Annotated in this window: 875 protein-coding genes, 20 tRNA genes, 3 rRNA genes, 2 other RNA genes, 4 pseudogenes and 1 riboswitch (2 of these 905 cut by a window edge); of the genes and pseudogenes, 407 read left to right on the plus strand and 497 right to left on the minus strand. The window is 69.1% G+C overall.

Translation table 11 applies throughout. The features are described 5' to 3' along the window. The 5 genes from hisB to BM349_RS07520 all read left to right on the plus strand — a co-directional run. Positions 1-57, plus strand: the end of a protein-coding gene (hisB, locus tag BM349_RS07500) for an imidazoleglycerol-phosphate dehydratase HisB (protein WP_091705715.1). Its footprint begins 558 nt before the window's first position; the window shows 57 of its 615 coding nt (coding positions 559-615); the start codon falls outside the window, past its left edge; its stop codon occupies positions 55-57. Positions 58-134: 77 nt separating this feature from the next. Continuing rightward, positions 135-800, plus strand: coding sequence for an imidazole glycerol phosphate synthase subunit HisH (gene hisH / locus BM349_RS07505; RefSeq protein ID WP_091707187.1), 666 nt, complete (start codon positions 135-137; stop codon positions 798-800). A 55-nt stretch (positions 801-855) separates the two neighbouring features. Next, the gene (priA, locus tag BM349_RS07510) at positions 856-1,602 is read left to right on the plus strand and encodes a bifunctional 1-(5-phosphoribosyl)-5-((5-phosphoribosylamino)methylideneamino)imidazole-4-carboxamide isomerase/phosphoribosylanthranilate isomerase PriA (RefSeq protein ID WP_091705717.1); all 747 of its coding nucleotides are present in this window, start codon (positions 856-858) and stop codon (positions 1,600-1,602) included. Further along, on the plus strand, positions 1,586-2,365 hold the full coding sequence (locus BM349_RS07515; RefSeq protein WP_091705720.1) for an SseB family protein: 780 nt from the start codon (positions 1,586-1,588) through the stop codon (positions 2,363-2,365). Before priA ends, BM349_RS07515 begins: the two co-directional genes overlap by 17 nt. A gap of 66 nt (positions 2,366-2,431) precedes the next feature. Continuing rightward, positions 2,432-3,865: a pyridoxal phosphate-dependent decarboxylase family protein gene (locus tag BM349_RS07520; RefSeq protein ID WP_091705722.1), complete on the plus strand. Its 1,434-nt coding sequence runs from the start codon at positions 2,432-2,434 to the stop codon at positions 3,863-3,865. Here the strand turns inward: BM349_RS07520 and BM349_RS07525 are convergent. Continuing rightward, a complete protein-coding gene (locus tag BM349_RS07525) occupies positions 3,858-4,232 on the minus strand; it encodes a DUF1844 domain-containing protein (protein WP_091707188.1) in 375 nt (124 codons plus the stop codon). The genes BM349_RS07520 and BM349_RS07525 overlap by 8 nt on opposite strands. A gap of 265 nt (positions 4,233-4,497) precedes the next feature. On the opposite strand from BM349_RS07525, the gene infC reads away from it, so the two are divergent. From infC to argH, 18 genes are all read left to right on the plus strand, one after another. Continuing rightward, a complete protein-coding gene (gene infC / locus BM349_RS07530) occupies positions 4,498-5,166 on the plus strand; it encodes a translation initiation factor IF-3 (RefSeq protein ID WP_368086676.1) in 669 nt (222 codons plus the stop codon). 70 nt (positions 5,167-5,236) lie between these two features. After that, positions 5,237-5,431 carry a 50S ribosomal protein L35 gene (gene rpmI / locus BM349_RS07535; protein ID WP_091491544.1) on the plus strand — a complete coding sequence of 65 codons (195 nt, stop codon included), beginning with the start codon at positions 5,237-5,239 and terminating at the stop codon, positions 5,429-5,431. Between the two features lie 32 nt (positions 5,432-5,463). Next, positions 5,464-5,847: a 50S ribosomal protein L20 gene (rplT, locus tag BM349_RS07540; RefSeq protein WP_091705725.1), complete on the plus strand. Its 384-nt coding sequence runs from the start codon at positions 5,464-5,466 to the stop codon at positions 5,845-5,847. Between the two features lie 61 nt (positions 5,848-5,908). After that, complete coding sequence (locus BM349_RS07545; RefSeq protein WP_091705727.1) at positions 5,909-6,715, plus strand: TrmH family RNA methyltransferase; 807 nt, start codon at positions 5,909-5,911, stop codon at positions 6,713-6,715. Positions 6,716-6,796: 81 nt separating this feature from the next. Beyond that, a complete protein-coding gene (locus BM349_RS07550; RefSeq protein ID WP_091705729.1) occupies positions 6,797-7,594 on the plus strand; it encodes an amino acid ABC transporter ATP-binding protein in 798 nt (265 codons plus the stop codon). Between the two features lie 84 nt (positions 7,595-7,678). Beyond that, positions 7,679-8,545, plus strand: coding sequence for a glutamate ABC transporter substrate-binding protein (locus BM349_RS07555; RefSeq protein WP_091705732.1), 867 nt, complete (start codon positions 7,679-7,681; stop codon positions 8,543-8,545). Between the two features lie 83 nt (positions 8,546-8,628). Continuing rightward, positions 8,629-9,276: an amino acid ABC transporter permease gene (locus tag BM349_RS07560; protein ID WP_091705735.1), complete on the plus strand. Its 648-nt coding sequence runs from the start codon at positions 8,629-8,631 to the stop codon at positions 9,274-9,276. Continuing rightward, positions 9,273-10,211 (plus strand): amino acid ABC transporter permease, encoded by a 939-nt coding sequence (locus BM349_RS07565; RefSeq protein WP_091705737.1) that lies wholly within the window; start codon positions 9,273-9,275, stop codon positions 10,209-10,211. The genes BM349_RS07560 and BM349_RS07565 overlap by 4 nt, the downstream gene beginning before the upstream one ends. Before the next feature lie 42 nt (positions 10,212-10,253). Continuing rightward, on the plus strand, positions 10,254-11,294 hold the full coding sequence (gene pheS / locus BM349_RS07570; RefSeq protein ID WP_091705740.1) for a phenylalanine--tRNA ligase subunit alpha: 1,041 nt from the start codon (positions 10,254-10,256) through the stop codon (positions 11,292-11,294). Then, on the plus strand, positions 11,294-13,819 hold the full coding sequence (pheT, locus tag BM349_RS07575) for a phenylalanine--tRNA ligase subunit beta (protein WP_091705743.1): 2,526 nt from the start codon (positions 11,294-11,296) through the stop codon (positions 13,817-13,819). The genes pheS and pheT overlap by 1 nt, the downstream gene beginning before the upstream one ends. A 71-nt stretch (positions 13,820-13,890) precedes the next feature. After that, positions 13,891-14,871: an NAD-dependent epimerase/dehydratase family protein gene (locus tag BM349_RS07580; RefSeq protein ID WP_091705746.1), complete on the plus strand. Its 981-nt coding sequence runs from the start codon at positions 13,891-13,893 to the stop codon at positions 14,869-14,871. A 216-nt stretch (positions 14,872-15,087) separates the two neighbouring features. Then, complete coding sequence (argC, locus tag BM349_RS07585; RefSeq protein ID WP_091705748.1) at positions 15,088-16,152, plus strand: N-acetyl-gamma-glutamyl-phosphate reductase; 1,065 nt, start codon at positions 15,088-15,090, stop codon at positions 16,150-16,152. Further along, a complete protein-coding gene (gene argJ / locus BM349_RS07590; protein ID WP_091705750.1) occupies positions 16,149-17,306 on the plus strand; it encodes a bifunctional glutamate N-acetyltransferase/amino-acid acetyltransferase ArgJ in 1,158 nt (385 codons plus the stop codon). Before argC ends, argJ begins: the two co-directional genes overlap by 4 nt. Continuing rightward, positions 17,303-18,208: an acetylglutamate kinase gene (gene argB, locus BM349_RS07595; protein WP_091705752.1), complete on the plus strand. Its 906-nt coding sequence runs from the start codon at positions 17,303-17,305 to the stop codon at positions 18,206-18,208. The genes argJ and argB overlap by 4 nt, the downstream gene beginning before the upstream one ends. Beyond that, a complete protein-coding gene (locus tag BM349_RS07600) occupies positions 18,205-19,422 on the plus strand; it encodes an acetylornithine transaminase (RefSeq protein ID WP_091705754.1) in 1,218 nt (405 codons plus the stop codon). The genes argB and BM349_RS07600 overlap by 4 nt, the downstream gene beginning before the upstream one ends. Next, a complete protein-coding gene (gene argF, locus BM349_RS07605; RefSeq protein ID WP_091705756.1) occupies positions 19,419-20,342 on the plus strand; it encodes an ornithine carbamoyltransferase in 924 nt (307 codons plus the stop codon). Before BM349_RS07600 ends, argF begins: the two co-directional genes overlap by 4 nt. Next, positions 20,321-21,448, plus strand: coding sequence for a heparan-alpha-glucosaminide N-acetyltransferase domain-containing protein (locus tag BM349_RS07610; RefSeq protein ID WP_254773783.1), 1,128 nt, complete (start codon positions 20,321-20,323; stop codon positions 21,446-21,448). The genes argF and BM349_RS07610 overlap by 22 nt, the downstream gene beginning before the upstream one ends. 9 nt (positions 21,449-21,457) lie before the next feature. Next, positions 21,458-22,888 (plus strand): argininosuccinate lyase, encoded by a 1,431-nt coding sequence (argH, locus tag BM349_RS07615; RefSeq protein WP_091705758.1) that lies wholly within the window; start codon positions 21,458-21,460, stop codon positions 22,886-22,888. A gap of 17 nt (positions 22,889-22,905) precedes the next feature. On the opposite strand, the gene BM349_RS07620 is transcribed toward argH, so the two are convergent. Genes BM349_RS07620 through BM349_RS07630 form a run of 3 tightly spaced genes read right to left on the minus strand, consistent with a single transcriptional unit; the run spans position 22,906 to position 24,969 of the window. Beyond that, on the minus strand, positions 22,906-23,742 hold the full coding sequence (locus BM349_RS07620) for a CHAD domain-containing protein (RefSeq protein ID WP_091705760.1): 837 nt from the start codon (positions 23,740-23,742) through the stop codon (positions 22,906-22,908). Beyond that, positions 23,739-24,347: a hypothetical protein gene (locus BM349_RS07625; protein ID WP_175525237.1), complete on the minus strand. Its 609-nt coding sequence runs from the start codon at positions 24,345-24,347 to the stop codon at positions 23,739-23,741. The genes BM349_RS07620 and BM349_RS07625 overlap by 4 nt, the downstream gene beginning before the upstream one ends. Positions 24,348-24,378: 31 nt before the next feature. Then, positions 24,379-24,969 carry a hypothetical protein gene (locus tag BM349_RS07630; RefSeq protein ID WP_091705763.1) on the minus strand — a complete coding sequence of 197 codons (591 nt, stop codon included), beginning with the start codon at positions 24,967-24,969 and terminating at the stop codon, positions 24,379-24,381. Positions 24,970-25,142: 173 nt separating this feature from the next. On the opposite strand from BM349_RS07630, the gene BM349_RS07635 reads away from it, so the two are divergent. The 3 genes from BM349_RS07635 to BM349_RS07645 are packed head-to-tail and all read left to right on the plus strand — an operon-like array spanning position 25,143 to position 27,696. After that, complete coding sequence (locus BM349_RS07635; protein WP_091705766.1) at positions 25,143-25,493, plus strand: VOC family protein; 351 nt, start codon at positions 25,143-25,145, stop codon at positions 25,491-25,493. Between the two features lie 39 nt (positions 25,494-25,532). Next, on the plus strand, positions 25,533-26,837 hold the full coding sequence (gene tyrS, locus BM349_RS07640) for a tyrosine--tRNA ligase (RefSeq protein WP_091705769.1): 1,305 nt from the start codon (positions 25,533-25,535) through the stop codon (positions 26,835-26,837). Positions 26,838-26,889: 52 nt separating this feature from the next. Then, on the plus strand, positions 26,890-27,696 hold the full coding sequence (locus BM349_RS07645; protein WP_091705772.1) for a DUF4184 family protein: 807 nt from the start codon (positions 26,890-26,892) through the stop codon (positions 27,694-27,696). On the opposite strand, the gene BM349_RS07650 is transcribed toward BM349_RS07645, so the two are convergent. Together BM349_RS07650 and BM349_RS07655 are read right to left on the minus strand one after the other, a co-directional pair. Beyond that, on the minus strand, positions 27,693-28,823 hold the full coding sequence (locus BM349_RS07650) for a flavin-containing monooxygenase (RefSeq protein ID WP_091705774.1): 1,131 nt from the start codon (positions 28,821-28,823) through the stop codon (positions 27,693-27,695). The genes BM349_RS07645 and BM349_RS07650 overlap by 4 nt on opposite strands. A gap of 60 nt (positions 28,824-28,883) precedes the next feature. Next, a complete protein-coding gene (locus BM349_RS07655; RefSeq protein WP_091705777.1) occupies positions 28,884-29,324 on the minus strand; it encodes a HEAT repeat domain-containing protein in 441 nt (146 codons plus the stop codon). Between the two features lie 581 nt (positions 29,325-29,905). On the opposite strand from BM349_RS07655, the gene BM349_RS07660 reads away from it, so the two are divergent. The 19 genes from BM349_RS07660 to der all read left to right on the plus strand — a co-directional run bounded on the left by BM349_RS07660 (position 29,906) and on the right by der (position 51,314). After that, positions 29,906-31,427, plus strand: a 16S ribosomal RNA gene (locus BM349_RS07660). Positions 31,428-31,843: 416 nt separating this feature from the next. Further along, a 23S ribosomal RNA gene (locus BM349_RS07665) occupies positions 31,844-34,947 on the plus strand. A 101-nt stretch (positions 34,948-35,048) separates the two neighbouring features. Further along, a 5S ribosomal RNA gene (rrf, locus tag BM349_RS07670) occupies positions 35,049-35,165 on the plus strand. Together the 16S, 23S and 5S rRNA genes form the textbook arrangement of a ribosomal RNA operon. Before the next feature lie 82 nt (positions 35,166-35,247). Continuing rightward, positions 35,248-36,777 (plus strand): primosomal protein, encoded by a 1,530-nt coding sequence (locus tag BM349_RS18930; RefSeq protein WP_175525238.1) that lies wholly within the window; start codon positions 35,248-35,250, stop codon positions 36,775-36,777. Beyond that, complete coding sequence (locus BM349_RS07680) at positions 36,777-37,814, plus strand: HAD-IIA family hydrolase (protein ID WP_091705780.1); 1,038 nt, start codon at positions 36,777-36,779, stop codon at positions 37,812-37,814. The genes BM349_RS18930 and BM349_RS07680 overlap by 1 nt, the downstream gene beginning before the upstream one ends. A gap of 41 nt (positions 37,815-37,855) precedes the next feature. After that, on the plus strand, positions 37,856-38,017 hold the full coding sequence (locus BM349_RS18735; protein WP_175525239.1) for a hypothetical protein: 162 nt from the start codon (positions 37,856-37,858) through the stop codon (positions 38,015-38,017). 10 nt (positions 38,018-38,027) lie between these two features. Then, the gene (locus BM349_RS07685) at positions 38,028-38,843 is read left to right on the plus strand and encodes a TlyA family RNA methyltransferase (protein WP_091705783.1); all 816 of its coding nucleotides are present in this window, start codon (positions 38,028-38,030) and stop codon (positions 38,841-38,843) included. After that, positions 38,840-39,784, plus strand: coding sequence for an NAD kinase (locus BM349_RS07690; RefSeq protein ID WP_091705786.1), 945 nt, complete (start codon positions 38,840-38,842; stop codon positions 39,782-39,784). The genes BM349_RS07685 and BM349_RS07690 overlap by 4 nt, the downstream gene beginning before the upstream one ends. Further along, complete coding sequence (gene recN / locus BM349_RS07695; RefSeq protein ID WP_091705788.1) at positions 39,781-41,472, plus strand: DNA repair protein RecN; 1,692 nt, start codon at positions 39,781-39,783, stop codon at positions 41,470-41,472. The genes BM349_RS07690 and recN overlap by 4 nt, the downstream gene beginning before the upstream one ends. 14 nt (positions 41,473-41,486) lie before the next feature. After that, a complete protein-coding gene (locus BM349_RS07700) occupies positions 41,487-43,193 on the plus strand; it encodes a CTP synthase (RefSeq protein ID WP_091705791.1) in 1,707 nt (568 codons plus the stop codon). Positions 43,194-43,200: 7 nt separating this feature from the next. Beyond that, positions 43,201-43,812: an NUDIX domain-containing protein gene (locus tag BM349_RS07705; RefSeq protein ID WP_091705793.1), complete on the plus strand. Its 612-nt coding sequence runs from the start codon at positions 43,201-43,203 to the stop codon at positions 43,810-43,812. Between the two features lie 2 nt (positions 43,813-43,814). Next, entirely contained in the window at positions 43,815-44,723 is a 909-nt protein-coding gene (gene xerD / locus BM349_RS07710; protein WP_091705795.1) for a site-specific tyrosine recombinase XerD, read from the plus strand. Between the two features lie 137 nt (positions 44,724-44,860). Next, positions 44,861-45,694: a ParA family protein gene (locus BM349_RS07715; RefSeq protein WP_091707192.1), complete on the plus strand. Its 834-nt coding sequence runs from the start codon at positions 44,861-44,863 to the stop codon at positions 45,692-45,694. After that, a complete protein-coding gene (locus tag BM349_RS07720) occupies positions 45,678-46,502 on the plus strand; it encodes a segregation and condensation protein A (protein WP_091705798.1) in 825 nt (274 codons plus the stop codon). Before BM349_RS07715 ends, BM349_RS07720 begins: the two co-directional genes overlap by 17 nt. Beyond that, positions 46,492-47,073, plus strand: a complete 582-nt coding sequence (gene scpB, locus BM349_RS07725; protein ID WP_091705800.1) for an SMC-Scp complex subunit ScpB — start codon at positions 46,492-46,494, stop codon at positions 47,071-47,073. The genes BM349_RS07720 and scpB overlap by 11 nt, the downstream gene beginning before the upstream one ends. Beyond that, positions 47,070-47,888 (plus strand): pseudouridine synthase, encoded by an 819-nt coding sequence (locus BM349_RS07730; RefSeq protein WP_091705803.1) that lies wholly within the window; start codon positions 47,070-47,072, stop codon positions 47,886-47,888. The genes scpB and BM349_RS07730 overlap by 4 nt, the downstream gene beginning before the upstream one ends. A gap of 52 nt (positions 47,889-47,940) precedes the next feature. Beyond that, positions 47,941-49,074 (plus strand): prephenate dehydrogenase, encoded by a 1,134-nt coding sequence (locus BM349_RS07735; protein ID WP_091705806.1) that lies wholly within the window; start codon positions 47,941-47,943, stop codon positions 49,072-49,074. Then, on the plus strand, positions 49,067-49,801 hold the full coding sequence (gene cmk / locus BM349_RS07740) for a (d)CMP kinase (protein WP_091705808.1): 735 nt from the start codon (positions 49,067-49,069) through the stop codon (positions 49,799-49,801). The genes BM349_RS07735 and cmk overlap by 8 nt, the downstream gene beginning before the upstream one ends. Further along, entirely contained in the window at positions 49,791-51,314 is a 1,524-nt protein-coding gene (gene der / locus BM349_RS07745; RefSeq protein ID WP_091705811.1) for a ribosome biogenesis GTPase Der, read from the plus strand. Before cmk ends, der begins: the two co-directional genes overlap by 11 nt. Here der and BM349_RS07750 read toward each other — a convergent pair. Then, positions 51,311-51,739: a GNAT family N-acetyltransferase gene (locus tag BM349_RS07750; RefSeq protein ID WP_091705813.1), complete on the minus strand. Its 429-nt coding sequence runs from the start codon at positions 51,737-51,739 to the stop codon at positions 51,311-51,313. The genes der and BM349_RS07750 overlap by 4 nt on opposite strands. A 92-nt stretch (positions 51,740-51,831) precedes the next feature. On the opposite strand from BM349_RS07750, the gene BM349_RS07755 reads away from it, so the two are divergent. Continuing rightward, positions 51,832-52,731: an NUDIX domain-containing protein gene (locus tag BM349_RS07755; RefSeq protein ID WP_091705815.1), complete on the plus strand. Its 900-nt coding sequence runs from the start codon at positions 51,832-51,834 to the stop codon at positions 52,729-52,731. Here BM349_RS07755 and BM349_RS07760 read toward each other — a convergent pair. Beyond that, positions 52,719-53,117 carry an RNA-binding S4 domain-containing protein gene (locus BM349_RS07760; protein ID WP_091705818.1) on the minus strand — a complete coding sequence of 133 codons (399 nt, stop codon included), beginning with the start codon at positions 53,115-53,117 and terminating at the stop codon, positions 52,719-52,721. The two genes, BM349_RS07755 and BM349_RS07760, sit on opposite strands and share 13 nt — an antisense overlap. Continuing rightward, positions 53,114-53,800 (minus strand): lysoplasmalogenase, encoded by a 687-nt coding sequence (locus BM349_RS07765; protein ID WP_091705821.1) that lies wholly within the window; start codon positions 53,798-53,800, stop codon positions 53,114-53,116. The genes BM349_RS07760 and BM349_RS07765 overlap by 4 nt, the downstream gene beginning before the upstream one ends. A 39-nt stretch (positions 53,801-53,839) precedes the next feature. Here BM349_RS07765 and BM349_RS07770 point away from each other — a divergent pair, with 39 nt between their 5' ends. Beyond that, positions 53,840-55,030 (plus strand): low temperature requirement protein A, encoded by a 1,191-nt coding sequence (locus BM349_RS07770; RefSeq protein WP_091705823.1) that lies wholly within the window; start codon positions 53,840-53,842, stop codon positions 55,028-55,030. Here the strand turns inward: BM349_RS07770 and BM349_RS07775 are convergent. Next, a complete protein-coding gene (locus BM349_RS07775; protein WP_091705826.1) occupies positions 55,027-55,626 on the minus strand; it encodes a GNAT family N-acetyltransferase in 600 nt (199 codons plus the stop codon). The genes BM349_RS07770 and BM349_RS07775 overlap by 4 nt on opposite strands. Before the next feature lie 121 nt (positions 55,627-55,747). Here BM349_RS07775 and BM349_RS07780 point away from each other — a divergent pair. Further along, a tRNA-Pro gene (locus BM349_RS07780) sits at positions 55,748-55,821 on the plus strand. 103 nt (positions 55,822-55,924) lie between these two features. Here the strand turns inward: BM349_RS07780 and BM349_RS07785 are convergent. Both BM349_RS07785 and BM349_RS07790 read right to left on the minus strand, forming a co-directional pair. Continuing rightward, positions 55,925-56,896 carry an HAAS signaling domain-containing protein gene (locus BM349_RS07785; RefSeq protein WP_091705829.1) on the minus strand — a complete coding sequence of 324 codons (972 nt, stop codon included), beginning with the start codon at positions 56,894-56,896 and terminating at the stop codon, positions 55,925-55,927. A 1-nt stretch (position 56,897) separates the two neighbouring features. Continuing rightward, on the minus strand, positions 56,898-57,239 hold the full coding sequence (locus tag BM349_RS07790) for a PadR family transcriptional regulator (protein WP_091705832.1): 342 nt from the start codon (positions 57,237-57,239) through the stop codon (positions 56,898-56,900). A gap of 56 nt (positions 57,240-57,295) precedes the next feature. On the opposite strand from BM349_RS07790, the pseudogene BM349_RS07795 reads away from it, so the two are divergent. Then, a pseudogene (locus tag BM349_RS07795) lies at positions 57,296-57,430 on the plus strand (signal peptidase II); the annotation flags it as partial. Between the two features lie 308 nt (positions 57,431-57,738). On the opposite strand, the gene BM349_RS07800 reads toward BM349_RS07795, so the two are convergent. The 3 genes from BM349_RS07800 to BM349_RS07810 are packed head-to-tail and all read right to left on the minus strand — an operon-like array spanning position 57,739 to position 59,965. Next, positions 57,739-58,227 (minus strand): GNAT family N-acetyltransferase, encoded by a 489-nt coding sequence (locus BM349_RS07800; RefSeq protein ID WP_091705834.1) that lies wholly within the window; start codon positions 58,225-58,227, stop codon positions 57,739-57,741. 10 nt (positions 58,228-58,237) lie between these two features. After that, positions 58,238-58,618 carry a RidA family protein gene (locus BM349_RS07805; protein ID WP_091705837.1) on the minus strand — a complete coding sequence of 127 codons (381 nt, stop codon included), beginning with the start codon at positions 58,616-58,618 and terminating at the stop codon, positions 58,238-58,240. A 51-nt stretch (positions 58,619-58,669) separates the two neighbouring features. Further along, entirely contained in the window at positions 58,670-59,965 is a 1,296-nt protein-coding gene (locus tag BM349_RS07810) for a type I glutamate--ammonia ligase (RefSeq protein WP_175525240.1), read from the minus strand. A gap of 188 nt (positions 59,966-60,153) precedes the next feature. On the opposite strand from BM349_RS07810, the gene BM349_RS07815 reads away from it, so the two are divergent. Then, a complete protein-coding gene (locus BM349_RS07815; RefSeq protein WP_091705842.1) occupies positions 60,154-61,146 on the plus strand; it encodes an aldo/keto reductase in 993 nt (330 codons plus the stop codon). A gap of 221 nt (positions 61,147-61,367) precedes the next feature. After that, complete coding sequence (locus tag BM349_RS07820) at positions 61,368-61,850, plus strand: hypothetical protein (RefSeq protein ID WP_091705844.1); 483 nt, start codon at positions 61,368-61,370, stop codon at positions 61,848-61,850. A gap of 85 nt (positions 61,851-61,935) precedes the next feature. On the opposite strand, the gene BM349_RS07825 is transcribed toward BM349_RS07820, so the two are convergent. The 4 genes from BM349_RS07825 to BM349_RS07840 form a co-directional block, all read right to left on the minus strand. Further along, a complete protein-coding gene (locus BM349_RS07825) occupies positions 61,936-63,825 on the minus strand; it encodes a pectate lyase family protein (protein WP_091705846.1) in 1,890 nt (629 codons plus the stop codon). Positions 63,826-64,267: 442 nt separating this feature from the next. Beyond that, positions 64,268-65,671, minus strand: coding sequence for an HNH endonuclease signature motif containing protein (locus tag BM349_RS07830; protein WP_091705848.1), 1,404 nt, complete (start codon positions 65,669-65,671; stop codon positions 64,268-64,270). Between the two features lie 104 nt (positions 65,672-65,775). Next, positions 65,776-66,189, minus strand: coding sequence for a DUF1294 domain-containing protein (locus BM349_RS07835; RefSeq protein WP_091705850.1), 414 nt, complete (start codon positions 66,187-66,189; stop codon positions 65,776-65,778). 167 nt (positions 66,190-66,356) lie between these two features. Then, a complete protein-coding gene (locus BM349_RS07840) occupies positions 66,357-66,959 on the minus strand; it encodes a GNAT family N-acetyltransferase (RefSeq protein WP_091705852.1) in 603 nt (200 codons plus the stop codon). 151 nt (positions 66,960-67,110) lie between these two features. Between BM349_RS07840 and BM349_RS07845 the strand changes: the two genes are divergently transcribed. The 5 genes from BM349_RS07845 (at position 67,111) to BM349_RS07865 (ending at position 71,867) form a co-directional block, all read left to right on the plus strand. Further along, positions 67,111-67,920, plus strand: a complete 810-nt coding sequence (locus BM349_RS07845; protein WP_254773784.1) for a glycosyltransferase family 2 protein — start codon at positions 67,111-67,113, stop codon at positions 67,918-67,920. Positions 67,921-67,939: 19 nt separating this feature from the next. Next, positions 67,940-68,350, plus strand: a complete 411-nt coding sequence (locus BM349_RS07850; RefSeq protein WP_091705854.1) for an SRPBCC family protein — start codon at positions 67,940-67,942, stop codon at positions 68,348-68,350. Positions 68,351-68,552: 202 nt separating this feature from the next. Next, positions 68,553-70,220, plus strand: coding sequence for a PxKF domain-containing protein (locus tag BM349_RS07855; RefSeq protein WP_091705856.1), 1,668 nt, complete (start codon positions 68,553-68,555; stop codon positions 70,218-70,220). Between the two features lie 245 nt (positions 70,221-70,465). Then, positions 70,466-71,503 carry a DUF2510 domain-containing protein gene (locus BM349_RS18510; protein ID WP_175525241.1) on the plus strand — a complete coding sequence of 346 codons (1,038 nt, stop codon included), beginning with the start codon at positions 70,466-70,468 and terminating at the stop codon, positions 71,501-71,503. Between the two features lie 40 nt (positions 71,504-71,543). Then, a complete protein-coding gene (locus tag BM349_RS07865; protein ID WP_091705859.1) occupies positions 71,544-71,867 on the plus strand; it encodes a hypothetical protein in 324 nt (107 codons plus the stop codon). Between the two features lie 46 nt (positions 71,868-71,913). On the opposite strand, the gene BM349_RS07870 is transcribed toward BM349_RS07865, so the two are convergent. Next, on the minus strand, positions 71,914-72,180 hold the full coding sequence (locus BM349_RS07870; RefSeq protein ID WP_139230897.1) for a hypothetical protein: 267 nt from the start codon (positions 72,178-72,180) through the stop codon (positions 71,914-71,916). 333 nt (positions 72,181-72,513) lie between these two features. Here BM349_RS07870 and BM349_RS07875 point away from each other — a divergent pair, with 333 nt between their 5' ends. The 11 genes from BM349_RS07875 (at position 72,514) to BM349_RS07930 (ending at position 81,697) form a co-directional block, all read left to right on the plus strand. Continuing rightward, on the plus strand, positions 72,514-72,810 hold the full coding sequence (locus BM349_RS07875) for a DUF1905 domain-containing protein (RefSeq protein WP_091707194.1): 297 nt from the start codon (positions 72,514-72,516) through the stop codon (positions 72,808-72,810). Positions 72,811-73,210: 400 nt separating this feature from the next. After that, a complete protein-coding gene (locus tag BM349_RS19035; protein WP_302848249.1) occupies positions 73,211-73,576 on the plus strand; it encodes a type IV pilin protein in 366 nt (121 codons plus the stop codon). A gap of 72 nt (positions 73,577-73,648) precedes the next feature. Next, entirely contained in the window at positions 73,649-74,032 is a 384-nt protein-coding gene (locus BM349_RS07885) for a type IV pilus modification PilV family protein (RefSeq protein ID WP_175525242.1), read from the plus strand. Between the two features lie 5 nt (positions 74,033-74,037). Beyond that, complete coding sequence (locus tag BM349_RS18515) at positions 74,038-74,556, plus strand: type IV pilus modification PilV family protein (RefSeq protein WP_175525243.1); 519 nt, start codon at positions 74,038-74,040, stop codon at positions 74,554-74,556. A gap of 491 nt (positions 74,557-75,047) precedes the next feature. Beyond that, a complete protein-coding gene (locus tag BM349_RS18520) occupies positions 75,048-76,118 on the plus strand; it encodes a bactofilin family protein (RefSeq protein ID WP_139230899.1) in 1,071 nt (356 codons plus the stop codon). A gap of 3 nt (positions 76,119-76,121) precedes the next feature. Continuing rightward, positions 76,122-76,955, plus strand: a complete 834-nt coding sequence (locus tag BM349_RS07905) for a prepilin peptidase (protein WP_091705874.1) — start codon at positions 76,122-76,124, stop codon at positions 76,953-76,955. A gap of 13 nt (positions 76,956-76,968) precedes the next feature. Beyond that, positions 76,969-77,985 (plus strand): pilus assembly protein PilM, encoded by a 1,017-nt coding sequence (gene pilM, locus BM349_RS07910; protein WP_091705877.1) that lies wholly within the window; start codon positions 76,969-76,971, stop codon positions 77,983-77,985. Further along, positions 77,982-78,635 carry a hypothetical protein gene (locus BM349_RS07915; protein ID WP_139230900.1) on the plus strand — a complete coding sequence of 218 codons (654 nt, stop codon included), beginning with the start codon at positions 77,982-77,984 and terminating at the stop codon, positions 78,633-78,635. Before pilM ends, BM349_RS07915 begins: the two co-directional genes overlap by 4 nt. Further along, positions 78,635-79,318, plus strand: coding sequence for a hypothetical protein (locus tag BM349_RS07920; RefSeq protein WP_091705882.1), 684 nt, complete (start codon positions 78,635-78,637; stop codon positions 79,316-79,318). Before BM349_RS07915 ends, BM349_RS07920 begins: the two co-directional genes overlap by 1 nt. Positions 79,319-79,320: 2 nt before the next feature. Further along, the gene (locus BM349_RS07925; protein ID WP_302848250.1) at positions 79,321-80,460 is read left to right on the plus strand and encodes a type IV pilus twitching motility protein PilT; all 1,140 of its coding nucleotides are present in this window, start codon (positions 79,321-79,323) and stop codon (positions 80,458-80,460) included. Position 80,461: 1 nt separating this feature from the next. After that, positions 80,462-81,697 carry a type II secretion system F family protein gene (locus tag BM349_RS07930; protein WP_091705886.1) on the plus strand — a complete coding sequence of 412 codons (1,236 nt, stop codon included), beginning with the start codon at positions 80,462-80,464 and terminating at the stop codon, positions 81,695-81,697. 20 nt (positions 81,698-81,717) lie between these two features. Here BM349_RS07930 and BM349_RS07935 read toward each other — a convergent pair whose 3' ends face one another. Continuing rightward, positions 81,718-83,331: a GspE/PulE family protein gene (locus tag BM349_RS07935; RefSeq protein WP_254773785.1), complete on the minus strand. Its 1,614-nt coding sequence runs from the start codon at positions 83,329-83,331 to the stop codon at positions 81,718-81,720. Positions 83,332-83,482: 151 nt separating this feature from the next. Between BM349_RS07935 and BM349_RS07940 the strand changes: the two genes are divergently transcribed. Both BM349_RS07940 and BM349_RS07945 read left to right on the plus strand, forming a co-directional pair. Then, on the plus strand, positions 83,483-84,505 hold the full coding sequence (locus BM349_RS07940) for a YihY/virulence factor BrkB family protein (protein ID WP_254773786.1): 1,023 nt from the start codon (positions 83,483-83,485) through the stop codon (positions 84,503-84,505). Then, on the plus strand, positions 84,502-85,290 hold the full coding sequence (locus BM349_RS07945; protein WP_091705891.1) for an NAD(P)H-hydrate epimerase: 789 nt from the start codon (positions 84,502-84,504) through the stop codon (positions 85,288-85,290). Before BM349_RS07940 ends, BM349_RS07945 begins: the two co-directional genes overlap by 4 nt. Here BM349_RS07945 and BM349_RS07950 read toward each other — a convergent pair. Further along, the gene (locus BM349_RS07950) at positions 85,287-85,736 is read right to left on the minus strand and encodes a hypothetical protein (protein WP_091705894.1); all 450 of its coding nucleotides are present in this window, start codon (positions 85,734-85,736) and stop codon (positions 85,287-85,289) included. The two genes, BM349_RS07945 and BM349_RS07950, sit on opposite strands and share 4 nt — an antisense overlap. Before the next feature lie 647 nt (positions 85,737-86,383). Here BM349_RS07950 and BM349_RS07955 point away from each other — a divergent pair. Continuing rightward, positions 86,384-88,909: a glycogen/starch/alpha-glucan phosphorylase gene (locus BM349_RS07955; RefSeq protein ID WP_091705897.1), complete on the plus strand. Its 2,526-nt coding sequence runs from the start codon at positions 86,384-86,386 to the stop codon at positions 88,907-88,909. 187 nt (positions 88,910-89,096) lie between these two features. After that, positions 89,097-89,741, plus strand: coding sequence for a TetR/AcrR family transcriptional regulator (locus tag BM349_RS07960; protein WP_175525244.1), 645 nt, complete (start codon positions 89,097-89,099; stop codon positions 89,739-89,741). Between the two features lie 42 nt (positions 89,742-89,783). On the opposite strand, the gene BM349_RS07965 is transcribed toward BM349_RS07960, so the two are convergent. Both BM349_RS07965 and BM349_RS07970 read right to left on the minus strand, forming a co-directional pair. Continuing rightward, positions 89,784-91,466, minus strand: a complete 1,683-nt coding sequence (locus tag BM349_RS07965) for a cell wall-binding repeat-containing protein (RefSeq protein ID WP_175525245.1) — start codon at positions 91,464-91,466, stop codon at positions 89,784-89,786. Between the two features lie 200 nt (positions 91,467-91,666). Next, positions 91,667-92,404 carry a glutamine amidotransferase gene (locus BM349_RS07970; protein ID WP_091705905.1) on the minus strand — a complete coding sequence of 246 codons (738 nt, stop codon included), beginning with the start codon at positions 92,402-92,404 and terminating at the stop codon, positions 91,667-91,669. A 121-nt stretch (positions 92,405-92,525) separates the two neighbouring features. On the opposite strand from BM349_RS07970, the gene BM349_RS07975 reads away from it, so the two are divergent. The 3 genes from BM349_RS07975 to BM349_RS07985 are packed head-to-tail and all read left to right on the plus strand — an operon-like array spanning position 92,526 to position 93,941. After that, complete coding sequence (locus BM349_RS07975; protein WP_091707197.1) at positions 92,526-93,026, plus strand: PaaI family thioesterase; 501 nt, start codon at positions 92,526-92,528, stop codon at positions 93,024-93,026. A gap of 53 nt (positions 93,027-93,079) precedes the next feature. Next, complete coding sequence (locus BM349_RS07980; protein WP_091707198.1) at positions 93,080-93,313, plus strand: response regulator; 234 nt, start codon at positions 93,080-93,082, stop codon at positions 93,311-93,313. Beyond that, a complete protein-coding gene (locus tag BM349_RS07985) occupies positions 93,300-93,941 on the plus strand; it encodes a CYTH domain-containing protein (protein ID WP_254773787.1) in 642 nt (213 codons plus the stop codon). Before BM349_RS07980 ends, BM349_RS07985 begins: the two co-directional genes overlap by 14 nt. 6 nt (positions 93,942-93,947) lie before the next feature. On the opposite strand, the gene BM349_RS07990 is transcribed toward BM349_RS07985, so the two are convergent. From BM349_RS07990 to BM349_RS08000, 3 genes are all read right to left on the minus strand, one after another. Further along, a complete protein-coding gene (locus tag BM349_RS07990; RefSeq protein ID WP_139230901.1) occupies positions 93,948-94,790 on the minus strand; it encodes an alpha/beta fold hydrolase in 843 nt (280 codons plus the stop codon). A gap of 122 nt (positions 94,791-94,912) precedes the next feature. Next, positions 94,913-96,310 (minus strand): dihydrolipoyl dehydrogenase, encoded by a 1,398-nt coding sequence (gene lpdA / locus BM349_RS07995; RefSeq protein ID WP_091705912.1) that lies wholly within the window; start codon positions 96,308-96,310, stop codon positions 94,913-94,915. A gap of 9 nt (positions 96,311-96,319) precedes the next feature. Further along, on the minus strand, positions 96,320-97,012 hold the full coding sequence (locus BM349_RS08000; RefSeq protein ID WP_091705915.1) for a copper resistance CopC family protein: 693 nt from the start codon (positions 97,010-97,012) through the stop codon (positions 96,320-96,322). 203 nt (positions 97,013-97,215) lie between these two features. Between BM349_RS08000 and BM349_RS08005 the strand changes: the two genes are divergently transcribed. Then, positions 97,216-97,605, plus strand: coding sequence for a four-helix bundle copper-binding protein (locus BM349_RS08005; protein WP_254773857.1), 390 nt, complete (start codon positions 97,216-97,218; stop codon positions 97,603-97,605). Between the two features lie 30 nt (positions 97,606-97,635). On the opposite strand, the gene BM349_RS08010 is transcribed toward BM349_RS08005, so the two are convergent. Then, positions 97,636-97,986 carry a hypothetical protein gene (locus tag BM349_RS08010; RefSeq protein ID WP_175525246.1) on the minus strand — a complete coding sequence of 117 codons (351 nt, stop codon included), beginning with the start codon at positions 97,984-97,986 and terminating at the stop codon, positions 97,636-97,638. Between the two features lie 170 nt (positions 97,987-98,156). Here BM349_RS08010 and BM349_RS08015 point away from each other — a divergent pair, with 170 nt between their 5' ends. From BM349_RS08015 to BM349_RS08030, 4 genes are all read left to right on the plus strand, one after another. After that, positions 98,157-98,666 (plus strand): FHA domain-containing protein, encoded by a 510-nt coding sequence (locus tag BM349_RS08015; protein WP_254773788.1) that lies wholly within the window; start codon positions 98,157-98,159, stop codon positions 98,664-98,666. Further along, positions 98,666-99,355: a transcriptional regulator FtsR gene (locus BM349_RS08020; RefSeq protein WP_091705921.1), complete on the plus strand. Its 690-nt coding sequence runs from the start codon at positions 98,666-98,668 to the stop codon at positions 99,353-99,355. The genes BM349_RS08015 and BM349_RS08020 overlap by 1 nt, the downstream gene beginning before the upstream one ends. A gap of 100 nt (positions 99,356-99,455) precedes the next feature. Further along, positions 99,456-99,998, plus strand: a complete 543-nt coding sequence (locus tag BM349_RS08025; RefSeq protein WP_091705923.1) for a MerR family transcriptional regulator — start codon at positions 99,456-99,458, stop codon at positions 99,996-99,998. 364 nt (positions 99,999-100,362) lie between these two features. Further along, a complete protein-coding gene (locus tag BM349_RS08030; protein WP_175525247.1) occupies positions 100,363-101,307 on the plus strand; it encodes an endonuclease domain-containing protein in 945 nt (314 codons plus the stop codon). A 332-nt stretch (positions 101,308-101,639) separates the two neighbouring features. Here BM349_RS08030 and BM349_RS08035 read toward each other — a convergent pair whose 3' ends face one another. Further along, positions 101,640-102,446 carry a ParA family protein gene (locus tag BM349_RS08035; RefSeq protein ID WP_091705928.1) on the minus strand — a complete coding sequence of 269 codons (807 nt, stop codon included), beginning with the start codon at positions 102,444-102,446 and terminating at the stop codon, positions 101,640-101,642. Between the two features lie 73 nt (positions 102,447-102,519). On the opposite strand from BM349_RS08035, the gene BM349_RS08040 reads away from it, so the two are divergent. Genes BM349_RS08040 through BM349_RS08050 form a run of 3 tightly spaced genes read left to right on the plus strand, consistent with a single transcriptional unit; the run spans position 102,520 to position 108,032 of the window. Continuing rightward, positions 102,520-105,927 carry a pyruvate carboxylase gene (locus BM349_RS08040; protein WP_091705931.1) on the plus strand — a complete coding sequence of 1,136 codons (3,408 nt, stop codon included), beginning with the start codon at positions 102,520-102,522 and terminating at the stop codon, positions 105,925-105,927. Between the two features lie 56 nt (positions 105,928-105,983). After that, on the plus strand, positions 105,984-107,534 hold the full coding sequence (locus tag BM349_RS08045) for a MinD/ParA family ATP-binding protein (protein ID WP_091705934.1): 1,551 nt from the start codon (positions 105,984-105,986) through the stop codon (positions 107,532-107,534). Positions 107,535-107,540: 6 nt separating this feature from the next. Next, positions 107,541-108,032: a peptide deformylase gene (locus BM349_RS08050; RefSeq protein ID WP_091705936.1), complete on the plus strand. Its 492-nt coding sequence runs from the start codon at positions 107,541-107,543 to the stop codon at positions 108,030-108,032. A 123-nt stretch (positions 108,033-108,155) separates the two neighbouring features. Here BM349_RS08050 and BM349_RS08055 read toward each other — a convergent pair whose 3' ends face one another. After that, positions 108,156-109,982, minus strand: coding sequence for an AMP-dependent synthetase/ligase (locus BM349_RS08055; protein ID WP_091705939.1), 1,827 nt, complete (start codon positions 109,980-109,982; stop codon positions 108,156-108,158). Positions 109,983-110,154: 172 nt separating this feature from the next. On the opposite strand from BM349_RS08055, the gene BM349_RS08060 reads away from it, so the two are divergent. The 3 genes from BM349_RS08060 (at position 110,155) to BM349_RS08070 (ending at position 113,269) form a co-directional block, all read left to right on the plus strand. Next, positions 110,155-111,108, plus strand: a complete 954-nt coding sequence (locus BM349_RS08060; RefSeq protein ID WP_091705942.1) for an ROK family glucokinase — start codon at positions 110,155-110,157, stop codon at positions 111,106-111,108. 2 nt (positions 111,109-111,110) lie between these two features. Continuing rightward, the gene (locus BM349_RS08065; RefSeq protein ID WP_091705944.1) at positions 111,111-111,803 is read left to right on the plus strand and encodes a lysophospholipid acyltransferase family protein; all 693 of its coding nucleotides are present in this window, start codon (positions 111,111-111,113) and stop codon (positions 111,801-111,803) included. Positions 111,804-111,931: 128 nt separating this feature from the next. Continuing rightward, a complete protein-coding gene (locus BM349_RS08070) occupies positions 111,932-113,269 on the plus strand; it encodes a class II 3-deoxy-7-phosphoheptulonate synthase (RefSeq protein ID WP_091705946.1) in 1,338 nt (445 codons plus the stop codon). Between the two features lie 36 nt (positions 113,270-113,305). Here BM349_RS08070 and pknB read toward each other — a convergent pair whose 3' ends face one another. Both pknB and BM349_RS08080 read right to left on the minus strand, forming a co-directional pair. Beyond that, on the minus strand, positions 113,306-115,243 hold the full coding sequence (gene pknB / locus BM349_RS08075) for a Stk1 family PASTA domain-containing Ser/Thr kinase (RefSeq protein ID WP_091705949.1): 1,938 nt from the start codon (positions 115,241-115,243) through the stop codon (positions 113,306-113,308). An 81-nt stretch (positions 115,244-115,324) separates the two neighbouring features. Next, positions 115,325-116,488, minus strand: a complete 1,164-nt coding sequence (locus BM349_RS08080) for a LysM peptidoglycan-binding domain-containing protein (protein WP_254773789.1) — start codon at positions 116,486-116,488, stop codon at positions 115,325-115,327. Between the two features lie 217 nt (positions 116,489-116,705). Here BM349_RS08080 and BM349_RS08085 point away from each other — a divergent pair, with 217 nt between their 5' ends. Then, a complete protein-coding gene (locus BM349_RS08085) occupies positions 116,706-117,056 on the plus strand; it encodes an Rv2175c family DNA-binding protein (protein WP_254773790.1) in 351 nt (116 codons plus the stop codon). Positions 117,057-117,071: 15 nt separating this feature from the next. Here BM349_RS08085 and BM349_RS08090 read toward each other — a convergent pair whose 3' ends face one another. Beyond that, positions 117,072-118,166: a polyprenyl synthetase family protein gene (locus BM349_RS08090; protein WP_091705953.1), complete on the minus strand. Its 1,095-nt coding sequence runs from the start codon at positions 118,164-118,166 to the stop codon at positions 117,072-117,074. A gap of 65 nt (positions 118,167-118,231) precedes the next feature. Here BM349_RS08090 and BM349_RS08095 point away from each other — a divergent pair, with 65 nt between their 5' ends. The 11 genes from BM349_RS08095 (at position 118,232) to BM349_RS08145 (ending at position 129,565) form a co-directional block, all read left to right on the plus strand. Then, entirely contained in the window at positions 118,232-118,600 is a 369-nt protein-coding gene (locus BM349_RS08095) for a DUF3040 domain-containing protein (RefSeq protein ID WP_091705956.1), read from the plus strand. A gap of 194 nt (positions 118,601-118,794) precedes the next feature. Then, complete coding sequence (mraZ, locus tag BM349_RS08100) at positions 118,795-119,226, plus strand: division/cell wall cluster transcriptional repressor MraZ (protein WP_091705959.1); 432 nt, start codon at positions 118,795-118,797, stop codon at positions 119,224-119,226. A gap of 104 nt (positions 119,227-119,330) precedes the next feature. Next, positions 119,331-120,284, plus strand: a complete 954-nt coding sequence (gene rsmH, locus BM349_RS08105; RefSeq protein ID WP_091705962.1) for a 16S rRNA (cytosine(1402)-N(4))-methyltransferase RsmH — start codon at positions 119,331-119,333, stop codon at positions 120,282-120,284. Next, positions 120,281-120,877, plus strand: coding sequence for a cell division protein FtsL (locus BM349_RS08110; RefSeq protein ID WP_091705965.1), 597 nt, complete (start codon positions 120,281-120,283; stop codon positions 120,875-120,877). Before rsmH ends, BM349_RS08110 begins: the two co-directional genes overlap by 4 nt. Before the next feature lie 4 nt (positions 120,878-120,881). Beyond that, positions 120,882-122,666 carry a peptidoglycan D,D-transpeptidase FtsI family protein gene (locus BM349_RS08115; RefSeq protein ID WP_091705967.1) on the plus strand — a complete coding sequence of 595 codons (1,785 nt, stop codon included), beginning with the start codon at positions 120,882-120,884 and terminating at the stop codon, positions 122,664-122,666. Positions 122,667-122,710: 44 nt separating this feature from the next. Then, positions 122,711-124,138, plus strand: a complete 1,428-nt coding sequence (gene murF / locus BM349_RS08120) for a UDP-N-acetylmuramoyl-tripeptide--D-alanyl-D-alanine ligase (protein ID WP_091705970.1) — start codon at positions 122,711-122,713, stop codon at positions 124,136-124,138. Continuing rightward, positions 124,135-125,247 (plus strand): phospho-N-acetylmuramoyl-pentapeptide-transferase, encoded by a 1,113-nt coding sequence (mraY, locus tag BM349_RS08125; protein ID WP_091705973.1) that lies wholly within the window; start codon positions 124,135-124,137, stop codon positions 125,245-125,247. The genes murF and mraY overlap by 4 nt, the downstream gene beginning before the upstream one ends. After that, positions 125,244-126,800, plus strand: a complete 1,557-nt coding sequence (gene murD, locus BM349_RS08130; RefSeq protein WP_175525248.1) for a UDP-N-acetylmuramoyl-L-alanine--D-glutamate ligase — start codon at positions 125,244-125,246, stop codon at positions 126,798-126,800. The genes mraY and murD overlap by 4 nt, the downstream gene beginning before the upstream one ends. Further along, positions 126,790-128,031: a putative lipid II flippase FtsW gene (ftsW, locus tag BM349_RS08135; protein WP_091707201.1), complete on the plus strand. Its 1,242-nt coding sequence runs from the start codon at positions 126,790-126,792 to the stop codon at positions 128,029-128,031. Before murD ends, ftsW begins: the two co-directional genes overlap by 11 nt. Before the next feature lie 41 nt (positions 128,032-128,072). After that, positions 128,073-129,152: a UDP-N-acetylglucosamine--N-acetylmuramyl-(pentapeptide) pyrophosphoryl-undecaprenol N-acetylglucosamine transferase gene (locus BM349_RS08140; protein WP_091705979.1), complete on the plus strand. Its 1,080-nt coding sequence runs from the start codon at positions 128,073-128,075 to the stop codon at positions 129,150-129,152. Next, positions 129,149-129,565: a hypothetical protein gene (locus BM349_RS08145; RefSeq protein WP_091705981.1), complete on the plus strand. Its 417-nt coding sequence runs from the start codon at positions 129,149-129,151 to the stop codon at positions 129,563-129,565. Before BM349_RS08140 ends, BM349_RS08145 begins: the two co-directional genes overlap by 4 nt. A 21-nt stretch (positions 129,566-129,586) precedes the next feature. On the opposite strand, the gene BM349_RS08150 is transcribed toward BM349_RS08145, so the two are convergent. After that, complete coding sequence (locus tag BM349_RS08150; RefSeq protein WP_139230902.1) at positions 129,587-131,170, minus strand: alpha/beta hydrolase; 1,584 nt, start codon at positions 131,168-131,170, stop codon at positions 129,587-129,589. Between the two features lie 113 nt (positions 131,171-131,283). Between BM349_RS08150 and murC the strand changes: the two genes are divergently transcribed. From murC to BM349_RS08205, 11 genes are all read left to right on the plus strand, one after another. Beyond that, on the plus strand, positions 131,284-132,705 hold the full coding sequence (gene murC, locus BM349_RS08155) for a UDP-N-acetylmuramate--L-alanine ligase (protein ID WP_091705985.1): 1,422 nt from the start codon (positions 131,284-131,286) through the stop codon (positions 132,703-132,705). Positions 132,706-132,711: 6 nt separating this feature from the next. Next, positions 132,712-133,737 (plus strand): cell division protein FtsQ/DivIB, encoded by a 1,026-nt coding sequence (locus BM349_RS08160; RefSeq protein ID WP_091705988.1) that lies wholly within the window; start codon positions 132,712-132,714, stop codon positions 133,735-133,737. 180 nt (positions 133,738-133,917) lie between these two features. Further along, a complete protein-coding gene (ftsZ, locus tag BM349_RS08165; RefSeq protein WP_091705991.1) occupies positions 133,918-135,063 on the plus strand; it encodes a cell division protein FtsZ in 1,146 nt (381 codons plus the stop codon). Between the two features lie 15 nt (positions 135,064-135,078). Then, entirely contained in the window at positions 135,079-135,762 is a 684-nt protein-coding gene (locus BM349_RS08170) for a YggS family pyridoxal phosphate-dependent enzyme (RefSeq protein ID WP_091705994.1), read from the plus strand. Positions 135,763-135,799: 37 nt separating this feature from the next. Further along, positions 135,800-136,255, plus strand: coding sequence for a cell division protein SepF (locus BM349_RS08175; RefSeq protein ID WP_091707202.1), 456 nt, complete (start codon positions 135,800-135,802; stop codon positions 136,253-136,255). Positions 136,256-136,322: 67 nt separating this feature from the next. Next, positions 136,323-136,622: a YggT family protein gene (locus tag BM349_RS08180; RefSeq protein ID WP_091705997.1), complete on the plus strand. Its 300-nt coding sequence runs from the start codon at positions 136,323-136,325 to the stop codon at positions 136,620-136,622. A 138-nt stretch (positions 136,623-136,760) separates the two neighbouring features. Continuing rightward, the gene (locus tag BM349_RS08185) at positions 136,761-137,360 is read left to right on the plus strand and encodes a DivIVA domain-containing protein (protein WP_091706000.1); all 600 of its coding nucleotides are present in this window, start codon (positions 136,761-136,763) and stop codon (positions 137,358-137,360) included. An 8-nt stretch (positions 137,361-137,368) separates the two neighbouring features. Continuing rightward, entirely contained in the window at positions 137,369-138,031 is a 663-nt protein-coding gene (lspA, locus tag BM349_RS08190) for a signal peptidase II (protein WP_091706003.1), read from the plus strand. A 1-nt stretch (position 138,032) separates the two neighbouring features. Then, complete coding sequence (locus tag BM349_RS08195; protein ID WP_091707203.1) at positions 138,033-138,953, plus strand: RluA family pseudouridine synthase; 921 nt, start codon at positions 138,033-138,035, stop codon at positions 138,951-138,953. 69 nt (positions 138,954-139,022) lie between these two features. Then, the gene (locus tag BM349_RS08200) at positions 139,023-139,226 is read left to right on the plus strand and encodes a hypothetical protein (protein WP_139230903.1); all 204 of its coding nucleotides are present in this window, start codon (positions 139,023-139,025) and stop codon (positions 139,224-139,226) included. Between the two features lie 77 nt (positions 139,227-139,303). After that, positions 139,304-139,873 (plus strand): GNAT family N-acetyltransferase, encoded by a 570-nt coding sequence (locus BM349_RS08205; protein ID WP_091706008.1) that lies wholly within the window; start codon positions 139,304-139,306, stop codon positions 139,871-139,873. On the opposite strand, the gene BM349_RS08210 is transcribed toward BM349_RS08205, so the two are convergent. Continuing rightward, entirely contained in the window at positions 139,830-140,363 is a 534-nt protein-coding gene (locus BM349_RS08210; protein WP_091706011.1) for an NUDIX hydrolase, read from the minus strand. The genes BM349_RS08205 and BM349_RS08210 overlap by 44 nt on opposite strands. 81 nt (positions 140,364-140,444) lie before the next feature. Here BM349_RS08210 and dnaE point away from each other — a divergent pair, with 81 nt between their 5' ends. The 5 genes from dnaE to BM349_RS08235 all read left to right on the plus strand — a co-directional run bounded on the left by dnaE (position 140,445) and on the right by BM349_RS08235 (position 147,952). Further along, positions 140,445-143,963 (plus strand): DNA polymerase III subunit alpha, encoded by a 3,519-nt coding sequence (dnaE, locus tag BM349_RS08215; protein ID WP_091706013.1) that lies wholly within the window; start codon positions 140,445-140,447, stop codon positions 143,961-143,963. A gap of 119 nt (positions 143,964-144,082) precedes the next feature. Then, positions 144,083-145,051, plus strand: coding sequence for a hypothetical protein (locus tag BM349_RS08220; RefSeq protein ID WP_091706015.1), 969 nt, complete (start codon positions 144,083-144,085; stop codon positions 145,049-145,051). 31 nt (positions 145,052-145,082) lie between these two features. After that, positions 145,083-146,393 carry a histidinol dehydrogenase gene (hisD, locus tag BM349_RS08225; protein WP_091706018.1) on the plus strand — a complete coding sequence of 437 codons (1,311 nt, stop codon included), beginning with the start codon at positions 145,083-145,085 and terminating at the stop codon, positions 146,391-146,393. Positions 146,394-146,421: 28 nt separating this feature from the next. Beyond that, the gene (gene nrdR, locus BM349_RS08230; RefSeq protein ID WP_091706021.1) at positions 146,422-146,898 is read left to right on the plus strand and encodes a transcriptional regulator NrdR; all 477 of its coding nucleotides are present in this window, start codon (positions 146,422-146,424) and stop codon (positions 146,896-146,898) included. A 31-nt stretch (positions 146,899-146,929) separates the two neighbouring features. Further along, positions 146,930-147,952 (plus strand): quinone-dependent dihydroorotate dehydrogenase, encoded by a 1,023-nt coding sequence (locus BM349_RS08235; protein WP_091706024.1) that lies wholly within the window; start codon positions 146,930-146,932, stop codon positions 147,950-147,952. 2 nt (positions 147,953-147,954) lie between these two features. Here the strand turns inward: BM349_RS08235 and BM349_RS08240 are convergent, their stop codons facing one another. Continuing rightward, positions 147,955-148,521, minus strand: a complete 567-nt coding sequence (locus BM349_RS08240) for a DUF3043 domain-containing protein (RefSeq protein WP_091706026.1) — start codon at positions 148,519-148,521, stop codon at positions 147,955-147,957. A 47-nt stretch (positions 148,522-148,568) separates the two neighbouring features. Between BM349_RS08240 and BM349_RS08245 the strand changes: the two genes are divergently transcribed. The 6 genes from BM349_RS08245 to BM349_RS08270 all read left to right on the plus strand — a co-directional run bounded on the left by BM349_RS08245 (position 148,569) and on the right by BM349_RS08270 (position 154,519). Next, positions 148,569-149,969 (plus strand): dipeptidase, encoded by a 1,401-nt coding sequence (locus tag BM349_RS08245; RefSeq protein WP_091706029.1) that lies wholly within the window; start codon positions 148,569-148,571, stop codon positions 149,967-149,969. A gap of 104 nt (positions 149,970-150,073) precedes the next feature. Beyond that, positions 150,074-150,439: a HesB/IscA family protein gene (locus BM349_RS08250; protein WP_091706031.1), complete on the plus strand. Its 366-nt coding sequence runs from the start codon at positions 150,074-150,076 to the stop codon at positions 150,437-150,439. A 168-nt stretch (positions 150,440-150,607) separates the two neighbouring features. After that, positions 150,608-151,510 (plus strand): aa3-type cytochrome oxidase subunit II, encoded by a 903-nt coding sequence (gene coxB, locus BM349_RS08255; protein ID WP_091706033.1) that lies wholly within the window; start codon positions 150,608-150,610, stop codon positions 151,508-151,510. Positions 151,511-151,512: 2 nt separating this feature from the next. Beyond that, positions 151,513-153,276, plus strand: coding sequence for an aa3-type cytochrome oxidase subunit I (gene ctaD, locus BM349_RS08260; RefSeq protein WP_091706035.1), 1,764 nt, complete (start codon positions 151,513-151,515; stop codon positions 153,274-153,276). Continuing rightward, positions 153,277-153,711 carry a cytochrome c oxidase subunit 4 gene (locus BM349_RS08265; protein WP_091706038.1) on the plus strand — a complete coding sequence of 145 codons (435 nt, stop codon included), beginning with the start codon at positions 153,277-153,279 and terminating at the stop codon, positions 153,709-153,711. It abuts the gene before it with no gap. 13 nt (positions 153,712-153,724) lie between these two features. Further along, positions 153,725-154,519 carry a PP2C family protein-serine/threonine phosphatase gene (locus tag BM349_RS08270; RefSeq protein ID WP_091706040.1) on the plus strand — a complete coding sequence of 265 codons (795 nt, stop codon included), beginning with the start codon at positions 153,725-153,727 and terminating at the stop codon, positions 154,517-154,519. On the opposite strand, the gene BM349_RS08275 is transcribed toward BM349_RS08270, so the two are convergent. The 5 genes from BM349_RS08275 to BM349_RS08295 all read right to left on the minus strand — a co-directional run bounded on the left by BM349_RS08275 (position 154,516) and on the right by BM349_RS08295 (position 159,430). Then, positions 154,516-154,935: a rhodanese-like domain-containing protein gene (locus BM349_RS08275; RefSeq protein ID WP_091706043.1), complete on the minus strand. Its 420-nt coding sequence runs from the start codon at positions 154,933-154,935 to the stop codon at positions 154,516-154,518. The two genes, BM349_RS08270 and BM349_RS08275, sit on opposite strands and share 4 nt — an antisense overlap. A gap of 158 nt (positions 154,936-155,093) precedes the next feature. Continuing rightward, on the minus strand, positions 155,094-156,923 hold the full coding sequence (locus tag BM349_RS08280; RefSeq protein WP_091706045.1) for a cytochrome bc1 complex cytochrome b subunit: 1,830 nt from the start codon (positions 156,921-156,923) through the stop codon (positions 155,094-155,096). Continuing rightward, on the minus strand, positions 156,920-157,978 hold the full coding sequence (locus BM349_RS08285) for a cytochrome bc1 complex Rieske iron-sulfur subunit (RefSeq protein ID WP_091706048.1): 1,059 nt from the start codon (positions 157,976-157,978) through the stop codon (positions 156,920-156,922). Before BM349_RS08285 ends, BM349_RS08280 begins: the two co-directional genes overlap by 4 nt. A gap of 32 nt (positions 157,979-158,010) precedes the next feature. Next, a complete protein-coding gene (locus tag BM349_RS08290; protein WP_091706050.1) occupies positions 158,011-158,811 on the minus strand; it encodes a cytochrome bc1 complex diheme cytochrome c subunit in 801 nt (266 codons plus the stop codon). 19 nt (positions 158,812-158,830) lie between these two features. Continuing rightward, entirely contained in the window at positions 158,831-159,430 is a 600-nt protein-coding gene (locus BM349_RS08295; protein WP_091707204.1) for an aa3-type cytochrome oxidase subunit III, read from the minus strand. A gap of 241 nt (positions 159,431-159,671) precedes the next feature. Between BM349_RS08295 and trpD the strand changes: the two genes are divergently transcribed. From trpD to BM349_RS08315, 4 genes are read left to right on the plus strand one after another with little or no spacing between them, the layout of a single operon-like run. Continuing rightward, positions 159,672-160,733, plus strand: coding sequence for an anthranilate phosphoribosyltransferase (gene trpD, locus BM349_RS08300; protein WP_091706052.1), 1,062 nt, complete (start codon positions 159,672-159,674; stop codon positions 160,731-160,733). Between the two features lie 29 nt (positions 160,734-160,762). After that, complete coding sequence (locus BM349_RS08305) at positions 160,763-161,758, plus strand: PHP domain-containing protein (protein ID WP_091706054.1); 996 nt, start codon at positions 160,763-160,765, stop codon at positions 161,756-161,758. A 39-nt stretch (positions 161,759-161,797) separates the two neighbouring features. Further along, positions 161,798-162,292 carry a ClbS/DfsB family four-helix bundle protein gene (locus BM349_RS08310; RefSeq protein ID WP_175525250.1) on the plus strand — a complete coding sequence of 165 codons (495 nt, stop codon included), beginning with the start codon at positions 161,798-161,800 and terminating at the stop codon, positions 162,290-162,292. Beyond that, entirely contained in the window at positions 162,289-163,572 is a 1,284-nt protein-coding gene (locus BM349_RS08315; protein WP_254773792.1) for an MFS transporter, read from the plus strand. The genes BM349_RS08310 and BM349_RS08315 overlap by 4 nt, the downstream gene beginning before the upstream one ends. A gap of 52 nt (positions 163,573-163,624) precedes the next feature. On the opposite strand, the gene BM349_RS08320 is transcribed toward BM349_RS08315, so the two are convergent. The 7 genes from BM349_RS08320 to BM349_RS08350 all read right to left on the minus strand — a co-directional run bounded on the left by BM349_RS08320 (position 163,625) and on the right by BM349_RS08350 (position 168,952). Further along, the gene (locus BM349_RS08320; protein ID WP_091707206.1) at positions 163,625-163,945 is read right to left on the minus strand and encodes an SHOCT domain-containing protein; all 321 of its coding nucleotides are present in this window, start codon (positions 163,943-163,945) and stop codon (positions 163,625-163,627) included. A gap of 137 nt (positions 163,946-164,082) precedes the next feature. After that, the gene (locus tag BM349_RS08325; protein WP_091706058.1) at positions 164,083-164,745 is read right to left on the minus strand and encodes a response regulator; all 663 of its coding nucleotides are present in this window, start codon (positions 164,743-164,745) and stop codon (positions 164,083-164,085) included. Next, on the minus strand, positions 164,742-165,935 hold the full coding sequence (locus BM349_RS08330; RefSeq protein WP_091706060.1) for a sensor histidine kinase: 1,194 nt from the start codon (positions 165,933-165,935) through the stop codon (positions 164,742-164,744). The genes BM349_RS08325 and BM349_RS08330 overlap by 4 nt, the downstream gene beginning before the upstream one ends. 88 nt (positions 165,936-166,023) lie before the next feature. Continuing rightward, on the minus strand, positions 166,024-166,956 hold the full coding sequence (locus BM349_RS08335) for a 5'-3' exonuclease (RefSeq protein WP_091706062.1): 933 nt from the start codon (positions 166,954-166,956) through the stop codon (positions 166,024-166,026). Positions 166,957-166,990: 34 nt separating this feature from the next. After that, positions 166,991-167,602 carry a dihydrofolate reductase family protein gene (locus tag BM349_RS08340; protein ID WP_091706065.1) on the minus strand — a complete coding sequence of 204 codons (612 nt, stop codon included), beginning with the start codon at positions 167,600-167,602 and terminating at the stop codon, positions 166,991-166,993. Between the two features lie 70 nt (positions 167,603-167,672). Continuing rightward, complete coding sequence (locus BM349_RS18525; RefSeq protein ID WP_139230904.1) at positions 167,673-168,413, minus strand: hypothetical protein; 741 nt, start codon at positions 168,411-168,413, stop codon at positions 167,673-167,675. A 20-nt stretch (positions 168,414-168,433) separates the two neighbouring features. Then, positions 168,434-168,952 (minus strand): hypothetical protein, encoded by a 519-nt coding sequence (locus BM349_RS08350; RefSeq protein ID WP_091706071.1) that lies wholly within the window; start codon positions 168,950-168,952, stop codon positions 168,434-168,436. A gap of 105 nt (positions 168,953-169,057) precedes the next feature. Between BM349_RS08350 and BM349_RS08355 the strand changes: the two genes are divergently transcribed. Both BM349_RS08355 and BM349_RS08360 read left to right on the plus strand, forming a co-directional pair. Further along, positions 169,058-169,426 (plus strand): hypothetical protein, encoded by a 369-nt coding sequence (locus BM349_RS08355; protein WP_091706073.1) that lies wholly within the window; start codon positions 169,058-169,060, stop codon positions 169,424-169,426. Positions 169,427-169,503: 77 nt separating this feature from the next. Continuing rightward, on the plus strand, positions 169,504-170,280 hold the full coding sequence (locus BM349_RS08360; RefSeq protein WP_091706076.1) for an isocitrate lyase/PEP mutase family protein: 777 nt from the start codon (positions 169,504-169,506) through the stop codon (positions 170,278-170,280). 27 nt (positions 170,281-170,307) lie between these two features. Here BM349_RS08360 and BM349_RS08365 read toward each other — a convergent pair whose 3' ends face one another. Further along, positions 170,308-171,237, minus strand: coding sequence for an alpha/beta fold hydrolase (locus tag BM349_RS08365; RefSeq protein ID WP_175525251.1), 930 nt, complete (start codon positions 171,235-171,237; stop codon positions 170,308-170,310). Between the two features lie 58 nt (positions 171,238-171,295). On the opposite strand from BM349_RS08365, the gene BM349_RS08370 reads away from it, so the two are divergent. From BM349_RS08370 to BM349_RS08380, 3 genes are all read left to right on the plus strand, one after another. Further along, entirely contained in the window at positions 171,296-172,447 is a 1,152-nt protein-coding gene (locus BM349_RS08370; protein WP_091706080.1) for an NAD(P)-binding domain-containing protein, read from the plus strand. A 60-nt stretch (positions 172,448-172,507) separates the two neighbouring features. Next, positions 172,508-172,948 carry a YchJ family protein gene (locus BM349_RS08375; protein WP_091706082.1) on the plus strand — a complete coding sequence of 147 codons (441 nt, stop codon included), beginning with the start codon at positions 172,508-172,510 and terminating at the stop codon, positions 172,946-172,948. A gap of 68 nt (positions 172,949-173,016) precedes the next feature. Beyond that, positions 173,017-173,514, plus strand: a complete 498-nt coding sequence (locus BM349_RS08380; RefSeq protein ID WP_091706085.1) for a DUF427 domain-containing protein — start codon at positions 173,017-173,019, stop codon at positions 173,512-173,514. 10 nt (positions 173,515-173,524) lie between these two features. On the opposite strand, the gene BM349_RS08385 is transcribed toward BM349_RS08380, so the two are convergent. Next, positions 173,525-174,265, minus strand: coding sequence for an LON peptidase substrate-binding domain-containing protein (locus BM349_RS08385; protein WP_091706088.1), 741 nt, complete (start codon positions 174,263-174,265; stop codon positions 173,525-173,527). A gap of 121 nt (positions 174,266-174,386) precedes the next feature. Between BM349_RS08385 and BM349_RS08390 the strand changes: the two genes are divergently transcribed. Continuing rightward, positions 174,387-175,067, plus strand: a complete 681-nt coding sequence (locus tag BM349_RS08390) for a response regulator transcription factor (RefSeq protein WP_302848251.1) — start codon at positions 174,387-174,389, stop codon at positions 175,065-175,067. Next, a complete protein-coding gene (locus BM349_RS08395; protein WP_091706091.1) occupies positions 175,064-176,044 on the plus strand; it encodes a sensor histidine kinase in 981 nt (326 codons plus the stop codon). The genes BM349_RS08390 and BM349_RS08395 overlap by 4 nt, the downstream gene beginning before the upstream one ends. Positions 176,045-176,046: 2 nt before the next feature. Here the strand turns inward: BM349_RS08395 and BM349_RS08400 are convergent, their stop codons facing one another. Genes BM349_RS08400 through BM349_RS08410 form a run of 3 tightly spaced genes read right to left on the minus strand, consistent with a single transcriptional unit; the run spans position 176,047 to position 178,876 of the window. Beyond that, entirely contained in the window at positions 176,047-176,880 is an 834-nt protein-coding gene (locus BM349_RS08400) for an FAD:protein FMN transferase (protein WP_091706095.1), read from the minus strand. Continuing rightward, positions 176,880-177,416 (minus strand): FMN-binding protein, encoded by a 537-nt coding sequence (locus BM349_RS08405; protein ID WP_091706098.1) that lies wholly within the window; start codon positions 177,414-177,416, stop codon positions 176,880-176,882. Before BM349_RS08405 ends, BM349_RS08400 begins: the two co-directional genes overlap by 1 nt. Positions 177,417-177,445: 29 nt before the next feature. Further along, positions 177,446-178,876 carry a ferredoxin reductase family protein gene (locus BM349_RS08410; RefSeq protein ID WP_091706100.1) on the minus strand — a complete coding sequence of 477 codons (1,431 nt, stop codon included), beginning with the start codon at positions 178,874-178,876 and terminating at the stop codon, positions 177,446-177,448. A gap of 124 nt (positions 178,877-179,000) precedes the next feature. Here BM349_RS08410 and BM349_RS08415 point away from each other — a divergent pair, with 124 nt between their 5' ends. From BM349_RS08415 to BM349_RS08425, 3 genes are read left to right on the plus strand one after another with little or no spacing between them, the layout of a single operon-like run. Then, positions 179,001-179,414 carry an EVE domain-containing protein gene (locus tag BM349_RS08415; protein WP_091706102.1) on the plus strand — a complete coding sequence of 138 codons (414 nt, stop codon included), beginning with the start codon at positions 179,001-179,003 and terminating at the stop codon, positions 179,412-179,414. 55 nt (positions 179,415-179,469) lie between these two features. After that, positions 179,470-180,111 (plus strand): NAD(P)H-binding protein, encoded by a 642-nt coding sequence (locus BM349_RS08420; protein ID WP_091707208.1) that lies wholly within the window; start codon positions 179,470-179,472, stop codon positions 180,109-180,111. Beyond that, complete coding sequence (locus BM349_RS08425) at positions 180,108-180,452, plus strand: TraR/DksA family transcriptional regulator (RefSeq protein ID WP_254773793.1); 345 nt, start codon at positions 180,108-180,110, stop codon at positions 180,450-180,452. Before BM349_RS08420 ends, BM349_RS08425 begins: the two co-directional genes overlap by 4 nt. Before the next feature lie 4 nt (positions 180,453-180,456). On the opposite strand, the gene BM349_RS08430 is transcribed toward BM349_RS08425, so the two are convergent. Genes BM349_RS08430 through BM349_RS08440 form a run of 3 tightly spaced genes read right to left on the minus strand, consistent with a single transcriptional unit; the run spans position 180,457 to position 182,132 of the window. After that, positions 180,457-180,684, minus strand: coding sequence for a DUF1653 domain-containing protein (locus BM349_RS08430; protein WP_091706104.1), 228 nt, complete (start codon positions 180,682-180,684; stop codon positions 180,457-180,459). Further along, the gene (locus BM349_RS08435; RefSeq protein ID WP_091706107.1) at positions 180,681-181,073 is read right to left on the minus strand and encodes a DUF1801 domain-containing protein; all 393 of its coding nucleotides are present in this window, start codon (positions 181,071-181,073) and stop codon (positions 180,681-180,683) included. The genes BM349_RS08430 and BM349_RS08435 overlap by 4 nt, the downstream gene beginning before the upstream one ends. A 48-nt stretch (positions 181,074-181,121) precedes the next feature. Then, a complete protein-coding gene (locus tag BM349_RS08440) occupies positions 181,122-182,132 on the minus strand; it encodes an SGNH/GDSL hydrolase family protein (protein WP_091706109.1) in 1,011 nt (336 codons plus the stop codon). A 179-nt stretch (positions 182,133-182,311) separates the two neighbouring features. Between BM349_RS08440 and BM349_RS08445 the strand changes: the two genes are divergently transcribed. Continuing rightward, on the plus strand, positions 182,312-183,052 hold the full coding sequence (locus tag BM349_RS08445; protein ID WP_091706111.1) for a sulfurtransferase: 741 nt from the start codon (positions 182,312-182,314) through the stop codon (positions 183,050-183,052). Then, entirely contained in the window at positions 183,049-183,441 is a 393-nt protein-coding gene (locus tag BM349_RS08450) for a DUF3054 domain-containing protein (RefSeq protein ID WP_091706113.1), read from the plus strand. The genes BM349_RS08445 and BM349_RS08450 overlap by 4 nt, the downstream gene beginning before the upstream one ends. Before the next feature lie 14 nt (positions 183,442-183,455). Here the strand turns inward: BM349_RS08450 and BM349_RS08455 are convergent, their stop codons facing one another. Together BM349_RS08455 and BM349_RS08460 are read right to left on the minus strand one after the other, a co-directional pair. Then, a complete protein-coding gene (locus tag BM349_RS08455; protein ID WP_091707210.1) occupies positions 183,456-184,112 on the minus strand; it encodes a class I SAM-dependent methyltransferase in 657 nt (218 codons plus the stop codon). A 35-nt stretch (positions 184,113-184,147) separates the two neighbouring features. Continuing rightward, the gene (locus tag BM349_RS08460; RefSeq protein WP_091706115.1) at positions 184,148-184,699 is read right to left on the minus strand and encodes an AAA family ATPase; all 552 of its coding nucleotides are present in this window, start codon (positions 184,697-184,699) and stop codon (positions 184,148-184,150) included. A gap of 33 nt (positions 184,700-184,732) precedes the next feature. Here BM349_RS08460 and BM349_RS08465 point away from each other — a divergent pair, with 33 nt between their 5' ends. Next, a complete protein-coding gene (locus BM349_RS08465) occupies positions 184,733-185,332 on the plus strand; it encodes a GyrI-like domain-containing protein (protein ID WP_091706117.1) in 600 nt (199 codons plus the stop codon). A gap of 10 nt (positions 185,333-185,342) precedes the next feature. On the opposite strand, the gene BM349_RS18940 is transcribed toward BM349_RS08465, so the two are convergent. Further along, positions 185,343-185,918 (minus strand): DUF2510 domain-containing protein, encoded by a 576-nt coding sequence (locus BM349_RS18940; protein WP_091706119.1) that lies wholly within the window; start codon positions 185,916-185,918, stop codon positions 185,343-185,345. Between the two features lie 230 nt (positions 185,919-186,148). Here BM349_RS18940 and BM349_RS08475 point away from each other — a divergent pair, with 230 nt between their 5' ends. Then, a complete protein-coding gene (locus BM349_RS08475) occupies positions 186,149-186,733 on the plus strand; it encodes a PadR family transcriptional regulator (RefSeq protein WP_091706122.1) in 585 nt (194 codons plus the stop codon). A 37-nt stretch (positions 186,734-186,770) separates the two neighbouring features. Next, positions 186,771-188,477, plus strand: a complete 1,707-nt coding sequence (locus BM349_RS08480) for an ABC1 kinase family protein (protein ID WP_091706124.1) — start codon at positions 186,771-186,773, stop codon at positions 188,475-188,477. 83 nt (positions 188,478-188,560) lie between these two features. Here the strand turns inward: BM349_RS08480 and BM349_RS08485 are convergent, their stop codons facing one another. The 7 genes from BM349_RS08485 to BM349_RS08515 form a co-directional block, all read right to left on the minus strand. After that, positions 188,561-189,109 carry a hypothetical protein gene (locus tag BM349_RS08485; protein WP_091706127.1) on the minus strand — a complete coding sequence of 183 codons (549 nt, stop codon included), beginning with the start codon at positions 189,107-189,109 and terminating at the stop codon, positions 188,561-188,563. A 152-nt stretch (positions 189,110-189,261) separates the two neighbouring features. Further along, positions 189,262-190,263: an aggregation-promoting factor C-terminal-like domain-containing protein gene (locus tag BM349_RS18740; RefSeq protein ID WP_091706130.1), complete on the minus strand. Its 1,002-nt coding sequence runs from the start codon at positions 190,261-190,263 to the stop codon at positions 189,262-189,264. A 279-nt stretch (positions 190,264-190,542) separates the two neighbouring features. Beyond that, on the minus strand, positions 190,543-190,746 hold the full coding sequence (locus tag BM349_RS08495; protein ID WP_091707211.1) for a cold-shock protein: 204 nt from the start codon (positions 190,744-190,746) through the stop codon (positions 190,543-190,545). Positions 190,747-191,278: 532 nt separating this feature from the next. Beyond that, complete coding sequence (locus BM349_RS08500; protein ID WP_091706132.1) at positions 191,279-192,223, minus strand: hypothetical protein; 945 nt, start codon at positions 192,221-192,223, stop codon at positions 191,279-191,281. Positions 192,224-192,261: 38 nt separating this feature from the next. Then, a complete protein-coding gene (locus BM349_RS08505) occupies positions 192,262-193,467 on the minus strand; it encodes an MFS transporter (protein WP_091706134.1) in 1,206 nt (401 codons plus the stop codon). Between the two features lie 7 nt (positions 193,468-193,474). Then, complete coding sequence (locus BM349_RS08510) at positions 193,475-194,185, minus strand: TIGR00266 family protein (protein WP_091706136.1); 711 nt, start codon at positions 194,183-194,185, stop codon at positions 193,475-193,477. A 56-nt stretch (positions 194,186-194,241) separates the two neighbouring features. Further along, entirely contained in the window at positions 194,242-194,763 is a 522-nt protein-coding gene (locus BM349_RS08515; protein WP_091706139.1) for a DUF1697 domain-containing protein, read from the minus strand. A gap of 64 nt (positions 194,764-194,827) precedes the next feature. Here BM349_RS08515 and BM349_RS08520 point away from each other — a divergent pair, with 64 nt between their 5' ends. The 4 genes from BM349_RS08520 (at position 194,828) to BM349_RS08535 (ending at position 197,631) form a co-directional block, all read left to right on the plus strand. Further along, complete coding sequence (locus tag BM349_RS08520; protein WP_091706142.1) at positions 194,828-195,622, plus strand: class I SAM-dependent methyltransferase; 795 nt, start codon at positions 194,828-194,830, stop codon at positions 195,620-195,622. A 9-nt stretch (positions 195,623-195,631) separates the two neighbouring features. Continuing rightward, a complete protein-coding gene (locus BM349_RS08525) occupies positions 195,632-196,393 on the plus strand; it encodes an NUDIX hydrolase (RefSeq protein WP_091706145.1) in 762 nt (253 codons plus the stop codon). 27 nt (positions 196,394-196,420) lie between these two features. Beyond that, positions 196,421-196,798 (plus strand): A1S_2505 family phage non-structural protein, encoded by a 378-nt coding sequence (locus tag BM349_RS08530; protein ID WP_091706148.1) that lies wholly within the window; start codon positions 196,421-196,423, stop codon positions 196,796-196,798. Between the two features lie 173 nt (positions 196,799-196,971). Continuing rightward, positions 196,972-197,631, plus strand: a complete 660-nt coding sequence (locus BM349_RS08535) for a uracil-DNA glycosylase family protein (RefSeq protein WP_139230905.1) — start codon at positions 196,972-196,974, stop codon at positions 197,629-197,631. A gap of 9 nt (positions 197,632-197,640) precedes the next feature. Here the strand turns inward: BM349_RS08535 and BM349_RS08540 are convergent, their stop codons facing one another. Then, entirely contained in the window at positions 197,641-198,741 is a 1,101-nt protein-coding gene (locus tag BM349_RS08540; RefSeq protein WP_091706153.1) for a phage tail sheath family protein, read from the minus strand. Between the two features lie 135 nt (positions 198,742-198,876). Here BM349_RS08540 and BM349_RS08545 point away from each other — a divergent pair, with 135 nt between their 5' ends. After that, positions 198,877-199,392 (plus strand): bifunctional nuclease family protein, encoded by a 516-nt coding sequence (locus tag BM349_RS08545; RefSeq protein ID WP_091706156.1) that lies wholly within the window; start codon positions 198,877-198,879, stop codon positions 199,390-199,392. Between the two features lie 3 nt (positions 199,393-199,395). Here BM349_RS08545 and BM349_RS08550 read toward each other — a convergent pair whose 3' ends face one another. Continuing rightward, positions 199,396-200,109, minus strand: a complete 714-nt coding sequence (locus BM349_RS08550; protein ID WP_091706158.1) for an MBL fold metallo-hydrolase — start codon at positions 200,107-200,109, stop codon at positions 199,396-199,398. A 103-nt stretch (positions 200,110-200,212) separates the two neighbouring features. Here BM349_RS08550 and BM349_RS08555 point away from each other — a divergent pair, with 103 nt between their 5' ends. Further along, positions 200,213-200,740: a TetR/AcrR family transcriptional regulator gene (locus tag BM349_RS08555; protein ID WP_091706161.1), complete on the plus strand. Its 528-nt coding sequence runs from the start codon at positions 200,213-200,215 to the stop codon at positions 200,738-200,740. Here BM349_RS08555 and BM349_RS18745 read toward each other — a convergent pair. Further along, positions 200,737-204,243: a hypothetical protein gene (locus tag BM349_RS18745; RefSeq protein WP_091706163.1), complete on the minus strand. Its 3,507-nt coding sequence runs from the start codon at positions 204,241-204,243 to the stop codon at positions 200,737-200,739. The genes BM349_RS08555 and BM349_RS18745 overlap by 4 nt on opposite strands. 113 nt (positions 204,244-204,356) lie before the next feature. Then, positions 204,357-205,172 carry a phytanoyl-CoA dioxygenase family protein gene (locus tag BM349_RS08565; protein ID WP_091706165.1) on the minus strand — a complete coding sequence of 272 codons (816 nt, stop codon included), beginning with the start codon at positions 205,170-205,172 and terminating at the stop codon, positions 204,357-204,359. Positions 205,173-205,243: 71 nt separating this feature from the next. On the opposite strand from BM349_RS08565, the gene BM349_RS08570 reads away from it, so the two are divergent. Further along, a complete protein-coding gene (locus tag BM349_RS08570) occupies positions 205,244-206,077 on the plus strand; it encodes a helix-turn-helix domain-containing protein (RefSeq protein ID WP_217645659.1) in 834 nt (277 codons plus the stop codon). 195 nt (positions 206,078-206,272) lie between these two features. Continuing rightward, on the plus strand, positions 206,273-207,727 hold the full coding sequence (gene rpsA / locus BM349_RS08575; protein ID WP_091706168.1) for a 30S ribosomal protein S1: 1,455 nt from the start codon (positions 206,273-206,275) through the stop codon (positions 207,725-207,727). A 70-nt stretch (positions 207,728-207,797) separates the two neighbouring features. Here the strand turns inward: rpsA and BM349_RS08580 are convergent, their stop codons facing one another. Further along, complete coding sequence (locus BM349_RS08580) at positions 207,798-208,535, minus strand: hypothetical protein (RefSeq protein ID WP_091706171.1); 738 nt, start codon at positions 208,533-208,535, stop codon at positions 207,798-207,800. 123 nt (positions 208,536-208,658) lie between these two features. Between BM349_RS08580 and BM349_RS08585 the strand changes: the two genes are divergently transcribed. The 3 genes from BM349_RS08585 to BM349_RS08595 all read left to right on the plus strand — a co-directional run bounded on the left by BM349_RS08585 (position 208,659) and on the right by BM349_RS08595 (position 212,254). Further along, positions 208,659-209,225 carry a GIY-YIG nuclease family protein gene (locus tag BM349_RS08585; protein ID WP_091706173.1) on the plus strand — a complete coding sequence of 189 codons (567 nt, stop codon included), beginning with the start codon at positions 208,659-208,661 and terminating at the stop codon, positions 209,223-209,225. Between the two features lie 126 nt (positions 209,226-209,351). Then, positions 209,352-211,064, plus strand: coding sequence for an ATP-binding protein (locus BM349_RS08590; protein WP_091706176.1), 1,713 nt, complete (start codon positions 209,352-209,354; stop codon positions 211,062-211,064). Next, entirely contained in the window at positions 211,061-212,254 is a 1,194-nt protein-coding gene (locus tag BM349_RS08595; RefSeq protein ID WP_254773794.1) for a hypothetical protein, read from the plus strand. Before BM349_RS08590 ends, BM349_RS08595 begins: the two co-directional genes overlap by 4 nt. 27 nt (positions 212,255-212,281) lie before the next feature. Here the strand turns inward: BM349_RS08595 and BM349_RS08600 are convergent, their stop codons facing one another. Further along, the gene (locus tag BM349_RS08600) at positions 212,282-213,127 is read right to left on the minus strand and encodes a response regulator transcription factor (RefSeq protein ID WP_175525252.1); all 846 of its coding nucleotides are present in this window, start codon (positions 213,125-213,127) and stop codon (positions 212,282-212,284) included. Between the two features lie 394 nt (positions 213,128-213,521). Here BM349_RS08600 and coaE point away from each other — a divergent pair, with 394 nt between their 5' ends. From coaE to uvrB, 3 genes are read left to right on the plus strand one after another with little or no spacing between them, the layout of a single operon-like run. Next, positions 213,522-214,154, plus strand: a complete 633-nt coding sequence (gene coaE / locus BM349_RS08605; RefSeq protein ID WP_091706178.1) for a dephospho-CoA kinase — start codon at positions 213,522-213,524, stop codon at positions 214,152-214,154. 24 nt (positions 214,155-214,178) lie between these two features. Next, positions 214,179-214,832, plus strand: a complete 654-nt coding sequence (locus BM349_RS18750) for a hypothetical protein (RefSeq protein WP_091706181.1) — start codon at positions 214,179-214,181, stop codon at positions 214,830-214,832. A gap of 47 nt (positions 214,833-214,879) precedes the next feature. After that, a complete protein-coding gene (gene uvrB / locus BM349_RS08615) occupies positions 214,880-216,961 on the plus strand; it encodes an excinuclease ABC subunit UvrB (protein ID WP_091706183.1) in 2,082 nt (693 codons plus the stop codon). Between the two features lie 190 nt (positions 216,962-217,151). On the opposite strand, the gene BM349_RS08620 is transcribed toward uvrB, so the two are convergent. Beyond that, entirely contained in the window at positions 217,152-217,388 is a 237-nt protein-coding gene (locus BM349_RS08620) for a hypothetical protein (protein WP_091706184.1), read from the minus strand. A 42-nt stretch (positions 217,389-217,430) separates the two neighbouring features. On the opposite strand from BM349_RS08620, the gene BM349_RS08625 reads away from it, so the two are divergent. The 6 genes from BM349_RS08625 (at position 217,431) to whiA (ending at position 227,292) form a co-directional block, all read left to right on the plus strand. Further along, positions 217,431-217,874 (plus strand): MarR family winged helix-turn-helix transcriptional regulator, encoded by a 444-nt coding sequence (locus BM349_RS08625; RefSeq protein ID WP_091706186.1) that lies wholly within the window; start codon positions 217,431-217,433, stop codon positions 217,872-217,874. A gap of 183 nt (positions 217,875-218,057) precedes the next feature. Then, positions 218,058-220,370 (plus strand): bifunctional metallophosphatase/5'-nucleotidase, encoded by a 2,313-nt coding sequence (locus BM349_RS08630; protein ID WP_175525253.1) that lies wholly within the window; start codon positions 218,058-218,060, stop codon positions 220,368-220,370. A gap of 134 nt (positions 220,371-220,504) precedes the next feature. Continuing rightward, on the plus strand, positions 220,505-223,402 hold the full coding sequence (gene uvrA, locus BM349_RS08635; protein WP_091706188.1) for an excinuclease ABC subunit UvrA: 2,898 nt from the start codon (positions 220,505-220,507) through the stop codon (positions 223,400-223,402). 20 nt (positions 223,403-223,422) lie between these two features. Next, a complete protein-coding gene (uvrC, locus tag BM349_RS08640; RefSeq protein WP_091706190.1) occupies positions 223,423-225,324 on the plus strand; it encodes an excinuclease ABC subunit UvrC in 1,902 nt (633 codons plus the stop codon). A gap of 25 nt (positions 225,325-225,349) precedes the next feature. Further along, positions 225,350-226,246, plus strand: coding sequence for an RNase adapter RapZ (gene rapZ / locus BM349_RS08645; RefSeq protein ID WP_091706192.1), 897 nt, complete (start codon positions 225,350-225,352; stop codon positions 226,244-226,246). A gap of 68 nt (positions 226,247-226,314) precedes the next feature. Continuing rightward, the gene (whiA, locus tag BM349_RS08650; RefSeq protein WP_091706195.1) at positions 226,315-227,292 is read left to right on the plus strand and encodes a DNA-binding protein WhiA; all 978 of its coding nucleotides are present in this window, start codon (positions 226,315-226,317) and stop codon (positions 227,290-227,292) included. 6 nt (positions 227,293-227,298) lie between these two features. Here whiA and BM349_RS08655 read toward each other — a convergent pair whose 3' ends face one another. Next, positions 227,299-228,147 (minus strand): PhzF family phenazine biosynthesis protein, encoded by an 849-nt coding sequence (locus BM349_RS08655; protein ID WP_254773795.1) that lies wholly within the window; start codon positions 228,145-228,147, stop codon positions 227,299-227,301. Between the two features lie 138 nt (positions 228,148-228,285). On the opposite strand from BM349_RS08655, the gene BM349_RS08660 reads away from it, so the two are divergent. From BM349_RS08660 to BM349_RS08685, 6 genes are all read left to right on the plus strand, one after another. After that, on the plus strand, positions 228,286-228,912 hold the full coding sequence (locus BM349_RS08660) for a superoxide dismutase (protein WP_091706197.1): 627 nt from the start codon (positions 228,286-228,288) through the stop codon (positions 228,910-228,912). A 106-nt stretch (positions 228,913-229,018) separates the two neighbouring features. Further along, positions 229,019-230,029, plus strand: a complete 1,011-nt coding sequence (gene gap, locus BM349_RS08665; protein WP_091706198.1) for a type I glyceraldehyde-3-phosphate dehydrogenase — start codon at positions 229,019-229,021, stop codon at positions 230,027-230,029. A 21-nt stretch (positions 230,030-230,050) separates the two neighbouring features. After that, positions 230,051-231,265, plus strand: a complete 1,215-nt coding sequence (gene pgk, locus BM349_RS08670) for a phosphoglycerate kinase (RefSeq protein WP_091706201.1) — start codon at positions 230,051-230,053, stop codon at positions 231,263-231,265. Beyond that, on the plus strand, positions 231,256-232,044 hold the full coding sequence (gene tpiA, locus BM349_RS08675; RefSeq protein WP_091706203.1) for a triose-phosphate isomerase: 789 nt from the start codon (positions 231,256-231,258) through the stop codon (positions 232,042-232,044). Before pgk ends, tpiA begins: the two co-directional genes overlap by 10 nt. 59 nt (positions 232,045-232,103) lie before the next feature. After that, on the plus strand, positions 232,104-232,352 hold the full coding sequence (gene secG, locus BM349_RS08680; protein WP_091706206.1) for a preprotein translocase subunit SecG: 249 nt from the start codon (positions 232,104-232,106) through the stop codon (positions 232,350-232,352). Continuing rightward, entirely contained in the window at positions 232,352-232,708 is a 357-nt protein-coding gene (locus BM349_RS08685) for an RNA polymerase-binding protein RbpA (protein WP_091706209.1), read from the plus strand. Before secG ends, BM349_RS08685 begins: the two co-directional genes overlap by 1 nt. Positions 232,709-232,717: 9 nt before the next feature. Here the strand turns inward: BM349_RS08685 and pgl are convergent, their stop codons facing one another. From pgl to tkt, 6 genes are read right to left on the minus strand one after another with little or no spacing between them, the layout of a single operon-like run. Further along, the gene (gene pgl / locus BM349_RS08690) at positions 232,718-233,500 is read right to left on the minus strand and encodes a 6-phosphogluconolactonase (RefSeq protein ID WP_091706212.1); all 783 of its coding nucleotides are present in this window, start codon (positions 233,498-233,500) and stop codon (positions 232,718-232,720) included. Beyond that, positions 233,493-234,446 (minus strand): glucose-6-phosphate dehydrogenase assembly protein OpcA, encoded by a 954-nt coding sequence (locus BM349_RS08695; RefSeq protein WP_091706214.1) that lies wholly within the window; start codon positions 234,444-234,446, stop codon positions 233,493-233,495. Before BM349_RS08695 ends, pgl begins: the two co-directional genes overlap by 8 nt. Continuing rightward, positions 234,443-235,993, minus strand: coding sequence for a glucose-6-phosphate dehydrogenase (gene zwf, locus BM349_RS08700; protein WP_091706216.1), 1,551 nt, complete (start codon positions 235,991-235,993; stop codon positions 234,443-234,445). Before zwf (BM349_RS08700) ends, BM349_RS08695 begins: the two co-directional genes overlap by 4 nt. 30 nt (positions 235,994-236,023) lie before the next feature. Then, complete coding sequence (locus BM349_RS08705) at positions 236,024-237,646, minus strand: glucose-6-phosphate isomerase (RefSeq protein WP_091706218.1); 1,623 nt, start codon at positions 237,644-237,646, stop codon at positions 236,024-236,026. Then, positions 237,646-238,767: a transaldolase gene (tal, locus tag BM349_RS08710; protein ID WP_091706221.1), complete on the minus strand. Its 1,122-nt coding sequence runs from the start codon at positions 238,765-238,767 to the stop codon at positions 237,646-237,648. Before tal ends, BM349_RS08705 begins: the two co-directional genes overlap by 1 nt. After that, positions 238,764-240,893 (minus strand): transketolase, encoded by a 2,130-nt coding sequence (gene tkt, locus BM349_RS08715; protein ID WP_091706224.1) that lies wholly within the window; start codon positions 240,891-240,893, stop codon positions 238,764-238,766. The genes tal and tkt overlap by 4 nt, the downstream gene beginning before the upstream one ends. Before the next feature lie 320 nt (positions 240,894-241,213). Between tkt and BM349_RS08720 the strand changes: the two genes are divergently transcribed. From BM349_RS08720 to BM349_RS08730, 3 genes are read left to right on the plus strand one after another with little or no spacing between them, the layout of a single operon-like run. Continuing rightward, positions 241,214-242,134 (plus strand): heme o synthase, encoded by a 921-nt coding sequence (locus BM349_RS08720; RefSeq protein ID WP_254773858.1) that lies wholly within the window; start codon positions 241,214-241,216, stop codon positions 242,132-242,134. A gap of 3 nt (positions 242,135-242,137) precedes the next feature. After that, entirely contained in the window at positions 242,138-242,857 is a 720-nt protein-coding gene (locus BM349_RS08725; protein WP_091706229.1) for an ABC transporter substrate-binding protein, read from the plus strand. Beyond that, positions 242,854-243,222: a cupin domain-containing protein gene (locus tag BM349_RS08730; RefSeq protein ID WP_091706231.1), complete on the plus strand. Its 369-nt coding sequence runs from the start codon at positions 242,854-242,856 to the stop codon at positions 243,220-243,222. Before BM349_RS08725 ends, BM349_RS08730 begins: the two co-directional genes overlap by 4 nt. A gap of 19 nt (positions 243,223-243,241) precedes the next feature. On the opposite strand, the gene BM349_RS08735 is transcribed toward BM349_RS08730, so the two are convergent. The 3 genes from BM349_RS08735 to BM349_RS08745 all read right to left on the minus strand — a co-directional run bounded on the left by BM349_RS08735 (position 243,242) and on the right by BM349_RS08745 (position 246,379). Beyond that, complete coding sequence (locus BM349_RS08735) at positions 243,242-244,816, minus strand: cation:proton antiporter (protein ID WP_091706233.1); 1,575 nt, start codon at positions 244,814-244,816, stop codon at positions 243,242-243,244. Between the two features lie 89 nt (positions 244,817-244,905). Then, positions 244,906-245,313 (minus strand): dinucleotide-utilizing enzyme, encoded by a 408-nt coding sequence (locus BM349_RS08740; protein ID WP_175525254.1) that lies wholly within the window; start codon positions 245,311-245,313, stop codon positions 244,906-244,908. Between the two features lie 109 nt (positions 245,314-245,422). Further along, positions 245,423-246,379 carry a COX15/CtaA family protein gene (locus BM349_RS08745; protein ID WP_254773860.1) on the minus strand — a complete coding sequence of 319 codons (957 nt, stop codon included), beginning with the start codon at positions 246,377-246,379 and terminating at the stop codon, positions 245,423-245,425. Positions 246,380-246,716: 337 nt separating this feature from the next. Between BM349_RS08745 and sufB the strand changes: the two genes are divergently transcribed. Genes sufB through BM349_RS08780 form a run of 7 tightly spaced genes read left to right on the plus strand, consistent with a single transcriptional unit; the run spans position 246,717 to position 253,403 of the window. Then, the gene (gene sufB, locus BM349_RS08750; RefSeq protein ID WP_091707216.1) at positions 246,717-248,135 is read left to right on the plus strand and encodes a Fe-S cluster assembly protein SufB; all 1,419 of its coding nucleotides are present in this window, start codon (positions 246,717-246,719) and stop codon (positions 248,133-248,135) included. Next, the gene (sufD, locus tag BM349_RS08755; protein WP_091706237.1) at positions 248,136-249,341 is read left to right on the plus strand and encodes a Fe-S cluster assembly protein SufD; all 1,206 of its coding nucleotides are present in this window, start codon (positions 248,136-248,138) and stop codon (positions 249,339-249,341) included. It abuts the gene before it with no gap. Then, on the plus strand, positions 249,338-249,664 hold the full coding sequence (locus BM349_RS08760; protein WP_091706240.1) for a non-heme iron oxygenase ferredoxin subunit: 327 nt from the start codon (positions 249,338-249,340) through the stop codon (positions 249,662-249,664). Before sufD ends, BM349_RS08760 begins: the two co-directional genes overlap by 4 nt. Beyond that, a complete protein-coding gene (sufC, locus tag BM349_RS08765) occupies positions 249,665-250,447 on the plus strand; it encodes a Fe-S cluster assembly ATPase SufC (protein WP_091706242.1) in 783 nt (260 codons plus the stop codon). A gap of 9 nt (positions 250,448-250,456) precedes the next feature. Further along, positions 250,457-250,786 carry a metal-sulfur cluster assembly factor gene (locus BM349_RS08770; RefSeq protein ID WP_091706245.1) on the plus strand — a complete coding sequence of 110 codons (330 nt, stop codon included), beginning with the start codon at positions 250,457-250,459 and terminating at the stop codon, positions 250,784-250,786. Positions 250,787-250,842: 56 nt separating this feature from the next. Next, positions 250,843-252,003 carry a MalY/PatB family protein gene (locus BM349_RS08775; protein WP_091706247.1) on the plus strand — a complete coding sequence of 387 codons (1,161 nt, stop codon included), beginning with the start codon at positions 250,843-250,845 and terminating at the stop codon, positions 252,001-252,003. Continuing rightward, the gene (locus tag BM349_RS08780; RefSeq protein WP_254773796.1) at positions 252,000-253,403 is read left to right on the plus strand and encodes an MFS transporter; all 1,404 of its coding nucleotides are present in this window, start codon (positions 252,000-252,002) and stop codon (positions 253,401-253,403) included. Before BM349_RS08775 ends, BM349_RS08780 begins: the two co-directional genes overlap by 4 nt. Before the next feature lie 12 nt (positions 253,404-253,415). Here the strand turns inward: BM349_RS08780 and BM349_RS08785 are convergent, their stop codons facing one another. From BM349_RS08785 to BM349_RS08810, 6 genes are all read right to left on the minus strand, one after another. Then, entirely contained in the window at positions 253,416-254,324 is a 909-nt protein-coding gene (locus tag BM349_RS08785; RefSeq protein ID WP_091706250.1) for a siderophore-interacting protein, read from the minus strand. Continuing rightward, the gene (locus tag BM349_RS08790) at positions 254,308-255,210 is read right to left on the minus strand and encodes an ABC transporter ATP-binding protein (protein ID WP_091706252.1); all 903 of its coding nucleotides are present in this window, start codon (positions 255,208-255,210) and stop codon (positions 254,308-254,310) included. The genes BM349_RS08785 and BM349_RS08790 overlap by 17 nt, the downstream gene beginning before the upstream one ends. Further along, a complete protein-coding gene (locus BM349_RS08795) occupies positions 255,207-256,232 on the minus strand; it encodes a FecCD family ABC transporter permease (protein ID WP_254773797.1) in 1,026 nt (341 codons plus the stop codon). The genes BM349_RS08790 and BM349_RS08795 overlap by 4 nt, the downstream gene beginning before the upstream one ends. Beyond that, positions 256,229-257,275 carry a FecCD family ABC transporter permease gene (locus tag BM349_RS08800; RefSeq protein ID WP_091706254.1) on the minus strand — a complete coding sequence of 349 codons (1,047 nt, stop codon included), beginning with the start codon at positions 257,273-257,275 and terminating at the stop codon, positions 256,229-256,231. Before BM349_RS08800 ends, BM349_RS08795 begins: the two co-directional genes overlap by 4 nt. Before the next feature lie 5 nt (positions 257,276-257,280). Next, entirely contained in the window at positions 257,281-258,318 is a 1,038-nt protein-coding gene (locus tag BM349_RS08805; protein WP_091706257.1) for an iron-siderophore ABC transporter substrate-binding protein, read from the minus strand. 145 nt (positions 258,319-258,463) lie between these two features. Then, complete coding sequence (locus BM349_RS08810; protein WP_091706259.1) at positions 258,464-259,117, minus strand: biotin transporter BioY; 654 nt, start codon at positions 259,115-259,117, stop codon at positions 258,464-258,466. Positions 259,118-259,370: 253 nt separating this feature from the next. On the opposite strand from BM349_RS08810, the gene abc-f reads away from it, so the two are divergent. Next, entirely contained in the window at positions 259,371-260,969 is a 1,599-nt protein-coding gene (abc-f, locus tag BM349_RS08815; protein ID WP_091706261.1) for a ribosomal protection-like ABC-F family protein, read from the plus strand. Between the two features lie 7 nt (positions 260,970-260,976). Here the strand turns inward: abc-f and BM349_RS08820 are convergent, their stop codons facing one another. Genes BM349_RS08820 through BM349_RS08835 form a run of 4 tightly spaced genes read right to left on the minus strand, consistent with a single transcriptional unit; the run spans position 260,977 to position 262,991 of the window. Beyond that, positions 260,977-261,843, minus strand: a complete 867-nt coding sequence (locus BM349_RS08820) for an SURF1 family cytochrome oxidase biogenesis protein (RefSeq protein WP_091706263.1) — start codon at positions 261,841-261,843, stop codon at positions 260,977-260,979. After that, entirely contained in the window at positions 261,840-262,088 is a 249-nt protein-coding gene (locus BM349_RS08825; protein ID WP_254773798.1) for a hypothetical protein, read from the minus strand. Before BM349_RS08825 ends, BM349_RS08820 begins: the two co-directional genes overlap by 4 nt. Then, positions 262,085-262,459 (minus strand): DUF3099 domain-containing protein, encoded by a 375-nt coding sequence (locus tag BM349_RS08830; RefSeq protein ID WP_091706265.1) that lies wholly within the window; start codon positions 262,457-262,459, stop codon positions 262,085-262,087. Before BM349_RS08830 ends, BM349_RS08825 begins: the two co-directional genes overlap by 4 nt. 40 nt (positions 262,460-262,499) lie before the next feature. Beyond that, on the minus strand, positions 262,500-262,991 hold the full coding sequence (locus BM349_RS08835) for a DUF4190 domain-containing protein (protein WP_254773799.1): 492 nt from the start codon (positions 262,989-262,991) through the stop codon (positions 262,500-262,502). 111 nt (positions 262,992-263,102) lie between these two features. Between BM349_RS08835 and fabG the strand changes: the two genes are divergently transcribed. Next, entirely contained in the window at positions 263,103-263,813 is a 711-nt protein-coding gene (gene fabG / locus BM349_RS08840; RefSeq protein ID WP_091706270.1) for a 3-oxoacyl-ACP reductase FabG, read from the plus strand. A gap of 10 nt (positions 263,814-263,823) precedes the next feature. Here the strand turns inward: fabG and BM349_RS08845 are convergent, their stop codons facing one another. From BM349_RS08845 to glgC, 3 genes are read right to left on the minus strand one after another with little or no spacing between them, the layout of a single operon-like run. Next, positions 263,824-264,522 carry an alpha/beta fold hydrolase gene (locus tag BM349_RS08845; protein WP_091706272.1) on the minus strand — a complete coding sequence of 233 codons (699 nt, stop codon included), beginning with the start codon at positions 264,520-264,522 and terminating at the stop codon, positions 263,824-263,826. Between the two features lie 56 nt (positions 264,523-264,578). Further along, the gene (gene serB / locus BM349_RS08850; RefSeq protein WP_091706274.1) at positions 264,579-265,220 is read right to left on the minus strand and encodes a phosphoserine phosphatase SerB; all 642 of its coding nucleotides are present in this window, start codon (positions 265,218-265,220) and stop codon (positions 264,579-264,581) included. Between the two features lie 47 nt (positions 265,221-265,267). Further along, a complete protein-coding gene (gene glgC, locus BM349_RS08855; protein ID WP_091706277.1) occupies positions 265,268-266,509 on the minus strand; it encodes a glucose-1-phosphate adenylyltransferase in 1,242 nt (413 codons plus the stop codon). 46 nt (positions 266,510-266,555) lie between these two features. On the opposite strand from glgC, the gene glgA reads away from it, so the two are divergent. From glgA to BM349_RS08870, 3 genes are all read left to right on the plus strand, one after another. Continuing rightward, complete coding sequence (glgA, locus tag BM349_RS08860; protein ID WP_091706279.1) at positions 266,556-267,749, plus strand: glycogen synthase; 1,194 nt, start codon at positions 266,556-266,558, stop codon at positions 267,747-267,749. A 9-nt stretch (positions 267,750-267,758) separates the two neighbouring features. Next, complete coding sequence (locus tag BM349_RS08865) at positions 267,759-268,556, plus strand: ABC transporter ATP-binding protein (RefSeq protein ID WP_091706282.1); 798 nt, start codon at positions 267,759-267,761, stop codon at positions 268,554-268,556. A gap of 123 nt (positions 268,557-268,679) precedes the next feature. Continuing rightward, positions 268,680-268,940, plus strand: coding sequence for a type B 50S ribosomal protein L31 (locus BM349_RS08870; protein ID WP_091706285.1), 261 nt, complete (start codon positions 268,680-268,682; stop codon positions 268,938-268,940). 79 nt (positions 268,941-269,019) lie between these two features. Here BM349_RS08870 and BM349_RS08875 read toward each other — a convergent pair whose 3' ends face one another. Then, the gene (locus BM349_RS08875) at positions 269,020-269,760 is read right to left on the minus strand and encodes a 3'-5' exonuclease (RefSeq protein ID WP_254773800.1); all 741 of its coding nucleotides are present in this window, start codon (positions 269,758-269,760) and stop codon (positions 269,020-269,022) included. Positions 269,761-269,833: 73 nt separating this feature from the next. On the opposite strand from BM349_RS08875, the gene BM349_RS08880 reads away from it, so the two are divergent. Next, positions 269,834-270,733: an alpha/beta fold hydrolase gene (locus BM349_RS08880; protein ID WP_091706290.1), complete on the plus strand. Its 900-nt coding sequence runs from the start codon at positions 269,834-269,836 to the stop codon at positions 270,731-270,733. On the opposite strand, the gene BM349_RS08885 is transcribed toward BM349_RS08880, so the two are convergent. Further along, positions 270,693-271,247 (minus strand): CGNR zinc finger domain-containing protein, encoded by a 555-nt coding sequence (locus tag BM349_RS08885; protein ID WP_091706292.1) that lies wholly within the window; start codon positions 271,245-271,247, stop codon positions 270,693-270,695. The two genes, BM349_RS08880 and BM349_RS08885, sit on opposite strands and share 41 nt — an antisense overlap. 87 nt (positions 271,248-271,334) lie before the next feature. On the opposite strand from BM349_RS08885, the gene BM349_RS08890 reads away from it, so the two are divergent. Beyond that, a complete protein-coding gene (locus tag BM349_RS08890; RefSeq protein WP_091706295.1) occupies positions 271,335-272,318 on the plus strand; it encodes an EamA family transporter in 984 nt (327 codons plus the stop codon). Positions 272,319-272,375: 57 nt separating this feature from the next. On the opposite strand, the gene BM349_RS08895 is transcribed toward BM349_RS08890, so the two are convergent. Further along, complete coding sequence (locus BM349_RS08895; RefSeq protein ID WP_091706298.1) at positions 272,376-272,846, minus strand: Lrp/AsnC family transcriptional regulator; 471 nt, start codon at positions 272,844-272,846, stop codon at positions 272,376-272,378. A gap of 171 nt (positions 272,847-273,017) precedes the next feature. Between BM349_RS08895 and pdhA the strand changes: the two genes are divergently transcribed. From pdhA to BM349_RS08910, 3 genes are read left to right on the plus strand one after another with little or no spacing between them, the layout of a single operon-like run. Further along, positions 273,018-274,142, plus strand: a complete 1,125-nt coding sequence (gene pdhA, locus BM349_RS08900; protein WP_254773801.1) for a pyruvate dehydrogenase (acetyl-transferring) E1 component subunit alpha — start codon at positions 273,018-273,020, stop codon at positions 274,140-274,142. After that, positions 274,139-275,200, plus strand: coding sequence for an alpha-ketoacid dehydrogenase subunit beta (locus BM349_RS08905; protein WP_091706304.1), 1,062 nt, complete (start codon positions 274,139-274,141; stop codon positions 275,198-275,200). The genes pdhA and BM349_RS08905 overlap by 4 nt, the downstream gene beginning before the upstream one ends. Next, positions 275,197-276,549 carry a dihydrolipoamide acetyltransferase family protein gene (locus BM349_RS08910; protein WP_091706307.1) on the plus strand — a complete coding sequence of 451 codons (1,353 nt, stop codon included), beginning with the start codon at positions 275,197-275,199 and terminating at the stop codon, positions 276,547-276,549. The genes BM349_RS08905 and BM349_RS08910 overlap by 4 nt, the downstream gene beginning before the upstream one ends. 16 nt (positions 276,550-276,565) lie before the next feature. On the opposite strand, the gene BM349_RS08915 is transcribed toward BM349_RS08910, so the two are convergent. Next, positions 276,566-277,162 (minus strand): SACE_7040 family transcriptional regulator, encoded by a 597-nt coding sequence (locus BM349_RS08915; RefSeq protein ID WP_091706309.1) that lies wholly within the window; start codon positions 277,160-277,162, stop codon positions 276,566-276,568. A 105-nt stretch (positions 277,163-277,267) separates the two neighbouring features. Between BM349_RS08915 and BM349_RS08920 the strand changes: the two genes are divergently transcribed. Genes BM349_RS08920 through BM349_RS08940 form a run of 5 tightly spaced genes read left to right on the plus strand, consistent with a single transcriptional unit; the run spans position 277,268 to position 283,401 of the window. After that, positions 277,268-278,884, plus strand: a complete 1,617-nt coding sequence (locus BM349_RS08920; RefSeq protein WP_091706311.1) for a carboxyl transferase domain-containing protein — start codon at positions 277,268-277,270, stop codon at positions 278,882-278,884. A gap of 5 nt (positions 278,885-278,889) precedes the next feature. Then, positions 278,890-280,872 (plus strand): acetyl/propionyl/methylcrotonyl-CoA carboxylase subunit alpha, encoded by a 1,983-nt coding sequence (locus tag BM349_RS08925; protein ID WP_091706313.1) that lies wholly within the window; start codon positions 278,890-278,892, stop codon positions 280,870-280,872. A 17-nt stretch (positions 280,873-280,889) separates the two neighbouring features. Further along, positions 280,890-282,038, plus strand: coding sequence for an acyl-CoA dehydrogenase family protein (locus tag BM349_RS08930; protein WP_091706315.1), 1,149 nt, complete (start codon positions 280,890-280,892; stop codon positions 282,036-282,038). A gap of 17 nt (positions 282,039-282,055) precedes the next feature. Continuing rightward, positions 282,056-282,583 (plus strand): MaoC family dehydratase, encoded by a 528-nt coding sequence (locus BM349_RS08935; protein ID WP_091706317.1) that lies wholly within the window; start codon positions 282,056-282,058, stop codon positions 282,581-282,583. Further along, positions 282,580-283,401: an HpcH/HpaI aldolase/citrate lyase family protein gene (locus tag BM349_RS08940; protein WP_091706319.1), complete on the plus strand. Its 822-nt coding sequence runs from the start codon at positions 282,580-282,582 to the stop codon at positions 283,399-283,401. The genes BM349_RS08935 and BM349_RS08940 overlap by 4 nt, the downstream gene beginning before the upstream one ends. On the opposite strand, the gene BM349_RS08945 is transcribed toward BM349_RS08940, so the two are convergent. The 3 genes from BM349_RS08945 to BM349_RS08955 are packed head-to-tail and all read right to left on the minus strand — an operon-like array spanning position 283,383 to position 285,276. Further along, positions 283,383-283,754, minus strand: coding sequence for an iron chaperone (locus tag BM349_RS08945; protein ID WP_091706321.1), 372 nt, complete (start codon positions 283,752-283,754; stop codon positions 283,383-283,385). The genes BM349_RS08940 and BM349_RS08945 overlap by 19 nt on opposite strands. Positions 283,755-283,763: 9 nt before the next feature. Next, positions 283,764-284,378, minus strand: a complete 615-nt coding sequence (locus BM349_RS08950; protein ID WP_091706323.1) for a histidine phosphatase family protein — start codon at positions 284,376-284,378, stop codon at positions 283,764-283,766. 46 nt (positions 284,379-284,424) lie between these two features. Beyond that, positions 284,425-285,276: a Sir2 family NAD-dependent protein deacetylase gene (locus BM349_RS08955; protein WP_091706326.1), complete on the minus strand. Its 852-nt coding sequence runs from the start codon at positions 285,274-285,276 to the stop codon at positions 284,425-284,427. Between the two features lie 146 nt (positions 285,277-285,422). On the opposite strand from BM349_RS08955, the gene BM349_RS08960 reads away from it, so the two are divergent. Continuing rightward, positions 285,423-286,241: a TrmH family RNA methyltransferase gene (locus BM349_RS08960; RefSeq protein ID WP_254773802.1), complete on the plus strand. Its 819-nt coding sequence runs from the start codon at positions 285,423-285,425 to the stop codon at positions 286,239-286,241. Between the two features lie 2 nt (positions 286,242-286,243). On the opposite strand, the gene BM349_RS08965 is transcribed toward BM349_RS08960, so the two are convergent. Beyond that, complete coding sequence (locus BM349_RS08965; RefSeq protein WP_091706328.1) at positions 286,244-287,101, minus strand: SGNH/GDSL hydrolase family protein; 858 nt, start codon at positions 287,099-287,101, stop codon at positions 286,244-286,246. 125 nt (positions 287,102-287,226) lie between these two features. Between BM349_RS08965 and BM349_RS08970 the strand changes: the two genes are divergently transcribed. From BM349_RS08970 to BM349_RS08990, 5 genes are all read left to right on the plus strand, one after another. After that, a complete protein-coding gene (locus BM349_RS08970; protein WP_091707221.1) occupies positions 287,227-289,056 on the plus strand; it encodes a DEAD/DEAH box helicase in 1,830 nt (609 codons plus the stop codon). 115 nt (positions 289,057-289,171) lie between these two features. Continuing rightward, positions 289,172-290,254 carry a VIT1/CCC1 transporter family protein gene (locus BM349_RS08975; RefSeq protein WP_091706330.1) on the plus strand — a complete coding sequence of 361 codons (1,083 nt, stop codon included), beginning with the start codon at positions 289,172-289,174 and terminating at the stop codon, positions 290,252-290,254. A gap of 69 nt (positions 290,255-290,323) precedes the next feature. Continuing rightward, positions 290,324-290,408, plus strand: a tRNA-Leu gene (locus BM349_RS08980). Positions 290,409-290,536: 128 nt separating this feature from the next. Then, positions 290,537-291,838: a M20/M25/M40 family metallo-hydrolase gene (locus BM349_RS08985; protein ID WP_091706332.1), complete on the plus strand. Its 1,302-nt coding sequence runs from the start codon at positions 290,537-290,539 to the stop codon at positions 291,836-291,838. 63 nt (positions 291,839-291,901) lie between these two features. Continuing rightward, a complete protein-coding gene (locus BM349_RS08990; RefSeq protein WP_091706335.1) occupies positions 291,902-292,726 on the plus strand; it encodes an undecaprenyl-diphosphate phosphatase in 825 nt (274 codons plus the stop codon). A gap of 27 nt (positions 292,727-292,753) precedes the next feature. Here the strand turns inward: BM349_RS08990 and BM349_RS08995 are convergent, their stop codons facing one another. Beyond that, entirely contained in the window at positions 292,754-293,635 is an 882-nt protein-coding gene (locus tag BM349_RS08995) for a PAC2 family protein (RefSeq protein ID WP_091706337.1), read from the minus strand. Between the two features lie 70 nt (positions 293,636-293,705). Between BM349_RS08995 and BM349_RS09000 the strand changes: the two genes are divergently transcribed. The 9 genes from BM349_RS09000 (at position 293,706) to lnt (ending at position 303,895) form a co-directional block, all read left to right on the plus strand. Continuing rightward, entirely contained in the window at positions 293,706-294,407 is a 702-nt protein-coding gene (locus tag BM349_RS09000; RefSeq protein WP_254773803.1) for an HAD family hydrolase, read from the plus strand. After that, positions 294,404-295,420 (plus strand): tRNA (adenine-N1)-methyltransferase, encoded by a 1,017-nt coding sequence (locus tag BM349_RS09005; RefSeq protein ID WP_091706340.1) that lies wholly within the window; start codon positions 294,404-294,406, stop codon positions 295,418-295,420. The genes BM349_RS09000 and BM349_RS09005 overlap by 4 nt, the downstream gene beginning before the upstream one ends. A gap of 103 nt (positions 295,421-295,523) precedes the next feature. Beyond that, positions 295,524-296,498 (plus strand): FKBP-type peptidyl-prolyl cis-trans isomerase, encoded by a 975-nt coding sequence (locus tag BM349_RS09010; protein WP_091706343.1) that lies wholly within the window; start codon positions 295,524-295,526, stop codon positions 296,496-296,498. Positions 296,499-296,574: 76 nt separating this feature from the next. Continuing rightward, entirely contained in the window at positions 296,575-297,570 is a 996-nt protein-coding gene (locus BM349_RS09015; protein ID WP_091706345.1) for a helix-turn-helix transcriptional regulator, read from the plus strand. Next, positions 297,567-298,529 carry a helix-turn-helix transcriptional regulator gene (locus BM349_RS09020; protein ID WP_175525255.1) on the plus strand — a complete coding sequence of 321 codons (963 nt, stop codon included), beginning with the start codon at positions 297,567-297,569 and terminating at the stop codon, positions 298,527-298,529. Before BM349_RS09015 ends, BM349_RS09020 begins: the two co-directional genes overlap by 4 nt. 84 nt (positions 298,530-298,613) lie before the next feature. Further along, positions 298,614-298,868, plus strand: a complete 255-nt coding sequence (tatA, locus tag BM349_RS09025; RefSeq protein ID WP_091706347.1) for a twin-arginine translocase TatA/TatE family subunit — start codon at positions 298,614-298,616, stop codon at positions 298,866-298,868. 67 nt (positions 298,869-298,935) lie between these two features. Continuing rightward, positions 298,936-299,697: a twin-arginine translocase subunit TatC gene (tatC, locus tag BM349_RS09030; protein WP_091707224.1), complete on the plus strand. Its 762-nt coding sequence runs from the start codon at positions 298,936-298,938 to the stop codon at positions 299,695-299,697. Continuing rightward, positions 299,694-302,234 (plus strand): DEAD/DEAH box helicase, encoded by a 2,541-nt coding sequence (locus BM349_RS09035; protein WP_091706350.1) that lies wholly within the window; start codon positions 299,694-299,696, stop codon positions 302,232-302,234. Before tatC ends, BM349_RS09035 begins: the two co-directional genes overlap by 4 nt. A 59-nt stretch (positions 302,235-302,293) precedes the next feature. Next, complete coding sequence (gene lnt, locus BM349_RS09040; protein ID WP_091706352.1) at positions 302,294-303,895, plus strand: apolipoprotein N-acyltransferase; 1,602 nt, start codon at positions 302,294-302,296, stop codon at positions 303,893-303,895. Between the two features lie 3 nt (positions 303,896-303,898). On the opposite strand, the gene BM349_RS09045 is transcribed toward lnt, so the two are convergent. The 4 genes from BM349_RS09045 to BM349_RS09060 all read right to left on the minus strand — a co-directional run bounded on the left by BM349_RS09045 (position 303,899) and on the right by BM349_RS09060 (position 306,625). Continuing rightward, positions 303,899-304,282: an RNA polymerase-binding protein RbpA gene (locus BM349_RS09045; RefSeq protein WP_091706354.1), complete on the minus strand. Its 384-nt coding sequence runs from the start codon at positions 304,280-304,282 to the stop codon at positions 303,899-303,901. Between the two features lie 131 nt (positions 304,283-304,413). After that, on the minus strand, positions 304,414-305,193 hold the full coding sequence (locus tag BM349_RS09050) for a glycerophosphodiester phosphodiesterase family protein (protein ID WP_091706356.1): 780 nt from the start codon (positions 305,191-305,193) through the stop codon (positions 304,414-304,416). Beyond that, positions 305,190-306,155 carry an SPFH domain-containing protein gene (locus BM349_RS09055; protein ID WP_091706358.1) on the minus strand — a complete coding sequence of 322 codons (966 nt, stop codon included), beginning with the start codon at positions 306,153-306,155 and terminating at the stop codon, positions 305,190-305,192. The genes BM349_RS09050 and BM349_RS09055 overlap by 4 nt, the downstream gene beginning before the upstream one ends. Further along, entirely contained in the window at positions 306,152-306,625 is a 474-nt protein-coding gene (locus tag BM349_RS09060) for an NfeD family protein (RefSeq protein WP_091706360.1), read from the minus strand. Before BM349_RS09060 ends, BM349_RS09055 begins: the two co-directional genes overlap by 4 nt. A 157-nt stretch (positions 306,626-306,782) precedes the next feature. Between BM349_RS09060 and BM349_RS09065 the strand changes: the two genes are divergently transcribed. Together BM349_RS09065 and BM349_RS09070 are read left to right on the plus strand one after the other, a co-directional pair. Further along, positions 306,783-307,553: an SDR family oxidoreductase gene (locus BM349_RS09065; RefSeq protein WP_254773804.1), complete on the plus strand. Its 771-nt coding sequence runs from the start codon at positions 306,783-306,785 to the stop codon at positions 307,551-307,553. A 4-nt stretch (positions 307,554-307,557) separates the two neighbouring features. After that, complete coding sequence (locus BM349_RS09070) at positions 307,558-309,531, plus strand: S9 family peptidase (RefSeq protein ID WP_091706364.1); 1,974 nt, start codon at positions 307,558-307,560, stop codon at positions 309,529-309,531. A gap of 57 nt (positions 309,532-309,588) precedes the next feature. Here BM349_RS09070 and BM349_RS09075 read toward each other — a convergent pair whose 3' ends face one another. Together BM349_RS09075 and BM349_RS09080 are read right to left on the minus strand one after the other, a co-directional pair. After that, positions 309,589-310,146 carry an HdeD family acid-resistance protein gene (locus tag BM349_RS09075; RefSeq protein ID WP_091706366.1) on the minus strand — a complete coding sequence of 186 codons (558 nt, stop codon included), beginning with the start codon at positions 310,144-310,146 and terminating at the stop codon, positions 309,589-309,591. 142 nt (positions 310,147-310,288) lie between these two features. Continuing rightward, complete coding sequence (locus tag BM349_RS09080) at positions 310,289-311,209, minus strand: AEC family transporter (RefSeq protein WP_091706371.1); 921 nt, start codon at positions 311,207-311,209, stop codon at positions 310,289-310,291. A 152-nt stretch (positions 311,210-311,361) separates the two neighbouring features. Here BM349_RS09080 and BM349_RS09085 point away from each other — a divergent pair, with 152 nt between their 5' ends. Then, the gene (locus BM349_RS09085; protein WP_091706374.1) at positions 311,362-313,068 is read left to right on the plus strand and encodes a SulP family inorganic anion transporter; all 1,707 of its coding nucleotides are present in this window, start codon (positions 311,362-311,364) and stop codon (positions 313,066-313,068) included. A 132-nt stretch (positions 313,069-313,200) separates the two neighbouring features. On the opposite strand, the gene BM349_RS09090 is transcribed toward BM349_RS09085, so the two are convergent. The 3 genes from BM349_RS09090 to BM349_RS09100 form a co-directional block, all read right to left on the minus strand. Then, positions 313,201-313,458, minus strand: coding sequence for a DUF6458 family protein (locus BM349_RS09090; RefSeq protein WP_091706377.1), 258 nt, complete (start codon positions 313,456-313,458; stop codon positions 313,201-313,203). A 99-nt stretch (positions 313,459-313,557) separates the two neighbouring features. Further along, on the minus strand, positions 313,558-313,995 hold the full coding sequence (locus tag BM349_RS09095; RefSeq protein WP_091706379.1) for an SRPBCC family protein: 438 nt from the start codon (positions 313,993-313,995) through the stop codon (positions 313,558-313,560). Next, positions 313,988-314,374, minus strand: coding sequence for an ArsR/SmtB family transcription factor (locus tag BM349_RS09100; protein ID WP_091706382.1), 387 nt, complete (start codon positions 314,372-314,374; stop codon positions 313,988-313,990). The genes BM349_RS09095 and BM349_RS09100 overlap by 8 nt, the downstream gene beginning before the upstream one ends. Positions 314,375-314,464: 90 nt before the next feature. Here BM349_RS09100 and BM349_RS09105 point away from each other — a divergent pair, with 90 nt between their 5' ends. Beyond that, positions 314,465-315,031, plus strand: coding sequence for a dihydrofolate reductase family protein (locus tag BM349_RS09105; RefSeq protein WP_091706384.1), 567 nt, complete (start codon positions 314,465-314,467; stop codon positions 315,029-315,031). Here BM349_RS09105 and BM349_RS09110 read toward each other — a convergent pair. The 3 genes from BM349_RS09110 to BM349_RS09120 all read right to left on the minus strand — a co-directional run bounded on the left by BM349_RS09110 (position 315,020) and on the right by BM349_RS09120 (position 318,298). Next, positions 315,020-315,784, minus strand: coding sequence for an SGNH/GDSL hydrolase family protein (locus BM349_RS09110; protein ID WP_091706386.1), 765 nt, complete (start codon positions 315,782-315,784; stop codon positions 315,020-315,022). The two genes, BM349_RS09105 and BM349_RS09110, sit on opposite strands and share 12 nt — an antisense overlap. A 48-nt stretch (positions 315,785-315,832) precedes the next feature. Further along, a complete protein-coding gene (locus BM349_RS09115) occupies positions 315,833-317,185 on the minus strand; it encodes an MFS transporter (protein ID WP_091706389.1) in 1,353 nt (450 codons plus the stop codon). Positions 317,186-317,254: 69 nt separating this feature from the next. After that, complete coding sequence (locus BM349_RS09120; protein ID WP_091706391.1) at positions 317,255-318,298, minus strand: LLM class flavin-dependent oxidoreductase; 1,044 nt, start codon at positions 318,296-318,298, stop codon at positions 317,255-317,257. Between the two features lie 96 nt (positions 318,299-318,394). Between BM349_RS09120 and BM349_RS09125 the strand changes: the two genes are divergently transcribed. Beyond that, the gene (locus tag BM349_RS09125) at positions 318,395-319,048 is read left to right on the plus strand and encodes a phosphoribosyltransferase (protein WP_091707225.1); all 654 of its coding nucleotides are present in this window, start codon (positions 318,395-318,397) and stop codon (positions 319,046-319,048) included. A 14-nt stretch (positions 319,049-319,062) separates the two neighbouring features. Here BM349_RS09125 and BM349_RS09130 read toward each other — a convergent pair whose 3' ends face one another. Together BM349_RS09130 and polA are read right to left on the minus strand one after the other, a co-directional pair. Then, on the minus strand, positions 319,063-320,736 hold the full coding sequence (locus BM349_RS09130; protein ID WP_091706393.1) for a DUF885 domain-containing protein: 1,674 nt from the start codon (positions 320,734-320,736) through the stop codon (positions 319,063-319,065). A 42-nt stretch (positions 320,737-320,778) separates the two neighbouring features. Continuing rightward, on the minus strand, positions 320,779-323,418 hold the full coding sequence (gene polA / locus BM349_RS09135; RefSeq protein ID WP_091706395.1) for a DNA polymerase I: 2,640 nt from the start codon (positions 323,416-323,418) through the stop codon (positions 320,779-320,781). Positions 323,419-323,472: 54 nt separating this feature from the next. Here polA and BM349_RS09140 point away from each other — a divergent pair, with 54 nt between their 5' ends. Beyond that, positions 323,473-323,904, plus strand: a complete 432-nt coding sequence (locus tag BM349_RS09140; RefSeq protein ID WP_091706398.1) for a hotdog fold thioesterase — start codon at positions 323,473-323,475, stop codon at positions 323,902-323,904. Between the two features lie 6 nt (positions 323,905-323,910). On the opposite strand, the gene BM349_RS09145 is transcribed toward BM349_RS09140, so the two are convergent. Continuing rightward, the gene (locus tag BM349_RS09145) at positions 323,911-324,531 is read right to left on the minus strand and encodes an ANTAR domain-containing response regulator (protein ID WP_091706400.1); all 621 of its coding nucleotides are present in this window, start codon (positions 324,529-324,531) and stop codon (positions 323,911-323,913) included. 41 nt (positions 324,532-324,572) lie between these two features. Between BM349_RS09145 and BM349_RS09150 the strand changes: the two genes are divergently transcribed. Continuing rightward, positions 324,573-324,655, plus strand: a tRNA-Leu gene (locus BM349_RS09150). 43 nt (positions 324,656-324,698) lie between these two features. Here the strand turns inward: BM349_RS09150 and BM349_RS09155 are convergent. From BM349_RS09155 to rpe, 18 genes are all read right to left on the minus strand, one after another. Next, complete coding sequence (locus tag BM349_RS09155) at positions 324,699-325,898, minus strand: low temperature requirement protein A (protein WP_091706403.1); 1,200 nt, start codon at positions 325,896-325,898, stop codon at positions 324,699-324,701. Between the two features lie 4 nt (positions 325,899-325,902). Continuing rightward, positions 325,903-326,292, minus strand: a complete 390-nt coding sequence (locus BM349_RS09160; RefSeq protein ID WP_091706406.1) for an SHOCT domain-containing protein — start codon at positions 326,290-326,292, stop codon at positions 325,903-325,905. Between the two features lie 74 nt (positions 326,293-326,366). After that, positions 326,367-327,815 (minus strand): pyruvate kinase, encoded by a 1,449-nt coding sequence (gene pyk, locus BM349_RS09165; RefSeq protein ID WP_091706409.1) that lies wholly within the window; start codon positions 327,813-327,815, stop codon positions 326,367-326,369. A 56-nt stretch (positions 327,816-327,871) separates the two neighbouring features. Beyond that, positions 327,872-329,338: a glutamate synthase subunit beta gene (locus tag BM349_RS09170; RefSeq protein WP_091706412.1), complete on the minus strand. Its 1,467-nt coding sequence runs from the start codon at positions 329,336-329,338 to the stop codon at positions 327,872-327,874. Continuing rightward, positions 329,331-333,851 (minus strand): glutamate synthase large subunit, encoded by a 4,521-nt coding sequence (gltB, locus tag BM349_RS09175; RefSeq protein WP_091706414.1) that lies wholly within the window; start codon positions 333,849-333,851, stop codon positions 329,331-329,333. Before gltB ends, BM349_RS09170 begins: the two co-directional genes overlap by 8 nt. 181 nt (positions 333,852-334,032) lie before the next feature. Next, entirely contained in the window at positions 334,033-335,016 is a 984-nt protein-coding gene (gene lgt, locus BM349_RS09180; RefSeq protein ID WP_091706416.1) for a prolipoprotein diacylglyceryl transferase, read from the minus strand. Positions 335,017-335,026: 10 nt separating this feature from the next. Continuing rightward, positions 335,027-335,836 carry a tryptophan synthase subunit alpha gene (gene trpA, locus BM349_RS09185; protein ID WP_091706418.1) on the minus strand — a complete coding sequence of 270 codons (810 nt, stop codon included), beginning with the start codon at positions 335,834-335,836 and terminating at the stop codon, positions 335,027-335,029. After that, positions 335,833-337,095, minus strand: coding sequence for a tryptophan synthase subunit beta (gene trpB, locus BM349_RS09190; protein ID WP_091706421.1), 1,263 nt, complete (start codon positions 337,093-337,095; stop codon positions 335,833-335,835). Before trpB ends, trpA begins: the two co-directional genes overlap by 4 nt. Next, positions 337,092-337,934: an indole-3-glycerol phosphate synthase TrpC gene (trpC, locus tag BM349_RS09195; protein ID WP_091706424.1), complete on the minus strand. Its 843-nt coding sequence runs from the start codon at positions 337,932-337,934 to the stop codon at positions 337,092-337,094. Before trpC ends, trpB begins: the two co-directional genes overlap by 4 nt. A 35-nt stretch (positions 337,935-337,969) precedes the next feature. Next, positions 337,970-338,200, minus strand: coding sequence for a DUF6704 family protein (locus BM349_RS09200; RefSeq protein ID WP_091706427.1), 231 nt, complete (start codon positions 338,198-338,200; stop codon positions 337,970-337,972). A gap of 35 nt (positions 338,201-338,235) precedes the next feature. Continuing rightward, positions 338,236-338,862, minus strand: coding sequence for a Trp biosynthesis-associated membrane protein (locus BM349_RS09205; RefSeq protein ID WP_254773805.1), 627 nt, complete (start codon positions 338,860-338,862; stop codon positions 338,236-338,238). Positions 338,863-338,876: 14 nt separating this feature from the next. Continuing rightward, positions 338,877-340,754: a cell wall-binding repeat-containing protein gene (locus BM349_RS09210; protein WP_091706431.1), complete on the minus strand. Its 1,878-nt coding sequence runs from the start codon at positions 340,752-340,754 to the stop codon at positions 338,877-338,879. Then, positions 340,751-341,122, minus strand: coding sequence for a phosphoribosyl-AMP cyclohydrolase (hisI, locus tag BM349_RS09215; protein WP_091706433.1), 372 nt, complete (start codon positions 341,120-341,122; stop codon positions 340,751-340,753). Before hisI ends, BM349_RS09210 begins: the two co-directional genes overlap by 4 nt. Before the next feature lie 31 nt (positions 341,123-341,153). Beyond that, a complete protein-coding gene (gene hisF, locus BM349_RS09220) occupies positions 341,154-341,915 on the minus strand; it encodes an imidazole glycerol phosphate synthase subunit HisF (RefSeq protein ID WP_091706436.1) in 762 nt (253 codons plus the stop codon). A 2-nt stretch (positions 341,916-341,917) separates the two neighbouring features. Next, positions 341,918-342,760, minus strand: a complete 843-nt coding sequence (gene hisG, locus BM349_RS09225; protein ID WP_091706438.1) for an ATP phosphoribosyltransferase — start codon at positions 342,758-342,760, stop codon at positions 341,918-341,920. Between the two features lie 40 nt (positions 342,761-342,800). Then, complete coding sequence (locus BM349_RS09230; RefSeq protein WP_091706441.1) at positions 342,801-343,064, minus strand: phosphoribosyl-ATP diphosphatase; 264 nt, start codon at positions 343,062-343,064, stop codon at positions 342,801-342,803. A gap of 71 nt (positions 343,065-343,135) precedes the next feature. Then, positions 343,136-343,702, minus strand: coding sequence for a hypothetical protein (locus BM349_RS09235; RefSeq protein WP_091706444.1), 567 nt, complete (start codon positions 343,700-343,702; stop codon positions 343,136-343,138). Positions 343,703-343,730: 28 nt separating this feature from the next. Then, complete coding sequence (gene rpe, locus BM349_RS09240; RefSeq protein WP_091707226.1) at positions 343,731-344,390, minus strand: ribulose-phosphate 3-epimerase; 660 nt, start codon at positions 344,388-344,390, stop codon at positions 343,731-343,733. Positions 344,391-344,464: 74 nt separating this feature from the next. Between rpe and glsA the strand changes: the two genes are divergently transcribed. After that, positions 344,465-345,637 carry a glutaminase A gene (gene glsA / locus BM349_RS09245; protein WP_091706446.1) on the plus strand — a complete coding sequence of 391 codons (1,173 nt, stop codon included), beginning with the start codon at positions 344,465-344,467 and terminating at the stop codon, positions 345,635-345,637. Positions 345,638-345,658: 21 nt separating this feature from the next. Here the strand turns inward: glsA and BM349_RS09250 are convergent, their stop codons facing one another. The 13 genes from BM349_RS09250 to pyrR form a co-directional block, all read right to left on the minus strand. Then, the gene (locus tag BM349_RS09250) at positions 345,659-347,023 is read right to left on the minus strand and encodes an RsmB/NOP family class I SAM-dependent RNA methyltransferase (RefSeq protein ID WP_091706449.1); all 1,365 of its coding nucleotides are present in this window, start codon (positions 347,021-347,023) and stop codon (positions 345,659-345,661) included. Beyond that, positions 347,020-347,946 (minus strand): methionyl-tRNA formyltransferase, encoded by a 927-nt coding sequence (fmt, locus tag BM349_RS09255; RefSeq protein WP_091706452.1) that lies wholly within the window; start codon positions 347,944-347,946, stop codon positions 347,020-347,022. The genes BM349_RS09250 and fmt overlap by 4 nt, the downstream gene beginning before the upstream one ends. A gap of 8 nt (positions 347,947-347,954) precedes the next feature. Next, positions 347,955-349,967 carry a primosomal protein N' family DNA-binding protein gene (locus tag BM349_RS09260; RefSeq protein WP_091706454.1) on the minus strand — a complete coding sequence of 671 codons (2,013 nt, stop codon included), beginning with the start codon at positions 349,965-349,967 and terminating at the stop codon, positions 347,955-347,957. A gap of 1 nt (position 349,968) precedes the next feature. Beyond that, positions 349,969-351,162 carry a methionine adenosyltransferase gene (gene metK, locus BM349_RS09265; protein WP_091706456.1) on the minus strand — a complete coding sequence of 398 codons (1,194 nt, stop codon included), beginning with the start codon at positions 351,160-351,162 and terminating at the stop codon, positions 349,969-349,971. Between the two features lie 105 nt (positions 351,163-351,267). Continuing rightward, positions 351,268-351,522: a DNA-directed RNA polymerase subunit omega gene (rpoZ, locus tag BM349_RS09270; RefSeq protein ID WP_091706458.1), complete on the minus strand. Its 255-nt coding sequence runs from the start codon at positions 351,520-351,522 to the stop codon at positions 351,268-351,270. 60 nt (positions 351,523-351,582) lie between these two features. Beyond that, the gene (gene gmk, locus BM349_RS09275; RefSeq protein WP_091706461.1) at positions 351,583-352,542 is read right to left on the minus strand and encodes a guanylate kinase; all 960 of its coding nucleotides are present in this window, start codon (positions 352,540-352,542) and stop codon (positions 351,583-351,585) included. Beyond that, a complete protein-coding gene (gene pyrF / locus BM349_RS09280; RefSeq protein ID WP_175525256.1) occupies positions 352,535-353,383 on the minus strand; it encodes an orotidine-5'-phosphate decarboxylase in 849 nt (282 codons plus the stop codon). The genes gmk and pyrF overlap by 8 nt, the downstream gene beginning before the upstream one ends. Beyond that, positions 353,380-356,667 (minus strand): carbamoyl-phosphate synthase large subunit, encoded by a 3,288-nt coding sequence (gene carB / locus BM349_RS09285; RefSeq protein ID WP_091706463.1) that lies wholly within the window; start codon positions 356,665-356,667, stop codon positions 353,380-353,382. The genes pyrF and carB overlap by 4 nt, the downstream gene beginning before the upstream one ends. Then, on the minus strand, positions 356,654-357,817 hold the full coding sequence (carA, locus tag BM349_RS09290) for a glutamine-hydrolyzing carbamoyl-phosphate synthase small subunit (protein WP_091706465.1): 1,164 nt from the start codon (positions 357,815-357,817) through the stop codon (positions 356,654-356,656). The genes carB and carA overlap by 14 nt, the downstream gene beginning before the upstream one ends. After that, positions 357,814-358,317 carry a PH-like domain-containing protein gene (locus tag BM349_RS09295; RefSeq protein ID WP_091706467.1) on the minus strand — a complete coding sequence of 168 codons (504 nt, stop codon included), beginning with the start codon at positions 358,315-358,317 and terminating at the stop codon, positions 357,814-357,816. Before BM349_RS09295 ends, carA begins: the two co-directional genes overlap by 4 nt. After that, positions 358,314-359,624 carry a dihydroorotase gene (locus BM349_RS09300; protein ID WP_091706470.1) on the minus strand — a complete coding sequence of 437 codons (1,311 nt, stop codon included), beginning with the start codon at positions 359,622-359,624 and terminating at the stop codon, positions 358,314-358,316. Before BM349_RS09300 ends, BM349_RS09295 begins: the two co-directional genes overlap by 4 nt. Beyond that, entirely contained in the window at positions 359,621-360,601 is a 981-nt protein-coding gene (locus BM349_RS09305; protein WP_091706473.1) for an aspartate carbamoyltransferase catalytic subunit, read from the minus strand. Before BM349_RS09305 ends, BM349_RS09300 begins: the two co-directional genes overlap by 4 nt. Further along, positions 360,598-361,137: a bifunctional pyr operon transcriptional regulator/uracil phosphoribosyltransferase PyrR gene (gene pyrR, locus BM349_RS09310; RefSeq protein ID WP_091706476.1), complete on the minus strand. Its 540-nt coding sequence runs from the start codon at positions 361,135-361,137 to the stop codon at positions 360,598-360,600. The genes BM349_RS09305 and pyrR overlap by 4 nt, the downstream gene beginning before the upstream one ends. 119 nt (positions 361,138-361,256) lie before the next feature. Between pyrR and BM349_RS09315 the strand changes: the two genes are divergently transcribed. Further along, on the plus strand, positions 361,257-361,958 hold the full coding sequence (locus BM349_RS09315; RefSeq protein ID WP_217645660.1) for a TMEM175 family protein: 702 nt from the start codon (positions 361,257-361,259) through the stop codon (positions 361,956-361,958). A 25-nt stretch (positions 361,959-361,983) separates the two neighbouring features. On the opposite strand, the gene BM349_RS09320 is transcribed toward BM349_RS09315, so the two are convergent. After that, positions 361,984-363,561 (minus strand): Rieske 2Fe-2S domain-containing protein, encoded by a 1,578-nt coding sequence (locus BM349_RS09320; RefSeq protein ID WP_091706478.1) that lies wholly within the window; start codon positions 363,559-363,561, stop codon positions 361,984-361,986. 206 nt (positions 363,562-363,767) lie between these two features. Here BM349_RS09320 and BM349_RS09325 point away from each other — a divergent pair, with 206 nt between their 5' ends. Then, entirely contained in the window at positions 363,768-364,700 is a 933-nt protein-coding gene (locus BM349_RS09325; protein WP_091706480.1) for a hypothetical protein, read from the plus strand. Here the strand turns inward: BM349_RS09325 and nusB are convergent. The 13 genes from nusB to BM349_RS09390 all read right to left on the minus strand — a co-directional run bounded on the left by nusB (position 364,664) and on the right by BM349_RS09390 (position 377,205). After that, positions 364,664-365,074 carry a transcription antitermination factor NusB gene (gene nusB, locus BM349_RS09330; RefSeq protein WP_091706482.1) on the minus strand — a complete coding sequence of 137 codons (411 nt, stop codon included), beginning with the start codon at positions 365,072-365,074 and terminating at the stop codon, positions 364,664-364,666. The genes BM349_RS09325 and nusB overlap by 37 nt on opposite strands. Before the next feature lie 2 nt (positions 365,075-365,076). Beyond that, the gene (efp, locus tag BM349_RS09335; protein ID WP_091706484.1) at positions 365,077-365,637 is read right to left on the minus strand and encodes an elongation factor P; all 561 of its coding nucleotides are present in this window, start codon (positions 365,635-365,637) and stop codon (positions 365,077-365,079) included. Between the two features lie 90 nt (positions 365,638-365,727). Then, positions 365,728-366,186, minus strand: coding sequence for a type II 3-dehydroquinate dehydratase (aroQ, locus tag BM349_RS09340; RefSeq protein ID WP_091706487.1), 459 nt, complete (start codon positions 366,184-366,186; stop codon positions 365,728-365,730). Positions 366,187-366,258: 72 nt separating this feature from the next. Beyond that, positions 366,259-367,341 carry a 3-dehydroquinate synthase gene (gene aroB, locus BM349_RS09345; protein WP_091706489.1) on the minus strand — a complete coding sequence of 361 codons (1,083 nt, stop codon included), beginning with the start codon at positions 367,339-367,341 and terminating at the stop codon, positions 366,259-366,261. After that, positions 367,338-367,862 (minus strand): shikimate kinase, encoded by a 525-nt coding sequence (locus tag BM349_RS09350; RefSeq protein WP_091706492.1) that lies wholly within the window; start codon positions 367,860-367,862, stop codon positions 367,338-367,340. Before BM349_RS09350 ends, aroB begins: the two co-directional genes overlap by 4 nt. Next, on the minus strand, positions 367,846-369,075 hold the full coding sequence (gene aroC, locus BM349_RS09355; RefSeq protein WP_091706495.1) for a chorismate synthase: 1,230 nt from the start codon (positions 369,073-369,075) through the stop codon (positions 367,846-367,848). The genes BM349_RS09350 and aroC overlap by 17 nt, the downstream gene beginning before the upstream one ends. 4 nt (positions 369,076-369,079) lie before the next feature. Then, on the minus strand, positions 369,080-369,922 hold the full coding sequence (locus BM349_RS09360; protein ID WP_091706497.1) for a shikimate dehydrogenase family protein: 843 nt from the start codon (positions 369,920-369,922) through the stop codon (positions 369,080-369,082). Further along, the gene (mltG, locus tag BM349_RS09365) at positions 369,916-371,475 is read right to left on the minus strand and encodes an endolytic transglycosylase MltG (protein ID WP_091706499.1); all 1,560 of its coding nucleotides are present in this window, start codon (positions 371,473-371,475) and stop codon (positions 369,916-369,918) included. The genes BM349_RS09360 and mltG overlap by 7 nt, the downstream gene beginning before the upstream one ends. Position 371,476: 1 nt before the next feature. Then, positions 371,477-371,950 carry a Holliday junction resolvase RuvX gene (gene ruvX / locus BM349_RS09370; protein WP_091706501.1) on the minus strand — a complete coding sequence of 158 codons (474 nt, stop codon included), beginning with the start codon at positions 371,948-371,950 and terminating at the stop codon, positions 371,477-371,479. Continuing rightward, complete coding sequence (alaS, locus tag BM349_RS09375; RefSeq protein ID WP_091706503.1) at positions 371,947-374,607, minus strand: alanine--tRNA ligase; 2,661 nt, start codon at positions 374,605-374,607, stop codon at positions 371,947-371,949. Before alaS ends, ruvX begins: the two co-directional genes overlap by 4 nt. Positions 374,608-374,661: 54 nt before the next feature. Then, positions 374,662-374,979 (minus strand): YtxH domain-containing protein, encoded by a 318-nt coding sequence (locus BM349_RS09380; RefSeq protein ID WP_091706505.1) that lies wholly within the window; start codon positions 374,977-374,979, stop codon positions 374,662-374,664. A gap of 129 nt (positions 374,980-375,108) precedes the next feature. Next, on the minus strand, positions 375,109-375,738 hold the full coding sequence (rpsD, locus tag BM349_RS09385) for a 30S ribosomal protein S4 (RefSeq protein WP_091706508.1): 630 nt from the start codon (positions 375,736-375,738) through the stop codon (positions 375,109-375,111). A gap of 156 nt (positions 375,739-375,894) precedes the next feature. After that, positions 375,895-377,205 carry a replication-associated recombination protein A gene (locus tag BM349_RS09390; protein WP_091707229.1) on the minus strand — a complete coding sequence of 437 codons (1,311 nt, stop codon included), beginning with the start codon at positions 377,203-377,205 and terminating at the stop codon, positions 375,895-375,897. 160 nt (positions 377,206-377,365) lie between these two features. Between BM349_RS09390 and BM349_RS09395 the strand changes: the two genes are divergently transcribed. The 3 genes from BM349_RS09395 (at position 377,366) to BM349_RS09405 (ending at position 380,123) form a co-directional block, all read left to right on the plus strand. After that, the gene (locus BM349_RS09395; protein WP_091706510.1) at positions 377,366-377,683 is read left to right on the plus strand and encodes a dioxygenase; all 318 of its coding nucleotides are present in this window, start codon (positions 377,366-377,368) and stop codon (positions 377,681-377,683) included. 107 nt (positions 377,684-377,790) lie between these two features. Further along, a complete protein-coding gene (locus tag BM349_RS09400) occupies positions 377,791-379,461 on the plus strand; it encodes a DUF349 domain-containing protein (RefSeq protein ID WP_091706512.1) in 1,671 nt (556 codons plus the stop codon). Between the two features lie 98 nt (positions 379,462-379,559). Next, positions 379,560-380,123, plus strand: coding sequence for a hypothetical protein (locus BM349_RS09405; RefSeq protein ID WP_091706514.1), 564 nt, complete (start codon positions 379,560-379,562; stop codon positions 380,121-380,123). On the opposite strand, the gene BM349_RS09410 is transcribed toward BM349_RS09405, so the two are convergent. From BM349_RS09410 to BM349_RS09500, 19 genes are all read right to left on the minus strand, one after another. Continuing rightward, on the minus strand, positions 380,110-382,359 hold the full coding sequence (locus BM349_RS09410) for a RelA/SpoT family protein (RefSeq protein ID WP_091706516.1): 2,250 nt from the start codon (positions 382,357-382,359) through the stop codon (positions 380,110-380,112). The genes BM349_RS09405 and BM349_RS09410 overlap by 14 nt on opposite strands. A gap of 74 nt (positions 382,360-382,433) precedes the next feature. Continuing rightward, positions 382,434-383,423: a protein translocase subunit SecF gene (gene secF / locus BM349_RS09415; RefSeq protein WP_091706518.1), complete on the minus strand. Its 990-nt coding sequence runs from the start codon at positions 383,421-383,423 to the stop codon at positions 382,434-382,436. Beyond that, positions 383,423-385,156: a protein translocase subunit SecD gene (gene secD / locus BM349_RS09420; RefSeq protein ID WP_091706520.1), complete on the minus strand. Its 1,734-nt coding sequence runs from the start codon at positions 385,154-385,156 to the stop codon at positions 383,423-383,425. The genes secF and secD overlap by 1 nt, the downstream gene beginning before the upstream one ends. 41 nt (positions 385,157-385,197) lie before the next feature. Continuing rightward, a complete protein-coding gene (gene yajC / locus BM349_RS09425; protein WP_091706522.1) occupies positions 385,198-385,662 on the minus strand; it encodes a preprotein translocase subunit YajC in 465 nt (154 codons plus the stop codon). An 83-nt stretch (positions 385,663-385,745) separates the two neighbouring features. Next, positions 385,746-386,768, minus strand: a complete 1,023-nt coding sequence (ruvB, locus tag BM349_RS09430) for a Holliday junction branch migration DNA helicase RuvB (RefSeq protein ID WP_254773806.1) — start codon at positions 386,766-386,768, stop codon at positions 385,746-385,748. Further along, positions 386,761-387,381, minus strand: coding sequence for a Holliday junction branch migration protein RuvA (gene ruvA / locus BM349_RS09435; RefSeq protein ID WP_091706526.1), 621 nt, complete (start codon positions 387,379-387,381; stop codon positions 386,761-386,763). The genes ruvB and ruvA overlap by 8 nt, the downstream gene beginning before the upstream one ends. Positions 387,382-387,427: 46 nt before the next feature. After that, a complete protein-coding gene (ruvC, locus tag BM349_RS09440) occupies positions 387,428-387,988 on the minus strand; it encodes a crossover junction endodeoxyribonuclease RuvC (protein WP_175525257.1) in 561 nt (186 codons plus the stop codon). 46 nt (positions 387,989-388,034) lie between these two features. Beyond that, on the minus strand, positions 388,035-388,793 hold the full coding sequence (locus BM349_RS09445; protein ID WP_091706531.1) for a YebC/PmpR family DNA-binding transcriptional regulator: 759 nt from the start codon (positions 388,791-388,793) through the stop codon (positions 388,035-388,037). 41 nt (positions 388,794-388,834) lie between these two features. Continuing rightward, the gene (locus tag BM349_RS09450; RefSeq protein ID WP_091706533.1) at positions 388,835-389,374 is read right to left on the minus strand and encodes a DUF1697 domain-containing protein; all 540 of its coding nucleotides are present in this window, start codon (positions 389,372-389,374) and stop codon (positions 388,835-388,837) included. A 4-nt stretch (positions 389,375-389,378) separates the two neighbouring features. Next, positions 389,379-389,900, minus strand: coding sequence for a hypothetical protein (locus BM349_RS09455; RefSeq protein WP_091706535.1), 522 nt, complete (start codon positions 389,898-389,900; stop codon positions 389,379-389,381). A gap of 31 nt (positions 389,901-389,931) precedes the next feature. Then, entirely contained in the window at positions 389,932-390,525 is a 594-nt protein-coding gene (pdxT, locus tag BM349_RS09460; protein ID WP_091706537.1) for a pyridoxal 5'-phosphate synthase glutaminase subunit PdxT, read from the minus strand. Positions 390,526-390,538: 13 nt separating this feature from the next. Then, a complete protein-coding gene (gene pdxS / locus BM349_RS09465) occupies positions 390,539-391,453 on the minus strand; it encodes a pyridoxal 5'-phosphate synthase lyase subunit PdxS (RefSeq protein WP_091706539.1) in 915 nt (304 codons plus the stop codon). Positions 391,454-391,543: 90 nt separating this feature from the next. Further along, positions 391,544-392,119, minus strand: a complete 576-nt coding sequence (locus BM349_RS09470) for an HIT family protein (protein WP_254773865.1) — start codon at positions 392,117-392,119, stop codon at positions 391,544-391,546. 5 nt (positions 392,120-392,124) lie between these two features. Further along, positions 392,125-394,071 carry a threonine--tRNA ligase gene (gene thrS, locus BM349_RS09475; protein WP_254773867.1) on the minus strand — a complete coding sequence of 649 codons (1,947 nt, stop codon included), beginning with the start codon at positions 394,069-394,071 and terminating at the stop codon, positions 392,125-392,127. Between the two features lie 290 nt (positions 394,072-394,361). After that, positions 394,362-396,191 (minus strand): peroxidase family protein, encoded by a 1,830-nt coding sequence (locus BM349_RS09480; RefSeq protein ID WP_217645661.1) that lies wholly within the window; start codon positions 396,189-396,191, stop codon positions 394,362-394,364. A 123-nt stretch (positions 396,192-396,314) separates the two neighbouring features. Continuing rightward, a complete protein-coding gene (locus BM349_RS09485) occupies positions 396,315-397,004 on the minus strand; it encodes a DNA alkylation repair protein (protein ID WP_091706543.1) in 690 nt (229 codons plus the stop codon). A 60-nt stretch (positions 397,005-397,064) separates the two neighbouring features. Continuing rightward, positions 397,065-397,136, minus strand: a tRNA-Val gene (locus BM349_RS09490). A gap of 24 nt (positions 397,137-397,160) precedes the next feature. Next, a tRNA-Cys gene (locus BM349_RS09495) sits at positions 397,161-397,234 on the minus strand. A 54-nt stretch (positions 397,235-397,288) separates the two neighbouring features. Further along, positions 397,289-397,361, minus strand: a tRNA-Gly gene (locus tag BM349_RS09500). Positions 397,362-397,510: 149 nt separating this feature from the next. Between BM349_RS09500 and BM349_RS09505 the strand changes: the two genes are divergently transcribed. Beyond that, positions 397,511-397,586 (plus strand) — tRNA-Val (locus tag BM349_RS09505). A 2-nt stretch (positions 397,587-397,588) separates the two neighbouring features. Here the strand turns inward: BM349_RS09505 and BM349_RS09510 are convergent. From BM349_RS09510 to zapE, 3 genes are all read right to left on the minus strand, one after another. Beyond that, positions 397,589-398,131: a type II toxin-antitoxin system PemK/MazF family toxin gene (locus tag BM349_RS09510; RefSeq protein ID WP_091706545.1), complete on the minus strand. Its 543-nt coding sequence runs from the start codon at positions 398,129-398,131 to the stop codon at positions 397,589-397,591. Between the two features lie 84 nt (positions 398,132-398,215). Further along, positions 398,216-399,490: an ammonium transporter gene (locus tag BM349_RS09515; RefSeq protein WP_091706547.1), complete on the minus strand. Its 1,275-nt coding sequence runs from the start codon at positions 399,488-399,490 to the stop codon at positions 398,216-398,218. Positions 399,491-399,677: 187 nt separating this feature from the next. Then, positions 399,678-400,712, minus strand: coding sequence for a cell division protein ZapE (zapE, locus tag BM349_RS09520; protein WP_091706549.1), 1,035 nt, complete (start codon positions 400,710-400,712; stop codon positions 399,678-399,680). A gap of 122 nt (positions 400,713-400,834) precedes the next feature. Here zapE and BM349_RS09525 point away from each other — a divergent pair, with 122 nt between their 5' ends. Beyond that, entirely contained in the window at positions 400,835-401,734 is a 900-nt protein-coding gene (locus BM349_RS09525; RefSeq protein WP_091706552.1) for a sulfurtransferase, read from the plus strand. 82 nt (positions 401,735-401,816) lie between these two features. After that, entirely contained in the window at positions 401,817-402,257 is a 441-nt protein-coding gene (locus BM349_RS09530; protein WP_091706554.1) for a SufE family protein, read from the plus strand. A gap of 2 nt (positions 402,258-402,259) precedes the next feature. Here the strand turns inward: BM349_RS09530 and BM349_RS09535 are convergent, their stop codons facing one another. Beyond that, positions 402,260-403,459 (minus strand): alpha/beta hydrolase, encoded by a 1,200-nt coding sequence (locus BM349_RS09535; protein WP_091706556.1) that lies wholly within the window; start codon positions 403,457-403,459, stop codon positions 402,260-402,262. Positions 403,460-403,505: 46 nt separating this feature from the next. On the opposite strand from BM349_RS09535, the gene BM349_RS09540 reads away from it, so the two are divergent. From BM349_RS09540 to BM349_RS09555, 4 genes are all read left to right on the plus strand, one after another. Next, positions 403,506-404,075: a DUF3000 domain-containing protein gene (locus BM349_RS09540; RefSeq protein WP_091706559.1), complete on the plus strand. Its 570-nt coding sequence runs from the start codon at positions 403,506-403,508 to the stop codon at positions 404,073-404,075. Further along, complete coding sequence (locus tag BM349_RS09545; protein ID WP_091706562.1) at positions 404,068-405,267, plus strand: ribonuclease D; 1,200 nt, start codon at positions 404,068-404,070, stop codon at positions 405,265-405,267. Before BM349_RS09540 ends, BM349_RS09545 begins: the two co-directional genes overlap by 8 nt. Before the next feature lie 72 nt (positions 405,268-405,339). Beyond that, a complete protein-coding gene (locus tag BM349_RS09550; RefSeq protein WP_091706565.1) occupies positions 405,340-406,548 on the plus strand; it encodes a thiolase family protein in 1,209 nt (402 codons plus the stop codon). 17 nt (positions 406,549-406,565) lie between these two features. Then, positions 406,566-408,710, plus strand: a complete 2,145-nt coding sequence (locus BM349_RS09555) for a 3-hydroxyacyl-CoA dehydrogenase NAD-binding domain-containing protein (RefSeq protein WP_091706566.1) — start codon at positions 406,566-406,568, stop codon at positions 408,708-408,710. 69 nt (positions 408,711-408,779) lie between these two features. On the opposite strand, the gene dxs is transcribed toward BM349_RS09555, so the two are convergent. The 5 genes from dxs to dut all read right to left on the minus strand — a co-directional run bounded on the left by dxs (position 408,780) and on the right by dut (position 415,676). Next, complete coding sequence (gene dxs / locus BM349_RS09560) at positions 408,780-410,741, minus strand: 1-deoxy-D-xylulose-5-phosphate synthase (RefSeq protein ID WP_091706569.1); 1,962 nt, start codon at positions 410,739-410,741, stop codon at positions 408,780-408,782. A 99-nt stretch (positions 410,742-410,840) separates the two neighbouring features. Further along, positions 410,841-413,651, minus strand: a complete 2,811-nt coding sequence (gene acnA, locus BM349_RS09565) for an aconitate hydratase AcnA (protein WP_091706571.1) — start codon at positions 413,649-413,651, stop codon at positions 410,841-410,843. 135 nt (positions 413,652-413,786) lie between these two features. Next, positions 413,787-414,557, minus strand: a complete 771-nt coding sequence (locus tag BM349_RS09570; protein WP_091706573.1) for a DUF3159 domain-containing protein — start codon at positions 414,555-414,557, stop codon at positions 413,787-413,789. Beyond that, positions 414,554-415,153 carry a DUF3710 domain-containing protein gene (locus BM349_RS09575; RefSeq protein WP_091707232.1) on the minus strand — a complete coding sequence of 200 codons (600 nt, stop codon included), beginning with the start codon at positions 415,151-415,153 and terminating at the stop codon, positions 414,554-414,556. Before BM349_RS09575 ends, BM349_RS09570 begins: the two co-directional genes overlap by 4 nt. Positions 415,154-415,229: 76 nt before the next feature. Then, positions 415,230-415,676 (minus strand): dUTP diphosphatase, encoded by a 447-nt coding sequence (dut, locus tag BM349_RS09580; RefSeq protein WP_175525259.1) that lies wholly within the window; start codon positions 415,674-415,676, stop codon positions 415,230-415,232. 12 nt (positions 415,677-415,688) lie between these two features. On the opposite strand from dut, the gene BM349_RS09585 reads away from it, so the two are divergent. Next, the gene (locus BM349_RS09585) at positions 415,689-416,186 is read left to right on the plus strand and encodes a DUF3093 domain-containing protein (protein WP_091706577.1); all 498 of its coding nucleotides are present in this window, start codon (positions 415,689-415,691) and stop codon (positions 416,184-416,186) included. On the opposite strand, the gene BM349_RS09590 is transcribed toward BM349_RS09585, so the two are convergent. Beyond that, entirely contained in the window at positions 416,161-416,454 is a 294-nt protein-coding gene (locus tag BM349_RS09590; protein ID WP_091706579.1) for a DUF4193 domain-containing protein, read from the minus strand. The two genes, BM349_RS09585 and BM349_RS09590, sit on opposite strands and share 26 nt — an antisense overlap. A gap of 210 nt (positions 416,455-416,664) precedes the next feature. Here BM349_RS09590 and sepH point away from each other — a divergent pair, with 210 nt between their 5' ends. Next, complete coding sequence (sepH, locus tag BM349_RS09595) at positions 416,665-417,708, plus strand: septation protein SepH (protein ID WP_091706582.1); 1,044 nt, start codon at positions 416,665-416,667, stop codon at positions 417,706-417,708. Here the strand turns inward: sepH and BM349_RS09600 are convergent. After that, entirely contained in the window at positions 417,705-418,829 is a 1,125-nt protein-coding gene (locus BM349_RS09600; RefSeq protein ID WP_091706584.1) for an alkaline phosphatase family protein, read from the minus strand. The genes sepH and BM349_RS09600 overlap by 4 nt on opposite strands. A gap of 77 nt (positions 418,830-418,906) precedes the next feature. On the opposite strand from BM349_RS09600, the gene BM349_RS09605 reads away from it, so the two are divergent. Beyond that, positions 418,907-421,357 (plus strand): DNA gyrase/topoisomerase IV subunit A, encoded by a 2,451-nt coding sequence (locus tag BM349_RS09605; RefSeq protein WP_091706586.1) that lies wholly within the window; start codon positions 418,907-418,909, stop codon positions 421,355-421,357. A 16-nt stretch (positions 421,358-421,373) separates the two neighbouring features. Here BM349_RS09605 and BM349_RS09610 read toward each other — a convergent pair whose 3' ends face one another. Next, a complete protein-coding gene (locus BM349_RS09610; protein WP_091706588.1) occupies positions 421,374-422,219 on the minus strand; it encodes an SAM-dependent methyltransferase in 846 nt (281 codons plus the stop codon). Beyond that, entirely contained in the window at positions 422,219-424,300 is a 2,082-nt protein-coding gene (locus BM349_RS09615; RefSeq protein ID WP_091707233.1) for a DNA gyrase/topoisomerase IV subunit B, read from the minus strand. Before BM349_RS09615 ends, BM349_RS09610 begins: the two co-directional genes overlap by 1 nt. Positions 424,301-424,478: 178 nt before the next feature. On the opposite strand from BM349_RS09615, the gene BM349_RS09620 reads away from it, so the two are divergent. After that, the gene (locus BM349_RS09620) at positions 424,479-424,700 is read left to right on the plus strand and encodes a DUF7455 domain-containing protein (protein WP_091706590.1); all 222 of its coding nucleotides are present in this window, start codon (positions 424,479-424,481) and stop codon (positions 424,698-424,700) included. Positions 424,701-424,718: 18 nt separating this feature from the next. On the opposite strand, the gene BM349_RS09625 is transcribed toward BM349_RS09620, so the two are convergent. Continuing rightward, positions 424,719-425,762: an alanine racemase gene (locus BM349_RS09625; RefSeq protein WP_091706592.1), complete on the minus strand. Its 1,044-nt coding sequence runs from the start codon at positions 425,760-425,762 to the stop codon at positions 424,719-424,721. Further along, entirely contained in the window at positions 425,759-426,487 is a 729-nt protein-coding gene (locus BM349_RS09630; protein WP_254773807.1) for an alanine racemase C-terminal domain-containing protein, read from the minus strand. Before BM349_RS09630 ends, BM349_RS09625 begins: the two co-directional genes overlap by 4 nt. Before the next feature lie 70 nt (positions 426,488-426,557). Between BM349_RS09630 and BM349_RS09635 the strand changes: the two genes are divergently transcribed. Further along, entirely contained in the window at positions 426,558-427,580 is a 1,023-nt protein-coding gene (locus BM349_RS09635; protein WP_091706598.1) for a sugar-transfer associated ATP-grasp domain-containing protein, read from the plus strand. A 10-nt stretch (positions 427,581-427,590) separates the two neighbouring features. Here BM349_RS09635 and BM349_RS09640 read toward each other — a convergent pair whose 3' ends face one another. The 3 genes from BM349_RS09640 to BM349_RS09650 all read right to left on the minus strand — a co-directional run bounded on the left by BM349_RS09640 (position 427,591) and on the right by BM349_RS09650 (position 430,882). Beyond that, the gene (locus tag BM349_RS09640; RefSeq protein ID WP_091706600.1) at positions 427,591-428,286 is read right to left on the minus strand and encodes a coenzyme F420-0:L-glutamate ligase; all 696 of its coding nucleotides are present in this window, start codon (positions 428,284-428,286) and stop codon (positions 427,591-427,593) included. Beyond that, the gene (locus BM349_RS09645; protein ID WP_091706603.1) at positions 428,286-429,740 is read right to left on the minus strand and encodes an RNA polymerase sigma factor; all 1,455 of its coding nucleotides are present in this window, start codon (positions 429,738-429,740) and stop codon (positions 428,286-428,288) included. The genes BM349_RS09640 and BM349_RS09645 overlap by 1 nt, the downstream gene beginning before the upstream one ends. Positions 429,741-429,958: 218 nt before the next feature. Beyond that, the gene (locus BM349_RS09650) at positions 429,959-430,882 is read right to left on the minus strand and encodes a proteasome assembly chaperone family protein (RefSeq protein WP_091706605.1); all 924 of its coding nucleotides are present in this window, start codon (positions 430,880-430,882) and stop codon (positions 429,959-429,961) included. A gap of 93 nt (positions 430,883-430,975) precedes the next feature. On the opposite strand from BM349_RS09650, the gene BM349_RS09655 reads away from it, so the two are divergent. The 3 genes from BM349_RS09655 (at position 430,976) to sucB (ending at position 435,695) form a co-directional block, all read left to right on the plus strand. Beyond that, positions 430,976-432,451, plus strand: a complete 1,476-nt coding sequence (locus tag BM349_RS09655; RefSeq protein WP_091706608.1) for a leucyl aminopeptidase — start codon at positions 430,976-430,978, stop codon at positions 432,449-432,451. Continuing rightward, positions 432,451-433,824 (plus strand): dihydrolipoyl dehydrogenase, encoded by a 1,374-nt coding sequence (gene lpdA / locus BM349_RS09660; protein WP_091706610.1) that lies wholly within the window; start codon positions 432,451-432,453, stop codon positions 433,822-433,824. The genes BM349_RS09655 and lpdA (BM349_RS09660) overlap by 1 nt, the downstream gene beginning before the upstream one ends. Before the next feature lie 77 nt (positions 433,825-433,901). Next, the gene (gene sucB / locus BM349_RS09665; protein WP_091707234.1) at positions 433,902-435,695 is read left to right on the plus strand and encodes a 2-oxoglutarate dehydrogenase, E2 component, dihydrolipoamide succinyltransferase; all 1,794 of its coding nucleotides are present in this window, start codon (positions 433,902-433,904) and stop codon (positions 435,693-435,695) included. Positions 435,696-435,701: 6 nt separating this feature from the next. On the opposite strand, the gene BM349_RS09670 is transcribed toward sucB, so the two are convergent. Then, on the minus strand, positions 435,702-437,015 hold the full coding sequence (locus BM349_RS09670; protein WP_091706613.1) for a hypothetical protein: 1,314 nt from the start codon (positions 437,013-437,015) through the stop codon (positions 435,702-435,704). Between the two features lie 122 nt (positions 437,016-437,137). On the opposite strand from BM349_RS09670, the gene BM349_RS09675 reads away from it, so the two are divergent. Beyond that, a complete protein-coding gene (locus BM349_RS09675; RefSeq protein WP_091706615.1) occupies positions 437,138-437,848 on the plus strand; it encodes a DUF4191 family protein in 711 nt (236 codons plus the stop codon). A 16-nt stretch (positions 437,849-437,864) separates the two neighbouring features. Here BM349_RS09675 and BM349_RS09680 read toward each other — a convergent pair whose 3' ends face one another. Next, a complete protein-coding gene (locus BM349_RS09680) occupies positions 437,865-438,257 on the minus strand; it encodes an RDD family protein (protein WP_254773808.1) in 393 nt (130 codons plus the stop codon). 132 nt (positions 438,258-438,389) lie between these two features. Here BM349_RS09680 and glnA (BM349_RS09685) point away from each other — a divergent pair, with 132 nt between their 5' ends. Continuing rightward, complete coding sequence (gene glnA, locus BM349_RS09685; protein WP_091706619.1) at positions 438,390-439,814, plus strand: type I glutamate--ammonia ligase; 1,425 nt, start codon at positions 438,390-438,392, stop codon at positions 439,812-439,814. 81 nt (positions 439,815-439,895) lie between these two features. Here glnA (BM349_RS09685) and BM349_RS09690 read toward each other — a convergent pair whose 3' ends face one another. Genes BM349_RS09690 through BM349_RS09700 form a run of 3 tightly spaced genes read right to left on the minus strand, consistent with a single transcriptional unit; the run spans position 439,896 to position 444,516 of the window. After that, the gene (locus tag BM349_RS09690; protein WP_091706621.1) at positions 439,896-442,898 is read right to left on the minus strand and encodes a bifunctional [glutamine synthetase] adenylyltransferase/[glutamine synthetase]-adenylyl-L-tyrosine phosphorylase; all 3,003 of its coding nucleotides are present in this window, start codon (positions 442,896-442,898) and stop codon (positions 439,896-439,898) included. A gap of 16 nt (positions 442,899-442,914) precedes the next feature. Then, a complete protein-coding gene (gene glnA, locus BM349_RS09695; RefSeq protein ID WP_091706623.1) occupies positions 442,915-444,252 on the minus strand; it encodes a type I glutamate--ammonia ligase in 1,338 nt (445 codons plus the stop codon). 33 nt (positions 444,253-444,285) lie between these two features. Continuing rightward, complete coding sequence (locus tag BM349_RS09700) at positions 444,286-444,516, minus strand: hypothetical protein (protein ID WP_091706626.1); 231 nt, start codon at positions 444,514-444,516, stop codon at positions 444,286-444,288. A gap of 91 nt (positions 444,517-444,607) precedes the next feature. On the opposite strand from BM349_RS09700, the gene ppgK reads away from it, so the two are divergent. Then, the gene (ppgK, locus tag BM349_RS09705; RefSeq protein WP_091706629.1) at positions 444,608-445,369 is read left to right on the plus strand and encodes a polyphosphate--glucose phosphotransferase; all 762 of its coding nucleotides are present in this window, start codon (positions 444,608-444,610) and stop codon (positions 445,367-445,369) included. A 91-nt stretch (positions 445,370-445,460) separates the two neighbouring features. On the opposite strand, the gene rnpB is transcribed toward ppgK, so the two are convergent. From rnpB to BM349_RS09730, 5 genes are all read right to left on the minus strand, one after another. Next, positions 445,461-445,830: RNase P RNA component class A (gene rnpB, locus BM349_RS09710), an RNA gene on the minus strand. A gap of 56 nt (positions 445,831-445,886) precedes the next feature. Next, positions 445,887-447,620 (minus strand): bifunctional 3'-5' exonuclease/DNA polymerase, encoded by a 1,734-nt coding sequence (locus BM349_RS09715; protein WP_254773809.1) that lies wholly within the window; start codon positions 447,618-447,620, stop codon positions 445,887-445,889. Then, positions 447,607-448,050 carry a reverse transcriptase-like protein gene (locus BM349_RS09720; RefSeq protein WP_254773810.1) on the minus strand — a complete coding sequence of 148 codons (444 nt, stop codon included), beginning with the start codon at positions 448,048-448,050 and terminating at the stop codon, positions 447,607-447,609. The genes BM349_RS09715 and BM349_RS09720 overlap by 14 nt, the downstream gene beginning before the upstream one ends. Then, positions 448,047-448,778 carry a zinc ribbon domain-containing protein gene (locus BM349_RS09725; protein ID WP_091706637.1) on the minus strand — a complete coding sequence of 244 codons (732 nt, stop codon included), beginning with the start codon at positions 448,776-448,778 and terminating at the stop codon, positions 448,047-448,049. The genes BM349_RS09720 and BM349_RS09725 overlap by 4 nt, the downstream gene beginning before the upstream one ends. A 41-nt stretch (positions 448,779-448,819) precedes the next feature. Then, a tRNA-Val gene (locus BM349_RS09730) sits at positions 448,820-448,892 on the minus strand. 151 nt (positions 448,893-449,043) lie between these two features. Here BM349_RS09730 and aceE point away from each other — a divergent pair. The 6 genes from aceE to BM349_RS09760 all read left to right on the plus strand — a co-directional run bounded on the left by aceE (position 449,044) and on the right by BM349_RS09760 (position 456,644). Beyond that, positions 449,044-451,770, plus strand: a complete 2,727-nt coding sequence (aceE, locus tag BM349_RS09735; protein ID WP_091706639.1) for a pyruvate dehydrogenase (acetyl-transferring), homodimeric type — start codon at positions 449,044-449,046, stop codon at positions 451,768-451,770. Positions 451,771-451,799: 29 nt separating this feature from the next. After that, complete coding sequence (locus tag BM349_RS09740; protein ID WP_254773811.1) at positions 451,800-452,996, plus strand: PucR family transcriptional regulator; 1,197 nt, start codon at positions 451,800-451,802, stop codon at positions 452,994-452,996. Between the two features lie 85 nt (positions 452,997-453,081). Next, positions 453,082-453,996, plus strand: a complete 915-nt coding sequence (locus tag BM349_RS09745) for an ACP S-malonyltransferase (protein ID WP_091706644.1) — start codon at positions 453,082-453,084, stop codon at positions 453,994-453,996. 13 nt (positions 453,997-454,009) lie between these two features. Further along, positions 454,010-455,011 (plus strand): beta-ketoacyl-ACP synthase III, encoded by a 1,002-nt coding sequence (locus tag BM349_RS09750; RefSeq protein ID WP_091706646.1) that lies wholly within the window; start codon positions 454,010-454,012, stop codon positions 455,009-455,011. Between the two features lie 67 nt (positions 455,012-455,078). Continuing rightward, the gene (locus tag BM349_RS09755; RefSeq protein WP_091706648.1) at positions 455,079-455,327 is read left to right on the plus strand and encodes an acyl carrier protein; all 249 of its coding nucleotides are present in this window, start codon (positions 455,079-455,081) and stop codon (positions 455,325-455,327) included. A 78-nt stretch (positions 455,328-455,405) separates the two neighbouring features. Continuing rightward, positions 455,406-456,644 (plus strand): beta-ketoacyl-[acyl-carrier-protein] synthase family protein, encoded by a 1,239-nt coding sequence (locus tag BM349_RS09760; RefSeq protein ID WP_091706650.1) that lies wholly within the window; start codon positions 455,406-455,408, stop codon positions 456,642-456,644. 185 nt (positions 456,645-456,829) lie between these two features. Here the strand turns inward: BM349_RS09760 and BM349_RS09765 are convergent, their stop codons facing one another. Together BM349_RS09765 and BM349_RS09770 are read right to left on the minus strand one after the other, a co-directional pair. Further along, on the minus strand, positions 456,830-457,333 hold the full coding sequence (locus BM349_RS09765) for a DUF3145 domain-containing protein (RefSeq protein WP_091706652.1): 504 nt from the start codon (positions 457,331-457,333) through the stop codon (positions 456,830-456,832). Between the two features lie 205 nt (positions 457,334-457,538). Next, positions 457,539-458,312: a hypothetical protein gene (locus BM349_RS09770; protein ID WP_091706654.1), complete on the minus strand. Its 774-nt coding sequence runs from the start codon at positions 458,310-458,312 to the stop codon at positions 457,539-457,541. Positions 458,313-458,451: 139 nt separating this feature from the next. Between BM349_RS09770 and BM349_RS09775 the strand changes: the two genes are divergently transcribed. Beyond that, a complete protein-coding gene (locus tag BM349_RS09775) occupies positions 458,452-460,461 on the plus strand; it encodes a DUF262 domain-containing protein (RefSeq protein WP_091706656.1) in 2,010 nt (669 codons plus the stop codon). Between the two features lie 156 nt (positions 460,462-460,617). Here BM349_RS09775 and BM349_RS09780 read toward each other — a convergent pair. Then, a tRNA-Ile gene (locus BM349_RS09780) sits at positions 460,618-460,691 on the minus strand. A gap of 59 nt (positions 460,692-460,750) precedes the next feature. Here BM349_RS09780 and BM349_RS09785 point away from each other — a divergent pair. Continuing rightward, positions 460,751-461,035, plus strand: coding sequence for a hypothetical protein (locus BM349_RS09785; protein ID WP_139230906.1), 285 nt, complete (start codon positions 460,751-460,753; stop codon positions 461,033-461,035). 9 nt (positions 461,036-461,044) lie between these two features. Here BM349_RS09785 and BM349_RS09790 read toward each other — a convergent pair whose 3' ends face one another. Continuing rightward, the gene (locus BM349_RS09790; RefSeq protein WP_091707235.1) at positions 461,045-462,124 is read right to left on the minus strand and encodes a DMT family transporter; all 1,080 of its coding nucleotides are present in this window, start codon (positions 462,122-462,124) and stop codon (positions 461,045-461,047) included. A 51-nt stretch (positions 462,125-462,175) separates the two neighbouring features. On the opposite strand from BM349_RS09790, the gene def reads away from it, so the two are divergent. Beyond that, positions 462,176-462,742 (plus strand): peptide deformylase, encoded by a 567-nt coding sequence (gene def / locus BM349_RS09795; RefSeq protein WP_091706660.1) that lies wholly within the window; start codon positions 462,176-462,178, stop codon positions 462,740-462,742. Positions 462,743-462,800: 58 nt separating this feature from the next. Here the strand turns inward: def and BM349_RS09800 are convergent. The 5 genes from BM349_RS09800 to dusB form a co-directional block, all read right to left on the minus strand. Continuing rightward, positions 462,801-462,873, minus strand: a tRNA-Asn gene (locus BM349_RS09800). A gap of 61 nt (positions 462,874-462,934) precedes the next feature. After that, the gene (locus BM349_RS09805) at positions 462,935-463,723 is read right to left on the minus strand and encodes an ATP-binding cassette domain-containing protein (protein WP_091706662.1); all 789 of its coding nucleotides are present in this window, start codon (positions 463,721-463,723) and stop codon (positions 462,935-462,937) included. A 42-nt stretch (positions 463,724-463,765) separates the two neighbouring features. Next, a complete protein-coding gene (gene dnaG / locus BM349_RS09810; protein ID WP_091707236.1) occupies positions 463,766-465,616 on the minus strand; it encodes a DNA primase in 1,851 nt (616 codons plus the stop codon). After that, positions 465,616-466,965 carry a deoxyguanosinetriphosphate triphosphohydrolase gene (locus BM349_RS09815; protein WP_091706663.1) on the minus strand — a complete coding sequence of 450 codons (1,350 nt, stop codon included), beginning with the start codon at positions 466,963-466,965 and terminating at the stop codon, positions 465,616-465,618. The genes dnaG and BM349_RS09815 overlap by 1 nt, the downstream gene beginning before the upstream one ends. Further along, on the minus strand, positions 466,955-468,121 hold the full coding sequence (dusB, locus tag BM349_RS09820; RefSeq protein WP_091706664.1) for a tRNA dihydrouridine synthase DusB: 1,167 nt from the start codon (positions 468,119-468,121) through the stop codon (positions 466,955-466,957). Before dusB ends, BM349_RS09815 begins: the two co-directional genes overlap by 11 nt. Positions 468,122-468,179: 58 nt before the next feature. On the opposite strand from dusB, the gene BM349_RS09825 reads away from it, so the two are divergent. Further along, complete coding sequence (locus BM349_RS09825) at positions 468,180-468,680, plus strand: glutathione peroxidase (protein WP_091706666.1); 501 nt, start codon at positions 468,180-468,182, stop codon at positions 468,678-468,680. Between the two features lie 10 nt (positions 468,681-468,690). Here the strand turns inward: BM349_RS09825 and BM349_RS09830 are convergent, their stop codons facing one another. Then, positions 468,691-469,371, minus strand: a complete 681-nt coding sequence (locus tag BM349_RS09830; RefSeq protein ID WP_091706668.1) for a DsbA family oxidoreductase — start codon at positions 469,369-469,371, stop codon at positions 468,691-468,693. A gap of 138 nt (positions 469,372-469,509) precedes the next feature. Between BM349_RS09830 and BM349_RS09835 the strand changes: the two genes are divergently transcribed. Further along, positions 469,510-470,625 (plus strand): PIG-L deacetylase family protein, encoded by a 1,116-nt coding sequence (locus BM349_RS09835; protein ID WP_139230907.1) that lies wholly within the window; start codon positions 469,510-469,512, stop codon positions 470,623-470,625. A 34-nt stretch (positions 470,626-470,659) separates the two neighbouring features. On the opposite strand, the gene BM349_RS09840 is transcribed toward BM349_RS09835, so the two are convergent. Both BM349_RS09840 and recO read right to left on the minus strand, forming a co-directional pair. Then, positions 470,660-471,472, minus strand: a complete 813-nt coding sequence (locus BM349_RS09840) for an isoprenyl transferase (RefSeq protein ID WP_091706672.1) — start codon at positions 471,470-471,472, stop codon at positions 470,660-470,662. Further along, positions 471,469-472,197 (minus strand): DNA repair protein RecO, encoded by a 729-nt coding sequence (recO, locus tag BM349_RS09845; RefSeq protein WP_091706674.1) that lies wholly within the window; start codon positions 472,195-472,197, stop codon positions 471,469-471,471. Before recO ends, BM349_RS09840 begins: the two co-directional genes overlap by 4 nt. Before the next feature lie 120 nt (positions 472,198-472,317). On the opposite strand from recO, the gene BM349_RS09850 reads away from it, so the two are divergent. After that, positions 472,318-473,004: a trimeric intracellular cation channel family protein gene (locus tag BM349_RS09850; RefSeq protein WP_091706677.1), complete on the plus strand. Its 687-nt coding sequence runs from the start codon at positions 472,318-472,320 to the stop codon at positions 473,002-473,004. Between the two features lie 3 nt (positions 473,005-473,007). On the opposite strand, the gene BM349_RS09855 is transcribed toward BM349_RS09850, so the two are convergent. After that, entirely contained in the window at positions 473,008-474,432 is a 1,425-nt protein-coding gene (locus BM349_RS09855; RefSeq protein WP_091706680.1) for a glutamate decarboxylase, read from the minus strand. An 87-nt stretch (positions 474,433-474,519) separates the two neighbouring features. On the opposite strand from BM349_RS09855, the gene BM349_RS09860 reads away from it, so the two are divergent. After that, complete coding sequence (locus tag BM349_RS09860; RefSeq protein WP_139230908.1) at positions 474,520-475,170, plus strand: YrhK family protein; 651 nt, start codon at positions 474,520-474,522, stop codon at positions 475,168-475,170. On the opposite strand, the gene leuA is transcribed toward BM349_RS09860, so the two are convergent. The 12 genes from leuA to lepA form a co-directional block, all read right to left on the minus strand. After that, positions 475,167-476,927, minus strand: coding sequence for a 2-isopropylmalate synthase (gene leuA, locus BM349_RS09865; protein WP_091706683.1), 1,761 nt, complete (start codon positions 476,925-476,927; stop codon positions 475,167-475,169). The genes BM349_RS09860 and leuA overlap by 4 nt on opposite strands. Before the next feature lie 176 nt (positions 476,928-477,103). Further along, positions 477,104-478,009 (minus strand): GTPase Era, encoded by a 906-nt coding sequence (gene era / locus BM349_RS09870; protein ID WP_091706686.1) that lies wholly within the window; start codon positions 478,007-478,009, stop codon positions 477,104-477,106. Then, entirely contained in the window at positions 478,009-479,352 is a 1,344-nt protein-coding gene (locus tag BM349_RS09875; RefSeq protein WP_091706688.1) for a hemolysin family protein, read from the minus strand. Before BM349_RS09875 ends, era begins: the two co-directional genes overlap by 1 nt. Continuing rightward, positions 479,349-479,819: an rRNA maturation RNase YbeY gene (ybeY, locus tag BM349_RS09880; RefSeq protein ID WP_091706690.1), complete on the minus strand. Its 471-nt coding sequence runs from the start codon at positions 479,817-479,819 to the stop codon at positions 479,349-479,351. The genes BM349_RS09875 and ybeY overlap by 4 nt, the downstream gene beginning before the upstream one ends. After that, on the minus strand, positions 479,816-480,847 hold the full coding sequence (locus BM349_RS09885) for a PhoH family protein (RefSeq protein WP_254773868.1): 1,032 nt from the start codon (positions 480,845-480,847) through the stop codon (positions 479,816-479,818). The genes ybeY and BM349_RS09885 overlap by 4 nt, the downstream gene beginning before the upstream one ends. A 49-nt stretch (positions 480,848-480,896) precedes the next feature. Next, a complete protein-coding gene (locus BM349_RS09890) occupies positions 480,897-481,244 on the minus strand; it encodes an HIT domain-containing protein (RefSeq protein ID WP_091706694.1) in 348 nt (115 codons plus the stop codon). 40 nt (positions 481,245-481,284) lie between these two features. After that, positions 481,285-482,022, minus strand: coding sequence for a 16S rRNA (uracil(1498)-N(3))-methyltransferase (locus BM349_RS09895; RefSeq protein ID WP_091706696.1), 738 nt, complete (start codon positions 482,020-482,022; stop codon positions 481,285-481,287). A 3-nt stretch (positions 482,023-482,025) separates the two neighbouring features. Further along, positions 482,026-483,141 carry a molecular chaperone DnaJ gene (gene dnaJ / locus BM349_RS09900; RefSeq protein WP_091706697.1) on the minus strand — a complete coding sequence of 372 codons (1,116 nt, stop codon included), beginning with the start codon at positions 483,139-483,141 and terminating at the stop codon, positions 482,026-482,028. A 53-nt stretch (positions 483,142-483,194) separates the two neighbouring features. Further along, on the minus strand, positions 483,195-484,232 hold the full coding sequence (hrcA, locus tag BM349_RS09905; protein ID WP_091706698.1) for a heat-inducible transcriptional repressor HrcA: 1,038 nt from the start codon (positions 484,230-484,232) through the stop codon (positions 483,195-483,197). A gap of 91 nt (positions 484,233-484,323) precedes the next feature. Beyond that, a complete protein-coding gene (gene hemW, locus BM349_RS09910) occupies positions 484,324-485,535 on the minus strand; it encodes a radical SAM family heme chaperone HemW (RefSeq protein ID WP_091706699.1) in 1,212 nt (403 codons plus the stop codon). Beyond that, positions 485,535-486,182, minus strand: a complete 648-nt coding sequence (locus BM349_RS09915; protein ID WP_091706700.1) for a DUF1990 family protein — start codon at positions 486,180-486,182, stop codon at positions 485,535-485,537. The genes hemW and BM349_RS09915 overlap by 1 nt, the downstream gene beginning before the upstream one ends. 51 nt (positions 486,183-486,233) lie before the next feature. After that, complete coding sequence (lepA, locus tag BM349_RS09920) at positions 486,234-488,087, minus strand: translation elongation factor 4 (protein WP_091706701.1); 1,854 nt, start codon at positions 488,085-488,087, stop codon at positions 486,234-486,236. A 71-nt stretch (positions 488,088-488,158) separates the two neighbouring features. Here lepA and BM349_RS09925 point away from each other — a divergent pair, with 71 nt between their 5' ends. Together BM349_RS09925 and rpsT are read left to right on the plus strand one after the other, a co-directional pair. Next, positions 488,159-488,902: an alpha/beta fold hydrolase gene (locus BM349_RS09925; RefSeq protein ID WP_091706702.1), complete on the plus strand. Its 744-nt coding sequence runs from the start codon at positions 488,159-488,161 to the stop codon at positions 488,900-488,902. 117 nt (positions 488,903-489,019) lie between these two features. Further along, on the plus strand, positions 489,020-489,280 hold the full coding sequence (gene rpsT / locus BM349_RS09930) for a 30S ribosomal protein S20 (RefSeq protein ID WP_091706703.1): 261 nt from the start codon (positions 489,020-489,022) through the stop codon (positions 489,278-489,280). Between the two features lie 108 nt (positions 489,281-489,388). Here rpsT and holA read toward each other — a convergent pair whose 3' ends face one another. Genes holA through BM349_RS09945 form a run of 3 tightly spaced genes read right to left on the minus strand, consistent with a single transcriptional unit; the run spans position 489,389 to position 493,509 of the window. After that, a complete protein-coding gene (holA, locus tag BM349_RS09935) occupies positions 489,389-490,426 on the minus strand; it encodes a DNA polymerase III subunit delta (RefSeq protein WP_091706704.1) in 1,038 nt (345 codons plus the stop codon). Between the two features lie 46 nt (positions 490,427-490,472). Continuing rightward, complete coding sequence (locus BM349_RS09940; RefSeq protein WP_091706705.1) at positions 490,473-492,896, minus strand: ComEC/Rec2 family competence protein; 2,424 nt, start codon at positions 492,894-492,896, stop codon at positions 490,473-490,475. A 13-nt stretch (positions 492,897-492,909) separates the two neighbouring features. After that, entirely contained in the window at positions 492,910-493,509 is a 600-nt protein-coding gene (locus BM349_RS09945; RefSeq protein ID WP_091706706.1) for a ComEA family DNA-binding protein, read from the minus strand. A 184-nt stretch (positions 493,510-493,693) separates the two neighbouring features. On the opposite strand from BM349_RS09945, the gene BM349_RS09950 reads away from it, so the two are divergent. Further along, positions 493,694-494,137 carry a hypothetical protein gene (locus BM349_RS09950; RefSeq protein WP_091706707.1) on the plus strand — a complete coding sequence of 148 codons (444 nt, stop codon included), beginning with the start codon at positions 493,694-493,696 and terminating at the stop codon, positions 494,135-494,137. 14 nt (positions 494,138-494,151) lie between these two features. On the opposite strand, the gene leuS is transcribed toward BM349_RS09950, so the two are convergent. Continuing rightward, entirely contained in the window at positions 494,152-496,743 is a 2,592-nt protein-coding gene (leuS, locus tag BM349_RS09955; RefSeq protein WP_091707237.1) for a leucine--tRNA ligase, read from the minus strand. Positions 496,744-496,813: 70 nt separating this feature from the next. After that, positions 496,814-498,118: an aminodeoxychorismate synthase component I gene (gene pabB, locus BM349_RS09960; protein WP_091706708.1), complete on the minus strand. Its 1,305-nt coding sequence runs from the start codon at positions 498,116-498,118 to the stop codon at positions 496,814-496,816. Between the two features lie 36 nt (positions 498,119-498,154). On the opposite strand from pabB, the gene BM349_RS09965 reads away from it, so the two are divergent. The 3 genes from BM349_RS09965 to BM349_RS09975 are packed head-to-tail and all read left to right on the plus strand — an operon-like array spanning position 498,155 to position 500,652. Further along, positions 498,155-498,853 (plus strand): DedA family protein, encoded by a 699-nt coding sequence (locus tag BM349_RS09965; protein ID WP_091706709.1) that lies wholly within the window; start codon positions 498,155-498,157, stop codon positions 498,851-498,853. Positions 498,854-498,857: 4 nt separating this feature from the next. After that, entirely contained in the window at positions 498,858-499,895 is a 1,038-nt protein-coding gene (locus BM349_RS09970) for an App1 family protein (RefSeq protein WP_091706710.1), read from the plus strand. A gap of 40 nt (positions 499,896-499,935) precedes the next feature. Then, positions 499,936-500,652: an SOS response-associated peptidase gene (locus BM349_RS09975; protein ID WP_091706711.1), complete on the plus strand. Its 717-nt coding sequence runs from the start codon at positions 499,936-499,938 to the stop codon at positions 500,650-500,652. Positions 500,653-500,662: 10 nt separating this feature from the next. Here the strand turns inward: BM349_RS09975 and BM349_RS09980 are convergent, their stop codons facing one another. The 5 genes from BM349_RS09980 to BM349_RS10000 form a co-directional block, all read right to left on the minus strand. Then, positions 500,663-501,874 carry a glycoside hydrolase family 3 N-terminal domain-containing protein gene (locus BM349_RS09980; protein WP_091706712.1) on the minus strand — a complete coding sequence of 404 codons (1,212 nt, stop codon included), beginning with the start codon at positions 501,872-501,874 and terminating at the stop codon, positions 500,663-500,665. 47 nt (positions 501,875-501,921) lie between these two features. After that, positions 501,922-503,601, minus strand: coding sequence for an acyl-CoA dehydrogenase family protein (locus tag BM349_RS09985; protein ID WP_091706713.1), 1,680 nt, complete (start codon positions 503,599-503,601; stop codon positions 501,922-501,924). Next, a complete protein-coding gene (locus tag BM349_RS09990) occupies positions 503,598-504,683 on the minus strand; it encodes a zinc-binding metallopeptidase family protein (RefSeq protein ID WP_254773812.1) in 1,086 nt (361 codons plus the stop codon). Before BM349_RS09990 ends, BM349_RS09985 begins: the two co-directional genes overlap by 4 nt. A 61-nt stretch (positions 504,684-504,744) precedes the next feature. Then, positions 504,745-505,887 carry a PQQ-dependent sugar dehydrogenase gene (locus BM349_RS09995; RefSeq protein WP_368086671.1) on the minus strand — a complete coding sequence of 381 codons (1,143 nt, stop codon included), beginning with the start codon at positions 505,885-505,887 and terminating at the stop codon, positions 504,745-504,747. Beyond that, positions 505,884-506,360, minus strand: a complete 477-nt coding sequence (locus BM349_RS10000) for a VOC family protein (RefSeq protein ID WP_091706715.1) — start codon at positions 506,358-506,360, stop codon at positions 505,884-505,886. Before BM349_RS10000 ends, BM349_RS09995 begins: the two co-directional genes overlap by 4 nt. A 277-nt stretch (positions 506,361-506,637) precedes the next feature. Here BM349_RS10000 and BM349_RS10005 point away from each other — a divergent pair, with 277 nt between their 5' ends. After that, positions 506,638-507,162: a hypothetical protein gene (locus BM349_RS10005; RefSeq protein ID WP_091706716.1), complete on the plus strand. Its 525-nt coding sequence runs from the start codon at positions 506,638-506,640 to the stop codon at positions 507,160-507,162. A 129-nt stretch (positions 507,163-507,291) separates the two neighbouring features. Here BM349_RS10005 and BM349_RS10010 read toward each other — a convergent pair. After that, positions 507,292-507,364, minus strand: a tRNA-Ala gene (locus BM349_RS10010). A 117-nt stretch (positions 507,365-507,481) separates the two neighbouring features. On the opposite strand from BM349_RS10010, the gene BM349_RS10015 reads away from it, so the two are divergent. Beyond that, complete coding sequence (locus tag BM349_RS10015; RefSeq protein WP_091706717.1) at positions 507,482-507,907, plus strand: VOC family protein; 426 nt, start codon at positions 507,482-507,484, stop codon at positions 507,905-507,907. A 4-nt stretch (positions 507,908-507,911) separates the two neighbouring features. On the opposite strand, the gene rsfS is transcribed toward BM349_RS10015, so the two are convergent. From rsfS to rplU, 9 genes are all read right to left on the minus strand, one after another. Next, entirely contained in the window at positions 507,912-508,289 is a 378-nt protein-coding gene (gene rsfS / locus BM349_RS10020; RefSeq protein WP_091706718.1) for a ribosome silencing factor, read from the minus strand. Beyond that, the gene (locus BM349_RS10025) at positions 508,289-509,455 is read right to left on the minus strand and encodes a hypothetical protein (RefSeq protein ID WP_091706719.1); all 1,167 of its coding nucleotides are present in this window, start codon (positions 509,453-509,455) and stop codon (positions 508,289-508,291) included. Before BM349_RS10025 ends, rsfS begins: the two co-directional genes overlap by 1 nt. Beyond that, a complete protein-coding gene (gene nadD, locus BM349_RS10030; protein ID WP_091706720.1) occupies positions 509,452-510,048 on the minus strand; it encodes a nicotinate-nucleotide adenylyltransferase in 597 nt (198 codons plus the stop codon). Before nadD ends, BM349_RS10025 begins: the two co-directional genes overlap by 4 nt. A gap of 9 nt (positions 510,049-510,057) precedes the next feature. After that, positions 510,058-510,282, minus strand: a complete 225-nt coding sequence (locus BM349_RS10035; protein ID WP_091706721.1) for a hypothetical protein — start codon at positions 510,280-510,282, stop codon at positions 510,058-510,060. A 52-nt stretch (positions 510,283-510,334) separates the two neighbouring features. Then, on the minus strand, positions 510,335-511,594 hold the full coding sequence (locus tag BM349_RS10040) for a glutamate-5-semialdehyde dehydrogenase (RefSeq protein ID WP_091706722.1): 1,260 nt from the start codon (positions 511,592-511,594) through the stop codon (positions 510,335-510,337). After that, a complete protein-coding gene (gene proB / locus BM349_RS10045) occupies positions 511,591-512,448 on the minus strand; it encodes a glutamate 5-kinase (RefSeq protein WP_091706723.1) in 858 nt (285 codons plus the stop codon). Before proB ends, BM349_RS10040 begins: the two co-directional genes overlap by 4 nt. Further along, positions 512,445-513,965: a GTPase ObgE gene (obgE, locus tag BM349_RS10050; protein ID WP_091706724.1), complete on the minus strand. Its 1,521-nt coding sequence runs from the start codon at positions 513,963-513,965 to the stop codon at positions 512,445-512,447. Before obgE ends, proB begins: the two co-directional genes overlap by 4 nt. A gap of 106 nt (positions 513,966-514,071) precedes the next feature. Continuing rightward, a complete protein-coding gene (rpmA, locus tag BM349_RS10055; RefSeq protein WP_091706725.1) occupies positions 514,072-514,329 on the minus strand; it encodes a 50S ribosomal protein L27 in 258 nt (85 codons plus the stop codon). A gap of 19 nt (positions 514,330-514,348) precedes the next feature. Next, positions 514,349-514,657, minus strand: a complete 309-nt coding sequence (gene rplU / locus BM349_RS10060) for a 50S ribosomal protein L21 (RefSeq protein WP_175525261.1) — start codon at positions 514,655-514,657, stop codon at positions 514,349-514,351. A gap of 179 nt (positions 514,658-514,836) precedes the next feature. Between rplU and BM349_RS10065 the strand changes: the two genes are divergently transcribed. After that, positions 514,837-515,109, plus strand: coding sequence for a DUF4031 domain-containing protein (locus BM349_RS10065; protein WP_091706727.1), 273 nt, complete (start codon positions 514,837-514,839; stop codon positions 515,107-515,109). 9 nt (positions 515,110-515,118) lie between these two features. Here BM349_RS10065 and BM349_RS10070 read toward each other — a convergent pair whose 3' ends face one another. Then, entirely contained in the window at positions 515,119-517,521 is a 2,403-nt protein-coding gene (locus tag BM349_RS10070; protein WP_091706728.1) for an Rne/Rng family ribonuclease, read from the minus strand. A gap of 286 nt (positions 517,522-517,807) precedes the next feature. Between BM349_RS10070 and BM349_RS10075 the strand changes: the two genes are divergently transcribed. Continuing rightward, positions 517,808-518,410, plus strand: a complete 603-nt coding sequence (locus BM349_RS10075) for a vitamin K epoxide reductase family protein (RefSeq protein WP_091706729.1) — start codon at positions 517,808-517,810, stop codon at positions 518,408-518,410. An 18-nt stretch (positions 518,411-518,428) separates the two neighbouring features. Here BM349_RS10075 and ndk read toward each other — a convergent pair whose 3' ends face one another. The 4 genes from ndk to ileS are packed head-to-tail and all read right to left on the minus strand — an operon-like array spanning position 518,429 to position 523,979. Beyond that, a complete protein-coding gene (ndk, locus tag BM349_RS10080) occupies positions 518,429-518,845 on the minus strand; it encodes a nucleoside-diphosphate kinase (RefSeq protein WP_091706730.1) in 417 nt (138 codons plus the stop codon). A gap of 3 nt (positions 518,846-518,848) precedes the next feature. After that, positions 518,849-519,259 (minus strand): DUF4233 domain-containing protein, encoded by a 411-nt coding sequence (locus tag BM349_RS10085; protein WP_091707239.1) that lies wholly within the window; start codon positions 519,257-519,259, stop codon positions 518,849-518,851. Continuing rightward, positions 519,256-520,608: a bifunctional folylpolyglutamate synthase/dihydrofolate synthase gene (locus tag BM349_RS10090; protein ID WP_091706731.1), complete on the minus strand. Its 1,353-nt coding sequence runs from the start codon at positions 520,606-520,608 to the stop codon at positions 519,256-519,258. Before BM349_RS10090 ends, BM349_RS10085 begins: the two co-directional genes overlap by 4 nt. Further along, entirely contained in the window at positions 520,605-523,979 is a 3,375-nt protein-coding gene (gene ileS / locus BM349_RS10095) for an isoleucine--tRNA ligase (RefSeq protein ID WP_091706732.1), read from the minus strand. The genes BM349_RS10090 and ileS overlap by 4 nt, the downstream gene beginning before the upstream one ends. Positions 523,980-524,253: 274 nt before the next feature. Between ileS and BM349_RS10100 the strand changes: the two genes are divergently transcribed. Then, the gene (locus tag BM349_RS10100; RefSeq protein ID WP_091706733.1) at positions 524,254-524,910 is read left to right on the plus strand and encodes a pentapeptide repeat-containing protein; all 657 of its coding nucleotides are present in this window, start codon (positions 524,254-524,256) and stop codon (positions 524,908-524,910) included. Between the two features lie 8 nt (positions 524,911-524,918). Here the strand turns inward: BM349_RS10100 and BM349_RS10105 are convergent, their stop codons facing one another. Continuing rightward, positions 524,919-525,386 (minus strand): hypothetical protein, encoded by a 468-nt coding sequence (locus tag BM349_RS10105; RefSeq protein WP_139230911.1) that lies wholly within the window; start codon positions 525,384-525,386, stop codon positions 524,919-524,921. A 123-nt stretch (positions 525,387-525,509) separates the two neighbouring features. Here BM349_RS10105 and valS point away from each other — a divergent pair, with 123 nt between their 5' ends. Then, positions 525,510-528,089 (plus strand): valine--tRNA ligase, encoded by a 2,580-nt coding sequence (gene valS / locus BM349_RS10110; protein WP_091706735.1) that lies wholly within the window; start codon positions 525,510-525,512, stop codon positions 528,087-528,089. A 1-nt stretch (position 528,090) separates the two neighbouring features. Next, the gene (locus tag BM349_RS10115) at positions 528,091-528,339 is read left to right on the plus strand and encodes a hypothetical protein (RefSeq protein WP_091706736.1); all 249 of its coding nucleotides are present in this window, start codon (positions 528,091-528,093) and stop codon (positions 528,337-528,339) included. A 9-nt stretch (positions 528,340-528,348) separates the two neighbouring features. Here BM349_RS10115 and BM349_RS10120 read toward each other — a convergent pair whose 3' ends face one another. The 3 genes from BM349_RS10120 to BM349_RS10130 are packed head-to-tail and all read right to left on the minus strand — an operon-like array spanning position 528,349 to position 530,569. Next, entirely contained in the window at positions 528,349-529,725 is a 1,377-nt protein-coding gene (locus BM349_RS10120; RefSeq protein WP_091706737.1) for an MFS transporter, read from the minus strand. Beyond that, on the minus strand, positions 529,722-529,937 hold the full coding sequence (locus tag BM349_RS10125; RefSeq protein ID WP_091706738.1) for a hypothetical protein: 216 nt from the start codon (positions 529,935-529,937) through the stop codon (positions 529,722-529,724). Before BM349_RS10125 ends, BM349_RS10120 begins: the two co-directional genes overlap by 4 nt. Beyond that, positions 529,934-530,569, minus strand: coding sequence for a winged helix-turn-helix domain-containing protein (locus BM349_RS10130; RefSeq protein ID WP_091706739.1), 636 nt, complete (start codon positions 530,567-530,569; stop codon positions 529,934-529,936). The genes BM349_RS10125 and BM349_RS10130 overlap by 4 nt, the downstream gene beginning before the upstream one ends. A 107-nt stretch (positions 530,570-530,676) precedes the next feature. Between BM349_RS10130 and BM349_RS10135 the strand changes: the two genes are divergently transcribed. Next, on the plus strand, positions 530,677-532,728 hold the full coding sequence (locus BM349_RS10135) for a M3 family metallopeptidase (protein WP_091706740.1): 2,052 nt from the start codon (positions 530,677-530,679) through the stop codon (positions 532,726-532,728). Positions 532,729-532,734: 6 nt separating this feature from the next. Here the strand turns inward: BM349_RS10135 and BM349_RS10140 are convergent, their stop codons facing one another. From BM349_RS10140 to BM349_RS10170, 7 genes are all read right to left on the minus strand, one after another. Next, positions 532,735-533,844: an epoxide hydrolase family protein gene (locus BM349_RS10140; RefSeq protein WP_091706741.1), complete on the minus strand. Its 1,110-nt coding sequence runs from the start codon at positions 533,842-533,844 to the stop codon at positions 532,735-532,737. A 36-nt stretch (positions 533,845-533,880) separates the two neighbouring features. Continuing rightward, complete coding sequence (gene clpX, locus BM349_RS10145; RefSeq protein ID WP_091706742.1) at positions 533,881-535,149, minus strand: ATP-dependent Clp protease ATP-binding subunit ClpX; 1,269 nt, start codon at positions 535,147-535,149, stop codon at positions 533,881-533,883. 215 nt (positions 535,150-535,364) lie between these two features. Beyond that, a complete protein-coding gene (locus BM349_RS10150) occupies positions 535,365-536,036 on the minus strand; it encodes an ATP-dependent Clp protease proteolytic subunit (RefSeq protein ID WP_091706743.1) in 672 nt (223 codons plus the stop codon). Between the two features lie 31 nt (positions 536,037-536,067). Continuing rightward, the gene (locus BM349_RS10155) at positions 536,068-536,655 is read right to left on the minus strand and encodes an ATP-dependent Clp protease proteolytic subunit (protein WP_091706744.1); all 588 of its coding nucleotides are present in this window, start codon (positions 536,653-536,655) and stop codon (positions 536,068-536,070) included. A 116-nt stretch (positions 536,656-536,771) separates the two neighbouring features. Then, positions 536,772-537,257, minus strand: coding sequence for a tetratricopeptide repeat protein (locus BM349_RS10160; RefSeq protein WP_091706745.1), 486 nt, complete (start codon positions 537,255-537,257; stop codon positions 536,772-536,774). A 67-nt stretch (positions 537,258-537,324) separates the two neighbouring features. Beyond that, positions 537,325-538,761, minus strand: coding sequence for a trigger factor (gene tig / locus BM349_RS10165; protein WP_091706746.1), 1,437 nt, complete (start codon positions 538,759-538,761; stop codon positions 537,325-537,327). Between the two features lie 74 nt (positions 538,762-538,835). Beyond that, positions 538,836-538,909, minus strand: a tRNA-Pro gene (locus BM349_RS10170). Between the two features lie 122 nt (positions 538,910-539,031). Between BM349_RS10170 and BM349_RS10175 the strand changes: the two genes are divergently transcribed. Together BM349_RS10175 and BM349_RS10180 are read left to right on the plus strand one after the other, a co-directional pair. Then, a tRNA-Gly gene (locus BM349_RS10175) sits at positions 539,032-539,105 on the plus strand. A 127-nt stretch (positions 539,106-539,232) separates the two neighbouring features. Next, entirely contained in the window at positions 539,233-540,135 is a 903-nt protein-coding gene (locus tag BM349_RS10180) for an alpha/beta fold hydrolase (RefSeq protein ID WP_254773813.1), read from the plus strand. A gap of 10 nt (positions 540,136-540,145) precedes the next feature. Here the strand turns inward: BM349_RS10180 and BM349_RS10185 are convergent, their stop codons facing one another. The 3 genes from BM349_RS10185 to BM349_RS10195 all read right to left on the minus strand — a co-directional run bounded on the left by BM349_RS10185 (position 540,146) and on the right by BM349_RS10195 (position 543,592). Further along, entirely contained in the window at positions 540,146-540,712 is a 567-nt protein-coding gene (locus BM349_RS10185) for a Pr6Pr family membrane protein (protein WP_091706747.1), read from the minus strand. A gap of 119 nt (positions 540,713-540,831) precedes the next feature. Beyond that, positions 540,832-541,368, minus strand: a complete 537-nt coding sequence (locus BM349_RS10190; protein ID WP_091706748.1) for a gamma carbonic anhydrase family protein — start codon at positions 541,366-541,368, stop codon at positions 540,832-540,834. Positions 541,369-541,447: 79 nt separating this feature from the next. Beyond that, on the minus strand, positions 541,448-543,592 hold the full coding sequence (locus BM349_RS10195) for an acyltransferase family protein (protein ID WP_091706749.1): 2,145 nt from the start codon (positions 543,590-543,592) through the stop codon (positions 541,448-541,450). 177 nt (positions 543,593-543,769) lie between these two features. Between BM349_RS10195 and BM349_RS10200 the strand changes: the two genes are divergently transcribed. After that, positions 543,770-544,255, plus strand: a complete 486-nt coding sequence (locus tag BM349_RS10200) for a Dps family protein (RefSeq protein ID WP_091706750.1) — start codon at positions 543,770-543,772, stop codon at positions 544,253-544,255. Positions 544,256-544,313: 58 nt separating this feature from the next. Here BM349_RS10200 and BM349_RS10205 read toward each other — a convergent pair whose 3' ends face one another. The 7 genes from BM349_RS10205 to BM349_RS10235 all read right to left on the minus strand — a co-directional run bounded on the left by BM349_RS10205 (position 544,314) and on the right by BM349_RS10235 (position 551,701). Next, the gene (locus BM349_RS10205; protein ID WP_091707241.1) at positions 544,314-544,970 is read right to left on the minus strand and encodes a response regulator transcription factor; all 657 of its coding nucleotides are present in this window, start codon (positions 544,968-544,970) and stop codon (positions 544,314-544,316) included. A gap of 20 nt (positions 544,971-544,990) precedes the next feature. Continuing rightward, positions 544,991-546,379, minus strand: a complete 1,389-nt coding sequence (locus BM349_RS10210) for a sensor histidine kinase (RefSeq protein ID WP_254773814.1) — start codon at positions 546,377-546,379, stop codon at positions 544,991-544,993. Continuing rightward, positions 546,369-547,925 carry a multicopper oxidase family protein gene (locus BM349_RS10215; RefSeq protein WP_091706752.1) on the minus strand — a complete coding sequence of 519 codons (1,557 nt, stop codon included), beginning with the start codon at positions 547,923-547,925 and terminating at the stop codon, positions 546,369-546,371. Before BM349_RS10215 ends, BM349_RS10210 begins: the two co-directional genes overlap by 11 nt. 77 nt (positions 547,926-548,002) lie before the next feature. Further along, positions 548,003-549,475 (minus strand): amidohydrolase, encoded by a 1,473-nt coding sequence (locus BM349_RS10220; protein ID WP_254773869.1) that lies wholly within the window; start codon positions 549,473-549,475, stop codon positions 548,003-548,005. A gap of 26 nt (positions 549,476-549,501) precedes the next feature. Then, positions 549,502-550,137 carry an FMN-binding negative transcriptional regulator gene (locus BM349_RS10225; protein ID WP_091706754.1) on the minus strand — a complete coding sequence of 212 codons (636 nt, stop codon included), beginning with the start codon at positions 550,135-550,137 and terminating at the stop codon, positions 549,502-549,504. 20 nt (positions 550,138-550,157) lie between these two features. After that, positions 550,158-551,156 carry an Fpg/Nei family DNA glycosylase gene (locus tag BM349_RS10230; RefSeq protein ID WP_091706755.1) on the minus strand — a complete coding sequence of 333 codons (999 nt, stop codon included), beginning with the start codon at positions 551,154-551,156 and terminating at the stop codon, positions 550,158-550,160. Further along, complete coding sequence (locus tag BM349_RS10235) at positions 551,156-551,701, minus strand: ribose-5-phosphate isomerase (RefSeq protein WP_091706756.1); 546 nt, start codon at positions 551,699-551,701, stop codon at positions 551,156-551,158. The genes BM349_RS10230 and BM349_RS10235 overlap by 1 nt, the downstream gene beginning before the upstream one ends. Positions 551,702-551,842: 141 nt before the next feature. Here BM349_RS10235 and pepN point away from each other — a divergent pair, with 141 nt between their 5' ends. The 4 genes from pepN (at position 551,843) to BM349_RS10255 (ending at position 557,685) form a co-directional block, all read left to right on the plus strand. Beyond that, a complete protein-coding gene (pepN, locus tag BM349_RS10240) occupies positions 551,843-554,386 on the plus strand; it encodes an aminopeptidase N (protein ID WP_091706757.1) in 2,544 nt (847 codons plus the stop codon). A 63-nt stretch (positions 554,387-554,449) separates the two neighbouring features. Continuing rightward, positions 554,450-555,541 (plus strand): mechanosensitive ion channel family protein, encoded by a 1,092-nt coding sequence (locus BM349_RS10245; protein WP_091706758.1) that lies wholly within the window; start codon positions 554,450-554,452, stop codon positions 555,539-555,541. Then, positions 555,532-555,987, plus strand: coding sequence for a globin (locus BM349_RS10250; RefSeq protein WP_091706759.1), 456 nt, complete (start codon positions 555,532-555,534; stop codon positions 555,985-555,987). The genes BM349_RS10245 and BM349_RS10250 overlap by 10 nt, the downstream gene beginning before the upstream one ends. Before the next feature lie 27 nt (positions 555,988-556,014). After that, positions 556,015-557,685, plus strand: coding sequence for an FAD-binding dehydrogenase (locus BM349_RS10255; RefSeq protein WP_091706760.1), 1,671 nt, complete (start codon positions 556,015-556,017; stop codon positions 557,683-557,685). Here BM349_RS10255 and BM349_RS10260 read toward each other — a convergent pair. Beyond that, positions 557,682-558,362, minus strand: a complete 681-nt coding sequence (locus BM349_RS10260; RefSeq protein ID WP_091706761.1) for a DUF8185 domain-containing protein — start codon at positions 558,360-558,362, stop codon at positions 557,682-557,684. The two genes, BM349_RS10255 and BM349_RS10260, sit on opposite strands and share 4 nt — an antisense overlap. Before the next feature lie 116 nt (positions 558,363-558,478). Between BM349_RS10260 and BM349_RS10265 the strand changes: the two genes are divergently transcribed. Then, a complete protein-coding gene (locus BM349_RS10265; RefSeq protein WP_091707242.1) occupies positions 558,479-559,339 on the plus strand; it encodes an acyl-CoA thioesterase in 861 nt (286 codons plus the stop codon). A gap of 9 nt (positions 559,340-559,348) precedes the next feature. Here the strand turns inward: BM349_RS10265 and BM349_RS10270 are convergent, their stop codons facing one another. From BM349_RS10270 to BM349_RS10285, 4 genes are all read right to left on the minus strand, one after another. After that, complete coding sequence (locus BM349_RS10270; protein WP_175525263.1) at positions 559,349-559,861, minus strand: acyl-CoA thioesterase; 513 nt, start codon at positions 559,859-559,861, stop codon at positions 559,349-559,351. Further along, positions 559,854-561,536: an energy-dependent translational throttle protein EttA gene (ettA, locus tag BM349_RS10275; protein WP_091706762.1), complete on the minus strand. Its 1,683-nt coding sequence runs from the start codon at positions 561,534-561,536 to the stop codon at positions 559,854-559,856. Before ettA ends, BM349_RS10270 begins: the two co-directional genes overlap by 8 nt. 66 nt (positions 561,537-561,602) lie before the next feature. Beyond that, entirely contained in the window at positions 561,603-562,115 is a 513-nt protein-coding gene (locus BM349_RS18755; RefSeq protein WP_175525264.1) for a DUF6993 domain-containing protein, read from the minus strand. A 44-nt stretch (positions 562,116-562,159) separates the two neighbouring features. Beyond that, complete coding sequence (locus tag BM349_RS10285; protein ID WP_091706763.1) at positions 562,160-562,717, minus strand: single-stranded DNA-binding protein; 558 nt, start codon at positions 562,715-562,717, stop codon at positions 562,160-562,162. A 221-nt stretch (positions 562,718-562,938) separates the two neighbouring features. On the opposite strand from BM349_RS10285, the gene BM349_RS10290 reads away from it, so the two are divergent. Next, complete coding sequence (locus BM349_RS10290; protein WP_091706764.1) at positions 562,939-563,199, plus strand: hypothetical protein; 261 nt, start codon at positions 562,939-562,941, stop codon at positions 563,197-563,199. 9 nt (positions 563,200-563,208) lie between these two features. On the opposite strand, the gene BM349_RS10295 is transcribed toward BM349_RS10290, so the two are convergent. Further along, complete coding sequence (locus BM349_RS10295) at positions 563,209-564,633, minus strand: MocR-like transcription factor YczR (RefSeq protein ID WP_091706765.1); 1,425 nt, start codon at positions 564,631-564,633, stop codon at positions 563,209-563,211. Between the two features lie 62 nt (positions 564,634-564,695). Here BM349_RS10295 and BM349_RS10300 point away from each other — a divergent pair, with 62 nt between their 5' ends. Further along, a complete protein-coding gene (locus BM349_RS10300) occupies positions 564,696-565,325 on the plus strand; it encodes a membrane protein YczE (protein ID WP_091706766.1) in 630 nt (209 codons plus the stop codon). A 6-nt stretch (positions 565,326-565,331) separates the two neighbouring features. Here BM349_RS10300 and BM349_RS10305 read toward each other — a convergent pair whose 3' ends face one another. Further along, positions 565,332-565,544 carry a methyltransferase gene (locus tag BM349_RS10305; protein WP_091706767.1) on the minus strand — a complete coding sequence of 71 codons (213 nt, stop codon included), beginning with the start codon at positions 565,542-565,544 and terminating at the stop codon, positions 565,332-565,334. Positions 565,545-565,651: 107 nt separating this feature from the next. Further along, positions 565,652-565,724: transfer RNA gene (locus BM349_RS10310), tRNA-Arg, on the minus strand. Positions 565,725-565,815: 91 nt separating this feature from the next. On the opposite strand from BM349_RS10310, the gene orn reads away from it, so the two are divergent. From orn to BM349_RS10335, 5 genes are all read left to right on the plus strand, one after another. Then, positions 565,816-566,442: an oligoribonuclease gene (gene orn, locus BM349_RS10315; protein WP_091706768.1), complete on the plus strand. Its 627-nt coding sequence runs from the start codon at positions 565,816-565,818 to the stop codon at positions 566,440-566,442. Between the two features lie 38 nt (positions 566,443-566,480). Next, positions 566,481-566,556, plus strand: a tRNA-His gene (locus BM349_RS10320). A 1-nt stretch (position 566,557) separates the two neighbouring features. Next, positions 566,558-566,920, plus strand: a complete 363-nt coding sequence (locus tag BM349_RS10325) for a metallopeptidase family protein (protein ID WP_139230912.1) — start codon at positions 566,558-566,560, stop codon at positions 566,918-566,920. Continuing rightward, positions 566,911-567,219: an ATP-dependent Clp protease adapter ClpS gene (gene clpS, locus BM349_RS10330; protein WP_254773815.1), complete on the plus strand. Its 309-nt coding sequence runs from the start codon at positions 566,911-566,913 to the stop codon at positions 567,217-567,219. The genes BM349_RS10325 and clpS overlap by 10 nt, the downstream gene beginning before the upstream one ends. Continuing rightward, positions 567,216-567,716 (plus strand): DUF2017 family protein, encoded by a 501-nt coding sequence (locus BM349_RS10335; RefSeq protein WP_091706770.1) that lies wholly within the window; start codon positions 567,216-567,218, stop codon positions 567,714-567,716. The genes clpS and BM349_RS10335 overlap by 4 nt, the downstream gene beginning before the upstream one ends. A 6-nt stretch (positions 567,717-567,722) precedes the next feature. Here BM349_RS10335 and BM349_RS10340 read toward each other — a convergent pair whose 3' ends face one another. From BM349_RS10340 to gatC, 6 genes are read right to left on the minus strand one after another with little or no spacing between them, the layout of a single operon-like run. Then, positions 567,723-568,316: a nucleoside/nucleotide kinase family protein gene (locus BM349_RS10340; protein WP_254773816.1), complete on the minus strand. Its 594-nt coding sequence runs from the start codon at positions 568,314-568,316 to the stop codon at positions 567,723-567,725. Then, entirely contained in the window at positions 568,291-568,611 is a 321-nt protein-coding gene (locus BM349_RS10345; protein ID WP_091706771.1) for a hypothetical protein, read from the minus strand. Before BM349_RS10345 ends, BM349_RS10340 begins: the two co-directional genes overlap by 26 nt. Before the next feature lie 55 nt (positions 568,612-568,666). Next, positions 568,667-569,926: a DNA polymerase IV gene (gene dinB, locus BM349_RS10350; RefSeq protein WP_091706772.1), complete on the minus strand. Its 1,260-nt coding sequence runs from the start codon at positions 569,924-569,926 to the stop codon at positions 568,667-568,669. A 39-nt stretch (positions 569,927-569,965) separates the two neighbouring features. Further along, positions 569,966-571,465, minus strand: a complete 1,500-nt coding sequence (gene gatB, locus BM349_RS10355) for an Asp-tRNA(Asn)/Glu-tRNA(Gln) amidotransferase subunit GatB (protein ID WP_091706773.1) — start codon at positions 571,463-571,465, stop codon at positions 569,966-569,968. Between the two features lies 1 nt (position 571,466). Continuing rightward, the gene (gene gatA, locus BM349_RS10360; protein ID WP_091706774.1) at positions 571,467-573,002 is read right to left on the minus strand and encodes an Asp-tRNA(Asn)/Glu-tRNA(Gln) amidotransferase subunit GatA; all 1,536 of its coding nucleotides are present in this window, start codon (positions 573,000-573,002) and stop codon (positions 571,467-571,469) included. Then, entirely contained in the window at positions 572,999-573,298 is a 300-nt protein-coding gene (gene gatC / locus BM349_RS10365) for an Asp-tRNA(Asn)/Glu-tRNA(Gln) amidotransferase subunit GatC (protein ID WP_091706775.1), read from the minus strand. Before gatC ends, gatA begins: the two co-directional genes overlap by 4 nt. 57 nt (positions 573,299-573,355) lie before the next feature. On the opposite strand from gatC, the gene BM349_RS10370 reads away from it, so the two are divergent. Then, positions 573,356-575,071 carry a long-chain-fatty-acid--CoA ligase gene (locus tag BM349_RS10370; protein ID WP_091706776.1) on the plus strand — a complete coding sequence of 572 codons (1,716 nt, stop codon included), beginning with the start codon at positions 573,356-573,358 and terminating at the stop codon, positions 575,069-575,071. Between the two features lie 15 nt (positions 575,072-575,086). Here the strand turns inward: BM349_RS10370 and BM349_RS10375 are convergent, their stop codons facing one another. The 4 genes from BM349_RS10375 to BM349_RS10390 are packed head-to-tail and all read right to left on the minus strand — an operon-like array spanning position 575,087 to position 580,076. Continuing rightward, positions 575,087-575,395, minus strand: coding sequence for a YciI family protein (locus tag BM349_RS10375; RefSeq protein ID WP_091706777.1), 309 nt, complete (start codon positions 575,393-575,395; stop codon positions 575,087-575,089). Between the two features lie 7 nt (positions 575,396-575,402). Then, the gene (ligA, locus tag BM349_RS10380) at positions 575,403-577,685 is read right to left on the minus strand and encodes an NAD-dependent DNA ligase LigA (RefSeq protein WP_091706778.1); all 2,283 of its coding nucleotides are present in this window, start codon (positions 577,683-577,685) and stop codon (positions 575,403-575,405) included. Between the two features lie 52 nt (positions 577,686-577,737). Continuing rightward, complete coding sequence (gene mnmA, locus BM349_RS10385) at positions 577,738-578,838, minus strand: tRNA 2-thiouridine(34) synthase MnmA (protein ID WP_091706779.1); 1,101 nt, start codon at positions 578,836-578,838, stop codon at positions 577,738-577,740. A 23-nt stretch (positions 578,839-578,861) separates the two neighbouring features. Further along, positions 578,862-580,076, minus strand: a complete 1,215-nt coding sequence (locus tag BM349_RS10390) for a cysteine desulfurase family protein (protein ID WP_091706780.1) — start codon at positions 580,074-580,076, stop codon at positions 578,862-578,864. A 57-nt stretch (positions 580,077-580,133) separates the two neighbouring features. On the opposite strand from BM349_RS10390, the gene glgX (BM349_RS10395) reads away from it, so the two are divergent. The 3 genes from glgX (BM349_RS10395) to glgB all read left to right on the plus strand — a co-directional run bounded on the left by glgX (BM349_RS10395) (position 580,134) and on the right by glgB (position 586,561). Further along, on the plus strand, positions 580,134-582,221 hold the full coding sequence (gene glgX / locus BM349_RS10395; RefSeq protein ID WP_091706781.1) for a glycogen debranching protein GlgX: 2,088 nt from the start codon (positions 580,134-580,136) through the stop codon (positions 582,219-582,221). Between the two features lie 177 nt (positions 582,222-582,398). Further along, on the plus strand, positions 582,399-584,366 hold the full coding sequence (locus BM349_RS10400) for an alpha-1,4-glucan--maltose-1-phosphate maltosyltransferase (RefSeq protein ID WP_091707247.1): 1,968 nt from the start codon (positions 582,399-582,401) through the stop codon (positions 584,364-584,366). Further along, positions 584,363-586,561, plus strand: coding sequence for a 1,4-alpha-glucan branching protein GlgB (glgB, locus tag BM349_RS10405; RefSeq protein WP_091706782.1), 2,199 nt, complete (start codon positions 584,363-584,365; stop codon positions 586,559-586,561). The genes BM349_RS10400 and glgB overlap by 4 nt, the downstream gene beginning before the upstream one ends. A gap of 27 nt (positions 586,562-586,588) precedes the next feature. Here glgB and BM349_RS10410 read toward each other — a convergent pair whose 3' ends face one another. Together BM349_RS10410 and BM349_RS10415 are read right to left on the minus strand one after the other, a co-directional pair. Next, positions 586,589-587,524, minus strand: a complete 936-nt coding sequence (locus tag BM349_RS10410; RefSeq protein ID WP_091706783.1) for a tetratricopeptide repeat protein — start codon at positions 587,522-587,524, stop codon at positions 586,589-586,591. Beyond that, entirely contained in the window at positions 587,521-589,374 is a 1,854-nt protein-coding gene (locus BM349_RS10415; protein ID WP_175525266.1) for a DUF8094 domain-containing protein, read from the minus strand. Before BM349_RS10415 ends, BM349_RS10410 begins: the two co-directional genes overlap by 4 nt. 176 nt (positions 589,375-589,550) lie before the next feature. Here BM349_RS10415 and BM349_RS10420 point away from each other — a divergent pair, with 176 nt between their 5' ends. Beyond that, a complete protein-coding gene (locus tag BM349_RS10420; protein WP_091706785.1) occupies positions 589,551-590,600 on the plus strand; it encodes an AI-2E family transporter in 1,050 nt (349 codons plus the stop codon). Here the strand turns inward: BM349_RS10420 and BM349_RS10425 are convergent, their stop codons facing one another. The 9 genes from BM349_RS10425 to rpsB form a co-directional block, all read right to left on the minus strand. Then, on the minus strand, positions 590,601-591,326 hold the full coding sequence (locus BM349_RS10425; RefSeq protein ID WP_091706786.1) for an alpha/beta hydrolase: 726 nt from the start codon (positions 591,324-591,326) through the stop codon (positions 590,601-590,603). Between the two features lies 1 nt (position 591,327). Continuing rightward, a complete protein-coding gene (locus BM349_RS10430) occupies positions 591,328-591,612 on the minus strand; it encodes a hypothetical protein (RefSeq protein WP_091706787.1) in 285 nt (94 codons plus the stop codon). 4 nt (positions 591,613-591,616) lie between these two features. Then, the gene (locus BM349_RS10435) at positions 591,617-592,342 is read right to left on the minus strand and encodes an aggregation-promoting factor C-terminal-like domain-containing protein (RefSeq protein WP_091706788.1); all 726 of its coding nucleotides are present in this window, start codon (positions 592,340-592,342) and stop codon (positions 591,617-591,619) included. 78 nt (positions 592,343-592,420) lie between these two features. Continuing rightward, a complete protein-coding gene (locus tag BM349_RS10440) occupies positions 592,421-592,981 on the minus strand; it encodes a DivIVA domain-containing protein (protein WP_091706789.1) in 561 nt (186 codons plus the stop codon). Next, the gene (locus BM349_RS10445) at positions 592,981-594,027 is read right to left on the minus strand and encodes a phosphatidate cytidylyltransferase (RefSeq protein WP_091706790.1); all 1,047 of its coding nucleotides are present in this window, start codon (positions 594,025-594,027) and stop codon (positions 592,981-592,983) included. Before BM349_RS10445 ends, BM349_RS10440 begins: the two co-directional genes overlap by 1 nt. Positions 594,028-594,031: 4 nt before the next feature. Next, positions 594,032-594,586 carry a ribosome recycling factor gene (gene frr, locus BM349_RS10450; protein WP_091707248.1) on the minus strand — a complete coding sequence of 185 codons (555 nt, stop codon included), beginning with the start codon at positions 594,584-594,586 and terminating at the stop codon, positions 594,032-594,034. Between the two features lie 98 nt (positions 594,587-594,684). Next, complete coding sequence (gene pyrH / locus BM349_RS10455; protein ID WP_091706791.1) at positions 594,685-595,404, minus strand: UMP kinase; 720 nt, start codon at positions 595,402-595,404, stop codon at positions 594,685-594,687. A gap of 107 nt (positions 595,405-595,511) precedes the next feature. After that, the gene (gene tsf / locus BM349_RS10460) at positions 595,512-596,339 is read right to left on the minus strand and encodes a translation elongation factor Ts (protein ID WP_091706792.1); all 828 of its coding nucleotides are present in this window, start codon (positions 596,337-596,339) and stop codon (positions 595,512-595,514) included. 94 nt (positions 596,340-596,433) lie between these two features. Then, positions 596,434-597,474, minus strand: a complete 1,041-nt coding sequence (gene rpsB / locus BM349_RS10465) for a 30S ribosomal protein S2 (protein WP_091706793.1) — start codon at positions 597,472-597,474, stop codon at positions 596,434-596,436. A gap of 317 nt (positions 597,475-597,791) precedes the next feature. Here rpsB and BM349_RS10470 point away from each other — a divergent pair, with 317 nt between their 5' ends. Then, on the plus strand, positions 597,792-598,358 hold the full coding sequence (locus BM349_RS10470) for a murein hydrolase activator EnvC family protein (RefSeq protein WP_254773817.1): 567 nt from the start codon (positions 597,792-597,794) through the stop codon (positions 598,356-598,358). 34 nt (positions 598,359-598,392) lie between these two features. On the opposite strand, the gene BM349_RS10475 is transcribed toward BM349_RS10470, so the two are convergent. The 4 genes from BM349_RS10475 to BM349_RS10490 are packed head-to-tail and all read right to left on the minus strand — an operon-like array spanning position 598,393 to position 602,478. Then, complete coding sequence (locus BM349_RS10475; RefSeq protein ID WP_091706794.1) at positions 598,393-599,298, minus strand: tyrosine recombinase XerC; 906 nt, start codon at positions 599,296-599,298, stop codon at positions 598,393-598,395. A gap of 51 nt (positions 599,299-599,349) precedes the next feature. Further along, the gene (gene dprA, locus BM349_RS10480; protein ID WP_091706795.1) at positions 599,350-600,576 is read right to left on the minus strand and encodes a DNA-processing protein DprA; all 1,227 of its coding nucleotides are present in this window, start codon (positions 600,574-600,576) and stop codon (positions 599,350-599,352) included. Further along, positions 600,573-602,102: a YifB family Mg chelatase-like AAA ATPase gene (locus BM349_RS10485; protein ID WP_091706796.1), complete on the minus strand. Its 1,530-nt coding sequence runs from the start codon at positions 602,100-602,102 to the stop codon at positions 600,573-600,575. Before BM349_RS10485 ends, dprA begins: the two co-directional genes overlap by 4 nt. 13 nt (positions 602,103-602,115) lie before the next feature. Then, the gene (locus tag BM349_RS10490; RefSeq protein WP_091706797.1) at positions 602,116-602,478 is read right to left on the minus strand and encodes a YraN family protein; all 363 of its coding nucleotides are present in this window, start codon (positions 602,476-602,478) and stop codon (positions 602,116-602,118) included. A gap of 134 nt (positions 602,479-602,612) precedes the next feature. Between BM349_RS10490 and BM349_RS10495 the strand changes: the two genes are divergently transcribed. After that, positions 602,613-602,936 carry a DUF2469 family protein gene (locus BM349_RS10495; RefSeq protein WP_091706798.1) on the plus strand — a complete coding sequence of 108 codons (324 nt, stop codon included), beginning with the start codon at positions 602,613-602,615 and terminating at the stop codon, positions 602,934-602,936. Positions 602,937-602,960: 24 nt separating this feature from the next. Here BM349_RS10495 and BM349_RS10500 read toward each other — a convergent pair whose 3' ends face one another. The 4 genes from BM349_RS10500 to BM349_RS10515 all read right to left on the minus strand — a co-directional run bounded on the left by BM349_RS10500 (position 602,961) and on the right by BM349_RS10515 (position 605,524). Beyond that, complete coding sequence (locus tag BM349_RS10500; protein WP_091706799.1) at positions 602,961-603,620, minus strand: ribonuclease HII; 660 nt, start codon at positions 603,618-603,620, stop codon at positions 602,961-602,963. Further along, positions 603,617-604,396, minus strand: coding sequence for a signal peptidase I (lepB, locus tag BM349_RS10505; RefSeq protein ID WP_091706800.1), 780 nt, complete (start codon positions 604,394-604,396; stop codon positions 603,617-603,619). The genes BM349_RS10500 and lepB overlap by 4 nt, the downstream gene beginning before the upstream one ends. Before the next feature lie 122 nt (positions 604,397-604,518). Continuing rightward, the gene (rplS, locus tag BM349_RS10510) at positions 604,519-604,866 is read right to left on the minus strand and encodes a 50S ribosomal protein L19 (protein ID WP_091707250.1); all 348 of its coding nucleotides are present in this window, start codon (positions 604,864-604,866) and stop codon (positions 604,519-604,521) included. A gap of 169 nt (positions 604,867-605,035) precedes the next feature. Next, complete coding sequence (locus BM349_RS10515; RefSeq protein WP_091706801.1) at positions 605,036-605,524, minus strand: MFS transporter permease; 489 nt, start codon at positions 605,522-605,524, stop codon at positions 605,036-605,038. Positions 605,525-605,636: 112 nt separating this feature from the next. On the opposite strand from BM349_RS10515, the gene map reads away from it, so the two are divergent. Further along, entirely contained in the window at positions 605,637-606,419 is a 783-nt protein-coding gene (map, locus tag BM349_RS10520; RefSeq protein ID WP_091706802.1) for a type I methionyl aminopeptidase, read from the plus strand. 11 nt (positions 606,420-606,430) lie between these two features. Here the strand turns inward: map and pyk (BM349_RS10525) are convergent, their stop codons facing one another. Beyond that, positions 606,431-607,852, minus strand: a complete 1,422-nt coding sequence (pyk, locus tag BM349_RS10525) for a pyruvate kinase (protein ID WP_091706803.1) — start codon at positions 607,850-607,852, stop codon at positions 606,431-606,433. A gap of 242 nt (positions 607,853-608,094) precedes the next feature. Between pyk (BM349_RS10525) and BM349_RS10530 the strand changes: the two genes are divergently transcribed. The 7 genes and pseudogenes from BM349_RS10530 to BM349_RS10560 all read left to right on the plus strand — a co-directional run bounded on the left by BM349_RS10530 (position 608,095) and on the right by BM349_RS10560 (position 618,805). Next, the gene (locus BM349_RS10530) at positions 608,095-609,519 is read left to right on the plus strand and encodes an MFS transporter (protein ID WP_091706804.1); all 1,425 of its coding nucleotides are present in this window, start codon (positions 608,095-608,097) and stop codon (positions 609,517-609,519) included. 5 nt (positions 609,520-609,524) lie between these two features. Then, positions 609,525-611,654 carry a molybdopterin oxidoreductase family protein gene (locus tag BM349_RS10535; RefSeq protein WP_091706805.1) on the plus strand — a complete coding sequence of 710 codons (2,130 nt, stop codon included), beginning with the start codon at positions 609,525-609,527 and terminating at the stop codon, positions 611,652-611,654. Continuing rightward, positions 611,651-613,204 (plus strand): FAD-dependent oxidoreductase, encoded by a 1,554-nt coding sequence (locus BM349_RS10540; protein WP_091706806.1) that lies wholly within the window; start codon positions 611,651-611,653, stop codon positions 613,202-613,204. The genes BM349_RS10535 and BM349_RS10540 overlap by 4 nt, the downstream gene beginning before the upstream one ends. A 166-nt stretch (positions 613,205-613,370) precedes the next feature. Further along, positions 613,371-615,983, plus strand: a complete 2,613-nt coding sequence (gene nirB, locus BM349_RS10545) for a nitrite reductase large subunit NirB (RefSeq protein WP_302848252.1) — start codon at positions 613,371-613,373, stop codon at positions 615,981-615,983. Positions 615,984-616,003: 20 nt separating this feature from the next. Continuing rightward, positions 616,004-616,399, plus strand: a complete 396-nt coding sequence (gene nirD / locus BM349_RS10550; protein WP_254773818.1) for a nitrite reductase small subunit NirD — start codon at positions 616,004-616,006, stop codon at positions 616,397-616,399. Between the two features lie 41 nt (positions 616,400-616,440). Beyond that, positions 616,441-617,421 (plus strand): annotated as a pseudogene (gene cobA / locus BM349_RS10555) (uroporphyrinogen-III C-methyltransferase); the annotation flags it as partial. A 208-nt stretch (positions 617,422-617,629) separates the two neighbouring features. Continuing rightward, a complete protein-coding gene (locus BM349_RS10560; protein WP_254773819.1) occupies positions 617,630-618,805 on the plus strand; it encodes a uroporphyrinogen-III synthase in 1,176 nt (391 codons plus the stop codon). 20 nt (positions 618,806-618,825) lie between these two features. Here the strand turns inward: BM349_RS10560 and treZ are convergent, their stop codons facing one another. From treZ to rpsP, 7 genes are read right to left on the minus strand one after another with little or no spacing between them, the layout of a single operon-like run. Further along, positions 618,826-620,550 carry a malto-oligosyltrehalose trehalohydrolase gene (treZ, locus tag BM349_RS10565; protein ID WP_254773820.1) on the minus strand — a complete coding sequence of 575 codons (1,725 nt, stop codon included), beginning with the start codon at positions 620,548-620,550 and terminating at the stop codon, positions 618,826-618,828. Then, positions 620,547-622,919 (minus strand): malto-oligosyltrehalose synthase, encoded by a 2,373-nt coding sequence (gene treY, locus BM349_RS10570; protein ID WP_254773821.1) that lies wholly within the window; start codon positions 622,917-622,919, stop codon positions 620,547-620,549. The genes treZ and treY overlap by 4 nt, the downstream gene beginning before the upstream one ends. Before the next feature lie 2 nt (positions 622,920-622,921). Further along, positions 622,922-625,126, minus strand: a complete 2,205-nt coding sequence (glgX, locus tag BM349_RS10575) for a glycogen debranching protein GlgX (protein ID WP_091706809.1) — start codon at positions 625,124-625,126, stop codon at positions 622,922-622,924. 22 nt (positions 625,127-625,148) lie between these two features. Then, a complete protein-coding gene (trmD, locus tag BM349_RS10580) occupies positions 625,149-625,859 on the minus strand; it encodes a tRNA (guanosine(37)-N1)-methyltransferase TrmD (protein WP_091706810.1) in 711 nt (236 codons plus the stop codon). Between the two features lies 1 nt (position 625,860). Next, the gene (gene rimM / locus BM349_RS10585; RefSeq protein ID WP_091706811.1) at positions 625,861-626,529 is read right to left on the minus strand and encodes a ribosome maturation factor RimM; all 669 of its coding nucleotides are present in this window, start codon (positions 626,527-626,529) and stop codon (positions 625,861-625,863) included. Between the two features lies 1 nt (position 626,530). After that, the gene (locus tag BM349_RS10590; RefSeq protein ID WP_091707253.1) at positions 626,531-626,761 is read right to left on the minus strand and encodes an RNA-binding protein; all 231 of its coding nucleotides are present in this window, start codon (positions 626,759-626,761) and stop codon (positions 626,531-626,533) included. A 5-nt stretch (positions 626,762-626,766) separates the two neighbouring features. Beyond that, positions 626,767-627,189: a 30S ribosomal protein S16 gene (gene rpsP / locus BM349_RS10595; RefSeq protein WP_091706812.1), complete on the minus strand. Its 423-nt coding sequence runs from the start codon at positions 627,187-627,189 to the stop codon at positions 626,767-626,769. Between the two features lie 238 nt (positions 627,190-627,427). Here rpsP and BM349_RS10600 point away from each other — a divergent pair, with 238 nt between their 5' ends. After that, entirely contained in the window at positions 627,428-628,591 is a 1,164-nt protein-coding gene (locus tag BM349_RS10600) for a glutamate--cysteine ligase (protein WP_091706813.1), read from the plus strand. Positions 628,592-628,626: 35 nt separating this feature from the next. Here BM349_RS10600 and ffh read toward each other — a convergent pair whose 3' ends face one another. Both ffh and BM349_RS10610 read right to left on the minus strand, forming a co-directional pair. Next, positions 628,627-630,192: a signal recognition particle protein gene (gene ffh / locus BM349_RS10605; protein ID WP_091706814.1), complete on the minus strand. Its 1,566-nt coding sequence runs from the start codon at positions 630,190-630,192 to the stop codon at positions 628,627-628,629. 37 nt (positions 630,193-630,229) lie between these two features. Next, a complete protein-coding gene (locus BM349_RS10610) occupies positions 630,230-631,216 on the minus strand; it encodes a TetR family transcriptional regulator (protein ID WP_091706815.1) in 987 nt (328 codons plus the stop codon). Positions 631,217-631,317: 101 nt separating this feature from the next. Here BM349_RS10610 and lipB point away from each other — a divergent pair, with 101 nt between their 5' ends. Further along, positions 631,318-631,956, plus strand: a complete 639-nt coding sequence (gene lipB, locus BM349_RS10615; protein ID WP_091706816.1) for a lipoyl(octanoyl) transferase LipB — start codon at positions 631,318-631,320, stop codon at positions 631,954-631,956. Then, on the plus strand, positions 631,953-632,987 hold the full coding sequence (gene lipA / locus BM349_RS10620; RefSeq protein ID WP_091706817.1) for a lipoyl synthase: 1,035 nt from the start codon (positions 631,953-631,955) through the stop codon (positions 632,985-632,987). Before lipB ends, lipA begins: the two co-directional genes overlap by 4 nt. 26 nt (positions 632,988-633,013) lie before the next feature. On the opposite strand, the gene BM349_RS10625 is transcribed toward lipA, so the two are convergent. Further along, positions 633,014-633,514 (minus strand): DUF2004 domain-containing protein, encoded by a 501-nt coding sequence (locus BM349_RS10625; RefSeq protein ID WP_091706818.1) that lies wholly within the window; start codon positions 633,512-633,514, stop codon positions 633,014-633,016. An 84-nt stretch (positions 633,515-633,598) separates the two neighbouring features. After that, entirely contained in the window at positions 633,599-634,471 is an 873-nt protein-coding gene (gene ftsY, locus BM349_RS10630; protein ID WP_091706819.1) for a signal recognition particle-docking protein FtsY, read from the minus strand. Positions 634,472-634,522: 51 nt separating this feature from the next. Between ftsY and BM349_RS10635 the strand changes: the two genes are divergently transcribed. Continuing rightward, positions 634,523-637,129: a DUF4062 domain-containing protein gene (locus BM349_RS10635; protein ID WP_091706820.1), complete on the plus strand. Its 2,607-nt coding sequence runs from the start codon at positions 634,523-634,525 to the stop codon at positions 637,127-637,129. Between the two features lie 21 nt (positions 637,130-637,150). Here the strand turns inward: BM349_RS10635 and smc are convergent, their stop codons facing one another. After that, positions 637,151-640,663: a chromosome segregation protein SMC gene (gene smc / locus BM349_RS10640; RefSeq protein ID WP_091706821.1), complete on the minus strand. Its 3,513-nt coding sequence runs from the start codon at positions 640,661-640,663 to the stop codon at positions 637,151-637,153. Positions 640,664-641,160: 497 nt separating this feature from the next. Here smc and BM349_RS10645 point away from each other — a divergent pair, with 497 nt between their 5' ends. The 4 genes from BM349_RS10645 (at position 641,161) to BM349_RS10660 (ending at position 644,771) form a co-directional block, all read left to right on the plus strand. Further along, the gene (locus BM349_RS10645) at positions 641,161-641,424 is read left to right on the plus strand and encodes a hypothetical protein (protein WP_091706822.1); all 264 of its coding nucleotides are present in this window, start codon (positions 641,161-641,163) and stop codon (positions 641,422-641,424) included. Positions 641,425-641,489: 65 nt separating this feature from the next. Continuing rightward, complete coding sequence (locus tag BM349_RS10650) at positions 641,490-642,575, plus strand: GNAT family N-acetyltransferase (RefSeq protein WP_091706823.1); 1,086 nt, start codon at positions 641,490-641,492, stop codon at positions 642,573-642,575. Next, positions 642,568-643,665 (plus strand): GNAT family N-acetyltransferase, encoded by a 1,098-nt coding sequence (locus tag BM349_RS10655; RefSeq protein WP_091706824.1) that lies wholly within the window; start codon positions 642,568-642,570, stop codon positions 643,663-643,665. The genes BM349_RS10650 and BM349_RS10655 overlap by 8 nt, the downstream gene beginning before the upstream one ends. Continuing rightward, positions 643,662-644,771: a GNAT family N-acetyltransferase gene (locus tag BM349_RS10660; protein ID WP_254773822.1), complete on the plus strand. Its 1,110-nt coding sequence runs from the start codon at positions 643,662-643,664 to the stop codon at positions 644,769-644,771. The genes BM349_RS10655 and BM349_RS10660 overlap by 4 nt, the downstream gene beginning before the upstream one ends. Here BM349_RS10660 and mutM read toward each other — a convergent pair. The 7 genes from mutM to BM349_RS18760 all read right to left on the minus strand — a co-directional run bounded on the left by mutM (position 644,758) and on the right by BM349_RS18760 (position 650,514). Beyond that, on the minus strand, positions 644,758-645,684 hold the full coding sequence (gene mutM / locus BM349_RS10665; protein WP_091706825.1) for a bifunctional DNA-formamidopyrimidine glycosylase/DNA-(apurinic or apyrimidinic site) lyase: 927 nt from the start codon (positions 645,682-645,684) through the stop codon (positions 644,758-644,760). The two genes, BM349_RS10660 and mutM, sit on opposite strands and share 14 nt — an antisense overlap. Continuing rightward, positions 645,677-646,360, minus strand: a complete 684-nt coding sequence (rnc, locus tag BM349_RS10670; RefSeq protein ID WP_091706826.1) for a ribonuclease III — start codon at positions 646,358-646,360, stop codon at positions 645,677-645,679. Before rnc ends, mutM begins: the two co-directional genes overlap by 8 nt. Further along, entirely contained in the window at positions 646,350-646,559 is a 210-nt protein-coding gene (rpmF, locus tag BM349_RS10675; protein ID WP_091706827.1) for a 50S ribosomal protein L32, read from the minus strand. The genes rnc and rpmF overlap by 11 nt, the downstream gene beginning before the upstream one ends. Positions 646,560-646,598: 39 nt before the next feature. After that, the gene (locus tag BM349_RS10680; protein ID WP_091707255.1) at positions 646,599-647,075 is read right to left on the minus strand and encodes a YceD family protein; all 477 of its coding nucleotides are present in this window, start codon (positions 647,073-647,075) and stop codon (positions 646,599-646,601) included. 110 nt (positions 647,076-647,185) lie between these two features. Then, positions 647,186-647,683, minus strand: coding sequence for a pantetheine-phosphate adenylyltransferase (gene coaD, locus BM349_RS10685; protein ID WP_091706828.1), 498 nt, complete (start codon positions 647,681-647,683; stop codon positions 647,186-647,188). Positions 647,684-647,701: 18 nt separating this feature from the next. Beyond that, on the minus strand, positions 647,702-649,864 hold the full coding sequence (locus tag BM349_RS10690; protein WP_091706829.1) for an ATP-dependent DNA helicase RecG: 2,163 nt from the start codon (positions 649,862-649,864) through the stop codon (positions 647,702-647,704). Between the two features lie 53 nt (positions 649,865-649,917). Then, on the minus strand, positions 649,918-650,514 hold the full coding sequence (locus BM349_RS18760) for a hypothetical protein (RefSeq protein ID WP_091706830.1): 597 nt from the start codon (positions 650,512-650,514) through the stop codon (positions 649,918-649,920). Between the two features lie 52 nt (positions 650,515-650,566). On the opposite strand from BM349_RS18760, the gene rsmD reads away from it, so the two are divergent. After that, entirely contained in the window at positions 650,567-651,133 is a 567-nt protein-coding gene (rsmD, locus tag BM349_RS10700) for a 16S rRNA (guanine(966)-N(2))-methyltransferase RsmD (protein WP_091706831.1), read from the plus strand. 3 nt (positions 651,134-651,136) lie between these two features. Here rsmD and thiL read toward each other — a convergent pair whose 3' ends face one another. After that, a complete protein-coding gene (thiL, locus tag BM349_RS10705; protein WP_091706832.1) occupies positions 651,137-652,132 on the minus strand; it encodes a thiamine-phosphate kinase in 996 nt (331 codons plus the stop codon). A gap of 48 nt (positions 652,133-652,180) precedes the next feature. On the opposite strand from thiL, the gene BM349_RS10710 reads away from it, so the two are divergent. Beyond that, the gene (locus tag BM349_RS10710) at positions 652,181-652,657 is read left to right on the plus strand and encodes a DUF3515 family protein (protein ID WP_091706833.1); all 477 of its coding nucleotides are present in this window, start codon (positions 652,181-652,183) and stop codon (positions 652,655-652,657) included. Here BM349_RS10710 and BM349_RS10715 read toward each other — a convergent pair. The 8 genes from BM349_RS10715 to BM349_RS10750 form a co-directional block, all read right to left on the minus strand. Next, positions 652,654-653,748 (minus strand): D-alanine--D-alanine ligase family protein, encoded by a 1,095-nt coding sequence (locus BM349_RS10715; protein WP_091706834.1) that lies wholly within the window; start codon positions 653,746-653,748, stop codon positions 652,654-652,656. The two genes, BM349_RS10710 and BM349_RS10715, sit on opposite strands and share 4 nt — an antisense overlap. After that, a complete protein-coding gene (locus BM349_RS10720; RefSeq protein ID WP_091706835.1) occupies positions 653,648-654,781 on the minus strand; it encodes an NAD(P)H-dependent glycerol-3-phosphate dehydrogenase in 1,134 nt (377 codons plus the stop codon). Before BM349_RS10720 ends, BM349_RS10715 begins: the two co-directional genes overlap by 101 nt. Then, on the minus strand, positions 654,771-655,556 hold the full coding sequence (locus tag BM349_RS10725; protein WP_091706836.1) for a lysophospholipid acyltransferase family protein: 786 nt from the start codon (positions 655,554-655,556) through the stop codon (positions 654,771-654,773). The genes BM349_RS10720 and BM349_RS10725 overlap by 11 nt, the downstream gene beginning before the upstream one ends. Positions 655,557-655,561: 5 nt before the next feature. Further along, positions 655,562-656,950 carry a UDP-N-acetylglucosamine 1-carboxyvinyltransferase gene (gene murA, locus BM349_RS10730; RefSeq protein WP_091706837.1) on the minus strand — a complete coding sequence of 463 codons (1,389 nt, stop codon included), beginning with the start codon at positions 656,948-656,950 and terminating at the stop codon, positions 655,562-655,564. Between the two features lie 91 nt (positions 656,951-657,041). Then, complete coding sequence (leuD, locus tag BM349_RS10735; RefSeq protein ID WP_091706838.1) at positions 657,042-657,638, minus strand: 3-isopropylmalate dehydratase small subunit; 597 nt, start codon at positions 657,636-657,638, stop codon at positions 657,042-657,044. Between the two features lie 2 nt (positions 657,639-657,640). After that, positions 657,641-659,086: a 3-isopropylmalate dehydratase large subunit gene (gene leuC / locus BM349_RS10740; protein WP_091706839.1), complete on the minus strand. Its 1,446-nt coding sequence runs from the start codon at positions 659,084-659,086 to the stop codon at positions 657,641-657,643. Positions 659,087-659,242: 156 nt separating this feature from the next. Beyond that, entirely contained in the window at positions 659,243-660,325 is a 1,083-nt protein-coding gene (locus tag BM349_RS10745) for a fatty acid desaturase family protein (RefSeq protein WP_091706840.1), read from the minus strand. A gap of 81 nt (positions 660,326-660,406) precedes the next feature. Then, positions 660,407-661,414, minus strand: coding sequence for a TerC family protein (locus BM349_RS10750; RefSeq protein ID WP_091707256.1), 1,008 nt, complete (start codon positions 661,412-661,414; stop codon positions 660,407-660,409). Between the two features lie 263 nt (positions 661,415-661,677). On the opposite strand from BM349_RS10750, the gene BM349_RS10755 reads away from it, so the two are divergent. Beyond that, positions 661,678-662,235, plus strand: a complete 558-nt coding sequence (locus BM349_RS10755) for an RNA polymerase sigma factor (protein WP_091706841.1) — start codon at positions 661,678-661,680, stop codon at positions 662,233-662,235. Next, a complete protein-coding gene (locus BM349_RS10760) occupies positions 662,232-663,389 on the plus strand; it encodes a DUF4349 domain-containing protein (RefSeq protein ID WP_091706842.1) in 1,158 nt (385 codons plus the stop codon). Before BM349_RS10755 ends, BM349_RS10760 begins: the two co-directional genes overlap by 4 nt. A 27-nt stretch (positions 663,390-663,416) precedes the next feature. Here BM349_RS10760 and BM349_RS10765 read toward each other — a convergent pair whose 3' ends face one another. After that, complete coding sequence (locus tag BM349_RS10765; protein ID WP_254773823.1) at positions 663,417-663,995, minus strand: DnaJ family domain-containing protein; 579 nt, start codon at positions 663,993-663,995, stop codon at positions 663,417-663,419. Positions 663,996-664,055: 60 nt separating this feature from the next. On the opposite strand from BM349_RS10765, the gene BM349_RS10770 reads away from it, so the two are divergent. Further along, positions 664,056-664,976: an aminoglycoside phosphotransferase family protein gene (locus BM349_RS10770; protein WP_254773824.1), complete on the plus strand. Its 921-nt coding sequence runs from the start codon at positions 664,056-664,058 to the stop codon at positions 664,974-664,976. Here the strand turns inward: BM349_RS10770 and BM349_RS10775 are convergent. Both BM349_RS10775 and BM349_RS10780 read right to left on the minus strand, forming a co-directional pair. Further along, positions 664,877-665,530 carry a hypothetical protein gene (locus tag BM349_RS10775; protein ID WP_175525267.1) on the minus strand — a complete coding sequence of 218 codons (654 nt, stop codon included), beginning with the start codon at positions 665,528-665,530 and terminating at the stop codon, positions 664,877-664,879. The genes BM349_RS10770 and BM349_RS10775 overlap by 100 nt on opposite strands. 19 nt (positions 665,531-665,549) lie before the next feature. Beyond that, positions 665,550-666,401, minus strand: coding sequence for a hypothetical protein (locus BM349_RS10780; protein WP_139230913.1), 852 nt, complete (start codon positions 666,399-666,401; stop codon positions 665,550-665,552). A 106-nt stretch (positions 666,402-666,507) separates the two neighbouring features. Between BM349_RS10780 and BM349_RS10785 the strand changes: the two genes are divergently transcribed. After that, on the plus strand, positions 666,508-667,536 hold the full coding sequence (locus BM349_RS10785; RefSeq protein WP_091706845.1) for an LLM class flavin-dependent oxidoreductase: 1,029 nt from the start codon (positions 666,508-666,510) through the stop codon (positions 667,534-667,536). Positions 667,537-667,552: 16 nt separating this feature from the next. Here the strand turns inward: BM349_RS10785 and BM349_RS10790 are convergent, their stop codons facing one another. From BM349_RS10790 to BM349_RS10805, 5 genes are all read right to left on the minus strand, one after another. After that, positions 667,553-668,311, minus strand: a complete 759-nt coding sequence (locus tag BM349_RS10790) for a hypothetical protein (RefSeq protein ID WP_139230914.1) — start codon at positions 668,309-668,311, stop codon at positions 667,553-667,555. A 58-nt stretch (positions 668,312-668,369) separates the two neighbouring features. After that, positions 668,370-669,032 (minus strand): SGNH/GDSL hydrolase family protein, encoded by a 663-nt coding sequence (locus tag BM349_RS10795; RefSeq protein WP_254773825.1) that lies wholly within the window; start codon positions 669,030-669,032, stop codon positions 668,370-668,372. After that, entirely contained in the window at positions 669,029-669,427 is a 399-nt protein-coding gene (locus BM349_RS18945) for a PNPOx family protein (protein WP_254773826.1), read from the minus strand. The genes BM349_RS10795 and BM349_RS18945 overlap by 4 nt, the downstream gene beginning before the upstream one ends. A gap of 48 nt (positions 669,428-669,475) precedes the next feature. Beyond that, positions 669,476-669,985 carry a bleomycin resistance protein gene (locus tag BM349_RS10800; protein WP_254773827.1) on the minus strand — a complete coding sequence of 170 codons (510 nt, stop codon included), beginning with the start codon at positions 669,983-669,985 and terminating at the stop codon, positions 669,476-669,478. Between the two features lie 131 nt (positions 669,986-670,116). Beyond that, positions 670,117-670,192 (minus strand) — tRNA-Glu (locus BM349_RS10805). Positions 670,193-670,377: 185 nt separating this feature from the next. On the opposite strand from BM349_RS10805, the gene BM349_RS10810 reads away from it, so the two are divergent. Then, positions 670,378-670,851, plus strand: coding sequence for a hypothetical protein (locus BM349_RS10810; protein WP_091706848.1), 474 nt, complete (start codon positions 670,378-670,380; stop codon positions 670,849-670,851). Positions 670,852-670,910: 59 nt separating this feature from the next. Further along, positions 670,911-671,549, plus strand: coding sequence for an MBL fold metallo-hydrolase (locus BM349_RS10815; protein WP_091706849.1), 639 nt, complete (start codon positions 670,911-670,913; stop codon positions 671,547-671,549). Between the two features lie 53 nt (positions 671,550-671,602). Here the strand turns inward: BM349_RS10815 and BM349_RS10820 are convergent, their stop codons facing one another. The 4 genes from BM349_RS10820 to BM349_RS10835 form a co-directional block, all read right to left on the minus strand. Then, positions 671,603-671,875, minus strand: a complete 273-nt coding sequence (locus BM349_RS10820) for an HPr family phosphocarrier protein (protein WP_091706850.1) — start codon at positions 671,873-671,875, stop codon at positions 671,603-671,605. Positions 671,876-671,941: 66 nt separating this feature from the next. After that, positions 671,942-674,008: a PTS fructose transporter subunit IIABC gene (locus tag BM349_RS10825; RefSeq protein ID WP_091707259.1), complete on the minus strand. Its 2,067-nt coding sequence runs from the start codon at positions 674,006-674,008 to the stop codon at positions 671,942-671,944. A 47-nt stretch (positions 674,009-674,055) separates the two neighbouring features. After that, complete coding sequence (gene pfkB / locus BM349_RS10830; RefSeq protein ID WP_091706851.1) at positions 674,056-675,033, minus strand: 1-phosphofructokinase; 978 nt, start codon at positions 675,031-675,033, stop codon at positions 674,056-674,058. Further along, on the minus strand, positions 675,030-675,815 hold the full coding sequence (locus BM349_RS10835; RefSeq protein WP_091706852.1) for a DeoR/GlpR family DNA-binding transcription regulator: 786 nt from the start codon (positions 675,813-675,815) through the stop codon (positions 675,030-675,032). Before BM349_RS10835 ends, pfkB begins: the two co-directional genes overlap by 4 nt. A 120-nt stretch (positions 675,816-675,935) precedes the next feature. On the opposite strand from BM349_RS10835, the gene BM349_RS10840 reads away from it, so the two are divergent. Continuing rightward, on the plus strand, positions 675,936-676,841 hold the full coding sequence (locus BM349_RS10840) for an aminoglycoside phosphotransferase family protein (protein WP_091706853.1): 906 nt from the start codon (positions 675,936-675,938) through the stop codon (positions 676,839-676,841). On the opposite strand, the gene BM349_RS10845 is transcribed toward BM349_RS10840, so the two are convergent. From BM349_RS10845 to BM349_RS10870, 6 genes are all read right to left on the minus strand, one after another. Next, the gene (locus BM349_RS10845) at positions 676,831-677,559 is read right to left on the minus strand and encodes a hypothetical protein (RefSeq protein ID WP_139230915.1); all 729 of its coding nucleotides are present in this window, start codon (positions 677,557-677,559) and stop codon (positions 676,831-676,833) included. The two genes, BM349_RS10840 and BM349_RS10845, sit on opposite strands and share 11 nt — an antisense overlap. Further along, a complete protein-coding gene (locus BM349_RS10850) occupies positions 677,556-678,278 on the minus strand; it encodes a hypothetical protein (RefSeq protein ID WP_091706855.1) in 723 nt (240 codons plus the stop codon). The genes BM349_RS10845 and BM349_RS10850 overlap by 4 nt, the downstream gene beginning before the upstream one ends. A 121-nt stretch (positions 678,279-678,399) precedes the next feature. Beyond that, positions 678,400-678,471, minus strand: a tRNA-Gln gene (locus BM349_RS10855). A gap of 95 nt (positions 678,472-678,566) precedes the next feature. Further along, positions 678,567-680,081 (minus strand): glutamate--tRNA ligase, encoded by a 1,515-nt coding sequence (gltX, locus tag BM349_RS10860; RefSeq protein WP_091706856.1) that lies wholly within the window; start codon positions 680,079-680,081, stop codon positions 678,567-678,569. A 46-nt stretch (positions 680,082-680,127) separates the two neighbouring features. Further along, positions 680,128-681,696 (minus strand): hypothetical protein, encoded by a 1,569-nt coding sequence (locus tag BM349_RS10865; protein WP_091706857.1) that lies wholly within the window; start codon positions 681,694-681,696, stop codon positions 680,128-680,130. Between the two features lie 115 nt (positions 681,697-681,811). After that, on the minus strand, positions 681,812-682,768 hold the full coding sequence (locus BM349_RS10870) for a LysR family transcriptional regulator (protein ID WP_091706858.1): 957 nt from the start codon (positions 682,766-682,768) through the stop codon (positions 681,812-681,814). A gap of 57 nt (positions 682,769-682,825) precedes the next feature. Here BM349_RS10870 and BM349_RS10875 point away from each other — a divergent pair, with 57 nt between their 5' ends. Beyond that, a complete protein-coding gene (locus tag BM349_RS10875; protein WP_091706859.1) occupies positions 682,826-683,890 on the plus strand; it encodes an aminotransferase class V-fold PLP-dependent enzyme in 1,065 nt (354 codons plus the stop codon). An 11-nt stretch (positions 683,891-683,901) separates the two neighbouring features. Here BM349_RS10875 and BM349_RS10880 read toward each other — a convergent pair whose 3' ends face one another. Genes BM349_RS10880 through BM349_RS10900 form a run of 5 tightly spaced genes read right to left on the minus strand, consistent with a single transcriptional unit; the run spans position 683,902 to position 689,772 of the window. Next, the gene (locus BM349_RS10880) at positions 683,902-685,164 is read right to left on the minus strand and encodes an MFS transporter (RefSeq protein ID WP_091706860.1); all 1,263 of its coding nucleotides are present in this window, start codon (positions 685,162-685,164) and stop codon (positions 683,902-683,904) included. Continuing rightward, on the minus strand, positions 685,164-685,928 hold the full coding sequence (locus BM349_RS10885) for a fumarylacetoacetate hydrolase family protein (RefSeq protein WP_091706861.1): 765 nt from the start codon (positions 685,926-685,928) through the stop codon (positions 685,164-685,166). Before BM349_RS10885 ends, BM349_RS10880 begins: the two co-directional genes overlap by 1 nt. Before the next feature lie 13 nt (positions 685,929-685,941). Next, a complete protein-coding gene (locus BM349_RS10890; RefSeq protein ID WP_091706862.1) occupies positions 685,942-687,048 on the minus strand; it encodes a branched-chain amino acid aminotransferase in 1,107 nt (368 codons plus the stop codon). A gap of 48 nt (positions 687,049-687,096) precedes the next feature. Beyond that, on the minus strand, positions 687,097-688,164 hold the full coding sequence (locus tag BM349_RS10895; protein WP_091706863.1) for a 3-isopropylmalate dehydrogenase: 1,068 nt from the start codon (positions 688,162-688,164) through the stop codon (positions 687,097-687,099). A 57-nt stretch (positions 688,165-688,221) separates the two neighbouring features. Next, positions 688,222-689,772, minus strand: coding sequence for an MFS transporter (locus BM349_RS10900; protein WP_091706864.1), 1,551 nt, complete (start codon positions 689,770-689,772; stop codon positions 688,222-688,224). Positions 689,773-689,861: 89 nt separating this feature from the next. Here BM349_RS10900 and BM349_RS10905 point away from each other — a divergent pair, with 89 nt between their 5' ends. After that, positions 689,862-690,407 carry a TetR/AcrR family transcriptional regulator gene (locus tag BM349_RS10905; RefSeq protein WP_091706865.1) on the plus strand — a complete coding sequence of 182 codons (546 nt, stop codon included), beginning with the start codon at positions 689,862-689,864 and terminating at the stop codon, positions 690,405-690,407. A 1-nt stretch (position 690,408) separates the two neighbouring features. Here BM349_RS10905 and BM349_RS10910 read toward each other — a convergent pair whose 3' ends face one another. Further along, positions 690,409-691,044, minus strand: coding sequence for a hypothetical protein (locus BM349_RS10910; protein ID WP_091706866.1), 636 nt, complete (start codon positions 691,042-691,044; stop codon positions 690,409-690,411). A 35-nt stretch (positions 691,045-691,079) separates the two neighbouring features. Further along, positions 691,080-692,684 (minus strand): phosphoglycerate dehydrogenase, encoded by a 1,605-nt coding sequence (serA, locus tag BM349_RS10915; protein WP_091706867.1) that lies wholly within the window; start codon positions 692,682-692,684, stop codon positions 691,080-691,082. A gap of 269 nt (positions 692,685-692,953) precedes the next feature. On the opposite strand from serA, the gene BM349_RS10920 reads away from it, so the two are divergent. Together BM349_RS10920 and BM349_RS10925 are read left to right on the plus strand one after the other, a co-directional pair. Then, positions 692,954-693,223 carry a DUF4242 domain-containing protein gene (locus tag BM349_RS10920; RefSeq protein WP_139230916.1) on the plus strand — a complete coding sequence of 90 codons (270 nt, stop codon included), beginning with the start codon at positions 692,954-692,956 and terminating at the stop codon, positions 693,221-693,223. 45 nt (positions 693,224-693,268) lie between these two features. Continuing rightward, on the plus strand, positions 693,269-696,217 hold the full coding sequence (locus BM349_RS10925) for a helix-turn-helix transcriptional regulator (RefSeq protein WP_091706868.1): 2,949 nt from the start codon (positions 693,269-693,271) through the stop codon (positions 696,215-696,217). Between the two features lie 5 nt (positions 696,218-696,222). On the opposite strand, the gene BM349_RS10930 is transcribed toward BM349_RS10925, so the two are convergent. From BM349_RS10930 to BM349_RS10980, 11 genes are all read right to left on the minus strand, one after another. After that, positions 696,223-696,579 carry a hypothetical protein gene (locus tag BM349_RS10930; RefSeq protein WP_091706869.1) on the minus strand — a complete coding sequence of 119 codons (357 nt, stop codon included), beginning with the start codon at positions 696,577-696,579 and terminating at the stop codon, positions 696,223-696,225. Further along, positions 696,576-697,133 (minus strand): DNA polymerase III subunit gamma/tau, encoded by a 558-nt coding sequence (locus tag BM349_RS10935; protein WP_091706870.1) that lies wholly within the window; start codon positions 697,131-697,133, stop codon positions 696,576-696,578. The genes BM349_RS10930 and BM349_RS10935 overlap by 4 nt, the downstream gene beginning before the upstream one ends. Positions 697,134-697,186: 53 nt before the next feature. Further along, on the minus strand, positions 697,187-698,029 hold the full coding sequence (locus tag BM349_RS10940) for a peptidoglycan-binding domain-containing protein (RefSeq protein WP_091706871.1): 843 nt from the start codon (positions 698,027-698,029) through the stop codon (positions 697,187-697,189). A gap of 94 nt (positions 698,030-698,123) precedes the next feature. Next, on the minus strand, positions 698,124-698,531 hold the full coding sequence (locus BM349_RS10945; protein ID WP_091706872.1) for a DUF6855 family protein: 408 nt from the start codon (positions 698,529-698,531) through the stop codon (positions 698,124-698,126). Positions 698,532-698,657: 126 nt separating this feature from the next. Next, a complete protein-coding gene (locus tag BM349_RS10950) occupies positions 698,658-699,131 on the minus strand; it encodes a hypothetical protein (protein ID WP_091706873.1) in 474 nt (157 codons plus the stop codon). A gap of 227 nt (positions 699,132-699,358) precedes the next feature. After that, positions 699,359-700,384 carry a ketol-acid reductoisomerase gene (gene ilvC / locus BM349_RS10955; protein ID WP_091706874.1) on the minus strand — a complete coding sequence of 342 codons (1,026 nt, stop codon included), beginning with the start codon at positions 700,382-700,384 and terminating at the stop codon, positions 699,359-699,361. 42 nt (positions 700,385-700,426) lie between these two features. Next, positions 700,427-700,936 carry an acetolactate synthase small subunit gene (gene ilvN, locus BM349_RS10960; RefSeq protein WP_091706875.1) on the minus strand — a complete coding sequence of 170 codons (510 nt, stop codon included), beginning with the start codon at positions 700,934-700,936 and terminating at the stop codon, positions 700,427-700,429. 3 nt (positions 700,937-700,939) lie between these two features. After that, complete coding sequence (locus tag BM349_RS10965; RefSeq protein ID WP_091706876.1) at positions 700,940-702,742, minus strand: acetolactate synthase large subunit; 1,803 nt, start codon at positions 702,740-702,742, stop codon at positions 700,940-700,942. Positions 702,743-702,786: 44 nt separating this feature from the next. Next, positions 702,787-704,493 (minus strand): dihydroxy-acid dehydratase, encoded by a 1,707-nt coding sequence (ilvD, locus tag BM349_RS10970; protein ID WP_091706877.1) that lies wholly within the window; start codon positions 704,491-704,493, stop codon positions 702,787-702,789. Between the two features lie 44 nt (positions 704,494-704,537). Beyond that, on the minus strand, positions 704,538-705,335 hold the full coding sequence (otsB, locus tag BM349_RS10975; protein ID WP_091706878.1) for a trehalose-phosphatase: 798 nt from the start codon (positions 705,333-705,335) through the stop codon (positions 704,538-704,540). Continuing rightward, positions 705,332-706,750, minus strand: a complete 1,419-nt coding sequence (locus tag BM349_RS10980) for an alpha,alpha-trehalose-phosphate synthase (UDP-forming) (protein WP_091706879.1) — start codon at positions 706,748-706,750, stop codon at positions 705,332-705,334. The genes otsB and BM349_RS10980 overlap by 4 nt, the downstream gene beginning before the upstream one ends. 80 nt (positions 706,751-706,830) lie before the next feature. Here BM349_RS10980 and BM349_RS10985 point away from each other — a divergent pair, with 80 nt between their 5' ends. Then, positions 706,831-707,085 (plus strand): hypothetical protein, encoded by a 255-nt coding sequence (locus BM349_RS10985; RefSeq protein WP_091706880.1) that lies wholly within the window; start codon positions 706,831-706,833, stop codon positions 707,083-707,085. On the opposite strand, the gene BM349_RS10990 is transcribed toward BM349_RS10985, so the two are convergent. Genes BM349_RS10990 through BM349_RS11005 form a run of 4 tightly spaced genes read right to left on the minus strand, consistent with a single transcriptional unit; the run spans position 707,063 to position 710,191 of the window. Next, entirely contained in the window at positions 707,063-707,530 is a 468-nt protein-coding gene (locus BM349_RS10990) for a GNAT family N-acetyltransferase (protein ID WP_091706881.1), read from the minus strand. The two genes, BM349_RS10985 and BM349_RS10990, sit on opposite strands and share 23 nt — an antisense overlap. A 47-nt stretch (positions 707,531-707,577) precedes the next feature. Beyond that, positions 707,578-708,762: an acetyl-CoA C-acetyltransferase gene (locus tag BM349_RS10995; RefSeq protein WP_091706882.1), complete on the minus strand. Its 1,185-nt coding sequence runs from the start codon at positions 708,760-708,762 to the stop codon at positions 707,578-707,580. Further along, positions 708,759-709,412, minus strand: coding sequence for a 3-oxoacid CoA-transferase subunit B (locus BM349_RS11000; protein WP_175525268.1), 654 nt, complete (start codon positions 709,410-709,412; stop codon positions 708,759-708,761). The genes BM349_RS10995 and BM349_RS11000 overlap by 4 nt, the downstream gene beginning before the upstream one ends. Further along, positions 709,409-710,191: a CoA transferase subunit A gene (locus BM349_RS11005; RefSeq protein ID WP_091706883.1), complete on the minus strand. Its 783-nt coding sequence runs from the start codon at positions 710,189-710,191 to the stop codon at positions 709,409-709,411. Before BM349_RS11005 ends, BM349_RS11000 begins: the two co-directional genes overlap by 4 nt. A gap of 110 nt (positions 710,192-710,301) precedes the next feature. Here BM349_RS11005 and BM349_RS11010 point away from each other — a divergent pair, with 110 nt between their 5' ends. Further along, positions 710,302-711,093: an IclR family transcriptional regulator gene (locus tag BM349_RS11010; protein ID WP_091706884.1), complete on the plus strand. Its 792-nt coding sequence runs from the start codon at positions 710,302-710,304 to the stop codon at positions 711,091-711,093. Between the two features lie 3 nt (positions 711,094-711,096). Here the strand turns inward: BM349_RS11010 and BM349_RS11015 are convergent, their stop codons facing one another. The 4 genes from BM349_RS11015 to BM349_RS11030 all read right to left on the minus strand — a co-directional run bounded on the left by BM349_RS11015 (position 711,097) and on the right by BM349_RS11030 (position 713,425). Next, complete coding sequence (locus BM349_RS11015; RefSeq protein WP_091707262.1) at positions 711,097-711,999, minus strand: alpha/beta hydrolase; 903 nt, start codon at positions 711,997-711,999, stop codon at positions 711,097-711,099. After that, complete coding sequence (locus BM349_RS11020) at positions 711,996-712,748, minus strand: 3-hydroxybutyrate dehydrogenase (protein ID WP_091706885.1); 753 nt, start codon at positions 712,746-712,748, stop codon at positions 711,996-711,998. The genes BM349_RS11015 and BM349_RS11020 overlap by 4 nt, the downstream gene beginning before the upstream one ends. Before the next feature lie 38 nt (positions 712,749-712,786). After that, entirely contained in the window at positions 712,787-713,350 is a 564-nt protein-coding gene (locus BM349_RS11025; protein ID WP_091706886.1) for a ribonuclease H family protein, read from the minus strand. Next, positions 713,350-713,425 (minus strand) — tRNA-Lys (locus BM349_RS11030). The genes BM349_RS11025 and BM349_RS11030 overlap by 1 nt, the downstream gene beginning before the upstream one ends. Before the next feature lie 93 nt (positions 713,426-713,518). Here BM349_RS11030 and BM349_RS11035 point away from each other — a divergent pair. Together BM349_RS11035 and BM349_RS11040 are read left to right on the plus strand one after the other, a co-directional pair. Next, complete coding sequence (locus BM349_RS11035; RefSeq protein WP_091706887.1) at positions 713,519-714,367, plus strand: inositol monophosphatase family protein; 849 nt, start codon at positions 713,519-713,521, stop codon at positions 714,365-714,367. Next, positions 714,364-714,936 carry a hypothetical protein gene (locus BM349_RS11040; protein ID WP_091706888.1) on the plus strand — a complete coding sequence of 191 codons (573 nt, stop codon included), beginning with the start codon at positions 714,364-714,366 and terminating at the stop codon, positions 714,934-714,936. Before BM349_RS11035 ends, BM349_RS11040 begins: the two co-directional genes overlap by 4 nt. A 15-nt stretch (positions 714,937-714,951) precedes the next feature. Here the strand turns inward: BM349_RS11040 and BM349_RS11045 are convergent, their stop codons facing one another. The 5 genes from BM349_RS11045 to BM349_RS11065 all read right to left on the minus strand — a co-directional run bounded on the left by BM349_RS11045 (position 714,952) and on the right by BM349_RS11065 (position 718,921). Next, entirely contained in the window at positions 714,952-715,647 is a 696-nt protein-coding gene (locus BM349_RS11045) for an anti-sigma factor (RefSeq protein WP_091706889.1), read from the minus strand. Then, entirely contained in the window at positions 715,634-716,215 is a 582-nt protein-coding gene (locus tag BM349_RS11050) for an RNA polymerase sigma factor (protein ID WP_091706890.1), read from the minus strand. The genes BM349_RS11045 and BM349_RS11050 overlap by 14 nt, the downstream gene beginning before the upstream one ends. 12 nt (positions 716,216-716,227) lie before the next feature. Then, positions 716,228-716,866, minus strand: coding sequence for a class F sortase (locus tag BM349_RS11055; protein WP_254773828.1), 639 nt, complete (start codon positions 716,864-716,866; stop codon positions 716,228-716,230). Positions 716,867-716,902: 36 nt separating this feature from the next. Then, positions 716,903-717,739, minus strand: a complete 837-nt coding sequence (locus tag BM349_RS11060) for a DUF4397 domain-containing protein (protein WP_091706892.1) — start codon at positions 717,737-717,739, stop codon at positions 716,903-716,905. Between the two features lie 99 nt (positions 717,740-717,838). Further along, on the minus strand, positions 717,839-718,921 hold the full coding sequence (locus tag BM349_RS11065; protein ID WP_254773829.1) for a DNA glycosylase AlkZ-like family protein: 1,083 nt from the start codon (positions 718,919-718,921) through the stop codon (positions 717,839-717,841). 52 nt (positions 718,922-718,973) lie between these two features. On the opposite strand from BM349_RS11065, the gene BM349_RS11070 reads away from it, so the two are divergent. Next, positions 718,974-719,348, plus strand: a complete 375-nt coding sequence (locus BM349_RS11070) for a nuclear transport factor 2 family protein (RefSeq protein ID WP_091706894.1) — start codon at positions 718,974-718,976, stop codon at positions 719,346-719,348. A 41-nt stretch (positions 719,349-719,389) separates the two neighbouring features. On the opposite strand, the gene BM349_RS11075 is transcribed toward BM349_RS11070, so the two are convergent. Further along, on the minus strand, positions 719,390-720,364 hold the full coding sequence (locus BM349_RS11075) for a zinc-binding dehydrogenase (protein ID WP_091706895.1): 975 nt from the start codon (positions 720,362-720,364) through the stop codon (positions 719,390-719,392). Between the two features lie 159 nt (positions 720,365-720,523). Here BM349_RS11075 and BM349_RS11080 point away from each other — a divergent pair, with 159 nt between their 5' ends. Both BM349_RS11080 and BM349_RS11085 read left to right on the plus strand, forming a co-directional pair. Continuing rightward, a complete protein-coding gene (locus BM349_RS11080; RefSeq protein ID WP_091706896.1) occupies positions 720,524-721,462 on the plus strand; it encodes an SDR family oxidoreductase in 939 nt (312 codons plus the stop codon). Between the two features lie 78 nt (positions 721,463-721,540). Beyond that, positions 721,541-722,395: a helix-turn-helix transcriptional regulator gene (locus BM349_RS11085; RefSeq protein ID WP_091706897.1), complete on the plus strand. Its 855-nt coding sequence runs from the start codon at positions 721,541-721,543 to the stop codon at positions 722,393-722,395. Here the strand turns inward: BM349_RS11085 and rox are convergent. Then, positions 722,385-723,839, minus strand: a complete 1,455-nt coding sequence (gene rox, locus BM349_RS11090; RefSeq protein WP_091706898.1) for a rifampin monooxygenase — start codon at positions 723,837-723,839, stop codon at positions 722,385-722,387. The genes BM349_RS11085 and rox overlap by 11 nt on opposite strands. Then, complete coding sequence (locus BM349_RS11095; protein WP_091706899.1) at positions 723,839-724,180, minus strand: YciI family protein; 342 nt, start codon at positions 724,178-724,180, stop codon at positions 723,839-723,841. Before BM349_RS11095 ends, rox begins: the two co-directional genes overlap by 1 nt. Positions 724,181-724,389: 209 nt before the next feature. On the opposite strand from BM349_RS11095, the gene BM349_RS18765 reads away from it, so the two are divergent. The 5 genes from BM349_RS18765 to BM349_RS11115 are packed head-to-tail and all read left to right on the plus strand — an operon-like array spanning position 724,390 to position 731,166. Further along, the gene (locus BM349_RS18765; protein WP_175525270.1) at positions 724,390-724,554 is read left to right on the plus strand and encodes a hypothetical protein; all 165 of its coding nucleotides are present in this window, start codon (positions 724,390-724,392) and stop codon (positions 724,552-724,554) included. Then, on the plus strand, positions 724,551-725,375 hold the full coding sequence (locus BM349_RS11100; protein WP_175525271.1) for a DUF2118 domain-containing protein: 825 nt from the start codon (positions 724,551-724,553) through the stop codon (positions 725,373-725,375). Before BM349_RS18765 ends, BM349_RS11100 begins: the two co-directional genes overlap by 4 nt. After that, positions 725,372-727,582, plus strand: coding sequence for an NHLP family bacteriocin export ABC transporter peptidase/permease/ATPase subunit (locus tag BM349_RS11105; protein WP_091706901.1), 2,211 nt, complete (start codon positions 725,372-725,374; stop codon positions 727,580-727,582). Before BM349_RS11100 ends, BM349_RS11105 begins: the two co-directional genes overlap by 4 nt. Beyond that, entirely contained in the window at positions 727,579-730,224 is a 2,646-nt protein-coding gene (locus BM349_RS11110) for an NHLP bacteriocin export ABC transporter permease/ATPase subunit (RefSeq protein WP_091706902.1), read from the plus strand. The genes BM349_RS11105 and BM349_RS11110 overlap by 4 nt, the downstream gene beginning before the upstream one ends. Before the next feature lie 60 nt (positions 730,225-730,284). After that, a complete protein-coding gene (locus BM349_RS11115) occupies positions 730,285-731,166 on the plus strand; it encodes an LLM class flavin-dependent oxidoreductase (RefSeq protein WP_091706903.1) in 882 nt (293 codons plus the stop codon). 12 nt (positions 731,167-731,178) lie between these two features. Here the strand turns inward: BM349_RS11115 and BM349_RS11120 are convergent, their stop codons facing one another. Beyond that, entirely contained in the window at positions 731,179-732,471 is a 1,293-nt protein-coding gene (locus tag BM349_RS11120; protein ID WP_254773830.1) for an HNH endonuclease signature motif containing protein, read from the minus strand. Between the two features lie 170 nt (positions 732,472-732,641). Here BM349_RS11120 and BM349_RS11125 point away from each other — a divergent pair, with 170 nt between their 5' ends. After that, positions 732,642-733,967 (plus strand): flavin monoamine oxidase family protein, encoded by a 1,326-nt coding sequence (locus tag BM349_RS11125; protein ID WP_091706905.1) that lies wholly within the window; start codon positions 732,642-732,644, stop codon positions 733,965-733,967. Positions 733,968-733,970: 3 nt separating this feature from the next. Here the strand turns inward: BM349_RS11125 and BM349_RS11130 are convergent, their stop codons facing one another. The 3 genes from BM349_RS11130 to ssrA form a co-directional block, all read right to left on the minus strand. After that, complete coding sequence (locus BM349_RS11130) at positions 733,971-734,804, minus strand: PrsW family glutamic-type intramembrane protease (protein WP_091706906.1); 834 nt, start codon at positions 734,802-734,804, stop codon at positions 733,971-733,973. 123 nt (positions 734,805-734,927) lie between these two features. Then, complete coding sequence (locus BM349_RS18770) at positions 734,928-736,943, minus strand: cell wall-binding repeat-containing protein (RefSeq protein WP_175525272.1); 2,016 nt, start codon at positions 736,941-736,943, stop codon at positions 734,928-734,930. A gap of 201 nt (positions 736,944-737,144) precedes the next feature. Then, positions 737,145-737,513, minus strand: a transfer-messenger RNA (tmRNA) gene (gene ssrA / locus BM349_RS11140). Positions 737,514-737,692: 179 nt separating this feature from the next. Here ssrA and BM349_RS11145 point away from each other — a divergent pair. Further along, on the plus strand, positions 737,693-738,328 hold the full coding sequence (locus BM349_RS11145) for a hypothetical protein (RefSeq protein ID WP_091706908.1): 636 nt from the start codon (positions 737,693-737,695) through the stop codon (positions 738,326-738,328). Positions 738,329-738,351: 23 nt separating this feature from the next. Here the strand turns inward: BM349_RS11145 and BM349_RS11150 are convergent, their stop codons facing one another. Then, positions 738,352-739,683: a serine hydrolase domain-containing protein gene (locus BM349_RS11150; RefSeq protein ID WP_091706909.1), complete on the minus strand. Its 1,332-nt coding sequence runs from the start codon at positions 739,681-739,683 to the stop codon at positions 738,352-738,354. An 84-nt stretch (positions 739,684-739,767) separates the two neighbouring features. Here BM349_RS11150 and BM349_RS11155 point away from each other — a divergent pair, with 84 nt between their 5' ends. The 3 genes from BM349_RS11155 (at position 739,768) to BM349_RS11165 (ending at position 743,311) form a co-directional block, all read left to right on the plus strand. Then, a complete protein-coding gene (locus tag BM349_RS11155; RefSeq protein WP_091706910.1) occupies positions 739,768-740,439 on the plus strand; it encodes an SIMPL domain-containing protein in 672 nt (223 codons plus the stop codon). A gap of 96 nt (positions 740,440-740,535) precedes the next feature. Continuing rightward, entirely contained in the window at positions 740,536-741,807 is a 1,272-nt protein-coding gene (locus BM349_RS11160; RefSeq protein WP_254773831.1) for a M20/M25/M40 family metallo-hydrolase, read from the plus strand. 37 nt (positions 741,808-741,844) lie between these two features. After that, complete coding sequence (locus BM349_RS11165; protein WP_091706912.1) at positions 741,845-743,311, plus strand: MFS transporter; 1,467 nt, start codon at positions 741,845-741,847, stop codon at positions 743,309-743,311. Positions 743,312-743,475: 164 nt separating this feature from the next. Here the strand turns inward: BM349_RS11165 and BM349_RS11170 are convergent, their stop codons facing one another. Beyond that, positions 743,476-743,769: a hypothetical protein gene (locus BM349_RS11170; RefSeq protein ID WP_091706913.1), complete on the minus strand. Its 294-nt coding sequence runs from the start codon at positions 743,767-743,769 to the stop codon at positions 743,476-743,478. Between the two features lie 107 nt (positions 743,770-743,876). Between BM349_RS11170 and BM349_RS11175 the strand changes: the two genes are divergently transcribed. After that, positions 743,877-744,944 (plus strand): helix-turn-helix transcriptional regulator, encoded by a 1,068-nt coding sequence (locus BM349_RS11175; RefSeq protein WP_091706914.1) that lies wholly within the window; start codon positions 743,877-743,879, stop codon positions 744,942-744,944. Here BM349_RS11175 and smpB read toward each other — a convergent pair. The 5 genes from smpB to prfB all read right to left on the minus strand — a co-directional run bounded on the left by smpB (position 744,941) and on the right by prfB (position 750,892). Next, positions 744,941-745,417 carry an SsrA-binding protein SmpB gene (gene smpB, locus BM349_RS11180; RefSeq protein ID WP_091706915.1) on the minus strand — a complete coding sequence of 159 codons (477 nt, stop codon included), beginning with the start codon at positions 745,415-745,417 and terminating at the stop codon, positions 744,941-744,943. The genes BM349_RS11175 and smpB overlap by 4 nt on opposite strands. A gap of 107 nt (positions 745,418-745,524) precedes the next feature. Next, on the minus strand, positions 745,525-746,439 hold the full coding sequence (gene ftsX, locus BM349_RS11185; protein WP_091706916.1) for a permease-like cell division protein FtsX: 915 nt from the start codon (positions 746,437-746,439) through the stop codon (positions 745,525-745,527). Next, the gene (gene ftsE, locus BM349_RS11190; RefSeq protein ID WP_091707263.1) at positions 746,436-747,551 is read right to left on the minus strand and encodes a cell division ATP-binding protein FtsE; all 1,116 of its coding nucleotides are present in this window, start codon (positions 747,549-747,551) and stop codon (positions 746,436-746,438) included. Before ftsE ends, ftsX begins: the two co-directional genes overlap by 4 nt. Before the next feature lie 121 nt (positions 747,552-747,672). After that, positions 747,673-749,592, minus strand: a complete 1,920-nt coding sequence (locus BM349_RS11195) for a hemagglutinin (RefSeq protein WP_254773832.1) — start codon at positions 749,590-749,592, stop codon at positions 747,673-747,675. 190 nt (positions 749,593-749,782) lie between these two features. Continuing rightward, entirely contained in the window at positions 749,783-750,892 is a 1,110-nt protein-coding gene (gene prfB, locus BM349_RS11200; RefSeq protein ID WP_091706917.1) for a peptide chain release factor 2, read from the minus strand. A 120-nt stretch (positions 750,893-751,012) separates the two neighbouring features. Here prfB and BM349_RS11205 point away from each other — a divergent pair, with 120 nt between their 5' ends. The 3 genes from BM349_RS11205 to BM349_RS11215 all read left to right on the plus strand — a co-directional run bounded on the left by BM349_RS11205 (position 751,013) and on the right by BM349_RS11215 (position 753,453). Then, a complete protein-coding gene (locus tag BM349_RS11205; RefSeq protein WP_091707265.1) occupies positions 751,013-752,269 on the plus strand; it encodes an MFS transporter in 1,257 nt (418 codons plus the stop codon). Between the two features lie 36 nt (positions 752,270-752,305). Then, a complete protein-coding gene (locus BM349_RS11210) occupies positions 752,306-752,680 on the plus strand; it encodes a hypothetical protein (RefSeq protein WP_091706918.1) in 375 nt (124 codons plus the stop codon). A 140-nt stretch (positions 752,681-752,820) separates the two neighbouring features. Then, positions 752,821-753,453 (plus strand): response regulator transcription factor, encoded by a 633-nt coding sequence (locus BM349_RS11215; protein WP_091706919.1) that lies wholly within the window; start codon positions 752,821-752,823, stop codon positions 753,451-753,453. Between the two features lie 10 nt (positions 753,454-753,463). Here BM349_RS11215 and zwf (BM349_RS11220) read toward each other — a convergent pair whose 3' ends face one another. The 4 genes from zwf (BM349_RS11220) to BM349_RS19040 all read right to left on the minus strand — a co-directional run bounded on the left by zwf (BM349_RS11220) (position 753,464) and on the right by BM349_RS19040 (position 757,402). After that, a complete protein-coding gene (zwf, locus tag BM349_RS11220; protein WP_091706920.1) occupies positions 753,464-754,861 on the minus strand; it encodes a glucose-6-phosphate dehydrogenase in 1,398 nt (465 codons plus the stop codon). After that, the gene (locus BM349_RS11225) at positions 754,858-756,741 is read right to left on the minus strand and encodes a glycoside hydrolase family 15 protein (RefSeq protein WP_091706921.1); all 1,884 of its coding nucleotides are present in this window, start codon (positions 756,739-756,741) and stop codon (positions 754,858-754,860) included. Before BM349_RS11225 ends, zwf (BM349_RS11220) begins: the two co-directional genes overlap by 4 nt. A gap of 92 nt (positions 756,742-756,833) precedes the next feature. Beyond that, positions 756,834-757,280, minus strand: coding sequence for a pilus assembly protein TadG-related protein (locus tag BM349_RS11230; protein WP_368086672.1), 447 nt, complete (start codon positions 757,278-757,280; stop codon positions 756,834-756,836). Beyond that, positions 757,277-757,402, minus strand: a complete 126-nt coding sequence (locus BM349_RS19040; protein WP_302848253.1) for a hypothetical protein — start codon at positions 757,400-757,402, stop codon at positions 757,277-757,279. Before BM349_RS19040 ends, BM349_RS11230 begins: the two co-directional genes overlap by 4 nt. Positions 757,403-757,465: 63 nt before the next feature. Between BM349_RS19040 and BM349_RS11235 the strand changes: the two genes are divergently transcribed. Next, positions 757,466-757,741: a terminase small subunit gene (locus tag BM349_RS11235; protein ID WP_139230917.1), complete on the plus strand. Its 276-nt coding sequence runs from the start codon at positions 757,466-757,468 to the stop codon at positions 757,739-757,741. Between the two features lie 210 nt (positions 757,742-757,951). Here the strand turns inward: BM349_RS11235 and BM349_RS11240 are convergent, their stop codons facing one another. Beyond that, positions 757,952-758,752 carry a hypothetical protein gene (locus BM349_RS11240; protein WP_091706923.1) on the minus strand — a complete coding sequence of 267 codons (801 nt, stop codon included), beginning with the start codon at positions 758,750-758,752 and terminating at the stop codon, positions 757,952-757,954. Positions 758,753-758,865: 113 nt separating this feature from the next. Between BM349_RS11240 and BM349_RS11245 the strand changes: the two genes are divergently transcribed. Both BM349_RS11245 and BM349_RS11250 read left to right on the plus strand, forming a co-directional pair. Further along, the gene (locus BM349_RS11245) at positions 758,866-759,174 is read left to right on the plus strand and encodes a hypothetical protein (RefSeq protein WP_091706924.1); all 309 of its coding nucleotides are present in this window, start codon (positions 758,866-758,868) and stop codon (positions 759,172-759,174) included. A gap of 19 nt (positions 759,175-759,193) precedes the next feature. After that, a complete protein-coding gene (locus BM349_RS11250; protein WP_091706925.1) occupies positions 759,194-759,532 on the plus strand; it encodes a hypothetical protein in 339 nt (112 codons plus the stop codon). Here BM349_RS11250 and BM349_RS11255 read toward each other — a convergent pair. Next, positions 759,529-759,843, minus strand: coding sequence for a hypothetical protein (locus BM349_RS11255; protein WP_139230918.1), 315 nt, complete (start codon positions 759,841-759,843; stop codon positions 759,529-759,531). The two genes, BM349_RS11250 and BM349_RS11255, sit on opposite strands and share 4 nt — an antisense overlap. Before the next feature lie 111 nt (positions 759,844-759,954). On the opposite strand from BM349_RS11255, the gene BM349_RS18570 reads away from it, so the two are divergent. The 3 genes from BM349_RS18570 to BM349_RS18775 are packed head-to-tail and all read left to right on the plus strand — an operon-like array spanning position 759,955 to position 760,597. Then, entirely contained in the window at positions 759,955-760,173 is a 219-nt protein-coding gene (locus tag BM349_RS18570; protein WP_139230919.1) for a hypothetical protein, read from the plus strand. Continuing rightward, a complete protein-coding gene (locus BM349_RS11260; protein WP_139230920.1) occupies positions 760,170-760,436 on the plus strand; it encodes a hypothetical protein in 267 nt (88 codons plus the stop codon). Before BM349_RS18570 ends, BM349_RS11260 begins: the two co-directional genes overlap by 4 nt. Positions 760,437-760,450: 14 nt before the next feature. Beyond that, positions 760,451-760,597, plus strand: a complete 147-nt coding sequence (locus tag BM349_RS18775) for a hypothetical protein (protein WP_175525273.1) — start codon at positions 760,451-760,453, stop codon at positions 760,595-760,597. A 258-nt stretch (positions 760,598-760,855) separates the two neighbouring features. On the opposite strand, the gene BM349_RS11270 is transcribed toward BM349_RS18775, so the two are convergent. The 3 genes and pseudogenes from BM349_RS11270 to BM349_RS11280 form a co-directional block, all read right to left on the minus strand. Continuing rightward, positions 760,856-761,719: a type II secretion system F family protein gene (locus tag BM349_RS11270; RefSeq protein WP_091707267.1), complete on the minus strand. Its 864-nt coding sequence runs from the start codon at positions 761,717-761,719 to the stop codon at positions 760,856-760,858. Next, a complete protein-coding gene (locus BM349_RS11275; RefSeq protein ID WP_091706928.1) occupies positions 761,719-762,576 on the minus strand; it encodes a type II secretion system F family protein in 858 nt (285 codons plus the stop codon). Before BM349_RS11275 ends, BM349_RS11270 begins: the two co-directional genes overlap by 1 nt. Further along, positions 762,573-763,097, minus strand: a pseudogene (locus tag BM349_RS11280) (ATPase, T2SS/T4P/T4SS family); the annotation flags it as partial. The pseudogene BM349_RS11280 and the gene BM349_RS11275, both read right to left, overlap by 4 nt. Before the next feature lie 16 nt (positions 763,098-763,113). Between BM349_RS11280 and BM349_RS11285 the strand changes: the two are divergent. Further along, positions 763,114-764,514 (plus strand): recombinase family protein, encoded by a 1,401-nt coding sequence (locus BM349_RS11285; protein ID WP_091706930.1) that lies wholly within the window; start codon positions 763,114-763,116, stop codon positions 764,512-764,514. Positions 764,515-764,546: 32 nt separating this feature from the next. Further along, entirely contained in the window at positions 764,547-764,699 is a 153-nt protein-coding gene (locus tag BM349_RS18780; RefSeq protein WP_175525274.1) for a hypothetical protein, read from the plus strand. Positions 764,700-764,865: 166 nt separating this feature from the next. On the opposite strand, the gene BM349_RS11290 is transcribed toward BM349_RS18780, so the two are convergent. Continuing rightward, positions 764,866-765,102 (minus strand): hypothetical protein, encoded by a 237-nt coding sequence (locus tag BM349_RS11290; RefSeq protein WP_091706931.1) that lies wholly within the window; start codon positions 765,100-765,102, stop codon positions 764,866-764,868. 220 nt (positions 765,103-765,322) lie between these two features. Continuing rightward, positions 765,323-765,640 carry a hypothetical protein gene (locus BM349_RS18950; protein WP_254773833.1) on the minus strand — a complete coding sequence of 106 codons (318 nt, stop codon included), beginning with the start codon at positions 765,638-765,640 and terminating at the stop codon, positions 765,323-765,325. A gap of 793 nt (positions 765,641-766,433) precedes the next feature. Between BM349_RS18950 and BM349_RS11305 the strand changes: the two genes are divergently transcribed. Next, positions 766,434-767,552, plus strand: coding sequence for a hypothetical protein (locus BM349_RS11305; protein WP_139230921.1), 1,119 nt, complete (start codon positions 766,434-766,436; stop codon positions 767,550-767,552). Positions 767,553-767,606: 54 nt separating this feature from the next. Next, positions 767,607-768,677: a DUF4062 domain-containing protein gene (locus BM349_RS11310; RefSeq protein ID WP_091706934.1), complete on the plus strand. Its 1,071-nt coding sequence runs from the start codon at positions 767,607-767,609 to the stop codon at positions 768,675-768,677. Positions 768,678-768,783: 106 nt separating this feature from the next. Here the strand turns inward: BM349_RS11310 and BM349_RS18955 are convergent, their stop codons facing one another. After that, positions 768,784-769,290 carry a hypothetical protein gene (locus BM349_RS18955; protein WP_254773834.1) on the minus strand — a complete coding sequence of 169 codons (507 nt, stop codon included), beginning with the start codon at positions 769,288-769,290 and terminating at the stop codon, positions 768,784-768,786. A 158-nt stretch (positions 769,291-769,448) separates the two neighbouring features. Next, positions 769,449-770,045: a hypothetical protein gene (locus BM349_RS18960; protein ID WP_254773835.1), complete on the minus strand. Its 597-nt coding sequence runs from the start codon at positions 770,043-770,045 to the stop codon at positions 769,449-769,451. Positions 770,046-770,147: 102 nt separating this feature from the next. On the opposite strand from BM349_RS18960, the gene BM349_RS11320 reads away from it, so the two are divergent. Then, positions 770,148-770,360, plus strand: a complete 213-nt coding sequence (locus BM349_RS11320; RefSeq protein ID WP_091706935.1) for a PLDc N-terminal domain-containing protein — start codon at positions 770,148-770,150, stop codon at positions 770,358-770,360. Between the two features lie 16 nt (positions 770,361-770,376). Here BM349_RS11320 and BM349_RS11325 read toward each other — a convergent pair whose 3' ends face one another. Further along, complete coding sequence (locus BM349_RS11325; protein ID WP_091706936.1) at positions 770,377-771,663, minus strand: alpha/beta hydrolase; 1,287 nt, start codon at positions 771,661-771,663, stop codon at positions 770,377-770,379. Positions 771,664-771,797: 134 nt separating this feature from the next. Between BM349_RS11325 and BM349_RS11330 the strand changes: the two genes are divergently transcribed. Together BM349_RS11330 and BM349_RS11335 are read left to right on the plus strand one after the other, a co-directional pair. Further along, a tRNA-Leu gene (locus BM349_RS11330) sits at positions 771,798-771,879 on the plus strand. A gap of 79 nt (positions 771,880-771,958) precedes the next feature. Further along, positions 771,959-772,729: a DedA family protein gene (locus BM349_RS11335; RefSeq protein ID WP_091706937.1), complete on the plus strand. Its 771-nt coding sequence runs from the start codon at positions 771,959-771,961 to the stop codon at positions 772,727-772,729. 4 nt (positions 772,730-772,733) lie between these two features. Here BM349_RS11335 and BM349_RS11340 read toward each other — a convergent pair whose 3' ends face one another. Next, positions 772,734-773,672, minus strand: a complete 939-nt coding sequence (locus BM349_RS11340; RefSeq protein ID WP_091707269.1) for a non-homologous end joining protein Ku — start codon at positions 773,670-773,672, stop codon at positions 772,734-772,736. A 117-nt stretch (positions 773,673-773,789) separates the two neighbouring features. On the opposite strand from BM349_RS11340, the gene BM349_RS11345 reads away from it, so the two are divergent. Next, positions 773,790-775,052, plus strand: a complete 1,263-nt coding sequence (locus tag BM349_RS11345; protein WP_091706938.1) for an APC family permease — start codon at positions 773,790-773,792, stop codon at positions 775,050-775,052. A gap of 15 nt (positions 775,053-775,067) precedes the next feature. After that, the gene (locus BM349_RS11350; protein WP_091706939.1) at positions 775,068-777,635 is read left to right on the plus strand and encodes an ATP-dependent DNA ligase; all 2,568 of its coding nucleotides are present in this window, start codon (positions 775,068-775,070) and stop codon (positions 777,633-777,635) included. A gap of 3 nt (positions 777,636-777,638) precedes the next feature. On the opposite strand, the gene BM349_RS11355 is transcribed toward BM349_RS11350, so the two are convergent. The 6 genes from BM349_RS11355 to murI all read right to left on the minus strand — a co-directional run bounded on the left by BM349_RS11355 (position 777,639) and on the right by murI (position 782,282). Then, positions 777,639-778,547: a cation diffusion facilitator family transporter gene (locus BM349_RS11355; RefSeq protein ID WP_091706940.1), complete on the minus strand. Its 909-nt coding sequence runs from the start codon at positions 778,545-778,547 to the stop codon at positions 777,639-777,641. Between the two features lie 82 nt (positions 778,548-778,629). Further along, positions 778,630-779,316, minus strand: a complete 687-nt coding sequence (locus BM349_RS11360; RefSeq protein ID WP_091706941.1) for a DUF4386 family protein — start codon at positions 779,314-779,316, stop codon at positions 778,630-778,632. A 5-nt stretch (positions 779,317-779,321) separates the two neighbouring features. After that, complete coding sequence (locus BM349_RS11365) at positions 779,322-779,891, minus strand: hypothetical protein (protein ID WP_091706942.1); 570 nt, start codon at positions 779,889-779,891, stop codon at positions 779,322-779,324. A gap of 108 nt (positions 779,892-779,999) precedes the next feature. Continuing rightward, entirely contained in the window at positions 780,000-780,623 is a 624-nt protein-coding gene (gene rdgB / locus BM349_RS11370) for an RdgB/HAM1 family non-canonical purine NTP pyrophosphatase (protein ID WP_091706943.1), read from the minus strand. Further along, entirely contained in the window at positions 780,623-781,360 is a 738-nt protein-coding gene (rph, locus tag BM349_RS11375; RefSeq protein WP_091706944.1) for a ribonuclease PH, read from the minus strand. Before rph ends, rdgB begins: the two co-directional genes overlap by 1 nt. Before the next feature lie 97 nt (positions 781,361-781,457). Then, the gene (gene murI, locus BM349_RS11380; RefSeq protein ID WP_091706945.1) at positions 781,458-782,282 is read right to left on the minus strand and encodes a glutamate racemase; all 825 of its coding nucleotides are present in this window, start codon (positions 782,280-782,282) and stop codon (positions 781,458-781,460) included. A gap of 57 nt (positions 782,283-782,339) precedes the next feature. Between murI and BM349_RS11385 the strand changes: the two genes are divergently transcribed. Beyond that, positions 782,340-783,671 (plus strand): nicotinate phosphoribosyltransferase, encoded by a 1,332-nt coding sequence (locus BM349_RS11385; RefSeq protein WP_091706946.1) that lies wholly within the window; start codon positions 782,340-782,342, stop codon positions 783,669-783,671. A gap of 33 nt (positions 783,672-783,704) precedes the next feature. Here the strand turns inward: BM349_RS11385 and BM349_RS11390 are convergent, their stop codons facing one another. The 3 genes from BM349_RS11390 to BM349_RS18965 form a co-directional block, all read right to left on the minus strand. Further along, on the minus strand, positions 783,705-783,971 hold the full coding sequence (locus BM349_RS11390; protein WP_091706947.1) for a DUF3039 domain-containing protein: 267 nt from the start codon (positions 783,969-783,971) through the stop codon (positions 783,705-783,707). Positions 783,972-784,040: 69 nt separating this feature from the next. After that, positions 784,041-785,612: a hypothetical protein gene (locus tag BM349_RS11395; protein WP_091706948.1), complete on the minus strand. Its 1,572-nt coding sequence runs from the start codon at positions 785,610-785,612 to the stop codon at positions 784,041-784,043. Further along, entirely contained in the window at positions 785,588-787,153 is a 1,566-nt protein-coding gene (locus BM349_RS18965; protein WP_254773836.1) for an ABC transporter ATP-binding protein, read from the minus strand. Before BM349_RS18965 ends, BM349_RS11395 begins: the two co-directional genes overlap by 25 nt. A 196-nt stretch (positions 787,154-787,349) precedes the next feature. Here BM349_RS18965 and BM349_RS11405 point away from each other — a divergent pair, with 196 nt between their 5' ends. The 3 genes from BM349_RS11405 (at position 787,350) to BM349_RS11415 (ending at position 789,387) form a co-directional block, all read left to right on the plus strand. Then, complete coding sequence (locus tag BM349_RS11405) at positions 787,350-788,042, plus strand: phosphocholine cytidylyltransferase family protein (protein ID WP_091706949.1); 693 nt, start codon at positions 787,350-787,352, stop codon at positions 788,040-788,042. Positions 788,043-788,107: 65 nt separating this feature from the next. Further along, positions 788,108-789,082, plus strand: a complete 975-nt coding sequence (locus BM349_RS11410; protein ID WP_091706950.1) for a hypothetical protein — start codon at positions 788,108-788,110, stop codon at positions 789,080-789,082. A 65-nt stretch (positions 789,083-789,147) separates the two neighbouring features. Next, a complete protein-coding gene (locus tag BM349_RS11415; protein ID WP_091706951.1) occupies positions 789,148-789,387 on the plus strand; it encodes a hypothetical protein in 240 nt (79 codons plus the stop codon). Between the two features lie 12 nt (positions 789,388-789,399). Here BM349_RS11415 and BM349_RS11420 read toward each other — a convergent pair whose 3' ends face one another. After that, entirely contained in the window at positions 789,400-790,365 is a 966-nt protein-coding gene (locus BM349_RS11420) for a dienelactone hydrolase family protein (RefSeq protein ID WP_091706952.1), read from the minus strand. Between the two features lie 118 nt (positions 790,366-790,483). On the opposite strand from BM349_RS11420, the gene BM349_RS11425 reads away from it, so the two are divergent. Beyond that, positions 790,484-791,890, plus strand: coding sequence for a maltokinase N-terminal cap-like domain-containing protein (locus tag BM349_RS11425; RefSeq protein ID WP_091706953.1), 1,407 nt, complete (start codon positions 790,484-790,486; stop codon positions 791,888-791,890). 3 nt (positions 791,891-791,893) lie between these two features. Here BM349_RS11425 and BM349_RS11430 read toward each other — a convergent pair whose 3' ends face one another. Further along, positions 791,894-793,168 carry a CDP-glycerol glycerophosphotransferase family protein gene (locus tag BM349_RS11430; RefSeq protein WP_091706954.1) on the minus strand — a complete coding sequence of 425 codons (1,275 nt, stop codon included), beginning with the start codon at positions 793,166-793,168 and terminating at the stop codon, positions 791,894-791,896. Positions 793,169-793,209: 41 nt separating this feature from the next. On the opposite strand from BM349_RS11430, the gene BM349_RS11435 reads away from it, so the two are divergent. Then, on the plus strand, positions 793,210-794,301 hold the full coding sequence (locus tag BM349_RS11435) for a glycosyltransferase (protein WP_254773837.1): 1,092 nt from the start codon (positions 793,210-793,212) through the stop codon (positions 794,299-794,301). A gap of 21 nt (positions 794,302-794,322) precedes the next feature. Here the strand turns inward: BM349_RS11435 and BM349_RS11440 are convergent, their stop codons facing one another. The 3 genes from BM349_RS11440 to BM349_RS11450 are packed head-to-tail and all read right to left on the minus strand — an operon-like array spanning position 794,323 to position 798,715. After that, on the minus strand, positions 794,323-795,777 hold the full coding sequence (locus tag BM349_RS11440; RefSeq protein WP_091706955.1) for a CDP-glycerol glycerophosphotransferase family protein: 1,455 nt from the start codon (positions 795,775-795,777) through the stop codon (positions 794,323-794,325). After that, positions 795,774-797,057: a CDP-glycerol glycerophosphotransferase family protein gene (locus tag BM349_RS11445; RefSeq protein WP_091706956.1), complete on the minus strand. Its 1,284-nt coding sequence runs from the start codon at positions 797,055-797,057 to the stop codon at positions 795,774-795,776. The genes BM349_RS11440 and BM349_RS11445 overlap by 4 nt, the downstream gene beginning before the upstream one ends. 44 nt (positions 797,058-797,101) lie before the next feature. Beyond that, positions 797,102-798,715 (minus strand): S1C family serine protease, encoded by a 1,614-nt coding sequence (locus tag BM349_RS11450; RefSeq protein ID WP_091706957.1) that lies wholly within the window; start codon positions 798,713-798,715, stop codon positions 797,102-797,104. A gap of 98 nt (positions 798,716-798,813) precedes the next feature. Here BM349_RS11450 and BM349_RS11455 point away from each other — a divergent pair, with 98 nt between their 5' ends. Next, on the plus strand, positions 798,814-800,016 hold the full coding sequence (locus BM349_RS11455; protein WP_091706958.1) for an aminotransferase class I/II-fold pyridoxal phosphate-dependent enzyme: 1,203 nt from the start codon (positions 798,814-798,816) through the stop codon (positions 800,014-800,016). An 18-nt stretch (positions 800,017-800,034) separates the two neighbouring features. On the opposite strand, the gene BM349_RS11460 is transcribed toward BM349_RS11455, so the two are convergent. After that, positions 800,035-800,853, minus strand: a complete 819-nt coding sequence (locus BM349_RS11460; RefSeq protein ID WP_091706959.1) for a carbon-nitrogen hydrolase family protein — start codon at positions 800,851-800,853, stop codon at positions 800,035-800,037. Further along, entirely contained in the window at positions 800,850-801,365 is a 516-nt protein-coding gene (locus BM349_RS11465) for a DUF6328 family protein (protein WP_091706960.1), read from the minus strand. Before BM349_RS11465 ends, BM349_RS11460 begins: the two co-directional genes overlap by 4 nt. A 91-nt stretch (positions 801,366-801,456) precedes the next feature. Between BM349_RS11465 and BM349_RS11470 the strand changes: the two genes are divergently transcribed. Beyond that, positions 801,457-801,530, plus strand: a tRNA-Met gene (locus BM349_RS11470). A 91-nt stretch (positions 801,531-801,621) separates the two neighbouring features. Here the strand turns inward: BM349_RS11470 and BM349_RS11475 are convergent. Next, on the minus strand, positions 801,622-802,092 hold the full coding sequence (locus BM349_RS11475; protein WP_091706961.1) for a MarR family winged helix-turn-helix transcriptional regulator: 471 nt from the start codon (positions 802,090-802,092) through the stop codon (positions 801,622-801,624). Between the two features lie 77 nt (positions 802,093-802,169). Between BM349_RS11475 and idi the strand changes: the two genes are divergently transcribed. Genes idi through BM349_RS11510 form a run of 7 tightly spaced genes read left to right on the plus strand, consistent with a single transcriptional unit; the run spans position 802,170 to position 807,826 of the window. Next, positions 802,170-802,727: an isopentenyl-diphosphate Delta-isomerase gene (gene idi, locus BM349_RS11480; protein ID WP_091706962.1), complete on the plus strand. Its 558-nt coding sequence runs from the start codon at positions 802,170-802,172 to the stop codon at positions 802,725-802,727. Continuing rightward, a complete protein-coding gene (locus BM349_RS11485; protein WP_091706963.1) occupies positions 802,724-803,779 on the plus strand; it encodes a polyprenyl synthetase family protein in 1,056 nt (351 codons plus the stop codon). The genes idi and BM349_RS11485 overlap by 4 nt, the downstream gene beginning before the upstream one ends. Continuing rightward, positions 803,776-804,660, plus strand: coding sequence for a phytoene/squalene synthase family protein (locus tag BM349_RS11490; RefSeq protein ID WP_091706964.1), 885 nt, complete (start codon positions 803,776-803,778; stop codon positions 804,658-804,660). The genes BM349_RS11485 and BM349_RS11490 overlap by 4 nt, the downstream gene beginning before the upstream one ends. Positions 804,661-804,692: 32 nt before the next feature. After that, positions 804,693-806,261: a phytoene desaturase family protein gene (gene crtI, locus BM349_RS11495; protein WP_091706965.1), complete on the plus strand. Its 1,569-nt coding sequence runs from the start codon at positions 804,693-804,695 to the stop codon at positions 806,259-806,261. A gap of 1 nt (position 806,262) precedes the next feature. Then, positions 806,263-806,622 carry a lycopene cyclase domain-containing protein gene (locus BM349_RS11500; RefSeq protein WP_091706966.1) on the plus strand — a complete coding sequence of 120 codons (360 nt, stop codon included), beginning with the start codon at positions 806,263-806,265 and terminating at the stop codon, positions 806,620-806,622. Next, positions 806,619-806,936, plus strand: coding sequence for a lycopene cyclase domain-containing protein (locus BM349_RS11505; RefSeq protein WP_091706967.1), 318 nt, complete (start codon positions 806,619-806,621; stop codon positions 806,934-806,936). The genes BM349_RS11500 and BM349_RS11505 overlap by 4 nt, the downstream gene beginning before the upstream one ends. Further along, complete coding sequence (locus BM349_RS11510) at positions 806,933-807,826, plus strand: prenyltransferase (RefSeq protein ID WP_175525275.1); 894 nt, start codon at positions 806,933-806,935, stop codon at positions 807,824-807,826. Before BM349_RS11505 ends, BM349_RS11510 begins: the two co-directional genes overlap by 4 nt. Positions 807,827-807,887: 61 nt before the next feature. On the opposite strand, the gene BM349_RS11515 is transcribed toward BM349_RS11510, so the two are convergent. Further along, positions 807,888-810,797, minus strand: coding sequence for a UPF0182 family membrane protein (locus tag BM349_RS11515; RefSeq protein ID WP_091706968.1), 2,910 nt, complete (start codon positions 810,795-810,797; stop codon positions 807,888-807,890). A 122-nt stretch (positions 810,798-810,919) separates the two neighbouring features. Further along, positions 810,920-812,053, minus strand: coding sequence for a YlbL family protein (locus BM349_RS11520; protein WP_091706969.1), 1,134 nt, complete (start codon positions 812,051-812,053; stop codon positions 810,920-810,922). Between the two features lie 127 nt (positions 812,054-812,180). Here BM349_RS11520 and BM349_RS11525 point away from each other — a divergent pair, with 127 nt between their 5' ends. Beyond that, positions 812,181-813,602, plus strand: coding sequence for a zinc-dependent metalloprotease (locus BM349_RS11525; RefSeq protein WP_091706970.1), 1,422 nt, complete (start codon positions 812,181-812,183; stop codon positions 813,600-813,602). Between the two features lie 777 nt (positions 813,603-814,379). Here the strand turns inward: BM349_RS11525 and BM349_RS11530 are convergent. Both BM349_RS11530 and nudC read right to left on the minus strand, forming a co-directional pair. Next, entirely contained in the window at positions 814,380-816,155 is a 1,776-nt protein-coding gene (locus tag BM349_RS11530) for an ATP-dependent helicase (RefSeq protein WP_091706971.1), read from the minus strand. Beyond that, complete coding sequence (gene nudC, locus BM349_RS11535; RefSeq protein ID WP_091706972.1) at positions 816,152-817,066, minus strand: NAD(+) diphosphatase; 915 nt, start codon at positions 817,064-817,066, stop codon at positions 816,152-816,154. The genes BM349_RS11530 and nudC overlap by 4 nt, the downstream gene beginning before the upstream one ends. 78 nt (positions 817,067-817,144) lie before the next feature. Between nudC and BM349_RS11540 the strand changes: the two genes are divergently transcribed. After that, on the plus strand, positions 817,145-818,446 hold the full coding sequence (locus BM349_RS11540) for a phosphotransferase (protein WP_091706973.1): 1,302 nt from the start codon (positions 817,145-817,147) through the stop codon (positions 818,444-818,446). A 24-nt stretch (positions 818,447-818,470) separates the two neighbouring features. On the opposite strand, the gene BM349_RS11545 is transcribed toward BM349_RS11540, so the two are convergent. Both BM349_RS11545 and BM349_RS11550 read right to left on the minus strand, forming a co-directional pair. Next, a complete protein-coding gene (locus tag BM349_RS11545) occupies positions 818,471-821,809 on the minus strand; it encodes an ATP-dependent DNA helicase (protein WP_254773838.1) in 3,339 nt (1,112 codons plus the stop codon). Beyond that, positions 821,806-824,946, minus strand: a complete 3,141-nt coding sequence (locus BM349_RS11550) for an ATP-dependent helicase (protein WP_091706974.1) — start codon at positions 824,944-824,946, stop codon at positions 821,806-821,808. The genes BM349_RS11545 and BM349_RS11550 overlap by 4 nt, the downstream gene beginning before the upstream one ends. Positions 824,947-825,127: 181 nt before the next feature. On the opposite strand from BM349_RS11550, the gene BM349_RS11555 reads away from it, so the two are divergent. Then, positions 825,128-825,352 (plus strand): DUF3107 domain-containing protein, encoded by a 225-nt coding sequence (locus BM349_RS11555; RefSeq protein ID WP_091706975.1) that lies wholly within the window; start codon positions 825,128-825,130, stop codon positions 825,350-825,352. 13 nt (positions 825,353-825,365) lie between these two features. Then, on the plus strand, positions 825,366-825,656 hold the full coding sequence (locus tag BM349_RS11560) for a hypothetical protein (RefSeq protein WP_091706976.1): 291 nt from the start codon (positions 825,366-825,368) through the stop codon (positions 825,654-825,656). 43 nt (positions 825,657-825,699) lie between these two features. On the opposite strand, the gene BM349_RS11565 is transcribed toward BM349_RS11560, so the two are convergent. Further along, positions 825,700-826,413 carry a ferritin-like fold-containing protein gene (locus BM349_RS11565; RefSeq protein WP_091706977.1) on the minus strand — a complete coding sequence of 238 codons (714 nt, stop codon included), beginning with the start codon at positions 826,411-826,413 and terminating at the stop codon, positions 825,700-825,702. Positions 826,414-826,640: 227 nt separating this feature from the next. Here BM349_RS11565 and BM349_RS11570 point away from each other — a divergent pair, with 227 nt between their 5' ends. Beyond that, positions 826,641-828,131, plus strand: coding sequence for a DEAD/DEAH box helicase (locus tag BM349_RS11570; protein WP_091706978.1), 1,491 nt, complete (start codon positions 826,641-826,643; stop codon positions 828,129-828,131). A gap of 72 nt (positions 828,132-828,203) precedes the next feature. Here the strand turns inward: BM349_RS11570 and BM349_RS11575 are convergent, their stop codons facing one another. Continuing rightward, on the minus strand, positions 828,204-829,094 hold the full coding sequence (locus BM349_RS11575; RefSeq protein ID WP_091706979.1) for a DUF817 domain-containing protein: 891 nt from the start codon (positions 829,092-829,094) through the stop codon (positions 828,204-828,206). A gap of 119 nt (positions 829,095-829,213) precedes the next feature. Here BM349_RS11575 and BM349_RS11580 point away from each other — a divergent pair, with 119 nt between their 5' ends. After that, complete coding sequence (locus tag BM349_RS11580) at positions 829,214-829,627, plus strand: SHOCT domain-containing protein (RefSeq protein WP_091706980.1); 414 nt, start codon at positions 829,214-829,216, stop codon at positions 829,625-829,627. 51 nt (positions 829,628-829,678) lie between these two features. On the opposite strand, the gene BM349_RS11585 is transcribed toward BM349_RS11580, so the two are convergent. Next, on the minus strand, positions 829,679-830,542 hold the full coding sequence (locus tag BM349_RS11585) for a PHP domain-containing protein (RefSeq protein ID WP_091706981.1): 864 nt from the start codon (positions 830,540-830,542) through the stop codon (positions 829,679-829,681). 99 nt (positions 830,543-830,641) lie between these two features. Between BM349_RS11585 and BM349_RS11590 the strand changes: the two genes are divergently transcribed. From BM349_RS11590 to BM349_RS11600, 3 genes are read left to right on the plus strand one after another with little or no spacing between them, the layout of a single operon-like run. Beyond that, positions 830,642-831,661, plus strand: coding sequence for an endonuclease/exonuclease/phosphatase family protein (locus tag BM349_RS11590; RefSeq protein ID WP_091706982.1), 1,020 nt, complete (start codon positions 830,642-830,644; stop codon positions 831,659-831,661). Positions 831,662-831,688: 27 nt separating this feature from the next. Continuing rightward, positions 831,689-833,131: an aminopeptidase P family protein gene (locus BM349_RS11595; protein ID WP_091706983.1), complete on the plus strand. Its 1,443-nt coding sequence runs from the start codon at positions 831,689-831,691 to the stop codon at positions 833,129-833,131. Beyond that, entirely contained in the window at positions 833,128-834,933 is a 1,806-nt protein-coding gene (locus BM349_RS11600) for a gamma-glutamyltransferase family protein (RefSeq protein WP_091706984.1), read from the plus strand. The genes BM349_RS11595 and BM349_RS11600 overlap by 4 nt, the downstream gene beginning before the upstream one ends. Before the next feature lie 76 nt (positions 834,934-835,009). Here BM349_RS11600 and BM349_RS11605 read toward each other — a convergent pair whose 3' ends face one another. Further along, positions 835,010-835,690: an alpha/beta hydrolase family protein gene (locus tag BM349_RS11605; protein WP_254773840.1), complete on the minus strand. Its 681-nt coding sequence runs from the start codon at positions 835,688-835,690 to the stop codon at positions 835,010-835,012. Next, a complete protein-coding gene (locus tag BM349_RS11610) occupies positions 835,687-836,400 on the minus strand; it encodes a YflT domain-containing protein (RefSeq protein ID WP_091706985.1) in 714 nt (237 codons plus the stop codon). The genes BM349_RS11605 and BM349_RS11610 overlap by 4 nt, the downstream gene beginning before the upstream one ends. A gap of 87 nt (positions 836,401-836,487) precedes the next feature. On the opposite strand from BM349_RS11610, the gene BM349_RS11615 reads away from it, so the two are divergent. From BM349_RS11615 to BM349_RS11625, 3 genes are read left to right on the plus strand one after another with little or no spacing between them, the layout of a single operon-like run. Then, positions 836,488-837,810 carry a magnesium transporter MgtE N-terminal domain-containing protein gene (locus BM349_RS11615; RefSeq protein ID WP_091706986.1) on the plus strand — a complete coding sequence of 441 codons (1,323 nt, stop codon included), beginning with the start codon at positions 836,488-836,490 and terminating at the stop codon, positions 837,808-837,810. A gap of 2 nt (positions 837,811-837,812) precedes the next feature. Continuing rightward, positions 837,813-838,358 carry a DUF1003 domain-containing protein gene (locus tag BM349_RS11620; RefSeq protein WP_091707275.1) on the plus strand — a complete coding sequence of 182 codons (546 nt, stop codon included), beginning with the start codon at positions 837,813-837,815 and terminating at the stop codon, positions 838,356-838,358. Continuing rightward, the gene (locus tag BM349_RS11625; protein WP_091706987.1) at positions 838,355-839,524 is read left to right on the plus strand and encodes an Mrp/NBP35 family ATP-binding protein; all 1,170 of its coding nucleotides are present in this window, start codon (positions 838,355-838,357) and stop codon (positions 839,522-839,524) included. Before BM349_RS11620 ends, BM349_RS11625 begins: the two co-directional genes overlap by 4 nt. Here BM349_RS11625 and BM349_RS11630 read toward each other — a convergent pair. Beyond that, positions 839,521-839,910, minus strand: a complete 390-nt coding sequence (locus BM349_RS11630) for a twin-arginine translocase TatA/TatE family subunit (RefSeq protein ID WP_091706988.1) — start codon at positions 839,908-839,910, stop codon at positions 839,521-839,523. The two genes, BM349_RS11625 and BM349_RS11630, sit on opposite strands and share 4 nt — an antisense overlap. A gap of 72 nt (positions 839,911-839,982) precedes the next feature. On the opposite strand from BM349_RS11630, the gene BM349_RS11635 reads away from it, so the two are divergent. After that, complete coding sequence (locus BM349_RS11635) at positions 839,983-840,618, plus strand: O-methyltransferase (RefSeq protein ID WP_091706989.1); 636 nt, start codon at positions 839,983-839,985, stop codon at positions 840,616-840,618. Positions 840,619-840,691: 73 nt separating this feature from the next. Here BM349_RS11635 and BM349_RS11640 read toward each other — a convergent pair whose 3' ends face one another. From BM349_RS11640 to dapE, 3 genes are all read right to left on the minus strand, one after another. Continuing rightward, positions 840,692-840,865 carry a DUF3117 domain-containing protein gene (locus BM349_RS11640; RefSeq protein ID WP_019179788.1) on the minus strand — a complete coding sequence of 58 codons (174 nt, stop codon included), beginning with the start codon at positions 840,863-840,865 and terminating at the stop codon, positions 840,692-840,694. 101 nt (positions 840,866-840,966) lie between these two features. Further along, positions 840,967-842,214 carry a hypothetical protein gene (locus BM349_RS11645; RefSeq protein ID WP_091706990.1) on the minus strand — a complete coding sequence of 416 codons (1,248 nt, stop codon included), beginning with the start codon at positions 842,212-842,214 and terminating at the stop codon, positions 840,967-840,969. Next, on the minus strand, positions 842,196-843,272 hold the full coding sequence (gene dapE, locus BM349_RS11650; protein WP_091706991.1) for a succinyl-diaminopimelate desuccinylase: 1,077 nt from the start codon (positions 843,270-843,272) through the stop codon (positions 842,196-842,198). Before dapE ends, BM349_RS11645 begins: the two co-directional genes overlap by 19 nt. Before the next feature lie 62 nt (positions 843,273-843,334). Here dapE and dapD point away from each other — a divergent pair, with 62 nt between their 5' ends. The 4 genes from dapD to BM349_RS11670 all read left to right on the plus strand — a co-directional run bounded on the left by dapD (position 843,335) and on the right by BM349_RS11670 (position 848,802). Beyond that, positions 843,335-844,291, plus strand: coding sequence for a 2,3,4,5-tetrahydropyridine-2,6-dicarboxylate N-succinyltransferase (dapD, locus tag BM349_RS11655; protein WP_091706992.1), 957 nt, complete (start codon positions 843,335-843,337; stop codon positions 844,289-844,291). 51 nt (positions 844,292-844,342) lie between these two features. Next, positions 844,343-845,239, plus strand: a complete 897-nt coding sequence (gene ppk2, locus BM349_RS11660) for a polyphosphate kinase 2 (protein WP_254773841.1) — start codon at positions 844,343-844,345, stop codon at positions 845,237-845,239. A gap of 85 nt (positions 845,240-845,324) precedes the next feature. Continuing rightward, positions 845,325-847,724: a GMC family oxidoreductase gene (locus BM349_RS11665; RefSeq protein ID WP_091706994.1), complete on the plus strand. Its 2,400-nt coding sequence runs from the start codon at positions 845,325-845,327 to the stop codon at positions 847,722-847,724. 4 nt (positions 847,725-847,728) lie between these two features. After that, on the plus strand, positions 847,729-848,802 hold the full coding sequence (locus BM349_RS11670) for an alpha/beta hydrolase (protein ID WP_254773842.1): 1,074 nt from the start codon (positions 847,729-847,731) through the stop codon (positions 848,800-848,802). A 12-nt stretch (positions 848,803-848,814) separates the two neighbouring features. On the opposite strand, the gene BM349_RS11675 is transcribed toward BM349_RS11670, so the two are convergent. The 8 genes from BM349_RS11675 to BM349_RS11710 all read right to left on the minus strand — a co-directional run bounded on the left by BM349_RS11675 (position 848,815) and on the right by BM349_RS11710 (position 857,178). Next, positions 848,815-850,113 (minus strand): citrate synthase, encoded by a 1,299-nt coding sequence (locus tag BM349_RS11675; protein ID WP_091706995.1) that lies wholly within the window; start codon positions 850,111-850,113, stop codon positions 848,815-848,817. Between the two features lie 194 nt (positions 850,114-850,307). Then, positions 850,308-851,414: a succinyldiaminopimelate transaminase gene (dapC, locus tag BM349_RS11680; protein ID WP_091706996.1), complete on the minus strand. Its 1,107-nt coding sequence runs from the start codon at positions 851,412-851,414 to the stop codon at positions 850,308-850,310. A 7-nt stretch (positions 851,415-851,421) separates the two neighbouring features. Beyond that, positions 851,422-851,742 (minus strand): ferredoxin, encoded by a 321-nt coding sequence (fdxA, locus tag BM349_RS11685; RefSeq protein ID WP_091706997.1) that lies wholly within the window; start codon positions 851,740-851,742, stop codon positions 851,422-851,424. A gap of 4 nt (positions 851,743-851,746) precedes the next feature. Next, on the minus strand, positions 851,747-852,190 hold the full coding sequence (locus BM349_RS11690) for a DUF6113 family protein (protein ID WP_368086673.1): 444 nt from the start codon (positions 852,188-852,190) through the stop codon (positions 851,747-851,749). A gap of 21 nt (positions 852,191-852,211) precedes the next feature. Continuing rightward, positions 852,212-852,526: an AzlD domain-containing protein gene (locus BM349_RS11695; protein WP_091706998.1), complete on the minus strand. Its 315-nt coding sequence runs from the start codon at positions 852,524-852,526 to the stop codon at positions 852,212-852,214. Continuing rightward, positions 852,523-853,272 (minus strand): AzlC family ABC transporter permease, encoded by a 750-nt coding sequence (locus BM349_RS11700; RefSeq protein WP_091706999.1) that lies wholly within the window; start codon positions 853,270-853,272, stop codon positions 852,523-852,525. Before BM349_RS11700 ends, BM349_RS11695 begins: the two co-directional genes overlap by 4 nt. Before the next feature lie 84 nt (positions 853,273-853,356). Further along, the gene (typA, locus tag BM349_RS11705; protein ID WP_091707000.1) at positions 853,357-855,270 is read right to left on the minus strand and encodes a translational GTPase TypA; all 1,914 of its coding nucleotides are present in this window, start codon (positions 855,268-855,270) and stop codon (positions 853,357-853,359) included. A 105-nt stretch (positions 855,271-855,375) separates the two neighbouring features. Then, positions 855,376-857,178: a dipeptide ABC transporter ATP-binding protein gene (locus BM349_RS11710; protein WP_091707001.1), complete on the minus strand. Its 1,803-nt coding sequence runs from the start codon at positions 857,176-857,178 to the stop codon at positions 855,376-855,378. 31 nt (positions 857,179-857,209) lie between these two features. On the opposite strand from BM349_RS11710, the gene BM349_RS11715 reads away from it, so the two are divergent. Further along, positions 857,210-857,818: a PH domain-containing protein gene (locus tag BM349_RS11715; protein WP_091707002.1), complete on the plus strand. Its 609-nt coding sequence runs from the start codon at positions 857,210-857,212 to the stop codon at positions 857,816-857,818. A gap of 11 nt (positions 857,819-857,829) precedes the next feature. On the opposite strand, the gene BM349_RS11720 is transcribed toward BM349_RS11715, so the two are convergent. The 3 genes from BM349_RS11720 to BM349_RS11730 all read right to left on the minus strand — a co-directional run bounded on the left by BM349_RS11720 (position 857,830) and on the right by BM349_RS11730 (position 862,543). Further along, positions 857,830-859,014, minus strand: a complete 1,185-nt coding sequence (locus BM349_RS11720; RefSeq protein WP_091707003.1) for an ABC transporter permease — start codon at positions 859,012-859,014, stop codon at positions 857,830-857,832. Next, a complete protein-coding gene (locus tag BM349_RS11725; protein ID WP_091707004.1) occupies positions 859,014-860,531 on the minus strand; it encodes an ABC transporter permease in 1,518 nt (505 codons plus the stop codon). Before BM349_RS11725 ends, BM349_RS11720 begins: the two co-directional genes overlap by 1 nt. Positions 860,532-860,710: 179 nt before the next feature. Next, positions 860,711-862,543 carry an ABC transporter family substrate-binding protein gene (locus BM349_RS11730; protein ID WP_091707005.1) on the minus strand — a complete coding sequence of 611 codons (1,833 nt, stop codon included), beginning with the start codon at positions 862,541-862,543 and terminating at the stop codon, positions 860,711-860,713. A 165-nt stretch (positions 862,544-862,708) separates the two neighbouring features. Between BM349_RS11730 and BM349_RS11735 the strand changes: the two genes are divergently transcribed. Both BM349_RS11735 and BM349_RS11740 read left to right on the plus strand, forming a co-directional pair. Further along, a complete protein-coding gene (locus BM349_RS11735; protein ID WP_254773843.1) occupies positions 862,709-863,557 on the plus strand; it encodes a CPBP family intramembrane glutamic endopeptidase in 849 nt (282 codons plus the stop codon). Between the two features lie 208 nt (positions 863,558-863,765). After that, a complete protein-coding gene (locus BM349_RS11740) occupies positions 863,766-864,779 on the plus strand; it encodes a hypothetical protein (protein ID WP_091707007.1) in 1,014 nt (337 codons plus the stop codon). Between the two features lie 99 nt (positions 864,780-864,878). Here BM349_RS11740 and gcvP read toward each other — a convergent pair whose 3' ends face one another. The 4 genes from gcvP to BM349_RS11760 all read right to left on the minus strand — a co-directional run bounded on the left by gcvP (position 864,879) and on the right by BM349_RS11760 (position 870,852). After that, positions 864,879-867,785: an aminomethyl-transferring glycine dehydrogenase gene (gene gcvP / locus BM349_RS11745; RefSeq protein WP_091707008.1), complete on the minus strand. Its 2,907-nt coding sequence runs from the start codon at positions 867,783-867,785 to the stop codon at positions 864,879-864,881. Then, on the minus strand, positions 867,782-868,165 hold the full coding sequence (gene gcvH, locus BM349_RS11750; protein ID WP_091707009.1) for a glycine cleavage system protein GcvH: 384 nt from the start codon (positions 868,163-868,165) through the stop codon (positions 867,782-867,784). The genes gcvP and gcvH overlap by 4 nt, the downstream gene beginning before the upstream one ends. Positions 868,166-868,205: 40 nt before the next feature. Next, entirely contained in the window at positions 868,206-869,357 is a 1,152-nt protein-coding gene (gcvT, locus tag BM349_RS11755; RefSeq protein ID WP_091707010.1) for a glycine cleavage system aminomethyltransferase GcvT, read from the minus strand. A gap of 159 nt (positions 869,358-869,516) precedes the next feature. Next, positions 869,517-869,623, minus strand: a riboswitch (glycine riboswitch). Between the two features lie 53 nt (positions 869,624-869,676). Continuing rightward, positions 869,677-870,852 carry a MarP family serine protease gene (locus BM349_RS11760; protein WP_091707011.1) on the minus strand — a complete coding sequence of 392 codons (1,176 nt, stop codon included), beginning with the start codon at positions 870,850-870,852 and terminating at the stop codon, positions 869,677-869,679. Between the two features lie 147 nt (positions 870,853-870,999). On the opposite strand from BM349_RS11760, the gene BM349_RS11765 reads away from it, so the two are divergent. From BM349_RS11765 to BM349_RS11795, 7 genes are all read left to right on the plus strand, one after another. Next, positions 871,000-871,722, plus strand: coding sequence for an NUDIX hydrolase (locus tag BM349_RS11765; RefSeq protein WP_091707278.1), 723 nt, complete (start codon positions 871,000-871,002; stop codon positions 871,720-871,722). 28 nt (positions 871,723-871,750) lie between these two features. Continuing rightward, positions 871,751-873,100, plus strand: a complete 1,350-nt coding sequence (gene nadA / locus BM349_RS11770) for a quinolinate synthase NadA (protein ID WP_091707012.1) — start codon at positions 871,751-871,753, stop codon at positions 873,098-873,100. Beyond that, positions 873,097-874,725, plus strand: a complete 1,629-nt coding sequence (nadB, locus tag BM349_RS11775; RefSeq protein WP_091707013.1) for an L-aspartate oxidase — start codon at positions 873,097-873,099, stop codon at positions 874,723-874,725. Before nadA ends, nadB begins: the two co-directional genes overlap by 4 nt. Then, positions 874,725-875,576: a carboxylating nicotinate-nucleotide diphosphorylase gene (nadC, locus tag BM349_RS11780; RefSeq protein WP_091707014.1), complete on the plus strand. Its 852-nt coding sequence runs from the start codon at positions 874,725-874,727 to the stop codon at positions 875,574-875,576. The genes nadB and nadC overlap by 1 nt, the downstream gene beginning before the upstream one ends. Before the next feature lie 17 nt (positions 875,577-875,593). Next, positions 875,594-876,757: a cysteine desulfurase family protein gene (locus BM349_RS11785; RefSeq protein WP_091707279.1), complete on the plus strand. Its 1,164-nt coding sequence runs from the start codon at positions 875,594-875,596 to the stop codon at positions 876,755-876,757. After that, positions 876,754-877,719: a glycosyltransferase family 2 protein gene (locus BM349_RS11790; RefSeq protein WP_091707015.1), complete on the plus strand. Its 966-nt coding sequence runs from the start codon at positions 876,754-876,756 to the stop codon at positions 877,717-877,719. The genes BM349_RS11785 and BM349_RS11790 overlap by 4 nt, the downstream gene beginning before the upstream one ends. A 251-nt stretch (positions 877,720-877,970) precedes the next feature. After that, positions 877,971-878,801 carry a hypothetical protein gene (locus BM349_RS11795; protein ID WP_091707016.1) on the plus strand — a complete coding sequence of 277 codons (831 nt, stop codon included), beginning with the start codon at positions 877,971-877,973 and terminating at the stop codon, positions 878,799-878,801. 49 nt (positions 878,802-878,850) lie between these two features. On the opposite strand, the gene BM349_RS11800 is transcribed toward BM349_RS11795, so the two are convergent. Together BM349_RS11800 and BM349_RS11805 are read right to left on the minus strand one after the other, a co-directional pair. Next, positions 878,851-880,905 (minus strand): ABC transporter ATP-binding protein, encoded by a 2,055-nt coding sequence (locus BM349_RS11800; RefSeq protein ID WP_091707017.1) that lies wholly within the window; start codon positions 880,903-880,905, stop codon positions 878,851-878,853. Positions 880,906-880,954: 49 nt separating this feature from the next. Beyond that, a complete protein-coding gene (locus tag BM349_RS11805; protein WP_091707018.1) occupies positions 880,955-881,596 on the minus strand; it encodes a DUF1345 domain-containing protein in 642 nt (213 codons plus the stop codon). Between the two features lie 130 nt (positions 881,597-881,726). On the opposite strand from BM349_RS11805, the gene BM349_RS11810 reads away from it, so the two are divergent. Continuing rightward, a complete protein-coding gene (locus BM349_RS11810) occupies positions 881,727-883,250 on the plus strand; it encodes an MDR family MFS transporter (protein WP_091707019.1) in 1,524 nt (507 codons plus the stop codon). 106 nt (positions 883,251-883,356) lie between these two features. Beyond that, positions 883,357-883,935 carry a carboxymuconolactone decarboxylase family protein gene (locus BM349_RS11815; RefSeq protein WP_091707280.1) on the plus strand — a complete coding sequence of 193 codons (579 nt, stop codon included), beginning with the start codon at positions 883,357-883,359 and terminating at the stop codon, positions 883,933-883,935. Between the two features lie 7 nt (positions 883,936-883,942). Here the strand turns inward: BM349_RS11815 and BM349_RS11820 are convergent, their stop codons facing one another. From BM349_RS11820 to BM349_RS11835, 4 genes are all read right to left on the minus strand, one after another. Continuing rightward, entirely contained in the window at positions 883,943-884,455 is a 513-nt protein-coding gene (locus BM349_RS11820; protein ID WP_091707020.1) for a hypothetical protein, read from the minus strand. 236 nt (positions 884,456-884,691) lie between these two features. After that, positions 884,692-885,540 carry an Fpg/Nei family DNA glycosylase gene (locus tag BM349_RS11825; RefSeq protein ID WP_091707021.1) on the minus strand — a complete coding sequence of 283 codons (849 nt, stop codon included), beginning with the start codon at positions 885,538-885,540 and terminating at the stop codon, positions 884,692-884,694. 252 nt (positions 885,541-885,792) lie between these two features. Continuing rightward, complete coding sequence (locus BM349_RS11830) at positions 885,793-886,503, minus strand: GAF and ANTAR domain-containing protein (protein WP_217645662.1); 711 nt, start codon at positions 886,501-886,503, stop codon at positions 885,793-885,795. Next, on the minus strand, positions 886,500-887,183 hold the full coding sequence (locus BM349_RS11835) for a GAF and ANTAR domain-containing protein (protein ID WP_254773844.1): 684 nt from the start codon (positions 887,181-887,183) through the stop codon (positions 886,500-886,502). Before BM349_RS11835 ends, BM349_RS11830 begins: the two co-directional genes overlap by 4 nt. Before the next feature lie 136 nt (positions 887,184-887,319). Between BM349_RS11835 and BM349_RS11840 the strand changes: the two genes are divergently transcribed. Then, positions 887,320-887,964 carry a hypothetical protein gene (locus BM349_RS11840; protein WP_139230922.1) on the plus strand — a complete coding sequence of 215 codons (645 nt, stop codon included), beginning with the start codon at positions 887,320-887,322 and terminating at the stop codon, positions 887,962-887,964. Positions 887,965-887,978: 14 nt separating this feature from the next. Here the strand turns inward: BM349_RS11840 and BM349_RS11845 are convergent. Beyond that, positions 887,979-888,232: pseudogene (locus tag BM349_RS11845) on the minus strand (metallophosphoesterase). Between the two features lie 69 nt (positions 888,233-888,301). On the opposite strand from BM349_RS11845, the gene BM349_RS11850 reads away from it, so the two are divergent. Further along, entirely contained in the window at positions 888,302-888,652 is a 351-nt protein-coding gene (locus tag BM349_RS11850; RefSeq protein WP_091707024.1) for a LysR family transcriptional regulator, read from the plus strand. A gap of 21 nt (positions 888,653-888,673) precedes the next feature. Here the strand turns inward: BM349_RS11850 and BM349_RS11855 are convergent, their stop codons facing one another. The 3 genes from BM349_RS11855 to BM349_RS11865 are packed head-to-tail and all read right to left on the minus strand — an operon-like array spanning position 888,674 to position 891,161. Further along, entirely contained in the window at positions 888,674-889,255 is a 582-nt protein-coding gene (locus tag BM349_RS11855; RefSeq protein ID WP_091707025.1) for an alpha/beta fold hydrolase, read from the minus strand. A gap of 37 nt (positions 889,256-889,292) precedes the next feature. After that, positions 889,293-890,366, minus strand: coding sequence for a redox-regulated ATPase YchF (gene ychF, locus BM349_RS11860; RefSeq protein ID WP_091707026.1), 1,074 nt, complete (start codon positions 890,364-890,366; stop codon positions 889,293-889,295). A 45-nt stretch (positions 890,367-890,411) separates the two neighbouring features. After that, positions 890,412-891,161 (minus strand): class I SAM-dependent methyltransferase, encoded by a 750-nt coding sequence (locus tag BM349_RS11865; protein WP_091707027.1) that lies wholly within the window; start codon positions 891,159-891,161, stop codon positions 890,412-890,414. Between the two features lie 73 nt (positions 891,162-891,234). Here BM349_RS11865 and BM349_RS11870 point away from each other — a divergent pair, with 73 nt between their 5' ends. Together BM349_RS11870 and BM349_RS11875 are read left to right on the plus strand one after the other, a co-directional pair. Then, a complete protein-coding gene (locus BM349_RS11870) occupies positions 891,235-891,858 on the plus strand; it encodes a 3'-5' exonuclease (protein WP_091707028.1) in 624 nt (207 codons plus the stop codon). Positions 891,859-891,916: 58 nt separating this feature from the next. Further along, positions 891,917-893,851: a cell wall-binding repeat-containing protein gene (locus BM349_RS11875; protein ID WP_175525276.1), complete on the plus strand. Its 1,935-nt coding sequence runs from the start codon at positions 891,917-891,919 to the stop codon at positions 893,849-893,851. A gap of 57 nt (positions 893,852-893,908) precedes the next feature. Here BM349_RS11875 and BM349_RS11880 read toward each other — a convergent pair whose 3' ends face one another. Further along, entirely contained in the window at positions 893,909-894,319 is a 411-nt protein-coding gene (locus tag BM349_RS11880) for a VOC family protein (RefSeq protein WP_091707030.1), read from the minus strand. A gap of 10 nt (positions 894,320-894,329) precedes the next feature. Then, on the minus strand, positions 894,330-894,785 hold the full coding sequence (locus BM349_RS11885; RefSeq protein ID WP_091707031.1) for a helix-turn-helix transcriptional regulator: 456 nt from the start codon (positions 894,783-894,785) through the stop codon (positions 894,330-894,332). A 52-nt stretch (positions 894,786-894,837) separates the two neighbouring features. On the opposite strand from BM349_RS11885, the gene BM349_RS11890 reads away from it, so the two are divergent. Beyond that, positions 894,838-896,181 (plus strand): DNA recombination protein RmuC, encoded by a 1,344-nt coding sequence (locus BM349_RS11890; RefSeq protein ID WP_091707032.1) that lies wholly within the window; start codon positions 894,838-894,840, stop codon positions 896,179-896,181. A gap of 8 nt (positions 896,182-896,189) precedes the next feature. On the opposite strand, the gene BM349_RS11895 is transcribed toward BM349_RS11890, so the two are convergent. Together BM349_RS11895 and glpX are read right to left on the minus strand one after the other, a co-directional pair. Then, positions 896,190-896,393, minus strand: coding sequence for a UDP-N-acetylmuramyl pentapeptide phosphotransferase (locus tag BM349_RS11895; RefSeq protein ID WP_091707033.1), 204 nt, complete (start codon positions 896,391-896,393; stop codon positions 896,190-896,192). Positions 896,394-896,560: 167 nt separating this feature from the next. Beyond that, positions 896,561-897,550 (minus strand): class II fructose-bisphosphatase, encoded by a 990-nt coding sequence (glpX, locus tag BM349_RS11900; protein ID WP_091707034.1) that lies wholly within the window; start codon positions 897,548-897,550, stop codon positions 896,561-896,563. Positions 897,551-897,738: 188 nt separating this feature from the next. Here glpX and fbaA point away from each other — a divergent pair, with 188 nt between their 5' ends. Beyond that, complete coding sequence (gene fbaA / locus BM349_RS11905) at positions 897,739-898,767, plus strand: class II fructose-bisphosphate aldolase (protein WP_091707035.1); 1,029 nt, start codon at positions 897,739-897,741, stop codon at positions 898,765-898,767. Positions 898,768-898,779: 12 nt separating this feature from the next. On the opposite strand, the gene BM349_RS11910 is transcribed toward fbaA, so the two are convergent. The 3 genes from BM349_RS11910 to BM349_RS11920 are packed head-to-tail and all read right to left on the minus strand — an operon-like array spanning position 898,780 to position 900,593. Next, complete coding sequence (locus BM349_RS11910; protein WP_091707036.1) at positions 898,780-899,337, minus strand: MOSC domain-containing protein; 558 nt, start codon at positions 899,335-899,337, stop codon at positions 898,780-898,782. Positions 899,338-899,382: 45 nt separating this feature from the next. Then, positions 899,383-900,090, minus strand: coding sequence for a zf-HC2 domain-containing protein (locus tag BM349_RS11915; protein WP_091707037.1), 708 nt, complete (start codon positions 900,088-900,090; stop codon positions 899,383-899,385). Further along, positions 900,087-900,593, minus strand: coding sequence for a sigma-70 family RNA polymerase sigma factor (locus BM349_RS11920; protein ID WP_091707038.1), 507 nt, complete (start codon positions 900,591-900,593; stop codon positions 900,087-900,089). Before BM349_RS11920 ends, BM349_RS11915 begins: the two co-directional genes overlap by 4 nt. Before the next feature lie 197 nt (positions 900,594-900,790). Here BM349_RS11920 and BM349_RS11925 point away from each other — a divergent pair, with 197 nt between their 5' ends. Next, complete coding sequence (locus tag BM349_RS11925; RefSeq protein ID WP_091707039.1) at positions 900,791-901,300, plus strand: SRPBCC family protein; 510 nt, start codon at positions 900,791-900,793, stop codon at positions 901,298-901,300. Positions 901,301-901,309: 9 nt separating this feature from the next. Here BM349_RS11925 and BM349_RS11930 read toward each other — a convergent pair whose 3' ends face one another. Beyond that, a complete protein-coding gene (locus BM349_RS11930) occupies positions 901,310-901,888 on the minus strand; it encodes a DUF6264 family protein (protein WP_091707040.1) in 579 nt (192 codons plus the stop codon). After that, positions 901,885-902,925, minus strand: a complete 1,041-nt coding sequence (locus BM349_RS11935) for a 4-hydroxy-3-methylbut-2-enyl diphosphate reductase (protein WP_091707041.1) — start codon at positions 902,923-902,925, stop codon at positions 901,885-901,887. The genes BM349_RS11930 and BM349_RS11935 overlap by 4 nt, the downstream gene beginning before the upstream one ends. Before the next feature lie 120 nt (positions 902,926-903,045). On the opposite strand from BM349_RS11935, the gene xseA reads away from it, so the two are divergent. From xseA to BM349_RS11970, 7 genes are read left to right on the plus strand one after another with little or no spacing between them, the layout of a single operon-like run. After that, positions 903,046-904,362 (plus strand): exodeoxyribonuclease VII large subunit, encoded by a 1,317-nt coding sequence (gene xseA, locus BM349_RS11940; protein WP_091707042.1) that lies wholly within the window; start codon positions 903,046-903,048, stop codon positions 904,360-904,362. 9 nt (positions 904,363-904,371) lie between these two features. Next, positions 904,372-904,611 carry an exodeoxyribonuclease VII small subunit gene (locus BM349_RS11945; RefSeq protein WP_091707043.1) on the plus strand — a complete coding sequence of 80 codons (240 nt, stop codon included), beginning with the start codon at positions 904,372-904,374 and terminating at the stop codon, positions 904,609-904,611. After that, positions 904,611-905,264, plus strand: coding sequence for a DUF4245 domain-containing protein (locus BM349_RS11950; protein ID WP_091707044.1), 654 nt, complete (start codon positions 904,611-904,613; stop codon positions 905,262-905,264). The genes BM349_RS11945 and BM349_RS11950 overlap by 1 nt, the downstream gene beginning before the upstream one ends. 32 nt (positions 905,265-905,296) lie before the next feature. Then, entirely contained in the window at positions 905,297-905,911 is a 615-nt protein-coding gene (locus BM349_RS11955; RefSeq protein ID WP_091707282.1) for a carbonic anhydrase, read from the plus strand. Positions 905,912-905,943: 32 nt separating this feature from the next. Next, a complete protein-coding gene (locus tag BM349_RS11960; protein ID WP_091707045.1) occupies positions 905,944-907,338 on the plus strand; it encodes a class II fumarate hydratase in 1,395 nt (464 codons plus the stop codon). Positions 907,339-907,383: 45 nt separating this feature from the next. Next, positions 907,384-908,898, plus strand: coding sequence for a sensor histidine kinase (locus tag BM349_RS11965; RefSeq protein ID WP_175525277.1), 1,515 nt, complete (start codon positions 907,384-907,386; stop codon positions 908,896-908,898). Further along, positions 908,895-909,548, plus strand: a complete 654-nt coding sequence (locus tag BM349_RS11970; RefSeq protein ID WP_091707047.1) for a response regulator transcription factor — start codon at positions 908,895-908,897, stop codon at positions 909,546-909,548. Before BM349_RS11965 ends, BM349_RS11970 begins: the two co-directional genes overlap by 4 nt. 88 nt (positions 909,549-909,636) lie before the next feature. Here BM349_RS11970 and BM349_RS11975 read toward each other — a convergent pair whose 3' ends face one another. The 4 genes from BM349_RS11975 to BM349_RS11990 all read right to left on the minus strand — a co-directional run. Then, on the minus strand, positions 909,637-910,257 hold the full coding sequence (locus tag BM349_RS11975) for a hypothetical protein (protein WP_091707048.1): 621 nt from the start codon (positions 910,255-910,257) through the stop codon (positions 909,637-909,639). A gap of 157 nt (positions 910,258-910,414) precedes the next feature. Then, complete coding sequence (locus tag BM349_RS11980; protein WP_091707049.1) at positions 910,415-911,770, minus strand: PhoH family protein; 1,356 nt, start codon at positions 911,768-911,770, stop codon at positions 910,415-910,417. A 193-nt stretch (positions 911,771-911,963) separates the two neighbouring features. Next, positions 911,964-913,082, minus strand: coding sequence for an aminotransferase class V-fold PLP-dependent enzyme (locus BM349_RS11985; protein WP_091707050.1), 1,119 nt, complete (start codon positions 913,080-913,082; stop codon positions 911,964-911,966). A gap of 110 nt (positions 913,083-913,192) precedes the next feature. Continuing rightward, positions 913,193-913,288: the 3' end of an isoprenyl transferase gene (locus tag BM349_RS11990; RefSeq protein WP_091707051.1), read on the minus strand. 684 nt of this gene lie beyond the right edge of the window; the window shows 96 of its 780 coding nt (coding positions 685-780); the start codon falls outside the window, past its right edge; its stop codon occupies positions 913,193-913,195.

Genomic DNA, 913,288 nt, shown 5'->3' on the forward strand with positions numbered 1-913,288 from the left:
GCGAAGGCGCTCGACCCCCTCGTGGAGGGCGTGCCGAGCACCAAGGGCGCCCTGTGACCGAAGGGCACGAAGACGACGCTGTGACCGAAGGGCACGAAGACGACGCTGTGACCGAAGGGCACGAAGACGACGCTGTGACCGAGAGGCCACGTGGGGACAGGCCGCTCGTGGCGGTTCTGGACTACGGGTCCGGCAACGTCCACTCTGCCGTCAAGGCGCTGGCTGCCGCGGGTGCGGATGCCCGGCTCACTGCAGACCGCGGCCTCATCGACGAGGCGCACGGCCTCGTCGTTCCCGGCGTCGGTGCGTTCCGCGCGGTGATGGACGCGCTGCGCGCGAGCCGTGGTGACGAGATCATCGACCGCCGGCTCGCCGGCGGTCGCCCCGTGCTGGGCATCTGCGTCGGCATGCAGGTGCTGTTCGAGCGCGGCGTCGAGCGCGGCGTCGACACGGAGGGCCTGGGGGAGTGGCCGGGCGTCGTCACCGAACTGGACGCACCGGTGCTGCCGCACATGGGCTGGAACACGGTCGAGGCGGGCGAAGGCTCGCGGCTCTTCCGCGGCATCGAGCACGAGCGGTTCTATTTCGTGCACTCCTTCGCCGCGCAGCAGTGGCTGCTCGATGTGCAGCCTCCGTTCCCGCAGCCCGCCCTCACCTGGTGCACCTACGGCCGCCCCTTCCTCGCGGCGGTCGAGAACGGACCGCTCGCGGCGACGCAGTTCCACCCCGAGAAGTCGGGGGATGCCGGCATCCGCCTGCTCGCCAATTGGATCGACGGGCTCGGCGGGGCTACCCTCTGAACTCGTGCCATCTGCGAGAGCGCACCGCTCTCGAGTCGTCCCCGCACGAGGAGCTATGAACGATTTCGCGTCTACGCCTGAATTGATCCTGCTGCCGGCCGTCGATGTCGCCGACGGCAAGGCCGTTCGCCTGACGCAGGGCGAGGCGGGCACCGAGACGAACTACGGCGACCCGGTGGATGCTGCGCTCGAATGGGCGCGGCAGGGGGCGGACTGGATCCACCTCGTCGACCTCGATGCGGCGTTCGGGCGCGGCAGCAATGCGGTCGTGATCCGGAAGGTGATCAAGCAGGTCCGCGGCGTCCAGGTCGAGGTGTCCGGCGGCATCCGCGACGATCGCAGCCTCGAAGCGGCGCTGGAGAGCGGCGCCTCGCGCATCAACCTCGGCACCGCGGCGTTGGAGAACCCCGAGTGGGCTGCGGACGTCATCGGACGCTACGGCGACGTGATCGCAGTGGGGCTCGATGTGCGCGGGACGACGCTCGCGGCGCGCGGCTGGACGCAGGAGGGCGGTGACCTCTGGACGGTGCTCGAGCGGCTCGAGGCGGCCGGATGCAGCCGCTACGTCGTCACCGACGTGACGAAGGACGGCACCCTGAAAGGCCCGAATCTCGAACTGCTGCAGGAGATCACCTCGCGCACGACCAAGCCGGTCGTCGCCTCGGGCGGGGTCTCGAGCCTCGACGACATCATCGCGCTGCGCGACCTCGTGCCGCTCGGCGTCGAGGGCGCGATCGTCGGCAAGGCCCTCTACACGGGCGCCTTCACGCTCGCCGAGGCGCTGGATGTCGCGGGGCACTGATCCGCACGACCACCACGGCGGCGACTCCGCCGGCGTGCCCTGGGAAGGGCGCCGCTTCGAATCCAATGCGCACTCGGCAGACGACGGATCGGCCGATCCGGCGCTGCTCGCGGCACTGATCGCATTCCGCGCCTGCGACGGCGACCAGGTCGCCGTGATCGACGCCTACCGCGCGGCGCGCCTGCTCATCCCGCTCGTCGCGGAGAAGGGCGAGGTCGGCGTCGGTGTGAACGGGCTGGCCGTCGACAAGACGCAGGAGCTGTCGATCGTCACGGTGGCGGCCCCAGACGGGCGCCGCGTGCTGCCCGTGTTCACGTCGGTCGCCGCGATGGCGACATGGGATGCCGGCGCCCGCCCCGTGCCCGCGGACGGGGTGCGCACCGCGCTGTCCGCATCCGCCGACGACACCGACCTCATCGTCATCGATCCGGGCTCCGACACCGAGTTCGTGATCCGTCGCCCAGCGGTGTGGGCGATCGCGCAGGCGATCGCGTGGGAGCCGAGCTTCGCATCGCCCGAGGTCTTCGCAGGGCTCCAGGAGAGCGTCGGCGGCGAGCTCGCCGTGATCGACCTGTCCGTGGAGCCCGGGGACCCCACCGGCCGGCTGCGCGGCCCGGAGCTGATCGTGCGGCTCGAGCTGATCCACGGTCTCGAGCAGTCCGAGCTCGATGCGGTGCTGGGGCGCCTCGCGAAGCGCTGGGCGGCCGATCACCGGATCGCAGTGCTCGTCGACTCCCTCACCGTCAAGCTCGTCCGCGCCTGACGCATCCGGCGGCCCCTTGCGGTCGCCGCCGAGCCGGGCGCATGATCGCCTGGCGGGGGTGAGCTCATGGACGAAGGTGAAGCGGTGCCGGGCGCTGTCGCGGACGGCGAGTACCGCGCGGCGCTGGACTCGGCCCACCGGCACGCGCTCGAGTGGCTGGACTCCCTGGCCGAGCGACCGATCCGGCCGGACGCGGACGTCGACGGCATCCTCGCACGCCTGGACTCGGGCCTCCCGGCCGAAGGGATGTCGCCGGAGGCTGTGGTCGAGGAACTCGCCGAGGTGGCAGCCCCTGGCCTGATGGCGATGGGCTCGCCGCGCTTCTACGGCTTCGTGATCGGCGGCGTCTACCCGGCGGCCATGGCGGCCGACTGGCTCGTGTCGGCGTGGGATCAGAACACGGGTTCCCGCCAGCCGACGCCGGCCACGGCGGCCCTCGAGGAGACCGCGGCGAAATGGCTGCTGGACCTTCTGGGCCTTCCGGCCGAGAGCGGCGTCGGATTCGTGACCGGAGCGACCAGCGCCAACCTGTCCGCGCTGATCGTGGCCCGCGACGCCGTCCTTCGCGACCGCGGCTACGACCCCGAGCGCGGCATCCAGTCCGCGCCGCCCATCCGGTTCCTGGCCGGCGGTGCTGTGCACACGTCGGTCGTGCTCGCCGGGCGGATCGCCGGATTGGGTGCGCCGATCACCGTAGGAGCGGATGAGCAGGGCCGGATCGACGTCGCAGCGCTCTCGGCGGCGCTCGCCGAGTACGACGGCCCGACGATCGTGGCCCTTCAGGCCGGGGACGTGCATTCCGGCGCGTTCGACGACTTCGGCGCGGCGATCGATGCGGCCCACCTGCACGGCGCGTGGGTGCACGTCGACGGCGCGTTCGGACTGTGGGCGGCGGCGTCGCCCCTGCTCCGGCATCTGTTCGCGGGCGCGGAGCGGGCCGACTCCTGGGCGACGGACGCGCACAAGACGCTCAACGTGCCGTACGACTGCGGTGTGGCGATCGTCCGCGACGAGGCTGCCATGATCGCGTCCCTCGGCGCGCACGCTGCCTACCTGCCCGCGGTGGCGAGCATCGCCGATCCGTACGATCGCGTGCCGGAGCTGTCGCGACGCGCTCGCGGGGTGCCGGTCTGGGCGGCCCTGCGATCGCTCGGCAGGAGCGGTGTCGTCGACCTCGTGGACGGACTCGTGGATGCCGCGCTCGGCCTGGCCGAGGGGTTCCGCGGGATTCCGGGGCTCGAGGTGCTCAACGACGTCGTGTTCACCCAGGTGTGCCTGGCCTCGCAGCACGACGCCGACACGATCGCACTGGGGGAGTGGCTTCGCGCCGAGGGGACGGTGTGGGCCTCGTCGTCGACGTGGCGCGGGCGCGCTGTGGTGCGCTTCGCCGTCAGCAATCGCGGCACGGATGCGGAGGCCGTGCGCCGCACGGTCGACGCGGTCGCACGCGGTGCCGCCGCCGTCGGGATCGGCGCTCAGGCGCCTGAGACGGTCAGTTGACCGGTCCGGTCCACTTCTCGCCCGGGCCCTTGCCGATCGGGTCGGGGATGACCGACGCCTCACGGAACGCAAGCTGAAGCGACCGCAGACCGTCGCGCAGCGACCGCGCGTGCATGTCGCTGATCTCGGGAGCGCCCGCCGTGATGAGTCCGGCCAGCGCGTTGATGAGCTTGCGGGCCTCGTCCAGGTCGGTCTGCGCACCGGGGTCGTCCGCGAGGCCGACCTTGACGGCGGCCGCGCTCATCAGATGGACCGCGGCCGTCGTGATGACCTCGACCGCCGGCACGTCCGCGATGTCCCGCGTGGCGGCCGAGGCGGCCCGCTCCTGCGCTTCCCAGCGGGCCTGGCGCTCGGCATCCCGCGCCACCCGCCCGGAGTCGATGTCGTCGTCGGCGTCCCGAATCGTGTCCACGTGCCACTCTCTGGTAGACTTCAGCGGGCTCCGGAGCGTCATGCTTCGGAACGAAAGAGGATCACATCCCACCCGCGCTTGCCGTTCCAGGCTACCGGGTCACGCACTCCGCCCCGTCCGCTTGCGGCCGGGGTAGAACCCACGCAGTGGATATCGGGTGCAGAAGCTGGCGCTCACGCGCCGTGCGGGTGGAATCGAGTCTCTCTTCCGCCCGCGATGCATCCCGCTTCGCGGTGGCCGAAACCCGCATGAAGAGGAGTTCCGCATCAGCGATCCCCGCACCAATGACCGCATCCGCGTGCCCGAGGTTCGCCTCGTGGGCCCGAACGGAGAGCAGGTCGGCGTCGTACGCATCGAGGTTGCCTTGCGTCTGGCGCAGGATGCCGATCTCGACCTTGTCGAGGTGGCTCCCAACTCGAAGCCGCCCGTCGTCAAGATCATGGACTACGGGAAGTTCAAGTACGAAGCAGCGCAGAAGGCCAAGGAGGCCCGCCGCAATCAGGCGAACACGATCCTCAAAGAGGTCCGATTCCGCCTGAAGATCGAGGCGCACGACTACACGACCAAGCTCAAGCGCGCCGAGGGCTTCCTCAAGGCGGGCGACAAGGTCAAGGCGATGATCCTGTTCCGTGGACGAGAGCAGTCCCGTCCCGAGCAGGGTGTGCGCCTGCTCCGCAAGTTCGCGGAGGACGTGGCCGAGTTCGGAACCGTCGAGTCCAACCCGACGATCGACGGACGCAACATGGTCATGGTGGTCGCACCGCACAAGAACAAGTCCGAAGTGAAGACCGAGCAGAACGCACAGCGCGCTGCGAACAAGGAGGCCGCCCGCTCGGCGGCCCACGGCGGTCCCGCCACCGAAGAACCGGCCCCGGCACCCGCCGAGTAGGCCCCACTGACTCCCGCCGGCGCGGGAAACACCACGAAGCCCGCGAGGGCGACACACGAAGGAACAAGAGATGCCGAAGCAGAAGACCCACTCGGGTGCCAAGAAGCGGTTCAAGATCACCGGCAGCGGAAAGCTGATGAAGCAGCAGGCCGGCATGCGCCACAACCTGGAGGGCAAGGCCAGCAAGCGCACGCGTCGCCTGAACCAGGACCAGGTTCTGTCCAAGGCCGACACCAAGCAGGCGAAGAAGCTTCTCGGCCGCTGAGCGCGCGTCGAATCACGTTAGGAAACTGAGAAATGGCTAGAGTCAAGCGGGCCGTCAACGCCCACAAGAAGCGTCGCGTCATCCTTGAGCGCGCGTCCGGATACCGCGGACAGCGTTCGCGCCTGTACCGCAAGGCGAAGGAGCAGGTCACCCACTCGCTCGTCTACGCGTACCGTGACCGTCGCAAGCGCAAGGGCGATTTCCGCCGTCTGTGGATCCAGCGCATCAACGCTGCGAGCCGCCAGAACGGCCTCACGTACAACCGCTTCATCCAGGGCCTCGGCCTCGCGGGCGTCCAGGTCGACCGTCGCATGCTCGCCGAGCTCGCGGTCAACGAGCCGGCGACGTTCGCCTCGCTCGTCGAGACCGCCAAGGGCGCGCTGCCCAGCGACGTCAACGCGCCGAAGACCGCCTAGCAGCCGCACCGGTTCAGGGCGCCCTCCTTCGGGAGGGCGCCCTTCCTCGTATGCTGAGCACGTGCTCGAAAACCCGCGCTCGCCCCGCGTTCGCGCCGTCGCGAAGCTGACCAAGCGCAGTGCGCGCCAGGAGACCGGGCTGTTCCTGCTCGAGGGGCCGCAGGCGGCCCGCGAGGCCCTCGCCTACCGTCCCGACACGGTCATGGAGATGTTCGCGACCCCGTCGGCGCTCGAGCGCCACGCGGACCTCCGCGACGCCGCCCGCGACGCCGGAATCGAGGTCGTCTTCACGACCGAGGCCGTGCTGGATGCGATGGCCGACACGGTCACACCTCAGGGCATCGTGGCCGTCGCACGGCAGACTCCGACCTCGGTGCGCGAGGTGTTCGCGGCATCCCCCCGGCTCGTCGCGATCTGCGAAGAGGTGCGCGATCCCGGCAACCTCGGCACGATCATCCGGGCGGCGGACGCGGCGGGCGCGGACGCGGTGATCCTCACCGGCCGCACCGTGGACCCGTACAACCCCAAGGTGGTCCGCGCCACCACCGGATCGCTGTTCCACCTGCCGATCGCGGTCGGCGTCGACCTCGCCAACGCAGTGGACCGCGCGCACGCCGCCGGCGTGCGGGTCGTCGCCGCGGACGTCGGAGGCGGCGACTTCCTGGCAGCGCGGGCGCTGCTGGCGGAACCGACTGCATGGCTGTTCGGCAACGAGGCGCGCGGGCTGGACGAGGAGTCGCTCGCGCTCGCGGACCTTTCGCTCCGGCTTCCCATCTACGGCAGCGCGGAGTCGCTGAACCTCGCGACGGCCGCAAGCGTCTGTCTCTACGAGACCGCGTTCGCTCAGCGTTCGGGCGATTCGCCCTGACCGATTCCGGTCCGGTTACAGTCCGGTAAAGCTCGGGGCAATGACTCGCGACGCCGCATAGCGTGCCCATAGGGTGGGCGCATGGCCTCCCCGGACCAACCTGCAGCTGTGCCCCAGACCTCGAACATCAACGTTCGTCGTGGCGAGCCTCTCGTGGTCGTGGAGCACGTCGACAAGCACTTCGGCGAACTTCACGTGCTCCGGGACATCAATACCGTCGTCAACCGGGGCGAGGTCGTCGTCGTGATCGGCCCGTCGGGTTCGGGCAAGTCGACGCTGTGCCGGGCGATCAACCGCCTCGAGACGATCGACTCGGGGGCGATCTCGATCGACGGCGTGCCGCTGCCCGAGGAGGGGCGTGCGCTCGCAACGCTGCGCGCCGACGTGGGCATGGTGTTCCAGTCCTTCAACCTCTTCGCGCACAAGACCGTCCTCGAGAACGTCACGCTCGGCCCCATCAAGGTGCGCAAGATGTCGCGGAAGGATGCCGAGGCGAAGGCGATGGCCCTGCTGGACCGGGTCGGGGTCGCGAACCAGGCGAAGAAGATGCCCGCACAGCTCTCCGGTGGTCAGCAGCAGCGCGTCGCGATCGCGCGATCACTCGCGATGGACCCCAAGCTGATCCTGATGGACGAGCCGACCAGCGCCCTCGACCCGGAGATGATCAACGAGGTGCTCGATGTCATGATCGGCCTCGCAGGCGACGGCATGACCATGATCGTCGTCACCCACGAGATGGGGTTCGCGCGCAAAGCCGCCGACCGTGTCCTGTTCATGGCCGACGGGGCGATCGTCGAAGAGGCGACACCCGAAGAGTTCTTCACCAACCCCCAGAGCGAGAGGGCGCAAGACTTCCTGTCGAAGATCCTCGAGCACTGACGCACCTCGACCGTTCACGCGGTCAGGACCCACGAAACGAGGGGCCGCTCCGAGCGGCCCGATACAGCAAAGGACTGGTAGGACATGAAGAGAACACGACTCGCGCTGGTCGCCTTCGCGGCGGCTGGTGCGCTCGCGCTCGGCGGCTGCGCCTCGGGCGGCACGGACGCCGGCGGCGAGACCGCGACACCGGAGCCGGCCCCCACATTCGCAGAGGGCAGCACGATGGCGGCGCTCGCCGAGGCGGGCACGATCACGATCGGCACGAAGTTCGACCAGCCTCTCTTCGGCCTCAACGGACCGAACGGACCGGAGGGCTTCGACGTCGAGATCGGCAAGATCATCGCGTCCGAGCTGGGCATCTCGGAAGACAACATCGAGTGGAAGGAAGCGGTCTCGGCGAACCGCGAGCCGTTCATCCAGAACGGCGAGGTCGACATCGTCATCGCGACCTACACGATCAACGACAAGCGCAAGGAAGTCGTCTCGTTCGCGGGTCCGTACTACCTCGCGGGGCAGTCGATCCTCGTGCTCGCAGACAACGACGACATCACCAGCGAGGACGACCTCGTCGGTGAACCGGTCTGCTCCGTGACCGGGTCCACCCCGGCCGCGAACCTCGAGGCCCTCGGCGCCGAGGTGCTGCTGACCGACACGTACTCGAACTGCCTCGAGCCGCTGCGCAACGGCAGCGTCGTGGCAGTCTCGACCGACAACGTGATCCTCGCCGGCCTCGCCGCGCAGAACGAGGGCGAGTTCAAGGTGGTCGGGGAGCCGTTCACCGAGGAGCCGTACGGCATCGGACTCGCGCTGGATGACACCGACTTCCGCATGTGGATCAACGACGTGCTCGAAGCCGCTGCCGAGGACGGCCGCTACGAGGATGCGTGGAACGCGACGGCCGGTACGGTCCTGCCGTTCGTGCCCGCACCCGCCGTCGACAGGTACTGATCGAACGGATGCCTCGGGCCGGCCGTTTCGCCGGCCCGAGGCATCCTTCCCCCGACACCCGCTGAGCAGACGAGAGGAGCCCGATGGAACAGCTGTGGTCGTTGATGCCCGAGTTCTGGGAGGGCTTCAAAGTCACGCTTCTGCTGCTGGTGGTCTCGGGGGTGTCCGCATTGATCCTCGGCACCTTGATCGCCGCGATGCGCATCTCGCCGGTGGCATCGCTGCGCGGGTTCGCGGCCTTCTGGGTCGAGATCGCGCGCAACACGCCGCTCACGCTCGTGTTCATCTTCACCGCGTTCGTGCTGCCGATGCTCGGCGTGCGGGCGCCGTACATCATCCTGGCGTTCCTCGCGCTGACCTACTACACCTCGCCGTTCGTCGCGGAGGCCCTGCGCTCCGGCATCAACGGCGTGCCGATCGGCCAGGCCGAAGCCGCTCGCAGCATCGGGCTCGGGTTCGGGCAGACGGTGAGCCTCGTGGTGCTGCCGCAGGCGTTCCGCATGACGGTGCCGCCGCTGATCAACGTCTTCATCGCGCTGACGAAGAACACCTCGGTCGCTGGCGGATTCTTCGTCGTCGAGCTCTTCGCCACGACGAGGCAGCTTGCGAACGACAACGGCAACATCGTCCTGCAGATCCTGTTCACGGCGGCTGCGCTGTACCTGGTCATCACGGTTCCCCTGGGCTTCTTCGCAGGGCGCCTCGAGAAGCGCTGGGTGGTGAAGCGATGAGCGGCACGAGCGTCCTGTTCGACGTGCCCGGGCCTCGCGCACGGCGGATCTCGCTGATCCTGTCCATCGTCGCCCTGCTGCTGATCCTGGGCGGCGCGTTCTGGCTCTTCACCCTGCTGGCCGCTCCCCGCGACTCGGGCGGCATCACGCTGCCCGGCATGTTCGACGGCACGCGGTGGAACATCTTCATCGACCCGCAGGTGTGGCAGTTCATCAGCGAGGGCATCATCGCCACGCTCCAGGCCGCGCTGATCGCGGGCATCGGCGCGATCGCGCTCGGGATCGTGCTGTCGCTGATGCGCAGCTCGACGTTCGCCTGGCTGCGGATTCCGACGGCGTGGCTCATCGAGTTCCTGCGCGGCATGCCCGTGCTGCTGATGATGCTGTTCATCCTGCTGATCGCATCGACTGGCGCGTTCTGGGCGGTCGTGATCGCGCTGATCCTCTACAACGGCACCCTCATCGGCGAGATCCTGCGCGCCGGGCTGGTCGCTCTGCCGCGAGGTCAGCGGGAGGCCGCGCTCAGCGTCGGCATGCGCGAATTCCAGTCCAAGATGCTGGTGGAATTCCCGCAGGCGTTCCGGCAGATGCTGCCGATCATCATCGCCCAGCTCGTCGTCCTGCTGAAGGACACCTCGCTCGGCTACATCGTCGGCTACAACGAGATCATCCGGAACAACATCAACAACCTGGGCAGCTACTACGGCAACCGGTACCTGTTCTCGCTGTTCGTGGTGACCCTCGCCATCTATCTCGCGATCAACCTGACCCTCTCGTGGTTCGCCCGCTGGCTCTCGCGCCGCACCGCCAGCGGCGGCTCGCGCGGCCGCAGGGCGAAGGGTCCGCAGCAGCCGCTCGATCCCACTCAGGCGATCCTGGTGGCCGAGGCAACCGCTGCGGCGAAGCAGTCCAACCCCCGGTCCGGCAGCGCCTGAGCGGCCCGAGGGGTCCACGCGCCCCCGGTAGACTCGCTACTCGTGTCTGACGATCCCGAAATCACGCCGGAGGCGGTGGATGCCGCCGTCGAGGCGGCTCTGCACGCCATCGCTGCGGCATCCGATACCGCCGCGCTGAAGGCAGCCCGATCCGCGCACACCGCGGAAGGCTCGCCGCTCGCGAAGCTCAACGCGCGCCTGCGCGTGGTCGCCCCCGAGCGCAAGGCGGAGTTCGGCAAGCTGGTCGGTCAGGCCCGCGGCCGCGTCACGCAGGCGCTCGTCGCCCGCGAAGAGGTGGTCGCCCTCGCCGAGACGGCCGCACGGCTCGAGTCCGAGCGGATCGACGTGACCGCGCTCGCCTCCCGCGCGCGCGTCGGGGCGCGGCATCCGATCTCGCTCCTGCAGGAGCAGGTCGCCGACATCTTCGTGGGCATGGGGTGGGAGATCGCCGAGGGGCCCGAGCTCGAGCACGAGTGGTACAACTTCGACGCCCTCAACTTCGACGCCGACCACCCGGCACGTCAGATGCAGGACACGTTCTTCGTCGACCCGGTGCAGCGCCACCTCGTGATGCGCACGCACACCAGCCCGGTGCAGGTGCGCTCGATGCTGGACCGCGAGATTCCGATCTACGTGCTGTGCCCGGGCCGGGTGTACCGCACCGATGAGTTCGACGCCACGCACCTTCCGGTGTTCACCCAGTTCGAGGGCCTGGTCGTCGACAAGGGCATCACGATGGCCCACCTCAAGGGCACCCTGGACCACGCCGCGCGCGTGCTGTTCGGACCGGAGGCCAAGACCCGCTTCCGCGCCAACTTCTTCCCCTTCACCGAGCCGTCCGCGGAACTTGACCTTTGGCACCCGACCTTCAAGGGCGGCGCGCGCTGGATCGAGTGGGGCGGCTGCGGCATGATCAACCCCAACGTGCTCCGCGCGGCCGGAATCGACCCCGAGGAGTACTCGGGCTTCGCGTTCGGCATGGGAATCGAGCGGACCCTGATGTTCCGCAGCGACGTGCAGGACATGCGCGACATGGCCGAGGGCGATGTGCGCTTCAGCGAGCAGTTCGGGATGGTGGTCTGATGCGCGTCCCCCTCTCGTGGCTGCGCGAGTACGTCGATGTGCCCGCGGACGCCACTCCCGAAGACGTGCTCGAAGCGCTCGTGCGCGTCGGGTTCGAGGAGGAGGACGTCCACACGTTCGAGCTCTCCGGACCGATCGTCGTCGGCGAGGTGCTCGAGTTCGTCGAGGAGCCGCAGTCCAACGGCAAGACCATCCGGTGGTGCCAGGTGCGGGTGGCGCCCGACGGCCGGCTCGCCGCCGACGGCGGCCCGGCGGTGCACGGCATCGTCTGCGGTGCGCGCAACTTCTTCGTCGGCGACAAGGTCGCCGTCACATTGCCCGGCGCCGTCCTTCCCGGCCCGTTCCCGATCGCGGCCCGCAAGACCTACGGGCATGTGTCCGACGGCATGATCGCCTCGGCGCGCGAACTCGGTCTCGGCGACGAGCACGACGGCATCCTGCGCCTGGCGACGCTCGGCATCGACGCGCCGGTCGGCACCGACGCGATCGCGCTGCTGGGCCTGGACGATGTCGCCGTGGAGATCAACGTCACCCCCGACCGCGGCTACGCGCTCTCGGTGCGCGGGGTCGCGCGCGAGTACGCCCACGCGACGGGTGCGGCGTTCCGCGACCCGGGGCTCCGGCCGCCGCACGAGGTCGAACCCGGCACCGGATTCGCGCTCGCCGTGCAGGACGAGGCTCCGATCCGCGGCCGCGTCGGCGCCTCCGAGTTCGTGGTGCGGGTGGTCCGCGGGGTGGATGCCGCCGCGCCGACCCCGGCGTGGATGATCGCACGCCTGACCCTGGCCGGCATCCGGTCGCTGGGCGTGCTCATCGACATCACCAACTACGTGATGCTCGAGCTCGGCAACCCGATCCACGGCTACGACCTCGACAAGCTCGCCGGCGGGATCACCGTGCGCCGCGCGGCCGCGGGGGAGCAGCTCGAGACCCTCGACGGCAGGGTGCGTGCACTGGACGCCGAGGACCTCCTGATCACCGACGATTCCGGCCCGATCGGCCTCGCCGGGGTCATGGGCGGCGGCACGACCGAGATGGGTCCCGGCACCCGGAACGTGCTGATCGAGGCGGCGGTCTTCGACACGATCTCGATCGCGCGCACGGCACGACGACACAAGCTTCCGTCCGAGGCATCGCGGCGCTTCGAGCGCGGCGTGGACCCGCAGATCCCGTTCGTCGCCGCGCAGCGCGTCGCAGATCTGATGGTCGAACTCGCCGGCGGCACGATCGACGAGCTCGGCGGCGCGCTGTTCGCCGAGTGGCAGCGTCCGCAGCTCACACTGCCGACGGGGTTCGTCCAGGGGCTGATCGGCGTGGACTACCCCGCCTCCGAGGTGATCGGGGCGCTCCGGCTCATCGGCTGCGACGTCGACGACGCCGGTGGCGAACTGCTCGTGTCACCGCCCTCATGGCGGCCCGACCTCACCGACAAGTGGACGCTCGCCGAGGAAGTGGCGCGCATCGAAGGATACGACCGCATCCCGTCGATCCTGCCGACACCTCCCTCCGGCCGGGGACTGACCTCCGCCCAGCAGGGGCGTCGCCGCGTCGCCAACGCGCTGGCCGCCGCGGGGTACGTCGAGACGCCGTCGTTCCCGTTCACGACGGAGGATCAGAACGACCTGCACGGCTCCGCATCCGGCGGGCACCTGCCGAGCGTGAAGCTCGCCAATCCGCTGGACGGCCAGGCGCCCTTCCTGCGTCGCAGCCTGATCCCCGCGCTGCTGCGCGTCGCGCACCGCAACGTCGCGCGCGGTTTCACCGATCTCTCGCTGTTCGAGACCGGCACGGTGTTCCTCCCGGAGCCGGGCGTCGCGTACGGCACGGACTTCGTCCCGCCGCTGGCCGTGCGACCGGATGCCGAGACCCTGGCCGCCCTCGACGCGTCGATCCCGCCGCAGCATCGTCATGTGGCAGTGCTGCTCACCGGCTGGCTCGCGCCGAAGCAGCCGGGCCTGGCCGCAGAGGCGGCCGGGATCGGCGATGCGCTCGACGCCGTCCGCACCATCGCCTCCGCCGCAGGGGTGACGGTCGACATCGCGCAGGGCGAGCGCGCGGCGCTGCACCCCGGCCGCACCGGAGTGCTGTCGGTCGGCGCGGTCGAGGTCGGCTACGTCGGCGAACTGCTCCCGGCCGTCGCCGAGGCGGCCGACCTGCCCGGTCGCGTCATCGTCGCCGAGCTCGATCTCGATCTCGTGCTCTCGCTCGCGGGGGAGAAGGTCGTCGCCGCGTCGCTGTCGGGTTACCCGGCGGCCACGCAGGACGTGTCCCTGGTCGTGGGGGCCGACGTGCCCGCGGCCGAGGTGCGCGCCGCGCTCGTGGCGGGTGCGGGCGAGCTGCTCGAATCGCTGCGCCTGGTCGACGACTACCGCGGCAGCGGCGTGCCGGACGGTGCGAAGAGCCTCACGTTCGCGCTCCGCTTCCGCGCATCCGACCGCACGCTGACGGCGGCGGACGCGACCGATGCCAAGCTCGCCGGTGTGGCCATGGCAGCCGAGCGGTTCGGCGCGACCCTGCGCGAGTAGCCGCCCGACTGTCCGTTCCGCCGAGGGCGGAACGGATGCGGCACCCCCGCGCCGTCTGATGGGATGTCGACATGACGAACGTACTGATCCTCGGCGGCACCGGCTGGCTGAGCGGGCGCGTGGCACGCGCGTGGACGGATGCCGGCGCATCCGTGACCTGCCTGGCACGAGGCGGCCGTTCCGCACCCGAAGGCGCCGAGCTCGTGATCGCCGACCGTGCGGACGCGGACGCCTACGACGCCGTGGCGACGCGCGAGTGGGACGAGATCGTCGAGATCTCCTCGATTCCGGAGCATGTCGAGCCTGCTGTCAAAGCGCTGTCCGGCCGGACGAAGCACTGGACGTATGTCTCGTCGCTGTCCGTGTACGCGACCAACGACGAGGTCGGCGCCGATGAGAGCGCCCCGCTGAGCGAGCCGGCCGAGCCAGGGGACGAGTACGACTACTCACGCGCGAAGGCCGCGGCCGAAGCATCCGTCCGCTCGGCGTTCGGCGAACGCGCCGCGATCGTGCGGCCGGGACTCATCGTCGGGCCGGGCGATCCGACCGACCGGTTCGGCTACTGGGTCTCACGCCTCGCGCTCGCCGGCGACCAGGACGTGCTCGCCCCGGCGCTCGCGGGACTGCACGCGCAGGTGATCGACGTGGACGACCTGGCTGAGTTCATCGTCGCGGGCGGGGCGCAGCAGTGGCACGGGGTCGCGAATGCGATCGGCGAGACAATGCCGCTCGCCGATCTCCTGGCGCACGCTCGCGCGATCGCGGCGCACACCGGCAGGATCGTAGAGGCCGACGACGACTGGCTCATCGCCCATGACGTGGAGTACTGGATGGGGCCGCGCTCGCTGCCGCTGTGGCTGCCGCGCGACATGGCGGGCTTCTCGACCCGCTCGAACGCGGCGTATCGCACGGCGGGCGGTCAGCTGCGCGACGTGGCCGACACACTCGACCGCACGCTCGCCGACGAACGTGCCCGCGGTCTCGGCCGCGACCGCCGGTCCGGCCTCACACGTGCCGAAGAGGAGGAGCTGCTCGCCGAGCTCGCGGGGTGACCGAGGGGCGCCGATTTGCGGATGCCGCGACCTGGCGGCTATCGTCGCCACATGCCTTCGGCAGCGCCCTTCTCCGCCACGCTCGTTCCGAGCGTCGCTCCCGCGCGCCGACGTCTGGACGGACGCCGACTCTAGGCGACCCTGCGCACCTCCGAGGAGGGGAGCCGTGGGCGTCGCCGTCTGAAGCCCACGACCCCAGACTCTAAGGTGGAATCCATGACATATTCGGTCGCCGTCTCCGGCGCATCCGGCTATGCGGGCGGCGAGATCCTCCGGATCCTCGCCGCACATCCCGACGTCGAGATCCGCACCGTCACGGCGCACTCGAACGCGGGACAGCCGCTCATCCAGCACCAGCCGCACCTCCGCTCGCTCGCCCACCTGACCCTGCACGACACGACGTCCGATGTGCTCGCCGGACACGACATCGTCTTCCTCGCCCTTCCCCACGGCCAGTCCGGGCAGTACACCGACGCCCTCGCCGACACCCCGCTCGTGATCGACGCCGGCGCGGATCACCGGCTCGAATCGATCGCGGACTGGGATCGGTTCTACGGCGGCGACTTCCACGACCCCTGGACCTACGGGGTGCCGGAGCTGGTCGTCGGGGGCGCCAAGCAGCGCCGGCGGCTCGTGGGCGCGTCGCGCATCGCCGCCCCGGGCTGCAACGCGAGCACCGTCAGCCTGAGCCTGGCCCCGGGTGTCGCGGCCGGAGTCATCGATCCGGGCGACATCGTGAGCGTCCTCGCGGTCGGGCCGAGCGGGGCGGGCAAGAGCCTGAAGACCAATCTGCTCGCGAGCGAGATCCTCGGCAGTGCGAACCCCTATGCCGTGGGCGGCACGCACCGCCACATCCCCGAGATCCGTCAGGCGCTCGCCGCCGCACGGGGCACCGAGGACGACTCCGCCGACGAGGGCATCCGCATCTCCTTCACGCCCGTGATCGTGCCCATGGCACGCGGCATCCTGGCGACGAGCACCGCACAGATCGCGGCCGACGCGACCGATGCCGACATCCGCGGCGCCTGGGAAGCCGCCTACGGCGACGAGACCTTCGTGCAGCTGCTGCCCGAAGGCGAGTTCCCCCGGACCGCGGACGTGCTCGGCGCCAACACCGCCCTGATCGGCCTGGCGATCGACCGCGCCGCGAACCGCGTCGTGGTGGTGGCGGCAGTCGACAACCTGGTCAAGGGCACTGCCGGGGCCGCCGTCCAGTCCATGAACATCGCGCTCGGGCTGCCCGAGGCACGCGCGCTCCCAGTGAACGGAATCGCGCCGTGAGCGTCACCGCAGCAGGGGGATTCGAAGCGGCAGGCGTCGCGGTCGGACTCAAATCGAGCGGCAGCGCCGACGTCGCCGTCGTGGTCAACCGCGGTCCGCTGAAGGTCGCCGCCGCCGTCTTCACGTCCAACCGCGCCAAGGCGAACCCGATCATCTGGTCGCAGCAGGTCATCCAGGACGGCGTGGTGGAGGCGATCGTGCTCAATTCCGGCGGAGCCAACTGCTTCACCGGCTCCTTCGGGTTCCAGACGACGCACCAGACGGCCGAAAGGGCCGCGGAGCTGCTCGGCGTGAGCGCCGGGGACGTGCTGATCTGCTCGACCGGGCTGATCGGCACGGGCGACGAGGTGTTCCGCGCGAAGGTGCTCGCCGGCACGGAGAAGGGCATCGCCGAGCTCTCCGCGGACGGAGGCGAGGCGGCATCCCTCGCGATCATGACGACGGACTCGAAGCCGAAGCGCTCCGTCGTCCGCCGGGACGGCTGGTCGATCGGCGGCATGGCGAAGGGCGCCGGGATGCTGGCACCGGGGCTCGCGACGATGCTGGTGGTCATCACGACCGACGCCGTGCTCGACGCCGCGGGGGCGGATGCGTCGCTGCGCCGCGCGACGAGCACGACCTTCGACCGCCTCGATTCGGACGGGTGCATGTCCACGAACGACCAGGTCACCCTCATGGTCAACGGAGCGAGCGGCATCCGCCCCTCGCTCGATGACTTCGCCGCCGCACTCGCAGAGGTCTGCCTCGACCTCGCCCGGCAGCTGCAGGGCGACGCCGAAGGGGCCAGTCACGACATCACGATCGAGGTCGTGCACGCGGCATCCGAGGCGGACGCGGTCGAGGTCGGCCGCTCCGTCGCCCGCAACAACCTCTTCAAAGCCGCGATCTTCGGCAACGACCCGAACTGGGGCCGCGTGCTCGCCGCGATCGGAACGACCGCTGCCGAGTTCGATCCCTACGATGTCGACGTGTGGATGAACGGTGTCCGCGTGTGCAGCCAGGGCGGTCCGGACGCGCCGCGCGACGACGTCGATCTGGCCCCGCGCGCCACGCACCTGCTGATCGACCTGAAGGTCGGCCAGGCCACCGCCACGATCCTCACGAACGACCTCACCCACGACTACGTCCACGAGAACAGCGCGTACGCGACATGACAGAGATCGATCTGCAGGACACCGATCCGGCCGAGGCGAGCGGCAAGGCCGCGACCCTGATCGAGTCGCTGCCGTGGCTCCGGCGCTTCAGCGACCAGGTGATCGTCATCAAGTACGGCGGCAACGCGATGGTCAGCGAAGAGCTGCAGGACGCCTTCGCCGCGGACATCGCGTACCTGCGCTACGTCGGGGTCAAGCCGGTCGTGGTGCACGGCGGCGGACCGCAGATCTCGTCGATGCTCGACCGCCTCGCGATCCCGAGCGAGTTCAAGGGCGGCTACCGCGTCACCAGCACCGAGGCGATCAGCGTGGTGCGCATGGTGCTCACCGGGCAGATCAATCCGCAGCTCGTCGCGAAGATCAACGCGCACGGACCGCACGCGACCGGGCTGTCCGGCGAGGACGCGGGTCTGTTCGGCGGACGTCGCAGGGGAGTGGTCGTCGATGGCATCCACCATGACCTCGGCCGGGTCGGCGATGTCGTCGAGGTCGACCCGAAGCCGGTGCACGACCAGCTGGCGGCGGGCCGCATCCCCGTCGTCTCCAGCATCGCGCCCGACCTGGATCATCCCGGCCACTCGCTCAACGTCAACGCGGATGCCGCGGCCGCGGCTCTCGCGATTGCGCTGGGCGCCGCGAAGCTCGTCGTGCTGACCGACGTGGCGGGACTCTACGCCGACTGGCCGAACCGCGACTCGCTGGTCTCGCATCTGACCGCGGCGGAGCTGCGCGCGATGCTGCCGTCGCTCGAGTCGGGCATGATCCCGAAGATGCGGGCATGCCTGGACGCGGTCGAGGGCGGCGTCGAGACCGCGGCGATCATCGACGGCCGGGTCCCGCACTCGGTCCTCGCGGAGATCTTCACCAGCAAGGGAATCGGAACGGAAGTGGTGCTCGGATGAGTTGGCAGGATGACGCAGGGCGCGACCTGGTTCGCAGCTTCGGGCCGCGGATGGAGATGTTCGTCCGCGGCGAGGGCGCCTACCTGTGGGATGCCGACGGTCGACGCTACCTCGACTTCCTCGCCGGCATCGCGGTCAACTCGCTCGGGCACGCCCACCCCGTCTTCGTCGAGGCGATCGCCGCGCAGGCGGCGACCCTCGCCCACGTGTCGAACTACTTCGCCACGCCGCCGCAGCTCGAGCTCGCTGCGCGGCTGAAGCGGATAGCCGGAACCGGCGAGTCCGGCCGCGTGTACTTCGGGAACTCCGGGGCCGAGGCCAATGAGGCCGCCTTCAAGCTCGCCCGCCTGCACGGCGGCGTCGAGCGTCCCCGCATCCTCGCGCTGACCGATGCGTTCCACGGACGCACGATGGGCACGCTGGCCCTGACCGGCAAGCCGTACATGCAGGAGCCGTTCCTGCCCATGACACCCGGAGTGGAGTTCATCGACTCGACGATCGAGGCGCTGGAGGCTGCGCTCGACGACCGTGTCGCCGCGCTGTTCGTCGAGCCGATCAAGGGCGAGGCGGGGGTCATCGACCTGCCGGACGGCTACCTCCGCGCCGCGCGTGCGCTGACCGCGGAGCACGGTGCGCTGCTGATCATCGACGAAATCCAGACCGGCGCGGGACGCACCGGCGAGTGGTTCGCGTTCCAGCACGCCGGCATCACCCCCGATGCGATCACCGTCGCGAAGGGCATCGGCGGCGGGTTCCCGATCGGCGCGCTCATCACGTTCGGCGCCGCGAGCGAGCTCTTCTACCCGGGCACCCACGGATCCACGTTCGGTGGCAACGCGCTCGGGACGGCGGTCTCGTCCGCGGTCCTCGGCGAGATCGAAGACGAGGGACTTGTGCAGAACTCCGCCGACCGCGGACGGCAGCTGCGCGCCGCGATCGCCGCGATCGACTCGCCCCTCATCGACGGATGCCGCGGCCAGGGCCTGCTCATCGGCATCGCGCTGCGGCTCCCGGTCGCCAAGGCGATCGTCTCGGCTGCTCAGGAGCACGGGCTGATCGTCAACGCGCCGAACGACGAGACCATCCGCCTCGTGCCCGCCCTCAACGTCGGCGATGTCGAGATCGACGAGTTCATCGCGCTGTTCACCGCGTCCTTGCGGACCGTGCAGGACGCGCTCGTGCTCGATGTGGACGCCGAAGGGGTCACCGCATGACCCGCCATCTGCTGCGCGATGACGATCTCACCGCATCGGAGCAGGCCGAGATCCTCGATCTCGCCGTCGCCCTGAAGAAGGATCGCTGGAAGCTCACGCCGCTGGCCGGCCCGCAGACGGTCGCGGTGATCTTCGACAAGTCATCGACCCGGACGCGGGTGTCGTTCGCCGTCGGCATCGCCGACCTGGGCGGCTCGCCCCTGATCATCTCCACCGCGAACAGCCAGCTCGGCGGCAAGGAGACTCCGTCCGACACCGCACGGGTGCTGGAGCGCCAGGTCGCGGCGATCGTCTGGCGCACGTACGCGCAGGCAGGACTCGAGGAGATGGCCGCCGGGACGCGTGTGCCCGTCATCAACGCGCTGAGCGACGACTTCCACCCGTGCCAGCTGCTCGCCGACCTGCTCACGATCCAGGAGCACAAGGGCGAGCTGCGCGGTCTCACGCTCGCGTTCTTCGGCGACGGGCGCTCGAACATGGCCCACTCCTACATGCTCGCCGGCGTCACGGCCGGGATGCACGTCAGGGTCGCCTCTCCCGAGTCCTACGCGCCGCGCGCCGACGTCGTCGACGCGGCCGACCGTCGCGCCGCGCAGACCGGCGCCTCGCTCACGCTCTACACCGACGCGAACGAGGCGGCCGCCGGCGCCGATGTGATCGTGACCGACACCTGGGTCTCGATGGGCAAGGAGGAGGAGAAGCTCGCGCGCCTGCGCGACCTCGGCGAGTACAAGGTCACCCGCGAACTCATGTCGCTGGCCACGCCCGACGCGATCTTCATCCACTGCCTCCCGGCCGATCGCGGCTACGAGGTCGAGGCCGAGGTGATCGACGGCCCGCAGAGCGTCGTGTGGGACGAGGCCGAGAACCGACTGCACGCCCAGAAGGCGCTGCTGGTGTGGCTGCTTCGCCAGGAGTGACGGGCACGCCGCAGGCGCGACCGGCCGGCTGGCTCCCGACCCGCTGGAGCCGGCTCAACGGTCCGCAGCGCATCGCGGGCGTGGACCTCGCGCGCGGTCTCGCCGTCATCGGCATGGTCGCCGCGCACCTGCTGTGGATCGACGACTTCGACTTCGCGGATGCCTCCACCTGGATCGGCGTGGTCGACGGACGGTCATCCATCCTCTTCGCGACGCTCGCGGGCGTCTCGATCGGGCTGGTCACCGGTGGGACGAGCCCGCTCGCTCCGCCCGAGATGCGGGTCGCGCGCGGTCGGCTGGCGGTGCGAGCGGGGATGCTGTGGCTGATCGGCATCTGGCTGATCGCGACCGGCGTGCCGGTGTACGTCATCCTCCCGGCCTACGCCCTGCTCTTCCTCATCGCACTGCCCCTCGTCACGCTCGGGGCCCGCTCCCTGTTCCTCCTGGCGGGCGCGCTCGCGCTCGTCATGCCGTTCGTGCAGGTGCTGCTGGACAGCCTGCCGTTCTGGTCGACCGCCTGGGGCGAGCTCGTCTCGGTCGCGATCGGCTGGCACTACCCGTTCCCGGTCTGGATCGCCTTCGTCCTCGCCGGTCTCGGTGCCGCGCGCGCCGGCATCCTCACCCTCCGCGTCCAGCTCTGGCTGCTGGCAGCGGGCAGCGCGCTCGCGGTCGCCGGCTACGGACTGGATGCGGCCTCCGGGGCCACGGCATCCGAGATCGTCCGGTTCGGGGGAGCGGTCTGGACCGCGGCACCGCACTCGAGCGGGCTCCTGGAGGTGATCGGGTCCGGCGGATTCGCGCTCGCGGTGATCGGCCTGTGTCTGCTGGCCTGCCGCACGATTCTGACCTGGGTCGCACTCCCGGTGCGCGCAGTCGGGGCCATGCCGCTGACCGCATACACCGCGCAGCTCGTGATCTGGGCGATCGCGGCCACCGTCATCCTCGGAAACCCGGGCGATCTTCGCGGATTCCGCGATCTCGAGCCGTTCTGGCCGATCATCCTGTCGCTCGTCATCGGGTGCACCGCATGGGCGCTCCTGATCGGACGCGGTCCGCTCGAGTGGCTGGTCGACCGCGTCGCACGACTGCTGGTGCGGCGTCGATAGGCTGATCCGATGAGCGATTCGAAGGGCGACGGCACGAACGAGGGCGCACTCTGGGGCGCCCGTTTCGCAACGGGGCCCTCGCCGGAGCTGGCGGCCCTCAGCCGCTCGACCCACTTCGACTGGGACCTGGCGCTCTACGACATCGCCGGCTCGCACGCGCATGCGAAGGCCCTCGCGGCGGCAGGGTACCTCGATGCCGATCAGGAGCGTCGCATGCACGAGGGCCTGGACGTGCTGGCCACAGGCATCGTCGAGGGGACTCTCCGACCGGGACCCGACGACGAGGACGTGCACGGCGCGCTCGAATCCGCCCTCATCGATGTCGTCGGCCCCGAGCTCGGCGGCCGCCTGAGGGCGGGGCGCAGCCGCAACGACCAGATCGCGACGCTGGTGCGGATGTACCTGCTCGATCACTCCCGCACGATCGCGCGCGACATCCTGCGGCTGATCGACGCGATCGTGGCGCAGGCCGAGGCCCACCCGACCGCGATCATGCCGGGTCGCACGCACCTCCAGCATGCGCAGCCGATCCTGCTCGCCCACCATCTCCAGGCGCACGCCTGGCCGCTCGTGCGCGACCTCGAGCGCCTTCGGGACTGGTCGGCCCGTGCGGCCGTGTCACCGTACGGCGGCGGCGCACTGGCCGGCTCGTCGCTCGGGCTCGATCCCGCGTTGGTCGCCCGCGAGCTCGGGCTCTCCCGCCCCGCGGAGAACTCGCTGGACGGGACGTCGGCGCGCGATGTGGTGGCGGAATTCGCCTACGTCACCGCTCAGCTCGGGATCGACGTCTCGCGGTTCGCCGAGGACATCATCCTGTGGAACACGCGCGAGTTCGGATTCGTGACCCTCGACGACGGCTTCTCCACCGGCTCCAGCATCATGCCGCAGAAGAAGAACCCCGACATCGCCGAACTCGCCCGCGGCAAGGCGGGGCGGCTCGTCGGCAACCTGACCGGACTGCTGACCACGCTCAAGGGACTGCCGCTGGCCTACAACCGCGACCTCCAGGAGGACAAGGAGCCGGTCTTCGACTCGATCGCAACGCTCGAGGTGCTCCTGCCCGCATTCGCGGGCATGGTCGCGACGCTTCGCTTCGACACCGCACGGATGGCCGATCTTGCGCCGCAGGGATTCTCGCTCGCCACTGACGTCGCCGATTGGCTGGTGCGCCAGGGCGTGCCGTTCCGCGACGCCCACGAGGCATCCGGTGCGCTCGTACGGCTCTGCGAAGAGCGGGGGATCGAGCTCTCGGATGTGACCGACGCGATGTTCGCCTCGGTGTCGCTCGATCTCTCGCGCGACGTGCGCGATGTCCTCACGATCGAAGGGTCCGTCTCCAGCCGCAACGGCGTCGGAGGCACCGCCCCAGACCGCGTCACCGAGCAGCGCGCGGAACTCGTCGCGCGGGCCCAGTCGGTCGGGCACGCACTCGGCCTCTAGGCCTGGGCCCGCCGCGCTCAGCCCCGGAGGTGCTCCGCCTCGCTCAGCACGGCCGCGACATCGTCCGCCTGCGCGCGCGTGCTCGCGATCAGGTCGGTGAGCGCCTCCGATGTCTCGGGGCTGCGCGACCGCCCGTCCATCCGCTCCAGGAAGCCGAGCGCCACGACTGCGTCCTGGTGCTCGCCCAGTGCATCCTGCAGCGCCTTGCTCCGCTCGATGATCTCCTCCGCATCCGCACCGAGGACCGGAGCGGCGAGTTCGACCGCGTAGCGGTGGCGTTTGGCGGCCTTGCGCGCGTCGTGCAGCAGGGCGCGGGCGTCGTCGCCGGATGCCGATGCGTCACGCGCCCTCTGCAGACGTTTCCGCAGCCGCGCTTCGGCCTTGTCGACCCGACGCAGGGCGCGCGCCGCGGCGCGGTCGGCCTCGGCGGTCGTCGGCGGATCGTCCCGCCAGCGTGTCACCGCGACCGCGAGGGCACGGCCGCGGTCGCTGTCCAAAGCCGCGGTGACCGCATTCCAGGCACGCCTCCGGTCGTTCCGGATCCGCCTGCCGATGACGCGTCGCGCGACGGCAGCCGTCGACGCGTCCGGACCCGTGAAGCGCTCGGCGAGCACCTGAAGGTCGCGGACATCGCCGAGCAGGAGCCCCATCCACCGCAGCTCCTGCGCGAAGCCGGAGCGCGATTCGGCGTCGTAGACGGCGCCGTATGTGCGAAGTGTCGCGCGCAGGCGCCGGATAGCGACGCGAGTGGGGTGCACGACGGACTCGTCGCGCGCCATCAGGGCTGCACGAGCGTCGAGGATCACGTCGCACTGCTCGTCGACGTACGCCTGGACGAGCGCCCCGAGTCTCACCAGATCGCCAGTCGCACCAGCGCCCCGACGACGCACGCCCAGAGCAGGCTGGACAGGGTGCCGATGATGAACCGTTCGCGCGACTCGGCCGCGGAAAGCTCCGAGAACCGGCCGACGCCCTTGACGGCCACGACGATCGCGATCGCCTCGGGGTAGCCGGCGATCAGGGCGATGACCACCGAGAGCCGTTCCAGATAGCCGATCGTCGTGCCTCCCCGCAGCACCTCGGTGCCCGTTCCGGCGGGCGCCTCGCCGTCGGCGACGCCCGCGGCCTCGGCATCCAGGATGATCCCGCCGTTGACGCCGTCGCGAACCCGGCCGTGGGTGGCCATCTCCAGGACGCGCCGGGTCACGGGGTTCCCGCCCAGGACGGCGACGGTCGTTCCCAGGAGGGCGACGATCAGGCCCATGATGACCGGGACGTTGACGGGGGAGACGACCACGACGATCAGGGAGAGCACCACGAGCGCGCCGGCGATGATCAGCGGGAGGGTGGTCGGGCGCTTCAGGCTGATGATGATCAGCACGAGAGCGGCGCACATCGCGAGGAACAGGAAGATCGACAGGATGGCGGCGATGATCGCTTCCGGGAAGATCACTGGCATTCGGCCAGTCTTCCACGGGGCTGCCCCACGATCAGCGGTCCAGGCGCTCCAGTGTCCGGGCGAGGGCCGGGATCGCCGCTTCCTCGAGCCTCAGACCACCGGCTTTCGCGCGAAGGCTCACGGCGGTCGGAGTGATGCCGAGCCGAGCGGCGATCTGCTTCTGGCTGAGGCCCTCCGCCAGCAGGTCGGCCACCTCCCAGCCCTGCTCCGACCGGCGGTCACGCAGGTCGACGAGAAGACGCAGATACGCCTCGGCATCCTCGGCGGCGACGCCGTCGGCCGATGCGACGGCGACTCGGCCCGACGCGGACTTCGCGCGCTCGACCGCTTCACGGGCCAGGACGAACACCGAACCCCGCGCGGCGCGGATGTCGGCGGGCAACGGCGTCTCGAATGCGCCCGCGCCCAGCCCGACGCTCCACCGGCCGTCGCGCAGCAGCTCGAGGACGATGTCCAACGCCGCCGGGGCGCTCGCCGTGAGCGCCTGCAGCTCATCGCCCGCGTTGCGCTGAACGGGGAGGGTGAGCCGGTCGGCCCCGACTCGCTCCACGAGCCGGACGCCGTCGGGGACGAGGTCCGCGTTGCTTCTGCTGTCGCGCTGGTCCGCGGTGATGACGAACATGGTTCCTCCCGTCCGTGATGAACAGCGATAAGCGCTGAGGCTTCATCGTAGTGAATGATGCTACAGGACTTCATCACATCGACGCCAGACAGTCCTCATGCTTACTCGCGTCGAATGAAGCCGGAGGGCTTATCTACTGGACGACGCGTCCGAGCGTGTGCCAGCCTCGCACCATGGCGAAAGTTGAGCATTTCGAGATTCCCGTCGACGACATCGCGCGGGCCCAGGCCTTCTACACCGCAGTCCTCGACTTCGACTACGAACCGTGGGGCGACGAGATGGGGATGCTGCGACAGCCGAAGGCGGAGGGAATCAACGGCGATCTCCATCTGCGCGGTGCGACGCCGCATCCCACGGTCGTCTTCACCGTCGATCGCATCGAGGACACGGTCGCGCGCGCGATCGCCGCGGGCGGGGAGCAGATCGGCGAGATCCAGCCGATGAGCGAGACGGCGCGATGGGTCTACATCAAGGATTCCGAAGGCAACATCATCGGCCTGTACGACGAGATCTCGGCGGCCTGAGGTCGGGGGCATCCGGGGCCCGCTGATAACCTCGAACGCGTGTCCTCTCCCGCTCTGACCTCGAGCGCGCCCGCCATCGATCCGACGTTCGAGAACGTCTGGGATGAACTGGTCTGGCGCGGACTCGTGCACGTGTCGACCGACCCGGACGCCCTGCGCGCGCTGCTGGCCGGGCCGCCGATCACGTACTACTGCGGATTCGACCCGACCGCTCCCAGCCTGCACCTGGGCAATCTCGTCCAGCTGCTCGTGATGCGCCGACTGCAGCTCGCGGGGCACAAGCCGCTCGGTCTCGTCGGCGGCTCGACCGGGCTCGTCGGCGACCCCCGGCCCTCGGCCGAGCGCACGCTGAACACCAAGGAGACCGTCGCCGAGTGGGTCGGCTACCTCCGCTCGCAGATCGAGCGGTTCCTGAGCTTCGAGGGCGAGAACGCGGCCCGCATGGTCAACAACCTCGACTGGACCGCGCCGATGAGCGCGATCGACTTCCTCCGCGACATCGGCAAGCATTACCGCGTCGGGACGATGCTCAAGAAGGATGCCGTCAGCGCGCGCCTGAACTCGGACGAGGGCATCAGCTACACCGAGTTCAGCTACCAGATCCTCCAGGGTCTGGACTACCGGGAGCTCTTCCTCCAGTACGGCTGCGTCCTGCAGACCGGCGGCAGCGACCAGTGGGGGAATCTCACGAGCGGTGTCGACCTCATCCATCGTGCCGAGGGAACGAGCGTGCACGCGATCGGCACGCCCCTGATCACGAACAGCGACGGCCGCAAGTTCGGCAAGAGCGAGGGCAACGCGATCTGGCTGGATGCGAAGCTGACCAGCCCCTACGCGATGTACCAGTTCTGGCTCAACACCGACGACGCCGACGTGGCCGACCGGCTGAAGGTCTTCACCTTCCTCACGCGCGCCGAGATCGAGGAGATCGTCGCGGCGCACGACGCCGAGCCGTTCCGTCGCATCGGGCAGAAGCGGATCGCGTTCGAGGTGACGAGCCTCGCGCACGGGCCGGATGCCGCCGCCGCCGCCATCGCCGCGTCGGAAGCGCTCTTCGGCCAGGGCGATCTCACGTCGCTGGATGCCGCGACGCTCGAGAGCGCACTGCGCGAACTGCCGCACGCCGACCTCGCCGCCGGGACGCCGGTGGTCAACGCGCTGGTCGAGACCGGCCTCGTTGCGAGCCTGAGCGAGGCCCGCCGGGCGATCGCCCAGGGTGGCGTCTCGGTCGACGGCGCGAAAGTCGAGGACGACGCCGCCGTGGTCGCAGGATCCCTGCCCGGCGGGGTGTCGGTGCTGCGCCGCGGGAAGAAGACGCTCGCCGGCGTCTTCGTCCGCGGGTGAGCCGACCGGTCCGAACAGCCGGGCGCTGAGCGAGCCCGCGAGTCGACACGCCATGCCGTTCACTCCGAGTCACGCGGTCGTCGCACTGCCCTTCATCCGCACGCCGCTGATCCCGGCGGCGATCGCGATCGGCGCGATGACCCCCGACCTGCCGCTGTTCCTTCGCGGGACACCCGTGCGGTACGCCGTGACACACGACCTCGCATGGATGCCGCTGACGATCGCGCTGGTGCTGCTCGTGATCTGGCGCGCTGTGCTGCGCCCTGCCGCCCGGGAGTTGGTGCCCATGGGGCTGGCCCGACGTCTTCCGGGGGAGTGGGATGCGGGCGCCGCCGCGGCGCTGCGCGAGACCTTCGCGATCGCCGGGACTCCGCCGCGCGCGTCATGGCGCGGCATCCTGCTCCTGCTGGTCTCGCTCGCGATCGGCATCGCGAGCCACGTCGTGTGGGATCTGTTCACGCACGAGGACAGGTGGGGCGTGGAGGTGCTGCCTGTGCTCGATGAGCTCTGGGGCCCGCTTTCCGGGTATCGATGGCTGCAGCACGGCTCGTCGGTGCTCGGGCTGGCGGTGCTCGGGATCTGGGCGGTCCTGTGGGTTCGCCGGCGAGACGCGACCTCCTGCGTGAGGGTGCTGCCGTCGCCGTTGCGCTGGGCGTGGTGGCTGTCGCTGCCGACGATCCTCATCCTGGCGTGGACTGCCGGCCTGGCGATCTCCGGACCGATCACGGCCGAGTGGACGATTCCGCATCTCGCGTACCGGGTGCTGCCGCCCGCATGCGCGCTGTGGGCGGTCCTGACCGCCGGGCTTGCCGTGGCCGTGCAGGTGCTGCGCGCGCGGCGGTCGGTGCCGGCCGGCTAGCGCTGCAGGTCCCGGGCGATCGCCCGCGCGGTCGATCTGGCGTCGAGCTTGATCTGGAACAGCTGACCCTTGAGGGGATTGGTGAGTCCGACGAAGCGCATCCCGCGCGCGTGCGGGAGCTGCCGGCGACCTCGCACGACGGGCCGGCCGTTGTCGTCGAGGACGCCGAGATGTCCGAGCATGGGGTCGAGGCCGGTCGTGTACCCGGTGGCTGCGATCACGGCGTCGGGCGCGAATCGCGTTCCGTCGACGAGCACCACGTCGCGCGCCTCGAATCGGTCCACGGCCGCGACGGGCACGACCCGCCGTGACCGCAGCGCCGCGACGAGCCCGACGTCGATCGTCGGAGTGATGCCGGTGGCCCTTGCCTGCGCCACGACTCCGGCGCCCGCCGCCGGCATGCCGTACCGGGTCAGATCGCCCAGGATCATGCGCTGCAGCAGTCGGTTGAGGGGATCGACCAGCCACGACGGCGAATACTCCATCGCGACCGCCAGCATCGTGGTGGGCACCGGTCCGATCTGGCGCGGCACGATGTTCGGTGGTGTCCGCACCGAGACTCGGATCGTCGCCGCACCCTGCTCGGCCAGATCCGCTGCGATCTCGGCTCCTGTGTTGCCCGCACCCACGACGAGCACGTCCCTCCCGACGAACGGCGCGGCGCTCCGGTACTCGGCCGCATGAAGGACCTCGCCGCGGAACCCATCGAGTCCCGGCCACCTCGGCGGCACGGGGGAGTTGCTGTAGCCGGTCGCGATCACGACCTGGCGCGCGGTCAGCTCGCCCGCGTCCGAGTCCGCTCGCCACCCTCGGCCATCGCGATCCACACGGTGCACCCCGGTTCCGAACAGGGGCGCGATCCCGTGGTACCGGGCGTAGCGCCGCACGTACCCGGCCATGTCGTCCTTGGCGACCCACCGACCCGACGTCTCCGAGATCCGCAGGCCGGGCAGTGCCGATTGGATTCGAGGCGTATGGAGGTGAAGGCGGTCGTACCTGCCCCGCCATGAATCGCCGGCGCCTCGGCTGCGGTCCACCACCAGCGCGTCGACTCCCCAGTCCTTCAGGCACGCCGCGACGGCGAGTCCGGCCGGCCCGGCGCCGACGACCAGAACCTCAGCGTCCATGCGGCCGAACCGGATCGTGTGCGCAGCGCTTGCGAGCGCCCGTAGCGTCGGGCTCCGTCGTCATGCCTGCTGCTCGTGCGGCACCGGCAGTCCCAGCGCCATCCACGCCTGGATGCGAACGCGTTCGGCCGGATCGTCCACCAGGCGATCGACGCGGCCGTCGGGATCGTCCAGTCCGTGCCGGCGGATCACCTTCAGCGACATCTCGCGCACGCGCCATGACTCGTCCTCGAGTGCGCGCAGGACGATGTCCGGCCGCGCCGGGGGCCCGATGTGCAGCAGTCCGCGCGCGCCCCATGTACGAGCCCAGTACGGCAGCCAGCCCACCGTCCCGCCCAGCCATGCGATGTCGGGCCACGCGGGATCAGCATCCGAGACGCGGCCGGCGAGCAGCTCCTCGCACCACTCGATCACGCGGCTGCGGCCGAACACCTCGACGGCGCCCGTCGCGAGATCGCGCGGCAGCGCGCCGGGGGCGATCGGATGCGGGTGCGCGGACATGCTGGGAGGCTACGCCGCGTGCGTCCGAGCCGCCAGGGGAAGGACCGTGCCGGCGTCGCGAGAGCCGCGTGATTCCGGGCTCCCAGGCCGCGACACGCCCGGGATGCGGCCCGGATTTGCCAGCCCCCGGAGGTCCACGTAATGTATTCATTGTTCGCCCCACAGGGAAGCGGAAAGGCCAAGAGCCTCACCCCCCTCAAGCGGAGAACCACCCCCCATCGAAGTCAGTGCCTCGTGTGCTGCAGATCCTCGGATCCACGATGAGGAACCCCACTCCATCGGAGCGGTCTCAGGCTCGCGCCTGGGTCGCGAAGAGACGGGCCAGTCGATTTGACGGCGCCCGAGCGGAGTGGCTAAGATAGAGAAGTTGCCCTGCAGGCCAGCCGAGAGGCGTGCGGCAGGAGCATCCGATCCTTGAGAACTCAACAGCGTGCACTTGTCAAATGCCAAAAAACCTCGCGGTCAGCTTGTCTGACCGATGAGATTCTTTTGAGATTAAACGAGATGTCAGCAATGACATCCGATCGTCAGATCAAACTCGCTCGGGCCGACCCATTCCGGTCAGCTCGCAGCAAAATTCTTTTACGGAGAGTTTGATCCTGGCTCAGGATGAACGCTGGCGGCGTGCTTAACACATGCAAGTCGAACGGTGAAAGAGAGCTTGCTCTCTGGATCAGTGGCGAACGGGTGAGTAACACGTGAGCAATCTGCCCCTGACTCTGGGATAAGCGTTGGAAACGACGTCTAATACCGGATACGAGCTGCGAAGGCATCTTCAGCAGCTGGAAAGAACTTCGGTCAGGGATGAGCTCGCGGCCTATCAGCTAGTTGGTGAGGTAAAGGCTCACCAAGGCGTCGACGGGTAGCCGGCCTGAGAGGGTGACCGGCCACACTGGGACTGAGACACGGCCCAGACTCCTACGGGAGGCAGCAGTGGGGAATATTGCACAATGGGCGCAAGCCTGATGCAGCAACGCCGCGTGAGGGACGACGGCCTTCGGGTTGTAAACCTCTTTTAGCAGGGAAGAAGCGAAAGTGACGGTACCTGCAGAAAAAGCACCGGCTAACTACGTGCCAGCAGCCGCGGTAATACGTAGGGTGCAAGCGTTATCCGGAATTATTGGGCGTAAAGAGCTCGTAGGCGGTTTGTCGCGTCTGCTGTGAAAACTGGGGGCTCAACCCCCAGCCTGCAGTGGGTACGGGCAGACTAGAGTGCGGTAGGGGAGATTGGAATTCCTGGTGTAGCGGTGGAATGCGCAGATATCAGGAGGAACACCGATGGCGAAGGCAGATCTCTGGGCCGTAACTGACGCTGAGGAGCGAAAGGGTGGGGAGCAAACAGGCTTAGATACCCTGGTAGTCCACCCCGTAAACGTTGGGAACTAGTTGTGGGGTCCATTCCACGGATTCCGTGACGCAGCTAACGCATTAAGTTCCCCGCCTGGGGAGTACGGCCGCAAGGCTAAAACTCAAAGGAATTGACGGGGACCCGCACAAGCGGCGGAGCATGCGGATTAATTCGATGCAACGCGAAGAACCTTACCAAGGCTTGACATATACGAGAACGCTGCAGAAATGTAGAACTCTTTGGACACTCGTAAACAGGTGGTGCATGGTTGTCGTCAGCTCGTGTCGTGAGATGTTGGGTTAAGTCCCGCAACGAGCGCAACCCTCGTTCTATGTTGCCAGCACGTAATGGTGGGAACTCATGGGATACTGCCGGGGTCAACTCGGAGGAAGGTGGGGATGACGTCAAATCATCATGCCCCTTATGTCTTGGGCTTCACGCATGCTACAATGGCCGGTACAAAGGGCTGCAATACCGTAAGGTGGAGCGAATCCCAAAAAGCCGGTCCCAGTTCGGATTGAGGTCTGCAACTCGACCTCATGAAGTCGGAGTCGCTAGTAATCGCAGATCAGCAACGCTGCGGTGAATACGTTCCCGGGTCTTGTACACACCGCCCGTCAAGTCATGAAAGTCGGTAACACCTGAAGCCGGTGGCCCAACCCTTGTGGAGGGAGCCGTCGAAGGTGGGATCGGTAATTAGGACTAAGTCGTAACAAGGTAGCCGTACCGGAAGGTGCGGCTGGATCACCTCCTTTCTAAGGAGCACTTGGAGGCCTTCGGGCCTTCCAGAGCCAGACTCGAGACACACGTTCTCGACTGGTAGCTCATGGGTGGAACATTTGACTAGGTGCGAAGGACGAAGTTCTTCACTCAGTACGCTGCTTGCAGCTGGAACCGTGGAGCTCATCTGATCTCGCACATGCACGCTGTTGGGTCCTGAGGGACCGGATGCGCCCGATCCACGGATCGGGCCAGACGAAACTCAGGACCTTTTCCTGTTTGCCGGCATCCGGCACGCGGAGAAGGTACCGCCCGTACTTTGAGAACTACACAGTGGACGCGAGCATCTTTTGAGCTGATCTTCGGATCAGCTCATATTGATGATCTTAAAGATCATTAGTCAATTTCATGTGGACTTCGGTCCACGTCGATTCTGATAAAACTCATGTGATTTCAAGTCTTTAAGAGCAAACGGTGGATGCCTTGGCATCTGGAGCCGAAGAAGGACGTAGCAATCTGCGATAAGCCTCGGGGAGTGGATAAGCACACTTTGATCCGAGGATTTCCGAATGGGGAAACCCCGCTGGGCGGCGTGCCGACCCAGTGACTCCCGCCTGAATATATAGGGCGGGTAGAGGGAACGTGGGGAAGTGAAACATCTCAGTACCCACAGGAAGAGAAAGCAACCGCGATTCCGTTAGTAGTGGCGAGCGAAACCGGAACAGGCTAAACCGAGTACGTGTGATATCCGGCAGGAGTTGCGTATTCGGGGTTGTGGGACTTCTCAGGCTGCTCTGCCGAGCAGCCGGCGTTACAAGAAGGTATAGACGAACGGCATTGAAAGGCCGGTCATAGAGGGTGCGAACCCCGTAGTCGAAATGCCTCCCTTGACGCGAGAAGTATCCCAAGTAGCACGGGGCCCGAGAAATCCCGTGTGAATCTGTCAGGACCACCTGATAAGCCTAAATACTCCCAGATGACCGATAGCGGACAAGTACCGTGAGGGAAAGGTGAAAAGTACCCCGGGAGGGGAGTGAAATAGTACCTGAAACCGTTTGCTTACAAACCGTTGGAGCCTCCTTAGTAGGGGTGACAGCGTGCCTTTTGAAGAATGAGCCTGCGAGTTAGCGATATGTGGCGAGGTTAACCCGAGTGGGGTAGCCGTAGCGAAAGCGAGTCTGAATAGGGCGATTCAGTCGCATGTCCTAGACCCGAAGCGAAGTGATCTATCCATGGCCAGGTTGAAGCGACGGTAAGACGTCGTGGAGGACCGAACCCACTTAGGTTGAAAACTGAGGGGATGAGCTGTGGATAGGGGTGAAAGGCCAATCAAACTTCGTGATAGCTGGTTCTCTCCGAAATGCATTTAGGTGCAGCGTTGCGTGTTTCTTGCCGGAGGTAGAGCTACTGGATGGCCGATGGGCCCTACAAGGTTACTGACGTCAGCCAAACTCCGAATGCCGGTAAGTGAGAGCGCAGCAGTGAGACTGTGGGGGATAAGCTTCATAGTCGAGAGGGAAACAACCCAGACCACCAACTAAGGTCCCAAAGCGCGTGCTAAGTGGGAAAGGATGTGGAGTTGCCTTGACAACCAGGAGGTTGGCTTAGAAGCAGCCACCCTTGAAAGAGTGCGTAATAGCTCACTGGTCAAGTGATTCCGCGCCGACAATGTAACGGGGCTCAAGCACGCCACCGAAGTTGTGGCATTGACATTATTGGTAGGCCTTCGTGGTCCAGCCGTGTTGATGGGTAGGAGAGCGTCGTGTGGCCAGCGAAGCGGCGGTGTGAACCAGCCGTGGAGGCCACACGAGTGAGAATGCAGGCATGAGTAGCGAAAGACGTGTGAGAAACACGTCCTCCGAAAGACCAAGGGTTCCAGGGTCAAGCTAATCTTCCCTGGGTAAGTCGGGACCTAAGGCGAGGCCGACAGGCGTAGTCGATGGACAACGGGTTGATATTCCCGTACCGGCGAAGAACCGCCCAAACCAATCCAGTAATGCTAAGTGTCTGAATCCCTCTGACGGATCCCTTCGGGGTGAAGCGTTGGGCCTAGCACACGACCCTATGCTGAGGCGGTTAGCGTATTAACAGGTGTGACGCAGGAAGGTAGCCCAAGCCAGGCGATGGTTGTCCTGGTGCAAGTGCGTAGGCCGAGTGATAGGCAAATCCGTCACTCATCAAGGCTGAGACACGATGCGGATAAAAAGTGGGTGATCCTATGCTGCCAAGAAAAGCATCGACGCGAGGTTCAAGCCGCCCGTACCCCAAACCGACTCAGGTGGTCAGGTAGAGAATACCAAGGAGATCGAGAGAATCGTGGTTAAGGAACTCGGCAAAATGCCCCCGTAACTTCGGGAGAAGGGGGGCCTTCGACGTATTAGGACTTGCTCCGAAAGCGTTTGGAGGCCGCAGAGACTAGTGGGTAGCGACTGTTTACTAAAAACACAGGTCCGTGCCAAGTCGCAAGACGATGTATACGGACTGACGCCTGCCCGGTGCTGGAAGGTTAAGAGGACCGGTTAGCCGCAAGGCGAAGCTGAGAATTTAAGCCCCAGTAAACGGCGGTGGTAACTATAACCATCCTAAGGTAGCGAAATTCCTTGTCGGGTAAGTTCCGACCTGCACGAATGGCGTAACGACTTCCCAACTGTCTCAACCGCGAACTCGGCGAAATTGCATTACGAGTAAAGATGCTCGTTACGCGCAGCAGGACGGAAAGACCCCGTGACCTTTACTATAGTTTGGTATTGGTGTTCGGTGTGGCTTGTGTAGGATAGGTGGGAGACTTTGAAGCTTGGACGCCAGTTCAGGTGGAGTCATTGTTGAAATACCACTCTGGTCACTCTGGATATCTAACTTAGAACCGTAATCCGGTTCAGGGACAGTGCCTGATGGGTAGTTTAACTGGGGCGGTTGCCTCCCAAAAAGTAACGGAGGCGCCCAAAGGTTCCCTCAACCTGGTTGGCAATCAGGTGTCGAGTGTAAGTGCACAAGGGAGCTTGACTGTGAGACTGACAGGTCGAGCAGGGACGAAAGTCGGGACTAGTGATCCGGCAGTGGCTTGTGGAAGCGCTGTCGCTCAACGGATAAAAGGTACCTCGGGGATAACAGGCTGATCTTGCCCAAGAGTCCATATCGACGGCATGGTTTGGCACCTCGATGTCGGCTCGTCGCATCCTGGGGCTGGAGTAGGTCCCAAGGGTTGGGCTGTTCGCCCATTAAAGCGGTACGCGAGCTGGGTTTAGAACGTCGTGAGACAGTTCGGTCCCTATCCGCTGCGCGCGCAGGAAATTTGAGAGGATCTGACCCTAGTACGAGAGGACCGGGTTGGACGAACCTCTGGTGTGTCAGTTGTTCCGCCAGGAGCACCGCTGATTAGCTACGTTCGGGATGGATAACCGCTGAAAGCATCTAAGCGGGAAGCCGGCCTCAAGATGAGATTTCCATGCCTTCGGGCGAGAGGCTCCCAGCCAGATTACTGGGTTGATAGGCGAGATGTGTAAGCGTGGTAACACGTGCAGCTGACTCGTACTAATAAGCCGATGACTTGATAACACACCGTTTTTGGTGCTTGCGTCCACTGAGTGGTTCTCGATGTACGGTCGAGAACCGCATGACAATGACTTTTGTTGTGCAGACTGAAACATCAATAGTGTTTCGGCGGCCATAGCGTGAGGGAAACGCCCGGTTACATTCCGAACCCGGAAGCTAAGCCTCACAGCGCCGATGGTACTGCAGGGGGGACCCTGTGGGAGAGTAGGACACCGCCGGACTTCTTTCGTGAAATGGCCACCCAAAGCTGGGTGGCCATTTCTCGTTAACAAACCAGAACAGTGACTTCTGAGGGGAACCGACATGGCTGACGAAGAGCAGCGCGACGACAGAGCGCGAGACTCACGTCCGCCACATGACGGCGACCGGAAGACACCTCCGCCGCGCCGCGATGGCGAGCGGAAGTCGTATCCGCCGCGCGACGGTGCGAAGAAGCCGTACGCGAAGCGTGACGGCGAACGGAAGCCCTACGCCGCACGCGACGGTGAACGAAAGTCGTACCCGCCCCGCGACGGTGAGCGAAAGCCGTACGTCAAGCGCGAGGGCGACCGACCTTCGTACCCGAAGCGTGACGGTGAGCGGAAGCCCTACGCTGCACGTGATGGTGAGCGGAAGTCCTACCCGCCCCGCGATGGTGAGCGGAAGTCGTACCCGCCCCGTGACGGCGAGCGGAAGCCGTACGTCAAGCGCGAGGGCGACCGGCCTTCGTACCCGAAGCGTGACGGTGAGCGGAAGCCGTACGCTGCCCGCGATGGTGAGCGGAAGTCGTACCCGCCCCGTGAAGGCGAGCGGAAGCCGTACGTCAAGCGCGAGGGCGACCGGCCTTCGTACCCGAAGCGCGATGGTGAGCGGAAGTCGTACGCACCCCGGGATGGCGAGCGGAAGTCGTACACACCCCGTGAGGGCAGCAGCCGGCCGCCTCGAGGCGGCACCGGCCGCGATGAGCGTCGAGACGATCGCCAGTCGCGGCCAGAGGAGCTGCGGGCGGTCCGGCCGGCGTTCGACGAGCCGATCGTGCCTGACGAGGTCACTGCATCCGACCTGAACGCGGCCGCGCGCAATCAGCTGAAGACCCTGAGCAAGGAGAACGCCGACGCGGTCGCGCGGCACCTGGCGATGGCTGCCGAGGTGATCGACGCCGATCCAGAGCTCGCGCACCGGCACGCGATCGCCGCGACCCGACGCGCGGGGCGCATCGGTGTGGTCCGTGAGACCGCGGCGATCACCGCCTACGCGATCGGCGACTACGCGCTCGCTCTGCGCGAGCTGCGCACATACCGGCGCATCTCGGGCAGCGATGACCAGATCGCGCTCATGGTCGACAGCGAACGCGGTGTCGGCCGGCCTGATCGAGCCCTCGAAGTCGGCCGTGCGGTCGACCGCAGCTCCCTCGCACAGTCCGTCCGGGTCGAGCTCGCGATCGCGATGTCGGGCGCCCGTCTCGACCTCGGTGAGACCGATCGCGCGCTCCAGGAACTCGACATCCCGGAGCTCGACCCCGATCGCGCATTCGAGTGGAGCCCGTCGCTGTTCGCCGCCCGCGCCACGGTGCTCGAAGAGCTCGGACGCGACGAGGAGGCCCAGGAATGGCGACGCCGCGCGGAGATCGCGGAGGCCGCCCTGGATGCCGCGAACGGGTCGGACGGCGATCTCGAGGTCGTCTTCATCGAGGAGATCTTCGAACAGCCCGGTGACGATGACGTGATCCCGACGGACGATCAGGCCGACCCGGACGGTCTGTCCGAGCCGACCGAGGAACTGACCGACGACGAACTGACCGATGCCACAGCGGTCAGCGACGAGGAGGCAGCCGAATCCGAGGGCCAGGACTGATGGCGCTGTTCGGCCGGCGCACGAGTGAGGCGACTCCGCTCGACGGCGTGGACGTCGTGCTCGCCGACCTCGACGGGGTGGTCTACGCCGGCGACGGCGCTCTGCCGTACGCAGTCGAGAGCCTGAATCGGAGTCGAGCCGGCCGCCGCCTCGGCTACATCACGAACAACGCGTCGCGCACAGACGCATCCGTGGCGGGTCACCTGGCGGAGCTCGGCCTCGAGACCGCGCCGGCGGATGTGGTCACGAGCCCGCAGGCCGCGATGCGGCTGCTGATCGAGCGGATCGCTCCCGGCTCGACCGTCCTGGTCGTGGGTGGCGACGGTCTCGTCAGCGAGCTTCAGAAGTCGGGTTTCGTCGTCACTCGCAGCGCCGAGGATTCTCCCGCCGCGGTCGTGCAGGGCTTCGCGCCCGAGGTCGGCTGGGCACAGCTGGCCGAGGCCGCCTATGCGCTGGCGCTCCCCGAGGAGGAGGGCGGCATCCCCTGGATCGCCACGAACACGGACTGGACGATTCCGCAGGCGCGGGGCATCGCGCCGGGCAACGGCACACTGGTCTCCGCCGTGCACACGGCCGTGGGCCGTCTCGCGACCGTCGCAGGCAAGCCCGAGGTGCCGATCTTCGACGAGGCCGTCGCGCGCTTCGCGGCGCGGCATCCGCTCTTCCTCGGCGATCGGCTCGACACCGACATCCTCGGCGCCAACCGGGCCGGCATCCCGTCGGCGCTCGTCCTGACCGGGATCGACCGCCCGAAGCACGTCCTCGCGGCCCCGGCAGGATCGCAGCCGACCTACATCCTGAGCGACCTGCGCGAACTGCACGAGCCCTACCCGCAGGCGAGTGTACGCGACGGCGTCGTGACGGTCCGCGGAGCGAAGGTGCGCATCGACGGTCCCGACGTGCGGATCCTCTCGGAGGGCGACTCGCCGGTCGATCTGCTGCGCGCGGGCGCCAAGGCGATCTGGGACACGGGCCGTGCGATCTACGGCTTCCGCGTGCCCGAGGTGCTGTACGCGGATCCGTTCCATCTCCCGTAAGGCTCGGCGGGATCGGGGGAGCTGCGACGTATCCTGAGGGCATGGATCAGACCGCGCCGCAGGACGACGAGCAGGCCGACCTGCTCTCGACGCTCGAGGTGATCGAGGCTCAGCCGCTCGCGACGCGAGCCGGCGCCTACGAGGGACTGCACGACGCACTCGCACGCCGCCTCGAGTCCGGGCCGGCGAACACGCACGCATGACGACGCGCCGATGACTGCGCGTCTGGACGCGGCGCTGCCGGCACGTGGACTCGCGCGCTCGCGCACGCACGCGGCGACCCTCATCGCGCAGGGGCTGGTGAGCGTCGACGGGCGCCCGGTCGTGAAGGCCTCCACGCAGGTCGGCGAGGACGCGCTGATCGAGGTCGCCGCAAGCGATCACTACGTCAGCCGCGCCGCGCACAAGCTCATCGCCGGCCTCGACGCGTTCGATGTCGGCGTCGCCGGCCGGATCGCCCTGGACATGGGAGCCTCGACCGGCGGATTCACCCAGGTGCTGCGCGAACGGGGCGCCGACCCGGTGATCGCGGTCGACGTCGGGCACGGGCAGCTTGCGCCGTCCGTCGCGTCCGATCCAGGTGTCATCTCGATCGAGGGCTTCAACGTCCGGTACATGACCTCGCAGAGCCTCGCCGAGGCGAGCGGCATCGAGTCGGCGCCGCAGGTGATCACCGGCGACCTCTCCTTCATCTCGCTGTTGCACGTCTTGCCGGCGGTCCGCGAGGTGGCCGCAGCGGATGCCGACCTCGTGCTCCTCGTGAAGCCCCAGTTCGAGGTGGGCCGCACTGCGGTCAAGGGCGGACTCGTGACTGATGCCGGATCCCGAGCCGACGCGGTCGCCGGAGTGCTGTGGGCGGCATGGGATGTCGGTCTCGGAACGTGCCGCGTCGTCGGATCGCCGATCGCCGGGACCCACGGCAACGCGGAGTTCATCGCGCACTTCCGGCGCGCGGATGACGGCCCGGGTTCGGGGAGCAATCCGACAGAATGGTTGAGCACCGTGAACCGACTGACGGGGAGTCCATGACCGACGCCGAACGCAACATCCTCGTGGTCGTGCACGCGCGCCGCGACGACACCGTCGCGGCCGCCCAGCGCGTGGTCTCCGCGCTGCGGGCGGCGGGCGCCCGCCCCGTGCTGTCGGTGGATGACCGCGACGAGCTCGGCGACGCGCTCGCGCTGCTGGGCGAGGTCTCCACGCTCGGTGCCGAAGTCGCGGTCGAGGACGTCGAGCTGGCGATCGTGCTCGGCGGCGACGGGACGATCCTGCGCGCGGCCGAGCTCGTCCGCGAAGGGACCGCGCCGGTCCTCGGGATCAACATGGGACACGTCGGATTCCTCGCCGAGATCGAGCGCGACGACATGGACTACGCGGTCTCGCGCGCGATCGCCCGCGACTACGCGGTCGAGGAGCGCCTCGCCCTGCAGGTGCGGGTCAAGGATGCCGCCGACAGGATCATCTTCGACACGTGGGCGCTGAACGAGGCCACGGTCGAGAAGGCGAGCCGGGAGCGGATGCTCGAGGTCGTCATCGAGATCGACGGCCGGCCCCTGTCCTCCTTCGGCTGCGACGGTGTCGTGGTCTCGACCCCCACCGGGTCGACGGCGTACAACTTCTCCGCCGGCGGTCCGGTGATCTGGCCCACGGTCGAGGCGATCGCGGTCGTCCCGCTCTCGGCGCACGCTCTCTTCGCCAAGCCGCTCGTGGTCGGGCCGGAGCACGCCGTCGCGATCGAGGTGCTCGAGCGCACGAACGGCACCGGAGTGCTGTGGTGCGACGGTCGTCGTTCGCACGATCTGCCGCCAGGTGCGCGCGTCGTGGTGCGCAGGTCGGAGCGCCCGGTGCGGCTCGCCCGCCTGCATCCGGCGGCGTTCACCGATCGGCTCGTCCGCAAGTTCCGCCTGCCCGTCGAAGGCTGGCGCGGGCCTGCGATCCTCACGACGGGTGTGATCGGGCAGGCTCCGTGATCGAGGAGATGCGCCTGCGCGATCTCGGCGTCATCGCGGAGGCCACGCTGCGAATCGGCCCGGGGTTCACGGCGATCACCGGCGAGACCGGGGCAGGCAAGACCATGGTCGTCACCGGGCTCGGCCTGCTGCTCGGTCAGCGCGCCGACTCGGGTGCGGTCCGCGCGGGAGCGGCGCAGGCCTCGGTCGACGGCGTGTGGATCGTGCCCGAGCACGGCACGGTGGCCGACCGAGTGCGTGAGGCGGGCGGCGAGGTCGAGTCGATCGGCGGCGGCCTGTCGGAGCTGCTGGTCGGCCGGTCGCTGTCGAGCGAGGGCCGCAGTCGCGCGAGCGTCGGCGGTCGTGCCGCGCCGGCCGGAGTGCTGGCCGATCTCGCCGACGAGCTGGTGGTCGTGCACGGGCAGTCCGATCAGCTGCGGCTGCGGACGGCGGCTGCCCAGCGCGACGCACTCGACCGGTTCGGCGGTGCGCCGGTCGAAGCCGCGCTGGCCGTGTACCGGGCGAGCTACGAGCACGCGCGAGAGCTCTCCCGAGAGCTCGCGACCCTCACCTCCGACCGCGACGACCGCGCGCGCGAAGCCGAGGAGCTGCGAGCCGCGCTGGCGGAGATCGAGCAGGCCGCCCCGCAGGCGGGGGAGGACACCGAGCTCGCGCTGCGCGCGGAGCGACTCGCCAACGCCGAGGAGCTGCGCGCCGCGGCCGCGGCCGCCCACGACATGCTCTCCGGCGAGGGGGATGTGCCCGATGTCGGCATCCTGCTCGCCGAGGCGCGGCGCGCCCTGGAGCGCGGCCACGATCCCGCGCTCGACGATCTCGCGGCCCAGACGGCGGATCTCGGCTATCGGGCCGCCGATCTCGCTCAGTCGCTCGCGGGATACCTCGCCGATCTGGACGAGACGGGTCCGCACGAGCTCGCCGCGGTCGAGGATCGCCGGGCAGTGCTCGGCGGCCTGATCCGCACGCACGGCTCCGTCGATGCGGCGATCGCGCTCCTGGAGACCGGGTCGGAGCGCCTCGCCGAGCTCGACGACGACGGTGCGCGCATCGAGCGGCTGACGACCGAGCGGGATGCCGCGGCATCCGCCCTCGACGCCGATGCGGCCGCCCTCACATCGGCGCGCACCGCGGCCGCCGCGCGTCTCGGCGTCGCGGTCACCGAAGAGCTGCATGCGCTCGCGATGCCGGATGCGCACGTCGTCGTCGCGGTCACCGCGGGCGCCGAGACCGGCTCCGGCCGCGACGAGGTTGCGATCCTGCTCGCCCCGCACGCCGGAGCCGACCCGCGCCCGGTCGCCAAGAGCGCGTCGGGCGGCGAGCTCAGCCGCGTGATGCTGGCGATCGAGGTGGTGATCGCTGGCGTGGACCCGGTTCCGACGTTCGTGTTCGACGAGGTGGATGCCGGAATCGGCGGCGCCGCGGCGATCGAGGTCGGGCGCCGGCTGGCCCGACTCGCCCTGTCGTCGCAGGTGATCGCGGTGACCCACCTCGCCCAGGTCGCGGCATTCGCGAACAACCACCTGTCGGTCGTCAAGGCCGGAGACGGGTCGGTGACGGCATCCGATGTGCGTCGTCTGGACGGGGTCGATCGCGAGGCCGAGATGGCGCGACTGCTCTCCGGAATGCCCGATTCGGATGCCGCCCTCACCCATGCCCGCGAGCTGCTGAGCCTTCGGGCCCAGTCGGACTGATAGGATAAAAGCCCGTGGCGGAAACTCATACGGCAGGCATTTCGGACGGCAGCTCTTCGAACGGCACCACTCGGCACATCTTCGTGACCGGCGGTGTCGTTTCTTCTTTGGGCAAGGGGCTGACGGCGGCCAGCCTGGGCAATCTGCTCACGGCGCGGGGGCTGCGCGTGGTCATGCAGAAGCTCGACCCGTACCTGAACGTCGACCCCGGGACGATGAACCCGTTCCAGCACGGCGAGGTCTTCGTGACCGACGACGGCGCAGAGACCGACCTCGACATCGGGCACTACGAGCGCTTCCTCGACATCGAGCTGAGCCAGGCTGCGAACGTCACCACCGGGCAGATCTACTCGGAGGTCATCGCGCGCGAGCGCCGCGGCGAATACCTCGGCGACACGGTGCAGGTCATCCCGCACATCACCGACGAGATCAAGCGCCGCATGCGGCTGCAGGCCGACGAGACGCCGCAGCCCGACGTGATCATCACCGAGATCGGCGGCACCGTCGGCGACATCGAGTCGCAGCCGTTCATCGAGTCCGCCCGTCAGATCCGGCACGAGCTCGGCCGCGCGAACGTGTTCTTCGTGCACGTGTCGCTGGTGCCGTTCATGGGCGCGTCGGGCGAGCAGAAGACCAAGCCGACGCAGCACTCGGTCGCCGCTCTCCGCTCGATCGGCATCCAGCCCGACGCACTCGTGCTGCGCAGCGACCGCCCCGTCACCGAGTCGAACAAGCGCAAGATCGCGCTCATGTGCGACGTCGACGAGGCCGCAGTCGTGAACGCGGTCGACGTGCCGAGCATCTACGACATCCCCACGATGCTGCACGAGCAGGGTCTGGACGAGTACATCGTCCGCACCCTGGGCCTGAGCAAGGCGGCGGACGTCGACTGGTCGCGGTGGGATCGCGTGCTCCAGGCCGTGCACAACCCGAAGCACGAGGTCACGATCGGACTCGTCGGCAAGTACATCGACCTGCCGGATGCCTACCTCTCGGTCACCGAGGCGCTCAAGGCCGGCGGCTTCGCGCACGAGACCCACGTGACGATCACCTGGATCCCGTCCGACCTGTGCGAGACGCCGGAGGGCGCCGCGAAGGCACTGGGCGGACTCGACGGGATCGTCGTGCCGGGAGGCTTCGGCATCCGCGGCATCGAGGGGAAGCTCGGCGCGCTCAAGTTCGCCCGCGAGCAGGGCATCCCGACGCTCGGGCTGTGCCTGGGGCTGCAGTGCATGGTGATCGAGTACGCCCGCCACGTCGCCGGAATCGAGGATGCGTCCTCGACCGAATTCGACCCGGACACGACGAACCCGGTGATCGCCACGATGGCCGAGCAGGTCGCGATCATCGCCGGCGGAGACCTCGGCGGCACGATGCGCCTCGGCATGTACCCCGCCGAGCTCGCCGACGGCTCGCTCGCGCGGGAGCTCTACGGCGCCTCGCGAGTTGATGAGCGCCACCGGCACCGCTACGAGGTCAACAACGCGTTCCGCGACACGCTCTCCAGCGCCGGCATGTTCTTCTCCGGCCTGTCGCCCGACCGCAACCTGGTCGAATACGTCGAGCTGCCCCGAGAGGTGCACCCGTACTACATCGCGACGCAGGCCCACCCCGAGCTGCGCTCCCGCCCGACCGACCCGCACCCGCTGTTCCGCGGCCTGGTGGGCGCCGCGCTCGAGCGCCACCGCTCCAGCGAGCTGTTCGACGTCGAGAACGGCTGACGCCTCGATGGATGCCGCACGTACGGCGCCCGCGGGCGAGTCGCTGCGCGACGAGCCGGTCGACCCCGAGATCGTCGCGAGCGACCTGGTGTATTCGGGCCGGGTCTGGGACGTGCGCAGCGACACGGTGCGCTACGGCGACGGCGAGATCGTCCGGCAGTACGTCGATCACCCGGGTGCGTCGGCGATCGTGGCGGTCGACGACGAGCAGCGGGTGCTCCTGATCCAGCAGTACCGCCACCCCATCCGCCATCGCGACTGGGAGATCCCGGCGGGCCTGCTCGATGTGTCAGGCGAGTCGCCGCTGCAGACCGCGCAGCGCGAACTCGTCGAGGAGGCCGACCTCACCGCCGCCGACTGGCAGCCGCTGCTGGATGTCTTCACCACGCCGGGCGGAAACGACGAGGTCGTGCACGTCTTCCTGGCGCGCGATCTGTCCCCGGTCGGCTCGGCCCATGCGCGCGAGGACGAAGAGGCCGACATCCGCGTCGAGTGGATCCCTCTGCAGGATGCCGTCACCGGCGTGCTGGAAGGACGCCTGCGCAACGGCATCCTCGCGGTGGCCGTGCTGGCTGCGGCCGAGGCGATCCGCCGGGCGGCCGGAGCCGCAGGAGGCTGACGGTGCGGCTCGAGCGGGCGGTGGACGCGTACCTGCGGCACATCTCGATCGAGCGCGGCCTCTCCGACCACACCGTCGCCGCATACCGGCGCGACCTAGCCGGGTACGTGCAGTGGCTCGCCGGGCGCGGCATCCACGATTCGTCCGAGGTGACGGCGGCGCTGGTCGCCGAGTTCGCCGCGGAGCGGGCCTCGGCCGAGCCGCCTCCGGCCGCCTCGAGCCTGGCGCGTCTGCAGTCCTCGGTGCGAGGGTTGCACCGATTCCTGGCGCGCGAGGGCATCGAGGCCGAGGACCCCACCGGACGTCTGCGCCCGCCCAAGGCGGCGCGCCGGCTGCCCAAGGCGCTGACGATCGACCAGGTCGAGCGGCTGCTGGACGCGACGGCGACCGGCTCCGATGAGATCATCGGCCTGCGCGACCGCGCACTGCTCGAGCTGCTCTACGCCACCGGCGCCCGCGTCTCCGAAGTCGTGCAGCTGGATGTCGACGACCTGGCGCACGGAGACGTCGTCCGCGTCCGCGGCAAGGGGTCGAAGGAGCGCATCATCCCGGTGGGCTCCTACGCCCGCTCCGCGCTCGAGGCGTACCTGACCCGTTCGCGCCCCGAGCTCTCCCGCCGCGGCCGCGCCACCCCGCGCCTGTTCCTCGGTGCTCGCGGCGCCCCGCTCTCGCGGCAGAGCGCGTGGCTCGTGATCCAGCACGCCGCTGACCGGGCGGAGCTGACCGCGCACGTGTCGCCGCACACGCTGCGCCACTCGTTCGCGACGCATCTGCTGCAGGGCGGTGCCGACGTGCGCGTGGTGCAGGAGCTGCTCGGGCACGCGTCGGTCGCGACGACCCAGATCTACACGCACGTCTCGGTCGACGCGCTGCGCGACGTGTACGCGACCTCCCACCCGCGGGCGCGCTGACCGGTCGTGCGCCGAGGCGGTCGCTACAATCGAGCAAGCACGACGTGAAGGTGGGAGACCGGGTGGCTGGCAGCGCGACGAAGGGCACGGCCCAGAAGAAGGCACCGTCCTCGAAGGTGGATGAGGACGAGGTGACGATGGGTCCGACCGGTCGCCCGTACCACGGGTTCCCGACGCCTCCGAAGCTCAACGGACACGGCCCGGCCCGGATCATCGCGCTGTGCAACCAGAAGGGCGGCGTCGGCAAGACGACGACCACGATCAACCTCGCCGCAGCCCTCGCGCAGTACGGCCGGAAGGTGCTGGCGGTCGACTTCGACCCCCAGGGCGCGCTGTCGGCCGGGCTGGGCATCCAGACCCACGACGTGCCCACGATCTACGACCTGCTGCTGGACACCAAGCGGGACCCGCGCGATGTGATCGTTCCGACCGCGGTCGAGGGCCTCGACATCCTCCCCGCGAACATCGACCTGTCCGCCGCCGAGGTGCATCTGGTCAACGAGGTCGCCCGCGAGACGATCCTGGCCCGCGTGCTTCGCAAGGTCGCCCCCGACTACGACGTCATCCTGATCGACTGCCAGCCGTCGCTGGGACTGCTCACCGTGAACGCGCTGACCGCCAGCCACGGCGTGGTCATCCCGCTCGAGTGCGAGTTCTTCGCCCTGCGCGGCGTCGCACTGCTCATCGAGACGATCGACAAGGTGCGCGATCGGCTCAATCCCACGATCGAGCTCGACGGCGTGCTCGCGACGATGTACGACCCGCGCACGCTCCACTCGCGCGAGGTGCTCGAGCGGGTCGTCGAGGCGTTCGGAGACGACGTCCTGGAGACCGTGATCGGCCGCACGGTGAAGTTCCCGGACGCGTCGGTCTCGGGCATGCCCATCACCGAATTCGCGCCGGAGCACGCGGCCGCCCAGGCGTACCTGCGGCTGGCGCGGGAGCTGGTCGCGCGTGGTGCCGTCGCCTGACGACCCTTCCGTCGCCGAGGCCGCCGAGCCCGGGTTCCGCGTCTCGCTCGGCGTGTTCGACGGGCCGTTCGACCTGCTCCTGAGCCTGCTCTCCAAGCACGAGCTGGACATCACCGAGGTCTCGCTCAGCAGGGTCACGCATGAGTTCATCGCGTACCTGCACGAGCTCGAGGCCGATGAGGAGATGGAGCAGGCCTCCGAGTTCCTCGTCATGGCGGCCACGCTCCTGGACATGAAGGTCGCCGGGCTCCTGCCGCAGGGCGAACTCGTGGATGCCGAGTCGGTGGCGCTGCTGGAGGCGCGTGACATCCTGTTCGCGCGCCTGCTGCAGTACCGGGCGTTCAAGGAGGTGTCCGGCTGGTTCGCGCAGCGACTGCGTGCCGAGGATCTGCGCCACACCCGCGCGGTGCGACTCGAGGAGAAGTACCGCCAGGCCGTGCCCGAGCTCGTCTGGAGCCTGACGCTCGACGATTTCGCGGCGCTCGCGATCCTCGCGATGACGCCGAAGGAGATCCCGCACGTCGGGCTCGACCATCTCCATGCCCCGCTGGTCAGCATCCGCGAGCAGGCCGCGATCGTGGTCACGCTGCTGCGGGATGCCGGATCCCTGAACTTCCGCGACCTCGTCGCCGGTGCCACCCAGCCCGGCGTCGTGGTGGCCCGATTCCTCTCCGTGCTCGAGCTCTACCGGCACGGTGCCCTGTCATTCGAACAGCTCGAGCCGCTCGGCGAGCTGACCCTGCGCTGGACCGCCGAGCGCTGGTCCGACGAGAACCTCGCAAGCTTGGGAGCCGACTATGACCGATGACCCGACCCCACCGCCCACCGACGTCGCGCGCCGCCTCGAGGCGATCCTGCTGATCGTCGAGGAGCCGCAGAGCCTCGTGAGCCTCGCCACCGCCGTCGGCGCTCCGGTCCCGGCGGTTCGGCAGGCGATCGAGGCGCTCGTCGAGGACTACGACGGGCTCACCGGCGGCCCCCGCCGCGGATTCGAGCTGCGCGAGGTCGGCGGCGGATGGCGCCTCTACGTCCGGTCCGAGCACGACGACCTCGTCACCGAGTTCGTGAACACCCAGGCCCCGTCGCGGCTGTCGCAGGCGGCACTGGAGACCCTGGCGGTGATCGCGTACAAGCAGCCCGTCACGCGCGGGCAGGTCGCGTCGATCCGCGCCGTGAACGTCGACTCGGTCGTGCGCACGCTGCTCTCGCGCGGACTCATCACCGAGGAGTTCACGGATGCCGAGACCGGCGCGATCCACTACGGCACGACCGACGCACTCCTCGTGAATCTCGGCATCAACTCGCTCGACGAGCTGCCGCACATCTCCCCGCTGCTCGATGACGGAGCCGACGGATTCGATGAGGTGCTGCGCGCATGAGCGATGATCGCGATGATGCCGCCGAGCCGGCCGAGACCCGCTCGACCGACGGCGTGCGCCTGCAGAAGGTGCTCGCGAACGCGGGCGTCGCCTCCCGCCGGGTCGCCGAGAACCTGATCGTCGAGGGCCGTGTGCGCGTCAACGGCGTCGTGGTCACCGAGCTCGGCTCGCGCATCGACCCCGAGGTCGACCTCGTCGACGTGGACGGCACCGCGATCCAGCTCGACGAGACCAAGCGCTACGTGGTGCTCAACAAGCCGCGCGGGGTCGTCAGCTCGATGCTCGACGACCGCGGCCGGCCCGACCTGCGACAGTTCGTCGAAGACTGGCCGGAGCGGCTCTACAACGTCGGACGACTGGATGCCGACACCAGCGGCCTGCTCGTGCTCACGAACGACGGCGGCCTCGCGCATGTGCTCGCGCACCCGTCGTTCGGCGTGACGAAGGTGTACGTCGCGAAAGTGGAGGGCAAGGTCGCCGCGCAGACGATCGCGACCCTGACGCGGGGGATCGAGCTGGAGGACGGACCGATCGCGGCCGACAAGGCGCGGCTGCTGTCGAGTTCGGCCGAGGGCGGCGGGTCGCTCGTCGAACTGACCCTCCACTCCGGCCGCAACCGGATCGTGCGGCGCATGATGGCGGCGGTGGGGCACCCCGTCGTGGAACTCGTCCGACGGCAGTTCGGGCCGCTGCACCTGGGAACCCTCCCAGTGGGGCGGGCACGCGAGTTGACTAAGGTTGAACGGGGCGCTCTGCTGACACTCGCGCGCGGCGCGGCCGAAGAGCCGCCGCCTGCGGGCGGCGAGGGCGAATAGCTCCGCCACGCGGCACGCAGACAGCCGCGCAGGGACACCACCAGGAGACCGAGTGAGCGAATCGACGGGCACGCCGCCGCGTGCCACGAGTCCTCTTGCTGCGCGCGTGCAGGGCACGGTGCGCATCGTCGGAGCAGGGCTCCTCGGCTCCAGCATCGGCCATGCGCTCACCGCGCGCGGAATCGATGTCGCGCTCGATGACACGTCGCCCTCGCAGCTGCGCCTCGCGATCGACTACGGCGCGGGCAGGCGTCCGCGCGACGACGACGACCCGTCATTGATCGTCGTGGCGGTTCCGCCCGATGTGACCGCCGATGTGATCCAGCGCGAGCTGGAGCGGCATCCGACCGCCGTCGTGACCGACGTCGCGAGCGTCAAGCTCGAGCCGCTGCGCGCGCTGCGCGAGCGCGGCGTCGACCTCACCCACTACATCGGCTCGCACCCGCTGGCCGGCCGCGAGCGCGGCGGTGCGATCTCGGCGCGCGCCGACATCTTCGTCGGCCGCCCATGGGTGGTCTGCCGTGACGAGGAGACCTCCGCCGCCGACCTCGCCCTCGTGGAGGGCCTCGCGCTCGATCTCGGCGCGACACCGCTGGAGATGACCCCCGAAGACCACGACCGCGCCGTCGCGCTGGTCTCGCACGTGCCGCAGCTCGTCGCGAGCCTGCTCGCCGGCCGCTTCGTCGACGCCCCGGACGGCTCGCTCCGCCTCGCCGGGCAGGGCGTGCGCGACACGACGCGGATCGCGGCATCGGCGCCCGAACTGTGGGTGCAGATCCTCGGAGCCAACGCCGAGCCCGTCGTGGACGTGCTCGACGCGCTGGCCGCCGATCTCTCCTCCGTCGCAGATGCACTGCGCGACCCCGACGCACGCGGGTCGCGGCGTGCTGTCGCCGACACGATCCGCCGCGGCAACGACGGTGTCGAGCGCCTTCCCGGCAAGCACGGCCAGAACCGCCGGTTCGAGCAGGTCGTCGTCATGGTCGATGACACGCCGGGTCAGCTCGGGCGCCTGTTCGGCGAGCTCGGTGAACTCGAGGTCAACGTCGAGGACCTGCGCCTCGAGCACTCCCCGGGGGCCCAGTTCGGTCTCGCCGAGATCAGCGTCGTCCCGAGCGCGGTGCGCCGCGCCGTCGAGGGCCTCGAAGCCCGCGGCTGGAAGATTGCGAGCACCACGAATGATTGACCCCACGGCCAGCACAGGCACCGCCGCGGCAGCGGACGACGTGATCGTCGTCGCGATCGACGGACCCGCCGGCAGCGGCAAGTCGAGCGTGTCGAAGCAGGTCGCGCGGCGACTGGGCTTCGGGTACCTCGACACCGGTGCCGCGTACCGTGCGCTCGCATGGCACGCACTCGATCACGGCGCCGACACGTCCGACTCGGCATCCGTCCTCGATGTCGTGGGCGACTTCGACTACGCGATCTCGCTCGACCCCGACGACTACTGGGTGCGGGTGGGCGAGACCGACGTGACCGCGGCGATCCGCGAGCCGCGGGTGACCGAAGCCGTGAGCGGCGTCGCACGCGTGCCTGCGGTCCGCCAGAACGTCAACGCGCTGTTCCGCGGCCTCGTCCGGGGATCCGGGCGTCCCGGTGTCGTGGTCGAGGGCCGCGACATCACGACCGTGGTCGCCCCTGACGCCCCGGTGCGGGTCCTGCTGACCGCTGACCCGGCGGTGCGTGCGGCTCGCCGCAGCGCCGAGCTCACCGGCCACGACTCCACGGCGGTCGCCGACGCGCTGCACCGCCGCGACGCGCAGGATTCCACCGTCGTCGACTTCCTCACCGCCGCACCCGGCGTCGAGGTCGTCGATTCGACGGACCTTGATTTCGAACAGACCGTGGATGCCGTCCTCGACGTCGTCCGCTCGGTCGTCCCCACACAGACAGGAGCGCGAGATGGGCGCTGACGACGAATACGAGGGCGGCGACGACAACATCGCCGAGGCGATGGCCGACCTTGACGAGGACCTTGCCGACGCGCGCGCCGAGACGCTGCGCGCGAGCCTTTCCGACTACGAGCTCGACGACGAGGATGCCGCGCTGCTGTCGGGCGTCACCCTCGGCGAGTACGGCGTCGAGTACTCGCCAGCCCTTCCGGTCGTGGCGATCGTCGGACGCCCGAACGTCGGCAAGTCCGCGCTGGTGAACCGCATCCTGGGCCGGCGTGAAGCCGTCGTCGAGGACACCCCCGGCGTCACGCGCGACCGGGTCACGTACAAGGCCGAGTGGATGGACCGCCGCTTCACGGTGGTCGACACCGGCGGGTGGGAGCCCGACGCCCGCGGCATCGACGCATCGGTCGCCGCGCAGGCGGAGATCGCGATCGACCTGTGCGATGTCGTGCTGTTCGTGGTCGATGCGATGGTCGGCGCGACCTCGACCGACGAGCACGTCGTGAAGCTGCTCCGCAAGAGCGGCAAGCCGGTGTTCCTCGTGGCCAACAAGATCGACGACGCGCGCCACGAGCCCGAAGCGGCCGCACTGTGGGCGCTCGGGCTGGGCGAGCCGTACCCGGTCTCGGCGATCCACGGCCGCGGCGTGGCGGATCTGCTCGACGAGATCATGAAGGTGCTGCCGAGCGTGTCGGCCGTCGCCAAGCAGGAGATCGGCGGTCCGCGCCGGGTCGCGATCCTCGGGCGGCCCAACGTCGGCAAGTCCTCGCTGCTGAACAAGGCCGCGGGGGAGGAGCGCGTGGTCGTCAACGACCTCGCCGGCACCACCCGCGACCCCGTCGACGAGATCGTGGACCTCGGCGGACGGCTGTGGCGGTTCGTCGACACCGCCGGCATCCGTCGTCGTGTGCACCTGCAGCAGGGCGCGGACTTCTACGCCTCGCTGCGCACGTCCGCCGCGCTCGAGAAGGCCGAAGTCGCCGTCGTCGTGCTCGATGTGAGCGAGTCGATCAGCGAGCAGGACGTCCGCATCATCGACCTCGTGCTCGAGTCCGGCCGCGCGCTCGTCCTGGCGTTCAACAAGTGGGATCGCCTGAACGACGACGATCTCGAGAACGCCGACCGCCGTCGCTACCTCGAGCGCGAGATCGAGCAGGACCTCGCGCACGTCGCCTGGGCACCGCGCGTGAACATCTCGGCCCGCACCGGTCGCCACCTCGAGAAGCTCGTACCCGCGCTCGAGACGGCGCTGGACTCGTGGGACACCCGCATCCCGACCGGCAAGTTCAACGCGTTCCTCGCCGAGCTCGTCGCCGAGCACCCGCACCCGCTCCGCGGCGGGAAGCAGCCGCGCATCCTGTTCGGCACACAGGCCACCACCCGCCCGCCGACGTTCGTGCTGTTCACGACCGGATTCCTCGACCCGGGCTACCGCCGGTTCATCCAGCGGCGTCTGCGCGAGATCTGGGGCTTCGAGGGCAGCCCGATCGTGGTGAACATGCGCGTTCGCGAGAAGCGCACCCGCTAGGCGATCGCCGGCTTCGCGGGCGGACGCACCATCGCGGTCGCGTCGGGCGCCGCGAAGCCGAACTGCTCGTACAGGCCGTGCGCGTCGGCCGTGAACAGCGTCCAGCGGAAGTCACGGCCGGGTCCGTCCTCGATCATCGTCTGCATGAGCCGCTTGCCGAGACCGTGCCCCTGGTGCTCCGCGAGGACGTACACGTCGGCGAGGTACGCGAATGCGACCCCGTCGGATGCCGCGCGCGCGAACCCGACGAGCTCGTCGGTGCCGGCGCGATAGGCGCCCACCACCCGCCACGCGCTGTCGAGCTGCGCCTCGATATCGTCGCGCGTGCGCCAGCGCGCCCAGTACGCCTCCGTCGACAGCCACGCCCACACGGCATCGCGCGGGATGCGGGCCGGGTCGTCGTCGAGTTCGTAGTCGTTCGCCATCTCCGTATTCTTCCCCGGCAGCAGTGGCGCCGACGCACGAACGAGCGGTCCGATCGAGGAGCGGTGGCACGTGCGTGTGACAGGGTGGACGGGTGAGCATCGAGCAGCCGCACTTCGAGCATCGCCGCCCGCTCGGGCCGCGCGATCCCGGCGATGCGTGGGTCGTGGCTCCCAGCGGTGAGCGGTACTGGGGCGCCTTCGGCGCGGCCGGGCTGCTCGCGCTGGATGCGGAACGCGGAGTGCTGCTGCAGCACCGGGTCTCGTGGTCGCACTACGGCGACACCTGGGCGCTGCCCGGCGGCGCGCGTCATGAGGGCGAGTCCGCCGGCGACGGCGCGCTTCGGGAGGCCGCCGAGGAGGCGGGCGTGCCCGACGGCGCGGTGCGGCCGCGACTGCTGAGCGTCCTCGACCTGGACTACTGGTCGTACACGACGCTCGTCGGGGACGTCGTGCACCCGTTCGAGCCGACGATCAGCGATCCCGAGAGCCGCGAACTCGCGTGGGTCCCGGTGGCCGCTGTCGTCGACAAGCCGCTGCACCCCGGCTTCGCCGCGTCGTGGGCGCTGCTGCAGCCGCTGCTCGGTGTCCGCCCTGCGGTGGTCGTGGATGCGGCGAACGTAGTGGGGTCCGTGCCCGACGGCTGGTGGCACGACCGGCCGGGCGCGGCGCGGCGGCTCATCGACAGGATCGGCCTGCTCGCGGCCGCCGGCGTCTCGGCGGCATCCCTCGACCTGCCCGAGCACACCTGGTTCCCCGAGTGGACCGTCGTGGTCGAGGGTCAGGCCCGGGCTGCGGGCGACGGCGCCGATCGGGTCGAGGTGGTGCGGGCGGCGGCATCCGGCGACGACTCGATCGTGGCCGAGACCGAGCGGCTGCTCGCCGCGGAGCGCACCGTCACCGTGGTCACGAGCGACCGCGAACTCGCGCGACGGGTGACGGCGGCCGGCGCCGCTGTTCGAGGCACGCGCTGGCTGCTCGATCAGCTGTCGTAGGGATCGGCGCCTTCGGCGTCGCGCCCGCGCAGCCTGTCGATGTCGCGGCGCTCGCGCTTGGTCGGCCGCCCCGCCCCCCTGTCGCGCATCGGCACGAACGCGCGCTCCTCGCGCGGCAGCGGCGGGGGAGTCCTGTCGTCCACCGCAGCGGCCGCCGGGACGGCGCCGACCCGCTTGGAGATCGGCTCCTTCACGACGAGGATCCGGTCGAATCCGGCGATCCTCACCCGCAGCTCGTCACCGGGTCGGACCGGCTGAGCGGCTTTCGCCCGCTCGCCGTTGACGCGTACATGCCCCGCACGGCATGCAGTGGTCGCGGCGGAGCGGGTCTTGTACACGCGGACCGCCCAGAGCCAGGCATCCACCCGTGCCGAGCCCTCCGTCATGCGGCATCGCCCGCCCGTTCGGCCTCGATCGCGGCGGCCTGCAGGCGGTCGGCGACGATCACGCCGGCCGCGATGAGGCCCTGCCCCAGGCAGTACGTGAACATGATGAGCGGGCTGGACCAGTCCGACACGGTCTCCGGCCGGAACAGCTGGAACGCCAGGAGCGCGTCCGAGGCGAAGAAGAACGCGCCGCCGGCCGCGACGAGCGGGTGGCAGCGGGATGCGGCGACCGCGGTGCCGGCCAGGACGAGTCCGTACACGGCGACCGGGATGAACAGGCTGCCGAGGCTCGGGCCGAGCAGCCACAGCAGCAATCCCCACCAGAGGCCGTACACGATCGCCCACTTCGGCACGCGCTGGATCGGGATGCGGCGCCAGAAGATCCAGATGTAGAACAGGTGGGCGAGGCCGAAGAAGATCAGCATCATGGGCACGGTCGGGACCGTCGGGAACAGCGTTCCGGCGGCATCCCCGAGCCAGGACAGTGCGATCGCGAGGAACAGGAGCGTGTAGGTCGTTCCCCAGCGTGAGCTTCGCCCGCCCCAGAACACGGCGAACGCGAGCAGCGGCATCAGCAGCAGCTTCGTCGGCCCGGCGACGGCCTCGGCGCCGACCGCGAGGGCGACGACGTGGACGAGTGACACCACGGCGTACGGGGTGAAGCCGATCAGAAGCCGTCTCATGATTCTCCTCATCGAGCGGGCGGGCACCATAATCGTCGCATGACCGACGTGCTGACCCGGATCGGCCTGCGCCGGATGACCCCGCGGAACCAATCCGAGCCGCACCGGGTGGCCACGCCGCTCGAGCTGCTGTTCGATCTGGTGTTCGTGGTCGCCGTCTCGCAGGCGTCGCAGAACCTGCATCACCTGATCAGCGATGACCACGTCGGTCAGGGCGTGCTGTCGTACCTGATGGTGTTCTTTGCGATCTGGTGGGCGTGGATGAACTTCACGTGGTTCGCGTCCGCATTCGACACCGACGACTGGCTCTACCGGATGATGACGATCATCCAGATGGCCGGCGTGCTCGTGCTCGCCGCCGGCATCCACTCCGCGATGGTCGACTTCGACTTCCTCACGGTGACGTGGGGCTACGTGATCATGCGGCTCGCCATGGTGGCGCAGTGGCTGCGGGCAGCGGCATCCGACCCCGCCGCCCGCCCGACCTCGCTGCGATTCGCGGTCGGGATCAGCATCGTGCAGGTGCTCTGGCTGCTGCGCATCTACCTGCTCGATGAGCAGTGGCAGTTCTGGACCTTCTTCGTGCTCGTGGCGGCGGAGCTCGTCGTGCCGGTGTGGGCGGAATCCCGCGGGCGGACGAGCTGGCACCCGCACCACATCGCAGAGCGGTTCGGCCTGTTCACCCTGCTGCTGCTCGGCGAGAGCCTGCTCGCGTCGGCGAACGCGATGATCGACGCGCTCGGCGCGGGCGAGCACATCCCCGAGCTGCTCGCGCTCGCGGCGTGCGGACTCGTCGTGACCGCCGGCATCTGGTGGCTGTACTTCGCGCGCGAGCAGCACGGCCGCCTGGGAACGCTGCGCTCGGGATTCACGTTCGGCTACCTGCACTACGTGATCTTCGCCGCCGCGGGCGCGGTCTCGGCCGGCGTCGAGGTTGAGATCGACTCGATCACCGGTCACACCGAGATCCCGCATGAGATCGCCGGGCTCGCCCTCACGCTGCCGATCGCGCTGTTCGTGCTGAGCGCGTGGGCGATCCTGCTGCAGCCGACGCTGTCGCGGTGGACATCGGCGGCGGTCGTCTCGGGCGCGGTGCTCATCGCGGCGAGTGGACTGCTCGCGACGGGGGAGTACGTGGTCTCGGCGCTGCTGCTCGTGGCGATCGTCGTCGTGCTCGAGGCGGATGCTGCGAAGCAGGGTCTGATCGCGGAGCCGGTGCGGACGATCTAGGCGCCCTCTGCCGCCGCGAGGTCGAGTGCGACGATCGCGCGGTCGGGCTTGGGCCGGGCGACCTCCGTGAAACCGGCGGCCTCGAACACCGACAGCACCCCGCGGAAGAGCTGGTTGGTCGGCTTCTTTGCAGCCGACGGGTCGAGCGGGTACGCCTCGATCGTGCGGGCGCCGTGATCGCGTGCGTAGTCGATCGCCGCCGCGAGGAGTTTCGCGTTGAGTCCCTGGCCGCGGTGCTCGCGCCGCACCACGAAGCATGTGACGGCCCAGACGCCGGGGTCATCGAGCGCGATGGGAGTGTTCGCGGCGATCTCGCGGGTGCGGGCGATGCGCAGCTGCTCTGCGCGGCGCCCGACGCGTACCCAGCCGGCCGCTTCGCCGTCGACGTAGGCGATCAGCGCGGGCGGCGGAGCGTCGTCCTCGATCTCGGTGCGCAGCAGTTCGCGTCGTTCGTCCAGTGACGCCTGCTGGAATTCGGCGTTCGTGATCGTCCACCATTGGCACTGGCAGGAGTGGCCGTCGCCACCGCCGCTGAGCGCGTGCTCAGCGTCGTCGAAGCGGTCGGCGGTCGCGGGGGCGATGACGATCTCGGCCATCCTCCGACGCTAGTGACCGGCAGCGACAGGGGGAAGTGCGACGACCGGATGCCGCCCTCTCGGTCGTTCGCGGCGCTCGCGGCGACCGGGTAGTATTGGGGAGTTGTCCGCTCGCGGGCAGCGGGATGTGGCGCAGCTTGGTAGCGCACTTGACTGGGGGTCAAGGGGTCGCAGGTTCAAATCCTGTCATCCCGACCGAATACGAGAACGGGTCGGCCGAGAGGCCGGCCCGTTCTCGTCTGTCGATGCACGTGCGCGTGGGGCAAAGAGCACTCCGGCTTCCCAGAGCAGTCGACGTTCACACGAGGCTGGGTGTTCTCCGGGACGTCGACCTGCTGCGGCGAAACGCGACGACCGCGTCGACCGCTGCGTACACGGCGAGCGCGGCGAAGATCAGTCTCGCCGTGGTGTCCGTCACCGGTGAGAGGAACACCGGCCCCGCGAGCGACCACCACAGCAGAAGCACGGCCATCGCCAGCGACAGCACGCTCCGCGCACGCAGAGTGGGCACGGTCCATCGTCCGGCGATGAGCACGAGCGCGTACAGGACGAGGTCCGCCGCCCACAGCAGCAGCACCCACGGGGCCCGCCACTGCAGGAATTCAGGGTCGAGTGCGAGGGCTTCGATCGCGGGTTCCGGGATGGACGCCCACGAAGCGAGCCAGGGGAGAGCGATGACGACGGTGGCGCCGAGCACGCCGGCCGCGATTGCGGCGACCGTGGCAGGGCGACTGACCAGGTCGCGGTCGATCGTGCGTGGCGGAGCAGGCGTCCAGGCCATCGGCCCGGATTCGCGCCGGCGCTCGACCAGCGCCCCGATGAGCGTGTAGGTGATCACTGCGCCGGGCCACCAGAGGGCGCCGATGCCGAAGCTGAGCCACCAGACCGAGAGGCGACCCCACCAGGTGTCGGCGCCGTAGTCCCAGCCCGTGACCGGGATGACGCCCAGCATCATGGCCGGCAGGGTGATCGCCCAGATCAGTGCGACGCCGCCGAAGGCGATCCAGGTGAACCGGGGGGCGTTCGACGGGCGGATGATCGTGAACCCGGCGGGTCGGTAGCGGTCGGCCACCTCCTGCGGTGCACCGAAGGCTGTGAGCAGTTCCATGACGAGCGCGGAGTCGGCGGGGCGACCGGCATCCGCTGCCCGACCGCCGAGCTCGTCGTCGAGCAGCGAACGCAGTTCGAGGGCGACATCGTCGCGCTGACGTCGCGGCAGATGCCGCACGACGTCGGCCACGTAGCTGTCGATGATGGCGGTGGGATCCACGTCAGTCCTCCTCAGTCAGGAGTCGGTTCATCACCGACGCCAGCGACCCCCAGGCGGAGGTCAGGTCTTGATATACGCCGGCGCCGAGGGCGCTGAGCTGGTAGTAGCGGCGGGGAGGCCCGTCCTCCGCCTGCCATTGCGAAGCGAGCAGTCCCTGGCTCTCCAGCCGACGCAGCAACGGGTAGAGCGTTCCCTCCTCGATGGGCATCCCGCGCTGAGCGAGTGCTTGACGCAGGGAGTAGCCGTACTGCGGGGAGCGCAGCTGTGAGAGCACGGCCAGCACGAGGGCGCCCTTTCGGAGGTCCTGCTCGAGCCGTGCGAGCTGTGCCGCGCTATGTACCATGTTCAATACACTACATAGTGCCGCACAGTATCCGCAAGCACCACGTGTTCCCCGGGCCGGGATTCCCTGTTGGACGCGTCGTAGACTTCATCCACACTCCGTGGATGATGTCGGCGATCTCCAACGTCGCCCGCATCTTCATCGTCTCGATGACGATCGGGGTGGCGATGTTGGTCCTGGTGGGAGTGAACATGAGCGGCGAGTGGCACCGTAAGCACCTCGGAGACGACGTACCCGAGCAGGCTCCCGGCGAGGAGACGCTGTTGGGCGCGGCAGGCGACGAGGTTCCCCCAGGAGGAATCGTGGCGGGCTCGTTCAGTCAGGAGTTCCCCGGCGCAGACCCGTACGCCGGCATGCCGGCCGACGAAGTCGGCCTCCCGCCGTTGAGCGAGGCCGAGCAGGAGGCCGTGGCGCGCGAGGCGGACCGGCTCGCGGACGACCCGGACGCACGCCGCAACCTCTGAGATCCCGTCCCCTCGGTTTCGGGATATCGCCCAGCTCAGAGTGCCCGGGTGAACGTGACTCGATGCTGCCCCGGCCCGTCGTAGTCGAGGTAGGCGAGTACGCCGTCGACCTCGGTGTCACCCGCCTGGGTGAACCCGAGCGCACCGTGGAACGATTGCGAGCGCCGGTTGATCGGGCCCGTGATGGCATCGACCCGGGTGCATCCGCGGTCTCGCATCATCGCGAAGAAGCGCTCGTAGAGATCTCGGGCGACGCCGTGCCGTTGCAGCTCCGGCGCGACGCCCACGAAGTGGATGTACGCGGTCTCCGGCCGGGACGCCGAGCGGAAGCCGATCAGGAACGCAGCCAACTGTCCGCTGTCGTCCTCGACGAGAATCGAGGTGTCGGTGAAGTGCTGGAAGAACAGTCGCGGCAGCAGGCCGGTGGGCGCGGCCTCGGGCGGCATCTTCCACCAGAGCGGAATGGCTTCGACGACTCGACGGTGGTCGGACTCCTCCGGCCGGCGGTAGTGAAGAGGAGTCATCGCGGCGGCGTCAGGCGTCCACGACGGCGCTCATGCGGATCGACACGAGCACACCCGGGATGACCGCGCCGAGCTTCGCCACGTATCGGGTCGGCGGGTCTGTCGGGAACCACCGGGCCCATTCCTCATTCATTCCGGCGAAGTCGCTCGGATCGGCGAGCAGGATGCCGACCTCGACGACGTCGGCCATGCCTGCTCCTGCCGCGCTCAGCACGGCCTCGCAGTTGGCCAGCGACTGACGGGTCTGCTCCTGGATCGATGGACCGGCGAGCGCACCGGTCCGGACGTCGATGCCGACGAGTCCCGACACATGGATGTGGCCGTTCGCCTTGATGCCCTGGCTGTACAGCGGAGAGCTCGGAGCATCCGGTGTGCTGATCACTTCTCGCATACCGCCCAGCCTGCAGGAACCGGGTGGCTCCGTCCAGACGTCCGCGGCCGCTCAGGCCCGCGGCGTCCGGACGGCCGTGTACAGGTCGACGAGCTCATCGCCCAGACTCGCGCGGAGCGTATCGGATGCTCCGAGCACGTCGAGTGCTTCGACCAGGGTCGACGGCAGAGAGCGGATGCCGCGCTCGGCGCGCTCGTCGGCGCTCAGGTGCGATGGGCTGATGTCGATCGGAGGCGGCGCGGTCGCGCCGCGGACGATCCCAGCGGTGGCACCGGCGAGGATCGCCGCCATGGCGAGGTAGGGGTTGGCGGTCGAGTCGCCGGGCTTGATCTCGATGTTCGCGCTGGACGCGCCGGCATCCGCCGTTCCCGAGACGTACCGCACGGCCGCCTCCCGGTTGCCGGCGCCCCAGCACAGCGAAGCGCCCGACCACCGCCCGGGCCGCAGCCGCTCATAGCTGGCCTCGCTGCCCGCGAGCAGCGCCGTCGCGGCGGGGAGCACATCGAGCACGCCCGCGATCAACGACATTCCGACCTGACCGGGCAGACCCGTATCGGCCGGGGCAAGGAGGTTGTCAGCGCCCCGGCTGACCGACAGGTGGAGGTGCATTCCGTTGGCCGCCGCGCCGACCGGCGGGATCGGCGCGAAGCTGACCGAGAGACTGTGCCGCATGCTGATCCGTTCGATGATCAGGCGGGCGAGCGCCACGTCGTCGCAGGCATCGAGCGGGTTCCGTGCGGGGAGCGAGACCTCGAACTGGCCGAGGCCGTGCTCGGCGTGCACGTGGATCGGCGACACGCCTGCGGTCTCGAGCGCGTCCAGAAGGTCGCGGATCAGGGCCTCGTTCCGCAGCAGTGGGCGAACGCCGTAGGCCGGCCCGGTGTGTGCCGGCGCCGGGTTGTCGGCGTCGCCGTCGGCGAGCGTGAACTCGATCTCGAATCCGGCGCGGGCGGAGAGCCCCTCCGCCTCGAGGGCCTCGAACGCCCCCCTCACGGCGTGGCGGCCGCACCCGAAGAACGGCGCGCCGTCGAGCCAGCACAGGTCAGCGGGCGCCCATGCCCAGCCGCCTGGCGCGTCGATCATGGCGAGGCGTGCGGCGTCGGGGCGCAGCAGCAGGTCGCCGATCACCGCATCCAGTCCCACCGCGTCCACCGGCTGATCGAGGGGTGTGAACATCGTCGCGCTGCTGATGGAGGCATGCACGCCGTTCGCGAGCGCTGACTCGATACCTGCGCGCGGAATGAGCCGCCCGCGATCGATGCCGGCCGGATCGATGTGCGTCAGCAGGAGCGCGCGCGGCGCGAGGGCCGCGCCCGCTGCCTCGGTGTCATCCGTCTCGGTCGCCACGGCGCCTCCTTCGACAGGTCTGCGATCGTCGGGCCATTGTCTCGTTCCCTCCCGCGGCCGTCCAGGCGTGCACGCGCCAACCGCCTTGAGCCGGCCGTCCATGCGTGAGGGCATGGATTCGCGGAACCGTGGGTCGGCGAGCATGGCATGCTGGACGCGCCTGCGCCCCGCTGGCGAAGGAGGATCCCATGCAGCAGCGCCCCCTCGGTCGCACCGGACGCTCGGTGTCGGCGATCGGCCTCGGAACCTGGCAGCTCGGCGCCGACTGGGGTGCCGTCAGTGAAGACGACGCGCTCGCGGTGCTGGCGGCATCCGTCGACCGCGGCGTGACGCTGTTCGATACCGCCGACGTCTACGGTGACGGCCGCAGCGAGTCGATCATCGGGCGGTTCCTGTCACAGCGGCCCGGGCACGGCATCACCGTCGCCACGAAGATGGGGCGGCGGCTGGCGCAGGAGCCCGAGAACTACACGCCAGCGAACTTCCGCGCCTGGACATCACGTTCGCGCGCGAACCTCGGGGTCGACACGCTCGACCTGGTGCAGCTGCACTGCCCGCCCACCGCTGTGATCGAGGATGCCGCCACCTACGATGCCCTCGACGAGCTCGTCGCCGATAAGGCGATCGCCGCCTACGGGGTGTCGGTCGAGACGTGCGAGCAGGCGCTCGCGGCGATCGCACGGCCGAACGTGACGAACGTGCAGATCATCTTCAACCCCTTCAGGCTCAAGCCGCTCGATGAGGTGCTGCCTGCCGCCGAGGAGGCGGGCGTCGCGATCTTCGCGCGGGTTCCGCTCGCGTCCGGTCTGCTCTCCGGCCGGTACACGTCGGGCACGACGTTCGCCGAGAACGACCACCGCTCCTACAACCGCCACGGCGAGGCGTTCGATCGCGGCGAGACGTTCTCGGGTGTGGACTACGAGGTCGGGTTGGCGGCGGCATCGGAACTGACCGCTGCGCTGCCGCCCGGTGTTTCGCTGCCCGCCGCGTCGCTCGCGTGGATCGCGTCGCGACCGGGCGTGACCAGCGTGATCCCCGGTGCGCGCAATGTCCGACAGGCGCAATCGAACGCGGATGCCGCTGCACTGCTCGACGGGGACTTCGATGTCGACGCGTTCGAGGCGGCTGTCTATGCGGTGTACGACCGGCATCTGCGCGCGACGATCCACCCGCTCTGGTGACTGGATGCCGGCGTTCGCCGGTGTCGCCGAACGTGAGAATCCTGCCATCTGATTCGCGATGCGCCGCAATATTCCGCAGAATGGAAGTGCCAGCGGTAGCACTGTTTCAGTAGTTAAGGGTGTTACTGGAGTCAACTTCTGATAAATATGGTATGTGCTGTGCCCCCCGCGCGGCCGAGAGTGAAGCCCCCATCCACCCCGACTGCGAAAAGGTCCCCACCATGCGCGCACGTACGAAGAGATTCAGTGTCATCGGAGCAGCCCTCGGGCTCGTCCTCGCCGCCGGCGTCGTCGTCGCTCCCCCCGCCGCCCCCACCGCGAGCGCAGCCGTCGGCTGCAGCTACTTCAACGGGCTGAAGGTCACGTCGAATTACGTCGCGATCAACGGGATCGCGTTGAAGGCGGGCGAGTCGATCACCGCGAAGGCTTCACCCGCAGCCACGGGTGACATGATCCTGCTGTCCTACAGCATCGGACTTTCTCCGTACATCAAGGAGGCTCCGGCGAGTACCGGAATCACCTTCACCGCCGGCACGACGAGCAGTTACAACCTCGGCTGGTCGTTCGAGGCCGCGGGAACGCGTCCGTCGAGCATCACCTACTCGTTCACCTCGAAGTGCTCGACGTCGGTGACGCCGACCCCGACTCCCACCCCGACCCCGACGGCCACCACCAAGCCCGGCAAGGGCAAGGGCAAGGGCTGAGGCTGGTCAGAACCCCCTCGAACAAACGGATGCCCCGGCGGTCGCTCATGCGCTGCCGGGGCATCCGTCATTCCTGCCCGGTCACCTACCCGGGGTAGTCCACCAGGTACGACGGGACGCCGACCGCGCTCATGTCGGCGGGGGCGCCGACGCCGTTCACGACGTGCTCGATCGTGCCCGCGCTGAGATTCACCGTCATGATGTGGTGAAGCTGCACGCCGGGTGTCTCGGGCACCGTGAACCCGTTGGCCGTGAGGATCTGCGGGTTGTTCTGGTTGAACACGTACACGCCGGCGCCGTCGAGGCGATGCGTCGTGACGCCGTCAGCGACCTTGTACCCGGGGTAGCCGTCGGTGCCGTCGGGCTGCATCCAGTCGGCCTGCGTGGGCGGGTCGTACGGCAGCTCGTTCTGGTACAGGATGACGCGGCCGTTCTCGCCGTTCCAGAGCGTGTTGTACGTCTGGAAGTGCTCGACGAACATGCCGGTCGCCGTGACGTTGGCGCCGTTGACGATGACGCCGGTCGTGCCGGTGTTGGTCGCCCACCGGTCGGTGTCGCCGTTCACGCCGTTCGTGAAGCCCTCGATGCCGTGGTCTGCGCGCCACACCCAGATGTGGTCGATCAGCACGTTGTCGGAGTTGATCTCGAGCGCCGTCTTGGTCTTGCCGATGTGCGGCCCGCCGACGCGGAAGTACACGTCGCTGAGCGTGATCGGGTTGCTCGGGTCGAGCTTCTTGCCGCCGTTCGGGTTGCCGACCTTCAGCAGGACCGGGGAGAGCGTGGTGCCGGCATCGATGGTGACTCCGGCGATCACGATGCCGGCGGCATCCTTCACCTCGAGCGGCACCGCGCCGCCTACGGACGTGAGCGTCGCGTGGCCCATGCCGAGCACGACCGTGTCTGCGCGCTTGACCTCGATCGTGCGGTCGATGTTGTACACGCCCGGCGTGAGGATCAGGTTCTGACCGCGGGCGAGGGCATTGTTGATGTCCTTCACCGAGTCGTTGGGCGTGGCGATGAAGAAGTCGGTGATCGGGATGCTGCGACCTGCTGTCGCATCCTCATCCCACGACGTGCCGCTCGTGTTGGTGTGCGCTGAGGGCACCCGCACGTTGTAGCGTCCGCTGTCGTCGACGAACAGGTACGGCTTCTCGCGGCTGACCGGGGTCTCGGGGATCGTCGTGTACGGCGGGTTCGGGAACGCGGAGTCGTCGGGCGCGCCCGCGACACCGGAGAAGACCTGGTTCCAGACGCCGTTGCTCCAGCCGTTGAGCTGGCTGTTGCGGACGAGCCACTGCTGCTGCGAGCCGTTGATCGTGAACGACAGGTCGGAGTCGGCGATGAAGCCACCGCTCGCGAACTGGGGTCCGGCGGTGCAGTAGTCCATCAGAGACAGGTTCGCGCCGGTGATGTGGAAGCGTCGCATCGAGACCGCCTGCGAGACCGCCCAGAAGTTGGCGCTCGAGCGGCATCCGTCCTGGCCGAGCTTGTTGACCTGCAGGGACAGATTGGAGATCGTGCGCCAGAAGTTGACGAGGGCGAGGCAATTCGTGCCGCCGTCGCCGAGGCAGCGATTGTAGACCTCGATCGCTCCGTTGACGTTCACATCGTCGGGGGAGGCTCCGAGGCCGGCGACCTCGGTGTAGTAGCCGACTTCGAACTGCAGGGGAGTCTCGGCGGTGCCGTAGTCACCGGGCAGGAAGTAGACGGCGTGGCGGGCGCTGCTCATCTCGGCACCCCGCTGCTCGTTCGCGAGCGTGTCAAGCGCGTCGTTGATCTCGGCCAAGGGCATGTCGGGGCTGAAGATCTGGACGTTCGGTCCGAAATCGGGGTTCAGCGGATCGACTGGGCGCGGTGGCGCCGCGTTCGCCGGAGCGGCGATGAGCGCGCCCGCGACGAGCGCGATACCGGCGGATGCTGCCGCGAGGCGCCGTGCTCTCGTGTGGGGGTGGTGGGGGGTTCCGTGCGGGGACATGCGAAGGTCCTCTCCGTTGAGGGATCACGCGCGGCGGACGCCGCCTTGCCAGCGGCTGTGTGCCGCTTTACTTACAGGACAGTAACCAACTGTGGGAGCGGTTTCAAGGGTCGGATGCGGCGCCATGGGATCATGCGGCGGGCGAGGCTCGGCCGTGTCGGTGTCGCTGGCCCGAACCGCACGGCGTTCGCTGGCGAGACGGCATCCGGTGGGTCGGTGGTCCGACCGGCGCGTGGATGCGAGGCGCCGGCGAATCACGCCGTCAGGCAGCCGGCGTCGGGCCGACGGCGCCCAGCCTCCGGCCGCGAGGCGCCCACCATGAGGCCGCGAGGCGCCCACCATGAGGCCGCGAGGCGCCCGACAGTGCACGCCGGGGTCGTGCCGCGAGACGCCGAGCCTCAGGCCGGGAGTCGCAGGGCGTCAGGCCGCCATGCACCCCAAATCAGGCCGCGAGGTAGTCGAAGCGGGCGCGGCCGCCGAGGCGGGGAGTACGCGCGGGATCGACGTGTCGCGGTGGGATGAACCACACAGTGGCTCTGGTGCCGACGCCATCGACCTGTATGTCCCAGCCGTTGTCGTGGATGCGATGGTGACAGGACTCGCAGAGGAGCACACCATTCGCGAGATCGGTGGGTCCGTGATCTCGTTTCCACCACCGGATGTGGTGGGCGCGGGTCATGCCGGGCGGGAGTCCGCACATCGCGCATCCGCCGTCTCGTTCGACCAGTGCGAGGCGCTGTGCCCTGGTGAAGAGTCGCTTCTCGCGACCCCAGTCGAGGATCTCGCCCTGGGAGTCGAGGACGCACGGAATGATTCCGCCCCCGGCTGCCATCCGCCGTGCGGTGCTGATGCTGACGGGCTGGTTGATCCCGTCGATGAGTGCGTGGCCGGTGCTGTTCGCCGGGTCGTCGTTCTCGAGGTCTTCCAGGCTCATGCGCACTACAAGGGTCGCGCCGGCGAGGGGGAGATCATTGTGATCGCAGCCGAGGACGTGCCGGGCCATCAGCGCGAGCGCGTCGGCCTGCCGCTGCGGGATGGATCGCATGTCGGAGTCGGGGTCGGATCCGCGATTCGGATCGTCGAGCGCGGCCCGCATGTCGGCCGTGACGACTGCCTCGATCGCGGTCTTCACGGGCGCGCCGGACTCGATGTCGAGCTTTCCGTTGAAGTGGATCATCCCGTCACGCTCGAACATGACGAGACTGCGCTTGCCGCGTGCGTCGCGCTCGCGCGGCTCCAGTCCATCGGGGTCGAGGTGGGCCTCGGCCCGGGCGATCAACTTCGCGAGCTGGTCCAACGGCAATCCGGCCGCCTGATCGCAGAGGATTCGTTCGGCCTGATCGAGGTCTTCGCGATCCGCACGCAGAGCCGCGCGGTCGAGCATGGTGATGATCGCCGCCGCGCCGTCCCGACCGATCCGACCGGAGTTGTGTGCTTCGGCCACGTGCGGGTGACGAGCAGGCGCGGACTCGCCGGTGAGGGTGGTCCGCGGTGCGATCGCCTCGCCGACCTTGACGAGCCGCACGGCGTCACCCGTCGAGGTGCCGGTCGTCGCTGCGATCAGCACTGCCGTGTTGCGGTACCCCTGCTTCTTCGCCAGGCCGTCGCTGCCCAACTCGGGTCGAGACTCGCGCGCGATCTCGGCCGCAACCGGTGCGTGCACAGCATCCGTCCGCCGGCGAAGCAGCCCCATCGCCTCGTTCACCGCGATCAGCTGGGAACCCTTCAGTGCGGATACCGGGGGTAGTGACCCCTCTCCACCCACGGCCCACGCCGCCCGGAGAGCCGCAACCGCCTCATCGATACCCGCGAGCGGATCGCTCGTGTCGTCGATGAGGTCGTTCATGAGTCAATGGTACACCGCGGCGGCGCGAGTGTCAAACAAATGTTCTAAGATGCGGACGAAGAAGTCAGTGAAACAGCGATCGGGATGATCGAGAAGGCTGTGAATCATTCGAACAAAGAGACGAATCCATCTCTCACGACACCGACATCCCAACCCGCCCACTCCAGCACGACGATGAGGGCGATCAGCACGACCACGTTGGCCACGACGCTCGTCCAGAACGCACGCCGGAACGATCGCTTGCGCGTCTTGTGCCGGAACACCTGCTGGGCAACGAGCGCGCCCGGCCAGCCGCCCAGCACACCGAGGGTCAGCAGAGTCTGCTCCGACACGCGGTGTGCTCCGCGTCGCGCCGCCGACTTGTCCGCGCCGTACGCGGCGAACGTGATCACGCTCGCGACCGCGTACACGGCGGGCAGCCAGAGAGGGATGCCGAGCACGACGACCGCGACCGCGAAAGCGACGGCGAACGCGAGCAGCACCGTCCAGCTCAGGGCGGCAGGGAGCGGGCGTGACATGTCCCGTTCGGGGCGGAGCGCCCCGGAGGTCGGCCTCGGCCCTGTCGAGCGCGCCGAGCCAGAACCTTGCGTGGGGGTAGGTGCGGATCGCGGACGCGCCGCGGGGCGATTCGACTCGAGGGGCATGGGCTCGATCCTAAGAGCGCCGCAAGGACCCCGACGCCCTACTACAGCTCGAGCCGCATGACGATCCGACGCTTGGTCGGGTGAGACACCTCTTCGAAGCCCGCCGCGACGAATGGGCCGACCGATCCGACGCTCATCTCATCCCAGATGACCTGCGACCCTCCCGTCAGCATCGGGTAGCCCTCGATCGCCTTCGCACCGCGGGCGCGGGCGTGCTCGACCGCCGCTGCGACGAGTGGATACGTCAGCCCCTGGTGACGATGATCCTTCGCGACGACGAGGCATGCGATCGCCCAGACATCCGAGTCGTCCTTGTGTTCGTCGCGGCCCTTCCACGGCACCGGGGAGCCGCGCAATCGCCCGTAGACCCCGCGCACGTCGACCGCGCACCATCCGGCCGGCTCGTCGTCGACGTAGGCGACGATTCCGATCGTCTCGGTCGCGCGCGGATCGCCGCAATGGGTCTCGGACCGCAGGATCGCGCCGCGCTCGGCCTGCGGCATGTGCCACCAGTCGTGGTCGCCGAGGCGCTGCCGCTGACACTGGCAGCGGCCCGCGGTGCCGGTCAGGATCGCCTGCAGGTCGTCCCACGATGCTTCGTTCGCGGGCACGATCCGAAGCCCGTCTGTAACGGCCGCATCCATGGAGCACAGGCTAACGCGCCCCGCCGACGCCCACCCCACCCGAACCTCACCCCGCCAACGCCCACGCCACCCGCACCCCACCCCATCCCACTCCACCCCGCCGCCGACGTGCCGGCACCGTGACTCGAACCGCCGGCGGTAGGGTGATGCGGTGCCCCTCCATCCCCGAGTGACGGTGGTCATTCCGTGCCGAAATGATGCGGAGTTCCTCCGGCAGTGCCTCGCGGCCCTCGCAGCCCAGACGCACCCCGCCGACCGCGTGATCGTCATCGACAACGGCAGCACCGATGCGTCGGCCGAGGTCGCGCGGAGCTTGCATGCCGAGGTTTTCGCAGAGGAGCAGATCGGCATCTGGCCCGCCGCCGCGCGTGGGTACGACGAGGCGCTCGGCGACACCGACATCATCGCGCGGCTGGACGCGGACTCCCGCCCGCACCCCGACTGGATCGCACGACTCGTCCGCGCGTTCGTTGCCGATCCGAACCTCGGGGTGCTCACCGGGGGAGCGGAGTTCTACGGCGCCGGACCGGTCGTCAGCTACCTCGGCGAGCACTGGTACATCGGCGGCGGCCATTTCTGGGTGCGGAAGTGGCTCGGCATCCCGCTGGTCTACGGGTCGAACTTCGCGATGCGGGCGCGCGTCTGGGAGCGCGTGCGCAAGCAGGTCGATCGCACCAACGCGAAGATCCACGACGACCTCGACCTCACGATCCGCCTGCGCAGCACCGACGGCGTGCGATACGACCCCGAGTTGCGGATGCCGGTCTCTGCGCGCCCGCTCGTCACGCAGCGCGGCCTGTGGCGCCGCGTCTGGCGCGTGGTGCCGACGTTCGCGGCGAGCTGGCCGGAGGGCGCCTCGTGGAAGCGTCGAGAGCTCGACGGACGACACGTTCCGGATGCCGCGTCCGCCGACGGCTGGCCGCCGATCGAAGAGGAGTGGGCGCCCGGCTATGGTCAGTGACCCTCGCTAGCGTGGGGGCATGTACGAACTGACCGAAGAGGCGCTGGTGGCGGCATCCGTCGATGTCGTGTGGCGCGATTTCACCGACCCGACCGCTCTCGCCGCGTGGATCTGGCCGCCGAGGTTCGAGACGACCGCGGCGGTCGACCCGCATCCGCAGGGCAGCTGGCAGGTCCGATCAGAGGTCGTGCCGATGGCCGTGCTCGCGACCGTGCTCGAGCTCGACGCTCCGCAGGAGCTGCGGCTCGCGTGGCGATGGGACGGCGAGGAGCAGAGCACCGACGTCGACATCACGCTCGAGCCCGCCGGCGACGACTCGACTCGCGTCGCGGTGCGTCACTCCGGCTTCGAGACCGCAGACGAGCGCGACTCGCACGTGCAGGGCTGGTCCGACTGCCTGCAGCGCCTGGTCCACGCCCACAGCTCCTGACCCCCACCCCCTTCACGCGAAACTTCACAGACGCACGGGTCCGTGCCGCCTCGACCGTGCAGCAGTGAAGTTTCGCGGGCGAGGCAGGGGCTGTTGACAGAGAAGCCCGGGTCTTGGATCATTTCCGCCATCGGTGACGCGGAAGTCGCCGGTTTCGTCGGCTGGGGGGTCGGCGCAACGCGATCATCTGGGGGAACCGCGTATGTCGAAGTCACGTGTCGTCGCGTCAGCCGCGCTCGCCGGAGTGCTCGTCGTCGCCGGGCTGTCGGCCGCGCCGGCATTCGCCGACGATCCGCCGCCCCTGGTGTGGTCGCTCCTGTCCACCGACACCGTGGACGGTGTCACGGTCACGTGGGAGACGGCATCCACGGTGAACTCTCCCTTCGGCGGCGAGACCCTGCGCGACGAGATGCCGGTGCTGCGCATGGATGTCGTCAACAACTCGACCGAGACGAAGGTGCTCGGCCTCGGCACCGACTTCGTGACGAAGGGAGCCGTCGACCACCTCTGGACCGCAGCGGCGTGGGGCGCCTTCGCCGATGACATCTCGGGCATTCAGTCGAGCTTCTGGCTGTCGCTGGATGCAGGGGAGTCCCTTTCTGCGGACGGGGGAGATGCCGCGAACTGGCACAACCCGCTGCCGGCGTGGTCGGGTCACACGCTGCGGGTGTTCGAGCTCAGCGAGGCGCCCTCCGAGACGGTCACGCCGACGGCTGCGCCTCTCTCGAGCCTCGTGGTGCCCGGTCGATTCGTGGGTGCGAACCTCGCAACCACGTCGTTGGACAACGTGTCCGAGATCCTGGGACGCCAGGCCTCGGTCGACGGCGGGGGAGGGTCGCCCGATCTGTTCCCCAGCCTGTCGGCCACGGTGACCGCGACGGGCCTCACCGCCGGTGAAGAGCTCGAGCTGTGGATCGCGCCCGACCTCGACTACTTCTTCTTCGCGCTGCTCGGCGGGGGTCTGCCGGTGAGTGCGGTGAAGATCGGGTCGGATGTGGTGGCCGCGGACGGCAGCCTCTCGGCCACGATGACGCTGCCCACGAACCTCCCGCTCGGCCGGTATCAGCTGGTCGCCGGCGACAGCGCCGAGCGTTACTGGCCCGCCGGCTCGTACGGCGACTTCGAGGTGACGACACCGACCACGACCCAGACCGTCGCCTCCGCCGGTGCCGGCACGGTGCCCGTCACGCTCGGGCCGACGCAGGTGACGCTCACATATCCGGCCGGCACCACGGCCGGATCGACGAGTGTGACGATCAGCGGAACGGGCCCGGCGGTCGACGGATTCCAGCTGATCAGCGACCCGCGGCTGTATTACCACATCAACACCACCGCGACACTGGGCGGCCCTGCGACGGTGTGCATCAGCTTCGACCCCGACATCCTGTCGCCGTATCCGCCGCAGCTGTTCCACTTCGACACCACGCAGAACCAGTGGTTCGACATCACGACGACACGCTCGGTGGGTCAGGTCTGCGGTGTGACCTCGAGCTTCTCGCCGTTCGTGCTCGGCTACGTCGAGCCGACGACCTTCGACTTCTCGGGCTTCTTCAACCCGGTGTCGATGACAGCGGAGAACATCGCGAAGCCGGGTCAGGCGATTCCGGTGAAATTCTCGCTGCACGGCAACCAGGGTCTCGACGTGATCACCTCAGCGCGGTTCGTGACCGAGGGCAGCACGACGAGCCTGGTCGGCGAGGTGATCGACACGACCACCGCGGGCGGGAGCGGACTGTCGTACGACGCGCGATCCGACCAGTACACCTACGTCTGGAAGACGCCGAAGACGCTGTCGCTCAAGACGGGCAGGTTCGAGCTGACCCTGTCGGACGGCACGACTCACTCCTTCAACGTGACCTTCAAGAAGTAGTCGGGCGTTCGGGCTGCCCGCGCCCTGTGATCGGCAGCGCCACCTCCCGGTGCTTGGCGGCCCCGCTCCCGGTGATCAACCCACCTCCTGGTATCGGCGGCCCCGCATTCCGGTGATCGAGTAGCCCGCGCAGCGGGCGTATCGAGATCCCCACCGCGCCAGAACGCCAAGAGAACCCCCCGATGTGCACTCACCCCCGCGGTGCGCGTATCTTCTTAGCCAGCGACTGTGGGTCTTCTGGGGTGATGACCACGGTCGGCAGTGTCTCTTTGGGGGAGATGATGGGTGACAGTCCACCGGCCGCGCCGCCGCCGGGGTGGTACGCCGACTCGCCGAGCAGCACCAGGCTGCGGTGGTGGAACGGCTCGGCGTGGACGGATCACTACCAGGGCGTGACCGGGGCCGTGCCGGTGGTCCCACCGTCGGATGCCGCGCCGCCCCCGGCCACGGCACCCTCGGAGACCCCCCAGACGCGAGCGGGCCGCCGTGCGGGCAACGGACTGAATCGATCGGATGCCGAGCCCTCGGCCCCGCAGCCCGCAGACACTCCGCCACCCACGCGAGCAGAACTGCGAGCTCGCACCGCGGCGCTCGCAGCCGTCGGAGCGGAGGCGGCCGCGCAGGCCGGCCAGCCGCAGGCCGCCGCACCACCGCAGGTCACGGAATCGCCGCAGGCCGCCGTGCCGCCGGCCGCCGCCGATGCACACGCGAGCAGCACGCCGGCCGTGGCTGTAACCGCGCCCCCGGCATCCGTGTCCACCGCATCAGCCGCGGAACTTCACCTCACGGCGGAACCGTCACGACCCGGGCATGGCGCGTGGCCGGTTGCGCCGACGGTGACGGAGCCGTTCCCCGATCAGATCCTCGATCGCAACTATCGCACCTACGATGATCGCCCGCTGCCTCCGGTGGTGTATCAGCCACAGCCGAGCGGCTACGTCTCGACGCCGAAGTCGACTTTCGTGCCGGTGACGTCGCAGAACGGCCCCGCCAAGTCTTCGATGGTGCTGATTCTGATCAGTCTTCTCGGTGGCGCGGTGTCGTACTGGCTCGTCAATCGCGCGAACCCGGCGCTCGCCGGCCTGATCAATCTCGCCGTGATGGCCCTCCTGCTCTCGGCCTTCCTGCTCGCGATCGTCGGTTTGGTTCTGGCGGTGCGTCGCCCCACTCAGAAACGGGAGTCGGTGTTCGCCTTGATCGTCTCGACATTGCTGATCGCGGCGGCGATCGCACTCGTGATGATGCGACTGATCTCCCTCGGGTCGCTGTACAGCGCCGGGTAGGCTCACGGCCATGAGCAGACGCGCACTCGTGGTTGCACCCTTGCTGCTCGTCGTGCTGCTCGGCGGCTGCGCCGGCCCCGCCGACGGCGGCTCGAATCCGATCGAAGACTTCGAGAAGGTCATCGACCTCATTCCGTGGGCGAAGTCCATTGCCGCCGACGCGACCGCCGAGCAGGTGACCGCCCGGATTGCCGAGATCACCGCTGGTCTGCCGTCGCTCGACATCACGGATGCCGAACGCAGCGCCATCGAGACCAAGTTGACGGCCCTGAGCGATGCGGTCGCGGCCAACCCCAGCGACACTGCGGCGCACGCCGCCGAGCTCAACGCGATCGTCGACGAGGTGAAGGCGGCGGTTCAGTAGCCCGCTAGTTGCGTCGTTGCTCGAGTGAAGTGGATGGTTCCGCGATCTAGAAGGCCCGCATGTCGGCAGTCACGATGAGGATGAAGATAATCGCTGGCGACACCGCCGCCAGGAGGCCGCCGGCAACCGCAATGATGAGGGCCGCAACCCCAATTCGCTTGCCACCCTGCCCGCGACTGCCCAAGGCGATGATCGCAAGCACGATGGCTGCGATCAGGACACCGCCCGCCAGGTACTGTGACCACCAAGGCATGTAGAACATCACGACGCCGACAAACGCGGCGAGCGACAGAATCAGCAGGACCACGCCCACGATCGCGCTCCCGAGCGACACGAACGCGAGCGCTCTCGGCCGCTTATCCGGTGCGTCGTTCTGGCCTGCGATCGCCCCGTGAGCTGCATAGGGAATTGCTGGCTGGGGGGGAGCTCCGGGATAGGCCTGCGTGAAAGCTGGGGCGCTCGGGCGCGGTATTGGCACGGGCTGCGAGCTCTCGGAAGGTGTGGAACCTGTACGCCCCTCAGCGGGGAGCTGAGCGTCGTCGCCCGGCGTTGTCGTATCCACCATTGCAACCCCCAATAGACCAAGCCCGCGATGGCAGACCCGCGATTGGAAGTGTATCGACGCGACCAGGTCTACCCTGTGCGGATGATCATCGAGTTCGATGGCGATGTGTTCCGCTGGGATGCCCGCGAAGACTCCGCATGGTTCTTCACGGCGGTGCCGCCCGAACTCAGCGAGGAGATCCGCGAGATTCCGCGCCCGTACCGTGGCTTCGGATCGGTGCGCGTGCGTGCGCAGATCGGCGGTTCGGAGTGGTCGACGTCGATCTTCCCCGGTTCCAGCGGTTCATACGTTCTGCCGCTCAAGAAGAAGGTTCGGGATGCCGAGTCCCTCGTCGAGGGCGGCCCTGTGTCCGTCCGACTCGAGGTGCTCGACGGCTGATCCGCGGTGCCAGTCGCCACCGCTCCAATCGCGGTCGTTCAGCGCGCGCAGCGAGACGAGACGTTACCAACGGTCGTGTCTCAATCGTTAAGCCCATCCTTGGCCAACCCTGAGCTAAACTCCGTTGACAGAACATGAGAGCAATCTCATGCTCGATGGTGGGAGAAGATTCACGCGTGCGTCGATCTCGCGGTCGCCTTTTGGGGAGGCGACTTGAGATTTCAACGTGTAGCTTCGCAGTCCAGGTCTGGGGATGCTGAACTGCGGATTTGCGAGTGTGTGTCATCGCCCGGCACTGACGTAACTGGGAACGCGTAACTGGGGTGTTCGAAACTGGTCCACGACCAGTTGGGTCAGAGCTGTCAACCATCAATCAACACCAAGGGGAGTTGCCACGCATATGCGTACTTTCAAGAACTACATGGAGGCCGAGAAGGCCAAGCGTGAGGAGAGCGGCGAAGGCGGCTTCTCGCTCATCGAGCTCATCATCGTCGTCGTGATCCTCGGCATCTTGGCCGCGATCGCGATCCCGATCTTCCTCAACATCCAGCAGCAGGCGCGTGATAACGCGGCGCAGTCCGTCGCGGCCACCGGCGCCGTTCAGGCAGCAGCCCAGATCGCTCAGGATCAGGAAGTTGACCTCAGCAACCTCGAGACCGGCGACGCGACCTCCGTAACCGCGGCGGGTGACGTGATCGAGGACATCTGCGTCACAGTTGTGTTCACTGGCACCGACGGGGCGACCGCCGGGCCAGGCTGCGACTAGATATCGCATCTTAAGCGGGGTCAAGTGCAAACTTGACCCCGCTTAAGAAAGTTCATCAGGTTGGGGGAACACGTGAAGGGGCAGCTGAACTCGAACGACGGCGGCTTCAGCATCATCGAAGTCATCGTCGCGATGTTCCTGCTCGCGATCGTTGCTGTGTCTCTGCTACCCGCCTTATTTCAGGGCATCCAGTATTCGAGCCAGCAGTCGGCGGTGGCCACGGCGACACGGGAGCTCAACGCGCTAGTGGAAGAGGCGCGCGCCACGCCGTCCTGTGCGACATTGGCTTCGGTCGCTGCGTCCAGAACGTTCACTGACGGTGGAGGTCGCACATTGACGAGCTCCGGCTCGGTCGGAACCTGCACCCTTAAGACCGCCGTCACACTCACCCTGTCCGTCGTGGATAGCAGCGGGACGACGATGGCAACCACGACGGCGCGGGTCTTCATCCAATGATCGCAATGAGCCGCAGTGACCGCGAGGCCGGCGTCTCGCTGATTGAGTTGATCGTCTACGTCCTCGTATCCAGCATCTTGCTCCTGGCGATGTCATCGATCCTCATCAACTCATGGACCACGCAACGCAACGTGACGAGCGTCAGTGACGCGACGAACCGCGGCCAAGTGATTTCATCGACGATTGAGCGGGCGATGCGCAACGCACTGGCCTTTGACGTGTCGGCGGACGGTACGACTCTGCGCGTCCGCACGTCATTGAACGGAATTCTTGCTTGCCAAGGCTTCGTGCTGACACCAGGTCAGTCGCGCATGAGCCTCTCTTCATCCACGCTGACCGACAATTCGACCTGGGCGGAGTGGCAACCGGGAGTGGTCCCGCGTGGATCGGTGCCCTTCTTCTCAGTTACGGCCTCTACCGTCATGTATACGTTCGACATCCAGACAAGTTCGACGCCGGTACGCTTTGGCGGTCAGGCGTTTGCTCGGTCATCAGCGACGGGAGTGACCACGCCATGTTGGTAATCGAACGCATTCGGAGACTCCGTCGATCGGACGACTCAGGTGCGGTGCTGGTCACCGTACTCGTAGTGATGTTGGTCGGATTCGTAATTGCCAGCGTCATCGCAGCATCAGTGCTATTCACAGTGCAGTCGAACGTCGGTAACCGTGGCAGAACCCAGGCATTCATTGCAGCCGAGTCGGGGCGAGACGTCGCACGTGCCGGAATAGTTGCTGGTTGCACCTCGACCAGCTTCACCGGTACTGCGCCGACTTTCACAGCGACCATTTACTATCGCGATGGTACGACACGTCCATCGGCAGCGACAGACGCAGGCGTAGCCGTAGGGTGCCCCTCCGCGACGACGACGACGGGCGGTTTTGTTGTCATCAGATCGATTGGTACGGGACCTGACGGCTCAACGGCGACGGTCGACTCCGTCTATCCGTGGACAGCGCCGATCTCGGGCCCCGGAGGGGTAGTCACCTACTTCGCGGGAGGCTTCACGTCAGGCGTGTCCCACTACACCGGTGACCTCGTCCTTCGCAATGGTGACTTCAGCTGTATCCAGGACAGCGTCCTAGATGGCGACCTCTATGTCTTGACGGGCTCGGTCTCGTTTAGCAATGGCTGTCGCGTCAACGGCGACATCTGGGCGGCCGGTAACGTCACAAACAACAGCCAAAACGTGCACATTACCGGCAGCATCACGACAAACGGACTTGTCAGCATGACCGCGAACGGCGGCACATCAGTCGGTGGGAACATCAGCGCGAAGGGCAACGTGACGCTGACCAATCAGGGCAGCAGCACCGCAACCGTCGGTGGCAACATCACCAGTCGCAACAGCATCAGTGTTGGCACGTCCTGGACGGTGACCGGAGTGAAGACGCCGAACAGCCCAACCGATCCAGTTTTCGATCCGACGCTAGCTTGGCTTCTCGGTGCGACAAAGTGGATCGACCTTGATAACACCGGGTGGGGTACCACCTACAGCGCGACGCCGGTTTGCAACCTGGTCAAGAACAATCCGAACCCCACGATTGCCTCGCTGATCTCAACCGCGGGAACCCGCCTTGTGCTCGACTTCACGAGTTGCACGAACAACTCCATAACGATCGCTCTTCCGAACATGACTGTTCGACGAGACGTCGTGATCATCGTGAAGCCCAGTGCTCGACTCCTCGTCGATCTCAGCACGACGATCCAGGACGATGGCAATAAGCGGCAGTTGTTCTTCGTGCACTCGGACGCGTCGCGTGCATACTCGAGCGGAGCGCCAGTGCCAAACTGCGGAAACGGCAACCAGGCAGACAAGTTCGACATCACCGCGAACGTCGACGCCAACCTGCGCGTGATGTTCTACACGGCCTGCGGATTCACTGGCAACGTGAGTGGCAGCCTCAGCGGCCAGTTCTACACGAGTGAGTCCCCGGACCTTCGGCACGCCAGCTACACCTGCAAGGACATGAGCTGGACTGGGGTCCTGGATCAGCTGGGATGCAAGATCAAGGGCGCTGGTGGCATCTCAACGCCGACCACCCCGCCGCAACTCGCAGCGCTCGTGTATCAGTCGGAGCGCTAGCGGATGGATTTGCTGACGCCTGTATTCGTCACGCTTTCGGGATTGTTCGGGCTTGCCATCGGATCGTTTCTCAACGTAGTCGCCTACCGCGTACCGGCAGGAATATCCCTGCTTCGAGAGAGTCGATGCCCTCATTGCGACGCGCCGATCAAGGCTCGACACAACGTGCCCGTCGTTGGATGGGTTGCGTTGCGTGGCAAGTGCGACTCTTGTGGCGCACCGATCTCGTCGCGATACCCGATTGTTGAGGGATTCACCGGCCTTGTCTTTGGCGGCATCACGTGGTTCTTCCTCACATCGGCCGGTGGAGCGACCTGGGCAAGTTCTTCATTGCCACTCGCACTCGTCTTGATTGCGTACCTCTACTTCGCAGCAGTCAGCATCGTGCTGACACTCATCGATCTCGACACGCACCGATTGCCGAATGTCATCGTCCTCCCGAGCTATGCAGTTGCAGCCCTGCTTTTCACTGGCGCCGCACTGCTGAGTGGCGATTGGAACGCGTTGCTGCGAGCGGGGATTGGAATGGCGGCTCTCTACGCGTTCTACCTCATCCTTCGCCTTGTCCGCCCGAGCGGCATGGGTGGAGGCGACGTCAAACTCGCAGGTGTCGTTGGACTGTATCTCGGATGGATTGGCTGGGGTGCTCTGGCAGTCGGAGCATTCTTCGCGTTTGTATACGGCGGCGTGTTCGGTATCGCGTTGATCCTCGCCCGTCGAGCCGGGCGACGGACTGCAATTCCGTTCGGGCCCTGGATAATTCTCGGTGCGTGGACGGGGGTGTTCGCGGGCGAGACAATCGGTCGCGGCTACCTCAGTCTCTATTCAGGAAGTTAGGGAGGGTCCACACATGGCGAGAACTGTCGTCGCATTGGAAGTGACCGAAGAGAGCGTGCGCGCCGCGGAGGTCACCGTCGCTCGATCGCCACAACTGGTCGGGTACGGAGAGGTTCCGCTGCCGGCGGACGCGGCGAAGGACTCGGAGATCATCGACCCCGGCGCGATTGCAGTCGCATTGCGCCAACTGTGGACTGGAGCACGGTTCAAGGCCAAAGAGGTTACGCTCGGCGTCGCCAGCCGCCGTATTCTCGTACGCGAGTACACAACTCAGGCGATGCGCCCCGACCTGTTGCGAGACGCGTTGCCCTACCAGGTACAAGATTTGCTGCCGGTTCCTGCGAGCCAAGCGGTGCTCGACTTCTTCCCGCTTTCGCAAGAAGGCGACCAAGTTAGCGGCCTTCTCGTTGCCGCAGTGTCCGAGTCCATCGAACAGATCATCTCGACTCTGGACAAAGTGAAGATCCGAACGCGGCACGTTGACTTGACCTCTTTTGGCCTCGCGCGAGCATCCACAGCGGTATCCGGCCCGGGCGAATCAGTGGCTGTTGTGTTTGTAGGGGATCACACGACACAGGTTGTTGTCGCTCGCGGTGGCGTTCCGCAGTTCGTGCGAATCCTGCCCATCGACATGCCGACAGCGGCCGTTGCCCGGCGCTCAGGACAGGTCGAGCATCTCTTGGTCGAGCAACATGCTCCTGAGACCATCCCTGCAGGAGCGATTCGCACTCGAGGAACTCAGCGTGGCATTGCCAACAGCCCTGCCGTGACAGATCTCGCTGGCCGCGTACGCAGCACCCTCTCATTCTTCGCGACTCGGCCTGGCGCGGTACCGCTTAGCACCGTTCTCGTTTCGGGCGCAGGAATTGCCGCCGAGGGCGCTTTGGCCGCCCTGACGAACGCGCTCGACGTACCAATTCGAGTGATCACCGTCGCGGACGTGATTGGAATGAAGGCCGCCCTCCCGACGGGTGATCTGCCCCTCAACCTCGTCAGCACAGTCGGCATCGCGCTAGGAGAAGGACAATGATGGCTCGCGTCGTCACGCCCGCCTTTGCGGGGATGCCCAGGCTCAATCTCATGCCTCGTGTCGAGGTCGAGCGTCGTGAGCGCGAAGCGCTCACCCGAAAATGGGTATGGGGTGTGCTCGGCGCTGTATTGATCACATTGCTCATCATCGGTGCAGCATTCGCATTCAAGTGGCTGGCAGACCAGCGACTCGTCGCTGAGCAGGCCAAGACGAACGACCTTCTTCTCGAGCTGTCGGCGCTTTCGGAGGTCAGCCGGTCACTTGCAGCCGAGGAGGAGTTGACGCAATTTCGGTCGGAGGCCATGGCATCCGACTTCGCTTGGGCTCCGGTCATCGCCAAGGTGGCAAGCGTGCTCCCCGCAGATGTGATCCTCACCGGCTTCGACCTTGCGAGTGGCGGCGCAGGACAGACTGACGAGCCGACATCCGAGATCGGCCTTGAGGGCACCTTCGCACTCGACAGCCCCAACCCAATCGACATCGTGGGAGTCGTTCGTGCTCTGCGGGCCGTCGATGGGGTGCTGTATGCGGACGGACAGGCGGTAACTGCGAGCACGGTCACTGAAGGCCGATTCGCATACCAACTGACAGTGAGCTTCGATCAATCGATCTACTCCAGTGCCTACGTTGCCGAAGAGGAGGCCGACTGATGCCAAAGCAACTCATCACCATCATCGGGTTGATCGTTTCGCTGGGGGTTATCGCCCTCGGCGTTGCTCTGATCGCGGTGCCAATGGTCGTTAGTTCGTTTTCAGTGGATGCGCAGACCGCCTCAGTGGCTGCAACCAACGCCGTGTATCAGTCGCAGGTTGATGTCCTCACAGAGGAGGCGGCTCGCCAGGACGAGATCGATGCATCGGTAGCTCAGCTTCAGGCGCAAATTCCCTCGACGGGGCAGTTGGATGACGTGTTCGAGGTCGTCGGCAATGCGGCCGCTTCGTCGGGAGTTCGTATCGTCAGCGTGACTGCAGGGCAATCTTCACCTTTTGTCGCTCGCACTGGCGTAACGGACGACGCGGATGTCGCGCCCACGGAACCCACCCCAGCGCCAACGCCCGAACCCTCGGAAGGCGCGAGCGACGGCTCCACAGGTGAGGGCACAACTACCGACACCGGTACCGGCACAACCGGTGACGAAGCGCTGAGCGGACGGCAGCAAGTCGACTTCACCATTCTTGTGAACGCGTCCGATATGGGCCGGGTGACGGCATTTCTCGATGCGCTTCGCTCCGGCACTCGCCTCTTCAGCAGCATCAACGCGATGTCCGCAACATCGGGCGACGGAATCGAAGTGCAAGTCGACGGGCTGACCTATGTGGATGTGGAGGGCTGACATTGGACAATCGCGAGCTCGAGATCCTTCTAACCGAGGGCGCGAGGCATCGCGCCTCGGACGTGCACATCACGGCGGATCGCCCACCGCTGATGAGGGTTGACGGCGATCTTGTCGCCGTGCCCGGCTACGAGGCAGCTCTGTCAGAGGCCTGGGTCGAGGCGGCCGCTCTGAGTCTGATGGGCCCAGCCCAACGCGACGAGTTTGCAGAGCGCCACGAAGTCGACCTGGCGCATGCTGCGCCAGGACTTGGCAGATTCCGCGTCAACGCATTCCGCCAACTGGGATCGCTTGCGATCGCGCTGCGGTTCATCCCTGATCGGGTGTACTCACTTGAAGAGCTGGGCGCCCCCGCCATCGCGCGTGATCTTGCGCTGAAGCCCCGAGGCCTTGTGCTGCTCACCGGGCCGACTGGCTCAGGAAAGTCGACGACCTTGACCGCAATGGTCGACATCATCAATGAACTGGTGCCTGCGCACGTGATCACGATCGAGGATCCGATCGAGTTCCACCACGAGAGCAAACTGTCACTGATTCATCAGCGTGAGATCGGCACGGACACAGGCTCCTTCGCGGAGGCCTTGCGTCGCGTTCTCCGCCAGGACCCGGACGTCATCCTGATCGGTGAACTTCGCGATCCGGAGTCGATCAGGGCAGCCCTTTCGGCAGCAGAGACCGGGCATCTCGTCCTGTCCACTCTCCACACACAGGGCGCCGCCAAGAGCATCAACCGAATCGTGGACGTATTTCCGGCCGATCAGCAGGCTCAGATCCGAACGCAGCTCGGCGACACCCTTCAGGGCGTGATCAGCCAGACGCTGATGCCCCTGTCGCAAACTGAGGGCCGCACAATCGCGACTGAGGTGCTCATCAACACGCCCGCGGTCGCGAATATGATCCGCGAGGGGCACGTCGCGCAGCTTTACTCTGCGATGCAAGCGGGCGCCGCGGTCGGCATGCATACGCTCGATCAGGATCTGAAGCGCCTTGTCGAGGAGGGTGTCATCGCACAGCACGTCGCGAAGGCATTCGCCGTCGACCCGAAGAACCTCGACGACGTCCAGATTCGCTCGATGGATCTCGACGCGGAGGCATGGTCAACCCACGCCGGCGAGTGGCATCACCAGACTACGGAGGCATGAGATGGCTGTTGCACAGCAGTTCGTGTATCGAGCAATCGACCCACGCGGGGGCGCGATCGTCAAGGGGACAATCGAGGCTGGCACGGAAGCAGCGGTCACGAGCAAGCTGAAAGCGCAGGGGCTGACACCACTTGAGGTCACGCTCAAGTCGAACACTGGCCTCAATCGCGACCTGAAGATTCCCGGTCTGAGCACCGCGGTCTCCGCAAAGTCGCTTGCTGTCTTCGCGCGTCAGATGTCGGGACTGATCAATGCAGGGTTGCCGCTGATGCGCACCCTCTCGATCCTCATCGAGCAGACGGAGGACAAGAAGCTGCAGCCCGCGCTTGTCGCGGTGCAGGGTGACATCGAAAGTGGCTCCTCCTTTTCTGCGGCGCTCGCGCGGCATCCGCAAACGTTTCCACCCCTGATGCTCAGCATCGTCCGAGTGGGGGAGACGGGCGGTTTCCTCGGGCAGGCATTGGCTTCCATCGCGGATAACTACAAGAGCGAAGCCGAACTGCAGAACAAGATTCGAGCCGCTGTCACGTATCCAATCATTGTCCTGATCATCGCCATGATCGGCGTCACAGTGATGGTGACATTCGTCGTACCGGTGTTCGAGAAGATGTTCGAAGGCATCGGTGGAGCTCTACCTCTCCCTACCCAGATCCTTGTGAATATCTCGCACAACATGTACTGGATTCTCCCGCTTGTGCTGGTGATCATCCTGGCGGTCTGGATCTGGTGGTCGCGCAACAAGAACACCGAACAGATGCGGCGGATCGTCGATCCGATCAAGCTCAAGCTGCCCGTATTCGGCAAGTTGACGACGAAGATCGCGGTCGCCCGCTTTTCGCGCAACTTGTCGATGATGCTGAACGCTGGTGTGCCGATCATTCAGGCGCTGTCGATCGTCGCGCAGGCATCCAATAACTGGAAGATCGAGCAGGCGATCCGCGACGTTCAAGAGTCCATTCGTGAGGGAAAGTCATTTGCTGGCCCGCTCGCGAAGGCCGAAGTATTTCCCACAATGGTGTCGCAGATGGTCTCAGTCGGCGAGGAGTCCGGAACCCTCGTTGAGATGCTCGCCAGCATCGCAGAGTTCTACGAGGACGAAGTCGAGACTGCGACGGGCCAACTCTCCTCCGCGATCGAACCTCTTCTGATCGTCGTTCTCGGCGTGGTGATCGGTGGAATGGTGATCTCGCTTTACCTGCCGATCTTCACGCTCTACGCCGACCTCGCTAACCAGTAGTTCGGAATTTCGCGCCCTGGTCACACTGTGACGCGGAGGACCTCTTCGATCGTTGTCAGGCCCTGGGCAACCTTCGACCAGCCGTCGTCGCGCAGGGAGATCATGCCCTGCTCCAGCGCGACCTGGCGGATCTCGCCGCCGGTGGCACGGGTCACGACGAGCGACTCCAGCTCCTCACTCAGCGACATCACCTCATGCAACGCGACTCGACCGCGATAGCCAGTATTCGAGCAGGCAGCGCAGCCCACCGCTTTGAACAGCTGCGGCAAATCACTTGGGTCGTGTGGGAATCCGAGTGCTACGAGCACATCGGTCGGTTCCGTAACAGCAACCTTGCACTTCACGCAAAGCCTCCGGGCAAGACGCTGAGCAATGACCGCGGTCAGGGCCGTCGCGACGAGGAACGGCTCGCAGCCGATCTCCGTCAATCGGGTGAGTGCGCTCGGCGCATCGTTCGTGTGCAAAGTTGAGAGCACCAGGTGACCCGTCAGCGCAGCCTCGATCGAGATGTTGGCCGTTTCAAAGTCCCGGATCTCACCGACGAGCACTACGTCGGGGTCGGATCGCAGGATCGAGCGCAGCGCGCTCGAGAAGGTGAGGCCAGCACGATTGTTCACCTGCACCTGGTTGATGCCCGCGATGCGGTACTCCACAGGGTCTTCGACCGTGATCACATTGATTGTGGGGTTCGCCACGGCACGAAGCGCGGTATAGAGGCTCGTCGACTTTCCGGACCCGGTCGGGCCGGTCGCCAGGATCATTCCATGCGGCTGCGTGATCGCCGAGCGGAAGCGCTGATCGTTCGTCGGCGAGAACAGCAGGTCGCGCATCGTCATCACCTGGCCGGTGTTGTCGAGGATTCGCATGACGATCTTCTCTCCCCACACGGTCGGCAGTGTCGCAACACGAAGGTCGATCGAGCGGCCCTCGTGAGTGACCGACAGACGACCGTCCTGAGGGCGCCGCTTCTCCGCGATGTCGATCGACGACATGATCTTCAGGCGCGAAATGATGCCATCCTGAATCGCTCGGTCGGCCTTCTGCATCTCGTGCAGCACACCGTCGATGCGGAACCGGACGGTCAGCTGGAACTCACCAGGCTCGACGTGGATGTCACTCGCGCGGTCGTTGATGGCCTGGGCAATCAACAGGTTGACGAACCGGACGATGGGGGCGTCGGCATCCTGCTCTTCGAGAGTCTCGGTGAACGTGTTCTGGGTCGTCTGCGACGTCTCCTCGATGGCGCTCGACAGCTCGCTGAGTTCTTCGTCGGATCGGAGGAAGCGCTCGAACATCTGGGCCAGCGCATCCTGGGCCACGACGACCGGCTCCACGAAGAGATCCGTGACGCTCGCGACGTCATCCAGGGCGACGATGTCATTGGGGTCGAGAATTCCGACAGTGAGCCGCTCGTTTCGGCGGTCGATCGGGATGAGCTGGTACTTGCGGCACAGGGGTCCGGGGACGAGTCCGATGACGCTCGGGTCGAGGGCCATGTTCGAGAGGTCGACGTACCGGTGTCCGGTATGCAGCGCGATCGCCTCGGCGAGCTGGGCTTCAGTGACCTGACCCTGAGAGACCAGATAGCGGCCCAACTCGGTCGTATCGCCATACTGACCGAGCGCGACCGACATCTCGGCCGCGCGCACGGCTCCGGTGAGCACAAGCGTCTGTGCGAGTCCTCGCATGTGAATTCCCCAATCCCCAGTGCCATCTTAGGAGCCTGCCGCGCGCTCGGAGTCAAGTGCCTGAAGACCGATCGAACGGGCGGCTAACCTCGGACGCATGGCCAACCTCATCGGGCGCATGAATGCACTCATCGCGCGGATCACGGCGTGGGCTCTGACCCTCAAACCCGTGCGCGCGTTCCTGCTCTACAGCGAGCACCGCGGCCCGATGCTGGCCGACAGCGTGACCTATCGCACCCTGTTCAGCGTGTTCGCCGGCGTGCTGCTCGGCTTCTCGCTCGCGGGGCTCTTCCTCTCGGGCAACCCGGCCGCGTTCCAGTCGCTCATCGACTCGGTCGACGCCGCGATCCCCGGCCTTGTCGGAGAAGACGGCATCATCGATCCGTCGACGATCCAGGTGCCCGCCGGCCTCACGATCGCGACCGTCCTGTCGATCGTCGGCCTCGTCGGCGCGTCGATCGGGGCGATCGGGTCACTGCGCGCTGCGTTCCACTCGCTGGCCGGCAAGCTCACCGACGACCTGTTCTGGATCTGGGCGATGGTGCGCAACCTCGTGATCGCCATCGGCATCGGGGCTGCGTTCGCAGCATCCGCCGTCATCACGTTCTACGCGAACGCGGGAATCGGCGCGTTCAGCGAGTGGCTGGGGCGCTCGGCCGAAGACCCGCTCTCGCTCATCGGCACACGTGTGGTCTCGCTGCTGGTCGTCTTCGTGCTGGATGCCGCCGCCATCGCCGTGCTCTTCCGCACGCTCTCGGGGGTCAAGCCGTCGATCCGCGCGCTGCTGCCCGGCGCGCTGCTCGGCGCGGTCGGCCTCACGGTGCTGCAGCAGCTGTCGAGCCTGTTCGTCGCGGGCGCGAGCGCGAATCCGCTGCTCGCGTCGTTCGCGTCGCTGATCGCCCTGCTGCTGTGGTTCAACCTCTCGGCGCAGGTGATTCTGATCGCCGGCGCGTACATCATCACGAGCGTCGACGAGGAGCAGGACCGCATCCGCGCCCGCTTCGGTGCGTCGACCTTCGCGCAGCGCCGGGTGAAGCAGGCCGAAGAAGCGGTGCGCGTCGCCGCCGACGAACTGCGGCAGGCGCGGCGGGAGGAGAAGAAGGAACGGGTCGGCAGATGACCGAATGGGTGCCGACCTACACGTCCGCCCAGGTGCGGGCGGCGGAGCGACCCGAGCTCGCGAAGGGCACACCGCTCATGCTGTGGGCGGCGCGCGCCCTCGCGCAGATCGTCGCGGACGAACTGGTCGACCCGGGCGTGACGGGGCGGGATGCCGAGCAGCAGTTTCCGGGTGAACTGGGTGCGCCACTCATGGGACGCCTGCTCGTGCTCGCCGGCAAAGGCGACAACGGAGGAGACGCGCTCTACGCAGCCGCGGCGCTGCTGCAGTGGATGCCGCTGCGCGCAGCGACCGCGGAGGCTCCGGCCGACGCCCTCGGGGTGGACGTGCTCTGCACGTCGGGAACGGCCCACGAGCAGGCGCTTGCGACCGCGCTGGCCGCGGGCGCTCGGCGCGTCGAGCTCGGGGAGGTGAGCGCGCGGGCGGGGGAGTACGACCTGGTGCTCGACGGGGTGCTCGGGATCGGAACGGGCGCTGACCCCGCGCTGCGGGGCTCGGCGCGCGAGGCCGTCGAGGTGCTGCTCCCGCATGTCAGGGCGGGGCGACCCCGGGTGATCGCGGTGGACCTGCCGAGCGGACTGCAGCCCGACGACGGCACCACGGGCGATGACGTGGTGCTGCCGGCATCCGTCACCGTCACGTTCGGCGGCCTGAAGACCGGCCTCGTCACCGGCCGTGGGCCGGAGCTGTGCGGCGCGATCGTGCTGGTCGAGTTCGACCTGCCGTTCGCCTCGCCGCCGGTCGGGTCCGGTCCGGTCGCCTACGCGATGCTCGGGCGCCCCTAGTCGTCGTCGGCGTGCGGGTTGCCGTCCTTGTCGTGACCGAACGCGTTGCCGTTGCCGTGCCTCGGCGTGGGCTCGTTCGAGTCGTCGTCGGACGAGTCGCCCGTGTCCTTGCCGTTGCCCTTGTCTTTCTCGAGCCCGTTGCCCTGGCCGGGGAAGCCCGGTGAGTTCTTGTCGAGCCCGTTGCCCTGCCCCGGGAAGGCCGGTGAGTCCTTGTGCAGTCCCCACCCGTGGCCTTGGCCCGGGAAGTCGGGGGAGTCCTTGTGGTGGCCCCACGCCTTGCCCTCGCCGTCACCGGGGGTGTCGTCCCCTTGGGCGACCACGGCGGGCGTGCCACCGGGCAGCACGGCGCTGATCGGCAGCCCGAACGCGAGCGCGGGAACGAGCAGGGCGGTGGCCGCGACCGCGGCCACGACACCACCTGCGATGAGCAGCTTCTTCGACCCCATCGGGCACCTCGTTCGGGCGGGGGAGCGCCGCTTGCGGCGAGCGTACCACCGGCGGGGTCCCGCGGCACCTGGTGCGGGCAGCGGGGGCCCGCGCCGCGGGTTCGTCCGTCACCTGTGTACGCCGAGCGCGGCGTTCACCGTGCGTTGGTGACGGATGAACATCGTCGGCGCCCTGTGCTCAGGGTTCGTCCGTCACCTGTGTACGCCGAGCGCGGCGTTCACTGTGCGTTGGTGACGGATGAGCGCGGGGGCGCCCTGTGCTCAGGGTTCGTCCGTCACCTGTGTACGCCGAACGCGGCGTTCACCGTGCGTTGGTGACGGATGAACGTCGTCGGCACCCTGTGCTCAGGGTTCGTCCGTCACCTGTGTACGCCGAACGCTGCGTTCACCGTGCGTTGGTGACGGATGAACATCGTCGGCGCCCTGTGCTCAGGGTTCGTCCGTCACCTGTGTACGCCGAACGCGGCGTTCACGGTGCGTTGGTGACGGATGAGCGCAGGGGCGCCGCGACGAACGCAACACGCGCGGGCCGATGAACGCCGGCGGGGACGGGTCGCGCGGCATCCGCACATGAAGACCTTATTAAACCCCGACCGCGACGGCCCCCACGAATCGTGAATATCGGGACTGGTCGGTAGTTTCGTACCATGCCCCTCGAGCCCACCAGCGCGCCCTCCGACGCCACGTCGGTCCACCCGCTCCACGCGACGCACCCCCTGGCGATTGCACCCGTGTCGGCGCCGGCGAGCACGGTCGACGGATTCGTGCGCGAATTCCTGCAGAACCTCAACTTCGACCGCGGCGTGGCCCTGTCGACCTCGAGCGTGACCGACCGCTACTACGCCCTCGCGTATACGGTGCGCGACTACCTCATGGCCCGCTGGCTCGAAGACGGCCGTCGCCAGCGCGAGGTGCAGGCCAAGGGCGTCGCGTACCTCTCGGCCGAGTATCTGCTCGGCAGGCAGCTCGACAACAACCTGCTCGCGAGCGGCCTCACCGACATCGCGACCGAAGCGCTCGCCGCATGCGGCCTCGACCTCGACGAGCTGCGCCAGCAGGAGGTCGAGCCCGGCCTCGGCAACGGAGGCCTCGGGCGCCTGGCCGCATGCTTCATCGACTCCCTGGCCACCATGGGCGTGCCGAACACCGGGTACGGCATCCGGTACGAGTACGGCATCTTCCGCCAGACATTCGTCGACGGCCAGCAGGTCGAGCAGCCCGACGCGTGGCTGGCCTACGGGTCGCCCTGGGAGTTCCCGCACCCCGAGGCCGCGCAGACCATCTCGTTCGGCGGCCGCACCGAGACCTACGACGACGGCGGCGTCACCCGCTCCCGCTGGATCCCCGCGTGGAGCGTGCAGGCGGTGCCCTACAACTACATGGTCCCGGGCTACCAGAACGGGCGTGTGAACACCCTGCGCCTGTGGAGCGCCGTCGCCACCAACTCATTCGACCTGCGCGTGTTCAACTCGGGCGACTACGAGGAGGCCGTGCGCGCGCAGACCTACGCCGAGAACATCTCCAAGGTGCTCTACCCCGAGGACTCCACCCGGCAGGGCAAGGAGCTGCGCCTGCAGCAGCAGTACTTCTTCGTCGCGGCATCCATCAAGGACTTCCTCGAGGTGACCCTGCCGAAGGGCTTCGACCTGACGAAGCTGCCCGAGCGCATCATCTTCCAGTTGAACGACACGCACCCCGTGATCGCGGTGCCCGAGCTCATGCGGGTGCTCGTCGACGAGCGGGGGATGGAGTGGGATGCTGCATGGGCGATCACGCAGCAGTGCTTCGCATACACCTGCCACACGCTGCTGCCCGAGGCGCTCGAGGTGTGGTCGGTCGAGCTGCTCGGCCAGCTGCTGCCGCGCCACCTCGAGATCATCTACCGCATCAACGACGACTTCCTGGATGCCGTGCGCGAGCGTTTCGGCGACGATGAGATGCGCATCCGCGACATGTCGATCATCGGCGAGTTCCCGGTGCGGTCGGTGCGCATGGCGTACCTCGCTACCGTGGCCGGGGCAAAGGTCAACGGCGTCGCCGAGCTGCACTCGCAGCTGCTGCGCGACAAGGTGCTGCCCGATTTCAACGAGTTCTTCCCGGGGAAGTTCACGAACGTCACGAACGGCGTCACCCCTCGCCGGTTCCTGCGTTTGGCGAACCCCGCGCTGTCGGCGCTCATCACTGACGCGCTCGGCTCGGGCTGGGTCACCGATCTCGGCCGCCTCCGTGAGCTGGAGACCCACGCCGAAGATCCGGAGTTCCGCGCTCGGTTCGCCGAGGTCAAGGCGGCCAACAAGCGCCGGCTGAGCGAGGTGCTGCTCGAGCGCGACGGCTTCGAGGTCAGCGACGGGCACATGCTCGATGTGATGGTCAAGCGCCTTCACGAGTACAAGCGGCAGATGCTGAAGGTCCTGCACGTCGTGACGCAGTACGAGAGCATCGTCTCGGGCCGGGTCAAGGCTTCGGACGTACAGCCCCGCACCGCGATCTTCGGCGCGAAGGCCGCACCCGGCTATGCGATGGCGAAGAACATCATCCACCTGATCAACGCCGTGGGTTCCGTCGTGAACGCCGACCCCCGGGTCGAGGGCCGGCTGAAGGTGCTGTTCCCGCCGAACTACAACGTCACGCTCGCCGAGCGGGTCATCCCCGCCGCCGATCTGTCGGAGCAGATCTCGCTCGCCGGCAAGGAGGCCTCGGGCACCGGCAACATGAAGTTCGCCCTCAACGGCGCGCTCACGATCGGCACCGACGACGGCGCGAACGTCGAGATCCGCGAACTCGTCGGCGACGACAACTTCTTCCTGTTCGGCATGAGCGAGCCCGAGGTCGAAGCCCTGTGGGCCCGCGGGTACAAGCCCGCCGAGTTCTATCAGGCCGATGACAACCTGCGCCGCGCACTCGACCTGATCGCGTCGGGCGCCTTCTCGGGCGGCAACCGCTCGACCTTCGAGCCGATCGTGTCGAACCTGCTCTACGACGACCGGTTCATGGTGCTCGCCGACTACTCGTCGTACATCGCGGCGCAGGCGAAGGTGGACGCCGCGTACGCCGATCAGGATGCGTGGACGCGCTCGGCGATCCTCAACGTGGCGCGGTGCGGCTTCTTCTCGTCGGACCGATCGATGCGCGACTACATCGACCGGATCTGGCACACGCCGCCGTCGTTCTGACATTTCCGGTGGGCGTACTGGCCGGTTGCCCTGCCCGCGTTCGGCGCACCCACAAAGGACATCTCCGCAAAGCAGGACGGATGCCGGCCGATCGGTCCTTCCTTCGCTGAATCTCCTCCGCTCGTGTGCGCCCGGCGCACCGAAGCGCACCGGCCCTCGATCGCCGGTGCCCTGTAAGAATGGGCGAGTGCGTGCCGACGCGATGGCGAACCGCGAGAAGCTGCTCGATGCAGCATCCGCGGTCTTCGCCGAGCGCGGGATCGATGCACCGCTCACTCTGCTGCCGGAGCGAGCGAACCTCGGCAAGGGCACGCTGTACCGGCACTTCGCTGATCGGGATGCCGTGATCCTGGGCCTCGCCGCACGCCTGCGAATCAGGTTCGCGGGAATCGTGGAGGCGGCGGATGCAGCCGAGTCGGGCTGGGATGCGATCGTGACATACATCGACGGCGCGACGGCGATGTACCTCGACCTGCCGTGGCTCGGCGCGGTCCGTGCCCGTGCGCGACAACTGGCACCGAGCGACGGGCGGTTCGAGCTCGCGGTGCGGCTGGTCATCGAGCGAGCGCGGGCGGAAGGGTCACTGCGCGCAGACGTCGACCCGACCGATGTCGTGTTCGCGCCGGCAATGCTCGCGGGCTTTGTCGACCTGCCCGAGCCGATGCGCTCGGTGGTGATGGCACGTCAGCGCGACATCATCCTCGACGGTCTGAGGGCACCTGGGGTTCCGCGCCCGCAGCTCGGCGGAAATCCTCTGACGATCGAGCGGCTGCGGGCGTACACAGACGGCGATGCCGACTCGTCGGCTGACGTGACGGCATCGGGGGCGTAGATGTGGGGCCCGCTCCTTGCGAGCGGGCCCCACATGGTCCGCTTACGGCACGGCCGCGAAGTCCCGCCCTGCCATGAACTCCGTACCTCCTGCGCACTCGCAGATCTGGGTTCCGAAGATCATCACGGTGAGCGGGCCGTCCCCGTAGATGGGGAAGGACTGCGATGCGTGACCGGTCCGAACATCGTCCGGCATCAGCAACCACGGGCGGAAGCCATCTCTGAGACCCCAATCCCCCAAGGTCGCCTTGTCTCCGTAGGGGTAGTCCGTCGGTGACCCAGGGTAGATCCCGACATACGCCGGGGTGTACCAGTCGTCGGGATGCGTGTAGTCGAATGACACCGTGACCGAGATGCTGTTGGATGTGATGACCACGTTCGAGATCGCCGGGCCGGCCACCGGGTCTGCAGTGACATAGTCGCCAGCCGCTCGCTCGACGACCGTTTCAGCAAGCACGCCCAGCTCGTTCTTGACCGAGTTGTTGACGACATCCGGCCCGCCGAGCACGACGATCCGCGCTGGATTCAGCCGTTCGAGTTCGGCCTTGACCGCCGGTGAGAGTGCGCCGGGTGCACTGAGCAGGACAGGCCCGCCGAGACTGCCCGCCGCTGCCGCGCCGGAGAGGGCGTCGGGGAAGTTGAAGGCGTTCGCGACGTAGGCGATCGGAACGTTCGGCGAGTCCCCCGGGAAGGTGGCTGCGCTGATCGCGGCAGAGGTCTCGAACCGGCTGGTGCCTGCAAGCCTTTCGACGGTGCCTGAAAACGGGTTCAGCGAATCCTCGACGGCCTCACTCACCACCGATGTGCCGCCCAGGACGATGATCTTCGAGGGAGAGAGCCGAGTGAGTTCGGCCTTGACCGCCTCGGGCAGCGCGTCGGCGCTCGTCAGCAGCACCGGGCCGCCCAGCGTACCCGCCGCTGCCGCGCCCGAAAGCGCGTCGGGGAAGTTGAATCCGTTGGCGAGATAGGCCACCGGTACGCCCGTGGCGAATGTCTTCTCACTGATCGCCGCCGAGGTCTCGAACCGGCTCGCGCCTGCGTAGCGCTCGACCGTTCCTGCGGTATAGCCGGCCAGCTCGGTCATGACGGCATCGTTGACGACGCTCGCGCCTCCGAGGACGACGATCTTGCCGGGGTCCAATCGATCGAGTTGCGTCTTGATCGCGTCCGAAAGAGAACCCGCTGCAGTCAAGAGGACGGGTCCGCCCAGCGCCCCCGCCGCCGCCGCACCCGATAGCGCATCGGGGAAGTTGAAGGCGTTGGCCACGAAAACGACCGGTGTGCTGGCGCCAAAGGACTCGAATGCAATCGCCCCCGATGTCTCGAAGCGGGATGTACCGTAGAGCCTCTCGATCGGTGCCTGTACGTCGTACCAGCCGATGTCGATCTGCTCTTGCGTCTGCCAATTCCAAAGCGCGATGAAGTAGTAGCCACCTTCCGACAGGTGGATCTCGTGATTTTCGCGCTGCCGCAGTGGCTCCTCGAAGTAGTGAACGCCGCTGGAGTCCCACAACTCGACGTTCCATTGGTTCGTGAGGTCGAGGTCGGCATTGACCCAGAGACCCGGCGTCTCATGGAGCACGCCGACTGTCGTCGGACCCTGCGCGGCCAACGCCGAGATCTCTCTTTTCGAGGCGTCACTCTCGTTGGCCGCACCGATTTGATGCGGGGACGGCGCCGATGGTTGGGGCGGTGGCGCTGTCGGCGGTGCGGCTTGAGCCGACACCCCTCCCAGCGTTGCGAGGGTGGCGACCGTGCAGACTGCTACGGCATGGACGAGGGCGCGACGAAGTCGTGTCATTTTGGGGACCCCTAGCTCAGTCTCATGGACCATAACCGGACTTCTCTGTCCGATTGCAGGGGACACTATCACATCGGATTCACGGCGCATACGGCGTTGTCTGGCGGCAAACGAGGACGGCCTGCTCACGATCCTCGCGCATGCAGCGCGACGAATGTACGCAGGATCCGACTCGGGTGCGACACCGGCGCGCGCTGCACCGCGGCGAGCGGCACGTCGAGTTCGTGCGGCGCGAAATAGCCATGGCCGGCGTACGCGTGGATCCGCGTCGTGATGCCGTCCAGGTCGAGCTCGGGGTGGAACTGAGTCGCGTACACATTGCGGCCCACGCGGAACATCTGCACGGGGCAGCCCGGGCTCGATGCGAGCAGGACGGCGGACGGGGGCAGCGAGCTGATCGCCTCCTTGTGGCCCACGTAGGCGCCGAATGTGGCGGGCATGCCCTCGAGGAGGGGATCGTGTGCGCCCGCGTCGGTGAGGGTGACCGGCACGACACTGATCGGCTCGGTGTACGTGCGGTCGATCGTCGCGCCGAGGTACGCGCCGACCGTGCCGACGCCGTAGCACGCGCCGAGGAACGGGAAGTCCCGTGCCACGACCTCGCCCAGCAGCGCCGCGAACTCCGCTTCGACCCGGTGCTGCACCTGAGACTTCTGCTCCGCGGCATCCGATGCATTGAAGGGTCCGCCGCCCACGAAGATGCCCGACAGCTCGTCCAGATCCAGTGGAGGCATCGGACCGGCTTCCAGCCGCACCCGGATCAGCTGGTCCTCGGTCAGCCCCGCGTATCGCAGGAACAGCGCATACTCCTCGTCGGCGGGCAGGTCCTCAGCCCGGGTGGCGAGCAGTACGAACGGTTTCACGGACCAAGCCTAGGGGCCGGTGTCATCCACAATGGTCGCGCGACGTATCCGCGCGGCGGCCGTCGCGCCGGATCCGTCCACGTACATGCCGCGCGCGCCGGTCGTGCGAGAAGATCGGTGCATGACCGACAGCCGCTCTCGCACATTCGACTGGTCCGACCCCGCAGAGGCCCTGACCCAGGCTCGCAACGCCGGCACGGGTCTGGAGGCCCTGCAGGCGATGATCGACGGCCGGATACCGCCGCCGCCGATCGCGCAGCTGATGGGCTTCACGCTCGTCGAGGTGCGCGCCGGGTCCGCGGTGTTCGAGTGCGTGCCGGCCGAGTTCCACTACAACCCGATCGGCGCGGTGCACGGCGGCCTCGCATGCACGCTGCTGGACTCCGCGCTTGGCTGCGCCGGCCACACCACCCTGCCGGCGGGCGTCGGCTACACCTCGGTCGACCTCAACGTGCGCTACCTGCGGCCCATCACGCACGCATCGGGCGTGCTGCGGGCGACGGGCCGGGTGATCAAGCCCGGGCGCCGGGTGATCTTCACAGAGGGGGAGCTGACGGATGCCGGCGGCCGCGTGGTCGCCGCCGCAACGAGTTCGCTGCTCGTGCTGGCGGCGACCGACTAGCCTCCGGTCCGCTCCTGCGGACCTTTCGCGGACCGCAGGACTAGGCTCGCTCCATGGCTATCGCACGACTGCACGGCGGACCCCTCGACGGGCAGCTGCTGCCCCTGGAAGACCCCGAACTCGACAAGCTCATCGTCCCCTACAGCGAGACCCAGGTGGTCTACGAGCGCAAGGGCGACCTCGAGCGCACGGGCGATCACGATGGCCCGACCGAGGCCGAGTTCTGGTTCGTCGAGTCCAACGACGAAATCGACCCGTACAGCGACTCGCCGCGTGAGCGCCGCTGACCCGAGCGCATCCTCATCCGAGCCGTCTCGATCGGTCGAGATAGAGCTCAAGTTCGACGCGGACGACGACACGCCGCTGCCCGACTGGACCGCCCTGCCCGGGGTCGCAGCAGTCGGCGCGCCCGAGCTGCGCGAACTCGACGCCCGCTATTTCGACACCGCCGAGTACGCACTCGCCTCGGCCGGCTATGCGCTCCGTCGCCGCAGCGGCGGCCCCGATGCCGGCTGGCACATCAAGGGCCCGCGGATCGGCGGCGGCCGTGTCGAGCTCGGCTGGCCGCTCGGCGACTTCGACGACGAAGGTGTGCCTGATGCCGTCCGCGCCGCCCTCACCCACGTCACGGATGCCGAGCTTCGCCCCATCGCGCGCATCCTCAACACGCGCACGGCGTATGCGCTGCGCTCCGGGGACGGCGCGCTGGTCGCCGAGTTCGTCGACGACCGCGTCACCGCGACCGACGCGCGCACCGGAGTGGTGCGCACGTGGCGGGAATGGGAGATCGAACTCGGGCCGGCAGCATCCGCCGACCCGCGCGCGTTCTTCTCCGCGGTCGAGACCGCGGTGCTCGCCGCAGGCGGCCGTGCCGCGGCATCCGCTTCGAAGCTCGCGCGGGCGCTCGGGTACTGATCGGATTCAGGGCGTGCGGCACTCGCCGCCGTAGGGGACCCATTCGACGTCGTCGCACGCGGGCAGCTGGTCTCCCGATCGCACGGCGGCGACCACCGAGTCCACCGCCTTCTCCACAAGGGCCTCGGAGTCCCAATGGATCGCGTGGCCAGCGTCGGTCGCGATCACGTGCACCGAGTCGCCGGAGAGCGCTGCCAGGGCATCGTGGAGCTCTGTCCACCACTCGAGGATCGACGCATCGGAGTCATCCTCGGGGTTGCCCTGTGTGAGGACGATCGTCGGGATGTCGGCCAGCTCGAGTCCCTCGACCTCGTCGATGGTCGATTCGAAGTCGATCTGCCGGCCGCCCTCCTGAAGGATCGAAAGATCGAAGCTCTCGTCCTGGAACGCCCCGATCGTCGAAGAGTCCTCGAACACCACACCCGCGAGGGCATCGCGATGGCGAGCGGCGAAGGCCTGGGTCACGAGTCCGCCGTACGACCACCCGAGCATGACGTACGGCCCGGGGATGTCGTTCGCCTCGAGCGTCGCCCGCAGCTGGTCGGCCGCGGTGCCCGCGGTCGGGTCGGGGAGGTCTTCCGGCCAGTCCGGGCTCTGCCCCAGGCCGGCGCGGGAGTAGCTGCACACGAGCGTGTCGGTCGCGATCTGGGTCTGCAGCGACGCGAACGTGTCGGCCGCCGTGTTCAGCCCCGGAACGAGGATCACGGTCGGCGAGCCCTCACCCGCGCAGCTGAGGTCGAGGTCTGCCGGCGCGACGCGCTCCGACGCAGAGGTGCAGGCGGACAGGGCACACACCGCGACGAGCAGAGCGCCGATGACGACGCGATCACGCCCAGGCAGCCTCGCCATGCGCGAAGCGTACACCCGCGTGTTCGGGCGCTGACGATTCGTCTCGCTTCGCTCGCTCAACGATCGGAGGTCGCGGCCGTTGAGCGAGGAGCGCAGCGACGAGACGAAACGCGGAGGCCCTCCTACAAGTTGATCATGTGGCCGGCGAGCCCGTGGAACGCCTCCTGCACGGCCTCGGACAGCGTCGGGTGCGTGTGCACGTTGCGCGCAGCCTCGAGCGCCGTGAGGTCCCACTTCTGCGCGAGTGTGAGCTCGGGCAGCAGCTCCGACACGTCGGGGCCGATCAGGTGGCCGCCCAGCAGCTCGAGGTGTTCGCCGTCGGCGATGAGCTTGACGAAGCCGATCGGCTCACCCAGCCCGTTCGCCTTGCCGTTCGCGCTGAACGGGAACTTCGCGACCTTGACGTCGTAGCCCGCGTCCCGCGCCTGCTGCTCGGTGAGCCCGAACGAGGCGACCTGCGGCGAGCAGAACGTCGCGCGCGGCATCATGCGGTAATCGCCCAGCGTCATGGTCTCGGCCTTGCCGATCGTCTCGGCGGCGACGACGCCCTGCGCCTCGGCGACGTGCGCGAGCTGCAGCTTCGCGGTGACATCGCCGATCGCGTAGATGTGCGGCACGTTCGTGCGCATGTGGTCGTCGATGTCGATCGCGCCGCGATCGGTGAGCTTCACGCCCGTGTTCTCGAGACCGAAGTTCTCGACGTTCGGCGCGAAGCCGATCGACATGAGCACCTTGTCGGCCTCGATCGAGGCCTGCTCGCCGTCCTTGGGCGTGTACGTGACGGTGACCTTGTCGCCGTGGTCGACGACGGACTCCACCTTGGTCGAGGTGAGGATCTCGACGCCGTACTTCTTGTACTGGCGCGCGATCTCCTTCGACACGTCGGCATCCTCATTCGGGAGCGCGCGATCGAGGAACTCGATGATCGTCACCTTGACGCCGTAGTTGACCAGCACGAACGCGAACTCCATGCCGATCGCGCCCGCGCCGACGATGACGATCGACCCGGGCAGGTCACGCGTGAGGATCTGCTCCTCGTAGGTCACGACGTTGTCGCTCAGCTGCACACCGGGCAGGAACCGCACCTTGGATCCGGTCGAGATGATCGCGTTGACGAAGGTCACCCGCTCGGTCGAGCCGTCCGACTTCGCGACGTCGATCGTGTTCGCGTCGACGAACGAACCGCGGCCCTCGTACTCGGTGACCTTGTTCTTCTTCATCAGGAAGTGGATGCCCTTGACGTGCGTGTCGGCGACCTTGCGGCTGCGGTCCCACGCGGTGCCGAAGTCGAAGTGCACATCACCCGAGATGCCGAACTGCTCGGCCTGGTGGTGGAAGACGTGGGCGAGATCCGCGTTGCGCAGGAGCGCCTTCGAGGGGATGCACCCCACGTTGAGGCACACACCGCCCCAGTACTTCTCCTCGATGATCGCAACAGAAAGGCCGAGCTGAGCTGCTCGGACGGCCGCGACATAACCGCCGGGGCCGGCGCCGAGGATGGCGACGTCGTAATGAGGCATGCCTCAAGCCTATCGGTCGGCGGGGGGCGGAGACTGGGGTGCCGAGGGGTCGGCGGGAGCCGCTCCCGGCGCCACCGGGGCCGCCGCTTCGAGCGCCTTCCGGCGGCGCGCGCGGGAGACCAGGAGGTACGTGACCGCGCCGAGGACGGCGACCGCGAGCACCCCGAGGAGGATCCACGGCACCGCCGCCGCGCCGCTGTCGACCGGCGCGATCGTCTCGGTCGGCGTCGGGGTCGGCTCCGGTGTCGGCGTCTCGGTCGGCGTCGTGGTCTCGGTGGGGGTCGGCGTGGGCGTGGGGGGAGCCTCGGCCACGGTGAATCCGAACTCGCCCGAGATCGGGTGCCCGTCGCTGGAGACCACCTTCCACAGCACCGTGACGGCGCCGGATGCTGCGCCGCTGAGCGGCTGCGTCACCGTGGTCCCGTCGACCACGGGTTCGCCGTCAGCGAGCGACGCGCCCGAGGCGTCGGTGACCTGCAGCTCGGTCGCGCCCGGATCGGTCGCGAGTTCGCCGCTGAAGGTCAGGGTGAGCTCCGCGGGCAGGGCGTCCAGCGACGAATCCGCGGCCGGGTCGCTGGAGACGAGCTCGTCGTGCGCGCTCGCGGGGGAGGCGACCAGCAGGCCGGCACCGGCCAGGAGCAGGGCGGCGGCAGCGGCGGTCAGTGCGCGGCCGAGGGAGCGAGGAGGAGTGTTCGTAGGCATCCTGTCCAGGCTACGCCGCCGTCGCGCGTGCCGTGGCGCCGGGCGGATGCGCGCCGCAGCGCCGCGGGTCCATATGACGGGCGTGTGAATTGATGCTGAGCGTGCACGGGACCCGATGACGCGAGCGGCCTCGAGGAGTAGCGTTCCGACCAGACGGCACGTGCCGTCAGGGAGAGAAGCGAAAGGAGCGCGACGTGGACTCGATGATGATGGACATGATGTCCAAGGACATGTCGATGGCGGGGATGAGCGCCATGGACATGCAGCTCATGCAGGCCTGTATGGACGCCTGCTCGGCCTGCGAGCAGGCGTGTACGGTGTGCTCGACTCAGATGATGGACTGCTCACCCGCGTGCATGAACTGCGCGGACATGTGCAACACGATGATGCGGACCATGCTGCGGATGCAGGGCACCACGCCCGCCGTGATGATGTCGATGCTCGACGCGTGCATGGCGATGTGCCAGATGTGCATGGACGAGTGCATGGCGCATGCGGACATGAGCGAGGTCTGCAAGATGTGCGCTCAGTCGTGCAAGGCCTGCATGGACGCCTGCATGGCGCTCAAGGACGCCATGATGAAGATGGCCTGACGGCCACCGACGATCACCCGTCCTGCGGGTTCAGCCCTGCAGGACGTTGAACCGAAGCGGTCCCACGGCCAGCACGTTGTAACGGCCGTGGAGTGCCACCGGCGTGCCCGCGGAGACCTCGTGCACCGCGCCGGAGCCGTTCCACACCTCGATGCGCTCGGCCGCGATGACCGTGCGCAGGACGACGACGCCGTTCTCCGCATCCGTCTGCTCGACGATCGCGTCGACCCACTCGGCCGGCGTGGCTGCCGACAGCCGTGCCTGGATCAGGTGGAGCGCGTGACCCGGCGCGAACGAGGAGCACGACACACCGTGTACGCACATGCACGCCGCACGCTCACGCACCTGGAGGGGCGGAAGGTGGCGGTGCGGGGTCGACACGGAGGTCTCCTTTGAGTAGGTTCGGATACTCGCCAGGCTAGGCGGGACGCCTCCGGCAGTCACCTCGGGTGACACACGACGAAACATTGCGGAACTCCGCTCAGGAGGGTCGAACCGGCCCTTTTGCGATGCGGTCGATCCGATACGCTGGAGTTCAGAGGAGGAACACCGTGGAGGACTACCGCCGCCCCGAACCGGACGACATCCGGAAGGCTTCCGGAGCGAGCGCCAACGCGGGTGATTCGCAGGGCGCCAGCGACACGACGCAGACGTTCGGTCACGATTCCGACCTCTCGTTCGTGCCGTTCGGCAGCGACCTGAGCGACGCAGAGCTCGACGCGATCGAGGCGCTGCCGACCCGCGCCGCGCTCTTCATCGTCCGATCCGGTCCGACCGCGGGTGCCCGGTACCTGCTCGACACGGACGTGACGACCGTGGGGCGGCATCCCGAGGCCGACATCTTCTTCGACGACGTGACCGTCTCGCGCCGTCACGCCGAGATCACCCGCACCGACACGGCCTTCGAGCTCGTCGACCAGCGGTCGCTGAACGGCACCTACGTCAACGGAGAGCGCGTCGACCGCGCAGTCCTCACGAACGGCTCAGAGGTCCGGGTCGGCAAGTTCAGACTCAACTTCTTCGTCTCACCGGCTGATCTTCCCCAGACGACGGGCGGCTGATGCCGGCACCGTCCCCCCGCGAACGATCTTCGTCCGCGGGGCTTCTCAGCATTGGTCAGGTCCTGGCGCGCCTGAATCCGGAGTTCCCGAATCTGACCTCCAGCAAGCTCCGATTCCTCGAGGTCCAGGGCATCGTGACGCCGACTCGAACCGAGTCGGGATACCGCAAGTTCTCGCAGGACGACCTCGAGCGACTGCGTCTCGCGCTCACGCTGCAGCGCGACCACTACCTCCCGCTCGTCGTCATCCGCGAGTACCTCGCCGACGTGGATGCCGGGCGCGACCCGGCGCCGCCGACCGCCGCGCCGCCCTCGATCGTCCCCGCGCCGCGCCGCTACCGCCGCGAGGAGCTGCTGGCCGCGGCGGGCGCCGCGCCCCAGCTGCTGAACGACGCGATCAGCACCGGCGTGCTGACCGCCACCGACGGGTACAACGACCAGGCCGTCGCGATCCTGCGGGCACTGGTCGCACTGGACCGTCACGGCATCGAGCCGCGCCACGTCCGCACCCTCCGCCAGAGCGCGGAACGCGACGTCGCCCTCGTCGAATCGGCGCTCTCACCCCTGCTGCGACGGACGGATGCGGCATCCCGCGCGCGTGCGAGCGAACTCGCACCCGAGCTTGCGAAGCGACTCGACGAGGTGCGAGCGATCTTCGCCCGTGCGGCCCTCGACCGCATGCTCTCCTGACCCGCGACCGCGACACGCCGAACCGCCCGAGGCGGATGTCGTTGCCCGGGGGCCGGGCCTCATCTAGCGTTGACATGTCCGATCATCAAGGAGGAAGCGTATGAACGCTCACGACGCGGACGAACCGAAGTTCGTCGCAGACCTCCTCTTCACCGACGGACTGCCCGAGATGGACGACGAAGTGGGCTACCGGGGGGCCGTCGCCGCCCGCGCAGCCGGGATCACCTACCGTCAGCTCGACTACTGGGCGCGCACCGAACTCGTCGAGCCCACCGTCCGCGGCGCATCGGGATCGGGCTCGCAGCGCCTGTACGGGTTCCGCGACATCCTCGTGCTCAAGCTCGTCAAGCGACTGCTCGACACGGGCATCTCCCTGCAGCAGATCCGCACCGCGGTCGAGCAGCTGCGCGCCTCCGGCATCCGCGATCTCGCCGGCACCACGCTCATGAGCGACGGCGCATCGGTCTACCTGTGCACCTCGAACGACGAGGTCATCGACCTCGTGAGCCGGGGCCAGGGCGTCTTCGGCATCGCGGTCGGCAAGGTGCTGCACGAGGTCGAATCGACCCTGGTCGACTTCGAGGCGCAGGCGCCCGAGGTCGTCGACGAGCTCTCCGTGCGCCGGGCCGCCCGCACCGCCTGAGCGCTGCGGGGCTGCTCCGGCGCTCAGCGGCGGAGCGCTTTGGTGCGGGGTTCATCCGTCACCTGTGCACCGTGGGGAGCGGTTTTCGCGTACCTGGGTGACGGATGAACGGGTGGGCGTGGGGGGAGCGAACCCAAGTTTTGGTTCATCCGTCACCTGTGCACGGTCGGGAGCGGTTTTCGCGTACCTGGGTGACGGATGAACGGGTGGGCGTGGGGGGAGCGAACCCAAGTTTTGGTTCATCCGTCACCTGTGCACGGGTGAACGCGGTTTTCGCGTACCCAGGTGACGGATGAACGGTGAGCGGGACCGTGGGCTGTGGATAACGGCGGCGCGGGCGCGTGGAGCGCGGCACAGTGAAGGAATGAACCCACTCGGCAGCGAATCCGTGTTCCTCGTCGGCGATGCGCGACGGGCCGGTCATCCGCGGCGATGGATCGACGGCGGTCAGTTCGACCGGCCGTACCGAGGTGTCCGTGCTTTGCACGTCGATGACGGCGGGGACCAGCCGCACCTTCAGCAACGGACCGCGATCGTCCGCGCTGCGCTCGTGTTCGCGGCGCACATGCATCCGGCCGAGTACTTCAGCCATACGACAGCAGCGATCATGTGGGAGCTGCCACTCCCGCTTTTGCCCGACGCGCAGCCGCACGTCAGCGTGCCGGGGCGAGCTCCCCGCATCCGCGGGATTCACGGTCACCAGATCGACCCAGCGCTTTCGCGGGTCGTCGAGCATCCGACCTACGGAGTGCGGGTCGCGGATGCGGCGACGACCTGGGCGATGCTGGGAGGGATGCTGCGGCATCCGTACGATCTCGTTGCGCTCGGTGACGCGGTCGTACGAGTTCCGCGGATCCCGGGGCACTCGGCGCGGATAGAGCGCGATGCGTGGGGGACGCTGGCGGACCTCGAAGCGGCCGTGCATGCCGGCCGGCGTCGCGGCGCCTCCCCGTTGAGGGAGGCGCTCGCGCGCATCCGACCGGGAGTGGCGTCACGCATGGAGACCTGGGTGCGGCTCATCGTCATCGATGCCGGCCTGCCCGAACCCGTGACGGACCATGACGTCTTCGACCGCCACGGGGGATTCGTCGGGTGCGTCGACCTCGCGTATCCCGAGTTGCGCATCGCGATCGAGTACGAAGGCGACCAGCACCGTACCGATCAGCGTCAGTGGCATCGAGACATCGAGAAGCACGAGCGGCTCGCCGACCTCGGCTGGCGGGTCATCCGGGTGTCACGGGATCAGGTGTTCCGCGACCCCGCGTCCATTGCGCAGCGCGTTCGGCGTGCGATCGACGCGGCTCGCTGAGCCTCCACCGTGTTCATCCGTCACCCGTGTACGCCGATCGCGCCATGCAGCGTGCATTGGTGACGGATGAACGGAGGGCCGATGGCCCTGCGGGCGCGCCCTGGTCACGGGGACGCGGTCGCGCGGCCTTCATCCGTCACCTGTGTACGCCGATCGCGCCATGCGGCGTGCATTGGTGACGGATGAACGGAGCGCCGATGGCCCCGCGGGCGCCCTGGTCACGGGGACGCGGTCGCGCGGCCTTCATCGGTCACCTGTGTACGCCGAACGCGCCCTGCGGCGTGCGTTGGTGACGGATGAACGAAGGGAGAGGGCGCTCCCAGAGATCCGGGTCAGACCGTGTTGCCGGCGGTCGGGATCCGGCCGGTGCGCATCACGCGGTCCAGCAGCGCGTCGAAGTCCGCCGCGAGCTCCTGCGCGGAGTCGCCGGGCCAGATGTGCAGGGGCTTGGCCGCGCCCTGCGCCTGCTGCAGCGACGTGCGCTCCGGCAGCTGGGGAGACAGCACGAGCGGGCCGAACATGTCGCGGAGCTCCTTGATGCGGAACTGGTGCTCGATCGACTGCGGGCGCACGCGGTTCACGACGATGCCGAGCGGCTGAAGACGGGGGGAGAGGCCGCGGCGGATCTCCTCGATCGCGCGCAGCGCCCGGTCGGCCGCAGCCACGGAGAACAGTCCGGGCTCGGTCACGACGATCACGCGATCGGATGCCGCCCACGCGGTGCGCGTGAGGGCGTTGAGCGACGGGGCGCAGTCGACCAGCACGAGGTCGTAGTCGGACTCGATCGTGGCGAGGGCCTCTTCGAGCTTCCAGACGTCGCGCACCGAAGGGTGCGGCCCGTCGAAGTTGATCGCCGACGGGCTGCCGATCATGACGTCGATCGTGCCCGGGTGCACCTTCGCCCAGCCGCTCGAGGTGATCGCCTGACGGACGACCTTCTCCTTCGGGTTGGCGAGGACGTCGGCGACGTTGAGTCGACCGGCGACCTGGATGTCCATGCCTGTGGAGACATCGGACTGCGGGTCGAGATCCACCACGAGAGTCCGAACTCCCCGCGCAAATGCAGCGGAGGCGAGTCCCAGAGTCACGGTTGTCTTACCGACCCCGCCCTTGAGCGAGCTGACGGAGAGTACGTGCACAAGCGACTACGTTACCGTCCCCTAGGCTGGGAGCACACTCAGCCCGATCCCATGGCCACCCAGCGAGGTGTGAATGTTCCGAAAGATCCTGGTCGCCAACCGAGGTGAGATCGCCATCCGGGCGTTCCGCGCCGCGTATGAACTGGGGGCGCGCACCGTCGCGGTCTTCCCCTACGAAGACCGGGGGTCGCTCCATCGGCAGAAGGCCGACGAGTCGTATGTCATCGGCGAGCCGGGCCATCCGGTCCGGGCATACCTCGATGTCGAGGAGATCATCCGCGTCGCGCTCGAATCAGGTGCGGACGCCATCTACCCCGGCTACGGATTCCTCTCCGAGAATCCGGAACTCGCCGCTCGCGCGGCCGAGAACGGCATCACCTTCATCGGGCCGCCGTCCCAGGCGCTCGAGATGGCAGGCAACAAGGTCACCGCGAAGCAGTACGCGATCGCCGCCGGGGTGCCGGTGCTGCGATCGACCGCGGCATCCGAAGACGTCGACGAACTCGTCGCGCAGGCAGCCGATATCGGGTTCCCGATCTTCGTGAAGGCCGTCGCCGGCGGCGGGGGACGCGGCATGCGCCGCGTCGAGAGCCCCGGCGACCTTCCGCCCGCGATCGCCGAGGCGATGCGCGAGGCCGGGGCCGCGTTCGGAGACTCGCGGGTCTTCCTGGAGCAGGCCGTCGTGCGCCCTCGCCATATAGAGGTGCAGATCCTGGCCGACTCGACCGGGCACACCGTGCACCTGTACGAGCGCGACTGCTCGGTGCAGCGTCGTCACCAGAAGGTGATCGAGATCGCCCCGGCGCCGAACATCTCCGAGGAACTCCGATCCGCGCTGCACCACGACGCGGTCGCCTTCGCGGAGTCGATCGGCTACGTCAACGCGGGAACGGTCGAGTTCCTCGTCGACACCGCGGGGGAGCGCGCCGGTGAGCACGTCTTCATCGAGATGAACCCCCGCATCCAGGTCGAGCACACCGTCACCGAAGAGGTGACCGACGTCGACCTGGTCCAGTCGCAGATCCGCATCGCCGCGGGGGAGACGCTCGAAGATCTGGGACTCAGCCAGGAGAACATCGTGCTTCGCGGCGCGGCCCTTCAGTGCCGCATCACGACGGAGGACCCGTCGCAGGGATTCCGTCCGGACACGGGTCGCATCACCACGTACCGGTCGCCCGGCGGCGCCGGCATCCGCCTCGATGGCGGGACGACGGCTGCCGGGTCCCAGATCAGCCCGCACTTCGACTCGATGCTCGCCAAGCTCACCTGCCGGGGACGCGACTTCCCCGCCGCGGTCGCGCGCGCGAAGCGGGCGCTCGCGGAGTTCCGCATCCGTGGCGTCGCGACCAACATCCCCTTCCTGCGCGCCGTGCTCGATGACCCGGCGTTCGTGGCGGGGGACCTGAGCACGGCGTTCATCGAGGAGCGGCCGACCCTGCTGACCAGTCACCCCTCGCGCGACCGGGCGACCAAGCTGATCAACTGGCTCGCCGATGTGACCGTCAACCGGCCGTACGGCGAGCGTCCCGTGTCGATCTCGCCGGGCAGCAAGCTCCCGGACATCGACCTGACGACACCGCCTCCGCCGGGGACGCTCGACCGCCTGCGGGCTCTCGGCCCGGCAGGCTTCGCGCGCGCGCTGCGCGAGCAGGTGCCGCTGGCCGTCACCGAGACGACGTACCGCGACGCGCACCAGTCGCTGCTGGCCACCCGCGTGCGCACCCGCGACCTCGTGCGCGTCGGGCCGCACGTCGCGCGGATGACGCCGCAGCTGCTCTCGGTCGAGGCCTGGGGCGGCGCGACGTACGACGTCGCACTCCGGTTCCTCGCCGAGGACCCCTGGGAGCGCCTCGCCGCCGTACGGGAGGCGATCCCGAACCTTCCGATCCAGATGCTGCTGCGCGGCCGCAACACCGTGGGCTACACGCCGCGGCCGGTCGAGGTCACCGACGCGTTCGTGCGCGAAGCCGCCGCGACCGGTGTCGACATCTTCCGGATCTTCGACGCACTCAACGACGTCGGCCAGATGCGCCCCGCGATCGAGTCGGTGCTCGCGACGGGCACGGCGGTCGCGGAGGTCGCCGTCTGCTACACGGGGAACCTCCTCGACCCCGACGAGAAGCTCTACACGCTCGACTACTACCTGCGCCTCGCCGACGAGATCGTCGCCACCGGTGCGCACATCCTCGCCATCAAGGACATGGCGGGGCTCCTCCGGCCGGCCGCCGCCGCCCGCCTCGTGACCGCGCTGAGGGACCGGTTCGACCTGCCCGTGCACCTGCACACGCACGACACGGCCGGCGGCCAGCTCGCGACGCTGCTCGCCGCGAGCGCCGCAGGCGTCGACGCGGTGGATGCCGCGGCCGCGCCGCTGTCGGGCACCACGAGTCAGCCCTCGCTGTCGGCCCTGGTCGCCGCGCTCGCGCACACCGAACGCGACACCGGCATCGACCTGGATGCCGTGAGCGACCTCGAGCCGTACTGGGAGGGCGTCCGCCACCTGTACAGCCCGTTCGAGTCGGGGCTTCCGGGTCCGACGGGGCGCGTGTACCACCACGAGATCCCCGGCGGGCAGCTCTCGAACCTGCGCCAGCAGGCGATCGCGCTCGGCATGGCCGATGACTTCGAGCTCATCGAGGACATGTATGCCGCCGCCGACCGCATCCTCGGCCGCATCCCCAAGGTGACGCCGTCGTCGAAGGTCGTCGGCGATCTCGCGCTCGCGCTCGTGGCCGCGAAGGCGGATCCCGCCGACTTCGCCGAGAATCCGCAGAACTACGACATCCCGGACTCGGTCGTGGGCTTCATGGCCGGCGAGCTGGGCGACCTGCCCGGTGGCTGGCCGGAGCCGTTCCGCTCCAAGGTGCTCGCCGGTCGGCAGGTATCGATCGAGATCCCGCCGCTGACCGAGGCGGAGCGGCAGGGCCTCGCCGGCGACACCGCCGCTCGGCGGCGGACGCTGAATCGCCTGCTCTTCCCCGGTCCTGCCAAGGAGTTCGAGGCCAACCGCGAGGCGTACGGCGACCTGTCGAGCCTCGGCACGCCCGACTACCTCTACGGACTCAAGCCCGGCGAAGAGCACATCGCCGAGATCGACCCCGGCGTGCAGCTCTATGTCGGACTCGAGGCGATCGGCGAGGCGGACGCCAAGGGCATGCGCACGGTCATGACGACCCTCAACGGACAGCTGCGGCCGGTGTACGTGCGGGACCGCAGCATCACCGTCGAGTCCCGCCAGGTCGAGAAGGCGGACACCTCCCGACCGGGGCAGGTCGCGGCACCGTTCTCGGGCGTCGTGACCCTGAAGACCTCCGTCGGAGACGCGGTGGTCGCCGGCCAGCCGGTCGCGTCGATCGAGGCGATGAAGATGGAGGCGGCCATCACCGCCCCCGTCGACGGCGTCGTCGAGCGCCTCGCGATCGGTGAGACCCAGCAGGTCGAAGCGGGCGACCTTTTGGTCGTGATCCGCCCCGCCCAGTAGCCTGGAAGGCGCGGCATCCCCCCGCAGCGCACCTTTTTCGTTTTGGAGACACCGCAGTGACGCCCGATCGCAATGACCAGACGCACGACGGCGATGCCGAGCCCGAACAGCACGGCGTGCTGTCCGACACGGGAAGCCTCGAAACGTCGGGCATCGGAATCCTCGGCGGACAGACCGAGCAGGTGAGCGTCGCGCTTCCCGCCGACACCGATGACGACCTCGACGACGACGTGATCGACGACGAGATCTCGGTCGAGGAGCTGGGGTACTCGGCGAGCGATTCCGCACCGGTGGTTGCGGACGAGGACGTGCAGACCGGAGAGGTCGTCGTCGACGAGTGGACGGATGCCGAGAGCGTCTACGACTCCTCGCCCGCGACCGAGGAGGAGGCATCCGTCATCGAGGAGCGGCCCTTCGAGGATGCCGTCGCCCCCGCAGACGCCTTCGTCGATGCTGACTTCCCGGACATCGTCATCGAGGCACCGCCCGCCCCCGTCGCCGTCCCGGTCACGACGACCGGCTCGATCCCGACCACGCGACGGGAGGCGCAGCATCTCGAAGCGGAGGAGCGGCCGGATCATCCGCATGCCGTCGAGCGGGTCATCCCGCGCGCCGACGTCGCGATGACATCCAAGCGCCTGGGCGAGTTCGAAGCGGGTCGTGAGACCGCGGATCTGCTCACCGCCGATCGACTCCTCGACCCGCACCAGGTCGTCCGCCCCGAGCCCGAGGGCGCGTGGCAGCACTTCGTCTACTCGATCTCGGGCCACCGGATCAACCTCGGCGACGGCAAGCGCGCCCGCGCGCGCAAGGAGCTCGATCGCCGCATCGCGGCGCCGCTGAACGGCGGCGCCCGCTTCGTGCCGGTGCTCTCCCGCAAGGGCGGCGTCGGGAAGACGACGGTCACGACGCTGCTCGGCATGGCCCTCGCCGACGCCCGGGACGACCGTATCATCGCGGTGGACGCCAACCCCGACCGGGGCACGCTCGCCGAGCGCGTCTCGCGCTCGAGCGGGAAGACCGTGCGCGACCTGGTGAAGGTGCGCTCGGAGGTCACCGGCTACAACGACATCTCGAACATCGTCGCGCGCGACGAGACGCGCCTGGACGTGCTCGCCTCCGACTCCGACCCCCGGGTGTCCGAAGCGCTGAACGACCGCGACTATCACGACATCGCGAGCCTCGCCGCGCACTACTACTCGATCGTGCTCACCGACACCGGTACCGGCATCGTGCACTCGGTGATGGGTGCGACGCTCGACCTCGCAGATCAGCTCGTCGTGGTCTCCGGTCTCAGCGTCGACGAGGCCCGCCTCGCCTCCGAGACGCTGACCTGGCTCGAGACGAACGGGTACGCCGAGCAGGCGCGCAACGCCGTCGTGGTGCTCAACAACGCCCGGCCGGGAACACCGCTCGTGCGGCAGGACGAGCTCGAGGCCCACTTCCGCACGCGGGTGCGAGCAGTCGTGCGCATCCCGTACGACCCGCACATCGCCGCCGGCAGCGCGATCGCCTTCCGCGACCTGCAGCCGGCGACCCGGCTCGCCGCGCGCGACCTTGCGGCATCGGTCGTCGAGGGGCTGCGCTCCCTCGCCTCCGCGGCGTAGGCATCCGTGGCCGTTCGACCCATCCGCCTCTTCGGCGACCCGGTGCTGCGCTCCGCGAGTGCTCCGATCGACGACATCGATGACGGCATCCGGGCGCTCGTGCGCGACCTCGTCGACACCGTCGAGCTGCCCGGGCGCGCGGGCGTCGCCGCCCCCCAGATCGGTGTCGGCCTGCGCGCGTTCAGCTACAACATCGACGGCGACATCGGCTACGTGATCAATCCCGTGCTGGTCGACGTCTCCGGAGAGCCGGAGCTGGTCGGGGAGGGGTGCCTCTCCGTGCCGGGCCTCTGGCACGAGGCGCTGCGCCACCCGCATGCCACCGTGACCGGAGTCGACCTGGACGGCAACGAGGTCGTCCTGGAAGGCGACGGACTGCTCGCGCAGGCGCTGCAGCACGAGACCGATCACCTCGACGGCAAGCTCTACCTCGACCGCCTCCCGGCCGAGACCCGCCGGATCGCGATGCGGGAGATCCGCGAGTCGGACTGGTTCTGACGCTCATCGGTCGTTGAGCGAGGGAGCGCGGCGACCGAGACGAAACGCCCCGACGTCTCAGGGACAGTCAGGGCGTTTCGTCTCGCTGGGCTCGCTCAACGACCGAGCCGATCGAGGGTCTGATCAGCCGAGCGACACGTTCGTCGTCGTCACCGGCACGTTGTACAGCGCAGAGATCTCGTCGGCGTAGTCGTCCATGATGACGTTGCGCTTGATGCTCATCTTCGGCGTCAAGTGACCACTCGCCTCGCTCCACTCGGTCGTGAGGATCGTGAACTTGCGGATCGACTCGGCACGCGAGACGTTGGCGTTCGCAGCGTCGATCGCGCGCTGCACCTCGGCGCGGACCGCCGGATTGGCCGACGCATCCGTCAGCGACATGTCGGTGGGCAGGTTGTTATTGCCCAGCCAGGTCGGGAGCATCTCGCTGTCGAGCGTGATCAGGGCCGAGATGAACGGCTTCTGATCGCCGACCACGACGACCTGACCGACGATCGGGTTGGCGCGGATCGGGTCCTCGAGCGCGGCCGGCGCGACGTTCTTGCCGCCGGCCGTGACGATGATCTCCTTCTTCCGGCCGGTGATCGTGAGGAAGCCCTCCGAGTCGAACGCGCCGATGTCGCCTGTCTTGAACCAGTCGCCGTCGAACGTCGCGGCGGTCGCCTCGGCGTTGCGCCAGTACTCCTTGAAGACGTTGATGCCGCGCACCTGGATCTCGCCGTCATCGGCCAGCCGGACCCCGACCCCCGGCAGGGCGGGTCCGACGGTGCCGATCTTCGACTTCGTGGCGAGGTTGACCGTCGCCGGCGCTGTCGTCTCGGTGAGGCCGTAGCCCTCGAGGATCGTGACGCCGAGGCTGTGAAAGAAGTGCCCGAGGCGCGGGCCGAGGGGTGCCGAGCCCGACACCGCGTACACCACGTTGCCGCCCATCGCGGTGCGCAGCTTGCTGTAGACGAGCCGGTCGAACAGCGCGAACTTGATCTTCATGCCGAACGGGATCTTCTTGCCGTCCTGCAGCAGCGTGGAGTGCTCGATCGCCGTGTGCGCCGCGGAGCGGAAGATCTTGCCCTTGCCTCCGGCCTCGGCCTTCTGCTCGGCCGAGTTGTAGACCTTCTCGAACACGCGGGGGACCGCGAGCAGGAACGTCGGCTTGAAGGATCCGAGCGCCGGCAGGAGCTGCTTGGTGTCGGGCTGGTGGCCCGTCTTGACGCCCGCGTGGATGTCGAGGATCGAGATGAAGCGCGCGAAGATGTGCGCGGTCGTGATGAACAGCAGCGTCGATGCGCCGGGGGTCTCGACGACCTCGCTCAGCGCCTTGGACGAGTTGCGGATGAGCTCGACGAAGTTGCTGTGCGTCAGCACGCAGCCCTTCGGCCGGCCGGTGGATCCCGACGTGTAGATGAGCGTGGCGATGTCGGAGCCGACCGCGAGGTTGCGGCGCCGCTCGATCTCGGCATCCGTCACGTCCTTGCCCTCGGCGACGAGCTTGTCGAGGTCGCCGCGGTGCATCTCCCATACCGAGCGGATGAGGGGGACCTCGGCGCGGATCTCGTCGATGCGCGCGGCGTGGTCGGGCGACTCGGCGATGCAGGCGATCGCTCCCGAGTCGGTGAGGTTCCACGCGATCTGCGCGGGGGAGCTCGTCTCGTAGATCGGCACCATGACCGCGCCCGCGAAGAACAGCGCGAAATCGACCAGGGTCCAGTCATATGTCGTCCGGGCGATGAACGCGACCTTGTCGCCGGGCTCGATGCCCGCTGCCGCGAGTCCCTTCGCCAGGGCGATGACCTGCGTCTGGAACTCGGCCGCGGTGATGTCGCGCCATCCGTCGCCGTCCGGCACGGCGAACAGCGCCAATTGCGGCGTCGCCTTGACTCGGTCGACCAGGAGGTCGGTGATGTTCGCCTGCGGATCGGCGGGGACGATCGCGGGCACTTCGAATTGAACCACGGCAACTCCTTCGGTACCGGTCGCGTACTCGGGTGGATCTGCTTCGAGTGTATCCGAGGCGCTCGCGCGAAACCCGAGGGTGTGGACGCCGCCCGGCCACTAAACTGCAAAGCGCCGTCGCCCCCCGCGCCGGCGGACGCCCGCGGCACCGCGGGGCCGGAGAGGGAGTGCCGTGCTCAAGGTCGGTATCGACATCGGCGGAACCAAGATCGCCGGGGGAGTCGTCGACCCTGCGGGGCGCATCGTCGAGAAGCTGCGCGTGGAGACGCCGGTCGACACCCGTCACCTGGCCGATGCCGTCGTCGACATGGCACGGCATCTCGGGTCCGCACACGAAGTCTCCGCGGTCGGGGTGGCCGCGGCGGGCTTCATCGACCGCGACCGCGCGAACGTCATCCATGCTCCGAACATCGCCTGGCGCGACGAGCCGCTCAAGGCGATCCTCGAGGCGCGCATCGACGTTCCCGTCACGATCGAGAACGATGCGAACGCCGCCGGCTGGGCGGAGTTCCGATTCGGCGCCGGCCGCGACGTCGACGACATGGTCATGCTGACGATGGGCACGGGCGTGGGCGGTGCGGTGATCGCGAGCGGGGCGCTCTACCGCGGCGGCCACGGCATCGCCGGCGAGCTCGGCCACATCCGCTTCATCCGCGACGGCCTGCCGTGCGGCTGCGGGCAGAACGGATGCCTGGAGCAGTATGCATCGGGTCGTGCGCTCCAGCGCGAGGCGAACTCGATCGCGGATGCCGGTGGCATCGGCGACCGGCTCGCCGAGGCCCGCGCCCAGAAGGGCACCCTGAGCGGCCCCGCCGTCTCGCGCCTCGTGCTCGCGGGCGACCCGGGCGCCGTGGAGGCGCTGCGGCGAGTGGCGACGGCGCTCGGCGAGGCGTGCGGCGGGTTCCAGGCGGTGCTCGACCCCGAGCTGTTCGTGATCGGCGGCGGAGTCGCCCAGCTCGGCGAAGACCTGCTCGGCCCTGTCCGGATCGCGTACGAGACCTCGCTCCCCGGCTACGGCGATCGCCCGATCGCGCAGTTCGCGATCGCCGAGCTCGGCAACGACGCCGGGCTCATCGGCGCGGCGGACCTCGCGATGCCCGCGGCAGCGAGCGCAGGGAGCGGTTAGCGATGTTCTACTGGCTGATGAAGTACATCGTGATCGGGCCGCTCGTGAAGGCGATCTTCCGCCCATGGATCGTGGGTCGCCGGAACGTCCCAGTCGAGGGCGCCGCGATTCTGGCGAGCAACCACCTGTCGGTGTCGGATTCGATCTTCCTGCCGCTCATGATCGACCGGCCGATGTCGTTCCTCGCCAAGAGCGACTACTTCACCGGCAAGGGCCTCAAAGGCTGGGCGACCCGGATGTTCATGAAGGCGACCGGGCAGATCCCGATCGACCGGACCGGTGGCAAGGCCTCCGAGGCGTCGCTGAACACAGGCCTGCAGGTCCTCGGTCGCGGCGACCTGCTCGGCATCTACCCCGAGGGCACCCGCAGCCCGGACGGGAGGCTGTACCGCGGTCGGACCGGCCTCGCGCGCATGGCCCTGGAGGCGCATGTGCCGGTCATCCCCGTGGTGATGGTCGACACCGATGTCGTGATGCCGATCGGGCGCACCGTCCCGCGAGTGGGGCGTGTGGGCGTCGTAATCGGCGAGCCGCTGGACTTCTCCCGCTTCGCCGGCATGGAGGGCGACCGGTACATCCTCCGGTCGGTCACCGACGAGATCATGGTCGCTCTGCAGCGACTCGGCGAGCAGACGTACGACGACGTGTACGCCTCCACGGTCAAGAACCGGCTGCCCGCCTCACCGGCCTCCTAAGAGCGCGGCGCGGGCAGTCGGCGGCTGGAGTCACCGCCGGCCTGGAGGGAACCGCCGCCCCCTGTCATGGCGCCCGTGCCCGCCGTCACGGCGACCGGGGCCTCTCCCCGCGCCGATAGACTGAGCGGATGCTCCAGCAGCTTGACGCACTCGACCACTGGCGGACCCTGCCCATCAAGCAGCAGCCCGTCTGGTATGACGCGGATGCTGTTGCAGCGGTGTCCGCCGAGATCGCGACGCTGCCTCCGCTGGTCTTCGCGGGCGAGGTCGACAACCTCCGCGATCAGCTGGCGCGTGCGGCATCCGGTCGTGCCTTCCTCCTGCAGGGCGGCGACTGCGCCGAGACCTTCGCCGGCGCGACTGCCGAGCAGATCCGCAACCGCATCAAGACGGTGCTGCAGATGGCGGTGGTGCTGACATACGGCGCCTCGATGCCGATCGTGAAGATGGGGCGGATGGCCGGGCAGTTCGCCAAGCCGCGCTCGAGCGACACCGAGACGCGCGGCGATGTCACGCTGCCGGCGTACCGGGGCGACATCGTCAACGGGTTCGACTTCACCGAGGGGTCGCGTCGAGCCGATCCCGCCCGGCTGCTCAAGGGCTACCACACGGCCGCTTCGACGATCAATCTGATCCGCGCGTTCACCCAGGGTGGCTTCGCCGACCTGCGCGAGGTGCACAGCTGGAACAAGGGCTTCGCCGAGAACCCGGCCAATCAGGCGTACGAGCGTCTCGCTCATGACATCGACCGCGCCATCAAGTTCATGGAGGCGGCAGGCGCCGACTTCGACGAGCTGAAGCGCGTCGAGTTCTACACCGGCCATGAGGGCCTGCTGATGGACTACGAGCGCCCGATGACGCGCATCGACTCGCGCACCGGCACGCCGTACAACACGTCGGCGCACTTCCTCTGGATCGGGGAGCGCACGCGCGACCTCGACGGCGCGCACATCGACTACTTCTCGAAGATCCGCAATCCGATCGGCGTGAAGCTCGGACCCACGACCACTCCCGAGGCCGCGCTGCAGCTGATCGACAAGCTCGACCCCGAGCGCGAGCCCGGCCGTCTGACCTTCATCACGCGCATGGGCGCTGGCAAGATCCGCGACGCGCTGCCGCCGCTGCTGGAGGCCGTGCGCGACTCCGGTGCGCTCCCGCTGTGGGTCAGCGACCCGATGCACGGCAACGGGATCACGACCCCGACGGGGTACAAGACGCGGCGCTTCGACGATGTCGTGGACGAGGTGCGCGGGTTCTTCGACGCTCACCGCGCGGTCGGCACGCACCCGGGCGGCATCCACGTGGAGCTGACCGGGGACGACGTCACCGAGTGCCTCGGCGGCTCCGAGATGATCGACGAGGCGACCCTGGCGACCCGCTACGAGAGCCTGTGCGATCCGCGCCTGAACCACATGCAGAGTCTGGAGCTGGCCTTCCTGGTGGCCGAGGAGCTCGACAAGCGCTGATCCGTTGTCTTCTGGGCGCTTCCCGCGCCCTAGGGGTCAGAGGCCGAAGCCGGTCACCGTCACCGTCGAGCCGGGAGCCAGCAGAGTGCCGGCGGCGGGGTCGATGGTCGTGACGCGGTAGATGTCCCAGAACAGCTCGAGCAGGCCGGGGACGCTCACCTCGAAGCCCGCAGCGCGCAGCGCGTCGGCGGCCTCGCCCACGGTCTGGCCCACCACGTCGGGAACCTCGACCGGCTCGGGTCCCTTCGAGACGGACAGCGTGACGCTCTCACCGGGCTGGAAGCTGCCGCCGCCGTCGCGCTCGGCGATGTAGACGACGAGTCCGGCGGCGAGGTCGTCGCGGTACTCCTCGAACGTCCCGGCCACCGAGAGGTCCTTCTCGGCGAGCAGGGCGGTCGCGCCCTCGACACTCTGCCCGAAGACGTCGGGCAGGGGTCCTGCCGAGACCGAGAGGGTCGCAGTGTCGCCCTCGAGCGCGGTGCAGCCCGCGGTGCAGTCGACCGCGTCACCCCCGGCGCGCGGCGCGACCGACACGGAGATGACCGTGCCCTCCGCGGCATCCGTGAAGTACTCCTGATCCGGATCCGCGACCTGGAGGTTCAGGGCGAGCAGGATGCCGCGGGCATCGGCCGCAGTGGTGCCGCCGAGTGCCTGCACCTCGCGGGGCTGGGGGCCCAGCGAGACGAGCACCTGGATCGTCGCGGCCTTGTCGAGGCGGGATCCCGCCGGAGGGTCGGTGCCGACCACGAGGCCCGCGGCCACATCGATGTCGTACACGTCCTGCTGGACGGGCTGCAGCGACTCGCCGGTCAGGATCTGCGAGGCCTCGGCGAAGCTGCGGTTCGACACGTCGGGCACAGCGACGAGTGATCCGGGGCCGGTGCCGAACCACCAGCCGGCGCCTGCAGCCAGCGCGGCGAGCAGGATGACCAGAGCGAACAGCCATGCGCCGCGGGCGGACCGGCGCTTGGTGGCGGCGCGCAGGCGCGTGGCGTTGTCGACGTCGTCCACCGCCGTCGTCGGCCCGGTCATGGTCGTCGGGAGCACCTGCGTCAGGTCGCCGGAATCGCCCTCGATCTCGTCGCGGATGATGCCCGCGGACAGCGTCCGCGCGACCTGCGGAGCGATGCCGAGCTCGCGCTCGATCTCGCGGAGGCGTTCGAGCATCACCTGGGCATCGGTGGGCCGGTCATCGGGGTTCTTCTCGGTCGCCCACAGCACGAGCTCGTCGAGCTGCTCGGGGACGCCCGGGTTCTTCACGCTCGGCCGCGGGACCGAGTCCGTGGCGTGCTGGAAGGCGATCTGCATCGGCTGCTCGCCCTTGTAGGGCTGCTCGCCGACGAGCATCTCGTACAGCATGATCCCGAGCGAGTAGATGTCGCTGCGGGCGTCGGCCAGGCCTCGGGTGACCAGCTCCGGGGCGAGATACGCGATCGTTCCGAGCAGCTGCGCTCCGGTCGCGGTGTTCGCGGTCGTCGCGCGGGCGAGGCCGAAGTCGCCGATCTTGATGCGGCCGTCCTCGGCCAGCAGCACGTTCTCGGGCTTCACGTCGCGGTGCACGATGCCCGCGCGATGGGCGGCGGCGAGCCCGGAGAGCATCGCATCCATGATCGTGACCGTCTGCGGCACCGTCAGGCGGCGCTGCTCGCGAAGGAGTTCGCGCAGCGTGATGCCGGGCAGGTACTCCATGACGAGGTACGCCATGTCGCCGTCCTGACCCTGGTCGAACACGTTGACGACGTGCGGGTCGGCCAATCGCGCCGCGGCGCGGGCCTCCTGCACGAACCTGCTCTGGAACACGGTGTCATCGCTCAGATGGCCGTGCATCACCTTCAGGGCGATCCGTCGCTCGAGGCGGAGGTCGGTGGCCACGTATACAGTCGCCATGCCGCCGCGCGCGATGCGCGCGCGGACCCGGTATCGGCCGTCGACCAGACGTCCGATCAGCGGGTCGGCCTGCTGACTCGTGCTCACGTTTCGAGTCTACGGACGGGTTCCTGCGAGCCTGCGGAGCGGCTCACCCCTGGCTGAGCGCACGGCGGCGCCTCCGGGCGCTCACCCGTGGGCTGCGAGCCACGCGTAGGCGGGCTGCTCCCACTGCGCATAACGGTCGGGGTAGGCCGAGATCTGCACGGCCTGGGCCGCGTCGGCGAACGACAGGCTCTCCCAGCCCGGGATGTCCAGCAGGCCCCTGGTGGTGGAGCCGTTGGGGTCGGATGGGCCGCCGTAGAAGGCCCGCGCGGCGCGCACCGGATCGCTGACCTCCTCCGGCGTACCCCATCCCGTGCTCGGTCGCTGCTGGAAGAGGCCGAGCGAGTCGCGGTCGCCCCAGTCGAGGTTGCGCAGCCACGACTCCTGCATCGCGGTGCCGAGCGCGATCGCGATGCCGCGGTCGGAGACGCCGAGCTCGCGGCCGACGCCGATGATGAGCTGCGCGTTGGCGATCTGCTCCGCATCGAGCGACGTGGATGCGGCCGGTGCAGCGACGGCGACCAGGACGAGGGCCGCCGAAGGGATCGTGATCGTTTGGTCCGGGAAGATGATCGACGAACCCGTGAGTCCGTTCGCGTCGAGGAGCGCCTGCGTGCTCAGTCCGTGCAGGTGGGCGATCGCGCTGATCGTGTCACCGGCCTGCACGACGTACGAACCGGCAGGCGGGACGGATGCCGGTGGTGCAGGCGTCGGCGCCGGCTCGGCGGCGGCGGGCGGGGCGGCGGTGGTCCCACCCGCAATGGCCAGGGTCTGCCCCGGATAGATGATCGAGGACCAGTCGAGGCCGTTGGCCGCGAAGACTGCTGGGATCGAAACGCCGTGGCGGTCCGCGATCGCGCTGATCGTGTCTCCCGCCTGAACGACATACGCACCGGCAGCGGCGGGCGTCTCGGCAGGCGGGGCGGCGGCCGCAGGTGCGGCGGCAAGGCGCAGCACCTGGCCGGGATAGATGATCGAGGACCAGTCCAGGCCGTTGATGGCCAGCACGTCGACCGTGCGCAGCCCGTGCCGCGAGGCGATCGCCGAGATGGTGTCGCCGGCCTGCACGGTGTACGTGTCCGGGGCGGCGGCCGCGGGCACGCGCACGGACGAGGGAGTGCCCCGTGATCCGTCGAGAGCGGCCAGGACGCGGGGCGCCTTGTGCTCGCCGGACCTCGTGGGCTCCGCCGCACCGGCGGGGGAGGCGCTCATCAGGATCGCGAGCGAGCCGACAAGAGCGACGGGCACCCCGGCGCCGGCCGCGCGCCGGGCGGGCTGGCGGAGTGAACAGGTGTCGGGTCGCAAAGGATCCCCCCTCTGTGGACTCAGCAAACCGTGTCACGGAAGTCAATTCGTGTCAACCAGCGTGACAGATGTGACTAACGTGACCAGTGTGACGAATGTGGTTCGTGCCTGATCGAATCGAGGGTGCCGGGGAGTGCGGCCGGGATGAGATAGTGAATTCGTGACCGCTGATGCCACGCCGCAGATCGAGACCGATTGGCTCACGCTTGCCGACCTGACGGAGGTGCTCGGCGAACCGCTGGGCCGGGTCCGTCGGCTGCTGGACGAGTTCCAGCTCGTCGGCTCCCGCCGTGACGGTGTGCTGAAGGTGCCGGCCGTGTTCATCCTCGACGGCGAGCCCATCGGCTCGCTGCGGGGAACGCTCTACGTCCTGCACGACGCCGGGTTCACGGACGATGAGGCGATCGACTGGCTGCTCACCTCGGAGGATTCGATCGGCATCCCTCCGATCGAGGCGCTCCGCGCCGGTCGCAAGAGTGAAGTGCGCCGCGTGGCGCAGTCCCTCGGCTAGATCAGCGCCCTCGACTCACGTCGTGCGTACGGTGGCCGCACGTGCGAGCTCGCGCAGTTCGCTCACCGCCGCGTTGTCCAGCCGCGCGCCGGAGAGCGCGCGCTCGGCCTCGCGGGAGTAATCCGAGATCAGCTGCTCGACTCGCTCGAGTGCGCCGGTCTCGATGATCGTGCGCTGCAGCGAGGCGATCTGCGCGGCATCCAGCTCGGGATCGCCGACGAGCTCGTCGACGATCCGCCGGGCCGGCGCAGCCAGGCGCTCGCGCGCGTACGCGATCAGCACGGTGCGCTTGCCCTCGCGCAGATCGTCCCCGGACGGCTTGCCGGTCGCCGCCTCGTCGCCGAAGACGCCGAGCACGTCGTCGCGCAGTTGGAAGGCCATGCCGACCGGGTGCCCGAATGCCGCCAGCGCAGCCTGCTGGGAATCGTCCGCTCCAGCCAGGGCGGCGCCGATCGCGAGAGGCTGCTGGATGCTGTAGCGCGCGGACTTGAGCGAGGCCACCCGCAGTGCCCGCTCGGCGTGCCTGTCGTCGGGCTCGCTGACGTAGGCGGACTCCTCGGCGATGTCGAGGAACTGGCCGATCGTCACCTCGCGGCGCATCGTCGCGTACTCGGTGCGCGCCACCGACGCGCGGGAGGGGGATGCCGCGGCGAGCCCCTCTTCGATGAGGTCGTCGCTCCATGCCACCAGGAGATCGCCCAGCAGCACCGCGCCCGATCGCCCGAACGCCGCCGCGTCCCCGGCCCATCCGCGATCGCGGTGCATCGCTTCGAGGGCGCGATGGGCGGCGGGGCGTCCGCGCCGGGTGTCGGAGTTGTCGATCACGTCGTCGTGCACCAGCGCGGCGGCATGGAACACCTCGAGCGCGGCGGCCGCGGCGAGCACCTCGGCAGGCGGCGAACCTGCCTTGCGCGAGGCGTCCTCCACTGCCCTCCACCCGGCGATGCAGAACCGTCCGCGAAGCCGCTTTCCGCCGCCGAGCGCGGTCGCTCCGGCCTCCACGAGGAGCTGGGCCTCGGGTCCGAGATCGGCTGCTGCGACCTCCTGAGCCGCGAGGAAGATGTCCAGACGCTGAGAAACCGCTTCAACAGCATCCGGAGAGGGTGACACGGGCCTAGCCTAGTGATCGACGGCACGCGTACAATCGATGCGTCCGAGCAAGCAGAGGGGGATGCATGCCACTCTCCGAACAGGAGCAGCGTCTGCTCGACGAGATGGAACGCCATCTCATGCGCAATGACGCAGATGTGGTCAGCGCGCCCACCGACGGTCGCACGCTGAGCTACCGCAACATCGTCTACGGCACGATCCTCGTGCTCGTCGGCCTCGGCGCCCTCATCGTCGGAGTGTCGACCCAGCTCATCGTCGTCGGCGTCATCGGCTTCGTCGTGATGCTCGGCGGCGTGATCCTCGCGGTCACCCCGACGCGCGGCATCCCGCGTGGTCCTGTGGACGCAGCCCCGCGGGCGGCGAAGCAGCGGACCAACTCCTCATTCATGGATCGGATGAACGACCGTTGGGATCGTCGGCAAGAAGGGCAATGACCCGCCGGCCATACTGACCGCACCACCTCAGCACCGACCTTCGGGTCGGTGCTTTTCTTTTGCCCGCGTGGAGGTCTGTTCGGCGTCCCGGGGAGCGGGATGGGTTCGTCGGGTCACGAATGGGTGACAAAGTGGAGGAAAGTGGAGTAAAGTGGTGAGCATCCCGCGGGGGCCGGACGAAGGGGGTGGTGGCAATGCTTTTGGGCACGCACACTCCCAAGCTCGACGACAAGGGCCGCGTCATCCTCCCCGCGAAATTCCGCGAAGACCTGGGGGCAGGCATCGTCGTCACACGTGGTCAGGAACGCTGCCTGTACGTGTTCAGCTCCGACGAGTTCGAGCGCATCCACGAACGCATCCGTGAGACGCCGCTCTCGAACAAGCAGGCCCGCGACTTCCTGCGCATGTTCCTCTCCGGCGCGAGCGCCGAGAAGCCCGACAGCCAGAACCGCATCACGATCCCGCCCTCCCTGCGCACGTATGCCGGGCTGGAGAAGGACCTCGTCGTCACCGGCGTCGGCGCGCACGCCGAGATCTGGAACGCCGACTCCTGGAACTCCTACGCCGAGGGCAACGAGTCCAGCTACGCCGAGCTCGAGCAGGAGGTGATCCCGGGCCTGTTCTGAGCCCCCGACCCTGACTCCCAGCCGCTCACGCCCCTGACACACTTCCCCGGTGCCAGGTCAGAGCGGATGGGGATCAGGATCTGGGGACCGGGATCCCGCACACCATGGGACTGCGCGACATCCACACTCCCGTGCTGCTCGACCGCTGCATCGAGCTGCTCGCCCCCTCCCTCGAACGCGACGGTGCGGTGTTCGTCGACGCCACGCTCGGCATGGGCGGGCACTCCGAAGCGTTCCTGGAGCGATTCCCCGGCATCCACCTGGTGGGCCTTGACCGCGACAAGGACGCGTTGGAGATCGCGGCCGAGCGCCTCGCCAGATTCGAAGACCGCATCACCCTCGTGCACACCGTCTACGACGGAATCGAGGCGGCCCTCGAGTCGGCCGGCTTCGAGGCAGCAGACGGCATCCTCTTCGACCTGGGCGTCTCCTCTCTGCAGCTCGATGTCGCCGAGCGCGGCTTCGCCTACTCCCAGGACGCGCCGCTGGACATGCGCATGGATCAGACGACCGGCCCGATGGCCTCGTACGTCCTGGCGACCTACAGCGAGGGCGAGCTCCGCCGCATCTTCGAGCGCTACGGCGAGGAGAAGCTGGCGGGGCGGTATGCCCGGGCCATCATCAAGGCGCGCGAGACCGAGCCGATCGAGCGATCGGGGCAGCTGGTCGAGATCCTCGTCGCGGCGACGCCGTACGCGGCGCAGCGCACGGGTCACCCGGCCAAGCGCGTGTTCCAGGCGCTGCGCATCGAGGTCAACGGGGAGCTCGCGGTGCTCGAGCGCGCGATCCCGGCGGCGCTCGAGGTCATCCCCGTCGGTGGTCGCATCGTGGTCATGGCGTACCAGTCGCTCGAAGACCGTCTCGTCAAGCGGGCGCTCGCCGAGGCGTCGGCATCCACATCCCCCGCGGGCCTCCCGGTCGAACTGCCGGAGCATGCGCCTCGGTTCCGTCTTCTGGTGAAGGGCGCCGAGCTCGCCTCCGACGAGGAGCGCGCCCGCAATCCGCGTGCGACGCCGGTGCGCCTGCGCGCAGCCGAGCGACTGAGGTCAGCCGCATGAGCGCCGTCGCGCAGGGCACGTCTGCGGTCGCCGGTGTCGGAGCGGAGCGGAAGGGCGCCCCGGGCAGGCGCCTCCGCGTCGTCGAAGAGCCCTCGCGCCGGCGTCGGCCGAAGCTGATCTACGGCATCGTGGCGCTGGTCGGCGCCCTCACGATCGGCGCCGCGCAGATGGCCCTGTCGATCCTCACGACGCAGAGCTCGTACGAGCTGTCCACGTTGAACCAGGAGGCGCGGCAGCTCACCTGGCAGAAGCAGATCCTGTACGACGACGTCGCCGGGCTGAGCTCGCCGCAGTACCTCGCGGCGAACGCGTCGGCGCTCGGCATGGTGATCGACGAGTCGCCGAGCTATCTGCGCCTGAGCGACGGCGCGCTGCTCGGTGCTGGCCAGGCGGCGCTGGGCGCGTCCTCGGTCGACGCGATCGGCCGTGCGTCGGTGCCTAACGCGCTGATCACCGACACGCCGCTCGTCACCGCGCCGGACGCCACGATCGAGGGGGCGCCGGTCGAGACCGACGTCGCGGTGACCGACGGAGGAGTCGCGAACACACCGCCGCCGCTCACCGACGGACTGCCCACCCCGAGCACACACTGAGTACATGACCACCAGAAGCACGCGCAGCCCTCGCCGTCGCACAGTGGTCGCCCTCGCCGTCGTGCTCGCGGTGCTGGCCGGGTTCATCGTCCGCCTGGTGGACATCCAGATCGTCAACGCCGACGACCACATCGCCGACTCGATGCAGGTCGCCCTCGGCGCCTCGCGGACGCTCTACGGCACGCGGGGAGAGATCGTCGACGAGACCGGGCAGACGCTGGCGGGCAGCATCCTGCTCTACGACGGCGTGCTGGACCCGAAGAACGTCGGTCCGCTCACGCGCGAGGACGAGGACGGCAAGCGCGTCGCGGTGCCGTGGAAGGATGTCGCCGCCGAGATCGGCGCGATCACGGGGCAGACCTCCGACGAGGTGCAGAAGATCGTCGCGGACGCGCTCGCGGACGACCCCGACTCGCAGTTCGCGTACCTCAAGCGCGGCCTCACCACCGAGCAGTACCGCGCGCTCGTCGACATCGGCGCGCCGTTCCTGACGTTCGACGCGCACCCGGCCCGGACCTATCCGGACGGAGCCGTCGCGGGCAACCTCGTCGGATTCATGGGGATGGACGGCGAAGCGCTGGCGGGCATCGAGCAGAGCCAGAACGACTGCCTGCTCGCGACCAACGGCACCCTGTCGTTCCAGAAAGGGAAGGACGGCGTCGTCATCCCCGGAACCGAGGTGCAGCAGCCTGCGGTCAACGGCGGCACCCTGCAGCTCACGATCAACCGCGACCTGCAGTGGTACCTGCAGCAGCTGATCGCCGAGCAGGTACAGGACATGGCGGCACAGCGCGGAACGATCACCGTCGTCGAGGTCGCGACCGGCAAGATCCGTGCGGCGGCCGAATACCCGTCGATGGACCCGAACGACGTGGACGCCTCGGAGCCGTCGAACCGCAACAGCCACATCTTCCTCGACACCTTCGAGCCCGGCTCGACCTTCAAGGCGCTGACCGGCTCGATCGTGCTGGACGCAGGCGGTCAGGATCTCTCCTCGACGGTGATCGCCTCCAGCAGCGAGACCTTCCCGAACGGTGCGCGGGTGCGCGACGCGTTCCAGCACGATGCGTACGCGTACACGCTGGCCGGCGTGCTCATCGACTCGTCCAACGCCGGCATCTCGAAGTTCAGCGAGAAGGTCAGTGCGCAGACGCGCTTCGACTACCTGCAGAAGTTCGGCATCGGCACCGGCAGCGCGGTCGACTTCGAGGGCGAGTCGCAGGGACTGCTGTACCCGGTCGATCAGTGGGACAACCAGCAGCTGTACAACACCTCGTTCGGGCAGGGCGTCACCACGACCGTGCCGGAGCTCATGGGCGCGTACGACGCGATCGCCAACGGAGGACTGCGGATGCCGCTGTCGCTGGTGGAGTCGTGCACGAAGGCGGACGGCACGGTGGTCACTCCGACGCTTCCCGAGCCGACGCAGGTGATCAGCGGCGAGACGTCCGCCGAGATGCGCCAGATCCTCGAGAACGTCGCGATGCAGGCCAGCTACGCGGAGCAGATCCAGATCCCCGGCTACCGGCTGGCGACCAAGACCGGTACCGGTGAGAAGTCCGACGGCCACGGCGGCTACAAGGCGGGGGTCTACTTCACGACCATGATCGGGTTCGCGCCCGCCGAGAACCCGCAGTACCTGGTCGCCGTGACGCTCGACGAGCCCACTAAGGTAACCTCGTCTTCGGCCAACGCACCGGCGTTCCAGAAGGCCATGACCCAGGTGCTCAAGACGTACCGGGTGATGCCCACGACGACGGCGCCGACGCTGCTTCCGAAGTTCGGCTGATCCCTGCCGACGCCGCAGCAGCGTCTGATCCGGCCGGAGAATCGATGATCGCGCTCACCCTCGCTCAGCTCGCCGACGTCCTCGACGGACGCCTGCATCTCGCCCCCGGCGACACCCCCGACACCGTGGTCAGCGGCGGCGTGGACACCGACTCGCGCCTGATGCAGCCCGGCGGGATCTTCGTCGCCAAGCCCGGCGAGGTGACTGACGGGCACCTGTTCGTCGACGCGGCGGTCGCGGGCGGCGCGACCGTGGCGATCGTCGAGCGCGTGGTCGCGGCATCCGTCACGCAGGTCGTCGTCGCGGACGCGATCGCCGCTCTCGCAGATCTGGCCCGCCACGTCGTCGGGCGGGTGCGGGATGCCGGAGACCTCCGGATCGTCGGAATCACCGGGTCCAACGGCAAGACCACCACCAAGAACCTGCTCGCCCGGATCCTGGAGGACGAAGGCGAGACGGTCGCCGCCCGCGCGTCCTTCAACAACGAGGTCGGGGCGCCTCTCACGATGCTCCGTGTCACGGACACCACCCGGTTCCTGGTGAGCGAGTTCGGAGCGAGTGCCCCCGGCGAGATCGCGCGGCTCGCAGGGCTGGTCGAACCCGACGTCGGCGTCGTGCTCATGGTCGGCATGGCGCACGCCGGTGGATTCGGCGGGATCGATGCGACGTTCCAGGCCAAGTCGGAGCTCGTGCGCGCGGTCCGTCCCGGCGGTCTGACGGTGCTCAACCTCGACGATCCCCGTGTCGCCGCGATGGCGCCGATCGCCGCTGAGCGGGGAGTGTCGGTGCGGTGGTTCGGCCGCGGCGCCGGCGCAGACGTCCGCGCGGACGAGGTCGAGGTCACGGCGGACGGGACGCGCTGCGTCGTGACCGTGGCGGAGGGCTCGGGCGATGCCGTCTCGGCGGCACTGCACCTGCGCGTCCTCGGCGAGCACCACGTGATGAACGCGCTCGCGGCGATCGCCACGGCGACGGCTCTGGGCGTGTCGCTCCAGGATTGCGTCGCCCGGCTGGAGACGGTCGAGCTCGCCGAGCGGTGGCGCATGCAGCCCCTCGGGTCGGAGCGGGTGCGGATCATCAACGACGCGTACAACGCGAGCCCCGATTCGATGGCCGCCGCCCTGCGCACCCTCGCCCAGATCACCGGTCCGGGCGAGCGCACCGTAGCGGTGCTGGGCGCCATGAGCGAGCTCGGCGAGTACGCCGACGAGGAGCACGATCGCGTCGGCCTGCTCGCGGTGCGGCTCGGCATCCAGCGCATCGTCATCGTCGGCCCCGCCGCGCGTCGCATGTACCTCGAGGCCGTCGCCCAGGGCTCGTGGGACGCGGAGGCGATCTTCTTCGCGACCGCCGACGAGGCCTACGAATACCTGCTCGGCGAGCTGCGCGACGGTGACCGCGTGCTCGTGAAGTCATCCAACTCGGCGGGTCTGCGGTTCCTGGGCGATCGTCTGGGAGAATCCTTCTCGTGAGATCACTTCTGACGGCGGCGGCGATCTCGCTGGCATTCACGCTCTTCCTCACGCCCGTCTTCCTGCGGCTCTTCCGCAGATGGGGCTGGGGTCAGGTCATCCGCACGCCCGAGAGCGTGCACAACCCGAGCCACGAGGAGAAGCGCGGCACGCCCACGATGGGCGGCACGATCTTCATCGTCGGCACGATCGTCGGATATCTCGCGGGTGCCTTCACGGGGAACAATCCACCGACGATCTCGGGCTGGCTGGTCGTGTGGATGATGGTCGGCTTCGGCGCCGTCGGCTTCATCGACGACTACATGAAGGTGCGAAGCCAGCGCAGCCTCGGGCTCAGCGGGTGGCGCAAGATCGTCGGCCAGATCCTCGTGGCCGTGCCGTTCGGCATCGTGGCCCTGAACTTCCCGAACGCCTGGAGCCAGACCCCGGCCTCGCCCTACATCTCGGTCTTCCGGGATGTGCCGATGCTGTCGTTCATGGCGCTCGGACCCATCATCGGCTGGCTCCTCTACCTGGCGTGGGTCTCCTTCATCGGGGTCGCCTTCTCCAACAGCACGAACGTCACGGACGGCCTCGACGGTCTGGCCGCGGGCGCCGCGATCTTCGTCGTGGGCGCCTACAGCCTCATCGCGTTCTGGCAGTTCAACCAGGCATGCGCGGGGGGTGGCGACCTCGCGCCGGCGCTGCAGCCCGCCTGCTACGACACGAGGGATCCGTTCGACCTGGCGATCGTCTCGGCCGCGTTCATCGGCGCATTGGTGGGCTTCCTCTGGTGGAACGCGCCGAAGGCGCAGGTCTTCATGGGCGATGTGGGCTCGATGGCCATCGGCGGCGTCATCGCCGCGATGGCGATCCTCACGCGCACCGAGCTGCTCGCGGTGCTCGTCGCCGGCGTCTACGTCATCGGCCCCGGCTCGGTGATCCTGCAGCGCCTCTACTTCAAGCTCACCCGCGGCAAACGCCTGTTCCTGATGAGCCCCTTCCACCACCACCTCGAGATGCGCGGCTGGTCGGAGATCACGATCGTCGTGCGCATGTGGATCATCGCCGGACTCCTGGCCGTCTCGGGCATCGGCTTCTTCTACGTCGAATGGCTCTCGCGCACATGAGCGATGCTCGCCTCGACGGGTTGACGAGCTGGCACGCCGACTGGAAAGGGCTGCGTGTCGCCGTGCTCGGGCTCTCCGTCACCGGCTTCGCCGTCGCCGACACCCTCGCCGAACTCGGCGCGGACGTGGTCGTCTACTCCGAGTCGGCGGATCCGGAGTACGAGCGACTCCTGCCGGTGATCGGCGTGCGGTCGTGGATCGGACCGCTCTCGAGCGTGCCGGAGGACCTGGGCGGGTTCGCACCCGAAGTCGTGATCGCCTCGCCCGGCTTCGCGCCGTCTCACGCGGTGATCGTGTGGGCGCAGGATGCCGGCATCGCGGTGTGGGGCGACGTCGAACTCGCCTGGCGGGTGCGCGACAAGGTCGTCCGCGCCGACGGCACCCCGGCGGACTGGGCGCTCATCACCGGAACCAACGGCAAGACAACGACGACCAGGCTGGCGGCGACCATGATGGTCGAGGGCGGCCTTCGTGCCGTGCCGGTCGGCAACATCGGCACGCCGGTGCTCGACGCCGTGCGGGATCCGGAGGGCTTCGACGTCCTCGTCGTGGAGCTGTCGAGTCACCAGCTCTGGTATCTCGGCCTGCAGAGCGGACCCGACCGGCTCTCACCGCTCGCGAGCGTGTGCCTGAACCTCGCCGACGACCACCTCGAGTGGCACGGCTCCTTCGAGGCGTACCGCGATGCGAAGGCGCACGTCTACGACAACACGCGCGTCGCGTGCATCTACAACAAGGCGGATGCCGCGACCCGCGAGATGGTCGAGGACGCCGAGGTCGTCGACGGAGCCCGCGCGATCGGGTTCGATCTGGGAGTGCCGGGGCCGAGCGACCTGGGCGTGGTGGACGGCATCCTGGTCGATCGCGCCTTCCTCGAAGACCGTCGCACGAGCGCGCTCGAGCTGACGACGGTGGCCGAGCTCGCCGCGCAGGGACTCGCGGCGCCGCACATGGTCGCGAACGTCCTCGCCGCGAGCGCGCTGGCTCGCTCCGTCGATGTGACCCCCACGGCGATCCGCGACGCACTGCGCGGGTTCCGTCTCGATCCGCACCGGATCGAGGTGATCGAGATCGCCGGCGGCATCACCTGGGTCGACGACTCGAAGGCAACGAACCCGCACGCGGCGGCCTCGTCGCTGGCCGCGTACCCGGGCGCCGTCTGGGTCGTGGGCGGGCTGCTGAAGGGCGTCGACATCTCCGATCTCGTCGCCTCGCGGGGTGGCAGCGTGAAAGCGGCCATCGTCATCGGCGTCGACCGGGACGCGGTGGTCGCGGCGTTCTCGCGACACGCGCCCGCAGTCCCGGTGTTCGAGGTGGACGCCGATGAGACTGAAGAGGTCATGGCACGGGTTGTCGAGCTGGCGGCCGGGATCGCGCGTGACGGGGACGTGGTACTGCTCGCCCCCGCCGCGGCATCCTTCGACCAGTTCACCTCCTACGCCGATCGCGGCCGGCGATTCGCCGCCGCGGTGCGAGAGCGGATCGGGAGGGGGACCGGTGGCGAACACGACCCAGACCCCGCCGCGGACCCGTCCCCAGGCGATCGCCCCTGACCCCAAGCCACGTCGCGGTCTCGCCGCGCGGGTCTCGCTCGGCCGCGTCTTCGCGCCGGTGCCCAGCGAGTTCCTTTTCATCGCGTCCACCGCGCTCCTGCTGACCGGGTTCGGCCTCGTGATGGTCCTCTCGGCGACGTCGGCCACGGCCACGGCCGCGGGCGAGCCTCCGTACGAGGCGGTCATCAAGCAGGCCGTGTTCGCCGTGATCGGCATCCCGCTGATGTTCGTCGCGAGCCGGCTGCCGATCAGCTTCTGGAAGCGCGCCGCGTGGCCCGCGCTGATCGGCGCGGTGCTGTTCCAGCTGCTCGTCTTCGTCCCCGGCCTCGGGGTCGAGGCGAACGGAAACCGCAACTGGATCATGATCGGCGGGTTCCAGTTCCAGCCCGCCGAGTTCCTGAAGCTCGGCCTGGCGCTGTGGATGGGCTACGTCCTGTTCCGCAAGCAGACGCTGCTGGGTCTGTGGCGGCACGTGTTCATCCCTGTCGTGCCGGTCGGCGCGCTGGTGATCGCGACTGTCCTGGCGGGTCACGACCTCGGCACAGCCATGATCCTCGTGCTGATCCTGCTCGGGGCGCTGTTCTTCTCGGGTGTGAAGCTGCGCATCTTCATCCTGCCGCTGCTGGTCTCGGCCGCGGTGGTCGCAGGCCTCGCGGTGACCAGCCCCGACCGGATGCGGCGCATCATGAGCTTCCTGGACGCCGACTGCCTGGCCGACTACTTCAACAGCTGCTACCAGCCGCTGCACGGCATCTGGGGACTCGCCGGCGGCGGTGTCTTCGGCCTGGGGCTGGGCAACTCCAAGGAGAAGTACGACTGGCTGCCCGCGGCGGCCAACGACTACATCTTCGCGATCGTCGGCGAGGAGCTCGGCCTGATCGGATGCGCCGTGGTGCTCGCGCTGTTCGCCCTGTTCGCGGTCGGCGCGTTCCACGTGATCCGCAAGACCGACGACCCGTTCGTTCGGATCGTCTCGGGAGCCATCACGGTCTGGATCGTCGGTCAGGCGCTCATCAACATCGGCGTCGTGCTGCGCGTGTTCCCCGTGCTGGGCGTGCCGCTGCCGTTCATGTCGCAGGGCGGCACGTCGCTCCTGTCGGTGCTCGTCGCGTCGGGCGTGCTGCTGTCGTTCGCGCGCACGCTCCCCGAGGCCGAAGCGAAGCGGCGCGACGCGATCCAGCGGGCCGCGGTGCGCCGTCAGCGTGCGGCATCCGCCGGGCGCAAAGGCTGACCCGCCCCAGGCCGCGACCGGCGAAAAGGTAAGCTCACACGGTGACGACGTACCTCCTCGCCGGCGGCGGCACCGCCGGACACGTCAACCCGCTGCTGGCCGTCGCCGACGCGCTGCGGGAGCGTGAACCCGACGCGCAGATCCTCGTCCTGGGGACGCGCGAGGGGCTCGAGGCGCGGCTGGTGCCCGAGCGCGGCTACGAGCTGCTGTTCGTGGACAAGGTGCCGTTCCCTCGGCGCCCCGACAAGGCCGCCGCAGCCTTCCCCGCGCGCTTCCGCCGTGCGATCGCGCAGGTCCGAGGCCATATCCGCGAGCGCGGCGTCGACGTGGTGGTCGGCTTCGGCGGCTACGCGGCGGCCCCCGCGTACGTCGCCGCCCGTGGAGCGCGCGTGCCCGTGATCGTGCACGAGGCCAACGCGAAGCCCGGCATGGCCAACGCCCTCGGCGCCCGTCGCGCCGTCGGCGTCGGAGTCGCCTTCGAAGGGACGCCGATCAAGCGCGGACGCCTCGTCGGCATGCCGCTCCGGCGCGAGATCGTCGACCTCGACCGCGCGGCCCTCCGTGACGAGGCGGCCGCGCATTTCGAGCTGGACGCCGCGCGCTCGACCCTGCTCGTCTTCGGCGGCTCGCTCGGAGCACAGCGGCTCAACGAGGCCTTCAGCGGTGCATGGCAGGACGTCCTGGACGCAGGCTGGCAGCTGCTGCACGTGACGGGGGAGCGGTCGGACCTCCCTGACCCGGGAGTCCCGGGGTACGCGATGCGCCGCTATGTGGACCGCATGGACCTCGCCTTCGCCCTGTGCGACCTGATCGTCTCGCGCGCCGGCGCCGCGACGGTGAGCGAGATCAGTGCGCTCGGCATCCCCGCGGTCTACGTCCCGTACGCGGTCGGCAACGGAGAGCAGGCGCTGAACGCTGCGTCCGCCGTGCGCGCCGGTGCGGCGATCCTGATCCCGGATGCGGAGTTCACGGCCGATCGGGTGCGGTCGGAGGTCGTGCCCCTGCTGGCCGACGAGCGCCGACGGGCGGCGATGACGGATGCTGCGGCATCCGTCGGCATCCGCAACGGCACCCAGAACGTCGTCGCGATGATCGACGAGGCGCTGCGAGGACGCGCGTGATCCGCCGCCGGGTCGTCACCGCCGCGCTGATCCTCTGCGCCGCGGGAGCGATGATGGCCGGATGCGCCTCGGGCCCGGTGGAGCCGGGCTCGGTGCCGACGCCGCAGCCGTTCCTCGATCGGACGCCGCTCCCCTCCTGCGGCGCGATCACCCTGGCGCAGGGCGACGAGATACCCGCAGAGAACCTCGACTGCCTGGAATCGGCCGGTGACGAAGGAGCCGAGCTCTCGGTGACGCGTCCGACGACGGAGGGCGACCCCGTCACGGAGTACTACCGCGTGCTGCCCGGCGGCGGCTGGGAGGCCTACCTCGACGGCAGCATGGACCGCCACGGCGGCCAGTGGTGGTTCACCGATTGCCCCGACGCCCGTGGCCTCGAGGATCTCGCCCAGTGCCGGGGGATTCCGCTCTGATCCGCCCGCCGGCCCGGGCCGTCACGGGACGGTGAAGACCGGCGCGGTCACCTCGGCGATGCAGGGCTCGGCCACCGGCGCCTCCGGGTCGGCGAGGAACGAATTGATCACCACCACGGGGCACGGGTTCTGGAGGATCACCTGGTGGCCGAGGCCCGGAAAGTTCACGACCTGCGACGCGCTCAGGAACGGCGTGGCTGCGTCCTGCCAGTACGGAGCGGTCACCGCATCGAACGTTCCCCCGAGGAACAGCACGGGGACATCGCTGACAGTGTCCGCGTGCGCGTGCTCGTCGGCCGGCGCCACATCCCAGATCTCGCAGTCGGCGAAGAAGCGGGGCACCTGCGGCAGCTGACTGAGCACGGTCTCGGGGAATTCAGGCAGCGCCTCGGACGCGAGCGCGACGACCTCGTCCAGGCTGGTCCGGGGGATGTCCTCGCTGCAGAACACACTCCACTGCAGGCCCAGGCCGACCAGGCCCGCCGCCGGAAGGTACTGGATGACGCTCGACGCGATGCCCGTGCCGTCGCCGGACGCGATCTCGTGGATCAGTTCGGGGAGATCGGCCGAGTAGGCGGGTCCGGTTGCAAGTCGAAGGACGGCGACGTTCGCGAGTTTGTAGCCATCCACCACGACCGAGACGGTCTCTCCCGACGCGGTGGTCACGGGCACGACGAGAGGCTCGGCCTCGAGCCGGTTGATCGTGTCGGTGAATTCAGCCTCGAGGTCGGGATACGCGGCCGCGCATGCCGGCTGCGCGGCGCACGCCGCGTACATCTGGTCGAAGGCGGCGGCAGAAGTCGGCCAGAAGTCAGCGGTCCAGCGGGTGTTGGGCGGCACGACGGAATCCAGCACGACGCTGCGGACGCCCTCAGGATGATCGCGGAGCACCGTCAGGGCGAGCGCGGTGCCATAGGAGACCCCGTACAGGTTCCACTCATCGATGCCCATGGCCACGCGCAGGTCCGCGATGTCCGCCGCGTTCTCCGCGGTGTTGAAGGAGTCGAGCAGCACCCCGTCATCGACGAGGCGGTCGCGGCACGCGGCGGTGGCGGCGTCCGACTTCTCCGCCATAGCCGGATCGGAGGCTGCCAGTCCCACTGCCTCGGCGTAGAAGGCATCCTGCTCGGGACAGGAGAGGAACGGATCACTGTGATACGTGCCGCGCTGGTCGACGAACACCACGTCGTGCTCCGCGTTCATGCCGGCCGCCACCGCGTTCGCGGCGCTGACCAGCGCCGGGGCGCCGGGTCCGCCGTCGAGATAGACGATCGGATCAGACGCGGGTGTCGGCGACACCGCGCGGACGGTGGCGACCGCGATGCGCACGGTCGGGCCGTCCGGGTCGCTGCGCGTCTCGGGGACGGTGAGGTATCCGCACGTGTACTCGGGCCCGAGGTCCAGCAAGTGCGTGCCCTCGACGTTCGGAGTCGGACACGGGGCCTCTTCGTACGAGGCCTCGTACGGCGCGACCGGTTCGGGCGTCGCGGACGGCGTCGCCGCCGGCACGCCCCCGAACGTGCAGCCGAGCACCGAAACCCCGATGAGCGCCAGGGCCGCGGCGAGACTGAACATGCGGAACGAGGACCGGCGAGGTTGATGCACGGACCCGAACTTATTCCCACAGACGAACCCGGCGGAAGGGGCATCATGCGACCGCTCACCGGCCAGCGCGCCGGGACCTCCTCCCAGGTCGCCCAATCTAGGATTGACGGGTCATGATCAGACCCGACCTCAGCCTTCCCATTCCCGAGCACATCGCCGCGGCGCACTTCATCGGCATCGGCGGATCCGGCATGTCGGGGCTGGCCCGGATGTTCCTCGACCGCGGCATCCGCGTGTCCGGCTCGGATCGCGCCGACAGTCAGGCGCTGCGTGATCTGGCGGCACGGGGAGCCACCGTGTTCGTCGGTCACGACGCGGCGAACCTGGGCGACGCGGACACGGTGATCCACACCGGGGCGATCTGGCCGGAGAACCCGGAATTCGTCCTGGCGAAGGAACGGGGGATGCCGGTCATCCACCGTTCGCAGGCGCTGTACTGGCTCATCGGCGGGCGCCGCCTGGTGTCCGTCGCAGGCGCGCACGGCAAGACGACCTCGACCGGCATGATCGTGACCGCGCTGCGGGCGCTCGACGAGGATCCGACGTTCGTGAACGGCGGCGTGATCGCCCAGCTGGGCGCCTCGAGCGCGACCGGCTCGGACGACCTGTTCGTGATCGAGGCCGACGAGTCCGACGGGACCTTCCTGCTCTACGACACCTCGATCGCCCTGATCACGAACGTCGACCCCGACCACCTCGATCACTACGGCACCGACGACGCCTTCGTCGACGCGTTCGCGACATTCGCCAATCGCGCTCGCGAGGCTGTCGTGATCTCCTCCGACGACACGGGAGCGCGCGCCGTCGCCGAGCGCCTGACGCACCCGAACGTGGTCACCTTCGGCGAAGCGGATGAGGCGGACGTGCGCGTCTCGGACGTGCGCACCGATGGCCCGGTCTCGTTCACGATCACTCACGGCGGGGTCTCGGCTGCCGCGCGACTGGCAGTCCCGGGAGCGCACAACGCGATCAACGCGGCCGGTGCGGTGGCGGTGCTGCTCACCCTCGGTCACGGCCTGGAGGCGGCCGTGCGGGCCGTCGAGGGCTTCGAGGGCACCGTCCGCAGGTTCGAGCTGCACGGGGTGCAGCGCGGTGTGAGCGTCTTCGACGACTACGCGCACCACCCGACCGAGGTGGAAGCCGCCCTCGTGGCCGCGCGCACGGTCGTCGGCGACGGACGCATCATCGCGATCCAGCAGCCGCACACCTACTCCCGGACGCAGCAGATGTACCGCGAGTTCGCCCACGTGCTCGAGCAGCACGCCGACCACACGGTGATGCTCGACGTGTACGGCGCCCGCGAAGACCCGGTACCGGGCGTGACCGGCGAGCTGGTCTCGGGCGCCTTCGAAGACCCCGGCCACGTGCACTACGTCGCCGACTGGCAGCAGGCCGCGGACTACACCGCCTCGGTCGCCCGCGACGGCGACTACGTGATCACGCTCGGGTGCGGCAACGTGTACCAGATCATCCCGCAGGTGCTCGATGCGCTCTCGCGCACCGACGGCGCGCAGCCCGAGGGCACGGGGGAGTAGCAGCGCATGCGCCGGCCGACGCCTCTTCCGCCGCCGGCGGACGCATCGACGGATGCCGCCGTCACGGCCGCCGAGCGCGGTTCGGCAGTCGCCGTCGACGAGGACACGGGTGCGGTCGCCCTGCCCGAGGCGGACCGCACCGCAGTCACCGGCGAGGATCGTCCAATCGCGCCGGTCATCCCGCTGACCTCTCCCACGCCCATGCAGCGGCCGGCGGATCTGCCCGAGACGGCAGTCCCGCTCGGAGAGCCGCCGGTGGAGGACCCACCGGTGCGGATCCGCGACGTGTGGGCGGCCGCGCGGGCGCGACGGAAGGCGCTGCGCGCGGAGGTGCGCCGGTTCACCGGCCGGCAGCGCCGCAGACGCCTGCTGTTGCTCGGCGGCGCAGCATCCGTGCTCCTGCTCGTGCTCGTGACGCTCGGCGCCGCGTACAGTCCGCTGTTCGCGGTCGAGCAGATCCGCATCGTCGGGTCCGAGAAGCTCGACACGCTCGCGCTGGAGGCGGCGCTGAAGGACCAGCTCGGCACGCCGCTCCCGCTGGTGGACGAGAGCGCAGTGAAGGCCGTCCTCGTGACGTTCCCCCTTGTGGAGTCCTACACGCTCGAGGCGCGGCCGCCGCACGAGCTCGTCGTTCGCATCGTGGAGCGCACGCCGATCGGGCTCATCCAGACCCGGGCCGGCTACACGCTCGTCGACGCGGCAGGGGTCGCGCTGTCCACGTCCGGGACGCCGGCGCCGGGTCAGCCCCTCGTCACGGTCCAGGGCGGCACCGACTCGCCGGCGTTCACCGCGATCGGGCTCGTCATGCGCTCGCTTCCCGACTCGATCCGCAACCAGGTGACCGCGGTCTCGGCATCCACCCCGGATGACGTGACGCTCACCCTGGGCGGCGCGAACGCGCAGGTCGTGTGGGGCAGCGCGGAGGATTCCGCGATGAAGGCACTTGTGCTGGAGAAGGCCATGGCTGCCCGGCCGCCGGCATCCGTCAGCGTCTACGACGTGTCCTCGCCGCGGGCGATCGTCATCCGCTGAGCCGTCGTCGTGCCCCGATCCGGTCGGTTCCGACCGGGATGTCGCGACACGCCCGCGATGCTCCCGGTCGCGCCGGGGCATCCGCATACTTTCGTGTCCAAGGGAATTGCATACCGAGCATTTCTTTAGACCTCTAGTAGAGGTTGAAGGTTAGAACAGGTCCAGGGCACGGAGGCCGGCATGAGCCAGAACCAGAACTACCTCGCGGTGATCAAGGTCGTCGGCGTCGGCGGTGGCGGCGTGAACGCCGTGAACCGCATGATCGACCTCGGCCTGCGGGGTGTCGAGTTCATCGCGATCAACACCGACGCGCAGGCGCTGCTGATGAGCGACGCCGACGTCAAGCTCGACGTCGGTCGCGAGCTCACGCGCGGTCTCGGTGCCGGCGCCGATCCCGAAGTGGGTCGCCGCGCGGCGGAAGACCACGCCGAAGAGATCGAGGAGGCGCTGCGCGGCGCGGACATGGTCTTCGTCACCGCCGGCGAAGGCGGCGGCACGGGCACCGGCGGCGCTCCGGTCGTCGCGAAGATCGCGAAGTCGATCGGCGCCCTCACGATCGGCGTGGTGACCAAGCCGTTCTCGTTCGAGGGTCGTCGGCGCCAGTCTCAGGCCGAGACGGGAGTCGCCAAGCTCAAGGAAGAGGTCGACACCCTCATCGTCGTGCCGAACGACCGGCTGCTGGAGATCAGCGACCGCGGGATCAGCATGATCGAGGCGTTCGCCACCGCCGACCAGGTGCTCCTCGCAGGTGTCCAGGGCATCACCGACCTCATCACGACCCCGGGTCTGATCAACCTCGACTTCGCCGACGTCAAGTCGGTCATGCAGGGCGCGGGCTCCGCACTCATGGGCATCGGCTCCGCTCGCGGCGCCGACCGCGCGATCAAGGCGGCGGAGCTCGCCGTCGAATCGCCGCTCCTCGAGGCGTCGATCGAGGGCGCCCACGGTGTGCTGCTGTCGATCCAGGGCGGGTCGAACCTCGGCATCTTCGAGATCAACGATGCCGCGCAGCTCGTCAAGGAGGCCGCGCACCCCGAGGCGAACATCATCTTCGGCACCGTCATCGACGACACGCTCGGGGACGAGGTCCGCGTCACGGTGATCGCGGCCGGCTTCGACAGCGGCGAGCCGACGCTTCGCCTCGACCCGGTCACCTCGTCCCGCGTCGTCTCCACCCCGGTGATCCCGGCGACGCCCGCGGTCGATGCCGCCAAGGAGCCGGTGCGCGAGAGCGAGACCGTGTCGGTGGGCGCTGTCGTGCCGGACTCGAGCTACGACTCGGCCTTCGGCGACGACGATCTCGACATACCCGACTTCCTGAAGTAGCAGGCTCGGGAACAGGTGAATCTTGCGGAGCGGCTCGCGGAGGTCGACGCCGGGATCGCGGATGCCGCACGCGCGGCAGGCCGGGACCCGGGCGGGATCACGCGCATCGTGGTGACGAAGTTCCACCCCGTCTCGATCGTCGAGGAGCTCTACGCCCTCGGCGTCCGCGACGTCGGCGAGAACAGGCAGCAGGAGTTCAGCGAGAAGGCCGAGGCGGTCGCGGCTCACGAAGATCTGCGCTGGCATTTCATCGGGCAGGCGCAGACCAACAAGGCCAAGGCGATCAGGGCGGCGGCATCCGTCGTGCACTCGGTCGACAGGGCGAAGATCGCGAACGCCCTCGATGCGGCGGGCGGAGGAGACGCAGCGGCGCTCGATGTGCTGCTGCAGGTCAACCTGACCGACGACCCCGGCCGTGGGGGAGTCGCGCCCGTGGACCTCGAGCGGCTCGCCGAGCACGTCGAGGGATGCCGCACCCTGCGGCTGCGGGGCGTGATGGCCGTCGCGCCGCTCGACGAAGCGCCTGCGGAAGCGTTCGCCCGCCTGTCCGGCTACGCCGACCGGGTCCGCGCGATCGTGCCGGATGCCACCTGGATCTCGGCCGGGATGACTGCCGACTACCCCGAAGCGATCGACGCCGGCGCGACACACCTGCGGATCGGGTCCGCAATCACGGGCCCCAGGCCCGAGCACGGTTAACCTCGGAACACGAGCAGTGAGAATGCAGGAGGATGCGATGTCGAACCCGCTCAAGAAGACCATGGTGTACCTGGGACTCGCTGACGAGGAAGAGGTATACGAGGAGCCCGCTCCGCAGCCGACGGGACGCAAGTCCGCCGCTGTCGAGAAGGCCGCTCCGGTCACGCCTCTGCACCGCCCGACCGTCGTGCGCCAGGTCGCCCCGGCCGCGATCAGCGAGATCCTCACGGTGCATCCGAAGCAGTACCGCGATGCGCAGGTCATCGCCGAGAACTTCCGCGAAGGCATCCCCGTCATCATCAACCTCTCGCAGATGAGCGACGCCGACGCCCGCCGTCTCATCGACTTCGCGAGCGGACTCTCGCTCGGCCTGTACGGGCGCATCGAGCGTGTCACGAGCAAGGTGTTCCTGCTCTCGCCCGAGAACGTCGCCGTCTCGGGTGACGGAGCGGTGGCGCAGGCGGACCCGGAGTCGGTGCCGTTCGCGCAGTAGACATGTGGGGCTCCGCCGGCCGGCTCGCTGGCGCGCCTCCGGTCCGCAGCGCTGATACAGTCGTCCTGTGAATATCGTCGGCGCGATCGCCACGATCCTCAACAGCCTCCTCCTGCTCTACGTGATCGTGCTGCTGGGCCGACTCATCCTCGATTGGATACCGTTCTTCAACCGCGAATGGCGGCCGAAGGGTGCCGGACTGGTTGCGGCGGAGATCGTGTACACGGTGACGGACCCGCCGATCAAGCTCTTCCGTCGATTCATCCCGCCGCTTCGCGTCGGCGGAATCGCGATCGACTTCGGCTTCACGCTGACGATGCTCCTGTGCTTCGTCCTGCTCGCCGTGACGCGCGCCTTCATCCGCTGACATCGTCCCGACGCGCGGGGCGCAGGCCTTCGACACGCTCGTGAGGCGCGGCTATGCTTGCCTGGTACGACCGTCGGATATCGGCGGAGCGGCCCCCGACATCGGCCAGCGACCAGAGCGCTCGAAAGAGGAATCACCATGGCATTGACCCCCGATGACGTCGTCACCAAGCAGTTCCAGCACGTCCGGTTCAAGGAAGGCTTCGATCCGGACGAGGTCGATGACTTCCTCGACGAGATCGTCGTGGAGTGGCGCAAGACGATCGCCGAGAACGACGAGCTGAAGGCGAAGGTCGCGGCATACGAGGCCGGTGGCGAGGCTCCGGCCGTCGCTCAGGCCGAGGTCGTCGAAGCGGCTCCGGCAGCTGCTCCGGCTGAGGCCTTCGACGGCGGAGCGGGCGGCGCGGCTCCTGCTGCAGCCAGCGCGGGCATCATCGAGCTGGCCCAGCGTCTGCACGACGAGCACGTCGCAGAGGGCATCGCCCAGCGCGACAAGCTGGTCGCCGACGCCCAGGCGCAGGCCGCATCCATCGTCAGCGATGCCGAGACGAAGGGTCGCGAAGAGATCGCCCGCCTCGACAAGGAGCGCTCGAGTCTCGAGAGCCGCATCACCGAACTGCGCAACTTCGAGCGCGACTACCGCGCCCAGCTGCGCGGGTACATCGAGGGCAAGCTGCGCGACCTCGAGACCACGGGCACGACGTCGGGTGCGACCCCGGTGTCGGCCATCGGCCTCTAGGCCGGCCTTTGCCAGGCCGAGCCCCCCTGCATAAGGCGGCGGCCGGCACCATCGTCGCGATCCTCGCGGCGCTGGTGCTGGCCGCCGACCAGTTCACGAAGTACCTCGCACTGCAGAACCTGCCGCTCGAAGAGCCGGTGAAGATCTTCGGCGACTTCCTGATCTTCTATCTCGTCAAGAACCCCGGAGCTGCCTTCTCGCTCGGCGAAGGCGTCACGTGGATCTTCACGATCGCGCTGACCGCGGTCGCGGTCGTGATCGTCTGGCTGGCGGCGACCCGGATCGGCTCGAGGATCTGGGCGGTCGTGCTCGGGCTGCTGCTCGGCGGCGTGCTGGGCAATCTCACCGACCGGATGCTGCGCGCGCCGGGCTTCCCGGTCGGCCACGTGATCGACTTCATCAACACGCCCTGGATGATGCCGGCGATCTACAACGTCGCCGACATCTTCATCGTGACGATGATGATCTCGGTGGCGCTGCTGGTGCTCGTCGGCGTGCATCTGGACGGGACTCGCGAGAAGCGCGCCGAGGATGAAACCCTGCTCGGCGAAGGCGACGAGGTTCCGCTCGACGGAGGGGTGACCGGCTTCGAGGGCGACGAGTTCCCGGTCGCAAACCCCGATGCCGGTGCGCCGGCCGACCGCGAGCCGCGTCGCGACGCGGACGGCTGACATGGAATCGCGCAGTCTCCCGGTGCCCGACGGGCTCGACGGGACGAGGGTGGATGCCGCCCTCGCGAAGATGCTCGGGTTCTCGCGCACGTTCGCCGCCGACGTCGCCGACGCGGGCGGCGTCGAGATGGACGGTCGCGTGCTGGCCAAGTCGGACCGGCTTCGCGCGGGTTCGTGGCTCGAGGTGTCGTGGGCGCCGAAGAAGGAGCCGCGCATCGTCCCGGTCGCGGTGCCGGGACTCGGGATCGTCTACAACGACGACGAGATCGTCGTCGTCGACAAGCCCGCCGGGGTCGCCGCCCACCCCTCGCTCGGATGGGACGGCCCCACTGTTCTCGGCGCACTCGCCGCCGGCGGCGTCCGCGTCGCCACCACCGGCGCCGCCGAGCGTCAGGGCATCGTGCATCGGCTCGACGTCGGCACGAGCGGCCTCATGGTGGTCGCCAAGACCGAGCGCGCGTACACGGAGCTCAAGCGAGCGTTCAAGGAGCGCGAGGTGGAGAAGATCTACCACGCAGTCGTGCAGGGCCACCCGGACCCGCTCGCCGGAACGATCGACGCGCCGATCGGCCGGCATCCGTCCCATTCGTGGAAGTTCGCGGTCGTTCCGGACGGCAAGGACTCGGTGACCCACTACGAGACCCTCGAGGCGTTCCCCCGCGCGGCGCTGCTGGAGATCCACCTCGAGACCGGGCGAACGCATCAGATCCGCGTGCACATGGCCGCGCACCGGCACCCGTGCGTCGGCGACCCGCTCTACGGCGGCGACCCGACCCTTGCGGCGCGCCTCGGCCTGACCCGGCAGTGGCTGCACGCGCGACAGCTGTCGTTCGCGCACCCCGGGACGGGCGACCAGGTGACGTTCATCTCGGAGTACCCTGCCGACCTCGCACACGCACTCGAGGTGCTGCGCGGGGACTGAACTCGCACGCGCATGTATCGCGCCGGGGGAAGCGCGCTCTTCCTTCATGACACCCGTGAGGAGGGCATCATGAACGACATCACATACACTGCGAGCCGCCTCGCGGTCCACCGAGACCACGAGCTGGCGCTCGCCGTCGAGCAGCGCCGCGTCATCGCCGAGCGCACTGCGGACTGCGTGCCACCGCCGGTGCGCGAGCAGCCCCGCGTCCGGTTCCCGCGCCTTCGGCTCCCGCACGTGCGGTTCCCGCGCGCTGCGCACCCGGCGATCTGACGCTTCGCGACGCACTCCCTCCCACCCATCCGGGTGGGAGGGAGTGCCGCGTCGGATGCCGGTGGCACGATGGCGGTATGACGATCGAGGTTCGCGCGGCGAGCGAATTCGCCGATGTCAAGACGATGCTCGGCCCGAAGCGAGCCGACGCGAACGTGTGCTGGTGCCTGAGCTATCGGCTCCCGTCGAAGGAGAATCAGGCGCTCACCGGAACGGCCCGTGGTCGCAAGGTCTCCGCGCTCATGCGGCAGGGTCCACCGGGCGTGCTCGCCTACGACGGCGACGAGGTCGTCGGCTGGGCCGCTGTGCACCCGCGCGCCGACACCGCCTTCGCCACGAACCGCAGGATCCCGCACGTCGACGACCTCGAGGTGTGGTCGCTCTGGTGCGTCCGCGTGCGGCCGGGCCACCGCGGCGAAGGGATCTCCCACGCCCTGGTGGAGGGGGCGGTGGCCTTCGCGCGGGACGCGGGTGCTCCTGCGATCGAGGCCTATCCGGTCGACAACGGCGGCGCCAAGGTGGATCTGACGATGGGCTACGTCGGCACCAAGCGCCTCTTCGAGAAGGCCGGCTTCTCGAAGGCCGCTGACACCGATTCGGTGCTCAACGGCTTTCCGAGGGTGCTGATGCGTCTGGATCTGCGCTGAGTGATCCGTGCTCGCGCCCGCCCTCGAAGACCGCGGCGGGTCGGTCGGCGACGGCGAGTGCGACCCTCCGTCGCATGTCGTCGTCGAGAAGATCGAGGGTGGCGGGCTCGAGGCGGTACCAGCGCACCGAGGTCATCTCACCGTCGGCCGGGTACGGCTCACCGCTCAGCCACGAGCAGCGGAAGGTCAGATCGAGGTAGTCGGACTGGTCGCCGTTCTCATACGTGATCCGTGGAATCTGGTGGACCCAGACGAGGCGCTCCGCGCGGATGACGACGCCGGCCTCCTCGAGTGCCTCGCGGCACGCGGCATCCGCCGGCTCCTCGCCCGGATCGACGATCCCGGTGACCGGCGTGAGCGCGCCGTTGTCGCTGCGGCGGCCGAGGAGGATCTCGTCGCGGCGCACCACCACCGCGGTGACGCCCGCAAGGGGGATCGGCATGTGCCCGATGTGGCGGCGGAGTTCGACGATGAAGTCGGGGATCGGCATCCGGCCAGCCTATTCGCGCTCGTCCGAGCCTTCCCGGCGTTCCCCGTCCGACGCGTCGTCGGCCGAAGGTAGTCTCGATCCGTGACAGCCGACTCCTTCGTTCACCTTCATGTTCACAGTGAATATTCGATGCTCGACGGGGCCGCGCGGATCAAGCCGCTGATCGAGGAGGCGGCGAGCCAGGGGATGCCGGCGATCGCCGTCACCGACCACGGCAACACCTTCGGGGCGTTCGAGTTCTACAAGACGGCGACCGAGGTCGGGGTCAAGCCGATCATCGGCATGGAGGCCTACGTCACCCCCGGGACGCACCGTGCCGACAAGGCGCGCGTGCGGTGGGGGAGCCCCGACCAGAACGACGACGACGTCGCGGGCTCGGGCGCGTACACCCACATGACCCTCCTCGCAGAGAGCGACGAGGGGCTGCACAACCTGTTCCGGATGTCGTCGTACGCCTCGCTCGAGGGCTACTACTTCAAGCCGCGCATCGACCGCGAACTGCTGCAGACCTACTCGAAGGGCGTCATCGCCACGACGGGGTGCGTCGGCGGCGAGGTGCAGACGCGCCTGCGCCTGGGTCAGTACGACGCGGCGAAGGCGGCGGCCGCGGAGTTCCGCGACATCTTCGGCAAGGACAACTTCTACGCCGAGATCATGGATCACGGCATCGACATCGAGCGGCGCACGATGAACGACCTCCTGCGCCTCGCGAAGGAGCTCGACCTTCCTCTGGTCGCGACCAACGACCTGCACTACACGCACCAGCACGACGCGGGCAGCCACGCCGCCCTCCTGTGCGTGCAGTCGGGGTCGACCCTCGACGATCCGAAGCGCTTCAAGTTCGAGGGCGAGGAGTTCTACCTGAAGTCGCCCGCGCAGATGCGCCACATCTTCCGCGACAATCCCGAAGCGTGCGACAACACCCTCGCGATCGCCGAGCGCGCCGATATCCGCTTCGACACGAGCGCGAACTACATGCCGCGCTATCCCGTGCCGGCGGGAGAGACCGAGCAGAGCTGGTTCGTCAAGGAGATCGAGCGCGGTCTGCATGTCCGATACCCGGCCGGTGTCCCGGCCGAGGTCCGCGCCCGAGCCGACTTCGAGACCGACGTCATCGTGCAGATGGGCTTTCCCGGCTATTTCCTGGTGGTCGCCGACTTCATCAACTGGGCCAAGGAGAACGGCATCCGCGTCGGGCCCGGCCGCGGATCCGGCGCGGGTTCGATGGCCGCCTACGCGATGCGCATCACCGACCTCGACCCGCTGCAGCACGGCCTCCTGTTCGAGCGGTTCCTGAATCCGGACCGCGTATCGATGCCCGACTTCGACATCGACTTCGACGATCGTCGCCGCGGCGAGGTGATCCAGTACGTCACCCAGAAGTACGGCGACGAGCGCGTGGCGCAGATCGTCACGTACGGCACGATCAAGGCCAAGCAGGCGCTGAAGGATGCCGGTCGTGTGCTCGGATTCCCGTTCAGCATGGGCGAGAAGCTCACCAAGGCGATGCCGCCCTCGGTGATGGGCAAGGACATGCCGCTGGAGGGCATGTTCGACAGGGATCACCCGCGGTTCAAGGAGGCCTCCGAGTTCCGGGCCCTCATCGAGACGGATGCCGAGGCCAAGACGGTCTTCGACACCGCGGTGGGGCTGGAGAACCTCAAACGCCAGTGGGGCGTGCACGCCGCCGGCGTGATCATGTCGAGCGAGCCGCTGATCGACATCATCCCGATCATGAAGCGCGAGCAGGACGGCCAGATCGTCACGCAGTTCGACTACCCGGCGTGCGAGTCGCTCGGGTTGATCAAGATGGACTTCCTGGGGCTGCGCAACCTCACGATCATCGACGACGCGCTCGATAACATCATCGCCAACCGCGGAGAGAAGCTCGTGCTCGAAGACCTCGCGCTCGACGATGTCGCCTCGTACGAACTGCTTGCGCGCGGAGACACGCTCGGCGTGTTCCAGTTGGACGGCGGCCCGATGCGGAGCCTCCTGCGGCTGATGAAGCCTGACAACTTCGAGGACATCTCGGCCGTCCTGGCGTTGTACCGGCCCGGTCCGATGGGCGTCAACTCCCACACGAACTACGCGCTCCGCAAGAACGGACTGCAGCAGATCGAGCCGATCCACCCCGAGCTCGAGGAGCCGCTGGCAGATGTGCTCGGGACCACGTACGGGCTCATCGTGTATCAGGAGCAGGTCATGGCCGCGGCGCAGAAGCTCGCCGGCTTCAGCCTCGGCCAGGCCGACATCCTCCGCCGCGCGATGGGCAAGAAGAAGAAGTCCGAGCTCGACAAGCAGCAGGAGGACTTCTTCGGCGGCATGACCGTCAACGGCTACAGTCCTGCCGCGCAGAATGCGCTGTGGAAGGTGCTCGAGTCGTTCGCCGACTATGCGTTCAACAAGGCGCACACGGCGGCGTACGGCCTGATCGCGTACTGGACCGCGTACCTGAAGGCGCACTATCCGGCCGAGTACATGGCGGCGCTGCTGACCAGCGTCGGCGACGCGAAGGACAAGCTGGCGGTGTACCTGAACGAGTGCCGCCGGATGGGCATCAAGGTCCTGCCGCCTGACGTGGGGGAGTCCATCCGGTACTTCGCCGCCGTCGGCGAAGACATCCGATTCGGGTTGGGCGCCGTGCGCAACGTCGGAGCGAACGTCGTCGACTCCATCGTGGCGGCCCGCCAGGACGCGGCATTCGAGTCGTTCCACGACTTCCTCACCAAGGTGCCCGTGCACGTCGCGAACAAGCGCACGGTCGAATCGCTCATCAAGGCTGGCGCGTTCGACTCGCTCGGATCGACGCGGCGTGCGCTCATGGAGATCCACGAGGATGCGACCGAAGCCGCCGTCGAGGTCAAGCGCAAGGCGGCGACGGGTGCGATCGGATTCGACTTCGACAGCCTGTACGACCAGACCGAGGAGCCCCTTCCGGCCAAGGTGCCGGATCGCCCGGAGTGGACGAAGAAGGACAAGCTCGCATTCGAGCGCGAGATGCTCGGCCTCTACGTGTCGGACCACCCGCTCGCCGGGCTCGAGATCCCGCTCGCGAAGCATGCGTCGATCAGCATCCACGACCTGCTCGCATCGGAGGACCTGAGCGACGGCGACCAGGTGACCGTCGCCGGACTCGTCACGAGCGTGCAGCACCGGGTCGCCAAATCCAGCGGCAACCCCTACGGCCTGATCACCGTCGAGGACTTCAACGGCGAGGTCACCGTCATGTTCATGGGCAAGACCTACACCGAGTTCCAATCCGTGCTGCAGGGGGACGCGATCCTGGTCGTCCGCGGCCGGATCTCGCGGCGCGACGACGGACTGAACCTGCACGCGGTCTCGGCGCTCTCGCCCGATCTCGGATCGGTGGACGCCACGGGTCCGCTCGTACTCGTCATGCCCGAGCGGCGGGCGAGCGAGGCGACGATCGAGGAGCTCCTGCAGACGCTGAAGCGCCACGGGGGAGAGACCGAGGTCACCGTGAAGCTGCATTCCGGGTCGACCGCAAAAGTCTTCGAGGTGCCGCATCAGGTGCGCGTGACCGCGGATCTGTACGGCGAGCTGAAGGGTCTGCTCGGCCCGCAGTGCCTCGGCTGACGCACCCCGGCGCAGCCTGTCAAGACCCCCCGCGCATCGCCTCCGTCTCATCGGCATCTCATTCGCCGCCGGTAGTATCGGGACGGTGCGCACCGCGAAAGCGGCAGGAAAGGATCATCGTGACTGACGACCGACTGGACGAGAACCCCGAGATCGGCGAAAGCGTCGAAGAGACTGCTCCGCAGGAGCGACCGCAGTACGGAGTGGGACCCTTCTCGGTGCGGGAGGTGGCGCTGGTCGGCGTCTGGCTCGTCGCATTCGTCGTGTCGTTCTTCTCGATCGCCAGCGAGCAGGCGATGTCGCAGCTGCTGTTCGGCGGCTCGGTCTGGTCGAACGGGCTGGACTGGATCCTCACGATCGGCGCGCCCACAGTCGCGGTCTTCCTGATCATCCTGCGACGCTTCTCACCCGACGGCATCCGCCGGGTCGGCTCGCTCGGCGTCGATCAGTTCGCCTCAGTCGCCTTCTCCGTCTCCGCGGTCGTGTGGCTCACGGTGTTGTGGCGCGACATCGCCGTGGCGATCCAGACCGGGTTGTGGATCTACGGCTGGGTCGTGTGGGTCGAGCTCGTGCTCATGCTCGCCGGCGTCGTCCTGACCGTGGCAGCGCCGTTCATCCCGCCGTTCTCCGAGGACTTCACAGGTCGCCGCGAGATCGTCGCACACCGCAACGCCCGGCCGATCCGCGCCGTTTCGCCGCGCCCCGCCCGTCCGCCGCGCGAGGCCGCCGCCGACGCCGACACCGACACCGCCGCGTTCGCGACCGGCGCGTACGCGCAGAGCGACTACGCCCAGCCCGCCTCGACCGAGTCCGGGTACACCGAGCAGGATGCGTGGGCGCCGGCGCAGACGCGCGACACGTTCGAGCCGGTCGACGCCGAGACCGAGCCTCCGTCCGCCGCGAAGGCGTTCTGGGCGCTCACGCCTGAAGAGCGCGATGTCGTCGACGAGCGGGGCGTGCCGATCTTCCGCGTCGGGCCGACCGCATGGGCGCTCGTGCTCGAAGACCGCGGTGAGGTGTTCGTCGTGCGCAACGAGGACGGCCGGGTCGGCTACTTGCACGATGTGTCCGGTGTGACGCGCGGCTGAGCCGCGCGGCCGCCCGCGATAGCGTAAACCCATGCTCCGCACGATCGACCTGCGCGGTCGCGCCCTCACTCCCGCCGAGCTCCTCGCTGCGGTGCCGCGGGCCACGGCGGCGCGCGAAGAGGCCCTCACCGTGGCGGCCACCCTCGTCGCCGACGTCGCCGAGCGCGGCGAAGACGCGCTGCGGGCGCAGGCAGAGCGGTTCGACGGGGCGACCGGACACGACATCCGGGTCCCGGCCGCGCATCTGGATGAGGCTCTCACCGGTCTGGACCCGCGCGTGCGGGCTGCCCTCGAGGAGGCGATCACCCGGGTCCGGAAGGCCTCCGCCGCGCAGATCCCGCCGGCGACCGCGACCCAGATCGCGCCGGGGGCCCGTGTCGTGCAGCGCTGGCAGCCGGTGCGGCGGGTCGGACTCTACGTTCCGGGCGGCAAGGCCGTGTACCCGTCGAGCGTCGTCATGAACGTCGTGCCCGCGCAGGTCGCCGGCGTCGCCGAGGTCGCACTGGCGTCGCCGCCGCAGCGCGCGCACGACGGGCGGGTGCACCCCGTGATCCTCGCCGCCGCCCGTCTGCTCGGCATCGACGAGGTGTATGCGATGGGAGGCGCGGGAGCCATCGGCGCGTTCGCGTACGGCGTCGCGAGCCTGGGACTCGGTCCGGTGGACGTGGTGACCGGTCCGGGCAACAACTTCGTCGCCGCGGCCAAGCGCGCCGTCGCCGGAGTCGTGGGGACGGATGCCGAGGCCGGTGCGACGGAGATCCTGATCGTCGCCGACGACTCGGCCGACGCGGGCCTGGTCGCCGCGGATCTGATCAGCCAGGCAGAGCACGACGAACAGGCATCGGCCGTCCTGGTGACGGCATCGGCAGCCCTCGCCGAGGCGGTCGTCGCCGAGATCGTGCCGCGCGCCGCGCGCACGCGGCACGCCGAACGCGTCGCGGCCGCGCTCGGCGGGCCGCAGTCGGCGATCGTGCTGGTCGACGACCTCGCCGCAGCGACGGCTTTCAGCAACGCGTATGCGCCCGAGCACCTCGAACTGCACCTCGCCGACCCGGACCCGGAGCCGTTCGTCCACGCGGGCGCGATCTTCGTGGGCCCGGATTCGCCGGTCAGCCTCGGCGACTACCTCGCGGGGAGCAACCACGTACTGCCCACCGGCGGGCAGGCCCGCTATGCCGCAGGCCTGTCCGCGGCGACGTTCCTGCGCCCCCAGCAGATCATCGACTACGATCGCGCGGCGCTCGCGCAGGTGAGGGACGGCGTCGTCACGCTGGCCCAGGCCGAGGACCTTCCGGCGCACGGTGAGGCCGTCGAGGCGCGCTTCGAGGGACCGCCCCGCTGACGGGCGATTGGCGTAGTCTGTCCAGGCCATGCATTGCCCGTTCTGCCGTCATCCCGACTCGCGTGTCATCGATTCGCGGACCAGTGACGACGGCCTCAGCATCCGCCGCCGTCGCCAGTGCCCCGAATGCGGCGGGCGGTTCTCCACGATCGAGACCGCGAGCCTGAATGTCATCAAGCGGTCTGGTGTGATCGAGTCGTTCAGTCGCGAGAAGGTCATGTCGGGCGTGCGGAAGGCCTGCCAGGGCAGGCCCGTCACCGAGGGCGACCTCGCGGTGCTCGCGCAGAAGGTCGAAGAGTCCGTGCGCCAGACCGGGTCCTCGCAGGTCGACACGAACGAGATCGGCCTCGCGATCCTCGGTCCGCTTCGCGAACTGGACGAGGTCGCCTACCTCCGCTTCGCGAGCGTGTACCAGGCGTTCGACTCGCTCGAGGACTTCGAGTCGGCGATCGGGCAGCTCCGAGCGGATCACCGTACGGACGCGTCGGTTCCCGCCGACTCCTGAGGCCCGCACGCGAGCCGATAGCCTGGAGGCGATGTATCCCCTCCTCTTCCGGACCGTCCTCGCGCGCATGGATCCCGAGTCCGCGCACCACATGGCCATGGTCGTCATCCGGCTGCTCGGTGTCCCGCCGTTCTCCTGGGTGACGCGCGCACTCACGCGACCCGCACCGGAGCTGAAGACCACCGCGCTCGGCCTGGAGTTCGAATCGCCGTTCGGCGTCGCCGCCGGCTTCGACAAGGACGTGCGCGCCGCGAAGGGGCTGCACGCCCTCGGATTCGGGCACATCGAGGTCGGCACGATCACCGCGATCCCGCAGTCGGGCAACCCGCGACCGCGGCTGTTCCGGCTCATCCCGGATCGCGCCGTGATCAACCGGATGGGCTTCAACAACCACGGTGCGGAGGCCGCCGCGATCCGCCTCCGGAAGCTCCGGCGCCGGTCCGGGCGCGCGGTGATCGGCGTCAACATCGGCAAGAGCCGGGTGGTCGACGTCGCCGACGCGGCGGCCGACTACGTGCGGAGTGCGGCGCTCCTCGCGCCGCTCGCGGACTACCTCGTCGTGAACGTGTCATCGCCCAACACGCCCGGCCTGCGCGGGCTCCAGGCGGTGGCGACGCTGCGGCCCCTGCTGGAGGCGGTGCGCGACGCCGCAGGCGCAACCCCGCTGCTCGTCAAGATCGCCCCTGACCTGCCCGACGATGAGGTCGAAGAGATCGCGCGTCTCGCGGTCGACCTCGGCTTGTCCGGTCTGATCGCCACCAACACGACCATCTCGCGGCAGGGCCTGCACACGGATCCGGTCATCGTCGAGGCGGCGGGCGACGGCGGCCTGTCCGGTTCACCGCTGAAGGGCCGCGCGCTGGAAGTCCTCCGGCTCGTCCGTGGGGTCGTCCCGGCGGAGTTCGTGGTGATCTCAGCCGGCGGGGTCGAGACAGCCGCAGACGTGCGGGTGCGACTGGATGCCGGTGCCGACCTGGTGCAGGGCTATACGGCGTTCCTGTACCGGGGCCCACTGTGGGGGCGGCAGATCAACAGGGGACTGGCGCGCCGCTAGCCTCAGACCGGGTGCTGACCGCGCTTGACCTGCGGCTTGGGCAGACGCATGAAGCGCATCTGGATGATCCGCATCGCCCCGTACCAGCCGAGGCCCTTCTCCATGCGGTCGCCGAACTTCTTGCGCGCGGCCTGCTTGATCCTGATCGACGCGATGATCATGTCGCCGATCACGAACAGGATGAAGATCCAGAGTCCGATGAACGAGTAGTACTGGATCGCCGGGACCGGGACGAACGTCGCCAGGATCACGAGCACCATCGCGGGCATGACCGCCTCGCCGAGGTGCCATCCCGAGTCGATGAAGTCGCGCACGAAGCGGCGCTGCGGACCCTTGTCGCGGGCCGGGAGGTACCTGTCCTCACCGGCGGCCATGCCGATGCGGGCCTTCTCGCGCTGCGAGGCCATGTCCGCCTTCGCACGCGCCTTGGCCTCCTTCGTGTCGGCCACCAGCGGACGCTTGCGGGCCGCCTCCTGCTCGGCGCGGGTCGGCGTCGCGCGACCCTTGCCGCCGGCCGACGAATCGGCGGGAGCGTCGGCGGGGACGGGGGCAGCGGGTGTCTTGGCCACGATGGAACCTCGGAGTCTCGAAGGGGAAGCACCTTAAGATTACCCGCATGAACACTGAGCTCACCCGACAGGATGCTGTGCGCGAAGCCGCGGCATCCGGCATCCCCGCCGCCCTCGCCGACCTCGGCGCCCTCGTCCGCATTCCGTCGGTCGCGTTCCCCGGGTTCGACACGGCTCAGGTGCAGCGCAGCGCGGAGGCCGTCGCGGCGCTGGTGGAGGGGCTCGGGCTGTTCGAGAACGTCGAGATCCGTCGCGCCGCCATCCCCGATTCCGACGAGATCGGCCAGCCTGCCGTGCTGGCGACCAGGGCCGCCCGCAACGGCCGGCCGACGATCCTGCTGTACGCGCATCACGACGTGCAGCCGGTCGGCGACGAGGCGCTGTGGGAATCCACGCCCTTCGAGCCGACGGTCCGGGACGGCCGCCTGTACGGCCGCGGCGCCGCCGACGACAAGGCCGGCGTGATGGCCCACGTCGGCGCCCTCCGCGCGCTGAAGGAGGCGCTGGGCGAGGACTTCGACCTCGGCGTCGCACTGTTCATCGAAGGCGAGGAGGAGGCCGGCTCGCGCTCATTCGCCCAGTTCCTCTCCGACAACGCAGACGCGCTCCGCGCCGATGTGATCGTCGTCGCCGACTCGGGCAACTGGGACGCGCGCACCCCCGCTCTGACCGTGTCGCTGCGGGGCAACACCCGGTTCACGCTCCGCGTCCGCACGCTCGAGCACGCATCGCACTCGGGCATGTTCGGAGGGGCGGTGCCGGACGCGATGATGGCGACGGTGAAGTTGCTCGCGACCCTGTGGGACGAGGACGGCACGGTCGCCGTTGCGGGTCTCACGGAGCGGGATGCCGAGACCCCGGCCTACAGCGAGGAGACGCTGCGCGACGAGTCGGGTCTGCCGGCGGGTGTCAGCCCGATCGGCAGCGGCACGATCCTCAGCCGTATCTGGAACAAACCGTCCATCACGGTGACCGGGATCGATGCGCCGAGTGTCGTGCACGCGTCCAACACCCTCAGCCCCGAGATCTCGGTCGTGATCAGCGCACGCATCGCTCCGGGTCAGCCCGCGCGCGAGGCGTACGCGGCGATCGAGGCGCACCTGCGCGCACACGCGCCATTCGGGGCCGAGCTCGCGTTCACCGATCAGGATTACGGCGACGCCTTCCTGGTGGACACGAGCGGATGGGCGGTCGACACCGCGCTGAAAGCGATGCACGAGGCGTACGGCGTCGAGCCGGTGCAGATCGGCGTCGGAGGCTCGATCCCGTTCATCGCGGATCTGGTGCGCGAGTTCCCCGCCGCGCAGATCCTCGTGACGGGGGTGGAGGATCCGCATGCCCGGGCGCACAGCCCGAACGAGTCGCTGCATCTCGAGACGTTCCGCAACGCGGTGGTGGCGGAGGCGCTGCTCCTGGAGAAGCTGGACGCGCGCGGCGGCACTGCCTAGACACGCGGCAAGCGGAGCCGGCTGCGCATCGTGAGGCGTAGAATCGAAGCATCTCGCCGCGCACTGCCCATACCGACTCAGGCGAACCCATCAGGAGGAGTGCCATGACCGACACTGCACTGTCGACCGATCAGTCCGTTCGCGAACACGGCGTCGGGCTCACCGAGGCCGCCGCTCTGAAGGTGAAGAGCCTGCTCGAGCAGGAGGGTCGCGACGACCTCCGCCTGCGTGTCGCCGTTCAGCCGGGCGGATGCAGCGGCCTGATCTACCAGCTGTACTTCGACGAGCGCTACCTCGACGGCGACAAGACCGTCGATTTCGGCGGTGTCGAGGTCATCGTCGACGACATGAGCGTTCCGTACCTCGACGGCGCGAAGATCGACTTCAAGGACACGATCTCGGAGCAGGGCTTCACGATCGACAACCCCAATGCAGCCGGCAGCTGCGCGTGCGGCGACAGCTTCCACTGACGCACTTTCCGACATCAGGCCCGTGCCCGCTCTCCAGCGGCCGGGCCTGATTTCGCACCCCACCACACCCACGCAACCTGGGCGGATGGCCTGAATCCGTTGGGAGGTTGCCCTAGACTGGCGATGTCTGAAACACGTCCGGAAAGGTGCATTGTGCCCGTCAGTCGAGTGCCCTCGAAACGCCGCCTCCGGTGGACTGTTCTTCCCATCGGGATCGCCACGGCCGCCATCCTCGCCGGATGCACTCCGACGGAGCTCCACGGATATCTCCCCGGCTTCACCGCAGACGGAACGCCGGCGACGAACCACACGGACATGGTCGCGGGACTCTGGGTCAACTCCTGGATCGTCCTCCTCGCCGTGGGTGTGATCACCTGGGGCCTGATGGGCTGGGCCGCGATCGCGTACCGCCGGCGCAAGGGTCAGGTGGGCCTGCCGGTCCAGCTGCGCTACAACATGCCGATCGAGATCTTCTACACGATCGTGCCGCTGATCCTCGTGATCGGCTTCTTCGCCTTCACGGCTCGTGACCAGACCATCCTCGAGACGCAGACCGAAGACCCGGACGTGTCGATCATCGCGATCGGCAAGCAGTGGGCGTGGGACTTCCAGTACAACGGCGAGGACGAGGACGGCTCCGATGCCGTCTGGAGCATGGGCGTCCAGGCTCAGCCCGCTGCGAACGGCGACGTCGACCAGGAGCGCCTGCCGACCCTGTACCTGCCGGTCGACAAGTCGGTGAAGATCCTGCTGCAGTCGCGCGATGTGATCCACTCGTTCTGGGTCATCGACTTCCTGTACAAGAAGGACATGTACATCGGTCGCGACAACTACTGGTCGTTCACCCCGACCCGCGAGGGCACCTACGCCGGCAAGTGCGCCGAGCTGTGCGGTGAGTACCACTCCGCGATGCTCTTCAACGTGAAGGTGGTCAGCGAAGCCGAGTACGAGGACTACCTCGCCACGCTGCGCGAGGCCGGCCAGACGGGCGACATCAACGACGAGTACGACCGGCTGGCGAATGAGCCCGGCACGGGCGGGACGCCTCAGAACGAAGAGGGAGACAACTGATCATGGCGACCACGCTTCCACTGCAGGAGAACACGCCGGGTCGCCCGACGACGCTCCCTCCCCGGCAGGCCGCACTGCTCAGTCGCTCGCGCGTCGAGCAGAAGGGCAACATCATCGTCAAGTGGATCACCTCCACTGACCACAAGACGATCGGCTACCTGTATCTGATCGCTTCGGTGCTCTTCTTCATGCTCGGCGGTGTGATGGCGCTCATCATGCGCGCCGAGCTGTTCGAGCCGGGGATGCAGATCATCCCGACGAAGGAGCAGTACAACCAGCTCTTCACCATGCACGGCACGATCATGCTGCTCATGTTCGCGACGCCGCTGTTCGCGGGGTTCGCGAACGTGATCATGCCGCTGCAGATCGGCGCTCCCGACGTCGCGTTCCCGCGTCTGAACGCATTCGCCTTCTGGCTGTTCCTCTTCGGCTCCACCCTCGCCGTCGCCGGTTTCCTCACCCCGCAGGGTGCGGCCGCGTTCGGATGGTTCGCCTATCAGCCCCTCGCGAATGCCAGCTTCTCGCCCGGCGTGGGCGGCAACCTCTGGATGCTCGGACTCGGCATGAGCGGTTTCGGCACGATCCTCGGCGCGGTGAACTTCATCACGACGATCATCACGATGCGCGCCCCCGGCATGACGATGTGGCGCATGCCGATCTTCTCGTGGAACACCCTGGTCACCAGCATCCTGGTCCTGATGGCGTTCCCGGTGCTGGCCGCGGCGATCCTGGCGGCTGCCGCAGACCGCGTGCTCGGCGCGCACATCTACGACCCTGCCAACGGCGGCGTGCTGCTCTGGCAGCACCTGTTCTGGTTCTTCGGGCACCCCGAGGTGTACATCATCGCGCTGCCGTTCTTCGGCATCATCTCCGAGGTCCTGCCGGTGTTCAGCCGCAAGCCGATCTTCGGATACAAGACCCTCGTCTACGCGACGATCGCGATCGCCGCGCTCTCCGTGGCGGTCTGGGCGCACCACATGTACGTCACGGGCGCCGTGCTGCTGCCGTTCTTCGCCCTCATGACGATGCTGATCGCGGTGCCCACCGGCGTGAAGATCTTCAACTGGATCGGCACGATGTGGCGAGGCTCGGTGACGTTCGAGACGCCGATGATGTTCTCGCTGGGCTTCCTTGTGTCGTTCGTCTTCGGCGGCCTGACCGGCGTGATCCTGGCGTCCCCGCCGCTGGACTTCCCGCTGTCGGACTCCTACTTCGTCGTCGCGCACTTCCACTACGTCGTGTTCGGCACCGTCGTGTTCGCGATGTTCGCGGGCTTCTACTTCTGGTGGCCGAAGTGGACCGGCAAGATGCTCAACGAGCGTCTCGGCATGGTGCACTTCTGGATGCTGTTCATCGGCTTCCACATGACCTTCCTCATCCAGCACTGGCTGGGTGTCGACGGCATGGCCCGTCGGTACGCGGACTACTCCACCGCCGACAACTGGGCGTGGGAGAACCAGGTGTCGACCATCGGCGCCATGATCCTCGGCGCATCGATGATCCCGTTCCTGTTCAACGTCTGGATCACCGCGCGCAAGGCGCCGAGGGTGACCGTGAACGATCCGTGGGGCTACGGCGCATCGCTCGAATGGGCGACCTCCTGCCCGCCGCCGCGGCACAACTTCACGTCGATCCCGCGCATCCGCAGCGAGCGGCCGGCGTTCGATCTCAATCACCCCGAGGCCGGCATCCCGGTCGGCGTAGGCCCTGCGAAGGATGCCCCCGCCGCCCCGGTCGTCGACGTCGAGACGGAAGAGGTCAAGTAGATGCGCACCAACACCGGCCTGTGGTGGCTGCTGTCCGCCTTCTTCCTGCTGATGGCGGTCACCTACACCGTCTGGAACATCCTCGCCCACCCGCAGCTGCCGGTCGTGAACGCGATCGAGTGGGTCGGCTCCGTCGCGCTGCTGTTCACGTGCCTGATGGGCGCCCTGATCGCCTTCTACGTCGGTCGCGTCCACCACGCTCAGGGCGGCGAGCTGCCCGAGGACGTGCTCACCTCTGACATCGACGACGGCGACCCCGAGCTCGGCGAGTTCAGCCCGTGGTCGTGGTGGCCGATCATCCTCGCCTCCTCGGCGGCGCTCGGCATGATGGGCCTTGCGATCGGAACCTGGCTGTTCCCGATCGGACTCGCCGTTTTCGTCGTCGCCATCGTCGGCTGGGTCTACGAGTACTACCGCGGATACTTCGCGCGCTGAGGCCCGCATCCCCGTGTCGGTCCGACTGACGGCGGCCGCCGTCTCCGACGTCGGCTCGTTCCGCGCGGTGAACCAGGATGCGGCGTTCACAGCGCCGTGGGGGGCGGCGGTGGCCGACGGCGTCGGGGGAGGCCCGTCCGGCGATCTGGCCTCGGCGGCGCTCGTGCACCGGCTGGTGGCCGGACGGATGATCCGGCCGGATGCCGAGACGCTCGCCGTGCGGATCCGCGAGGCAAACTGGGACCTGCGCGCTCACGCCGAGCGTGATGAGTCGCTGCGTGGGATGGCGACGACGTTCACCGGGCTGTTCGTCTCGCAGAGCGGGCGCCTGCTGCTCGCGCACACCGGCGACTCCCGTGCCTACCTGCTGCGAGCGGGAACGCTCACCCGCGAGACGAGAGACGACTCGTTCGTCCAGGCGCTCCTGGACCACGGGCTGATCGCGCCTGAAGCGGCGGCGACCCATCCGCGGCGGAACGTCATCACCGCTTCGCTGCACGGCTCTGAGGGCGACGTGGTGACCGTCGTCGACCGCGAGGCACGCGTCGGCGACCGGTGGCTCCTGTGCAGCGACGGCGTCACGGACGACCTGCCGGATGAGCTGCTCTCGACCGTGCTGCGCACCCCGGCATCACCGGAGGACGCCGCACGGCGGCTCGTCAGGCTCGCTCTGGAGGCGGGCTCGCACGACAACGTCACGGCGGTCGTGTGCGATGTGGATGCCGACGTCGTGGGCTCGGACCGCGTGCCGGCGACCTTCCACGGCGCCGCTGCTGAGCGCTTCTGCGAAGAGCTCGATCCGGACTAGCCGGCGACCGGCGTGCGCACCACCATGACCTGCGCGTCGAAGGTGCGGGGGCGTGCGCCCTCGTCGTTCTCGGTCGGCTGACCTTCGCGTATCCAGTACTCGTAGCCGCCGATCATCTCCTTGACCGAGAACCCCAGCTTCGCGAACTCGAGCGCCCCCTTCGCGCCGCCGTTGCAGCCCGGGCTCCAGCAGTAGACGACCACTGGCACCTGCGGGTCGAGTTCGAGCGGGGCTCGCTCTGCGATCTCCTGGTGGCGGAGGTGGATCGCACCGGAGATGCGACCCTGCGACCACGCTTCGTCACCCCGCACATCGACGAGCACGAACCGCTCGCCGGCCTTCTGTGCGGCGTACACGTCCGAGGCATCCGTCTCGAGGGCGAGCTTGGCGGAGAAGTAGGCGATCGCGTCTGTCATCCCCCCACGCTACGCCGTGGCGGATGCGACACCCTCGCCTTCCGCGGTCACCGGACCGCGGATTCCTGCCGATGTGCACGCACACGCCGCGAGAAGCCGGATGCCCCGGCCACGAACACCGAGGTGTTCATGCCGGGGCATCCGATGGCGTCAGGGCTCTACGAACCCTTTTCCTTCTCGCGGTTCTTCGCCTTCTTCGCGCCGTCGTCGGAGACGATCACGTTCGACGGGCGGACGGCGGTCTCCGAGTGGCGGCCGTCGTCGATCGGGACGTGCGGAGCGTCCGGAACCCCGGCGCGCTCGTGCGCGGCCTGCAGCTCGGCGTCCTCTTCGGTCGCGATGTGCTCGAGCTCGTGATGCTGGTGCGCGACGGCCGCTTCGACCTCGGTCTGCGTGAGCGGAGCGAGGCGGTCCTCGAACAGCCAGCGCGACAGTCCGGCGCGGATGTTCTCGTACCAGGGGATGCGGCCCTTGGCGTTCGGTCGCACGATCAGCGGCTCGTAGCCGTCGTTGTCGACGAGCTTCCAGCGCTCGTACTCATCGACGGGCTGGTGCACCTCGATGTACTCGCCGCCGGGGAGGCGGACGATGCGCCCGGACTCGTAGCCGTGCAGTGCGATCTCGCGATCCTTCTTCTGCAGGGCGATGCAGATCCGCTTGGTGACGAAGTACGCGATCACGGGGCCGACGATCAGCAGCGCCTGCAGCGTGTGGATCACGCCCTCCATCGTCACGTAGAAGTGCGTCGCGATGATGTCGGAGGACGCCGCCGCCCACAGGACCGCGTAGAACGTCACGCCGGCCGCGCCGATCGCGGTGCGGGTCGCGGCATTGCGCGGGCGCTGGGCGATGTGGTGCTCGCGCTTGTCGCCTGTGATCCACGCCTCGATGAACGGGTAGATCGCGACCAGCACGATGAACAGCCCCAGACCCACCAGCGGCACGAGGATGTTGAACGACCATGTGTGGTTGAGGAAGACGATCTCCCAGCCAGGTGGCACGAGACGCAGCGCACCGTCGGCGAAGCCGATGTACCAGTCCGGCTGCGTGCCGGCGGACACGGGGGACGGGTCGTACGGACCGTAGTTCCAGATCGGGTTGATCGTGAACAGCGAGGCGATCAGGACGATCACGCCGAACGTGATGAACAGGAACCCGCCCATCTTCGACATGTACACCGGCATCATCGGGTAGCCGACGACGTTGCTGTTCGTGCGCCCTGGACCGGCGAACTGCGTGTGCTTGTTGATCACCATCAGCATCAGGTGGAGCACGAGCAGGCCGACCAGGATGGCAGGCAGCAGCAGGATGTGCAGCGTGTACAGGCGCCCGACGATCGCGGATCCCGGGAACTCGCCTCCGAACAGCAGGAACGACGTCCACGTGCCGATCAGCGGGATGCCCTTGATCATGCCGTCGATGATGCGCAGGCCGTTGCCGGAGAGCAGGTCGTCGGGAAGCGAGTAGCCCGTGAAGCCCTCGGCCATCGCGAGCACGAAGAGGATGAAGCCGATCACCCAGTTGAGCTCGCGCGGCTTGCGGAACGCGCCCGTGAAGAAGATGCGCAGCATGTGCACGCCGATGCCGGCGACGAACACGAGCGCGGCCCAGTGGTGGATCTGGCGGACCAGGAGTCCGCCGCGCAGATCGAAGGAGATCGTGAGCGATGAGTCCAGGGCTGCCGACATCTCGACGCCCCGCATCGGAAGGAACGCGCCCGTGTAGTGGGTGGGCACCATCGAGGCCTGGAAGAAGAACGTCAGGAAGGTGCCCGAGAGCAGGACGACGACGAAGCTCCAGAGGGCGATCTCGCCGAGCATGAACGACCAGTGGTCGGGGAAGATCTTGCGGCCGAGCTCCTTCACGAAGCCGGAGAGGCTCGTCCGCTCGTCGATGTAGTTCGCGGTCGCGCCGATGAAGCGGCCGCCCAGTGGGGCGTCCCGCTTCTCAGCGTCGGGGGTCTCGGCGGGTGCCGTCGCGGTACTCAATGGCGCTCCCAGAAGCTCGGGCCTACGGGTTCGGTGAAGCCGCTGCGCGCGACGAGGTATCCCTCTTCGTCGATCGTGATCGGAAGCTGCGGCAGGGGACGCGCGGCCGGTCCGAAGATGACGGCGGCGCCGTTGGCCACGTCGAACTGCGACTGGTGGCACGGGCACAGCAGGTGGTGCGTCTGCTGCTCATACAGGGCGACGGGGCAGCCGACGTGGGTGCAGACCTTGGAGTACGCGACGATGCCGTCGTACGACCAGTCCGCCCGCTCGGGCGTCTCGTTGAGGTCCTCGGGGAGGAGCCGCATGAGCAGCACGATCGCCTTCGCCTTCGCCTCGAGGTAGCCCTCGGAGTGATCGAGTTCGGCCAGCGCCTCGGGGATGACGTGCACGGCCGAGCCGAGCGTGACATCCGCGGCGCGGATCGGGGTGCCCTCGGGGTCGTGCGCCAGGCGCATGCCCCCGGTCCACATGGTCTCCTCGAGCAGAGTGACCGGGTCTTCGCCCTCGGGGGCGAGCCCGCGGAACAGCACGATGCCGGGCGCGAGCGAGGCCACGACGGCGGCGATCATCGAGTTGCGGATCATCACGCGACGGCCGAAGCCGGAGTCGTCGTTCGCGTCGGAGAACGCCTGCACCGCTGCGGCACGGGTCGTGTCGCGACCGCGCGTGGCGTGACGGGGCTCGATGAACTCCTTGTCGGACATGATCGCCTTGGACCAGTGGATCGCGGCGATGCCGATCGCCAGCAGCGCGAGTGCGATGCCGAGTCCGACGAAGAGGTTGTTGTTGCGGATGTCGACGATCGCGCCGCTGTCGATCGGGAAGAGCATGTAGGCGGCGATCGCCCAGATGCTGGCCGCGACCGAGAGGTAGAACAGCGTGTACACCGTGCGGACCGCGTGCTTCATGGCCACGGGGTCCTTGTCGGTCACCCGCTCGCGATGGGGCGGGAGAGCCGGGGGCTGCACCGGGTCGGAAACCGCGACGGCGAGCCCGGGCGAGGGCTTCCACGAAGCCCTTTCATGCTCGAGCGGGTCGTCCTCGTGTGCCATGGTGATCCTCGTTCGTTGCTCTGGTCGATCTATCAGTTGGACTTCGCCGTGATCCACACGGTGATGGCGATCAGGCTGCCGATGCCGAAGATCCAGATGAACAGGCCTTCCGACACGGGTCCGAGCGAGCCGAGCGAGAATCCGCCCGGCGACTCGTTCTGCTGCAGGAACAGCAGGGAGGAGATGATGTCGCGCTTGTCCTCGGTCGTGAGCGTCATGTCGTTGAAGACCGGCATGTTCTGCGGACCGGTGACCATCGCGGCGTACATGTGCAGCGCGCTGGTCTTGCCGAGCGCGGGCGCGTACTTGCCTTCGGTGAGTGCGCCGCCGGCGGCCGCGACGTTGTGGCACATCGCGCAGTTGACGCGGAACAGCTCGGCACCACGGGCGACGTCGCCCTGACCGTCGATCGTCTCCTCGGCGGGGAAGACCGGGCCCGGGGCCATGGACTGCACGTAGGCCGCGATCGCGAGGATCTGCTCCTCGGTGAACTGCGGCGGCTTCTGCGGAGCCTGCGGGGCCGATGCCTGCAGCGGCATGCGCCCGGTGGCGACCTGGAACTCCACCGCGAGCTCGCCCACGCCGAACAGCGACGGACCGGTGCTCGATCCCTGCAGATCGAGACCGTGACAGGTCGCGCAGTTCGCCTGGAAGAGCTTCTTCCCGTCCTCGGCGGTGAGCGCCGTGGAGACTGACGTGTCGGCGCTGGATGCCATCGCGGCGGATGCACCGGCGTACACGCCGCCTGTGATCAGGAGGCCGATGCCGATGAGGGCCGCCGCCGCCCAGGGACTGCGGCGACCGTTCGAGCGGCGCTTGGTCTCTCGTGCCATGTTGGGGCTCAGCTCCGCTCTATTTCAGGAAGTAGATGACGAGGAAAAGGGCGATCCAGACCACGTCGACGAAGTGCCAGTAGTACGACACGACGATCGAGGAGGTCATCTCCTTGCGCCCGAAGTTCTTGACCGCGTAGGCGCGGCCGATCACGAGGAGGAAGGCGATGAGGCCGCCCGTCACGTGGAGTGCGTGGAATCCGGTGGTGAGGTAGAACGCCGACGCGTAGGCGTTCGCCTGGATCGGCATGCCCTCGGTGACGAGCTGGGCGTACTCCCACACCTGGCCGGAGACGAAGATCGCGCCGAGCGCGAAGGTCAGCCAGAACCACTCGACCATTCCCCAGCCGAGCCAGCCGCGCTTGCGCAGCGAGTAGGGCTGGAAGCGCTCGGCGGCGAAGACGCCCATCTGGCACGTGACCGACGACAGCACCAGGACGATGGTGTTGACCGTGGCGTACGGGATGTTCAGCAGCTGGGTCTCCTGGGCCCACAGGTCCGGAGACGTGCTGCGGAGGGTGAAGTAGATCGCGAACAGGCCCGCGAAGAACATCACCTCACTGCCGAGCCAGACGATCGTTCCGACAGCGACCGGATCGGGGCGCTTGACGGAACGCATGGCCTGAGAGTAGGTCGCTGTCGTGGTCGTCACTTGTCCATTATGGCCGATCCGGGGCCCGCCGGTTCGCATCCGGCGGGCTGATTTATTCCCATCCCGGCTCCGCACCGACTCAGAGCGCGCCGAGAGTCCGCTGAGAGTCTCGTCGGAGCTCGCCGAGTGCCGCTCGGCGCCGCTTCGCCGGGTCGCCGACCGTCATGGAGCGGTCACGCTCGCCGACGCGCGGCTAGGCTCTTGGCTTATGGCGGAGCTGTACACCTGGCCCGGAATCCTCACCACGCTCCTGGACGATCGGGACCTCAGCGTCTCGGAGTCGACGTGGGCGATGCGGCAGATCATGTCGGGTGCGGCGACGCCCTCGCAGCTTGCCGGATTCCTGGTCGCCCTGCGCGCGAAGGGCGAGACGGTCGACGAGATCGTCGGGTTCCGGGATGCGATCCTCGAAGCCGCGCTCCCGCTTCCCGTTGACCCGAATGTGCTCGACATCGTGGGCACCGGGGGTGATCGCTTCGGCACCGTCAACATCTCCACGATGGCAGCTGTCGTGGCCGCGGCATCCGGCGTCCCGGTCGTCAAGCACGGCAACAAGGCCGCCAGCTCGGCATCCGGTTCGTCGGATGTCCTCTCGGCGCTCGGCATCGACCTGACCCTGACCCCCGAGCAGGTTGCAGAGACGCTGTCGCGGGCCGGGATCACGTTCGCGTTCGCGTCGGCGTTCCACCCCGGATTCCGGCACGCCGGTCCGACCAGGGCCGAGCTCGGCGTGCCCACGGTCTTCAACTTCCTCGGCCCGCTCTGCAACCCGGCGCGCGCCGAGGCGAACGCCGTGGGGGTCGCGCACCTGGATCGCGTGCCGCTGATCACCGGCGTGTTCCGCACGCGGGGCGCGACCGCGCTCGTGTTCCGCGGAGACGACGGGCTCGACGAGCTGACGACGACCGGACACAGTCGTGTCTGGGAGGTCAGCCGCGGCGACATCCACGAGCACGACCTCGACCCGCGCGACCTGGGCATTCCGGTCGCTGAGATCGACGACCTCCTGGGCGGCGATCCGGCCCACAACGCGAAGATCGTGCGGCGCGTGTTCGAGGGCGAGCGGGGTGCGGTCCGCGACATCGTGCTGCTCAACTCGGCAGCCGGCATCGTGGCGTTCCGCCTCTCCCAGGACGCCACCGAAGTGCAGCGCCCGATCCTGGAACGGCTCGCCGAGGCGAAGGACTCCGCTGCCGAGGCGATCGACAGCGGCGCCGCATCGCAGAAGCTCGACGCCTGGGTCGAGGCCACGCGCTCGTTCGCGGCCTGACCGGCGCCCGCAGACGAAGGGAGTCCGGCGTGCATCCCCACGACGCGCTGAGCGAGATCGCGACGCTGCTGGAGCGCGAGCGCTCGTCTCGGTACAAGTCGAAGGCGTTCCGGACCGCGGCGGATGCGATCGAAGGGCTCAGCGATGCGGAACTCCGGGATGCCGCATCCCTCCGGCGCCGCAAGGGCATCGGCGACTCGACGTTCTCGGTGATCCAGGAGGCGCTGGCCGGCGGCGTGCCGGCGTACCTCGCCGACCTGCGCGAGCGCGCCGGAGTGCAACGGGCCTCGACGCTGCGCGGCCTGCTGCGCGGCGATCTGCACAGCCACAGCGACTGGTCGGACGGGCTGACCTCGATCGATCTCATGGTCGATGCGGCGCGTGCGCTGGGTCACGAGTATCTGGCGCTGACCGATCACTCGCCGCGCCTGCGGGTCGCGAACGGGCTCTCGCCGGAGCGCCTGCGTGCGCAGCTCGAGATCGTCCGCGAGATGAGCGGCGACGGGTTCACGCTGCTGTCTGGCATCGAGGTGGACATCCTCGAAGACGGTGGGCTCGATCAGGAGCCGGAGCTGCTCGACGAGCTCGATGTCGTGGTCGCATCGGCGCATTCCAAATTGCGCATGGAGCGCGGGCCGATGACCCGCCGTCTCGTCCGCGCCGTCTCCAGCGGCCGGGTCGACGTGCTCGGGCACGTCACCGGGCGTCTCGTCGAGGGGTCGCGCGGCACTCGTCCGCCGTCCACGCTCGACGCGCGGGCGGTCTTCGAGGCGTGCGCCGAGAACGGCGTCGCGGTCGAGATCAACTCCCGCCCCGAACGTCAGGACCCGCCCGATGAGCTGATCGCGATCGCCCTCGAGATCGGCTGCCTCTTCTCGATCGACTCGGACGCCCACGCGCCGGGGCAGCTGTCGCTCCTCGACTACGGCGCCGAGCGGGCCGAGAACGCCGGAGTGCCGCCCGAGCGGATCGTCACCACCTGGCCGCTCGAGCGCCTGCGGGAGTGGACCGGTCGGGCGCGCTGAGCGGGTGACCGGCTCGAGGTGCGGCGGTACGGTCGAAGGGTGACCTTCACGCACGCAGGGCTCCTGGAGCGGAACGACGCCGAGTTCACGGCGCTGATCGCGCTCATCGACTCGCTCGCCGCCGACCGGCTCGCAGAGGATTTCGCCGGCAGCGGCCGGGATCGCAATGTGCGCGACGTGATCGCCCACCTGCACGCGTGGCACATCCTTCTGGAACGCTGGTACTCCGAAGGACAGTCCGGCGGGTCTCCCCGGATCCCCGCGGAGGGCTACAGTTGGGCGCGACTCGACGACCTCAACGAAGAGCTGCGACAGCAGTGGCAGGACACAACGCTGGCGGAGCTGCTTCCGCTGCTGAAGGCATCGCACGAATCCCTGCAGGCGATGGTCGCGCTGCACACGGATGCCGAGCTGGACGATCCGGGGGCGTACGCGTGGACGCGCGGGACGGCGCTCGGCGAGTTCGCGCTCGAGTGCGGCGGCAATCACTACGCCTGGGGGCGTGACACGATCGCGACCGGCCTGGGGCTGTGACCTCGGGTCTGCCGGGGCGCGCGAGGCCCGGCATCCCGTGGTTCGTCATCGTCGGCGTGCTCGTGGCCGCGCTGAGCATGCGCGGACCGATCGTCGCGCCGACCCCGGTTCTGCGCGACATCGAGGCGGATTTCGGCATCGGCTCCGCCACCGCGGGGCTGCTCACGACGGCTCCGGTGCTCATGTTCGCGCTGCTCACCCCGCTCGCCGCATTCGTGATCCGGCGGGCCGGGGCGGAGGTCGCCCTCATGATCGCGCTGAGCGGGGTGCTGCTGGGCACGTTCATCCGCGCGATTCCCGGCTTCGGGTGGATGCTCGCGGGAATGCTCGTGATCGGCGCGGCAGTGACGATCGGGAATGTCGTGATCCCGGTGATCATCCGTCGCGATGTGCCGTCAGCGCGGGTCGCGCTCGTCACGGCGGCCTATGTGGCCACGCTCAACGTGGGTTCGCTGATCACGTCGCTGCTGACCGCGCCGCTCGCCGAGCTGATCGGCTGGCCCGCGGCGATTCTGGCCTGGTCGGCGATCACAGTCGCAGGCATCGTGTTGTGGGGAGTGCATCTGCGGCGCACCCGCCGCGCGGGAGCGCGATGGGGCGGGCGCTATTCCGGCGACGAGGGCCGGGTCGGCGCTTCCGGCGTCGACACCGACCCGACGACGCTCACCGGCCCCATGCCGGTCGTCGCGCGCGCAGACCGCGAGCGTTCGATCGCGCGGCGCCCGGTCACATGGCTGCTGCTGATCGCCTTCGCGATCCAATGCGCGATCTATTACGGCCTCTCGACCTGGCTTCCGACCCTGACCGCCGAAGAGCTGGGCCTGGACGCCGCCGCGGCAGGCGCATTGGCCTCGCTCTTCCAGGGCGCCGGGATCGTCGGTGCCTTCATGGTGCCGCTCCTGGCGAGATTCACGCCTCCGATCGTGCCCACCCTCACGATCTGCGTGTCATGGCTGATCCTGACGGGCGGGCTGCTCATCGCACCGCAGCTGACGTGGCTGTGGCTCTCGATCGGGGCGATCGGCCACGCCGGCGGGTTCGTGGTGATCTTCACGATCCTCGTGATGGTCTCCCACAGCGACAGCGAGGCCGCGGGGATGTCGGCGCTCGTCCAGGGTGGCGGGTACGCGGTCGGAGCGCTCGGTGCGCCGGTCATGGGCGCACTGCACGAGCTCACCGGCGGCTGGACGGCCGCCCTCGCGCTCCTGGTCGTCCTCGCCGCGGTGTACTGCGCCGCACTGCTGGCAGCGGACGCCCTCGCGACATACCGTCGGCGGTGACGAACGCGCGCCGCCCCCTCAAGAGGGGAACGGCGCGCGATGTCCACCCGCGTCAGACCGGGGGTGCCGCGTTCGCGCGGAGCACCTCGAGCCGGGCCCGGTACTCGACCTCGTCGATGTCGCCCTTCGCGTACCGCTCGGCGAGGGTCACCTCGGCCTGTCGCGGCGGGTTCATCCGGCCGTGCGGCCCGTAGCCGTTCTCCATCGCGCTGCGGTGCCAGCGGCGTCCGAAGATCCCGAAGATCAGGACGAAGACGAGGATCCAGAACAGCGGGATCAGCAGGAACCACCAGCCGAAGCCCGGTCCCCAGCCGACGAAGTGGGTGGCGACGGTGTGGGTGGCCGCATTCGCTGCGGCAAGAGTCGTGGACATGTGCTTCCTCTCGGTCATGATCGGGCCGCGAGGGGCACGATCTCATACGTCGAGTCAACGGCGGATGCGGCATCCGCGAATCTGCCGGGGGGAGTGATCCGGCATGCTCCCGTGGGAGTACGCCGCCGCCGCAGCGCCTACTGCCAGCCGCGCGCGACGAGGCCGGATTCGTAGGCGGTGACGACGAGCTGCACGCGGTCGCGGGCGTGCAGCTTCTGCATGATCCGCGAGACGTGCGTCTTCGCCGTCAGGGGTGAGAGGAACAGACGCTGCGCGATCTCGTCGTTGGTGAGTCCCTGCCCGACGAGGCGCAGCACCTCGGTCTCGCGTTCGGTGAGCCCGCTCAGCTGCGCCGGGTCGGCGCCATCCCTCATTCCGACGGCGGCCCGCTCGAGCAGCCGGCGTGTGACTCCGGGGGAGAGGAGCGCGTCGCCGCCCGCGACCACGCGCACCGCGCGGATCAGGTCGACGGGCTCGGTGTCCTTGACGAGGAACCCGCTCGCCCCGGCGCGGATGGCGCGTGCGACGTACTCATCGAGCTCGAACGTCGTCACGATCACGACGCGCACTCCTGCGAGGGCGGGGTCGGCTGCGATCTGCTCGGTGGTCCACAGTCCGTCGCCGTCGGGCATCCTGATGTCCAGGAGGGCGACGTCGACCGGTGTCTCGCGGAGGAGACGGAGCAGCTGCTCCCCGCCCGATGCCTCGACGACGACCTCGATGTCGGGTTCGGAGTCCAGCAGTGCGCGGAATCCGGCGCGCACGAGCTGGTGATCGTCGGCCAGCGCGACTCGGATCACGATGCGCCCGCCCAGGGAAGGCGTGCGATGACCACGGTGCCGGCGCGCTCGGCAGGCGTCAGCGTCAGCTCGCCGCCCGCGAGCTCGGCCCGCTCGCGCATGCCGCGGATGCCGGCGCCCTCCGACGGAGCCGAGCCGAGACCGGTGCCGTCGTCCTCGATCGTGACCACGAGCTCCTCGCTGTCGGGGCCGACGGCGTGCTCGAGCGTGATCGACGCCGTCGATGCGCCGGAGTGGCGCACCACGTTCGTCAGGGCCTCTTGCGCGATCCGGTACGCGGTCGTCTGAACCGCGCTCGGCGGAAGCGCTCCACCCAGGCGGTCGTCGAGGGTCACGGTGAGGCCGAGTCCGGTGCGCTGCACCACGAGGGGTGCCAGGTCGGCGAGCTGCGGCTGCGGGGTGAGCGGTGCGGTGCGCGGGGAGGCCTCGTCGCCCCGGAGGAACGAGAGCACGCCGCGCACTTCGTCCAGTCCGGTGGCGCTGAGTGTGCGGATGCTGGCGAGCGCCTCCCGGGCGCGCTCGGGCTCCTTGTCGAACAGGTGCAGGCCGACACCGGACTGCACCGCGATCTGACTGAGCGAATGGGCCAGCACGTCGTGCAGCTCGCGCGCGATGCGCGTGCGCTCGTCCTGCTCGGCGGTGCGACGGCGCTCCTGCAGCTGCACGCGCCGTTCGAAACCGCGGTCCAGTCGTCGCCGCATCCCTTCGCCGATCGCGAAGCACGCGGCCAGGCCGAGCGTCGTGAGTGCGATGCGGAAGGGGTGGACGCCGGTGTCGACGAGCCCGATCGCGATGATGCCGATCAGCCAGGCCGTTCCCACCGAGATCAGCGCCCACAGCCGCGCGCGCCGCACCACCGCACCGACGATCGCGAATGCGAGTGCCACGAACGGCGGCGACGCATCCGGCGGGACGAACAGGTCGGCGAGCGTCAGCGCGGCCACGACCGTGACGGTCGCGCCCGGCCAGCGACGTGCGGCCAGCAGTGCGAGGGCGGATGCCGCGGCAAGCGCCGTGCTCAGGGCACCGTACTGCGGCGCGACGTGCAGCCACGCCGAGATCGCGATCGTCGCGGGAACCTGGATGAGGAACGCGAGCACGACGGGGACATAGAGGGTCACGGCCGGCGGCGGGCGGAACCGCGGTCCGGACTCGTCCCACCGCGCATTCGACAGGGACTCACGCGGCATGCGCTCGATCGTACGCCGGGGAGTCTGGGCGTTTCGTCTGCCGCCGGGAGGCTCCGACGTACTCCGTCGGGAGTACTCCCGAGGGGCCTCAGCGTGCGGCGGCGGCGTCGAGCGCGTCGAGGATGCGCGTCATCGCGGTGCCGAGCGCCCACTGATCCGCGAGGGAGGCCGCATCCGACTTCGACCGGTCGTCGAGTGGCCCGAGCCGCGAGCCCGCGTCGTCGAGGTCGAGGTCTTTGACGACCTCCACGACGGTCGGCGCGACCTCGAGATAGGGGAGTCCGGCGAGGAGCTTGCTGCGGATGCCGGCAGACATGCCTTCGCCCGCCTCCGCCGCAGCGATGATGCCGGCAAGGTCGCCATGGGCGGCGAGCAGGGTCGCTGCGGTCTTCTCGCCGATGCCGGCGACGCCGGGCAGGCCGTCGGAGGAGTCGCCTCGCAGCGTCGCGAAATCCGCGTACTGCGTCGGCAGGACCCCGTACTTCTTCACCACGGTCGCATCCGTGACGATCTCGAGGTTGCTCATGCCGCGCGCGGTGTAGATCACGCGCACGTCACTCGCGTCGTCGACGAGCTGGAACAGATCGCGGTCGCCCGTCACGATGTCGACGGGCAGCGTCGCACGCGTCGCGAGGGTGCCGATGACGTCGTCGGCCTCGTGCGCGGCGGCGCCGACGATGACGATGCCGAGCGCATCGAGCACCTGGCGGATGACCGGGACCTGCACTTCGAGCGGATCGGGGACGACCTCGATGTCGGGGCCGACTGCCGTCACCACCGCGACGCGATGGGTCTTGTACGTGGGGATCAGGTCGACCCGCCACTGCGGGCGCCAGTCGTCATCCCAGCAGGCGACCAGGTGCGTCGGCTCGTAGGTCGTGAGGAGCCGCGTGATGATGTCGAGGAAGCCGCGTACCGCGTTGACCGGCGTGCCGTCGGGCGCGCGCACCGTGTCGGGGACGCCGTAGAACGCGCGGAAGTACAGCGAGGCGCTGTCGAGGAGCATGAGGCGGTCGGTCACGCGCTCATCCTGCCACGGCGGTGCGACGCGGTGCTCAGCGCACCCGGTAGGTGATGTGCGTGACTTCGGGCGTGCTGCGCACGGCGACGGTGTCGAGCCGGAGCGGGGGAACGCCATCGAAGACGCGGACGACGTCGCTCCGGTCGGTGAGCCCGAGCGTGAGCGGGACGACGTGCAGGCGCAGCACGTCGAGGAGCCCGGCTGCCAGGAACTGGTTCACGGTCTCGGCGCCGCCGGCGATCGAGATGCCGGAATCGCCTGCGGCATCCCGGGCTCGCGCGAGCGCCGACTCAGGCCCGTCGGTGACGAAGAAGAAGGTCGTGCCGCCTTCCATCTCGACGGGCTCGCGCGGGTGGTGCGTGAGCACGAACACAGGCCCGTGATACGGCGGGTCCGGTCCCCACCAGCCCCGCCAATCGCCGGTCCACTCACCGCGGACCGGACCGAACATGTTGCGCCCCATGATGAAGGCACCGGCATCGACGATCGCGTCGACCTCGGCGCGATTGTCATCGCCGTGCTCGAACATCCAGGTGTGCAGCGCCTCGTCTTCGATGCCGTCGCCGAAGGGCGCCTCCTCCCGCTGGTTGTAGCCGGTGGAGAAACCGTCCGCGGACACGGAGATGTCGGCAGAGACGAGACCCATGGAGCCAGTCTGCCGCGCAGTCGAGGGTTCCTGCCAGATGGCCGGCGCGCCGGTGCGGTCGTCGGATCGGCTAGCAGCCCGGACCGGCGGGGTTCTCGATGCACGTCCTGTCGACGAGCGCGGTGCGAGCCTCGACGACCCGGATGTCGTACCCGGCGCTCGTCGCCGTCACGTAACCCGTGACCGGTCGCCACGTGCCGGATCCGAAATCGACGGATGCGGCGTACTGCACCGTCACGGCCACGGGGTACGTGCCGCGCTCGCGGTAGACATGGCTCGTCGCGGTCGGGGTGAACTGCGGCTGAGCGAGGCTCGCCCAGCTCGCACCGCCGGTGGTGAATCGTGCGGTCGATCCGTCGCCGTAGTCGAACACGAAGCCGGCGGGCACGAAGCGAACCGTGACATCCCAGCCCAGCAGCGTGCCGGTCATCAGCTGCTCGGATGCTGACGCCACGACGTTCGTCGGCGCACCGACGAGTCCGAAACCGGTCGGCTCACCCGTGAGCGAGGGAGTGGCGGGTCGGAACGACGCGAGATCGGCCGCCGTCACATCCGGCGGGGTGACGACGAGGAATCCGCCGCAATCGGCGCGGGTGCAGGTGATGGGCTGCGGCGCGGGCTGAGGCTCGGGTTGCGTCGGGGAGCCGTGGTCGCCCTGGTCGGTGACCGGCGGCGCGGGGTTGGTGATGCTCGCGCCGATGTCGACCTGTTCGCCGGAGTTTGAAACCGTCGTGCACGCGCCGATCGCGGCCAGGTCGGGACTGCACGGCGCGCTGGAGGAAACCCCAAGCCAAGAACCTATTACGAGCAAAGATGCTGCAACCGTTGGGACTAGCATCCGCCAACGATCTTTGTCGTGCTGGACTCGACTAGTAGATCCGGGGCCGCGAAGACGAAGTCGACCGTGAGCAGGGATACGGGTTGCCTATCCGCGGCTGTTACGTCATGGCCTGATTCATCGAGCACTCGGGTGCCAGTCGAGTCCAAGCAGACCTCGAGTCGAACGTCGCCCAGTTCAGGGTCCGCCGATTTAGGGCTTATCGATGTCACATCCGTCGAGCCCACGACTGAAAGTCCGGCCTGGTCGAGCTGTTGCTGCGTTGCGATGTCTACCTCGAGTGCTTGACCGGTCAAGAATTCCTGCGGGTCTGGCTGGGAGGTTGGATCGGAACGTCGCTGATTCAGCGCATCCACGTACGCGCGGTACGTCTCCTCGGCCGCCGCGAATGCCTCGTCTTCGTTCGCGAAGGCCGGAGCCGACGGCGACGGACTCGGTTCGGGCCGGCATCCGGTCGCCACGCCGATGACCAGCGCGAGGGCGAGGGCCGTGGCGGCGAGGCGGGAAATCATCCGACCACGCTAGCCGCGCGAACCGTGGTCCAGCCGGACTTATCCACACCCGCGGGGCACTGAGCGGCCCTTTCCGACGGGAGGGCGCGCTGTCATACTGGCCGCGTGAAGATCTCGAAGCTGATCGGTGCCGCCGCTGTCGTCGCTCTCGCGATAGGTCTCAGTGCCTGCGCGCCTTCCAACACTCCGGTGATCGCGCCGGTCACTGTCGACGTCGGCGATCTGCAGGACGGGACGGTGGAGCTCGTCGTCGGCCAGGTGCTGAACATCAACACGGGCGATCTCGCGGTCGACAGCTACAGCGGCGAGGTGGAGGACACCTCGGTCGCCGAGTTCGTCAAGGGATACGAGCAGGACGGCGCCACCTACAACCCGGGAGTGAAGGCCCTCGCCGAAGGATCCACGCAGGTCGTGCTCTCGAATTCCGACGGCGGCATCGAGGACGTCACCTTCACGGTCGACGTCGGCAAGTAGCGCACCGGACCACGGCAGTCGCTCCGCCCTCGGGGTGGGGGAGCCGGGTCTCTCGCGGGCGCATTAGCGTGGAGTGCGTGACCACTCAGCAGGAGAAAGCACAGACCCTCGCGGCGCTTTACGCCGCCCCCGAGATCTTCCGCGCGGTGAACGTGTGGGACGTGGTGTCGGCCAAGACCGTCGCGGCACTGCCGCAGACCAAGGCGATCGTGACCGCCGGCCACTCGATCGCGGCGACGTTCGGCTACCCGGACGGTGAGAAGATCCCGCTGGAGCTGATGCTCGACATGGTCGGTCGCATCGCGGCCGCGGTCGACCTGCCCGTCTCGGCCGACCTCGATGCCGGCTACGGCGATGCCGGCGAGACCGTGCGCCGCGCGATCGGCGTCGGCGCGGTCGGGGCGAACATCGAGGACCGGCTGCGTCCGCTCGCCGACTCCGTCGCCGCGGTGGAGGCGGTGATCGCCGCCGGCGACGCAGAGGGCGTGCCGTTCGTGCTGAACGCGCGGACCGATGCGTTCGCCCGGGCCGGAGGCCGGCCGGTCGAGGAGTCGGTCGCGGATGCGATCGCCCGCGGTCGCGCGTACATCGATGCGGGAGCCAGCCTCGTCTTCGTGCCGGGTCTGCTCACCGCCGACCTGACACGTCAGCTCGTGGAGGGGATCGGCGAGCGCAGGATCAGTGTGATCGGCATTCCTGGGGCCCTGTCGGCCGCTGAGTACGAGGCGCTCGGAGTCGCCCGCATCTCGTACGGTCCGATGACCCAGCGCGTCGCCCTCACCGCTCTGCAGGACGTGGCGACCGACCTATACGGCGACGGAGTCATCCCCGCGTCGACGAGGAGCCTCAACTAGACCGGCCGCGGCACGGGCGGCGCCCGCTCACTGTGCCGCCCGCACAGCGTCGACCACGTCGAGGACGGCCTGCGTCACCAGCGCGGGCTGCTCGACCGGCAGGCCATGCCCGCTGTCGGTGTCGGTGATGTGCGTCGCATTCAGCGAGAGCGCCAGCTCGGCCTGAGCGACGACCCATCCCGGCCAGGTCGAGTCACCTGGAGTGACCTGGAGGTCCCACGGGTGGTCGGACGACATCACGATCGCCGGCATCGCGGGCAGGGCGGGCGTGGCCTGGAGCTCCGCGATGCTCGGCTCGTAGGCCGGGACCTCCGAACCCGCGGCATCGCCGCTCGCGTCGACCACGCTCATCCAGGCCGACCACTGCTCCGGTGTGAACGCGGTCTTCAGAAACTCGGATGCCGAGTCCAGCAGCACGATGCCCTCGACCTCGTCGGCATACGTGCGCGCGAACTGCTGTGCGATCATCCCGCCCCACGACAGTCCCACGACGACATACGGGCCTGGCTGACCGGTCGCCTCCATGAGCGCATGCAGATCCTCAGCGCCCTGCAGTGCTGTCGTCGGCTGCGGAACGACAGTGGAGGCGGTGGGCTCACCCGAATCCAGCGTCGTGCCGGGGCGGTCGTACGCGCACACGCGAGTGGTGTCGGATACCGCGTCGAATGTCGAGACCGTATCAGCGGCCGCGTCGGGGAGCAGCGTGTCCCACTCATCGGCAGCGCCGCGGGTGCCCGAGATCAGCAGCACGGTCGGTGAGCCGGTTCCTCGGCATTCCATGTACAGGCTCCGACCGTCGCCGATGTCGATGAGCGCCGCGATGTCCGCAGGTGCGGCGGACTGCTGTGTGGGCGATGAGACAGCGGCAGGAGTCGCGCCGCTGCATGCGGTCAGCGCGACCGCGAGCACCACGGTCGTGGTGCAGGCCGCGGTTCGCGTGCTGTGGTGTGAATGCATGGCCCTGCGCGTCCTTCGGGTTGCCCGCCGACCTGGGGGAAATCTACCGCGGGATCGCATGCCGCACGAGGTGCCGTCGGGAATCCCGCTGCGTGACACGGTGTTGGACCAGCTCGTGGAGTACGCAGCGGTCGACGTCGTAGTGATCGGTGCGGGACAAGCGGGGCTGAGCGCCGGCTACCACCTTCGGCGTCGCGGATTCGCGCCCGTCGACGAGGCTCAGTCGGGTGCCGAGACCTTCGTGGTGCTGGATGCGAACGACCAGCCCGGAGGAGCGTGGCAGCATCGGTGGCCTTCGCTGCGGATGGCGACCGTGAACGGCATCCATGAGCTGCCCGGCGCTCCTGTGCCCCCGGTCGACCCGCAGCACTCGAGCCGCGACGTCCTACCCCCGTACTTCCAGGCATACGAGGAGCAGTTCGCGCTGCATGTGCGACGTCCGGTTCGCGTCACCGCGGTGCGGCGCGCGGACGCTTCTGCGAACGGACGACTTCTCGTCGAGACGGATGCCGGCATCTGGGCGGCGCGATACGTGATCAATGCGACGGGCACGTGGACCCGGCCCTTCTGGCCGCACTATCCGGGGCAGCAGTCCTTCCGCGGTCGCCAGCTGCACGTCGCCGACTACGTGTCGGCCGATGAGTTCGCCGGCAATCGGGTCCTGATCGTCGGGGCGGGGGTGTCGGCGGTGCAGCTGCTCGAGGAGATCTCGCACGTCGCCGAGACGTTCTGGATGACACGCCGGGAGCCGGACTGGGCCGAGGAGGCCTTCGACATCCCGGCGCGCGTGGCGGCGATCGCCGGGGTGGAGGACCGCGTGAGGCGCGGACTGCCACCGGGCAGTGTGATCTCGGTCACGGGCATGCATTGGACCCCGTGGGCGCGGGCCGCGCAGGCCCGGGGTGTGCTCGTCCGGCATCCGATGTTCGCCTCGATAGAGCCGGACGGCGTGCGCATGGCGGACGGCTCGTTCATCGCCGCCGACGTCATCCTGTGGGCGACCGGGTTCCGGCCGGCGCTCGAGCACCTCGCGCCCTTTCGACTGCGGACGCCGGAGGGCGGCATCCGTGTCGCCGACACGCGTGCGATCGATGAGCCGCGACTCTTCCTGATCGGGTACGGCCCGTCGCAGTCGACCATCGGCGCGAACCGCGCCGGGCGTGCCGCGGTGCGCGCGATCGTCGAGGATCGCGCGGCAGTCGCGGCATGACCTCGGTGCCCACCGCGGCATAGGCTGACGGTCGGTCATCCGGCCCGGCGAGGAGGCTCCATGTCGTTCGGCAGCGCAGCCTCGCACCGCCGCGTGCCTCGACGTCTCGATGCGTCCGCTGTCTGTCCGTGCGACAGCGGCCTTCCGTTCGGCGAATGCTGCGGTCCGGTGCTCGACGGTGATCCGGCACCGACCGCCGAACGGCTGATGCGCTCGCGGTACACGGCGTTCTTCCTCGGTGACGCACAGCATCTGCTGCGCACCTGGCACCCGGCAACGCGCCCCGACACGATCGACCTCCACGACGACGTCCGTTGGACCGGGCTCGCGATCGAACAGGTCGGGGCCGGCGGCACCGAGGACACCTCCGGCGTCGTGGTCTTCACGGCGTCGTGGGAGCAGGGACGCGGTGCGTCCGCGACCGGCGGTGCCTTGCACGAACGGAGTCGGTTCGTCCGCAGGGGCGCCCGTTGGTCGTACGTCGACGGCGAGGTCGATTGAACGCCCGCGGACGGCTGCGCGTTCGTCTGGGCGGCCCCCGCCCCCGAAATCGTGCGTAGCGTTGAGGGATGCCGCATCCCGCCCCCCATCCCGTCGCAGCCGGTCAGGAATCGGTTTGGGACTACCCCCGTCCGCCCCGCATCGAACAGGTCGACCGTCGCGTGACGATCGACCTCGGCGGAGAGCGCATCGTCGACACCACGGACGTCGTCCGGGTGCTCGAGACCAGCCATCCGCCTGTCTACTACGTTCCCATCTCGGCATTCGCCGACGGCGCTCTCGTGCCCGCACGCGGATCGTCCTTCTGCGAGTTCAAGGGCTACGCACGCTATTTCGACATCGTGGGGGGTCAGGTCACCGTGCCATCGGGCGGCTGGAACTACCCGACGCCCTCGCACGGATACGAGCTGCTGGCAGATCGGGTGGCGGTCTACGCCGGCAAGATGGGGCGGTGCACCCTCGACGGCGAAGAGGTTTCACCCCAGCCGGGCGGGTTCTACGGCGGCTGGGTCACCTCCGACATCGTCGGACCGTTCAAGGGCGAGCCCGGAACGCGAGGCTGGTGACGTGCTCGCGTCAGCCGTTGGGCGGCGGGTCGTCGCCGGTCTCCGCATCCGCTTCGCCGCTGTCGTCGGTCTGATCCTCGGCTGAACCGCCTCGGGCATCGTCGTCCAGCAGGCTCATCAGCGCGTCGTCGAAGGCAGCGTCGTCCGACGTCGCCGTCAGACCGGGCTCGGCCGCCAGCGTGAGGTCGATGAGTTCCCGCAGCAGCCCGCCAACCGTAGTCGAGCGAAGCAGCCGGAACTGGTCGAGCTGACCGAGCGGCGCGATCGCCGCGAGCTGCCAGCTCGATTCGAGCGGGTCGTCGGAGAGTTCGATGTTGGGATCCCACTTCACTTCGGAGTACTCGGCGGCCCGCGACAGGACGCGTCGGACGATGCGCTCCGCCTCCGTCCGCAACGGCGTGAGCGCGTCGTCCCACACGAGTGTGGGCAGTTCGCGCACGGTCGCAGTCGGATAGGGCTCGTCGTCGCGCCACTCGCTGACCTCGACGCGGGTGCCGCCGACGGCGATGAGGTGGATGTCGCTCTCCCCGGCCATGACGTTCGTGATGCGCGCCATGGTGCCGATCCGGAAGCGCTGGTCGCCGCCGCCGGCCTCGCTGCCGCGTTCGATCAGCACCACGCCGAACTGGGGGTCGTCGTCATCGAGGAGCCGGCCGAGCATGACGAGGTAGCGCTCCTCGAAGATGCGCAGCGCCAGCGGCGTGTGCGGGAAGAGCACCGACCCGAGCGGGAACATCGCGACGTCCGCCATGGATCAAGTCAACCAGCGTTCGAGAGGGACCGGCCGAGAAAACACGGTGAAAGCAGGCACACAGCGCGCGCATCGAGTCCGGTCGTAGGCTCTGTCGCAGACGACAGCGGGGGAGGTGCGAGTGCCCGAGAGCAGCCATGCGCGCCGCGGCACGCTGCTGTACGTCGAAGACGACGCGAACATCGCCGCCATGACGGTCGAGGTGCTGTCCGAGACGTACGACATCGACCATGTCGTGACCGGCGAGGAGGGGCTGCGGCTGGCCCTGCACACTCGATACGACGCGATGCTCGTCGACCGACGTCTGCCCGGGATGGACGGCGTCGAGTTCATCCGGGCGGTCCGGACCGCACGGATCACCACACCGATCCTCATGCTCACCGCACTGGGCGCGGTCGATGACCGCGTCTCGGGACTGGACGGAGGGGCGAACGACTACCTCGTCAAACCGTTCGACTACGAAGAGCTGCTCGCTCGCCTCCGATCGCTGCGTCGCGGGTTCGCCGCGGACGCGGGCCGCCGCGAGCTGGGCGACTGGTCCTTCACCCCCGAGTCGCAGGCGATCTACGACCCGAGCGGCTACCGCATCGCCCTGACCACGACCGAAAGCGCGCTGCTCGAACTGCTGAGCGGCAGTCCTGAGCACGTCTTCACCCGCGAGGAGATCCTCACGGCGGTCTTCCGGGAAGGCGAGACGACCGGCTCCGTGGACACCTACGTGCACTATGTGCGACGCAAGTCGACGCGCGACATCATCGAGACGGTCCGCACGCGCGGCTATCGCGCGGGGCACCCGTCGTGAGCGACGCGGACGACCGGCGCCGGGTGCAGCGCGCAGCGGTGTCGATCGGACTCTACGTCGGCATCGCATCCGCGATCGTCATCGCGAGCGGGGTCGGCATCCTGATCACCGTGATCCTGCTCAACCGGCGACCCGAGTCGGCCGAGCACGGTGGCGGATTTCCCGGCGGCCACGGCACGGGCGATGACTTCGTGATCGACGCCGACCGGGTGCTCCCGCTCGTGATCGTGCTGGGGCTCATCGGCGTTGTGCTGCTGGGGCTGGTCGCATGGTTCGCGGCGCGGAGATCGGTTCGGCCGCTCGGCGACGCATTGCGGCTGCAGCGCAATTTCGTCGCGGACGCCTCGCACGAGCTGCGCACACCGCTGACGGCCCTGACGAGCCGCATCCAGGTGCTCCAGCGCAGGCACGACCGGCGCGAGTCGATCGATGACACGATCGTCGCGCTGCGGCAGGATGCGGCCATGATGACCGATGTGCTGAACGACCTGCTGCTCGCGGCCGAGGGCGGGGCCGCAACGGCGGGAGAGCACGCGCGCGTCGCGTCGGCGGTCGGCACCGCGGTCGAATCACTGCGCCCGCTCGCGGACGACGCCGGCGTGTCCCTCGGGGTCGAGATCCGCACGGATGCGCTCGTATCGCTGCCGGAGGTCACCCTCGTGCGTCTTGTGATCGCGCTCGTCGACAACGCGCTCCAGCACTCGCCGCGGGGCGGAGCGGTCACCGTCAGCGTGACCCGTGAGGTCGCGCATGCGGCGATCCGCGTCACCGACCAGGGTTCCGGCATCCGCGGAATCGAGCCCGACGCGGTCTTCGAGAGGTTCGCCCGGTCATCCGAGAGCGGTCGGCGTCGTGGTTTCGGACTGGGACTGTCGCTCGTGCGGGATGTCGCGGTCAGAGCGGGCGGGAGCGTGGCAGTGGAGCGCACTTCAGACGCCGGGACGACGTTCCTGCTTCGCCTGCCGATCTCGCGCTGAGATCACCCGACCGACGACGGCGTGCGGACCACGTCGATCGGCGTGCCGTCGAGCCATCTGGTGACGCGACCGTCTTCCGCGATCACGATTCCGGTGCGAGTGCCCGTCTGCGCGATCCACGAGCGGTTCTCGAAGCCGGCGACGACCGCCGTCGTCGCCCACAGGTCGGCCTGCGCGAGGCTGTCGTGGACGACGGACGCGCTCTGCACGCCGCGCGCGGGTGCACCGGTGCGTGGGTCGATGATGTGCGAGCCGCGCTCTGCGGAGCCGGACGTTGCGACCGCGCCGTCGACGACTTGCACGGTGGCGATCACCTCACCCGGTCGGCGCGGATCGGCGATGCCGACGTTCCACTGCCAGTCCGAGTCCGGTGCGCTGAAGAGCTGCATGTCGCCGCCGGCGTTGATGCCGACCGCCATGATCCCGTTCGCCGGTGCCACCAGCGGCCCGAGGTGCCGGTGTGCGGCGTTCTCGACCGACCATCCTTTCACGAACCCGGTGGGGTCGAACCACCCCGCCCACCACGCGGAGAACAACCCGCGGGTCTCGATCTCGGCGGCACGGCACGCGGCCTCCACCTCGGCGACGCGGGGGTCGGCGTCGCCGAGGTCGAGCTCGCCGCGGGCGATGCGACTGATGTCGGAGTCGCCGAGGTAGGTCGAGAAGACCTGATCGATCTCGCGCAGCTCGGCGAAGCAGGCTGCGACGGCGCGCTCCGACTCCGGGTCGAGTTCGCCCGCTCCGTTCAGCACGTGGATGCTGATCGGCATCCCCATGATCTCCTCGACGCGCACCACGCGCTTCGGAGGGCGAGGAGCCTCCACCACGCCGGCCATCACGCGTTCGCCTGGTCGATCGCGCTCTGGAGCGAAGCGATGTAGCCGTCGCTCGTATAGGTCGCACCCGAGACCATGTCGATCTGGGAACTCTGGGCCTGCGTCGTCTCGGAGACCAGGATGGGGATCGCGCGCTGGTTGATCTCCTGGTCGCGGTGATCGCTGTCTGGATAGTCGATGACCTGCACGTCGGCGATCCGGCCGCCCGACACGGTGATCTGCACCTGCACGGGGCCGTAGCGGGTGTCGGCGGCGGCACCGGTGAACGTGCCGTCGGTGAGGCCCGAGGTCGAGGTCTCGGCGCCCGATGACGTCGCGTCGGACGATCCGCCGGCCGTTCCAGAGGTCGTCCCGGTCGAGGAGTCGGAGCCCGACGACGAGCCTGCGTCGCCTGTGGTCGGAGTCGTCGTGGCTGTTTCGCCGGCGGCGGGCTCGGACGCCGCGATCGGCTCGACGACCTCGAGCGAGGTGCGGTAGCTGAACAGCAGGACGAGCCCGCTGACTGTGGCCAGCACGGCGTAGACGATCTTCTTCACAGTGGCTCCTCCGGGACGAACTGGGCGGCTCAGACGGTGAATGCTTCGGAGTGGATACGGCCGGCGGCGACGCCGGCGGTGCGCAGATCCGCGGTGACGGACTTCATCCAGGGGACCGGACCGCAGAGGTAGACGTCGTAGGCGTCGAGGTCGGGCGCGACGTAGCGGATGAGGTCCGGCCCCCGCCATGCGCCGTGGCTCGCGGAGAGCCAGGGCGACGGGCCGGGAGAGCGGGGGCCGGACAGTGGGGCGTGACGAACACCGCGCTTCGCGACCAGGTCGCGGATCGCGTCCTGGCGCATCGCGTCGCCGTCGGAGTGGTCACGGGTGATGAGCGTGGCGTCGCCGGATGTGTAGGGCTGCTCCTCGAGCAGCGAGACCAGGGGAGCGACTCCGGCGCCGGCGCCGATCATGAGCAGTTTGGTGCCTTGTCGCGCGGCTCCGACCATGTGCCCGTACGGGCCTTCGATCAGCACCCGCGTCCCCGGCCGCAGTCGCGTGAGGCGCTGTGTCCCGTCGCCCACGACGCGGGCCGAGATCGAGAGTCCGTGAGCGGTCGGGGCTTCCGAGAGCGAGAACGGGTGGCCGCGCGTCCACCCGGCACCGTCGACGAATCGCCACACGAAGAACTGCCCGGCATGTGCGCCGAGCCGGTGCAGGCTGCGACCCGACATGCGGACGGTCACACCGGTGTCGCCGTCGCGCTCGACGCGCGAGACCCGGATTCCATGGCGCACGGAGCGCAGCAGGGGCACGCCCAGGCGGAAGACGATGACGGATGCCGCTGCGACCGCCCACAGGGTCCACCAGTAGGTCGTCGCGAGCGGAGAGGACAGGAAGTCCGCACCCGTCCACAGCTGGTGAGGGAGGGCCGGTCCGACGCCGAGGTACGCATACAGATGCAGAAGATGCCATGACTCGTATCGCAGCTTTCTGCGCGCCCTGCGGATCGAGGTCACGACCACGAGCACGATCAGGAGTGTGGCGACCGTCGCGAGCAGCATCCCGGGGTAGTCCCAGACGAAGTCCCAGAGCTGGACGATCGGATTGATGCCCGCGGATGCCGAGTACCCGGCGACCAGCAGAACGATGTGCGCACCGAGCAGCCAGAACGACCAGAAGCCGACGAAGCGGTGCATCCGTGTCATGGCATCACGGCCGAATCCCCGCTCGAAGACCGGGATCCGGGCCATGAGCAGCACCTGGTACAGGAGCAGGTTCGCGGAGACGAGACCCGTCAGGCGTCCGAGTGTCGTCAGCGTCTCGGCGGTGAAGCCGAGTGTCGCACCGATACCGCCACCGGCGACCCAGAGCGCCACGACGAAGAGGCTGGTGAGCCAAATGATCGTCGTCGCAGCGGCGTGCCAGAGCGCCGCGTGCGGGTTGCGGCGCACGACGAGGCGGGTGGGCGGGGCGATCGCCGCCTCGATCTGCCTGGTGCGCGGGGCGAGTGTGGTCATGGCCCCATCGTGGAGGCGCAATTCTGAGGCGGCACTAAGAATCGACTCGTCACAGTGAGCTCATAGGCGATGCCTAGCCGGAGCAGCAGTGGCGCTGTCGGAGCCGGCGCGTACTGTTCGCGGAATGACCGCATGGATCAACACCGTCAGTCGCAGCCATGTCGAGCGAGGAGTCGCCGGCGGCTTCACGCAGGCCAATCACGGCAAGCCGCACATGCTCAAGCGCATGGCACGCGGGGACTGGATCGTGTTCTACTCGCCGCGCACCGAGTTCCCGGACGGCGCCCCCCTGCAGGCGTTCACCGCGATCGGCGAGGTGACCGACGACGAGCCGTACCAGGAGGAGACCTCCGATGACGTCCACCCCTGGCGGCGCAGCGTGGATTTCCTCGATGCGCGGGAGGCGCCGATCCGCGGACTCCTCGATGACCTGGACTTCGTGGAGGACAAGAGCCGGTGGGGCTACCGATTCCGATTCGGCGTGTTCGAGATCTCCGAGCACGACCTCGGGGTCATCCGCGCCGCGATGACCGGATGACCATGTCAGCGCCGCGCGAGCGTAGCGTGGGGTGCGAATCGACCCGGAGGCCCGCATGTCCCGCATCCTCATCATCGGCGGCCACGGCAAGGTGGCACTCCTGCTGGCCCCGTTGCTCGTCGCGCGCGGAGACGACGTCACCAGCGTGATCCGGAACCCGGCGCACGAGGCCGCGGTCGCCGCGACGGGTGCGTCGCCGCTGGTCGCGGACGTCACGGCGCTGTCGGTCGAAGAACTGGGGTCGATCGTGTCCGGGCACGACGCGGTGGTGTGGTCCGCGGGCGCGGGCGGCGGCGACCCGGCGCGCACGTATGCGGTCGATCGCGACGCCGCGATCCGGTCCATGGATGCCGCATCCGCAGTCGGCGTGAAGCGATTCGTGATGGTCTCGTACTTCGGCGCACGCCCAGATCACGGCGTTCCCGCCGACAACCCGTTCTTCGCCTATGCCGAGGCGAAGGCGGCCGCGGATGAGCACCTGCGGGCATCGGATCTGTCGTGGACCGTGCTGGCTCCGAGCTCGCTGACTCTCGAGGAGCCGACGGGCAGGGTCGATGTCGCCGCGACGGAGTCCGATTCGGTGAGCCGCGCCGATGTCGCAGCCGTCGTCGCCGCGACGCTCGCAGAAGACGCGACGGCAGCCCGCACGATCCGCTTCAACTCCGGCGAGGTGCCGATCGCCGAGGCGATCGCGTGACGGCGGAGTTCGTCGAACTGATCGCCGATCACCGAGCGCACCTGGAGCTGCGACTCGCTTCGGTGGCGGCCCAGCTGGACGCGATCCGCGATGCGCGCAGCGGAGCGAACGACGACGACGAGCACGACCCGGAGGGCGCGACCCTCTCGACCGAGTGGTCGCGCGCGGAAGGGCAGCGAACGGACGCGGTGCGTACGCTCGGCGAGCTGGATGCAGCGCTGAGCAGGCTCGCGGCGGGCACGTACGGCACGTGCGCCTCGTGCGGCGACGCGATCCCGCTCGAGCGACTGCGGCTGCTGCCGGCAGCGACGCTGTGCGTGCCGTGCGCGAGTCGCGTTTGAGTCCTCAGCGCTCCGGCGCCCCTCCGGCGCGGACGAATCTCGGTCCTGAATACCCCTCGCGCTCAACCGGCTCATCCCACATCGCTCGCGGTCGCACCCAGAGGCCGCCCTCGCCGTACAGCGCACGGTAGACGACGTACTCGTCGTCGGTCTCGCTGTGTCGAGCCGTCCCGATCACCTCGTACTCCCGGCCCTTGAAGTGCCGGTAGCGTCCGGGCTCGATCCCGGTCATGAGGTCAGCCGCTGCGTCTGAGCGATCCACTCCGACAGGATCGCCCGCAGTGCTTCCTCGTGTGCCCTGACATCCTCGGCGCTTCGGAAAACAGCGACCGCGCGGTCGGCATCCTTCCATTCGAGCAGCCCGTCAGGGTCGTCGATGACGAGCGTCCGCTTCTCGCCTCGCCGCCGCGCCCCGGTGTGCAGGACGAGCCGGATGTCGCCGTCCTTGACCAGCCCGGTGGTCGCGAAATGGTCGTCGATCGTGAAACTGGGCGCGTTCCACTTGATCTCGCCTCGGACCCGCCGGTCGCTGCCGGCGATGATGCGGCACAGTTCGGAGAGCGCGGTGCGCGTGGGTTCGGGCACGCCGTCGAGGTAGACGGCGACAGCGTCTGGAGTCACGCCTGGGAGTGTACGCGGATCGCCCGGCTCATTCGGCGCCGGACGAGCTCATCCGCTGGTCGGATACCGGTTGTACGCCCAGGTGATCGTGGCGAGCACCCGCTGCCCTTCGATGCTCGGATGGAAGTAATCGGACGTGGAGATGTGCGTCGAGGTGAACACGTAGTTCGCCACGGCATTCCCATCGAAGGTGCAGCGGGGCAGCAGGGCGCATTCGGTCTTGAGCGCGACGTTGTACGCGTCGACCCGAGCCTGAACCGCGAGCCGGCGATTCTCATCGGTCGCCGTGGTGCTCGTGGGGTTGGCGAGCATCGACTGGCACACGCCCGCCGACGCCCAGATCAGGCGTGCGCCGAACTTGCTCTTCGAGATCGACCACATGCGGTACAGGCTGGGGATGCTGGCCACGAAGATCCTGTTGTCGGCCTTGGCGTTGTGGAACTGGGTGAGCGCCGCTTTGATGCGGGCCTGGTAGTCGGCGACGGGGGTCATCGCCGCGACCGTCGGCGTGCAGGCGTCGTTCGCGCCGATCTCGACCGTGAGGTAGTCGGCCTGCGCCGAGATCGCAGACGCCACCTGCGTCGCCAAGCTGCTCGAATTCGCCCCGACCTGTGCCACGTTCACCCCCGTGATCGTCGTGCCCGAGGCGACCTGGAGCCGCTGCAGCAGCGAGTTGAGCGTCGAGGCGGTTCCCGTCGACCAGCTGTACTGCGGGAACGACCCGTAGCTCGCCGAGTTGTAGGCCAGCGTGATCGAGTCCCCGGCCGCGGCCATGACGTCCGGGTAGCCGCCGGGCGTCGGAGTCGGTGTCGGCGTGGGCGTGGGAGTCGGCGTGGGCGTGGGAGTCGGCGTGGGCGTGGGAGTCGGCGTGGGCGTGGGAGTCGGCGTGGGCGTGGGAGTCGGCGTGGGCGTGGGAGTCGGTGTCGCGGTCGGGGTGGGCTTGCCCTTCCCCGGCGGCGGCGCGGCGATCGCGGGAGCGCTGACGGCGGCGCCGGCGACGATCGCGAGCAAGGTGAGAGCGATCACCGCGAGCGCGGCACGCGGATGGCGAGACGGCATGACGCCTCCATTCGGGTGGGGACCCCGGCCAGCATTCGGGTGAAGCTGCCGGCGAGACGCTGATTCTGCGCTGAATCCGCGACGTGGCGCTCACGTTAGCCCCGCGCGGGGGCCCGGTCAATGGCCTCGCCGTGGGGCGCCGACGGGCCTCTTGCGACAGTGACACGTACGCTGGTGCGGTGCCCTCCGTGCTCAACATCTCCGCGTACCTGTTCACCCGGATCGCCGACCCGCACTCGTTGCGCCCGTCGCTTCGACAGCACGCCATTGCGGCCGGGCTGAAGGGCACGATCCTGTTGGCCGAGGAGGGAATCAACCTCTTCCTCGCGGGCGGCTCCGATGACCTTCGGGGGTTCGTGGATGCGCTGCGGGAAGACCCGCGCTTCAGCGAGCTCGCGACGAAGGAGAGCTGGTCCAGCTCGCAGCCGTTCCAGCGGCTGCTCGTGAAGGTCAAGCGCGAGATCATCCGCATGGATCGCCCGACCATCCGGCCCGAAGCGGGACGAGCGCCGTCGGTCGCTCCCGCGACCCTTCGGCGCTGGCTCGACCGGGGCCGCGACGATGCAGGTCGTGAAGTCGTGATGCTCGACACCCGGAACGCGTTCGAAGTCGAGTACGGCTCCTTCGCCGGCGCACTGGACTGGCGGATCGAGCGGTTCACGCAATTCCCGGATGCAGCGATCGCGCACCGCTCCGATCTGGTCGGCAAGACCGTCGTCAGTTACTGCACCGGCGGCATCCGGTGCGAGAAGGCCGCGCTGTATCTGCGCGACGAGGGGATCGACGCGTTCCAGCTCGACGGCGGCATCCTCGGCTACTTCGAACAGGTCGGATCCGACCATTGGAACGGCGAGTGCTTCGTCTTCGATGAGCGCGAAGCGCTCAGCCCGGGCCTGGAACCACGGACGGTGCCGGCGTGAGCGCATCGACCCGCTCGGCGAGCAGGTCGCAGCTCGTGATCGCATCCGCTCTGGTGGCGGACATCGCCTTGGTTCTGGCGTTCGCCGCGATCGGCCGCGCAAGCCACGACTCCGACATCTTCGCCGGGCTCTGGATCACCGCCTGGCCGTTCCTCGCCGGACTCGCCGTGGGGTGGATCGTCACGTTCGCTTGGCGGGCTCCGACGGCGCCGGTGCGCACGGGTCTCGGGGTGTGGGCCGCGACCGTCATCGTCGGGATGCTGCTGCGCGCGGCGTCCGGCCAGGGGATCGCGCCGGCATTCATCATCGTCGCGACCCTCACGCTGCTGGTCCTGCTCGTGGGTTGGCGGGCCGTCGCGGCGCTGGTCACCAGAGTCCGCTCCCGCTGACTCCGGACGGAGCCTCAGCGCATTCGACGCAGCAGGACGACCGAGTCGTCGAGGGCGGCCTCGTGCCCGTCCGGCCCGACCGCCTCGCGCGAGCGGACCTCGGCGATCACTGTCGCCCATTCGGTGTCATCGAAATCAAGTCCGGCGAGCTCCTCGGCCGGGGTCGGAAACCCTCCGCCACCATGACCGCCCTCGTGGTGATGGCGCGACCACGGCGGGGCTGCTGCGTGGGAGATGACGAGCAGGTGGCCGCCTTGCGCGATCCGATCGGCGACCGACCGGAGGATCTCCGGTCGTGACAGCGCGACCGGAGACTGCAGGAACGACGCGGTCACCAGGTCGTATGCGTCCTCGCTCTGCCAGGTCGACAGATCTGCAGCGACGAAGCGCGCGCGTGACTCGTCCAGACCCAGATCGGATGCCGCAGCCCGCGCCCTCGCGACCGCGGTCGCGGAGATGTCGACCCCCGTCGCCTTCCAGCCCTGCTGCGCCAGCCAGATCGCGTCGGCGCCCTCTCCGCAGCCGAGATCCAGCGCCCGACCGGGCTCGAGCGAGGACACCACGTCGACCAGCGTGCTGTTCGGCGAACCCGACCAGATGCGCGTCGTGCCCGCGTAGCGCTCCTCCCAGAAGTCCACGGGAGCGCCTTCGGGCCGGGGTTCGGTCTGCATGCGATCCAGCATTCCATTCCAGCGACCGAGAGGGGTCAGCGCGGCGTCAACCTCGCGATCGTCGCTTCCAGCTGTTCCAGACGGTGCTCCGCGTCGCCCGTGATCTCGACCACGGCGGCATTTCCGACCAGATCGGGATCGTCGGCCAGCTCGAGCAGCGCGTCGTTCATCGCATCGCGCAGCTCGAGGTCCTCATCGGCGGAGAGCTCGATTCCCGCAGACGGGGTGAGCGGCAGCAGAACGACCAGGTCGACCCGGGCCATCGCCTCAGCCGTGAGCGACGCGCCGCGGCGCACCAGACCCGGTGCGCGGGTGGGCCGGCGCAGCGCGTCCAGCGCGTCCAGGTAGGCGAGGAAGTCGAGCGGACCGCGCTCGGCGATCACGGCCTCCTCGTCCGACAGCTCGAGCAGACGCGCCGCGGAGGACCGCAGCTGCGCGAAGAACATGCCGGCGTCGGGTTCCTCCGCTGCGGCATCCATCAGCTCGAACGGGTCTGCAAGCACCGCGAACTCGCGGTGGCGCACGGCGAAGTCGCCGATCAGCGTGCTCTTGCCGCTCCCGTGCGTGCCCGAGACGACGATCCGCACGGCGCGAGTTTAGGGTGTGCGGTGGGAGGCGGAATGGTGAAGGTCGACCTCAAGAAGGAGATCCCTTCGTATCGCGCGCGCAGCGGCGCATTCGAGATCATCGACGTGCCGCCACTTCGCTACCTGATGATCGACGGCGAGGGCGACCCGAACGCGCAGCCGTACGCGGACGCGATCGCCACGCTGTTCCCGGTCGCGTACCGGCTCAAGTTCATGAGCAAGCGGGAACTCGATCGCGACTATGTCGTGATGCCGCTCGAGGCGCTCTGGTGGTCCGATGACATGGAGAGCTTCACGAGCCGGCGAGACAAGTCGCACTGGCAGTGGACCGCGATGATCCTCACGCCGGACTGGATCACGCAGGACCAGTTCGATCGAGCGATCGAGTCCACGCGCGGCCCGGCGGTCGACGATCTGCGTCTGACCGCATTGTCGGAAGGCCGGTGCGTCCAGACGCTCCACCTCGGCCCGTTCGACGAAGAGGGGCCCGTGCTCGAGGCGCTGCACCGCGGGTTCATCCCGGCCCACGGCTTGCGGATGACGGGCCGGCACCACGAGATCTACCTCAGCGACCTCCGCCGAACCGACCCGGCCAGGCTGCGGACGATTCTGCGCCAGCCCGTCGAAGGCTGAACCCGCCGGATCAGCGGTACAGATAGTGCTGCGAGACCGTGTTGATCCACGTCGCGAACTGACGGCCCGCCGCGTCATATCCGGGCGGCCCGGCAGCCAGCCAGACCTGACCGGCGACCTCCACGAGCAGGTAGCTGCCTGCGCTGTGCACGGACCGCGGCAGGAGGCGAGGGGTGATCAGCCCGGACGGCCCGTGCAGGACACGTGCGTTGGCGGGACCGCTGAGGCGCCCGCGTCGGACAAGCTCAGCGCCGCTCTCGTACGAAGCCGATGCGCCTGCGACCGGCTGACTCTCGGCACCGAAGTGGATCCACCGACCATCGACGACGATGCCGGCGAATGACTCCTCAGACCCACTGAACCGGGAAGCCGCCGTCCATCTCGCGCCATCCCACCAGCGCCGGCGACCGCGCCCGTCGTCGTACCACCCGGCCGATGCCGGAGCACCGGCCGGCGTCGCTCCGGCATGCAGCGCGATCTCGCGCTCGCCGAGGTCGACGTAGTGCTCGCTCCACCGTGTGCCGTCCCACCAGCGCTGCTTGCCGCTGCCGTCGTCGTACCAGCCCGCCTCCGGTCCTGTGGCCATGCATCGAGGGTACGGCCGAACTCGACCGCTCGCCCGGGTATTCGTCTGCGATGTATCGGGCTTCGGCCCAAGAGCTCGGCTTCCTCACCTGGATCTCTCGGGTCCGGACCTTCCACCGCGGGGGATGGGCCGCCTGAAAGTTTGCCCCACGTCAACCCGAACTCCTATCGAGCGATATATCGTTGGGTATCGCTGAGCTCAGACCGGGCGACGGCGCAGAGGAGGTCATCATGAGCGGTTCGAACATGGGCGATTGGTTCGGCGGCGGCGCCGGCGGCGGCGGTCGGGGTCCTTCCCAGGGCTGGCCGATGACCGGTCTGTGGGAGGCGATGGAGCAGCTGCGCGGGCAGTTCGAGCAGAAGGTCGGCGGAACCCGGATGGGCCGCGGCGACGTCCGTGCGGCGGTGCTCGCGCTCCTGGCGGAGAAGCCGATGCACGGCTACCAGATCATCCAGCAGATCGAGGAGCGCAGCGGCGGCTCCTGGAAGCCGAGCCCCGGATCCGTGTACCCGACGCTGCAACTGCTCGCCGACGAGGGCCTGATCAAGGCTGAGGAGTCGAACGGTCGCAAGACGTACTCCCTCACCGACGAAGGCCAGCAGGTCGCTGACGCCGCAGGCGAGAAGTCGGCACCGTGGGAGTCCTCGGGCGCCCGCGACACGTCCCGATCCGGTGCGCTGCCCAAGGCGGGGATCGACCTCGCCCAGGCCGTCGCGCAGGTCGGGCGCTCGGGAAGCCCTGAGCAGGTGAAGGAAGCGGTCGCCGTCCTCGATGACGCGCGCCGTAAGCTCTTCAGCATCCTCGCTCAGTCCTGACCGCGTGCTCGCCGCACGTCGGCGTCAAGGAGATTCGATGACCGACGCCGGCAACATGCGCGCCCGCTACCGCAGGATCACGCGGTTCGCGGCGCGCTATCTGGTGCAGACGTGGTGGTTCGAGCTCTTCCTGCCCCGCATCGGCCTTGCGGGCCTCGCCGCTCGCAACAGGTCGGCCCGCCTGCAGCGGATCGCACAGCGCTTCCACGCGCTCGCGGTGGACCTCGGCGGGCTCATGATCAAGGTCGGACAGTTCATGTCCTCCCGGCTCGACGTGCTTCCGCCGGAGATCACGAAGGAGCTCGAGGGCCTGCAGGACGAGGTTCCGGCGGTACCGTTCCCCGCGATCCGCGTGCTCGCCGAGGCTGAGCTCGGCATTCCGCTCGAACGCGCCTTCTCCTTCGTCGATCCGATTCCGTTGGCGGCGGCATCCCTCGGGCAGGCCCATCGCGCGCTGCTGTCGGATGCCGATGCCGAGGACACCGGCCTGCGCGAGGTCGTCATCAAGGTCCAGCGGCCGGGCATCGACCAGGTCGTGGAGGTGGATCTGCGCGCGCTGCGCAGAGTGGCGGGCTGGCTGAGCCACATCCGGATCGTCGCCGATCGGGTCGACACGCATTCGCTCGTCGAGGAGTTCGCGCACACGAGTCTCGAGGAGATCGACTACCTCCACGAGGCGGCCGGTGCGGAGCGGTTCGCACACGACTTCGCAGACGATCCGCGGGTCGACGTCCCCGAGATCGTCTGGGAGCGGACGACACGACGTGTGCTGACGCTGGAGGACGTGACGGCGATCAAGATCAACGACGTCGACGGGCTGCGGGCCGCCGGCATCGATCCGGCCGACGTCGCGATCGAGTTCGCGTCGGTCATGTTCGACCAGCTCTTCAAGGACGGCTACTTCCACGCCGACCCGCACCCGGGCAACATCTTCGTCACGCCCACGCCCGACCCGGTCGCCGGATCCGGCGATGGCGCGCGCCCATGGAGATTCACCTTCATCGACTTCGGCATGATGGGCGAGGTCCCCGAAGGTCTGAGACGGGGACTGCGCCGAGTGCTCATCGCGGCCGCATCCCGCGACGGCAAGGGGATGGTCGACGGCATCCGTGAAGTGGGCGTGCTGCTGCCGTCCGCCGACACGGCCGAACTCGAACGGGCGATGACGAAGCTCTTCGCACGCTTCGGCGGGATGGGCTTCGCGGAACTGCAGGAGGTCGATCCTCGGGAGTTCCGCCAGTTCGCGATCGAGTTCGGCGACGTCGTGAGATCTCTGCCGTTCCAATTCCCGGAGAACTTCCTCCTGATCATCAGGGCGATGTCGCTGACCTCGGGGATGTGCAGCTCGCTCGACCCCAAGTTCAACATCTGGGATGCGGTCGAGCCCTATGCCAATCGGCTCATCCGCGAGGAGAGCGGCAACGTGGTGCAGGGCTTCGCGAAGCAGGCCGTGTCGGCCGCGGGGACGTTCGCACGCCTGCCGCAGAGGCTCGACGAGCTGACCACGCGGATCGAGGAGGGGCGGCTGTCGGCGCAGAATCCGCGTCTGGAACGCCGGATCGGCAGCCTCGAGCGCACAGGTCGCCGCGTCATCTCCGCGGTGCTCTTCGCGGCCCTCTTCACCGGAGGCATCGTGCTGCGGTCGGACGAAATCGTCTTCGGCACGGTGCTCGTCGCGCTCTCGGTCGTGCCGCTGCTGCACGCCCTGTTCGCGGGCATCATCGGGCGTCGCGGGCCGAACTGACGCATATCAGAGCGGTGTGCAGCGCATCCGCCCACGGGGCCGCATGCGAGGCGGACCGGCAGCCGCTCTCCGAGCCCAGTGGTTCAGTCCCGAAGCCCCACCCGATCGGGGATCTCGAATGGCAGGTGGGGGAGCCACGACGCGGGGTCCGGCCACGGCCTCGACGACGGCAGATTGCTCAGCAGGCGACGGATCGCGGCATCCCTCGGCGTGGACGGCGCAGGCGAGGTGAGCACGCGCTGCGGAGCGTGGTGGCCCAGCGCGCCGCACCACCAGTGCCGCCAGGTGCCGGGGGCGCCCTCGGGTTCGAGGACGATGTAGTAGTCCGGCATGAGCGCCGAGCCGTCCTTGAACATCGCGAGCGCGGTCTCCACCTCGATTTCGAGCGCACCGAGCGTCGAGCGCTCCTCGAAGAGCTCGACCCACGCTGCGGCGACGTGCTCGAGCGGGTCGGCGTCATGCACGATCCACGGCGTGCTCGCGGCGGCGATCCTGCGAGCGGCGATCGCCGGCTCGCTGCCCTGCAGCGCGAGGACGTCGACTCCGCGGATGCCGTCCAGGCTGGCCAATGCGTCTTCGGACTGCTCGCCGACGATTGCGACGATGGTCCCGGTGTTCATCGTGTGCGCCATGTTCAATCGTACGGCGGCGCCGACGCGCGTGGCGGCAGCTGCACGGGCGGGGCGGAAACGAGCGGATGCCGCGACCCGAGGGTCAGCGGCATCCGTTCATTCGCACCCGGCGGCCGGGTCGAGCAGAATCCTGCGTACTCGCGTCGTGCTGCTCAGTACCAGCCGTTCGCCTCGGAGTGGCTCCATGCACCGCAGGGGTTGCCGTAGCGTCCGGCGATGTATCCGAGGCCCCACGAGATCTGCGTGGCCGCGTTCGTCTGCCAGTCGGCGCCGGCGCTGGCCATCTTGTCGCCGGGGAGCGCCTGCGGAATGCCGTACGCGCCGCTCGAGGAGTTGTAGGCCTGGGAGTTCCAGCCGGATTCGCGATCCCACAGCGCGACGAGGCAGGGGAACTGGTCGTCGCCCCAGCCGTAGCTCGCGAGCATGCCGCGGGCAATGGCCTGCGCCTCACCGGCGCTCGTGCCGGGTCCGGCGAACACCGGGGAAGGGCTGCTCGAAGCCTCAGCGGCTTCCGCTTCCGCAGCCGCTGCGGCGGCGGCGGCCTCGGCGGCGGCTGCAGCAGCAGCGGCCTCGGCCTCGCGCTGAGCCTTGGCTGCAGCCTCCTGCTGGGCCTTGAGCGCGATCGCGGCGTCCAGGCGACCGCGCAGTCCATTGACGTCGGCGTTGACCGACGCGATCTCGGAGGTCACGTCGTCGCTGAACGCGGCCACGAGCATCGCCGGGAGCAGCTCGGCGCGTGCGAGGCGCCTGACGGCCGACTGGAGATCCGAGGTGTCGACCTTCGTGACCGTCACGCCCACATCGAGACCGGAAGCCTGGATGTCGGTGGCGACGGTCGCGGCGTCCTCGATGGCGGTCTTAGCGGCGACGAGCGCCTTGCGCGCATCGGCGGAGGTCTTGTCGCCCGCGACGTCGGCGACGACCGGCTCGAGCGGGATCGAGTACGACGCGAGCGCGAAGCTCTCAGTCGTCTCTGATGCCTGGGCCGCATCGGATGCCTGGGCGACCGAGGTCGGCAGGGCCATGCCGGCACCGGCGGTGGCCGCGACTGCGAGGGCGAGTCCGGCCGCGATGAATGCGGGACGCCGGCGACTGCGGCGAGCGGCGATGCGGAGGGTGCGGCGGGCGGGGGATGGGGTCGTGATCGAGCGCATGAAAACCGGTTCCGTATGGGTGATCCGCGCCCTCGGGCAGGGCGCCGTGCATCCGCGAGGCGGGCACAAGTCCCCGACTCTTCCTGGGTTTTCTGGACAGATCCGGTGCGTTACCTGAACGTTACATGGGAGCGACCGTCGGAAAAGTGCTGATCAGAGGCGCTGGAAATGAGTGGATCGGCGATCAGACGCTCAACGCAGCAGATGCCGCGGACCCGAGGGTCCACGGCATCCGTGCGGTCGTTCAGGGCGGTCAGACCGCCCTGGCAGACGAGAAGATCAGAGCGGCCGAATGTTGGCGGCCTGCATGCCCTTCGGGCCACGCTCCGCCTCGAACTCGACCTTCTGGTTCTCGGTGAGCTCCTTGTATCCGCTCGCGGAGATTGCGGTGTAGTGCGCGAACAGGTCGGCTCCACCGTCGTCGGGGGCGATGAAACCAAAGCCCTTTTCGGAGTTGAACCATTTCACGGTGCCAGTGGCCATCGTGTCATTCCTTTTACTTTTCGGGCCGCGTGAGCGACCAGGGGTGCCGCGCCGCAGTGTGCGGAGCGGACGTGTGAGCCGCGGGGGACCCGCGGGAGTCGGTGCCGTTCGAGTGACGGATGCGGCGACCGCCGCGCGGGCGAGGTCGCGAGTGGCGTGCACGCCGAGATTCTCGCCGCGCGCACTGTGCGCCTCGTAGCCGAGCGGTGTCACCGCGACGAAGCCGGCGTACTCGTCGCCGGCGGTGGCGACGAGGACGTCGACGTCAGCGGGACGCCACGCGAGCGGCGGTCGTGATGAAGCGGTGGGGATGGTGACGTTCGTCAAGAGGACTTTCGAAGATGCGCGGCGATGTCAGACGCACGTGCGCGGAGTGGAAGGGCGGATGTCGTTCGACGATCCTGGCGTCAGGGTGTCTGCTGCTCCATGATCTGCTTCGATACGGAGGCAGTGGCTGACGATGCGAGACCCGATTGGGTGAGCCCACCGTAGCACGTGAGCCTGTGAGCCCCCCGGTGCGGGGTCGCCGCCGTCACCGCTGCCGGTGCCGGCCACGTGTGACCAGCGCGCGGATCACGAGCCCGACAGCCGCGACCACGACGGTCGCGATGATCGGCCGGAGGGCGAGTTCCGGAGTGAGCAGTGCGGCTTGGAACACTCCCAGGCCGTAGTCGATCATGTCTGTGCCCGATCGGATGAGGACCCGACTGCCGAGCGCGTTGAAGATCGCCGTGGTGACGGCGGGTGCCACCCAGATGAGCACGAGCGACGCGAGGGCGGCGAGGACCCGTCCGGCGGTGTTCACACCCGCCCATGCGATCGCCACGCCGGTCAGCACCGGCGCGATCCACGGCAGGATCACGAGCATTCCGGCGAGCGGACCCGCTCCGACGCCAGTCGGATCGATCAGCGCGCCGGTCCACGATGCCATGCCGATCGCCCCGACGGTCAGGCCGAGCAGTGCGCCGGCCCTGGGGGCTCGGGCGACGAGGACCGTGACGAGGATGCCGACGAGGATCGACAGCCCCGTGCCCCCGACCAGCGCGATCAGGTACACCGACGATTCGAGCCGGTCCTGCAGTCCGTCTCGCACGACGTTCGCGGTCTGCACCGTTGCAGTGACCTGCACCAGCAGCACGCCCACGAGGAGCAGGACGAGTCCCCAGCCGCGCACGCGCAGTGCACGCCCGGCGATGCCCGCGACGGCCGCCCCGACGACGAGGAGGGAGAAGATCAGGATCACGAAGTACTGGCTGAACGGCAGCAGGGCGATCGGCATCGCTCCGGGGAGCGTGTCCCGCTCCCACAAGTTCTGCAGCGGGAGCCGGGCGCCACGGAGCAGCCACGGCACGAGTCCGATGATCGCCGCGCCGATGCCGATCGGCAGGGCGAAGGCCCAGGACCACCGCCGCGGTTCGTCGGCGGCAGCCTGATCCCCGGTATCGGGCACCGGTTCGGTCTCGACGGGGTCGGTCACACTGCACTCCTCTGCATCCTTGCGTGGGCCTGGCCAGCCTATGTGCGCGGGGTGCCCATCCGAAGCGACAGCACCGCGATGACCGCCGCCCCGCCGACGAATGCCGCGAGCGTGGCGGCGGTCGCCCACCATCCGGCGGCGGCGAACACCAGACCGGCCGCCCAGCCCAGCACACTGGAGCCGAGGTAGTAGCTGAGGCTGTAGATCGCCGACGCCTCTCCCGCGGCATCCGGTGCCTGCGAGGGCACCCACGCCGCGACGATCGCGTGGGCCGCGAAGAAGCCCGCTGTCGCCAGTGCGATGCCCGCGATGATCACCGGCACCTCGGGGGAGATCGTCAGCAGGATGCCGCCGGCCATGGTCGCGAGGCACGCGAGAAGCGTGGAGATCCTGCCGAACCGGGCGGTCCAGCCTCCCACCTGAGCGGCCGACCACGTGCCCGCCAGATATGCGAAGTACAGCAGCGACACCACCGTCGTGGACAGGGCGAACGGGGGAGCCTCGAGCCGGAAGCCGATGTAGTTGTACAGCGCGACGAAGGCCCCCATGAGCAGGAAGGGGTGCGCATAGAGAGCGAGCAGCGATGGGCGTCGCAGCGCCGAGAGCAGCCGGCGCGCGAACACCGTCAGCGACGTCGGGGCCCGCCCGAGCCGCGGATCCCGCCGCGCGCGCGGGATCAGCACGACGAACGCGATGGCGGATGCCGCGCACACGGCCGCGACCAGCAGCACCCCGATCCGCCAGCTGGTGGCATCGGCGATCGGCCCGGCGACGACGCGGCCCAGCAGGCCTCCGATCGTGGTGCCCGCGACGTAGACGCCGGCGGCGCGCGGCGAGTGGTCGGCGACGATCTCATCGCTCAGGTACGCCATCGCGATCGTCGGGATCGCGCCGAGCGCGACGCCCTCGAAGAACCGCCCGACCAGGAGCACCTCGAAGGTCGGCGCGAACGGCACGAGAACGCCGAGGAGCGCCGCGGCGGCGACCGCGATCGACATCGCGCGGGCGCGTCCGATCCGCTCTGCGACGAACGCCCACGGCAGGACGGACAGCGCGACGCCTGCGGTGGCGACAGAGATCGTCAGCGACGCGGTCGCCGGCGAGACGCCGACATCCTCGGCGATCGCGGGCAGCACGCCCTGCGGGGAGTAGAGCTGCGCGAAGGTCGCGACACCGGCGAAGAAGAGCGCGACGAGGATTCGCCGGTAGGGCGTGGATCCCCGCGCATGGCGGGCGTACGTCACGACTCGGTCAGGAGTTGTCGGATGACGACTTGTCCGGGAGGTAGGGCTCGATCGCGGCCGCGAGCTTGGCCGGGGTCATCGACTGCAGCCAGACATGCCCGGGGCCGTGCAGCTGCGCCAGGAAGAGCGAGTCGCCGAAGAACTTGTTCTTGATCCCCTTGATCGTCGCGAACTCCAGCTGCATCTCTGCTCGATACAGCGCGAGATGTCCGGGGTGGATCAGCAGCGACTGTCCTTCCACGAGGTCGTACTGGACGATCTCGCCGGCCAGCTGCACCCAGGCGGTGCCATTGCCGGCGAGCTTCTGGAACACGACCCCGGCGCCGCCGAAGATGCCCGCGCCGAGCTTCGTCTGCAGGCCGACAGACACCTCGACATCGGCCGTGCTGGCCATGAACGATCCCGCCTGCACCATGAACTGATCGTTCGGGTCGATCGTCAGTTCGCGGATCGTGCCCGGCAGCTGCGCCGCGAAGGCGACGAAGCCTCCCGAACTCGAGGCGGTGTACTGCGTCAGGAACAGCTGCCCGCCGCCTACCATCCGCTTGAGTCCGCTCATGAACCCGCCCTTGCCGCCCGACCCGAAGCCCGTGGACGTCTCGATGTCGAACCCGGGCGTGAGCCATGACACGTCACCGCCTTCCGCGATGACCCGCTCCCCGGCCTCGAGTGTGATCTCGAGAACCGGCATGGTCGTCCCAGCGATGATCGTCTTCATGTCGCTACGGTAGCGGGGCGCGGCACTCGCCCGGAAGGTGTCCGCGTGGAGCAGGCTCAGCGATCGAATCGGTCCAACAGGCGGACCAGGGTCGGCATGCCGCGCGATGTCGCCGGGCCGCCCGTCAGCCGCTCGGCAACCGGCGTGGCATTGCTCTCGCGGTCGCGCTCGTTCACGGAGACGATCCAGCCCGCACCGGCATCCACGATCTCGCAGCGGCGGCCGGCGGCGACCGCGAGGACGGCGGCGTCATCCAGGTCGATCGTGCCCCCGGCATGCAGCGTGAGCTCGCGTCGCTCGGCATCCGGCGCACCGGAGTGCGTGCCGACGATCGCGGCGACCTCCGTGATCGGCATCCAGAAGGCTTCGCGCTCCACTCCCGACCGCACAGCGAGCGCGGCCACCGCGTCCGCCACGACGGCATCGGGTTCCGAGGACTCGAACACGACGGTCCCGTTGCTCTGGAACGTGCGAGCGCCGGCGCTCCCCGCATCGGCGAATGCGCCCACGATGTCGGCCGTGGACGGGTTGCCGCGCTGGCCTTGATTGACGTTGCGGAGGAAGGCGATGTGGCGCACGGCTGAATGCTACGCAGGGGCGCCGACCGTTGGCAGCGGCGGCGGGCCGAGGTAGGTTCGCCGCATGACCGACGGCGGCACTTACACGCTTCCCCACGACCTGCCCGGCGAGGATGAGCGGCTCACGCTGATGTCGGAGATGCTCGACCCCCAGCTCTTCTTCCGCCTGACCCAGGCCGGGGTGGCCGAGGGGTGGCGCTGTCTCGAGGTCGGAGCGGGCAACGGCAGCGTGTCGCGCTGGCTGAGCGGCCAGGTCGGACCCGCCGGGTCGGTGCTCACGAGCGATCTCGACATCGACCTGCTGAAGAAGATCGATCTGCCCAACGTCACCGTCCGGAAGATCGATGTGACGACCGGCGATCTCGGTTCGGGCTACGACCTGGTCGTCGCGCGTGCCCTTCTGCATCACCTGCCGGAGCGGCACGCCGTGGTCGCCCGCCTGGCCGACGCGGTGCGTCCGGGTGGCGTCATCGTGCTGGAGGAACCCGACTTCCATCCCGTGCTCGCCACCGACAGTCCCACGCTGAAGGAGTTCTGGAAGGGGTGGCTCGTCTGGGCGGACCGGCACCAGATCGACTACTTCGTCGGTCGCAAGCTCCCGGCCATGCTCGTGGCGGAGGGCTTCGACGAGGTGCGGGCATACGGCGAGACGATCCTCTACCGAGGCGACTCGCTCACGGCGCGCTACCTCGAGGCGACGATGCGCGAGCTGCATGAATCACTGCAGGCCTCGGGCTTCATCGCCGAGTCGGTGTGGTCCGACGCGATGACGCTCTTCCGAAACGACGGCTTCTGGAGCTGGCAGAACTCGTACGTCACCTCGATCGGGCGCAAGTCCCCTACCCGGCAACCGGCGTAGCCTGATCGGATGCGCGCCGATCACACAACGCAGAACGCGCGGGCGCAGCTGGCCACGCTGGCCGGTGCGGTCGCGTCGGGCAGCGGCGGCCCAGGCTTCGAGGCCTTCGCCGGGCTGCCGATCGCCGCGAACTCGCGCGCGGCGGCGGTGCTCATGCTGTTCGGCGTCCTCGACGGACAGCCGAGCGACCGAGAGGCCCAGGCCGATGCGGTCTCGCGAAACCTCGACGTGCTGCTGCTGAAGCGCGCGTCGACCCTCAGGTCGAATCCGAGCCAGATCGCCTTCCCGGGCGGACGCCTGGACCCGGGAGACGACTCGCCGATCGCCGCGGCGCTGCGCGAGGCCGAGGAGGAGACGGGATTGGATCCCGCCGGCGTCGAGGTCCTCGGCGCCCTCGAGACCGTGCCGCTCGCCTTCACGCAGCATGTCGTCGTGCCGGTCCTGGCGTGGTGGCGGCACCCGTCGCCGGTGCGCGTCGTGGATGAGGCCGAGTCCTCCGATGTGTTCCGCGCTCCGGTCGCGGAGCTGCTCGACCCTGCCAACCGCGGAGTGACCGTCATCCGCCGCGACGATCAGGAATGGCGCGGACCCGGGTTCCTCGTGCGCCGCGTCGACGCGCGCGGCGAGCCCGACGGAGAGCACCTCGTGTGGGGCTTCACCGGGATGCTGCTCGAGGGGCTCTTCGATCGGCTCGGCTGGACAGAGCCATGGGATCGCGCGCGCGAACTGCCGCTCGTGCTGCCGGACCTGGACTCCTCCAGCGCCCGTTGATCGGCAGCCCGGCAGCCAGGATCCCCGATGAACCGCTACACACCCCACGACATCACCGAACTCGCCGCGGATGAGGTGTTCGTCTTCGGCAGCAACGCGAGCGGTCATCACGGCGGCGGGGCCGCCCGCGTCGCGTGGCAGGAGTTCGGCGCCGTGTGGGGAGAGGGCCACGGCCTGCACGGTCGGACGTACGCGATCGACACCATGTCGGGGCCAGCGGCGTTCGCCGTCGACGCGGCTGCCTTCGTGTCCTTCGCCGAGCAGCACCCGGAGCTGACGTTCCTCCTCACTCCGGTCGGGTGCGGGATCGCGGGCTATGCGCCGGACGAGGTCGCACCGATGTTCGCGACGGTGCCGCCGAATGTCGTGCTTCCCGAGGTGTTCGCGCGGCTGCTCGAAGGCTGAACGTCCGGCCGGCGCGACCGCGCCCGTCGAGACCTGGCCGCGGCATCCTGTGCGGAGCGTCGCAGCGGGTGTATCTTCCAGCCAACGATCGCCCGGACCCGACCGCGATCGCCGGCGCTGCATCCACATCTCGCGGCCGCGCCCGACCGACAAGGAACGCTATGGCGCGTCGCATGGCAGACCCGCAGTACCGACGGCTCGCCGAGTCGCGGCTGGACGAGCTGCAGATCCTTCCGGTGAACGACCTGGCGACCCGTCTTCAGCGCGGTCGTCAGCCCGACGAGTGGCCGCCGTACGTCTCGGCCGAGCATGATCTCGAGAAGGCGCGCATCATCACGCTCATCCCGCGCCCGGAGCCGCGGCCGCGGCTCAAAGTGGGATCGGGAATGTTCTCGTTCGAGGACGACCATCCCTCCGCTGAGCGGATGTCGCAGGTCTTCGACGCGGTCGGTCTTGAGGCACGCCACGTCATGCCGTGGCACGCGTATCCGTGGCGTGACGCCGGCCGGCACACGCACGAGCAGCTGGATGCCGGAGCCAAGCCGCTGATCGAGCTGATCGGACTGCTCCCGCGCGTGCGCGCGATCGTCGCGCACGGGGAGGAGTCGATGTACGTCGCCGGCCGCCTGTACTCGCCTGACGTGGCGCGCACGCTGCTGCGAGATCGCGGCATCCACGTGTTCGCCGCCCGGTCGACGAGTCCGTCGGCATGGTCGCTCGACGAGGCCGCGACCGCATCAGCGCTTCGCACGATGCGCGAGGTGTACCGGATCGCGATGGTGCAGGCGCGGCTGAAGCCGCGGGAGGAGGAGCGCAGGTCGCGGCGCCGCTGATCCGCCCCCTCAGACGTCGGCGTCGGCCGTCCAGCAGCCGATCCGGAAAATCACGAACTCGGCGGGCCTGGTCGGCGCGATGCCGATCAGGCAGACCAGACGGCCGTTGTCGAGGTCGTTCTGGGTCATCGTCGTCTGGTCGCACTTGACGAAGAAGGCCTCATCCGGCGTCGCGCCGGCGAAGGCGCCGCTGCGGAAGATCTCGAGCAGGAACTCCGTCACCGAGCGGCGCACACGCTGCCACAGTTCCATGCCGTTCGGCTCGAAGACGACCCACCCGAGCCCGCGGTCGATGCTCTCCTCGAGGAAGAGGAACAGGCGCCGGATGCTGACATACTTCCACTCGCCGTCGCGCGACTGGGTTCGCGAACCCCACACGACCGTTCCGAACTGGGGCAGGGCCCGGATCACGTTCACGCCGAGATCGTTCAAGGCGGTGGCCTCGATGCTCGTCGCCGTCGACGCCGGCTCGATGACGCCCTGGAGCGTCGCGCCCGTGCCCGCGGGAGCCGTCGCGACACCGCGGGTCGCGTCGGTCCGCGCGATCATGCCCGCCACCGGCCCGAGGGGTGAGATCGTCTCGACCACGCCGCCGCGGCCGGTCCGGCGGACGCGGGGCCAGTACACGGCGACGTTCGCAGGGTCGGCTGCGCCGGTCTCGAGCGGTCCGGCCGAGAGTCCGGCGATCGCCGACTGCGCGTCGGCCCATGGCCCCTCGACGAGCAGCATCGCGCGTCGACTTGCGGCAGCATCCGCCGCAGCTGCGACGACGTCCAGCGGCGCGGGCGGATCCGCGACGACGGCGATCAGGGTGACGTCGTGGTCCATGTGCCCGATCGCCCGCCGCACGGCCTTGCGGGAGGGCTTCTTCACAGACGAGACCCGCGCGACGGATCCGCCGTTGCGGAAGAACTCCTCGACGGCGGTGCCGAGGGCGGATTCCCCCGGCCAGCGCTGCGCGAACTCCTGCGCGCTGTAGATGTAGGCCTCGTCGTACGGACCGGATTCGATCGAGCCGACGAACGCCGCGATCGACGTCGCAACGCCCTCGATCGGCCGCGCCTCGAACGGCACCTCTTCGATCCAGACACCCGGATGCTCGTCGCCCATGTGGCACCCCTGCGGCCGAGCATCGCGCGCGCCGGCTCGGCTGTCAATCCCGTCCGCCGTGCATCCGTCTCACCCCACCGCGGCGGGTCGGAAGCCTACGATTGACATGAACCATCCCGCGTGGGAGGAGGGTCGATGATCCAGGTTCGCGTCGCGGGCGTCGCGCTCGACCCGACGGGTCAGCACGTGATCCTGCTCAAGCCGATCGACGAGATTCCGGGTGAGGGGCTCATCCTGCCGATCTGGATCGGTCAGATGGAGGCGACATCCATCCTGGTGGCGGTCGAGGGAGCCGATGTGCCGCGACCTCTCGCGCATGACGTCATGAGATCGCTGCTGGACGTCGTCGGCGCCGCGGTGACCGGTGTCGCGGTCACCCGCATCGAAGAGGGGACCTTCTACGCGGAGATCACCCTGTCGACCACGCTCGGCGAGCGGATCATCGACGCCCGGCCCTCTGACGCCATCGCGCTGGCATCACGGGCGGGCGCGCCCCTCTGGGTCGCCGAAGAGGTCATGGACGACGCCGGCGTGCCCGACACGGTGACGGAGGGCGAGTCGGACGACGTGTCCGACCTCATCGCCCGCGAACGGCTCGACGAGTTCAAGCGCTTCCTCGAGGACGTCGATCCAGAGGACTTCAGCGGCTGAGCGCTACCGCCCGCCCGCCCGCACCGCCTGTGCCACCTCGGCGGGATCGCCGCGCCAGGGCGAGCCGTGCCCGGGCAGCACCCACTCCGCATCGACCGACGCAAGGCGATCGAGTGAGCTGAGCGCCAGCGCAGGTTCGTCCGTGAAGGGCGCGGGCTGCATGCCATGGCGACCCGTGAGCACGTGGCGGGTCGTCAGGGCGTCGCCGACGAACACGGCGCTGACTGCGGGGACGTGCACGGCGATGCTGCCGGGGGAGTGGCCGGGCATGCCGATCACGATGGGAGAGCCGGGCAGCGGCAGCACGTCGCCGTCCGCGACCTCCGTGACCTCGGCGAGGTAGTGCGTGCGCATGCCGCCCTTGCGAAGTGCGTAGGCGAAGAAGCCCGCTGTGGCCCCGATCCGCATCGGACCCATCGCGAGCTTCGGCTTGTCGCCGCCCTTCGCCCGATCGGCATCGGCGGTGTGCACATACGCGGGCACGCCGTGGTCTCTGCGAAGGCGCTCCGCGAAGCCCAGGTGATCGCTGTCGCCGTGGGTGAGCACCACGCCTCGGATGTCGTCGACGCTGCGGCCCATCGCCTTCAGCTCCGTCTGCAGGTCGCGCCAGTGCCCTGGGAGCCCGGCATCGATCACCGTGATGCCCTCCGGCGCATCCACGAGGTAGGCGGCGACGATGTCATTGCCGATCCGGTGCAGGTGCGGTGCGAGTTGCATGGCTTCTCCTCGAAGTATCCGTTGTGATGGCTAAGATACATAGCTATGATGGCTTACGTCAATAGCCATACCCACCTATCCCACCGAGGGCGGAGACCGCGATATGCCGACACCCGATCGAACATCGCTCGCCGAGATCGTCGATGCCGGCCGTGACATCCTCGAGTCCGCCGGTGCATCGAGACTGACCATGCAGGCCGTGGCGGAGCGCGTCGGCGTTCGTGCGCCGTCGCTCTACAAGCGCGTCCGCGACCGGGACGCCCTGCTGATGCTCGTCGCCGCGGCATCCGCCGATGACCTCGCCGCGCGACTCGAAGCCTCCGATGGATCGCTCGCCGAGCTCGCCAGGGTGTACCGCGGTTTCGCGCATGCGCATCCGGAAGGGTTCCGTCTCATGTTCACCGTCGACGGTGCGGCCGAGTCGATGGCGCGCGCGAGCGCGCCGGTGCTGCGCGCCACACGCGACCTGGTCGGGCCGGATGCGGCGCTGGACGCGGCGCGACTGGTCACCGCGTGGGCGACGGGATTCGTGAACATGGAGCTGTCGGGATCGTTCCGCTTCGACGGCGATCTCGACCGGGCGTTCGAGTACGGGCTCGAGCGCCTCGCCGCGGGATTGGGCGCGGACTAGGGATCGGTCATCGACATCGACGGCAGGATCACATCGAGGTCCTGCTGGTAGAACTCGAGATCCGCCGCATCGGCGGTGATGTCGGCGTATGCGACCGTGGTGCCGCGCATCGCGTACATCTCCCAGTCGCGGAGGGGCTCGGTGTAGCCGTCCGGCAGCCACGTGTAGACGAGCAGCTCCGCTGCGTCGGCCCCGGCCACTTCGAGCGGGGTGCGCGACTCCAGTGTGAAGCCCGGCAGCCCTTCGGGCAGAGTCGAATAGGTCCGGATCGACGCATCGATGTACCCACCGAGGTCGCCGTCATACTCCTGCGTGGACAGCACCAGCGTCGCGCCGCCGACGCAATCCTTCGCGGAGAACAGGTTGCCGGTGCTCCCTTCCGGCCGGATGGCGGCGTCCCACCAGGACGGAACCTCGAGCGACACACCATCCGCCTCGAGGACCTCTCCTCGCGGAGGAAGGCCGTCCAGCGGGCGCTCCAGCACGAGTGAGTTGTACAGACGCCACGCCGACGGAGAGTCCTCGGTGCTGGTCGCGCGCACCATGAACAGGGTGCCGCCGCAGCCCCAGTCCGACGCGTACGGGGCCAGGGCCGCGCCCTCGTAGACGTCCGCCTCGCCATCCGCGTCCACGTCCTGGCCTTCCTTCACGACGATGTCGAACAGCGCGAACAGCCATGGGTCCGGTACCGGGACGAGATCCGGGTCCCCCCACGTGGAGCTGAGCTTCTCGTCGAGGTACCCGCCCACATCGACGTACGGGACCATCCCCTCGACTCGCCGCACGGTGAGCCCGGTCGCCTCGTCGGGTCCGAGGTGCCATTCCACGCCGTCGTCCCGCCACTCGTACCAGGTGTCGGGCACGACGACACTCACGCCGAGTCGTTGCGACTCGTAGCGGGCCAGGCTGTCGTCGCTCTCGTAGGTGTCGTAGAACACGACGCGATGGCCCGACACGTAGACATCGGCTCGATACTCGCCGGTCGCAAGCAGCGAGCCCGCCGGGATCGGGCGACCGAGTGGGCCGGTTCCGTCGATGGAGGCGCGCGTCGGTTCGCCGAGCAGACCCCAGGTGAGACTGTCATCGGGGCGGTAATACCAGACGATCTCGGCGTCGTCCGGACCGAATCCCTCGATGAGCGCGACCTGCAGCTCCTGCGGATACACGTCGAAACGCGCCTCATCGAGTCCGGTGCCCGGACCGCGCGAGGCGCGGAGCCCGAGAATCGCCGCGCGGAAATCATCGAGGCCGGCTGCCTCCGGCAGCAGCTCCAGATCGGCGAGGGCCCCGAGGCGGGTTCCGTCGTTCACCTCATCCTCGGACAGCCCCCCGCCGGCGCAGTCTGCCGCCGGGTCGAGACAGTGCTCGGTGTCCTGGTACTCACGGAGCGCCTCGTCGTGCTGCCCGAGCGCAGCGAGGGCGAGTGCCCTGTTGAACCGCCAGGTGTGGATGCCGTTCCCCGTCGAGGCGGAATCCACGCGCAGCGCCTCGATGGCGTCATCCGTGTGCCGCAGTCCCTGCCGCACTGCGCCTTCGTCGCCGGTCTGGATCCCGTCCAGGATGTAATACCAGCCGAGACTTCCCTGCAGCGTCGGCGTCACGGGGCCGACCGCGAGCGCCCGCTCCAGGTCGTCGATGATCGCGGGCACGGCATCGGTCTGCAGCTGCGACGACAGCGCGGGCCACTGGTGCACGGCGGCAGCGCAGTCCCGTGCGAACGCGCGGCTGGAGAAGGCCGGGCCGTAGCCGCTGTAGGCGGCGAGCGCCTCGTCCATGCCTTCGCCGGCCGTGCACGAGTCCGACTCCGCCGCCGCCAGTCGATCACCGAACTCCTGGGCGGCCGCCCCGCGCGGGACATTCGTCCCCATCACGAGTGTGGGCAGCGGAAGGAGCGCCAGGACGATGCCGACGCCGGTTCCGACCGCGCCGATGATCAGCAGCGTGCGCGAGCTGCGCGTCGTCCGCTCCGTGCTCGATGCGAGTGCAAGGAGGAACCCGGCCAGGCCCAGCACCACGAGCGCGACCGTGAAGGTCGATCCGTGCGACGACCAGATCCGCGCGTCCTGACGCGACAGCGACGACATCACATCGCACGCGCGGGAGGGCAGTTGCTGATCCAGCACGTACCAGAGGACCGAGTCGGGGTTCGATCCGAGCTCCTCGAGGAGTTCGCTGGGCAGCGGCGCTTCGCTCGCGGCTTCCGCCTTGCAATCGGGATCAGGGTCGCCCGCCAGCGTGGAGGCGGCTTGCTCTCGCAGATCCTGGTCGGCCGCGCGCAGCCGTTCGTCGACCACCGCCCGCAGCGCGGACACCGCGTCGGGGTCCGCGTCCGAAGGCGCCAGGTCGATCGACGTCTCGCTCGCGGCGAGTTGGCGGGCGGTGACCTCCTCGGCATCCATCTGCGCGATGAACGAGAGCGATGCGAGAGCACGCAGCGCCTGCTGCTGCCCGACGCGCTGGAGGTCCAGCGCGACGGAGCTCTCGCGGTTGGCGCGCGCATTGGAGTCCCGCTCCTGGATCGACACGAGCGACAGGCCGACAGCGGATGCGGTGAAGGCGATCAGCGCGACCGCGCCGATCATCTCCGCCCACCACTGCGGTCTGGCCCCGCGCCGAAGCGGGGGAGCGGATGCCGGGACATCGGACGCGGCCCGCGTCTCGGCATCCGCCGCCCGCTTCCGTCGTAGGAGCGCCCACTCGACGACGAGGACGATGGCGAGCGCCGCGAGCACCGCGACGGTGAGAAGCGGATCGACGGCGAAGACGACCAGCAGCACGAGCCCGAGTGCGAGCGCGACGGCGCCGAGGACCAGCATCGCGTACTGCCACCGGTGTGCGGCGCGCGTGCGCAACCTGCCCGGCCGGGCGCGCCGGGATCCGAGCTGATCGATCGCGATGATCGCAGCGACGACGAATGCGAACAGAAATCCGGCCGTCATCAGGAAGGCCTCGTCGCGGTGGAAGACGGCCGCCTGCGCCTCGAGTTCGGCGCCGTCGGAGGTGTCCGACCCGAAGTCGGCCTGCCAGCTCTGCAGGCGCTCGGCCGCTCGCTGCATGACGTACCCGGTCTCGAGGTCGGAACCGCACTGCGCATCCCGATCTCCGAGCAGGAGAGGCCTCAGGCCGTCGAGTTCGAGGTTCGCGGTCACCAGGGCCGGCAGATCCGGCTCGTAGCTGAGGTACGTGACGCGTGCGACATCGCGCTGCACCTCAGCAGTGCAGTATGTGCGGAGGACGTCGAGATCGTGGTCGACAAGGGTCTGCAGGTATCCGACCTGGCGGGATGCCTCGGTGGAGACGATGCGTGACTGATCGAGCAGGTCGCTCGCCTCGTCCGCCGCCCGCGTGGCCTGGTAGACCGCGACCGCGCTCAGCGACATCGAGACGGCGATGACCGTGATCAGGATCGTGTCGCTTCGCAGGATCCTCTGGCCGAGCAGCACGAGCCGGCGGCCCATCGTGCGCCCGCGCGGTCGGGGCGCCGCCACGGGCGTGTTCGACATGGGAGCCCCCTCCCGACCTCGCATCCGGACGCCCCCCAGCGTCGGAACGGTCGGTCAACCGAGATATCGAAACCTTGGCCTGCCCGAGCGTCCGCCGCAAGTGCTCAGCGGTTTCAGTGGGGCCCGGTGGGTGTCCAGCCCTCGCCGCACGCACCGCCGTCCGCGGTCTCGGCGACCACGATCTCGTCGCCGCCGGGGGTCAGCAGCGGGTTGTAGAACCGCGCGATCTCGGTGCTCGACTGCGGCACGTAGTGGAAGATCAGCGACCGGCGGAAGCGGTCGGTGCTCCGGTTCGGACCCGAGCCGTGCACCATGCTCCCGTGGAAGAAGAGCACATCGCCCGCCTTGAGCACGGTCTGCTCCGCGGCCATTCCCTCGGGGAGCTTGACCTCCGTGTTCGTGAACGACTCGGCGGCGTCCGCCTCGTCGGGGCAGACGATCTCGTATCGGTGCGAGCGCGGCACCATCCGCAGTCCGCCGTTCTCGGCATCGCAGTCATCGATCGCGATCCATGCGGCGATGCAGGTCTCTGGGTGGGCCTGAAGGAACAGGTTGTCCTGATGCAGCGCCTGGCCGCGCGCCGTCGGCGGCTTGAAGTAGAACATGGACTGCGCAGCGAAGACGGGGCCCACGAGCTCCGTCACGATGCTCATGACGCGCGGCTCCAGCATCCATCGCCGCGACAGTCGCCCGATGTCCAGGTCGGTGCGGCGGTGCGGGTGCACGAACCGCGGGTACCTCTTGAGCGGGTCGTCGTCGGGAACATGATCGTCGTGGCCGACCGAGCTGTCACGCGCGACCTGGTCCATGAACGCGGACCGGATCTGTGCGACCTCGTCGGCGTTCAGCAGGGAGCGGACGGTGACGACGCCGAGCCGCTCGTACTCGTCGGCGCGGGCGGTGCGTGTGGGGGAGTCGACATTCAACATACGAGCAAGCCTGCACGCCGCAGTCCCTCGGGGACATGGACATCCTCGCTCGGTACATGGAAGATCCTGCTATGGAACGTGTACGCGCCGAGTCGCCGCATCCTCAGGTGAACCGCATGATCGGCGGATTCTTCCACGAGGGACCGGCGTATTCGGCCTGGCGCGCGTCGGGGACCGCGGACTTCCTCCTGATCCACACGACGGCGGGCGCCGGGCGACTCGGCACTGCGGCGGGGGAGCTTGCGGTGGGTCCGCGGGACGCGGTGCTCCTTCGCCCCGGCATCCGCCACGACTATGCGACAGCGGCGGGTGCGCCGATGTGGGAATTCGCATTCGCGCACTTCCATCCCCGCGCCGAGTGGATGCCGCTCCTGGCCTGGCCGGACGCGGCGGGCGGGATCGGCGTGATCCACTCCGACGCAGAGGCGCATCGTCGGGTGACCGGGGCGCTGCGACGCGCGGCAGGGGTGCGGTACGGCTCGGCGGTGCGCACCGAGCTGTTCGGCATGAACGCCCTCGAAGAGGCGCTGCTGTGGCTAGACGCGCAGAATCCGCTGGCCGGCCGTGTCGACGAACGCGTGGCCCGGGTGCTCGAGCACGTCGGCGCGCACTTGGCCGACCCGCTCGATCTCGCGACGCTGTCTCGGGTGGCGCACCTCTCGCCGTCGCGCCTGACGCACCTCTTCCAGGATCAGGTGGGGATCAGCCCGCGGCGCTACGTCGAACGGGAGCGGATGCTGCTGGCCGGACAGCTGCTCGATCTCACCAATCGCAGTGTGACCGCGATCGCGGGCGAGGTCGGCTGCGACGATCCGCTGTACTTCTCGCAGCGCTTCCGGCGCTTCGCCGGCCTCAGCCCCAGCGCCTACCGGGAGCGCGGGCGCCGGGACGCGTCCGATCGATGAGCGTCGGCGTCGCGGCGAAATAATGCGGGCCGTCCGGGCGTTCTGGTACCCTGAAATGTCACCCGTGTGGCGCTATTGACGTGCGCGCGTGACACCGCACGACTCGCAATCGAAATCCAACCGCTGAAGCTCTCGGCATCCCTATGCCCGTGCGCCCAGGCCCGACACCCCAACCCAACAAGGACAACCCACTACATGACTATCGCAACGACCGCCCCGGCCACCAAGCAGGTCGCCATCAATGACATCGGATCTGCTGAGGACTTCCTGGCCGCGGTCGAACTGACCCTGAAGTTCTTCAACGACGGCGACCTCATCGAAGGAACCGTCGTGAAGATCGACCGCGACGAGGTGCTCCTCGACGTCGGCTACAAGACCGAGGGTGTCATCCCCTCGCGTGAGCTCTCCATCAAGCACGACGTCGACCCCAACGAGGTCGTCAAGGTCGGCGACCAGGTGGAAGCCCTCGTTCTCCAGAAGGAGGACAAGGAAGGCCGCCTCATCCTGTCCAAGAAGCGCGCACAGTACGAGCGCGCCTGGGGTGACGTCGAGAAGATCAAGGAGACCGACGGTGTCGTCACCGGTTCGGTCATCGAGGTCGTCAAGGGCGGACTCATCGTCGACATCGGCCTGCGCGGCTTCCTGCCCGCGTCGCTCATCGAGCTGCGCCGCGTCCGCGACCTCACGCCGTACCTCGGTCAGGAGATCGAGGCCAAGATCCTCGAACTCGACAAGAACCGCAACAACGTGGTCCTGTCGCGCCGCGCGCTGCTCGAGCAGACGCAGTCCGAGTCGCGCACCTCGTTCCTGAACAACCTGCACAAGGGTCAGGTCCGCAAGGGCACCGTCTCCTCGATCGTCAACTTCGGCGCGTTCGTCGACCTGGGCGGTGTGGACGGCCTCGTGCACGTCTCGGAGCTCTCGTGGAAGCACATCGAGCACGCCTCCGAGGTCGTCGAGGTCGGTCAGGAAGTCACTGTGGAGATCCTCGAGGTCGACCTCGACCGTGAGCGCGTGTCGCTCTCGCTCAAGGCGACCCAGGAGGACCCGTGGCAGGTCTTCGCCCGGACCCACGCCATCGGCCAGGTCACCCCGGGCAAGGTCACGAAGCTCGTTCCGTTCGGCGCGTTCGTGCGCGTCGCGGACGGCATCGAGGGCCTCGTGCACATCTCGGAGCTCTCCGGCAAGCACGTCGAGCTCGCCGAGCAGGTCGTGTCGGTCGGCGAAGAGGTCTTCGTCAAGGTCATCGACATCGACCTCGAGCGTCGCCGCATCTCGCTCTCGCTCAAGCAGGCGAACGAGTCGGTCGACCCGTACGGCACCGAGTTCGACCCGGCCCTCTACGGCATGGTCACCGAGTACGACGAGAACGGGGAGTACAAGTACCCCGAGGGCTTCGACTCCGAGACCAACGCGTGGAAGGAAGGCTTCGACGCCGAGCGCGAGAAGTGGGAGCAGGAGTACGCCGCTGCCCAGGCTCGCTGGGAGGCGCACAAGGCTCAGGTCGCCAAGACCCTCGAGGCCGAGGCAGCCGCCCCGGCCGAGAGCAGCTCCGCATCGAGCTCGTTCTCCTCGGACAGCGCCGGCGGCGGCACCCTCGCCGACGACGAGGCGCTCGCCGCGCTTCGCGAGAAGCTCTCGGGTCGCTGATCTGATCTGAGCGCCCATCACCGGGCGACCATCGCAAAGGCCGTCACCTTCGGGTGGCGGCCTTTCGCGTTCAGCCCGCGCGGCCGGACCCGCTTCGGCGCAGCCGAAGCAGCGCGATCCCCAGCGCGAGGGGCCACAGCAGGGTGAGCGGGATGACGGCGACGGCGATGAACCACGTCCAGTCCGGCAACGCCCCGAGCGGACCGAGCAGGAGGATCACGATCCGCACGGCGGGGATGACGGCGAGCACGCACAGCCACACCGGCAGCGTGCGAGTGCGCAGACCGAGGATGCCGATCCCGACCGCCCAGATGCACATGGCGAAGACGGCACCCTGGGCCGCACCGTGCGCGCCGACGACGACCAGCGCCGCTGCGGCGGCGACTCCGGAGGTCGCGTCGATCTCGGCGATGTAGGCGAGCGGCCCCGCGGTCTCGCGGAGCACGCCCATGAAGAAGAACAGCGCGGCGGTGATCACGCCGAGGGCGGCGAGTGACCGGGCACCCAGGTGTGCGCTCGCGCGGTCGGCCGAGCTGAGCGCGTCGGACGCGGCGAGGGATGCGGGGATGAGGGCCAGGGCCATGCCGATGAGTGCGAACCCCGAGATGTTCCAGGGGAGCGGATGCGCCGTGACGAACGCGAGGGTCGCGACGGCATCGTCGGCGTCGATACCGCCGATCGCGGCGACGGAGGCCTCGGTGCCGAACCACACCAGCGCCGCGAGCGAGAAGACGATCGCCGCCCAGCCTCCGAACCGTGACGAGGGCGGTCCCGGGACCCGGTCTGCGGAGGGACCACTGGTGCTCATAGCTCGTCGCCCTCCGGCCGGCTGCGCCCGCGCAGCGTGCTGAGCCGGATGCTAGACCCCCGTCTCCGCGTGCGCAATCACCTGCCGCGCGGGCATGTCGGGATGCCGCCGTAGCATGCCCTCATGCCTGCGCACCCGCCGAGTCTGCCTGGGTGCACCGTCGCCGGCTGCACGGAGCAGGTCGGCCGCGGCGCCCCGCTCGAGCTGTGCGAGCACCATCTGGCGATCGCCGCCGAGTGGGCCGGCCGGCAGTTCGGCGTCAGCGACGTGCTTCCCTCGCCCTGTCGGCTGTGCGGATCCCGACTCGGAGTCCGCTATCCCTCCGGCTGGCTGTGCGCAGTGTGCGAGTGGCGTCACAGCGATCTGATCGACGGCGAGCTGCCCCGGCCGCGGGTGGACGTCGTGTACTACATCCGCTACGACGACCGCGTGAAGATCGGCACGTCGTCGAACCCGCGCAGTCGCCTCAGCGCGCTCTGGCACGACGACCTGCTGGCTTTCGAGCGCGGCGATCGGAGTCTCGAGCATCGTCGGCACGAGCAGTTCGCCGACGAGCGCTTCGACCGCACCGAATGGTTCGCCCTCTCGGAGCGCTTGCGCAACCACATCGAACTCGTGCGCGCGGGTGGCGATGATCCGTGGGACCGCTATCGGCGCTGGGTGAGCGAGGCCGTGGCGCTGCGCGGCTGACTGCCGCTGCGTGCGTGCGGCGCGAGCATCCACTGGAGGCAGGTCTCGGTCGCTTCGACGCGGACTTCGGCGCCGAAGCCGCGCGTGACGGGCGCGTGCGGGTTCGGCATCCGTTACCGTCACGGTATGGCCGTCGACCAAGCAGCGACGCAGCAGGAGCCGCCCGGTGGGTCCGCTCGCACCGCACGCGTGCGAACCGGGTGGCTGCGCGAGGACTTCGCCGATCGCACGCGCGCACGCGCCGCGACCCTCAACCAGCTGCTGCTGGGCTCGGTCGTGTTCGTGCTCGGCATCCTGATCGCCATCGGTCCGTTCACCGGCGATGTCGTGCTGTTCTTCACCGGCGTGGTGGTGATCTTCGTCCTCACCGGCGCGACGCTCGTGATCCCCTGGAACCGGGTCGCGTTCGGGTGGGTCGCGGTCGTGCCGGCGATCGACATCATCGCGATCACCCTGATGCAGCTTGCCGCACCCGGCTCTGCGCTCGGCCTGCTCTGGATCTTCCCGACGACCTGGCTCGCCGCCGGGTTCGGGCTTCTCGGGCTCTTCGCGGTGATCGTCGCGGTCGCGGGGATCGTCAGCGTCCTGACCGCGCTCAACGAGCAGCAGGTCACATACGCGACCGTGCTCCTGCCGCTCGTCCTGATCGCGGTCGCGACCACGAGCCACCTGGCCGCGCGCCGCTCCGACGCGCAGCGGACGCTGCTGGCCAAGCAGGCCCAGCTGCTGCGGCGGGTGCTCGAGCGCACGCGTCGGCAGGAGCAGGAGGTGACCGAGGTCCTGGATGCCGTCGACTTCGGGGTCATCCGGATCGCGCCCGACGGACAGGTCGCGGTCACGAATGAGGCCCACGGCCGCCTGCAGCAGGCGATCCGATCGGACGACGAGGAGTCGGCGGATCCCGTCGGCGCCGCCGACGAGGTGCCGGCCTTCCGCGACGACGGGACCACCCGCCTGCCGCACGAAGAGCTGCCCGTCGAGCGGGCGCTTCGCGGCGAGGCGTTCGATGGACAGGTCGTGTGGTTCGGCCTCGAGCCGGGGCCCCGACAGGCCCTCAGCATCACCGCGCGTCGCCTCACGGACTCCTCGGGGCAGGATGCCGGGGCGGTGGTCATCTCCCGCGATGTGACGACGGAGCTGAATGCTCTTCGCGCGCGCGACGAGCTCGTCGCATCCGTCTCGCACGAGCTGCGCACCCCGCTCACCTCGATCCTCGGCTACCTGGATCTCGCGATCGAGGACCCCGAGCTTCCCGACCACCTGCGCGCCAACCTCGACATCGCCGAGCGCAATGCCGAACGCCTGCTCGGCATCATCGGCGACATCCTCGCGGCATCCAGCTCGTCGACGTCGGTGGAGGCGTCCCTGGTCCCGGTGTCGATCGACGCCCGCGACATCGTGCGGGCTTCGGCGGAGGCCCTCGCACCGCGCGCGGGTGGTCGCGCGATCACGATCGACACGACAGGTCTCGAGGAGGCCTTCCTCTGGGCCGACCCGCTGCGGATCCGTCAGGTCGTCGACAACCTCCTCGCGAACGCGATCACCTACAACCGCGACGGGGGAACGGTCTACCTGGGCACCACGAGCGACGGCAGCTCGAGCTGGATCCTGGTGCGCGACACGGGCATGGGCATGACCGAGGACGAGCGGGCCCGGCTGTTCCAGCGCTTCTACCGGGCAGCGCCGGCGCGGGGCGTCGGCACGGGGCTCGGGCTCGCCATCAGCCGCGACATCGTCCGCGCCCACGGGGGAGAGCTCGGCCTGCACAGCTCGCCCGGCGTCGGCTCGACCTTCGTCGTCAAACTCCCCGCCTCACGCTCGGAACGGAACAGCTCATGATCCTGAACCTCGATCTGGACAGCGTGCTGGTGATGACCGCGCTCGTGGTCAACGTCAGCGGCATCCTGTTCATCGTCGAAACGCTGCTGCGCCGCGACGAGGGCGCCGGTCGCGTCTGGGCGCTCGCGTTCCTCGCGGCGATGCTCACCACGCTCGCCTACATCGTCTGGGCGCAGTCGCCCGACGCCTGGTGGGCGATCGCCGTGGGCAACGGGGCTTTCGTCGCAGGCACGGGATGCATGTGGCTCGGATGCCGCCGGTACAACGCGAGACGGATGGGCTGGTCCTCGGCCGCCGTGGCGGTGGCCGTGGTGGCGGCTGCGACTGCCGTCTTCGTCGCCGGACCCGCCGCGGGGGACTGGGCCGGGGCGCTGTGGATGTTCGTCGCGCTGATCGCATTCGCGGGCGCGGGCGCGGTCGAATGCCTGCGCGGCGAGCTGCGCGAGTCGCGGACGGCGTGGGTGCTGAGCGCGGTGTTCGCATTCCAGTCGCTCTACTACCTCTCGCGGACGACCGCCTTCCTGACCTCCGGTCCGGAAAGCAGCCTGTTCCAGAGCGCGTTCGGCACGATCCCGACCAGCTTCGTCACGGTGACGCTCACGATCGTCGCGGTCGTGGTCACATCCGTGCTGCGCGCATCGCGGGCTCCGATGCGCGGGCATCTGCGACCCGCGGGCTTCGGCACCGCGCGAGACGGCATCCTGGCGCAGGACGTGTTCGACGGCGCGATGACCGACCTGTGCGAGCGGGCCAGATGGCGCTCCGAGCTGGTGGGTGTCATCGCCGTCCGCATCGACGATCTCGAGCAGATCTCCACCGCGTTCGGCAGCGACGTGGCGCGGGCCGTCACCGAGACGTGGCGCACCGGTGTCCGCCGCCATGCGCCGTCGAACTCGTTCGTCGCCGAGGACGGACCGACAGGGCTGCTGGTCGGCGTGCTGGTCGATTCGCCCCGTGACGCACGACGCGAGGCAGCGGCGATCTATCGCGGACTGTTCGACGAGCTCGGCATGGTGGGCGGCGGAATGAGCGGCGACATCGGCGGCGTCATCCCAGTGGTGGGCGTCGGGGTCTCGCTGAGCGACACGACGGGCTACGACGCGGAGACCTTGGCGGCCGTGGCGAGGGACGCCGCCAGCCGCGCGGCGACCAGCGTCGACACCTCGGTGCTGATCGGCGAGGCCGAATAGCGGTATCCGCCGCCGGCGCAGCGGGCCTCAGGCGGTGAGCCGGTATCCCACACCGCGCACGGTCTCGATCCAGCGCGGACTCGCGGGCGACTCGCCGAGCTTTCGGCGGAGGTTCGCGACGTGCACCTCGATCGCGCGCGCGTCGCTGTCGCTGACGAACTCGACGCCCGTGTACTGCTCGCCCCGCAGCATGAGGGCGAGGTCGGATTTCGCGCGGACCCGCCGGCCCGACCCGAGCAGATCGGCCAGGATGTCGAACTCGCTGCGCGTGAGATCCAGGTCGGCGCCGTCGACCGTCACGATGCGGGTGTCGGGGTTGAGGCGAACGCCCTGATGCTCGAGCCACCCCACCGGAGTCTGGTCCGGGCCGGCCGCCACCGGCATGGGCGTCGTCGCGAGGTGGTGGCGCGGGCGACGCAGCATGGCGTCGATGCGTGCGCGCAGCTCACGCGGCCGGAAGGGCTTGGCGACGTAGTCGTCCGCGCCGGCCTCGAGCCCCTGCAGGGCGTCGATCTCCTCGGTGCGGGCGCTCAGCATCACGATGTAGGTCGAGCTGACTGCTCGAATGCGCTTGGCGGTCTCGAAGCCGTCCATCCCCGGCATGTTGACATCGAGCGTCGTGACGAGAGGCTGGTGCTGGCGGATGAGCTCGAGGCCGTCCTCGCCGCTGCCGGCGCCGTACACGGTGAAACCCGCCTGCGCGAGGACGGCCGAAAGGAGCGACCGGATGTCTTCCTCATCCTCGATCACGACCGCGACGCGCGACTCTTCCACCATTGCACCTTCCGGCGCACGAGAGACGATCGCCGGCGCCTGGACGTCGGTCAGGATATCCCAGAATGCGGTCTGGAATCTGCGGTCGGTGTCGCTCATGCCGGCCGGGCCACGGCGCCGGCACGAGCGACACTCCGCGTGAGGCGGGAGGTCGGCCCCATCGCCTCCGCCTCCGCAGAAGCCCGAAGAACGGTATGGGATGGCGATCGCCCCCACGATCGCCATCCCGCCGTACCGAGAGCGGATCCCGTGCGTCGCATCGCGCCCCTGCGGCGCGAACGGACGACCGCGTGATGGGTGGACGCCACACAGTCGCGTCCACCAGTCATCGCACGCCCTCCCCCAGACGCCGTCCGAGGATCCGCTTTCAATCGGGTTGCCACCGACGATACGGCGACGGACTCAAGCCAGGCTCAGGGCGCCCTCAGGACTGGCTGAGGTTCTCGCGGATCCGCTGCGCCGGCACGGGTGCGCGGCATGGCATCCTCGATGCATGCCACTGGTCGCACTCACCGGGGGGATCGCCTCGGGCAAGTCCACGATCGCCCGCCGCCTCGCGGAGCACGGAGCGGTCGTCGTCGACGCCGACCAGGTCGTGCGAGACGTGCAGCAGCCGGGATCCGCGGTGCTGGCCGCGATCGCGGCGGAATTCGGCGAGGAGATGCTGCATCCGGACGGCTCGCTGGACCGTGCGGGCCTGGGCTCGCGGGTGTTCGGCGACGCGGAGGCGGTCACACGGCTCAACGCGATCGTGCACCCCGCCGTGCGGCAGGAATCGAAGCGGCAGTTCGACGAGGCGTTCGCGGCGGACCGTGATGCGGTCGTCGTGTACGACGTGCCGCTCCTCGCCGAAGCCCGGCTCGGCGACCCGTGGGACCTCATCGTCGTGGCGCACGCGCCCGTCGAGGTGCGAGCGCGCCGACTCGTCGAGCTTCGGGGCCTCAGCGCCGCCGACGCGGCGGCCCGGATCGGGTCGCAGGTGTCAGACGAGGAGCGGCTGCGGATCGCCGATGTCGTCATCGACACCGCGGGATCGCTCGAGGAGACTCGCGAGCAGGTCGATGAGCTGTGGGGCTCTCTGTCCAGGCGCATCGAGGACAGGCGGGCCGGGCGCCGCGTAAACTGATCGCACCAGCGATGGAGGTGCGCCATGGGATTCCTCTCGAAGTTCCGCCGCCGCAAGAACCCGTACGCGGCGGTCACCGAGGAAGAGCAGATCGCGCGATACGTCTACCTGCTCAACACGCTGCCGGCGAGCGTCATCGAAAGTGCGCACGCCGCCGCGTTCAAGGATCTCTCCTCGTCCCAGCGGCGCGAGATGCTCGAGCAGCTCCGGCCGTTCATGTCGGATGCCGAGCGCTCCGCGCCCTCCGACGACCCGAATCTGCTCGCGAAGCTCGTCCGCCGCGCAGAGGAGCGCCGGACGGCTCGTGCAGCGGCCGGTGCCGGGCCGGACGCCGAGGCCGAGGCATCCGTCCGCACGACCACGGCGACCGTGGACCCGAACTACGTCGATCCGCGTACGGTCATGGCGCAGACGGGCGTGATGAGCCTCGTCGCGTATCAGTTCCTGCTCACGAGCTCCGTCTCGGCGTACTTCACCGTCGGCGCCGGCTCGCTGGCGATCGGCGATCAGCCGGGATGGGTGGGCGACACGTTCGATCCGGGATCGGCGGGCGGCATCGACGCCGCGGGCGCCGGCGGCTATGACGGCGGCGGAGGCTTCGACGGAGGCGGCTTCGGAGGCGGGTTCGACGGCGGCGGCTTCGGCGGTGGCTTCGACGGCGGCGGTGGCTTCGGCTGAGGGCGAACGCCCGCCGCGATGTCGGGGGCCCCGCATAATCTGGTCTGATGCAGACGACACGATCCGTGCGGCCGTTCGAGGTCGTCAGCGAGTACGTGCCCTCGGGCGATCAGCCGCAGGCGATCGCCGACCTCGCGGCCCGCATCAATGCGGGTGAGACCGATGTCGTGCTGCTCGGCGCGACCGGAACCGGCAAGTCGGCGACCACGGCCTGGCTGATCGAGCAGGTGCAGCGCCCGACACTGGTGCTCGCCCACAACAAGACGCTCGCCGCTCAGCTCGCGAACGAGTTCCGCGACCTGATGCCCCACAACGCCGTCGAGTACTTCGTGTCGTACTACGACTACTACCAGCCCGAGGCATACGTCCCGCAGACCGACACCTTCATCGAAAAGGACTCGTCGGTCAACGCCGAGGTCGAGCGACTGCGCCATTCGACGACGAACTCGCTGCTGAGCCGCCGCGACGTGATCGTCGTCTCGACCGTGTCGTGCATCTACGGCCTCGGGGCTCCCGAGGAGTACATGCGCGCCATGGTGGCGCTGCAGGTGGGGGAGCGGTACGACCGCGACGCCCTGATCCGCAAGTTCATCGCGATGCAGTACAACCGCAACGACGTCGACTTCTCCCGCGGCAACTTCCGCGTCCGTGGCGACACGATCGAGATCATCCCGGTCTACGAGGAGTACGCGATCCGGATCGAGCTGTTCGGAGACGAGATCGAAGCGCTCTACATGCTGCATCCGCTCACCGGCGATGTCGTGCAGCGCCTGGACTCGGTGCCGATCTTCCCGGCATCCCACTACGTCGCCGGGACCGAGACAGTGCAGCGCGCGATCGGCACGATCGAAGCGGAGCTGGAGGTGCGGCTGAAGGAGCTCGAATCGCAGGGGAAGCTCCTCGAGGCGCAGCGCCTCCGCATGCGCACGTCGTTCGATCTCGAGATGCTGCAGCAGCTCGGGTTCTGCTCCGGGATCGAGAACTACTCGCGCCACCTCGACGGCAGGGCGCCGGGAGAGGCGCCCCATTGCCTGCTGGACTTCTTCCCCGATGACTTCCTCGTCGTGATCGACGAGTCGCACGCGACCGTTCCGCAGATCGGCGCGATGTACGAAGGCGACGCCTCGCGCAAGCGCACCCTCGTCGAGCACGGGTTCCGCCTGCCCAGCGCGATGGACAACCGCCCGCTGCGCTGGGACGAGTTCAAGGACCGCGTCGGCCAGACCGTGTACCTCTCGGCCACCCCCGGCCGGTACGAGATGGGCATCGCGGACGGCGTCGTCGAGCAGATCATCCGGCCTACCGGCCTGGTCGATCCGCAGATCATCGTGAAGCCGTCGAAGGGGCAGATCGACGACCTGCTCGAGGAGATCAGGGTGCGGGCGTCGCGTGACGAACGCGTGCTCGTCACCACCCTGACCAAGAAGATGGCCGAAGAGCTCACCGACTTCCTGGGTGAGCACGGGGTGCGCGTCCGGTACCTGCACTCGGATGTCGACACGCTGCGCCGAGTCGAGCTGCTGACCGAGCTGCGGGCAGGGGTCTACGACGTGCTGGTGGGCATCAACCTGCTCCGTGAGGGTCTCGACCTGCCCGAGGTGTCGCTGGTCGCGATCCTGGATGCCGACAAGGAGGGCTTCCTCCGATCGGGGACCTCGCTCATCCAGACGATCGGCCGCGCCGCGCGCAATGTCTCCGGCGAGGTGCACATGTACGCCGACACGGTGACCGACTCCATGCGGGCGGCGATCGGCGAGACGGACCGGCGCCGCGAGAAGCAGGTCGCGTACAACGTCGAGAACGGCATCGATCCGACGCCGCTGCGCAAGAAGATCGCGGACATCACGGATGTGCTCGCCCGCGAGGGCGCCGACACGGCGGCGATGATGTCGAAGCGCAATGCCGCCAAGCTCAAGTCGGGCAAGGGCAGGTCGCCCACGCCGCAGCTCCGGCGCGAGGGGATCGCCGCAGAGGGAGCAGAGCAGCTCGAGGCCACGATCTTCGACCTGTCGAATCAGATGCTCGCGGCCGCCGGCGAGTTGAAGTTCGAGCTCGCGGCACGCCTGCGCGACGAAGTGCAGGACATGAAGAAGGAGCTGCGCGCCATGGAGCGCGCCGGCCACGCCTGAACACGCCGTTCGTCAAGGGGGGAGCGCAGCGTCTCCGATGACGCCTGAACACCCCCGTTCGTTGAGCGAGGAGCGCAGCGTCTCCCACCACGCCTGACACCCCCGTTCGTTGAGCGAGGAGCGCAGCGTCTCCCACCACGCCCGAACACCCCGTTCGTTGAGCGAGAAGCGCAGCGACGAGACGAAACGCCTAGGGGCAGTGCATCAGCGGCTTCGGACCGGTCCGATCGAAGGTGTGCGCCGTCATCGGCGCGCCGCACAGCGGGCATGCGCGCTCTGCACGCTCTGCGACGCTCGGCGGGGGAGTCGTCTCATACGGTCCGACTGCGGCCGGTCCCGCGAGGCGGATGAGCTTGGCGTTGATCCACGCGTACCAGCCACCCGCCTCCTCAACCTGGCGGCGGACCGGGATCCTGTCACTCGTCATGTATTTAGTGTATTAATCATTTGTGCACGATAGGATGAAACTATGACGGACGACATCCTGGCGCTCGAGAATCAACTGTGCTTCGCCGTCGTCACAGCCGCGCGCAACGTGGTGTCGGTGTACCGGCCCGTGCTGGAGCCGCTGGGGCTCACGCATCCCCAGTACCTCGTGATGCTGGCCCTGTGGGAGCGCTCGCCCCGCGCGCTCGGTGAACTCGCGGGGGAGCTGGCGATGGAACCGGCCACGCTCTCCCCGCTCGTCAAGCGGCTCGAGGCGCAGGGCCGGGTCACCCGCTCGCGCCGCGCCGACGACGAACGCGTGCTCGACATCTCGCTCACGGACGACGGCCGGGTGCTCCGCGAGCGGGCGCTCGAGGTTCCAGGGCGGATCATGGAACGGGTCGGGATGGATGCCGCCGAGGTGACACGACTGCGCGATGCGCTCGTGCGTTTCGCCGGGCGCACTCCGATCGGCATCCCCGACTGACCTTCGCGGGTATCGGTTCTGTTGCATACCGATGAACTCTCCGCCACCCCCTTGGAATACTCTCGGCGGCCTCTTAGGCTCGGCAGAGGTGCGGCGCAGCCCGATGCGGTATCCAATCAGGAGACCCTGACGATCGCGCGCTGGACCGTCGTCCCCCATCGGTCCGATCACAGAGGATGCTTCATGCGATCTCGGTCAGAAACTCGGTCGCACAACGACCGTTCCACAACCCCCACCCGCCGGAGGATCGCCGTCGGCGCCGCGGCCACCGTATTCGCACTGGCTGCCGGCGCGATCGCAGCACCGGCGGCGCAGGCCGCAGATCCGGTGCTGATCGACCTCGTCACCGTCAACGACTTCCACGGTCGCATCGAGGCGTCCGCGCCTTCGGGCGGCATCGCCGCACTCGCCACCGCGGTCAACCAGATCCGCGCGACGAACCCGAACACGGTCTTCGCGGCCGCCGGCGACATGATCGGCGCGTCGACGTTCACCTCCTTCATCCAGAACGACGTGCCGACGATCGAGACACTGAACGCTGCCGGCCTCGACGTGAGCGCCGCAGGCAACCACGAGTTCGACAAGGGCTGGGAGGACCTCCGCGACCGCGTGCTCCCGATGGCCGATTGGGAGTACATCTCCGCCAACGTCTGGGACACCGAGACCGACGACTATGCGCTGGCTCCGTACTGGACCGAGACGCTCGGCGGCATCACGATCGGCTTCATCGGCGCCGTCACGGAGGAGCTTCCCGCTCTGGTCAGCCCGGCCGGCATCGCCACCCTCGACGTGAACCCCGTCGTGGAGAGCGTGAACGCCGTCGCCGACCAGCTGTCGGACGGCGACGCAGCAAACGACGAGGCCGACGTGCTCGTCCTGCTCGTCCACGAGGGTGCGACCCAGCCGACGCTCGCGTCGGCGACCGACCTGAACACGCCGTTCGGCAAGATCGTCGCGGGTGTCTCGGACGACGTCGACGCGATCGTCTCGGGGCACACTCACCTCGCGTACAACCTCGTGATCGACGGTCGCCCGGTCATCTCGTCCGGCCAGTACGGCGAGCGCTTCAGCGACATGAAGATCCAGGTGGACCCGGACACCAAAGAGATCCTCTCGATGTCGAACACCACCTACGCGATGTACACCCAGCCGGCAGGGACCCCGCCGCCGCCGCCGGTGCCGAACTACATCCCCGGCCCCGCCGAGCAGCCCATCGTGACGCTCGTCGCCGAGGCCGTCGCGTATGCGAAGGTCGCCGGCGGAGTGAAGGTCGGCGACATCACGGCGAGCTTCCAGCGCGGCCTTCAGCCGCGCACGCCCACGCCGGCCGACCCCTCCACGATCCAGGAGGCGCGCGGCGCCGAGTCGACGCTCGGCAACTTCGTCGCAGACGTGCAGCTCGACCAGACCCAGGTCCGGTTCCCCGACACACAGCTCGCGTTCATGAACCCTGGCGGTCTTCGCGCGGACATGAAGTACCCGAGCAGCGGAGCCGATGACCCCGACGGGAACGTGACGTATGCGGAGGCGGCCGGCGTCCAGCCGTTTGCCAACACGCTGGTGACGCTGACCCTGACCGGCGCACAGGTCAAGTCGGTGCTCGAGGAGCAGTGGCAGCCCTCCGGCGCGTCACGCCCGTTCCTGAAGCTCGGCGTGTCCAAGGGCCTGACCTACGTGACGGACTACGACGCCCCCGCAGGCTCGCGGATCACGAACCTCGAGTTCAACGGTGTGCCTGTCGATCCTGCCGCCCAGTTCCGCGTGGTCGTGAACTCCTTCCTGGCCTCCGGCGGCGACAACTTCGTCACGCTGGCTCAGGGTACGGATCGCGCCGATTCCGGTCTCGTCGACCTCGAGGCGATGGTGAGCTGGTTCGCCACGAACGGTGAGGCCTCTCCCGACCTGGCGCAGCGCTCGATCGGCGTCGAGCTCACCGGAGGCACCACCGGCGTCTACAGCGCCGGACAGACGGTGAAGGTGAACCTGTCGTCGCTCGACTTCACGCAGACCCCGACGCCCGCCGGCACGGTCACTGTGGCCGTCGGCGGCGTGGAGGTCGGCACTGCACCGGTCGACAGCTCGCTGGTTCCACTCACCGACGAGGCCGGACGCGCCTCGCTCGAGATCGTCATCCCCGACGGCACTCCGACCGGAACGGTTCCGCTCACGATCACCACCCCGACCGGTACCTCGTTCGACGTTCCGATCGAGATCGTGCAGGGGATCAAGACGACGATCACCGCGAAGTCGTCGGGTGGCAAGAACGGCGATCCGTTCGTCATCACCGCCACGGTCAAGGCGCGGGGAACTGTCGCGACCGGGGAGGTGGGGATCTACATCGACGGCTTCCCGCCGGCTCTCGGAACGCTGCAGGATGGGCGCGTGACGTTCCAGCTGCCGGACCTCGCACGGGGCAAGGTGCAGGTGCACCTGGTCTACTTCGGCGACGGCGCGTTCGAGGCGTCCGAGACGACGCTGAAGCTCAACGTCAAGTAGGCGATCGCCGTTGAACGGATGCCGCGGGGCTCAGGCTCCGCGGCATCCGTTCTCCGTCGTCTGCGCAGGTACCACACGATGCGCCATCGGCGAACCCCGCGACCCGTGTCGGAGCCCCCGCCTAGACTTGGACAGTGCCCATCGTCCCTGTCGCCGCGCCCGGAAACTCCAGTGGAAGACTCAGCGTCCGTGGCGCTCGCGTCCACAATCTGAAGAACGTCGACCTCGACATTCCGCGCGATTCGCTCGTCGTCTTCACCGGGCTGAGCGGGTCGGGCAAGTCCAGTCTCGCGTTCGACACGATCTTCGCCGAGGGGCAGCGCCGCTACGTCGAATCACTGAGTGCGTACGCCCGCCAGTTCCTCGGTCAGGTCGATCGTCCCGACGTCGACTTCATCGAAGGGCTCAGCCCGGCCGTCAGCATCGACCAGAAATCGACCAACCGCAACCCGCGGTCGACGGTCGGCACGATCACCGAGATCCACGACTACATGCGCCTGCTGTGGGCGCGGATCGGCGTGCCGCACTGCCCCGAATGCGGCGAGGTGATCCAGCGCCAGACCGTGCAGCAGATCGCCGACCAGCTGATGGAGCTGCCGGAGAAGACCCGCTACCAGATCGTCGCTCCGGTCGTCTCGCAGAAGAAGGGCGAGTTCGTCGACCTCTTCAAGGAGCTCTCGGCGAAGGGCTACGCCCGCGCCGTCGTCGACGGAGAGCTCGTCCAGCTGGCCGAGCCGCCCGCACTCAAGAAGAGCTACAAGCATGACATCGCGGTCGTGGTCGACCGTCTGGTCGCGAGCCCCGAGATCCTCAGCCGGGTCACCGATTCGGTCGAGACGGCCATCGGCCTCGCCGGCGGGATCGTCCAGGTCAATTTCGTGGACGAGGAGGGCGATGCCGCCTGGCAGTCGTTCTCCGAGAAGCTCGCGTGCCCGAACGGCCACCCGCTGCAGCTCACCGAGATCGAGCCGCGCACCTTCTCGTTCAATGCGCCGTTCGGCGCCTGCCCGACCTGTTCCGGCCTGGGCACCCGCATGTCGGTGGACGTCGACCTCATGCTCGGCGATGAGGAGGCCTCGATCCGCGAGGGCGTGCTGATCCCGTGGACGACGCAGGGCAAGGGCCTGTTCCAGTACTACGAGCGCCTCCTCGAGGGCCTCGCGGCCGACCTGAACTTCTCGCTGGACACCCCGTGGCGCGACCTGCGACTCGACGTGCAGGAGGCGGTGCTCCGCGGCGAGAACTACAAGGTCACGGTCAAGTGGAAGAACCGCTACGGCCGGGAGATGCGGTATTCGTCCGGGTTCGAGGGCGTCGTCCCGTACATCGAGCGTCAGTACGTGCAAGCCGACTCCGACTCGCAGCGCCAGCGCTGGTCGGAGTATCTGCGCGAAGTGCCGTGCCTCGCCTGCAACGGCGACCGGCTCAAGCCGGAGGTGCTCGCCGTCCTCGTGCACGGCCACTCGATCGCCGACGCCTCGCGCCTGAGCCTTGCCGACGCCCAGGAGTATTTCGCTCAGCTCGAGCTCACCGAGCGCGAGGCGAAGATCGCGGCGCAGGTGCTGCGCGAGATCCGGGCGCGGCTGAACTTCCTGCTCCAGGTGGGCCTGAACTACCTGAGCCTCAGCCGGTCCGCAGGGTCGCTCTCTGGCGGCGAGGCGCAGCGCATCCGGCTCGCGACCCAGATCGGCTCCGGCCTGACCGGTGTGCTGTACGTGCTGGACGAGCCGTCGATCGGCCTGCACCAGCGCGACAACCGCCGATTGATCGAGACCCTCCTCACCCTGCGCGACCTGGGCAACACGCTCATCGTGGTCGAGCACGACGAGGAGACCATCCACGCGGCCGACTGGGTCGTGGACATCGGGCCGCGAGCCGGAGTCGACGGCGGTCACGTCGTGCATTCCGGTCCGCTCTCGGAGCTCCTGAACGACACGCGATCGATCACCGGCGACTATCTGTCCGGCCGCCGCTCGATTCCGACGCCCGCCAAGCGCCGGCGGATCGACAAGAAGCGGATGCTGACCGTCGTCGGCGCCCGCGAGAACAACCTGCGCAACGTCACCGTCGACTTCCCGCTCGGCGTGATGACGGCGGTCACCGGCGTCAGCGGATCGGGCAAGTCGTCGCTCGTGAACGGCATCCTGTACGAAGTCCTGGCCACCCGGCTCAACGGTGCTCGCCGCATCGCGGGCAAGCACACCCGCGTCACCGGCCTCGACAACCTCGACAAGGTGGTGCATGTCGACCAGGCCCCGATCGGACGCACCCCGCGGTCCAACCCGGCGACGTACACCGGCGTGTTCGACCGCGTCCGGACGCTGTTCAGCGAGACCCCTGAGGCCAAGGCCCGCGGATATCAGCCCGGCCGTTTCAGCTTCAACGTCAAGGGCGGGCGCTGCGAGGCCTGCTCCGGCGACGGCACGATCAAGATCGAGATGAACTTCCTGCCAGACGTCTACGTCGACTGCGAGGTGTGCCACGGAAAGCGGTACAACCGCGACACGCTCTCGGTGCACTACAAGGGCAAGAACATCGCCGAGGTGCTCGAGATGCCGATCGAGGAGGCCGCCGAGTTCTTCGAGCCGATCCAGGCGATCCATCGCTACCTGAAGACCCTCGTCGACGTCGGTCTCGGCTACGTGCGACTCGGCCAGTCGGCGACCACCCTGAGCGGCGGGGAGGCGCAGCGTGTCAAGCTCGCGACCGAGCTGCAGCGCCGCAGCAACGGCCGCAGCGTGTACGTGCTGGACGAGCCCACCACCGGCCTGCACTTCGAAGACGTGCAGCGGCTGCTCGAAGTGCTGAACAGCCTCGTCGAGAAGGGCAACACGGTCATCGTCATCGAGCACAACCTCGATGTGATCAAGTCGTCCGACTGGATCATCGACCTCGGCCCCGAGGGCGGCTCCGGCGGCGGTGAGGTCGTCGCGACGGGAACCCCCGAGCAGGTCGCACGAGCGGAGGGCAGCCACACCGGCGCGTTCCTCGCGGAGGTGCTCGGCCTGTCCGCGGTGCGCAAGGCCGGCTGAGCCGTGGTCGAAGACTGAGCATGCCCGCATCACGCCCCACCGTCGCGTACAAGCCGCGCCCGGGCGAGATCCCCACCCATCCCGGTGTCTACCGATTCCGGGATGCCGCGGGACGAGTCCTGTACGTCGGCAAGGCGAAGAACCTGCGTTCCCGCCTGTCGAACTACTTCGCGCCGCTGCACACCCTCCACGAGCGCACCCGGCGCATGGTCACCAGCGCGGCATCCGTGGAATGGACCGTCGTCGCGAGCGACGTCGACTCCCTGCAGCTCGAGTACATGTGGATCAAGGAGTTCGATCCGCCGTTCAACGTGCGCTACAAGGACGACAAGTCGTACCCGTTCATGGCGATCACCCTCGCCGATGAGGCGCCGCGGGTCATCGTCACCCGCAATCGGCGCATTCCCGGGGCGAAGTACTTCGGCCCGTACCCGAAGGTCTGGGCGGTGCACGACACGATCGACCTGATGATCAAGGTGTTCCCCATCCGCACGTGCAGCGACGCGAGCTACAAGAAGGCGATGGCGACCGGGCGGCCCTGCTTCCCCGGGCAGATCGGCCGGTGCGGCGGCCCGTGCTCGATGAAGGTGACGATCGAGGAGCACCGCGCGATCGTCGACGACTTCATCGCGTTCATGTCCGGCGGCGACCAGCGATTCGCCAAGGAGCTGAACGCGCGGATGCGGGAGGCTTCTGCGGCGATGGACTACGAGGCCGCCGCCGTCTACCGCGACCGGCTCGTCTCGATCGACGCCGTGCTTTCCAAGAGCGCGCTCGTGCTGGCGGCCGACACCGACGCCGACCTGTTCGGCATCGCCGAGGACGAGCTGAACGCGACCGTGCAGCAGTTCGTCATCCGCGGCGGCCGGGTCCGCGGTGTGCGCGCGACCACGATCGAGAAGGAGCTCGACATCTCGGGCGGCGACCTCGTCGATCAGGTGCTCCAGCGGGCCTACGGGGACGCCGCACCGGTCGACATCCCGCGCCAGGTGCTCGTCCCGGTCCTGCCCGACGATGCCCCGGACTTGGAGGCATGGCTGCACGAGCGGCGCGGCAAGCTGGTCTCGATCCAAGTGGCGCAGCGCGGCCGGAAGTCCGAGCTGCTCAAGACCGCGACGCTGAACGCGCAGCAGGCGCTCATGATCCACAAGACCCGGCGCACGAGCGACTACGTCGCGCGGACACAGGCCTTGACCGACCTCCAGGAAGCCCTCGGGCTGGCGGAGGCGCCGCTGCGCATCGAGTGCTACGACGTGTCGCACCTGAGCGGGACGAACGTGGTCGCGTCGATGGTGGTGTTCGAGGACGGCCTGCCCCGCAAGGACCAGTACCGCAACTTCGGCGTGCCCGAGACGACCGACGACACCGATTCGCTGTATCAGGTGCTGACCCGGCGGCTCGCCTACCTCGACCGGCCCGACGAGCAGCCCGAGCCGGAGCCGACCGAGGACGGAACAGTCACGACGACCCGCAAGCGCCCGCGCTTCGCCTACCCGCCGCAGCTGCTGGTGGTGGACGGCGGCAAGCCTCAGGTCGAGGCCGCCGCGCGCGCCCTGGCGGATGCCGGACACGAGGAGATCGCGCTGTGCGGCATCGCGAAGCGACTCGAGGAGGTGTGGATGCCGGGGGAGGAGTACCCGGTCATCCTGCCGCGCACGAGCGAGGCCCTGTACCTGCTGCAGCGGCTGCGCGACGAGGCGCACCGGTTCGCGATCACCCATCAGCGGCGCCGGAGGCGGCGCGACATCCAGAGCGTGCTCGCGGAGATCCCCGGTCTCGGAGAGGCTCGGATCAAAGCCCTGCTGCGCCATTTCGGGTCCGTCGCGGCGCTCAGACGCGCCACCCCAGACGAGATCGCCGAACTGCCGGGAGTCGGTCCGAAGCTCGCCGCCGCGATTCATGCCCACCTCACGAATGGGTAGGCTGAAGCCGACGACGGGGGTGGTCATGACGGACGCTGAGGACAGCGCCTCGGTGCGCAGCGACTCGGGTGAGGTGCTGATCGTCACGGGCATGTCCGGTGCCGGCCGGTCGACGGCCGCGGACGCCCTGGAGGACCTCGGCTGGTACGTGGTCGACAATCTTCCGCCGCAGATGCTGCGCCCGCTGCTCGACCTCACGGCGCTCGCGGCGAGCGCCCTTCCGCGCGTCGCCGTCGTCGTCGACGTGCGCGGACGCGACCTGTTCGCGGAGCTGCCCGAGATCACGCGCGCACTGCGGCGCGGCCGACCGGTCCGCGTGATGTTCCTCGACGCCTCCGACGAGGTGCTCGTCCGGCGGTTCGAAGCTGTGCGCCGCCCGCATCCCCTCCAGGGCGACGGCACGATCCTCGACGGCATCCACCTGGAGCGGCAGCGTCTGGCGGCCGTGCGCGAGAGCGCGGATGTGATCATCGACACATCCGGTTTCAACATCCATCAGCTGGCCACCCAGGTGATCGACATGTTCTCCGCCGAGGGCGCTGCGCGCCACACGGTGACGATCGTCAGTTTCGGATTCAAGTACGGTCTGCCTCCGGATGCCGATCTGGTCGCCGACATGAGGTTCCTGCCGAACCCGTTCTGGAACGACGAACTTCGGTCCCTCACGGGTGAGGACGAGGAGGTGCGCGATTTCGTCCTTGCACAGCAGGGCGCGACCGAGTTCCTCGACTCGTACACGGCGGCGCTCGAGCCCGTGCTGGACGGCTATCAGCGCGAGAACAAGGGCCACTCGGTCGTGGCCGTCGGCTGCACCGGCGGGAAGCACCGCTCGGTGGTCATGGCGCGCGAGCTGGCCGCCCGGCTGTCGTCACTGCCCGGCGTCGCGGTGCGTGTCAAGCACCGCGACTTGGGTCGTGAGTGAAACGGGGTCACGAGTAGGCTTGACCCTCGTTCCCACCCACCATCCGCACATCTGTCGCGAGGAGATCCGTGTCGTTGACCGCTGACGTGAAGGCTGAACTGACGGCCGTCCGCGACGCGAGCCCGAGCGCCCGCGTCGCTGAGCTGACGTCTCTGCTGCGCTTCTCGGGCGGCCTGCACTCGATCGCGAACCGGGTCGCAGTCGAGGCCGAGCTCGATTCGGACGTCCTGGCCCGGCGCGTCGCCCGCGACCTCATGGAGATCTACGGTGTCCGGCCCGAACTCGTGAACGTGCAGGGGTCCGGCGCGCGAAACGGCAGTCACTACGCGGTCCGGGTGATCGAGGGGGGCGAGACGCTCGCGCGTCAGACCGGTCTGCTCGACCAGCGGCGCCGGCCCGTCCGCGGACTGCCCAACAAGCTCACGACCGGCTCCCGGGGCGACCTCGCCGCCATCTGGCGTGGGGCCTTCCTCGCGGCCGGCACCCTCAGCGAACCCGGCCGATCGGCCGCGCTCGAGATCACCTGCCCCGCGCCCGAGGCGGCGATGGCCCTCGTCGGTGCGGCGCACCGGCTCGGCATCCCGGCGAAGGCCCGCGAAGTGCGCGGCGTTCCCCGCGTCGTCGTCCGCGAGGGGGAGGCGATCCGCGTCGCCCTCGCCCGGATGGGGGCCGAGCGCGCGGCGAGCGACTGGGACCAGATGCGGCAGCGCCGCGAGGTCCGCGCCGGCGTCAACCGCCTGGTCAACTTCGACGATGCGAATCTGCGCCGATCGGCGCAGGCCGCCGTCGCCGCGTGCGCGCGGGTGGAGCGTGCGCTCGAGATCCTCGGCGAAGAGGTGCCCGAGCATCTGCGCGAGGCGGGCGAGCTGCGCCTCGCGCACCGCGACGCGAGCCTGGACGAGCTCGGCCACCACGCCGACCCGCCCCTCACGAAGGACGCTGTCGCCGGACGCATCCGCCGTCTTCTTGCGATGGCCGACAAGAAGGCCGAGCACGACGGCATCCCGGACACCGAAGCTGCGGTGCCCGTCGGCGTCGAGGACTGACCGGCGTCAGCGGATCGGCACTGCGGTGCCCGAGACCGTGATGCCTCCGGTCGCCGGTACGTCCACGGCGAGCTCGCTCGGACGACCGACGTGCCTGCCCTGCTCGATCACGATCTGCGCGGGCGGGCGCACGGCTCCGGTCGCGCGCAGATACGCACCGGTCGCGGCAGCTGCGGCGCCGGTGGCCGGATCCTCGATGAGGGTCCCGACCGGGAAGATGTTGCGTGCCTCCCAGCGCTGCCCGCCGAGGTCGCGCAGCACGATGATGGTCGCGGGCCAGCCCTCGGTATCCATCAGTGTGCGCGCCGCGGACGGATCGAACGTGAACCCGTCGAAGTCCGCGGCGTCGGCGAGCACGATGATCGGATGCCGATTGCCGGCGAACGCGAGACGCGGCGGGTGTGCGGGGTCGAGATCTGCGCGTTCCGCTCCGATCAGTCCGAGGACGGCGTCGAGCGCACCGTCGTCGATCGGTTCGACGTACGGCTCGACGCTCGTGAACGACGCTGTCCGCACGACCCCGTCGGTGCGCGTCGTGATGGCGACTTCTCCGACCTCGGTCGCGAACGCGAACATGCCGTCGCCCTCCGCCTCGGCGAGTGCGATCGCGGTGGCGACGGTGGCGTGACCGCAGAAGGGGACCTCCGCGACAGGCGAGAAGTACCGGATGCCCCGGCGCCTGCCCGAGCCGGCGACGAACGCCGTCTCCGCGTACCCCACCTCCGCCGCGATCCGCTGCATGTCCGCATCCGGCAGCCCATCGGCATCGAGCACGACACCCGCGGGATTGCCTCCGGCCGGGTCGCTCGAGAACGCCGCCCACCGCTGCACCACCGGCATCATCGGATTCGTCATCGGGCGATCGTAGCGCCGTTAGTCGCTGTCATAGAGGGAAGCAACCCCGGTGCCGCCGCGTTGGCGCTAACTAGGATGGATACGTCATTCTCGCTGCGCCGAGGAGTATCGGCTCAGCGCCGACAGGAAGAAGAGAACATGGCGAACTACACGTTGCCCGACCTCCCCTACGACTACGCAGCCCTCGAGCCGCACATCAGTGCGACGATCATGCAGCTGCACCACGACAAGCACCATCAGGCGTACGTGACCGGCGCCAACACGGCGCTCGAGCAGCTTGCCGAAGCGCGCGACAGCGGCAACCTCGCGAACGTCAACAAACTCGAGAAGGACCTGGCGTTCAACCTCGGCGGGCACACCAACCACTCGATCTTCTGGACCAACCTCTCGCCGGACGGGGGCGACAAGCCCACCGGCGACCTCGCGTCCGCAGTCGATGACCACTTCGGGTCATTCGACAAGTTCACCGCGCACTTCACGGCCGCCGCGCTGGGCGTCCAGGGCTCGGGCTGGGCGGGGCTGTTCTGGGACTCGATCGGCGAGAACCTGATCGTCCAGCAGTTCTTCGACCAGCAGTCCTCGTTCGCTGCCGGGTCCGTGCCCCTGCTGCTTCTCGATGTCTGGGAGCACGCGTACTACCTGGACTACAAGAACGTGCGCGCCGATTACGTCAAGGCGTTCTGGAACATCGCGAACTGGGCGAACGTCCAGCAGCGCTTCGCGGTCGCCCGCGAGCAGACCTCGGGCCTGCTGGTACTGTCATAGCGAGTGTGGGCGTCCCGGCGGGATGACCCCGCCGGGACGCCGTTGTCCATCCTCTGCAACCGCAACAAGCGCGTTCTCGCGCACGACACATCTCAGGAGAACTTCCGTGGCTGTCAAGATCGGAATCAACGGCTTCGGCCGCATCGGACGCAATTACCTCCGCGCGGCACTCGCGCAGGGGGCAGACCTCGACATCGTGGCGGTGAACGACCTCACCGACAACAAGACGCTCGCGCACCTGCTCAAGTACGACTCGGTCAGCGGCCCGCTCGCAGAAGAAGTGACCTACGACGCAGACTCGATCACGGTCGGCGGCAAGAAGATCAAGGTCTTCGAAGAGCGCGACCCGGCGAACCTTCCCTGGGGCGAGCTCGGCGTCGACATCGTCATCGAGTCGACCGGACGCTTCACCAACGCCGAAGACGCCAAGAAGCACATCGCGGGCGGCGCGAAGAAGGTCCTCATCTCGGCGCCGGCCACCGGCGACGACGTGACCGTCGTCATGGGCGTGAACGAGGGCGACTACGACCCGGCGACCGACGTCATCATCTCGAACGCCTCCTGCACGACGAACTGCCTCGCGCCTCTGGCGAAGGTCTTCAACGACGCGTTCGGCATCGAGCGCGGCTTCATGATGACCGCCCACGCCTACACCGCAGACCAGAACCTGCAGGACGGCCCGCACAGCGACCTGCGCCGCGCGCGCGGCGCCGCGATCAACATCGTCCCCGCCTCGACCGGTGCGGCCAAGGCCATCGGCCACGTGCTGCCCGAGCTGAACGGCAAGCTCAGCGGCTCGTCCTACCGCGTGCCGGTGCCCACCGGCTCCATCGTCGACCTGACGATCGTCACGCCCACCGAAGGCCTCACCGTCGACCAGGTCAACGCGGCCTACAAGGCCGCGGCAGCCGACGGCCGGCTGGCGGGCTACCTCGAGTACACCGAGGACCCGATCGTCTCGAGCGACATCCAGGGCAACCCGCACTCGTCGATCTTCGACTCCGAGCTCACGAACGTCAGCGGCAACCTGGTCAAGGTCTCGGCCTGGTACGACAACGAGTGGGGCTACTCCAACCGGCTCGTCGACCTGACCGAGTACGTCGCCGAACGCATCTAAGCCCCTCAGAAGCAAGCGATCATGCCTCTGCGCACCCTCGACTCGCTGGGTTCGCTCGCCGGCAAGCGCGTCATCGTCCGCTGTGATCTCAACGTCCCCCTGAAGGACGGCGCGATCACGGACGATGGCCGCGTGCGGGCGTCGCTGCCCACCCTGAACGCGCTCATCCATCAGGGCGCCCGCGTCGTCGTCTGCTCGCACCTCGGACGCCCGGAGGGCGCCCCCGATGCGCGGTACAGTCTCGCGCCCGTCGCCCAGCGGCTCTCCGAGCTGCTCGGCAAGCCCGTCGCCTTCGCCCTCGACACGGTGGGGGAGTCGGCTCACGACGCCGTCGCCGCCCTCGAGGACGGAGACGTCGCGGTTATCGAGAACCTCCGCTTCAATCCCGGGGAGACGGCGAAGGACGACGCCGAGCGTCGGGCGTTCGCGGAGGAGCTCGCCGAACTCGGCGACGTCCTCGTCTCGGACGGGTTCGGGGTCGTGCACCGCAAGCAGGCAAGCGTCTACGACCTCGCCGAGATCCTGCCGTCCGCGGCCGGACTCCTGATCGCGGCGGAGCTCGACGTGCTCGATCGTCTCACCGAGAACCCCGAGCGGCCGTACACGGTCGTCCTGGGCGGCTCGAAGGTGAGCGACAAGCTCGGCGTCATCTCGCACCTGCTGCCGCGCGTCGATCGGCTGCTCATCGGCGGAGGGATGCTGTTCACGTTCCTCGTCGCGCAGGGCCACAATGTCGGCGCGAGCCTGCTCGAGGCGGATCAGCTCGACATCGTCCGGCAGTACCTCAAGACCGCCCAGGAGTCGGGGGTCGAGATCGTGCTGCCCACCGATGTCGTCGTCGCATCGAAGTTCGGAGCCGACGCGGAGTACGTCGTGACGGCGGCCGACGCCATCGAGGACACCCCGTACGGCGCTTCGGGTCTCGGCCTGGACATCGGGCCCGACACGGCGGCGCGCTTCGCGGAGGTCATCCGTGACAGCCGCACGGTGTTCTGGAACGGCCCGATGGGCGTGTTCGAGCTCGCACCGTTCGCGGCAGGCACGAAGGCGGTCGCGCAGGCCCTGACCGAGGTCGACGGCCTCAGTGTCGTCGGCGGCGGCGACTCGGCTGCCGCGGTGCGGCAGCTCGGCTTCCAGGACGACCAGTTCGGTCACATCTCGACGGGCGGCGGAGCAAGCCTGGAATTCCTCGAGGGCAAGAAGCTCCCCGGACTGGAGGTCCTCGGATGGCAGTAGCGAGAGTCCCGCTCATCGCGGGCAACTGGAAGATGAACCTCGATCACCAGCAGGCGATCGCATTCGTGCAGAAGCTGCACTGGGCGCTGAAGGAGGCCAAGCACCTGGACGGAACCGTCGAGGTGGGGCTCTTCCCCCCGTTCACCGACCTGCGCACCGTGCAGACCCTCCTGGATGCCGACAAGATCCCGTTCGCCCTCGGCGCGCAGGACCTGTCGACGAAGGACTCCGGTGCGTACACGGGCGAGGTCTCGGGTGCGTTCCTCAAGAAGCTCAACTGCACGTACGTGATCATCGGCCACTCCGAACGCCGCGAATACCACGCCGAGACCGACGAGATTGTGGCGGCCAAGGTGCAGGCGGCCCTGCGTCACGGACTCGTCCCGGTCATCTGCGTGGGCGAGACGCTGGAGCAGCGCGAAGAGTCCGGACCCACGGCCATCTCTGTCGGGCAGCTGGAAGTCGCGCTGGAGGGCGTCCCCGCGAGCGCCGAGATCGTCGTGGCGTACGAGCCCGTGTGGGCGATCGGCACCGGTCAGGTCGCCTCGCCCGAGCAGGCGCAGGAGGTCTGCGCTGCACTGCGCGCCGTCATCGCCGCCAAGCTCGGTCAGGATGCCGCCGACCGCACGCGTGTGCTCTACGGCGGATCCGTCAAGTCGGGCAACATCGCGAGCTTCATGCGCGAGCCCGACGTCGACGGCGCGCTCGTGGGTGGCGCGAGCCTCGTCGTGGACGAGTTCGCGGCGATCATCCGGTTCCAGAAGCACGTCGGCGTCTGACCGGCGCTTATACTGGAGAATCGTGCGCCCGACAGGGGCGCGGTGAAAGGCTTAGATCTGTGCAGATCCTCGAGTTCGTCCTGCAGGTGCTCCTGGGCATCACCAGCCTGCTGCTGACCCTTCTCATCCTGCTCCACAAGGGGCGCGGTGGCGGCCTCTCCGACATGTTCGGCGGCGGCATGACCTCGGCACTCGGCTCCTCCGGGCTGGCTGAGCGCAACCTCAACCGGTTCACGGTCATCCTGGCGCTGGCGTGGTTCGTGTCCATCGTGGCCCTCGGCCTCATCACGAAGTTCCAGAGCGTCTGATGGCCACCGGCGGAAATGCGATCCGGGGCACGCGCGTCGGCGCGGGCCCGATGGGCGAACAGGACCACGGCTTCCACGCGGAGCGGATCGCGATCTCCTACTGGGACGCCCTCGGCAACGAGACGGTGCGCTACTTCGCGGCCGGCATCCCCGAAGAGGAGATCCCGGACACGATCGACTCGCCGCACTCCGGTCTTCCCGCCGGGCGCGACAAGGAGAACCCTCCTGCGCTGGCCAAGACCGAGCCGTACAAGACCCACCTGGCATACGTGAAGGAACGCCGCACCGAGGAAGAGGCCGAGCAGCTCCTCGACGACGCGCTCAAGCAGCTGCGGGAGCGTCGCGGTCAGGATTGAGCGGCCTGCTCAATACTCCTGGTCGATGAGCTCCGGCGGCACCTGCGAAGCCGCCGCCTCGTCGACGAAGAAGATCGTCCGCTTGCGCCCTTTCGCGCCCGCGACGGGCACGCTCGCATAGCTGGCTCCCGCGAGCGCGAGGCCCAGGGCTGATGCCTTGTCGGTGCCGGCAAGCACGAGCCACACGCGTCGCGAGCCGTTGATCACCGGACGGGTCAGCGAGACCCGCTCGGGCGGCGGCTTCGGCGAGTCGCGCACGGGCACGGCGACGAGGTCGGTGATCAGGATCTCGGCGCGATCGGGGAACAGCGAGGCGATGTGGCCGTCCGGTCCGACGCCGAGGAAGCAGATGTCGAACGACGGCCACGGCGTGCCGTCCTCCTGCGGAAACCGGGCGAGCTCAGCGGCGTACCGCTCCGCCGCGGCATCCAGGTCGAGACCCTCGTCGCTGGCAGCCATCGTGTGGATGTTCTCCGATGGGATCTCCAGCTCATCCAGCAGCGCGTCCTGGGCCAGCAGGTCGTTCCTGTCGGCGTGGCCGCGGGGGACGAACCGCTCATCGCTCCACCAGAAGTGCACGCGCGACCAGTCGACGCGGTCGCGTCGCGGGTGACGCGCGGCCGCGGCGAGCACCGCCGACCCCATCGACCCTCCGGTGAGCGACACGTGGACCAGGGCTCCGTCGGCGCTGCACTTGGCGAGGCGGTTCACGAACCGTGCGGCGACGGACTCAGCGAGAGCGGTGGGATCAGCGCTGATCACAACCCGCTTCTCGTTGCTGAATTCAGCCATGCGTCTCCTGCGTCGCCGGTTCCAAGAGCTCCCAGCCCTCGGTGATCACTCGACCATACAGGACGTCCGGATCGAGGCGCCGGAGCTCCTCCGCGAGGCACTCGCGAAGCGTGCGGCGAGGCAGCACGAGGTCGTGCTCCGGCTGGCCGGGCTGCGTCAGGCAGGCGATCGCGGGGGATGAGCGCTCGAGCACGACGTCACCGCCGGCGCGGGTCAGTCGCACCGACTTGATCCCGTCGCTCCACTCGTCCTCCGGCAGGTAGCGCCAGTCCACCGGGACGTCGAGCATGAGACGCAGCCAGGCGGCCAGCAGTGCCGTGGACGGCGAGCTGGCGGCGCCGCGCACCTGGACGGCGGTGACCGCATCGTACGGCGGCTGGTCGAGCACGGCGGCGAGCTGTTCGCGCCAGTGCGTCAGTCGCGTCCAGGCGAGATCGGTGTCGCCGGGCGCCTGGTTCTTGCCGAGTGAGGCGACCCACGCTGCGGGATCCGATTTGGTCGCGGCATCCGTGATCCGTCGCTGCGCGATCCGGCCGATCGAGGTCGTCGAGGGTGACTCGGGCGTCTTGTTCGGCCACCACACCACGACCGGCGCGTCGGGCAGGAGCAGACCGGTAACGAGGCTCTCGAGGTTGGAGCTGCCCGCTTCGCCGAAGGCGCGCAGGGTGATGACCTCGCTCGCGCCGGCGTCGCCGCCGACGCGGATCTGGGCGTCCAATCGCGAATCGGTGTCGGTGCTCCCGTCGATCATGACCACGATCACGCGCATGGGGTGCTCGCGCGACGCGTCGTTGGCGGCCTCGACGACCTCCTCGAGCGACCCTTCGCGAGTGAGGATGATCAACGTCAGGACGCGGCCCAACGCGACGGCACCGCCCTCTTCGCGGACGTTGACGAGCGCCCGCGAGATCTTACTGACGGTGGTGTCGGGCAGGTCGACGATCACGGCCGCCTCCAGGTGCGTCCATCGCGGGAGAGCATCTCATCCGCGGATTTCGGTCCCCACGATCCGGGGGCGTACTGCTCGAGCGGTCCGCCCTGGGCAGTCCAGAACTCCTCGATCGGGTCGAGGATCTTCCAGGAGAGCTCGACCTCCTCGTGGCGGGGGAACAGGGGAGGGTCGCCCAGGAGGACGTCGAGGATGAGCCGCTCGTACGCTTCGGGACTCGCTTCGGTGAAGGCGTGCCCGTAGCCGAAGTCCATCGTGACGTCGCGCACCTGCGCACCCGCACCCGGCACCTTCGATCCGAATCGGATCGTCACGCCCTCGTCGGGCTGGACGCGGATCACGAGCGCGTTCTGGCCCTGCCCGGAGGTCTGGCTGCGCGAGAAGAGCTGTTCCGGTGCACGCTTGAACACGACGGCGATCTCGGTGACGCGCCGGCCGAGCCGCTTGCCGGTGCGGAGGTAGAACGGGACTCCGGCCCACCGTCGCGTGTTGACCTCGAGCGTGATGGCCGCGTAGGTCTCGGTCGTGGACTCGGGGTTCATCCCGTCCTCTTCGAGGAATCCGAGGACCTTCTCGCCGCCCTGCCAGCCGCCGGCGTACTGGCCGCGCGCGGTCGAACGGGCCAGATCCTTGGGGAGGGTCACCGCCGCGAGCACCTTCTCCTTCTCGGCACGCAGGTTCTTCGCGTCGAACGAGATCGGCTCCTCCATGGCCGTCAGGGCCATGAGCTGGAGCAGGTGATTCTGGATCACGTCACGCGCCGCGCCGATGCCGTCGTAGTAGCCGGCGCGGCCGCCCACCCCGATGTCCTCGGCCATCGTGATCTGGACGTGGTCGACGTAGTTCGCATTCCAGATCGGCTCGTACAACTCGTTGGCGAAGCGCAGCGCCAGGATGTTCTGGACCGTCTCCTTGCCGAGGTAGTGGTCGATGCGGAAGATCGAATCGGTCGGGAACGCCGAGCGGAGCGCGTCGTTGAGTGACTGCGCCGAGGCGAGATCGTGGCCGAACGGCTTCTCGATCACCACACGGCGCCAGCGCTCGGGCTGGTCTGCGGTGTCATCGACCAGGCCCGATGCCTTCAGCTGCTCCGCGACGAGCGGGAAGTCCTTCGGCGGGATCGAGAGGTAGAACGCGTGGTTTCCCATCGTGCCGCGCTCGACGTCGAGCTTGTCGACCGTCTCACGAAGGCGACGGAACGCGTCCGGGTCGTCGAACTCCCCGGAGACGAAGCGGATGCCCTGCAGCAGCTGCTGCCAGGTCTCCTCGCGGAACTCCGTGCGGGAGTGATCCTTGACCGCTTCCCGCACGACCTGCGCGAAGTCCTGGTCCTCCCAGTCGCGCCGCGCGAAGCCGACGAGTGCGAACCCGGGCGGCAGGAGCCCTCGGTTGGCCAGGTCGTACACCGCGGGCATGAGCTTCTTGCGCGAGAGGTCTCCGGTCACGCCGAAGATCACGAGCGCGCTCGGCCCGGCGATCCGGTTCAGCCGGTGATCCTCCGGGTCGCGCAGCGGATTGTGGCCGCGCGAGATCTCCACGGTCATTGGGCGTGCACCGTCATGTCGGGTGGGCTCCTATTGGGCGGCTTCGAAGAGCGTGAGCACCTCGGCCTGGGGATCGGTGAGGGTGAGCGTGACGACCGGGCGTCCGTGACCGTCGGCGAGGACGCTCGCGTCGCCCGCGGCCTGCGCCTGGATCAGCTGACCGAACGTGAACGGGCGACCGGGGATCTCGAGGTCGACGTCGGTCTGCTCGAGGATCTGCAGGAACACGCCCACGGCGGGGCCGCCCTTGTGGAACTGCCCGGTCGAGTGCAGGAAGCGGGGGCCCCAGCCGAACGTGACGGGTCGATCGGAATCGGCCGCGATGAGTTCGCGCAGGCCCTGCAGCTGCGGCAGGCGAAGCCGGTCGACATATGCCTGGATCGACACGTACCCGTCCTCGGGGATCCGGGCCCACAGCGCGTCGAGCACTCCGGCGACCGTTCCGGATGCCGCGAGCGCGGGATCCGAGACGCGGACCTCGACGCCGTCGACGGCGAACGCCGGTTCCGTGGGCTCGGGCCGTGCATCGAGGAGGCCGCGTGCCGCGATCTTGGCCGACTCGACATCCGGCTGGTCGAAGGGGTTGATCCCCAGCATCCGTCCGGCGATCGCCGTGGCGTACTCCCACACGACGAACTGCGCGGCGAGCGACCCGCTGATGAGGATCTCGCCTTCGTGCCGCTCACGGAAGTGGAATTCGTTGGCTTCGTCGACGATGCGCACGATCTGCATGTCGGCGGGCGGGCTCTCCACTTCGGGGGAGACGGGCAGGAGGACCACGGGCAGGATGCCGGTGCCTTCCTTTCCGGTGGACTCGGCGACGAGCTGCTCGATCCAATCGGGCAGGCCGATGATGTGCGTGCCGTCGGTGACCAGGCCCAGCTTGTCGCGACGCGGATCGCCGCCCGCGATCGCGGCGGCGAGCACGAGGGCGGGGTTGTCGGCGCTGTCGATGGCGACCTCGAGAAGCGTGGCTTCTGCCTCCTCGAGGAGCACGCGCAGATCCACGCCGGCCAGGCCCGTCGGCACGAGGCCGAATGCGGTGAGCGCGGAGTAGCGGCCGCCGACGGTCGGATCCGCGTTGAACACGCGGTATCCCTCGGCGCGGGCGGCCTCATCGAGCGGCGAGCCGGGGTCGGTGACCACGACGATCCGTTCGACGGGATCGATGCCGAGATCGCGGAACGCTGCTTCGAAGGCCCGCTTGGCCGAGTCGGTCTCGACCGTCGAGCCGGACTTCGACGAGACGACCAGCACGGTCTGCTGGAGGCCGCCGGCCTCGGCGTCGCCGTCGAGCGCGGCGAGCACCTGTCCTGGCGCGGTCGAGTCGAGGATGACGAGCGGGACGCCGGAGGTCTGCGCGATCACCTCGGGGGCGAGCGAGGATCCGCCCATTCCCGCCAGGACGACCCGCGTGACCCCCTTCGCGACGAGCTCGGCGCGCAGCGCCTCGATCTCGGGCACCAGGGGCTGCGACACCGACACCGACTGCACCCAGCCGAGCCGCTGGGACGCCTCGGACTCCGCCGCAGGACCCCACAGCGACGAGTCGCCCGCGGTGATGCCGGAGGCGACCAGGTCGGCGATCAGGCCGGGCAGGGTCTCGTGGACGACCGACTTGACATGGCCGGTCAGGTGGATCTCAAAGCTCATCAGACGGCCGCCGCGGCGGGACCCTGGAGCGCCTTCGCGACGGTGTCCTTCAGCTCGTGCCACGAGCCGATGAACTTCTCCACGCCTTCGTCCTCGAGCACCTGCGTGACGTCGGCGAAGTCCACGCCGACCGCGGCGAGCTCGGCGAAGACGCCGTGCGCGTCACCGTAGTTGCCGGTGATCGTGTCGCCGGTGACCACGCCGTGGTCGAACGTCGCCTCGAGCGTCTTCTCGGGCATGGTGTTGACGGTTCCGCGGGCCACGAGCTCGGTGACGTACAGGGTGTCCGGCAGTGCGGGGTCTTTGACGCCCGTCGAAGCCCACAGCGGGCGCTGGACGTGGGCGCCTGCCTCCTTGAGCGCGGTGACGCGGTCGGTCGCGAACCGGTCCTCGAACAGCTCGTAGGCGAGGCGGGCGTTCGCGACGCCGGCCTTGCTCTTGAGCGCCTCGGCCTCAGGGGTGCCGATCGCGGTGAGCCGCTTGTCGACCTCGGTGTCCACGCGAGAGACGAAGAACGATGCGACCGAGTGGATCGTGGACAGGTCGATGCCGGCGGCCTGCGCCTTCTCGAGCCCGGCCAGGTACGCATCGATGACCTCGGCGTAGCGCTCGAGGCTGAAGATCAGCGTGACGTTGACCGAGATGCCGGCGCCGATGACCTCGGTGATCGCGGGCAGGCCCGCCTTGGTCGCGGGGATCTTGATGAGGGCGTTCGGGCGGTCGACCGAGGCCCACAGCTCCTTGGCCTGGGCGACCGTGGCGTCGGTGTCGTGCGCGAGGTCGGGAGAGACCTCGATCGACACGCGACCGTCGAGACCCCCGGTGGCGTCGTAGACCGGCCGGAAGACATCGGATGCGGCGCGGACGTCGTCGGTCGTGATCGTGAAGATCGCGTCGTCGACGCTCGCTCCGGTCCGCGCGAGGTCGGTGATCTGGCCGGCGTAGTCGAAGGAGCCCGATCCGATCGCCCCGGCGAAGATCGTCGGGTTCGTCGTCACCCCGACCACGTTGCGCGTGGCGATGAGGTCGGCGAGGTTGCCGGTCGTGATCCGCGATCGTGAGAGGTCGTCGAGCCAGATGCTCACGCCCTCGTCTGACAGGTGCTTGGTGGGGGTGCTCATGCGCGTTCTCCTCTGTACTCCTCGGCTGCCGCGCCTGCGGCGGCGATGGTCTCGCGTGCCGCCTCCACGACGGCCCCGGCGGTGACGCCGAACTTCTCGAAAAGGGTCTTGTAGTCGGCGGACGCGCCGAAGTGCTCGATCGAGACGCTTCGTCCGTGATCCCCGACGATGCCGCGCCACGGCAGCGCGATACCCGCTTCGACGGAGACGCGGGCCTTGACCGACCGCGGCAGCACGGACTCGCGGTAGGCGGCATCCTGCTCGTCGAACCACTCGAGCGACGGAGCCGAGACGACACGGGCGTTCACGCCCTCCGCGGCGAGGGTCTCGCGGGCGGCGACGGCGAGCTGCACTTCGGAGCCCGTCGCGATCAGGATCACGTCGGGCGTGCCGTTCGGGGCCTCCGCGAGCACGTACGCACCCTTGACCGCGAGGTCGGCGGAGGCGAACGTGTCGCCGGAGGCGGCACCGTCTCCGCGCTCGAACACCGGGATGTTCTGGCGGGTCAGCGCGATGCCCGCCGGCCCCGCGTGCCGGCGCAGCATCTCGAGCCAGACCACCGCGGTCTCGGTGGCATCGCCGGGGCGCACGACCGTGAAGTTCGGGATGGCGCGCAGGGCCGCCAGCTGCTCGATCGGCTGGTGCGTGGGGCCGTCTTCGCCCAGGGCGACGGAGTCGTGGGTCCACACGAAGATGCTCGGGATGTTCATGAGCGCCGAGAGGCGGACCGGGGGGCGCATGTAATCGCTGAAGATCAGGAACGTGCCGCCGAACGGCCGCGTCGGACCGTGCAGCACGATGCCGTTGACGATCGCGCCCATCGCGTGCTCGCGGATGCCGAAATGCAGCACCCGGCCGTACGGGTCGCCGCTCCACTCGTGTGTGGACCACTGCTCGGGGATGAACGATTTCGCGCTCTTGATCGTCGTCAGGTTCGACTCGGCGAGGTCGGCGGAACCGCCCCACAGCTCGGGGAGCTCGGCGGCGAGCGCGTTGATCACCGTGCCGGAGGCGGCGCGCGTCGAGACGTCCTTGCCGGCCTCGAACGCCGGCAGCGCCGACGCGATGCCCGCGGGCAGCTCGCGCGCCTGCACACGATCCCACAGCGCCTTGCGCTCGGGGTTGGCCGCAGCCCACGCGTCGAAGCGCTCCTGCCACGCCGCATGCGCTGCCGCACCACGCTCGCCGAGGCTCCGGGTGTGGGCGAGGACGTCCTCGGCGACCACGAAGGTCTGCTCGGGGTCGAATCCGAGCACCTTCTTCGTCGCGGCGAGCTCGTCCGAACCCAGTGCCGAGCCGTGGATCTTGCCGGTGTTCTGCTTGCCGGGCGAGGGCCAGCCGATGATCGTGCGCAGGATGATGAGGGAGGGCTTGGCAGTCTCTCCCTTGGCGGCCTCTAGGGCGGCGTACAGCTCGGCGGCGTCCTCGAGGTACTGGCCGGTCTTCTTCCAGTCGACGACCTGCACGTGCCAGCCGTACGACTCGTAGCGCTTGGCGACGTCCTCGGTGAACGCGACGTTCGTGTCGTCCTCGATCGAGATCTGGTTCGAGTCGTAGATCGCGATGAGATTGCCGAGCGACTGGTGCCCGGCCAGGCTCGACGCCTCCGATGTGACGCCCTCCTGAAGGTCGCCGTCGCCGGCGATCACGTAGATGAAGTGGTCGAACGGCGACTCGCCGGCCGGCGTCTCGGGGTCGAACAGGCCGCGCTCGTAGCGGGCCGCGTAGGCGAAGCCGACTGCGGATGCGAGGCCCTGGCCGAGCGGACCGGTGGTGATCTCCACGCCGTCGGTGTGGCCGTACTCGGGGTGGCCGGGGGTCTTGGATCCCCATGTGCGCAGCGCCTTCAGGTCGTCGAGTTCGAGCCCGAACCCGCCGAGGTACAGCTGCACGTACTGCGTGAGGGAGGAGTGGCCCGCCGACAGGATGAACCGGTCGCGCCCGGGCCAGTGCACATCGCCCGGGTCGTGGTTCAGCACCCGCTGGTAGAGCAGATACGCCGCGGGGGCGAGGCTCATCGCCGTGCCCGGGTGACCGTTGCCCACCTTCTCGACCGCGTCCGCTGCCAGCACGCGAGCGGTATCCACCGCGCGCCGATCGATTTCATCCCAACGCAGTTCCGACACCGGGCCGCCTTTCTCAGAGGGAGTGCACCCGAATCAGCAGACCGCGTCGCAAATCGGGAGGAGCAGCCGGCGCAGGGCGCGCGTGTTGTTTCAGCATACCGAAGCGGGATTCCGCGGCGGCTATGCGATACGTCGTGTGACGGCAGTGTGGCACGGCCATCCGACCGGCTCGTGTCGGCGTCGTGTCGACGCCGTGTCGGCACGCTCACACCGGGATCCGCCCGACTGTGAGGCGCCGCGCGTCGGTGGGCGCGCCGCGCGGATGCCATAGACTCGACACGCAGTTTCAGGCGGTCGAGCGGGGAGCGATGGACACCACGATGACGGCGGGCGCAGCATCCGCCCGCACGAGTCGACCGCATTCCCTGGGTCGAACGATCCGTGCCTACATCGCGCTGACCAAGCCGCGCGTCCTCGAGCTGCTCCTGGTGACCACGGTGCCCGTGATGATCCTGGCCCAAGGCGGGTTCCCGAGCCTCTGGCTCGTCCTCGCGACCGTGCTGGGCGGCTCCATGAGCGCGGGATCTGCGGCAGCGTTCAACATGTATCTCGATCGCGACATCGACGCGCACATGCAGCGCACCGTGAACCGGCCGCTGGTGACGGGTGAGGTCTCTCCGCGTGGCGCGCTGATCTTCGCGTGGGCGCTGGCGGCGGCATCCACCGTCTGGCTCTGGCTCACCACGAACTGGCTGGCCGCCGCACTCTCGGCCGGGGCGATCTTCTTCTACGTCGTGATCTACACGATGATCCTCAAGCGCCGCACCGAGCAGAACATCGTGTGGGGCGGCATCGCCGGGTGCTTCCCGGTCTTGATCGGCTGGACCGCCGTCACCGGCTCGCTCGCCTGGCCGCCGGTCATCCTGTTCGCCCTCGTCTTCCTGTGGACCCCGCCGCATTACTGGCCCCTGTCGATGAAGTACAAGGAGCAGTACGAGGAAGTCCATGTGCCGATGCTCGGCGCGACCCGCAACGGCTCCCAGGTGGGGCTGCAGGTCATCCTCTACGCCTGGGCCACCGTGGTCTGCTCGCTCCTGCTGATCCCGGTCGCCGGCATGGGACTGGTGTACACGGTCTCGGCCCTGGTGTTCGGCGGCTGGTTCATCTACGAGTCGCACCGCCTTTACAACCGCGCGGTGCGCGGCACCGAGCCACGGCCGATGCGCGTCTTCCACGCGTCGATCACGTATCTCACGCTGCTGTTCGTCGCCATCGCGATCGACCCGCTCCTGCCCTTCTGAGTCATGGCGGAAGGACTCGACGACGCCGCCGTGCTGCGGGTCGGGTCGGCCTTTCCCGACCCCCCGTTCAATGGGGAGGCGGATGCCCCGTCCGGACTCGATGTCGATCTGACGGCCGCCCTCGCCCGCTCCCTCGGATGGGGCATCAGGTTCGTGCCGTATCGCGGTGCGGACTTCGACGGCATCTTCGCGGGCCTCGGGACCGACTACGACTGTGTGGCGTCCGGGACGACGATCACTCCGGCGCGTGAGCGGCTCGCCGCGTTCGGTGAGCCGTACCTGGTCTCGGGCCAGGCGATCGCGGTGGACGTGGGCAGGCACCCGGACGTGCGGGGGGTCGACGACCTCGACGGGCTCGTGATCGGGGTGCAGAACGGGAACACGAGCGAACCGATCGCGCGTCGGCTCGTCGCGGACGGGAAGGCGGCGTCGCTGAAGGTCTACGCGTACGACCGGATCCGCGAGGCGGTGTCCGACCTGACGAGCGGCGCATGCGACGTGCTCATGAAGCTCGATCCCGTCCTGACCGATCTCGTCCGGCCGACACCGGGAGTCGAGGTGGTGGCCCGTGGCCTGTCCGTCGAGCGGGTCGCCGTGGCGACCCGCATCGGCGACCCGCTCGGAGCGCGGCTCGCTCGCGCGCAGGCGCAGCTCGAGGCGGATGGCACCCTCGCCAGGTTCCGCAGGATTCGGCTCGGCCGCGCGGATCTGGAGCAGCCGTGATCAGCTGCGTCCGCCTGTGGTCGGATGCGTCCGGCCGTTCGCGCGTGGAGCGTGGTGTCATCACGGTCGAGGTCGGGGAGCTCAGTTCCGCCGCGCCGGCCTCGGAGGTCCGGTTCGAGGAGTCGGCGCCTGGCGCATCCCTGGATTGGCACGTCGCACCGCATCGGCAGTTCGTGCTGACTCTGGCCGGCCGCCTGGAGTTCCTGACCCGCGACGGCGAGCGATTCACCCTCGACCCGGGCACCGTGCTCCTTGCGGAGGACACCGTCGGCACCGGCCACCGCTGGACCTCGCTCGGCGAATCGGGCTGGCGGCGCGTCTACGTGCGGCTGGGGCCCGGACCGGTCCCGTTCGTCGCGCGATGACGTCGGTGTGCGTGCGGCTTCAACCCTGCCTCGGGAACTGCGCGCGCAGCGCGGTCTCCTCCGCGTCGATGGCCTGCAGCGCGGCGACGATCGCCGGTTCCTGATAGCGGCCCTCCGCACGCGCCTGCAGCACCGCGGCGCGCTCGGCGTCCAACATCGCGGTGCGCAGCCGGAACTTCGCCTCCAGCTGCGGGATGGAGGCATCCGGGCCGTAGGTGTCGAGCGTCTCGCCGAGGAATCCGGCATCCGTTCTGAGCAGGTCCGCGACGCGCTGCTCGTCGCCGGAGACCTCCTGCGAATCGAGCAGATCGATCCCGGCCTGGCGCGCTTCGGCCATCAGCAGGCGGCGCTCGGTGAGCTCCTGGGTGAAGCTCGGCTTGGGCAGCTTGAGGGCCCGGATGATCGCCGGAAGCGCAAGCCCGCCCAGGAGGCTTGCGACCACGACGACGAAGGCCAGGAACTGCAGGTACTCGCGCTGCGGGGTCTCGGGCGGAAGGAGGAACACCGCGGCCAGCGTCACCACGCCGCGCACGCCCGCCGCGGCCACGGCCACACCGCTGCCCCATGCCCACCGGCGCTCGCGCAGCCGTTTCGGCCCCTTCCGGTACAGCAGCGTGGTGCCCATCACCCAGGCGAACCGCGACACCACCAGCGCGAGGAGAAGACCGATGCAGATCACGACGGTCTGCCAGATGCCCGGACCGGTGCGGATCGCGCCCTCGAGGATGCCCTCCAGGTTCAGCCCGATGAAGAGGAACACGGCGTTCTCCAGGAGGAACTGGATCGTCCGCCAATTGAGTCGCTCGGCGACGCGGGCCTCGGCCGAGGAGACGGCCGGGGCACGATAGCCGAGGTACAGTCCCGCGATCACCACCGACAGGACCCCCGACCCGTGCAGCAGCTCGCCGAGCAGGAATGCCGCGAACGGGGTCACGAGCGTGAGACTCGTGTCGAGGACGGCGGAGTGCAGTCGCGATCGCACCCACGAGACGATCCAGCCGACGCCGAACCCCACGCCGGTGCCCACGGCGACGGCGATCACGAAGTCCAGCCCGATCTCCGCCGGGGTGACGACGCTCACGATCGCGGCGATCGATGCGTTCAGCGCGACGAGGGCGGTTGCGTCGTTGAGGAGGCTCTCGCCCTCGAGGATCGTCACGACGCGCCTGGGCAGGCCGAGTCGACCGGCGATCGCTGTCACGGCGATCGCATCGGTTGGCGCGACGACCGCGGCGAACGCGAACGCCGCGGCGAGCGTGATCGCCGGAATCAGGGCGAAGGCGGCGATCCCGACGACGAGCACGGTGAAGGCGACCAGGCCGACCGACAGGAGGAGGATGCTGTCGCGACGGGCGCGCACATCGATCACCGAGGTGCGGATGGCGGCCGCGAACAGGAGCGGCGGCAGGATGCCGTACAGGATCAGCTCGGGCTGCACCTGCACCTGCGGGACAGCGGGGATGAACGACGCGGCACCGCCGACGACGACGAGGGCGACCGGCGCCGACCACCCCAGCCGTCCGACGAACCCCGTGACGGCGACGGTCGTGATCACGAAAAGGACGATCCACGTGATCGTTCCGACAGGGTCCACGCAGTCAGTATCGAGCAGGAAGGGCGGGAGTGCGCGATTCTGCGCGGACTCCCGCCCTTCCGGTGGGCTGTTTCAGCCCGACACGCGGATCAGCGCTGCGGTGGGGCCTCCGGCACCGAGACGAGCTGCTCGTCGGCGACGACAGTCGCGGGAGCGGTCTGCTCGACCGGCGCGTCCGTGAAGGACTCGTCCTCCGGGGTCCAGTCCAGCGCCTCGATGATCTCGACATCGCTGACCGGAACGAACGAGCGGACGGCAGCGACCACGAGGGTCAGGGCGAGTCCGATGATGCCGGTGGCGATCAGGATTCCGCCGACGATCGCCCAGACCTGGCCGACGTACACGTCGACCGGGGTCGCGGTGCCGTCCGTGAGTCCGGTGGACATGACGCCGAGCTTGGTGACAGCGAGCCACGCGCCGAATGCGCTGGTGGCGAGCGATCCGACGAGGAGGATCCAGAACGGGATGCTGCGGAGAAGGCTGGGACGAACGGTCATACGAGAACTCCTTGAGGTTGGGGGTGGCGGCTCAGCCGCGCGGGTCAAGCTTCGCTCGGCCACCCGAGCCGCACGTGTGCGATTCCGATGAGTCCGCTATGAGCGCGGATCAGCGACCGGCGGGTGCGGCGTGAACCGATCCAGCGTACGCGGGGTCTTCCTGGACAACTCCTGCAGACGCAGTCAGATGCATCACCACCGCGGTCATCGCCGCGACCAGGAGGACCGCGAGGACCATGTGGACGTTGACCAGCACGATCGGCAGTCCTGTCCGCGCCTGCCAGAGGCCGACGACGATCTGTGCGGCCTCGACGGCCAGCAGCAGACCGGTCCAGAGGCGGAGGCGGAGCGCGGGGTCCGTGCGCCACGAGGCGGCGACCAGGACGAGCGTGAGGGCCAGCAGGGCGTATGCGGGCCAGGAATGCACGTGCTGCATGAATTCGGGGTCGAGGCCGTTCCGCGCGGCCCCGCCGTCCCCGGCGTGCGGGCCGGACCCCGTCACCAGGATTCCGACGACCACGGTGATCAGTACGAGGGCGCTCGTGAGGTGGGCCAGCAGGGCGAACCAGCGCGGCACGGCGCGCACGCGAGGGCCGGGTGCGGCGTAGACGCGCGCCACCAGCACCGTCGCGAGCGAGACGAGGACGACCGACGCGAAGTAGTGCAGGCCCACGACGTACGGGTTCAGGTTGGTCAGCACGGTGATGCCGCCGATGATCGCCTGCAGCGGCACGTACAGGCCGATCACGAGCGACAGCCAGAACAGATCGCGGCGCCGGCGACGCATCCGCACGACGAACAGGAACATCAGGATGGCGACGACGACGAGCACGAACGTCAGCGTGCGGTTGCCGAATTCGATGACTCCGTGGATCCCCATCTCCGGTGTGGGGACGAACGACCCGTCCGTGCAGCGCGGCCAGGTCGGGCAGCCCAGTCCCGAGCCGGTGAGGCGCACGAGCCCGCCGGTGCCGACGATCCCGACCTGGACCGCAAGGGTCGCCCACGCCGCGGCGATCACGCGGCGGTCGACACGGGCGGGCAGCCACTCCCAGAACCGACGCAGGAATCCCGTCCGGGCGACCTGCGTCGGCGAGCCGTTGGTCTCGTCCGGGGCCCCGCTGGGGGTCCTCGTGGGGTCCGCGGCCATCGGGCCTCGCCTCCTGGGAATGCGCACCGGACGTGGCCGGAGAAGGGTCCGGCCAACCGGTGGGGCGGCGGAACCCTGTAGAATCAAAGGGTCGGATGCGGGCGCGTCGCGCTCTGCATCACTGACAGTGTAGGCGCGCAGGACGGCGCCTCGTGATTGGGCCCACCGAGCGGCATCCCTCTTCGGAACTCCACCGGAGGAGTAGGAATGCCGGGGCGGATGACACCGTTGTGGCCCGGAGGAGAGTGTGACGATGTCGGATGTGCTGATCGACCGACCAGAGCTTGCGAGCCTCGGGCAGTACGAGTTCGGCTGGCACGACGAGGACGCCGCGGGAGCCGCCGCACAGCGCGGGCTCAGCGAGTCGGTCGTGCGCGGGATCTCCACCCTCAAGAACGAACCCGAGTGGATGCTCAAGACCCGTCTGAAGGGCCTGCAGCTGTTCGAGCGCAAGCCGATGCCCACGTGGGGCGCCGATCTCAGCGAGATCGACTTCGACAACATCAAGTACTTCGTGCGCTCGACCGAGAAGCAGGCCGGCACGTGGGAAGAGCTCCCCGAGGAGATCCGGAACACGTACGAGCGCCTGGGCATCCCCGAGGCCGAGCGTCAGCGCCTCGTCGCCGGGGTCGCCGCGCAGTACGAGTCCGAGGTCGTGTACCACCAGATCAACGAGCAGCTCGAGGCCCAGGGCGTCATCTTCATGGACACCGACACCGCGCTGCGTGAGCACCCCGAGTTCTTCGAGGAGTACTTCGGCACCGTGATCCCCGCCGGCGACAACAAGTTCGCGGCGCTGAACACGTCGGTGTGGTCGGGCGGATCGTTCGTATACGTGCCGCCCGGCGTGCACGTCGAGATCCCGCTGCAGGCGTACTTCCGCATCAACACGGAGAACATGGGGCAGTTCGAGCGGACGCTCATCATCGCCGACGAGGGCTCGTACGTGCACTACATCGAGGGCTGCACGGCCCCGATCTACAAGAGCGACTCGCTGCACTCCGCAGTGGTGGAGATCATCGTCAAGAAGAACGCCCGCGTGCGTTACACGACGATCCAGAACTGGTCGAACAACGTCTACAACCTCGTCACCAAGCGCGCGATCGCGCACGAGGGCGCGACGATGGAGTGGATCGACGGCAACATCGGCTCGAAGGTCACGATGAAGTACCCGTCGATCTTCCTCGTGGGCGAGCACGCCAAGGGCGAGACCCTGTCGGTCGCCTTCGCCGGCCCCGGGCAGCACCAGGACGCCGGCGCGAAGATGATCCACATGGCGCCGTACACGCAGTCCTCGATCGTGTCGAAGTCGATCGCCCGCGGCGGCGGACGCGCGGGCTACCGCGGCGAGGTACGGGTGGACGCGAACGCGCACCACTCCGCCAACACGGTCCGCTGCGATGCGCTCCTGGTCGACACGATCTCGCGGTCCGACACGTATCCATCGATCGACATCCGCGTCGACGACGTGCAGCTCGGTCACGAGGCGACGGTCTCGAAGGTCAGCGAAGAGCAGCTGTTCTACCTGATGAGCCGGGGGATGCCGGAGGACGAGGCGATGGCGATGATCGTGCGCGGCTTCATCGAGCCGATCGCCCGCGAACTTCCCATGGAGTACGCCATGGAGCTCAACAAGCTCATCGAGATGGGCATGGAAGGATCGGTCGGCTAGATGACGGCCACGACGCAGGCACCGCCCACGGTGCCGGGTTCCACCGCGCACACCGACGGGGCCTGGGCCCCCATCCAGACCCGCTCCGAGCGCCCGCGCTCGTACGACCCGGCCGACTTCGAACGGCCCACCGGCCGCGAGGTCAACTGGAAGCACTCACCGGTCGACCGCCTCGCGCCGCTCTTCGACGACGTCGAAGGGGTGGCGGGTGCCGTCAGCGTCGCCGTCTCGGCGGCCGACGCGGTCCAGACCGCGACGCTCGCGGTGGGCACCGCCCCTCGCGGTGATGTGTTCGTCCCCGAGGATCTGCCCGCCGCCATCGCGTGGCGGCATGAGGCGGGCGCGCACCTGCTCCGGATCCCGGCGGAGGTCGAGCTCGAGGAGCCGGTCTACGTCGACGTGAACGGCCACGGCGGGCTCGCCCACACGCACCTCGTGCTCGAGGCCATGCCGAACGCACGTGGAACGATCGTGCTGCGCCACACCGGATCGGTGCGGCTGGCCCAGAACGTGGAGATCATCGTCCGCGACGGCGCCCACCTCACGGTGATCAGTTCGCAGCGATGGGACGATGACGCCGTCCACGCGGCATCCCACCAGGCGCGCGTCGATCGCGACGCCACGCTGCGTCACTTCGTGATCAGCTTCGGCGGCGGCGTGGTTCGCATCAACCCGAGCGTCGAACTGGCCGGAGCGGGCTCGCAGGCGCACCTGTACGGCCTCTCGTACTCGGATTCCGGCCAGCACCTGGAGAGCCAGGTTTACCTGTTCCACAAGGGACGCGACACCCGCGGCGACGTGCTGTACAAGGGTGCCCTGCAGGGTGCCGGCGCCCGCAGCGTCTGGATCGGCGACGTCCTCATCGGACCCGACGCGGTCGGCACCGACTCGTACGAGGCCAACCGCAACCTCGTGCTGACCGACGGCGCCCGCGCCGAGTCGATCCCGAACCTCGAGATCGAGACCGGCGACATCCGCGGCGCCGGCCACGCCAGTGCGACCGGCCGCTTCGACGACGAGCAGCTGTTCTACCTGCAGTCACGGGGGATCAGCGAGGACGAGGCGCGTCGCCTCGTCGTCGTCGGCTTCCTGAGCGATATCGTGCAGCGCATCGGCATTCCCGCCCTGGAGGCCGAGCTGCACAGTGCCATCGAGAGCGAATTGAACGCGATCGAGGCAGAACCTCAGGAAGGAGCGGCTCCGTGACCGCTACCCGCGTCTGCACACTCAGCGAACTCGAACAGGACTCGGCGCTGCGCGTCGAGGTCGACGGCGTCGCGATCTGCGTCGTCCGCGACTCGAGCGACGAGGTCCACGCGATCGGCGACGTGTGCACCCACGGCGACATCTCGCTCGCCGAGGGCTTCGTCGACGGCGACACGATCGAGTGCTGGGCACACGGCTCGGCGTTCTCCCTGCGGTCCGGCAAGCCACTCAATCTCCCCGCGTACGAGCCCGTCCCCGTGTTCGCGGTCGTCATCGACGGCGACGACGTGCTCATCGACCCAGCTGTGAAGAAGGAAGTCTGAATGTCAGTCCTCGAGATCCGCGACCTGCATGTGACGGTCGAGACGGATGCCGGAACCACGCCGATCCTCAACGGCGTGACGCTCACGATCCGCAAGGGCCAGACCCACGCGATCATGGGCCCCAACGGCTCGGGCAAGTCCACGCTCGCCTACACGATCGCCGGACACCCCAAGTACACCGTGACGAGCGGCACCATCACGCTCGACGGCGAGGACGTCCTCGCGATGACCGTCGACGAGCGCGCCCGCGCCGGCCTGTTCCTGGCCATGCAGTACCCGGTCGAGATCCCCGGGGTGACGGTCACCAACTTCCTGCGCACCGCGAAGACCGCGATCGACGGCGAGGCGCCGCCGATCCGCACGTGGACCAAGGATGTCAAGCAGTCCATGAAGAACCTCCGCATGGACCCGAAGTTCGCGCAGCGCAACGTCAACGAAGGCTTCTCGGGCGGCGAGAAGAAGCGTCACGAGATCCTGCAGCTCGAGCTGCTGCGCCCGCAGATCGCGGTCCTCGACGAGACCGACTCCGGCCTCGACGTCGACGCGCTCAAGATCGTCTCCGAAGGCGTGAACCGCGCGAAGGAGGAGACCGACCTGGGCGTCCTGCTGATCACGCACTACACGCGCATCCTCCGCTACATCCACCCCGACTTCGTGCACGTCATGATCGCCGGCCGGATCGTCGAGGAGGGCGGCCCCGAGCTCGCCGAACGGCTCGAGGACGAGGGGTACGACCGCTTCATGGAGCCGCTTCTCGAGGCCGCGGCCGAGGGCGAAGCGTAGAATCCTCCTATGACCGCGACGCTCGCACCCGAGAAGTACGACGAGGTCCAAGAAGCCCTCAAGGACGTCATGGACCCCGAATTGGGGATCAACGTCGTCGACCTCGGGCTGATCTACGACCTCGGCTGGGACGACGAGAACGACGCCCTGGTCATCCACATGACCCTCACGAGCGCCGGCTGCCCGCTGACGGACGTGCTCGAGGAGCAGACCGCGCAGGCGCTGGACGAGGTCGTCGACCGGTTCCGGATCAACTGGGTCTGGATGCCGCCGTGGGGTCCTGAGCGGATCACCGACGACGGCCGCGACATGATGCGGGCGCTCGGCTTCGCGATCTGATTTCGCCGTCTGACGCGCGAAGTCGCGGCATCCGCTCGCGTCGATAGGGTCGAAGAGTGAGCGTCACCCCTCTGCAGGCACTGCCCATCGAACAGCTGCGACAGCGCTCCAGCACGAAGTGGCGGAAGTATCCGCCCCACGTCCTGCCGCTCTTCGTGGCCGAGACGGACTTCCCCCCGGCGCCGGCCGTCACCCACGCGCTCTCGCGTGCTGTCGAGCTGGGGGACACGGGATATACGCCTCCCGACCCGGGCATCGCCCAGTCTTACGCGGATTTCGCACAGCGACGCTTCGGATGGACGGTCGACCCCGCCAGGATCCGCACGACGTGCGACGTCATGATGGGCGTCGTCGAGATCCTCCGGCGGGTGACCTCGCCGGGAGACCGGGTGATCGTCACGCCGCCGGTCTACCCGCCGTTCTACGAGTGCGTGCCCGAGGCGGGTGCCGTCGTCGAGCGCGTGCCGCTCGTCGACACCGGCTCGGCGTGGGAACTCGACCTGCTCGGCATCGAGGCGGCGCTCGCCGGAGGCGCACGTGCCGTGCTCCTGTGCAACCCGCACAACCCCACCGGAACTGCCCACTCCCGTGAGACCCTGGCGGCATTGGCCGACCTCGCGGCGGGGTTCGGGGCGACCGTGATCAGCGACGAGATCCACGCTCCGCTCGTGCACTCCGGCCACCGCTTCACGCCGTTCCTGTCCGCTTCGCCCGCGGCTGCCGAGGTGGGCTACGCGGTCACCAGTGCGAGCAAGGCCTTCAATCTCGCGGGCCTGAAGTGCGCACTCATGGTCACCGCCGCCCCGCACACGGCGGATGTCGTGCGCGCCCTGCCGGACGAGATCGAATGGCGGACGGGACTGTTCGGCGCGATCGCCGGGGTCGCGGCGTTCTCGCAGGAGAGCGACGAGTGGCTCGACGCACTTCTGGCCTCGCTCGATTCCAACCGGCGACTGCTCGCGGAGCTGCTCACCGAGCACGTGCCGGCGGCTCGATACCGCATCCCCGACGCGGGCTTCCTGGCATGGGTCGACCTGACCGAACTCGGCTGGGGCGACAATCCTGCGGTCACGATCCGTCGCGAGGCCGGTGTCGCGCTTCACCTCGGGCCGCTGTTCGGGGACGAAGGTCTCGGACACGTGCGCATCAACTTCGGCTGCTCGCCCGAGGTCCTGCGCGAGGCCGTCGAGCGCATCGGCGCGCTGGCATCGTCGTGACGGATCCTCGGGAGGCCGCCACTGCGGATCCTCTCGCCGCGGGTCAGGGGGAGTCGATCTGGGGCGCGGGGTATCGCTGGGTGACGGTGGGCGCCGTCTCGCTCGTGTTCCTCGCGGCGATCCAGGCGCTGGCCGTCACCACCGTCATGCCGATCGTGAGCGCCGATCTGCAGGGCGAGACCCTGTACGCGGTGGCCTTCGCGGGCACGCTCGCCACGAGCGTCATCGGAATGGTCGCGGTCGGCGCATGGAGTGACCGATCGGGGCCGAAGGCGCCCCTGTACGCCGCCGTCGCGCTCTTCGTGATCGGCCTCGTCGTCGCCGGTCTCGCCTCGACGATGCCGTTCCTGGTGGTCGGCCGCCTGATCCAGGGGCTGGGTCTGGGGGGTGAGACGGTCGCGCTGTACGTCGTGGTCGCGCGCATCTACCCGGCCTCCATCCACGGCAGGGTGTTCGCGGCGTTCTCCGCCGCCTGGGTCGTGCCGTCGCTCATCGGTCCGTTCCTGGCCGGCGCGGTCACGGAGTACCTGCACTGGCGATGGGTGTTCCTCGGCGTCGCCGTCCTCACCGTGATCGCATTCACGATGGTCGCGCTCAAACTGCACGGCATCGCGCTGCACACCGACGAGCCGTCGGACCGCGGCCGGGTTCTGGTCCGGCTGGCGTGCGCCGTCGTCGTGGCGGTGGGTGCGCTCGGTCTGAGCCTCGCCGGCGGGTTCGGCGCGTGGTCGGTGCTCGCGGTCGCCGCATCCGTCATCGTGATCGGCCTCGCGGCCAGGCCCCTGCTGCCCCCGCGAACCCTGCGCTCGGCACGGGGTCTGCCCAGCGTGATCCTGATGCGCGGGCTGATCGCGGGCGCGCTGTTCGGCGCGGAGATCTACGTGCCGTACCTGCTGATCGCCGAATTCGACTTCTCGCCGACGTGGGCGGGACTCGGGCTGACGGCAGCCGCGCTCCTGTGGGCTGCCGCGGCGGACGTGCAGGGGCGATTCGGCGACCGGATCGGAAACACCCGGATCACGCTGATCGGCACCGGACTGCTGTTCACGGCGCTCCTGGTTGCGACCGCGACCGCGTTCGCGCACCTGCATCCGGCCGTGCTGATCGCGGGCTGGGCGCTCGCGGGCGCGGGCATGGGCCTGATGTACCCCCGCCTGACCGTGCTCACCCTGGCGTACTCCACACCGCAGAATCAGGGGTTCAATTCATCGGCGCTGTCGATCTCGGATGCAATCGGAGCATCGGCGGCCATCGCGGTGATGGGACTCGTCTTCACCGCACTCCTCGGCACGGAGGCGGGCTTCTGGAGCGTCTTCGCGATCGCCGCCGTGCTCGCCCTGCTCGCTCTCGTGCCGGGCCTGCGACTCGGGCATGCCCACGAAGCGGCGCCGCACCGCTGAGCGGGGCAGCGCTCAGTTCTCGGCTCTGCCGAGCCTCCAGTAGCCCATGAAGGCGACCGCTCGTCGATCCACGCCCTGTTCGGCCACCAGGTGGCGGCGCAGCGACTTGATCGCCCCGGACTCGCCGGCGAGCCACGAGTACAGCCGCGCGCTCTTGAGGGCGGCACCGCCCTTCGCCGTCCGCGGGACCTCCCACAGGATGCCGGTGTCGATGTCGATCTCCTCGACCGCAGCGCCCTCGCCCGCGGGGACGAGCTGCGCGGCGGCCTCCTCGACAGCGGGAACGAGGAGGGCGTGCCGTTCGCGGGCGCCGCGGGCTCGCACCCGGTAGTCGAAGCCCGGATGCCGGGGCAGATAGGCTGCGTCGTCTTCGTGCGGAATCTCCAGGACGACGATCCCGGTGGCCTCGGGCGGAAGCTGCTCAAGGATCACGGCGATGGCCGGCGCCGCCGTCTCGTCGCCGGCCAGCAGCAGATTCTCGGTGTGCGCCGGGGGCACGAAGTCGATGCCGTAGCTGACGCCGGTGTGCGCCGTCGTGGGCGCGAGGATCAGCACCTCGTCGCCCACCGATGCACGCGAGATCCAGGCGGATGCCGGGCCCAGCACGTCGTGGGCGACCATGTCGATGTCCACCTCGTGCTCCGCGTTGCGCACCCGACGCGTCGTGTAGGTGCGGAACGGCGGCCGATCCTCCTCCGGCATGTCACGCCACTGCGTGTACCAGTCGTCGCCGATCGGCATCGCGTCGAGCGGGACCGTCTCGGTCGGGAACACGACCTTCACGCGCTGGTCGTACCCCGGGTCCCCGTAGTCGGCGAGGTCTGCGCCGCCGAACGTGAACCGCCGGAAGCTCGGCGTGAGATCGGTGATGGCGCTCACCCGGGCTCGGAAGAAGCGGATCTGACTAGTGGTGGATGACACGTGACTCCTCGGTCTTGTCGGCGGATCGGAGGAAGGGGCCGTGCTCGGTCACGCCGTGGCCGTGGTCGGCGAGCACGTGGTGACGCCCGCGGGGCAGCACGATGGGCGTGCCGGAGACCGGATCGCCGATCACGAGCGCGTCGAGGTCGAACACGTCGCGGATCAGCCCGCTCGTGACCACGTCGGACGGCGCACCGGCGGCGATGACCTCGCCGTCACGCATCGCGAAGAGGTGATCGGCGTAGCGCGCCGCCAGGTTGATGTCGTGCAGGACCATCACGATCGTGGTGCCGCGATCGCGATTCAGGTCGGTCAGCAGGTCCAGAACCTCCACCTGGTGTGCGACGTCGAGGAATGTGGTCGGTTCGTCCAGCAGGAGGATGTCGGTCTCCTGGGCGAGCGCCATCGCGATCCACACCCGCTGCCGCTGGCCGCCGGACAGCTCGTCGACGGAGCGGTCCGCGAACTCGGAGATGCCGGTCGCGGCGAGCGACTCTGCGACGACCGCGTAGTCGTGGGCGCTGAATCGCGACAGCATCCGCTGATGGGGGTGACGCCCACGCCCGACCAGGTCGGCGACGGCGATGCCCTCCGGCGCGACCGGGCTCTGCGGCAGCAGGCCGAGGACGCGGGCGATCTCCTTGGACGGGCGCGCGTGCATCGGCGTGCCGTCGAGCACGACCCGCCCGGCTCGCGGAGCGATGAGACGCGCGAGCGCGCGCAGGAGGGTCGACTTCCCGCATCCGTTCGCACCGACGATCGCCGTGATGCGCCCGGGCGGCACCCGCAGATCGAGCGCGCGGACGATCTCTCGATCGCCGTATGCGAGCGTCAGGGCCTCGGCCTCCAGCGAGTGATCGGTCGCGGGGCTGTGTGGTTCGGTCATATCGACCCTCCGGAGCGGTTGATCCTGATGAGGAGGTAGACGAGGTACGGCGCGCCGAGCGCCCCGGTGATGACTCCGACGGGGTAGCGACTGTCGAACGCGAACTGGCCGACGAGGTCGGCGACGAGCACGAGGAGCGCTCCGACCAGACCTGCGGGAAGCAGGGGGGAGGCACCGGGCCCGGTCAGGCGCGTGGCGATCGGGCCGGCCATGAACGCGACGAACGCGATCGGGCCGCTCGCCGCGGTCGCGAAGGCGAGCAGGGCGACTGCCGCCAGGATCAGCAGCACGCGGGTCCGCGGCACGTTCACGCCGAGACTCGCCGCCGGATCGTCGCCGAGGCGCAGCATCCCGAGTCCGCGCCCCTGCGCGAGCAGCAGGGGAACGAGTACGCCGCTCGCCACGGCGAGGGGGAGCACGCCTGACCAGGTGGCGCCGTTCAGGCTGCCGGTGAGCCACTGCATCGCCGCCTGGAGATCCCAGACGGCTGCGCCGGACAGGACGTACGTCACCGCGCTGTCGAGCATCGCGGCCACGCCGATGCCGATGAGGATGAGACGTGTGCCCGCGAAACCGCTGCGGTTCGAGAGCAGGGAGATGACGCACGCAGTGGCGAGAGCGCCGATCAGCGCGAGGAAGGACACCGCGGTCTCGTCGAGTGAGAGGACGACGATTCCGAACACCGCCGCGAGGCTCGCGCCGGAGCTGATGCCGATGATGTCGGGCGAGGCGAGCGGATTGCGCAGCATCGTCTGGAAGGTCACGCCGGCGATGCCGAATGCGAACCCTGCGAGCAGCCCCATCACGGCGCGGGGGAGACGCAGCTCGCCCACGGTGAACGACGCACCCGGAACCGTCTCGCCGAGGATCACGCGTGTCACCTGCACCGGATCGTAGAACGTGTTGCCCACCATGAGCGTCACCGCGAACACGGCCAGGATCAGGATGCCGAGCACCACGACGACCGATGAGCGATGACGCAGACGCGCCCTGCGCCCGGCGATGACGGCCTGCACGCTCACAGTTCGCGCACCTTCTGGCGTCGGACGATCCAGATGAAGAGCGGGGCGCCGACGAACGCCGTGACGATGCCGACCTCGATCTCCTCGGGCCGGGCCACGACCCGCCCGATGACGTCGGCGGCGACCAGAAGGGAAGCGCCCGCGATCGCGGAGAACGGCAGGAGCCAGCGATGGTCCGTGCCGACCAGCAGGCGGCAGAAGTGCGGAACCACGAGTCCGACGAACGCGATCGGCCCGGCGACCGCCGTGGCCGCGCCGCACAGGATCACCGCGCCGGCGGCGGCGATCAGCCGCGTGCGGAAGACGTTCTCACCCAGACCCGCCGCGAGGTCGTCACCGAGCGCCAGCGAGTTCATGCCTCGCGCGCACAGCACGCAGATGAGCGCTCCGACGACGAGCACGGGTGTCACGAGGGCGATGCGGTCCCAGGTCGCGCCGCCGACGCCCCCGATCTGCCAGAACCGGAAGGTCTCCATCACATCGACGCGGGGGAGGAGGATCGCGCTCGTGAGGGAGGCGAACGCCGCGGAGATCGCCGCGCCGGCGAGCGTGAGCTTCAGCGGGCTCGCGCCGCCGCGGCCGAGCGAGCCGACCGCGTACACGAAGATCGCTGCGCCGGTCGCCCCGGCGATCGCGACGGCCATGTAGGCCGACGGGCCCGCCAGCCCGAAGAACGCGATGCCGATCACCACCGCGAGCGCCGCGCCGCCGGAGACCCCGAGGATGCCCGGATCGGCGAGCGGATTGCGCGTCACGGCTTGCATGCTCGCCCCGGCCAGCCCGAGTGCGGCGCCGACCAGGATCGCCAGGACGGTGCGCGGTATGCGCGCGAGCACCGCCGCTTCGGACACGCCGTCCACGTCGCCACCGATCGCCGCGACGATCTCGGCGAGCGAGACCTCACGGGCTCCGAACGCGATGGACGCGACGCACAGGAGCGCGAGCAGCGCGACCGCTCCGGCCAGCCACGCCAGGCGCACCGCCGCCGGACGCCGCACGGCGGCGGCATCCGGCAGGGGCGGCCTGATCTGAGTGACGGTCACGGTCTCTACGTGAGCGCGCCTGCGAGCAGCGCGAAGTACTCGTCGATCCCCCAGCCGATCGACAGCGGCGACGGATTCGCGGATGCGGCGAGCGGCGTGGAGTTCTCGAGGATCGCGATGTTGCCGTTCGCGACCGCCGGGATCTGCGACAGGAGCGGGTCGGCCTGCAGCTGCGCAATGATCGCACCGTCGGCCTCACCGTACGTCACGAACACATCCACGTCATCGAAGCGATCCGCCTCCTCGGAACTGACCGTCACGTAGAACAGATCGGTCCCGGCGGACTCGTCGGCCACGACAGCCGGTTCGGGCAGCCCGAGACCGGTGAGGAACCCGGGCCGGGTGTCCAGGCTGGTGTAGAAGCCGACCTGGCTCAGGTCCGTCGGATCGATGTAGGAGAACAGCACCTTCGATTCGGCGAGTTCGGGATGCTCGGCCAGCGCGGTCGCGACCTCGGCGTGCAGGTCCTGGATCAGCTGATCGCCTTCGGTCGCGAGGCCGATCGCTGCAGAGTTGAGGCGGATCATGTCCTCGTAGGAAGTGCCCCACGCGACGTCGGGGTACGCCACGACGGGGGCGATCTTGGACAGCGTGTCGTACTCCTCCTGCGTGAGGCCCGAGTAGGCGGCGAGGATCACGTCCGGCTCGGTGTCGGCGACGGCCTCGAAATCGATCCCATCCGTCTCGTCGAACAGCACAGGGGTCTCGGCACCGAGCTCGTCGAGCTGATCCTCCACCCAGGGGAGCACCCCGTCGCCGTCATCGTCACCCCAGGTCGCCTTGCTCATGCCGACCGGTACGACGCCGAGTGCGAGTGGCACCTCGTGGTTCGCCCACGCCACCGTCGCGATCCGCTCCGGCTGAGCCCCGATCGTGGTCTCGCCGTACGCGTGCTCGATCGTCACCGGGAATCCGCCGTCGCCTGACGCGGCGGTCCCGGTGTCTGCGCCGGGGGCGGTCTGGCCCGCACAGCCGGTGAGCACGAGCGCCGCGGTCGCAACGGCGGCGAGCGCGGTGGTGAGGGCGATAGGGGTTCGATGCACGAGATCCTCCGAGTCGTGAGTTAGGTAACCCTTACCTTACTTACGTCTCGCGATGGAGGTGAAATCGAGCGTCACAATGGCCCGCCCGCACGGCGAGAGGGCTCCGACCGACGACCGGTCGAAGCCCTCTCGGACGACGTCGAGCTCAGCTCTCCTTGGTCTTGCCTGCGTCCACCTTGCGCACGAGCGCCCAGGCACCGGGGATGATCAGGGCGGCGATCCCCGCCTTGATCAGGCCGCCGACGATGAACGGGAACAGCCCCGCTTCGAGGATCTGCCAGAAAGACAGCTCCAGTCCCATGCCGACGTTCAGCACGAACGCGAGGTACGGGATGCCGAACAGGAAGGGCACGATGCTCGCGGCCGCGAAGCCGACGAAGGCCAGCGCCGGGCGCCGGTCCCATGCACGCTCCGCGAACCACCCTGCGACGAACGCGGAGAAGATGAATCCGATCACGAAGCCGAAGCTCGGCTTGGCGAGGGCTGCCAATGAACCGGTGAGTCCGGCGAAGATCGGCAGGCCGGCGAGGCCGAGCACCATGTAGGTCGTCAGGGCGGCGGCTCCGCGCCACGCGCCGAGCGATGCGCCGACGATGATGACGCCGAGCGTCTGGCCGGTGATCGGCACGGGCCACAGCGGAATCTCGACCTGGGCGAGCAGCGCGACCACGGCTGCGCCGGCCAGCACGAGCGCGGCGTCCACCGCGAACGCGCGAGCGCGCGAGGACGGGCGGGCGATGACGTCGGCCAGCACGCGGACTCGGGACGGTGCTGCCGGAACGGCGGCGATCGAGGACATGGTCACTCCTTCGGCGGGCGGCCCGAGGGGCCGAGTAGTGGATTCGAGGGCGTCGCGACTCATCCTAGAGCCGGAGCAGAGGAGGCACTGTGCGCTGTGCGCCAACGAAACGCGGCATCCGCTGTGGCGCTCCGCACAGCGTGCGGCGGCCGGCGAGGTCGCCGCGCGACGGCGGTCATGCGCGGCGACGGTAGACTTGGAGATCGGCCAATCGGTCGCTCCTCACTTTCCCTCTACGAAACGGACCTTCGCTGTGCTCGCCGTGCACGATCTCGAGATCCGCGTAGGTGCCCGCGTGCTCATGGCGGACGTCTCGTTCCGCGTCAGCAACGGCGACAAGGTGGGTCTGGTGGGTCGCAACGGTGCGGGCAAGACGACGCTGACGAAGGTGCTCGCCGGTGACCTGCAGCCGGCCGACGGGCGCGTCGATCGTTCCGGAGAGCTGGGGTACCTGCCGCAGGACCCGCGCACCGGAGACCCGGAGATGCTCGCGCGCACCCGCATCCTCGATGCCCGCGGCCTGGGCACGCTCGCCCTCGGGATGCACGACGCATCCCTGCTGATGGGGGACGACGACCCGGATGTCGCCGCCAAGGCGATGAAGCGATACAGCAGTCTGACCGAGCGCTTCGAGGCGCTGGGCGGCTACACGGCCGAAGCCGAAGCGGCCTCCATCGCCCACAACCTCTCGCTGCCGGATCGCATCCTCGACCAGCCGCTGCGCACGCTCTCAGGAGGTCAGCGCCGCCGGATCGAGCTCGCCCGCATCCTCTTCTCCGACGCCGAGTCGATGATCCTCGATGAGCCGACCAACCACCTCGACGCGGACAGCGTCGTGTGGCTCAGGGAGTTCCTCAAGAACTACAAGGGCGGGCTGATCGTGATCAGCCACGACGTCGAGCTCGTGGGCGAGACCGTCAACCGCGTGTTCTACCTCGACGCGAACCGCCAGGTGATCGACGTCTACAACATGAACTGGAAGAACTACCTGCGTCAGCGGGTCGCCGACGAGGAGCGCCGCAAGAAGGAGCGCGTCAACGTCGAGAAGAAGGCGACGCAGCTGCAGCTGCAGGCCGCGCGCTTCGGCGCGAAGGCCTCGAAGGCAGCGGCCGCGCACCAGATGGTCGCGCGCGCCGAGAAGATGCTCTCGGGACTGGACGAGGTCCGCCAGGTCGAGCGTGTGGCCAAGCTGCGCTTCCCGAAGCCCGCGGCGTGCGGCAAGACCCCGCTCATGGCGTCGGGGCTGTCGAAGTCGTACGGATCGCTGGAGATCTTCACCGACGTCGACCTCGCGATCGATCGCGGGTCCAAGGTGGTCGTGCTGGGTCTGAACGGCGCCGGGAAGACGACGCTGCTGCGCATCCTGGCCGGCGTCGACCAGCCGGACACCGGGCAGCTCGAACCGGGTCACGGGCTGAAGATCGGCTACTACGCGCAGGAGCACGAGAACCTCGACGTGTCGCGGTCCGTGCTCGAGAACATGATGTCGGCCGCGCCCGACATCAGCGCGACCGAAGCGCGCAAGGTGCTCGGCTCGTTCCTGTTCACCGGCGACGACGTGCTCAAGCCCGCCGGAGTGCTCTCGGGCGGAGAGAAGACCCGGCTCTCGCTCGCTACGCTCGTCGTCTCCTCGGCCAACATGCTGCTTCTGGACGAGCCGACCAACAACCTCGACCCGGCCTCGCGAGAGGAGATCCTCGGTGCGCTGGCGCACTATGAGGGCGCGGTGGTGCTGGTCTCGCACGACGAGGGCGCCGTGGAGGCGCTGAACCCCGAGCGCGTGCTGATCCTGCCGGACGGCGTCGAAGACCTCTGGAACCGCGACTACCAGGACCTCATCGCGCTCGCGTAGGACCGCGTCATCGGCCGGCCGCGTCGAGGATCGAGTCCTCATCCTGCATGTCGCGGTCGTTCCGCCGCGCCGGCGTGCGATGCCGCGGGCTCGGATCGATGCCGCGCGCACGGTCCTCCGCATCCTCGCGACGATGACGGCGCTCGGTGCGGATCACATACCCGATGAAGACGAAGCCCATGATCGCGAACAGGATCCACTGCACCGCATAGGACAGATGGGGGCCGGGATCCTCCGACGGAGCGGCGAAGGCCGCGGGCCGCGTCGCGGGCGCCGGATCCTCCGACACCATGGCACCGTAGGCGGTCGGTTCGAGTCCGGCGCCGACGCCCGGGTCCACGAGGTCCGCGACGAGCCCGGGATTGATCGAGGGGACCTGGCCCTCCGGGGCCGAGCGCCCCGAGGCGGGAAGCGGCTCCGCCGGCCGGAGTCGCGCGATCACGGTGACCTGCCCCTCCGGGGGAGCCGGGATCTCATCCGGCAGCGGCTGGTCCTCGCCGGGCGGGACCCAGCCTCGGTCGATGAGCAGGATGCGACCGTCCTCGTCGCGGAACGGAACCAGGACCTCGAAAGCCGCGGTGCCGCCATGGGGTCGATTGCGGACGAGGATCTGGTCGGCCGCCAGATACTCGCCCTCCAGACGCACGGGCTGCCACTCGTCGTCTGCGGCGAGCGATCCGCCGGGCGCGATCACATCGGAGAGCGGCACCGGATCCGCGTCGTAGTTCTGCGCGACCAGCGCCAGCTGCTCCGCTCGGGCGGCATTGCGGCTGAACTGCCAGTTCGACAGGAACGCGCAGGCGATCGCGAAGACGATCGCCACCGCCACGTACGCCGTCCAGCGCACGGCGGGAGGCGCCGTCGCCCGGCTCACGTCGCCCCCTCGACACCGGCGGCGACCTCCAGGCGCTCCACGACGACCGGGAACTCGCGTGCGGCGAGATAGTCGCGCAGGAAGTCCCGGTGCTCGTCGCACGCGACCCACACCTTGCGGCGATCGGGGGAGTGGATCTTCGGATTCCGCCACACGACCGCCCAGACCGCGAGGTTGCGGCATCCCGCGCGTGAGCACTCGGCGTCAGGGCGCGCGTCGGAGGGCACCTGCTGCGGATCGCTCACGCCGCGCCGCTCGACTCGTCGCGAGGCTTCTCGATCGCGTGAGTCTCTTCGATGCGCAGCACCGGTGACCCTGTGCCCGCCGCGGGGGTCCCCGACGGCGCCGCGGGGAGCGCCCGCTCCGGGTTCTCGGGATCCGTCCGCTCGACGTCGGAACTGACGTTCGCCAGAACGACCGCGATGTACGGCAGCACGATCGCGGCGATGCCGAAGACCCACGTGTACCAGCCGTATGGAGTGATCACGACCATGAGGATGAAGCACGCGATCCGGATCCCCATCATCACGAGATAGCGGCTCGAACGCCGATGTTCGTCGTCGCGCGGTGCGCGCGGCAGCGACGTCGCAGATTGGGGCTTCGACGAACTCTTCACGGTCCTTCCAGAGTACGCCTGGGAGGACCGGTGACGGCCGTCAGACGTTGGTGCCCGCGCTGTAGATGATGAGCGGGAGCAGGAACGCGAAGAACACGATCAGCCCGAGCACGATGAACCCCAGGCCGACGTAGCCGAGGATCGTGCCGGCCAGTGCGAGTCCGCGGCCCTGCTCGCCCGTGCGCTTGATCTGCCCGAGCGACATGTGACCGGTGATGATCCCGGCGAGCGACCCGAGGAACGGGATGATGAAGATGCCGACGAGCGACGAGACCAGCGACACGATCGCGAGGGTGTTGGTCTTCGCCGGCGCGTACGCGCCGTACGAAGTGCCGTACGCGGGCGCGGCGCCGTAGGCCGGAGCGGTGCCGTACGCGGGCGGTGCCGGGGTGTATGCGGGCGGTGCCGGGGTGTACGCGGGCGGTGCGGGTGCGGCGGGTGGTGCTGCGGCGTAGTCGGGCGATCCGTACGCGGGAGGTGCGGGTGGTGCGGGCGGGACCGGGGTCGAGCCGTCGGGGTTCGTGTCGCTCACGGGCAGGCCTTTCGTCGAGTGCCGTAACAGCGTCGCAGTGCGCGCCGGGAGTGTCAAACAGGGCACCGATAGGCTGGGGCGGTTCATCGCGTCCAGCCCCGGGAGTGCCAAATGTCCACCGATCGCGTCGTCCTGGTCACAGGAGGCAATCGCGGCATCGGCCGCGCCACCGCCGAGCGCTTCGTCGCGGAAGGGTACCGGGTCGCCGTGACCGTGCGCTCGGGCGAAGGACCGGAGGGCACGCTGACCGTGCGAGCGGATGTCACGGATGCCGCGGCCGTGGATGCGGCCTTCACCGAGGTCGAAGCGAAGCTGGGTCCGGTCGAGATCGTCGTCGCGAACGCGGGCATCACGAAGGACACGCTGCTGCTCAGGATGACCGAGGACGACTTCGACAGCGTGATCTCCACCAACCTCGGAGGAGCGTTCCGCGTGGTCAAGCGGGCGTCGAAGGGGATGCTGCGTGCGAAGTGGGGTCGCGTCATCCTCATCTCCAGCGTCGTAGGCCTGTACGGCGGCGCCGGCCAGATCAATTACGCGGCATCCAAGAGCGCCCTGGTCGGGTTCGCACGTTCGCTCACGCGCGAGCTCGGCAGCCGGGGGATCACCGCGAACGTGGTGGCACCGGGCTTCATCGAGACCGAGATGACGGCTTCGCTCCCGGACGACCTGCAGGCCGAGTACAAGCGGAGCATCCCGGCGGCCCGCTTCGCCACCACCGACGAGGTCGCCGGTGTCATCACCTGGATCGCGTCGGACGACGCCGCCTACATCTCGGGCGCCGTCATCCCGGTCGACGGCGGTCTCGGCATGGGGCACTGACCGCCCTGGATCAGGTGCGATCGACCGCCTTGAGGATCGCGGCGCCGAGCTCGCCGGGCTTGGAGAACTGCGGCCAGTGACCGGAGTGCAGCTCGACGATCTCGAGGTCCTGCAGCGCGGCGAGCTCAGCCGCCCAGTCCGGCGTCGAGGCGATGATGCCTCGTATCTCGTCGGCAGCCACGGTGCCGGTGAGCATCGTGACCGGGAGGCGTCGGCGACGCTCATCCGCCAACCGCAGCGGATCGGTGGGAACGCGGGCCGGAACCGAGCGCGTCCGCGCCGCCGCGTCGGCGCGGGTCGTCTCGTCGAGGTCGGCGATCTCGGGCTCCTCGAAGAAGTCCCAGCCCGGGAAGGGAATGACGCCGTCGACGATGGGGAACTCCCAGATCGAGCCGCCGTCGCCCGGCGGGAACGTGTCGACGAAGACGACGCGCGCGACCTTCTCGGGCCGCGCATCGGCGGCGCCGTAGACGACGTTCCCCCCGCCGCTGTGGCCCACGAGCACGACGAGGCCCGGGGACGCGTCGATCTCGTCCACCACCGCATCGACCCAGTCGGCGATGCCCACTTCCGATGAATCGACGGCCGGCACGCCGACGCCCGGCATGGTGAGCGGGTGCACTGTATGACCTGCGCTCTGCAGCGCAGGTGTCACGTCGTCCCATGAAGACGCGTCGAGCCAGAGTCCGGGTACGAGGATGATGTCCATCCCTCGACGCTACCGAGACTCTCCGACACGCACACGTGCCGAGGCGACGGGGCAGGTCAGGGGAGGAGCGGGATCACTTCCCGCAGATCCACGCGCTCGATGACGAGGTCGGCCTGCGCCCGGACGGTCGGCTTCGCGTTGAAGGCGAGGCCGAGCCCGGCCGCGGCCATCATGCGCAGGTCGTTCGCGCCGTCGCCGATCGCGATCGTGCGCGCGATCGGCACCCCGGACTCGGCTGCCCATTCGCGCAGGGCGGCCTCCTTCGCCCCGGCGTCCACGATCGCTCCGTCAACGGTGCCGGTCAGCGTTTCACTGTCGGTGACCAGCCGATTCGCACGCCAGATGTCGACGCCGAGATCGGTCGCGACCGCGTCGAGGATCTCGTGGAATCCGCCGGAGACGACACCGACCCGCCCGCCGCGCGCGTGCGCGGCCGCGATGAGCTCGCGGACACCGGGCGTCGGCTCGATCCGCGCGAGCACCCGTGCGAACGCACTCGTGGGGACGCCCGCGAGCACGCTCACGCGGGATCGAAGACTGGTCGCGAAGTCGACCTCGCCGCGCATGGCGGCCTCGGTGGCCGCCGCGACCTCCGCGCCGCGCCCCGCCTCATCCGCCAGGAGCTCGATCACCTCGTTGCGGATGAGCGTCGAATCGGCGTCGAGCACCACGAGGAAGCGGGCGGATGGCGCAGGCATGCTCCCACGCTATCGTCGCGGCATCCGTCCCGATGTCGCGCGCGGAGCTAGTCGACGTGCACGCCCTTGCCGACGACCGTGAGTCCGGTCTCGGTGACGGTGAAGCCGCGCGCGATGTCTCGCTCGCGATCGACGCCGACGGTGGCGCCGTCGGCCAGGACGACGTTCTTGTCGAGGATCGCGCGATGGATGCGGGCCCCCTGACCGACGCGGACATGATCGAAGAGCACCGAGTCGGTGATCGTCGAGCCGCCGCCCGCGAGAGTCCAGGGTCCGACGACGCTGCGCTCGAGGTGGGTCCCCGACAGCACGGAGCCGAGCGAGACGATCGAGTCGATCGCATTGCCGATCCGGCCCACCGAGTCGCGGACGAACTTCGCGGGCGGCGAATTCACCGTCTGCGAGTGGATCGGCCACTGCATGTTGTACAGGTTGAAGATCGGCAGGGTGGAGATCAGATCCATGTGCGCGTCGAAGAACGAATCGATCGTTCCGACGTCGCGCCAGTAGTCGCGATCGCGATCCGTCGAGCCGGGCACGTCGTTGCGCTTCATGTCGTAGACGCCGGCCTCACCGCGACCGACGAAGTACGGGATGATGTCGCCGCCCATGTCGTGGTTGGACGTCGGCAGCTCGCCGTCGGATTCGACCGCTTCGATGAGCGCGTCGGTGTCGAAGATGTAGTTGCCCATCGAGGCGAGCACTTCGTGCGGCGCGTCGCTGAGCCCCTTCGCGTCCTGGGGCTTCTCGAGGAATTCGCGGATCTTCGCCGGATCCTTCTCGTCGACGTCGATCACGCCGAACTGGTTCGCCAGCGAGAGCGGCTGACGGATGCCGGCGACCGTGGCGCGCGCGCCGGATTCGATGTGCGAATCCAGCATCTGGCGGAAGTCCATGCGGTACACGTGGTCGGCGCCGATCACCACGACGATGTCGGGCTTCTCGTCGTTGATGAGGTTCAGGCTCTGCAGGATCGCGTCGGCGGAGCCGGAGAACCACCGCTTGCCGAGTCGCTGCTGCGCGGGAACGGACGCGACATACGAGTCCAGCAGCGGCGACATCCGCCATGTCTGCGAGATGTGCCGGTCGAGGCTGTGCGACTTGTACTGCGTGAGCACCACGAGCTGTCTGAGCCCCGAGTTGATGAGGTTCGATATCGCGAAGTCGATCAGACGATACTGCCCGCCGAACGGGACGGCGGGCTTTGCTCGATCTGCGGTGAGGGGCATCAGACGCTTGCCCTCCCCACCGGCGAGGATGATTCCGAACACCTTCGGCGCTGCTGGCATGGCCCCACCCTATGCCGCACTTCGGCCCGGGTACTAGCGTGTTGACATGCGAGTCGACATCATCACCAAGGAGTATCCGCCGGAGATCTACGGCGGGGCCGGAGTGCACGTGACCGAACTCGTGAAGGCCCTCCGCGAGCGGATGGACGTCCAGGTGCGCGCGTTCGGCGCGGCCCGCGATGAGGAGGGCACGACCGCGTACGGCGTGCCCGCGGAGCTCGCCACAGCGAACGGCGCGATCCAGACGCTGGGGACCGATCTGGAGATCGTGACCGATGTCGCCGGCGCCGATGTCGTGCACAGCCACACCTGGTACGCGAACTTCGCCGGCCACCTGGCTTCCCTGCTGCACGGCATCCCGCACGTCGTCACGGCCCACAGCCTCGAGCCGCTCCGGCCGTGGAAGGCGGAGCAGCTGGGCGGCGGGTACGCGGTGTCCAGCTACATCGAGAAGACGGCGTACGAGCGCGCGGCTGCCATCGTCGCGGTGAGCGACGGCATGCGCACCGACATCCTGCGCAGCTACCCGACGCTCGATCCCGACAAGGTGCGCGTGATCTACAACGGCATCGACGTCGATGCGTGGCATCCGGTCGAGGATCCGGCGCTGCTGGCGCAGCTCGGTGTCGATGCGAGCCGGCCATCGGTCGTGTTCGTCGGCAGGATCACCCGCCAGAAGGGCCTGCCCTACTTCCTGCGAGCCGCGGAGCGGCTTCCGGCCGACGTGCAGGTGATCCTGTGCGCCGGCGCGCCGGACACCCCGCAGATCATGGCCGAGGTCGAGGGCCTCGTCCGCCGCCTCCAGGAGACCCGCGACGGCGTGGTCTGGATCGACCGGATGCTCGCCCGCCACGAGCTGTGCACGATCCTCAGCGCAGCGACGACGTTCGTCTGCCCCTCGATCTACGAGCCCCTCGGCATCGTCAACCTCGAGGCGATGGCGTGCGGCGCCGCGGTCGTGGGCACCGCGACCGGCGGCATCCCGGAGGTCGTCGTGGACGGGGTCACCGGTCGGCTGGTGCCGATCGAGCAGGTGCAGGACGGCACCGGAACGCCGCTTCATCCGGAGCAGTACGTCGAGGATCTCGCCCGTGTGCTGACCGAGGTGGTGAGCGATCCCGAGCGCGCAGCGGCGTACGGCGCCGCCGGGCGCGCGCGGGCGACGAACGACTTCAGCTGGTCCTCGATCGCCGATGCGACCGCCGCGCTGTACGCGGAGGTCGCGGGCATCCGCCGATAGGCTGGACGCATGCCGCAGGTGCTCGAGTTCTCCGACGTCGTCGTCCGCAGAAACGCCCGAGACATCGTCGACCACCTCGACTGGTCGGTCGATGACGACCAGCGGTGGGTGATCCTCGGCCCGAACGGCGCGGGCAAGACGACGCTCCTGCAGCTCGCCGACACGCTCGTCCACCCCACCTCGGGTCGCGTCACGATCCTCGGCGAACAGCTGGGTCGAACGGACGTCTTCGAGCTGCGTCCGCGCATCGGATTCGCCTCGACCGCGATGGCCAAGCGCGTGCCGCCCGAGGAGACCGTGCTGAACGTCGTCCTGACCGCCGCGTATTCGGTGCTCGGTCGCTGGAACGAGGCCTACGAGGACATCGACGAGCGCCGCGCACTCCGGGTGCTCGCCGAGTGGCGGCTCGATCAGCTCGCCGATCGCACGTTCGGCACTCTGTCGGACGGCGAGCAGAAGCGCGTGCAGATCGCGCGGGCGATCATGACGGACCCCGAGCTGCTGCTGCTGGACGAGCCCGCCGCGAGCCTGGACCTCGGTGCGCGCGAGGAGCTCCTGACCCTGCTGGGCGGCTACGCCCAGGCGCCCACGACGCCCGCGATGGTGATGGTGACCCACCACGTCGAGGAGATCCCGATCGGCTTCACGCACGTCCTGCTCATGCGCGAAGGCCGTGTCGTCGCCGCGGGTCCGCTGGGGGAGACCCTCACGGCCGAAAACCTGACGGAGGCGTTCGGCGCGCCGATCACGCTTACGGCCGACGGCGGGCGCTATGCGGCGCGGGCGGCCGAGCATCGCGGCTCCTGAGACCGCCACAGGCACGATTCCGCGCAAGCGCCGCGGGCTGATAGAATCGATCCTTGGTGCGTTCGCACCGCAGACTTTGATGCCCTGGCAAAATCCAGGGCACCACATCTCAAAGGACTTCCCATGAAGACTGACATCCACCCCGACTACCAGGCTGTCGTGTTCCGCGACCTCGGCTCGGGCGAGACCTTCCTCACCCGTTCGACGGTGACCTCGGACAAGACGATCGAGCTGGACGGTGTCGAGTATCCCGTCATCGACGTCGAGATCTCGTCGGCGTCGCACCCGTTCTACACGGGTAAGCAGCGCATCATGGACTCGGCCGGTCGTGTCGAGAAGTTCAACCAGCGCTTCAAGAACTTCGGCGGCTCGTCCAGCAACTAGTCGCAGTGCAGAGGCCCCGCTTCGGCGGGGCCTTTCGCGTTCCCGGCTCGTCCCGTCTGACCCGGCCGGGCGTCGAGAATCAGCGGATCGGCCAGCGGCCGTCCAGCTCCGTGTCGGGGTCGAGTCGCCCGATGCTGATGAAGTACTCGGTGAGACTGGCCGCCTGCGCGCGTGCCCACGCGATCTGCCGCGTGTGCAGCTCATCGGCCTCCGGTGGCATCAGCCCGGCGAAGCGCCCCGCGAGGGCCTGCGCGATCCGGCCTGCCGCAACGGCATCCGCGGACGCTTCATGCGCGTCGTCGAGCCGCACCGCGTAGTGCTCGGCGACCACCGCGAGGGTGCGCTTGCCGCGGCGGAACCGGTCGTAGGCCTTGTCGAGCACGAGCGGATCGATCACGGGGGACGGATTGCGCAGCGGCAGGACTCCGTGCCGTGACGCTTCGCGGGCCAGGAGTGAGAAGTCGAACGCGGCGTTGTACGCGACCACGGGGATGCCGGCATCCAGAAGCGACCGGAGCGTGTCGGTGACCTGCTCCACCACATCGCACGCCGGCGCTCCGATCGCACGGGCGTGCTCGGTCGAGATGCCGTGCACCGCAGTCGCGGCCGCCGGGATCTCGACGCCGGGGTCGGCGATCCAGTCGCGGGCGAGGATCGCCGAACCGCTCGCGTCGAGCAGGCCGACGTGGGCGGTGACGATGCGATCCTCGGCCACGTCGACGCCGGTCGTCTCGAGGTCGAACACGCCGATCACACGCGTCCAGGTCGGCGGGCCGCCGTGCCCGTCGACCTCTGGACCCACCCCCTTTGTCGCCTTCATGCCCCTCACGGTATGCGTCGCCTCCGACATCGCCGCTCAGGAACGCCTGATGCCGCGAACGTAGACTCGGAGCGTGCCCGCCCCGAACCCCTACTCCGTCCTCCTCGACGCGATCCCGGTGGAGCGCCACGAGATCGAGGTGCTGGGCGGCACCACGGCGTACTGGGTCTACGGCTCGCCGGAGGCCGAGACGACGATCGTCGCGGTGCACGGCTTCCGCGGCGAGCACCACGGTCTCGAGCCGGTCGTCGCGCACCTCGACGGCGTGCGCATCATCTCGCCGGACCTGCCGGGATTCGGCGAGACGCCGCCGCTGCCGGGGAGGCGCCACGACCTCGCGGCCTACCGCGACTGGCTGCGCGCGTTCGCCCCCGCGGTGGCTCCCGGTGCGGTCATCCTCGGCCACTCGTTCGGGTCGATCGTCGTGGCGGCGGCCGTCGCGGCGGGACTGCAGACCCCTCGGGTGATCCTGGTCAATCCGATCGGCGCCCCGGCACTGGAGGGTCCGCGCGGCATCCTCACCAGACTGGCGGTCTTCTACTACTGGTCAGGCGCCCGACTGCCCAAGCCGGTCGGCGACGGACTTCTGCGCAACGGCGCGATCGTCCGGGTGATGAGCGTCTCGATGGCCAAGACGCGCGATGCGCAGCTGCGCCGGTTCATCCACGATCAGCACGACACGTACTTCTCGCGCTTCGCCGACCGCGACGTCCTCCACGATGCGTTCCTGGCATCGGTGTCGCACGATGTGCGGGAGTTCGCGCCCTCGATCACCCAGCCCACGCTGCTGATCGCCGCCGTGAGGGACGACATCACGCCGATCGAGGCGGAGCGCCACCTCGCCACCCTCTTCCCGGATGCCGAGCTCGTCGAGATCGCCGATGTCGGCCACCTGATCCACTACGAGACGCCGGCCGCCGCGGCGGAGGCCATCAAGCGCTTTCTTGCGCCTTCCGCTCCCGGTACGCGTTGACGTTCATGCGGTTGCCGCAGTTGCCCGTGTCGCAGTAGCGCTTGGACCCGTTGCGCGAATAGTCGATGTAGACCGAGTCGCAGTCATCCGCGGAGCACACGCGCACCCGGTCGTACTCGTCTGAGCGGATGACGTCGACGAACGCCATCGCCGCCTCGACCAGGATGCGGGTGGCCAGCGGCGCGTCGTCGGAGGTCGCGTGGATATGCCAGTCGTAGTCGTCATGGCTCACGAGGCGGGGGAGCGCCTGACCATCGCGGAGCATCTCGTTCACCAACGCGACGGCCCCTTCGCGGTCGACATCCCAGAGGCGCCGCAGGCGGGCGCGGATGCCCCGCACGGCTTCCACCTCGGCCTGATCGCGGCGGATCGTGCCCGTGTAGGGGTTCATCGCGAGGTACGTCTCGAAGTCCTCGACGGTCTGCAGCGTGTCTTCGCCATCGAAGCCGGGGAGCGTGTTGACGAGGTGCACGGCAGCCTTGAGCGACTGTTCCGTGTCACGAATGAAAACCATGTTGACTCCTGACAGGATGGACCTGTATCGTCACCAGTGTAAGTGCTTTTGACTCCTGACAGCTCTTTCTCACGGCCGGATCACACCATGGCAGCTCCCACCGCATCGATCCCGATGATCAGAACCGCCGCCGCGCACCGCGTCAGCACCTCCGGTCTTGTGCTCGCCGTCGCATCCGCCCTCGCATTCTCCTCGAGCGGCCCGTTCATCAAACCGCTGCTCGAGGCGGGCTGGTCGCTCGGTGCAGCACTCCTCGTGCGGATGGGCGTGGCCGGGCTGATCCTCTCGCCGGCGCTGTTCCTGGCCATCCGCCGTCAGCGGGGATTCCTGCGGCGGCACTGGAAGCTCATCGCCGGGTTCGGGCTGATGCCGGTGCTCGGCTGCCAGCTCTTCTTCTTCTCGGCGATGCAGCGGATGCCGGTGGCGGTCGCGCTCCTGATCCAATACCTCGCACCGGTCATGCTGGTCGCCTTCGTGTGGCTGCGCACGCGCAAAGCGCCGTCCGCGCTCGTGCTGTGGGGCTCCGCCGTCGCGATCGTCGGACTCGTCCTGGTCGTGGACATCTCGGGTGCGTCGTTCGACCTGCTCGGGACGCTGTTCGCCCTCGCCGCAGCGGTCTGCGTGTGCGCGTACTTCGTGATCTCGGAGCGCGCGGGGGATGACCTCCCGCCGTTGGCACTGGCCGCCGGGGGGCTGCTGACCGGCGCGACGATCATGGCGATGCTGTGCCTCACGGGCATCATGCCGTTCACCGCTCCGGCCGTGTCGGTCGTGCTCGCGGGCGTCGAGGTGCCGTGGTTCGTGCCGCTGATCTGGGTGGCCGCGATCGCGACGACGCTCGGCTACGCGTTCGGCGTGATGGCGGTGCCGCGGATCGGATCGCGAGTGGCGTCGTTCGTCGGACTGTCCGAAGTGCTCTTCGCGCTGGGGTTCGCATGGATCTTCCTGGCGGAGGTGCCCGCGCCGATCCAGTTCGCCGGCGGTGCGCTCATCCTCGTCGGCGTGATCCTCGTGCGTGCAGACGCGCAGTCCGGCGCCGACCCGCGGGTCGAGGCGCCTGTCCTCACCTGATCGAGCAGCGCGCGGCGGGCGCGCGCGTCCACGCGTTGCGCGAGGCTCGCCGCCCCGTCACTCCCGCCGCGCCAGCTCCATCAGCGGGTTCACGCGATAGCCGATGACCTCGCCCATCACGAGCGAGGTCTCGGTGCGCTCGACCCCCTCGATCGCGAGGATCCGCGCGTCGGTGTCGAACAGGTGCTGCGTGTCGCGGCACGCGACCCGGACCAGCAGATCCACCTGCCCGCTCAGGCCGTGCGCCTGCACGATCTCGGGGACGTGTGCGAGTTCGGCGGTGATTCGCGGCAGGTCGGCCTGGCGGACCATGACGCTGATGAACGCCTCGATCGGGAAGCCGAGCGCGGTCGAGGAGATCGCCCGCTCGTAGGAGAGGAAGACGCCGGAGCGCTCGAGTCGCGCCATGCGCGCCTGCACGGTGTTGCGTGACAGCCCCAGCCGTTCGGCCAGGGCGACGACGGTGGCTCTCGGGTCGGCTGCGAGCGCGGCCAACAGCTCCAGGTCGACGTGATCGAGGGTGCTCATAGTGTGAAACTTTAGCACGTCATCTGTCGTGCTGCTTGGCAACATGCTCAACAGAATTCATCCTGCTTGAGCGAGGTGCAATATCGACGTAGAGTCAGGCCATCCGGCGGAGCTGCCGGTGACCCGCGACGGGCGCCTCACGAGGGCGTTCCGCAACGAGGAGGGATGACGATGACGCACACCCTGACCCCGACGGCCGAACCGGCCGTCGACGTCGACGATGTCGCACGGCTGCTGAACCAGGACGGCGAGCGCATCGCCGACCGCGAGCTCGATCCGTATGTCGCAGACATCGATGCCGAGGCGCTGCGCGGTCTCTACCGCGACATGGCGCTCGTCCGCCGCATCGACACCGAGGGCGTCGCGCTGCAGCGCCAGGGACAGCTCGGACTCTGGGCCCCGTGCCAGGGCCAGGAGGCGACGCAGGTCGGCACCGCCCGCGCGTTCCGTTCCGACGACTTCGTCTTCCCCAGCTATCGCGAGATCGGCGTCAACTTCGTGCGCGGCGCCGTGCCGTCGGACTTCGTCCTGGCATGGCGCGGCGAAGCGCACTCGACGTACAACCCCTACGACATCAACACCGCGACCCCGCAGATCATCATCGGCGCGCAGTCCCTGCACGCGGTCGGGTACGCCATGGGCATCCAGTTCGACGGCACCGATCAGGTCGCCGCGGCGTATTTCGGCGACGGCGCGACGAGCCAGGGCGATGTCAACGAGGCGATGGTGTTCGCCTCCTCGTTCCGGGCGCCGGTGGTCTTCGTCTGCACGAACAACCAGTGGGCGATCTCCGAGCCGGTCACCGTGCAGGCCAAGTTCCCCATCGCCGGCCGCGCGCCGGGCTTCGGCATCCCGAGTCTGCGGGTCGACGGCAACGACGTGCTCGCGTGCCTCGCCGCGATGCGCTGGGCCGTGGATCACGCCCGCCGCGGCAACGGACCGGCCTTCATCGAGGCGGTCACGTACCGCATGGGCCCGCACACGACCTCCGACGACCCGACGCGCTACCGCGACAAGGACGAGGTCGAGCGCTGGCGTCGCCGCGACCCGCTCACCCGCGTCGAAGCGCTCCTGCGCGCGCAGGGCGAGTTCTCCGAGGACTTCGAGCGACAGGTCGCGGCGGATGCCGACCGCTGGGGCGCGGATGTGCGCTCGGCGTGCCTGTCGGCCCGGACCCGGGAGCCCATCGAGGTGTTCGACAACGTCTACGACGAGCCGCATGTCGGTCTCGACGCGCAGCGCGCGCAGTTCGCGGCGTACCTCGACGGCTTCGCCGGTGAGGAGGCCGGACGATGACGCAGCTCACGATGGCCAAGTCCATCAACGAAGGGCTCCGTCGCGCCATGGCCGACGACCCGAAGGTGCTCGTCATGGGCGAGGACATCGGCAAGCTCGGCGGCGTCTTCCGGGTCACGGACGGCCTGCTCGACCAGTTCGGCGCGCAGCGTGTGATCGACACGCCGCTGGCCGAATCGGGGATCATGGGCGCTGCCGTCGGTCTCGCGTTCCGCGGATACCGGCCGGTCGTGGAGATCCAGTTCGACGGCTTCGTGTATCCCGCCTTCGACCAGATCGTGTGCCAGGTGGCCAAGCTCCACTACCGCACCCGCGGAAACGTGAAGATGCCGATCACGATCCGCATCCCGTGGGCCGGGGGAGTGGGAGCCGCCGAGCACCACTCCGAGTCTCCCGAGGCGTATTTCGTGCACACGTCCGGCCTTCGGGTGGTCGCGGTCTCCAACCCGCAGGACGCGTACGTCATGCTCCGCCAGGCGATCGCATCCAACGACCCCGTCGTGTACTTCGAGCCCAAGCGGCTCTACCACCAGAAGGGCGAGGTCGACCTCGACGTCGACCTGGCCGACGCACCGCCGATGGGGCTCGCCCGCGTCGCGCGCGAAGGCTCCGACGTGACGCTGCTCACCTACGGCGCCCAGGTCTCCACAGCGATGGATGCCGCCACCGCCGCCGAGGACGACGGCATCTCGATCGAGGTCATCGACCTGCGCTCGATCTCTCCTGTCGACTACCGCACGGTCGCCGCATCCGTCCGCAAGACCGGTCGGGTCGTCGTCACGCACGAGGCCGCGCGCGAAGCCGGCGTCGGCGCCGAGCTCGTCGCGAGCGTGACCGAGCAGTGCTTCAACTACCTGGAGGCGCCGCCCGTGCGCGTCACCGGACACGACATCCCCTACCCGCCGGCGAAGCTCGAGAAGCACCACCTGCCCGACCTGGATCGGATCCTGGATGCCGTCGACCGGGTGCTGGATCGACCGAACAGCCAGACGGGGCGCGAGGAGTGGGGCTCTCTCGAGTCCGGCCGTGGTGCAGCGGTGGGCGGGAGCCGAGCATGATCACCGATTTCCGTCTGCCCGACCTCGGTGAGGGACTCCCCGAAGCCGAGCTCGTCCAGTGGCTCGTCGCCGAGGGCGACACCGTCGCGCTCAATCAGACCATCGCCGAGGTCGAGACCGCCAAGGCAGTCGTCGAGCTGCCGTCCCCGTACGCCGGCGTCGTGGGCACGCTGCACGCGGCCGCCGGTGACGTCGTCGAGGTCGGATCGGTCCTGATCTCGTTCGACATCGAGGGCGCCGAGCCTGAGTCCGCCGCGCCGGCGGCCGCCGACAGCGAATCAGCCGTCGAGGAGAAGGCGCAGCCCAATCTCGTCGGCTACGGCGCCGCCCCGCGCGGCTCCGGGCGGCCGCAGCGCCGCGCACGCAGCGGCGCGCAGCAGCCGAGCGCTCCCGACACGGCGGTGCTCGAGGCGGCACCGCACGATGTGATCAGCACGCAGGAGCCGTTCGAGCAGCTGCGCGAGCGTCCGCGGTCCACGCCCCCGGTGCGCAAGCTCGCGAAGGAGCTCGGGGTCGACCTCGCACTCGTCGAGGCGAGCGGTGCCACGGGCCTGATCACCCGCGCCGACGTCGAGTCCTACGCGGCCCGTACGGCGTCACCGGATCGCGCAGCCGCCGCAGCGCCGATCGCAGAGCCGGCCGGCGCGGATCGCACGACCCGCATCCCCATTCGCGGCGTCCGCAAGCACACCGCCGATGCGATGGTGCGCAGCGCCTTCACCGCGCCGCACGTCACGACGTTCCTCACCGTGGATGTCACGGCCACGAGCGAGCTGATCGCGTCGCTTCGCGCCGACCGTGCGCTCGAGGGGCACCGCATCGGCGTCATGGCCGTCGCCGCGAAGGCCGTCTGTCTCGCGCTGCTGCGGCAGCCCAGCCTGAACTCGCGCTGGGACGGCGAGAACGCCGAGATCGTGCAGCACCACTACGTGAACCTCGGAATCGCCGCGGCGACGGACCGAGGCCTCGTCGTGCCGAACATCCGCGACGCGGAGGGCCTGACCCTCGTCGAGCTCGCGGATGCGATCGGCCGACTCGCCGAGACGGCGCGGGCGGGCAAGACCGCCCCGGCCGAGATGAGCGGCGGCACGTTCTCGATCACGAACGTCGGAGTGTTCGGCGTGGACGCCGGAACCCCGATCCTCAACCCGGGGGAGGCCGGCATCCTGGCGCTCGGGGCGGTGCGCCGACAGCCGTGGGAGCACAACGGCGAGATCGCGCTCCGCGACGTCATGACGCTCAGCCTGTCGTTCGACCACAGGCTCGTTGACGGCGAGCAGGGCGCGCGCTTCCTGCGCGATGTCGCAGACATCCTGCGCGAGCCCGGTCGGGCGATGCTGATGCGCTGACGCCCGCCGGCGGGGCTCAGGCCGTCAGCGCCGCGGAGGCCATCGACTCCAGGATGCCGCGCACGGTGCTGTCGGCGGGAGCAGTGCGCGCCCGCCGCACACTGTGCGGTGTGGAGTTGATCAGCCCGAAGCACGCGTGGGCCCGTACCCGAAGATCGGGCTCGGAACGCGTCGGGTGGATCTCCGCCAGGACGGCCATCCACAGCTCGACGTACTCGCGCTGCAGCCGCCGAACGGCGTGGCGATCGTCGTCGCTCAGGCTGGCGAGGTCGCGGTCCTGCACGCGGATGACGTCGGCATCGGTCAGCGCGAAGTCGACGTGGAATCCGATCAGGGCGTCCAGTCGCGCCGACGGTGAGTCGTGAGCGGCGATCACCTGCTGTCCGCCGCTGAGGAGCCGCTCGCTCACGCGCACGAGGATCGCACCGAGCAGCGCCTGCTTGTTCGCGAAATGACGATAGACCGCCGGGCCGCTGACGCCGACCGCGGCACCGAGCTCCTCGAGGCTGACACCGCTGAAACCGCGCTCGGCGAACAGCCGCGCAGCTTCATGCAGGATGGCGGCCTGGCGATCGGCCTTGGCCCGGTCGCGCTCGGTGACACCGCTTGTCATTTCAGTTAATCCTCGCTAACCTAGACATTCAGTTAGTGAACCCTAACCACTGGGGTCGCGACGGGACAACCGACGTGATCCGATCGTGACGTCGACGGAGATGACATGACGGCAGCCGGCCCGGCACTGCAGACTGCGGTGGCGCACGACGAGGCGTTCTCGCGCACCCGCGACGCGCAGGCGGCGCTGGCCGAGCGACTGCGCGAGCGTCTGGCCGAGGCATCCGTCGGCGGCCCCGCCGCGTCGCGCGAACGGCATGTCGAGAGAGGCAAGCTCCTTCCACGCGACCGCATCGCCCGGCTGCTGGACGAGGGCAGCCCGTTCGTGGAGATCGCGCCCTTGGCGGCCGAGGGGATGTACCGAGGCGAGGCGCCCGGGGCGGGCGTCATCGCCGGCATCGGACTCGTCCACGGACGCCAGGTCATGGTCGTGTGCAACGACGCGACGGTCAAGGGCGGCACGTACTACCCGCTCACGGTCAAGAAGCACCTCCGCGCGCAGGAGATCGCGCTCGAGAATCTGCTGCCCTGCATCTACCTCGTCGATTCGGGCGGTGCGTTCCTGCCCATGCAGGACGAGGTCTTCCCGGATCGCGACCACTTCGGGCGCATCTTCTTCAACCAGGCGCGGATGTCCGCCGCGGGCGTTCCGCAGATCGCCGCGGTGCTGGGCTCGTGCACCGCAGGCGGCGCATACGTGCCGGCGATGAGCGATGAGACCGTCATCGTCCGCAACCAGGGCACGATCTTCCTCGGCGGACCGCCGCTCGTGAAGGCCGCCATCGGCGAGATCGTCACCGCCGAAGAGCTCGGCGGGGGAGAGCTGCACGCGACCCGGTCCGGGGTCGTGGACCACCTCGCCGAGAACGACGAGCACGCTCTCGAGATCGTCCGCGACATCGTCGCGACCCTGCCCCCGCCGCTCGCCCCCGCGTGGGAGGTGATCGAATCCGTGCCCCCGGCCGTCGATCCCTCCGACCTGTACGGTGTCGTGCCGGTCGACGTCAACCAGCCCTACGACGTGCGGGAGGTCATCGCCCGTCTGGTAGACGGCAGCGCCTTCCACGAGTTCAAGCGGGCATACGGCGAGACCCTGGTCACCGGGTTCGCGCGCATCCACGGGCACCCGGTCGGGATCATCGCCAACAACGGCGTGCTGTTCTCCGAGTCGGCGCAGAAGGGCGCCCACTTCATCGAGCTGTGCGACCAGCGCGGCATCCCCCTGCTGTTCCTGCAGAACATCTCGGGCTTCATGGTCGGTCGGGATGCCGAGGCCGGAGGCATCGCGAAGGACGGCGCCAAGATGGTCACCGCCGTCGCCACGACCCGCGTGCCCAAGCTCACTGTCGTGATCGGCGGGTCGTTCGGCGCCGGCAACTACTCGATGTGCGGCCGCGCCTACTCGCCGCGCTTCCTGTGGACCTGGCCGGCGAGCCGCATCTCGGTGATGGGCGGTCCGCAGGCCGCATCGGTCCTCTCCACGGTCAAGCGTGACCAGATCGAGGGTCGCGGGCACGAATGGTCCGCCGATGAGCAGTCCGAGTTCGAGGCTCCGATCCGCCGTCAGTACGAGGAGCAGGGCAACCCGTACTACGCCACCGCGCGACTCTGGGATGACGGCATCGTCGACCCCGCCGACACCCGCGACCTGCTCGGACTCGCGCTGGACGTCGTCTCGCGAGCTCCACTGCCCGAACCGCGCTTCGGCGTCTTCCGGATGTGAGTGCCATGGCCGACCGCCCCTTCCAGACCGTCCTCGTCGCCAACCGCGGCGAGATCGCGCGTCGCGTGATCCGCACCCTGCGCCGCCTCGGCATCCGCTCGATCGCGGTGTACAGCGACGCTGACGCCGACGCGCCGCACGTGCGCGAAGCGGACGCCGCCTACCGCATCGGTCCGGCCGCGGCTGCGCAGTCCTACCTCGACGGCGCCGCGATCCTTGCGGCGGCGAAGGACTCCGGAGCCCAGGCGATCCACCCCGGGTACGGGTTCCTCTCCGAGAACGCGGAGTTCGCCCGCGCGTGCGCGGACGCCGGGATCGTGTTCATCGGGCCCGGCGAGCGCGCGCTCGACGTGATGGGCGACAAGATCCGCTCGAAGGCGCACGTGACGCTCAGCGGTGTGCCGGTGGTCCCCGGCATCGATGCGACCGGGCTCACCGACGCGGAGATCGCGGATGCCGCGGCACGCGTGGGGTATCCGCTCCTCATCAAGCCGTCGGCGGGCGGCGGCGGCAAGGGGATGCAGGTCGTGCGCGGAGCCGGCGAGCTCCCGGATGCGCTCGCGACCGCGCGTCGGGTGGCATCGGCCGCCTTCGGGGATGACACGCTCCTGCTCGAGCGGCTCATCGAACGCCCCCGCCACATCGAAGTCCAGGTGATGGCAGACGGCCACGGCGCGGTGATCCATCTCGGCGAACGCGAGTGCACCCTTCAGCGCCGGCACCAGAAGGTCATCGAGGAGGCACCCTCGCCCGTGGTCGACCCGGCCACCCGCAAGCGCCTCGGCGAAGCCGCGTGCGCCGCCGCCGCGAGCGTCGAGTACCGAGGTGCCGGAACCGTCGAGTTCCTCGTCGCCGCGGATCGCCCCGACGAGTTCTTCTTCATCGAGATGAACACGCGCCTGCAGGTCGAGCACCCCGTCACGGAACTGGTCACCGGATTCGATCTGGTCGAGCTGCAGCTGCGCGTTGCCGCCGGAGAGCCGCTGGGCATCGGTCAGGCGGACGTGCACCTGAGCGGGCACGCCATTGAAGCCCGCGTCTACGCCGAGACGCCGGCGCGCGGGTTCCTGCCCGCCGCGGGCACGATCCTGGCGTGGCGCGCGGCGGAAGGGGCGCGGACGGACTCCGCTGTCGAGTCGGGTTCGACGGTCACCGCCGACTACGACCCGATGATCGCGAAGGTGATCGCCCACGGGGTCGATCGCGCCGAAGCGCTGGCGCGACTGGACGACGCGCTCGCCGAGACGGTCGTTCTGGGCGTCGACACGAACATCGGCTTCCTGCGGAACCTGCTCGCCGATGATGCGGTGCAGCATGGCGACCTCGACACCGGATTGATCGATCGGCTTCCGCCCTACGAGGATCCGACACCTTCGGCTGCTGCGCTGCGCTCGGCAGCAGCGGTCGTCGACGGGTCCCGACTGGTCCGACCCCAGGGCGGTGCGGCGTCGCCGCTGTGGCGCTCGGGGTCGGGCTGGCGTCTCGGCGCCGCCGTCGCACCGCTCGAGGTGGCGGTCCTCACTCCGGACGGCAGCATCCTGTCCACCCCGCTGCCCCGCCCGCGACCCGCGGTCCACGCCGGATCGGGTGGTTGGGCCGCCGTCGCACCGGGCCGTGCGCTCGCGCCCGGCACCGACGTCGCGATCGACGACGACGGCTGGACATGGGTGCACGCCGAGGGAGCGACCCATCGCCTGCGGGCGCTCGATCGTCGTGAGGCCATGGAGCATGCGCTTGCCGCCCGCGACCAGACGTCGGCCGCCGCACACCCCGAACTGCTCGCACCCATGCCGGGCGCCGTCGTCGCGGTGCACGTGGCCGACGGAGCGCGAGTCGCGGCGGGGGAGCGGATCGTCACGATCGAGGCGATGAAGATGGAGCACCCCGTCATCGCCCCCCACGACGGCATCGCCACCATCGAGATCGCCGTCGGCGATCAGGTGCGCCGTGACCAGATTCTCGCCCGCGTGACCGCGGACCCCGCATAGCCCAGCGAAGGAACACCATGCACAACCACGACCTCACCGACGACGAGCAGGAGCTCGCCGGCCTCGTCCGCGAGTTCGCCGACCAGGTCGTCGCGCCGCGATCGTACGAGGCCGACCGGACGCACACGCTTCCGCTCGATGTCGTCGCCCAGATGGGCGAACTCGGACTGTTCGGCCTCCCGTTCCCCGAGGAGTTCGGCGGGCAGGGCGGCGACTACTTCGCGCTCTGCCTCGCGATCGAGGCGCTGGGGCGCGTCGACCAGTCCCTCGCGATCACGCTGGAGGCCGGTGTCAGCCTGGGCGCGATGCCGATCTTCCGCTTCGGCACCGACGCGCAGAAGGCGGAGCTCCTGCCCGACCTCCTGGCCGGCACTGCGCTGGCCGGTTTCGGCCTGACCGAGCCCGAAGCGGGATCGGATGCCGGCGCCACGCGCACCACCGCCCGGTTGGAGGACGGTGAGTGGGTCATCAACGGCTCGAAGCAGTTCATCACGAACTCCGGCACCGACATCACCCGGTTCGTGACCGTCACGGCGGTCACCGGCGAGACCGATCGGGGCAAGGAGATCTCGACGATCATCGTCCCGAGCGGAACGCCGGGCTTCACGGTCGAGCCGGCCTACGACAAGGTCGGCTGGCACGCATCCGACACCCACCCCCTGACGTTCCAGGACGCCCGCGTGCCCGAGGGCAACCTCCTGGGCGAGCGCGGTCGCGGGTTCGCGAACTTCCTGCACATCCTCGATGAGGGCCGAATCGCGATCGCGGCGCTGTCGACCGGTGCCGCCGAGGGGTGCCTGGAAGCCGCTGTCGACTACGCCAAGAAGCGCACGGTCTTCGGCGAGCAGCTCTCCACGCGGCAGAGCATCCAGTTCATGCTGGCGCGCATGCAGCTGCGCGTCCACAACGCCCGGCTCGCCTGGCACCACGCCGCCCGCCTGCGCGACGCCGGCAAGTCGTTCAAGGTCGAGGCGGCGATCGCCAAGCTCACCGCGAGCGACGCCGCGATGGACAACGCACGGGATGCGACGCAGATCTTCGGCGGCAACGGGTTCATGAACGAGTACCCCGTCGCCCGGCACTACCGCGACTCGAAGATCCTCGAGATCGGCGAGGGCACCAGCGAGGTGCAGCTGCTCGTCATCTCCCGTGCGCTGGGTCTGTGACGAGGCTCTCGGGTAGCGTGTCGAGCGTGGGCGAGACGGAAGCCGGAGCCGGGGGTCGCGAGATCATCCAGCGGGGACTCTATTTCGAGGAGTTCGCGGTCGGGGACCGGTATCGGCACCGACCGGGCCGCACGGCGACCGAGGCGGACAACGTGCTGTTCTCGTCGCTGACCATGAACACCCAGGCGCTCCACCTGGATGCCGCCTACGCCGCGACGCAGCCGTTCGGCCAGCGGCTCATGAACTCCATGTGGACGCTCGCGACCATGGTCGGAGCGTCCGTGACGCAACTCACCCAGGGCACGCTCGTCGCCCAGCTCGGACTGTCGGACATCGCGTTCCCTGCGCCCCTGTTCCACGGTGACACCCTGTACACCGACACCGAGATCCTCGACGTGCGGCCCTCGGCGTCGCGACCCGGTCAGGGGATCGTGACGATGCGGCACACCGGCCGGAATCAGGACGGCGTCGTGGTGGCGACGGCCACGCGCGTCGCCCTGATGTGGCGTCGGGATGCCGCACCCGAAGTATCGGAGGAGTCATGAGCGTCTTCATGCACGGCCCGGCGATCCTGTTCTGCCCGGCCGATCGCCCCGAGCGGTTCGCGAAGGCGCTCGAACGGGCGGATGCCGTGATCCTCGACCTCGAGGATGCCGTCGCCCCGACGGCCAAGGTCGCCGCACGGGGGGCGCTCATCGAGTCGGAACTCGACCCGGATCGCGTGATCGTGCGGGTGAACCCGCCGGGGACCGACGCGTTCATCGCCGACCTCGCGACGCTCTCGCAGACCGACTACCGCACGATCATGGTGGCCAAGGCCGAGAGCGTGAAGCAGTTCAAGGATCTGGATCGCCGGTTCTCCCTCATTCCGCTGTGCGAGACGGCGCGGGGTGTCGCCGCTGCCGAGAAGTTCGCCGCGCACCGTCAGGTCGTAGGGCTCATGTGGGGTGCCGAGGATCTGGTGGCGAGCCTGGGCGGGACCGGGAGCCGCAAGCCCAACGGGCGGTATCGCGATGTCGCCCGCTACGCCCGCGCGCGGGTGCTCCTCGCGGCGGGCGCCCGTGGAAAGGCCGCGATCGACGCAGTGCATCTGGACATCGCCGAGACCAAGCGCCTCGCGATCGAGGCGGCCGACGCGGCGGCATCCGGGTTCGTCGCGACCGCGTGCATCCACCCGAGTCAGGTCGAGATCATCCGGCGGGCGTACCGGCCGGATGAGGCCGCGATCGCGTGGGCGCACGCCGTGCTCGATGCCGCGCGGTCACAGGGCGGCGTCTTCACCTACGAGGGGCGCATGGTCGACGAACCCGTGCTCCGCCACGCGCGCGCGGTGCTCACGCGCAGTCAGTCGCTTCCGGCCTGAGCGGCGGCGCGCCGGGCGACGATCGCCCGGGTGACTTCGCCGATCAGGTCGTACGGGATCGGCGTGGAGTGGGGGAAGGTCACCGAGTCCTTCTCCGCACGGTACGGCGCGATCTGGCTCTCCAGCGGCTCGGCGAGTCTGGGCACGGGGTAGAGCCCGATGTGCTTCTTCCAGCCGGCGTAGTGCAGGGCGTAGCGGCCGCCGAGCATCACTGCGGCGATGCCGTACCGGATCTTCTCCTCGGGAGGCGCTCCGACGTTCGCGATGATCACCTCGCGGATCCGCTGCAGCCGCTCGGCGACCTCAGGCGGGAACCCCGCGATGTACTCGTCGACGGTGGTCGCAGGTGCCATGCGCCGAGCCTACGAGGTCGCTCCGGCGTACGAGAGCAGCGAGAGTCGCTCGCGTTCGTAGAGCATGGAGTACGCCGAGCCGTTGGCCAGGCGCTCGCCCGCGGGAGGCATCTCGCCTGCGGTGGCATGGCGGATCAACTCGCGGATCATCGCGCCGTGGGTGACCACGATGACGGATGCCGCCGTCGGGGCCGTCCTGAGGCGAACGTCGCGCACCACCGTCGCGAGCGCGCGAAGTCCTCGCTCGCGAAGGTGCGGCCACGGCTCGGCGCCCGGGATCTCGGCGGTGTGCCAGTCTCCCCAGCGCCGGATGAAGTCATCCGCATCGAGGCCCTCGGCCTCCCCGTAGGCGCGTTCCCGCAGGCCGGGGTACTCCCGCGGCGCAGGCAGGTCCAGCTCGGCGGCGATGATCCGGGCCGTCTCGCGCGCACGGGCCAGGTCGCTCGATACCACGATCGGCGGGGTGCCCGCGCCGGAGAGGTCGAGCTGGACACGAACGGCGTCCGCGGCATCCCGCGCCTGCGCACGGCCGGTGTCATTCAGGGGGATGTCGGTCGATCCCTGGATGCGGCGGTCGCGGTTCCAGTCCGTCTCGCCATGGCGGACGAGGGTCAGCAGAGTCACCGTTCGAGCCTATGCGCACCGCGGGGCGGTTCGGTCCGGCTCGGCATCAGGCGGGGGCGGGCAGCGCATCGGCGAGCGCCTGGAGCACTTCGCTCGTGCCCGCGTCGATCTTCACGGTGGCCCGGTGGTCGGCGCGGGTCGCACCGCGGTTCACGATCACGATCGGCAGACGGCGACGCCTCGCACGCTCCAGCAGTCTGATGCCGGAGTTGACCACGAGCGAAGACCCCGCGATCACCAGGGCGTCGCTGCCCCGGACCAGCTGTTCGGCCTCACGGAACTTCTCGGCCGGGATGAATTCGCCGAAGAAGACGACGTCGGGTTTGAGCATGCCCTGGCAGACGGTGCACGCGGGGATCCGGAATCCGGTCGTGCTCTCCGGCAGCACATCGCCGTCGGGGCCCAGCGGGACGTTCTCCGGGATCAGGATCCACGGGTTGTCCGCCTCGACGCGCTGGGCGAGGTCACGCCGGTCGAAGACCTGACCGCAGTGCGTGCAGAAGACCCTGCGCATCGTGCCGTGCAGTTCGACGACGCGGCGGCTTCCGGCGCGCACGTGCAGGCCGTCGACGTTCTGGGTGATCACGCCCGACGCGACGCCGTGGGCCTCGAGTGCGGCCAGCGCACGGTGGCCCTGATTGGGCTCTGCCGCCGCGAACGCCTGCCAGCCGAGATGGCTGCCCACCCAGTAGCGCCGACGTGCGTCCGCGCTCGAGAGGAACTGCTCGACCGTCATCGGCGTGCGCACCGGCGCACCCCTGCCGCGGTAGTCGGGGATTCCCGAATCGGTCGAGACGCCCGCACCGGTGAGGATCGCGAGCCGACGGCCCGCCAGGGCGCTGACGGCCTCCGTGATCGCCTGTGCCGCCCGGGCGTCCTGCTCGGCCACGGTCGTCATACGATCACCTCCTCGAACCCATCCCCGTGGTCAGAGTGTAGGCGGCGCGGTTTTCCGGGATGTTACGGATGCGTCGACTCTGCGAGAGTGGAGCACCGGCCGGATGACCGCAGGGGATTCCGAGCGACGGGCGGACGGGAGATCTGGTGCGGGCTATCGAGATCGCCGACCCCGCGGACCCGCGGCTGGCGGACTACCGCGACCTGACCGATGTCGCGCTGCGGCGCATGCTCGAGCCCGAGGGCGGTCTCTACATCGCGGAGTCGGCGAAGGTGATCGGGCGCGCACTCGCCGCCGGCCACCGACCTCGATCGGTCCTCGTCCAGCCGAAGTGGCTGCCGGATGTGGCCGACCTGCTTCCGGCGGAATCCGACGTGCCCGTGTACGTGGTCACCGCCGAGGTCACCGAGTCTGTGACCGGCTACGCCGTGCACCGCGGGGCGCTGGCAGCGATGCACCGACCCGCGCTCGGCACCGTGGCGGATGTCGTGGCCGAGGCCCGCACCGTCGTCGTGCTCGATGACATCGTCGACCACACGAATGTCGGCGCGGCATTCCGCAGCGCTGCCGCGCTCGGCGCGGATGCCGTGCTCATCTCGCCGCGCTGCGCGGATCCGCTGTACCGGCGAAGCGTCCGGGTCAGCATGGGCACGGTGTTCCAGGTGCCCTGGACGCGGCTTCCGGTCTGGCCGGAGGCGCGCGCCATCTTGAGCGGACTCGGATTCCACCTGGCGGCGCTCGCACTCTCCGACGACGCCGTGCCGCTCGACGAGTTCGCCGCGCAACGCCCCGACCGGGTCGCCCTGCTCCTGGGTTCCGAGGGCGACGGGCTGAGTCGCCGCGCGCTGCAGGCGGCCGACACGGTCGTGACGATCCCGATGGCGGGCGGCGTCGACTCGCTCAACGTGGCCGCCGCGAGCGCGGTCGCCCTCTGGGCGCTCCGAGGGCCGCGCCGCCAGGCATGAGCTCAGACGAGCTCGCCGGGTCCGGTGAGCGGATCCTGGGCGGGGGCGAGGGTCCTGACCGGCATCGGGTCGGGACGCTTCGCCGTGAGGTTGTCGCCCGAGGACTCGTGACGGACGCGACGGAGCACCCACGGCACGAAGTGCGTGCGCGCCCAGACGAAGTCCTCCGTGCGCGCTTCGCGCCAGGTGCGCACCGGCAGCGGATCGGGCTGCATCGGCTGCAGGTCGTTGGGCACATTCAGGGCCCGCAGCACCATCCGGGCGACCTCGTGGTGGCCGAGCGGGTTGTAGTGCAGGCGGTCCATGTCGAAGAAGCGCGGGTCCTGCACTTCCTTCAGGCCCCACTGGTCGGCGACGATGCAGTCGTAGCGCTCCGCGATCGCGCGGATGTTCTCGTTGTAGATCGCGACCTTGCCGCGGAATCGGCGGAACACCGGGGTGAAGTCGGTGTCTATGCCCGTGAAGATGACGAGCGTCGCGCCGTCCCGGCTCAGTCGGACGACGGCATCCTCGAACTGCGCCGCGATCTGGTCGGGGTCGGTGCCCGGGCGGATGACGTCGTTGCCGCCCGCGGAGAACGTGATCAGGTCCGGCTTGAGTTCGAGGGCGGCATCCACCTGGCCGGCGACGATCTGCGCGATGAGCTTGCCGCGAACGGCCAGGTTGGCGTACGCGAAGTCGTCCACCTGCTGCGAGAGCACCTCGGCGACCCGGTCGGCCCACCCGCGGTGGCCGTCGGGCGAGGACGGCTCGGGGTCGCCGATGCCCTCGGTGAAGGAGTCGCCGAGGGCGACGAAGCGCCGCCACGGGTGCGGGCCGAGATTGGTGTTCTGCGGTGACTGGTCGTCGCTCGTTGGCATTCGTCTTCCTCGATCGGTGAGCGTATCGAGGCTACCCCGCTCGGTGGCGCCGGCATGTCGTTCGGCTCGTCTATCGTGGTCACTCGTTGTGTGTACCGCCGAGCGGTGATGGGGAGGGGGTGGCCGTGAACGACGACGCCCTCCTCGAAGCCGCAGGTCCGCACATCGGGAGCTTCGCCGCGGAGCACCTCTCGCCCGCGTTCCCGCAGCGAGCCCCGTGGGGGACCGCGGAGCGGCTGCGTGCGTGGCAGGCGGAGGCACTGGACCGCTACTTCGGCATCGAGGGTCCGGACGGCATCGGCGCGGGGCCGCGGGACTTTCTCGCGGCGGCGACGCCCGGCGCAGGCAAGACCACGTTCGCCCTCCGCCTCGCGAGCGAGCTGCTGCGTCGGCGCGTCATCGATCGCATCGTGGTCGTGGCGCCCACCGAGCACCTCAAGACCCAGTGGGCGGATGCCGCCTCCCGCGTCTCGATCCGGCTCGATCCGGCCTTCAGCAACCGGCACTTCGCACCGTCGCGGCACTACCACGGGATCGCCGTGACCTACGCGCAGGTCGCCGTGAAAGCCTCCGTCCACCAGCGGCTGACCGAGGATGCCCGGACTCTGGTGATCCTCGACGAGGTCCACCACGGCGGCGATGCGCTCAGCTGGGGGGACGCCCTTCGCGAGGCGTACGGACGGGCGACGCGGCGGCTGCTGCTGTCCGGGACTCCGTTCCGCAGCGACACCGCGCCGATTCCGTTCGTCGAGTACCACCCCGACGAGCACGGCATCCGGCTCTCGCGCACCGACTACAGCTACGGATACGCACGGGCGCTCGCGGACGGCGTCGTGCGGCCGGTCATCTTCCTCGTCTACGCCGGGCAGATGCGCTGGCGCACCCGTACGGGCGACGAGATGGAGGCCCAGCTCGGCCAGGACAACACGAAGGACATCACCGCGCAGGCATGGCGGACGGCGCTCGACCCCGAGGGGGAGTGGATCCCCGCGGTCCTTCGCTCGGCGGATCGCCGCCTGGCCGAGGTGCGCGAACAGGTTCCGGATGCCGGAGGACTCGTGATCGCGACCGATCAGACGGCCGCGCGCGCGTACGCGACGATCCTGCGGGCCCTGACCGGCGAGGAGCCTGCGCTCGTGCTCTCCGACGAGAGCGAGGCGTCCTCGAGGATCGAGGCGTTCGCCAAGAGCACCAGCCGGTGGATGGTGGCCGTGCGCATGGTCTCCGAGGGCGTCGACGTGCCCCGCCTCGCGGTCGGCGTCTACGCCACCTCCGCCTCCACGCCCCTGTTCTTCGCGCAGGCGGTCGGCCGATTCGTGCGGGCGCGCCGTCGCGGCGAGACCGCGAGCGTCTTCCTGCCGCACGTCCCGCAGCTGATGGCCCTCGCCGGCGAACTGGAGCGGCAGCGCGACCACGCGCTCGATCGCGATGTCGCAGGCGATGACGAGTGGGCGCTGGATGAGGACGCGATGGATGCCGCGCAGCGCGAGGAATCGGCATCCGACGACCTGACGTACGAGTTCACCTACCAGGCGCTCGGTTCGCAGGCGCATTTCGATCGCGTGCTGTACGACGGCCGGGAGTTCGGCCAGCTCGCGGTGCCGGGCTCCGCCGAGGAGGAGGAGTTCCTGGGGCTGCCCGGCCTGCTCGAGCCCGAGCATGTGCACGAGCTGCTGCAGCAGCGCCACGCCCGCCAGAGCAGACATCGGAAGACTCGGGAAGCGCGCGAGGGTGCGAACGAGCCCGCGCCGCCGCAGGCGCTGCACCGCACGCTCAAGGAGCAGCGGCAGCTCCTGAACAGCCTGGTCGGCCTGTACGCCCGTCAGACGGGCGATCCGCACGGCATGGTGCATGCGGAGCTGCGTCGCGTCTGCGGGGGTCCTGCCGTCTCACACGCGACCGTCGCGCAGCTGCAGTCGCGGATCGACGTGCTCCGCTCACGAGTCCGGTCGTAGAGCCCCGCCGCTGTTCGGAACCCCGAAATGCTGGCAATCCGCGGCTCGAGGCGGGTTCGGCCCGCGGCGCTGGCTAGCGTGGAGGAGTCCCCGCACCGCCGCCCCGGAGGCTTGATTGAGCGCGCCCGCAGAACCCACAGCCCGTGACCGTCGCCGCTGGGCGCAGTACCTGGTCGACGAGCGCGCCGAGGCGCGCGTCTACCGGGAGCTCGCGGCCCGCCGCGACGGCGAGGAGAGGGAGATCCTCACCGCGCTGGCGGATGCCGAAGGCCGGCACGAGGCGCACTGGCTGAACCTGCTCGGCGGGGAGCCTGCCCGACTGCCCCGGCCCGCGGCCGGGACCGTCCTGCTCGGATGGATGGCCCGGCGATTCGGCTCGATCTTCGTGCTCGCGCTCGCGCAGAACGCCGAAGCCCGTTCGCCGTACGAGAGCGAGCCGTTCGCGACGCCGACGATGGCCGCCGACGAGAAGATCCATCACGAAGTGGTGCGGGGCCTGGCAGCCCGCGGTCGCCGACGGCTGTCGGGTACCTTCCGGGCCGCGGTGTTCGGCGCGAACGACGGGCTCGTGTCCAACCTCGCCCTCGTCATGGGCATCGGTGCCACCGGCGTGGCACCGCAGTTCGTGCTCTTCAGCGGTATCGCCGGCCTCCTGGCCGGAGCGCTGTCCATGGGTGCCGGCGAGTTCGTGTCGGTGCGCTCGCAGCGCGAGCTGCTCGCAGCGACCGAGCCGAACGATTATGCGGACGAGTCCCTGCCGCATCTGGACCTCGACGCGAACGAGCTCGCGCTCGTCTATCGCACGCGGGGGATGCCGCAGGATCAGGCTCTCGCCCGAGCCCGGCTCGTCGTCACGGCGGCGCAGGAGGGTGGTGCGGCCCATGGTGCACCACTGGACCCGCCGACCGATCACGAGCTCATCGGCGGGGCGTGGAGCGCGGCGCTGTCGAGCTTCCTGTTCTTCGCATCCGGGGCGATCATTCCGGTGCTTCCCTGGATCTTCGGGTTGTCAGGGCCCGTCGCCGTGGTCACGGCCCTGCTCCTGGTCGGCGTCGCGCTCATGGCGACCGGCGCGATGGTGGGACTCCTCTCGGGCGGTCCGCCGCTTCGACGCGCCCTGCGACAGCTCGCGATCGGCTTTGGCGCCGCCGCAGTCACGTACGTCCTCGGGTGGATCTTCGGGGTCTCTGTGGGGTGATCGCGGTTTTCGGCGCAGGGTGCGGACGTGATAATGTCGATCTTCGGTTGGCGACAACCCAACACCCATGCGCGGGTGGCGGAATAGGTAGACGCGCTAGCTTGAGGTGCTAGTGCCCGTATAGGGCGTGGGGGTTCAAGTCCCCCCTCGCGCACAGATGAAGAAGGCCCCCGGATCGGGGGCCTTCTTCATTTTCCGGAGGGTCGGCGCGGATCCGACTGTCTCACACCCGTAACCGCTCCGTTTCCGGAGCGCCTCATCGCCGCAGGTAGGTTAGAGCGCATGTCCACGACCGGTTCCGACCTGCCCGAGGTCGTCCGCATCGCGCGAGATCTCATCCGCATCGACACCACGAACTGGGGTGGCGGCCGCGCCGAGGGCGAGCGGGAGGCCGCCCGATTCGTCGGCGCGTACCTCGAAGGTCTCGGTCTTGAGCCCGAGTACTACGAGCCGATCCCGCGCCGCACGAACGTCATGGCCCGGGTGCGCGGACGCAACCCCGACAAGCCGGCGCTCGTCCTGCACGGCCACCTCGACGTCGTGCCCGCGATCGCGGCCGACTGGTCGGTCGACCCCTTCGCCGGCGAGATCCGCGACGGGATGCTGTGGGGCCGCGGTGCGGTCGACATGAAGGACATGAACGCGATGATCCTGACGTCGGTCGCCGAGATCCTCCGCGCCGGCGAACTGCCGGAGCGCGACCTGATCCTGGTCTTCTTCGCGGACGAGGAGAACGGCGGCATCGAGGGCTCGCACCTCGTCGTGACCGAGCGCGCGGAGTGGTTCGACGGTGCCACGGAGGCGATCAGCGAGGTCGGCGGCTACTCAATCGCCGTCGGCGACCGTCGCGCCTATCTGCTCCAGGTGGGGGAGAAGGCCCTGATCTGGATCCGGCTGCGCGCACGGGGCCGGGCCGGCCACGGCAGCCGCGTGCACCCCGACAACGCCGTCACGCGCCTCGCAGAGGCGGTTGTGGCGCTCGGCCGCACGGAATGGCCGGTGACCCTCACGGCGACGACCGAGACGATGCTGGCGGCCCTGCGGGATCTCGCCGATTCGCAGGAGGCGGATCCCGATACCGTCGCGATCTCGACCGGTGCCGCCGAGGGCTTCATCCGATCGACGCTTCGCACCACGACCAATCCGACCGCACTCACGGCCGGCTACAAGCACAACGTCATCCCCGACGCCGCCGAGGCGCTCATCGACGTGCGGACCCTGCCCGGCTCCGAGGACGAGGCGCTCGCGGACATCCGGCGGATCGTCGGCGACGACATCGACATCGAGATCGTCGTCCGCGACATCGGCCTGGAGGTGCCGTTCGAATGCGACCTCGTCGATGCGATGGTCGCGGCGCTCGGGCGGGCGGATCCCGGCGTTCCGGTCATCCCCTATCTGATGGGCGGCGGCACGGACAACAAGGCTCTCGCGGCGCTCGGAATCGACGGGTACGGCTTCGCCCCGCTGCGGCTGCCCGCGGACATGGACTTCACCGGCATGTTCCACGGCGTCGACGAGCGCGTACCGCTGGACGCGCTCGTGTTCGGGCAGCGCGTGCTGACCGATCTGCTGCGAACCTACTGACCCACCACCCACCGACCACCCGCGACCGACGACGCTCGAACCCCCTCAGCACGAAAGGCTCCCATGCTTCTGGAGGCGATCATCCTCGGCCTGGTCCAGGGACTCACCGAGTTCCTGCCGGTGTCATCCAGCGCGCACCTGCGCATCCTCGGCGAGTTCCTGCCCGGCGCGCAGGATCCCGGCGCCGCGTTCACTGCGATCACCCAGATCGGCACGGAGGCCGCCGTCGTGCTGTTCTTCTGGCGCGACATCGTGCGCATCATCACGCGCTGGTTCCAGGCGCTGATCGGCCGCATCCCGCGCAACGACCCGGACGCTCGCATGGGCTGGCTGATCATCGTGGGCAGCATCCCGATCGTGGTGCTCGGCCTGCTGTTCCAGGACCAGATCGAGACGACCTTCCGCTCGCTCTGGCTGATCGCCGGGATGCTGATCTTCTTCGGCGTGCTGCTCGGGATCGCCGACCTGGTCGGATCGAAGAAACGGGAGCTGAAGGACATCACGATCCCGCACGGCATCATCTACGGCTTCGCCCAGGCGCTCGCGCTCATTCCCGGCGTGTCACGGTCCGGCGGCACGATCACGGCCGGACTGTTCATGGGCTACGAACGCGCCGCCGCGGCCCGCTACGCGTTCCTGCTGGCCATCCCCGCGGTCTTCGGCAGCGGCTTCTACCAGCTCTTCAAGAGCTGGGATGAGCCCGGTGTGTTCACCCTCGGCGAGACGGCCGTCGCGACGGTCGTGGCGTTCCTGGTGGCGCTCGGCGTCATCGCGTTCTTCATGAGCTGGATCTCCAAGCACAGCTTCCTGCCGTTCGTGATCTACCGCGTCGCGCTGGGCACGCTGCTCCTGGTGCTCCTGAGCACCGGCGTGCTGCAGGCCTACTGACCCGGCGGGACTTCGGAGCGGATGCCGCTACCGGCGCGGTTCGTCGCGCCCGGGCTTGGTCGGGCCCTCACCGCTGCCGGGGCCGCCTCCGCCGCGTCGCAGGTACTTCTCGAACTCCTGCGCGATCGCGTCACCCGATGCCTCCGGCGAGTCCCACGTGTCGCGCGTGCGCTCGAGCTGATGGATGTACTCGGTCATCTCCTCGTCGTCGGCCGCGGCCGCGTCGATCGAGGCCTCCCATGCCGCCGATTCCGCGGCGAGCTCGCCGCGAGGCACCGACGCGCCGGTGAGGTCCTCGAGGCGATCCAGGAGCGCGAGCGTCGCCTTCGGCGACGGCGTGTGGCCGGCGACGTAGTGCGGGACGCTCGCCCAGAGGCTCGCTGAGGGGATTCCGGCCGCATCGGCCGCGTTCGAGAGCACGCTCAGGATCCCGACGGGGCCCTCGTACGTGCTGCGCTCGAGGTCGAGTGTGTTGCGGATCTGCTCGCTGTCGCTGCCCGCGAACACCGAGATCGGCCGCGTGTGGGGGACGTCGGACATCATCGAGCCGAGCGCGACGAATCCCGTGATGTCCTCGCGGAGCGCGACGTCGACGAACTCGCTCGCGAACGCCTGCCACGCGCGCGCCGGCTCGACGCCGGTGAGCAGCCACAGCTGGGTGCTTCGGGTGGGCTTCACGGGTTTGAGGATCGTCGCCTCCGGCCACTTCAGCATCCGCCTGCCGTCGCCGTCGATCGCGATCTGGGGTCGCGTGTACTGGTAGTCGAAGTACAGCTCGGGGTCGATCGAGAAGACCGGCTCGTACTCGCCGATCTCCCGCAGGTGCGACACGGCGGCGGATGCCGCTTCACCGGCGTCGTTCCATCCGTCGAACGCGGCCACGAGCACCTTGCGTCCCAGTCCGTCCACACGACCTCCTCCGCCCGCATCTGCGGGGTGCATCCAGAATAGGCTCCACAGCGCTGACTAGCATGGAGCAGTGAACTCGAGCACCTTGACGGCCGTCCTGTGGGACATGGATGGGACGCTCGTGGACACCGAGCCGTATTGGATGGCGGCCGAGACTCCGCTCGTGGAGAGCTTCGGCGGCACGTGGTCCCACGAACAGGCGCTGCGGCTGGTCGGCCTCGGCCTCGAGGACTCGGCGCGGATCTTCCAGGACGCCGGTGTGCGGATGGGGATCCACGACATCGTCGATCACCTGACCGACGACGTCATGATGCAGCTGTCCACCAAGGGCGTGCCGTTCCGGCCCGGCGCGCGCGAACTGCTCGCGAGCCTGCGGGAGGCGGGCATCAAGACCGGGCTGGTCACCATGTCGCTGCGGCGGATGGCCGACACGGTCGTCGACCTGATCGAATTCGAGGCGTTCGACGTGGTCATCGCCGGTGACGATTCGACCCGCCCGAAGCCGTTCCCCGACCCGTACCTGCAGGCGTGCGCGGCTCTGGGCGTCCAGCCGCGCGACACCGTCGCGATCGAGGACTCGCCGAACGGGCTGCGCTCGGCGGTCGCCTCAGGTGCGGCGGTGATCGGCGTTCCCCTGATGGTCTCGATCGCGGGCGCCGGAGCCCACGCGGTCTGGCCCACGCTGGAGGGGCGCACCGCCGCGGACGTGGCGCGGTTCCACTCCGAGCACCGCCGGGCCCTGGATGACAGCACGCGAGGAGAGGTCCGATGACCGTCGAACGCCCCAGTGGTCCGTTCCGGGTCGGAGACCGCGTCCAGCTCACCGGGCCCAAGAACCGTCTGCACACGATCACGCTCCGCGAGGACGGCGAGCTGCATACCCACCACGGCGTGCTCCGGCACACGGCGCTGATCGGCCAGCCAGACGGATCGGTGGTCGTGGGCAGCGGTGGCCACGAGTACCTCGCCCTGCGCCCACTTCTCCGGGACTTCGTCATGTCCATGCCGCGCGGCGCGGCGATCGTGTATCCGAAGGATGCCGCGCAGATCGTGGCCCAGGCGGACGTCTTTCCCGGCAGCGTCGTGGTCGAGGCCGGTGTCGGCTCCGGCGCGCTCTCCCTGTCGCTGCTGCGGGCGATCGGCGCGGATGGGCGCCTGGTGTCGTTCGAGCGCCGCAGCGAGTTCGCCGACGTCGCGCGCGCGAACGTCGAGACGTTCGTCGGCGGCGTGCCCGCCAACTGGGACGTCGTCGTGGGGGATCTGGTCGCCGAGCTTCCCGGCGCCGTGGCCGCGGCATCCGTCGACCGGGTCGTTCTGGACATGCTCGCACCCTGGGAATGCATCGACGTCGTCGCCGACGCGCTGACCCCCGGCGGGGTCGTGCTCTGCTACGTCGCCACCGCGACGCAGCTCAGCCGGGTCGCGGAGTACATCCGCGCGACGGGGCTCTTCACCGAACCCGATGCGAACGAGACGATGGTGCGCGGGTGGCACGTCGAGGGGCTCGCGGTGCGGCCCGACCACCGGATGGTCGCCCACACCGGATTCCTCGTGTGGGCGCGCAGGCTGGCGCCCGGGGCGGTGGCGCCCGAGCAGAAGCGCCGCGCCTCCAAGTCCAGCTACGGCGACGAGGACGTCGAACTGTGGACCCCCGGGGCCGTCGGAGACCGCGAGATCACCGACAAGAACCTGCGCAAGCGCGTGCGTGAGGCTGAGCGGGCCGCGGACGGCGCGCGGCAAGCGGCGCACGGGGCGGACAGCCCGGGGAGCTCCGACGAGGCTTGACGAGGTCTCGATACGGCGCTGCGCGCCTACTCGACCTAGATCCGACCCGCATCAACGCCGGGCTTCGCGCGGCATTGATCCGGCTCGCATCTAGACTGTTCCGGTGCGCAAGATCCCCGCTTCCCTCGCGGTCCTCGGACTCGTCGCCGTCGGACTCGTCGGCTGCTCCCTTCCCGGCTCGAATGCGTGTGCCCGGGCGGATGCCGCAGACCCCGCCGCGCTGGATGCCGTGACGGTGACCGGCTCGACCGACGATGCCCCCGACGTCGAGCTGTACACGCCGTTCCACGTGACCTCGCCAGCCTTCGAGGATCTCGTCGTCGGTGACGGAACGCAGATCACCACCGACACGCAGCTGATCGTGATGGACATCAGCATCACGAGCGGCGAGACGGGCGAGAACCTCGTCGAGACCGACTACGACGGCGACCTGTCGCGCGTCTCGCCCGTCTCGCGGTGGTTCGAGGTCGTTCCCGGCTTCGAAGACGTGCTCCAGTGCGCGACCGAAGGCTCGCGGATCGTCGTGGCGCTTCCGCCGGGCGGTATCGAGGCCCAGACCGCGGAGAGCCTGGAGATGGGCGAGGACGACTCCGCCGTCGCCGTCATCGACATCCGCAAGGTGTATCTGCCGAAGGCCGACGGAGCCAACCAGTACAACGTCGATCGCGGACTGCCCTCGATCGTGCGTGCGCCGGACGGCCGGCCGGGAGTCATCATTCCGGATGCCGAGCCGCCGACGGACCTCGTCGTCCAGACGATCAAGAAGGGCACCGGGCCGGTCGTCACGGCGGACGCGCCCGTCCGCGTCCACTACACGGGCGTGACCTGGGCGGACCGCACCGTGTTCGACACGACGTGGGACGCGGAGCCGAAGTCGATCGAGCTGGACACGATGCTCCCGGGATTCGCCGAGGCGATCACCGGGCAGGCCGTCGGGTCGCAGGTCCTGATCGTCATCCCGCCCGACCAGGCGTACGGCGATCAGGCGCAGGGGCCGATCCCGGCGGATTCGACCCTCGTGTTCGTGGTCGACATCCTCGGGATAGACCAGCCCGTCGCCGCTTCCGACGCCGGCTGACCGTCGCCTCCGCCGCTGCGGTGACGGCGGTCCCGCATCCCGCGATGGGTTCGATCCGCGGCCTAAGATAAGGGTCGTGCCTGCGAACGCTTCTCCGAAGAACCCGCCTGAGGAGCGCCTCGTCAACCTCGTCGTCGCGCTGGTCGCGACCGAGCAGGGTCTGACCAAGGACACCATCCTCAGCTCGGTCTCGGGGTACCGCGAGCAGTCCGAGGCGGGCGCGTCGAAGGACGCGCTGGAGAAGATGTTCGAGCGCGACAAGGAGAGCCTGCGCCGTCTCGGCGTGCCGATCGAGACGATCGGCGACTGGGCGGATCCCGACGACCTGCGCGAAGCGCGGTACCGCGTGCCCACCGCGGAGTACGAGCTCCCGGAAGACATCGTCTTCACCTCGCCCGAGCTCGCGCTGCTGAACCTCGCAGGCGGCGTGTGGAGCGAGAGCTCGATGTCGGCCGATGCGCGCAGCGGCCTGCGCAAGATCCGGGCGCTGGGCATCGCAGTCGATGAGCCGATCATCGGGTACTCGCCGCGGATCAGCCTGCGAGAGCCGTCGTTCGCCCCGCTGCAGCAGGCGATCGAACTGTCACGCGTCGTCATGTTCGCGTATCTGAAGCCGGGCGAGGGCGCGCCGCGCACGCGGCGGGTGCAGCCGCTCGCGCTCGTCGAATACGAGGGGCGATGGCATGTGTTCGGCGTCGACCTCGATGTGGCCGCGGATCGCACGTTCCTGCTCTCACGCATCGTCGAGGACGTCTCGATCACGCGCGACGCGTTCGACCCCGCACTGCGCGAGGGGGCGGGTGAGCGAGCGCTTGCCGGACTCGACGAGGTGGCAGAGCGCAACCGGGCCCTCCTCGAGGTGAATCCGGGCACGGAGGCGGCGCTGCGGCTCAGTCGCCGAGCCCTCCCGGCGGATCAGGGGATCCGCGTGCCGTTCGTCGACATCCACGTCTTCGCCGACGAGCTCGCCTCGTACGGCCCCGAGGTCCGCGTGGTGGAGCCCGCCGAGCTCCGCGAGCAGGTCATCGCGCGGCTGACGGCCGCACGCGTCGCGCACGGGGGTGCCGGATGATCGCGCGCAAGCCGCTGATCGCCACCGACCGGGCGGCGCTGATGCTCCAGCTCGTGCCCTACCTCATCGGCAAGGGCGAGGTGTCGATCGCCGAAGCGGCCGACGAGTTCGATGTGACCCCCGACCAGATGCGCGCCATGGTCGAGACCCTCACCGTCATCGGGCTGCCGGGTGATGCCGGGTACTGGCAGATGTCCAACGATCTGTTCGACATCGACTGGGACCTGCTGGACGAGCGCGACATCATCGTCATCACGAACTCGGTCGGACTCGAACGGGCGCCGAAGCTGACGGCGCGCGAGGCCGCAGCGCTGCTCACCGGCCTCCAGCTCGCCCGGGCGATCCCCGGCGTGGGGGACACCGAGCTGTTCGCCGGACTGCTCGCGAAGCTCGCCCGCGGCGCCTCGAGCACCCCGGCGGATGTCATCCTGGCGCCCGGGCCGGTCGACGCCGTGCGCGACGCGGTCGCCGAGGCGCTGCAGCGCGGGGTGGCGGTCTCGTTCACCTACAAGGCGCCGGATGCCGCGCCGACGACGCGCACGGTGGACCCGGTCAAGGTGCTGATCGCCACGGGCGAGTGGTACCTCCAGGGCTGGTGCCACCTGCGCGAAGCCATGCGGACCTTCCACCTGGACCGGGTCAGCGACCTCGAACTCACCGACATCCCCATCGAGCACGGCGAAGACCCGGTGCCGGGGTGGTTCGAGACCGGCGGCGGCGACATCGTCGCCCGCATCCGCTTCGCGGAGTCGGTGGCTCCGCTGCTGGGCGATTACCTCGATCGAGCGAAGGTCGAAACCGTCGACGGCGTCTCGATCGCGACGATGCGGGTGGCCGACGAGTACAGCCTCCGGCGGCTCGCGGGCCGCCGAGCGGGCCTCGTCGAGATCCTCGAACCCGAGTCCGCACGCAGGGCCGCGGCGGCGTGGGCGGATGCGGGTCTGGCACAGTACCGCTGAGCCGACCTGACTCGCCTGACAGAGGCGACTGCGAAGCGCGACAGCGGGTTACACTGGTAACCGACGAACCCGGAAGGACCCGACATGTTCCAAGGTCTCACAGGATGGCACTTCCTGATCATCCTCGCGGTCATCCTCCTGCTGTTCGGGGCCGCGAAGCTTCCCGCCCTCGCGAAGAGCATGGGTCAGTCCGCCCGCGTCTTCAAGGGCGAGATGAAGGCCATGAAGGAAGAAGAGACGACCGACGGCAAGACCGAGTCGGTCGCAGAGCCTGCAAGCGAAGGATCGGTCACGCAGACCACCGCCGACGCGAGCAGGGCTGCTGATACCAAGTCCTGACCCGCGCGTGGCCACAGCAGGGTCGCCGCGCGTCGCCGATCCCGGCGAACCGAAGCGCGACAAGCGCATGTCGCTCGGCCAGCATCTGGTCGAGCTTCGCAAGCGACTGATGTTCGCGGCGCTCGCGCTGATCGCGGGCATGGTGATCGCGTTCTTCATCACGGACGCCGTCATCTACCTGATCACCGAACCGCTCAGGCAGATCGCCCAGAGCGAGGGTGAAGCCGCCAAGGTCGAGCTGATGTTCAGCACGGTCACGGGGGCTTTCGACCTGCGGCTGCGCATGTCGTTCGCGATCGGCATCCTGATCTCCGCCCCCATCTGGCTGTGGCAGATCTGGGCGTTCATCATGCCCGGACTCACCCGCAAGGAGATCAAGTACACGGTCGGCTTCATCGCGGCAGCGGTGCCGCTGTTCTTCGCCGGCTGCTATGTGGGCCTGATGGTGATGCCGCACATCGTGGAGCTGATGACCGGCTTCGTCCCCGACGGCGGCGCCTCGTTCTTCGAGGCGGGGTATTACTACGACTTCGTCTTCAAGCTCCTGATCGTGGTCGGCATCTCGTTCGTGTTGCCCGTCTTCCTCGTGGCGCTGAACCTGGCGGGCGTGATGAGCGGCAAGGCGATCCTCAAGGGCTGGCGGGTCGCCGTGCTCGTGGCCGTGGTCTTCTCCGCGCTGGCGACACCGGCTGCCGACGTGGTCAGCATGCTCATGCTCGCCGGGATGCTGGTGGTGCTCTTCTTCGCCGCCGCCGCCCTGTCCATGCTGTTCGACAAGCGCCGAGCCAAGCGCGCCGCGACGATCCTCCCGCCCGAGGCCATCGCGTGACGGACCCGAGCCCGGCGCAGCGATACGCCCGGGCTGCGCAGGTCGGCGCTCATCCGATCACCGCGGATTTCGCCGCATCCCAGCGCTTCGAGCTCGATCCGTTCCAGATCGCCGGGTGCCATGCACTCGAAGACGGTCGAAGCGTTCTGGTCGCGGCGCCCACCGGCGCCGGCAAGACGATCGTCGGCGAGTTCGCGATCCACCTCGCCATGCGTGAGGCGCCCGCGGACGCGGGGGGCGACGGGCACCTCGACAAGGCGTTCTACACGACGCCGATCAAGGCCCTGTCCAATCAGAAGTTCCGCGAGCTGCAGGATGTGTACGGTGCGGATCAGGTCGGCCTGCTGACCGGCGACACGAACATCAACGGCAACGCCCGCATCGTCGTGATGACCACCGAGGTGCTGCGCAACATGCTGTACGCGGATTCAGGTGCGCTCCGGGGCCTGCGATACGTGGTCATGGACGAGGTGCACTATCTCGCCGACCGGTTCCGCGGTGCCGTGTGGGAGGAGATCATCATCCATCTCCCACCGGCCGTCCGTCTGATCTCGCTCAGCGCGACCGTCTCGAATGCGGAGGAGTTCGGCGATTGGCTCGACACCGTGCGCGGCGACACCGAGGTGATCGTCTCGGAGATCCGGCCGGTGCCCCTCGAGCAGCACGTCCTGGTGCGCGGCGATCTGCTGCCGCTGTTCGATGACCGCGCCGGCATCGCGACGGCGCAGGTCAACCAGGAGCTCATGCGGATCCGCTCCTTCAAGGGACCGAACTTCGAGAACAACCGGCGCGTGCAGTCGATGCGGAGCGACTCCGCCCGCAACGGCGGACGATACGAGGGCGGCGGGCGATACCAGGGGGCCGCGCGACGGCCGCACAAGGGCGGCCAGCGGCCGGTGCGCTCCGCGAACGTCCAGCGCATCGAGCGGCTGGATCGCCCTGACGTGGTCAAGCTGCTGCAGCGCGCGAACCTCCTGCCTGCGATCTTCTTCATCTTCAGCCGCGTCGGGTGCGACGCGGCCGTGCAGCAGGTGCGGCGCTCCGGCGTGCGGCTGACCTCGCCCGAGGAGCGCACCGAGATCCGCGCGATCGTCGAGGAGCACACCAGGACCCTGCTGGATGAGGACCTCGCGGTGCTCGGCTACTGGGACTGGCTCGACAACCTGGAGCGCGGTGTGGCCTCGCACCACGCCGGGCTGCTCCCGGCGTTCAAAGAGGTCGTCGAGGACCTGTTCCAGCGAAAGCTCGTCAAAGTCGTCTTCGCGACCGAGACCCTCGCACTGGGCATCAACATGCCTGCGCGCACCGTGGTGCTGGAGAAGCTGGAGAAGTTCAACGGCGAAGCTCGTGTGGCGATCACGTCGGGGGAGTACACGCAGCTGACCGGGCGGGCCGGGCGGCGCGGCATCGATGTGGAGGGCCACGCGGTCATCCAGTGGACCGAGGGCCTGGATCCGCAGCAGGTCGCCGCGCTGGCGTCCCGGCGCACCTACCCGCTCAACTCCAGCTTCCGCCCGACGTACAACATGGCCGTCAACCTGATCGACCAGTTCGGTCGCGCGAAGGCGCGCGAGATCCTCGAGTCCTCCTTCGCCCAGTTCCAGGCGGACCGCGCCGTCGTCGGCCTCGCCCGCCAGGTCCGCGAATCCGAGGAGACCCTCGCGGGGTACTCGAAGGCCATGACCTGCGATCGGGGCGACTTCACGGAGTACTCCGGCATCCGGCGTGATCTGAGCGACGCGGAGCGGCTCAACCGCAAGGATGCGAACGCGTCGCGCGGCACACGCGAGGCGCGTCAGCGCGAGATCGGCGGGCTGCGACGACGAATGCAGCGGCATCCGTGTCATCAATGCCCCGACCGCGAGCACCATGCCCGGTGGGCGGAGCGGTACTGGAAGCTCAAGCGCACCGTCGAGAAGATGCGGCAGCAGATCGAGACCCGCACCGGAACTGTCGCGCGCATCTTCGATCGCGTCGTGGACGTGCTGACCGAGCTGGACTACGTCGAGGTCGGCGCCGACGGTGCGACCGCGCTCACGCCGGCGGGTCGCACGATGCGCCGCATCTACGGCGAGCGGGATCTCCTCGTGGCCGAATCCCTCCGCAGCGGCATCTGGCGTGAGCTGGATGCGGCATCCCTTGCGACCCTCGCCTGCTGCTTGGTCTACGAGCCTCGCCGGGACGACGCCGCGCCGGGGGAGCGGGGACTGCCCCGCGGTCCCTTCCGCGCCGCACTGTCGGCCACCCAGGACCTCTGGCAGCGGCTGGACGACCTCGAACGCGACCACCACCTGCCCGGCACCGAGGCGGTCGCCACCGGCCTGGCCCAGGCGATGCACTCCTGGGCGCGCGGCATGCCGCTGGACCGGGTGCTGATCGAGGCCGACATGGCCGCGGGCGACTTCGTGCGGTGGGCCAAGCAGACGATCGATCTGCTCGACCAGCTGTCGCTCGTAGCGGATGCGCCGCTGGCGGCGACCGCGCGCAAAGCGCTCGACGCGGTGCGCCGCGGGATCGTTGCCTACAGCTCGGTCTGACCCGGTCGGCCGGCGCGGACGCGCAGGGGGCGCCGAGCAAGCCGCATTAGGCTCATCCCGTGCCCCACGCCGTCGACCCGCGACCGGTCGCGTCTCCTCGTCCTCTGCTGCCGCTGTGGGCCGCGGTGGCGACCTCGATCGCCGCCGGCGCCCTGCTCACCCTCGCGTTCCCCGCGCTGAGCTGGTGGCCGATGGCCTTCCCCGCGGTCGTGCTCGCGCTGATCGGGCTGATCGGCAGGCGCCTGTGGGCATCCGCGCTGGTCGGATTCGCATTCGGTGCCACCTTCTTCTTCATCAACCTGGTGTTCACGGCGCGCTACCTCGGCCCCGTTCCCTGGATCGCGCTGTCGATGCTCGAGTCGGTCATCACGGCGGCCGGCGCGATCCCGATCACACTGGCGTACCGCTGGATGCCGCGCATGCTGCCCTCCGCGACGGCACGCCTCACCCTGCTGCCGCTGCTCGTCTCCGGCCTCTGGACGCTCCGCGAGCAGATCGTGGGCTCGTGGCCGTACGGCGGCTTTCCGTGGGGGAGGATCGGCATCACCCAGGTGGGCAGCCCGTTGGCCGACGTCGCATCCTGGGTGGGCGTGTCCGGTCTGACATTCCTCGTGGTGCTGCTGTGCGCCGCGGCGATCGAATACTTCAGGCTCGCGCGGTTCCGCGCGGTGCTCACCGGCGTGCCGACCGTGATCGTGGCGCTGCTGCTGCTGGTCATCCCGCAGTTCCCGACCACGCCGGCGGGAAGCCTCCGCGTCGGCGCGGTGCAGGGCAACGGACCGGCGGGCTACTTCGACGAGCGGACCGAGAACGCGGTCCTGCGCGCGCAGCTCGAAGCCACGGTCCCGCTGTTCGGGGAGCAGATGGACGTGCTCCTCTGGCCCGAGGGCGGAGTCGACTCGGATCCGACGACCGATGAGCGCACAGCGGCGGTCCTCGACGAGCTCTCGGATCGGATCGGCGCGCCGCTGATTGTGGCGGCGGTCACCCAGCGAGGGGACGAGTACTTCAACTCCTCGCTCCTGTGGGAGGCAGGCCAAGGGGCCGTGCAGACCTACGACAAGCGGCATCCGGTGCCGTTCGGCGAGTACGTGCCCGATCGCGCCTTCTTCGAGCCGTTCGCCCCGGATCTGATCGGACTCATCCAGCGCGAGTACACCCCCGGGGTGACGCCGCCGTTCTTCGATCTGAACGACATCGGAGTGGGGCTCGCGATCTGCTTCGACGTCATCTATGACGACGTCATCTGGGACGGTGCGCGGGACGGGGCGCAGATCTACATGTTCCAGACCAACAACGCCGACTTCCGCGGCACGGACGAGAACCTGCAGCAGCTCGCCTTCGCACGCATGCGCGCGATCGAGACCGGGCGGTCCGTCGTGAACCTGTCGACGGTGGGCACGAGTCAGGTGATCACGTCCGACGGGGTCACGATCGACGGCCTGCCCGCCGACGAAGCCGGCCACATGCTGACGGATGTGCCGCTGCGCACGGGTCTGACCCCCGCGGTCGTCGCAGGGGAGGGCATCAAGATCGTGATCGGGTGGGGCAGCCTGATCGCTCTGCTCGCGCTCGGAGGGTTCGCCGGTGTTCGAGCGCTGCGCCCCCGGAGCGCGGACGCGAAGACGCCGGCCCCCGAAGGGACCGGCGTCGCGGGATGAGGCTCAGGCGCTGAGCTTGCTCGCCGTCACGTCTTCTCCGGCGCCACGGCGGGCACGGACGTACGCGAGGCGCTCCTCGAGCAGCTCTTCCAGCTCGGGGATCGTGCGCCGTTCGAGCAGCATGTCCCAGTGCGTGCGGGCGACCTTGTCGTCGCTGTGATCGACGGTGGCGGTGCCTTCGCCGATGCGCAGCAGAGATTCGGCGCCGCAGGTGCGGCACTCCCAGGCCTCGGGGACCTCGGCGTCTGCTGCGAATGTCATGGTCGTGTCACGTCCGCAGGACGTGCACTTGTAGATGTGTTGTGCGCGTTCATGGAACACGACGCCCTCTTCGCTCTGTAGGCTCTGGGCGCCGAGTCGAATGCCGCGCAGGCTGCGGTCTGCCATTGTGTGGTCCTCTCGTCGCTGTATAGGTATAGCGCTGAGACCTGGGCGGATCATCCGAACGAAGCGTCCTGCGAGATCATTCACAGACGATGCTCAGGGCCGCGTGCCACGGGACGTGTTCGCGGGGGTCGTCAGTGCCCCGCCAGGTCGAGCGCGACGTCCGCGCGGTCGGTGACCAGCCCGTCGACGCCCATCGCGAGGAGCCGCCGCATGTCCTCCGGATCGTTGACGGTCCACACGTGCACCTCCACGTCGTTGCGGTGGGCGGCGGCCAGCAGGCGCGGCGTCACGATGCGCACCCGCCCCTGTCGCTCCGGCACCTGGAGGGCGTCGACGCCGGCCAGCGACCGCCGCACGAGGCGCGGCGAGCGCAGCGCGAGCGCGGCGAGCAGGCGTGTGATCGTGGCGGTGCCGGCGGACGTCGCCGGACGGATGCCGCGACCGACCCTTTCTGCGGCGGCCAGTGCGGCGCGACGGCGGTCGTCCGAGAAGCTGGTCAGCAGCACGCGGTGCGCATGGGGTGCCACGATCCGGCCGACATCGCGCGCGGCATCCTCCGCTTTCACGTCGAGGTTGAAGCGCACCGTCGGGAACGAGTCGAGCGCCTGGGTGAGCGTGATGAGCCCTCCGCGCGTCGCCATCAGCGCATCGAGTTCGTCGACCGTCACCGAGGCGACCGGTCGCGGATCGCCGGTGACCCGTGACAGGTCGGCGTCGTGGAACAGCACGATGGTGCCGTCGGCGGTGCGGTGGCAGTCCGATTCGACGTACACCGCGCCGGCGGCGTGTGCTGCGGCGACGGCTGCGAAGGAGTTCTCAGCGACCCCGTCCGCGATCGCCTCCGGCGTCAGCAGACCGCGGTGTGCGAGGACACGAGGACGCGAGGCCCCCTCGAACCAGCGATGCGTCACGACACCGGCGGCTCGGCAGGCTCCTGGTCGATGGCCTCACGCTGACCGGCGCGCTCGGACATGTCGACGACGGAGCCGGCGAACGCCGTGCTCATGCCCTTCAGCGCCTCGGTGAACTCGCTCGGGATGATCCACAGCTTGCTCGAGGCGCTGTCGGCGATCTTGGGGAGCGTCTGCAGGTACTGGTAGGCCAGGAGCTTGTCGTCGGGGTTGCCCAGGTGGATGGCGTTGAAGACCGTCTGGATCGCCTCGGCCTCGCCCTGGGCGCGCAGCACGGCTGCCGCCTTGTCTCCCTCGGCGCGGAGGATCTCGGCCTGCCTGGCGCCCTCGGCGGTGAGGATTGCAGACTGCTTCGTGCCCTCGGCCGTGAGGATCAGCGCGCGGCGGTCTCGCTCGGCGCGCATCTGCTTCTCCATCGAATCCTGGATGCTGATGGGCGGGTCGATCGCCTTCAGCTCGACGCGCCCGACGCGGATGCCCCACTTGCCGGTCGCCTCGTCCAGCACGATGCGCAACTGGCCGTTGATCTCGTCGCGGCTGGTGAGCGCCTCTTCGAGGTTGAGGCCGCCGACGACGTTTCGCAGCGTCGTCGTCGTGAGCTGCTCGACTGCACCCAGATAGTTGCGGATCTCATAGGTCGCCGCGCGCGGGTCGGTGACCTGGAAGTAGATCACCGTGTCGATCGAGACCACGAGGTTGTCCTCGGTGATCACCGGCTGCGGCGGGAACGAGACGACCTGCTCGCGCATGTCGATCAGCGGGCGGACGCGATCGATGAACGGGACGAGGATGTTCAATCCCGGCATGAGGGTCTTGTGATAGCGGCCGAGCCGCTCCACCACGCCGGCTGTGGCCTGCGGGATGATGCGGATCGAGCGGACGATCACGACCAGCACGAAGATGAAGACCACAGCGGCGAGCAGCCAGCCGATCGCCGTCGGGATGAAGCTCTCGGGGGTCATTCGCTCGGTTCCTCTTCCTCGGGGCGGACATACGCGGTGGCGCCGTCGATGCGGCTCACCCGGATCACGGTGCCGGGCTCGAGCTCTCCGCGCTGATCCGGGCGAGCGGTCCACGTGTCGCCGTTGGACAGCTTCACCTGACCGCCGTGCGGGGTGACCGTCGACAGCACACGCCCCGACAGTCCGACCAGCGCGGCGACGTTCGTGGGGGTGGGATCTTCGCCGCGTCGCAGCCGCTTGAGCAAGGGCGGACGCAGCACCAGGATGAGGACGGCCGCCACGACCGCCGCGATGATCACCTGCAGCCAGATCGGGGCTCCGATCAGGTCGGCGCCCAGGCCGGCGACGCCACCGATGCTGAGCATCAGGAACGTGAAATCGAGGGTGAGCATCTCGATCACGAGGAAGATCAGGATCAGCACCAGCCACCCGATCCACGCGAATTGTTCGATGGTCTGGATGAGCTCCACTGTGTGCCTCCCGGTCCTTCGAACTTATCACGCAGGGGACGGGTGACCTCCGGCGGAGAGCCGCCGATTGGTAGGCTCTATGGGCGCGATCACGCGCTGTCACGCAACACCCAGGCCCCCACTGCATGTCAGGGCCGCGCAGCAAATGGAGCACCCCTTGAGCACGTCTCTCACACCTCTTGCCGCCCAGTCCCTGGCGGGCAGGACCGCACTCGTCACCGGCTCCTCGCGCGGCATCGGCGCCGACACCGCGCGGTATTTCGCCGAGGCGGGGGCGAACGTCGTCGTCAACTACCGGAACAAGGCGGCCCGCGCAGAGAAGCTCGCGACCGAGCTCCGTGGCCACGGCAGCGAGGTGCTCCTCGTGGGAGCCGACCTGACCGACCGCGAATCGGTCGCGGCGATGTTCGCCGAGGTCGAGCGCACCTTCGGCTCGCTGGACATCCTCGTGCTGAACGCCTCGGGCGGCATGGAGGCCGACATGGGCGAGGACTACGCGCTGCTGCTGAATCGCGATTCGCAGGTGAACGCCCTGAAGACGGCCCTGCCGCTGCTCGGTCGGGGTTCGCGCGTGGTGTTCGTGACCAGCCACCAGGCGCACTTCATCCGGACCAACCCGACGATGCCCTCCTACACGCGCGTCGCGCTCTCCAAGCGCGCCGGTGAGGATGCGCTGAGGGAGCTGATCCCGGACCTGGAGGACCGAGGGATCGAGTTCGTCGTCGTGTCGGGCGACATGATCGAGGGCACCATCACCGCGACCCTGCTGGAACGGGCCAACCCGGGCGAGACCGAGAAGCGGCGCGAGACGGCGGGGCGCCTGTACAACGTCGCCGAGTTCGCGGCCGAGGTCGCCAGAGCGGCGGTCGAGCCCATCCCGGAGGATCACACCCGGCTCATCGGCGACACGACCACGTTCGCGCGGTAGCAGGGTGCGCGCCACCGACATCGAGAAGCTGGTCTCCGTCGGCCGACCGGACATCGCCCCCGACGGCTCTTTCGCGGTCTTCGCGACCTCGCGTCCTGACCTGGCCGCCAACCGAGCGGTGGGTCAGCTGTGGCGCGTGGACCTGCCGGACGGCATCCCGCGGCGCATCACGCGCGGCGTGTCCGATGCCGCGCCGCGCCTGTCGCCCGACGGCTCCACGATCGCCTTCCTCCGCGGTGACGCGAAGGGCAGGACGCAGATCGACGTCGTCGCCGCCTGGGGAGGGGAGCCGGTTCAGGTGACCGACACCCCGCTCGGGGTCGAGAGCTTCGACTGGTCGGATGACGGGGCGTCGCTGGCCTTCACGGCCCGGATCCCGGAGGAGGGCCGCTACGGCAGCGTCGAGGGGCTGGATGCCGCGGCCGAGGCGCCCCGGCGCATCACGGGCATCCGGTGGCACGCGAACGGATTGGGCTACATCGCCGATCGCCCCGCGCAGCTGTTCGTCGTCCCCGCGCCGGCACCGGATTCGGAGCCGTACTACGAGCCCGCGGCATCCGTCGTCGCCGAAGGGGAAAGCCCGGCCAAGAAGCAGGTCGTCGCGCAGGAGGCGACCGCGCTCACGTCGGGCCCGTCATCCCGGTTCGGCGCCGTGTTCCGCGGGGACGAGGTGCTGACGGTCGTCGAGGACATCGAATTCGATCGCCGCGATCTGAGCTCGCGGCTGGTCGCGGTGCGCGTCGACGGGTCCGGTGAGCGCGAGCTGATCGGACCGGCCCTGCACTTGTCGATCTCGGACGTCGCGGTCGCCGACGACGGCGCGATCGCGATCCTCGCTGCCGACGTCGGCGCATCCGGGGTGGACTTCGTTGCACCCGGTGTGGCCCTCTGGCTGCTGGAGGACAGCGGTCCCCGCCGACTGACCGATGCCGAGAGCGTCGACCTCGGCGAGGTGGGGAGCCACATCACGGCGGTCGGCGAGGACTTCCTCGTGCAGGACCGCACGCGCGGGCGGGTGCGGCTTCTCCGTGTCACCCGTTCCGGAGAGGTCGCCGAGCTCATCGCCGGGGATGTCGAGGTCGGCGGTCACGCCGCGGCAGCGGGCCGGGTCATCGCATCCGTCGCCACGGCGGAATCCCTCGGAGAACTCGTGACGCTGGAGGGCGGCGTGCTTCGCACGCTCACCTCGTTCGGCGACGGCATCGAATCGGTCACGCCGCGCGAACTGATGATCGCGGGCAGGGACGGGTACCCGGTGCACGGCTGGGTGGCCCGGCCGGACGGCGACGGACCGTTCCCGGTCCTCCTGCAGATCCACGGCGGGCCGTATGCCACGTACGGCATACATCTCTTCGATGAGACCCAGGTGCTGGTGGACGCGGGGTACGCGGTCGTCTACTGCAACCCGCGCGGCTCGGCGGGGTACGGCGGAGCGCACGGGCGCAGCATCCGCGGCGAGATGGGGACGGTGGACTTCGCGGACGTCATCGACTTCCTCGAGGGGGCAGTCGCATCGGACGAGCGTCTGGACGGATCGCGGGTGGGCGTGATGGGCGGATCGTACGGCGGCTACCTGACCGCCTGGGTCATCGCCCACGACCACCGGTTCGCAGGTGCGATCGTGGAGCGCGGCTTCCTCGATCCGACCAGCTTCCAGGGCACGAGCGACATCGGGTCGTTCTTCGGCGATGAGTACGTCGGCTCCGACCCCGAGGCGATCGCGCGACAGAGCCCGATGGCCGTCGTCGATCGGGTCACCACGCCCACGCTCGTCATCCATTCCGAGCTCGATTTCCGCTGCCCTCTCGAGCAGGCCACCCGGTACTACTCGGCGCTCAAGCGCCAGGGCACCGAGGCCGAGCTGCTCGTGTTCCCGGGCGAGAACCACGAGCTCACCCGCGCAGGGCAGCCGCGGCACCGGGTGGAGCGCTTCGCCGCCGTGCTGGACTGGTGGAAGCGCCGGCTGCCGGTGTCGTAGGCGAAACGAGGAAGCGCCCCCGGTGATCCGGGGGCGCTTCCTCGTGATGCGTGCGACCTAGAGGTCCTTCTTGCCGAAGGTGAAGGCGCGGACGACCTGGATGATTCCGAGGACGATGAGCGCGATGCCCAGCAGCCACCAGAGGAACGCGATGTACAGCGGGGAGAACAGCAGGACGATACCGGCGATGATGCTGATGATCGCGAAGAAGACCGTCCAGCCCTTCGACGCCGCGTCGCCGAGGGTCGACAGTGCGACGATGCCCTCGACGATCCAGAGGATGCCGACGAGGATCCCGATGAAGACCGCGAGCCACGCCGTGGCCGCACCCAGGTTCAGGAACGCGACGATACCGGCGATGATGAACAGGATGCCGAGGACGATGTGGCCGACGCGCGACCAGCCGCCCCTCGTCTTGGAGAAGATGCCGAGGCCGGCGTAGACCAGGCCCGCCGCGATCGCGTAGATCGCGATGATCGCGGTGACGACCATCGCCGTCTTGCCCGGCCAGGCGAGGATGAGGATACCGACGATGACGGACAGGACGCCGCCGATGCCGAGTGCTGTGCGGATGCCGTTGACGGCTGACTTCTCCGCTGCGGATTCGGTAGACATGAGATTCCCTTTCTGGGAGTTACCTGAGAGGTGCGGTCAACAGCATAGACCCCCGCGTCGACGGCCTGAGACCCACATGCCCGTGTGTCGCAGGATGTCGGGAGCGCTCCCGCCGGTGGGTTTGGGGGAGTGGCGGCCCCGGTCAGCCCAGCAGGATCGTCGCGAGCAGCAGCACCGGCACGCATCCGATCGTGGTCAGGAACACCGTGTCCCGGGCGATCGTCTCGCCCACGCCGTAGCGCTGCGAGTAGTTGAACACGTTCTGCGCGGTCGGCAGCGCCGCCAGCACCACGACGATGAGGACATCCTTCTGCGAGAGACCGAAGACGAACTCGGCCACCGCCCACGCGATCAGCGGCATGGCGATGAGTTTCAGTCCGGTCGCCAGGAAGATGTCGCGGCGGCGGCCGGAAGCGCCGAGCACGCGCTGGCCGTGCAGCGAGATGCCGTAGCTGATCAGAAGGATCGGAACGCAGGCGTTCGCGATCAGCAGCGCGGGCTGGAACACGATCGGCGGGAGGTCGAATCCGCTGACCGAGACTGCCGTGCCCAGCACCGAGCCGATCACGATGGGATTGGAGATCGCGCGCCACACTGCGCGTCCGAAGGACGCGCTGCCCGAGGTCGCCGCCTCGAGCACGGCCATCGAGATGGGCGTGAACACCAGCAGCTGCAGCAGGATCACCGGCGCCGGGTACGCAGCGCTCCCGAGAAGATACAGCGAGAGCGGGATGCCGATGTTGTTGGAGTTGACCTGACCGGCCGACAGCGCTCCGATCATCACCTCGCCGAGCCTCCGGTGCCACACGAAGCGGGCGATGAGCACGAAGACGGCGATCACCGCGACCGCCGAGATCGCCGAGACCGGAAGGAGCGCCGAGAAGAGCGTGCGCACGTCGGCCTGCGCCAGCACGACGAACAGCAGGAACGGGGAGAGCACGAAGAAGGTCAGGCGCGCCAGGACGGGACGAGCGTGCTCGCCCAGGAGATCGATCCGGCCGATGACGTAGCCGACCGCGATCGCGAGGCCCACGACGACGAATCCCGTCAGGCTCTCGAGCATGGGTTCGAGCCTAGAACCTCAATCACCCCCATCGAGTGATGTCGCTCGGATGACCGCGGCACTAGCATCCCAGCATCCGTCGTATGCCGCGGCGGGAGGCGCGCATTCGAGCGGGGCTCTTCCGGCTGCGGATGCTGGGGGAGAGGTCCCGGATGTCTGTCGTATCGCGAGTGGTGCCGAAGTGGATCCGCACGTACAAGGTGACGTGGCTGCCGATCGACGTCCTGGCCGGCGTGACCCTCGCCGCGGTCGCCGTGCCGGAGGTCATGGGCTACACGTCGATCGCGCAGACGCCGGTGATCACCGGCCTGTACACGATCATCTTCCCGACCCTCGTGTTCGCACTCCTGGGTTCGTCGCGCCTGCTGGTGGTCGGCGCGGATTCTGCGACCGCCGCGATCCTCGCCGCAGGCCTCGCCGGCATCGGGATCTCGGGACTGTCGCCCAACACGGAGGAGTGGGTGGCCTGGACGAGCCTGGTCGCGCTGGTGTGCGGCGGGCTGCTGATCCTGGCCCGCCTGCTGCGCCTGGGCTTCCTCGGCGACTTCCTCAGCGCCTCCGTGCTCATCGGCTTCCTCACCGGGGTCGGGATATCGGTTCTGACCGGGCAGATTCCGGACATGCTCGGGATTCCGAAAGGCACCGGCAATTGGTTCGAGCAGCAGTGGAGCACGCTCACGCATCTGGGCGATGCCGACCTGTGGACGATGGCGTTCGCAGGGGGAGCGCTCGTGATCATCGTCGGATGCAAGCTGATCAACCGCAAGATCCCGGGCGCGGTGATCGCCGTCGTGCTCTCGATCATCCTCTCCAATGTGCTGGACGCCTCCAGCCATGGCGTCGCCGTGATCGGCCCGGTGCAGGGCGGGATGCCGCCCTTCGGGCTGCCCAGCGGGATCGACCTCGGCGACATCCCGGCGGTGATGGGGGTCGCCCTGTCGTGCTTCTTCCTGATCATCGCGCAGAGTGCGGCGACGTCCCGCAGCTTCGCGATGAAGCACGGCGAGCGGGTCGACATCAACCAGGACATCCTCGGCCTGGCCGGCGCCAACATCGCGGCGGGTCTCACCGGCACGTTCGTGGTCAACGGCTCGCCGACCAAGACCGAGATCCTCGACGAGCAGCGCGGCCGCAGCCAGATGGCGAACATCACGATGTCGCTCGTGGTGATCGTCGTCGTGCTGTTCCTGACCGGGTTCCTCACGAACATGCCGGTCGCTGTGCTGGCCGCGATCGTCTTCATGATCGGCCTCGGCCTGGTCGATCTGAAGGGTCTGCGCCGGATCCGCGCCGCGCGGTTGAGCGAGTTCCTGATCGCCCTCGTCACGGCGATCGTGGTGTTCGCCTGGGGCGTCGAACAGGGCATCATCCTGGCGATCGCCCTGTCGGTGATCGAGCTGGTCCGCCGTGCGTACACGCCGAGCGACTTCCTGGTCGGAGTCGACAAGGCGGGCGTGCCCACGTACACGCCCGCCGAGCCGGGCAGCGAGAGCATGCCCGGCCTGCTGGTCTTCCGCTTCGACTCTCGACTGTTCTACGCGAACGCCAGTCTCTTCGTCGATCGCATCCAGGAGCTCATCGACACTGCGCCGTCACCCGTGCGATGGCTCATCCTGGATTGCTCGTCCATCGGCGACATCGACTACTCGGCCAGCCTCAATCTGGAGGGACTGATCGCCTCGCTGCACACGAACCACCGCATCTTCGCGCTCGCGGACGTCGATCCGGAACTCATGCACGTGCTCACGAAGCTGCAGACGCTGGAGCACTTCGACAACGCGCACATCTATCCGACCGTGGAAGAGGCGGTCGGGGCGTTCCGTGCTGATTCGCCCACGCCCACGGCTCCGACCGCGTGAGAGTCTTCCTCATCGACCACGGTGGGCATTTGCCGATAATGCACATTATGTCAACTCGAGCGACGGAGAGAGCCCGGACCGGCAGCGATACGCTCCCCGATCCGGGCTCTGGTCCGTCTCAGCGCCGCCTGATCAGATCGTGTCGTCCGTCGTGCTGGTCGACTGGCGCGTGACTCGTTCGTTCGCCGCCGGGTCGACGGCGGTGCGTGTGACCGTCTCGCTCTGGCGCTTCCGCATCAGCAGGACGAGTCCGATGATGAAGACCAGCACTCCCGCACCCATCAAGATGTACCCGATGAGGTCGAGGTTGATCCAATCGAGCTGCACGTTCACGGCGAACGCGAGGATCGCTCCGATGACGAACAGGACTACTCCGGCTCCGATGCTCATGGCACTTCCTTTCGATGGACGCGGCGCGTCCCAACCTTTCCACCTTCGGGGCGGCGTGCCTCAGTGGCAAGGGGTTGACAACCGCCGCCCGCCTTCTCGCTACATCCCCGCGACGACCTTCTCGATGTCGTCGATGAATGCGTTGTAACCGGCGATCGTCGCCGCCACCTGCTCGTCCGAGAAGTCGGAGCGGTCCTGGCGGATCGTCAGGCGGGTGCCTCCGTCGACGGGCTCGAGGTCGAAGATCACGGGCAGTCCGGTGTCGTCCCCAGGCTGATCGGTCAGCGTCATCGCGACGTGCGACGGCGGTTCCACCTCGACATACGTGCCCGCCCAGTGGATCAGGTTGCCGTCGGGAAGATGCATGACCGCGCGGAACGCCCCTCCTGGCCGCACGTCCATCGACAGCGTGTCCGCAGGGACGTCCACAGCGGCGGTGCCGAACCAGACCGCGAAGTGCTCGGGTGTGGTCAGTGCCTCGTAGACGAGCTCGCGGGGGGCGGAAATGGTGCGGGTGACGGTGAAGTAGTCAGCCATCGGGGTTCTCCTCTTCTGGTGAGTCGTTCTCATGTGGGGCCGGCGATAGGTCGGCCTTCTGCTGCAGGGCATCGAGGTAGCGATCGAGCGCGCCGAGGCTGTCCTCCCAGAACCGCTCGTAATCCCCGATCCACTCGGATGCCGCGGCCAGGGGTCGTGCCTCGAGTTTCGCCGGCCGGAACTGGGCGTCCCTCCCCCGGCTGACCAGTCCGGCGTTCTCGAGCACGCGCAGGTGCTTCGACACGGCGGCGAACGTCATCTCGAACGGTGCGGCCAGCTCCCCCACCGTGGCCTCCCCCGCGGAGAGCCGCGCGAGGATCGCGCGGCGCGTGGGGTCGGCCAGAGCGGCGAATGTCCGGCTCAGTGCATCGGTCGACATCTGCTCCCCTACGTATTCAACCAATAAGTACTATACATATCGGTTGAATACAGGTCAAGCGTGTCCGGACCGGTCACTACGGTGTGACCCATGTCCCGCGTCATCTACAACACGGCCACCACGCTCAACGGTTTCCTCGCGGACGACGAGGACTCGCTCTCCTGGCTCTTCGTCGTGCCGGGTGCCGATCAGGCGGAGTCGTCGTTCTCGGTCTTCCTCAAAGGGGTGGGCGCGCTGGTGATGGGTTCGACGACGTACGAGTGGATCCTCGCGCATGAGAGCCTGCTCGAGAATCCCGAGAAGTGGTTCTACCAGGACATCGTGAGCTTCGTCCTGTCGTCACGTCCGATGCCCGAGGTTCCCGGCGCCGACATCCGGTTCCGTCGCGGTGACGTCGAGGGGATCTGGCAGGAGCTCGAGAGCGCCGCGGGCGACCGCGACATCTGGCTCGTCGGCGGCGGCGACCTCGTCGGACAGTTCGCGGACGCGGGTCGTCTCGATGAGATCCGGGTGTCGGTCGCCCCGGTGACACTGGAATCGGGCAAGCCGCTGCTCCCCCGACGTCTGGAGTCGGATCGCCTGACGCTGGAATCCGCCCGGCAGGCGGGGCAGTTCGCAGAGCTCGTGTACTCCGTGCGGAGCGACTCAGGCGGCTGACGGGCCGATCGAGACCCAGTCCGGGTGCTTCGGTTCGCGACCGTCTCCCGACGAGGTGCCGGTGAGCCGCCGACGTACCCATGGTCCGAGGTGCTCGCGGTAGTAGGTCGAGCCGCCCATCCGCGCCGCCTCTGGAAGCGGCGGGAGCGACCACCACCCCGCCGGAGGCTCCATGCCCAGGGCGGTGAGCACGCGGGCCGCGACCCGGTGATGGCCGCGCGAATTCATGTGGAGCCGGTCCTCGGACCAGTACGACGTCGAAGACAGTTCGCGATCGGGCCAGTTGAAGGCTCGGATGACATCCGGGCGGTCGGCGATCCGCGCGCCGACCGCGTAAGAGAGGATGTCGCCGCGGCGCTGGATCATGCGACTGAGCGGCAGCTGAGCAGAAGGATTCGCGCCCGAGAGGAGGATCAGCCGCACGCCCTCTTCGTCGCAGCGCTCGATCACGCGGCTGAACGCGGCCACGACGTGCGAGATCGAGGTGCGGGGGCGGATCATGTCGTTGCCGCCGCCGTTGAAGGAGAGATGAGTCGGCTTCAGTGCCAGTGCGGGCTCGAGCTGCTCATCGACGATCGGCCACGCCAGCTTGCCCCGGATCGCGAAGTTGGCGTATCCGATCGGCTCGGCCGCAGCATCCGCCCATCCCTGGGCGACGAGGTCCGCCCAACCGCGCACGCGTCCGTTCGGAAGGTCGTCGCCCACGCCTTCCGTGAAGGAGTCGCCGATCGCGACGTATCGAACGGTTGCCACTCCCCCACCTTAAGGCCCGCCCCGACGACCCGCGGATGCCGGACGGGACTAGCGATCGTCGAGTGCGCGACCGCGTCGGTCCAGCAGTCCCCACGCCGCTGCGGACGCGACACCGAAGAACGCTGCGAACACCACGAACAGCAGGGGCGCGCCGCCGGCCGCGAGCAGCAGCGGGACGGTCAGAGGTGCGACGATCGACGCGATGCGCCCCACACCTGCGGCCCACCCCGAGCCGGTCGCGCGCAGCGACGTCGGATACATCTCGGGTGTCACGGCGTACAGCGCTCCCCAGGCGCCGAGGTTGAAGAACGACAGGGCCATCCCGGTCGCGATCACCACCCACTCTTCAGAAGCCGTGCCGAAGAGGATCGCGGCGACCGCTGATCCGGCCAGGAACACCGACAGCGTGAGCCGGCGGCCCCACACCTCGATCAGCCAGGCGGCGACCGCGTAGCCGGGCAGCTGTGCCAGCGTGATGATCAAAGTGAAGCCGAAGGATCGGACCAGGTCATAGCCCTGCGACACGAGGATCGACGGGATCCAGATGAACGCCCCGTAGTAGGAGAAGTTGACGCAGAACCACACGAGCCAGAGGCATGCGGTGCGCACGCGGAACTCGGCCGACCAGAGTGTCGCAAGGCGCTCGCGCGCAGACAGCGCGGCGGCGGGGCGCTCATCGGCACGCACGTCCGATTCCGCGCGCTCCGCGATGCCCGCGGCGTCCTCGAACGACCGGACGACGGCATCCGCCTCTGCGAACCGCCCGCGCCGGGCGAGCCACCGCGCTGACTCGGGCAGTCCCCAGCGCACGATGAGCGCGTACGCCGCCGGGATCGCGCCGAGTGCGAAAGCCCAGCGCCAGCCGTTCTCCGAGCTGGGAATGACGAGGAACCCGATGAGCGCCGCAGCCGTCCAGCCGATCGCCCAGAACGCCTCGAGGATCACGATCAGGCGGCCGCGCATGCGGGCCGGGGCGAACTCGCTGACGTACGTGGAGGCCACCGGCAGCTCGGCGCCGAGCCCGAGGCCGACGAGGAAGCGCAGGACGAGCAGAGCGGCGAGGCCGCCCACGAGCGCACTCGCCCCCGTGGCGATCCCGTAGATGAGCAGGGTGACCGCGAACACCTGGCGTCTGCCGAAGCGGTCCGCCAGAAGTCCTCCGACGCTAGCTCCGACCGCCATCCCGACGAAGCTGATCGATGCGATCCAGGCGGTCTGGGTCGGCTCGAGGCTCCACTGCGCGGCCAGCGCCGCGATGACGAACGAGATGAGCCCCACGTCCATCGCGTCCAGTGCCCAGCCGATCCCCGAGCCGGTCAGCACCCTCAGGTGACGGCGGGTGAACGGCAGGCGATCGAGCCGCTCCGACAGCGAGGCGGATCGTGGAGGGGCATCCGTCATGACGTCATGCTAGGCCGCCGCCCGTTCGGGCGTCGGGGTGTGGCGCGTCGCGCACGAGAGTGCTAGCGGTCAGGCGAGCATGTCGCGCACGAGGGGCTGCACGCGCGTGCCGTACAGCTCGATCGAGCGCATCATCTTCTCGTGCGAGAGGGTCCCCGTCGAGAACTTCATGTCGAATCGCGTGCTGCCGAGGGTACGGACCGTGTCGGCGATCTTGCGCGCGACGGTCTCGGGAGCTCCGACGTAGAGCGCGCCCTCCGGGCCGACGTCGTGCTGGAAGCGCATCCGGCTGTACGGGGGCCACCCGCGCTCCCTGCCGATCGTGTTGTTCATCGATTCGAAGCCCTCGTACGCCTCGTCCCACGCCTGCTGATCGGTCTCGGCGATGTGGCCTGGCGAATGGATGCCGATCGGCAGGCGATCGCGCCCGAAGGAGTCCAGCGAACGATGGTAGAGATCGACGAACGGGCGGAACCGGGCCGCCGGGCCGCCGATGATCGCGAGCATGAGGCCGTAGCCGTAGCGTGCCGCGCGAACGACCGACTCGGGTGTTCCACCGACTCCGACCCACGCCTTGAGCCCGTTCTCGGTCTTGGGAAACACATCGGCATCGGTCAGCGCAGCGCGCATCGAACCCTGCCATGTGACCGGCTTCTCGGTCAGCAGCTGGGAGAACAGGTCGAGCTTCTCATCGAAGAGCGCTTCGTAATCGCGCAGGTCGTAGCCGAACAGCGGGAACGACTCGATGAACGAGCCGCGGCCGAGGATCACTTCGGCGCGGCCGCGCGAGACGGCATCCAGTGTTGAGAACCGCTCGTACACGCGCACCGGATCGTCTGAGGACAGCACGGTCACCGCGGTTCCGAGGTGGATGTTCGTCGTGCGCGTCGCCGCGGCGGCGAGCACGATCTCGGGGCTCGAGATCGCGAATTCGGGGCGATGGTGCTCCCCCACGCCGAAGAACGCCAGCCCCACTTCGTCGGCGAGGGCCGCTTCGTCGACCACGTTGCGGATCGTCTGCGCGTCGCTGACCCGCTCGCCGGATGCGTCCCTCGTCACATCGCCGAAGGTGTCGAGGCCGAGGTCCAGCTGTGCGGGGTCGGGTGAGGTCATCGCAGTGTCCCATTTCTATGCACATGCATATGAACAGCCCGGGCTGAGCGGGCATTCCCGGTGTCGGAGCGACCTGCCGAGGCGTAGCGTGTGCGCGTGATCATCTTCGCGGATCGGGTCGATGCGGGGCAGCAGCTCGCGCGCGAGCTCGAGTTCGCGCGCGGTTCGGACGCCGTGGTGTTCGGCATCCCCCGCGGCGGAGTGGTCGTGGCGGCGGAAGTGTCGCGCGCACTCGGCCTTCCGCTGTCCGCTGCCGTCGTGCGCAAGCTCGGCGCGCCACATCACGAGGAGTACGCGGTCGGGGCGATCGCCGAGGGCGTGAAGGTGGTCAACGCCGATGCCGTCCGTCGGGGTGGGATCACGGCGGAGGAGCTCGCGGCCGTCGAGGATGTCGAGCGAGTCGAGCTCGCGCGGCGCCAGCGGCTCTTCGCGGCCGAGCAGCCCGCGGCGGCACGCACTGCGATCATCGTCGACGACGGGATCGCGACCGGCGCCACCGCGCTGGCCGCATGCCGGGCGCTTCGAGCGCAGGGGGCTGTCGGCGTCATCCTGGCCGTGCCGGTCGCGCCCGCAGAGTGGGGACCAGAGCCGGGCGTGGTCGACGAATACATCTGCCCGCATCCGATCCGCGACTTCTGGGCGGTCGGGCAGTTCTACGGAGACTTCTCGCAGACCGATGACGAGGTCGTGAGGCGACTGCTGAACGACGCTGCGACGGGCCCAGCGGCCGAGGGTTCCCCCGGACGCTGAGCCCGTCGAACCCGTCAGTTCGTGAGCGCCGAGCGGAGCGTGTCCAGTCCCACGCCGCCGAGGTCCAGCGCGCGCTTGTGGAAGGCCTTGATGTCGAACGCGTCGCCCTGTGCGGCCTTCGCGTCATCGCGGATCTGCTCCCAGATGCGCTGACCGACCTTGTACGACGGTGCCTGGCCCGGCCAGCCGAGATAGCGGTTGACCTCGAACTGCACGAACTCGTCCGACATGTTGACGTTGCGTCGCATGAACGCGAGTGCATAGTCGGCATCCCACGTGCCCTGACCGTCGGGCCGCGGCTTCTCCAGGTGCACGCCGATGTCGAGAACGACGCGGGCGGCGCGCATGCGCTGGCCGTCGAGCATACCGAGCCGGTCGGCGGGATCCTCGAGGTACCCGAGCTGCTCCATCAGCCGTTCGGCGTACAGCGCCCAGCCTTCGGCGTGCCCCGACGTGCCCGCGAGGAGGCGCCGCCACGAGTTCAGCTGCCCGCGGTTGTATACGGCCTGGGCGATCTGCAGGTGGTGGCCGGGGACGCCCTCGTGATACACGGTGGTCAGCTCGCGCCAGGTGTCGAACTCCTCGACGCCCTCGGGCACGGACCACCACATGCGGCCGGGCCGTGAGAAGTCGTCGGTGGGGCCCGTGTAGTAGATCCCGCCCTCCTTGGTGGGCGCGATCATGCACTGCAGGCGTCGGATCGGCTCGGGGATGTCGAAATGCGTCCTGCCCAGCTCGGCGATCGCGCGGTCGCTGGTCTCCTGCATCCACTTCTGCAGGGCGTCAGTGCCGTGCAGCTTGTGCGACGGGTCCTCTTCGAGGAACGCGACGGCCTCTTCGACGCTCGCCCCAGCCTTGATCTGGTCGGCGATCGACTCCTGCTCCGCGACCATGCGCGCGAGCTCTTCGACACCCCAGTCGTAGGTCTCGTCGAGGTCGATCGTGGCGCCGAGGAACCGCTGCGACTGCAGCGCGTACAGCTCACGGCCGACCGCGTCCTTCTCGCCGGCGACCGGCGCGAGCTCGCCGGTGAGGAACTGCGAGAGCGCGTCGTACGAGACGCGTGCCGCGTTGGCGTTGTCGGCCAATTCGCGTGCGAGCGATGCGGGAAGCTGTCCCTCCGCAGGTGCGGCCTCGCTTGCGAAGGTCGCGAAGAACCCCTGATCGCTCGTGTACCGTGCGATCTGCGTCACGACTTCGACGACCTGACGGCGCGCGGGCACGATGCCCTGCGCGATTCCTTCGCGCAAGGTGGTCACATAGCCCTCGAGCGCGCCGGGGATCGCACCGAGTCGGGTGGCGATCACGGACCAGTCGTCGGCGGTGTCGGTGGGCATCAGGTCGAGCACGGACCTGATGTCCTGGACGGGCGACGCGATCACGTTGAGGTCGCGCAGATGCCACTTCGCATCGTGCAGGTCGACCTCCAGCTGGATCTCGCGGCTGAGGTCCTCCTTCGTGACGACATCGATGTCGTCGACGGGGGTGGCGGACTCGAGTGCGCCGAGGGTGCTCCGACCCTCGGCGATGAGCTGATCCCAGCCTTCGGGCGAGTAGTCGCCGTACCGGTCGTTGTATTCGGAGCGGCCGATGTAGGTCGCCACCGTGGGCAGTCGTTCGGCGAGGGTGTCGACCCACGCGTCAGCGATCGTATCGATCGGCGTGGGGGTACGTGTTGCATCTGTCATGTCTTCGAGCCTAGGCAAGGACCCCGGCGCCGCCAACACGATTCAGTGTGCTGCTTCGTTCCAATCCTGACCGCGCCCGATCTGCACATCGAGCGGCACCGCGAGGCTTGCCGCATCGCCCATTCGTCCGCGGACGATGCGCTCGGCGGCGTCCCACTCCCCCGGGGCGACTTCGATGACGAGCTCGTCGTGGATCTGCATGAGCACACGCGAGCGCAGCTGCTCGGCGTCGAACTCGTCATGGATGTGGAACAGGGCGATCTTCATGATGTCCGCTGCGCTCCCCTGGATCGGGGCATTGAGGGCTGCGCGCTCGGCGTTCTCGCGCAGCACCCGGTTCGGGCTGGCAAGGTCCGGGAACGGTCGCCGACGACCGAAGATCGTTGCGGTGTATCCGTCGATCTTCGCCTGTTCGACCGATGAGCGCAGGTAGTCCCGCACGGCCCCGAATCGGTTGAAGTACTCCATCATCAGCTGCTTGGCCTCGGTCTGCTCGATGCGCAGCTGCTTCGAGAGTCCGAATGCCGACAGTCCGTACACGAGCCCGTACGACATCGCCTTGACCTTCGTGCGCATCGCGGAGGTGACCTCCTCCGGAGCGACGCCGAACACGCGGGCGCCGACGAAGCGGTGCAGGTCCTCGCCCGAGTTGAACGCCTCGATCAGACCCGGATCCTCGGAGAGGTGCGCCATGATGCGCATCTCGATCTGCGAGTAGTCCGCGGTCAGCAGCGTCTCGTAGCCCTCGCCGACTTCGAACGCGGAGCGGATGCGGCGGCTCTCCTCGGTGCGTACCGGAATGTTCTGCAGGTTCGGGTCCGTGCTGGAGAGCCGGCCGGTCTGACTGCCGGTCTGGACGTACGTGGTGCGGACCCGGCCGTCGGCTGCGATAGCCGTGTCGAGGGACTCGATGATCTGTCGCAGCTTCGTCGCCTCGCGGTGCTGCAGGAGCAGATCCAGGAACGGGTGCGGGTTGGTGTCCTGCAGATCGGCGAGCACGGCGGCATCCGTCGAGTACCCGGTCTTCGTCTTGCGGGTCTTCGGAAGCTGCAGCTCTTCGAACAGCACTTCCTGCAGCTGCTTGGGCGAGCCGAGGTTGACTTCGCGGCCGATCGCCGCGAACGCCTCCTGCGCGATCGCGTCCGCGCGCTCGCCGAGCTCCTCGGAGAACTCCGAGAGCTTGACGTGCGACACCGACACCCCGGCCAGCTCCATGTCGGCCAGGGTCAGGAGCGTGGGCAGTTCGATGTCGGTGAGCACCGATGCGACGCTGGCGGCCAGCTCACCGCGGAGCGCGTCCGCGACCCGCAGGGTGTACCACGACAGCTGCCCTGGGGTGGCGCCCTCGGTCTCGGGTACGAGCTGGGTGGGGTCCGACTCGGGCAGCTTCTCGTCGAGATATCGGTCGACGAGATCGGCGAGCGTCTTGTCGGGGAAGCTCGGCCGAAGCAGCCATCCGGTCACGATCGTGTCGAATGCGAGACCGCCGATGCGGATGCCGGCACGACGCAGTGCCTTGACCTGCAGCTTCGCGTCGCTGAAGACCTTCGGCGCGTCCGAGGTCAGCCAGGGACCGACGGATGCCGCGACCTCCGCACCCCAGGTCGCCTCGACCGCGGCCTCCCGAGTCGCGAATCCCACCCGGCGCGGCTGATCGCCCTCGATCGTGATCGTCACGCCGATCTCGCCCTGGGCCTGCTCCAGCCACGCGGCGAGCTCTTCGGCGGAAGGCTCGCCGGGCACCGGTGCGGCGACCGCTGCGGCTGCTGTGACTGCGGCCATCTGCTGTTCGATGCCGGCCAGTTCCGCCACGCGCGGGATCAGCGTCTTGAACTCGAGGCGGGCGAAGATGTCGCGCACGCCCTGGGCGTCCATCGGCTGCACCTCGAGGTCGGTGATCGTGACCGGAAGCTCGACGTCGCGCAGCAGGCGGTTCAGCGTGCGGTTGCGCCGCACGTCGTCGAGGTGCTCGCGGAGGTTGCCTCCGACGACTCCGGTGATCTTGTCGGCGTTCTCCAGGAGCGCGTCCAACGACCCGAACTGGCCGAGCCATTTGACCGCGGTCTTCTCGCCGACCTTGGGCACGCCGGGCAGGTTGTCGCTCGTCTCGCCGACGAGGGCGGCGATGTCGGGATACTGCTCGGGCGGGACGCCGTAGCGCTCGATCACTGCCGCCCGGTCGTAGCGCTTGAGCTGCGACACCCCTTGGACGTTCGGGTACAGCAGGGTGATGTCGTCGTTCACGAGCTGGATCGTGTCGCGGTCGCCGGAGCACACCAGTACGTCGAACCCCTGTTCGGCGCCCTGGGTGGCGAGGGTGGCGAGGATGTCGTCGGCCTCGATGTCCTCCTTCTGCAGCACCGTGATGCTCATCGCGGCGAGGCAGTCCTGCAGGAGCGGGATCTGGCCCTTGAACTCGTTCGGCGACTCGGAGCGGTTCGCCTTGTACTCGGCGTATTCGCGGGTGCGGAAGGACTGGCGCGAGGTGTCGAAGGCGACCGCCAGATGCGTCGGCTTCTCCGCCTTGATGAGGTTGATCAGCATCGCGAGGAACCCGTAGATCCCGTTCGTGTGCTGCCCGTCCTTGGTCGTGAAGTTGTCGACCGGAAGGGCGAAGAACGCCCGATACGCGAGCGAATGGCCGTCGACGACCAGAAGGGTAGGCTTTGCGGAGTCCGTCACCCTGCAAGCTTAGTAAGGGCTTCGGACGCCGCTCCCGACGACCGAAGGCGCCACATGACCGACATCCTCCCGCCCGAAGAGAACGGCCTGGTCTGGGCCGCGCGCCGCGGAATGGGCGCTCTCGCCGAGAAGATGGGGATGGAGTTCCTGGAGTTCTCGATCGACCGCTGCGTCGCGACGCTCCCGGTCGAGGGGAACACGCAGCCGGTCGGGCTGATGCACGGCGGTGCGTACGTGGTGCTCGCGGAGTCGCTCGGCTCGATGGCGGCGAATCTGCACGCCGGGCCGGGTCGCCTCGCGGTCGGCGTCGACATCAACGCGACGCACACGCGATCGGCGACCTCCGGCGTCGTGACCGGTGTGTGCACGCCGATCCACCTGGGTCGCAGCATGACCGTGCACGAGATCGCCGTGAGCGACGATCAGGGTCGCCGGCTGTCGACGGTCCGGATCACGAACATGATCAAGGCGATGCCGAAGAACTAGGCCGGCTCAGCCCTTCTTGGGGGCGAGCTGCTCGATGATCGCCTTCGCGACATCCTGCATCGTCAGGCGGCGATCCATCGACGCCTTCTGGATCCAGCGGAACGCCTCGGGCTCGCTGAGCCCCATCTTCTCGTTCAGCAGGCCCTTGGCCCGATCCACGAGCTTGCGGGTCTCGAAGCGCTCGACCATGTCGGCGACCTCGGCTTCGAGCGTGATGATCTGCTCGTAGCGCGCGAGCGCGATCTCGATCGCGGGCAGCAGGTCGTTCGGCGTGAACGGCTTGACGACGTACGCCAGGGCGCCTGCTTCGCTCGCGCGCTCGACGAGCTCCTTCTGACTGAAGGCGGTCAGCAGGACGACGGGTGCGATGTGGTTCTTGCTGAGCTTCTCGGCCGCCGAGATGCCGTCCAGTTGCGGCATCTTCACGTCCATGATGACCAGATCGGGACGCAGTTCGGTGGCCAGCTGCACAGCGGTCTCACCGTCACCCGCCTCGCCGACGACGTCGAAGCCGTTGTCTCGGAGGATCTCGACGATGTCGAGCCGGATCAGCGATTCATCCTCCGCAACGACGACTCGTCGGGGCGCGGATGCCGGAGACCCAGTGGCCTGCTCTTGCTCAGTCACACGCCTCATCCTACGGTATGGTCGTTCGCGGAAGCGCCCGGGCCGGTGTGGCGGAATGGCAGACGCGGAGCACTCAAAATGCTTTGTCCGAAAGGGCATGTGGGTTCGAGTCCCACCACCGGTACGAATTCGAAGGGCGGCCCCGATGGGGTCGCCCTTCGAAGATTTCAGGCCTCGGCCGCCCAGCGCGCCCGCACCCGCCGCACGTTGATCTCGTTGAGCGCCACGAACAGCGCGATCAGCACGACGGATGCCGCGACGACGAGTTCCGCGTCCACCGCCATCGAGAGCGGCACGAGCAGCCACGGCAGGAGCGCTCCCGCGGGTCCCCACAGCACGACGTCCCCCCATGGGGCTCCGTACCGCAGAGACTCGGCGATGCTCGTGATGAAGAACAGGCTCACGCCCGCGCTGATGCAGACGGCCGCGCCGATCGGCAGGGGATGTCCGGCATCCGCCACGGCCGTGCCGATGCCGGAGGCGAACAGCACGATGCCGGCCACGAGCAGGAACGGCAGATACATGACGGTGTCGCGCAGTCCCCCGATGCTCCCGCGCAGCTGCAGCCGACGCAGGCCCCGCTCGACAGCCGCTGTCGCATAGCCGAAGAAGATCCAGGCCAGCATCGACACCGCCGCGAACCCGAGCACAGCGGCGATCCCGGACAGGAGCGTCCAATGCGCGTCGAGCTCCGCGATGATCGCGAGGATGGACTCACCGAAGACGATCACGACCAGCAGCCCGACACGCTCGATGAGATGGTCGACATCCAGCGCCTGACGCAGCCACGTGCGCTGACCGCCGAGGAAGCTCAGCAGGACGATCTCGATGGCAACCGCGAAGCCCCACACCAGGTACTGCCAGGGTGCCGGCACCCACACCGAGATCACCCACAGCGCCGCCGGAACCAGGCAGTACAGCACCGGTCGCCACCACGGCACGCCGGTGAGGCGGCGCTTGGTCAGCCACGGCCAGCCCCAGACGAGCCTGACGACGGCGTTGCCGATGGCGAAGGCGGCCGCGCGGTCGGTGAGCGCCTCCGGCACGGCGGCCGCCATCACGCCGATCGCGATCATCCCGATCGTGACCGCCACCCAGATCGACGGGGTGACCCGTGCGCCGAACAGGTTCATCGTGACCGTCGCGTTCACCCACGCCCACCAGGCGGCCGCCAGCAGGGCGAAGAAGATGAAACCGTCGGCCCAGCCCGGATCTCCGTGCATCGTGTGCGCGATCTGACCGATGTAGGCGACCATCACGAGGTCGAAGAAGAGTTCGAGCCAGTGCACGCGCCGCCCGGGACGGTGCTCGTCCTCGGTCGTGTTCTCCTGCGCGGATGCGCTCCCCTCCGCGGCGGGCGGGGTCATGCGGTCATGCCCCGAAGTACTGGTTCCCGAGCGCCTTGCTCTTCAGGGCGTCGTATTCGCCCTGGCTGATGGTGCCGGCATCCAGGAGTTCCTTCGCCTGCGCGATGTCCTGCGCGGGCGTCGACGAGGCGGAGGGCTTGTAGTCGTCCGCCTCCGGCACACCGCCCCCTCGTGCGGCGGCGTTGCGCTCGGCCATGCCGCGCCCGCGCGCGATGACGTACACGAGCGCGGTGAGGAACGGGGCGAAGATCAGGAAGATGATCCACACCGCCTTCCACCACCCGTTGAGCTTGTGATCGCGGAAGAGGTCCATGATGATCAGGAAGACCATCATTATGTAGACCGTGAAGTAGAAGATCCACAGCAGGTACCAGAAGAAGTCACCGAAACCCATGGCGGGCACCTCCGAAATCAGGAATGGTCGCGCTCAGCATAGCGAGCACGACCATTCCCGGATACGGCGACGCGCTACTCGCGCGACTGGTAGATCGGGGCCTTTCCGTGGACGGCGTCGCCGATCTTGTGGATCCGGATGTCATTGGTCGAGCCGACGATTCCGGGAGGGGATCCCGAGATCACGACGACCTTGTCGCCCACCTTCGCGAGGTCGTTGGCGAGGAAGAAGTCGTCCACCTGGATGAACATGCGGTCCGTGTGGGCGACGTGCTCGACGAGCGCCGACTGCACGCCCCACGTGAGCGCCATGCGGCGCCGGATCGCGGGCTCGGTCGCGAAGCCGATCATGGGGATCTTCGGGCGCAGGCGCGACATGCGGCGCGCGGTGTCACCGGATTCGGTGAAGATGCAGAGGTACTTCGCCTCGACGAAGTCGGCGACCTCCATCGCTGCGAGCGTGATCGCTCCGCCCTGCGTGCGGGGCTTCACCGTCAGGGGCGCGATGCGCTCCAGGCCGTGGTCCTCGGTCGACGCGATGATGCGCGCCATGGTCTCGACCACGACGACCGGGTACTTGCCGACGCTGGTCTCTCCGGAGAGCATGACCGCGTCCGCGCCGTCGAGCACGGCGTTGGCGACGTCGCTGGTCTCGGCGCGGGTGGGCACCGGGTTGTCGATCATCGACTCGAGCATCTGGGTGGCGACGATGACCGGCTTGGCCATGCGGCGGCACAGTTCGACGGCGTGCTTCTGCACGATCGGCACGGCCTCCAGTGGGAGCTCGACGCCGAGGTCGCCGCGGGCGACCATGATGCCGTCGAACGCGTCGATGATCTCCTCGAGGTTGTCGACCGCTTGCGGCTTCTCGATCTTGGCGATGACGGGGACGTGACGTCCTTCCTCGGCCATGATCACGTGCACGCGCTGCACGTCCTTCGCGCTCCGGACGAACGACAGCGCGATCAGGTCGGCGCCGATGCGCAGTCCCCAGCGCAGATCGGCCTCATCCTTCTCTGACAGAGCGGGGACGTTGACGGCGACACCGGGAAGGTTGATGCCCTTGTTGTTGGAGACCGTGCCGGCCACGATGACCTTGGTCGTGACGACGGGTCCCTCGACCTCGACCACCTCGACGCGCACCTTGCCGTCATCGATCAGCAGGTGATCGCCGGCCTTGACGTCGTGCGGAAGGCCCTTGAACGTCGTCGAGACGATCTCCTTGGTTCCGGCGATGTCTTCGGTGGTGATCTTGAAGATGTCGCCGACGGCGAGATCGTGCGGGCCGTCGGCGAACCTGCCGAGCCGGATCTTCGGGCCCTGGAGGTCGACGAGCACGGCGACGGGGCGGCCGGCATCCTCCGCCGCCTTGCGCACGTTCGCGAAGCTGGCTTCATGAACCGTGTAGTCGCCGTGGCTGAGGTTCATTCGCGCGACGTCGACACCCGCCTCGATGATCGCCCGCACCTGCTCATAGGTGGAGGTGGCGGGGCCCAGGGTGGCCACGATCTTGGCGCGTCTCATCGGTGTGTTTGCTCCGGGTGGTTTGTTGGGGGCTTGGCGAAAGGGCCGCGGCCAGCCTACGCGGGCTGCAGGCCGATCGCGACATCGGTCGGACGCACCGGCGCGGGCAGCGCGGTCTCGCCCATCAGGAACTCGTCGACGTGCGCGGCCACGGCACGACCTTCGGCGATCGCCCAGACGATGAGCGACTGACCGCGGCCGGCGTCACCGGCCACGAACACGCCGGGTGCGGTGGTCTGGTAGTCCTCCTCGCGCTCGACGTTGCCGCGGGCCGTGAACTGCGCGCCGAGCTGCTCTTCGAGCAGACTCCGCTCGGGACCGGTGAAGCCCATCGCGATGAGCACCAGGTCGGCCGGGATCTCGCGCTCGGTGCCGCTCTTGGGGACGCGGCGTCCGTCGACGAACTCGGTCTCGGCTACCCGCAGCGCGCGGACCTCGCCCGCGTCGTTGCCGAGGAACTCGACCGTCGAGGCGAGGTAGGAGCGCTCACCGCCCTCCTCGTGCGCGGAGGAGACCTCGAACACGAGCGGGGCCATCGGCCACGGCTGGTTCTCCGGCCGGGTTCCGGGTGGCTGCTTTCCGATCGCGAGGTTGGTCACGCTGAGGGCACCGTGACGGTGCGCGGTGCCGATGCAGTCCGCGCCGGTGTCGCCGCCGCCGATCACCACGACGTGCTTGCCCTCCGCGGTGATCTGGTTGGGCACGGAGTCGCCTGCGAGTGCCCTGTTCGACTCGACCAGGTACTCCATCGCGACGTGCACACCGGCCAGGTCCCGCCCGGGGATCGACAGCTCACGCGGCAGGGTCGCTCCCGTGGCGATCACGACAGCGTCATACCGGGCCCGGAGGTCGTTCCAGGAGATGTCCTTGCCGATCTCCACTCCGGCGCGGAAGCGCGTGCCCTCGTCCTGCATCTGACGGAGCCGGTACTCGAGGTGGCGCTTCTCCATCTTGAAGTCCGGGATGCCGTAGCGCAGGAGGCCGCCGATGCGGTCGTCGCGCTCGAACACGGCCACGGTGTGGCCCGCGCGGGTGAGCTGCTGCGCCGCGGCGAGTCCGGCAGGACCGGAGCCGACGACCGCGACCGTCTTGCCGGTCAGGCGGCCCGGCGGCTCGGGCTCGACCCAGCCGTTCGAGAACGCCTCGTCGATGATCGACACCTCGATCTGCTTGATCGTGACGGCGGGCTGATTGATGCCCAGCACGCACGAGCTCTCGCAGGGTGCCGGGCACAGGCGACCGGTGAACTCCGGGAAGTTGTTGGTCGCATGCAGCCGCTCGATAGCGGATCGACCCTCGCCGCGCCAGGTGAGATCGTTCCACTCCGGGATGAGGTTGCCGAGCGGGCACCCCTTGTGGCAGAACGGGATGCCGCAGTCCATGCAGCGGCCGGCCTGCCGGCGCAGCACCGCGGAGTCGCCCGGCTCATAGACCTCTTTCCAGTCCATGATGCGCACGGGCACGGGGCGACGGGGCGGCAGTTCGCGGTCCGTCACCTTCAGGAAGCCCTTCGGGTCAGCCACCGGTCACCTCCAGGATGCGGGTCCAGACGACGTCGCCGTCGGGGTCCAGCCCCTCGGCCACCGCCTCCTGGCGGGTCAGCAGCACGGCCGCGTAGTCGCGCGGCATCACCCTGACGAAGTTCTCGAGCTCGTCGTCGAAGTTCTCCAGGAGGGATGCCGCGAGCGTGGAGTCCGTCTCGGTCCGGTGCTGCTCGAGGAGATCGCGCAGGATCTCGGCGTCCCCCGAGCCCAGCTCCCCGAGTTCGAGCTCGCCGGTGCTCAGCGCCTCGCGGTTGACCAGCTTCTCGTCGAGCCGGTAGATGTACGCCGTGCCGCCGGACATGCCGGCGCCGAGGTTCCGTCCGGTCGCGCCGAGGATCACGGCAAGCCCCCCGGTCATGTACTCGAGCGCGTGGTCGCCCACTCCTTCGACCACGGCGGTGGCACCGGAGTTGCGCACGAAGAAGCGCTCCCCCACCACGCCGCGGAGGAACATGGTCCCCTGGGTGGCGCCGTAGCCGATCACATTGCCGGCGATCACGTTCTGTGATGCGTCGAAGGTCGCGCCGCGCGGGGGGCGGATGACGATCTGGCCGCCGGAGAGGCCCTTCCCGACGTAGTCGTTCGAGTCGCCCTCGAGTCGCAGTGTGATCCCGGCGGGCATGAATGCGCCGAAGGACTGACCTGCCGAGCCGGTCAGGTTGATCACGATCGAGCCGGACGGCATCCCGTTCTCGCCGTGGGCGAGCGTCACGTGATGTCCGAGCATCGTGCCCACGGCGCGCTCCGTGTTGCGGATCGGCAGATCGAACGTGATGGTGCCGCTGTGCGCGATGACATCGCGGGCCGCCTCGATGATGGGGACGTCGAAGTGCTCGTCGAGCTCGTGCTTCTGCGGGCGCGTGTTGCGCCGGGACTGCTCGTCTCCGAATGCCGGTCCGGTGAGGATCGGCGTCAGGTCGAGCCCGCTCGCCTTCCAGTGCTCGACCGCGCCGTTGATGTCGAGCATCTCGTGATGGCCGATGGCCTCGTCCAGCGAGCGGAATCCGAGCTCGGAGAGGTACTCTCGCACCTCCTCGGCGATGAACTCCATGAAGTTGATCACGAACTCGGGCTTGCCCGCGAAGCGCTCGCGGAGGACGGGGTTCTGCGTCGCGACGCCGACCGGGCAGGTGTCGAGGTGGCAGACGCGCATCATGATGCACCCGGAGACGACGAGGGGCGCGGTCGCGAAGCCGAACTCCTCCGCGCCCAGCAGTGCGCCGATGATGACGTCGCGACCCGTCTTGAGCTGACCGTCGACCTGCACCACGACACGGTCTCGCATGCCGTTGAGCATGAGGGTCTGCTGGGTCTCGGCGAGTCCGAGCTCCCACGGCGTGCCGGCGTGCTTCAGGGAGTTGAGTGGGCTTGCGCCGGTCCCGCCGTCGTGGCCGGACACCAGGATGACGTCGGCGAGTGCCTTCGCGGTTCCCGCTGCGACCGCGCCGATGCCGGACTGGCTCACGAGCTTGACGTGCACCCGAGCGGTCGGGTTCGCGCGCTTCAGGTCGAAGATGAGCTGCTTGAGATCTTCGATCGAGTAGATGTCGTGATGCGGCGGCGGTGAGATCAGGCCGACTCCCGCTGTCGCGTGGCGCGTCCGGGCGACCCACGGGTACACCTTGGTGGGCGGCAGCTGGCCGCCCTCGCCGGGCTTCGCACCCTGCGCGAGCTTGATCTGGATGTCGTCGGCCTTGGTCAGGTAGAGGCTCGTGACTCCGAACCTCCCCGAGGCGACCTGCTTGATCGCGCTGCGGCGCTCCGGGTCGAGCAGCCGGTCGACGTCCTCGCCGCCTTCGCCGGTGTTCGACTTGCCCCCGAGGCGGTTCATCGCGATCGCCAGGGTCTCGTGCGCCTCCTTGGAGATCGAGCCGTAGCTCATCGCCCCGGTGGAGAACCGCTTCACGATCGACGACACCGGCTCGACCTCGTCGATCGGGACGGGTTTGCGCACGCCCGACTTGAGCGCGAACAGTCCACGGAGCGTCTTCAGCTCGGATGCCTGGTCGTCCACGAGCTTCGTGTACTCGCGGAAGATGTCGTACCTCCGCGTGTGCGTGGAATGCTGCAGCCGGAAGACGGTGTCGGGGTTGAACAGGTGCGGCGACCCGTCGCGGCGCCACTGGTACTCGCCGCCGGTCCACAAGCGCTCGTGGGCCCGAACTGCCGCATCCTCGGGGTACGCGTAGGCGTGCCGGGAGGCGTTCTCCGCCGCGATCACGTCGAGCGCGACCCCGCCGAGCTTGGTCTCCGTGCCGGTGAAGTACGAGTCGACGAAGTCCTGCGACAGGCCGATGGCCTCGAACACCTGGGCGCCCGCGTACGAGGACACTGTCGAGATGCCCATCTTCGACATGATCTTCAGCACGCCCTTGCCGAGCGCGTAGATCAGGTTCTTGACGGCCTTCTCGGGCGTGATTCCGGTGATGTAGCCGGCGCGGACCAGATACTCGACCGTCTCCATCGCCAGGTAGGGGTTGACCGCCGATGCGCCGTAGCCGATCAGGGTCGCGACGTGATGCACTTCGCGCACGTCGCCGGCCTCCACGACGAGACCGCACTTCATGCGCGTCTCCTTGCGGATCAGGTGGTGATGCACGGCGGCGAGCATGAGCAGCGATGGGATCGGAGCGAGGTCCTTGTTCGAGTCGCGGTCGCTCAGGACGATGAACTCCGCGCCGTCCTCGATCGCCTCGTCGACTTCCGTGCACATCTGGGCGATGCGCTTCTGCATGCCCTTGTGGCCGGCCTCGACGCGGTACAGGCCACGGATCGTGACCGACGAGCGGCCCGGGAGGGCCGTGTCGATGTGCTGGATCTTGGCCAGCTCGTCGTTGTCGATCACCGGGAAGTCGAGCGTGACCGACCGGGCGTGGTCGGCGCCCCAGCTGAGCAGGTTGCGCTCCGGCCCGAGGCCCAGGGCGAGCGAGGTGACGACCTCTTCGCGGATCGAGTCCAGCGGGGGGTTGGTCACCTGGGCGAACTGCTGCGTGAAGTAGTCGAACAGCAGGCGCGGCCGCTGGCTCAGCACGGCGACGGGTGTGTCGGAGCCCATGGCGCCGAGGGGCTCTGCGCCGTTCTGACCCATCGGGGTCAGCAGGATGCGCACCTCCTCCTCGGTGTAGCCGAACGTGCGTTGGCGCCGCGTGATCGAGGCGATCGGATGCACGATGTGCTCGCGTTCGGGCAGGTCGGCGAGCCGCACGCGGCCCGCGTCCAGCCACTCCTGCCAGGGCTCGAGGTCGGCCAGCTGGGCCTTGATCTCGTCCTCCTCGACGATCCGCCGCTGAGCGGTGTCGACGAGGAACATGCGGCCCGGGCGCAGGCGTCCACGGCGCTTGATGCGCTCAGGGGCGAAATCCAGCACGCCGGTCTCGCTGCCGATGACGACGAGTCCGTCCGTGGTCTCCGTCCAGCGCCCCGGGCGCAGGCCGTTGCGGTCGAGCGTGGCGCCGACCAGGGTGCCGTCCGTGAAGATGAGCGCGGCCGGCCCGTCCCAGGGCTCCATCTGCATCGAGTGGTAGTCGTAGAACGCGCGCAGCTTCGGATCGATGTCCGCCTGCTTCTCGTACGCCTCGGGCACCATCATCATGATCGCGTGCGGCAGGCTGCGCCCGGTCAGGGTGAGCAGCTCGAGCACCTCGTCGAACGAGGCGGAGTCACTGGCACCGGCCGTGCAGATCGGCAGCAGCGGGCGGATGTCGCCGAGCAGCTCCGACTCGAGCTGGGACTGACGTGCCCGCATCCAGTTGCGGTTGCCGTTCACGGTGTTGATCTCGCCGTTGTGCGCCAGCATCCGCAGCGGCTGCGCGAGCGGCCACGACGGGAACGTGTTCGTGGAGTAGCGCGAGTGGACGACGGCGAGCTCCGAGGCGAAGCGCTCATCCTGCAGGTCGGGGTAGAACGGCTCGAGCTGCAGCGTGGTGACCATGCCCTTGTACCCGAGCGTCCGGGAGGACAGCGACACGATGTAGGTGCCGAGCTCGGTCCGCGAGCGCTTGCGCAGACGGAAGACGCGCCGGTCCAGCGCGATCCCCGACAGGGCGGGTGCGTCGCCGACGGCGGGACGCGAGACGAAGAGCTGCTCGAAGACCGGTCGCGCATCGAACGCGAGCTTGCCGAGGTTCTCATCCGCGGTCGGAACGTCGCGCCATCCGAGCAGCACGAGATTCTCGCTCTCGGCGATCTTGGCGATGCCCGCCTTCTGAGCCGCGCGCGCCTCGTCGTCGCGCGGCAGGAAGATCATGCCGGCCGCGTACTCCCCCACCGGCGGGAGCTCGAAGTCCACGACGGCGCGCAGGAAGGCGTCGGGCATCTGCGTGAGGATGCCGGCCCCGTCGCCGGTGCCCGCGTCCGATCCGATCGCCCCGCGGTGCTCGAGATTGCGCAGCGCGGTCAGGGCCAGATCGATGATGTCGTGTCCGGCCTCGCCGCGAAGGGTCGCGACCATGGCGAGGCCGCACGCGTCCTTCTCGAAGGCAGGGTTGTACATCCCCTGCTTCGGGGGGAACGTGCCGAGCGACTGCTCTGCGGCGCCGTGCCTGTGCCTGTCAAGACCAAGGCTCGAAGACATACCTACCGTCCTCACATTGATGCTCAAGATGGGACGACGTCGGCCCTGAACTGCGGAAGCTGAAGGTCCACCGTTCGGAGGAGTGCTACTCCGCGAAGTGCTACTTCAAGACGGCTGTGCTTGTGGCGGTGCCCGCGGTGACTTCGTCCGTCGGTGGTTCGCTGACGTCGACGAAGTCGCCGGTGTCCTGCGATTGTACCGTGCCCGCGGGCTTCCACTCGCGGCCGGGCACGTATGGGGAGGGCTCGTAGCCGGGGTGCCGACGCTTCTGCACGAAGAAGATCACGAGCCCGAGGACGACGCCGAGGATCGCGGCCCAGACATTGCTGCGCAGGCCAAGGATGATCTCGCTCGGATCGATTCGGATCGACTCCCACACGATGCGTCCAGCGCTGTACCAGACCAGGTACAGGCCGAACAGCCGCCCCCACTGCAGCCGGAACCTGTTTCCGACCCAGAGCAGGAACAGCACGCCGAGCGAGTTCCAGATCACTTCGTACAGGAAGGTCGGGTGGAACAGGGTGCCGGGGGCGAGACCGGGAGGGAACGCGGGGTTGTCGGCGTCGATCTCCAGGCCCCAGGGCAGGTCGGTGGGCAGGCCGTAGAGCTCCTGGTTGAACCAGTTGCCGAAGCGCCCCATGGCCTGTGCCAGCAGGAGGCCGGGGGCCAGGGCGTCAGCGAAGGTCCAGAAGCGGATGCCGGTCCACCGGCAGCCGAGCCATGCGCCGATCCCGCCGCCGATGAGGGCGCCGTAGATGGCGATGCCGCCCTCCCAGATGCGGAAGATCGCCCAGATGTCGGTGCCCTCCCCGAAGTAGAAGCCCGGGTGGGTGGCGACGTGGTAGATGCGTGCGCCGATGATCGCGAGCGGAACCGCGATCAGCGAGATGTCGATGACGACCCAGGGCTCGGCCCCCCGCTTGTTCAAGCGCCAGTTCGTGAGCAGCGTGGCCGCGATGATGCCGGCGATGATGCACAGCGCGTAGAAGTGGATGCGCAGCGGGCCGAGGTCGATGTAGCTGACCGACGGGCTGGGAATGCTGGCGAGCACGCCGTTCAGCGCGCTCGAGGGGGCGAACGTCATGCCCACGAGTCTAAGCGGGCCGTCGAGTGCCTGCAGCCAAGGCCCGCGCGGTCTCGGCGAGCCCCTCGATTCCCCCGTCGCGGAGGGCGCGGACCAGCGCGGTGCCCACGATCGCGCCGTCGGCGTACTCCAGCAGACCGGCTACCTGTTCTGCTGTGGAGATCCCGATTCCGACGCACGCGCGAAGGTCGCCCCTGCTGCGGGCACGCATCCGCTCGACGAGGCGCCGGGCGGCGGCATCCAATTCCGTCCGCTCCCCCGTGATGCCCATCGTCGAGACGGTGTACACGAATCCGGTGGAGGCCTCGATGATCATGTCGAGGCGCTCGTCGGTGGAGGTGGGCGCGGCCAGGAACACGCGGTCAAGCCCGGTGCGCTCGCTCGCGGCGATCCAGTCGGCCGCTGCATCCGGCGTGATGTCGGGCGTGATGAGTCCGGCGCCGCCGGCGTCGAGCAGATCGTCGGCATAGCGGTCGACGCCGTACTGCATGACCGGGTTCCAGTACGTCATCACCAGCACGGGCACATCAACGCGTCGCGTGATCTCACGCACGGCGGTGAAGGTGTCGCGCAGGCGGAATCCCCCGGCCAGCGCGGCCTGGGTCGCCTCCTGGATGACCGTGCCGTCCATCACCGGGTCGGAGTACGGCGGGCCGAGTTCGAGGATGTCGCCCCCACTCTCGGCGAGCGCGACGGCGGCGTCGATGCTGGTCTGCAGATCGGGGAAGCCGATGGGCAGATATCCGACGAACGCTCCGCGGCCGTCGGCGTGCGCGGCGTCGATCGCCGCTGCGACGCGGGACGCGGTCCGTGCGCTCACAGCTCCATTCCGTCGCCCTTGGCAGCCTCGGCGGATGCGGCGGCCGCGACGGCCTCCGCCGCGTCGGCGTCGTACAGCTCGAAATAGCGGGCCGCCGTGTCCATGTCCTTGTCGCCCCGCCCCGACAGGCAGATCGCGATGACCGCATCCGGTCCGAGTTCGGGCCCGATTCGCAGAGCGCCGGCCAGCGCATGCGCTGACTCGATCGCGGGGATGATCCCCTCGGTCTCCGACAGCAGGCGCAGGGCCTGCATCGCCTCGTCATCGGTCGCCGGGATGTAGTCGGCACGGCCGATCGATGCGAGCCACGCGTGCTCGGGGCCGACGCCCGGATAGTCCAATCCGGCAGAGATCGAGTGGGACTCGATCGTCTGGCCGTCCTCGTCCTGCAGCACGAAGGTCTTCGCACCGTGCAGCACGCCCGGCCGACCGCGCTCGATGGATGCCGCGTGCCGCGGGGTGTCGACGCCGTCGCCGGCCGCCTCGACGCCGTAGAGCTTGACGCCCTCGTCGTCCAGGAACGCATCGAACATGCCGATCGCGTTCGAGCCTCCGCCGACGCACGCGAACACGGCGTCCGGCAGGCGGCCGATCTCGTCGATGAGCTGCGCGCGGGCCTCTTCGCCGATGATGCGCTGGAAGTCGCGCACCATCGCCGGGAACGGATGCGGACCCGCCGCCGTCCCGAAGATGTAGTTGGTCGTCTCGACACTCGCCACCCAGTCACGGTATGCGTCGTTGATCGCGTCCTTCAATGTCCGTGAACCGGTCGTCACCGGAATGACCTCTGCGCCGAGCAGCCGCATGCGCGCCACATTCAGCGCCTGGCGCTGCGTGTCGACCTCGCCCATGTAGATCGTGCACTCGAAGCCGAACAGCGCCGCCGCCGTGGCGGTGGCCACGCCGTGCTGACCGGCTCCGGTCTCCGCGATCACGCGCGTCTTGCCGAGCCGCTTGGTCAGCAGAGCCTGGCCGAGCACGTTGTTGATCTTGTGCGAGCCGGTGTGGTTGAGGTCCTCGCGCTTGAGGAAGACCCGCCCGCCGCCGGCGTGAGCCGCGAATCGGGGCACTTCGGTGAGCGCAGAGGGGCGTCCGGCGTACGAGTGGAGCAGGCCTCGCAATTCGGCATCGAAGGCGGGATCGGCCATGGCCGCCTCGTACACGGCGGTCAGCTCGTCGATCGCCGCGATGAGCGATTCGGGCATGTAACGACCGCCGAACTCGCCGAAGTACGGCCCAGGGGCCTCGCGCAGGCTCACGCCGAATCTCCGTTCCGTCGCGCCTGCAGCTCGCTCGACGACCGCCGATTGCTCAGCACTTCGCATGATCCGGCCTCCAGGAACGCTGTCAGGGTGGCGACGGGGTCGCCTGTCACCAGGGCTTCGCCGATGAGCACGACATCAGCACCCGCGGCTCGATAGTGCGCGACATCGGCGGGTGTGAGCACGGCGGACTCCGCGATCCTGACCGCGTCATCCGGAATGGCGGCGGCCAGCCGGCCGAACAGGTCGCGATCGAGTTCGAATGTGGACAGATCGCGGGCGTTGACCCCGATGAGCTTCGCGCCGATGTCGGCAGCGCGCGCGACCTCGTCGGCGGAGTGGGTCTCGACGAGGGGTGTCATGCCGAGGTCGAGTGTGAGCGCGTGCAGGCGCGCGAGGAGATCCTGCTCGAGCGCGGCGACGATGAGCAGCACCAGGTCGGCGCCGGAGGCTCGGGCCTCGAGGACCTGGTACTCCGTCGCGATGAAGTCCTTGCGCAGCACCGGGAGGGTCACGGCGGCTCGCACCGCCTCGAGGTCGGCGAGGCTGCCCTTGAATCTGCGACCTTCGGTCAGCACCGAGATCGTGGAGGCGCCGCCCTGCTCGTAGAGCCGCGCCTGCAGCGCCGGGTCGGGGATCGCGGCGAGGTCACCGCGCGACGGGCTCGCGCGCTTGACCTCCGCGATGATCTTCACACGGTCGGCAGGGGCGAGGAAGGCGAGGGCGTCGCGCGGTGCGGGCATCGCGAGCGCCGCCTGTTCGACGGCTGCGAACGGGCGCTCCGAGGCGCGAGTCTCGGCATCCTGCACAGCGCCGGCCGTGAGGTCGGCGAGCATGCTCGGACTCACTGGCGTTCGCTCAGCATGAGTCGTCAATGCTCTTTCGGCGTGTACTTCGAGCCGTTGACGCCGTACCCGGCCCTGGCCATGCCCCACCCCACGAGCGCGCCGACCACGACGAGTCCGACGGAGGCCCACACCAGCCACGGGAGATCGAACCAGTACGCAAGGGTGCCGATCGCGATCGCGGCGAGCATGATGATGACGGCGGTCCAAGCGGCGGGCGAGTGTCCGTGGCCGGGGTCGCCGATGGGGTTGCTCATTGAAATTCCTCCGGGATAGCGCGAGTGCGGCAAGTCTAGCGGGGTCCGGCGGTCGGATCCGCGGTTGGGTCCGCGCCACGCGAGAGGTCATCCCACGAGTCGATCGCATCGTGAGGGCGGGATGCCGGGGCTCCGCCGTGCGGTTCGGCGGAGGCGACGGCATCCGCTTCGTAGCGACGTCCGCTCCTGCGCCACGCGCGGGCCGTGACGAGGATCGCGAGGCCTGCGGCGAGCAGGATGACCGTCGCCGTGAGCGTGACCGCGGGCCACGCGGTCGGGGTGATCGTGGCGACCAGTGCGTCCACGGCTTCGATGCCGGTGATGCCGGTCGACCCGGTGACCGTGGAGGCGACGGCCGAGACCGGCGTGGTGATCGCCACCTGCGCGCTCAGGAAGCCGAGGGTGGCCGCGATCGCGACGGTCAGGACGCCGAAGACATAGCGCAGCACCAGCCCGACGATCGACAGGGCCGCGCCGAGCGCCAGGACGGCGAGGCTGAGCGGTGCGAGAACCGGCACCGCGGCCGCTCCACTGACGGCGAGTTCGTGGCCCGCACCGTCGTCGAGCGTCGCCACCAGCCAGGTCTGGGTCGAGGAGATGATCCCGGTCGCGCCGACGGCCAGGACCGCGACGACCGAGAGCAGACGTGCGCGACGGATCACTCGTCCACCGTATGTCACGGCGCCGTGAGACAGCATGCGGCGCCGCCCTGAGCGGTCAGCACCCGCACCTCGTTCGAGGTCGTCCAGAAGCCCCAGTAATCCTGTCCGGAGCTTCGCACGGTATATCCCCCGAAACGCATGCCCTCCACCGACACCGGGACTCCGGCCCTGCGGATCGTGAGGTGCACGTGATCGAATGTCGCGCCGCCACCGCACGGCACGGTCCGGCCCACATCGCCGAGGTAGGTGCCTGCGGTGACGAACTGTCCCACGAGCTGATCCTGATAGTTGACGAGGTGGTAGTACGTCGACTGCCAGCCGTTCGCGTGGTTGATGCCGAGGTAGGAGGCCGATCCGCACTGCACCCGGTACACCGTGCCGTCCGCGATGGCGAGCACGCGCCGGTCGGCACCGGTCTGAGGGCCGAAGTCCAGCGATCCCCGCGCACCGACCGTGCCCCCGGAGTTCGCGTGCGGCGCCCCGGCCGCCCAGCTCTGGCCGGAGGCGAACGGCAGTCGCCACCGCGGTGCCGTGGCGCTGGACATGCTGGACCAGACGATCGCACCGCCCGGTGCCGTCAGCATCAGGTCCCCGTCGTTCTGCACGAGCAGTTCGCTCGCATCGGTTCCCGCGGTGCTGGACTCCCAGATGACTCGGCCGTCGACGCCGAACAGGACCGCGTTCCCGTCGTCGCGGATGCGCAGCGATCGCACCGTCGCGTCAGCGGCGCCGGAAGTCCACAGCGGCGTCGTGCCGCGGTAGATGCCGAATCGCCCGTCCGTGCCGACACACAGTTGATGGCTCGCGTCCGGCGACGCGAGACACGTCCCGGCGCGCACCTCGGTGGCTCGTGTGAGGCGCCCACCGGATGCCTGCGGGAAGTCGCTGCTGAGGAAGGCCACCTGGTCTCGGACCGTCGCGGAGACGGAGGCCTCGCCCCCGAGGATGACGATCTTGGAGGGCTTCAGCCTGCGGAGTTCATCCGCGACGGGAGTGGGCAGACCGCCCGCCTGAGTGAGGAGCACCGGCCCGCCGAGCGTGCCGGCCGCCGGTGCGCCTGCGAGTGCGTCTGCGAAGATCAGTCCGTTGGCCACGAACGCGATCGGGGCACCGGTCGGGAAGGCCTCGGTGCTGATGGCGATCGCCGTCGAGTACCGATCCGCGCCGGACCAGCGGGAGACCTCTCCGGTCGTCAGCGCCGCGAGCTGCGATCGGACCTGTTCGCTGACCGAAGCCGCGCCGCCCAGGATCACGATCTTCGCCGGAGCGAGCCGGCGCAGTTCCTCCATCGTCGCGCCGGGAAGGGCGTCGGGCTGAGTCAGCAGGACGGGGCCGCCAAGCTGCCCGGCGACGGGTGCGCCGGCGAGCGCGTCGGCGAACACGAGTCCGCTGGCCACGAATGCGACCGGGCTCGCGACGGGGAACGACTCCGCACTGATGACGGCGGAGGTCGCGTATCGATCAGGCCCCGACCATCGCACGATCTCGGTGGAGATCAATGCGCGCACCTCGTCCTCCACGGCGGTGCTCACCGAGGCTTCGCCCCCGAGGATGATCACCTTCGCAGGAGCAAGGCGGCGCAGTTCGTCGGCGACGGGCGTGGGCAGACCGGCGACCTGGGTCAGCAGGACCGGTCCGCCGAGGCGAGTGGCCGCAGGCGCACCCGAGAGCGCATCCGAGAACTCCAGGCCGTTCGTGAGGAATGCGACAGGGGCCCCGCCTGGGAAGGACTGGGCGCTGATCGTCGACGACGTCGCGTATCTGTCGTGACCTGCCCATCGGGTGACTTCCGCGGATGCCGCACGGGCGGGAGAGCCGGACGAGATGAGTCCCGCGACCGCGACCAGGAGGGCGATGACCATGACGGCGATCCTCCTGCGCGCGATCGTCATGCCCGCTCGTCCTCCTGCGTGACGACCGTCGGATCGAGGTCGTCCGCATCGAAGCAGGTCCGCGTGCCGGTGTGGCACGCGGGGCCGATCTGGTCGACTTCCAGCAGGATCGCATCGCCGTCGCAGTCCAGCCGCGCCCCTCGGACGAGTTGGATGTTGCCGGACGTGTCACCCTTGCGCCAGTACTCCTGACGCGATCGGGACCAGAACGTCACCCGGCCGCTGGTGAGCGTGCGCCGAAGTGCCTCGGCATCCATCCAGCCCAGCATGAGCACTTCCCGGGTGTCCCATTGCTGCACGATCGCGGCGACGAGTCCGTCTGCCGTGAAGGTCACGCGAGCGATCCGCTCGTCCACGGTCTCTGTCACTTCGTGCCCTCCGCTCGCTGAGTGCGCGGCATCATCGCACCTCGATCCCTTCGGCGCTCATCGCGGTCTTGACATCGCCGATCGTCAGCTGCCCGGAGTGGAACACGCTCGCTGCGAGCACGGCATCCGCCCCTGCGGCGATCGCCGGGGCGAAGTCCCCGGCGCTGCCTGCGCCGCCCGATGCGATCACGGGGACGCTCGAGACCTCCCGCATGAGAGCCACGAGCTCGAGGTCGAACCCCTCCTTGGTGCCGTCGGCGTCGATCGAGTTGACGAGGAGCTCGCCGGCGCCGCGCTCGATCGCCTCGCGCGCCCACTCGAGGGCATCCAAGGAGGTGAGCGTGCGGCCGCCGTGGGTCGTGACGACGAAGCCCGAGTGCGTCGCGGCCGAGCGTCTCACATCGAGCGAGAGCACCAGCACCTGCGCGCCGAACCGGTCGGCGATGTCGTCGATCAGGTCGGGCCGGGCGATCGCCGCCGAGTTGACGCCGACCTTGTCGGCGCCGACGCCGAGCAGTCGCGCGACGTCCTCCGCCGAACGCACCCCTCCCCCGACCGTGAGCGGGATGAAGACCTCCTCGGCGGTGCGTCGGACGACGTCGTAGGTCGTCGCCCGCTCGTCCACCGTCGCGGTGACATCCAGGAACGTGAGTTCATCCGCGCCCTGCGCGAAGTACTCGCGCGCGAGCTCGACCGGGTCGCCCATGTCGCGGAGGTTCTCGAAGTTGACGCCCTTGACGACGCGCCCGCCGGTGACGTCGAGGCACGGGATCACGCGGCAGACGAGAGCCATGACTACAGCCGTGCGTTGTGGATCGCCGTCACGAGGATCGCTCGCGCGCCGATCGCGTAGAGGGCGTCCATGACCTGATTGACGTCCTTGCGCGGACTCATCACCCGGACGGCGACCCACGCGGGGTCGCGCAGTGGCGAGATCGTCGGAGACTCGATTCCTGGCGCGATCGCCACCGCGGCGTCGATGAGGTTCGCAGGCAGGTCGTAGTCGATCAGCACATAGCGACGGGCCACCATCACGCCGCGCAGCCGCCGCAGCAGGGTCTGCGTCCCGTCGGCAGGCGTGGGGGCCTCGATCAGCACCGCCTCGGACTGCAGGATCACCGGCCCGAAGATCTCGAGGCCTGCCTGCTTGAGCGTCGTGCCTGTCGAGACCACGTCGGCGACCGCGTCGGCCACGCCCAGGCGGACGGCGGACTCGACGGCGCCGTCGAGCGGGACCAGGTCGACCGCCACGCCGCGCTCGTCCAGGAATCCGTCCACCAGGCCCGGGTAGGCGGTCGCGACGCGGACCCCCTCGAGGTCCTCGACCGAGCTGAAGCTCCCGGGGGGCGCCGCGAAGCGGAAGGTCGACTCGCCGAAGCCCAGCGCCTCGATCTCCTTCGCACCGGGCATCCGCGCGTCCAGCAGCAGATCACGCCCGGTGATTCCGACATCGAGTGCGCCGGATCCCACGTAGGTGGCGATGTCCTTCGGACGGAGGTAGAAGAATTCGACCTCGTTCTCGGGGTCGATGACGTGGAGGTCCTTCGGGTCGCGGCGACCGACGTATCCGGCTTCCTGGAGCATCTCGGAGGCGGTGTCGGCGAGCGACCCCTTGTTCGGCACGGCGATTCGCAGCATGGCGGGGTGGCTTTCGGATTCGGGGTTCGGCGGGCGGAGCTCAGAGATGTCGGTAGACGTCTTCGAGGGTGAGACCCTTCGCGAGCATCAGCACCTGCAGGTGGTACAGCAGCTGCGAGATCTCCTCGGCCGCGGCATCCGTCGACTCGTACTCGGCCGCCATCCAGACTTCGGCGGCCTCCTCGACGATCTTCTTGCCGATCGCGTGCACGCCGGCGTCCAGCTGTGCGACGGTACCCGATCCCTCGGGTCGCTCGAGCGCCTTCGCGGAGAGCTCGGCGAACAGCGCATCGAACGTTTTCACTTTGCCAGGGTATCGAACCGCGGACACCCTCCGGCGCCCGCCGTCGCGTCGGTCGTCCGATGTCCTCGCACTCAGTGGACGATGATGCTCAGCACGATCACGAGCATTCCGAGTCCGGTCGTGGCCAGCACGCCGGCGATCCGCCACGGCCAGGGACTGCGGTTGCGGGCGGCGTTCGCGTAGCCGATGGCGGCCAGGAGCACGATTCCGCTGCCCAGGGCGAGATAGTACGCCGTGTACTCCTCGACGACGTCCAGGACGGCGAGCAGGAGCAGTGAGGCGGGGATCAGCATCGCGACGAGCATCCCGTACGTGTGCCGGATGCCGCGCACGAGGGCGGTCCGCAGCACCAGAGGGGTTTCCGTGGCCCTGCTCGCGACGACGGCGGCATAGATGTGCGCAAGCCAGAAGACGAACACGGTGCCCACGACGAACAGCAGCACCTCGAGGTCGGTGTCGTCCTCCCACCCGACCGCGATCAGGGCGGTGACCAGCACGATGCCGTACACGCCGTGCTCGCCGCTGTACGCGTCGAGCACGTGGCGGGCGGGTTTGGCGGTCACCGCGCGCAGACGGTCGGTCGTCGTCGGAGGCTTCTTCACGGCCGGCTCCTCGCCGGGCGATGTGTCGGATTCCATGAGGCTCCTTCCGGGCGCTCCCCGTGGATCAGTGCTGATGGTGGCGGACGGCACTCGCGCGCAGTGCCGAGATCGCTGCATCGGGGTCGGCCGCGCCGAAGACCGCCGAGCCCGCGACGAACGTATCGGCACCCGCCTCGGCGGCCTGCGCGATCGTGGACTCGCTGATCCCGCCGTCGACCTGCAGCCAGATCGACGACCCGCGCGAGCGCGCCTCATCCGCGAGGAGCCGCAGCTTGGGCATCGTCTCCGGCATGAAGGACTGCCCACCGAACCCCGGCTCGACTGTCATCACGAGGATCTGGTCGAACTCGTCGAGGACGTCGAACAGCCCCTCGATCTGCGTCGCCGGCTTGACGGCCAGTCCCGCGCGTGCGCCGATCGCGCGGAGGCGGCGGGCCAGGGCGATCGGCTCCGTCGCCGCTTCCAGGTGGAAGGTGACCGAGGCGGCACCGAGTTCGGCGTATTCGGGCGCCCACCGTTCGGGCTCGTCGATCATGAGGTGCACATCCAGGGGCACCGGGCTCGTCGCCTGGATGCGCCCGACCATCTGCGGTCCGAAGGTGAGATTGGGCACGAAGTGGTTGTCCATCACGTCGACGTGCACGAAGTCCGCGCCGTCGATCCGCGCCAGTTCGCTCTCGACATTCGCGAAATCGGCCGCGAGGATGCTCGGGTTGATGCGCATGCCGGTCACCGTACCGGCACGGCTCTGCTCTCGACTGTCCTCTGGGCTGCGCACGCGTCCATTATGGTCGAGCCGTGGACCCCATCACGGCGTTGCTCGAGAAGGTGCTGATCGAGATCGGACCGCACGATTCTGGCGAGCCGGCTTCCTACATCCCCGAACTCGCCGAATCCGATCCGAACCTGCTCGCGTTCGGAGTGGTCGGTCCCCGCGGCCGGGTCATGACGGTCGGCGATGACGGCGCGGAATTCACGATCCAGTCGATGTCGAAGCCGTTCGTGCTCGCACTGGCGCTGCACACGTTCGGGCGCGAAGCAGTCTTCGCCCGAGTGGGAGCCGAGCCCAGCGGCGAGCCGTTCAACGCGATCAGTCTCGAGGCGGGGACCGGGCGACCCGCCAATCCGATGGTCAACGCCGGCGCGATCGCCACCACCTCGCTGATCCCCGGCGCCGACATCGACGAACGCACCGCCGCGATCGTCGCCATGATGTCGGCATTCGCGGGTCGATCGCTCTGGATCGACGAGTCCGTGTACGCGTCCGAGTCGGCCACAGGCGATCGCAATCGCGCCCTCGCCCATCTGCTGAAGTCGTACGGCATCGTCGAGGGGTCCGTGCACGATGCCGTCGAGACCTACTTCCGGCAGTGCTCGGTGCTCGTCACCGTGCGCGATCTGGCGGTCATGGCAGCGACGCTCGCCTTCGGAGGTCGCAACCCCGTCACGCGCGAGCGGGTCGTCTCCGAACGGGTGGCGCGCGACGTGACCTCGATCATGGCGAGCTGCGGCATGTACGACTTCTCCGGCGAATGGATGCTGCGCGTCGGCCTTCCGGCCAAGAGCGGCGTCAGCGGCGGTGTGATGGCGGTGGCGCCGTCGCAGTTCGGTGTCGCCGCGTTCAGCCCGCGGCTGGACGCCCACGGCAACAGCGTGCGCGCGCAGGCCATCGTCGCGATGCTCTCGGACCGGTTCGGAATGCATCTGCTGGAGCCGCACGAGAGCATCGCAGCGCCGGGCATCTCGGTGCAGGAGTCCGCGGCGGGCCCGGTCGTCCGCCTGGGCGGCGAGCTCGGCTTCGCAGGCGCCGAGCGCGTGCTGTCGATGCTGCGGGAGATCGTCACCGCGGCGCCGAACGCCGCGGTGATCACGGTCGATGCGGCTGAACTCGCCCGCTCGCACCCTGCCGCGGTCATGGTGCTGCAGACGGAGATCGACAGCATGGCGCCGAGGGTGCGTCTGCTGCAGTGACGGCATCGCCCGCGGGACGAGTCAGGGGCGCCGCAGGAGCGTGATCGACATCGCATCCGTGTTGTGACGGTGCGGCCACAGCTGTGCGCGACCGGAGCCATCGTTCTGTGGGGGCAGCCCGGGATCGGCGACGGCGAGGTCTCTGACGACCGCGCGCGCATCGAGCTCCTCGATCGCGCCGCCGAACTCGCGGCGGACCTCGCCGACGACGCCGGCCGTCTCGGCCAGGTGCGGAGAGCAGGTGACATACGCCACGATTCCGCCCGGCCGGAGACCGCCGATCGCCGCGATGAGCAGCTCCCCCTGCAGCTGAGTCAGCTCCGGCACGTCGGCCGGTGATTTGCGCCACCGCGCCTCCGGTCGACGTCGCAGCGCACCGAGCCCCGTGCAGGGCGCATCCACGAGGATCCTGTCGTATCCGCCGGCACCCGCCCGCGTGCGCCCGTCCTCCTCCGAGACCGGCACCTCGAGCGGAACTCCGGCGATCGCCTGCCGGACGAGTCCGGCTCGGGCCGGGGAGACCTCGTTCGCCTCGAGTCGCGCGCCGCCCTGCAGCGCCTCCGCTGCGAGCACCGCAGTCTTGCCTCCGGGGCCGGCGCACAGGTCGAGCCACCGCTCGCCCTCCCGGACGGGAAGTGCGCGGGTGAGCGCGAGTGCTGCCAGCTGCGATCCCTCGTCCTGCACGCGCAGCGTGCCGCCCGACTCCCGGACGAGCCGCTCGGGGTCACCGCCGCCGAGGCGGAACCCCAGCGGCGAGTACGGCGTGTGCCGTGCGTCATCCGGAACGTCGGCCAGCCCGGGAAGGGCGGCCATCGTCACGCGCGGCGACGCGTTGTCGGCGGTCAGCAGCGCCTCCAGCTCATCCGCGCGCCCCTCCGCCGCGAGGGCGCGCCGGAATGCCCGCACGATCCACACCGGGTGCGAGAACACCAGACCGAGGCGCTCGTCATCCGACCGCGCGCTCGCCGCGACCCGCGCCATCCACTCCCCCGGCGTGTCGCGGGAGATCCGCCGCAGCACGGCGTTCGCGAACCCGGCCGCTCCGCGGCTGCCGGCGCTCCGCGCCAATTCGACCGACTCGTTGACGGCCGCGTGCGAGGCGACGCGCGTGGACAGCAGCTGATGGGCGCCCAGGCGAAGCGCATCGAGGACGGCCGAATCGATCTCGTGGACGGGGCGGTCGGCGGCGATCTCGATCACGGCGTCGTAGGTGCCCTGGCGGCGCAGCGTGCCGTAGGTCAGCTCGGTGGCCAGACCGGCATCGGCGGTGTCCAGTCCTGCGCGGGCGATCGCTCTCGGCAGCAGCAGGTTCGCGTAGGCGTCCGACTCGTTGACCGCACGGATCGTCTCGAACGCGACGCGACGGGAGGTGTTCGCGGAGCTCATGGCTCGAACCTCGTGGGCGCTCCCTCGCGGCGACCGCGCCACCAGTCCGCGGCCTGCATGGGCCCCTTGCCTGCCGGCTGCACGCGGTCCAGGACGACGGCGTCGGTCGCCGTGCCGACGATCACGTCGCGACCGAGGGCGGACAGCGCACCGGGCTCGAGGCGCGGTGCATCGGCGGGTGCGGCCCGCGCGGTCAGCACCTTGACCCGGGAGCCGTCCAGCGTCGTGTGCGCGCCGGGCTCAGGGGTCACCCCGCGCACCCGCGCCAGCACCGCCTCCCGCGACTCGGCCCATCGGATGCGCCCGTCGTCGTCGCCGAGCTTCAGCGCGGGCGTCGGCTCACCTGCCTGGGGCACGGCGACGGCCGTTCCCCGGGCGATCGCGTCGACCACCTCCTCCAGCAGCTCGGCGCCGTCGACCGACAGCGCCGAGAGCACGTCTCCGGCGGTGGCGCCGTCGGGAACCGGGTACTCGCGCTCCGCGAAGACGTCGCCCGCGTCGAGCGCAGGAACGAGCTGGAACACCGACGCACCGGTCACGGGGTCACCCGCGATGAGTGCATGCTGCACGGGCGCCGCGCCGCGCCATCGGGGAAGCAGCGAGAAGTGCAGGTTGATCCACCCGTGCGCGGGCGTGGACAGCAGCGGCTCGCGCACCAGGCCGCCGTACGCGACGATGACTCCGAGGTCCGGGCGGAGGGCTCCGATGCGCGCGGTCGCGTCCGCATCCATTCGATCCGTCCGGATCGTCTCGATGCCGAGTTCGTCCGCCGCGACGGCGACCGGCGACGGGGTGATCACCCGTTTGCGGCCGACCGGCGCGTCGCGGCGGGTGATCGCCGCGATGACGTCGTGATCGGATGCCGCGAGCAGGCGCAACGACGGAACCGCGGCATCGGGTGTGCCGGCGAAAACGAGGCGCATGGCGTTCCTCACAGGTCGAGGTCGGGCACGTCGACCCGGACTCTGAGTGTATTGCGCGCGCCCGGGGTACGAGACTTGGGATTCCTCCGCACGCGCAGGGCGTCGGCCACCAGGGAGCCTCGGAGGCTCCCCGCCACGGCCGCTCCGTGGGCGTAGTCGAAGCGCACCAGCGCGCGCACCGCGTCGCCGTCGGTGGTGACGCCAGGCTGTCGCGTCGCAGGCGAGACGGCGACGGGCCCGAGCACGGCTTCGTCGTCGAGCGTCGGGACCGCATCGCGGAGGGCGCTCAACGCGGTCTCCAGCGCACGTCGACTGCCCTCGAGCGCTGCGACGCGCACCGTCGGCGGCATGCGCAGCGGGGCGCGGTCCGCCAGCTCGGCGCGGGCATAGGCGGGTTGGGTCCAGGTCGCCAAGGCTCGGGCGACGGGCCCGGTCACCCCGACCAGATGCACGGGCGACCCGGGCGCCGCGAGCGCGGCGGCGTTCGACCACCACCGCAGGCAGGACTCGCCGATCCGCAGGTCTTCGGACTGCAGCATCCGATCGCCGTCGAGCAGGACGACCGCCCGGTATCCCCCGTCGGCGATCGGCTCCGCGCCGCGGGTCGCGACCACGAGCGCGGGACGGTCTTCGACATGCAGCACCGGATGCTCGCCGTCCGCGACGATGATCCGGGTGTCGGGGAATGCGCGTCCGAGCTCATCGGCAGTGCGCTCGCTGCCGGATGACGCCATCCTCACTCGCACCGACGCGCATTTCGGGCAGACCCACGCCGTCGCGACACGTCCGCACCATGCGCATTCGGGCGCGGCGCCGCGGCGGGCGGCATGCAGCGGTCCGCCGCAGTGCGCGCAGCGGGCCGGGGTGCGGCAGTCCGCGCACACGAGCACCGGCGCGTAGCCGGGCCGCGCCACCTGGACCAGCACCGGGCCGGTCTTGAGTGCCTCGCGCGCCGCCGCGAATGCCGCCGATGGCACTCGCGCGCCGCGCGACTCGCCCTCCTTGGTGGCGCTCAGCACGACGCGTGGTGAAGCCCGCCGCGCTGCTGATACGTCACGCACGAATCCGAGCCCGACCAGACGTTCGATGTCGGTCGTCCGGGTGTGCCCGGCGAAGATCAGTGCGCAGTCGTCGAGCTCCTGCCGGATCAGGGCGGCGTCCCGCGCGTGCACCCCGGGGCTGAGCGGTTCGGCCAGGAGCGGATCGCCGTCGTCCCAGAGCGCGATGAGCCCGAGGCGGTGCACCGGCGCGTACACCGAGGAGCGGTTGCCCACGACGATGCACGGCGACGACGCCAGCATGCGCAGGAAGGCCGAGTAGCGGGCAGGCGAGGTCTGCCGTGCGTCGTTGCGGATGATCGCATCGGCCGGCGCGCGCCCGGCGAGCGCCGCCTCGAGCTGCGCCTGATCGCGATGATCGGGCACGACGAGGATCGCACTCCGACCCGCCGCGAGCGTCCGCACGGCGGCGGCCGCGATGAGGACGGCCCACGCGCCGACGGTGGCGCGGGTCTCGAGCCGAGCAGGCTCGGGTGGCGCGTCGAATGCCCCACGTCCGCGGTGATCGAGGCAGTCGATCAGCGCGGGATACGGCGCGAGGCGCGAATCCGCCCAGCCGCGCGACTGCGCGTCGACGTCGGGGGCAGCGGGCGGCTCCGCGGCCATCCACGCCTTCTCGGCGCGCACCATGCGCTTGGGGATCGCGAGCCTCAGGATGTCCGTGGCCGATCCGGCGGCGCGATCCGCGGCTCGCCTGGCCAGCGCGTACAGTCCGGGCGTGAGGACCTCGGTCGGCGAGACGACCGCCTCCACATCCGAGAGCGGCCGGTCTGCGGCGTCCGCCTCCCCCACCTCGACGACGAGCGCGTCGATGACCCGCCCTGCGCTGCGCAGCGGGACGCGCACTCGAACCCCGGGCCGGACGGCCGAGCGCAGTTCGTCGGGAATCGCGTAGTCGAACAGGCGGTCCAGCTGAGGGAGGGGCGAATCGACCAGGACGCGCGCGACGTGCCGCGCGGTCATCTCAGAGCCCGGAGGCCGCGCGCAGATCGTCGACGCGGTCGGTGCGCTCCCAGGTGAAGTCGGGCAGCTCTCTGCCGAAGTGGCCGTACGCGGCGGTCTGCGCGTAGATCGGACGCAGCAGGTCGAGCCGGTCGATGATGGCCTTCGGTCGCAGGTCGAAGACGTCGAGGATCGCCCGTGTGATGACCGCGTCATCGACATGACCGGTGCCGAACGACTCGACGTACAGCCCGACCGGGTTCGCCTTGCCGATGGCATAGGCGATCTGCACCTCGAGCCGATCGGCGAGGCCCGCCGCGACCGCGTTCTTGGCGACCCAGCGCATCGCGTAGGCGGCGGAACGGTCGACCTTGGACGGATCCTTGCCGCTGAACGCGCCGCCGCCGTGCCGGGACGCTCCACCGTAGGTGTCGATGATGATCTTGCGCCCGGTCAGCCCCGCGTCGCCCTTGGGGCCGCCGGTGACGAACGGCCCGGCCGGGTTGATGTAGAACTTGACGTCCGGCACGTCGAGGCCGGTCGCCTCGAGCACGGGATCGATCACCTCGGCGCGCACCGCCGCGCGCAGCGCCTTCTGCGAGATGTCGGGGTGGTGCTGTGTCGAGAGCACGACGGATTCGACGGTCTTCGGCGTCTGCCCGTCGTAGCCGAGAGTCACCTGCGTCTTGCCGTCCGGACGCAGGAACGGCAGCGCACCGGAACGGCGCACCTCTGCGAGTCGCTCGGCCATGCGGTGCGCGGTCCAGATGGCCATCGGCATCAGTTCGGGCGTCTCGGTCGTCGCATAGCCGAACATGATGCCCTGGTCGCCGGCGCCCTGCTCGTCGCGCGGATCGGTCGAGCCGTCCTCGCGGCGCTCGAACGCCTTGTCGACGCCCGCCGCGATGTCGGAGGACTGAGCGCCGATCGACACGCTCACGCCGCACGAGTCACCGTCGAAGCCGGTGTCGCTCGAGGTGTAGCCGATGCGATTGACGACACCGCGGACGATGGCCGGGATCTCGACGTAGGCGCTCGTGGACACCTCGCCTGCGACGTGGACGAGGCCGGTCGTGACCAGCGTCTCCACGGCGACCCGTCCGTTCGGGTCCTCCGCGAGGATCGCGTCGAGGATGCTGTCCGAGATCTGGTCGCAGATCTTGTCGGGGTGGCCCTCGGTCACGGACTCGGACGTGAACAGGCGCAGCTGTGTCATCGATGCTCCAGATGGATGGCGGAGTCGGGTGCGGGTAGGCACAAGTATGCCCACCTCGGCCGACACGGCCGAGGTGGGTGCCTCAGGGAGTCATACCCCGGCCGGTCACTCCGCCGAGCGGAGGCGCAGCTTGTCTTCGTGGATCTCGTGCAGCGCGATCGTGAGGGGCTTGTCCTCGACGGTCGAGTCGACCAGCGGACCCACGTTGTCGAAGAGGTTGCCCTCGTGCAGGTCGGAGTAGTAGTCGTTGATCTGGCGCGCGCGCTTGGACGCGTAGATGACGAGCTGGTACTTCGAGTCGACCTTCTCGAGCAGGCTGTCGATGGGGGGATCGATGATCCCCTGGTTCGTTCCGGCCATGGCGAAACCTCCTGGGTTCGTGCGGATGTCGGTGGAAGGGTGACGGCGCCGAACGGCGCGCTAAACAGAACGCGCGGGCGCCTGAACCAATTCTACGACCTCCCGGGCGGCCGAGGCGACGTCGTCGTTCACGACCCGGAAGTCGAACTCGTTCTGCGCGGCCAGCTCGCCCTTCGCCGTGCGCAGGCGACGGGCGCGTTCCGCCTCCCCCTCCGTCCCGCGGCCGACGAGCCGCTGGACGAGTTCGTCCCAGCTCGGGGGCAGCAGGAACACGAGCGTCGCACTCGGCTCGGCGGCGCGGACCTGCCGTGCGCCCTGGAGGTCGATCTCGAGCAGCACCGTGCGACCCTCCTGGAGGGCCTCCTCGATCGGACGGCGCGGAGTCCCGTATCGGTGCGTGTTGTGCACCGTCGCGTGCTCGAGCAGCTCGCCGTCGGCGATGAGCCTGTCGAACTCGGCGTCGTCGACGAAGAAGTAATGCGCTCCGTCGACCTCGTTCGGGCGCGCGGGCCGGGTCGTCGCCGACACCGACAGGAGGATCTCGGGGTGCTGCTCGCTGATCTGCGCGGCCACGGTCCCTTTCCCCACGGCGGTCGGGCCGGCGAGGACGACGAGTCTGCTGCGGCCGCCGCGCGCTCCGTGCTCGGGCCAGCGCGAATCGAGGAATCCGCGCATCGCGCGGCGCTGCCGTGCCCCGAGGCCGCCGAGTCGCTTGACCGGCGAGATCTCCAGCTCGGCGAGGATCCGGTCCCGCTTGCCCTCGCCGATGGCGGGGAGGCTGGTGAGGAACTCCGTCACCCGCATCGTGCCCGCCGGGGATGCCGGGTCCTCGAACGCCCTGCGCAGCAGGTCCTGCGGAGTGATGACCCGGGTCGCGACATCTCGCTTGAGTGAAGCGCGCGCACGTCGTGCCGCGACGGCACGGCGGGATGCCGCCACACGGTCGACTTCGGGAGGTCGTGGGTGCGAGTCGGGCGTTCGGGGCGAGGCCCCACTGGGATCCCTGGGCTGATCAGGCATGGAAGCTCCTGTATTCCTGGATGCGGGAATCGATCGCGTCGGCGAGGCGGTTCGGGCCGCTCGCGAGCAGGCTGCGGCTCTCCGAGGCGATCACCATGGGCGCGGCGGCGCCGAAGCGCGTGACGAGGTCTTGGGGCCCGGCGCCCTGGTGACCGAATCCCGGTCCGAGGATCGGCGCGGGCGGGGCGAACGGGCTCAACCCGGCCTCGGCCCAGTCGACTGTGGCGCCGATCACGAAGCCGATACTCCCCCACGAACCCGCTTCCGTCGTGCCCGCGTTGCGGGCCGACACCTCGGCGACGATGCCGGCGGACACGGTCGAGCCGCTCGGCAGGGTCGCACGCTGGGCGGTGAAGGCGTCCGGGTTGCTGGTGGCGGCCAGCACGAAGACGCCCTTGCCGGCCCGCTCGGCCAGGCGGAAGGTGCCCTCGAGCGTGCCGATGCCGAGGAACGGATTGGCGGTGATCGCGTCCGCCTCCAGCGGCGCTCCCGGGGTGAGCCACGCTTCCGCGTATGCGTCCATGGTCGTCCCGATGTCGCCGCGCTTCGCATCGGCGATGACGAGGAGCCCGGCGACGCGGGCGGCGGCCATCACCTCTTCGAGGACCATGAAGCCCGCGGGGCCGTGGCGCTCGAAGAACGAGACCTGGGGCTTGACGATGCCGACCCGTCCGGCCGCGGCATCCACCGCCGCCAGTGCGAGCTCGCGGGCGCCGGCCGCCGTGTCCTCCAGGCCCCAGTCTGCGAGAAGTCGCGCGTGCGGATCGATGCCCAGGCAGAGCGGCCCGAACTCGGCGAGGGCGTCGCGGACCCGGTCGCCGAACCCGATCGTCGCGGTCACAGGCGGGCCGCCCGATCGGTGGCGTACTCCTGCAGGCTCTTGACGTCGTAGCCCGCACGCACCGCGTCGAACGAGCTCACCGCGGCACCGAGGACGGCCATCGTGGTGAACAGCGCCTTGTCGGCCGCCACTGCGGCCGCCCGGATCTCGTAGCCGTCGGCTCGCGCGGAGCGACCGCTCGGCGTGTTCACGACGATGTCGATCTTCCCGGCGTTGATGAGGTCGACGACATTCACCTCGCCGGACTCCTGGGTCGCGCTGAACTTGTTGACCACCTGCACATCGATGCCGTTGCGCGCGAGGATCTCGGCTGTGCCCTCGGTCGCGACGAGGGTGAAGCCGAGTTCCTGCAGACGGTGGGCGGGAAGGATGACCGCGCGCTTGTCACTGTCGGCGACCGAGATGAACACCGTGCCCGAGAGCGGCATCCCGCCGTACGCGGCCTCCTGGCTCTTCGCGAACGCCCGCGGGAAGTCCCGGTCGATGCCCATCACCTCGCCGGTGGAGCGCATCTCGGGGCCGAGCACGGAGTCGACCGTCTGGCCGTCCTTCGTGCGGAAGCGCTTGAAGGGCAGGACCGCCTCCTTCACGGAGACCGGCGAGTCCAGCGGGACGCGGGACCCGTCGATCAGGGGCAGGAGGCCCTCGGCCTTCAGCTCGGCGATCGTCGAGCCGGTCATGATCCGGGCGGCTGCCTTGGCGAGCGGGATGCCGAGTGCTTTCGAGACGAACGGCACCGTGCGGCTCGCGCGCGGGTTGGCCTCGATCACGTAGAGCACTCCCGCGCTGATCGCGAACTGCACGTTGATGAGCCCCTGGACCCCGACGCCCTTGGCGATCGCGAGCGTCGCCGTTCGCACGCGGTCGACCTCAGTCCGGCCGAGCGAGATCGGAGGCAGCGTGCAGCTCGAGTCGCCCGAGTGGATGCCGGCCTCCTCGAGGTGCTCCATCACGCCGCCGATGTACAGCTCGGTGCCGTCGAACAGCGCATCCACGTCGAGTTCGATCGCGTCATCGAGGAAGCGATCGACCAGGAGCGGCATCCCCGGTCCGATGATGGCCTGGTCGGCGATCCGATCGAAGTAGTCGTGCAGACTCGCGGTGTCGTAGATGATCTCCATCCCGCGGCCGCCCAGCACGAAGCTCGGGCGCACGAGCACCGGGTACCCGATCTCCTCCGCGATCGCGACCGCGCCGTCGGCGTCGATCGCGGTGCCGTGACGGGGGGCGATCAGACCGGCGTCGTCGAGCAGCCGCGAGAACAGCTCGCGCTCCTCGGCCATGTCGATCGCCTCCGGGCTGGTGCCCAAAATCCGGTAGCCGGCATCCTGGATGCCCTTCGCGAGACCCAGCGGGGTCTGACCGCCGAGCTGGCAGATCACGCCGAGGATCTGGCCGGACTGCGCCTCGGCGTGCAGCACCTCGAGCACATCCTCGAGGGTGAGGGGCTCGAAGTAGAGCCGGTCGCTGGTGTCGTAGTCGGTCGAGACCGTCTCGGGGTTGCAGTTGACCATCACGGTCTCGTAGCCGGCCGCAGACAGCGCGAACGACGCGTGCACGCAGGAGTAGTCGAACTCGACGCCCTGGCCGATGCGGTTGGGGCCCGAACCGATGATGACGACCTTCGTTCGTTCCGAGGGCGCCACCTCGGTCTCGAAGTCGTAGCTCGAGTAGTGGTACGGCGTGAGCGCCGGGAACTCGCCCGCGCACGTGTCCACGGTCTTGTAGACGGGACGCAGCCCGAGCGCGTGACGGATGCCGCGCACCGCGGTCTCCGAGTCGCCCCGCAGCTGCGCGACCTGCGCGTCGCTGAAGCCGTGCTCCTTCGCCAGCCGGAGGGTGTCCACGTCCAGCTCCGGGGCCGCGTGGACGAGCGCGGCGACCTCGTTGATCAGCACGATCTGGTCCAGGAACCACGGATCGATGCCGGTCGCGTCGAACATGTGGGCGACCGTGGCGCCCTTGCGCAGCGCCTGCTGCACGACCACGATGCGGCCGTCCGTCGGCACCGCGGCGATCTCGAGGAGCTCGTCGAGCGACCGCGGCTCGTCGCCCCAGTGGAAGCTCGATCCGCGCTTCTCGAGCGAGCGCAGTGCCTTCTGCAGGGCGGTGGAGTAGTTGCGGCCGATCGCCATCGCCTCGCCGACCGACTTCATGGTCGTGGTCAGGGTGGTGTCGGCGGCAGGGAACTTCTCGAAGTTGAACCGCGGCACCTTGACCACGACATAGTCGAGCGTGGGCTCGAAGCTCGCCGGGGTCACCTTCGTGATGTCGTTCGGGATCTCGTCGAGGCGGTAGCCGATCGCGAGCTTCGCGGCGATCTTCGCGATCGGGAAGCCGGTGGCCTTGGAGGCGAGCGCCGAGGACCGCGACACGCGGGGGTTCATCTCGATCACGATGATCCGGCCGTCGCTCGGATCGACCGCGAACTGGATGTTGCAGCCGCCGGTGTCCACGCCCACCGCGCGGATGATGTCGATGCCGATGTCGCGCAGCTTCTGGTACTCGCGGTCGGTGAGTGTGAGCGCCGGAGCGACCGTGATCGAGTCGCCGGTGTGGACGCCGACCGGGTCGACGTTCTCGATCGAGCAGACCACGACCGTGTTGTCGGCCGTGTCCCGCATGAGCTCGAGCTCGTACTCCTTCCACCCGAGGATGGACTCCTCCAGCAGCACCTCGTGAGTCGGCGAGTCGTGCAGCCCCGCTCCGGCGATGCGGCGCAGGTCGGCCTCGTCGTACGCGAAGCCGGATCCGAGCCCGCCCATCGTGAAGCTCGGGCGCACCACGAGCGGGTAGCCGAGCTCTTCAGCGGCTGACAGACAGTCCTCGATCGAGTGCGCGATGCGGGATGCGGCCACGTCGGCTCCGGCATCCAGCACGAGCTGCTTGAAGATCTGCCGGTCCTCGCCCTTGTTGATCGCCTCGAAGCTCGCGCCGATCAGTTCGACGTCGTACTTGGCGAGGATCCCGTGGTTGTGCAGGTCGATCGCGGCGTTGAGCGCCGTCTGGCCGCCGAGCGTGGGCAGGATCGCGTCAGGACGCTCCTTCGCGATGATCGTCTCGATGACCTGCCAGGTGATCGGCTCGATGTACGTGGCGTCGGCGAAGTCCGGGTCGGTCATGATCGTGGCTGGATTCGAGTTGACCAGGATGACGCGCACGCCCTCCTCGCGCAGCACGCGGCACGCCTGCGTTCCGGAGTAGTCGAACTCGCAGGCCTGGCCGATCACGATCGGGCCGGAGCCGATCACCAGGACGGAGCGGATGTCATCACGCTTGGGCATTCGCGTCTTTCTTGCCGAGGTGGTCGCGGACCAGGTCGGCGAACCGGTCGAACAGATAGTTGGCGTCGTGCGGTCCGGCAGCTGCCTCAGGGTGGTACTGCACCGAGAAGGCCGGGATGTCCAGCGCCCGCAGACCCTCCACCACATTGTCGTTGAGCCCGACATGGCTCACTTCGACGCGGCCGTAGCCGTTGGGGCTGTCGAAGGCGCCCTCGAGCGGAGCGTCGACCGCGAAGCCGTGGTTGTGGGCAGTGATCTCGACGCGCCCGGTGGTCTTGTCCAGCACCGGCTGGTTGATGCCGCGGTGGCCGAAGGGGAGCTTGTAGGTGCCCAGGCCGAGCGCGCGGCCCAGCAGCTGGTTGCCGAAGCAGATTCCGAAGAACGGCAGCCCGTCATCGAGCACCCCGCGAAGCAGCTCGACGTGATCCCCGGATGCCGCGGGGTCGCCGGGCCCGTTCGAGTAGAAGACCGCGACCGGGTCGATCGCCCGGATCTGGTCGATCGTGACGTCCTGCGGCAGGACGTGCACCTCGAACCCGCGGGCGGCGAGGTTGTCGATCGTCGCCTGCTTCACCCCGAGGTCGAGCACCGCGAGGTTGCCGATCCGCTCGGCGGTGGCCGCAGTCACCTCGGCACTGCCGACCGACACGGCGGCCGAGAGATTCTGCCCGGACATCTCGGGGGCGGCCTGCACGATGCGAAGCTGCTCGGCGGGGCTGAGGCTCGCGGCATCCCCGGAGAAGATCCCCCCGCGCATGCTGCCCGCGGAGCGGATGTGCCGTGTCACCGAGCGCGTGTCGATGCCGCTGATGCCGACGATGCCGTCCGTGATCAGCGCGTCGTCGAGTGACTCATCGGCGCGCCAGTTGGACACGACGCGCGACGGGTCGCGGACGATGTAGCCCGAGACCCAGATGCGGCGCGACTCGGGGTCTTCGGCGTTCATGCCGGTGTTGCCGATGTGAGGAGCGGTCTGCAGCACGATCTGGCCGGCGTACGACGGGTCGGTCAGCGTCTCCTGATACCCGGTCATGCCGGTCGCGAAGACCACTTCGCCGAGCGTGGTTCCGCGCGCTCCATAGGCACGACCGGGGTGGCGGGTGCCGTCCTCGAGCACGAGGACCGCGGGGTCGGTGGTGAGGAGCGTCATTCGTCCGTTCCTGTCGGGGTGAGAAGGGCGCCGATCTCCGCGGAGACCGCACGGGCGGAGGCATCCTGCGGTCGGATGTAGGAGTCGACGAGGGTGTCGGGGTCGATGCGCCACGCGATGCGGACCAGACCGTCCTTCTCGACGACGCGGTCGATCGCCACGGTCGCCTGAGCAACCTCGACGATCCGCTCGGTCGGCAGGAAGAATCGCGGCTGACCGGTCAGATCGAGCGCGACCCCGGCGCTCGTGACGGTCAGGTCGGCGCGTGAGCGGAAGCCGAGCCCGCGGATCGCGAGCCGCTCGAGCGGCTCGCCGTGGCGGGTCGTGGCCACGTACAGTGCTTCATGCGTGCTGCGGATCTCGGCATCCGCCGGCGCTTCGCCCACTGGCGCGATAAGCCCGGCGTCGCGCCGGGTGCGTCGCCACCACGCCCACGCGAGGATCGCGACCAGCACGACCGCGACCGCGATCATCACGGCCAGCGCGCCCTCGCGGGTCATGCGCGCGCTCCGGGCGCATCCAGCAGCCGCCCGTCCGCCACCGTCGCGATGCCGTCGCGGAGCGTCCAGCGCACCTCGCCGGGCAGCTCGCGGCCGAGATACGGCGAGTTGACGCTGCGTCCGTGCAGGTCCGCCTTGGAGAAGGTGCGGGAGGCGGCGGGGTCGTAGAGCGTGAGGGATGCCGGCTCCCCCGCGGTCAGCGGAGTGCCGTGCCCGGCGAGCCTGCCGATTCGTGCGGGCGTGCGCGACATCACGCGGGCGACATCGGACCAGGTCAGCATGCCGGTGTCGACCATGGCGAGCTGCACGACGTGAACGGCGCTCTCCAGACCCACCATGCCGTTGGCCGCGGCCTGCCATTCGCACGCCTTGGCCTCCGCGGGGTGCGGAGCGTGGTCGGTCGCGACGATGTCGATCGTGCCGTCCGCGAGGCCCTCCCGAACGGCCCGCACATCCTCCTCGCGCCGCAGCGGCGGATTGACCTTGAAGTGCGCGTCATAACCGCGCGCGAGCTCGTCGGTGAGGAGCAGGTGATGCGGTGTGACCTCCGCAGTGACGTTCACCCCGCGACGCTTCGCCCAGCGGATGATCTCGACCGAACCGGCGGTGGACAGGTGGCAGACGTGCAGCCGAGAGCCCACGTGCTCGGCCAGCAGCACATCGCGCGCGATGATCGACTCCTCGGCGACGGCCGGCCAGCCGGCGAGTCCGAGCTCCGCCGACACGGCGCCCTCGTTCATCTGCGCGCCCTCGGTGAGGCGCGGATCCTGCGCGTGCTGCGCGATCACCCCGTCGAACGCCTTCACGTACTCGAGGGCGCGGCGCATGATGAGCGGATCCCAGACGCAGAACCCGTCGTCGCTGAAGACGCGCACGCGGGCGCGCGAATCGGCCATCGCACCGAGTTCGGCGAGGCGCTCGCCCTTCTGCCCGACCGTCACGGCGCCGATCGGCTGCACGGTCACGAATCCGGCGGCCTCGCCGAGTGCGAGCTCCTGCTCGACGACGCCCGCGGTGTCGGCGACCGGGGATGTGTTCGGCATCGCGAAGACGGCGGTGTAGCCCCCCGCCGCGGCCGCGCGCGATCCGCTCAGCACGGTTTCAGAGGCTTCGTAGCCCGGTTCGCGCAGATGCGTGTGCAGGTCGACGAGTCCGGGCAAGGCGATGAGCCCGTCCGCGTCGATGACGGTCGCTCCGGCGCGGCTGAGGGAGATGCCGGATTCGGAGATCACGCCGTCCTGCACGACCAGGTCTGCGGCTCCCCCGCCGTCGAGCTTCGCACCGCGGATCAGAAGGGTCTCGGTCATCGCACCACCACCTCCTCCTCGTTCGTCTGTCGTGCGCCGCGCTCGCCTGCCAGCAGCAGGTACAGCACCGCCATCCGCACCGAGACGCCGTTCGTCACCTGGTCGAGCACGGTCGACCGGGCCGAATCGGCTGCGTCGGCGGAGATCTCCAGGCCGCGGTTCATGGGCCCCGGATGCATCACCATGCTATCGGGGCGCAGCAGCTCGAATCTGCGCGCGTCGAGTCCCCATCGACGGGAATACTCCCGTTCAGTGGGGAAATACGCGGCATGCATGCGTTCCAGCTGGATCCGCAGCATCATGAGGGCGTCGGGTTCGGCCGCTATCGCCTCGTCGAGGTCGTAGACCACGCGCACGGGCCACGCAGACACATCGTGCGGCATGAGGGTCGGGGGCGCGACGAGCGTGACCTCGGCGCCCAGGGCATCGAGCAGCCACACGTTGGACCGCGCCACGCGCGAGTGCAGGATGTCGCCGACGATCGTGACGGAGATTCCGCTCAGGTCGCGACCGCGGCTCTCGCCGGCGAAGCGGCGCTTGCGGATCGTGAAGGCATCCAGCAGCGCCTGCGTGGGGTGCTCGTGCGTGCCGTCGCCGGCGTTGACGACGCCCGCGGTGATCCACCCGCTCGTGGCGAGCGTACGGGGAGCGCCGGAGGCCCCGTGGCGGATGACGACGGCATCCGCCCCCATCGCCTGCAGGGTCTGGGCCGTGTCCTGCAGCGACTCGCCCTTCGAGACGCTCGACCCCTTCGCCGAGAAGTTGATGACATCCGCGCTCAGGCGCTTGGCGGCGGCCTCGAACGAGATGCGCGTGCGCGTCGAGTCCTCGAAGAACAGGTTCACGACCGTCTTGCCGCGCAGCGTCGGCAGCTTCTTGACCTCGCGCAGCTGGGTGTCCGCCATGTCTTCGGCGACATCGAGGATCTCGAGGGCGTCGTCGCGGGACAGCGTCTTCGTATCGAGCAGGTGCCTCACGTGTCGGCCCCCTCGATCGTCACGAACTCCTCGCCGTCGACCTCGGCGAGACGCACGTTCACGCGCTCGTCGGAGGCGCTCGGCAGGTTCTTCCCGACGAAGTCCGGCCGGATCGGCAGTTCGCGGTGGCCGCGATCGACAAGTGTGGCGAGTCGGACCGATGCCGGACGGCCGATGTCCTGCAGGGCGTCGAGGGCCGAGCGGATGCTGCGTCCGGAGAACAGCACGTCATCCACGAGCACGACGACCTTGCCGTCGATTCCCCCCGGCGGGATCGAGGTGGGCTGGGGCGCGCGGGTCGGGTTGCGGTGCAGATCGTCGCGGTACATCGTCACGTCGAGCGCGCCGACGGGGACGGCTGCGCCGCTGAAGTCGGCGATCAGCGTTGCGATCCGATGAGCGAGTGCGACGCCGCGAGTCGGGATCCCGAGGATCACCAGACCATCCGGCCCCTTGTTGGACTCGAGGATCTCGTGGGAGATCCGAGTCAGCGCTCGGGCGATGTCGGCCTCATGCAGCACGGTTCTCGTGCTCATCCGCCGCTCCCTTCTCCGCCTCACAGGACGGGGTTAAAGGTTGCTTCGATCGATCCTACCCGACGCGCCTTGCGGTGCGCCTCCGCCTCGGTCCGGCCGCAGGCTGGCACGCTGACACCGTGGCGGAGCGAGTGCCGACGGATCCCGAGGGTCGGAGCCGCGAACTGCCGCGGTCCGGTTCCGAGTCGTTCGCCTCGCAGGATTCGAACGAGTTCGGGCGCGGCATCTCATTCCTGGATGCGATCTACGGGTTCGCCGCGACGCTCCTGATCGCGAACGTGGACGCGCCGCCCGCAGCGGCCTGGGAGAGCATGGATGCCCTCGCCGCTTCGAGCGTTCCGGCGCAGGCGCTCGGCTTCGCGCTGAGCTTCACGGTCATCGCAGTGTTCTGGCGGGTCAATGTGCGCCTGACTCGGCGCCTCCGGGGGCTGGATGCCGTCACGACCTTCATCAACATGGTCGGCGCGGGCCTGGTGATCCTCATCGCGTACACGACACAGGGCATCAGCGATCCTTCGACCGCTGATCTGGCCCTGCCGACCGCGTTCTACGCCGCGAACATCGCGGCCGTCGCCCTGTGCCAGACCGCGATGTTCCAGGTCGCCCGGGCCCGCGGCCTCGAGCGGACGCCTTCATCGTCGCGCGACAACCTCCTGGACGCCGCGGGGGCGTTGGTGACCCCCGTCGTATTCCTGGTATCGATCCCGATCGCGCTGACGTGGGGCGCGTCTGCAGGCAAGTGGACCTGGGCCGCGGCGATCGTGCTGGGTCCGCTGGTCGGGGTGCTGGTCGCGCGAGCCGGCCGCAGAGTCAAGGTGTGACGCGGCTTCCCAGACTTCTCTCGTCTCAGGCGACCGCCGGCGCATTCGCCGAGCGTGAGACGGCGTCCTCGACGTTGTGCGAGCGGATGGGGTGCCCCTGGGTCGTGAGGCACTTGCCGCTTGCGAGGTCCCACTTCCAGTCGTGCAGGCTGCAGGTGAGCACGCCTGCCTCGATCTTGCCGGTCTTGGACAGATCGGCCCGCAGGTGCGGGCACCGGCGCTGCACGACCCACTCCTCCAGCTGCACGTCCTCGGAGACGTCGGACTGCTCGGCGTACCAGTTCTCGACGTATTCGATGCGATCGCGCGACAGGCACTTCATGAACGTGTAGATGAACTCGTTGAATTTGCCGACGCGTCCGGCCTGGAACTGCATGGACAGGAAGATCGAGTTCGACCAGTCGATCTCGTGGTCGCGGATGTTCGTCGAGACCAGGTCGGCGGGGATCGTGAACCAGTAGCTCGTCTCCTCCCCCGCGTACTCGCGCAACTTCGCCTTGGGGAAGTCGACGACCATGTCGAGGTCGCCGATCGTGTAGCGCACCGGTCCCCCTACCCCCTCGCGGAAGATGCGTCCGCGCCGCAGGAGAGGCTCCCACCATTCTTTGAGCGCGGCGAGCATCTCGTCGGGCGGAAGCACCGCGGCGCGTGATGCCTCTTCGGCGACGATCTCGTCCTGCCGGGAGTCGCGCTGCTCTGCCAGATAGTCCCACTTGCTCCCGAAGATGTGCTCGATCTCGTCGTCGGAGTAGAGCGACTGCGTGACCGAGATCTCACCGTCGTTGAGGTCGACCACGGTGCCGGGGAGGTACAGGTAGCCCTTCTGCTGCGGCCGGAGCTCCTTCATGTGATCGAGGAACTCGCGCTGATCGGTGAAGATCGCGTCGTTGTCGAGTCCCAGGCCGTTGTATCGGAACAGCTCCTCGCGGAGGAACATCGGCGGCCCCGCCATCGGGAAGACGTGCTCGGCATCCACTTTCTCGATGTAGTACATGGCGCGCTTGTTCTGCGCGTCGCGCTTGAGACGCGCGAAGTTCTGCTTAGCGTCCTGCGGCAGGTCGTAGACCATCGGCCACCAGATCGCCCCGGACACCTGGGTGAAGTACGCCTGCGGGTGGCTGAAGCCGAGCAGCTTCTCCAGATCGAGCGGATGGGAGTCGTTCTGGTTGAGGATGCTCGCGGTGCCGTCGTCGACGGAGAGGCTCGAGTCGCCGATCGGCCCGTCGCTGGGCGCGCGCAGCGGCGTCACCATCACCTTGAGATCGCCGAACTCCAAGGGGACTCCGGCCTGCGTGTGGATGATGTTCTCGTAGCCGAGGGAGCGCAGGTCGTTCTCGAGGTCTTCGGTCGGGTACTCCGGCAGGAGGACCTTGATGTCCTTCGGGACATACCGATGCATCAGGGCAGGATCGAAATGGTCGCGGTGCCGGTGCGACACATACAGGAAGTCGGCATCGCCGAACTTCTCCCAGTCGAGGCCGCGGTTGTCGGGGAACGGGAACCACGACCCGAAGAACGTCGGGCCGATCACCGGATCGCACAGGATGCTGCCGCCCCGGGTTTCGATGAACATGCCCGCGTGCCCGAGACCCGTGATCCTCATGTCGCTGCCCACTCCTCAGATGCCGACGTCTTGTGAACTCACCGATTCTACGGCGCGGCCGTGCGCAGCTCCTGCGGGCGGGCCGTGGATATCCGCCGGTATCTTCGGTTCCACACCCGGCGCGCGGGCGTATCACCCGAGCGCGAACCGGCCTCTTCGAGCGAGCCGGCGTGTCCGGTGACGGAGTTCGGCGCGAAAGGAGCACGATGCGCGGATTGCGCGATCTCATCGGGCGGCTGAATGCGCCTCGGGCGAGCCGTTGGCTCATCGGCACGTCGATGCTCCTGCTGACGCTGTGGCTGCAGGCCCATCTCGCTCTGGCCGCATTGCACGACGACGGGACGACGGTGCGCAACGCGATCACCGTCTACAACAGCGGCGACGTGCGCGGACAGCTCTCCGGCGCCGTCGACTGGGTGTTCGACCGGGGTGCCGAGCTCAGCTCCGCGGACGCAGAGCTCGCATCGGTCAACGCGGCGCTTGCTGCCGCGCTGCAATCAGGAACGATCACCGCTCCGGTCTCGAGCGCGCTCGTCGACTCGCTGACCTCCGCGCGTGACGATCTGCTGGCGCAGTTCGACGGCGAGGCGCCGGTGCGGGGTCTCGCGATCGGGATCGGCCCGCTCCTGTCGGCGCTGGAGATCCCGGTGACCCCCGAGCTCGTCCAGTCCCTCGGGCTTCCGGCATCGGCGGTGCTGGCCGTCCCCGTCGCGGACGCCCAGACCGTGGAGGTCCTGCGCCAGCGCTACGGCTGGGCCGTGCTGATCGACCGGTGGGGACTCCTGGTCGGAATGATCGCCGGCGCCGCCGGAGTGATCCTCTCCGAACGCCCGCTGCGCACCCTCGCCATCGTCCTCGGCATCGGCGGAGCACTCTGCCTGCTCGCGATCCCGCTGTTCGGCGTGCTCAACGATTGGCTGGTCGGCGGCGGTGCAGGAGGGTGGTCGCCGCTGGTCGCACCGCTGGTGACCTCGGCGGTCGACCAGATCCGGCCGTGGCTGCTGCCGGTCGGTGTCGGCGCGATGATCGTCGGCGCGGCGAGCTTCGTCGGGCTGCTCCTGCTCGAGCGGCGGCGCAGTGCGCCGCGGGCACCCGAGGACGATCAGGAGGAGCGGGCGATCCGCGCGAGCACTCCGTGAACGAAGGCCCCCGAGTCGTCGGTCGAGAACTCCTTGGCGAGTTCGACCGCCTCGTCGATCGCGACCGCCGTGGGCACCTCGTCGTTGTAGAGGATCTCCCACACCGCCATCCGCAGCAGCGCGCGGTCGACGGCGGGCATCCGCGCGAGCGACCAGTCCTTCGCGAACGTCGTGATCTGCTCGTCGATCTCGTCGTGGTTGTCGATCACGCCGTCGACGATCTCACGCGCATAAAGCCATGAGGCCTCACGGGACGGCTCGTTCGCGGCGCGCTTGGCCTCCGTCGCGAGGGTGACCGCGAGGTCGTCGCCGCGGATGTCGGACTGGAAGAGGATGTCGAGGGCGCGCTTGCGCGCCTTGGTACGGGCGCTCAACGTCAGTTGACGCGGCCGAGGTAGTCACCCGTGCGGGTGTCCACCTTGACCTTGGTGCCGGTCTCGAGGAACAGCGGCACCTGGATCTCGTAGCCCGTCTCGACGGTCGCAGGCTTCGTCCCGGCCGAGGAACGGTCCCCCTGCAGCCCGGGCTCGGTGTAGGTGATCTCCAGGACGACGGATGCCGGAAGCTCGACGTACAGCGGATTGCCGTTGTTCAGCGCGATCTGGACCTGCTGGTTCTCCAGGAGGAAGTTCGCAGCATCCCCCACGACGGTGGCCGGCACGGTGAGCTGGTCGTAATCGGCGACGTCCATGAAGACGAAGCCTTCGCCGTCGTTGAAGAGGTATGTGAAGTCACGACGGTCGACGTTCTCGATCTCGATCTTCGCGCCCGCGTTGTACGTGCGGTCGACGGTCTTGCCCGACACGACGTTCTTGAGCTTGGTGCGCACGAACGCGCCGCCCTTGCCCGGCTTGACGTGCTGGAACTCGATGACGTTCCACAGCTGACCGTCGATGCTGAGGACGACGCCGTTGCGGATGTCTGCGGTGGATGCCATGGCTGAAGGAGTCCGTTTCGTGAGGAAGACTGTGGGTGAGATGCGACCCGACGTTCGATTCTACGGGATGCCCCGCCTCCGGCCCTGAACTCAGCCCTCGGACTGACCTGCGATGACCTGGATGAGCCGATCGGTCGCGGTGGCGTAGCCGGCCACTCCCTCGCCGATCACGTGGACCAGAGCGACGTCGGCGACATAGGAGTGATGGCGGAACGCCTCGCGCTCCAGGACGTTGCTGATGTGCACCTCGGCGACCGGGAGGGCGACGCCGGAGAGCGCGTCCCGCAGCACGATCGACGTGTGCGTGAGCCCCCCGGGGTTGATCACGATCCCCGAGCACGTCTCTCGCGCCGCGTGGATCGCATCGATCAGCACGCCCTCGTGGTTGCTCTGGACCGCCTCGACCTCGAAGCCGTGGGCTGCGGCCGTCTCCCGCACGAGGGCCTCGACGTCCGCAAGGGTCTGCGAGCCGTAGATCGCCGGTTCACGCGTGCCGAGCAGGTTCAGGTTGGGACCGTTGACGAGCAGAAGGCGGCGGGGGGCGGTCACGTCGGAACGATACCAGCGGTCGGCGGCTCCCCGGGTTGCATGTCGTTCCGGAGGCTTCACGTCCCGTCGGGGTCAGCCGGCGACTTCCTGGTAGGCCGCGAACAGCAGCGACTCGTCCGGTGCCTGCAGCACCGTCGGGCGGGCGATGTCATCGAGCACGATGAAGCGCAGCATCCCTGCCCGGCTCTTCTTGTCGCGCTGCATCGTCGCGAGCAGCTGCGGCCACGCACCGGCGCGGTAGGTGGTGGGCAGGCCGAGAAGCTCGAGGACGTCTCGGTGACGCTGTGCGGCGGCATCCGTTAGGCGGCCGGCCAGCCGCGAGAGCTCGGCGGCGTACATCATGCCCACCGAGATGGCTGCGCCGTGGCGCCAGCGGTAGCGCTCGGCGTGCTCGATCGCGTGTCCGAGGGTGTGGCCGTAGTTGAGCACCTCGCGCAGGCCGCCTTCGCGGAAGTCCTCCCCCACGACGTGCGCCTTCATCGTGATGGCGAGCTCGATGCAGCGGCGGAAGGACTCGCTGGACGGGTCGACGACGGCGGTGTGGTCGGCCTCGATGAGATCCAGGATCTCCGGGTACCAGATGAACCCGGCCTTCACGACCTCGGCGAATCCGGCGACGGACTCGTTCGGCGAGAGCGTGCCCAGCATGTCGAGATCGCACACGACGGCGCGCGGCGCCCAGAACGCGCCCACGAGGTTCTTGCCCTCGGCGGTGTTGATCCCGGTCTTCCCGCCGACCGCGGCGTCGACCATGCCGAGCACCGTCGTCGGCACCTGCACGACCTGAACCCCGCGCAGCCAGGTCGCCGCGACGAACCCGGCAAGATCCGTCACGGCTCCCCCGCCGAATCCGACGACGGCGTCGGTGCGGGTGAAGTCCGCCTGGCCCATGACCTGCCAGCAGAACGCCGCCACCTCGACGCGCTTGCCCGCCTCCGCGTCGGGGATCTCGGCGAGCAGCACCTCCCGGGTGCCGTCGGCCATGAGCTGCTCCCGCAGCAGGGCTGCGGCCGAGCCCAGCGTCGGCGGGTGGACGACGAGCACCTTTCGCACCGTCGGCGCGAGCGCCTCGCTGACGCGATCCAGAATGCCGCGCCCGACGACGATGTCGTAGCCGGCGTCACCGGATACGGAGATCGCTGTCGTCTCGGTCATGCGTGCTCCTCGGTCCTCTGCTGCGCCCACGTCACGATCTCGGCGACCACACCCCCGAGCGGTCCGGACGATGTGTCGAAGGTGATGTCCGCGGCCTCCTCGTACAGCCCGCGGCGCTCGGCGAAGATCCGCTGCCAGCGCGCGACCGGATCCGCGTCGGCGAGCAGCGGCCGGTCGGTGCCGTGGATCCGATGCGCCACGACGTTCGGGGACACCGTGAGGAAGACGACGCGGTGGCCTTTCAGCTCGGCGCGCGTGTCCGAGTCCAGAATCGCCCCTCCGCCCAGCGCGACGACGCCGCCGTGGCTGAGGGCTTCCGATACGGCGCCGCGCTCGATTTCGCGGAAGCGCGCCTCGCCGTATCGGACGAACAGCTCCGGGATAGGACCGTTGTCGCGCACGATCAGCTTGTCGGTGTCGCTGAAGGTCACACCGAGTGCGCGCGCGACACGGCGTCCGATGCTCGTCTTGCCGGCACCCATGGGTCCGATCAGGACGATCGCGCTACCGGGCGAGGTCATGCTCGATGAGGGCCGGATCGCTCTCGCTGGTCGTCCGGAGTCCCTCGGGGATCGCCGCGAGGTAGCCCTCGAGGTTGCGGCGCGTCTCGGCGACGCTGTCGCCACCGAACTTCTCCAGCACGACTTCGGCCAGGACGACCGCGACCATCGCCTCGGCCACGACACCGGCCGCAGGCACCGCGCAGACGTCGGATCGCTGGTGATGGGCGGACGCGGTCTCCCCGGTCGCGACGTCGATCGTGCGAAGCGAATGCGGAACGGTCGCGATGGGCTTCATGCCTGCGCGGACGCGCAGCACGGTGCCGGTCGACATCCCGCCCTCGGTTCCCCCGGCGCGATCGCTCGAGCGGGCGATGCCATCATCGGTCGCGAACAGCTCGTCGTGCGCCGCAGAGCCGCGGCGCGTGGTCGTGAGGAATCCGTCGCCGACCTCGACGCCTTTGATGGCCTGGATGCTCATGATCGCCTGGGCCAGCTTCGAGTCCAGGCGCCGATCCCAGTGGACGTGCGAGCCCAGCCCGGGCGGGAGACCGTAGGCGAGCACCTCGACGATGCCGCCGAGCGTGTCGCCCTCCCTGCGCGCGTCGTCGACCTCAGCGACCATGCGGGCGGATGTGGCGGGGTCGAAGCAGCGCAGCGGATCGGCATCGAGGGAATCGACGTCGTCGGGTGTCGGCAGGGCGGCGTCTTCGGGCACGCGTACAGGCCCGATCGAGAGGGTGTGGCTGACCAGCCGGATGCCGAGCTCCGAGAGGAATCCCCGCGCGATCGCACCGAGCGCGACGCGGGCCGCCGTCTCGCGGGCGCTCGCACGCTCCAGGATCGGCCGTGCTTCGTCGAATCCGTACTTCTGCATGCCGACCAGGTCGGCGTGGCCGGGTCGCGGCCGCGTCAGGGCGGCGCTGCGACCACGCGACATGTCGGTCAGATCGACCGGCTCCGGGCTCATCACCTCGACCCACTTCGGCCACTCGGTGTTGCCGATGCGCACCGCGATCGGGCTGCCCAGGCTGAGCCCGTGGCGCACGCCACCCGAGATCGTGAGCTCATCCTCTTCGAACTTCATGCGGGAGCCGCGGCCGTAGCCGAGCTTCCGGCGGGCGAGGTCGGCCTGGATGGCGGCGCGCGAGACGGGGACGCCGGCGGGCAGGCCCTCCATGATGGCGACGAGTTCGGGGCCGTGCGATTCGCCGGCCGTGAGCACGCGGAGCATTCGTCTAGTCTCCCACGACCGCCAGTCGCATTTCGGCGAGCACGGCATCCTCGTGATCCAGTGCGGTGTCGGGATCGCCGGTGACGAAGACCCTCACCTGCAGCAGGGCCTGGTGCAGCAGCATCCCGAGTCCCGATGTCGCCCTGCCGCCGGCACGGTCCCACGCCAGCGCCAGGGCGGTCGGCCAGTGCCCGTAGACGACGTCGAGCAGAAGTCCCCCGCCGTCCGCGAGCGAGTCGGCGACGGAGTCGTCGAGCGGTGCGTCGCCGGGGAGCGTCGCGATGGTGACGGGGGCTCCGGTGCCGGCAGCGGCCTCGAAGGGCACCCCGGTCACGTGCACGCCGAGAGATTCTCCGAGCTCGGCGAGCGGCGCGATGGCGATCGCACGACGGGCGATGACATCGACGCGCTCGGCACCGAGCTCGCTCAGCGCGACGAGTGCAGACATCGCGGTTGCGCCCGCGCCGACGATCCGCGCACGATCGATCGCATCCACGCCCTCCTCCTGGAGGGCCAGCACGATGCCGCCGACGTCGGTGTTGAACCCGCGGGGACCATGGCTCGCCAGCAGCAGGGTGTTGACCGCGCCGGTCAGCTCGGCGCGCCGGTCGCAGGCGACCGCGGCCTGGAACGCGGCACCCTTGAGGGGCATCGTGAGCGAGAGGCCACGGTGATCGCGCGACAGTCCGGCCAGCTCGGCGTCGAACGACGCCTCGGCCACGCGCCGGCGTTCGTACGTCCAGTCCAGGCCGAGCACGCGGTACGCCGCGGAGTGCAGCTGCGGTGAGCGGCTGTGCGCGACCGGGTCGCCCCACACCTCCAGTCGCGTGCCGTTCGGGTTCAGCATCCCGAGTCGGGATTGTCGCTGCACCACGCCTGCCACTGCGCGACCGCGCGATTGTGATCGGTCAGATTCGACGTGAAGACCGTCTCGCCGGTGTCGAGGTTGACCGTCACGAAGTAGAGCCAGTTCCCGTCCGCGGGGTGCATCGCGGCGTCGATCGCCGTGTCGCCGGGGTTCGCGATCGGCCCGATCGGGAGCCCGGGATGCACGTAGGTGTTCCACGGGTTGTCGTCCGTGAGGGCCTCGCCCGAGGAGCTGACCGTGCCGTCGTGCAGCTCGCCGTAGCCGTACTGCGCGGTCGAGTCCATCTGCAGCAGGCCGAACGTCTCCTGGTTGCTCGGATCCATGCGGTTCTCGATGACCCGGGAGACCTTGTAGAAGTCCGCCTCGAACCGCGCCTCGCGCTGGATGATCGACGCGATCGTGAGGATCCGCTGACGGTCCTCAACCGGGACGCCGGCCGCATCGAGCGACTGCACGGCGCGGTCGACCAGCGTCGCGATGACATCGGTCGCGGTGACGCCGGGATCGAACGTGTAGGTCGCCGGGAACAGCCAGCCCTCGAGCGTGTCGGCCGAGACGCCGTATGCGGAAGGATCGGCCACGGCCGCCTGATAGTCCTCCAGCGGGATGCCGGTTCCGTCGGCGAGGATCGGCAGGGACTGCTCGACGGTGAGCCCCTCACGCAGCTGCGCGCTGTTCTCCATCTTGTTCGCCGGATCGAGCAGGGCGGCCAGCGCAGCCTCAGAAGTCATCTGCTTCTGCAGCTTGAAGACACCGGGGACGAACGGCGGGTTCTGCGCAGTCTCGATCAGATAGTCGTAGAACGCCTCGGGGGTCTTGGTCACGCCGGCGTCGTACAGGCTCTGGGAGATCGGCGCGCCCGTGTCGCCCGAGGCGATCGTGACCAGGGCCTCGCCGTTGGCCAGACCCGGATCGTAGTCCTTGGGCTCCTCCCAGCCCATGACCTCGCGGATCTTGTCCTCGTACGTGTTCCACACGTAGAGGCCGCCCGCTGCGATCCCCCCGAGCAGCAGGAGCACGACTCCGAGGGCGATCCAGCCACCGATGCGGCGCTTGCGCTTGTCCTTCGGTGGCGGCACCTCACCGAGGCTATCGGTCGTGTGATCGCCGCTGAACAGATCCTCGAGCGTCGCGGTCGCGCCGGGGCGTGCCGTTGCGGTCTCGCCCCGCCGGCTGTACGAGGACGCGCCGGCGGCCGACCCGCCTCCGGTGAACGGCCACTCGTCGTCGTCCACGTCGGCCACGGTGGGAGTCGAGGGTGCCGGGGCTGCCGGTGCCGCCGCCGAGGGCCTAGGAGCGGATGCTGATTCGCCTGCCGATCCGGCCGCGGCCTGGCGCGCGGCGGCCTCGCGGGCTTCCCGTCTCGACATCGGCGCGGCAGGGGTTGCGGCACCGTCGGCGCGAGACGGCGTCGACCCCTCGGACGCGCCTCGAGGGGCATCCTCGCTCGTCGACCGCCGTTCACGCGGATCGGGGAGCTTGCCGAACAGATCCGCGAACGGATCGTCGAACGGCGACGGGGCATCGGGCATGTCAGGCGGGCTCCTGGGCCGGGGGAACGGGTGATCCGGCGGGCCGTCCGGTGCTCTTCTCGACATCGAGAGCTTGCTGGAGCAGAACCACGGCCGCGACCTGGTCAACAATGCTACGAGATGATCGCTGTGATCTGCCCGAATCGCGCAGCGCCGCGTGTGCGGACACGGTGCTGAGCCGCTCGTCGACGAGCCGGACGGGCCGACCGGATGCCGTGGCCAGCCCCTCGGCGAACTCGCGTGCGTCGGTCGTCGAGGCCGTGTCTTCGCCGCGCATGTTCAGCGGCAGCCCGACCAGGAGCTCACTCGCGTCGTACTCCGTGGCCAGTTCGATGATGCGTCCGATCGAGCCCTCGCCACGCGCCACGGTCTCCAGTGGCGTCGCGAGCAGCCCGTCGGGATCGCAGCGCGCGACCCCGATGCGGGCCCTGCCGACATCGATACCGAGGCGCACCCCTCGCCGGAAGCCGGTCACAGCGAGCCGAGCGCATCCTTCACGGCGCTGAGTGCGGCCGGCAGCGCCGCGGCGTCCGCGCCACCGCCCTGCGCGACGTCATCGCGCCCGCCGCCACCGCCGCCGAGCGTGGTCGCTGCGATCTTCGCGAGCGCCCCGGCACGGGCGCCGGACGCGCGTGCGGCGTCGTTCGTGGCGACGATCACGACCGGCCGACCGCCGACCTCGGCGCCGATGGCCACGACGGCCGCATCCGAACCGAGGCGGTCTCTCACGCCGAGCGCGAGAGCGCGCACATCGTCGGCGGATGACGCCGTGCCGACTGCCTCCGCGACGACGCGGTGCACGCCGACGGTCACTGCGTTCGCGGCCAGGGCAGGCACCCGATCGGTCAGCGCGCGGGATTCGAACGCCGCGATCTTCTTCTCGGCCGCCTTCAGGCTGGCCGCGAGCTCGGCGATCCTGGCGGGCAGCTGGTCACGCGGGGTCTTCAGCGTCGAGGTGAGCTGGGAGACGATCGCGCGCTCCGCGGCAAGGTCGCGGAACGCGTCCAGTCCGACGAGCGCCTCCACGCGGCGGTTCGACGCGCCCACGGAGGACTCGCCGACGAGGTTCACGAGTCCGATCTCCGCACTGGATGAGACGTGTGTTCCGGCGCAGAGCTCGCGGGACCACGGACCACCGATGTCGACCATCCGCACGGTGTCCCCGTACTTCTCGCCGAACAGCGCCATGGCGCCGAGCGACTTCGCATCGTCGAGCGACATCACGCGCGTGGTGACCTCGAGGTTGTCGCGCACCGCGTTGTTCGCGATCTCCTCGATCTCGGTGCGCGTCTCGGGCGAGAGAGCCTGCCCCCAGGTGAAGTCCAGGCGCATGTAGCCGGCGCGGTTGAGCGAACCGGCCTGTGTCGCGCTCTTGCCCAGTGTGTCGCGCAGCGCGGCGTGCACGAGGTGGGTCGCCGAGTGCGCCTGTCGGGCTGCCCTGCGGTTCACGGCGTCCACGACGGAAGTGGCGGGCTGGCCGACGCCGACATCTCCCGAAGTGACCTCCACGGTGTGGCTGATCAGTCCTGGGACGGGCTTCTGGACATCGAGCACCTCGAGCTCGTAGCCGGGTCCGACGATGATGCCCTTGTCGGCGACCTGGCCGCCGGACTCGGCGTACAGGGCGGTGTCGGCGAGGATGACCTCTGCGACCTGACCCGTCGTCGCGCGGTCCACCGAGACCCCGTCGACGAGGACGCCGAGGATCCTCGACTCGGTCTCCAGGTCGGTGTAGCCCGTGAAGACCGTCTCGCCCAGCGCACGGAACTCGCGATACACGCTGTTGTCGGCGAGTTGGCGCTTGCGCGAACGGGCGTCCGCCTTGGCCCGGGTGCGCTGCTCGAGCATGAGCGCGTCGAATGCCTGGCGATCGACGCTCAGCCCGGCCTCCTCTGCGATCTCCAGGGTCAGATCGATCGGGAAGCCGTATGTGTCGTGCAGCAGGAAGGCCTCGGAGCCGGCGATCGTCGTGCCGCCGGCCTGCTTGGTCTGCGCGACCGAGAGGTCGAGCGTGGTCGTGCCCGCGGCCAGGGTTCGCAGGAACGTCTCCTCCTCGGCGATCGCGTAGGCCGACAGGCGCGGATATTCGGTCTCGAGTTCGGGATAGGCCGCCTTCATCGCATCGCGGGACGCGGCGAACAGCTCCGGGAACGTCGGGCCGTCCACTCCGAGGAGGCGCATCGAGCGGATGCCGCGCCGCATGAGGCGCCGCAGGATGTACCCGCGCCCCTCGTTGGAAGGCGTTACGCCGTCGGAGAGGAGCATGAGCGACGAGCGCACATGGTCCGCGATGATCCGCATCCGCACGTCGTCGCCGTGGTCCGCGCCGTAGCGACGGCCGCTCAGCGCAGCGGCGAGGTCCAGGACCGGGCGCACCTGATCGGTCTCGTACATGTTCTGGACGCCCTGTTTGATGAACGCGATGCGCTCCAGGCCCATGCCGGTGTCGATGTTCTTCTGCGGCAGCTCCCCGACGATGCGGAAGTCGTACTTCGACGCCACGTCGTCGATCGCGTACTGCATGAACACGAGGTTCCAGATCTCGACGTAGCGATCGTCGTCGGTGGCCGGGCCGCCGTCGACGCCGTACGCGGGGCCCTGGTCGAAGAAGATCTCCGAGCACGGACCTGCGGGCCCGGGAAGTCCGGTGCTCCAGTAGTTCGTGTCCTTATCGAGCCGCTGGATGCGCTCTTCGGGCAGCCCGGCGATCTTCCGCCACAGGCTCGCAGCCTCGTCATCGTCCTTGTAGACGGTGACCCACAGGTCCTTGGGGTCGAAGCCGAGGCCCCCGTCGGCCTCCGACGTGGTCAGCAGCTCCCACGCGTAGGTGATCGCACCCTCTTTGAAGTAGTCGCCGAACGACCAGTTGCCGAGCATCTGGAAGAAGGTGCCGTGACGCGGCGTCTTGCCGACCTCTTCGATGTCGTTCGTGCGGATGCACTTCTGGACATCGGCAGCGCGGGGGTATGGCGCGGGCACGACGCCGCTCAGGTATGGGATGAACGGCACCATTCCCGCGACCGTGAACAGCAGGGCCGGGTCGTCGGTGACCAGCGACGCCGACGGCACGATCGTGTGGTCGCGCTCCTCGAAGTAGCGCAGGAATCGGTCGGCAAGCTCGGCGGTCTGCAATGTGAATCCTCGAAAAAGGGCGGCGTCCACTCGGGACACCGCCTGACGGGTGGGTCAGTCGGTGAGCTTCTTGGCGGCGTTCTTGGCCGTGCCGATCGCGTCGGTCGCGGCATCCGCTGCCGTGTCGACGGCGTCCGACGCCGTGCTCTTGAGCGCGTCCACCGCGTCGCTCGCGGTGCTCTTGGCCGAGTCCACCAGGCCGGACATGCGCGCTTCCTGCTCGCGATACGCGTCGCCGATCCGATCGGTGAACTCCGAGATCCGCGCATCGACGTCGGCCAGCACCTCGTGGCCGCGAGGGTCCTTGTTCATGAGGTGCGCGGCGACGAAACCGCCGATCACACCGAGCAGGAACCACAGGAGGTTTCTCATGTCACCACTTCCTCATCCGCAGGGCGCGGCATCCCTCCATCGTAGGCGAGAACGCCGAAGGGCGCCGGGTTGCCCCGACGCCCTTCCTCTCCGCTCGCTGAGCGAGCGGAGCGAGACGAAACGCTGGCGCTAGCGCGCCGCGTAATACTCGACCACGAGCTGGACGTCACCGGTGACGGGGACCTCAGCGCGCTTCGGGCGACGCACGAGACGCGCGTGCAGCTTGTCGAGCTCGACCTCGAGGTAGCCCGGAACCGGGGGCAGGACGTCGGCGTGACCGCCGGCGGCTGCAACCTGGAAGGGCTCGGTGCCCTCGCTCTTGGCCTTGACGTGGATGAGCTGACCCGGCTTCACGCGGAACGACGGGCGGTCGACGGTCTGGCCGTCGACGAGGATGTGGCGGTGCACGACCAGCTGGCGAGCCTGCGCGGTGGTGCGGGCGAAGCCGGCGCGGAGCACGAGGGCGTCCAGGCGCATCTCGAGGAGCTCGACCAGGTTCTCACCGGTCAGGCCCTGGGTGCGACGGGCCTCGTTGAACGTGTTGCGCATCTGCTTCTCGCGGATGCCGTACTGCTCGCGCAGACGCTGCTTCTCGCGGAGGCGGACGGCGTAGTCGCTGTCCTGCTTGCGCTTGGTGCGGCCGTGCTCACCCGGAGCGTACGGACGCTTCTCGAGGTACTTGGCGGCCTTGGGCGTCAGCGGGATGCCGAGCGCGCGGGAGAGACGGACCTTGCGGCGGTCCTGGGACTTCGTGGGCACGGATGTGTCCTTCCAAAACGACATGGCCGCGTCTTTCGCGGCTCATGGACGTATCTCCCGCCGGTCCTGATCGGCGCGCACGTCGGGGCGCACCGGAGGTGTGTGGGGGAAGGAGATACCCGAAAACCATGTTTCGAGCCGGTCTAGCCTATCAGTTCAGGACCCCGACCCCAGAATCCTGCGGATCTTCTCCAGCCGGGCCTGCACATCCCGCTCCTGACCGTGCCCGGTCGGCTCGTAGTAGCGCTTCGAGGACAGCTCGTCGGGCAGATACTGCTGGGCGACCACGCCGACCTCCGAGTCATGCGGGTAGCGGTAGCCCTTGCCGTGGCCCAGGCGCTTGGCACCGGGGTAGTGCGCGTCGCGGAGGTGTGCGGGAACCCGTCCGAACCCGCCTGCTCGCACATCGGCGATAGCCTTGTCGATCGCGAGATACGCGGCGTTCGACTTCGCCGTCGTCGCCAGGTAGGCGGTGGCCTCGGCGAGCGGGATGCGGCCCTCCGGCATCCCGATGAAGGCGACCGCGTCGGCGGCCGCGACCGCGATCACGAGCGCCTGCGGATCGGCGAGCCCGATGTCCTCCGACGCCGAGATCACGAGTCGTCGCGCGATGAATCGAGGGTCCTCCCCCGCTTCGACCATCCGCGCGAGGTAGTGCATCGCGGCATCCACGTCGGACCCGCGGATCGACTTGATGAAGGCGCTGATGACGTCGTAGTGCTCGTCGCCCTGACGGTCGTAGCGCAGGAGCGCGCGGTCCACGGCGTTGGCGACGTGGTCTGCGCTGATCTCGAGCGGCCGGGTGTCGGTGGCCGTGTCGGGATCGGCGTCGTCGTCCGGCGCCGGCTCGGCGAGGGACGCTGCCGCCTCGAGCGCGGTGAGGGCACGGCGGGCGTCCCCCGAGGAGAGGCGCACCAGCGCCTCGCGCGCCTCGGGCAGCAGCGTGACTCCACCGCCGAATCCGCGCGGGTCTGCGATCGCACGGTCGATCAGCATCCCCAGGTCGTCATCGGTGAGGGGCTGAAGGGTCAGCAGGAGCGACCGCGACAGCAGTGGCGAGATCACGGAGAACGAGGGGTTCTCGGTCGTCGCCGCGATCAGCACGACCCAGCCGTTCTCGACGCCCGGAAGCAGGGCGTCCTGCTGCGCCTTCGTGAACCGGTGGATCTCGTCGAGGAAGAGGATGGTGGACTGGCCGTACAGATCGCGCTGGTTCAGCGCCTCCTGCATGACTTCGCGCACATCGCGCACACCGGCGGTGACCGCCGAGAGCTCGACGAAGCGCCTCCCCGACGATCGCGCGATCGCCTGCGCGAGCGTCGTCTTGCCGGTTCCGGGTGGGCCCCAGAGGATCACCGATGCGGCCGCGCCGGTGGAGACATCCGGTCGTGCCAGAAGCACGAGCGGCGAGCCGGATCGGAGCAGATGGGACTGCCCCGCGACCTCGTCGAGCGATGTGGGTCGCATCCGCACCGCGAGGGGCGTCTGCCCCTGGAAGAGTGCGGCGGAGGTCACGGATCAAGGCTAACGGCCGGGTCCGACCATCGGCGCCGGCCCGGGTTTGGCCGCCGACTCGGCGGCCCGTAGGATCAAGCCGCCCGGGTGACCGGGGAGCGAGGGAGGTCCCGTGGCGACGGGTGGAAAGCAGCGCGATTCGCGCGACGGCCGCGAGCGAGCGCGGGTGTACCAGGCCCGTCGGGCGTTCCATGAGAGCCAGGCGAAGCGCCGCACGCGTGACAACGTCATCGCCGGCGTCGGTGGCGGGCTGCTGATCCTCGCTGTCATCGCCGGTCAGGTCGCGTACTTCGTGGCCGGTCCCGGCGCTCCTGCTCCGACTCCCTCGGCGACGCCGTCGTCCACGACCACGCCCGGCCCCAGCGCGACCCCCTCCGCATCCCCGGCTCCGAGTGAGACGCCGGCGGCCACACCGACGCCCACGCCCTGATCGCAACGCGGTGGGGGGCCTCCGCCCTCCGGGGAACCGCTCCGCCCGTACTAGGCTGGGGCCGTCCATCCCCCACAGGCGGCGAGAGCCGCGATGAGGTGCATCCCGTGACTGCTGCAGCAGAGTCCACTCCCGAATCCGCCACTGAATCCGCACCGGAGAACGTGCCCGACGAACCGGGCACGGCCGAGGTCGCTCCCTCCGTCGAGGCGGCCGCGCAACCCGTCGCCGAAGACGAGTCGCCGACGGACGCCCTCGACGAGGTCGTGAGCGAACCCGAAGCGGATGCCGAGCCCGTCGCGGCCGCCGAACCCGCCGCGGATGCCGAGGCCGCGAGCGAACCCGAAGCCGCCGCCGACCCCGCCGGTGATGTTGAGCCCGAAGGCGCGAGCGAACCCGAAGCCGCTGAACCCGCGGCAGACGCTGAGAGCACGCGTCCCGCGCCGCCGGTCCCGACGCCCGTCGCGATTCCCCATGCGCCCTCCCCCGGGCGTCGCCCGGTCGTGCCAACTCCTCCGGTGGATTCGGCGCCCACGGCGTCCGAGCCGGCGGACGCCGAGCCGTGGGGCCGGGTCGATGAGGACGGCACCGTATCGGTGCGCGAGGCGGACGGATGGCGCGTCGTCGGAGAGTACCCCGACGGGACGGCCGACGAGGCGCTCGCCTACTACCAGCGGAAGTTCGCAGACCTCGCCGGCGAGGTCGCCCTGCTCGAGACGCGCTATCGCAGCGGCGGAGCCTCGCCTGCCGACCTGCGCACGACCGCCCGGGCCCTCCACGAGAAGCTCCAGGGCGCGGCAGCAGTAGGCAACCTGGCGGCGCTCGATGCGCGCGTGCTGGCGCTCACCGGAGTCCTGACCGCCGCATCCGAGACGGAGGCGGCCGCCTCGCGGCAGGCCGTCGACGAAGCGGTCAAGGCCCGCACCGAGCTCGTCGAGAAGGCCGAAGCGCTCGCAGCGCGCGATCCGAGAAGCGTGCAGTGGAAGCAGGCATCGGCCGAGCTCGCATCCCTGTTCGACCAGTGGCAGTCGCAGCAGCAGAACGGTCCGAGGCTGCCGAAGTCGACGGGTCAGCAGCTGTGGAAGCGGTTCCGCGACGCCCGCGCGACCGTCGACAAGCACCGCCGCGAGTTCTACGCCGAGCTGGATGAGGCACACAAGGGCGTCCGCGATCAGAAGGCACGCCTGGTGGAGAAGGCCGAAGCGCTCGCCCCGAAGGGCGAGGACGGCATCGCCGCCTACCGCGAACTGCTCGACCAGTGGAAGACCGCGGGACGCGCGGGCAAGAAGGCCGACGACGCGCTCTGGGCGCGATTCAAGGCCGCCGGCGATGCGCTCTACGGGGCGCGCGGCGAACGAGAGGCCGCGGACGCCGAGGCGTCGCGCGAGAAGATCGAGGCCAAGCGTGCCCTCCTCGAGGAAGCCCGCGGGATCCCCGACGAACGCGATCTGGCCAAGGCGCGCAGCGCCCTCACCGCCATCCAGCGGCAGTGGGACGACATCGGCCGCATCTTCCCGCGGGAGAAGGAGCGCGTGCTCGACGACGACCTCCGCCGCATCGAGACCGCCATCCGCAGCCGGGAAGAGACCGACTGGAAGCGCAACAACCCCGAGACGAAGGCACGCGCGAACGACATGACGCGCCAGCTCACCGAAGCGATCGAGAAGCTCGAGGACGAACTGGCGGCCGCGAAGAAGTCGGGCGACAAGGCGGCGATCGCCAACGCGTCCGAGGCGCTCGATGCCCGCCGTGCCTGGTTGAACGCGCTCGGCGGCTGATCCCCACCCGCCTCGCGCTCGGCGAGTTCCGCCGAAGGTTCTCCACAGACCGTCGACGTGCGACCGACCACCACTGTGCATCGGGCACAGTGGCTGTCATGCCCTCACCGTTCCTGTACTTCGCAGACGAGCGGCTCTCCCCCGCAGAGCTGTCCGCCGCGCGGCTCGACGGGCACCTCGTCGAGCTCGGCGACGCGTACATCCCGGCCGACGCGGTCGAGACGCGGGAGCTGCGGGCAGGCTCCCTGCAGGCGCTGCTCGGAGAAACCCTGGCCGCCACCCATCTGAGCGCCGCGTGGGTGCACGGAGCGCTCCCCGAGCCGCCTGCCAGGCACACGGTTCAACGCGCAGTCGCTCGGCGCCTGCACCAGGTGATCGGCCGGCGGCTGCACTATCGCGACCTCTGCGTCGACCCGTCGGATCTGCTCTCGATCAGCCGGGTGTGGATCACCGCACCGGTGCGAACCCTCGCCGACCTCGCACGGGTCGACGACGCGGAGCACGCACGCGCCGCTCGCCTGCTGATGGATGCCGAACCAGGGCTCGCCGAAGAGGCGATCGAATGGCTCGAGACCCACGGGGCGCTCCCCCACAAACGGGCCGCCCTCGCGTTCCTGCGCGCGGTGACCGGCCGGACGGCCGGCGACGTCAGGACGACGTGACGCGGTAGACGTCGTAGACGGCGTCGATCCGCCGCACCGCGTTGAGCACGCGCTCGAGGTGGACGATGTCGCCCATCTCGAAGACGAAGCGGCTCAGAGCCAGGCGGTCGTTCGTGGTCGAGACGGTTGCCGACAGGATGTTGACGTGGTGCTCGCTCAGCACGCGGGTCACATCGCTGAGCAGTCCGGATCGGTCCAGCGCCTCGATCTGGATCTGCACCAGGAACACGCTCTTGGTCGTCGGCGCCCACTCGACCTCGATGATCCGTGCCGGATCCTCCATGAGCGAACTGACGTTCGTGCAGTCCGACCGGTGCACCGAGACGCCGCTGCCGCGCGTGACGAATCCGACGACCTCGTCACCGGGAACGGGCGTGCAGCACTTCGCGAGCTTGACCAGGATGTCGGGAGCGCCGCGGACCAGCACACCGGAATCGCCCCCGCGCGGCTGACGGGAGCGGCCGACGTGCGGGATGTCGATCGGACCCGTCGAAGTGTCGCTGGCGCTCACGAGCGCTGTGACCTTCTCGATCACGGACTGCGTCGAGACATGCCCTTCGCCGACTGCTGCATAGAGCGCCGAGACGTCCTCGTATTTCAGCTGCTGCGCGACCTCGGTGAACGAGTCCTGGCTCATCAGCCGCTGGAGGGGCAGGTTCTGCCGGCGCATCGCCCGCGCGATCGCCTCCTTGCCCTGCTCGACGGCCTCCTCGCGGCGCTCCTTCGTGAACCATCCGCGGATCTTGCTGCGGGCGCGAGTGCTCCTGACGAAGGTCAGCCAGTCCTGGCTGGGTCCGGCATCCGGATTCTTCGAGGTGAAGACCTCGACCACATCGCCGCTCTGCAGCTCGGATTCCAGCGGCACGAGACGACCGTTGACCTTCGCGCCCATCGTGCGATGGCCCACCTCGGTGTGCACGGCGTAGGCGAAGTCGACGGGTGTCGCACCGGTCGGCAGCCCGATCACCCTGCCTTTCGGCGTGAAGACGTAGACCTCCTTCGCGCCGATCTCGAATCGCAGCGAGTCGAGGAATTCGCCCGGGTCGGCGGTCTCGGCCTGCCAGTCCGAGATGTGCGCGAGCCACGCCATGTCGGCATCGACCGACTTCGCGTCGGGCTTGCCGCCGGTGAGGCGCTCCTTGTACTTCCAGTGCGCGGCCACGCCGTACTCGGCCTGCTGGTGCATCTCGTTCGTGCGGATCTGGATCTCGACCGTGCGCCCGCCCGGTCCGATGACCGTCGTGTGCAGCGACTGGTACAGGTTGAACTTTGGGGTGGCGATGTAGTCCTTGAACCGGCCGGGCAGCGGGGTCCACCGGGCGTGGATCGCCCCGAGCACCGCGTAGCAGTCGCGGACGCTCCCGACCAGGATGCGGATGCCGATCAGGTCGTAGATGTCGTCGAACTCGCGACCGCGGACGACCATCTTCTGGTACACGGAGTACAGCTGCTTGGGACGGCCCATCACGCGTCCCCGGATGCGCAGGTCGCGCAGGTCTCCGTCGACTGCTTCGATCACGTTGTGCACGTACTGCTCGCGCTGCGGCGTCCGCTGCTTGACGAGGCTCTCGATCTCGGCGTACAGCTTCGGGTGCAGCACCGCGAAGGACAGGTCCTCGAGCTCGGATTTGATCGTCTGGATGCCGAGCCGGTGCGCCAGGGGCGCGTAGATCTCGAGGGTCTCGGTGGCCTTCCGCTGCGCCTTCTCCGGTGGGACGAACCCCCATGTCCGCGCGTTGTGCAGCCGGTCGGCCAGCTTGATCAGCAGCACCCTGATGTCGCGCGACATCGCGACGATCATCTTGCGGACCGTCTCGGCCTGCGCGCTCTCGCCGTACTTGACCTTGTCGAGCTTCGTGACCCCGTCCACGAGCATCGCGACTTCGTCGCCGAACTCCGCCTTCAGCGTCTCCAGCGCGTAGCCGGTGTCTTCGACCGTGTCGTGCAGGAGTGCTGCGGCGATCGCCTTGGGCCCGAGCCCGAGGTCGGCGAGGATCTGCGCGACGGCGAGCGGGTGGGTGATGTAGGGCTCACCGCTCTGGCGGGTCTGCCCCTTGTGCGCCTCATCGGCGACTGTGTAGGCGCGCTCGATGATCGACAGATCGCCCTTGGGATGGTGCGTGCGCACCGTCCGCAGGAGCTGCTCGACATCGTCGCGCCGGGCGGACCGCGAGAAGATCCGCGGAACCAGGCGGCGCAGCGACGAGGACTGGGCGGGAGGAACGGTCTCGGTCATCCGATTCCTCCCATCCGCAGGAGTTCAATCCTATGCCTGCGGCGCACGGCCCCTCGCGTCGGCGGGTCCCGGTCTCAGACGGGCACTCCCGCCCGCTCGCGTGCGGACAGCGCGCGAGCGTCGCGCGCCTTGACGGCGGGTTCGCGCTCTCGCAGCAGCGAGTACAGCGGCGATGCGACGAACAGCGTCGAGTACGCCGCGACGATCGTGCCGACGAAGATCGCGAGCGAGATGTCGGTGAGGGTCTGGGCGCCCAGCCAGAGCGCGCCGATGAAGAGGATCGCACCGGTCGGCAGGATCGCCACGACCGTGGTGTTGATCGATCGGATCAGCGTCTGGTTGACCGCGAGGTTGACGGACTCGCCGAACGTGCGCCCCGACACCTCTCCGTCCTCGGTCGTGTTCTCCCTGATCTTGTCGAAGACGACGGTCGTGTCGTACAGCGCGTACGACAGGATCGTCAGGAAGCCGATCACGGCCGCCGGCGAGATCTCGAAGCCGCACAGCGCGTAGACGCCGATCGTGATGATGAGGACGTCGAGCAGGCCGATGATCGAGGTGACCGACATCTTCCAGGTGCGGAAGTACAGCGCGAGGATCAGGAAGGTGAGCGCGAGGAAGATCGCAAGTCCCCAGAGCGACTGCCGGGTCACATCGGCGCCCCAGCTCGGCCCGATGAAGGATGCGGTCACTTCGCTGACGGGGACGTCGTACGCCTCGGCGAGCGCGCTCGTGACCTGCAGCGACTCGTCGGGTGTCAGCTGGTCGGTCTGGACTCGGACCGTGCTGTCGCCGACCGTGGTCACCTTGGTGACGGCATCCGGAACGACGGATTGCACGGCCTCGGTGGCGACCGCCTGGTCCGGCGAGGACACGCCCGAGACGGTGAACTGCGATCCGCCGGTGAACTCGATCGAGAACTGGATCGGCCGGAACAGCGGCACCAGCGCGGAGCCGATCACCAGGATCGCCGCGATGATGAACCACAGACGCCGGCGTCCGACGAACGGGAACGAGGTCTTGCCGGTGTAGAGGTCGTTGCCGAACTGGCTCATGGAGCGCATCAGAGCTCTCCCTCCTTGTCGGGCGTGGACGGTTTGCCGGTGTCGGGGACCTTCGTCAGCTCGGCCTGCTTCCGCTCGGCGATCGTCTGACGCCTCTCGGCCTCACCGCGCGACCGTGAGGCGCGACGCTCGGCCTGCGTCTTGGTGGACTGCGCGACCGGCGCCCGGAACTGCGCGCGACCTCGGTAGACCGCGCCGAGCGCGGCCGGATCCATGCCGGAGAGCGGATGCCCGGATCCGAAGAATCTCGTGCGCGCGAGCAGCTGCATGACGGGGTGCGTGAACAGGATGAAGATCATGACGTCGATGACCGTGGTGAGTCCGAGCGTGAACGCGAAGCCCTTCACGGTCGCATCGGCCAGGATGTACAGCACCACGGCAGCCAGGATGTTGATCGACTTCGAGATGTAGATCGTGCGCTTGGCGCGATCCCAGCCGTCCTCGACGGCGCCGGTGATGGACTTGCCGTCGCGCAGCTCGTCTCGGATTCGCTCGAAGTACACGATGAACGAGTCGGCGGTGAATCCGATCGACACGATCAGACCCGCGACACCGGCCAGCGACAGGCGGAAGCCCATGCGCCAGGCCAGGATGCAGATCGTGATGTACGTGAGCACACCCATGACCGCGAGCGACGCGATGATCACCAGTCCGAGCGCGCGGTAGACGATCAAAACGTAGACGGCCACGAGCGCGAGGCCGATGAGTCCGGCGATGAGGCCGATCTGCAGCTGCTGCGATCCGAGCGTGGCCGAGATCGTGTCGGAGCTGACGACTTCGAAGCTCAGCGGCAGCGCGCCGTACTTGAGCTGGTCGGCGAGCACCTTGGCGGTCTCCTGCGTGAAGCTGCCGGTGATGCTCGGGTCGCCGCCCAGGATGATCGCGTTCATCGAAGGCGCCGACAGCACGTACCCGTCGAGCACGAACGCGAACTGGTTCAGCGGCGGGTCGGCGCCGTAGAGGCGCTGGCTGATCTCACCGAACGTCTTGGTGCCGGCATCGTCGAACTTCAGGTTGACCGACCACTGGCCGTTGGTCTGCTGCAGGCCGTAGGTCGCATCGGTGATCGAGGAGCCGTCGAGTTCGACCGGGCCGAGGATGTACTTGACGCTGCCGTCGGCCTCGCACGTGATGAGCGGCTCGTCCTTCGGCGCGTTGGCCGGGTCGTTGGCGGGATCGTCGCAGTCGTACGAGAGGAACTCCGCGTACAGCGCTTCGGTCACCCAGGCCGGGTCGCTTCCGTTGGTCGGCTCCGCGGTGGGTGTGGAGTTGAGCGTCGGATCCGGGGTCGGGTACGGCGTCTCCTTGCCGTCGTCGCCCACGAAGGTGGTGGCCGGCTCGCCGGCGTAGAGCACGGCGCGCAGCTGCAGCTGCGCGGACGCCTCGATCCGCTGCCGCGTCTGCTCGTCGGCCTGTCCGGGGATCTGGACGACGATGTTCTTGCCGCCCTCGGTCGTCACATCGGCCTCGCCGACGCCGGAGGCGTCGACGCGCTGGCGGATGATCGTGACCGCCTGGTTCATCTGGTCTTCGGTCGGCGCGCTGCCGTCGACGGTCTGCGCCTCGAGGATGATCTGCGTGCCGCCCTGGAGGTCGAGCGCGAGCTCAGGGGTCCAGGAGCTCGCCTTGAACACGTAGACGCCGAGTGCGTTGATGCCGAACAGCAGTGCGGTGATGATCAGAAGACCGGTCAGCGCACGCCAGGCATGCCGGACAGGGGTGGATGTCGCCACGGAGGGTCAGCTTTCTGAGAGCCCGGGAAGGGGCGAGCGGGTCAGGCCTTGGGCTTGGTTTCCGGGTCGGTGTCGGGCTCCGCCGTCGGCTCGGTCTCGGTCGCGCGCGACTGGTCGTCGCTGATGGAGCTGATCGAACCGCTGGCGACACCGGCGACGTAGCCGGCCTCGCTGGCTTCCGACTCGATGAATTCGTCCTCGGTCACGGCGCCCTGCGCGGGGTCGACGACGCGGAGGATGGCCTGGCTGTGGACCTTGATCTCGACTCCGGGAGCGATCTGGACGAGCGCGGGCTGGTCGAGGTTGTCGGGGTCGTAGGCGACGATCGTGCCGTACAGGCCGCCCTGCAGCAGGACCTCGGCGCCGGGGACCGTCTGGCGGGCCTTGGCCTCCTGCTCGGTTTTCTGCTTCGCCATGCGGCGGCGCGAGCTCCAGAACATGAAGCCGAGGAGGACGACCAGCAGGATGATGAGGCCGTAGTTGCCGAAGAACGTGGCGATGTCCATGGAGGCGAGAGCACCTTTCGAATCAGGCGCGCGCCGTGGCGGCACTGCCTTGCAGGGAGGGGGTAGGCGAGAGCCTCCAGCGATTATAGATCATCGAATCTGAGCGCCGAGTCGAGGTGGGATGCGCCGAGGTGCGCGAAGGCGGCAGGCATGGCGATCCTCCCCCGCGGCGTCCGACCCATGAAACCGATGCGCACGAGGTACGGCTCGACGACCGACTCGATCGTCTCCGCCTCCTCGCCGACGGCGACCGCCAGTGTGCTCAGGCCGACAGGCCCGCCGCGGAAGCGCCGTACGAGCGCGTCGAGCACGGCTCGGTCCAGGCGATCGAGGCCGATGGAGTCCACGTCGTAGAGGTCGAGGGCCGCGTCGACGGTGGCGGTGTCGCCGCCGCCCCCTCGGACGATCATGAAGTCGCGCACCCGGCGCAGGAGCCTGTTCGCGATCCGCGGGGTGCCCCGCGAGCGCCGCGCGATCTCGGCCCGCGACGGTGCCGGCAGATCGACGGCGAGCATCGCGGCAGACCGCTCGATGACGCGTTCGAGCTCTTCGGGCTCGTAGTACTCGAGATGCGCCGTGAAGCCGAAGCGATCCCGCAGCGGATTGGGCAGGAGCCCCGACCGCGTCGTCGCGCCGACCAGGGTGAACGGCGACAGGTCCAGCGGGATGCTGGTCGCGCCGGCGCCCTTGCCGACCATGATGTCGATGCGGAAGTCCTCCATCGCGAGGTAGAGCATCTCCTCCGCGGATCGCGCCATGCGATGCACTTCGTCGATGAAGAGCACCTCTCCCGGCGTCAGACTCGACAGGAGTGCGGCCAGGTCGCCCGCGTGCTGGATCGCCGGCCCGCTCGACATGCGAAGCGGTCTGCCGCTCTCGTGCGCGACGATCATCGCCAGCGTCGTCTTGCCCAGGCCCGGCGGCCCGGACAGCAGGATGTGGTCGGCGGGACGCTGCTGGATCCGCGCGGCATCCAGGAGCAGCTGAAGCTGACCGCGCACCTTCTGCTGGCCGACGAACTCGGCCAGAGATGTGGGCCTCAGCGCGCCCTCGATCGCGAGCTCGGTCTCGTCGACCGGCTCGTCGGCATCGCGCAGCTCATCCACCGGCATGCTCCTTCCGCGCCGGGCCCAGCGTCGCGAGCGTGAGGCGCAGCAGCGACGGTACGGCTGCGCTCTCGGCGGGAGTCGCGCTCTCGACCGCACTCGTCACGGCCTCCACGGCGGCGCGTTCGCTCCACCCCAGGCCGACGAGCGCCTGCGTGACCTGTGCGGCGACGCCGGGAGCGGCATCCGATCTCGGCGCGCCCGCCGCCCTCGGAGCCACGACCTTGCCGGCGAGCTGCACGGCGATCAGCTTCGCGGTCTTGGGACCGATGCCCGACACGCGCCGGAACGGCGCATCGTCGTCGGCGCCGACCGCCTCGGCGATCTGCGCGACGCTCAGTGCCGCGAGGACGCCCAGGGCGGACTTCGGCCCCACGCCGGTGACTCCGAGCAGTTGGGTGAAGACGATCAGTTCGTCGCGGCTCTCGAACCCGAAGAGCGAGAGGGCGTCCTCGCGCACGATCAGGCTGGTGTGCAGATGAACCTCATCCCCGACGTTCGTCGCATGGGCGACGTGCGGCGTGACTGCGACCGTCAGCCCGACTCCCCCGACCTCGATGACGAGCGAGTCCGAATCGACGTGGGCGGCACGACCGCGCAGCGAGGAGATCATGCGACGAGCCTAGAACGCGGTTCGCAGTTTTGTTCGACCGACACACTCATCGACGGGCGAGACGTTCGGCATCCGCCCAGGCGCGCTGCGCCGGCGTCAGCGCCCCGCCCGCGGGTGCCTGAGCGCCCCCACCGCGCCACGCGTGGCAGAGCGCCAACGCGAGCGCATCGGCCGCGTCGGCCGGCTGCGGAACCTCGTCCAGTCGCAGGATTCGCGCGATCATCGCCTGGACCTGCCGCTTGTCCGCCGCGCCGTACCCCGTCACGGCCGCCTTGACCTCGGTCGGGGTATGCGTCGTGGCGAGCAGGCCCCGCTCGCCGGCGATGAGGAGCGCGATCCCGCTCGCCTGCGCGGTACCCATCACGGACTGGCGATTGTGCTGGGAGAAGACGCGCTCGACGGCCACGACCGAGGGGTGATGCTCGTCGATCACCGCGCGGATCCCGGCCGCGATCGTGGCCAGCCGGCGCTCGATGGGCTCACCAGGATCGGAACGGATCACACCGACGTGCACGAGGGTCGCGGACCGGTCGCGCGCGACATCGACCACGCCGACACCGCAGCGGGTCAGGCCGGGGTCGATGCCGAGTACGCGCAGGGCTGCCATCACTCCACGCTAGGCGGGGGGCGGTGGCACTCGGGTGCGGCGCGCCCTACTCGTCGGTCTCGAGCTCCGCCTGGACGTCTGCGGACAGATCGAAGTTGCTGTACACGTTCTGCACGTCGTCGCTGTCTTCGAGCGCATCGATGAGGCGGAAGACCTTGCGGGCCGTGTCGGCGTCGACCTCCACCTTGAGAGACGGCACGAATTCGACGTCCGCCGACTCGTAGTCGATGCCCGCGTCCTGGAGTGCAGAGCGGACCGCGACCAGCTCGGAGGCATCCGTGATCACGCCGAACCCGTCGCCGTGCGGCTCGATCTCCTCCGCGCCGGCATCGAGCACCGCCAGCATCAGGTCGTCCTCGGACGCGTTCTCGGATGCCACGACGATGACGCCCTTGCGGTGGAAGTTGTAGGCGACGCTGCCCGGGTCGGCCATGGTGCCGCCGTTGCGCGTCATGGCGGTTCGCACCTCCGCGGCGGCGCGGTTGCGGTTGTCCGTCAGGCACTCGATGAGCAGTGCGACGCCGTTCGGCCCGTAACCCTCGTAGAGGATCGTCTGGTAGTCGACGGACTCGCCGGTCAGGCCCGCACCGCGCTTGATGGCCCGGTCGATGTTGTCGTTGGGGACCGAGGTCTTCTTCGCCTTCTGGACGGCATCCACCAGCGTGGGGTTGCCCGAGAGGTCGGCACCGCCGATCTTGGCTGCGACTTCGATGTTCTTGATGAGCTTGGCGAACGACTTGGCACGGCGCGAATCGATGATCGCCTTCTTGTGCTTCGTGGTCGCCCACTTGGAGTGGCCGGACATGCCTTCAGTTTACGTGCCGTGCCCGACGCCGCACGCCGGGATCAGCCGTCGGCGATCTTGTGCAGCGTGCGCAGATTGCGGTTCGTCGTCGACGAGCGGTACGCCTTGCGCGCGAGCAGCTTGCCGAACGCCGTGTCGACGGTCGTGCCCTTGACCGGATTCCAGTAGATGACGCCGTCGCCGCGGGAGACCGGGTCGGCGTCGCCGTCGAAGGATGCCGCCGCCTCGATCAGCTCGTCCAGCACCGCGTCGTCCGAGCCGAAGATCACCCAGGGCTGACGCTCGGAGTCGGCCGCATCGAACGGGAAGGCTTCGATGGCCTTCTCGACCTCTGCGCGCGTGACCAGGACGATCCATGCGTCGTAGCCGAATCGCTCCCAGAGCGCCGTCTCGATCGAGCGCTTGAGCGTCGCGCGCGCTGACGGGGCGGCATCCGTCTCGAAGGAGACGTTCCCGCTGGCGAGCACGGTTCGGACCGCGCTGAAGCCCAGCGCGCCGGTCATCAGCGCGGCCAGGTCCGCATTGCGGATCGTCACTCCCCCGACATTGACTCCGCGCAGCAGCGCGACCCACGCGGTCATCGGCTCAGAGGGCGAATTCGAAGCCGAACCGCGACGACAGCAGCGCGACGAGGTCGCGCGGCACCTTGCTCAGATACGCCGGCGCCGGCACCAGGCTCTCGGCCGCGCCGATGAACGGGAAGTACACGGGGCCCTCGGTGGACGCTTCGATCGAGTCGCGGATCGCGACGATGTCCCCGCCGATCCGACGCAGACCGGTCAGGGTGATCGGGGAGGCCAGCCGGAGGGTGTCGCTGACCGGCATGCGCCAATGGGGCATCAGCTCACCGTGGCGAGCCGTCGTCGACTCGCCCATCGGGCCGAGCACGCGTCCCCATGCGGCGATGCCGGGCATGGTGAGCGTCCGATCCCAGACGAAGAGGGTGTCGCCCGGTTCGGTGCAGCCGACCAGTTCGTGCGACCACTCGAACCGGCGGTCCGGCGACGCCTTCGGCGCGCTGAGCGCGTCGCCCACGATGCCGCGAGAAGGGGCGATCATCCAGTACCGCTCTTCTGGGCGGTCGTGCCACCACTCGTTGATGGTCATGTCAGAAATCTAGCCGCTGAGCCCACGAGCGTCAGGCGGCGCGCACCGTGTCGAGGAACAGCTCGTGAAAACGACGCTCACCGGTGACCTCGGGGTGGAACGAGGTGCCGAGAAGCGTCGGCGTGCGCACCGCGACGATGCGACCGTCCGCGAGGCGCGCGACCGTCTCGACCCCCGACCCGGCGTCCAGCACGAGCGGCGCGCGGATGAACACCGCGTGGACCGGCGGCTCTCCGAGCACAGGGACATCGAGGTCGGTCTCGAACGAATCGAGCTGGTTCCCGAAGGCGTTGCGCTGCACGGTCACATCGAGTCCGCCGAAGGTCTGCTGTCCGTCGATCCCGTCGGTGATGCGGTCGGCGAGCAGGATGAGTCCTGCGCACGTGCCGTAGATCGGCATCCCCCCGGCGATCGCGTCGCGGAGGGGCTGCTGCATGCCGAACGCGCGCGACAGCTTGTCGATCACGCTCGACTCGCCCCCCGGGATCACCAGGCCGTCCACCGCCGAGAGCTCGGACGGGCGTCGCACGAGGTCCACGTCGGCCCCCAGGTCGGAGAGGACGCGCGCGTGCTCGCGGACGTCGCCCTGCAGCGCGAGGACGCCGACGCGGGGGCGCTTGGACACGCTCAGCGGCCGGCTACCAGCCGCGCTCGGCGAGCCGGTGCGGGGCTGCGAGGTCGGTCACGTTGATGCCGACCATCGCCTCGCCGAGACCGCGGGAGACATCGGCGATGACCTTCGCGTCGTCGTAGAACGTGGTGGCCTTCACGATCGCGGCGGCGCGCTCCGCGGGGTTGCCCGACTTGAAGATGCCGGACCCGACGAAGACGCCGTCGGCGCCGAGCTGCATCATCATCGCGGCGTCGGCCGGGGTGGCCACACCGCCGGCGACGAACAGCACGACCGGCAGCTTGCCGGTCTCGGCGATCTCGGCGACGAGCTCGTACGGAGCCTGCAGCTCCTTGGCCGCGACGTACAGCTCGTCCTTGGTCAGGGAGCGGAGGACGTTGATCTCGCCGGAGATCTTGCGGATGTGCTTCGTGGCCTCGGACACGTCGCCCGTGCCGGCCTCGCCCTTGGAGCGGATCATCGCCGCGCCCTCGTTGATTCGACGCAGCGCCTCGCCGAGGTTGGTCGCACCGCACACGAACGGGACGGTGAACTTCCACTTGTCGATGTGGTTGACGTAGTCGGCGGGCGAGAGGACCTCGGACTCGTCGATGTAGTCCACGCCGAGCTCCTGCAGCACCTGCGCCTCGACGAAGTGGCCGATCCGGGCCTTGGCCATCACCGGGATCGACACGGACGAGATGATGCTCTCGATCATGTCGGGGTCGCTCATCCGCGACACCCCGCCCTGCGCGCGGATGTCGGCGGGGACGCGCTCGAGCGCCATCACCGCGACTGCTCCGGCATCCTCCGCGATCTTGGCCTGCTCGGCGGTGACGACGTCCATGATGACGCCGCCCTTGAGCATCTCGGCGAGTCCGCGCTTGACGCGACTCGAACCGTGCTGGGCGGCCTGGGGCGAGGAGGTGGTGCTGTCAGTCATAATGATCGATTCTACTGGGGCTCGGATGCCGCTCCTGCCGCGGCGGCGAGCCACCCGCGGTCCGCTGGACCGGGGTGTCGAGCGATGCGGTCAGGAGTTCCAGGCGTCGGCCACGGTGCGGCGCACATCGCCCAGAAGCTGCGGCAGCGCCTTGGTCTTCGCGATGATCGGGAAGAAGTTCGCGTCGGCCCGCCAGCGCGGAACGATGTGCTGGTGGAGATGCCCGTCGATCCCGGCGCCCGCGATGTGACCCTGGTTCATGCCGATGTTGAACCCGTCGCATCGGGACACGGAGCGGAGTACGCGCATGCCCTGCTGCGTGAGCGCCGCGATCTCGGCGACCTCCTCGGCGGTCGCCTCGTCGTAGTGCGAGATATGCCGATAGGGGCACACGAGCAGATGGCCGGAGTTGTACGGGAACAGGTTCAGCAGCACGAACGCCGTCGTGCCGCGAGCGACGATCAGCGCATCCTCGTCGGACATCCCGGGCGCCGCGCAGAACGGGCACGCGTCGCGCAGCGGCTCCGGCCCGGCCTGGATGTACGCCATCCGGTGCGGCGTCCACAGCCGCTGGAACTCGTCGGGGACGCCTGCCAGGGTGGCGGCGTCGATGAGCTCATCGCTCACAAGCCCCTCGACGCGCTCCGCTCGCTCAGGGACCGGGATCTCGCTCACGCGAGATCCTCTGCGGTGTTCACCAGCGCCCGCGTCGCGATCGCTCCGGTGATCCGGCGGACTGCGTCCTCGATGGGCACGCCGTTCTCCTGCGTGCCGTCACGGAAGCGGAAGGAGACCGTGCCACCCGCGCGATCCTGCTCCCCCGCGATGAGCTGCAGGGGCACCTTGTGGGTCGTGTGGGTGCGGATCTTCTTCTGCATCCGGTCGTCGCTGTGATCGACCTCGGCGCGGACGCCGGCGCGGGTGAGCTTGACGATGACCTCATCGAGGTAGTCGTAGTACTCCTCCGCAACGGGGATGCCGACGACCTGCACGGGCGCCAGCCACACCGGGAAGGCTCCCGCGTAGTGCTCGAGCAGGATCGCGAAGAAGCGCTCGATCGAGCCCATCAGGGCGCGGTGGATCATCACCGGGCGCTTCTTGATCCCGTCCCGGTCGGTGAACTCGAGATGGAACCGCTCGGGCAGGTTGAAATCGAGCTGCACGGTCGACAGCTGCCAGGTGCGCCCGATCGCGTCCTTGACCTTCAAGTCGATCTTGGGGCCGTAGAACGCGGCCTCGCCCGCGACCTCGGTCAGTTTGAGCCCGCTGGCCAGGGCGACGCGGCGCAGCGCGTCGGTGGCCTCTGCCCAGTGCGCCTCGTCGCCGATCCACTTCGACTTCTCGTCGTCGCGCATCGACAGCTCGAGCTCGAAGTCGCTCAAGCCGAAGTCGCGCAGGAGCGACAGGACGAATTCGAGCACCTCGGCGACTTCGCCCTCGAGCTGCTCGGGTGTGACGAACAGGTGCGCATCGTCCTGTGTGAAGCCGCGCACGCGGGTGAGCCCATGCAGTGCCCCGGAGAGCTCGTTGCGGTACACGGTGCCGTTCTCGGCGAGGCGCATGGGCAGATCGCGGTAGCTGCGGGCGCGCTCGCGATAGATCAGGATGTGCATCGGGCAGTTCATCGGCTTCAGGTAGTAGTCGACGCCCTGCTTGGTGATCGCGCCGTTCTCGTCGCGCTCCTCATCCATGCGGATCGGCGGGAACATGCCCTCCGCATACGTCACGAGGTGGTTGGACTCGATGAACAGGTCCTTCTTGGTGATGTGCGGGGTGTACACGTAGGTATAGCCGGCAGCGCGGTGACGATGCAGCGCGTGCTGCTCCATCTCCTGACGGACGATGCCGCCGCGGGGGTGCCACACCGACAGTCCCGAGCCGATCTCGTCGGGGAACGAGAACAGGTCCAGCTCCTTGCCGAGGCGCCGGTGGTCGCGCTTGGCCGCTTCCTCGAGCCGCTGCTGGTGGGCCCGCAGGTCTTCCTTGGTCGGCCAGGCGGTGCCGTAGATGCGCTGCAGCTGCGGGTTCTTCTCGCTTCCGCGCCAGTATGCGGCGGCGATGCGGGTCAGCGCCCAGCCGTTGCCGATCATCCGCGTGTTCGGGAGGTGAGGGCCGCGGCACAGGTCCTTCCAGACGACCTCGCCGTCCCGGTTGACGTTGTCGTAGATCGTGAGCTCGCCGGCACCGACCTCGACGTTCGCGCCGTCCGCGTACTCGCCGGCCGCCGACCCTGTCGAGGAGGCACCCTTGAGCCCGATGAGCTCGAGCTTGAACGGCTCGGCGGCGAGCTCGACACGCGCCTCATCATCGGTCACGACGCGACGGACGAATCGCTGGCCCTCCCTGATGATGCGCTGCATCTCCTTGTCGATGGCCTTCAGGTCCTCCGGTGTGAAGGGCTGCTCCACCCCGAAGTCGTAATAGAACCCGTCGGTGATCGGCGGTCCGATCCCGAGGTTCGCCTGCGGATCGATGCGCTGCACCGCCTGTGCGAGCACGTGCGCGGCCGAGTGGCGCAGGATCGCGAGACCGTCGGCGCTGTCGATCGTCACCGGCTCGACGGCATCCGTCTCCGCGACGACCGTCGCGAGATCCTTCAGTTCGCCGCCGACGCGCATTGCGACGACGGAGCGATCGGGGAAGAGGGCGAATCCGTCGGCGGGATAGGTCACGTCCGACGGAGGGATGACGTCAGTCACGGAACACTCCAGTGGGTGGCTCGGATCAGGGTGGCTCAGCTTCGGACGCGCAGGGCGTCCCGCCCGCTCAGGCGCCGAGCGTTCGCGTGCCGACGGAAGCGACGACGGTCGCATTCGGCAGCTGGCGCAATCCCATGCAGCACAGTCTAACCGCCGGGCGCGACCGCGCCGCTGGGACCTGGGGAGCCCTGCGGCGGATCATGCAGGCATCAAGAAGCGGTGGTGGTGCCGGACGCGGGGCTCACATTCCAGGGTACGAACGCGTTCGGCACGCCCTCGAGCGACTTGGCGAGCTCGGGGAAGTGCCGCAGTAGGACCGTGATCATCGTGTTGTCGGCGATCCACTGCAATCCCGTCCTGGTGTAGTACTCCTCCGTGTAGCAGTCGGTGAGGAAGCGGTCGCTCTTGAGCCGGCGGCTGGCCATCAGGATGAACACGCGGAAGGCGGTGTCGCTGAACCCGAAGCCCTTCGGCGGCGTCTCGGCGTGCATGCCGATCTGCAGGTCGACCTGCTCGACGTCCCCGCCGTACATCTCCGCGAGCTCTGCGGCCCACACCGGATCGTCGGTCAGCTCCTCGAACGTCTCGGCGGGCTTGAGGTGCAGACGCCGCCGGAACTGGTTGTAGCGGGGCACCCCGCGCTCGCGGTCGCGCATGATGTCGAGCGCGGCGAGGTCGAGCCGAAGGCCGTCCTGGAGTGTGAGGTCCTGCATCCATCGGGGGAAGTTGTGCAGCACCACCGCACCCGGATGCTGGATGCCGAACGAGTACCAGAGGTCGGAGACCTTCGCTCCGCTGGTGAGCACACGATGCGCGTTGAGCAGGATGATCTCCTCGAAGTCCATCGAGTCGACCAGGGCGTCGTCGGCGAGGGCGTGCACCTCGAGTGTGTCGGGCAGCAGGTTGTGCAGCCGGTACACCGCGGCGAACTCCTCGGTCAGCTGGTACGGCGCGCCGTGGTGGTCGAAGTGCGACCCGGGGATGCCGCTGATCACGTCGCTGGAGCTGATCCGCCCCCACCGGCGGTGCACCTTCTCCCCCGCCATGCCCCACCAGTTCGCGCGCATCGCGACCTTCAGCACGGGGTGGGCGATGATCGCGGGCGTCCACTCGACCGTGTGGATCTTCGCCAGGAGCGCAGAGTTGATCAGCTGCGCCGTGCCGAACAGCTCGTCTTCGCTCATCGCGGGGTGGTCGCGCTTGAGCCGGTCGCAGATCGCGTTGTGCTCGAGCGTGAACAGGGTGTGCAGCAGTCCCAGGCCGACCCACCAGTTCTCGCTGAATCCGGTGAGGGCGACGCCGGTGGCCGGATCGAGCGGCAGCTGGCCGTCCTTGAGGACGAGCTTGCCGTCCACGCCCGTCCGGATCTCCGCTCGCCGCTCGGGAGTGATCCCGTAGATCGAGGATGCGTCCCACCAGTGCGTCTGGCTGTTGATGTACGTCGCCGGCAATCCGTCGTCCGCGGCGACCCTTGTCGTGTCCTGTTTGGTCAGCGGGATGCGCATCGGGGTCTCGAACCAGTCATCCCCCTCCTCGAGCGGGATCTCGACCGCCGCTTCGGTTTCGCGGCCGTGCGCGAACCAGTCGTGGGTCTGGAATTGGATCCACGCCGCGGCGAGGAGGTTCAGCGATGTCGCGGGCGTGAACTCCTCGCGGCGCATGAGCTTCCTGCTGATCTCACGCGGACTCGGCGTCATGATCGCAGGGGCTTCGGCGGGCCACGCATCGGCCAGCGGCACGTTCCGGGCGAAGCGGGTGCCCGCGCGCCCCATGTCGGGATCGCCCAGGTCGTTGTAGGAGCCGTCGGCGGTGCGGAATCGCCGCACCCCGTCGGCCAGGGTGTCGGGGGTCGCCGCCGGTGACCGGTGCGGGTCACCGGGGGTCCGCGTGTCGATCAGATTGGACTCGCGCAGCTGTTCGCGCAGTGCGATGAGGTTGAGCAGGCCGAGGACGAACGGCAGCCTGTGCCACGGCCGAGTGCGGTTCACCCGCGCGAAGTACGCGGTCGATGCCCGATCGAACAGTGAAGGCTTGCTCACGTCGTCTCCCGCTCGATGGGTGGCGCAACCATTGGGACCTGCCCGAATACTAGTGATGCACCCCGGGCGCGGGCCATCACGGCGACGAGGCCGCGCGCCGGTGCTCTGATACGTCGATGCTGCTCAGAAGTGCTTGAGCGCCTCCCGGCGACTCAGCGGGCTGAGCTCGTGCGTCCCTGCGTACTGGCGGACCCAGTCCGGATCGACGCGCGCGAACTCCCGCAGGGCCCAGCCGATCGCCTTGCGGATGAAGAATTCCCGGTCGGCGAGGTTCGGGTCGATCACGTCGGCGAGCAGATCGCGGTCGACGCGTTCTCGTCTGCCGAGCTGCGAGATGATCGCGATGCGCCGGATCCACAGGTCCTCATCCGTGCTCCACCGCCGCACGAGGGCGGCCGTGGCGACCGGTTCGCGGTCGTGCAGCGCGGCGAGACGATGCGCGAGCTCATCCGTGTAATCCCACCACCGGCCGGTGCGCACCATGTGCTCGATCAGGGGCACGATGCGAGAATCCGCGGATGCCGCAGGCAGGGCGAGCAGCGCCATCGCGGCGTACCGCTCCTCCCGGTGTGCCGCAGCGTCCCAGAGTGAGCGCGCAGCATCCTGCAGCACGGCGGAGTCGGTCGCTCCCGCGGATTTCGCGGCGGTGCGGGCGATGCGGCGTGCCTCGGGGACAGGCACGCCGTAGAACGGCATCGCCGACTTCATGTACGCCTGCTGGCCCCGAGCCCGCTCGGGGTCCGCCTGGACGGCGAGAGCGTCGCGGATCCGGGCCGTCAGCGCGGCCGCATCACCGTCTGGGCGGGTCGGCATACGTCTCACGCTAGCGGTCACGGAACGCAGAAAACCCCCGGAATTCCGGGGGTTCTGCTGTGCGCGATACTGGGATCGAACCAGTGACCTCTTCCGTGTCAGGGAAGCGCGCTACCGCTGCGCCAATCGCGCCCGTACGGGCTATTGAGTTGAGAGTGGAGGTGGCGACGGGATTCGAACCCGTGTAAACGGCTTTGCAGGCCGGTGCCTAGCCGCTCGGCCACGCCACCGTGTGGATTGACCCCACGTGCCGTGATCTCCCTGAGAGGAGATCCCTGCACTCGAGCGGATGACGAGACTCGAACTCGCGACCCCAACCTTGGCAAGGTTGTGCGCTACCAACTGCGCTACATCCGCGTTCCCCGGATTGCTCCAGGCGCGTGAACGACTTTAGCCGATGAATTCTGACTCGCCAAACCAGTGCAGACCCTCGCGTGTCACACTCGCACCGGTTCGCTCGGGCCGGAGCCATCCGGTAAGATCGAGACTCGGCCCCGCAGGGCCACGGGCGATTGGCGCAGTTGGTAGCGCGCTTCCTTCACACGGAAGAGGTCATCAGTTCGAGTCTGGTATCGCCCACCACCTCAGTTGCCGACAGCCCAGCCGTATCTCCGGTGCAGCGCGTCTGCGACCCGCACGAACCGTTCCAGATCCAGGGCCGAAGCCTCACGCCGCATCCCGGACGCGTGCACGCTGTACAGCTGCTCGATGTCCACCCATGAGGGTCGTCCCTGTGAGTCCCACGCGCCTGCGCCGATGCTCAGGAAGTCGCGGTCGCCGTCATGCGACTTGCTCGTCAACCGCACCGCGAAGACCCGCTCCGCATCTTGGCGGCCGATCACCAGCACCGGACGGTCCTTGCCCCGTCCGTCGTTCTCTGCGTACGGAACCCACGTCCAGACGATCTCGCCGGCATCGGGGTCGCCGTCGTGCAGTGGCGCGTAGGTGATCCGCAGCGCGTCCGGTCCAGGCGGGGCGACCTCGGTCGTCGCGGCCGATCCGGCGCGCCCGGTGTGGTCGGCACGCGTCGGATCGCTCGCGTCTCCTGCACTGACCGATGCCGGTGCCGATCGGGCCGAGCCGAACAGGCGCGAGAGCGCTCCGATGATTCCCTTGCCCTCCGCCACAACATGACCCTACCGAGGCCGCGGAGACGGCAGGAGGCCCCGCGACCGAAGTCGCGGGGCCTCCTGTGCTGTGTGCTGCGGGACCTACGCCTTCGCGTCGGCGAGGACGTAGCCCTCTTCGCCGTGCACGATGGTGTCGATGCCGGCGATCTCGTCCTCGTTCTTGACGCGGAAGCCGATCGTCTTCTGGATGATCCAGCCGATCACATACGCGAGTACGAACGAGTAGATCAGGACCGAGAAGGCCGCGATCGCCTGAACGAGCAGCTGCGTGGCGCTGCCGCTGTAGATGAGGCCGGTGCCGTTGGCGAAGAAGCCCAGGTACAGCGTTCCGATGAGACCGCCGACGAGGTGGATGCCCACGACATCGAGCGAGTCATCGAAGCCCCACTTGAACTTCAGCTCGATCGCCAGCGCGCAGACCGCACCGGCGATGAGGCCGAGCACGATCGCCCAGATGGGCGTCAGGAACGCACATGCGGGAGTGATCGCGACGAGACCCGCGACGGCACCCGAGGCGGCGCCCACCGAGGTCGGCTTGCCGTCCTTGAGCTTCTCGACGACCAGCCACGCGAGCAGCGCCGCCGCGGGAGCGGCGAGCGTGTTCACGAAGGCGAGCGACGCGGCGTTGTCCGCTGCGAGCTCGGAACCGGCGTTGAAGCCGAACCAGCCGAACCACAGGAGGCCGGCGCCGAGGAGGACGAAGGGCGGGTTGTGCGGGACGTGCACGCCCTTCTGGAAGCCGACGCGCTTTCCGAGGACGAGGGCGAGCGCGAGGGCCGCAGCACCCGCGTTGATGTGGACCGCGGTGCCACCGGCGAAGTCGAGCGCGCCGACGCCGAACCACGTCTGCATGCCGTACGTGATCCAGCCGCCGTAGGCGAAGCTGCCGTCCTCGGCCAGGCCGAAGTTGAACACCCAGCTCGCGACCGGGAAGTACACGACCGTCGCCCAGATCGCGGCGAAGATGATCCACGCCCCGAACTTGGCACGATCGGCGATGGCGCCCGAGATGAGCGCGACCGTGATGATCGCGAAGGTCGCCTGGAACGCGACGAACGCGAGCGGTGGGTACGCGGCGCCCTCGGGGGTGACGAGCAGGCTCGACAGGCCGAACTCGGCCGGGTCGATCGTCCAGGGGAACTGGATGGTGCCGGCCGCAGTGGTCGGGAAGGCGATCGCGTAGCCGTAGAGGACCCAGAGGACCCCGATCAGGCCCATCGCGCCGAAGCTGAGCATCATCATGCTGATGACGCTCTTTGCCTTGACGAGACCGCCGTAGAAGAAAGCGAGTCCTGGAGTCATCAACAGGACAAGTGCTGCTGCTATCAGGATGAATGCTGTATTGCCTTGATCCATCTCGAAATGAACCTCTCTGCAGGGACGCAGGGTAAGAGCGTCGGGTCGTCCCAGTGTCGAGGGTGCGGGTTTCCTCCGGCGGCGAGAGTGTGTTTCGCGTGTGTTACACGACCCCCGCTGAGGTAAACATCACGTTTCCGGATGCCGAGAGCATCACGCGGATCCCGCCGCGCTCGGGTGATCGGAGCTAGTCGAGCGTCGATGCGACGAGACGGGAAACGGCCCGCAGGTACTTCTTGCGGTAGCCACCCGCGAGCATCTCATCGGGGAAGACCAGATCGAGGGTCTCGCCGGTCGCGCGGATCGGCAGCTGCGCGTCGTACACCCTGTCGATGAACGCCACGAAGCGCAGCGCGGCGGACTGATCGGTCAGGGGTGCGACCTCGCGCAGCCCGACCATCGCCAGGCCATCGATGAGCCGGATGTAGCGCGACGGGTGAACGGTCGCGAGGTGGGCCACCAGCTCGGAGAACCCGTCGTCCGAGACCAGACCGCGGGTCGCGGCATCCGCGATCGTCGCTTCGTAGTCGGCCTGACTCAGCACCGCGGCATGGCCGTCCAGCGCGCGATGGCGGTAGTCGGTGCCGTCGATGCGCAGCGTCTCGAAGCTCGCCGCCATCGCATGGATCTCGCGCAGGAAGTCCTGCGCGGCGAACCTGCCTTCGCCGAGGGCGTTCGGCGGCGTGTTCGATGTCGCGGCCAGACGTGTTCCGGAAGAGACGAGCTCGCCGAGCAGCCGGGTCATGACCATGGTGTCGCCGGGATCGTCGAGTTCGAACTCGTCGATGCAGAGCAGATCGGCGCCGCGGAACAGCTCGACCGTGTTCTGGTAGCCGAGTGCTCCGACGAGCGCGGTGTATTCGATGAAGGAGCCGAAGTACTTCCGCCGGACCGGCATCGCGTGGTAGATCGCCGCGAGCAGGTGGGTCTTCCCGACTCCGAACCCGCCGTCGAGGTAGACACCCGGCTTGAGCTCCGGTCCCTTCTTGGCACGGCGGAAGAAGCCGCTCTTTACCTCGGTGCCCGCCAGCCCGGCGAACGCCATCAGCGTGGCCTTGGCCTCCTGCTGCGACGGGAAGGCCGGGTCGGCGCGGTAGGACTCGAAGGTCGCGTCCGCGAACTGCGGCGGAGGCACGAGGGATGCGACCATCTCGGCCCCCGAGATCTGCGGTGCGCCCTCAGTGAGGTGGACGATCCCGGTACGGGTCGCGGTGGGTGTCATCCTGCTGATCCTGTGTCGCCGTCTTACAGAGTGGGTGCGCTCCCCCACCCGGGAATCTAGGGTCGAAGGGACGGTCCAACCCTACGCCGTCGCTTCCGCCATCCTGACCCGAGGAGCAGCCGGTGTCCGTCGATCTCGACACGTCATCCCCCAAGTTCGCCGAATACTCCGAGCCGGGGCGTCTCGTCACCACGGACTGGCTCGAGGCACGCCTCGGGCAGCCCGGGCTCGTCGTCGTCGAGTCCGACGAGGATGTGCTGCTGTACGAGACCGGGCACATCCCCGGCGCGGTGAAGGTCGACTGGCACACCGAGCTGAACGATCCGGTGGTGCGCGACTACGTCGACGGCGAGGGCTTCTCGGCCCTGCTGAGCCGCAAGGGCATCGCGCGCGATGACACCGTCGTGATCTACGGCGACAAGAACAACTGGTGGGCGGCGTACGCTCTGTGGGTCTTCTCGCTGTTCGGTCACGAGGACGTCCGGCTCCTCGACGGCGGCCGCGACAAGTGGATCGCCGAGGGCCGCGCGCTGACGACCGACCCGACGACGCGCGAGGCCACGCGATACCCGGTGATCGAGCGCGACGACAGCACCATCCGCGCCTACAAGGACGACGTGCTCGCCCACCTCGGCAACCCCCTGATCGATGTGCGCTCGCCCGAGGAGTACGACGGTTCGCGCACCTCCGCGCCTGCCTATCCCGAGGAGGGCGCGCTCCGCGCCGGGCACATCCCCTCGGCGAAGAGCGTGCCGTGGGCGCGCGCGGTCGCCGCCGACGGCGGATTCAAGCCGCGTGCCGAGCTCGACGCGATCTACCGGGGCGAGGTCGGACTCCAGGACGGCGACGAGATCGTCGCGTACTGCCGCATCGGCGAGCGCTCCAGCCACACCTGGTTCGTGCTGCAGCACCTTCTCGGCTTCGAGAACGTCCGCAACTACGACGGCTCGTGGACCGAGTGGGGCAGCGCCGTGCGCGTCCCGATCGTGACGGGCGCGGAGCCCGGCGCCGTACCGGCCTGATCGCCGCCGAAGCGCCGCGGCTCCCTGCCCACCGGCCGGCAAGGCGGGTCCGCGGAGCCTTCGGCGTGGGAGGATTGATGCGATGACCACCCACGTGCTGCCCGATTCCCTCGCCGAGATCCGCGACGAGTTCCTCGAGCTTCCCGAGGCGGACCGGCTGCTGCTGCTGCTCGACTTCGCCAACGAGCTCCCGCCTGTTCCGGCGCGCTACGACGGGCACCCGGAGCTGTGCGAACGGGTCGTCGAATGCCAGTCCCCCGTGTACATCGTCGTCGATGTGGATGAGGACGGCCTGGTCGCGATGCATGCGACCGCGCCGAAGGAAGCGCCCACCACCCGTGGCTTCGCGAGCATCCTCGTGCAGGGGCTCACCGGACTCACGCCTGATGAGGTCCTCGCGATCCCCGAGGACTTCCCGCAGAGCATCGGGTTGACGCGCGCCGTCTCGCCCCTGCGGATCAGCGGGATGACGGGCATGCTGATGCGGGCGAAGCGCCAGGTCGCGGCCAAGCGCGCAGCCTGATCTCAGCTCGCCAGACCCTGCCGCTCCAGCCAGCGGCGGATGCTGTCGCTCCAGCGCTCCTGGTCGTAATTCCACAGCTTGGTGTGTCGTGCGACTTCGAACACCTGCATCTCCACGAGATCGGGGCGCGCGACCACGAGGTCGTGGGATGCGTCGGACGGCACGAATCCGTCGTCGTCGGAGTGCAGGATCAGGATCGGATGCCGCAGCTCGCCCGACCGCGAGACCGCATCGAGCCGGTCGAACGGGATCGCGGCACCGGCACCGGTCATCGGGGTCGCCCACTCCGTCTGCAGCGCCCCGATCGCGAGCCCCGTCACGGCGGCGGGCAGGCGCATGAGCTTCGCCTGGTAGCCCAGTACGACGCGCCAGTCCACGACGGGCGACTCCAGGATCAACCCGGCGATCGCATCGCGATGCGCCGAGTTGAGCTCGAGCTGCAGTGCGATCGCACCGCCCATCGACCAGCCCATCAGCACGATCCGGCGTGCTCCACGGCGGCGGGCGAACCCGACGGCGGCATCCACGTCGCGCCACTCGGTCGCCCCGAGGGCGTACGTGCCCGCCCGGCTGCGCGGGGCTTCGCCGTCGTTGCGGTACGACACGACGAGGGATGTGATCCCGAGCGCGTGGAAGACCGGCACGGCCCGCAGGCATTCCGCGCGCGTCGTTCCGCGCCCGTGCACCTGGACGACCCACACCTCGCCGTCGCCGGCCGGAAAGAGCCACGCAGGGCAGGGGCCGACGGCCGAGCCGATCAGCTCGGGCGTGAACGGCAGATGAAGCTCTTCGGGGTGGTCGTAGTACCAGCCGCTGAAGGCGGCATCGGGCGAGATGCGCGTCTGCGCGCCGATGTGCGTGAGGAGCTTGCGCTTGACGCTCGTTGCATCTTCGGCCAGCACCGAGCCCAGCTTGACGTAGCTCTCGGTTCCGCTGGTGAACAGTCCGTACCTGCCGGGGAGCTGGGTATCCGGCGTCCGGGCCAGGGTGATCGTCTGCGCGGACGTGTCCAGCGAGAGGATCCGGGTGTCGGCGACGCGGACCGCGGGTGTGACGACCCGGCGTGCGACGCGCAGCGACACGAAGGCGAGCGCACCGAGCGCGGCGGCCAGGGCTGCGCTCAGAACCGTGAGCGCAGCCTTCACTCCGGCCAGGAGTGCGGGAGAGGGGGCGCGCATCGCGGCGCGCCTGGAGACGACCATCGAGGCCCCACTCTAGTCTTTCGGCGTGGCTGACCTTCGTCCCCCGATGACGCCGCCGTCGTTCGAGAGTGCGGCGGCGGACGTGCGAGCGACGGTGTTCCGCGACGATCTGTCCGTGCGGGAGATCCCCGCTCCCTCGGGACTCGCGCCGGAGTGCCTCGCGCTCGCCGGAGATGTGCGGCCGGAGCGCGCCGGCGCGGACTCGCTGCTCGGAACGGGGCGCTTCATCCTGCTGCACGATCCCGCGGAGCCCGATCCGTGGAACGGCCCGTGGCGGATCGTCTGCTTCGCCCAGGCTCCGGTCGAGCCCGACATCGGAACCGACCCGCTCCTTGCCGACGTCGCGTGGTCGTGGCTCATGGACGCGCTCGATTCGCGTCATGCCCAGTACCACTCCGCGTCCGGCACGGCGACCAAGACGCTCTCGAAGGGATTCGGCTCGCTCGCCGCGGACGGCGACGGGGCGCAGATCGAGCTGCGTGCATCCTGGTCGCCGATCGGCGCGATGACGCCCCACGTCCAGGCCTGGTCCGAGCTGGTGTGCATGCTCGCGGGTCTTCCGCCGGGGTCCGAGGACATCGCCGTGCTCGGCTCACGCAGGGCCGCGCGTGACTGAATACACCGTCATCACGGATGCCGCGGGGTTGGCCGACGCCGTGGGGAAGCTCTCCGAAGGATCGGGTCCGGTCGCCGTCGACGTCGAGCGCGCATCGGGATTCCGCTACTCCCAGCGTGCCTACCTCGTGCAGGTCTTCCGCAGGGGCTCGGGCGTGTTCCTCTTCGATCCGCCGGCGGTTGGCGAGTTCGCCACCCTGCAGGCGGCGATCGGAGACGAGGAGTGGGTGCTGCACGCCGCGAGCCAGGATCTTCCGTCGCTGCGCGAGCTCGGCCTCGAACCCGTGACGATGTTCGACACCGAGCTGGCCGCACGACTGCTCGGCCACGCCCGTGTGGGCCTGGGCGCCGTCGTCGAGGACACGCTCGGCATCACCCTGGCCAAGGCGCACTCTGCGTCGGACTGGTCGACCCGCCCGCTCCCCCAGTCCTGGCTCGAATACGCCGCACTCGATGTCGAGCATCTCGTCGACGTCCGCGACGCGCTCGTCGCGGAGCTGGCAGAGCAGGGCAAGACGGAGTACGCCGCCGAGGAGTTCCGCGCGGTGCTGGAGCGCACGCCGAAGCCGCCGCGCGAAGACCCCTGGCGTCGCCTCAGCGGCCTGCACACCGTTCGCGGCCGCAAGGCGCTCGCGGTCGCGCGGGAGCTGTGGACGGCTCGCGAGGACTATGCCCGGGAGCAGGATGTCGCGCCGGGACGGCTGGTGCCCGATCGCGCCCTCGTGGCCGCGCTGATCGCGGATCCGAAGACCAAGCAGGAGCTCGCGCAGGTGCGCGAGTTCACGGGTCGCGCCAGCCGGAGTCAGCTGGACCGCTGGTGGGCGGCATTCGAGGCCGGGCGCGCCGCGACCGACCTGCCGCTCGAGCGCGCCCCCGGCGGCGAGAGCATCCCGCCTGCGCGCGCCTGGCCCGACCGCAACCCCGAGGCGGATGCGCGGCTCAAGCTCGCGCGGCCCGCAGTCGAGGCCCTTGCCGAGGAGCTGAACATCCCGACCGAGAACCTGCTCACCCCCGACCTCCTCCGACGTGTCGCATGGAACCCGCCCGAGCCCGTGAGCGCAGCATCCGTCGGCGAATCCCTCGCCGAACTCGGTGCCCGACCGTGGCAGATTGCGCAGACTGCACAGTTGATTGCGGATGCCTTTGTGCAATCCGTGCAAAGCGAGGTTCCCGCCCCGGAGAGCCCTTCGTAGGTTCGATCCAACCGATTCCAGCCGCCTCAGACCGGCTCATAGGCTGAACTCATCCCTACTTACGGAGGCAGAGTGGCCGAGATCTCGGACGTCTTTTTCGTCGATGGAATGCGCACGCCGTTCGGGCGCGCCGGCGAGAAGGGCATGTACTGGAACACCCGAGCCGATGACCTCGCGGTCAAGGCCATGATCGGGCTCATGGAGCGCAACCCGGACGTGCCCGCCGACCGGATCGACGACGTCGCCCTGGCGGCGACGTCGCAGACGGGCGACCAGGGCCTGACGCTCGGTCGCTCCGCCGCGATCCTCGCCGGGCTTCCGATGACGGTGCCCGGCTTCGCGATCGACCGCATGTGCGCGGGCGCCATGACGAGCGTCTCGACGATGGCGGGCTCGATCGGCGTCGGCATGTACGACCTGGCCCTCGCGGGCGGTGTCGAGCACATGGGCCACCACCCGATCGGCCGCAACGCCGATCCGAACCCGCGGTTCGTCGCGGAGAAGATGGTCGACCCGGGCGCACTGAACATGGGCGTCACCGCCGAGCGCATCTTCGACCGGTTCCCGCATCTGACCAAGGAGCGGTCCGACCGCTACGGCATGCTCAGCCAGCACAAGGCGCAGGCCGCGTACGACGCCGGCAAGATCCAGCCGGACCTCGTCTCGGTCGCGATCAAGGATGCCGACGGCGCCTGGGGTCTCGCCACCGAGGACGAGGGCCGCCGCCCGCAGACCACGATGGAGGACCTCGCGGGCCTGAAGACGCCGTTCCGGCCGCATGGGCGCGTCACGGCAGGAACGTCCTCGCCCCTGACCGACGGCGCGACGATGTCGCTGCTGGCCGGCGGCGCGGCCGTCAAGGAACTCGGGCTCGCCCCCAAGATGCGGCTGGTGTCGTTCGCCTTCGCCGGCGTCCAGCCCGAGATCATGGGCATCGGCCCGATCCCGTCGACCGAGAAGGCGCTGGCGAAGGCCGGCCTGACCATCGGCGACATCGGCCTGTTCGAGCTGAACGAGGCGTTTGCGATCCAGGTCATCTCACTGCTCGATCACTTCGGGATCGCCGACGACGACCCGCGGGTGAACCAGTGGGGCGGCGCGATCGCCCTCGGTCACCCGCTTGCGGCATCCGGAGTGCGTCTCATGATCCAGCTCGCCGCGCAGTTCGCCGAGCGCCCCGACGTCCGCTACGGCCTGACGGCCATGTGCGTCGGGCTCGGACAGGGTGGCTCGGTCATCTGGGAGAACCCGCACTACGACGGCAAGAAGCGCAAGAACTGAGCGGGCGGAACAGACGAATGACGAACTACACCGAGATCGACTTCGCCCCCATCCTCGCGATGACCGACGGCGAGGTGATCACGCACTCCCCCGTCCGTGACATCCGCCTGCCCTCCGGCAAGGTGATCGCGCTGATCACCCTCGACAACGGACGCGACCACAACCGTCCGAACACGCTCGGGCCGGCGACCCTGGCCGAGCTGGACAAGACGCTCGAGGCGCTGAAGGCCCGTGCCGCGTCGGGCGAGATCGACGCGGTCGGAATCACCGGCAAGCAGTACATCCTCGCCGCGGGCGCGGACCTGTCCGACATCTCGAAAGTCGGCTCGAAGGAGAACGCGAAGCTCGTCGCCCAGTTCGGGCACATGGTGCTGGGCAAGCTGTCCGAGCTCGGCGTGCCGTCCTTCGCGTTCGTGAACGGTCTCGCGCTCGGCGGAGGCCTCGAGATCGCCCTGAACTCGTCGTATCGCACCGTGGACGCGTCGGCGGCCGCGATCGCCCTTCCCGAGGTCTTCCTCGGCATCATCCCCGGGTGGGGCGGCGCCTACCTGCTGCCGAACCTCATCGGGATCGAGAACGCGCTCGAGGTCGTGATCTCGAATCCCCTCAAGCAGAACCGGATGCTGAAGCCGCAGCAGGCATTCGACTATGGGATCGTCGACGCGATCTTCCCCGCGTCGAACTACCTCGAGGACTCCCTGAAATGGGCGGATCGGGTGATGACCGGTGCCGTCAAGGTCGACCGCAGGCACGAGCCAGGCAAGATCGAGCGGCTCACGAAGTGGCCGATCGCGATCAAGATGGCGCGCGGAATGCTCGAGAGCCGGATCGGCACCGTTCCGCGGTCGCCCTACGCCGCGCTGGAGCTGCTCGAGAAGGCGAAGGGCGGCACGAAGGCGGAGGGCTTCGCCCGTGAGGACGACGCACTCGCCGAACTCGTCACCGGCGACCAGTTCGCCGCCTCCATGTACGCGTTCGATCTGGTGCAGAAGCGCGCGAAGCGTCCCGTCGGGGCGCCCGACAAGGAGCTCGCCAAGAAGGTGACCAAGGTCGGGATCATCGGCGCCGGCCTGATGGCCAGCCAGTTCGCGCTGCTGTTCCTGCGGAAGCTCCAGGTGCCGGTCCTGATCACCGACCTCGATCAGGCACGAGTCGACAAAGGCCTCGCGTACATCGACGGGGAGATCGGCAAGCTCGAGGCGAAGGGCCGCCTTGACGGCGATGCCGCAAACCGGCTCCGGGCGCTCGTCCACGGCACCACCGACAAGTCCGAATACGCGGACTGCGACTTCGTGATCGAGGCCGTCTTCGAAGAGGTCGGGGTGAAGCAGCAGGTCTTCGGCGAGATCGAGAAGATCATCGCGGACGACGCGATCCTCGCCACCAACACCTCGTCGCTGTCCGTCGAGGAGATCGGCGCGAAGCTCGCGCACCCGGAGCGCCTGGTCGGATTCCACTTCTTCAACCCGGTCGCCGTCATGCCGCTCATCGAGATCGTCAAGACCCCTCAGACGACGGATGCCGCGCTCTCGACGGCCTTCGTGGTCGCTCGCGGTCTGGGCAAGAACGCCGTCCTGACCGCCGACGCTCCCGGGTTCGTCGTGAACCGCCTGCTCGCGAAGGTCATGGGCGAGGCGGCACGAGCCGTCTACGAGGGCACGCCGCTCCTGACCGTCGAGAAGGCGTTCGCGCCGATCGGGCTGCCGATGACGCCGTTCCAGCTGATCGACCTGGTCGGCTGGAAGGTCGCGGCGCACGTCCAGGACACCATGGCGCACGCATTCCCCGAGCGGTTCTTCGCCTCGGAGAACTTCCACGAGCTCGCAGAACTGCCCGAGGTCGTCGAGAAGGACAGGAACGGCAAGGTCACCGGGTGGACCAAGGCAGCGGAGAAGGTGCTCAAGGGCGCCGTCGGCTCCTCACCCGCGAGCGAGGCCGAGATCCTGCAGCGCGTGCAGGACGGGCTCGCTCAGGAGATCAAGCTCATGCTCGACGAGGGCGTCGTCCCCGAGGTCGAGGACATCGATCTGTGTCTGATCCTCGGGGCCGCCTGGCCCTTCATCGACGGTGGGGCCTCGCCGTACCTCGATCGAGAGGGCGCGTCCGAGCGCGTCTTCGGCGACTCGTTCCACCACCCGCTCATCAAGGGCGTCGCGAGCTGACGCACCGAGCATCGAAAAGCGCCTGTCCTCTCCGTGAGGGCAGGCGCTTTCGCGTTGCTGTGGCGCGATCTACGCGTCGCGGACCTCATCGTGGGGCGACCCCACTCCGGTCAGCCATTCCGGTTGCCGCTCCGTCTGCCGGGCGACCGGGATGCGGGTGCCGAGGACCTGCGACACCACATCCTGAGCGATCTTGGCCGGCGTGAGGCCGGCATCCTCGAGGATCTGCTCCCGTGTCGCGTGGTCGATGAATTCGTCGGGCAGACCGAGCTCGTCGACGGCCGTGTCCACGCCGGCCTCGCGCAGCACCTGGCGCACCCGTGTGCCGATGCCGCCAACGCGGATGCCGTCCTCGATCGTGATGACCAGGCGATGGGATGCTGCGAGTTCGACGATCGACGGCTGGACGGGCACGACCCATCGCGGGTCGACGACCGTGGATCCGATGCCCTGAGCACGCAGGCGCTCGGCGACGTCGACCGCAATGTGGGCCATCGGCCCGATGCCGATGATCAGGACGTCCTGCGCGTCGGAGCGGACCAGGACATCGACGCCGTCGGGCAGGCGCTCCAGCGCCGGCAGTGTCGCGCTCACCGAGCCCTTGGGGAACCGGATGACCGTCGGCGCGTCGTCCACCGCCACCGCCTCGCGCAGCACTTCCTGCAGCCGGTCGGCGTCGCGGGGCACCGCGATCCGGATGTGGGGCACGATCTGCAGCATCGCGAGATCCCAGATGCCGTGGTGGCTGGGACCGTCGGGCCCGGTGACGCCGGCGCGGTCGAGCACGAAGGTGACGCCGGCGCGGTGCAGGGCCACATCCATCATGACCTGGTCGAAGGCGCGGTTCATGAAGGTGGCGTAGATCGCTACCACGGGGTGCAGGCCGCCGAAGGCGAGACCCGCAGCGGATGCCACTGCGTGCTGCTCGGCGATTCCGACGTCGTACACGCGATCGGGGAACCGCTGGGCGAACGGCAGCAGTCCGGTGGGGCGCAGCATCGCCGCCGTGATGCCGATGACCTCCGGTCGGTCCTCCCCCACGGCGACCAGCTCGTCGGCGAACACGTCGGTCCAGGCTCGTGCCGTCGAGCTGCCGACCGGCTCACCGGAGGCCGGATCGATGCGACCCACGGCGTGGAACTGATCGGCTTCGTCGTCGCGGGCAGGCTGATAGCCGCGCCCCTTCTCGGTGATCGCATGGACGATCACCGGCGCCCCGAAATCCTTCGCCAGTTGCAGGGTCTCGATCAGAGACCGCAGATCGTGGCCGTCGACGGGCCCCAGATATTTGATGTCGAGATTCGAATACAGCTCGGCGTTGTTCCAGAAGCGGGACAGGAAGCCGTGCGTCCCACCGCGGACTCCGCGGTAGAAGGCTCGCGCGGCGGGTCCGAGGCGGCGCGCGAACGAGGCGGAGCTGCGGTGCAGGGTGTTGTAGGTGTCGGCCGTGCGCACACGGTTCAGATACCGCGCCATGCCGCCGATCGTCGGCGCGTAAGACCGCCCGTTGTCGTTGACGATGATGACCAGGTTGCGGTCGTTGTCGTCGGAGATGTTGTTGAGCGCCTCCCAGGTCATCCCGCCCGTCAGCGCGCCGTCGCCGACGACTGCGACGACGTGCCGGTCTTTCCGGCCGGTGCGCGTGAGCGCGCGCGAGACGCCGTCCGCCCAGCTGAGCGAGCTCGATGCGTGCGAGGACTCGACCACGTCGTGCGGGCTCTCCGAACGCTGCGGATAGCCGGCGAGGCCGCCGCGCGATCGGAGACCGGTGAAGTCCTGCCGACCGGTGAGCAGCTTGTGGACATAGGACTGGTGGCCCGTGTCGAAGATCATCGGGTCATCGGGTGAGTCGAACACCTTGTGCATCGCGAGCGTCAGCTCGACCACCCCGAGGTTCGGGCCGAGGTGACCGCCGGTGCGCGAGACGTTCTCGATCAGGAATGCGCGGATCTCCGCGGCCAGCTGCTCGAGCTGATCGACGCTCAGCGCGTTGAGGTCGCGAGGGCTCGAAATCGACGACAGCAACGACATCCGAGCTCCTTTCGCACGCTCACGGTCAGCCTGGCAAGTCTACCTGCGGTGCAAACGACGGAGGGGTCCGGCGCTCTGGCCGGACCCCTCCTGTCGATCTCAGACGAGGGATCGCAGCACGTACTGCAGGATGCCGCCGTTGCGGTAGTAGTCAGCCTCGCCCGGTGTGTCGATGCGCACCACGGCGTCGAATTCGACCGTCGGCTTGCCCGGCGCCGAGAACTCGCTGGGGACCGCGGTGACGTGGACCGTCTTGGGGGTCACGCCCTCGTTCAGCTGCTCGAGTCCGGAGATCGAGACGATCTCGGTGCCGTCCAGGCCCAGCGAGGACCATGTCTGACCCGCCGGGAACTGCAGCGGGACGACGCCCATGCCGATCAGGTTCGAGCGGTGGATGCGCTCGAAGCTCTCGGTGATGACCGCCTTCACGCCCAGCAGACTCGTGCCCTTGGCCGCCCAGTCGCGCGACGAGCCGGAGCCGTACTCCTTGCCGCCGAAGATGACGAGCGGGGTGCCGCCCGACTGGTAGTTCTGGCTCGCGTCGTAGATGAACGACTGGGGACCGCCCTCCTGCGTGAAGTCGCGGGTGTAGCCGCCCTCGACCCCGTCCAGGAGCTGGTTGCGCAGCCGGATGTTCGCGAACGTGCCGCGGATCATCACTTCGTGGTTGCCGCGGCGGGAACCGTAGGAGTTGTAGTCCTTCCGGGTCACACCGTGCGCCTCGAGGTACTGACCCGCGGGACTGTCGGCCTTGATGTTGCCCGCCGGGCTGATGTGGTCGGTGGTCACCGAGTCGCCGAGCGTGGCGAGCACGCGGGCACCGGTGATGTCGGTCACCGGGGTGAGCTCCATCGTCATTCCGTCGAAGTACGGGGGCTTGCGCACGTAGGTCGATTCGGCATCCCACTCGAACACGTCGCCGGTCGGAGTCGGCAGCGTCTTCCAGCGCTCGTCGCCCTCGAACACGCTGGCGTACTGGTGCGTGAACATGTCCTTGTTGATGGACGAGTCGATCGTCGACTGCACCTCCGCGGCATCCGGCCAGATGTCCTTGAGGAACACGTCGTTGCCGTCCTGGTCCTTGCCCAGGGCGTCCGTCTCGAAGTCGAAGTTCATCGAGCCGGCCAGCGAGTACGCGATCACCAGCGGCGGGCTGGCGAGGTAGTTCATCTTCACGTCGGGATTGATGCGTCCCTCGAAGTTGCGGTTGCCCGACAGCACCGCGGTGACGGCCAGGTCGTTCTCCTGCACGGCGCTGGAGACCTCTTCGATGAGCGGTCCGGAGTTGCCGATGCACGTCGTGCAGCCGTAGCCGACGGTGTAGAAGCCGAGGTCCTCGAGATCCTGGGTCAGTCCGGCCTTCTCGTAGTAGTCGGTGACGACCTTCGACCCCGGCGCGAGCGTCGTCTTGACCCACGGCTTCGCCTTGAGGCCCTTCCTGACCGCGTTGCGGGCGAGCAGGCCCGCCGCGAGCATGACCGACGGGTTCGACGTGTTCGTGCAGGACGTGATCGCCGCGATGGTCACGGCTCCGTGGTCGAGCGTGAACCGCTCGCCGTCCGCGAGGACGACCGGGGTGGGCTTGGAGCCCTTCAACGGCGCGTGACTGTGGTGGTGGTGCGTGTGCTCGCTGTACTCGTCATCGGGCGAGTTGCCAGGAGGGTCGGATGCCGGGAACGACTCGGATCCCTCCAGGTCGACCAGATCGTGCTCCACATCCGCGTAGTTGGTCAGATCGCTCGCGAACTGCGTCTTGGCGTTCGCGAGGATGATCCGGTCCTGGGGTCGCTTGGGCCCGGCGATGGAGGGGACCACGGTGGCCAGGTCCAGCTCGAGGTACTCGCTGTAGACCGGCTCCGTGTCGGGGTCGTGCCAGAGCGTCTGCAGCTTCGAGTACTGCTCCACGAGGGCCACCTGCTGCTCGCTGCGACCGGTGAGCCGCAGATAGTCGAGCGTCACCTCGTCGATCGGGAACATGGCCGCCGTCGAGCCGAACTCCGGGCTCATGTTGCCGATCGTGGCGCGGTTCGCCAGCGGAACTGACGCGACGCCCGAACCGTAGAACTCGACGAACTTGCCGACCACACCGTGCTTGCGGAGCATCTCGGTGATCGTGAGCACGACGTCGGTCGCGGTGACGCCGGTCGGGATGGCGCCGGACAGTTTGAAGCCGACGACCTTCGGGATGAGCATCGACACCGGCTGGCCGAGCATCGCGGCCTCCGCTTCGATGCCGCCGACGCCCCAGCCCAGCACGCCGAGGCCGTTGACCATCGTCGTGTGCGAGTCGGTGCCCACGCACGTGTCGGGGTAGGCGCGCAGGACGCCGCCGACGTGGCGGTCGTAGATGACCTTGGCGAGATGCTCGATGTTCACCTGATGCACGATGCCGGTGCCGGGCGGGACGACCTTGAAGTCGTCGAACGCCGTCTGCCCCCACCGGAGGAACTGGTACCGCTCGCCGTTGCGCTCGTACTCGATCTCGACGTTGCGCTCGAGCGCGTTCTCGGTGCCGAACAGGTCGGCGATGACGGAGTGGTCGATCACCATCTCGGCGGGAGAGAGCGGGTTGATCCGCTTCGGATCTCCCCCGAGTGCTTCGACGGCCTCGCGCATGGTGGCGAGGTCGACGATGCACGGGACGCCGGTGAAGTCCTGCATCACGACACGAGCGGGCGTGAACTGGATCTCGGTGTCGGGCTCGGCCGCGGCATCCCACGATCCCAGCGCCTCGATCTGCGCCTTCGTGACGTTGGCGCCGTCCTCGGTGCGCAGCAGGTTCTCCAGCAGCACCTTCAGCGAGAAGGGAAGCTTCTCGTAGCCGGCGACGGCGTCGAGGCGGAAGATCTCGTAGTCGGTGCTGCCGACCGTCAGGGTGCTCTTGGCACCGAAGCTGTCAACCGTGGACACGCGTGTCTCCTTCGTCGGCGGCGGAGCGGGCGCAGGGCCCGACCTCCCCATCTTCCCCGTCCCCGGCCGCAGTGGCTAGTGAGGCTGGCCTTACTGACGAAAGAACGGATTTATCTTGATGTCAAGATAAATGTATCACTTCGGCGACGGTGGATAGAGTGCCCGGACGGCGAGCCAGGTCACCGCGACGAGCGGTGCGAACAGCGGCAGACCCATGATCAGCTTGAGCGTTCCGAGGGCCGTCACGTCGCCGGCGAAGTACAGGGGCAGCTGCACCGCGAGCCGGAATGCGAACAGCCCTGCCCAGGCGATCGCGAGCCAGAAGAACACACGACGCTTGCGCTTGTCCGCGCGCCATCTCGTGCCCTCGTTCATGAGGAAGCCCACCGCGAGGCCGATCAGCGACCAGCCGATCAGCGCTGAGACCAGGAACGCCGTCCCGTACGCGGCGTTCGTGATGAACCCGAAGACGAAGTTGTCCTGCCCTCGCCCGGTCCACAGTGCGAGTGCCGCGGCTCCCGCGGTCGCGATGAGACCGCCGATAGCGGCCGCAGGCGGGGATTTCGTGGCGAGCCGGATGATCGTGAACACGGCGGCGAGCCCGACCGACAGTCCGAGCGACAGCCACAGATTGCCGGTCTGGGTGGTGCGGTCGTAGGTGACGGTGAAGAGCACGACGAACACGAGGCTCGGCAGGACGGACTCCAGGATGCCGCGCCAGCCGCCCATCGCACGCCAGACGACATGGCCGGTGGCCGCACCCTCCGCGGGGTCGAGCCCTGCTCGCTTGGCCGCTTCACCGAGCGCCGCTCCCACGAGCTCCGAGGCCGACGCGGACGCGGCGGGGGGCGCGGACGGCTCGCCGTCGGGGGACGGGTCCGAGGCCGGGGGCGGTGGCTGGGTCACGCGGCGCCCGGAGTCGCCGGCATCTTCAGCGGAATGAGATCCCGCGGGGGCATCGGCGTTCCCCCGCGCACGACGACGATCGAGCGGAACAGGTCTTCGACCTGCGCCGCGGCCTCGACATCCGCCGTGGCCGCGCCGCCGATCACGCCGCGCAGGAACCAGCGCGGGCCGTCGACGCCCACGAAGCGAGCCAGGCGCTTGCCTGCGGCACCCTCCGGTCCGGCCGCCACGGGGACCTCGGCGAGCAGCTCGGGCCCGAGCGGTCCCTCCCGCTCCTCCACACGACCGCCCTGCTGGCGGATCTGCGCGCGGATCTGCTCGCGCGTCTCCTCCCACAGCCCGGTCGTGCGCGGAGCCGCGAACGGCTGCACCTGGAGCGTCGAACCCGCGTAGTCCAGACCCACCGCGACGATCCGCTTGGTCTGCTCTTCGACCTCGAGACGCAGGTTCAGACCTTCTCGGGGGAGGATCTTGATCCCGCCGAGGTCGATGTAGGGCCGTACCGGGTTGGCCTCCGACTCGTCGAAGGGTCCGGCGACCGCCCGATCCCCGAGGGGGTCCGGCTGGGCGGCATCGGTGGGTGTCGCGTCGCTCATGGACTGCGCTCCGTTCATCTGTCTCTTCGGTCGCGGGGAGCTCCCCGCGAAAAAACTCGCCGACGCTCGTCGGCGGCTACGCCGTGCTCCCCTGATAGCCGGTCGATCCGAAGCCGCCGTCACCGCGGACGCTCTCGGGAAGCACGTCGACCGGGATGAAATTGGCCCGGGAGACCGGCATCACGATGAGTTGCGCGATGCGGTCGCCGACTCCGATGTCGTACGCCTGCTCGGCGTCGGTGTTCAAGAGTGTGGCCTTGATCTCGCCTCGGTAGCCTGCATCCACCGTGCCGGGGCTGTTCACGATCGTGATCCCGTGCTTGGTGGCGAGGCCGCTTCGCGGAACCACGAACGCGACGTAGCCGTCGGGCAGCGCGATCCGCACGCCGGTGCCGACGAGGGCGCGTTGGCCGGGTTCGAGCCGGAGGGCCTCCGTGGAGACCAAGTCGGCCCCGGCGTCGCCGGGGTGCGCGTACGCCGGAACGTCGGGGGCGATAATGAGGACGTCCACAGTTTCAGCCACGCAATGAGGGTAATGCAGAAGACAGAGAGCGGTGTCCGCGGCAGTGCTGCGGTCCACTACCGCGAGCGACTGAGTCCATCGCTGTGGACCGTGGTCAGCGCTGCGGTCGCCGCGCCGATGGCGGCGCTCGTGTTCGCCCCGATCGACACCACGCTCGCCCTCGTGGCGGGCGCCCTGGTCGGCGTCGCGATCGTGGTGCTCATGGTCGCCGCATCCCCCGTCGTGGAAGTCCGCGAGGGCGTGCTGCACGCCGGGCGCGCGCACATCGACGTCGACTTCACCGGTGAGACCGCGGTGCTGACGGGCGGTGACGCCCAGAACGCCCGCGGCCCGGGGCTGCATCCGCGGTCCTGGCACATGTTCCGCGGCGGAATCGAAGGTCTCGTGATCGTCGCGATCACGGATCCTGACGACCCCGCCCCGTCATGGGTGATCTCCAGCAGAACGCCGGATCGACTGGCGGCGGCGGTGCGTCGAGCGCAGGCTACGCGGCGCACTCCGAGCAGATAGGGCCTGCAGCGTCCTCATGGTCGAGCTGCGAGCGGTGCTTGACCAGGAAGCAGTTCACGCACGTGAACTCGTCCTCCTGAGCCGGCAGCACGACGACGTCCAGCTCGAGATCGGAAAGATCCGCTCCCGGCAGTTCGAAGCCTGAGGGGTTGTCGGCGTCCTCCACATCGACGGATCCCGAGAGCTTGTCGGGAACGCGCTCCTTCAGAGCCTCGATCGACTCGCTGTCGTCTTCGGTCTTGCGGGGGGCGTCGTAATCCGTGGCCATGCGTAAACGTCTCAACTTCCGGGGAATAACAGTGGTGCACCGACCCTGTCGGGCGGCGATAGTTTGCACGACCCGAACCCATTTCGCAAATGCGCGAACGGATCCTGGTCTGCGTTGCCGTGAAACTCGCGGCGCGCGCCGGATATTCCCGACCCGGGGCACCCCCTGTGTCAGCATGGGCGCAACCGCTGGATCGGAGGGGCGTTTCGCATGGAACAGCTCAAAGTGATCGGAACCGAGGACGACCTGCTCGTCCTGGCGACCGAGTCGGGTGAACGGTTCGCGCTCGCCCTCGATGACGTGCTGCGACGCGAGCTTCGCAAGGCGCGGAAAGAGCGCGACGACGACGCACAGGTCGTCAGGCCGAGCCCTCGCGAGATCCAATCGCACATCCGCGCAGGACTGTCCGCAGACGAGGTCGCCGTCCTGCTCGGCGCTCGGGTCGAGGACATCGCACGTTTCGAGGGTCCGGTGCTCGCCGAACGCGAGCACGTCGTGAGCCAGGCCCTGGCCGTTCCGGTGCTCCTCGGCGCCGAACTCGACCCGGATGTCCACCCCACGTTCGGCGGAGCGGTGCGCGCCAAGCTGACTGAGGCCGGCGCGTCCGGCGAGCGATGGACGAGCTGGAAGGACCAGACCGGGTGGGTGGTCAAGCTCGAGTTCGCGGCCAATGAGGTCGACCACGACGCCAGGTGGGGATTCGATCCGCGCCGCAGCACCCTCTCGCCCCTGAACGCCGACGCCATCCAGCTCTCGCGGCAGGGGTCGCTGCCGGAGGGTCTGATCCCGCGGCTGCGGGCGCTGGATGCGACTCCTCAGAAGGACGACACCCGCTTCGACAGCGGAGCGTTCGGACCGCGCCGCATGCCGGATGCCGATCTCGAGTCGCCGGACCTCCGCGAGCCGGTCGCTCCCGCCGTGCAGGAGGCCGCGATGAAACGCGCGACCGCCCCGGATGTGACCTCGTCGGAGACCGCGGACCTCCTGGAGGCACTGCGGCGTCGGCGCGGTCAGCGCGAGCCGCTGCCGGGAGCGGAGGAGCTGGCCTCGGCCCGAACGCACGCGCCGGTGGCACTGTTCGATGCGCTGGAGCCCGGCTACGACGAGTCGCCGCGCGACGACTACGACGACCCTCGCACCGATGATGTCGGTCAGGCCACGGTCGTGGAGGCGGCCGGTCGGCGGAAGGGCCGCACGTCCATGCCGTCCTGGGACGAGATCGTCTTCGGAGCCCGCACCGAGGATCAGCCCTAGGCGAAGGCCCCGAGCCGCAGCAGTGGAACTGTGCGCTCCTCGTTCGTGAGCGAGCCGTGCTGGCCGACCATGCGCTGCGCACCCTTGTCCTCGAGCCGGTCGTCGTAATAGGCGATCCCCGACCGCGCTGCCACGAGGACGTCGCCGATGCGGGGCGACACCTCCGGGTCGATGTTCCCGAACAGGCCGGCCGCCGTCGCCTCTTCGCGCGAGAACACCCACGAGCGCGCCGATTCAGCATCCCGCCAGCGCGCGAGCACGCCATCCGCGGCGCCGGGCTCGGCGTAGAGGTGCAGCATCCGCGGTTCTCCCCCGATGTGCCGGACGCCCGCGACCAGGTCGTCGCCGTGGTCGAGGAGGACATGGCGATGGCGTGGGACATCGACCATCCCGTGATCGGCGGTGACGACCGCGCCCACGCCCGGGGCCAGCGCATCGGAGAGCTTCCGGGCGGCGCCGTCGACGTGTTCGAGGGCGGCAAGCCACTCGTCCGAGTTCCAGCCCCGCTTGTGGCCGATCGCGTCGAGGTCGGGTGCATAGACGTACACGAAGGCGCCCGGATGCGAAGCGGCGAGGTCCGCCGCGATCGCGACTCGCTCGGCGACGTCGTTCGAGGGCACGAACTGCGCGCCGCGCATCGTCGCGTGGGTGAAGCCGGTGCCCGCGTATTCGGACTTGGATACGACGAAGCACGGGCGACCCTCGGCGGCGAAGCGCTCCGTGAACGGCACGGCCCGCTGCCAGCCGGGATCGAGCCCATCGGTGTCCCAGCCGCGCAGCTGGTTGACGACGTCGTCCATCTCGGGGACGAGGGCGCGATATCCGACGATGCCGTGCTCGCCCGGCGGGACGCCGGTGAGCAGACTCGTCAGCGCCGAGGCGGTGGTCGACGGGAACACCGTGCGGGCGACATCCTTCTTCGATCCTGCCGAGGAGAGGAATCGCGCATGGCCGGAGCGCGCGCTCAGGTTGTGCGCACCGAGCCCGTCCACCACGAAGACGATCGCACTCGTCGCCGGCGCGAACCACGTGGCGGTGCCCTCCAGAGCCGCCATCATCTGCGGCACGACACCGGTGAGGCTCCGGGCTCGCGGCGGGTCCGCGGGTAGGCTGAGGGACATCGGGGTCAGTCTCGCACACCGGCGGGCGCCCCTCTCCGACCAGCCCCACAGCCGCCGTCACCCGAGGCCAGATCGCCATGCCCGCAGCGCCCACCGACTCCGCTCCCGCCGACGAGGAGCGCATCGAAGACGTCGACGTCTCGACCGAGATGCAGGGCTCGTTCCTCGAGTACGCGTACTCGGTCATCTACTCCCGCGCCCTGCCCGATGCCCGCGACGGGCTCAAGCCGGTGCAGCGCCGCATCCTGTATCAGATGGCCGACATGGGCCTTCGCCCCGACCGCGGTCACGTCAAGAGCGCCCGTGTCGTGGGCGAGGTGATGGGCAAGCTCCACCCGCACGGCGACGCGCCGATCTACGACGCGCTCGTTCGGCTCGCGCAGTCCTTCTCGCTGCGCGTGCCGCTCGTGGACGGTCACGGCAATTTCGGCTCCCTCGACGACGGTCCGGCCGCACCGCGCTACACGGAGGCTCGCCTCGCTCCGGCGGCGCTGGCGCTCACCGAGAACCTCGACGAGGACGTCGTCGACTTCATTCCGAACTACGACGGACAGTTCCAGCAGCCTGCGGTGCTGCCGGCGGCCTACCCGAATCTGCTCGTCAACGGCGCGACCGGCATCGCCGTCGGCATGGCCACGAACATGGCTCCGCACAACCTCATCGAGGTCGTCTCGGCGGCGATCCACCTGCTCGACAATCCCGAGGCCACGGTGGAGGAGCTGATGGACTTCGTCCCGGGCCCCGACTTCCCGTCCGGTGGGATCGTGATGGGCCTCGAGGGCGTCAAGGATGCGTATACGAAGGGCCGTGGCGCCTTCAAGGTGCGCGGCAAGGTATCGGTCGAGTCGCTCGGACCAAGGCGCACCGGACTCGTCGTGACGGAGCTGCCGTATCAGGTCGGCCCCGAGCGCGTGATCGAGAAGATCAAGGATGCGGTCCAGGGCAAGAGGCTGACCGGAATCGCCGATGTCACCGATCTGACCGACCGCAACCACGGGCTTCGGCTCGTGATCGGGATAAAGACGGGGTTCGATCCGCAGGCCGTGCTGGATCAGCTGTACCGGCTGACCCCGCTCGAGGACTCATTCAGCATCAACAACGTCGCGCTCGTGGACGGCCAGCCGCAGACGCTCGGGCTGAAGGAGTTGCTGCGCGTCTACCTCGATCACCGCATCCAGGTCGTCACGCGGCGCAGCAGATTCCGCCTGGCGCGTCGCGAGGAGCGGCTGCATCTGGTGGAGGGTCTTCTCATCGCGATCCTCGACATCGACGAGGTCATCCAGGTCATCCGCACCTCCGACGACAGCGAGCAGGCACGGGCGCGCCTCCGCGATGTGTTCGATCTGAGCGAGGTCCAGGCCGAGTACATCCTCGAGCTCCGGCTCCGGCGGCTGACGAAGTTCTCCCGCATCGAGCTCGAAACCGAACGCGATGCGCTCAAGGCGGAGATCGCGCAGCTCCAGCTGCTGCTCGGCAGCGAGGCTCTGATCCGCGCGCAGGTGGCTCGCGAACTCGAGGCCGCATCGGACGCGTACGGGACTCCACGGCGCACGCTGCTCATGAACGCGAAGCCGGCGGCGCCGCGCCCGGCGCGCGGTGCCCCCGCGCCCGATCTGCAGATCGCGGATGCGCCCACCGTCGTCGTGCTCTCCACGACAGGGCGCGCCGTGCGCGTCGATCTGGGGGACGGGCAGGAGCTGTCGGCCCCGGCCCGGCGCAGCAAGCACGACGCGATCCTGGACACTGCGACGTCGACGACCCGAGGAGAGCTCGGCGCCGTCACCACGGCGGGCCGCGTCGTGCGCTTCTCCCCTGTCGACCTGCCGTCCGTGCCGCCTGCGTCGGTCCAGCTCGCGGCCGGCGTCGTGCTGCGCGATTATCTGGGCATCACCGACAAGAACGAACGCGTGCTCGCGCTGATCCGCTTCGACGATGAAGCGCCGCTCGCCCTCGGCACGCGTGAGGGAGTCGTCAAGCGCGTCATCCCCAGCACCCTCCCGCCGCGACCCGAAGTCGAGATCATCGCCCTGAAGCCCGGTGACGCGGTGGTGGGCGCCGCCCCGGCGCCGGACGGGGCCGAAGTCGTCTTCGTGACGAGCGACGCCCAGCTCCTGCATTTCCCGGCATCCGCGGTGCGTCCGCAAGGTGCGCCGGCCGGGGGGATGGCGGGCGTGAACCTCTCCGCGCAGGCGAGCGTCGTCTTCTTCGGCGCGGTCGTGGGCGACGAGGTCATCGCCGTCACCGTGTCCGGAGCGGCCGGCGTCCTGCCCGGCACCGACCCGGGACGCATCAAGGCCTCTCGGTTCGAAGAGTTCCCGGCGAAAGGCCGGGCGACCGGCGGAGTGCGCGCGCACGCGTTCCTGAAGGGCGAGGACCGTCTCACCCTGGCGTGGGTCGGCCCCGCGTCAGCGCGGGCGGTCGGTCCTGACGGCTCGGTGCGGACGCTGCCCGATGCGACGGCGAAGCGCGATGCGTCGGGTCAGCCGCTGGATGCCGTGCTCGGATCGGTCGGCCGGACGCTGATCTAGCAAGCGCGGCCCTCGATCACTCGCGGCGGAAGACCGTCAGGTCGTACTCCACCCATCCGTTCGCGAGGCAGGTCTGCAGCGCGGTGCCCCCGACGAGCGGATCGAGCCGTGCCCAGTGCAACGGCAGGAGCGCCAGCGGGGCCGTGAGCACGGCGATCGCGCGGTCCCGGGGGCGTCGCAGCTCCAGGTAGGGCGTCAGACGCTCGGTGGACTCGTGACGGAAGCCCGCATCCTCGGCGAGTGATCTCAGGTCGGCGGGCCGCAGCAGCGCGTTGACGTGCCAGCCGCGCACGAAGCGCGTGAGCGTGCGCTGCGCCGCGGCGCCGCCGGCATCGCCCCGCATGTCGTCGCAGATGATCAGCGCGCCACCCGGGCGCACCAGCCGGCCCGCCTCCGCGAAGAAGCGCGCCGGATCGGGCGCGTGGATGAACGACTCGATGGCGAACGCGACATCCGCCGGGGCGATCCCCTCCGGCAGGTCGGTGTAGTCGCCTTCGAGACAGGTCACGCGGTCGTCCAGGCCCAAGTCGGCGACGCGCTGTCTGCCGATCGCCGCCTGCGTGGGGCTGAGTGTGATGCCCGTGCCGCGAACGGGCAGGCGCTGCGCGAGATAGCAGAGGCTCGCGCCGATCCCGCAGCCGAGGTCGACGACGTGGGCGGGCGCCGCGTCCGACGATCGGCCCCGGATGACGTCGGCGATGCGCTCCTCGACGAAATGGAACGCCGAGCTGCGATCGTGCGTCCCCGGCCCCCACACCGCGCGATGGATCGCTCCCTCGCTGCCGCCCTGCCCATGAGCGACGAACGCCGCCGTGTTTCGGTCGTAGTAGCGGCGGACACGCGAGGTGTCGAACTCGGGCACTACGCGTCGATCGCCTCTCGGGACAGCCGATCCGACGACTCGACGATGAACTCGCGGCGCGGGGCGACCTCGTTTCCCATCAGCAGTTCGAACACGCCGCCGGCGATCTCCGCGTCCTGGAGGCGAACGCGGCGCAGCATCCGGCCGGAACGATCCATCGTCGTGGTCGCGAGCTGGTCGGCATCCATCTCCCCCAGGCCCTTGTACCGCTGAACGGGCTCGTGCCAGCGACGACCCGACTTCGTGACCTTCGTCAGGAGCGCGTGAAGCTCGTTCTCGCTGTAGGTGTAGATCGTCTCGTTCGGCTTCGTGCCGGGGTTCATCACGATCACGCGGTGCAGCGGCGGCACTGCCGCGAACACGCGGCCGTCTTCGATCAGCGGCCGCATGTACCGGAAGAAGAGAGTGAGCAGCAGCGTCCGGATGTGCGCGCCGTCGACGTCTGCGTCGCTCATCAGGATGACCTTGCCGTAGCGCGCGGCGCTGAGATCGAACGTGCGGCCCGAACCGGCGCCGATCACCTGGATGATCGAGGCGCACTCGGCGTTGTTCAGCATGTCGCTGACCGAGGCCTTCTGCACATTGAGGATCTTGCCGCGGATCGGAAGCAGCGCCTGGAATTCGCTGTTGCGCGCGAGCTTCGCCGTGCCCAGAGCCGAATCACCCTCGACGATGAACAGCTCGGACTGGCCGACATCGGATGATCGGCAGTCCACGAGCTTCGCCGGGAGCGACGAGGACTCGAGGGCGTTCTTGCGTCGCTGCGTCTCCTTGTGGGCGCGTGCCGAGATGCGCGCCTTCATCTCGGCGACGACCTTGTCCAGCAGCAGCGCGGTCTGATTCTTGTCGTCGCGCTTGGGCGAGGAGAATCTCGCTGCGAGCTCCTTGCGGACCACCTGCGTGACGATCTGGCGCACCGCCGGCGTGCCGAGCACCTCTTTGGTCTGACCCTCGAACTGGGGCTCGGGCAGCCGAACCGTCAGGACGGTCGTCAGGCCGGCCATCACGTCGTCCTTCTCGAGCTTGTCGCTTCCGACCTTGAGTCTTCGGGCATTCTGCTCGACCTGCGTGCGCAGGACACGGAGGAGCTCCTGATCGAAGCCCTGCTGGTGCGTGCCGCCCTTGGGGGTCGCGATGATGTTGACGAACGAGCGGCTCACCGTGTCGTACCCGGTCCCCCACCGCACCGCGATGTCGACGTGGCACTCCCGCTCGACCTCGGTCGGCACCATCGCACCGGTCGGCTGCAGCACGGGAACCGTCTCGGTGAACGTGCCGCTGCCGGTCAGCCGCCACGTGTCGGTGATGGGGGCGTCCGTCGCGAGGTACTCCGCGAACTCGGAGATCCCGCCGTCGAACCGGAAGGACGTCTCGTTGTGCTCCTGGTGGCGCTGGTCCTTGACCACGATCTCGAGCCCAGGGACGAGGAAGGCTGTCTGCCGAGCGCGAGTTGCGAGCTCCTCGAGCTGGAACGCCGCGTCCTTCGTGAAGATCTGGCGATCCGCCCAGTACCGGATGCGGGTGCCGGTGACCCCGCGAGGGGCGCGGCCCTTGACGCGAAGCTCGCTGCGCACCTCGAACGGCGTGAACGGCGAGTCGGGCGAGGGCTCGCCCTTGTCTGCGAACACGCCGGGCTCGCCGCGGTGGAAGGACATCGCCCACGTCTTGCCGCCGCGATCGACCTCGACATCGAGGCGCTCCGACAGCGCGTTCACGACGGACGCGCCGACGCCGTGCAGGCCGCCGGATGCCGCGTACGATCCGCCGCCGAACTTGCCGCCGGCATGGAGCTTCGTGAAGACCACCTCGACGCCCGACAGTCCCGTGCGCGGCTCGATGTCGACGGGGATGCCGCGACCGGTGTCGTGAACCTCGACGCTCCCGTCGGGATGCAGCGCGATGTCGATGCGGGTGCCGTTGCCCGCCAGCGCCTCGTCGACCGCGTTGTCGACGATCTCCCAGACGCAGTGCATGAGGCCGCGCGAATCGGTCGAGCCGATGTACATGCCCGGGCGCTTGCGAACCGCTTCGAGCCCCTCGAGCACCTGCAGGTGATGGGCGGAGTACTCGGAGGTCACAATCCTCAAGATTATCGGCGGGAGCCGACAGAGGCATGCACAGACACGGGGCGCCGGGTCCGCGTACGCGCTGAGCGAAATGTCACCGGTTCGCGGCATTCTCGAAACAATCGCATGGTTGTATGTGATGACCCGCACAGGGTGGACGAGACACGAGCGACGCTTACGAGGAGGACCCGAGATGACCACGCTATCGACACCGACCGAGCCCGCCGTTCTCGAGTACCGCCTCACGGCACTGGATCGCTGCGACTCCTGCGGTGCCCAGGCCTACATCGCCGCCGAGGTGAACGGAAGCGAGCTGCTGTTCTGCGCCCACCACGGCCGCAAGTACGAGGAGAAGCTCCGTTCGCTTGCCACCAGCTGGCACGACGAGACCGCCCGCCTGCTCGAGTCCGTCTAGCGCCCGAGTGGCGCAGGGTCACTCCCCGGAGTAGGTCCGAGGCACCAGAGGCGAGATCCGCACGAGGATCTCCTCGCCGACCGTTCCGATCTTCTCGGCCAGATCCGTCGCCGATGCTCCGTCCGGTCCGAAGAAGGCGACGTCGTCGCCGACCGATGCGGGCCCGAACGACGCGACGAGCGTGTGCTGCTCCCCCACGCTGGTGATCTGCACGCTCTTGCGGTCGACGCGCAGTGCTCCGTGCCTCCCGAGGCTCGACGGCACTCCGTGCAGGAATCCGACGCCGAGTGTCACCGCGTGGTCGCCGACGTGCGTCACCGGCGCCTGGAGCGAGGCGATCGCGCGGATGCCGAGCTCGGCCTCCGGCACCCCACCTGCCGACCTGATCCCGTAGCAGAATGCCCCGACGCGAACGAGGTCGTACCGGAACTCGGCGCGCGCGAAGGATGCCGCGCTTGCGGACAGGTGCCTCACCTCGAGGTCGAACCCTGCGGCCTCGGCGAGGACCACCGCGTCCTCGAACACAGCGCGGGCGTCGTCGTCGTCTTGGTCGCTCGCCTCGGCGATGTGACTCCAGGCGCCGACCACCAGGATGAGTCCTTCGTCCTGCAGCTCGCGGGCCCGGCCGACCACAGTCGCCCAATCCTCAGGTCGGATTCCGTTGCGATGCAGGCCGGTGTCGATCTTCAGATGCACTCGCGCGGGTCGGCCCGCAGCTCTGGCGCCGGCGCCGATGTCCTCGAGGAACCCGGCGTCGCCGACGCCCAGATCGATGTCGGCGTCGATCGCCGCCCGGATCTCCTCCGCCCCGACGGTGAGCCAGGAGAACACGCGCGACCCGGGGCCGGCGGCTGCGCGGGTGCGCAGCGCCTCTGCGACGTCGAACGCCCCGAACCAGTCGACCCCCTCACGCGTCGCCCTGCGGACGATCCGATCGAGCCCGTGGCCGTACGCGTCGTCCTTCACGACCAGCATCAGCCCGGCCGGGGCGACCCGGGCGCGGACGACATCGAGGTTCGACGCGAACTCGTCGAGATCGATGTGCAGCCGCGGCCCGTTCATGGCGCGTACTCCCGTGCATTGCGCAGCCCCACAGCGGTCACGAGCTCGCCGCCGGTCAGCCCGGTCGCCGCCGACCACTCCGCGATCGCAGGGGAGCCCGTGCTCGGGTCGCCGAAGAAGACGACATCGTCGCCTCGGGTGACCGGCCCATCCGGACCCACGTCGACTACGCACACGTCCATCGCGACGCGACCGACGATCGGATGCCGCCTCCCGGCGATCGTCACCGAGGCGGAATCCCCCAGCGCCCGCACGACTCCCTGCGCGTAGCCGCCTGTAACGAGGGCGACGAATGTGTCGCGAGACGCACGGTGGGCGTACCCGTACGAGACGCCCTCACCCTCCCGCAGGCGCTTTGTGCTCAGCACCCGGCCCTGCAGGCTCATCACCGGCTCGAAGCCGGGGGTCAGCCCGTAGACCGCGTCCGCGATCGAACCGGTCGCCTGCAGCGTGCATCGTGCGGAGTCGACGATTCCTTCGAGCGCGAGGGCTCCCGCCTCATCGATGAGGAGCCCGCCCGCCCCGGCGGCGATCGCGCGGGGCGCGACGGCATCCACGCCGTGACCCCAGGCGTCGGCGCGCACGTCGATGAGCGGGGCATGGGATCCGCCGACCACGGCGCGCAGATTCAGCTCGAGCGCGGAGAGGGAGATCCGGGCCGTGGGAGCGGTGCGACCGGTCGCGCCCGGGTCGGGTGCTGCACGCCCAGGGTTGCCGAAGGTCACGGCATCTAGACTATCCGGGGCCCTCCGACTGTCCCCCGCCAGTCGCCCACCCATCCACCCCGGAGAACGCATGCCTCAGAAAGGCCTCGGCCTCGCGCCCCGCCTTCGCTATCTCGCCGGCCGTGCTCGCCGCATCGACGTCGGATCCGTCGTCGAGCGCGCGAAGGAGTCCTCCGCACAGCACGACAAGTGGACACCGGCGATCGTGGTGGACATGCTCTGGCAGGCGGGGTTCCGCAACGTCGGCTTTCAGGATTACATCGACTACGACTTCGCGATCCTGAGCCGCGACGAGCGAGCCACCTACATGACCCACCCGGTGTCGAATCAGCTCTCGCAGAAGTACGACCACCCCGACTTCCGACACATCTTCCAGGACAAGGTCGAGTTCGACCGGGTCTTCAGCGAGCACCTGCATCGCGAGTGGATGGTCGTGGACGAGGGAAATGCGGATGCCGTCCGCGTATTCACCGAGCGACTCGGAACCATTGTGACGAAGGAGCCGGTCGGTCAGGCCGGCACCGGAGTGCACCGCTACCACGCGAGCGAGGTCGATGACTGGGACGACTTCCACCGCGGCCTCCTCGAGCGCGGCGAGCTGCTCATCGAGGCCGTCATCGTCCAGCACGCGGCTCTTGCCGCGGTGTGCCCCGGCACCGTCAACACGACTCGCGTCACGGCGTTCTTCGACGGCGAGCAGACGCACATCCTGGCCATGGCGCAGAAGTTCGGGCGTGGTGCGGTCAGCGACCAGATGACCTTCGGCGGGTTCTACACGATGCTCGACGACGACGGCCACGCCGTCGGGCCGGGATACGACTCGCACGGGCACGTGCACGTGCGGCATCCCGATTCCGGATTCGTGATCGGGGACTTCCAGCTGCCGATGATCGACGAGGTGCGGGACTTCATCGATCACGTCGCCCGTGTCGTCCCCCAGGTGCAGTACGTGGGGTGGGACATCGTCGTGACACCGGACGGACCGGTCCTTGTCGAGGGCAACTGGGGCGCAGGCGTGTACGAGAACAAGCCGAGCGTCACCGGCATCCGCACCGGCCACAAGGCGCGGTACCGCGAGGCGATCGGCTTCTAGGCCGGCGTCGTCACGCGCGGCGCACCACGCCCAGCGGGGTGGACTCGTGACCCTGTCCGAGGGGATTGTCCTTCAGGATCGCGACCAGCCGCTTCTCGCTCGCCTTGTCGAGCGTCGAGCCGAGGATGTTGCCGCCGAGGTCGTTGATGTCGACGACGGCGACCTCCGCGCTCCCGCCGAGAAGGGTCTTCAGATGCTGAGCGACCTCTCGCGGACGCTCCGGACCCAGCACGACCGCCTTGTTGTACGGCGGGATGGTTCCACTGGTCGGGCCGTCGATCGCGCGTGCCTTGTCGCCGGCGACGCGATAGAAGTCGCCCTTGCGTCCGAACGCCTTCGTCACCGCCGAGACGCCGGCGGCGAACAGGATGCGGAGCGTGCCGCATTCGCGCAGCGCCATCTCCATCGTCTCGGGCATGCCCAGTCCGATCCCGTACGGCGTGCGGGTGACGTACTTCGAGAGGAACAGCGCCAGCCTGCGGGGGTGGATCTCCTCGACGAGGTACGAGCGCCCCTGGGTGATCGCGACGATCTTCTCGGTGACGAAGAAGATGTCGCCGGGCGCGACGACGTCCGTCGCGTACTCGCGGATGAACGCATCGAGGTCGTCACCCGGCAACACGACGCGCGTGCGGATCGGGATGCGGGAGTAGGTCGTGCCTTCGACCTCGACGGCGAGCGCCTTGCCGGCGTTGGCCTCGGCCATCACTCGAGGTAGTCGCGCAGGGACTGCGAGCGGGACGGGTGGCGGAGCTTGGCCATCGTCTTCGACTCGATCTGGCGGATGCGCTCGCGCGTGACGCCGAACGTGTCGCCGATCTGGTCGAGCGTCTTGGGCTGGCCGTCGCCGAGTCCGAAGCGCATCCGGATCACTCCGGCCTCGCGCTCGGAGAGCGAATCCAGGAGCGACTCCAACTGTCGCTGGAGCATCGTGAAGCCCACTGCGTCCGCAGGGACCACGGCCTCGGTGTCCTCGATGAGGTCCCCGAATTCGCTGTCGCCGTCCTCGCCGAGCGGCGTGTGCAGCGAGATCGGCTCGCGGCCGTACTTCTGCACCTCGATGACCTTCTCCGGGGTCATGTCGAGCTCGCGGCTGAGCTCCTCGGGCGTCGGCTCGCGACCGAGGTCCTGCAGCATCTGGCGCTGGACGCGCGCGAGCTTGTTGATGACCTCGACCATGTGGACGGGGATGCGGATCGTGCGGGCCTGGTCGGCCATGGCGCGGGTGATCGCCTGGCGGATCCACCACGTCGCGTAGGTCGAGAACTTGAACCCCTTCGTGTAGTCGAACTTCTCGACCGCACGGATCAGGCCCAGGTTGCCCTCCTGGATCAGATCCAGGAACTGCATCCCGCGACCGGTGTAGCGCTTCGCGAGCGAGACGACCAGACGGAGGTTCGCCCCGAGCAGGTGCGACTTCGCGCGCTGACCGTCGCGAGCGACCCATTGGAGGTCGAGACCGGTCTGGTTCGACTTCTCCGCGGAGGTCATGTGGGAGAGCTTCTCTTCGGCGAACAAGCCGGCCTCGATGCGCATCGCGAGCTCGACCTCTTCGGCCGCGTTCAGCAGCGGGACCTTGCCGATCTGCTTGAGGTAGTCCTTGACCGGGTCGGCGGTGGCGCCGGTGATCATGGTCGAGTAGACCGGGACATCGTCCTCATCGGTGGAGGAGATGACGATCGCGCCGGTGGGAAGCGGCTCGGAGAACGCGGGCTTCGTGTCCTCTTCGTCGTCGTCCTCCTCTTCGGCTTCAGACGCTTCGGCCTCGGGCTCGGCGACGGCCGCGGCCTTCGCCCTGCCTCGGGCAGGAGCGGGGGTCTTCTCCTCGTCGTCGCTGTCGTCGATGTCCACGACCTCTTCGAGGTCGACGACGTCGTCGATCTCGACGTCGTCCGGGAGGTCGTCGGTCTCGGTGTCGTCTGCGGTCTTCGTCGCTCGCGCCTTCGTGGCCTTCGCCGCGGGCTTCGCGGCTGCCTTCGCAGCCGGCGCCTTTGCAGCCGGCGCCTTCGCAGCGGCCGTCTTCGCGGCGGTGGTCCTCGCCGCAGCGGGCTTCGTCGCGGTCTTCTTCGCGACTGCCGCCGCTGACTCCTCCGCGGGAGAAACCGCCGCGGTGTCCTTCGCGCTGCTCGCGCGGGTCGTGGTCTTCGTGCCTGAGGTCACGGTTCGCCTTTCACCAGCGGACGGGTGTCGTACGTCCCCCGGTAGATTTCGGACACTAGTAAGACCCTTGTCAAGTCCCCGCTCTGCTGAGAATGCCTCACAGAGCCGGTTGACAACGGGTCAGGTCATCTATTGTCGCACATTCGCCGCGCACATCCGACGTGCACGGTCGACACCTGTGTTACAACGCCGACGGCGTGTCGGGCATTCCGCCTCGGTCAGGCTCCGCGCTTCTCGTCGTCGCCAGTGGGCCGGTTGGCCAGGAACCGCTCCAGCTCGGCGGCGAGCTCGTCAGCGCTGGGCAGATCGCCGGTGTGGATGATGGGAGAAGCGAGCGTCGAGCCGGCCATGTAGGCGTCGTACCGCTCCTCGAGACCCTGCACCATCCGCGACAGCTCATCGCTCCCGGCGACCTGCTCCTCGACCTTCGCGAGGTATTCGCGGTTCTCCTCGCGCAGCTCGTCACCGGCGAAGACGAGCCCAGTCGCAACGGTGAGGCTGTCGAGTCCCGCAAGTGCCGCGGCCGGATACTCGGTGTCGCCCAGATAGTGCGGCACCAGGAGCACGAAGCCGGCCACGAGGGCGCCGGCTTCGGCGAACCGGTATTCGAGCAGATGCCCTGCGGTGGCCGGAACCTGAGTGTGGGGCTGCCAGACCGAATGCGCCTCGGTCAACTCGCTTCGGGTGCCGCTCACGGTCGTACCGATCGGGCGCGTGTGCGGCACGGGCATCGGTATCGCGTGCACCCAGGTCACGGCCTGCACGTCGTAGGCGGCCGCGAAGTCCAGGACCGCGTCGGTGAAGGCGTCCCAGGCGAAGTCGGGCTCGTATCCGGCCAGGAGAAGGAAGGGCTGACCGAGCGAGTCGTGCGCGAACGAGAGTTCCAGTCGCGGCGGCCGGTAGTCGGTGAGGTGGTCCTGCTCGAAGGAGATGAGCGGACGGCGGGCGCGGTAGTCGAGCAGCACGTCATTGGAGAAGACAGCCACCGGGGTCGGTGCGAGAGCGTCACGGAAGTAGTCGACCAGTCGGCTGACCGCGCTGCCCGCGTCCGTGAATCCGGTCAGCGCGATCACGAGCGGGAGCCCCCGCGGGATCGGCGGCGCGGAAGCCACACGCTCGTACAGCGGAGCGGAATGAGCCATGCCCCCATGGTACGAGCAGGGCCCGCCGCCGCGGGTCGCACACGTCCCGCTCACAGCGAACAGACCCGGGGGGACATACCTAGGATGGAGTCCATGTCGTTTCCCGACCTCGTCTTCAGCACCACGCCCGTTCGAGAGTCCGATGCCGACGCCATTCTCCTGGCGCTGCCTTCCCTCGATTCGGAGGACCCACCCGCGCTCGACGATTGGCCGGGTCTTCGAGAGGCGCTCGCCGCGACCGGATTCACGGGTGCGGCATCCTCCTATCAGCGCGTGTATGCGCCGGAGAGCACCGCACTGCCGCTCGCCGTGGTCGGGATCGGAGCGAAATCGGATGCCGCCGCCGTACGCGACGCAGTCGGCACCGGCATCCGTCTGCTGACGGGCTTCGCCCGGGTCAGCGTCGCGGTCATCGCGGAGGAGGCGGGTCTCTGGCGCGCTGCCGCGGAGGGCGCGAGCCTCGGCGGCTATCGCTTCGACGGCTACAAGTCGGAGGCGCCGAAAGCACGAGCCGGCGAGGTCATCGTGCACGGCGAGACGGCGCCCGCGGACGACGAGATCGCCGCTGTCCTCGCGGCAGCGGACGCCGTCGCGCTCGTGAAGGATCTCGTCGCGATCCCCGCGGAGTGGCTCGGCCCCGCCGACTTCGCCGAGCGCGCGGCGGCCTCGGTCGCCGATCTGCCGGTCACGGTCGAGATCCTCGACGAATCCGACCTCCGAGAGGGCGGTTACGGAGGCATCCTCGGTGTCGGGCAGGGCTCGGATCGGCCGCCGCGACTCGTGCGCCTTGACTACGCGCCGGAAGGCGCGGCCCGACACGTCGCACTCGTCGGAAAGGGCATCACGTTCGACACCGGCGGACTTTCGCTGAAGCCTGCCAGCTCGATGGTGGGCATGAAGTACGACATGTGCGGTGCGGCGACTGCTCTGAGTGTCGTGCGCGCCGTCGCGACGCTCGGCCTGCCGGTTCGCGTCACAGCCTGGCTGTGCATCGCCGACAACATGCCGTCCGGCCGCGCCATCCGGCCCGGCGACGTGCTGCGGATGCTCGACGGTTCGACGGTCGAGGTCCTCAACACGGACGCCGAGGGACGGCTGGTGCTCGCCGACGGTCTCGTAGCCGCGAGCCGGGAGAATCCGGACGTCATCGTCGACGTGGCCACCCTCACCGGGGCGATCACGATCGCCCTCGGCACGCGTCACACCGGAGTCATGGGTGAGGATGCCGCGGTGGCCGCGTATCTGGCCGCATCCGAAGAGTCGGGTGAGCTCGCGTGGCAGCTGCCCCTGCCCGCGCACATGGTCGACGAGCTGGACTCCCCCATCGCCGACCTCCAGAACGCGAAGATCGGCGACCCCGCCGGCGGATCGCTGTTCGCCGGCCTCTTCCTCCGTCACTTCGTGGGGCGCGTGTCGGCGGACGCCGATGCGCCCCGCATCCCTTGGGTGCATCTGGACATCGCCGGTGTCGGGATGAACAAGGGCGGAGCCTTTGGATTCACGGACAAGGGTCCGACCGGAGCGACGGTCCGCTCGCTCATCCGTTTCGTCGCAGATCAGGAGTCCTGATGACCGAGCACGCATTCGACCTCGTGATCCTGGGCGGCGGCAGCGGCGGCTACGCCGCCGCGCTGCGCGCCGCGGAGCTGGGCAAGACCGTGGCCCTGATCGAGAAGGACAAGGTCGGCGGGACCTGCCTGCACCGGGGCTGCATCCCGACCAAGGCGCTCCTGCACGCGGCCGAAGTCGCCGACGTGGCTCGCGACGCATCCAGCATCGGCATCCGCGCGACGCTCGACGGCATCGACCCGGAAGGCGTCCGCGCATACCGGGAGGGCATCGTCGCGAAGAAGTACAAGGGCCTCGAGGGGCTGATCAAGGCCCGGGGCATCACGGTCGTCGCCGGATCGGGTGTGCTCGAGGCAGGTCCGGCGGTCCGGGTCGGCGACGACCTGTACCGAGGCATCGACGTCATCCTTGCGACGGGTTCGTACAGCCGGTCGCTGCCCGGTCTGGAGATCGGCGGACGGATCCTCACGAGTGAGCACGCGCTGGAGCTCTCCGAGGTCCCCGATCGGGTGGTGATCCTCGGCGGCGGAGTCATCGGGGTCGAGTTCGCGAGCGTGTGGCGCTCGTTCGGTGCCGACGTGACGATCGTCGAGGCACTCGATCACCTCGTGCCGAACGAGGACGTCTCGATGAGCAAGGCGCTCGAGCGTGCGTTCCGCAGGCGTGGGATCGCCTACTCGCTGGGCGTGAGATTCGCCGCTGCCAGCCAGACCTCGGATGCCGTCACGGTGACGCTCGAGAACGGCACGGCGTTCGAAGCCGACTATCTGCTGGTGGCCGTCGGCCGCGGCCCCTCCACGACCGGGCTCGGCTACGAGGAGAACGGCGTGGTGCTCGACCGCGGATTCGTCACGACCGACGATCGCCTGCGCACGGCCGCGGACCATGTGTGGGCGGTCGGCGACATCGTCCCCGGACTCCAACTCGCGCATCGCGGGTTCCAGCAGGGCATCTTCGTGGCAGAGGAGATCGCCGGCCTGCATCCCGTGCTCGTCCCGGACACGCAGATTCCCAAGGTCACCTACAGCCACCCCGAGGTCGCCTCCGTGGGTCTCACCGAGGTGCAGGCCGTCGAGATGCACGGCGTGGACTCCGTGGTCTCGTACGAGTACAACCTCGCCGGCAACGGGAAGAGCGAGATCATCGGCACCTCCGGCCTCGTCAAGGTCGTGCGGGTCAAGGAGGGTCCGGTGCTCGGCGTCCATCTCGTGGGCGATCGCGTCGGCGAGCTCATCACCGAGGGGCAGCTCGCGGTGGGGTGGGAAGCGCACCCGGAGGACATCGCTCCGTTCGTGCACGCGCACCCGACGCAGAGCGAGGCGCTCGGCGAGGCGTTCCTCGCCCTGGCCGGGAAGCCGCTGCACGCGCTCTGACACCGCGCCGCGGCACGCGACCACGACTGCATCACTAAGCTAGAAAACGACATCGGCATTCTGAAGGAGTCATGCACATGAGCACTTCTGTGGTCCTCCCCGCGCTCGGCGAGAGCGTCACCGAGGGAACGGTCACCCGCTGGCTCAAGAAGGTCGGCGACACCGTACAGGCGGACGAAGGACTGCTGGAGATCTCGACCGACAAGGTCGACACCGAGATCCCTTCGCCGGTCAGCGGCGTGATCGAGGAGATCCTGGTTCAGGAGGATGAGACCGTCGAAGTCGGCGCCGTCCTCGCCAAGATCGGCGAGCCCGGCGCGGCACCCGCGTCGGATGACGCTCCCTCGGATGCCGAACACCCCGCCGCAGAGGAATCGCCCGCTCCTGACGCTGCGGCCGCTCCCGAGACTGCCGCTCCTGAGGCTGCCGCTGCCGAAGCGCCCGCCGAGACGGAGGCGCCCGCGCCCGCCGCCGGGTCGGCGGAAGGAAAGGACGTCGTCCTGCCCGAACTCGGTGAGAGCGTGACCGAAGGCACAGTCACCCGCTGGCTCAAGAAGGTCGGCGACAGCGTCGAGGTCGACGAGGCACTCCTGGAGATCTCGACCGACAAGGTCGACACCGAGATCCCATCGCCGTTCAGCGGCGTGCTCCAGGAGATCCTGGTGGGCGAAGACGAGACCGTGGCCGTCGGCTCGCCGCTCGCGCGGATCGGCGACAGCGCTACAGCTCCCGCCGCCTCCGAAGCGCCCGCGGAGTCCCAAGCCCCGGCTGCTGCCGAACCGGAGCCCGCCGCGCCCGCTCCCGCCGCTGCTCCCGCGCAACCCGCACCGGCACCTGCCGCCGCAGCTCCTGCGCCGACTGCCGCGGCTCCTGCGCCCGCTGCCGCGGCTCCTGCGCCCGCTGCCGCGGCCCCGGCACCCGCTGCCGCAGCTCCTGCTCCGGCAGCGGCAGACGACTCCGACGTCTCCGCGTACGTGACGCCCCTCGTGCGCCGCCTCGCCCAGCAGCAGGGCGTCGATCTCGCGACCGTGTCGGGCACCGGGGTGGGCGGCCGGATCCGCAAGGAGGACGTCCTCAAGGCCGCCGAGGCCGCATCCGCGCCTGCTGCGGCTGCGCCATCAGCCGCGCCCGCACCCGCTGCGGTCGAGGTGTCTCCGCTGCGAGGGACGACCCAGCCGATGTCGCGCCTGCGCAAGGTGCTCGCGGAGCGCGCGGTCGCCTCGATGCAGGCCACCGCTCAGCTCACGACGGTCGTCGAGGTCGACGTCACCAAGCTCGCGAACTACCGCGACACCGTGAAGGCCGAGTTCCTGACGAAGACGGGCGACAAGCTGTCGTTCCTGCCCTTCTTCGCGCTGGCGGCGGCCGAGGCGCTCCAGGCGAACCCCGTGATCAACGCGACCGTGGACGGCGATCAGATCGTCTACCCCGCCACGGAGAACCTCTCGATCGCGGTCGACACGGAGCGCGGGCTCCTGACTCCGGTGCTCCGCGATGCGGCGTCCAAGAACCTGGCGCAGATCGCGCACGAGATCGCCGACCTCGCCGCGCGCACCCGCAACAACAAGCTGAAGCCCGACGAGCTCGGGGGCGGCACGTTCACGCTCACCAACACCGGATCGCGCGGCGCGCTGTTCGACACGCCGGTCGTCTTCCTCCCGCAGTCGGCGATCCTCGGAACCGGGGTGGTCGTCAAGCGCCCGGGTCTGGTCTCGGTCGACGGCAAGGACGCGATCGCGATCCGCTCGTACGTGTACCTCGCCCTCTCCTACGACCACCGCATCGTCGACGGCGCGGACGCCGCGCGCTTCCTCGGCGCGGTCAAGAAGCGCCTCGAGGATGCCTCGTTCGACGGGAACCTCGGCATCTGAGTGACGTCACTGCTCCGCGACGTCGTACACGTCGCGGAGCAGCCAACGGTCGTCGTCCTGAACGATGACGACCAGTTGAGACGTAATCGCAGAGGCAACTGCATCCACTCGCGCCACGGCGACTCCCCCGAACTCGTCCAGCAGGGTCAATGAGCGCTCGTCCGGAGCGAGGTCGACGACTCCGGGCGGAAACCGACCGGCGCCTGCTTCGATCACGGCCTCCAGGCACGTCGGGTCCCCCGCGCAGTCGATCCGCGCGGTGAGGAGCGTCCCGGTGATCGAAATGAGGTCGACCGCCTCCTCCGCAGACGGGGAGGTCGCCGAGGCGTCCATGCCCGTCGGCGTCGATGTCGGCGACGAGGCCGGGTCCGCGGCCGCGCTCGATTCGGGTGAGGCGATCGCCGAATCCGCTCCGGCGGTCGCGGGGCCTCCGGCGCCGGCGGGCCAGACCAGACCGCCGACGAGGATCGCACCCGCGACTCCTCCGGCGACCAGCCACGGTCGGCGACCGCCGCTTCGCCGCGTCCGCATCGCGCGCCACACGCCCGTGGTGGTCCGGGACACCAGATCCGCCCAGTCCGCGTCCAGATGACGCGAGAGCGTGAGTGGCCACGGCGACTCCGCGGGCTCGAGCGGTTCGGCGTCGGGCTCCGTCGCCATCGGCAGGCGATGGCGCGCTCGTCGCGGCCCGAACGTCGTCGTTGCGAGCGGAAGCGGATCGGCTGCCGCGAAGAGCATCTCCTCGCGTCGACCCAGCTCGCGTGAGCGCCTGCGAGGGTCGGTGACCGCGTCCGGTGCGTCGCGCAGAGCGTCCGCGAGCATAGGGACATCGGTCGCGATGCGATCGAGCAGCACGAAGGTGTGGGACTCGAGGCTCATAGCGCCCCGGTCAGTCGCGAGCACGGGCCTGCCGGCCTCGGTGAGCCACCACTCCCCGCGGACATCGTCGGCCAGCCCCGGCAGCTCGCCGAGTCCGCGCATGAGGCTCACCGCCAGGGTGACCCCCTCGCCCGGCGTCAGGTCGGACCCGCCCGATGCGCGTCGTGTCAGGAACTCCTCGACGCGCTCGGTGCACACCGGCAGGAGCACGTCGTGTCCGTCGGTCCGGCGAAGCACATCCACTGGGGTGAGCACATGCCCCGAGGACGCTGCATCCCACCCTGTCCATTCAGGTCCGAGCAGCGCGGCGTCCACAGCCAGGACCGTCTCACCGGTCGGACCGCTGATGAGTGCACCCGCCCACGGGGCCTCCGATCCGGCAGTGATCAGACGGACGACGCGGTATCCGCGCCGCAGCCGATCCTCCGCGCTGTTGGTCACACCTCGAGCGTGGTCGCGTGCGCCGCGATCGAACGGGCACCCCGGCGACCTGTGGAGCGACGTCGCGGGTCGCCCGCTGGGGAGGAGCGGTTCGACCGCACGCGGAAAGGTAGGCTGGTGCCATGGCAGCACGCAGTACCGCGCCCGAGAAGCGGCCCGGGTTCTTCTCTCAGATCCGCACCCTGTTCACCTTCACCCAGAAGGCGTATCCGTGGCTGCCGTGGCTTCTGGCGGGAATCCTGCTCGCGGGCATCGGTCTGGGCGTCGCCGTCGGCTTCCTCCTTCCTCCCGTCGCGCTGTGGAGCATCATCCTGTGGGGCGTCACGGGTCTCATGCTCGGCATCCTCGGCTCGCTCATGGTGATGACGCGGCTGTCGACGACCGCGATGTACAAGCAGATCGACGGGATGCCGGGCGCTGCGGGTCATGTCATGTCGACGTCACTGGGCCGCAACTGGCAATCCAGCGACATGCCCGTCGGCGTGAACCCGAAGACGCAGGAAGCCGTCTATCGCGCGGTGGGTCGAGGCGGCGTGGTCATCGTGGGCGAGGGTGCGCGAGGACGACTCACGCGCCTCGTGAACGATGAGCGCTCCAAGGCGCAGCGCGTCGCCACCGGCGTTCCGGTGCACGTCTTCTACGTCGGCCACGGCCAGGACGAAGTGCCGATCGCGAAGCTGTCCTCCACGATCAAGTCGCTTCCGAAGAAGATCGACCGGGCCACGATGGCCGCCGTGATCAAGCGGCTGAGCTCGGTGTCGCAGTCGCTGGCCTCGCTGCCGATCCCGAAGGGCATCGACCCGACGAAGGCGCGCGCGCCGCGACCGCGCTGATCGCTCTGACTGCGCGTCAGGCGCGGACGAGCACGGTGCCCGCGGCCCTGTCGTGGAGTCCTCGCTGATCCGCATCCCAGATCACGGCGGGGATCACGATGATCAGCAGTGCCGTGCGGATGATCGGTCGCCACAGCCCCACCCACGATCCGTCCACCCGAATGACCCGCATCCCGAGGATGCGATGCCCCGGGCTGCCCTGCAGGGTCGGGATGAAGACGATCTGGATCAGCGCGAAGATCGCCAGGATCGCGAGCGGGTCCCAGCCGAAGAAGCCGGAGATCAGGTAGGCCGCTCCGTAGTCGATGAACAGCGCGGCGACGCGTCGTCCGAGGCGCGCGATGGAGCCGGCTCCGGTCTGCGGAAGGCCCAGTCGTTCACCGGGAAAGCTCTGCGCGTCGGCGGTCACCGATCCAGCGTAACCAGGTGCGCGTAACATGCCGGAAACAATGGTGTCACTGCCGGGCAATGCCCTCCGGGTACGGTTCGAGGAAGCCCGCGCGCGGGCGGCAGTTCCCGATGCCCTAACTCTGGAGCCTTCATGTTCAAAGATTCATCCGAGGTGCTCAAGTACATCAAGGACGAGGACGTCAAGTTCCTCGACATCCGTTTCACGGATCTTCCCGGTGTGCAGCAGCACTTCAACATTCCGGCCTCGACCGTCGACGAGGAGTTCTTCACCGTCGGCCAGCTGTTCGACGGCTCCTCGATCCGTGGATTCGCGAACATCCACGAGTCCGACATGCAGCTCATCCCTGACGTGTCGACCGCCTACCTCGACCAGTTCCGTGAGGCGAAGACCCTCATCATGGTCTTCGACATCTACAACCCCCGCACCGGTGAGATCTACTCGAAGGATCCGCGTCAGGTCGCCAAGAAGGCCGAGAAGTACCTCGCGTCGACCGGAATCGCAGACACGGCGTTCTTCGCCCCCGAGGCGGAGTTCTACATCTTCGACGACGTGCGCTTCGAGGTGAAGCAGAACGCGAGCTACTACTACGTCGATTCCGAAGAGGGTGCGTGGAACAGCGGTCGTGAGGAAGAAGGCGGAAACCTCGCCAACAAGACCCCGTACAAGGGCGGCTACTTCCCGGTCAGCCCGGTCGACAAGCAGGCCGACCTGCGCGATGACATCAGCCTCAAGCTGATCGAGGCCGGCCTCATCCTGGAGCGCGCGCACCACGAGGTGGGCACCGGCGGCCAGGCCGAGATCAACTACCGCTTCGACACGATGGTCCACGCGGCCGACGACATCCTGAAGTTCAAGTACATCGTCAAGAACACGGCAGAGCAGTGGGGCAAGACGGCGACCTTCATGCCGAAGCCGCTGTTCGGCGATAACGGCTCGGGCATGCACACGCATCAGTCGCTGTGGCTCGAGGGCAAGCCCCTCTTCTACGATGAGGCCGGCTACGGCGGTCTGTCCGACCTCGCCCGGTGGTACATCGGCGGTCTGCTCGCGCACGCTCCCGCCGTGCTCGCGTTCACGAATCCGACGATGAACAGTTACAAGCGCCTGGTCAAGGGCTACGAGGCCCCCGTCAACCTGGTCTACTCGGCGGGCAACCGCTCGGCGGCCATCCGCATCCCGATCACGGGCTCCAACCCGAAGGCCAAGCGCATCGAGTTCCGCGCGCCGGACGCCTCGGGCAACCCCTACCTGGCCTTCGCGGCGCAGATGATGGCGGGCCTCGACGGCATCAAGAACCGTATCGAGCCGCACGAGCCCGTCGACAAGGACCTGTACGAGCTTCCGCCCGAGGAGGCCAAGAACATCCCGCAGGTGCCGAACTCGCTGCTGGACTCGCTCGACGCCCTCGCAGCCGACCACGAGTTCCTGCTCGCGGGCGGCGTGTTCACGCCCGAGCTCATCGAGACGTGGATCGAGTACAAGATCGAGAACGAGATCAAGCCCATCGCGGCTCGCCCTCACCCGTTCGAGTACGAGCTGTACTACGGCGTCTGAGAATCGTCATCGAGAAGGGGTCCCGCCACGGCGGGGCCCCTTCTTCGTGCTCGCGCTCCGACGACTCGGGGTTCTCGGCGCTCAGCCGTAGAACAGGCGCTCGAAGACCCGCCGCGCACGGCGGGTGGTCCCGAGATAGTCCTCTTCGACCTGCGTCGCCGACCGGGGCGGGTAGCCGAGCAGGCGGCCGATGCCGTCCAGCCGCTTGCGGTCGGTCGGCAGCACATCGCTGGTCTGGCCCGACAGGAGCGTGTTGGCCGACCGCAGGCGGCTCGCCAGGCGCCACGCCTCGGCGAGCCGGTCGGCCGATGACTCGGCGACCAATCCGGCGTCCTGGGCAGCGCGAAGCGCACCGAGGGTCGATGTCGTGCGCATGCCCGGGACCCGATGCGCATGCTCGAGCTGCAGCAGCTGCACGAGCCACTCCACATCACTGAGCGATCCGGGTCCGAGTTTGAGGTGACGGCTGGGATCGGCGCCCTGCGGCAGTCGCTCGTTCTCGACGCGCGCCTTGATCCGCTTGATCTCGCGCAGTCCCTGCGGGTCGACGGATGCCGGATACCGGACGTCGTCGGCCAATGACGTGAACGCGCGGACGAGCTTCACGCTGCCTGCGACGCCACGAGCACGCAGCAGCGCCTGCGCCTCCCACGAGAGCGACCAGCGGTGGTAGTACTCGCCGTACGCGGCGAGCGACCGGGCGACCGGACCGTTCCGGCCCTCCGGCCTCAGACCTGCGTCGAGGTCGAGCGGGACGCGCTGGTCCTCGGAGTGCTTCCGCAGGCCGGCGACGATCTGCAGCGAGAGCTCATGCGCCCGCTGGGCGTCGACCCCGTTCGGCTGATACACGTACATCACGTCGGCATCCGACCCGAAGCCGAGCTCCGCGCCGCCGAACCGTCCCATCGCGATGACCGAGAAGTCCAGCGCGGCATCCTCCGCGGGCACGATCTCGCGCCGCACGGCGCGAAGCGTCGCCTGGATCGTGACTTCGGTGACGGTCGTCAGTGCGGTCGCGACCTCCTCGATCGTCGACATGCCGAGGATCGCGGACATCGCTATCCGCAGCAGCTCGCGCCTGCGCAGTGCGCGGACGGAGCGCATCGCGTCATCGATCGTCTCGTGACGGGACTGGATCGCGCGCGCCTCCTCCTGCAGGGCGACTCCCGTACGGGGCCGGAGCAGTTCGGGGTCGTCCAGCCACGCGGCGGATTCGGGGATCCACTCCATGAGCTCACCGACGTAGCGCGAACTGGACAGCACACGCGTGAGGCTCTCCGCCGCCCCGGATGAGTCGCGCAGCATGCGCAGGAACCACGGTGTGCTGCCGAGCCGCTCGCTGATGCGACGGAACGCGAGCAGGCCGTAGTCGGGATCGACGCCGTCGGCGAACCAGCGGATCATGACGGGCATGAGGTGGCGCTGGATGGTCGCGCCTCGGCTCAGCCCGTTCGTGAGCGCGGCGATGTGGCGGAGCGCCCCCACGGGGTCCATGAACCCGATCGCCGCGAGACGGTCGTGCGCCTGCGCGGGCGAGAGCGAGCGCTCCTCCGCCGGAAGCGCGGCGACCGCGGAGAGCAGGGGGCGGTAGAAGAGGCGGACGTGGATGTCACGGACCTCGCGCTTGACCTTCTCCCACGTCTCCCACACCTTCTCGCCCGACTCCGCGATCCCCGATGCGCGCGCCAGAACGCGCAGTTCGTCGGGGCGCGCGGGCATGAGGTGCGTGCGGCGCAGGTGCCGCAGCTGGACCCGGTGCTCCAGCAGCCGCAGCACGCGATAGTCGTGCGAGAAGGTCCCCGCCTCCGCCCGGCCGATGTAGCCCTGCTCGACGAGCGCGTCGAGCGCCTCGAGGGTGCCGCGCTGACGGATCCGGTCATCCGACAGCCCGTGCACGAGCTGGAGCAGCTGCACGGTGAACTCGATGTCGCGGATGCCGCCGGGTCCGAGCTTCAGCTGGTAGGGCACCTCGCCCGCCGGGATGTGCTCGGTCACACGTTCGCGCATCCGCTGCACGCTGTCCACGAAGTTCTCGCGAGCGGCACTCGTCCAGATCTTGGGCTGCACGGCCCGCACGTACGCGTCGCCGAGCTCGGCGTCTCCGGCGATCGGGCGCGCCTTCAGCAGCGCCTGGAACTCCCAGCTCTTGGCCCAGCGGTCGTAGTACGACAGATGGGACTCGAGCGTGCGCACGAGCGCTCCCTGCTTGCCCTCGGGCCTGAGGTTCGCGTCGACCTCCCAGAGCGGAGGCTCGATCTCGACCCCCGATATGCCTCGCATCGTCTGGACCGCGAGGCGCGTCGCGATGTCGACGATCCGGCTCTCGCCGATCTCGTCGACCAGCCCGTCATCTGATCCGGCGACGAAGATGACGTCCACATCGCTCACGTAGTTCAGCTCGCGCGCACCGGTCTTCCCCATCCCGATCACCGCGAGCCGCGTCGCCGCGACGTGCGCTCGGTCGAACAGTCCGACCCCGGCTCCCCCGGACGAGACCCTGGTCCGTGCGACGCACAGCGACGCCTCCAGGGCCGCTCCAGCAGCATCCGCCAAGCTCGCCGCGACGGCCGCGAGCCCCTCCACGGGCGCGTCGCTCAGCAGATCGTATGCCGCGATGGCCGCGAGGAGCCGGCGGTATCGCACCCGGAGGGCGACCCACGACGCGTCGCTCGCGTCGGCGGAGAACCCGTCCTCCGCGCCGACCGAGGCGAGCAGGGTCGCGCGCATCTCCTCGCCCGTCGGAAGGGATGGGCCGGCGCCGCCGAGATGGGTGAGCTCCTCGGGATGACGGAGGTAGAAATCGGCGAACCCCGTCGACGCGCCGAGCAGGGCCCACAGGGCCCGCCAACCGCCGGGCTCATCATGAAGCGAGCGGAGGGATGCCGCGTCCCGGCGCGCGATCCGGGTCAGCGCCGACACGGCGGAATCCGGATCCGCGGCTCGAGAGGCGGGAGCGATCAGCGAGTCCCTGGCGACCCCGAGGAGGTCTTCGAGTTCGACGAGCTCGGCCTCGGCCTCGGCGAGGCGACTGAACCCGATCCGTGCGAGGTGGGTGAGTGACTGCGACCGTTCGCTCGTGGACATCGTCTCGCGCGCGAGCTCAGAGCATCTCGAGGTTGCTCTTCAGCTCGAAGTGGGTGACCTGCGACCGGTACTCCTGCCACTCCTTGCGCTTGTTCAGCAGCACGTAGTTGAAGACCTGCTCGCCGAGCGTCTCGGCGACCAGTTCGGACTCCTCCATGTACTCCAGCGCGTGGTCGAGGCTCGCAGGCAGCGGTGCGTAGCCGAGCGCGCGACGCTCGGCATCCGTGAGCGACCACACGTTGTCCTCGGCCTCGGGCGGCAGTTCGTAGCCCTCTTCGATCCCCTTGAGCCCGGCAGCCAGCATGAGCGCGAACGCCAGGTACGGATTCGCGGCGGAATCCAGGGCACGGTACTCGACGCGCGAGGACTGCCCCTTGTTGGGCTTGTACATCGGGACGCGCACCAGCGCCGAGCGGTTGTTGTGGCCCCACGTGATGAAGCTCGGCGCCTCGTCTCCGCCCCAGAGGCGCTTGTAGGAGTTGACGAACTGATTGGTCACGGCCGAGATCTCGCCGGCATGACGCAGCAGCCCGGCGATGAAGTGGCGTCCCGTCTTGGAGAGCTGGTAGGTCGCACCTTCCTCGTAGAACGCGTTGACGTCGCCCTCGAAGAGCGACATGTGCGTGTGCATGCCGCTGCCGGGCTTGCCGCCCAGCGGCTTCGGCATGAACGTCGCGTACACGCCCTGCTCGATCGCGACCTCTTTGATCACGGTGCGGAAGGTCATGATGTTGTCGGCCGTCGCCAGGGCGTCGGCGTACCGCAGGTCGATCTCGTTCTGACCGGGTCCGCCCTCGTGGTGGCTGAATTCGACGGAGATGCCGAGGTCCTCGAGCATCCGCACCGAGCGTCGACGGAAGTCGTGCGCCGTGCCGCCGGGCACGTTGTCGAAGTAGCCTGCCGAATCGACCGGCTCAGGGCCGTCCGGTCCGAACGACGACGACTTCAGCAGGTAGAACTCGATCTCGGGGTGCGTGTAGAACGTGAAGCCGGCATCGGCGGCCTTCGCGAGCGATCGCTTGAGCACATGGCGCGGGTCCGCGACGGCGGGCTGGCCGTCGGGTGTGGTGATGTCGCAGAACATGCGCGCCGTGGGATCGATCTCACCGCGCCACGGGAGGATCTGGAACGTCGTCGGGTCGGGGTGCGCGAGCAGGTCCGACTCGTAGGAGCGCGTCAGGCCTTCGATCGCAGAGCCGTCGAAGCCCAGACCTTCGCTGAATGCGCCTTCGACCTCGGCCGGGGCGATCGCCACCGACTTGAGCGTGCCGATCACATCGGTGAACCAGAGCCGCACGAACTTGACGCCCCGCTCCTCGATCGTGCGCAGAACGAAGTCACGCTGCTTGTCCATCGAATCCCCTTCGGTCCCGGCGCGCGGCCGGGGTCAGTTCTCGTCGTTTTCGAGCGGCTCGGCCGGCGGCGCGGAGCTCGGCGCGTCGTCGCGCCGGTCCTCCTCGGCCCAGGCGCGCGAACGCTCGCGAATGATCTCGGGGGCGCGGGCAGCCTCTTCGGCAGTGTCGAAGGGGCCCGCACGATCGACGTGCGGAGACACATAGCCGTGCTCCACCTCACCCGTCGTGAGGTTGTACCAGTACTTCTCGGCGTCCCCGCTCACGTCCCGCTCCTCTCGTGATCCCCGAATCCGTCGAAGGGTTCACTCGCTCGATCCTACTGACCGGCCGCGCGCTCCTGGATAGGCTGGCCCCATGGCAACGGACAAGACCCGCGCAGTCGGTGTGGACATCGGCGGAACCGGCATCAAGGCAGCGATCGTCGACCTCGAGGCTGGGACGCTCCTGAGCGATCGGATCAAGGTCGCCACGCCGGCCGGGGCCGAGCCGAAGGACGTGCTCGCGGCGGTCCTGAAGGTCCTCGAGACGCTCGGCGTCCTCGACGATGCGATCCCCCTCGGTGTCGCGTTCCCCGCAATCGTCAAGTCCGGCCGCACCCTGTCTGCCGCCAACGTCTCGCAGAAGTGGATCGGATTCGAAGCCGAGAGGTTCTTCGAAGAGGGCCTGGGGCGTGACATCCATTTCGCGAACGACGCCGACGTCGCCGGGGTCGCCGAGATGCGCTACGGAGCCGCCCGGGGTGTCGGGGGCCTGACGATCCTCACCACGCTGGGCACCGGCATCGGCTCCGCGATGATCTACAACGGGGTTCTGGTGCCCAACTCGGAGCTCGGTCACCTGCAGCGCGCGAAGCACGGCAAGGACTTCGAGGCGTTCGCGGCATACTCCGCGATGGAGCGTGACGCCCTGGATTGGAACGAGTGGGCCAAGCGCCTGCAGGTCTATTACAGCCACGTCGAGTTCCTCTTCACGCCCGACCTGTTCATCGTCGGCGGCGGCGTCTCCAAGCACGCCGACTCGTTCCTGCCGCTGCTGAAGCTGAACACGCCGATCGTGCCGGCCGTGCACCGGAACAACGCCGGAATCATCGGGGCCGCCGCGCTGGCTCTCGACTGACCGGCGACCACGAGACCTCAACCGGCGCCCGAGACTGCGGGTGTCCGCCACGCTCTCGGGGCGCGGATGCAGTCTCGGTGGCACGAGAGGGCGAATGGGCCGGCCTGTACGCCGGGTTCTGTCCGGGGGCCGAAGCCCCGTGGACGGTCATCTCTCTCGGCGACACGTTGCCGTGCCGCTCCAGCGGCCTACCCGAGGACTCGGCGAGCCGCGTCAACATCCTCTGTCTGGCCTTGCTCCGGGCGAGGTTTACCTTGCGGGTCGTGTCACCACGACCCCGGTGGTCTCTTACACCGCCGTTTCACCCTTACCCCGGCCGAAGCCGAGGCGGTCTGTTCTCTGTGGCACTGTCTCGCGGATCGCTCCGGGTGGGTGTTACCCACCGCCCTGCCCTGTGGAGCCCGGACGTTCCTCGGCGCTGCGCGGCGAACCGCGAGCGACGCGACCGTCCAGCCGACCCATTCGCGGAGCCGAGTCTAGTCTCGCGGCCTGAACGCGGCCGGCGCGATGAGCCCGGTCAGTCCTTCTCCGCGCTCTCGGAGATGCGCAGCTCCAGCGGGAAGTCGATCGGGAAGTCGCCGAACAGAAGGCGCCCGGCCGCGGCCGCCGCCTCGCGCACCGCGCTTGCGGCCGCCTCCGCGTGCTCCTCGGGGGCATGGACGATCACCTCGTCGTGAAGGAAGAACGCCAGGTGCGGACGCGTCGAGAAGATCGGACCGGAGCGCGGCGCGGCATCCGCGTCGCCGACCGGCGCGATGGCGGCCAGTCGGCCGCGCAGATCGGCCATCCAGGCGAGCGCCCATTCCGCCGCCGTGCCCTGCACGACGAAGTTCCGCGTGAATCTGCCCCGATCGCGCGCCCATCGGCGGGCCCGGGTCTCGTCGACCCCGGATGCGTCCACATCGCTCGCGCGCGACTGCGCCTCGTGCCACGTGGAGGACGGCGGGGGCGAGCTGCGGCCCAGCCAGGTCGAGACGACACCGCCGTTCTCGCCGGTCCGCGCGGCGTCGTCCACGAGCGCCATCGCGCGGGGGAAGGTGCGCCGAAGCCCGGGAACGAGCCGTCCGCTGTCACCGGTGGTCGCGCCGTACATCGCGCCGAGCATCGCGATCTTGGCCTCGGAGCGCAGCGCGACCGCGCCCGTCTCGACGATCCCGGCGTAGAGATCCTTTCCCCGGGCCGCATCGGCCAAGGCCTCGTCGCGAGCCATCGCGGCGAGCACTCGCGGCTCCAGCTGCGCCACATCGGCGATCACCAGCCGCCAGCCGGGGTCGGCCCGCACTGCCGCGCGCAGCTGACGAGGAAGCTGCAGCGCGCCGCCGCCGGACGAGGCCCACCTTCCCGTCACGACGCCACCGGGGACGTACACGGGCCGGAATCGACCCTCGTGCACCCATTCGGCCAGCCATGCCCACCCGTTCGCAGACACCAGTCGCGACAGCTTCTTGTACTCGAGAAGGGGTTCGATGACGGGATGCCGATATTCGGCGAGCTCCCACCTGCTGGTGGATTCGACCAGGATGCCCGCTCGATGCAGCGAGCGCAGCAGCTTGGGCTGGGAATCCAGGCTTGCGACCGGGTCGCCGAGCGCGGCCCGCACCCTGGCTGCCGCGTCTTCGAGCTTCTCGGGCGTGCCGCCTCCCACGGGTCGCCGGCCCAGCACGTCGGTGAGGATCGCATCGTGGGTCGGTGCATCCCACGGCAGCCCGGCGGCGCGCAGCTCCACCGCGATGAGGGCGCCGGCCGATTCGGCGGCCGCGAGCAGGCGGAGCCGCCCGGGATCCTCCGATCCGTCGATCGCCTCGCGCTGGCGCGCGAACTCGGCGACGGCTTCATCGACATCCTCGGGTGGGCCGCTCGGCTCATCCTCGGATGAGCCGAGCTCGAACAGGGCGGGTGCGGACTCGGCGCCTGCGACGAAGGGTGCCGCGTCCCAGGCGGAGGCGACCCGCACCGGCGCATGCGCGGCGACCAGCTCGGAGTCGCGGAGGATCGCGTGACACAGGCGCAGGTCATGGCATCGACCGATGCGCACGCCGGCGGCGAGCAGGTCGGCGTACCACCGCGGAGCGTCACTCCACACCCAGCGCACCGCTGCCGCGGTCTCGAGCGCTCCGACCCAGGCGGGCAGATCAGGGACGGGAAGGGTCATCCGGTCGAGTTCGGCACCGTCTGCGCCGAGCGTGACGGCCGTGACGCGCCCCTCGACCCGGCCGAGGACGACCCAGCTCGCGCCGTCAGTCCTGTCCACCGTCGAGGTCCCGGCGGAAGCTCTCTCGTCGATCCATGGACTCGTTGGCGGCAGCATCCGCGCGCTTGTTCTCGAGTCTCGGCACCCACTCGAACGAGACATCACGGCCTTCGATGAGCGTTCTCGCCTTCGCCGCCAGCTGCTGCATGTCGGGGTGTTTGATCTTCCACCGCCCGGTCATCTGCTCGACGATGAGCTTCGAGTCCAGCCGTACGTGGACGGATGCCGCCGGGTCGAGCTGGACCGCGGCATCGAGTCCCGCGATCAGGCCGCTGTACTCCGCGACGTTGTTGCTGGCGACGCCGACGTACACGCCGATCTCGCTGAGCACGGCACCGGACGCATCGTCGATCACGACCGCTCCCCCGGCGGCGATCCCGGGATTGCCGCGCGAGCCCCCGTCCGCTTCGACGACCAGGCGCCGGGTCACAGACCGGATTCCTCCGTGCGGACCAGGATGCAGCCGCATTCGGGGCAGGTGACGACGGCGTCCTCGGCAGCGAGGCGGACGGTCTGCATGTCGGTGCCGGCGAGCACCATCCGGCATCCCTCGCACGTGCCACGGCGCAGCAGGGCGGCTCCTGAGCTGCGCGCAGCGACGCGTTCGTAGTACGCGAGCAGATCCGCTGCGATGATGCCGGCCACGGCCGACCTGTCCCGTGTCGCGCCCTCGAACGCTGTGGTCGCCTCGGCGACGACGCGCTTGGCTTCGGCGCTGAGCGCAGCCCCCTCGGCATTGGTCTCCGCGATCAGCGCCTCCTGCTCGGCGACGGCGGAATCGGCCGCTTCGAGACGCTCCATGATCTCGAGCTCGGCATCCTCGAGGTCGCTCTTGCGACGCGCGAGCGATCCCAGCTCGCTCTCCAGACCCTGGGCCTCCTTCACGTTGCTCGTCGATGCGAGCCGCTCGGTGTCCCGGGTGCGGCGTGCGTCGACCAGGGCCACATCGGACTCGACGCGCGACAGGTCCGCGCGCAGATCATCGCGCACTCCGAGGCGTGTGGTGAGCTCCTGCGCGAGCTCATGGCGGCGCGCGATCAGCGCCTGGACGCGCTCGGCCTGCGGGGGGTTGCGGCGCGCGGCGTCCGCCTTGCGGATGCGGGTGTCCAGGTCGGCGACCTCGAGGAGTCGGCGCTGATCCGAGGGGGTGGCGTTCACGCGTCCCAACCTACCTCGCGTGATCCGGTGGCCGGATGCGGTGGGCCCTGCCGGGATCGAACCGACGACATCCACGGTGTAAACGTGGCGCTCTACCAGCTGAGCTAAAGGCCCCTCGGGTCCGAGTCTAGAGCCACCGCATCGGCGTCGCGCGGGCCGGGGACTCGCTAGGCTGAGTGACGGTGCATTGTGCATGGCGAACAAAGCCTGCGCCGCATCGCATGCGATTACCTGGCACGATCTGCCAGACGACGAAAGGTCTTCCGTGACTGTCCACGACCAGGATCCGTACTCTCAGGGCACCCTCGACAGCGATCCCGACGAGACGGCCGAGTGGCAGGAATCCCTCGAGCAGCTCGTCGCCGCGAAAGGCCACGGCCGCGGGCGCGAGATCATGCTCAGCCTGCTGAGGCGCTCCAAGGATCTGCACCTCGGTGTGCCGATGGTGCCGACGACCGATTACATCAACACGATCGCCCCGGAGAACGAGCCGGACTTCCCCGGCGACGAGGAGATCGAGCGCCGCTACCGGGCGTGGATCCGCTGGAACGCCGCCGTCACCGTCCACCGGGCGCAGCGCCCGGGAATCGGCGTCGGCGGACACATCTCGACGTACGCCTCCTCCGCCGCCTTGTACGAGGTCGGCTTCAACCACTTCTTCCGCGGCGCGGACCACGCTTCCGGCGGCGACCAGATCTTCGTCCAGGGGCACGCCTCCCCCGGCACCTACGCGCGCGCGTTCCTCGAGGGACGGCTCACCGAGGCGCAGCTCGACGGGTTCCGCCAGGAGAAGTCTGCGGCGCCGAACGGCATTCCCTCCTACCCGCATCCGCGCCTCATGCCGGACTTCTGGCAGTTCCCGACCGTGTCGATGGGCCTCGGCCCGATCAACGCGATCTATCAGGCGATGACCAACAAGTACCTCACCAACCGCGGCATCAAGGACGTCTCGGACTCCCACGTCTGGGCGTTCCTCGGCGATGGGGAGATGGACGAGGTCGAGAGCCGCGGTCAGCTCCAGGTCGCGGCGAACGAGGGTCTGGACAACCTCACGTTCGTGGTCAACGCGAACCTGCAGCGACTGGACGGTCCGGTCCGAGGCAACGGCAAGATCATCCAGGAGCTGGAGAGCTTCTTCCGCGGCGCCGGCTGGAACGTGATCAAGGTCGTGTGGGGCCGCGAATGGGACGAGCTCCTCGCCCGCGACACCGACGGTGCGCTGCTGAACCTCATGAACGTCACGCCCGACGGCGACTACCAGACGTACAAGACGGAGAGCGGCGCGTACGTCCGTGAGAACTTCTTCGGGCGCGACGAGCGCGCCCTCGCGCTGGTGAAGGACTACACCGACGACCAGATCTGGGGCCTCAAGCGCGGCGGACACGACTACCGCAAGGTGTATGCGGCCTACAAGGCGGCCGTCGAGCACAAGGGCCAGCCCACCGTGATCATCGCGAAGACGATCAAGGGATACGGTCTCGGCAAGCACTTCGAGGGTCGCAACGCCACTCACCAGATGAAGAAGATGACCCTCGAGGACCTCAAGCACTTCCGCGACGAGATGCACATCCCGATCTCGGACGGTCAGCTCGAGGAGAACCCGTACCTGCCCCCGTACTTCAACCCGGGCCAGCAGGACGAGACCATCCAGTACCTGATGGAGCGCCGGCGTGCGCTGGGAGGGTTCGTCCCCTCCCGCCGCTCGACGCACGTCGGCCTGACGCTCCCTGACGACTCCGCGTACTCGCAGCCGAAGAAGGGCTCGGGCACTCAGGAGATCGCCACCACCATGGCGTTCGTCCGGCTGCTGAAGGACCTGCTGCGCTCGAAGGACTTCGGCCACCGCATCGTGCCGATCATCCCCGATGAGGCGCGGACGTTCGGCATGGACGCCTTCTTCCCGACGGCGAAGATCTACAACCCGAACGGGCAGCACTACACGTCCGTCGACCGCGAGCTCCTCCTGGCGTACAAGGAGAGCCCGCAGGGGCAGATCCTGCACGTCGGCATCAACGAGGCGGGCGCCCTGGCCGCGTTCACCGGTGTCGGGACGTCGTATTCCACGCACGGCGAGCCGCTCATCCCGGTCTACATCTTCTATTCGATGTTCGGGTTCCAGCGCACCGGCGACGCCCAGTGGGCAGCCGGCGATCAGATGGCGCGCGGCTTCATCATCGGCGCGACCGCCGGTCGCACCACGCTGACCGGTGAAGGACTGCAGCACGCGGATGGGCACTCGCACCTGCTGGCGGCGACCAATCCCGCGACGATCTCCTACGATCCGGCGTACGGCTACGAGATCGCGCACATCGTGCGCGCCGGTCTCGACCGCATGTACGGCGGGCAGCACCCCGACCCGAACGTCATGTACTACCTCACGGTCTACAACGAGCCGCTCGTGCACCCCGCCGAGCCGGCCGATGTCGACGTCGACGGCATCGTGCGTGGCATCCACCGCATCTCCGTCGGGGAGGGCGATGGTCCGCGCGCGCAGCTGATGGCATCCGGTGTCGGCGTGCCGTGGGCGCTGGAGGCGCAGCAGCTGCTGAAGGACGACTGGGGTGTGATCGCGGACGTCTGGTCGGTCACGTCATGGACCGAGCTGCGCCGCGACGGCCTCGCCGCCGACCAGCACAACTTCCTGCACCCCGACGACGAGCCGCGCACCGCGTACATCTCCGACAAGCTCCGGGATGCCGAGGGTCCGGTCGTCGCCGTCAGTGACTTCATGCACGCAGTGCAGGACCAGATCCGCCCGTGGGTGCCGAACCGCTTCGCGACGCTCGGAGCCGACGGCTTCGGCTTCTCCGACACGCGCCCGGCCGCCCGACGCTTCTTCAAGATCGACGGTCCGTCCGTCGTGGTCCGCACCCTGCAGTCGCTCGCGGAGGACGGCGTGGTCGACCGGTCGCTCGCCGCACAGGCGATCGAGAAGTACCGCCTGCACGATGTGACCGCCGGCACCAGCGGAAACGCGGGCGGCGAGAGCTGACCGCAGGAATGGTCTCCCGTCCCGCTCAGATGGACAAGCCCGAAACGCTCGCCTGGCTGCGGCGGATCTCGGGCGATCTGGCGAGCGCGACGATCAAGCGTCTCGAGGACACCCTCCCCTGGTACGCGGAGATGCCGCCGGCCAGGCGTTCGGCGGTCGGACTGGTCGCCCAGGCCGGCATCTCGTCGTTCATCCAGTGGTACGACGACCCGACGTCGACGCCCTGGATCGCCGCCGACATTTTCGCCGCCGCGCCCCGTGAGCTGTTGCGCAGCGTCAGCCTGACGCAGACCCTCCAGCTCATCCGCGTCACGGTCGAAGTCACCGAGGAGCGGCTCGTCGGCAAGGGCGACGACCTCCGCGAAGGCATCCTGCTCTACTCCCGAGATGTCGCCTTCGCCGCCGCGGATGTGTATGCCCGGGCCGCCGAGGCGAGGGGCCTGTGGGACGCGCGTCTCGAGGCCCTGGTGGTTGATTCGATCCTGACCGGAGAGGCCGACGAGGAGTTGCCGAGCCGCATCGCCGCCCTCGGATGGCACGGCCACGGCGAGGTCGCGGTCCTGGTCGGGACGACTCCCCCGCTGTTCGACGTCGATCAGCTGCGCCGGAGCGCCCGCAAGCTCGGCGTCGACGTGCTGATCGGAGTGCAGGGTTCCCGTCTCGTCCTCGTTCTCGGCCGTGCTGAGCTGCCCGGCCGGACCGACGACGAACCCGAGCTGCCGTTCCCCGAGATCGCCAAGCGCCTCGAGCCCGGCTTCGGGCCCGGCTATCTCGTGCTCGGTCCGGCTGTGCCGGCCCTGGTCGATGCGAGTCAGAGCGCCCGCGCCTCCCTCGCGGGCTTCGCCGTCGCGCGCGCCTGGCGCAACGCGCCACGACCCGTCGAGGCAGACGACCTCCTTCCGGAGCGGGCACTGGCCGGCGACCCGCTCGCGAAGCAGACCCTCGTCGAGCGCATCTACCGTCCACTCCAGTCGCACAGCGCCGACCTGGTCACCACGCTGTGGAGCTATCTCGACAACGGACGATCCCTCGAGGCAACGGCGCGCGAGCTGTTCGTGCATCCGAACACCGTCCGCTACCGCCTCAAGCGCGTCTCGGACGTCATCGGATGGGACGCGACCGGCCCGCGCGAAGCACTCATCCTTCAGACTGCGCTCATCCTCGGCTCCATCGGCACCGACTCGACGCGCAGGAGACTCCCGTCCGCGCGACGCGCGACGCCGTGATCATGTACGGCGCGCACAAAGGCTGTGACGATTCTTGTGACGAGATCGCCAGAAGCCGTCGACTGATCCTTGGCAGGATGGGAAGGTGATCATCGCCGTCTTCCCCGGGCAGGGTTCGCAGACCCCTGGGTTCCTCGCCCCCTGGCTGCAGCTCGACGGCGCAGCCGACCGTCTTGCGGCCTACTCCGAATGGTCGGGTGTGGACCTGATCGCGGCCGGAACGGAGTGGGACGCGGACCGGATTCGGGACACCCAGGTCGCGCAGCCGCTGATCGTGGCCGCGAGCCTGCTCTCGTGGGGAGCGCTCGGCGATCGCAGCCGCATCGCCGGGGTGGCGGGTCATTCCGTCGGAGAGTTCGCCGCGGCCGCCGCAGCGGGCGTGCTCACCGAGGAGGACGCGCTTCGACTCGTCGGCATCCGCGGCCGCGCGATGGCGCAGGCGGCGGCAGCCGAGCGGACCGGAATGAGCGCAATCATCGGCGGGGATGAGGCGGCCAACGTCGCCCGACTGGACGAGCTCGGCCTCACTCCCGCGAACTACAACGGCGGCGGCCAGCTCGTCGCCGCGGGCGCCCTGGACGCCCTTCAGACGCTTGCTGCCGAGCCGCCTGCCGGGACCCGGGTGATCCCCCTGCAGGTCGCCGGCGCCTTCCACACCCGATACATGGGCTCCGCCGTGGACGCCCTCCGGCAGGCTGCCGCGACCGTCGCCCCCGCCGATCCAGCCGTGACGATCTGGTCGAACTCGGACGGTTCCGGCGTCGCCGCAGGCGCCGAGTTCCTCGACCTGCTCGTGGACCAGGTGGCCTCGCCGGTGCGATGGGACCTCTGCATGGCGTCCTTCGGGGCGGACGGCGTCACCGGCATCGTCGAGCTCTCCCCCGCAGGCACGCTCGTCGGCCTCGCCAAGCGCGCGCTTCGCGGCGTGCCGAGCGTCGCGGTCAAGACGCCCGATGATCTTCCTGCCGCACAGTCGCTCCTGAGCGGCGTCGACGCATGACCGGAGACACCGAATGACTCGCATGCTGATCCAGCCGACCGGGCCCGCCCACACGCGCATCTACTCCTATGGCGCCGCGCGAGGTGAGGTGTTCGTCCCCAACGACGACCTCATCGGTCCGATCGACTCGAGCGACGAGTGGATCCGGCAGCGGACGGGCATCGTCACACGCACACGCGCACTTCCTGAGACCACGGCCATCGAACTGGCGACGGATGCGGCCGCCGAGGCGATCGCACGTTCGGGCATCGAGCCGCAGCAGGTCGACGCGGTGATCGTCGCGACGATCAGCAACCCCAAGCAGACGCCCTCGGTCTCGGCGATCGTGGCCGACCGCATCGGCGCCAATCCCGCCGCGGCATACGACCTCAATGCCGCCTGCGCCGGCTTCGCCTACGGCGTGACGCAGGCGGACGCCCTGATCCGCGCCGGCGCCGCGAACTACGTCGTGGTGGTCGGCGCCGAGAAGCTCAGCGACGTCGTGGACCCCGCAGACCGGAGCATCTCGTTCCTGCTCGGCGACGGCGCCGGCGCCGTGGTGATCGGTCCCAGCGACACGCCCGGCATCGGGCCGACGGTATGGGGTTCGGACGGATCCAAGGCCGACGCGGTCGGCATGAACCACACGCTCAACGAGTTCCGCTACGGCCAGGCGCCGTGGCCGACCCTGCGGCAGGAGGGCCCGACCGTTTTCCGCTGGGCCGTCTGGGAGATGGTCAAGGTCGCACGTCAGGCGCTCGAAGCCGCGGGCGTCGAGGCATCCGACCTGGCCGCGTTCGTCCCGCACCAGGCGAACATGCGGATCATCGACGAGTTCGCCAAGCAGCTCGGCCTGCCCGAAACGGTCGTGATCGGCCGCGACATCGAGACCACCGGCAACACGTCTGCGGCATCCATCCCCCTCGCGACGCACCGATTGCTCGAGGAGCACCCGGAGCTGAGCGGCGGACTCGCGCTGCAGATCGGCTTCGGTGCCGGGCTGGTGTTCGGCGCGCAGGTCGTCGTCCTGCCCTGAAGCAGACGACCCCCGACTCTAGACTGAACAGGGCCCGACGGGCCACCCCCGAAGAACAGGAGAAACCATGGCATTCAGCAACGACGAGGTCCTCGCGGGACTCGCCGAGCTCATCACGGACGAGACCGGGATCTCGGCCGACGAGGTCGCCCTCGAGAAGTCGTTCACCGATGACCTCGACATCGACTCGATCTCGATGATGACGATCGTCGTCAATGCCGAGGAGAAGTTCGGCGTCACGATCCCCGACGACGAGGTCAAGAACCTCAAGACCGTCGGCGACGCCGTCACCTTCATCACGTCGAACCAGGCGTGAGCGCACTCCGGTGGGGGCCGGTCGGCCCCCACCGGCACACCGCGTAACCGTCGGCATCAGACACAAGGACTCCCGCATATGAGCACGTCTCGCATCGTCGTCACCGGGATCGGTGCCTCGTCGCCGATCGGCGGCACAGCCCCCGAGAGCTGGTCGGCACTGCTCGCCGGCACATCCGGCGCCAGCACTCTGGAGTACGACTGGGTCGAACAGTACGACCTGCCCGTGACCTTCGCCGCGGAGGCCGTCGTACGCCCTGACACCGTCCTCGAGCGCCCCGAGGCCAAGCGCCTCGATCCGGCTTCGCAGTTCGCGCTGGTCGCGGCACGCGAGGCATGGGCGGATGCCGGCGCCCCCGATGTCGAACCCGAACGGTTCGGCGTCGATTTCGCGACCGGAATCGGCGGCGTCTGGACGCTGCTGGACGCGTGGGACACGCTGCGGGAGAAGGGTCCTCGGCGCGTCATGCCGATGACGGTCCCGATGCTGATGCCGAACGCTGCGGCCGCCGCGGTTTCGATGCACCTCGGCGCCCGCGCCTACGCGCGCACCGTCGCATCGGCCTGTGCGTCGAGCACGGAGTCCATCGTGAACGCCCTCGAGCACCTGCGCCTGGGTCTTGCCGACGTCGTGATCGCCGGTGGCACCGAGTCGGCCATCCATCCGATCACCGTCGCATCGTTCGCGTCTATGCAGGCCCTGTCCAAGCGGAACGACGACCCGTCGCACGCGTCCCGGCCGTACAGCGTCGACCGGGACGGATTCGTCATGGGCGAGGGCGCGGCCGCGCTGGTGCTGGAGACCGAGGAGCACGCCCGTGCCCGTGGCGCCAAGATCTACGCCGCGGTCGTCGGCGGCGGCGTGACCGCCGATTCGTACCACATCACCGCGCCCGAGCCAGAGGGCCTCGGCGCGTCTCGGGCCGTGCGCCTCGCGCTGGAGGCGGCCGACGCGTCGGTCGATGACGTCACGCACATCAACGCGCACGCCACCTCGACGCCGACGGGCGACATCGCCGAGTACAAGGCGCTGCTGAGTGTCTTCGGCGACCGGCTGCACGAGATCCCGGTCTCGGCCACGAAGGCATCGACCGGGCATCTGCTCGGTGGAACCGGTGCGCTCGAGGCGATCTTCACGATCCTCGCCCTGCGCGAAGGCCAGGCGCCGCCGACGATCAACCTCACCACGCAGGACCCTGCGATCCCGCTTCGGATCTCCGGTTCGCCGATCCCCCTCGGCGATGCCCCGCAGCTCGCCATCAGCAACTCGTTCGGGTTCGGCGGTCACAACGCCGTGGTGGCGTTCTCCTCGGTCTGATCCGGCCCCATCCACGCACGAAGACGCCCCCGCTGTAAGCCTCAGCAGGGGCGTCTTCCGTCTCAGACGGTGATACGCGGTCTCGGCATCCGGGATTGTCGGCCTCCGACTGCCGGTAGTGACGCCTCAGCCATCTGTGTCCGGGAGTGCGCAAGTCTTGCGGCGCACGAGTTGGTCGCTGTTCATCAGCCGACCTTGTGGAGCCAGACGACCGATGCGTCGTCGCTCGCGTGGCGGAATGGCTCGAGCTCGTCGTCCCATGCGGCGCCGAGGGCCACCTGCAGCTCATGGTGCAGCTCGATCGGGTCGCCTGCCGCCACCTCCATCGCATAGCGGATCCGGTCCTCGCCGATCACGATGTTGCCGGCAGTGTCGGTCTGGGCGTAGTGGATGCCGAGGCCGGGCGTGTGCAGCCACCGACCGCCGTCGCTGCGGGGCGTGGGGTCCTCGCTCACTTCGAAGCGGAGGTGCTCCCAGCCGCGGATCGCCGTGGCCAGCGCCGCGCCCGTTCCGGCAGGACCCTCCCAGTAGAACTCAGCCCGACGGCTGCCTGTCAGCACGGGCTGGTCGGCCCAGTCGAAGCTCGTCGCGTGACCGAGGGCACGTCCGACCGCCCACTCCAGGTGGGGGCACAACGCGCGTGGCGCAGAGTGAATGTAGATCACTCCACGCGCCTGTGGTGCAGCCATGATCTCTCCGTTTCGTCAGGTGCGTCTTCCCCTACGACCTGAACTGGAGCTGCCTCATGGCTATGCGGTTGTGCTGTTCATTATCCCCACCCGGCGCGCGAATCACAAGCGTGTGATTCGGCGTTTCAGGCACCGACAGGCGAAGGGCGCACGACAGTGGTCCCGGTCTCATCGGACCGGGACCACTGACGTGCTGGTGCGGGGATCAGGCCTCGCTCATCGCGGTGACCGCCGCCTGGCCCTTCGCCGCGTAGAACGCCGCGCGGGCGGCATCCTTGCGGGCCTGCTCGATGTAGCCGGCCTCGAGGATCTCCTGGTCGACCGGGAAGTTCTCGACGTGGTTCACGCCGTGGTACTTCTCGATGTACGCGTCCAGCTCCGGACCGGAGGTCCACGAGGTGATCAGGTTGTACCGCGGCTCGCTGCCGACGTGCGTGGTCGCGTGCCAGAGGCGCTGCGTGTCGATGATGAGCTGAGCGCCGGCGGGCAGGGCGATCCGCACCTCGCCCGCGGGGTCGGTCCGGTTCTCGCGCAGGACGAAGAAGCTGTCCTTGTCATCCGTGAGGTTGAAGAAGCCGCGGACCACCCATCCGGTGCCGTCGGGGTTCAGGCGGTTGTTGTCATCCTGGTGGAGGTTGTAGAGCGTGTCGCCGTACGGAGTGGGCTGAAGTTCGATGACCCGGCAGCGGCCGACGTTGGCGCCGGGCTCCTGAGCGCGACGGGCGAGGTTCGGGGCCTTCGCGACCTGCGACTCGATCCAGACGCCGTCCTTGTCGGTGCGCGGCGGCTTGTGGTTCCAGAAGCCGTTGCACTCGATCTCTCCGAACGCGCTGGCGAGCGGGGCGAAGCGGGTGTCGCCGGAGGACTTCCAGTCGTTGTACTCGATGTCCAGCCATTCCTTGGGATCGAGATCCTGGTTGTACGGGTCGAGGACGACGTATCCGGTCTCTTCGAGCGCGGCGGATTTGATGTAACCCATGACGAATCATGCCTTTCGTAGAGGGCCAGCACGTTTTAACAGGCCCGACTTAGGCAAGCCTACATCGGGCCCCTGAGGGCATTCCGGAGCCGGCGCCGTGGAAAACAGGGCGTCTCGAGGACGTGCCTAAGCTAGTGGGATGGCCACTGCGACCAACATCGATGCCACCGCGGTCAACACAGTGGCATGGCTCTCCGCCGCAGACACGACCATCGTGGTCCCGGTGTACCAGCGCCAGTACCGATGGGACATCGGCTCGTGCGAGCAGCTGCTCGGAGACATCCGGGCGGTGGCCGATTCGGATGACCGGCACATGCACTTCATCGGCTCCGTCCTGTCCTCGCTCAGCCTCGACGGCGATGTCGCGGAGCTCGTGCTGATCGACGGACAGCAGCGCCTGACGACCCTGATGCTCCTGGTCGCCGCGCTCCACCACACCGTGAAGGCGGACGATCCGGTGCTCGCGGGCGACCTCGAGCGGGTGCTCGTGCGCGCCACCGATCGCACCCGGACCAAACTGCGCCCGCACCGCGCGTGGGCGGACGTCTTCGAGAGCCTCGTGCTGGATCGGCGCGCGACCGGTGCCGAGCCGCGCGAGTCGCGCTTCGACGACAACTACGCCTTCTTCCGCAGCCAGATCAGCCCGCAGGAGGCACCGCGCATCTGGGCCGGTCTGCAGAAGCTCGAGCACGTCGCCATCACGCTCGGAACGGGCGCGAACGCCCAGCAGATCTTCGAGAGCCTCAACTCCACGGGTGAGCCGCTGCGCGATCATGAGCTGATCCACAACTACGTCCTGATGGGTCTCTCGCACGCCGAGCAGAGCGAGATAGAGGACTCCTTCTGGGTGCCGATCGAGCAGAACACCGGCGACCAGATCGGCGGTTTCTGGCGGCACTACCTCGTCATGCGGACGGGGCGGGAAGTCGCCGTCGCAGGCGAGCGAGGGGTGTACGACGCGTTCCGCCACGAGTTCCCGCGGCTGGACCTCGCGAGTCTGCGCGCGCATGCCGCCGAGTGGAAGGAGTACTCCGAGATCTATCGGGTGCTCCTTGATCCGGCCCACGCACCGGACGGCGACGTCGCGCGCCAGCTCGCGTTCGTCAACACCTTCGGCCGGGCGATGTACCCGCTCGTGATGCGTTCGTACCGCGACAGTGCACGCGGCACGATCGAGCAGAGCACACTCATCCGCACCCTCGAGCTCGTGCAGTCGCTGCTGCTGCGCCGCACCGTCGTGGGGGTGAGCACCGATCGGCTCGTCGCGCGCCTCTGTCGTGCGCGCGGACACGGGCAGGAGCAGCTGGAGGCGGCGTTCAGCCGCATCACGCCGTCGGACGAGCGGGTGCGGGTCGCGCTGAAGTACGGGGATCTCCCCCACGCCGCGTACGTCCTGGGTCGCCTCTCCGGCGTCGACGCCCTTGCCGATCTCGCTGTCGAGCACGTCTTCCCACTCGCCCCCGGCGACGCCTGGAGCGGTGACGGCGTGCGGGAGTGGGCCGACTACACCGAGGACGAGCAGAACAGCCACCGCGCGCTTGCACGGACCCTCGGCAACCTCGCGCTTCTGGAAGATCCGCTCGCGGAGCGAGTGGGCGACAGGTCGTTCGACGCCAAGCGCACCGCCTACGGGAAGAGCCGGATCGGTCTCACGAACGAGCTTGCCGCCCTGCCCGCATGGGGCACGGCCCAGATCGCAGCGCGCGGTGCGGACCTCGGCGCGCGATTCGTCCGGATCTGGGAGCGCCCCACCGCGGTCGACATCGACGACGACGGCCTGACGCCGATCCTGGATGCTCAGCGCCGACGCGGATGGCCACCCGGGTGGCAGCGGGAATTCGAGTACGTCGAGTACCGCGGCGAGCACTGGGAGGTGTACGACGTCAAATACCTCTTCAACCGGGTGTACAAGAGACTGTGGGCCGACTCGCGCGCGGACGTCGTCGCATTCAGCGCCCGCCGAGGCGGGCCGATCTATCCCGCGCAGTCCTGGAACGGTCAGTGGGATGCGCTCGACGAGGCCAACTTCCTCTACATGGGCTGGGACTCGAAGTACATGCTCACCGCGCTGCAGGGCGTGCTGGAAGAAGCCGGCCTCGCTTCCGAGGTGTTCGTGAAGTACTCCTACATCGGCGCAGCGATGAAATAGCAGTCGTGGTGGGGCGGGTGGGACTTGTCCCCACCGCAACTCCACTCGCCGCTTCGCGGCGCGCGGAGCCTCCGGCGGCGTGGGCCCGCCTTCGGTTCAAGGGCTCCTCGGGTCGAACGCGGAGAAGGGCCACCATTCGGGCGGCCCTTCTGCGCGTGGGGCGGGTGGGACTTGAACCCACGATCGTCGGGTTATGAGCCCGCTGCCTTGACCAGCTTGGCCACCGCCCCCTCGGGGATCGAGCCTACCGAACCGGATGCTCACATCCCGTGCATGGCAGAATGCCGGTGTGGACCCGATCGCCTGGCTCGTACTCGGCGCGCTCGTCGTGCTCGGAGTCGTCGCGATCTTCATGGCGCCCCGGTTCAAGCGCGACAACCTGCGTCGACAGCTCGAGGGGGGCGGAGGCGCGTTCGGGGGCATCGGGGCCGGCTTCGACGTCGTGTGGCGTCCCTCGGCGGAAGAGGCGCGCGCCGACTGGGAAGCGCAGGTCGAGATGCCCGCCCCGGCACCCACGCCCGGTGACAAGGGTCACGTGGACGACGGCCGGATCGTCATCGACCTCGCCGACTGAGCGATCGAGTCAGCGACCGTCCCGAAGATCGTCGTCGCGGAGCGGGGGCTCCGGCCACACCTTCGATACGGCATCCGTGATCCGCGTCGACCCGGACTTCGCCGCGGTCTGGTCGGCGGGGACGCTCCCGCGCACGATCGGCAGTTCTCGGCTGTCGCTGACCACCTGGGGATGGTTGCGGGCGAGGTCCCATACGCCGATCACGGCGATGACGCCGGCGACACCGAAGCCGATGTAAGCCCAGAGCGGGGCGTTGGCTGCTTCACCCAGCACGGTCAGGCCGATGATGATCGCGACGATCGGGTCGATGACGGTCAGTCCGGCGATCACGAGGTCCGGCGGACCCGACGAGTACGCCGTCTGGACGAAGTACGCGCCCACCGCCGCGGCCAGCAGCAGGCTCACGAGACACACCAGGGTGAGCCACTCGAAGTCACCCGACTGGATGCGGCTGATGACGACCTTCGCCAACGTCGCGACGAAGCCGTACATCACACCCGCACCGATGATGTAGAACAGGGCGGTCATCCGCTGCCGCAGCCACAGGAACAGCGCACCGAAGACCACCGTCACCACTGCCAGGATGATGAGGATCGTGATCAGCTGGCGGGTCGTGACCGGTTCGTCGGTCGCGACGAGTGCCGCGATGGTCACGAAGATGAAGATGCCGCCGACGCACTCGATGATCGCGCGCACAGACTGCTTCGTAGGCCGATGGCCGCTGATCCGCGCGTTGAGCAGGGTGGTGATGACCAGCGCGATGGCCCCCAGCGGCTGGACCACGATCAGCGGAGCGAACGCGAGGGCGCCGAGCTGGCAGACGATCGCCAAGCCGAGCATGAGGGATCCGAGTATCCACGACGGCCGAGTGAGCAGTCGGCCCAACTGGGTGAGGGTCAGGCCGCCGGACGCGGCGCCGCCCGAGAGCAGTTCGACCTTCGTCACACCGCGGTGCTGATATTGGGCTCCGAACGACATGAAGACCGCACCGAGGAGCGCAAGCGGGATGCCGATCAGGAGCGCAGGATTGTCGAACACTCCGACCAGGGCGTCCCCGACGTCCTGGATGTTGTCGATGTCCCCGCTCAGCCACAGCACGAATCGACACTAACCGCCCGGGTCGGTCGATAGGCTCAAGGCGTGGCCGTTCTGCCGATTCGCATCATGGGTGACCCGGTGCTTCACGCTCCCGCCGCAGCCGTCGAAACCGTCACGGAGGACGTGCGGCGGCTCGTCTCGGACATGTTCGAGACGATGGATGCCGCGCCCGGAGTCGGTCTTGCGGCGCCGCAGGTCGGAGTCGCGCTGCGCATCTTCACGTACTCCTATCAGGACGACGACGGGGCGCCCTGGCGCGGCGTGCTGATCAATCCGGAGCTGTGGATGGCGCCCCTCGAGCCGGGCGATCCCGATCCGGACGAGGAGTCCGAAGGGTGCCTTTCGTTTCCCGGCGAGCGGTTCCCGCTGCGGCGCTCCGACCGCGTGCTCGTCACCGGGACGGATCTGGATGGCGGTCCGGTTCGGATCGAAGTCGACGGCTGGCGGGCGAGGATCCTGCAGCACGAGTTCGATCATCTCGACGGAGTGCTGTACGTGGATCGGCTGAACGACGGCGACTGGAAGACGGTGCAGAAGATCGCCCGCAAGCGCGGGTGGGGCAGGGCCGGCCAGTCCTGGATGCCGGGCGTCGACGACATCGAAGCCTGATCGCGGCCGTTCCCGAGGAAACGAAGAACGGCCCCAGAGTGGAGTCCGGGGCCGTCCGCTCCCCGGCTTGGACTCGAACCAAGAACCTATCGGTTAACAGCCGATTGCTCTGCCAATTGAGCTACCGAGGAAAATGCCCGCCGGAGCAGGCAACCCGAATAGCTTAGCAAATCGTCGACCGTGCTCGTGACGTCAGGACGCGATCAGACGGTGGTCTGCTTCGGCGCTCGGCGTCCACAGCAGATCGTCGGTTCCATGCCCATAGGCGATGGCGTGCCCGCTGCGCAGGACGAGGACATCCGCGGAGAGCTCCTTGACCACATTGGACTCGTTCGTGGCGATGATCGCCGACATCCCGTAGTCGTGGCGCCTGCGCAGAATCGCCTCGCGGGCGGCGCCACGCACCTCCACGTCCATGTTCGCGAACGGCTCATCCGCGATCAGCACCCGGGGCTGCAGCACGAGCGCCCGAGCGAAAACCACCCTCTGCCGCATCCCCGCGCTCAGCTCGTACGGATACTTCGCGGCCGCACCCAGCGGGAGCATCATCTCATCCAGCAGTGTGGCTACACGAACGGCGAGAGCCCTCTGGTTGACGCGGCGGTCGCGGCTGGTGATCGGCTCGCCGATCACTTCGGCGACGGTCATCCGGGCGGGCAGCCGCACGGCGGCGGACTGCGACATGTAGCCGGTCAGGTAGGTGAGCGTCCGATGCGCCCGGCCGGGCCGACGCACCGCAATGCCCTCGACGTGGGCGCTGCCGCCCACGACGCCGAGCCCGGGCTCGTCCGCGCCGGCGAGGACCGCGAGCAGGCTGGACTTGCCCGAACCGGTGGGGCCCATGACAGCGAGTGCGCCAGCGTGCGCAAGCACGAACGAGACGCCGTCGACGACCCGCACATCCGGAGCGCCGCGCGTCGGGCGCGCGATCGAGAGATCACTCGAGCGGATCGCGACATCGGCTTCAGGACGGCGTGCCATGTGCTCATCCTGCCCTGACGGCGAGGTCTGCGCCAGCGGCTTCTATTGGTCGCCGAGCAGCCGTCGTCGTTCGGTCTCCAGATCCCGCATCCGCACGCTCAGCGCGCGCCCCTCCTCGGAGTCGGGAGCGACGCGCTGGATCGCACCCCGGAGTTCGACCTTCTCCCTGTCGAGGTCTCGCGTGACGATGCGCCGTGCCAGATCCGTGGCGGATGCGATCGCGTGCTCGTCGTCACGTGCCGGGAACGCGGCGGTGAGCAGCTCGGCGCCCAGCGAGCGATACGGCTCGCGGACCGAGGTGACGGCATCCATCGCCCATCCCGGGCGCGACATGTCCGCACCCACGATGCTCTGGCGGACCGCATCGAGGGCGGGATGCTGGAACGGGATCCGCACCGCTCGTTCCACGAGCTCCGGATCGAGGCGGTGGCCGAACTGCAGGAAGCCCATCAGGACCTGCCGCTCGATGTCGGCCGAGCGCGGCAGCGATGCGATCGTCACGCGAACGAGAGGGTCCGTTCCGACCTGGTCGGCAGTCGGCGTCGTCGCAGGATCATCCGCCGACCGGGACGTCGAGGCTCGCGAAGCGCGGTCCACCGCTGCGCGCACCTCGCTCATCTCCAAGCCGAGTCGTCGTGCCAGGACACGGACGTATCCCGGTCGCAGCGAGGGGTCGCGGATCTCCGCGACGATCGGCGCCGCGGCCCGAAGTGCACCCGCCCGGCCTTCCACCGTCGACAGTGCGAAGCCGGAGAGACGCTGATCGATGACGAATTCGAACATCGGCACCTTCGTCTCCATCAGGGCCCGCACCGCGGCATCCCCGCGCGTGAGCCGGAGGTCGCATGGATCGAGCCCCTCCGGCGCGACGGCCACGTACGTCTGGGCCGCGAAGCGCTTCTCGTCGCCGAACGCGCGCAGCGCCGCCTTCTGGCCGGCCGCATCGGGGTCGAACGTGAAGACCACCTCACCAGACGCCGAGTCATCCCCCATCACCCGTCGCAGCACCGAGATGTGATCGGAGCCGAACGCGGTTCCGCAGCTCGCTATCGCGGTGGTGATGCCCGCGAGGTGACAGGCCATGACGTCGGTGTAGCCCTCGACGACGACGACGCGATGGTCGCGGGAGATGTCACGCTTGGCCAGATCCAGCCCGTAGAGCACCTGCGACTTGCGGTACACCGGCGTCTCGGGCGTATTGAGGTACTTGGGGCCCTGGTCGTCGTCGTAGAGCTTGCGTGCTCCGAAGCCGATCACCTGGCTGGTCACATCCCGGATGGGCCAGATCGCGCGACCGCGGAACCGGTCGTACACGCCGCGCTGGCCCTGCGAGACGAGTCCCGCCGCCGAGAGCTCCTCGTCGCTGAAACCCTGCGCGTGCAGCGCGTCCCGCAGGTTCGACCAGCCCTTGGGCGCGTAGCCGACGCCGAAGTGCGCTGCCGCGCCGGCGTCGAACCCGCGCTCGCCCAGGAACCGTCGAGCCGACTCCGCTTCGGCCGTGGCGAGCTGAGCCCGGAAGAACTCCGCTGCCGCTCCGTTGGCGGCATACATGCGCGCCCGGCCGGTGGTCTCGGGTGCCGCTCCCCCGTCCTCATAGTGCAGGGTGTACCCGATGCGCCCGGCGAGCCGCTCGACGGCTTCGGTGAACGACACGTGATCCATCGCGCGAAGGAACGAGTACACATCGCCGGATTCGTTGCAGCCGAAGCAGTGGTAGAAGCCGGCCTGGGGCCGCACATTGAAGCTCGGACTGCGCTCGTCGTGGAACGGGCACAGCCCCTTCATCGCGCCGATCCCGGCGGACTTGAGCGCGACCCGCTCGCCGATGATGTCGGCGATGTTGGTGCGCGCCTTCACCTCGTCGACATCCGCCTGCAGGATGCGGCCCGGCATCAGGTCGCAACTCCCGCGCGCTGGGCCCTGACGCGCGCGCCCGGTGCCCACACGCCGAGCGCCGCCGCATCCACTTCGCCGACGAGCCGGCCGTGCCACGCGATCGCGTGCTGATCGGTCAGGCTCGCGACCTGATCGACGATCACCCGCCGGCGCGCAGCATCGCCGTCGGCGCCCGCGAAGTCCTCGGCGTACATCGCGTCGAGCTCGTCGGGTCGCTCCCAGAGGGCGGTCGCCAAACGCTTGAGCACTCGTCGCTGCTCCTTGTAGACGCTCTTGCGCCCTTCGATCGAGACCACCACCGCTCCGATGATGCCCTTGAGCACCGCCATCTCGGCTTCGACGACCCGCGGAACCACCACGTGCGCCCGGTATCGCGTCAGCACGGTCGTGGCATACGCCTCCCGTGTCGCCGTCGTCGCGGCGCGTGCGAATCGGCCGATGAGATCGGATGTGAGGTTCTTCAGCCGTGCATGCGACGCACGCGTGCCGTCGAACGATCCGATCCATTCCGGCAGCCGCATGAGCCGGTAGAGGGCGTCCTCGAGCTCATCGCGCGAGAAGTCGAAGCCGACCCACGACTGGATCGCGTCCAGCAGCGCGGCATGCTCGGCTCCGGCGGCCAGACGCGCGGGATCGAGGTAGCCGTTCACGATCGCATCCTCGAAGTCGTGCACCGAGTACGCGATGTCGTCGGAGAGGTCCATCACCTCGGCCTCGATGCAGCGGACGCGCCCCGGAGCGCCGGCACGAAGCCAGCGGAACACGTCCTCGTCGTCGGGGTACACCCCGAACTTCAGGCGGCCACCCGGATCAGGGAGCGGGTGATCAGCCGTCCACGGATATTTGCAGGTCGCATCCAGGCTCGCGCGGGTGAGATTCAGGCCGAGGCTGCGCCCCGTCTCGTCGATCACCTTCGGCTCGAGCCGGATCAGGATCCGCAGGGTCTGGGCGTTCCCTTCGAAGCCCCCGAAGTCCTCCGCCCAGTCGTTGAGCGCGCGTTCGCCGTTGTGGCCGAACGGCGGGTGCCCGAGGTCGTGGCTGAGACACGCGGTGTCGACGACGTCGGGCGAGAGCCGCAGCGCCGTGGCCAGTTCGCGGCCGACTTGAGCGACCTCGAGGGAGTGGGTGAGCCGGTTCCTCGCGAAATCGGCGGGGCTGGCGGGGCTGAGCACCTGTGTCTTGGCCGCGAGCCGTCGCAGCGCGGCTGAGTGCAGCACACGCGCGCGGTCTCGGGCGAAGTCGTCCCGCTGAGACCGATGGTGCTCGCGATGGAAGCGTTCGGCATCCGCTTCGTCGTAGCCTTCGGGGCGCTCCGAGGTGACGCGCACTGCGCCGTCAGCCGCCACTGTGGTCCAGCTCGGCGTCGGCGAGCGAGCGGGAGGCCTCGAGGCCGAGGTCGCGCGAATCGAGCCAGCCGTCCGGGAGGGCCGGGCGCTTGGGAGTGCCTGCGCGTCCGCGCTGCCCTTCGGCGGCGGCGCCGGGGTACGGAGCGTCCGGATCGAGTGTCTGCAGGAGGTCGTCGATCTCCGCCAGGCTCGATGCGGTGGCCAACGCCGCACGAGTGTCACCGCCGACGGGGTACCCCTTGAAGTACCACGCGACGTGCTTGCGGATGTCCCGGCATCCGCGCTCCTCGTCGTCGAGGAATTCCACCAGGAGCTGTGCGTGGCGCCGGAACGCCTCGGCCACGAAGCCGAGGGTCGCATCGACCGGCTCGGCGGGTGCCGAGCCCGGAGCGCCGAGGGCGCGGGCCAGGTCGCCGAAGAGCCACGGACGTCCGAGGCATCCGCGCCCGACGACGACGCCGTCGCAGCCGGTCTCGTCCATCATCCGCACGGCGTCGGCGGCGGACCAGATGTCTCCGTTGCCGAGGACGGGCACGCTCGTGACCGCCTCCTTGAGCGCGGCGATGGCGGACCAGTCGGCCTGTCCGGAATAGAACTCGGCAGCGGTCCGTGCGTGCAGCGCGACTGCGGCGACACCGGCATCCTCGGCGATGCGCCCCGCATCGAGGAACGTGAGGTGGTCGTAGTCGATGCCCTTGCGCATCTTGACCGTGAGCGGGATGTCGCCCGCGGCGCGAGCGGCACGCGTGACGATGTCGCGGAACAGCTCGAGCTTCCACGGGAGAGCCGCTCCGCCGCCCTTGCGGGTGACCTTGGGAACGGGACAGCCGAAGTTCAGGTCGATGTGGTCTGCTCGGTCCTCGTCGACGAGCACGCGAACCGCACCCTCGACCGTCGCCGGATCCACTCCGTAGAGCTGGATGGAGCGGGGCGTCTCGGACTCGTGATGCGTGATCAGGCGCATGGTGGTGGCGTTGCGCTCGACGAGCGCGCGAGAGGTGATCATCTCGCTGACATACAGTCCCGCGCCGTATTCGCGGCACAGACGCCGGAACGCGGTGTTGGTGATGCCCGCCATCGGCGCGAGGACCACCGGCGCGTCCAGCGCGATGGGGCCGATGCGCAGCGTTCGCGCGGGAGCGAGGGTCGGGGTCACCTCCCCATTCTCCCAGACGTGGAGCCCGGGGTTCGGAATCGGACCTAACCTGGTGGATATGACCGAGTCCACAGCCATCGACATCCGGAACATCCCCTTCACGACTGCGGACGGGCAGGAGGTGTCGCTCGCGGAATACGAGGGTCAGGTGCTCCTGATCGTCAACGTCGCGTCCCGGTGCGGACTGACTCCCCAGTACGAGCAGCTCGAACAGCTGAAGAAGACGTACGGACCGCGCGGATTCGATGTGCTCGCTTTCCCGAGCAATCAATTCCTCCAGGAGCTGTCCAGCATGGACGACATCCTCGAGTACTGCTCCACCACCTGGGGCGTGACGTTCCCGGTGTTCGAGAAGGTGCGGGTGAACGGCAAGAAGGCCGCGCCGCTCTTCAAGGAGCTCACCAAGACCGAGGACGCCGACGGCAGATCGGGGCGGGTGGAGTGGAACTTCGAGAAGTTCCTCGTCCTGCCCGATGGCCGGGTCAAGCGCTTCCGCCCGAAGATGAGGCCCGACGATCCGCAGATCGTCGAACTCATCGAGGCCAACCTCCCGAACTGACCGGAGCGTCTCAGGCGAGCGTCTCGGCGCCCTCGCGATGCTCGGACCACACCTGTCGCACGATCTGAGCGAAGGCTTCGGCCGGCTGCGCCCCCGACACCCCGTACTTGCCGTCGATCACGAAGAACGGGACGCCGTTGATGCCGTAGGCGGTCGCCTGAGCTTGATCGGCCCGCACGGCCGGGAGGTACCGGCCGCTTCGCAGAGCGTCGCGCGCGGCATCCGCATCCAGACCGGCATCGACCGCGAGGGCGACGAGCTCGTCCTCACGGCCGAGATGACGACCTTCGGTGAAGTACGCCGACATGAGCCGCTCGGCGGTCTCGGCCTGGCGACCCTGCTCCTTGGCGAAGTGGAGCAGCTCGTGCGCCTTCACCGTGTTGGTGTGCTTGAGGAGGTCGAACCGGTACTCGAGTCCTGACCCGGCTGCCACATCCGTCACCCGTGCGAGCATCTGCGAGGCCTGGTCGGCCGAGATGCCCTTGTGCCGGGCGAGGTACTCGCCCTCGCCGCCCTCGAAGTCCACCGGAGTGTCCGGTGAGAGCTCGAACGAGTGGAAGGTCACCTCGACCGCAGGGGCGTCTTCGTCTGTGGAGGCTTCAGCGAGTCCCGTTTCGAGATTGCGCTTGCCGATATAGCACCACGGGCAGGCGATGTCGCTCCACACGTCGATCTTGATGGCATCCGTCATGCCGTGTGCAACCTGCGGCGCCGGATCTGAATTCCCCGTGACTCGGGTGTGGTCGTTCGGGTCGGATGAGAGACGTATGAGAAAATTGCACGCGCACCTCGCCACCGGAGTGTGCGCGTTCGATTCGACGAGGAAACCGTGCGGGCAAGAGGAGGCCGTCGCGCTGCCGGCGCGACGCGGAGATCGCGGCGTCTGGGCGCTGCGCTGGGCTGGGTCACCGGCATCATCGCCGTGGCCCTCTTCGGCGTCGCCGGGGCCGCGGTCGCCAGCGGACAGTTCGGACAGCTGGTCGGCTTCGCTGCTGAGCCGTCGGCGAGTGCGAGCAGCGACCCCTCGACCACCACGACGCCCATCCCGACGGCGACTCCCACACCGACACCGACCCCCACGCCTCCTCCTCCGCCGCCCGCCCCGGTGTCGCCCGCCGACACTCCATGCTCCACCGCGGTCACGATGTCGATCTGGGCGCACTACGACGACGACCTGATCTTCGCGAACCCCGCCCTGCAGGACGCGATGGCCGCCGGCGACTGCATCAGGACGGTGTTCATCACGGCATCCGATGCCGGTCGCGGGTGGGACTACTCGCAGGGACGCGAGCTCGGCATCCTGCGCGCATACAACGCGATGCGCGGGCAGGAGGGATTCTGGTCCGAAAAGGCGGTCACGCTGCTCTCCGGCGCCGAGCTGCATCAGTGGTCTCCGGACGGCGAGCCCGACATCACCGTGTCGTTCCTGCGTCTTCCGGACGGCAACCTGACCGGCTCCGGGTTCCCGGCGACGGGCAACGTCTCCCTGCCGATGCTGCTGGACGGCTCGATCACCGCCATGGACCCGATCGACGGCTCTCCCCCGATCTCGGCAGAGATGCTCATCGCGTCGCTTGCCGAGACGATCCAGGCGTACCACGCGACGCACCTCGTGACACACGTGCCCTCGACGGCGGTCAAATTCGCATCGGGCGATCACCCCGATCACGGGGCCGCCGGGGACTTCGCGCGCCTTGCGTGGCAGCGGGCCGGATTCCCCTCGCTCGAGGTGCGCTATGCGGTCGGCTATCCGTCGGCATCCTTTCCCGTGAACGTGTCGGGCGACGCGCTCACCCGCAAGCTGGCGCCCTACCGCGCATACGCGGCGCAGGACTCGGTCATCGCGTGCGCGACGGATGCGGCCTGCCTTGCGAACCCGAAATTCGGCGCGTGGCTGCAGCGAAGCTACCTCGCGAAGGACTCGGACCTCTTCCCCGCCGGCTGAGCGCTGCGATGCTCGACCCCGCGGAGGGGCCGGTTCACAGCGCGGGGATCTCCGGGGTGTCCACGGCGCCGCCGAACCGCCGGTCGCGATCGAGATAGATCCCGATGGCCCGCCACAGATCCTCCCGGGAGAAGTCCGGCCAGAGCGTGTCGAGGAAGACGAACTCGGCGTAGGCGGACTCCCAGAGCAGGAAGTTCGAGGTCCGCTGCTCGCCGCTCGAGCGCACGAAGAGGTCGACGTCCGGCATGTCGGGCTGGTAGAGGCGGCGCTGGATGAGCTTCTCGGTCACGGCGGACGCTCTGAGGCGTCCGGCAGCGATGTCCTCGCCGATCGTCCGCATCGCATCGACCAGTTCGACGCGCCCACCGTAGTTGACGCACATGGTCAGCGTCAGGACGTCATTGCCCGCCGTGAGCCGCTCGGCATACTGCAGCTCCTTGATCACCGAGCCCCAGAGGCGCGGCTTCCGGCCCGACCAGCGGACGCGGACACCCCACTCGTTCAGCTGATCGCGCCGGCGGTGGAGGACATCTCGGTTGAAGCCCATGAGAAACCGGACCTCTTCGGGTGAGCGGGTCCAGTTCTCCGTCGAGAACGCGTACACGCTCAGATGCCGCACGCCGGCCTGGATCGCACCTGCGACCACATCCAGCAGAGCGGCCTCGCCTGCTCGATGACCTTCGATGCGGGTCAGCCCTCGCTTGTTCGCCCAGCGGCCGTTGCCGTCCATCACGATCGCGACGTGCGACGGCACCCGGCCCTTCGGGAACACCGGCGGATACAGGCCGGTCCAGTCGATCGGCTTGTACGGCACCGCGTCGCGATGGGTGAACGGCTTCGGGCTCACGTCGCAGCCTCGACGTGCTCCAGGGAGCGGATGCCGCGCTCGAGGTGCCACTGCGCGTAGGCGGCGATCAGGCCGGATGCCGAGCCCCGGGTCGGTGCGGAGGCGGCGTCTGCGACGTCCCAATCCCCCTCCATGAGCGCCGACAGGAGCGCTGCGGTCGGCACATCCACACGCGCAGCGCCCACCGGCGCGCAGTCACGGCAGATCATCCCGCCGAGCTGAGCCACGAACGTGTCATGCGGCCCCGGCGCGCCGCAGCGGGCGCAGTCGGCCAGCCCGGGCGCCCAGCCCGAGAGGGCCATCGCCCGGAGCAAGTACGAGTCCAGGATGCTGCGCGGCACATGCTCGCCGCGTGCGAGGGCGCGGAGGCCGCCGACGAGCAGGAGATACTGCTGCGGCGTCGCCTCGGCCTCGTTGAGCCGATCCGCGGCCTCGACCATCGCATTGGCCGACGTGTACCGGTCGTAGTGCACGGCGATGTCGGCGCCGTACGAGCCGAGCGACTCGGCCTGCTGGACGATGTCGAGCGAGCGCCCCTGGTACAGCAGCACGTCGGCCACCATGAAGGGCTCGAGCCGGGCACCGAAGCGCGACGACGTGCGACGGACCCCTTTCGCGACCGCTCGAAGCTTCCCGTGCCGGCGACTGAGCATCGTGACGATGCGGTCCGCTTCACCCAGCTTGTGGGTGCGCAGGATCACGACCTCGTCGCGGTAGGTGGGCACCTCCCAATTATGGTCGCAGTGTCCCCCACCGGGCCCGCGCCTGGCCGGGTGGGGCGCGGCCCGGCCATCGGTCCGGCGATGCGCGCGGGTTTCGACCGGGCGGCATCCGAGAATGGACGGGTGGATGCACCCGTCTTCATGATCCCCCTCTGGGCCGACCTCACGGCAGTGGGGCTCGGCGGCATCCAAGGCGCTCTGTTCGCGTCAGGATTCCGCGGCCAGCGCCGGCTCGACCTGCTCGGAGTGGCCATCATCGGCATCGTGATGGGAATGGGCGGAGGCATCATCCGCGACATGCTGCTCGATCAGCCGCTGAGCACCCTGCAGAGCAACTGGTATCTGGTCACCGCGACGGCCGCGGCGCTGCTCGGGATGCTGCTGGCCGCGCCGCTGCGGAGGCTCAACGGCATCATCGTGGGCCTGGACGCGATCGTGATCGGCATGTTCGGCGCGTTCGGCACCAGCAAAGCGCTGGCGCTCGGCCTGCCGCTGATCCCCGCGGTCTTCGTCGGCGTCTGCTCGGCAGTCGGAGGCGGCATCCTGCGGGACGTGTTCATGGGACTGCCGGTCGCCATCATGCACGTCGGATCGCTCTATGCGGTCGCCGCTGCCGCCGGATGCCTCGTCCTGGCCGTTTCGAACGCGTTCGGGGTGCCGCTGGTCGGCGCAGCGATCGCCGGCATCATCGTGACGGCCGTCATCCGCGTCCTGGCCGTGGTGTTCGATCTCTCGCTGCCCGAGCAGCGCATGCTCTATCGCCGCAAGGTCGCCGCCGAGACGGGTGCCCTCCCGATCGTCAAGCCCTGAGCGTCAGTGCGTGAAGGTCGTGACGAGTCCTTCGGTCGGCATCGGCGTCTCGAGCGCGTCGAGATAGGCCACCGCCTCCTGGATGTCCACCACCAGGCTCTCGGCGAGATTGCGGCTGAGTCCGTTGCGCACCACGATCCGCTGCACCACGACATCGGCGAGGTCGTCAGGCATCGGATAGGCGGGGATGAGCCAGCCCTTCAGCCGGAGCCGCTCCGACAGGTGGTACAGGTTCCACTTGTCGGTGTAGCCCTTCGTCAGCTGCCACGCGAAGACCGGGATGTCGGTGCCGTCGTTCCACAGATCGAACGCGGGCATCTTCGCGATCTCTCCCGCGAGGTACACAGCGACGTCCTGGGACGCCTTCTGCACCTTGTAGTAGCCGTCCCAGCCGAGGCGGAGGAACAGGTAGTACTGCAGCAGGACCTGCGCGCCCGGGCGTGAGAAGTTCAGGGCGAAGCTCGGCATGTGGCCGCCGAGGTACGTGACGTCGAAGACGAGCTCTTTCGGGAGGTCCTCGACGGTGCGCCAGACGACCCAGCCCAGACCTGGGTAGACCAGCCCGTACTTGTGCGCCGATGTGCTGATCGACGCGACCCGCTCGACGCGGAAATCCCAGGCCAGGTCCGGTTGCAGGAACGGCGCGATCATTCCGCCGGATGCGCCGTCGACGTGGATCGGGATGTCCAGGCCCGTATCGGCCTGGATGCGGTCCAGCGCCTCCGCGATCTTCGCGACCGGCTCGTAGACGCCCGTGTACGTCACGCCCATGATCGCGACCACGCCGATCGTGTTCTCGTCGACGTACTTCTCCAGGTCGTGCCCGTCGAGGCACTGGTGCTCGGCACTGATCGGCACGTACCGCGGCTCGACGTCCCAGTAGTTGCAGAACTTCTCCCAGCACACCTGGACGGCGCTCGAGAGGATCAGGTTCGGCTTGTCGGTGGACCTGCCAGCCGCTCGCCGCGCGAGCTGCCAGCGGCGCTTGAGCGCCAGGCCACCGAGCATGCACGCCTCGGACGAGCCGATGGTCGACGTGCCGATCGCGTTCTCGGCATCGGGTGCGTTCCACAGGGTCGCGATCATCTTCCAGCAGCGGGTCTCGATCGCCGCGGTCTGCGGGTACTCGTCCTTGTCGACCATGTTCTTGTCGGCCGTCTCGGAATAGAGGCGGTCGGCGTGCGGATCCATCCAGGTGCCGACGAAGGTCGCGAGGTTCAGCCGGGAATTGCCGTCCAGCATCGCCTCGTCATGGACGACCTGGTAGGCGGTCTCGGGCAGGGACTCGCCCGGTGGCAGCATGTTCAGCGGGAAGTCCGTCGCTTCACCGGCCCTCGCGAAGAGCGGATTGAGCTGGTTCTGATCGCTGATACCGGTGAAGGCGTGCGAGGGCTCGCCGCGGCGCGAAGATTCGGATGCAGTCGTCATGGGGCTCATGCTATTGGGACCGCGCCGTGGCGTGCCTCATGCTTTGAAGGTGACGTTCCGAGCCTCCGGCGGCCCTACTCTCGGACCATGACAGCCGACAGCCGCGTCCGTCTCCGTCGTGAAGCGTGGGGGTTCGCCATCGGATCGGTGTTCTTCACCGTCGGGGCGGTGCCCTTCTACGCTGAAGCTGTCGGTCCTGTGCTCACGAATGTGACATTCTTCATCGGCGCGATCTTCTTCACCCTGGCGGCGTTCATCCAGCTCGCCCTGAGCGGACGGCGACCACCCCGCCGAGGGTCGAATCGTCCCGATCGCGCCGACTGGTGGGCATCGGCCGTCCAGTTCGGCGGGACGCTGTTCTTCAACTTGAGCACGACCACCGCGCTGATCACGGTGATCAACGACGACGCCCTGGTCGGGACGGGCTGGGTGCCGGACGCGCTCGGATCGATCTGCTTCCTCGTTGCCAGTGCCTTCGCCGTTGTTGCGACGACCGATCGCGAGGGGCTGTGGGATCCAAAGGCGCGCAGCTGGCGCTGCACGTGGCTGAACATGGCGGGGTCGGTGTTCTTCGGACTGTCTGCGGTGGGCGCGTTCGTGATCCCCGCGACGTCCGATCTGGTCAGCCTGCTCTGGGCGAACCTCGGGACGTTCCTGGGCGGCCTGTGCTTCCTGGTTGCGGCGCTGCTGAGCCGGCGCGACATCCCGGTGGACGCCGCGCCGGCCGCGGCGGTCTAGACGCCCGCGAACTCGATCGCGGACTCGCGCGTGCGGATCGCGCGGTTCACGCACGACACGATCGCCTTGAGCGAGGCGGTCGAGATGTCGCCGTCGATGCCGACACCCCACAGACGCTCGCCCTCGACCTGGAGCTCGACGTACGCGGCCGCCTGTGCGTCGCCGCCCGCGCTGAGGGTGTGCTCGACGTAGTCGTACAGCGCGATGTCGAAGCCCCGGTCGCGCATGATCTCGAGGAAGGCGGCGATCGGTCCGTTCCCGTGGCCGGAGGCGTCCACGCGCTCGTCGCCGTCGCGGAGCGAGACCTCGAGCGAGACGTCGCCCTCGAGATCGCTCTGGGTTCGCGTGGCGTGCAGCTCGAATCTCCCCCAGCGGTCCTCCGCGACCTGCGAGGGCAGATACTCGTCGGTGAAGATGCGCCAGATCTGGTCGCTGGTCACCTCGCCGCCGTCGGCATCCGTCTTGGCCTGCACGACCCCGGAGAACTCGATCTGCAGCCGGCGCGGTAGGTCGAGCGCATGATCGCTCTTGAGCAGGTAGGCCACGCCGCCCTTGCCGGACTGCGAGTTGACGCGGATGACCGCCTCGTAGGAGCGACCCAGATCCTTGGGGTCGATCGGCAGATAGGGAACGGCCCATTCGAGTTCGTCGACCGACACGCCCTCTTCGGCGGCCCGGGCCTCCATGGCCTCGAACCCCTTCTTGATGGCGTCCTGGTGCGAGCCGCTGAAGGCGGTGAAGACGAGATCGCCCGCCCACGGGCTGCGCTCGTGCACCGGAAGCTGGTTGCAGTACTCGGCCGTGCGCTTGACCTGATCGACGTCGCTGAAATCGATCATCGGATCGATCCCCTGCGTCAGCAGATTGATCCCGAGTGCGACGAGGTCGACGTTGCCCGTGCGCTCGCCGTTTCCGAACAGGCATCCCTCGATGCGATCGGCGCCGGCCATGTAGCCGAGCTCTGCGGCCGCGATGGCCGTCCCCCGATCGTTGTGCGGGTGCAGCGACAGGATCACGTTCTCGCGGTGCGCGAGGCGGCGGCTCATCCACTCGATCGAGTCGGCGTACACGTTCGGCGTGGCCATCTCGACGGTCGCGGGCAGATTGATGATGACCTTGCGGTCGGGGGTCGGCTCGAACACCTCGATGACCTGGTTGCACACGTCCACTGCGAATTCGAGCTCGGTGCCGGTGTAGCTCTCGGGCGAGTACTCGTAGTAGACCTTCGTCTCGGGGATGCGCTTCTCGAACTGCCGGCACAGACGCGCGCCGTCCAGCGCGATGTCGACGATGCCCTGCTTGTCGGTGCGGAACACCACGTCGCGCTGTAGGACGCTCGTCGAGTTGTACAGATGCACGATCGCCTGCTTGGCGCCGGCGATCGACTCGTACGTGCGCTCGATGAGGTGCTCGCGCGCCTGGGTGAGCACCTGGATCGTGACGTCGTCGGGGATCACGTCCTCTTCGATGAGGTGACGCACGAAGTCGAAATCGGTCTGGCTGGCCGAGGGGAAGCCGACCTCGATCTCCTTGTAGCCCATCCCGACGAGCAGATCGAACATGATCCGCTTGCGCTCGGGGCTCATCGGGTCGATGAGCGCCTGGTTGCCGTCCCGCAGGTCGACCGCGCACCACCGCGGCGCCTTCGTGATGCGGGCGTCCGGCCATGTGCGGTCGGGCACGTGGACCGCGATCTGCTCGTGGTACGGCCGGTACTTGTGGATCGGCATGCCCGAGGGCTTCTGGGAATTGTCCATGATGTCGCTTGCTCTCTCGTCAGATGAGGCGGGCCGACAGCAAGCTCCGCGACGAGGAGGGCCCTAGAACGAGGACTCGTCGCGGCGACTAAGAAGGAGCCGGCCGAAGCGCATGCCGCCAGGTTACACCCGTCCTCCGGCGGTCGCGAAATTCGCGGGCGACGGCGCGGGCGTTCTCAGAAGCCCAGTCGGCCGAGCTGCTTGGGGTCGCGCTGCCACTCCTTGGCGACCCTGACGTGGAGCGAGAGGTAGATCCGCGAGCCGATGAGCGGCTCGATGCCCGCGCGTGCCCTGGCTCCGACGCTGGCCAGCCGCGACCCCTTGTGGCCGATGATGATCGATTTCTGACTGTCCCGCTCCACCACGATGTCGGCCCAGACATCGGTCAGATCCGAGTCCTCACGCTTGGCGATGTCCTGGACCACGACGGCGATCGAGTGCGGCAGTTCGTCGCGGACGCCCTCGAGTGCCGCTTCGCGGATGATCTCCGCGATGCGGTCGTCGACCGACTCGTCGGTCGCGATCCCCTCGGGATACAGCGCCGGGCCCGCGGGCATGAGCGCGAGCACTTCGCCGGTGAGCACGTCGAGCTGCTCGTTCGTGAGCGCGGAGAGCGGGATGACGGCGGCCCAGTCATCGCGCAGAGCGTCGACCTCGAGCAGGCGCTCGGTGATCTGCTCGCGGGAGGCGGCATCCGTCTTCGTGACGATCGCGATCTTCTTCGCCCGCCGGTACCCGTCGAGCGACTCCGCGATGCGCCGGTCGCCCGGTCCCACCTTCTCGGTGGCGGGCACGCAGAATCCGATCACATCGACGTCGCCGAGCACCTGTTCGACGAGGTGGTTGAGCCGTTCGCCCAGCAGCGTGCGCGGGCGATGGATGCCGGGGGTGTCGACGATCACGAGCTGGCCGTCGACACGGTTCAGGATGCCGCGGATCGCGCGCCGTGTGGTCTGCGGCTTGTCGCTCGTGATGGCGACCTTCTCGCCGACCAGGGCGTTCGTCAGCGTCGACTTGCCGACGTTCGGGCGTCCGACGAACGTCACGAATCCGGAACGGAACGGTGCGGGCTCGCTGGGCATCAGTCGCCTCTCCTGGCGCCGCTCTTGGCGACGCCGATCTCGCCGGTGCGCGGTGCGCGGGCGCCGTTCGCGTCGTCCGTCGAGGCGTGTGCGGTTCCCCGCTCCACGAATACCGTGGCAAGGCCCCGGCCGCGGCCGCGCGAGGCGCCGCCCGTCATCAGGAGTCCTTCGTACTCGGCGGTCGCGCCGGGCTGGGGCACACGGCCGAGCGCCTTTCCGAGCAGGCCGCCGACGGAGTCGACGTCCTCGTCCTCGAGCTCGATCCCGAACAGGTCGCCGACCTCGTCGAGCCCGAGCCGCGCGCTGACCCGGTATCGGCCGGGCCCGAGTTCGACGACCTCGTCGCTGCGGGGGTCGTACTCGTCTGCGATCTCTCCGACGAGCTCCTCGATCAGGTCCTCGAGCGTCACCAGGCCAGAGACTCCCCCGTACTCGTCGACGACCAGGCAGACGTGCACCGCGTCGCGCTTCATCTGCTGCAGCAGCGTCTCGGCCTTCATCGACTCCGGCACGAAGACCGCCGGCCTCGCGATGCGACTGATCGGGGCGTCGCGCCAGCCCGCCTCGTCGCGGAAGCCGAACTGCACGAGATCCTTCAGGTACAGCACCCCGACGACATCGTCGGCGTCGTCGTCGACGATCGGGATGCGCGAGACGCCCTTCTCGAGGAAGATCGCCATCGCATCGCGCGTCGAGCCGGACGCATCCACGGTCACCATGTCGGTGCGCGGCACCATGACGGCGCGCACGAACGTGTCGGTGAAGTCGAAGACGGAGTGGATCAGCTCGCGGTCGTCCTGCTCGATGAGCTCGTTCTCGGCAGCCTCGTCGATGATGCTGAGCAGCTGCTCCTCGGACGCGAACGAGGATCCGCGGGCAGCGCCGGGGGTGACCCGGTTGCCGAGCGCGACGAGGCCGTGCGCGAGCGGGCCGAGGAAGATCCGAACCCCGCGGATGACCGGCGCGGCACCGCGGAGCAGGCCCTTCGCATGCAGGCGCCCGACGGTGCGGGGGCTGGCGCCGACCACCACGAACGAGATTCCGGTCATGAGCACTGCGGCGGCGAGCATCGCCCACCAGATGCTGTCGAAGAGGATGGTGAACGCGACAGTGACCAGCACCGCGGCTGCCGTCTCGGCGAGGATGCGGATGAAGACGACGGCGTTCGCGTGGGCTTCCGGGTCGATCGCGATCTTCCGCAGTGACGCCGCGTTGCGCCCGCCCGCCCCGAGCTCGGCGAGGTCCGCACGGGAGGTCACGCCCAGCGCCGCATCGATCGCAGCCATGAGGCCGCCGAAGGCGACCAGGAGGACGGCGGCGACCAGGAGCAGCGCAGCGGTCATGCGCGGTGTCGTCGTCGCTCGGCGACGTGGAAGCTCATGATCAGGTCGTTCTGCAGACCGAACATCTCGCGCTTCTCCTCCGGCTCCGCGTGGTCGAAGCCGAGCAGGTGGAGGAGGCCGTGCGTGGTGAGCAGGATCAGCTCGTCCATGGTGGAGTGCTTCGCCGCCGCGGCCTGGGTCTCGGCGACCTGCGGGCACAGCACGATGTCGCCGAGCAGTCCCGCGGGAGTCGGCATGTCCTCCGTGCCCGGGCGCAGCTCGTCCATCGGGAAGCTCAGGACATCGGTCGGTCCCGGCTCGTCCATCCACTGGACGTGGAGCGCCTCCATCGCGCCCTCGTCCACGAGCAGGATCGCGACGTCGGCGTCGGCGCTGACGTGCAGCTCGGCGAGGTCGTGCTCCATCAGTCGCAGCAGCACCGTCTCATCCACTGCGTGGCCGGACTCGTTGCTGATCTCGATGGTCATGAGCGGCCTCGCTTGGGAAGGTGGTCGTGCGGGCCCGGGGCGCGGGAGAGCCCGGCGCGCCGTTCCGCGCGGTTCGCGAACTCGGATGCCTCGTCCCGTTCGCGTCGGCCGGCCAGCCGCCGCTCGTCGTATTCGGTGTACGCGTCGACGATCCGCCCGACCAGGGAGTGACGGACGACGTCGTCGCTGGTGAGGTAGGCGAAGTGGATGTCATCGATGCTGCCGAGCACGCGGGTCACCAGGCGCAGGCCGGATGCGCCCTGAGGCAGGTCGATCTGCGTGATGTCCCCGGTCACCACCATCCGCGTGCCGAAGCCGAGGCGCGTGAGGAACATCTTCATCTGCTCGGGAGTCGTGTTCTGCGCCTCGTCGAGCACGACGAAGGAGTCGTTGAGCGTGCGACCGCGCATGTACGCGAGCGGCGCGACCTCGATCGTGCCGCTGGCCATGAGCTTGGGCACGAGTTCCGGATCCATCATCTCGTTCAGCGCGTCGTAGAGCGGGCGCAGATACGGGTCGATCTTGTCGTTCAAAGTGCCCGGCAGGAATCCGAGCCTCTCTCCGGCCTCGACCGCGGGACGGGTCAGGATGATGCGACTGACTTCCTTCCGCTGCAGAGCCTGGACGGCCTTGGCCATGGCGAGGTAGGTCTTGCCGGTACCGGCAGGCCCGATTCCGAACACGATCGTGTTCTCGTCGATCCCATCGACATACGCCTTCTGGCCGAGGGTCTTGGGGCGGATGATGCGTCCCCGGGTCGAGAGGATCGCCTCTCCGAGCACCTCGGACGGACGGGGACCGCCCTCCGACTGCAGGATGCGGTTCGACGAGGAGACATCCGAAGGACCGAGGGCGTGCCCCGCCTTCGTCATCGCCAGCAGCTCATCCACCAGCCCGCGTGCCGCTGCGACGGCTTCGGCATCCCCGGTGAGCGTGATCTCGTTGCCGCGCACGTGCACATCGACGTCCGGATGCTCGCGTTCGACGACGCGCAGCAGGCGGTCCTGCGGGCCGAGCAGCTGGACCATCGCGACCCCATCGGCGTAGACGCGCTCCACGACATTCTCCTCGGGCGCGTCAGCCACCGAGGCTCGATTCGTCCAGCTCACCGGCGAGGACGTGCGCGTGCACGTGGAAGACCGTCTGGCCGGCCCCTGGACCCGTGTTGAAGACGAGCCGGAAGTCCCCGTCGGAGTGCTCCGCCGCGACGGAATTGGCGAGGCCGACGAGCTCGGCGAGCAGATCGGGATCGTCGGCGGCGAGTTCGACGACGTTGCGGTACTCCTCCGTCTTGGGGATCACGAGCAGGTGCACCGGAGCCTTCGGGGCGATGTCGCGGATCGCGAACGCGTTGTCCGTCTCGGCGATGATCTCGGAGGGGATCTCGCCCTTCAGGATGCGTGTGAAGATCGACGGCTCGCTCATGCGTCCAGTCTACCGGCGGGCCCTGACGGGCGGCGGGCGGTCACCACCGCTGCAGCGCGGCGCTGACCACTGCCAGCGCAGCAGGTCCGGCCGTGGAGGTGCGCAGCACCGTGTCGCCCAGGCGCGCCAGAGTGGCTCCGGCGTGCTCGAGGATCGCGAGCTCCTCCGCAGAGATGCCTCCCTCGGGACCGACGATCAGAAGCACGTCCCGAGGGTCCGAACCGTCCAGGCCGAGCTCGGTCAGCCGCACGGCTGCGGAAGGCTCGAGCACGACGAGCAGTGAGCCGGCGGCGCGGGCGGCCAGCGACGCCGTCGTCAGGACCGGTGTCACCTCCGGGATCCACGGGCGGTGGGCCTGTTTGGCGGCTTCGCGCGCGATCGACGACCAGCGCGCGCGGCCCTTCTCGGCCTTCGCGGCATCCCATCGCGATACGCTCCGCGAGGCCTGCCAGGGGACGATCTCATCGACGCCGAGCTCCGTCGCCGCCTGCACCGCCAGCTCGTCGCGGTCGCCCTTCGCGAGCGCCTGCACGAGGACGATCCGCGGACTCGGGGCCGGGATGTCGGTGCGGGAGGAGATCCGGACGATCACCTCTCGCGGAGTCACCGCTTCGCATTCACCGGTCAGCCAGACTCCTCGGCCGTCCCCGAGCGAGACCTCCTCGCCGACGCGCACACGTCGCACGGCTGCGGCGTGGTGCGCTTCCGCGCCCGTCAGGACGACCATCCCGTCGGGCTGCGCGTCGGACGCATCCTCGGCGAGGAAGTGCAGTGGCATCGGTCAGCCGTTCCGGAAGCGATCTCGCAGCTTGGCGAAGAGCCCCTGATGGAATTCCGCGAGTCGCGGTGCCGGCGCCTTCGTGCGCTTTGCGAACTCCTCGATGAGCGCCCGCTCCTTCGCATCCAGCCGCGTCGGGGTCACGACGTGCACGCCGACCCTCAGGTCACCGCGCTGCGTCCCGCGCAGCGGTGTGATGCCGCGTCCCTTGATGGTCAGCACATCGCCGCCCTGCACTCCGGGACGCAACTCCAGATCGACCGGACCGTCGAGGGACTCGATCGTGGTGGTCGCGCCCAGGATCGCGTCGGGCATCGAGACCTCGAGCGTCGCGAGCAGGTCGTCGCCGTCGCGGCTGAACTCCTCATGCGGTGAGACGGTGACCTCCAGGTACAGATCGCCGTTCGGGCCGCCTGCCGGGCCGACCTCGCCCGAACCGGGAAGCTGCAGACGCAGACCGGTCTCGACACCGGCCGGGATGTCGATCGAGACCGTGCGTCGGGCGCGGACGCGCCCCTGCCCCTGGCACGTCGCGCAGGGATACGGGATCGTCGTGCCGTACCCCTGGCACGACCCGCACGGCTGGCTGGTCACGACGTTGCCGAGCAGGCTCCGCACGGTCCGCTGCACGTGGCCGGATCCGTGGCAGATGTCGCAGGTGACCGGCGAGGTGCCCGGCTGGCAGCACGATCCCTGGCAGGTGTCGCAGAGCACGGCCGTGTCGACCTCGAGGTCGCGGTGGACTCCGAACACGACGTCCTTGAGGTCGAGCGTGACGCGGACGAGTGCGTCCTGCCCGCGCTCGCGTCGCGAGCGCGGTCGTCCCGCTCGCTGCCCGCCGGCCGAGCCGAAGAACGTCTCGAAGATGTCGCCGAACCCGCCGAATCCACCCTGGGCGCCGCCGAACGGAGAGTCGCTGCCGCCCAGGTCGTATCGCGCGCGCTGGTCGGGATCGCTCAGAACGTCGTACGCGTGCGTGACGAGCTTGAAGCGCTCGGATGCGTCCTCCCCCGGGTTGACGTCGGGATGGAGCTCCCGCGCGAGGCGCCGGTACGCCTTCTTGATCTCATCCGGCGTCGCGTCGCGCGCGACGCCGAGCACCTCGTAATGGTCAGCCACAATCGCCTTCCCGCCCGCGCACCGCGCGGGATCGTCTGGTCACGGATGCCGCGTCAGCGGGCACTCTCGTCTTCGTCGAGCATCCGCGTGAGATATCGCGCGACCGCACGCACGGCCGCGAAGTTGGTCGGGTAGTCCATCCGGGTCGGCCCGAGCACGCCGACGCGCGCACGGGCGCCGGTCGCGTCGTACTCGCTCGCGACCACGGAGGCCTCGACCAGCCCGAACGCCTCGTTCTCGCGTCCGATGCTCGCGGCGAGTCCATGATCGTCGGCGACCATCTCGCTCATGAGCTTCATGAGCGTCACCTGCTCCTCGATGGCCTCCAGCAGCGGGTAGATGCTTCCGCGGAAGTCGGATTCGCTCCGCGCCAGGTTCGCCGCGCCCGCCATCACCAGTCGGTCGTGGCGGAACTCCTCGAGCTCCTCGGCGACGACGCGCACGATCGCGGTGGTCGCGATGCCGTGCGGCGTTCCGGCATCCTGTTGGGCGAGTCGCTCCTCGACACGCTGCGCGCCCTCGCGAACGGGTCTGCCGACCAGGAGCGACGCCACGTCCGACCGCACCCGGGCGAGATCGTCCTCGTCGAACTCATCGCGGACGAATGCCAGGCGCTGCGAGACGCGGCCCGTGTCGGTGACCAGGATGACGAGCATCCGCCCCGCGCCGAGCTGGACCAGCTCGACGTGCGAGACCGTCGCACGGGCGAACGACGGGTACTGCACGATCGCCACCTGTCCGGTCAGCTGGGTGAGCGCGCGCACCGTCCGCACCAGGACGTCGTCGAGATCGCCGGGTCCGTCCAGGAACGTCGAGATCGCGGTCCGCTGGGCCGGCGACAGTGGGCGCACCTCGGCGAGGTGGTCCACGAACACGCGGTAGCCCTTGTCCGTCGGAACCCGGCCGGATGAGGTGTGCGGCGCGGCGATGAGCTCCTCATCCTCGAGAAGCGCCATGTCGTTGCGGATCGTCGCCGCCGAAACGCCGAATGCGTGGCGCTCGACGATCGCCTTGCTGCCGACCGGCTCACGCGTGTCGACGAAGTCCTGCACGATCGCCCGCAGCACCTGCAGACCCCGATCGGTGACCATCTCGCCTCCCCACGCCCTCCTGCCGCACTGGCACTCACATGTTCTGAGTGCCAATTCTACCGGATCGGACTCGACCCGAGCGGGAGGCTCGTCAGTCCGTCAGGGAGCGCACGACCGCGTCCGCGAGGAGGCGTCCCCGACGCGTCAGCACGATGCGGCCGTGCACCGCTTCGGTGCCGTCGACGAGTCCGTCCGCGATGAGGGCGGCGATCGAGTGGCGTCCCTCGCCGAGGAGTTCCGACACAGGCAGACCGTCCCGGATCCGTGTCCGCAGCAGCACGCTCTCGAGCGCCCGGGCCGCAGCATCCGGCCGTTCGCGGCCCGCCGCAGGAGACTCTCCGGCCGCCAGCCGCTGCGCGTAGGCGGCGGGGTGCTTCACGTTCCAGAACCGCACGCCGCCGATGTGGCTGTGCGCGCCCGGGCCGAAGCCCCACCAGTCGGCGCCCTGCCAGTAGGCGAGGTTGTGGCGCGACCGGAATCCGATGCCGCGCGACCAGTTCGACACCTCGTACCAGTCGTATCCGGCGGCGCCGAGCAGATCGTCGACGAGCTCGTACATGTCCGCCTGCAGATCGTCGTCCGGGGTCGCGACCTCGCCGCGCCGGATCTGCCGCGCGAGCTTCGTGCCCTCCTCGACGATCAGCGCGTACGCCGAGATGTGATCGGGCTGGAGCAGCACGGCGGATTCGACTGACGCCCTCCAGTCGGCCAGCGACTCCCCCGGCGCTCCGTAGATCAGATCGAGGCTCACGTCCAGACCCGCATCGCGCGCGGCAGAGACGGCCGTCTCGACCGCCGCCGGATCATGCGTGCGATCCAGCGCGGCCAGCACGTGCGGAACCGCCGACTGCATCCCGATCGACAATCGCGTCACACCGGATGCCGCGAGCTCGGCGGCGACCGAGTCGGTCACGGTGTCGGGATTCGCCTCGACCGTGACCTCGGCTCCGGGGGCGATGCCGAACGACGCCCGGACGCCGTCGAGCATGCGCGCCAGATCTCCGGGCGGAAGGAGCGTCGGGGTGCCTCCCCCGAAGAAGACCGTGGTCGCGGGCCGGAGCGGGCCGGCAGCCGTGAGCACCGCGCGCGCCAGGTCGATCTCGCGCAGCAGCGTGTCGGCGTATTCGTCCTGCCGCGCGCCGCGCAGCTCTCCGGAGGTGTACGTGTTGAAGTCGCAGTACCCGCAACGCACGCGACAGAACGGCACATGCAGGTATACGCCGAACTGCCGGGCCGCGTCGACCGCGACCGGGAGAGACCCGTCGCGCGGCGCAGGCTCTCCGACCGGGAGCGCCGAGCCCATCAGGGCGTCGAGTACAGCGGCGAGATCGCGCGGAGGTACCGCGTGAACAGCTCGCGACGGCGGCGACGCACCATGCCGGGGAACACGCGGTAGAGGAAGGCGGACGGCGCGTCGAACGCGCGCACGGTGAACCACACTTCGTCGTTGTCGTACCACTGCAGCACGAACGACTCCTCGCCGCTGACGACCGAGCTGCTCACCGTGCCGAGCGCGAAGCCGACGCGGCGAGGCTCTTCGATCGAGTAGATGACGCGCAGCTCTCCGTCGGCGTTCATGCCGCGCACACGCCCGTCGACGCGCACGGTGGTGCCCGCGCCGACGTACGGGGTGCCGTCGCTGTCGAAGCGCTGGTCGGCCTCCAGCCTGCTCGGTGCGAGCGGGTTGCCTTCCGCATCGAAGCTCACGCCGGAGTACATCGGGCCTGCGGCCGGGCGCACATCGCTCAGCTCCAGCCCCGCGCCGCGCTGCGCGGCCCAGGACAGCAGCGCGTCGCTCGCGCTCGCGAAGCGGCCCTCACCGCTGCCGATCCGCCAGGACTCCTCGGCAGGGATGCTGCGCTCCGGCGGATAGTGCATGAGGTCGGGTGCCTGCGTCGCGCCGACGGCGGCGTAATCGACCGTCTCGTCCCTGAAAGTCCCGCGCCGCATAGATTCCAGCCTACTTCGCGTCGTCGTCGCCGCCACCCGGCGCCTCGTCGACTATTTCTTCTCTTTGCCCTCGGTGTCGCCCGAGAGCGCGGCGATGAACGCCTCCTGAGGGACTTCGACGCGCCCGACCATCTTCATGCGCTTCTTGCCCTCCTTCTGCTTCTCGAGGAGCTTGCGCTTGCGGGTGATGTCGCCGCCGTAGCACTTGGCCAGCACGTCCTTGCGCATCGCGCGGATCGACTCCCGCGCGATGATGCGCGCGCCGATCGCCGCCTGGATCGGCACCTCGAACTGCTGGCGCGGGATCAGCTTCTTCAGGCGCTCGGTCATCAGCACGCCGTACGCGTACGCCTTGTCGCGGTGCACGATGGCACTGAAGGCGTCGACCGGCTCGCCCTGCAGGAGGATGTCCACCTTGACCAGATCGGCTTCCTGATCGCCGCTGGGCTCGTAGTCGAGCGACGCGTACCCGGCGGTTTTGGATTTCAGGTTGTCGAAGAAGTCGAACACGATCTCGCCGAGCGGCATCGTGTACCGGATCTCGACGCGGTCCTCACCGAGGTACTCCATGCCCAGCAGCGTGCCGCGCCGCGACTGGCAGAGCTCCATGATCGTGCCCACGTAGTCCTTCGGCGCGAGGATCGCGGCCTTGACCATCGGCTCGGTGACGCTCGCGATCTTCGTGCCCGACGGGAATTCGCTCGGGTTCGTGACAGTGTAGGTCTTCCGGTCGTCGGTCGTCACCTCGTAGGTGACCGAGGGGGCCGTCGAGATGAGATCCAGGCCGAATTCGCGTTCGAGGCGCTCGGTGACGATCTCGAGATGCAGGAGACCCAGGAACCCGCAGCGGAAGCCGAAGCCCAGCGCGACCGAGGTCTCCGGCTCGTAGTTCAGCGACGCATCGGACAGCTTGAGCTTGTCGAGCGCCTCGCGCAGGACCGGGTAGTCGCTGCCGTCGATCGGGTACAGACCGGAGAAGACCATCGGCTTGGGGTCGGTGTAGCCGGGCAGCGCCTGCTTCGAGGGCTTGGCCGCGCTCGTGACGGTGTCGCCGACCTTCGACTGGCGGACATCCTTCACCCCAGTGATCAGGTAGCCCACCTCACCGACGCCGAGACCCTTCGTGGGAGTGGGCTCGGGCGACGAGACGCCGATCTCGAGGAGTTCGTGGACCGCTCGCGTGGACATCATCTGGATGCGCTCGCGAGGACTGAGCGTGCCGTCGATCATCCGGACATACGTGATCACGCCTCGATACGAGTCGTAGACCGAGTCGAAGATCATCGCGCGGGAGGGTGCGTCAGGGTCTCCCTTCGGCGCCGGGATCTGCTGCACGACGTGCTCGAGCAGCTCCTCCACGCCGAAGCCCGTCTTCCCGCTGACCCGGAGGACATCCTCGGGCTTTCCGCCGATCAGGCTGGCGAGCTCCTTGGCGTATTTCTCGGGGTCGGCCGCCGGGAGGTCGATCTTGTTGAGCACGGGGATGATGTGCAGGTCATTCTCGAGTGCCAGGTAGAGGTTCGCGAGCGTCTGCGCCTCGATTCCCTGGGCGGCATCCACGAGGAGGATCGCGCCTTCGCACGCGGCGAGCGACCGGCTGACCTCGTATGTGAAGTCGACGTGGCCCGGAGTGTCGATCATGTTCAGGGCGTACGTCGTCCCGTCGACCTCCCACGGCATGCGCACGGCCTGGCTCTTGATCGTGATGCCGCGCTCCCGCTCGATGTCCATGCGATCGAGGTACTGCGCGCGCATGTCGCGGTCGGAGACGACGCCGGTGATCTGCAGCATGCGGTCGGCGAGGGTCGACTTGCCGTGATCGATGTGAGCGATGATGCAGAAGTTGCGGATCAGCTCAGGAGGGGTCGCGGACGGCTGGAGGGGCGTGCGGGCGCGCGGAGACATGACTGATCGATTCTACGGTGGCGCGGCAGTCCTCCGAGCCCGTGGCCCGAGGTGCGCCATATCCTGGGCGGATGGTCGTCCAGGTGGTGCTCGTCCACGGCATCCGGACGTCGGCGACGATGTGGCGGGCACAGGTCGCCGCCCTGCAGGCTCGCGGGAATCCCGCGCACGCGGTCGACCTGCCGGGGCACGGCTCACGGATGGCAGAGGAGTTCACGCTCGAATCCGCCTTCGCGACGATCGACGACGCCGTCAGGGATGCCGCCTCCCGCGGACCCGTGCTGCTGGTGGGTCACTCCATGGGGGGCCTGCTGTGCGTCGAGTACGCGGGACGGGAGGATCCGCCGCCGATCGCCGGGCTGATCGCGGCTTCCTGCACGGCGATCCCGCGGGGCCTCGGCCTGAGCACGTATCGGACGCTGGCGCGGGGCGTGGATTCGCTCCCCGACCGCGGGATGTGGCTGACGAACCGGATGCTCGATCGCATCCTGCCCGACGAGACCCGGGCGGACTTCGGCGCCGGCGGCTATGCGCTGGATGCGCAGGACGCGGCGCTGCGGAGCCTGTCGGTCCTGGACCTGCTCGCCGCGCTGCACCGCATCGAAGTGCCGCTGTGGTTCGTCAACGGGCAGTACGACCAGCTGCGTGTCAACGAACGGCTGTTCCTGCGGGTCGCCCGGCACGCCGAGCTGATCGTCGTGCCCCGCACGACCCATCACGTGACGGTCATGAGACCGCACGTGTTCAACGCCCTGCTGAACGTCGCGATCGCGACGATCGAACAGCAGGATGCTCGGCCGGCTCAAGAGAACTGATAGACTCGGTGATTGGCTTGCGTGTGGGTTGATTCCCTCACGACCGTCGTGCGGCAACCCTCTCCTGCCACTCGGCACTTCACATCGAACACTCCGAACGAAAGACCGTCTACAAACGTGGCAAACATCAAGTCGCAGATCAAGCGCAACAAGACCAACGACAAGGCTCACGAGCGCAACAAGGCCGTCAAGAGCGAGCTGCGCACCGAGGTGCGCCGCACCCGCGAGGCCATCGCCGCAGGCGACAAGGCCGCCGCCGAGAAGTCGCTCGCGAAGGCCACCAAGAAGCTCGACAAGGCCGCCAGCAAGGGCGTCATCCACGCGAACCAGGCAGCGAACCGCAAGTCGGCCATCGCCAAGCAGGTCGCCGCTCTCTGAGCACCGGTCTTCATGAAGGCCCGTCCCTCCGGGGGCGGGCTTTCGTCATTCCCCGACGGCTGCGCGCCTACTCAGGAACCGTCCTTCGATACGGCGCCGCGCGCCTGCTCAGGAACCGAACGGCGCCTTTGTCGCGATCACGGTGATGAGCCGCTCCAGGGCGAACACGCTGTCGCGAGAGCCGCCTTTCACCTCGGCATCCGCCCGCGCAGCGGCCTGGATGGCCATGCCGAGGGTCGCATCCGACCACCCGGACAGATCCCGCCGCGCCCGGTCCACCTGCCAGTCCTTCAGCCCGAGGCGCGCCGCCAGAGCGACAGAGGACTCCCGGGTGCCGGCCACCCGCGCCATGGTGCGCAGCTTCGACGCGATCGCCGCCACGAGCGGGACCGGATCAGCGCCGGAGGCCAGGGCGTGCCGGAGCGAGATCAGCGCCTCCCCGTATCGGCCCGCGATCGCGGTGTCGGCGACCGCGAAGGCGGATGTCTCGACACGCCCGCCGTAATAGCGCTCCACGACCTGTTCGGTCACGTCGCCCGGGACGTCGGAGATGAGCTGCTGACATGCCGCCGCGAGTTCGGTGAGATCGTCGGCGAACGCCGAGACGAGCGTCCGGAGGGCAGCCGGAGCGATGCGCTTGCGCGCCGCAGAGAACTCGCCGGCGGCGAAGTCGAATCGATCGGAGTCGCGCTTGACCGCGGGGCATGCGATCTCCACTCCCCCGCCCTCGCCGGCGCGGATGGCGTCGAGGAGCTTCTTGCCGCGAACTGTAGCGCCGGTGTGGCGCAGGACGACCGTCGCGCCTTCCTGGGGCATGGCCAGATAGGAGACGGCCTCGGAGAGGAATGCGTCCGAGCACTTCTCGACGCCGGTCACCCGCACGAGCCGGGGCTCGCCGAACAGCGACGGCGAGGTCACGCCCAGCAGGGTGCCCGCGACGTAGTCGTCCGCTCGGACGTCGGTGACTTCGAGACTTGGATCCTCGGCACGAAGATAGTCGCGGATGCCGGCGGTCGCGCGCTCGGCGCAGATCTCCTCGGGCCCTGAGATGAGGACGATGGGCGCCGGCTGAGGTGTGCGCCAGGAGACCTGCGGGATCGTCGTGCGCGCCCTGCTCGCCGGGGTTCGCCGCGCGCTCGTCGCCATGCATCGAGCCTACCGGGGCCCCACCCCATGACCCGGCGGCGCGGGCCTAGCCGGCCGGCGCTCCCACACGCTCGTGCTCGCGCCAGACGCGCAGGCCCGAGTCCTCGAGCCACAGCGCGACGATTCCCTCCGCGTCGGTGCGGACGACGGTCGCCCCGAGCTCGGAGAGCATGTCCAGCGTCTCCTGCCGCGGATGGCCGTAGGTGTTGCCCGCGCCGACGGTGACCAGCGCGACAGCCGGATCGGCCAGCTCGTAGAGACCCGCATCCTGGTCGGCGCTTCCGTGGTGCGCGACCTTGACCACGTCGTACGGCGGCCGCAGGGCCCCCGACGCGCCGAGTGCCGTCTGGGGAGATGCGGACATGTCGCCGAGGAACAGGGACACGGGCACGCCGCCGCCACGGACGTCGACCACGACACTCGCGTCGTTGCCGGACGGGAAGGCGCGGCTCTCGAGCGGCGGCCACAGCACACGCCAGGTGGCATCGCCGAGCGTCCCGCGCATCTGCGCCGTCGCGTCCACGGTGCGGGCACCCGCGCTCTCGAGCACTGCGAGCGCGGCAGCGCCCTCTCGCGTGGCGACCGGGCCGTGGAGTGCCACCGTGACGTCGCCGAGAATCGCGTCGAGGCCGCCGATGTGGTCGAGGTCGAAATGCGTCAGCACGAGCAGATCGATGCGTCCGACGCCGACACGGTCCAGACATCGCCTGAGCACCTCGGGCTCGGGTCCGGTGTCGACGAGGGCGACCGTGCCGGCCGATCTGATCAGGACCGCATCGCCCTGCCCCACGTCGCACGCCAGGATGCTCCAGTCGGCGGGCACGGTCAATCGACCCGCGACCGAGGCGAGGGCTGCTCCACCGGCTACGGATCCCGCGACGGCTGCCAGGAGGACAACAGACATGCCGCGGAGCAGCTGTGCACGGGGCGGTGCGCGCAGAGAATCACCCGGACGCCGATCGGGCGAACGCATCCGAGGCACGATCACGACCGCGCCGATCGCGGTGCTCACAACGCCCAGCGCGGCAGCCCCGACCCACCCGTCGAGCCACGGGATCTGGCCGCCGGGCAGGCTGCTGAACGTGAGCGCCGTGCCCGCGATCCATGATGCCGGCAGCCAGGTGATCGCGCTCAGGCCGTACTGCACCCACGGCAGCGGAGCCGTGATGCACGCCGCCAATCCGACGATCGTCGCGACCGGCGCGGCCGGCGCCGCCAGCAGGTTCGCCGCCACCCCGTACACCGGCACGGCGGGCGTGATGATCACGAGGAGCGGACCGCACGCCAGCTGTGCCGCCAGCGGCACGGACAGTGCCAGCGCAAGTGCGCGCGGCATCCGTCTGGCCATCCCCGCCGCGAGAGGTCTCGCGAACAGCAGCAACGACGCGGTCGCGACGACCGAGAGCGCGAACCCGAGCGAACCGGCGAGCCAGGGATCCGCGACGAGCAGCACGGTGACGGCGAGGCACAGTATCGCCATGCCCGCACCGGTCCGTCCGAGCAGAACTGCGAGCATCGCGATCCCGGCCATGGTCCCGGCTCGCACGACGCTCGGCTCCGGAGTCACCAGCAGGACGAATCCCGCCAGGGCGAGCGCTCCGGCCACGACGCGGGCGCGCCGCGACCCTCCCGCCAGCGCGACGGCGCCGAACGCGAGACCGACCACGATCGCGCAGTTCGCCCCGGATACGGCGGTCAGATGCGAGAGCGACGACTGCTTCATCGCCGCGTCGAGCTGGGCGGACACGGCGGAGGTGTCGCCGACGGCCAGGCCCGGGATCAGTCCTGCTCCCGGCGCCGGCAGCCCCTCGGTCGAGGCGATCAGTCCCCGCCGAAGCTCGGCAGCGACCGCCATGATCCCCTCTGGGCCTTTCGCGACCCGGATCCCGCGTGATCCGCTCACGGTCAGCACCGCACGATCGCCGATCGGCGCGGCGCGCGCGGTGCCCGCGACCTCGACGGAAGCGCCCACATCGAGCAGATCCGGCCGGTCCACCCCCGAAGGCTGGACGCGCACGGCGATGTCGAGGTTCACCGCGTCGCTCACCGACCCGGTCACGATGCGATGCGCGACCGCATCGAAGACCCACTCCCCCGTCGCACGCTGCTCGATCTTGCCCACGACGGTTGCCTCGATCACGACCGCGCGGCCTCCGCCCAACCCGAATCGCTCGGCTTCGGCGCGAGCCGGCTGCGCGAGCGCGACGTGGGACGCAGCGCCGGCCGCCGCTGCGAGGGCGAGAACCACGAGCACCCCGGCATTGCGCCCGAGGCGCCCCGGGCGCCGCCTGCCTCGCTGAAGCGCGATGACCGCCAGTGATGTCAGCGCTGCAGCCCACAGAGCCGATGCGGCCTGCGCGGCGGCATCAGGGATCATCGTCGCCGCCAGCGCGACCGCCCACGCTGCCGCAGCGACGGGCAGCAGCCGCAGGTGCGCCCGCGCCCCGGTCGTCGCGTGCACTCCCGTCATGCCGCCGGCCCGGTCACACGGTGACGAGTTCGCGGAGGACCTCGAGCATCTTGTCGCCGATGCCGGGCACCGCGAGGAGGTCCTCGACGCTCGTGAAGCGCCCGTTGGCGTCGCGCCACTCGATGATCCGTGCCGCCATGGCCGGACCGATCCGCGGGAGCGTGTCCAGCGCAGCGGCATCCGCGGTGTTGAGGTTGATCCGTCCGTCGCCGACGGCGGCGACGCTGCCGGGTTCGGCCGACTCGCCGTGGGCAGGCACGTGCAGCTGTTCGCCGTCGCTCACCGGCCGTGCCAGGTTGACGGCGTCCTCGTCCGCGCCCGGGGCGAAGCCGCCGGAGGCCGCGATGGCGTCGACGACCCTCGCGTGCTCGCGCAGCACGTAGAGTCCGGGCGCCGTCACAGCGCCCGACACATGCACGAACACGGATGCCGAGGAGGAGGCATCCGTCGCCGCACCCTCATCGATCGTGACCGATTCGACCGGCGCGGAGGCACCGCGCAGGATGCCGATGCCCACGGTGACGGCCAGTGCGACGATCACGACGACGATGGCGGCGCCGAGGCCGAGCCTGCTGCGCGCCGAGGCGTTCGCGCGAGGATCGACCGAGTTCACGCGCCAACGCTAGGCGCCGCGGTCCGGGAGCCCGAGCTGTGCGGCGAGGTCGGTGAGGTCGTCAACGCACCGCGACCGCTGGGGAGGAGCCGAGACTCACGCTGTCGACGTGCTCGGTTTCGCCGGCCGGTGGCATAGTGTGGCGGGTAAGGCAGACTCGCTGTCCCGAATCTGAGGGGGCAGCATGCCAGAACGTCCGGACGCCGACGCGCAGGGCGGGATCGACCGCCGCAAGCTTCTCCGCACAGGCGTGTGGGCCGCGCCCGTGGTGCTCACCGCCGCTGCAGTTCCCGCCGCCGCAGCCTCACCGGTCAGCGGCATCCTGACGGTCGTGGGGTTCAGCGCGCGCACGAACCAGTTCGTCGGGCAGATCGCGTGGCCGGAGTTCTTCATCCACTACGAGAGCGGCGGCGGGCCTGCCAACGCGACGGGAACCTTCGCCATCACGACGATTCCCGACACACAGGTCTGGCTCAGCGGTGGGTTCTTCGTCCCGTCCGGCCAGTCCCAGTCCATCGGCAACGGCGCGACGGCTGCACTGCCGGCGGGGACGTACCGCCTGGTCCTGACCGTCACGCCCACCACGGGCCAGACGATCGTCGTGCAATCGGGTGAAGTGACGGTCTAGCGCCTCGACCGGCCTCAGTTCGTGCTGAAGCTCACGACCTTCGGCGCCCGGACGATCGCACGCGTGATCTCCCGTCCGGCAAGCGCGCGCACGACGCGGGCGTCGGCGCGGGCGGTCGCCTCGAGCTCCTTCGGGTCGATCCTTGCCGCCACCTCCAGGGTCGCGCGCACCTTGCCGTCGATCTGCACGACCGCGGTCACCGTGTCCTCGACCAGCAGCATCGCATCGGGCTGGCGCCACGGAACGAGACCGACGAAGGGCTCGTAGCCGAGCATCTCCCACATCTCCTCGGCCGTATGCGGGGCGAACAGGTCCAGGACCATCGCGACGACCTCGGCGGCCTCTCGCACGGCGGGGTCCGCCGGCCCGGCGCCGGTGTCGATGGCCTTGCGGGTCGCGTTGACCAGTTCCATCAGTCGAGCCACGACGACGTTGAACTTCGTCTGCTCGATCAGCCCGGGGGCATCGGCGAGCAGCCGGTGGGTCACACGCCGCAGCGTCTGATCCCCTTCCGCCCAGACCACATCGGGACTGCTGACGACGTCCTGCGCGACACGCCATGCGCGCGCGAGGAACTTCTGGGCGCCGGTCGTCGAGACGTCCTCCCAGTTGATGTCGTCTTCGACCGGACCGGCGAATGCGATCGCCACGCGCACGGCGTCGGCTCCGGGGTCGACCATGCTGGATGCGAACTCGACCAGATTGCCCTTGCTCTTGGACATCTTCGAGCCGGCCAGGAGCACCATCCCCTGATTCACCAGGCTCGAGAAGGGCTCGGTGAATTCGATGAGACCCAGATCGAAGAGCACCTTCGTGATGAATCGCGCGTACAGGAGGTGGAGGATCGCATGCTCGACGCCGCCGATGTACGAGTCGACCGGCGCCCACTTGTCGGCCTCCTTCGACGAGAAGGCCTGCGTCGGGTCGCCCGGAGCGAGGAAGCGCAGGAAATACCAGGAGCTGTCGACGAACGTGTCCATCGTGTCGGGGTCGCGCAGCGCCGGCGCCCCCGTCTCCGGGTCGGTCGTCGTCATCCACTCGGTCGCTCCCCCGAGGGGCGAGGTGCCCTTCGGCGTGAGGTCGAGTCCCTCGACGTCGGGAAGCACCAATGGGAGCTGGTCTTCGGGAACGGGCACGATGCGGCCGTCCTCGGTGTGGATCATCGGGATCGGCGTTCCCCAGAAGCGCTGACGGGAGATCAGCCAGTCGCGGAGGCGGTACGACTTCGATGCCCTGCCCGTGCCCGCGGCGACGAGCTGTTCGGTGATGCGCGCGATCGCGTTCCGCTTGGACAGGCCGTCCAGTGAGCCGGAGTTGATCATCCGGCCCTCGCCGACCAGCGCGATGCCGGTGGTGGCGGGATCCAGCTCCGCCAGCGATGCGTCATCCGTACCCGGATCGATCGGGTCGCCGTTCTCGTCCAGCTCGATCACGGGGATCGCGCCGGTGACCGGCGCCGTCGTGTCGACGACGACTCTCACCGGCAGATCGAAGGCCCGTGCGAAGTCGAGGTCGCGCTGATCGTGCGCGGGCACGGCCATCACGGCGCCGTGGCCGTAATCGGCCAGCACGTAATCGGCGGCCCAGATCGGGAGCCGCTCTCCGTTGATCGGATTGATCGCATAGCGCTCGAGGAAGACGCCGGTCTTCGGCCGGTCCGTGTTCTGGCGTTCGATCTCGGACGAGCGTCCCACGCTGGTCAGGTAGTCCTGGAAGCGCGCGCGGACCTCCGAGGACGCGCCCGAGGCGAGCTCGGCGGCCAGATCCGACTCCGGTGCGACGACGAAGAACGTCGCGCCGTGCAGGGTGTCGGGCCTGGTCGAGAACACGGTGACCGGCTCGGGGTGTCCCTCGATCTCGAAGTCGATGTCGGCGCCGACCGACCGGCCGATCCAGTTGCGCTGCATCCGGATGACCTTCTGCGGCCAGAACCCCTCCAGCTGGTTCAGGTCGTCCAGGAGCCGATCCGCATAATCAGTGATCTTGAAGTACCACTGCGTGAGCTTCTTCTTGATGACCTCGGCACCGCACCGCTCGCAGCGTCCGTCGACGACCTGCTCGTTGGCCAGCACCGTCTGGTCGTTGGGGCACCAGTTGACCGGGCTCTCCTTGCGGTAGGCAAGGCCGCGCTCGTACAGCAGCTGGAAGAGCCACTGATTCCACCGGTAGTACTCCGGGTCGCTGGTGTGGAGGATCCGCGACCAGTCGTAGGACGAGCCGTACTCGCGGAAGCTGCGCTTGTGCTGGTCGATGTTCGCGTAGGTCCACTCGCGGGGGTCTGCTCCGCGCTGGATCGCCGCATTCTCGGCGGGCAGGCCGAAGGAGTCCCATCCGATCGGGTTGAGCACGTTGTATCCGCGATGCCGCCAGAATCGCGCGACGACGTCGACATACGCGTAGCTCTCGGCGTGGCCCATGTGCAGGTCGCCTGAGGGGTACGGGAACATCCCGAGGACGTACTTGCGCGGTCGGGTGTCCTCGGCCCCGCCGGCCCGGAAGGGGTCGGCCTTCGCCCAGCGCGACTGCCACTTCTGCTGAATGGCGTACGCGTCATACCCGCCGCCGTCTGCGGGCGCGGTGGTGTCGGGCGGGAGGGTCTGAGACACGTGACGGAACCAATCGTGGAATGGAAGCTGCGGCGCGAAGCGCACCTTCCAGGCTACCGGACCGGTGCCGTCACCAGCCGAGCGGCAGACTCGCGCCGATCGCGGCGAGGGGACCGCGCGCCTTGATTCCCACTTCCGCCACCTCGGCGGCGGCATCCGACCGCCACGTGATCCCGCCTCCGGCGCCGACGTACGCTCCGCCCGCGTGGACCACGATCGAGCGGATCACCATCGCCAGGTCGAGGGCGCCGTCGTCGCCGACCCAGCCGAAGCATCCCGCGAACACGCCGCGAGGCCCGCGCTCGAGCTCATGCAGGATCGTCATGGCCGAAAGCTTCGGTGCACCCGTCATGCTCCCGGCCGGAAAGGTCGCATCCAGAAGGTCACCCACGACGATGCCGTCGGTCAGCGTCCCCGAGACCGTGCTGACGAGCTGGTGCACCGCCGGATAGGACTCGATCTCCAGCAGCCCGTCGACTCCGACCGATCCGGGCTCGCACACGCGAGAGAGGTCGTTGCGCATCAGATCGACGATCATGACGTTCTCGGCGCGCTCCTTCTCGCTCTCGAGCAGCTCCGTGACCAAGGCGGCATCCGATTCGGGGTCGGTTCCCCGGGGTCGCGTTCCCTTGATCGGTCTGGTGCGCACGACGCCGTCCGAGACCTCGAGGAATCGCTCGGGGCTGGCGCTGGCGAGGGCGACGTCACCCGAACGGACGAGTCCGCCGTGATGGGCCGGGGTCCGGGCCCGGAGCCGGGCGTACGCGGCCAAGGGGTCCACGGTCGATCGGATCGTGAACCGCGTCGTCAGACACAGCTGGTACGCGTCGCCCGCACGGATCGCGTCGCGGCAGCGCTCGATCAGGGCCGCGTATTCGTCCGGGACGTGCCGGGCGACGGCGACGGCAGGCCCGGGCTCCGCAACGGTCGGGTCCGCGGACATCGCCTCGACCCGTGCGGCGAACGACTGCGCCTCCGCGGCCGGCGCCCAGGCCCAGGCGAGTCCACGCTCATGATCGAACGCGACGAATCGATCGGCCCGCAGCCACCGTTCGGCCGGGACGTCGGGATCGGCTGCGCTGATCGGAGCGCCCGCACGCGCCGCGGCATCCTCGTATCCGAGCCAGCCGACCCATCCGCCGTGGAAGGGACCGGCAGCCGCGCCGCCGGCCGAGTCCGCGGGGGTGAGCGAGATCGAGCGCACGAGATCGGGCTGCGTCTCGACGGTGCCTTCGCCGACCCAGCTCCACCCGGTCGTCGCGTCCGGGCCCGCATCCAGCCAGAAGCAGTGCTCGCTGTTCGCCGCGATTCCCGCGAAGACGGATGCCGGATCCCGCCTGCTGCGCAACGGCACAGCGATCAGCGGTTCGGGCATGAACCCAGGGTAGAGGGGTCGCTCTAGGCTCGGGGTGTGAACGAGTTCCTCACGTGGCTGCTCGACGCCGTCCAGAGCGTCGACCCCGTGCTGCGGACACTGCTGGCCGGCATCGCGATCATGCTCGAGACGAGCGTGCTGGTAGGTCTCTTCGTCCCCGGAGACACGATCGTCATCATCGCCGGCACGGCGGTGGCCTCCCCTCTCGAGGGAGTGCTCCTGATCATCGCCGTCGTCATCGGTGCGCTCGCGGGCGAGAGCATCGGGTTCTGGCTTGGGCGCTACCTCGGCCCGAAGATCCGCCATTCGGGCCTCGGCCGCCGCATCGGCGACGAGAACTGGGAGCGATCCGAGCGCTACCTGCGCCGTCGCGGCGGTCCGGCGATCTTCGTCTCGAGATTCCTCCCGGTGCTGCACTCGCTCGTGCCCCTCACGGTCGGGATGAGCGGCTACTCGTACCGGCGGTTCCTCGCCTGGACGGTTCCCGCGTGCATCATCTGGGCCACCCTCTACGTCACCGTCGCGGCGGTGGCGGCCGGAACCTACCGGGAGCTGGCGGATCGGCTCCACTTCGCCGGATACATCTTCGTCGGCGTCATCGTCGTGTTCCTGCTGCTCGTCTTCGTCAGCAAGAAGGTCATCGAGAGGGCCGAGCGAAAGCACCTTCACGAGGACGAGGACGACGCCGGCGGGTCGCCCGGGTCGCTTCGCACTGCGGAGGACATGGAAGACTGAGGGGATGCCCCAGACCGCGACGACGCCTGCGCGCCGCAAAGTGCTGTGGCTCGCACGGCTCGAGTACCGCTTCCACGCGTGGCGCGAACGGCGCGCCCGAGCCCGCGGCCTGACCCCGACCGTGACCCCGTTCCCCGGCTACGGTGGCCCGGACTGGGTGCGCGTCCTCGGGCGGGTCCTGATTGCGCCGCCCGTGCCGACGACGGGGTCCGGCGAGTACGAGAGCGTGCGCGGCTGGCGCAGCTTCGCGTCTGTTCCGGTCGGCTTCGCTCAGGTGCGGATCACGATCGCCGACGTGACGCACGAAGTCGTCGCCGATCGCGGCGGGGTGATCGACATCGAGATCCCGGCACGGTTGGAGGCCGGATGGCAGACCCTCACGATGTCGGTCGAAGGCAGCCCTCCGGTGGAGACAAGGGTCTTCATCGTGGGCCGTGACGTCTCCTTCGGTGTGGTCTCGGACGTCGATGACACCGTCATGGTCACGGCGCTGCCGCGACCGCTCCTGGCGGCGTGGAATTCCTTCGTCGTCAACGAGCACGCCCGCCAGCCCGTTCCGGGGATGGCCGTGCTGATGGAGCGGCTCGTGCGGGACGCGCCCGGCACCCCGGTCATCTACCTCTCCACCGGCGCCTGGAACGTCGCTCCCACCCTCATCCGCTTCCTGCGCCGTCACCTCTTCCCTCCAGGGTCCGTGCTGCTGACCGACTGGGGACCCACGCACGACCGCTGGTTCCGCAGCGGCAGAGACCACAAGCTGTCCAACCTCCGCCGCCTCGCCGCCGAGTTCCCCCACGTCAAGTGGCTGCTGATCGGCGACGACGGACAGCACGACGACGCGATCTACACCACGTTCGCGGGCGAGTCCCCCGGCAACGTCGCAGCGGTGGCCATCCGCCGCCTGTCTCCGGCCGAAGCGGTCCTCGCCGGGGGGCGGACCGCGGTCGACGACCACACCGCGGCCGCCGTGCCGTGGGTCACGGAGTCGGACGGCGCGGGCCTCGCCGAGAAGCTCGACGAGATCGGGATTCTCGACCGCTGAGCCCGCGGTCGTGTCCGAACCCGCGCGTAGGCTCTGACCCATGTGTGGACGATTCGTCGTGGCCAGTGTCGGCTCCGAGCTCGTGGGCGTGCTCCGGGTCGATCTCGAGAGCGACGACCTTCCCGAGCCCTCGTACAACGTCGCCCCGACAGCGCCGGTCGCGATCGTGATCGACTCCGCGAAGACCGAGCCGCCCACCCGGCGCCTCGAGACCGCGCGGTGGGGCCTCGTGCCCGCGTGGGCGAAAGACCTCTCGATCGGCGCCCGTGCCTTCAACGCCCGGTCCGAGGAGCTCGAAGACAAGCCGATGTTCCGCAAGGCCCTCGAGAAGCGGCGCGCGGTGGTCCCGGCATCCGGCTACTACGAGTGGAAGAACGTCGACGGGACGAAGATTCCGCACTACATTCATCCGGCGGACGACTCGCCGCTGTTCATGGCGGGACTGTACGAGTGGTGGAAGAACCCGGCTCTCGCCGAGGACGATCCCGCGAAGTGGGTGCTGAGCTTCACGATCCTCACGCGAGACTCGATCGGGCACCTCGGATCGATCCACGACCGCATGCCGCTGTTCGTCGATCCCGACCATGCCGACGCCTGGCTCGATCCGACCACCGACAACGTGCGCGACGTGCTCGACGCGGCGATCGACGCCGCCCCGGCGGTCGCGGAGACCCTCGACGATCACGTCGTGTCGAAGGCCGTCGGAAATGTCCGCAACAACTCCCCCGAGCTGATCGAGCCCGTCCCCGAGGCGTAGTCGCGGCGCGTCAGCCGACGGGCGCGCAGTCGGCACACGGCACGAGCCCGCGGCCCTGCGCCGCCAGATCCAGACGGGCTGTCATGACCCGGACGGCTGCCTCGTCCAGTCGTCCTTGGGGCAGCATCCCGCCGTCGACGGCCGCCGCAATGCCCTCCGCCGTCCGCGGCGCAGAGTCTGCGGTCGTGAAGACGATGCCGAGCACCATGTCGTTGCCGGCCGCCACGGCAGCGACGGCGTTCGCGACCGGGTCCTGGTAGCCGGGCAGGCCGGTCGCCTGCAGCATCCCGAGATCGTCTGTGATCGCGACGCCGGTGAAGCCGAGTTCCTCGCGCGCGACCCGGTGCCATTCGGCGGACAATGTCGCCGGGGCGGGATCGACGGCACCGTACGAGAGGTGCCCGAACATCAGGAACGGGGCGCCGGCGTCGATCCCCGCGCGGAAGGGGATGCCGTCCCCGGCCTCCCACTGCGTCTTCGACATGCCCGTCGACGGGATGCCGGAATGCGAGTCGCCCGGAGCGGCACCGTGACCGGGGAAGTGCTTCAGGGTCGACATCGCGGCGCCGCCCTCGCCGTCCACCGCGGCGATGACGCGCTCCGCGCCGGATGCGGGCGTCGTTCCGAGGGCACGACGGTAGATGAACATCGAGCGGTCCGGGGTCACATCGGCGACGACGCCGAAGTTCACTCCGATTCCGGCTCGCTGCAGCAGCGCCGCCCGAGCGGCGAACGCATCACGCGTTGCGGCGGCCGGCTGATCCTTCAACGTCACCGAGGACGGGAATCGGTCCCACGGCAGGCGGGAGACATCGCCGCCCTCCTGATCGACGGCGATCAGCGGCGGAAGGGCGGGGTCGATGGTCAATGCGGCCGTGATCCCGCGCAGGTCCGACTCGGTGGCCGGGATGTTCGCTCCCATGAGGATGAAGCCGCCGATGCCGGTGCTCGACATGTATTCGGAGAGGACCGCGGCATCCGTGGTGGGAATGTGACCCATAACGATGCTCGCAGCCTTCTCGAGGGTCGACATCGAGGCGAGCCGCTCGACGGCCGCAGCGTGGAGATCGGCGCCGGGGACGACGCGGACCGTCGCCTGCGGCGCATCGGGTGCCGGTGCCGGTGTGCTGTCGTCGCCCGCCCAGGATGCGGGTGTCACGCAGCCCACCAGCACGAGTGCTCCGGCCACGCCGGCCGCGAGCGTGCGCCGAGCCGAGTTCATCGGATCAGCCTATGCGCGATCCCTGGGAGGCGGCGGTGGTGGTGGGCTCAGTGGCGCGCGACGATCGCGGCGGCATCCGTTCCTCGCGCGAGCACGCCGTATTGGGCGCCGCGATCGTCGCCGAGGCGCGCCGCGATGAAGGCATCCGCCGCGGCCGACGGGGCGTGGCGCAGCATGAGCGATGCCTGGAAGGCCAGCGCGAGGTTCTCGGTCAGGCGGCGAGCCTGAGGCTGCGCGTCGTCGGGCTCCGCCCCGGCGAGCTCTGCCACGAGTGCGAGCGTTCGCGCGACGTGTCCGTCCAGCAGCGCGGAGGCGCCGGCTGTGGTGTCGAGTTCGTCGGCGAACGCCGCGATCGAATCCGGGTCCTTCGTCAAGGCGCGCAGGGCGTCCAGCGCGATCACGTTGCCCGACCCCTCCCAGATCGACATCACAGGCTGCTCCCGGTACCGTCGCGCGAGGGGGAACGACTCCGTGTATCCGTTGCCCCCGAGGCACTCCATGGCCTCGTAGGCGTGGTGCGGGCCGCGCTTGGTCACCCAGTACTTCGACACGGGTGTGGCGAGGCGCCGCAGCGCCGCGTCCCGATCGGATGCGTCGGCCCCGAACGCCTGCGCGAGGCGGAGCCCTGTGAGCATCGCCGCCTCGGATTCCATCGCCAGGTCGGCGAGCACGGCGGTCATCGCGGGCTGGTCGACGAGCAGTCTGCCGAACGCCGACCGCCCGCGCGTGTGCCACACCGCTTCGGCGACCGACTGGCGCATGCCGGCTGCGGTTCCGAGGACGCAGTCCAGGCGAGTGCGCTGCACCATCTCGATGATCGTGCTCACTCCCCTGCCCGGCTCACCGAGCAGCATCCCGATCGTCCCGTCGAATTCGACAGATGCCGATGCGTTGGACCGGTTGCCGAGCTTGTCCTTGAGCTGCTGGATCCGGAACACGTTGCGCATCCCGCGCGGCAGCAGGCGCGGTACGAACAGGCAGCCGAGCCCCTCGTCCACGTTCCCGCGACGCGTGTGAGCGAGCACCAGGAACCCGTCGGACATCGGCGCCGAGCAGAACCACTTGTGTCCCGTGATCTGATACGCGTGGCCGCCCATGTAGGTGCCGAGGGTCGTACCGGCGCGGACATCCGATCCGCCCTGCTTCTCGGTCATCGCCATGCCGATCAGCGCGCTGGTCTTCTCTTCATTGGGGAGCAGTCGCGGCTCGTACTCGCGTGAGTACAGTCTCGGCAGCCATTCGTCGGCGACCCACGGTGAGTCCCTGATGGACGCGACCGCGGCGTGCGTCATCGACACCGGGCATGCATGGCCGGGTTCGACCTGCGCGAACAGCATGAACATCGCTGCACGGGCGACGCCGGCCCCGGGCTTCGGATCGACCCACGCTGACGTGTGCGCGCCGCGTGCGATCGCATCGCCGAGGATGCGGTGATACGACGGGTCGTACTCCACCTCGTCCAGCCTGAAGCCCCACCGGTCGTGCGCGAGCGCGATCGGTGCGTGGACGTTCGCGAGTGTCGCGTCGCGCTGGAAGGACGATGTGCCCACGAGCCGGCCCGCCTCGTGCAGCTCATCGTGTGCCCACTCGGCGCCGAAAGTGGCGACGGCGTCCACGAGCGGGAGGTTGAGCGCGTACTCGTCGATCTCGGTGCGGACGGGCGGCTGATTCTCGACGTAATGGGTGGCGGCGCCGATCACGCGCTGCCCGCGCGCGACCGAGGTCATGTGCGCTCCTCATCCCATGGTGCCGCCATGGCCATCTGCTCCTCGGAGGTCAGCGGCGCCTTCGTCACGATCTCATGCATGAATCCGAGCTTTCTGCGCACCGGCGCCACCAGTTCGAACGGATACAGATCGCGGAATCCCATCGACCTGTTGATGCGATTGAACGCCTGGGACATCCACTCCCAGTCGGTGAGGAGCCGCTGGATCGGCTCGTCCTCGTACGATTCGCGCGGCACCACGTCGGCGTCGCGCAGGCTCGTCACCGCGGCGTCGAGACGGATGCCGATCGCTGCGGCGGTCTGGAGCGTCCCGGTGATGTGCAGGTAGTGGGCGAAGGTCTCGGCGAAGTCCTCCCACGGGTGCATCGTCGCGTACTCGGAGATGAAGGACTCGTGCCAGTTCTCCGGTGCGCCCATCGCGTAGTGGCGCTTGAGCGCATCCTGGTAGCTGGCCCGCTCGTCGCCGAACATCGCCCGGCACTGAGCCCAGGCCGCATCATCGGTCAGCAGCACGTTCTGGTAGTAGTGGCCGACCTCGTGCCGCAGGTGACCGAGGATCGTCCGATACGGCTCTCCGAGCCTGACCCGGAGTGCCTCGCGACGATCGTCCAGACTCTCCGCCAGGTCGATCGTGATGATCCCGTTCGCATGGCCGATCATGACGGGGCGACCGTCGGTGAGGCTGGAGATCAGGTCGAAGCCGAGGCCACCTGGCTTCAGGTCCCATCCGACGATGGGGAGGCCGAGACTCGCGAGCTGCAGGATCAGGCGCCGTTTGGCCTCCTCGGTGCTCGCGAGCTTCTGGAGCGCCACGGTGTCATCGGCCGCCGGCCGGGTGCGCGTGAGACGGCAGGAGAAGCAGCGGCCGGCAGGTGCGTCGTCGCGAACGAGCCAGTTGCACGCCCAGTCCCTGTTCGAGCAGGTGTACCAGGTGCGCTCTGCGATCACCGTGCGATTGTTGCGCAGCCCGTAGAACTGACGCGAAAGCATGTGGAAGCCCAGTTCGGCTTCGCAATTCGGGCACACGAGCGTGTCGAGATACAGGAAGTGGCGGCAATGCGGACAGCGCGGCTGGGAGCTCACGGTCTCACCGTAGCGCTCCGTCGTCCTGCCCCGGCCGCGCGGCGCGAGAACTGCGCGCCCGCTATGGGACCGGGGCGATCGGCAGGCGGATCAGGATGTCGTCTCCGTTCCGCGGGGAGCCTCGGCCGTCTGTGTTGTTCGTCAGGATCCACAGCGTTCCGTCGGGTGCGGCGACCACATCCCGCAGACGCCCCTGACCGTCGAGGCCGACTCTCGGCTGCTCAGCGGTGTGGGACTCCGTCATGTCCACCACCCACAGCCGCTCTCCCCGCAGGCCGGCGACGAAGACAGTCCTGCCCACCGCGGCGATCCCGCTCGGGCTGGCCTCGCTGGTCGCCCACGTGACCACGGGATCCGTGAACCTGTCGTCACCGGCATCTCCTTCGACGATGGGCCAGCCGTAGTTCGCGCCCGGCACGATGCGGTTGATCTCGTCCCACTCGTTCTGCCCGAATTCGCTCGCCCACAGCTGGCCGTCGGCCGTCCACGCCAGCCCCTGCACGTTGCGATGGCCCAGCGTCCAGACGGCATTGCCGAACGGATTGCCCGGTGCTGGATCGCCCTCGGGCGTCAGCCGGAGGATCTTCCCGCCGAGCGCGTCGGGATCCTGTGGTGCATTCTGGTTCTGCGCATCACCAGTCGTCACGTACAGGTATCCGTCGGGGCCGAACGCGATCCGTCCGCCGTCGTGGGTGTTCGCCCGCGGGATGCCGGTGAGGATGGGTTCCGGATCGCCGATGGCGAGCGAGCCGGCGTCGCCGCGCAGCGGCATCCGGACGACGCGGTTGTCATGGGAGGCTCCGTGGTAGGCGTACAGCCATCGATCCCCGGCGTCATCGACCCGGATCGCGAGGCCGTGCAGGCCGGATTCCCCTCCGGAGACCACCCCGGGGACGACCCCGATCGTCCGCAGGTCGCCCGCACTGGTCAGCTCCCGCACCGTGCCGGAGTCGCGCTCCGAGATGACTGCGCCCCCGCCGTCGAGGGGTACGACGGACCAGGGCGCATCGAGGTCCGTGGCAAGCGTCGCGGGCTCGCCGGAGGGAGCCCAGTGCGCGTCGGGCGCACTGGTCGCGTTCGGCGCACTCGGCGCTGTCGAAGCCCTCGGCGGCACAGAGCTCGGCGGTGAAGCGGCGCATCCGGAGGATGCCAGCACGGCGCCGACGAGCCAGACTGCGGCGAGGCTTCGGCGCGGGAGCCTCACGATCCGTCGGCGGCGGCTTCGATCGCGGCGATGTCGATCTTCGTCATGGTGAACATGGCCTGGACCGCGCGATGCGATCTGTCCGGATCAGGATCGCGGATGAGCTCCACCAGCCGGTCGGGGACGATCTGCCACGAAAGGCCCCATCTGTCCTTCAGCCACGCGCACGGCTGCTCCTGGCCCCCGTCCGCGGTCAGCGCCGTCCAGTATCGGTCGACCTCCGCCTGATCCCTGCAGGACACGAACAGCGACACGGCCTCCGTGAACGGGAACTGCGGTCCGGCATCCATCGCGTAGTAGTCCCGTCCGGCAAGCCGGAAATGGGCGTTCATCACCTTGCCGCCCATCCCCGGAACCTCGTCGGGGTATCGCGCGAGTAAGACCACCTCCGAGCCGGGAATGAGCGTCGTGTAGAACATGATCGCCGCTTCCGCGTCGTCGTCGAACCACAGGAACGGGGTCACGTCGGTCATCGGGTGCCTCCTCGCATCGCTCCAGGCTCTCCCGTCGCGCTCGCCCGGTCAAGGGACACCGCGAAGAGCGGGCGCGTTGGATGGGCAGTTCGTTCAAACCCGCAACCTCGTCAGCGGTCACGGCGCGCGGATGCCGAGCGTTGGTGAAACAGGTAGTCCACTACGTGTCGGGCTGGACGTCATCGGGTTTGAACTGATCCCAGGGCGTCTCCCAACTCGAGCACGCCCGGGACGAATGTCACTCACCGCCGAGCAGGCATGTGCGAAAGGAACGACAATGTCGCTGTTCATCACCAATCCAGATTCCGCGAAGACCGCTCGCAGGACCCGCAATCGGGTACGGCTCGCCGCCGCGGCGGCGGCGAGTATCGCGCTGTTCGGGGCGACGACGCCCGCCTGGGCCGCCACCAACACGATCACGGTCGGCTCCGCTGCAGACCTGACGGTCAAGATCGCCATCGCGGTGCCGGTCACCATCGTCTGTGATCCCCTCAGCGACCCAGGTGTCGCCAGCCAGGTCTTCGTCTCCGTCAAGCAAGCCAACGGCAAGCAGATCTCGACCGGAAGCGGCCAGCTCTACGCCACGCCCGGAACTGGGACCGTACTGACATGCGATGGAAGCACGCAGAACAACGTCGTCGTGCGGGTCCTGGCCGATCAGGGATCAGGACCGTTCAAGAACGGAGCCGCCTACGTCACCGCCTCCTTCGAGTACACCGGCGGCATCGATTACGGAGGCGGCTACTACTCTCCGACCGGCACCGAACGTGGCACCACGACCGCCGCTATCAAACTCCATTGAGCGATCGCGAAGACGACAAGCGCGTCACGCCATACGACGGCAGCGCGCCGAAGCGCATTCCGCGAGGGTTCGAGCCACAGCGCCCATGAACGACAGAAGCGCCCCACGAGGGGGCGCTTCTGTCGTCGGTGGACCTGAGGGGACTCGAACCCCTGACCCCCTGCATGCCATGCAGGTGCGCTACCAGCTGCGCCACAGGCCCTCGTGCGACCTCCGGATCGGAGGCAACCCGACTAGATTACTACATCGGATGTCGTGCCTCGAACTGCTGACGGTGTCGGCGCTGCCACCTAGTCTCGGTGCGAGGAAAGGTGTCGACATGGCAACGATGGGCAACATCACGTTCTACGCAGATGACCCGCGGGCGCTCGCCCACTTCTGGTCGGGTGTCTTCGGCTATCCCCTGCTGGAGTGGGACGAGCCGTTGAAGTCGCAACTGCTCGCCGCGGGTCTGACCGAGGCGGATCTCGGGCTTCGCGCACTCGCCGAGGACCCCGAGGGGCGAGGGCCGCGGCTCTTCTTCCACCACGCCGAGCACCCGAAGGCCGGTCGCAATCGGCTGCATCTGGACGTGCAGGCGGTTTCGTCCGGCGCGCCCACCCGCGAGCAGCTGGATGCCGAGAAGGACAGGCTCGTCGCCCTGGGCGCGACCGTCGTGCGTCTGGTCGACCAGATGTGGGGCGAGTGGCCCGAGCTCTACTACCAGCTGCAGGACCCTGAAGGGAACGAGTTCTGCCTGCAGTGAGCGCTCAGTCGACCTTCGAGGCGGCGGGCAGCTCGATCGACACGACCGGGCAGTCCTTCCACAGACGCTCCAGCCCGTAGTACATGCGCTCCTGCTCGTGGAAGACGTGCACGACGAGGTCGCCGAAGTCCAGGAGGATCCAACGCGACTCCTGGCGGCCTTCGCGCCGCAGCCGCTTGTGACCTTCCTCGAGGAGTCTGTCCTCGATTTCGTCCGCGATCGCGGCGACGTTGCGCTCGCTGCGCCCCGTCACCAGCAGGAAGATGTCGACGAGCGGCAGGGGCCCTGACACGTCGAGGGCGACGAGGTCTTCCCCGCCCTTCGAATCCGCGGCGAGTGCGGCGATGCGCAGCATCTCGCGGGACTGCTCGGTCGCCGCCATCAGAACACGCCCGTCACGAACGCCAGGATGAGCACGCCGACGAGGGCGAGTGCGAGCACGCCCGCGGTGATGGCGAGCGTCAGCATGAGGCGTCCGCCCTTCTCGGGGGCGGGCGGCTTGATCAGGTCGCCGCCGTTCTTGACGGTGCTGATCGCGGCGCTCGCCGCGATCGGCGTGGGCGACGAGTGCGCGGGCAGCTCGCCGTCGACCAGGACGGCGTCGACCTCCTTGCCGTCGGCGGTGCCGGCCGCGTGGCCGGTGGAGCCGAGACCCTCGGGGAGGTTGAAAGATCCCGTGATCAGCACTTCGCCCGTTGCCGTCACAGGCGCGACGAGTGGCGGAGGCGCGGGCGTCTGGGACAGGATCAGCGCGTTTCCGGTGCCGACCGATCCGGTCGCAGAGCGCGAGATCAGCTGATCGAACGACGGCGGAAGGTCGGCCTGCGCCGGTTCGCCGGCAAGCAGCTCGGCACCGAACCGAGGATGCACGACCGCGCGTTCCGATTCGTCCTCGTCGTCCGCTGACGTGTCGGGCCACGAGTGGTCCCTGTGCTCTTCGCTGTCGGCAGTCTCTTGTGCCGCCTCCGGAGCATCGTCCGTGTCGTGCGTGTTCGTGTCGACGGTGACCTCGTCCGCGGTGTGCGGTTCGTCCTGCGCCACGGATGCCACTGCATCCGATCCGAAGAGCTCGGCGAGATTCACTTCGCTCGTCGACGGCTCGGTCACCGTCTCGCTCGTGGACGCGGCGGAGGGGGCCGCCGCCGCAGCGGCGACGGACGCGGCGTGGGCCGCCGCGACTTCGGGCGTGATCACCGGCACGGATGCGGTCCGGATGCGCTCCTGCTGGCGGGCCTGGCGGCGCGTCAGCGGCGAGACTCCAAGGTCGACGCTCGCATCGGCGCCCGGCAGGTCATGGACCGCCACGGGCGTCGCTGCACGTGCCAGCGGCGCGGCGACGGCCGGCGGCACCTCGGGTTGAGGCGTCGGCGGCGCGTCGTCGTGCTCGTGGGCGGGCTCGGGCGCGACTTCAGGCGCCTGCTCGAGACCGGCGGGCTGCTCCGCGGGTGCGGAGTCGCCGTTCACGATCGGGGTCGCGCCGGTGTTGCGGATGTCCCGCATCTGCTTGCGGGTGAGGGCTGGTGTTGCCGGCTGCTCGGGTGTGCTCATTCCTTGCTCCGGTAGAGGTGATGCTTCGCAATGTATTGGACAACCCCGTCGGGAACGAGGTACCACACGGGATTGCCGTGTTCCACGCGATCGCGACAATCCGTCGACGAGATGGCGAGTGCGGGAATCTCGAGCTGGCTCACGTCGTCGCTGGGCAGTCCTGCGGTGCTCAAGACGTGTCCGGGTCGGGAGACGGCGACGAAGTGGGCGAGATCCCACAACTCATCATGGTCCCTCCAACTGAGAATTTGCGCCAAGGCGTCTGCGCCGGTGATGAAGAACAGCTCAGCGTCGGGGCGCTGGTTCTTCAGCTCGCGGAGCGTGTCGATCGTGTAGGTCGGTCCGGCGCGGTCGATGTCGACCCTGCTGACGGTGAAACGCGGGTTGGATGCCGTGGCGATGACCGTCATCAGGTAGCGGTGCTCGCTCGGCGAGACGCCGGACTTCTGCCACGGCTGCCCGGTCGGCACGAAGACGACTTCGTCCAGATCGAAGGACTGCGCGACTTCACTCGCCGCGACCAGGTGACCGTGGTGGATGGGATCGAACGTTCCACCCATGACCCCGATTCTCGGGGTGCGCGTCACCGACATGCAGTCGGCCTAGTGGCCGTGCCCCGCTTGCTGCACGTCGTTGGCGTGCGCGGCGGCGTACGCATCGGCCTTGCGCGAGTGCCGGTTCGCGACGTTGCGGTACGACAGGGTGACCAGTGCGAGCGCGCCGAAGGTCGCCATGGCGATGATGCCGAAGATGACGGTCTCGAGCGCGACGTTGCCGTGGGCCTCGGACTCTTCGGCAGCGAGGACGAGAAGCGTGGCAAAGGTCATTCGTGCTCCGATCGGGTTCGCGTCGTGCGGGGACGCGGTGTCAGTTTATCGTTCAGTGCCGGACTTGTCCGAAACCGCGCGCGAGCCACTTCGTGCTCGTGAGCTCGGCGAGCCCCATCGGGCCCCTCGCGTGCAGCTTCTGCGTCGAGATGCCGACCTCCGCGCCGAAGCCGAACTCGCCGCCGTCGGTGAAGCGCGTCGACGTGTTCGCCATCACCACGGCCGAGTCGACCTCGGCGAGGAAGCGCTCCGTGTTGGCGGCATCCTGGGTGATGATCGACTCGGTGTGATGCGTGGAATAGCGCCGGATGTGCTCGAGTGCATCGTCGAGATCGTCGACCACGCGCATCGCGACGTCGAGGCTGAGATACTCCGTCGACCAGTCCTCCTCGGTCGCCGGTACGACCGCATCGCCGAGGCGGACGATCTCGGGGTCGCCGTGCACGGTCACGCCCTGCTCGTTGAGTGCGGCGACGACCGGCGGCACGAGGCGCTCGGCGGCGGCGCGGTGGATCAGCACCGTCTCGACCGAGTTGCACACGCTCGGGCGCTGCACCTTGGCGTTCACCACGATCTCGCGCGCCCACTCGAGGGGCGCCGACTCGTCCAGGACGATGTGCACGACTCCTGCGCCGGTCTCGATCACCGGCACCGATGACTCCGTGACGACCGTCTCGATCAGCTGCGCGCTCCCCCGCGGAACCAGGACGTCCACGATCCCGCGCGCGTGCATGAGCTCGCGTGCGCCGTCGCGGCCGAAGTCGTCGACGGTCTGGATGGCCTCGGGATCGATCCCCTCTGCGCTCAGTGCGAGTCGCATGGCGTGCACGAGCGCCGCGTTCGTCAGCTCCGCGGCGGAGCCGCCGCGCAGCACGACGGCGTTGCCGGAGCGCAGGGCGAGTGCCGCGATGTCGACGGTCACGTTGGGACGCGCCTCGTAGATCGAGCCGACGACGCCGAACGGCACGCTCACCTTCGTCAGCTCCACGCCGTTCGGAAGCGTCCGCTCATCGAGCACCCTTCCGACCGGGTCGGGAAGGTCGGCGATGTCGCGCACAGCGGCCGCCAGTGCGGCGACGCGCGGCTCGTCCAGCCGGAGGCGATCCTGGAGCGCCGCCGAGAGGCCGGTCTCGCGTCCGCGGTCGAGGTCCTCCCGGTTCGCGGCGACGATGGCGGGCGTCGCGTCCTCGATCGCGCGGGCGATCGCGAGGAGGGCATCGTGCTTCTCGGCGTCGCTGAGCAGACCGATCGTGCGCGCCGCCGACTTCGCGAGCAGCATCCGCTCGCGGGCAGTCGTGGCGGTCGTGGTCATCCGTCGAGTGTATCGGCGACCCGCGCAGTCGATGCCCGGCGGATCGGCCCGGTGACCGGCACCGAGACGGGTTCGGGATGCGGGTCGAACCAGGTGCCGATCTCATCGCCTCGCAGGGCGCGATCGACCAGATCGGCACTCGTGACGAGCACGCCGACACCGGATGCCGTGGCGACGCGAGCCGCGGAGACCTTGGTGGCCGCGCCGCCGGTGCCGACGCTGTTGACGACCACCGAGCCGAATTGGTAGCCGCTCAGGTCGTCGCCGTACGGGATCCGGTCGATGGGTCGTGCTCCGGGCTCATCCGGCGGCCGGGTGTACAGGCAGTCGATGTCGCTCAGGAGCACGAGCGCGTCCGCGCCGATCAGTTGTGCGACCAGGGCCGCCAGGCGATCGTTGTCGCCGAAGCGGATCTCATGGGTCGCCACGGTGTCGTTCTCATTGACGATCGGCAGGATGCGCAGGCCGAGGAGCCGCTCCATGGCCCGGCGGGCGTTCGAACGGGGAGTCGGGTTGTCGAGGTCGCCGGCGGTCAGGAGGACCTGCCCGGCGACGATGCCGAAGGGTCGTAGTGACTCCTGGTACCGGTAGATGAGGACGTTCTGACCGACGGCCGCCGCAGCCTGCTGTGTCGCGAGGTCGGTCGGGCGTTCGCCGAGCCGCAGGTACGGCATCCCGGTCGCGATCGCCCCCGACGAGACGAGGACGACCTCCGTGCCGCTCGCGTGCGCTTCGGCCAGCGCCTCGACGATCCCCTGGATCTTGCCGGAGTTCTCGCCGCTGATCGAGGAGGAGCCGACCTTGACGACGATGCGGCGCGCCGAGGGGATGTCATCGCGCGTGAAGCTGGTCACGCGTGCTCCTCGTCGTCCCGGCCGATCTGCGCGGACTTCGCTGCGATGCGCTCGGCTTCGAGCTCGGCACGCGCCTCGGCCTTGGCGTCCATGCTCGCGTAGTACTTCTCACGCCGCTGCGACGTCGTCCGGCGGGGATTCATGTCGAGGCGGGGGTCCGTGCCGCGCGGCGCGGTCATGAGCTCTGCGACCGAGCCGAGGGAGGGCTGCCAGTCGAACACGACGCCGTCGCCCTCGCCGATGACCACCGTCGATCCGGGCTGCGCACCGGACTTGAACAGCTGATCCTCGACGCCGAGCTTCTCGAGCCGATCCGCGAGATAGCCGACGGCCTCCTCGTTCTGAAAGTCCGTCTGCTGCACCCAGCGCACCGGCTTGACTCCCAGCACCCGGTAGATGTCTCCGTACGTTCCGCCTTCGACGCGGATCGTGAACTCGCGCTCGGAGCCCTGCGGGCGGATCACGACGCGCTCGAGCACCGGCTTGGCGGCCTCCGCCGCGCGATGGGCGGCGACCACGTCGCCGAGCGCGAACGTGAGCTGCCGAAGGCCCGCATGGCTCACCGTCGAGATCTCGAAGACGCGGAAGCCGCGAGCCTCCAGGTCGGGGCGGACGAGCTCGGCGAGATCCTTCGCCTCGGGAACGTCGATCTTGTTCAGGGCCACGATCTGAGGGCGCTCCAGCAGCGGGAGCTGGCCCTCCGGCACGGGATAGGCCGCGAGCTCGGCGAGGATGACGTCGAGGTCGCTGAGGGGGTCGCGGCCCGGCTCGAGGGTCGCGCAGTCGAGGACATGCACGAGGGCCGTGCAGCGCTCGACGTGACGGAGGAATTCGAGCCCGAGGCCCTTGCCCTCGCTCGCCCCCTCGATGAGCCCGGGAACGTCGGCGACGGTGTAGCGCACGTCGCCCGCCTGCACGACGCCCAGGTTCGGGTGCAACGTCGTGAACGGGTACTCGGCGATCTTGGGGCGGGCTGCGGAGATCGCAGCGATCAGGCTGGACTTGCCGGCCGACGGATAGCCCACCAGCGCGACGTCGGCCACGGTCTTCAGTTCGAGGAGGACATCGCCCTCCCAACCCGGGGTGCCCAGCAGGGCGAAGCCGGGCGCCTTGCGCTTCGGGTTCGCGAGCGTCGCGTTGCCGAGCCCGCCGATTCCGCCGGGGGCGACGATGAACCGCATCCCCGGTTCGATCATGTCGACCAGGGTCTCGCCGGAGACGTCCTTCACGACCGTGCCGACCGGCACCGGCAGCTCGAGGTTCTCCCCCATCGCGCCCGCGCGATGATCGCCCATGCCGAATCCGCCGTTGCCGGCGGAGCGGTGCGGCGAGTGGTGGTAGGACAGCAGGGTCGTGACATTCGGGTCGGCGACGAGGACGATGTCGCCGCCGTGGCCGCCGTTCGCGCCGTCGGGCCCGGCGAGCGGCTTGAACTTCTCGCGCTTGACCGAGACGCATCCGTTTCCGCCCTTGCCGGCGGACAGGTGCAGCGTCACTCGGTCGACGAATGTGACCATGCGCTCCCCCTTACGGTTGTCGTGCTGTCGGGACTTCTATCCTGCGAACGGAAAAGGGGCGAGCCGAAGCCCGCCCCTCCCACGATGAAACTGCGAGTGCGGCGGACTACTCCGCCGGGACGACGATGTTGACGACCTTGCGGCCGCCCTTGGCGCCGAACTCGACCGCGCCGGCCTCGAGGGCGAACAGCGTGTCGTCGCCACCGCGACCGACGTTGGCGCCGGGGTGGAAGTGCGTGCCGCGCTGGCGGATGATGATCTCGCCGGCGAGGACCTTCTGGCCGCCGAAGCGCTTCACGCCGAGGCGCTGTGCGTTGGAGTCACGACCGTTACGGGTGGAGCTTGCGCCCTTTTTGTGTGCCATGTCTGCGTCTCTTCCGTGCTTACTTGATGCCGGTGACCTTGACGCGCGTGAGGTCCTGACGGTGCCCCTGGCGCTTCTTGTAGCCGGTCTTGTTCTTGAACTTCTGGATGACGATCTTGGGGCCGCGCTCCTCGCCGAGGACTTCGGCGGTCACGGTCACCTTCGAGAGCTTGTCGGCGTCGGTCGTCACGGCGTCGCCGTCGACGAGCAGAACCGCGGCGAGCTCGATCTTGTCGCCGACCTTCGCGGACTGACGATCGAGGACGACGATCGTGCCGACCTCGACCTTCTCCTGCCGGCCACCGGCGCGCACAACTGCGTAGACCACTTCATACCTGTTTCTTCGGGGAGCGCGCGGCTCCGGATGCCTGAGCAAAGACTCGGTGCGGAGCAGAAATGTCGTCAACGCACCAAAGGAATACTTTACCGGATGCCGGTGCCACAAGCAAAAGCGCCTGGAGACGGCTCGGACGGCGCGTCGGGCGACCGTCTGCGTAGGATCAGCACGTGGCGATCCTGATCGATGATCCGCGCTGGCCGGCGCACGGTCGGCTGTGGTCTCATCTGGTCAGCGATTCGAATCTGGACGAGCTCCACGAGTTCGCGCAGGCCAACGGCATCCCCCGACGCGGGTTCGACCGTGATCATTACGACGTGCCCGACGAGGCGCACGCGCGACTGGTCGCCGCGGGCGCGCGCGCCGTGGACGGGCACACCCTCGTGCGCGCCCTGATCGCGTCGGGGCTCCGTGTCACGGCGCGTCAGCGCCGGCAGCTCTGAGCTGTCTCGCTACTCGTCGGACGGCGCATGCGAGACCGGCGTCCCGGTCAGCGCCGCCGTCGACACCCTCCGCCGTCCACGGCCCTGGCCCGGGGCCTTGGGCTCGGGAAGCGCGCTGAGCACCGAGTCGAGCAGCAGATCCTTCTCGGTCCGCGGTGCGCTGGATGCGGCGTCCTGACGCTTCTTCCGCTGCTTCTTGGGGCGCTCCACGGGCGGCTCGGCGACGGATGCCGCGACCGGCGCGACTTCCTCCTCGTGGTGCGGGTGGATCGTCGAGGCGGCGATCTGCGCGAGGGCGGACTTGACGCCCTCCGTGATGACGTGGGTGCCCCCGGCGCCGCCGTTCGTGTTCGGCGCCGCCGAACGCGGACGGCGTCCGGGAGGCTGGCCGTTGCCGATCGGGGCGCGATGCTTCACGACCGGGTCGTGGTGCACGATCACACCGCGGCCGGCGCAGACCTCGCAGGGCTCGCTGAAGGTCTCGAGCAGGCCGAGGCCGAGCTTCTTGCGGGTCATCTGCACGAGCCCGAGCGAGGTCACCTCCGCGACCTGGTGCTTGGTCCGGTCGCGGCTCAGGCACTCGACGAGGCGGCGCAGGACGAGATCGCGGTTGGACTCGAGCACCATGTCGATGAAGTCGACGACGATGATCCCGCCGATGTCGCGCAGGCGCAGCTGGCGGACGATCTCCTCGGCCGCCTCGAGGTTGTTCTTGGTGACGGTCTCTTCGAGGTTGCCGCCGGAGCCGACGAACTTCCCGGTGTTGACGTCGACGACGGTCATCGCCTCGGTGCGGTCGATGACGAGCGAGCCGCCTGAGGGCAGCCAGACCTTGCGATCGAGCGCCTTCTCGATCTGCTCCGTGACGCGGAACTCGTCGAACGGGTCGGCTTCCCCCTCGTACGGTGCGATCCGGTCCAGCAGATCGGGCGCCACGCTCTCGAGGTACGCGGTGATCGTCTGATGTGCGTCCTCGCCCTGGATGAGCATCTTCGTGAAGTCCTCGTTGAAGACGTCGCGGACGATCTTCACGAGCAGATCGGGCTCGGAGTGCAGGAGGGCAGGGGCCTGGATCGACTCGACCTGACGGCTGATGTGCTCCCACTGCGTCGTGAGACGCTGCACGTCACGCGTGAGCTGATCCTCGGTGGCGCCCTCGGCGGCCGTGCGGACGATGACGCCGGACGATTCCGGAAGCACCTCCTTGAGGATCTTCTTCAGGCGTGCGCGCTCGGTGTCGGGAAGCTTGCGGGAGATCCCGTTCATGGCACCGCCGGGCACATAGACGAGGTAGCGGCCCGGCAGGGAGATCTGGCTCGTGAGCCGGGCACCCTTGTGACCGACCGGGTCCTTCGTGACCTGGACGAGCACGCGGTCGCCGCTCTTGAGCGCGAGCTCGATGCGACGAGGCTGGTTGCCGGTCTCCACCGCGTCCCAGTCGACCTCACCTGAGTAGAGGACGGCATTGCGTCCGCGCCCGATGTCGACGAACGCGGCCTCCATGCTCGGGAGCACGTTCTGCACGCGGCCCAGGTACACGTTGCCGATCAGCGATGCGTCCTGGTTGCGAGCGACGTAGTGCTCGACCAGCACGCTGTCCTCGAGCACCGCGATCTGGATGCGGCCGTTCTTGGAGCGCACGATCATCTCGCGATCGACCGCCTCACGGCGTGCGAGGAACTCGGCCTCGGTCACCACGGCGCGTCGGCGCCCGGCTTCGCGACCGTCGCGGCGGCGCTGCTTCTTCGCCTCGAGGCGGGTCGAGCCCTTGATGCGCTGCGGCTCCGTGATCAGCTCGACCGCGCGCTGGCGCGGCGGCTGCTGCTCGGACGGGCCGGACGAGTCGTCGCGACCCTCGCCGGTCCTGCGGCGATTGCGACGACGGGCGCTCGTGGACGACGCCTGCTCGGCGACGGGCTCGTGCTCGGGCAGCGCCGGCAGCGCGGCGATCTCGGGCGCATAGAAGACCAGCTGAGTGGACACTGCCGAGACGAAAACCTCGGGAAGCAGGCCGAGATCGACCGCGGACTTGGGTCCGGCGTCGTCGGGGATGGCCTCGGGTTCGGCGTCCGCGCCGGTAGACGGCGCCTCGGCGCCGGCATCCTCGGCGGATTCTCCGGGCTCACCGTCAACGAGAGCATCGGGGTCCGCCGGCGCTTCGGGTTCGGTCGCGCCGTTCGAATCGCTCGCCTCGGGTGCGCCGTCGGGCGTCGGATCGGGCTCCGCAAACGCATCGGCGTCGGTGGACGATTCAGAGGTCGGCTCCTCGGCGGAACCGTCGACCTCCGCGCGCGCGGGCGCGTCAAAGGTGGGCTCGTCGCCTGCGAATGCCGCAGCCTCCGGAGCGCTCTGCGCTACCGGGCTGTCTGATTCGTCGCGGGGTTCGAGGTGTGCATCGGTTTCATCGGCCATCACTGGCGTACTCCCTGCGGGCGACACCGCGCGTCGTCCGGCGAAATCTCGTGCGGTGCCGCACCTGCGGTGCCGCTAACTCACTCGGTCTGCAGCCGGCCCGTGGCTCGTGCTGCGAAGGGCGCTCATCGCCCGAAGTCTTCTGGTGACGCGTTGGCGGCGCGGCCGCGACGCATCGCGACCATTATCGCACTTTCCTCGGAGGAATGTGCGGGAGGCGCCCCGACTGATTTTGCACGGTCGCGCACGCGGCATCCGCTCAGCCCCCGATGCCATAATCCGAGGCATGACGCAGCCCCTCACCCGCACCCGACCGACGGCCCTGGCGGTGTGGCTGATCATCGCCGGCGTCATCGGATGGTGGGCGGCGTTCTCACTGACGATGGAGCGGCTCCACCTGCTCGAAGACCCCGATGCGATCCTGGGCTGCGACATCAGTCCGCTGGTGCAGTGCGGAAAGAACCTCGAGTCCTGGCAGGGCAGCGTCTTCGGCTTCCCCAATCCCATCCTGGGGCTGACGGGCTGGATGGCACCGATCGTCGTCGGTTTCGCCATCCTCGCCGGAGCGCGGTTCGCGCGCTGGTTCTGGTTGCTGTTCGCACTCGGCGTGACGTCGGCGTTCGTGTTCGTGATCTGGCTGATCGGCCAGAGCATCTTCGTGCTGGGCACGCTGTGCCCCTGGTGCATGGTGACCTGGGTCGTGACGATTCCGACGTTCTACGCCGTGACGCTCCATGTCCTGCGCACGGGCATCCTTCCGGCGCCGCGCGGCCTGCGCAACGGCGCCGACCGCCTCATGAGCTGGGTGCCGCTCCTGGCGGTCGTCAGCTACGCGATCATCGCGATCATCGCCCAGGTGCGCCTGGACGTGCTCGGGTCGATCTTCTGACCTCGAGCCTGCAGCGGCTTAGGGGAACCAGATGTCGAGCTCTCGCGCGGCCGACTCCGTGCTGTCCGAGCCGTGGACGAGATTCTGCTGGACCTTCAGGCCCCAGTCGCGTCCGTAATCGCCGCGGATCGTGCCGGGCGCCGCAGTCGTCGGGTCGGTCGTGCCTGCGAGGGAGCGGAAGCCCTCGATGACCCGGTTGCCGGCCAGCCGGATGGCGACGGAGGGGCCGGACATCATGAACTCGAGGAGCGGTTCGTAGAACGGCTTGCCCTCGTGCTCCGCGTAGTGCTGCTCCAGCACGTCGCGATCCGGCTCGACGAGCCGGATGTCCACGAGCGCGTAGCCTTTCGCCTCGATGCGGGCGAGGATCGCCCCGGTCAGGCCGCGTGCGACGCCATCGGGTTTGACGAGGACGAGGGTCTCTTCGGTGGCCATGTGTCAGTCTCCGTTCGCGGTGTCGGCTTCGGCGGCCAGTCGCGCGTTGCGCGCGTCCAGCGAAGCCCCCTTGATCGTCGCATACCCCCACATGCCGCCGAAAATGAGCGCCACGAGGAAGAGCGCGGGAACGAGGAAGCCTGCGAGGGCGACGATCCCCTGCAGCACCCAGCCGAGCACGATCCCCCAGCGGTGGCGCAGAACCCGTCCGGTGAGCAGCATCACGATCGCGAGCACCGTCCCGCCGACGATCCCCCACCACGGCGGAATCGGCTCGGGCAGCGCCTTCAGACCGTAGACGGCCAAGCCGCCGAGGAAGACGATGATCGACTCGAACGCGAGCACGATCGAGCCGAGCGACTCCGCGGCGCCGCGCGCCCGGCGCGGGCGAGGATGCTCCGCATTCGCGGTCACTCCGCCCACCCGGCCTTCCAGTCCTCGGCGGCAGCGAGTGCCACCGCTTCGCCGGCGAGGACGACCGATCCGGCGATCACGACTGCCCGACGATCGGATGCCGCGGCCCATTCGCGCGCCGCCTCGGCAGCATCCGCGAGATTCGGATGCACCGCCACCGGCAGCTCTTGCGCCTCGGCGAGGTCTGCGATGCGATCGGCGTCGTCCGCGCGCTCCGAATCCGGTGCCGTGGCGAACACGTGCGCGGCGAGCGGTGCCAGCTCTGCGACGATTCCCGCGGCATCCTTGTCGGCGAGGACGCCGAGTACGACACCCCACTCGTCGAAGTCGAAGGAGGAGCCGAGTGCCCCCGCCAGCGCGCGGGCGCCGTGCGGGTTGTGCGCTGCATCCACGATGACGGTGGGCGCGACGCCGACGAGCTGAAGACGGCCGGGCGAGGTCGCCTGAGCGAGCCCCTCGGCCATGATGTCTCCGGTGATCGGCTGGCTGCCCCCGCCGATGAGCGATTCGACCGCGGCGATCGCGAGCGCCGCGTTCTGCGCCTGGTGCGCGCCGAACATCGGCAGATACTCCTCGTCGTACACTCCGGCGAGGCCGCGGACGGAGATGAGCTGACCGCCCACCGCGAGCCGGGTGTCGGTGAGCGCGAACTCGTCTCCCTCGAACGCGATCGTGGCATCCCGCTGAGCGGCGGCCGCGCGCAGCACGTCAGCGGCGGCGCGATCCTGGCGGGCCGAGACGACGGCGGCGCCGGTCTTGATGATTCCGGATTTGACATCGGCGATCTCGCGGATGGTGTCGCCGAGCCGGTCGGCGTGGTCGATGTCGATCGGCGCGAACACCGCGACGTCTCCGTCGGCCGTGTTGGTCGAATCCCACGAGCCGCCCATGCCGACCTCGAGCACGAGCACATCGATCGGGGCGTCGGCGAACGCCACGAAGGCGAGCACGGTGAGCAGCTCGAAGAAGGTCAGCGGCGCATCGTCGGCGGCTGCGAGTTCGGCGTCGACGAGGTCGACGAACGGCTGGATCTCGTCCCACGCGTCCGCCACGGCTGCGTCGGCGACCGGCTCGCCGTCGATCATGATCCGCTCCGTGAACCGCTCCAGGTGCGGACTCGTGAACAGTCCGGTGCGCAGGCCGTGCGCTCGGATCAGGCTCTCGATGATGCGACTCGTCGAGGTCTTGCCGTTGGTGCCGGTGACGTGGACGACGCGATACGTCCGCTGCGGGTCATCGAGCAGCTCGAGAACCCGTCTCGTACGCTCGACTCGCGGCTGCACCCAACGCTCGCCCTGCCGCTCGAGCAGCGCAGCGTAGACCGCATCGGCGCGACTGCGATCGCTCATTTCGACACCTCGACCTTCGTGACCGACACCGTGAACGGCCCGGCGTTGGCGAAGGTCCCCTTGTTGAATTCCACGGAGTGGTCCGCAGCATCGGAGGACCCGACGCCGTCGCCCATGAGGGACGCACCACCGGCATCCGTCACCGAGTGCTCGAGCGCGAGGGTCTCCCCCGCCACGTCGGCCAGGTCGAACGCAGACGCCACGGCCTCCCTGTCGGCCGACGAGGAGAACGCGAGTGCGAGTCGGATGCGGTCGCTCACTTCGAAACCGGCGGCCTTGCGGGTGTCCTGCACCGCGCGGATGACGTCGCGTGCCAGCCCCTCGGCCTCCAGCTCCGGGGTCGCCGCGGTGTCGAGCAGCACGAAACCGCCGCCGGGCAGCACCGCGAGTGCCTCCCCCTCGGGCCGGCCGGTCGTCTCGAGCACGAGCTCGTACTCGCCCGGCTGCAGCGCGATCGCACCTGCCGTGACGACACCGTCGGCCTCGGACCAGTCACCGGCCTTGGCCGCCTGGATCGCCTGCTGCACCTGCTTGCCGAGCCGCGGCCCCGCCGCGCGGGCGTTGACGGAAAGGCGGTTGGAGATGCCGTATGCCGAGGCGGTGTCCTCCTGCAGGTCGACGAGCTCGACGGCCTTCACGTTCAGCTCATCTCGCAGGATGTCCTCGAACTGCGCCAGGGCGGAAGCCCCGGCCACGACGACTGTGAGGCGCGCCAGCGGCAGGCGCACACGCTTGCCCTCGCGCTTGCGCAGTGCGTTCGCGACCGAGGACACGTCGCGCACGGCATCCATCGCCGCCCGGATGTCGTCGGCCGCGGGGAATGCGTCGGCGTCCGGCCAGTCCTGCAGATGCACGCTGCGACCGCCGGTGAGCCCCTGCCACACCCGCTCCGAGACGAGCGGGATCAGCGGCGCCGCCACGCGAGTCAGTGTCTCCAGGACGGTGTAAAGCGTGTCGAACGCCTCGCGGCTCTTCGGGTCGTCGGTCACTCCGACCCAGAACCGGTCGCGTGAGCGCCGGATGTACCAGTTGGTCAGCGCCTCGCCGAAGTCGCGGAGCTTCGCCGCGGCCGTCGTCGAGTCGAGTCCCTCCAGATCGAGGGCCACTTCGCGGACCAGATCGCCGGCCAGCGCCAGGATGTACCGGTCGAGCACATCGGTGGAATCGGTGCGCCAGGTGGCCTCGTATCCCCGGCCGCCCGGTCCACCGGCGGCATTCGCGTACGTCGAGAAGAAGTACCACGCGTTCCACAGCGGGAGCATGAACTCGCGCACGCCGGCGCGGATCCCCTCCTCCGTGACGATGAGGTTGCCACCGCGCAGCACGGAGCTCGCCATCAGGAACCAGCGCATCGCGTCGGAGCCGTCGCGGTCGAACACCTCTGAGACGTCCGGGTAGTTGCGCAGCGACTTGGACATCTTCTGACCGTCGCTGCCGAGCACGATGCCATGGCAGCTGACGCCGGTGAACGCCGGACGGTCGAACAGCGCGCCGGAGAGCACGTGCATCAGGTAGAACCAGCCGCGCGTCTGGCCGATGTACTCGACGATGAAGTCCGCGGGCGAGTGCTCGTCGAACCAGTCGTGGTTCTCGAACGGATAATGCACCTGCGCGAACGGCATGGACCCCGAATCGAACCAGACATCCAGCACATCCTCGATCCGGCGCATCGTGCTCGCACCGGTCGGGTCGTCGGGGTTCGGGCGGGTCAGATCGTCGATGTACGGACGGTGCAGGTCGACCTCGCCGGCGCTGTTGCGTGGGAGGCGTCCGAAGTCGCGTTCCAGGTCGGCGAGCGACCCGTACGCGTCGACGCGCGGGTGCGCGGGATCATCGCTCTTCCAAATCGGGATCGGCGAGCCCCAGTAGCGGTTGCGACTGATCGACCAGTCGCGCGCCCCTTTGAGCCACTTGCCGAACTGCCCGTCCTTGACGTTGTCGGGAACCCACGTGATCTGCTGGTTGAGCTCGACCAGTCGGTCTTTGAAATCCGTGACCCGGACGAACCAGCTCGAGACCGCCTTGTAGATGAGCGGGTTGCGGCAGCGCCAGCAGTGCGGGTACGAGTGCTCGTAGCTTGCGAGCCGCACGAGGCGGCCGTCCTGGCGGAGGATGCGCACGAGGGGCGTGTTCGCATCCATCCACAGCTCACCGGCCACATCCGTCACTGCGGGGAGGAACCGGCCGCCGTCGTCGAGGCTCAGGATCGTGGGGATGCCGGCCGCCTCGGCGACGCGCTGGTCGTCCTCGCCGAACGCGGGCGCCTGGTGCACGATGCCGGTGCCGTCGCTGGTCGTCACGTAGTCGTCGACGAGGATGCGCCACGCGTTCTGCGTGCCCCAGACCTCGGCGTCGGCGTAGTAGTCGAACAGGCGGTCGTAGTGCACGTCGGCGAGATCCGCGCCCATGTGCACAGCCTCGACCGCGGCCGCGGCATCCTCGGCGGTCTCGTACCCGAGGTCCTTCGCGTAGTTCGCCAGCAGCTCCTCGGCGAGGAGATAGCGATGCGACTCGGCCTCGGCGCGCTGATCGCTGTGGCCGTCCGGCGCGTGATGCACGTCGGCTGCGCCGAGCGGTCCGCCGGGGACGACGACGTATCGGATGCCGGGGCCGACGGCCAATGCGAGGTTGGTCGGCAGGGTCCAGGGCGTGGTGGTCCAGGCGAGCGCCCGCACCGCGGTGAGTCCGAGTGCCTCGGCCTTGACGCCGACCAGCGGAAAGGTCACCGTCACGGAGGGGTCCTGGCGCATCTTGTACACGTCGTCGTCCATGCGCAGCTCGTGGCTGGAAAGCGGGGTCTGGTCGCGCCAGCAGTACGGCAGGACGCGGTAGCCCTCGTAGGCGAGGCCCTTGTCGTACAGGGTCTTGAACGCCCACAGGACGCTTTCCATGTAGTCGGTGTCGAGCGTCTTGTACCCGCGCTCGAAGTCGACCCATCGCGCCTGCCTCGTGACGTAGTCCTCCCAATCGTGGGTGTAGGCCAGCACGGACTCCCGCGCCTTCGCGTTGAAGGTCGCGACGCCCATCCGCTCGATCTCCTCCTTCTCGGTGATGCCGAGCTCCTTCATCACCTCGAGTTCGGCCGGCAGGCCGTGCGTGTCCCACCCGAAGACGCGATCGACGCGGTTGCCGCGCATCGTCTGGAAGCGCGGGAAGAGGTCCTTCGCGTACCCGGTGAGCAGGTGCCCGTAGTGCGGCAGACCGTTGGCGAACGGAGGCCCGTCGTAGAAGACCCACTCCGGCGCGCCCTCGCGGTTCTCGATCGACGCCCGGAAGGTGTCGTCGGCCTTCCAGTAATCGATGACCTCGCGCTCGATCGCAGGGAATCGGGGGCTCGGCGGGACGTCGGGTCCGGTCTTGGGGTAGGTCATGTCACTCCAGCAGGTCGCATCGCTTCCTGCGAGGACGACCCTGCCGATCGGAAGGACCGCGGTACCACCCCGCGTTGCCCGGTGCCGATCTTGCGATCGGATCCCGAGCCTCTTTCACTGCGGCTGTGACGGGCCTGCTCCGTCCGGTTCTAGTGACATCGGTGCCCGACGTTCCGAGGTTCGATGCGTTCTTCCGGAAGCTCCCCGGTGATGGCCGGATCGATGCTGCTAGCTCGATTCTACGCGCATGGCGCGCGGGCCGTAGCGTAGGAGCATGGCCCGCTCCGCTCCCCTGGCCGCACCGCGGCTGTCCGCGCCGGATCTGCCGGCGCGACTCGAGGACGGACCGGTCCTCGCCCGTGCCGGCGACTTCTTCCAGCTGCGATGGACCGTTCTGGAGAGCCATACGGATGCTGCGCACGCCGAGATCACGGAATGCGAGCTGATCGGCCCGTCGGTCGAACGGCTCGAGCTGACCGGCGCCGTGCTGGTAGACGTCGAAGTCCGCGATCTGCGCGCCACGACCGTCGGGGGCCGCGGAGCGCGGCTGCGACGCGTGCGCATCGCGGGCGGCCGGATCGGCACGCTCGACCTCGCAGACGCGGATCTGGACGAGGTCGAGATGCGCGGCGTGCGAATCGATTACGTGTCCCTCGCCGGAGCGCGCGTCGCCGATCTGCTGATCGCCGATTGCACCATCGGGACGCTCGATATCCCGCAGGCGACCGTCTCCCGCATGGCATTCGCGGAGAGTCGCGCCGACGACGTGGATACGCGGGGGCTCCAGGCCAAGGACCTCGACCTGCGCGGGCTGGAGGCGGTGTCCTACCTGGATCCCGCGTCCCTTCGCGGCGCCGCGCTTTCGGCGCGCCAGGTCGAGTACCTCGCGCCGGCCCTGGCCGAGGCACTCGGCATCCGCGTCCTGGATTGATCCGCCTGCTACGGCGATGGGGGCAGAGGCAGGAAGTCCGGCGCGGTGCGTTCGTCGCCGTGCACCCGGATCACCGCGACCCTCCCGGTGCTCTCCCAGTCGTCGTAGTCGTCCCACAGCGCGAAGACGCCGTCCGGACCCGTCGCCTCCCGCATCCCGGCGAACCATTCGACGTACGCGGGGTCGGAGCGCGTGGCATCGGGGAACGGCGCCGCGCGCCCGCCGAGCTCGTCGGCCAGGGACTCCACGGTCCAGTCGCGTCGCCCATCGCCGAAGATGTCCTGGTCACGGCCGGACGTATACGAGAGCAGCTGATCGCGCTCCCGGTCCGGCTCGTCGCCGGCACGGCTCGCATACACGCGACAGCGCCAGTGCCCCGTCGCGTAGAAGTTCGCGCGGACCCGGAGGCCCTGCATGCCCCGCTCGTGCAGGCGCGTGACCGCATCGAAGATGAGGGTCGAAGGCTTGACCACCACGATCGCCTCCCTCCGGTGCCCCTCCATCATCGTGCAGCACTCAGACTGCGCGGGTAGAATCGCGTCACATCCCACACTCAGGCACGCTCACACAGTGCCGCACATATCGCACAGGAGACCCTCATGGCCGACGCGCACATTCCCGACAAGCCCGCTCTCGAAGGTCTCGAAGCGAAGTGGTCGCAGCGGTGGGATGAAGAGGGGACGTACCTGTTCGATCGGCTGCGCGCAGCCGAGGCAGGACGCGCGGGCACCTACTCGGTGGACACGCCCCCGCCGACCGCGAGCGGCAGTCTGCACATCGGGCACGTCTTCTCGTTCACCCACACCGACATCAAGGTGCGGTACGAGCGGATGCGGGGCAAGTCGGTCTTCTACCCCATGGGCTGGGACGACAACGGCCTGCCGACCGAGCGTCGCGTGCAGAACTACTACGGAGTGCGGTGCGACCCGTCGCTCGCCTACCGGCAGGACTTCACCCCGCCCTACGAAGGCGGCGACAACAAGAGCTCCCGCGCGGCCGACCAGGTGCCGATCAGCCGGCGCAATTTCATCGAGCTGTGCGAGAAGCTCACGGTGCAGGACGAGGTCGCCTTCGAGGAGCTGTTCCGCCAGCTCGGCCTGAGCGTGGACTGGACGCAGACCTACCGCACCATCTCGGACGACACGATGCGCACGAGCCAGCGCGCGTTCCTGCGCAATCTCGAGCGGGGCGAGGCGTACCAGGCGATGGCCCCGACCCTGTGGGACATCGATTTCCGATCCGCGATCGCCCAGGCCGAGCTCGAGGATCGGGACCAGCCCGCGGCATACCACCGGGTCGCGTTCCACAGGAGCGACGGTGCCGGGGACGTCCACATCGAGACCACACGCCCCGAGCTGCTCGCAGCGTGCGTCGCGCTCGTCGCCCACCCCGATGACGAGCGGTACCAGCCGCTGTTCGGCACGACGGTGCGCACGCCGCTCTTCGAGGTCGAGGTGCCGATCGTCGCCCACCCGCTCGCCCAGCCCGACAAGGGCTCGGGAATCGCGATGATCTGCACCTTCGGCGATGTGACTGACATCATCTGGTGGCGCGAGCTCGACCTGCCGAACCGGACGATCCTCGGCGCCGACGGACGCGTGCTCGCGGAGGCGCCGGACGTCATCGTGACGGACGGTGCGAAGGCCGCGTACGCCGAGCTCGCAGGCAAGACCGTGTTCAGCGCCAAGAAGCGCGTCGCGGAGCTGCTCGCGGAATCCGGCGAGCTGATCGGCGATCCGAAGCCGTTCACGCACGCCGTCAAGTTCTACGAGAAGGGCGATCGTCCGCTGGAGATCGTCTCCACGCGCCAGTGGTACATCCGCAACGGCGCCCGCGACGAGCCCCTGCGCGAGAAGCTGATCGCCCTCGGGCGGGAAGTGTCGTGGCATCCCGACTTCATGCGCGTCCGCTACGAGAACTGGACGAACGGTCTCACCGGCGACTGGCTCGTCTCACGCCAGCGGTTCTTCGGCGTGCCGATCCCGGTCTGGTACCGCCTCGACGAGAACGGCGAGCGCGACTATTCGCGCGTGCTCACGCCGGATGCCGCGCAGCTGCCCGTCGACCCCACGAGCGACGTTCCTCCTGGGTACACCGAATCGCAGCGCGGGGCCGCCGGTGGCTTCGAGGGCGAGAAGGACATCTTCGACACCTGGGCGACCTCGTCGCTGACTCCGCAGCTCGCCGGCGGCTGGGAGCGCGACCCCGAGCTGTGGAACCTCGTGGCCCCCTTCGACATGCGCCCGCAGGGACAGGACATCATCCGCACCTGGCTCTTCTCCACGCTGCTGCGCAGCGCGCTCGAAGACGACCGGGCGCCCTGGACCGATGCCGCCATCTCGGGCTTCATCGTCGATCCCGACCGCAAGAAGATGTCCAAGTCGAAGGGGAATGTCGTCACCCCGGCCGACATCCTCGATCAGCATGGCTCGGATGCGGTCCGCTACTGGGCGGCATCGTCTCGACTCGGCACGGATGCCGCGTTCGACCCGCAGAATCCGACGCAGATCAAGATCGGGCGACGTCTCGCGATCAAGATCCTCAACGCGGCCAAGTTCGTGCTGTCCTTCCCGGTTCCCGAGGGTGCCGAAGTCACCCACGCCCTGGATGCCTCGATGCTCGCGACGCTCGACGCAGTCGTGCGGGAAGCCACGAGGGCTCTCCAGGCGTACGACCACGCCCGCGCCCTGGAGGTGACCGAATCGTTCTTCTGGACGTTCTGCGACGACTACCTCGAGCTGGTCAAGGAGCGCGCCTACGACAGATCGGACATCGGCCAGGCCTCCGCGGCCCTCGCGCTGCGGATCGCCGTTGCCACGCTTCTGCGCCTGTTCGCACCGGTGCTGGCGTTCGCGTCCGAAGAGGCATGGTCCTGGTTCAACGACGGCTCGGTGCACACGGCCGAATGGCCGGTGCCGCTCGGCATCGAGGGCGACCCCGCCGTGCTGGTCTCTGTGGGTGAGGCGCTCGTCGGCATCCGGCGGGCGAAGACCGAGGCGAAGGCGTCCCAGAAGACGCCGGTCACCAGCGTGACGATCGCCGCACCCACGGCATCCGTGGATCTGCTGCAGGTGGCCGAGGGCGACCTCAAGGCCGTGGGCCGGATCGCCGAGATCACCTACTCGGAGGCCGAGACCGTTTCCGTGTCTCGGATCGAGCTCGCCCCGCAGGAGGCCTGACATGCAACTCGGCACCCGATGGACCGCCGGCGGCGATCCGCCCGCGTCGGTGCCCGCAGCGCTGCGGGTGCAGATCGCCGCGGTGGAGGCGGTGATCCCGGCCGACCAGCTGGGTCAGCCGGCGCCGCGCTGGACCCTCACCTGGCTCGAGGGCAGGCCGATCGCAGAGCTCGACACCGGCGTGATCGTCAGCCTCGACGAGACCGGCGAGGCAGTCGTCCGGCATGACGAGCAGGACGGGTTCGCGTAACCTGCCGGCTCACTCCGCGTCGGCCTCTGCTTCGGCGCCGGCGCGCTTCGTCCCCACGATGAGCAGCCGGCTCGCAAGGAGGGCTGCCACGAGCACGAAGGCGGCGGCGATCAGGAACGGCAGTCGCAGGTCGATCCGGGCGACCCAGCCGCCCAAGAGCGTGGCGATCGGGAACAGCCCCCACGTGAGCATGCGGATGATCCCGAGCACACGGCCGAAGAGATGCGCCGGCACGATCTGCTGTCGCAGGGCTCCCCACGGAACGTTCCAGGTGGAGACGGCGAACGCAAAGAGCGCGTAGGCGAGGACCGCAGTCACGACACCGGGGGCGAGTCCGGTGAGGGTCATGGCCACGGCGGCGATGATGTTCGCGGAGAACATCACCCATCCGCGACCGAGCCGGGCCACGATCGCCGGGGCGACGATCGACCCGATCAGAGCGCCGATGCCGATGCCCGCGGTGACGAAGCCGATCGCTGCGGGCGCCACGTTCTGCTCGTCGAGGAAGTACAGGATCGTGCCGGCCTGTGCGAATGAGAAGGCGGAGCCCACCAGCGAGGTGAATACGACCATGGCGCGGAGGTAGTGGTTGTGCCAGAGGTACGAGATCGCTTCGCGCGCGGACACGTTCGACGCGGCCAGCGGCGTCGCGATCGGCTCGGCGGTCGGTCCGCTCACCTCGATGTCGGGTGCGTCGCGGTCTGGCACGCTCGCGCGGTCCCGCAGCGGCCTCGCGGCGGACAGCGGCAGCATCAGCGCGAGCGCGATGGGCACGAGGTAACCCAGTGCCCCGACCCACAGCGGCAGGGCGAGCGCGACTGCGAAGAGCACACCGGCGATCGGCGTGGCGATGAAGCTGTCGATCGTGACCTGGGCGGCCTGCATCCGTCCGTTCGCCCGGTCGAGCTGGCGCCTGGTCACGACACCGGGGATCACGGCGTTCGTCGCATTGTCGAACAGGGTCTCACCGAGTCCGAACACGAGCGTGCCCAGGAACAGCGTCCAGAGGCTGATCTGGCCGGTCGCTGTGAGGATCGCCAGCCACAGGGCGACCGCGCCGCGGATGCCGTTTGCGACCGCCATGATGACGCGGCGGTCGAATCGGTCCACCAGCATCCCCGCCGGAAGACCGAACACGAGCCACGGGAGGAAGGCCAAGGCACCGATGACCGAGATCGCCAGCGGATCGCGGGTGAGCGTCGTCGCGATCAGCGGGACCGCCGTGCGCCCGAGGCCGTCGGCCAGATTGCTGAAGGCGGCAGCAGTCCAGAGTCTGCCGAAGTCGCGGCCGAGCGGGACCCTGCGTGCCCGCCCGGCCGCCGTCTTCGACGGTTCGGCACCGTCCGCCGCGTCAGTGGCGGCGTCGGTGTCGGTCGCGTCGCTCATCGCGGCAGGATGCCGATCGCGCCACGGGCCTCGGCGCCCCGACGCGCGGCGTCGAACGCCGACTGCGCCACGGCAGCCTGACGGTGTGCGGCGCCGTTTCGACGCTCGAGCCGCGCTGCGACGTACACGTCGAGGGCGGATGCTGCGCTCAGCAGCGCGCGCTCGAACGGCGTCGTGCGGGTGAGGGAGCGGGGTGCGGAGATGGCGGTCATGGCTGTCCTCCCAGGTCGGGGAGCGGGAACACGTCGGCCCGGATGGTCACGGGTCGCACGTCCTCGCCGGTCTGATTGCGGTACTTGTCCACGGCGTCGTCGATCAACGCCATGATCTTGATGGAGAGCTCTTTGCTCTGCTCCGGGGTGAGGCGGGCGGTGGCGGTCGAGATCATCGTGCCGCTCTGCCAGTCCTCGCCCGCGCTGGCGATCCCCTCGTTCATGAAGTTGACGAGCTGCTCCTGCCGATTGCGGAAGAACTCGTTCATCACGATCTGGGTCGCAGCGCGCCCGGCCGGCGTCTTCATCGCATCCGCGTTCGCGAACGAGACGCCGCCGATCGGGCGCTCCCACCAGCGTTCGCGGCCGGTTCCCCGGTCGGTGCACTCCTGGATGAGATCCTGCTTGGCCAGTGCGCGCAGGTGGTAGCTCGTCGAGCCGGAGGACTCCCCCAGCTTCTCCGCCAGCGAACTCGCGGTCTGCGGGCCGTACTGGCTGAGGATGTCGTAGATCTGCACGCGCAGCGGGTGAGCAAGCGCCCGCAGCGCACCGGTGTCGAGAACGCGGTCTTCGGAGTGCCGCTGCTCGACGCGAGCCGCGACATCCGGAGTGAGTTCCTGTTCTTCGTCCATGACACCTACGATAGCCATGCAAAGCATTCTTTGCAACCAATTCTTTGCAATTAGTCGTTTGCAAACATCTGGCGGCAAGTTCGAGTGGCCGGGCTAGGCTGGCGGGCATGGTGAACGAGAACCCGCTCCTGTCCCCCAGCTCGCTTCCGTACGGTCTGCCGGACTATTCCGCAATCCGTCCCGAGCACTATCTCCCCGCATTCGAGGAGGCCTTCGCGCAGCAGAAGGCCGAGATCGGCAGCATCACCCGAGCCCGCTCGATGCCGACGTTCGAGAACACGATGGTTCCGCTCGAGTCCAGCGGAAAGCTCCTGGGCGATGTCTCGCGCACCTTCTACACGGTCTCCTCCGCTGACGCCACGCCCGAGATCCAGGACATCGAGGAGAAGCTCGCCCCGCTGATGTCGGCCCACCAGGACTCGATCGAACTCGACGCGGCACTGTACTGGCGCATCAAGACACTCCATGAGCAGCTCGATGACCTCGACCTGTCCGCCGAGCAGCGCTACCTGGTCGAGCGGAGGTTCCGCGAGATGTCGCACGCGGGAGCCGGCCTCGACGAGGCCGCGAAGGAGCAGCTCACGGCCCTCAATCAGCGCCTGTCCACGCTCACCACCACGTTCGAGAAGAATCTGCTGCGCGACACGAACGACCTCGCCGTCGTCTTCGACGAGCTGGCTGACCTCGACGGGCTCGCCGAGGGCGAGATCTCTGCGGCCGCCCAGGCCGCGGCGGATCGCGGACTCGCCGGCAAGTGGGTCGTCACGCTGACGCTCTTCACCGGCCACCCCTACCTCTCGTCGCTGACGAGCCGCGACAGCCGAAAGCGCATCCTCGATGCATCACGGGCCCGCGGCTCGCGCGGCGGCGAGAACGACAACCGCGAGGTTCTCCGCGAGATCGTGCGCCTTCGGGCCGAACGCGCCGCCCTGCTCGGGTATGACTCGCACGCCGCGTACATCACGTCGGATGAGACAGCGGGCTCGCCCGAGGCTGTGCACGACCTGCTGCGTCGCCTCGCCGTGCCCGCTGCACGGAACGCAAGCCGCGAGCAAGCCGCTCTGCAGGCGATCGTCGACGCCGAAACCGAGCCGTTCGCCCTCGAGGCACACGACTGGGCGTATTACACCGAGAAGGTGCGCGCCGCCGAATACGACCTCGATCGCGGCGCGCTGCGGCCCTGGTTCGAAGCCGAGCGGGTGCTCCGGGACGGTGTGTTCCACGCCGCCACCGAGTTGTACGGCGTCACGTTCGAGGAACAGAGCGAGCTTGGGGCGTACCACCCGGACGCCCGGGTGTTCGAGGTTCGCAACGCCGACGGCTCGGCGGTCGGCCTCTTCATCCTGGATCTCTACACGCGCGATACGAAGCGCGGCGGAGCCTGGATGAACTCGATCGTGTCGCAGTCGCGATTGCGGGGCACCCAGCCGATCGTCGTGAACAACCTCAACGTCCCCAAGCCCGCTCCGGGCAGGCCGACACTCCTCACGCTCGATGAGGTCACCACGCTCTTCCACGAGTTCGGGCACGCCCTGCACGGCCTGTTCGCGACCGTGACCTACCCGCATTTCGCCGGCACGAACGTCTTCCGCGACTTCGTCGAGTTCCCGAGCCAGGTCAACGAGATGTGGATCTACTGGCCCGCGATCCTCGATTCGTACGCGCGTCACGTCGAGACCGGCGAGCCGCTCCCCCGCGATGTCGTCGAGAAGCTGCGCGCATCCGAGGCGTTCAATCAGGGCTTCGCGACGAGCGAGTACCTCGCCGCGTCCTGGCTCGACCAGGCGTGGCACTCCCTCGGAGCCGGCGAGGCTGCCGCGGACATCGATGTTGCCGCATTCGAGGCCGCCGCCCTCGCCGACATCGGACTGGACAACCCGGCGGTGCCGACTCGCTACTCCTCGACGTACTTCGCGCACGTCTTCTCGGGCGGCTACAGCGCCGGCTACTACTCGTACATCTGGAGCGAGGTGCTCGATGCCGACACGGTCGAGTGGTTCCGCGACAACGGGGGCCTCACCCGCGAGAACGGCGACCGGTTCCGGCAGCGGCTGCTCGGAGTCGGCGGATCCAAGGACCCGCTGGAGGCCTACCGCGACTTCCGGGGACGGGATGCCGAGATCCAGCCGCTGCTGGAGCGGAGGGGCCTGGCGGCCTGACGGCGGCTACAGCAGTCCGAGTTCGCGCGCGAACCTGCGGGTGCGCTCCGCCATCGCGTCCGGCACCTCGCCGACCGCGAAGTGCCCGCCCGCTTCGAGCCGCTCGAACGTGCGCAGATCGCGGTAGTACGAGCGTGCGATCGATTCGGGATAGTCGCCTTCGTGCCGCTGGATGAAGACGGCCGCCGGGACGGTGACCGGCGGTATCGGACCCGGGGTGTCGGCGCCCTCGTAGTAGGGACGGAACGATGAGGCGACGGTCTGCGTGACCCAGTAGACGGTCGCCTCGGTGAGCAGTCGCTCTCGCGAGATGCGGCGTTCGATCGCCGACGGCTCGCCGGGCGGGGTGTCGCTCCACTCGACGAGCTTCTCGACCAGCCAGGCGATGAGTCCGGACGGAGAGTCGTTCAGCGCCACCGCGAGGGTGTCGGGGCGGGTCGCCTGGACATGACCGTATGCGCCGTCGGTGTGATGGGTCGCCGCCAGCCGATCGAAGAAGGCGCGCTCGTCGGGCAGCACCAGTGCGCGGCGCTCCTCCGGTGTCGGGAAGTGCGCGTGCGTCACGATGATGCCGGCCACGGCGTGCGGATACCGCGCTGCGATCAGGTCGTTCACGTTCGCGGACACGTCCTCGCCGTACGTGAGGTAGCGCTCATACCCCAGAACCTCGGTCATCAGTCGGTGCATGGTCTCGGCGAGCCTGCTCTCGGTGATCCGCCCCGTCGCGTACGGGGTGGAGTACGCGAACCCCGGCAGACTCACCACCACGACGTGGAAGTCCGGGAGCAGGTCGGCGTAGTCCAGCTGGAGCGTGAACAGGTGCGGCCAGCCGTGCATGATCAGCAGCGCGGGCGCATCGCCCTGCCGAGCCCGTCGATGGACGAAGTGAACAGTGGCGTCTCCGACGTCGGCGAGGAACTGAGGATGCCCGTTGAGCCAGGCTTCGCGTTCGCGCCAGTCGAAGGCGGCCCAGGATTGGACGAGGTCCCGCAGGTACGGTGCCGACATCCCTGACGGGGGCCGATTCGGCGAGTCGTCGAGCAGTCGTGCGGCATTGAGCCGCGCGCGCAGGTCGTCGAGCACGGCATCCGGTACGTCGATGCGGAACGGACGCATCACCCGAGGCTACGCCCCGGGTCGGACACCCCTGGGTCAGGCGCTCTTGCGTGCCTGACGCTTGATGAACGTCGGTGCCGCGCCGGTTTCGACCGCGTCCCTCGTGACGATGACCTTCTCGACGTCGTCGTTCGACGGGATGTCGAACATGATCGGTCCGAGCACGTCCTCGAGGATCGCGCGGAGCCCGCGCGCGCCGGTCTTGCGCTCCACCGCGAGGTCGGCGATCGCCTCGAGCGCTTCGGCGTCGAATTCGAGTGAGACGCCGTCGAGCTCGAACATGCGCTGATACTGCTTGACGAGCGCGTTCTTCGGCTCGGTCAGGATCTCCATGAGCGCGACCTGGTCGAGCGGTGTCACGGACGCGACGACGGGGAGGCGTCCGATGAACTCGGGGATCAGGCCGAACTTGTGGAGGTCCTCCGGCCGGACCTCGCTGAACAGGCTCAGGTCGTCGCCCTTGGTGTGCAGAGGAGCGCCGAAGCCGATGCCGTGCTTGCCGACGCGGCTGGAGATGATGTCTTCGAGCCCCGCGAATGCGCCGGCCACGATGAACAGCACGTTCGTCGTGTCGATCTGGATGAACTCCTGGTGGGGGTGCTTGCGCCCGCCCTGAGGGGGAACGGAGGCCACCGTGCCTTCGAGGATCTTCAGGAGCGCCTGCTGGACGCCTTCACCGGACACGTCGCGCGTGATCGACGGATTCTCGGCCTTGCGGGCGATCTTGTCGACCTCGTCGATGTAGATGATTCCGGTCTCAGCGCGCTTGGTGTCGAAATCCGCGGCCTGGATGAGCTTGAGCAGGATGTTCTCGACGTCCTCCCCGACGTAGCCGGCCTCGGTGAGCGCGGTGGCATCGGCGACGGCGAACGGCACGTTGAGGCGCTTCGCGAGCGTCTGCGCGAGATAGGTCTTGCCGCACCCGGTCGGGCCGATGAGCAGGATGTTGCTCTTGGCGATCTCGACCTCGTCGGCGCGCTGCTCGGCACTCTGCAGTGTGCCGTGCGCGCGGATGCGCTTGTAGTGGTTGTAGACCGCGACCGAGAGTGCGCGCTTGGCGGCCTCCTGGCCGACCACGTACTCCTCGAGGAACGCGAAGATCTCGCGAGGCTTGGGCAGATCGAAGTCCGAGACCACGCCGGTCGAGGACTCGGCCATGCGCTCTTCGATGATCTCGTTGCACAGCTCGACGCACTCGTCGCAGATGTAGACGCCCGGACCTGCGATCAGCTGCTGGACCTGCTTCTGGCTCTTCCCGCAGAAGGAGCACTTGAACAGGTCGGCACTCTCACCGATGCGCGCCATCAGGCTCCTCCTCATTGCGTGCCGGAACGAAAGCGCCCCGCGACGGGACCTGGCCCCGACTGCCTCCGAGCCTAACCGCTGACGGCGACATGCGCCGGGATTGCGACGCGCATTGTGGATGCGGCGCGGGGCGTTCTGCTGAGGGCGGATCCGGTCGCACGACGACGCCCCGCCCCCTCCGAAGGGAGGGTGACGGGGCGTCGAGGCGGACGGTCCTACTTGGTGAGCGCGGCGGGCACGCGCTTGCGCGTCGTGAGCACCTGGTCGACCAGGCCGTACTCCACGGCCTCGCGGCCGTCGAGAATCTTGTCGCGGTCGATGTCACGATTGACCTGCTCGACGGTGCGGTTCGAGTGCGCCGACAGCGTCGTCTCGAGCCACGTGCGCATGCGCAGGATCTCCGCGGCCTGGATCTCGATGTCCGAGGCCTGACCGTGTCCGGCCTCACCCATCGCCGGCTGGTGGATCAGGACCCGCGCGTTCGGCAGCGCGAGTCGCTTGCCCGGCGCACCTGCCGCGAGCAGCACTGCCGCCGCAGAGGCGGCCTGTCCGAGCACGACGGTCTGGATCTGGGGCGAGATGTACTGCATGGTGTCGTAGATCGCCGTCATCGCGGTGAACGAGCCGCCGGGCGAGTTGATGTACATGATGATGTCGCGGTCGGGGTCCTGGCTCTCGAGCACGAGAAGCTGGGCCATGACGTCATCTGCGGACGCGTCGTCGACCTGCACGCCGAGGAAGATGACGCGGTCCTCGAAGAGCTTGTTGTAGGGGTCCTGGCGCTTGTAGCCGTAGGCCGTGCGCTCTTCGAACTGGGGCAGGATGTACCGGCTCGAGGGCATCGCCAGCCCGTTGCCCGCTGTTCCGCCGAAGGTGGGGGTGCTCATTTCGCTGTTGTTCCTTCTCATTCGCCTTCGGTCACTCCTGGTCCGTGCCGCCGCCGCCGACGACATCACCGAGGTGTGCGCGGATGTGGTCGACGAAGCCGTACTCCAGCGCCTCGTCCGCGGTGAACCAGCGGTCGCGGTCGCCGTCCTCGTTGATCTGCTCGACCGACTTGCCGGTCTGGGCGGCGGTGATCTCGGCGAGACGGTTCTTCATCGAGACGATGAGCTGCGCCTGCGTCTGGATGTCGCTCGAGGTTCCGCCGAAGCCGCCGTGGGGCTGGTGCAGCAGAACGCGGGCGTTCGGCGTGATGTACCGCTTGCCCTTCGTGCCGCTGGTCAGAAGCAGCTGCCCCATCGACGCCGCCATGCCGATGCCGACGGTCACGATGTCGTTGGGGACGAACTGCATCGTGTCGTAGATGGCCATGCCGGCGGTGATCGAGCCGCCCGGCGAGTTCACGTACAGGAAGATGTCCTTTTCGGGGTCCTCGGCTGCGAGGAGGAGGATCTTCGCGCAGATCTCGTTCGCGTTGTCGTCGCGCACCTCCGAGCCCAGCCAGATAATGCGGTCTTTCAGCAGCCTGTCGAAGACGCTCGTCGCGACAAGGGGTTCGGCCATGTTTCAACTCCTGATTCGGTGGTCGTGGCTACGAATCTACCGGCGCGCCCGCGCCGACCAGTCCGTGTTCGCCCTGGGCAGAGAAGCGCGTCGAGCCCGGCTCGGGTGGCGAAGGGTCAGTCCGTCGACGTCAGCTCATCCGCATAGGCCGCGACCGACCGCGTGTACCTCGGAAGGTGCGGCGCAAGCGCTTGCAAGGCCACGGATGCCGCAGTCACGGCATCCCCCTTCGAGACGAGCGCGAGGGCGTAGAACGCCGCAGCGGCATCGGGCAGGGGCGCCGGCGCGCCGCGCTCGTACTCTGCACGGAGAAGATCGAGCGACTCGTCCACGCGACCGAGGTTTCGGATCGTGCTCGCGAGCTGGATGATCGCCCGGGTCCGGTGCTCCTCGTCGAGCCCGCGGGCGAGGGCCTCGCGGTAGAGCGGCTCCGCCTCGGTCTCGCGTCCAGCGGAGTCCCGCGCGCCCGCGCGCTCGAACAGCGCCATCGCGTCGCCCGAGGGACGCTGGCGCGCGAGCTCGTCGATCCGCTCGATGCGCTCCTGATCGGTGGCGCCCTCGTCGGCCCACACCGCCTCGACGCGTTCGGTCCACGAGTCCATGACTGTCCTCTCGTACGAGACGGGGGCGGATGCCGCAGCATCCGCCCCCGTCTCATCCGACGTTCGCCTACTCGGCGTCCGCGGTCTTCTTGGTGCTCTTGCGCTTTGCGGCCGGCTTGGCCGCCGGCTCGGCCTCTTCGGCCTCGATCACGGCATCGGCGTCGGCCGCCGCGTCGGCGATGTCCTGCGCCTCGTCGAGGACCTCTTCCTCGGCGGTCTCGTCGTCATCGGTGGAGACGAAACCGGTCAGGTCCACGAGCTTGCCGTTCGTGTCGACCACGACGACCTGGCCCAGCGCGACGGCGACGGCCTTGCTGCGCGCCACCTCGCCGACCAGCGACGGCAGTTGGTTGTTCTGCTGCAGCGCCTCGATGAAGTCCTGGGGCGCCATGCCGTACTGCGCGGCGGACTGCACGAGGTACTGGGTCAGCTCGTCCTGCGAGACCTGCACGTTGAGCTTCTCGGCGACGGCATCCAGCAGCATCTGCGTGCGGAACTGCTTCTCGCTGGCCTCGGTGACCTCGGCACGGTGCACGTCGTCCTCGAGGCGACCCTCGCCCTCGAGGTGCGTGTGCACCTCGTCCTCGATGAGCGCCGGCGGGACCGGGATGTCGGTCTGCGCCAGGAGCTGCTCGATCAGCTTGTCGCGCGCGGCCGATCCCTGGGTGAATGTGGACTGCTGCGCGACGCGCTCGCTCAGGCTCTCGCGCAGCTCGGCGAGGGTGTCGAACTCGCTCGCGATCTGAGCGAAGTCGTCGTCGGCCTCGGGCAGCTCGCGCTCCTTGACGGCCTTGACGACGACGGCCACCTCGGCCTCTTCGCCGGCGTGGTCGCCGCCGATGAGCGTCGAGCGGAACGTGGTCTCCTCGTCGGCGGTGAGCGAGTCGATGGCCTCGTCGATGCCCTCGAGCAGCTCGCCCGATCCGACTTCGTACGAGACGCCCTCGGCCCGATCGATCTCGGCGCCGTCGATCGTGGCGACCAGGTCGAGCTCGACGAAGTCACCCGTCGCGGCCGGGCGGTCGACCGTCACGAGCGTGCCGAAGCGGGCACGCAGTCGATCGAGCTCCTCGTCGATGGCGGCTTCGTCGACCTCGATCGCGTCGACCTCGACGGTGGTGCCCTCGAAGGCGGGCAGTTCGAAGTCGGGACGCACGTCGACCTCGATCTCGACGAGCAGGTCGCCGGAGAAGTCCTTCTCGTTCGGCCATTCCTTGACGTCGGCGCTCGGACGCCCGAGCACGCGGAGCTCGTTCGCCTCCACTGCCTGGCGATAGAACGTGTCCAGACCCTCGCTGACGGCGTGCTCGATCACGGCGGTGCGGCCGACACGCTGGTCGATGATCGGCGCGGGAACCTTGCCCTTGCGGAATCCGGGGATCTGCACGTCCTGCGCGATGTGCTCGTACGCGTGAGCGATGCTCGGCTTGAGCTCATCGGGCGAGACCGTGATGTGCAGCTTCACCCGAGTCGGGGTGAGCTTCTCGACGGTGCTGTTGACCATGCCTGTTCGTTCTCCTTGTGATCGACCGCGCACCAGCGCGGCACTGAAGATGTGGGTTCTTGGGGGCCGTGATGTCGGGGCGACAGGATTTGAACCTGCGGCCTCCCGCTCCCAAAGCGGGCGCTCTACCAAGCTGAGCTACGCCCCGGGCGGGTGCGCACGCGGATACGTGCTGATCGGCCCCAAGAAGTCTAGCCGACGGCCCGGCGGGCACAGGCATCGCTGCGTCATGCCATAGAATCGATGAGTCGGCGGACGCCGTCGACAATCGGGGCTGTAGCTTAGTGGTAAAGCCTTAGTCTTCCAAACTAATGATGCGGGTTCGATTCCCGTCAGCCCCTCCATTTCTTCCCACCTCTCACCCTTCCCGGGCGATGTGCCGTCCGCCTGCGCGCGGCACTCTTGACATCGTTCGCATGGTCTGCGACGTTCCACATGGATCAGCGACGTCGTGTGGGAAGGGAGATCGCGATGGTCAAGAACCCCGAGAAGGCGTCGTACCGTCATCGGGCCCGGATGACGCCGCGACGCCCGGCGTCCGCGCTTGCGGAACGCTGGACGATCGTCGACGGCGTCGACGTTTTCTACCGCGAATCGACCAACCCGCCCGAGGCGCCGGTCATCACGCACCTCCACGGGTTCGGCCTCTCCGGTCGATACCTCCTGCCCACGGCGGAGCTCCTCGCTGACGAGTTCCACACGCTCGTCCCGGACCTTCCCGGATTCGGTCGGAGCGGCAAGCAGGGGGCGGCGCTGGATGTCCCCGACCTCGCCCACGCCGCGGCGCGCTTCCTCGATGACCGCGGAATCGAGAAGACGAGTCTGGTCGGCAATTCGATGGGGTGCCCGGTCATCGTCGAGTTCGCCCATCACTACCCCGAGCGCATCGAACGCGCAGTGCTGGTCTCCCCCGCGGGCGGCATCCACAATCAGCCGCTGCGGCGCGCGATGAGCCAGCTGGCGAAGGACGGCGGACGCGAACCGCGGAAGATGATCAGCGTCGCGACGCCGGACTACCTGAGGTTCGGGGTGCCCAGCACCTTCAAGATGTTCAAGGCGCTGACCCAGTACCCGTCATTGGAGCGGCTGCTGCAGCTGAGGATTCCGACGATGGTGGTGCTCGGCACGCGCGACCCGCTGCTGCCCGGCCCTGCGCGCATCAAGGAGGTCGCCTCGCAGGAGGAGAACCACATCCTCCTCGTCGTGCTCGAAGGCGCCGCGCACGCGATCAATTTCAGCCACCCCAAGGAGCTCGCACACCTCATCCGCCTGTTCATGGAGGATCGGCCCATCGTCGGTCTGCCGGGCTCGGTGCAGACGCGCATCTTCGAGATCCACCGCGGCGCGCATCACCCTGCGGCCAAGGAGGACTAGCGCGCGGCCGTCAGGACGCGGCTGCGTGGGCCTTCGCGTCCCGCCGCGCGCCCAGGGCGTTCCCGGCCCAGCGGATCAGCAGAGCGAGCACGAGGAATCCGACGAGCATTCCGGCGCAGTACAGCGCCACTCCGGCGTATCCTCCGACCGCCGCCGGGTTGAAGAACGGATACGGGTAGAACCCGGTGATCGCACCGCGGATGAGCGAGTAGACCACGTACACGGCCGGGAAGACCAGCCACCAGAACGCCGTCGCGATGGGGATGCGGCGCCGAGGCGGCCAGACGAGCCAATCGATGAGGCCGGCGATGGGCAGGACGAAGTGGCAGACCACGTTGACCCACGGCATCAGGTCGCCGAGCTCGACATCGCGCAGCAGCGTGTTGAACACGAGGCCGACGAAGACGATGTAGACGACCGCCGCGCCGCGGATGGCGACGTCGGCGGAGCTGACCAGCGTCCGGTCGCGGACGAGCCGCACCGCGCTGATGATGAACACGACGCTGATGATGATGTTCGAGAGGTTCGTGAAGTAGCTGAAGAAGTTGACGACGTCGTAGCCCTTGGCCAGGTGCACGGCGAACAGCTGCGTGCCGACCGCGGCAAGCGAGAGTGCGGCGAAGAACAGGCGAAACGCGATGGCTGCGGTGCGACTCGTGATCGGCCCGATCTACGGCCGATCGATCCGACGGCGGCCTAGGCGGGGCGGGCTTGCTCGTGCTCCGCGACGTGCGCGCGATACGCCTGGGCATTGCGCAGGATGCCGGCGCGCTCGTCGTCCGTCAGCTCCCGTCGCACCTTCGCCGGCACACCCGCGACGAGCGACCCGGACGGGATCACGGCGCCTTCGAGCACGACCGCGCCGCCCGCGATGAGGCATCCGGATCCGATCAGTGCGCCGCTGAGGACGACCGCACCCATGCCGATGAGTGATCCGTCGCCGATCGTGCAACCGTGCACGACGGCATTGTGACCGACCGAGACGTTCTCGCCGATCACGACGGGACGCCCGGCGTCGACGTGCACGGAGACATTGTCCTGGAGGTTGCTGCCGACGCCGATCGTGATGGTGTCTCCGTCGGCGCGGAGGACCGCGTTGTACCAGACGCTCGAGCCTTCGCTCAGCGTCACACTACCGACGACGCGTGCACCCGACGCGATGAACGCGCTGGGGTCGATGACCGGAGTGCGGCCGGCCGCGGACAGGACGGAGGCTCCCTCGGCGATCGTCATGATCCGAACTTACCGCCGGTCGGGGCCGCGGGCGGATCAGGCGACGTGTCGCGGGCACCGGGGCCGTCGCCGCGGACTGCTAGGAACCCGAGCCCTGGAGCGCCGCGCTGAGCGCCGCGGTGTACCAGGGAGCGAGGGTGTCGACGAACGTGACGGTCAGGTGGTCCTGGTCTCGATAGACGTTCGCGCCGCCGACCACCGGAGAGCACGAGTCGGGGCCGCAGAACACATCGGTGAAATCCAGCAGGGTGACGCCGGACAGGCCGGCCGCGGCATCCCTGAGCGGGTCGTCCGCGACGAGCAGCTGCGTCCGCGCCCCGTCGCACTCGCTGATCGCGCGCGTTCGAAGGCACTTGTTCGGGTCGGTCTCCCAGACCGGGTTGTCGACGACGGTGACCACGGGGATGCCGCGATCGAGCACCTCGCTCCAGGCACCGCGATAGCCGGCGACTGCCGCGTCATGCGGCGATTCGTAGCCCGCGGACGAGTACGGAGTGGTCGCGATCGCAGCGGTGAACACCGCGTCGAGGTCGGTGTCGGCGAGGGCGGCGCTGACACCGCCTCGCCACTCGGTGCAGGCTGCCCCGAACGCGCCCGGGGTGGCGAGCGCGGTCGTGCTCCAGGGACACGCGCCCTTGAAATACGTGGTGAGGTGCCAGCCGTTCTCATCGGCCATCTGCTGGAAGGTCGTGAGCAGCTGATAGGCGTGGCTGTCGCCGATGAGCGCCACTCGCGGTGCATCAGGGGCGTCCGACCCGAATTCGCAGGACACCGGCCGCGAGTCGTTGAGCTGCACGAAGCACTGCTCGTCGACCGGCCGGTCGACGCCGGCGAACCCGGGAGCGGGCAGGATCGTATCGCCGAACTCGGTGCCCGCGCATGTCGGGTCGAGCACCACGGCGGCGCCGAAGCAGTCCGGCGGATTCTCCCGCAGCTCGGCGATCGCCCGAACGCCGTCGTTGTAGGCGGGGGCGTTGACCGCCCACGCGATCCCCGCGGTGCTGCCGACCACGACCATCGCGGCGAGCGACGACCAGAGGGTCACGCGCGCGGGGCGCGACGTGAGCAGCTTCCAGCCGCGTGCCGGGTCCTCGACGAATCTCTTGGTCAGCCAGGCCAGGACGAAGCAGATCCCGAGGAGAGCGACCCGGTGGTAGATGGTCAGGCCCCAGAAGGGCACAGAGGGCGCGATGATGATCAACGGCCAGTGCCACAGGTACAGCGAATAGGAGATGTCGCCGACGAACTGCGCGGGGCGCAGCGAAAGCACGCGTGTCGGATACCACCACCGCTCCGTGTTGGATGCCGCGATCACGGCCGCGGCCGCGAGTGTGGGGACTGCTGCCATGTACCCCGGGAACGGGGTCTGACCGTCGAAGGTGAAGATCACGAAGACGAGCACCGCGACGCCGACCCACCCCAGCAGGAAGCTGCCGAGCGCGTTCCGGATGCGCAGAGCCGGGATGAGCGCCACCATCGCCCCGACGCCGAACTGCCACATCCGCCCGAAGGTGACGAAGTACGCCGGCGCCGGGTTGGTGATCGTGAAGAGCACGCAGAACATGAACGACACGACCGTGACGACGCCGAGGGTGACGATCACCGCGCGTCGCCGAGCGCCCCTGAACCACTTCACCGCCGCCCACGCCGCCAACAGCATGATCAACGGCCACACGACGTAGAACTGCTCTTCGAGGGACAGCGACCAGTAGTGCTGCACAGTCGTCGGGTCGCCCGCGTGGTTGAGGTAGTCGGCGGAGTTCAGCGCGAGGTACCAGTTCTCGATGTAGAACGTCGACGCCAGGATCTCGCGCACTTCGTTCGGGAGTGCCGAGGTGGGCGTCAGATACGGCGACATCGCGACGAGCGCGCAGAACAGCAGGACGAGCAGGGATGCCGGCAGCAGGCGCCGTGCGCGTCGCGCCCAGAACTGGCCGAGCCGAACCGTCCCGGTCGCGGTCAGCTCGCGCATCAGGTGCCCGGTGATCAGGAAGCCCGAGATCACGAAGAAGATGTCGACGCCGACATATCCGCCCGAGAAGCGGGCGGGCCAGAAGTGGTACAGCACGACGGCCAGTACGGCAATGGCGCGCACACCCTGAACGTGCGGGAGGAAGCGCGAAGGCTCGGCGTGCTCAGGGGAACGATCGATCGGTTCCTGCCGCACGAGCCGCCTGGGCTCGCTCAGGTGCTGCGGTCCGAGGTCGTGGTCGGCGGAGGGCACCCCTCGACGTTAGCCGCTGGGCCCCGGCATCCGAAGTCGACCCGTCGCAACCGGGCAGACTGCCGTGCTCTTGGTTAGCCCAGCCTGTGCTTCCTTGCGGAATGCGTGCGGCTGAGTAGCGTTGAAGCAGGCAGGCAGACGGTGCCGAGCACGAACTGCCCAGATGGAGGCGAAACGATGACCAAGACGCAGACCACCCCCGCGACAGCCGCCGACCCGACGGTCGCCGCTGGCACGGCCCAATTCCTCACTCCGGTCGCGATCGGACTTCAGGCGCTCGCCGTCAACGGCAAGCAGGCGCACTGGAACGTCCGCGGCGCGAACTTCATCGCGATCCACGAGCTGCTCGACTCGATCGTCGCGCACGCTCAGGATGGCGCCGATCTCGCCGCAGAGCGCATCGTCGCTCTCGGCCTCCCGATCGACGCGCGGCTTTCCACGGTCGCCGAGAAGGCCGCCAAGACGCAGGTGCCCGCGGGCTTCACGCAGTGGGAGGACATGATCCGCGGCGTGATCGCCGACATGGACACCGTCCTGGTCGACGTGAAGGCCGCGATCGACGGCCTCGACGAGGTGGACCTTGCCAGCCAGGACGTCGCCATCACGATCCGGGAGGCGCTGGACAAGGATCGCTGGTTCCTGTTCGCCCACCTCGCAGAGTAGCCCTGACACCACGAACGCCCCCGTCCGGCTGGTCGGGGGCGTTCGTGGTCCCGGGCGGTCAGTCGCGCTGCAGGTAGGCGATCACAGCCAGCACTCGCCGATGCTCCGTCGCCGACTCCTCGAGCCCGAGCTTCGCGAAGATCGCGCTCACGTTCTTCTCAACCGCGCCGACGCCGATGAACAGTCGCGCGGCGATGCTCGCGTTGCTGCGACCCTCCGCCATCAGTTCGAGCACGTCGCGCTCGCGAGGAGTGAGCGCCGTGAGCGGATTCGGCCGACTGGCGAGCAGTCCCTGCACGACGAGCGGGTCGAGCACCGTTCCGCGCTCATGCACGCGGCGCACGGCATCCGTGAATTCATCGAGCGAGGTGACCCGATCCTTGAGGAGGTAGCCGACCCCGCCGTCGCCTGCCGCGAGCAGCTCACGCGCATACACGCCCTCGACGTACTGACTCAGCACCAGGATGCCGAGCTCGGGCACCTCGGCGCGCAGGAGGAGCGCCGCCTTGATGCCCTCGTCGCGGAACGACGGAGGAAGCCGCACGTCCAGGATCGCGACATCCGCCTCGGCAGTCCGCACGCGAGCCACGATGTCATCCGCGTCGCCGAATGCGCCGGCCGTGACGTACCCCGCCTCGTCGAACAGCCGCACGAGCCCCTCGCGCAGCAGCACGGAGTCCTCGACGAGGACGATCCGCAGCTGCTGCCCGGGCATCCACTCAGGATACGGGCCGGTCACGCCGTCGCCGGCGCCGCGGCGATCGTGGACGCGAGCGGGATGTGCACGCCCACCGCCGTCGGTCCGCCGAGCGGGCTGTCGACCACGAGCACCCCGCGCAGGCCCGCGATGCGATCTCGAAGTCCTTCGAGGCCGTGGCCGGGAACCATGTGCGCTCCCCCGCGTCCGTTGTCGACCACCCACACGTCGAGCATCGGCGGGGTCTCGCCCGGGCGCAGCGACACCTTGAGGGTCGCCGCGGACGCCCCGGCGTGCTTCACGGCGTTCGTGATCAGCTCCGCGATCACGAAGTACACGGTGCGCGCGACCTCGGCGGGCACGGCGGCATCCACGGCGGGATCGATGTCGAGCGAGACCGGCAGCGCGCTCGCCGCGGCGACGCCCGCCAGCGCGGCCGCGAGCCCGCGATCCTGCAGCAGCGGCGGTGCGACTCCGCTCGAGAGCGCGCGCAGCTCGTCCAGGGCCGCCTTCGCGTGACCCTGGGCTTCGCGAGCGAGTTCGGCGGCAGCCTCCGTGTCACCGGCCGCGGCGCGGCGTTCCAGCGCCGCGAGGTCCAGCTGCAGCCTCACCAGGCGCTGCTGCGGACCGTCGTGGATGTCACGTTCCAGGCGTCGCAGCCCAGCGCTCTCCGCCTGCACGGCCGACGTGCGCGCAGCGGCCTCGGCCCGCGCCTCAGCGGCGAGGTCGTCGCTCGCCCAGCGCCCGAGCAGCCCGCGGGCGATCAGGTACTGGAACCTGGCCAGTCCGCTCATGACCCACGGCAGGGTGACCGCGAAGATCACGCCGGCGATCAGGTACAGGGTGACTTCCACCGTGAAGCTCGACCATCCGCCGAACAGCCATGGCATCGCGGCCGAGACGTACTGGCCCCACTCGCCGGTGCCGTCACCGCGCGGGATGAAGGCGCCCCAGAACCAGAAGGTGAGTCCGCCGAGGCTGACGCTCAGCCACACGGTGGTCAGCGCGAAGGTGACCGTGCTCACGATGGGGCTCACGATCATGCCGTGCAGGAGGTACGTCCAGTAATGACCGTTGCGAAGCGGCCTGCTGATCGTCGCCCAGAACCCCTCGGAGCGGGTGACCTCGCGGTCCCACTCGGGCTCCGCGATCTCGGGGAGCCCGGTGAGCAGGAGGAGGTACCGGTCGGCCAGCCCGAATCCGCGGGCGACGAACAGCGAGAGCATGATGATCGGCAGGCCGACGATCAGGATCAGCAGTCCGACGCCGGTCCAGAACAGTCCGGCGAGCACGCTCACGGCCGTCATCGCGAGGGCGAACGCGAGGATCAGGTAGAGCGCGCGGCCGGGGACGAGCTTCCATTCGCGACCGTAGGCGGCCCACCCGGTTCGGGTCGGCGCCTCCGTGCGGATCTGCTCAGTGGTCATGGCGGTCATCGTTCTCTCCCTCGTCGGTGTTCAGGGCGGGCTGCTGCCCAGGTTCGACGACCAGGAACTGTCCCATCATGCCCTGGTCTTCGTGCCACAGCAGGTGGCAGTGGTACATGTACGGCGTCGTCGGATCGGCGTAGTCGTCGAACCGCACCAGCAGTCGATACGAACGGCTCCCCTCGAGCGCGATCGTGTCCTTCCACCCCGCAAGGCGCGGCGGCGGCTCAGCGCCGTCGATGCTCACGACCCGGAACTGCGTGTCGTGGACATGGAACGAGTGCGGCAGCGGGTTGTCGTTGCGGACGGTCCACACCTCACTCGTATCCACGGTCACGACGAAGTCCACGCGCGAGAGCTCCATCTGCCGGTCGTTGATGTCGTGGCCCGAAAGGACGAACGACCGCTCGGCCGCGGCTGATCCGACATCCGAGGAGGGAAGGGTCGTCAGGTGCGCGGGCACCTCCGGCGAGGGCGTGAGGGATGCCGCTGCACGCAGTTCGAGCACGTCGAAGGATGCGGATCCGGCATGCAATGCCGGGTCCGGCGCGTCTGAGATGAGTGCGACCCGCTCGCCGGGTTCCAGCTCGACGACGATCTCGGCGCGCTCGCCAGGCGAGAGCGGCACCGCAGTGGACTGAACCGGACTCTCGAGGAGTCCGCCGTCGGTCGCGATCAGGTCGAACGAGCGCCCGTCGCCGAACGCGAAGTCGTACATGCGTGCGCTGGACGCGTTGAGCAGCCGCAGCCGCACCCGTTCGGTGGTCACGTCCAGGTAGGGGCCGACCGTGCCGTTGACGAGGATCGTGTCGCCGAGCACGCCGTCGAACTGCATGCCGATGCCGCCGGCGAACGATCCGTCGGCCGCGAACGAGCGGTCCTGGACGATGATCGGGAAGTCGTCGACGCCGTAGTCCCGCGGCAGTGCCAGCGCAGACTCTTCGACGTCCCGCACGATGAACAGGCCGGCCAGCCCCGCGTCGACCTGCTCCCGCGTACGGCCGTGCAGGTGGGGGTGATACCAGAGGGTCGACGCCGGCTGGTCGATCCTCCACTCCGGCTCCCAGCGGGCACCCGGAGCGATCGGGGTGTGCGGCCCGCCATCCGCCGCCGCCGGCAGGTGCATTCCGTGCCAGTGGACCGACGTGGATTCGTCCAGTCCGTTGGTGACGTCAACCCGCACCCGTTCGCCACGCTCGGCGATGAGCGTCGGACCCAGGTAGGGGCCGTTGTAGCCCAGCGTGGGGGTCGCGCCGCCGTCGACGAATGCCGACTCCGACGCCGCAGCCTCCAGCTCGAACACGCGGACGCCGTCCTCGACACGGGATAGCGCGAACGGCGGAATGCCGACGGGATTCACGAATCGGACGCTGCCGAGTGCGGGTGGCGTCGCGCGGCCCGTCTGCGTGATGACCCATACCGTTCCACCGGCGAGCAGGGCGACGAGCGGGACGGCGATGAGGGCGGCGATGACGCCGCCGCGCCGGCGGCGTCGCGGTGCGACAGGCGCCGGAGGCGCGGGGGGAACGAGCAGGGTCGAGGCCATACCTCAAGCGTCGTCAGCGCGGGCACGGCGCGGCATCCGACGCACACCCCGATCGGGTGGGGGGTTATCCCCCGACCTCAGCCCGCGTGCGTCACCCGGCCGGCAAGCAGCGTCGCCGTCACCGTCATCGCGCGGAGCCGTGTCCCGTCGACGCTCAGAGGGTCGGTGTCGCAGAGCACGAGGTCGGCGATCGCCCCGGGCTCGATCGTCGCCGCCGCGGTCGAACCGCCGTGCGTCGACGCGGCCAGCGCGGTCGCGGCATCCACTCTCTGCTCCGGGCGCCAGGCGGGGCGCCCATCGCGGGTGCGGGAGACCGCCGCCGCCATCGCAGCCCAAGGGTCCAGCGGGGAGACTGGCGCGTCAGAGCCGAACAGCAGGTTGGCGCCGGAGTCGGCGAGCGAGCGAAGCGGGTACGGAAGGGCTGTCTGGTCGGCCCAGATCGAATCGGTGAGGTCGCGGTCATCGACGGCGTGCTCGGGCTGCACGCTCGCGCCGACGCCCAGCCGCGCGAACCGCGGGATGTCGGCATGGGCGACCAGCTGCGCGTGCTCGATCGTCCCGACCGCACCGGTGAGTGCGAACGCATCCAGCGCGTGCGAGTTGGCCAGATCGCCGATCGCGTGGATCGCGCACGACAGACCGGCGCCCGTCGCCGCGGTCATCAGCTCGCGCAGGATCACCGGGTCGACAGCCAGCACGCCGTGATTGTGCGGATCGCCGGGATAGCCGTGGGAGCATGCCGCTGTGCGCGTGCCGAGCGAGCCGTCGGTGATCACCTTCAGCGACCCCACGCGGGCGAGATCGGACTCGGCGCCCCGCGCGGCATCGCCGGTGCGGAGGCCCTCGGCGATCGCACGGTCGAGGAATTCCGGGTAGATGCCGAACTCGACGCGCAGCGTGTCGAACCCGGCAGCGAGTCGCCTCGTCCAGGCGGACTCGTTCCACGCCATGTCCAGGTCCACGAGTCCGACGATGCCGCGGGATGCCGCATCCCGCGCCATCCGCGCGACCAGGGCGTCTCCGACGGTCGGGTCGATGTCGTTGAGGCGCCGAGAGATCTCGAAGGCCGGGCCTTCCCGGAGGATGCCGACGCCGTCGGGCTCGAAGCCCTCACGGCGCAGCGCTGCGCTGTTGAGCCAGACGCTGTGCACGTCGGCGTTGATCAGGTACGTCGGGGTCTCACCCGTGGCCGAGTCGAGCATCTCGAGGCTCGGCGCGTCGCTCCAGAACGCGTCGCGGAAGCCGGTGCCCACCCGCCGGGCGTCGGCCTGCACGGGAGCGTCCGCCATGATCCGGGCGGCATGGGCCGCGGATTCCGCAGCGCCGAGAGGTTCGCGCTGTGCGACGAGGGCCCACTGCACCACGTGCACGTGGTGGTCCCACAGGCCGGGGATGAGCCACCCTCCGTCGGCATCGAGCACCTCGCCGCGCGGGCGGAGGGCACCCGCGGGCGCGATGTCCGCGATGCGCCCGTCATCCAGGTGGACATCGACCGGTCCATCCGTGGGAAGGAGATCCCGGCCGGCGCCGCCGACACGGGCGTTCGTGATCGTGCCGACGGCTGTGCCGATCGCGGTCACGGGCGGGCCATGGCGTCGTGCGCACGGCGCATCTCGCGCGCGAGCGCCGCGTTCGAGTACGGCCCATCGGCACTGAGCTCGGCGATCACGGTCTCCACGACCTCGGCCGACTTGTTCTGACTCAGCTTGCGCTTGGCGACGACGCGGCTCGGAGTGAGCCGGAATCCGACCGTGCCGCGCTCCAGCCGCTCGACGTACGCGGGATCGTTCGGTCGCTCCCACATCATGCGCGGTTCCGCCATCCGCCCCTCGAATCGGGTCACCAGGCGGTCGAGCACCCGCAGGTTCTCTTCGGGCGGGAGGATCTCGGGGACGCCGGTCAAGTGCGCCGAGACGAAATTCCAGGTCGGCACGCTCTGCACATCGCCGTACCACCCGGGCGAGATGTAGCCGTGCGGACCCTGCACGACGACCAGCAGCTCGCGCTCCCCCAGCCCGTGGACCATGTCGTCGGGCTTGCCGACATGGCCGACGATCGTCAGATCGTCGCGCTCCTGATCGAGCAGGACCGCGTAATGGGACGCGACGAGCCCCTCGGGAGTGCTGCTGACGAGGGTCACCCACGGATTCAGGTCGACGAGGCGACGCAGCTCCGCGACATCCGTCATGGCGAAGCTCGGGTTCTGGCGCATGATCCAAGACTACGAGAGCGTCAGGCCTGACACCTCGGGCACCAATACAGCTTCCGCGTCGCCATCTCCTCGACCACGATGGCGGTTCCGCACACACGGCAGGGCAGACCGGCGCGGTGGTAGACCCAGTGGCGATCGTCGCGGCTGGCCATCGCCGCTCGGTAGGCGTCCGGATCGAGATCGTCCATCGTCATCATCTGACCGGTCTCGACCCCGATCGAAAGCAGCGCGACCCAATCGCGCCAGAGGTGGCGAACGACCTCCTCGCGCACGTCGCGCCCCGGCGTGTGCGGATTCTGGCGCGCCCGGAACAGCAGTTCCGCACGGTAGACGTTGCCGATGCCGCTGACGACGCTCTGGTCCATGAGCAGCTGACCGATCGGGGTCGGTTTCCGCCGGACGACGGCGGTGAACCGCTCCTCGCCTTCCGTCACGTCGTCGACGAGCGGATCGGGTCCCAGCTTCGCGATCGTCGCGGCGACCTCGTCGGGGGTCTGGAGCTCGCACGCAGTCGGCCCTCGCAGGTCGGCGCATGTCGACGCGGTGAGCAGCCGCAACCGGACCTGGCCGACGACCGGCGGTGGCCAATCGTCCCCCTCGTCGGCGAGGCCCGTGGTCTGCTCGGACATCCGCACGTGCACCCGCGCGCGACGCGGGGCGCCGATAGAGGTCAGCGAGTTCTCGCCGGCGTCATCGAGGATGGGGGCATCCAGATCCGTTCCCCGCTGGTTGGTCTGACCCATCCGGCCGTTCGCCGACGCGATCGTCGGGTCGACCATGATCTCCCCGGCGAAGTCCCATGCTCCGTACATCCCGAGGTGCACTCGCAGCCAGAGATCGTCGTCGAACTCGAGGAACATCTGCTTCCCGACGGCGCGCACGGCGGTTGCGGTGCGGCCGGAGATGATCCGCGCGCCTTCCACGAAGCGTCCCTGCGGGCTGGATGCCGCCACTGTGCGCCCGACGAAGTTGCGGTCGAACTGCCGGGCGATCCGGTGGACGGAATGCCCCTCGGGCATCAGCCGGCTTCGGGGTCGAACGAGCTGTCGTCGTCCGCGAGCACGTCGGGTCGAGCGCTCTTCGCCCTCGGGTCGGCGGCGAGCGTGCCGTCGTCCTCGAACGCGGCGATCTGCGCGATCCGGCGCACGTGGCGCTCCTCGTTCGAGAAGGGCGTCGCGATGAACCGGTCGATGAAGGTCGCGACCTCGTCGAACGTGTGCTGGCGCGCGCCGATCGAGATCACGTTCGCATCGTTGTGCTCGCGCGCCAGTTCGGCGGTCGCGATGCTCCACACGAGCGCCGCCCGGATGCCGCGCACCTTGTTCGCGGAGATCTGCTCGCCGTTCCCCGAGCCGCCGAACACGACGCCGAGGGCTTCGACACCGGCCTCCTGGTCGGCGACGACCGCCTGCGCGGCCCGGATGCAGAACCCCGGGTAGTCGTCGAGCGGTTCGTAATCCAGCGGCCCGTGGTCGACGACGTCGTGCCCTTGGCCCGCGAGGTGGTGCTGCAGCTGCGTCGAGAATTCGAGGCCGGCGTGGTCGGTCGCGATGTGGATGCGCATACGTCGATCCTAGAGAAGCCGTCGGCCGCGGGCTCGCGACCGACGGACCGTCGAAGCGCTGACGTAGGCTGGGGAGGTTGCCAGCGTCGGCCACCCGCCGGTCTCGTGACATCCGAACCCCCCTACACATCGGGAGAAGCAGTGCCTGGAGAGAACCTCACCCGCATCGAGGCGCAGCAGCGCCGCGCGATCGTCGACACCCACTCCTACGAGGTGGGCCTGGACCTGACCAGGGGCGCCGAAGTCTTCGGCTCGCGCACCGTCGTGCGATTCTCGGCGACCGAGGGTGCCGACAGCTTCATCGATCTGATCGCCCGCGAGGTCCACTCGATCACGCTGAACGGCCGCGAGGTGCCCATCAGTGCGTTCGCCGACTCGCGGATCGCCCTGACCGGTCTCGAGCGGGAGAACGAGCTCATCGTCGAGGCCGACTGCCTGTACACGAACACGGGCGAAGGGCTGCACCGCTTCGTCGATCCCGTCGACGACGAGGTGTACCTGTATTCGCAGTTCGAGGTGCCCGACTCCCGTCGGGTCTTCGCCGTCTTCGAGCAGCCCGACCTCAAGGCGACGTTCCAGTTCACCGTCACGGCGCCGGAGCCGTGGAAGGTCGTCTCGAACTCCCCGACCCCCGAGCCGAAGAAGCATGGCGACGGCAGCGCGACCTGGCGCTTCGAGCCGACTCCGCCGATCTCCTCCTACATCACGGCGATCATCGCCGGTCCGTACGAGGAGGTCTTCTCGGAGCTGACCAGCGCGTCCGGCCGGGTCATCCCGCTCGGCGTCTACGGACGCAAGAGCCTGTGGCAGCACCTGGATGCCGACTACATCTTCGACAAGACGCGCGAAGGCTTCGCCTATTACGAGGCGAAGTTCGACTACCCGTACCCGTTCGCGAAGTACGACCAGCTCTTCGTCCCCGAGTTCAACGCCGGCGCGATGGAGAATGCGGGCGCGGTCACTTTCACCGAGTCGTACGTGTTCCGCAGCAAGGTGACCGACGCGATCAAGGAGCGCCGGGTCGTCACGATCCTGCACGAACTGGCGCACATGTGGTTCGGCGATCTGGTGACGATGAAGTGGTGGAACGACCTCTGGCTGAACGAGTCGTTCGCCGAGTGGGCATCCACCATCGCGACGGCCGAGGCCACCGAGTGGACGGAGGCCTGGACCACCTTCAACGCGATGGAGAAGACCTGGGCGTATCGCCAGGATCAGCTGCCCTCCACCCACCCGGTCGTCGCCGAGATCAACGACCTCGAAGACGTCCAGGTGAACTTCGACGGCATCACCTACGCCAAGGGCGGATCTGTGCTCAAGCAGCTCGCCGCCTGGGTCGGGATCGAGGCCTTCTTCGCAGGTGTCGCGGAGTACTTCAAGAAGAACGAGTGGGGCAACACCGAGCTGTCCGACCTCCTCTCCGAGCTCGAGAAGACCAGCGGCCGCGAACTGGGGACCTGGTCGAAGAAATGGCTCGAGACGGCAGGGGTCAACACGCTCTCGCCGGTCATCGACCAGGATGCGACGGGAACGATCACGCGCTTCGCGATCACCCAGACAGCGCCCGCGGACTACCCGACCATCCGGCCGCACCGCCTGGGCGTCGGTTTCTACAACGTGACCGACGGCGCGCTCGAGCGCGTGCACCACGTCGAGCTGGACGTGGACGGCGACCGCACCGATGTCCCCGAGCTGAAGGGGCACAAGCGCCCGGATCTCGTGCTCCTGAACGACGAGGATCTCGCGTACGCGAAGATCCGGCTCGACGAGCGCTCGCTGGCGACCGCGATCGAGCATCTCGGCGGCATCGCCGACCCGCTCGCGCGCTCACTCGTGTGGGGCGCGGCGTGGGATCAGACGCGGGATGCCGAAGCCTCGCCGAGCGACTACGTCGATCTCGTGCTGCGCAACATCGGGCGCGAGACCGAATCGACGACCGTTCGCACGACCCTCGCCCAGCTCCAGCTCGCGGCGAACTCCTACGTTGCGCCGGAGAAGCGCGACGCGACCCGTGCGAAGGTCGCCGAGGGCCTCTGGGCCCTCGCACAGGCGGCGGAGGCGGGCAGTGACAGTCAGCTGCAGTTCGTGACCGCGTTCGCCACCGCGGCGTCCACGCCGGAGCACTGGTCGATCGTGCAGGCCCTGCACGACGGCGAGATCACCCTCGAGGGACTCGAGGTCGACACCGATCTGTCCTGGCAGCTGCTCATCTCGCTCGCAGCGGGCGGGGTCGCCGACGCCAAGGCCATCGAGGATGCCCTGGCCGCCGACAACACGGCCAAGGGCGGCGAGTTCGCGGCGCAGGCGAAGGCGTCGATCCCGAACGCGGAGGCGAAGCTCGCCGCGTGGGACTCGATCATCGAGCGCGACGACCAGCCGAACACCATCGTCCGTTCCACGGCGCTCGGCTTCCAGCATCCGGCCACCGTCGGGCAGCTCGGCGAGTTCGTGAAGCCGTACTTCGAGATGCTGCTGCCGATCTGGGACTCGCGGTCGTACCAGATCGCGCAGTACATCATCGTGGGCCTCTATCCCGCTCCGCTGGCGAACCTGGAGCTGCGCAACGCGACCCGCGCATGGCTGGCCGAGAACGCGGATGCCGCGCCCGCGCTGCGGCGCCTGGTCGAGGAGAACCTCGCCGGCGTCGAGCGCGCACTGGCCGTTCAGGACCGCGACGCCTCGTAGGCAGCACCGCACGGATGCCGCGAGCCCAGGTGGTTCGCGGCATCCGTCGTTAGGATCGTGACGATGATCGGACCACTCCTGAACACAGCCGTCGCGCCCGAACCGACCCTCTGGAGCCAGACCGTCGGGGTCCTCGGCGCCATCGGACTCAACCTCCTGGTGGTCGCCGGGATCATCATCGGCGCGTTCCTTCTGAGCTGGATTCTGAAGCTCGTGATCCGTCGGGTCGTGCGCCGGATCGTCAACGGCGCCAAGAACAAGGCGAACGTCGATGACACCCAGGCGCTGGAGCGCTCGCCGCTGGCGGCCATCCGGCTCGTTCAGCGCACCCGCACCCTGGGATCGATCCTCCAGAACATCGTCAACGTGTCGATCGTCATCGTCGCGTTCCTGCTCATCATCAATCTGCTGGCTCCCAGCGCCCTCGGCTCGCTGACCCTGCTGACCGCCGCGATCGGCGCCGGACTCGGCTTCGGTGCGCAGAACATCGTCAAGGACGTGCTCAACGGGATGTTCATCGTCGCCGAGGATCAGGTCGGCATCGGGGACGTGGTCGACCTCGGTCTGGCGACCGGAATCGTCGAGTACGTGAGCGTGCGCATCACCACGGTCCGTGATGTCAACGGCACCCTCTGGTATGTGCGCAACGGCGAGATCCTGCGGATCGGGAACATGTCGATGGGCTGGTCGCGAGTGATCGTGGATCTCGCGCTCCCGATCGGCACCGACATCGGGCTCGTCGAGAACACGATGCTCGAGACGATGAAGGACCTCGCAAAAGACCCGAAGTGGCGCACTCGGATCATCGAGAAGCCGGAGGTCTGGGGGCTGGAGTCCGTCTCCGGCGATGCACTGGTCATCCGGCTCGTGATGAAGACCCGCGCGAACGCGAAGGACGACGTGGCCCGCGAACTGCGCATGCGCGTGCTCAACTCGGTCGATGAGATGGGATTGACGCTGCCGCAGCTCAACTCGATCACGCTGAGCGGCCTCGAGGGCGCCCAGCGGGTGCGCGGAGCGAATCCGCCCAAGACCAAGCCCACGACCATCACGACCGCTCCCCCTCCCCCGGAGCGCCCGGTCTGGCGGCCGAAGAAGACGCCGAAGGACCAGGAGAGCAACGATTCACCCGAGTCCCCCGAGGGATCCGCGTGAGCATCAGCTTCTACGACGAGGTCGGCGGTCACGAGACGTTCGTCCGCCTGGTGGATGCGTTCTACCGCGGGGTCGCGGAAGACCCGGTGCTGCGTCCGATGTACCCGGAGGAGGATCTCGCTCCGGCCAAGGAGCGCCTGACCCTGTTCCTCGAGCAGTACTGGGGAGGGCCGTCCACCTACAGTCAGGAGCGCGGTCACCCTCGACTCCGGATGCGCCACGCGGCATTTCACGTGAACCCGGACGCTCGCGACCGCTGGCTCGCGCACATGCGCGCGGCGGTCGACGAACTCGCCCTGCCACCGCTGCAGGACGCGACGCTGTGGGACTACCTCCAGCGCGCCGCGTTCGCGATGGTCAACACATTCGAGCCCAGCGGAATCGGACCGGCCGCAGACGGGCGCGCCGCAACCTCCTTCCCGCTCTCGCCGCCGTCCCCGCACTGATCTCCCCCGTCGACGAAGGAGTCGCAAATGCCCGCATCCCCTCTCACGAAGTCCGCAGACATCCTCGTCGTCGGCTGGGGCCTGGCCGGACTCGTCGCGGCGAGTGAGGCAGTCGCGGCCGGGAAGCGCGTGATCATCGTCGACCAGGAGCCGCGCACGAATCTCGGTGGGCAGGCCTGGTGGTCCTTCGGCGGCCTGTTCTTCATCGACTCGCCGGAACAGCGACGGATGGGCATCAAGGACTCCTTCGAGCTTGCCCATCAGGACTGGTTCGGCAACGCCGGCTTCGACCGCGAGGAGGATGCCTGGCCGCGGCGCTGGGCGGAGGCGTACCTGCAGTTCGCCCATCACGAGAAGCGCGCGTGGCTCCGCGAGAAGGGCGTCGGCTTCTTCCCGGTCGTCGGCTGGGCGGAGCGAGGCGGATACACGGCGACCGGGCCGGGCAACTCGGTGCCGCGCTTCCACATCACGTGGGGAACCGGCCCCGGCATCGTCGCACCGTTCCAGGCCGCCGTCGAGGACGGCGAAGCACGCGGGCTGGTCACGATCCTCCCCCGTCACCGCGTGACCGCCCTGCTGACCGCAGACGGCGCGGTGAGCGGCGCGGCGGGCGAGATCCTCGCACCGTCGGGCGCCGCCCGCGGAACGGCCACGTCGCGCGAGGTGGTGGGCTCGTTCGAGATCACGGCCGGTGCCACGATCGTCTCGTCCGGCGGCATCGGCGGAAACCACGATCTGGTGCGCAAGCAGTGGCCCGCCCGCCTGGGGACCCCGCCCGCCTCGATGATCACGGGTGTCCCCGCATATGTGGACGGCGCGATGCTCGAGGTCACCGAGCGCGCCGGTGCCCGCCTCATCAACGGCGACCGCATGTGGCACTACGTGGAGGGCATTCAGAACTGGGATCCGGTCTGGCCGATGCACGGCATCCGCATCCTGCCCGGGCCGTCTTCGGTGTGGCTCGACGCCACCGGGCGCCGCCTGCCCGTGCCCCTCTTCCCCGGCTTCGACACGCTGGGCACGCTCGCGCACCTTCGCACCACCGGCCACGATCACTCCTGGTTCGTGCTGTCGCGCCAGATCATCGAGAAGGAGTTCACGCTCTCCGGCAGCGAGCAGAATCCGGACCTGACCGGCAAGGACGTCCCTTTGCTGATGAAGTCCCGACTCGGCAAGGGCGCCGCGGGCCCGGTGCAGGCGTTCATGGACCGGGGCGAGGACTTCGTGGTGCGGGACAGCCTCGATGACCTCATCGCGGGCATGAAGGCGCTGCCGGGCGGCGACGCACTGGATGCTGAACAGGTCCGCTTCGAGGTCGAGGCGCGCGACCGCGAGGTCGACAACGACTTCACCAAGGACGCCCAGATCGCGATGCTCCGCTCCGCCCGCTCGTACCGCGGCGACCGGCTCGTGCGAACGGCCGTGCCGCACCGCATCCTCGATCCCAAGGCCGGTCCGCTCGTCGCGGTCAAGCTGCACATCCTCACCCGCAAATCGCTCGGCGGCATCGAGACCGATCTCGACGGGCGCGCGCTCGCGCCCGGAGGCGAGCCGATCGCCGGCCTGTACGCCGCCGGCGAAGCGAGCGGCTTCGGCGGCGGCGGGGTCCACGGCTATCGCGCGCTCGAGGGGACGTTCGTCGGAGGCTGCCTCTTCTCGGGTCGCACGGCGGGTCGGGCGGCGGCCGCGGCCGTCTAGCCCTCTGGCGTCGGTCCGGTCTGACGCACCGCGGTCAAACCGACCCGTGCCGGACCGCGGACGATGATGTGACCCCGGCGGAGTGTGACCCGGGTCCACGAACCGGACGTGCGCACCGGCGCATCCTCTTCGCCGACGATGAAGCCGAGCGTGAAGGCCGCGAAGGCCACACCCAATGGGAGGCCTCCGAGCGCATCGTCCGGAACGCCCCACACCGCCGCGCGCACCGCGCGCACTGCATCCTCACCGGGGTTCTGCGGGATCGACTCCGCGACCGCGCTGATCCCCCACTGCGCTCGGGCAGCGAGGACGGAGGCCGCGAGGCTCCCCGTCGACACCCAGCCGCCGCGAGGCGGCGAGACTGCCGCCCAAGCAGGTGAGAGCGCGGTCTCCGGCAGCTGCAGCTGCGCTGAATGGTCGGAGACGCCGACCAGGCCGGAGGCCTCGACGACGAGGTCGCACTCGAGTTCCGGATCCACCGGCAGCGCGCGCATCGCGAGCACCGTCGGGGTGGCGTCAAGCAGCCCGCGCGGTGCGAACGGCGCGGATGTCATCGTGAGCGTCCCGCCCGCGGCGCGAAGCCGAATCGCGCCGTCTCCGACGCGCACCGACCGTCCGGCGAACGTGAGGGCGTCCGCTGCCGCGGCAGCGTCGGCGAAGATCAGGCGCTGCGACATCCGCCCTAAACTACCAAGCATCGGCGAGGCACCGGCCCGCTGACGAAACCGGAGCAGCCGTGACCGACGCCCCCCAGTCCGACGACTTCACGCCCGATCCCGATCCGGTGGCATCGATGCTCGCCGTGCTCGATCTGTCGCAGTCCGGCGCGCGCACGACCGAGGACATCTTCACCGGGGTCTCGCAGTCGATGCCGCTCGGCCGCGTGTACGGCGGCCAGGTGCTCGCCCAGTCGATCGTCGCCGCCGAGCGCACGATTCCGGACGGCCGCTCCGCGCACTCGATGCACGGCTATTTCCTGCGACCGGGCGACGCGTCGAAGGGCATCACGTTCGCCGTCGACCGCATCCACGACGGCCGCTCCTTCTCCACCCGGCGCACGCAGGCGTTCCAGGAGGGGGTGCCGATCTTCTCGATGATCGCGTCGTTCCAGGACGAGGATCCCGGGATCGAGCATCAGTCCGACGCACCCGCCGACGTGCCCGGACCCGAAGGGCTTCCCGATCTCGAGGACCACCTCGCCGGGCTGCATCCGATGACCAAGCGACTCTTCCTCGATCGCCCGGTCGATCTGCGACACATCCCGTCGCCGATCTACCTCACGGTCGAAGGCGAGCAGGTTCCCAGTCAGGCGGTGTGGATGCGCACCCGGCGAACGGTGCCCGACGATCAGCGCATCCATCGCGCCGTGCTCGCATACGTGAGCGACCTGACGATCCAGGAGTCGATCCTGCGCGCGCACGGGGTGTCCTGGGCGACCCGCGGGCTGAAGGTCGCGAGCCTCGATCACGCGATGTGGTGGCACCGGCCCGGCCGTGTGGATGAGTGGATGCTGTACGTCCAGGAGTCTCCGAGCGCGAGAGGCGGCCGCGGCCTCGCAACCGGCCGCATCTACTCCCGGGACGGGATGCTGCTGGCCAGCGTCGCACAGGAGATCATGGTCCGCGTTCCGCCTCCTGAAGGCGACACTGCCTGAGCGGAACGCTCAGCGCCGGTGGGCGTAGACGACGGGCTCGCCGAGGTACGGACCCCATGCCGAGCGCTGCTCGGCGGTGAGGCGCACGGGTCGCCCGGTCGCGGCATCCACCATCACGACGACGGCGGACGCGCGTGCGTACAGCTCCTGGCCGACGGGGCTGATCGGGCTGAACACCTCGTAGCAGACCTCGATGCTCGATCCGCCGATCTTGCCGAACCACAGCTGCACATCGAGCGCATTGCGCTGATACGGCACCGGCCGCAGGTACTCGATCTCCTGGCGGGCGATGAGCGTGAGCACTCCCGCGTCGATCCCCGAGTCGAGCACAGCGGTCGGCGGTGCGTCCTCGTCGGCGGCCGGCCGCCAGAACGCGCGCACGCGCACCTCCTCGAGGATCTTCAGCATCGAGGCGTTGTTCACGTGGTTGAACGCGTCCAGATCGCCCCACCGCAGGTGGATCGGGATGTGCAGTCGTCGGCCCGGCGCAGCGGCCGGGTCCGTCGACGGGTCGTCAGTCACGCGTGAGCTTGCGGTAGGTCGAACGGTGGGGCTTGGCGGCGTCGGGACCGAGCCGCTCGATCTTGTTCTCCTCGTACGCCTCGAAGTTGCCCTCGAACCAGTACCACTGGTCGGGGTCCTCTTCGGTGCCCTCGTAGGCCAGGATGTGCGTCGCGATGCGGTCGAGGAACCAACGGTCGTGCGTGATGACCACGGCGCAGCCGGGGAATTCGAGCAGCGCGTTCTCGAGGCTGCCGAGCGTCTCGACGTCGAGGTCGTTCGTGGGCTCGTCGAGCAGCAGCAGATTGCCGCCCTGCTTGAGCGTGAGCGCGAGGTTCAACCGGTTGCGCTCGCCGCCGGAGAGCACTCCCGCCTTCTTCTGTTGATCGGGGCCCTTGAAACCGAACTGCGAGACGTACGCGCGCGAGGGGATCTCGACCTTCCCGACCTGGATCCAGTCGAGACCGTCACTGACGACCTCCCAGAGCGACTTGTTCGGATCGATGCCGCCGCGACTCTGGTCGACGTACGAGATGTCGACGGTCTCGCCGACCTTCAGATCGCCGCCGTCGAGCGGCTCGAGACCGACGATCGTCTTGAACAGCGTGGTCTTGCCGACGCCGTTCGGGCCGATGATCCCGACGATGCCGTTGCGCGGAAGCGTGAAGCTCAGCCCGTCGATCAGGCTGCGTCCGTCGAACCCCTTCTGGAGCTTCTTGGCTTCGAGCACGAGCTGTCCGAGCCGGGGACCGGGAGGGATCACGATCTCGTCGAAGTCCAGCTTGCGGGTGCGGTCGGCCTCGGCCGCCATCTCCTCATAGCGTGCGAGGCGCGACTTCGACTTGGTCTGGCGCCCCTTCGCGTTGCTGCGGACCCACTCGAGTTCGCTCGCGAGCCGCTTGGCGAGCTTCGCGTCCTTCTTGCCCTGCACCTGCAGGCGCTCCTGCTTCTTCTCCAGGTAGGTCGAGTAGTTGCCCTCGTACGGGTACAGCCGACCTCGGTCTACCTCGCAGATCCACTCCGCGACGTGGTCGAGGAAGTATCGGTCGTGTGTCACGGCGAGCACGGCACCGGGGTATTTGGCCAGGTGCTGCTCCAGCCACTGCACGCTCTCCGCGTCCAGGTGGTTCGTCGGTTCGTCCAGCAGCAGCAGGTCCGGCTTCTGGAGCAGGAGCTTGCACAGCGCCACTCGGCGCTTCTCGCCACCGGACAGGTTGCTCACGAGGGCCTCCGACGGCGGTGTCCGCAGGGCATCCATGGCCTGCTCGAGCTGGGAGTCGAGATCCCATGCATCTGCGGCGTCGATCGCCTCCTGCAGGGTGCCCATCTCCGCCAGGAGCGCGTCGAAATCTGCATCCGGGTCGGCCATGAGTGCCGAGATCTCGTTGAACCGGTCCAGCTTCTCCTTGATCGGACCGACGCCCTGCTGCACGTTCTCCAGAACGGTCAGGTGCTCGTCCAGCTCGGGCTCCTGCATGAGGATCCCGACGCTGTAGCCGGGGCTGAGTTTCGCCTCGCCGTTGCTGGGGGTGTCGAGTCCGGCCATGATCTTGAGGATCGTGGACTTTCCGGCACCGTTCGGACCCACGACGCCGATCTTCGCGCCGGGCAGGAAAGCGATCGTGACGTCGTCGAGGATCACCTTGTCGCCGACCGCTTTGCGGGCGCGCACCATCGAGTAGATGTAATCAGCCATAACCTGTCCAGTCTACGGGCCGGCCGGCACGGCCCCGCGCCGTGGCCAGGGCCCACGGCCCCGGGTTCACCAATCGATCGGACGGGTGGATCCGACCAGGCACGTGCCCTCGCTCAGGGCCGGCACGACGACGGTGACGGGCGATCCGGTGGACGGTCCCACCTGACCGACCAGGCACTCGTCCCCCCATCGCACGGCGAACTGGATGCTCTCCGCGGGGTCGCCGACGGTCGACTCGTCGTAGGTCACCTGCATGGCGGACTTGTCGAAGCCGGCAGTCACCAGCGCATCGACGTACGCCCGGCCCGAGACCTGCTGCGGACTCGCCCAGACGGCGGCCGTCACCATCGAGAAGACGGGCAGGTTCTCTTCGGCGGTTCCGCCCGGAACGATCACCGGCGCGGCGGACGGTGTGACGATCGGTGCCGGGGAACCGGACGCGGGCGCCGACGTCTGCGATGGACTCGGGGTCGATGGCTCGCCGGTGCACCCCGTCAGTGCGAGCGCGGCCGCAAGGCTGGCCCACACGAGCGCATGGGCTGCAGCGCGGGCGTGACGACGCTCGGGGTGGCGGAACACCGTTCGAGTCTAGGTTCGCCACCCCGAGCCCCCGCTCCATGTCTTCAGAACGGCGCCTCCACGCCCGCCAGGGCCAGCGGTCGCTGATCCGCCTCGTCGGGCTGGGACTGGGATTCCGAGGATGCACGGGCACCGGCACCGGCACCGGCATCGGCGCCGGGTGCGACGCCAGGACTGGTCCAGCCCGGCTGGTCCGCGTCGGCTGGAGCCCAGCCGTCCTCCGTGGTGGACGAGGTCGTGAGGGACGAGCGCTCGTCGGCCTCGTATGCCGTCGTCCCGAACAGCAGGTCGTGTCCGATCGCGTCGGCGTCGACGTCGACCGCGGTCCCGCGCTTCTCGCCGTTGTCCCAATTGCGGACGTGAAGTCGTCCGGTCAGGATGACCCGGTCGCGCCGGTGCACGGAATCGAACACGTGCTCGGCAAGCCTCCGATAGGCCGAGACGGTGTACCAGTTGGTCTCGCCGTCGACCCACGCTCCGGTGGCCTTGTCGAATCGACGCTCCCTGCTCGCGAGGCGGAATGTCGTGATCGTCACCCCGTTGCGGGTCTTCTTCTCAGGGTCGGTGCCGACCGTCCCGACGATCGTGATGGTGTCGCTCATGTCGCTTCCTCTCTGCCCGAGGACCGTCCCCGGGTTGCGCCGGCGCCCGAGTGCCCGTCGGACGCCGGCGCGATCTCAGAATGGCGCTCCGAGGACGCCGCCACCGGCTGCCGGTGGGGCTTGCGGATGGGAGCCGGCGATGCGGTGCCTGGGGAGGAGTCGGTGCGCGCAGTCGATGTCGGAGGTAGTACGTATCTTCGAATGAACGGAAGGACCCGATCATGACACTGACTCTCGACGCACCTGCTGGCGCACCTCGTCTCACTCGCCGCCGCGATCTCCGACTCGTCGAAGCCGGCCCCGCGCTGTGGCGCATCGTGGACCGCAGCGGGCGCGCTATCGGGCACATTCAGGTCGTCGGGCACGACCAGGGCGATCGGTACCGCGCACGGCGATTCCACGCGGCGACTCGCGCATTCCGCGACCTCGGCGAGTTCTGGTCCGCGGACGACGCCGTCGAATGCGTGGCTCTCGCCCGGTGAGGCGCCCTGCTACACCACGGAGTCGAGCTGCTCGACGAGTGCGACCGGAGCCCCGCCGCGCACGCGCGGCCACGACTCGGCGAGGATGTCGACCGCACGCGCGAGGTCATCCGGTGAGGCGGTGAACGGGATGCGCAGGTGCCGGTCGTGACCGCCCTCGACGGAGAAGCGGGGTCCCGCCGACAGCAGAAGGCCACGTGAGCGGACATCCATCACCAGCGCCGAGCTGAGCGGGGCGTCGAGCTCGATCCAGAGCGACACTCCGCCCTGCACCCGTGGAACACGCCATTGGGGCAATGCACGAGCGAGGGAGGACACAGCGGCGTCCCGGCCTTCGCGCAGGACGTGCGAACGCTGTGCGACGACCTCGGCGAAGTCCGGGAACACCGCAGCGGCGACGGCCTGCTCGAATTCCGGAGTGCCCAGATCCTGCGCCGGCCGGGACGCGACCAGACGCCGGATCAGGTCTCCCTCGGCGCGGATCCAACCCACGCGCAATCCGCCCCACACCGTCTTGCCCATCGACCCCACCCGCACCACCAGGGCCGGGTCGCCGTCCATGAAGCCCGATGCCAGCGGCCCCCGATCGATGTCGAGATCCGCTGTGGTCTCATCGAGCACGAGAATGGTGCCTGCGCGGTCCGCCGCCCGCAGAAGAACGGACCGCTCCTGCTCGGTCATCGAGCGACCGGTCGGGTTCTGGAAGTCCGGCATCAGATACGCCAGCACGGGCAGGGTCCGCGCGAACGCCTGCTCGGCTCGGTCGAGATCCCAGCCGTCGTCCGTCGTGACCGGAACTCCGACGAGGCGCGCGTCGGCGCGACGAAGCGCGTCCGCGGCATGCGGGTAGGTCGGAGTCTCGATGAGCACCCGGTCGCCACGGCCGAGCAGCACTGCCGCAAGCAGATGGATGGCGCTCTGGGCGCCTGTCGTCACGATGATCTCGCTCGGCGAGGTCGGGATGCCGCGGTCGCAGTAGCGTCGGGCGATGGCCTCGCGCAGCTCGATCCGACCCAGCACGTCGTAGCCGGTGCGGGCGACGAGCGTCGAGGCGGACAGCGCCACCTCGGATATCACGCCGGCGAGACCGGGCCACGCCGGTGGACTGGCCTGCTGCAGGTCGATCGCACCCTCCGCGGACGCGGCACCGCCGGGATCACGACGCCGCAGCGGAAGGGTCACGCTTCCGGACCCGCGCGTACTGACGATGTGGCCCGAGTCGCGAAGGCTCCGGTATGCGGCGGCCACGGTGCTTCGACTGATGTGCAGGGCGGCGGACAGTTCGCGCTCGGCGGGGAGTGCGGTGCGGGGAGCAAGCCGATTGTCGAGGCAGAGCAGGCGGATGCCGTCGGCCAGTGCCTCGTAGGCCGGTTCACGCGTGCGCCATCCGCCGAGTGCCGCCGAGAGCGCGCGCGCCGAGATCCGGGAGTCCATGAGAGCCAGAATACGTCAATTGGACTGCAACATACGAGCCAATCATGCGATTGGATGGCATCATGCCTCGTCGTATCACCCAGCTCCTGGTCGGCCTCGTGCTCTATGGGGCGGGCTGCGCGTTGACGGTCGAAGCCGGCCTCGGAGTCGATCCTTGGACGGTCTTCGCTCAGGGCGTGTCGATCCACACCGGGATCGGGATCGGGTGGGTGACCAACATCGTCGGATTCCTGGTTCTGCTGCTGTGGATTCCGCTTCGCCAGAAGCCCGGCATCGGCACGATCGCGAACATCCTCCTGGTGGGCACGAGCATGCAGGTCGTCCTCACGTTCGTGCCGCCGATCGCGGGCCTGCCGGCGCAGATCGCCGTGCTGCTGGGCGGCATCCTCATGGTCGCGATCGCCTCCGGGCTGTACATCGGCGCGCGATTCGGACCCGGCCCTCGCGACGGCCTGATGACCGGTCTGCACGCACGCCTGCACTGGCCGATCTGGGTGTGCCGCGCGCTCGTGGAGCTCTCGGTTCTGGCGATCGGCTGGCTGCTGGGAGGCACCGTCGGGATCGGCACGGTGCTGTTCGCCGTGCTGATCGGCCCGCTCGTGCACATCGCGCTGCCGCTGCTGGACACCGCACGGCCGCGCCGGATCCGTCAATCCGACGGTCCGACCACGATCGCCGCGGTCGGCGGCTGAACCGGGTCAGTGCTCGCGGAACTCCGGCCAGTCGCTGCCCGGAGTCATCCGCGAGTGCAGCGCGCTCTTCGCGATCTCCATCGAGGGGTACGTGCCTGCTGACGCGTCCGCGCCGGCCATCGTGACGGTGTAACCGTCCTCGTCCTTGCGAATGCTTCCGACCACACCGGACGGGCCGTATGCGACCCACAGGGCGTGATGCGTTTCGGTGGTGCTCATGATCGATCTCCTTCCGACGCCTCGACGGTACGCCTGGCGCGGGCACCCCGCCAGTGCTGCGTCGGCACGTCGCGGAGACGACGGATCGACGCTTCTGAGAAGATCGGTGCCCCCGACAGGACTCGAACCTGTGACCGGCGGATTAGAAGGCCGCTGCTCTATCCACTGAGCTACGGAGGCGCGAATCCAGGTTATCGCGCCCCACATCGACGGGCAGGACGGGCCGTCCGCAGCGAGTCGGTGTCCGAGGGCCCTGACTAGGATGGAGCCCATGGTGGGGGCTTCTGACAACGACCGTCTCGTGTGGATCGACTGCGAGATGACGGGTCTGGACCTCTCAGTCGACGAGCTCGTCGAGATCGCGGTCGTCGTCACCGATTTCGAGCTGCGCCCCCTCGACCCGGGCTTCTCGATCGTGATCAAGCCCGATGCGTCGGCCCTTGCCCACATGAACGACTTCGTGACCGCGATGCATGAGAAATCAGGCCTGCTGACGGAGATCCCGGAGGGCGTGAGTGTCGCGGAGGCGGAGTTCGAGGCCCTCGAGTACATCCAGCGGTTCGTTCCGCTGCAGGGCAAGGCGCCGCTGGCCGGGAACACGATCGGCACGGACCGGATGTTCCTGGCGAAGTACATGCCGAGAGTGGACCGCTGGCTGCATTATCGGAACGTGGACGTCTCCAGTGTCAAGGAGCTCAGCAGGCGCTGGTATCCGCGCGCCTACATCCACGCGCCCGCGAAGGGCGGCGGGCATCGCGCGCTCGCGGACATCCGCGAATCCATCCTGGAACTGGCGTATTACCGCTCGGCGGTGTTCGTGCCCGAACCGGGTCCCACCAGCGATGGCGCCCGTGCCGCGGCAGCCGCAGCCGTTTCGTCATTCGCTCCAGGAGTATGAGAGAATTTTCGGGTTGCCCGCCACGTGCGGGAGACATGGTGGGTATAGCTCAGTTGGTAGAGCGCGGCCTTGTGGTGGCCGATGTCGCGGGTTCGAGCCCCGTTACTCACCCCAAGTGAGGTCTTCGATGATCGACATGGATGCCGACGCATTCGAAGCGCTCGTCACCGACGAACTCGATCGTCTGCCCGACGAGATGGTCGACGGACTCGACAACGTCATCTTCGTGGTTGAGGACCGCCCCGAGGACGGCAGTCTCGACCTGCTGGGGCTCTATGACGGCTGGGCGCTGACCGAGCGGGACCGTTACGGCGGCGGCGAGCTGCCCGACCGCATCATCGTCTACCGCGAGCCGCATCTGGCGGCCTGCGAGACCGAGCGGGAGCTGCGCGACGAGGTGCACACGACCCTGGTCCATGAGATCGCCCACTTCTACGGAATCGACGACGAGCGGCTCCACGAACTCGGGTGGGCGTGATGGTGCTCCTCGCGACGCCTGAGGTCGACGAAGAGGTCGCCATCCGCGGCGAAGAGCAGACGGTCCGGCCGTGGCAGACCGTGGTGTGGAACGATCCCGTGAATCTCATGAGCTACGTCACTCACGTCTTCCGTGAATACTTCGGGTTCGACCGCGCGCACGCGGAGCGGCTGATGCTCGCCGTGCACCACGAGGGTCACGCGATCGTGGCCGAGGGCGCCCGCGAGCAGATGGAGCTGCATGCGCAGGCGATGCACGACTACGGCCTCTGGGCGACGATCCGGCAGGCTCCGCAATGAACGCCGGTCGCATCGTCGTGCTCGAACTGACCCGGATGGAGGCGGCCCATCTCTCCGGGCTCGTCACCCAGTTCGCCGAGCTGCTGGAGGATGCCGAGAGCCGGTCGGGTGATCCGGCGATCGCACGCCTCGTTCCCGATGCGTACGCGGACGCCGAGGCGGCCGCGGATTTCCGCGACCTCACCGAACGCGATCTGCTCGATCGTCGGCGTGAGGATGCGGGGGTGGTCCTCAGCTCACTCAGTGGGCCCGCCGCGCTGCCCGAAGACGCCGAGCCGGACGACGACGTCCTGATGGAATTGATCGAGCTTCGCCTGGAACCTGACGCCCTCCAGTCGTGGTTGCGATGCCTTGCGGCGATCCGGCTTGTTCTGGCGACCAGACTCGACATCCGCACCGAGGACGACCACGATGTCGAGGATCCCCGCTTCGGGGTCTACGAGTGGCTCGGCTACCGCCTGGACGGACTCGTGCACGCAGCATCCGACGACGACTGACCAGGCTCACGGAATCGCGAAGACGTGAGTCGCCCGCTGGGTCGGCTCGTCACGCGAGAGATGCCGCTCCTCCTGCTCGGCCCACCGATTCCAATGCGGGCGGTACGTCTCGCCGTCGCGTTCCAGTGCGCGGCGCTTGCGAGACTGCGCCGGCGACTCGAGCCACACCCGCACGTCGCCCAGGCGAGCCGTCGCGGCCGTCAGCAATCCCGAGCCTTCCACGATCAACGGCAGCGACGGGTCGACGGCGTGAGCCTCGGCCGGCGCCGATGCGTCCCAGTCCCAGCGCTCCCACACGCCGATGAGGCCGCGCGCGTGCGGACGCAGGATCAACTCGCGCGCTGACTCGACACCGTCTGCGAGGCCGTCCCATCCGGGATAGAGCGAGTCGAGGGCGACGAGCTGCACGCGCCCGTGCATCGGCCAACGCGCCACCAGCATTCGCGCCAGCGAGGTCTTGCCCGACCCGCTGCGGCCGTCGATCAGCACCACGGGGTTTGCTGCGGCGATGCCGACGATTGCGTCGAGGACCTTCGCGGCAGCGCCGTCGAGGGCTGCGGAGACCGGGTCGGCGCTAGCGCTTGAGGGCGCGGATGACACGGCTCAGCGCGCGGCCGGCAACCCACACGAACGGAATCGCGACCGCGAGGAACGAGACCATGTTCGGCTCGAAAGTGAGACTGTCTCCCTTGCGGATGTAGGCACCCAGAGGCACGGCGTACCCGCCGCCGCCACCGCCGCCGTTTCCCGACTCGTCGGAACCGCCTCCGAAGCCCGACCAGGTCAGTGCGACAGGGATGATGCGGACGCCGTCGATGTCCACCTGGTCTCCGTAGGCGCTTTTCGCGCCGAAGGTGGCGGACTGCTTGCCGAGCTCGAGTGCGATGTTGGGCATGTGTCCACGGTACCCGGCCGGACGCGACCTGCCCAGGGAAACCCGGGGTTCGCGGTCAATCGAGCGGCGGCGGCTTCGGATGCGACGGCAATGACCCTCCTGCGCGGGATCCGCCGAGGAGGGTTGCCCGCGTGACTGCGCCGCGACCGAACCGCGCTGACGCGTCATCCAGCGCCCCCTCGATGCGCCGCCATTCCGCGTCGTCGTCCCACAGGAGGAGTCCCGCATCGGCGGTAGGGCGCAGCTTCTCTGCACGGACACCGACGAGCCGGACGGGCAGTCGCTGCTCCACGGCGGCGAACAGCTCGAGTGCCGCCTCCCCGATCCGCTGACCGACCGCGGTCGGCTCGGACAGTGTCTGGGATCGGCTGATCGTCGTGAAGTCGGCGAATCGGACCTTGATCGCGACCGTCCTGGCCTCCCACCCGTGTACGCGGAGCCGCGCGCCGACCCGGTCGGCGAGCCGCCGGAATTCCGACTTCAGCACCGCGGGGTCGTCGATGTCGGTGTCGAAGGTCTCCTCATGGCCGACGCTCTTCTCAACCCGCTCGGTGTCGACCCGCCGCGCGTCGAGGCCCCGGGCCAAGTGCCAGATCCGATCGCCCATCGCCGGACCGAGCGCCCGGTCCAGAACAGTGCGTGGCGTCTCGAGTACGTCCGCCACGGTGCGGATGCCGCGCGACTCCAGCGCCTCGGCGGACTTGGGTCCGATCCCCCACAGCGCGCGCACCGAGCGAGGAGCCAGGAACGCCGCCGTATCCGCCTCGGCCACGATGAGCAGACCGTCGGGCTTGCTGATCGTGGAGGCCATCTTCGCCACGTGCTTGGTGGCGGCGACGCCGATGCTGCACGTCAGGCCGGTCTCCTCGAGCACCCGCGCCCTCAGCGTGCTGGCGATCTCGCCCGGGGTGCCCCACAGCCGCCGCGCGCCACGGACGTCGAGGAACGCCTCGTCGATCGAGAGCGGCTCCACGAGCGGTGTCACGTCGTGGAAGATGCGCATGACCTCTTTCGAGAGCGCGACGTAGCGGTCGAAGTGCGGCAGCACCACAATCGCCGTCGGGCACAGCCGGAGGGCCTGTCCCACGGGCATCGCCGAGCGCACGCCGAATCTCCGGGCCTCATACGAGGCGCTCGAGACGACCGACCTGCCGTCCGGCGCCCCGATGATGATCGGCTTGCCCCTCAGAGAAGGATCGTCGAGCACCTCCACGGACGCGTAGAAGGCGTCCATGTCGACGTGCAGGATCCCGGTGCCCGTGTCGTCTGCACCCTCGGGCGAGACGATGCGTCCCGTCCCGTCGCCCCGTCCCATGCATCGATGATGTCAGGCGCTGCTGACATCTCGCCCGGACTACTGCGCTGCGCGCTCGAGGATCAGCTCGCGTACGCGAGCCGCATCCGCCTGCCCGCGCATCGCCTTCATGACGGCGCCGATCACCGCACCGGCGGCCTGCACCTTGCCGTCGCGGATCTTCTCCAGGACATCGGGCTGGGACGCGAGCGCGTCGTCGATCGCCGCGATCAGGGCGCCGTCATCGGACACGACGGCGAGTCCGCGCGCATCGATGACTTCCTGCGGAGTGCCCTCCCCGAGGATCACGCCCTCGAGCACCTGGCGCGCAAGCTTGTCTGTCAGCGTTCCTGCGTCGATCAGTCCCTGCAGAGACGCCACGTCGGCTGGAGACACGAGATCCGTCGCCTCTCGACCCTGGGCGTTCGCGATCCGGCTGATCTCACCGGTCCACCACTTGCGCGCCGCGGCGGGCGTCGCGCCCGCATCGATCGTCGCCGCCACCTCGGACAGCAGACCGCCGTTGGCGACGTCCTGGAACTCCAGGTCGCTGAAACCCCATTCCGCCTTCAGGCGGCGGCGGCGCTCGGCCGGCGGCTCGGGCAGCGCGGCACGCAGCTCGTCGATCAGCTCGGCCGAGGGGACCACCGGCAGCAGATCGGGTTCGGGGAAGTAGCGGTAGTCGTCGGCGTCCGACTTCGGGCGACCTGGCGAGGTCGTTCCGGTGTCCTCGTGCCAGTGCCGGGTCTCCTGCGTGATCGAACCGCCCGCCGCCAGGATCGCGGCCTGGCGCTGGATCTCGTACCGCACCGCGCGCTCGACCGAGCGCATGGAGTTCACGTTCTTCGTCTCGGTGCGCGTTCCGAGCTTCTCCTGCCCGCGAGGGCGCAGCGATACGTTCGCGTCGCAGCGGAGGTTGCCGCGTTCCATCTTCGCGTCGGAGATGCCCAGCGACAGCACGATGTCCCGGACCGTCTGGACATACGCCTTCGCGATCTCGGGCGCGCGGTGCTCTGCGCCGTAGATCGGCTTGGTGACGATCTCCACGAGCGGCACGCCCGCGCGGTTGTAATCGACGAGCGAGTACTCCGCGCCTTGGATGCGGCCGGTCGAACCGCCGACGTGCGTGAGCTTTCCGGCATCCTCTTCCATGTGCGCGCGCTCGATCGGAACCACCACGCGCGTGCCGTCCGCGAGCTCGACCTCGACCGAGCCCTCGAACGCGATCGGCTCGTCGTACTGACTGATCTGGTAGTTCTTGCCGAGGTCGGGATAGAAGTAGTTCTTGCGCGCGAAGCGGCTCGACGGGGCGATCTGGCAGCCGAGCGCAAGCCCCAGCGATATCGAGTACTTCACCGCCTGCTCGTTGACGACGGGGAGCGACCCCGGCAGCCCGAGGTCGACCGGCGCGAGATCGGAGTTCGCCTCGCGACCGAACGAGTTCGGCGCGGCAGAGAACATCTTCGTCTTCGTGTTGAGCTCGACGTGCACCTCGAAGCCGAGCACGGGCTCGAACATCTCGATGGCGGCGTCGTAGTCCATCAGCGCGTCCTTCGCCATGTCAGGCCACCTCTCCTGCGCCCTGCGCCTGTCGAAGGACGGGCGCGCGATCCAACAGCGGGCCGCCCCACGAGTCCACCAGCAGCGCTTCCAGCGCGGCCCCGACGCGGTACAGCTGCGCATCCTGACGGGCGGGAGCGAGGAACTGGATGCCGACCGGCAGCCCGTCCTCCTCGGCGAGCCCCGACGGAATCGAGATGCCCGGCACTCCGGCGAGGTTGGCCGGGATGGTCGTGACGTCGTTGAGGTACATCTGCATGGGGTCGTCGATCTTCTCGCCGAGGCGGAATGCCGTCGTCGGCGCGGACGGCGTCGCGATGACATCGACCTGTGCGAACGCGGAGTCGAAATCGCGCTGGATGAGGGTGCGGACCTTCTGCGCCGAACCGTAGTACGCGTCGTAGTACCCAGCCGACAGCGCATAGGTGCCGAGGATGATGCGGCGCTTCACCTCGTCGCCGAAGCCGGCCTCGCGCGTCGCGGCCATCACGCTCTCGACGGTGGGGGTGCCGGACGGCGTCACCCGAAGGCCGAATCTGACGGAGTCGAACTTCGCGAGATTGCTGGATGCTTCGGCGGGCAGGATCAGGTAGTACGCCGCGACGCCGTACTCGAAGTGCGGTGCGCTGATCTCCACGAGCTCGGCCCCCTGCGCCTCCATGGCCGCCAGGGCGGCCCGGAACGACTTGGACACCCCGGGCTGGAATCCGGAATCGGGGAGCTCGCTGATCACGCCCACTCGGAGCCCGCGGAGCACGTCCCCGCGTGCGCCTTCCCGAGCGGCGTCTGCGAACGACGGCCAACGATCGGTCAGCGACGTCGAGTCATGCGGGTCGTGTCCGCCGATCACGTCGTGCAGCAGTCCGGCGTCCAGGACGGTGCGCGTGACCGGGCCGACCTGGTCCAGGCTCGACGCCAGCGCGATCGCGCCGTAGCGGCTCACACCGCCGTAGGTCGGCTTCAGGCCCACAGTGCCGGTGACATGGGCGGGCTGGCGGATCGAGCCGCCCGTGTCGGATCCGAGCGCGAGCGGCGCCTCGAATGCGGCGACCGCCGCGGCGGAGCCGCCGCCCGAGCCGCCGGGGATGCGATCGAGGTCCCACGGGTTGTGCGTCGGGCCGTACGCCGAGTGCTCGGTGGAGGAACCCATGGCGAACTCGTCCATGTTCGTCTTTCCGAGCGGCACGAGGCCGGCGGCACGCGAGCGTGCGACGACGGTCGCGTCGAACGGCGACAGGTATCCCTCGAGGATGCGCGACCCGCTCGTCGACGGCATGTCCGTGGTGACCAGGACATCCTTGATGGCCAGCGGCACGCCGGCGACGGGGCCGAGCGCCTCGCCGTCCGCGCGACGACGATCGACGTCGGCTGCGACCTGGAGCGCGTGGTCGCTCACGTGCAGGAAGGCATGGATGTCGGCATCCACCGCGGCGATGCGATCGAGGTGCGCCTGGGTCGCCTCGACGCTGGACACCTCGCCGGAGGCCAGCTTGGCGGCCAGATCTGCCGCGCTCAGACGGATCAGTTCGGTGCTCACTGCTCCTCCCCCAGAATCGCCGTGACGCGGAAGCGCCCGTCGGCGGCGTCCGGGGCGTTCTGCAGCGCCTGGGCGAGGGTCAGGGTCTCGCCGACCTCATCGGCGCGGTAGACGTTCCGGAGCGGGATCGGGTGACTCGTCGCCGGCACGTCGGGCGTGGCGACCTGCGACACCTTCGCGATGTTGTCGACGATCACGTCGAGCTGCCCGGTGAGGCGCTCGACCTCCTCGTCGCTCAGCTGGATCCGGGCGAGCACACCGAGATGGCGCACGAGATCAGGGGTGATTTCAGACACTCCCCCAGTCTAGTTCGGGCGCCGTGCCTGCCCCTGCGTCGGCAGAGGCCCGGGCCTATGCTGGGGCGCGTGACGACGTACGAGCCTCCTCGCCCTTGGATCGCCAGCTATGCCGAGGGGGTCCCGGAGGATCTCGCACCAGTGACCGGCTCGCTCGTCGACATCGTCGAAGCCTCCGCCCGCGACTTCCCGGATGCCCCGGCTCTGCAGTTCTTCGGCCGCACGACCTCGTATCGCGAACTGCACGAGGCCATCGAGCGCGCCGCGGCGGGCCTGCGCGATCAGGGCGTGAGCGCGGGAGACCCGGTGGCGATCGTCCTGCCGAACTGCCCGCAGCACATCATCGCGTTCTACGCGATCCTGCGCCTGGGCGCGATCGTGATCGAGCACAACCCCCTGTACACTCCGCGCGAGCTGCGCAAGCAGTTCGAGGATCACGGCGCTCGGCACGCGATCGTGTGGACGAAGGTCGTGGGGTCGATCCAGGACTTCCCGGCCGACCTCGCCGTCACGTCGCTGATCTCGGTCGACCTGACCAAAGCCATGCCGTTCGGCACGCGCCTCGCCCTCAGGCTGCCGATCGCGAAGGCCCGTGAAGCGCGCACCGCGCTGCACGAGCGAGTCAGCGGAACCGTGACCTGGGAGTCGGTCGTTTCCACCCCGGCGCTGCCGGCATCCCATCCGAAGCCGGCGACCGACGACCTCGCGCTCATCCAATACACGAGTGGGACGACCGGCGCGCCCAAGGGCGCGTCGCTGACCCATCGCAACCTGCTGTCCAATGCCGCGCAGGCGCGCGCATGGGTTCCCTCGATCGTCCGGGGCCACGGGTGCGTCGTGTACGCGGTGCTGCCGATGTTCCACGCGTACGGCCTCACCCTGTGCCTCACGTTCGCGATGTCGATGGGCGCCAGACTGGTGCTCTTCCCCAGGTTCGACCCCGACATGGTGCTCGAGGTCACCAAGAAGCATCCCGCGACCTTCCTGCCGCTCGTGCCGCCGATCGCAGACCGGCTCCTGAAGGCCGCGCGAGCGAAGGGCGTCTCGCTCGCGGGCACACAGGTTGCGATCTCGGGTGCGATGGCGCTGCCGCACGAGCTCGTCGTGCCGTTCGAGGCGGCGTCCGGCGGATATCTCGTGGAAGGGTACGGACTCAGCGAGTGCTCTCCCGTGCTCATGGCCAACCCGGTGGCGGAGAACCGCGAGCCGGGCACGGTGGGGCTCCCCCTGCCGGGGACGGAACTGCGTGTGGTCGACCCCGACGAGCCGACGAAGGATGTCGCGCCGGGTGAGCGCGGCGAGCTGATCGTCCGCGGCCCGCAGGTGTTCAGCGGCTACTACGGCAAGCCCGAGGAGACCGAAGCGGTATTCGTCGACGGCTGGTTCCGCACCGGAGACATCGTCACCGTGGACGAGGGCGGCTTCGTGCGCATCGTCGACCGCATCAAGGAGCTCATCATCACCGGAGGCTTCAATGTGGCCCCCACCGAGGTGGAGAACGCGCTTCGACAGCATCCTCAGGTCGACGACGCCGCGGTCGTCGGGCTGCCGAGCGAGCACTCCGGCGAAGAGGTCGTCGCCGCCGTCGTCCTGGCGGAGGGGGTCGCGGAGCCCGACATCGAAGGGATCCGCGAGTTCGCACGCGGCATCCTGACGCCGTACAAGGTTCCGCGGCGCATCTTCGTGGTCGACGAGCTGCCGAAGTCCCTCATCGGCAAGGTGCTTCGCCGCCAGGTGCGCGACTCGCTCCTGCAGCTGACGACCGGCAGCTGAGAGACTGCTGCGGGCCTAGTCGGCGAGACCGTCGCGCGCGACGGCGACGGCGTACGGATACAGTGTCGCGCTCATCACGCCCGCCGACACGGCAGGATCCGTCTCCATGATCGCCCGGGCCGTGATCTCATCCGGCGCTTCGAAGATCGTGATGCCGAAGGTGCCCTCATCCACCTGCGTTCGTCCGGCCAGGATCAGGATGCCGGCGCCCTTCAGCGCCTGCAGGTACCCGAAGTGCTCCTCGATGACGGCCGCCTCCTCGTCGGTGGCCGCGGCGACCATCTCGGGCCGGGTCGGGACGATGCGATAGATCCACTGGGCCATGCGCCCATCATCCTGCGTCTGGCGCGAGCGCGTCGAGCGCCGCCGGACCCTCGGTCACGAGGATGCGGAACTGCGCTGCGTCGATGATGCGCACGCCGAGCTCCTCGGCCTTGCCCAGCTTCGAGCCGGCGCCCGGTCCTGCTGCGACGAAGTCGGTCTTCTTCGACACGCTGGATCCGGCCTTCCCTCCGGCGGCGATGATGGCCTCCTGCGCACCCTCGCGGCTGTATCCCTCGAGCGACCCGGTCGCGACGACGGTGAGTCCGTCGAGCACCCCGCCCTGCACGGCAGCCGCGCCCGGACCGGGGTGACCCGGTGTGGTGAGCTGTGCGCCAGCGGCCGTCCAGCGCTCGACGATCTCGCGGTGCCAGTCGACATCGAACCAGTCCAGGAGCGAATCCGCGATGATCCCGCCGACGCCCTCCACCGCGGCGAGTTCGTCGCGGGATGCCGTGCGAATGGCCTCCAGCGAGCCGAACCACGCGGCGAGGGCCCTGGCTGCGACCGGACCGACATGGCGGACGTTGAGTGCGACGAGGAAGCGCCAGAGCTCCTTCGTCTTGGACGCCTCGAGGTTCGCAAGAAGTTGCGTCGCGCTCGCGGACAGCACGTGGTCGGCGTCGCCGTCGAAGTCGCCGTCCGGATCGAACGCAGGGTCGGTCTTCTTCCGCTGCCGACGGAAGGGCGAGCGGGTGTCCGGTTCGCCGTTCTCGAGCAGACGGACGAGCCCGGTCTCGGCATCCCTCACGACGACGTCGATCGGGAACAGGTCCTGCGCGCGCAGGTCGAAGAGGCCGGCCTCCGTGACCAGCGGCGGCACCTCGGGCCGGACGGGCTGCGTGAGCGCGGCCGCCGACACCTCGCCGAGTCCTTCGATGTCGAGGGCGCCGCGGGAGCCGATGTGATCCACGCGCCCGCGCACCTGCGCGGGACACGAGCGCGCATTCGGACACCGGAGATCGATGTCGCCCTCCTTCGCCGGGGCGAGCCGGAACCCGCATTCCGGACAGTCGGAGGGCATGACGAATGCCCGCTCGCTCCCGTCGCGCAGCTCCACGACCGGACCGAGGACTTCGGGGATCACATCACCGGCTTTGCGCAGCACGACCGTGTCGCCGATGAGCACGCCTTTGGCCTTCACGACGTCCTGATTGTGCAGCGTCGCCTGGCGCACGACGCTTCCGGCGACGCGGGCGGGTTCCATGACCGCGAATGGCGTCGCCCGACCCGTGCGACCGACCGACACGACGATGTCGAGGAGCTTCGTGTTGACCTGCTCGGGTGGGTACTTGTAGGCGATCGCCCAGCGCGGAGCCCGGCTAGTCGCACCGAGTTCATCGTGGAGCGCGAGCTCGTCGACCTTCACGACGATCCCGTCGATCTCGTGCTCGACGTCGTGGCGATGCGTGCCGTAGTGGCGGATGAACTCGTCGGCGGCGGTCGCGGAGTCCGCGACGGCGAAGTACGCGCTCGTCGGCAGTCCCCAGGACGCGAGCAGTGCATAGATCTCACTCTGCGTCGACACCGGCGGCGCCGGCCACGCGCCGATCCCGTGCACCGTCATGCGCAGCCGCGACAGACGCTGGTGCATCGCATCGAGCTGGCGGTCGTTCTTGCCCTCGGTCTTCTGCCGGAGGGAGCCGCTGGCCGCGTTGCGCGGGTTCGCGAAGAGTCGATCGCCCATCGCCTCCTGGTAGGCGTTGAGGGATTCGAAGTCGGCCACGTTGAAGAAGACCTCACCGCGCACTTCGACCAGCGGCGGATGCCCGTCGCCCTCGAGCCGATGCGGGATGCCTCCCACGCGCCGCACATTCTCGGTCACGTCCTCGCCGACGCGGCCGTCGCCGCGGGTTGCGGCCGAGACCAACCGGCCGTTCTCGTATCGCAGCGAGAGCGCCAGTCCGTCGATCTTGAGCTCGCACAGGTAGTGGACGGATCGGCCCGCGTCCCGTTCGACCTTCGCCGCCCAGGCGAGGAACTCCTCGTCGCTGAAGACGTTGTCGAGACTCAGCATCCGCTCGGCGTGCTCCACCGGCGCGAACAGCGACCCGGACGCCGCGCCCACCGACAGCGTCGGAGAGTCCTGGCCCTGCAGTTCCGGGTGCAGCCGCTCGATGGCCTCGAGGCGGTGCATCCACTCGTCGTACGTCGCATCGTCCACGACGACCGTGTCGCGGCCGTAGTACGCGTCGCGGGCTTCCAGGATCAGCTCCGTGAGGCGCACCGACTCGGCGCGCGCCGCCTCGAGCGGAAGATCTGCGAGTTCTGCGGGGGTTGCGGCATCCGTCACGCCGCAAGTCTAGGAGCCTCCTGCGACAGCACGCCGTGCCCGGCCGGTCTGATCAGGCGTCGACCGGAACCGCCGACACCGTCCGGTCGATCGTGAACTGGCCGAGGACGCGGGTGCCCTCGTAGAGCACCGCGGTCTGACCGGGCGCCACGCCGTCGAGCGAAACATCGGGCCTCACCATCACGAGCCCGTCGATCAGGACGGCGCGCGCGGGCACGGGCTCGGCGTGAGCCCGGATCTGCACGTGGCACGCGAAGTCGGACGAAGCGGGGGCCTCGCCGGTCCAGGTGAACGATGTACCGGCGATCTCGGCTGTCGCCAGGGCCTCCTTCGGGCCGACGACGACCGTGTTGGAGACGGGACGCACCTCGAGCACGAAACGCGGCTTGCCGTCGGCAGCGGGAATGCCGAGCGCGAGGCCGCGGCGCTGCCCGACCGTGAACGCGTGCGCGCCCTCGTGCGTGCCGACGACGGCGCCGGACCGGTCGACGATGTCGCCGGTCTGAGCACCCACGCGATCGGCGAGCCAGCCCCGCGTGTCGCCGTCGGGGATGAAGCAGATGTCGTGACTGTCGGGCTTGTTCGCGACGGTCAGGCCACGAGCCTCGGCCTCCGCGCGCACGAGCGCCTTGGAGGGCGTCTCCCCCAGCGGGAACAACGTATGGGCGAGCTGCTCTGCCGTGAGCACTCCCAGGACGTAGGACTGATCCTTCGCGGCGTCACTCGCGCGATGCAGCTCGAGGGCGCCCGACGGGCCGGTGCGCAGGATCGCATAGTGGCCCGTCGCGACCGCATCGAACCCGAGATCGAGGGCCTTCTCGAGCACGGCGGCGAACTTGATCCGCTCGTTGCAGCGCATGCACGGGTTGGGTGTGCGCCCGACGCTGTACTCGGCGACGAAGTCCTCGATGACGTCGTCGCGGAACCGCTCCGAGAAGTCCCACACGTAGAACGGGATGCCGAGGCGGTCGGCGGCCCGGCGGGCGTCCATCGCATCCTCGATCGTGCAGCACCCGCGGCTGCCCGCCCGCAGCGTCCCACCGGCGCGCGAGAGCGCGAGGTGGACGCCGACGACGTCGTGCCCCGCATCCACGGCGCGCGCAGCGGCGACGGCGGAATCGACTCCACCGCTCATCGCCGCAAGAACACGCATGGGATGAGTCTACGAGCCGTCCCTCAGCCGAGCCTGGGAGCGCCGACCCTGCGCGAGGACAGGCCCGCGGTCCGGGCTCGTTCGTATGCGGACGGGACAGCCGCGATCGCGGCGTCGACGTCGGCATCCGTGGTCGTGCGTCCGAGCGTGAACCGGAGCGCACTGCGCGCCGCCTCCTCTCCGAGCCCCATCGCGCGAACGACGTGCGACGGCTCCGCGACGCCCGCCTGACACGCCGACCCGGTCGAGACCGCGATCCCCGCCCCGTCCAGCAGGAGGAGCATCGAGTCGCCCTGTGCGCCGGGGAACACCGCATGGACGTGGCCCGGGAGGCGATCGGCGCCTGATGCGGAGATGCGCAGCTCGGGGATTCGCTCGCGCAGGCCGGCTTCGAGCCGATCGCGCAGCGCTGCGATGCGAGCCGCCTCGGTTGCCAGTTCGGCCACCGCGAGTTCGGCCGCGACCGCGAACGCCGCCGCACCGGCCGCATCCTGCGTCCCTGCCCTCAGCCCGCGCTGCTGACCGCCGCCGTGCAGGAGCGGCTCGACGCTCGCCTCGCGCGCCACGACCAGCGCGCCGACCCCCACCGGCCCGCCCAGCTTGTGCGCCGCGACGCTCATGGCGACCAGACCGGCGCTGCCTGCTCCCGATTCGGCGCGCAGGGCGCGGAACGACACCGGAACGTGCCCGAATGCCCCCACCGCGTCCAGATGCATGGGCACGTCCGCGTCGGCGCAGGCGGCCGACGCCGCGACGACCGGCTGAATCGTGCCCACCTCGTTGTTCGCGGCCAGGAGCGTCGCCGCCGCAGCGTCACCGCCGCCGACCGCTGCCTCCCACTCGGACACGTCGATTCGTGCATTGCGATCCACGCCGGCCCACTCGATGTCGGCGACCTCGTGGGCGTGCAGCCAGCCGAGCGTGTCGAGGGTGGCATGATGCTCGGCCGGGGCGGAGACGATCGCCGTCCGCCCGGTCGTCTCCCGTCGCGCGCGGTAGAGCCCGGTGATTCCGAGGTTCACGGATTCGGTGCCACCCGAGGTGAAGACCACCTCCACCGGGTCGCAGTCCAGCGCAGCGGCGAGGCGCTCCCGCGATTCCTCGAGCAGCCGGCGCGCACTCTGTCCCGCGCCGTGGATCGATGAGGCGTTGCCGACCGAGCCCGTCGCTGCGATCCACGCTTCGCGGGCCTCGTCACGCAACGGCGTGGTCGCCGCGTGGTCGAGGTAGACGACCATGGGGCTCCTCCCGTCGACGTAACGCGCATGACTCACGGCCTTACTACTGTAGAGCGCATGGTTTTGCCCGAATCCCGCACTGCGCTCGCACCGGCGCCCGGTCTGCTGAGCTCCGAACTCGACGACCTCGGCGTCACGCTCGGGGCCGACGGCGGCACGCTGCGCGTCTGGTCGGGTCACGCTTCGGAGATCGAGCTCGTCGTCTTCGACGACACGGACCTCGATTGGATCACCGACACGATCCCGCTCGCCCCGGCGGGAGGCGGCGTCTGGACGGTCACCACGCCGCTGCTGCGTCCGGGCACGCGATACTCGATCAGGGTGGACGGCCCCCACGCGACCGGGAGCACCTTCAACCCGGGAACCCTGCTCGTCGAGCCCTACGCGAAGGGCCTCGTCAGCGGCGGCTATGAGGACTGGCGCGCCGTCGTGGTCGACGGATCCTTCGACTGGGGAGGCGTCGCGAAGCCCGCCGTTCCGATGGACCGCACGGTCATCTACGAAGGTCACCTCAAGGGCATGTCGAAGCGGCATCCGCTCGTCCCGCCTGCGCTGCACGGCACGTACGCCGGACTGGCGCACCCCGCGATGATCGATCACTTCCTCACCCTCGGCGTGACGAGCATCGAGCTGCTGCCGGTCCACGCGTTCGCGACGGAACCGCGCCTGCTCCAGCACGGTCTCGCGAACTACTGGGGCTACAACTCGCTGAACTTCTTCACACCGCATGGCGCGTACGCCACCGCGGAGAACCGGCGTCAGGGGCCGGAGGCGATCCTGCGCGAGTTCAAGGGGATGGTCAGACTCCTCCACGAAGCCGGCCTCGAGGTCATCCTCGACGTCGTCTACAACCACACGGCCGAGGAGGGCATCGGCGGCCCGCGCACCAGCCTTCGCGGCATCGACAACCGCTCGTACTACCGCCAACACGAGGACGGCGTGTACATCGACGTGACCGGGTGCGGCAATTCGGTGAACACCGCCACGGATGCCGCCTCCCGCGTCGTGCTGGATTCGCTGAGGTACTGGGCAAACGACGTGCAGATCGACGGCTTCCGCTTCGACCTGGCCGCAACCCTCGGCCGGGATGCCGCGCACACGTTCGATCCGGATCACCCGCTTCTGCGCGCGATCATCGACGACCCCGCGCTGGAAGGGGTCAAGAAGATCGCCGAACCCTGGGATGTCGGGATGGGCGGCTGGCAGACCGGCAACTTCGGCGACGGGTGGCACGAGTGGAACGACCGCTATCGCGATCGTGTCCGCAATTTCTGGCTGAGCGACGTCGACTACGCACGCCGCGCATCGACAGCACCGGTCGGCATCGGAGGCCTCGCCACCCGCCTCTCGGGCTCGTCCAACACATTCAGCGTCGAACGCGGCCCGCTTGCAAGCGTGAACTTCGTCACCGCCCACGACGGCTTCACCCTGCGCGACCTCGTCTCGTACGACGTGAAGCACAACGTGGGCAACGGTGAGCAGAACCGCGACGGCGCGGACACGAACCGTTCGTTCAATCACGGCGCCGAGGGTCCGACGACGGATGAGGGGATCCTCTCGACCCGCCGCAAGGCGATGCGCAACATCCTCGGCACCCTCCTGCTCTCCGCGGGAGTGCCGATGCTCACCGCCGGGGACGAATTCGCGCGGACGCAGCGAGGGAACAACAACGCGTACTGCCACGACTCGCCCCTCACCTGGCTGTCCTGGGAGCACGCGCCGTGGCAGCAGGATCTCCACGCGCACGTGCGTCGGCTACTGCAGCTGCGCCGTGATAACCCCGCGCTTCGTCCGATCCGATTCGCGAAGCTCGACGAGCACACGCCGTCCGCGTCGGTCATGGAGTGGTACGACCAGAAGGGCCAGACGATGTCGATCGACAGATGGACCGACCCGTCGAACCGCACCCTGCAGTACGTCGCGGCCTCCACTCCGGAGCGGGAGGCCTTCAACCGGATCCTCCTCATGGTGCACGGGAACGAGCGACCGGTGGATGTCACGCTCCCGGCGATCGCGGGCGTCACGACGTTCGTGTCGCTGTGGTCGAGTGAGGACGAGAGCCCCAGCGAGGACCTCGAGCAGTTCCACGCCGGCGACATCGTGCCGCTCGCGGGCACCTCGATGCGGCTCTTCCGAGCCGAGTAGCGCCCGACACGGCCGCGCCGCGCACTGTCGCCTCGGCAGGGTGGGCGGTAGGTTCGAAACGTGGTCACGACGACGCGCACGACGCGCACCCGCCCCTGGCGCAGCGCCTCTCCGATCCCGGTCCGAGCGGCAGCCGACGCCCAGCCCGATCGCACGACGGCGACGCCCCGCATCCCCCTGGCACTGTCGTCACCGTCCGTGCCGGACGGACTGTTCCGGCCGAGTGCGTTCGCGGGTGAGATCGTCCCGTTCCGGACGACGGCCTTTCGCGAGGGCCACGATCTGATCGGCGTGCACGTGCGGCTCTTCTCGCCGAGCGGTGACGAGTCGCTGCACCGGCTCGCCGCACTGCACGACGGCTTCGACCGGTGGGAGACCGCCATCGCGCCCCTCGAGGAGGGTGTGTGGAGCTTCCGCTTCGAGGCGTTCGCCGACGACTTCGCGACATGGGAGCACGCCGCCGATCTCAAGATCGCCGCGGGCGTCGACACCCCGGTGATGCGCGAACTCGGCGCCCGACTGTTCGAACGCGCGGTCGCGGACAAGACGCGGCCGATCGCCGAGCGGCGACGCCTCGAGACCGCCGCGGCGACGCTGCGCGACTCCGGAACGAGCGACGAAGCCGCCCTCGAGGTCGTGCGGGATCCGTCGCTGGCCGCCTTCTTCGCGTCACGGCCGCTCACCTCGCTGATGAGCGTGGGACCGAGCCTCGAGCTGCTCGTCGAGCGCGAACGCGCGGGTGTCGGCGCCTGGTACGAGTTCTTCCCGCGCTCGGAGGGCGCCCGACGCCTCAAGGACGGAACGATCAAGAGCGGGACGTTCCGCACCGCCACGCGCCGGTTGCCGGCCGTGGCGGCGATGGGCTTCGACGTGCTCTACCTCCCCCCGATCCACCCGATCGGTCGCCTGAACCGCAAGGGCCGCAACAACACGCTGGATCCGCAGGACGGCGATCCAGGCTCGCCGTGGGCGATCGGCTCGGCCGAAGGCGGCCACGACGCCGTCCATCCAGACCTCGGGACGCTCGCGGACTTCCGCGCATTCGTCCGGGCGGCGCGGGCCGAGGGCATCGAGGTGGCGCTCGACTTCGCGCTGCAGGCAGCACCTGACCATCCGTGGGTCGCCGCGCACCCCGAATGGTTCACGACCCTGCCGGACGGGACGATCGCGTACGCGGAGAATCCGCCGAAGAAGTACCAGGACATCTACCCGATCAACTTCGACAACGACCCCGAGGGGATCCGCGCGGAGGCACTGCGCGTGCTCCGCCACTGGATCGCCCAGGGCGTGAAGATCTTCCGGGTCGACAACCCGCACACCAAGCCGCTGCAGTTCTGGGAGTGGCTCATCGCGACCGTCTCGGCCGACCACCCCGACGTCGTCTTCCTGGCCGAGGCGTTCACACGGCCCGCGCCGTTGCAGGGGCTCGCCCTGGCGGGATTCCAGCAGAGCTACACGTATTTCACGTGGCGCAACACCAAACTCGAGCTCGAAGAGTTCCTGACCGGACTCGCGCACGACACGGCGCATTTCCTCCGCCCCAACCTGTTCGTGAACACGCCGGACATCCTCACCGAGTACCTGCAGTTCGGTGGCCGGCCCGCCTACAAGATCCGCGCCGCGATCGCAGCGACGGGCGCCCCGTCCTACGGCGTGTACGCGGGTTACGAGCTGTACGAGAACGTCGCGCGCCCCGGATCCGAAGAGAACATCGACAACGAGAAGTACGAGTACAAGGTGCGCGACTGGGCGGGTGCCGAGGCGAACGGCGACTCCCTCGCCCCCTACCTGTCGCGCCTGAACGAGATCCGCCGCGCTCACCCCGCCCTCGGCCAGTTGCGCAATCTCACCGTGCACTGGAGTGACGACGACGCGATCCTCGTCTTCTCCAAGCGGATCACCGCCGAGCTGTCGCCGACCGGCCGGGCGGACACGATCCTGGTCGTCGCGAACGTCGATCCGCACTCCGTCCGCCAGACCATGGTCCACCTGGACACCCGCGTCTGGGGCGTGGCGCACGGTGAGCCGTTCGAGGTCGAAGACCTGATCACCGGCGCGCAGTGGACCTGGTCCGATCACAACTTCGTCAAGCTCGACGCCTTCACCGAACCCGTCCACATCCTGCACGTGAAGGAGTCCCGATGACCTCCCCCTCCGACGACCTGCTCGACGCCGTCGCCGCCGGCGCGCACCACGACCCGCATGCCGTTCTCGGCATGCATCTCGGGAAGGATGCCGAGGGATCCGACGAGTGGACGATCCGCGCCCGGCGCCCCCTGGCCCGCAGCGTGACCGCCGTCTTCACGGACGGCACCCGCGTTCCGCTGGAGCACGTGCGGGCGGGCATCTGGGAGGGGCAGCGCTCGGGGAACGGAGGCAAGTACGAGCTCGTCACGACCTACGAGGGCGCGCCGGACTACACTGCCGAGGATCCGTACCGGTTCGGTCCGGCGATCGGCGAGCTCGACCTGCACCTGATCCGCGAGGGACGCCATGAGGAACTCTGGCGCGCACTGGGCGCGCACGTGCGCGAGCTCGAGGGCACCAAGGGCACGTCGTTCACCGTGTGGGCGCCGAATGCTCGCGCAGTGCGCGTCGTGGGCGGTTTCAACGACTGGGACGGCCAGTCGCACGCGATGCGATCGATGGGCTCGAGTGGGGTCTGGGAGCTGTTCGTCCCCGACATCGGGGTGGGCACGGCGTACAAGTTCCAGCTGCTGGGCCGCAACGGCGAGTGGGTCCTGAAAGCGGATCCCATGGCGCGCTACGCGGAGGTTCCGCCCGCGACCGCGTCCGTGGTCACCGAGTCCTCGTACACCTGGTCGGATGCGGCGTGGCTCAAGGCCCGGTCCACCTCGCAGCCGGTCTCGCAGCCGATGTCGATCTACGAGGTGCACTTCGGGTCGTGGCGACCCGGCCTCTCGTACCGCGACGGCGCCGATGCGCTGATCGAGTACGTGACCGCCCAGGGATTCACGCACGTCGAGTTCCTGCCGCTCTCCGAGCACCCCTTCGGCGGGTCGTGGGGTTACCAGGTGACCGGCTACTACGCGCCGACGAGCCGGTTCGGCACACCCGACGACCTGCGCTACCTCATCGATCGGCTGCACCAGGCCGGCATCGGCGTGATCATGGACTGGGTTCCCGGCCACTTCCCCAAGGACGCGTTCGCTCTCGCTCGCTTCGACGGAGAAGCGCTGTACGAGCACTCCGACCCGCGACGCGGCGAGCATCGCGACTGGGGCACCTACATCTTCGACTTCGGCCGAAGCGAGGTGCGCAACTTCCTGGTCGCCAACGCGCTGTACTGGCTCGAGGAGTTCCACGTGGACGGCCTGCGCGTCGACGCCGTCGCCTCGATCCTCTACCTGGACTACTCCCGCGAAGACGGCGAATGGGTGCCGAATGTGCACGGCGGCCGGGAGAACCTCGAAGCGATCCACTTCCTGCAGGAGGTCACGGCGACCGCATACAAGCGCTACCCGGGCATCTCGATGATCGCCGAGGAGTCCACGAGCTTCCCGGGCGTCACCGCGCCGACCGATCGGGCGGGCCTCGGCTTCGGCTTCAAGTGGAACATGGGCTGGATGAACGACTCCCTCCAGTACATCTCCCGGGACCCGATGTACCGGTCCCACCACGAGGGCGAGCTGTCGTTCTCATTCGTGTACGCATTCAGCGAGAACTTCGTACTCCCGATCAGCCACGACGAAGTCGTCCACGGCAAGGGCAGCCTGTTCTCGCGGATGCCGGGCGATCACTGGCAGAAGCTCGCGAACATGCGCGCGTTCCTCGCGTATATGTGGGGTCACCCGGGCAAGCAGCTGCTGTTCATGGGACAGGAGTTCGGCCAGCTCTCCGAGTGGGCCGAAGGACGAGGGCTGGACTGGTGGATCCTCGACCAACCCTCCCACGCAGAACTGCACGGGTTCGTGGCGACCCTGAACAGGGTCTACCGCGAACAGTCTGCGCTGTGGGCGCGCGACAGCGACGGAGCAGCATTCTCGCGACTCGGAGGCCCGACCTGGAATCCCAACGTGATCGCGTTCTCGCGACGCGACTGGCACGGCAACACGGTGGTCGTCGTGTGCAACTTCTCAGGGGTCCCGGTGCACGGCTACACGCTCGACCTGCCGGAGTCCGGCGTGTGGCACGAGATCCTCAACTCGGACGCCCAGGCCTACGGCGGCTCCGGCGTCGGGAACATGGGCACGGTCCACGCGGGCGAGGACGGACGCGCCTCGATGGTGCTGCCGCCGCTGGGCGTGCTGTGGTTGAAGCACGACCCACAGGCCCATCTGCCGAAGCAGCCGATCACGGAGCGCCTGCTCCTGCCGTGACGTGGGGCTCCCGTCGGGAGGTCGAGGTCAGAACAGCAGCGAGGCCAGGCGTCCGCGTGCACTGATCACGCGGGGGTCGGTATCGCCGATGAGGCCGAACAGCTCGAGCAGACGCTCACGGACAGGACCGCGCTCGTCCGACGGAAGTGCGCCGAACAGGTCGAGCAGTCGGGCGAACGCGTCGTCGACATGTCCGCCGGCCAGATCCATGTCGGCGACGGCGAACTGCGCATCCACGTCGAGGGGCGCGGCGGCCGCGGCCGCCCGCGCCTCCTGCAGATCCAGACCCTGCACGCGGTCCAGCAGCTTCACCTGGCCGAGCCCGGCGCGAGCGTCCTCGTCGCGTGGGTTCTCGGCGAGGGCCTTCTCGTATGCGGTGATCGCCCGTGCGTAGTCTCCGGCTTCGATCGCGTCGAACGCCTCCGCATGAAGAGGGGGCAGCTCCGGTTCGACCGGCTCGGCATCCGCTGTGGTCTCATCGTCTTCGGTGACCTCGAGGGTGCCAGTGACGCCGTTCTGCGCAGCCAGCTGGAGCAGCTGCGCGAAGACCTCTCGCACCTGCTGCTCGGGCACCGCGCCGGTGAACAGCGGTACTGGCTGGCCACCGACCAGCGCGACCACCATCGGGATCGACTGCGCGCGGAAGGCCTGCGAGAGCTGCGGATTGGCGTCGACGTCCACCTTCGCGAGCACGAGTCGACCACCGAGCTCGGTGACGACGCGCTCGAGGATCGGGCTCAGCTGCTTGCACGGCCCGCACCACTCCGCCCACAGATCGATGACGACCGGCACGGTGCGCGACAGCTCCAGCAGCTGGGGGAAGGTCTCGTCCGTCACGTCCATCACGAGCGACGGCGCCGACGTCGCCGCGACGGTTCCGGCGGGCGCGGGTGCCGGGCGATTGCGAAGTGCGGACAGGTCGACGGCACCGCGCAGCGCGGCACCCGGGGGCACGTCGGTCAATTGATCACCTTTGCATCGAGGATCTCAGAACCATAGCCGAGCAGACGGATCTTCTCGGTCGAGCCGAGCCCCGGGACGTAGAAGAACAGCTGATCGCTGAAGGTCGTCGTGAAGCCCGTCGCGGACTGCTCAGCGCCGGCGAGGGTCTTCACGGTCGGGTTGCCGTCGAGTTTGATCACGGCATCCGCGTTGGTCGGCTTGACCGTGTCGACCTCGTTGACGTTCACCGCGACGATCGCGCCGCTCTCGAGGGTGGCGAGGGCCAGCGGAGGGTGCTCGCCGGGCATGGAGCTGAACGACAGGCTTCCGGTGGATGCGGCGGTCGTGTTGAACTCCGCCAGTCTGCTCTCGCGATCGGCCGCGATGCTCACGCGGAACTGGTCGCCCTCAGCCTCGAACTGGCTGTAGAACTCGCTGTCCTCGCCCTTGTTGATGACATCGGCGTAGGCCGCTGCGAGCTGGTCGGGCGCCATCACGAGGAACGACGAGTCCGGCGGAACCTGCTGCGCTCCCACGTACACCGGTGCGAGGTCGGGCATCTGTGTAGCCGCTTCGAGGCTCGACAGGTAGGCGAGCTTGTACGGCGACCAGGCGTCCTCCTGCGTCAGCAGCATGATGCTCGCGGTCTTGTCTTCCTCGTCGTTGACCACGGCCATCACGGAGCGCGGCCAGCCGTCGTAGGCCTGCGGGAGCACGATCTCGAGCGGCTTCGTGGGAATCGCCGCGAGCGCGGCATAGTCGGCGATCGCGCCGCGGAGCTTGTAGTTCGTCGCCCGCTCCGCCAGCACGGCGCCGTCCAGGCGGGACGCTGCCAGCGTCGGGTCCATGGCCTCATCGGCATCGGCCGCGGTCGAGGCGATGCGGGCGATGATCCGCTCCGCCTGCGACTTCGTGACGGCCGGCGCCTGCTGCCCTTCCGGCACGATCACGGTCTCGGTCGGGCTGGGCGTCGGGGACGCCGCCATCTGCGGCCACGAGTCGGCGGAGCATCCTGCGAACATCAGGGCAGAGACGGCGATCGCGGGCACGATGGCGAACGCGCGCTTCCCGGTCGTCACGGAGCGGCGGGTCGGGGGTGTCGCGCTGATGACGCCCTTGTCGGCGCCCTCGACGGCGAGGTCGATCGGCTCGGTGACGGGGAGGGGCAGGCCCTTGCGGCGCGGGCCGCGAGAACGACGGGCGTGACGGATGCCGAGGATGTACAGGAAGACGCCGATCGCCATCAGGATGCCGCCGAACACGATCAGCGGACCGGCCCACGGGGTCGCGCTCACGGTCGGCCACGACACGCTGACGTCGGTCGGTGCCGGCTCGGTGCCGTCGGTCGCGACGAGCACGCTCATCTCCGCGGGAAGCTGCAGAGGCGCGATCAGAAGATCCTCCTGCTGGAACTCGTCGAGCCACAGGTCCGAACCGATCGGGCTGCGGCCGGGCGTCACCGCAGCGTCGGCAGCGGCGCCGGCGGTGGGTGTCGGCGTGGGTGTCGGTGTCGCGGTCGCATCGGCCGTCGAATCGTCATCGGCTGTCGCCGGCGCGACGGCATCCGACACGATCTCACCGTCGTCGCCGAGGGAGACCTCGTTGTAGGTCGCGTCAGCCAGCCAGGCCTTCAGGTCGGCCGTGCGTCCGTAGGCGGCGAAGATGTCGCCCTCGCCCTGTGCGCGCAGCGTCTGCGCGCCGGGCAGCCTGTTGAGCACGGCGCCGTCGATCAGCAGATACGGCGCCTCCTCGGACACCGAGAGGTCCGACGTCTCGGACTTCGGACCCTGGAAGACGGTGCGCTGGGCGATGCCTGCACCGATCATCACGGCGGCGAGCACGAATGCCGCCACAGCCCACACGAAACGCACGAAAACACCTCTCCTGGACCCGCGGGGGAACGATGCGGGCCGTCGACTCGACATTTCAGACTAGCGAAACCCACCTGAATGTCGCCCGGGAGGCGCCAATCCCGGGCCTGGGCGCGACCTGTGCATATCCTGACGTGACAACAACAAAATCCTCGCCGGGACAGTCAGGAGCCACCGTGAAGGTGCACAACCCATTCCGCGTCGCCCTCGTCGCGACATTGGGCGTCGGCGTGGGGCTGCTGCTGATCGGCAGCATCCAGACCCTCTCGACGATCCTCCTGTACGTCGGCACCGCGCTGTTCCTTTCGCTCGGCCTGGAACCCGTCGTGGCTTGGCTCGAGCGGCGCAAGCTGCCTCGATGGGCGGCCGTGCTGATCACGATCCTGGGCGTGCTGGCGATCTTCGCGGGCATCGTCCTGATGATCGTGCCGATCCTGGTCGATCAGATCACTCAGCTGGTCAACGAAGTCACGAAGCTCCTGAACCGGCCGACGTTCTGGAACGACCTCGAGGACTGGATCCACGGCATCTTCCCGAATCTGGACCTCCAGGCCGTGATCGAGCAGGTGCAGACCTGGGCGCTGGAGAACGCGGGATCCATCACCGGCGGCGTCATCGGCGCCGGCGTCGCCCTCTTCAGCGGCATCGGCGGCGCGTTCATCGTCCTGATCCTCACGATCTACTTCACGGCGTCCACGCCGTCGCTCAAGAAGGCCGTCTACCAGCTGGTCCCGGCCTCCAAGCGTCCGCGGTTCATCGACCTGTCCGAGCAGGTGACCGACTCCGTCGGCTACTACGTGATCGGGCAGGTCACCCTCGGTGTGATCAACGGCGTGCTGAGCGCGATCTTCCTGACGATCATCGGAGCCCCGTTCCCTGCCGTGCTCGCCGTCATCGCGTTCTTCTTCTCGCTGATCCCCCTCGTCGGTACGCTGACGGGCTCCACGATCATCGTGCTGACGTGCCTGATCCCCGGGCTCGGTTCACCCACCACCGCGTTGATCGCGGCGATCTACTACCTGATCTACATGCAGATCGAGGCGTACGTCATCTCGCCGCGCATCATGAATCGCGCCGTGTCGGTGCCCGGCGCCGTCGTCGTGATCGCGGCGCTGGCCGGTGGCTCGCTGCTCGGACTGCTCGGGGCCCTGATCGCGATCCCGGTCGCCGCGAGCGTCCTGATCATCTACCGCCAGGTGGTCATCCCACGCCAGAACGAGCGGTGATCACTCCTCGCCGAGGGGTCCGTCCCACTCGGTCGGGAGGGGCAGCGCATCCGGATTCACCGCGGCGACGATCTCCGTCAGCACCCGGCGCGTCTGATTCTCCCCGACCCACAGGTGCTTTCCTCCTTCGACGGCGATCAGCACGGCATCCGGGACGCTCGCGAACCGTTCGGCTGCGGCATCCGGTCGGAGGTAGTCGTCGAGCTCCGGCACGATCACGATGACCTGGCGCGCATTCCCCGCCCAGGCTGCGACCTCCTCGGCCGTCGTGCGGTGCAGCGGGGGCGAGAGCAGGATCACACCCTCGACGTCGTGATCCAGGCCGTACTTGAGTGCGACCTCGGTGCCGAACGACCAGCCGACCAGCCAGGGTCGCGGCAGTCCGCGGGTGCGGATGAAGTCCATGGCAGCGGCGAGGTCGAACGACTCCGCCCGCCCGCCGTCGAACGCGCCGTCGCTCGTGCCGCGCGGCGAGGTCGTACCGCGCGTGTTGAAGCGGAGCACCGCCAGATCGGCGAGAGCCGGCAGCCGCGCGGCGGACTTCCGCAGGATGTGCGAGTCCATGAATCCGCCCGCCGTCGGCAGGGGGTGCAGGGTGACGAGCGTGGCGACCGGCTCCCGTTCCAGCGGCGTCGCGAGCTCCCCGACGAGCGTCAGCTCATCGAGCGTGCGCAGCTCGATCTCCTCGCGTCGCGCAGGAAGCAGCACCGGTCCGCGAATGTCCATGTCAGGCGATCCTCCAGCAGTGCGAGTGCCAATGTCGTCGGGCCTCGAGGTCGGCCTTGTCGCCGAGCACCCCGTCAGCGCGCCACACGACCAGGTGCGCGGCTCCCGGCTGCACGCTTCGGCCGCAGCCGGGGCAGACGTACGCCTTCGCCGCCTGAGCCGCCGAGACCGGCTGCACGGTCCACTCGACGCCTCGGCGCACCTCGGTTCGCTTCCAGCCGGTGAGGAGGCGCTCGAATGCCTCGTCGCCGGGCTCCTCGGAGCGTCGACGGTTCGACCGCGGCATGGGGTCAGTACCAGCCGACGGACTCGGAGTGCTCCCAGGCGCCGCAGGGGCTGCCGTAGCGACCGCCGATGTAGTCGAGCCCCCACGTGATCTGCGTCGCGGGGTTGGTCTCCCAGTCGGCGCCGGCACTGGCCATCTTGTTGCCGGGCAGCGCCTGCGGGATGCCGTAGGCGCCGCTGCCGGCGTTGTAGGCGTTCACGCGCCAGCCGGACTCCCTGTTCCACAGAGCGACCAGGCAGGCGAACTGGTCGTCGCCCCACCCGCGCGCGAGGACCATCTGATAGGCGATCGCCTGAGCGGTACCCGGGTCGGGGCTCACGAACGGCGGCGCCCAGCTCGACGATGACGACTCGGTGGCCGGCTCGGGCTCGGGAGTCGGCGTCGGCTTGGGCGTGACGTACACGGTGTAGTTGCCGCGATCGAGGGAGTCGCCGGAGACCTCAGCATCGACGGTCTCGATGCTGAGGCTCTGCGCGTCGCCGAGGGTGCTCGAGTAGAGGGTGATCGGGACCTTCTCGACCGCGTTGGCCTCGGAGAGCGCGACCCCGGTCGGGCCGATGTAGGCGGCGACGAATCCCACCGCGGCGAATGCGGCGAACACACCGAGCACTCCGCGTCGACGTGACCACCGGGCTGTCGGAGCGGCCGCGCGGGTGATGACCGGATCTGCGCTCACCACACCCTGACGGGGGCTCCGTCGTGCGGGAATCATCTCGTTTCCGGAAGTCACAGTTCCACGAGTCTACCCGGGCGCGACTGCCCATGCCATCTCCGATGCCCTGTGCCCGCGACCAGATCGACGAGAGCGTCAGGCGACGGCGAGCATCACCTCGATGACCGCGTCCAGCACGGCATCCACCTGCGTCTCGCGGTATCCGCCGCGCTGCATCCGGAACGCGACGGCGCGAACCTGCTCGACGGTCACGGAGTCGCCCGTCTCCAGATAGCGGGCGAGCTTGTCGGCGACCAGGTCCACCTCGTCGATGCGGTATCCGTAGCGCAGGGCGCTGACCCGATCGAAGCGACGTCCCTTCGGGCGCGACAGTCGATCCAGAACCACCTGGGCGGTCTCGCGCGTCTGGCCGACCCACGCGTGCGCGCCCTCGGTGCTGACCGCAGCCTCACGCTCCCGCGCGGCGAACGCGTCCTCGATGCGGCCGAGAGCGGCGTCGACCGCCGCGATCACGTAGCCGTGGCGGACGATCGGGAACGCGACCTGGCGCACCTCTGCGGCGGTCATGGGCTCCGCGCCGGCTTCGAAGGCTTCGCGTGCGCGGTTCAGGAACGCGTCCACGGCGCGCTTCTCGTAGCCCTTCACTGCGCCCTGCGTCTCGGCGAACGTGATGGTGGGGTTCTCGGATGTCGTCATCATGCCGCCAGGGGGGAGAAGAGGTAGAAGAGGGCGAGCGCGGCGACGACCGACGGAAGGATCGAGTCCAGCCTGTCGAGCACTCCCCCATGGCCGGGCAGCCACGAGCTCATGTCCTTGATTCCGAGGTCGCGCTTGATCATCGATTCGCCGAGGTCGCCCGCGGTGGCCGTTCCGAGCACGAGGGCGCCGATGATCAGTCCGGTCCACCACGGCAGGCCGAGCATGAACATCGCCAGCAGCACGCCTGCGATCAGTGCCGCCAGCGCGGCGCCGGCGAACCCCTCCCAGGTCTTCTTGGGGCTGATGCGCGGCGCCATCGGGTGCTTGCCGAACGACAGCCCTGTCGCGTAGGCGCCGGTATCCGACGCCACCGCAATGATGATGAACGCGAGCACCCACCACTGACCGCCGTCCTGACGCAGCAGGATGAGGCACAGGCTTCCGAGGAACGGCACGTACAACTGAAGGAATCCCGCGATGAGCACATCGCCGAGCACGGCGCCGTACGTGCGACCGTCCTTGGCGAACATCTGGGCGATGAGGCGCCAGACGATCACGAGGGCCACCGCGACGAACGCGACCACCCAGTGCAGCCACAGCCCTACGAAGAACCCCGACAGCACGAGCACGGCGCCGATGACCAGTTGAGGGATCAGGTCGACCTTGCGCCCCGACCCGATCAGGGCGCGTCCGAACTCGAACATGCCGAGCAGCACCGCCGCGAGGCAGAACAGGACGAACACCCACTTGAAGAAGATGAGCGAGGCGATCAGCACTGCGCCGATAGCGAGTCCGATCAGGATCGCGACGATCAGGTCGCGACCTGTGCGCTGCTTGATCCGCTCGTTCGCCTCCTCGAACTCCGCGCGCGCCTGAGCGACCTGGCTCTCGAACTCGCTGCGGGCAGCGCGCACGTGCGACTGGAAGTCCGCGTTCTGCTCGCCGTCGGCGCCGCTCTTGCGCAGGTTCGCGGCATCGCGCCTCGTCAGCGGCGCCTCCGCAGGCGGTGGATCGCCCGGGAGGTCGTCGGATGCGTCGGTCATCGGCTCAGACCTCGAGAAGCTCGGCCTCTTTGCGCTTGAGCGCGTCGTCGATCGCGTCGACGTGGGCACGCGTCAGCGCATCGAGCTCCTTCTCGGCACGGGCGAGCTCGTCCTCGCCGATGTCGCTCTTGAGGCTGTCCAGGTCGTCCTTGGTCTTGCGGCGGATGCCGCGCACGTGGACCTTTGCATCCTCGCCCTTGCCGCGCACGATCTTGACGAATTCCCGGCGGCGCTCCTCGGTCAGCTCGGGAAGCGTGACGCGGATGAGGTTGCCGTCGTTGGTCGGGTTCGCACCCAGGTTCGGGGTGTCGCGGATGGCCTGCTCGATGGCCTTGAGTGCCGACTTGTCGTAGGGCGTGACCACCAGCGTGCGCGCCTCCGGATTGTTCAGCGACGCGAGCTGCGCGAGCGGAGTCGGGGTGCCGTAGTAGTCGACGAGGATCTTCTGGAACAGCTGGGGGTTCGCGCGACCCGTCCGAACGGTCGCGAAGTCGTCCTTCGCGCCTTCGACAGCACGATCCATGCGCGCGCCCGCATCGGCCAAGACGTCCGCGATCACAGTGACTCCCATCGGTAGATCCAGAGCCCTCAGTCTAATGGCCAGGACCCGTCGAACACGGTGTACCGGCCGCGCCCGGACGTCGCCGTCCGCGGGCGTCAGGCGGTGACGAGCGTCCCGATCGGTTCGCCGAGAAGGGCCCGGGTCACGTTGCCGGACGGCTCCATCCCGAACACGCGCATGTCCATGCGGTTGTCCATGCAGAGGCTGAAGGCGGTCGAGTCGACGACCTTCAGCCCGCGCTGCAGCGCATCGAGGTAGGTGATGCGATCGATCTTCGTGGCGTTGGCGTCCTTGTGGGGATCGGCCGTGTAGACGCCGTCGACGCCGTTCTTGGCGACGAGCACCTCGGATGCGCCGATCTCGAGGGCGCGTTGCGCCGCCACGGTGTCGGTCGAGAAGTACGGGAGCCCCGCACCGGCGCCGAAGATGACGACGCGCCCCTTCTCCATGTGACGCACCGCGCGACGGGGGATGTAGGGCTCGGCGACCTGGGTCATCGAGATCGCCGACTGGACCCTGGTCGCCGCCCCGGCCTGCTCGAGGAAGTCCTGGAGGGCCAGCGCGTTCATGACCGTGCCGAGCATGCCCATGTAATCGGCGCGCCCTCGGTCCATGCCGCGCTGGCTCAGCTCGGCGCCACGGAAGAAGTTGCCGCCACCCACGACGACGGCGATCTCGACGCGGTCGACTGCCTCGGCGATCTCACGGGCGATCTCGCTCACGACGTCGGGGTTGACTCCGAGCTGTCCCCCTCCGAACGCTTCGCCCGAGAGCTTCAGCAGGACGCGCCGGGTTCCGGTCGCTTCATCGATCACGTGGGGTCCTCTCGTCGCATACAAACTATCCCAGCGGATCGCAGGAGCCGATCCCCGGACATGGGAGAAGGCCCGCATCGAAGATGATGCGGGCCTTCTTCGGGACGTTACGCGCCGACCTTGAAGCGGGCGAAGCCCGTCAGGGTGAGCCCGGCGTCCTTGGCCACCTGCGCGACGGACTGCTTGTTGTCCTTCGCGTAGTCCTGGTCCAGGAGCGAGACCTGCTTGAAGAACGCGTTGACACGCCCCTCGACGATCTTCGGCAGCGCCGCCTCGGGCTTGCCCTCCTGGCGGGAGATCTCGGTGACGATCTCGCGCTCCTTGTCGACCTCGGCCGCGGGGACCTCGTCGCGCGACAGGTACGTCGGGTTGGCGAAGGAGATGTGCTGCGCGATGCTGCGAGCGGTCTCGGCGTCCTCGCCCGTGTAGGCGAGCACGACGCCGACCTGCGGGGGCAGGTCCTTGCTGGTCTTGTGGAGGTAGATCTCGAACTTGTCGCCGGTCAGCGTGCGCACGCGGCGCAGCTCGACCTTCTCGCCGATGATCGCAGCCTCGTCCGAGATGAGGCTCTCGACGGTGCTCGCACCGGCCGGCGCCGCCAGGGCGGCTTCGACCGAGTCGGCGGATACTGCGGCCGCGGCATCCGCGACCTTGTCGGCCAGTGCGATGAAGCGGTCGTTCTTCGCGACGAAGTCGGTCTCGCAGGCGAGCTCGACGAGGGTGACCTTGCCGTTCAGCTCGCGAGCCACGACCAGGCCCTCGCTCGTGGAGCGGTCGGCCCGCTTCGCGTTGCCCTTCGCGCCCTTCAGACGCAGGATCTCGACGGCCTTCTCGACGTCTCCGTCAGCCTCTTCGAGTGCCTTCTTGGTGTCGACCATGCCGGTTCCGAGCTGCTCGCGCAGCGCCTTGATGTCGGCGATCGTGAAGTTTGCCATTATCGGCGGCTCCTTGATTGTGGTGAGTTCAGGGGGATGCCTCGGCGGGGTCGCACAGAACGACCCCGCCGAGCGCGCCTTGCGGCGGGATGATCTACTTCTCGGCGGCCTCGACGTCGGCGACGGCCTCGGCGACCAGTTCCTCGGCGATCTCTTCGGCGGCGACGGCCTCGGCTGCGAGCTCCTCGGCGACGGCCTCCGCGACCACTGCCTCCTCGGCGAGCTCCTCAGCGGCGGCCTCGTCACCGGCGGCCTCGGCCTCGACGGCCTCTACCGCGAGCTCCACGGCCACGGCCTCGGCGATGACCGCCTCGGCGGCGAGCTCCTCAGCGACCTCTTCGACGGCCACGGCTTCGGCGACCTCTTCGGCGGCACTCTGCTCGAGCAGTTCGCGCTCCCAGTCGGCCAGCGGCTCTGCGGCCTCAGCCGACTCGTCGGTCGGGTTGTGGCGCTGGATGAGGCCCTCGGCCGCGGCGTCGGCGATGATGCGGGTGAGCAGGCCCACCGAGCGGATCGCGTCGTCGTTGCCGGGGATCGGGTACTGGAACTCGTCCGGGTCGGCGTTCGTGTCGAGGATGCCGATGATCGGGATGCCGAGCTTGGTGGCCTCGTTGACCGCGAGGTGCTCGCGCTTGGCGTCGACGACCCAGATCGCCGAAGGGGTCTTCGACATGTTGCGGATTCCGCCGAGCGACTTGTGCAGCTTGTCGAGCTCGCGCTTCTTCAGCAGCAGCTCCTTCTTGGTGAAGCCGCTGTCCGCCGGGTTCTCGTAGTCGAGCTCCTCGAGCTCCTTCATGCGCGCGAGGCGCTTGGAGACGGTCTGGAAGTTGGTGAGGAGGCCACCGAGCCAGCGCTGGTTCACGTAGGGCTGGCCGACGCGGGTCGCCTGCTCGGCGATGATCTCCTGGGCCTGCTTCTTCGTGCCGACGAACAGGACGGTGCCGCCGTGGGCGACGGTCTCCTTGACGAACTCGTACGCCTTGTCGATGTACGTCAGCGACTGCTGCAGGTCGATGATGTGGATGCCGCTGCGCTCGGTGAGGATGAAGCGCTTGACTTTCGGGTTCCACCGGCGGGTCTGGTGTCCGAAGTGGACGCCGCTGTCCAGCAGCTGGCGAATGGTGACGACGGCCATGGCCGTTCTCCTGTTCTCGACGCTCGGAAGCGCCGCTTGCGGTTGTGTTTCGCTCGACCGATCGGTCGGCGGGCCTGGTGCCCGGCGCACTCCCGCTCCAGAGCGGATTCGCTCTGTGAGACCGGTGGGGGTGGATGCCGCGCGTTCGCGAACCGGAGTCCGCGTTCGCGCTGTGGGCACGCGTATTCACCCCGACGAGCGGGGTGTGCATCAAGTGTACCAGCAGCCCCTCCTCCCCAGCGTCCATGCCGGCGCCCGCTGTCCCGGGCCTGAGGCGGGGAGGCCGTCGTTCGTCTCGCCGCGGCGATGCTGGACGGATGCTGCGGCATCCACGGTCCTCCCGTCCCGCGCTGCGGCGCGCGGGAGTGCTGTGCGCCGTGGTGCTGGCGCTGCTGGTCGCCGCGTCCCCGACTCCCGCCGGCGCGAGCGGTGCTGCGGAACTGGATCGGATGCCTGCAGGCGTCGATCTCGCATCGCTCGGGTGGGTGTGGCCCGCGGAGTCGTTCCGGCTGTCCCGCCCCTTCGTCGCTCCGGCGCACGAGTACGGCCCCGGCCATCGCGGAATCGATGTCGAGCTGCTCGGCGGCAGTGCAGTGCGCGCTCCGGCGGACGGCGTCGTCGCGTTCGCCGGGCCGGTCGCCGGGCGGGGCATCCTCACGATCGATCACGGGAACGGCCTGGTCACCACTTTCGAGCCTGTGCAGACGACGCTCACTCCGGGCACGCAGGTGCAGGCCGCAGAGGACGTCGCGACGCTCGCACTGGGGGGCCATGCGCGACCGGGCGACCTTCACTTCGGGGTGCGGCTCGAGGGCGAGTACATCAATCCGCTCCTGCTGCTCGGCGGCGTTCCGCGAGCGGTGCTGCTCCCCTGCTGCGAGTGACCGCAGGGATCATCGGGCGCGTGGACGCCCGGATTCAGGCCCGCGGATGCGCGAGCCGGTAGGTGGCCGCAAGACGCTCGGACGAGACGTGGGTGTAGATCTGCGTCGTGCCGAGGCTCGCGTGGCCGAGCAGCTCCTGCACCGCACGCAGGTCCGCGCCGCCGTCGAGGAGGTGTGTCGCCGCGGAGTGCCGCAGGGCGTGTGGTCCGACCGCGGTCGTGCCGAGCACGCCGCCGAGCTCGCGCGCGACGACGTCGTAGACGGCGCGCGGCGTGATGCGGGCACCCCGCGCCCCGAAGAACACGGCCGGTCCGGCTTCCTTCTGGGCGCGCTGGACGAGTCCGGGCCGGCCACGCGTGAGGTACGACGCGATCGCCCGCCGAGCCGGAACGCCGAACGGGACGACGCGCTCCTTCGAGCCCTTGCCGAGGACGCGGACTGTCGCGCGGTCGAGGTCGACGTCGTCTCGATCGAGTCCGGTCAGCTCCGAGACGCGCACCGCCGAGCCGTAGAGCAGCTCGAGCATCGCGTGATCGCGCAGGTCGACCGGATCGCCGGCTGCGGCACGTTCGGCCATGCGGTCGAGCAGGCCCTGCACGCTGTCCGCCGTCGCCACCCTCGGCAGGGTGCGCCCGCGCTTGGGCGCGACCAGCCGCAGACTCGGATCGGTCGAGATCAATCCCTCTTCGGCGGCCCACCCGAAGAACCCTCGTGCCGCGGCCGTGCGCCGCGCCAATGTCGAGCGCGCATCGCCGCGCTGCGTCGCCCGCCACAGCCATTCCCGCAGCGCTTCGAGATCGACGTCGGAGAGTTCGGCACCAGGCACGGTCGCCGACAGGTCGCGCAGGTCGGCGCGATACGCGCGGACGGTCGCGGGAGACAGCCGGCGCACGCGTTCGAGCTGCACCGCGTATGCCTCTGCCGCCCGGTCCACCTGCATGGCTCAAGCATGCCCTCTGACTCCCCTTCACGGGCGGCGGCTCACGGAGGATCAGCCCGCCGCGACCCCGGATCGCCCGCGTCGCCAGCCGCTGTCGCCACGCTCCGCCGCGCCCTCCAGGGCGAGGAGTCCGAGTATCGCGTCGACGTCGGCGACCGCCAGTCCGGACCGTCGCGCGATGTCGGACGGGTCCCGCCATGCGCGGAAGCTCATGGCGTCTTTTACCCGCGTCGTGTCGTCGGTGCGCCCTTCGTCCCTGATGTCGTCGGGCATGTCGAAGAGGGTCGCCGGCACGGCTCCGACCAGTTCGAGCACGTCGTCGGCGTTGGTGATGCACCGCGCGTCGAAGTCGCGCAGCAGGCGGTGGCAGCCGGTCGAGGCCGCGCTGGTGACAGGGCCCGGAACCGCGCCGAGTGGTCGCGCCAGGGCGGCCGCATGGCCGGCCGTGTTGAGTGAGCCGCTGCGCCACCCCGCTTCGACGACGACGGTCGCGTCCGCGAGCGCGGCGATGAGTCGATTCCGCTGAAGGAATCTCCATTTGGTCGGCGCCGACCCGCACGGGACCTCGCTGACGACCGCGCCGGAGGCCGCGATCCTGGCGATCAGGTCGGAGTGTCCCGCCGGATACGGCCGCTCGACGCCGCCCGCGAGCAGCGCGATCGTCGTGCCACCCGCCGACAGCGCCGCACGATGGGCCGCGCCGTCGATGCCGTACGCGGCACCCGAGACGATCGCCACTCCCCTGGCGACCAGTTCAGCGGCGAGTTCCATGCTGACGTGTTCGCCGTAGCTCGTCGCCGCCCGCGCCCCGACCAATGCCACAGACGGCGCGAGCCGGCGGAGGGTCGTGACATCTCCACGGACCCAGAGCAGCAGCGGTGCGTGTTCGCCGAGATCCGACAGGGTGGCGGGCCACTCGGGGTCCTCGGGTGTGATGAGCGAGACTCCGCTGCGACGCGCGATCTCCAGGGCCTCGCGCACGCGAGCCACGTCGAGTCGGGGCCGCCAGCGCGCCAGCGCGTCCTTCCACTGGGCGGGCGAGATTCCTGCCGCGTCCCGAGCCGCTCCGTCGCGTCCGCCCCCGATCGCCTCGGCGAGAGCGTCCTCGCAGCCCAGTGCCGCGATGAGGCGTCCGGCCACTCCATCCCCCGGTTCGATCAGGCAGCTCCACGTATGCGTCGCGTACAGCCGGCGCGCACGGTCACGGTCGAAGTGCCCGTGCACGAGCGGCGCCAGTGCGGCACGAGCCACGTCGGCAGGGGGCAGGTAGTCCTTCATGTCGTGATGCCTTTCTTCATGAACAGGGCGCGTCCGATGTCGTGCACGGTCGGACTCGGGCGAGCGGCGAGATCGCTGAGCGTCCAGGCGACCCGCAGCACCCGGTCGTATCCGCGCAGGGTCAACGACCCGCGGTGCAGGGCCGCGTCGATCGGGCGGCGAACCACCGGGGGGAGGGCGAGCGGTCCGTCGCGGAGCCACGGACCGGACACCCGGGCGTTCACGCGCCACGGCGTCGCGCGCAGTCGGCGGGCTGCCCGAGCCCGAGCCTCCGCGACCCGTGCGGCCGCGGCATCCGTGGTCACGATGTCTGCGGTGAGGTCGGCGGCGTTCGCGACCGAGACGCGCGCGAGGCCCAGTTCGATGTCCACACGGTCCAGGAGCGGCCCCGAGAGGCGCCCCAGATAGCGCCGGATCGCCATCGGCGGGCAGACGCAGCTGCCCCCGCGCACGCCGTGGTTCCCGCACGGACACGGGTTGGTGGCCAGCATCAGCTGGAACGACGCGGGGAAGGATGCGGTCACCCCGGCGCGATGGATCGTGATCGTCCCGGTCTCGAGCGGCTGCCGCAGGGCGTCGAGCACGCTCGGTGCGAACTCGCCGACCTCATCGAGGAAGAGGATGCCGTGTGTCGCCCGCGCGATCGCACCCGGTCGGACGACGCGGGAGCCGCCGCCGACGAGCGACGCGATGCTCGCACTGTGGTGCGGCGCCTCCAGCGGCGGCCGGCGCTGGAGCGAGCCGATCGAGTCGCCCGCGAGTGATCGGATGGCGGCCACCTCGAGTGCGGCCGCGTCGTCGAGTTCGGGGAGGATTCCGGGCAGCCGACTGGCGAGCATGGTCTTGCCGGCGCCCGGCGGACCGCTCATCAGCATGTGATGGCCGCCGGCGGCGGCCGCGATGAGCGCCTCGACCGCATCGCGCTGGCCGATCACCTCGGCGAGGTCGGCGATCGGACGCTCCTGGCCGACGGTCGCCGGTGCGGGCACGGGGTCGAGCGGGCGGTCTTCGACGTCCGCCCCGTGGAAACGGGCCACGTCGGCGAGCGAGACCGCGCCGATCACGTCGATGCCTTCGACGAGGGAGGCTTCGGGCGCATTCGCGTGAGGGACGATCACCCGGCCGATCCCCTCCCTCGCCGCGGCGATCACCGCAGGCAGCACGCCGGGGACCGGGCGCAGCCTGCCGTCGAGGCCGAGCTCTCCGATGTGCACGGTCTGGGCGATGGATGCGGCATCCATCCGCCCCTCGGTGGCAAGTGCCGCGATCGCGATCGCGACATCGAACGCCGAGCCGTGCTTGGGCACGCTCGCGGGCGAGAGATTGACGGTGAGGCGGCGACGCGGAAGCTCGAGACCGCAATTCGCGCTGGCGTTGTGCACGCGTTGAACGGCTTCACCGAGCGCCTTGTCGGGCAGGCCGATGATCCGGAACTCCGGCTGCTGGTTGGACAGATCCGCCTCGACCTCGACGAGCGAGCCGTCCAAGCCGCTCAGCGCTATCGCCCACGTGCGCGCGGTGGTCATCGGGCACGGCCCCTCACCGCAGATCCTCGAGATGCTCGAGAGCCCCATTGGCCGGATCCGCCCCGATGATCGCGATCGCATCCAGGCGCAGCCGACGACCCTGCGCAACCTCGGGGTGAGCGGCGATCCAGGCGAACGCGAGCCGCCACAGCCGCTGCCGTTTGCGAGCGTCGATCGCCTCGAAGGGATGACCGAAGCCCTCGCCGCGACGCGTCTTGACCTCGACGACGACGAGGTCGGTGCGTCGGATCGCGACGAGGTCTATCTCGCCGTCGCGGATGCGCCAGTTCCGATCCACGACGGTGTAGCCGCACGACTCCAGATGACGGGCGGCGCGCTCCTCGCCGGCCCGCCCGAGAACATCCTTCGCTGCCATGAAGGCATCGTCGCGCGGGCGTCCGAGCGCGCCGCGTCCGTCACCGGTGTGCGTGGACAGTCGCCCAGCGGCACGGTCTGGGGAGGAACGGTCGACGCGCGTGCGGTGCGGCGCGACTCTAGTATGGAGAGACCATGGATGACGAAGTCTTCGAGGACTACGACCGCGAACTGGAGCTCGCCCTCTACCGCGAGTACCGCGACGTCGTTTCGCAGTTCCAGTACGTGATCGAGACCGAGCGCAGGTTCTACCTCGCGAACGAGGTGAACGTCGTGCGGCGGGACACGGAGCACGACTTCTACTTCGAGATCACCATGACCGATGTCTGGGTCTGGGACATCTATCGTGCCGACCGCTTCGTCAAGTCCGTCCGTGTACTCACGTTCAAGGACGTCAACGTGGAGGAGCTTTCGCGCCGCGACTTCCACCTTCCCGAAGAGCTGTCACTCGACTCCTGAGGGACGCGGGATCGCGCGCAACGGTCAGAAGAGCGTGGGCGACCCGATGAACGACCACGAGGCGCGATGGTGCCGGCTGATCCCGTGCTCGAGGATCGCATCACGATGGTCGGGACTCGCGTAGCCCTTGTTGCGCGCCCAGTTGTACGCCGGCAGCTCATCATGGAGCTCGGTCATGAGCGCGTCACGCGCCACCTTCGCGATGACGGATGCAGCAGCCGCGCTCGCGCAGTCGCGGTCGGCCTTGATCACGGGGCGCACGTTCAGTCCGGTCCCGCCCGCCGGGGTGATGTAGTCGTAGTTTCCGTCCAAGACGACGATCGCATCTTCGGGCACCACCCCGTGGGCACGCATATCGGCCAGCGCGCGAATGGTGGCGAGGCCGAGTGCGCGCATGATGCCGACCTGGTCGATCTCCTCCGCACTGGCCCAGCCGACGGCGCTCGCGGACACCCAGGATGCGGCGCGCGCCGCGACCGCCGCCCGATGGTGCTCGGGCACGAGCTTCGAATCGCGCAGGCCCTGGGGCACGCGCTTGCGCGAGCGCGGGGCATCGATCATGACGGCCCCGACGGCGACCGGACCGGCGAGGGCCCCGCGCCCGACCTCGTCGCACGCGATGAGGATCGCGTGCTCGCGCAGCAGGCGCCGTTCGAGCGTGAGGCGGGGCTCGATCACGGTCATTTCGGAGCGGGCTCCGCCGTGGGTTCGGGGACGCCCGCGAAGACGTCATGGTGGAAATCCAGGGCGCCGAAGCGATCGAACGGCCAGGTGATCAGGAACGCCCGCCCCACGACGTTCTCGACCGGAACGAAGCCCTTGCCGGGCTGGTCCTGGTTGTAGCGCGAGTCCTTCGACGAATAGCGGTTGTCGCCCAGCACCCAGAGGCTGTCCTCGGGCACGGTGACGTCGAACGAGTCGGCGGATGCCGCGCTGTCTGCATTCGGGAGCTTGAGGTACTCGTCCTCGTCGATCGGGACGCCGTTCACGGTGATCTGGCCGATCGCGTTGCAGCACACGACGTGATCGCCCGGTGTTCCGATGATCCGCTTCACGAGATGATCGTCGCTGTCCGGCGCGGACAGGCCCACGAGGGACAGCGCCCAGTCGACAGCCTCCACCAGCGGTGAGCGGGGCGGATCGGTGCGGACCGGGAGCCAGCCGCCCGGATCGCGGAACACCACGATGTCGCCGCGCTCGTAGCCGCCGAATCGCGGTGTGATCTCGTCGACGAGGATGCGGTCGTTGACCAGCAGGGTGGTCTCCATCGACCCGGAGGGGATGTAGAAGGATCGCACCAGGAAGGTCTTCACCAGGAACGACACGAGCACCGCGACGAGCACGATGATGATGACGTCGCGCAGGAAGGACAGCCAGCTGCGCCGTCGGTCCCGACCTGCGCTCGCTGCAGCGCGAGGTGAGGGGGCCGGCGCTGCGGGTGCCGTCTGCTCGGTCGTCATTCAGATCCTTCTCACGGGCTCACCGCGCATCAGCGCACCCCTGCTCCAAGGGTCGCACATCCGCACCTGGGAAAACGACGAAACCCCGGGCCGAACGGCACCGGGGTTTCGCGGAAATTGCGTCAGTTGTCGCGCTTCTCCTTGATCTTGGCCTTCTTGCCACGGAGGTTGCGCAGGTAATAGAGCTTCGCGCGGCGGACGTCACCACGGGTGACGACCTCGATGTGGTCGATCACGGGGCTGTGGACGGGGAACGTGCGCTCGACGCCGACCTGGAAGCTGATCTTGCGGACCGTGAAGGTCTCACGAACGCCGTCGCCGGAGCGGCCGATGACGACGCCCTGGAAGACCTGGATGCGCGAGCGGTTGCCCTCGGTGATGTTGACGTGCACCTTGACGGTGTCGCCGGCGCCGAATGCGGGAATGTCGGAACGCAGCGAGGCTGCGTCGACGGAGTCGAGGATCTGCATGATCATTGCTCTCTGCGGCCGCCACAGGTCGACCGCGGTATCAGTGGGAAGTTTCGGTTGCGTCCAAGGCCATCGACATCACGTCTGACAACCGGCTCCCCTGAGGCAGAACCTGGTCAGGACACAAAGATCTATTCTGCCACGGATGCCGCGGCCCGCCAAAACGGCCTCAGGCTGCCGGCGGCTTCTCTGTGATCACGATGACATCGCGCTCGCTCGGCGCCTGTCGGGGCGCCTGCGCGGGGATGTAGCCGATTCCCTCAGTGGTGCGCATGAGGATCGCGGACGGTCTCGCCTCACGCCACAGCTGCACGAGCTCGAGCCAGAACAGCGCGAGACCGACGACGATCGTGAGCACCATCACGGGCGCCCACCATGCCTGGTTGAAGAAGCCGAGCGCGATCGTGAGCCCGTTCCACAGCGTGAAGCCCAGCACGTCCCACCAGGAGACGGCCCGCTCCACCCTCACGGTGCCCCGCGCACGCACCAGGAGCGTGAGGAGGAGCTGCCCGAAGAACACGGACGGTATCGCGATGAACAGCACCCAGAGGAATGCCCACCCACCGGCATTGAAGACGCCCCAGCCCACCAGCAGCCACAGCGGGAGCAGGAACGCGGCCGGGATCAACCAGCTATAGAACGCGCGACGCACCCACATAGCCTCGATCGTACGCCGGTCGCCGTCGGTTGGGACCGTGGGTCCATGCAGGACGAAGCATCCTCACAGACTCCGTATCAGTGAGAATGGGTCAGGACGAAAGGGAACCGGAATGATCGAGTTGCGCACGCCCGCCGAGGTCGAGGCGATGCGGCCTGCCGGGCGATTCGTGGCGGAGGTGCTTGCCACGCTGCGCGACGAGACCAAGGTCGGCACGAACCTGCTTGCGATCGATCGTCGTGCGCACGACCTGATCCGCCGTGCGGGGGCCGAGTCCTGCTACATCGACTACCACCCGTCCTTCGGCGCGCGTCCGTTCGGCAAGGTCATCTGCACGTCCGTGAACGACGCGGTCCTGCATGGCCTCCCCTTCGACTACGCACTCCGGGACGGCGACCTGGTCTCGCTCGATTTCGCGGTGTCGGTGGACGGCTGGGTCGCCGATTCCGCGGTCTCGTTCGTTGTCGGGACGCCCCGCGACGAGGATCTCGCGATCATCGACACGACCGAGCGGGCTCTGGATGCCGCGATCCAGGCGGCGGTCGTGGGTCATCGGATCGGCGACATCTCGCACGCGATCGCGGAGATCGCCCATGCCGACGGATACGAGATCAACACCGACTTCGGCGGACACGGCGTCGGGCGGATCATGCACGGCGATCCGCACGTCCCGAACGACGGCAAGGCCGGGCGCGGCTACCCGCTGCGGGAAGGCCTGGTGCTGGCCCTCGAACCGTGGTTCCTCCAGACCACCGATGAGCTCATCACCGACCCGGACGGCTGGACGCTGCGAAGCGCCGACGGATCACGCGGTGCGCACTCCGAGCACACGATGGCGATCACCGACGATGGCCCGATCGTGCTGACCGACAGGTCCTGGCTCGGAGTGCGCTGACATGACGCCGTTCATGAGCCGTCGATCGCTCCGATGATGTGAACGCGGACGTTGTTCGTGGAGCCGGCGAGGCCGGGAGGGGCACCCGCTGTGACCACGACGACATCGCCGCGCTGCGCGTGATCGGTCCCCAGCAGCACGTCATCGACCGTCCGCATGAGGTCGTCGGTGGTCAGCGCCCGCTCCACGAGGAACGTCTCGACACCCCAGTACAGGGCGCTGCGCGAGCGTGTGGAGGCGAGGTCGGTGAATGCCATGATCGGCACGGGATGCCGCAGCCTCGACATGCGCCGAGCGGAATCGCCCGATTGACTGAAGACGCATACGTACTTCGCCCCGACGAAGTCCGCGATGTTGGCCGCGGCGAGGGTGAGCGCGCCGGCCTGCGTGTGCGGCTTCGTGCCGAGTGCCGGGATCCGCGCGATCCCGTGGTCCTCGGTCGAGGCGATGATCCGGGCCATCGTCTCGACGACGGTGACCGGATGGGCGCCGACACTGGTCTCACCGGAGAGCATGACCGCGTCCGCTCCGTCGAGCACGGCGTTGGCGACATCCGAGGTCTCGGCCCGGGTGGGCACATGATTGTCGATCATCGACTCGAGCATCTGCGTCGCCACGATCACGGGCTTGGCCCACCTGCGCGACAGTTCGACCGCGCGCTTCTGCACGATCGGGACCATCTCCAGCGGCAGCTCGACCCCCAGGTCGCCGCGCGCCACCATCACTCCGTCGAACGCGTCGATGATCTCCTGCAGGACCTCGATCGCCTCCGGTTTCTCGACCTTCGCGATGAGGGGCACGCGCACGCCCTCCTCGGCCATGATCACGCGCGCTCGCTGGGCATCCTTGGGCGACCGCACGAACGACAGCGCGACGAGGTCCACGCCCAGCCGCAGCGCCCAGCGCAGATCGTCCTCGTCCTTGGCGCTGAGCGCGGCTGCGGTGAGGGCGACGCCCGGGAGGTTCAGGCCCTTGTTGTTGGAAACCTTGCCGCCGACGACGACCTCGGTCCGCACGCGCACGCCATCGGTGTCGATCACCCGCAGGCGGACCTTGCCGTCGTCGACCAGGATCGGATCGCCCGGCGACACGTCCTTCACAAGCTGAGGGAAGGTGGTGCCGACGATCTCCTTCGTGCCGGCGACGTCCTCGGCCGTGATCGTGAAGATGTCACCCGCTTCGAGCAGGTGCGGTCCGTCGTCGAATCGTCCGAGGCGGATCTTGGGACCCTGCAGGTCGGCGAGGATGCCCACCGCACGCCCGGTCGAGTCGCTCGCACGGCGGACGTTGGCGTACGCGAGTTCGTGGACCGATCTCTCACCGTGGCTCAGGTTGAGTCTGGCCACGTCGAGCCCGGCGGCCACCAGCTGCTCGATCGTCTCGTAGGTCGACGTCGCAGGCCCGAGGGTGGCGACGATCTTGGCACGGCGCATGCTCACTCCCTCGCGATCGACTCCGGGGCCGATCGCTGTGCACCCAGTGTCGCGCACCCGGCGGGCGGATGGGTTTCAGAGTCGTAACGCCGGGTACCGGCGGAGGTTCTCACAACGGTCTTCACACCCGGGTGAAATCCAGGAGACGCAGAGTTCACACGCGGCACGACCTCGCGAAATGCGGAATCCGTAGCTTCTGAGTCACAGGCTCCACTTCACTTGCGACTCCCTTGGAGATCACGATGACCGAAGCGACACTCACAGCACCCGTGCCGGGCGACGCCGCCGACACCGCGGTCGATGCTCCCGCGGCTCGGGGCGCGACCGGCATCGTCCACCGCCGCGGGCGCTGGATCGACGGCTGGGATCCGGAGGAATCCGAGCAGTGGGAGGCTTCGGGGCGCACGATCGCGAAGCGCAACCTCGTCTGGTCGATCTTCGCCGAGTTCCTCGGATTCGTGATCTGGCAGCTGTGGAGCATCGTCGCGGTGATGCTGCCGCTGGCCGGATTCGCCCTGGACAGCAGTCAGATCTTCTGGCTCATCTCGATCCCGAGCCTCGTCGGCGCGACACTGCGGATTCCGTACTCCTTCCTCGTTCCGATCTTCGGCGGCCGGAACTGGACCATCATCTCTGCGGGCCTTCTGCTCATCCCCGCGATCGCGATGGCGGTGTGCGTCGGCAACCCCGAGACGCCGTTCCCGGTGCTGCTCGTCGTTGCGGCGCTGGCCGGCTTCGGCGGCGGCAACTTCGCCAGCTCGATGTCGAACATCACGTACTTCTACCCGCAGCGCGAGAAGGGCTGGGCCCTCGGCCTCAATGCCGCCGGAGGCAACCTGGGTGCCTCCGTCGCGCAGTTCGTCGTTCCGATCGTGGTCACGATCGGTGCGGGCGTCGCGGTCAATCTGCCCCTCGCCGGCTGGATCTGGGTCCCCCTGATCGTCGTCGCGATGGCGGGCGCCGCGTCGCGGATGAACAACATCTCGTCGGCCAAGGCGGATTTCTCCGGATCAGCCGCGGCGCTGCGGGAGCCCCACCTCTGGGTGCTGGCACTGCTCTACATCGGCACCTTCGGATCGTTCATCGGCTTCGCGAGCGTCTTCCCCAAGCTCATCGCCGACCAGTTCCCGGCGTTCTCCGGCATCGCGGTGGGGACGGCATCCGTCTCCCTGGCATTCCTCGGCGCGCTCGTCGGCTCGCTCGCCCGTCCGATCGGTGGGCGCCTGGCCGACCGCTTCGGCGGCGCACGGGTGACGATCGGGGTGTTCGCCGCCATGGCGGTCATGACCCTGGCCGTGATGGCGGTGATCCCGACCGGGCAGTTCTGGCTGTTCCTCGGCTGCTTCCTGCTGCTGTTCGCCGCCGCGGGGGCGGGCAACGGCTCCACGTACCGGATGGTGCCGGTCGTGTTCGCACTTCGGGGCGACGGCGACGCGGCCACCGGCGGAGATGTGTCCTCCAAGCGGAAGGCCGCCGCGGCTCTGGGGCTCATCTCGGCCATCGGTGCCTACGGCGGGTTCCTGATCCCGCAGGCGCTCAACCTGTCGAAGCTCGGCACGGGCAGCTACACGGGGGCCTTCCTCGTCTTCGTCCTCGCCTACATCGCCCTGCTGGTCCTCACGGCCGCGGTCTACGGCCGCGCGCGGAGCGACGGATTCCGGATCTGACGCCGATGGCATCGACGATCACCGGGGTCGCGGCATCCACCGACACCCACTGCCCGTATTGCGCGCTCCAGTGCGCGATGACGCTGACGCGGGCAGCGGGGGCGGCGGAGGGCGCGGCCCCCGTGGTCGTGTCCGGACGCGACTTCCCGACGAACCGCGGGGGGCTCTGCAAGAAGGGCTGGACCTCGGCGGAGCTGCTGCGCTCCCCGGATCGCCTCACCGCGCCGCTCGTGCGCGGCGGGGACGGCCTGCTGCACGAGACGCGGTGGGATGACGCACTCGATCTCATCGCCGATCGGTTGCGGTCGATCCGTGATCGGCACGGCGCGGATGCCGTCGCGGTCTTCGGCGGCGGAGGGCTCACGAACGAGAAGGCGTACCAGCTGGGCAAGTTCGCCCGTCTCGCGCTCGGAACGAGCCGCATCGACTACAACGGGCGGTTCTGCATGTCATCGGCAGCGGCTGCCGGCAATCGCGCCTTCGGCATCGATCGCGGGATGCCGTTCCCGCTTGCGGACCTGGACGCGGCATCCACCGTGCTCCTTCTCGGCACCAACGTCGCCGCGACCATGCCGCCGTTCATCGGCCACCTCGCCGGAGCGCAGGACGCCGGCGGGCTGATCGTCGTGGACCCTCGCCGCACGGCGACCGCCCGGCTCACCGACGAGGCGCGCGGCATCCACCTGCAGCCGACGCCCGGCACCGACCTCGCCCTCCTCCTCGGCATCACGCACGTCGTGATCGCCGAAGGACTGACGGATGCCGACTACCTCGCCGGCCGGACGAATGGCTTCGACGACCTGCGACGCACAGTGAGCGGATGGTGGCCCGAGCGGGTCCAGGCGGTGACCGGCGTTCCCGCGAGCACGATCCGCACGGTCGCGCGGAGACTGGGCGCAGGCGGCGGCGTGTACATCCTGACGGGCCGCGGCGTGGAGCAGCACGTGGACGGCACGGACACCGCGACTGCGGCGATCAACCTCGCGCTCGCTCTCGGACTGCCGGGTCGACCGGACTCCGGCTACGGCACCCTCACCGGTCAGGGGAACGGACAGGGCGGGCGCGAACACGGCCAGAAGTGCGATCAACTGCCCGGCTACCGCAAGATCACCGATCCCGCCGCCCGCGCCCACGTCGCGGACGTGTGGGGCGTCGACCCGGCCGTCATCCCGGGCCCCGGCATCCCCGCCGTGGAGCTCCTGCAGGCGCTCGGCACCGACGCGGGACCCCGTGCGCTCCTCGTGCACGGATCGAACGTCGTGGTGTCGGCGCCGAACGCCTCCGCGGTCCGCGAGGGCCTGGCACGGCTCGAGCTGCTCGTGGTGTCGGACTTCTTCCTCTCCGAGACTGCCGCCATGGCCGATGTCATCCTGCCCGTCCCGCAATGGGCCGAGGAGGAGGGCACGATGACGAACCTGGAGGGTCGGGTGATCCGACGTCGCCGCGCCATGAGTCCGCCGGACGAGGTGCGCGACGAGCTGTGGATCCTGGCCGAGCTCGCACGGCGTCTCGACGCTCCCGGAACCTACTCGGTCGACGCGCGCGAGGTCTTCGACGAACTGCGCAGGGCATCTGCCGGCGGTGTCGCCGACTATTCGGGCATCGACGACGCCCTGCTCGATGCCGGGGCCCCGGTCCACTGGCCTTGCCCGGTCGGCTCGCTCGGCACGCCGCGGCTGTTCCAGGACGGCTTCGGGCACGCCGATGGACGGGCGCGGATCGTCCCGGTCACGCCGGCGACGATCGATGCACGCCTTCCGCGAAGCGGCGAGCTGACGCTCATCACGGGGCGGCTGCTCGAGCATTACCAGAGCGGCGCGCAGACCCGGCGTGTGCCCGAGTTGGCGGCCGCGCACCCCGAAGTCACGGTCACGCTCCATCCAGCTGCGGCCGAACGCCACGGAATCACCGAGGGCGACACCGTGGAGCTGTCGAACGACTTCGGCGTCGTCCGGGCCGGCGCGACGATCTCGCGTGACGTCCGCCCCGGCGATGTCTTCGTCCCCTTCCACTTCCCCGGCGACGGCACTGCGAACCTCCTGACCTCCGACGCCGTCGATCCGATCTCTGCGATGCCCGAGTTCAAGACCGGCGCCGTTCGGGTGCGCCGGGTGGCGGAGACGGTCGTCGCATGACCGACTCCGCGCTCCGCGTGCTCGTCGTCGGCTACGGGCCGGTCGGCGCGCGCTTCGCGGAGGCCCTTCTGCCCGCCGTCCGGGCCGGCCGGATCGCCCTGACCGTGGTCGGGGCCGAGCAGAGCGATGCCTACAACCGCGTGCTCGTGGCCGAATACGCCGTCGGCAGGATGGAGCGCGATTCCCTCACCATCGCCGATCGGCTGGCTGTCGAGCGTGCCGGCGGCCACGTCATCACCGGCGTGTCCGTCGTCGAACTCGATCGAACAGCCCAGGTGGCCGTGCTGAGCGATGGGCAGCGGATCCCCTTCGACCGCGTGGTGCTCGCCACCGGATCGCGCGCGAATGTGCCGACGCTCGACGGCGTTCCGCGCGGCGCCCACCGCCCGGCCGGCACCGACGACGCGCTTCCCGACGGCGTCACCGCGCTGCGGGATCTCGACGATGCGGCGCGCATCAGGGATGCCGTCCGCTCGGGCCGGCGCATCGTGGTGCTCGGCGCGGGTGTGCTCGGACTCGAGTTCGCACTTGCGGCGGCGCACGCGGGTGCCGACGTCGCCGTCGTGCATCACGGCCCGCACCCCATGCCGCGCAACCTCGACCGGGGCGCAGGATCGGTGCTGCGGCGGGCGGTCCGCAGGACGGGAGTGACGATCTTCGCGCACAGCCGCGCGGAGACGGTGCTGTTCCACACCGCCGAAGACGGCCGCCAGGCGTTCGACCGCGTGATCACCGCGGACGGCAAGGACATCGCCGGCGACATGCTGGTGCTCTCGTGCGGTGTCTCACCGCGCGCCGAGCTCGCCGAGGCGTCCGGTCTGCGTGCCTCGTTCGGCGTCGTCGTCGATCGGGGCCTGCGCAGCTGGACCGATCCGTCGGTGTTCGCGATCGGAGACTGCGCGCACATCGCCGATGCCGCAGAACCGGATTCCTCCGCGCGGATCGCCGGAGCGCCGAGCGGCCTGATCGGGCCGGGATGGCGCCAAGCGGACTGGCTGGCCGCGCGCTTCCTCGCGGGAACCGAGACCGCGGGCGGCGACGCCCTCCCCGCGGAACGCGACCCGCTGGTGATGCTCAAGGCCGAGCACGTCGATGTGGTCGCCGCGGGAGATGTCAGCGCCGATCCCTGGGATGACGACCCCGATGGGCGCCAAGTGGCGCAGTGGGCCGACCCCGAGCATGGTCGCTACACGAAGATGGTGTCCGCGGGCGGCATCCTGACCGGTTTCGTGTGCGTCGGGATGCCGCGCACCGCTGCCGAGCTGACGCTGCTGTACGAACGCGGCGACGAGCTTCCGGCCGACCGTTCGCTGCTGCTGCGATTCGACGGCCCCGATTTCGATCCCGACGCCGGATCGGCATCCCTCTCCCCGCACGCGACGGTGTGCTGGTGCAACGGCGTGAGCGTGCAGCAGATCGATGACTCGATCGCGGCCGGCAACGACACGGTCGAGTGCGTCGGGCGCGACACGCGTGCCGGAACCGGATGCGGAGGCTGTCGCACCCGGATCTCCGACATGCTCGCCCGCCACGCGGTGGAGCCGGCGTGAGATCTCACAACTGCCGCCGCCTCTCGGTGAGACGGATGTTCCCCGACCGAAACGACGCCCGCCCCACCCCCGAAACCTCGCCTCCGTAGCGTCGACCACACCACCGCTTCCCGCCCGCCCGCAGAGAGCCGATCGCCTCACCCAGACCGCGACGACAGGAGATCCCGTGCCTCGCACCTCGAAGAGAACGGATGCCGCGGCATCCGCGTCCGATCCGCACGTCGTCGTCGTCGGCGCGGGGATGGTCGCACACCGCTTCGTGGAGAGCCTGCGCAGCCGCGACCCCGAGGGCGCCTGGCACGTCACGGTGATCGGAGAGGAGGATCGCCACCCGTACGACCGGGTCGGTCTCACGTCGTTCTTCGGCGGCGCGAGTGCCGACGACCTCACTCTCGAGCGCTCGATCCTCGACGACGACGACCGGGTCCGCTTCGTGCGCGGTGACGCCGTCGCCCGCATCGACCGGCATGCGCGACGGGTCACCACCGAGAGCGGGCTCAGCGTCGGATGGGACGCCCTGGTGCTGGCGACCGGATCGTACGCCGCCCGGCTGACCGTCGACGGCTTCGACCTGACGGGCTGCTTCGTGTACCGCACCCTCGAGGATGTCGAGCGGATCAGGGCGTTCGTCGACAAGCGCAGCGCCGAGCTCGGACGCCCCCTCCACGGCACGGTGATCGGCGGGGGTCTGCTGGGCCTCGAGGCCGCCGGCGCGATGCAGGGTCTGGATGTGGCATGCACCGTCGTGCAGTCCTCCGACAAGCTCATGTCGGCGCAGCTGGACGAGCGGGGTGCCGACTCGCTGCGTCGGCTGATCGAGGCGCGCGGGATCGCCGTGCGCACCGGCAGCGTCACGACCCGGCTCGACCCCGACGTCCGCGGCAATGTGCGCGGTCTGGAGTTCCGGGAGGGCGACTACGCAGAGACCGACGTCGTGATCTTCACGGTCGGCGTCCGCCCTCGCGACCAGCTCGCGCGCGCCTCCGACCTGAATGTGCACCCGCGCGGCGGCGTCATCATCGACGCCCAGTGCACGACCTCCGACCCGCGCATCCTCGCGATCGGCGAGGTCGCGAACTACGACGGGCGCGCGGTCGGCCTCGTCGCCCCGGGCTACGCGATGGCCGAGGTCGCCGCGACACGACTCCTCGGATCCCCGGCGAGCTTCCCCGGCTATGACGACTCGACCAAGCTGAAGCTCAACGGGGTGGACGTCGCGAGCTTCGGCGACGCCTTCGCGCAGACCCCCGGTGCCCTCGATGTCGTCTACGCCGACCCGGTCGCCGGCGTGTACAAGAAGCTCGTGCTCTCCGACGACGCGCAGACGCTGCTCGGCGGCATCCTGGTCGGCGATGCGAGCGCGTATGGGATGCTGCGCCCGCTGCTCGGCGGACCCCTCGGCGCCGATCCTGCGGCGTACCTGATGCCCGAGGGCGCCGGCGACGCCCTCGCGAACGCCGAGCTGCCCGACGAAGCGCTCGTGTGCTCGTGCAACAGTGTCACGGCCGGAACGATCCGCTGCGCCGTGACCGACGACGGCTGCACCGACGTCGCGGGCGTGAAGGCGTGCACGCGCGCCGGTGCGGCCTGCGGCTCGTGCCTGCCTCTCGTGAAGAAGCTGGTCGGCGCCGAACTCGCGCGCACCGGGGCAAGCCTCAGCACCGCGCTCTGCGAGCACTTCACGCACTCCCGCGCTCAGTTGTTCGACGCCGTCCGCGTCTCGGGACTGCGCACCTTCAGTGCGATCATCGAGCGGTTCGGGACGGGGCGAGGATGCGACATCTGCAAGCCCGTCCTCGCCAGCATCCTGTCCTCCCTCGGCCACGGTCATGTGCTCGACGGCGAGAACGCGACCCTGCAGGACACGAACGACCACGTGATGGCGAACATCCAGAAGGACGGCAGCTACTCCGTCGTGCCCCGGATCGCCGGCGGTGAGATCACCCCGGAGGGACTCCTGGTGATCGGGCAGGTCGCGAAGGACTACGGGCTGTACACGAAGATCACCGGCGGCCAGCGGATCGACATGTTCGGCGCTCGTCTCGAGCAGCTGCCGGAGATCTGGAAGCGCCTGGTCGACGCCGGGTTCGAATCGGGCCACGCGTACGGCAAATCGCTGCGCACCGTGAAGTCCTGCGTCGGCTCGACCTGGTGCCGGTACGGCGTGCAGGACTCGGTCGGAATGGCAGTGCAGCTCGAGCTTCGCTACCGGGGCCTGCGCTCACCGCACAAGATCAAGCTCGGTGTCTCCGGGTGCGCCCGCGAGTGCGCCGAGGCGCGCGGCAAGGACGTCGGCGTCATCGCCACGGAGGCCGGCTGGAACATGTACGTCGGCGGCAACGGCGGCTTCACCCCCCGGCACGCTGTGCTGTTCGCGGAGGGGCTCGACGACGCCGGGCTGCTGCGGGCCATCGACCGGTTCCTCATGTACTACATCCGCACCGCCGACCGGCTGCAGCGCACAGCGCCGTGGTTCGAGGAGATGGAGGGCGGCGTAGAGGCGCTTCGCGCAGTGGTCTTCGACGACAGCCTCGGCATCGCGGATGACCTCGATGCGGCGATGGCGCAGCATGTCGAGAACTATGAGGATGAGTGGAAGGCAACGCTGCAGGACCCCGAGAAGCTGCGACGATTCGCATCATTCGTCAACGCGCCGACCACGCCCGACCCGTCGCTGGCCTACACCTCGGAGCGCGGGCAGGTGCGGCCGGTCACCGCCGAGGAGCGTCAGAACCCGCGTGTGCTGATCGCAGGAACCACCCTGGCGGTCCGGCGATGACCGCCCTGCAGAATCTCACGATGGCGGCCGAGCTCCCGCTCGACTCGCCCGCCCCGCCGCGCAGTCCCCTCGCGGTGTGGGTGCGCGTGTGCGCGATCACCGACCTCGAGCCGGAGCGCGGACTCGCCGCCCTGATCGACGGCGAGCAGGTCGCGCTGTTCCGCACGCACGACGATCGCATCCACGCGGTCCAGCAGCTCGATCCGTACAGCGGCGCGCACGTGATGTCGCGAGGGATCGTCGGCACGAAAGGCGACGCGCCGACGGTCGCGTCGCCGATGTACAAGCAGGTCTTCGATCTGCGCACCGGAGCATGCCTGGAGACCCAGGGCAAGGACGAGCACCGCCTGCAGGTGTGGCCGGTCGCGGTGGATGCCGGCGGAGACGTGTTCATCAAATGGAGGGCGGGCTCATGACCACGATGATCGGCATCTCTCTGACCGGCCGACAGGTCGTGATGGTCGGAGGCGGCGAGGTCGCCGCGCGCCGCATCCGCCGTTTCCTGCTCGACGGCGCCGTCGTCCGCGTCGTCGCTCCCGAGCTCGGCGCCACCGCGCGGCGTCTCGTCACAGACCACGACCTCGAGTGGCGAGCCCGCGGTATGGTCCCCGGCGACCTGGATGATGCGTGGCTCGTGCACACGGCCACGGGCGATCCGCGCGTCGACGCGGACGTCGCCGCGCTGTGCGAGGTCCGATGCGTCCTGTGCATCAACGCCGGCGACGGGAGCCACGGCTCGGCCCGTCTCGCAGCGGAGACCCGTTCCGGCGACAGCATCGTCGGCGTCGTGTCGGATGCAGGGGTGGACCCCGGTCGCACTCTGCTGCTGCGGACTGCGATCGCCGAGAAGCTCCGTGAGGGGAGCCTCCCGTTGCGGCGCAGTCGGCCCAGCCCGGTCGGACGAGTGCATCTCGTGGGCGGCGGACCCGGACCGGTCGATCTGATCACCGTGCGCGGCCGTCGCCTGCTCGCCGAGGCCGATGTGGTCGTGACAGATCGGCTCGGCCCGACCGCAGTGATCGACGAGCTCTCCCCAGAGGTCGAGATCGTCGACGTGGGAAAGCGGCCGCAGCACCACCCGGTGCCCCAGGACGAGATCAACGAGCTCCTGATCGACCGCGCGCGTCGCGGTCTGCGCGTCGTCCGGCTCAAGGGCGGTGACCCGTTCGTCTACGGACGGGGAGGCGAAGAGGTCGCCGCCTGCCTGGCCGCGGGTGTGCCGGTCGATGTCGTGCCCGGACTGACGAGCATCGTGTCGGTGCCGCAGGCGGCCGGCATCCCGGTCACGCACCGCGGAACAGCGACCGCGCTCCATGTCGTCAACGGACAGGATGCGCCGACCCAGGCGACCCTCGCCGCCCTGCGGGACCCGCAGACGACGACCGTCGTGCTCATGGGCGTCAGCGCGCTGCCCGGGTTCGCCGATGCCGCGCTCGCAGCAGGTGCGGACCCGACTCTGCCGATGGCGATCGTCGAGAGCGGGCACACCGACCACAGCGCACGACGCACGCCACGCTCGCAACAGCAGTCCTCCACGCGAGTGCCGCCGTGGTGCGCAACCCCGCCGTCATGGTCTTCGGCCACGTCGCCGCCGCCGATCTGCTCCTGCCCGCGCTCGTCCGTGACGCGCCGGGTGACACTACTCTGTGAGCATCGCCAGTCACACCGGTCCCCGCACGGGTGCAGAGCCGTCCGCACCCGCGATCTCTGCCGCCCTCGCCGGCTGCACGATCCTGCTGCCGGTCGATCGGCGCTCCGGCGAGCTCACCGCGGCGCTCGAACGACACGGAGCCGCGGTGCGCCTCGCGCCCGCGCTCACGATCGTCCCGCACATCGACGACGAAGAGCTGATCGCACGCTCGCGGCTGCTGATCGCCGATCCCCCCGACATCGTGGTCGTTACCACGGGCGTCGGATTCCGGGGCTGGATCGAGGCGGTCGACGAGGCGGGACTGCTCGAGGACTTCCTCAGCGCGATCAGTCCGTCACAGATCGTCGCTCGGGGCCCGAAGGCGCGCGGCGCGATCCAGCAGGCCGGCCTGTCGGCGGACTGGGTCGCCGAATCCGAGACGGCCGCCGAGCTCGAGGCCTTCCTGCTCGCAGAGGGCGTCGAGGGCAGGCGCATCGCGGTGCAGCACCACGGCTCGGGAGCCGATGGACTGGATGAGGCGTTCGAAGCGGCCGGCGCCGACGTCGTCAGCCTCACGATCTACCGCTGGGGTCCACCGCCGGACATCGCAGTCGTGCGTCGATCGGTGATCGCCGCATCGGCCGGCGAGTACGACGCGATCCTGTTCACCTCGGCTCCCGGTGCGCAGGAGTGGCTGGGGTCGGCCGAGATCCTGCAGGTGCTGCCTGCCATGCGCGCACAGGCGGACGCCGGGCGACTGCTCATGGCCGCAGTCGGGCCGATCACGGCGGGACCGCTGCGCGCGGCCGGCTTCGATCCGCTGGTGCCCGATCGTGGCCGTCTGGGTTCGCTCGTTCGAGCGGTGGTGACCTACTTCGGCGGCGGCCACGCACCGGGAATCGAGACCTCCGGTGGCCGGCTCGAGCTGCGCAGCGCGGGAATCGTCCTGGACGGTCGTCACCTCCCCGTCTCCCGCGTGGGCCTGGACATCCTCGCCGCCCTCGTGGACGCGAACGGGGCGACGGTCTCCCGGGAAGAACTGCAGGGCGCCCTGCCCCGATCGGTCGCGAACACCCACGCCGTCGAGGTCGCCGTCGCACGCCTTCGCGAGAGCATCGGCGTGCCGGATCTCATCAAGACCGTCGTCAAGCGCGGCTACCGCCTGAACGTCGTCGAAGACGAGGCTCGCTGAGTCGGCGCCCGCCCGCCGGGTCAGTCGACGCGCACGACCGCAGCCGACCGAGCCGGCAGGACCGCGTCGTCGCGGTCCAGGCCGAACTCCGCGTGCGTCGCCACGAGGACGACCGAAGACGGCGGGAGCGGCATCCGGTGCGCGTCATGCGAGAAGTTGACGAGGATCTGGACTGCCCCGCGGCGGAGCCGGAACAGTCGCTGCGCCTCATCGACCTCCGCCTCGAGCGCGCCGAACGCGGGATCGGTGAGGTCGGGAACGTCTCGTCGCAGCCGGATCAGGCCGCGATAGAGCTCGAGGATCCGCGCGTGGATTCCAGAGCCGCGCTCGTCCCAGTCCAGCTTCGACCGCGTGAATGTGGCTAGATCCTGCGGATCGGGCACGACGGAGCGGTCCCAGCCCATCGCGGCGAACTCCGCGATGCGCCCCTCCGCGGTCACGCGTCCGAGCTCCGGTTCGGGATGCGACGTGAAGAACTGCCACGGCGTCGAGGCCGCCCATTCCTCGCCCATGAACAGCATCGGCGTGAACGGCGAGCACACCGTGAGCACGGCGGCGATCGCGAGTCCGCCCTCGTCGAGCGACTGCGAGAGCCGGTCGCCGGCGGCGCGATTGCCGATCTGGTCGTGGTCCTGGCTGAAGGTCACGAGCCGTGTCGTGGGAATGCGGGGATCGATCGGATGCCCGTGCGCTCTGCCCCGGAACGATGACCAGGTTCCGTTGTGGAAGAAGCCTTTCGTGGCGACCTTCGCGAGGGCGGACAGCGGTTCGAAGTCGGCGTAGTAGCCGGTCGTCTCGCCGGAGACCGCGACGTGGAGCGCGTGGTGGTAGTCGTCGCTCCATTGCGCGCCCAGCCCGTAGCCGCCCGCCTCGCGGGCCGTGATGAGGGTTGCGTCGTTGAGGTCGGATTCCGCGATGAGCGTGAGCGGTCGGCCGACGTGGGCACTGAGTGCCTCGGTGTGCTCGGCGAGCTCCTGCAGGATGTGCGGGACAGCGGAGTCCTGCAGGGCGTGCACCGCATCAAGCCGCAGTCCGTCGACGTGATAGTCCCGCATCCACATCATCGCGTTCTCCACGATGTAGCGGCGCACGTCGGCCTCGTCCAGGTCGACGGAGGAGCCCCACGTGTTGCGCTCGGCGTCTCTCAGATACCGGCCGAACTCGGGCAGGTAGTTGCCGCTCGGCCCGAGGTGGTTGTACACCACGTCCTGGATCACGCCGAGCCCGCGTCGGTGGCACTCGTCGACGAACCGCTGGTAGGCGGCCGGACCGCCGTACCCCTCGTGCACGGCGTACCAGAGGACGCCGTCATAGCCCCAGTTGTGCGTGCCGTTGAAAGCGTTGACCGGCAGCAGCTCGACGAACCCGATTCCGAGCTCGACGAGGTCATCGAGCCGCGCGACGGCGGAGTCCAGCGTGCCGTCGGGCGTGAACGTGCCCACGTGCAGCTCGTAGATCACCGACCCCGCGAGCTGACGCCCGGTCCACTCCTCGTCCCGCCACGCGTGCGCGTCCGCATCGAACCAGGCGCTCGGCTCGTGGACGCCGCGCGGCTGGCGACGGGAGCGCGGATCCGGCCGCGGCGACTCGGAGTCGCCGAGCACGAACGCGTACTCGTCGCCGTCGCGCAGGTCGACGGATGCCGTGAACCATCCGGCGTCTGCAGGCGACAGGTCGAGGTCGGCCTTTCCGGGTCGGCGCAGCCGCACCCGATCCGTCCGTGGTGCCCAGACGCGGATCGTCACGAGTCCTCCACTCCCGGTATGAGCAGCGCCACCGGGTACGTTGCGAGCAGATCGGCCAACCGGACCTCGGACCCTTCGAAGCGGCGTCCGGTCAGCGCATCGGTCGTCGGTCCGGGATGCCGCAGCAGCAGTGTCTCGCCCCATCCCCCGCTGTCTGAGAGCCCGACCGGCAGCCGTGTGGCCACCGTCAGCGCGCCGCCGCGGTCGAACGCGACGGCGTGGTCCGAGGCCTCACCGACGACGGTCATCGGCGTGTAGCGGCTGAAGAGCTCAGGCCGGTCGCGGCGCAGGCGCAGAGCGCGGGAGGTGACCAGCAGCTTGGCCGACGCCGAGGAATCGACCGGAGGCAGATCGCCCCGCGCGAACCCGGCGTCGAGGTCAGCGAGCATCCGCCGGCGCTCGTCGAAGTCCACAGGGCGCCGGTTGTCCGGGTCCACGAGCGAGGTCTCCCACAGCTCCGAACCCTGGTACACGTCCGGGACGCCTGGTGCGGTGAGCTGGATGAGTTTGCCGGAGAGCGCGTTGGACCATCCGAAGCGTCGGATCTCGGCGACGAAGTCGGTGATGAGCTTCTGCACCGCGGGATCGTCGGAGACCGCGTCGACGGTCGCGTGCATCCGCGCCTCGAACGCGGCATCCGGGTCCCACCATCCGGTCGCCTCGGCGGCTTCGCGTGCGGCCTTCTCGACGTAGGCGTGCAGGCGCTCCCGCGATGCCGGCCATGCTCCGATCACCGCCTGGTAGAGCAGGCTGTCGAACGGCCCGTGACCGGTCGCCGATCGACCGCGCAGCTCGCCGAGCACTTCGCCCCACCGCAGCGGGATCTCCGACAGCACGCTCAGCCGCGCGCGCACGTCCTCACCGCGCTTCGTGTCGTGGGTCGAGAGCGTCGTCATCGAGTGCGGCCATGATGCCTGCCGCGCCGCCTGCTCGCGATGAAAGCCGTCAACGCTCAGCGAGAAGACCGATGGGTCGGCCCCGACCTCTGTCAGCGAGCCGAGCCTCGTATAGCGGTAGAACGCCGTGTCCTCCACGCCTTTGGCCATGACCGGACCGGTGGTCTGCTGGAAGCGCTTGGCCACCTCGAGTGCAGGGTCGGCGAGGATCGGCACGAGCCGCGAGATCGCGCTCGCCAGGTCCGGACGACGCGCGGATGCCGCCGCCGCGGCCGCGTCGAGGTGCTCCCGACCGGCCGGCAGGTACGAGCGGTAGACGGGGAAGCACGCGAGCAGTTCGGCGAGGGCGTCGAAGGATCCGTCGAGGTGTACGGGAAGCTCCCGGACGAGCCGGGCGATCTCGGCGCGCTGGATCGTGTCGGCGATCATCCGCTTCGTCTCGTGGATGAGATCCTCGTAGGCCGGCCCTGTGCCGCCTCGCAGCTCGGAGTCGAGCGCGTCGAGCGCGGGTTCGCCCGCCGCGTCGATCAGCACGCGGTCGATCCCGGCGAGGGCGTCGTACCCGGTGGTGCCGTCGGTCTCCCACCATGCCGGCAGCTGCTCGCCGTGCTCGAGGATCTTCTCCACCAGCACGTACGCTCCGCCGGTCGCGTGCGAGAGCCGGGCCAGATATCCGCCGGGGTCGATCAGGCCGTCGGGGTGGTCGACCCGCAGCCCGTCAGCGAGTCCCTCCCGAACCCAGCGCAGCACCTCCGCGTGACTCTCTTCGAACACCCACGGGATCTCCACACGCACGCCCGCGAGAGTCGTGACCGCGAAGAACCGCCGGTAGTTCAGCTCGGAGGCCTCGCGCCGCCAGAACACCGCCTCCCAGTTCTGACGCTCGATGATCTTGCGGACGGTGTCCGGATCGTCCAGTGCGGCGTCGGCGGGCACCGTCCCTGGCGCGAGCGGCAGCACGTGCTCGCCGGAGAACCGCACGACGCCGGTCGGCCCGAAGACGGTCATGTCCGGGTCGATCTCGACCTGGCCGCCGCTGATCGCTGCGTCGATGTCCGTTCCGAGGATCGGAACCCGCACTCTGCCCGCGCCGAAGGCCCAGTCGATATCGAACGCTTCGGCGTACCGGGACTCCTGTCCGTACGTGAGGACGTCCCACCACCACGGATTCTGGCTCGGCTGCGAAATGCCCATGTGGTTGGGCACAGTGTCGATGAGGATGCCGAGACCGGCCGAACGGGCCGCCGCGACGAAGCGGTCCAGGCCATCCGCTCCCCCGCGTTCGGGGTCCACCCGGGAGGGGTCGACGACGTCGTACCCGTGATCGGAGCCCGCGGTTGCCTGGAGCAGCGGGGACAGGTACGCCCAGGACACGCCCAGATCGCGGAGGTAGCCGGTGACCGCGGCCGCGGCATCCAGATCGAAATCGCGCCGGATCTGCAGACGGTAGGTCGATCTCGGAGTCGCCGTCACGGTCAATGCTCCAGCTCCGCTTTCGGCGATTGGCCGGGCATCGTCGCATCGGTCAGCGCCGCGAGTGAGGCGGCGACCGAGTGATCGATCTCGGGCTCGGGCAGATCGTGCTCGGAGAGGACCATGAGCGCCTTCGCGGACAGCCGCACGGTCGCCCCGGGCCCGATCGGCTCGCTGTCGGCCTGTTCGCCCGCGGTGTCGATCACGACATTCCACTTCGGGCTGTCCTCGAGCGCCGGCAGATGGAAGTCGATGACGTCGTCGCCCGCATTGAACAGGACGATGAAGTGCTTGTCGACGATGGGCTCGCCGCGACGGTCCCGCTCGCGGATCCCACGCCCGTTGAGGAACACCCCGACGGCGCGCCCGAATCCCGAGTCCCAGTCATCGGGCTGCATCAGGCTGCCATCGGGGCGGAGCCACGCGATGTCGCGGCGTCGCTCCCCCTTCTTCATCCGCACCGGGCGTCCGTCGAAGAACCGACGCCGGCGGAAGGTCGGATGATCGTGGCGCAGTCTCGCCATCGCGGCGGTGAACTCGATGAGCGGGTGGTCGACGTTGTCCCAATCGACCCAGGTGAGCTCATTGTCCTGCGCGTAGCCGTTGTTGTTGCCCTGCTGTGTGCGGCCGAGCTCGTCGCCGTGGAGCAGCATCGGCACGCCCTGGCTCAGCAGCAGCGTCGCGATGAAGTTGCGCTGCTGGCGCGCGCGCATCGTGTTCACCGCGGGATCGTCGGTCGGCCCCTCGACGCCGAAGTTCATCGAGCGGTTGTCGTCGGCGCCGTCCTTGCCGTCTTCGCCGTTGGAGTCGTTGTGCTTGTCGTTGTAGCTGACCAGGTCTCGCAGCGTGAAGCCGTCGTGCGCGGTCACGAAGTTGACGGATGCCACCGGCCGGCGCCCGGAGTGCTCGTAGAGGTCGGCCGAGCCGGTCAGTCGCGAGGCGAACTCCCCGAGCGCCTGCGGCTCGCCGCGCCAGAAGTCGCGCACCGTGTCGCGGTACTTCCCGTTCCACTCGGTCCACTGCGGCGGGAAGTTCCCCACCTGGTAGCCGCCGGGGCCGACGTCCCACGGCTCCGCGATGAGCTTGACCTGCGAGACCACCGGATCCTGCTGCACGAGCTCGAAGAACGTCGCGAGGCGGTCCACGTCGTAGAACTCTCGCGCGAGCGCGGACGCGAGGTCGAACCGGAAGCCGTCGACGTGCATCTCCAGCACCCAGTAGCGCAGCGAGTCCATGATGAGCTGCAGCGCGTGCGGGTTACCGGCGTTCAGGCTGTTGCCGGTGCCCGTGTAGTCGGTGTAATAGCGCTTGTCGTCGTCTTCGAGCCGGTAGTAGGCGGCGTTGTCGATGCCTCGCATCGACAGGGTCGGGCCCAGGTGGTTGCCCTCGGCAGTGTGGTTGTAGACGACGTCGAGGATCACCTCGATGCCTGCGGCGTGGAGCGTCCGCACCATTCCCTTGAACTCCTCGACCTGCTGCCCTCGGTCGCCGGTGGATGAGTACGTGTTCTGCGGCGCGAAGAACGAGATCGTGTTGTAGCCCCAGTAGTTCGACAGTCCCTTGTCCTGCAGCGTGGAGTCGTTGACGAACTGGTGGACCGGCATGAGCTCGATCGCGGTGACGCCGAGCTTCTTCAAGTGCTCGATGATCGCGGGGTGCGCGATCGCACTGTACGTCCCGCGGATCTCCTCGGGGATCGCGGGATGCCGCTCGGTGAGCCCCTTGACGTGGGCCTCGTAGATGAACGACTCGGAGTACGGCGTCTTGGGCAGCCGATCGCCGGCCCAGTCGAAGTACGGGTTGACCACGACGGCCTTCATCATGGATGACGCGGAGTCATCGTTGTTGACGGAGTCGGGGTCGCCGAAGTCGTAGCCGAAGACCGCCTGGCCCCACTCGACCTGGCCGTCGACGGCCTTCGCGTAGGGGTCCAGGAGCAGCTTGCTCGGGTTGAATCGCGCACCCGACGCGGGATCGTTCTTTCCGTGCACGCGGTATCCGTACCGCTGGCCGGGCCGCACCTGCGGCAGATACGCGTGCCACACGTAGGCGTCCACGTCGACCATGTCGACGCGCGTCTCCTTGCCGCGATCGCCGAACAGGCAGAGCTCGACGCGCTGGGCACCCTCGCTGAAGAGCGCGAAGTTCGTGCCGTTGCCGTCGAAGGTCGCACCGAGCGGATAGCTCGAGCCGGGCCAAGTCTGCACATCGCCTCCCAGGTCTGTCGGACTAGTCTGACCTATCCAGGAGGTCCGGCCGACGCGCACGGGTGCGCTCGAGCTGCTGCTCTCGACGCCAGGCCGCGATCGCACCGTGATTGCCACTCAGCAGGATGTCGGGAACGTCGAGCCCGCGCCAGGAGGCGGGCTTGGTGTACGAGGGGTACTCGAGCAGGCCGTCCTCATGCGATTCCTCGACGAGGCTGTCCGGATTGCCGACGACACCCGGGATCAGGCGTCCGACGGCTTCGATCATCGCCATCGCGGCGACCTCTCCGCCGTTGAGCACGTAATCGCCGAGGCTGATCAATCGCACCTCTCCGAGCGACGCCGCGTGCGCGAACACGCGCTCGTCGATCCCCTCGTACCGACCGCAGCCGAAGATCAGGTGCTCGCGGGCGGCGAGCTCGCGGGCGGTCGCCTGCGTGAACACCTCGCCCGCCGGAGACGGGAAGACGATGACAGGCCCCGTGGTCTGTGGACCGGTCGATGCGTCCGATGCGATGGCGCCGAGCGCTTCGCCCCAGGGCTCGGGCTTCATCACCATGCCGGCGCCGCCGCCGTACGGAGTGTCATCGACCGTCCGATGACGGTCGTGCGCCCAGGACCGCAGATCGTGCACCCGCACGTCGAGGAGGCCCTTGCCGCGCGCCCTGCCGAGCAGCGAGACCTCGAGGACGTCGAAGAACGACGGGAAGATCGAGACGACGTCGATGCGCACGTCAGCCCTCCGGGGAATCGCCCTCGTCGATGTCCGAGGCCGACGCGGATGCCGCAGCATCCGCCTCTGGGCGCTCGTCGTCCCCGTCCTCCGTGGGAAGGTCCTCGAACAGGCCCGGGGGCGGTGTGACGACGACCCGTCCACCGGCGACGTCCACCTCGGGGACGATGGCCTTGACGAAGGGAACGAGCACCTCGCGGTCTCCCGGCACCTTGACGGTCAGCAGGTCCTGTGCGGGGAAGTGGTCGATGCGGATGACCCGGCCCACGACCTGGCCGTCCCGCACGACCTCCAGCCCGACCAGCTGGTGGTCGTACCAGGCGTCATCCTCGGTGGGCGCGTCCTCCGGATCCTGGTCGATCCACAGGATCGCCCGGACGAGCTCCTCGGCGGCCGAGCGATCGTCGACGCCTTCGAAGAAGGCGACGGGGTGGCTGTTCATCCAGCGGAACTCGCGGACGGTCAGCAGCTTCCCATGCCATGGAGAGGATTCGGGCACCTGCAGCGTGAACGACGCACCGGGCGTGAAGCGGCCCTCTGGGTCGTCCGTGTACAGCTCGAGCTTCAGAGCGCCCTTGAGTCCGTGCGCCTTCACCAGCCTGCCGACGCGCAGCTGCGTCTTGGCCGAGCGCGGCGGGCGTGCCGGGGATGACTTTTCCGGACCGCTCACGTCAGTCGTCCGCGACGTCGACGCGAACGCGTCGGCCGTCGGCGAGTGCCGTGATCAGCGTGCGCAGGGCTTTCGCCGTGCGTCCGCCGCGCCCAATCACGCGACCCCGGTCATCCGGGTGCACGTGGACCTCGAGGACGTCACCGCGAGGGGACGTCGAAGAGCGGATGGACACGTCGTCGGGGTGATCCACGATCCCCTTGACGACGTGCTCGAGCGCGGCGGCGAGCACCACGATTACTCCGAGTCGGTCGCGGCGTCGGCGTCAGCGTCCGCCGGGGCCTCGGCTGCAGGCTCTTCGGCCTTCTTCTCAGCCTTGGGCTTGATGACGACCTTCTTGCTCGAGTCGATCTCGAACGGAGCCTTCGGCTCCTTGACCTTGACGGTCGAGACGGCGTTCGCGTCGCCCTTGAACTTGCCCCAGTCGCCGGTGAGCTTCAGCAGCGCGGCGACCTGCTCGGTCGGCTGCGCGCCGACGCTCAGCCAGTACTGCGCACGGTCGGAGTCGACCTCGATGTACGAGGGCTCCTCGGTGGGGTGGTACTTGCCGATCTCCTCGATGACACGACCATCGCGCTTGGTGCGCGAGTCGGCGACGACGATGCGGTAGTACGGCGCGCGGATCTTGCCCAGGCGCTTGAGACGAATCTTGACAGCCACGATTCTCCTGAATTGTGTGAAGTGGGACGAACCGATCGCCTGGAGAGTGGGGTGCACCCCCGGCGGAAGCTCAAAAGGAGGACGAGGATGCTGGATAGAGGGTCGAGCACCACGTCCGACCCACAATTCTCCCACATCGCAGGCGTTCCCGCGAACACCCCCGCCCACCAGATGACGGACGGCGTCGCGAACCACGCGAATCCGCGGCCGGGCCGCATCCGTCTGTCAAACTGTGCGGATGACGGTGCCCTTCGCGACATCCGCGCGATCTTCGGTCGGACTGGAGTGGGAGCTGATGCTCGCGGACGGCGAGTCGGGCGATCTCGTGCCGCGGGCACCCGAGGTCATCGACGTGCTCGAGGCGGCGACCGCCCACGAGCGCTACACGATCACCGGCGAGCTGCTCACCAACACCGTCGAGGTGACCAGCGGTGTCGGCGACACGGTGGCGGCCGCGACGGATGACATCGCGGACGCCATCGCGGCGGTGCGGACCGTCACGAACCCGATGAACGTCGAGCTGCTCTGCGCCGGGAGCCATCCGTTCGCGCAGTGGTACGAACAGAGCGTCACCGACAAGTCGCGGTATCACAAGCTCATCGAGCGCACCCAGTGGTGGGGTCGCAACATGATGATCTGGGGCATCCACGTTCACGTGGGTGTGGAGGACGTCGACAAGGTCTTCCCGATCATCAACGCCCTGGCGATCTACCTGCCGCACCTGCAGGCGCTGTCCGCGTCGAGTCCCTTCTGGGCGGGAGACCGCACCGGCTACGCATCCAATCGTTCGCTCGTGTTCCAGCAATTGCCCACCGCGGGGCTTCCGTGGCCGCTGCACGGCTGGTCGGAGTTCGAGTCGTACATGGACGACATGATCCATACCGGCGTGATGGTGGATGCGACCGAGGTGCGGTGGGACATCCGGCCCGCACCGCGCTGGGGCACGATCGAGGTCCGGGCGTGCGACGGCATGTCGACGCTGCCCGAACTGGCGGCCGTCGCCTCCCTCGTCCAGGTTCTCGTCGAGCATTTCTCGCGCGAGCTCGACGAGGGACGCGAACTGCCGTGGATCCAGCCCTGGTTCGTGCGCGAGAACAAGTGGCGCGCCGCGCGTTACGGTCTCGATGCGCGGATCATCGTCGACCGCGACGGCACACAGCGCCCGGTGCGAGAGCACCTGCGGGAGACCATGGCACGCATCCAGGGCATCGCGGTCGATCTGAAATGCGCCCGCGAGTTCGCAGGACTCGAGACGATCCTCACACAGGGCGCGAGCTACGCCCGGCAGACGATGGTGGCCGATGCCGCGGACGGCGACCTCCGCGAGGTCGTGCAGCACCTGATCCGGGAGTTCCGCGCCGGCCCGACGCTCCGAGAGCACCTGGCGGCGCTCGGCCACTGACGGCCGCACGCGCCGGTGCCCGGTGCCCGGGCGGCTCAGCCCCGGCCGAGGAGCTTCTGCAGTTCGGCCATGTCCGCCTCGCTCGGCGCACCCTTCGCCGCGGCCGAACCGCCGAGGCCGAAGCCGGAGCCGGTCGCCGGTGCGGGGGCGGATGCGGCGATGCCGGCGTTCTCGGCGGCGCGCTTGGCGGGGTTGCCCGACCGGGAGCCCTTCGCCTTCTGCTGCTTGCCGCGCTTCGCCGATGCGCCTGGCCGGGTTCCCGGGATGGGGCCCATCCCCGGGATGTTCGGCGTGCCGCCCCTGGCGACGGTCTTCATCATCTTGGCGGCCTGATCGAATCGCTGGACGAGCTGATTCACGTCGGTCACCGTCATTCCGGAGCCCCGCGCGATCCGCAGTCGGCGCGAGCCGTTCAGAACCTTCGGGTTGCGTCGCTCGATCGGAGTCATCGAGCGGATGATCGCCTCCGTGCGGTCGAGGTCCTTCTCGTCGAAGTCCTCGAGCTGCTGCTTCATCTGACCCATGCCCGGCAGCATGCCGAGCATCTTCTTCATCGAGCCCATCTTCTTCAGCTGCTGCATCTGATCGAGGAAGTCCTCGAGCGTGAAGCTGTCGGTCGCGAGCTTCTCGGCCATCTTCATGGCCTCGGCCTCGTCGAAGGCCTGCTGCGCCTGCTCGATGAGTGTCAGGATGTCGCCGAGATCCAGGATCCGGGACGCCATCCGGTCGGGGTGGAACGGCTCGAGGTCGTCCAGACCCTCACCCGTCGAGGCGTAGATGATCGGCCGACCGGTGACCGAGGCCACAGAGAGCGCCGCGCCACCGCGGGCGTCGCCATCGAGCTTGGAGAGTACGACACCGGTGAAGTCGACGCCGTCCTGGAAGGCCTTGGCCGTGTTGACGGCATCCTGACCGATCATCGCGTCGATGACGAACAGGACCTCGTCCGGGTCGGTCGCCGCACGGATGTCGGCGGCCTGCTTCATCATCTCGGCGTCAACGCCGAGGCGCCCGGCCGTGTCGATGATCACGACATCATGCTGCTGACGCCGTGCCACCTCGACGCCGTCGCGCGCGACCTGGACGGGATCCCCCACACCGTTGCCGGGCTGCGGTGCGTAGATCGCGGCGCCCGCCTGGGCGGCGACGACCTGCAGCTGATTGACGGCGTTCGGGCGCTGCAGGTCTGCGGCGATCAGAAGCGGCGTGTGCCCCTCCTTCTCGAGCAGCTTCGCGAGCTTGCCGGCGAACGTGGTCTTTCCGGAACCCTGCAGTCCCGCGAGCATGATGATCGTGGGCGGGTTCTTGGCGAACTGCAGCCGGCGCTGCTGGCCGCCGAGGATGGCGACGAGCTCCTCGTTGACGATCTGGACGACCTGCTGCGCGGGGTTCAGCGCCTTGCTGACCTCGTCTCCGAGCGCACGCTCGCGCACCTTCGCCGTGAACTCCTTGACGACCGGCAGCGCGACGTCGGCATCCAGCAGTGCGCGGCGGATCTCGCGGACCGTTCCGTCGACGTCCGCGGGCGTGAGCTTGCCCTTGGTGCGGAGGTTGCGGAAGGTCTCGGTGAGACGATCGGAGAGCGTGCCGAAGGTTGCCATAGTCCCCCAAGTTTACGTGAGCCGCCGGGGCGCTCCGTCAGGCCGGTCCAAGCTCCTGGAACAGCGTCACCTGCAGGTCGGCGGGAGCCCGCAGGCGTGCGTTGACGGATCGCCATGGCGTCTCCCGGGCGGATGCCTCCACGCGCGCGCCGCTCGCGGCGAGGCGCTCGACGGCTCCCACCGTGTCGTCCACCTCGAACGCCACCCGGATGCGGTCGCTCGAGCCGCCGTCCGTCTCCACCCTGTCGATGAACGCGACCTGACCGGGATTCGCGAGCTCGAGCGTCGCGCGTCCGGCATCCAGGATCGCCACCCGTGCGCCGCCCTCGGCTTCGTATGCCTCCGCTTGCGGCATCCCGACGACATCGCGGTAGAACGCAAGGGTCGCGTCGAAGTCGGGCGCCTGTACGACCATCCGCAGCTGCCGCACCGCTCCGGGAGCCGGAATCCGCGTCGCCAGCGCCGCCACGTCCGCGGCACGGGCTGCGAACCGATCGAGGGAGGTGCGTCCGGCGCCGTCGTGCGCCCACGCCTCAAGCGCGCCGAGGACGGCCCCGCCCCATGCCGCGCCCGCGACGTCCGCGTGCAATCGGTCGGCGCCCGCGCGCCCGAGTCGCGCGGCCACCGCACGCGCGATCCGAGAGCGACGCGAAGAGGCTTCGCGCTCCAGCTCGTCCTCCAGGCCCATCGCGGCCGCGTTCCGCTCGGCCAGGGCGAGGCTGTCCGGGGCGAAGTCCTCGGCCAGGGCGATCGCCGCGGCGCGGACGTCGGCGGCGGCATCCACCGCCTCATCCTGCTCGAGCCGCTCCTCGAACCGGGCGATCCGCTCGTCGAGGCCCGCCCAGAGGATGTCGGACTTCGAGGCGAAGTAGTTGAAGAAGCTCGACCTGCTGACGCCTGCGCGCCGGGAGATGTCGGCGATCGTCGTGGCCTCGAACCCCTGCTCGAGGAACAGCTCGCACGCGGCCTCGGCCAGCATCTCGCGCGATGATGCCCGGGGCCGGCCCGCTCGCTGCTCGGTCATGACCCCCAGCGTAGGAGTCCCCATGCGCCGCACGCGTGATCGGAGCGCGTCGGGGTAATGTTGGACGCGATCCAGAAATCGCCACAAGCGGAGGAGCTCCTGTGCTCGAGATCGTCACCGCCGGGCTCGCACCCGCCTACGTGCCCTACCACGACGGATGGGCGCTGCAGCGTGACATCCACGCCGATGTCGTGTCGGGACACCGGCCAGACACGCTGATCCTCCTCGAGCACGAGGCCGTGTACACGGCGGGCAAGCGCACCGAGCCCCAGGAGCGACCGACCGACGGAACTCCCGTGATCGATGTCGATCGCGGGGGAAAGATCACGTGGCACGGACCGGGCCAGCTCGTCGGGTATCCGATCGTCCGGCTGCACGAGCCCGTCGACGTCGTCGCGCACGTCCGCCGCCTCGAGCGCCTGCTGATCGACGCCCTCGATGAGCACGGCGTCCATGGTTATCGGGTCGAGGGACGAAGCGGCGTGTGGGTTCGTCGGCCGCTGTCGGAGGACAAGATCGCCGCCATCGGAGTGCGCGTCGAGAAGGGCGTCACGATGCACGGCTTCGCCGTCAACTGCGACAACTCGCTGGCCGGGTTCCGCGGCATCATCCCGTGCGGGATCACGGATGCCGGAGTCACGACGGTCAGCGAGGTGGTGGGCCGCGACGTGGGGCCGGCTGACATCATCGATTCCGTCGTCTCGGCCTTCGAAGCCGAGTACGCCGGGGCGCTCGCATGAGCGGCTGCGCGACAGGCTCCGCTTCGTCGACTCCGGCGTCCGCTCCGGGCGGCCGGAAGCTGCTGCGACTCGAGGTCCGCAATGCGCAGACCCCGATCGAGCGCAAGCCGGAATGGATCAAGACGCGCGCGAAGATGGGTCCGGAGTACACCGCCCTGCACTCGCTCGTGAAGGACGAGGGCCTGCACACGGTGTGCCAGGAGGCCGGCTGCCCGAACATCTACGAGTGCTGGGAGGACCGCGAGGCGACCTTCCTCATCGGAGGGTCGCAGTGCACACGACGGTGCGACTTCTGCCAGATCGACACCGGCAAGCCCGCCGACTACGACGTCGACGAGCCGCGGCGGGTGGCCGAGAGCGTGCAGAAGATGCGGCTGCGGTACGCCACCGTGACCGGCGTCGCGCGCGATGACCTGCCCGACGAGGGTGCCTGGCTGCACGCCGAGACGGTGCGCCGCATCCACGCCGACAACCCGGGCACCGGGGTCGAGATCCTCGCGACCGACTTCTCGGGCAACCCGACCCTGCTGCGCGAGGTGTTCGACTCGCGACCCGAGGTGTTCGCGCACAACGTCGAGACCGTGCCGCGCATCTTCAAGCGGATCCGCCCGGCGTTCCGCTACGAGCGCTCCCTCGATGTCATCACCCAGGCGCGCGAGTACGGCCTCATCACGAAGTCGAATCTCATCCTCGGCATGGGCGAGGAGCCGCACGAAGTCGTGCAGGCCCTGCAGGACCTGCACGACGCCGGAACCGACATCATCACGATCACCCAGTACCTGCGCCCGTCGCCCCGGCACCTGCCGGTGGACCGGTGGGTGAAGCCGGAGGAGTTCGTCGAGTTCAAGCAGGAGGCCGAGCGCATCGGATTCCTCGGCGTGCTCGCCGGGCCGCTGGTGCGGTCGTCGTATCGTGCCGGTCGGCTGTGGGCGCAGTCGATGATCTCCAAGGGCCGCGACATTCCGGACGGCCTGTCGCACCTCGCACAGGACATCGCGCACGAAGGCCTGAGCTTCTCGCAGGCGGTCTGACCCGTTCCGCGGCGTCAGACGGGCGTTCAGTCGGCGCTGGTCACCGACAGCACGTCGCCGTCCGAGTCGAGGTTCACCAGGATGACGTCATCCGTCGCGTCGGGGTCGAGCGCGTACTCGAGCACCGCGAACGGGTCGGCGCCGCCGTGCTCGTCCGCGAGGATCGTCATGCTCATGAGCTGCAGCGATCGGATGACATCGACCTGGATGTCACCCGAGTTGTCGACCAGGAGCTCCTCGAGCTCCTCGCCGAGACTCTCCTGCTGCTGAAGGATGTACTCGATGACTTCGCTGGTGCGGTCATCGAGCTCTGAGACCATGGCGTTGCGCGCCGTCCGGTCGATCGACTCGATCGAGGAGATCAGGCTCGCCGCGACGTCGAGCGCTGCCTCCGAGACGTCGTCCTGATCCGGCGCGGTCAGGTCGACGGTCACCGTCTGATCGCCGAGGTCGACGTTCTCGGACCAGAAGATCGACCCGTCGGGGCCGGACTCCAGCAGTCCGAAGAAATCGTGCTCGATCGCCATATGCCCATGAAACCAGCACCGGAGGATCGGCGCTATCCCGTGACGGCGCGCCGTCATGTTAAGAGTCGATGTCGGCCGACGCGGTCACTCGACGAGGGATGCGGCGAACACGTGCGGCGTGAATCCGGTCAGGTCGCCGATGCCCTCGCCCTGTCCGAGGAGCTTCACGGGGATGCCGGTGCGCTCCTGCACGGCGAGCACGAAACCGCCCTTCGCAGAGCCGTCGAGCTTGGTGAGCACCAGCCCGGTGACGCCCGCGTGCTCGAGGAAGGCCTGCGCCTGCATCACACCGTTCTGCCCGGTCGTCGCATCGAGCACGAGCAGCACCTCGCTGATCGGCGCCTGCTTCTCGATCACGCGGCGGATCTTGCCGAGCTCGTCCATGAGCCCGCCCTTGGTGTGCAGCCGACCTGCCGTGTCGACCAGCACGATCTCCGTACCGGTGCGCTTGGCGTATTCGATCGTCTGGAAGGCGACGGATGCCGGATCCTGACCCTCGTGCTGGGGTCGCACGATTGCCGCTCCCCCGCGCTCCGCCCACGTCGCGAGCTGATCGACGGCTGCCGCTCGGAACGTGTCGGCCGCCCCGACGACCACGCTGCGGCCGTATCGCTGCAGGAACTTCGCGAACTTGCCGATGGTCGTCGTCTTGCCGACGCCGTTCACTCCGACGACGAGCACGACGGCCGGACGCTCGGTCAGGCGCAGGGTCGTGTCGAACTTCGCGAAGTGCTCCTCGAGCGTCTCCTTCAGCATCCGCTGCAGGTCGCGCGGATCTGTCGTGCGATACCTGTCGACCTTCGCGCGGAGCTCGTCGACGATGCGCTCGGTGATGTCGGGGCCGAAGTCAGCCGTGATCAGCGCGGTCTCGAGGTCTTCCCACGTGGTCTCGTCGATCGTCGGCTTGACGAAGACGCCTCGCAGCGCGCGACCGAGTGACCAGGTGCTTTCCGCCATGTCTCCAGCCTAGGCGCGCGGCGCGACCGTCGATCACGGCATGATGTTGCCATGTCTGCGCAGGGCATCGATCACACGGTCATCCGCACTCCCGATCAGCGCCTTCGAGTGTTCGTGAGCTCGACGCTGGCGGAGCTCGCGGACGAGCGCAAAGCCGTCGCCCGCACGATCACGGCGCTCGGCATGTCTCCGGTCATGTTCGAACTGGGCGCGCGTCCCCACCCGCCGCAGGAGCTGTACCGCGCGTATCTCGCTCAGTCGGACATCTTCGTGGGGCTCTATTGGCAGAGCTACGGCTGGGTGGGTCCGGGCATGGACATATCCGGGCTCGAGGACGAATTCCGTCTGTCCGGAGGGCGTCCCCGGCTGCTCTACCTCAAGGCGCCGGCGCCGGAGCGGGAGGCCAAGCTCAGCGCGATGCTCGACGAGATCCGCTCACAGGGGCGTGACGCGTATCGCACGTTCCACACCCCGCACGAACTGGGTCGGCTGGTGCGCGACGATCTCGCGCTGCTCCTGAGCGAACGCTTCGCCGCCGCCGGCCCCCGCGCCGACGTCCCCGCGCCGACCGGGCCGGCTCGGACAGAGGAGCCGCAGTCCATCCCCGTGACCTTCACGTCCCTGTTCGGCCGGGAGGACGACATCGCGGCCGTGGTCGGAATGCTCGAATCTCCCGGCATCCGCCTGGTCACGCTTTCCGGCCCGGGTGGCATGGGCAAGACCCGCCTGGCGATCGCGGTGGGCGAGACCTTGGACGAGGGCGTCAACGGCCGTGTCGTGTTCGTGCCGGTCGCGACCGTCACCGAGCCGTCGTCCGTCATGCCTCGCATCGCATCGGCGGTCGGTGCCGTTGCAGAAGGAACGGGTTCGTCACTCGACGCGCTCGTGGAGCACTTCACCGACCAACCCACGGTGCTCATCCTCGACAATCTCGAGCAGGTGATCGGTGTCGCTCCCGAGCTCGACGAACTCCTCGCCCGAACGCCAGGAGTCAAGATCCTTGCGACGAGCCGCACCGTGCTCCGACTTCGCGCGGAGCACGAGTATGCCGTTCCACCCCTCGCGGTTCCGGCGCTTCCCAGCGAGGACGACGATGCCGAGGTGGCCCGGATCGCCGCACTCGCCGCGGTCCGGCTGTTCCTCGATCGCGCATCGACCGTTCGTCGGGACCTCGTCCTGACGCCCGAGAACGCCCGGGCCATCGCCGAGATCTGCCGCCGGCTGGACGGGGTGCCGTTGGCGATCGAGCTCGCGGCCGCCCGGACGCGGTTGCTCGATCCGGCACCTCTCCTCGCGCACCTCCAGTCGGTGCTCGACGGTCTCGGGACCGGCCCGATCGATCTCCCCGAGCGTCAGCGCACGCTCCGCGCGACCGCCGAATGGAGTGTCGGACTCCTCTCCGACGCCGAAGCGCGCCTGCTGGCCACCCTGTCGGTCTTCGCCGACGGCTGGACCATCACCGCCGCCGCCAACGTCTCGGCGGCAGACGAGTTGGACACGCTCGACCTGCTCGACGCGCTCGCCGGACACAGTCTGGTCACCATCGACCCGTCGGCATCCGAGCCGCGCTTCCGCATGCTGACGACGGTTCGCGAGCTTGCGGCGGAGCGCCTCGTCGACCGCGACGATCGCTCGGTCATCGAGCGTCGCCACGCCGAGTACTTCGCCTCGATCATGGACACGGATGCCGTGCCGACTGACCTGACGACGCCGTGGGCGGACAGACTGCGAACGGAGGAGGAGAACGTCCGTGTCGCGATCGCGTGGTTCTTCCGGCAAGACATCGGCCGCCTCCCCCATCTGCTTCGTTCGCTGTGGCTCTACTGGCAGACGAACGACCGTCTGGTCGAGGGTCGTGAATGGGTGAGCGAGCTCCAGGCCGTCGCGGATGCCGCCCAGCTGGATGAGCGCGCGCGGGCGGAGGTGCTGTTCACCGAGGTGGTGACGGCGGTGGCCGTCGGCGACGACCGGGGCGCGGTGTCCGCTGCTGCGACCATTCCGGCGATCATCGATCGCGTGGAGGAGCCCGCCCTCCGCAACGCGCTGCATCTGGCCCTGTCGTGGAGCCTTCCGATCCAGGGTGATTTCGAGGGCTCGCTGACTGAGGCCACACGCGCATACGACGGGTTCGCGGAGCATGACGACGCGGTCATCGCCTTCGCAGCGCTCACCGTCGGGATGCTGCGCACCGCCCTGGACGAGGACGACGAGGGCCGCCGCTTCCTCCGCGAGGCGGCCGACCTCGGAACTCGTTTCGGCAATCGCTGGCTCACCGCGGGAGCACGGACGCAGCTCGTGATCCTCGACGTGCGCGCGGGGTCGCAGGCCGCCGCGCGAAAGCTCCTCTCCGAGATCCTCGACGAGGTCGACGGCCCGCAGCTCGGGACGATCCTCGTCTGCTTCGCGCTGATCGCGTATGCCGAATTCGCGATCGCCGAGGCCCGACCGCTCGATGCGGCCACCGCGCTCGGCGCCGTGAGGGGTCTCCGGGAGCGCGCCGGGCTGATCGCCTGGCCCATCGCCCGGCCCGGCGAAGCGAGGCTGCTCTCCAAGGTGACGGAGCACCTCGGGGCGGACGAATGGGCCGCGGCGCAGGATCGCGGATCCGAACTGCGGGCGCACGACGCCCTCGACCTCGTCCGACGCGGGATCGCCTGACCCCGGCGGTGCGGGCCGCCCCTAGCTCGCCACGCGCTCGCCGACGCGCTGCCCGACGACGGCGGAGACGCCGTCCTGGCGCATCGAGACGCCGTACAGCGCGTCCGCGATCTCCATCGTGCGCTTCTGATGCGTGATCACGATGAGCTGGCTGCTCTCGCGCAGCCGTTCGAACACGCCGAGCAGCCTGCCGAGGTTCGCGTCGTCGAGCGCCGCCTCCACCTCGTCGAGGATGTAGAACGGGCTCGGCCTGGCCATGAAGATGGCCGTCAGCAGGGCGACCGCCGCAAGGGAGCGCTCACCGCCTGACAGCAGGGACAGGCGTTCGATCTTCTTGCCGACCGGCCGCACCGACACCTCGATGCCCGTCGTGAGCGGATCGTCCGGATTCGTGAGCGAGATGCTTCCGGTGCCCCCTGGGAACAGCACCGGGAACACCTCGCCGAACGCCACGCGGGTGTCTTCGAACGCGGCGAGGAAGATCGTCTGCATACGCTCGTCGAGCTCGTCGATGATCGTGAGCAGGTCTTTGCGGGTCTGGGTGAGGTCGGCGAGCTGTTCGACGAGGAACTTGTGCCGCTGCTCGAGCGCCGCGAACTCCTCGAGTGCGAGGGGATTCACCCTGCCGAGCTGAGCGAGTTTGCGTTCGGCATCCTGGAGTCTGCGGCGCTGCTGTGCCTGATCGTAAGACCCAGACGCCGCGTCACCTTCGCCAGGAACCTCCTGATCCGGACCATATTCCGAAATGAGAATGTCTTCCTCGAGACCCAGTTCCGACGCGACGCGCTCGAGGAGGCTCGACACGTGAAGTCGCTTCTCGTGGATCTGCAGCTCGAGCCCGTGGACGCTCTCGGTGAGGCCCGCGAGCCGATCCCGCAGCACGACCTCCTGACGTCGCGCCTCGGCGAGCTCGGCGGTCACCGCGGTGCGGGTGCTCTCGGCTGCTGTGAGTTCGACCCTCGCCTGACTCACCGAGCGATCGACCGAGTCCAGGACAGCGGGCAGCTGCAGGGCGACGCGCTCGGCGACCTCCCGCTGAGCGCGTCGGATGACCGCGCGCCGCGCCGCCTCGGCGGCGGCGGCGCGCTCGCGCTCGCGCTGCCGTTCGAGCTGGACGACCCGCGCCTCACCGGCCCGCACCCGTTCCTTGAGGGTCTCGACGTCCAGTCGCGCGCGCATCTCGGCGTCCCGCGCGCCCTCCAGATCGGCGAGCATCCCTTCGCGTGCCGATGCGTCGAGCATCGGACGCGGAGCCTCCAACGCGCCGTTCAGGCGGTCGTCCGCAGCCCGGGCGGCCGCCTCGGCTTCCTCCACCGCCGCCGACACCTGAGTCAGGGCCGCTGCGAGTCGGTCGCACTCGGCGATCGCAGCTTCGTGTCGCACCGTGGCTCGGTTGACCTGCTCGGTGTGCGCCGCCAGTGCGGCGTCGTGCGCGCGAAGCGTCGCGAGGGCGGCCTTGGTGCGCTGCCGGGCTGAATCCAGTCCGTGCACGGCGTCCGAGAGCGCCTCCCGCAGCGAGTCCGAGACCACGAGGATCTCGTCGCCGCGCTCGGACGCGGCATCCCGTTCCGCCGCGAGTTCGAGCCGCGATCTCCCCTGCCCCGAGCCCGACCTGAGCGTGTGCGGGGTGCAGACCTCCCCCGCGCGCGTCACGATGGTGATCGGCCCGGCGAGGTCGGCATCCGCGAACGCGGCACCGGCCGCTCGGGCGGCGTCGAGATCGTCGGCGACGACGACGCACGACAGGATGCCGAGCACCCCGTCCGGCGCGCTCACGACGTCCCGCGCTGCGACCACGCCGGCGACCCGCGGCAGTGACCGCGGCGCGGCATCCGAGTCGGCGATCGCGATGTCCACGACACCGAGATCGGATCCCTGCACCATCCGCGCGACCGCGAAGGCGTCATCGCGCGACTCCACCAGGACGCCCTCGGCGAGCGGTCCGAGCGCCGCGGCGATCGCCGCTTCGTACCCCGGCGTGACCTTGACGGCATCGCCGAGCAGTCCCCGGATGCCGGATCCTCCGCGCGCGACGAGTTCCGCGGCCGCGTTGCGCACCTCGAGGGCGCGCCCCAGGGCGGCGGTCTGGGCGGCGAGGGACTCGCTCTCGCGTTCGACGGCGTGCAGGCGCTCACGCAGTCTGCTCACAGCCGCCTCAGCGTCCGTCGCATCCCGCTGCGCGCGGTCGTACGCCGCTGCGTACTCGGCCGCGGAGCCCTCGGGCACGAGCGTGGGGTCGACCCCGGCCAGCTCGGCCTCGGCCTCCGCGCGACGGCCCGACGCGGCATCGAGGGCGAGTCGCTGACGCTCGACGCCGCTGCGAACGGCCGCGAGCGCTGATGCCGCGGCTTCGGCCGAACCTCGCAGAGCCGTGATCCGCATGTCGTGCTCGGACACGAGCGCGCTCTGCGCGGCGATGTCCACATCGAGCGCGTCGAGCTCGGCGCGGGCGCGCATCACGCCGCGCGAAGCCTCGGCCGCCGCATCCTGCGCGTCGCCGAGTCCCGCGGCGATCTCGTCGATCTCGCCCCGCACGTCGTCGATCATGCTCTGCGACACGGTCGTCAGCTCGATGCCCTCGTCGTCGGCGTTCTCACCCAGCAGCGCGAGCCGCTGTCCGGTCAGCGTGAACAGGCTGCGGAGGCGCTCCTGAACGCGCTCGAGGCCGTAGGCCACGGTGCGGGCCTGGTCGACGCCTTCGGATCGCTGCTGCTCCTCGAGCCCGGAGATGCGCGTTCGGACGCTGTCGGCCTGGTCCTGCAGGACCAGGCGCTCGGTGTGCCGCTCCTGCTCGCTGCGCGCGTGCGCCGCGAGTTCGGCCCGAAGCGAGGCGAGCTCGTCGGCGAGCAGGCGGGCCCGCGCGTCACGCACCACGGCGGCGATCGTCACCGCCTCACGCGCGATCTCAGCCTGTCGCCCGAGTGGCTTGAGCTGGCGTCGCAGCTCGCCGGCGAGGTCGCTCAGACGCGTCAGGTTCGCCTCCATCGCATCGAGCTTGCGGAGGGTCTTCTCCTTGCGGCGGCGGTGCTTGAGGATTCCAGCAGCTTCCTCGATGAATCCGCGGCGCTCTTCCGGAGATGCCTGCAGGACGCTGTCCAGACGCCCTTGGCCCACGATCACGTGCATCTCACGGCCGAGTCCGGAATCGCTGAGGAGCTCCTGCACGTCGAGCAGGCGGCAGACGCCGCCGTTGATCGCGTACTCGCTCGCCCCGTTGCGGAACAGCGTCCGGCTGATCGTGACTTCGGTGTAGTCGATCGGGAGGGCGCCGTCCGCGTTGTCGATCGTCAGCTGCACCTCGGCACGCCCGAGCGGTCCGCGCGTCGCGGTGCCGGCGAAGATGACGTCCTCCATCTTTCCGCCGCGGAGGGTCTTGGCCCCCTGCTCGCCCATGACCCACGCGAGCGCGTCCACCACATTCGACTTGCCGGATCCGTTCGGTCCGACGATGCAGGTCACGCCCGTCTCGAATGCGAACGTCGTCGGCTGGGCGAACGACTTGAACCCTTTGAGCGTCACGCTCTTCAGGTGCATACAGACGCCTTCCACCCCGGTCGATTCACCGCCCCACGCTACCCGAGGACGTGCGTGCTGCCACGCAGGCGAGCCGGGGTCGACCGTCTGCGATGGGCCGGTGGCGAGACCGCGACACGCCCGTCGTCACTCGAATCTGCGAATTCGCTTGACGCGCGCTGCGAGTGCGCGCTATCGTCGCTCTTCGCGTCCACACACGAAAGGAGGTCACCGATGATGCACATGATTGCCCCAGCGTTCGCGCCCGTTCGCCGTTCGCCGTTCCGCGGAATCGCTCCGGTGACCCCGTCGTTCGGCGCCACTGCTCCCACGGCCGGCTGAGCGCCGCCCAGGAGGACTCTGCCCAGCGGACCGTCTGCGTCCGTGCAGATGCCCGCGGACCGCGTATCAGCGGTCCGTCGAAGCACCTCCTCGTGGAGCATCCCTCTCGTCGCGCCTTCGCGACCCTCCGCCCACTCAGGCACTCCTTCACCCACCCACACTCGAAAGAGACCACCATGAACGACACACTGGCGCCCGTCCGGTCTCTCGGTTCGGACAGGCTTCTCCTCCCCGCCTCCGTGGCGGACGGTGCGCACTTGACGCTCGCCGACCGCTTCGAGCTGCGGGTCGGCGTCTGGCTGCTGCTACGCAGCGCCCGGCGCCGGGACAGCGCTCGGGATCACACCGATCGCGCTCGCCGGCTCGTGAACACCCGGTCGCTCGCCGACCGGCACCACGACGCCCTCCGTGCCCACGCTCTGAACAGCGTCCGCACCTGAATCGATCCGGGGCCGCCCTTCGCAGGCGGTCCCGGATGCCCCACCCTCACCCTGAACGGACCATCATGATCACCGCTCCCGCCGGAGTCGACTTCCGGCCCCTGACCGCCCCCGTCTCCATCGATGACGCCGACGCATCCGAGTTCATCGAGATGGTGCGCGTGCGCAATCGCATCTACCGCGAGATCGCCGGCCACGACGACCACCGCATCGCACCCGACGAACTGCTGCCCCACTATCAGCCCGACGAGGACGAGCGCCGTCTCATGTGGACGATCCACGTGGACGGCCAGATGGTCGGTCGCGCCGGCATCGACCTCCCCTTGCAGGGAGACTCGAAGCTCGCGTTCTGGCTGGTGGAACTGGTGCGCGACGTCTGGGGGCATGGCATCGGCACCGCCGCGTACGAGCTTCTCGAGCGGATCGCCCGCGAGAACGGCCGAACGGTGCTGCAATCGTGGGCCGCGCATCCGGATGCGCCCGGCCCGCGCCTGGCGCCGCCCACCGGATTCGGCACGATTCCCGAAGACCACGCGGCGCGGTTCTACCTGCGGCATGGTTTCAGCCTCGAGCAGATCGAGCGCAACAGCGCGTTCGACCTGCAGGGTCCGTTCGACGGAGTCGAGCGGCTGCTCGCGCAGGCCGTCGCGGCATCGTCCGAGTATCGCCTGGTGCAGTGGTTCGTGCCGACTCCGCCGGAGTTCGTCGACGGATACGCGTGGATGAAGTCGCGCATGGCCACCGACGCTCCTGCGGCGAACCTGGAGTTCGATGAGGAGACCTGGGATGCCGGGCGCATCGCGCGACACGATTCGCGATACACCGACTCCGGCCGCACGCTGCAGGTGACTGCGGCGCAGCACATCGAGACCGGCGAACTCTGCGCGTTCAACGAGCTCGTTATCGGCAAGGACCACACCGAGGCATCACACCAGGAGGACACGCTCGTCCTCAAGGATCACCGAGGTCACAGGCTCGGCACGCTCGTCAAGTGCGCCGGACTGCTGTCGTGGCGCGCCGTCGCGCCCGAATCCCCTCGAGTGATCACCTACAACGCGGAGGAGAATCGCCCCATGCTCGACATCAACGAGGCGATCGGCTTCGTGCCGATCGCGTATGAGGGCGCATGGAAGAAGGTGCTCGATGACTGACATCGACCAGCAGGTCGCCGTGACGGTTTCGCGGATCGCCGTGCCCGAGAGTCTCGACGCTCCCGATGCGGGACGGTTCCTGGAGCTGGTCCGCATCGGCAACGCCGTGTGCCTCGCCGACGCCGGCCACAACTACCTGCACGAGAGCGCCGAGGAGGTGTTCGGGTTCTGGCAGGACCAGACCGACTGGACGCAGATCGGCTTCGCCGCCGAGCGCGACGGGCGGATGCTCGGCGCCGTCAAGATCATGATCGCGAACGAGCCGGACGTCTCGGCTCTGGAGTTCGATCTGATGATCGATCCGGAGCACTGGGGCGAGGGCGCGGAAGAGGCGCTTCTGGCAGCGGTCGAGACGGAAGCCCGAGAGCGCGGGCTCCGGACGATCCAGTCGTGGACCCTGCACCGGCCCGACACGGCTGGGCCGCGCTTGGCCCCGCCGACCGGGTTCGGCTCGATCCCGGCAGAGGACCGCCAGAGTGTCTTCATGCTCGAGCACGCCTTCACTCTCGAACAGGTCGAGCGCAACAGCGTGTTCGACCTGACGGGCTCGTTCGCGATCGTCGAGCAGAAGCTCGCCGATGCGTTCGAGACCGCCGGCGAGGACTATCGGCTCGTCGTCTGGACATCGCCGACTCCACCGGAGCACCTCGACGGCTTCGCCGAGGTGCTCGCCCGGATGTCGACCGACGCACCTGCCGCGGGACTCGTGATCGACGAGCAGCACTGGGATGCGGCGCGCGTGCAGCGCCGGGATGCCCGTCTGAAGGCGCAGGGACTGACCGTGTCGGTGGCGTGCGTGCAGCACGTTCCGACCGGCGCGATCGCGGCCTATAACGAGCTCGTCATCGCCGACGACCACACGGGTGCGACCCAGCAGTACGGCACGCTCGTGCTCAAGGATCACCGCGGACACCGGCTGGGCACGATCGTGAAGTGCGCGAATCTGCTGCGCTGGCGCGATCTCGTGCCCGAATCGCCCCGCGTCTCGACGTTCAACGCCGAGGAGAACCGGCACATGCTCGACATCAACGAGGCGATCGGCTTCGTGCCCGCGTCCTACGCGGGAGCGTGGAAGAAGGTGCTGGAGTGAAGGCTCGTCCCCGACCGCTGATCGAACTCACACCGATCGTCGTGCCGTCCGCAGCCGACGGGCCGGATGGCGCGGACTTCCAGGTCATGGTCGACCTGCGCAATCGCATCAACGAGGTGGTGCGCGGCGAGCAGGCGGTCGCGGCGACCGCCGCCCAGACACTGCCGGCGTGGCAGGACCAGACCGACGAGCGGATCCACGGGTTCCTGGTGCACGCGGACGGCGAGCCCATCGGGCGGGCGCTGCTCTATGTACCTGTCCAGGAGGATTCCAAGAGCGCCGACGTCCGCATCGAGATCCTGCCCGACTGGTGGGGGCGCGGTGCAGGGCGGCACGCGCTGGAGGCGCTCACCGCACTCGCGCGTGCGCACGGGCGGTCGGTGCTGCACGCCTGGACCGATCACCTGCGGCTCGACGGTGAGCGGATCATCGCGCGAACGGGGTGGGGATCGGTGCCCGACGACCACATCTCCCGCGCGATGCGCGGCTTCGGGTTCACGCTCGAGCAGGTCTACCGCGCGAGCGCCCTCGATCTGTCGCAGCCACTCGACCGAGTCGCCGCCGTCCTGGCCGGCGCCCGCGCCGCCGCATCCGACTACCGATACGTCTCGTGGACGCTTCCGACCCCGGTGGAGCATCGAGCCGGCTACGCCTGGCTGAAGTCGCGGATGTCGACGGACGCGCCGGCGGGTGACATGGACTTCGACGAGCAGCTGTGGGATGCCGACCGTGTCGCGCGGATGGACGAGCGCCTCGTCGCGCAGGGCTACACCGGCGTCATCGGGGCGGCGCAGCACATCGTGAGCGGCGAACTCGCGGCGTACACCGAGCTCTACCTGCTCGGCGAGGATCACTCGCTGCCGACGTCGCAGAACGACACGCTCGTCCTCAAGGAGCACCGCGGTCATCGGCTGGGCGCGCTGGTCAAATGCGAGACGCTGCGGATCTGGCGCGAGCACATGCCCGAGTCGACCCGCATCCTCACGAACAACGCCGAGGAGAACAGGCCGATGCTCTCGATCAACGAGGAGATGGGCTTCGTGCCGATCGCCTACGCGGGCATGTGGCAGCGCACTCTCGAGCCGGCCACCGTCAGCGGACCCTAGCGCCGCCGAGACGCTGGCAGTGCGGGCAGAAGTGGCTCGATCGGTTCATGAACGACACCCGCACGATCGGTCGTCCGCAGCGCGGGCACGGCTCGCCGGTGCGACCGTACGCGTTGAGCGAGTGCGCGAAGTAGCCGGACTGGCCGTTCACGTTGACGTACTGGGCGTCGAAGCTCGTGCCGCCCTCGGCGAGCGCCTGTTCGAGCACGCCGCGCACTTCGACGAGGAGACGGTTGACCGTTCGCGATGACATCGCGCGAGCCGGCGTCTCGGGATGAACCCGTGCCGCCCAGAGCGCCTCGTCCGCATAGATGTTTCCCACGCCGCTGATCGTCGACTGATCCAGCAGCACCCGTTTGATCGCCGATTCCTTCCTCGCCAGTGCCGAGCGGAACGCGCGGTCGGAGAAGGCGGGATCGAGCGGATCGCGCGCGATGTGGGCGACCTGCCGAGGGACGGAGGGGTCGAGGGTTCCATAGCCGCCGGGGGCGGCATCCGGCGTGGGTACGAGCGGGTCGAGCGTGAGCGATCCGAACGTGCGCTGGTCGGCGAACACGATCGCGACTTCGCCATGCTCGGGATGCTGGATGTCGAGGCGGACCCGCTCGTGCCGCTCGACCGGCGCGCCCGGCGCGCGCAGCAGGAGCTGTCCGCTCATCCCGAGATGCGCGACGAGCGCCTCATCGGCGGAGTCGCCGGACAGTGCCGGCTCGAGCGGGATCCAGAGGAACTTGCCCCGGCGGGCGGCCCCGCGCAGGCTCCGCCCGGTCAGTGCGGCTTCGAACTGCTCCCCCGACCCGGGGTAACGGGTCAGCGCGCGCTCGTCGAGGACAGTGACGCCGAGCACGGTCGAACCTGTGACCGCAGGGTCGAGGCCGGCACGGACGACCTCGACTTCGGGAAGCTCAGGCACGCCCGCTGAGCTCGCGCCACGCCAGCAGCGCGGCGGCCATCTCGGCCTGCTTCTTGCTCGAACCGCTGCCTTCGGCGGTGAGATCGGCGACGCTGACCGTGGCGGTGAAGAGCCGGCTGTGGTCGGGGCCCGTCGAGGTGACCGCGTAGACGGGCGGCGCCGCACCGGTGCGCGAGGCGAGCTCCTGCAGCGTCGTCTTCGGGTCGATCGCCGCGCCGAACCGGTCGGGGTCCTGCAGCAGCGGATCGATCAGGCGGAGCACGAGCCCGGATGCGGCATCCGGCCCCACCGACAGGTACGTGGCGCCGATGACCGCCTCCATCGTGTCGGCGAGGATCGAGTCCTTGTCGCGCCCGCCGGTCTGCTCCTCGCCGCGGCCGAGCAGCACATGGTCACCGAGTCCGATGCCGCGCGCGACCTCCGCGAGGGCGACCGTGGAGACCACGCCGGCGCGGCGCTTGGCCAGCGCGCCCTCATCGAGATCGGGATTCGCCGTGAACAGGCGCACCGTGACAGCCTGCCCCAGCACCGAGTCGCCGAGGAACTCGAGGCGCTCGTTGTGGGGCCCTTGACCGTGCTCGTATGCCCAGGACCGATGGGTCAGGGCAAGCGACAGAAGCTCGGCGTCGATGACGACGCCGAGCTTGTCGGTGAGACGACTGAGATCAGACGTCAGCGACCTTGCGGCCCTTGTACTCGAGGAACAGCTCGGTGCCCTGCGAGTCGGTGACGACCTTCGCCTGGTGCGGGCGGCTGTAGACGACCTTGCCGTTCTCGACGGTGCTGGTCAGCGTGATGGGCGCCGCCTTCCACTGGGCACGACGCGAACGCGTGTTGGAGCGGGAGACCTTCCGCTTCGGGGGGTTACCTGCCATGGCTTGCTCTCTTCTGTGTTCTCGGCGATGAAGTCCGCGCTACGCGCGCGGGGCTTCCTCGTCGTGGTCTGGGGTGAATTTCTGGAGCGCGGCCCAGCGGACATCGAGGGGCTCGCGCTGCTCTGATCCGGTGCTCGTGGCCAGTCGCTCGCCCGTGGCCGGATCAAGGCCGGGGCAATCCGGCTGACACACCGGCTGAAACGGAAGCGCCAATACGATCGCGTCCCTGACCAGAGTTTCAAGATCCACGTGGTCGTCTTGAACCTCGAAGTCAGTTGCTTCGGTTCCAGGATACGCGAAAAGCTCTTGAAACTCGACTTCGACGGGCTCGGCGATGTCGGTCAGGCACCGTCCGCAGACCCCGACGTATTCGGTCTCGATGCGACCGGTCGCGAGGATTCCCTCGTGCACCGACTCGAGTCGCACCTCGACGAGCACGGAATCACCCTCGGCGACGCTGACCAGACCCTCACCCCATTTCTCGGGAGCGGGCACGTCGAGCGTGAATTCGCGCATCTCCCCCGGGTGGAACACGATGTCGCGCGCGGGGACGACGAACGGGCCGGAACGCTGTTTTCTCACGGTCGTCCATGCTACCCGGGTCCGGATGGGCGACGGCTGTGGGCTCAGATGTCGCGCGAGCCCGTGTCGAGGAACCGCGCGACCGGGGCGGGAACGAACGGCGAGACATCCCCGCCGAGCGATGCCACCTGGCGCACGAGGGAGCTCGACACGAGTGCATGGGCGGGATCGGGCAGGAGGAACACCGTCTCGACGTGGGCGAGGTGGCGGTTCACGATCGCCATCGGCGTCTCGTACGCGACATCGATCTGCGAGCGGATTCCCTTGACGAGCACCCCCGCCCCCACGTCGGTGGCGTAGTCGACGAGCAGGCCCATGCTCCACGATGCGACCGTCACATCGCCCTCGACGTCGCCTTCCTCGATCGACTGCTCCAGCAGGCTCAGCCGCTGGGCGATCGGCAGCATGGCCTCCTTGCCCGGGTTGTGCACCACCAGGACGTGCAGCTGGTCGTACAGCGCGGCAGCGCGACGGATGACATCGAGGTGACCCAGGGTCGGCGGGTCGAATGATCCAGGAACGACGGCGATCCGGCTGCTCATGGTTGAAGCCTATCGAGGCTAGTTCTTCGCCAGCGCCGCGCGCTCCTCCATGCCCAGCCGCCGCTCCAGCGCCGCGGCCAGACCCGGATGCCGGATCAGCGCGGGATCCTGCTCGAGCACCTGCTCGGCGGCGATCCGGGCCTCCGCGATGAGGTCGGCATCCGTCACCACGCGCAGGAGCCGCAGGGACGATCGCGCGCCGGACTGGGCGTCGCCGAGGACGTCTCCCTCGCCGCGCAGCTCGAGATCGATCTCGGCGAGCAGGAAGCCGTCGAGCGTGCCCGCGACGGCAACCACCCGCTCCCGCGCGGGAGTGCCTGCAGGCGCCTCGGTCACGAGCAGGCAGAGCCCGGGCACGCCGCCGCGCCCGACGCGCCCGCGCAGCTGATGCAGCTGCGATACGCCGAACCGGTCCGCCTCGAGGATCACCATGGTCGATGCGTTCGGAACGTCGACGCCCACTTCGACGACGGTCGTCGCGATCAGGACGTCGATCTCACCGCGGGCGAACGCCTGCATGATGGCATCCTTCTCGTCGGACGGCATCTTCCCGTGCAGTGCCGAGACGCGCAGGTCGGTGAACGTGGGATGCCGCGACAGCAGGTCCACGACCTGTGCGACGCCCCAGCGGGTGCGTGCCGCCTCTCCCTCGACGACCGCGACGGGCTCGTCGGCGGTGTCGTCCTTGACCGACGCGTCCGCGTCGATCGCGGCGCACACGACGAAGGCCTGATGGCCCTTGCCGACCTCCTCGGCGACACGATCCCAGACGCGCGCGAACCACGCCGGCTTCTCCGCGAGCGGGGCGACGAAGGTCTGGATGCCGGCGCGGCCCTCGGGCATCGTGCGGATGGTGGACACGTCCAGGTCGCCGAACACGGTCATCGCGACCGTGCGCGGGATCGGCGTGGCGGTCAGGACCAGCGCGTGCGGGGCGGCACCCTTCGCGCGCAACGACTCGCGCTGCTCCACGCCGAACCGGTGCTGCTCGTCCACGACGACCAGCCCCAGATCGGCGAAGGTCGTGCTGTCGCTGAGGAGCGCGTGTGTGCCGATCACGATCCGCGCCTGTCCCGACGCCGTGCGCAGAGCCGCTTTGCGCCTCTCCGCGGCCGGCATCTGACCGGTCAGCAGCGTCGGCATGAGCTCGGGTGCGAGCCGCGGCCCCAGCATCCGCGCGATCGAGCGCAGGTGCTGTCCGGCGAGCACTTCGGTCGGCGCGATCAGGGCGGACTGGCCGCCGCTCTGGGCGACCTGCAGCATCGCGCGCAGTGCGACGAGGGTCTTGCCCGAGCCGACCTCGCCCTGCACGAGCCGGTTCATCGGCCAGTCGCCCTCCAGGTCGCGCGCGATCTGGTCGCCGACCGAGAGCTGGTCGGGAGTGCGCGGGAACGGGAGCGCGTCGTCGAAGCCGGACAGCAGCGCACCCGGCTCTCGACGCGTCGCCGACAGGGCGCGGACGAACTGCCGCTGCTGGAGGAGCGCGACCTGCAGCACGAACGCTTCGTGCATGCGCAGCGTGCTGCGCGCCTGTTCGATCTGCTCTTCGGAGTCGGGGCGATGAATGCGCTCGATCGCGGTCCTCGCTTCGAGCAGTCCGTTCGCAGTGCGCAGTTCGTCGGGAAGCGGATCCTCGACCGGTCCGAGGCCGTCCAGGACGAGCTCGATGATCTTCCGCAGCTGCCAGCTCGCGATCGTGCTCGTCGCCGGGTAGATCGGTATCGGCAGGTTTGCGTTGGCCTCCGCGGTCAGCCGGGCGGTCTCCTCATCGTCGAAGAGCTCGTAGTCCGGGTGGGCGAGCTGCTTCGCACCGCGGTACTCCCCCACCTTGCCGGCGAAGACCCCGCGCCTGCCCGGCTGAAGATCCTTCAGCCGCCAGGACTGGTTGAAGAACGTGAGTGAGAGCTCTCCCTGACCGTCGCTGATCACGACCTCCAGCAGAGATCCCTTGCGGTTCTGCATGCGACGCTCGCTCGCCCGCCGCACCTCGGCGACGATCGTGACCGGCTCGCCGAGCGGGAGCGAGGAGATCGGCGTCAGCTCGCCGCGCTTGGCGTATCGGCGCGGGTAGTGCGCCAGGAGGTCCCCGACCGTCCGCATGCCGAACGCGCGCTCGAGCGCCGTCGCGGTCTTGCCTCCGACGGCGCCGTCGAGACGCGATTCGAGGGCGAGCGCGGGCATGCTCCGAGTCTAGGCAGGGGGGTGGACGGAATCCGCTGCTCCGTCGAGGTCGGTCATCCCCAGATCCCGGTCGCGATATCGGAGAGGAATGCCCGGCCGTTGCGGTTGGAGGTGGACAGATAGATCCAGACCCCGTCACGGGTGATGATGATCTCCTCGGTGTCGGGCCCGTCGCCCGCAAGCTGGCAGAAGTTCGCACCGAAGTCGTCGGATACGCCGCAGGCGTAGCCCATCGCGGGGAGGGTCGCGACCGCTGCGGCGGCCGCATCCGGCGTCGCAGTGCTGATGAGCAGCAGCATTCCCGTCGAGTCGCCGACGATCCAGTCGCACCCGAGCACGAGGGTGGCGTTCTCGGGCGCGGGCCGGACGAAGCCGACACCGTCGCTCTGCAGGGTCAGGTCTCCGATGGCCTCCTCCCGCACTGCGGGTGTCGCGAGGGTGTTGCAGTCGGTGGGCAGGTTCGCCGGCGCGACCGTCTCGGTCGGCGTCGGGGTGGGTGTCGGCGTGGGCGTCGCGGTCTGGGTGGGCGTCGGCTTCGTCGTCGGCGACGCCGTGGGGGTTCCGCCGCCGCCACCGCAGCCGGCCAGGGCGGCGGCCAGGACGGTCGCGAACGCGAGGGTGGACAGGGTGCGGGCGGCGGTGCGGCTCATCGTCGTTTCCGATTCTCTCAACTGTCGATGTTCCCGAGCATAGGGTGAGGACGTGACACGGATCATCGCCGGACGCGCCGGATCGATCACCCTCGAGGTCCCCGACGCCGGAACACGTCCCACGAGCGACCGCGTCAGAGAGTCCCTGTTCGGGGCGCTGGAATCGGCCGAGGCCCTCCAGGGCGCGGCGGTGCTCGACCTGTACGCCGGTTCGGGCGCGCTCGGACTCGAGGCGGTCAGCCGGGGCGCGGCATCCGCCGATCTTGTCGAGAAGTCCCCGCGCGCGGCCGCGATCGTCGAGCGGAATGCCGCGAAGGTCGCAAAGTCGGTGGGCCGGGATGCGGTGATCCGGGTGCACCGGAGTCCGGTGTCGGCGTTCCTGGGTGGAGCACGCGGCCCGTTCGACGTCGTGTTCCTGGACCCGCCCTACGACCTGGACGAGGGCGAGCTCACCCACGCGCTGGCGCTGCTGCTGCCGTCGCTCGCTCCCGGCGCGACCATCATCGTCGAACGCGCGGCGCGGTCGCCGCGGCCGGCAGCGCCCGATGGGCTCGAGCACGTCCGCGACAAGAAGTACGGCGACACCGCGCTGTGGTGGATGCGAGTCACCGAGCGGTAGCGACTACCCGCTGTGCGCGTCCCAGTCGCGGTACGGGTCCCAGCCCGCGCGACCGTCGTGGGGTGCGCCGTCGACGAGCACGGGATGCGATGAGCGGCCGACGACCCGGCCGATCACCCGGAACCCGCGGGGCAGCTCGACCCCCGGCCCGAACGCCGCCAGCAGTGCGTGGTCCTCGCCGCCGGTGAGCGCGGCCGGAAGGTCCGGCCCGAGCGACGACGCGCCGAGGTCGACCGTCACCCCGGACGCCGACGCCAGTCGCGAAGCATCCAGGACGAGTCCGTCGGAGACATCCATCATCGCCGTCGCCCCCGCCTGTGCCGCGACCGCGCCGAGGGCGATGGGCGGCACCGGCCGCAGCTGGGCGGCGACTGCGGCCTGTTCCGCAGGCGTGAGCCGATCGGGATCGACGGGAACGGGCTCGGCGGCGGCATCGCGGAATCGATCGAACAGGATCGCGAGTCCGCGCCCCGCTGCTCCGAGCTCCCCCGCGACGGCGAGCACATCGCCCGCTCGCGCGCCGCTGCGCAGCACGGGAGCCCGACCCTCGAGCGATCCGAGCGCGGTGACGGCGATCGTGAGCGTGTCGGACACCGTCAAGTCACCGCCCTCGACCGCGCACCCCGGAGCGAGCGCATCGCACGCGGCGCGAAGACCATCGGCGAGGTGCTCGAGGAACGACAGCCGCGTGCCGTTCGGCGTCGCGAGGGCGACCAGCAGCGCAGTCGGGCGCGCGCCCATCGCTGCGATGTCCGCGAGGTTGACGGAGGCGGCCTTCCAGCCGAGATCGAACCCGCTCGACCACGCCAGACGGAAGTCGGGGCCGTGCACGAGGGTGTCGGTCGTCGCGACCACCCGGCCGTCCGGTGCCGCGATCACGGCGGCGTCGTCTCCCGGGCCGACGAGCGCGTGCGACGCGCCGAGCCTCGCCAGGATGCGGCCGAGCACTGCACCCTCCGACGACTCCCCCACGGTCGGGTCTTCGGCGGGCGCGGTCACCCGACAACGGTAGCGTCCCGCCGGCGGCGCCGCGGGTAGCCTGAAGAGGTGCCCCGCCGACCCGCCGCTCTCGCCGCCGCGGCCGCGCTCCTGCTGGCCGGGGCGCTGCTGACCGGGTGCACGTCAACCGTGTCGCTCCAGCCCGCGCAGGACGCGAACGATCCGGCCTGCGCGGATGTCACGGTGCGCCTGCCCGACTCGGTCGACGGGCAGCCGCGACGCTGGACGGACGCGCAGGCGACGGGGGCGTGGGGGGATCCGGCATCCGTCATCCTCACCTGCGGCGTGCCGACGCTCGGGCCGACGACCCTCCCCTGCCAGAGCGTGAACGGCGTGGACTGGGTGATCGACGAGTCCGATGCCCCTCGCTATCGGGTCACGACGTTCGGTCGCGTTCCCGCGGTGGAGATCTACCTCGACAACGATGTCGTCTCCAGCGCCCAGGTGCTCGACCGGCTCTCGCAGATCGTCTCGGTGCTGCCGACCGACGGCTCGGTGTGCACGGAGTCGGGTTCAGAGAACTAAGCGGCCGCCCGCTCGAGCGCGGTGTCGATCAGCTCCGAGATCAGCTCGGGGTAGGTCATGCCCGATGCGATCCAGCACTTCGGGAACATCGAGATCGGGGTGAACCCCGGCATCGTGTTCAGCTCGTTGACGTACAGCTCATCCGGTCCGAGGAAGAAGTCCACCCGCGCGAGTCCCCGGCCGTCCACCGCTTCGAAGGCGCGGATGCCGAGCTCCTGGATGCGGGCGATCTCGGCATCGGTCAGATCGGCCGGGCACACGACCTCCGCACCGTCGCCGCCGAGATACTTGCCCTCGAAATCGTAGAACTCGCGCGTGGTGAGCACGATCTCGCCCGGGAGAGACGCGCGCGAGCGTGCGCCGTCACGGCCTTCCAGGATCGCGACCTCGATCTCTCGGCCGACGATCGCACTCTCGACGAGCACCTTGTCGTCTTCGGCGAACGCGATCTCCAGGGCCGCACCGAGCTCGGACGGGTCCGCGACCTTCGAGACGCCGACGCTCGAGCCGGCGCGCGCGGGCTTGACGAACATCGGCAGGCCGAGGGCCTCGGCATCCGTTCGCACTCCGTCGGCGTCGCGAGCCCACCCCGCGCGCGTCACCGTGACCCACGGCGACACCGGGACTCCGGCCGCCTGCAGCACGATCTTCATGAAGTGCTTGTCCATGCACAGGGCCGAATCCAGCACGCCGCCGCCCGCGTACGGCAGCTCGAGCGTGTCGAGGAAGCCCTGCACCGTGCCGTCCTCGCCGTGCACGCCGTGCAGGATGGGCAGCACCACGTCGACGGTTCCGAGTTCACCGATCGTCCCGTCGGCACGTCGGACCCGCAGCGCGCGATCCCCTCCGCCCTCCGGCCACAGGATCCGAGTGCCGTTGTCGACGACCTCGGGAAGCCTTTCGGCGTCGAGCGCGAACTTGTCGGGATCGTCGTCCTCGAGCACGAAGACGCCCTCTCGGGTGATCCCGACGGGAATCACCCCGTAGCGGTCACGGCTGATCGCGCGAAGGACGCCGCCCGCCGTTGCGGAACTGATCGAGTGTTCGCTGGAGCGACCTCCAAAGAGCACCACCACCACCGGCCTGTCCATTCTGAGTCCTCTCGCCCTGGGGCTCATCGTCATCCGTCGTGAGGTGTGGTGCGATCTCACGCGGGTCCATCGTTCCGTCCAGCACCATCTTGACCTGCTCGACGATCGGCATCGCGATGCCCGCCTCGCGCGCCAGCTGCAGGACGGGCGCGACGGATGCCAGACCCTCCGCGGTCTGGTTCATCTGCTTCACGACATCCTGGAAGCTGTAGCCCTGGCCGAGCAGCCTGCCCGCCGTGTTGTTGCGGCTGAGGGGCGACTGGCAGGTCGCGATGAGGTCGCCGAGGCCGGCGAGACCCTGCAGGGTCTCGACCTGTGCCCCCTGGGCCACCGCGAAGTCGGTCATCTCCACGAGCCCGCGCGTGATGATCGAAGCCTTCGTGTTCTCGCCGTAGCCGACGCCGTCGACGATGCCGATCGCGACGGCGATCAGGTTCTTCAGCACACCGCCGAACTCGGTGCCGATGACATCGGTGTTCACGAAGGTGCGGAAGTACCGGTTGCGCGCCCGGCGGGCGACCGCATCGGCGGTCTCCTGGCTCGTCGAGGAGATCACCGCGGCGGTCGGCTGCTCGCGGGCGATCTCCAGAGCGAGGTTGGGGCCGGAGGCGACGGCGATGCGCGAGGGGTCGCAGTGCAGCTCCTGCTCGATGACCTGGCTCATCCGCAGGCCGCTGCGGCGCTCCACGCCCTTCATGAGCGAGACGATCGGGGCATCGGTCTTGGTCACGAGCGCCCTGACGGCCTTGAGGTTCTGCCGCACCGCCTGGCTCGGGATCGAGAGGTAGACCTGCTCCGCACCGTCGAGCGCTTCGGACAGGTGGTGGGTCGCGTACATCTCGCGCGGCAGGTTGATGCCCGGCAGATACTCGCTGTTGCGCTTGGCCTCGTTGATCTCGTGAGCCAGCTCGGGCCGCCGTGCCCACATCGTCACATGCGCGCCGCCGTCGGCGAGGATCTTGCCGAACGTCGTGCCCCAGCTGCCGGCGCCGATCACGGCGACGCGGGGCAGCCCGGCATCCTTACGGCTCAAGGCGACCTGTCTCCCTCTGCCCGTGCTCGGCAGGATTCCAGCGCTTCTCGGGTGCCGGCTCGCCGCGCAGCTGCGAGAGGAGCTGTGCGAGCGCGTTCATGAGTCGGTCGGTTCCGGCGACGAGGGCAGCCGGCTGAGCGTTCCCGGCACCGAACTCCGAGATGTCCACGGGGTCGCCGACGATGACCTTGACCGGTCGGCGCAGGGGCCAGAAGCTGAGCTTGCCGTAGCGGGGCAGGATGTCCTGCGCGCCCCAATGTGCCATCGGGATGAGCGGGATGCCGTCGGCGAGGGCGAGCCGGACGGCGCCGGTCTTGCCGCGCATCGGCCACAGGTCGGGGTCGCGCGTCAGCGTCCCCTCGGGGTAGACGATGACGCCGCGCCCGTGCTCCACGAGCACCTCGGACTGCTCGATCGTCTGGCGGGCCGCGGCCGCTGATGAGGATCGTGCGACCGGCACCATCCCCGTGGCACGCAGCGCCCAGCCCAGCACCGGAACCTTGAACAGACTCTCCTTCGCCATGAATCGCGGCGCCCGGCCCATCCGCCACACGGCGACCGCGACGATCAGCGGGTCGAACTCGGTGGAATGCGTCGGCGCGAGCACGTAGGCGCCCTCGCGAGGGAGCTTGTGCCCGTCGATGATCTCGATCTTGGCGAACAGCCCGGTCAACGGGATGACGATCGCCGCGAGCGGCCAGAAGACGCTCGGGCGGGATTTCTCCGGATTGCTGGGAAGCCTGGACGCGGGCGGTCGAGGCGAGGTTGTCGCCACGACCGCTATCCGATGACGTCGAAGTCCGCGCCGAGTGCGTCGAGCTTCGTGAACAGCTTCTCGTAGCCGCGACGGATGATGCCCACGTTCCGCACGATCGACTCGCCCTCGGCCGCGAGGGCGGCGATCAGGTAGCTGTAGCCGCCGCGCAGGTCGGGCACCACGACATCGGCGCCGTGGAGCGGGGTCGGCCCGTTGATGACGGCCGCCTGTTCGAGCGCCCGACGCGGGACGCGCCGGTCGGGGCTCGCGATGCCCTCGGGGTGCACGACGATGTCGGCCCCCATCTGCACGAGCGCCTCGGTGAAGCCGAGCCGGTTCTCGTACACCGTCTCGTGCACGATCGAACGGCCCTCCGCCTGGGTGAGTGCCACGATGAGCGGCTGCTGCCAGTCGGTCATGAACCCCGGGTGCACGTCCGTCTCGACGACGACCGGCTTGAGCGCGCCACCGCGGCGGAAGCGGATGCCGTCCTCGTGGATGTCGAACTCGCCGCCCGCCTTGCGGTACACGTTGAGGAAGGTGAGCATCTCCTGCTGCTTCGCGCCGCCGACGAAGATGTCGCCGTCGGTCGCCAGCGCCGCGCACGCCCAGGACGCGGCTTCGTTGCGGTCGAAGATGCACCGGTGGTCGTAGCCGCGGAGCTTGTCGACGCCCTCGATCAGGATCACCCGGTTGGGCTCGTACGAGATGATCGCGCCCATCTTCTGGAGCACGGCGATCAGGTCCATGATCTCGGGCTCGATCGCGGCGCCGCGCAGCTCGGTGATGCCCTTCGCCTTCACGGCCGTGAGCAGCACCTGCTCGGTGGCGCCGACGCTCGGGTAGGGCAGCTCGATCTTCGCGCCGGTGAGCCCGTTGGGGGCGGTGATGCGGATGCCCTCGTAGGTCTTGTCGACGATCGCGCCGAACGCGCGCAGCGCGTCCATGTGGAAGTTGATCGGGCGATCGCCGATCCGGCAGCCGCCGAGGTCGGGGATGAGCGCCTCGCCGAGGAGGTGCAGGAGGGGGCCGCAGAACAGGATCGGGATGCGGGATGCACCGGCGTGCGCGTCGATCTCCTCGAAGTGCGCAGACACCGCTCCGCTCGGATCGAAGATCAGCGAGCCCGCTTCGTCGCCGTCCTCGACACGGACCCCGTGCACCTCGAGCAGCGAGCGGACGACCTCGACATCGCTGATGTCGGGCACATCGCGCAGCACGCTCGTCGTCTCGCCCAGGAGGGCCGCGACCATCGCCTTCGTGGCGAGGTTCTTCGCGCCCTTCACTTCGACCCGGCCGCTGAGCGGCCGGCCGCCGCGGATCGCGAGTGTTTCTCCGGACAACTGCTGCTCTCCTGCCTTCGATCGTGCCTCGTCTTGCGATCGAGCACCCTCGCCTAGGAGCGTCTTCATCCGGTGGAACCTCACTTGTGTCTTCGAGGGAACGGCTGTCAGCAGTCCGCTTTCGTGGAGCGGATAGCCGGGGCTACGGAACCGCCTGAGTCTAGGGAACAGGAAGCGTCCGCGGCCGCCACGCCTCTCGGCGAGCCTCGAACTGCGAAATCTTGTCTTCGTTCCGCAGGGTGAGCCCGATGTCGTCGAGCCCTTCGAGAAGCCGCCACCTAGTGTAATCATCGATCTCGAAAGGCACCTCGAAGTCCGCGACAGAGGCGACCCGGCGCTCGAGATCGACGGTCATCCGCGTGCCGGGATCGGCGTCGAGTGCGGCCCAGATGCGTTCCAGATCGTCGTCGGAGATCACACCGGTGAGCAGCCCCTGCTTGCCGGAGTTGCCGCGGAAGATGTCGGCGAACTTGGGGCTGAGCACGACCGCGAACCCGTAGTCGCGCAGTGCCCAGACCGCGTGCTCGCGGCTCGACCCGGTGCCGAAATCAGGCCCGGCGACGAGGATGCTGGCACCTTCGTAGGCGGGCTGGTTGAGCACGAAGTCCGGATCCTGCCGCCAGGCGGCGAACAGCGCGTCCTCGAAGCCGGTCTTGGTGACCCGCTTGAGATAGACCGCCGGGATGATCTGGTCCGTGTCGACGTTCGAGCGCTTGAACGGCACCGCGATGCCGGTGTGGGTGATGAACTTCTCCACGATCAGGCCTCGACCTTCGCCAGTGCGGGCAGATCGCTGGGACTGGAGAGCGTGCCCCGCACCGCTGTCGCGGCGGCGACGAGCGGTGAGACGAGGTGGGTGCGCCCGCCCTTGCCCTGGCGGCCTTCGAAGTTGCGGTTCGACGTCGATGCGCAGCGCTCCCCGGGCGCGAGCTGGTCGGGGTTCATGCCCAGGCACATCGAGCAGCCGGCGAACCGCCACTCCGCGCCGAACTCGGTGAACACCTTGTCCAGACCCTCAGCCTCGGCTTCGAGCCGCACGCGGGCCGAGCCGGGCACGACCATGACGCGCACGTTGTCGGCCTTCTTGCGTCCCTTGACGATCGATGCGAACGCCCGGAGATCCTCGATGCGGCTGTTGGTGCACGAGCCCATGAAGACGGCATCCACCGCGACGTCCTTCAGCGGGGTGCCGGGGGTCAGCGCCATGTACTCCAGGGCGCGCTCGGCGGCGGCCCTGTCGTTGGGGTCGGCGTAGTCGTCCGGCGATGGCACGACCTCGCTGAGCGACACGCCCTGGCCGGGGTTGGTCCCCCACGTGACGAACGGCTCGAGCTCGTTCGCATCCAGGTACACCTCGGCGTCGTAGACCGCGCCCTCGTCGGTCGGCAGCGTGCGCCAGTAGGCGACCGCATCCTCCCAGTCCTGTCCCTTCGGGGCGTGCGGCCTGCCCTCCAGGTACGCGAACGTGGTCTCGTCGGGCGCGACCATCCCGGCGCGCGCGCCCGCTTCGATCGACATGTTGCAGATCGTCATGCGCCCCTCCATCGAGAGTGCGCGGATGGCGCTGCCGCGGAACTCGAGCACGTAGCCCTGCCCGCCGCCGGTGCCGATCTTCGCGATGACGGCGAGGATGATGTCCTTCGCGGTCACCCCGGGCTTGAGCGTGCCCTCGACGGTGATCGCCATGGTCTTGAACGGCTTGAGCGGGAGCGTCTGCGTCGCCATGACGTGCTCGACCTCGCTCGTGCCGATGCCGAACGCCATCGCGCCGAATGCACCGTGCGTCGAGGTGTGCGAGTCGCCGCACACGACCGTGATGCCGGGCATCGTGAGTCCGAGCTGCGGACCGACCACATGGACGATGCCCTGCTCCTTGTCGCCGAGGGAGTGCAGGCGGACGCCGAACTCGTCGGCGTTTCGACGCAGGGTCTCGATCTGCGTGCGGCTGGTCAGGTCCGCGATCGGCTTGTCGATGTCGAGCGTCGGGGTGTTGTGATCCTCGGTCGCGATCGTCAGGTCGAGGCGGCGCAGCGGCCTGCCCTCGGCGCGCAGTCCGTCGAAGGCCTGCGGGCTGGTGACCTCGTGCACGAGGTGCAGGTCGATGTAGATGAGGTCGGGCTCGCCGTTCTCGCCCTTGACGACGAGGTGGTCGTCCCACACCTTCTCGGCGAGGGTGCGCGGGGAATCGGGGATTTCGGTGGTCATGTGTCTCGTTCTCCAGGAAAGGGGATCAAGCCCGTGACGAACTCCGCGACGAGGAAGGCCTGAGAACTAGGACTCGCCGCGGCCGCTAAGGAGAAGGAGAGCGATCCGCACGGCCTCAGAATACCACCGGCTCCGGATGCCGTTGCCAGGGGCCTCCTAGATCGTCTGGCGCTGCTCGACCAGCGGGCATGCGAACGGGTCGCGCTCGCCGAGGCCGACGCGGTTGATGTACCGGATCACGATGCCGTACGACTCGAGCAGCCCGGTCACGGTATAGGGCACCCCTTGGCGGGCGCAATACTCGGCGACCATGGGCGCCGCGCGGCGCAGGTGCGGGCGGGGCATCGACGGGAACAGGTGGTGCTCGATCTGGTAGTTCAGGCCGCCCATCGCGACATCCAGCGCCCACGTCCCCCGGACGTTGCGGCTCATCGCCACCTGACGGGTGAGGAAGTCGAGCTTGGCGTCCTTCGGCACGAGCGGCATCCCTTTGTGGTTGGGCGCGAAGACCATGCCCATGTACACGCCGAAGATGCCCAGCTGCACCGCCAGGAACACGACCGCGATCCCGGGCGAGAGCACGAGGAAGACCAGTGTGATGAAGCCGACCAGCCGCAGCGAGAGGAACCCGATCTCCACCCAGCGCCGCTCGAGCTTCTCGCGCGAGACGACCCGTCGCACGCCCGACGCGTGCAGCGACAAGCCCTCCAGCAGGAGGATCGGGAAGAAGAAGAGACCCTGGTGTGCGACCAGCCACTGCGGGACCGGTGCGCGGGGCGCGCGCGCCTGCTCCGGCGTGAACGAGATCACCGGCAGATCGATGTCGGGATCGACGTCGATCTTGTTCGGGTTCGCATGATGGCGCGTGTGCTTGTGCCGCCACCAGCCGTAGCTCATGCCGACGAACAGATCGCCCAGGATGAGGCTGATCCAGTCGTTCCACCGACCCGACACGAAGATCTGCCGGTGGGCGGCGTCATGGCCGAGCATCGCGATCTGGGTGAACAGGATCGCGAACCCCACGGCGGTGAACAGCTGCCACCACGTGTCGCCGATCCAGATGAAGGCGAGCACGGCGGAGGTGAGCACGACCGGGACCGCGACGAGCTTGGTCCAGTAGTACCCGTAGCGGCGTCTCATCAGACCTGATCCGCGAACCATCGCGGCGAGCTCGGTGAAATCGCTGCCTGTGTGAGCCGGGGTCTGGGGCTTCTTGGTGGAAATAATGCCAGGAGACATCACGACCTCCTAGGGTCGCTTCCTACGGCGGACACAGACCAGCCCGCTCAAGTCAGAAGCTACTCCTCGAACCTGAGCGACTCACAGGTTCCCGGGCAGCTCCGCAGCGGCTCTGCGCTTGTCACGCGCCGACGCGATCAGGCTCGCGACCGTGGCGACCGTCATCGAGAGGATGATCACGCCGAGTGACATCCAGGTGGAGATCTCGGGCGCCCATTCGATGGGCTCGCCGCCGTTGATGAACGGCAGCTCGTTGACGTGCATCGCGTGGAAGACGAGCTTGAGCCCGATGAAGGCGAGGATGAACGCGATGCCGTAGTGCAGGTAGCGCAGGCGGTCGAGCAGGTCGCCCAGCAGGAAGTACAGCTGGCGCAGTCCCATCAGCGCGAAGATGTTCGCCGTGAAGACGATGAACGGACTCGTCGTGATGCCGAAGATCGCGGGGATCGAGTCGATGGCGAAGAGGAGATCGGTGACCCCGATCGCGGCGAAGACGATGATCATCGGCGTGAAGATCTTCTTGCCGTCCACGACGGTGCGCAGCTTCGCGCCGTCGTAGTGGTCGCTGATGTCGATCGTGCGGCGCAGCAGGCGCACGATGAAGTTCTCGCGCTTGACCTCTTCGTCATGATCGCCGCCGGGGAAGGCCTGCCGGTATGCCGTCCAGACCAGGAACGCTCCGAAGATGTAGAACACCCAGCTGAACTGCTCGATCGCGGCGGCGCCGATGAGGATGAACGCACCGCGCAGGATCAGCGCGATGATGATGCCGACCATCAGCACTTCCTGCTGGTACCGCCGCGGCACCGCGAACTGGCTCATGATCAGGACGAAGACGAAGAGGTTGTCGATCGACAGGCTGTACTCGGTGAGCCAGCCGGCGACGAACTGCCCGGCATACTCCGGCCCGGCGAAGATCCACATGAGTCCTGCGAAGATCAGCGCGAGGACGACGTAGAACACGACCCACAGCGTCGATTCCCTCGTCGAGGGGATGTGCGGGCGCTTCAGGATCAGGAGCAGGTCGGCGGCGAGGATCAGGGTCAGCACGATGAGCGAGCCGATCTCGAACCAGAGCGGGAGTTGCAGGTCCAAAGGTGGGCCTTTCACGGAGAGGGCGGGGGTCGGTGGATTCCCGAAAGTCTCTCCCCCGCGGAGACCGTGACCGGCCTGCCGTGGTGCGTGCCCGGGGATGCGGCGATGGCTCCCGTGATGACGGACACGCGATGACGGGATACTCCCTCTCGCTCCCCCAGGATACAGGCTGAGACGATCCGCCCTGACGTGACACTTACGGGGTGAGAGACAATGAGGCTCCATCGGCTCACGGGTCGGCGGAGAAGGGATCGGGCATGGTCGAGCAGGCGGCGACGGATGACGCGACCCTCGTGGCGCAGGCTGCGAGTGGGAGCGAGCACGCGTTCCGCACGCTCTACCGGGCGTACGTGCGGCCGGTGTACTGGCTCGCGCACAGGCTCGTGGGAAATGCCTCGGACGCGGAGGATGTGACGCAGGAGACGTTCCTGGTCGCGTGGCGCAAGCTGCCCGGCCTCGAACTCGCCGGCGAATCGCTGCTTCCGTGGCTGGTGACCGTGTGCCGCTTCCAGGCGGCCAACCGCATCCGCACCCAGCGACGCGACCGCGAGAACACGGCCGCTGCCGTGGATGACAGCATCCCGTCGACTGTGAACGTCGAGCAGCAGGTGATCGACACGGAATTCGCCGACCGGATCCTGCGGGAAGTGGAAGGCCTGAGCCCGCTCGACCGCGACATCTTCCGTCTGTGCGCGACCGAGGGGTACGCCTATCAGGCCGCTGCCGAAGAGCTCGGCATCGCGCACGGAGTCGTCCGCAATCGTCTCTCCCGCATCCGCACGCGACTGCGGACCGTAGCCAAGGAGAGCACATGAACACCGAAGAGCACGCAGACACCTCGCGCGAGCTGCCTGAGCCGCTGCCGGAGCTCAGCGACGCGCGCATCGACGAGATCGAGGACTCGCTGTTCGCCGAGATCGGGCGCGAGCGCACCTCGCGGCGCAAGCGCCGCACCGGAGTGTGGGCGGTGAGCGGCGCAGCCGCGGCGGTGATCGTCGTGGCCGCGGTGATCGCACCGAGCGTCGGCGGTCTGGTCGGCGGTGCCTCGTCGGACGAGTCGGCGATCGGCCCGTCGGCGCCGATCGAGGACTCGGCCGCGGGCGGCGTCGCGGACCCGAATGCCATGAGCGAGGGCCTCGCCGAGACCGACAAGTCGTCGGGCATCGCCGCCGACAGCGCGGTCGCGGCACCCGACCGCGACATCATCACGACCGCGACGGCGACCGTCGTCGTCGACGACATCTCGGACGCCGTCGTGGTGATCACGGATGCCGCGCAGTCGCGCGACGGGTACGTCGAGTCCATGAGCATCGGCCAGTCCGGCCAGGTGATTCCGGTGGACCCCACCACGGGGATGGTCTACGACAGCACGATGCCGTATCCGTACACGCCCGACGGCGCGTGGATCACGGTCCGCGTTCCCGCCGACGGCCTGCAGTCCCTCGTCGACCAGCTGTCGGGGCTCGGCGAGGTCACCGCGTCATCGGTGAACCGGCAGGACGTCACCGAGGTGACCCTCGATCTCGAGGCACGCGTGGATGCCGCACAGGCGTCCGTGGACCGCCTGACGCAGCTCATGACCCAGGCCGGCAGCCTCTCCGATCTGATCGCCGCCGAGTCCGCGCTCGCCGAGCGCCAGGCGACGCTCGAGTCGTACCAGCAGCAGCTGAAGTACTACGACGAGCAGGTCGCGATGTCTACGCTGACGGTGACGCTGACCGAGCCGGTCGAGACCGTCGAGGCCAATCCCGCCGGGTTCAGCGACGGTCTCGCTGCGGGCTGGAACGGGCTGGTCGCGACGCTCAACGGCATCGTGATCGCGATCGGGTTCCTGATCCCCTGGATCCTGGTCCTCGCCGTCGCGGGTCTGATCGTGTGGGCCGTCGTCGCGCTCGTCCAGCGCGGCCGCAGCCGCCGGCAGTCGGCGGGCAAGGCGGACGCATCCGAGAGCGACCAGGGCACCGACTAGTCCTCGATCACGCGTCGGGCGGCGGGTTCAGGCGCGGTCGACGCGCCAGAACCGCCAGCTCGGCGGACGCCGTCCGTCCGACGCGTGCGCCTCCGCGACACGTCGGGATGCCGCATCCCGGCGTTCCTGCCACCCGTCCACCCACTCCTGCACCTCGACCGTCGGTGTGACGACCGGGGGTCCGCCGAGCAGCTGACGGCGGGCCTCGATCACGCGGTGGTTGAAGTCCTCGAGGTATTCGCGGACCTCGTTCCGCGTCCGCAGCTCATCGAGCCTGTCCTCGAGCGACGCGTACTCGGTGCGCAGCGTGAGTGCCGGCGGCCCGAGACCTGTCAGGCGCTCCCGCTCGATCTTGCGCCGGATCCACCAGTCCGGGTCGTTCGAGGCGCCGAGACCGGGGATCGGCTTGCCCGCCCCCGGAAGATCGTCGAAGTCGCCCCGTCGGATGGCCTGCTCGATCGAGACCTCGACGATCGCAGCTCGCTCCACCTCGGACCAGATGCGGGACGCCGCGGGGTCGTCGTCCTCGGGAGGCTCCTCGCCGCGCGCGATCGCCGCCTTGCGCAGGCGGTACCGCATCGCTGCATCCCGGCTGTCCTCCGCCACGCTCACCTCCACGCGTCTACGTCAAGGCTAAACGCCAGTGGCGTTGGTAGCGTCGGGCGGATGAGGATGCACGACGATCAGCTCCACATCGACCTCGGGATCGCGCGGCGGCTCATCGTGGAGCAGCTTCCCGAGTGCCGGGACCTGCCGGTGACAGCGTTGGCCGGGTCTGGAACCGTGAACGCGATCTTCCGCATCGGAGACGACCTCACGGCGCGGTTCCCGCTGCAGGGGCTGGACGCGGCCGAGGTCGAGTCGCACCTCGAGCGCGAGGCCGCAGCCCTCGGGGAATTCCGGCGGGTGTGCCCGTTCCCCGCCCCGCGGCCCCTGATGATCTGCAGCGGAGGGCACGGGTACCCGCTGCCGTGGAGCGTTCAGACCTGGGTGCCGGGTGAGATCGCGAGTCCTCGTGGGCTGTCGGGCTCACTCGAATTCGCCGAGGACCTCGTCAGGCTGATCCAGGCGATGCGCGATGCCGATGTCGCGGGCCGTGTCTTCTCGGGCGAAGGGCGTGGCGGCGTGCTGCGCGATGGCGACGAGTGGGTGGCGGAGTGCCTGCGCCGCAGCACGGGTCTGGTCGACGTGGACCGCATCGGGGCGCTGTGGGCGCGGCTGCGCGAACTGCCGTATGCCGACACCCTCGTCATGTCGCATCGCGACCTGATCCCCGCGAACCTGCTGGTCGGCGATGGTCGGCTGGTCGGCGTCCTGGACGGGGGCGGGTACTGTCCGGCTGATCCGGCGCTGGATCTGGTCGCCGGCTGGCACCTGCTCGACGACGGGCCCCGCGCCGCGCTTCGCGATCGGCTCGGCAGCGGTCGGGTCGAGTGGTTTCGCGGTGCCGGCTGGGCGCTCCAGCAGGCGATGGGGCTGATCTGGTACTACGCCGACACCAACCCGACGATGGCCGAGCTCGGGCGCAGCACCGTTGCGCGGCTGATGGCGGACGAGGAGCTCGGAGCGCTCGTCTCAGCCGACTGATCCTCGTGGACGCAGCCCGGCGGCTCGGAGTTGCCGCTGATCGTGAAGTCCTCGCACGTGAGGAAGCGCGCCTGGTTGAGACCGAGCACGAACGCGGCGACGCCGATGCCCAGGACGACGCCCAAGATGAGCCAGCGCTGACGGCGCGTCGAGTTCTCGCCGAAGTCGGGCCACATGATGCGGGCCAGCACCCACACGGTCAACGGGCTCGCGATGAGGACGATCAGCAGGGCGATCGCGCTGACGACGAACGTGACGAAGTCGGTGGCGTTGAAGTCGATGAAGCTGAAGACGAGCCAGACCGACGGCAGGAGCAGCAGGAAGGCGCGTCCGAGGCGGGCCCCCACTGGCCGGCGCTCGACGAGCACGAAGACGAAGGCGGCCGTGGAGGCGACCCAGAGGGTCAGCAGCGTGTCGAAGAACAGCGTGCCCCACGCGCCGAGGGTGAACGCCGGCCACCACACGACCGCGGCCATGCCCACGGAGATCACGGCGAGCGGGATGTCGCGGCGGCGGCCCTCGGAGACTGCGGCGGACTCGGTGTTCTCGGTCATGCCGCGAAGCTAGCGCACGTCACGGCTGCGTGACCGCATCCGGATCCACCGAGCTCCAGAATTGGATCGATTGCAGCATCCAGAAGGCGAGGAAGAGCAGGAGCGCGATCACCTCGCCGATGAACACCCAGTAGAACGGTCCGATGCGCAGGCTGCCGAACAGCGGCAGGGCGACGACATCGAGCGTGAGGGCGATCGCGATCACGGCATAGGCGACCTTGAGCATCCGTGTGGGCCGGCGCCGACGGGTGGGCCAGAAGGCGTTGACCATCGCGACCGCGGCGATGACGCCGAAGAAGCCGATCGCTGCCACGAAGTGGGTCCACTGCAGGAAGACCTCGCGCCACAGCCACCACGTCAGTCCCACCGCGATCAGCAGGACGGCGCCGATCACCAGCGACAGGATGCCGCCCTCCCGCTCCACCTCCCCCACGACGATCAGCGTCGAGGCCACGACCAGCACGATCGCACCGATGATCAGGTACGTCGCGACTCCGACATCGACGGCGGCATCGTACGCCGCGGGCACGCACGCCCCGACGCAGCCGACCCGCACACCGACGATCCATCCGGGCGAGATCACCGTCGGCACGATCGCGACGAGGGGGATCAGGATCGCCGCGACGTCCAGCAGCACGCGCTCCGGTCCGCGCCCCGAGAGTGCGAACAGGCACACCCCGACCGTGATCAGCGCGCCCACGAACAGGGTGTTCGCGGGAGTGTAGTAGTAGTGGCTCAGCGACGGCAGCACGCCGACGATGGGGATGGTCACCCCCACGGCCACGAAGATCACCACGACCGTCCCGGTCACCGCGATCCGCAGATACCGGTAGGTGCGCTGCAGCGATGTGGTCTGCGCACGCGTGGTCATGCTCGAAACGATTGCCCAGACGGCGATGCCCGTCAACCGAGCGGTCGAGCGGGCCTTGAACCGCATTCACCGGAATACGTCGGCGCGCCGTAGGTTGAGAGTCAGTATGCAGCGCTTCGGAACACTCTCCTTCGGCCACTACGGACCCCTCGGCGGGGGACGCATGCTGACCGCCGGCGACTCGATGAGGCAGGCCATCGATCTCGCCCAGGGGATGGACGACCTCGGCGTCGACGGCACGTACTTCCGCGTGCACCACTTCGCGCGACAGCAGTCCTCGCCGATGCCACTGCTGGCTGCCATCGCCGCGCGCACCGAGCGCATCGAGGTCGGAACCGGCGTGATCGACATGCGGTACGAGAATCCGCTTTACCTCGCCGAGGAGGCAGCGGCTGTCGACCTGATCAGCGACGGGCGGCTCGCGCTCGGCGTCAGCCGCGGTTCGCCCGAGTCCGTCGTCCGGGGATACGAGGCGTTCGGGTACACCGGCTCGGAGGATCCGCGCGGGGCCGACATCGCCCGCGAGCACTTCGCGACGTTCCTGCGCGCGATCGAGGGCGAAGGCATGGCCGAGAGGGATGCGCACAGTCCATTCGGAGGCGGCACCGGCATGCAGGGGATTGAGCCGCACTCCCCCGGTCTGCGCTCGCGGATCTGGTGGGGCGCCGGCAACAGCGAGTCCGCCGCGTGGGCGGGCTCCGTGGGCGTCAACCTCATGTCCTCGACACTGCTCACCGAGGCAAGCGGCGAGCCGTTCGACGAGCTGCAGGCGCAGCAGCTCGAGGTCTTCCGCGAGGCATGGCGCGCGGCCGGGCACGCGGGCACGCCGCGCACATCGGTGAGCCGGTCGATCTTCCCCATCACGACCGCGGAGGAGCAGATGTACTTCGGCGGCCGCCAGGACGGCGACCAGATCGGTGTGATCGACGGCATCCGCTCGACGTTCGGCAAGACGTACGCCGCAGCCCCGGATGTGCTCGTCGAGCAGCTCCAGCAGGATGCCGCGATCCGCAGCGCCGACACGCTCATGCTCACGATCCCGAGTCAGCTCGGCGTCGAGTTCAACCTGCGCGTCGTCGAATCGTTCGCGAAGTACGTGGCGCCCTCGCTCGGCTGGGTCGGCACGCGCGGATAGTCGTTCTGCTCGAAGCTCAGAACATCCAGGACTCGGCGTCCATGCCGCTGCCGCTGGGCGGATCCTCGATCACCGGCGGCGGGATCTGCCGGCGCCGGATCGGGCGCACCAGGGCGTCGCGGCTGCGGCCGGCGACGCCGGGCAGACCGGCGCGAAGATGCACGAGCTCGGACGCCTTCGGACCCGTCGGCATCGACCGGGGTCCGGCGCCCGCGGCCACGATCCAGGCGGGCAGTCCCAGCATCCGCAGCGTCTTGCCGACGCGCTCGGACTCGTAGACGCTGTCCGGGTCGATCTCGTCCTCGAGCAGCTCGGTGAGCTTCTCGGCGTCATCGGGCCGCTTCCAGAGCTCGGCGAACACAGCGGCGCTCTCCGCTCCGATCGGCTCGGAGAGGACATCCTTGCGGGCACCGGGTTCGCGTGACGGGTCGCTGCAATAGCGCGCGACCTCCTCGCCCTCATGCCACGCGACGAGCGCCAGCTGGCGGTCGTGCAGGACACGCACCGCGAGGACCGGGCCGGTCACCCGTGCCGCGATGACCTCGGCGACCTCAATGATTCCGCGTCTCCCGTCTGCGACCACACCGCCTCCGGGGTCGCCGAGCACGACGCACCAGCCGTCCTCGGCCGGTGCGATCCACCCCGAGAACCGGATCTCGCTCAGCACGCCCTGCAGTTCGTCCGCGGTCAGCTCGTCGGCCGGGACGATCGCAGCACCGTAGGTGTGGCCACTCGGGCCACCGACCTCCGAGTCGGACGAGGAAGCGGGGTACACGCCTCGATCATCCCGCATGAAGCGTCGTCGTGGGGATGCGGTGCGGGAGCGCCGCCGCTCAGAGTCCCAGCTCGCGGAGCGCGGCATCAATCCGCTGCGTGATCAGGTCGTAGCCCTCGTCGTTCGGGTGCAGCCCGTCGGCCGCCATCTCGCCCCGTCGACCCTGGATCCAGGAGGAGGCGCCCGGCACGTACTCGGCGCCGATGTCGTCAGCCGCATCCCGCACCCACTCGATGATCACCTCCAACGAGTCCGGCCGCTCGGCGGTGTACCAGAACGGCTCGACGACGACGAATGCCGCGTCCGGCAGCGCGGTGCGGAGCCGATCGAAGTCGTCCTCGATCTGCTCGCGCATGCCCTCACCGACCCGGTCGTAGCTGAACACGTCGTTCAGACCCATGGTGATGATGACGATGTCGGGATCGGCATCGATGATCTGCCCGGGAAGGTCGGCCCGCAGCGCGTCCCGGTTGTTGACGAAGCCGAGCCCATTCCTGCTCGGGTTGAATTCGCGCCACCCACGGCTCTCCGAGATGCGGGTCGACCAGCGCTCCGACGGGTCGGATGCCCCGGTCCCCAGCGTGTACGAGTCGCCGTAGAACGCGACGAGCGGCCGGTCTTCGGACGCGGTCCCACTCGCTGGAGCACACGCGGTCAGCAGGAGCGCGATGGACCCGATCAAGGCGATCGTCCGAACGAGCGGACGGGCGGGGAGCGTCACGAGGCGCGCGTGAGTGCGATCGCACCAGGCATGCGGCGCACGACGAATCGGAAGAACGGCCTTGCCAGCACGGAGGCTTCGATCGGCTCGATGATGCGCGGGTCCACCGCCTGGTGCTCGCCCCCCTTCCATGTGAGGCTCGCCCCTCCTGCGGCGACCACATTGAGCGCCCAGTTGGTCTTCACCCCCCACGGCAGCCCGATCAGGACGATGTTCCTGTCATTCGTGGGGATGATGGCGATCGGCGTCCGATACTGCGTGCCGCTGCTTCGCCCGCGGTGGTGGATGACCGCCCAGATCGGTAGCCACCGATGGCCGGCCATCGCCAGGGCGACCGGCTGGCTCACCCGCTGGAGGGTCTTCGCCACGCCGGATGTGCGCTTCGGCTCGGTCATGTCACCAGCATGCTCCTGCGCGCGCCGATCGGCGCAGCCCTTGCGGATTCACCCAGCCCGTGCCTGGCCGTCGTCTTCGATGAGGTGCAGCTGGGTTCCGTCGAGATCGATCAGGTAGCCCGCTCGCTGCCCCCATTCCTGCAGCGCGACCGGCGTGAGGCGCGGGATGCCGACGGTCAATTCGGGCACGCCGCTCGCTCTCACCGCCTCGTAGAGCTCATCGAGGTCGCTGACGCGGATGCTGGCCATGAACCAGCTCTCGTACGGATCGAACTCCGGAGCGAGGAAGAACTCCAGCACCACGCCACCGCGACGGATGATGAGCCACCCGCCGTCGCGGTACGAGATCACGAAGCCGAATCCTCCGTAGAACGCGATCGTGCCGTCGAAGTCGCGCGATGGGAGGTTCGGCACAGCCCGATCGAGCAGATGCGAATGGCTCACGCCGGCGGTATCGACGCGACCGTCGAGCGGATCGTGCCGGCCACCCAGCGCGTCGCGCGCCGCGGCGACCTCGTCCGCGCCCCCGGGCTCCTCGGTTCCGTCGCGCTTGGTCATCGTGCGTCGTCCACCCGCGAGCTCATACCGCCATTGTCCGACCCGACGGCGATTCGCACCACCGCTCCCCCGAACAGCCGCGATCGCGCATCAACGAGAAATGCCCGTCCATTCGGACGGGCATTTCTCGTTGGTGACCCCAGCGGGATTCGAACCCGCGTTACCGCCGTGAGAGGGCGGCGTACTAGGCCGCTATACGATGGGGCCGCTTACGCAACCGTTCGATTATGCCATGAGCGCCGCATCCCGACAAATCAGCGCGGCCTCCCGCCGAGCCTTGACGAAGACCCATCTGGCGCGTCGCGAGGCATGTGCGGCACACTGTTGCGCGAGACGCTGAAGGAGCGATGTCTCGATCCATCTAGCTCCAGTCCCGAGAGATTGGAAGCACCATGATCAAGCGCATCACCCGCAACACCGTTATCGGAATCGCCGTCGCCGGCGCCCTCACCATCGGCGGGAGCATTCCGGCCTGGGCCGACCACACCGGCGGCGCCGAGCTGACCGACCTCGGCTCCGCAGGAGAGAACTCCTGCTACGTCGGGGGCCTGTTGAGCGGCATCCCCGCGACGCTGTTCACGCCGAACTACGCCATCCGCGACAGTGCCGGAAAGCGGCACCTCGTCTGCTACTTCGAGACGGCGCCGTCCTACAGCGCCGACCCCGAGGGCGGCGGATACGACTGGAGCTGGACCGCACCGACCAGACCGACGACCTGGTACGGATCGGCGCCGACGTGCGTCGAACCCGGCGGCAGCGCCGACGGGTACACGGACGCCGCGCAGTCCACGCCGCGCTTCGTCCAGTACCGGACGCACCTGGTCATGTACTGCTCGTGGTCGTCGACCGATCTGCTGTTCCCCTAGGCATCGGCCGCTGAAGTCAAGCGGTTGCACGCCGTCTGCCGCCGGGGTTGACTCGGACAATGCGAGTCACCAAGCACGAACACGCCGCGCTCACCGTCGTCGAGTCCGGGAAGACCCTCGTCATCGATCCCGGATCCTTCACCGACCCGCTCCTGGAGGCCGGCGACGTCGTCGCGATCGTGCTCACCCATGAGCACCCCGACCACTGGACGCCCGATCATCTGGATCGCCTGCTCAAGCACTCCCCCGACATCCCGATCTTCGCACCCGAAGGCGTCGCGAAGGCCGCCGCCGGGTACGCGATCACGGTGGTGAACGCGGGTGACACGGTCACGGTCGTGCCGTTCACGCTTCGGTTCTTCGGCGGCACTCACGCGATCATCCACGAGACGATCCCCGTCATCGACAACGTCGGAGTGCTCGTGAACGACGAGCTGTACTACCCGGGCGACTCGTACGCGGTGCCGAAGGGAGTCGACGTCAAGCTCCTCGCGGCGCCGCTCGGCGCACCGTGGCTCCACATCGGCGAGGCCATGGACTTCGTCGTCGCCGTCGCTCCGCGCCAGGCCTTCGGCACGCACGACATGGGACTGTCCGTCATCGGCCGCACGATGCATCGAGCGCGGCTGCGCTGGGCGACGGAGAAGGACGGCGGCGAGTTCCTCGAACTCGAGCCCGGGGACTCGATCGATCTCTGACGAGAAACACGGATGCCGCGAACCCGAGGGTCCGCGGCATCCGTGTTCTCGTGCTATTCGACGGCGTCGAGGTCCGTCTCCAGCAGCGCGACGAGCTCGTCGAGCGCCTGCTCCGAACCCTCGCCCTCAGCCTTGAGGGTCACGACGGTGCCATTGGAGGCTCCGAGACCCATCAGCGAGAGGATGCTGCCCGCGTTGAGGTCCGGACCCCCTTCGACCGCGATGGTCACGGGGATCTTCTTCTCCTGAACGGCCTGCACGAAGAGCTTCGCGGGCCGTGCGTGCAGGCCGGAGCTGCTCGCGATGGTTGCCTGACGTTCTGCCATGGTTACTTGCCTTTCGTAGAAGACGGCTGACTCCAGCATTCCGCATTCGGCATGCGGGTGCGAGGGTTACGCCGGAACGGCGGCGACTTCGAGGTTCTCCTCGGCCTCGGCGAGCTCCTTCGGTGCGATGTAGCGCTTCGCGGCCACCACACACAGAGCGGAGACCACGACGCCGGCCGCGAGGGCGACGAGGAAGCCCCAGATGGGGTTGATCGCGAACAGGACGAAGATGCCGCCGTGCGGTGCGTACGAGGCCACCTGGAAGATCATGCACAGCGCACCGGTGACGGCGCCGCCGACGAGCGACGCGGGGATGACCCGGAGCGGGTCGGCCGCGGCGAACGGGATGGCACCCTCGGAGATGAACGACGCACCGAGCAGCCAGGCCGCCTTGCCGTTCTCCCGCTCGACGGGCGTGAAGAGCTTCCGGGCCAGGACAGTGGAGGCCAGCGCCATCGCGAGCGGCGGAACCATGCCGGCGCACATCACGGCGCCCATGATCAGCAGCGGAGCGGGGTTGTCGGCCGAGCCGGCGGCCAGCCCGGCGACCGCGAACGAGTACGCCACCTTGTTGACCGGGCCGCCCAGGTCGAAGCACATCATGAGACCCAGGATCACGCCGAGCGCGATGGCGGAGCCACCGGACTCGGTGAGGCTCGTGAGCCAGTCGGTCAGCCAGGTCATGAAGGTCGCGATCGGCTTGCCGAGGAACAGCACCAGCAGGCCCGAGGCGATGATCGACCCGACCAGCGGGATGATCACGACCGGCATCAGGCTGCGAAGCCAGCGCGGAGCCGGCAGGCGTCCGAGCCACCAGGCCACCACACCTGCGAGCAGACCGCCGACGATGCCGCCGATGAAGCCCGAGTTCATGAGCACGGCGACCGCACCCGCGACGAAGCCCGGCGCGATGCCGGGTCGGTCGGCGATCGCGAAGGCGATGTACCCGGCCAGCGCAGGAACGAGGAAGCCCATCGACGTCGCGCCGATCATGAAGAACACCGAGCCCAGGTACTGGCCGAGTGGTCCGTAGCTGGAGGTGATGTTCTCCGTCGGCAGATCCCAGAGGGAGTTCTGGACGATGACGGTCGCGGCATTCTCAGTGACGAGATAGCCGCCGAGCAGGAATCCGAGCGCGATCAGCAGACCGCCGCCCGCGACGAACGGGATCATGTAGCTGACACCGGTCAGCAGGATGCGCTGGATGCGCGCACCCCACGAGACCGATGCGACAGCCGTGGCGACGGCAGCGGTCGCGGATCCCGAGACCCGCTGCCCGTTCGGGTCCTTCGCGGCCGCGATCGCCTCCGCGATCAGCGCATCGGGCTGCTCGATCCCGCGCTTTACACCCGAGCGCGCGACCGGCTTGCCTGCGAAGCGGCCGGGCTCGCGCACGTCCACATCAGTGGCGAAGATCACGGCATCCGCGTTCGCGATGACGTCGTTCGGCAGCGCCTGGTAGCCGCTCGAGCCCTGCGGCTCGACGACGAGGTCGATGCCGGCCTTCTTGCCGGCCGCCGTCAGCGCGTCGGCAGCCATGAACGTGTGGGCGATGCCGGTCGCACACGCGGTGACCGCGACGATCCGGGCGGGGTGGCCGTCGATGCTCAGCGCGTCCGAGGCGGCTGCCGCGGCCGGTGCTGCAGCCGCGGCCGCCGCTGCGGGCGCCGCGGTGGCGTCGCCCTCGCCGATCGCGTTGCGCACGATCGCGACGACCTCGTCGGCGGTCGTGGCCGCACGCAGCCCGGCGGTGAAGTCGTCCTGCATGAGGCTGCGGGCGAGCTTGGAGAGCACGGCGAGGTGGGCTTCGGCTGCGCCCTCGGGTGCGGCGATCAGGAACACCAGGTCGGCGGGGCCGTCCGGTGCTCCGAACTCGACTCCGGGCTTCAGACGAGCGAACGCGAGTGAGGCCTCCGTGACGGCGGGGCTCTTCGCGTGCGGAATCGCGATGCCGCCGGGCAGGCCGGTCTCGTCCTTCTGCTCACGGGCCCACGCGTCTGCGAAGAGCGCCTCGGCGTCGGTGGCGCGACCCTGCTGCGCGACGCGTGCGGCGAGAGCTCGGATCACCGCCGCCTTGTCGGCGCCGAGCGCGGTGTCGAGGGACACCAGCTCGGGAGTGATGGTCTGGGACACGATGACCTCCAATGGTCGGTGGTGCGATGTTGCGGGGTGGGTTGCGATCAGGTGTTCAATTGTCGGACGACGACCTCGCCTGCAGGCAGGTCGTCGGGCGTCGGGGCCTGTGTGCCGGGGAGGGATGCCGCGGCCGCGCCGTATCGGACCGATCTGCGCAGCCGATCACCCGGTCCGTCGCCGGCCACGTCGGCGAGGAGATATCCCGCCAGCGAGCTGTCGCCGGCGCCGACCGTGCTGACGACGCGGATGCGCGGCGGACTGGCCTGCCACGCACCGTCGGCGTCGACGAGGACGGCGCCGTCGGCACCGAGGGTGACGAGGGCTGCCGCGACCTTGCCGGGGACGAGCGCGCGGGCGACGGGGAGCACGGCTGCGGCCAGGTCTGCCCCGGGATCGAGCGCGACGCCGACCAGCTCGGCGAGCTCCTCGTCGTTGGGCTTGATGAGATCCGGTGAGCCCTCCGCGACGACCGCGCGCAGCGCCGCGCCCGATGTGTCGACCGCGATGCGAGGCGCATCCGCGCCCCAGCGTGCTCGCACGGCCTGGATGGCCTCGACGTAGAAGCGCTCCCCCGCACCTGGAGGCAGGGATCCGGCGAGCACGAGCCAGTCGGCGCCGGCGCTCGCCTCGACGACGGCGGTCACGAGGTCGTCGACCTCGGCGGGCGAGAGGGTCGCACCCGGAAGGTTGAGCTTCGTGGTCACGCCGGCCGGGTCCGTGATCGTCACGTTCGCGCGAGCATGGCCGTCGACCTCGACGATGCGCGCGGGAACATGGGATGCCCGCAGTGTGGCGGCGAACGGATCGTCCTCAGCGAGCGGGAGCACGGCCACCGTGCTCACGCCGGCGGCGGCGATCACGCGGGCGACGTTGATCCCCTTGCCCGCGGCGTCCTCGCGTGCTGAGGCTGCCGCCTGGACCTCGCCGGGCTGGAGCGCTGTCGCCAGGGTGATCGTGCGATCCAGGGACGGATTGGCGGTGACGGTGACGATCCTGCCTGCCGTCGCGTACTCGGGGGTCATGCGAGCCACACCTCCACTTCGGCGTCGGAGAGCGCGTCGGCCAGTTCGGCGTCGGGCGCGGCATCCGTCACGAGCACATCGATGGCATCCAGGGGCGCGAAGCTGACGAGCAGCTCGGCGCCGAGCTTGTCGGCATCGGCGACCACCACGACGCGGCGGGCGGCGTGGACGATCGCGGTCTTGACCGCTGCCTCTTCGGGATCGGGCGTGCTCAGGCCGAAGGCCGCCGAGATGCCGTTGGTGCCGAGGAACGCGACATCCGGGCGAAGCCGCTCGATCGCGCGCACGGTCTCGGCGCCGACCGCTGCGGCGGTCGCGTCGCGAACGCGCCCGCCGATGACGGTGAGCGATGCATCCGCCGCGCCGGCGAGCGTGTGGGCGAGGGTCATCGCGTGCGTGACGACTTCGACCTGCCCGCCCGAGATGATCAGGCGCTCGGGCAGCAGAGCGGCGACGGCGTGCGTCGTCGTCCCGGCGTCGAGGTAGAGGGAGCCGCGGAAGCGGTCGCCGACGACCTCGAGCGCGCGGCGTGCGATCGCGGCCTTCGCGTCGCTGCGGCGGGTGGATCGCTCCGCGAGCGTGGGCTCGGCCATGCTGTCGCGGTCGCGCGTGACCGCGCCGCCGTGCACGCGGCGAAGCGCGCCGACCCGCTCGAGCTGATCCAGGTCGCGCCGGACGGTCTCGGTGGTGACCTCGAAGCGACGAGCGAGGTCCACGACGCTGACGCGACCCTCATCGAGCAGCAATCGCCCGATGAGCTGCTGGCGCTCCATTGCGTACATGCGAATTCCTCCGTGAATTTCCCACACGATACAACAGAAATCAACACATTCGCAAGAGCATTCGCAGAAATTCTCACAGTCGGTGGCCGGTGCCCCGAGCGCTGCCGGTAGCGTCGGAGGATGCCCGACCAGCCCGCCGCAGAGCTCGTGATCGACGAGCAGCTGGTTCGAGAGCTGGTCACGAGCCAGGCGGGAGCGGTCCCGGATGCCGCGACCTCGCCGCTCGTGCACGTCGCCGACGGCTGGGACTGCTCGGTGTGGCGGCTCGGCGACGACCTCGCCGTGCGGCTTCCCCGCCGCGCGCGGTCTGCACCGCTGGTGCTTCACGAGCAGCAGGTGCTCGCGGAGATCGCGGAACGCCTGGGGCCGTCGGGTGTCCGCGTTCCGGCGCCGGTGTTGGAAGGGCGGCCCGGCCAGGGTTACCCATGGTCATGGTCCATCGTTCCGTGGTTCGACGGCGCCGGAGGGCTCGGCATCCCACGCGCGCGACGAGCAGGCTGGGCCGAGCCCCTCGCACGTGCACTGATCGCGCTGCACGTCCCTGCCGGCGTCCCGTTCCCCGCGAATCCCGTGCGAGGGGTCCCCCTCACCGTCCGAGACGAATCCGTTCGCGCGCGCCTCGCCACCCTGCGGGGAAGGGTGGCGGATCGTGCCCTCGCCCGCGCCGAAGGGCTGTGGGATGCCGCGCTCACCGCGCCGGCATGGGCTGACGCACCGGTGTGCATCCATGGCGACCTGCACCCCGGCAACATCGTCGCGCGCGGATCGGAGCTCGTCGCGATCATCGACTTCGGTGACGTGACCGCAGGCGACCCCGCCTACGATCTCGCAGTCGCCTGGCTCGCGTTCGAATCAGCGGGGCGCACGGCGTTCATCGAGGCGGTCGGCGACCGCTACGACGCGGCGACCTGGGCACGCGCCCACGGCTGGGCTGCCGCGTTCACGCTCGTGCTGCTCGATCAGAGCGACGACAACCCCGAGTACGCGATGCTGGGCGCCGAGGCCCTCGTCGAACTCACGAGCTGACCGGTGTGGGCTCCGTCGGCTCGGCGGTCCACACACTGACCACTTCTCCGCGCAGCACGAACCGCACCACGCTCCCCGGGGGCAGATCGAGCACATCGAGCGCGGGCATCCCCGTGAAGATATTCAGGTCGACGGTCGGATCCAGCTCGCCGGGCGCGCACCCCATGCTCACCCACTCGGCGCCCACGGCCACGAACAGGCACGGGATCCCCGCCACACTGTCGGCCGTCCACACCTGGACCTCGCCGTAGTCGTCGTACTGCACGAGCGTGTCGCGATCGATGTCGTACCAGTCGAACGTGAACGGCTCGGCGGGTGTCATCGGTCGCAGTTGGGCAACGGCCCGCGGCGCCGACAGCGCGGAGCCGAGCACGCCGACGAGCAGTCCGATCGCGGCGGCCCCCGCGATCAGCGACCACGCCGGGATCCTGTTCCACCAGTGCAGCCGCGGCGGTGCGCTCTGCACGTCGGGGTCGATCGGGCCGACCGTCTCGGTCGAGCGCGGCGGTTCGTCCGCGGGCTCGTGCGCGAGCTCGGTCTCGGATTGGTCCGGGCCGGGAGCGCCGACCCCCGTTGGCCCCGAGGCTGCCTCCAACTCATGCAGCCGCGCCAGCGCAGCCGCATCGAGGTGGATGTCGGCGCCCGGTCCGTACGCGCGCGCCCGCAGGTGCGCGAGCTCACGCTCGGCCGAGGAACGTGCAGCCGTGAGATCCATCACGTCTGCTCCTCGCTCCGGTCGATCCAGACTTCGACGGCGCCGTCGCTGAGCATGAAGCGCACCAGGCTGCCGACCGGCAGATCGAGTCCTTCGATCGTGCGCATGCCCGCGTACACCGTGAAGTCGGCGATCGGATCGATGTCGCCGGCCGCGCATCCCGCGGTGATCCACTCCCCGGTGTTCGCGGTGATCAGGAGGCACACCGCACCGGTCGGTGTGATCGAGGACCACACCTCCAGCTCGTGGTAAGGGTCGTACCGCACCGGCGCGACCGCTTCGAGTCCGTACAGCTCGAAGTTCTGCGGCGCGCCCGTGGCCGGTGCGACCTGCAGGACGGTCTGCGGATGCGGCGGTACCAGGCTCGGGATCGCCCATCCGAGTCCGAGACCGACCAGCGCGGCTCCCGCAGCGAAGGCCCACAGCGGCGTCCGGCGTCGGCGACGGGGTCCTGCCGCGGGAGCGGAGGGGTCCGGAGGATCCTCTGGCGGCACGAGAGACGGGGGCACCGCCGGGGTGCCGGAAGTCGCCGAATCCGCGCCTGCATCGGACGCACCATCGACATCTGCGGTGTCTGCCGCATCCGTCCGCGTCATGTCCTCGAGCTCGACGAGCCGCGCGATCGCGTCCGGATCGACCTCGATGTCGGCGTCCGGGCCGTAGGCGCGCTGCCGCAGCGCGGCCAGTTCGACCTCGTGCTCAGGCGACAGCGGCAGAGCCATACGGTCCATTATGGTCCCGGTCCGCAGGACGGGCTCGGGCGACGTCAGCGCATCGGCGACCGCACGTGGCGAGTGGTCAGGGCAAACGAAAAACCCCCGCTGAGCGGGGGTTTTCGAATAGCTGGGGTACCTGGACTCGAACCAAGAACAAAGGTACCAGAAACCTCCGTGTTGCCAATTACACCATACCCCAAGGCGCTGAACCGAAGTCCGTGCCAAGGGTCAAGTCTACGCGACGGGAGCGGCCCATCCAAACCGAGCCGTCCCGCCGGAAGGGATCGGCGGCGGTCACTCCGCGCGGAACGCCTCCAGCGCGCCGAGGCGACGAATGGACTCGGCCTTGCCGAGAAGTTCCATCGACTCGAACAGCGGCGGTGAGATCCGTCGACCGCTCACGGCGACCCGCAGCGGGCCGTACGCCACGCGCGGCTTGAGCTCGAGGCCTTCGATGAGCGCGCGAGAGAGAGCCTCCTGCACCGCCGCCGCCGTGAACTGATCCTCCGGGATCAGCTCGAGCGCCCCGACGGATGCCGCGAGCACGACTCCCGTGTTCGCGGGAAGTCCCGCCAGCGCGTCCTCGGCATAGAAGATGTCGTCCGTGAAGAGGAACCGGAGCAGATCCGGCGCATCGCCGAGCAGCGGCAGCCGCTCCTGGATGAGCGGGGCGGCCTTGCTCAGCAGACTCGCGTGCGCGTCGCTCAGCGGGACGGTCAGCACACCGGCGGCGGCGAGGTACGGGACGATCCGCTCCGCGAAGTCCGCAGGCTCCAGCATCCGGATGTGGTCGCCGTTGATCGACTCGGCCTTCTTCTGGTCGAAGCGCGCCGGATTGGGGTTGACGTCGACGATGTCGAACGCGGCGATCAGCTCGTCGAGCGAGAACACGTCCCGGTCGGGGGCGAGCGACCAGCCGAGGAGCGACAGGTAGTTCAGCAGCCCCTCGCGGATGAACCCCTTCTCGCGCTGCAGGAACAGGTCGGCCTTCGGGTCGCGCTTGGAGAGCTTCTTGTTGCCCTCGTCGCCCAGGACGAGCGGCATATGGGCGAAACGCGGGATGAACGTTGTCACACCCGCATCCACGAGTGCGCGATACAGCGCGAGCTGTCGGGCGGTGGAGGGCATCAGGTCTTCGCCGCGGATCACGTGCGTGATCCCCATCAGCGCGTCATCGACCGGATTGACGAAGGGGTACAGCGGCACTCCCCCGGCGCGGACGACGACGAAGTCCGGGAAGGATCCGGCCGGGAAGGTCACCTCTCCGCGGATGAGGTCCACGTACGTGAGGTCTTCATCCGGCACACGCAGGCGCCATGCGGGCTCGCGGCCCTCCGCCCGGAACGCGGCCTTCTGCTCGTCGGTCAGGTCGCGGTCGTGATTGTCGTAGCCGAGCTGCTTCGCGCGGCCGTTCGCGAGGTTTCGGGCGTCGATCTCCTCGGGCGTCGAGAAGCTCTCGTAGACGGCTCCGGCCGCCTTGAGCTTCTCCAGGACGCCGAAGTAGATGTCGTGCCGCTGCGACTGACGGTACGGCGCGTGCGGTCCGCCGATCTCCACGCCCTCGTCCCAGTCGATCTCGAGCCACCGCAGCGCATCGAGCAGCTGCAGGTAGCTCTCCTCGCTGTCACGCGCGGCGTCGGTGTCCTCGATGCGGAAGACCAGGGTCCCGCCGTTGTGACGGGCGTACGCCCAGTTGAACAGCACGGTCCGGATCAGCCCCACGTGGGGCAGGCCGGTCGGCGAGGGGCAGAAGCGGACGCGCACGTCGGCGCCGGCTGCGGTCGTGGTGCGGGGATCGGGTGCAGACATCGTCGTCCAGCTTAGTTCGCGGATGCCCCGGCCCCGCGTGCCCTGCTCAGTCCGCCGCCGGCACCACCTGAAGGCTGATGATGTGCCCGTCGGCCGCGAGGAAGTACTGGAGGCCGCCGTAGCCCGGCGTCACGAGGATGCCCGTCGTCATCTTCGGGAAGACGCTGGAACGGGCGAGCTCGTCGCCGGAGTCGGCGTCCCGCCAGACGACCTCCTCTGTCGTGTAGTCCTGCAGACCCTTGAACGTCTTGACCGGGATATGGGTGCCGATCAGGATGCGCTGGTCGGGCGGACCCACCAGGGTCGTGAAACTCAGCGTGCGCTGGTCGGCCGTCCAAGCCAGATCGAGCGTTCCCTCACCGACGTCGACGGCGCCGATCATCGCCGCGCCGGCGTCCATCACGTACACGCGGCCGTTGTCGGGGTCCACGGAGACCATCGACGGAATGAAGCTGTTGTCCGAATCGGAGTCGGCGAACGGCTGCAGGTTGCCGACCTGCGTGGAGTCGGCCTGGCTCACCGAGAACACGCTCATCGGCGTCGAGGTCGGCGCGCCGCCGTTGGTCATGCCGACGACCTGGTCTCCGATCACCGCCATCGCCGAAGCCGCCGTCTGTCCGTCTTTCAGGTAGCTCACCGGTCCCCACGACTCGTCAGCCGACAGCGTGCCGTCGGCGAAGGTGTAGCGGTAGAGCTTGGTCGCACCGGGAAGGTAGATCATGTTCGTGCCGTCGTAGACGGTCGTCGTGACGCGGCCGCCCATCATCTCCGGGAGCGTGACCTGATCGATCACCTCGAGCGTGCTGGGGTCGATCGCGACGAGGACGCTCGCGGGAGCTGAACTCGGGTCGGGGCACTGCAGGAAGGCGGAGAAGCCCTGCTCGGTGCAGCCGGGCTGCCGGTTGACCGTCTTGGCGATGATCGTCCCGTCGGGGAACGCGTCGTAGCCGTTGTAGGCCGTGTCGCCCGGTTCGGAGTCGCCGGTCGGCAGTGTCGCGCTGGCGATCACGGTGCCGTCGTCGGGATCGATGCGCGCGATGCGGTAGCCGTAGACGACGATCAGGTCGTCCTCGGCCATCGCGTTCAGCACGCCGGGATAGTTCCATTCGCCGGTCACATGGGTGTTGATGAGCACACGGCGCCACACCTCGCGGAGGCTCCCCGGCTCGACGCGTGAGACGAACGAGCCGGACGCGGTCGGATCGTCGCCGTAGCCTCCGCCGTAGATGTAGAGCTCGTCCGGGCCGCGCCCGACGATGTTGTACGGCGTGACGTACACGTCGGGCGAGGAGTACGCGAACACCGCGTTCGAGTCGGTCGTCGCGCCCAGGAAGCTCGCGCAGTCGTACAGGTGGGTGCGCTCCGAATCGTGCACCTCGAATGCAGCGATCGTCGGATACCACGGCTCGTTGTCGGCCGCCGCCACGCACTCCTCTTCACCCGCGAGGAGGGACGGGTCGCCGACGAGCGGACCGCCTGCCGCCGTCTCATCGGCAGGCGGAGTGGGCGTCGCATCGGGTTTCGGCAGCACCTCCGCGAAGCATCCGGTCAGGACGAGTGCCGCGACCAGGCCACCTGCTGCTGCGACAGCGCGAACGCGCGATGTGATCCGCATCGGTCTCCCCCAGGATTCGTGCGCCGACCTCCTCGTCAGCCACCGACACCGCGAGCGTTGCAGAGGGATGCGTTCGGCGTCAAGGGCGCTGGACGCGCCCTCCGTAGGACCGGCGCTACCGCAGAACCCGTTCGATCGCGGCCAGCGTGATGCGCACCGCGGGAACGCGCTCCGCCCCGTGTGCTGTGACGACGTGCAGCGTGCGCGCCTCCGCGTGCGGAAGGGGACGCGTGATCACCCCGGGCATCAGCGGGAACGACTCCACCGCCATTCGGGGCAGCGTCGCGACGCCGATTCCCTGGGCGACGAGCCCCTCGACCGCGACGAAGTTGTCGGTCTCGAAGCCGATGCGCGGCTCGAAGCCGGCGCGACCGCAGAGTTCGAGCAGATGACCGCGGCAGCGTGGACATCCTGCGATCCAGTTCTCGTCGGCGAGCTCGGCGACCTCGACGCGTTCTCCTGCGGCAGCCGGATGCCCCACCGGCAGCACGGCGAGCAGATCGTCGGCGCCGACGGAGTGCACCGCGAGTCCGCTGGCGCTCGAACCGTGAGGGTCGTCTCGGTCGCCCGGATAGCTGAAGGTCAGGGCGATGTCGGCACGATTCTCGCGGACCGCTTCGACCGCCTCCGGCGGTTCGGCCTCCACGAACGTGATCGTGATCCCGGGATGATGCTCCGCGAGATGACTGAGCAGCCGTGGCACCACGGTCGGCGAGGCCGACGGGAATGCGACGAGCCTGACGCGCCCGGCGCGAAGCCCGCGCAGCTCGGCGAGTTCGCCCGCGGCGGCGTCCAGCGCCGTCGTGACGGCCGGAGCGTGGCGTGCCAGCACCCGACCGGCCTCGGTGAGTCTCACCGTGCGACCGACCCGCTCGATCACCGGAACCCCGAGTCGCGACTCGAGCCGCTTCATCTGCTGGCTGAGCGCCGGCTGGCTGAAGCCGAGGGCGGTCGCGGCCGCCGTGATCGACCCTTCGTCCGCGATCGCCTTGATCGCGCGCAACGCCTGCACATCGAACTCCGGGTCGTCGAACAGACGCTCGCTCACGCTTAAATCATAAGCAATTCGCATGATTCGGATAGAACACCTGCCGTAGACGAATGCTCTTCGGGCGAGCACGCTGGAATCATGTCCACCCTCACTCGTGCCGACCTGACGGGGGTTCGCGCCCAGTTCGCGGGCGGCCGGTCCTATCTCGCGGCGTGCACGGTCGGACTCCCCACCCGCGCGACGCGCGCCGCCGTCATCGCCGATCTCGATGCCGCCGCCACCGGGCACGCGTCAGCGGTCGAATACACCGCGGTCGTGGAGAGATCTCGCGGGCACTTCGCGCAGCTGGTGCGCGTCCCGCCCGTGCGCGTCGCGATCGGCTCGCAGGCGTCGGTGTTCGCCGGGCTGGTCGCCGCGGCGGTCCCGGACGGCGCCGAGGTGCTCTGCGTCGAGGGAGACTTCTCGTCGATGGTGCTTCCGTTCGCGCACGCCGGGCGCGGCATCCGTCTGCGCACTGCACCCCTCGAACTGCTCGCCGACGCGATCACCGATGACACCTGGCTCGTGGCGTTCTCGCTCGTCCAGTCCGCCACGGGCGAGGTCGCGGATGCTGCGGCCATCCGCGACGCGGCGCAGCGGCACGACGCACGCACGCTCTGCGATGCGACCCAGGCGATCGGGTGGCTTCCGGTCGACGCGTCCGAGTACGACGCCGTGATCTGCCACACGTACAAATGGCTGTGCGCTCCACGCGGAGTCGCGTTCATGGCGATCGGCGAGGACTTCGCGCAACAGGTCCCGGCGATCTTCGCGGGCTGGTATTCCGGCTCCGACCCGTGGTCGTCGTGCTACGGGCACACGGTGGATCTCGCATCGGACGCCACGCGATTCGACGTGTCGCCCGCGTGGCAGGCCTTCGTCGGGGCGGAGCCCGCACTCGAGCTGTTCGCGTCGCTCGACCCGGTCGCGGTACAGGATCACACCACCGGTCTCGCGGCTGCGTTCGTGACCGGGATGGGGCTCGATCCCGCAGCGCGCCCGAGTGCGATCGTCACGTGGGCCGATCCCGAGGGAAGCGACCTGGCGCGACTGACGGCGGCGGGCATCACCGCATCCGGCAGGGCCGGTCGCGCCCGCGTGGCGTTCCATGTCTTCAACGACGCGCAGGACGCCGCCGACGCGCTGCGGGCGCTCGGACGATAGGAGCGTCGAGCCTACGCAGGCACCGGAGTCGCGCGACGCCCGAGGGGCGCGAGCGCGATGACGGCGACGACCGCGACGCTCACCAGCAGGGCGAGCCCTCCGTAACCGATCCAGCCCAGGATCACACCGGCCAGGATCGCCCCCGTGGCCGCGACGATGCTCATCGTGAAGTCGCTCAGCCCCTGCCGCCGTGTGCGCACCGACTCGGACGACGCCTCGGTCAGCAGAGCCGACCCGGCGACGGTCGTTGCGCTCCATCCGAGTCCGAGCATGACCAGCCCGATCGTCACCGCCGGCGTGGACTCCTGCCCGAAGGACGCGGTGACCAGCGCGGCGGCGATGATCACCTGGCCGAGCAGGATCGTCGGGATGCGGCCGAGCCGGTCGGCGAGGATGCCGAAGACCGGTGAGAGCGCGTACATCCCCGCGATGTGGAGGCTGAGAGTCACTCCGATGATCGTGAGCGTCGCTCCATGATGGAGCAGGTGCACCGGGGTCATCGCCATGACCGCGACCATGACGCCGTGGGCGGCCGCGATCGCGAAGATCGCGTACCGCGCGACGCGCGGCTGATCGGGCTTGGCGATCTGCTGCGCGCGCAAGGCGGTGGATGCCGCATCCACCACGCGCTGGGCGAGCAGGAGCGGATCCGGGCGCAGCGCGGCGAAGTACAGGGCGATCGCAAGGAGCTGGCCGACGATCGTGAAGACGTACGGCCCCGTCAAGGGCGGCATCCCGATCGCCGTGCCGATGACCTCGCCGGGGCCGGTCAGATTCGGTCCGAGCACCGCCCCGATCGTGGTCGCCCAGACCACGATCGACAGGTCGCGGCCGCGTGTGGCGTCGGTCGCCAGATCGGACGCGGCGAACCGGGACTGGAGGTTGGCGGCCTGGCCGCCGCCGACGAGCAGGAACGCCAGCAGGAGCAGCGGGAACGATCCGATCGCGGCCGCGACGACGACCAGTGTCACGCCCACCAGCGCGATGATCATGCCGGTCGCCAGCGACAGTCGCCGGCCGCGCCGACGCGCGAGGCGGGCGAGCGGGATCGCGATCAGCGCCGTGCCGAACGTGACCGCCGCGGCCGCCAGACCCGAGAACGTCTCATCGCCGGAGATGTCGGCGGCCAGGACGGCACCGAGCGACAGGGTCGCGCCGAAGGCGATGCCCCCGAGCACCTGCGCGACAGACAGCACGCCGACCGTGCGGCGCTGCACCCGAGCGATGTCTGCGGGCGCGAGAGAGGCGTGCGCCGACGCCGCGGCGTCGGCCATCACGCGTCGCGAGCGGTGTTCCGCAGCGTGCCGAGGCCTGAGATCTCGACCTCGATCGTGTCACCGGCCTCGAACGGTCCGACGCCGGACGGGGTACCCGTCAGGATCACGTCTCCGGGCAGAAGGGTGAATGCCGCCGACGCGTAGGCGATGATGTCGGCGACGGAATGGATCATGTCCGTGAGCGGCGCCCGCTGGGCCACTTCGCCGTTGAGCCGCGTCTCGAGGGTCGCGGTGGCGACGTCGAAGTCGGTCTCGATCGCAGGGCCGAGCGGGCAGAACGTGTCGAAGCCCTTCGCGCGCGCCCACTGCCCGTCGGTCATCTGCAGATCGCGGGCGGTGACGTCGTTCGCGATCGTGTATCCGAAGACGACCTCCGGCGCACGCTCGACCGAGACGTTCTTCGCGATCGAGCCGATCACGACGGCGAGCTCGCCCTCGAACGACGTGAACTTCGACTGCGGCGGGCGGACGATGACATCGCCCGGGCCGATGACCGCGGTGTTCGGCTTGAGGAACAGCATCGGCTCCGCGGGCACCTCATTGCCGAGCTCCTCGGCGTGCGCACGGTAGTTGCGCCCGACGCACACGACCTTCGAGCGCGGGATCACCGGTGCCAGCAGCGCGACATCGCCGAGCGGGACGCGCTCCCCCGTCGTGTCGAATCCGGCGAACATCGGATCGCCCTCGAGGACGACCAGATCCGTGTCGTCGACGATGCCGTAGCGGATGGCGTCCTGGTGGCTGAAGCGTGCGATCCTCACCCGTCGAGCCTACTCAGGCATCCAGACGCAGGAGCCAGCCGTGCTTGTCCTCGGCGCGGCCGTACTGGATGTCGGTGAGCTCCTGGCGCAGCTCCAGCGCGAGCGTGCCGATCGGCTGCTCGTCGATGAAGTCCTTGCCCTTGAGTACGCCGATCGGCGTGACGACCGCCGCGGTGCCGCACGCGAACACCTCGACGATGTCGCCTGATGCCACGCCCTCGCGCCACTCGTCGAATGCCACCGCGCGACCCTCGACCTTGTGCCCGCGATCGATCGCGAGCTGGAGGATCGAATCGCGCGTGATGCCCTCGAGGATCGATGGCGACTCCGGCGTGACGAGCGTTCCGTCCTTGTGGACGAACACGATGTTCATCCCGCCGAGCTCCTCGACGTTGCGATCCTGGTCGAGGAAGACGACCTGATCGCATTCGTGCTCGTACGCCTCGGACTGCGGCAGGAGCGAAGAGGCGTAGTTCCCGCCGGTCTTGGCCGCACCGGTGCCGCCCTTGCCCGCGCGCGCGTAGTCCTCGCTGAGCCAGATCGACACCGGGCTCACGCCGCCGTGGAAGTAGGCCCCGGCGGGAGAGGCGATCACGTAGTAGTTGACCTTGTGCGCCGGGCGCACCCCCAGGAACGCCTCCTTCGCGAACATGAAGGGACGCAGGTACAGGCTCTGGTCCTGACCTGACGGCACCCACGCGCCGTCGACCGCGATCAGCTCGCGCAGCGACTGGATGAAGTACGAGACCGGAAGCTCGGGGAGCGCGAGGCGACGCGCCGAACGCTGGAGGCGGCGTCCGTTCTGATCCGGCCGGAACGTGTGGATCGACCCGTCGGCGTGCCGGTACGCCTTGATGCCCTCGAAGATCTCCTGGCCGTAGTGCAGCACGGCGGCGGCCGGGTCCAGGGTGATCGGGCCATAGGGCTGCACACGGGGGCGGTGCCAGCCGCCGCCCGTAGACCAGCAGATGTCGACCATGTGATCGGTGAAATTGACGCCGAACCCGGGGTTGGCGAGGATCTCGTCGCGCTGGGCGGCGTTCTTCGCGGTGAGGTTCTTGGTCACGGCGAACTCGAGGGGCTCGAGTCCGGTGTCGGGGTCGGTTCCGATGAGAGTCATGTCACGTCCAAGCGAGTAATGCGCCCGCGGAGGGGGCGAGTTTCCAGATTACGCCTGCAGCCGGGCGACGATCGCGTCGCCGATCTGGCCCGTCGAGCGAGCGGTCCCCGTGCGTGCCGCGATGTCGTCCTCGACAGCGCGGGTGACGCGCTGTGCCTCGTCGTGCAGCCCGAGGTGATCGAGCATGAGCGAGATCGAGAGGATCGCGGCCGTGGGATCGGCCTTCTGCTGCCCCGCGATGTCGGGTGCCGAACCGTGAACGGGCTCGAACATCGACGGGAACGCGCCATCCGGGTTGATGTTCCCGGACGCTGCGAGACCGATGCCACCGGTGACGGCGCCGGCCAGGTCTGTCAGGATGTCGCCGAAGAGGTTGTCGGTGACGATGACGTCGAAGCGGGACGGGTTTGTGACCAGGAAGATCGTCGCCGCGTCGACGTGGAGATAGTCTACGGCGACGTCGGGGTGCTCCTGCGCCACGGCGTCGACGATGCGCTGCCACATCCCGCCCGCGTGCACCAGCACGTTCGTCTTGTGGACGAACGTGAGCGCCTTCCTGCGCCGCTCGGCGAGGTCGAAGGCGTAGCGCACGACCCGCTCGATGCCGTACGCCGTGTTGACCGAGGTCTCGTTCGCGACTTCGTGCTCTGTCCCGCGACGGATCGATCCTCCGTTGCCGACGTACGGCCCCTCGGTCCCCTCCCGCACCACCACGAAGTCGATCTCGCCGGGGTCGCTGAGCGGGCCGGGAACGCCGGGGTACAGCTTCGAGGGTCGCAGGTTGACGTAGTGGTCGAGTTCGAAGCGGAGCTTCAGGAGCAGACCGCGCTCGATGTTCGCGTCCTTCAGCCGGGGGTCGCCGGGCACTCCGCCGACCGCACCGAGAAGGATCGCATCGTGAGCGGCGATCGAGGCGAGGTCCTCGTCGGTGAGCGTCTCGCCGGTCTCGAGGAACCGGGCGGCTCCCAGCGAGAATCGCGTGCGCTCGAACCGGATGCCGGAACCCGTGGTCGCGGCATCCAGCACCTTCTCCGCCTCGGCGATGACCTCCGGCCCGATGCCGTCACCGGGGATGACGGCGAGTCGGACCGTCCTGCTCTCCTGCACGCCTGACATTGCGCTCCTTCCGACAGTGCCAGCGTATCGGGGCGGATCGCTCTGCCGAGCGCAGTGTCAGTGCTCGACGGGCTCGCGCTTGGCGCGACCGCCGAGCGTGAGGGCGGCGATCACGGCCGCGATCACGATCAGTCCTGCGCCGATCAGCGCGGTGACGCCGACGCCGGCATCGAACGCGTGTGCGGCGGCATCCCGGAGGGCCTGACCCATCGGCTCGGCGAGCGTGTCCGAACCGGCGACGGCGCCTGCGAGTGTCTCGCGGGCCGCATCGGCGGTCTCCGCGGGCAGTCCGGCGGGCAGCGCGAGGTTGGCGCGGTAGAACGCCGCGAGCAGACCGCCGATGATCGTGGTGCCCAGCACCGCGCCGAGCTCGTATGCCGTCTCGGAGACGGCACTGGCCGCGCCCGCCTTCGCGGGCGGGGCGCTCGCGAGGATCAGCTCGTTCGAGACGGTCTCGGCCGCGCCGATGCCGACGCCGAGGGAGACGAACGCTGCGATCAGGATCGCGAGCTCGCCCGTGTTCGCGCTGACCGCGACGAGCAGATAGCCCAGGATCGAGAAGCCCAGGGCAACGGGGACGACGATCCGCGGCGCGACGCGCTTGGCGATCGGCACCACTCCGATGCCGGCGACGATCATCGCCAGCAGACCCGGGACCAGGGCGAGCCCCGCCTCGATCGGCGACAGGCCGACGATCAGCTGCAGGTGCTGAGCGACGAAGTACAGGAAGCCGACGAGTCCGATCACGCTGAGGAGGTTCACGAGCACCGAGCCCGAGAACGTCGGGCGTCGGAACAACGCCATGTCGAGCATCGGCGTCTCGAGCCGGTTCTGCCGACGGACGAACACCACGCCGAAGACGATGCCCGCAGCGACGAGCACGAGCGGGAGCGCGCTCTCGGTGCCGTGCACGGCGAACTCCTTGATGGCGTAGACGATCGGCACCATGGTCAGCAGCGACAGTGCGACGCTGATCGGGTCGAATCGACCGGGGTTCGGGTCGCGGCTCTCGGGCACCAGGATCGGCACGAGGATCAGCAGCGGCACGAGCACGGGCACGGCCATGAGGAACACCGATCCCCAGGCGAAGTGCTCGAGCAGGATGCCGCCCACGACCGGTCCGAGTGCGGCGCCGGCGGAAAACCCGGCCGCCCACACCGCGATGGCCATCCGGCGCTGGTCGCGGTTGGTGAAGATGCTGCGCAGCAGCGAGAGGGTCGAGGGCATCAGCATCGCCCCGAACACGCCCATCGCCGCGCGCGACGCGATCAGCCACTCCGCACTCGGCGCGAAGGCCGCGAGTGCGGAGACCAGGCCGAACCCGGCAGCGCCGATGAGCAGCATCCGTCGTCTGCCGAACCGGTCGCCGAGCACGCCCATCGTGACCAGGAGGCTCGCCAGGACGAGCGGGTACGCGTCGATGATCCAGAGCTGCTGGGTCGCGGTGGGCTCGAGGTCGAGGGCGATCTGCGGCAGCGCGAAGCTCAGCACGGTGTTGTCGACCGACACCAGCAGGACCGGGAGCATGAGCACGACGAGTGCAGCCCAGCCGCGCCATCCGACGCGCGGGGCCACCGTCGTCGGGATGCGGGTCAGCGTGTTCGTCATTTCTTCCTCAGTTTCTAAACCGTCTAGCCGGTATAGTATCAGATTCGCCCGCACGAGAGCTGAGGGCGGGAGGTGGGTACGATCAGGCCATGAGCCGTCCTCCCCGAGCCCGAGAGAGCGTGCTCGACGCGTTCGAGGCGATCCTCATCGACGAGGGCGAACGCTCCGCGACGATGGATGCCACCGCCCGCGCCGCCGGCGTGTCGAAGGGCGGCCTGCTCTACCACTTCGGGTCGAAGGACGCGCTCGAATCCGGCGTGATCGAGCGCCTGGACGCGCTCGTCACCGACGACATCACTGCGATGACGCTCGCCGAGGAGGGCCCGATCGCGTACTTCCTGAGGTCGTCGGTCATGCAGAACGACCCGCTCGATCGTGCGATCCTGGCCACCTCGCGCCTCGCGCAGGGGGGCAACGTCTCTGCGAGCACTGCCCTGCGGGACGTGCGGGAGCGGTGGGGCGACGCGCTGCGGCCGCACACGAAGGATGCGGCATCCCTCGACCTCGTGATGCTCGTGAGCGACGGGCTGTACTTCAACAACGCGCTCGCCGGCGGCAGCATCCCGGGACCGGTGCCCCGAGGCGCCGAGATGGACGCGCTGATCGAGCTCGTGGAGCGCGCGGCCCGCCGCTGACCTATCGGGCTCCGGCGACGGAGTGGAACATGGTCTGCGCGAGCCAGAGGCCCACGAGGATCGACGGCACCGAGACGCCCAGCGCGAGCGCCCAGTCCCCCGCCGTCGCGGGCGCGGCATCTCCATCCTGACTTCTGCCGCCGAGTTGGAAGATCGGCGTGGGGCCGCGCCCGTCGCGGAACGGCCGATCCCGCACGTTCGTGGTGCCGATCAGCAGCCGCGCGGCGCCGACGCGCAGCACGATGACGAGCGGCACGATCCCCATGATGATGAACACGATCGCGACGATGAGGTTCGAGACGCCGCCGGGCATGAACGAGGCGAGCAGGAAGTCGATGCCGAGCCCCACGAACAGGATCGGCCACCCCCAGATCACGAGCGGCGTGCCGAACCCGCGCGCGAGGAAGACGCCGATCGCCACGGCGATGAGCATCGCGAAGATGCTGAGCGGGGTGAAGAGGACGACCGAATCCGGGCACTCGGTCTCGATGACGTAGGGGCCTCCCCTGGCGCAGAAGCCGCCGAGACCCATGACGACGGCCGCGGACAGGTACAGCAGCGTGAAGCTCGTGGTGAACAGCAGCCACGAAACCGCCGAGCCCACCACGCGTGCCGCGGGGCCGTTCATCAGACGCATGCGCTCACCGTAGCGAACGCCGCGCTCTCACCGAGTCAGGACTCGGTGATCTCGATCTGCCGGAACATATCGGCCTGGACCGCGGCGTGCAACTCGGTGAGCATCTCGTCCGGCACGGGCGAGTCGACCGTGAGCACCGAGAGCGCCCGGCCGCTCGCGTCCGGGTGCGCGACCTGCAGTCCGGCGATATTGATGCCCGCATCGCCGAGCCGCTGGCCGTAGATCGCGACGATGCCGGGTCGATCGGCGTAGCGCATCACGATGTGATACTGCTCGAACGGAACCTCGATCTCATAGCCGTTGATCCCGACGACCTTGGGCACCATGCGGGTTCCGGCCAGGGTGCCGGCGATCGTGAGCACGGTTCCGTCGGAGAGCGTGCCGCGTAGGACGGTGAGGTTGCGGTACAGCGGGCTCTCGGCCTCGACGATCAGACGTGTCTCGATGCCGCGGGCTTCGGCGAACAGCGGCGCGTTCACGTAGGACACGTTCTCGCTGACGACGTTCGTGAGGATGCCCTTGAGCGCGGCGAGGCGGTAGACGCTGACGTCGTAGGCGGCCAGCTCGCCGCGTACCTCGATGTCCAGGCTCGTGACCGCGGCGTGCGCCAGCCCGGTGAAGAACTGGCCGAGCTTCTCGACGAGCGCGATGCCCGGTCGCACGAAGGGATCGATGATGCCGCCCGCGACGTTGACTGCGTCGGGCACCAGGTCGCCCTCGAGCGCGAGCTTGACGGATCGCGCGACCGAGACGCCGGCCTTCTCCTGCGCTTCATCGGTGCTCGCGCCGAGGTGCGGCGTCACGACGACGTTGGGCAGGTCGAGCAGGCGCGTTGCGGTCGAGTCCGGAGCGGGAGGCTCGGAGGTGAACACGTCGAGCCCGGCGCCGGCGATGACACCGGTCGTGAGCGCGGTGTGCAGCGCCTCTTCGTCGATCAGCCCGCCGCGCGCGACGTTGATCACGAACGCCGACGGCTTCATCAGCGCGAGCTGCTCCGTGCTGATCATCCCGGTGGTCTCGGGAGTCTTGGGCATGTGCACGGTGACGAAGTCGCTCTGGCGGAGGACGTCCTCGAACGAGAGCAGCTCGACCTGCAGCTGCTGGGCCCGCGCCGGGGTCACGTAGGGGTCGTAGCCCACGACGCGTACCCCGAATGCGCGAAGGCGCTCTGCGATGAGTGCGCCGATCCGGCCGAGGCCGATGATTCCGACCGTCTTCTCGAACAGCTCCGCACCGGTGTAGGCGCTGCGCTTCCACTGTCCGGCTGCGAGCGATGCGTGGGCGCTCGGGATGTGCCGGGCGAGGCTGAGGATGTGCCCGATCGTCAGCTCGGCCGCGGAGATGATGTTCGACGTCGGCGCGTTGACGACCATGACACCCGCCGTGGTCGCCGACTTGATGTCGACGTTGTCGAGCCCGACACCGGCACGCGCGACGACCTTCAGCTGGGGGGCGGCGCCGATCGCCTCGGCGTCGATCCTGGTGGCCGAGCGGATGAGCACGGCCTGCGCGTCGCCGAGGGCCGCGAGCAGCGCCGTTCGATCCGTGCCGTCGATCTGACGGATGTCGAAGTCCGGCCCCAGTGCGTCGATCGTTGCGGGAGAGAGTTCTTCGGCGATGAGCACGACAGGCTTCGTCACGACGGCGGATCCTTTGGAGCGTGGGCGCGCGAAGTGCGGCCGGGGAAGAGAAGTGGATGCTGCGCCGCACGCCATCGGGGCGCATTCAGGACCACTCTATCGGCTCGCCGACAGGGACCCACGTCGTGTGACGCAGTGCGGCCGCCCGCATCCGGGGCGAATCTGCGTGGTCGCGACATCGACTCGTACGTGGTTACCCGCATCCGTCGCGCGACACAGCGCGCCACGCTGGGAGCACGACGCATGTCGCCACACCACAGGAGGTTGAAATGGCACTCTTCATGGACATCCACCGCAAGGTCGAGGGACTCACGGCAGACGCGGTCGCCGAAGCCCACCGCAAAGATCTCGACGTTCAGCACGACTATGGCGTCGACTACAAGCAGTACTGGTTCGACGAGGACTCGGGCATGGTGTTCTGCCTGGTCGAGGCGCCTGATGCCGAGGCTGCCGCTCGAGTGCATCGCGAGGCTCACGGTCTCGTCGCCGATCAGCTGATTCCTGTGCAGGAGGGCGTGATCCCTGTCGCTGCGGATTGACACGGGGCACTGTCCGATCGCTTCGGACAGGGACATAATCCACACATGGCGACGGGGGAAGTCACAAATGGGCGCGCGGCCAGCCGTCGTCTGATCGGACGGCAGTCCGAGCTCGCGCGCCTGGAGTCTCTGCTGAAGCACGCGATCGAGGCTCCACACGCCCAGACGGCCTTCGTCGAGGGCGAAGCGGGAATGGGCAAGACCCGGATCGTGATGGAGTTCGCCTCCCGAGCAGAGGCGCTCGGCGCGAACGTTCTCGTGGGGCGATGCGTGCTGCACGGCGAACTGATCCTGCCGTACGCGCCGCTCGTCGAAGTGCTGACCGACCTCGTACGACAGCGCGGAGTTGCCGGAGTCGTCGAACTGGCAGCACCGAACGCACCTGAGCTGGCCCGCTGGATACCGGCGCTGGATGACGCTGTCTCGGTGCCGGAGTTGAACCGGGCCAGTGCGAACCGACTGTTCCGTGCCGTCCGCGCGATTGTCGACGGGCTCAGCAAGGGCTCCCCCGTCGTCATCATCATCGAGGACCTGCAGTGGGCGGACCAGTCCACCGTGGAGCTGATGGCCATCCTGTCGAGTCAACTGCGAGGAGGGACCCTCCTGCTCTTCACGGTGCGCAGCGACGAGACATCGGCGGAGCCGGAAGTCGCACGGTTCATCGCCGAGGCGGGGCGGGGGTCCGACAGGCGCGTGGTCCTTCAGCCGCTCACCCGCGAAGAGCAGGCGCTCCAGCTGAGCGACATCCTCGGCGTTCCGCCCCGCAAGGCTCTCCTCGACGACGTGTACGCGCGCGCCGAGGGCAACCCCTTCTTCGCCGAGGAACTCCTCGCGCTGGCTCGCGACGGTGACCTGCCCGCCACGGTCCGAGATCTGCTTCTTGCACGCCTGGAGGCCCTGAGTCCCGCGACGCGGCAGGTTCTGCGAGCCGCGTGCGTGATCGGACGTCGTGTGACCCACCGCCTGCTCGAGCAGGTCGCTGACAGGAGCGGGCCGTCGCTGGATGCGGCCCTGCGACCCGCTGTCGAACAGCACGTCCTACTGACCGAGCAGGCGGGTGGCCTCTACATGTTCCGTCACGCGCTCCTCCAGGAGGCGATTGCGGGTGGTCTCCTTCCCGGCGAGGCGGCACGGCTGCACGAGCGAGCCGCGGCCGCCCTCACCGAATCACCCGAACTCGCGGGTACCGCAGGCGCAGCCGCCGGCGCGATCGCTCGCCACTGGGATGCAGCCGGAGACCGCCCGCGTGCATTGACGTCCTCAGTTGCAGCCGCTCGCGAAGCCGCTCGCGCGCTCGCATTCAGCGAGTCGCTGTCGCACTATGATCGCGCGATCGCCCTGCTCGAGGTCGTCCGCGACGGTGACGAGCTGCTCGATGAACCGCGGTATCGCCTGCTTTGGGCGGCGGCGGAGGTCGCACATCTGGCCGGCCGTCCGGAGCGCGCCGCCGAGCTGATCCGTGCGGCGATCGACGCAGTCGATCCTGCCGAGCGCCACCACCACGGCTACCTCCACGAGCGCCTCGGGCGCTATCTGTGGATGGCGGCCGACGGCGTCGGCGCACTGGCCGCCTATCAGCGCGCCGTCGAGCTCGTCCCCGCCGAGCCCGAGACCTCGTGGCGCGCAGCGGTCCTGAGCGGGTATTCGCAGGTCCTCATGCTCGGAGGTCGGTTCGAAGAGTCTGCGGCTCTTGCTGAGGAGGCGATCCGCATCGCGCAGACGGTACCGAACGCACGCTCGATCGAAGGGCACGCGCGCAACAATCTGGGCGTCGATCTGGCTCACGTCGGCAGCGTCGATGAGGGAATCGTTCAGCTGCTCCTGGCCCGCGACATCGCAGAGGAACAGTTCGACGACCTCGACGACATCGCCCGCGCAGTCGTCAACCTTCAATCAATCCTCTTCGACGCCGATCGGATCGAGGAGGCCGCGGTGGTCGCGATCGAAGGGATCGCGGTGGTGGACGGCCTCGGCCTTCAGCAGAGGAAGGGAGTGTGGGCCCGGTGCGATGCGGCGGAGGCCCTCCTCCGCCTCGGTCGCTACCCCGAGGCGGAGTTGCTGCTCGATGAAGCCGCCACGTTCGAACCTCTCGGCATCGACGCGCTGCGGGCCGACCTCACCCGCGGGCAGCTCCACTTCCGCAGGGGTGCGCTGGCCGAGGCGGATGCGCTTCTCGAGCGCGCCGCCCGCAACGGCGCTCGCTTGCTGGACGGGCAGCTGATCGGTCCTCTGTACGCGACGTGGATCGAAGTTGCCGTGGCGCGCGGAGAGCTCGACGCCGCTGTCGCGGCGGCGCACACCGCGCAGCTGGCGCTGAGCGACGAGGAGCCGGCGATCTACGCAGTGCCGGTCTTCGTCGCCGCGGCGGCCGCGGCCGCCGCTCGCAGCCGAGTCGATGCGAGTCACGCACGCGACGCCGGGTCCGTGCGCGAATGGGTGGAACTCGCCGCGGCAGCTCTGGCGCGTGATGCCGCTGCCGTCCCCACAACGCTCGCGACGTACGCGGGCGCACTCTGCGAACTGGCCGAGAGTGAAGGACGGGAATGCGCTGCGGAGTGGGTCGATGCGGCCGAGCAATGGGCTCGGGTGAAGGATCCATTCCGCGAGGCACAGATGAGACTGCGCGCCGCGGAAGCATTGCTGGCTCTCGGCGACCGCAGGGCGGCGGCGGCGCAGGTGCGCGCGGCAGCGGTGACTTCAGCGGACATCGGCGCCCAGCAGTTGATGCGGATGGCGAACCGGATCGCCAAGCATGCCCGCGTGGTTCTGGGCGATGAGCCGAAGCCGGACGCGGACCTCTACCAACTGACACCTCGCGAGCGGGAGGTGCTCGCGCTGGTCGCGGAGGGTCTCACCGACCGCACGATCGGGAGCCGTCTGTACATCAGCCACCGCACGGTCGAGCGGCACGTGTCGAATCTGCTCGCAAAGCTGGATGCCGGCAGGCGTGCCGAACTGACAGCGATCGCCCATCGGCACGGGCTCGTCATCTAGGCCGATCAGGCAAGCAGCGACGCGGTGTTCAGTGTCGTATAGGCGACCACATCGAGCCAGAACACCGCCGTCAGCGCGAGCCCCGTGAGCATGATCAGGATGAAATGGTGCGCGGGGCGTCGATGGCCGAGCGCGAACGCCGCCGCCCAGGCGAGGATCGGGAACACGGTGGCGAAGATCCAGATGAACCAGCCCAGCCCGTTCAGCCCGGTGGGCAGCTGTGCGGCCTGGATCAGGTTGCCCAGGGCGTTCCACACCGCGTAGGCGTAGAAGAGTCCGAACCCTCCGGCGATCGTTGCGACCAGCCAGACGGGGTTGCGCGGCCCGGCCGACGCCTCGGAATTGACGGTCGTGTCGCTCACTGTCCCACAGCCCCGATCATGACGAACGGCCACGGCAGAAGCAGGACGACACCGGCGATGAGCCACGCGAACCGCACCCAGGACCTCGACCGCATCGTGAGCAGGAACACCGTCGCGAACCACAGCAGCGGTGCGAGCACGGCGAGCCAGAAGCTGCCCTGGTACATCACGTCCGTGACCAGGTACTGCGCGCGACCCTGAACCCGCAATCCTCCGATGATCCATCCGATCGCGTAGATCAGGTAGACACCGCCCAGGATGCCGAGCGTGATGAGGGTCGCATTGCCCATCGGCTCGCGCTCTCCCGGCATCGTGACCGAGCCGTCGGCATGCACCCTCCCGACCTCGTCGCTGCCCTTGCCGACGGCGGTGAAGCCCTTCGGGAGCGCGGTCGGTGAAGCATCCGCTGATTCGTCCACCGCTTCGGTCTCGTCGGTCTCGTCTGAGTCGTCGAGCGGCGCGGGCGCAGGATCCGCGGGCTTGGCACCCACGTCGAGCGTCGGATCGTCGTCACCGCCCCAAGCGAGTGCGTCGTCGTCTGTGCCGCGGGCCATGCGCTCCAGCGTAGCCGCGCGACGCGGCCCGAACCGTGACCTTCGCGGCCCGGTCAGTCGAACAGGCGCTGCGTCAGCGCGAACCAGGTGGCTGGGCCCACGATGCCATCGGCGGGTGGCGCGAACATCGACTGGAACTGCCGGGCCGCGGCATCCGTCAGCGGTCCGAAGTCACCGTCGAAGACGAGGCCGCCCGGCAGGAGCGTCTGGGCCGCGCGCACTGCTTCGCCGGTATCGCCGAGGCGAACCGTCTCGATGAGCGACGGCCAGTCGAGCTGCCCGAGCGTGGTCGAGATGAACGTCGCCCGCAGCGTCATCTGGAACGTGCGGGTGGCCTCGCCGCTGAGCGGACCGTATGCGCCGTCGGCCACGATCGGCGCGCCGCGGAATCGCAGCAGGTGCTGCGCGGCGAGCACGCGCCAGTTCGTCGCCTGCGTCGCCCCGACCTTCACGAGCGGCCACGGGCGCGGCCCGGGCTGCATCGTGCTGAGGAACGACCACGTCTCGCGCCCGGCGATGCCGTCCTGGGTGAGTCCCCAGGACTCCTGGAAGAAGCGCACCCGCTCCTGCGTGATGGGCCCGAAGTCGCCGTCCACGACGAGGGGATCGACACCGGGCGAGGGAACCAGCCCGAACTGCTGGACCGCACGCACCGCGTCACCGGTCGAGCCGTTCTGCGTGCTCACGACCAGATGCGGCCACGTGACCGGACCGACGATGCCGTCCGTGGTCAGTCCCGCCGCGCTCTGCACAGCCGAGACCGCGGCGGTCGTCGCAGGACCGTAGTCCCCGTCGACCACGACGGCGTGCCCGTGCGCCCGGAGAAGGTATTGGATGGCGGGGACCACCGGTGTCGAGGCACCCGGCCCCGTTGTGCCCCACGGTTCGACGTTCATCGAGACTCCTCTGTGGTGGAGCTCCCCCACCGACACGGTCCCAGACCGGGCAGGGTCGCGCAAGAGTCCCTCGGAGCTGCTCCGCCGCTCCGCGTCAGAGCGCGCGGACGCTGTTGTTGCGGGCGTCGTGCGTGAGTTCGACGAGTCCGAGGGCCTCGAGCAGCGGCGGCAGGTACATGCCGAACCGCCCGCGGTAGCCCTTGCGCAGGCCGTACCAGCCGCCCACCGGGTTCGCCTCGTCGCGGCCCCAGGCTTCGACGGTCCCGTCAGCGGCGGATTTCTGCTCGTCGGCCGCGCCGAGCGGCACCCAATCGCCCTGCGCGCGGAGCCACACGGCGAGGTCGTCGATCGCGCTCAGGTGATACTTGAGCGTCGTCGAGCCCACCTGGCACACGAGTGCCGGCGGGTCGGCATCCTCGTCCCGGTACATCGTGTACGCGGACGTGCCCGGCGCCGTGGTCAGGCGCCACGGGTCGTCCTTCGTGCCGGTGCCCTCAGCCATGCTGTCCCCCTCGTCGACGTCGCGAACAATACTCCCCTGACCGGGGTTCGGGAACACGAAGATGCCCGGCTGGCTGGCTCCTTCGCCATCAGCCGGGCATCTTCGTCGTGATCCGAACCGACCCGCTCACCGTGCCTGCAGCAGGAATCGCTCGATGTGATCGGCCGTCATCCCCGCGTAGGGGTGTGCCGCCCGGTACTCGATCTGCGCGGTGATGCGATCCGTCCACGTCGGGAAGTGCTGCGCAGTCGTCACCGACTGCTGCACGACGACGGTCGATCCGCCCCCGAGCGTCTCGCGGGCCAGCTGCTCCGCGACGCGATCTGCGGGGACACCGGCGAAGCGTTCGGCGTTCGCGGTGTCGACGGCGGCCTGGTGAGCCAGCTGCTCGGCGATGCGGTCCGCCGGCTGCCACAGGTCGACACCCGCCGGAACCTCAGCGTTCCGGTTGACGACGACCGGCCCGCTGATCGTGGGCGCGCGGCCGGTCATGCAGCCCGCGAGTCCGACGATCAGAACCGTGCTGAGTGCGGCAGCCCCGATGCCGCGCGAGATGCGGGACGCGGTGCTCGATGACCGGCCCTTCGAATTGGCGTTCATTGCTTCCTCCTGGGTTTACCCCGATCACCGTTGACCTGGGCTTTTCTGCCCGGATCAGCTTTGATTCGGGCTACTGGGGAGGAGCCGGAATGTCCTGAATTGATACGAAGGGCCGCCCCTTATGGGGGCGGCCCAGTGGTACCGCGACATCACGCAGATGCGCACGGGACTCGGGAGATAACGCGGATTCGGTCAGAATCCCGTGCGATCTCCCGAAGACGGAAGGGTCAGCGAGCGGCCGAACCCTCGACGTAGTCGGTGTCGGTCTGCTTCCACGCGAACAGCGCGCGAAGCTCCTTGCCGGTGGCCTCGATCGGGTGGTGGGCGCCCTTCTCGCGCAGCTCGAGGAACTCGGGCGCGCCGGCATCCTGGTCGGCGATGAACCGCTTGGCGAACGCTCCGGACTGGATGTCGCCGAGGACGGCCTGCATGTTCTCCTTGACGTGCGGGTCGATGACGCGCGGGCCCGACACGTAGTCGCCGTACTCGGCGGTGTCGGAGATCGACCAGCGCTGCTTGGCAATGCCGCCCTCCCACATCAGGTCCACGATGAGCTTGAGCTCGTGGAGCACCTCGAAGTAGGCGATCTCCGGCTGGTAGCCGGCCTCGATGAGCGTCTCGAACCCGTACTGCACGAGCTGCGACGTGCCGCCGCAGAGCACGGCCTGCTCGCCGAACAGGTCGGTCTCGGTCTCTTCGGTGAAGGTGGTCTTGATGACGCCGGCGCGCGTGCCGCCGATCGCCTTCGCGTACGACTTGGCGAGGTCCCACGCGGTGCCCGACGCGTCCCGCTCCACGGCGATGATGTCGGGGATGCCGCGACCCGCGACGAACTCGCGACGCACCGTGTGTCCGGGCGCCTTCGGCGCAACCAGGATCACATCGACACCCTCGGGGGCGTCGATGTAGCCGAAGCGGATGTTGAAGCCGTGTGCGAAGGCCAGGGTCTTGCCCGGGGTGAGCTTGTCCTTGATGCTCTCGTTGTAGATGCCGCGCTGGTGCTGGTCGGGCGCGAGGATCATGATGACGTCGGCCCACTCGGTCGCGTCCGCGACGCTCTTGACCTCGAAGCCGTCCTCCTGGGCCTTCGCGGTCGACTTGGAGCCGTCCTTGAGCGCGATGGCGACCTCGACACCGGAGTCGCGGAGGTTCTGGGCATGGGCGTGGCCCTGCGAGCCGTAGCCGACGATCGCGACCTTCTTGCTCTGGATGAGCGACAGGTCTGCGTCGGCGTCGTAGAAGATCTCGGCCATGGTGGTGTGTTTCTCCTTGTTTTCGGTTCTGGGGAATCTGGGTCAGCCGCGCAGGACGCGCTCGGTGATGCTCTTGCCGCCACGGCCGATCGCGAGCAGGCCGGACTGGGCGAGCTCCTTGATGCCGAACGGCTCGAGCGCGCGGAGGAACGCGTCGACCTTGCCCTTGTCGCCGGTCACTTCGACGACCAGCGCATCCGGCGCGTAGTCCACGATCGAGCCACGGAAGAGATTGACGACCTCGAGCACATTCGATCGGCTGGCGTTGTCGGCGCGCACCTTCACGAGCACGTGCTCGCGCTGCACCGATGACGACCTGTCGAGCTCGACGATCTTGATGACGTTGATGAGCTTGTTCAGCTGCTTGGTCACCTGCTCGAGCGGCAGCTCGTCGACATCGACGACGACCGTGATGCGCGACAGACCGGGCACCTCGGTCACGCCCACCGCGAGGGATTCGATGTTGAAGCCGCGGCGGGCGAACAGCCCCGCGACGCGGGTGAGCAGACCGGGCTTGTCCTCCACGAGGAGGCTCAGCACGTGAGTCGACATGGCTCAGGCCTCCTCATCGAACGCCGGCGAGTGGTCTCGCGCGTACTGGACGTAGCTGTTGCTGACGCCCTGCGGGACCATCGGCCACACCATCGCATCCGCGCTCACCACGAAGTCGATCACGACCGGTCGGTCGTTGGTCTCGAGCGCGAGCGTGATGGCGGCATCCACGTCCTCCTCCTTCTCGACGCGGATCGCGAGGCAGCCGTACGCCTCCGCGAGCTTCACGAAGTCGGGGATGCGGACCGTGCCGTGACCGGTGTTGAGATCCGTGTGCGAATAGCGGCCGTCGTAGAACAGGCTCTGCCATTGGCGGACCATGCCCAGCGACGAGTTGTTGATGATCGCCACCTTGATGGGGATGCCGTTGATCGAGCAGGTGGCGAGCTCCTGATTGGTCATCTGGAAGCATCCGTCGCCGTCGATCGCCCAGACGTGACGGTCGGGCTCGGCGACCTTCGCACCCATCGCGGCCGGCACCGAGTAGCCCATCGTTCCAGCGCCGCCCGAGTTCAGCCAGGCGTTCGGCCGCTCGTACTTGATGAACTGCGCCGCCCACATCTGGTGCTGGCCCACTCCCGCGGCGTAGATGCCTTCGGGTCCGGTCAGCTCGCCGATGCGCGAGATCACGTACTGCGGCGACATGTGCCCGTCGGTCGGCTGCGAGTAGCCGAGCGGGAACTCGTCGCGCAGGCCGTCCAGGAAGGACCACCACTCGTCGGTGTCGACCGTCTTGCCCGCGATCTGGTTGCGGAAGGCGGCCTCGAGGTCGACGAGCACGTCCTTCAGATCGCCCACGATCGGCACCTCCGCCGCGCGGATCTTGCCGATCTCCGCGGGATCGATGTCGACGTGCACGACCTTGGCGTGCGGGGCGAACAGCGCCGCCTTGCCGGTCACACGGTCATCGAACCGGGCCCCGAGCGAGATGAGGAGGTCGGCCTCCTGCAGCGCCAGGACAGCAGGGACCGTCCCGTGCATCCCCGGCATGCCGAGGTGCTGCTGATGCGAGTCCGGGAACGCGCCGCGTGCCATCAGCGTCGTCACGACCGGAGCGCCGGTGGTCTCGGCGAGGGTCAGCAGCTCCTGCGACGCCTGCGCGCGGATCACGCCGCCGCCGACGTACAGCACGGGCTTCTTGGCCTCGGCGAGCAGCTGCGCGGCCGCCTGGATCTGCTTGCCGTGCGCCTTGGTCACCGGCCGGTAGCCGGGCAGGTCGATCTTGGGAGGCCAGACGAAGGGCACCTCGGCCTGCTGTGCGTCCTTCGTGATGTCGACGAGCACGGGGCCAGGCCGACCGGTGCCGGCGATCTCGAAGGCCGCCGCGATCGCCGCGGGGATGTCCTCGGCGCGCTTGACCAGGAACGAGTGCTTCGTGATCGGCATCGTGATGCCGACGATGTCGGCCTCCTGGAAGGCATCCGTCCCCATCAGGTTCGAGAACACCTGCCCGGTGATGCAGACGATCGGCACGGAGTCCATGTACGCGTCGGCGATCGCCGTCACGAGGTTGGTGGCGCCGGGGCCGGACGTGGCGATCGCGACGCCGACCTTGTTGGATGCCGCGGCATAACCCTCGGCGGCGTGGCCCGCGCCCTGCTCGTGGCGCACCAGAATGTGACGCAGCTCGGTGCTGTCCATGAGGGGGTCGTACACCGGCAGGATCGCTCCGCCCGGCAGCCCGAAGACGTCGGTGACGCCGAGCAGCTCGAGCGAACGGACGACCGCCTGCGCACCCGTGAGCACGGGCGCTGAGGCGGTGCGAGCGGGAGGCCGTGGGATGGCCGTGGCTGATTCGGCGGGCATGATGGTGATCCTCTGTCGAGAGTTCGATGACTGGGGGGCAGGCCTCAACCCGTGACCGCGCCCTCCGCTGCGGAGCGCACGAGCTTGGAGTACTTGGCCAGAACGCCACGGGTATAGCGCGGAGGAAGCGGCTCCCAGCCAGAGCGGCGGGAACCCAGCTCAGCCTCGTCGACGAGTAGGTCGAGAGTGCGAGCCGCGATATCGACCCGTATCAGATCACCATCGCGCACGAAGGCGATGGGACCAGCGTCCACCGCTTCGGGTGCTATGTGGCCGATGCACAGGCCGGTTGTGCCGCCTGAGAATCTGCCGTCCGTCAAGAGTAGTACATCTTTTCCGAGGCCAGCGCCCTTGATGGCGGCGGTGATCGCGAGCATCTCGCGCATGCCCGGGCCGCCCTTCGGGCCCTCGTAGCGGATCACGACGACATCGCCCGCGGAGATCTCACCGGCCTCGAGCGCGTCCATCGCGGCACGCTCCCGCTCGAACACGCGGGCCGGTCCCTCGAACACGTTCGCATCGAAGCCCGCCGACTTCACGACCGCGCCCTCGGGCGCGATGGTGCCGTGCAGGATCGTGATGCCACCGGTCACGTGGATCGGGTCGTCGAGCCGGTGGATCACATCGCCGTCCACCGGGTCGGGGTCGAGCTCGCGGAGGTTCTCGGCGAGGGTCTTGCCGGTGACCGTGAGCGCGTCGCCGTGCAGCAGACCCTCGTCGAGCATCGCCTTCATGACGACGGGGATGCCGCCGTGGCGGTCGACGTCGTTCATGACGTACTTGCCGAAGGGCTTCATGTCGGCGATGTGGGGCGTCTTGTCGCCGATGCGGTTGAAGTCGTGCAGGGTCAGGTTCACCTGCGCCTCGCGGGCGATCGCGAGCAGGTGCAGCACGACGTTCGTGGAGCCGCCCAGCGCCATCGCGAGGGCGATCGCGTTCTCGAACGCCTCCTTGGTCAGGATGTCGCTCGTCGTGATGCCGAGGCGAAGGAGGTTGACCACCGCTTCGCCCGAGCGGTGCGCGTAGTAGTCGCGACGGCGGTCCGCGGCTGCGGGGGCGGCCGATCCCGGGAGGCTGAGTCCGAGCGCCTCGGCAACGGAGGCCATCGTGTTGGCTGTGTACATGCCGCCGCACGCGCCCTCGCCCGGCGCAAACGCGCACTCGATGCGCTTGAGGTCGGCCTCGGTCATCCGGCCGGCCATGCAGGCTCCCACGCCTTCGAACGAGTCGATGATCGTGATGTCCTTCTCGGTGCCGTCGCTGAGCTTGACCCAGCCCGGAGCGATCGATCCGGCGTAGAGGAAGACGCTCGACAGGTCGAGGCGGGCGCTTGCCATCAGCATCCCGGGGATCGACTTGTCGCATCCGGCGAGCAGGACCGTGCCGTCCAGGCGCTCGGCCATCACGACGGTCTCCACGGAATCGGCGATGACCTCGCGTGAGACGAGCGAGAAGTGCATGCCCTCGTGGCCCATAGAGATGCCGTCGGAGACCGAGATCGTGCCGAACTGCAGCGGGTAGCCGCCGCCCGAGTGCACGCCCTCCTTGGCCCCCTGGGCGAGCCGGTCCAGGCTCAGGTTGCACGGCGTGATCTCGTTCCAGCTCGACGCGATGCCGATCTGGGGCTTGTCCCAGTCCGCATCCCCCATCCCGACCGCGCGGAGCATTCCGCGAGACGTGGTCGCCTCGATGCCGTCCGTGACGACGCGGCTGCGAGGTTTGATGTCGATGGAGTTATCGGGCGAAGACATTCACGTAGTCTATTCCCGCGCGGCGGTTCGCTCCCGAGGGGCACCTACTCCCGCGCCGCGGCCCGCATCCTCGCCAGCAGACTCAATGCGGCGGCCAGATCTTGGATGCTTCCCACACGTACGGACGCGGCGGTCCGCCCTTCTCCGACGCGGATGCCGAGGTCGTCGGGTCCCAGGCTCGCCAGGGCGTCCTCATCCGTGACGTCGTCGCCCGCGAACAGCACAGCGGTCGCGCCGACGCGCTCGCGCAGCGCGGCGATGGCGGCGTCCTTGCCCTCGTGACGGAAGGAGTACTCCACGATGTTGTGTCCGGTGCGGCGGCGCCAGTGCGGCGCGCGCTCGGCCACGAGCCGGTCGGCGGCATCGCGGGCGAAGCGGGCGTCCTCGTCCGACGCGACACGGGTGTGGATGCCGAACCCGAACGTCTTCGGCTCCACCCACACGCCATCCAGACCCCCGAGCTCCGCGGTCATCGCGTCGCGCAGCTCGTCGCGCAGCGCGTGTGCGGCATCGTCGTCGTGCGTGTCGAGCTCGCCTTCGCCCGGTACCCAGAACTCGGCGCCGTGCGAACCGGCGAGGTGGATGGGCGAGTCGTCGCCGTGCTCGGCGATCTCCCGGAGATCGTGCAGACTGCGGCCGGACACGAAGGCGACCGGCGTGTCGGCGAGCGCGCTCAGTGCGGCGACCGCGGCCGCGGCATCCGGCAGGGCGCGGGCGTTCATCGGCTCGTCCTCCAGCGGCGCCAGGGTGCCGTCGAAGTCGAGCGCGACCAGCAGGCGATCGGATGCCGCGATGCGCCCCAGGCTCTCGGTGAGGGTCTCGCCGTCGGTCGGTGCGGTCATGCGCTTCTCCCATGGTGGAACTCTGCGAGCGCCGCGAGGAACTCGCGCGACCAGTCCTCGACGCTGTGCTCGAGGACGCGGCGGCGCGCCGCGCGCATGCGCCGCCCCTGCTCCCCCGGCGTCATCTCGACCGCGCGCATCATGGCCTCTTTGAGGCCCTCGATGTCGTGCGGGTTCACGCGCACCGCCGTCCCCAGCTCGTCGGCGGCGCCGGCGAACTCGCTGAGGATCAGCACGCCGCGGTTGTCGATGCGCGAGGCGACGTACTCCTTGGCGACCAGATTCATCCCGTCGCGCAGAGCCGTCACGAGCATGACGTCGGCCGCGAGGAACAGCGCGACCATCTCCTCGCGGGGGTACGCCTGGTGCAGGTAGCGGATGGCGGTGTGGCCCATCGTGTCGAAGTCGCCGTCGATGCGCCCGACGGTCAGCTCGATCTCGTCGCGCAGCTGCACGTACGCGGCCACCCGCTCGCGGCTCGGGCTGGCGACCTGCACGAGGGTCACGTCCTGAACGCTGAGCTTGCCCTCTGTGAGCAGCTCACCGTAGGCCTTGAGGCGGTGGCGGATGCCCTTGGTGTAGTCCAGGCGGTCGACGCCGAGGAAGATCCGCGAAGGGTTGCCGAGGCTCTCGCGGATCTGGCGGGCCCGCGCCTGCACGTCCTCGCGCCGCGCGAGCTCGATGTACGAGGAGGCGTCGATCGAGATGGGGAACGCCTTCGCGAGGGCGCGTCGGGTCGTGCCGTCGGAGTTCGGGACGGCGATGCCGGACGCCTTGGTGTCGTACCGCAGCTGACGCCGGACGGCGCGGGCGAAGTTGCCGGCATCCGCGACGCGCTGGAAGCCGATCACGTCTGCACCCAGGAGCCCTTCGAGCACCTGGCGTCGCCACGGCAACTGCGAGTAGAGACCGTATGCCGGGAAGGGAATGTGGTGGAAGTAGCCGATCACGAGATCGGGGCGCAGGTTTCGCAGCATCCGCGGCACGAGTTGCAGCTGGTAGTCCTGCACCCACACCGTCGCTCCATCCGATGCGGCCTCCGCGGCCGCCTCGGCGAACCGGCGGTTGACGCGGACATAGGCGTCCCACCAGACGCGGCTGTACCGCGGCTCGGCGATCACGTCGTGGTACAGCGGCCAGATCGTGTCGTTCGAGAAGCCCTCGTAGTACAGCTCGATGTCCTCGGCGCTGAGCCTGACCGGCACGAGGAGCGTCCCCTCGAACTCGAACGGCTCGAGCTCGACATCGGGCTGGCCGGTCCACCCGACCCACGCTCCGTCGGCCTTCTGCATGACGGGCTCGAGCGCGGTGACCAGACCTCCCGGGGAGCGCCGCCACGCGTCCTCGCCGTCCGCGCCGACAGTGCGGTCAACCGGAAGCCGGTTGGCGACGACGACGAAATCGGCCTTGTCCAACGCGCACTCCTGACAGCCGGGGGAACGTCCAGGCTAACAGCGCCGCACCGACGGCCATGGCTCGGGGTAGCGTTGTCGGCATGCGCAAGTACCTCTTCGGCACCGGGCTCATCACGGCGGTCATGGGCGGCATCACGCTCCTGCGCGGACTGCGCAGCGAGGACCGATTCACCTGGCGAGTGGGCCTCGCGTGGCTGAGCTGGGCAATCTCGCTCGCGCTCGTCATCGGGACCATCGTGGATGTCCGGCGCGCGTCGATGGGCAAGCTCATCGACACCGACTCGCCCATTGCGCCGAAGGCCGAGAAGATCTTCAGACGAAGTCTCCGGCAATAGTCGCCAGATCGATCTCGTAGTGCATGAAGCCGGTGTCCTGAGCGACCCGGTCGTAGAGCTCCCTGGCCTTGTGATTGCTCCGCTGCGTGAGCCAGTACAGCTTGTCGCACCCGGACCGCTCGGCCCACGCCCGCACGTAGGCGATCAGCGCACCACCGGTGCCGCCGCCTCGGGCCCCGGGGTGGACGTACAGGTCCTCGAGGTAGCAGTACGGTCCGTCCGCCCATGTCGACGGGTGGGTCAGCCAGTTGACGAAGCCGATCGCGTGGCCCGCGTCGTTTCGCGCGATCGCCCCGTGCACGGCGTCGCCGTCGCTCACCAGGCGGGCGAATGTCAGTTCCGTCTGCTCGGTCGACAGTGCAGTCTCGTAGAACTCCAGATAGGCCCACCAGAGCGCGAGCCAGTCATCGTGATCATCCGCGGTGAGAGGGCTGAGAGTCGTCATGCCGATGAGACTAGACCCGCAGCCGCCGCTCCCACCCGGTGGCGGCGTCAGCGGGTGAGGATGAGCGCGTCGCCCTGACCGCCACCGCCGCACAGCGCGACGGCTGCGGTGCCGGAACCGCGGCGGACCAGCTCGTGGACCGCGTGCACGACGAGCCGGTTGCCGGACGCGCCGATCGGGTGACCGATCGCGATGCCGCCGCCGTGGATGTTCACGACGTCGTCGGTGAGCCCCAATTCGACCTGCGATCGCGCGACGACGGCCCCGAACGCCTCGTTGATCTCGACGATGTCGAGCTGGCCGGGCGTGATGCCCTGCTTGCGGCACGCCTTCTCGATCGCGCGGGCGGGCTGCGCGTGCAGCGAGTTGTCGGGGCCGGCGACCTGGCCGGACGCGCCGACGACGGCGAGGACGGGCCAGCCGTTCTCGTCGGCGTGCGAGCGTGTAGTGAGCACCACGGCGGATGCGCCGTCCGAGATCTGCGACGAGTTGCCGGCGGTGATCGACCCGCCTTCCGCGAATGCCGAGCGCAGCGTGCCGAGCGTGTCGACTGTGGTCTCGGGGCGGATGCCCTCATCGACCGTCACGACGAGCGGGTCGCCCTTGCGCTGCGGGATCTCGACGGGGACGATCTCGGCGTCGAAGACCCCCGCGTCGGTCGCGGCGGCGGCGCGCTGATGCGATCGCGCCGCGACCGCGTCCTGCGCCTCGCGGGTGACCTCGAGACGCCCGTTGTGGCGCTCGGTGGAGGCGCCCATGCTCTCGCGGTCGTAGGCGTCGGTCAGTCCGTCGTACGCCATGTGGTCGAGCACCTCGATCGAGCCGTAGGCCCAGCCCTCACGCGAGCCCATGAGCAGGTGCGGCGACCGGGTCATCGACTCCATGCCGGCGGCCACCACGACGGTGGCGTCGCCGACCGCGATCATGCGTGCACCGTCGATGATTGCCGTCAGACCCGACAGGCACACCTTGTTGACCGATGACGAGTGCACATCCCACGGGATGCCGGCGCCGACCGCGGCCTGACGCGCGGGGTTCTGCCCTGACCCGGCGGGCAGCACCTGGCCGACCAGCACCGCATCGACCGATTCGGGGGCGATGCCGCCCTGTGCGAGCGCGCCCCGGATCGCTGCGCTGCCGAGCTGCACCGCCGTGAGCGAGGACAGCTGGCCCTTCAGCCGGCCCTGCGGAGTGCGGGCCGCAGCCACGATGACGACGTCGTCCATGTTCATGCACCCACCTTAAGCTCGTCCGAAATCTTGAGGGGCGGCTCCGTCGCGGCGATGACCTCGTCGACGCTGACCCCAGGCGCCGTCTCGACCAGCACGAGTCCGGCATCCGTCACGTCGATCACCGCCAGGTCGGTGATGATGCGGTGGACCACGCGCTTGCCGGTGAGCGGAAGCGAGCATTCGTTCACGATCTTCGCGGAGCCGTCGCGCGCGACGTGCTCCATGAGCACGATCACGCGCCCGGCGCCGTGGACGAGGTCCATTGCGCCACCCGGGCCCTTGACCATCTTTCCGGGGATCATCCAGTTCGCGATGTCGCCGGATGCCGAGACCTGCATCGCTCCGAGGATCGCTGCGTCGATCTTGCCGCCGCGGATCATGCCGAAGCTCGTCGCGGAGTCGAAGAACGCGGCGCCCGGCAGAGTCGTGACGGTCTCCTTGCCCGCATTGATCAGGTCGGGGTCGACGTTCTCCTCGGTCGGGTAGGGACCCACGCCGAGGATGCCGTTCTCGGACTGCAGGGTCACCCGCACGCCCGGGGGCAGGTTGCTGGGGACGAGGGTCGGGATGCCGATGCCGAGGTTGACGTACGAGCCGTCGGCGAGCTCGGCAGCCGCGCGCGCGGCCATCTCGTGGCGCGTCAGTGTCATGATCGGTTCCCTTCCGTGGTGGTGACCGTGCGTCGCTCGATGCGCTTCTCGATGTCGCGACCGACCTCGATGATGCGGTGGACGTAGATCCCGGGCAGGTGGACGCAGTCTGGATCGAGTTCGCCGGGTTCGACGAGCTCCTCGACCTGCGCGATGCAGATGCGACCCGCCATCGCCGCGAGCGGGTTGAAGTTGCGGGCGGCCTTGTTGAAGATGAGGTTGCCGTAGCGGTCGCCCTTCAGCGCGTGTACGAGGGAGAAGTCGGTCACGATCGCCTCCTCGAGCACGTACTCGCGCGGCGCTCCGGAGACTTCGAGCGTGCGGGTCTCCTTGACCGGCGACGCGATCGCGACGCCGCCCTCGCCGTCGTAGCGGCGCGGCAGTCCGCCCTCGGCGACCTGCGTCCCGACGCCCGTCTGGGTGAAGAAGGCGCCGATGCCCGAACCGCCGGCGCGAAGCTTCTCGGCGAGCGTGCCCTGCGGGGTGAGCTCGAGCTCGAGCTCGCCGGAGAGGAACTGGCGCTCGAACTCCTTGTTCTCGCCGACGTACGACGAGGTCATCTTCCGGATGCGCTTCGCGTTCAGCAGGATGCCGAGCCCCCAGTCGTCGACGCCGCAGTTGTTGCTCACGATGCTGAGGTCGGTCGTCCCCTGCGCGAGCAGCGCCTCGATCAGCGCGGTCGGGTTGCCGGACAGCCCGAACCCGCCGACGGCGAGCGAAGCTCCGTCGGGGATGTCGGCCACGGCCTCGGCGGCGGACGCGTACGTCTTGTCGATCACGTGAGGACTCCTGTGTCTGAGTGGATCTGTGCCTCCATCCTGCGCGCGCCGCGGCGAACCTGCACCGCTGCCGTTGCCATGTGGATCACAGGAGGTCTAGTGTCCATATCGTGGACACTGCCCGCGAACGCTCCGTGCCCGGCGCCCAGTCCGTGGCCCGCGCGGCCCGCCTCCTGCGGCTCGTGACGACCGCGGGCGACGACGGCCTCAGCGTCGCCGACCTCGCCAGACGAGCCGATCTCACCCGCCCCACCGCGCATCGCCTGCTCGCCGCGCTCCACCGTGAGGGGCTCGTCGATCAGGACGAGCGCAGCGGCCGGTGGATGCCTGGGCCGGAGCTCTACTTGATGGGCACGGTTGCGGCATCCCGCTACGACATCACCGGGATCGCGCGCGACATCGTGCGATCACTCGCCGTGCGAACGGAGGAGAGCGCGTTCCTCTCGGTGCGCCGCGGCGACGAGACGGTGTGCCTGCTGCGGGAGGAGGGGAGCTTCCCGATCCGCTCGTTCGTGCTGTCGGAGGGCGTGCGCTTCCCGCTCGGCGTGGCGTCGGCGGGGCTCGCGATCCTTGCGTTCCTCCCACCTCACGATGTGGACGCGTACTTCGAGCGGCATCCCGATCTGTCGGAGCAGTGGGGTGCCGCGCACGGCGAGCAGCGGCTGCGCGCCCGCCTGCGCGAGACCCAGGCCCGCGGGTACGCGCTCAACCCCGGACTCATCGTCGAGGGCAGTTTCGGGCTCGGTGCGGCCGTGTTCAGTCGCGACGGGCATCCGCAGTGGGCGCTGAGCCTGACCGGGGTCGAATTCCGTTTCGGGGCCGACCGGCTCTCGGACCTCGGACGCACCCTTCTGGCCCATGCGCACCAGCTGACGACGCGGGTGGCCGCGACCCATCGGTGACGCCTAGCCGAGTGCGGCAGGCTGCTCGTGCACGACCGCGGCGACGGCGTCCGCACCGCGCGCCGAGAGGACGATGGTGTAGTGGTTCACGTCGGCGACCGGGACGTGCCCGAGTCCGGGATGCGCCGCGAGCAGCCCGGGCAGCCGTTCCTCCGCATACAGCGGCGGCACCTGGTCGAGCAGTCCGCGCGCTGCGGTCAGCAGCACTGTCGGGCGAGGCAATCGATCCAGCGCGTCGGCGATGGCCGTGCCGCTGTTCTGGTCCACCGAGTCCTCCACGAGGGTGGCGTAGCTCGTCGCCGGACGCAGCTCGGGCTCGTCGCCGACGAGGTCGTACGCGAGGTACCGCTCGAGCTCCGGCGTCCAGTCCCGCCGGAAGGCGGGATGGCCGCGCCAGAAGTCGAGATAGTCGTCCCCGGAGGCGAATCGCATCGCAAGGCGTTCGGCGGTCGGCCCGAGGACGAGCCGGATGATCTCGTCGGTGGACAGCCCCTCGGGCAGATCCAGCGGAAGTCCGCCGTCCACGAGCACGACACGCGAGACGCGCTCGGGTTGCAGGTCGGCCAGCACCAGTGCGACGAACGCGCCCATCGAGTGGCCGACGACGATCGCGTTGTCGACCTCCAGGGCATCGAGCACGGCGACGAGATCGTGTGCGTGCGCCGCGAGCCCTGCCGGCCCGACCAGGGCGTTGCTGCGTCCGCGACCGCCGAGATCGGGTGCGATGACCTGGGCGTCCGGCAGCCGATCGGCCACGAACGGCCAGGACAGGTGGGATGCCGTCACCCCGTGGATCAGCAGCACCGAGGGGGCGGCATCCGTCGGCGCGTCCCACACTCCGACGCGCAGGTCTCCTCCGGCCACGGGCACATCGACTGTGCGGTAGCGGGCGGTGGGGTCGGTCACCGGGCCGTCCACCCGCCGTCCATCGTGTACGACGCGCCGGTGACCATGCCGGCCCTGTCGGAGACGAGCCAGCCGACGAGCGACGCGACCTCTTCGGGCTCGATGAGCCGCTTGATCGCGTTCTCGGTCAGGAGCACCTTTTCGAGGACCTCCTCCTCGGGGATGCCGTGCACGCGCGCCTGGTCGGCGATCTGATGCTCGACCAGCGGCGTGCGCACATACGACGGGTTGACGCAGTTGCTCGTCACACCGTGCGCCGCACCCTCGAGCGCGGTGACCTTCGACAGTCCCTCCAACGCGTGCTTGGCGGTGACATAGGCGGACTTGAACGCGCTCGCGCGCAGGCCGTGCGCGCTGGACATGTTGACCACACGTCCCCAGCCGCGCCGGTACATCCCGGGCAGCACCGCCCGCAGCAGGAGGAAGGGCGATTCGACCATCAGGCGGAGCATGAGGCGGAAGGTCTCGGGGTCGAATTCGTCGATCGGACTGACGTGCTGGATGCCGACGTTGTTGACCAGGATGTCGACGTCCAGCGAGATGTCCTCCAAGGAGGCGGTGTCCGCCAGGTCGACCAGCCACGCATCGCCTCCGACCTCGTCGGCGATGGACTCGGTCAGATAGACGTGGTGGTCGGCGACCACGATGTGCGCGCCGCGCGAGGCGAACTCGCGCACGCAGGCGAGTCCGATCCCGCTGGCTCCCCCGGTGACGAGTGCGCGCTTGCCCGCGAGGTCCTGTTCGGTCATCGGTCTTCTCCTCGGTCGACTGCGCTGGACCTATCGAATCACGTGGGAGACGCGGATCGGCGCGTGCGCGAAGGCTTGTCCTCGCCCGCCTTGGGCGCGTCGACCGTCACGTCGATGCGCTCCTGGCCGCGATCGCTGGACCAGATCGCGGCGAGCCCGCGGTCGCCGTGATGCGAGGCCCGGACCGCGCGCTCGTCCGCCCAGCCGTTCAGACGATGCCCGGCATGGCCCTTCACGTGCTCGAACGTGACGTCGGGCAGACCGGCGGCTCGCCGGGCGTCCCGCGCATCCATCAGAGCCGCGAGGATGTCGGCGTTCTTCGTGGGCGCGCCGGTGCTCGTCTTCCAGCCGCGGCGCGAGTGGGCATCCATCCACGTGCGGTAGGAGTTGATCGCGTACATCGAGTCCGCCTGGATCAGCAGATCATCGACCTCGGCGTTGTCGCGGATCGCGTACAGCACGGCCAGCAGCTCGCCGATGTTGTTCGTGCCCGCCACCAGCGAACCCGCGGCCCAGCGGCCGTCTTCGCCGACCCACGCCCAGCCGGCCGGGCCGGGATTCCGCATGCACGCGCCGTCCGTCGCGACGGTGTATGTGCTCATGGTGCACCCCCAGGGACTTGAACCCTGAACCCACTGATTAAGAGTCAGTTGCTCTGCCGATTGAGCTAGAGGTGCATGGTTCACGATGGGCGAACCGAGGGTAAACGTTACCATCACGATCACGTCACCGGGAAATCGAGCCGGCATCGCCCCGGTTATCCTTGACAGGTGACCTCCCCCTCACTCCCGGTGTCCTTCCGCGCGCCTTTCGAGGGCGATCTGCGGGCAGATCTGGCGCTCGCACTGCGACTGGCGGATGCTGCGGACGCGGCATCCATGGCCCGCTTCGACGCCGCCGACCTCGATGTGCAGCTCAAGTCCGACGCGACGCACGTGACCGAGGCCGACCTGGCGACCGAGCGCGCCATCCGCGCGATCGTGGAGGCGGAGCGTCCCGAAGACGGCGTGTTCGGCGAGGAGTTCGGCGTCACGGGGAACTCCTCGCGGCAGTGGATCATCGACCCGATCGACGGCACCGCGAACTACCTCAAGGGCATCCCGATGTGGACCACCCTCATCGCCCTCTCGATCGACGGCGTCCCGCGTGTCGGGGTGGCCAGCCAGCCTGCGCTCGGCCGGCGCTGGTGGGCCGCGACCGGCCTCGGAGCATGGACGAACACCCCGGGCGGGACCCCCGCCCGGCTGTCGGTGTCATCGATCGACTCCATCGCGGAGGCGAGCGCGAGCTTCCAGAGCATCAGCCAGTGGGACGAGGCCGGCCGGCTGGATGCCGTCATCCGGCTGTCCCGGGCGGTGTGGCGCGACCGCGGCTACGGCGACACCTGGCCGTACATGCTGCTCGCCGAGGGCCGGCTCGAGTTCGTCGCCGAGTTCGGCGTCAAGGAGTACGACATCGCCGCGCTGGTGCCGATCATCACGGAGGCAGGCGGACGGTTCACCTCATTCGACGGGAACGACTCGCTCGCCGAGCGATCGTCGCTCGCCACGAACGGCAGCCTGCACGAGGCCTTCCTCGACCTCCTGCGCCCGACAGGCGAGACGGAGACGACGCGATGACGCGCGCACTCACGCTTTTCGGCGCATCGGTCGTGATCGCGGCGACGCTGCTCGTCGCCACCGGCTGCACCGGCGCGCCCGGCACGCCCGACGGCCCCGAGACTCCGACGCCGGTGGCGACATCGCCGCAGCCGACCCCGGAGGTCACGCAGTCGGCCGAGCCGGCCGGCGACCCGACCTGCGAGACGATCATCCCCGCCTCGACGGTGGAGGATTTCGAAAGCGTGGGCTGGACCGCACGCGCCGAATCCTTCCGGATCGGCGCGACGGAGATCGCCGGAGGCGTCCAGTGCATCTGGGGCGACTTCAGCACCGCGACCGACCATGTGCAGATCTACGGATGGGCGCCGATCTCGGCGGAGGATGCCGCCGATGCCCAGGCGCAGCTGGTCGCGATGGGATGGCGCAAGGAGGATGTCTCGGCGGGCGTCATCGTCACCGAGAGCGCCGACACCACGGTCGCGACGGATGCCGACGGGTACGGCCTGACGTATCTGTTCGGCGACGGCTGGGTGAAGTACGCGGACACGAAGCAGGGGCTGCTGCTCGTGGTGTGGCCGTCCCCCTGACCGGGAACCCGTTCGCTAGAGGAACGTGAGTTCGCCCCGGACGATCGAATCGCCGGAGTGATCCGGGTCGCCGTCGTCTGGCTCCTGGGAGACGTCCACGAGCACGTAGTCACGCAGGTCGACACCGGCGGGGACGGCGAAGGTCTGCTCCTTCCCGTCGAGCACACCCAGGCTGACCAGCGCCGACGCGTCTGCGGTGATCAGCCACACTTCGCGGAACGTGTCGGGGGCGGCATCCGCGCTCAGCGCGACGTGCACGGCGAGGGTGCCGTCTGGCTGCTCCTCGACGATCGCGGTGCCCTCGGCGTTCGGGTGATCCGGGAACGGCTGCAGCTCCGCCTCGGCGATCTCGGTGGGCGCGACGCGCTGACTGACGGCCCACACGCCGAGGCCGACACCGGCGACGAGCACGAGCGACGCCGCGAGTGCCCAGATCCGCCATGCGCGCCGCGGGCGTTCCGGGGCGGCATCCGGTGGCGTCGGGGCGCCGCCTAGAGAGAGCTCCTCCGCGATGCGGTCCCAGACGGCCGCAGGCGGTGATTCGAGCTCGCCGATGTCCATGCTCGCGCGGCCCGCGACGGCTGCGTGACGCAGCGCCGTGAGCTCGTCGATGCATGCCGCGCAGTCGGCGAGGTGCTCCGATTCGGCGGGCGCGGAATCCGGCTCCCCCAGCGCAAGGAGCGCCAGGCGCTCAGGATCAATGTGCGGCATGTGTCACCTCCAGTCGCGTGCGCATCCGCTCCAGACTTCGTCGGATATGGCTCTTGACGGTGCCGAGCGGCATGTCGAGTCTGCGGGAGATCTCCTGATGGGTGAGATCGTCGAAGAATGCGAGTTTCATGACCTGCCGTGCATCGGGTTCCAGTCGTTCGATCTCCTGGGCGACCAGCAGGGTCTCGCCGAGATCGACCTCGGGCGTGACGAGGTCGTCCGGCCGCGTGACGCGCTGCAGTTGCTGCTGCAGCGCGCGGATGCGGGTGCGCGCCTCGTGGGTGTCGGCGATCCGGCGCTTGGCGATCGCGACCAGCCAGGTCGAGAGGCGGGCCCGGTTCGGGTCGAAGTTGGCGCGGGAGGTCCACGCCGAGACGAACGTCTTCTGCGTCACGTCCTCGGCGTCGGTCCGATCGCCGAGCGATCGGAGGGCGAGGGTGAACACGACCGGCGACCAGCGCCGGTACGCGTGCTCGAGCGCGCGCTCGTCGCCCGCGATGAAGCGCGCGTCCCACGAGGCTTCCTCGTCGTGTTCCGCCCGTTGTGCGCCCTGCTCACCTCGGCTCACGCGCTCATCCCGTCATCCATCGGTACGCGGCGCGGCCACGACGACGACATTGTCCTCGTAATGGCCGGTGCTGCTGTCGAATTCGCCTCCGCACGTGATCAGCACCAGCGCTCTGGTGCCGGTCCGCGCGAAGATCTCGTTCGTGGGGAGGTCCTGCTTCGGATAGTACGTCACCGACACGACCCCGTACGAGGCGACCGAGCCGTCTGCCCCGACCACGGTCACCTCGGCATCGGGGTCGAGGTCGCGCAGGTCGGCGAACGGGCCGATCGGGTAGTCCGGCGAGTCGATGTGGGCGGAGATCACGGTGTTGCCGTCGCTGCTCCACGGATCGGGGCCGAATCGGTACCACCCTGCGATCGCAGGGTCAGGCGGCAGCTCCATGAAACCGCCGGATTCGACCCCGACCGGGACGACCTCCATGTCGATGCCCAGTTGCGCGATCTGCACCCGCACGGGCGGGAGTGACGCGCGCACGGGCGCCGGCGCGCTCGAGACGATCGGGACATCGACGGCCGCCGTGGGAGCCGGCATGGGCGTCGGCGTCGAGGTCACCGAGGGTGCGCCCGCCCCGCTGGGGGACGGGGCGGGCGCACATGCCGAGAGGGCGACGACGGCGAGCACCAGTGGTGCGATCAGACGTCGGGTCACGGAGGCTCTCTCGGGGTTTCGCGGTGAGGTGTGGGCTCAGCCGTCGATGCGCGCGGTCCGCGCTCGGCGGGCCACGAGGACGACCGCGACGGATGCCGCACCCAGGGCGATCGCGATGCCGGCGATCCACAGTGCCTGGGTCATCGCGTCACGCTCGGCCGCATAGCCGGCCGTCCCGGACGGAACGCCGCCCGGAGTCGTGTGCCCGACGGTCACCGTCTGCACCGCGAGCGCGAGGTTCTCTCCCTCGAGACTCCCCCACGCATAGACGATGGTGAGCACGCCGTCCTGCACTGCGACATCGGCCGGGCCGATGAGCGGGTCGGTGGTCCCGGCAGCGGCCACGGAGACCGAGAGTGTGCCGACCGGCAGGTTGAGGGTCGCCTCATCGGGGTTCACGAGGCTGGAGATGACCGCACTCCCGCCCGCGAGGACGTCGACTGCGGGGGCGGCCGCGACGTGGCGGACGGTCAGGCGGCCTTCGCCGGCGTTCGTGGTCGCGATGTCGTTGGTGAACAGGTTCAGCGCCGGGGTGCCCGCCTCGTCGAGGTTGGCAGTTGCCGTGTAGCTCTTGCCGGCCTCGAGTGTGAGGGTGGCGGGCCCGAGGATGGGGGCGCTGTCATCTGCGGCATCCGGTGCCGTGAGGGCCACCTCGTAATCGCCGGCGGCGAGATCGAGCGGTCCGGCGAGGTCGCCGGGCTGGAAGTCGTCCAGTGTGAGCTCTCCGTTGACGTAGACGTCGACGGGAGTGTCCGGGATGCCGTGAAGCACCGAGAGGTCGGCGGTCGTCGGCGAGATGGCCTGGGCGGGAGCGATGAAACCCGCCGCGAGGGCGAATCCTGCTACGACGCCGGCCGCGATTGTCTTGCGCACGTTGTCCTCCTTGTGGGGCGGCTCGTTCCGCCCTGCAAGGAGTACTTCCCCGCGAACACCCGCTACGGATGCACGCGTGCGAGATTCGTGAGGGCTGGCCTAGCGCGCCTCGATCACAGTGAGCCCGAGCCATTCGCCCAGCTCGGAGATCTCGGCGCGCACCATCTCCGCTTCCTCCGCCTCGAACGGGAGGAACTCGTGCACGGCGTTCACGCGCAGCGCTTCGCGGTCCTTGTCCACCTCGGCATCCAGCATCCCGACGAATCGATCGCCCATCAGGATCGGATGAGCGAAGAAGCCGTATCTGCGCTGCGGCTTCGGCTTGAACTGCTCGAGCACGTATTTGAACTCGAAGATCTCCTCCAGGCGGGGGCGGTCGTACAGCATCCCGTCGTACGGGTTGAGGAACGCGACGCGCCCGCCGTCATCCTCCTCCAGCGCGGCGATCGCCTCCGGGTCGACGCGGAACCTCCACCTGCTGCCCTCCACGCTCGCGGGGTCGCCGGCCTTTCCGACCGCGTTCCACCAGCGATCGCCCTCCTTCGCGATGCCGGCGGCTTGCAGCGTGCGAAGACGGAGGAGCTCCTTCGCCTCGTACTCGGGATACTCGGGAAGATCCTGCGGGTAGACCCGCTCGGCGAGGTCCCACCTGCGGTGGCGCCCCTCGCGGCCCACGATCGCCACCTCGCCCTTCCGCATCAGGAAGTCGAGCATGATCGGCACCTGGTTGGAGCCGGACCACCCGTCCGGCGGTCGACTCACCTGCGCGGTGTCGGGGATGTCGGCGGCCAGCAGCGCACCCTCCGCGCGCAGGCGGGCGAGCACGTCCGCGCGGAATCCGGCGTTCGCCTCGAGCCACTGCCGGGTGCTGTCGCGGCGCGGCCACTGTCGCATCGTGGGCTGCATCAGCGGCAGCAGGCTGATCGGGCGGAATGCGCCGTCGAACTCGAAGAGCAGCCGGTCCATCTCGACCGCCTTCGTCAGCTGGCCGGGCTCGTACGACCAGCCGATCCGAGACCACAGGACGGTGTGCTCGCACGGGGCGATCGTCGCGGTCGGGTCGATCTTGACGTATGTGAGCTGCTCCGCGACCTCCACGACGTCGCCCGGGCGGTCGGCGTCCAGCAGCTGTGCGCGCACGACAAGGCGGCGAGCCTGATCGCGGGTGAGCTGATGGGTCACGATTCCGAGCGTAACGATGGGTCGTGTCGGAGGTGGCGGGTAGACACGCAGCATGAATGCAGTCGTACAGAACTGGCTCGACGGATATCTGCGCGCATGGTCGTCGAACGATTCCGAAGACATCCGCGCACTGTTCACGGAAGACGCCACATACGCGGGCGGTCCGTTCGACCCCGAGCCGTGGGTCGGCCGCGAGGGAATCGTCGAGGGCTGGCTCGCACATCAGGATGAGCCCGGCTCCTGGTCGTTCGAGGGCGTTCCGCTCGCATACTCGGACGGGGTGGGCGTCATCCAGGGCCGCACGGACTACGGCGACGGAAAGCTGTACGCCAACCTCTTCGTCGTGACGTTCGCCGAAGACGGACGTGCGCGATCGTTCGTGGAATGGTTCATGGAGCCCGGCCCGGTCCGTTCCGATCAGGAGTGACGCGAGCCGCGGAGCACGCCTGCCCCTGCACCTGTCTGGCCTCAGAACCGGAGCAGGATCTTTCCTTCACGGCCTGGTTCGGCACTCGCGGCCGCGGCAGCACGCGCCTGCTCGAAGGGGAACACTTCGCCGACGGGAAGGTCGATCTCGCCCGAGCCGACGGCGCGCAGCAGTTCGCCGAACAGCGCGCCGCGGGTGGCTGGATCGATCGACCTCGCGGCAGTGGTGGCCCAGAACCCCTTCACGGTCGTCCCGCGGAAGATGAGGTCGCCCGCCGAGAGCTGCAGCATCTCCGAGCCCATCGCGCCGAACGAGATGAGCGTGCCTCCGTCGCCCAGGAGCGAGAGGAGCCTGCCGGCCGCCGTTCCGCCGACTGAATCGACCGCCGCACGCGGTCGGGCGCCGTCGAGGATCTCTGCGACACGATCGCGCCAGCCGGGGCTGTCGGTCGAGACGACATCGCGGATGCCGAGCGCCGCGAGTTCGTCGACGGCCGCTTGACGGCGCACCAGGCCGAGCACGCGGATGCCGCGCGCCGGTGCGAACTGCGCCACCAGTTTGCCGACCATGCCGTTGGCGGTGTTCTGCACGATCCAATCCCCTGACTCCACCTCGAGCGACTCCAGCAGCGCGAGCGCGCTGAAGGGCATCGACATGAGCTGGGCCGCGGTCTCGTCGCTCATGGTGTCGGGCACCGGCACGAGGCCTGACGCCTTGGCCGTGAAGTACTCCGCCCATGCGCCGAACGTTCCACCCGTCACCCGCTGGCCGACCTGAAGCCCTTCGACGCCGTCGCCGAGCGCATCGACGATGCCCATCGCCTCACTTCCTGACCCAGCCGGCAGCTCGGGCTTGAATCCGTAGTCGCCGCGGATGGTCCACAGGTCGTGATTGTGGATCGGCGCGAGCACCGTGCGGACGCGCACCTCCCCCGGCCCGGGCTCCGGAAGCGGTCGTTCCCCGACCTCGAGCACCTCGGTCGGGTCACCGAATTCCGTGTGGATGAGTGCGCGCATGATGGTGATGCTCCTCGATATCGCGGCGTGGTCCAGCGAGTTCGAGCGTACGACCTGCCTGCCACGGATCGGCGATCCCTGGGTAACCGCGCCCTGAATGTCGACGCGGCATCCGCGGAGCATTGCAGCATCGCGTCACGACACTCAGGAGCTGCAGCCATGCCGAAGACCATCGACATCACCGTCCCCGACCTCACGGGGCGCCTCGCCCTCGTCACCGGCGCGAGCGACGGCGTCGGATTCGAGATCGCCGCCCGGCTCGTGCGCTCGGGGGCGGAGCTGATCATGCCGGTCCGCAACGTGCAGAAGGGCGAGGAGGCGGCAGATCGCATCAGGCAGCGCACGCCCGGAGCGCTCGTCCGCATTGCAGAGCTCGATCTGTCGTCGCTCGACTCGGTCGCCTCGTTCGCGGACGACATGATCGCAGCCGGACGCCCGATCGGCATCCTGATCAACAACGCCGGTGTCATGAACCCTCCGGCGCGGCAGCTGACCCGCGATGGGTTCGAGCTGCAGTTCGCGACCAACCATCTCGGCCACTTCGCACTCGTCGCCCGCCTGCTCCCGCTGCTTCGCGACGGGCACGCTCACGTGACGAGTCAGGTGAGCATCGCGGCGAACGAGGGCGCGGTCAAGTGGGACGACCCCAACTGGGAGCGCGACTACGACCCGATGAAGGCGTACAGCTCGTCCAAGATCGCGTTCGGCCTGTTCGCGACCGAGCTGCAACGGCGTTCCGATGCCGCGGGCTGGGGCATGCAGAGCAACCTGTCGCATCCGGGGGTCACGCCGACCAACCTGCTCGCCGCCCAACCCGGAATGGGGCGGCCCGACGACACGACCGCCGTCAGGTTCATCCGCGCGATGTCGCGCCGCGGTCTGCTGTTCGGAACTCCGGCCTCCGCAGCGCTGTCGGCCGTGTATGCCGCGACCAGCCCGGAGGCGAGGGGTGGGCGGCTGTACGGGCCGAAGGGCTTCCAGCACCTGCGCGGTCTGCCCGCCGAGCAGCGCCTCTATTCGCGGCTTCAGGATGAGGATGCCGCCCGCCGCATCTGGGATCTGTCAGAGCAGCTGGTGGGAGTGAAGGTCGCCGGCTGACCCCCTCCGGACCTCGACCGCGCACCCAGGGACCGCCGGTCCCTTGTTGCGCCCACGCCGATCTCGGAGACTCGAACCATGGACAGAGCCCAGCTCGCGGACTTCCTCCGCCGACGCCGAGAAGTGCTGCAGCCCGAAGACGTCGGCCTGCGCCGTGGCTCGCGGCGCCGCACCGCCGGGCTGCGGCGGGAGGAGGTCGCCGCGCTGTGCGACATGTCGGTCGACTATTACAGCCGGCTCGAGCAGAGTCGCGGCCCCCAGCCGTCCGAGCAGATGCTCACCGCGATGGCGCGTGGCCTGCGGCTGACGCTCGATGAGCGCGACCATCTGTTCCGGTTGGCCGGCCACACCGCGCCGGCGCGGGCGCTGCGCGGGGATCACGTCTCCCCGGGCATCATGCGGGTGCTCGATCGGCTCGCCGACACGCCGGCGCAGGTGATGACCGAGCTCGGCGAGACCCTGGCGCAGACCCCCGCAGCCCGGGCGCTCTTCGGCGACGAGACCCGGTTCGAGGGATTCATGCGCAGCGTCGCATACCGCTGGTTCATGGATCCGTCGGCGCGGGACGTCTACCCCGTCGAGGACCACCCGATGCATTCGCGCGCCTTCACCGCCGACATCCGCACGGTCTCCGCGAAGCACGGCGCCCGTTCGCGCGCCGGTGCGATCGTCGACGCGCTCCTGGTCGAGAGCCCCGAGTTCGCGCAGCTGTGGGAGGCGCACGATGTCCGCAGCACGCACCCGCTCGAGAAGCGCGTGCAGCATCCGGAGGTGGGCGTCATGGAGCTGCAGTGCCAGTTCCTGATCGACCCCGACCAGGGGCAGACCCTCCTCGTCCTCACAGCCACTCCGGGCACGGAGAGCTACGACCTGCTCCAGCTGCTCTCCGTGATCGGCACGCAATCACTCGAATCCGGCGACGTCACCCGCTGACGGCGACCCCGAACCACCTCTCGAGCGCGAGACGCATCGTGAGCGCGTCGTCTCGGCCGCCACCGATCCACACGACGTACCCGTCGGGCCGCAGCAGCACCGCCGGTGCGTCCAGCTCGGCACCCGTGTCCACGACCCGGTCGACTCGATCCGCCCATCCGTCCACCGACGTCGATCCGGTCTGATCCAGCAGCAGCCCGCGACCCTCGTGCATGAGCTCGTACAGCGTTCCGCCCGTCAGCCGGATGTCGCGCAGCCGCCGACCGAGCAGTGCGGGCCCGTCGCCGACGTCGTATCGGATGCCGATCCCGGCGATCCGCTCGGCCAGGTATCGGCTGACGTCATCGATGTCCATCAGCTCGGTCAGGAGCCGCCGGACCGCCTGCGGACCCGGCTCCGGCGAGATCAGCTCGCTCTGCGCGCGCGTGAGGTTCAGGACGTCGTCGGCGACCGCATGCCGCTCCGTGAAGTAGCTGTCGACGAGATCTTCGGGTGCCCAGCCGTCGATATCGGCGGCGAGCTTCCAGCCCAGGTTGAAGGCGTCCTGGATGCCGAGGTTCAGTCCCTGGCCGCCGAGCGGCGGATGCACGTGCGCAGCGTCGCCCGCGATCAGCACCCTGCCGTCTCGGTATCGATCGGCCAGGCGGATCGCATCGCTGAACCTCGAGAGCGAGCGTGGTGAGTGCACGCCGAAATCGGTTCCGGCGTACGCCCGCAGCTGCGCGCGGAACTCCTCGAGGGTCGGCGGCGTCGAACGATCCTCCGACACCGTCGCTGCAGGGACGACCGCGCGGAACAGCCCGTCGCCGGCCGGCCCGATCCCGAATCCGCGGTGCGTCTTGCGCACCTCGTCCGAGACGGCAGTGATCTCCGCCGCCGGCGCGGTGACCTGGACCTCCCCGAGGATCCATTCCGTCTTGGCGGGCTCGCCGGGGAATCCCACTCCCAGCAGCTTCCGCACCAGGCTGCGCCCACCGTCGCAGCCGACCAGCCAGCGCGCCCGCAGCCTTCCGCCGTCTGAGAGGTCGACGGTGACTCCGTCCTCATCCTGCTCGAAGCCGGTCACCTCGGAGCCTCGGCTGATCTGCGCGCCCAGCTCGGCCGCATGCTCTGCGAGCAGCCGATCGGTGACCGGCTGCGGGATGCCGAGCACGTAGCCGTGGGCTGTGTCGAGATCCGTGGGCGCGGGCTTGTCGATCCCGGCGAATCGTCCCACCCCGCCCGGATACTGCTGTCCCGCGGCGAGGAATCGGCCGAGCAGTCCGCGCTGGTCGAGGATCTCGATGCTGCGCGGGTGCAGGCCGAGCGAACGGACGGCCGCGCTGGGCTCGGCTTCCCGCTCCAGCACGCGCACGTCCACGTCATGCAATCGGAGTTCGCTCGCGAGCATCATGCCGGTCGGACCGCCGCCGACGACCGCGACATCGACCTGATCGGCCCTCATCAGCTCGCGGGGTCGTACATGAACTCACGCAGCTCCTGGGGGCAGCGGCACGCGACTGCGATCTTCGCGGCCCACTTCACGGCCTCCTCGCGCGAGCTCAGCTCGAGGACCGTGTAGCCCCCGTTCGGCACGGTGACTCCGGGGTACGTGCCCTCGGTCACGGTGCCGTCGCCCGCCACCCGAACGGGTGCGACATCCTCGTCGATCCCTCCTCCGAAGACGTACACACCCGCGGCCTTGGCCTCCTCGATCACTGCGTGCGAGTCGCGCGACACGGCCGGCAGGTCCTCGGCAGGGAAGACCATCGCTTCGCCCGGGAAAGAGATCAGGTACTTGGTCATCCGTCGACTCCTCGTCCTGCGGCTTCATCCGACCGCGCGTCATATTCTCGTCCGCCGCGCGGCGGCGCGCGACGGTGTCGACGGTGCTGGAACAGCCGCCTCCGCTTCCGTCACCAGGGTTGCCCACCGCGGGCTCCGGCTGGCAATGTTCGCAGAGACGCGATCGTCGATGTGCCGGAGGGCACCGCGCACGGGGAAGAGGAGCCGACATGTCGCAAGATCCGAAGGCGGCGGAGCCGCCGCCTCCCCCGGTCGCGCAGTCCGGCCCCATCGAGTCGCGGGAGCTCACCGACGAGGAGCTGGACTCGATCGCGGGCGGTGACGGCGCGTGGGGCGACGAGATCAGTCGACTGCGGAACGGCGGGATCACGTGAGTCCGACGCTGTTCCGCCCCAGCGCCGTCGCACACCTGTCCAGCCCTGAGCAGCTCGACACGGTGGTGCGGGTCACGCGGCCGCGCAGCTGGATCGCGCTGGCGGCCGTCGGCGTGGTGCTGATCAGCTTCGTCGTGTGGTGCTTCGTGGGCACCGTGCAGACCACGTTCCCCGGCGGCGGAGTGCTGCTCACCCAGTACGGCACCTTCAACAGCGTGACCCCGCAGACGGGGCAGGTGACATCCGTGCTGGTCGCCCAGGGCGATGAGGTGCGAGCGGGCGACACGCTGGCGACCGTCGAGACGGAGGATGCCGAGACGGTGATGGTGACCGCACCCACCGACGGCAGCGTCGTCGAGATGCTCGCCTACCCCAGCGATCACGTCGAGGCTGGATCGACGGTCGTCAGGATCCAGCCCGCCGACGAGGAGCTGCACTGCTTCATCTACGTGCCGATCAGCGCGCGGCAGCCGATCAAGCCGGGCATGCCGGTGCAGATCGATGTGACGACAGTCCCCTCGGAGCAGTACGGACTGCTGCTCGGCACGGTCGCGAAGGTCAGCTCGCACCCGGCGACGCGCGAGGGGGTCGACGCGCTGCTGAACAATGCGGACGTCACGCAGATCGTCGTCTCCGGCAACCCCGTGATCCAGGTCGAGGTGACCCTCACCCCCGCGTCGACCCCGACCGGCTACGCGTGGACCTCAAGCCAGGGGCCGCCTGAGCCGCTCAGCGCAGGCACCCTCGTCAACGCCACCGTGATCACCGCCGTGCAGCATCCGATCGCACTGCTGTTCCCGTCCGATCGGGCATCGGAATGACGGGTGGCACGCTGACCGCGCCCGCGGAGGTCGCATTGCCGTCCACCCGGCGCGAGCGGACCCCCACGGTGCTGCAGATGGAGGCCGCCGAGTGCGGGGCGGCATCCCTGCGGATGGTGCTGGCCCACTACGGCCGCTGGGTCCCGCTGGACGAGCTGCGTCAGGAGAGCGGCGTCTCACGCGACGGCGTCAAGGCGAGCAACATCGTCAAGGCGGCGCGCAGCTACGGCATGGTCGCGAAGGGATTCAGTCAGGACATCGACGCGCTGCGGGCCGGGCCGCTTCCGGCGATCGTGTATTGGAACTTCAACCACTTCCTCGTGGTGGAGGGCTACGCGCCGGGTCGCTGGTTCCTCAAGGATCCGGCGTACGGCTCACGGGCGGTGAGCGACGCCGAGTTCGACCGCTCGTTCACCGGCATCGTGCTGCGCCTCGAGCCCGGGGCGGACTTCCGACGCGAAGGGCGTCCGCCGTCGGTGCTGACCGGACTCGCCGGCCGCATGCGCAATTCGCTCTCGGGCCTGCTCTACGCGGTCCTCGCGGGCCTCGGCCTGGTGATCCCAGGACTCGCGGCCGCGGTGCTGACGAAGGCGTTCGTCGACCAGGTGCTCGTCGCCGATCAGCCGGGTGCGATCTGGCCGATCCTGGGCCTGCTCGCCGGGGCGGCGCTGATCGTGCTGCTGCTGACTGCGCTGCGGTCCCACTATCTGCTCAGACTCGAGACGAAGCTCTCGCTGCACAGCTCGGGCGTGTTCCTCTGGCACATCCTTCGATTGCCGGTGTCCTTCTACGCCCAGCGCTCGGCGGGCGAGATCGCGGGCCGGGTGTCGCGAAACGACCGCGTGGCGGTGGTGCTCTCGAGCGAAGTCGCGGCGGCCGTGATCGACTCGGTCGTCGTCGTGTTCTACTTCGCGGTGATGGTGAGCTACAGCCCCGGGCTCGCGCTCGTGGCCGTCGCCGCCGCGGTGATCAACATCCTCGTGCTGCGCAAAGTCGGCCGGCGCCGGCGAGACGAGAACCTCCGCGTGCTGCAGGACAGCGGTGCGCTGCTGGGCAGCGCGATGAGCGGGATCCGTTCGATCGAGTCGGTCAAGGCCGCCGGGCGCGAAGCGGACCTCTTCACCCGCATCGCCGGACTGCACGCGAAGACCGTGAGCGGTGCGCAGCGTCTGGGCGACGCATCCCTGCCCCTCTTCGTCGTCCCTCCGCTGATGGCCGGCCTCACCACCGTCGCGGTGCTCGGGTGGGGCGGCCTGAACGTCGTGAACGGGGCGATGAGCCTCGGCACGCTCATCGCCTTCCAGCTGCTCATGGGCCGAGCCGCCGAGCCCATCGGCCGATTCGTCGCGCTCGGCGGCACGCTTCAGGAGGTCGGCGGGGATCTCGAGCGCCTGGACGACGTACTGGCCAACCCGATCGACGAGATCGCCGATGCACAGGCGAACCGGGTGGACGACGACGCGCCAGTGCGACTCACCGGCCAGCTCGAGCTGCGGAACGTGACCTTCGGCTACAGCCCGCTCGAGCCGCCGCTCCTGAACGGGGTCAGCCTCATCCTGCGGCCGGGCAGCCGGGTGGCGCTCGTCGGCGGCTCGGGCAGCGGGAAGTCGACGATCACCCGTCTCGTGGCGGGGCTGTATCACCCGTGGAGCGGTGAGATCCTCTTCGACGGCATCCCCCGCGACGACTGGCCGCGTGACACGATCACCACCTCCGTCGCCCTGGTCGACCAGAACATCACGCTGTTCAGCGGCACCGTGCGCGACAACCTCACGATGTGGGACCCGTCGATCCCCGAGCAGCGCGTCGTGCAGGCGGCGCACGATGCCTCGATCCACGAACAGATCGCCCGACGCCCCGACGGCTATCTCACCGAGGTACGGGAGTCCGGCGCGAACTTCAGCGGAGGCGAAGGACAGCGACTCGAGATCGCCCGCGCCCTCGTGCCGGAGCCGCGGATCATGATCCTCGACGAGGCGACGAGCGCCCTCGATCCGACGACCGAAGCGCTGATCGATCGCAACATCCGCCGTCGCGGCTGCACGACGCTGATCGTCGCGCACCGGCTGAGCACGATCCGCGACTGCGACGAGATCGTGGTCATGGAGCGCGGCCGCATCGTCGAGCGCGGCACCCACGACCAGATGATCGGCAGCGGCGGTCCCTACAGCCGCCTGTTCGCCGCCGACGGAAGCGAAGACGAATGAGCGACCATCGGGATGCCGCCGCCGGCGCCTCCGCCGCGGACGCCGAGCTCGAGCTCGGCGCCAATCGTCCCCTCCTCCTGAGCGGCGCGGATCGGTCGTGGCTCGTCGTCCGCGGGGTCATCGAGGTGTTCTCCGTCGCCGGCGACGCGGGTGAACCGGACGCCCCTCGTCTGCACATCGCGACGGCGACGAGCGGCGAGGTCCTCTTCGGCATCGATGAGTCACGCGCCGGTTCGCCGCGCCTGGTCGCGGTGGGCGGAGCCGACTCGGCCGTACGTATCGTCGCCGTCCTCTCGCCCGATGACCGCCGGGTGCGCTCCCGGTGGGTACGAGAACTCGCCGCCGCGGTGTCGGCCGAGAGCGACCCGGCGCACACCACGGACCTGCTCGACAGCGCGGAAGATGCGGACGAGGCGGACGAGGCCCTCGGTCGCGCGATCGCCGCGCGGCGTGAGCAGGTCCGGGCGGATGATGCCGCGCGCGTGCTCGCGCAGCGGATGCAGCACGAGGGCGCGATGTCCGACGGACTGGAGACCCTCGGCGATCTGGTCGGGACCGGCGACGCGCGCATACTGCGGCGCAGCGTCGGCGACCCGCTCTTCGCGGCGTTCCGGCTGGTCGCGAAGGCGCAGGGCGTCGCGCAGCCGTCGGCCGGCGTGGGCTCACCCGGCGAGGATCCGCTGCTGCGAATGGCCGAGGCTTCGGGCACCCGCATCCGCCGAGTGCTGCTGAACAGCGAGTGGTGGCAGCAGGACTCCGGCCCGATGCTCGGATACGTCGCCGATGGGCATCGCCCGGTCGCGCTGATCCCTGTCCGGTCGGGGCGGTACCAGGTCGTCGATCCTGTCGCCGGCACCCGCACCCTGATCGACGGCCCCGGCGCAGACGCGCTCGAACTCGAGGCGTTCGCGGTCTACCGGCCCCTGCCCGATGGACCCCTGACCGTGGGCGGGCTCGTCCGGAGCTCCCTCGTGGAAGCGAAGGGCGACATCGCACGACTGCTCGCCTTCGCGCTAGGCGCGGCGCTGCTGGCACTCGCGGTGCCGATCGTCACGGGTCAGATCGTGGGCAGCGTCATCCCCGAGGCGAACCTGCCCGAGCTGCTGCAGCTGACGCTGGCGCTGCTGGTCGCGACGCTGGCCGGCGCTCTCCTGCAGCTGACCACGGTGATCGCGGTGCTGCGGATCCAGGGCAGGGTCGACCGGTATCTCATTCCGGCACTCTGGGGTCGACTGCTGTCGCTGCCGACGACGTTCTTCCGGCGATACACCGCGGGCGACCTGGCATTCCGGGTGCAGTCGGCCGGTGCGATCGTGAAACTCGTCAGCGGGACGTCGGTCAGCTCGCTGCTGGGTGGCGTCTTCTCTCTCGTGAGCCTCGGCCTGATCTGGTACTACAGCATCGAGTTCGGCGTGATCTCGACGGTGCTGCTGGCCCTCCTGGTCGCGACGATGTTCTTCACGGCCCGGGTGCAGCTGCGCCGGATGCAGGCCGTCGAGCGGGCCTCCGGAAAGCTCACCGGGATGCTGCTGGAGTTCATCAGCGGGCTCAGCAAGCTGCGCGTCGCAGGTGCGCAGGAGAAGGCCTTCCGGCTCTGGGCGATGCAGTTCAGCTTCAAGCGCGAGCGATGGAATTCGGTCAGATCGGCCGAGAACTTCGGCGCCGTGATCGGCGCGGTGTTCCCGATCGTCTCGTCGATCGTGCTGTTCGCCGCAGTCGGGCTCAGTCAGCAGCCGCCCGTCTCGCCGGGCGTGTTCCTCGCGATCAGCGCGGCGTACGGTCAGGTGGTGGTCGCGCTGCTCGGGATGTCGAATTCGACCACCCAGTTCATCCGCACCCTCCCCGGCCTGCAGCGCATCCTGCCGGTGCTGGTCGAGCAACCCGAGGAGGACGCCGCCAAGGCCGACCCCGGCGTGCTGCGGGGGGCGGTCGAGTTCAGCGGGATCACGTTCCGCTATCAGGCCGACGGCCCGGTCGTGCTGGATGACGTGTCCATCAGCATCCCCGCCGGCAGCTCGGTCGCGCTCGTCGGACCCTCCGGCTCTGGAAAGTCGACGCTCGGACGTATGCTGCTCGGCTTCGAGGAACCCGAAGAGGGCGGCGTGTTCTTCGACAACCAAGACCTCGCCGGGTTGGACGTGCGGGCGGTCCGCCGGCAGCTGGGCGTCGTGCTGCAGTCGGTGCAGCTGCTGCCGGGGACGATCCTCTCGAACATCATCGGCGAGGCGGTCGACCTGACGATCGACGATGCGTGGCGCGCCGCGGCCGACGCCGGTCTCGCGGCTGACATCGAGGCGATGCCGATGGGCATGCACACCGCGATCTCGGAGGGCGGTTCGACCCTGTCGGGTGGGCAGAGGCAGCGTCTGCTGATCGCGCGAGCACTCGCAGGCGATCCGCGCATCCTGCTGTTCGACGAGGCCACCAGCGCGCTCGACAACACGACCCAGGCGATCGTCGCCGACAGCCTCGCCGCGCTCTCTGCCACCCGGATCGTCATCGCGCACCGGTTGAGCACCGTGATCGGCGCGGACTGCATCTACTACCTCGAGCGCGGGCAGATCGTCGAGTCGGGCACGTTCGACGAATTGATGGCGCTCGACGGCAGATTCGCCGCGCAGGCGCGCCGGCAGCTGACGTAGCGGTTCCGCGATGTGTTGGGGCCACGCGCGGGCCGGACCGACCGCGGTAGCGTGGCCCGGGTGAGACACGGAATCGTGATCCTGCCGCAGCAGGACTGGCCGGCGGCCGGACGACGGTGGCGACTGGCCGAGGAGTACGGGTTCGATCACGCGTGGACGTACGACCACCTGTCGTGGCGGAGCCTCGCCGATCAGCGGTGGCACGCGACGATCCCGACGCTGACAGCTGCGGCGATGGTCACGACCCGCATCGGCCTCGGGCTCTTCGTCGCGAGTCCGAATTTCCGCCATCCGGTCCCGTTCGCGAAGGAACTCGCGACGCTCGATGACATCGCTGGAGGTCGCGTGCTGGTCGGCGTCGGCTCGGGCGGCACCGGCTTCGACGCATACGTCCTCGGACAGCCTGAGCTGAGCCCCCGCGAACGCCACGGGCGCTTCATCGAGTTCGCAGAGGCGCTCGACACGCTCCTGCGGTTCGAACAGCCGGGTTCGGGCGGCATCTCCTTCGATGGAGACTGGTTCACATCGCGCAGCGCACGGATGGTCGGGGCGCCTGCCCGCCACCCTCGCATGCCACTGCTGATCGCGGGCAACGGCCCGAAGACGATCCGATTCGCCGCGAACCACGGGGATGGATGGGTGACCACCGGCGGAAACGAGGACGACCGCGAACGGTGGTGGTTCGAGCTCGCGGTTCTGGCGAGGCGATTCGAGGACGAGTACGCAGCTTCGGGCAGGCAGGGCGACATCCCGCGCTTCGTGTCGATCGACATCGAGTCGGCGTACTCCCTCGCGAGCTTCGCGTCCTACGAGGACGCGGTGAGCCGTGCCGAGACCCTGGGTTTCACCGATGTGGTCGCGCATTGGCCCCGCGAAGACGGGATCTACGCCGGCGATGAATCGGTCTTGGCCGAAGTGGCCGACAAGCTTCTGCAAGCGTGAGGATGTCCCGCGCTAGAACGGGGCGCGATCGTCCACGGACACACCGGTGCGCTCACTCGACACCGTGAATGCGGGCACCCGGCGCTCCGGTCGCACCACGTAGCTTCGGCCGGCCGGGGAGATCCACTCGACCGCGCCGCCGCTGTCTGCGATCTGTCTCAGGCGCCAGCCGCCGTGATGCTTGACTTTGTGGTGGCCTTTGCACAGTGGCGCGAGATTCTCGAGCCCGGTGTCGCCGCCTTGCTCCCAGGCGATGGTGTGATCGACTTCGCACCGGGAGGCCGGCATCCCGCACCCTGGCCCCATGCACCGGTCGGCGCGCCACTTCACGAGTCGCCTCAGCGACGCCGGAGGCGAGTACTGCGTCCGCCCCACCGAGAGGACCATGCCCGTCTCAGGGTGCGTGAGCACCCGCATCCACATGGCGTCGCCTCCGCACAGTTCGCGCGCCCGCGCGATCGGGATCGGGCCGATGCCCTCGACGGTCGCCGCGTCAGCGCCGGCCCGTGCGACCGACTCATCCGTCTGCTCGAGCAGCGCGAGGGCGGGCACGGTCACCACCACGGTCGCGCGGATGCCACGCGCTTCAGCGGGGTGTGCCGCCGTCGTACCCTCGATGAGGAGATCGGCCACCACGTCGGCCCGGATCTGATCCAGGGTGCGGGTTCCGCCTTCCTGCGCGAGGATCGTCTTCGCGATCGCAGTCGCTCTCCCGTACGCAGCGTGGGCCTCGATCTCCGGTCCGAGATGGTGCGTCCACGCCATGCCGTCCCCGACCGGCTCCACGAAGACCCTGCGGTGCACGAGCGCCGCCTCGTGACGTTCGGCCAGCGTAACGACCCGCGCGGACTCGATCAGCTTGCCCAGCTGCCGGCGGAACTCACCCACCGGGTGAACTTCGGCCAGCGCGAGCGCGCGATCGAAGAGCGCCGCCCTCAGCTCGGGCTCCAGCTCGTCCACACCATAGACGAGGATCTCGGCGTGCCGTTCGGTGATGCGTGCGCGCTCGAGGGCGCGCATCGCACTCGGGTAGCGGTGCACCAGGGCCTCCGCCAAGGCGATCAGGCTGCCCGCCGCGTGCTCGGTGATCCGCATCGCGGCGGCGAGCTCGAGGCGCAGGCCCCGCATGACCACGTCGGTGAAGTGCCGCCCGGCCACCGCTGCATCCGCCAGGTGCGCCCGGCGAAGCTCATCGATCTGCTCCAGCCGCTCCGCGGAGTACATCGCCATCGTCGCGGCGAGGTCCACCACGACATCGAGGCGGCCGGGTCTCGGCTCGTCGGATCGTGGCGGGTGTTCGATCATGACTTCGAGTTTAGTACATATGTGCGACATCGATTGCGAGCTCTCCACAGCCTGCCTCGCCGAGATGAGCGCGGCCGAAACCGCGAATCGCGGCGCGCTCTGCACTCCGCCGACGAGGGCGGTAGCGTCGGAATGCGGGTTGAGCTTCCCGCGCGAGGGAAGGTCGGGAGATGGAACGCTTCGACACGATCGTCATCGGCGCAGGAGTATCCGGCCTGACCGCGGCCCGCCTGCTCGCAGGCGCCGGCCAGAACGTCGTGGTGCTGGAGGCCCGGGATCGGGTCGGCGGCCGCGTCGTGACCGATCGGCGCTACGGACTCGCGACCGATCTCGGCGCATCGTGGATCCACGGCATCACTGACTCCCCGGTAGCGGCCGCCGCCGAGGCCTTCGGCATGCGCACGGTGGAGTTCACCGTCGGCGGATACCAGCCCGACAGTCGTCCGATCGCCTACTACGGTCCCGACGGGAAGCGACTCCCGGATGCCGCCGCCCAGAGCTTCGTCGACGACATCCACACGGTCGACGCGACCCTTCTGAACGTGGTCGCCGACTCGGATCCGGACGCTTCGTATCGTGACGTGACGGATGCCGCGATCGCGGCCCAGGGATGGGACGACGCTCGTGCACAGCGCGTGCGCGAGTATCTGGAGCACCGGTCGGAGGAGCAGTACGGGGCGTGGATCGAGGATCTCGCCGCGCACGGACTCGACGACGACTCGATCGACGGCGACGAGGTGGTCTTCCCCGACGGGTACGACCGCCTTCCGTCGCATCTCGCGGAAGGGCTCGACGTGCGACTCACGCACGTCGTCTCACGTCTGGAGTGGTCAGACGGTGTGACCGTGACCACTGACTTCGGCACCTTCTCGGCCGACCGCGCCATCGTCACGGTGCCGGTCGGCGTGCTGCAGTCGGATGACTTCATCATCGATCCGCCGCTTCCCGAGCCGGTCGCCGGTGCCCTGAGTCGACTGACGATGAACGCATTCGAGAAGGTCTTCCTCCGATTCCCGACGAAGTTCTGGGACGACGGCGTCTACGTGATCCGCCAGCAGGGGCCCGAGAGCCGGTGGTGGCACTCCTGGTACGACCTCACCGCCCTGCACGGCGCTCCGACCCTTCTGACCTTCGCCGCAGGGCCGGCGGCGGTCGAGACGCGCGACTGGAGCGAGGACGAGATCGTCGCCTCCGTGCTGGCTCAGTTGCGGCGCCTCTATGGCGACCGGGTCGAGAGTCCCACCCATGTGCACGTCACGGACTGGCAGGACGACCCGTTCTCACACGGCTCCTACGCGTACATGAAGGTCGGCTCGACGACGCAGGATCACGACACCCTGGCGACCCCGATCGGCGGCGTGCTCCATCTCGCCGGCGAGGCGACATGGACCGATGATCCCGCGACGGTGACTGCGGCGCTCTTCTCCGGCCACCGCGCAGCGGAGAACGTCCTCGGGCGGGAGATTCCGATCGAACGGGTGTGGAGCGACAGCTGACCGTCAGTCGGCGGAGCCGACGGCATCCGCTCGTCGTTCGAACGCGGCACAGGCCCGCCGCACCAGGACGAATGCGACGATCGCCGCAGCGCCCAGCACGACGGCGGCACCCAGGTAGACAAGGGGCGCCAGCCAGAGGCCGAGCACGTCCCACAGAAGATGCACCGCGAGCACGGATGCGAACGCTGCGACGAGAAGCCACCACTTCCGCCCTCGAGAGAGCACGACGTACGCCAGCGCGGCGCCCGCGATGGCGGTGTAGAGCACGTGGGTGCCGAACTGGAAGATCAACCGAGTGATCACCAGCTGCCACCCGGCCGTGATGTTGGCGGCATCGGACGTGTAGAGCATGTTCTCGACGATCGTGAAGCCGAACGCGACGAAATAGCCGATGATCAGACCGTCGAGGGGGCCGCGGAGTCGCGGCCGCAGCATCAGCAGCACCACCAGGACCGCGACGAGCTTGACGACCTCTTCGATGATCGGCGTGACGACGAATCGTTCGAGTCGCAGCGTGGCGCCGATGTTGACCAGCGTGATCGCCGACCCCGTGCAGAAGGTCGCTCCGATGAGGATCGACAGCAGAACTGCCGGTGCGGACGCGCGACGCTTCGGCAGCATGACCCAGCCGAACAGGAGCAGCGCGACGGCCTGGATGGCGCCGCCCAGCCACGTGACGACGAGGAGATCCGGCTGATCGAGCATCAAGACGAATCGGGGAACGATGACGACGAGACCCGCCACGACCAGTAAGACGTAGACCCACGTTGCGGGCCTGCGGAGGATGCTCGCGTTCGCATCGGCCGCGGCCGCCGACGTCGTCCGGGGCTCAGTCATCGGTGGCCATGCAGTGACGCTAGCGGACTGGGGCGGCCGGCGGGCCGTTGACGCCTCCTCGCAGAGGAAACTGCCGCTCCCGCAAGACCTCTCGGGATGTCGCTGCCCGTCCCGCGGCCCGCCTCAGCGCTGCGACTTTCGGTACCCGGCCGCGACCGCGGCGGCCTCGGTCGTGAAGCACTCCTCGGGATTCGTCGCCGCGTAGTACTGGCCGGAGGGAACGTGATAGATCATCGAGTTCGCGTTGCCCTTGATCGGCGCCCAAGCGGGACAGGTCCAGCTGTCGATCGGCGTCGTCCGGGAGGGGTATCCCACGGGCGCTGTCTGCTGCGACGCCACCGACATCTCGAGGTAGCCGACCTTGGTGCCCGTCACGACGACACTGATCCTCTTGCCTGCGTGCGCAGTGGTCAGCGCCAGCGCAGACCCCGTCGCCCCCGCCAGCGGCGCACCGTTGGCGTACCACTGATAGGTGTGGGTGGTGCCGGCCGTCCACACCCCGGGATTCGCCGTCACGCTCGACCCGACCAGAAGAGTCCCGCTGATCGTGGGCGCTCCGGGGCTCATGCACCCCGTGTTGGATGCCGCTGCATCGCTCACGACCGCAGGGCCGCCCATGATGATCTGGTTCGAGGCGCCGAGAGCGGCGATGGACTCCCGAATGGGACCCGGCACGCACGGCGCCGTCGAGATGTACAGAGGTGCCCCGAGGCGGCCTGCAAGGGCCGCGCCTGCGAGTGCGTCGGGGAAGTTCGCGCCGGTCGCGAGGAAGACATTCGCCGACGAGCCCGGCGCGAAGAATGCATTGTTCAGGTTCGCGGTGGTGTCATAGCGCGTGGCGCCACCGTACCGAGAGACCGAGTACTGGCTGGCGAGCTGGGTTTCGATGCCCGCCGAGACCACACCCGTACCACCGGCGATGACGATGTCCGACGCGCCAAGATCCGAGATGACGCCGAGTGACGCGGTGTCGAGCGCACCGGTCGTCCCCGGCACGAGGAGCACCGGCGCGGTGAGCTTGCCGGCAGCGCCGGTCGCCGCCAGCGCGTCCGGGAACGAGGTGCCGGTCGCCAAGAACACCGTGGCCGAGCCGGGGAATATGGACGACACGATTTTCCGACCCGTCGCGTATCGGTCGCTTCCTTCGAGCCTCTCGGTGGGCGCGACGATCTTAAAAGCGTCCACGATCGCCGGTGACACCGCGCCGGCGCCACCGATCACGTAGATCTTCGCGGGCGCGAGGCGCTGGATCTCGCCCAGCACGGTTTCGGGGAGCGAGTCAGACGGCGTCAACAGCAATGGGCCGCCGACGAATGCAGCGGCCGCGGCCGCGGACAACGCGTCAGGGAAGTTCGTTCCCGTCGCGACGAACACCGCGGGCACTCCTGGCGAGTAGCGCTGAGAAACCTGAATCGCCGTCTCGTAGCGACTCAAGCCGGACAGTCGCGTGATCCCGGGCCCGAACGGAGCGATCTCGGTCACGCTGCCCACAACCGGGTCAGCCGGCTGGCCGGACAGCGGCAGAGCCGGCGCCGGCGTCTCGATCGGTCCACAGCCTGCCAGCACGTCTTGGATGGCGGTCTTCTCGACCGAATCCACGGCGAGGTTCCAGCGCCACTTCACTGTCACCCAGTCGGTCATGTATCGGCACCGGGCGGAGTCAACGGGAGGCAGCCAGCCGGCGGGATCCTTGTCCGACTTGGCGGTGTTCACGGCTGCGGTGACGATGACGAGCGTCGCTGCGAAATCGGTCTCGTTCGCGTACGCGGTCCTCTGCGCATCCGACCACGCATCGGCACCAGAGACCCATGTCTCCTTCAGCGCGACGAGGTGGTCCATTTCGACGAGCGTCGCGTCCAGATGCGTGGCCCCGTCGTAGTAGGAGTACCACTCGCCAGTCGTCACCGTGCATGTGTCGGTGATCGTCGCAGGAACGATCGTCTCTTCGAGCAGGACCTCCTGGCGGGTGCGACAGCCGTCCCCGTCCGCGTCCTGACCCTCGTAGAAGAGGTCGCGATCGTACGTCGAGGTGGATGGAGCCGTCACCCGTAGATCGTCGAGGAGCGCCGCGACCGTCGTCGTGCTTCCGGGCTCGATCGTCGACGCGATCGCGGGCGGCGCGAACACGAGTGACGACATGACGATAGAAGCCCCGGCAACCATGCCAAGGCGCGCGCGTAGACGCATTGAAGCTCTCCCCCGATGGCCCGATCAGTGGACCAGCGATCAGCCTAACCGAGGGCGTCGCATGCACTGCACCGGTGTGCCTCGGCACGACCACGAAGGCCCGGCTCCCGCGTTGACCGCGGGCGCCGGGCCTGTTCACACGTGACAGCGGATTGGTGGAGATGGGGGGAATCGAACCCCCGTCCATCGCTGTGTCTCTGCGCCTTCTACGGGCGTAGCCTGTGCTGACGTTCTGCTCGGCCCCGACCTTTGCCACAGGCATCCAGGTCGACAGGCCCAGCCTGGGAAGAGTCCCACGTGACGTCCAGACGCCGTCACGCAGCAAGTTCCCTAGATGACGCCAGGGTCCGTAGCGGGAACGCCTACGGTCTGACGGCCTTCAGGCTCGCTTATGCAGCGAGGGCGAAGGCAGACTTCTGCTTTTCGGCAGTTATCTTTTTGCAAGGATCGTTTACGAGATAACCCTGCATCCTCGGCCCGCTTCTCGCAGGAGCTCAGGCGATGTCGAAACCGATCATCCCCATGGTCTCCCCTGTGTTGCAGAGGGCCGCTGTCACGCGCTGTGGAGTTGTCATGCACCCGCCACCCTGTCGGGTGCCGAGCATCACAGTCTACAACGGATGCCGCATCCCCGCGATTCCGCGGCGCTCCGGGCCGCGTCGCGACGCGCTGGAGCGCTGCGGGCCGGATACTGTCGACGCGTGTCGACCAAACGCCTGTGGCTGATCGCCGGATCGGCTGTCGCGGCAGTCGTGGCGCTCGTCCTCCTCGCCGGCTTCCTCGTGCCTCAGTCGTCGGAGGCCGAGCCGTCCCCGACGCCCACCATGACCGCATCCGCCGCACCCTCGCCGAGCGCCACGCCGGCGGCATCCGCAACCCCCTCCCCCACCGCGACCACCGTCGTCGCGACGTGCGAGACCACCTCCACCGACGCGTTCCGCGCGATGATGGCCGCGAACGGGTGGGTGTCATGGGAGACCCAAGGCCAGCTGGTCGGCCCGCGGCCCTTCGACGGCTTCCCGAACGGCAGCCCCCGCGGCGCCCTCGTCTGCCGGTGGGGCGCAGACCCCGGGCTCGCCCCCGACGACATCATCGACCTCGCCTGGGCTCCGATCGACCCCGAGAATGCGGTCGCGGCGATGCAGCAGCTCGAGGCATCCGGCTACACGCGAATCGATGCGCCCGAAGGCGTCTACCTCGCCCTGAAGGATCCGGCCGGCATACCGGTCGACGCCGAAGGCTATGCGGACACCTACCTCTTCACGCAGCGCGACGTGCGCTGGGCGGTGTTCAAGGCGTACACCGCCTCTATCAAGTCCCCGACCGAGGGCGGCTGACTCAGCCCGAGCTGCCCGTCGGCTCAGAGTTCGGGGACTATCGCCTGGAACTGCGCCTCGTCGGGAACGACCGGAGCAACGAAGGTCGTGCCTCCCGCCTCGGCCAGCGCTGCCGCGAAGGCCTCGGTGACGAACTCGCGCGGCGGAGTGGACGAGCCCGACAGGCCCGTGGCGATCACGACGATCGTCGTTTCGGAGGCCGGCTCGTAGCGCACAAGGGTGTTGTACCCCGGGATGTTGCCGCTGTGCCCGATCCAGCCGCCTTGGCAGACGATCGCGTCACCGTAGAACTCCTGCGGCGCCAGATCGGAGGAACCGAACGACTCCAGCCGTGCCACCTGCGCGGCCTCCGACAGCACGCCCTGTCCGGTCGCAAGCACCCGACCCCACGCCAGCATGTCGTCGACGTCGCTGATCATGGCGCCGGCGGCGCCGGCCGAACTGGGACTCCATTCCGTGGCGTCGACCCACTTGTTCGATGTCCCCCCGATGGGATGGACCACCGCCGGAAGCGTGTAGCCGATCATGCGCGGCTCGGCCAATTCGTTGTCGGTCGGATAGCTCGTCTCGGTCAGCCCGAGCGGGCCGAGGATGCGCTCGTCCAGTACGTCGGGCAGTGCCTGTCCGGTCACCTGCTCGATGACCAGACCCAGAAGGATGAAGTTGGCATTCGTGTACTGCATGTTCGATCCCGGAGCGAACGACGTGGGCATCGACCAGGAATACGCGAGCAGCTGCTCGGGCGTCCACTCCGCCTCCGGATCGGCCAGCACCGCGAGTCCCCAGGCCTCGTCGTCGGAGTAGTTGCCCAGCCCGCTCGTCATCGAGATGAGTTCGCGCAGCGTGATGCGCGTGCCGTTCGGCACGTCGGCCACGTAGTCGTCGATCGGGTCATCGAGCGACAGGCTGCCCTCCTCGGCGAGCTGGAGGATCACTGTCCCGACGAACGACTTCGTGACCGAGGCCACGCGCGCGTGTGCATCGACCGCGACCGGGGCGCCGGTGACGAGGTCTGCACCGTACCCGGCGCTCCAGGTGCCGGCGGGGCTGCGAACGCCGACGACCACTCCGGGAACCACCTCACGCACCCGCTCGTGCACGGCGGCCGCGGCGGCGTCGAACTCCGCGGCCAGTTCAACGGGCACGGGGTCGGTGGACTGCGTGTCCTCCGCGGCGGCAACCGCATCGGGGTCGGGCACGCATGCGGCCGCGGAGCCGGGAACCGGCTCGTGCACGGCCGCGGCATCCGTCGACGCCGGCGATGGCGGGCCGAAGGTGCAACCCGTCACCCCGACCACCACGGCGACGGTGAGCGCCGCCCACCCCGCAGCGCGCGTCGATGATGTGCTCCCCATGCGGCTCCCTCGCCGATCTCGCCGACCAGCGCAGTGCCGTCAGGCCAGACTCTACTCCCCGGTCGCGCGCGTAGAGTCTCAGCCATGAGCGAAGTCACCATCACCGTTCGAGGCGAGCACGAGACCCGCGTCGCCCCGGAAGAAGCCGTCGCGCACATCTCGCTGCGCGCAGAAGGCCGCGAACGCGGCGCCGTCGTCGAGAGGATCGCCGCCCTCGCGGCTCCCCTGCGCGATGACCTCACCGCCCGCAGGGATGCCGGGGGCCTGAGCGAGTGGTCGAGCCAGCGGGTGTCGGTGTGGGCGAACCGCCCGTGGAACAACGAGGGCAAGCAGCTCGCGCTCGTGCACTACGCCTCGGTGCAGTTCACCGCCACCTTCACCGACTTCGCAGCCCTGTCGTGGTGGATCAGCGACGTCGCCGAGCGCGACGGCGTGCAGGTGGACAACGTCGTGTGGCAGCTCACCCCCGCCACCGCGAAGTCGATGGAAGCCGATGTCGCCGCGCAGGCCGTCAAGGTCGCCGTCGACCGCGCGACCGCGTACGCGGGTGCGATCGGGCTGGCCACCCTCACACCGCTGGAGATCGCCGACCTGGGCCTGCTCACCCACGCGCCCGAAGGCGCCGCTCCGGCGCCCAAGATGATGCGCGCGATGGCGATGTCGATGGATGCCGGTTCCGCGGGCCCTGCGGTCGAACTGCAGCCCGAAGACATCGTGGTCACCGCAGCCGTCGAAGCGCGCTTCGCCGCCCGCTGAGCCCGCATGCCCGCTGCAGCCACGCCCCTGCCGGAGACCCTGACCCCTCGCCCGGGAGTGGGTGAACGCCTCTCCCGCATGATCAGGCTGCCGACCGTGAGCGCCGAACTCGACGCGCGCGGCCCGCAACCGTTCGAGGACTTCGTCGTGCTCCTCGCGGAGCTGTACCCGCTCGTGCACGAGCATCTTTCCCTCGAGCGGGTCACGGAGTTCGGCCTGCTCTTCCGGTGGGCCGGAGCTGCGGCATCCGCTCAGCCCGTCGTCCTGATGGCGCACTACGACGTCGTGCCGGTCGACGAGTCGGACGCCTGGACGTACCCGCCATTCGAAGGCCGCGTCGAGGACGGCTGGGTGTACGGCCGCGGTGCGCTCGACGACAAGGGACCGCTCGCGATCGTGCTGGAGGCGGTCGAGAACCTGCTGGCTGCCGGATTCACGCCCCCGCGTGACGTGTACCTGTCATTCGGAGGCAACGAGGAGACCTACGGCGCAGCGGCCGAGCAGATCGCGACCACACTGCAGGGCCGCGGCATCGTCCCGTGGCTCGTGCTCGACGAGGGAGGCGCGGTCGTCGACGCGCCCCTCCCGTTCGCGCTCGGGGATGCCGCGATGGTCGGCGTCGGCGAGAAGGGCGTGCTGACGCTCCGCCTCACCGCCCGCGGCGACGGCGGACACGCCTCCGCCCCGCCGAAGATCACCGCCGTGGGTCGCATCGCGCGCGCGATCGACCGGCTCGATCCGTGGACGTTCCCCGCGCACTCTCCGAAGGCGATCACCCGGATGCTGGCCCAGTTCGCCGACCGCGCATCCGGCGCCCCGCAGCTGCTCCTGCGCACCCTCGCGACGTTCCCCTGGCTGACCGCTCGCGCATTCGCGGCCATGGGCGGGGAGCCGGCCGCGCTCGTTCGCACGACGGTCGCCGCCACGATGCAGCAGGGCGGCACCGCCGCGAACGTGCTGCCGTCGCAGGCGTCGGCGACGCTGAATCTGCGCATCGCGCTGGGCGAGACGGTCGCCGGGACGGTCCGGCGCGTCAAGCGCCGCATCGCCGACCCGCTCGTCGAGGTCACGGTCGTCGAATCGAGTGAGCCGTCGCCCGAGTCGCCCACCGACAACGACCAGTTCGCCCTGATCGTCGACGCCGTGAACGCCTCGTACCCGAATGCGTCCACCGTTCCCTACGTGATGATGGCCGCGACCGACTCGCGACACTTCCACCGCTTCTCACCCGCGGTCTACCGGTTCGCACCGCTCGAGATGACCAATGCGCAGCGCGCGTCGATCCACGGCGTCGACGAGCGCGTCGAGATCGCGTCCCTCGAGCGCGGAGAGCTGTTCCATCGCGCTCTCCTGCAGCGGTTACAGTGATCGCACCCGAAACCCTCGTCTTCCCGAAGGAGCCGCGATGACGCGCGCCGCCACCCTGGGCACCCTCGCCACCGTCGTCGGATTCCTCGCGTTCGTCGAGTTCACCAGCGGCGTGCTGCAGGGCTACTACACGCCCATGCTCACCGACATCGCCCGGCACCTCGGTGTGCACGATGCCGACGTCAACTGGCTCGAGGGCGCCCAGCTCATGCTGTCGGCACTCGTCGTGCCCGCGTTCGCGAAGCTCGGCGACATGGTCGGGCACAAGCGGATGCTGCTCATCTCGACCGCCCTGACGGCGGCCGCGGCACTCGTGCTGCCGTTCACCGACTCGTTCCCGCTGTTCCTGGCCGCGTGGGCGCTGATGGGCTTCTACGTCGTGTGGCTCCCGCTGGAGATCGCCCTCATCTGGTCGCGCTCGCGCCGGATGGAAGGTCGCTCGGTCATCACGGCACGCGCGGCAGGTCTGCTCGTGGCCGCCCTCGAGGCGGGCGCGATCGTCGGCGCCCTCGTCGGCGGCGCACTGATCGACTCGCTGCCCCTCACAGTCGTCCTGCTCGTGCCCGCGGTGCTCATCGTCGTCTGCTTCTTCGTCATCATGTTCGGAGTCAAGGAGTCCCCGGAGCCGACCGGTGGCACCTTCGACACCGTCGGCCTGATCCTCATCTCGCTCGCCCTGATCTGCTTCACCGGCGGGCTCAGCCTGCTGCGCCTCGAGGGCGGGCTCGTGAACCCGTGGTCGTGGACGGTCGTGGCGCTCGGCATCCTGCTGGTCGTGCCCTTCGCCCTGTGGGAGCTTCGCCACGAGGACCCGCTCATCGACGTGCGCATGTTCCGCTCCCCCGCGCTCGGCCCGGTGTTCCTCACGGCCGGCCTCTTCGGGGTCAGCGTGCTGGGCGCTCAGGCGCCGCTGTCGACCTTCGCCCGCACCGATCCGGACGTGTACGGCTACGGACTCGGCACCGCGGGCTTCGCGACGTCGCTGATCATCGGCATCTACCTCATCGCGATGATCGTCGGCGCACTGCTGTTCCCGCTGATCGCCCGCCTCACCGCGCCGCGCCTGACACTGATGGGCGCGTCCACACTGGTGGCCATCGGCTTCCTGCTGTTCATCCCGTTCCACCAGACCTATACGCAGGTGATCATCAACATGGTGATCGTCGGCCTGGGTTCGGGTGCATTGGTCGCCGCACTGCCCGCGGCTGCGGCATCCGCTGCCCCCGCGACGCAGACCGGCGTCGCGACCGGCCTCACCAACTCGGTGAAGACGGTCGGCGGTGCGATCGCGTCGTGCGTGTTCGGCATCGCGCTGCTCCACGGCGCGACCGGCGCCGCAGCGGAGGGTACCGGCACCGCCGGATCGCTCGCCGGCTATTTCACCGTCTGGATCGTGTGCGGCGTGACCGCGCTCATCGCGGCGATCGCCCTCGCGTTCGTGCCGAAGACGGCGTTCACCGACCGCGCGGTCGCGGAGGCCGCAGCTGAGCCGGCGGTTCCGTAGGCGGAGGTCGGTGGTTCGGGCGCGGACATGACCGCGGGGTTCAAGTGCGACACGCGGGACGAAGGGATGCCGCGAGCGGAGTGCCTCCACGAATGCCCGCAGCTGTGCACGCGCTTAGCTCGACTCATCCCGCCTGGGCGCCAGGTGTGCTCCACGCGATTCGCCTAGGACTGGGCGGTCTCCTCTGTAGCGAGGATGCGCGTGATCGGATCGCCGGCCAGCGCGGGGCTGTTATCGGGGGTCGACCAGACCCGCGTGCGCAACGTCTGCAAGAACGCCTCGGCGCCCGCGGGCGTGTCGAAGTCGAGGTCGACCGATACGTAGTGCGGATCGTCTACCGGGCGTCGGACCGTGCAGGAGCGAACCCCGGCAGCGCTCCGCAGCGGGGCGAACCGCGTGAACGCACCCCGCCACGCGTCGAAGTCGGTGATCGGATGCTCGATGTGAAGTGTGTACATGTCCTCATGATGGGCCGCCGGGTCGGCGCATCCCATCCCAGACTCTTGGGATTCTCGCGTCTTGCGAGGACCTGGGATCCGCCCGCCGAGGCTCGTATCGTGGGCGTATGTCGTCGGATCTGCCGTGGCTGCTGACGCTGGACGCACTCGAGGAGGCGGCGCGCGGTGCAGCCGACTCGCGGCACTTCCGCGCCGAGGTGCTGCGGCGCCTGCGAACCGTCATGGACTTCGACTGGCACGTGTTCGCCCTCACCGACCCGGTCACCGGCGTCGGCATCGATCCGCTCGCGAGGATCCCGGACGCGCGCGAGGCCGCCCGCGCGATCAGGCTCAAGTACCTGACCTCGACGAACCGGTGGACCACGCTCGACGTTGCGGCGTCGCTGGGCGATCGAGCGGCGCAGAGCGCGCTGTGGCGCGAGATCCAGGAACCGGCGGGCGTCGTCGATGTGGCATCGGTCGTCCTGCGCGAGCACGCGAACTGCTGGGGCTTCGTGGACCTGTGGTCTCGGCGAGCGTTCCGGAGCGACGAGATGGCCACGCTTCGCGCAGTGGCGCCCGGACTCGCTCAGGCTGTGCGGATCATCCGCGGGCAGAGCTTTCAGCATCCTGCCGCTCCGCCGCCGGCATCCGGACCATCGGTGGTGCTGGTCGACGACTCGCTGTCGGTCGTCGGACAGACGGCGGATGCCGCTCCCTGGCTGCGGCTGCTGCTGCCCACCCCGGATCAGCTGACGCCGATCCCCGCCGCCGTCTACAACGTCGCGGCGCAGCTGCTCGCACGGGAGGCCGGCGTGGACGGAAGCGAGCCGTTGGCCCGGATGCCGGCATCCGACGGATCGTGGGTGCGGGTCAGCGCGGCCCGGGTGGAGCCGGCGCAGGGCATCGTCGTGACGATCGAGCCGGCGACGATGGAGGAGCGACTCGACCTGTTCGCGCGCGCCTTCGCCCTGTCGGTCCGCGAGCGGGATGTCGTGCTCGAGCTGTCGCGCGGGGCCGCGACGGCCGAGATCTCGACGCGCCTGTTCGTCTCGCCGTACACAGTCCAGGACCACCTCAAGTCGGTGTTCGAGAAGACCGGCGTGCGCAGTCGCCGGTCGCTGCTGGCTCGCGCGACGGGAGCGCACTCGCAGGGTCCGCCACAGCGCGCAGGTCCGGCGCCGACCCCGAGCTAGTCGCCGAGGCGGTTCTTCGAGCGCATCGCGCGCTCTGCCTCGCGCTTGTCCTGACGCTCACGGAGCGTCTGGCGCTTGTCCCACTCGTGCTTGCCCTTCGCGATCGCGATCTCGACCTTGGCGCGACCGTCCGAGAAGTAGAGCTTGAGCGGCACGAGCGTGTAGCCGCCCGCCGAGACGGCGTGCGAGAGCTTGATGATCTCGTCCTTGTGCAGCAGCAGCTTGCGCACCCGCTTCGTCGCGTGGTTCGTCCAGTGTCCTTGGGAGTACTCGGGGATGTGCACGGCATCCAGCCACGCCTCGCCGCCGTCGATGTACGCGTAGCCGTCCGACAGATTGGCGCGGCCCTGTCGCAGCGACTTCACCTCGGTGCCGGTCAGCACGAGGCCCGCCTCGTACGTCTTCTCGATGGTGTACTCGTGGCGCGCGCGACGATTGGTCGCGACGACCTGTTCACCGCGTTCCCTGGGCATGACGACTCTCCCGGCTCAGCATCCGGAGCGATTCCGGGGCCGCGCGGGCGCACGGCAGCCTGTCAGTCTAACAACACGGCTCGGCCGTGCAGACTGCCGTGGGCCGATCAGGCGCGCAGCCACCGCCGGATCGCGAAGCCGGCCGAGAACGCGGCCAGCACGATGCCGATCAGGATCAGGATCGGCACCACGACCCACGCATCGGCCACACTCACCCAGGTCGTCACGAAATCCACGCGCTGGCGCAGGTACTGGTCGACGCCGAAGTGCACGCCCGCGATGATCGCCGCGCCCGCGAGGAGCGATCCGAGCAGGGCCGCGAAGACCCCCTCCAGGATGAACGGCGTCTGGATGAACCTGTTCGACGCGCCGACCAGCCGCATGATGCCGAGCTCACGCCTGCGCGCGTAGGCGGAGAGGCGGATGGTCGTCGCGATCAGCAGCACCGCCGCCACGAGCATGAGCGCGGCGATGCCGACCGCGATGTAGGTCGCGACCGTCAGCGCGGAGAACAGCGGCTCGAGGTACTGCAGCTGGTCCTGCACCTCCTCCACGCCCTGCATCCCGGTGAACGCCTCGATGATCACGTCCGACTGGCCCTGGTCGATCAGGTTGATCCAGTACGTCTCGTTGAGCTGCTCGGGTGTGATGACGCTCGCGTAGTCCTCGCCGAGGAGTTCGATCACGTTCGCGTACGCCTGTTCGCGATCCTCGAACCGCAGATCGCGGATGAGCGGCGCGAGCGCCGGGCCGTCGAGCCTCGCCTGCACCTCCGCCAGCTGCTCGGGCGTCGCGACCCCGTCGGTGCAGGTCGCCGCCTGCGAGATCGCGGTGCACATGTAGATCGCGACCTGGGCGCGATCGGCCCAGTAGTCCTTCATCTGGCCGATCTGCATCTGCATCAGGATCGCGGCGCCGACGAAGGTGAGCGAGACGAAGGTGACGAGCACGACCGAGATGACCATCGACGCATTGCGCCGCAGCCCCGAGAGCGCCTCGGAGAGGACCAGCCCGACCCTCACGAGGTCGGCCCCACTTCGTCATCGGGGTCGGTCTCGCCGAGTCCCAGGCGATCCGCGAGACCCAGCTCGGCGACCTCGACCTCGGCGATGTCGACGATCGGGACGGGCTGCGTTCGGGGCGCCGGTGCGTGCGTCGGCGGAGCGGGCTCCGGCTCGGCTGCCACGGGTGCAGTCTTCTCCGCCGGCGCGGCGTGGTGCTCGTCGCTCTCGATCTCGCCGGATGCCGCACCGGGCGCCTCTTCGGCCGCGTCTGCCTCGGCGACGTCGGTCGACGCCTCGGCCGCCTGCGTCGTGCCGTGGCCGTACGCCGACGACACCGCCGAGGATGGGCTCAGTGCGGTCTCCCGCTGCACCTCGAGCACGGCTGTGAGCGCCGCCACCGCGGCCGCACCGCGCTCCGGCTCGGGTGCCAGGCTCGGCAGGCTCGACGTGTCGCCGTATCCGCCGTGGCGCTCGTCCCGCACCATCTCGCCCTCGACGAGCTCGATGACGCGGCGCTGCATCTGGTCGACGAAGCCGGCCTCGTGCGTCGCCATCACGACGGTCGTGCCACCCGCGTTGATGCGCGCGAGCAGCTGCATGATGTCGACGGACGTGCCCGGGTCGAGGTTTCCGGTCGGCTCATCGGCCAGGAGCACCTGCGGGCGGTTGACCAGTGCACGGGCGATCGCGACGCGCTGCTGCTCGCCGCCGGAGAGCTCGTGCGGGAACCGCTTCTCCTTGCCGGCCAGGCCGACCAGGGCGAGCACCTCCGGGACGGCCTGCTGGATGAATCCGCGGGATGATCCGATCACCTGGAGCGTGAATGCGACGTTCTGGAACACCGTCTTGTTCGGCAGCAGGCGGAAGTCCTGGAAGACGGCGCCGACGTGTCGCCGGAAGTACGGCACTTTGCGGTTGGAGAGCGACCGCAGGTCGCGTCCGAGCACGACGACGCGGCCGTCGCTCGGCGTCTCCTCGCGCAGGATGAGCCGCAGACACGAGGACTTACCCGAGCCCGACGCGCCGACGAGGAACACGAACTCGCCACGCAGCACCTCGAAGTCGACCTTGCTGAGGGCGGGCTTCGCAGTGCCGCGAAAGCGCTTCGTGACGTTCTCGAACCGGATCATGGCCATCCGAGCCTAAGCGGGTGACGGCCGAGCGCGTCGAGCGACACCCTGGCCTCGGCATCCGGTCATTCCACCATGCGTTTCGCACAGCGGAAGCGCTGTGCAGCGGGTGTGTCCCCCGTCACGGACTGCTGATGAGACCGCCGTTCGCGATCGTCAGCGCGGAGGTCTCGTGGCAGCTGGCCGGGATGTCGCGCTGTCCCGGGTTCGTGCTGTCGTAGCTGACCTTCCAGGAGAACGACCCGGATGCCGACTGCGCCGTGGTGTTGCTCGTGCTCACCACCTGCGGAGAGGCGCCTGCGACGGCGGCCGTCGTGCTGTAGATCGCCGATCCGCTGCAGTCGCTGGTCGCGTAGAGGTCGAACGACACCGTGCCGGCAAGCGCCCCACCCGCGGGCGCCGTCACAGTGACCGCGTCGTTCGGCACCCACGTCTGGGCGCTGCGCAGCGATGAGGCGACCGTCTGCACGACCACGTCCTCGTTGCTGTCACCGCAGGCGGCGTTGTGCGTGGTGCCGTTCGTGTTCGGCGAGCTGCCGCTGTAGACCGCCACCCAGTGGTACGTCCCGGCCGCTCCCGGCACGAACTGGGGTGCCGGCGTGTTGTAGACGCCGTTGCCGCTGACCGCCACCGTCGGTGACGTGTACGCCAGCGTCGTGCAGTTGTTCGGCCCGTACAGCTTGATTGTGATCGTCCCGCCGGCCGCTGCGCCACCGGTGCCGGTCAGGTTGATGATCGGGTTCGCCGGCTGCGTGGCCGTCCCACCCAAGCTGGCCGAGTCGGTCACTGCCGCCCCGAGGAACACATCGTCACCCGCGGTGGTCGCCAGAGACGGTGTCACCGGGTTCACCGTGAAGCACTCCGTCGCCGAGGAGTCGCTCGAGGAGGGGATGCCGTTCGCCGAGTCCCCGCTGAACACCGCCCGCCAGCAGTAGCGACCTGCAGAGGTCACGTACGCGGTCGGCGAGACGACGGTCACGGGATACGCCGCGCCCGTCAGGTTCGTCGAACCGACACTCGTGCCGTCGGCGGTGCAGAGTGCCGGAGAGTCCAGCTTGCACAGGAAGAAGGCGACCGAACCGGCCGGAGTCGCGGTGCCGCCGGTCAGGCTGACAACGGCGGAGTCCTTGACTCCCACGACGCCGGTGCCGATCGACAGTCCGCCAGCGGGCACATCCGCTCCTGCCGCCGTCTTCGGCGTCGTGACGGTGGTCGATTCGCAGTTGCTGATCGGAGGCGCGGTCCGCAGGATCGTGTCCTTGTAGTCGGCGGTGTCGGAGTTTCCGGTCACCGTGCTCGGAATCGTGTTCGCGAAGGCGAGGCACTGCGATGATCCGCCGAAGATGGTCGCCGTCAGGTCGACGGCGGCTTCACCGCGGAATCCGTCCGCGCTGTAGGCGGCCTGGGACACGGCGGCGTTCAGCAGCGTCGGGGCGCCGAGCGTCAGGTTCGGTGCCGTGCCGCTCCAAGTGCGCAGGTACAGATCGAGGCTGTTGCCCTGCTGATCCCAGAGGATCATGAAGTCGCCGGCCTTGCGATTGGCCCACGGGTTGCAGTTCGCGGTGAGCTGCGCCTCGGTCGCCGTCTCATACGCACAGCTGGCCGGTGCGGCGTTCTGCATGAACTCGTAGGCGATGAAGCCGCTGCCGGTGTTGTTGTCGCGCTCCCACGCGAAGTACAGCCAGTCGTGGTTCGTGCCCGCATCCCGCGCGGTGTCCAGCCACGCGCGCCGCAGGTCGACCTGGGCATTCGGGTTGGTCATGCCGAGCGTCGGCACGGCATCCGCGTGGATCACGCCGATCTTCGTGCTGCTCGAGTTGAGCGGCCCGAGCTCCTTCACACTCCCGAACACGTCCGCCAGCTCGGCGGTCCCGGCATCGGGCACGACGCCGTTGATGTCGAAGGGCCCGTCCGCGGCGAGCGCCGCCGGCGCGGTGACCATCGCGACCGAGAGCGTCACGGCGAAGACGCCTGCCAGCCACGGCGCTCTGCGGCGTCGCGATCGGGGTTCCGGACTCACGTTCGGGCGTGAAGTGTTCATGGCAACCCTCTCTCTCGCGCGCCACAGTGCTCGGCGCGGTACGAGGCCAGGCTAGGAACGGGGCGAGGCGGCGACCATCGGGTGATGTGCGTATCCGGGTCGGGTAAACGCCCTAGGGTCGGCGGCCGATCGCGTCAGCCGTTCGCGACAGGACCTCGCTCGCGGCGGGTCGGGATGCCGCGGCATCCGATCAGTCGTCGGCGGGGCGCTTGCGCCACTTGATGCCCGCGGCGATGAAGCCGTCCAGGTCACCGTCGAACACGGCCGAGGGGTTGTTCACCTCGTAGTCGGTGCGCAGATCCTTGACCATCTGGTACGGCGCCAGCACGTAGGAGCGCATCTGGTCGCCCCAGCTGGCGGTGATCACGCCGGCGAGGTCCTTCTTGATCGCCGCTTCCTGCTCCTTCTGGAGGATCAGCAGGCGCGACTGCAGCACGCGCATGGCGGCCGCACGGTTCTGGATCTGCGACTTCTCGTTCTGCATCGAGACCACGGTGCCGGTCGGCAGGTGCGTCAGGCGGACCGCGCTGTCGGTCGTGTTGACCGATTGGCCGCCAGGGCCCGACGAGCGGAAGACGTCGACCCGAAGGTCGGATTCCGGGATCTCCACCTCGACTGCTTCGTCCAGGAGCGGGATGACCTCGACGGCCGCGAACGAGGTCTGGCGCTTGCCTGCCGAGTTGAAGGGGCTCATCCGCACGAGGCGGTGCGTGCCGGCTTCGACGCTCAGGGTGCCGAACGCGTACGGCGCATCGACCTCGAACGTCGCCGACTTGATCCCGGCCTCTTCTGCGTAGGACGAGTCCATGATCGTGACCGGATACTTGTGCTGCTCCGCCCAGCGCAGGTACATCCGCAGCAGCATCTCGGCGAAATCGGAAGCGTCCACTCCCCCCGCCCCGGCGCGGATCGTGACGACCGCGGGGCGCTCGTCGTACTCGCCGTCCAGCAGGGTCTGCACCTCGAGCTGGCCGATGACGTCCTCGAGCTCGGCGAGCTCGTGACGGGCCTCCTCGGCGGCGTCCTCGTCGTCCATCTCGTTCGCGAGCTCGACCATCACCTCGAGGTCGTCGAGGCGGCGCTCGATGCCGGTGAGCCGCGCCAGCTCCGACTGACGGTGGCTGAGCGCGCTCGTCACCTTCTGCGCCTTGTCGGTGTCGTCCCACAGGTCGGGGGCGCCGGCTTCCTCGCTCAGGCGTGCGATCTCAGTGGTGAGGGCATCGACATCGACGACGGATCGGATGTCGGCGAACGTGGAGCGCAGCGCCTGAATGTCGGCGGACAGATCGAAATCAAGCATGACAGTCCAGACTAACGTGGATGCGGTGACCGCCGTTTCGTCTCGCCTCAGGCTCGCTCGACGGCCGGGCGCAGCCGCGTGACCGACCGCGCGTCGACCGTGCTCTGGCGGTTCGGGCCGATGATCTACGGGCCAACCGTGCTGTTCGCGCTCGGCGAGGGCGCAGTCATCCCGCTCATCCCGATCATCGCCGCGCAGCTCGGCGCCGACGTGGCGACCGCAGCGCTGGTCGCGTCGGCGCTCGTGGTCGGCCAGCTCTGCGGCAACCTGCCCGCCGGGTGGGCGGTCGCCCGCATCGGCGAGCGTCTCACGATGGCGATCGCGGGCACGCTGTCGCTCGTCGGCGTGATCGGCATGGTCTTCGCACCCATGCTCGGAGTGTTCGCGGCATCCGTCTTCCTGATCGGCTTCTGCGCAGCGGGATTCGGGCTCGCCCGCCACTCGTTCATGACGACCCGCGTGCCGCTGGCGTTCCGCGCGCGAGCGCTGTCGCTGCTGGGCGGGACGTTCCGGCTCGGCATGTTCATCGGGCCGTTCGTCGCGGCCGGCCTGCTGGCGCTGTTCGGCGACGAGCACGCCGCGATCTGGTTCTTCGGCGCGTGCCTGATCGCGACCGTGCTGCTGGTGCTGCTCGGTCCGGATCCGGAGAAGCAGATCCCGCCGCCGGCCGAGAACGTAATCACCCGCGCCACCTCGGCGATGGCGGAGGACACCGGCGAGGCGGTCACCGGGTCGATCCCGAGCGCGGAGCGCGTGGGCGTGTTCCGGACCATGTGGCTGTTCCGCCGCGTTCTGTCGCGGCTCGGCCTCGCCGCGGCATCCCTCTCCGCCGTCCGCTCCGCCCGCCAGGTCGTGCTCCCGCTGTGGGGCTTCTCCATCGGACTCGATGCGCAGACCATCGCCCTGGTGGTGGGAATATCCGGTGCGATCGACTTCGCCCTGTTCTATGCGAGCGGTCAGGTGATGGACCGCTTCGGCCGGCTCTGGGCCGCCCTGCCGGCGATGATCCTCATGGGTCTCGGGTTCATCGCGCTCGCCTTCACGCATGACCTCGACAGCGCGGCGATGTGGTTCGCGATGTTCGCGGCTGTCCTCGGAGTGGGTAACGGGCTCTCGAGCGGCATCCTGCTCACCCTCGGTGCGGACGTGGCGCCGAAGTCCGACCCGGCACCGTTCCTCGGCTCGTGGCGCACGCTCACCGACGCCGGCGGCGCGATCTCGCCGCTGCTGGTCTCGGCCATCACCGGGCTCTCGTCGCTCGCGATCGCGACCGGCGCCGTGGGGGTGGTGGGCCTGCTGGGAGCAGTCGCATTCCTGCGCTGGGTGCCCAGGTTCGTGCCGCGCACCGGGCCGGGTGAGGCGGCCGGCCCGCCCTAGACTCGTGCCTGCACCCACCCACGACGGGAGAGAGCCATGCTGTTCGTGTTCCTCGCGCTGTACGTGGCGCTCGGCATCGGATGCATCGTGCTCGGCGCTCGACGGCACAAGCGGTTATCGGTCATCTGCGGCGTCGTCGCGCTCGCACTGGCTCTGGCATCCCTCGTCGTCTGGGTGCTCTCCTCGATCGGAACGGCGCACTGGAGCGTCGACTTCCTCGAGTCCTTGCTCTCGCCCATGCCCGAATCGCTGCTCGATCCGGGTTCACTCCAGGACGCGTCGCAGGGCGGCGGTGTTCCGGTCATCGTGCTCGCGGTCATCGAGCTGATCGTGGCGATCGGGCTCTGGGCGATCCCCGGACTCGGTCTGGTCGCCGCGGGTCGCGCACCCCGTACCGAACCCGCCGGCTGAGCGCCCCTGTTGCAAGCCCGAAATCGGTCCTATCCTTGTAGGGCCGCTGGGGAGCGCATATCGGGTGATCACCGTGTCATCCACTAGGGGAATGCCCCTAGGCATGCGTAGCCCGCGCATTGAGCAGCAGCGGGGGTTTCGTGGGCATCGAAGGCGATGGCGCATACGGGCTGGTCGTCACGGGCGAGCCCGTGCGGGCCGACTACGTGCGCCTGCTGGGCCGACTGGGGATGTCGGCTGATGCGTTCGCGGACTCGCACTCCGCCGCCGCCGCGCTGCGCGACCATGCCCCGGTCGTCGCGATCCTCGAGGTCGAGCACGGCGGGTGCGAACTGCTGCGCGAGCTGCGCGACCAGTTCGGGTCGGATCTGCCGGTCGTCCTGGTCTCAGCCGACCGCACCGCTCCAGCCGATGTCGTCGCCGGGCTGCTCGTCGGAGCCGACGACTATGCGGCGGAGTCGATGGATGCCGACGAATTCCTCGCTCGCGTGCGCAGGCTGATCGATCGCACGGGCCGCGCTCCGCATGCCACCGCCGATCTGCGCCGCCTTTCTGCGCTGACGGACCGCGAACGGCAGGTGCTCGGGCTGCTCACCGACGGCCGATCGCACAAGCAGGTCGCATCGGAGCTCGGGATCAGCGTGAAGACGGTCGGCACGCACGTGCAGAACCTGCTCTCGAAGCTCGGCCTTCACACGAGGGTCGAAGCCGTCGCCCTCGCCGTGCGGGCCGGCGAGCTGGGGCCGTCCTCCCTGCCCGCGCGAGTCGGCTGACCCGAGCGGGTCAGACCCAGGGGTCGCGCCAGCCGCCGTTGTCGGCGACCAGGGCGTCAGCCTCGGCGGGCCCCCAGCTTCCCGGTGCGTACGGGAGGATCGGCGACGGATTCTCGATCAGCGGCTGCATGATGCGCCACGCCTCCTCGATCGTGTCCTGCCGCCCGAAGCGGGTGCGGCCGCCGGTGAGCGCGGCGAGCAGCAGCACTTCGTAGGGCGTGTGCCCCTCCCCGCCCTCGGTCGCGAACTCCATGTCGAGCGAGACGAGTCCCGGCTTGGGGGCATCCATCCGCTGCGCGTTGAGCAGAATCCGCATCCCGGTGGACGGGTCGAGCCGCATCACGAGCTGATCCGGCTGGCTGCGTGCATCCCGCAGCCCGAACCCGAGCGCCGGTGACGGCTTGAACACCAGCCTCACCTCGGTCTCCGTCTCGGGCAGAAGCTTGCCGGTGCGGATGAAGAACGGCACGCCCGACCATCGCCAGTTCTCGACCTCGAGTCGCAGTGCGCAGAACGTCTCGGTCGTGGAGCCGGCCGCGACGCCGGCGACATCGTGATACCCGTCGAACTGGCCGCGCACGTAGTGCTGCGGGTCCGCGTCGCGCGTCGCGCGGAACAGCATGGTCTGCAGGTCCTTGATCGTGTCGAGGTCGCCGTGCGCGGGCGCCTCCATCGCGACGGCGGCGAACACCTGCATCAGGTGGTTGACGACGACGTCGCGCAGCGCGCCGACCGGATCGTAGAAGTGCCCGCGGTCGGCGATGCCGAACTTCTCGGCCATGGTGATCTGCACGCAGTCGACGTAGTTGCGGTTCCACACCGGCTCGAGCATCGTGTTGGCGAACCGCAGGTAGAGGATCTCCTCCAGCCCCAGCTTGCCGAGGTAGTGGTCGATCCTGAAGATCTGCGACTCGTCGAGGTACTGGTGCACCTCGGCTGTGAGCGCCCGCGCGGAGTTCAGGTCGTGGCCGAACGGCTTCTCGATGACGACGCGTGCGTTGGCGGTGAGCCCGGCGCCGGCGAGGCCCTTGACGACCGTGGCGAACAGACTGGGTGGGATCTCCAGGTAGAACACCGGTGACTTCGCCGCCCCGATGGCCGCGCCGACCCGGGTGTATGCGGCGTCGTCGGCGAAGTCGCCCTGCACGTAGCTCAGCCGGGCGGTGAACCGGGCGAACACCCCTTCGTCGATCTGCTCGCCCGTTGCCGCGATCGACGTGCGGGCACGCTCGACGAGCTGATCGATCGTCCAGTCGTCCACGGCGACGCCGACGATCGGGCAGTTCAGCAGCCCGCGCTGCTCGAGCCGGTACAGCGACCGGAACGTCATCACGCGTGCGAGGTCTCCGGTGATCCCGAAGATCACCAGCACATCCGCTGTCGAACCGATCGTGGGTGGTGCGTTCATGTTTGCCGGCGCCCCTTCGTCAGAACCGGGTCGACGACACCCGAGCCGTGGTCGAGCTGATAGTCGAGGTTCACCGCGGCGTTGATCAGCGAGAGGTGGCTGAACGCCTGCGGGAAGTTGCCGAGCTGCTCCCCTGTCAGCCCGATCTCCTCGGCGTAGAGGCCGAGGTGGTTGGCGTAGGTGAGCATCTTCTCGAACGTGAGCTGGGCCTCTTCGAGACGCCCGGAGCGCGCGAGCGCGTCGACGTACCAGAACGAGCAGAGGGTGAACGTACCCTCGTGCCCGCGGAGCCCGTCGGGTGAGGCACTGGGGTTGTAGCGGTAGACCAGGCTGTCGGAGACGAGTTCGGTGTCCATCGCGGCGAGCGTCGAGAGCCACATCGGGTCGCGCGGCGCGATGAAGCCCATCAGGGGCATCACGAGCAGCGATGCGTCGAGCACGTCGGTGCCCTGGTACTGTACGAACGCGCCGCGCTCGGCACTCCAGCCGTCCTTCATGATCTCGGCGTAGATCGCGTCCCGCTGCTCGCGCCAGCGCGGAATCGGCGCGGGGCGGCCACGCGATTGCGCGAGACGGATGCCGCGATCCAGGGCCACCCAGCACATGAAGCGCCCGTACGTGAAGTTCTGCCTGCCGCCGCGGGTCTCCCATATGCCCTCGTCGGGCTGATCCCAGTTGTCGCAGACCCAGTCGAGCATCTCGCTGATCTGGGTCCACCCGGCGTGGGGCAGCTGGAGGCCGTGGGTGTCGGCGAGATAGATCGAGTCCATCGCCTCGCCGTAGATGTCGAGCTGCAGCTGGTCCGCCGCGCCGTTGCCGATGCGCACCGGCTTCGATCCGCGGTAGCCCTCGAAGTCCTCGAGGCTGTCTTCGACGAGGTCGGACGAGCCGTCGACGCGGTACATGATCTTCAGCGGACCCGAGCCCTCGCCGACGCTCTCGTGGATCCGCTCCATCAGCCACGTGACGAACGCCTCGGCCTCGTCGGTGTAGCCGAGTCCGAGGAGGGCGTACACCGAGAACGACGCGTCGCGGATCCACGTGTAGCGGTAGTCCCAGTTGCGCTCGCCGCCGACCTGCTCGGGCAGGCCCGCAGTGGGCGCCGCCACGAGGGCGCCGGTCGGCGCGTAGGTCATGAGCTTGAGCGTCATCGCCGATCTGCCGACCATCTCGCGCCACCGGCCCCGATAGGTCGAGCGGCCGTTCCAGTCGCGCCAGAACCGAGTCGTCTCCAGCTGCAGCTCGTCCATCTCCGCCAGCGGAATGCGCCGGGGTTCCGCGTCGCCGGTCTCGAGCATCACACCGGCCATCTCGCCGGCGTGCAGGCTGCCGGTGATGCGGATGCCGTCGCCGTCCAGCTCCACCTGACCCGCGCGCTCGGCGCCGTGCAGCACCGGATCGCCGACGCGATGCAGGGTCAGCGACAGTGTGTCGGAGACGACCTTCGCCCCCGCACCGTCCGACGGCACGATGCGGTGCGATGCCCGGCCGTAGTCGAAGCGGGGCTTGACCTCGGCGATGAACGACATCGTCCCCCGCACCACCCGGAGCATTCGGACGATCCGGTGCCGGTCGGTCGCCTCGCCCGGCTCGACGGGCATGAAGTCGACGAGTTCGCCGACGCCCTCCTCGGTCATGAACCGGGTGATCAGGATCGCCGTGTCGGGCAGGTACAGCTGTCGTGACACGTAGTCGTCGGTCGCGGGACGAACGCGGCAGTACCCGCCGTGCTCGGCGTCGAGCAGGGATGCGAAGACGCTGGGCGAGTCGAAGCGCGGCGCGCAGAACCAGTCGAGCGTGCCGTCGGTGTCGATCAGCGCAGCGGTCTGCAGATCGCCGATCAGTCCGTGATCCGCGATGTTCGGGTAGCCCTCGGCCATGTGCGTCCCCCATCCCCGGATTCATCGTGGCATGTCCGGCCCGCGTTGTCAGGCTTCGCCGCGGGGCGGATGCTGCGCCTCGGCGGAACCGGTCAGCGCAGCGCCGTCCGGCTGGTCGCGGTCGCCTCGAGTGCGACGCCGTCGGGCACGAAGAGCGCCACGATCGGCGGCAGCCAGGTGTCGGCGACCGTCACGCGGGCCGATATGCCGTCCGGGGTGCCGGCGTCGACGACGACGGCACCGCCGCCGACATCGCCGATCAGCGCGTCGGCCTGAGCGCGGACACCGTCGCTGGTGAGCTCGGCGCGCGGCTCGCCGCTCTCGACGACGAGGGTGAAGCCGTCCGCACCGGCCAGGGCGGCGGCATCCGCGAGCGCGTCGAGCCGCTTCTGCGCGAGGTAGAGGCTCGTCGCATCGACGCACACGAGGATCACCGCGATGGCGAGCACCGCATAGCCCAGCGTCAGGATCAGGATGCTGCCCTCGTCGTCGCCGGCGGCGGACCTGTTCAGACGTCGAAGCCGATCGCGCACGCTCACTCCGGCTCCCAGAAGCGCGAGATCTTCTGCACGGCCGACGCCTCCACCGGGATGCTCGCGACCCTCTCCAATCCGAGCACCGGCGGCACGAGCGGGAGGGCGACCCTCGTCTGGACGGTCACGATGATCGTCGAGCCGGCCTCCGGGCACGATCGGCCGGCCGGCCGGCAGTCCAGGTGGCGGCGATGAAGTGGCTGGCCGACTCTGACGGGGCCGGGATGGAGCAGGCTCGGATGCTCGCAGGCATCATCGATGCAGCGCACGCGGCAGGCGAGGTTTCGCGGGAGTTGCGCGCACACGGGGCGTTGACTCGCATCCTGGATGAGTTGGGTGGCACTCCGCGGGTGCGGCTGCAGCTGGAGCTGCGGTCACGCCGGTTCGACGTGGAGCGGCCGTCCACCGGCGCCCAAGCAGGATCAAACGTGGTTCGATTCCCCAGACCGCAGAAGCGCCGCCGCTGACCAGTGACCTGGCATCGTAGGCTCGGCGGCATGAGCCTGGACCCGTTTGACGATGCGCAGCAGCCGCGATGTCCCCGGTGCGGTGTGCTCATGCGAGACGTGCCCGGAGGCTGGGAGTGCCCGTCATGTGGTCACTCCGACTTTCCTGCCCTCGACGGAACACCTCCGCCGGCATTCGACGGGCCGAGCATCAACGGAGGGTAACGAGATCTAATCGACCTGCTCCGAGGCCGCGCTGTCGTCGTTGTCTTCGTCCGGAAACCGCCGCCGATCTCGTGGCATGTGAGTGTCGAGCCGCCACGGAAGGTGGAGCCGGACAGACATTTCCTTCAGGCGCAGTACTTCCTCCTCGTCCGCCTCGAGCCTCGCGTGCAGCCAAGCGACGAGCATACAAAAACCGCACAGTGCGTACAGCAAGTGATCCTGCTCCATCGACTCAGGATTCGTTCGCAGCCGAACAACGCCCTGGTCCTCCGTCACGAAATCGAGAGCAGCCTGATGCGTCACGTGGCCGACCTGAGACAACACGCGATAACTAGCGGCGAGGAATTTGATCGAGTCGAGCTCCGTCATCATGGCGTCCTTGCCGGAGAACTTCGGGAGCGCAGCACCAGGAGGTACGAGTCCTCTGAGGTGCTGCTCGAGCGTGACCCACTCAGGATCCTTCGAGTAAGCCATCATGCTCTTTGCAACGTCGGCCTGGGCTATCGCGAGGCTCACATGAAGCCGATCAATCCCACCCGGCGTCAGATATGCCCACTGCGCGATCACGGCGTGTTCAAGCGCGGCCCTGACAAGCACACTGCCCTCACTTAAGAAGCCGTCGCGCTCGAGGCGAAGATATGCCTGGGTCAATCGTCGGACTCGTTGGATGAGCCCAAAGAGCATCAAGAATTCGCGCTGATTCTCAGGGGGCACGGTGATGCCGTCCGGGTGTTTCGGATCCTGGATGAACCGCAGCAGGAACGCACGCATGTCAATGTCGCTCGGCAAGGAGGGGTCTCTGCTCACGAAACCACCATCGCACGATCGCATCGTGAGTCGAGAGGCCGCGCTGATTGAGTGTCGGCGGTGCCGAGGTAGCCTGATGTCCTGCACTCGGCCGGAGATTGGTTTCCCGCCACGTGACGAAGAATCGCCGCGACGAAGCTCACTTTGACGCGCTCAACGATCAGCGCATCCTGCAGGCGACCGCGCAGCTCGCGCCATGCACACTCCCGTTGCAGGCGTACGGGCCGGAGCCGATCACGTGGGCGAAGGGTCGCCCGCCAGAAGTGTGGGTGTGGATCACCTGGGGAGATGCGCCGGCATCGAAGATCCCCGCGGTCGCGGCTGGGTGGAACGACCGGGTAGTGATCGTGGAGTGGGAAGCGCAGGGCGGGCGGCGCAGCGTCGTCGTGTGGCGCAACGCCGTAACCGTGCGGAGCAACTAGCCGCCGATAGAGTGCGGCCATGATGCTGTCGATGAGTCCTGAAACTGCCAGCCTGTTGCTGCAAGTTGCGGCCACACTGTTCATTGCGCAGATTGTCGCGTATGTGTCCCTCAATTGGACGTCCGATCGGTGGCTGCTCGCCGGCTCGCTCACCGTAAGCGTGCTTTCGTTTGCGGTGCTTGCGGCTTTGTCGGTCACGGTCATCGAGGAGGGAGGCACCGATGATGCCATATTGGCGTACTTGTCGTTCGCATCGTTCGCCGTAAACGCGGTGATCTTGTTCTATGTTCAGATTTTTGAGCGCCCGAAGACAGATGGCAGACTGCCTCAGCATGTCGCGGTGAAGCGGTCGGACTAGCCGTTTTGCAGGTCGGAGAGCCACGCACGCAGATCTGAAACGACCACCTCGCGGGACGCGTGAGTCGCTTCGGCTACCAGGTCGACCAGGCGTCCCATTGCGAGGAGCGTCCCGCCGACTATGTGGTCGATTGTCACGGTTACGTCGCCCTCGTCGTTACTCGTCACCGTGTAGGCGCCCTCAATCTCGGAGAGTCCCTGCAGTGCGAGGTTGATCGGGTCAGCCTGGATCGGCTGACCAGGTTCCGGCGCGATCAGGGCGTCGAGTAGCACGTTCGCCGCGGCGTAACCAGGGGCTGTGTCGGGGTTCATACCCGCCACCGTATCCTCCCCGCGTATCAGGACTGTGGGCTTCCCGCTCCTCATAAACATGGCTACCTGTCCGATAGATGGCCCTCCTGCATGGGGCCTATAGTGAGCGCTATGGACGGCGCTGACGACGCCACAGATGACGTGCGCAGGATTGTCCTGCCCAACAACCACGCATACTACGAGGACACCCTCGAGGTGATCCTTGCGGAAGCCGTCCGCTCACGCGGAGTCGTCGGCGGGGTCATGGAAGGCATGCGGCAACGGGCAACACTGCTTGCAGGAACGGCCTCTATCGCCGCATCTATTTCGGCGGATCCAAAAACCCATTGACTGTCATCCCGGTCGCGCTGTTCGCAATCGCAGCCCTGGCAGGAATTGCGGTGTTCTGGCCCACGGTCGGGGTCGCCGTGAACCCTACGGGAGTGTTTGACCAGCTGGTCGATATGGAGCGCCCACAGGCCACCTACGCCCTGGCGAGAGTCATCAACAATGAGACGGCAGCGGTACGGCGCACGATCGCTCTGCAAAAGCGGTTCGTGTTAATCGGGCTGACGGCGCTCGCCGTGGGCATCATCGGCACCGCGATTGTCTGAAAGGAGGATCAACCATGGCAAAGGACCTTTCACCGCCGACCGGGCAACAGATGCGGGGAATGGAGAATATCCAGCAGCAGGATCACGAGGAACTACAACCAGTACAACAACTACAGCTGCAGGAGCAGGAGCAGGAGCAGGAGCAGGAGCAGCAGCAGTAGCGCGAACGCGGGCACGACCCGGGCGGCGCCCCGGCCGAGGGCGGGTAGGGCTCGGTATCACAACGGGAGTCAGAGAGGAGGAATCGTCATGACAAGGGACCTCAATCCCCCGTCGCAGCAACAGCAGCAGCAGATGGAGCAGGAGGAGCAGCAGCAGGTGCAGCAGCAGCAGCAGCAGCAGGAGCAGCAATGGGAGTAGATCGAATACCAGAGTCGCGATGATCGGAGGTTCACACGACCCGATTCCCAAAGAGATTCTTATTCAAACTTGACTGGGACGAGCATGTAGATCTCCTTGCGCCCCGCACGCTCGATGAGACCGCGCTTGGCGTCCTCTCGGGTGTCCAGCGCCTGCGAGTGCAGCACGTGTGCGAGCGGCGCGCCACGGTCGATCGCAGCGACGAGCTGATCGACGCTGCGCGAGAACGCGGGGATCTCGAGGCGGGCGCTCAGGCGCGTGAGCGCGTCCGACAGCGATGATCCGGTGCCGACCGCGAGGACCACACCGCGCAGCTCGGCGGTCAGCTCCCCTGCACCGACCTCGCTGACACGACGCAGCGAGTCGAGGATCCCCTCGCCCGCCGACAGGCACAGCGCGAGGAACTCCAGCACCGTCGGCAGCTCCTCCTGGATCCGGCCGACTCGCGCACGCGCGGCCTGGGTGAGCCGGGCGTCGTACGCGACGGCTGCGATCACGGCGGCGAGCGGCGGCAGGAGCACCGCGGCGCCCGAGGCGCGGCCCAGCAGGACGAGCGCGACGACACCCGCGCCTCCGATCGCGACGCCGGCGATCGCCCATCCGAGCTGGCGCCCGCGGAAAGCGGCCGCATCCATCTGCCATCCCGCCTGATGAAGCCGCCGATCGATCGATGCCGACCCGCCGAGCATGTTCGCGACACGTGCCTGCACCGACGCCCAGATCGCACGGACATCCGCGTCGGGCACCCCGAACCTCGGCGAGACGCCCTGAGGATCGGTGACATCGCGGATGTACGGGGCGATGCGTCGGGCGAGCGTCGGCGCGCCCCATCGCGGGGTCAGCGAGACGAGGAGGCACACGCCGACGCCCAGGGCGCCGCCGAGGACGACGGCCAGCGCGATGTCCGTGGCCGACACCGGCATCATCCGAACCACCGCCTCGGCTCGGGAAGCCTGCCGATCCGGAGCATCACGCGGTAGGCGACGAACGAGACCGCCGCTCCTGCGAGGATGAGCGCGACCCCCTCCGGACTGCCGTAGGCGCGCGCGCCCTCCGGCCGCATCGCGAGCAGGGCGAGGATCACCCACGGGGCGGCGACTCCGAGCACCGCGGCACCGCGGATCCACGACTGTCGCGCCTCGACCTCCGCGCGCAGCGCCGCGTCGGCGCGCACCGAGGCGGCGAGCGCGCGAAGGATCGGGGTCAGTTCGGTCCCGCCGACTTGGCGGGCCATGCGAAGCGTCTCGACGATGCGATCACCGACCGGGTCGGCCAGAGCGACTTTCAGCCGCTGGGCACTGGAGTCGAAGTGGCCGGATGCCGCGACATCTCGCGCGAAGGCGGCGAACGGTGCGCGAAGGGGTGCGGGTGCCGAATCGGCCAGGCTCGAGACGGCGTCGGGGAGCGACATGCCGGCACGGACGGACGCGATCAGGAGATCGCACACGTCGGGCCACAGCGCGCGACGCGAACGGACGAGCCGCGAGCCACGAGAGCGCAGCCACGCGAAGGGGGCGATGGCTCCGACGATCGCCGCCAGCAGCGCGAGGACGGCGACCTGCGTCAGCAGCCACGCCGCGGCGGCGAGGACCGCCGCAGCACACCCGGCTGCGAGCACGACGCCTGCGGATGGGACCCGGCTGAGGCCGGCCGACTCGAGCAGGCGCGCGACGCGCCCGGATGCCGCTGCAGCCGGCCTCCGGCCGCGGGCCGGCCAGACCCATGGCGAAATCGTCAGCAGGATGCCAGCTGCCAGGACGGCGCCCCAGACGAAGGTCACGCGGCATCCGCCCGATAGACGGTGCGAGCCAGGACGGTGCCGTCGGCGACGCCGGTCGGCTCGACGATCTCGACGACTCGGCGGCGGCCCGAAGCATCCCGCTCGCAGTGCGCGACGAGATCGACCGAGGCGGCGACCGCCGGCAGGACGAATCCGGAATCGATGTTGCGGCCGGCCAGGAGGGGCAGGGCGGCCAGCTTGGCGAGCGCCTCCCGGGCGGAATTCGCATGGATCGTTGCCGCCCCGGGGACCCCGGTGTTCAGCGCGAGGAGAAGATCGAGCGCTTCGGCGTCGCGAACCTCGCCCACGATCAGCCGGTCGGGTCGCATGCGCAAGGCCTCCTTGACCAGCCTCCGCAGCGTGACCTCGCCGGTCCCCTCCAGGCTCGGCTGCCGGCCCTGCAGCGCGACGATGTCCGCGGCATCGGCGGCGAGCTCGAACGTCTCCTCGACGGTGACGATCCGGTGGTCGGGCGGGCACGCCGCGATCAGGGCGCCCAGGAGCGTCGTCTTTCCCACATGTCGCTAATATCCCCCTATGCAGACAGCACGCGCGGCGGCAATTTACGCTCGGATCTCTCAGGACGCATCAGGCGAGGAACTTGGCGTTACGCGGCAGCTCGAGGACTGTCGCAAGCTTGCGAAGAGTCGCGGGTGGGAAGTAGCAGCTGAGTACGTGGACAATGACCTGTCGGCGTACACGGGCAAGCCGCGTCCGAACTACGAGCGGATGCTCGTCGATATCGAGGCGGGCCGGGTCGATGCCGTCATCAGTTACCACCAGGACCGGCTCACGCGCCGCCCCATCGAGTTCGAGCAGTTCGTAGAGCTGTGTCAGCGAGCTGGCCTGGATCGCTTCGCGACTGTGACGTCTGACATTTCGTTTGGGAACGACGATGGGATGTTTACGGCGCGCATCCTGGCCGCCGTAGCCGCGAACGAATCAGCGCGTAAGGCAAAGCGCGTGAAGCGCAGCATTCAGCAGAAGGCGGAGCGGGGACTACCCAACGGCGGCGCGGTACGCCCCTTCGGCTACGAGGCGGACCGGATAACCGTTCGAGAGCCCGAGGCCGAACTGATCCGGCAGACGGTGGCGAGATTCCTTGCCCGCGAATCTATGTCGTCGATCGTCCAGTGGTTCCGCAGCCAGGACGTGCCGACGGTGAACGGTGGCGAGTGGAGAACTGTCACCATCCGGCAGATCATCACCAACCCGAGGATCGCAGGGTGGCGTGTCCTCAACGGCGAGATCGTGGCAGAGGCGATCTGGCCCGCCGTCATCGACAAGGCCACCTTCGAGCGAGTCCAGGCCGAAGACGCCAGGCGGAAGGCCACCGGCTGGCGGCCTGCCCGCCGCCACGCGCTGTCGGGCATGCTGAGGTGCGGGAAGTGCGGAGCCAAGTTGTTCAGCACTTCGCGTGAACAGCGACGCCTATACCGATGCATGAAAGGACTCGACCACGGCGCAGGCTGCGGAGGAATCACGATCAGCGCGGCCCCCGTCGAGGAATGGATCACCGAAGCCGTGTTGCACCGCCTCGATGCCCCCGCCATGCACGCGGCCATGGCGGGAGAGCCCAATGACGATGTACTGCACACCGCTCTGAACGACGATCAGAAGCGACTTACCGCACGATCCGAGGAGCTCGCCCAGGACTGGGCAAGTGGCGAGATATCCCGCGCCGAATGGAAAGCTGCGCGCGAACCCCTGCACCGCCAAATCGCCGACATTGAGCGACAGCTCGCCGCCCTTGCCAGCAGCCGACGACTGGACGGGCTCGCGGGACAAGGAGAAGCCCTCCGCGCGCAATGGGCAGGCTTGAACCTGTCCCGTCAGTCCGCGATCATTTCGGCCGTACTCGACTACGCGACAATCATGCCGAGCCCGCCGAGCAAGTTTGTCAATCCCGACCGAATCGTAGCGACCTGGCGCGTCTGACACAGGCCCGTCGCGTGTGGAAAACTGTCGCCATGAGCGAATGGGACTTCCTGCACGGCCTGACCGGTCAGGAACTGGAGGACGCCATGTCCACGGGCGCGACCGCGGAAGAGTGGGCCTGGATCGAGGCGCGAGAGTCCGAAGAAGAGACCGAAGGCGAACCGCGGCGCAATCCTAAGCACTGAGCGGAAGCGCCATTGGTAGACGATCGGTCGGACTGCCGCCCTCCGCGCTACGCGCTCCGGTTGCCCTCGGCATCGTGACCCGGTTCGTGCATCACTGCGCGTGAGCCGCTGGGTCAGGCGCGCGCGCGCCGCACGCGGCACCGCTTCGCGCCTGACCCCGCACGGTTCAGGCCCATTCGTACACCGACCACGGTGGCGCGATCGTCGATCGCACCGCGACAAGCGCATAGGTCGACAGTTCTGGGGCGAATGCGAGGAACGCATCGAGAGCATCCTCAGCGGTGTGGACGAGGCCGGTTACCCCGCCGAGCGCTTCGCTGGGACGACCGAATCCGTCCCGAAGGTAGATCTCCCAGTCCGGAACTGGTTCGCCGTCCGGATGCGTGTGGTTCAGGCACATCATTTATTCTCCTTCCGCGGCGCGGACAAGTCCCGCGCGATCAGCTCGCGCCGCGACCGCGCCGCAAGGTCTTCTAACGGCGCCGGGCGGCCCGGCTGACCGACCCCGAGCAGCGCCCGCACCCGATCAATCGCGGTGGGGTCCGACACGAACTCAGGCACACCCTGCTTCGCACAAGACGCCGCCACCCACGCAGCGATTGCGGCCCGATCCACAGCCACGGTCAACGCCCCCACTGCGCCCAGATGACCGGCGGGCCTTGCCAGTCCTCGGCATCGCGCGACGACCACACCGTTTCAGGCCACTCCCCCAGCGCGTCAGAGGCCAGGGCCAGCACTTCCTCACGACTCGCACCAGAGAACCGCACCCGCGCAGGCTGGAATCCCTGCGCTACGTCATAGCGGTGCAACGCTAGATCCCGCTCGACCGAAGAGTCCGCGAACGACTTCGCAACGTACTTGGCGAGATACCCCGCCGCACGGCGCGCCTCAGACAACCTGGTCGACCCAACGGGAAGGTCACCCAGCAGCTTGATGTGCACGAACCCATGGGGCCAGGCGGCCTCGATTACCGCACGCCTGACGTACCGACCGACTGCGAAGTGAGCATGGAGCCCATGGCCGGACTTGTGCCACTCCGGCACCCACGCATACGGAAACGGTTTTCCACCCAGACCGGCGCGCAAATCGCGGAAGAACGAGCCAATATGCTCGCGTACTAGCGCGGGATCATGGTTGCCATCACCCCGGTACGTCAGTGTGCCCAGCCGATTCAGACCGTTCGCGGCGCAGTAACGACGAAGAGCAGTTCGGGCACGACGACCCGCCTCTACGGCAGCTCGATCCGGATCCGCCGCCTCACCTCGCGGGACATACTCCGACTTCCGACGTAGCGAGGCCTGGAATGATCCGCCGCCCTCGCCAGCAGCGGACACAAGGGTAAACGTCCACCCCGCATCGGGACGCGCCAAACGATGCGTTGACAGAGAAGGGGCAGAAGCCACCGGGACACCTCATGCAGACAGACGGACAGAATCCGAACGGCTGAGGCTGATGCTGTCTTTGTCTTTGAGGTGACCCACTCGTCGGTGGGTAGCAGGCGCCGTAGCTGAGGAGTGTTTTTAGGGTGAGTTGCCGTTCACGTATGTTTTTACCACAGAACTACACGGCTGTCATTCGCTCGTGCCGCCCCCTGCTGCGCCACGACGCCGCACAGCGTTTGCCAACCACGAGGGCTGTCCAGTCTCCGAGTTACGTTGCATATTCAAGTGAAGAGGGCGCTACGCGCCCGCTATGGTCGGGAATCATGCAGACGCAACAACAAGGGGGGCAGTCTTGCTGACCGCATTCGTCGATGGATTGATGCCCGGTATTCGCAGTCTCCGTCCGCCCGTTTTCGCTGGCATTCTTTGGGCGCTGGTTGTGTGGCTGGTAATCGCTGACGAACTGCCTCCTCCGAAAGACGCCACGGGGTGGATCGCACAGGTTTACGCCGTGATGGGTTGGATCGGCACTGCCGGCTTGGCGGTTGTGGTCGGCGTTGCCGTCTTTCTGATCGGAGTCGCGGCACTCGCGCTGACAGACCCGCTTGCAACGTTAGTTGGTCGACTGGGTAGAGAGTTCACTGCCGTCGTTCAGTGGCAGCGATACGCGCGTGCGCGGCGCAGAGACTTCGGGCGGGTCCGCGCCGAGGCTTTGGGGACGATCGAAAGCCTCAAGGACCAGAACACCGCGGCGGCCGAGCGGCGGCGGGCGTCGGCACAGGCAGAAATATCGCAAGTTGAAGAGGGAGAACGCTACTTCGGGCGACGCGCAAACCCTCGACGCCTCTACACACCTCGTACGAAGAAGGCCCGTCACGCGCTCGGCGAACCGCCGCTCGTCCCCTTTGAGTCTGAGTCCTCTGTCATCACCGAACTCATTACCGATGCCCTGTTCGATGCCATGCACGCCGACGGCAAGTCTCCCGACGATTTCTCCTATATCGACGAAAGCGGAGACACGAGCATTGCGGAACGACTGAACAAGGAACTCGGGTCGGATCCACTCGAGGTGGTTAGAGGGCTGGATGAGGGGCTGTATAGCGATCTCGACCGCGAGCGTGGCGAACGGCTAGTTCGGCTCGCTGTCTCATTCCCCCTAATTGCGCTCGGGCTATACGTCGCGATCACGATTACGCCATGGCTTGGCATCGTCGTGGCCGCTGCAGGGGTAGTACTGCTCGTGCGTTACTCCACCGTCCAGTCTGGAGAACGAGACCGGATCCTCAATCTCCTAGTTCTGAATAGCAAGTTCACAGCGGCGATGAAGGCGGCATCCCGGGAAGGCCAACTCCGATATTTCAGTGCCCGACGCGAGTACGACCGACGGGAAAAGCGCCGAGCGAAGGAAGAGGAAGAACAGCGGGCCGAAGCCGCGGCGAAACGGGCTCGGCAGGCGATGGAGGCGAGCTAGGGCGGGTGTTTCGCACTTGTCGGGTTCAGCAACCTCTCGACTACGCTCACTCACGTGGCCGAACGTCGTGAGCAAGTCTTCGTAAGCTCCACCTACCTCGACCTTGCGCATGAGCGACAGGCGGTTATCCAGGCCCTGCTCATTGCAGGATGCATACCGGCGGGTATGGAGCTTTTCGTCGCCGGGAACGAGGACAAATGGCGCCTGATTCAGAGAGTCATCTCCGAGTGCGATTACTACGTCTTGGTCATCGGTGGCAAATACGGATCCATTGATCCTGCGACGGACTTGAGCTACACCGAGATGGAATACGAGTTCGCTGAGTCCATCGGTAAGCCGATCATGGCTTTCTTGCACGGGGAACCGGGCCAGCTCAAAGGCGATCAGATCGAGCTCGAGCCGGGCAAGCGAAGGAAGCTGGACGCTTTCCGCAGGAAGGTCGAGGCGGGCCGAGTAGTCCGCTACTGGACGAATGCAGCCGAGTTGCCAGGGCATGTGGCTCTCTCGCTGATGGAAGCTCGGGAGCAGTTTCCGGCGGAGGGGTGGGTCCGCGCTAGTCAGGCATTGACGCCCGAGCAGAAGACAGAGATCGCCGAGCTGCGCGCGCTGGTCGCCGAACTGTCGCATGCGGCGGATTCGCGATCGTCCAAGAGCTTCGATGACGCTTCGGATCTCGCGCAGGGCGAAGACATGTATAGCGCCGAGGTCAAGGTGAGCGGCTACAAGAAACAAGATCTGAATGCCGACGGCAGTGTTAGTTGGGACACGACCTCCTACACCTGGACCATGCACATACCGGTCACGTGGAACGAGATTCTTCAAGCCGTAGGGCCGACCCTGTTGCACGAGGCTAGCGAGCCAGAACTGACCCGGTTCTTCGAGACCTGGCTGCAACAAAAGTGGCGAGAGAATCGCGATCTACATCCAAAGGCGATGGCGAAGGCCAAGGGAGCGATACACGTATCGGGGAGCGTGGTGGAGGACGTACTCGTTCAGTTCTTCGCGCTGGACGTGATTTCCCGAGGCGTGAAAAAGCGGACGGTTAGTGACAAGGGCAAGTACTGGGCACTCACCAGCCGTGGTGAAGACCAAATGATGAAGCTTCGCGCCATCAGGCACAGTTGACCGTCGTTGCGTGCTTGCGGCCGAGCAGGGTCGAGTATGTGGCCCTGGTATGTGTGACCCTGTGCGCCCTTTAGGTACCTGACTGTGACCGACGCGCGAGATGCGCTTACGCGGCGGAGGAACCTTCGCCCGGGCCTGACTGATACCCCGTGACGGCGTGCGTCGCTGGCATGGTAGCGATCGTGGCTACGCCCCAGTTCGCGGGCGGGACCTCGAGCTCATCGACGGAGACCTCGCCGCGAAGCCACCGAAACAGCAGATCAACGTGATCATCCAGCAACCTACGCCGATCGGATGTTGTCGAGTTGATCACCACATCAGCGATGCGATTGGTAAGCCATCCGGCACGTTCTTCCCCCGGGCGCAATGTCGCCACCAGACCCGTCCGCGCCACGGAAACCGCCCAGCGCTTCGACTCGGAGGTCGGATCCTGCACGGCCGCCACAACCGCCTCGACTAACTTCTCCGCACTGGCGAAACGCCGCGCCTCGCTCGCCTCCTCCCGGGCAGCCTTGCGGGCAGCATCATCGCGACGAGCCGAAGCCCAGTTCCCTAACCAAGCGGCGGTTAGCGTTGTGACAGCGGTGATAAGCGCCACCCAGACAACTTCCATGTCGGTCACGATACGCGAACTAGAGTCCTCCACTCGGGAACCAGCCGCCCCGCTTTGGGGGTTCCTGACCTGTCCTTGCGACGCCCAGGGGATGTTTTCCAGACTTGTAGCGTTGCCGGCATGGGTCGCCCCGGACACGAGGATGCTGTCCCCTGTGGTCATCGCCCGGTGGAGCAGCTCCGCTGCCGCCGGCTCGACGGATCCGCCGGCGACGAGGCGATCAAGGTCGCGATACGCGGGCAGGAACTTGCGGACGTTGACCGACAGTGGCGGCGCGTGATGTCGGGGATCACGACATGCAGGCGGCTGCCGTCGGGAAGGGAGGCGTCGACGAAGGGCTGACTCAGATCCACCCGTCGGCCCGTCGAGTGCAGCATCCGCTCGACGAGATCGCGCACCGCCGCATCGGACAGTGCGAGCGGTACACGCTCGGCGACACCCGCGCGGCCGATGAAGATCCGATCGGGCGCATTGATCCACAGCTCTTCGACGGTCGGGTCGTCGAGGTACGACTGCAGCGGACCGTAGCCGCCGACCGCCGCGAGCACCTCGCGGACGCACGCTGACTCGTCATCCACCGGCGCGAGTCCGCGGGCGAGCGCGAAGTCGTTGTGTCGGCGCACCTCGATTTGGGCAATGCGGGTCGCGAGATCCGGGTCGCGCGTCGGATCGGTCTGCTCGGCGCGGAGTCTGTCGCGCACACGCTCGGCCACGACGGCGGTCGCGGTCCCGGCGGACGAGTACGCAAGAGTCATCCGAGCATCCTCGCAAGGGCGCGTCGGTCGTCGGCGAAGTTATCCACAGGTGCGCGGCGGCGATCGGACGGGCAGGATGGATGCACAAGTGGAAGGAGCACCATGACGCGGTCGCAGAAGGAAGTCACGCCGGCGGGACGCCTGGTCGGCGGTGTCTTCGGTCTCGTGCAGGTCGCGCTGGCGTTCCTCGCCTACTGGGATCTGGCCCATCGGCCCCAGAAGCGGGTGCACGGCCCGAAGCCGGTGTGGATCCCGGTGATCCTGATCAACTGGATCGGGCCGCTGTCCTACTTCTACGTGCACCGCACCCGCTGAGGCGACGGTGTGGCGCCTACGGCGCCGAGAGTCCGAGCACCGGGTAGAGGACCGCGAACCCTTCCGCCAGGCCGCCGTTGAGCGCGTCGACCACGTGGCCCGCGCCGGGGACCGTGTAGACGGTCACCGCCATCCCTGCGGCGATCGCCGCGCTCGAGACGGTCGCGGCTGCGGCGACGTATTCGGGGTCGTTCTCGCCGGCTGTGAACACCGCGGTGACACCCTCGTACTGCCCGGTGTTCGCGGCCAGGATGTTGACGGGCTTGGCGGCCTCGAACGCCGCATCGTCGCCGCCGTAGATCTGGGCGGTCACGTCGGCCGGATCCTCCGACCCCGGAAACTCCTCGCCCGAGATGTCGAGGATGTTCTTGAAGGTGCCCGGCTCCTGCGCTCCGTACTTGATCGCGCAGCCGCCGCCGTTGGAGTACCCGGCGATCACCCAGTACTTCGGGTCATTGATGATGTTGAGGTTGGCCTTCGCCCAGTTGACCACGTCGGTCTTGATGTAGGTCTCGGCGTTGCCGAACGCGGTCGAGTCCGCGCACGCGGGATCGCCGCCGTTGCCGATCTGGTCGGCGACCACGACGATCGGGGCGAGCCCCTTGTTCTGCTCGGCGAACTGATCGAGGACCGCCGCGATGTAACTCGGGTCCGGGTTGCCCGGGTATCCCATCATCAGGATGACCAGCGGCAGCGCCGGAGCGTCCTCGACCAGCGCCGCGGGCGGAAGGTAGATGCCCGCCGGGCGCGCGTCGAAGCCCGACACGGTCGCCGGGATCACCTGGGTTCCCTGCTGGCCAACGGCCGGCATCCCGGCGGGCGGCGTCCACGTCTGGTAGAGGGGTCCGGCGTTCGTCTGCGTGGGAGCGGGGGTCGGGATGACGATCGGATTGTCGGCTGCGATACCGAGGATGCTGCCGAGCGTCGGGTTCAGTCCGTAGAACGCGTTGATGCCGATCATCCCGGTGATCAGGAACCAGATGATCGCGAAGACCGCGACGATCTTGCGCCACACCGGGGTGCCCCACAGGCTGGCGACCGCAAGGCCGACGCCGGCCAGGGTCGCCCCCGCCCACAGCCCGACCTCGAGCGGAAGCGGACTGCCGAACGCGTTGAGCGCGTTCGCGATCAAGTACGCGGATACCCCGACGAACGCGCCGGCCGCGATGCCGATCACCGCGGTCAGCAGCCAGCGCGGCGTGATCGGCCGGATGAGCAGCACGAGCAGGAGTGCGATCGCGATCCCGTACGTGATCCACGGGACGGGTCCGGCGATGACCGGCAGCTGCCACAGCGCATCCATGCGATCTCCACTGACGAGGGTGTGAGTGACAACCTAGCGCCCGCGGTTCGTGCGCCACGCGCACCACGCTGCCCTGCAACGGGGGGTCAGCCCCACAGCCACCCCACAGTCGCCTCGGTAGACTGTGCACACCCGCGGGAGTGGTGAAACTGGCAGACACGCAGGATTTAGGTTCCTGTGCCTCCGGGCGTGTGGGTTCAAGTCCCACCTTCCGCACGCGAGTCCACTGCCGCTGTCAGAGACCGCAGCACCGCATCCACCAGACCGCCGACCGTGACGACCGACGGGAACTCCCTTGCACAACATCGCGCTCATCCCCTGGCTCGACCCCGAGACGATCATCGCCGCGGCGGGCCCCTGGGCACTGCTCGTGGTCTGCTTCATCGTCTTCGCCGAGACCGGCCTTCTGATCGGCTTCCTTCTGCCCGGCGACACGCTGCTGGTGATCTCGGGCCTGCTGACCAACACCAGCAACATCTTCGGCGTCAACATCTGGGTGGTCTCGCTGCTGATCGCCCTCGCCGCATTCATCGGCGGTGAAGTGGGCTATCTCATCGGCCACAAGGGCGGGCCTGCGGTCTTCGAGCGGAAGGAATCGGGTCTGTTCAGCGTCAAGAACGTCGAACGCACGAACGCGTTCTTCGAGCGCTTCGGCGGCCTGACGATCATCCTGGCGCGCTTCGTCCCGATCGTGCGCACCTTCGCACCCGTCGCGGCGGGCGTCGGCCACATGCCGTGGCGGCGCTACACGCTGTACAACTTCATCGGCGCCATGCTGTGGGGCTTCGGACTGGTGATGCTCGGCTACGTGATCGGGTTCATCCCCTGGGTCGCCGACCTCGTGACCGAGTACATCGACGTCATCCTGCTGATCGCCGTGGGCGGCACCGCGCTCGTGACCCTCTGGCACTACTTCAACGAGCGCCGCAAGGCCAAGAAGCTCGCCGCCTCCGGGGCGGATGTCGTCATCGACCATGACGAGGCCAGGCAGCTCGTGCTCGATCCCGAGGTCTTCGATCGCGGGCCGGAGCACGAGCACCACGACGGCGAGGCGCCGAAGGCCTGAGCCGTCAGGAGGCCTTCGCGGTCTTCTTCGCCGGTGCCTTCTTCGCGGCGGGCTTCTTCGCCGGGGCCTTCGCCGCGGCATCCGACTTCGCCGCCGGCTTCTTGGCCGCGGCCTTGGGCTCGGCATCCTTCGCGCCGCTCGACCCGCCCGCGCGCGCCGCGCGACTGCGCTCGACGCTCGCCCGTAGGGCCTCCATGAGGTCGATGACCTCACCGCCCTTGGCCTCCTCCTCGTGCTCGCCGAAGGTCTCTGACGTGTCGAGGGCATCGCCCTTCTCGAGCTTCGCCTCGATCAGCGTGCGCAGCTCGTCCTGATACTCGTCGGAGAACTCCGAGGGGTCGAAGTCCGCCGCGAAGCTCTCGACGAGGGATGCCGACATCTCGAGCTCCTTCGCCGAGATGCGCACCGGCTCGTCCAGTGCGGGGAACGTGGCTTCACGCACCTCGTCGGCCCAGAGCAGCGTCTGCAGGACGAGCACGTCGTCACGGACCCGGAGGGCCGCGAGCCTCGTCTTCTGTCGCAGCGAGAACCTCACGATCGCGGTGCGATCGGTCTGCTCGAGGGTCTTGCGCAGCAGCACGTACGCCTTCGGCGAGTTCGAGTCGGGCTCGAGGTAGTACGCGCGGTCCAGCGTGAGCAGGTCGACCTGATCGCTCGGCACGAACTCGACGACATCGATCTCGCGACTGCGCTCGGCGGGAAGGGAGTCGATGTCCTCCTTGGTGAGGACGACCGTGCGCTCGCCGTCGTCGTACGCCTTGTCGATGTCCGAGAACGGCACCACCTCGCCGTCGATCTCGCAGATCCGCTGGTAGCGGATGCGGCCGCCGTCCTTGTTATGCACCTGGTGAAGGGGCACGTCGTGGTCTTCGGTCGCCGAATACACCTTGACGGGCACGTTGACGAGTCCGAACGTCAACGAGCCCTTCCAGATCGCTCTCATCACACCAGTACACACCTGTCACACCCGTCGCGGCTAGTCATCCCGCATGATCCTGCGGTCTGCGAGCGCTCATCGGCCGTTCACACTGCGCGCGCCGAGCGGCCGTAGAGTCGGCGTGTGTCGACTCCGCCTGCGCTCGTGCGGCGACTCGGGCTGGGCGACGCGGTCTTCATCGGACTCGGCTCGATGATCGGCGCAGGGGTCTTCTCGGCCTTCGCACCTGCGGCCGCCGTCGCCGGAACGGGGCTGCTGATCGGCCTCGGGATTGCCGCCGTCGTGGCATTCTGCAACGCCACCGCCTCCGCGCAGCTCGCCGCCGCGCACCCGACGTCGGGCGGGACCTACGCATACGGTCGCGCCGAACTCGGCGACTGGTGGGGGTTCGTCGCAGGCTGGAGCTTCGTGATCGGCAAGCTCGCGAGCTGCGCGGCGATGGCCCTCACGTTCGCCGCCTACGCCGCTCCGCCGGGGTGGGAGCGACCGGTCGCGATCCTCGCCGTTGCCGCGCTGGTCACGGTCAACTGCTTCGGCGTCACCCGCACAGCGCAGCTGACCCGCGTGATCGTCGTCATCGTGCTGCTCTCCCTCGCGGTCGTCGTCGCGGCGGGCGCCGCCGCCGGGCCTCTGCCGGACTGGTGGAACGCATCGGACCTCGCGGAGGGCGGCGTGTACGGCATCCTGCAGTCGGGCGGCCTGCTGTTCTTCGCGTTCGCCGGCTATGCCCGCATCGCGACGATGGGCGAGGAGGTGCGCGACCCGCGCCGGACGATTCCCCGGGCGATCGTGGTGGCGCTCGGGATCGCGGTCGCGGTGTACGCGGTCGTCGCGGTGACCGTCCTCGCCGTGCTCGGCCCGGAGGCGACCGCCGCGTCCTCGGCGCCGCTCGCAGACGCGGCCGCCGCCTCCGGGTGGGCCTGGACTCAGCCTGTCGTGCGGATCGGCGCGGCCACGGCATCCCTCGGCGCGCTGCTCGCGCTCATCGCCGGGATCGGGCGCACGACCCTGGCGATGGCCCGCGAGGACGACCTGCCGCGCTTCCTCGCGGCGGTGCACCCGCGATGGCACGTGCCGCACCGGGCAGAGCTGGCGATCGGTGCGATCGTCATCGTCACCGTCGCCTTCGTCGACCTGCGCGGCGCGATCGGGTTCTCGTCGTTCGGCGTGCTGATCTACTACTTCATCGCGAACGCGGCGGCGCACCGCCAGACGGCGAGCGCGCGCCGCTACCCTCGCGCGCTGCAGGTGGTCGGCCTGATCGGGTGCACCGTGCTGGTGGTCACCCTGCCGATCATCGCGATCGTCGTCGGCGTCATCGTCGTGCTGGTGGGCGTGCTGTATCGGGCGGTGCGGCGTCGGCGTCTGCGCGCCCGGCCGCGATGACGGCAGGATGATGTCATGGCGGATGCCGAGGGCAGAGGTCGACCGACAGCCGGGGCCGCGAACGAGCAGCTCGTGAGCGTCGGCGGCCGCCGCCTGCGCATCACGAACCTCGACAAGGTGCTCTATCCGGAGACCGGCACGACCAAGGGCGAGGTGATCGACTACTACACACGCATCGGCCCGACGATGATCCCCCATGTCACCGGCCGCCCGGTGACGCGCAAGCGCTGGCCGAACGGGGTGGGCACGAGCGAGGATCCCGAACAGTCCTTCTTCGCCAAGGACCTCGAGCGCGGTGCGCCCGACTGGGTCCGTCGCCTCCCGATCCCGCACTCGGGCGGTCCGAAGGACTACCCGCTCATCAACGACGTACCGACGCTGGTGTACCTCGCTCAGGTGGCGAGCCTCGAGCTGCACGTGCCGCAGTGGCGCTTCACTCCGGACGGGGGGCGGGGGGATGCCGACCGGCTGGTGCTCGATCTCGACCCCGGTCCCGGAGCGGGGCTCGCGGAATGCGCCGAGGTCGCGCGGTGGGCGCGCGAGATCCTCGGCCACATGGGGCTGGATCCGTTCCCGGTCACGAGCGGCAGTAAGGGCGTCCAGCTCTACTCCGCGCTGCCGCCGGGGCAGAGCAGCGAGGCCGCGTCGGCGATCGCGCACGAGCTGGCCCGGGCGATCGAGGCGGATCACCCCGACATGGTCGTCAGCAGCATGAAGAAGGCGATCCGCGGCGGCCGCGTGCTGATCGACTGGAGCCAGAACAACGGCGCCAAGACCACGATCGCACCGTACTCGCTGCGCGGTCGTGCCCACCCGAACGTCGCTGCGCCGCGCACATGGGACGAGCTGGACGACCCCGCTCTCGCGCAGCTGTCGTTCGAAGAGGTGCTCGAGCGCGTGGAGACGATCGGCGACCCGCTGGCGGAGCTCGGGTTCCACGCCGGCGGCCGCGACGTCGACGAGGGGCCGCTCAGCACCTACATCTCCAAGCGCACCGCGGGCCGGACGCCCGAGCCGGTCCCCTCGAATCCGGCCGCAGAGGCGACGCCGGCGGGAGAGCTGCCGATCTTCGTGATCCAGGAGCATCACGCCACGGCCCTGCACTGGGACTTCCGCCTGGAGCGGGACGGGGTTCTGGTGAGCTGGGCGGTGCCGCGCGGCGTCCCGCCATCGTACAAACGCAACAACCTCGCGATCATGACCGAGGACCACCCGATGGACTACGCGACCTTCGAGGGCACGATCCCGTCGGGCGAGTACGGCGGCGGCAGCGTCACGATCTGGGACGACGGACGCTACGAGCTGGAGAAGTGGCGCGACGACGAGGTGATCGCGACCCTCGAAGGCAGGCCCGGCGGACCGCTCGGGCGCGTGCGGCTCGCGCTCATCCGCACCGAGGGCGAGGGCGAGAAGTCCACCTGGCTGCTGCACCGGATGAAGACCGACATCGACGGCCGGGTCCAGTCCGACGGCGACCCCGTGGAGCCATCGGCGCAGGCGGATGATCGCCGGATGCCGCGGCGCGAGCCGGTGTCCGGTGCACCGGCGGCGCCACGTGTCGCGTCGCAACCGCCGGCGAGCCCGGTACCGCTCGCGTGGCCGCCGCCCGCGGAGGCGCTGCGGCCCATGCTGTCGACCGGATCCACCCCGGAGCGCGCGACGCTCGCTGCGCGACAGTGGGGCGAGCCGGCCTGGGCCGAGGCGAAGTGGGACGGCATCCGCGCCATCGGCGTCTGGGACGGCACCCGCTTCCGGCTCGTCGCCCGCAGCGGCAACGACATCACCGCGAAGTACCCCGAGCTGACGGACGCGGATCTGGGCCTCGGCTCCGAGCCGGCGATCGTGGACGGCGAAGTCGTCGCGATCGACGAGCGCGGGCGGCCGAGCTTCCCTCTGCTGCAGAACAGGATGAACCTGCAGCGACCGGGCGAGATCGCGCGGGAGGTGAAGCGCACGCCGGTGCAGTACTACCTCTTCGACGTCCTGGGCGCCCATGGCCAGGACCTCACCGGGCAGCCCCTCCGCGTTCGGCGGGCGGTCCTCGAAGAGCTGGCGGCGGATGCCGTGGCTCCCGTCGTCGTGCCGCCGGTGTTCGACGACGTGGAGGGCGCGCTGCGGACCAGCCGGCAGCTCGACCTCGAGGGCGTCGTCGTGAAGGATCCGTCATCGACCTACCGGCGGGGCCTTCGCAGCGAGTCCTGGCTCAAGGTGAAGCTCACCCGCACGCAGGAGGTCGTGCTCGCCGGCATCCGCCCGGGCAACGGCGGGCGCGCCCAGACGTTCGGCTCGCTCCTGCTCGGCATCCCCGGACCGGACGGGCTGCAGTATGCCGGGCGGGTCGGCTCGGGCTTCAGCGACTCGACGCTGCTGAGCCTCATGCGCACGCTGGAGCCGCTGCACACCGATCGGAACCCGCTGGTGGGCGTGCCGCCGCTCGACACGCGCGGCGTGCAGTGGCTGCGACCCGAGGTCGTCGGCGAGGTGGAGTTCGGCGAGTTCACGCCCGGCGGCATCCTGCGGCACTCGCGCTGGCGCGGCCTGAGACCCGACAAATCCGCCGCCGATGTCGTCAGGGAGTCATAGCCCCTAGGCGTGCGCGTCGTGCTCGACGTGCCCGGCCGGCTCGAGCTGGAACGTCGAGTGCTCCACATCGAAGTGCTCGCTCAGGCACGACTGCAGCCGCTGCAGGATCGCGGCGGACTGCCCGTCCGCGAGCGCGGCATCGTCGACGACCACGTGCGCGGTGAAGACCGGCGCGCCGCGCGTGAGCTGCCAGACGTGCACGTCGTGGCAGTCCACGACTCCTGGCGTCGAGAGGATGTGATCCCTGATCTCGGTCACGTGCATGCCCTTGGGGGTCGACTCGCTCAGCACCGAGACCACTTCGCGCAGCAGCGAGATCGCCCGCGGGATGATCATGGCCGCGATGAGCAGCGAAGCGATCGCGTCGGCCTGCAGCCATCCGGTCGTGACGATCACGATCGCCGCCACGATCACGGCTGCCGAGCCGATCAGGTCGCCCATGACCTCCAGGTACGCCCCCCGCACGTTGATGCTGGTGCGCTGCGCCGCGCTCAGCAGCCACATCGCCACCGCATTCGCGATCAGGCCGATGATCGCGATGACGAGCATGAGTCCACCCGACACCTCGACGTCGGAGGGGTTGAGCAGCCGCTGGATCCCTTCGATCGCGACCCAGACCGACAGCGCGATCAGGATCACGCCGTTCACGAGGGCGCCGAAGACCTCGGCGCGCTGGAACCCGAACGTGCGGCGATCGTTCGCCGGACGGGCTGCGACGACGCTCGCGATCAGCGCGATCACCAGTGCCGCGGCATCCGTGAACATGTGCGCGGCATCCGCCAGCAGTGCCAGCGAACCCGACAGTGCCGCCCCGACGATCTGCACGACCATCACGACGGAGGTGATCGCGAGCGAGATCGCGAGCAGCCGGCGATTGCCGGTGCCGCGGATGCCGGGCGCGTGGTCGTGCATGTCTTCAGGCTACGACCGGGCACGCGGGCTTGGGGCGCGCCTCGCTAGTCGGGAATGAGAGCCGTTATCGCCTCGATCCGGGTCACAGCAGGAATGCGATGCCGGTCCCGGCCAGCCAGATCGACCATGCGATGTAGGCGATCGGGGTGAGGAAGCCGGCGAGCCTCCAGCCGCGCTCCTCGAAGCGTCCGACGAATTCGAACGAGCAGAGCGCGAGCACCGCGCCGACGACGATGCCGACGACTCCGATCCATCCGGGCACCGCAGTCGACTGGGTGATGGCGACACCGACCAGCACGGTCCACGCGCCGCTGAGCAGGTAGGCGAGGTGCTCCCCGACGGCGACCCCCAGATACCGGTTGAAGGACTGGAACACGATGTCGATCGCATCTCGCTGCGCCGGCGTGGTCTCCGGGTCCGCGTCCGCACGCGCGAGGAACGGCACCAGGAACGGCCAGCGGATGAGTCCCAGGAACTGCACCAGCGCGGCCAGGACGCCGACGACGAGCGCGGTCGACAGCAGGGCGGCATCCGCACCGCTCAGGCTCGCGGAGACGAGCGCCGCGAGCGGCGCGAGCAGCACCGCGGTCATCGCGAACGACCACCAGAGCAGGACGAGCGAGGAGCCGCCCGCGCGGAAGCGCTCGAGGATCTCGGCGGTGGGCCGGCGCAGGATGTCGGGGTAGGCGAAGCGCGCGGCGAGGGCGGCGAAGGCGACGTTGAAGGCGATCGGCAGGGCGATCAGCAGGATGCCGGTGACGATGTGCATGGCGCTCAGACGCTCGCCGCGTCGGTGACCGCGGAATCGGCGGCCGGGTGGTCGGCGACCCGTCGGGTCCGGGGTCCGAGGATGAGGCGGAGGGCGACGCCGGTGATCACCGTGGCGACCAGGGCACCGCTGGCTCCGAACACGATGTGGCCGCGATCGATGTCGACGATGACGAACGACGTGATGATCCAGCCCAGGGTCCAGCTGAGACCCACGAGCGCGGTCCACAGCGCGGCGACCGGGAGCCCGCGGCGCAGGAGCACGCCCTGCACGCCACCGAGCAGCAGGCCCGTGATCGCCCCCGCGGTGATCGCGGCTGCCGGGGTGGTGGGCGCGCCTGCGACGGCGACGGAGAGGGACATGCCCACCGACACCGCCGCCGACGATCCGACCAGCCACAGCCAGTTCACCGCTCGTCCGAGCGCGAGCCATTGGGCTCCCCCGATGACGGCGCCGGTGAGAAGTCCTCCGGCCGCGGCGACCAGCGGACTGCCGACCGAGCCGAACAGGAGCATCGCGGCGAGCCCGCTCAGCGGAAAGGCGAGGAACGTGGGGATCCAGCGGAGGAAGGACATGACGGCTCCTGTAGTGGCTCGAAAGAGTTTGTGTACGATGTACGTTACCTCATAGCGTACAGCGTACGCAAGCCGGTATTGCGAAGCGATCGACCGGGCGTGCCTCGGTCAGATCGCGGCGAGCAGCGGGGCGAGCGCGCGGAACGCGCGGGCGCGATGGGATGCCGCGTTCTTCTCGGCCGCGTCCCACTCCCCCACGGTGCGTTCGGAGTCGGCGGGCTGTCCGTCCGGCACGAAGATCGGGTCGTAGCCGAACCCGCCCCCGCCGGATGCCGCTGCAGCGAGCCGGCCGGGCCAGCGGCCCTCCACGACGTGCTCCTCCCCTTCGGGCAGAACCAGGGCGATCGTCGAGACGAAGGATGCGGTGCGATGCGGGTCGCGGACGTCGGAGAGCTGATCAAGGAGCAGCTGCAGATTGGCCGCGGCATCCTTCGCATGACCCGCCCAGTACGCGGAGAAGACGCCGGGGGCACCGCCGAGCACATCCACGCAGATGCCGGAGTCGTCGGCGAGAGCGGGCAGGCCCGTGTGCGCGGCTGCGGCACGGGCCTTGATGAGGGCGTTCTCGGCGAAGGTCACACCATCCTCGACCGGCTCCGGGCCGTCGTACCCGACGACCTCGAGATCGGGCCGGGTGGCTGCGACGATCGCGCCGAACTCCTCCACCTTGTGCGGGTTGTGGGTCGCCAGCACGATTCGGCGCGGGCGGGCCGCCGGGCCCGTGGCCGCCATCACTCCGCCGCGAGCGCCGCCGCCTGGAGGTCGCGGAGATCCGCGCATCCGGCGACGCCGAGCTCGAGCAGTGCGTCCAGCTCGCGCTTGTCGAAGGGCGCTCCCTCGGCGGTGCCCTGGACCTCGACGAAGAGCCCGCGACCCGTCACGACGATGTTCATGTCGGTCTCGGCGCGCACGTCCTCGACGTAAGCGAGGTCGAGCATCGGCTCGCCGTCGATGATCCCGACCGACACGGCGGCGACGGAGTCGATCAGCGGCGTGGCCTTCTGCCCGATGAACTTCTTGGCGCGGCCCCACTCGATCGCATCGGCGAGGGCGACGTACGCGCCGGTGATGGCCGCGGTGCGCGTGCCGCCGTCTGCCTGCAGCACGTCGCAGTCGATCACGATCGTGTTCTCGCCGAGCGCCTTGGTGTCCACGACCGCGCGCAGCGCGCGCCCCACCAGGCGCGAGATCTCGTGGGTGCGGCCGCCGATCCTGCCCTTGACGCTCTCGCGGTCGTTGCGACTGTTCGTCGCCCGCGGCAGCATCGCATACTCCGCCGTGACCCAGCCCTTGCCCTTGCCGGTGAGCCACCGCGGCACGCCGTTCGTGAACGATGCGGTGCACAGCACCTTGGTCCCGCCGAACGAGATGAGGGCGGAGCCCTCCGCGTGGCTGCTCCAGCCACGCTCGATCGTGATCGGCCGCAGCTGGTCGACAGCGCGGCCGTCTGCACGGATGATGTCGCTCATTCGATCTGTCTCTCTCATTCTGTCGATGTCCCACTTTCGCATCGTGCGCACGGCGTGTCGCCTGCACGATCGGGACACGGATGCCGAGGCGAGCGCCTCAGCGAAGCGTGGGCAGGTCGATCGCCCCGGTCTGCACGAGCTGCACCTCGGTGACCTCGCGGCCCATCAGCCGGTGGGCGAGCCTGAGGAAGTCGTCGGCCGAGGCACCTGTCGCCTCGTAGATGTGGCGGGGTGCGGCACCCGGTCCGGCGAGCAGGTCTCGGCTCACCAGCTGACGGTAGACGTCCTTCGCGGTCTCGGTGTCGCTCGAGACGAGCGACACCTCCGATCCCATGACGTAGCTGATGGCGCCCTCGAGGAACGGATAGTGCGTGCACCCGAGCACGAGCGTGTCGACTCCGGCGTGGCGCAGCGACGCGAGGTACTGCTCGGCGACCGCGAGGACTTCGGGCGAGTCGGTGACGCCTGCCTCGACGAACTCGACGAATCGCGGGCACGCCTCGGCGAAGACCGTGAGCTTCTCGTTCACCTCGAGCATGTCCTGGTACGCGCCCGAGCCGATCGTTCCGGCCGTGCCGATGACGCCGATCCGTCCGTTGCGGGTGGTCGACATCGCGGTGCGGACCGCCGGGCCGATCACTTCGACGACCGGGACGTCGTAGCGCTCGCGCGCATCGCGCAGCATCGCGGCCGATGCGGTGTTGCACGCGATCACGAGCATCTTCACGCCCTGATCGACGAGGGTGTCGAGGATCTCGAGCGAGTACCGGCGCACATCGGCGATGGGCTTCGGGCCGTAGGGCGAGCGCGCGGTGTCGCCGATGTAGAGCAGCGACTCACGCGGCAGCTGAGCGGAGATCGCCCGGGCGACGGTGAGCCCGCCGACCCCGGAGTCGAAGATGCCGATCGGCGCGTCATTCACGATGGACCAGCCTACCTGGGCCCGCTGGGGTCCCGACCGCCTCAGTAGGCTGACCCCATGAGCGCGCGCAGCACCGCCCTGCACACCGACCGCTATGAGCTGACGATGCTGGATGCCGCGCTGCGCGACGGAACCGCGCAGCGCCATTGCGTGTTCGAGCTGTTCGCGCGGCGCCTCGCCGGCGGGCGGCGGTTCGGCGTCGTCGCCGGCACGGGCCGGCTGCTCTCGCTCATCGAGGACTTCCGCTTCGGCGAGGACGAGCTGCGGTTCCTCCGCGACAACCGCGTGGTGGATGCCGACACCCTGGACTTCCTGGCCGGATACCGCTTCACAGGCTGGATCACGGGCTACCGCGAGGGCGAACTGTACTTCCCCGGGTCGCCGATCCTCACGATCGAGGGGTCGTTCGCAGAAGCCGTGGTGCTCGAGACGCTCGCGCTGAGCGTGCTCAATCACGACTCCGCCGTCGCGTCGGCGGCAGCACGCATGAGCATCGCTGCAGGCGACCGGCCGCTCGCCGAGATGGGCTCCCGACGCGCCGGTGAGGAGTCGGCCGTCGCCGCGGCGCGCGCCGCCTACATCACCGGATTCGGCGCGACCAGCAACCTGGAGGCTGGGCGCCGCTGGGGCATCCCCACGATGGGCACGGCCGCGCACGCCTGGACGCTCCTCCACGACACGGAGGAAGAGGCGTTCCGCGCCCAGATCGACGCGCTCGGGACCGATACGACGCTCCTCGTGGACACCTACGACACCCCGCAGGGCGTCGAGACGGCGATCCGCGTCGCCGGCCCCGGGCTCGGCGGTGTGCGCATCGACTCGGGCGACCTGCCGGCCGTCGCAGCGGCCGTCCGCACGCAGCTGGACGAACTCGGCGCGACCTCGACGAGGATCACCGTGACCAGCGACCTCGACGAGTACGCGATCGCCGCACTCGCGGCATCCCCCGTCGACGCGTACGGCGTCGGCACCTCGGTCGTGACCGGCTCAGGTACGCCGACCGCGGGCATGGTCTACAAGCTCGTCGCCCGGCAGGGCACCGACGGCTCCTGGACCGCGGTCGCCAAGGCCTCGACCGACAAGGGTTCCAAGGGCGGTCGCAAGGCGGCGTTCCGCACCCTGGACAACGGCACAGCGACGACCGAGCTCATCGCCGTCTCAGACGGCTTCGAGCAGGTCGACACACCCTCCGAGCATCCCGACTCCCGGCCGCTCCAGGTGCAGCTCGTCGTGCACGGCGAAGCGGATGCCGCGTACGAGGGTCACGCGGGTGTCGAAGCGGCGCGCGCGCATCATTCCCGTGTGCGAGAGGAGCTGCCGGTGCGCGGGCTCGCGCTCAGTCGCTCGGATCCGGCGATCCCCACGGTGTACGTCGACGCCGAGGGCTGACGGCCCGCCGTTCCTGAGGCGCCCCCTACGCGGTCAGCCGACCAGCGACTCGTAGATCTCCTTGCACGTCGGGCACACCGGGAACTTCTCCGGATCGCGCCCAGGCGTCCACTTCTTGCCGCACAGCGCCCTGACGGGCTTGCCCGTGATCGCCGACTCGAGGATCTTCTCCTTCTTCACGTAGTGCGAGAAGCGCTCGTGATCGCCGGGTTCGAGGTTCTCTTCCCGGATGAGCTCTTCGAGCTCACGATCGAGGGTTGCGATGCCACCCTGATCCGGGCTGTCGAGAGGGGTGCTCATGGTCAGTCAGTGTATCGCGGCCTCGCGTCCGGGGGGCAGGATGATGCGCCACGCGCACCGCCGCGAAGCTCAGATCGATTCCGCGAACTCCATGAGCCGGCCGCCGCGGCGCTCGAACACCGCGGAGCCGATCGCGATCCCGATGATCAGGACCGCCAGGCCGATGCCGACGCCGCCCCACAGCGCCATCGTCGCCGCCTCGATGTCTCGGGTCAGCGCGATCCAGGCCCACCACAGCGCGGGCGCGCTGAGTGCGATCGCACCGAGCATCACCATGCCCTGCGCGATCGCTCCGGCCGCGCCGGTGCGCTGGGGCTGCTGGAAGGGACTCTCCCCCGGCCGGGAGACCGCATACGGCGAGACGACCGACGAGATGCTCGACAGGCCGAGGCCCGAGAGGAACAGGGCCGTGCACACGCCCACCATCGCCGGCAGCAGCGCCCACCGCCCGTGCAGCGAGATCGCCACCGGGACGAGCACTGCCAGCAGCGGGATGCCGATCAGCAGCACCGGAACAAGCCGGCCGATCCGGTCGGACACCCCCCGCACGCCACTCGCGATGTGCATCCAGACCGCGGTCGAGTCGTACGCGAGGTCGTTGTGCGGCAGCCACCCCAGGAACAGCGCGACGATCGGAACCGGCACCAGTGCGACGATCTCCGGCGGCACCCCCGCGATCAGCAGCGGCACGGCCGTGAGTGCAGCAGCGAACGGGATGACGATGATGTTGACGAGGTAGCGCCGGTCGCGCAGCCAGTACACAAGACTCCGCGCGGCGACCGCGCCGCCTGGGGTTCCGGGTGCGACCGCGAACCAGCCGAGTCCTCCGCGCTCGCGGACCGAGACGGGACGCTCGGTCGTCGACAGGAGCCGTCGCACGAGGAGCCACCACACCAGGCCGAGGACGATGAGCGTGGCCATCGCGATCAGGAGCGCGGGCATCGCGGATTCTGCGCCGCCCTGCGCAAGTCGGCCGGGGAACGCCCAGGCCGCACCCAGGGGCGTGATCGCAAGGGTCGAGATCGCCTCGGCCAGCTGAGTGGGAACGCGGCCGCCCCACTCGAGCGAGGCGAAGAACACCCCGACGGGCACGACGACGACCAGGATCGCGAGGGCGAACAGTCCGGAGAGCTCGCGGGATCGACGTTCGCGGAGGAACAGCGCGGTCAGCGCCATGCAGACGCGGGCCAGCAGCACGCAGGTGGCGACGCCGAGGAGCACGCCGACTCCGCCGACCAGGCCGGGCACTCCGTGCTCGGCCCAGACGATCGCGGCGCACACCGACACCGCGAGCAGCGCGAACGTGGGAACGCTGATGAACCCGGCGGCTGCCAGCACGGCTGCGAGCCTGCCGGAAGGGAGGCCGAGCACGACGAACCGACGCGGGTCCAGTGGATCGGTCGCGCCGGCGATCAGCGGGGCGAGCGCGAAGCCGAGTGTGACTGCCGCACCGCCCAGCACGATGACGGCCTGCGCGACGTCGGTCGCCGCGTCGCGCAGCGTGAGCAGCGCCCAGCAGGCGACGCCGGTCGCGCCGATGAGCAGGATGATCCCGAGGATCGTGCGACGCACGTGAGCGGCATCTCCGCGGAGCGCGCCCAGCAGAAGGGCGATCCTCAGTCGGAGAACGTGTGCAGCCACTCCAGGCCCTCCACGTCGCTGAGGCCGCCGGCGAGTTCGATGAACCGCTGCTCGAGCGTGAGCTCGCCGCGGACCTCGTCGACTGTCCCTTCGGCGAGCACCTGCCCTGCCACGATGACGGCGACCCTCGAGCACACCCGCTCGACGAGGTCCATGCCGTGGCTGGAGAGGATGACCGTTCCGCCGTGGGCGACGTACGTCTTCAGGATGTCGAGGATGATCGCGCTCGAGACCGGATCCACCGCCTCGAAGGGCTCGTCGAGCACGAGCAGCCTCGGCGAGTGGATCATCGCCCCCGCGAGCATCACCTTCTTGACCATGCCCGCCGAGTAGTCCGAGACCACCCGGCCGAGCGAATCGGAGAGGTCGAAGGCGCGCGCCAGATCGTTCGTGCGGCTCTCCACGACGGCGGAGGGAAGGCCCCGCAGGACGCCGTAGTAGTGCAGCAGCTGACGCCCGGTCAGCCGATCGAACGTGCGAAGCCGGTCGGGAAGGACTCCCATCTGCCGCTTCGCCGCCAGCGGGGCGGACACCGCGTCCACGCCGTTCACCCGGATCGAGCCGCGATCGGGCCGCAGCAGACCCGCGATCATGGACAGCGTCGTGGTCTTGCCGGCGCCGTTCGGGCCGACGAGGCCGTAGAAGATGCCGGTCGGCACGGTCAGGTCGATGCCGTCCACCGCCCGTGTGTCGCCGAACGCCTTCGTGACGCCCTTCACGACGAGTGCGGAACCGCCCAGCGCGACGCTCGGCGCGATGGGAGCGGCGACCAGCACCTCCGGCACCTCGGCCGCCGGCGGTGCCGCGATCTCCGCCGCGTGCTCCAGCGGCACCGGTGCGACCGCCACGGCGACCGCCGGCTCCGCGGCGGCGGGCTCGGCCGGAGCCTCTGGCGCATGATCGATCGCCGGCTCAGGGTCAGGCGCGATCGCGGGCGCGGGTGCGTCGACGACGTCTTCGGGCTCGTCCACGACCGGCAGCGGCGGAACCACGGGCTCATCCACCGGCAGCGGCTGGACCTCGGGCTCATCCACCGGCAGCGGCTGGACCTCGGGCTCGTCCACCGGCATCGGCGTGACCTCGGGCTCGTCGGTTTCGAGTGCTGCCGCCTCGGCATCCGTCGCCGTGGAGGCTTCGGGCTCGTCGGCCGGAAGCGCCGGGGCGAGGTCCGGGGTGTCGGTCTGCTCGACCAGGGTTTCGGTCTCGATCTCAGCCTCGATCTCGTTCGGCGCCTCGGGCTCCACGTGCTCGGTCGCCTCTTCCTCGGCGACCGGCGGAAGCGGCGGCTTGGGCGGGATCACCAGATCCGGCGGCAGCGGGGGCGGCGGACCGGGATCCGCCTGCGGCTTCTTGCGTGGCGCGCGCTTGGGGCGCTTCGGCGCCGGCGGGGATCCGGCATCCTGCTGCGCGGCGACCTCCGCGGGAGTCTTCGGCTTCGGCGGCAGCGCCGTGACCGGGGCGGTCTGCCCGCGCGCGCCGCCGCGAGCGCCATCCGGACCAGTCGGATGGGCGTCTTGTGGCACCGGCAGAGAGGCTGTCACCGATACAACCTACCAAGGGCCCGCGCGAGCCCGGCAATGCGCGACGGCGGTTGTCGACATATCCGTTTTGTCACGAATGTGCAACGGGGGTCATGCATTATGCACCTTCACAGGTGCCATCGCTAGCATGGATTTGGCACGAGGGAGTGTCGCGTCGGTGAACCGACAGTGAAGACACTCATCCCAGGAGCAGATTTTGACCCTTCAGACCGTGATTCTCGCAGCCGGAATGGGCTCGCGGCTTGGCCGCAGCCTGCCGAAACCGCTGACCGAGCTCAGCGACGGACGCAGCATCATGCAGCAGCAGCACGACAACATCCGTGCGGCGTTCGGCACCGATGCCAAGATCATGACCGTGGTCGGGTACAAGGCCGAGACGATCGTCGAGGCGTTCCCGCAGGTCGAGTACGTCTACAACGACCGCTACGACCAGACGAACACGTCCAAGAGCCTGCTGCGCGCGCTCACCAAGAGCGGCAAGGGCGGCGTGCTCTGGATGAACGGTGACGTCGTCTTCGACCCGCTCGTGCTGGGACGCGCCATCGAGCTGATCGAGCGCGACCAGTCGTTCGTGACCGTGAACACGTCCAAGGTGAGCGACGAAGAGGTCAAGTACACCGTCACCGCCGAGGGGTTCATCAAGGAGCTCTCCAAGACGGTCGAGGGCGGGATCGGCGAAGCGGTCGGCATCAACTACATCTCCAGCGGCGACAAGAAGGCATTCATCCGCCAGCTGTCGCGTGTCGATGACCAGGACTACTTCGAGCGCGGCCTCGAGCTCGCGATCGCCGAGGACTCGGTGCGGCTCGAGCCGCTCGACATCTCGGACCTGTACGCCGTCGAGGTCGACTTCGCCGAGGATCTCGAGCGCGCGAACCTCTTCGTCTGAGATGACGCGCCGGGTGTTGTCAAGCCCAGCGTTCGCTCAGTAGCGCGCGCATAGGATCGGCCGTGATGGCCGACAAGGTGCACCGCATCCACTCCCTCCCCGATGACGCTCCGTGGACGGGAGGGCTTCCGCCTGCCGGCTCCGACGAGCATCCCGCCATCATCCGGATGCTCGACCGGGTGCTCGCGATCCAGCGGCCGGTCGTCGTGGCGCATCTGCGCAGCATCCGCCTGAGACACCCGAACGCGACCACCGCCGAGATCGTGCGCATCCTCGAGCGGCGCTACCTCGCCGCCGTGACCACCGGTGGCGCGGCGGTCGGCGCGACGGCCGTGGTGCCCGGAATCACCACCGGAGTGACGCTGGTCCTCAGCGGCGTCGAGACGGTGGGCTTCCTCGAGGCGACGACGCTGTTCGCACAGTCGGTGGCCGAGGTGCACGGCATCCCGGTCTCCGATCCCGAGCGCGCACGCGCGCTCGTCCTCACGCTCATGCTCGGCAAGGAGGGCGTCGACCTCGTCGCCCAGCTTGCCGGTCAGGCCGTCGGCCGAGGACCGACACGCGACCGCTACTGGGGCGAGCTCGTCACCAAGACCATTCCGCGGGCCGCGCTCGGTCCCATCGTCGACCGCCTCAAGACGATGTTCGTACGCTCATTCGCCGCGCGCGGCGGCGCCTCCTTCCTGGGGAAGGCGCTGCCGTTCGGAATCGGGGCCGCGATCGGCGGCGCAGGCAACAACATCCTCGGTCGCCGGGTGCTGACCGGCTCGCGGCGCGCATTCGGACTGCCGCCGCTCGACCTTCCTGCGGACCTCGAGCCTCGTCCCGACACGCTGCGGCTCGAACACGCGGCCACGCGCGGCATCAGACGGGCCGGCGGCGCGATCGCCGGAGGCATCACGCGCAGCGTGTCCGCCGTCGGATCCGCCGGACGCCGGGTGGGCGGTGCGGTCACGCCCCGCAAGCGCAAGGCGATCGAAGCGGCGGATGCTGCGGCATCGGTCGACGACCCGCTCGAGACCGGTCTCAGCGACGACTGAGCAGCGACGTCGGGCTCCCGCCACCGCCGGGTGCATCCGAGGCCGAACGGGCGCAGACTGGATGCATGGGTCAGTTCACCACACGTCCGGAGGAGCCTGCCGAGTGGGCCGGTCTCCCGTCCGAGCCGATCGAGTCCCGCCCGGAGGCCGAATCGCTCGGTGCGCCGATCGAGTCGGCCGATTCCCTGGCCTTCCTCGGCACGGCGATCGAATCGGTCGTCATCCCGGTGGCCCCGGTGGTCGAGATCGCGCAGAGCGCGACCGAGTCGGCCGAAGGCGACGGCACGCCGCCCGCGCAGGAGTGAGCGCCGAGCCGATCAGCCCTCGGGCCGACGAGGGATCAGTCGCACGATCTCCGGATCGCCGCCGGTCACCTCGCGGGTGATCGCCTCGGCGCGTTCGAGACCCTTCCGTGTCAGTCCGCGCTCGACATGCAGCACCACCCGCGCGGGGTCCCCTGTCACCTCGGCGCGGAAGCCCGGACCGAGCTGGGACTCGAGGAGGTCCTCCCCCGCCGCATTGCGTCGCTGCGGCAGCCGGGTGGGCTCATCGTTGAGCGTCCGATCGAGGAAGTCGAGGACCTGGTCGACCCCGTATTCGCGGCGGTCGCCGGTGAGCACCGAATGACCCCTGCCTTCGAACTCGACGGCGAGGAACCGGTCGCCGAGCTCGCGGCGAAGCGTGTCGAACCGCGTGGACGTCGCAGGGTCGGTGCGGTATCGCAGACCGAGCACTTCGCATGTTCCGGCTCGCACCACCGCGAGATCGTGCGGAGACAGGCCGAGATCGGCGCCGCGCGCCGCTGCTGCGCGCGGCAGTCCGATCGCCGCCGGCAGCGAGGGCTCCGCGATCACCGGCGCGATCACGGGCGCGTCCGCCATGGTCGCCAGGGCGAATCCGCCCGTGAAGCACATGCCGATGACGCCCACGCCGTCACCGCCGACATCGTCGTGCAGCTGCGAGGCCAACGCCCGAAGCCAGACCGCGACGGGGCTCGTCCTGCCCCTCGCGAAGATCGAGAATTCGCGGCGCACGCAGAACTGCCGAACGTCACCGGCGATGTTCGAGAACGTCAGCCCGCCGCCCGGCGTGCCGAACAGGCGCGGCAGCAGCACGGTGAAGCCCTGATCCACCACCTCCTGCGCGAACCTCACGAGGTTCTCCTCGATGCCGGGGAACTCGTGGATGATGATCACCCCGCGCCCCGAACCCTTGCGGTACACCTCCCGCGTCTCCTCGCCGAACGTGACATCCGTGCGCGCCCAGCCCTCCAGAGCATCCATGCGCTCATCGTCGCAGATGCACGGCGGACGGGCTCAGCGCCCACCCCGCGCGCAGCGGTGCAAGCGCTTCCAGCCGACGGGTCGACACTTCTCGGCGCCGGGGCATAATCTCGGGGGTATGGACAGCACGCTGGCGTGCCTCGCGGCATGGATGCCGAGGCAGCGGTGGTACGCCGCGAAGGGGCGGCTGCCGAGCCTGCGGCTGATCGCGTGGTGGGAGCCGCCGGCATCCACCTCGGAGGGCGCCGGCGAGATCGTCGGGGGCGGCGACGCGCGCGTGCGGACGTACCTGGTCGCCGACGAGGGCGCTCTTCCCGCCGTGCTGTACCAGATCCCCGTCGTGGCGCGCGCGACGGCGAGCGTCGATGCCTCTCCCGACCACATCATCGGAAGCCCGGAGCCCGGCACGACCTTCATCGACGGGCCGTTCGACCCGGCATACGCGGACGCACTGCTCGCACTCGTCACCGTCGGCGGCCAGGGCAGAGGACCGCGCGCGGTCGCCACCGGACATCCGACGCGCATCGTGCCGTCGGACCTGAGCCGCTCCGCCACGGTGCTCGCGGGCGAGCAGTCCAACACGTCGCTGATCTACCGCTCGGACGACGGGGCGATGCCGATCATCTGCAAGGTGTTCCGCCAGATCCACCCCGGCCTGAATCCGGACATCGAACTGCAGACGGCGCTGGCGGACGCCGGCTCGACGCATGTTCCGCAGGCGATCGGCTCGATCGAGGGCGCATGGCCGGACCCCGCCACCGCGGGCGGAACCGTGACGGGCTCGCTGGCCTTCGCGCAGGAGTTCCTCCCGGGTGTCGAGGACGCGTGGCGGGTCGCGCTGCACGCGGCCGCCCGGGGTGAGGACTTCCGCGATCGGGCGCACGCGCTCGGGGCCGCCACTGCAGACGTGCATCTGTCGCTGGCGGGACTGTTCCCGACGCAGGCGACCGAGCCCGTCGACCGGGAGTCCACGGCTGCGACGTGGCGGAGGCGACTCGCGATCGCGATCGCCGAGGTCCCGGCGATCGCCGACCGGCGCGAGGCGATCGAGGCCGTGTACGCCCGTGCGACCTCGGTGCCGTGGCCGCCCCTGCAGCGCATCCACGGCGACTACCACCTCGGACAGGTGCTCCAGGTGCCCGGCCGCGGCTGGGTGCTGCTGGATTTCGAGGGAGAACCGCTTCGGCCGATGTCCGAGCGCGTGCTGTCGGACCTCCCGCTGCGGGACGTCGCGGGCATGCTCCGATCCTTCGACTACGTCGCCGGATCGATCGGCCTGGACCACCCCGACCGCTCCCCCGACGCCGTGCGCGAGTGGGCGCTGAACGCGCGCCGCTCGTTCGTCGAGGGGTACGCGAGCGTCTCGGGCGCGGAGCTGGACGTGGAGAACGCGCTCCTGGCCGCCCTGGAACTGGACAAGGCGGTCTATGAAGCGATCTACGAGTCGCGGAACAGACCGACCTGGGTCACGATCCCGCTGCGCGCGATCGCACGGCTCGTCGGCAGGGCCGCGGCCGCCGCCTGACCCTCAGTCGTCCAGCTCGGCCTCTTCGCGCTCGGTGTCCTCTTCCTCGTCATCGAGCAGCGGACCGTGCCATTCGTCCCATGAGTCCATCAGCCCCGCGACGGCCGCGTGGAAACGCGCGGTGGCCGCACCCGGCGCGGTGTCGCCGAAGTAGCGGGTGACCCACTCCTCCAGGCGGGCAACGGCGTCGGCATCCCCGAGCACCCGATCGGTCTCTGCGACGATCGCCCCCGCATCCGCCGCATCGAGCCATTCGCACGCCGAGAGGTACCCGTGCGTGTCGATCGCGGCTTCAGGGTCTGCCGGGCGCGTGACCATCAGAGGCCGGTCGGCGGCCAGCCGGTCGTACACCATGGCCGAGATGTCCACGATCGCCACGTCGGCGGCGGCGAGCTGCCAGCCGAGCTCCGGGCCGTCGTCGAAGACGTGGTGGGATGCCGCGTCCGCGGCGTTCGCGGCGGCGAGCGCTGCGATGATCCGCCGATTCGCGGCGCCGTACTCCGCATTCACGACACCCGAGCGCGGATGCGGCCGGTAGATCACCCGGTGGCGGCCGGTCGCCAGCAGCGCCCTCACCAGCGTCTCGCCGTGCGACAGGATCGAGCCGTAGTGCGCGGAGGGGCGATCGCCCTCCCATGTCGGCGCGTACAGCACGACGATCCGGTCATCGGGCGTGTAGGGCAGCACTCCGGAGTAGTGATCCGCCTGCGGTCGCCCGATCTGGATCGTGCGATGGTCGAGGTCGTAGTCCCAGAGCACCCTGCCGAGCCGTTCGCGAGCCGCCTCGCCCGCGATGAACGCGTAGTCGTACGCCTTGTACTGGTTGGTCGTCATGTACATCTTGTCGGACTCGCCGTGGTTGATGAACACGTGCCAGCGGCGGCCGTACCGGAACATCTGGAAGTTCCGCGTGTTCTGATTCACGTACAGCACGATGCGGATGTCCTGGGTGGCGATGAACCGCTCCAGATCGCGCACCGTCGGAACGAAGGCGACCGGCGGCGCGTCCTCGGCCAGCAGCGCACGGGTACCGGTCGCCGCACGACTCAGGACCACCACAGGCCAGGTCTTCGCGAGCTCGGCGAGCGGCTTGTACCACTGGCGGATCTGGTACATGTTCACCGCGCCGTCGGCGAAGTACACCGCCACGCGGTAGTGGTGCAGCGGGTGCTCGGGCCGCTCCGAGAGGGTTCGCCGCACCTCGCCGACCGCGGAGCGATTGACGACCGCTTTGCGCAGCAGCGCCGCGGCTTTCTTCGCATCCGAGACGAGACCCACGCCTTCAGGATACCGACGGGCCTGCGTGACATGATCGACGGGTGCATGTCGACCAGCCCGGACGCGAAGATGCGCCGGTCGTCGCCGCAGGCGCCGGGGTGACGTTCGTGATGCCGGTGCTCAACGAGCGCGCGTACCTCCGGCGCGCCGTTGAGACGGTGCTCGCGCAGGACGTCGAGGGACCGACCGAGCTCGTCCTGGCGCTCGCTCCGTCGACGGACGGGACGACCGAACTCGCGCGCGAACTCGCCGCCGACGACCGCATCGTGCTCGTCGACAACCCCGAGGCCGACATCCCGATCGGGCTGAACCGGGCGATCCGCGCCGGTCGCTACCCGACCATCGTGCGCGTCGATGCGCACTCCGAACTCGAGCCGGGCTACACCACACGGGCCCTGGAGACCCTCAACCGCGTGGGTGCCGCGAACGTGGGCGGCGTGATGAAGGCCGACGGTCGAACGCCGTTCCAGCGCGCGGTGGCCCGGGCGTACAACTCCCCCATCGGCCTCGGCGGGGGCGCCTATCACGGCGGCGCGCATGAGGGCGAGGCCGAGTCGGCGTACCTGGGGGTGATGCGCCGATCGGTCCTGGAGGAGGTCGGCCTCTTCGACGAGAGCATCCGTCGCGGCGAGGACTGGGAGCTGAACCTGCGGATCCGAAGGGCGGGCTACCGAGTGTGGTTCGACCCGTCCCTCGCCGTGACGTATTGGCCGCGCGAGAGCTGGACGAGGCTCGTCCGGCAGTTCTCCGCCACCGGACGCTGGCGCGGGGAGCTCGTCCGCCGATACGGGCGCGGAAACTCCGTCAGGTTCTTCGCACCGCCGGCGCTCGTCCTCGCGCTGGTGCTCAGCCTGCTCGTCGGCATCCTCCAGGCGACCGGCGTCGTGACGAGCTGGTGGGCGGTCGCGGCATCCGTCGTGTATCTCCCCGTCATCGCCTACGCGGTCCTGATCATCGTCGTCGCGATCGGCTCGGGCGGAGGCACCGGCTGGCGCGACAAGCTCTGGACGCTGGCGGTCCTGCCCACGATGCACCTGTCGTGGGGCGCGGGGTTCATCATCGGGGTGGTCCGGGGTGCGCACGACACGGTCGACACGTCCCGGCTGGGGAATCGGAACACTCCGCTCCCCTGACGGTCGCGTTCTCGGCGCGGTCTACTCCGCTGCGGTCACGAATCCCTGATCGAGGATGCGCGCGACCACCCTCTCGGCGGCATGGCCGTCGTCGCGCGCGTTGAACTTCTCCCGCCACAGCGCGTACTTCTCGGCGTGGTCGGAGGGATCGCCGTCGCGGAGCGCGGTGACCAGCTCCGCCTCGGTGCGCACCACCGGCCCGGGCGCATGGGCGGCCAGGTCGAAGTAGAAGCCGCGCAGCTCGCCACGGTAGTGCTCGATGTCGGGCACCAGGAAGTACATCGGCTTGCCCGTCACGCTGAAATCGAACATGACCGATGAGTAGTCGGTGATCAGCGCGTCGGCCACCAGCAGCAGCCGCGACGTGTCGGGGAACCCGGTGACGTCGACCACGCGCGGGCCCTCGGCATCCCGCCCGGGAAGGAGGGTGCGGGAGTGGCCGCGGACGAGGACGACGGCATCGGTCGCCTCGGCGAGCGCGGCCGGGTCGACGAAGTCGACCATCTCAGTGCGGTCGTCGCGCCAGGTCGGCGCGTACAGCAGGACGCGCTCATCGGGACGGATGCCGAGGGCAAGCCGGGTCGCACCGTCATCGCCGCTCGTCAGGATGTCGTTGCGGGGATAGCCCTCGACCCAGATCGGGCGGGAGAGGAACGCGTACGCCTTGCCGAGGATCCGCGCCGCATACGGGTTCTGCGCCAGCAGCACGTTCCAGCGACGCGACTCCTTGATGACGGCTGCCATCCGCCGCGGGTCGAAGCCCGGCCGGTGCAGTGCGAGACGCTTGAGCGGCGTGCCGTGCCAGGTCTGCAGGACCACCTGCCCCGGCCGCCGTGAGAACGTGCGACGCAGCCAGTCGTTGACCACGAGCAGCCGCGCCGAGCCGCGGGCGCGCCACCACTCCGGGCTGCCGTCGACGACGGGCACCGCGCCTCCGGGCACCTGCACGGAGAGGTCGACGACGCTCCAGTACCGCGTCACGCCCGGCGCCCGACGCGCGAGCTCCCGATCGATCGCCAACGGGTTGCAGCTGGCGTTGCGGCCGTAGAAGCTCTCGAAGAACACCGCGTTCTCCAGGGCCGCGGGGCGCGTCGCATAGCGCCGGTCGAGGGCGGCCTGCCCCTCACCGGAGTCGTACGCGGGGTCGATCGGGGGGCCGATCGTCAGCGTCGATCCGTCGAGGGAGGCGCGCAGGGTTCCGAGCTGGGCGAGGGGCACGGATGCCGGCGGCTCCGCCTCGGTGCCCTCGGACGGCACGATCCGCAGCTCGTACGCTCCCACCGGAAGGGGGAGTTCGGCACCGCCCCAGCGGGACGCCTGCAGCGGAAGGGTCGCCTTCCAGGTCCTGCTCCGCCCAGACGTGGTCCCGGTCACCCGCGCGCGCGAACCGACGAGTTCGACCGAGATCGGCCGAGCCCCGGTGCCCGCGACGATCAGCGCGGCACCCCCGTCGGTGGTGAAGCGGGCCTCGGTCATCGGGATACCTCCGTGGTGGTCGCCGTCGCGGCGTCGTGCCGAGCAGCGTCGAGCCCCGCCAGGATCGCACGGTACACCCTGTCGGTGTTGCCGCCGTCGCGGAACGCGTGCACGTGCTCGCTCACGCGCACGGATCTCTCGATGCGGCGCGCGCGATCGGTCGCATCGCCCAGCAGCGCATCCAGCTGCGCTGCGGCCTGGGTCCAGTCGGTGGCCCACTCCTCGCCGGCGACGTCGCGATACGAGCCGTAGAAGCCGCGTCTGCGCGCGTAGGCCTCCACGTCGGGAGCCAGGAAGATGACCGGCAGCGGGACGAGGGCGGCATCGAATGCGAGCGATGAGTAGTCCGTCACGAGCGCGTCCAGTCCCGGAAGCAGCGGCGTCACGTCCGGCACGAGCTCGCTGCCGAGCCCGAGCACCCGCTCGGTCGCGAACGGGGGGGCGTAGTCGCCCGCGCCGAGCGGGTGCGACCGCACCAGGAGCACCGCGCGGTGGCGGGTGAGGACCTCGACGATGCGCTTCCACTCGTCGGCGGACGGCACGGCCGGATCGGCTGCTCCGTCGCGCCAGGTGGGCGCATAGAGCACCAGGCGGGCCGACGCCTCGAGCTGACCGGCTGCGCTGTCGATCGCCGCACGCGCCTCGGACCGTCGCGTCCCCGGTGTGCCCTGCGAGAGGACATCCACCCTCGGCTCGCCGGTGACCGGAACGCGTGGGTCGGGCAGTCCGAACGCCGACTCCAGCCGCCCGCGGACCAGATGCGAGGCGGCCGGCAGGACGTGGATCCGGCGGGTGGCGCCCCGGTACATGCGGGCGATCAGGCCGCGCAGGAGGCGGGAGCCCGGGAGGATGCCGCTGCGGACGGTCTCCGGCGAATCAAGGCCGATGCGCTTGAGCGGGATCCCGTGCCAGAGCTGCACGACGAACGCATCCGAGACCGCGAACCGGTTGACGTCGCCGAACCCGTGCGTGACGACGACGACGCCTGCTCGGGCGGTGAGCCAGAACCCGCGCAGTGAACGCTTGTACGCGGTCGGGATGCCGCGGGTCGCGGCATCCCGTGCCTCCCGCGGGCTGCCGACCAGCCAGATCGCGGGGTGGCCGTGGGCGGCGACGACGTCCCAGAGGGCGAGCGCGCCGTCGCCGATCCCGACGCCGCAGCCGAACACCCAGTCCGCGCGACGACGCGGGATGAGGAGGGTGGCGAGGCGGCCGAGTGCATAGAGCGGGATGCTCGCGATCTGCCGAGCGTTTCCCGCGCCGAACGAGAAAGACGCCACCCCGCGACTCTATCGCGGGGTGGCGTCTCAGACCGGGAGGTGCGCTACAGCGCCAGCTCTCCCAGAGTCACATCGACGGTCTTCGTCTCGCCGTCGCGGACGAACGTGACGGTCGCGTCGCTTCCCGCTGCGGCGGCACGCACCTGCGCAGTCAGGTCGGTGGCATCGGTCACCGGCACTCCGTTGAAGGCGGTGACGATGTCGCCTTCGGCGAGGCCGGCTGCCTGGGCGGCGCCGTCGGCGACGACCTCGGCGATGTAGGCGCCGGTGATCGTCGAGGACTCGACGGATGCCGCGTCTCGGACGCTCGCACCGAGCAGGCCGTGGGTGGCGGCACCGTTCTCGATGATCTCCCCGGTCACACGCTCGACGATGTTCGACGGGATGGAGAACCCGACGCCGATCGAGCCGGATTCGCCGCTCGAGCCGCCCGCCGTCGCGATCGCGACGTTGATGCCGATGAGCTTGCCCTCTTCGTCGACCAGCGCGCCGCCCGAGTTGCCGGGGTTGATCGCGGCATCCGTCTGGATCACGGCGATCGAGATCGACTCGCTCGGGGTCTGCGCCTGCGAGTCGCCCTCGCCGAAGTCGAACTGGAACGGCGACTGGCCCTCCGGCGTCTGGCTGTCAGGCGTCTGGGAGTCATCCTGCGCGTCGCCGGAGTCCGGCACCGCCGACGAGGCGATCTGGATCGAGCGGTTCAGCGCGCTGACGATGCCCGTCGTGACGCTGTTGGACAGCCCCAGCGGCGCACCGATCGCGATCGTCTGGTCGCCCACGTTCAGCTCCGACGAGTCCGCGAACTCGATCGGGGTCAGTCCTTCGGCATCCGTGAGCTTGATCACGGCGAGGTCGTAGGTGGGATCCGTGCCCACGACCTCCGCGTCGTAGACGCGCCCGTCGGAGGTGGTCACCCGGATCGTCGCGTCGGAGGTGGCACCGTCCAGCGTGACGACGTGCGTGTTGGTGACGACGTAGCCGTCGCTGGTGAGCACCACGCCCGAGCCGGTTCCGGCACCGTTCGTGCCCGTCGCCTGGATCGTGACGACGCTCGGGAGCACCTTCGCGGAGATCGCCGTGGTCTGGTTCACCGAGTCGGTGTTGTTCACGGTGACCGTCGAAGGGCCGGCGGCCGGGCTGCTGCCGGCCGGAGTGAAGAGGTTGACGCCCGCGTACGCTCCGCCGAGGCCGGCGGCGCCGCCGACGATCGCGGCGGCCACGATGAGCCCCACGACCTTGCCGGCGCCCGACTTCTTCTTGGTGGCCGTTCCGGTCGCGACCGCGCCCGTTGCCGGGCCGCCGAGCGGGGCCGTGGGCTGCGTCTGCGCCAGGTCAGGACGAGCGCCGGGACCGAACGATGACGCGTACTGCTGACCGGCTGCGGGCTGACCCGCATACGGCTGAGCGTGGGGGGCGCCGTACGGGGCCTGCTGCGGGTACGGCGGGTAGCCGGCCGGAGCGGCCGCGGGGCGCGCGCCCTGCGGCGGCTGCCACTGCGGCTGGGCGGGAATCTGCGAGCCAGGGGCCTGGGGCGCAGCCGCGGTGGGCGCGGGCGCCTGCGGTGCGGGCGGAACGACGGGCTGCTGTGCCTGGGGCGCCGCGCCGCTCGCGGTCTCGGGGGTGGTTTCTGAAGGGCGTTCGCCCTCGGTGTCGCTCATGATTGCTCCTTCTGCCGACCACTGACAACTCTCGCCCGGGTTTCTGTGCGTTTGTTATGCCGGGGATGGGGGTCGACTATGCGAGTAGCGTGAACCGGATGCGAGAAATACCCGGAGCCTGGCGCCGCACGGCGTTCGGCGCAGGCCTGCTCGGTCCCGACGGATCCACCCGCCCCACCATCTTCGCCGAGATGTCGGCCCTCGCGGCGCGAACCGGCGCGATCAACCTCGGTCAGGGCTTCCCTGATGAGGACGGACCCCCGGCTGTGCTCGAGGCGGCGCGCGCTGCGATCGCCCACGGGGTCAACCAGTATCCGCCCGGGCGCGGTATCCCCGATCTCCTCGACGCGATCGCCGAGCACCAGCTGCGCTTCTACGGTCAGCACCTCGATCCGCACCGCGATGTGCTGGTGACCGCGGGTGCGACCGAGGCGCTCGCGGCGACCCTGCTCGCGCTCGTCGAAGGCCCGGATGACGAGGTGGTCGTGTTCGAGCCGTACTACGACTCGTACGCGGCCGTCGTCGCGCTGGCCGGCGCACGGCTCGTGACCGTGCCGTTGCGGTGGCCGGATTTCCAGCCCGACCCTGACGACCTGCGCGCCGCGGTCTCGAACCGCACGCGTGTCATCCTCGTGAACGACCCGCACAATCCCACCGGAGCGGTGTTCACGCGCGAGCTGCAGGATGAGGTGGTGCGGCTGGCCGAGCGCCATGACGCCGTGATCGTGACGGATGAGGTGTACGAGCATCTCGCCTTCGATGGGCCACACGTGCCGATCGCGACGCTCCCCGGCGCGTGGGAGCGCACGCTGACGATCTCCTCGGGCGGCAAGACGTTCTCGACCACGGGCTGGAAGATCGGATGGATCGCGGGACCGTCCGACCTCGTGGATGCGGTGCTCGCGGTCAAGCAGTTCCTCACCTACGTCAACGGGGCGCCGTTCCAGCCGGCGATCGCGACCGGGCTGAGGCTGCCGGATGCGTTCTTCGACGACATCGCCGAGGCGATGCGCGCCAAGCGCGATCTGCTCGGCTCGGGTCTGCGCGCTGCCGGCTTCGACGTGTCGGTCCCGTCCGGGTCCTACTTCACGGTGATGGATGCCGCACCCCTCGGCGCGACCGATGCCGCCGAGTTCTGCCGTGCGCTGCCGGAGCGCGCAGGGGTCGTCGCGATCCCACTGACTGCATTCGCGAGCCCGGCACGAAGAGCCGAATACGCGACGCTGGTGCGGTTCGCCGCGTGCAAGCGCGTCGAAGTGCTCGAGGACGCGGCATCCCGACTCGCCGCTCTCGCAGGCTGAGCGGACTCGCCGCGGCGGTCAGGCTCGCGGCACGACCCCCATGCGCCGGAGCCGCAGCGCGGGGTTGACCCTGCGGACGCGCTCGACCGCCGATCGATCGAGGTGGGCGACGGCGACATCCGTCGAGGTCCCGATCGCGGCGATCTCGACGCCCTGCGGGTCGACGATCATCGAGTTGCCGACGCCCAGCGGCGGCGGATGATCGGCCGCGACCACGTACACCGTGTTCTCGATCGCCCGGGCGTGCACCAGCGTGCGCCAGTGATGCTCCTTCAGCGGGCCGCGCACCCACTCGGCGGGCACCAGGAACGCATCCGCGCCGGCATCGGCGAGCATCCGACCCACTTCGGGGAACCTGAGGTCGTAGCACGTCATCAACCCGAAGCGCAGACCGTTCAGCTCGAACGTCTCAGTGTCGGCGAGCTCTCCGGGTTCGACCCAGTCGGACTCCCGCTGACCGAACGCGTCGTACAGATGGAGCTTGCGGTACGTGGCGACGATTCCGTCGGCTGCGATCGCGACGACCGTGTTGCGAACGCGGCGGTCGTCGGCCGCCGACTCCACGAGCCCGGCGACGATGTGCACTCCGTGCTCGGCGGCCAGCGCCGTGAGGGCGTGCACGAAGGGACCGTCGAGCTCTTCGGCATGGGCGCGGAGCGAGTCGTCGAACGGGTCGACGAAGTAGCTCGAGTACTCCGGGAAGACCACGAGGGCGGCCCCTCGGCGGGACGCCGCCACCACGAGCTGCTCGATCGCGACGAGGTTCGCGCTCCTGTCGGCCGCGGGGGCGAACTGGGCGACGGCGACGGCCGTCGTGTCAGAGCCGTGGGCGGTCATCGGGGAGCCTTGATGCTCAGGCGTGCGCGGATGACGCCCGGCGCGATGATCCACAGCGTGAGGATCACCGACGTGAGCGCGATCAGGGCGACGATGGCGGCGGCGCGATCGACGACCACGTCGAACACGAAGCCCACCACGCCGATGAGCAGCACCGAGACCGTCGCGAGCGCCGTGACGAGCGCGGCGTGCCCGTATGCGACCACCTGCGCCTTCGCGCGCCGATGGAACAGCGCGCGGTGGAGTGCGACCGGTGCGAGCGCGACGATCGACGTGAGTGCCGACATCACGACCAGCCCCAGGTAGACACCGCGCTGGCCGGCGTTCAGCTCGGCGAACGCGGGCTGGAATGCCAGGGCGAGCAGGAAGCCGGTGAGGATCTGGGTGCCCGTCTGCAGGACGCGCAGCTCTTGAAGGACCTCGCTCCAGTTGCGGTCGGCACGCTCGGTCGGCGATTCGTCACGCCCGTCCTCCAGGTCGTCCTCGGGGTCTGTGTCGCGCTCGGAGGGCATGGGTTCATCCTCGCCCTCTGCGGACGCGCACGGCAAGCGGCTGCGGCGACCCGACCCCGGTTTCAAACCGTGCTAGGCTTGATTCTTGTGCCGCGGGGTGGAGCAGCTCGGTAGCTCGCTGGGCTCATAACCCAGAGGTCGCAGGTTCAAATCCTGTCCCCGCAACGAAAAGAAGATGGCCCCGGACTCGTCCGGGGCCATCTTCTTTGTCTTCTGACCGTCGCAATGGGCCGGTCCGGGCGGTCCGCAAACCGCATCACCGCGGATCGAGCGTCTCGCTGAGCTCCGCGAGGAATCGCGTGATCACGGCCAGTTCGCCGTCCTCGTAGCGATCCGCCACTCCGCGCATTCTGCGCAGGCGCTCGCCGAAGTGGCGGAAGAAGCTGCTGCGGGACTCGTCGGTGAGCACCACGATCCGGGCGCGGCGGTCGCTCGGATGCGGGCGGCGCTCGATGTGCCCGGAAGCCGAGAGCCGGTCCAGGAGCTTCGTGGTCGAGGCCGTCGAGATGCGCAAGTGGTCCGCGACCTGGTGCGGGCTGACGGTCTCACCGCGACCCTCGCGGACGATCAGCATTCGCAGCGCAGCGAGGTCGGTGGCGTTCATCTCCATGTCGCCCTTCATGCCGCCGTGCATCCTGTCCATGGCGTCGCTGAAAGCCCGGACGGCTTGCAGAACCTCCATGACCGCCTGATCATGGGGTGTATGCGCGAGCCACGGCTGCGTCATGTGGACACTCCTTCACTCCCCTTGTATCATCGGGCGAAAGATATCGCTAGCTAAACTAGCGAATTAGAGGAGGATTCATGAGCGACGTCGACCACGTGGTCCTCCTCGATGACGAGGGGCGGCCGATCGGAACCGCGCCGAAGAGCAGCGTCCACGGCACCGACACCGCGCTCCACCTCGCCTTCTCGTGCCACGTCATGAACGACGACGGGCAGGTTCTGGTGACCCGCCGGGCTCTGGGCAAGTCGACGTGGCCGGGCGTGTGGAGCAACTCCTTCTGCGGCCACCCTCGGCCGGCAGAACCCGTGCTGACGGCGGTCCATCGACGCGCCGAGTACGAACTGGGGATCGCGCTCACCGACATCGAGCTCGCGCTCCCCCTGTTCCGCTATCGTGCGGTCGACACCAGCGGGATCGTCGAATACGAGGTGTGCCCGGTCTACACCGCGCGCACGTCCGACGAGCCCGTCCTGAATCCGCTCGAGGTCGTGGAAGCGAAGTGGGTCGACCCCGCCGATCTCGCGACTTCCCTCACCGCGACGCCCTGGGCGTTCAGTCCGTGGCTGGTGCTCCAGGCCGAGCAGCTGCACCTGTTCGGCTCGGAGCCCGCGCTGCAGCGACGACGGGCCTCATGATCCCGCTCGCCACGCGAGCGGCCATCGACGAGACGATCGACTGCTCGATGAGTCGGATCCGTCGGAGGTCGATCGAGCTGGGCGGCGGGTTCGAGGAGCTCGGAGACGCGGTCGGTCGCGCCGCCATGGGCGGCAAGCGCTTCCGGCCCGCGCTGGTCGCGGCATCCTTCGCGGCGTTCGGCGGAGAGCTCGACGAAGCGAACACGCTCTACAGCGTGGCCGCCGCCTTCGAGCTCCTGCACACTGCGTTCGTCGTCCATGACGACGTGATCGATCACGACACGATCCGGCGCGGCATCCCCAACGTCGCAGGCGAATTCCGGCGGCGGGCACGGGACCGCGGGGCCGACGCCGCCGGAGCGGCGACGCTCGGAGACGCGGCCGCGATCCTCGCAGGCGACCTGCTCCTGCACGAGGCGTCGCGACTCATCGCCCTCGCCGACGTGTCGCCCGGGGTCCGTGCCGAGTTGTTCGGCCTGCTCGACGACGCGATCTACGTCTCGGCGGCCGGCGAGCTCGCCGATGTCGAGAACGCGGTGATGCCCGACTACGCCGAAGCCGAGGCGATTTTCAATGCGACCTTCAACAAGACGGCGGTCTACTCGTTCAGCGCGCCGCTGTGCGCCGGCGCCGTCCTCGCGGGCGCGCCGGCTGAGGCGGTCGCGGCCCTCGACGCCGAAGGCGGCCGTCTGGGCCTCGCATTCCAGCTCGTCGACGACCTGATCGGCGCTTTCGGATCGGCCGAACAGGCCGGCCGGGACGAGGGAGGAGACCTCCGCGAGTCCAAGCGCACGCCGCTGATCGCGCTCGCCCGGCAGACACCCTCCTGGTCCCGAGTGAACGACGCGCTCGCGGTCGCGCACACCGGGCCGATCGCCGTGCGCGAAGCACAGCTCGCGCTCGAGGAGAGCGGCGCCCGCGTCCGCCTGCGGATGCTGATCGACGACACCCTCGCCGGAGTGCGCTCCGCGGCCGATGACCCGGCATTCCCCGCAGATGCACGACCGCTCATCCGGGATCTCGCCGACCGCGTCGAGGAGCGCATCCCGTGAGTGAGGATCCGACCGGGCTCGCCCTCTACGACAAGGCGGCCGAGGATGCCGCTGCCGCGGTGATCGCGGCCTACTCCACCTCCTTCGCTCTCGCCGCCCGCCTCCTGGGGGTCCGCCCTCGTCCGCACGTGCGCAACATCTACGCACTGGTGCGCATCGCGGACGAGATCGTGGACGGCCCTGCGTCCGAGGCGGGACTCGACTCGGCGGCCGAGCGCATGATCCTCGACGGACTCGAAGCGGACACGATGACCGCGATCGCCCAGGGCTTCAGCGCGAACCTCGTGGTGCATGCGTTCGCCCGGACGGCGCGCGAGTGCGGCATCGACGAAGCGCTGATCCGGCCGTTCTTCGCATCGATGCGCACAGACCTGATGAGGACGCGCCACGACGCGGCGTCGCACGACGACTACGTCTACGGCTCCGCCGAGGTCGTCGGACTGATGTGCCTGCAGGTGTTCGTGAACGCGGGCGCGCCGCATCCCGTCGCACCCGAACCCGAGCTCGTCGACGGCGCACGCCGCCTGGGAGCCGCGTTCCAGGACGTCAACTTCCTGCGCGATCTCCAGCACGACGAGGGCGCCCTCGGTCGCGACTACCTCGGCATCGCGTCCGGATCCGCGACCCGCATCGATGTGCTCGACCGGATCGACGCGGATCTCGCCGCGGCGGCGGCCGTCATCCCCCGTCTCCCGGCGGACTGCCGCCGCGCGGTGACCGCCGCCCATGACCTGTTCGCCGCGCTGTCCATGCGGCTGCGCCGTGACTCGGCATCCGATGAGCGCGTCCGCGTGCCCGATACCGTGAAGGCGACACTCGCCGCTCGTGCGTGGCTCGGCTTCGCGCCGCGCCACCCGCGCATGGCACGTGCACGCGCATGACCGGACGCGACCGATCGACGGAGGATCCCCGCATGGCGCACGATGAGAAGGGCGCCGCCGTCGTGATCGGCGCGGGCATCGCAGGTCTCGCCACGGCCGCCCTCCTGGGCGCCGAAGGGTGGGACGTGACGATCGTCGAAGCCCGCGACGAGGTCGGCGGCCGCGCCGGCTCATGGGAGCGGGACGGCTTCCGGTTCGACACCGGCCCGAGCTGGTACTTGATGCCCGAGGTCTTCGATCACTTCTTCCGGCTGCTCGGCACGACGGCCGCCCAGGAGCTGGACCTCGTCCGCCTGGATCCTGCCTACCGCGTGTACAGCCAGCCGAGAGCCGAGCATCCGCTGCCGCCGACGGACGTCCGATCGGGCCGGCATGAGGCCACCGCCCTGTTCGAGGCGATCGAGCCAGGTGCGGGCGCGACGCTCGACGAGTACCTGGACTCCGCCGCCGACGCGTACGAGCTCTCCGTCTCGCGCTTCCTCTACGACACGTACGAGACGACGGCGGGGCTGCGCGACCCGGTCCTCATGCGCCGGGCCGGACGCCTCGCCCCTCTGCTCGCACGGTCCCTCGCTCATCACGTCGAGCGTCGGTTCACCGATCCGCGGCTGCGGCAGATCCTCGGCTACCCCGCCGTCTTCCTCGGCGGTTCGCCGTACTCGGTGCCGAGCCTGTACCACCTCATGAGCCACCTCGACCTCGATGACGGCGTGCTGTATCCGCGCGGCGGCTTCACCGAGGTGATCGGCGCGGTCGAGCGGCTCGCGGTCGCGAACGGCGCCGTGATCCGGACCGGCTGCGAAGTGGTGGAGATCACGACGACGGATGCCGTGGCCACGGGCGTGCGTCTCGCGGACGGCGAGCACATCGCCGCCGACCTCGTGGTGTCCACCGCGGACCTTCATCACACCGAGACACGACTCCTTCCCGCCGAACTGCAGACCTACCCCGAGAAGTGGTGGGCCAAGCGAACCCCGAGTCCCGGCGCGCTGCTCGTGCTGCTCGGGGTGGAGGGAGCGCTGCCGCAGCTCGCCCACCACACCCTGCTGTTCGCCGAGGACTGGCGCTCGAACTTCGAGGACATCTTCCGCGAGCCCCACCGCATCCCGGATCCCGCGTCGCTGTACGTGTGCCGACCGAGCGCGACCGACCCCGCGGTCGCGCCGCCGGGCCACGAGAACCTCTTCGTCCTGGTGCCGATCCCTGCCGATCCCGCCATCGGGCGCGGCGGGCTGGACGGCGACGGCGACGCCGCGGTCGAGACCGCGGCCGACCGCGTGATCCGCCAGATCTCGGACTGGTGCGGCATCCCCGATCTCGCGGAGCGTGTGGTCGTGCGTCGGACGATCGCACCCGGGGACTTCGCCGCCGACCTCCACTCGTGGCGCGGCAATGCGCTGGGCCTGGCCCACACCCTGGGTCAGAGCGCGATGTTCCGGCCGCGGAATGCGTCCAAGCGCGTGCGGGGCCTGTCCTACGCGGGCGGGTCGGCGCTGCCCGGAATCGGACTGCCGATGTGCCTCATCTCCGCCGAGCTCGTGCTCAAGCGGCTGCGCGGCGATCGCACTGCGGGTCCCCTCCCCGAACCGGCCAGGGTGTGACGTGCCGGGGCTCTACCTCCTCGCGATCCTCGTGTCGGTCGGCGGCATCCTCGCCCTGGACGGGCGATGGCGCCTCGCCGCCTGGCGCGCGCCGGGCCGGACCGCGGCTTCGGTCCTGATCGGCACGGCCGTCTTCCTCGTGTGGGACGCCGTCGGCATCGCGACCGGCGTGTTCGTGAAGGGGGACAGTGCGCTCCTGCTCGGGATCGATCTCGCGCCGCAGCTGCCGATCGAGGAGCCCGTCTTCCTCGCGTTCCTGTGCTACCTCGGCCTGGTCGTCTGGGCGGCCGCGATGAGGATCCTGGCCCGACGCGCGGCATCCGCGTCCTCAGAGAGTCCCCACGCGGAGCGCGGCACGTGACCTACCCGCTGATCGTCGTCCCGTTCGTCCTCGTGACGATCATCGTGAGCCTCGCGACGCTCCGGCGCCCCGGCTTCGGGCGACGGATGGCGGCCTCCGCGATCTCGGCCGCCGTGCTCGTCGCGCTGACCGCGGTCTTCGACAACGTCATGATCGCCGCGGGCCTGTTCACGTATCCCGCCGAGCATCTGAGCGGCCTGCGCATCGGACTGGCGCCTCTGGAGGACTTCGCCTATCCGCTGTGCGCGGCGTTCCTGATCCCTGCCGTCTACACGATGCTCGGGCGCCGCGCGGATCGGGAGGCGACGGCGTGAGCGACGCACGGGCCTTGCGGCCGGCCACGGTGCTCGGACAGCTGCTCGTGGCGTCTCGCCCGGTCAGCTGGATCAACACCGCCTACCCGTTCGCGGCCGCGTATGTGATGACCACGCGCGAGGTCGATGCGGCGCTCGTGATCGGGACGCTGTTCTTCCTGATCCCGTACAACCTGGCGATGTACGGCATCAACGACGTGTTCGACTACGAATCCGATCTGCGCAATCCGCGCAAGGGCGGTGCGCACGGTGCGGTGCTCGATCGCAGGATGCACCGGATCACGCTGTGGGCGGCGGCGCTCTCCTGCCTGCCGTTCGTCGTGTTCCTGGTGGTCGTCGGATCCCCGCTGTCGTGGGCGGTGCTCGCGGCGAGCCTGTTCTTCGTCGTCTTCTACAGTGCACCGCCGCTGCGGCTGAAGGAGGTCCCGTTCGCGGACTCTGTGACCTCCAGCATCCACTTCTTCTCCCCCGCCGTGTACGGGCTCGTCCTCGCCGGTGCGACCTGGACGTGGCAGCTCGCCGCGGTGATCCTCGCGTTCGCCCTCTGGGGCGTCGCCTCTCATGCGTTCGGGGCGGTGCAGGATGTCGTCGCGGACCGGGAGGCCGGGATCTCGTCGATCGCGACCGCCCGCGGAGCCAGGTGGACGGTGTGGTTCTCGCTCGGCTGCTATGCCGCGGCCGGGCTCGTCATGCTGGTGACACCTTGGCCCGGCCCACTGGCCGCGCTCGTCGCGGTCGGTTACATCGCGACCGTGTGGCCGTTCCGCTCGATCACGGACGAGACGGCCGAACGCGCGACCGCGGGGTGGCGACGCTTCCTCTGGGTGAACCAGATCGCCGGCTTCGCGATCACGCTGCTGCTGATCTGGTCCTGGTTCCTCACCGACTGAGCCGGCGCAGACGAAGGGCCCCCTCGCACCGAACGGTGGAGGGGGCCTTCAACGTGGACGGTTACTGCTCGCCCAGAGCGATGAGCTTCTCGACGGCCGCGGTCAGGCGCTCGTCTGCCTCGCCGTATGCGGTCCAGTCGCCGGCCTGGAGGGCCGCCTGCCGATCGAGCATGGCCTGCTGCGCGTCCTGCAGCGCAGCCTGGTACTCGTCCGTCGGCGGTTCCGTCGGCTGCGGTTCGGTGGTCTCGCCCGGCGTCGGGGTGGGCTCCGGCGTCGGACCGGGCGTCGGTGTCACGTCGGCATCACCGGTGTCGACACCGGAGTCTCCGCCGAAGAGGGCATCGAGCGCTTCGTTCAACGTGTCCTCGAATGCCACCTGGTTGCCGAACGCGACCAGCACCTTCTGCAGCTGCGGCAGCTGGGTGCCGCTGGAGGCCTGAACGAAGACCGGCTGAACGTAGAGCAGGCCGCCGCCGACCGGCAGCGTCAGCAGGTTGCCGTTGATCACCTCCGACTGCCCCTGTTTGAGCAGGTTGATCTGTGAGGAGATGAGCGGATCTGAGTTGAACGTGTTCTGCACCTGACCCGGCCCGGGGATCGTGGTGTCGGCATCCACCACGAGCATTCGAAGTTTGCCGTAGTCCGGACTCTTCACACCCGCCTTGTTGCCCGCGTTCGAATCGACGGCGAGGTACCCCATCAGCACGTTGCGGGATGCGGTGCCCTCGGATGCCGGGATGAAGCTTGTGAACATCGAGTAGGTCGGGGCGTCCTGGCCGGGCATCTGCATCGTCAGGTAGTACGGCGGCTGCAGGACGGTGTCCAGCTGCGGGTCATTCGGCGTCTGCCACGCGTTGTCGCGCTGGTAGAACGACTGCGCGTCATCGACGTGGTAGACGCCCAGGGCGTAGCGCTGAACCTTGAACAGGTCCGTCGGGTAGCGCACGTGGCTCATCAGGTCGGCCGACATGTCGCTGATCGGCTTGACCGTCGAGGGGTACACGTTCTGCCACGACTGCAGCACCGGGTCATCGGCGTCCCACGCGTACAGCGTGACGGAACCGTCGTATGCATCGACGGTCGCCTTGACCGAGTTGCGGATGTAGTTGATGTTGTCGAGCGCGAACCGCTGCGCCGACGTGTTCGAGTCGGAGATCGCCTGCTGCAGGCTCACCGTGGTGGAGTACGGGTAGTTCGCGCTGAGCGTGTAGCCGTCGATGATCCACACGATGCGACCGTCGACGACGCTCGGGTACGGGTCGCTGTCGAGCGTCAGGTATGGCGCCGCCTTCTGCACGCGCGCGCTCGGGTCGCGGTCGTAGAGGATCTGGGAGTCCTCATTGACGTTGTCGGAGAAGAGGATCTGCTCGGACTGGAACTTGAGCGCGTAGATCAGGCGGTTGAACACGCTGCCGATGTTCGGACCGCCGTCGCCGCTGAAGGTCGTCTTGGTCTCGCTCGCGTTGTCGGCGCCCGTCGGATAGTCCAGCTCGACGGGGTCCGTGCCCTCCGGCGCGCCGACGATCGAGTAGGTGGGCGAGAACTCGCCGAAGTACACGCGAGGCTCGAAGTTCTCCTGATCGGACAGGAACCCGGCTGCCGGGATGCCCCGCTCGAGGAAGACCGGATCGCCGTCGGTCGTGCGGTCGTTGCCCTTGGCCGCGACGACGCCGTATCCGTGCGTGTACACCAGGGTGGTGTTCTGCCACGACGCGGCCGCGCCGAGCTGCTCCATGTTGAGCTCGCGGACGGAGACCACGGTGTCCTGCGAGACGCCGTCGATCGCGTACCGGTCGACGTCGAGGGGATCCGCGAACTGGTAGTAGCCGCGGAACTGCTCGAGCTGCCGCACCGTCGGACTGATCACCGCCGGGTCCATGATGCGGATCTGGGCGGTGGTGGCGGCATCCTCGCGGAGTTGGTTCTGCTCGACGTCGGTGACCGCCTGGAAGTTGGTCTTCTCGAGACCGTCGATGCCGTAGGCCGCTTTGGTCATGTCGATGCCACGCTGGTAGAACTCGCGCTCGAGACTGAGCTGGTTCGGCTGCACCTGGAACGTGTTGACCACCCAGGGGTAGCCGATGCCGACCACGATCGCCGAGACGATCAGCAGTGCCGTCGCGATCAGCGGATAGCGCCACCGGCCGATGATGGCGGTGATGAAGAAGAGGATCGCGACGATGATCGCGACGATCGAGAGGATCGTCAGCCCCGGGATGATGGCGTTCACGCCCGTGTACCCGGGGCCGGTGATGCGCGCACCGGGCTCGACGAGCGTCTTGTAACGGTCCAGCCACAGGCTCGCGGCCTGCACCAGCAGGTAGAGCCCGGCGATGACCGCGAGCTGGATGCGCGCCGCCTTGGAGATGCGCAGCTCGCGCTGACCGATCCGCACCGACCCGTACAGGTACGCCACGAGGGCGGTCACCAGGAGGCACACGATCAGCACAGCCGAGATGAAGCCCAGGAGCGCGCTGTAGAACGGCATCGCGAACAGGTAGAAGCCGGTGTCGAGGTGGAACTGCGGGTCGGTGACGTCGGTGGCCACGCCGTTGAACCACAGCCATGTGGTCTCCCACTGGGCGGATGCGGCGAACCCGGAGAAGAAGCCGAAGAAGATCGGGATCCCCCACATCGCCAGGCGACGCAGCGGCTCGACGACCTCCTGGTACCGGTCCAGCTGCGAGCTCAGCCGCGCGTAGACCGGGCGCAGCCGATATGCGAGCTGGATCGAAAGCCACACCGGAACGGCCATGCCGACGAAGCCGACGACGAACATCACGACGCGGGCGATCCACTGCGTGATCAGCACGGAGTCGAACCCGAGCTGTGCGTACCACTGCCAGTCCGCGTAGAGGTTGGCGAAGATGAAGAACGCCACCACGATCACGGCGATGATCGCCAGTGAGATCGCGATGACTCTGCGGGAGCGAGAGGGCGTGGCCGGGGCCGGCGCTGGGGTCGTGGTCACGGATCAATCCTAGGCGCGCAGTTCTGGGCGTATGCCGTGGAGTGCACGAACTCGAGCCGTGAGTTCCGCTGTCGGCGAAGCCGCAGCCGGTGCGGGCCGATCAGCCCCCGCGAGCGCCGGAATCAGCCTGCGGTGCAGGTCGGCAGGGCCGAGAGGTCGCCGTCGTCGCGGACGGCGTCCAGCACATCGAGCGCGTCATCGAGCGTCCCGACCGAGAACACCCGGAGTCCGACGGGGACGTAGCCGACGACCTCGTCGCAGTTGTCCTCCGGGGCCAGGAACCAGTCGGCTCCGGCACCGACCGCACCCCACATCTTCTGGCGGATGCCGCCGATCGGCCCGACGACGCCCTCCGCGTCGATCGTCCCGGTGCCGGCGACGGTCTCACCGCCGTTGAGCTGGTCGGGAGTCAGCGTGTCGATGATCCCGAGGGCGAACATCATGCCGGCGCTCGGACCGCCGACGTTGTTCAGTTGGATCGTCACGTCGATCGGGAAGTCGAAGTCGTTCGTGAGCGTGATGCCCAGCAGCCACAGGGTCTCGCCGTCGACCTCGGTCTCCTTCGGCGTGACCGACACCGACTCCTCCTCGCCGTCGCGCTCGATCGTCAGCTCGATCGGCGCCCCCTCGCCCTCGTTGACGATCTCGCGGAGCGCGGTCGCGTCAGTGACCGAGGTGCCGTTCGCATCGAGGATCACGTCGCCCTCTTGGAGCGCCCCCTCGGCCGCCGAGTCCTCCGTGAACGAGTACACGGTGAGCTTCGCGTCCACGTCGTACCCGAGTTCGGTCAGCGCGGCGGCTGTCGCCTCCTTCTGGGAGTCGACCATCATCGCGGCGCTCTCCTCGTTGCGCTGCTCGGTGCTCTGCCCCTCGGGGAAGACCGCGTCGATCGGCAGGACGGCCTTGCTCGGGTCGAACCACGCGGTCGCCAGCTCGAACCACGACGGCGTGCGCTCGCGGTTGCCGATCACCTGCACGGTCAGCAGATCCAGCGCTCCTTCGGTGGGAAAGGTCTCCGCGCCCTCCACCGAGATCAGCGGCACCTGGGTTCCATCGGCCGCCTCGGCGGTGCCGAGCGTGTTGTACACCGGCCCTGGACGCTGGATCACGTAGGAGGTCGGCAGGAAGGTGATCACCAGCAGCACGGCGAGCGCGATCGCGAGCGCCCAGATGCCGGCGACCATGCCGCGCGACATGCGCCGGTCCGCACGCGGTGGCGCGGGCGTGATGGTGACGTTCTCGTCGAACAGCGCCACGAGGGACCTTTCTCTGCCTGGTCGTTCGCGACCGGCGTAAGGGTGGAAGGGTCCGTGCCGGGAAGTGCGATGATCCGTGCGACTAGCGTAGATGGCGAGGTCATGACCCGGCTGAAAGGCGGCTGAAGTGGCAGAGTCCGACCGTGAGGACGACCAGAGCCCCGAGGAGCAGTTCCAGGAGCTGATCCGGCAGCTGTTCGGCGGCGCGGGTGCCGACGTGGACCCCGAGCAGCTCGCGCAGCTGTCGGGGATGGGCATCGATCCGGCGATGATGCAGACCGTCATGCAGCACCTGCAGGGCGCGTTCGCGGGCGGTGCCGACGAGGGCATCTCGTGGGACCTGGCCAAGCGCCAGGCGCTGCACATCGCGAATCAGGACGGTCTCGGAGTCACGGACGGCCAGCGCACGGACCTGGATCAGGCGTTCGCCCTGGCATCGCTGTGGCTGAGCGAGGCCACCACGATCTCCGAGCTGGCCACCCCGCCGCGCGCGCTCACCCGCGGCGGCTGGGTCGAGGCGACCCTGCCGGTCTGGCAGGAGCTGGCCGAACCCGTGGCGACGAGCATCGCGGACGCGCTCACCCAGGCGCTGCGTGAACAGGCGCCTGAGGAGATGCAGGGCCTCGTGCAGGGCGCGGGACGGCTGATGCGCACGGTCGGCGGATCGCTCTTCGCGTCGCAGCTCGGCCAGGTGGTCGGCAACCTCTCCAAAGAGGTCGTCAGCGGCGGAGACGTCGGCATCCCGCTCATGCCCGATGGCGACGCGGTGATCCTTCCGCAGAACTTCGCCGACTTCGGGCGCGATCTCGAGATCCCCGACGACCAGCTCGCGCTCTACATCGCGACGCGCGAACTCGCTCACGCACGGCTGTTCCGTCATGCCCGCTGGCTGCGCCTGCACGTCATCTCCCAGGTCACGGACTTCGCGCGCGGCATCCACGTGGACACCGACGCGCTCGAAGAGCTCGCGTCGCGCTTCGATCCCTCCCAGCCCGAGGAGCTGCGTCGGGCTCTGGAGAGCGGCGCCCTGCTGCCGAGCCGGTCGGAGGCCCAGAACGCGGCGCTCACCCGGCTCGAGAACCTCCTCGCGACGATCGAGGGCTGGGTCGATGTCGTGACGGAGCGCGCCACTGCGCGCCTGCCGTCCGCCGATCGCATCGCCGAGGCCGTGCGCCGCCGCCGCGCCGTGGGCGGCCCCGCCGAGCAGGCGCTGAGCTCGCTGGTGGGGCTCGAGCTTCGCCCTCGCCGGATGCGCGAGGCCGCGGCGATGTGGCGCGCCGTGACGGATGCCGTCGGCGTGGCCGGCCGCGACGCCCTGTGGGACTACCCCGACCTCATGCCCACCGCCGAGGACATCGACGACCCCGCGGCGCTCGTCGCGCGGCTCGAAGCACGGGCGCGCGGTGAGGCGCCTGCGACCGACGAGATGGACGACGCGCTGGCCCGCCTCCTCGCCGGTGAGGACATCGGCGAGGCGCCGTCCGGCGTCGACGAAGGCCCGTCCGAGCCGGATGAGCCCTCCGCTTCGGACGATCCCCGGCCCGTCTGAGTCCGCGGCGCCCTCGGCTCCTCCACAGGGTGCGGTCCGAGACCCCAGAGCGAGTCGAACCTGTGGAGAGCCGGATCCGTCACGCCGCGCGGATCACAATCGGGACCATGCTGCGACTCGACCCCGCGTTCCCGCCGCTCTGGCGTTCCGCCACCACCCTGCAGTTCGGAGCGGATGCGGTCGCCGTCCTCGACGACCCCGAACCGTGGCAGCAGCGGCTCCTGCGCGAGCTCGAGCGCGGCATCCCTGATGCCGCCCTCGATCCGATCGCGATCGCCCTCGGCGCGCCCGAGGCCGCGGCCGGGCGGTTCGTGCGTCGCATCGCACCCGCACTCATCGGCCCGCCCGCACCGAGAGTTCGGGTGATCCTCCAGGTTCCCGAGGGATTTCCCCGGGAGACCACCGGGCAGGTCGCGCATTCACTCAGGAGCGCGGGTCTTGAGGTCACCGAAGCGACGTGGTGGGATGCGCCGGGCGAGCCCGTTCCCGACGCGGCGCCCGTCGTCATCCTCGGCCACCACCTGATCGCTCCCCGACGCGCTGCGGCGCTGATGGGACGCGACCTCGCCCACCTGCCGCTCATCTTCACCGGGCCCGGTGCCGAGATCGGGCCGTTCGTCGTGCCCGGGCGGACGGCGTGCCTGTCGTGCATCGCGGCGCGCAGGCGTGACGACGACCCGGCGTGGCCGCACGTCGCGGCGCAGCTGCTCGGTCGTACCGCCCCGGTGCTCAGCGACGCCCTCACGGTCGAGGCGTCGCTGGTGGCCGCTCGTCTGATCAGCGAGGCCGTGCGGAGCCCGCGGCGCCTCCGGTCGCATTCGCTGAGCCTGCGCGAAGGCTCCCTGCACCGCTCGATGCGCGTGCACCGCCCGCACGCAGCGTGCCGGTGCCGATCTCTCGCAGGAACCTGGACGGCTGACGATCCCGCAGTCCCCGCGACCACGACAGCGACAGTACTCGCCCGGCCCGCGTGATGCCCACGTAGGCGAGGCGGCGCTCCTCGTCGACCTGCTCGAAGGTCGTCGCGTAACTGATCGGCAGAAGCCCCTCTGCGACACCGAGGAGGTGGACGTGATCCCATTCCAGCCCCTTGGCGGCGTGCAGCGTCGCCAAGGTCACCGTGCGCATCGCCGGCTCGTGCTGCGCGCGGGCGCGCGCCTGGAGTTCGTCGGTGAAGCCGCGCAGGGTCGTCCCCTCCGGCGCCTCTTCGGCCAGACGCAGCAGCGCGGCGCGGGCTTCCCATGCGTCCCGCAGCGCGCCGCCGGCCTGAGGCGGCTCGTCCGTCAGCCCGCGGGAGCGGAGGATGTCGCGGACCGTGTCGACGAATCCCGTCTCGATCGGCGCCACCGAAGCCGCGCGCAGCTCCATGAGCGCCTGACGCACCTCGGGCAGGTCGAAGAAGCGCTTGCCGCCCAGCACGGTCGCCGCGATCCCCTGATCCGCCAGCGCGCGCACGAGCTCGGCCGATTGCGCATGCGCCCGATAGAGGATCGCGATCGTGCGCGGATCGACCCCGGCCGCGATCCGCGCCGCGACCCCTCCCGCCACGCCGCGCGCTTCGGCGACGTCGTCCTCGTAGGCGGTGACGATCGGCGGATCGGCGGGCACCACAGCACCGTCTCCACCGCCCGCCGCCGTCAGCTCGAGCGCGCCGGGGCGACCGCGCATGAGCTCGTTCGCGACCGCGAGGATCGCGGCATCCGATCGGTAGTTCGTCTCCAGACGCACCACGCGCGCATCCTCGTGGGTGCTTGCGAACTCCAGGAGGAATCGCGCATCCGCGCCCGCGAACGAGTAGATCGTCTGACTCGCATCGCCCACGACGCAGATGTCGCGACGGTCCCCCCGCCACAGCTCGAGCAGCCGATGCTGCAGCGGCGACACGTCCTGGAACTCGTCGACCGTGAAGTGGCGGTACTGCTCGTGGACGGATGCCGCGACGTGGGGCTCGGCCTCCAGCATGCCGGCGCACGCGAGGAGGACGTCCTCGAAGTCGAGCTGGCGACGCTGGTCCTTCAGCTTCTCGTACGCGCGCTGCAGGTCTGCCACCCGTGAGACGTCGAGCCGCCCGACGCCGTTCGGGCGCGCGGCGGCGTACTGCTCGATGCTGCGCATCGTGACCTTGCGCCACTCGATCTCACTCGCGACGTCGCGCAGCGTCGCGGTGTCGGGCTCGATGCCCATTCCGTCGGCGGCATGGGCCAGCAGGCGCACCTTGTTGTCGACGATGGCGGGAGCGGAGTCGCCCGCGACCGTCGGCCAGAAGTAGTTGAGCTGTGCGAGTGCCGCGGCGTGGAACGTGCGGGCCGCCACTCCTTCGACGCCGAGGGCCCGCAGTCGGCCTCGCATCTCGCCGGCGGCCTTCGCGGTGAACGTCACCGCCATCACCCGTCCCGGCGAGTACGCGCCGGTGTCGACGCCGTGCGCGATCCGGTGCGTGATGACGCGCGTCTTGCCCGTTCCGGCACCTGCGAGCACCGCGACCGGTCCCCGCAGTGTCGTCACCGCCTCGAGCTGGCGGTCATCCAGACCTTCGAGCGCGCGGTCGCTCATTCCGCACCCGAGTACCAGTCGCTGATCAGGCTGTGCGCGATGGATGCGGCGCCGGGAAGCAACAGGTCGCTCTCACCGGCCAGACCCGCGCCGATCTCGGATCGCTCGAACCATCGCACCGCGACGATCTCCTCACCGTCCGCCTCGGCTGCGGTGTCGTCGGCGGCCGTGGCGAGGAATCCCAGCATGAGCGAGCGCGGATACGGCCACGCCTGCGAGCCGCGGTACCGCACGTCGACCACCTCGACGCCCGCCTCCTCGCGGACCTCCCGCGCCACCGCCGCCTCGAGCGACTCCCCCGCCTCGACGAAGCCCGCGAAGCACGAGAACCTGTCGCCCGTCCACAGCGCGTTCGAGCCGAGCAGCAGTCGGTCGGGGTGCCGGGCGCTGGTGATCGCGACGATGACCGCTGGATCGGTCCGCGGGAAGTGCTCGCGCCCGCACGACGGGCAGTGCCGCGACCAGCCGGCATCGCGGATCTCGGTGCGCGCACCGCAGGCCGGGCAGAACGGGGCCTCGAGCAGCCACCGGCCGAGGCTGAGCGCCTCGACGAAGGCGCCGGCATCGCGGGCCGAGAGGAGTCCTCCCACCGTTCGCAGCGATCCCCAGCCCGCGGGCGCCGGGAACGGCTCGTCCTCGGTCCTGGCCAGCACTGCCGCCAGCACGGCGGTGCCGTCACCATCGCGACCGAGGAACGCCCACTCGGCATCCTGCGGAGCCGCGCCCGGCCCCACCCAGTGCAGCGCATCGCGTCGCGACAGCGGTGCGGCGTCGCCGTTCAGGACGAGCACTCGGGTGGCGGCATCCGACCGCGCAGCCTCGAGTCGTGCGGGCGTCGCCCGCTCCTCGGCGGCTCGATCCAGACCGAACCTCGCCAGCGGCGGTGGCTGCGTGCTCTCAGGCGCCGTCATCGAGGACCTCTCTGCCGCTGGTCGACAAGCCGGGCGTGGCGCGGGGGCGCACGGGCGCACCCGACCTACCCTGGGCACATGGCACGCTCACCCCTCACTCTAGCCGCGTCGGTGACCTCGGCTCTGCCCCGGGTCGGCGTCGTCGGAGTCGGCATTCTGACGGAAGGCGCTGCCGGTCGCTACGACGCCGCGCTCGCGGAACTCGACGACGGCAGGCGCGTGGTGGTGCGCGCGCCGGCGGACGCGGATGCCGGCACCGAGCTCGCCGCTGAGGCGCGAGCTCTGCGTGCCCTGACGCCCGGCGTGCGCGGCCTGCTGCCGTTCCGTGCGCCGGAACTGCTCGGCGAAGCCGGCATCGGCGACGCCCGGGCCGTCGTGGTCGACTTCCTCCCCGGGTACCGGGTCGATGCAGCCCACCTCCCGTCGGGGCGCGGCGCCGCGACGTCGATCGGCGAGGCGCTGGCTGCCCTGCACGCCCTCCCGCTCTCGATCGTGCGCACCGAGGGCCTCCCTGTCCGCACCCCTCAGCAGGTCCGCGACGATGTGTCGCGCCTGATCGACCGCGCGGAGGCGACCCGCTCAGCGCCGCGCGCGCTCGTGGACCGGTGGCGTCGCGCTGTCGAGACCGACGAGCTGTGGCGCTTCGAGTCCGCAGTCGTGCTGGGCGGAGCGGGCGCAGCGTCGTTCCTGTTCGAGGACGTCGACTCCGTCCCGCGCGTGACCGGCGTGCTCGAGTGGCACGGACTGTCGGTGGGCGACCCCGCGACCGATCTGCAGTGGCTCGCGTCGGCACCGGCGGCCGCCGACGACGTCTACGACGCGTATGTCGCGCACAGCGACCGCGCACCCGACCGGCTCGCCCGCTCGCGCGCGCGGCTGTACGCCGAGCTCGAGTTCGCGAAGTGGCTCGTCCACGGGCACGAGGCGGGACGCTCCGACATCGTGGACGACGCTGTCGGCCTCCTGGAGTCGCTCGCCGCCGGCGTGCGTGACGACGACATCATTCCGGATGCCGCCGTCGGCGTCGACGACGCGATCGCGCTGCTGGACCGCGTGCCTGACGCGCAGGCCGCGGCGGTCGACACCTCGATGCACACGGACGCGTACGATCCCGAAGAGCTCTCGCTGTGGGTCACGACCGACGACACCGATGCGGCCGAGGTGGCGGACCAGGCCGACGAGGCCGAGGCACCCGAGTCGACGATCGGTTCCGTTCCGCAGTCGCACGACGACGTCTCCACCGCGCCGATCGACATCTCCGCCTGGGCGAACCGCACGGACACCACCGGAGAATCGGCGGACGGCGCGGATGACGCAGACGCGCAGGCCGACAACGAGCGTGCGTCTGATGCCGCGCTGCGGCGCTGGCTCTCGGACTAGTCTCGCCGGCTGAGCCTCCGACGCTCAGCCGCGGATCACCAGGTCGTCCGCCACGTAGTACAGCGCGACGTCGATCTGATCCATCGGCACCCCGTGCATCTCGTGATACGCCCGGCGGTACAGCTCCAGCTGCAGCATCCGCTCCTGACGCTCGGCGTCGGTGCGCGGCGGGGCGCCGGTCTTCCAGTCCACGATCTCGATGCGTCCGCCGCGGTCGTCCCGCCGGAAGACGGCGTCCAGCTTGCAGATGATCACGTGCGGTCGGCCGTCCAGACCCGCCCCCTCCGCGACGGTGAAGTCGATCTCGGTCTCCACCTCGATCGGACTGAGATCGCCCCACTCGGACGCCGCGAAGTTCGCCTGCAGCCTCGCCAGCACAGCAGCATCTTCGGCCGACGCCGTGGTGGCCGGTCCGTCCTCGTCGAGCTCCCACAGCGCGTCGTCGAGCGACCGGGCGGTGCCGACGCGTCCGGAGCGCTGTTCGACCCACGCGTGGAACAGGGTGCCGAGCCTGGTCTGGCGGAACGGGCGCTCGGGTAGAGGTCGTGAGATCTTCGCGACCGTCCCCGCGTAGTCGGTGACGAATTCCTTGTAGCGGGATGCCGCGATCCTGATCGGAGCCGCATCAGCAGCGGGCCGATGCCGCGCGTCTCGCTCCGCCAGCAGCAGAGCGACGTCGCGATCCGGCTCCACCCGTGTCGCGCCGAGAGCGGAATCCACGGCCGCAGCCGCGCGTTCGACGGCGGCCCGCCTCGCGCCGAGCGGATCGATCGGCCAGCTCAGCACCCGGCGTTCGCCGAGGTACGGGTCATCGCCTGGGTCGTCGTCGGGCAGCCCGATGCCGAGCGCGTCCGCGATCTCATCGAGGAAGACGCTGCGCTCACGTGGACGCTTCGTGCCCGACCAGCTCGCACCGGTCAGGAGCAGGTGATCCCTCGCGCGCGTGACGGCGACGTACGCCAGCCGGCGATCCTCATCGAGCTGACGGGCTCGGTTGGCGGCGATGAACTCATCGATCGCGGCCTTCAGGTCCTGCTGGGTCGGCGCCACATCCCGTTCCCATCGCAGCGCCGGCAGCCATCGGGCGTCACCGCGGAATGCATACGGCAGGATGCCGAACCCCAGCCACCCCTTCGTGTCGCGGGCCATGCTCGGAAGCTCGTCCTTCACCAGACGCACCACCGCGACGGCATCCCACTCGAGTCCCTTGGAGCCGTGGATCGTGAGCAGCTGCACGACGTCGTCCTCAGGCGGTTCGGTGCGTGGAGCGAACTCGTCCAGCTGCTCGGCATGGTCGAGCCAGGCGAGGAGATTCGAGATCGACCCCGACTCATCGGCGGCCAGGAACGCGTGCAGCTCGTCGACGAACGCACGCAGCTGTGCCGAGGCGATGCGCGCGGGTCCGCGCGACTCGTTGGCCGCGAGCTCGACGTCCAGGCGCAGCTCGAGCTCGACGAGCCGCACGAGATCGGGAATCTGCATCCCGACCGCGCGGCGCAGTCCGGCGAAGACCGATGCGGCCTCCCGCAGCCGCTCGCGGGCGTCGGGCGTGAAGCCCTCGAGCCATCCGTGGTCGCTCTTGTGGCGAAGGACGAAGTCGAGGGCGTCGACCAGGGATCCGTCGTCGTCGCCGGCGCTGCCGCGGATCCGCTCGACGACTTCGGGTGCGAGCGGCTGCAGGGCCGCATCGTGCCGCGCGATCCGACGGCTGAGCGCCGCGAGCTCGCGCAGGTCGGGCAGACCGATCGCCCATCGCGGCCCGGCGAGCAGGCGGATCAGCGCGGATCCCGCGCTCGGGTCGCTGAGGACGCGCAGGGCGCACACCACGTCGACCACTTCGGGGGTGGAGAGCAGACCGCCGAGCCCCAGGATGCGATGCGGCACCCCGCGGCGGCCGAGCGCGTCGCCGAAGCGCACCATGTGCTTCTTGCTGCGGAACAGGATCGAACCCGTGGTGGATCGCCCGTCCGCGGCGCGCTCGGAGCGAACCCGGCCGAACCAGGTGGCGACCCGGTCGGCCTCGGCGTCGAGGTCCGCGTCGAACGCGAGCTCGACGGCTCCGCTCGGGGCGGCCGGCCGGGCGCGCAGCTGCTGGACGGGGACGGATGCCGATGCCGCGAGCGGTGCGAGCACCGCGTTGGCCGCTGCCAGCACACCGGCGCTGTTGCGCCAGCTCGTCAGCAGAGCGAACTGCGAACCGGGCCGGCCGGGCGAGAAGGACTCCGCGAACCCGCCGAGGTTGCCGGCGCTCGCCCCGCGCCACCCGTAGATCGCCTGGTGGGGGTCGCCGACCGCCATCACCGCGGTATCGGCGAACAGCCCCGCGAGGAGGTCGGTCTGCACGACCGACGTGTCCTGGTACTCGTCCAGGAGGACGACTCGGAATCGGTCGCGCAGTTCGTCGGCGACGACCGGATGCGTGCGCACGACATCGAGCGCGCCGGCGACCTGGTCGGAGAAGTCGAGCACGCCGATGCGCTGCTTCTCGGCCGCGTACTCCCGGGCGAGGTCGGCCAGCAGTGCGAGCGCGCCCACCTTGTCCTCGGCTTCGGCGACGGCGGCGTACACCACCGTCGCTCTGCTCGTCGACGGACGCTCGAGCACGTCGCGGAACCGCTCAGGGAACGCGGCCAGGTCATCGAACGAGACCAGGTTGTCGACGCCGTCCCGCGCGATGCGGAGCGCGGCGTCGACGATGCTGCGGACGGCTTCGCCCCGTGTCTCCAGGCGCGGATCGTCGGAGGCGAAGACCACCCGACGCATGAGCAGCCACGCGGCCGATTCAGAGAGGATGACGGCCTCGGCATCCCGCCCGATCCGCACCGCGTGCTCGCGGACGATCTGGTCGGCGAAGCTGTTGTAGGTCGCGACGGTGGGCCGGTGCAGCAGTGCGTCATCGTCCGGCGCCTCGGCGATCGCACCCACCTCGTCGGCAAGGGCGTCCATCGCGGCGTGTCGGGCCGACGCGGCCTTCGAGCCGTCGCCACCGGCGCGCTCCAGGTCGCCGAACACGTCCAGGCGCCCGCTCGCGTGCAGCGCCGGCAGAGCCTCGATCAGCCCGCGGCGTTCGAACTCGCCGAGTCGCTGCAGCCTGCGCTGGATGCGCTCGGCGAGCTCGCCCGCGGCCTTGCGCGTGAACGTGAGACCGAGCACCTCGTCGCGACGGACCAGACGGTTGGCGACGAGCCACACCACTCGCGCAGCCATCGTCTCAGTCTTGCCGCTGCCCGCGCCCGCGACCACGAGCGCCGGCTCGAGCGGCGCCTCGATGACCGCCGCCTGTTCGGCGGTCGGGGGGAACTGCCCCAGAGCGGCGGCGATCACGTCGGCGGAGAGGGTCTGGACCGACACGGGTGCGGTCACGATGCGCTCACCGCCCCGATCGTGTGGATCCGGCACAGGCCGTACGAGTACTCGTCGCGGCAGTGGTCCTCGTACGGCGCCTCGAACGCCGTGCCCCGCATGACCGCCACCGCGGCACGGACCCGCGCGAGGAACAGGTCGCGCCGTTCCTCGTCGAACGGCGGCTGCCACGGCGTGGCGTAGTCCGAGCGGGCTGCCGTCGGGCGCAGCACGAGGAGCTTCGCACCGCCCGGCGGCAAGCCTGCGGCCGCCGGGATCGCGCCGGATTCGAATGCGAGCTGATAGGCGCCGAGCTGCGGGTTGTCGACGACCTTGAGGTCGGTCTGCGGCTCGCGCTTGCCGGTCTTCAGGTCGACGATCACGACAGTGCCCTCGGGCGTGAGTTCGACGCGGTCGATGTACCCGGAGAGGATCGCGCCGTGTTCGAATGCCTCTCCGTCATCGAGCGGGATCGCGACCTCGAAGTGCGGCTCGGCGCCGATGAGCGCTCCGCCGGCGGACTCGAAGCGGCGCAGGTACAGATGCAGCCGTCGTACGAGGTCGCGCGCGCGGGCGCGTTCGGCGCGTTCGCGCCACGCCGCCTCGAACGTGAGCTCTCCCCACCGCGCATCCACCTCGGCCCACAGGCTCTCCTCATCCGAATCCGCGGCGTGCTCGAGGGCCGCGTGGACGATCGTGCCGAGCCCTGCCGTGGTGCTCCCTGGATCGCCGCCGAGGTCGCCGATCACCCAGTTCAGCTCGCACTCCTCGAGGGTGTGCAGTCGCGAGGGCGACACGCGGACGTCCTCGCGGTCGAGGTCGCGCAGCGGGCCGGTGGAGGTCGGCGTGAGCACACCGAACCATTCCGCCGGCGCGGCCCCGGGAACGCCCGCGTCCGCGAGCAGCGCCAGCTGCTGCGCCGCCCGCTCGCCGCGACTGCGGCCGCCGGGCTCCGTGAGCGTGCGGCGGTGCTGGGCGACGAGGCCCCGCAGCGACAGCGGATGCTCCACGGCGTGCCGCTCGGGGTCGGGCAGGAACTCGAAGAACACGCTCGGACCGGTGTCGTCGTCGTCGACCGCCGTCACGATGACGCGCTCAGTCGCGCGGGAGACCGCGCGCACGAGAAGCCTCAGCTCATCGTGCATCGCCGCCCGTCGGCGATCGAGCGTCGAGGCGGCGGCGTCCTCGGAGCGGGTCGCGGCGTCGGCCAGGCGCCACGTCTCCAGAAGCGATCCGCGCAGGCGGCTGTTCGGCCAGACGCCGTCCTGCACACCGGCGATCACGACCGTGTCGAACTCGGTGCCCAGTGCACCGGCCGGCGTCAGGATCCGCACGGCATCGCCGCCGGCGGGCGCGTCGAGACGATCCTCGGCGACATCGCTGTCGAGGATGCTGCGGACGAAGACGCGCGGATCCGCGTCGAGCGATCGCTCCACGAAGCGCTTCGCGGACTGGAACAGCGCCACGACCGCGTCGAGGTCGCGGTTCGCCTGCTCGGCCAGTGGCCCGTGTCCGCGGGCGAGCTCGGACCACACGCGCTCGAGGCCGCTGCGATCCCATGCGGTCCAGAGCAGCTCGTGCGCGGTGGCCCCTCGCTCGAGCTCTTCCCGGAGCAGGACGAGTGTGCTCGCGAGCTGCGCTGCGGTGCGCGCCTCCCTCGTGTCGATGAGCTCGAACTCGAGCGGCTGATGCATCGCGGAGAGCAGGAGCTCCCGGCCTGACGCCGCGGGTTCGGCGCCGGGCTCCTGAGCCTGCCGCAGGGCGACGTGCCGCAACGCCGATCGCAGCCGGCGCAGCTCGATGGGGTCGAGTCGGCCCGCGGTCCCGACCAGGGCGTCGGCAACTGCCTCGAAGGTCCAGTCGTCGCGTGCCGCGAGGTCGATGATCCTCAGCAGGTCGCGCACCGGCGCCAGGCTGCCCAGCGGGCGGCCCGGTCCGCTCGACCGCGTCGGCACCTCGCGCGCGGCGAGCTCAGCTTCCAGCGCCGCGACCTGTCTGGTGTCGTGCGCGATGACCGCGCACGCGGACCAGGCGACGCCGTCGTGCACGTGTCGCTCGCGGAGCAGCCGCGCGATCGCGTCGTACTCCTCGGCCGGAGAGCGCAGTGTCAGCGCCCGCACGGAGGTGTCGGGCACCACGGGGCCGGTGTCGACGGAAGGGCGCGCGCGATGGGCGACGAGCCCGACCGCCCCGATGCGCTGCGTGATCTGCCCGACGAACTCGCGCTGCCATGCCGTGCCGCGATGCGCGCCGGAGAGCACCCACACGCTCCCGAGGCTCGCCGCGAGCCGCGCGAAGTTCTCCGGCGTGGCGCCGCGGAAGGCTCCCGCTCCCACGTCCGGGTCGCCGAAGGCGAGCACCGCGATCCCCCGCCTTGCGCAGGCCTCGAGCATCTCGACGCCGCCCAGGGTCAGCTCCTGGGCATCATCGACGAGGATCACGCGGACCCGATCGACGACCTCTGTTCCCGGCGGCGCGGTGCGCAGCACGCCGACGGCCTCGCGCACCAGTCCGGCGGCATCCCGATGCGCGCCCCGCATGTCGGCCCGCACCTGCACGTACTCCTCGAAGAAGGAGGCCATCGTGCCCCACACGGGGATCCCATGCGTCTCGGCGAGTTCGCGAAGACGACCGGACTCGATGCCCAGCGTGGTGCACTCGGCGAGGAACGTGCGCACCTCGGTGCGGAATCCCTTCGTGGAGCGGACGGTCGGGCCGAGCCATTCCGGCCATCGGCCGCGGCCTTCGGCCTCGTCTTCGGCATCCCCCTCGAGCAGATCCTGGATCAGCTGGTCCTCGTCGCCGCCGGTGAGCAGCTGCGGCGGCTCTTCACCCGCGGCGACCTGCGTCGCCCGCACCAGCTGGTACGCGAAGGAGGCGACCGAGCGGGCGAGCGGGCCGGACGTCGCCCGGTCCACAGCGAGCGCCAGCCGGTCGCGCAGCGCGGTCGCGGTCTGGCGCGACGGAGTGAGCACGAGCAGCGCGTCGGGGTCGATCCCCGCGTCCACGAGCGCCGATACCCGGGCGATCAGTGCGGTCGTCTTGCCGCTGCCGGGAGCGCCGACGACCACTCCGGATGCCGCGGCGGAAAGCCCCGACACGACGCGCTGATGCGCATCCAGGGCGGGCGCCGCGCCGGAGTCGTCGCCCAAGTCCATGGCTTCGACGGTAGCGCGAGGTGCCGACAACGAGCGTGCGCCACGACCGTCATCGCGCGTTCGCCGAGAGCGTGCGACGGACGGCCGAGGGCCCTCGGCCCGTGTCGTAGAGTTGCCATGCGCGCCGGGCATCCGGTCGCACGAGGCCCCGGGGCAGCGCCCCGTCGCAGGAGGTATTCACGTGGAGATCCGCATCGGCATCGCCAACACCGGCCGTGAGCTCAACTTCGAGACGACAGAGACCGCAGCGGCCGTCAAGAAGTCGGTCGCGAGCGCCCTCGACGCGGGTGCCACGCACGTGAGCTTCACCGACGCGAAGGGCACGAGCTACATCGTCCCGACCGCGACACTCGCCTACATCGAGCTCGGCACCGAAGAGTCGCGCCGCGTCGGCTTCGTCGCCTGACGCAGGTCCGCGCGTGCAGATCCTCCTCGCCTTCATCATCGGCGCCGCCGTCGGCGCGGCAGCCCACTTCCTCGTGCGCGGCCGCGGAACGCGCGGCGTCGCGCTCGCGCCGATCATCGGCGCCTTCTCCGCCGGGCTCGTGTGGATGATCCTCACGTGGGCCGGCGTCGGCCTCGAGAACCCGCTGCTGTGGATGTCCGCACTCGTCGTTCCGATCGTCGTGACGTGGCCGGTGCTGGTCATCCTCGCCCGCACGCGCACCGCTCACGATGCGCGGGAGAAGGCGCGCCTCAAGATCGGCTGAGCGACGCCAGGGGTCGAGAGCGAGCGACGCCGGGCACCGCGAGCTACGCCGCCAGACCCATCGCGTCCATGCGCTTCGAGTGCGCGGCCATCAGGTCGGTGAAGACCGGCTCGACCTTCTGCTCGTCCGCGATGCGCAGCGTCGTCGGCCGCAGCGCCGCACGTGCGATCAGCAGCGTGTCGCCGACCAGGCGGCGACCCCACATCGCCAGCAGCGACTTCCACTCCGGATCGCTCGCGATGGTCTCGCCGATGATGTCGACGATCGCCTGCCGGTCGTCGTCCGCCTGCAGGATGCGGGCCACGACCCGACCCGTCTCGCCATAGCTCGACGAGAGCGCCAGGTAGAAGTCATCGAGCATGCCCGCGGTGATGTGCACGGAGAGCATGGTCTCCTGCGGCCGCACGCCGTGGGTCGCACGGCGGAAGGCATCGAGCGGCTCGCGGAACGGGAGCATGAGGCTCGTCGGGTCGTCGCCGCGGTCGCGGATGAGCGCGACGAGCTCCTCGTGCTTCTGCAGCGCCGCGCCGGCAGCACGAGAGAGGGATTCCTTCTCGGCGAGCTCGGGCGTCGAGGCGATCAGCTCTGAGAGGGTCTCGAAGTAGCCGAGCTGCAGATACGCGGCCTGTCCGAGGAACGTGTCGATCTCCGGCGCGAGCTCCTCGAAGTCGACGCGGTGAGCGTCGCTCGCTTCATCGCGCGATCGCAGTTGGAGCTTGCGCCCCTGCGGGCGCCGCTCCCAGAACCACTTCACCACGCACTCAGCATAGGTGCGCGGCCATGCGCAGCCCATGACCCGGGAGCTCGGATACGTCTGCGCGCGGTGCGAGCCGGTATCCTGGGGGAAGTCCCCGACGTCGGATCGGGGCTCCCGCGCCTGTGGCAGAGAAAGGGCGTGGATCCCACCCCCGCCCGCGCGGCGACATCGCACACGCGCCAGGGCACACCACAAGGCAGCATCTCACTGCCGGACAGGCTCACATCGTGACGACCTTCGCCGAACTCGGCGTCGACCAGGACATCGTCGAGACCCTTGCCGCGAAAGGCATCGTCGACGCGTTCCCCATCCAGGAGCAGACCATTCCGCTGGGCCTGCCCGGCCAGGACATCATCGGCCAGGCCAAGACCGGCACCGGCAAGACCTTCGGCTTCGGCATCCCGGTCGTCCAGCGCCTCGGGCCGAACCCGGAGCACGGAGTAAAGGCGCTCATCGTCGTGCCCACCAGGGAACTGTGCGTCCAGGTGTACGAGGACATCGACATGCTCACATCGGGCCGCTCGACGAGCGTCGTCGCGATATACGGCGGCAAGGCGTACGAGGGTCAGATCGACCAGCTCAAGGCCGGCGCGCAGATCGTCGTCGGCACCCCCGGCCGCCTCATCGACCTGAACAACCAGCGACTGCTCGACCTGTCGCACGCGACCGAGGTCGTGCTGGACGAGGCCGACAAGATGCTCGACCTCGGGTTCCTCCCCGACATCGAGAAGATCTTCCAGAAGGTTCCCGCGGTCCGGCACACGCAGCTGTTCTCGGCGACGATGCCCGGCCCGATCGTGGCGCTGGCCCGCCGGTTCATGACCAACCCGATCCACATCCGCGCGACGGACCCCGATGAGGGCCTGACCCAGGCGAACATCAACCACCTCGTCTACCGCGCGCACTCGCTGGACAAGGACGAGGTCATCGCCCGCATCCTGCAGGCCGACGGCCGGGGCAAGACCGTTATCTTCACCCGGACGAAGCGCGCTGCGCAGCGACTGTCGGACGAGCTCGGCGACCGCGGCTTCAACACCGCATCGGTGCACGGCGACATGAGCCAGGAGGCGCGCGAGCGCTCGATGGCCGCGTTCAAGGCCGGCAAGAAGGACGTCCTGATCGCGACCGACGTGGCTGCGCGCGGCATCGACGTGGATGACGTCACGCACGTCATCAACCACACGATCCCCGACGATGAGAAGACCTACCTGCACCGCGCCGGCCGCACCGGCCGCGCGGGCAAGACCGGCATCGCGGTCACCTTCGTCGACTGGGACGACCTGCACAAGTGGGCCCTGATCAACCGCGCCCTCGAGTTCGGCCAGCCCGAGCCGACCGAGACCTACTCGTCGAGCCCGCACCTGTTCACCGACCTCGACATCCCCGCCGGCACCAAGGGCCGACTCACGACCGCTCCCCGCACGCAGACCGTCCGCACGCAGGACACGGCGCGCTCCGGGTCCTCGGGTCGTGACGGCGACTCGGGCAGGCGCCGCCGTCGCACCGGCGAATCCGCCGGTGCGGGCGCCTCGACCGGCCCCTCGACGAGGGATGCCGCACCCGAGGTGCCGACCGAGCACGGTGCGCGCGATGGGGCCGACGGCACGGGCACGCATGACGGAGGCGGCAAGGAGCACCACGACGGCAATGCCGCACCGCGCCGCCGTCGTCGCCGTCGCGGCGGTTCGCGGCCCAGCGGAGCACCCGCCGGCGCCTGAGCCGCGGCATCCGCTCGCCGGTGTCGACCGGCGACCGCACCGGGACAGGAGACCCCACCGAGGCAGGACGAGCTAGACGGAATCGACCTGTTCCCGTGAGATCTCCTGCTCTCGCGCGGTCGGCGGCCGCGGTGGATACACCCACGCCACCAGCACGACCGAGATGATCATGAGCAGGAACCACGACACGAGCTTCGTGATCGACACCGGCTGCCAGCCGTCGAGCTGATCGGGGTACATCCACGCGCCCGCCCAGGTGCCGATGTTCTCCGCGAGGTAGATGAAGACCGCGACCCCGCCGAACGCCGCCAGCAGCGGCATCCGGATCACTGCGCGCCACACCCGGGCGTACATCACCGTCCGCGCCCACAGCAGCACGACGGCCACCAGCAGCACCCAGCGGAAGTCCCAGATCCAGTGGTGCGTGAAGAAGTTCGCGTAGATCGCGGCAGCGACGATCGCCGTCAGCCACCGCTTCGGGTACCTGGTGAATCCGAGGTCGAACAGGCGGTACACGCGGACCATGTACGAGCCGACCGCGGCGTACATGAATCCGCTGAACAGGGGCACGCCGCCGATCCGAAGGACCCCTTCGACTTCGTACATCCATGACCCGACATCGGTCTTGAACAGCTCCATGACCGTGCCGGTCACGTGGAAGAGCACGATGACCCACAGTTCCCGGCCGGTCTCGAGCCGCGTCGCGAGCATGGCGATCTGGATCACGACGGCCGCGATCGTCAGGAAGTCGTTGCGGGCCAGCGCCGCGTCGTCGGGGTACCAGAGTCGCGCCGCGACGATCACCACGAGCAGCGATGCTCCGAACACGCACGCCCAGGCCTGTTTCAGGACGAAGACGCCGACCTCGACGAGCACCGACCGGACGCCGGATGTCGGTGCGCCGGCGAGCAGGCGGTGCGCGGCGCCGTCGATCCGCCGCTCGAGCCGAGTGGGCTGACGCATTCCCCGACGCTAATCGACCCCTCGCGTCGCAGGCGGTACCGGCTTCCGTGAGAAACCTGGGAAAGCGCTAATGTGAGCGGCGCGGTGATCGTGCCGCATTCCTCGCATGAAAGGCAGTGATGAGAATCATCGACGCAGTGGAGTACCAGGGCTTCTGGGGCTCCTTTGGGGACTTGATCTGGTGGTTCCTGTGGGCATTCGTGTTCTTCACCTACCTGATCGCTCTGTTCGCGGTCATCAGTGACCTGTTCCGCGACCACAAGCTGAACGGCTGGTGGAAGGCGGTGTGGATCATCTTCCTGATCTTCGTCCCGTTCCTGACGCTGCTGGTCTACCTGATCGCGCGCGGCAAAGGCATGACCGAGCGCGGCGCGGCCCAGGCCAAGCAGATGCAGGCCGCTCAGGACCAGTACATCAAGTCGGTCGCGGGCGCGAGCCCGTCCGAGGAGATCGCGAAGGCGAAGTCGCTCCTTGACTCGGGTGCCATCACGCAGGCCGAGTTCGACGCCATCAAGACCAAGGCGCTCAGCTGAGCCGAATTTCCGCCGTCGGCCCCGTCGCGTCAGCGGCGGGGCCGACTGCTGTCAGGGGTAGACCGGGGTGCTCCCGGTCGCGCGGTCGATGATCCTGGCGACCATGTCGTCGCTCGTCGTGTGCTCGCCCGGCTGATTGGGCTTTCCGAGGCCGTGATAGTCGCTCGAGCCCGTGATGATCAGGTCGCGCTCCGCAGAGATGCGCCGCAGGGTGCGGATGCCGGCCTCGAGGTTCTCGCGATGCCCGACTTCGAAGCCGGCGAGGCCCGCGGCGAGCATCCGCTCCATGAGCGGCGTCGGCAGCAGCCCTGCGCGGCCGGCGGGGTGGGCGATGATCGGCACTCCCCCGGCGCCGACGACCAGCTGCACGGCGAGCACCGGATCCGGCGCGTACAGCGCGACGTAGTAATCCCCGCGCGGGCTCAGGATGTCGGAGAACGCCTCCGCGCGGTCGGCCACCAGGCCCTTGGCCACGAGGGCGTCCGCGATGTGCGGGCGACCGACCGTCGCGCCATCGGAGGTCTGCGCGACGATATCGTCCCAGTGCAGGTCGTAGTCGCGCCCGATGCGATCGGCCATCGTGCGGGCCCGCTCCAGGCGGGAGGACCGGATCCGGTCGGTCATCGCGCGCAGCCGGGGATCATCCGGGTCGATCAGGTACGCGAGCACATGCACGCTGCGCCATTCGTACTTGGCGGACAGTTCCATCCCGGGAATGAACGTCATGCCGAGGGATACGGCGGCCTCGGCCGCATCCGCCCACCCCGAGGTGGTGTCGTGGTCGGTGAGCGCAGCCGTGCGCAAGCCGTGCCGGTGCGCGGCCGCCATCACGTGCGCCGCCGACTCGGTGCCGTCCGAGTGGATCGAGTGAAGATGCAGGTCGCTCGGCCCCTCGAAGCGTCGCGTGTCCGGCATCCTCCGAGCGTAGCGCGGCGCTTCATCGGAGCCGCGCTGCACCCGGTCCGGCGGGACCCCGCTGACCGATCTCCCAGACTGCTGACATAGAGTCGCCGGGTGCTTCGCCTGCTGGGGATTCTGGGGACCGTGATCTGCGCGATCGCGGCGGCCGTCCTCACGTGGCCCTCGTTCTTCAAGCTCGAACGGACCTTCCCGGTCGCCCAGATCGTGTCCTTCCGCGGGGTGCTCGTGATCGCGTTCGCGATCCTCGTGGTGGTCGCGCTCCTGCTGGCCATCGCGCGTCCACTGCGCTGGTTCGCCCTGTCCCTCGCCGTGATCATGGCGGTGGCGATGATCGCCAACGTCGCGATCGTGGCGACGCGCGGGATCGGCACCGAGACGCTGCCGGCCAAGACCGGCAGCAGCATCCGCGTGATGACGTGGAACACCGCCGGCTCGGCGACGTCACCCGACTCCGTGGCGCAGATCGCCGTGGCGATGGATGCCGACATCGTCACGCTGCCCGAGACCACGATCGAGACGGGCGAGCAGGTCGCGATCGCGATGCGCGACCTCGGGCATCCGATGTGGGCGTACTACACCGACTACCCCTCGACCGAGTGGGATGCCGGATCCACAACCCTTCTCATCTCGCCCGATCTCGGCGAGTACGCCGTGATCGAATCCTCCGTCGACGGGTCCAGCAACACCTCCACGGTGCCGAGCGCCGTCGCCATGCCGACCAGCGGCGACGGTCCGATCGTCGTCGCCGCCCACGCCGTCGCACCGCGACAGAGCTACATGCAGTACTGGCGGTACGACCTGCAATGGCTCGCCGATCAGTGCGTCGATGACAACGTGATCATGGCGGGCGACTTCAACGCGACGATCGACCACATGACCAATCTCGGCGTCGACGGGGGAACACTCGGGCGCTGCAGCGATGCAGCCGTGGCCACCGGCAACGGCGGAGTCGGAACCTGGTCGGCGCAGATCCCCGCGCTCGTGGGCGCGCCGATCGATCACGTCATGGCCTCGAGCAGCTGGAAGCCGACGGGGTCGCTCGTCCTGCGGTCGATGGACGGGTCCGGCAGCGACCATCGTCCGCTCATCGTCCAGTTCGAACCGGTCGACTGACCTCGTCGCCGGTGCGAGACTTGATGCATGAGCACCACAGGCGACAGCGAAACCACCGGCACCACCGAGCTTGCCCCGGAGGCAGCGCCCGAGATCCCCGCCAACAGCACGGTCAATCGGCGACAGGGGTTCGGCGACGGCTTTCTGAGCACGATCTCGACCGGCTGGGCCGAGCGTCCCGAGGTGCTCCCTCCGCCCCGTGAGCAGGCGACCTTCGCCGCACGGCGACGCGACGCCGTCTCGGCCGCGTTCCCGGGCAAGCGGCTCATCCTGCCGGCCGGTCCGTACCAGGTGCGCAGCAACGACACCGACTACCCGTTCCGTGCCCACTCCGCGTTCTCGCACCTGACCGGCTGGGCGACGGACTCCGTGCCCGACTCGGTGCTCGTCTTCGAGCCCACGGGCGAGAGCGGTCACGACGTCACCCTGTACTTCCGCGAGCGTGCCGACCGCACGACCGCGGAGTTCTACGCGAACCCATCGATCGGCGAGTTCTGGATCGGCCCGCGACCGGCTCTCGAGGGCGTCGCCGCCGACCTCGGTCTGGCCACCGCACACATCGACTCATTCGAGCCGGCCGATGCCGATCTCGTGCTGGACGAGGATGCCGACCTCACCCGGTTCGTCTCGGAGCTGCGCCTGCACAAGGACGAGTACGAGCTCGCCCAGCTGCAGCTCGCGGTGGACGTGACAGCCGACGGATTCGACGACATCGTCGCGAACCTCGCACGCATCGTGGAGCACCCGCGCGGCGAGCGGGTCGTGGAGGGGGTCTTCCACCAGCGTGCGCGCAACGATGGGAACTGGGAGGGCTACGACACGATCGCCGCCTCCGGCCCTCACGCGTGCTACCTGCACTGGACGCGCAACGACGGCGCCGTCGCGCCGGGCGACCTGATCCTCATCGACGCCGGCGTCGAGGTCGATTCGCTGTACACGGCCGACATCACCCGGACGATCCCGGTCAGCGGCCGCTTCAGCGAGGTGCAGCGCCGCGTCTACGAAGCGGTGCGCGAGGCCGCGGACGCCGCATTCGCAGCCGCTCAGCCCGGCGCGAAGTTCTCCGACCTCAACGCAGCCGCCTGGGATGTCATCGCCCACCGGCTCGAGGAGTGGGGCATCCTGCCGGTCTCGGCGGAGGAGTCGCTCGATCCGGTGACCGGCCACCACCACCGCAGGTACATGGTGCACGGCACCAGCCACCACCTCGGCCTCGACGTGCACGACTGCGCGCAGGCGCGTCGCGAGCTGTACGCGGGCGGCACGCTCGAGCCCGGCATGGTCTTCACGATCGAGCCCGGCCTGTACTTCCAGATCGACGACCTCACCGTCCCCGAGGAGTACCGCGGCATCGGCGTGCGCATCGAGGACGACATCTTCATGGCGCCCGACGGCCCGGTGAACCTGTCGTCGGCCATTCCGCGCACAGCCGACGAGGTCGAAGCCTGGGTCGCCCGCCTGAACCCGTGAGCTTCACTCCCCCACCCGGGTTCACGACGCGCCCGACGCTGACCGGCACGTTCGGGATGTCCGCATCCACGCACTGGCTGGCGACCGCGAGCGCGCAGGCGGTGCTCGAACGCGGCGGCAACGCGTTCGACGCCGCGGTCGCAGGCGGCTTCGTGCTGCACGTCGTCGAACCCCACCTGAACGGGCCGGGCGGCGACCTGGTCGGCATCTTCGCCACCGCGGAGGAGCCGGGCACGCCCGTCGTGCTCGCGGGTCAGGGTCCCGCGCCCGCCGGGGCGACGATCGAGCACTACCGGTCCGAAGGACTCGACCTGGTTCCCGGAGCTGGCGGCCTCGCGGCGACCGTGCCGGGCGCGGTGGACGCGTGGCTGATGCTCCTGCACGATCACGGCTCCTGGGAGCTCGCTGACGTCCTCTCCTACGCGATCGGCTACGCGCGCGACGGGCATCCGCTCCTCGCCCAGGCAGCTGCCACGATCTCGCGCGTGGCCGGTCTGTTCCGCGAGCACTGGCCGTCCTCCGCGGCGCTGTGGATGCCGGAGGGCCGCGTACCGGACGCGGGCACGATCGTGCGCAATCCCGCGTACGCGTCGGTGCTCGAAGGTCTGATCGCGGCCGGCGCCGCGATCCGCGACGACGGCCCCGTCGGCCGCGAGGCGCGGATCGACGCCGCCCGGACCGAGTGGAAGTCGGGAGCGGTCGCCGGGGCGGCGGCCGCGTTCCTGGCGACGCCGCACCGCCATTCCGACGGCTCCGACCATGCCGGCGTGATCACCGCCGCCGACTTCGCCGACTCCGGCGCAGCATACGAAGCGGCCGTCTCGGTCGAATTCCGCGGGCACACGATCGCGAAGGCCGGCGCGTGGACGCAGGGCCCCGCACTGCTGCAGACCCTGCGCATCCTCGACGGCTGCGCCGAGATCGATCCGTCCACCGAAGCAGGGGCGCACACCGTGCTCGAGGCGCTCAAACTCGCGTTCGCGGACCGCGACGCGTACTACGGCGACATCGACGTGCCGCTCGATGTCCTGCTGTCCGCCGAGTACGCGACCGAGCGGCGCGCACTGATCGCCGATGGGGCGTCGCAGGAGTGGCGCCCGGGCATCATCGACGGCCACCCAGTCTTCCGGCCCGCGCTGCGCACCCCGGACGGCGCGATCATCGCAGGCGTGGGCGAGCCGACCGTCGCCCCGCCCGGGCGCGACGGCCGGACCCGTGGCGACACGTGCCACATCGACATCGTGGACCGCTGGGGCAACATGATCGCCGTCACGGCGTCGGGCGGCTGGCTGCAGTCCTCACCGACGATCCCCGAGCTCGGCTTCTGTCTCGGGACGCGACTGCAGATGACGTGGCTGGACGCGGAATCCCCCGCTGCGCTTCGCCCCGGCGCGCGGCCGCGAACGACGCTCACGCCGACGCTCGTCCTTCGGAACGGCCGGGCCGAGATGGCGATCGGAACGCCCGGCGGCGACCAGCAGGAGCAGTGGCAGGTGCCCGTGCTGCTTCGCATGATCGTGGGCGGCTACACCGCGCAGGAAGCGATCGACGCCCCGTCCCTGCACACGACGGCGCTCGTCGACTCGTTCTGGCCCCGCGGCTGGACCTCGGCGGGAGTCGTGGTCGAGGACCGCCTCGGCGACGAGCTGATCACGGGCCTCGAGCGCCGCGGCCACGATGTCACGCGGGCCGGCGCATGGTCGCTCGGCAGAGTGTCGGCGGTGGGATGGGATGCTGCGACCGGAGGCGTCTGGGCCGCGGCGAACCCGCGCGGCATGCAGGGGTACGCGGCGGGTCGCTGACGGCGCACGCTCATCCGTCACCCGCGCACGCTGCGAGCCCTCATCAGCGTGCATGGGTGACGGATCAACCCATCGATCACGCTCGTTCGCGGAGGAAGGTCGCGACGAGCGGCGCCAGCCCTGCCGCGACCTCGTCGGCCGGACGCTTGCGGCCCTTGACCTCGAACGAGTGCCCGCCGCCTTCGATCCAAGCGACGGTGGCGTCCTGGCACGAGGACACCGCCTCCTCGAGCTGCGAGTGCGGGTCGATGAACGGATCGTTCGTGCCTTCGACGAACAGCTGCGGCTGCGGGACCGACGGCAGGTGCGCGACGCGTGCCTTCGACGGATCGCCCGGCGGATGCAGCGGATATCCGAGATAGACCAGTCCGGCCGGACTGATCGCGCCCTCCGCAGCGGCCATCGAGGCCATCCGCCCGCCGTAGGACTTGCCGGACGCCCAGATCGGGCCTTCGACGCCGCGGGATGCCGCGAAAGCCATCGCCGCGGTCCACGTCGCGATGGCATGCGTCGCCGGGCCCGGCATCCGTCGCCCGGCCTGCAGGTACGGGAAGTTGAAGCGGAGCGTCGCGACGCCCTCGTCGCGCATCGCGCGCGCGAACCCGACCAGGAACGGATGCCGGAAGCCCGCGCCGGCGCCGTGCGCGATCGCGACCGTCGCCCATGCGCCGTTCGGACTGCTGTAGTCGGCGGAGACCTCGACGGGCCCGGACGGCAGGGCGACCGAGAAGCGATCCTCCGTCTCCACCGCGGTCACTGCTTCGGCTGCTCGGCGCCGTCGCCCTCGTCCGCGCCGTCGGGCGACTGCTCGTCCGCCGGCCCGGCCGGCGTCTCCGGCTCCGTGACGGCCGGTGCGTCCGACTCCGTGACGGCTGGGGAGGACGCCGCCACCCGCTCGCCGTAGCGTGGAGGCTCGGCCCCCGCATCCGGCGTCGCCGCCGGGGGTGCGGTCACCGTGGTCGACGCGACCGGAGCTGCCGGGCGATCCGGCACTGCACCCGGACGACCCAGCACCTGTCGAGCGCGCTGGACGCTGTCGGTCGCGATGGTCAGCTCGTAGTGGTCGGCCACGACCTGCATCACGGATGCGAAGTCGCGGCGGCGGCGCACGAACGAGTAGGTGATGATGCTCAGGAGCATGCCGAGCGCGATGCCGACGAAGATCACGCCGACGAATGCCTGGATCGGCACGGACGGCGTCCCGATCACGAGGATCGCGCTGAACAGCAGCCCGAGGAGCACGCCGTTGATCGCGCCCGAGCGCGCCGCCGTGGCGTATCCGAGTCGACCGGTGACGCGCTCGATCGACCGGAGTCCCTGCCCCACGATCGCGATGTCGCGCGCCGGCACTTCGGCGGCGATCAGCGTCGAGACGGCCTTCTGCGCCGCCTCATAGGTCGGAAAGCTCGCCACGGTCTGACCGAGGTCTTCCACGCTCTGCGGGAACCTGCCGCCGTTCATGCTCATTGCTCCATTCTCGCACCCGCCCCGCTCGCGCCCTTCCAGGTGCGCAGGTCCGCGTCGCGGGTCGCACTCCGGTCTACGCTGGAACGCGTGAGCACGCAGAGGGTCTTCGTCGCACGCCTGTCGGGGTGCTCGGTCTTCGACCCCGCCGGCGACCGGCTCGGCAAGGTCCGCGACGTGGTCGTGATCTACCGGAAGGACGATCCGCCCCGCGTGGTGGGCCTGGTCGTGGAGATTCCGGGCCGCCGTCACGTGTTCGTCTCGATCGGCCGCGTGACCTCGATCGCGACCGGCCAGGTCATCACCACGGGCCTCATCAACGTGCGCCGATTCCAGCAGCGCGGCGGCGAGGTGCGCGTGATGGCCGAACTCGTCGGCCGCCGGGTCTTCCTCGCCGACGGTTCCGGCACTGCCGTGATCGAAGACGTCGCGATCGAGCGGAACCGGCTCGGCGAGTGGGACGTCGGACAGCTGTTCCTGCGGCGGCCGCGCACCAGCGCTTCGCCGTTCGCGAAAGGGCCGACGACGTTCGCGAACTGGTCTGAGGTGCAGGAGCAGCAGGTGCCGGGCGAGGCGCAGTCCGCCGAGCAGCTGGTCGCGACCTTCGCCGACCTGAAGCCGGCCGATCTGGCCAACAGCCTGCTCGACCTCTCCGACGAACGCATGATCGAGGTCGCCGAGGAGCTCTCCGACGAGCGGCTCGCCGACGCGCTGGAGGAGATGCCCGAAGACGAGCAGGTGCACATCCTGGAGCAGCTCGGCGACGAGCGCGCCGCCGACATCCTGGACGCCATGGAGCCGGACGACGCGGCCGACCTGCTCGGACAGCTGCCCGACGCCCGCTCGGAGCAGCTGCTGGACCTGATGGAGCCCGAAGAGGCCGAGGACGTCCGCGCGCTGCTGCAGTACGGCCCCGACACGGCGGGCGGTCTGATGACGAGCGAGCCGATCGTCCTGTCGGCCGATGCGACCGTGGCCGAGGCGCTCGCGCTGATCCGCCGCCACGAGCTGCACCCCGCCCTCGCAGCATCCGTCTTCATCACCCTGCCGCCGTACGAGACCCCCACCGGGCGCCTCCTCGGGACGGTGCACTTCCAGCGGATGCTGCGCTACCCGCCGCATGAGCGGCTCGGCGCGATCATCGACGACACGCTCGACCCGGTGCCCGCGACGGCGTCCGCCGCCGAGGTCGCCCGCATGCTCGCCAGCTACAACCTCGTCTCGCTGCCGGTGGTCGACAAGGCGCGTCGCCTCGTCGGCGCCGTCAGCGTCGACGACGTGCTCGACTACCTCCTGCCCGATGACTGGCGATCGTACGGCGGTGACGACGAGCCGCGCACGCCGGCAGTTCCGGTGACGACCGCAAGCCCCATGCCCAGGGGGAACGCCTCCGGCGCCGGGAGGAGGCGCTGATGATGGCACGGACCTCCCGCCAGCCCTCACTGGATGCGCCTCGCGGCCGGACGGGGATGCTCAGCCGCAACCCGCAGCCTTCCCGCGACCGGTTCGGGCGGTTCTCCGAGGCGTTCGCACGCGGCATGGGGACCTCCGGATTCCTGATCGGCATGACCGTCTTCGTGGCGGTCTGGCTGCTGTGGAACACGTTCGCCCCCGTGCCCCTGCAGTTCGATCCGAGGGCGACGAACTTCACGCTGCTGACGCTCATCCTTTCGCTGCAGGCGTCCTATGCCGCACCCCTCATCCTGCTCGCCCAGAACCGGCAGGACGACCGCGACCGGGTGCAGATCGAGCAGGATCGTCAGCGCGCCGAGCGCAATCTCGCCGACACCGAGTACCTGGCACGCGAGATCGTCGCGCTGCGCATGGTCGTCACTGACGTCTCCGAGGACGTCGTGACCAAGGATGTGCTCCGCGCGGAGATCAAGGCGCTGCTCGAGCAGCTCGACGAGCGGTCGGCGGGTGCCGCACGCAGCGGCGAGAAGGACAGCGCTGACTCGTGACCTCTGATGCGGGCGACGGCGTCCGGCGTGCGGTCGGCGCCGTCATCGACCCCGAGCTGCGACGACCGATCGCAGAACTCGGCATGGTGCGGGACATCTCGATCACGGACGGCCTGGCCTCGGTCGGGATCGTCCTGACGATCGTCGGCTGCCCGGCGGCGGACCGGATCTCCGCCGACGTCCGCGCGGCGGCGGCATCCGTCCCCGGCGTGACGGATGTCGCGCTCGATGTCGGCGTGATGTCGCCCGCAGAGCGGCGGGAGCTGACCGAGCGTCTTCGCGGCGGCCGCGCGGCGCGGGAGATGCCGTTCGGCCCCGGCTCGCTCACCCGGGTGATCGCGGTGACCAGCGGCAAGGGCGGTGTCGGCAAGTCGACGGTCACCGCGAACCTCGCCGTGGCGCTGGCCGCCCGCGGCCTCGCGGTCGGACTCGTGGATGCCGATGTGCACGGCTTCTCGATCCCCGGGCTGCTCGGGCTGGTGGATGCCGACGGAAACGTCCCGCAGCCCACCCGCATCGACGAGCTCATGCTGCCGCCGGTCGCCTACGGCGTGAAGGTCATCTCGATCGGGATGTTCCTGCGCCGCGCGAACGGCGATGCCCCCGTCGGCGCGGTGGCCTGGCGCGGCCCGATGCTCCATCGCACCGTGCAGCAGTTCCTCACCGATGTGTACTTCGGCGACCTCGACGTGCTGCTGCTCGACATGCCTCCGGGCACCGGCGACATCGCGATCTCGGTCGGCCAGCTTCTGCCCAACGCCGATGTCGTCGTGGTGACCACTCCGCAGTCCGCGGCGTCCGATGTCGCCGTCCGCAGCGGCCTGGTGGCGCGCCAGACCGGTCAGCGCGTCGCGGGGGTCATCGAGAACATGGGTGCCATGACGCTTCCCGACGGCACCACCCTCGAGCTGTTCGGCGCCGGAGGAGGCGCCGACGTGGCGGACGCGCTCTCCGACGGCGCCGAGCGCGTGCCGCTGCTGGGATCCATCCCGCTGAGCACCCGTCTGCGCTCCGATGGCGACGCGGGAACGCCCCTCGTGGTGGCGCACCCCGAAGATCCGGCCGCCGTCGCGATCATGCGGCTCGCCGAGATCCTGGCGGCCGAGCCGCGAGGGCTCGCGGGTCGCTCCCTGCCGTTCCGGACGAACGGCACGGGCGCGTCCTAGGTCGCTTCGCTGTCGAACGGCGGCGGATCGTCCGCGGTGAACGGAGCGCCGGGGCTCACCGGCTTCGTGAAGGCGGCAGCAGTCGTCACCGCGGCAGCCGCGCTCGCGGCCCGCACGGTCGGGACCGGAGCGTCGTCCAGCAGCGCCTCGCGGATGATCCGGCGCGGGTCGTACTGGCGCGGGTCCAGCGTGCGCCAGTCGACGTCGTCGAAGTCGGAGCCCATCTCGTCCTTCACCCGCGTCTTCGCGGTGGTGACGTACTCCCGTGCGCGTTTGGCCCACTTGGTCAGACTCTCGACATAGCGGGGCAGCCGCTCGGGTCCGATGAGGAGCCCGGCGACCAGTCCGATCAGCAGAAGCTTCTCGATCGTGAGCCCGAAGAACATGCATTCAGGTTACCGCCGCGCCTGAGGGTTCGGCGCCGCCGGGCCCCGTAGGCTTGCCGCGAAGGAGCACCGATGGGCGAACACGACGCGAACCACCGCTTCGCCGCCGAGGCGACGATCGAGCCGGACCACATCTCGCGAGCCCGGGCTCATGCTCTCGAGCTCGGCGCCGCACCGATCAGCCCTCCCGTCGGAGCGCAGTGCGCGGTCATCGCCGCAGCATCCCAGGCCCTGAACATCGTCGAGATCGGCACGGGTGCCGGCGTCTCGGGGCTCTGGCTGCTCTACGGGTCCCCGCGGGCGACCCTCACGACGATCGACAGCGAGCCCGAGCATCTCGGTGCGGCGCGCAAGGCCTTCGCGGACGCGAAGATCCCGCCTGCGCGAGCGCGGTTCATCACCGGACGGGCAGCCGAGGTGCTCCCCCGGATGAACGAGGCGTCCTACGACATCGTCCTCGTCGACGCCGATCCCGAGGGGGTCATCGAGTACGTCGAGCACGGTCTGCGGCTCGTCCGGGCGGGAGGCACCGTCCTGGTGCCGCGGGTGCTCGGCCACGGTGCCGTCGCCGACCCGGTGCGCCGTGATCCGGTGACCGCCGCGTATCGATCGCTCATCCAGGAGACGCAGGCCTCGCCGGCCGTGATCGGGGCGCTGTCCATCGTCGGCGAGGGACTCCTGCAGCTGACCACCACGCTCGCCGACTGACCATCGCGGCATATATGCATCGCGGAAACGCGAAACGGCCGGTCATTCGACCGGCCGTTCTCGTGAGGTGTGATCAGGCGGCGTTCACAACGCCGCCGAGCACGTCGTAGAGCTCCTTGGCCTCAGCGTCGTTCACCGAGACGACGAGGCGTCCCCCACCCTCGAGCGGTACACGCACGATGATGAGTCGACCCTCCTTCACGGCCTCCATCGGCCCGTCTCCGGTTCTCGGCTTCATGGCTGCCATCGTGGCTCCCTTTCGTCGTGGTCTGCCTGTCAAGTTTATCCCGCTGCCACGACAGGGGATAATCCGCGGACGGCTGCGTCGTCGGTTGCTCGGATATCCCGTCAGGGAATGGTCCAGAACGCCGTATTCGCAAGCGAGTACATGTTGTAGATCCACCACCACTGGCCGATCAGGCACAGGGCGAGCACGCTCAGCCGGTACACGATCGATTTGGGCTGGGCGACGGCGCCCCACAGCGGGGACACCGGTACCAGAAGACGGAAGATGCTCGACTGCGGGAAGAACACCGCAAGCAGGTAGATGAGATAGCTCGCCACCCAGAGCCGCACCTCGATCCCGAGCCGCTTCACGTGCGGTTCGAAGAGCAGAAGGGCTGCGACTGCGACGACGGATGCCGCGAGCACGATGTATCCGGTCACCTCGCCCAGTCCCCAGATCCGGCCGAACCAGAGCGCTGCTCCCTGGACGAAGCCTTCGAACGGCGCGAAGCCGTCGCCCGGGATCGAGGCGCGCCGCCATGCGAGCTCGGTCGCGAGATACGCATCCGGACGCCCTGTCACGATCCCGGCGATCACCTGCCAGGAGAAGCCGACGACGACCGCGAGCAGCCCCAGCGCGACGATGTGCACGACCTCACGTCGCGCAAGCGGATCTCTGCGACGCATGACCCACCGCGAGATCCCGTACAGCCCGAGGAACAGCGCGAACGCCAGGACACCCGGTCGGGTGAATCCCATCAGCGGAATGAGCAGGTACAGCCAGCCGAACTCTCGGCGCTGGAGCAGCCAGATCGCCAGGAACAGCCACAGCAGGAACAGCGACTCGGCGTAGCCGAGATGGAACAGCGCCGCGACCGGCCCCGCGGCGAAGAACACCACCGACCACAGGGCCGCGGTCGCATCGATGCGCATGCTGAGCATCCGGTACAGCACGAGGCACGAGAGGTAGCCGGCCGCGAGCGAGACCAGCAGCGCGCCGACGCCCCATCCGGGCGCTCCCATCCACGGCAGCGCGCCGAACGGGAGCCCGACGATGTCGGCGAGATATGGGTAGATCGGCATGAACGCCCAGGCGTTCTCGGCGACTTGCCCGGCCTCGGTGAGCGGCAGGTCTGCGGGGTAGCCGTTGACGGCGATGAACCAGTACCACTGCGCATCCCAGCCGAGGATGAAGTCCCCGATCGTGGCGTTCTGCCCGAACCGCGAACCCGGCGCGGAAAGGGTGGTGGCGAGGATCAGGAAGAGGGTCGTGACGACGCGCGCCGCGAAATACAGGATGCCGATCCGCAATGCGACCGGAAGCGCCCGCCAGCCGCGCGGGGCGGAGTCGATCAGGGCGTGCTCAGCCACGCGCGCAGCCCGCGTTCGACGTCCTCGATCTGCGCGAAGGACACCCGCTCCTCGTCGTGGTGGGCGAGGTGAGGGTCGCCCGGACCGTAGTTGACCGCCGGGACGCCCATCGCCGAGAACCGTGCGACATCGGTCCACCCGTACTTCGGTCGCGCCTCACCGCCCACGGCCGCGACGAATTCCCGGGCGAGCGGCGCGTCCAGCCCCGGGCGGGCCCCGACGGCCACGTCGACGACCTCGACGTCGAAGCCGGCGAAGACATCCCGCACGTGGCGCTCGGCCGCGTCGGCGGAGCGGCTCGGCGCGAAGCGGTAGTTCACCTCGACCTCGCACAGATCGGGGATCACGTTTCCCGCAACCCCGCCGTCGATCCGCACCGCGTTCAGGCCCTCACGATAGACGAGCCCGTCGACCGGGACGTCGCGCGGACGGTACTCGGCGAGGCGCGCGAGCACCGGGGCGGCGCTGTGGATCGCGTTCTGCCCGATCCACGCGCGTGCACTGTGGGCCCGGACGCCGTGCGTGCGCACGATCACCCGCATGTTGCCGTTGCACCCGCCCTCGACCTGACCGTTCGAGGGTTCGCCGAGGATGGCGAAGTCACCCTGGAACAGGTCGGGACGCGTGCGGGCGAGGCGGGTCAGGCCGTTGAGGTCGGCATCCACCTCCTCGTGGTCGTACCACATCCAGGTGATGTCGATCCGGGGGTCGGCGAGCTCGGCGGCGAGCTTGAGCTGCACCGCGACTCCTGCCTTCATGTCGACGGTTCCGCGACCCCAGAGGTAGGGCTCCCCGTCGACGGCGATGTCGCGCGTGGGCACGTTGGCGTTGATCGGCACCGTGTCGATGTGACCTGCGATCACGACGCGCTGCGGTCGGCCGAGAGCGGTTCGCGCCACGATCGTGTCGCCGTCGCGGAACACGTCGAGATGCGCCAGCGGGCGGATCGCGGCATCGATCAGATCCGCCAGCACCGTCTCGTCGCCCGACTCGCTCGGAATGTCGCAGATCGTCCGGGAGAGGTCGACAGAGGTCGCGGTCAGATCCAGCGGCGGCATCCCCCGAGTCTACTGACGACACCCGCCACGCCGGCCCGGCGTCGGTTCGGTAGCGTGGAGGGATGAGCGACGCACGGTGGGCATGGGGTGTCGGCCTGGCCACGACGTCCGAGGACGGAACGGTCCTGGACGCGTGGTTCCCGTCTCCGGCGGCTGGACGCATTCCCCTCGGCCTCGATCCGGCGATGCCGCCCGACGAGCTGGACCGTCATGCCGTGCCGGACCCGCGTCGCGCAGTCACGCTCGACGTCGTCACCGTCGAGGCGAACCTCGATGAGCCGCCGACCTCCACCCCGGACGCCTATCTGCGCCTGCACGTCCTGTCGCACCGACTGGCCGAGCCGAACACGGTCGACCTGGACGGCATCTTCGCGCACCTGCCCAACGTCGCCTGGACCAACGCAGGGCCGATGCATCCAGATGATGCGGCCAGGCTGCGACCGTTCCTCTCGCGCGAGGGCATCCAGGTGCAGGGGCTCGACAAGTTCCCCCGACTGCTGGACTACGTCATCCCGCCAGGGGTGCGCATCGCCGACGCCTCGCGGGTGCGCCTGGGCGCGTACCTCTCCCCCGGCACCACCGTGATGCACGAGGGGTTCGTCAATTTCAACGCCGGAACCCTCGGCGCCTCGATGGTCGAAGGGCGCATCTCCCAGGGCGTCGTCGTCGGCGACGGCAGCGACATCGGAGGCGGAGCATCGATCATGGGCACCCTGTCGGGCGGCGGCGCGCATCGCGTGTCGATCGGCGCGCGAACGCTGCTCGGGGCGAACGCCGGGGTCGGCATCTCACTGGGCGATGACTGCATCGTCGAGGCAGGGCTCTATGTGACCGCAGGCTCCAAGATCGTCCTCGCGGACGCCCCGCCGCGGCACGACGGATCGCGGGTCACCGCGAAGGGCGGTGAGCTGTCCGGTGAGAACGGCATCCTGTTCCGGCGCAACTCGCTCACCGGCGCGATCGAGGCGGTCCGACGAGCCGGTGCGGGAGTCACCCTCAACGACGCGCTGCACGCGTAAGGTCGAGGCATCCGCGAACGCACGCGGACCGTCGCTGGCCGAAGGAGTCTGATGAGCGCACGGATGGCGAAGAAGCTATACGAGTCCGAGTTGATGGTGCTGCAGGCGAAACTCGTCGACATGCAGGCCTGGGTCCAGGAGACCGGCGCGCGGATCGTCATCATCTTCGAGGGACGCGATGCGGCGGGGAAGGGCTCCACGATCAAGCGCGTCGCCGAGTATCTCAATCCCCGCGTGACGCACATCGTCGCGCTGCCCGCGCCCGGTGAGCGCGACAAGACGCGCTGGTACTTCCAGCGCTACGTTCCGCACCTGCCCGCCGGCGGAGAGATCGTGCTGATGGACCGCTCCTGGTACAACCGCGCAGGGGTCGAGCACGTGATGGGCTACTGCACCCCCACCGAGTACCACCGGTTCCTCCACCAGGCGCCGATCTTCGAGCGGATGCTGGTCGAGGACGGCATCATCCTGCTCAAGTACTGGTTCAGCGTGTCGGACGAAGAGCAGGAGAAGCGATTCATCGACCGCGCAGACGATCCCATGCGCCGGTGGAAGCTGAGCCCGAACGACGTCCTCTCGATCACCAAGTGGGAGGACTACTCGCGGGCGAAGGACACGATGTTCGTCCACACCGACATCCCCGAGGCGAGATGGTGGGAGGTCGACAACGAAGACAAGCGGCGCGGACGGATCAACACGATCGCGCACATCCTCTCCCAGGTCCCGTACGAGCTCGTCGAACGCGAAGAGGTCGTCGTCCCGCCCCGACCGCCTTCGGGCGGATACGAACGCCCTCCCCGTGACATGACCGCGAGCGTGCCCGACTACGCGAAGGAAGTCGAGAAGCGGCACAAGGAGGAGCGGGTGTCCTCGAAGCAGGGCAAGCGCGAACGCGAGAAGGATGCCGCCGAGATCGCCGACCGCGAGGAGGCGGCCGACGACAAGTAGCCGACGCGCACTCCGCGCTATCGCCGCTCCGGCACCGGTGCCATAATTCGACCGAACGGCCAGTCGCGGCGAGGGGGAGGTCGGTGTGGCAGCGGATCGCACGGACGAGCACGTCGACGCACTCGTCGTGGGCAGCGGTTTCGGCGGCTCGGTATCGGCGTATCGACTCGCCGGCGCCGGCCGCTCCGTCGTGCTCATGGAGCGCGGGCGGCCGTACCCTCCCGGTGGCTTCGCCCGCACGCCCAGCGAGTTCAGCGAGAACTTCTGGTCGCCCTCGGATGACCTGTACGGCCTGTTCGAGACCTGGAGCTTCCGGGGTCTGGAGGGTGTGGTCTCGAGCGGACTCGGCGGCGGCTCGCTGATCTACGCGAACGTCCTGCTGCGCAAGGACCCCGAGTGGTTCGTCCACGACTCCCCCCTTCCGGGTGGCGGCTACGAGAACTGGCCGATCAGCCGCGAGGACCTCGACCCGCACTACGACAGCGTCGAGGCGATGATGGGGGCGACCCCCTACCCGTACACCGACACGTCCAAGACGGTGGCGTTCGAGGAGGCCGCGCACCGTGCCGGGCTGCGCACCATGCGGCCTCCGCTCGCGGTCTCGTTCGGACCGGAACGCGAGGGGCGTCCGTCGATCGGTCTGATCCCCACCGCCGAATACGGCAACATCCACGGATCCGAGCGGTTCACGTGCATGCTCTGCGGCGAGTGCGACATCGGCTGCAACTACGGCTCGAAGAACACCCTCGATCACACCTACCTCTCGGCGGCCGCGCACGCCGGGGCCGACATCCGCACGCTCCACGAGGTCAAGGGCTTCCATCGGGTCGACGGCGCGTGGGAGGTGCACTACCGCGTGCACGACGCGCTCGCCGGAACGAGCGAGGACAAGGTCATCTTCGCCACCCAGCTGATCCTGGCGGCAGGAACGTTCGGCTCCACGTTCCTCCTCCTCAAGAACAGGGCCTCGATTCCCGGTCTGAGCACGGCGATCGGCACGCGATTCTGCGGAAACGGTGATCTGCTCGGCTTCCTGTTCAATGCGCGGGAGAGCATCGAGCGCACTGCCAAGGCGCGCTCGCTGGTCAGCAGCCGCGGTCCGGTGATCACCAGCGCCGTCCGCGTGGGCGACCGCGTCGACGGCGACGACTCCGACGCGAAGGGGCGAGGCTACTACGTGCAGGATGCCGGCTACCCCGGGTTCCTGAACTGGCTCATGGAGCTCAGTCAGCTTCGATCGGTCATCTCGCGCAGCTCTCGCGTCGCCGTGCGGATGCTCGCATCGCGCCTGTTCGGCGAGGCGCGGTCGAATGTCTCGCGGGACCTCGCGTCGGCGATCGGCAAAGTGTCGCTGTCGTCGTCGTCGATGCCGGTGCTCGGGATGGGTCGTGATCTGCCCGACGGCATGATGTACCTCGAGGACGGACTCCTGCAGATCGATTGGACGACCGCGACCTCGATCGACTACTTCGACCACATGCGCGCGACGATGGGCCGCATCGCGGCGGAGCTCGGCGCCGAGTATGCCGACAATCCGCTGTGGTGGGCAAAACGCGTCATCACCGTGCACCCGCTCGGCGGTGCGCCGATGGGGCGGCACCCCTACGAAGGCGTGGTCGACGAGTGGGGCAGGGTCTTCGGCGCCGAAGACCTCTGGGTGCTCGACGGGTCGGTCATGCCCGGACCGACCGGACCCAATCCGTCCCTGACCATCGCGGCCTTCGCCGACCGCGCGATCGAGCATCAGCTGGAAACGCCCACCCCGCGTCGCGCCCGCACGCCCAACCGCGCCGCCCGTCCCGAGAGGACACCCACGATGGATGCCGCACCCGCCGTCGATCCGAGCACCACGACCGTCAGATTCACGGAGCAGATGAAGGGATTCGTCAAGCTCGGTGCCAGCGACCCGCGCGACGCGTACGAGGACGCGCGCATCCTCGACGAGAAGTTCATGTTCGAGCTCACGATCTCCACGAGCGACATCGACGGCTTCGTGTCCGATCCGGCGCACGCGGGGACGGCATCCGGATTCGTCGAGGCCGACATCCTCGGGGGTCGGGTGCCCGTGGAACGAGGCTGGTTCAACCTGTTCGTGCAGCCCGACAACGAGGCCGAGCGCCGGATGATCTACCGGCTGTGGCTGACGGTCGATTCCGGCGCTCCGTTCACGATGCTCGGCTTCAAGGACGTGCACGACGACCCGGGGTTCGACCTGTGGGACGACACCACGACGCTGTACGTGCAGCTCCTCAACGGCCACGTCCCGCCGCCCGAGACCGGGGAGCTCGGCGAGCTTCTCCCCGTGGGCGACCCCGGCGTCGCGGGGGCCGGCGTGCTGAGGATCAAGCCGCTGGATTTCGCCAAGCAGATGACCACGTTCCGCACCACCGGTCCCGGCGGCGCCGCGGCGGTCGCCGCATTCGGCAGCCTGTTCCTGGGCCAGCTGTGGGACGCCTACGCAGGGCTGGCCGCCCGGGAGGAGTAACGGAATGAGCACGGCGACATCGCCCGCACGGCAGCGGTATGTGCGCCCCGGCACGCGGGGCCAGGAGACGGAGATCATCCCGTTCGAGGCCGACGACGGCGTGCCGCTGACGATGCTGCACGTGACCCGTGCGGGCGGTCGAACCCCGCGTGGTCCGGTGTTGCTCGTGCACGGCGCCGGCGTCCGCGCGGAGATCTTCCGCCCGCCGATCGCGAACACCCTGGTCGATGCCCTCCTCGATGACGGATTCGATGTCTGGATGGTGAACTGGCGCGCCTCGATCGACCTCCGTCCCGTCGCGTGGACACTCGATGACGCGGCGGCGTACGACTACCCGTCCGCCGTCCGGCTGATCCTCGCCCGCACCGGCGCATCGACGCTCAAGGCGTTCGTGCACTGCCAGGGCTCCACGTCGTTCGTGATCTCGGCGATCTCCGGACTCGTGCCCGAGGTGACGACCGTGGTGACCAATGCCGTGTCGCTGCACACGATCCTGCCTCGCTGGTCGGCGCTGAAGATCCAGGCCCTCTCGCCCATGGTGCGCCGCTACACGCCCACGCTCTCACCGAAGTGGGGATACCGGACCGAGGGCTCCTTCTCGCGGATGCTGCGCGGCGTCGTGGTCAGGACGCACCCGGAGTGCGACAACCCGGTCTGCGCGATGGTGAGCTTCACCTACGGAGCCGGCAACCCGGGCCTGTGGGCGCACCGCAACATCGATCAGGCGACCCACGACTGGATCACCGGCGAGTTCGCGGGTGCCCCGATGACCTTCTTCGCCCAGATGCGCGAGAGCGTGCGGGTCGGGCACCTCGTGCCGACCGGCGAGGTGGCGTCCATCGCACCGGATCTCATGGCCGCTCCGAAGACCGACGCCAGGTTCGTGTTCCTGGCCGGCGCAGACAACCGCTGCTTCCTGGCGGAGGGCCAGCGGCGCTCGTTCGAGCACTTCGACGCCTTCTCCCCCGGTCGCCATGCGCACCACGAGTTTCCGGGCTACGGGCACCTCGACGTCATCTTCGGGGCGACCGCATGGCGCGACACCTTCCCGGTGATCGTCGACGAGCTGCGGCGCTGAGCGCCGCCGCGATCAGACTGCGCCGGGGTAGTCGCGCTTGGTCGCGCCGACGTACAGCTGCTGCGGACGCCCGATCTTGGTCTGCGGGTCGCTCTGCATCTCGCGCCAGTGCGCGAGCCAGCCCGGCAGCCGGCCGATCGCGAACAGCACGGTGAACATGCGGGTGGGAAAGCCCATCGCCTTGTAGATGACGCCGGTGTAGAAGTCGACGTTCGGGTACAGCCGGCGCTCCTTGAAGTAGTCGTCCTCGAGGGCGAGCTGCTCCAGCTCCTTCGCGAGATCCAGAAGCGGGTCGCTGACACCGAGGGCGGTGAGCACCTCGTCGGCGGACTCCTTGACGAGCTTGGCGCGCGGGTCGTAGTTCTTGTAGACCCGATGGCCAAAGCCCATGAGCTTCACGCCGTCTTCCTTGTTCTTCACCCGCTCGACGAAGCGCTGCACGCTCTCGCCCGAGTCGCTGATGCGGGCCAGCATCTCCAGGACCGCCTCGTTCGCACCGCCGTGCAGCGGTCCGTACAGGGCGTTGATGCCTGCGGAGATGGACGAGAACTGGTTCGCGCCGGTGGAGCCGACCAGGCGCACGGTCGACGTGGAGGCGTTCTGCTCGTGATCTTCGTGCAGGATCAGCAGGCGCTCGAGCGCACGCGACATCACCGGATCGATCTGGTACAGCTCCGAGAGCACCCCGAAGTTCAGCTTGAGGAAGTTGTCCACGAAGCTGAGCTTGTTGTCGGGATACAGGAAGGCCTGGCCGATGCTCTTCTTGTGCGCGTATGCCGCTATCACCGGCAGCTTCGCGAGCATCCGGATCGTGTTCAGCTCGACATGCTCGGGATTGTTCGGGTCGGACTCGCTCTCGTAATAGGTCGACAGCGCGGCCGTCGCCGACGAGAGCACGGACATGGGGTGCGCTGTGGTCGGGAGCGATGAGAAGAAGCGCTTCAGGTCCTCGTGCAGCAGGGTGTGGTGACGGATGCGCTCGTCGAACGCACCGAGCTCGTCGGCCGTCGGAAGCTCGCCGTAGATGAGCAGCCAGGCGACTTCGAGGTAGGTGCTGTTCTGGGCGAGCTGCTCGATCGGGTAGCCGCGGTAGCGCAGGATGCCCTGATCGCCGTCGATGAACGTCACTGCGGACTTCGTCGCCGCGGTGTTGACGAACCCGTAGTCGAGCGTCGTGTGACCGGTCTGCCGCGTGAGTGTCGAGACGTCGACGCTCGGGGTGCCGTCCGTGCCGCGCAGAACCGGGAATCGAGCCGTCCGATCACCGATCGTGAGGGTGGCCTCGTCCTGCTGGGTGCCCGCGTCGCTCACGGCGCCTCCTCGCGATTCCTGGTCGTTCCGGGGGTTTCGAGGACCCTGCGGATCACGCCGGGGGGCGATCTCCGAGAGCCGGCGTGATGACGAGGGATGCCGCACCACCGCGCTCCTACAGCCTAATGGCGCCGTCGGCATACTGCGGACACGACCAAAGGCGCGCGGCATCCGATGGAGGATTCCTCCGATGCTCAGGCACCGCCCAGACGCGCCGCCGCGGCCGCGATCCGTTCATCGGTGGCCGTGAGGGACAGGCGCACGTGCTGCGGGAAGTGCGCGCCGTAGAAATGGCCCGGCCCGCTCAGAATGCCGAGATCGGCGAGCCGGCCGACGCTCTCCCACGCGTCACGGCCCTCTGTGGCCCAGAGGTACAGCCCCGCTTCGCTGTGATCGACGCGGAAACCGGCGGCTTCGAGCGCCGGTTTGAGGGTCGCGCGTCTGGCGCGGTACCGCTCCTTCTGCGCTTCGACGTGCTCGTCGTCGCCGAGCGCCGCGATCATGGCCGACTGCACAGGCGCGGGGAGCATGAGCCCGAGATGCTTGCGTGCGGTCACGAGCCTCGCGACGAGCGCCGGATCGCCGGCCAAGAACGCGGCCCGGTATCCGGCCAGATTCGACTGCTTGCTGAGCGAGTACACCGACAGGATGCCGGTCGCATCGCCGCCGGTCACGCGAAGGTCCAGGACCGACGGGATGGGGTCGCGGTCCCACGGCGCCTCCCACCCGAGCTCCGCGTAGCACTCGTCGCTCGCGAGCACCGCACCGAGCTCGCGGGCCCGGGCGACTGCGGTGCGCAGGAATGCGGCATCCAGCACTCGGCCGTCGGGATTGCCCGGCGAGTTGAGCCAGACGAGCCGCGTTCCCTCGGGCCAGTCCGCCGGTTCGTCCGAGGCCAGCGGCGTCGCCCCCACCAGTCGCGCGCCGACCTCGTAGGTCGGGTACGCCGCGCGCGGATGCACGACCGTGTCGCCCGGGCCGAGATCCATCAGGAGCGGCAGGAGCGCGACCAGCTCCTTCGAGCCGATCGACGGCAGCACGTGGTCCGGTGTGAGGCCCGGCACACCGCGGCGCCGCGCGTACCAGTCGACGATCGCCTCACGCAGAGCGGGCGTGCCGACGGTCTGCGGGTAGGCGTGCGCATCGGTCGCCGCGGCGAGTGCCCGGGCGATGAGCGGCGGCGTCGGATCGACGGGCGAGCCGATCGACAGATCGACGATGCCGTCGGGGTGCGCGCCCGCGCGCGCCGCGTACGGAGCGACCGCATCCCAGGGGTAGTCGGCGAGGTCAGCGACGCCCATGACGGGCTTACGGAGCCTGCGGCGGCAGCGCGTCGATCACGGGATGATCCTTGTGGATCACGCCGACCTTGGCGGCTCCACCCGGCGATCCGACATCCTCGAACCACTCGACGTTCGCCTTGTAGTAGTCCTGCCACTCGTCAGGCAGGTCGTCCTCGTAGTAGATCGCCTCGACCGGGCAGACGGGCTCGCATGCACCGCAGTCCACGCACTCGTCGGGGTGGATGTACAGCATCCGATCACCCTCGTAGATGCAGTCGACCGGGCATTCGTCGATGCAGGCGCGGTCTTTCACATCCACGCACGGAAGAGCGATCACATACGTCACGAGTTCAGTCTAGACGCGGCTCGGGATCCTCCTCGGCCTGAATCCGCCGGTTCGGCCACGCGACGACGAGCACCACGAGAACGGGGACCGCGATCGTCCATGCGATGGCCAGTTCGGTCTGCGGGACGATGACCGACCCGCCCGGACCGCGGCCGGAGAAGACGAGCGTCGCGAGGATCATCCCCAAACCGGTGGCGAGCGCGGCCCAGCGGTCGGCCGTCAGCAGCCGCACGGAGGCGAGCAGTGCCGCGCTCCCGATGATCGCGAGCACGAGCCCGAGCGGGAACCAGCCCACCGTGTACGAGTGCGCGATCGTGCCCGCGAGCCCGTAGACGGCTCCCACGATGAAGGCGACGATCCAGGTCGCGATGCGGGGGGCCCGCGACCGCAGGCCCGGGGTCTGGGGCGATGGCCCGGAGGGGGCGTCCGTCGCGGAGGGCGTGTTCACGCGGGCAAGTTTAGGCGCTCACTATGCGGCCCACCCCCACAGCCGCAGCAGGCCCGCGGTGAGCGCCGCGGCGATCACCACGACCAGGAACGGGGCGCGCAGCAGCAGCAGGCCCGCTGCGACCAGCACGGCGGGGATGCGCGCGTCGAGGACGATCTCCTGGCCCGCGCCGAGCGTCTGCACGGCCACCAGGGCCGACAGCAGCGCGACGGTGAGCAGATCGGCGATCCGTGCCGGGCGCGGCGCCTCGAGGAAGCGCTGGGGCACCAGATAGCCGAGCGTCTTGAGCGCGACGCAGATGATCGATGCGATGAGCACGGCGGTCCACAGGGTCACGGCAGCCCCACCCTCTCGGCGACGTCCTCGGGCTCATCCGGCGGCTCCTCGCTGACGCCCAGCCAGTTGAACCATCCGACGATGATCGCCACCACTGCGGCCACCAGCACCGGGATGCCCGGCATCAGCACGGGCGTCAGCATCGTGGCCACGACCGCGGCGGCGATCCCCACGGCGATGGGCTGCCGGTGCCGCAGCCGGGGCCACAGCAGGGCGAGGAACGCCGCCGCCGCCGCGGCATCGAGTCCGTACGCCTTCGGGTCGCCCAGGACGTCTCCCAGCAGGGCGCCGGCGAGGGTCGAGAGGTTCCAGCCGACGTAGATCGCGATGCCGGTCACCCAGAACCCCAGCGTTCGCGCGCGGCTCGTCGTCTGGGCCAGCGAGACCGCCGTGGACTCGTCGATCGTGAACTGCGCTGCGGCGACGCGGCGCCAGAATCCCGTTCCGATCACGGGCGACATCCGCATCCCGTACGCGATGTTGCGCACTCCAAGGAGGGATGCCGACGCGATCGCGGCGGGCGCCGCAGGGAGGCCGCCTGCGGCGATCACCCCGACGAACGCGAACTGCGATCCACCCGTGAACATCACGAGGCTCATGACGCAGGTCTGCCAGATGTCGAGTCCGGCGGCCACTGCGAGCGCTCCGAACGAGACTCCGTACGCGCTCGTGGCCAGCGCCACACCGAGGCCCTGACGCCAGGCGCGGCGACTCTCCGGGTCGGATGCCGGGCGCTCGAGAGTCACCCGCCCGAGCCTACCGAGCGCGACCGCGTCGCGGAACGTGCCGCCGCGGCATCCGTGGCCCGTCCGCGCGGACGGGAGCGGGCGTCAGACGCCGGCGTCCTGACGCTTCAGGCGCGAGGTCGCGCGCGCGCGCTCGGTCGCATCGAGGTTCACCTTGCGGATGCGCACGATCTCGGGGGTGACCTCGACGCATTCGTCGTCGCGGGCGAACTCGAGGCTCTCCTCGAGCGACAGCTGGCGCGGCGGGGTCATCGACTCGAACGTGTCGGAGGTGGACTGACGCATGTTGGTCAGCTTCTTCTCCTTCGTGATGTTCACGTCCATGTCGTCGTTGCGCGAGTTCTCGCCGACGACCATGCCCTCGTAGACCTCCTGCGTGGGCTGCACGAAGAACGACATCCGCTCCTGGAGCGCGATGATCGCGAACGGCGTCACGACACCGGAGCGGTCGGCGACGATGGATCCGTTCTGGCGCGACACGATGTGTCCCGCCCACGGCTCGTAGCCGTGCGAGATCGCGTTCGCGATGCCGGTGCCGCGGGTCGTGGTCAGGAACTCGGTGCGGAATCCGATCAGCCCGCGCGACGGGACGACGAACTCCATGCGCACCCAACCGGTGCCGTGGTTGGTCATGCCCTCCATGCGGCCCTTGCGGGTGGCCAGCAGCTGCGTGATCGCGCCGAGGTACTCCTCGGGTGCGTCGACGGTCAGGTGCTCGAACGGCTCGTACGTCTTGCCGTCGACCTTCTTGGTGACGACCTGGGGCTTGCCGACGGTCAGCTCGAAGCCCTCGCGGCGCATGTTCTCGACGAGGATCGCCAGTGCGAGCTCGCCTCGGCCCTGGACCTCCCACGCATCCGGTCGCCCGATGTCGACGATCTTGAGCGAGACGTTGCCGACGAGCTCGCGGTCGAGGCGATCCTTGACCATGCGGGCGGTGAGCTTGTGGCCCTTGACCTTGCCCACGAGCGGGCTCGTGTTCGTCCCGATCGTCATCGAGATCGCCGGGTCGTCGACGTGGATCTGCGGCAGCGGGCGCACGTCGTCGGGGTCGGCGATCGTCTCGCCGATCGTGATGTCGGGGAAGCCGGCGATCGCGACGATGTCGCCGGGGGCGGCGCTCTCGGCGGGGTAGCGCTCGAGCGCGCGGGTCTTCAAGAGCTCGGTGATGCGAGCGCTGCTGACCGTGCCGTCCGCGCGCACCCATGCCACGGTCTGGCCCTTCTTGAGCGTGCCGTTGAAGACGCGCAGCAGCGCGAGCCGTCCGAGGAACGGGCTCGAGTCGAGGTTCGTGACCCACGCCTGCAGCGGCGCCTCGTCGTCGTACGACGGGGCGGGGACGTGCTCGAGGATCGCTTCGAACAGGGGCTCGAGGTCGTCGTTGTCAGGCAGGCTGCCGTTCTCGGGTCGGGTGCGGGATGCCGCGCCGGCGCGTCCGCTCGCGTACACCACCGGCACGTCCAGGAGCGCGTCCACGTCCAGATCCGGCACGTCATCGACGAGATCGCTCGCGAGGCCGAGCAGGAGATCGTGCGCCTCCTCCTCGACCTCGGCGATGCGCGCGTCGGGGCGGTCGGTCTTGTTGACCAGCAGGATGACGGGGAGCTTCGCCTCGAGCGCCTTGCGCAGCACGAAGCGGGTCTGCGGGAGCGGGCCCTCGCTCGCGTCGACCAGCAGCACGACGCCGTCGACCATCGACAGGCCGCGCTCGACCTCGCCGCCGAAGTCCGCGTGACCGGGGGTGTCGATCACATTGATCGTGACCGGACCCTCGGTGGCGTGTTCGCCCGAGTAGGTGATCGCCGTGTTCTTGGCGAGGATCGTGATGCCCTTCTCACGCTCGAGATCGTTCGAGTCCATGGCGCGCTCTTCCATGTGCTCATGCGAGCCGAATGAGCCGGTCTGGCGCAGCATCGCGTCGACCAGGGTCGTCTTGCCGTGGTCGACGTGAGCAACGATCGCGACGTTGCGGAGGTCTGAACGGAGGGCGCGCACCATGAAGAATCCTTGCAGAGCGGGGAAGCGCCCGGAGCCGGGCATCACCCAGTCTACCGGGCGCTTCCTGAGCGTCCCTCTCGGACTCGGTCCGAGCCGCGCGAACCGTCAGTCGACCTGCCGCGAAGCGCTCAGCAGGAGCGCACGAGCCTCACGGCGGACGCGCTGCTGCTCGGGATCGGGAACCGGCACGGCCGCGATCAGGCGCTGCGTGTACGCGTCGCTCGCGCCACGCAGGATCTCGTCGCGCGTGCCGACCTCGACGAGCTTGCCGAGGTGCATCACGGCGATGCGGTGCGCGAGGATGTCGACCACCGCGAGGTCGTGGCTGATGAACAGGCAGGCGAACTGCAGCTGCTGCTGCAGTTCCTGCAGGAGGTCGAGGAACCGCGCCTGCACCGAGACGTCCAGCGCCGAGGTCGGCTCGTCCGCGACCAGCAGCTCGGGGGCGAGAGCCAGGGCGCGCGCGATGCCGACACGCTGACGCTGTCCGCCGGACAGCTCATGCGGGAAGCGGTTCCGGTATGAACGAGGCAGCTCCACCTGGGCGAGGAGCGTCTCGACGCGCCGGTCCAGATCCTTGCCCTTGGCCTCGCCGGCGAGCAGGATCGGCTCGCCGATCGACTGCCCGATCGGCATACGCGGGTTCAGCGAGGACGCGGGGTCCTGGAAGACGATGCCCGTGCGACGGCGGATCGCGAACAGATCCTTCTGCGACGCCTTCGAGATGTCGGTCCCGACCGCGGTCAGCTTGCCCTCCGCAATCGGGATCAGCCCGATCGCCGCGCGCCCGAGCGTGGTCTTGCCCGAGCCGGACTCCCCCACGAGCCCCACGATCTCACCGGGATAGATCCGGAGATCGATGTGCTCCGCGGCGCGGAACGCGGGCACGCGGCCGCGCTTGGGGTAGTCGATCGCGACGTCCTCGAACGACAGCACCGGGGCGCGGGTCTCGATGACCTCCTCCGCGGCCTCGGACGCCCGTTCGCGGATCGCGGCGATCGCCGGGACGACGTAGCCGTCCTCCCCGACCGCATCCGTTTCGACTTCGGCTTCCTCCAGGACGCCGAGACCGAGGTGCGGCACGGATGCGAGCAGCTGCTGCGTGTAGGGGTGCTCCGGCGCGTGGAAGATCTGCTGCACAGTGCCGGATTCGACCACGACACCGCTCTTCATGACCATGATGCGGTCGGCGAGGTCGGCCACGACGCCCATGTCGTGGGTGATGAGGATGATGGCCGAATCGAGCCGCTTGTGCAGGTTGCGCAGCAGGTCGAGGATCTCCGCCTGGACGGTCACATCGAGCGCGGTGGTCGGCTCGTCGGCGATCAGGAGCAGCGGGTCGCACGAGATCGACTGCGCGATCATGGCGCGCTGGCGCTGACCGCCCGAGAGCTGGTGTGCGTACTTGTTGAACGACACCTCGGGGTTCGGCATCTCGACCAGGCGGAGAAGCTCGATCGCCTTCTCCTTCGCGATCGACGGAGCCATGCCGCGATCGTGCGAGCGCAGCGCCTCCATGATCTGGAATCCGATCGTGTACACCGGGTTGAGCGCCGTCATCGGCTCCTGGAAGATCGGTGCGATCTCGTTGCCGCGCAGGGACCGCAGCGTCGCGTCGTCCACGCCGCGCAGCTCGCGCCCCAGCAGCTTGATCGACCCGGTCACCCGGGCGTTCTCCGGCAGGAGGCCCAGGAGCGCCATCGCACTCGTGCTCTTGCCCGAGCCGGACTCGCCGACGATCGCGAGCACCTCGCCTCGGCGCACGACGTAGTTCATATCGATCGCGGCGGGGTAGAACTCGCCCTCGACCCAGAACTCGACGCCGAGCTTGTCGACCTCCAGGATCGTCTCCGGCAGGGCCTTGTGCGACGCCGCGATCTCGGCGGCGATGCCCGTCGTGTCAGTCATTCGGTGTGTCCCATCTGCAAAGCTTGAGGTCATGGCGTTCCAGGAGGTTCTGTACAGGCCGGCTTTCGGCCGCACGCTCGCTGTCGTGACCGTGGTGGTGTGCGCTTTCGGTGTCGTCGCGCTGTTCTGGGGGGACGCCGCCTCGGCGATCCGCTACGTCTGGCCGATCATCCTCGTCGCCGCCGTCGCCTGGGCGCTGTTCTGGCGACCCAGTCTGCGGATGCAGGAGCACGGCGTCACGGTCGAGAACGTGTTCCGCACCTACTTCATCCCGTGGCCGTCGATCCAGGACATCGACACCCGCTACTCCCTGACGATCCACACCTCGCACGGGAAGATTCCCGTCTGGGCCACGCCGGCTCCCGGCCGGCACCGCGCATTCGGCCTCGCTCGGAAGGACTTCGACGGCATAGGCGAGACTGCGAAGGGCGAACACGGCAGCCTTCGCCCGAGCGACGCGCTGAGCACGCCGTCCGGGAACCTGGCGCAGGCGATCCGCGGTCACTGGGAGCGCCTCCGCGACTCGGGCGCGTTCGCGAGCGGAGAGGACCCCGAAGCCTTCACGGTGACGTGGCATTACGCCACCGTCACGGTGATCGCGGCCCTCGCCGCGGCGACGGTGATCGGTCTGCTGGTCTAGCAGCGTCACTGTCACCGCTCCGGGTTGAGGGGCTCGTTCTGGGCGTCTCCCGGCTCCTCAGGTCGCTGATCGTGGTAGTTGACGACATCGCCCGTGTACACGGCCTCCATCGCCACCGTCACGGTGTGCCCTTCCTTCGGCTCCGTGGTGTCCAGGATCGGAACGACCGGTCCGCTCGCTCGTCCTGCGCGTCGCATCGCACGCTCGCTCGGCATCTTCTTCTGACGCGGGTCGAACGCGTCGCGCAGGCCGTCGCCGATGAAGTTGACGCACAGCGCGATCGCGATGATGAAGATACCGGGCCACCAGAACAGCCACGGCCGCGTGGAGAACGCCGCCTGGTTGTCGGAGACGATCTTGCCCAGCGACGTGTCGGGAGGCTGGACGCCGAAGCCGAGGTAGCTCAGCGCGGACTCCAGCAGGATCGCTCCCGCCATCAGCAGCGTCGCGTTGACGACGATCACGCCGACCGCGTTGGGCAGGATGTGGCGGAAGATGATCCTCCGGTCACGGGCACCCGACACGCGCGCGGCATCCACGAATTCGCGTTCGCGAAGGGTGAGGAACTCGCCACGCACCAGGCGGGCCATCGTGGTCCAGGCGAACACGCCGATGACGACGCCGAGGACGGCGGCGCCGAGGCTGCCGAACGTCTTGCCGAGCACCGCGCCGATCACGATGAGCGGGATCGTGATGATGACGTCGGTGAAGCGCATCAGCACGGAGTCGGTCGCCTTGCCGTAGTAGCCGGCGACCGCGCCGATCACGACGCCGATCACGGTGGCCACCACGCCGGCGATGACCATCACCATGAGCGACTGCTGCGCTCCGCGCATGACGACGGCGAAGATGTCGCGGCCGACTTCGTCCTGGCCGAACGGGTGCTCGCCCAGTGCGGGCGGGAACAGGCTCAGCGTCGGGACGCCGTTGTTGAGCTTCGGGGCGATCTCGGTCCAGGTGTAGATCCACCAGCCCGGGATCTTCAGGCCCCACAGGTCCACGCCCACGGACGTGAATGCGAGCACCACGATGAATGCGAGCACGATCATCGCGATCAGCGCGCCGCGGTGGCGGAAGAACCGGCGACGGACGATCTGCCCCTGGCTGAGGCCCTCGGTCTCCTTCTGCTCGATGGAGATCTCGGCGACGGCAGCTGCGGAGTTGACGTCGGGGTCTTGAGCGGTTGTGGTGTTCATCAGCCCACCTTGATTCTCGGGTCGAGGGCCGCGTAGACGAGGTCCGCGATGAGGTTGAAGAGCACGGCGAGCGTGCCGGTGATGACGAAGAACGCCATCACGGGATTCGGATCCACATGATTTATCCCGTCGACGAACAGCCGGCCCATGCCGCTCCAGCCGAAGACGGTCTCGGTGACGACCGCGCCGCCGATGATCGCGCCGACGTCGAAGGCGATGATCGTGGTGATCGGGATCAGCGCGTTGCGGAACGCGTGGCGCACGATGACCGTGCGCTGCGTGAGCCCCTTGGCGCGTGCGGTGCGGATGTAGTCCTGGTTCATGACCTCGAGGAGGCTCGCACGCGAGTAGCGCGTGTAGCTCGCGAACGAGATCAGGATGATCGCGATCGTCGGAAGCAGCAGGTGCGTGTACAGGTCGATGCCCTGCACCCAGAAGTTGCCGCCGAGCCCCGGCGTGGATGCGCCGACCGTGGCGATCGGCCGCCCGCGCACACGACTCGAGTTCGCGTAGACCTCCCAGTAGGACATGTACTTGTCCAGCGCGATCAGCCCGGCGGAGAGGAAGCCGACGATGGCCGTCGTGCGGACGACCGGCCCCCGATCGGCGCCGCCCATGAAGAAGCCGATCAGGCCGCTCACGACGACCGCCAGCACCATCAGCAGCAGGAAGAACCAGAGCGTCATGCCGTTGAGGATGTAGTTGATCATCGGGTAGTACAGCCCGATGCCGATCAGTGCGACGACCAGCGAGGCGTAGAGGGCCCGGCGGTTGCGCAGACCGGTCGAGATCGCCGTCACGCCGAACGCGATGCCGATTGCCGACGCGCTGTACACGACGATCCCGATGCTCGGATCTGCGAACCACTGCGTCGCCGACAGGTAGATCAGCACGGCGGCGGTCGCGACGGTGGCCGTGCCGAACACGATCAGACGGCGTTTCGCCTTGCCGCCGAGCAGAGACATCCACAGGAAGCCCGCGATCAGCGATATCAATATCACCGCGGGTATCGCGATCGTGGGTTCGGCGAGCCAGTCGTTCATGCGGATCGCGCCGTACTGCTTCAGCAGCACCGCGACCCAGAAGATCGGCAGCGAGAAGAACAGGAACGAGACCAGGGTCACGCTGTAGTCGAATCCGCTGTACTGGCGAAGGGCCGAGACGATTCCGACCGTGAGGCCCAGGATGATCGCGACGACGGTAGCCGTGGTGACCAGCGTCAGCGTTGACGCGATCGCGTTCGACAGCAGGATGTTGACCGGCTGGTTCTGGACGCTGACCCCGAAGTCACCGCGGAACAGGGCGCCGAGCCACAGGAAGTAGCGCAGCGGGGGCGGGACGTCGAGGTTGAGGAGCTTGGTGCGAGCTTCGATGAGCTCGACTTTGTTCGGAGCATTGCCTTGCCTCAGCTCTTCGAGAGGATCGCCCGCGAAGGTGGTGAGGATGTACATCAGGAAGGTCGCGGCGAAGAGCACGAAGATCGACGCGATCAACCGCCGGATGATGAATGAAGCCATGTTGTGGCCGCCTGCCAATCGGTGAGTCAGCGGGAACAGGCCGCGCCGGCGTCATCACCGGCCGCATGCTCTACCACTGCGAGAAGTGTAACGGGTGAGGGTGCAGGCCCCTTGTTGAAGGGACCTGCACCCCACCTCGGTTCACGTGAGCCGGAGCTCAGTGCGAACCGCTACAGCTGTCAGCCCTCGTCCGAGCCGCTGTCCGTCACTGCCCAGTCCCAGGCGTTCCAGAAGATCGTGGGAGCGAGGATCGACGGGTCGATGCCCTCCACACGGTCACTGAAGGCGGTGACGCCGGGGAACTGGAAGATGGTCACACCGTAGAAGTCGTCCCACAGGGCCTTGTCCAGCTGCTGCTGCAGCTCGATCTGCTTGTCTGCGTCGAACTCCACGTTCAGCTGCGTGACCAGGTCATCGACCTCGGCGTTCGAGTAGAACGTGAGGTTGTTGATGCCACCGGTCTGGAACGTCGGCAGCGAGTTGGTCACACCGAGGCTCGTCGACTGCCATCCGAAGAACGATGCGTCGTAGGCACCCGGGGTGCCCAGGAGGCCGCCCCACTGGTCTGAACCGCAGTCGGTCACGTTGAAGCCGGCCTGGTTGGCCGACGCCTGGATGAGCGCGAACTCGTTCACACGACGCGGGTTGTTCGTCGCGTACAGGATGCAGACGGACGTGTCGGTGATGCCCGACTCGGCGAGCAGCGCCTTGGCGCCCTCGATGTCGGGCTCGGCGAACGCGTCGGAGCCGTTGTTGGCGACCGACTCGTCGTAGCCCTCAGCACCGGGAACGAAGATCTGCGAGCTGCGCAGAGTCGCGTCCTCGCCGGCGATCGGGACGATGAGCTTGTCGACGATCTCCTGGCGCGGAACCGTCTTGAGGAACGCCTCGCGAACCTTGGGGTTCGAGAAGATGTTCTCCGGGTTCTTGCCCTGATCGAACTGCAGGTCGAGGTGCTCGTACGTTCCCTCGGAGCCGGTGATGACCGTGATGCCATCGAGCGCGTCGAGCGCGGTCTTGATGTCGGCGGTCGCCTGGGGCGAGATGATGTCGACTTCACCGTTCTCCAGCGCCTGAACCGCAGCGAGCGGGTCGGGGATGAAGCGGATCGTGATCTCCTCGATGTTCGGCTTGAGGTCGCCGGTGTACTCCGGGTTCGCCGTCAGGGTGATGTACTGCTCGGCGACGAAGTCGCTGATCATGTACGGGCCGCTGGATAGGTACAGGTCCGGGTCGTCGGGCAGCTCGGTGAAGTTGAATCCACCGTTCCAGAACGACGAGATCGGCGCGAGGGCTGCGTCGTCCTCGTTCTGGATCGCGTCGATGACGGCCTGCTTGGCCTCAGCGTTGTCCTCGATGCCGAGGGCGTTCTTGCCCACGACGTGCGCCGGCAGCGGCGACGGGAACGAGAGCTCCCAGTCGACGAACTGCGCGTCGTACTTCATCGTGATCGAGCGGCCGTCGTCGCCGATCTCCGGCGTCTCAGTCACGAGGCCGAGGCCCGCGGTCGGCGTGGCGCCCGAGTCGAAGTAGACGACGTCGGTCGGGAACGCGTCGGTGAACTCGCCCGTGTCGGGGTCGGTGAACTCGGCCGGGTCGAAGTCCGGCGTGTCGAGCGAGCGCGAGAGGGCAGCCCACTCGAGCAGCAGGTCCGCTGCGTCGACGGGGGTGCCGTCCGACCACTTGACGCCGTCAGCGACGGTGTACTTGACGGTGAGCGGGTCTTCGTTCACGACTTCGTACGATCCGAAGGACGTGTCCTGCACGAGCTCGGGGGTGTTGTTGTAGTAGTTGAACGCGCCGAGCGTCAGATACGTGATGTTGTTGTTGGCGGTCGCGTTGCCGAACGACGTGTTGCCGTTGTACGAGTAGAACGGCTGGTTCCACGCGGCGGTGATCGACGATCCCTCGACGAGACCCGAGTCGTCGCCGCCACCTTCGGTGGCTGCGCAACCCGAGATTACGAGTGCGCCGACTGCGGTGAGAGCCACCGCCGCCGAGATGCGCTTCATTCTCACTGATTCCTCCTGTGCAGGGTTGTGCGCACACGACAGCACAGAGTCTGCCGGGGCGCGGATAGAGAAACGATAAGCATGTGGTCTCGGATGTTCATAACAACTCGCGAAAACGTTACAGAGCCTTAACTCAATTGATCTTGAATGTGGCAATCTGACAAGATGACGTCCGCGACGGGCCCCTCGGATGTGAGGATTGCCACTGACCCGGCCGCGCGAACGCGGCTGTGGTGGGAGATCGGCATCGTCCTGGCCGTCACCGTCGGGCAGTCTGCGCTGTATTCGCTGCTCTCGCTGCTGCGCGCGTCGCTGCGGACGACGCCGATCGGCCAGCAGCAGACGCAGCTGAACCCGAATCGGGATGCCGAGGTCCTCTGGAACGTCCTGTACCAGTTCCTCGGAATCGTGTTCGGACTGGCCCTGGTGGCTCTGGTCGTCTACCTGCTCTGGGAGCCGGGGCACAACGCATTGCGACGGATCGGGCTGGACTTCACGCATTTCGGCGGCGACCTCGGTCGCGGCATCCTGCTGGCCGCCGTGATCGGCATTCCGGGACTCGGACTGTACGCGGTCGCGCGGATGCTGGGACTGAACGTGGCCGTCGTCGCCTCGCCGCTGGATGCCGCGTGGTGGACGGTGCCGCTGCTCGTGCTCGCTGCGGTGCGGGCGGGGCTGACCGAGGAGGTCATCTTCATCGCGTACCTGTTCGATCGGCTGCGCCGGCTCGGCTGGTCCTGGTGGGCGATCATCCTGTCGACCGCGGCGCTGCGCGGCGCGTATCACGCGTACCAGGGCGTCGGAGCGATCGTCGGCAACTTCGTGATGGGCGTCGTCTTCGGATGGTGCTATCGGCGGTGGGGACGAATCATGCCGCTTGTGATCGCGCACACGCTCCTGGACATCGTCGCGTTCGTCGGCTACCCGCTGGCTGCCGCGCTGTGGCCCGGCGTCTTCGCGCCAGCGCCGTCACCGACCGTCACTCCGACCCCGACCCCGACGCCTGCCGCCTAGCCCCCGCATCCGTCTGGCCATCGTTCGCCGAGACCGCATTCGGATGCCGAGACTGCGGGTCTCCCCCGCAGTCTCGGCGCGCAGTTGCAGTTTCGCGGTCGGGATGCTGCGACCGATCGCTTCCTGCACAGCCGTGGGCCGTATGGCGGCGGTGCACAGGCCGGCGTCGGCCGGTCCGTGTGCCGGCGAGACGCGCGAAAGTGCCGGGATGACGCTCACGATAGACACGCCCCCGGCCCGGTTCCTCGCGGCGCAGCCGCCCCTGCCGCTGTTCCGCTCGTCGGTCATCCCGCACGCTGAGCGCGGTGTCGCCTCCGGTGAGCTCATCCGGGTGAGACGCGGAATCCTCGCTCCTTCCTCCCTTTGGTTGGCGCTTCCGCCGTGGCGCCGTTATGAGGCGCGCGTGCACGCGGTGGCGATGACGCATCCGGGTGTCGTGTTCTACCGCGAGTCCGCGGCGGCGATCCGCGGATTACCGGTGTTCGGCGAACCGCCGGAGGTCCACATTCTGGACACGCCGGGAGCCACAGCCCGCTCGAGCGGCGGCATCCGTGTCCATGTGACTGCGGAGGATCGCGTGGTCGACAGCAGGGGCGGCATTCTCATCACCTCGCTCGCCGACACCGTGATCGACCTCGCCCGGGGGCGCCACGGCGCGATCGGGCTGGCGGTGGCGGATGCCGCGCTCCGCCTCGAATCCGACCTGACCGTCGAAGGGCTCGTCGCCCAGAACGAGAGCCGTGTCAACAGTCGCGGACGGCGACTGGCGCGTTGGGCACTGCACCGCGCCACCCCGTTGGCTGAGACCGTGCTGGAATCGGTGAGCCGCGCAGCGATCGAGTGGCTGGGCTTCGCGGACCCGGAACTGCAGGTCGAATTCCGCCGAGACGGCGTCGTGGACCGCGTCGACATGTGGTGGGAGGACGCACATGTCATCGGCGAGGCCGACGGCGAGATCAAGTACGACGGCTCCTTCGGCCCCGCAGCCGCCGCGATCGCACGCGAGAAGGAACGGGATCGGCGGCTCCGGCGCCACGCGTCAGGGCTGGGGCACTGGGGATGGCGCGATGTCGCGCAGATTGGCCCGCTCCGCGAAACCCTGCTCCAGGCGGGTCTGCGACCCGTCGGCGCGGAGTCCTCGCGCGAGCTCTACGGCCTCAGCAGCGTCCTGCGGCCGCCGCGGGCAAGCCGCATCGAGAGTGCACCCGCGCGCCGAGACTGAGGGGTGGACCCGCAGTCTCGGCGCGGGGTTGCAGTCTCGACGCACAAGTGCAGTCTCGCGCCGCGCATACGGCCTCGCCGAGCAGGGACCGAGGCGCGGTTACGCGAACGCCTCCACGGGCGGGCACGCGCAGACCAGGTTGCGGTCGCCATACGCCTGGTCGATCCGGCGAACCGGGGGCCAGTACTTGGTGCGCACGAGGGTGTGCACGGGGTACACGGCGAGCTCGCGCGAGTACGGGTGCTCCCACGAGCCGGAGACCACGGACTCCGCCGTGTGCGGGGCGTTCACGAGCGGATTGTCATCGGCCGGCCACTCCCCCGCGGCGACGGCCCGAGCCTCGGCGCGGATCGCGATCATCGCCTCGATGAAGCGCTCGATCTCGGCCAGATCCTCGGACTCGGTCGGCTCCACCATGAGCGTGCCCGCAACCGGGAACGACATCGTCGGCGAATGGAAGCCGTAGTCGATCAGACGCTTGGCGACGTCGTCGACGGAGACTCCGGTCTCCTCCTTCAGCGGTCGCAGATCGAGGATGCACTCGTGCGCCACGAGGCCGCCCTCGCCGGTGTAGAGCACCGGGTAGTGGTCCTTCAGCCGGGTCGCGATGTAGTTCGCCGCGAGCACGGCCGCGGCGGTCGCATCGCGCAGCCCCTCCGCGCCCATCATCCGCACGTACGCCCACGAGATGGGCAGAATGCCGGCAGATCCGTGCGGAGCGCCTGCAACAGCCCCACCGTCGAAGACGAACCCGCCGGCGTGATCGGCGCGCTGCGAGAACGGATGGCCGGGCAGGAACGGCGCCAGATGCGCCTTGGCAGCCACCGGCCCGACACCGGGGCCGCCGCCGCCGTGCGGGATCGCGAACGTCTTGTGCAGGTTCAGGTGCGACACGTCGCCGCCGAGGTCGCCGAACCGCGCGTATCCGAGGAGGGCGTTGAGGTTCGCGCCGTCGACGTACACCTGGCCGCCCGCGTCGTGCACAGCCTGCGTGATCTCGAGCACATCGTGCTCGTAGACGCCGTGCGTCGACGGATACGTGATCATGAGCGCGGCCAGCTCGGCGGCGTGCAGCGCGATCTTCGCCCGGAGGTCGTCGAGATCCACGTTGCCCGCCTCGTCGCACGCGACCACGACGACCTTCATGCCGGCCAGCACCGCGGATGCCGCGTTCGTGCCGTGCGCGGACGACGGGATGAGACAGATCGTTCGGTCCGTATCGCCGTTCGCGCGATGCCAGCCGCGGATCGCGAGGAGCCCTGCGAGCTCGCCCTGCGAGCCGGCGTTCGGCTGCAGCGAGACCGCGTCGTAGCCGGTGACCTCCGCGAGCCACGTCTCCAGCTGCTCGATCATCGCGAGGTATCCGCGCACGTCAGACTCGGGGGCGAACGGGTGCACGCGGGAGAACTCCGGCCATGAGACCGCCGACATCTCGGTCGCCGCGTTGAGCTTCATCGTGCACGAGCCGAGCGGGATCATGCCGCGATCGAGCGCGTAGTCGCGGTCGGCCAGCTGCTTGAGGTAGCGCATCATCGCCGTCTCGCTGCGATGCGTGTTGAACACGGGGTGCGTCAGGAATTCGTCGTCGCGCAGCAGCGCGTCGCTGACACCTGCCAGCGGGGCGGCATCCGCGAACGGCACGTCGCGATCGCCGTGCTCATCGGCCGACGGCAGTCCGAAGGCCCAGGCGACCGACGCGAGATCGTCGGCGGTCGTGGTCTCGTCGACCGAGACGCCCACCGTCGCGTCGTCGACCCAGAAGAGCTGATACCCGCGCGACCGAGCCCGCTCGATCACACGCCGGGACGGACCGGGCGTGACGACCTGGATGGTGTCGAAGAACGAGTCCGAGCGCAGCGACAGGCCGTACGAGCGCAGGCGCTCGGCGAGCGCTTCAGCCTTCCGCGCGACTTCGGTCGCGATCGCACGGAGCCCATCGGGGCCGTGGTACACGGCGTACATCGCGGCCATCACTGCCAGCAGCACCTGGGCGGTGCAGATGTTGGACGTCGCCTTCTCACGGCGGATGTGCTGCTCACGCGTCTGCAGCGACAGTCGGTAGGCAGCGTGGCCCGCGGCATCCTGCGACACGCCCACAAGGCGTCCCGGCAGCTGGCGCTCCAGCCCAGCCCGGACGGCCATGTACCCGGCGTGCGGACCGCCGAAGCCGAGCGGAACCCCGAATCGCTGGGTCGTTCCGACGGCGACGTCCGCGCCCAGCGAGCCCGGCGAGCGCAGCAGCGTGAGCGCGAGCAGGTCGGCCGCGACGACCGCGAGCCCTCCCGCGAGGTGGGCGGCGTCGATGACACCCGCCGGATCCCACACCCGACCCGAAGCGCCCGGATACTGCACGAAGACTCCGAACAGCGCGTCGGGCAGCGTCGCGCCGTTCGCGAAGTCGAGCTCCACGAGCTCGATCCCGACCACGGAGGCGCGTGCGCGGAGCACGGCCTTGGTCTGCGGCATCGCGTCGGCATCGACCGCGAACACGTTCGAGGCGGACTTCGAGGCGCGCCGGGCGACGAGCATGCCCTCCACGACCGCCGTCGGCTCGTCGAGCATCGAGGCGTTCGCCGTCGCCAGCCCGGTGAGATCGGTGACCATCGTCTGGAAGTTGATGAGCGCTTCGAGGCGCCCCTGTGAGATCTCGGGCTGGTAGGGCGTGTACGCGGTGTACCAGGACGGGTTCTCCAGCACGTTGCGCGAGATGACCGACGGCGTGAACGTGTCGTAATAGCCCAGGCCGATCATCGGCCGCGCGACGCGGTTCTGCGAGGCGAGCTCGCGCAGCTCCGCCAGCGCCTCCGCCTCGGTCGCCGCCGGCGGGATGTCGGAGGTCCGACGCGGGGTCACGTGGATGGATGCCGGAACCGCAGCCTGCACGAGGGCGTCCACGGAGTCGTAGCCCAGCGCGCCCAGCATCAGCGCCTGAGCCGCGGCGTCCGTTCCGATGTGACGGTCGACGAAACCGCGGGGCCGGCCGAACGCGGTCGTGACCTCGCTCACTCCTCGCCGCCCGTGAGCGCCACGTACGCCTCGCGATCGAGCAGCTCGGCAGGAGCGGACCCGTCGATGCGGAGCTTGATGAGCCAGCCGTCGCCGTATGGGTCGCTGTTGACCAGCGACGGGTCATCGACGACCGCCTCGTTCACTCCGACGACATCACCGGTGAGCGGCGCGTACAGCTCGCCGACGGACTTCGTCGACTCGATCTCGCCGACCACCTGGCCGGCTGAGACTCCGGAGTCGACGGCGGGAAGCTCGACGAAGACGACGTCGCCGAGCTTGTCGGCCGCGTAGTCCGTGATTCCGACGGTAGCGACGTCGCCGTCCATCGCGATCCACTCGTGCTCGGCGGTGTACTTGAGGCTGTTGAGGTCGGTCACTTCTTCCTCCGGTCGGATGAGGGGTGTTGCTGGATGCGGGTCACGTCGTGCTTCGTGCACGACGGTAGAACGGGAGGGCGGTGACGGTCGCGGGAATGCGGGTTCCGCGCACGTCGATGAACAGCTCGGTGCCCGGTGCGCTCGCGGCGGGTACGACGAACGCCATGGCGATCGGATGCCCCAGCGTCGGGCTCAGCGCGCCGCTGGTGATCTCGCCGACCGCGCCGTCGGCGTCCAGCACCGCATAGCCGGCGCGTCCGGCGCGCTTGCCCTCGGACGCGAGGCCCACGAGCACGGGTGCGTCCGTCGCGACGACTGCCGACAGCCCGGCGAGCCCGACGAAGTCGCTCTTGTCGAGCGCGACCGCGCGTGCAAGACCGGCCTGTGCCGGGACGATGTCGAGTGAGAGCTCGTGGCCGTACAGCGGCATCCCGGCTTCGAGCCGCAGCGTGTCGCGCGCGGCGAGTCCTGCGGGCACGAGCCCGAGCGGCGAACCCGCTGCCAGCAGCGCGTCCCAGAGCGCGCCCGCCGCGCTGTTCGGCACGAGCAGCTCGTAGCCGTCTTCACCGGTGTACCCGGTGCGGGCGACCAGCACGGGCTGATCCCCGAAGGATGCCGCGACCGCGGCGTAGTACTTCAGGTCGTCCAGCGGATGGGCGAACGAGCCGAGCCCGGCGGTGGCGTCCAGCACGGCGCGCGCCCGAGGACCCTGCACTGCGACGAGCGAATACTCGTCCGTGGCGTCGACGACGGCCACGGACCGCCCCTCAGCCCGCTCGACCAGCGCGGCGGCGACCGCCGCGCGATTGCCGGCGTTCGCGATGACCAGGAACCGTTCCTCGGCGAGCCGGTAGACGATCACGTCGTCGACGATTCCGCCGCTCTCATCCAGCACGAGCGAGTACTTCGCCTTCCCGGTCGCCATCGTCGACAGGCGCCCGGCGAGCGCGAAGTCCAGGAACTCGGCGGCACCTGCGCCGTCGATGAAGAACTCCGCCATGTGCGAGATGTCGAACAGGCCCGCGGCGGTGCGGACGGCGTGGTGCTCTGCGAGGTCGGAGCTGTAGCGCACGGGCATCGCCCACCCGCCGAAGTCCGTGAATGACGCACCGAGCGCTTCGTGGCGCTCGCGCAGCAGCGTGTAGCGGAGCGCGCTTTCGGGCTGCGCCTCGGTGGGGCGGGGGTCGGTCATGAGTTCTCCCGGTCTCGTGCGGGCAGGTGCCGGGGTCGGCGCCTTTGAACTCCCCCTCTGTCATGGGCCTGAGAGTTTCACCTCTGCATCCGATTCACTGATGGGATGCAGGGATTTTCACCGTCGGCGGATCCTCGAAGGATCGCTTTCCAGAGCGGCCGAGCCCGGGCGGTACGCATTACCTGAGAGATTGGCGGGGAGGCTTGCTCCTTCGGTGCCCGGCTGCGTGATCACACGCGCTGCCGAGGCTCTCCCGTCCGGGTTATTGGCCTTTATCGACTTGTCCTGCAAGCATAGCGTTCGCGCTCTGCACGGCGTGTCATCCCGTGCACGACCCGGTCGAGACCGGGGAGGTCCAGCCGGATGCCCCCGCGAGCACGGGCTGCAGCTCGCTCGTGGTCATCGCGTAGCCGCGGTCGGCATCCGTCTCGGCGCGGGCGAAGACGACCCCAGCGACGAGCCCGTCCGCCGTGAGGAGCGGTCCGCCGGAGTTTCCGGGATGGACCTGCGCGGCGAGCGCGTAGATGTCGCGGAGTTCGCTCGAATCGCCGTAGATGTCGGGCACGAACACCGAACCGGCGGAGATCACCTCGGCATTGACCATCGTGAACGGACCGCCGTAGGGATAGCCCTGGATGACCGCCGCGGTCCCCGGGGTGAGGGGTTCCACCACGCCGAGCGCCGCAGCGCCGAGGTCGTCGACAGCGATGAGCGCCAGGTCGTCGATCGGATCGAAGTAGACGATGCGGCCCTCTCGGGCGGGCTGCCCCGGGAGCTCGACGACAGGGGCGGACACCCCCGCGACGACGTGCGCATTCGTCACGACACGATCCGGCGCGATCACGAATCCTGATCCCGAAGCGCTGGTGCCGCACGCGAATGCGACGCCCGACACGCGGGCGACGGATGCTGCGGCCGCGGTCAGCTCCGGATCGTCGAGCGCCACCGGCGGCGCGGTCGGCTGCACGTCGAGGTCGAGCAGCACCCCCAGTTGCGGAAGGCCGTCGTCCAGGACGGCGGAGCGCACACGCGCGAGCGTTTCGGCGACCGGCCGCGGCGTGAGCGCGTCGATCGTCCGCAGGACCTGGGACGAGGACAGCGCGGTGGAGAGCCCCGGCATGCCGGTGGCCGCGACACTCGAGGCGATGAGGCTCAGCGAGAGGGCCCCGGCCAGCACGGCGAGCACTCCGCCGAGCACGCGGTCGACGACCCGCAGGGGCGCGCTGCGCTCCACGCCGCGGCGCAGTGCGCCGCCGATCGCTCCGCCGGCCGCGGCACCGCCGATCAGCAGTGCGATCGCGAGTCCGATCACGACGACCACCCGTGAGTTCTGCCACGGCCACACGTCGTTCACGATCGGGACGAGCCAGAACGCCGCCACTCCGCCGAGCACGATTCCGATCAGCACGCCGAGGCTCGCCAGCAGGCCCCTCTGCACTCCGACGAGGAGCGCGACGAGCAGCAGCGCGATCAGCACGACGTCGACGACGACCACGTTCTCCTCCGCCCTGTCGTGTTCCGGTTCGCACGATCAGCGTACGCATCGCTTCCTGTGGCCGCGCTCGGAGCGACCTCGAATCCACAGCAGGTTTGCACTTCGGGTCAGAGTGACACTAAGATCGGATGCGAGGTAATGGTCACCATGACACAAACAACCCTGATTCCCGGCATCACCAGCGCGGAGACGACGACCGACGACGTCACGCGCGTCGCCGTATCGACGGTGATCTTCACCCTCCGTCGCGACCCCGTCTCGGACCGCGCCGCCATCGTCCTGCCGCTCGTGCGCCGCACACGCGATCCGCACGAGGGCCTGTGGGCGCTGCCGGGCGGCTGGCTCGACACCAGCGAGAGTCTCGACGCCGCGGCATCCCGCACCCTCGCGGAGACGACCGGCATCGCTCCCAGTTACCTCGAGCAGCTGTACGCCTTCGGCGCGGTCGACCGCTCCCCCGGTCGCGTGGTCTCGATCGTCTACTGGGCGCTCGTGCGCCCCGATGAGATCCCCGACCACGACGTGGAGAACGTGACGTGGTTCGAGGCGGCGCAGCTGCCGCTGCTCGCCTTCGACCACAACGAGATCGTGGAGTACGCGCTCTGGCGCCTCCGCAACAAGGTGGGCTACAGCCGCATCGCGCACGGCCTCCTGGCCGACGAGTTCACGCTCGCCGAGCTGCGCGAGGTGTACGAGTCGATCCTCGGACGACGCCTCGACCCGGCGAACTTCCGTCGTCAGGTCGAGAACTCCGGAAACCTGATCCCGACCGATCGCTTCCGCACCGGCAGCCATCGCCCTGCCCGCCTCTACCGCTACAACCAGGACGTCGAGCTCGCCGACCGCGGCCCCCTCGTCGTCCGACACTGAACCCTTTCGAGATCGAATCGAGCACGCCATGTCCGCGACATCACTCACACTCCCCCCGCTGCCGGTCGACCCTTCGATCGACCACGAGATCCAGGCGATCGTCTCCGGCGCATCCACGGCGGAGACCTGCAACACCGACCTCGCCGCAGGGCCCTGGAACTTCGATGACCGACCCGGCTACGGCCCGGGCTCGTCGATGGGCGACGTGATCCCGGTCGGCTCGCCGCGTCAGGGCGAACTGCCCGTCGAGTACCGCGAGGCATCCCCGGACGAACTGGATGCGCGCGTGCGCGCGGCCAAGGAGAAGCTCGGCGGCCGGGTGATGATCCTCGGCCACTTCTACCAGCGCGAGGAGGTGGTCCGGCACGCCGACTACGTCGGCGATTCCTTCCAGCTCGCGAATGCGGCCAAGGCCCACCCGGAGGCTGAGGCGATCGTCTTCTGCGGCGTGCACTTCATGGCAGAGACCGCCGACCTGCTCTCCACGCCCGAGCAGGCGGTGATCCTGCCCAACCTCGCCGCGGGATGCTCGATGGCCGACATGGCCGACATCGACCAGGTCGAGGAGTGCTGGGAGCAGCTGGCCGAGATCTACGGCGACATGGACGCGCCGGATGCCGACGGCCTGGTCCCGGTGATCCCGGTCACGTACATGAACTCCTCGGCCGCGATCAAGGGATTCGTCGGCCGTCACGGCGGCATCGTGTGCACGTCGTCGAACGCGCAGACCGTGCTCGAGTGGGCGTTCGAGCGGGGCCGCCGCGTGTTGTTCTTCCCCGACCAGCACCTGGGTCGCAACACGGCGAAGGCCATGGGCGTGACGCTCGAGCAGATGCCGATGTGGAATCCGCGCAAGCCGCTCGGAGGCGCGTCCGCCGGCGAGCTGGAGAACGCGCGCGTCATCCTGTGGCACGGGTTCTGCTCGGTGCACCGCCGCTTCACGGTCGACCAGATCGAGAAGGCCCGCGCCGAGCACCCCGGTGTGCGCGTGATCGTGCACCCCGAGTGCCCGATGGCGGTCGTCGACGCGGCCGACGAGTCGGGCTCGACCGACTACATCCGCCGCGCGATCGAGGGGGCCGCCGAGCCGACCACCTTCGCGATCGGCACGGAGGTCAACCTCGTGCAGCGCCTCGCCGCAGACAATCCGCAGCACACGATCTTCTGCCTCGACCCGGTCGTGTGCCCATGCTCGACGATGTACCGCATCCACCCCGGCTACCTCGCGTGGGTGCTCGAGGGACTCGTGAACGGCGAGGTGCTCAACCGCATCACCGTCCCGCAGGATGTCGCCGACCCGGCCCGTCTCGCCCTCGAGCGGATGCTGGCCGCCAAGCCGCCCGCCGCACCGGCATCCGCGTGGGAGAACGCCTCATGACGCAGCGAACGACCGGATCACCGGCGGTGCATGCCGTCGTCGTCGGCAGCGGCATCGCCGGCCTGACGGTCGCGCTCCACGCCGTCCAACACGGCTGCCGCGTGACCCTGGTCACAAAGGACGTGCTCGAGCACGCGAACACTCGCTACGCCCAGGGAGGCATCGCCGGCGTCATGTTCGACGACGATCGTGCCGAGGACCACGTCCGCGACACCCTCACGGCGGGCGCTGGTCTCAGCGACCCGGAGGCGGTGCGGGTGCTCGTCGATGAGGGTCCCGCGCGCATCCGCGAGCTGATCGCCCTGGGCGTCGCATTCGACCGCGGAGCCGACGGCGCGTTCGTCAAGGGGCTCGAGGCAGCCCACTCGTATCCGCGCATCCTGCACTCCGGCGGCGATGCCACCGGCACCGCGATCGAGAAGGCCCTCGTCGCACGTCTTCGCGCGAGCGAGGTCCGCGTGATCGAACACGCCTTCCTCATGGACCTCGTCCTGGTCAGCGGACGCCTGGCCGGTGTCGAGCTGCTCATCGGCGACGTCGCCGCATCCGAGACGACACCGCCGATCGCCGGCCGACGGGAGCGGATCGATGCGGACGCGGTCGTCCTCGCGACGGGCGGTGCGGGCGAGCTGTATTCCCACACGACGAATCCCGCCGTGGCGACCGGCGACGGCATCGCCGCCGCGCTGCGGGCGGGCGCGGATGTGACCGACCTGGAGTTCTTCCAGTTCCACCCGACCGTGCTCGCGATCGGCGAGTCGTTCCTGGTCTCGGAGGCCGTCCGGGGCGAGGGCGCCACCCTCATCGACGAGAACGGCAGGCGCTTCGCCTTCGACGCGCACCCCGACGGCGAACTCGCCCCCCGTGACGTCGTCGCGCGGGCGATCGCCCGCCAGATGGAGGCGCAGGACGGTCGGCCGGTGTTCTTGGACGCCACGCATCTGCGCGCCACGCCGGAGGAGGTCGCGGCCTTCCTCGCGCGGCGCTTCCCGACGATCGACGCCGCGGTGCGGGACCGCGGACTGGACTGGGCGCGCGAGCCGATCCCGGTGACGCCCGCCGCCCATTACCTGATGGGCGGGGTCACGACCGATCTCGACGGGCGCACCACGCTGCCCGGGCTGTACGCGGTCGGCGAAGTCGCCCGCACCGGTGTGCACGGCGCCAACCGCCTGGCCTCGAACTCGCTGCTGGAGGGCGCGGTGTTCGGCGCCCGTGCCGGCGATGCGATCGCCGAGGACGCGGCATCCGGTCGGTGGACCGCGCCGCGCGCGACGGCGCACCAGGTCCTCCCGGTCACCGCGACCGTCGACGATCTGGACCCCGTGCCTGCGTTCACCCGTCGCGCACTGCAGAACCTCATGTGGGAGGACGCCGGACTCGTCCGAGACGCCGAAGGCCTCGAGCACGCGGCATCCGTGATCGCCGTCTGGCATGCCGACCGGCGCACCCCGCACACCGAGGCGGAGTTCGAGGACGAGAACCTCCTCGTCGTCGCCGAGCAGCTCGTCGCCGCCGCGCTCGCCCGCCGCGGATCGGTCGGCGCGCACTACCGGCGCGACGATCCGGGCCAGGTGAGGGCGGATGCCGCGGCACAGGTTCCGGCCTCGAGCGGAGTCGCCTGATGCTCACCCGCACAACGATCGACAGGGCGGTCGCTGCCGCACTCGAGGAGGATGCGCCGTGGGGCGACATCACGAGCGAAGCGCTCATTCCCGAGTCGGCGACGGCGCGAGCGGACTTGATCGCACGGGAGGCGGGCATCTTCAGCGGCGGTGAGGTGTTCTCCGCCGCGTTCCGGCTCACCGACCCGGAGATCGACGTCGAGCTGATGGTGCAGGACGGCGAGGTCTTCGAGCGCGGTGCCCTGCTCGCGGTCGTCAACGGTCCCGCGCGCGGGGTGCTGACCGCCGAGCGGATCGGCCTTAATTTCGTGCAGCGGATGTCGGGCATCGCGACCCTGACCGCGCGGTATGTCGCCGCGGTCGCCCACACCGGCGCGCGCATCGCCGACACCCGGAAGACCACACCCGGCCTGCGCGCATTCGAACGACACGCTGTCGTCAGCGGCGGCGGGCACAACCACCGCTATTCGCTCTCGGACGCCGTGATGGCGAAGGACAACCACCTCGCCGTGCTCGCAGAGAAGGGCGTTTCGGTCACGGCCGCGCTGCAGGGTGCGATCGCGCGGCTGCCCCACACGACCCACGTCGAGGTCGAGGTGGACCGCCTCGAGCAGATCGAGCCGGTGCTGGCCGCCGGCATCGGCACGATCATGCTCGACAACTTCTCGCTCGACGATCTGCGACGCGGCGTCGAGCAGGTGGCCGCCCGCGCGACCGTGGAGGCATCCGGGGGCGTCACACTCGAGACCGTGCGCGCGATCGCGGAGACCGGTGTCGACGTCATCTCGGTCGGCGCGCTCACGCACTCGGCCCCGGCACTCGATCTGGGCCTCGACGTCCGCGTGTCCTGAGGCCGTCGCAGATGAGCATGCTCTACCTCGACAACGCGGCCACCACGCCGGTGCGCCCCGAGGTCCTCGACGCGATGATGCCGTTCCTGACACGCTGGTTCGGCAATCCGTCCAGCCACCACACGGTCGGCGAGGCCGCCGCTGACGCCCTCGGCGAGGCGCGCGCCCGAGTCGCCCGCGACCTCGGGATGCGGGCAGGCGATGTCATCTTCACCTCCGGCGGCACGGAGGCGAACAATCTCGCCGTCAAGGGCATCGTGATCGCAGCGGCCGCGCGCTCGACGGGTGCGTCGGAGGTCCGGGCGCGGCATCTGGTCACGACGCCGATCGAGCACGAGTCGATCCTCGAATCCGCCGACTACCTCGCGAGGGTGCACGGCTTCGATCTGACGCACGTCGCGGTCGACGGGTTCGGCCGCGTCGCGCCCGCCGACGTGGCGGCCGCCCTGCGCGATGAGACCGCGCTGGTGACCGTCGGCTATGCGAACAACGAGGTCGGCACCGTGCAGGACGTCGCCGCGATCGCCGGCGCAGCGCGCGAACGCGGTATCCCCGTGCACATCGATGCGGTCCAGGCCGCGGGGTGGCTGCCGCTGAACGCCGCTGACCTCGGAGTGGATGCGATCTCGCTCGCCGGGCACAAGCTCGGCGCGCCGAAGGGCACCGGAGTGCTCGCCCTGCGAGGGCGCGTGCCGCTCGAACCGCTCCTGCACGGGGGCGGACAGGAGCGCGGACGCCGCAGCGGCACGGAGGACGTGGCCGGCGCGGTCGGCTTCGCGACCGCGCTGGAGCTGGCAGAGGCCGAACGCGCCGACGCATCCGCCCGCGTCACGGCGATCCGCGATCGGTTCATCGCGCGCGTGCTCGCCGGGGTGCCCAGTGCCGCACTCACCGGCGATCCCGTGCACCGGCTGCCGGGGACGGCGAGCTTCACGTTCGCGGGCACCAGCGGAGAGGCCGTGCTGCTCGAACTCGAGCGCCGGGGTGTCGTCTCCTCCAGCGGCTCCGCGTGCGCCGCCGGCAGCGACGAGCCCTCGCACGTGCTGCTGGCGATGGGTGTCGCACCCGAGGTCGCCCAGACCGCCGTGCGGTTCACATTCCCGCACGCCCTGGACCAGCCGCTGGATGCCGTCGCCGACGCGGTCTCGGCATCCGTCACGGCCGTACAATCGAGCGGGTGAGTTCCCCCGCCGCGGTCACCGTCATCGTGCCGGGGTTCGATGTCGCCCCGTACGCCGCCGAAGCGCTCGACTCGCTGCGGCGCCAGAGTCTCCGGGACTGGGTCGCGATCCTGATCGACGACGGCTCGACCGATGCCACGCCCGGCGTGTTCGCCGACGCCGCCGAGTCCGACCCGCGGTTCCGCGTCGTCCGCCACCGGGAGCGCGCCGGTCTGGGCGCGGCCCGCAACACGGGTCTCGATCTGGTCGACACCCCCTTCCTCGGGTTCCTCGATGCCGACGACGTGCTCACCCCGACCGCCCTCGAGCGCATGGTCGGCGTCCTCGATGAGAGCGGCAGCGACTTCGCGGTCGGCGCCTATGTCCGCCTCCGCCCGGACGGGGCCGGCGGCTACACGGTCGGCGTCGTGCAGCCGTGGGTCGCCGCCTCCACCGCGCCCGAGCGCCGCGGAACGACCATCGATGAGCATCCGGAGGCGACCGGGAACATCGTCGCGTGGTCGAAGGTGAGCCGCACCGAGTTCTGGCATCGCGCCGGGCTGCGCTTCCCCGAGGGCCGGCTCTACGAGGATCAGGTCGTCGCCCAGCAGATGTACGCGCGCGCACGACGGTTCGACACGGTGCCGGATGTCGTCGCGCACTGGCGCATCCGCGCGGACGGGTCATCGATCACCCAGCGCGAGGCGCAGCTGGACGTGCTGCGCGACTGCCTGGAGGCGATGGATGCGGGCCTGGAGGTGCTGCAGGCGGGCGGGCATCCGGTCGCCGCCCAGGCGCGCATCGGCCAGATGCTGCGGATGGACATCCCGCGTCTCGCCGACATCGCCCGCCTGCATCCGGATGCCGCCTACCGCCGCGCACTGGGCGCGTTCGCGCGCGATCTGTGGGACCACGCCGGCACCGCGCGGACCACCTTGGACCCGGCATCCGCGACCGCCGTCGCCGCCGCCCGCCTCTGGTAGGGAGAGCAAACCCGCGAGTTGCGGCAATCGGCCGTCGCCAACCGCGGCGAAGCGGCCGAAGGGCGCAACTCGGGGAAGGAACGAGTCCTCCACAGGCGGGGCGGGTGCGCACGCCTCCCCAGACGCCGCGGTTGCGGCGCGGGCGTCCGCATGGATCGCGGATGCTGTCGAGCATGTCCCGCCCACCTCGACCCCTCCCACCGGAGCTCCAAGGCGGGTCGTTCACCACTGCCCAAGCGCGTGAAGTCGGCGTGAGTCGGCGGCGGACCCGGGCATCGGACCTGCAGACCCCGTTCCACGGGATCCGACTGCCCGCAGGCGACATCAGCCTCGTCTCGGCCTGCCGAGCCCGCCTCGCATCCCTGACCGACCGGGCGGTGATCAGTCACGTGACGGCCGCGCGTCTGCACGATCTTCCGCTGCCTCCCGCCCTCGCCCGCACGCGAGTCGTCCACATCAGCGTTCCCGCGGGCATCCGTGCACCCGGGGGCAGACGCACGTCAGGCCACCAGACGGCACTGGCCGCCGAAGACTTCGACTCCAGGCACGGCATCGCGTGCACCACCCCCGAGCGCACCTTCTGCGACATGGCCCCGCTCCTCAGTCTGGGTCAGCTCGTCGCGATCGGAGACCACCTCATCCGCAATTGCGGTGTCACACGGCCATCCCTCGCGGCCGCAGTCGAGGTGCGACGCAACAGCCGCGGGCGCAATCGCCTGCGCCGTGCGCTCCAGCTTCTGGACGAGGGCGCGGAGTCTCCGAAGGAATCCGAACTGCGGGTGATCATCGTCGAGGCAGGTCTTCCCGCGCCTCTCTGCAATCGGAACGCCCTCGGTGCCGATCGCCGGTTCATCGCGCGGATCGACCTGTCGTACCCCGACCTCAAGATCGCCATCGAATACGAAGGCGACCACCACCGCGGGAAGAGCCAGTGGCGAGCGGACATCGCTCGCCGCCGGCGGCTGGAGGCGGAGGGCTGGATCTATCTGAGCGTGACGCAAGCCGACCTGGTCGCGCCGAGTGCTTTCCTCCGCGACCTGCGCACGGCCATCGATCGTCGACTTGCGGAAATCGGCCGCTGAGGACGACGTGATCCAGGCCGGATGCCGCAACTCGCGCGCGAGGGAGGGGTCAGGCAGGCCAGGTGCGCTCGTCGGTGGGCGCGTCGTCGGCCAGGACCGTGAGCGGCCCGGTGAGCGAGAGCGAGCCGGTGAGCACGACGATCGGATCGTCGGGCGCGGGCGGTGCCGGGTCATCCGGTGCGCGATCGGCCCGCCGCGTCGGCAGCGCTCCCGCCGGCTCGGTCGCCTCGACCTCGAGGATCCGTGAGGCCGCGAGCTGCTGCGCGGCCAGCTCGGCGTACAGGCCGTCCTCGGCGATCAGCGTGGCATGAGTGCCCGACTCGACGATGCGGCCGCCGTCCACCACGTGGATCACATCCGCGCCGATCACCGTCGAGAGCCGGTGCGCGATCGACAGGGTGGTGCGACCGCGGGCCGCGGCATCCAGCGCCTCCTGCACGACGCGCTCCGAGACCGTGTCGAGGGCGGAGGTCGCCTCGTCCAGCAGCAGGACGGGCGGATCCTTCAGGAGTACCCGGGCGATGGCGATGCGCTGCTTCTCCCCGCCGGACAGGCGGTACCCGCGCTCGCCCACGATCGTGTCGTAGCCCTCCTCGAAGCCCGTGATGATGTGGTGGATGTTCGCGGCGCGGCATGCGTCCTCGAGCTCCTCCTGGGTCGCTTCGGGCTTCGCGTACAGCAGGTTCTCGCGGATCGTCGCGTGGAACAGATAGGTCTCCTGCGAGACGATCCCCACGTGATCGATGATCGACTCCTGCGTCAGCCGGCGCACATCCTCCCCGGCGAAGAGCACCTCGCCGCCCGATGCCTCGTACATCCGAGGAGTGAGGTACAGGACGGTCGTCTTGCCCGCTCCGGACGGGCCGACGAACGCGACGTGCTGCCCCGGCTCGGCCGTGAACGAGATCCCGCGGAGCGTGGGGCGGGCATCGGGCGCGGCATCCGGGTAGCGGAAGACGACATCCCGGAACTCGATGCGCCCGATCGGCCCGGGGGCGTCGGCGACCGTGATCGCGTCGGGGGCGTCGCTGATCGCCGGCACGAGGTCGAGGTACTCGAAGATGCGGGCGAAGAGGGCCCCCGAGGTCTGCACGTCGAGCGCGACGCGCATGAGTCCCATCAGCGGCATCAGCAGCCGAGCCTGCACCGTCGTGAACGCGACGATCGTTCCGGCTGTGATGACATCCGTGCCGCCGGTGATCAGGTAGCCGGAGACGAGGTAGATCACGGCGGGGACGCTCGCCATCAGCACCTGCACGACGGCGAAGAAGCCCTGCCCGCTCATCGCCCGTCGCACCTGGAGCCGCACCTGGTTCACGTTCTCGGTGCTGTAGCGGGCCGACTCGGTGCGCTGCCGGTTGAACGATTTCGAGAGCAGGATGCCGGACACGCTCAGCGTCTCCTGCGTGATGGAGGTGAGCTCGGAAAGGGACTCCTGGGTCTCGCCCGCGATGCGCGCCCGCACCTGACCGACGCGGCGCTGCACGATCACCAGGACCGGCATCATGACCACGGCGATCAGGGTGAGGCGCCAGTCGATGATGATCATCGCCACCAGCGATGCGATGACCGTGACGACGTTGCCCAGGATGCTGGTGACCGTGTTCGTCAGAACGCCCGAGACGCCGCCCACGTCGTTCTGCAGGCGCGACTGGATCACCCCGGTCTTGGTGCGCGTGAAGAAGCCGAGCTCCATCGCCTGGAGGTGCTCGAAGAGCTTTACGCGCAGGTCGCCGGTGACCCGGTTGCCGACCGTCGAGGTGAACCAGGTCTGCAGGACGCCGAGCCCGGCGGACAGGAAGAACAGGCCGATCATGATCAGCACGAGACGCAGCAGCAGCGGGAGGTCCGGCGGTCCGCCGTCGACCGGGAAGAGCGCCTGGTCGAAGATCTGCTGCACGATCAGCGCGGGCACGACTGCGATGGCGGCCCCCGCGATGACCAGGATGCCGGTGATCAGGATGCGGAAGCGGTAGGGGCGGAAGAGCGCGACAACCCGCCGACCGAGGTGCGGGATGCGCGGCGCCTCGGCGTTCAGCTTCTTCTGGGCCTCGATGTCGACGGGCCGGAATCCTGCTCCCGGCCCACCGCCCCTGCCACCCATGCTCACGTCGGCAAGCCTACTGACCGGCCCGGACGCGAGGGCCAGACGCTCAGCCCAGCCCGGTGACCAGGTTGATCACCGTCGCCAGGATGACCGCGCCGAAGAGGTAGGCCAGAAGCGTCTGGAAGATGACGATGCGCCGCATCTCGTTCGTGGTGAGGTTCGTGTCGGCGATCTGGTAGGTCATGCCCAGGCCGACCGCGACGTAGACGAAGTCGGTGTACATCGGATCGTCCTGCTGATTGAAGCTGATTCCGCCGACCGGATCGCGGTAGTAGACGTGCGCCAAGCGGAGCATGTAGTCCACCTGGATGAGCGCCCAGGAGCCGGCGACCGCGATCACCGCGATGCCCGCGAGGAGGAACGACTCGAACTCGGTGGTGTTCCTTGTCTGCAGCAGGACGACGGCCACGGCGAACAGGCTCGCGAAACTGCCCACCAGCGCGATGATCCGCGCGACGGCGCGACCGGGATCCTCCGAGATCGCGTGGGCGCGGGTCTGGGCGGCATCCATCCGCCAGATGGTCGCGAGGATCCACGCGACGCTCGTGATGCACAGCGCCGCCCACCCCGCCAGGAAGCCCGCGGCCACGCCGAGGGAGGGCCAGACGATCACGCCGACCACGATGCCGACGGCGAATGCGACCGCCGCGCGCACGTAGAGCTTCGGCTGCAGACGTGGCTCGGTCATACCCGAATGGTTTCACGTGATCGGGGAATGCCGTGTCCGACTCGGCCGTTACTGTTGGGGCTTGCTCTTTTTCGTGTGACCCGCCTACGGGACGGCGTTCCTGCACGCCGACCCCTCGAGGAGACGACCGATGGCCGCCACCGATACAACTCCAGGCACCGACAGCGTCCGCATCCCCGCGCCCGTCGCTGCCGTCCTCAGCCGCGCGGACAGCCGGATCATCTGGCTGCTGCTGCTGGCCGCATTCGTCGCGATCCTGAACGAGACGACGATGGGCGTGGCGATCCCGCACCTGATCGGCGACCTCGACATCACGGCCGTCCAGGCCCAATGGCTCACCACGGCGTTCATGCTCACGATGGCCGTCGTCATCCCGATCTCCGGGTTCCTCCTGCAGCGATTCACGACTCGGACGGTGTTCGTCGCGGCGATGAGCCTGTTCTCGCTCGGAACGCTCATCGCGTTCCTCTCGCCGGGTTTCCCGCTGCTGGTGGTGGCCCGGGTCGTGCAGGCGACCGGCACCGCGATCATGATGCCGCTGCTGATGACGACGATCATGACGCTGGTGCCGCCCGGCATCCGCGGCCGGATGATGGGCCGCGTCAGCATCGTGATCTCGCTCGCGCCGGCCATCGGGCCGACGCTATCCGGGCTGCTGCTGGACACCGTCGGCTGGCGCTGGATCTTCGGACTGATCCTCCCGATCGCGCTGATCGCGCTCGGCGTGGGAGCCCGCTGGATCCACAACATCGGCGAGCCCACAGATGCGCCGATCGACGTGCCGTCCGTGATCCTCTCGGCGTTCGGCTTCGGCGGAATCGTGTTCGGCCTGAGCCAGATCGGCGGAGCGGCGACGCACGGCGCGAGCGCCGCGGATGCCGCAGCGGCCGACGCGATGTCGGCTGTCACGCTGATCGTCTCGTTCGGCGTCGGGGTCATCGCACTCGGCCTGTTCATCTGGCGTCAGCTGCTGCTGCAGCGAAGCGACCGCGCCCTGCTCGATCTGCGTGTGTTCCGTTCGCTGAACTTCTCGCTTTCGATCACGCAGATGGGTCTGCTGTCCCTCGCCTTCTTCGGGGCGATCACGGTCGTGCCGCTGTACATGCAGAGCGTGCTCCAGGTCTCGGCGCTCGAGACCGGGCTCGTGGTGCTCCCGGGCGCGCTCGCGATGGGTCTCAGCGGTCCCCTGATCGGCCGCATCTACGACCGCTGGGGCACCCGAGTGCTGCTGATCCCCGGCTCGATCATCGCCAGCGCCGTCCTGTGGACCTACACGACCTTCGACGAGTTCACGCCCGTCTGGATGATCGCGATCGCGCAGACCGTGCTCTCGATCGGCCTCGCCCTCTCGTTCACGCCCCTGTTCACGGCGTCGCTCGGGTCGCTGCAGCCCAAGTTCTACTCGTACGGCTCCGCGGTCGTGGGCACCGTGCAGCAGGTCGCCGGCGCAGCCGGAATCGCGCTCATGATCACGATCATGGCCGCGGTGACGGCCAGTGGGGTCGACGCGGGCGCCTCCGAGGTCGCGGCAGGCGCTCAGGGCGCCCAGGCGGCCTTCACGATCGCCGCGATCGTGTCCCTCCCCCTCATCGTCGGCGCGTTCTTCATCCGCAAGCCGGCAGATCAGCCCTTCCCCGGCGCAGCCGCGCACTGACCCTCGTATCAGGCGCGGGCTCATGCCCTCGTCTCCAGGGGACGCGCGTGCCATGCTGGTGCGCGACCGCCGGATCGGTCCGGCGTGGTCCGTGAGGAGCGCAGCCATGATCGTGAACCCGCCCGCCGTCGACGAGGTCGCCGGGCACGCCGCCGACATGTATGAGAACGACATCCGTGACGACGGATTCGTCTTCAGCCATACCCGGGTCATGGCGATCAACCCCGAGGCCCACCAGGCGTTCGAGAACCTGATCCGCGCGATCGTTCCGTCGATCGGCGTGCGGACCTACGAGCTCGCGACCCTGGGCGCCGCGCGCGGCATCCCCTCTCCGCACTGCCTGCTCGCTCACGGGCGCAAGACCCTGCGCGCGGAGGCGCTCGATGAGGACCAGCTCGAACTGGTCGCGCTCGACTACGAAACGGCAGGCCTGGACGAGGCCGATGTCGCGGTCATGCGATTCGCCGAGAAGCTCTCGACCGACCCGGCCGCGATGACGGATGCCGACTCCCAGGCCCTGCGCGAGAACGGCTTCACGGATCGGCAGATCGTCGACATCGCGCTGGCCGCCGGCGCGCGCAACTACTTCAGCCGCGCGCTGCAGGCGCTCGCCGTGCCGGTCGAGGACGTTCCCGGACTGAGCCCGCGGCTCGCGGAGGCGCTGCTCTCACCCGTGCACCGCTGACCTGCGGTCAGTGGTGGATGAACGCCTTCAGGATGATCAGCACCCCGCCGAAGGCGGCGGTCAGCAGCGCGCTGGCCAATCGCAGCCAGAAGTGGTGGGTCCATTTGGCGACCGCGAGCCAGCCCAGCACGCCGAGGGCCAGTGCATCGATGAACAGCGCCAGCCAGACGGCGAAGTCGTCATCGACCGCCTTGGTGACGCCGAGCAGCAGCACGAAGATCGGAATCAGCGAGATGAGCAGCATCCCGAGCGAGTGATGGACGGCTGCCCGGAGACTCTCGGGAAGCCCCGCCCTGCCGTCGGTCGCCGCCAGGCGGGCGAGGGTCCCCGCGTACACGTGCGCGCAGAAGAACACGATCACGGTGACGACCACGGTGACCAGGGCGCTCAGTGAGGTGCCGGTCAGGTTGTAGCTGACCACGATCATTCCGGACACGAGGATCAATCCGTAGATCGCCTCCTCCGACATGAGGATGCGGGTCACCTTGGGCGTCGTACCCAGAAGCTCCTCGTCACTCATCGCGCCCTCCTCATCCAGAGTGGCAGATCGTCGACGGGGTCTCAGCCGGGACGGGCGTCGAGCGGGTGCGGGGTCAGATTCCCGTGCCGCAGGCGGATCCACCACAGCACGAAGCGCCGGACTCGGTCACCGCGAGGAGATTCTTGTCGTCCGCGAGGGGGAGGAGGGTCACGGGGGCCGGCAGCTGCGAAGTCGTCATGCGATCCATCGTAGCCGTGCGCGCGGGTCGCCCCTCCTCAGGCGAGCAGTGCGCCGCCGGTCTGGCAGGTCGGACAGTACTGCGCGGCCGCCCCGGAGAATGTGAATTCCCGGATCACATCACCGCACACCGGGCACGTCGCGCCGGTCTGGCGGTGGACGCGCAGGGCTGCGCGCTTGGTGTCACGGAGCTCAGAGGGGGCGACGCCGCGGCGCGCGTGCGTGGCGTCGGTCAGGATCTCGCGAGTCAGCTCGCCCAGTCGGGCCACCTCGTCGCGGGAGAGGCTCGCCGCGTGGGTCAGCGGCGAGATCTTCGCGGCGTGCAGGATCTCATCCGAGTAGGCGTTGCCGATGCCGGCGAACGCCGTCTGGTCCTGCAGGAGCGCCTTGACCTGTTTCCTGCGTCCGGCCAGGATCGCCGCGAAGCGCTCCGGAGTGAACTCGTCGCCCATCGGATCGAGACCGAGCTTCGCGATCGCCGGCACCTCCGCCGGGTCCGCGACGAGGTGCACGGTGAGAGCCTTCCACTGTCCGGCGTCCGTCAGGTCGAATCCCGCGCCGTCATCCAGCCGGAACCGCGCCATCAGCGTCGCGTCGCCCGCCCGTGTGAGTCCCTCGGGTGCGGAGTCGTGCCACAGCACCCATCCGTCGTGCCCGAAATGCACGATGACGTGCAACGGTGCCCCAGCTGGATCAGTCGTCTCGATGTCGATCATCTTGCCCAGGCGCGACACCCCCGTGATCCGGCTTCCGACAAGGTCTGCCGGTGACGGATGCTGCGTCTTGAGCGCCTTGGGAAGCAGGACGTCCATTGCGGTGAGGACGTGACCAGCGGCGTGGGCGGTGAGGAACGACGCGAGTTCCTGAACCTCTGGCGACTCCGGCATGGCCCCATGATTCCACGGCCCGGCGACATGACCGCCTCGACGGTCACCGGCGTGCGGTCCGTCCGCGCGAGCGGCAGCGGGCACCGCCACCGTCCCGCGTGCCGGTGGCGGCATCGGCGCACTCGGCGCCGGTGGGGAACGGTGCGCGAATGAGGACGGGGTCTTGGACCAGACCCGGACATCGACAGCCGATGACGCCACCGGGGTCTGGAGTGACGTATCGAGTCTACGGCTCCGCGCGCGCCGATGGCATCACAGGCGCAGGCTGCGGTCGACGATCCTGGCTGCGACGACGCTCAGCCCCACGTTGTGGGACCGTGCGTGCTCGCGCATCAGAGTGAAGGCCTCATCGATCGACACACCGCTCGTGTGCGAGACGACGCCCTTGGCCTGTTCGATCACGATGCGACTGTTCAGCGCGGTCTGCAGCTGCCGGCTCAGCACCGCGCTCTCGCGGAGCGTGCGCTCGTGCAGGATGCCGATCGTCGCGACGTCGGCGAACGCCTGCGCGGCCAGCACCGCGTCTTCCGGGGCGGCCCCGGGCGCGTCGCGCAGCAGGTTGAGCGTTCCGATGGTCGAGTCGCGCAAGCGCAGCGGCAGCGCGTCCATCGCACGGAACCCCTGCGCGATGGCACTCTCGCGGAACTGCCGCCACTCGTCGTCCGCGGTCGCGATGTCGCGGACCGACACGCGCTGGCCGGACCGGAAGCTCTCGATGCAAGGGCCGGCCTCGGCGCTCAGCTGCATCATCTCGACGAGACGACTTGCCTCACTCGTGGAGGCGACCAGCTCGAGCTCCCCTCGCGCGTCCGCGAGCAGGATGCCGGCGGCAGTCATGTCGAGCACATCGCGACACGTGTCGACGAGCAGCTGAAGGAGGTCGACGACGTCGTAGTCGTCGACGAGGGTGTCGGCGAGCGTGACGAAGGTCTGCAGGAGTCTCCGCTGCGTCACGTCGTTCACAGCGCCACCTCGATCCGGCCGGCCGCACGGATGAATCGAAGCCGCCCGTCGATGATGTCCTGAGCGACCTCCATCATCGGGCGACCGGCCGCGAAAGCCTGTCCCTGGATCATCAGGCGCGCGTCGTCGGCCGAGATGTCGACCTGCGCGAGCACGACACCCGTCGCCTGGTGGATCAGCCGCCGCGAGAACGCACTGACCGGCTCATTCGCATCGTCGCCGATCGAGGCAAGAGCCCGGCGCAGCACATGCCGGCTGACGATCTCGGCCATCGCCTCCGCCTGATGGGCCTGCGTGTCGCTGAGACTCACGGGGATGCGCGAGTACAGATCGACCGCGCCGAATCGCAGGGGTCCGATAGCCAAGGGGAAGGCGAAGACGGAGTTGACGCCGTCGGGGACGATCGACTGGGCGAACGCCGGCCATCGCTCCCGCCCCGCCGTGCCGACCGCAGGTTCGAGCACGGGGGTTGCCGAGCGCATCGCATCCCAGCACGGTCCCTCACCGAGGTCGAACTGGATCTCGTCGATGCGCGCAGCCTGGGAATCGCTCGCCGCGATCGTCTCGCTGCCCAGGACGTGCCCGATCGTCGACACCGCCGCGCCGGCGACGGGAAGGACGGACAGGAAGGCGCCGCAGTACCGCTCCGGCTGATCCGGAGCGTTCTCCAGCGTGTCCATCGCCGAATGGAACGAGTCCCTCACAGTGCTGCACCTCCTCCCGCAAACGCTACTCCGGCTCGGGCGCCCGCACTCATCGGAGTGCCCCGTCGATCCACGGAAGGCGGGCCGGGATTCGGAATCTATGCTGTCCACTGTGCTCCACCGCCGCCTCCTCGCGATCTCGTTCGTCGCAGTGCTCTGCCTGACGGGCTGCGCTCCGTCCTCGCCGGGCACCGGCGGGCCTGCCGCCTCATCCACGAGCCCCCCGTCATCGGCGACGCCGCCCTCGCCGGTGTCGGATGCGGCACTCGTCGTCACGCTCGACGGGCTCGAGGTTCAGCGCACGGACGGTGCCGACGTCGTCGGATACGCCGACACCGCAGACCTGGTCGCGCTCATCGAGGGGCTCGTGGGCGCCGCTCCCGAGGTCAGCCGCGACGACCGCCACGAGGTGGATTTCTACAACTGGCCGGGAGTCACGGTCATCGGCTCGGTCGCAGGACCGGCGAGCGTCGCCTTCACGGCCTCGGAGCTCGGCGGTCTCCCGATCACCACCGTGGAAGGGCTGGCGGTCGGCTCCACACGTGAGGAGGCGCTGTCGGCGGGCGCGTGGAACGGGGGCTGGGACGCCGACGGCGACGGGACTCCGGAATTCCTCGGAATCGGATCACGCGAAGTCCCGGGCACCGAGTCCATGACCCATCCCGGCTCGGTCGGGACCCAGTTCGTGTTCCTGCTGATGGACGGCGACCTCGTCGAGCAGATCCAGGCGCCGTCGAACGACTTCAGCGACCTCTGATCGCCCGCGGCCGGCTACACCTCGATGAGGTCGACAGGCCCGAGCGTGCCGTCCTCGACGGTGAGCGTCATCATCGTGCAGTGGGGCTGCCGGCGCCGATCGGTCGGCGAGCCCGGGTTGAGCAGGCGAAGTCCGCCGGGGCTGCCACCCAGTCACCCGCGTGGATCACCAGATCCGCTCGATCGGCGGCGGATCGCACGGCCGTGGGAAGACTGCGTGCCCGACCCGGGATGTGGGTGTCGGAGATCAGGAGCAGACGCGTCGCCATGGCGCCGACGCTACTTCAGCTCCCACATCGCCGCCTATCCTGGGCAGGGACGCTACCGGAAGGGTGCCCGTGAGTATCACGCTGCTGAAGCGGTTCGTCGCACTCGTCGCCGAGGGCCTCCACTTTCCGCGGGCTGCGAAGGCGCTCGGCATCCCGCTTGCCTCGCTCTACTCATCCATCGACAAGCTCGAAGCCGAGGTGGGCCATCCGCTCATCACACGCGCCAAGAGCGGGATGACCCTGACGCCGGCCGGGACGCTGCTGCTCGAGGAGGCCGAACGGCAGATCGCAGAGGCACCCGATGCGCCCGGGTCACCTGCTGCGCCGGCGGGTGGCAAGGCCAAGGCCTCGAAGGGCAAGGGCCGTGCCCCGGTGGTGAAGGGACAGCCGAAGCCGTTCACGAAGCGGCAGGGCCGCTAGCGCTTCATCGTGGCGCGCAGGCTAGTCCCAGTCGAGGTAGTCCTCGATCGCCCACGATGTGGCGCCGACGTGCGTCGCCGGGAACATGTGCGTGCCACCCTCGATCCGCACCGCGCTCACGCGGTCGGGGGCGGACGCCTGAAGGTCGTCGCCGTTCGACGGCGGCGTCACCTCATCGTCGGTTCCCTGGATCACGAGCACCGGCACGCCCTGTGCGAGCGGAGGCAGCTCCCCCGTGCCCTCGGCCGGTCCTTCGACACCGAGCAGCAGGACGCCGTTGACCCGGTCGTGGTGGTCGACCGAAGCGATGCGCGCGACCGATCCGCCGAACCCATGACCGCCGACCCAGGCGTGATCGACACCGAGATGATCCATCACGTCGATGACGTCCTGCGCGATGTCCTGCAACGAGACATCGGGGTCCGACCCGCGCGGGCCGATGCGGACGACACGGAAATCCGCCTCGGCGATCGAGTGTGCGAGCGCGGCCAGATAGTCGATCGTCCGACCTTGCCCCGGAATCAGGACGAGGGCGGGACCTGCCCCGTCGATCGCGTACGGAATCGCGCGGCCGTCGACGTCGAAGATCTGCGTGTCGGTCATTGCGGAGCGTCCTCTCGTGGGCGGGGTCGGTGTCGGATCAGACGTTGAATCTGAACTCCACGACATCGCCGTCGTGCATCACGTAGTCCTTGCCCTCGAGCCGGGCCTTGCCGCGATGGCGGGCCTCCAGCACGGACCCGGCATCGATCAGGTCGACGAAGGAGATCACCTCGGCCTTGATGAAGCCCTTCTCGAAATCCGTGTGGATCACGCCTGCCGCCTGCGGGGCCTTCCAGCCCTTGCCGATCGTCCAGGCCCGGGCCTCCTTCGGGCCGGCCGTGAGATAGGTCTGCAGCCCGAGGGTGTCGAAGCCGATGCGGGCGAGCTGGTCGATACCCGACTCCTCCTGACCGGTGGAGGCGAGCAGCTCGGCGGCATCCTCGGGCTCCAGGTCGATGAGCTCCGACTCGATCTTCGCGTCGAGGAACACCGCGTGCGCAGGTGCGACCAGGGCTTCGAGCTCGGCGATGCGGGCCGCGTCCGTCAGCACCGCCTCGTCGACGTTGAAGACGTAGATGTACGGCTTCGCGGTCATCAGCCCGAGCTCCTTGACCGGCGCGAGGTCGAGGCCCGAGTGCGAGAGCAGGATGCCGCGCTCCAGGGCGTCCTTCGCCGCGACGGCGGCCTCGAGGGTCGCAGCATCCGCTCGCTTGCCCTTGACGTCCTTCTCGAGTCTCGGGATGGCCTTCTCGAGCGTCTGCAGGTCGGCGAGCATCAGCTCGGCGTTGATGGTCTCCAGATCGCCCTTCGGATCGACCGCGCCCTCGACGTGCACGACGTCGTCGTCCGTGAAGCCGCGGACCACCTGCGCGATCGCGTCAGCCTCACGGATGTTCGCGAGGAACTGGTTCCCGAGCCCTTCGCCCTCGCTCGCACCTCGCACGATTCCGGCGATGTCGACGAACGACACCGTCGCCGGCAGGATGCGCTCGGAGTGGAACACCTCCGCGAGCTTCGCGAGGCGCGGGTCCGGCAGGCTGACGACGCCGACGTTCGGCTCGATCGTCGCGAACGGATAGTTCGCAGCGAGCACGTCGTTCTTGGTCAGCGCGTTGAAGAGGGTGGACTTGCCGACGTTGGGCAGGCCGACGATGCCGATAGTGAGAGCCACGGGAGTCCAGTCTACGTGGGCGGGATGCCGCGACCCGGCGCCCGGTCAGGGGCGCAGCGCCCGATACGCGCGCGTCACGTACGGCAGTTCCACGACCGCGTCGCCGACTGCGCCGATGTCATCGAAGAGCTCTGCGAGGCCGTCCTCGATGCGCGCACGGTCCTCCGCGGCCGCCGTGATGATGTAGCTGCGCGAGCGCGCCATGGCAAGCAGCGTCTCGCGGTTCATCGGGCGCGACCAGCTCCAGCGGCGAGCCTCGGCCGTGCCGAACGGCGCCGCCAGCGGTGGGTCTCCTTCCGCGAGCATCTCCTCGGCGTGGCTGCCGTGCATGATCTCCGTCAGCCGAGCGACCCAGGGCACGCTCTCGTCGCGGATGTTCCAGATCAAGCCGAGCACTCCCCCGGAGCGCAGCACCCGTGCGACCTCGGCAGAGCCGCCGACCGGCTCCACCCAATGCCAGGCCTGACCCAGCAGGACCGCGTCCAGGCTCGCGTCGGGCACCGGAAGGCTTTCGGCCGATCCGACGAAGGTCGGCACCCCGTGCACGTGCTCGCGCAGGACGGCGAGCATCTTGGGGTCGGGATCGATCGCCACGACCTCGGCGCCGAGCTCGACCGCCGAGCGCGTCAGCTTACCCGTCCCGGCGCCGACATCGGCGACGCGGATGCTGCGCTCACCGCCCGCGACCGGCTGGAGCATCCAGTCGACGGCCTGGATCGGATAGTCGGGCCGGCCGGACTCGTAGGTTCCGGCGGCGGACCCGAACGACGTGGACATCTCCTCGTTGCTGGCCATGCGTCGACCCTAATGGGGCTCCGTCCCGGCGCGCCTGCGTCGCGGTTCGCCCGGCCGCGCCGAGTCTGGAGGCGTGCCATTGGATTTCACCGCGATCGACTTCGAAACGGCGAACTCCAGCAACGCGTCGGCCTGCGCCGTCGGCCTCGTCCGCGTCCGCGACGGCCGCGTCGTCGCGACGACCGGCTGGCTCATCCAGCCGCCACCGGGGCATGACCGGTTCTTCGAGCTGAACACGCGCATCCACGGCCTGCGCGCCGAGGACGTCGACGGCGCCAAGACGTGGAGCGAGCAGCTCGACGACCTTGCGGCCTTCGTCGGCGATGACGTGCTGGTGGCCCACAACGCCGGCTTCGACATGATGGTGCTGCGTCGCGCGTGCGAAGCGACCGGCGATTCATACGCCCCGTATCGCTACGTGTGCAGCCTCCAGGTGTCGCGCAAGCTCTACGACCTCGAGTCCTATCGCCTCCCGTCGGTCGCAGCGGCCGCCGGCTTCCTCGACTTCCCCCATCACGATCCGACGGCGGACGCGCTCGCCTGCGCGCATATCATGGTCCATGCGGCGCAGCTGGTCGGCGCGAAGGACATCGGCGCACTCGCCGAGGCGGCGGCCGTGCGGGTCTCGCGGGTCTTCGTCCCGGAGCCCGTGGCACCGGCGCAGCCGATGCTGCCCCTGCTCGACGCGTTCGTCTGACGCCCGATTCTCGACGCTCGGAAGCCCCACCATGCGCTGTACGAAGGTTCGCCTGCTCATGGCGGTCGCCGCCGCGACCGTCGCAGGCCTCTTTGCGGGCACCGCGGCGTACGCCGCACCTCCCCAGCCGATCGAGGATCCGGCGTCGGCGACCAGCATCGTGCGCCTCGGCGGTGCGACGCGCTATGAGACCAGCGTCGCCGTGTCGCAGCGGTACGAACCCGGGGTCGCCGCGGCGTTCGTGGCGACGGGGACGGACTACCCGGATGCGCTCGCCGCGGCCGCCGCGGCGGCCTCGCTCGGAGCTCCGCTCCTGCTCACCCAGCCCGGCGCGCTCCCCCTCGTCGTCGCCGAGGAGCTCGCGCGGCTCCAGCCGACGAAGATCTACGTCCTGGGCGGCACCGGCGCCGTCTCGGCATCCGTCGTCGCGCGGCTCTCGGCGATGGCGCCGACGGAGCGCATCGGCGGCGCCGATCGATATTCGACGGCGGAGAAGCTGATCGACACGGTGTTCGGGAGCGCGACGCACATCTTCCTGGCCACGGGTCTCGGTTTTCCCGACGCGCTCGGTGCCTCCGGTGCAGCGGGGAGTCTTGGCGCACCGCTCCTCCTGGTCAACGGCCGCGGCACGACGCTTCCAGCGTCCACGATGGAAGCGCTGAAGCGCTGGGGCGTGGCAGACGTGTCGATCGCCGGTGGCCACGGAGCCATCGACCTGCGCATCGAGCAGCAGCTTCGCACCGAGGGATTCACGGTGAGCCGGCACGCGGGGGCATCGCGCTATGAGACCGCGGCAGCGCTCTACAACGCCTACTTCACGGATGCCGCGCCCGACGCCGCCTTCCTCGCGACCGGCACCGATTACCCTGACGCGCTGTCGGCAGCGGCGCTCGCGGGACGCATGCAGGCACCGCTGCTGCTCACCCAGCCGGAGTGCGTGCCGTGGGCGCCACACGTCGCGCTCAGCACGGTCTCAGCACCGGAACGCATCGTGATCGGCGGCGAGGGTGCAGTTTCTGAGGCCGCCGCCGCCAACACCCCCTGCTCATCGCAGCCGCCGGCCCAACCCGGCTTCGCGATGACCGGGTGGCAGTTCGACCCCGCCGCGGCCGCGCCGTACTCCGACCGGCCGCCCGTGAACGTCGACGATCCGGCCATCGTGCTGGATGCCACAGGACTGCGTGTCTACCTGCGGAGGGACAACGGGGCGCGCGCGGATCATCCGGTGGCGTATGCCCAGTACGGGATCTCGGCGCTCATGGAGTACCAGCGCACAGGCGACACGATCTGGCTGGACCGCGCGACGCGGCACGCCGAGCGCCTGGAGCAGATCCACACGGAGCGCGCGGGAGCGTGGTGGTTCCCCTACATGTTCCCGTGGACCTACTACCAGCGCACGCTGACCGAGCCGTGGTGGTCGGGGATGGCCCAGGGACAGGCTCTCTCACTGTTCGTCCGCCTCTACGACGAGACCGGCGACGCGCGCTGGGAGAACGCCGCTCACCGAACCTGGCAGAGCTTCCTCCAGCCCCGGTCCCAGGCAGAACCGTGGTCGACCCTCGTGGACGGCGATCGTCTGTTCTTCGAGGAGTACGCCGGCGATCAGCCCCCGCTCCTCGTGCTCAACGGGCACGTGTTCGCGATCTTCGGCATCTACGACTACTGGCGACTGACCGACGACCCCGATGCGCTTCGACTCCTCGACGGCGGGGCGACGACGACGCTCGCGATCATGCCCGACGTCCGCAACCCCGGCGCAGTGTCGTACTACTGCGTGCAGCCGGACTACTGCAAGAGCCCGCTCTGGCAGAACTCGGCGTATCACGCGATCCACTCGTGGCAGCTCGACACGCTCGCGCGCCTCACTCACGATGAGAGCTTCAGCGAGTGGGCCGACCTGCTGCGCGATGACTGGACCCCCGCTGCCGGGCGCTTCTCGGCGCCGGATGAGCCGAGCCTGCCGCTCGGCTGGGACGACGGTCCGCCGCAGTAGGTCTGGGGTTCCTGCCAGCACGCCGGCCGTCGGATCTGCGGGCGGCGCCGCTGCGAATCAGGCCGCGGGTGCCTGCGCGATCCGGACCATGTTGCCGGACGGGTCGCGGAACGCGCAGTCGCGCTGGCCCCAGCCCATGTCGATCGGCTCCTGCAGCACTTCGGCGCCGGAGGCACGCACGGTCTCGAATGTTGCATCCAGGTCGTCGGTGTTGAACACGAGCATGGGCAGGACGCCCTTCGTGAGCAGTTCCTGCATCGCGTCGCCGTCCGCCTGCGAGCGGCCGGCGTGCGGTTCCGAGAGAACGATGCCCAGACCGGGTTGCGCGGGCGTGCCGAGCGTCACCCAGCGGAAGTTCCCCGAGGCGACGTCGTTCTGCACCTCGAGGCCGAGCGCGTCGCGATAGAACGCGATCGACTCGTCGACATCGGCCACGGTGACGTTGGTGTACTGAAGTGCGATTGTCATGCGAGCGACGCTACGCCGCCGTGTTCGCGCGCACTTCTTCGATCCTGCTCGATGCCGCTGCGTCCGCCGGGCGGCGGCTCGGCCGCGTCTGGGTCTTCGCCACGCATGCGGGCATCGCCTCGACCGCGTAGTGCTCCTGCCGCCGATACTCTGACGCCGTCATCCCGACGATCTCCGCGAATCGCGAGCTGAAGGAGCCGAGTGACGTACACCCGACGGCCATGCACGCGTCGGTCACGCTCGCTCCACCCCGCAGCAGCGCCATCGCACGCTCGATCCGGCGCGTCATCAGGTGGTTGTAGGGCGTCTCCCCATAGGCGGCACGGAACTGACGCGAGAAGTGCGCGGGAGACATGAGCGCCTTCGCAGCCATCGTCGGCACGTCCAACGGCTTGGCGTAATCGCGGTCGATCAGGTCACGAGCGCGGCGCAGGAGCGCCAGGTTCTCGAGTTCCTGAGGGGTCATGGAAAAGACGGTAGCACCGGGCGATGTCCGCCGCCCGGGGCATCCTGGGTGCATGGATGCATTCACCGTCTCGATGATCGTGATCGGATGCCTGGCCGCCGGCGTTCTGGCCGGCTGGGCTGCGGGCGGCGCCCGCGCGACGACGCGTTCGGCACAGGCGACCTCGGATCTGCGCGCCCGCCTCGCTGCGAGCGAGGCGAGTCGGCAGGGCGTGCACGCGCAGCTCGAGCACCAGCAGCTGCTGTACCGCGAGCTGGCCGCCCAGGCGCGCAGCGACCAGGCATCCCGCGAGGAGCGCGAACGCCGCGAGCAGGCGGTGCTGCGTGCGCTGGCCCCGGTGCACGAGACGCTCCAGTCGATGCAGAGCAAGGTGGATGACCTCGAGCGAGACCGCCATGCCCAATTCGGCACGCTCGCCGAGCAGCTGCGGCAGGCCCATCAATCCGGTGAGGCACTGCGGGCGACGACCGAATCGCTCGCCAGCGCCCTGCGCTCGGGGAGCACGCGCGGCGTCTGGGGCGAGACCCAGCTGCGGCGCGTCGTCGAGGCCGCTGGGCTCACCCGCTACATCGACTTCGACACGCAGACCTCCATCACCTCGGATGCCGGAGCCGGCCGGCCCGACATGATCATCCGCCTTCCCGGCGAGAAGGCGATCGCCGTCGATGCGAAGGTCCCCTTCGACGCATATCTCGAGGCCAGCGCGATCCCCCTCACGGCATCGGGCGCTGAGGGGGCGCGCCGCAAGACGCTGCTGGACCGGCACGTGAAGGCGCTCCGCGCCCACATCGACGCGCTCGCACGCAAGACCTACTGGGCGGGACTCGTCTCGAGCCCCGAATTCGTCGTCTGCTTCGTGCCCAGCGAGTCTCTCCTCGCCGCGGCACTGGAGGAGGACCCGTCGCTGCTGGAGTACGCGTTCGGCAAGCGCGTCGCGCTCGCCTCCCCGGTCAACCTCTGGGCGGTGCTCAAGACCGTCGCCTACACGTGGACGCAGCAGGATGTGTCGCAGGAGGCACGTGCCCTGTTCGACCTCGGCAACGAGCTCTACGAGCGGCTCGCCACGCTGGCCGGCCACGCCGACGATCTCCGGCGCGCGATCGAGCGCACTGTCGACAGTTACAACCGGTTCGCCGGGTCGCTCGAATCGCGTGTGCTCGTCACCGCGCGCCGGTTTCCCGGCATCGACCAGACCAAGCTCGACGCGCTCGACCAGCCCACGTTGGTGCAGAGGGCTCCACGGCGGCTGACCGCGCCGGAACTCCTCGACGCCGCACTCGACCTCGAGAGCAATGGCCCGCGGTCCTCCGTCACGGCGGATGCCGCATCCGATGACGCCCCGCTCATCGCCGATCTCGGCGACGTGCGCGAACGCATCTCACCGCAAGCGGAGTGACTGCGGGATCAGCCGGGAACGAAGCTCAGCAGGGCGATGACGGCGACAGAGACGGCGACGAAAGCGCCGATCATCCACCACGCCGAAAGCTGATGGTCATCGTCTCGTCGAACGCGGAACAGCACATCTGGCCGGCGAGCGGGGTCCGTCGCGTTCGCCACGACGGCGATCGCGCCTGTCTGCGGCTTCGCGCCGCTCGGCTGTGCCGACATCGACAACTCCCTCGGGTCAGAGAACACTGCTGCGTCCGCATTGACACCGGTTCGATTGTGCCAGAGTCGACGCGTTTCACACATCACGACTCAATCACATCTGCAACTCCGACCACACCCGCATCAGCAGGCGCATCCGCATCAGGGATGGACGTCGGAGTGAACCGCTACAGCCACTTCGAGGTGAGATGCTCCGACACGATGCGACGAAGCGTGCCCGAGCGGCCGCGCAGCACGACACTCTCGCTGTAGATGAAATCGCCCTCGCGCCGGACACCTGCCACGAGCTGGCCGTCGGTGACGCCGGTCGCCACGAAGATCGTGTTCTGGCCCGTGACGAGCTCATCGGCTTCGTACACGTGGCCATCGGTCCTGAGACCGTGATCGGCGCCCTTCTGCTTCTCGTCGTCGTTTCGCGGCCACAGGATGCCCTGGATATGGCCGCCGAGAGCCTTGATCGCGCACGCCGTCACGATGCCTTCAGGGCTGCCGCCGACGCCGACGCACATGTCGGTGCGGGCGTTGTGCCGGGCGGCGTTGATCCCGCCGGCGACGTCGCCGTCGGACATCAGGCGCGTCCCCGCCCCGGCCTCTCGGATATCGACGATGAGCTGCTCGTGGCGCGGACGGTTCAGCACCGACACGACCATCTCGTCGATCGGCTTGTCGAGGGCTTTGGCGAGCAGGCGGATGTTCTCGCCGATCGGCAGGCGGATGTCGACGACGCCGACGCCGGCCGGGCCGGTCACGAGCTTGTCCATGTAGAAGACCGTGGATGCGTCGAGCATGCTGCCGCGATCCGAGACAGCGATCACGGAGAGCGCGTTCTGCCGACCGGCGGCGGTCAGCGAGGTGCCGTCGATCGGGTCGACGGCGACATCGCACTGAGGGCCGCGGCCGTTGCCCACCTTCTCGCCGTTGAACAGCATCGGCGCTTCATCCTTCTCGCCCTCGCCGATCACGATCGTCCCGTCGAAGTTGACCGTGGTGAAGAATGCGCGCATCGCATCGACTGCCGCAGCGTCGGCCGCGAGTTTGTCACCTCGCCCGATGAAGGGCACCGCGCGGATCGCTGCGGCCTCCGTTGCACGCACCAATTCCAGCGCGAGGTTGCGGTCGGGATGCAGCGGACTCATGTCGGCGGTAAGACTCACCATGAGGTCAGCCTAGCCACCGCCCGCTGCTCGGTCCGGCGGTCAGGCGTTCGCGGGACACGAAGGAATCGCGTTTCTTGCGGCAGCGGTATGAGGCGCGCGCACGGAGCACAGCGGGAGGTCCCGACCTCCGCTCGCGGCGCGCCCTTCGCTAGAGTGACCGTAACCCTGCACACGACCAAGGAGCCGTCATGCCCGTCGCCACCCCCGAGCAGTACGCCGAGATGCTGGACCGCGCGAAGGCCGGCGGATTCGCCTATCCGGCGTTCAACGCGTCCAGTTCCCAGAGTGTCAACGCCATCCTCCAGGGACTGACCGAGGCCGGCTCGGACGGCATCATCCAGGTCACCACCGGCGGGGCCGACTACTTCGCCGGGCACACGGTCAAGGCGCGCTCCACCGGGGCACTCGCCTTCGCGAAGTTCGTGCACGAGGTCGCCAAGAGCTACCCGATCACGGTCGCCCTGCACACGGACCACTGCCCGAAGCCGGCGCTCGAGGACTTCGTGCTTCCGCTGATCGCCGAATCGGAGAAGGTCGTCGCCGACGGCGGTCAGCCGATCTTCCAGTCGCACATGTGGGACGGATCGGCCGTGCCGCTGGACGAGAACATCGACATCGCCAAGGAGCTGCTCCCCCGGCTCAAGGCGATCAACGCGATCCTCGAGGTGGAGATCGGCGTCGTCGGCGGCGAAGAGGACGGCGTGCAGCACGAGGGGTCGAACGACGCCCTCTACACGACCGTCGCGGACGTGACCAAGGCCGTCGAAGCGCTGGGCCTCGGCGATCGGGGGCGCTGGATCGCCGCGCTCACCTTCGGCAACGTGCACGGCGTGTACGCGCCGGGCAACGTCAAGCTGCGCCCTGAGCTGCTCGGCGAGATCCAGGACGGGATCGCCGCGAAGTTCGGTACCGGCCCCAAGCCGCTCGACCTCGTCTTCCACGGCGGCAGCGGTTCGACGGACGACGAGATTGCGCTGGCCGTCGCGAACGGCGTCATCAAGATGAACATCGACACCGACACGCAGTACGCGTTCACGCGTGCCGTCGCCGGGTTCATGTTCAGCAACTACGACGGCGTGCTGAAGGTCGACGGGTCGGTGGGCAACAAGAAGGCGTACGACCCGCGCGCGTGGGGCAAGATCGCCGAGTCGGCGATGGCCGCCCGTGTGGTGCAGGCCACGCAGCAGCTCGGCTCGGCCGGCAAGTCCACAAGCTGACGCGCAGCGCCTTCAGGCCTCTTCAGGCCCGATGTACGCGTCCAGCAGTCCTGGCGCGCCATCCGGTCGCGAGAGGACCTCGATCGGGTCGCCGGCGCTGACGAATCCGTTGCGGAGCACGCGCAGGTAGGGGCCGAGGCGCCGCTCGGCCGAGAAGCGCCTGACCCACCCGCGCTGCTCCGCTCCGCCGACCCAGCGGGCGAACGTCTGACACGGTGTGCGCGGCATCGTCACCTCGACCGTGACGGTGTCACCGATGCGCCACACCTCCCCGATCCGTGCCGCATTCACGTCGATGTCCTCGGTGCGGAGGTTCTCTCCGAAGAAGCCGGGTGGGAGCGGTCGGGCCAGCTCGATCTCCCAGAACGCGGCGTCCTCGGCCGCGTACGCGTACAGCGCCTTGTCCAGACCGCCGTGGTGCTTGCGGTCGGCCTGCACGTCGGCGCCGACCCCGTACCGCCCGATCCGCACCCTGCCGTCCAGCGCACGCTTGTCGATCGCCGTCACCCGGTCTCGGGTGCCGTCCTGACGAAGTTGCGAGACGGCGCAGACGGCGACAAGACGAGGCATCCGGTCATCCTACGGCGGCGGAGGAGCGGCATCCCTGTCGTCGGATCACTCCCCCAGGTCGTACCGCATCAGCAGGCGCCCGGACTCGATCGACCGGATCTCGATCGCCGCGATCTGGGAGAGGTCCAGCGCCGAGCCCGCGCTGAGCCGAGCGGTGGAGCCGGGTATGGCCCGCCAGGTCGACACGTCGGCCGACGTTCCGTCCGACCCGACGACCGTCAGCGCGTACGGCCGCTCCTCAGCGGGCGACTCCGGATCTTCGCTCGGTGCGTAGCGGCATTCCAGCTCGATTCGCGTGCCCCAGGCCACGCTGGTCAGACGTACACTCGCCTCGAGCGGAACGTCCGCGACGGCCTCGAGCGCGTAGGCCGCCGGGGGCGCGGAGCGCACGATGCTGACGGGGATGGCGATCGCGGTGACCACGATGACGACGGCGGCCGCCGCGGCGGCCCACCACGCACGCCGACGGCGCTGGGCGCGCCGACGCGCGAGGGAGATGACCTCGGCGCGGACCGATCCGTCGGGCTCCCCCGCGCCGGCGGCTCCCTCGGCCGATTCGGCGTCGATGCTGCGCGCCCGTTCGGCGCTGACCCTCGACATCAGCCCGAGGGTGGGGCTGAGTTCGGCGACCGCGCGGCGGCACTCGGCGCAGTCGGCGAGGTGCTCCTCGAACTGGCGGCGTTCGGTGGACGACAGGGCGCCGACCACGTAGGCGGCATCCCACTGGGCGAAGCGCGGGTGATCGGGATTCATCGCGTCACCCCCCTCTCCTGAAGCGCCAGGCGCATGGCGCGCAAGCCGTAGTGAAGTCGCGACTTCACGGTGCCTTCCGGGATGTCCAGTTCGGCGGCCGTCTGCGCGACGCTTCGGCCGCCGTAGTAGGAGCGCACGATGACCGAGCGGTGCTCGGGACTGAGCACCGCGAGCGCCTCTTCGATCAGGATCGCCTCGAACAGCGCGTCGGTGTCGTCGGCGCCGATGCGCTCAGGAACGTCGGCGACGACGTTCTCATGCCTGCGCCGCGCGCTGCGTGCTTCGTCGATCACGAGGTTGCGGGCGACGGTCATCATCCACGAGCGCATCGTCGCCGGGTCCTGCTCGAGGATGCGCGGGTTCCGCCACGCGCGGAGCAGTGTCTCCTGGACGACATCGTCGGCACCGGCGCGATCGCCGGTCAGCCGCACGACGTAGCGCCAGACCGGTCCCGCGTGGGCGTCGTAGAGGGCGCCGAGACGTGCGCCATCATCCCCCGGCATCCCGCACCTCCCTCACTGAGGACACGAGACGGATGCACCGGCGGTTCACCGCGGTGAACCGGACACCGCGCTCAGTCTCCATCCAGTATGAACGCACCCCTCTCGGCCTTGGCCCGGTCGCAGTCCGGAGCCCTCGATCTGCGCCCCGGCCGTCGGTATCGTTCAGGGGTCACATCCTCTAAGCAGGGAGATCCGCGATGGCCGAGAGCAGTGCTGCATCGCAGTTCGTCGTCGAGGCGAGCCGTGAGCTGGATGCCCCGCCTGATGTCGCCTGGCGTTCCTGGACCGATGCCGCGATCCTGCAGCGATGGTGGGGGCCGAACGGCTTCGAGTGCCCGACGGCCGAAATGGATGTGCGCGTCGGAGGAAGCTCTCTCGTGTCGATGAGCGCCCCGGACTGGGGCTTCCCCGAGATGTTCAGCTCGTGGGAGTACACGCTCGTGGAGAGACCGCGCCGCCTCGAATTCATGTTCCGGTTCAGCGACGCGAATGGCGATCCGCTCGGTGAGGACGCCCGGCCGCCGGGTGTGCCCGCCGAGGTCGCGCACACCGTGACCTTCGACCCGCTGGAGGGCGACCGCACGCTCATGCGTGTGCACGAGGCCGGCTACGAGAGCGAAGAACCGCTCGAGATGTCACGTCAGGGTCTGGAGCAGTCGCTCGACAAGCTCACGCCGCTGTTCGCCGGCGGACGTGCACTGCTCTGAGTCCCCGGGTCAGCGGGCGCTGTCGAGGATCGCGTTCCACAGGACCGGGTCCGAGGCGATCGGCACCATCAGCAGCACGCCGCTGATGCCCGTGAAGACGATGCCGGCGACCAGCGGAATCCACCACGTGAGCCGCTCCTTGGCCAGTCGGCGCCACGACACCCACGCGGTCAGCAGCCATCCGATCGCGAGGACCAGGGCCGCCGCGATGCCCCACGGACGGTCGGCGGCGGGGTCGGCGAGCTGACCGTCGATCCCCAGGATCCCGAGAACCGTGGTCACGTACGCCTGATAGTCGAGCATGCTCGGGATGCTGGTCACCACGTTCACGAGGCCGTAGACGAGCAGCGCGATCGTGGCGACGCGATCGGCGAACCGTCCGCGCCGCATCGTCGGTGTCGCGGATGACACGCCGGAGGGCGCCGCCGGCACCGTCGGCGAGTCCGCGGGCGGGGCGCCCTTCAGCGCGTCCGGATCCTGACCGGTCTCCAGCAGCCACGTCATATCAGGCTGCTTGATCCGGGCCCGCTGCTCCTCCGGCGTCGCGTACTCGCCGTACTGCGGACGGGGCCGCTCCGTGTCGCTCATGCGCCGACCCTGCCGCCGAGGGCGCGTTCGTCGCGCTTGCCCGCGGCATCCTGCCGGAGCTCCTTGGGCAGGGAGAACATCAGGTCCTCCTCGGCCGTCTTGACGACCTCGACGTCGCGGTAGCCGGCTCCGGAGAGATCGTCGAGCACTTCCTGGACGAGCACCTCCGGCACCGAGGCGCCGCTGGTGACGCCCACGGTCTCGACGCCGTCGAGCCACTCCTGCCGGACCTCGTCGGCGTAGTCCACGCGATATGCGGCCTTCGCACCGTACTCGAGGGCGACCTCGACCAGCCGGACGCTGTTGGACGAGTTCGCCGAGCCGACCACGATCACGAGGTCCGCGTCCTTGGCCACCTTCTTGATCGCGACCTGACGGTTCTGCGTCGCGTAGCAGATGTCATCCGAAGGCGGATCCTGCAGGTGGGGGAACCGCTCCCGAAGGCGGCGCACCGTCTCCATCGTCTCGTCGACCGACAGCGTCGTCTGCGAGAGCCAGACCACCTTCGACGGATCGCGCACCTCGACCCGATCGGCGTGCTCGGGCGAATTGACGATCGTGACGTGCTCGGGCGCCTCGCCGGCCGTGCCCTCGACCTCTTCGTGACCCTCATGGCCGATCAGGAGGATCTCGAAGTCGTCCCGCGCGAACCGCACCGCTTCGCGGTGGACCTTCGTGACGAGCGGGCAGGTCGCATCGATCGCCTGCAGACCGCGGTCGGATGCCGCCGCCACGACTGCCGGTGACACGCCGTGCGCGCTGAAGACCACGTGAGAGCCTTCGGGTACCTCATCCACCTCGTCGACGAAGATCGCGCCGGCGGCCTCGAGCTCGGTCACCACGTGGATGTTGTGGACGATCTGCTTGCGCACGTACACCGGGGCGCCGAACCGCTCGAGCGCCTTCTCAACGGCGATCACGGCACGATCGACACCGGCGCAGTAGCCGCGGGGAGCCGCCAGCAGCACCCGCTTCTGTCCGGAGACGGGGATATCCTGAAGTCGCTCGCGCCGCCGCGGAACGCGGGGGACGGGCATGCGGACAGCCGAAGTGCTCACATCCCCGAGTCTACGGGGGCGGCCTGTGCACCGGCCGTGCAGACGACTGCCGGCGGCCACGCGTGCACCCGAACGATGCGCCCGACAGGAGAGGACCGGATGACGACGTTCCACGCCGACGCGGTTCCCGGCCAGCCCCCTCCCCCCGACTCGGTGCGGCCGCGCGATTCCACCTCCGATGCACCGACCTCGGTCGCCCGCCTCAACGACACCATCCGAGGATTCATCGAGACCTGGGGATCGGTCTGGGTCGAGGGCGAGATCACGTCGTGGAACGTCCGGACCGGCAACGTGTTCGGCAGGCTCAAGGATCTCTCCACCGACGCGACGATCTCCTTCCGGATCTGGTCGAGCACCCTCCAGCGGCTTCCTGCCGACCTTCGGGTGGGCGACCATGTGATCGCGTCCGTGAAGGCCGACTACTTCATCAAGTCCGGAGATTTCAGCTTCGCGGTCTCCTCGATGCGCCACGTCGGGCTCGGAGACCAGCTCGAGAAGCTCGAGCGCCTTCGTGCCAAGCTGCGCGCCGAGGGCCTGTTCGACCTGGCCCGGAAGAAGCAGATCCCGTTCCTCCCGCATGTCATCGGCCTCATCACCGGTGAGAAGTCGGATGCCGAGAAGGACGTCCGTCACAATGCCGAGCTGCGATGGCCGCACGTGCGGTTCCGTACCGCGTACGCGGCGGTGCAGGGCGACCGGTGCGTTCCGGAGACGATCGGCGCGCTCAAGGCGCTGGATGCGGATCCGAATGTCGACGTGATCGTCATCGCCCGAGGCGGCGGCGACGCCCAGCACCTGCTCGGCTTCAGTGACGAGCGACTGCTCCGGGCCGTGGCCGCGGCATCCACGCCCGTCGTGAGCGCGATCGGGCACGAGAACGACCACCCCCTTCTGGACGACATCGCAGATCTGCGGGCATCGACGCCGACGGATGCGGCGAAGCGCGTCGTTCCGGATGTCGTCGAGCAGCGCGCCGCGGTCGTCCAACTCCGCTCGCGGCTGACCATGCGCCTCTCCCAGCGCATCGGCCACGACATCGCGCAGCTCGAGCAGCTGCGCTCCCGCCCCGTCCTGCGCGCGCCTGAGACGATGATCGACGCGCGGTCGCAGCAGCAGTGGCTGCTCGTCTCTCGGGGCAGGGACGTCGTCGATCGCCTCCTGGAGTCGCAGGCGCGCCGAGCGGCTGAACTGCGGGCCGCCCTGCGCACCCTGTCACCGGCATCCACCCTGGCCCGCGGCTACGCGATCGCGCACCTGACCGGAGGCGTGATCGTGCGCGATGCCGCCCAGGCGCGAGCGGGTGACGCAGTGGTGGTCACGGTCGCTCGCGGCTCCTTCTCCGCCCGGTCGGAGGGCGAGGTGGCCGAGAGCCCGCGGACGGCGGGCACCGCGGAGGCTCCCGCTGCACCGTCCTAGAATGGACGTATGAGCGCATCGAGCGAAGGCGTCGCCGACGTCGCGGGTCTCTCGTTCGAGCAGGCACGCGACGAACTCGTCCGCGTCGTCGCCGAACTGGAGCAGGGTGCGCCGACCCTCGAGCACTCGCTCGCGCTCTGGGAGCGCGGTGAGGCGCTCGCGGCCCGTTGCGAGGAGTGGCTGCTCGGCGCCAAGCGGCGCCTGGATGCCGCGCGGTCGAACACGGCGGCCGAGAGCGCAGAGGCGTGATGGCGCAGAACCCGCGGATCGTCGCCGAGCTCGGCCGACCCGAGACCCCGGATGAGACCGCCGACCGCAAGGCGGAGTCGTCGCGTGTGTACCGGGCCAGCCAGAACACGCGCAATCTGATCGCCGCGCTGCTGGTCACACTGGCTGTGGTCGCCGTCATCATCTTCGCGGTGCCCCGCGGTGAGCCGCCCCAGGCGGAGCCGATCGACGTGGCGGCGGTCGCACAGCAGATCGAGCGCGCCGAGGGCCGCGCGGTCATCGTGCCCGCCGTCCCCGAGGAGTGGATCGTCAACCGTGCGTCCATCGAAGGAGATTCGACCTCCGCGTGGACGATCGTCTACGTGCCGGACGAGAAGGCCGGGTTCCTCAGGATCGCGCAGGGCTTCGACGCCGATCCGGCTTGGACCACGCGAGTGCTCAGCGGCGCGGCCGTGGACGGAACCGTCACGATCGGCGGTGTCGAGTGGGATCGATACGACATCCCCGATCCGTCGAAAACCGGCAACATCTCGGCGGCCCTGAGCACGCAGGCGGGTGAGGACGTCGTCTTGGTGTACGGCTCGACCGACCAGGACACGCTCGAGCTCGCGGCGGCATCGGTCGCCGACCAGGTCATCGCACTTCGCGACGCATTCAGTGAGGAAACGCAGTGACCGCACCCACCCCGATCAAGGCGTGGCAGGAGATGCAGCGCGGCAATGCCCGGTTCGTCGCCGGAGAGCCCCGCCATCCGCGTCAGGACGTGGAGCGTCGCGCCGAGCTCGCGCTCGGCCAGCGCCCGCGCGCGGCCCTCTTCGGCTGCTCGGACTCGCGCCTGTCGGCGGAGATCATCTTCGACAAGGGACTGGGCGACTTGTTCGTCGTGCGCAACGCGGGGCAGGTCATCTCGGATTCCGTCGTCGGCAGCCTCGAGTACGCGGTCGCGGTGCTCGAGGTCCCCCTGATCATCGTGCTCGGCCACGACGCATGCGGGGCGGTGGATGCTGCGATCCGCAGCGTCGCGGACGACGCTCCTGCCCTGCCCCCGCACATCTGGCGTCAGATCGCCCCGATCGTCCCGGCCGTGCGTCGCGTCCAACGCGAGACGACCGTGGCCGGAGACCTGCCCGACGAGATCGACGCCGACCTCGTCGGCCGCGAGCACCTCCGCGACACCGTCGCAGACCTGCTGCACTCGTCGGAGCTGATCAGCGAGGCCGTCGCCGACGGTCGGCTCGCGATCGTCGGCGCGAACTACCGCCTCGCCGAGGGCACGGCGGTACCCGACATCATCCTTGGCGACGTGACCGACGGCGCCTGAGCACGATTTCCGATACCTGGAGGAACGACGACGTGACCGACATCGAGTACCGCATCGAACACGACACGATGGGTGAGGTCCGCGTACCGCGGGACGCGCTGTACGCCGCGCAGACCCAGCGTGCGGTCGAGAACTTCCCCATCTCGGGCGATGCCCTCGACCCGGCCCAGATCGTGGCTCTCGCCCGCATCAAGAAGGCCGCAGCGCTCGCGAACAAGGAGCTGGGGACCCTCGACCCCACGATCGCGGACGCGATCTCCCGCGCGGCCGACCGGATCATCGCAGGCGAGTACGCCGACCAGTTCCCGATCGACGTGTACCAGACCGGCAGCGGCACCTCGTCGAACATGAACATGAACGAGGTGCTCGCCACCCTGGCATCGCGCGACCTCGGCTCCCTCGTCCACCCGAACGACCACGTGAACGCCTCGCAGTCCTCGAACGACGTGTTCCCGACCTCGGTCCACATCGCCGTGACACAGGAGCTCATCGACGATCTCATCCCCGCGCTCGACCACCTCGCGGTCGCATTCGAGGCGAAGGCCGAGGCCTGGAAGGACGTCGTCAAATCCGGGCGCACGCACCTGATGGACGCGACCCCGGTCACGCTCGGCCAGGAGTTCGGCGGCTATGCGCGCCAGATGCGTCTCGGCATCGAGCGCGTGCAGTCCGTCCTGTCCCGCGTCGGCGAGGTGCCGCTGGGCGGCACGGCCGTCGGGACCGGCATCAACACGCCGCTGGGGTTCCCGCAGAAGGTCATCGAGCTCATCGTCTCCGACACCGAGCTGCCGATCACCGAGGCCAAGGACCACTTCGAGGCTCAGGCGAACCGTGACGGGCTGGTCGAGGCCTCCGGCGCGCTTCGCACGATCGCGGTCTCCCTGACCAAGATCAACAACGACCTGCGATGGATGGGGTCCGGTCCGAACACCGGCCTCGGCGAACTGCACATCCCCGACCTGCAGCCCGGGTCCTCGATCATGCCCGGCAAGGTCAACCCCGTCGTCCCCGAGGCGACCCTGATGGTGTGCGCGCGCGTCATCGGAAACGATGCGACGGTCGCGTGGGCGGGGGCCTCCGGAGCGTTCGAGCTCAACGTCGCGATCCCGGTGATGGGAACGGCCGTACTTGAGTCGATCCGCCTGCTCGCGAACTCGATGCGGATCCTGGCCGACAAGACGATCGACGGACTCCAGGCGAACGTCGAGCGGGCCGCCGCATACGCCGGGATGTCGCCTTCGATCGTGACGCCCCTGAACAAGCTCATCGGCTACGAGGCGGCCGCGAAGATCGCGAAGCACTCCGTGGCGAAGGGCATCACCGTCCGAGAGGCCGTGATCGACCTTGGGTACGTCGAGCGCGGTGAGATCACCCACGAGCAGCTGGACGAGAAGCTCGACCTGCTGTCGATGACCCATCCCGGCTGACCGGCCGGCATCCCGCGAATGTCGCTCCGGCGCGATAATCGGGAGGTGAGTCGGCCGTCTCGCCCCCTTTCGGCGCGTGCCCGCATCCTGGGCGCGATCCTCGCCGTGGCGTGCATCGGACTCGCGATCGTCGGGAGCGTCACATTCCTGGTGCAGCGCGAGCGCGTGGTGAACGAGGTGAACGACCGCCTGAAGGCGCAGGTCGACCGGCTGCACACGGTGGCCGGCGACGCGCCGAGTGAAGCGGATGCGACCGGCTCCGGCGCCACGACCGCGAGCGAGGACCTCAGCATCGACGACTTCGACTCGGTCGAGGACTACCTCTACAGCGCAGTGGCGCGGCTCGTGCCCGCCCGCAACGAGGCCGCCGTCGCGATCGTCGACGATCAGGCTCGCTTCATCCCTGCGACGCTGTCGGGCTTCGACATCTCGGGCAACCAGGAGCTCATCGACCGCGCGATCGCCGAGACCGCAGGCGGGGAGACCAAGATCGGCACCGCGGTGACCGAGCAGGGATCTCTTCGCTACATCGCGATCCCGGTGACGATGCCGGGCGATCCGCAGACCGGCATCTACGTTCGCGCGATCGACCTCGGGGCCGAGCTCAGCCCGGTGACAGCGGCGATCACGACGTACTCGATCGCCGCGGTGATCATGCTCGCCGCGATCGGCATCGTCGGCTGGTTCGTCGCGGGCCGGCTGCTCTCGCCGATCCGGGACCTCCGAAACGCCGCCGACGCCATCACGCTCGATGATCTGTCGCCGCGGCTCTCGCCCCAGGGCAACGACGACATCTCCGATCTCACGCGCACGGTCAACTCGATGCTCGATCGGCTCGAGGGCTCCGTCGACGTGCAGCGCCAGCTGCTGGACGATGTGCGGCACGAGCTCAAGACGCCGATCACGATCGTGCGCGGGCACCTCGAGCTGATGGACCCGAGCGACGCCGCCGATGTCGCGACCACGCGCGAGATCGGAATGGCCGAGCTCGACCGGTTGACCCGCCTCGTCGACGACATCGACCTGCTGGCGACGGTCGAAGGCGACGGATTCACGATGGCGGAGGTCGACCTCGCCGCCCTGACGGCGCGCGTCGGCGAACTGGTCACCGTCATCCCGGGGCATCGATGGAGCGTCGATTCGCTCGCGGACGGCCGGATCGTCGGCGACGCCGACCGGCTGCTGCAGGCATGGCTGCAGCTCGCCGACAACGCCTCGAAATACACCCCGGCGGGCTCCACGATCCAGCTCGGAAGCCTGCTGAACAGCTCCGGTGCCCAGTTGTGGGTGAGCGACCATGGGCCCGGCATCCCGCCCGCCTCGCGCCATCGCATCTTCCGCCGATTCGACCGCGCCCATGGCAAGCGGACGGTCGGCGGATCGGGGCTCGGGTTGGCGATCGTCGACGCGATCGCCAAGGGCCACGGCGGACTCTGCGCGGTGACCGACACACCCGGCGGGGGCGCGACGTTCACGATCCACCTGCCTCTTCCGACGACACCGCTCCCGGCGCCCGTCCGCGCCGGCGACGTGGTGCTGCAGCGCGAGGCAGCCGGATGAGCACGATCCTCATCGTCGAAGACGAGCCGCGGATCGCGGCGTTCGTCAGTCGAGGTCTGGAGTCCGCCGGCTACAGCACCGTGATCGTCGACGACGGTGCCGAAGGACTGCGTCGGGCCCTCGCCGAGGACATCGATCTGGTGCTGCTGGATGTCGGCCTGCCCACGATGGACGGCTTCGAAGTCCTGCGTCAACTCCGAGCACGCGGATCAGCGGTGCCCGTCATCATGCTCACGGCCCGCTCCAGCACCCGGGATACGGTCGAGGGGCTGGATGCCGGAGCCAACGACTACGTGTCGAAGCCGTTCACGTTCGACGAGCTGCTCGCCCGCGTCCGCTCCCGGCTCAGGGAGAGCACGACCACGGGCGTCTCCGTCGCGCACGGTGACGTCATGCTCGACATCCTGGGCCGGCGCGCGACCGTGGACGGCCGTGAGGTCGAGCTGTCGGCGCGCGAGTTCGCGCTGGCCGAGCAGTTCCTTCGCAGCCCCGGGCGGGTGCTCAGCCGCGAGCAGCTGCTCAGCCGGGTGTGGGGCATGGACTTCGACCCGGGCTCGAACGTCGTCGACGTGTACGTCCGGTATCTGCGCGGCAAGCTCGGTGCGCACCACATCGTCACCGTCCGGGGCGCCGGGTACCGCTGGGAGTGAGCCCGACCGCACGAAGAAGCCCCCGGTGTTGGGGGAACACCGGGGGCTGGGAGAGGCCGGGCAGGGGGATGCCGGCCAGGCATTCGCGTCAGTCTGGGGGAACGCGCGATTGCCCTCTCTTCGTACCGAACGTCAGACCAGAGAGGTCGCGTTCGGACGTTTCACCCGTCTGAGCGGGCAGTTCTGGGGAGACCCGGTTTCCGGATCCGAGGTTCTGCGTCTCCGACCGGCCGGAGGAATTGTCCTTCGCCTCCTTGTCGGCGATCTTCGCGTCGAGGCGGGCGATCCAGGCGTCGATGCGGTCCTGAGACCAGCCGCGCTTCAGCGCCCACGCGTAGACGGCGTCCCACGAACCGGACGCCTCCACCTGGGAGACGAGCTCGTCCTCGGTCGCAACCGACGGCTCGCCGACCGGTGACTGCGACGTGGGAGGCGCGGCGATGTCGTCGGGCTCCGGCGCCGGGACCGTCACCGGCTCGGTGACCGGTGCGGGCGCGGGAGTCTGCGGCGTGATGGGCACGGCCGAGGGGCTCGGATCGGGGGTGGGACTCGCGCTGGAGGCCGGGACGACCACCGCACGGGCATCTGCCGGGGCTCCCGCGGAGTCTGCGAGCGCAACTGAGGTGGTCATGGCGACCGCGCACACGACGGCGACACTCGCAGCGACCGTGGCGATGCCACCGATCGTGAGACGTGTCCGGCTGTCCACGCGAGCGTCCTCCGAATCCGGGCGCGAAAAAGGCGCCTCGTCCATCGTGACAGACCGCGCTGAGCAGATGAGGACATACGCATGAGACTCTTCTCATACAGAGAGACCGGGATGCGGCATCCCGGTCTCTCGTCGTCTCATCAGACGAAATCGGCTCTCAGGCGAGCTCTCCGGCCTCGAGCAGATCGGTCACCAGCGCCGCGATCGCGGAGCGCTCGGAGCGCACCAGCGTGACGTGGCCGAACAGATCATGGCCCTTCAGGGTCTCGATCACCGAAGCGACACCGTCGTGTCTGCCGACACGCAGGTTGTCGCGCTGACCGACGTCGTGGGTCAGGACCACCCGAGAATTCTGGCCGATCCGGCTCAGCACCGTGAGGAGGACGTTGCGCTCGAGCGACTGCGCCTCGTCGACGATCACGAAGGCGTCATGCAGTGAGCGACCGCGGATGTGGGTCAGCGGCATCACCTCGAGCAGACCGCGTGCGATCACCTCTTCGACCACGTTGCCGGTGACCACCGAGCCCAGCGTGTCGAAGACCGCCTGTCCCCACGGGTTCATCTTCTCGCCCTGATCACCGGGGAGATAACCGAGCTCCTGACCGCCGACGGCGAACAGTGGCCGGAACACGATGACCTTCTTCTGCTGCTGCCGTTCGAGCACGGATTCGAGCCCGGCGCACAGCGCCAGCGCCGACTTGCCCGTTCCGGCGCGACCGCCGAGGGAGACGATTCCCACGTCGGGGTCCAGGAGCAGATCGATCGCGATCCGCTGCTCGGCGGAGCGGCCGTGCAGTCCGAAGACCTCGCGGTCGCCGCGCACGAGCCTGTACTCGCCCTCTCCGGTGACCCGGCCCAGCGCGGAGCCGCGCTCCGAGTGGATCACGAGTCCGGTGTTGACGGGAAGCCCGCGCACTTCGTCGCCGGTGGCGATCTCGGTCTCGTACAGATCGCTGATGTCATCGCCCGAGACGTCGATCGTCGCGATGCCGGTCCAGCCGGAGTCGACGGCCTGCTCGGCGAGGTACTCCTCGGCGATGATCCCGAGGGATGCCGCCTTCACGCGCATCGGGAGGTCCTTGGAGACGATCGAGACCTCCTGGCCGTGCTGCGCGAGGTGCATGGCGACTGCGAGGATCCGGCTGTCGTTGTCGCCGAGGCGCATGCCGGACGGCAGCACGGTCGCGTCGGTGTTGTTGAGCTCGACGCGCAGCGTGCCGCCCTCGCCGACGGGAACCGGGAAGTCCAGTCGTCCGTGCTCGACGCGCAGCTCGTCGAGATGCCGCAGCGCCTGGCGCGCGAAGTAGCCGATCTCGGGATCGTGGCGTTTGCCCTCGAGCTCGGTGATCACCACGACCGGGATCACGACGTTGTGCTCGGCGAAGCGGAAGAACGCCCGCGGATCGCTCAGCAGCACGGAGGTGTCCAACACGTACGTGCGCAGATCTTCCGACTGCTCCGCGACCGCGTCGACATCATGACGGTGCTGCTGCTGTGGTGCTCGTGAGGTCACAACCCACTCCCGACCCGGGTGGAACCACCCGGCAGTCACGAGTCGACCATGGGGTCACGAGTCGCGATCCGAAAGGCCGACCCGACCGGGCGCCTTGCCCGATGACTCGACGCTACGACTCGGAAACGTCCGTCACGTTACCGACACGCTGGGGGATGTTTCGGGCCGGTGAACTTCTCGCAGACGGGCGGCATCACCAGACGCGAGCGGACGAGAACGCCGCCAGCGCGTCGCCGAAGAGCCGCAGCGTGTCCGCTCCGGTGCCGACGTGCGGGGCCACGCGCACGAGTCCCGACCGCACGGTGACGGTGATCCCGTGGTTCGCGAGCGATGCAGCGAGGGGCCCGACATCCTGCACCGCCGGCGCCAGGGTCACGATGCCCCCGCGGCGCTCGGGTTCCCTCGGTGTCAGGACCGGGACCTCGTAGCGGTCGGCGAAGAAGATCACATCGCGCGAGCGCTCGGACAGCTCCGCGTCGATGTAATCGATGCCGACATCGCGCACGTCGCGCAGCGCAGTGGCGAGCCTCGCCACTGCGAGATGGTCGGGGCGGCTCACCGTGAACGCCTGGGCGGATGCGGTGGGCTGCGGCACCAGATCGACGGGGAGGTCTCCGTCGACGCCCGCCCAGCCGGACAGCACGGGCGCGATCCGTTCGAGCGCGCGCTCGCCGAACCAGGCGAAGCCCGTCCCCCGCCCGGCACGCAGCCACTTGTAGCCGTTGCCGCAGACGACGTCCGCGGCGGCGTAGTCGGCCTCCACCGCACCGAAGCCCTGCATCGCGTCGACGATCAGCAGCCGGTCTCCGATCACGTCCCGCAGGGCGGTGAGGTCGGCGCGGTAGCCGGTGCGGAAGTCGACGAGGCTGACGGCGACCGCCCGCGTGTCGCCTGTGAGTGCCTCGCGGACCAGTTCCGGCGTGACGAATCCGTTCTCGGGCTCGAGCCACTGGAGGTCGATCGACCCGAGCGCGGCGGCGGCGCGGGTCGCAGTGACCGTGAGGCTGGGGAATTCGCCGCGGGAGAGCATCAGGCCGCCGGCCAGGCCGTAGATCGCCTGCATGAGCCCGGCGGTGGTCGACGGCTGCAGCGCCACCTGCTCGGCATCCGCGCCGAGAAGCTCCGCGAGCAGCTCCCTCGCCTCGAGGACGTGCTCGCCGATCAGGTCGATGCCCGCCCGTCTGCCCGAGCCGAGCAGCTCGGCGTCAGCATGGACTTCGCTTCGCACCGACGGGGAGAGCGGACCGAATGCCGCCCAGTCCAGGTACCCCGGTTCCCCGTCGAACGACGCCAGATATGCTTCCAGGTCCATCACCCGTCACATTCTGGCATGGTGCCGGGGGACGCGGGCCGGCGTGCCTCGACCAGTAGGGCCTGCGCAAGCTCGAGCACGAGCAGCGACGGAGCGGTCACGGGGTGCGTTCAGCTGCCGTAGCGGCGATCGCGACTCGTGTAGTCGCGGATCGCGCGGAGGAAGTCGACCTCGCGCAGGTCGGGCCCGAGGGCCTCCACGAAGTA

The sequence above is a fragment of the Microbacterium sp. cf046 genome, from assembly GCF_900114345.1.
GTDB lineage: Bacteria > Actinomycetota > Actinomycetes > Actinomycetales > Microbacteriaceae > Microbacterium.

Bases quoted from the DNA above. Each gene is read 5' to 3' on its own strand.
- scpB (WP_091705800.1), top strand. From the start codon at position 46,492: ATGACCGATGACCCGACCCCACCGCCCACCGACGTCGCGCGCCGCCTC.
- carB (WP_091706463.1), bottom strand. From the start codon at position 356,667: ATGCCCAAGCGTGATGACATCCGCTCCGTCCTGGTGATCGGCTCCGGC.
- BM349_RS08235 (WP_091706024.1), top strand. From the start codon at position 146,930: ATGTATCCCCTCCTCTTCCGGACCGTCCTCGCGCGCATGGATCCCGAG.
- BM349_RS10935 (WP_091706870.1), bottom strand. From the start codon at position 697,133: ATGGCCCGCGGCACAGACGACGACGCACTCGCTTGGGGCGGTGACGAC.
- BM349_RS08940 (WP_091706319.1), top strand. From the start codon at position 282,580: ATGAGCGTCTTCATGCACGGCCCGGCGATCCTGTTCTGCCCGGCCGAT.
- rplT (WP_091705725.1), top strand. From the start codon at position 5,464: ATGGCTAGAGTCAAGCGGGCCGTCAACGCCCACAAGAAGCGTCGCGTC.
- BM349_RS11740 (WP_091707007.1), top strand. From the start codon at position 863,766: ATGACGCTCACGATAGACACGCCCCCGGCCCGGTTCCTCGCGGCGCAG.
- BM349_RS10990 (WP_091706881.1), bottom strand. From the start codon at position 707,530: ATGACGACTCTCAGCCCTCTCACCGCGGATGATCACGATGACTGGCTC.
- BM349_RS09775 (WP_091706656.1), top strand. From the start codon at position 458,452: ATGGCCACTGCGACCAACATCGATGCCACCGCGGTCAACACAGTGGCA.
- BM349_RS09235 (WP_091706444.1), bottom strand. From the start codon at position 343,702: ATGGAATCCGACACATCGCCCGGCGAGGAGCCGGCCGTGAAGAAGCCT.
- BM349_RS09200 (WP_091706427.1), bottom strand. From the start codon at position 338,200: ATGAGCAACCCCATCGGCGACCCCGGCCACGGACACTCGCCCGCCGCT.
- BM349_RS18775 (WP_175525273.1), top strand. From the start codon at position 760,451: ATGGCAAAGGACCTTTCACCGCCGACCGGGCAACAGATGCGGGGAATG.
- BM349_RS07565 (WP_091705737.1), top strand. From the start codon at position 9,273: ATGAGCGGCACGAGCGTCCTGTTCGACGTGCCCGGGCCTCGCGCACGG.
- rpe (WP_091707226.1), bottom strand. From the start codon at position 344,390: ATGCGCATCAACCCGAGCATCCTCGCGGCCGATTTCGCGAATGTCGAG.
- BM349_RS09970 (WP_091706710.1), top strand. From the start codon at position 498,858: ATGCCCCAGACCGCGACGACGCCTGCGCGCCGCAAAGTGCTGTGGCTC.
- aroB (WP_091706489.1), bottom strand. From the start codon at position 367,341: ATGACCGAGACGACAGCGATCTCCGTATCCGGTGACGCCGGCTACGAC.
- holA (WP_091706704.1), bottom strand. From the start codon at position 490,426: ATGGCGACGAGCGCGCGGCGAACCCCGGCGAGCAGGGCGCGCACGACG.
- BM349_RS09750 (WP_091706646.1), top strand. From the start codon at position 454,010: ATGACTCGCATGCTGATCCAGCCGACCGGGCCCGCCCACACGCGCATC.
- BM349_RS10130 (WP_091706739.1), bottom strand. From the start codon at position 530,569: ATGGACGAAGAACAGGAACTCACTCCGGATGTCGCGGCTCGCGTCGAG.
- BM349_RS11075 (WP_091706895.1), bottom strand. From the start codon at position 720,364: ATGCGCGCACTCATCCACACGGAATTCGGTGACCCGACCGAGGTGCTC.
- BM349_RS09100 (WP_091706382.1), bottom strand. From the start codon at position 314,374: ATGTCGACCGATGCACTGAGCCGGACATTCGCCGCTCTGGCCGACCCC.
- BM349_RS07630 (WP_091705763.1), bottom strand. From the start codon at position 24,969: ATGTTCGTCATCACCGCGGACCAGCGCGACAGCAGAAGCAACGCGGAC.
- idi (WP_091706962.1), top strand. From the start codon at position 802,170: ATGAGCGACGTCGACCACGTGGTCCTCCTCGATGACGAGGGGCGGCCG.
- BM349_RS11170 (WP_091706913.1), bottom strand. From the start codon at position 743,769: ATGTACACACTTCACATCGAGCATCCGATCACCGACTTCGACGCGTGG.
- BM349_RS11575 (WP_091706979.1), bottom strand. From the start codon at position 829,094: ATGCGTCAGCCCACTCGGCTCGAGCGGCGGATCGACGGCGCCGCGCAC.
- BM349_RS08430 (WP_091706104.1), bottom strand. From the start codon at position 180,684: ATGACCGGGATCGAGCCCGGACGCTACCGGCACTTCAAGGGCCGGGAG.
- lpdA (WP_091706610.1), top strand. From the start codon at position 432,451: ATGACCGAGCACGCATTCGACCTCGTGATCCTGGGCGGCGGCAGCGGC.
- BM349_RS11910 (WP_091707036.1), bottom strand. From the start codon at position 899,337: ATGCCTCGTCTTGTCGCCGTCTGCGCCGTCTCGCAACTTCGTCAGGAC.
- BM349_RS10850 (WP_091706855.1), bottom strand. From the start codon at position 678,278: ATGGCTCTGCCGCTGTCGCCTGAGCACGAGGTCGAACTGGCCGCGCTG.
- BM349_RS11970 (WP_091707047.1), top strand. From the start codon at position 908,895: ATGAGCACGATCCTCATCGTCGAAGACGAGCCGCGGATCGCGGCGTTC.
- BM349_RS09895 (WP_091706696.1), bottom strand. From the start codon at position 482,022: ATGCCACTGCACTTCCTCGCCGAGGATGCGTCCGACGCGCAGCCCGAC.
- pheT (WP_091705743.1), top strand. From the start codon at position 11,294: ATGCGCGTCCCCCTCTCGTGGCTGCGCGAGTACGTCGATGTGCCCGCG.
- lepA (WP_091706701.1), bottom strand. From the start codon at position 488,087: ATGTCTCCGCGCGCCCGCACGCCCCTCCAGCCGTCCGCGACCCCTCCT.
- murF (WP_091705970.1), top strand. From the start codon at position 122,711: ATGATCGCGCTCACCCTCGCTCAGCTCGCCGACGTCCTCGACGGACGC.
- BM349_RS11955 (WP_091707282.1), top strand. From the start codon at position 905,297: ATGCAGCGCGGCAATGCCCGGTTCGTCGCCGGAGAGCCCCGCCATCCG.
- rpmF (WP_091706827.1), bottom strand. From the start codon at position 646,559: ATGGCAGGTAACCCCCCGAAGCGGAAGGTCTCCCGCTCCAACACGCGT.
- BM349_RS11210 (WP_091706918.1), top strand. From the start codon at position 752,306: ATGCTGTTCGTGTTCCTCGCGCTGTACGTGGCGCTCGGCATCGGATGC.
- pabB (WP_091706708.1), bottom strand. From the start codon at position 498,118: ATGCCCGAACCGCTGATCGCTGTGCCGTTGCGCAGCAGGCGGGATCCG.
- BM349_RS10715 (WP_091706834.1), bottom strand. From the start codon at position 653,748: ATGGACAGGCCGGTGGTGGTGGTGCTCTTTGGAGGTCGCTCCAGCGAA.
- glnA (WP_091706619.1), top strand. From the start codon at position 438,390: ATGTTCAAAGATTCATCCGAGGTGCTCAAGTACATCAAGGACGAGGAC.
- xseA (WP_091707042.1), top strand. From the start codon at position 903,046: ATGACGACGTTCCACGCCGACGCGGTTCCCGGCCAGCCCCCTCCCCCC.
- fmt (WP_091706452.1), bottom strand. From the start codon at position 347,946: ATGCGCCTCGTTTTCGCCGGCACACCCGATGCCGCGGTTCCGTCGTTG.
- BM349_RS11820 (WP_091707020.1), bottom strand. From the start codon at position 884,455: ATGAGTGACGAGGAGCTTCTGGGTACGACGCCCAAGGTGACCCGCATC.
- BM349_RS10610 (WP_091706815.1), bottom strand. From the start codon at position 631,216: ATGACCGAGCAGCGAGCGGGCCGGCCCCGGGCATCATCGCGCGAGATG.
- BM349_RS09075 (WP_091706366.1), bottom strand. From the start codon at position 310,146: ATGTCTACCGAATCCGCAGCGGAGAAGTCAGCCGTCAACGGCATCCGC.
- coaE (WP_091706178.1), top strand. From the start codon at position 213,522: ATGCCACTGGTCGCACTCACCGGGGGGATCGCCTCGGGCAAGTCCACG.
- BM349_RS09250 (WP_091706449.1), bottom strand. From the start codon at position 347,023: ATGAGCTCCGCGAACACCTCCCGTCGCGTCGCGTTCGAGACGATCCGT.
- pfkB (WP_091706851.1), bottom strand. From the start codon at position 675,033: ATGACCCCCGAGTACGCGACGGCAGGCAGGATCGTCACCGTCACCGCC.
- BM349_RS11425 (WP_091706953.1), top strand. From the start codon at position 790,484: ATGGACAGCACGCTGGCGTGCCTCGCGGCATGGATGCCGAGGCAGCGG.
- BM349_RS09300 (WP_091706470.1), bottom strand. From the start codon at position 359,624: ATGACCGAGACCCTTCTGATCCGCGGTGCGAAGCTCGACGGCGGGGGA.
- BM349_RS09045 (WP_091706354.1), bottom strand. From the start codon at position 304,282: ATGGCAGACCGCAGCCTGCGCGGCATTCGACTCGGCGCCCAGAGCCTA.
- sucB (WP_091707234.1), top strand. From the start codon at position 433,902: ATGAGCACTTCTGTGGTCCTCCCCGCGCTCGGCGAGAGCGTCACCGAG.
- BM349_RS11095 (WP_091706899.1), bottom strand. From the start codon at position 724,180: ATGACCAAGTACCTGATCTCTTTCCCGGGCGAAGCGATGGTCTTCCCT.
- BM349_RS09515 (WP_091706547.1), bottom strand. From the start codon at position 399,490: ATGGATCAAGGCAATACAGCATTCATCCTGATAGCAGCAGCACTTGTC.
- hemW (WP_091706699.1), bottom strand. From the start codon at position 485,535: ATGGGCTCGGCGCTCCCGGTCGGAGAGCCTGCGCCGCGCGACGGGTCT.
- BM349_RS09055 (WP_091706358.1), bottom strand. From the start codon at position 306,155: ATGACCCCCGAGAGCTTCATCCCGACGGCGATCGGCTGGCTGCTCGCC.
- BM349_RS09600 (WP_091706584.1), bottom strand. From the start codon at position 418,829: ATGTCCCTCAGCCTACCCGCGGACCCGCCGCGAGCCCGGAGCCTCACC.
- BM349_RS10140 (WP_091706741.1), bottom strand. From the start codon at position 533,844: ATGCGTCCGTTCCGCATCGACGTACCGGATGCCGTGCTCGACGACCTG.
- BM349_RS11635 (WP_091706989.1), top strand. From the start codon at position 839,983: ATGGGCGAACACGACGCGAACCACCGCTTCGCCGCCGAGGCGACGATC.
- aroC (WP_091706495.1), bottom strand. From the start codon at position 369,075: ATGCTCCGCGTGCTCACGGCCGGCGAATCGCACGGCCCCGAACTCGTC.
- BM349_RS07815 (WP_091705842.1), top strand. From the start codon at position 60,154: ATGCAGCAGCGCCCCCTCGGTCGCACCGGACGCTCGGTGTCGGCGATC.
- BM349_RS07705 (WP_091705793.1), top strand. From the start codon at position 43,201: ATGGATGCCGCACGTACGGCGCCCGCGGGCGAGTCGCTGCGCGACGAG.
- ppk2 (WP_254773841.1), top strand. From the start codon at position 844,343: ATGAGCGCACGGATGGCGAAGAAGCTATACGAGTCCGAGTTGATGGTG.
- BM349_RS11205 (WP_091707265.1), top strand. From the start codon at position 751,013: ATGATCTACGGGCCAACCGTGCTGTTCGCGCTCGGCGAGGGCGCAGTC.
- dxs (WP_091706569.1), bottom strand. From the start codon at position 410,741: ATGTCGTTGCTGTCGTCGATTTCGAGCCCTCGCGACCTCAACGCGCTG.
- BM349_RS08990 (WP_091706335.1), top strand. From the start codon at position 291,902: ATGCTTCTGGAGGCGATCATCCTCGGCCTGGTCCAGGGACTCACCGAG.
- BM349_RS11640 (WP_019179788.1), bottom strand. From the start codon at position 840,865: ATGGCAGCCATGAAGCCGAGAACCGGAGACGGGCCGATGGAGGCCGTG.
- BM349_RS09005 (WP_091706340.1), top strand. From the start codon at position 294,404: ATGACCGTCGAACGCCCCAGTGGTCCGTTCCGGGTCGGAGACCGCGTC.
- BM349_RS10190 (WP_091706748.1), bottom strand. From the start codon at position 541,368: ATGACGATCGCCGAGGGAGCCTCCGTCCTGTCCGCGGCCGGCCGCACT.
- BM349_RS08000 (WP_091705915.1), bottom strand. From the start codon at position 97,012: ATGCCTACGAACACTCCTCCTCGCTCCCTCGGCCGCGCACTGACCGCC.
- BM349_RS10770 (WP_254773824.1), top strand. From the start codon at position 664,056: ATGAGGATGCACGACGATCAGCTCCACATCGACCTCGGGATCGCGCGG.
- BM349_RS09805 (WP_091706662.1), bottom strand. From the start codon at position 463,723: ATGGCACGCCGTCCTGAAGCCGATGTCGCGATCCGCTCGAGTGATCTC.
- BM349_RS18750 (WP_091706181.1), top strand. From the start codon at position 214,179: ATGGGATTCCTCTCGAAGTTCCGCCGCCGCAAGAACCCGTACGCGGCG.
- BM349_RS10290 (WP_091706764.1), top strand. From the start codon at position 562,939: ATGACACTGACTCTCGACGCACCTGCTGGCGCACCTCGTCTCACTCGC.
- BM349_RS07805 (WP_091705837.1), bottom strand. From the start codon at position 58,618: ATGCGAGAAGTGATCAGCACACCGGATGCTCCGAGCTCTCCGCTGTAC.
- valS (WP_091706735.1), top strand. From the start codon at position 525,510: ATGGCCGACGCGCACATTCCCGACAAGCCCGCTCTCGAAGGTCTCGAA.
- BM349_RS07920 (WP_091705882.1), top strand. From the start codon at position 78,635: ATGCCAAAGCAACTCATCACCATCATCGGGTTGATCGTTTCGCTGGGG.
- gcvT (WP_091707010.1), bottom strand. From the start codon at position 869,357: ATGACCGACCCCCGCCCCACCGAGGCGCAGCCCGAAAGCGCGCTCCGC.
- BM349_RS18745 (WP_091706163.1), bottom strand. From the start codon at position 204,243: ATGTCGAACACGCCCGTGGCGGCGCCCCGACCGCGCGGGCGCACGATG.
- BM349_RS10265 (WP_091707242.1), top strand. From the start codon at position 558,479: ATGCTCGCCGTGCTCGATCTGTCGCAGTCCGGCGCGCGCACGACCGAG.
- BM349_RS09655 (WP_091706608.1), top strand. From the start codon at position 430,976: ATGTCGTTTCCCGACCTCGTCTTCAGCACCACGCCCGTTCGAGAGTCC.
- BM349_RS11040 (WP_091706888.1), top strand. From the start codon at position 714,364: ATGACGCGCGCACTCACGCTTTTCGGCGCATCGGTCGTGATCGCGGCG.
- BM349_RS11725 (WP_091707004.1), bottom strand. From the start codon at position 860,531: ATGGCTTCATTCATCATCCGGCGGTTGATCGCGTCGATCTTCGTGCTC.
- tatC (WP_091707224.1), top strand. From the start codon at position 298,936: ATGTCGCTCGGCCAGCATCTGGTCGAGCTTCGCAAGCGACTGATGTTC.
- uvrB (WP_091706183.1), top strand. From the start codon at position 214,880: ATGCAGACGACACGATCCGTGCGGCCGTTCGAGGTCGTCAGCGAGTAC.
- orn (WP_091706768.1), top strand. From the start codon at position 565,816: ATGGTGGGGGCTTCTGACAACGACCGTCTCGTGTGGATCGACTGCGAG.
- BM349_RS09540 (WP_091706559.1), top strand. From the start codon at position 403,506: ATGACGCCGCCGTCGTTCGAGAGTGCGGCGGCGGACGTGCGAGCGACG.
- BM349_RS09445 (WP_091706531.1), bottom strand. From the start codon at position 388,793: ATGTCCGGCCACTCCAAGTGGGCGACCACGAAGCACAAGAAGGCGATC.
- BM349_RS11255 (WP_139230918.1), bottom strand. From the start codon at position 759,843: ATGAACCCCGACACAGCCCCTGGTTACGCCGCGGCGAACGTGCTACTC.
- BM349_RS07840 (WP_091705852.1), bottom strand. From the start codon at position 66,959: ATGGATGCGGCCGTTACAGACGGGCTTCGGATCGTGCCCGCGAACGAA.
- BM349_RS09860 (WP_139230908.1), top strand. From the start codon at position 474,520: ATGACAGCCGACAGCCGCGTCCGTCTCCGTCGTGAAGCGTGGGGGTTC.
- BM349_RS18945 (WP_254773826.1), bottom strand. From the start codon at position 669,427: ATGACCGAGCCGAAGCGCACATCCGGCGTGGCGAAGACCCTCCAGCGG.
- BM349_RS07555 (WP_091705732.1), top strand. From the start codon at position 7,679: ATGAAGAGAACACGACTCGCGCTGGTCGCCTTCGCGGCGGCTGGTGCG.
- BM349_RS18735 (WP_175525239.1), top strand. From the start codon at position 37,856: ATGGATCAGACCGCGCCGCAGGACGACGAGCAGGCCGACCTGCTCTCG.
- BM349_RS11825 (WP_091707021.1), bottom strand. From the start codon at position 885,540: ATGCCGGAGTCGCCAGAGGTTCAGGAACTCGCGTCGTTCCTCACCGCC.
- BM349_RS11085 (WP_091706897.1), top strand. From the start codon at position 721,541: ATGGACAGAGCCCAGCTCGCGGACTTCCTCCGCCGACGCCGAGAAGTG.
- BM349_RS08295 (WP_091707204.1), bottom strand. From the start codon at position 159,430: ATGCGTTCCGTCAAGCGCCCCGATCCGGTCGCTGTCGGAACGATCGTC.
- BM349_RS08925 (WP_091706313.1), top strand. From the start codon at position 278,890: ATGGCCGACCGCCCCTTCCAGACCGTCCTCGTCGCCAACCGCGGCGAG.
- BM349_RS08945 (WP_091706321.1), bottom strand. From the start codon at position 283,754: ATGGCACCTGCGACCACCGTCGACGAGTACATCGCGGGGTTCCCGCCT.
- BM349_RS11550 (WP_091706974.1), bottom strand. From the start codon at position 824,946: ATGGACTTGGGCGACGACTCCGGCGCGGCGCCCGCCCTGGATGCGCAT.
- ctaD (WP_091706035.1), top strand. From the start codon at position 151,513: ATGGCGACCACGCTTCCACTGCAGGAGAACACGCCGGGTCGCCCGACG.
- pgl (WP_091706212.1), bottom strand. From the start codon at position 233,500: ATGGCTGAATTCAGCAACGAGAAGCGGGTTGTGATCAGCGCTGATCCC.
- BM349_RS18760 (WP_091706830.1), bottom strand. From the start codon at position 650,514: ATGAGCCGCACCGCCGCCCGCACCCTGTCCACCCTCGCGTTCGCGACC.
- BM349_RS08030 (WP_175525247.1), top strand. From the start codon at position 100,363: ATGAACCCACTCGGCAGCGAATCCGTGTTCCTCGTCGGCGATGCGCGA.
- BM349_RS07515 (WP_091705720.1), top strand. From the start codon at position 1,586: ATGTCGCGGGGCACTGATCCGCACGACCACCACGGCGGCGACTCCGCC.
- BM349_RS11735 (WP_254773843.1), top strand. From the start codon at position 862,709: ATGACGTCCGCGACGGGCCCCTCGGATGTGAGGATTGCCACTGACCCG.
- BM349_RS09210 (WP_091706431.1), bottom strand. From the start codon at position 340,754: ATGACGATCGCGCGCAGGAGGATCGCCGTCATGGTCATCGCCCTCCTG.
- ileS (WP_091706732.1), bottom strand. From the start codon at position 523,979: ATGACCTACCCCAAGACCGGACCCGACGTCCCGCCGAGCCCCCGATTC.
- BM349_RS09760 (WP_091706650.1), top strand. From the start codon at position 455,406: ATGAGCACGTCTCGCATCGTCGTCACCGGGATCGGTGCCTCGTCGCCG.
- BM349_RS11935 (WP_091707041.1), bottom strand. From the start codon at position 902,925: ATGCCCGTCCCCCGCGTTCCGCGGCGGCGCGAGCGACTTCAGGATATC.
- zwf (WP_091706920.1), bottom strand. From the start codon at position 754,861: ATGAACGCACCACCCACGATCGGTTCGACAGCGGATGTGCTGGTGATC.
- BM349_RS11290 (WP_091706931.1), bottom strand. From the start codon at position 765,102: ATGATGTGCCTGAACCACACGCATCCGGACGGCGAACCAGTTCCGGAC.
- BM349_RS10225 (WP_091706754.1), bottom strand. From the start codon at position 550,137: ATGCGCCAGAACCCGAGCTTCGCCATGACGGATGTCGCGGAGCTGCGT.
- BM349_RS10475 (WP_091706794.1), bottom strand. From the start codon at position 599,298: ATGCAGGTGGACCGGGCGGCAGAGGCATACGCGGTGCAGCTCGAACGC.
- BM349_RS08565 (WP_091706165.1), bottom strand. From the start codon at position 205,172: ATGTTGAATGTCGACTCCCCCACACGCACCGCCCGCGCCGACGAGTAC.
- leuA (WP_091706683.1), bottom strand. From the start codon at position 476,927: ATGGACAATTCCCAGAAGCCCTCGGGCATGCCGATCCACAAGTACCGG.
- BM349_RS18510 (WP_175525241.1), top strand. From the start codon at position 70,466: ATGACCACGGTCGGCAGTGTCTCTTTGGGGGAGATGATGGGTGACAGT.
- BM349_RS10995 (WP_091706882.1), bottom strand. From the start codon at position 708,762: ATGAACATGGACGACGTCGTCATCGTGGCTGCGGCCCGCACTCCGCAG.
- BM349_RS08495 (WP_091707211.1), bottom strand. From the start codon at position 190,746: ATGGCCACTGGCACCGTGAAATGGTTCAACTCCGAAAAGGGCTTTGGT.
- BM349_RS09295 (WP_091706467.1), bottom strand. From the start codon at position 358,317: ATGACCCGCGAGGGCGCGCTGGCCGTGATGATCGCGGTCGCGGTCGTG.
- BM349_RS08020 (WP_091705921.1), top strand. From the start codon at position 98,666: ATGCCGGCACCGTCCCCCCGCGAACGATCTTCGTCCGCGGGGCTTCTC.
- BM349_RS10345 (WP_091706771.1), bottom strand. From the start codon at position 568,611: ATGCCCAACATCGCACTCGAGCTCGGCAAGCAGTCCGCCACCTTCGGC.
- priA (WP_091705717.1), top strand. From the start codon at position 856: ATGAACGATTTCGCGTCTACGCCTGAATTGATCCTGCTGCCGGCCGTC.
- BM349_RS10215 (WP_091706752.1), bottom strand. From the start codon at position 547,925: ATGGCCTCGACCCTGCTCGTTCCCCCCGCGCCTCCGGCGCCTGTCGCA.
- tsf (WP_091706792.1), bottom strand. From the start codon at position 596,339: ATGGCAAACTTCACGATCGCCGACATCAAGGCGCTGCGCGAGCAGCTC.
- BM349_RS08475 (WP_091706122.1), top strand. From the start codon at position 186,149: ATGAGCGGTTCGAACATGGGCGATTGGTTCGGCGGCGGCGCCGGCGGC.
- pyk (WP_091706803.1), bottom strand. From the start codon at position 607,852: ATGCGCCGTGCCAAGATCGTCGCCACCCTCGGGCCTGCGACGTCGACC.
- BM349_RS09855 (WP_091706680.1), bottom strand. From the start codon at position 474,432: ATGACGACTGCATCCGAATCTTCGCGCCGCGGCGAGCCCTCGCACGCC.
- pilM (WP_091705877.1), top strand. From the start codon at position 76,969: ATGGCGAGAACTGTCGTCGCATTGGAAGTGACCGAAGAGAGCGTGCGC.
- BM349_RS08285 (WP_091706048.1), bottom strand. From the start codon at position 157,978: ATGGCACACGAGGACGACCCGCTCGAGCATGAAAGGGCTTCGTGGAAG.
- BM349_RS11410 (WP_091706950.1), top strand. From the start codon at position 788,108: ATGGCCGACAAGGTGCACCGCATCCACTCCCTCCCCGATGACGCTCCG.
- BM349_RS11895 (WP_091707033.1), bottom strand. From the start codon at position 896,393: ATGTCGGCACAGCCGAGCGGCGCGAAGCCGCAGACAGGCGCGATCGCC.
- BM349_RS09590 (WP_091706579.1), bottom strand. From the start codon at position 416,454: ATGGCCACGGATTACGACGCCCCCCGCAAGACCGAAGACGACAGCGAG.
- BM349_RS10870 (WP_091706858.1), bottom strand. From the start codon at position 682,768: ATGCGAATTGCTTATGATTTAAGCGTGAGCGAGCGTCTGTTCGACGAC.
- BM349_RS11730 (WP_091707005.1), bottom strand. From the start codon at position 862,543: ATGAAGCGCATCTCGGCGGCGGTGGCTCTCACCGCAGTCGGCGCACTC.
- BM349_RS08350 (WP_091706071.1), bottom strand. From the start codon at position 168,952: ATGATTTCCCGCCTCGCCGCCACGGCCCTCGCCCTCGCGCTGGTCATC.
- BM349_RS07775 (WP_091705826.1), bottom strand. From the start codon at position 55,626: ATGGCCGAGATCGTCATCGCCCCCGCGACCGCCGACCGCTTCGACGAC.
- BM349_RS09455 (WP_091706535.1), bottom strand. From the start codon at position 389,900: ATGACCATCAACGAGTGGTGGCACGACCGCCCAGAAGAGCGGTACTGG.
- argH (WP_091705758.1), top strand. From the start codon at position 21,458: ATGAGCGATTCGAAGGGCGACGGCACGAACGAGGGCGCACTCTGGGGC.
- BM349_RS07520 (WP_091705722.1), top strand. From the start codon at position 2,432: ATGGACGAAGGTGAAGCGGTGCCGGGCGCTGTCGCGGACGGCGAGTAC.
- BM349_RS10500 (WP_091706799.1), bottom strand. From the start codon at position 603,620: ATGACCGTGATCGAGCCCCGCCTCACGCTCGAACGGCGCCTGCTGCGC.
- dprA (WP_091706795.1), bottom strand. From the start codon at position 600,576: ATGAAGGACTACCTGCCCCCTGCCGACGTGGCTCGTGCCGCACTGGCG.
- glgA (WP_091706279.1), top strand. From the start codon at position 266,556: ATGCGAGTCGACATCATCACCAAGGAGTATCCGCCGGAGATCTACGGC.
- obgE (WP_091706724.1), bottom strand. From the start codon at position 513,965: ATGGTCACATTCGTCGACCGAGTGACGCTGCACCTGTCCGCCGGCAAG.
- BM349_RS08385 (WP_091706088.1), bottom strand. From the start codon at position 174,265: ATGGCGGACGTCGCGATGTTCCCGCTCGGGTCGGTGCTCTTCCCGCAC.
- BM349_RS07980 (WP_091707198.1), top strand. From the start codon at position 93,080: ATGGCTATCGCACGACTGCACGGCGGACCCCTCGACGGGCAGCTGCTG.
- BM349_RS11025 (WP_091706886.1), bottom strand. From the start codon at position 713,350: ATGAGCACATACACCGTCGCGACGGACGGCGCGTGCATGCGGAATCCC.
- BM349_RS08380 (WP_091706085.1), top strand. From the start codon at position 173,017: ATGCCGCATCCCGCCCCCCATCCCGTCGCAGCCGGTCAGGAATCGGTT.
- BM349_RS09620 (WP_091706590.1), top strand. From the start codon at position 424,479: ATGACCACGCTATCGACACCGACCGAGCCCGCCGTTCTCGAGTACCGC.
- hisG (WP_091706438.1), bottom strand. From the start codon at position 342,760: ATGCTGCGAATCGCCGTGCCGAACAAGGGGTCGCTCGCCGACACCGCC.
- BM349_RS09765 (WP_091706652.1), bottom strand. From the start codon at position 457,333: ATGGCTGCACCACAGGCGCGTGGAGTGATCTACATTCACTCTGCGCCA.
- zapE (WP_091706549.1), bottom strand. From the start codon at position 400,712: ATGACACCCACCGCGACCCGTACCGGGATCGTCCACCTCACTGAGGGC.
- murC (WP_091705985.1), top strand. From the start codon at position 131,284: ATGATCAGACCCGACCTCAGCCTTCCCATTCCCGAGCACATCGCCGCG.
- BM349_RS10690 (WP_091706829.1), bottom strand. From the start codon at position 649,864: ATGCCCGCGCTCGCCCTCGAATCGCGTCTCGACGGCGCCGTCGGAGGC.
- BM349_RS11000 (WP_175525268.1), bottom strand. From the start codon at position 709,412: ATGACACTGACGCGCCACGAGATGGCCGCGCGCGCGGCTGCCGAGCTC.
- BM349_RS10755 (WP_091706841.1), top strand. From the start codon at position 661,678: ATGGTCGAGCAGGCGGCGACGGATGACGCGACCCTCGTGGCGCAGGCT.
- BM349_RS10205 (WP_091707241.1), bottom strand. From the start codon at position 544,970: ATGCCCGGGCAGCAGCTGCGGATCGTCCTCGTCGAGGACTCCGTGCTG.
- BM349_RS09115 (WP_091706389.1), bottom strand. From the start codon at position 317,185: ATGACGGATGCCCCTCCACGATCCGCCTCGCTGTCGGAGCGGCTCGAT.
- BM349_RS07625 (WP_175525237.1), bottom strand. From the start codon at position 24,347: ATGCCAGTGATCTTCCCGGAAGCGATCATCGCCGCCATCCTGTCGATC.
- BM349_RS09635 (WP_091706598.1), top strand. From the start codon at position 426,558: ATGCCTCAGAAAGGCCTCGGCCTCGCGCCCCGCCTTCGCTATCTCGCC.
- BM349_RS08070 (WP_091705946.1), top strand. From the start codon at position 111,932: ATGCTCCAGCAGCTTGACGCACTCGACCACTGGCGGACCCTGCCCATC.
- coaD (WP_091706828.1), bottom strand. From the start codon at position 647,683: ATGAGCAGCCGGATCGCCGTCGTTCCTGGATCATTCGACCCGCCGACC.
- BM349_RS11765 (WP_091707278.1), top strand. From the start codon at position 871,000: ATGACACAAACAACCCTGATTCCCGGCATCACCAGCGCGGAGACGACG.
- BM349_RS11175 (WP_091706914.1), top strand. From the start codon at position 743,877: ATGTCGTCGGATCTGCCGTGGCTGCTGACGCTGGACGCACTCGAGGAG.
- BM349_RS10470 (WP_254773817.1), top strand. From the start codon at position 597,792: ATGCTGCGGCATCCACGGTCCTCCCGTCCCGCGCTGCGGCGCGCGGGA.
- BM349_RS10920 (WP_139230916.1), top strand. From the start codon at position 692,954: ATGGCACTCTTCATGGACATCCACCGCAAGGTCGAGGGACTCACGGCA.
- BM349_RS08340 (WP_091706065.1), bottom strand. From the start codon at position 167,602: ATGGGTCTCGTCTCTGCCGACATCTCCGTGTCCGCGGACGGTTTCTCC.
- tig (WP_091706746.1), bottom strand. From the start codon at position 538,761: ATGGTCAACAGCACCGTCGAGAAGCTCACCCCGACTCGGGTGAAGCTG.
- BM349_RS11450 (WP_091706957.1), bottom strand. From the start codon at position 798,715: ATGAGCGACACCGAGGGCGAACGCCCTTCAGAAACCACCCCCGAGACC.
- BM349_RS10155 (WP_091706744.1), bottom strand. From the start codon at position 536,655: ATGGCCGAACCCCTTGTCGCGACGAGCGTCTTCGACAGGCTGCTGAAA.
- uvrC (WP_091706190.1), top strand. From the start codon at position 223,423: ATGCCCGCATCACGCCCCACCGTCGCGTACAAGCCGCGCCCGGGCGAG.
- BM349_RS08245 (WP_091706029.1), top strand. From the start codon at position 148,569: ATGAACACTGAGCTCACCCGACAGGATGCTGTGCGCGAAGCCGCGGCA.
- BM349_RS10260 (WP_091706761.1), bottom strand. From the start codon at position 558,362: ATGTCGCAGCGCCTGATCTTCGCCGACGCTGCCGCGGCAGCGGACGCC.
- BM349_RS10875 (WP_091706859.1), top strand. From the start codon at position 682,826: ATGTCCACCCTCACTCGTGCCGACCTGACGGGGGTTCGCGCCCAGTTC.
- mraZ (WP_091705959.1), top strand. From the start codon at position 118,795: ATGCTTTTGGGCACGCACACTCCCAAGCTCGACGACAAGGGCCGCGTC.
- BM349_RS10940 (WP_091706871.1), bottom strand. From the start codon at position 698,029: ATGAACGTCGAACCGTGGGGCACAACGGGGCCGGGTGCCTCGACACCG.
- BM349_RS08905 (WP_091706304.1), top strand. From the start codon at position 274,139: ATGACGCAGCTCACGATGGCCAAGTCCATCAACGAAGGGCTCCGTCGC.
- BM349_RS10005 (WP_091706716.1), top strand. From the start codon at position 506,638: ATGTCGCTGTTCATCACCAATCCAGATTCCGCGAAGACCGCTCGCAGG.
- BM349_RS08625 (WP_091706186.1), top strand. From the start codon at position 217,431: ATGACGGACGACATCCTGGCGCTCGAGAATCAACTGTGCTTCGCCGTC.
- BM349_RS11930 (WP_091707040.1), bottom strand. From the start codon at position 901,888: ATGAGCGACACGGAGCGGCCCCGTCCGCAGTACGGCGAGTACGCGACG.
- typA (WP_091707000.1), bottom strand. From the start codon at position 855,270: ATGGTGCGCGCCCTCCGTTCAGACCTCCGCAACGTCGCGATCGTTGCT.
- trpC (WP_091706424.1), bottom strand. From the start codon at position 337,934: ATGCTCGCCGACCTCACGGCCGGCGCTGTGCAGGATGCCGAGACTCGC.
- lpdA (WP_091705912.1), bottom strand. From the start codon at position 96,310: ATGCCTCATTACGACGTCGCCATCCTCGGCGCCGGCCCCGGCGGTTAT.
- BM349_RS09095 (WP_091706379.1), bottom strand. From the start codon at position 313,995: ATGGCTGACTACTTCACCGTCACCCGCACCATTTCCGCCCCCCGCGAG.
- BM349_RS08205 (WP_091706008.1), top strand. From the start codon at position 139,304: ATGACGATCGAGGTTCGCGCGGCGAGCGAATTCGCCGATGTCAAGACG.
- rdgB (WP_091706943.1), bottom strand. From the start codon at position 780,623: ATGGCGGCCACGGGCCCGGCGGCCCGCCCGCGCCGAATCGTGCTGGCG.
- BM349_RS11340 (WP_091707269.1), bottom strand. From the start codon at position 773,672: ATGAGAGCGATCTGGAAGGGCTCGTTGACGTTCGGACTCGTCAACGTG.
- BM349_RS11915 (WP_091707037.1), bottom strand. From the start codon at position 900,090: ATGAATCCCGATCACCCGCGCTTCGCCCAGTGGGATGCCGCCTACGTG.
- BM349_RS11945 (WP_091707043.1), top strand. From the start codon at position 904,372: ATGAGCGCATCGAGCGAAGGCGTCGCCGACGTCGCGGGTCTCTCGTTC.
- BM349_RS11165 (WP_091706912.1), top strand. From the start codon at position 741,845: ATGACGCGCGCCGCCACCCTGGGCACCCTCGCCACCGTCGTCGGATTC.
- BM349_RS10375 (WP_091706777.1), bottom strand. From the start codon at position 575,395: ATGGCCCAGTGGATCTATCGCATCGTCCCGACCCGGCCCGAGATGGTC.
- rpmI (WP_091491544.1), top strand. From the start codon at position 5,237: ATGCCGAAGCAGAAGACCCACTCGGGTGCCAAGAAGCGGTTCAAGATC.
- BM349_RS09830 (WP_091706668.1), bottom strand. From the start codon at position 469,371: ATGACGGATGCCATCAAGATCGACGTGTGGAGCGACATCGCCTGCCCG.
- BM349_RS09405 (WP_091706514.1), top strand. From the start codon at position 379,560: ATGCCCTCACCGTTCCTGTACTTCGCAGACGAGCGGCTCTCCCCCGCA.
- rapZ (WP_091706192.1), top strand. From the start codon at position 225,350: ATGACGGACGCTGAGGACAGCGCCTCGGTGCGCAGCGACTCGGGTGAG.
- murD (WP_175525248.1), top strand. From the start codon at position 125,244: ATGAGCGATGCTCGCCTCGACGGGTTGACGAGCTGGCACGCCGACTGG.
- BM349_RS18780 (WP_175525274.1), top strand. From the start codon at position 764,547: ATGAGCGAATGGGACTTCCTGCACGGCCTGACCGGTCAGGAACTGGAG.
- BM349_RS08545 (WP_091706156.1), top strand. From the start codon at position 198,877: ATGATCCAGGTTCGCGTCGCGGGCGTCGCGCTCGACCCGACGGGTCAG.
- metK (WP_091706456.1), bottom strand. From the start codon at position 351,162: ATGACACAGCTGCGCCTGTTCACGTCCGAGTCCGTGACCGAGGGCCAC.
- thrS (WP_254773867.1), bottom strand. From the start codon at position 394,071: ATGCGCGTCGGCGGCGAACTGAAGGATCTCGCGACGGTCGTCGCGGAG.
- BM349_RS07835 (WP_091705850.1), bottom strand. From the start codon at position 66,189: ATGTCACGCCCGCTCCCTGCCGCCCTGAGCTGGACGGTGCTGCTCGCG.
- hrcA (WP_091706698.1), bottom strand. From the start codon at position 484,232: ATGGTCACCGATCGGGGTCTGCAGGTGCTGCGGGCGATCGTGCAGGAC.
- BM349_RS11805 (WP_091707018.1), bottom strand. From the start codon at position 881,596: ATGACCGAGCCACGTCTGCAGCCGAAGCTCTACGTGCGCGCGGCGGTC.
- BM349_RS10075 (WP_091706729.1), top strand. From the start codon at position 517,808: ATGACGCAGCCCCTCACCCGCACCCGACCGACGGCCCTGGCGGTGTGG.
- pgk (WP_091706201.1), top strand. From the start codon at position 230,051: ATGCCTCTGCGCACCCTCGACTCGCTGGGTTCGCTCGCCGGCAAGCGC.
- BM349_RS10305 (WP_091706767.1), bottom strand. From the start codon at position 565,544: ATGAGCACCACCGAAACGCATCACGCCCTGTGGGTCGCATACGGCCCG.
- BM349_RS10645 (WP_091706822.1), top strand. From the start codon at position 641,161: ATGAACGACACACTGGCGCCCGTCCGGTCTCTCGGTTCGGACAGGCTT.
- BM349_RS11070 (WP_091706894.1), top strand. From the start codon at position 718,974: ATGAATGCAGTCGTACAGAACTGGCTCGACGGATATCTGCGCGCATGG.
- serB (WP_091706274.1), bottom strand. From the start codon at position 265,220: ATGCCTGCGCCATCCGCCCGCTTCCTCGTGGTGCTCGACGCCGATTCG.
- BM349_RS08250 (WP_091706031.1), top strand. From the start codon at position 150,074: ATGACCGACACTGCACTGTCGACCGATCAGTCCGTTCGCGAACACGGC.
- BM349_RS11875 (WP_175525276.1), top strand. From the start codon at position 891,917: ATGGCGGTCGCCGCCGCGACCGTCGCAGGCCTCTTTGCGGGCACCGCG.
- BM349_RS09450 (WP_091706533.1), bottom strand. From the start codon at position 389,374: ATGACCGCGTGGGTCGCGCTGCTGCGCGGAGTCAATGTCGGGGGAGTG.
- hisD (WP_091706018.1), top strand. From the start codon at position 145,083: ATGCTCCGCACGATCGACCTGCGCGGTCGCGCCCTCACTCCCGCCGAG.
- BM349_RS08910 (WP_091706307.1), top strand. From the start codon at position 275,197: ATGATCACCGATTTCCGTCTGCCCGACCTCGGTGAGGGACTCCCCGAA.
- BM349_RS08885 (WP_091706292.1), bottom strand. From the start codon at position 271,247: ATGGTTTTCATTCGTGACACGGAACAGTCGCTCAAGGCTGCCGTGCAC.
- ffh (WP_091706814.1), bottom strand. From the start codon at position 630,192: ATGGCAACCTTCGGCACGCTCTCCGATCGTCTCACCGAGACCTTCCGC.
- BM349_RS07940 (WP_254773786.1), top strand. From the start codon at position 83,483: ATGGCCAACCTCATCGGGCGCATGAATGCACTCATCGCGCGGATCACG.
- BM349_RS10945 (WP_091706872.1), bottom strand. From the start codon at position 698,531: ATGGCTGAGGGCACCGGCACGAAGGACGACCCGTGGCGCCTGACCACG.
- BM349_RS10300 (WP_091706766.1), top strand. From the start codon at position 564,696: ATGCCTCGTCGTATCACCCAGCTCCTGGTCGGCCTCGTGCTCTATGGG.
- BM349_RS09575 (WP_091707232.1), bottom strand. From the start codon at position 415,153: ATGAGCGACGCGACACCCACCGATGCCGCCCAGCCGGACCCCCTCGGG.
- BM349_RS11270 (WP_091707267.1), bottom strand. From the start codon at position 761,719: ATGCCGGTGTCGGCCACGGACATCGCGCTGGCCGTCGTCCTCGGCGGC.
- BM349_RS10530 (WP_091706804.1), top strand. From the start codon at position 608,095: ATGACCGAAGCGACACTCACAGCACCCGTGCCGGGCGACGCCGCCGAC.
- BM349_RS10070 (WP_091706728.1), bottom strand. From the start codon at position 517,521: ATGGCCGATGAAACCGATGCACACCTCGAACCCCGCGACGAATCAGAC.
- BM349_RS08455 (WP_091707210.1), bottom strand. From the start codon at position 184,112: ATGCAGACCGAACCCCGGCCCGAAGGCGCTCCCGTGGACTTCTGGGAG.
- BM349_RS10900 (WP_091706864.1), bottom strand. From the start codon at position 689,772: ATGACGAACACGCTGACCCGCATCCCGACGACGGTGGCCCCGCGCGTC.
- BM349_RS08465 (WP_091706117.1), top strand. From the start codon at position 184,733: ATGGTGAAGGTCGACCTCAAGAAGGAGATCCCTTCGTATCGCGCGCGC.
- BM349_RS09350 (WP_091706492.1), bottom strand. From the start codon at position 367,862: ATGACCTCGCCCGGTAGCGCGATCGTCCTGATCGGACCCATGGGTGCC.
- BM349_RS09950 (WP_091706707.1), top strand. From the start codon at position 493,694: ATGCCAGAACGTCCGGACGCCGACGCGCAGGGCGGGATCGACCGCCGC.
- BM349_RS10760 (WP_091706842.1), top strand. From the start codon at position 662,232: ATGAACACCGAAGAGCACGCAGACACCTCGCGCGAGCTGCCTGAGCCG.
- BM349_RS10135 (WP_091706740.1), top strand. From the start codon at position 530,677: ATGGTGAACGAGAACCCGCTCCTGTCCCCCAGCTCGCTTCCGTACGGT.
- BM349_RS11155 (WP_091706910.1), top strand. From the start codon at position 739,768: ATGAGCGAAGTCACCATCACCGTTCGAGGCGAGCACGAGACCCGCGTC.
- BM349_RS10745 (WP_091706840.1), bottom strand. From the start codon at position 660,325: ATGTCTCCTGGCATTATTTCCACCAAGAAGCCCCAGACCCCGGCTCAC.
- lepB (WP_091706800.1), bottom strand. From the start codon at position 604,396: ATGACGACCGAGCAGACGGCACCCGCAGCGCCGGCCCCCTCACCTCGC.
- BM349_RS11620 (WP_091707275.1), top strand. From the start codon at position 837,813: ATGGCACGGACCTCCCGCCAGCCCTCACTGGATGCGCCTCGCGGCCGG.
- BM349_RS08600 (WP_175525252.1), bottom strand. From the start codon at position 213,127: ATGAGCGACACCGACCGCAGATTCCAGACCGCATTCTGGGATATCCTG.
- BM349_RS08895 (WP_091706298.1), bottom strand. From the start codon at position 272,846: ATGAGCACCCTCGATCACGTCGACCTGGAGCTGTTGGCCGCGCTCGCA.
- BM349_RS10800 (WP_254773827.1), bottom strand. From the start codon at position 669,985: ATGACCAAGCGCGACGGAACCGAGGAGCCCGGGGGCGCGGACGAGGTC.
- BM349_RS10965 (WP_091706876.1), bottom strand. From the start codon at position 702,742: ATGCCCGCCGAATCAGCCACGGCCATCCCACGGCCTCCCGCTCGCACC.
- tatA (WP_091706347.1), top strand. From the start codon at position 298,614: ATGTTCCAAGGTCTCACAGGATGGCACTTCCTGATCATCCTCGCGGTC.
- otsB (WP_091706878.1), bottom strand. From the start codon at position 705,335: ATGACCGCACCGACCGACGGCGAGACCCTCACCGAGAGCCTGGGGCGC.
- BM349_RS08175 (WP_091707202.1), top strand. From the start codon at position 135,800: ATGTCGAACCCGCTCAAGAAGACCATGGTGTACCTGGGACTCGCTGAC.
- BM349_RS08485 (WP_091706127.1), bottom strand. From the start codon at position 189,109: ATGGCGCACACGATGAACACCGGGACCATCGTCGCAATCGTCGGCGAG.
- BM349_RS09675 (WP_091706615.1), top strand. From the start codon at position 437,138: ATGGCAGCACGCAGTACCGCGCCCGAGAAGCGGCCCGGGTTCTTCTCT.
- BM349_RS11920 (WP_091707038.1), bottom strand. From the start codon at position 900,593: ATGCCGGGGGATGATGGCGCACGTCTCGGCGCCCTCTACGACGCCCAC.
- BM349_RS10890 (WP_091706862.1), bottom strand. From the start codon at position 687,048: ATGACTCTCATCGGAACCGACCCCGACACCGGACTCGAGCCCCTCGAG.
- BM349_RS08025 (WP_091705923.1), top strand. From the start codon at position 99,456: ATGAACGCTCACGACGCGGACGAACCGAAGTTCGTCGCAGACCTCCTC.
- BM349_RS11355 (WP_091706940.1), bottom strand. From the start codon at position 778,547: ATGCACGACCACGCGCCCGGCATCCGCGGCACCGGCAATCGCCGGCTG.
- BM349_RS07680 (WP_091705780.1), top strand. From the start codon at position 36,777: ATGGCGCTGTTCGGCCGGCGCACGAGTGAGGCGACTCCGCTCGACGGC.
- BM349_RS11800 (WP_091707017.1), bottom strand. From the start codon at position 880,905: ATGGGTGGCAGGGGCGGTGGGCCGGGAGCAGGATTCCGGCCCGTCGAC.
- BM349_RS07800 (WP_091705834.1), bottom strand. From the start codon at position 58,227: ATGACTCCTCTTCACTACCGCCGGCCGGAGGAGTCCGACCACCGTCGA.
- BM349_RS08720 (WP_254773858.1), top strand. From the start codon at position 241,214: ATGACGGCGGGCGCAGCATCCGCCCGCACGAGTCGACCGCATTCCCTG.
- BM349_RS08620 (WP_091706184.1), bottom strand. From the start codon at position 217,388: ATGACGAGTGACAGGATCCCGGTCCGCCGCCAGGTTGAGGAGGCGGGT.
- BM349_RS10150 (WP_091706743.1), bottom strand. From the start codon at position 536,036: ATGAGCACCCCCACCTTCGGCGGAACAGCGGGCAACGGGCTGGCGATG.
- BM349_RS10015 (WP_091706717.1), top strand. From the start codon at position 507,482: ATGGCAACGATGGGCAACATCACGTTCTACGCAGATGACCCGCGGGCG.
- BM349_RS11365 (WP_091706942.1), bottom strand. From the start codon at position 779,891: ATGTCCTTCCTCCGCTGGATCCCCACGTTCCTCGCCTTTCCGCTGAGC.
- BM349_RS11580 (WP_091706980.1), top strand. From the start codon at position 829,214: ATGAGAATCATCGACGCAGTGGAGTACCAGGGCTTCTGGGGCTCCTTT.
- BM349_RS10880 (WP_091706860.1), bottom strand. From the start codon at position 685,164: ATGGCCGACGCCGCGGCGTCGGCGCACGCCTCTCTCGCGCCCGCAGAC.
- BM349_RS10160 (WP_091706745.1), bottom strand. From the start codon at position 537,257: ATGGACTCGTGGACCGAACGCGTCGAGGCGGTGTGGGCCGACGAGGGC.
- BM349_RS07820 (WP_091705844.1), top strand. From the start codon at position 61,368: ATGCGCGCACGTACGAAGAGATTCAGTGTCATCGGAGCAGCCCTCGGG.
- ilvD (WP_091706877.1), bottom strand. From the start codon at position 704,493: ATGTCTTCGCCCGATAACTCCATCGACATCAAACCTCGCAGCCGCGTC.
- nirD (WP_254773818.1), top strand. From the start codon at position 616,004: ATGGCGGCCGAGCTCCCGCTCGACTCGCCCGCCCCGCCGCGCAGTCCC.
- BM349_RS09985 (WP_091706713.1), bottom strand. From the start codon at position 503,601: ATGACCTCGGTCGCGCGCGGGCAGCGCGTGATCGGCGCCGCCACCCAT.
- BM349_RS09740 (WP_254773811.1), top strand. From the start codon at position 451,800: ATGGACAAGCCCGAAACGCTCGCCTGGCTGCGGCGGATCTCGGGCGAT.
- map (WP_091706802.1), top strand. From the start codon at position 605,637: ATGATCGAGTTGCGCACGCCCGCCGAGGTCGAGGCGATGCGGCCTGCC.
- BM349_RS10680 (WP_091707255.1), bottom strand. From the start codon at position 647,075: ATGCGCGAATTCACGCTCGACGTGCCCGCTCCCGAGAAATGGGGTGAG.
- BM349_RS10865 (WP_091706857.1), bottom strand. From the start codon at position 681,696: ATGCGGATCACATCGCGCGTTCGCGCTGTCGCAGCAGCAGGTGGCCTG.
- BM349_RS09325 (WP_091706480.1), top strand. From the start codon at position 363,768: ATGCGCGGATTGCGCGATCTCATCGGGCGGCTGAATGCGCCTCGGGCG.
- BM349_RS09755 (WP_091706648.1), top strand. From the start codon at position 455,079: ATGGCATTCAGCAACGACGAGGTCCTCGCGGGACTCGCCGAGCTCATC.
- ruvC (WP_175525257.1), bottom strand. From the start codon at position 387,988: ATGGCAGCCCTGCGCGTACTCGGCATCGACCCCGGCCTGACCCGCTGC.
- BM349_RS10255 (WP_091706760.1), top strand. From the start codon at position 556,015: ATGCCCGCATCCCCTCTCACGAAGTCCGCAGACATCCTCGTCGTCGGC.
- BM349_RS09530 (WP_091706554.1), top strand. From the start codon at position 401,817: ATGACCACCCACGTGCTGCCCGATTCCCTCGCCGAGATCCGCGACGAG.
- BM349_RS08400 (WP_091706095.1), bottom strand. From the start codon at position 176,880: ATGGCCGGCGTGGTGGAGGCTCCTCGCCCTCCGAAGCGCGTGGTGCGC.
- BM349_RS09080 (WP_091706371.1), bottom strand. From the start codon at position 311,209: ATGCTCGAGAGCCTGACGGGATTCGTCGTCGTGGGCCTCGCGATCGCG.
- BM349_RS07825 (WP_091705846.1), bottom strand. From the start codon at position 63,825: ATGTCCCCGCACGGAACCCCCCACCACCCCCACACGAGAGCACGGCGC.
- BM349_RS08725 (WP_091706229.1), top strand. From the start codon at position 242,138: ATGGCGGAAGGACTCGACGACGCCGCCGTGCTGCGGGTCGGGTCGGCC.
- rpoZ (WP_091706458.1), bottom strand. From the start codon at position 351,522: ATGGCCGGAACGAACCAGGGGATCATCGATCCCCCCATCGACAGCCTG.
- BM349_RS11460 (WP_091706959.1), bottom strand. From the start codon at position 800,853: ATGACCGCCCACGGCTCTGACACGACGGCCGTCGCCGTCGCCCAGTTC.
- BM349_RS08210 (WP_091706011.1), bottom strand. From the start codon at position 140,363: ATGCCGATCCCCGACTTCATCGTCGAACTCCGCCGCCACATCGGGCAC.
- BM349_RS10780 (WP_139230913.1), bottom strand. From the start codon at position 666,401: ATGACCACGCGTGCGCAGACCACATCGCTGCAGCGCACCTACCGGTAT.
- glnA (WP_091706623.1), bottom strand. From the start codon at position 444,252: ATGGACAAGCAGCGTGACTTCGTTCTGCGCACGATCGAGGAGCGGGGC.
- BM349_RS11880 (WP_091707030.1), bottom strand. From the start codon at position 894,319: ATGACAATCGCACTTCAGTACACCAACGTCACCGTGGCCGATGTCGAC.
- dinB (WP_091706772.1), bottom strand. From the start codon at position 569,926: ATGGGACGGGGCGACGGGACGGGACGCATCGTCTCGCCCGAGGGTGCA.
- BM349_RS11585 (WP_091706981.1), bottom strand. From the start codon at position 830,542: ATGCCGGACACGCGACGCTTCGAGGGGCCGAGCGACCTGCATCTTCAC.
- BM349_RS09360 (WP_091706497.1), bottom strand. From the start codon at position 369,922: ATGCTGAACCCGAACGGCACGCGACTGGAGGTGTGGGGCGACCCGGTC.
- BM349_RS07935 (WP_254773785.1), bottom strand. From the start codon at position 83,331: ATGTCGGTCGCGCTCGGTCAGTATGGCGATACGACCGAGTTGGGCCGC.
- rsmH (WP_091705962.1), top strand. From the start codon at position 119,331: ATGGGACTGCGCGACATCCACACTCCCGTGCTGCTCGACCGCTGCATC.
- glgB (WP_091706782.1), top strand. From the start codon at position 584,363: ATGACCTCCCCCTCCGACGACCTGCTCGACGCCGTCGCCGCCGGCGCG.
- BM349_RS18770 (WP_175525272.1), bottom strand. From the start codon at position 736,943: ATGTCGTCACTCGTGTTCGCGCCGCCCGCGATCGCGTCGACGATCGAG.
- BM349_RS11595 (WP_091706983.1), top strand. From the start codon at position 831,689: ATGAGCACCACAGGCGACAGCGAAACCACCGGCACCACCGAGCTTGCC.
- pdxS (WP_091706539.1), bottom strand. From the start codon at position 391,453: ATGACTGACAGCACCACCTCCTCGCCCCAGGCCGCCCAGCACGGTTCG.
- rox (WP_091706898.1), bottom strand. From the start codon at position 723,839: ATGAGGGCCGATCAGGTCGATGTCGCGGTCGTCGGCGGCGGTCCGACC.
- BM349_RS09260 (WP_091706454.1), bottom strand. From the start codon at position 349,967: ATGACCGCGCGGCACGTCGCGCGCGTCCTGGTCGATTCGCCCCTCCCT.
- BM349_RS11530 (WP_091706971.1), bottom strand. From the start codon at position 816,155: ATGAGCGACCGCGCGCTCGAAGGTCTGGATGACCGCCAGCTCGAGGCG.
- ftsY (WP_091706819.1), bottom strand. From the start codon at position 634,471: ATGGCGGAAAGCACCTGGTCACTCGGTCGCGCGCTGCGAGGCGTCTTC.
- BM349_RS08415 (WP_091706102.1), top strand. From the start codon at position 179,001: ATGACCGCATGGATCAACACCGTCAGTCGCAGCCATGTCGAGCGAGGA.
- BM349_RS10815 (WP_091706849.1), top strand. From the start codon at position 670,911: ATGCGAGTCACCAAGCACGAACACGCCGCGCTCACCGTCGTCGAGTCC.
- mltG (WP_091706499.1), bottom strand. From the start codon at position 371,475: ATGCCCGATGCCCCGTCGCCGTTCGACGATCCGTTCGCGGATCTGTTC.
- BM349_RS08115 (WP_091705967.1), top strand. From the start codon at position 120,882: ATGACCACCAGAAGCACGCGCAGCCCTCGCCGTCGCACAGTGGTCGCC.
- BM349_RS08705 (WP_091706218.1), bottom strand. From the start codon at position 237,646: ATGAGCTTTGAGATCCACCTGACCGGCCATGTCAAGTCGGTCGTCCAC.
- BM349_RS11250 (WP_091706925.1), top strand. From the start codon at position 759,194: ATGATGCTGTCGATGAGTCCTGAAACTGCCAGCCTGTTGCTGCAAGTT.
- ruvA (WP_091706526.1), bottom strand. From the start codon at position 387,381: ATGATCTCCTCGCTGCGCGGTCGTGCCGCCCACGTCGATTCGGACTCG.
- ettA (WP_091706762.1), bottom strand. From the start codon at position 561,536: ATGGCTGATTACATCTACTCGATGGTGCGCGCCCGCAAAGCGGTCGGC.
- BM349_RS08480 (WP_091706124.1), top strand. From the start codon at position 186,771: ATGACCGACGCCGGCAACATGCGCGCCCGCTACCGCAGGATCACGCGG.
- BM349_RS10245 (WP_091706758.1), top strand. From the start codon at position 554,450: ATGATCGGACCACTCCTGAACACAGCCGTCGCGCCCGAACCGACCCTC.
- rpsB (WP_091706793.1), bottom strand. From the start codon at position 597,474: ATGGCCGTCGTCACCATTCGCCAGCTGCTGGACAGCGGCGTCCACTTC.
- BM349_RS10495 (WP_091706798.1), top strand. From the start codon at position 602,613: ATGGATGACGAAGTCTTCGAGGACTACGACCGCGAACTGGAGCTCGCC.
- BM349_RS08265 (WP_091706038.1), top strand. From the start codon at position 153,277: ATGCGCACCAACACCGGCCTGTGGTGGCTGCTGTCCGCCTTCTTCCTG.
- BM349_RS08110 (WP_091705965.1), top strand. From the start codon at position 120,281: ATGAGCGCCGTCGCGCAGGGCACGTCTGCGGTCGCCGGTGTCGGAGCG.
- BM349_RS08915 (WP_091706309.1), bottom strand. From the start codon at position 277,162: ATGACAAGCGGTGTCACCGAGCGCGACCGGGCCAAGGCCGATCGCCAG.
- BM349_RS11715 (WP_091707002.1), top strand. From the start codon at position 857,210: ATGGCGTTCCAGGAGGTTCTGTACAGGCCGGCTTTCGGCCGCACGCTC.
- BM349_RS07550 (WP_091705729.1), top strand. From the start codon at position 6,797: ATGGCCTCCCCGGACCAACCTGCAGCTGTGCCCCAGACCTCGAACATC.
- BM349_RS09875 (WP_091706688.1), bottom strand. From the start codon at position 479,352: ATGACCGCTGCGCTGCTCCTGGTCGCCGCCGTCCTCCTGGTCGCCTTC.
- BM349_RS08065 (WP_091705944.1), top strand. From the start codon at position 111,111: ATGTTCTACTGGCTGATGAAGTACATCGTGATCGGGCCGCTCGTGAAG.
- BM349_RS07990 (WP_139230901.1), bottom strand. From the start codon at position 94,790: ATGGCGAGGCTGCCTGGGCGTGATCGCGTCGTCATCGGCGCTCTGCTC.
- ftsZ (WP_091705991.1), top strand. From the start codon at position 133,918: ATGAGCCAGAACCAGAACTACCTCGCGGTGATCAAGGTCGTCGGCGTC.
- pyrR (WP_091706476.1), bottom strand. From the start codon at position 361,137: ATGAGCACGAGAACCGTGCTGCATGAGGCCGACATCGCCCGAGCGCTG.
- BM349_RS08370 (WP_091706080.1), top strand. From the start codon at position 171,296: ATGCCGCACGAGGTGCCGTCGGGAATCCCGCTGCGTGACACGGTGTTG.
- BM349_RS09975 (WP_091706711.1), top strand. From the start codon at position 499,936: ATGTGTGGACGATTCGTCGTGGCCAGTGTCGGCTCCGAGCTCGTGGGC.
- BM349_RS09885 (WP_254773868.1), bottom strand. From the start codon at position 480,847: ATGGTCCAGCTGCTCGGCCCGCAGGACCGCCTGCTGCGCGTCGTCGAA.
- smpB (WP_091706915.1), bottom strand. From the start codon at position 745,417: ATGCCCAGGGAACGCGGTGAACAGGTCGTCGCGACCAATCGTCGCGCG.
- clpX (WP_091706742.1), bottom strand. From the start codon at position 535,149: ATGGCGCGCATCGGTGAGAGTGCCGACCTGTTCAAGTGCTCCTTCTGC.
- BM349_RS09940 (WP_091706705.1), bottom strand. From the start codon at position 492,896: ATGACGGGAGTGCACGCGACGACCGGGGCGCGGGCGCACCTGCGGCTG.
- BM349_RS08920 (WP_091706311.1), top strand. From the start codon at position 277,268: ATGACGGCAGCCGGCCCGGCACTGCAGACTGCGGTGGCGCACGACGAG.
- BM349_RS08570 (WP_217645659.1), top strand. From the start codon at position 205,244: ATGGAACGTGTACGCGCCGAGTCGCCGCATCCTCAGGTGAACCGCATG.
- BM349_RS11890 (WP_091707032.1), top strand. From the start codon at position 894,838: ATGGATGCATTCACCGTCTCGATGATCGTGATCGGATGCCTGGCCGCC.
- BM349_RS08770 (WP_091706245.1), top strand. From the start codon at position 250,457: ATGACCGCGACGCTCGCACCCGAGAAGTACGACGAGGTCCAAGAAGCC.
- argC (WP_091705748.1), top strand. From the start codon at position 15,088: ATGACATATTCGGTCGCCGTCTCCGGCGCATCCGGCTATGCGGGCGGC.
- der (WP_091705811.1), top strand. From the start codon at position 49,791: ATGGGCGCTGACGACGAATACGAGGGCGGCGACGACAACATCGCCGAG.
- BM349_RS07685 (WP_091705783.1), top strand. From the start codon at position 38,028: ATGACTGCGCGTCTGGACGCGGCGCTGCCGGCACGTGGACTCGCGCGC.
- BM349_RS09825 (WP_091706666.1), top strand. From the start codon at position 468,180: ATGACCGAGTCCACAGCCATCGACATCCGGAACATCCCCTTCACGACT.
- BM349_RS09120 (WP_091706391.1), bottom strand. From the start codon at position 318,298: ATGACCTCACCCGACCCCGCACAGCTGGACCTCGGCCTCGACACCTTC.
- BM349_RS10210 (WP_254773814.1), bottom strand. From the start codon at position 546,379: ATGACCACTGAGCAGATCCGCACGGAGGCGCCGACCCGAACCGGGTGG.
- BM349_RS11150 (WP_091706909.1), bottom strand. From the start codon at position 739,683: ATGGGGAGCACATCATCGACGCGCGCTGCGGGGTGGGCGGCGCTCACC.
- BM349_RS19035 (WP_302848249.1), top strand. From the start codon at position 73,211: ATGCGTACTTTCAAGAACTACATGGAGGCCGAGAAGGCCAAGCGTGAG.
- BM349_RS08870 (WP_091706285.1), top strand. From the start codon at position 268,680: ATGAAGACTGACATCCACCCCGACTACCAGGCTGTCGTGTTCCGCGAC.
- lgt (WP_091706416.1), bottom strand. From the start codon at position 335,016: ATGACGTTCGCCCCCTCGAGCGCGCTGAACGGCGTGCTCGCCAGCATT.
- nadA (WP_091707012.1), top strand. From the start codon at position 871,751: ATGTCCGCGACATCACTCACACTCCCCCCGCTGCCGGTCGACCCTTCG.
- BM349_RS10390 (WP_091706780.1), bottom strand. From the start codon at position 580,076: ATGGTCGTCTACCTCGACCACGCGGCGACCACGCCGTTGCGTGACGAG.
- BM349_RS08330 (WP_091706060.1), bottom strand. From the start codon at position 165,935: ATGCCGCGTGAGTCCCTGTCGAATGCGCGGTGGGACGAGTCCGGACCG.
- BM349_RS08040 (WP_091705931.1), top strand. From the start codon at position 102,520: ATGTTCCGAAAGATCCTGGTCGCCAACCGAGGTGAGATCGCCATCCGG.
- BM349_RS07560 (WP_091705735.1), top strand. From the start codon at position 8,629: ATGGAACAGCTGTGGTCGTTGATGCCCGAGTTCTGGGAGGGCTTCAAA.
- BM349_RS08810 (WP_091706259.1), bottom strand. From the start codon at position 259,117: ATGTCCTCGATCGCCGCCGTTCCGGCAGCACCGTCCCGAGTCCGCGTG.
- BM349_RS09105 (WP_091706384.1), top strand. From the start codon at position 314,465: ATGTCCCGCGTCATCTACAACACGGCCACCACGCTCAACGGTTTCCTC.
- BM349_RS10445 (WP_091706790.1), bottom strand. From the start codon at position 594,027: ATGACCGACGCATCCGACGACCTCCCGGGCGATCCACCGCCTGCGGAG.
- trpD (WP_091706052.1), top strand. From the start codon at position 159,672: ATGGCGGAGCTGTACACCTGGCCCGGAATCCTCACCACGCTCCTGGAC.
- BM349_RS08200 (WP_139230903.1), top strand. From the start codon at position 139,023: ATGAACGACATCACATACACTGCGAGCCGCCTCGCGGTCCACCGAGAC.
- nadB (WP_091707013.1), top strand. From the start codon at position 873,097: ATGACGCAGCGAACGACCGGATCACCGGCGGTGCATGCCGTCGTCGTC.
- BM349_RS07975 (WP_091707197.1), top strand. From the start codon at position 92,526: ATGACCGACAGCCGCTCTCGCACATTCGACTGGTCCGACCCCGCAGAG.
- BM349_RS09130 (WP_091706393.1), bottom strand. From the start codon at position 320,736: ATGACAGATGCAACACGTACCCCCACGCCGATCGATACGATCGCTGAC.
- BM349_RS11045 (WP_091706889.1), bottom strand. From the start codon at position 715,647: ATGCCGCACATTGATCCTGAGCGCCTGGCGCTCCTTGCGCTGGGGGAG.
- BM349_RS08890 (WP_091706295.1), top strand. From the start codon at position 271,335: ATGGCAGCTCCCACCGCATCGATCCCGATGATCAGAACCGCCGCCGCG.
- BM349_RS11925 (WP_091707039.1), top strand. From the start codon at position 900,791: ATGGCCGAGAGCAGTGCTGCATCGCAGTTCGTCGTCGAGGCGAGCCGT.
- gmk (WP_091706461.1), bottom strand. From the start codon at position 352,542: ATGCCTGATCAGCCCAGGGATCCCAGTGGGGCCTCGCCCCGAACGCCC.
- BM349_RS07730 (WP_091705803.1), top strand. From the start codon at position 47,070: ATGAGCGATGATCGCGATGATGCCGCCGAGCCGGCCGAGACCCGCTCG.
- dapC (WP_091706996.1), bottom strand. From the start codon at position 851,414: ATGGGCGTCGCTGACCTCGCCGACTACCCCTGGGATGCGGTCGCTCCG.
- BM349_RS11815 (WP_091707280.1), top strand. From the start codon at position 883,357: ATGATCGTGAACCCGCCCGCCGTCGACGAGGTCGCCGGGCACGCCGCC.
- BM349_RS11285 (WP_091706930.1), top strand. From the start codon at position 763,114: ATGCAGACAGCACGCGCGGCGGCAATTTACGCTCGGATCTCTCAGGAC.
- BM349_RS08845 (WP_091706272.1), bottom strand. From the start codon at position 264,522: ATGGACATCATCCTCGTACCCGGACTCTGGCTCGACGCGTCTTCATGG.
- ybeY (WP_091706690.1), bottom strand. From the start codon at position 479,819: ATGACCATCGAGATCAGCAACGAGTCCGGCCACGCAGTGGATGAGACG.
- BM349_RS09140 (WP_091706398.1), top strand. From the start codon at position 323,473: ATGACCGACATCCTCCCGCCCGAAGAGAACGGCCTGGTCTGGGCCGCG.
- BM349_RS07790 (WP_091705832.1), bottom strand. From the start codon at position 57,239: ATGGTACATAGCGCGGCACAGCTCGCACGGCTCGAGCAGGACCTCCGA.
- BM349_RS08555 (WP_091706161.1), top strand. From the start codon at position 200,213: ATGCCGACACCCGATCGAACATCGCTCGCCGAGATCGTCGATGCCGGC.
- BM349_RS11195 (WP_254773832.1), bottom strand. From the start codon at position 749,592: ATGAACACTTCACGCCCGAACGTGAGTCCGGAACCCCGATCGCGACGC.
- BM349_RS10035 (WP_091706721.1), bottom strand. From the start codon at position 510,282: ATGACCTTTGCCACGCTTCTCGTCCTCGCTGCCGAAGAGTCCGAGGCC.
- BM349_RS07750 (WP_091705813.1), bottom strand. From the start codon at position 51,739: ATGGCGAACGACTACGAACTCGACGACGACCCGGCCCGCATCCCGCGC.
- BM349_RS08440 (WP_091706109.1), bottom strand. From the start codon at position 182,132: ATGCCGTCTCGCCATCCGCGTGCCGCGCTCGCGGTGATCGCTCTCACC.
- BM349_RS10335 (WP_091706770.1), top strand. From the start codon at position 567,216: ATGAACGCCGGTCGCATCGTCGTGCTCGAACTGACCCGGATGGAGGCG.
- BM349_RS11835 (WP_254773844.1), bottom strand. From the start codon at position 887,183: ATGGACACGCTGGAGAACGCTCCGGATCAGCCGGAGCGGTACTGCGGC.
- BM349_RS18765 (WP_175525270.1), top strand. From the start codon at position 724,390: ATGTCGCAAGATCCGAAGGCGGCGGAGCCGCCGCCTCCCCCGGTCGCG.
- BM349_RS08590 (WP_091706176.1), top strand. From the start codon at position 209,352: ATGGCCGTCGACCAAGCAGCGACGCAGCAGGAGCCGCCCGGTGGGTCC.
- BM349_RS09770 (WP_091706654.1), bottom strand. From the start codon at position 458,312: ATGGGTTACATCAAATCCGCCGCGCTCGAAGAGACCGGATACGTCGTC.
- BM349_RS07930 (WP_091705886.1), top strand. From the start codon at position 80,462: ATGGCTGTTGCACAGCAGTTCGTGTATCGAGCAATCGACCCACGCGGG.
- BM349_RS10125 (WP_091706738.1), bottom strand. From the start codon at position 529,937: ATGACCGCCATCTCCGCACCCCGCTCCCTCACCCGCACGACGCCGTTC.
- leuC (WP_091706839.1), bottom strand. From the start codon at position 659,086: ATGACCACCGAAATCCCCGATTCCCCGCGCACCCTCGCCGAGAAGGTG.
- BM349_RS09585 (WP_091706577.1), top strand. From the start codon at position 415,689: ATGCAGAAGACAGAGAGCGGTGTCCGCGGCAGTGCTGCGGTCCACTAC.
- BM349_RS10840 (WP_091706853.1), top strand. From the start codon at position 675,936: ATGCCCGACCAGCCCGCCGCAGAGCTCGTGATCGACGAGCAGCTGGTT.
- BM349_RS08660 (WP_091706197.1), top strand. From the start codon at position 228,286: ATGGCGAACTACACGTTGCCCGACCTCCCCTACGACTACGCAGCCCTC.
- lipA (WP_091706817.1), top strand. From the start codon at position 631,953: ATGAGCGGCTGCGCGACAGGCTCCGCTTCGTCGACTCCGGCGTCCGCT.
- ilvN (WP_091706875.1), bottom strand. From the start codon at position 700,936: ATGTCGACTCACGTGCTGAGCCTCCTCGTGGAGGACAAGCCCGGTCTG.
- BM349_RS09390 (WP_091707229.1), bottom strand. From the start codon at position 377,205: ATGCGACCCACATCGCTCGACGAGGTCGCGGGGCAGTCCCATCTGCTC.
- BM349_RS11485 (WP_091706963.1), top strand. From the start codon at position 802,724: ATGATCCCGCTCGCCACGCGAGCGGCCATCGACGAGACGATCGACTGC.
- rpsA (WP_091706168.1), top strand. From the start codon at position 206,273: ATGACTATCGCAACGACCGCCCCGGCCACCAAGCAGGTCGCCATCAAT.
- BM349_RS11385 (WP_091706946.1), top strand. From the start codon at position 782,340: ATGAGCGCGCGCAGCACCGCCCTGCACACCGACCGCTATGAGCTGACG.
- BM349_RS09625 (WP_091706592.1), bottom strand. From the start codon at position 425,762: ATGAACGGGCCGCGGCTGCACATCGATCTCGACGAGTTCGCGTCGAAC.
- BM349_RS08655 (WP_254773795.1), bottom strand. From the start codon at position 228,147: ATGACGAATCCGATGATGCCGGTGGTGCAGCGGTGGGCGGCGTTCTCG.
- BM349_RS09890 (WP_091706694.1), bottom strand. From the start codon at position 481,244: ATGAGCGAGCCGTCGATCTTCACACGCATCCTGAAGGGCGAGATCCCC.
- BM349_RS11610 (WP_091706985.1), bottom strand. From the start codon at position 836,400: ATGAGCATGAACGGCGGCAGGTTCCCGCAGAGCGTGGAAGACCTCGGT.
- cmk (WP_091705808.1), top strand. From the start codon at position 49,067: ATGATTGACCCCACGGCCAGCACAGGCACCGCCGCGGCAGCGGACGAC.
- BM349_RS18960 (WP_254773835.1), bottom strand. From the start codon at position 770,045: ATGACTCTTGCGTACTCGTCCGCCGGGACCGCGACCGCCGTCGTGGCC.
- BM349_RS07715 (WP_091707192.1), top strand. From the start codon at position 44,861: ATGGGTCCGACCGGTCGCCCGTACCACGGGTTCCCGACGCCTCCGAAG.
- BM349_RS10785 (WP_091706845.1), top strand. From the start codon at position 666,508: ATGCAGCGCTTCGGAACACTCTCCTTCGGCCACTACGGACCCCTCGGC.
- BM349_RS07875 (WP_091707194.1), top strand. From the start codon at position 72,514: ATGATCATCGAGTTCGATGGCGATGTGTTCCGCTGGGATGCCCGCGAA.
- hisF (WP_091706436.1), bottom strand. From the start codon at position 341,915: ATGGCTCTCGTCTGCCGCGTGATCCCGTGCCTCGACGTCACCGGCGGG.
- yajC (WP_091706522.1), bottom strand. From the start codon at position 385,662: ATGGACATCGCCACGTTCTTCGGCAACTACGGCCTCATCATCCTGCTG.
- BM349_RS09485 (WP_091706543.1), bottom strand. From the start codon at position 397,004: ATGCCGACCCGCCCAGACGGTGATGCGGCCGCGCTGACGGCCCGGATC.
- BM349_RS09085 (WP_091706374.1), top strand. From the start codon at position 311,362: ATGTCTGTCGTATCGCGAGTGGTGCCGAAGTGGATCCGCACGTACAAG.
- BM349_RS10000 (WP_091706715.1), bottom strand. From the start codon at position 506,360: ATGACCGACGTGACCCCGTTCCTGTGGTTCGACGACGACGCGGAAGCG.
- rplS (WP_091707250.1), bottom strand. From the start codon at position 604,866: ATGCAGATCCTCGACTCCGTCGACGCAGCCTCGCTGCGTTCCGACATT.
- BM349_RS09020 (WP_175525255.1), top strand. From the start codon at position 297,567: ATGATCGCGCGCAAGCCGCTGATCGCCACCGACCGGGCGGCGCTGATG.
- BM349_RS10485 (WP_091706796.1), bottom strand. From the start codon at position 602,102: ATGACCACCGCGCGCACGTGGGCGATAGCGCTGAGCGGCTTGGACGGC.
- glgC (WP_091706277.1), bottom strand. From the start codon at position 266,509: ATGCCAGCAGCGCCGAAGGTGTTCGGAATCATCCTCGCCGGTGGGGAG.
- BM349_RS10835 (WP_091706852.1), bottom strand. From the start codon at position 675,815: ATGTACGCAATGGAGCGCCAGCAGCTCATCGGGCGATTGCTGCTCGAT.
- BM349_RS11475 (WP_091706961.1), bottom strand. From the start codon at position 802,092: ATGACGCAGCCGTGGCTCGCGCATACACCCCATGATCAGGCGGTCATG.
- nrdR (WP_091706021.1), top strand. From the start codon at position 146,422: ATGCATTGCCCGTTCTGCCGTCATCCCGACTCGCGTGTCATCGATTCG.
- BM349_RS08550 (WP_091706158.1), bottom strand. From the start codon at position 200,109: ATGCAACTCGCACCGCACCTGCACCGGATCGGCAATGACATCGTCGCC.
- nadD (WP_091706720.1), bottom strand. From the start codon at position 510,048: ATGTCGGTGACGCGCACCCCGAGAATCGGGGTCATGGGTGGAACGTTC.
- BM349_RS07760 (WP_091705818.1), bottom strand. From the start codon at position 53,117: ATGACGGAGGGCTCGGCACGGGTGGATGCCTGGCTCTGGGCGGTCCGC.
- BM349_RS08160 (WP_091705988.1), top strand. From the start codon at position 132,712: ATGCGCCGGCCGACGCCTCTTCCGCCGCCGGCGGACGCATCGACGGAT.
- carA (WP_091706465.1), bottom strand. From the start codon at position 357,817: ATGACGCTCCTCACCACCGACCCCGCGGTCCTCGTGCTCGAGGACGGC.
- BM349_RS11630 (WP_091706988.1), bottom strand. From the start codon at position 839,910: ATGTTCTTCGGGCTCACGATCGAGAAGCTTCTGCTGATCGGACTGGTC.
- BM349_RS10655 (WP_091706824.1), top strand. From the start codon at position 642,568: ATGACTGACATCGACCAGCAGGTCGCCGTGACGGTTTCGCGGATCGCC.
- BM349_RS10895 (WP_091706863.1), bottom strand. From the start codon at position 688,164: ATGTCAGGCGTGCAGGAGAGCAGGACGGTCCGACTCGCCGTCATCCCC.
- BM349_RS10810 (WP_091706848.1), top strand. From the start codon at position 670,378: ATGATCAAGCGCATCACCCGCAACACCGTTATCGGAATCGCCGTCGCC.
- BM349_RS07690 (WP_091705786.1), top strand. From the start codon at position 38,840: ATGACCGACGCCGAACGCAACATCCTCGTGGTCGTGCACGCGCGCCGC.
- BM349_RS08530 (WP_091706148.1), top strand. From the start codon at position 196,421: ATGAACCGCTACACACCCCACGACATCACCGAACTCGCCGCGGATGAG.
- argF (WP_091705756.1), top strand. From the start codon at position 19,419: ATGACCCGCCATCTGCTGCGCGATGACGATCTCACCGCATCGGAGCAG.
- BM349_RS18515 (WP_175525243.1), top strand. From the start codon at position 74,038: ATGAGCCGCAGTGACCGCGAGGCCGGCGTCTCGCTGATTGAGTTGATC.
- BM349_RS10535 (WP_091706805.1), top strand. From the start codon at position 609,525: ATGGCATCGACGATCACCGGGGTCGCGGCATCCACCGACACCCACTGC.
- BM349_RS11785 (WP_091707279.1), top strand. From the start codon at position 875,594: ATGCTCTACCTCGACAACGCGGCCACCACGCCGGTGCGCCCCGAGGTC.
- BM349_RS11120 (WP_254773830.1), bottom strand. From the start codon at position 732,471: ATGATCGAACACCCGCCACGATCCGACGAGCCGAGACCCGGCCGCCTC.
- BM349_RS09380 (WP_091706505.1), bottom strand. From the start codon at position 374,979: ATGAGAAACCTCCTGTGGTTCCTGCTCGGTGTGATCGGCGGTTTCGTC.
- BM349_RS10925 (WP_091706868.1), top strand. From the start codon at position 693,269: ATGGCGACGGGGGAAGTCACAAATGGGCGCGCGGCCAGCCGTCGTCTG.
- BM349_RS07955 (WP_091705897.1), top strand. From the start codon at position 86,384: ATGCCCCTCGAGCCCACCAGCGCGCCCTCCGACGCCACGTCGGTCCAC.
- BM349_RS08965 (WP_091706328.1), bottom strand. From the start codon at position 287,101: ATGCCAACGAGCGACGACCAGTCACCGCAGAACACCAATCTCGGCCCG.
- BM349_RS08320 (WP_091707206.1), bottom strand. From the start codon at position 163,945: ATGTCCACGACTCTTGCCGCAGCGAATGCGGCCACCCACACCGTCGCC.
- BM349_RS07645 (WP_091705772.1), top strand. From the start codon at position 26,890: ATGCCGTTCACTCCGAGTCACGCGGTCGTCGCACTGCCCTTCATCCGC.
- BM349_RS10600 (WP_091706813.1), top strand. From the start codon at position 627,428: ATGACGGTGCCCTTCGCGACATCCGCGCGATCTTCGGTCGGACTGGAG.
- BM349_RS10115 (WP_091706736.1), top strand. From the start codon at position 528,091: ATGCAACTCGGCACCCGATGGACCGCCGGCGGCGATCCGCCCGCGTCG.
- dnaG (WP_091707236.1), bottom strand. From the start codon at position 465,616: ATGCCGGGCCGCATCCTGCAGGCGGATGTCGACGAGGTGAAGGCGCGC.
- BM349_RS10775 (WP_175525267.1), bottom strand. From the start codon at position 665,530: ATGACCGAGAACACCGAGTCCGCCGCAGTCTCCGAGGGCCGCCGCCGC.
- fabG (WP_091706270.1), top strand. From the start codon at position 263,103: ATGTCCACCGATCGCGTCGTCCTGGTCACAGGAGGCAATCGCGGCATC.
- BM349_RS07905 (WP_091705874.1), top strand. From the start codon at position 76,122: ATGGATTTGCTGACGCCTGTATTCGTCACGCTTTCGGGATTGTTCGGG.
- ilvC (WP_091706874.1), bottom strand. From the start codon at position 700,384: ATGGCCGAGATCTTCTACGACGCCGACGCAGACCTGTCGCTCATCCAG.
- BM349_RS10025 (WP_091706719.1), bottom strand. From the start codon at position 509,455: ATGAGCACACCCGAGCAGCCGGCAACACCAGCCCTCACCCGCAAGCAG.
- BM349_RS08865 (WP_091706282.1), top strand. From the start codon at position 267,759: ATGCCGCAGGTGCTCGAGTTCTCCGACGTCGTCGTCCGCAGAAACGCC.
- BM349_RS11540 (WP_091706973.1), top strand. From the start codon at position 817,145: ATGGCACGCTCACCCCTCACTCTAGCCGCGTCGGTGACCTCGGCTCTG.
- BM349_RS11455 (WP_091706958.1), top strand. From the start codon at position 798,814: ATGCGAGAAATACCCGGAGCCTGGCGCCGCACGGCGTTCGGCGCAGGC.
- BM349_RS10910 (WP_091706866.1), bottom strand. From the start codon at position 691,044: ATGCGTCTGATGAACGGCCCCGCGGCACGCGTGGTGGGCTCGGCGGTT.
- rsfS (WP_091706718.1), bottom strand. From the start codon at position 508,289: ATGGCGGCGACCGAGCAGTCCCGCGAGATGCTGCGCATCGCCGCACTC.
- crtI (WP_091706965.1), top strand. From the start codon at position 804,693: ATGGCGCACGATGAGAAGGGCGCCGCCGTCGTGATCGGCGCGGGCATC.
- era (WP_091706686.1), bottom strand. From the start codon at position 478,009: ATGCCCAGCGAGCCCGCACCGTTCCGTTCCGGATTCGTGACGTTCGTC.
- glgX (WP_091706781.1), top strand. From the start codon at position 580,134: ATGGTTTTGCCCGAATCCCGCACTGCGCTCGCACCGGCGCCCGGTCTG.
- BM349_RS11110 (WP_091706902.1), top strand. From the start codon at position 727,579: ATGAGCGACCATCGGGATGCCGCCGCCGGCGCCTCCGCCGCGGACGCC.
- BM349_RS08005 (WP_254773857.1), top strand. From the start codon at position 97,216: ATGATGATGGACATGATGTCCAAGGACATGTCGATGGCGGGGATGAGC.
- BM349_RS11855 (WP_091707025.1), bottom strand. From the start codon at position 889,255: ATGACCGACACGCAGATCTTCGACGTCGACGGCCGCGCGATTCCGTAC.
- BM349_RS11420 (WP_091706952.1), bottom strand. From the start codon at position 790,365: ATGGATGCTCTGGAGGGCTGGGCGCGCACGGATGTCACGTTCGGCGAG.
- BM349_RS08195 (WP_091707203.1), top strand. From the start codon at position 138,033: ATGGAATCGCGCAGTCTCCCGGTGCCCGACGGGCTCGACGGGACGAGG.
- dapD (WP_091706992.1), top strand. From the start codon at position 843,335: ATGAGCGACGCACGGTGGGCATGGGGTGTCGGCCTGGCCACGACGTCC.
- BM349_RS11325 (WP_091706936.1), bottom strand. From the start codon at position 771,663: ATGGATGCGCTGTGGCAGCTGCCGGTCATCGCCGGACCCGTCCCGTGG.
- BM349_RS08875 (WP_254773800.1), bottom strand. From the start codon at position 269,760: ATGAAGGCGACAAAGGGGGTGGGTCCAGAGGTCGACGGGCACGGCGGC.
- BM349_RS09555 (WP_091706566.1), top strand. From the start codon at position 406,566: ATGACGAACTACACCGAGATCGACTTCGCCCCCATCCTCGCGATGACC.
- BM349_RS09650 (WP_091706605.1), bottom strand. From the start codon at position 430,882: ATGGCTCATTCCGCTCCGCTGTACGAGCGTGTGGCTTCCGCGCCGCCG.
- BM349_RS11415 (WP_091706951.1), top strand. From the start codon at position 789,148: ATGGGTCAGTTCACCACACGTCCGGAGGAGCCTGCCGAGTGGGCCGGT.
- BM349_RS10235 (WP_091706756.1), bottom strand. From the start codon at position 551,701: ATGCGCATCCACATCGCGACCGACCACGCCGGCCTCGAATTCTCGACG.
- gatB (WP_091706773.1), bottom strand. From the start codon at position 571,465: ATGGCGAAGGACGCGCTGATGGACTACGACGCCGCCATCGAGATGTTC.
- secF (WP_091706518.1), bottom strand. From the start codon at position 383,423: ATGCGCTCCATGAGCCAGTTCGGCAACGACCTCTACACCGGCAAGACC.
- BM349_RS08955 (WP_091706326.1), bottom strand. From the start codon at position 285,276: ATGACGACCGTGGCCGAGCAGGACGCCCGGGCGGCACAGGCGATCACG.
- BM349_RS09320 (WP_091706478.1), bottom strand. From the start codon at position 363,561: ATGAGGATCACGGGTCTCGGGCACGCGGGCATGTTCATCGAAACCCGG.
- BM349_RS07635 (WP_091705766.1), top strand. From the start codon at position 25,143: ATGGCGAAAGTTGAGCATTTCGAGATTCCCGTCGACGACATCGCGCGG.
- BM349_RS11810 (WP_091707019.1), top strand. From the start codon at position 881,727: ATGGCCGCCACCGATACAACTCCAGGCACCGACAGCGTCCGCATCCCC.
- BM349_RS09640 (WP_091706600.1), bottom strand. From the start codon at position 428,286: ATGGCCGAGGCCAACGCCGGCAAGGCGCTCGCCGTCGAGGTCGAAGGC.
- BM349_RS08095 (WP_091705956.1), top strand. From the start codon at position 118,232: ATGCCACTCTCCGAACAGGAGCAGCGTCTGCTCGACGAGATGGAACGC.
- BM349_RS18955 (WP_254773834.1), bottom strand. From the start codon at position 769,290: ATGGAAGTTGTCTGGGTGGCGCTTATCACCGCTGTCACAACGCTAACC.
- BM349_RS10635 (WP_091706820.1), top strand. From the start codon at position 634,523: ATGTCTGCGCAGGGCATCGATCACACGGTCATCCGCACTCCCGATCAG.
- prfB (WP_091706917.1), bottom strand. From the start codon at position 750,892: ATGCTTGATTTCGATCTGTCCGCCGACATTCAGGCGCTGCGCTCCACG.
- BM349_RS11670 (WP_254773842.1), top strand. From the start codon at position 847,729: ATGAGCACGGCGACATCGCCCGCACGGCAGCGGTATGTGCGCCCCGGC.
- BM349_RS08740 (WP_175525254.1), bottom strand. From the start codon at position 245,313: ATGACCGTTCGTCCCAGCCTTCTCCGCAGCATCCCGTTCTGGATCCTC.
- BM349_RS10090 (WP_091706731.1), bottom strand. From the start codon at position 520,608: ATGAGCGATCGCAGTCGCGCCGATGCGGTCTACGCTGCGCTGCTCGAG.
- BM349_RS08420 (WP_091707208.1), top strand. From the start codon at position 179,470: ATGTCCCGCATCCTCATCATCGGCGGCCACGGCAAGGTGGCACTCCTG.
- BM349_RS08580 (WP_091706171.1), bottom strand. From the start codon at position 208,535: ATGAGCACCAGTGGTCCCTCCGCAGACCGGGTCCCGGGACCGCCCTCG.
- BM349_RS18940 (WP_091706119.1), bottom strand. From the start codon at position 185,918: ATGGCCACAGGACCGGAGGCGGGCTGGTACGACGACGGCAGCGGCAAG.
- BM349_RS10440 (WP_091706789.1), bottom strand. From the start codon at position 592,981: ATGACGACATCCGAGAACCCCACCATCACGTTCGCCGAGACGCAGGGC.
- BM349_RS10040 (WP_091706722.1), bottom strand. From the start codon at position 511,594: ATGACCACGACCGCCACGACTGCCCGCGAGCGGATGCTGCTCGCGAAG.
- BM349_RS11885 (WP_091707031.1), bottom strand. From the start codon at position 894,785: ATGACCCCTCAGGAACTCGAGAACCTGGCGCTCCTGCGCCGCGCTCGT.
- BM349_RS10540 (WP_091706806.1), top strand. From the start codon at position 611,651: ATGACCGACTCCGCGCTCCGCGTGCTCGTCGTCGGCTACGGGCCGGTC.
- BM349_RS07770 (WP_091705823.1), top strand. From the start codon at position 53,840: ATGACCGACGTGCTGACCCGGATCGGCCTGCGCCGGATGACCCCGCGG.
- BM349_RS11360 (WP_091706941.1), bottom strand. From the start codon at position 779,316: ATGCACATCGTCACCGGCATCCTGCTGATCGCCCTGCCGATCGCCTTC.
- BM349_RS11225 (WP_091706921.1), bottom strand. From the start codon at position 756,741: ATGGCCGAGGGCTACCCGAACATCGCGGATCACGGACTGATCGGCGAT.
- BM349_RS09690 (WP_091706621.1), bottom strand. From the start codon at position 442,898: ATGTCCACGAGCGAACGGTCGCAGTCACTCACCCACCTCGCACGGATC.
- sepH (WP_091706582.1), top strand. From the start codon at position 416,665: ATGGAACAGCTCAAAGTGATCGGAACCGAGGACGACCTGCTCGTCCTG.
- BM349_RS11350 (WP_091706939.1), top strand. From the start codon at position 775,068: ATGGCGGATGCCGAGGGCAGAGGTCGACCGACAGCCGGGGCCGCGAAC.
- BM349_RS07650 (WP_091705774.1), bottom strand. From the start codon at position 28,823: ATGGACGCTGAGGTTCTGGTCGTCGGCGCCGGGCCGGCCGGACTCGCC.
- BM349_RS18740 (WP_091706130.1), bottom strand. From the start codon at position 190,263: ATGCGCTCGATCACGACCCCATCCCCCGCCCGCCGCACCCTCCGCATC.
- BM349_RS11390 (WP_091706947.1), bottom strand. From the start codon at position 783,971: ATGAGCACCCCTCTCGACAGCCCGGATCAGGGTGGCATCGCAACCCTC.
- pdhA (WP_254773801.1), top strand. From the start codon at position 273,018: ATGACGCACACCCTGACCCCGACGGCCGAACCGGCCGTCGACGTCGAC.
- BM349_RS09915 (WP_091706700.1), bottom strand. From the start codon at position 486,182: ATGCGGCGCGGGACTTTCAGGGACGAGACGGTCGATTACGCCGCCGTC.
- BM349_RS10100 (WP_091706733.1), top strand. From the start codon at position 524,254: ATGGCCCGCTCCGCTCCCCTGGCCGCACCGCGGCTGTCCGCGCCGGAT.
- BM349_RS10285 (WP_091706763.1), bottom strand. From the start codon at position 562,717: ATGAGCGACACCATCACGATCGTCGGGACGGTCGGCACCGACCCTGAG.
- BM349_RS07600 (WP_091705754.1), top strand. From the start codon at position 18,205: ATGAGTTGGCAGGATGACGCAGGGCGCGACCTGGTTCGCAGCTTCGGG.
- BM349_RS11720 (WP_091707003.1), bottom strand. From the start codon at position 859,014: ATGAACACCACAACCGCTCAAGACCCCGACGTCAACTCCGCAGCTGCC.
- BM349_RS07850 (WP_091705854.1), top strand. From the start codon at position 67,940: ATGTACGAACTGACCGAAGAGGCGCTGGTGGCGGCATCCGTCGATGTC.
- BM349_RS10200 (WP_091706750.1), top strand. From the start codon at position 543,770: ATGACCAAGACGCAGACCACCCCCGCGACAGCCGCCGACCCGACGGTC.
- nudC (WP_091706972.1), bottom strand. From the start codon at position 817,066: ATGACGGCGCCTGAGAGCACGCAGCCACCGCCGCTGGCGAGGTTCGGT.
- BM349_RS10425 (WP_091706786.1), bottom strand. From the start codon at position 591,326: ATGGACATTCGCGGACCGGTGCTGCTTCCTGCGCGACGCGAGGAGATC.
- BM349_RS09980 (WP_091706712.1), bottom strand. From the start codon at position 501,874: ATGAACTCGGCTCGGCGCACGCTCGCGGCCGGCGTGGCCGGAGCACTC.
- sufC (WP_091706242.1), top strand. From the start codon at position 249,665: ATGTCAGTCCTCGAGATCCGCGACCTGCATGTGACGGTCGAGACGGAT.
- BM349_RS09090 (WP_091706377.1), bottom strand. From the start codon at position 313,458: ATGAGCATCGGAGCCGGAGTAGTCCTGTTCGTCATCGGAGCGATCCTC.
- sufB (WP_091707216.1), top strand. From the start codon at position 246,717: ATGTCGGATGTGCTGATCGACCGACCAGAGCTTGCGAGCCTCGGGCAG.
- murA (WP_091706837.1), bottom strand. From the start codon at position 656,950: ATGAAGACGCTCCTAGGCGAGGGTGCTCGATCGCAAGACGAGGCACGA.
- BM349_RS10120 (WP_091706737.1), bottom strand. From the start codon at position 529,725: ATGAGCGACGCGACCGACACCGACGCCGCCACTGACGCGGCGGACGGT.
- BM349_RS10490 (WP_091706797.1), bottom strand. From the start codon at position 602,478: ATGGCAGCGAAGGATGTTCTCGGGCGGGCCGGCGAGGAGCGCGCCGCC.
- BM349_RS10650 (WP_091706823.1), top strand. From the start codon at position 641,490: ATGATCACCGCTCCCGCCGGAGTCGACTTCCGGCCCCTGACCGCCCCC.
- BM349_RS10180 (WP_254773813.1), top strand. From the start codon at position 539,233: ATGGTCAAGAACCCCGAGAAGGCGTCGTACCGTCATCGGGCCCGGATG.
- BM349_RS08365 (WP_175525251.1), bottom strand. From the start codon at position 171,237: ATGCATTCACACCACAGCACGCGAACCGCGGCCTGCACCACGACCGTG.
- BM349_RS10950 (WP_091706873.1), bottom strand. From the start codon at position 699,131: ATGAACGCCAATTCGAAGGGCCGGTCATCGAGCACCGCGTCCCGCATC.
- dapE (WP_091706991.1), bottom strand. From the start codon at position 843,272: ATGCCGCCGCTGGATCTGACCGCGACCTCTGTCGACCTCTCCCGGACG.
- BM349_RS07655 (WP_091705777.1), bottom strand. From the start codon at position 29,324: ATGTCCGCGCACCCGCATCCGATCGCCCCCGGCGCGCTGCCGCGCGAT.
- BM349_RS07945 (WP_091705891.1), top strand. From the start codon at position 84,502: ATGACCGAATGGGTGCCGACCTACACGTCCGCCCAGGTGCGGGCGGCG.
- BM349_RS08410 (WP_091706100.1), bottom strand. From the start codon at position 178,876: ATGACCACACTCGCCCCGCGCACCAGGCAGATCGAGGCGGCGATCGCC.
- ndk (WP_091706730.1), bottom strand. From the start codon at position 518,845: ATGGCCACCGAAGAGACCCTCGTCCTCGTCAAACCCGATGGCGTCGCA.
- BM349_RS09925 (WP_091706702.1), top strand. From the start codon at position 488,159: ATGGTCGTCCAGGTGGTGCTCGTCCACGGCATCCGGACGTCGGCGACG.
- smc (WP_091706821.1), bottom strand. From the start codon at position 640,663: ATGCACCTGAAGAGCGTGACGCTCAAAGGGTTCAAGTCGTTCGCCCAG.
- BM349_RS10625 (WP_091706818.1), bottom strand. From the start codon at position 633,514: ATGGCGATCGAGCACGATTTCTTCGGACTGCTGGAGTCCGGCCCCGAC.
- mnmA (WP_091706779.1), bottom strand. From the start codon at position 578,838: ATGCGTGTTCTTGCGGCGATGAGCGGTGGAGTCGATTCCGCCGTCGCC.
- efp (WP_091706484.1), bottom strand. From the start codon at position 365,637: ATGGCATCCACCGCAGACATCCGCAACGGCGTCGTCCTCAGCATCGAC.
- gltX (WP_091706856.1), bottom strand. From the start codon at position 680,081: ATGTCTGCACCCGATCCCCGCACCACGACCGCAGCCGGCGCCGACGTG.
- BM349_RS10820 (WP_091706850.1), bottom strand. From the start codon at position 671,875: ATGGCAGAACGTCAGGCAACCATCGCGAGCAGCTCCGGCCTGCACGCA.
- BM349_RS18930 (WP_175525238.1), top strand. From the start codon at position 35,248: ATGGCTGACGAAGAGCAGCGCGACGACAGAGCGCGAGACTCACGTCCG.
- fbaA (WP_091707035.1), top strand. From the start codon at position 897,739: ATGCCCGTCGCCACCCCCGAGCAGTACGCCGAGATGCTGGACCGCGCG.
- BM349_RS08535 (WP_139230905.1), top strand. From the start codon at position 196,972: ATGGCAGACCCGCAGTACCGACGGCTCGCCGAGTCGCGGCTGGACGAG.
- BM349_RS11865 (WP_091707027.1), bottom strand. From the start codon at position 891,161: ATGGCCAGCAACGAGGAGATGTCCACGTCGTTCGGGTCCGCCGCCGGA.
- BM349_RS10230 (WP_091706755.1), bottom strand. From the start codon at position 551,156: ATGCCCGAGGGGCATTCCGTCCACCGGATCGCCCGGCAGTTCGACCGC.
- BM349_RS08520 (WP_091706142.1), top strand. From the start codon at position 194,828: ATGACCGACGGCGGCACTTACACGCTTCCCCACGACCTGCCCGGCGAG.
- BM349_RS11710 (WP_091707001.1), bottom strand. From the start codon at position 857,178: ATGACTGACACGACGGGCATCGCCGCCGAGATCGCGGCGTCGCACAAG.
- rpmA (WP_091706725.1), bottom strand. From the start codon at position 514,329: ATGGCACACAAAAAGGGCGCAAGCTCCACCCGTAACGGTCGTGACTCC.
- BM349_RS07765 (WP_091705821.1), bottom strand. From the start codon at position 53,800: ATGAGACGGCTTCTGATCGGCTTCACCCCGTACGCCGTGGTGTCACTC.
- rph (WP_091706944.1), bottom strand. From the start codon at position 781,360: ATGAGCGACATCATCCGTGCAGACGGCCGCGCTGTCGACCAGCTGCGG.
- BM349_RS11950 (WP_091707044.1), top strand. From the start codon at position 904,611: ATGGCGCAGAACCCGCGGATCGTCGCCGAGCTCGGCCGACCCGAGACC.
- BM349_RS09535 (WP_091706556.1), bottom strand. From the start codon at position 403,459: ATGGTCGTCTCCAGGCGCGCCGCGATGCGCGCCCCCTCTCCCGCACTC.
- BM349_RS08595 (WP_254773794.1), top strand. From the start codon at position 211,061: ATGATCCTGAACCTCGATCTGGACAGCGTGCTGGTGATGACCGCGCTC.
- BM349_RS11125 (WP_091706905.1), top strand. From the start codon at position 732,642: ATGGAACGCTTCGACACGATCGTCATCGGCGCAGGAGTATCCGGCCTG.
- BM349_RS07830 (WP_091705848.1), bottom strand. From the start codon at position 65,671: ATGAACGACCTCATCGACGACACGAGCGATCCGCTCGCGGGTATCGAT.
- BM349_RS08790 (WP_091706252.1), bottom strand. From the start codon at position 255,210: ATGACCGAACCACACAGCCCCGCGACCGATCACTCGCTGGAGGCCGAG.
- BM349_RS08275 (WP_091706043.1), bottom strand. From the start codon at position 154,935: ATGACAGACGCGATCGCCTACTTCTCCGCCAAGCTCGCCCTCGAGACG.
- BM349_RS08685 (WP_091706209.1), top strand. From the start codon at position 232,352: ATGGCCACCGGCGGAAATGCGATCCGGGGCACGCGCGTCGGCGCGGGC.
- ppgK (WP_091706629.1), top strand. From the start codon at position 444,608: ATGGCAACGGACAAGACCCGCGCAGTCGGTGTGGACATCGGCGGAACC.
- BM349_RS07915 (WP_139230900.1), top strand. From the start codon at position 77,982: ATGATGGCTCGCGTCGTCACGCCCGCCTTTGCGGGGATGCCCAGGCTC.
- tal (WP_091706221.1), bottom strand. From the start codon at position 238,767: ATGAGCACCCCCACCAAGCACCTGTCAGACGAGGGCGTGAGCATCTGG.
- BM349_RS11020 (WP_091706885.1), bottom strand. From the start codon at position 712,748: ATGACCGAACAGGACCTCGCGGGCAAGCGCGCACTCGTCACCGGGGGA.
- sufD (WP_091706237.1), top strand. From the start codon at position 248,136: ATGACGGCCACGACGCAGGCACCGCCCACGGTGCCGGGTTCCACCGCG.
- BM349_RS09605 (WP_091706586.1), top strand. From the start codon at position 418,907: ATGCCCGCAGCGCCCACCGACTCCGCTCCCGCCGACGAGGAGCGCATC.
- BM349_RS10515 (WP_091706801.1), bottom strand. From the start codon at position 605,524: ATGTGGGTGCGTCGCGCGTTCTATAGCTGGTTGATCCCGGCCGCGTTC.
- BM349_RS10370 (WP_091706776.1), top strand. From the start codon at position 573,356: ATGCTGGGGCGCGTGACGACGTACGAGCCTCCTCGCCCTTGGATCGCC.
- BM349_RS08510 (WP_091706136.1), bottom strand. From the start codon at position 194,185: ATGAAGACGATCATCGCTGGGACGACCATGCCGGTTCTCGAGATCACA.
- BM349_RS07855 (WP_091705856.1), top strand. From the start codon at position 68,553: ATGTCGAAGTCACGTGTCGTCGCGTCAGCCGCGCTCGCCGGAGTGCTC.
- BM349_RS08525 (WP_091706145.1), top strand. From the start codon at position 195,632: ATGCGCGCCGATCACACAACGCAGAACGCGCGGGCGCAGCTGGCCACG.
- nadC (WP_091707014.1), top strand. From the start codon at position 874,725: ATGCTCACCCGCACAACGATCGACAGGGCGGTCGCTGCCGCACTCGAG.
- BM349_RS11130 (WP_091706906.1), bottom strand. From the start codon at position 734,804: ATGACTGAGCCCCGGACGACGTCGGCGGCCGCGGCCGATGCGAACGCG.
- BM349_RS08985 (WP_091706332.1), top strand. From the start codon at position 290,537: ATGTCCACGACCGGTTCCGACCTGCCCGAGGTCGTCCGCATCGCGCGA.
- BM349_RS08185 (WP_091706000.1), top strand. From the start codon at position 136,761: ATGGCATTGACCCCCGATGACGTCGTCACCAAGCAGTTCCAGCACGTC.
- BM349_RS08540 (WP_091706153.1), bottom strand. From the start codon at position 198,741: ATGGGCGACGAGCATCCGGGTGTCTGGATCGAAGAGGTGCCGTTCGAG.
- BM349_RS10985 (WP_091706880.1), top strand. From the start codon at position 706,831: ATGCGCAAGTACCTCTTCGGCACCGGGCTCATCACGGCGGTCATGGGC.
- argB (WP_091705752.1), top strand. From the start codon at position 17,303: ATGACAGAGATCGATCTGCAGGACACCGATCCGGCCGAGGCGAGCGGC.
- tpiA (WP_091706203.1), top strand. From the start codon at position 231,256: ATGGCAGTAGCGAGAGTCCCGCTCATCGCGGGCAACTGGAAGATGAAC.
- BM349_RS08630 (WP_175525253.1), top strand. From the start codon at position 218,058: ATGCGATCTCGGTCAGAAACTCGGTCGCACAACGACCGTTCCACAACC.
- BM349_RS11235 (WP_139230917.1), top strand. From the start codon at position 757,466: ATGAAGTGGCTGGCCGACTCTGACGGGGCCGGGATGGAGCAGGCTCGG.
- BM349_RS08290 (WP_091706050.1), bottom strand. From the start codon at position 158,811: ATGGCACGAGAGACCAAGCGCCGCTCGAACGGTCGCCGCAGTCCCTGG.
- BM349_RS08375 (WP_091706082.1), top strand. From the start codon at position 172,508: ATGTCGTTCGGCAGCGCAGCCTCGCACCGCCGCGTGCCTCGACGTCTC.
- BM349_RS09155 (WP_091706403.1), bottom strand. From the start codon at position 325,898: ATGACCCCGCCCGCCGCGGAGGGGAGCGCATCCGCGCAGGAGAACACG.
- BM349_RS10905 (WP_091706865.1), top strand. From the start codon at position 689,862: ATGAGCCGTCCTCCCCGAGCCCGAGAGAGCGTGCTCGACGCGTTCGAG.
- BM349_RS11105 (WP_091706901.1), top strand. From the start codon at position 725,372: ATGACGGGTGGCACGCTGACCGCGCCCGCGGAGGTCGCATTGCCGTCC.
- ftsE (WP_091707263.1), bottom strand. From the start codon at position 747,551: ATGATCCGGTTCGAGAACGTCACGAAGCGCTTTCGCGGCACTGCGAAG.
- BM349_RS07950 (WP_091705894.1), bottom strand. From the start codon at position 85,736: ATGGGGTCGAAGAAGCTGCTCATCGCAGGTGGTGTCGTGGCCGCGGTC.
- BM349_RS11080 (WP_091706896.1), top strand. From the start codon at position 720,524: ATGCCGAAGACCATCGACATCACCGTCCCCGACCTCACGGGGCGCCTC.
- BM349_RS11465 (WP_091706960.1), bottom strand. From the start codon at position 801,365: ATGCCCTCCGAGCGCGACACAGACCCCGAGGACGACCTGGAGGACGGG.
- BM349_RS11440 (WP_091706955.1), bottom strand. From the start codon at position 795,777: ATGACCGAGGCCCGCTTCACCACCGACGGGGGTGCCGCGCTGATCGTC.
- BM349_RS11320 (WP_091706935.1), top strand. From the start codon at position 770,148: ATGACGCGGTCGCAGAAGGAAGTCACGCCGGCGGGACGCCTGGTCGGC.
- BM349_RS08585 (WP_091706173.1), top strand. From the start codon at position 208,659: ATGCCTGCGCACCCGCCGAGTCTGCCTGGGTGCACCGTCGCCGGCTGC.
- BM349_RS11985 (WP_091707050.1), bottom strand. From the start codon at position 913,082: ATGGACCTGGAAGCATATCTGGCGTCGTTCGACGGGGAACCGGGGTAC.
- BM349_RS08930 (WP_091706315.1), top strand. From the start codon at position 280,890: ATGCACAACCACGACCTCACCGACGACGAGCAGGAGCTCGCCGGCCTC.
- glpX (WP_091707034.1), bottom strand. From the start codon at position 897,550: ATGGTGAGTCTTACCGCCGACATGAGTCCGCTGCATCCCGACCGCAAC.
- BM349_RS10430 (WP_091706787.1), bottom strand. From the start codon at position 591,612: ATGCCGCGGTCGAACCGTCGACGCTCCGAGGAGCCCGGCGACGAGGCA.
- BM349_RS09160 (WP_091706406.1), bottom strand. From the start codon at position 326,292: ATGGGTTTCGGTGACTTCTTCTGGTACCTGCTGTGGATCTTCTACTTC.
- pyk (WP_091706409.1), bottom strand. From the start codon at position 327,815: ATGAGACGCGCCAAGATCGTGGCCACCCTGGGCCCCGCCACCTCCACC.
- zwf (WP_091706216.1), bottom strand. From the start codon at position 235,993: ATGACCGTGGAGATCTCGCGCGGCCACAATCCGCTGCGCGACCCGGAG.
- BM349_RS10295 (WP_091706765.1), bottom strand. From the start codon at position 564,633: ATGGACTCCCGGATCTCGGCGCGCGCGCTCTCGGCGGCACTCGGCGGA.
- gltB (WP_091706414.1), bottom strand. From the start codon at position 333,851: ATGTACAACCCTGCCTTCGAGAAGGACGCGTGCGGCCTCGCCATGGTC.
- BM349_RS07580 (WP_091705746.1), top strand. From the start codon at position 13,891: ATGACGAACGTACTGATCCTCGGCGGCACCGGCTGGCTGAGCGGGCGC.
- BM349_RS09410 (WP_091706516.1), bottom strand. From the start codon at position 382,359: ATGACCGAGACCGTTCCTCCCGCCCAGTCCTCGTCGCTGCGCCGCCTG.
- BM349_RS18570 (WP_139230919.1), top strand. From the start codon at position 759,955: ATGGACGGCGCTGACGACGCCACAGATGACGTGCGCAGGATTGTCCTG.